Here is a 714,687-nt window from a genome sequence, read left to right as displayed (position 1 = left end):
CTTGGCGGATGTTTTCGATTAACTGGCGACCAAATTCCAGCTCAGCGACTTCGCGGCAGGTGTGGGTGATGATAACCTCGTCATAGTCCTCATAGGTTTGCGGTTCACGCAGCAGCGAGGCGAACGGTGCAAATCCGGTGCCGGTGGCAAAGAACCACAGGCGCTTGCCGGGCAGCAGGGCATCATGAACCAGTGTGCCGACCGGTTTGGGCCGCAGGATGATCTGATCACCGGGCTTGATATGCTGAAGTTTCGAAGTCAGGGGGCCATCCTGGACTTTGATCGAGTAGAACTCCAGTTCTTCGTCCCATGAAGGCGAGGCAATCGAATATGCGCGCAGCAGTGGTTTACCGTTGTCACCCAGCAGGCCGATCATCACGAACTCGCCCGAGCGGAAGCGCAGCGAGGCAGGGCGCGACACCTTGAACGAAAACAGGCTATCGGTCCAATGTTTCACATCGGTCACTGTCTGGGCGTCCGGCAGAACGGGGGCCTTCACGGCGGTTGCTTCGGTCACGGGCTTCATCTCTGTCATGGTTTCACTGTCGGTCAGCGTGACCGGCATCTCCGTTTAATCTTTGTTACAAGGCAAGAAAAGGGGACAGTTTGCCCCCGTTTCTTCACAAGCTGGCGAGGGCGGTCTTAACCGCGCAGGCGGGCCTGGTAGCTATGGTCTTTCCAGTTAGCGCGGGCCAGCCATTGGTCTTCAGGTTGACGGGCCGCCAAGGCATCGTCGATCTCGACTTCATCAAAGCCGCTGCGGCGGGCCATCGCGTATTGATCGGCCAACACATGACCTTTGGCGCGCAGGCGGCCGGTAAAGCCTTTGAGGCGCAGAACGCGGGCAATGGTAAAGCCGCGTCCATCTGCCGAGGAGGGAAAATCCACACGCACCATTTGCGCGCTGCCCAAGCGGTCAATCAGTTCATCCGGGTCTGTGTCCGAGGCCACATCCAGCGCGACCACATCATTTGCCGCGTCTTCCAGCGTGACAAATCCGTCGGTCCAGTCGTCGGGGGCAAACCCCGTATCCGATACGACTACGTTCATGTTTTCTCTCCGGCGCGCACCATCTTGCCATCGACAAAATGGATGCCGCATTCTTCCTTGTTCTGGTCGCGCCAGCGTCCGGCGCGGGGGTCTTCGCCCTCTTTGACCGGCGAGGTGCAGGGCGCGCAGCCGATCGAGGGGTATCCTTTGGCCACCAGCGGGTGCCGGGGCAGATTGTTTTCGTCCATATAGGTGCGCACGTCTTCGGGCGCCCAGTGGGCCAGCGGGTTGACCTTGATCCGGCCTGTGCCGTCCTCGACCTCAAAGAAGTCAAGGGCGGCGCGGGTGCCCGCCTGAAACCGTTTGCGCCCGGTGATCCAGCCGCAATAGCCTGACAGGGCTTGTTGCAGCGGGAAGGTCTTGCGCAGGTTGCAGCACGCATCCGTATCGCGTAGGCGCAACGCGCCATACGGGTCCTCGCGCTGTATATCCTCATCGTCCGCACGGATGATTTTGACGTTGCGCAGCCCCAGACGCTCGCTGACTTCCTGCTGGTATTCCAGCGTTTCGGTAAACAGCATCTGGGTGTCGATGAACAACACCGGCGTCATCTTGTCGACCACCGCCGCCATATGCAGCAGCACCACCGATTCCGCCCCGAAGCTTGAGACCAAAGCAAGCTCATCGATCTCTTCGATCGCGCCATGCATCACGTCATGGGCAGAATGGTGGCGGAACCGGGCGTTCAGGTCCTCGACCCGTTGGGTCAATTCGCTTCGGTCTTTGCCCAGTTCCGTTTGGATCAGGTCAAGCGGCATTCGCCTGAGCCTCGGGGTAGAGTGCAGCCTTGAACGGAGCCATACCGACGCGGCGGTAGGTTTCCAGGAAGGTCTCTTCAGCGCTCTCCCGCTGGTTCAGATAGGTGTCTACGATGCGCTCAACGGCGGGCACGATCTCATCATAGGCAAAGCCCGGACCGGTGCGGTCGCCAATGGCCGCCGTCTCGGTGCCGTCGCCGCCCAGAGTTATCTGGTAGTTCTCGACGCCTGCGCGATCCAGGCCCAGAATGCCGATATGGCCCACGTGGTGGTGGCCACATGCGTTGATGCAGCCCGAGATCTTGATCTTCAGGTGGCCGATATCGTGTTCCAGCTTCAACTCGTCAAAGCGGGTCGCGATTTCCTGCGCCACCGGGATCGAACGGGCTGTGGCCAGCGCGCAGTAGTCCATGCCGGGGCAGGCGATGATGTCGCTGATCAGACCGATATTGGCGGTGGCCAGATCATACTCTTTCAGCTTCGCGTGGATCGCGGGCAGGTCCGATTTGTGGACATGCGGCAGGATCACGTTCTGCTCGTGGCTGATGCGCAACTCGTCATAGGCGAATTCTTCCGCCAGGTCGGCCATCACGCGCATCTGCTCGGCAGTTGCATCACCCGGCGTCTGGCCGTGCTTCTTGATCGAGATCGTGACAATCGCGTGGTCCGCGTTCTTGTGCGGTGCGATGTTGGTGTCGACCCACGAGCGGAAAACCGGATCGTTGGTGTAGGCACTTTCAAACGTGGCGACGGAAGCTTCGCGGAAGGCAGGTGCCGCAAAGTGGTCCTTGATCTCTTCCAGCAGGTTCATGTCGGCACCTTTGAACTGCGGGCGAACCTGCAAGAAGCGCTCATTGACCTTGGCGCGGATGGTGTCGATGCCGTTCTCGTGGACGGTGATCTTGATGCGTGCCTTGTACTTGTTGTCGCGGCGGCCGATCTGGTTCCAGACGGAAACGGTGGCCTCAAGGTAAGCCAGCAAGTCGTCAAAGGCGACGAAATCGGACAGCTCTTTGCCGATCATCGGTGTACGGCCCAGACCGCCACCCACGATGACACGCGCGCCCAGAACGCCGTCACGCTCAACCAATTGTAGGCCGATATCATGCGCTTTGATCACGGCGCGGTCGTTTTCCGAACCGGTGATGGCGATCTTGAACTTACGCGGCATGAACTGGAATTCCGGGTGGTCGGTGGACCACTGGCGCAGCAGTTCGGCATAAGGGCGCGGGTCAGCGATCTCATCCGCGGCAGCACCGGCGAAATGGTCGGCGGTCACGTTGCGGATAGTGTTGCCTGAGGTCTGGATGGCGTGCATCCCAACCTCGGCCAGCGCGTCCAGCATATCCGGCACGTCTTTCAATTTCGGCCAGTTATACTGGATGTTCTGACGGGTGGTGAAATGGCCATAGCCTTTGTCCCACTTCTCGGCCAGCAGTGCCAGTTGGCGCATCTGCGCACTGGACAGGGTGCCATAGGGGATCGCAACGCGCAGCATATAGGCGTGCAACTGCAGATACAGGCCGTTCATCAGGCGCAGGGGTTTGAATTCATCTTCGGTGAGCGAGCCGTCAATACGACGCTCGACCTGCGCGCGGAACTGTTTGTTGCGCTCTTCCAGGAATGCTGTGTCGAACTCGGAGTAGCGATACATATCTAGCTGTCCTTAGTTGCAGCCCCAGATCTGAGGCCTTTATGGGGAGAGAGGGGGCCTGGATTCAGGCCCGGGGCTGCGTTTCTGTTTCCTGCTTGCCATGGGCATAGTTCGAAGGCCCGGTGCGGCGGAACTCCTCACGGAAATGGGTGGGTTCGGGGCCGTTGTCACCGGCGGCCGCATCGGCCAGATAGGCACCAACGATCTTGTCGGCCTGACGCTGGGCATCCAACAAACGGACCTGCGCGTGGGCTTCATCCGTAATCAACTCGGCCTCGGATAACTCACGCGACCAGCGGTCATCCTCGGTTTGATAAATCACGTCGCCTTCCAACAGGTCGTTGGCAGTCACCACTTTGGGTGTAAATGCGCGGGCCATCAGACGTGCTCCTTCTTCATTCTATTGTCACTTCGGGCCCTCGCGGGTCTGCAGCGCGCCCTTATGGAGTTTGACTTGACTGCCAATATAGGAAATATTCCCGATTGATTGCCATATCGGCGAGCAAATAAGGACATTTGTTCTGTTTGACGCGATGGGCGGAACGATAGTTCTGAATCGGGGAAGAAAATAGAATGTCGGTTCGAATAGACGAAACAGATCGGAAAATTCTGGCCGAGTTGCAGCGCGATGCCAGCCAATCGCTGGACGAAATAGCAGCAAGGGTCGGCAGTTCCAAGACACCGGTCTGGAATCGTATCCGCAAGCTCAAGGGGGCGGGCGTAATCGGTCAGCAGACGGTTCTTCTGGATGCCGAGGCACTGGGTTTTGAGGCCACGTTCTTTGTTCTGATCAGAACCTCGGAACACGAAGCGGAATGGCAGCGAAAATTCCTTAAGGCCCTTCGAGACCAGCCTGAGGTGCAGGAAGCCCACAGGTTGGCCGGGGACATCGATTACATATTGAAAGTGCGTGTGAAAAACGCGCGGGCCTATGATTCCTTTTATCAGACTCTGATCTCGGAAGTACGGGTTCACAATGTCACCGCGCTGTTGTCGATGGAGGAAATAAAATCGACCACTATGCTACCGCTAAACGCGCTGAAGGACGGGTGACATCGATGATGAAGGGGGCTCTGCCCCCGCCACCCTTCGGGTGACTCCCCCGGGATATTTAAGGCCAGATGAAGTAACGGATCCCTGCTTCATCTGGCCCCAAATATCCCCGCCGGAGGCATTGCGCGGAACGCGCAATTTTCAGGTGCTTACCATCAACTTGGTCAGGCCGTGGAAGTGATAGCTGTTGTTGTATTCCGGCTCGCCCACCAACCGTAGGCTTGGGCAACGTTGAAACAAAACCTGCAATCCGACGCGCATCTCTAACCGTGCAAGTGGCGCGCCGACGCAGAAGTGCACTCCGCTTCCGAAACTTGAATTGGTGATGATATTGCGGGCCGGTAGAAATGCGTTCGGTGTTTCCCAGACTGAGGGGTCGCGGTTTGCGGCGCCAAGAAGCAGCGCGACCTGATCGCCTCGGGCAAAGCTGTGCCCGAACAGGTCGACCCTTTCATAGGCGTAGCGGGTAAACAGGTGCAGCGGGGGATCGAAACGCAGGATCTCCTCGATGGTTTGATCGATCGTGTTGGGCGCAAGCATTTTGCGAGGCGTGCGGGTTTCCAGCAAGGTTTTCACGCCATTGCCGAGTGAATGTACCGTTGCTTCGTGGCCAGCGTTCAGCAACAGAATACAGGTTGAGAGGAGTTCCTGTCGTGACAGTTTCTCACCCCCGTCTTCCGCGGCGATCAATCTGGTGATCAGGTCGTCGCGTGGATCGGTTCGGCGCTCTTCGATATAGTCAGACAGAAAGGCGGTGAAGGCCTGCGTTGCGCGGGTTGCTTCAATTTCGGTCTGATATGAACGTCCGGCCTGATACATGGCGACCATGGCATGGGACCATTGTAGCAGGTCCGGCGCTTTGGCTTCGGGAACTCCCAACAGGCGGCAGATCGTGATCACGGGAACTTGCGTGCAATAGGCTTCGAGGAGGTCGAAGGGCGTGTTGGGAAAGTCATCAATCAGCTGGTGGCACAAAGTTTCGATGGCCGGTTCCAGCGCCGCAGTCGCACGCGACGTGAAAGCGCGCAGGACTAAAGCGCGCAGGCGGGTGTGTCGGGGCGGTTCCGCTTCCAACAGGGAATGCGCTTCGACAGCGTGCCACGGGGCCAGATGCGGTGGCACTTCGGCTTGCATTTCGGACGGTTGTTCTGTTCCAAAGCGGCGATCACGGAGGATATCTTGCACCGCCCTGTGAGATACCGCTGCCGGCATCCCGTATTCCTTCCAGAACACCAAATCCCCTTCGCCGCGAGCAGTGTCATAGAATGGGTATGGGTTCTGAACAAATGCCGGGTCGGTAGGGGATTGGGACAAAGTCTTCATGCGCCGCAGACTTGCCATGAGACGCGGTGAATGCAAGACCCTATGATATGCAACGTATTTGGGTCATCGCTGGATTCCTGTGTGCGGTCGGTTTGTTATCGACCGCAATTGGAACCTATGGCTATCGGCAGGCGCTGCTGCAACTCAGCGAAAAGGCAGCGGCGGATCTGGAGTTGGCGTCGGATCGACTGACCTCGCAATTGCAGGTGTATCAGGAATTGGCTGTTCTGATGTCTGCGCATCCTGATCTGATGAGTTTGGACGATCCGGCCAGCATATCCCGCGCGCAGGCTTTGCTGTTGGATGTCGCAGATAAGACCGCAGCGGTTGACGTGTTGTTCGCAGGGCGCGACGGTCGGGTTTTAGTGGCCGCGCAGGAGGTCTTGAGCGGGGATGTTTCTGACCACCCTGCGTTCGAGCGCGCCATGCAGGGGTCGCTGGGTAGTTCGCACGGGGTATTATCTGCAGCAAGCGGGCAGAATTACACTTGGGTTTCGCCGGGTGGCGCGAACCGGATTTATTCCTACGCAGCGCCGGCCTTTGGTTCGGATGGAAGGGTGCGTGGTGCCCTTATGGTGATTGCCGATGTCGAGGATGTCGAAAGAACCTGGCGTGGCAGTACCGAGGCGGTGTTCTTTGTTGATCATGCCGGACTGGTATTCATTTCCAACCGTTCGGATCTTTTGTTCTGGAAGCGCCCAGAGGGGCAGATCGGACTTATACCGCCGGGTGAAAACAGAGAGTTCTCGGCCACTCAAATAGGCCCGTATGAGCTGTGGCATTTGGGTTGGGGTCCTTATCTGCCGCGAACTGCACTGCACCTTTCTCGTGAGTTGCCGGTCATTGGAATGACGGGTGAAGTGCTGATGGACGTTGGTCCTGCGCGGCGTTTGGCAGCGCTGCAAGCTGCTGCGGTGGCAGCAATCTGTCTGGCCTTTGGCGCATTTCTTTTTCTTGCAACAGAACGCCGCCGTACATTGGCCGACGCAAATGCGGTTTTGGAAAGCCGGGTTGCCCAGCGCACCTGTGCTTTGACCGCCGCAAACACCGCCCTGCGGCGAGAGGTGGCCGAGCGGGAAGAGGCGGAAGCCGCCCTTAAGCAGGCGCAGGCCGAATTGGTTCAGGCGGGCAAGCTGACGGCCTTGGGGCAGATGTCGGCAGGGATCAGTCACGAGTTAAATCAGCCTTTGATGGCGATCCGTCAGTTTGCAGACAACGGCGCGGCTTTTCTGGCCAGCGGTAAAGATGGCAAGGCGCGCGAGAATCTCGGTCGAATTTCGGATATGGCGGTTCGTATGGCTAGGATCATCAAAAACCTGCGCGCCTTTGCCCGCAATGAAAGCGAACCGATGGGGAAGGTCGATCTGGTACAGGTCATCAATACGGCCGTCGAACTGACAGAGGCGCGGTTGCGATCCGAAAATGTGGACTTGCAGTGGACGCCACCTGAGACATCGGTGTTCGCTTGGGGCGGCGAAGTGAGGCTGGTGCAGGTGTTTGTGAACCTGATCAACAACGCTGCCGATGCCATGAGTGATCATGAAGAACGCCTGATCCAGGTGGCGATTGAACAGGGTGATAGGCTGGCAGTGACCGTTCGGGATATCGGGCCGGGGATTGAAGACCCCGAGAAGTTGTTTGAGCCGTTCTACACGACCAAGGCCGTCGGCTCTTCGGAGGGGATGGGGTTGGGCCTTTCGATCTCATACGGGCTTGTTCAGAGCTTTGGGGGCAATATCCGCGGCGTGAATGCTGACAAAGGGGCGATCTTCACCGTCGAACTGGAATATTTCAAAGAGGGTAAGGCCGCATGATCCGCAAGGTGCTTTTGGTCGATGACGATGCTGCTGTACGCGAGGCGCTGGCCCAGACCTTGGAATTGGCTGAATACGAACCTGTAACTGCCGGGTCATTTGTTGCGGCCAAGGATCATATCCGCCAGGATTTTGACGGTGTGATCGTTTCAGATATCCGCATGCCGGGGCGTGACGGATTTCATCTGCTGTCTTACGCACGCGACACTGACCCCGAACTTCCGGTTATTCTGCTGACCGGCGAGGGCGACATCCCGATGGCGGTGCAGGCCATGGGGCAAGGTGCGTTCGATTTTCTGGAGAAACCTTGTGCGGCAGGTGATCTGCTGGCGGTACTTGCACGGGCGTTTGAGACCCGTTCACAGGTTTTGGAGCACCGCGCGCTGAAGCGCGAGATGGAGCGTGGTGACCCTGCTGCGCGGATGCTGTTCGGACGCTCGCCCCAAGCCGAGGCATTGCGCGACCGGGTCCGCACGGTTGCCGGCACCCGGGCCGAAGTGTTGGTGACAGGACCGCCGGGAAGCGGCATTTCGAAAGTTGCTGAGGTGGTGCACCTGATGTCTCGGGATGGGCAGGGGCCTTTTGTCAAACGCGCGGCTGCGGGGCTGACGCCCGAAGCTTTGCTGATCGGCTGCGAGGATGCGGCAGGTGGCTCGTTGTTTTTGGATGAAGTGTCCGCAATGCCCGAGGCGACGCAATACGCAGCCCTGGAATTGACCGAGAAAGGGACCGATACGCGCATTATCGTTGGAACAACTGTCGATCTTGCCGATATGTCAGCTCGCGGTGCGTTCAACGCAGACCTATTCTATCATCTTGACGTGATGCGTGTCCGCATCCCGTCCTTGTCGGAACGCCCCGAGGATATTCCGGTGCTGTTTCGACACTATGTTGCGCAGGCGGCTGAACAGGCGGGGATTGTCGAGCCAGAGATAACGTCAGAACACCTCGCATCGCTGATGGCGCAGGACTGGCCGGGGAATGCCCGGTCCCTGATGTCGGCTGCCATGCGGTTCGTGTTGGGAATGCCGGAAGAGGTGGCCACGGCATCTGATCTGGGGCTATCGGAACAGATGGCGCGGGTTGAGCGTTCCTTGCTGATTGCGGCCCTTGGGCGACACAATGGTAAGGCGTCTGAGGCTGCGAAGGCTTTGAAGCTGCCGCGCAAGACGTTTTACGACAAGCTCGCCCGCTATCAGATACGCCCAGAGGATTATCGTAGGTAAACCGCCTACTGATTGTGACCGCAAATGTGGGCACATATTCATTGCGGCGGGCGATTCGTTTCGATGATTCGATATTGTGCGGAATTCCGCACAAGGCCCGGGTGCGCTGTGCGGAATTCCGCACGCTTCTGCCCAAAGGGGCTTTTCGGTTCTGTTCGAAAATGGATAACAGGCAGAAAAATAACGATAAAAATTACAATCACTCTAATCCGAACAAAACGTTGAGCGGTTGCCTGCGATTCGTTTGACTGCACGCAATGATCGCCGATCAGGCGCTCACCGATGGTTTCTCAGAGATTTGGGAGGAGAAGAGACATGAAACTTCTGACAACAGCAACCACCGCGCTTGCACTGACAGTGACCGCCACCGCAGGCATGGCCGCCTGCGATGATGGCGAGATCGTGGTGAAGTTCGCGCATGTGACCAACACCGACAAACACCCCAAGGGCATCGCCGCCTCTCTGCTGGAACAGCGCGTCAATGACGAGATGCAGGGCGTGATGTGCATGGAGGTCTACCCGAACTCGACCCTCTACAACGATGACAAAGTGCTTGAGGCGATGCTGCAAGGCGACGTGCAACTGGCCGCGCCGTCGCTGTCGAAGTTCGAAAAATTCACCAAGCAGTTCCGCCTGTTCGATCTGCCGTTCATGTTCAAGAACATTGATGCGGTCGATGCGTTCCAGGCTTCGGCTGATGGTCAGGCAATGAAAGACAGCATGCAGCGCCGTGGTCTGCAGGGGCTGGCGTTCTGGCACAACGGCATGAAGCAGATGTCGGCCAACAAGCCTCTGGTTGACCCGTCCGATGCCGAGGGCCTCAAGTTCCGTGTTCAGTCTTCGGACGTTCTGGTGGCGCAGATGGAAGCGATTGGTGGCAGCCCGCAGAAGATGGCCTTCTCGGAAGTCTACGGCGCACTGCAGCAGGGCGTTGTGGACGGTCAGGAGAACACCTGGTCCAACATCTACGGCAAGAAGTTCTTCGAAGTGCAGGACGGCATCACCGAAACCAACCACGGCATCATCGACTATCTGGTCGTGACCTCGGTAGATTGGCTGGACAGCCTTGACCCCGAAGTCCGGGATCAGTTCCTGACCATCCTGACCGAAGTGACCGAAACCCGAAACAAGGAAGCCTTTTCCGTGAACGAAGCGGCCAAGGCCTCGATCACCGACGCAGGCGGCATTATCCGCGAGTTGAACCCTGAACAGCGTCAAGCCTGGGTCGATGCGATGAAGCCCGTCTGGGACAAGTTCGCCGGTGATGTCGGTCAGGATAAGATCGACGCGGCACAGGCGATCAACGCCGGGTTCTGATCCGGTTCAGGCCGCGTGTCCGGGGACTGGGGAGTTAAGGACGCGCTGCCATGGCGGGCCGCATAAAGGCCCGCCGCTTTTTAAACTCATCACAAAAATGTGGGGACAGAGAGATGTCTGGTGCGAAATCCGCCCAAGGCGGGCTGATCGACCATATCGAAGAGACGATGATCGCGCTGCTGTTGGGGCTGATGACGGTCGTCACCTTTGCCAACGTCATTGCGCGTTTCGTGTTTAATTCCAATATCCTGTGGGCGCTTGAGCTGACGGTGTTCACCTTTGGCTGGCTGGTCCTGCTGGGGGCATCTTATGCGGTCAAGAAGCATGCGCATCTGGGTGTGGACGCAATCCTGAACATGCTCGCCCCGGCGCCGCGCCGGATACTGGCGCTGATCGCTGTCGGATGTTGTCTGGTCTTCTCGCTGCTGCTGCTGAAAGGGTCATACGACTATTGGGCAGTGTTTGCTGATCTGCCGCCAACCTCAGGCCGCTGGTTTCCGACCGGATTTGACATGAGCGCGCGCAGCCAGAGCTTCTATGAAGTCGATGACATCCCCATGGTCGCACCGCTGCGCTTTCTGGAAGACATGATCAACTACGGCGAAGGGTACGAGAAGCTGCCGAAGGTGGTGCCGTACCTGGTTTTGCCGGTGTCGATGCTGCTGTTGGTGATCCGCTTTTCTCAGGTTGCCGTGCAAATCTGGCGCGGTGAAACCGACCGCCTTGTTGCCAGCCACGAAGTCGAGGACGAGATCGAAGAAGTCCGTGCCCAGCAAGGAGAACACAACTGATGGACGTCGTTCTTCTTTTCTCGATGGTCATCGGCCTGCTGCTGATCGGTGTTCCGATTGCGGTTGCGCTTGGCCTCAGCTCGACCCTGTTCCTGCTGATCTATTCGGACAGTTCGCTAGCCTCGGTCGCAGGCACGCTGTTTGAGGCGTTCGAGGGGCACTTTACCCTTCTGGCGATCCCGTTCTTCATTCTGGCCTCGTCTTTCATGACAACCGGCGGTGTGGCGCGGCGGATCATCCGCTTCTCGATTGCCTGTGTGGGGCATCTGCCGGGCGGCCTAGCGATTGCTGGCGTCTTTGCCTGTATGCTGTTCGCAGCACTGTCCGGTTCTTCCCCGGCAACTGTGGTAGCCATCGGCTCCATCGTCATCGCGGGGATGCGACAGGTTGGCTATTCCAAGGAATTCGCCGCTGGTGTGATCTGTAACGCGGGCACGCTTGGCATCCTGATCCCGCCTTCCATCGTGATGGTTGTCTATGCCGCCGCAGTTGAGGTCTCGGTGGGCCGCATGTTCCTTGCGGGCGTCATTCCGGGCCTGATGGCTGGTCTGATGCTGATGATCACGATCTATGTCATGGCCAAGGTCAAGAACCTTCCCAAAGGCGACTGGAAAGGCTGGAGTGAGGTCTTTACCTCGGCACGCGAAGCCGGATGGGGCCTGTTCCTGATCGTCATTATCCTGGGTGGCATCTATGGGGGTATATTCACCCCAACCGAGGCTGCTGCCGTCGCGGCTGTATATGCCTTCCTCATCGCCAGCTTTGTCTACAAGGACATGGGGCCGCTAAGCACCGAGGAGGGCACGCAGAACCTGTCACTGTTGAAAAAGCCCTATGCCTTGATTACCGCGTTCTTCCACCCGGATACCAAACACACGCTGTTCGAGGCTGGTAAGCTGACCGTCACGCTGCTGTTCGTTATCGCCAACGCGCTGATCCTGAAACACGTGTTGACCGACGAGCAGGTGCCCCAACATATAGCAAGTGCGATGCTGTCTGCGGGCTTGGGTCCGGTGACCTTCCTGATCGTGGTCAACGTGATCCTGTTGATCGGCGGTCAATTCATGGAACCTTCGGGGCTGCTGGTGATCGTTGCTCCGCTGGTCTTTCCAATCGCCATCGAACTGGGCATCGATCCGATCCATCTGGGCATCATCATGGTGGTGAATATGGAGATCGGAATGATCACGCCTCCGGTTGGGTTGAACCTGTTCGTGACATCCGGCGTCGCAGGCATGCCGATGATGAGCGTTGTCAAGGCTGCGTTGCCCTTCCTTGCTGTGCTTTTCGTGTTCCTGATCATGGTCACATATATCCCATGGATATCGACCTTCCTGCCCAACACGTTCATGGGGCCGGAAATCATAACTAATTAGCGCAGTTTGGCGCTGCGAAACCGGGCGGCTCGTACCGCCCGTTTTTTTCGTGCCTTGAAGATGGGTCGCGAGTGACTAACTAAGGCTCTGAGGACGACCTCCCCATAAGGGCTGATCATGCGGGACGACCCGCTTTGACAAGAGGTCACCTTATGGCATGGATCATGCTTGCTTTTGCCGGAATTCTCGAGATTGTCTGGGCGGGTGCAATGAAGCAATCCGCTGGATTTACGCGCCTTTGGCCAACCGCGATCATGGGGATTTCAATGATCGGGTCTTTTGGGCTGCTGTCGCTGGCGATGCGGGACCTACCGCTTAGCACTGCCTATACGATCTGGGTTGGTATCGGCGCGGTCGGGGCGTTTGCGGTTGGCGTAATGGTGTTGGGCGAGGCCCTGACTCCAATGCGCGTTCTGGCCGCGGTTCTGATTATTGCCGGGATCGTCACAATGAAACTGGCGTAACACATTCTGAGGCAGCTTGGCGTTGACGCCCGTTCAGGCATTCGTCAGGCTGCCCGCAAAGAACTTAACCGAAGAGAGAGCCGAGATGCTGAACGACACGGACACGCGGTTGTTGCGCATAGCCTATGACGAAGCCAAAGCAGGGTTCGACGAAGGAGGCTGTCCCATCGGATCGGTTCTGGCGCGCGGTGGAGAAGTTGTTTCGCAAGGCCGCAATCAGCGCGTTCAGAAGGGTGATCCAATCGCCCATGGTGAAATGGATGCTTTGCGTAAAGCTGGGCGGCAGAAGACCTATCGCGATACGGTGCTTTATACCTCGCTGTCGCCTTGCATGATGTGCGCCGGCACCATCGTTCAGTTCGGTATTCCCCGCGTTGTTATCGGGGATACTCGGAACTTTGGTGGTAACGAGGACTTCCTGCGCGAGCGCGGTGTCGAGGTCATTATCGCCGATGACCCCGATTGTATCGCGCTGATGCAGCGGTTTATCTCTGAAAAGCCCGAACTTTGGGCAGAAGACATCGCCGAGTAGCCTAGGCTTTTTGTAACGCGTCGATGATACCGGCGAAATCCTGAGCCTTGAGGCTGGCACCACCGACCAGCGCGCCGTCGACATTCGAGACGCCGAAGATTTCGGTCGCGTTATCGGGCTTGACCGATCCGCCATAAAGCAGCCGAACCGACCGCCCAACGCCTTCACCAAAGCGGCGCTCCAGCCGGGATCGGATAAAGTCGTGGACCTCTCCGATCTGTTCCAGCGTTGGGACTTTGCCGGTTCCGATGGCCCAGATCGGCTCGTAAGCGACCACAAGGTTCTCTCCGGTCGACTGATCGGGGATCGAGCCGGACATCTGACCACCGATGATATCCAGCGTGTTGGCGGCCTCGCGCTGCTGAAGGCTTTCGCCAACGCAGATGATCGCCGTCAAACCGGCATCCATGGCGGCGCGTGCCTTGTCACGTACGTCTTCATTTGCCTCGCCATGATCTTCGCGTCGTTCGGAATGCCCAAGGATGACCGACGTCGCCCCGGCATCACGCAGCATTTCAGCGCTTAGATCGCCGGTATGTGCGCCCGATGTCGCAGCATGGCAATTCTGGCCGCCAACCAAAACCGCAGACGCCTGTTCTGCGTGGGCTGCACGATCCAACAAGGTGGCAGGGGGGCAGACCAGAATGTCGACCGATGCGTCAGGGTACATTTTTGCAAGGGCGGAGATTTCCGAGAGCGACGCCCCGGTCCCGTTCATTTTCCAGTTTCCAGCCGCAAGTTTGCGCCGCATCCGCTATCCCCCTCTGCCTGAATGGTTTTGACCCCGATAGCATCGTCCGGCGCGGCTGACAATTCCACTCGCCCAGGTGCTGCATCATCTGGTCAGAACGGAAGCGTCGGTGGCGAAAGTTGAGTGACTTAGCGTTGCGCCGAAAGCGTTTCGTCGAACTTTATGGATTCTCCGCACCCGCAGGCATCGACAACGTTTGGATTGCGAAATTTGAACCCCGACTCCAGCAAGGACACTTCGTAGTCGATTTCGGTCCCGAACAGGAACATTTGCGCCATCGGAGCAATCATGACACGCGCGCCATCCTGTTCGACCACCTCATCATTTGGGTCGGCCTCGTCGACGTAGTCCATGGTATATTCCATACCCGCGCATCCGCCTTTCTTCACACCGATGCGCAGCCCGGCATGGCCGCCTGATGTCATCAGGCGAAGAATCTGCTCAGCAGCTTTCGGCGTCATCGTCACGGCCTGTTTGCCAGGAATCCCAAACATGGAGTGCTCCGTTCTCGCGTCTCGGCCTTAATTTAAGACCGAGATGCTGCAGGCTCAAGGGGTTGCGACCAAGGTGGCAGTATCATCTGTCGGGACTTGTGTCTTTTGACTGACGTTCGGTCTTGCTTCGGCCCTGACAATAGCCTTAGCTTGGCGAGTAAGCTTGATAAGTACAAACAGGATTTCTTTGGAAAGGCAGTGATTTATGGCGGTATTTTCATTTCAAATAGCCACATGCCGTGCTGTGGCGGGTGCATTTTGTCTGGGGCTGGGTGCGTTCGCTCAAATGGCAGTCGCTGAAACTGAGCGGCATCCGGTCAATTGCGCCACTGCCGAAGGTGATCTGCGTGCGATCGCTGCCGAAAAGAAGCATGCACAGACCCAGCAGGCCGAAAGCGTCTTCGCTGTAACGCCTGCGGGCGCCTTGTTGGGTTTGGTGACCGGCACTGAAAACAAACGGCTGGAGATGTTGTCAGGCGATTACATCAAACAGCTGGATGCCCGCTCGGCCGAGATCAAATCGACCTGCGGGGTCAAGTAATCGTGCCAAAGAAAAGGACCGCTCCCGGGCAAGAGCGGTCCAAGATTTGGGCCAGGATATTGGGGACGGGACACTGGAAATCGGCCCAACTGTCCGACGCATGAGCTGTGGTGCGAAATGGGCTCCACGTCGACGCGCCGAATGTATCCCGCATCAATGTGACGATTGCCCTACAAAACGGTAACAGAACGATTAACGTTTCGTGACAGTGTTTTGTTTTCTGTGGATAAATCCAGCTTACATGAAGCCCAGTTCCAGCCGCGCCTCATCGGACATCATTTCCATGCCCCAGGGCGGCTCCCAAGTCAGTTCGACATCGACTTCTTTGACGCCTGCGACAGGTTCAATCGCCTCAACAATCCAGCCGGGCATATCGCCGGCGACCGGGCAGCCGGGTGCGGTCAGGGTCATGATGACTTTGACGGCGTTTTCGCCGTTGATGTCGATCGTATAGATCAGACCGAGATCGTAGATATTAACGGGGATTTCGGGGTCAAAAACCGTCCGGCAAGCTTCCACGACAGACTCGTAAAGAGGATGTTCGATGGTCGAAGGCGCAATCAAAGGGGTACCTTCAAACTGTTCGCTGGGGTGGGTCATTGATGCCTCGGAACTGTTACCTGACGAATTATATAGGGAAAGTGTAGGGCAGCGTCCAGAGGTGCACTGGCGCCCGTATGGGGCGCCAGTGTCAATTACTCATTTATGTCGTGATTAAAGGTCTTTACCTGACCACGAGGCAAGGCAAACATCCGGCGCAAAATCAGCCATGCGGCCAGCGAAAGGACTGCAAAGACCAGCAGCAGAACCGGCAGGTTGGGTGCGACGCCGGGGATCAGAAGAAGGATCCCGGTGATCGCGCCGCCAATCGCAAAGCCCAGAAAGATGAACCCGGGCAGGGCGACTTCGAGGATCGCCAGAACCAAGGCACCGGCCAGCCAGATCCACCAGGTCAACCAGAAGGGATCAGTCATTACTTGCCTCCTTTCAGCATGTTGAAGGCGTTGCCAAAGGCCTCGAGCGCATTGGCGGGCACCACGATGGTTTGCGAACCTGTGCCGTTGCCCAGTGCGTTCAGCGCCTCAACCTGTTTCAGCGCGACCTGATACTGCGCCGCTTCGATGCCATTGTCCTGAATGGCCTTGGCGACAACTCCGGTTGCGTAGGCTTCTGCTTCGGCCTGAATACGGCGGGCTTTTGCGGTCTGTTCGGCAGCATAAAGCTCGGCATCGGCCTGCAGCTCAACGGCGCGCTTCTGCCCCTCGGCCTCGGTCACCTGAGCGCGGCGGGCGCGTTCGGCGTTCAGCTGTTGCAGCATCGCGTCGCGAGTGGCCTGATCAAGGTTCACGTCCAGAATTTCGGCGCGTGTCACCTCGATGCCCCAATCATCTACCGCAGTTTCGACGCTTTCCTGAATGCGGGTGATCAATTGGGCGCGGTTCGACTGGACCTCGTCCAGATCCATTTTACCGATTTCCGCCCGCACGATACCGGCCACAGTTGTTGCAATCGCGCCGTCCACGTCGCGGATACGATATACGGTCTTTTCCGGCTCAAGAATGCGATAAAACACCGATGTATCGATCTGAACCAGCACGTTGTCCTTGGTGATTGCATCCTGCGTCGCGTTCGGCAACTGGCGCTCGAGAATGGATATCTTGTGGCGCGCAACATCCAGAAACGGAACGATAAAGTTAATTCCCGGACCAAGCACCGAGTGCAAACGCCCGAACCGTTCAACCACATATTTTTCGGATTGCGGAACGATCTTGATGCCTTTCAGGATGACAAGAACGACAAAGGCCGCAGCCAGCAGGTAAATAATGTTCGACGTAAGCAGCCCGATAATCAGGTCTTCGGTCATATCTGTCCTCTTTTTTTGTGTACGATAGTATACATTTGGGGATTGAATCGCCCGATTTCAACTCTGGTATGGATTGAGCAGGCGGAAATGCAAATCTCTGAATTCGATAAATACATGTGGTTTCTGCGGTCTGTGACCGCTTTGCATCCGGTTCCGATTGCGGTATCGGGCGGGGATGAAGCTGATTATCGACACAGACCCCGGCATTGATGATGCAATGGCCATTGCCTATGCCGCTGCGGCGCCCGAGATCGATCTGATCGGTCTGACAGCGGTCTTTGGCAACACACATGTGCATCAATCCAGCAGAAACGCGCGTTTTCTTGTCGAAAAACTTGGTTTGAACATACCAGTTGCTGAAGGCGCGCCCTTTGCGCGTGGCGAGACAAGCCACGCCCCTTCGGAGCACGTACATGGACCCGAAGGGTTCGGTGACCTGACTGAGATTCCGGAGATTGGCGAAAACCACACGCTGGCAGCGGCGGAATTCCTGGTGGAAATGGCCCGCCAACACCGCGGGGAGTTGGTGGTTTGCGCAGTCGGGCCGTTGACGAATATCGCCGACGCGATGCGGATGGACCCGGAATTCGCCAATAACCTTGCCAAGCTGGTCATCATGGGCGGTGCGGTTTTTTGCCCGGGCAACGTCACCCCTCATGCTGAGGCGAATATCTACCATGATGCCGACGCTGCGGACGAGGTTTTTGCTAACCCACCAACAACCTTGCTGGTCGGTTTGGACGTGACGTTGAAGACGCTCTATGAAAGCGCTGATTTTGAGGGCTTGGCCGAAAAGTCACCCAATATGGGCACCTTTCTACGCGACATTTCACGGTTCTATCTGAAGTTCTACAAAGAGGTTGGCGGATTGGAGGGATGTGGTTTGCACGACTCAACCGCTGTCATCGCGTGCACGCACGAGCCTATGTTTAAGATCGTTGAAACCGGTTTGCGTGTTGTTACGACAGGCGACGAACTGGGGGCAACCCGGCCGGATCCATCGCGCCCCGCGGTGCGGGTATGTCAGGATGTTGACGGTGCCGGGGTCGTGCGGCTGTTCACCGAACGTGTCACCTCGCTGCCCTGACGGGTTGCATTGCCACGACGGATCGGGCAAAGCCTGCCCGGTTCAGCGACCCGGGGCAGTGATATGACTCAGCGATTTTCATTCGAATTAAAGGCAACGGATGGCAAGGCGCGTAATGGCGTGATCAACACGCCGCGCGGCGAGGTTCGGACTCCTGCTTTTATGCCGGTCGGAACCGCTGCAACTGTGAAGGCAATGATGCCGGAAAGTGTTCGTGCGACGGGCGCGGACATTCTGCTTGGAAACACCTATCACCTGATGTTGCGCCCCACGGCCGAGCGGATTGATCGATTGGGTGGTTTGCACAAGTTTATGAACTGGGACAGGCCTATTCTGACGGATTCGGGGGGATTTCAGGTCATGTCCCTGGCCGGATTGCGCAAGCTGACCGAGAAGGGCGTGACCTTCAAATCCCATATAGACGGGTCCAAACACGAATTGACGCCCGAGAGGTCGATGGAAATCCAGCGTCTGTTGGGTTCGGATATCGTCATGTGTTTCGACGAATGCCCGTCGCTGCCTGCAGATCGCGACCGTATTGCCGAGTCGATGCAGCTTTCGATGCGTTGGGCGCAAAGGTCACGTGATGCGTTCGGGGACCGCCCTGGTCATGCCCTGTTCGGGATCATGCAAGGCGGGTTGGAGCAGGATCTGCGGGAAGAAAGCGCCGAGGCGCTGAAATCCATTGGGTTTGAAGGCTATGCCATTGGTGGCTTGGCCGTGGGCGAGGGGCAGGAGGCGATGTTCGATTGTCTCGATTATGCCTCCGACTTCTTGCCCGTCGACAAGCCGCGCTACCTGATGGGCGTTGGCAAACCCGATGATATCGTGGGCGCTGTCGCGCGCGGGGTGGACATGATGGACTGCGTGCTTCCCTCGCGTTCCGGCCGCACCGGACAGGCCTTCACGCGCCATGGCGTTGTCAACATCAAGAACGCCCGCCATGCAGATGATCCACGCCCGCTGGACGAACAGTGCACATGCCCGGCGTGCTCGAACTATTCGCGGGCTTATCTGCACCATGTGTTCCGGTCGAATGAGATGATCTCGGGCATGCTTCTGACCTGGCATAATCTGCATTACTTTCAGGAGATCATGCAGGGCATGCGCGATGCGATTGCCGCCGGGACCTTTGACGCCTGGCAGGCGGAGTTTCACGCGCAGCGGGCACAAGGGGATATTGAGCCGCTCTGACCGCGACAAGCCGAAAAAACAGTGGATATGTGCTCGGGACGCCTTGCAGTCCCTTGGGCCACGGGCCATTCTTAATCACGACCCATGGTGGTGAGGTTGAAAAGCGGTGTGAACCGCCCCACCTTTAACCATCCAAGACAGGAGATGGCCAATGGTTGCCTGAAGCAGGGGCCCGAGCCGTCTTGCCAACGATAAGGATAGAGCATGCAAGAGCCTCTGAATTCCTCATACCCCGTTCTGCCGCTGCGCGATATTGTGGTGTTCCCGCATATGATCGTGCCGTTGTTCGTAGGCCGCGACAAGTCGGTCCGCGCGCTGGAAGAGGTGATGCAGGATGATAAGCAAATTCTGTTGTCCAGCCAGATCGATCCCAGTGTCGATGATCCCGAGATTGATGGTATCTACCGGTCCGGCGTTCTGGCCAATGTGCTGCAACTGCTGAAATTGCCCGATGGCACCGTGAAGGTGCTGGTAGAAGGGCAGGCACGTGTCGAGATCACGGAATTCCTTGAAAATGAAGATTTCTTTGAAGCGCGCGCCGAGTATCTGACCGAAATTCCGGGTGACGTGACCACGACCGAGGCGCTTTTGCGCACTGTAGCTGATGAATTTGAGCGCTATGCCAAGGTGCGCAAGAACATCCCCGAAGAAGCGCTGGCCGCAGTGGGTGAAACCACCGAGCCTGCGAAACTGGCTGATCTCGTGTCGGGTCATCTGGGCATAGAGGTCGAACAAAAGCAGGAACTGCTTGAGACGCTTTCGGTTAGCGAGCGGCTTGAGAAGGTCTATGGCCTGATGCAGGGCGAAATGTCGGTTCTGCAGGTCGAGAAAAAGATCAAGACCCGCGTCAAATCCCAGATGGAGAAGACCCAGCGCGAGTACTATCTGAATGAGCAGATGAAGGCCATTCAGAAGGAACTGGGCGATGGTGAGGACGGCAGCAACGAAGTCGCTGAACTGGAAGCCAAGATTGCCGAGACCAAGCTGTCGAAAGAGGCGCGTGAAAAGGCTGAAGGCGAGCTGAAAAAGCTCAAGAACATGTCTCCCATGTCAGCTGAGGCCACTGTCGTGCGCAACTATCTGGACTGGATTCTGTCGCTGCCGTGGGGCACCAAATCCCGCGTCAAAAAGGATCTGGGCCGCGCACAGGAGGTCTTGGACGACGATCACTATGGGCTTGAGAAGGTCAAGGAACGGATCGTCGAGTATCTGGCGGTTCAGCAGCGTTCGAAAAAGCTGAAAGGCCCGATCCTGTGCCTTGTTGGCCCTCCGGGTGTGGGTAAAACCTCGCTTGGTAAATCGGTGGCCAAAGCCACGGGGCGCGAGTTCATCCGCATCAGCTTGGGTGGTGTGCGCGACGAATCCGAGATTCGCGGCCACCGTCGGACCTATATCGGCTCGATGCCCGGTAAGATCATCCAGTCGCTGAAAAAGGCGAAAACCACGAACCCGCTCATCCTGCTCGATGAAATCGACAAGATGGGGCAGGACTTCCGTGGCGACCCGGCCTCGGCGATGCTGGAAGTGTTGGACCCTGAGCAGAATAACACGTTTATGGATCACTATCTTGAGGTCGAGTATGACCTCAGCAACGTGATGTTCCTGACCACCTCGAACAGCTACAACATGCCCGGACCTCTGCTGGATCGGATGGAGATCATTCCACTGGCCGGTTACACCGAGGATGAGAAGCGTGAGATTGCCAAGCAGCATCTGATCAGCAAGCAGATCAAAAACCACGGGCTTAAGGCCAAGGAATTTGAACTGACTGACGAGGCGTTGCAGAAGATCATTCGCACTTACACGCGCGAGGCGGGGGTGCGGAACCTGGAACGTGAGATTGCCAAGGTGGCCCGGAAATCGCTGACCAAGATCATCAAGAAAGAGGCGGAAACTGTGACCGTGACGCCGGACAATCTGGATGACTTTCTGGGTGTGCCAAAGTTCCGATATGGTCTGGCCGAACAGGACGATCAGGTGGGCGTTGTCACGGGTCTGGCCTGGACCTCGGTCGGGGGTGATCTGTTGCATATCGAGGCGCTGAAACTGCCCGGTAAAGGCCGGATGAAGACTACTGGCAAGCTGGGCGATGTGATGAAGGAATCCATCGACGCGGCCTCGTCTTATGTGCGGTCGATTTCGCCTCAGATCGGGGTGAAGCCGCCTAAGTTCGACAAACTGGACATCCACGTCCACGTACCTGATGGCGCAACGCCCAAGGATGGCCCGTCGGCGGGTCTGGCGATGGTGACGTCAATCGTGTCGGTGCTGACCGGCATTCCGGTACGCAAAGATATCGCAATGACGGGCGAGGTTTCGCTGCGCGGGAACGCGATGCCGATTGGTGGGCTGAAAGAAAAACTTCTGGCGGCCCTGCGTGGTGGGATCAAAACCGTTCTGATCCCAGAAGAGAACGAAAAGGATCTGGCCGACATTCCGGATAACGTGAAGGAAGGGTTGGAAATCATCCCGGTCAAACACGTGTCCGAGGTTCTGGAGCACGCATTGGCTCGTAAACCAGAATCGATTGAATGGGACGAAGCGGCAGAAGAGGCGGCCGCGGCAGCCGCGGCGGCGCCTGAAACCGCAGGACCGTCAGCAACCGCGCATTAAAGCGTCTGATCGCATCACAAGAAAAAGGCGGGGCATTGACCCCGCCTTTTTTTATAGCCCGATCACGGGTTTGCTTGGGTCAAGTATCTCTTCTTCCGCTATGTATTTCTGGAACTTTTTCTGTGTCAGCGCCGAGCGAACCGCCAGAACAAAGATGATCGAGGAAAACACGACGCAAAGCAGAATATCCCAGCCAAACGGGATCTGTTTCAACGATCCCGTGCCGAACTGTCCGAGAAGGGAGATCAATCCAAGACCAGCAAAGTATGGCATCAGCCACAGGGCCTCTGTCACGTCCATTTCGTCAAGTCGCCCCCAGAATCGGATGAGCAACAAGACCTTGCCGACAATCAGGGCTATTCCCAATCGCCACACCGTGTCCCAGCCACTCCAGTAAACGATAAGCGTCGCGATCGCGAAGGCCGATCCGGCGACAAGTTGAACCGCCGGTATTCGGATGGATCGGGGACGGTCTGGCAAAAGATCCCGAAGGCACACAACGGCAATCGGACCGACGGCAAATGAAAGCACGATGGCGGCGCCGTTCAGGGCGATGACGGTGGTAAAGGGTACGGTCAGCAGAAAAAGCGTCCCGATCAGGAAGTTCAAAGCCAACGCCCATAGGGGCACACCAAACGATGACAAAGTCTGCACACGTTTGGGCAAAAACCCGTTCTGCGATAACGCAAGTGCAATACGGGCATTTGACCCTGTTGCAACCAGCCCGTTGCCGAAGGGTCCAATGATCGACCCAATGTTCAGCAGGCTTAGAAACCACAGCAATCCTACGGACATGATGACCGCATCCAGAGGACCTTCGCCACCAAAGCTGAGGTTTGCCCACCCTTTGGATAGCGCTGATGGGTCAAGCGCACCGATAAAGGCAACTTGTAACCCAAGGTAGATTGCCGCGCACATCACGATGGATAAAACCAGCGCAGCGGGAATGGCGAATCTGGGGTTTCGGACTTCGCCTGCCATATCAACAACATGGCGGAAGCCAATGAATGAGAAAATCACTCCGCCCGTAGAAACGGCGGCCATGATTCCCTGCACGCCGTAAGGCGCAAACCCATCTGGTCGGGTAAAGTTCTCGACGTTGAAGCGACTGGCGATGAACAAAACGGACAGAACCACCGGAATGGCGATCTTGGCCCATGTAAGCAACGCATTTACCTGCGCGAAGATTTTGACGCCCAGTGCATTGACCGCAACGAACAGCAGCATAAACACCAAAGCAACGAAGATACCTGCTCCGGTCAGATCACCTGTATCCGCCGCGTGCAGCCAGGGCGCGTAGGGTGCCAGGTACTTGAGCATGGCTTCAACTTCGATCGGGGCAGTGGTGTTGTATCCGATCCAGGCCGTCCAGCCCATCGCCATCGCCACGATGTTGCCATGTGAAAACTGCGGAACCCTGGCAATCCCACCGGGGATGGGCAACATGGCGGAAATTTCGGCGAATGTGATTGCCAGTATGAACATGGCAACCGCGCCGATCAGCCACGAGATTATTGCGGCAGGCCCCGCATGCTGCACCGCCAGCAGAGGGCCGAATAACCAGCCCGAGCCAATAATCCCACCGACCGAGATAAAGGTCAGTCCCAAAAGGCCGATGTCCCGCTTTAACCCCGTCATTGTGACCTCAGCCCCTATACTTTGGCCGAATATCAGGCCGTTAAGGCACGATAGCCACTGGGAATTGTCGCTGACAAGCCCGCCGTCGGATTGGGAGGCGATGATAAAAGGGCGTGGTGGGTGATAACGGATTTGAACCGCTGACATCTTCGATGTGAACGAAGCGCTCTACCACTGAGCTAATCACCCGTAGGGTCGGCTCATACCGCGACTCAGATGTGGTCACAAGAGGCGTGTTGCCAATGAATGCCCCGGCAGGGTTTGCCGGATCCGAGCAGAGAGGACAGGCCGGTTTGCGCAAATGCCGGCACTTCCCTTCAATCTCTGTTTGTTGTTGATAGGTTCCGTTGGACCGGAACCGGGTAATTGGTATCCTGAGGAAAACAAAAAATCGCGTGGTTCGAAAAAACTTCAAAACGCCGCTTGACGATGCCCGGGCGTACCCATAATACACCCCAACGTTCAGCAATGAACGGGCAGTGGGCGGTTGTAGCTCAGTTGGTTAGAGTACCGGCCTGTCACGCCGGGGGTCGCGGGTTCGAGCCCCGTCAACCGCGCCATCGCTGCCAGCCTTTGATCCGGGTCAATGGATCAGACATAGACCCTATATTGCGCGGTTGTAGCTCAGTTGGTTAGAGTACCGGCCTGTCACGCCGGGGGTCGCGGGTTCGAGCCCCGTCAACCGCGCCATTTCCCGGAAAAACGAGAAAAACACATCGGCGGACCAATGCGGCTGATTATTCGCGTTCTGATGTCAGGAACTGTCGGCAATAATCCGTTAGTTCACACTTTGTTCTAACTTTTCTGTTGGAGACTCAGGGCGGCTCGCCTATTTCTTAGAAATTGGTAAATCGGGGGCCGCAATGGCTGAGCTGAAGAATATCGAGGTGCGCGGCGCGCGCGAGCATAACCTCAAAAGCATTGATGTAGATATTCCGCGCGATCAGCTGGTCGTGATCACCGGATTGTCGGGGTCAGGCAAGTCGTCGCTGGCCTTTGATACGATCTACGCCGAAGGACAGCGCCGGTATGTCGAAAGCCTGTCGGCCTATGCCCGCCAGTTCCTTGATATGATGGAAAAGCCGGATGTGGACCATATAAGCGGTCTGTCTCCGGCGATTTCAATTGAGCAGAAGACGACCTCGAAAAACCCACGCTCCACCGTTGGTACGGTCACCGAGATTTACGACTATCTGCGTTTGCTCTTTGCCCGCGCAGGCACGCCTTACAGCCCCGCGACGGGGCAACCCATCGAAGCACAGCAAGTGCAGGACATGGTTGACCGTATCATGAGCGAAGAAGAGGGCACACGCGGCTATCTGCTGGCCCCCATCGTGCGTGACCGGAAGGGTGAATATAAGAAAGAGTTTCTGGAACTGCGCAAGCAGGGTTTCCAGCGTGTCAAAGTGGACGGCGAGTTTTACGAGCTCGATGAACCGCCAACGCTGGACAAAAAGTTCCGCCATGATATCGACGTGGTTGTCGACCGCCTTGTCGTGCGTGAAGGGATGGAGACTCGTCTGGCCGACAGTCTGCGCACTGCGCTTGATCTGGCGGACGGGATCGCGATTCTGGAAACCGCCCCGCGCGAAGGTGACCCGGAACGCATCACGTTCAGTGAGAATTTCGCTTGCCCGGTCAGCGGTTTTACAATTCCCGAGATCGAACCGCGACTGTTTTCCTTTAACGCACCCTTTGGAGCCTGCCCGGATTGTGACGGTTTGGGGGTGGAGCTGTTCTTTGACGAACGCCTTGTGGTGCCGGATCAGACTCTGAAACTCTATGACGGGGCGTTGGCACCATGGCGCAAGGGCAAATCGCCGTATTTCCTGCAGACAATCGAAGCGATCGCACGACACTATGAGTTCGAAAAGAATACGCCCTGGAAAGATCTGCCAGCCAACGTTCAGCAGGTGTTTTTGCGCGGTTCGGGCGATGAGGAGATCCAGTTCCGGTACGACGAAGGCGGGCGGGTGTATCAGGTTACCCGCAGCTTTGAAGGCGTTATCCCGAATATGGAGCGCCGCTATCGCGAGACAGACAGCGCCTGGATTCGCGAGGAGTTCGAGCGGTACCAGAACAATCGCCCCTGCGGTTCCTGTGAAGGCTATCGATTGCGGCCAGAGGCACTGGCGGTCAAGATCGCTGGGCTGCATGTAGGGCAGGTGGTTCAGATGTCGATCCGCGAGGCTCTGGCTTGGATCGAGGACGCCCCAAACCATCTGAGCGTTCAGAAAAACGAGATCGCCCGCGCCATTCTCAAGGAAATCCGGGAACGGCTTGGGTTCCTGAATAATGTTGGATTGGAATATCTTACACTGTCTCGTTCAAGTGGAACCTTGTCGGGTGGTGAAAGTCAGCGTATCCGATTGGCCAGCCAGATCGGCTCGGGCCTGACCGGAGTTCTGTATGTGCTGGACGAGCCGTCGATTGGTTTGCACCAGCGTGACAATGATCGCTTGCTGGGCACGCTCAAGAACCTGCGGGATCAAGGCAATACGGTGATCGTCGTCGAACATGACGAAGAGGCCATCCGCGAGGCTGACTATGTCTTCGATATCGGCCCCGGCGCCGGGGTTCATGGCGGTCAGGTGGTCAGCAAGGGTACACCCGATCAGATCGCGTCGGATGCGGCTTCGATGACTGGGCAGTATCTGGCCGGTGCGCGTGAGATTCCGGTCCCGGCAGAGCGGCGGAAGGGCAACAAGAAAAAGGTTTCCGTTGTTAAGGCGACTGGGAACAATCTGAAGAATGTCACGGTCGATTTTCCGTTGGGTAAGTTCGTCTGTGTGACGGGGGTGTCCGGTGGAGGAAAGTCGACGCTGACGATCGAGACTCTGTTCAAGACCGCCTCGATGCGGCTGAACGGGGCGCGGCAAACTCCAGCACCTTGCGAGACAATCAAAGGGTTGGAGCATCTGGACAAGGTCATCGACATTGATCAGCGTCCCATCGGGAGGACTCCGCGTTCGAATCCAGCCACTTACACTGGTGCCTTCACCCCGATCCGCGACTGGTTCGCCGGTCTGCCCGAGGCCAAAGCGCGGGGGTATAAGCCGGGCCGGTTCAGCTTTAATGTCAAAGGTGGCCGGTGCGAGGCGTGTCAGGGTGATGGTGTCATCAAGATCGAGATGCACTTTCTTCCGGATGTCTATGTGACCTGCGAAACCTGTAAAGGTGCGCGCTATAACCGTGAAACGCTTGAGATCAAGTTCAAGGGCAAGTCCATCGCGGATGTCCTTGATATGACTGTGGAAGATGCGCAGGAGTTCTTTAAGGCCGTGCCCTCGATCCGCGACAAGATGGATGCGCTGGCGCGGGTGGGTCTTGGCTATATCAAGGTTGGCCAGCAGGCGACCACGCTTTCGGGCGGTGAGGCGCAGCGCGTGAAGTTGTCGAAAGAGCTGTCAAAACGCTCGACAGGCCGGACGCTTTATATTCTGGATGAACCAACCACGGGCCTGCACTTCGAAGACGTGCGCAAGCTGTTGGAAGTGCTGCACGAACTGGTCGATCAGGGAAATACGGTTGTTGTCATCGAGCACAATCTGGACGTTGTGAAAACCGCCGACTGGATTATCGACATCGGCCCCGAGGGCGGCGATGGCGGTGGGCAGATCGTGGCGGAAGGCACACCCGAAGATGTGGCCGAGTGCGAGCGTAGCCACACGGGGCGCTACCTGAAACCAATGTTAACCGGCGCGCGGGTCGCGGCGGAATAAGATCTGCCGCGAACCAGTTTCAGTACCGGGCATATCGAAACATATGCCAATGGCGCAGCAATGGCGGAAAAAACAGAAATATGAAGCCAAAGCCGACATAGGCAAAGATCATCATCGGAATCCACAGCAGGAAGCCCACCAGCCCGACAAAGCCCGCGATACGCGTGGCGGATTTGGGTGCCACGATGCGGTTGAGACCGGCATGCAGAAGCCGCCCGCCATCCAGCGGCATCAACGGCAGCATGTTGAACAGCGCCAGCCACAAATTCAGTTTGGCCGTCACTGCAAGAACCCAGGCCAGGTCAGGCGAACCTACATATGGCTCTATCAGTGAGCACACGGCCCACAGCGTCAGGTTGACGATCGGGCCCATGGCAACGATCAACTCATCTTCGTAAGAAGAGGTGGACCGGCGATGTTCACAGAATCCGCCACCGCCATACAGAACCACCCGCTTAACGGGCACGCCCTGAACCAGACATCCCCAAGCGTGACCCAGTTCGTGCAACAGAATCGAGCCAACCAAAATGGCAGCAAAACCAAGCGCATAGGGTAGGGTGTCGGGGTCAAAATTGAACCCTACGATAATCAAAATCAGAATGATCAAGCTTTGATTGACATGAACGGGTATGTTCCACGGTCCGTAGAACTGAATAAGTGGAGTCTCATTAATCATAATCGATCCTCGGAAGAACGAGGATCACAGTGACGCTAAATTGCGTCAAAAATTGGAAATTATCGCTATAGTTGCAGGAATTTTTGGCCCAACCGCAAACTGAAACCTCAAAGGAGGTCGCGTGCAGCAGCGATCAGTTCAGAATATCGGCCACAGCACCAATCAGATTCAGCACCTTCCGCGTTTCCGGATCAACCCTGTATACATAGTCGCCTGCACGCAGGTAGTAGTCATTGCGATTCAGCCCGTATCGATAGGGGTTGTTGATCCAGCGGTAATCGCCTTTGATGAATTCACCTGTGTGATAGATTTTTTTAGCCTGACCAGGCGGGACACACGGTACGGATTTCTTGGCCAGCCCTGGTGGGCAATGCCCTGCCTTGTTCTTGGCCGACGCGGCCATAGGTGTCAGAAACAAGGCTAGCAGCGCGGCCGTGGTCATCACGAATTTCATTGTACTGCTGTCCTTATCTTTTCAGCCAAATCAACGGGTGTTCTGATCCTAGATGGCTATATGCCCGGCCAGTGTCAAATCGCCGGGCAAAACATTGCCGAAAGCGTCAGGAGCGCCCGCGCTTTTCGAAACGGGGCAGCATGGCGCTGAAATCCTGTCCCAAACCGCCTTCCTGTTCGACAAACTGCTCATAAAGCGCGGTTGCGGTTTGTCCCATGGGGGTGTCGGCATCTGCACTGTCAGCGGCTTGTTGGCTGAGGCGCAGATCCTTGAGCATTAGTTCAGAGGCAAAGCCGGGTTGATAGCCATTGTCGGCGGGGCTTTGTGGCCCAACGCCCGGGGCCGGGCAGTACGCATTCATTGTCCAGCTGTAACCCGAAGAGGTGCTGACCACATCAAACATTTTTTGCCGATCCAGACCCAGCTTGTCGGCCAAGGCAAAGGCTTCGCAGGTTGCGATCATGGTGACGCCCAGGATCATGTTGTTGCAGATTTTGGCGGCCTGTCCTGCGCCGGATTCTCCACAATGCACGGCCTTTTGACCCATGATGTCGAATAAGGGGGATGCTTTTGAAAATGCCGCGTCAGAGCCGCCTGCCATAAAGGTCAATGTTCCGGCGGCCGCCCCGCCGATCCCGCCCGAGACCGGGGCATCAACCGCTAGCAGACCGGCGGAAACAGCCTGTTCTGCCACTGCGCGGGCGCTATCCACGTCGACGGTCGAACAATCAACCAACGCGGCGCCCGGTGTCATGGCGGGGATCACCTCATCAGCGACCGCACGAAGGATCTGGCCGTTGGGCAGCATCGTGATGACCACTTCGGCGCTTTGGACAGCCTCGGTCGCCGAGGCGGCCATGGCGACTCCATCGACCGCGACGTCAGCCATGTCGAAGCCGGTCAGGTCATGGCCCGCATTGGCCAGGTTGGCGGCCATTGGCGCGCCCATGTTCCCCAATCCGATAAATCCGATTTTCATCCGCTACTCCTCAGCAAAACTCAGCGCATCCCGCCCCAGCGGGCGCAGCATTTCCAAAACCGCTCCGGCAGGGACGTTCATGTCGGAATACTGCCATTGCGGATTACGATCCTTGTCGATGATCTGGGCGCGAATGCCTTCCAGGATGTCGCCGTGCTCCATCGCGCGGAAGGTATAGCGGTATTCCATTTCAAGTGCTTTTCGAACCGTTAAGCCCTCGCCACGCAATTGGTGCAACATCTCGATCGTGCACGCCATCGACAGCGCAGAGTTCCGGTTCAAGACGGTGAGAGTTTTCGTGGAAAAATCATCGTCAGCATTGCGCAGAGAAATCAGGACATCGGCCAAGGTTTTGCCCTCATAGATCGTGTCCACCCGTGCTTGCTGATCGGCAAGGGCGGCTGCGGGGGCTGTTTGGCCATGCTCCGACACCAATTCCGCGCGGCCCGATGCCTCAAGCAGTTCGATCAATTCCGGCCAGATGTTCTGCGGTATGTAGTAATCGGCAAAACCGGCATAAATCGCATCCCCGGGGCCCATACGATAGCCGGTTGTCCCCAGATACTCTCCCATGCGCCCGGGTGCCTGCGCCAGCATCAACGATCCGCCCACATCCGGGATCAGCCCGATCGAGCATTCCGGCATTGCAATCTGCGAGCTGTCCCCGACAATCCGGTGACTGCCGTGGCACCCGATACCCACACCGCCGCCCATGGTGAACCCCTGCAGGAAGCTGATCACCGGCTTGGAATACTCATAGATCAGGGCGTTCATACGATATTCATCGCGCCAGAATCGGCGACCGAAGGTGTAATCGCCCTTGGTTCCGAAATAATAGAGTTCGGCGATGTCACCACCGGCACAGAAAGCCTTTTCCCCTTCGGCGTCAAAGATGATCAGGTCGACCGCATCGTCCTCGCGCCAGTTGCGCAGGGCGGTGTCGATGGCCATGCACATGTCATAGCTGAGCGCATTCAAGGCCTGAGGCCGGGTTAGCGTGATGCGGCCCGCTCGGCCTGTGGTGCGGATGTAGATGTCTGACATGGAATCCTCAGCGGTTTGACAGCATCTGGCGTGCAACGATCACGCGCATGATCTCGTTTGTGCCTTCCAATATCTGATGCACCCGCAGATCGCGGACAAGCTTTTCAATGCCATAATCGGCAAGATAGCCGTATCCGCCATGCAGTTGTAGACATTGATCAACCACTTTCGAACCGGTCTCGGTTACGAATTTCTTAGCCATGGCGCAGAATTTGGTCGCATCGGGCGCACCCTGATCCAGTTTCCACGCCGCATGGCGCAGGAAGGTGCGGGCGGCCTGCAACTCAATCTCCATATCCGCTAATCGGAACTGCAAGGCCTGAAATTGGTCGATGGATTTTCCAAAGGCCTTGCGCTCGGACATATACTGCAATGTCATGTCCAGGCCGGCCTGTGCGGCCCCCAGCGAACACGAGGCGATGTTCAGGCGTCCACCATCCAACCCCATCATCGCGTATTTAAAGCCATCACCTTCGATTCCCACCAGATTTCCGGCAGGGATATTGCAATCATCGAACTGAACCTGCGCGGTTGGCTGGCTTTTCCAACCCATCTTGTCTTCCAAACCACCAAAGCTCAGGCCGGGTGTTCCATCTTCGACATAAACGGTGGAGATCCCTTTGGGGCCATCTTCACCCGTACGCACCATGCAGACATAGGCGTCAGAGTAGCCACCACCTGAGATGAACGCTTTGGTTCCATTCAGCGTATAGCCTTCGTTCGTCCGCTCTGCCCGGGTTTTCAGGGCTGCTGCGTCCGAGCCTGAACCGGGTTCGGTCAAACAATAGCTGAGGACGGTCTTCAGACTCAGCACATCCGGCATGATGCGGGACTTCAGCGCGTCATCGGCGAAACTGTCCAGCATCTTGGCGCACATATTATGGATCGACAGGAACGCTGCGACCGATGGGCACGCCATCGACAGAGCCTCAAACACCAGCGTGGCGTCCAGCCGGCTCAGATCCGATCCGCCTGCCGCTTCCGAGACATAAAGACCGCCGAAGCCAAGCTCTCCGATCTGGGGCCAAAGGGTTTTGGGAATGGTGCCTTCGGCCTCCCATTGGCGGGCAAAAGGGGCGATGTGCTCCTGTCCAAACGCATGGGCCATGTCAAAAATGGCTGTCTGTTCTTCGGTCAGCGCGAAATCCATGGCGGGCCTTCTTTTCTGGTCGGTGGAATTGAACAAACGTTTTATTCTTCAATCCTTACAGAAATTTTTCAGGCCGGGCAAATCCTGTGACCGGGTTTGGAGCATGAGGGACGATAGGCTATCATACCGCTATTCCAGTTACTGATTTTTGAGGAGGCATTTGATGTCGAATTACAAGATGGCCGTGGTTGTCATTCACGGTATGGGCAGCCAGTTCACGGGCCAGAAAAAACCTTCGTCCGAGGTTACGTTCTCGCGTGACTTGCACAGGCGCGTGTCGCGGGAACTTGGCGCGCAGATGAATGACATTGCCTGGCGAGAGATCGTCTGGGCTCATGTCCTGCAGGATCGCCAGAACGAATACCTGCGCAAGATCAAGCGCCGAACCGGCTACGACGATGTTCGTAACTTTGTTGTGCACAACCTGTCCGATGCTGCGTCGTACCGGAAAACGGCAGATGGCAATGACGCGATCTATGAGGATATCCATGCAGAAGTGGACCGCGTGATGGAGGATGTCCGGCGCGACGTCGGGAACTCAGCACCGGTTTTGTTGCTGGCGCATTCTCTGGGTGGTCATATCATGTCCAACTATATTTATGACCACCAAAGCCATCTGCGCAAAACCGGCCAGACCCTGTTCAACTCTCCTGTTCGCAACATGCAGACCGTAGCGGGGATCATGACGTTTGGCTGCAACATCCCGATTTTTCTGTTTGCTTATCCCGAGGACAAGATATTTCCGATCGAACCGCCCAGATCCGCAGTGCCGCCAGCGATGCGGTTCAGGACCTGGTGGTACAATTTCTATGACAAACATGATGTGCTGGGTTATCCGCTGCGCGATTGTGCGCCCAGATACGATCAACTGGTCGCATCGCAAGATATTCGCGATGTTTCAATTAACTCCGGGAATATCTTCACGTCATGGAACCCGCTGTCCCACAACGGATATTGGAAGGACCCGGACTTTTACGAGCCCGTGGCGCGTATGACGCGGAACATTTTGCGGGCCGTCTGAAGATCAGAGATCAGCGTGGAATTCCTCGATCAGGTGCCGCACAACGGCCTGACCGGGGTCTTCGCCACGGGCCACGGCCTCGGCATGGACGCGGCGTTGCCGTGTTGCAGAGGTCCCGCTTTCGGCGATCTGACGTAGGCGGGCAATTTCGGTCATGGTTCCCAGTGCCTCGGTATCTTCGGCAAGCATTCCCATAAGTTCGCCCATCAGTTCGGCCATGGGTTTGATTGACCGGTCGCCAAAGTCGATCAAACCCTCGCCCACGCCGTAGCGCTGCGCACGCCAGCGGTTTTCGCCAATCAGGAATTTGTCATATTGCCGCCAGCGGAGATTGCGTGCTTTCAATCGGCACAGCATGCGGGTCAGGGCCTGCACCATTGCCGCAAGGGACAGCGTGTGTTCCAGCCTCGGTTGCACATCCATGATACGGGTCTCAAGTGTCGGAAAACGGTGAGACGGGCGCAGATCCCACCAGATTTTGGTTGTATCCTCGATAACGCCAAGTTCCACCAGAATGCCTGTCGTACGTTCATATTCGGCCCAACTGCCGAATATCGGTGGCAGACCCGTACGGGGCAGATTGTCGAACACTGTCAAGCGGTACGAGGATAAGCCCGTATCCTCACCGCTCCAATACGGGGACGAAGTCGACAGCGCCAAAAGATGGGGTAGAAAATACGACATCTGCGGCATCAGGTCAGACCGCAGAGCGGGGTCCTCGACACCTACATGTACATGCATGCCGCAGATCAGCATGCGCCGCGCTACTCCGCCCAGTGCATGCTGCAGCGCATCATACCGTTCTTTGCGGGTGTGATGCTGATCCTTCCAATTTGCAAAAGGGTGGCAGGATACGGCGATCGGAGCCAAATTGTAATTTGCGGCATGTTTCGACACGCAAGAGCGTAGCCGCTTCAGGTCTTCACGCGCCGATTTGATGGTGGCGTGCGGGCGCGTGCCAACCTCAATCTGGCATTGCAGGAACTCGGGGCTGACCTGGCCTTCAAAGTCGGCCTGGCAGGCGTCCATCAAGGCTTCGGGTGCCTCGGCCAATTGCAGGCTGTCGCGATCGACCAGAAGATATTCTTCTTCAATGCCAATGGTGAATTCCTGCTGCATGGCTGCCCTCATCGTTGAATTCCGACCAGTGAATACGGAATTTTCCATTTTGCCAAGGGTTTGGCGCCGGGTCGCTTGCAGTGCCCCCGCCTGCAAGGCTATGGATCGGACACAATGAAAGTGGAGCCAGCCCGTGAAACCTCGGAAATTCCCTCAGATCAACGCTGCCCTTGATGAACTTGGCGTCAAGCTGGTTGATAAAGTCACGGAACAGGACGAACGCGCGCGGCTTGAGGCATTCGAGAGGGCAGGCGGACTGACCCGACCGGCTTATGCTTTGTCGCCGGGAATGCAGGATTTCGACATCGCGCAGCTGGTTGAGGAATACGCGTTGCATGCGGGCGCGCTGGCGGGTTTGAAAGACCCCGCACGCAACCAGACCGGATATCGGACCGGGAACGGCTATTATGACAGCCCGGATGCGGATGCGTTGTATCTGATGATCCGGCGCTTTCAGCCCAAACGGGTGATTGAGGTCGGTTGCGGGAATTCGACACGCGTCACCCGGCAGGCAATTATTGATGGCGGGCTTGAGACGACAATCACCGCTATCGATCCTTATCCGCGCGCGGATATCGCCCATGTGGTGGATCAGTTCGAACAGAAACGGTTGGAGGAGGTCGATCCGGCGCTGTTCGAGCAGCTGGAGGCGGGGGACGTATTATTCATCGACTCCAGCCACGTTGTCCGCATGAGCAACGACGTCGCACACCTGTTTTGCCGCATCATTCCGGCCCTCAAACCCGGTGTTGTCGTCCACGTGCACGATGTTTTTCTGCCCTACGAATACCCCAAACGATTCTTCTATGACTGCCCGGGTTGGGGTGAGCAGTATATGCTGCATGCCATTCTGCAATCCGGTTCATATTCAATGCTTTGGCCGGGATATTATCTGCAACAGGAGCGCCCGGACGCAGTAAAGGCTTTGCCGTTTTTGCAAGAGGGGCGCGCCCAGAGCATCTGGGTCCAGCGCAAATAAAATTCATCTCATAGTGATCCGGCCTTCCAGAAGGCCCGTACCCCTTTCCATAACAAGCTGGAGAGGAGATAACAGCCATGTTCCGCCGCACTTTCATGGGCGCTGCCGCCGCACTTGCACTTGCCCTGCCTGTCAAAGCTCAGGCCGCTGATATTGTCGATACCGCCGTTTCCGCCGGATCGTTCAACACATTGGTTGCTGCTGTTCAGGCCGCTGGTCTGGTCGATACGCTGAAAGGCGATGGTCCGTTCACAGTCTTTGCGCCGACGGACGAAGCGTTTGCCGCGCTGCCCGAAGGTACCGTGGAGTCGCTGCTGTTGCCTGAGAATAAGGATCAGCTGGTATCGATCCTGACTTATCACGTGGTGCCGGCAAAGGTGATGTCCGGTGATATCGCCGGTAAGCGCGCAAAAGTGCTGACCGTTCAGGGTGACCGTTTGAGTGTGAACGCAAAGAATGGCGTCAAGGTCAACGGTGCCGAGGTTGTTCAGGCGGATATCGAGGCGAGCAACGGTGTGATCCACGTGATCGACGCTGTGATTATCCCCGAGTAATTTGTCATATCTCAAAACAAAGCCCCGGTTACAGCAACCGGGGCTTACGCTTTGTTCGAAAGAACTCTGTTGATTACACCAGCCGCACCTGTGTGCCGACTTGAACCAGAGGATACAGTTCTTCGACATGCTGGTTGTAAAGGCCGATACACCCGGACGAACTTTGACGTCCGATCTTGCGGGTATCGTGGGTTCCGTGCACCAGATAGGCTGGCCAGGACAGATACATGGCACGTGTGCCCAGCGGGTTGCCGGGATCACCACCTTCCATGCGGACCGGAAGTGACGGATCGCGTTCACGCATAGAAGCCGTCGGGGTCCAGCTTGGGTTTTCCGCTTTGCGCACAACTTTGGTATAGCCGCGCTTGGTGAGCTCTTCGCTCATCGGAACCGAACTGGGGTACAGTTTGTAAGAGCCATCAGGCCCCCAATAATGCACGGCGCGGCTTGTGATGTCTGCCAACAGGCAACCAGCACCCAGTTCGTCAAAGTGATCCTGCCAGTCCTGTTGAGAGAATGACGACACATTGCGGCGCACCGGCAATTGGGTGCTGATGGCTTCTTCGTCCTGCGGGAACGCATCCAGGCTTTGCGCCCGAACAAGGGCAGGGGCGGCCAACAGGGACGCGGCCCCCAACAGGGCCGAACGGCGGGTCATACGGGATTCGGACAAGGCTGCCTCCGGGAAACTAAACTGCTCGCGTTGAGAATTTCTGGTAAAATATTGGTGTCTTCGTGTGATTTCCAGTGGTGCGGTTCTGAATTTGTCGTGAGTTTCGGGGTTTCAAAGGAAAAACGGCCCCAAAAAGGGCCGTTTTCTTGTTTTTTGACCGAGCGACGGACTTAATCCATAGCTTTGAAGTTGAACTCGCCACCTTCCTTGATGCCCGACGGCCAGCGCGACGTCACGGTTTTGGTGCGCGAGTAGAACTTGAAGCTGTCCGGGCCATGCTGGTTCAGGTCACCGAACATGGATTTCTTCCATCCGCCAAAGGTGTGATAGGCCAGTGGAACCGGGATCGGTACATTGATGCCCACCATGCCGATATTCACGCGGCTGGCAAAATCGCGCGCGGTGTCACCGTCACGGGTAAAGATCGCGGTTCCGTTCCCGTATTCGTGGTCCATCGCCAGTTTCAGCGCCTCTTCATAGGAACCAGCGCGTACGGTCGATAGGACGGGGCCAAAGATTTCCTGCTTGTAGATATCCATGTCCGGGGTCACGTGATCAAACAGGTGCGGGCCCACGAAAAAGCCGTCTTCATAACCCTGCAAGCTGAAATCACGGTTATCGACAACCAGTTTCGCGCCCTGTTCCACGCCCGAGTTGATCAGGCCCAGGATACGCTCTTGGGCGGCACCGGTCACAACGGGGCCCATGTCCACATCATCACCCGCGGTGTAGGGACCAACCTTCAGTTTCTCTATGCGGGGCACCAGTTTTTCGATCAGCGCATCGGCGGTTTCTTCACCCACCGGCACGGCAACCGATACGGCCATACAGCGTTCGCCCGCCGCGCCGAAGCCTGCACCGACCAAAGCATCGGCAGCCTGATCCATATCAGCATCAGGCATGACGATCATATGGTTCTTTGCGCCGCCAAAGCACTGCGCGCGTTTGCCATTGGCGGTCGCGCGGGAATAGATGTATTGGGCGATTGGGGTTGAACCCACAAAAGACACACCCTGAATGATCTCGTTATCCAGCAAGGTATCCACGGCCTCTTTGTCACCGTTGACGACCTGGAATACGCCTTTGGGCAGGCCGGCCTCAACGAACAGTTCAGCCAGCATCAGCGGGACCGAGGGGTCGCGTTCCGAGGGTTTCAGAACAACGGCGTTACCACAGGCCAGCGCCGGGCCAACGTGCCACAGGGGCATCATGGCGGGGAAGTTGAAGGGCATGATCGCTGCTACAACGCCCAGCGGCTGGCGCATGGAATACATGTCGATGCCGGGACCTGCGCTGTCGGTGAATTCACCCTTCAGCATCTGCGGTGCGCCGATGCAGTATTCGATCACTTCCAACCCACGCTGCAAGTCGCCTTTGGCGTCAGGAATGGTTTTTCCGTGCTCGCGGCTGAGTGCTTCGGCCAGCTTGTCCATGTCGCGGTTCATCAGGCCGACCATGGCCATCATGACGCGCGCGCGTTTCTGCGGGTTGGTTGCACCCCACGCCACCTGCGCGGCGGCGGCATGTTCGATGGCGGCGGTCGTCTCGGCCGCGCTTGCCATGGGGCATTTATACTGTACTTCGCCTGTTGCCGGGTTGAAGACATCGTCGAAGCGGCCCGATGTGCCCGCGACGTTCTCACCGTTGATGAAATGGGTCAGGTCTTGCATTGCAAACTCCTCCGAACAATTTGCGCGCAGAATAGGCTTGCAGAAATGGCGCGAACAGAGGCAATGTTTCAAAAGAGCTTTGCAAAAATGCAAAAGGCAGGTCATGACACCAAACTGGGACGACATGCGGGTTTTCCTGGCTGTCGCACGCGAAGAAAGCCTGTCGGCAGCCGGGCGATTTCTAAAGATCGATCCGGCCACGGTCGGGCGTCGGATCGCCCGTTTGGAATCTGCGGTGAACGCGGTTCTGTTCACGAAATCCCAGCAAGGTTATCTGCTGACCGAGGCTGGGGAACGACTGATGGACCACGGTTTGCAAGCGGAGGAAGCAATGCGCGCCGCGGCGGGCGTGGTTTCGACCCAGACACAATCGCTGGGCGGGCAGATCCGGATCGGTGCGCCAGACGGATGTGCGAATTACCTTTTGCCGCAGGTCTGCGCAAAAATCAGCGACGCCAATCCTGATCTGGATATTCAAATCCTGGCCTTGCCCCGCGTTATCAGCCTGTCCCGACGCGAGGCCGACATGGCGGTGACCGTCAGCGCTCCGACAGCTGGTCGGCTCTTGGTTCAGAAAATTTCGGACTACAGGCTCCATATGGTCGCAAGCCACGAATATCTGCAAAACCATAGCCCGATCCGCAGCGTCTCCGACCTGAAGGGCCACCGGATGATTGGTTACATTCCGGATATGATTTTTGACCGAGAGCTGGATTATCTCAATGATATTGGCGTTGACCGTGTCGCGCTTGCATCAAACTCGGTATCTGTGCAGTTGCGGCAGGTCACGCTGGGAACGGGCGTATGTGTGGCTCATGATTTCACTTTGCCGTTTCATTCCGGATTGCGGAAAATCCTGACGGATCAGATCAGTCTGACCCGGGGATTTTATCTGGTGCGCCATCAGGGCGATCAGCGTAACGAGCGGTTGAACCGCTTTGCCACTGCCCTGACGCGCGGTATACGTGATGAGGTTGCGCGGCTTGAGGCCGAAGCTGCACCTTGACAGGGTAAGACATTCCGGCAACGCTTTGGAAAACGTAAAGTTATTTCGGAGGTGTTGCATATGCTGGTTCAGGCCATTCTACAGTCAAAGGCCACGGACGGCGTGGTAACCGTTACGCCATCGGCAACGGTTTCCGAAGCGGCTCAGATATTGGCGGACAAACGGATCGGTACAGTTGTCGTGTCCGAAGACGGCGGGCAGACGGCAACAGGTATCTTGTCCGAACGTGACATCGTTCGCGAATTGGCGGCAAGCGGCAGCGGTTGCCTGAGCAAGGCCGTTAGCGACTATATGACCCGTGATCTTATCACGGCAAGCCGTCAGGATTCAGTTCAGGATATCCTGTCGCAAATGACCGAGGGGCGTTTTCGCCACATGCCCGTGGTGGAAGAGGGGCAACTGGTCGGCATTGTGACATTGGGTGATGTGGTCAAGGCGCAGCTGGCCGAACTGGCCATGGAAAAAGACGCATTGGAAGGCATGATTATGGGCCATTGATGGCCCGGGGCGCCATTTCCGCCCCTTGCACCTGCGGCAAAGTTATGTTTGCTTGCGCAGAAATAATGTTGCGCAGGAGAGCCTGATGCGGGTTGGATTATATCCCGGCACCTTTGATCCGATTACTCTGGGTCATATCGACATTATCCGTCGGGCGGCAGCTTTGGTGGACAAACTGGTGATCGGCGTAGCGATCAACCGCGATAAAGGGCCGATGTTCACTTTGGAGGAGCGCGTGGCCATGATCGAGGCAGAATGCGCCCATCTGACCCAGCAGACGGGGACAGAGATCGTCGCGCATCCTTTCGAAAACCTGCTGATCGACTGCGCCCGCGATGTCGGCGCGCAGATTATCGTGCGTGGTCTGCGGGCCGTGGCGGATTTCGAGTATGAATTCCAGATGGTGGGTATGAACCGTGCGTTGGACGACTCGGTTGAAACGGTCTTCCTGATGGCCGAGGCGCGGCATCAGGCAATTGCCTCTAAGCTGGTCAAAGAGATCGCGCGCCTGAACGGGGATGTGTCGAAATTCGTGACACCCCGCGTGAACGAGGCCCTTAAGGAACGTTTAGGTTAGCATACTTTTTGCTGTCGTGATGCCTTGCATCCGGACACGGGTGTTGTTGATCATTTCGAAGGAGCCAAGGAAACTAGGGCGCTGACCGCGCTTGGGCTGTTAAACTAAAGAAAGACCTTTCTTATCGCCAGAACGCGAGCCAATCCAAGAAGCCATAGAGCTTTTTGCCCAGGAACAACAAATGCTCGGTCCCGTTCAAGGTAATGTCCAGCATAAGCCCGCCGAGAATGAGTATTCCAAGCCAGATGGCAATTTGATTGGTCATGGCGGTTCCGAACAAAAAATGCCCGCTCAGATAACCTGAGCGGGCACCAAGCTACAAGCGAAGTCCGAAAGGTCAGTTAAGGCGACCCATGGCAACAGCCACATCGGCCATGCGGACCGAGAAGCCCCATTCATTATCATACCAGGCCAGGACGCGCACCATGCGGTTATCAACCACGCGGGTCTGCTCTGGCGCGAAGATCGAGCTTTCCTCGGTGTGGTTGAAATCGGTCGAAACCAGCGGTGCGGGCTCATAGCCCAGAACACGCTGCATCGCGCCTTTGGCGGCCTTTTCGACAATGGCATTGACCTCGTCGACGGTGACATCGCGCGAGGCGCGGAAGGTCAGGTCAACGGCAGAGACGTTGGGGGTAGGGACACGGATGGCTGAACCGTCCAGGCGACCTTTCAGGTTCGGCAGAACCTCACCCAGGGCCTTGGCCGCACCCGTTGATGTCGGGATCATCGACATGGCGGCAGCGCGGGCGCGATAGAGGTCGCTGTGGCGGCGGTCCAGTGTTGGCTGGTCGCCGGTATAGGCATGGATGGTGGTCATGATGCCGTGCTCGATGCCGATACCTTCGTCCAACACCTTGGCCAACGGAGCCAGGCAGTTGGTGGTGCACGATCCGTTCGAGACCATGTTATCGTTGGCTGTCAGTTCGTTGTGGTTGACGCCGAACACGATGGTCTTGTCAACATTCTTGCCGGGGGCCGACAGCAAAACCTTGCCTGCGCCGCGTTCCAGATGGGTTTTCGCTTTCAGACCGTCGTTGAACTTGCCGGTGCATTCCAGAACAACGTCACATCCTTCCCAATCCAGTTCATTCATGTCGTAGGTCGAGAACATCTGCATCGGGCCACGGCCCAGATCCATGGTGTTGCCGTTAATGGTGACGTCGCGCGGGAAACGGCCATGAATGCTGTCGTATTTCAACAGATGCGCCGAGGTTTCCAGCGGGCCGGTTGCGTTGACCTTGATCACTTCGATGTCGTTACGCCCCGAGGCAGCGATGTGCGACAGGGTACAGCGGCCAATTCGGCCAAAACCATTGATACCGACCTTGATGGTCATGTGACGTCTCCAAATGCGCTTGCGTTGGGGGCCATATAGCCGTGAATATGGAATCTCAAAAGGGCAAAAATGGCATATTTTTAAGGTGGTAGCGCAAACTTGAACCGATTGCGCTAACGCTTGCGCCAGGGGTTGGATCAGGTAGTGTCGGCCCCGGAAACAATACGAGAGGAAACGCGATGAGTGGTCTTTTGGCCTTGTTGGACGATGTGGCTGGCATCGCAAAGGTCGCGGCGGCGTCTGTTGATGATGTCGTCGCCGCAGCGGGGAAGGCCGGGGCCAAGACGGCGGGCGTGATCATTGATGATGCGGCGGTGACACCAAAATATGTGCAAGGATTCGCTCCGGCGCGGGAATTGCCCATCATCTGGCGTATCGCGCGCGGGTCGGTGTTTAACAAGATTGTATTGCTCTTGCCTGTAGCGTTGCTGCTGGCCAATTTCGCACCCTGGTTGATAACGCCATTGCTGATGATCGGGGGCTCGTACCTTTGTTTCGAAGGCGCCGAAAAGATATTTCACGTACTTTTTCCGCATGGCAGCCATGCCATCGAAGAGGACATGAATGTCCGCGATCCCGGCCATTTAGAAGAACAAAAGGTCAGAGGGGCAATCAAGACGGATTTCATCCTGTCTGCCGAGATCATGACCATCGCATTGGCCGCTATCGAGGCTCCGAATCTGTGGATGCAGGCGGCGACTCTGGCCGTTGTCGGTTTAGGGGTAACCGTGGCTGTTTACGGCTCGGTCGCGTTGATCGTGAAAATGGACGATGTCGGTCTCTATCTGGCCAACAATGCACCCACTCCGATTGGCCGTGGGTTGGGGCGCGGGCTGGTCAAGGCGATGCCTGGTGTGATGAAAACCCTGTCTATTGTTGGGACCGCCGCCATGCTGTGGGTTGGTGGGTCGATCATTATTCACGGGATGGAGGTTTTGGGTTTTGGCTGGCTGGGCCATCATATCCACGACTGGGCTTATGCTGTAGGCCACTCGGTCTCGGCCCAATGGGAGGCCGCGGTGGAATGGATCGCCAAGGCGACGATGGATGGCGTGTTCGGCCTAGCCTGGGGGTTCGTGCTGATCCCGTTTGCGACCAAAGTGGTTGGACCTTTGGTTTCGAAGAAGACTAGCAAAACAGATGTAAACTAATTCAAAGGCAAAGCAGAATTTATGACAAAGAAAACTAATTCGATCATACGTATCGCCTCGGGGCCTAGCCCAACTCAGAAAGGAGCACAGAATGCATCCAGTGATGGGTTGGCTCCGGTTACATCTGCTATGAGCGCAGCCGCAGATTTGATGCCGTTCGATCCAAAGGAGCTGTATGGCGTTTTGCATTTTCGTCTTCATACAGCGCTTGAGGCCAAGAAGCGTAGCAGTTGGGTTGGGGGGCGGTGCTATAATCGTTTCACTGGTCAATCCGCAGAATACATCCCATTGTCAGGTACTCATCTGGTCCAGGCATTTTCCGCAGCGGGTATCGAAGCTCCAGATTTTATTGTTCCGCGTGGGCAATACGAACTGCGTTTGGATTATGCCCAGAAAGCCTACGATGCGCTAAAAGCGAAGATTGACGCATAGACAAAATTGAAAAGGGCGGCTTAAGCCGCCCTTTGCTTGATCATCCGGGTCTGCTTTACAGCCCCAGCAATTCCTTGACCTTGGCAACCGTCGCCTCGGAGGTGATGCCAAAATGCTTGTAAAGCTCACCTGCTGGAGCTGAGGCCCCAAAGCTCGACATACCGATGAACCCGGCCTTGGCCTCGCGGCCACGTTCACCCAGCAACCAGCGGTCCCAGCCACCGGCGCGGACAGCGGCCTCGATACCGACGCGCACAGCACCGGCTGGCAGGACGCGTTTGCGGTAGGCTTCGTCTTGTTCAGCGAACAGCTCCATGCAGGGCATCGAGACGACGCGGGTGCCGATGCCGTCGGCCTCCAATTGCGCTTTGGCTTCCATTGCGAGAGAGACTTCGGAACCGGTTGCGATCAGGATGGCCTGACGTTTGCCTTCGGCTTCTGCCAGAACATAGGCGCCCTGGGCGGTCAGGTTCTTGGCTTTGTGCTGGGTCCGCACGGTTGGAATGCCCTGACGGGTCAGGGACAGGACCGAGGGGCTATCCTTGAAGGTCAGCGCCAGTTCCCAGGCCTCAGCCGTTTCGATGGTGTCCGCAGGACGGAACACATAAGTGTTTGGCGTTGCGCGTGAAATGGCCAGATGCTCGACCGGCTGGTGGGTCGGACCGTCTTCGCCCAGACCGATCGAGTCATGGGTCATCACAAAGACCGTTGGCACTTTCATAAGCGCAGCCAGACGCATGGAGGGGCGCGCATAATCGGTGAAGGCCATAAACGTGCCGCCATAGGGGCGGATGCCACCATGTAGCGCCATACCGTTCATCGCAGCGGCCATACCGTGCTCGCGGATACCGTAGTGGATATAGCGACCCTTGCGGTTCTCCGGCAGGAAGACGCCCATGTCAGCCGATTTGGTGTTGTTCGATCCGGTCAGGTCAGCCGAGCCGCCAATGGTTTCGGTCATGATCGGGTTCACAACATTCAGAACCTTCTCAGACGAGGCGCGGGTGGCCAGTTTCGGCTGGTCTTCCGACATCTGTTTTTTGAACGAACGAATGGCACCGGCGAGTTTCTTCGGGGCTTCAAACGCATAGGCGCGGTTGAATTCGGCCTGCTTGCGTTCTGAAATCTGCGCAAAGCGCTCTTCCCACGCGGCACGCTCGGCTGCACCGCGGGCGCCGATGGCTTCCCAAGCGGACTTCACATCGGCTGGGATTTCGAACGCATCATGCGGCCAGCCATAGCCTTTTTTGGCAGCCTTCAGTTGCTCCTGATCCGTCAGTGCGCCATGGCCTTTCGAGGTGTCCTGCGCCGCGTGACCCAATGCGATGTGGCTTTTACAGGCGATCATCGAAGGCTTGTTCGTCTTCTTGGCCTGAGTGATCGCTGCATCGATGGCCTCGGGGTCGTGGCCGTCGATTTCGATCACGTGCCAACCCGAGGCCGAGAAGCGGCGCACCTGATTGGTACGGTCTGCGATATCAACCGTGCCGTCGATGGTGATGTTGTTGTCGTCCCAGAAGACGATCAGCTTGCTCAGTTCATGACGACCGGCCAGCGTAATTGCCTCTTGGCTGACGCCTTCCATCAGACAGCCGTCGCCGGCGATCACGTAAGTGTAGTGATCGACGATCTTTTTACCGTAATGTGCGCGCTGGATTTCTTCAGCCATGGCAAAGCCCACAGCGTTCGAGATACCCTGACCCAGCGGGCCGGTGGTGGTCTCAATCCCGTCGATCAGGAAGTTCTCGGGGTGGCCTGCGGTTTTGGCGCCCAATTGGCGGAAGTTCTTGATTTCGTCCAGCGTGACGTCGCCGTGACCTGTCAGATAAAGCAGCGAATAGACCAGCATCGAGCCATGACCCGCCGACAGGATGAACCGGTCGCGGTCTGGCCAGTTCGGGGCGGAGGCATCGAATTTCAGGTGCTTTTCGAACAGCACGGTCGCAACATCGGCCATGCCCATCGGCATGCCGGAATGGCCGGAATTGGCGGCGGCGACGGCGTCAAGGGTCAGGGTGCGGATGGCCGCAGCTTTGTCCCAGTGTTCGGGGTTTGCATTGCGCAGCGCAGTCAGGTCCACGGGCGTTGTTCCTTTGGATTACAAGCAGATTGCGCGCTGAATAACATCCACCTTCCAAAGTGCAAGCAGAACTGGTGACGCGGGCAATGCGTCGCTTCAAGAGCGTGCCCCAAGTGATTGAAAGCAAAGAGTGGGTATTTTCCACCACATTCCGTTAGACTATCCCCACAGTGCTGCTGCCCATGATTCGGGCGGACCTGCAGCAATACGAACCTTGATAAAGAGGTGACAGGGGCATGAGCCAGATCGAGGAATTACAACGACGTATTATCGCCGCGATGGATCGCATCAGCGTCGGGGTCGAGGCATTGAAAGAAACCTCCCCCGCCGGGCAAGAGGATACCGGCCTGCTGGTCGCGCTGGAAGAAGAACGCGTTGCCAATGCGCAGCTTGAGGAACGGATCCGGTCGCTGAAAGAGCGGCACGATACGGAAATCGACAATCTACGGGCCGAGCTTGACGAAGCTGCTAAGCGCCCCGAGGAAGACCCCGAGAAGGATGCGCTGCGCGAACAACTGGCCGAGGCGGCATCGAAACTTGCAGCGGTTGAAGCCGCCCGTGCTGAGCTGGCAGATGCCAAGGCAGCCCTCGACAACTCGGAAGAGCTTGAGGCGCTGAAGGCCGAGAACGCACAGCTCAAGTCCGAACTCGCTGATAGTGAGCGGGTAGCCGAACTAAGCGCCGAGCTTGAGATGTTGCGCGCCGAACGCAGCAGCCACGGTGCTGCGATGTCGCGTCTGGATGATGATCTGCAACGTATGCGCAAGGCAAACGAACAGTTGCGGGCATCGGTGGATGAATTGCGGGCGGCCACTCAGGCCGGTGTGCCGGATGCTGAATTGCTGAACCGGGCAACGGTCGCCGAATTGGAAGCAACCCGCGCCGCGCAGGCCACGGATGCCGCCGAAGCGCATGCAGTTCTGGCCCGACTGGAACCACTGCTGTCGCAGGCCAAGCTGACGGAAGGGGAGGTGGAATGATGCCCGAACTCACTATTCATATCGGCGGGCGTGGTTTTGACGTCTCGTGCCAGGATGGGGAAGAGCAATTCCTGCTGGCGGCAGCCAAGATGCTGGATGATGAGGCGCAGGTCTTGTCTGATCAGATCGGTCGGATGCCTGAATCCCGTATGCTGTTGATGGCGGGACTGATGCTGGCGGATAAGTCTGCTGCAGTCGATGAAAAGATCAAATCGCTTGAGGCAAAGCTGCTGCAGACCGAAGCCGAACTCCAGACATTGCGCAATGCGCCACGACCCGAACCGGAACGGATTGAAGTGGCGGTTGTACCACCTTCGGTGACGGACACTCTGGCCGAAATGGCTGCCCGAGTCGAAGCACTTGCAGCGGTGGTCGAAGAAAAGGCAGCTGAATGAGAGCTATCCAAACCGCCGCCTGTGGTGCCGTGTTGTCCATCGTTTCGACAGCGGCGCTGGCTGAGATCGACATATTGTCGGTCACCTTCACCTGCGAAAACGACACTCCGATTCCGGTGTCGTATTTTAATGCGCCCGACGGATCGGGTGCGGCTGCCATGGTCATCGACGGAACACTTGTCGCACTGCGACAGACACCCAGTGGTTCGGGTATCCGCTACGAATCCGTCGCAGCAGATGGCTACTATACGCTGAGATCGAAAGGCTGGGAGGCGACGATAACCTACCAGCCCGTGGGCGATACAGCCCCGGAACGTGTGTTGTTCAAGGACTGCTCAAGCCGGTAGCCGTCGGTTTACGCGTTTGCTTCGCGAATTTTGTCGGCCGCTTCCTTGTTGTAGCCGACACCGTTTTCATCAAACAGAGTGTCCAACTCACCCGATAGGGTCATTTCGGTGATAATGTCACAACCGCCGACAAACTCGCCTTTGACATAAAGCTGAGGGACCGTCGGCCAGTCGGAGTAATCCTTGATGCCCTGACGGACCTCTTCGTCGGCCAGAACATTCACGTCGGCATAATCAACGCCCATATAGTTCAACACACCTGCCACGCGGGACGAGAATCCGCATTGCGGCATCTCTTTGGTGCCTTTCATGTACAGCACCACATCGTTGGCTTTGACGGTTTCGTCGATCTGGGTCTTAACGTCGGTCATCTTGCTTGTCCTCTTCACCCGCATCCGGGGTGGTCGTTTCGTTTTGTGGCTGGTTGGGGGACCAGCCTTCCTCTTCCAGTCGCCGATGTTCAGCTTGCGCCAGGGCCAAAGGGTCCAACCCGTATCTTTCGATACCACCGACCTGGCTGAGTTTGTCCGGATTTGGACGCATATCGGCGAGTTTACGTTTTCTGTTCCGCTTCACATAGGCTTCGATCAGTGCGGCGGCAACTATCAATGTTGCGATCACACCTATCCAGAACAGCCAGCCGCTCATTTTTTCGGAGCCATTGCTTTAGCGTACTCCTGAGGGTCTTTGGTGACCCGAGAAACTGTTACATGACCGCCACCGCCACCCAACACAGTTCCATGGTCTATGAGTTGATCACCCTGACCGGGTTCCGCGCCCCGAATTTTTTCAGAACGCTCATTTTTAATCGTAGATCTGAAAATAATGACGCTGCCGACGAGGGCGATCAGTCCGCAAATGCCATATATCCAGAAAGCAGCGTTCATTCAGGCGCTTTCGTCGTCAACGCCAGTGCGTGCAGGTCGCCGTCCGGGCCGTCCATTTTGCCTTTCAAGGCCGCATAGACTGCACGCTGCTGTTGAACGCGGTTTTTGCCGCGAAAGCTCTCGTCCACGACCATGGCTGACATGTGCACGCCGTCACTGCCGCCAACCTGAATTTCCGCATCGGGAAAGGCTTCGCGCAGCAGGTGTTCGATTTCGTGGGCGCTCATCGGCATGTAGGTTTACTCCTAAAGGTCTTTCTCAAGATGTAGAGCGATGCGAAGGGGCGTGCAAGATGCGACTGAGGCCCTGAAATTGGAAAACCTGCGCCCGGGAACAAGCGCAGGATTCTTATTTAGCTCGAGAAAAAGAGCGGTGGTTAAGCGACCGCCTCGGCAAAGCTGTTGCGGAAGGTTTCGGTCAGTTCTGCAAGCGATGTCTCGGACGAGCCGATCTTGACCGTATCGCCGGTGAAACGCCCGACAGCAACCAGCGGGACGCCTGCCTGACCAGCGGTGATCATCAATGCTTCGGCCTGGTCGAAGTTGCAGGCGACCAGATACCGTGCTTGATCTTCGCCGAAAAGGAACTCGGTCGAAGCATCTTCGAGGTGAACCCCTACGCCTGCGGCTTCGGCCAGTTCGAAGGCCGCCAGCGCAAGGCCGCCATCGCCCAGATCGGTGCAGGCCTTGATCATATCGCGATTGGCGCGGATGAACTCGCCGTTGCGCTTTTCCGCGTCCAGATCAACATGCGGGGCGTCACCTTCTTCGCGGTTGAACACTTCGGCCAACAGGGCGGATTGACCCAAATGACCGTGAGTATCACCGATGACCAGCGCCACATGACCTTCGCGGACTTCATTGCCAATGATCTCATCACCGTGTGACAGCAGGCCAACAGCGCCAATGGTGGGCGTCGGCAGGATCGCCTGACCGTCGGTCTCGTTATAAAGCGAGACGTTGCCCGACACGATGGGCATGTCGAGCGCGCCGACGGCGGCGCCAATACCCTGAATGGCACCGACAAACTGGCCCATGATCTCGGGTTTTTCGGGGTTGCCGAAGTTCAGGTTGTCGGTGGTCGCCAGAGGCTGGGCGCCCACGGCGGTCAGATTGCGATAGGCCTCGGCCACCGCTTGCTTGCCGCCTTCGACCGGGTTGGCGCGTACATAGCGCGGAGTCACGTCGCTGGTGAAGGCCAGAACCTTGTCGGTACCATGAACGCGAACCATGCCTGCACCCAGACCCGGAGTACGGGCCGAATCTGCCATGACCATGGTGTCGTATTGTTCATAGACCCATTGTTTACCCGCGTAGTTGGGCGACGCGAGCAGAGCGCGCAAGCCGTCAATTGGATCGATTTGCGGCACGTCTTCCAGCGGCGCGGCCTCGGCTGTTGGTTTCCACGGGCGGTCATATTCCGGCGCGGTGGAAGACAATTTGGACAAGACGAGATCGGCTTTGACTTCGCCGTTGTGCATGATCAGGAAACGGTCTTCGGCAATCGTTTCCCCGACGATGGCGAAATCCAGATCCCATTTCTCGAATACAGCACGGGCTTCGGCTTCAAGCTCGGGCTTGAGGACCATCAGCATGCGTTCCTGAGACTCGGACAGCATCATCTCATAGGCTGTCATGTTCTCTTCACGCTGCGGCACGTTTTCCAGATCCAGACGCACACCCAGACCGCCTTTGTCCCCCATCTCAACAGCGGAACAGGTCAGGCCCGCAGCACCCATGTCCTGGATCGAGATCACGGCGCCGGTCTGCATCAGCTCCAGCGTCGCTTCCATCAGACGTTTTTCGGTGAAGGGGTCGCCAACCTGAACGGTGGGGCGTTTTTCTTCGATGGTGTCGTCGAACTCGGCGGATGCCATGGTTGCGCCACCCACGCCGTCGCGGCCGGTTTTTGCGCCCAGATAGACCACGGGCATACCGACGCCCGAGGCAGCGGAGTAGAAAATCTTGTCACTGTCGGCCAGACCAGCGGCAAAGGCATTCACAAGGCAGTTGCCGTTATACGCTGGGTGGAAACGGACCTCGCCACCCACGCAGGGCACGCCGAAGCAGTTGCCGTAGCCGCCAATGCCTTCGACCACGCCGTTCACCAGTTGGCGGGTCTTGTGGTGGCCGGGTTCACCGAATGAGAGCGCGTTCATTGAGGCAATCGGGCGTGCGCCCATGGTGAACACGTCGCGCAGGATGCCGCCAACCCCGGTCGCCGCGCCCTGGTAGGGCTCGATATAAGAGGGGTGGTTGTGGCTTTCCATCTTGAACACCACCGCCTGACCATCGCCAATATCGACTACACCGGCGTTTTCACCGGGGCCACAGATGACCTGAGGACCCGATGTAGGCAGGGTGCGCAGCCATTTTTTGGACGACTTGTACGAGCAATGCTCGTTCCACATGGCCGAGAAAATGCCCAGTTCGGTGAAGGTCGGTTCACGCCCGATGATCTCAAGGATCATGTCATATTCCTCGGGCTTGAGCCCGTGTGCAGCAATCAGATCGGGTGTGATGGCGGGCTCTTGCATCTTCTGTCCTGTGTCCAAGTGGGCCGAGATTGGGCGCCTTTTAGGGCAAGGGCGCGCCGGGGGGAAGGGCCAAGACCGCGCAGGCTGCCAGAAGATGGAAGAATCGGAAAACCGGAACCGGGATTAATCCGGTTCCGGCGCTGAACAGGCGTTAGGACGGTCCTTGTTCTTTGTTGGCTTCGGCTGCTGCAGCCGCGCCAATGGCGGTCTTTTGTTCGGGCGTCACGTTTTCCGCCTCGTCCAGACCAGGGATGGCAACCCGCACCTCGCGTCGCGCAAAATCGATGCCGTTTTCTTTGAACGCAGCTTTCACCCGGTTGAAGATTTCCTTGCGCAAGGTGAACTGCTTACCGGGTTTGGCCATGAACTTGCCGCGAATGATCATCCCGACATCGTCAAAGTCGAACACACCCTGAGATTTGAAGGGCTGCAGGAACCCGTCCTTGTGGGTCTCGTCCGCCATCATTTCGGCACCGATCTTTTTGAAGATCTTTTTGACCTTGTTGGGGTCTGTGTCGAACGGAACTGTGAATTTCAGCTTCATGATGACCCAGTCGCGGCTGAAATTCGTCAGCTTTTGAATCTCGCCATACGGGATGGTGTGCACCGGTCCACGGTGATGGCGCAGCTGCATCGAGCGGATCGATATCTTCTCGACAGTGCCCGTGGTGCCGCCCACATCGACATATTCACCGACGCGGAAAGCATCATCGACAAGGAAGAAGACCCCTCCGACGATGTCGGCCACCAGTTTCTGGGCACCAAAGCCAATGGCGAGACCCAGAACACCTGCACCGGCCAGAAGCGGCGTGATGTTGATGCCCAAAGCACCCAATGCGAGCAAGGTGAAGATCACCGCGATCGTGACTTGTGCGGTGATCCGCAGCAGCGGCAGAACGGTCGCCAGACGCGACCCGCCTGCGCCACCACCTTCACCACCGGCTTCTTCATCCAAAGCTTCGGCTGCGGTCTGCTCTTGCGCCAGACGGCGGTTGATCCACAGCGACACGATCTCGTTGATGATGTACCCAACGGCAATGATCAGCAGGAATTCGATCACCGCTCCGCCGACCTCGGCACCAACACCGGCCGAAGCCACATGGCGCAGATCAAGCTGCCAGGCCCGGGCGATCATCATGACCACGAACAGCCCGGCCACAACGCGACCAATTCGGATATAGCTGCGCTTGGTAGACCGGTGGGCGCGCTCGGCCAATGGGCCTTCGCCGGACATCGGGGGCTGCAGGTGACGCACCAGCCCACGTATCAGGGTGTCGAGCGCAGGTGCGATCAACAGCCAGAACATGGTGGTGAAATGTGGCCCCTTAACCAGCACTGCACGGATCGCGGGATCACGCTGTGCCACAAGGAACTCAACCAGCAGCCACGTGACAGCCGAGACGCCAATGGCGAAATACGGATAATACCGGGCGACCTCTTCATCGAACTTGGTGTGATCGGGGTCTGTCCCCAGCATCATCTGAGACAGCCCTTCGCGCGCCGTCCAGGCGATGACGCCGATATAGATATGAATGGCTGCGTTCAGCCAGAATCCGATGCGTGTATCACCACCGGTCACGCCGTTGAGCGCGTTGAACCGCAGGATGAACATTGTGAAGCCGATCAGGATCAGCAAGCCGATCAGGTTGCGATGCAGGTATTTGGCCCAATGATCGTCGATGTTTACCAGACGGAAATGCGGCTGGTTGGGGGCCAGAACAAATCTGGACGCAGCTGCGCCGATCCGAGGTATCCAGATCAGGAAGAATACAAACGGGGCCGCATAGGCGATTTGATCCGGTCCCAGAACCGCCCGTCCAAGAGCGCGAATAACGATGTAGAAAACCACGAGCCCTGCAACCTCATTGCAGAACCTCTGGAAAAGGTAACGCACAGCGCCCCACAGATCATCTTCGTCGCCATCGCCGGGTTTGGCGTGCCATTTACGGGTCACCAGACCAAACAGCTTTTCGGCAACAAATCCGGCGATCAGGACACTTAACGTCAGACCTAACAGGACGAAGACACCTGCTGACCCCAGTTTTTCCGAGAAATTGTTGTACGCCTTGACCTGCGCGGTCACAATATTCGGCAAGGTTGTCAGAACATGGGTCCACGAAGAGACCATCTCGGCCCAGATTTCGTTGATCTCGGTCAGGGGGTCTTCGTGATCTTCTTTGGCGGCGGCCTGCTCCTTGGCCACGGCGTCCAGCCGCTCCAGCAGGATCGCGCGCACCTGATCGTCGGACATCCGGGCAACCAGGCTGTCAACCTGTTCCGGAGTCAGGTCTTCAGGGATAGAGACGGTGGCAGGCGCAGAGGTGCCGCTGTCCTGGGCGTAAATTGGCCCCGACAGCATCAGCACTGACATCAGCGCCATCAGCAGGCGAAGGGGGTGAAACATGGATTTGTCCTCGATCACGAAATTTTTGATTGTTTTTTCGGGATCATAGGCATTTGGGCGGAATTTCCCAGAGAAAATACCTGCCCGCTGGGAACTTAGCAAAAAAAAGGCCGAGCACTAAGCTCGGCCGTAGTCCAACAGGGAGGTATGAAGATGATGAGCGTTTCAGCATCACCGCCTTCATGTGCCCATTTAGGGATCACATTGAGTACGATCAAGGCGTTTTACACGTTAAATGGTCATGCCCGCTATGCCATTACTGCATAGCTACAGTTTTCCCATTTCTCTCAACTGCTTACGGTGCGAGATGATCTCATCCTGAACGAAATCTCGGAACGCAGCGACCCGCTTGGAATGGCGTAATTCTTCGGGATAGGCCAGATAAACCGGCACATCGGCGCTTTCTTTGTTTTCGAGGACCGGTACCAGATCAGGGAAATCCTGAGTTACGTAGTCCGGCAAAACCCCGATCCCCAGATCGTGCAGAACACCCTGCAGAACGCCAAAGTAGTTATTCACCGTCAGCAGAGAGCCGGGGTTGTAGGTCATCAGATGCCGTACCATCGATGCACTGGCGCCGACCTGAGGGGCAGACGGGGTCTGACAAATCAGGCGATGCTTTGTGATATCTTCAAGCTTTTCAAGCGGCGCGTCGTGGGTTTCCAGATAGCTGCGCGTTGCATACAGGAACATCCGAACCGTCATAAGGCGCTTGCGGATCAGATCGGCCTGGCTGGGCTCTTTCATCCGGATGGCGACGTCAGCTTCGCGCATGGGCAGGTCCAGGACCCGTTCTTCCAACATCAGGTCGATATTGAGGTCAGGGTATTGCTCGTAGAGCTTGGGCAGGCGCGGGGCCAGCCACAAGGTGCCAAAGCCAAAAGTTGTGGTGACCCGCAGGACACCGAACACCTCATCCTCACTATCACGGATGCGGGCAGCGGCGGCGTCCAGACGTTTGGACATGGCCGAGGTTGCGTCGAACAGCAGCTCCCCTTGCTCGGTCAGAATCAGCCCCCGTGCATGGCGGTGAAAAAGGGTCGCATCCAGTGATTCTTCCAGCGCGCGGATTTGCCTGCTCACGGCGGATTGAGACAGATTGAGCTTGTCGCCGGCGTGGGTGAGGCTGCCAGCATCCGCCACCGCGTGAAATATTCTAAGCTTGTCCCAATCCATTGTCGCAACTTTCGTTATCCTTCGGCAGGCCTATATGAAACAGGTAACAATTTCCACAAGCAAACGCGGAAATCGTTACGGCGCAGGGGAAAATTGCTATACAGGTCAGAAATTATGACCTAAAATACCAAGAAATGCAGCACACTAATCCGACGAGGGGAGACGTCAGATGAGTCAGCCAAAAATTTCGCTAAACGACCGGTTGGATTTGTCCAAAAGTCCGGTTCTTCTGAACGGGACGCAAGCGCTGGTGCGGCTGATGCTGATGCAGAAGGCGCGGGATACGCAGGCAGGTCTGAATACAGCAGGTCTGGTGACCGGTTATCGCGGCTCGCCCCTTGGTGCGGTCGATTTGCAGATGACGCGCGCGCAAAAGCAGCTGGCCGAAAGCGATGTGACCTTTCAGTACGGATTGAACGAAGATCTGGCGGCGACGGCCCTGTGGGGCAGTCAGCAGGCCGGGTTGCGGGGCGACGGCAAGTTTGATGGTGTCTTTGGCCTCTGGTACGGCAAGGGCCCCGGCGTCGACCGCTCTGGAGACGTGATGCGCCACGCGAACATGGCAGGTACTGCACAGAATGGCGGTGTTCTGATGGCCATGGGTGATGATCACACGGGCGAAAGCTCGACCGTGCTGCATCAATCGGAATGGTCATTGGTGGACATGTATATGCCGGTGGTCAGCCCGGCAGGTGTGCAGGAAATTCTGGACTACGGGATCTACGGGTTCGCACTCAGCCGGTTTGCAGGCGTCTGGGTCGGCCTGAAGACGATGAAGGACACAATCGAGGTCACGTCGGTGGTCGATGGCAGGCCGGATCGAATGCAGATCGTGGTGCCGCAGTTCGACATGCCGGAAGGCGGATTGAATATCCGCCTCGGCGACACTCCACATCTGCAAGAGGGGCGTGTCATCGATTTCAAGCGTTTCGCTGCCGAGACTTTTTCGCATGCCAACAAGATGGATAAGCGGGTCTGGGGCAAACCCGGGGCCAAGATCGGAATTGCCGCCGCTGGTAAGAACTGGCTGGATCTGGTCCACGCTATGTCGCTGTTGAACATTGACGCGGACGAGGCCGAGCGGCTGGGTATCACCACCTATAAGATCGGTCAGACTTTTCCTTTGGATATGAAAGGGTTCCACGACTGGGCTGAAGGGCTCGACCTGATCATCATCGTCGAGGAAAAGCGCAAACTGATCGAGGTTCAGGTCAAGGAAGCGATCTTTGACGACCGGCGCGGGCGTCGGGTCTATGGATGGTATAAAGGCGGCGCGGGGATCATGCATCGCGAAGAGCTGTTCCCGACACGTGGTGCTCTGGATCCGATCATGATTGCCGAGAAACTTGGCGGTATATTGATCGAGGAGGGCCATGATACCGAGGGCGTGCGCGCGGGCCTAACCAAACTGTCCGACGCGCGGCGCGCAGACAACGCGCAAGAAATTGCGACGCGGTTGCCCTACTTTTGCTCGGGCTGCCCCCATAACAGCTCGACCCGGCTGCCTGAAGGCAGTCGGGCCTATGCCGGGATCGGCTGCCATTACATGGTCCAGTGGATGGACCGGGAAACAACCGGGTTCACCCAGATGGGCGGCGAGGGCGCGAACTGGATTGGAGAAGCTCCGTTTTCCACCACCCAGCACGTTTTCCAGAACCTGGGCGACGGGACATATAACCATTCCGGCGTTCAGGCCATCCGGGCTGCCTTGTCGGCGGGGACAAACATAACCTTCAAGGTTTTGTTCAATGATGCCGTCGCCATGACCGGCGGTCAGGAGAATGAGGGCGATCTGACTGCGGAACGCATTGTGGCCGAAGTGACCGCGATGGGCGTCAAGCATGTGGCTGTGGTCTATGACGAAAAGGAAGATGTGAACTTCAAGGCTCTGCCATCCGGGGTCGAAACCCATGAGCGTGCTGAACTGATGAAGGTTCAGGAAAAATTCAGGGAAATTGAGGGCGTATCGGTCATTGTTTACATACAGACCTGCGCCGCCGAAAAGCGCAGGCGGCGCAAACGGGGGAGTTTCCCGGACCCTGACAAGCGTGTGTTCATTAATACGGATATCTGCGAAGGCTGTGGAGATTGCGGCGTGCAGTCCAACTGTGTCTCGATTGTTCCCAAGGAAACCGAGTTGGGGCGCAAGCGGGCGATAGATCAGTCGAGCTGCAACAAGGATTTCTCGTGCGTGAACGGGTTTTGCCCGTCTTTCGTGACGCTGCAAGGCGCGAAAATTCGGAGGGAGGCAACGACCGATCTGGAGTTGCCTGACCTTCCGGAACCCGTGCTGCCGCAGATCAAAGGTACGCATAACGTGGTGATCACCGGTGTTGGCGGCACCGGCGTTGTCACCATTGGTGCCGTTCTGGCGCAGGCCGCGCAGATTGATGGCAAAGGCGCCGGGATGATGGAGATGGCCGGTCTGGCCCAGAAAGGCGGTGCGGTGCATATCCACTGCCGCCTGGCCAACCGACCAGAAGATATCAGCGCTATCCGCGTCGCCACCGGCGAAGCCCATGCGCTGATCGGCGGTGATCTGGTGGTTTCGGCGGCGGCCAAGACTTTGGGCCTGACGCAGGCCGGGCAAACCGGTGCGGTGGTCAACAGCCACGAAATCATCACCGGCGACTTCACGCGTGACACCGAATTCCAAATCCCCGGCGATCAATTGGAGCTGGCCTTGAAGGCCAGATTGAAGGAGGACGTGGATCTGTTTGATGCCACTGACTTATCCCGCGCGGTGATGGGGGACTCGATCTATTCCAACATGATGGTTTTTGGTGCTGCCTGGCAACGTGGGCTGATCCCGATTACTCATGACGCCATCATGCAGGCCGTCGAGTTGAACGGCACCGCCATTGAGCGCAATAAGCGTGCCTTCGAAGTTGGTCGTTGGGCAGTTCTATACCCAACCGAGGCGGCAAAGCTATTGAGTCCAAATGTGACGGAAATGCCGAAGTCACTGGATCAGATCATCGATTTCCGCGCCAACCATCTGACCAACTATCAGAGCGCCCGGCTGGCGAAACGTTATCGGAAACTTGTTGCGTCTATTGAGGACACGAAGATCAAAGAAGCAGCCGCCAAAGGGTATCATAAACTCCTGTCCTATAAGGACGAGTACGAGGTGGCACGTCTGCTGCTTGAAAGTCGCGATCAGGCGGCGGCAGAGTTCGACGGCGATTTCAAGATGACCTTCCATCTTGCGCCTCCGGCCCTTGGAACCAAAGGCGAAAGCGGGCGCCCCCGCAAACGCGAGTTCGGGGAGTGGTTCCTCGGACTGCTTAAGCTGTTGTCAAGGCTCAAGGTTTTGCGCGGCACACCTCTGGACCCCTTTGGGTACAGCGCCGAGCGGCGGATGGAGCGCGCTTTGATCCGTCAGTATGAAAAGGACATGAAGCAGGTATTGCCAAAGCTGAATGATGAAACACGTGACGCAATCACCGCCCTTGCGCGCCTGCCGCTTGATATACGTGGTTTTGGGCCTGTGTTACGCGAAAACGAGGCAAAAGCCGCAAAACGACGCGAGGAGCTTTTGGCCGCAATTGGGGATGGAGGGCCTCAGGTGCGTGCTGCGGCAGAGTGAAGCTTTACAAGCTTGTCACGTTACGTGGGCAAAATTGTTACCTACTTACTATGGCAGGCACCCAGACCGGAGATCCCAATGCCCTCGCGCCGTCATGTCGCCCGAGACATCTCATATGCTTACTCCGCCGAAACCAAAGGCGGTCGGATGGTGATCAAGTTGATGGAAAACACCACCGGAAGACTGCGGTTGATCAAACGTGCGGACGGATATGAAAAAGACGTGGCGAATGGCCGGGACTTCTGGTCGGTCATGGTGGAACGGTATGGATTGTCTCTGGATGTCGCTGGCGGGGCATTGTCCAACATTCCCAAGGACGGGCCGCTTATTCTGATCGCCAATCATCCTTATGGCATTCTGGACGGGCTAATGATGGGGCATATCCTGTCCCGGACACGCGGCGATTTCCGCATTCTTGCGCATCGAGTGTTCCGTAAGGCAGAGGATTTGAACCGGATCATCCTGCCGATTTCCTTCGATGAGACGAAGGAGGCGATGAAGCTGAACCTCGAGACCCGCAAGACCGCCCTGAACTATCTGGGTGAAGGGGGGGCGATTGGTATTTTCCCCGGCGGCACGGTCAGCACAGGTGTCAAACCGTTTTCGCATCCGATGGACCCGGGCTGGCGTGGATTTACAGCGCGCATGGTGGCCAAGTCGAATGCAACAGTTGTGCCGGTTTTCTTTGACGGCCACACCTCGCGCCTGTTCCAGATTGCCAGCCATTTGCACTCGACTTTGCGCATGGGTTTGTTGATCAAAGAGTTCAAAAAACGCGTGGACACCCCTGTCAAAGTTGTGGTCGGCGAGCCCATCGGGCGTGATGTTTTGGACCCTTTGGCCAAGGATACGCGCAAGATGATGGATTTCTTGCGCAAAGCCACGTATGAGCTGTCTCCGAAGCCGCTGAAGTCTTATGACTATGGCTATGAATTTGAGGAACGGCATCGCGCCTGAAGGGGCAAATGGCAGTAGGTATCTTTGATTCCGGATTGGGCGGGCTGACCGTCCTGAACGCCGCGCAGAAACGTCTGCCGGACGTGGATTTTCTGTATTTCGCAGACAGCGCCCACGCGCCTTATGGCGTGCGGGATGCCGAGGACATCTTTCAGCTGACCCGGCAGGCGGTGCACGATCTTTGGTCTCGCGGATGTAATCTGGTGATTCTGGCTTGCAACACAGCAAGCGCTGCCGCTCTGCGTCGGATGCAGGAAGAAGGTGTGCCGGAAGGTAAGCGGGTGCTTGGGGTGTTCGTACCTTTGATCGAAGCCCTGACCGAGCGGCAATGGGGTGACAACTCGCCCCCCCGTGAGGTCGAGGTTCAACACGTGGCTTTGTTTGCCACACCTGCTACGGTTTCAAGCCGTGCGTTTCAGCGAGAGCTGGCGTTTCGGGCCATCGGTGTCGATGTCGAAGCGCAGGCGTGCGGCGGTGTGGTCGACGCCATTGAAGACGGCGATATGATCCTGGCCGAGGCTATGGTGCGTAGCCATGTCGACGCTTTGAAGCGCAAAATGCCAGAGCCGCAGGCGGCCATTTTGGGCTGTACCCACTACCCCCTTATGGCAGAAAGCTTTCAGCAGGCATTGGGGGCGGATGTCAAAGTCTACAGTCAGGGTGATTTGGTTGCGGACAGTCTGGCGGACTATCTGCAGCGGCACCCGAATATGACGGGTGAGGGCGGGGGCGGGTTTCTGACCACCGGCAAACCGGACGTTGTCAGCGATCGGGCAACTCAATTCCTCCGACGACAGATCACGTTTACATCCGTCTGACCTAAGTCAAGGACGACCCCCGAGAGACGAATTAATCCGATGACCGCTGCATTGGCGGTCGTAAGATGTGGCACATAGACGAAAGAGGTCTGACATGACCCATAAAATCGCAATTCTGGGCGCCTCGGGCTATACCGGCGCTGAACTGGTGCGGCTGATCGCCGAGCACCCGAACATGGAAATTTCCGCTCTGGCAGCCGAGCGAAAGGCTGGGCAACCGATGGCTCAGGTTTTCCCGCATCTGCGCCATATGGACCTGCCTGACCTGTGTAAAATCTCTGAAATCGACTTTTCGCAGATCGATCTGTGTTTTTGTGCCTTGCCGCACAAAACCAGTCAGGAGGTTATCCGCGAACTTCCGAACACTCTGAAAATTGTCGATCTTTCTGCAGATTTTCGGCTGCGTGATCCTGAGGAATACGAGAAATGGTACGGCAACCCGCATGCCGCCATCGCGCATCAGGAAGAGGCTGTTTATGGCCTGACCGAATTCTACCGGGACGAAATCCGGGCTGCACGTCTGGTTGCAGGCACCGGGTGCAATGCGGCAACGGGGCAGTATGTGCTGCGTCCTCTGATCGTGGCCGGAGTGATTGATCTGGATGACATCATCCTTGATTTGAAATGCGCCGTTTCCGGGGCCGGGCGTGCGCTGAAAGAGAACTTGCTGCACGCTGAGTTGAGCGAAGGCACCAACGCCTATGCCGTTGGCGGAACGCATCGGCACCTGGGAGAGTTCGATCAGGAGCTCTCGCAACTCGCTGGACGCACCGTGCATGTGCAGTTCACGCCGCATCTGATCCCCGCAAATCGGGGTATTCTGGCGACGTCTTACGTTAAAGGTGATCCGCAAAGCGTTTATGAAACACTGGTTTCTGCGTATGAAAATGAACCGTTTATTCAGGTTGTGCCCTTTGGTGAAACGCCCTCGACCCATCATGTGCGAGGGTCAAACTACTGCCATATCGGGGTCGCCGCCGACCGGATCGAGCGGCGTGCTATTGTTGTGGCGGCATTGGACAACCTGACAAAAGGTAGCAGTGGGCAAGCCTTGCAGAACGCCAACCTGATGTTAGGTGAGGATGAAACTTCGGGTCTGATGATGGCCCCTCTGTTCCCGTGAGGATGAGATGAAAACGCTCAGGAAACGTCGTCGAGTTCAGGTGATCCTGCTGGCTGTTGTGGCCTTGGTGCTTGCGACGGGGTTGATTGGGTACGCAATGCGGGATGGCATCAACTTTTTCCGATCGCCCAGCCAGGTGATTGCTGAGCCGCCGAAACCAACTGAAGTTTTTCGGATTGGTGGATTGGTCGAAGAGGGCTCGATCATTCGCGGGCAGGGCGAGACGGTGCGTTTTGTCGTGACCGACGGTGGGGAGAGCGTGCCGGTGTCCTTCACTGGTGTCCTGCCGGATCTGTTTTCGGAAAATCAGGGGATGGTGGGGACCGGAAGCTATGTGAACGGTGTCTTTGAAGCGACTGAAATTCTTGCAAAACATGATGAGACATACATGCCCAAGGAAGTTGTGGATGCGCTGAAAGAGCAAGGCGTTTACAAGGAGGCTGAGGGCAGCTGAATGCAGCTGTGCTGCATGCCTCCGGCGGAGGTATTTTTGAACAGAAGAAGTGGGGCGTTGCGCGTGTGAAGCGGGCAGCGCCCTTTGCTTTGTCGCTGGATTAACACCTTTGCGAGACCGTTTGAGCTGTCAAATCAAAGGGGCAGGAAATGCAGACGGTTCGACAGATTGCCATGGGGATCGTGGCGCGCGAGGGCGGGTATGTGGATGATCCGGATGATCCCGGCGGGCCGACCAAGTTTGGCGTGACGCTGCATGCGATGCGTCGCCTTGGAATGGATCTGACGGAAGATGGGAGTATTACGCGGGCGGATGTACGTGCCTTGAATAAGGAGCAGGCAGTCGAGGTTTTCCTGCGGTATTACTTTGAAGCGCCTCGGGTCGCCATGTTACCTGAGGCGTTGCAGGCATCGGTTTTCGATATGTATGTCAACGCCGGATCGCAGGCGGTAAAAATCCTGCAACGTCTGCTGAGGGAGATGGGTTTTGATATCGCCGTTGATGGCGCCATTGGCCCAGAGACTGCGGCCGTGGCTTTGTCCGCAGCTTCGCCGGATCCAGTGGTTTTGCGCGATGCCTACGGAGTGGCGCGGCGAAACTACTATTTCACTCTTGCGGAGCGAAGGCCGCCATTGCGCAAATACGCGCGGACCAGAGCAGGCGGAAAAGGGGGCTGGATACGGCGCGCCGAAGAGTTTCTGTCACCCAGATATCATTTAAGCCAGGCGGCTTTTGCAAGAAGGGTTTCGACATGGGCCTGATCTCGGGACTTTTGGGAGTTTTGTTTGGGACAGGCCGCAATGTGGTGCGCGAGACGGCTGAGGTGTTTCGTGAGAATGCTGATGCCGGTGCACAGAGGGCGGTCGCATTGCGGGGGCAGGCGATGCAGCAGTTTGGTGCAGAGTTCCAGATTGTTCAGAAGAGTGGATATGACCGTTTCATGGATGGGCTGAATCGTCTGCCGAGACCAGCGCTGGCACTTATATGAGAAAGCGGTTGTCAAGCCCGGAGATTTTGGGTTCTAGAGCATTTCGTTTTCCTTCGTTCAGGCGGCCTTGCTGGCTTGGTATTCGGGTCGGAACGTTTCTTTGCAACGGTTGCGCCTTGTGTGCGCTTCACCAAACTTATATCCGGGTGGCTTCCAGCGACGCTGGTACTCTCCCACAATCCCGCGTGCTGCGGGCACAACGTTCCGGAGGTGGGACCCATCTCGGGATCGGCGTCTTTCAGCCTCGTGCCATTACGGTCACACACCGCCCGGTCTCCAGCCCTGCCGCGTCCGGCCAGACTAGATTCTATAGGGTCAGGCGAGTTTTGCCTCAGTGGGAACGAGCCCGGTTTCACAGAAACGCCATAGCGCAATCAGCAGTTTGCGAGCGAGTGCTACAATCATCACCCTGCGCATGCGCCCTTTTGCCCCTGCAGTGCGCTTTTCAAACCACTTGCTGAGCGCGCTATCAGGCTGATATCTAACCCAGCGCCAGGCCATTTGGATCAGGTTTGCGCGGATCCATCCAGGGCCATCGCCGCCGATCCCCTGATCCCGTTCCGTATCGCCACTTGCATGGGGAGTCGGTGCGATCCCAACCCAACCGGCCAGTTCGCGGCGATTGCGGAAGTCTCGGTAGAAGACCTCATTGACCAGCAAAGTGGCATCGTTCGCGCCGATCCCTTTGAGCTGGCTGAGTGTCGCAATCTTTGCGGCCACCTGTTCATCGCTGCCTGCGACCGTATCAGCTATCGCTATCGTTGCGCCCTTGCAGGCAACTTCGTCACGTTCAGCCTCAACCTCCGCAATCTGTTTCTCGGCCAGTTGCATCCGATCCAGAATCCGCAATATTTCCTTGCGGGCCTGTGCAGGGAACGGCGTCCCATAGGCGGTTTTCACCTCATTGAACCGCGCTTCAAAGTCTTTGCTCCGAGGGTCGAGATCGAAGATGCCGTGCAGCTTCAGCAACCCCTTGATCGAGTTTGTTTTAGATGTTCGATCTTTGACCAATCGATTACGTTCTCGAAGCAGACGTTTACGGTCTTCCTGTTCAACATTCGGAACACGCACCTGGCTGAGAACCGAACTGTCGCCTCGATCATGCGCTAACAGCGCCCGCACCATCTTCTTGGCATCGATCCGGTCGGTCTTGCGCTGTTTAGCCTTGCGATTGACCAGCAAGCTGGCCGGATCCAGTACGATTGTCTCAATCGACATGAACTGATCCAGCCAGCGGGCCAACCAGAAGCCTTCATAACCAGCTTCATAGCAGCAAAGGACGCGCACCTGCTGGCCAAGCACTCGCTCTGCCCTGGCCTGTTGTTCTTCGATCAGGGTTTTGAGGGCGTCCGTGTCTGCCGCTGGAAGCACGTGCAGGCCGATCCGATCCCGGGTCGGGCTTTTAATCCCGAACACCCAAGACTTGCGTGATATTTCCACTGCGACGTAGACCGTGTTATTCTCGCCGAAGACTGGTGCTGCGGTGGCGTTTGTGGTGGACATTCGTGTTCTCCTATTCTGTGTTTGACGGCGCGATTTTGGCACCAGTCGCCGCTTTCTCATAGGATCTGGGGACGCTTGCGCTGTTTGTCGCGGCTATGGTCGATCCGTTGTGGTTCGCGGCGCGGATGCAGGGTATCGCACTGGTGCCCGAGCCTTTGTGGTGGCTGTTGGGTGTTATTGTCTCTTTCTATTTTGGCGCGCGTCATCAGGCGAAGGTGCAGGATTTGCAGCGGGAAATCGGGGCAACAATGCTGCGGGCCCCTGCTGTCATGGCCAATCTGGATGCGCTGAGGCAACTGCGAAGCGATAGCCCCGGAGTAGCTAATCCGGGGCCGGACGCGGTGGTGGACCAAAACGTTTCGCATCCCGACGAAAACCCCGCTTTGCAGGAATGGCACCGCCTGCAAAAAGCCTAAGGCGCGACACTATGTGCGCAGGCATTGGGTGAATGTGAATAGCACTCACCCGGTTGTCTTAGTATAACCGGGCTTATGATTACCGAGCTTGGCCACTTTGCACTGATCCTTGCCTTTTTGGTTGCCATCGTCCAAACCGTGGTGCCCCTGATCGGGGCCGCCAAACGCTGGACCGGATGGATGTTTTTTGCCGAGCCTGCGGCCATCGCGCAGTTCCTGCTGACGGCATTTTCATTTGGTGCGTTGGTCTGGGCGTTCAGCAGCTCGGATTTCTCGTTGCGCATCGTGGTTGAGAATAGTCATTCCGCAAAGCCGATGCTTTACAAGATCAGCGGTACATGGGGAAACCACGAGGGCTCGATGCTGTTGTGGGTGCTGATTGTGACGCTTTTTGGTGCTATGGCTGCATTCTTTGGAGGAGGTTTGCCACCAACGCTGAAAGCACGGGTGTTGTCTGTGCAGGCGGCGATCGGCGTGGCATTTTTTGCCTTCATCCTATTCACCTCTAACCCGTTTGACCGGCTGCCGGTCGCTCCGTTTGATGGGCGCGACCTGAATCCTTTGTTGCAGGATCCCGGTTTGGCTTTCCACCCGCCGTTCCTCTACCTTGGATATGTGGGCCTCAGCATGGCGTTCAGCTTTGCCATTGCTGCGTTGATTGAGGGGCGCGTGGACGCCGCTTGGGGGCGTTGGGTGCGACCCTGGACTCTGGCGGCGTGGGTGTTTTTGACCATTGGCATCGCGCTGGGATCGTGGTGGGCGTATTACGAGCTTGGCTGGGGCGGGTTCTGGTTTTGGGATCCGGTTGAGAATGCCAGCTTTATGCCTTGGCTTTTGGCCGCAGCGCTGTTGCATTCGGCCATTGTGGTGGAAAAACGCGAGGCACTGAAAAGCTGGACCATACTGTTGGCGATCATTGCCTTTGGCTTCTCGCTGATCGGAACATTTATCGTGCGGTCAGGGCTGTTGACCTCGGTCCATGCATTCGCCAACGACCCCGAGCGCGGCGTGTTCATCCTGTTCATTCTGGTGATCTTTGTCGGCGGAGCACTGACATTGTTTGCCGCCCGCGCTCAGACGATGGAGGCCAAGGGCGTCTTTGGAATGGTCAGTCGGGAAAGCGCGCTGATTCTGAACAATATTCTTTTGGCGGTCAGCTGCTTTGTGGTGTTTTTTGGCACAATGTGGCCCATGGTGGCCGAGATGGCCTTTGACCGGAAATTGTCGGTTGGGCCCCCGTTCTTCAATGCTGCGTTTACCCCGTTCATGATTGCGTTGGGGATTGCGTTGCCGGTGGGTTCGATGTTGCCGTGGAAACGGGGGCGGCTGGGCCGGGCTGCGTGGTCGCTGCGCTATGCGTTTGTTCTGGCTGTGGCGTTGGCCATTTTGGTCTGGGTTCTGCAAACCGGACGCAGCGCTTTGGGGCCCGTTGGTCTGTTTCTGGGCGCCTGGATCACCTTTGGCGCAATCGTGGATTTGTGGAGCAGGACCGGCCGCAACGGTAGTCTGGCGCGCCTGTTTCGTCTGCCACGTGCGGATTGGGGCAAGGCCGTGGCGCATACCGGTTTGGGTGTAACCATGTTTGCCATCGCCGGGTTGACGGCGTGGGAAGTGGAAGACATCCGCGTTGCACAGCCCGGGCAACCTTTTGAGGTTGGTCAGTTTACACTGACTCTGCAGGACGTTCGCAGGGTGCAGGGACCGAACTATTTTTCGACAACTGCCGATGTAGTGGTTGAAAAGGGTGGACGCTTTGTCACCACGTTGCATCCTGAAAAACGGGATTATCCGGTAGCGCGCATGCCTACCACTGAGGCTGCGATTGACTATCGCATTCTGCGAGATGTCTACGTGGTGATCGGGGATCAGCAAGCCGATGGGGGCTGGGTCATGCGAACCTATATCAAACCCTTGGCCAACTGGATCTGGGCGGGGTGCATTCTGATGTCACTGGGCGGCGTGCTCAGCCTGTCGGACCGTCGGTTCCGCGTTGCCGCTGGTGCGCGCAAGACGCCCGGGACCGGAGTGCCGGCTGAATGAAACGGCTTGTTCTGATCCTTATGATGCTGGCTTCTCCGCTGATGGCGGTGCAGCCGGACGAAGTACTGGATGATCCTGTTCTGGAAACTCGGGCGCGGGACATCAGCACCGGGTTGCGCTGCCTGGTGTGTCGTAATGAGAGCATCGACGAAAGCAACGCCGAACTGGCGCGTGACCTGCGTTTGCTTGTGCGCGAACGTCTGGTAGCTGGCGATACGGATGAACAGGTGGTTGCGTTCATCGTGGATCGCTATGGCGAATATGTACTTCTGAAGCCAAAGGCGACGGGTGCCAACCTGATGCTTTGGCTGGCCGGGCCGATCATGCTGTTGATAGCAGCGGGAATGGGCTGGAGCTTTCTGCGAAAGCGCGCCCGGCAGCAGGAGGCGGTTCACACGGACACTCTCAGCGAAGAAGAACGGGAACGTCTGCGCCGAATTCTGGAAGACTGACGCACGGTTCTTCTTTCCCTTCACCCACATTTACGTCAGGGTTTTCAGGACACTGCGTAGGTGAGGGTTTTCATGGAGTATGAGGCGGTCCACCTGGACATCACGGATGGTTTGGCGGTTCTGACATTGAACCGACCGGACAAGATGAATGCGCTGACAACCCAAATGCGGGCCGAGATCACGCATGCGATGAAACATGCGGCCCGCCATGCACGCACGGTGGTTCTAACCGGCTCTGGGGGATCGTTTTGCTCGGGCCAGGATCTTGGGGATGCTTCGAGTACGGGAAAGATCGATCTCGAACGTGCCTTGCGGGACGAATATGAGCCGATGCTTCAGGCCATTTATGACTGCCCGGTCCCCACAATCGCGGCAGTTAACGGGGCCGCTGCCGGGGCGGGGGCGAACCTTGCCTTGTGTGCGGATGTGGTGATCGCCACGGAAAGCGCTTATTTCCTGCAGGCCTTCGCGCGGATCGGTCTATTGCCGGATGCGGGCGGCACCTGGTTTATGCCGCGTCAGATGGGTTTTGCCAAAGCGATGGGTGCCGCTTTGTTCGCCGACAAGATCAGCGCGCGGCAGGCCGACGATTGGGGGTTGATCTGGGAGGCCGTCGCAGACGATCAGTTCGATGCACACTGGCGTGCGCGTGCGGCCTATCTGACCAATGGTCCTACGGCTGCGTTTGGTGCGATCAAGCAGGCCATTCGCGGGACTTATGAAAAGACCCTGCCACAGCAGCTAGCGACCGAGGCGCATCTACAAGGCGATTGCGGTCGATCCCGCGATTTCGCCGAGGGCATTGTTGCGTTCATGGAAAAACGCCCCCCGAAATTCGAAGGGCGCTAAAGGCGTCAGGCCCGGCGGCGCCGGCGTGTGCGGCGTTCGGGTTGCGCAGTCTCCTCTGTCCCGTCAGAGGCAGAGGAGAACGCACCCAGAGCATCCGTGATCTGATCCAAAGTAGGGCGTTCGCCGCGTGTGGTTGTATCCAGGGCTTCGCGCATTTTGCGCAGATGGGCCGGCATGGTGCCACAGCAGCCGCCGATGATTGTGGCACCCGCATCGCGGGCCATGGCGGCATATTGGCCCATAAGTTCGGGCGTGCCGTCATAATGGATGTGGCCATCCACATATTTCGGGATACCCGCATTGCCTTTGGAAATCAGCGGACGCTCGGTGCCTTGTGCGGCAAAGCCCAAAACGGTGCGCAGAATGTCCGACGCCCCGGTACCGCAGTTGGCGCCAAAGGCAAGCGGCGGGTTGGGTAGTGTTTCCACAAGCTGCGCCAGATCGGCAGAGGTTACACCCATCATGGTACGGCCTGCAGTGTCAAAACTCATGGTGCCGCACCAAGGCATGTCGGTCAGTGCAAATGCCTCGGCCGCGGCGCGAAATTCTTCCGGGGCGCTTATGGTTTCGATCCACAGCACATCGACGCCACCCGCTTTCAGAGCGTCGGCCTGTTCGTGAAACATCTCGACCGCCTGGGAATGGCTAAGGCTGCCGACGGGTTCCATGATCTCGCCTGTCGGACCGACTGACCCGGCCACGATGACTGGACGCCCTGCCTTGTCGGCAACCTCGCGCCCAAGTTCAGCGCCGATCCGGTTAAGCTCGCCCACCCGGTTTTGCGCGTCATGCAGCTTCAGCCGGGCCGAGGTGCCGCCGAATGTATTGGTCAGGAACAGATCGCTGCCCGCATCAACCGAACCCTGATACAGGGCCCTGATCTTGTCGGGGGCATCCACATTCCACAATTCCGGCGCGTCACCGGATTGCAGGCCCATATTGAACAGATTGGTCCCAGTGGCCCCGTCCGCCAGAATGGCGTCATTAGCCTCCAGAAGTTTGCTGAGCGCATTTGTCATTGGGGTATTCCAATATTTTGGCCCTTAAGGCCGATAAAATAAGAGACGCCCCGTGTCTCATGGCAGGGGCGTCAAATCAAATTCATAAAACTCATGAAGATCATGAGGAGGGCAGTAAATCCTTAGATTTCAGCCTCGGCCATCACCTGTTCTTTGGCCTCGACCAGCAGTTCGGCCATTTTCGTGCGGATTTTGGCCTCATCGGCCAAATCGCCAACATAGCTTTTGACGGCTTCGACGACGTCATCTTCGCTGACATTCTGCAGGTCGGTATGAACCAGTTTCTGGCCATAAGCGCGGGCCTGTTCCACGGTCTCACCCTTCAGGGTCGAAGCCCAAACGGCCATAAACCGGTTGCGGCGCATCCTGGCGATGAACTGCATCTTTTCATCATGTGCGAATTTGGATTCAAACGCGGCTTCACGTTCGTCAAATGTGGTCATGGGTTGGGGACCTCTTGGATTTCAACTTCTTTCCTCATGATATGACTATAGGACGACGCGGGTGCAAGGTATTTGCGCTGCGTCAAACCCTCTCGGGTTGGTGAACTTGCGGGTTGGCAGGGCTTGCACTATGAGGACGCCAACGCGCAGGGACTCATTCCCGCGCCCCGGACTGGAAAGGTCGCTTATGTCGCGCCGCAAAAAGATATACGAAGGCAAGGCCAAAATCCTGTATGAAGGCCCGGAACCCGGCACCATCGTGCAGTATTTCAAGGATGACGCCACCGCCTTCAATGCCGAGAAGAAAGATGTCATCGACGGCAAGGGTGTGTTGAACAACCGCCTGAGCGAGTTCTTCATGACCGGTCTGACCCAGATTGGCGTTCCGAACCACTTTATCCGCCGTCTGAACATGCGAGAGCAGTTGGTTCGCAACTGCGAGATCATCCCGCTGGAAGTCATCGTGCGTAACTATGCCGCCGGATCGATTTCGAAACGTCTGGGTATCGCCGAGGGTACGCAGCTGCCGCGCCCGATTGTGGAATATTGTTACAAGGACGACGCGCTTGGTGATCCTTTGGTGACGGAGGAACACATCGCTGCCTTTGGCTGGGCCAGCCAGCAGGACATGGACGACATTCTTAGTCTGGCACTGCGCGTGAACGATTTCATGAGCGGCGTGATGATGGCGGTTGGTATTCGTCTGGTCGATTTCAAGATCGAGATCGGGCGTGTCTTTGACGGCGATTTCCAGCGCTTGCTGGTGGCAGACGAAATCAGCCCCGACAGCTGCCGTCTGTGGGATATCGAGACCGGCCAGAAGCTGGACAAAGACGTTTTCCGTCGCGATCTGGGCAGCCTGACGGATGCCTATTCCGAAGTGGCCCGCCGCCTTGGCGTTCTGCCTAAAAGCAACGTGACTAAGCCGACACTGATCAACTGATTTAATTCGGCCACGGCCTAAGAAAGCGCTCCTCAGTCGAGGTGCGCTTTTATTGCTTTCAAACCCATCCGGTAGAGCATTCTGATGGCTTTCTTAGCAAACGCCCCTGCGGTGATCCGTCCTGTTCATCAAGGGTTGTCCAATGTGCCCAAGCAGGGTATCCCGCGCGCAACGTCAAATGGCCCGGAGTTCGGGACCTCAGGTGGAGTTGCGAAAATGAAGGCACGGGTGCATGTGATGCTCAAGAACGGGGTGCTGGACCCTCAGGGCGAGGCGGTCCGTCACGCGTTGGGCGCCATGGGCTTTGATCAGGTTGAAGGCGTGCGTCAGGGCAAGGTCATCGATCTGGAACTGGCTGACGGGGCCACCGAAGCCGACATCACCGAGATGTGTGAAAAGCTGTTGGCCAACACGGTCATCGAACGCTACGAGATCGAACTGGTCTGAGGTTTCCCAAGGAGGGTCCGCCATGCGCGCAGCCGTCATCGTTTTCCCCGGGTCCAATTGCGACCGCGACCTTGCCGTGGCTTTCGAACAGGCCGGGTTTTCGGTCGATATGGTCTGGCACAAAGACGCATCCTTGCCTGACGGCGTGGACATCGTCGGAGTCCCCGGTGGGTTTTCTTATGGTGATTACCTGCGCTGCGGAGCGATTGCCGCGCAATCCCCGATCTGCAGGGCGGTCGCGCAGCATACCGAACGCGGTGGGTATGCGGTGGGGATTTGCAACGGTTTTCAGGTTCTGACCGAAACAGGCATCCTGCCTGGTGCATTGCTGCGTAATGCCGGTTTGAAATACATCTGCCGCACCGTGGGTCTGAAAGTCGAAACCAGCGACAGCGCATTTACCGAGGGCTACAATGCAGGTGACGTGATCGGCATTCCGATTGCTCATCACGACGGGAACTATTTTGCGGATGACAAGACTCTGGCCCAGTTGAAAGCTGAGGACCGGATCGCCTTCACCTATGCCGACAACCCCAACGGTTCGCGCGATGATATCGCGGGTATTCTTTCGCACAACCGGCGCGTGCTGGGGATGATGCCGCACCCCGAACGGGCGGCGGATTCGGGCCACGGGGGCACTGATGGAGCGGCGCTCTTCCGCGCATTGGCGGGTGTACTCGCGCCCGCGTGACTTGAGGTCACCGCCTTGGGCGCGTAGCGTCTTTGCATGAGTTCAGAGGTACAAGCTGACAATACAGGCTTTCTTCAGCGGCTCCGCGGGGCACCGCTGGGCTGGCCGTTGCGCTTTGCCGTCATTCTGCTGCTGCTGGCCACCATTCTGACGGTCTGGATTACCAACAATCTTTTGACCAGCCGGTTTACTGAATCGACCCGCAACAGGGCAGAAGTTCGATTGGCGCTGTATTCCGGCAACTTGCTGAGCGAACTTCGCCGCAATGCGATTGTTCCACAGCTGCTGGCGCGCGATCCAACGCTGATTTCTGCGCTGCAATCCAGCGATTTTACGCTGTCGACCCAGCGTCTGATCTCGTTCGTGGAAGAGATCGGTGCCGCCTCGCTGGTGTTGCTGGACCGCGACGGACGGACGGTCGCCGCAACAGATCGAAACCGCATTGGCGAAGGGCACCGCAGTTCTCCTTATTTTGTTGATGCGATCCGGTCGAATTCGACCATTTTTTCGGTCATTCCGCGTGAATCGGGCGGCTACAGCTTTGTCTATTCCCGCCGGATGGAAGGCAATTCGGATGTTCTGGGTGTTATCGTGGTCGAGGTCGATTTGCAGAAATTCGAGCGTGCGTGGGCGGGTATCTCGGACGCGGTGATGGTAACCGACAGCACGGGCACCATTATTCTGTCGACGGAACCGCAATGGCGTGGGTTGGATGAGGTTTCGGCCATGCTGCGCCAGCCGCCGCAGGGGGCGATCCAGCGGGCCATTCGGGTAACCACCGACTGGACGGCGCTGCCGCCTGACGCCTATTTGCAGGGCGAAGCGGTAATGCGGATGGAAACCCGTATTCCATTTCGGGGATGGCAGATGACCTCGTTCACTACTTTTTCGTCGATTCGGGAAAAGGTGAACAGTGTTCTGGCGCTTGAAATCATGGGATTTGCGATTCTGCTGGCGCTGACCTTCTATGCGCTCAGTCGCCGGGCGACCCTGCGGATGACCCTGTTCCAGCGCGAGTCGGCAGAGCTTCGCGCATTGAACGCAAGGCTACAGCGGGAAATCGCTGAGCGGGAACGGGTTGAAAAAACGCTGGAAGTTGCCGAGCAAACGCTTGCCCAAAGCTCGAAACTGGCGGCGTTGGGCGAGATGTCGGCGGCGGTCAGTCACGAACTGAACCAGCCACTGGCGGCGATGAAGACTTATCTGGCCGGCGCAAGGCTTTTGCTGCGCCGCGAACGCGCGGAAGAGGCGCTGGCCAGCTTTGGGCGCATCGATGGTCTGATCGAAAGGATGGGGGCCATCACGCGGCAGTTGAAGTCATATGCGCGCAAGGGCGCAGACGCGTTTTCCCCTGTAAATCTTGGTGAAGCGCTGGCCTCGGCCCTGTCGATGATGGAACCGCAGCTGCGCCAGCGGCATGTGAAGATTACGCAGATATTGCCCGAGGAACCGGTGGTGGTCATGGGGGATCGGATGCGGATCGAGCAGGTAATGGTCAACCTCTTGCGAAACGCGTTGGATGCCACCAAATCTGTATCTGAGCCTGATGTCGAGATCATTCTTGCCGCAGGCGATACGGCGGTGTTGACGGTGCGCGACAATGGTCACGGGATCGAGGATATCGAAAACCTGTTCGAGCCGTTTTACACCACCAAACAGCCAGGGGATGGCGTGGGTCTGGGGCTTGCCATCTCGTCCGGGATCGTGAACGACCACGGGGGACGGCTGACCGCACGCAATGGTCAGCATGGCGGCGCAGTCTTTGAGATGCAGTTGCCGATACTGGGAAGCGACGGCCTTGAGGCCGCAGAATAAAAGGGAAGACTATGGCACAGGCCATGAAGATCGCCATTGTGGATGACGAACAGGACATGCGCCAGTCCATCAGTCAATGGCTGGCGCTGTCGGGATATGACACTGAAACTTTCGCCAGCGCTGAAGATGCGCTCAAGGTTTTGGGGCCGGAATATCCGGGGATTGTGATCTCAGACATCAAGATGCCGGGGATGGATGGCATCCAGTTGTTGAAAAAGCTGATGGGGGCCGATAGCACCCTGCCGGTGATTATGATCACCGGGCATGGCGATGTGCCGATGGCGGTTGAGGCCATGCGGGTCGGGGCGTTCGATTTCCTTGAGAAACCCTTTAACCCCGATCGCATGTCCGAGTTGGCCAAACGCGCCAGCAATGCGCGCCGCCTGACGCTGGATAACCGCGCCCTGCGGCGTGAGCTGTCCGGGGGCACTCAGATCATGAACAAGCTGATCGGTGCCAGCCCAGTAATGGAGCGTTTGCGCGAGGATATTCTGGATCTGGGGCAGGCTGACGGCCATGTGCTGATCGATGGTGAGACAGGAACCGGCAAGACTTTGGTCGCGCATGCGCTGCACGCGGTTGGCAGTCGCGCGGGTAAGAAGTTCGTTCTGGTCTCCTGCGCAGCGTTGGAAGAGGACGCGCTATCCAAGCGGTTGTTTGGCCCGATGATGCCTGAAGACACGCAACTGCCCGCTATCGAGGAAGCGCGTGGCGGAACTCTGGTTCTTGAGGATGTCGAAGCGCTGAGTGATACATTGCAAGCACGCCTGCTGAGCGTGATGAATGAACAGGGCACGCCGGCGGAAACCCGGATTGTGGCAATTTCGAACCTGCAGGAGGCTGGCAAGACCAGCGAAGATGTGCTGCGACCCGACTTGTTCTACCGTCTGGCCGCGTTGCGGATCACCATGCCACCGCTGCGTCAGCGAGGTGAGGACATTCTGACCCTGTTCACGCGTCTGAGCGAGCAGTTTGCTGAAGAATATGGCTGCGAAACGCCTCAGGTCAGTGCGCAGGAGGCTGCGCAGCTTTTGCAAGCACCCTGGCCGGGAAACGTACGGCAGTTGATCAACATTGCGGAACGCGCGGTGCTGCAATCGCGGCGCGGGTCGGGAACAATTGCGTCCTTGCTGATGTCTGATCATGAGGAAATGCAGCCGGTCATGACGACCGAAGGCAAGCCACTCAAGGAATATGTCGAAGCGTTTGAGCGGATGCTGATCGATAACACGATGCGGCGTCACAAGGGTTCGATTGCCTCTGTGATGGACGAATTGTGCCTGCCGCGCCGGACGCTTAACGAGAAGATGGCTAAATACGGGCTGCAGCGGTCGGATTATTTGTAAAGGCAGGGAGGGGGCCAGCCCCCTCTTGAGCCTGCGGCTCAATTCACCCCCGGGATATTCGTAGCCAGATGAAGGGATCCTGCACGGTGTTGTTGGGGTACCGTGCAGTTTGCCCATTGTCTTTTCCACAGGACTGCTTTTATTGTGTCCTGACGGGCCGGGCAGTTTTTATGCTCTTAAGTCCCGATCATTGAGTTTCGCTGCTTTGCCGCAGGTGATCGTAGATGTGTTCACCGCAAAGCAGACCGATTGTGCCCCTTTCGTGGGGCAGTGGAGTGCCTGAGCCCGGCACGACCCGGGCGAAAGGAATAAATGGGCAGGCAGCGGCCATGATCGCGCCTGTCGGAGAAGAACCGCGATGACGCGCGCACAACGATTGAGTGACCGGGCAGGGGGGCAAAGCGCCAGACCCTGCTGTGCGCCGTCTGATATCGCCCTGACAAGACACCACCCCAAAAGCGCCTGTCCGCCTGGATGGGTTAGGACAACGCGTTTGGCGCGGTGCACCAAGGACACATGGCTAAGAAAATGCTTATCGATGCCACCCACGCGGAGGAAACCCGCGTCGTGGTGGTCGATGGAAACAAGGTCGAGGAGTTTGACTTTGAATCCGAAAACAAACGCCAGCTTGCTGGCAACATCTATCTTGCAAAAGTAACACGGGTTGAGCCGTCGCTTCAGGCGGCCTTTGTGGATTACGGTGGGAACCGGCACGGATTCCTGGCGTTTTCCGAGATTCATCCCGACTATTATCAGATCCCCGTCGCCGACCGTGAGGCGCTGATGGAGGAAGAGCGTGCCTATGCCGAGGCGATGAAGGCGCGCGATGAGGCGGAAGAGTCCAAGCCCAAGAAACGCCGCTCGCGTTCGCGGTCGAAGGCCGCTGACGTCAAATCGGACGATCCGGTTGAAACGCTGGAGGTCTCGTCCGAGCCAACCGGTATGGAAACCATCGATTTGGGTGACGCGGAAGCTGAGGAAGCCGACCTGTCCGTACCTGAAGGTACGTCGCCGATGGAGACGGTGGCCGAAACGCCGGTGGAAGAGCCGGTTGATGGGGTTGCGGACGAAGCGCCCGAGCAGACCGCTGTGGAAGCAACTGATGCGGAGGGTGAAGTTCAGGGCGGTGCGGAAGATGCGCCGGAACCCGAATCCGCCGACACAGAAGCTGTCGGTGAAGCGGAAGTGGAAAGCGACGCAACCGATCAGGACGAAACCGTTGACGCGTCAGCTGAGCCCGAGACTGACGGCGCTGAAACGAATGCGGACAGCGATGAGGACGGAGAGGCTGAGGTAGAAGCCAAAGCCTCGGATGCCGCTGCGAAGGACGACTCGATCGAATCCGTAGCCGATGAGGATGACAGCGAAGATATTCGTCCCCCGCGCAAACCACGCCCGCGCCGGTACAAAATTCAGGAAGTCATCAAGGTGCGCCAGGTTCTGCTGGTGCAGGTGGTCAAAGAGGAGCGTGGTAACAAGGGCGCGGCACTGACGACCTATTTGTCGCTGGCCGGTCGTTACTGTGTGTTGATGCCGAACACCGCGCGCGGTGGCGGAATCAGCCGCAAGATCACCAATGCCGCGGATCGCAAGAAGCTTAAGGAAATCGCTTCAGAGATTGATGTGCCGACCGGTGCCGGCCTGATCGTCCGCACCGCAGGAGCCAAGCGCACGAAGTCCGAGATCAAGCGCGACTATGAGTATCTGCAGCGCCTGTGGGAGCAGATCCGAGAGTTGACCCTGCAATCCATCGCGCCTGCCAAGATTTATGAAGAGGGCGACCTGATCAAACGGTCGATACGCGATCTGTATAACCGAGATATCGATGAGGTTCTGGTTGAAGGCGAGGGCGGGTATCGCATCGCCAAGGATTTCATGAAGATGATCATGCCGTCCCACGCCAAGAACGTGAAACGGTATGAGGACGCGCTGCCTCTGTTCGCGCGTTATCAGGTGGAAAGCTATCTGGCGGGGATGTTCAACCCGACCGTGCAGCTGAAATCCGGTGGTTATATCGTGATCGGCGTGACCGAGGCTCTGGTCGCGATCGACGTGAACTCGGGTCGGGCCACGAAAGAGGGCTCGATCGAGGAAACCGCGCTTAAAACCAATCTTGAGGCGGCTGAAGAAGTGGCGCGCCAGTTGCGTCTGCGTGACCTGGCCGGTCTGATCGTCATCGATTTCATCGATATGGACGAGCGCAAGAACAACTCGGCGGTTGAGAAGCGCCTGAAGGACAAACTGAAAACCGATCGTGCGCGTATTCAGGTTGGCCGGATTTCCGGCTTTGGCCTGCTGGAGATGAGCCGTCAGCGTCTGCGCCCAGGCATGATCGAGGCGACGACGCAGCCGTGCCCCCATTGCCATGGTACCGGCTTGATCCGTTCAGACGACAACATGGCGCTGTCGATCTTGCGTCAGATCGAAGAGGAAGGGACGCGCCGCCGCTCACGCGAGGTTCTGGTGCGGTGCCCGGTCGGGATCGCCAACTTCCTGATGAACCAGAAGCGCGAGCATATCGCACAGATCGAAGGCCGGTATGGCTTGTCGGTGCGGATCGAAGGCGATGTGCATCTGGTCAGCCCCGATTTCTCGATGGAGAAATTCAAGACAGCCAGCCGGATCGTGCCCGAAGCGTCCGCGCCCGTTGTGTCGGTCGACGCTTCGTTGATGGATATGGTGGATTCTTCGGAGGAGGATGAAGAGGAAACACCCGTTCAGGCCGAAGAAGAAGAGGCGAAGCCCAAACGCAAGCGCCGCCGCCGCCGCCGTAAGAAGAATTCCGGCAACGGCGATACGCCCGAGGTGAACGAGGGCGAAGGTGAAGGGTCTGAAGAGACCTCGGAAAGTGCTGAGGCTGACGCGACTGAGGCCGAAGCTGCGGACGCGACTGAAACCGCTGACGAGGCCGAAAAGAAGGACGCCAAGCCCAAGAAACGGCGCGCTCCGCGTCGGCGTAAAAAGGCGGATGCGGAGGCTCAGGAAGCTGCCGAGGCTGAGAAAACCGACGAGCAAGCGGCTGAGGCTGAGACACTTGCCGAGGAAACCGTCGCTGAAACTCCGGCAGATGCGGACAACGCTGTGGAAACGCCCGGGGCGGAAGATGCGCCGGAGGCTGTTGAGGAGACATCTGAGGCCGAACAGGTCGCCGAGGAAACGCCCGAGGTGGCTGAAGCGGCCGATGATCCGGAAGCCACCGAGGACGCTCAGCCCGTCGAGGTTGAGCCCGAAGCTGCCGAGCCGGTTCTCGAAACCGTCGCCGAGGAACCCGCCCCGGCCAAGCCAAAGCGGCGGGGTTGGTGGTCGCTGGGCCAATAAGACAAAAAAGGCGGATCTTCGGATCCGCCTTTTTCTTTAGCGGCGTCAGATCACGATGATTTGCGGATGACGTACACTTGATGACTGGATTCAGATTCCTGGGCGATCAGCGTATGTCCTGCCTCGGTACAGAAATGGGGCACGTCGACAACCGCCGCCGGGTCGTCGGCCAGCAGACGTAAGGTTGCCCCGGCAGGCATGGATTTCAGCCGTTTTCGGGCCTTGAGGACGGGCAGAGGGCATAACAGGCCCAGCGCATCCAGAGTTTCTATCTGATCGGTCATAGGGTTGGGATAGGGCGAAGTTGTAACACTGTCCAGCGCGCAGCCACGAGGATGTGACCGATTGGCCCCGTGACGCGAGCGGTATGATACCATATGTGCTGACTCATGTTTGGAATTGACATCATAGACGCAGGCCTGCTGCCCGCCATGTTCATCGCCATGCTTGGCGGGCTGATCAGCTTTCTGTCGCCCTGCGTGCTGCCGATCGTGCCACCCTATCTGGCCTATATGAGCGGTGTGACGATAAACGAAATGCAGGATGAGGCGCGGGCACGACGCAAGGCGACCTTGTCAGCGCTGTTTTTTGTGCTGGGGTTATCGACTGTGTTCCTGTTGCTGGGTTTCACGGCCTCGGCCTTTGGCGCGTTTGTTTTGCAAAATCAGGTGCTTTTCGCCAAGATTTCAGGTGCGGTGGTCATCGTTTTCGGCCTGCATTTTCTGAATGTCTTTCGCATCCCTCTGCTGGACCGTGAGGCGCGGGTTGAAACCGGCGACTCGGGTGGCTCGGTATTCGGTGCGTACATACTGGGGTTGGCCTTCGCCTTTGGTTGGACGCCCTGTATTGGGCCACAGTTGGGGGCGATCCTGTCGCTGGCAGCGTCTGAAGCCTCGGTCGCGCGCGGGACATTGCTACTGGGGGTATATGCGGCGGGCCTGGGTATTCCATTTCTGCTGGCGGCGATGTTTTTAAACCGCTCAATGACCGTGATGAACCGGATCAAGCCCTATATGGGCACGATTGAAAAAGTTATGGGCGGGCTACTGCTGTTTGTTGGGATCATGCTGATCACCGGGTTATTCACCGAGTTCAGCTGGTGGTTGCTGGAAACCTTCCCGGCGCTTGCCAATTTTGGTTAAACCTTAGGGCTTTATTCAACGACCTGGTCTTACCTTGGCCGCCACGCCGCGTTAATCTGCGCGGCAAAGGTCAGGGGTATGAGCAGTCAGAATCCGCAACAACAGGTGCGTCGACGTCGGGTTTTTTACATTCCCGGCTACGATCCCTATCCGCCGCGCCGGTATCGTGAGTTGTATCGGAGTGAGGCACAGGCTCAGGCTGAAATCTCGGGCTATGACATTTTTGTGTCTGCCAAGTCTGGTGACGGTCCTTATGGGTGGAGTGTAAATTCATCGCAGGATAATGAGCGGATTCAGACGGATGTTGAAGTGCTTGTCTGGTCCGATATCGTTCGCGACAGCATGGCGCGATCCATCCCCGCAACCTATTGGCAACTACTGCGGACAGCATGGGTTTACATCTCAACCGGCACGCTCTGGCGGTTGATGCGGCTGCGCAAGGGGCCGGTGATTGCAGCGCTGTATCCGGTGGGGATGTTGCTGTTGCAGCTATTGGTGGCAATGCTCGTCATTTGGGGTGTTGTTGCTGCCCTTGGCCCGTGGCTTGGTTCATGGGGTTGGCTAGCTGCGGCCGCTGGCGGTTATGCTTTGTTGTGGTGGTTTCGCCGGATCGACAACCGCCTTTTTGTCTACTACCTGATGCACGACTACGCCTATTCGGCACGCCTACGTGGCCGAACCACGCCCGAGCTACGGGAACGCTTGCGTAACTTCACCGATCTGATTGCGCGGGCACTGGATACCGACGTGGATGAGGTTCTGGTCGTTGGCCATAGCTCGGGTGCACATCTGGGTGTGACAGTTCTGGCCGAACTGTTGCGCCGCCAACCACCGTCTGGACCGACACTGTCGTTTCTGACTTTGGGGCAGGTGGTGCCAATGGTGTCCTTCCTGCCCGATGCGCATCAGTTGCGCGCTGATTTGCAGTACCTGTCTGCGCAGGAGGGTCTTTTTTGGGTCGATGTATCCGCACCCGGAGACGGGTGTGCCTTTGCCCTGTGTGACCCGGTGGCGGTCAGTGGAGTAGCGGGGCCAGACAAAAGATGGCCATTGGTCTTATCCGCAGCGTTTACTCAGACACTATCTGCGGAAAGGTGGCGGGCCTTGCGCTGGCGGTTCTTTCGGTTGCACTTTCAGTACCTCTGCGCCTTCGACCGGCCCGGGGGATACGACTATTTTCGCGTCACGGCAGGCCCTCTGACATTGCGGGACAGATTTGCAAACCGCGCACCGTCCGCGTCGCGGATTGATCAAACGGTATCAAAATACACCTCGGTGCACGCATGAGGCCGCCCAAGCCACAGCCCCGCCCGGACAAAGTCTCGCTCTGGCGGTATCTGAGGCTGTTTCGCAGGGATCTTCTGTCAGCTCAGCCTCAGCGCCTTTACCGGGCGTGGATGGCCGAGTTCCGCACCCCATTTTTCCGCTCATATATGATTAATCAACCGAGTCTGATCGACACGGTCCTAAAAAAACGTCCCGAGGATTTCCCGAAATCCAGCCGGATCGGCGAGGGGTTGCGCCCGCTTCTTGGGAACTCGGTTTTTTTGACCAATGGGGAAGTGTGGAAACGTCAGCGGCGGATCATCGACCCGGCTTTTGAGGGCGGGCGGCTGAAGGATACTTTTCCCGCCATGCTGGCGGCTGCCCGTGCCTGTGTTGATCGGTTGCGATCTAAGGCCGGGCAGAACGTAGAGATCGAAGAGATCACCAGCCATGTTGCCGCGGATGTCATTTTTCGGACCCTCTTCTCGGTTCCGATCGAACATGAATTGGCCGGTGAGGTTTTTGAGAAGTTCCGCGCTTATCAGCGGGAACAACCGCTGTTGAACCTTGCCGCCTTTGTTCCGCTGCCACGTTGGATGCCTCGGCTGCATTCGCGTCGTACCCGCCGAAATGCGCGACAGATCCGGGCCCTGATCGGGCGGTTGACAGCCGAGCGGGCAGCGCAGATTGCCAACGGGCAGGCGCCCGACGATCTGGCGACCAAGATCATGACGGCAGTGGATCCGAAGACCGGATATTGCCTTGGTACGGATGAGATGGTGGATCAGGTCGCCATTTTCTTTCTTGCGGGGCACGAAACCAGCGCCTCGGCGTTGGCGTGGGCGCTGTATCTGTTGGCATTATTCCCCGAATGGCAGGATCGCGTTGCGCAAGAAGCGCTGGCGCTGGACCACCCCAACTTCTCGTCAATGTCTAAACTTCGCTACAGTCGCGATGTTTTCCGCGAGACGCTGCGCCTTTACCCGCCAGTGCCCATGATGGTGCGCGAGGCGACGTGTCCCGAGCATTTCCGGGATCGGGAGATCGCGCCGGGCTCTCAGATCGTGATCAGCCCGTGGCATTTGCACCGGCAGGAGCGGCTATGGGATCGGCCCGATGATTTTGACCCATCTCGTTGGGGGACAGAAAACGGCAAAGCCTGCCAACGTGACGCTTTTATCCCGTTCTCAGCCGGATCGCGTGTTTGTACCGGTGCCGGGTTCGCCATGGTTGAGGGTCCTTTGATTCTGTCCATGCTGCTGCGGCACTATCGGGTGGAAACAATCGACGATAAAACGCCGGTTCCGGTTGCGCATCTGACCGTGCGATCCAGAGATGGCATTTGGTTGCGGCTGGTTGAGCGCTAACAAACTACCATCGTCCCACGCCGTGCTGTATGCGGGAGGACAAAGCGGAATCACTATTGAACGGGAAAGAATTATGTCCAAGGCAGAACAGCGCGCGCAGATGTCCGACGGTGCGGGATTCATTGCAGCACTGGATCAAAGCGGCGGTTCGACCCCCAAGGCACTGGCGCTTTATGGTGTCGAAGCATCGGACTACAGCTCGGACGAAGAGATGTTCGGTGAGATTCAGAAAATGCGCGCCCGGATCATTCTGGCCGATGATTTCACCAAAGATAAAGTTATCGGCGCGATCCTGTTTGAACGCACTCTCGGCGAGGCGATTGAGGGCCGCAAAGTTGCAGACTATCTGTGGTCAGTAAAAGGCATCGTGCCGTTTTTGAAGATCGACAAAGGGCTGGAAGAAACAGTTAACGGTGTTCAGATGATGAAGCCGATCCCCGGCCTGGCCGATACGCTTGCAAAGGCAGACGGCGTGTTTGGCACCAAGGAACGCTCAGTCATTCACGAGGCCAATGCCGAGGGCATCGCTGCGGTTGTCGCCCAGCAATTTGACGTAGCCCGCGAAGTCACGGATGCGGGTATGGTTCCGATTGTTGAACCCGAGGTGAATATCCACTCGGAAACCAAGGCCCAAGCCGAGGACATTCTGAAAGGGGAAATCCTGAAAAATCTCGACCAACTGGCCGAGGGTCAGGAAGTCATGCTCAAACTGACCATTCCGTCTCAGGCGAATCTTTACGACGAACTTGCCGATCACCCGCGTGTCTTGCGTGTGGTTGCGTTGTCCGGCGGGTATTCGACCGAAGAGGCTTGCGAGCTACTGAATCAGAATGCCAAGATGATCGCATCCTTTTCCCGCGCCCTGACCGAAGGGTTGTCGAAACAGCAGTCGGATGCCGATTTCAATGCGGCCGTGGGCAGCAACATCGACAAGATTTTCCGCGCATCAGTCTGAGTATCAGACCGGTTTGGTGAATTCGCGGCGCATCTGCGCCGCTTTTTCACGCATGACGCAGCCAATAGCATGATCGTTGACCAACCCCATGGCCTGCATGAAGGCAAAAACCGTGGTCGGGCCGACAAACTTCCATCCCCGTTTTTTCAGATCCTTCGACATCGCAATCGACTCGGCTGAGGTCGAAACGCTGCGTGGTTCAGGTGGCGTGGCTGGTTCGTATCGCCAAACGTAGGTGGCCAGAGACCCTTCGGTTGCGACAAGTTCCTGCGCGCGTCGGGCATTGTTGATCACGGCCTCAATCTTTCCGCGATGGCGCACGATGCCCTCATTTTGCAGAAGATCAGCGACTTCTGCATCACCAAACTGCGCCACCTCATTGAAATCAAAGTGATTGAACGCTTTGCGAAAATTCTCGCGCTTGGACAGGATCGTGCGCCAACTGAGGCCTGACTGAAAACTTTCCAGGCACAGTTTTTCGAACAACCGCTGGTCATCGGCGACCGGATAGCCCCATTCGTTGTCGTGATACTCAAAGAACTCGGGTGCGGCCTGACACCAGGAACAACGTGGTTGCCCATCTGGACCTAGGATCGTGTCAGTCATGATGTACCCCTTTTGTTCCTTGTAACCTTAGATCGCCGGAAATATCAATTCAAGGTACTAGGTTTGGTCGCGGTACCAGTTCAGGATATAGACCCGAATGGCCGAGGCTAGGCCAGTTTCTGGGTCGCGTGCAACGTCAATGTCCGCTGCCAGAACGTTGATGGGAATATCTTTTTCTCGGGCAATATCACGAAACGCCTGCCAGAACTCATCCTCAAGAGACACTGACGTGCGATGCCCTTTCAGGGTCAGGGACCGTTTAACGGGCCGTCCGCTCATTCCTTGATCTCGTGATTGTCGAGGTCACGGCGCTGTTTTTCCAGACGTAACCGCTTAGATTCTTTTTCGGGTTTGGAGCGGCCGAATTTTACAGCGTTCTGGTCGGCACGAGCCTTTTTCTCGGCCCGTGCCTTGTCCTTTCGATACCGGTTCAGGTTGACCGGCGTACTCATCTGCTTTTGGGGCCAATCATGTGTTCAGGGCGAACAACGGCGTCAAAGGTTTCTTCATCCACGAAACCCAGCGCAATCGCCTCTTCCTTGAGGGTGGTGCCGTTCTTATGCGCCGTCTTGGCGACCTTCGTCGCGTTGTCATAGCCGATGGTCGGCGCCAGAGCGGTTACCAGCATCAGCGATTCCTTCATCAGCTTGTCGATGCGCGGTTCATTGGCCTTGATGCCCAGCAGCATACGCTCGGTGAAGCTGTCGGTGGCGTCACCCAGCAACTGAAGCGATTGCAGCAGGTTGTAGGACATCATCGGGTTATAGACGTTCAACTGGAAATGGCCTTGTGAGCCGGCGAATTTGATCGCCGCGTCATTGCCCATCACGTGCGCGGCCACCTGTGTCAGTGCCTCGGCCTGTGTCGGGTTTACCTTGCCGGGCATGATCGAAGAACCGGGTTCGTTCTCGGGCAGGATCAGTTCACCAAGGCCCGAGCGCGGGCCGGAGCCCAGCAGGCGGATGTCGTTGGCAATCTTATAGCAGGAACCTGCAATGGTCGCCAAAGCGCCGGACAGAAACACCATGGCGTCATGGGCGGCCAGCGCTTCGAACTTGTTTGGCGCGGTGACAAAGGGCAGGCCGGTGATCTTGGCCATGTTCTGTGCGACGGCTTCGTCCCAGCCGTGATGGGTGTTCAGGCCAGTGCCAACGGCGGTTCCGCCTTGCGCCAGCTCGTAGATACCGGGCATCGCGGCCTCGACCCGGGCGATGCCCTGACGGATCTGATGCGCATAGGCCCCGAATTCCTGTTCCAGCGTCAGCGGAGTTGCGTCCTGCGTATGGGTGCGACCGATCTTGATGATACCGGCGAATTCAGCCGCTTTTTTCTCAAGCGCCTCGGCGAATTTGGTCAAGCCCGGCAACAGTACGTCGCGTACGCTGACGGCGGTTGCGATATGCATGGCGGTGGGGAAAGTGTCGTTGGACGATTGCCCCATATTGCAGTGATCGTTCGGGTGCACCGGGTCTTTCGAACCAATCACACCCCCCAGAATCTCAATGGCGCGGTTTGCGATCACTTCGTTTGAGTTCATGTTCGACTGGGTGCCGGAACCGGTCTGCCAGACGACCAGAGGGAAGTTGTCGTCGAACTTACCCTCGATCACCTCACCCGCAGCCTGAATGATCGCGTCGGCGATCTTGTCATCCAGTTTGCCAATGGCCTTGTTTTCCATGGCGCAGGCTTTTTTGATCACACCCAGCGCCCGCACGATGGCAACGGGCTGTTTTTCCCAGCCGATGGGAAAGTTCATGATCGATCGTTGAGTTTGCGCGCCCCAGTATTTGTCGGCGGGGACCTCAAGTGGTCCAAAGCTGTCGGATTCGGTGCGAGTCTGAGACATCTGTCACTCCGTCTAGTATGCGGTTGTATGCCGTTTATCCGCAGCAGGGACACGGGGCAATCGGCCAGTTGCGCGCACCATAAACTTATGTCTCTCAGAGGTATAGACAGCCGGGCAGGCCAAATAATAAACGTTAGCGAAAACAGTGCCATTGTGCTGGACCGGGCTAAAGTTAATATGAGAGCAACAGAAGCGGAGGTCGACATGCGCGCACCAACTATCCCGAAATCGATACACCCGGTTTTTTGCGTGTTGCTCGCATCCATCTGGGTTCTGGTTTTGCCCCTGCAGGCCAAAGCGACGAATATAGGACCTTTCGTGGGCGACTATGTTGGGTCGGCTAATGTTGTCGACGCGGACGGAACCGAAACCCCGCGTGACATGAGCGTGTCGATCCACGAAACCAAGGATGGTTTCAACGTCAGTTGGTCGACGACCACCTACAAGGATGACGGGCGCGTCAAAGAACAGAAATTCTCGGTGGATTTCAGGCCATCGGCCCGCCCGGACGTTTTTTCCGCCGCAATGAAGCGAAACGTGTTTGGGCACGAGGTCCCGCTGGACCCGATGAAGGGAGAGCCGTTTGTCTGGGGCCGAATCGAGGGCAATACAATGACGGTGTTCTCGTTATTTATCGACTCGAACGGCGGATATGAGTTGCAGCAATATGATCGCACCCTGGCAGAGGGCGGGCTTGATCTTTCCTTCTCAAGATTCCGCAATGGAACCAAATCTCGTTCGGTCGAGACGTTTCTGCGGAAAGAATAAACCCCGCAGCACGGCGGGGTTTCGGGACTTTACTTGCGGAAACTGTCCAGCGACACAACATCCGCATCGTGATGAGGTTCTTCTTCCTCGGGCTCGACCTCGATCGTCTCTTCGTGAATCTGGGGCTCTTCTTCTTCGTCCTCGGTGCTTTCAAAACGCAGGCCGAATTCGACTGATGGATCAACGAATGTCTTGATCGCCAGATAGGGGATATACAAAGGCTCGGGCGCATCGCCAAAGTTCAGAGTGATGGCAAACCCATCCTCTCCGACCTCTAGATTTTCGAACCAGTGTTGCATGACGATAGTCATCTCATCCGGATAGCGCTGGCGCAGCCAATCCGCCAGTTCGACCCCATCTTGCCGTGTGTCAAAGGTGATAAAGAAATGGTGGGCTCCGGGCAGGCCGTTCTTTGATACGTCGGTCAAAACGGTCTTGATCAGACCGCGCATGGCCGTGTGCATCAGGGTCCCATAGTCGATGTCTTGCGACATATTTGATCCTCGAAAGTGGTTAATCTCAGCATAAGGGATTCGAACGGAAACGAAAGGCCGTGTTGGAGAGTATTGACTACAAAACCTGCAACAACATTCCGGCCAGAACCATTGCGATCAGCGTGGTCGCTAAACCGGATTTAAGGCGGAAAATCAACAGCCCCGCAGCAAGGGTCAGAAAAAGGGCGTGAATATCCAACGTCGCCAGATCCGGTAGCGGCAGGATAATTGGTCCCCAGCTCCAACCGGGCACCTGATCAAACAGCACGTTCAACCCGAACCAAACCGAGAGGTTGAGAATCACGCCCACCACCGCCGCAGTGATTCCCCTGAGCGCTGCGGTCAGGCGTGGACGTGTGGAAATACGATCCAGATACGGGGCCGCCAGAAAAATCCAAAGAAAACATGGCACGAAGGTCGCCCAAAGCGCGACCAGCCCTGCTGCCAACGCCAAACTTGCGCCACCGGCGATCTGACCGCTGAGCATCGCAACAAACTGCGTCACCAGAATCAGTGGCCCCGGAGTGGTTTCTGCTAAGCCCAGCGCATCGATCATCTGATCCGTGCTGACCCATTGATAGGTTTCAACCACGGTCTGCGTCATGTAGGCCAAGACAGCATAGGCCCCGCCAAATGTAACAACAGCCAGCTTGGCGAAGAACCAGCCAAGATCGGCAAGCAATTCCTGCCCTGTGAGGCTGAGAGTGATCAAAGGGGTCAACCAAAGGGATAGCCAAAGCACGGCCGTCCTGATCGGGCGTGCTGAGATGGGGGTTGGCGTCGCGGGCGCAGCCTGCTCCTTTGATGTGGCAAAGCCCCACAGGGCGGCCGTGGCGATGATCAGGGGAAAGGGCAGGTTCAGGGCAAAGATCGCCAGAAATGCCAATCCCGCGATCACACGTGGCTCGGCACCGACCAGCGCTTTGCATGAGAGGTTGCGCACGGCCTGAACAACAATCGCTATTACGGTGGCCTTGACGCCAAGAAACGCGGCCTGAACCAAAGGCAGGTTCCCGTAGGCGGCATAGAGCGCGACAAGAACCGCGATGATCAAAGCGCCTGGCAGGACAAACAGGCCGCCTGCGATCAGCCCGCCCAAAACACCCCGCAGCCGCCAACCGGCGTAGGTGGCCAGTTGCATCGCTTCGGGGCCTGGCAATAGCATGCACAATGACAGGGCGCGCAGATAGGTTTGTTCGTCAAGCCAGGGTCGCCGCTCGACCAGTTCCTGGTGCATCAATGCAATTTGCGCAGCGGGCCCGCCGAATGACAGCAATCCGATCCTGCCGAAAACCCGTATGAGTTCCTGTATCGACGGATTCATGACCCATAACCCGCTGGGAGGTCATACTTGTTCTGAAAATTAAGGTCAGTTCGCATGCTCATCAGGATTAGCGCGCGCGTGGTTCCGATCAGCCGAGCAACTTGTTTGGCGGTCATAGCGTTGGGTGCAGCCATAGCATGTTTCCTTCGTCACTTCGGATACATGCGAAACTTGGGCTGCCGCCTCACGGGGTGTTCGCAAGCCTACCCCCTGTGGGTCAGCTAATGTGTTCGGGCGCTATGGGTCAAGCTTCTGTTGGGTTTGTGTCAAGCCCAATCCAGACGCTGCCCGGTCATACAAACGGGTAGGGTATCTTGCGGAAACTGGCCCAACTGTTCGAACAGTGAAATGAAATCGAACTGGTTGTAAGCCTCAACCATTTTGTCGCCCTTAAAGCGGGCCATGACCTGTCCGGTGACTTCCAGCGGGGCGCCATTGTCGGCGCGAAAGGTTCGAACGTGCAGAATGCCAGACACCCAATCCCCGTTCTCGATCACCTTGGGCAGTTCGACCGATATTTCACCCAGAACGTGACGAAACGCCATGACCAGATCGCGGAAATCATCCACGCCGACCTGCATTTCAGGGATCAGGCCCTCGGCCATCGTGTCGGGCGCAAAAAACTGATCAATGGCATCCGTATTCCCCTTTTCCCAAATCTCGGAATACCACGCACGCAACCTGTCGGAATTTGTCATCTTTGTTCTCCTGTCAGTCCAGCGGACGATGGCCGACATTGGTGAACAAAGACTGAACAGGTGGTGAATCACCGATAAAAATGCGTGCATAATGGGGGAAATGCAGGTTTCTGTTGCCAGGTACCTGCGAACCCCGCCTTACACGGCTAGGTATAAGGGCTTAAGTTTCGGTCTTGTTACTGCTTACGCAGCAACTGCAACCGGAGCACGATTGTCGTTTGCAATTGTACTAGTTTCGCCGATAACGGTGGCAGACAGCCGAGACAAAGCTAACCCCTTTAGACGTTCGTCGATCCTGTTTCGGCCCCAAAATCCCCAAACGAAGGATGGTTGGTGGAGCCGCCGGGTACCGCCCCCGGGTCCGATCCGCTTATTACGAGCGCGTTTATGTCCATAGTCCCGAAGGACATTTCTTATATAGGCGAGCGCGGGGTCAGATGCAAACTCAGATTGTAATCGCCTCGAGCAAGTAATTCCAATATGTTACGGGGTTTTATTCATGTTCGCGAGTATCAGCCATACCGCCAGGATCAACTCGATTCCACCAAAGGTCAGCGCTTTGACAAAGGGCGGATTGTCGATCGCCAGCGAGACGAACCGACCCAGCGCGGCGCCTGCGTAAACGACTCCGAGCATCATGTAGGCCGTTGGGTTGTTCAGCCACAAAACCGCGATGCCCGTGACGACAAACAGACCTCCGACCGAGGCGCGCATCTCACTCAGGCCCATGGTGCTGGTCGTCGGGGCGAGGTCCAGCGCATTGGCTGTATAAGCCGGAGCCAGAAAGCCAAACAGTCCAAATCCTATCGTCAAAATCGCAGCCAGTGCGTTTAATGCAGTCGTCATTTTCCTATTACCTTCAAACGGCTTTCTTGCGTTTCTCAGCCACATCTCGCGCCAATTGACGCGTATATGACTCAAGTTCAAACAGGGCTGCGTCCACCGTTGCCGCATCATGGGCGTCCAAGGCATCGGCAATCTTTGAATGGAGGGTGATGATCTCTTCCCGTGACCTTTCAGAAAAGGTGATCATGTTCATCAGCGGCTGCATGGCCTCAACCGCTCCGGCCAGTTGGTAGGACAGGACGGGATTACCGGCGCCGTCCACCAATGCGCGGTGAAAGGCCACGTCCGATGCGCAGAAAGCTTCATCGGTCAGGCCGGGCTGCGACTGCCGGAATATTTCTGCCCGCATCGAGGCGAGTTGATCTGCTGTCCGACGTTCGGCCGCCAAGGGCGCGCACGCTCTTTCCAGGGCATAGCGTGCCTCACATGCAGTATCGAAACTGACAGCGTTCATTGACAAAAGCAGGGTCGAGGTGGTGATCTGCTGGGAATAAGCATCGGGAAAGCTCAGCCGGTTGACAAAGGCGCCGCCCGTTGCGCCGCGCTGCGTGCGGATCAGCGATTGCGCGGCAAGCCTTTTCAGGGCTTCACGAACAGTTGGGCGCGACACTTGGAACTGCTCGGCCAATTCAGCCTCTGACGGCAGGCGTTCGTCGACAATTAGTTGCCCTGAAATGATGGCATCACGGATCGCCTGCGCGATCTGGGCGGACAGGTCGGCAGGGCTCTGCGGGTCGATTTTCATTTTCGTTTGGGTCCGAAGTGCGTTTTTATTTGTCTGACATTTAAAAGTCTGACATTTGAAAAGCAAGGGAGATGAGTCGGGAGGTTCAAGTGAGTCGCGCCCTCATACGTTCGGGTCTTTGGCTGGGATTTTACATCGCGATCCTTTGGTCGTGGTGGATGATGGTTTCGATGAGCCGCGAAATGGATCTGGACTGGACTGGCCGGCCGGGTCCAATGGGGCAAGCCATGGCCGCGATGGACCCGCGAATGGACATGTACATGCCAATGGCAGAGTTCGGGCCGCTGTTCTGGATGTGGGCGATCATGATGGCCGCGATGATGTTGCCAACCTTGGTGCCGACATTGCGCAGCTACGATGACCTGATCCGCAGTGCCAATGGTACACGATCAGGTTGGCTGGGCGTTCTACTTGGATATTTTGTGGTCTGGGTCGGGTTCGCGGCGCTGATAACTGGCGCGCAGCTGGCACTGCTGTTCGGCGGAGCGGTCGACATGCTGGGCATCGCCAAGTCTCCTTATCTGGCGGCAGGTCTGCTGATTGCGGTTGGCGCCTTTCAGTTCTCACGCACCAAAGAGGTCTGCCACGGCGTCTGTCACGCTCCGATGACCTATTTTCTCGGCCATTGGAAAACCGGCTTTGCTGGCGGTGTGCGCATGGGCCTTGGATTGGGCGCGTTCTGTGTCGGGTGCTGCTGGGGCTTCATGGCGCTTGGATTTGTCGGCGGCGTCATGAGCTTGCTGTGGATGGGCCTGGCGACCCTTTTCATGGTGTTGGAGAAACTGCCCCAGATCGGTCATGTGGTCACGCGTCCGATGGGCTTTGTATTGATCGCGGGCGGTATCGCTTTGCTTGTCTACCCTTTTATCTTTGGAGGATAACCTGATGGCAAAAAACAAGAAACCCGATGCGGACAGGTTGCCCATCAGCCAGCGCATAGACAGCCGGATGCCCAACCCAAAGCGACGCGAGATGAGCCCGACGGATTGGGCCATCAAGGGTGAGCTGATCCTGAACTGCTCTTGCGACGTGTTTTGCCCCTGCGTCGTATCGCTTGGCGCGCACCCCCCGACCGAGGGGCATTGCCACGCCTGGATGGGTGTCATCATCGACGAAGGCCATTACGAGGGCGAAGACCTGTCCGGCCTGAAAGTGGGTCTTCTGGTCGATATTCCGGGCCGCATGGGCGAGGGACAGTGGAAAGTCGCCGCTTATGTAGACGAGCGCGCCAGCGGCAAGGCCTATAACGGGCTGTTGCAAATCTTCAGCGGTCAGGCGGGCGGCACAACCGGTCTGTTCACCATGCTGGTGAGTGAGATCATCGGGGCCGAGCGCGCTCCGGTCCAGATTGAACGGGACGGCAACAAACGTCGTATCGTGATTGGTCGCAAGATTCAGGGTGAGATCGAGATGCTGGCAGGCAAGGACCCCGAGCATCCGGTTATGGTTTCGAATTCGAAATACTGGATGGGGCCGGATATCATCGTGGCGCGGGGCACTAAGTCCAAGGTGCGCGACTATGGGCGTGTGTGGGACTTTGGCGGAAAATCGGCTGAAATCTGCCCCATTGACTGGCACGGACCGAAGTGATGATTACAGGCGCATATGCCCGCGAAATGACGCGCTATAACCGATGGCAGAACAGTCAGTTAACCGGTTTCCTTCAAGCGCTGTCGCAAGAAGAGTTAACGAAAGAGCGTGGTGCATTCTTTGGGACAATTCTTGGGACTGCCAACCATCTTCTCTGGGGGGATTGGATCTGGATGTCCCGCTTTGACAAGGGCCCAGGCCCCGAGGCCAACCCGCACAGGGCGGGCGGCGGAATACATGAAAGCGCGTTTCTCTGCGCCGACATGTCTGAGTGGATGCCCTTGAGATCCAAGATTGATGCGCGCATTGCAGAATGGGCCGAGACCCTGGGTGACGGTCCATTGACCGGGGATTTCACATGGTACTCAGCCACGAAAGAGGGCGATGTTACAAAGCCTTACGCGCAATGTGTGATCCACATGTTCAATCACGAGACGCATCATCGCGGCCAACTACATCAAATGCTGACCGAGACCGGCTCTGAAGCGCCTGTCAGTGATATCGTCTTTTTACCCGAGGAATTCTGAAATGGCGGTCATCGCGCCCAATCGCCGTGTTCGAAAAACCCCGTTTACGCCCGGGGTCGAGGCCGCAGGGGTCGGCGGGTACACGGTTTATAACCACATGCTGTTGGCCACTTTCTTTGAAAGTGTCGAAGCAGATGCAGCTCATTTGAAGCAGCATGTTCAGGTGTGGGATGTCTCGTGCGAGCGGCAGGTACAGATCAAGGGTCCGGACGCATTGCGGCTGATGAAGATGCTCAGCCCGCGAGATCTGGACAGGATGCAGGCGGATCAGTGCTATTACGTGCCGGTTGTAGACCAGAATGGCGGAATGCTGAACGACCCGGTCGCTATCAAGCTGTCTGATGACCACTACTGGCTTTCGGTGGCAGACGGTGATCTTTGGCAGTTTGCGCTGGGGATTGCGGTTGCTCTGGGTCTGGATGTTGAAGTTTCCGAACCGGACGTTTCGCCCCTGGCCGTTCAGGGACCAAAAGCGGATGAGCTTATGGCGCGGGTATTCGGAGAAGACGTTCGGGATATTAAATTCTTCCGGTACAAACGTTTACGTTTCGAAGATAAAGAGTTTTTGGTTGCGCGGTCCGGCTGGTCGAAACAGGGCGGGTTCGAGATTTACGTCGATGGGTCCGACTATGGCATGCCGCTGTGGGACAGCTTGTTTGCCAATGGGCAAGATCTGAAAGTGCGCGCGGGCTGTCCAAACGGGATTGAGCGGATTGAAAGCGGTTTGCTCAGCTTCGGGTCTGATATGCGGCGCGAAAACACACCATATGAGTGCGGTTTGGCCAAATTCTGCAATTCACCGCTGGATTACATTGGCAAAACGGCCTTGGCGGAGCAGGCAGAAAATGGGCCACCTCGGATCATCCGGCCCATGGTGATTGAAGGTGATATCGGACCGTGCACTGGTTCGTGGCAATTACTGGCCTCGGGACAGCAAGTCGGCCAGATCGCTTCGGCCGCGTATTCACCTGAATTTGGAGTGAACGTTGCTATCGGGATGGTTGATCGCGCGTATTGGGACGCGGGCACACGGATTGAAGTCATGACAGAACATGGGATGCGGTGGGCCGTAGTGCAGGAAAATTTCTGGCGGTGAGCCGAGCGCCGTCGGATCGCCTCCGGCGGGAGTATTTGGGAAAAGATGAAATCGGGCCATGGGTCGCCCGGCGTGGGAGAAACATTATGTTTAATGCGCTACTTGTTGAAAAAAATGAGGAAAGTGGTCTGGCTAGTGCGGCTGTTCGTCAGATCTCTGTGGATGATCTGCCAGCCGGCGAAGTGACCGTTGCCGTTGAGTATTCCACGGTTAATTACAAGGATGGTTTGTGCATGTCCCCGAAAGGCGGTGGCTTGGTGCGCAGTTACCCCCATATCCCCGGTATTGACTATGCGGGCACCATCGAGATGTCTTCGGATGACCGTTACAAACCCGGCGACAAAGTGGTTTTGACAGGTTGGCGCGTTGGTGAAGCCCATTGGGGCGGTTATTCCCAAAAGGCAAACGCGCGCGCGGATTGGTTGGTTCCGTTGCCCGAAGGTTTGACCCCGCGGCAGGCGATGGCTGTCGGCACTGCGGGCTTTACGGCCATGCTGGCCGTTATGGCGTTAGAGGATCATGGTTTGCAGACCGGTCATGGACCGGTTTTGGTGACAGGCGCGGCCGGTGGTGTTGGTTCGGTAGCGACGGCGATATTGGCCAACCTCGGGTACGAGGTAGCTGCGGTGACAGGACGCCCTGAGACAGGTGACTATCTGAAATCGCTGGGTGCCACGACCATTGTGCAACGCGAAGAGCTGAACGAAACCACCAAACGTCCGTTGGAAAGTGAAGCTTGGGCGGGTTGTGTGGATGCTGTCGGTGGCGCAATGCTGGCGCGCGTATTGGGGCAGATGAAATATGGCTGCTCGGTCGCGGCCGTGGGTCTGGCCGGTGGTGCCTCTCTTCCCGCAACTGTCATTCCGTTCCTGTTGCGGGGGGTTAATCTGCTGGGGATCGACAGTGTCATGCAGCCCTTTGAGAACAGGGTTCGCGCCTGGAACCGCATCGCGTCAGATCTGCCGATGGAGAAGCTTGAGGCGATGGTACAGTCGGCAACGCTGTCGGACCTGCCAAAGTTAGGGGAAGACATTCTGCAGGGGCAGGTGAAAGGGCGTGTGGTCGTTGATGTAAACGGCTGATCTGTTTTCCGGACCGAAGACCGGCTGTTCGCGGAAATGGCCGGTTTCCGGCTTTGACGGTTTTTGCGCCCGAAGTGGAAACAACTCTGGCCATTGACACAATTCCTGCTCATGATTGCTATACATCCCATTTCTGATGGCTTATGACCCATCCAACAGCACCTGAAGACGGGGAGTGAGCAGAATGTCTGACGATTTTGAATTGGACACCGACGATCTGAAACGCCGCATGGACGGCGCGATGGCCAATCTGAAGACCGAATTTGCATCGTTGCGGACCGGACGCGCGTCGGCCTCGATGCTGGAACCCGTTATGGTGGACGCTTATGGTTCGATGACACCGATCAATCAGGTTGGTACAGTGAACGTGCCGGAACCGCGCATGGTTACTGTAAATGTGTGGGATAAGTCACTGGTCGGAAAGGTGGAAAAGGCAATTCGGGAAAGTGGCTTGGGGATCAACCCTCAGCTGAATGGCACGATCATCATGTTGCCGATCCCTGAACTGAACGAAGAACGCCGTCGTGAACTGGGCAAGGTTGCCGGGCAGTATGCAGAAAGCGCGCGGGTTTCCATCCGCAATGTGCGACGGGACGGAATGGACCAGATCAAAAAGGCGAAGGCTGACGGCATGTCCGAGGATGACCAGAAGCTTTGGGAATCCGAGGTGCAGGATTTGACCGATGCGATGATCAAGGCCGTCGATGACGCGCTTGAGACCAAACAATCCGAGATTATGCAGGTCTGATCCGCCGATATGCTCAACGATCCTCATAAAACACTGGCTGTTGGCCCTAGGCACGTGGCTATTATCATGGACGGTAACGGCCGGTGGGCGCAGGCGCGGGGGCGACCCCGGTTGTTCGGCCATCATGCAGGCGCGCGGCGCGTGCGCGAGGTGGTCGAGGCTTGCCCGGGGTTGGGGATCAAATATCTGACGGTTTTCGCCTTTTCGACTGAAAACTGGAAGCGCACGCAGGCCGAAGTTGCCGGATTGATGAGCCTGTTTCGGCGGTACATCACGAAAGAGGCTCAAACGCTTAAGGACAACGGTATCCGTGTTCGGTTTATCGGTGACCGGGTTCGGTTGGATTCAAAGCTGACAGAGTTGATGGATAGCCTGGAACGGGCAACACAGAACAATGATCTTGTGCACCTGACCGTCGCGCTGAACTATGGCGGTCGGGATGAGGTGGCGCGCGCCACTAAACGTCTTGCCCGGGATGTGGCCGAAGGGAAGTTACGCCCTGAAGACGTGGATGAGGAAACCCTGCCTAAATACCTGGATACGCGGGTTTTACCTGATCCCGACCTGGTCATTCGCACCAGTGGAGAAGCGCGCATTTCAAATTTCCTACTCTGGCAATCTGCTTATTCCGAGTACGAGTTCATTGATACTCTATGGCCGGATTTCACCGCAGCCGAACTGGAACGCTTATGCCGCAGCTTTGGCGCGCGTGACCGGCGGTTTGGAGCGGTTCCGGCATGAGCGACGGCCGATGGTCCGATCTGACGACCAGGGTTTTATCTGCCGCAGTTCTGGTCCTTATCGGCGCAGTTGAGGTTTGGCTGGGTGGACTATGGTTCGAAGCGTTCATTGCTGCGGCTTGTGGTTTGATGACCTGGGAACTGGTACGCATGATCGATCCGCAGCGGAATGGTGTGGCCATTCAACTGGGTATTCTGACGGGCGTTGCAGTCGTTCTCAGTTACCATCTTCCACCTTTGTATAAACTGCCGATTCTGCTGGCGCCGGCCCTTGTCGGGGCAGGTCAGGTTAATCGAGACAAAGGCATTTATGTGCTGTTTGCGTTCTGGATTGCCGCGTCGGGGCTGGGATTTATCTCGATCCGTGAAAACATGGGTTTTGGCTGGATGGTGTGGCTGATTTCGGTGGTCGTGGCCACGGATGTCGCCGGGTATTTCGTCGGAAAGGCGGTTGGCGGGCCAAAGTTCTGGCCACGTGTGAGCCCCAAGAAGACATGGTCCGGTACGGCCGGGGGCTGGGTTGCTGCGGCTTTGGTTGGGGCGGCGTTTGCTGTTCACGCAGGGTTCGGGGTGCCTTTCGTTCTTGTCTCTGTGCTGGCGTCGATGGCCAGTCAGGCGGGCGATATCGTGGAAAGCGCCACAAAGCGAAGGTTCGGGGTCAAGGACAGTTCTAACCTCATCCCGGGTCATGGGGGCTTTCTGGACCGGTTTGATGGTATGATGGGTGCGTCTTTGTTTGTTCTGCTGGCAGGGCTGATTTACGCACCCGGAGGGATGTGATGCGCAAAGTATCGATCTTTGGCGCGACCGGTTCGATCGGGCAGAACACAATTGACCTGATCGCGCGAAATCCGAGTGCTTATGATGTTGTGGCCTTAACCGGCGGCGCAAATATCGCGCAACTGGCGCATGACGCGCGCCGGTTGAAGGCAGATGTCGCAGTGACGGCCTATGACGACCGCCTGGATGATCTTCGCACCGCGTTGGAAGGGACGGAAGTTCAGGCCGCAGCCGGGCAAGAGGCTTTGATCGAGGCTGCAAAGCGGCCCGCTGATTGGGTTATGTCAGCGATTGTTGGGTCGGCTGGCCTGGCACCCGGCATTGCGGCGCTAGAGCAGGGGGCGACCTTGGCTCTGGCCAATAAAGAGACGCTTGTCTGCGCCGGACCGTTGGTTTTGGAAACCGCGCGAAAGCATGGCGCGCGCCTGTTGCCGGTGGACAGCGAACACTCAGCGGTGTTTCAGGCCTTGGTCGGCGAGGACATGGGCGCGGTTGAGCGGATCATCATCACCGCCAGTGGTGGCGCGTTTCGGGATTGGCCGCTGGCCGATCTGGCCAATGCAACGGTCGAGCAAGCCTCAAGCCACCCCAATTGGGACATGGGTCAGCGGATCACGATTGACAGCGCCTCGATGTTCAACAAGGCGTTGGAAGTTATCGAAACAAAAGAGTTCTTTGGCATTCATCCGGATAAGATTGAGGTTCTGGTGCACCCGGAATCTATCGTTCACGCATTGGTTGGATTTCGCGATGGTGCGGTTCTGGGTCACCTCGGCGCCCCGGATATGCGCCACGCTATCGGTTATGCACTGCATTGGCCGGACCGGTTGGACTTACCTGTTCCCCGGCTAAACCTCGCAGCACTTGGGCAACTGCGCTTTGTCGCCCCGGATGAGGCGCGCTATCCGGCGTTACGCCTGGCGCGAGAAGTTATGGCGAGAGGCGGGCTATCCGGCGCGGTTTTCAATGCCGCGAAGGAACGCGCGCTGGATCACTTCATCGCACGTCGCGCAGGCTTTCTGGACATGGCCGATATGGTGGCGTCGGTTCTGGACAGATTTGACACCTCTGACGGCCTTATTGACGCCGCTTTGACCCTTGATAACGTGCTGCAAACGGACCATCTGGCACGTAAGTGGGTCGATGAAGCCGTACTTGAACGAGCAGGATAAAGTTTTGGACATATTCTCACTGATTCCCCAATTCGGCGGTGTGCTGTATACGGTGCTGGCCTTTGTCGTTGCTCTGTCTGTTATCGTGGCCGTGCACGAATACGGCCATTACATCGTTGGACGCTGGTCCGGCATTCATGCCGAGGTGTTTTCGATCGGCTTCGGCCCTGTTTTGTGGAGTCGCATGGACAAACGCGGCACTCGCTGGCAAGTCGCGCTTTTGCCGTTGGGGGGCTATGTAAAGTTCATGGGTGACTCCAATGCGGCGTCCGGAAAAGACGAGACCGCGATGGAGGAGATTACCGAGCAAAGCCCCGAGGAGCTGCGGCGCACCATGCACGGTGCCCCTTTGTGGGCACGGACTGCGACTGTCGCAGCCGGACCGGTGTTCAATTTCATTATGTCTATTGTGGTCTTTGGGTTGATTTTCTGGTCGCAGGGCGTGTCACGTGAACCTCTGACCGTCGGATCGTTGAACCCACTTCCCGGTACCGTTCAGGGCCTGCAGGACGGGGACGAGATCGTTGCCATAGCGGGCATCGCGACACCGGATTTTGACGACCAGACAACATGGCGCGAGTTCACCAGATCTTTGCCCGTTGAACCAGAGCTCGACTATACAGTCGTTCGCGACGGCGAGACCATTGAAGTGCCTGCGCCATGGCTGTTTCCGCCGTTGATTCAACAAGTTTCGCCGCGCAGTGCGGCCATGGATATCCAGCTGAAGGCCGGGGACGTCATCACTGCGGTTGATGGCGAGCCGATATTTGCTTTTGCACAGCTTAAGGAATTTGTCGAAAGTTCAGATGGACGGCCATTGTTGTTGAACGTATGGCGCGACGGGGTTGATTTAGAATTTGCCTTGGCCCCGCGTCGAACGGATGAGCCGCAATCGGACGGCGGTTTTGTCACCCATTGGCGCATTGGTATCGTTGGCGGCATGATGCTGGAGCCTGCAACCGTTCCTGCCGGTCTTTGGGATTCCTTCAAAGGCGGTGCGCGTCAAACTGTTCGCATCATCGAGGGATCGCTTTCGGGTATGTGGCACATGATCACCGGGGCGATCAGCACGTGTAATATTTCGGGACCCATCGGAATCGCAGAGACCTCGGGTGCGATGGCGAGCCAGGGGGCGCAGAACTTCATTTTCTTCATTGCAGTCCTGTCCACAGCCGTGGGGCTGCTGAATCTGTTCCCAATTCCGGCGCTGGATGGGGGACATCTTGTGTTCTATGCTTACGAGGCTGTTGCGGGCAAACCACCCAGCGACAAGGCGCTGCGTGTTCTGATGGGCATCGGTATTACCCTGATTCTGTCGCTGATGCTGTTTTCGGTTAGCAACGATCTATTTTGCTGAATTAAGGCGAGTGCGGCAATGTTGTGACCAAAAATCGCCCCAATTCGCGGGTAGGGTTCAAGTGAGACCTTACGAATGGGATCAGTCGTTATGACCAAGGCATTGCAAGATTCATATAAAGGCTTCACCGTGCTGTTCCTGTTGAACTGGCACTTGTTGCTCAGCTTTGCTGTGACCGCATTTGCAATGGCAATTGGCGCGTATTTCGTAGGCCTGTGATTCTCCTGAAATTGTTGGACTGTTGAGTGCGTTAATCAATACGCATCCGCGCGGTTTCGTCTTTTGACAAGACGGCTCCGACCGGCTACTCAACGTCTAAAGTCTCAAATTTCTGGGTAGAAAAAAACATGACTGACAGCAGAGGCACGGGCACATCCTGCGGCTTAATTTGGTCGCAAGGCAAGATTTTGTGGCAAGCACTAGCGGTTCTTTTCCTCTTTGCTGCGTTGAGTTTAACGGCGCTTCCTAAGCCGGCTGAGGCACAGACTTACACGATCACCAACTTCCAGGTTGAGGGAAATCGGCGGATCGAAACCTCGACAATCATCGCGCGGACGGGAATCGAACCGGGGCAAACCGTGACGGCAGGGCAATTGAATGATGCCTTCCAGCGTTTGCTTGACAGTGGCGTTTTTGAGACAGTCGAGCTGACGCCGCGCGGCAGCACCCTGGTTATCGAGGTCGAGGAATATCCAACCATTAACCAAATCAGCATCGAGGGGAATCGCCGCGTAAAGGACGATTTGCTTCTGGATGTGATCGAATCTCAGCCCCGCCGTGTGTTCACGCCGCAGATGGCCGAAGCTGATGCTGATCTGATCGCCGAGGTGTATTCGGCGCAGGGCCGGATCGCCGCAACAGTGATCCCGCGCATTATCCGCCGCAGCGACAACCGTGTCGATCTGGTTTTCGAAGTCGCCGAAGGCACGACGATTGAGATTGAGCGTGTCAGTTTCGTCGGCAACCGAGCATATTCCGACCGCCGCTTGCGCCGTGTTTTGGAGACCAAGCAGGCCAACTTCCTCCGGACATTCCTGCGAGGGGATACGTTCATTGCGGATCGGATTGAATTCGACAAGCAGGTTCTGCGCGATTTCTATCTATCACGTGGGTATGCTGACTTCCGTATCAACAGCGCCAATGTGGAGCTGACCCGCGAAAGGGACGCGTTCTTTCTGGTGATGAATATCACCGAAGGTCAGCAGTTCAAATTTGGTCAGATCACGACAGTTAGCGAGATCCCCGGCGTAGATGCGGCGGACTACCAAAAGGCGCTGAAAATCAAGCCGGGCGTTGTCTATTCGCCGACTTTGATTGAGAACTCGATTGCTCGGCAGGAGCGTTTGGGAATCAAGCAAGGTGTGGATTTCCTGCGCGTCGAGCCTCGGGTTACCCGGAACGAGCGCAACCTTACTCTGGACGTTCAGTTCGTTCTAACGCGCGGGCCCCGTATCTTTGTCGAACGGATCGATATCGAGGGGAATACTACAACACTGGATCAGGTCATCCGTCGTCAATTCGATACAGTCGAGGGTGATCCCTTTAACCCTCGCGAGATCCGGCAGAGTGCCGAGCGTATTCGCGCGTTGGGATTCTTCTCGGTCGCAGATGTTGAAACCCGCGAAGGGTCAACCGCAAGCCAGGTTATCGTGGACGTGGATGTTGAAGAGCAGCCGACCGGTTCGCTTGCTCTGGGTGGTAGCTACTCGATCTCCGATGGTTTCGGGATCGCGATTGGCCTGAACGAGTCCAACTTCCTTGGGCGCGGTCAGAACCTTGGTGTTACGTTGTCGACCGCCCAGGATTCCGAACAATATGTGATCAACTTCAGCGAACCCTATTTGCTAGGCCGCAAGTTGCGGTTTGATCTGGGGGTGGGTCTCGCAAGCACGAACTCAAGCTTTGCCAGCTTTGATACCAAGAGCGTGTTCTTCAACCCGCAACTGAGTTACGCCATCGGCGAGTTGTCGTCGCTGCGTCTGCGGTATGGCTGGAACCGTAGCGAAATGACACAGCAAAGCGGTCAGACGAGCGGGGCAGTGATTTCTTCGGAAATTGCACAAGGCGAACGTGTCGCCAGCTCAATTGGCCTGTCTTATGTCTATGACAGCCGGTTGGGTGGTTTGAATCCGAATGCCGGTGTTCTTCTGGAGGCCAATATCGATGCTGCAGGGATCGGTGGCGACAGCGAATATATCAAGACGACCGCCCGCGCGATTGCTCAGCAACGTGTGCTGAATGAGGAAGTTGTCCTGCGCGCGACACTCGAACTGGGTGCTTTGAATTGGACAGGTGACGGGTTTAGCCGGACACTGGACCGCTTTGTTCTGGGCCCGAACACGTTCCGCGGCTTCGAACCGGCCGGTTTGGGGCCACGCGACTTGTCAGGTGGTGACGACGACGCAATTGGGGGCAACTATTACTGGGTGGCCCGTTTCGAGTCGGATTTCCCGCTTGGCTTGCCAGAGGAATTGGGTCTGCGCGGCGGTGTGTTCTATGACGTTGGCAACCTTTACAACGTCAACAATGTGGATACGGCCGGGGCGAACATCGTAGGCGCCAATGGGTCCATCCGCCATGTTGTCGGAGTTTCGGTTCTGTGGGACACACCGTTTGGACCATTGCGTTTCAACTTCTCGCAGGCTCTGAAAAAAGAGTCCTTTGACAAGGAACAGAACTTCGACCTGACCATTCAGGCGCAGTTCTAGGGCTGTATGAATATGAAATGGACAATGAAACTGCAGGGCCCGATCCGGGCCCTGTGTGTTTTTCTGGCCCTTGGATGTGCCGGCTTGGCCGAGGCCCAACAACTGGGCGTCCCGCAGTCCGGGGTATTGACGATCTCGCGCGAAAGGCTGTTTACCGGTTCGGCATTTGGTCAGCGCGTGTTTCGAGAGATCGAAGTAGAAAGTGAGCTACTGTCTGCCGAGAACGAACGCATCATCGACGCTCTTAGCAAGGAAGAGAAGGAACTGACTGACAAGCGGGCAGAGTTGTCAGCGGAAGAGTTCCGCCCTCTGGCGGAGGCCTTCGAGGAAAAGGTTCAAACTCATCGAGAAAGTCAGCGGGCCAAACTGGATGCTTTGGCCAGACGCAGTGAAGAGGCGCGCGCCATCTTTGTTGAAATGGCGCAGCCCGTGCTTGTCGAGCTGATGCGAGAGACCGGCGCATCGATCATTATCGAACGGTCCAGCGTATTCCTCAGCGCCGATAGTTCGGACATCACCGATGTTGCCATCGAACGGATCAACACAGTGATTGGCGACGGCAAGGCGCTTGAGAACGAGCGTAGCGAATAGCGCTGCTTGCCCTTACGAGCCGGTATTGCTAACCACGCTGAGCAGAGACATTCAGAACGGGACATCAGCACAATGACAACGGAAACCAAGAGTGCCGACATTCAGTTGATCCAGCGCATTCTTCCACATCGCTACCCGTTTCTTCTGGTCGATAAGGTCGTAGATATCGACGGGTATCAATCCGCAGTTGGCATCAAGAATGTCACTATGAACGAGCCGCATTTTCAAGGCCACTTCCCGGGTACACCGATCATGCCGGGCGTCACAATTGTCGAAGCTATGGCTCAGACCGCGGGTGTTATGCTGGGCGTCGGAATGGATGTGATCGACAGTGAGCTGTTGATCTACTTCATGAATATCGACAAGTGTAAGTTCCGCCGCAAGGTTATTCCCGGCGATGTGTTAGAGATGCATGTCGAAACCGTGCGTGGCAAAAAGGGCGGAAAGATCTTCAAGTTCAGCGGTCGCGCGACCGTCGAAGGCGAAGTGGCAGCCGAAGCGGAATTTTCTGCCTATGTCGATTGGGACATGGAAAAAACGACATGAGCGATATCCACCCTAGCGCGATCATCGAAGACGGTGCGCAGATCGGGCAGGATTGCCGGATCGGTCCGTTTTGCTATGTCGGGCCACAGGTGTGCCTTGGGGACCGGGTCGAGCTGAAATCGCATGTGGTTGTAACGGGCGATACGTCGATCGGTGACGACAGTGTGATCTTTAACTTTTCTGTCATCGGGGAAATCCCACAAGACCTGAAGTTCGGCGGTGAAAATACGCGACTGGAGATCGGCAAGCGCAACCGTATCCGTGAACATGTCACCGTGAACACCGGTACCGAGGGTGGCGGCGGCGTGACTCGAATTGGCGATGATTGTCTGCTGATGGCGGGCGTTCATGTGGCGCATGATGTCCAGATCGGCAACCGCGTGATCATGGTGAACCATGCCGGTGCGGCGGGGCATTGCGTTGTCGAGGACGACGTGATCGTTGGTGGTATCTCCGGCCTGCATCAGTGGGTTCGGGTTGGGCAGGGGGCCATCATTGGCGCTCTGACCATGGTGGCGAAAGATGTCATCCCATATGGTCTGGTTCAGGCTCCGCGCGGCGAATTGGATGGGCTCAACCTGGTTGGTCTGAAGCGCCGGGGTGTGACGCGGGCGGATATCTCTGCCTTGCGGGCTGCATTCAAGGAATTGTCCGAAGGCGAGGGCACGTTTATGGACCGTGCCAGGCGTCTTGGTGACGACGCAGACAGCGAATATGTCCGCCAGATCGTCGAGTTTGTAACCGGCGAAACGGACCGGTCATTTCTGACTCCGGGAAAATGAGCCGATGCTGGCGCTGATCGCAGGCACCGGAGCGTTGCCGGATGAGGTGGTCGCATCATTGCAGGAACGACCTTTGGTTTGCGCGTTGGAAGGGTTCGAGCCGGACCGCCTGACGCCGGATATTGTATTCCCGCTGGAACAATTGGGCAGTTTCATTGCTGACCTTAAAAAACGTGGAGTGACAGGGATTTGTATGGCGGGCGCTGTGCGACGCCCCGTTGTTGATCCCGCGCGGATAGATGCCGCAACGATGCCTTTGGTTCCGATCCTGCAACAGGCAATATTGTCGGGCGATGATGGTGCCTTGCGGGCTGTGATAGGCATCTTTGAAGAGTCCGGCCTGTCTGTTCACGCCGCACATGACATCGCGCCCAACCTTCTGCCGCCGATTGGCTGTCTGACCGAAGCCACCCCGTCCGAGACCGACCTGTCCGACGCGGACCGGGCTGTCGGTATTCTGCGCGCGATGGGTGTCGCGGACATTGGGCAGGCCTGTGTCGTTCTGAAGGGGCAGGCTCTTGCCATCGAAAGTATCTTTGGAACCGCCTGGATGCTGCAGTCTTTGTCTCAGCGCCCTGATGCGGGTGGGGGGGTTCTGTTCAAAGGCCCGAAGCCCGATCAGGACCGGCGCGCAGACATGCCCGCAATTGGCCCCGATACGGTATCCGGTGCGGTGGCAGCAGGTTTGTCTGGAATCGTTGTTGAAAAAGGTGGTGTTCTGGTTCTTCAACAGGATCGCGTCATCGAGGAGTGTAACCGCCTCGGCCTGTTTCTGACTGTGCGCGAGCGGGCGGTCTGATGCGCGTCTTTCTGGTCGCCGGGGAACCTTCGGGCGACCGATTGGGTGGCGCGCTGATGGAAGGGTTGAAGACCCTTGACCCCGATGTGGAGTTTGATGGGGTCGGTGGTCCTTTGATGCAGGCGCAAGGGCTGACCAGTCGCTTTCCGATGTCAGAACTCAGTGTCATGGGGCTGGTCGAGGTTTTACCCAAGTTCTTTCACCTCAAACGCCGCATCGCTGAAACGGCACAGGCTGTGCTGGATACGAAGCCGGATGTGCTGATCACCATCGACAGCCCGGATTTTTCTCTGCGTGTGGCCAAACTGGTAAAGGCATCCGGTGACACACGCACAGTTCATTACGTGGCGCCCTCGGTCTGGGCCTGGCGTCCGGGCCGGGCGGACAAAATGGCCAAGGTTATCGACCATGTTCTGGCCCTGTTGCCCTTCGAGCCACCCTTTATGGAACGCGCGGGCATGGAATGCGATTTCGTAGGCCATCCGGTTGTCAATGAACCCATTGCCTCAGATCAGGATATCTCTGCGTTCCGGGCCGGTTACGGTTTGGGAGACGCCCCTTTGCTATTGGCCCTGCCGGGTTCTCGCCGCGGAGAGGTTGACCGGCTTGCGCCGGTCTTTGGCGAGGCGCTATCTTTGTTCCTCAAAGATCGCCCGTCGATGCGTGTGGTTGTTCCTGCGGTCGCGCATATGGTCGATGCGGTTTCTGAACATATTAAAAACTGGCCCGGCACCCCGGTGGTCGTGGACCCGCGCAAACTGCCCTCGGATCAGGCGCAAGCGCAGAAACGCGCCGCTTTTGCGGCTGCAGACCTGTCGCTGGCGGCGTCCGGTACCGTCTCGCTGGAGTTGGCCGCACAGGCGACCCCAATGGTGATCGCCTACAACCTGAACTGGCTAACGCACCAGATCGCGCAGCGGATGGTCAAGCTGGACACAGTCACACTGGTCAATCTGGTGTCCGAAACACGCGCGGTGCCGGAATGTCTGTTGAATGACTGCCGACCTGAGAAAATTGCCGCAGCGCTTGCGCAAGTGGCGGAAAATCCAGATGCGCAGCGGGAAGCCATGACCGTGACCATGGAACGTTTGGGGCGTGGGGGAGAAGCCCCGGGATTGCGGGCGGCCCGTGCAGTATTGGAACGGATGCACGCCTGATGCTGGATCACGTTGTCTTTGCGGCGTCGGCTTTCATGGCGCAGGTGCTGACCAACCTCGATAATCTGGCGGCTCTGCTGGCATTAATGATGGTGTCCGGCCCACGCCGCGCCGTGTTGGGGTTCCTGCTGGCCCAACTGATCGTTATCTGCGCCGCGCTACTGTTGGCCCTTGGGGTCGATGATGTGGTGCCGCACTGGGCCGGATATCTGGGCGTGATCCCTCTGACCCTCGGGATTGTTGGGGTGGTTCGTCAGATACGTGGGCGACAGTCCGAGGACGGCCCGCGCGTGGCTGCAAGTGCATCAATGCTTGTCACCATGATGCTGTTCATCAGCCTGTCGATGGATACTTTCGCGGTCTTGGCACCGTTGCTGGCGGATTCGGCGCCAAGCTACCGCGCGGCCGGCGTGGTTGGCGCTGTCTGTGCTGCGTTCGGACTTGCGTTGCTTGGGCTTCTGGGCAGCCGAGCCAGCTTTATGACCGGTGGCGTTGCGCAGCGGCTCGAACGGCTTGTCCCGTTTGTGATGATCTGCGCGGGTCTTTATATCCTGAGCAATTCCTGGACGGACGCGATTTAATACCCGCGCCAGATCCAGCCACCGCCAAAGATGCGGCTGCCCTCATTTGCATAGAACACACAAGCCTGACCCGGAGAAATTCCTTCTTCAGGTGTCAGCAACTCGACCTCGGCAGTGGTTTCCGACAGCGGACGAATGATCGCCTCACGCGGCGGGCGGGTTGACCGGACCTTGACCGACAGATGCCATTCCTTTTGCGAGGTAAAGGGTTCGTCGCCCAGCCAGTTGATCTCGCGCACGGGGACGACACGAGTTGCCAGCATCTCTTTCGGCCCAACGACGACCTGCTTCTTGTCCACGTCCAGCTTGACCACATAGAGCGGCTCGCTCAGACCGCCGATGCCAAGGCCACGACGTTGGCCGATGGTGTAATGGATCACGCCATCATGCTGCGCCAGAACACGGCCGTCGGCGTGAACGATCTCGCCCGGTTCGGCGGCACCAGGGCGCAGCTTTTCGATCACGCTGGCATAGTTGCCATCGGGCACGAAACAGATATCCTGACTGTCGGGCTTGTCGGCCACGGCCAGACCGTACTGCGCCGCCATCTCACGGGTGGCGTCCTTCGAGGGCAGGTGGCCAAGAGGAAAGCGCAGGAAGTCCAACTGTTCCGGCGTGGTCGAGAACAGGAAATAAGACTGATCGCGGTTGGCGTCTTCGGCACTGTGCAATTCCGGGCCATTCGAACCCATCTTGCGCTGGATATAGTGACCGGTCGCCATGCAATCGGCCTCAAGATCCTTGGCAGTTTCCAACAGGTCCTTGAACTTCACCCGTTCATTGCAACGGATACAAGGCACCGGGGTCGCGCCCGCCAGATAGCTGTCGGCGAACTCGTCGATGACTGCGTCTTTGAAGATGTTCTCATAATCCAGAACGTAATGCGGAAAACCGCGTTCTTCGGCCACACGCCGCGCGTCGTGGATATCGATCCCGGCGCAACAGGCCCCTTTCTTGGCCAGCGCCGCGCCGTGGTCATACAACTGAAGTGTCACGCCCACCACGTCATAGCCCTGATCCGCCAGATAAGCCGCCACGACGGAACTGTCGACACCACCGGACATGGCCACGACCACCCGCGTTTCCGAAGGCGGTTTGGCAAAGCCAAGCGAGTTCAGCGGGGTCTCGGTATCGAGGGCCATGGGCGGGTTCCGTTCCGGGTTAAGAAAGACCGGCAGAATATAGGAAAATTCTACACACTCTCAAGGGGCGGTTTCACGCAGCATTAAGTAGGCTGGTGCCAGCTTTGATGCAGCAAGAAAAGGGTAGAACGATGTATTTGCACAAAGTGGAAGGGCCAAGGTCGATTACCTTGCCGGATGGGTCAATTCTGACACGTGCGGACTTACCTCCGGCGGATACACGCAGATGGGTTGCTTCGCGCAAGATTCTGGTGGTGCGCGGGGTGCTTTACGGGCTGATCACCCTGTCTGAGGCGAAAAAGCAATACGGGATCAGTGATGAGGAATTCACTAGCTGGGTTTCCATGGTCGCCGAACATGGGGTCGATGCTTTGAAGGCGACTACGCTAAAAAAATATCGACAACCTAAGAGGGAAAGTGAATAAATGATTCAACGGTAACGTCAGATTAACCATTTTTGTTCAGGCTCGATTTTAATTGGAAAAATTGAACTGAATTGGAGCAGTTAAATGCGCATACTTCTTGTCGAGGATGATCCGACAACATCCAAAAGCATCGAATTGATGCTGACTCATGCAAACCTGAACGTGTATGCGACGGATCTGGGCGAAGAAGGCATCGATCTGGCAAAGCTCTATGATTACGATCTGATCCTGTTGGATCTGAACCTGCCCGACATGAACGGACATGAGGTTCTGCGCCAGCTTCGAATTGCACGGGTTGAGACACCAATCCTGATCCTGTCAGGCGCTGACGATACGGAAAGCAAAATCAAAGGGTTCGGGTTTGGGGCGGATGACTACCTGACCAAGCCCTTCTACCGAGAGGAACTGGTGGCTCGTATTCACGCGATCATCAGACGCTCCAAAGGGCATTCGCAGTCAATCATCAACACAGGCCGTGTTGCGGTTAACCTGGATGCCAAGACGGTCGAGGTTGAAGGCAAGACCGTGCATCTGACTGGCAAGGAATATCAGATGCTGGAGCTTTTGAGCCTCCGCAAGGGCACAACTCTGACCAAAGAGATGTTCCTTAACCACCTTTATGGCGGCATGGATGAACCAGAGTTGAAGATCATCGACGTTTTCATTTGCAAGCTACGCAAAAAGCTCAGCAATGCGACGGGTGGCCAGAACTACATTGAAACGGTTTGGGGCAGGGGATACGTGCTGCGCGACCCTCAGGCCAGCGGTGTTGACGAAACCCGGATGGCGGTCGGCGCCTGACTTTCATTAAATGACTGCCGTTGCTGGTCCAGGGCGGCACCATCACTCACGGCTCAGCACAACACTGGACCTGGCCATGGCCTCGCCCTATCACTGGGGTCCAAGTAGACGTGACAGGGCGAGGCCATGAGCGAATCCACTCCGGTATCGGAATTGACTGAACAGGCGGCGCGGTCAGAATTGGCGCGGTTGGCGGCAGAGATCGCCCGTGCCAATCAGCTTTACCATGCAGAAGATGCGCCGGAAATTTCGGATGCTGACTACGATGCGTTGAAACGGCGCAATGTCGAGATTGAAGAGCGGTTTCCACACCTGAAACGTGACGACAGCCCAAGCGATCAGGTTGGCGCGCGCGCAGCAGACGGGTTTTCGAAGGTCACGCATGCCGTTCGCATGATGTCGTTGGGAAATGCCTTTGACGATGCGGATGTCTCGGATTTTGACAGGTCGATTAGGAAGTACTTAGGGCTGACAGACAAAGACAAGCTGGCCTTTACCGCCGAACCAAAGATTGATGGCCTGTCGCTGTCTCTGCGGTACGAGAAGGGCCAACTGATTCAGGCGGCCACACGTGGCGACGGTGAGGTCGGTGAAAACGTAACAACCAATGCCATGACTGTCTCGGATATCCCTCATCAGATTGAGGATGCACCGGATGTGTTGGAAGTGCGTGGCGAAATCTACATGTCCCACGCGGATTTCGATGATCTTAATGAACGTCAGGCATCCAAGGGCGGGAAAACCTTCGCCAATCCCAGAAATGCTGCGGCGGGATCGCTGCGGCAGTTGGATGCATCAATCACCCGGTCCCGACCGTTAAGGTTTTTTGCATATGCTTGGGGGGAATTGTCTGAACCCTTGGCCGACACACAAATGGGTGCGATTGACCGGTTGAAATCCTTCGGCTTCCAAGTCAATGAACTGACCCGCTTGTGTAACGACACAGGGCAGATGCTAAAGCACTACCGCGAGATCGAGGCACAAAGGGCGACGCTGGGCTATGACATTGATGGCGTGGTCTACAAGGTCAACGATCTGGCGCTCCAAGGGCGGTTGGGTTTTCGTTCGACCACGCCTCGTTGGGCAATCGCGCATAAGTTTCCGGCAGAGCTTGCCTGGACCCGGCTTGAGGCGATTGACATTCAAGTGGGGCGGACCGGTGCGCTTAGCCCTGTGGCGCGGTTGCACCCCGTCACCGTTGGCGGGGTGGTGGTGTCGAACGCGACCCTGCATAACGAAGACTACATTGCCGGTCGTGACGCCAAAGGCGGAACAATCCGAGATGGAAAGGATATCCGCGTTGGTGATTGGGTGCAGGTCTACCGGGCTGGTGATGTGATTCCCAAGATCTCGGATGTCGATCTTGCAAAACGGCCTGCCGACGCGCAGCCATTTTCGTTTCCGACCAAATGCCCCGAATGCGGAAGTGATGCGATCCGCGAAGACGGTGATGCCGTGCGCCGTTGCACTGGCGGGTTGATATGCCCGGCGCAAGCCGTTGAGAAATTGAAACATTTCGTGTCCCGCAAGGCCTTCGATATCGAAGGGCTGGGGGCCAAACAGATCGAGATGTTCTACGATGATCCCGTGCTGCCGATAAATGCTCCGGCAGATATTTTCACGTTGCAACAGCGGGATTCAGAAAATCTTTCCCGTCTGAAAAATCGGGATGGTTGGGGTGAAACCTCTGCCGGGAACCTGTTTGCTGCGATTGAGGAAAAACGGACGATTCCTTTTGCGCGTCTGCTGTTTGCGCTGGGTATTCGGCATGTTGGCGAAGTTGGCGCCCGCGATCTGGCTTTGTTCTACCGAGACTGGGACACCATGGCCCAAGCGATTGATTCCGCGCGGCTTGCCGCGTTGGCATATCGGGCTGCGGATGAGGCGGAAGAAGCGGAACGGATCGCCGCGACCTCAGAAAGTCGACGCGCGCGCGTTAAAGAGGCGCGGGACTTGGCCATGGCAAAGCTGGACGTACCGGCAGATGCAGCGGCGGCATGGTCAGATCTGACAGGGATCGATGGGATCGGAGCGACGCTGGGGCTCTCGTTGTCTGATGCTTTTGCCAATACGGATGAACGGGATGCCTTCAATGAGCTGCGCAGCCACCTGACAATCATTGCGCCCGATGCCCCTGCAACTGACAGCCCTGTTGCCGGTAAAACGGTGGTCTTCACCGGAACACTGGAAAAAATGACCCGGGCCGAGGCAAAGGCGCGCGCCGAGGCATTGGGCGCGAAGGTCTCCGGCTCGGTCAGTCAGAAGACGGATCTGCTGGTTGCGGGGCCCGGGGCCGGGTCGAAAGCCAAAAAAGCAGCGGATTTGGGCATTGAAACCCTGGATGAAGACGGCTGGTTGCAGCTGATCGGGGATGCATGAGCGGCCGCCCCGAGAAACTGTTCCCGCTGTTTGCGGGGTTGGAAACGCTGGACGGTGTTGGCCCCAAAACCGCGCAACATATGGCTCAGTTGGGGATCGAGTCGCCTCGGGACGTGTTGTATGCGCTACCTTATGCCGTGGTGGACAGGCGACGCCGAGAGACCGTTCAGGGGGCTGACCTGCCCTCGATCGTGACAGTTGAGGTGACAGTGGGAACGCATCGCCCGGCCCGAAATCGCGGCGGCGCCTATCGCATCCATGTTGAGGACAGCCAGACCGATTTCCAGCTCGTGTTTTTCCATGCGCGCGGCGACTATCTGAAGAAAATCCTGCCGCAGGGTGCGCGCCGGGTGGTGTCAGGCAAGCTGGAGCTGTTTGATGGCATGGCGCAGATGGTGCATCCGGATCACATCGTGCCGCCCGAAGAAGCCGCTGGTTTGCCGGAATTTGAACCCGTGTACCATCTGACGCAGGGTGTTTCACAAAAAATCGCCTATAAGGCGGCGCAAAGCGCTTTGACCCGCGCGCCAGAATTGGCGGAGTGGGCCGATCCGACGCAGGTCGCTCGACAGAACTGGCCCGATTGGCGCTCGGCCATGCAGGCAGCACACCATCCTAAGGGCGCGGATGACGTCGCGCCCTTTGCGCCAGCACGGGAACGCTTGGCCTATGATGAGCTGTTTGCGCACCAGCTGACACTGGCGCTGGCACGTCAGCGCGAGCGCAAAGCACGCGGGATCGTCAGTATCGGCTCTGGCCAGTTGCAGTCCAAAGTTCTGGGCAGTCTGTCCTATCGTCCAACCGGGGCACAGACGCGCGCCATCGAGGAAATTTCAGCGGATATGTCATCCGAGGCGCGCATGAACCGGCTGTTGCAGGGGGATGTGGGTGCGGGCAAGACGCTGGTCGGCTTCCTTGCCTTGTTGATCGCTGTCGAGGCCGGTGGTCAGGGGGTCATGATGGCCCCGACCGAAATTCTGGCCCGTCAGCATCTTGAAGGGCTGCGCCCTCTGGCAGAGGAGGCGGGTGTCGTGCTGGAAATACTGACCGGGCGCGACAAAGGGTCAGAGCGACGGGCCAAGGTGGAAGCGCTGAAACGGGGTGACATACATATACTGGTCGGCACGCATGCGGTGTTCCAAAGCGATGTTGAGTTTCACGACCTTCGGTTGGCGATTGTTGACGAACAGCATCGGTTTGGTGTGCGGCAACGAATGGAATTGTCCGAAAAAGGGCAGGGCGCGGACGTCCTGGTCATGACCGCTACCCCCATCCCGCGCAGCCTGGCGCTTGCGCAATATGGCGACATGGATATCTCGGTGCTGGATGAAAAGCCGCCGGGCCGGAAACCGATTAAGACGGCGATAGTCAGTACGCAACGCATGGATGAGGTTGTGGCCCACCTGCGCAGTGCCATCGAGGACGGCAAGCAATGCTATTGGGTCTGTCCTTTGGTCGATGAATCCGAGGTGTCAGACCTGACTGCGGCAGAAGAACGGTTCAAGCGTCTGCGCGCATTGTTGGGGGATGACGCGGTCGGTCTGGTCCATGGTCAGATGCCACCCGCTGAAAAAGATGCGGCGATGGCGGCCTTTCAATCCGGTCAAACCAAGGTTCTTGTCGCCACAACAGTGATTGAGGTCGGGGTCAACGTACCTAACGCGACAATCATGGTGATTGAACGGGCCGAAATCTTTGGCCTTGCGCAATTGCACCAGCTCAGAGGTCGCGTGGGGCGCGGTGAGGATGCCTCGACATGCCTGCTGATGTATCAGGCACCGCTGAGTGATGGCGGGCGCAAGCGTCTGGAGGTTCTGCGTGAGACTGAGGACGGTTTCCGCATCGCCGAAACCGATTTACAGATGCGCGGTGCCGGTGATCTGATCGGGACGGCGCAATCCGGATTGCCCCGGTTCCGCATAGCGGATCTGGAGCGGCAGGCCGGGCTGATGGCGGTGGCGCAAACCGATGCACGGGCATTGTTGTCGGGTGACCCGAAATTGAACTCGGACCGAGGGCAGGCGGCGCGTGTTCTTTTGTGGTTGATGAAACAGGATCAGGCGATCCGTTTGATTTCAGTGGGTTAGCGTAAAAATCCCGATTAGTTCACAAATGTTCTCAAAAAGTTCTTTACTGACTCGGAAAAATGTGAGAACAAAAGGTCAACAAATGATTAAAGCTCTGACCGGAGGTGACACTATGCTGACCCAGATCAAGACCGCTTTCAGCCGCTCGCAAGCCACGCTTTTGCAGGATGTAGCTGGTGTCGTGTCCTTGGTGGTGATGCTGATGGTTGCCCTTCACCTGCCTATGGGCTTCTGACTGTTTCTGCCTGCGATCTCGTGCCGTTTACCCCGCGCTTGTTTCCCCATCTGAATCAAGGGTGACCTGCCTGTCCCAATCCCTTGAAGGGGCCAGCCTCGGCCCCACGCGGAAAACCGGATCCCACACGAGACACGCACAACCTGCCGCCGCCCTTTCCGCCCGGAAGGTGCGGCGGTTTTTTTACAACTGACCGGTTTTGAAAATCTCAAGCATCGCCGACAATACGGAATTAACGGCAACCGAGGCCAGGATCATGCCCATAATTCGGCTGATGATCGCCGCGCCGGAATGACCAATCCAGCGAATGATCGGCTCGGCCAGCAGCATTAAGACAAATGCAATTGCGATGACTGACAGCATCACCAGCGCCGTTATACCCTGATCCGTTGCGCTGTAGCGGTTGTTGTCTGTCAGGATAACGATCGCCAGCATGGCACCCGGCGACGCAAGAGAGGGCACCGCCAGCGGGAAAATCGCCGGGTTGGTCTTGTGCATCTTGTCCTCAAGGTCTTCCTCGGCCTGCCGTTGTTCGATGTCCTGCTTGCTTTCGCCAAAGATCATCGTCAGGGCAAACAGGAACAGGATGATCCCGCCTGCGACCTGAAATGAGTTAAGGCCGATATCCAATGCCTCAATCAGAAGCTGCCCGAAAACCAGGAAAAACAGCAGGATACCGGCGCTGACTAACGCAGCCAGAAAAGCCGTTTTGCGGCGCGCTCCGGCTTCTATGCTTGCGGTTACTGCGATGAAAACGGGGATGGTCCCGATGGGGTCGATAACGACCCACAGCGTGACGAAATGCTCGAGCAAATTATTCAAACCACCCCTCCCTCGAAATTGAGGGCGAGACTAGACGGCTTTACCGAAAAACACCAACCTTATGCGCAATTCGCCTGTTCGGCCTGCTTCATCGCTTCCGAGGTGGCTTCCAAAGCCAGCAGGATCGAGGCGTGACGGTTCTTGTAGTCGCGCGCGGGCATCAGGACCTCAAGCCCATCAAAAGGTGCGTCCGGGGCAGGGCCGTCCTTTTTCAGCATGGCCGACAGTTGGTCTCGCGCAGTTTCTACCTGCACGCGCGTTGCGCCGATGACGGCCCCGCCCACAACCGAGGCCGAGGCCTGACCCAGCGCGCAGGCTTTGACATCCTGCCCAAACTCCGAAATTCGACCATCCTGCACCTTGATATCCACCGTAACTGTGGACCCGCACAGCGGCGCGCGTTTTTTTACGGTGGCATCAGGAGAGTCCAACCGATCCAGATGTGGAATATCTGTTGCCAGGGCAAGAATGCGCCCGGAATACAACTTGATCAGGTCAGTTTCGCCAGACATGGCTTCCCCTTTTTGGTCGTTCCCCATACATAGTGGTCGGGCTGGGGGATGCAAAAGGTTTTTACCATGTCAAACACCGTCACGTTCGATCCGTCGACGTTAAAATATAACGAAGCAGGGCTGGTGCCTGCCATCGCTCAGGACGAGGGAACGGGCGAGGTTTTGATGGTGGCCTGGATGAACGCCGAGGCGATAGAGCGGACACTGGACACGGGGCGTGTCACCTATTGGTCCCGCTCGCGCCAGTCGTTCTGGGTTAAGGGCGAAAGCTCGGGTCACGTACAGGAGCTGGTGGACTTCCGCATAGATTGCGACCGAGATTGCCTTCTGGTTTTGGTGCGCCAGACAGGGGCAGCGTGCCACACCAACAGGCGTACCTGTTTCTATACTGCAGTGCGCGAAGGGACCGAGATTGAGTTAATGTCCCCGATGAAGTGACGGTTTGTGCGGAATTTCGCCTTCGGCGAGAGTATTTCTGAAAAGATGAAGAGGCGGCTAAAGTCCGACCATCGCTCTAATATCCTGGGCCGAGGCGCCCTCGGCCCTGTATTTGGCAATGGAACGAGCATCATCGCGTTTGGCAAGGCGCTTGCCGGTGTCGTCGCGGATTAGATTATGGTGGTGATAAACCGGCGTTGGCAGTCCCAGAAGCGCTTGCAGCAGAACGTGAATCTGTGTGGCTTCCAACAGGTCTTCTCCACGAACAACATGTGAGATTTTTTGGTCGGCGTCGTCGATAACGACTGACAGATGATAGGAACTGCCCATGTCGCGGCGCACGAGAATTATGTCGCCCACCAAACGGATCAGGTCATCCGGATCAACAAAATGGTCGCCGGAATTGGTGGCGCCGGTTTCCCGAAACGTCAGAATATCAACCTGTTCCACGGCCTTTTTCATGTTCAACCGCAATACATCATCCGACCCTGCCTCGGTCATGGAACGTTGGCGGCACGTGCCGGGGTAAATACGCCCGTCCGGCCCGAATTGCGGCACACCTTCCTGGGGAGCGCCTGCAGCGAGTTCGATATCTGCGCGGTTACATCGACAGGGATAAACAAGGCCCTTGTTGATTAAGGTTTGCAGAACGTCCCTGTACCTTTGCAAGCGATCCGATTGACGCATGACCGGGTGCGGCCATGTCAGGCCCAGCCAACCGAGATCATCATAGATTTGGTTTTCCCAGCGAGTTCGTGATCTGGATTGGTCGATATCTTCAATCCGAAGCAGAAACTCTCCGCTATTGGCTGATGCCATGTCTTGGGCCAGAAGGGCCGAATAGGCATGGCCAAGATGCAACGGGCCGGTTGGAGATGGGGCGAAGCGGGTGATGAATGTCACGTTGCGACCAGTGCGCAATGCGCAAGCCAATCTGTCCATGCGGTTTTGGCGCGATCCGTGTAAGCCTTGTACCGGTCCTTCCGACCTCTTCGCCCGCCTTTGAGGCCTTCCACGGGGCGGAACAGGCCGAAATTCACATTCACCGGCTGAAACGTTTTGGCCTCAGCTCCGCCGGTAATGTGATGGATCAGGGCCCCCATTGCACTATCCTGAGGAACTTCGGGCAGGGGGTGGCCGAGAATCTCGGCTGCGGCCAGACGTCCGGATAAAAGGCCCATGGCAGCGCTTTCAACATACCCCTCGACCCCCGTGATCTGCCCGGCGAACCGGATGTTCGGCCGGGATTTCAGGCGCATCTGGGCGTCCAGAAGAGTTGGAGAGTTGATAAAGGTATTGCGATGGATACCGCCCAACCGTGCAAAGCTGGCATTTTCAAGCCCGGGAATCATACGAAAAACATCCGTTTGCGCGCCGTATTTCATCTTGGTCTGGAAGCCAACGATATTGAATAATGTGCCCAGGGCGTTGTCGCGGCGCAATTGAACCACGGCATAGGGCTTTGTCTCGGGTTCATGCGGGTTGGTCAGGCCGACCGGTTTCATCGGCCCATGGCGCAGGGTTTCGCGCCCGCGTTCGGCCATCACTTCAATAGGCAGGCAACCGTCGAAATAACCGGCTGTTTCACCTTCATGAAACTCGGTCTTGTCGGCGGCCAGCAGCGCATCGATGAAAGCCTCGTATTGGTCACGATCCATCGGACAGTTCAGATAGGCCGTGCGTTCTTCTTCGGTCTCGCCTTTGTCGTACCTAGATTGCATCCAGGCCTGGCTCATATCGATGCTGTCGGCATAGACGATCGGGGCGATTGCATCGAAAAAGGCCAGGGCTTCGGCTCCGGTTTCAGACCGTATGGCGGAACCCAGATCAGGCGAGGTCAATGGGCCAGTTGCAAAGATCCACTGACCTTCGTCGGGCAGGGAAGTAACTTCTTCGGCGGTCACAGACACGCGCGGATGGGCCTGAAGTTTTGCTGTCACAGTTTCGGCAAACGGTTCACGATCCACAGCCAACGCACCGCCTGCGGGCAGGCGATGGATATCCGCTGTGGACATGATCAGCCCGTTGGCAGCCCGCATTTCCCAATGCAGCAACCCGACCGCGTTTTGTTCATCGTCGTCCGAACGGAAGGAGTTCGAACACACCATCTCGGCCAGGTTGCCGGTTTGATGCGCAAAAGTGCCTACTTTGGGTCGCATTTCGTGGATCACAACATCCACACCCATCTCTGCGGCTTGCCAGGCGGCCTCGGACCCGGCCATGCCGCCACCAACGATATGCAATCTCTGTGTCATAAGCAGCCACATAGGGCACCGCACAGACATACGCAACGCGCGATTCAGAGCTTATTTTAAGGGAAGTCTTGGGGTCGCCGCCGCGGGAATGTCAACGCCGGTGAGAGAAACCAGCTTGGAGGGACCTTCCGCCCACGGCGACCCAAAAGCACTATTTAGGCCTCAGCCTTGTCCCAGCATTGCCACAGTGTCGCCCTTTTGGGAAGGGCAAAAATGCGAACAGTCGATAAAGTTTTGTAAAATAATTGCCTTACTGATGCCAATTTGGCGATCTTTTCTCGATAAAGGCCGAGATTCCTTCTTCTGTATCCGGATAGAGCATATTCTGCGCCATTACGTCCGCAGTGTAGGAATAGGCCTGTTCCAGCGGCATTTGTAGCTGCTGATAGAATGCCTGTTTCCCAATTTTGACGGCGGCGCCTAGTTTACCCGCCAACTGTTCGGCCAAAGCAATCGACTCTTGCTCAAGTGACGCAGCCGGGACAACACGATTCACCAAACCCAGTTCAGCCGCGCGTTCCGCTGAAATAAAATCTCCGGTTGTCAGCATCTCAAATGCCTGCTTGCGAGGTATGTTGCGGCTGAGCGCAACCATAGGAGTCGAGCAGAACAGGCCGATATTGACTCCGTTCACCCCAAACCGTGTGCCTTCCGCCGCGATGGCCAGATCGCAGGTCGCAACCAACTGGCAGCCAGCGGCCGTGGCAATTCCGTGGGTTTGAGCGATAACGGGCTGGGGCAGGGACTGGATGGACATCATCATGCGTGCGCAGCGGTCGAACAAATCCTGAAAATAAGCCTTGCCGCCGTCATCTGCCTGTCGGCCCTGTGTCATCTGTTTCAGGTCATGCCCGGCACAAAAAGCTTTGCCCGCGCCAGACAGAACAACCACCCGAATCGAGTGGTCCTGATGTAGCGCATCCAATTCGGCCTGCAAGGCCGCCAGCATCTCATCGCTAAGGGCGTTCAGGCGATCGGGGGCATTCATCTTAAGAAACGCGATTGCGCCCGTGTCGTTACGTTCCAGAATTGCCATCTTGCCCTCCTGCTGGCTGTCGGCCAACTGTAGGGCGGCACGACACGGAGGGGAAGTATGTCATTGGCGCTGAACAAAGAAGAACTGGCGGATTACCTTGCGCAGGTCTTTCCCCAGGTTCACAAGGACTTTGTCGTCGAGGATTTGACCGAAGACACAATCAGAATGCGTCTTGTCGTGGCCGAACGCCACTTGCGCCCCGGCGGCACCGTGTCGGGCCCAGCGATGTTCAGTCTGGCGGATGTCAGTGTCTATGCGATGGTTCTGGCGCGGAAGGGAAGGCAATCTTTGGCTGTAACTACAAACAGTTCGATGGATTTTCTGCGAAAACCAGAAGGCGCCGCAGATATGATCGCGGAATGTCGGTTATTGAAGCTGGGCCGCAGTCTGGCAGTTGGGGATGTATTGATGTTCTCGGACGGCTCCGACAAACCCGTGGCCCGCGCCAGCATGACCTATTCGATCCCGCCCCAAGGTTCGGCTGCGGCGGCTTTCGGATAAAAAAGGCCGGGGAAAAACCCCGGCCCAGGAAGAGGTCCCGAAATCGGGACTGAGGATAACTCAGTGCATCCAGAAATAGCGGGCCGTTTCATCCTGCGATTGTAGTCGGGTCAAACCGACATCACGCAGAAGCCTGTCATCCAGCTTGCCGAGATTGATGCGGCTGCGCCGGCGACGCTCCCATTTCGTGACCGTCGCGGCAAACCGCACGGCCAGTGCGGCGATCAGCGGCAGCCGTGGGCTGTCGTTCAGCAGCAAAAGGGCGGGGGTGTGCATTGCGCGTGTCATCTTGGGTATCCTTTCATAATTGTATTGACACAAAGCGTAAATGTTCGGTACATACGCTTGATACATTCAGGATTGTGTCAAAAGCAAAGGAAGAATTGTAATGGATACAATTTGGCCAGAGATGTTGCTCAAGACCAAGGGGCCGAAATACACTCTGGTCGCGGACACCATCCGAAAGGCAATAGAAAACAAAACGCTAGAGGTCGGGGTTAAGCTGCCTCCGGTGCGTGAACTTGCGTACCGATTGCAAATTACCCCCGGGACGGTCGCGCGGGCCTATACGATTCTGACGGATGAGGGATTGTTACAGGCCGAAGTTGGGCGTGGTACATTCGTCGCACCACCGAAATCTCCGATTCTGGATGATGTCTGGTCCCGGCAGTTACATCTGGCCGAGACCAGTGATGGTCGTCAGGTCAGTCTTTTCAGCCCAAGACTGCCGGATATGGGGCAGGTCAAGCTGATCCGTGAATGCATGGAAAAGGTATCGCATGCTGATCCGTGGCTTTTTATGAATTACCCAACACGCGATGCTTACGCCCCCATGAGACAGGCGGTGGTCGAGTGGCTCTCGGATCTGCCGCTGGGGCCACTGACACATGATGACATTGTGTTGACACATGGCGGTCAGAACGGACTGTGCCTGGTGTTCCAGACGATATTACAGGGCGCGAAACCTGTCGTGCTGGTCGAGGATTTGTCCTACGCAGGGTTCCGCAGGGCAGGGGAACTGATGCGGGCCGAGGTGATCGGGATCAAGATGGATCAATGGGGCATCGACCCCGACGCGATGGAGCATGTTTTGCGCCAAACCAAGGCGCAGGCCGTCTGTGTTTCGCCTGAGGTGCAGAATCCCACCGGTGCGCATACCCCGCTGGAACGGCGTAAGGAAATCGTCGAGATCGCGCGTCGTTATGATTTACAAATCATTGAGGATGACTGTTATCGCATGGGCGATGCGCAAGAGCCCAGCTTTCGTGCTCTGGCCCCGGAACGCGGCTGGCATGTCTCGTCGATCTCGAAAACCCTCACGCCTGCTTTGCGCGTAGGTTTTGCTATCGCGCCTCGGGAACGCAGCGTGGATCTGCGCCGGTCCGCCGAATATGGCTATTTCGGTCTGGCGCAGCCCCTGGCGGAATTGACCCGCCTGTTACTGTCCGACCCCCGGACGCGACAGGTCGCCAGAGATGTGCGCAAGCGTATGCGGGACTATGTACGCGTTACGGTTAACGCTCTGGGTGGATTCGATCTGAATTGGGCGCCGGATGTGCCCTTCGTCTGGCTCAGCCTGCCCTCGGGCTGGCGTGCAGCGGCCTTTAGTCGGGCAGCAGAGCGTGAGGGGATACAGCTCAGGTCGGCCGACGAATTTGCTCTGCGCGATGGACGCGCACCCAATGCCGTGCGTATTGCCATGAATGGCCATGTGTCGCTGGACCGGTTCGAGGATGCCATGCTGCGCCTGCGCGCCTTGCTGGACAATCCGCCCGAACAGATCAGTGTCTGACCGTCAGTCCAGCGGGATAGGGTCGCCAAAAAACCCTGCCAGATGCGAAATCTTGCCGTCCGCGTCCAACTGAACAAAATCATGGCCCGCGACCACGACCGCGCCATCCTTGCCGACCATGTGCCATGTAAAATGAACAACATTGTGGTGATGGGTTGGGCTGCTGGTCAGTTCCACACGTCCGCCAGAACTTTTCAGCACCTCTCCAATATGCACAGAAAGCTGGGATCGGCCTGGAACGTTGGCCGTTGGATCAACATAGCGCCCGTCTTCGGCAAAACACTGTGATAATAGAGCCAGCCTTTGGTCATCGTTCGCCTCCTGCCAGGCGGCGCCGTAATCTGCGATTGTTTTGGTCATATCCTGCACGGCATTGCTCCAAATTCGAAGGTGTTAACGGTTTAGGTATAGTATACACATGGGTCGGGCTGGCTTTTTTGTTGATTGAAGATGGGGTAAAATAATACCTATTTTATAACTAATTGAAAACGCTCATGTAAATCACGCTTACTGTCATTGACGTGCAATTCGTCTACCTCTAAATACCCATCCATCGAATTCGGGCCGCTCCGCCTTGGGGCGGTCTTTCACATCAAACAGGACTATCCTGCCATGAAAACCTTTTCTGCAACACCTGCAGACATCGACAAGAAATGGATCCTGATCGACGCCGAGGGCGTTGTTCTGGGCCGTCTTGCCTCGATCGTCGCCATGCGTCTGCGTGGCAAGCACAAAGCGTCGTTCACCCCGAACATGGACATGGGCGACAACGTCATCGTGATCAACGCTGACAAAATCCAGATGACCGGCAAGAAGCGTGACGAGAACTTCTACTGGCACACTGGCCACCCGGGCGGCATCAAGTCGCGCACCAAGCAAGAAATCCTTGAAGGTGCACACCCCGAGCGCGTCGTGACCCAAGCGGTCAAGCGCATGCTGCCGGGCAACCGTCTGGCGCGCCAGCAGATGACCAACCTGCGCGTTTACGCCGGTGCCGAGCATCCTCATGAGGCGCAAGCGCCCGAAGTTCTGGATGTTGCATCCATGAACAAGAAAAACACCCGGAGCTAATGACCGATGGCTGATCAGATCAATACTCTCGAAGAGCTGAGCGCCGTCGCAGGCGTTGAAACCGTGGCCGAAGAAGTCATCGTACGTGAACCCGTACGTGACGAGCTGGGTCGTTCTTACGCCACCGGCAAGCGTAAAGACGCTGTTGCCCGCGTTTGGATCAAGCCGGGTTCCGGCAAGGTCACCGTGAACGGCAAGGACCAGGACACCTATTTTGCACGTCCCGTTCTGCAGCTGATCCTGCGCCAGCCGTTCCAGGTTGCTGGTGTGGAAGGTGAGTTCGACGTTGTCGCAACCGTCAAAGGCGGTGGCCTGACCGGTCAGGCCGGTGCGGTCAAGCACGGCATCTCGAAAGCGCTGCAACTTTATGATCCCAGCCTGCGTGGCGCCCTGAAAGCCGCTGGCTTCCTGACCCGCGATAGCCGCGTTGTGGAACGTAAGAAATACGGTAAGCGCAAAGCGCGTCGTTCGTTCCAGTTCTCGAAGCGTTAATCGCGGAACTGGCGAAAGCCGAAGATTCAGACGGTCGCGGGAAACTGCGGCCGTTTTTCTTTGGCAGTACGAAAAAAGGGGCCGCCTCAAGGGCGGCCCGGCTTCGTTTCGTATTACTGTGTAAGCAAGGTACGCAGTTTTTGGATCTGCGTGGCGATGGTATCGGGGGATGCCTTGATCGCATCCAGAATGGTTATCGCCTGCGTTTTGATCTCTTGCGACAGCGTGCTATCCTGTACTGACGCAACCATAGCGTCATAGTCGAACTGCTGCGCTGTCAACATGCCATCCTGCAACCAGCTGTTGAACAGATCCTGACCCTGTGCGGTCAGGGCAGCGACTTGTTCGCCAGCTTCCGCAGCCGCATCATTCGCCTGATCAGCCACAGAAGAAGCCGCGTCGGCGGCCTGTTCGGCGACGGTATTTGCGGCGTCAGTGGCCTGTTCTGTCAGCGAAGTGGCTGTGTCAGAAGCTTGCTCGGTCACAGCACTTGCAGCTTCCTCTGCCGCTTCCTGAACGGCCGAGGCTGCCTCGCTGACGGCATCAGATGCATCTTCGGCGGCTGATTCCAGACGCTCGGCCGGGGTTGGTTCGGGTTGGTTCATGTAATAATACGCGCCCGCGCCAATGATGGCGATGACGACGATAAGCAATATGCGGGACATGGATATCTCCTTTGAACGATATGTCGCCCAGATGGGGAAAAACTACCTGATCGCAAAGGGGAAAACCGGCGTATTCTCTTCAAATCCGCGCTTTGAGCCACCGCACGCTGATCAGGCCAGACCACGCAGGCGAAATCGTGCCATACCGGATGTGTTTCGGTTGCAAAGCGGAAATCAGTTTGGGGACGATTATGGCGGAGAGACAGGGATTCGAACCCTGGGTGGGCTTGCACCCACAACGGTTTTCGAGACCGCCCCGTTCGACCACTCCGGCACCTCTCCGCGGGGGTCTGTGAGGGGGGGATTTAGTGAGGAACGGGCAGGGGTGCAAGCAGAAAATTCTACAATTCACCGATACCCGTATTTTCCATTGCCAGCGGGCAGAAAACCCCTAGGCTTTTAGCTATGACCTATCATATGCGCCAACTTGTTTCACCTTTGCTTGTATCAGCTTTTGCCTATTGCTGTGCGGCCCTGCCTGCGGTGGCGGCCAACCGTGACCGGGTCGAGGCCTTTTTAACCACGACGGGGTTCGACGTGGCACTGGAAAGCATCGCGTTTGCCTCGGCCTCGGCCCCGCAGATGTTGGGCATCGATCCTGACGGTTTCGGGTCGGATTGGACCCGTCTGACCGAAGAAGTTTTTGACACGCAGGGCATGCATGAAACGGCTGTGTCGATACTGGAGCAGACACTCAGCGACGAAGCGCTAAATCATGCGGTTGAGTTCTATGCCTCTGATCTGGGGCAGCGTTTGGTTGTGGCGGAAAACGCAACTCATCTGGATGAGGATGACGACGCGAAACAGGCAGAGGGTCAAAGGATCGTCTCTGACCTGATCAAAGCCGGATCCGAGCGGGTTGAAAGCTTTAAACGGATGAACCGGGCTGTAGATGCCAGTGGCACGTCTCTGCGTGCCTTGCAGGAAATTCAGGTGCGGTTTCTGTTGGCCGCGAGCGCGTCGGGGGTCATTGAACTGCAAATGAACGGGGATGAACTGCGCGAAAGGATGCGCGCCAATGAGGCGGGTATGCGCCGGTCTTTGCAGCTGTCTGCGCTGGCGAGTGCCGCATACACGTATCAGGATTTCTCGGACGCAGATGTAGATGCCTATGTCGAGGCGTTAGAACAGCCCTTGATGCAAGAAGTCTATGAATTGCTGAATGCCGTTCAATACGAAATCATGGCCATGCGGTTCGAAGTTCTGGCAGCGCGAATGGCCGAACTGAGGCCGGCGCAGGACATCTGATGCGCGCGCTGGTCTGTTTTGCATTCGCTCTGACACTCTGGGCGGCCCCGCTTCGGGCCAGTGAACATGTCGACCGGCTGACAACTGCGCTTCACATTGAAGAGGTCATGGAAATCCTGAGTGCAGAGGGGCTGGAACAGGGGCGGCAGCTCGACAAATCGTTGCTGGAGGGGCAGGGCGGGTCTTATTTCTTAAAACAGGTTGAAGGGCTGTATGACCCCTCGTGGATGACAGATCAGGTGAAACGCGCTTTTGCGGAAGCGATGACTGATACCCAGATGGAACAGGCCGCGATCTTTTTTGAAAGCGATCTGGGGCAGACCATCATCTCGCTTGAAAATTCCGCCCGCCGCGCCTTTTCTGATGAAGCGGTGGAAGAGGTCGCCCGTGCTGCTTATCAGCAGGCGGATAAGGGCGCGGCAGAGTATCGGCTGATCGAGGAATATATCGAAGTCAACGACTTGATCGAGCAGAACGCGCAGAACTCACTCAGTTCGGACTATTATTTCTTCCGCGGAGTCGCTGCGGGCCAGGGTAATCCGGTTGATGAAAACACCTTGCTGGCCGAGTTGTTGGCACAACAGGACGACACGAAGGCAGAAACCCGCGATTGGGTGTTCTCGTTTTTGCTGCTGGCCTACAAACCATTGACCCAGGCGCAACTGCGCGAGAATATCGCCTTTTCCCGGACTGACGCCGGGAAAGCCCTGAATCTTGCCATTTTCGAGGGGTTTGACGAGATGTATGACACTATTTCGTACAAGCTGGGGCAAGCGGTTGCGCAGGCCCTTCGGGCGTCTGATTTGTAACCAGCCTTTTGGCTTGACTTTACCCCACAAACTCAGGATAAGCGCGCATCCCGGCCGGAATCTCCGCGCCGGGTCTCGTTATTATTGACCTATTGGGCCTGCCCCATGGGTCGTCACACAGCCCGAAAAGGGCGCGCTGTTCGAGGTGGCTGAGGCCAGCAACACCCGAAAGGGGACCACAGAACGCGGGTTAGAAAAGGAAAGACGCATGTTTGCGGTCCTCAGGACTGGCGGCAAGCAGTACAAGGTTCAGGCGGGTGATATCCTCCGCGTTGAAAAGCTGGCTGCCGACGCAGGTGAAAAAGTTCAATTCAACGATGTTCTGATGCTGGGCGGTGACGCTCCGGTTGTTGGTGCACCTTTCGTTGAAGGCGCAGGTGTTCAGGCCGAAGTGATCGAACAGATCAAAGGTGACAAGGTCATCAAATTCGTCAAGCGCCGTCGTAAGCACAGCTCGAAGCGTACCGTTGGCCACCGTCAGAAACTAACACTGGTCAAAATCACCGACATCCTGTCGTCGGGCGCTGACAAGTCTGGCATCAAAGTTGCAACCGGTTCGGCCCCGGCTGGCGAAGCTGCTCCGGCGGCGAAAAAGCCCGCTGCGAAGAAAGCTGAAGCCAAAGCAGAGGCACCCGCCGCTGCGGCTGCCGCTGATGATCTGACCAAGCTGAACGGTGTCGGCCCCGCCGCTGCCAAAAAGCTGGCTGAGGCAGGTATCGAGAGCTTTGCCGCTCTGGCCGCCTTGTCGGACGAGCAGATTGCTGCTATCGACACCATCAAAGTGAAACCCGAATGGGTTGAGCAGGCCAAAGAGCTGGCCAAAGGCTAAGGAGAGAGAGAATGGCACATAAAAAAGCTGGCGGTTCCTCCCGTAACGGTCGCGACTCAGCTGGTCGCCGCCTTGGCGTGAAACTGTATGGTGGCCAGGCAGCCATCGCAGGCAACATCATCGTGCGTCAGCGCGGCACCAAGTTCTGGCCGGGCGAAGGTGTAGGCATGGGCAAAGACCATACCATCTTTGCCACCACCGATGGCGCTGTGAAGTTCCACAAGGGACTCAAAAACCGCACCTTTATTTCGGTCCTGCCAGTGGCGGAGGCCGCAGAGTAAGCCGAAACCCATAAGGTTTGAAAATTCATGGGGGACCGGCAGAAAATGCCGGTCCCCTTTCTCGTTTTAACACAGTTTTGATCTATGGCCCTGATGACTGACGCAGCAAGCATAATTCCGACCCTGACTCGGGGTCGCATTGCCCACGCAGTTGAAGATCATCTGGGGCGCAAATATCTGATGTGGGCGTTAATTGGTTTTGCTTTTGCGTCCGTAATTTACGTGTTGTTCGGAGGAGGAACGCACTCATGAAACTTGAGACGATCATAAATCAGCCGGTGATAGAAACCGAGCGGTTCGACCTGCGCCCGTTGCGCCGGTCGGATATGGGTCTCATTGAGCATTATGCAGGCGATGAACGTGTGGCACGCATGACAACCGCGATTCCGCACCCTCTGCCACCCGGATCGACCGAGGCCTTTGTTTCCCGCGCCATGTCGGAAGACCGGGACGAGGATGTTTGGGCAATGGATGCCACCAAGGATGGCGGTCCCGAGCTGATCGGTTTGATCTCATTGACACGGCTGGATCGCAACCAGTCCGAGGTCGGCTATTGGGTCGCGCCGGTTTACTGGAACACCGGCATCGCGTCCCTGGCGGTCGAAACTTTGGTCAACGCCAATCCGTTGGAAAACGCGAACATGTTTGCCAGCGTGTTTCAGGACAATCCTGCGTCGGCCCGTGTTCTGACCCATTGCGGGTTCCAGTACCTGGGCGACGCTGAAAGCTACTCGGTCGCGCGCGACGCAAACGTGCCCACCTGGACGTATACCAAGAAACTCTGACTTGTGGCCGGTGTGGCCTTTGCAGTAGGGGACAGTCATGAAATTTCTCGATCTTGCAAAGGTCTACATCCGGTCCGGGGCCGGGGGTAGCGGCTGCGTCAGCTTCCGACGCGAAAAATACATCGAATACGGCGGACCCGATGGCGGGGACGGCGGCAAGGGCGGTTCGGTTTGGGCCGAGGTTGTGGATGGGTTGAACACCCTGATCGACTTCCGCTATCAACAGCATTTTTTTGCGAAGAATGGCCAGCCCGGTCGCGGTCAGCAGCGCACAGGTAAAGACGGCGACGACATCGTCCTGCGTGTTCCTGTTGGCACCGAAATCCTTGACGAGGACGAAGAAACAGTCATCTGCGATCTGACCGAGGTTGGTCAGCGCGTATTGCTGGCCAAGGGCGGCAACGGTGGCTTCGGCAACCTGCACTTCAAATCGGCGACCAATCAGGCGCCACGACGTGCCAATCCGGGGCAGGCGGGGATCGACCGCACCATCTGGCTGCGGCTAAAGCTGATCGCGGATGTGGGCCTGTTGGGTATGCCCAACGCAGGCAAATCGACCTTTTTGGCGGCAACCTCCAATGCGCGCCCGAAAATCGCCGATTACCCCTTTACGACGCTGCATCCCAATCTGGGCGTTGTTGGCGTCGACAATGTCGAGTTCGTTGTGGCCGACATTCCCGGCCTGATCGAAGGTGCTCACGAAGGTCGCGGTATCGGCGACCGTTTTCTGGGTCATGTCGAACGCTGCGCCGTGCTGTTGCATCTGGTTGACGGTGCCTCGGGTACGGTGGCCGAAGACTATCGGACCATCATTCATGAACTTGAGGCCTATGGCGGAGAACTGGCCGACAAACCGCGGATCACCGTGCTGAACAAGGTCGACGCTTTGGACGATGAGGAACGCGATCTGGCCAAGGCCGAACTTGAGGATGCCGTTGGTGGCCCGGTGATGACCATGTCTGGCGTGGCCCATCTAGGAGTAACCGAGGTCCTTCGCGCGCTGCGGATGCAGATCGATGATAACCGCGTCCGCCAAAAACCCGCCGAGGAGGTTCAGCCTTGGCAGCCCTGACCCAAGCCCGGCGTCTGGTGGCCAAGATCGGTTCAGCCCTGTTGGTTGACCGGGATACAGGCTTGCTGCGATCTGATTGGCTGGGCTCTCTGGCTCAGGATGTTGCGTGGCTCAAGGGGCAGGGAACGGATGTTGTTCTGGTGTCTTCGGGGTCCATCGCGTTGGGGCGTGGTGTGCTGGGCCTGCCAATGGCTCCGCTTCCTTTGGAACAGTCCCAAGCCGCAGCGGCAGTGGGGCAAATTCGTCTGGCGCGCGCCTATGAAGAAGCGCTGACGCCGCACAACATCAAGACGGCACAAGTTCTGGTAACCTTGGAAGACAGCGAGGACCGGCGGCGCTATTTGAACTCACGCGCGACGCTTGAGACGCTGCTGGGTCTGGGCGTTGTCCCCATTGTGAACGAGAACGATACAGTCGCGACGGATGAAATCCGGTACGGCGACAATGACCGCCTTGCCGCGCAGATCGCGGTGACAGTGGGCGCGGACCAGTTGATCTTGTTGTCCGATGTCGACGGGTTTTACTCCGGCAACCCCGCAGACGACCCAGAGGCTGCTCGGTTCGACCAGATTGACTCCATCACGCCTGAGATTGAGGCGATGGCAGGCGATGCCGGATCCGGTTTGTCCAAGGGTGGCATGAAAACGAAATTGCTGGCAGCGAAAATGGCAATTGCCGCGGGTTGCGCCATGGCAATCACTGAGGGATCGACGTTGAACCCTCTGAAAAACTTGGAGAATGGTGCGAACAGTACGTGGTTCACTGCAACGCTGGATCCCCACGCGGCGCGGAAACGCTGGATATCCGCGATGAAGCCGCGCGGTGAAATCGTGGTCGATGACGGTGCGGCGCGGGCATTGGCCAATGGAAAAAGCCTGCTGCCGGCTGGTATCGTTGAAGTCAGCGGCGAGTTCGGGCGGGGGGACCCTGTAGCGATCCTCGACCCGTCAGCTCGGCGCCTTGCGCAGGGCCTCAGCCGCTATACTGCGCAAGAGGCGGACGCGATCAAGGGCAGGAAGTCCTCGGAAATTGAGGCAACCTTGGGGTATCCGGGCAGGGCCGTACTGATACACCGGGATGATCTGGCGCTTTAAGTGCGCCATGCAAATAGCTAAAAGAATGACGGAAAGGCGCATGAGATGAAGGATTTTGATAACATTCCCAACCTGATGGCCGATCTTGGGAAACGCGCCAAGGTGGCCTCGGCCGATTTGGCTTTTGCCAGTGCTGAACGCAAACATGCAGCCCTGATCGCAGCGGCTGATGCGGTGTGGGCCAACCGGGCTGATATTATCGAGGCCAACAGGAAGGATCTGGAATTTGGTCGCGAAAAGGGGTTGAGCCCCGCGATGATGGACCGCCTGATGCTGGACGAAGCACGCATTCAGGGCATGGTTGATGGCTTGCGCACGGTCGCGGATCAGAGTGATCCGGTGGGTGAGGTGTTGGCGGAATGGGACATGCCGTCAGGCCTCAACATTCAACGTGCTCGCACGCCTTTGGGTGTTATTGGCGTCATCTATGAGAGCCGCCCTAACGTTACGGCGGATGCTGGCGCGTTATGCCTAAAGTCGGGCAATGCCGTGATCCTGCGGGGTGGGTCCGAGAGTTTTCACTCTTCGACAGTGATCCATTCCTGTCTGGTCGAAGGACTCAAGGCAGCAAACCTGCCCGAGGATGCAATCCAACTGGTGCCGACACGGGACCGGGCAGCGGTTCATGGATTACTGACCATGACGGATTATGTAGACGTCATCGTTCCCCGCGGCGGTAAAGGTTTGGTTGGATTGGTGCAGCGAGAGGCGCGTGTGCCGGTTTTTGCCCATCTGGAAGGCATTGTGCATATCTACGTCGACAAATCTGCGGACCCTCAAAAGACGTTGGATGTCGTTCTGAACGCAAAGACCCGTCGCACCGGCATTTGTGGAGCGGCAGAATGCCTGCTGGTTCATCAGGACGTCGCCGAAACACTTGGCAAAGAACTCATCACCGCTTTGCTGGCGGCGGGCGTGGAAGTGCATGCCGATGGGGTCCTAGCCATCGACGGCACCGTTGCTGCTACGGATGAAGATTGGGGCAAGGAATTCCTGGACAGCATCATTGCGGCAAAGCCTGTGGCCGATTTGGACGCCGCAATCGCGCATATCCGGCAATACGGATCGAACCACACCGATTGCATAATGGCCGAGGATGCGGCTGCCGCAGCGCGATTCTTCGAACGTCTGGACAGCGCAATCCTGATGCACAATGCCTCAACCCAATTCGCGGATGGTGGTGAGTTCGGCATGGGGGCTGAAATCGGTATCGCCACCGGCAAGATGCATGCGCGCGGCCCAGTTGGTGCGGCTCAATTGACCAGCTTCAAATACCTCGTTCGGGGAAACGGCAGCACGCGCGACTAAAACCTGATTGCGACGCGCGTTGCGGCGGTTTCGACCGCCACCCGTCGACCCATCGATGCGGCAGTTTTAGGCAGCAGGGCGAATTGGACTTGCGCGGGCGTGACCTGGGATTCGAACTGGCCGCCGGGCAACACTTTCCAAAGGGCGTTGTCCAGCTTCATCACATCTGCCGAGCCGACGACCTGCCAGGAACGCCCGCTAACAGATATATCGACCTCACCGCCCATAGGCATCGCGCTTTCGCAGCATAGCAATGCCAGAAAAGCCAGCTTTACCTGATTGCGCGGCATAGGTTCCACAACATGCCAGCGGACCCGAACACGGCTTGCCTGCTCGATATCCTTGAGCAGGCTGTTCACCTCGGCCGGTCCCAAGGGTTGGTCGCTGGCCGCGCCAAACGCCACGCGAAAAAACCGGACCTTGGCCCCGGCGCTGCCAACACTGCCCGAGATCAAATCCATCTCAGGTCCGCTGGATGCGCCGACCATTTCCAATAGCTCCAGCCCATTGGTGATTGCCCCAATCGGGCTGATCAGATCGTGACAGATCCGCGAGCCGATCAGCTCGGCCAGGTTGACGTCCGTAGCGCCCATGCGTACCTCCTAATGTATCTGCCACCGGACCGGAGCCCCATGTCAGACCTTAATGCCATTCTCGCACCGGGCATGTATGTCCGTCACCCCGATTTCCCCGATTGGGGCATTGGACAGGTACAGTCCAATATCGGGGGCAAGATCACCGTTAACTTTCGCGAGCAGGGGAAAGTGGTAATCGACGGAACACGCATCGCCTTGATGCCGGTCTTTGATCCGTGAAACTGGTTTAGGAAAGGTTAACAACTTTGACCAGAGCACACTTGTTGCCTTGCTACCGGCATTCGCGCTATCAGCGCGCAGATTAAAACAACCTTCTGGATGCCTGATGCCGGACTCTGGCCCTTCATTCACAATCAAGCTTGCAGAAACCGAGGCCGAATTGCGTGCAGCGCAGCGCCTTCGCTATGACGTGTTCGTCCACGAGCTTGGCAGCGGTGGAGATATGGTAGATCACGATGCCGGGCTGGAGCGGGACCAGTTCGACCCCTATTTTGATCACATGCTGGCAATCGATGATGCGACGGGCGAAGTTGTTGGTGTTTACAGGTTGTTACCCGGTGAACGTGCCGTAGAGTTGGGGCAGTTTTATTCCGAGGATGAATATGACCTGTCGGTTCTGAAGCAGAGCGGCCGCAAACTGTTGGAGCTTGGCCGGTCTTGTCTGCATCGCGACTATCGTGGTGGCACGGCGATGTATCACCTGTGGAACGGTTTGGCCGCTTATGTGACCGAGCGCGGGATCGAGGTCCTGTTCGGTGTCGCCAGTTTTCACGGCACTGATATTTCAGCGCTCGCGCAGCCCTTATCCATGCTGCATCACAACCATCTGGCGCCCGTGGATTTACGTGTCCGCGCGCAACCGGGTGTGTTCCAGTCCATGAACCTCGTTGCCCCCGAAGATCTTGATCGCCGCGCGGCAATGGTTCAGGTACCGGCGCTGATCAAAGCCTATCTACGGCTGGGTGGCTTTGTGGGCGAGGGGGCCTTTATCGACCACGCCTTCAACACTACCGATGTATGCCTGATCCTTGACACGGCCCGCATGAACGAGCGGCAGAGACGCATCTATGGCGGAGCGTAGCCCGGTGACACAGCCCCTTTGGACAAGTGACGACCCGCCGGATCCGGTGGAACTCAGCCCTTTGGGATGGGTCTTGGTGTTATTGCGAGGGGTGCCTTTGGCCATTTTGGTTTTTGGCGGCTTGTTTGTTCTGTTGATAATCCGAATGATCGAGATCCCCTTGTTTGGCGTGCGCCGCCCGATGACGCCGTTCATCACGCAGTTCGTCTGCCGAAACGCTTTTCGCATCTTGGGGATAGGGTTTCGCAGTTCGGGCACCTTGATGCAGCATCAGGGGGCCGTTGTTGCAAATCACACCTCATGGCTCGACATCTTTGCCCTGAATGCCCGTAAAAGGGTGTATTTTGTTTCTAAGGCCGAGGTTGCAAATTGGCCGGGGATCGGCTGGTTGGCCCGCGCGACCGGTACCGTTTTCATCGAACGCGACCGCAAAAAGGCACGTGAACAAACGAAGGTGTTCGAAGAGCGATTGACAGCCGGGCATAAACTTCTGTTCTTTCCCGAAGGAACTTCAACAGATGGATTGCGCGTTTTACATTTTAAATCAACGCTTTTCGCTGCGTTCTTCGCGGATGAACTGCGGGATTTCATGTATGTGCAGCCGGTTTCGGTCGTGTTTCATGCGCCCGAAGGTCAGCCGGATCGGTTTTATGGCTGGTGGGGAGATATGGATTTCGGCCCGCACCTATTGAAGACGCTTGGCGCAGTGCGTCAAGGTTGGGTAGAGCTTATCTATCATACCCCGGCCAAGGTCAGCGACTTTGAAAACCGCAAGGCGTTGGCCGCGCATTGTGAAGAAGCGGTGCGTCACGCTCATAACCTGGCCCGACTACCCTGAAACTTGGTGATTTTCACCAGATACAGCGCAAAATCACTCAAAAAGGTGAATTTCACCTTGCGGTGGGCATTTGGCTGCCTTATACGCGCGCCATTCAAACCCGCAGGCGGGGTTTGGGCTTTTTGAGGGAGACATCCTTGTCAGGCCCGCCGGTTGGAGCATCCGCTTCTTTCACCCCCGCCCAGGCGTAAACCGGAAAAGGAAAATAGCATGGCTCTTCCCGAGTTCACCATGCGTCAGCTGCTGGAAGCTGGCGTTCACTTTGGTCACCAGACACAGCGTTGGAATCCCCGCATGGGCCCGTTCATCTACGGCTCGCGCAATGGCATCCACATCATGGACCTGACCCAGACTGTTCCGATGCTGGACCAGGCTCTGCAGGCCGTTCGTGACACCGTTGCAAAAGGTGGCCGTGTTCTGTTTGTTGGCACAAAGCGTCAGGCCGCAGGCCCGATCGCTGAAGCGGCTGAAAAGTCGGCTCAGTATTTCATGAACCACCGCTGGCTGGGCGGCACGCTGACCAACTGGAAAACCGTTTCCCAGTCGATCAACCGTCTGAACCAGATCGACGAAGCAATGGAATCGGGCGCCGAAGGTCTGACCAAGAAGGAGCGTCTGGGCATGGAGCGTGACCAGGCCAAGCTGCAAGCTTCGCTGGGCGGTATCCGCGAGATGGGCGGCGTTCCTGACCTGCTGTTCGTCATCGACGTCAAGAAAGAAGCACTGGCCATCGCCGAAGCCAACAAGCTGGGTATCCCGGTTGTGGCTGTTGTCGACACCAACTGCTCGCCCGACGGCGTTGACTACATCATCCCCGGCAACGACGACGCAGCCCGCGCAATCGCTCTGTACTGCGATCTGGCCGCACGTGCCGCGCTGGACGGTATGACCGCGCAGATGGGTGCCGCTGGCGTCGATCTGGGTGAGTTCGAAGAAGCACCGGTTGAAGAAGTCGTTGCTGAAGAAGCGCCCGCAGAAGCCGAAGCAGAAACACCTGCCGAAGCGTAAGCTGCCCGTCACGTAAATGACATATGGGGCAGGGTAGACCTGCCCCAATTCCGTTTGAATTGAGGAGAGCCAAAAGATGGCAATCACAGCAGCAATGGTAAAAGAACTGCGCGACTCGACCGGCGCAGGCATGATGGACGCGAAGAAAGCGCTGACCGAGACCGAAGGCAACATGGACGAAGCCGTTGATTGGCTGCGCACCAAAGGCCTGGCCAAAGCGGCCAAGAAATCGGGCCGTACCGCAGCAGAAGGTCTGGTTGCTGTTCACGTCAATGGCGGCAACGGCGTTGCCGTCGAAGTGAACTCGGAAACCGACTTCGTTGCGAAGAATGCTGAGTTCCAGGAAATGGTCGGCAAGATCACCTATGCCGCAGAAGGCGTCGACAATGTCGAAGCTCTGCTGGCTGCTGACCTGGGCGGAAAGTCCGTTGCAGACACGATCACTGACAAGATCGCCACCATCGGCGAGAACATGTCGGTGCGTCGCATGTCGAAACTGTCGGGCGACACCGTTGTGTCCTACGTTCACAACGCAGCCACCAACGGCATGGGCAAAATCGGCGTTCTGGTGGCTCTGACCGGTGGCGACGAAGCGATCGGCAAGCAGGTTGCGATGCACATCGCGGCCGTAAACCCGGCGGCCCTGTCCGAGGCGGACATGGACCCGGCTGTTGTCGAGAAGGAAAAGCAGGTTCAGATGGACATCGCCCGCGAATCCGGCAAGCCGGAGCAGGTGATCGAGAAAATGATCGAAGGCCGTATGAAGAAATTCGTCGCCGAATCGACTCTGCTGAACCAGTCGTTCGTTGTGAACCCTGACCTGACCGTTGAAGCAGCCGCCAAAGAGGCAGGTGCAACCATCACCGGCTTCATCCGTCTGGAAGTTGGCGAAGGTATCGTTGTCGAAAAAGAAGACTTCGCAGCCGAAGTTGCCAAGGCCGCTCAGGGCTAAGATATGTAACGGCCCTGATAAGGGCCGAACATCCACAATCAAAGCAACCGGTTACGCATTGCGTGACCGGTTTTCTTTTTTGGCAACAGCGCTTGATGCGGACTGTTGAAGAAAGCTGATTTACTGTGAGAGATTGAGGGGCCCCGCATGATGGGGATGGACAGGACCCCTCAAATTTCCAACGCAGGTACGCGGACGAATAGGCGCTCCTGTGTCAGACTGACCGGAGAGCCCTGATATAGCAAAGATCCGATCAAACGTTCCCTGGCTAAAGCCACCACTCACGGAACAGTATCATTTTGCAATTTTTTACCCGGGTTAGGGAAGTCATGTTTTCCTTACCCAAGGTAAACTGAGGCAGCAGTGCATCAGATACGGTCCTGTTAAACTTCCATGACGAACATCTGGTTCTGCAATGAGGCTTTGAGGACCGCCTGAGCAGTGGTTTCCACGCTCAGCGCCTCACGCGCCAAGCGCAGGTGCTTTTCCACTGTGGCGGCTGTAAGACCCATCAACAGCGCTATATCCTGAGTTGTCTTGCCATCACCAACCCATTGCAGCGCCTCGCGCTGGCGCTTGGTCAGTGCACGGTTCGGCGCGTTGTAGGGCAGGGTCAAAATCTTGAGATGCGCCATGTTGTTCATCAGCAGGATATCATCACCATGTTCATCCCACATCGCGTCAATTTCATCCTGCGATTTGTCGCCGTAATGCGCCATGGAAATCGCGCCTTTGCTCCGCATCGAAACGGATGTGAAACTGATCGTATAGCCGATGGTCACACCGGCGGACTTGTTGAATGCGAATACCTCTTGTTCCTGCGGGGTCATCGTGCCGCTGGCCATCGCTTCGCCGATCATGCGCCAGCTTGCTGCGCCTTCGTTTTGCAAGGCCCATTTCAGCATTGGCGCGTTGAAATAAAGCCCTCTCTGCACAAACCCCTCCAGATACTCTTTGCAGTGGTTGGTCAGAATTACAAAATCCTCTGGATCACCCAATGACGTCTCAGTCCGGTACTGGGTGTATCCGTACAAAAGGCGATCGAACCCGTATTTCGCCATCTGGCGACAATGCGCGTCCCACAGCTCTTCCAGCGTCTTCGCGTAGCTAATGAAAGTCAGGTACTCGTTCAGGGTCATCCCGTATGTCCCTCTGCCAAGTGGGCCGCCAGGGCCTCAAGCGCCAGGACATAGCTTTGGGCGCCAAAACCGCATATCTGGCCAATCGCAACCCGCGCAATGTATGATTTGTGGCGGAAAGCTTCACGGGCGTGGATGTTTGACAGATGTACTTCAACCACGGGCACTTCCGCCGATGAGATCGCGTCCATCAGAGCAACTGAAGTGTGCGTAAAAGCACCCGCATTCAACACGATGCCGTCCTGCGTCCCCCGGGCGGCGTGGATTGCATCGATCAGTGCGCCTTCGTGGTTGGATTGCATATGCGTGACGGTCTGCCCCAGGGTTTCACCATGGGTGCGGCACAGATCTTCGATCGTTTGCAGAGTTGTGTGGCCGTAAACCTCAGTCTGCCGGGTTCCCAGCAAATTCAGATTCGGGCCATTTGCTACCAGAATGCGCTGCATGTTGTCCTATCCCCATATTCCATTTTTATTAAACCTGAAAAACAAAGGCGTCCAGCGGCCTTGCCTAAATGCGTCAAGCTTTGAGACCGTATGGTGACCTGTTACCTCCGGTTTGGATGTAAAGTTAATCACATATAGGCTTTTGACCATTTTCTTTTTCGGTTTGACCGCCACCTGTGCTTCTCTTGCAAGAACGTCGGATAATGCAGTGAACTGGCGGAAACTTGTTATTTACCCGACTGCATCAAGGAGTGGACATGACGCCCGAGACATTGTTTTCCCTACACGGAAAGGTTGCCCTGGTCACCGGCGGCGCAACAGGGATCGGTCGTATGGCGGCCGAGGCGCTGGTGCAGGCGGGCGCACATGTTCTGATCGCGTCACGTAAGGGCGACGTTTGCCATGCGGTGGCGGATGAGTTGAATGCCATGGATGCGCAAGGCTCGGCCGAAGGGTTTGCAGGGGACATCGGGAACGAAGCCGGGATCAATGCATTGGTTGCTGAGGTAAGTTCCCGCGCGCAAGCTCTGCATATATTGGTGAATAATGCGGGTGTGTCCTGGGGAGCTCCGTTTGGTCAGTTTCCGTATGATGCCTGGGATAAGGTGATGTCGGTGAACGTGGCCGGTATTTTTGACCTGACGCAAAAGCTGTTACTCGTGCTTAAGAAGTCCGCCACAGATGAGGATCCTGCAAGGGTGGTCAATATAGCCTCGGTTATGGGTGAAGCACCGATGGGGGACGGAGCGTATAGTTATGCGGCCTCTAAGGCGGCAGTCATTCATTTAACCAAGATCATGGCCAAAGAGCTTGCAGCCGATCGCGTGACCATCAACGCCCTTGCACCGGGGCCATTCGTCTCAAAGATGACAGCATTTGCAACGGCCGATCCGGAAACACGAGAAAAGGTTGGCGGAGACGTGCCGTTGGGGCGCGTCGGTCGCCCCGAGGACATTGCAGGCTGTGTCCAATTCCTGTGTGGTAGGGGCGGCAGCTATGTGACGGGTGCGGTCATCCCCGTTTCCGGGGGCATCAACGTTCAAAGCGCTGGCAATATATTCGCCGCCGCATTCTGAACTCAAATCGACCGGGATCGCTCTAACATCGGAGGCGCAAATGGAGAGCGTCGAAAATACGTTAAATCTGAATGCGGTGGACGCTTATCTTCACAACAACCTCGAAGGGTACTCCGGACCTCTGTCGGCGACCAAGTTCGCGGTCGGGCAGTCCAACCCGACATTTCTGCTTCGCACACCTCAAAAAAACTATGTTCTACGCCGCAAACCGCCCGGTGTTTTGTTGAAATCCGCACATGCGGTCGACCGAGAGTTCCGCGTGCAGCGTGCCTTGGCGCGTAGCAAGGTACCTGTACCCGCCATGTATCTGCTGTGCGAGGACGAGGCCGTCATCGGCTCGGCCTTTTATGTGATGCAACATTTGCAGGGCCGGAACTTTGAGGAACCGACAATGCAGGGTGAAAGCAACAGGATCAGGGCAGGGGTTCTGGATGAAATGAACCGTGTTCTGTCTGAATTGCATGAGGTGGATATCAACGCGGTTGGGCTTTCAGATTATGGCCCCCCCGGAAACTACTACGAGCGCCAGATCAACCGGTGGACCAAGCAATACCGCGCCACCGAGACGGCCACCATACCTGACATGGACAACCTGATTGATAGATTAGGAACCGCGATCCCCGATGAAGACGGCCAACGTACCTTGGTTCACGGGGATTTCCGGATCGATAACCTGTTGTTCGAGCAGGGCGGCACCCGCTGTATCGGCGTTCTGGATTGGGAGTTGTCGACGATTGGCCATCCTTATGCCGATCTTGCCGCTGTGATCATGCAGTGGCAAATGCCGCCGGGCGATGAAGGACGTGGATTGGCCGGGGTTGATCGCGAAAGCCTTGGGCTGCCATCGGATCAACAGTTCATCGCTGACTACTGTGAACGCCGGGGCCTGAACGGCATCCAGAACTTTGGGTTCTATCTGGCTTTCAACTTTTTCCGAATGGCTGCCATATTGCAGGGCGTCTATAAGCGCGCCCTGGACGGCAACGCATCAGACCCGGATCGCGCGCGCGTTTTGGGAGGGTATGTCCCTGCATTTGCGCGACAAGGGTTGGCAGCGTTCGAAAGCTAGCGCGAGAGTTCCAACTCAAGATTGCCAAGGCTGTTCTTGCCAAAGAACATCTCGGGTCCGGCAAAAATGGTCGGCACGCCAAACGCCCCACGTCGTACCGCCATTTTGGTTTGATCCTTTAGGTGCTGTTTGATGTCAGGATTTCCAATTGCCTCGCGGATTTTGCGAACCGGCAAGTCATTCTCTTGCACCACATCCATCAGAACATTCAGGTCATCGATCTTTTGGCCATGCACCCATATCGCATCAAAAACGGCGTTTATATATTTGTTCTCCCATGGTTTTCCCTGCGCGAAATAAGCGGCCCGCATCGCGAATTTGGTGTTCAGAGGGTAATGTGGACTCATATGGAAACTGATGCCCCGCCGACGGGCGAAGCGATGCAGATCGTGGGTCAGATATGCGGTCTTTTTTCGATTTTCAGAAAAGGCCTGGAATGGGGCTTGGTTGTTTGTGGCTTTGAAGATGATGCTCAGCAAAACCGGGCTGTAATTCAGTGCCACTGTGTGCCGTTCGGCCAGTTTTGGCAGAACTTTGTGGGCCAGGTAAGCGTTCGGACTGCAGAAGTCATACATAAAATCAATGCTTTGCGACATGTTCCTGCTCCGGATCAAGAGTGGGTTCGACTCGAATCTATTCACGCTCCAGCTTAGCAGCCCAAGGGCCATATCTCAGCGTTTACTGCATCTTGTCGCAGTTTTCCGCTGTCGTTTTTGGGATCGTCGCTGCACTATCCGTTCAAACCATTTCAACGGAGTCCTCGTATGGCGTTTGATCCAGCAGCCCTGGCCCATATTCGCGATTGGATGCAACGCTACGTCGATGAGCGGAAGTATCCCGGCAGCGCGCTTTTGATTCTGCAAAACGGGCAGGAAGAGTTCTTTCACAGCACTGGTTTGCGTGACGTTGAAAACAACCTTCCATTCCAACGCAACAGTATCGTTCGGATTTATTCCATGACAAAACCGGTGACCTCGGTCGCTTTGATGATGCTGGTCGAGCGAGGGTTGCTGCACCTGGATGCGCCAGTCTCTGAATTCATCCCGGAATTTGCGTCAATGCGCACGCTTATCCCCAATGCGGCGCGTCTTGACCAGACAGAGGACGCCGCGACACCGACGCTGCATCAACTGCTGACCCATACCAGCGGGCTCAGCTACCCGTTCAACCCGGGCCTGCTGCCGCAAGAAATGGATGCGCTGGATTTGATGTTCTCACCCCAGCAAGGCGCATTGTCTGAACGTGTCAAAGTGCTGTCCTCGCTGCCTCTGGCCTTCCAACCCGGAACGAGGTGGGAATACTCGGTCGGCATTGATGTCATTGGGCGCGTGATTGAGGTCGCATCAGGCAAATCGCTGGACCGCTTTCTAAGCGAGAACATTCTTGAGCCCCTCGGGATGATCGAAACCGGTTATTCTGTCCCGTCCGGGGCAGGGGACCGCTTTGCGTCGCTATATACCCCGTTAGAGGGCGACGCGATGGCTTTGAACGCGGCAAAGCAAGGCGGTGAGACGTTACGATTGGTCGATGCCGCAGGGGATTCCCCGTTCGAAGCAGCGACAACCTTTTCCGGTGGCGGCGGGCTGGTCAGCACCATCGATGACTATAGTCGCTTTGCCGAGATGCTGCGAAATAGAGGCACCGCATTCGGGGTTCGGATCTTGGGCCCAAAAACCGTAGATTACATGATGGCCAACCACTTACCGGGCGACATTGCATCAATGGGACCGCAGAGCTTTGCCGAGCAACCGATGCAGGGTACGGGTTTTGGAATAGGCGGATCTGTCGTGTTGGACCCGGGTCGCCTTGGCGCGCCGTGCTCGGTGGGTGACTACAGTTGGGGCGGTATGGCGTCGACCTTTTTCTGGATCGATCGCGTCAACCAACTGACAACCGTGTTCTTCACTCAGTTGTCACCCTCCAGTTCCTACCAATCCCGAGCAGAACTCAAATCGCTTGTTCTTGGAGCATTGGTTGAATGATGGCCGGTCAATTGATACCCGGTGTCTGTATGAAACCGGAGACCCATTCATGACCGAAGCCGAACGTATCCTGCTGGATTTGCTGAATATTGAACGGCTTGAGGTCGACTTGTTCCGTGGCACGGGCTCGGGCGGTGAAACACCAACCCGTATCTTCGGAGGGCAGGTGATCGCGCAGGCCCTTGCTGCCGCTTACAGAACGGTTGAAGACCGCCTGTGCCATTCATTGCACGCCTATTTCATCCGACCGGGTGACCCCAGTATTCCTGTTATTTATCAAGTGGATCGGGCGCGGGATGGAGGTTCGTTTACCACCCGTCGCGTCGTGGCAATCCAGCATGGTAAGCAAATTCTGAACATGTCCGCGTCATTCCACGTGAAGGATGATGGCTGGGATCATCAACACCCGATGCCCGATGTGTTGGGGCCCGACAATCATCCGACGCGGGAAGATTTCCGTCAGAAATACATCAATCGTGTACCTGAATGGCTTAAACCGCAGCTGTTGAGAGAACGGCCCATTGATGTGCGTGAGGTGGATCCTCTGGATGTTCTCACGCCAGAAAAATCAGATGATCGCAACAGCCTTTGGTTTCGGATGTCAGCTGCGGATCAGGTTGATCCGATCACTCAGCATCTTCTGCTGGCCTATGCCTCTGACATGGGTCTGCTTACATCTGGGATGCGACCACATGGTCTCAGCTGGTTCTCAGGGGAAATCAACGGCGCCAGCCTTGATCACGCCTTGTGGTTTCATGCGCCGGTCCAGTTTCAGAACTGGCATCTTTATGCAATGGAATCCCCGTGGACCGGCCAGGGACGCAGTTTTACCCGAGGGTCGATCTACGCGCAGGACGGCACGTTAGTGGCATCGGTCGCGCAAGAAGGGCTGTTGCGTCCAGCGCGCAAGAAATCTTAGAAACCGCCTGCAAGCGTCTGAATAGAATTTGTTTTTACCAAAGTGGGCCTTGCCAGAGACGCGGCAATGATGATCAACACAGCGTTTTCACGGTTGTCGGTATTGATATATATTTAACATAATACTGAATAGGCGGTTATGTCTGTTTAACCCCTTAAATTATGGTAAATTTCAGTAGGGGAGGGGGCCGAAAGCGCCCTACTCAAGCCTAAATCTCTATCCAGCGATCAAATCTGAACGGTGTCGGCGGAGTAGGGCTTCGTTCTCGAACGTGATATTTTATAAACACTGTGTTCCCGATTGTAAAGGGACACGCGAAATGAAAACCAAGGGCGCAAAGCCGCTTTCAAATTTCGAGGCAGACTTCATCAGGCTGATGGTTGGTCATCAGGGGTGGAGCTACGGCCAGACTGCCAAAGCACTCAAACGGTCCAAGACGGCTGTGTATCAAGCGTACAAGCAGATGGAACGGGACGGCACACTCGACCAGTTGCCGCTTCCAGGCTTCGAGATCGAGGTCGGCCATGAGTGAGTACCGACCAAGGAAGTATTTGAACCGCGTACTGGGGGCGTCTACCGCCACACACTCGGCCGCGCACGTGCTGCGCGTGATGTGCTGGCAGGCTGAGTTCGACCGGCCTGAAGTCAGCATAACGAAGTCACAAATAATCGATGCTACTGGCTTGCATCGCCGGACGATCATGCGAGCTCTTCGAACTCTCGAGGTCTGTGGATCAATCGAGGTGATCTACAACGGGTTGGGGGGACGCTCAAGATGTCCCACTTATCGACTTCTTGTTCCACACAAAGGGGGGCATTATGGCACTAAAGGGGGGCATTATGGCGCTAAAGGGGGGCATAACGCCTCCCCTACCATAGACTCCATAGATTCCATGTCTGACGGCCCGCCTTCGGCAGTCCAAAAAAAGCCCGCTGCTGGTCGCAGCGGAAGCGGGATAAAGCGCGGGGATCGACCGAGCGGCGGACAATCGAACGGCGGCAAATTTGCTGAGAAACAGCAACGCAAAATGACGCCGGAGCGAGAGGCGGAAACGCGGCGCTTCGTGAAGGCGTTGAAGTATGGCGGGACTTATGCAGCCGCCAAGGAACTGATCACCGCCTGGGACGCAGGCGACATCGAGGAGCCGCCGGAATGACCGCTATCACCACGCTGAACATGTCTTTCGAGGAGATCGAACGTCATCTGCAGTTTCACAGACAGGTGCTGGATCACCTGGTCAGGGACTTTGGAGAGCGCGGCAAAACCTGCCAACTGTATTCGGAGACCTTCGGGCGGGTTCAGTATCTCGAATCCGTTCGCCAGGAGCGCATGGACGCGCTCAACCTGAAAGCCGATGAGAGTATCAAAAATCTCCGTGAACTTAATTCCGGATTGGCAAAGAAATCCACCAGCTGATGGGCTAGTTAGCTCTTTGACATCGTGAAGAATCTTTTCCGGCCGTGATGGACATCGATGACGGAATCTGGACATCGATGACGGAATCATGGCAGTGTCATTGACAGTCAACATGGGAACTTGTCGATCATGACAGATAACGTGACAAACGATCTGATCCTTGAGCACCTCAAGGCGATCCAGAAAAAGCTTTCTGGTATTGAAGGACGCTTGGAGCGCGTTGAAGATCGGCTTGGTGCCCTTGAAGGTCATATGGCGGTTCTTGTCAAAAGCATGACACGGCTTGACCAGGATCATGACGCCTTGACGCGCCGCGTTGAGCGGATCGAACGTCGCCTGGAGATCAGCGACGGGCATTGAGTGATACGCGCGATCCGCGCCCGCTGGAATTTTGGACGCGGATCATATTTTAGTGAATTGTGTCGTCAGGTTCAGGTGGCTTATCAGAAAGCGGACCCGGAACAGACTTCAGCGCTTTCCGTAGTGCAGCGGCACAAAAGCCGATTGCCATTGCACAGGCGAATGCCATATAACTCTGCTGAGTACTCATCAATATCACCTCCTTTCAGCGGTTTGGTGATTTTGGGTTGGCGGGTCGTGAGGCAATCACGGCCCGTTCTTTGTTTCTACTTTCATTTTATGGACAATCCCAGCACCAAAACGACGCCCAACACGACGGTAACGCTTCTGCAGATCAGATCTATAATCTGATCTGGTGACATGCAGATCATGTCGGCCATTGTCTCCAATCTCCTACATCGAGGCCGGGCAGATCGGCGGCCAACTGGCGGGAACTGGCGGCGACGATGTTGAGGTCCGCGCGATCCGTCAGCTTCATGTAGATCGTCCGCGTGACCTGCGAGCGCACACCGGGGGCGACGGCCGAGGGCCGTTGACCGACGAGGACCATGCCGAGGCCGCGATGACGGCCCTGGTAGACCACCTTCAGGACGGCTTCCGATGGCTTGGCCAGGAAGAACGGCGCTTCGTCGCAGATCACCGTGACCGGCGTTGTGCGGTGGCTGACCAGGTAGGCGGTCAGGAGCGCGGCGGTGCATTGGTCGGGCGTGGACGGTGACAGCGCCGTCAAGCCGGGCCGGGGCTTCCAGTCCGGGGGCAGGGCGGGGTGATGGGGTCCGGTGGGATCGATGATCACCACGGCCCGGGCCGACGCCCACGACGCGGCGATCCGCGCGGCGAGCGTGCTCTTGCCGGAGCCGGACACGCCCCAGATTGCGGAGCGCGCGGCGGCATCGAGGACGGGGGCGTCTGTCATCAAGCGACCTCTTGTTTTTCGTCCGGACCCTTCGTGATCTTCAGAACGGTGATGGCGTAGCTGGCCATGATGGCCAGATCGACGGTCCAGTGTCCGGACCTCATGAGATTGTCCAGGCCCATGCGGTGCGCTACGCGCTCGGACGCTTCGCAGGCTGCGGTGCCATGGGCCGACCGGGCGTGTTTGGCGATCAGGGGGCCGCGTGGAGGGCCGACATAGGCGGCGATCATGTCATGAGCAAACAGCCAGACATTATCGCGCCACTCGCTGGACGGAGCGGGCAGGGCAGGGCCGGTGTCAAGATCGGCACTACCGACCTCGATGACATCCTGGGGCGTGGCACCCAGCACGGCCGCTTCCAGGTCCGCCATGCTTTCCGGAGCGATCCGCGCGGCCGGAGCGTCAAGATTGTCAGGATTCGCGTCATGACTGTCATGATTGCCGTCATGAGTGTCATGATCCGCGTCAAGATTGTCATGATCGGTGTCAAGTTTGTCACTGTCATGATTGTCAATGACAGGCAAGCCGTTGATTTTGCGTGTCATGTCGGGGGAGGGGACCCGCTTTCCGCGCCGCCAGTGCGACACTTGCGAGGGATCAACGCCCAAATCCACGGCCACGGAGAAGCCCCCGCCCCGGCCTCTGGCCGCGATCACCCGGTTCAGGTGGTCAATCGCCCCGTCAACATTGGTGTCAACATTGGTCATGACCGTCAATTTACGTGTCATGATGACTGTCACCAAATTGTATTTGTTGACAATTCATGACAGCGCCATGCTGGGCGGCATCTTTTCTTTCTTCAGCTTCGGAGCTCAGCAATGAAAGCCAAGACGCTTATGCACTATGCCGCCGGCACCATGGTCGGGATCTTCCTCTACGAAGTCCTGGACAATTCCGGCCTGACGGATCGGCTGGTCCAGTCCGTATCCAGAATGATCAGCCGGTAACGCTCATGAAAAGCGAACTGATCCTGGCATCGACGATCGGCACGGTGGCCGGTCTGTTCCTCTATTCCATCTTTGCCGACAGCCGGTCGATCCGGCGGGCGTTCGGAGGCTTCTAATGTCGAACTTCCTCAATCGCGCACGGGCGGCCGCGCGTGGCGCACCCGCGTCGGCCGCTGCGGCACCGGTCAATCCCAACCTGGTCCGCGCCGGGATGCCCGGCTCTCAACTTGTGATGGGCGCGGACGCGGCGCTTCCAGACTACATCAACGTGGCCGACGATCTGGTGACAATCTCCCAGAGGCTCTCAGGCGGCGAATACGAGATCGATGTACCAACCGGCGCATACACCTATCGCGGGCTGATGCTGCGCTTCGAGACGCTGGCCAATACAGCGATCACCGGCACCAATGCCAACGATCTTCTGGAAACGGGCGATAACGGCGAAAAATACGTCAACACCGACCATTTCGCGAAGATCCTGGACCGGATCAAGTTGGAGGCGGACGGCATCACGATCTGGGACTTCGAGGACATCACCAGATTCGAGGCGTATCTGCGCATGAACGGGTGTCTGGGGCTGGGAACCGCGTGGTTCATCCCGTTTGGGTGGCCGAACGTGTTCCGCGCCGGCGCACCGGTCCAGGACCTCTACGCCCTGGGAACCGGCAATATCCGCGATCTGCGCCTGACGCTCTACACGACCGACAAGCACAAGACCGAGATCAAGCCTCAAATCATCGCCTTTTACAACCCGGTTCTGGTGCCGGCCGGCAATGTCATTTCCCGCCAGGTCTACAAGAAGAGCTTCGCCACCTCGGGCAAGCATATCATCGACGACATCCGCATCGACCGGCGCATTCAGCGCATCATCGTGACATCCGGCGCTGGCAAGAAGATCGAGAACTTCGAGGTGAGCATCGGCGATGTGGAATGGATCAAATCCGACACGCATGTGAATCATGTCGAGGCGCTGCTGAGGCCGAACAAGGCATCAGATCAGGAGGATGTTGGTCCGTACCGCAATGCGACGGGCGCGCTGATCGGGGTAGGGGGCTGCGTTGACCTGCTGATCGATCAGGAACGCGACGGGCTGGCGCTTGCGCCGCTGACGTCTGATCAGCAACGCCGGCGCGATGACCGGATCGAGATCGAACTGGAACTGACGTCGGCCAACACGGAGGTCACAGTCGAGGTCTATTTCGCGGATCGTCTCTGACGAGAGGTAGCCATGTCGAGTTGGGATGATCTGCTGGGCCGGGCCTGGGACACGCTGGACGACACGCTCGACCGGCGGGCCAGGGACCGGCAGGACCGCCGGCTGCGCGAGTACCAGGACCGGGCCGACCGCCGGCTGCGGGGCAATGAACGGTTCCGGGACGATACCGACCGTCAGGACCGGGCGCGGGACGACGAGCACGACCTGATCCGGTCCCGGCTCGATGACAAGCGCGCGCAGTATCGCCTGGAAACGGATCGTGAGGACCTGGAACGCGACGACGGGAACGAGCGGTTCCGGGACGTGACCACGCGCGAGGACCGGGAGCGCAACGACGAACTGGCGGCTTACGAGGTGACGCTTGACGCACAGCACGAGGAACGCGACGACGCGCGCCGGCTGCTGGTGGACCGGGGCACGCTCTACCGCGAAGCCTTCGAGTCGCGGCGCGGCGACACGCTGATCAGCCGCCTGATGTGGCCGGCGGCTTTGGCCGCGGCCGCGGTGGGGGCGATCTACGTATTCAGGGAGCTACGCTAATGGATCAGATCGACCGGCGGGTGGAAGAGGACGTGCTGGGCGCGGCGCGGCTCATGGTGGCCAGGGCCGACCGGCGTGTTGAGCGGCTGCGCGCGGCGCTGGCGCGGGCGCTGTTGCGCCGGCACGAGCTGGTCGCGCGGCGGACGCAGGAGGAACTGGAACTGGCCGAACGCGAACTGGCGCTGAGCCAGGGCCGCTATCGCTCGCTGACCAACCGGCTGCTTGAGGAACGCGGATCATGACCACCATTCCGGATCTGAGCCTTTCCGCCCCAAGCGCGGCAGACGCCACGGCGATTGCCGAGGCGGCGGCGCAATCGGCCGATGACGTCGTGAACGACATCCTGAAGGACCTGGAGAACACGGGCAGTGCCGACACGCGCGCGGACGTCTCGACCGGCGACGTGACCGGGCAGACAGGGCCGGTGGTGTTCGGCGCCGCCGCTGAGGACGGGTTCTTCAGCGCGGCCGTCCGGAGTGCGGGGCTGAAGAACCCGGGCGGGGGCGGCGGTGCAAACCCGCTGATCGTCCTGGGCGTCCTGGGAGCGGCAGGGCTGGGCCTGTGGTGGCTGATGAGGAAGCGGGGCTGATCGATGCTGGACCGAAGCTATAAACCGTCCGACGCGCCCGTCCAGGTCGCCAGTGGACCGGTGATCGGCCTGGTGACGGCCGAAGAGGCCTGGGCCGCCGGTGTGAACGCTAACAACAGCTTCACGGCGCGCTGCGGGGATACCTGGGTTCTGCTGGCGCAGGAGCGCCCCGGAGCGGTGTCCGGAGCGTCCGAAGCGTGGCAGATGGTCTACGACCATTTCGAGACCTGGGGGGAAGCCCTGGCGATCTGGCGCGCGCTTCGGAACACGGGCCGGATCGGGGTGATCCGGTGCTTGCCAAGCCCGAAGCTGAAGGGCCTGGCCCGTCCGCTGCTGGCGGCGGCGCAGCGGGCGATGGCGCGGGAAGGCTGGGTGCTTGAGGCCGGGGACGAATGGATCCTGAAGCGGGTCTGGGAGGGCACCGATGGGCAGTAAATCCAGTTCCAGAAGCAGAACGTCCAACAAGTCCAGCTCGAATGTCGAGAACAGGACGATCACGAGCAACGTCAACGAGACCACCAACACCACGAATGTCCATACCGAGGACAACCGCGACCTGAGCGACAACCGCCACTTCGACATCACGGATTCGAGTGTGGACAAGCGCGCCGTTCTCAACGACGCGACGCAGATCCTCGATTCGGTCTACGTCAACATCGATCCCAGCGACGAGACGCTGCGGGCGACGGTGGCGGCCTGGGAGCGCCAGGCGGCCGAATTGCTGAGCGCGCGGCGCTTCGATCAGGACGGCATCAACCGGCTTCTGAGCGAGGTTCTGGCGGCGGCCAATGACGGCATCATTGCGGTCAATGACGCCCATTACGCGCAGCTTCAAAGCTGGCAGGGGCAGCTGCAGGCCGGGATCGATTTTGCCGAAGCGGCGCTCGATACCGGCGCGCGGCTGATTGCATCTGCGGGCGACCGGCAACAGGAGGCGCTGGACACCGGCGCGCGGCTGATTGCATCTGCGGGCGACCGGCAACAGGAGGCGCTGGACACCGGCGCGCGGCTGATTGCGACGGCGGGTGACCGGCAACAGGAGGCGCTGGACACCGGCGCGCGGCTGGTTGCGACGGCGGGTGACCGGCAACAGGAGGCGCTGGACACCGGCGCGCGGCTGGTCGCATCTGCAGGCGACCGGCAACAGGACGCGCTCGATACCGGCGCGCGGCTGGTGGACCGGGCTGGTCAGAGGGCGGAGAACCAACATGCAATCAATACGCGCCTGGTTGCGGCGGTGGGTGACCGGCAACAGGACGTGCTGGACACCGGCGCGCGGCTGGTTGCGGCGGTTGGGCGGGAGCAGCGTTCGGCGCTGGATGTGGGCGCGGATCTGATCGACAGGGCCGGGGATCGGCAGGATCGGGTCACGGGCGAGATTCTGGACCTCGCGCGCGGAACCCTGGGTCAAACAAGCAATGTGCAGGTCCGTTTGATCACCTGGGCGCTGATCGGCGCGGCGGTGATCGTGTTTGCGGGCAATTGGAGGGCGGCATGACTGCGGGCGTTTATTATGCGAGCTACACCCTGCTGGGCGAGCGCAATCTGGGCAGTCATGAACAGGTCCGCTACGTCCAGGGCGACGTGGACGAGTTGTTTGTGCGGCACGGCGGCACCTGGCATCGTCTGCCGCGCGGCGGGATCATCGCCGGCGCGCGGTCTGACATGGTGGTGGCATCGCCGCTGACGCATCGCGCGGTGGACGTGACGCTCGAATTTGGCCGCCGCCTCGTGGATGGCCATGCCGATGAACCTTCCTATGCCAAAGAGAAGGACGTTTTCTATTACTATGTGAATCTGAGACGGGAAACGGATCAAACAAAATCGATTTACCTGAAGCCGCCTGAAGGCGAGCAGGTCGAAGTGGATTTTACGAATTTGGACCCACAGCCAAAAGCTGGAAGGCTGCGGGCCAATGTGATCACCAACGAGGTTTCGCCCGTTCCCTTGCTGCCGGCCGGTCAAAGAGTCATCGCATCATACGGGCACGCGGGCGGTCAGCCGCCGGACCTGTTTCATGTGAGAAATACCGCTAATACGGATCCCGTCGAACATGACTCGGTGCCGGTATTCCAAGGCGAAGCATTCATCCTGCCGTCGCCCTATCTGGTGGCGACCGGTACGATGTTGAAGCTGCATGTCACGTATGAAGCTGAATACACTGGCTTAACTAATCAACTCTGGCTGCAATTTGGCGCACTGATGACAATCAAAGTGCGGTTGCTTGGGAAGGTGCGGCCATGATCCGGGACCTTGCATCGCTTGCGGTCATCGCGGCGGCCGCCTGGTGGCTCTATCACAACCGGGCTCAGGTGGCCGGCCTGATCGGCGAGGTGCGCGGGGCGCTGGATCCCGCACCATCCGCAAACGTGGACCGCACACCAGGAACCGGAACCCGCGCCTGGGCCTATGCGCGCCAGGCCGGTGTACCGGCGCGCGACCAGTCGCTTGTGGCCGCGATGATCGAGGTGGAGAGCGGCGGCGATCCGCTGGCGCACAACACGGCCGGCGAGGACAGCCGGGGCCTGATGCAAGTCCAGTTGAGCACCGCGCGCGGCCTCTGGGACGCGGACACGGGAACGCTGGGCCTGCGCCGGCGCTTCGGCCGGGACGATCTGGGCCAGGCGCTGTTCGATCCGGTCTGGGGCGTGATCATCGGCTACGCCTATATCCGGTATCTGCGGGACCGTGTTCCGGACGCTTACGCAGACGCGCCGGAAGACTGGGTGATCCGCGCCTATAATGGCGGCGAGACCTGGCACGAGAAGGGCACCGGGGTGCGCGCGGCGACCCTGCGCTATCTCGAAGCGATCCGGGCCGTCCAGGCGCGGCAGCAATCGGAGGCGGCTTGATGGCGGGACCTCTGACACCCTGGATCATCAAAGGCGCGGTGGTGGCCGGCGGCGCGGTTCTCGCCTGGTGGGCGAAGGAGTCGACCGACGCGGTTGTCGAGGACGTTGACACGCTGGGCGACGTGGCGATCGGCGCGCTCACCGGCGTTGCGGTGGGGGCCGTCACCGATAACGCGCTGCTGGGCGTGAGCGCCGGTCTGGGGGCCTACATGCTGGCGAGAAACGGAGGGCGAAGCGGATGAGACGGCGCGGATACAGCGGAGACGGGCGCGGGCGCGATCACATGCACGGGCTGGACGATGTGCGTCACGCCTGGGCCGGGGCCAACGCGGGGATCGGCGGCGCGAACGGGCTGATCGTCTATGCGTTGCTGGGCGTGTTGCTGTGGAGGATCATCAAATGATCGATCAATTGCTGGGCAATCTCGACAAGCTGAACAAACTGCCGGCCTGGCTGGTGCTGCTGGCCGGCGCAATGGCGCTGGCACGGCTGACGCGGCCAGTTGAAGGGGAGGACTCGAGATGATCGAGATCCTGCCGCATATCATCGACGGCGGCATGGGGATGCTGGCGCTCACCGGCGCGCTCTACCTGGTCATCCAGTCACAGCGCGAGCGCCGCGAGGTGCTTGAGCCTTTGGCGGAGGCAATCCGCGAATTGCTGGTCAAGATCGATCAGTTGAACAGTTACAGGGAGCCGGGGGAATGATCCTACAATTATTGGCGGGGGTGCTGGGCATCGGCGGCGAGGCGCTTAAAGCGCGCGCTGACCTGAAGGTCGCGGAGCTGAAGGCGCGCGCGGACATCGAGACGGCGCGCGCGAAAGCGGCCACAGCCGCCGTGGAGCATGGCAAGTCATGGGAGTTGCTGGCAGTCCAGGCAAGCAAAACAAGCTGGAAAGATGAATGGTTCACAATCGTTTTGTCGATTCCGCTGTTGCTCAGCTTCGTCCCTGGCATTCCGCCCTATATCGAGGCCGGATTCGACGCGCTCGATGCCACGCCGGATTGGTATCAGTGGGCGCTGCTGAGCGCGATCAGCTTTGCATTCGGCCGGCGTGTGATCCCTCAATTCAACTCAAAAAAAAAGGAGTGAAACGCGATGAAACGAAAGAAGCGATTCAACAAGTCCGTGGCGCGGGCGGAGATGAAGAAGGCCTGGCGCAACAAGAAGGGAAAGAAGCCGAGCAAGGCGGCTTTGTCCAAGGCCATGAAGAAGGCGTGGAAGTGATGGGCCGGGCCAAAAAGTTCCGTTTCGGCAAGCGGTCCGAGGACTGTTTTGAAGCCGTTCACCCGGATCTGGTCCGGGTGGCGCGGCGCGCGCTTGAGATGAGCAGCCACGATTTTGGCATCCACTGCGGGCTGCGCTCGATCGAGGAGCAGAAGATCCTCGTGAAAACCGGCAAGAGCCTGACCATGGACAGCCGCCACGTGACCGGCCATGCGCTCGACGCGCATCCGTGGATCGATGGCGATATTCCCTGGAACGACTGGCGCGCATGGCAGCGCCTGGGCACGACCTGGAAACGCGCGGCCGAGGACCTCGGCATCCCGCTCGAATGGGGCGGCGACTGGGCGCGCTTCGTGGACGGCCCGCACTTCCAGTTGCCCAGGGAATGGTATCCGGATTAATCCTCTTCGGGCGGTGAAAAACATTTGAACCGCGTCAGCCGGTTGGAATAACCAATATTTCCGGCAGGTTACAGCCCGCCCTGGTTATCTCCGGAGCAAAGGAAAAGCTGAAGGAAGGAACCAACATGAATTATCACACCCATTATCAGATTCCGAGCCTGGTGGAAGGATTGAATGACCTCTGGGCGCGGGTCTTTGACAACGAAAAGCGCGAGAAAGACCTGGAACAGAAACATCGGAACGACTTGCAGAGCCTGGAGCGGCGCATGAACGAACGCATTGCCTCTCTGGAAGCCCGGATTGAGGCGCAAAGCGGCGATCACGGTTGACCTTTGGTTGCCATGCGCTCACAGTGAGCGCGCTAGCATTCCATCGCCAATCCGGCGGTTATCGTTCAGAGCCGGTGCGCACCCACGCACCGGCTCACCTCGTTTAGCACGATCCAAACACGATCCAAACACGATCCAAACACGATCCAAACACCCTGAAGGCGATTCCTGCAGGAAGATCGGCGTGTTCACTTGCGCACCGAAGTTGAAGTTTCACTTTAAGTTTGACTTTTGGGAACCGTTCTTTAAAAGTACAGATTTAAGAACGCATGTTTATAAAAGGAAAACAACGCCCTTGCCCTAATCGTGTAATTTACCATAATACTGATTACACGACTATTGGTAAAGCTCACAATGGTCGTTATCCCGCTACCCCAACGCGTAACCAGCACCGCGGACCGTGCGTACCGGGTCAGCGCCACCGTGCTGTGTTAACGCTTTGCGCAGACGACCGATGTGAACATCAACCGTGCGTGTGTCGACATAGATGTCCCGGCCCCAGACACGGTCCAGCAGTTGCTCGCGGCTCCAGACCCGGCCAGGTTTCTCCATAAACGTGCTCAGCAACCGGAATTCCGTCGGGCCCAGTTTCAGCGGCTTGTCGTTCCGGCTGACTTTATGCGTTTCGGAATCCAGAATGATATCGTCAAACTCAAGCCGCAAACCAACGGTCGCCGGACGTACCCGGCGCAGTTGTGATCGCACACGGGCCATCAGCTCGACCACTGAATAAGGCTTAACCACATAGTCATCGGCACCGGTTTCCAAGCCCCTTACCTTGTCCACCTCTTCTGAGCGCGCCGACAGCATGATAATTGGGATCGAACGCGTGTCCGGTCGGGTTTTCAGCCGACGGCAAACCTCGATCCCACTCAGGTTCGGCATCATCCAGTCCAGAACAATGATGTCGGGGCTGTCTTCGTCCACCAGCAACAATGCTTCGTCACCGCTGGCGGCCTTGGATACGCGGAAACCTTCGGCCTCAAGATTGTAGGCCAGCACCTCGCGTTGGGCCAGTTCATCCTCAACAACAAGAACCGTTGGTTGATCGGCAGACATATAGTGAGTCTCCTACACGGAATGCGATGTGATATCGGCCTTTGGGCGCGCTTCGGTGGGACGCTCGCCGGTTACAAGATAGACGACCTGCTCGGCGATTGCAGTTACGTGGTCGCCCATCCGCTCGATATTCTTGGCGATGAAGTGCAGATGCATACAAGCTGAGATGTTGCGCGGGTCTTCTGCCATGAATGTCAGAAATTCGCGGAACAGCCCGTTGTACATCTGATCCACTTCCTGATCGCGTTCGATCACGTCGGCAGCCAGTTCCGCATCCCGTTGAATGTAGGCATCCAGCGAGTCACGCAACATGACTTCGACCTCGCGTGCCATGCGGCGCAAGGCGGCGGCGCTGCCATTTATTTCGCCCGCATTGACCAAGACTGTGGTGCGCTTGGCGATGTTTTTGGCATAATCACCAATGCGTTCCAGGTTCGCGGAAATTTTCAGCACCGTCAGAACAAGACGCAGATCACCTGCGGTCGGGGCGCGCAATGCGATCAGCCGTGCAGTTTCTTCGTTGATCAAATCCTCCAGCGCGTCAATCGTCTTATCACCTTCGCGAACTTGCTGGGCCAGTTCTTCATCACGCGTTTCCAGCGAACGCGCCGCGCTCATGATTGCTGCCTCGACAAGGCCGCCCATTTTCATGATATGCGCTTGGATCGCTTCCAGATCCCGGTCGAATACAGATGCAATATGTTGTTCGGTCATATCCAAATACCTGTTTTTAGCCGATACGGCCGGTAATGTAGCTTTCGGTGCGCGGATCTTCGGGGTTGGTGAAGATCTGCCCGGTCTCACCAAACTCAACCAGATTGCCCAGATGGAAGAACGCCGTTTTCTGGCTGACCCGTGCGGCCTGCTGCATCGAGTGTGTCACGATCACCACCGAATACTGCGCGCGCAGCTCATCAATCAGCTCTTCGACCTGCGCGGTTGCAATCGGGTCAAGCGCCGAGCACGGTTCGTCCATCAGCAGAACTTCGGGCTCGGTCGCAACGGCGCGGGCGATGCACAGGCGTTGTTGCTGACCGCCGGAAAGACCTGTGCCAGGGGCGTCCAGGCGATCCTTGACCTCGTCCCAGATCGCGCCTCGGCGCAGGGACTTCTCAACGATTTCATCCAGTTCTGCCTTGTTCTTGGCAAGGCCATGGATGCGCGGGCCATAGGCCACATTGTCATAGATTGATTTGGGAAATGGGTTCGGCTTTTGGAACACCATGCCCACCTTGGCGCGCAATTGCACCGGGTCGACACGCTTGTCATATATGTCTTCGCCATCCAGCAGGATGTCGCCTTCTACCCGGCAGATATCGATCGTGTCGTTCATCCGATTCAAACAGCGCAGAAAGGTTGACTTGCCGCAGCCCGACGGACCGATAAAGGCCGTCACGGTCTTGTCTTCGATCTCAACATCCACGTCTTTGATGGCATGGGTGTCACCGTAGTAGACTTGAACCTTCTTGGCGTTGATCTTGATCTCTTTGGAGTCCACGGCTCTCTCCACTCGTGTCATGTCGTTCATAATAGCCCCCAATTACCAGCGGCGTTCAAAGCGGCGGCGCAGGATGATTGCGATGATATTCATGGTCAGCAGGAACATCAAAAGGATGATGATACCGCCCCAGGCCTTTTCGTAGAAACCTACATCGGCGCGCGCGGCCCAGGTGTAGATCTGCGCGGGCATGGCCGAATTCGGTTCGGTAAATCCGGCAAGGAAACCGTCCGGGTAACCTCGGGCTACAAAGCCCACCATACCGATCAGCAGCAGCGGGGCCGTTTCACCCAGCGCCTGCGCAAGACCGATGATAGTGCCTGTCAGGATGCCCGGCGCAGCCAAAGGCAGCACATGGTGAAACACCGCCTGCATTTTCGAGGCCCCTACCCCAAGCGCCGCGTCGCGGATCGATGGCGGAACCGCTTTCAGCGACGCGCGGGTCGAGATGATGATTGTCGGCAGCGTCATCAGCGTCAGCACAAGGCCACCGACCAGCGGGGCCGATTGCGGCAGGTGCATGAACTGGATGAACACGGCCAGACCAAGGATACCAAAAACGATGGACGGAACAGCCGCCAGGTTCGAGATGTTCACCTCAATCAGGTCAGTAAACCTGTTCTGCGGCGCGAATTCCTCAAGATAAATCGACGCGGCAACGCCAATCGGCAGCGACAGGCCCAGAACCACCAGCATCATGAAGAACGAGCCCACAACCGAAGCGCCGATGCCAGCGCCGCCGGGGTTATCCACGCCCGAATCCGCGCCGGTGATAAATGGCCAGTTGAAGGCCTGCTTGATAATGCCTGCCTCTTCCAAGGCATCGACCAGATCAAGGTCGCTGAGTTGCAGGAAACGGCTGTCTTGCAGGGTGTCGCGGGACACGCGCCCCTTGAAGTATCCGTCCACACGACTGGAGGCGGTCAGGTCAAACTCGATAGGTTCGCCCAGCTTATCTGGGCTGTTTGCATAGAACGTCCGGATCGTGCCGCCGACTTTACCCAGCAGACGCTCGATGGCGGCTTCGTCAAAATCGACGCTGATCCCACGCTCTGCCAACTCTTCGTTCAGTTCGGCAATAAACAGGTCGGAATAGGCCTTGGTCTTGAACAAAGTGCCTTCCGCCTCATCCCGCTGTGCCGCGTTAAGCGTGAAGTCCACGCTGACAACGGTACGCTGGAAGGCCGGGATACCTTGCGACAGGATCGAAGCAAACAGCACGATCAGAAAGAACAGACCGGTTGCAATCGCGACGATGCCATAGGCGCGAAAGCGTTTTTCGGCGTTGGCGCGCTTTTTCGTGCGCGCGTCAGCCGCCGTGAGGGAAACCGCGTTGCGGCCGGATCCAGGGCTTTGCATGCTGGCGTCGGTCATTCGTACTGCTCCCGATACTTGCGCACGATGTACAGGGCGAAGACGTTCAGCCCCAGAGTAAGGATGAATAGGGTCATGCCAAGCGCGAAGGCGACCAGCGCCTCGGGCGAGGCGAAGTCAGCATCGCCGGTCAACTGGCTGACGATTTTTGCAGTGACGGTTGTCATGGCCTCGAACGGGTTGAGGCTCAGACGGGCCGCGGCCCCTGCCCCCAGAACCACGATCATGGTTTCACCGATGGCGCGCGATGCGGCCAGAAGGATCGCACCTACGATGCCCGGCAGTGCCGCAGGCAAGACAACCTGACGGATGGTTTCCGACTGGGTCGCACCCAGCCCGTAAGACCCGTCGCGCATCGCTTGGGGGACAGCATTGATGATGTCGTCGGACAGGGACGAGACAAACGGGATCAGCATGATGCCCATGACCAGACCCGCCGTCATAACCGCAGTTCCCGCCTTCATCCAGCCAAGACCATTATCACCAAAAACACCCAGCAATAGCGGACCGACGGTCAGCAGCGCGAAAAGGCCGTAAACGATGGTTGGAATACCGGCCAAAACCTCCAGCAGTGGCTTAGCGAATGAGCGGACACGAGGTGACGCGTATTCGCTCAGGTAAATCGCGGCGAAGAGGCCGATTGGCACTGCCACCAGCAGGGCGACCAGTGAGATATAGAACGTACCCCACAGCAGCGGGACAATCCCCAGATCGGATGCACCGCCACGGCCCGAAAAGCTGGGGGCCCAGGTTGTGCCGAAAAAGAACTTGGACGCGGGATAGAGCTTGAAGAACTCCCACGTGTTGAACACCAGCGACAAGACAATCCCGATGGTCGTCAAAATCGCGATCGAGGCGGCAGCCAGCAGAAGGACACGCACGCCCTGCTCGACCACGTTACGGGCGCGATATTCGGAGTGGGTTTGGAACCAGCTGAACGCGGCCCCAGCCAGTGCGACGAGGATCACTGCAACAGTCATCACCGAATAGCCGGACGCATTCATGACCCGATAGCGTTGCGCGGCGTGCAGCACCGGCTGCGTGATGTCCGTGGTCACCACCTGCCCCGCCTCTTTCAGCCGCGCAGTCATGTCGGTGATATCGGCGCGCGCGTTACGGGCCATATCCTCGGTAATCGCACCCGAGGTCACGGCGTTGTCCAGACCGGTCGCGGTACGGCGCACCTCGGCCATGACCAGACTGCGGGAGGAGCCTTCTTTGATCGCTGTCTCCGGGATCATTCCCGAGACCTGGGAATTTATGTAATACGGTTGCGCCAGCAACCAGATGACCAGAAGACCAAAAGCGGGAACAATTGTCTTTAAGGCAACATTTGCACCGTAAAACGTGGGAAGTGAATGCAGATCCCTGCTATCTCCTCCGGCGCTTTTAAGGGCGCGTGACCGCCCTAACACGTAACCGACTGCCGCGATCGCAAGAACGATCAGAATGAGCCAAAGTATTGGCATGACACCCCCACACCCAAGATTGGTCTCGATTGGGAAATTCAGAGAACATAAGTTGGGGGCGACATCAGATGCCGCCCCCGGTAATTCAGACCAAAGGCGGGATTAGCTACCCGAACCCATGGTTTCTTCGTTAGCGATAGCTTCCTGGGTCTTGGCCAGCTCAGGGTCGGCGACCAGGCCATAGTTGGCCAGCGGGCCGGAACCACCTGCAATTTCATCATGAGTGAAGAACTGAGCGTATTCTTTCAGGCCGGGGATCACGCCGATGTGGGCTTTCTTGACGTAGAAGAACAGAGGGCGCGAAACGGGGTATTCACCCGACGCGATGGTCTCGGTCGACGGTGCAACGCCGCCCATGGTGGCCACTTTCAGCTTGTCGGTGTTGTTCTCGTAGAACGCCAGACCAAATACGCCGATGCCGTTGGGGTTGGTGTCGATGCGGGCCAGAGTCTCGGTGTAATCACCGTCGATATCGACCGACTTGCCGTCTGTACGGACAGCCAGGCATGCGTCTTCGGCGTCGTCTTCGCTCATGCCGCCTGCAATCATGGCTTCCATCGCACCAGTCGATTCACAACCGGCCAGCAGAACCTTGTCTTCGAACACTTCGCGTGTGCCGTGCTTGGTCCCGGGGATAAACATCGCGATTTCGACATCCGGAAGGTCGCCGTTGAACTCGGCCCAGCTGTTGAAGCTGTTGTCGACCAGAGCGCCGTCTTTCATGACTTTCGAGCCGATGGCGTTGTAGATGTCAGCCGGCTGGAACGCGGTGAAGGCAGGGCCAGACTGCTGGCTTGCAAATACGATGCCGTCATAACCGATGCGGACTTCCATGATGTCGGTCACACCGTTTTCGGCACAGGCTTTGATTTCTTTCTCGCGGATGGCGCGTGATGCGTTTGCAACGTCGATTGTGTTTTCGCCAACACCTTCGCAGAAACGCTTCAGACCAGCCGACGAACCGCCCGATTCAACAACCGGAGTTGGGAAGTCGGTGTTTTCGCCGAACAGCTCTGCAACGATCGAGGCATAAGGCAGAACGGTCGACGAACCGGCAACCTGGACGTTGTCACGAGCAGCAGCAGTGGTCGCCGAGACGGCAGCGATTGCCAGCGCAGATGCCGACAGTTTTACAAAGGACATTTCAGTCTCCCTGAAAAAGATAAGGTTTTATCACCCCCATGATGATCCTGCGCCCCCACCTATGAGTCGCGCGTAAGCCTTTTGTGACAAGTGTGTAACGGTTTTATGACAACTGGCCGGAAATGCGACTTATGTGACTCTTTTTTAACGTGGGAGGATCACCGTAAAGACGGACCCTTTGCCCAGGTCACTTTCAACCCGCAACCGTCCCCGATGGCGATTGATGATGTGCTTCACAATCGCAAGGCCCAAACCGGTCCCGCCCAGTTGCCGCGACCGGTGGCTGTCGGCGCGATAAAACCTCTCGGTCAGACGCGGCAGATGAACGGCATCAATCCCCGGACCCTTGTCGACAATCTGAACCCGTACAGCGGGCCCGCGCATGGCCGTGTCGCGTTCGGACGGCAGAACGTTGATAGTGACACTTCCTCCGCTGCCGCCATATTTTATTGCGTTTTCAATGAGATTGGTAAAAACCTGCCGCAACTGATCGCTGTCACCCGGCAACATGACAGGCCCTGCCGGAGCATTCACAACCATCGTCACCGAAGCATCGTCTGCCAAAGGCCTTAGAGAATTAAGGGTCGATTGCAAAAGGCCCTTCAGTTCAAGTTCTTCGGTAGGGCGAACACGTTCCTGACTCTCGACCCGGTTCAGGGACAGCAGATCTCCGACCAGACGGTTCATGCGGTTGGCTTCGTCGGTCATGATCTGCAGGAAACGGTCACGGGCATCGGCGTCGTCCCGGGCAGAGCTTTGCAGGGTTTCAATAAACCCCATCAGCGCAGTCAAAGGTGTTCGCAGCTCATGACTGACATTGGCAACAAAATCGCGCCGCATCTGGGTGGCCTGTTCCAGATGGGTGACATCCTGAAACACGACCAGAACCGCCCCGCCGGATACAGCGCCCACCCCGTTCAAATAGCGGCACTCGACCTGAAAGGCCGTGTCCTGCGCCCCATCGTTTGACAAGTGTCGGGTTTTGGCCGGGCCTTTGGTGCGCAAGCTTTGTTCCATCGCCTCGATGACCTGCGGCTGGCGCAGAATGGTCGCATAGTGGCGGCCCTCAATATTCTGACCCAGCAGCGTTTTCGCGTCTGTATTGGCCGAGATGATCCGCTCGGTCTGATCCACCATCAGAGCAGGCATCGGCACGGCTGAAACGAATTCGCCAATCAGATCATGTGACATGTCGGGGCCTTCAGGGAGTTAACTTCTGTTTCAGACCTGGCTGAGCGTATCGCGAAAACGGCGCATGTTTTCCTGATAGTGTAGCGCGCTCATAGTAATGTTTTGCGCGGCCGCTTCGTCCAACTGCCGCACCACCTTGCCAGGGCTTCCCATGACAAGCGAATTGTCGGGAATTTCCTTGCCCTCGGTGATTAGGGCCCCTGCCCCAATCAGACAATTCTTGCCGATCTTCGCCCCGTTCAAAACAATGGCACCCATCCCGATCAGTGTGTTTTCGCCAATGGTGCACCCATGCAGCATGACCTTGTGCCCGATCGTGCAATTCCGACCAATGGTCAAAGGGTAGCCGGGGTCGATATGCATGACGCAGTTTTCCTGCACGTTGCTTCCCTCGCCGATACGAATCTCTTCGTGCTCGGCGCGGATCGTGCTGCCAAACCAGACCGAAGACCCTTGCTCCATCACCACCCTGCCGATCAGGTTTGCGTCCGGGGCAACCCAGGTATCTTCGTGGAGCTGCGGGCGATAAGCGCCCAGGGCATAAACGGTCATGATTGCTCCTCAAATTCCATCTGCAACGTCCGGACATGGTTTTGCAACTCGGGCTGTTGGATGCGGCGCATCCGCTCGGCGCTCACTATGGTTTTCAGCTTCTCTTCCGTGGCATCCAGATCGTCATTGACCAGAACGTAATCGTAGTAACCCCAGTGACTGATTTCGTCCCAGCTTTTCAGCATCCGCTTGGCAATCACATCCGCGCTGTCCTGTCCCCGGCCTTCCAGACGGCGGCGCAGTTCGGGGATTGACGGCGGCAGGATGAAGATCGACAGCGCGTGTTTGCCCAAATCCGAGTTGCGGATCTGAACCTCACCCTGCCAGTCCACGTCAAAAAGAACGTCACGGCCCTGCGTGATCGATTCACGTACCGGCCCGGCGGGTGACCCGTAGAAGTTTCCAAACACGTGCGCGTGTTCCAGCATCTGACCATCAGCCACCTGCTGTTTGAACTCGTCTTCGGTCAGAAAGTAATACTCGCGCCCATGCTTCTCACCGGAACGAGGGGCGCGGGTGGTGGCCGAGACCGAGAACTCAAGCTCGGTGTCCCATTTCATCAGCCTACGGGCCAATGTGGATTTGCCTGCACCCGAGGGCGAGGACAAGATGATCAAAAGGCCTCGGCGATCCGCCATGTTTCCGGTCCTTGTCTGCTATTCTACGTTTTGCACTTGCTCGCGCATCTGGTCGATGACCGCTTTCAACTCCAACCCGACCGAAGTCAACTCGGCGTTTTGTGACTTGGAGCATAAGGTGTTGGCTTCCCGGTTGAATTCCTGGGTCAGAAAATCAAGCTTGCGACCTACGGGACCATCATCCGCCAACAACGCCCGCGCTGCGGCCACATGTGCAGCCAGACGGTCGATTTCCTCGGTAATATCTGCCTTGACGGCGATCATGGCCAGTTCCTGCGCAACCCTGTCTGCATCAGCGCCCTGAGCGTTATCCAGAACACGGGCCAGATTGCTTTTGAAGGTCTGAGCCATCTCATCCCGGCGCTGTTCGGCTAAGCCTGCCGCCTGTTCCGTAAGCCGGGCAATCTGATCCAGCTGCGCGTTCAAAACCTCGGCCAGCGCCTCGCCTTCAGTTTGTCGCATAGCGAGGAAGTCGGTCAGCAAACCGCTAAATTCCTTCCTGAGCTGCGCGACAAGCGGCGCCGGATCATCGTCGTCAGTGCCCGTCTCCATCATCCCTTTCAGCGCCAGAAGATCACTGGCGCGCGATGGCGTCAGAACGATTCCCTGCGCCGATGCCATGGATTCGGTCTGGGCCAATGCAGCAAGTGCGGCCTCCATTGCGGATTCGTTCAGTCGCAATTCGGACGAGGTCTCTTCTCGGCTGATCCGAAGGGACAGGGTGACATTGCCGCGACCGATGGCTTTGGACATTTCAGCCCTTAGGGCGGCCTCTAGACCGGTCAGCCAGTCCGGCAGCCGCAGGCGCATATCCAAACCCTTGCCGTTGACGCTGCGCAACTCCCAGCCCCAACTATGGGGACCAAACGCACCTTTGCCCGAAGCGAAACCGGTCATGGATTTGATCATGCCTGCCCTTTCAATCCTGAAACGCGTTTTGCGTGCCTGCCGCACCTAATGCCATCGCCCGCCCCGGGGCAAGACCTTGCTTATTCGTCAATTGGCGCGGCCAAGTTAACCATTCGTTAAAGAATTGCTCCAAAATTGTATTAACCCGTGCCAATCTTCCAGTCGTAATGACTGGTGTATCGCTGCGCTGCCGATTACACAGCATTTTAAGTAAATTGCGAGTGATTGACGTTAGGGTGATGAAATGAAAACCTTTTTCGGGGCTGGTTCCGGCTCAGGCTTTGGAAAGATCGTTGCAATGGATCGCTTTGACAGCGGGCGCAGCCTGTCTCCTATCCGTCAGGCCGAGGCGTACTGGACAGCCCTTCTGACCGGCAATGGCGTGCCGATGCGATCTCAGATCGACCCGCGCGGTCTGGAGAATATTCTGGAATATACTTTCATCCTGGAACGCATCGCCCCCGGCCTGGCCCGATTTCGACTGGCAGGAAGCCATCTGAACAAACTGGCCGGGATGGAAGTGCGCGGCATGCCCCTGACCTCATTTTTCGAAGCGGAAGCGCGCGATGACGTGACCGCACAGCTCGAGCGCGTCTTTGCGGCGCCAGCGGTGGCCGAATTGGGGCTTACATCAAAAAGCGCGATGGGGCGTGCCACTCTGGACGCGCGCATGATCCTGTTGCCATTAAAAAGCGATCTGGGCGATGTCAGTCGCGTTCTGGGCGTGATGGTCAGTGACGGGACGATCGGGTCCACGCCCCGGCGGTTCACAGTTGCCGATACCCGAGTGCGCATGGTCGCGGACCTCCAATTGCCGCCGAAGACAGAACCAGAGATCAGCGCGGGTTTCGCCGAAGAACAGGAATCCTTTGTACGCTCAAAGAAGCATCTCAGATTGGTTTCGTCACGCGACGATTGACTGCAAACAAAAAACGGCGGGTACAAGACCCGCCGTTTTCAAACTTCATCCAGCCAAAATCAACTTGCGGCGCGTTTGCTTCCATTGCGGCGCAGGTTGGTCAGTTCCTCAGCAACAAGGAAGGCCAGTTCCAGCGATTGCGTCGCATTCAGACGCGGATCACAGGCCGTGTGGTAGCGGTCCGACAGGTCCTCTTCCGTCACGGCGCGAACACCACCGGTGCATTCGGTAACATCCAAGCCCGTCATTTCGAAATGCACACCGCCGGGGATGGTACCTTCGGCCTGATGCACGCCGAAGAAATCACGCACCTCGCGCAGAACCGAATCGAACGGACGGGTTTTGTAGCCGGTGGCCGATTTGATCGTATTGCCGTGCATCGGGTCGCAAACCCAAGTGACCTTGGCACCTTCTTCCTTCACGGCCTTGATCAGACGCGGCAGATGCTCACCTGCTTTGCCCGCACCAAAGCGTGCAATCAGGGTCAGGCGACCTTCTTCGTTTTCAGGATTCAGCTTGGACATCAAAACCTTGAGGTCTTCGGCCGTAGTCGTCGGGCCACATTTCAAACCAATCGGGTTCAGAACGCCACGGCAGAACTCCACATGCGCCCCGTCAGGCTGACGGGTGCGGTCACCGATCCAGATCATGTGACCGGATCCGGCCAGCCAGTTGCCCGACGTCGAATCCAGCCGGGTCAGCGCCTCTTCGTATTCCAGCAGCAAACCTTCATGGCTGGTGTAGAACTCAACGGTCGAGAATTCGTGGGTCGTATCCGCCGTGATACCCGCCGCTTCCATAAAGTCGATTGTGTCCTGGATGCGGTCGGCAATCTCGGAATACTTCTGAACATCCTGCTCGTCCGTAAATCCAAGGGTCCAGGAATGAACCATGCTCATATCCGCGAAACCACCGGTCGAGAACGCGCGCAATAGGTTCAGCGTCGCCGCCGCCTGCGTGTAGGCCTGCAGCATCTTGCCCGGATTCGGGATGCGCGCCTCGGGTGTGAACGTAAGTTCATTTATGATGTCACCACGGTAGCTGGGCAGTTCCAGCCCATCGATAACCTCGGTCGGCGCGCTGCGCGGTTTGGCGAACTGACCTGCCATGCGGCCCACTTTGACCACTGGCACCTTCGCACCATAGGTCAGAACCATCGCCATCTGCAGCATAACCTTGAACGTGTCGCGGATCGCATCCGCGCTGAATTGTTCAAAGCTTTCAGCACAGTCCCCACCCTGCAACAAAAAGGCCTCGCCGCGACCGGCGGCACCCAAATGTTGCTTGAGACGCCGTGCTTCGCCCGCAAAGACCAGCGGGGGATACTGTGAAAGCTGCGCCTCGACTTTGGCCAGCGCGGCCGCGTCGGTATAGTCTGGCATCTGAACCCGGGGCTTGCTGCGCCAGTTCGTTTTTTGCCAATCGGTCATAGCTTTGATCTCCGCTGAAGTATTCAGGTGGTCTCTATACAAAATGCATTACAGAGTGACCATATCCCATTTGCGCCTCTTGACGCCGCAAACAAGCTTTGAGCATGCTGACTGTCAACTCCTTCGCCACGTCTGACGGGCGGACACCGAATCAAGGACAATTCGCCATGCAAGAGCAACGCCAAGTTGTCACCGTGGATAGCACCGCTTCGAAACCGAACAATTTCGTATTTGTCCTGCTGGACAAGTTCTCGCTTCTGTCCTTTGCTTCGGCGCTGGACAGCCTGCGTATTGCCAACCGCATGGCCGATCGCGAGCTGTATCGCTGGACGCTGGCGGGTGAAGGCGGAGAGCTTGTGAAATGCTCGGCCGGAACCACGTTCAAAGTGGACAGCGATCTGCCCGAATTGCAGCGCGATGACGTGATTGTTGTGTGCGGCGGCATGGACGTGCAGGTTGCGACCACGAAACGTGTGCTGAACTGGTTGCGGCGTGAAGCGCGCAAAGGGCTGAAAATCGCCGGTCTTTGCACCGCCGCCTATACTCTGGCCAAAGCCGGCCTTTTAGACGGAAAGCGTGCGACCATTCATTGGGAAAATGCCGACAGCTTTGCCGAGGAATTTGATGAAGTCGAACTGACCAAATCGGTATTTCTGATCGAAGGAAACCGGATGACCACCGCCGGAGGGACCTCATCGATCGACCTGATGCTGAAACTGATTGCCGAGGATTACGGGGAAGAACTGGCCAATGCCGTTGCCGACCAGATGATCTATTCCTCGATCCGTACAGATCAGGATACCCAGCGGTTATCGACCCCGACCCGCATCGGGGTACGTCATCCAAAGCTGAGTCAGGTTATCCTGATGATGGAAAAGAACATCGAAGAACCGATCTCACCATCAATTCTGGCCAAGGATGTCGGTATGTCGACCCGGCAGCTGGAGCGTCTGTTTCGCCGCTATCTGAGCCGGTCGCCCAAGCGATATTACATGGAGCTGCGTCTGCACAAAGCGCGCAACCTGCTGATGCAGACGGATATGAGCGTGATCAACGTCGCGCTGGCCTGCGGTTTTGCCAGCCCCTCGCATTTCTCGAAATGCTATCGCGCGCATTACAACACCACTCCGTATCGGGAACGCGGGGCTCAGAGCGCACGGCTCTCGGTTTAGGTGTCTGGCGTCATCCGATAAACAGCCCCTTGTCCGACCGAGATAAACCAGATCGATCCGTCAGCCGCTTCAACAATATCTCTGACCCGTTCGGTTTCCGGCCCCTTGATCTGTTCGACTTCACGCAACGGCGTCCCGGCCAACCGGGCGATATAGTTGAACTTGAGCGAGCCAACAAACAAATCACCCTTCCATTGTGGCCACAATTTGCCCGAGTAAACCAGCAGGCCAGAGGGCGCGATGGATGGGTCCCAATAATGTTCCGGCTGTTCCATGCCCGGTTTGGAGGTTCCTTCGCCGATCTTCTGTCCCGAATAATGGGTCCCATATGAGATCACGGGCCAGCCGTAGTTCGCGCCCGCGTGCACCAGATTAACCTCATCTCCGCCCCGGGCACCGTGTTCGGACACCCATAGCCGCCCCTGACTATCCAGTCCGGCCCCTTGCGGATTGCGGTGGCCATAGGACCATATCTCGGGCCGGGCAGCCTGGTCCCGGACAAACGGGTTGTCACCGGGTATTGTGCCGTCACGATTGATCCGGATGACCGTGCCCATATGGTTCTGCAAATCTTGCGCCGCTGGCCTGTCCCCCCGATCCCCTATGGTGACGAACAAAGTGCCATCCAATGCCTCAACAACGCGAGAGCCGAAATGCCGACCGCCCGATCCCCCCGGTGTGACCTCGAATATCACCCGCAAATTGGTCAGGCGCTTTCCATTTTCAGACAGGCGCACGACCGCTACGGCAGTTCCCGCACCACCTTTCTGTTTTTTGGAAAATGTCAGGAAAATCTCGCGGCTTCGCGTGAAATCCCGGGCCACGGTGACGTCCAGCAAGCCGCCCTGCCCCGCGGCCGATACCTTGGGAGCACCCTTTACCCTGTTTACTGTTCCATCCGCGACATACAGCAAGTTGCCATCACGCTCGGACACCAGAAAAGCACCACCAGGCAACAACCCAATGGCCCAAGGCGTGTCGAGGCCTCCGACAACTTGTGTCACAGCCACTGATCCGGCCGAGGTTTCCAACCGATCCGCCCCTGCGGCACCCGTTACAAGAAGAAATACAGTAAACGCGATGTATCTCAGCATCCGCCTTCTCCGACATCAGTATTTTTTCCCATCTGCCAGTACAAATAGCGCGGATGCGGAAAACCCAAGCCTTCCTTAGACCTTTTCTTTTTCAAACAGCTTGCCTAGGGTCGCACCCAGAACACTATTGTTCCAATAAGGGAGTAACATATGAAAAAGCTGCTTACAGCTACCGCAGCAACAGCCTTGCTGGCGGGAACCGCAATGGCGGATGATGTCAAACTGGGCATTCTTCTTGGTTTTACCGGACCAATTGAATCGTTGGCACCCGCGATGGGCTCGGGTGCTGAACTCGCGATCGCAGAAGTTACCGAATCTGGCAAACTTCTGGACGGCGCTTCTGTCACGGGGGTACGCGCAGATACCGGATGTATCGACAACGGCCTGTCCACATCGAACGGCGAACGCATGATAGCGGATGGGGTCGCGGGCATCATTGGTGGTGACTGCTCGGGTGTCACCGGCGCGATCCTGCAGAACGTTGCGATTCCGAACGGCATGGTCATGATCTCGCCGTCGGCGACTTCACCCGGTCTGTCGACGATGGAAGACAACGGCCTGTTCTTCCGCACCGCCCCGTCGGATGCGCGTGAAGGTCAGGTGATGGCTGATATCCTTAAGGAGCGTGGCATCAACTCAATTGCTCTGACCTACACCAACAACGACTACGGCAAGGGTCTTGCGGACGCGATCCAGTCCTCGTTCGAAGCGGCTGGCGGCGAAGTGACGATCGTTGCGGCGCACGAAGACGGTAAGGCAGACTATTCTGCTGAAGTGGGCGCGCTGGCCTCGGCCGGTGGCGACATTCTGGTTGTTGCGGGTTATCTGGATCAGGGTGGCCTGGGTATCATCCAGTCGGCGCTGGACAGCGGCGCATATGATACATTCGGTCTGCCCGGCGGTATGATCGGTGACTCGTTGCCTGCAAATGTCGGCCCTGACCTGAACGGTTCGTTCGGTCAGATCGCCGGTTCCGGTGGGGAAGGTGCGGAAAAGTACTTTGCCATGGCCGAAGCCGCGGGCTTCGACGGCTCGTCGCCCTATTCGCCTGAATCCTATGATGCAGCGGCGCTGTTCATGCTGGCCATGCAGGCAGCGGGTTCGAGCAACCCTGCTGACTATGCTGGCAAAGTGATGGATGTCGCCAACGCACCCGGTGAGAAGATCTATCCGGGTGAATTGGCCAAAGGTCTGGAACTGTTGGCCAACGGTCAGGAGATCGACTATGTCGGTGCCTCGGGCGTAGAACTGATCGGCCCCGGTGAAAGCGCGGGGTCTTACCGGGAAATCGAAGTGACTGACGGCGAAAACAAGACTGTTAAGTTCCGTTGATTCTGACTTAGCAATCGGAAAAACTTGCGGCCCGGACCTCGTGTCCGGGCCGTTTGAATGAAAAACCGCCTTCCGGATGCGGGGGTGGAACTACAACGCCGAAAACGGCGGCTAGGGGAAAAGATGATCGTCGTCGAGGACGTGCACAAGCATTTCGGCGGTTTTCACGCGGTGGACGGGGCCTCGCTGGAAATCGAAAAGGGTTCGATTACGGGCCTGATCGGACCAAACGGGGCTGGAAAAACCACTCTGTTCAATGTGATCGCGGGCGTTCTACCACCAACCAGCGGCAAGGTTTTCATGGATGGCGAGGATATCACCGGCCTGCCCCCGCATGAGCTGTTTCACAAAGGCCTGCTGCGCACTTTCCAGATCGCCCACGAGTTCTCGTCGATGACTTGCCGCGAGAACCTGATGATGGTGCCCGGCGCGCAATCGGGCGAAACCCTTTGGAATACGTGGTTTGGTCGCAAGCGCATCGCAGATGAAGAGCGCGCATTGAAAGCCAAGGCTGATGAGGTACTGGAATTCCTGACCATCGAGCATCTGGCCGATCACAAGGCGGGTCAGGTCTCGGGCGGTCAGAAAAAGTTGTTGGAACTTGGCCGCACCATGATGGTGGATGCTAAGATCGTGTTTCTGGACGAGGTTGGCGCGGGCGTAAACCGGACCCTTCTGATGACCATCGCCGACACCATCCTGCGCCTGAACAAAGAGCGCGGCTATACTTTCGTCGTCATCGAGCACGACATGGATTTCATCGGCAAAATCTGCGACCCGGTCATCTGTATGGCCGAAGGCAAGGTTCTGGCCAAAGGTACTCTGGACGAGATCAAGGCAAACGAGCATGTGATCGAAGCTTATCTGGGCACCGGCCTGAAGAACAAAGACAAGCTGGAGGCCGGGGCATGAGCGATAATCCTTATCAGGATGATCACGGCAACAAGGACGCCTCGATCACCAACAGACATGGCATTGGCACCATGACACCCGCTCACGCCCAAAGTGGTGAGACGCATTATGTTGGTGGCGGCCCTTTCCTGATCGGCGACACCATGACCGGCGGTTACGGCAAAGGGCCGGACATCCTTCATGATTGCACAATCGCGGTCGATAAAGGTGAGATCGCAGTGATTGTTGGCCCCAACGGCGCTGGTAAATCCACCGCCATGAAGGCTGTGTTCGGGATGCTGGACGTCCGTTCCGGTTCGGTGCGACTGGACGGGGAGGATATTGGCAACCTTTCCCCGCAGGATCGGGTGATCAAGGGTATGGGTTTTGTGCCGCAGACCTCGAACATATTCACATCCATGACGGTGGAAGAAAACCTTGAGATGGGCGCTTTCATCCGCCGCGATGATATTTCCGAGACGATGGAACAGGTCTATGATCTTTTCCCCATCCTCCGCGACAAGCGCAATCAGGCAGCCGGAGAGTTGTCGGGCGGCCAACGCCAGCAAGTCGCAGTAGGCCGCGCGCTGATGACACAGCCGAAGGTGTTGATGCTGGACGAGCCAACCGCCGGTGTCTCGCCCATCGTGATGGATGAGCTGTTCGATCGGATTATTGAAGTGTCACGCACCGGGCTGCCAATCCTCATGGTGGAACAGAATGCCCGTCAGGCGCTTGAGATCGCGGATAAGGGGTATGTGCTGGTCCAGGGGCGGAACGCTTATTCAGGTACGGGTAAGGAGTTGCTGGCTGATCCTGAGGTGCGGAAGAGTTTCTTGGGGGGATGAGGATGCTGAGAGTCACCATCACAGGTGCTTTAGCGCTTTGGGGCCTGACCGGAATTGCGGTACCAGCAACTGCGTCAGAGGTTGAGTTACATGAACTCTACTACTGTGTATTGTCTGACCTCACCGGGGTGGGCGGCCGCCCCACAAAGCAAGTCGATATGGAATACTACACCCCGTTCGGTTTTAGTCGGATGTCACGCCCCGGCGAGCCCAATCGGTTTGGGTTCGACTCTTCTACGACCAATTCAATTGGGATTGGACAACTACAGGAAGACGGCCGCTGGATTATTCGAGATTGGAGTGAGCAATCACAAACTGAACCAAAGATCACCCTAGTGACTTTCCTCCCTAACAATAACATCTTGGTGTCTATCTACGCGGGTTCAGCTTCTCACGTCACCTTTCGTGGTGAATGTGAACCGCGGGACTTGCCCGAGCAATGAAACAATGAATCTGAGGAGGGATTATGGGCCTCGTCAGTGACCTTCTGGCATTCTCTAAATTGGCCTGTAATCCGACACCGTTTTGTACGGTTGGCAATCAAATGGAGCATTCGCGTGATCGCAAATCGCCATCTCGCAAAATCCCGCCCTTTGGCCAACCTCCACTTCTTAAAATTGTAGAATTTGTGTCAATCCGCAGTCTGTACGGCAACCGCTTTTTTGTAAATCAGCTGCAGCCCAAAGAATACCACGCCCCGGCTGCAATCCCGTCACATTCCCCCATTAGCGCGCGACCTTAAGAAGGAAACGTTTTACCGGAACCGCATATGCATTTCGGTGAGGCCAACAAACCTTCCGCATAAAAATCTATTCAGGACTCAAAAATGAAAAAATGGATGTGCGTGGCCTTTGCCACCCTGTGCGCGACCGCCGCTACGGCGGAAGAGCGGCACTTTGTCTGTGTCTCTGACCGTGACGGCAGTGAAGTACGGCTCAACCGCGATGCCGAAGGCGACAAAGGCAGCATCGCGACCGCGACTATCGAAGGGGATGCGACCGTATTCAAAGGTATCGGTAACATGACCTTCCTTCACATCGAAGACAAAGACGTCATGACTTTTGTCGTCCACCTTGACGATATGACCTATGACCTCTCGATCAAAGGCCCTCATGCCGGGCACGATCACGGGACGTGTCAGGAAAGCGGCGCCTGACACTACGCACTGCCCGGCGCTGATGTTGCCAGCAGTCAGCCAATACGACCTGATGCAGGCAAATGCGAAGAGGCGTCATCGCCTCTTCGCAACCGTAATCTCCAAGTGGACAAAGAGATATCCCTTGGTGGCGGGATTCGTGAGACTACAGCAGGCCAACTGACTTAAATCCCCTATTTATTGTGGTGATATCCCGAAAAAGGCAGCACATGATGTTGTCTCGTGCGATCCCGTCATGCCATAAGATCGCACCCGGACAGTGAGAAGAATTCATGGACTTACTCAACGCGCTTGTCGCGCTCGCGAATTTTGTGATCGTGCCTGCGACGGCCTATGGCAGCCAGTTGGCATTGGGGGCGCTGGGCGTAACCCTGATCTATGGCATCCTGCGGTTTTCCAATTTTGCCCATGGTGACACGATGGCCTTCGGCGCAATGATTGCCGTGCTGGTCACCTGGGGACTACAAGCCGCTGGCGTCAGTTTCGGGCCGTTGCCGACCGCATTGCTCGCCCTGCCCTTTGCCATACTGGGATGTATCATCCTTGTGCTGATCACGGATCGGATGGTTTATCGGTTCTATCGGGAACAAAAGGCCAGACCGGTCATTCTGGTGATCGTGTCGATGGGCGTTATGTTCATCATGAACGGTCTGGTACGTTTTATCATCGGGCCGGATGATCAGAGGTTCTCGGACGGCGCGCGTTTTCTGATATCTGCGCGGGATTTCAAGGCGATGACGGGGTTAAGCGAGGGGCTTGCAATCCGGACGTCGCAGGCCATTACGGTGGTTGTTGCGATTGTCGCGGTGGCGCTGCTGTTCTGGTTCCTCAACAAAACGCGCACCGGCAAGTCGATGCGCGCCTATTCGGACAACGAAGATCTGGCGCTGTTGTCCGGCATAAACCCCGAACGTGTGGTGATGATTACCTGGATCATCGTGGCTGCGCTGGCAACAACGGCTGGTGTGCTTTACGGGCTGGACAAGAGCTTTAAACCCTTCGTCTATTTCCAGCTTTTGCTGCCGATTTTCGCATCGGCCATTGTGGGCGGCCTCGGTAATCCGTTGGGCGCAATCGCGGGTGGGTTCATCATTGCGTTCTCTGAGGTCACGATCACCTATGCCTGGAAGAAAGTGCTGACCTATCTGGCCCCGGAAAATCTTGAGCCGTCTGGCTTGGTGCAGTTCCTGTCCACCGATTACAAATTCGCCGTAAGCTTTGTCATCCTGCTCATCGTGCTGCTGTTTAAGCCCACGGGTCTGTTCAAGGGAAAAGTGATATGACCGAGCCCGTCAAAAATACTCTGCTTTTTGCCGTTGTCGGTGGTTTGATCCTGATGACCGGTTTCACGCAAAGCTGGAACGCCGCCATCCTGATCCTGAACATGGGGTTGATCTCGGCCATCATGGCAATCGGGGTGAACCTGCAGTGGGGCTTTGCGGGCCTCTTCAACGTCGGCGTCATGGGATTTGTCGCCCTTGGCGGGCTGGCGGTTGTTCTCATCTCGACACCTCCGACGCCGGGCGCGTGGTCTTCGGGTGGGTATGGTATCGTCCTGGCCCTGCTGATGGGCGCCGCAACCGTCGTCGCAGCCGTTCTGGTGGCCACACGAATGCCAAAAGGCCGACTGCAAACCGTGTCGATCATCGCTATTTTGATCGTCGGTTTTTTCCTCTACCGTGCGATATTCGACCCCAATGCCGCAGCCGTTGAGGCCATCGACCCAGCAATTGCGGGCAACCTTGGCGGGCTGAACCTGCCTGTGCTTCTGGCCTGGCCCGCCGGAGGTCTTCTGGCCGCCGGGGCCGCGTGGTTGATCGGCAAGACGGCTTTGGGTCTGCGCTCGGATTACCTGGCGATTGCGACGCTTGGCATTGCCGAGATCATCATTGCAATCCTGAAGAACGAGGACTGGCTGGCCCGGGGTGTCAAGAATGTCTACGGCATCCCGCGCCCCTCGCCCGTGGTCGGGTATGAGGTCGAATTACAGAAGGACCCCGCCTTTCTGGCCCGCGCCGAATGGTTCGGGCTGGACCCGGTTACGGCATCCACTCTGTCGGTCAAGCTGGGCTATTCGCTGTTGTTCCTGATTGTGCTGCTCGTGCTGTTGTGGATGGCACAAATGGCACTGAAAAGCCCTTGGGGCCGAATGATGCGCGCCATTCGTGACAACGAGGTCGCGGCCGAGGCAATGGGCAAAGACGTGACTCGTCGCCATTTGCAGATTTTTGTTCTGGGATCTGCCATCTGCGGTATTGCGGGTGCGATGATGACCACGCTGGACGGGCAGCTGACCCCCAGCGCCTATCAGCCGCTACGCTTTACCTTTCTCGTCTGGGTAATGGTGATTGTCGGCGGGTCGGGTAACAACTTTGGCTCTGTTTTGGGTGCCTTCCTGATCTGGTTTCTGTGGGTGCAGGTCGAGCCGATCGGCCTTTGGCTGATGAGCGTGATCACCGCCGGTTTGCCGGATGGAAGCGGGCTGAAAGATCATTTGGTGGGAAGTGCCGCACACATGCGCTTGCTAACTATGGGCGTCGTTCTGCTGATCGTTCTCAGATTTAGCCCGCGGGGACTGATACCCGAGAAATAGGCCAAATTTCCATAGAAATTCCCCCTACCGCGCCTCTTATCGGCGCGGCTATTTGCGTAGAACGTTAACAAAGTCTAAACAAGCGCACCGCGATCCACCAAATCGTCGGGATGACCCCACCTGCGACAAGCCTGTGTGGGGCTTGTAACGATCCAGATGTTAATCAGAATGAAAGCTACCTACGCGCAATGATCACACCACTCAAGATTACAGCAGCAGCCGTTCCGTTGTTGGCGATCCTTTCGGGTTGCGTGCCCACGCCGGAAGAGTTGGAGACTACTCCTGTTCAGGTGCAGACGCCGGCCGGAGTTGTCACCTGCCAGCTCTACCGCCATGATCGCGTATCCTGGGATCGGGCGATCGATTTCCCGGCCACCAAGATGTCGGTTGCAACGGCGGATAACTATTGCAAGCAGGAAGGTCTGCGGCGTCTGAACAAATGACGGCGAAGGCATCTTGCATATTCACGCAGGCTGCCTTTCAGCGGGCTTTGAACAATCCTCCTAGAATGCCGCGAACAATGCGGCGTCCCGTGGTGCCTTTAAGCTCCTTGATGACAGCCTCGCTCATCGCTGATGCGAACGTGTCCTTCCGGCGTGTGACCCGGGACGAGGACCGCCCGACCCGGCTGCCGGAATACCTGCGGGCCGAAGCAAACTCGCGCTCCATGGGCGATTGCCGCTCCAGCACTTCGTCGGCTTCGGCAGCGGCGGCCTGTTGCGCGGCAGAATCTGCCCGAGCCTGAAGGATTTCAAAGGCCGATTTCCGGTCCGTCGCGGTGTTGTATTTGGCACCCATTGGCGAGGCTGCCAGAATCTCTTGCCGGGCAGTTTTGTCGATTGGTCCCAATTGCGACCCGGGCGGACGGATCAACGTCCGTTCGACCACACCGGGCACCCCTTTCTTCTGCAGCATCGACGTTACGGCCTCACCCACGCCTACCTCACGTATGGCTTCCTCGGTATCGAAGGTTGGGTTTTCCCGATAGGTCTCGGCGGCCAGACGCAGGTTCCTGCGGTCACGCGCAGTAAAAGCGCGCAGCGCGTGCTGAACGCGGTTACCGAGCTGTCCCAGAATATCCTCAGGAATATCCGCCGGATTTTGGGTGATGAAATAAACGCCGACACCTTTCGATCGGATCAGCCGCGCGACCTGTTCTACCTTGTCGATCAGAACCTTCGGGGCATCGTCGAATAGCAAATGCGCTTCGTCAAAAAAGAACACCAGCTTGGGTTTGTCGGGGTCGCCAACCTCGGGCAGTTCTTCGAACAGTTCGCTGAGAAGCCACAGCAGGAACGTTGCATAAAGCCGTGGCGCACCCATCAGCTTGTCCGAGGCAAGGATGTTCACCATTCCATGCCCGCTTTCATCCGTTCGCATCAGATCGGACAGATCCAGCGCGGGTTCGCCAAACAGGTTGGTTCCCCCCTGATTTTCCAGCACCAACAGCCGTCGCTGAATAGCCCCGATCGATGCGGTAGAGACGTTCCCGTATCGCAAAGACAACTGCGCGCGGTTCTCGCCAATCCAGACCAATAGCGCCTGCAGGTCCTTGAGATCCAGCAAGGGCATGCCCTCTTCATCAGCGACCCGAAACGCGATGTTCAGAATACCTTCCTGCGCCTCGCTCAACTCCATCAACCGCGACAGCAGCAAAGGTCCCATTTCGGTGACGGTCGTGCGGACTGGATGACCCTGTTCGCCGAACAGGTCCCAGAAGGTTACGGGACAGGCTGCATACGAAAATGCGTCAAACCCAATCCGGGCCGCCCGTTCCTGAAACGCCTGATGCAGCTTGTGACCTTCGCTGCCGGGCAAGGCCAGACCGGACAGATCGCCTTTGACATCAGACAGAAACACCGGCACCCCGGCTTGCGAGAACCCCTCGGCCAGGATTTGCAGCGTCACGGTTTTACCCGTACCTGTCGCCCCCGCAATCAGGCCGTGCCGGTTGGCATACTTCAAAGACAACCCCTGCGCCTGCCCATAGTCCGGGCCTGCGCCGCCGATGAAAATCTTGTCGTTCATAGAATATTTGTCCCAAATTCAACCGATCTGCATCCAGCATACAAAGTTAACCTTTGGCTGCGATAGTCATTTTGCGGTCTTCACGGTTTAGGCCGTCGGGGGCCGCAACTTCCTCCCTGTCGACTGGCCGTGCCTTCGGGCACGGCTTTTTTGCGCATTCTTGGGTGAATCCAAGCCAATTCCTGGATTAAATTTTGTGGATAGATGTTGACCACGCGGGTTCGCTCTCGTAACGTCTGCCAATAACTAAGTCGGCCAGTCCGACGGGGAGATACATTTCATAAAGGGAGCCGCTCCACCGGCTCCCTTTTCCGTTGGTATCCCAGAGAGTTGCAGCCCATTATTTCGGCGGAATTCCGTTCAATTTCCGGCCAGCGCGGCGGTTTTGCCCTGACACCGTGGGTTTGCAGTGATAGATGGAACAAAAAGCTGGATCAGCATTATGAGGCATTCATGATCAGGAAACTTCTCACACTCACTACCGCGGTTGTGCTCGGTACGTCGGCCTTGGCACAGGAGACAACTCAGGAACAGACAGATCAGACGCAAGTTGGCAGCGATTTGGATCTTGGTGAATCCGGCCCACGGGTGGGAGAGCAATACATCAAGGAAGAATCCGGTGACTGGGGTGTTTCCTGTCTAAAATCTCAGGACGGAAATGACCCGTGTGCCATGGTTCAGGTTCTAAACGGTGCGCAAGGCGATCCCATCGCTGAGGTCACCATCGGTAAACTGCCTGCGGGTGGTGCTGCAGTTGCCTGGGCGAATGTGGTTGTCCCACTTGAAACACTGCTGCAGGCGCAGTTGGCTATGTCCATCGATGGGGCGCCCCGCAAGCTTTACAACTACCATCACTGCATCCCGCTTGGCTGCCTTGCACAACTGGGCCTTACACAGGCCGACATCGACGCGATGAAATCGGGTACCAAGGCGGTTCTGTCGCTGGTCCCGGCGCGCCTTCCCGATCAGGTGGTGAATATGGAGATGTCGCTGGCAGGTTTCACCGCAGCTTTTGACGGCCTGGAACCTTCTGCGAACTAAGCCTATCTTTGAAGACCAGAAAGTGAAGCCGCTGTTTGAAACAGCGGCTTTTTCTATACCCTTTTCAAGGCCAGCACAGCATTCAACCCGCCAAAAGCAAACGCATTACTCAGCACAACGTTGACTTTGGCCTCGCGGGCCTCATTCGGCACAACGTCCAAGGCGCATTCCGGGTCGGGCTCCTCGTAACCAATAGTCGGAGCGATCACCCCGTCGCGCAGGGCCATGATACAGGCCAAAAGCTCGACCGCGCCAGTGCCGCCAATCAGGTGACCGTGCATGGATTTGGTGGATGAGATCATCAAGTCATCCGCATGTGGGCCGAACACATCGGCGACTGCGGCACATTCCGTCTTGTCATTGGCGGCCGTGCCGGTTCCATGAGCATTGATGTAGCCCACATCGCTGGCATTCAGCTTCGCATCCGCCAACGCACCCGCCATAGCGCGCGAGGCGCCTTGCTTGCTGGGCATCACAATATCCGCAGCATCCGAGGACATGGCGAATCCGACAACCTCACACAGGATATCGGCACCCCGTGCGCGGGCCTGTTCGTATTCCTCGAACACAAAAGCCCCGGCCCCCTCGCCCTGAACCATACCGTTGCGGTTGGCGCTGAACGGACGACAGGCGTCCTTGGACATAACCCGCAGACCTTCCCATGCCTTGACGCCACCAAAGCACAACATGGATTCCGATCCGCCGGTGATCATGGCCGGGGCTGCACCGCTGCGCACCATCTGAAACGCCAAAGCCATGGCGTGGTTAGACGAGGCGCAGGCTGTAGAGACGGTGAAACTCGGGCCTTTCAGATTATGCTCCATCGAGACATGGCTTGCAGCGGCGTTATTCATCAGCTTGGGCACAACAAACGGATGCACCCGGTTCTTGCCGTCCTCATAGACCGACCGGTAGTTGTCATCCCACGTGGAAACGCCGCCCCCGGCTGTGCCGAGAACTACGCCTGACCGGGCAGCAACATCCCCGTGAAACACGATGCCCGACTGATCGATAGCCTCTTTTGCTGCGGTTAGCGTGAATTGCGTGAACCGGTCATACAACGTCATCTGTTGTCTATTGAAACGCCCTTCGGCCTCGAACCCGCGTACTTGACCGCCGATCTTGATGGCCAGCCGGTCCACATCGCGGAACTCAAGTTCGGAAATGCCACAGCGCCCTTCGCGCATGGCTTCCAGCGTATCGGGCACGGAATGGCCCAGCGAGTTGATGGTGCCGGCGCCCGTAATGACAACGCGTTTCATGGCGTCTGTCAGACCTTTTCCGCCACGAGCTTTTCGATCCCGGCAATGATCGCGGCTACGTTTGTGATGTCAAAATCACTCGCTGTCGGCTCATTTGCATTAAAGGGCACCGAGATGTCGAACTCTTCCTCAATTGCGAAGATGCTTTCGACCAGACCAAGGCTATCAATACCCAGATCCTCGAGCGTGCTGTCGGGCGTCACATCCGATGGCTCCAAAACGGCCTGCTCGGCAATGATTGCGATGACGCGGTCGCTGATGCTCATGTCGATCCCCTGATTGTCGCTTTTGGGATGATTTAATCGCTCGGCGACTGTTTGAAAACAGCCTTTTTCAGTGCCTCAACGTCGCGGGCCATGCGGGGCAACCTGCGCTGCGCCTTATAAATATCTGTATGGCTTTCCATTTTTATGCCCGGATAGCCCATGATGACGCGCCCTGCGGGGACATTGGACAGAATTTTTGTGCCGCCTCCCGCGATGACACCATCACCGATAAAGATATTGTCTACGACGCCGGTCTGTCCGCCCAGAACCACGTTGTTGCCAATCTCGACTGATCCGGACACGCCGGTTTGCCCGCAAAGCAGGCAATCCTGCCCAACCCGCGTGTTGTGTCCAACATGCACGAGGTTATCCAGTTTCGAGCCATTCCCGATTTTTGTGTTTCGGATCGTGCCGTTATCCACCGTGCAATTGGCACCGACCTCAACATCGTCCCCAATTTCCACCGCACCCAGGGAATGAATGCGCAACCAGTTCTGGGCCTTGGCATCCCCCTGATCACCCATCGTTTTGCGGGCGTTTTCTGCGCCGGACACCTCGGGCGTCACAAAGCTGAAGCCGTCACCACCGATCCGCGCACCGGGCTGCGCGATAAAGCGGTCGCCAATCGTCGCGCGCGCGCCAATACTGACCATTTCGCGCAGCAACGCGTTGGTGCCCAACGTTACATCAATGCCAATCACACAATGCGCACCGATCACCGCCCCATCGCCAATTTGCGCACGGGCACCAACGACCGATAGCGGCCCAATTGAAACATTCGCGCCTATCTCAGCTGTTGGGTCGATGACAGCCGAGGGGTGAATGCCCGGTTCAACCCCCTGCCCCCGGTCCAGCATCGAGGTAATGCCCGCCATGGCCATACGAGGACGCCCCACAAAGATTGCAGCGTCCAAGCCCAAAGCCTGCCAGTCCGCACCTTCCCACAGAACGGCGGCACGGGCCGAGCCGCCCGCAAGCGCCTCGGCGTATTTTGGTGACATGGCCATGGCCAAATCGGTGGGGCCAGCTTCGCCCGGCTCGGCGGCGCGCAGGATGGTCAGGCTTGTTTGACCGACGGCTTCCGCACCCAATGCCTGAGCGATCTGTTCTACGGTAAACTGCATCTTGGGCTTCCTTGTGGCAGGACTTGCCCCGTGATTACCCTTGAACGTCCGGCAGGGCCACCCCTGCCTTTTGCAGCGCGTCCCAGATCTTGCGATCCCGATTATAGACGTCGCGGCGATACTGCACTTCACCTTTCGGCCCAACATAGGCGGTGCGGTAAATCAGATGTACCGGTACCGGCTGATCCAGATTCACCTGGGTCTCTTTGCCCGTATTCAGCACCCGATGGAAAAACGCCTTGGGGTCTTCCTCTTGCCGGGCCAGCAGCGCGTAGGCGAATTCGAAGGGTTGAGCGAGTCGGATACAGCCATGCGAAAACGCCCGCACCTCACGCGCGAACAGAGATTTCTGAGGCGTATCATGCAGATAGATGTTGTACTTGTTGGGGAACATGAACTTCACCAACCCAAGCGCATTGCTTCTGCTGGGCGGCTGGCGCATCGCGAATGGAAAGTCACGCTCGGTAAACTGGGTAAAGTCAACGGCCTCTCGGTTGACCTGACGCCCAGTACGGTCCGTGATTTCGATATGGCGCACAGCGTTTGGATCTGATTGCAGCTGCGGCAGATATTCCTTGGTGATGATTGAGCGCGGCACATACCAGCTGGGATTGATTACCATATGCTCCATCTGGTCCGAAAATTCTGGGCTGCGGCGATCGTGGGTGTTCTTCCCGATCACTGCCCGGGTTTCGAACGTGACCAGCCCATCGTCCACGATCTTGGCTGAAAAGTCGGCCTGATTGACCAGAATATGGCGCGTGCCCCGCTCCTCAGGCAGCCACCGCTCACGCTCCAGTGCAACCAGCACAGCCTTAAGGCGGTCGCTGGCCGGGCGGTTGAGCTCGGTGATGGTGCCCTTGCCCGCGACGCCATCAGGTTCCAACCCATGAGCTGTCTGGAAGGACTGAACAGCCGACAGTAAAGCCGCGTCGAAAGACGGGCTGGCGGTTGGTTTCATGTGCCCCATACGCACAAGCCGATTACGCAGTTTGATGACGTTTGGCCCGGTGTCCCCGAATTCCTGCTTTGTCACGGGCACTGTCGCGCCCCATCCGCCCTGTGCGATCACCTGCTCCAAAGCGATTTTCTGCTTCATCAGGGCGCGATACTGCCGGGATTGCGGGGCTAGATTGTTGATATAAGCCCCGGACGGATCGGACGACACCCGTATCAGATGCTGGTCATTCGAACGTCGTTCAACCTTGCGCACCAGACCGTCGTCAATGCTGGAAGGCTTGACAAGTCCGCCCTGTAAGTCATTGGCATATTGTAGAAAAACTCGGGTCATCTGGACCTCAACCAGACCCAGATCCCGGATCGTATCCGCGCCTTCCATCATCGCAACAAGCGACTGGGCATCATAGCGCCCGGCTGGCAGGCCGTGCAGATGCAGGGACGTCAAGGCCTTGATCAGAGCAGCGCGCCGTTTGGCATGTTCAGCCGTGTCGCCAACCCACAGAGGTTCAAACCCGTTTTTCCTGTAAAACGCAGCGACGTCTTTTTCCCCGGCCGTGCTTTCAGCCACGGCCATTTGAAAGGCAGTGCTGTCCGTCCCTGCATGCGCGAAACTTGCTGAAACCGCAAAACCGGCGGCGAAAAGAAAACTGGTACATGTCCGAAAGACAGAAGGCATGGGATGTCCTTGGTTATTCAACGGCTTGGCGGCCCAGATTTACTAGGCATTTGACAAATAATGTTGCGCGGTTCTGGGGATGTCTATTCACTTTTCCATCACTTCCAGTCATCTTTCCTACCATGATGCGCGTTTGCATCGCGCGCGGAGAACCGCCGGTTTTTTGTGGCAAAACTGTGCAAATCTGTATCAATTGCGCAAAAAACTGCCGAAAATTCCCCCTTGAAAACGTGTATCTCAAAGACTTCTTGGCGCACGAATCCAACTGTGCCATAAATCGCCCCATCTGGGATGGGGAAATAATTAAGAACGCGCGCGTAACATCGTGCGCAGGCAGGAACAGTACGGGACGAAACTTGAAATGAGCAAGAGCAGTACATCGGGCTTGACCCGTCGCGCGCTATTGGGTGCATTTGCAGCCACGGCAGTTGTAGCAGCTCCGACCTATTCCAAAGCAGCAGGTTTTCTTCGCGGCGGCGGCGATATTCGTCGTATCCGCATGTATTCTGGCCGCACCGGCGAGCGTATTGACATGGTTTACTGGGTCGACGGCAAATACATCAAAGATGCCGTCAAAGAAGTGAACCACTTTATGCGTGACTGGCGAACCGATCAGGTCAAATCCATGGATCTGCGCACGGTCGACATCATGGCTGCGTCGCACAACCTGCTTGACGCGAGTGAGCCCTATATGCTGCTGTCCGGCTATCGTTCCCCCCAGACAAACGCCATGCTCCGCTCCAAATCGCGCCGGGTTGCGCGGAATTCCCTCCATATGCAAGGCCAGGCGGCAGATCTGCGTTTGGCGTCCCGCTCGGTCTCACAAATGGCCAAGGCCGCGATGTCCTGCCGCGCCGGTGGCGTTGGCCAGTATTACCGTTCAAACTTCGTCCATATGGACTGCGGCGACATCCGCACCTGGCGCGGATAAGACGTCCCCCTCCTGCCGGAAGATCAGCCCCCGCAGACACGCTCTGACGGGGGTTTGTTTTGCTCGTCGGATGGATGTGAGTGCAGAAATATGGCGCACCTGAGAGGATTCGAACCTCTGGCCTCTGCCTTCGGAGGGCAGCGCTCTATCCAGCTGAGCTACAGGTGCCTTGGGGGTTAGCTACCCTCGTTCCGATCCGGGCGCAACTGCAAATTGGCCCGGATCAGGCGAACAGATCATGCGCCAGTTCCAACGCCTCGACCAGCGTGTCGACCTCATCTGTCGTGTTGTACAGGCCAAAGCTGGCGCGGCACGTCGCAGTGACACCAAGATGGTCCATCAACGGACCCGCGCAATGGTGCCCGGCGCGAACGGCTACGCCTTTTTTGTCCAGAATTGTCGAAACGTCATGCGCATGACCGGCCCCGTCCAGCGTGAAGCTAAAGATCGCTGCCTTGTCCGGCGTTGTTCCCTGTATCTGCAACCAGTTCAGCCCGGTCAGACGCTGCATCGCATAGTCGCGCAGGCCAGCCTCGTGCGCCGCGATCGCGTCCATGCCAAGGCCCATCATGTATTCCAGTGCGACACCCAGACCTATGGTCTGGACGATGCCGGGTGTGCCGGCTTCAAACTTCATGGGCGGATCATTGTAGATCACCTGATCTTTCGAGACCTCTTTGATCATATCGCCGCCGCCGATAAACGGGCGCATTTCAGCCATGCGCTCGGACTTGATATAGATCGCACCAGAGCCCGAAGGGCCATACAGCTTGTGCCCGGTGATCGCGTAGAAATCGCAACCAATCTCGGCAACATTCACCGGCATATGCACCGCACCCTGGCTGCCATCGACCAGAACCGGAACCCCCTTGGCATGGGCGCCGTCGGTGATTGCCTTGACGTCAACAACTGTCCCCAGAACGTTCGAGCACTGGGTTACGGCAACCAGCTTGGTCTTCGGTCCGATTGCGTCAATGACCGCCTGTGGATCAAGATGGCCCGCCGCGTCCACATCCACCCATTTCAGGATCACACCCTGCCGTTCGCGCAGAAAATGCCAGGGCACGATATTGGCGTGATGCTCCATCACACTCAGCACGATCTCATCTCCGGCCTGCAGACGCGGCATCGCCCAGCCATATGCCACCAGATTAATCCCCTCGGTCGTGCCCGAGTTCAGGACGATCTCATCCTCATCCGGTGCACCCAGAAACCGGGCGACGGTTCCTCGGACGGCCTCATATTTCTCGGTGGCAAGGTTCGATAGGTAATGCAGCCCACGGTGGACGTTAGAATACTCGTGCGCATATGCCTGCGTCACAGCATCGATTACGACCTGAGGTTTCTGTGCCGAGGCGCCATTATCCAGATAGGTCAACGGCTTGCCATTCACCTGACGAGACAGGATCGGAAAGTCAGAGCGGATTTTCTGAACATCATACATAGGCAAAGATTCCCTATTCCGGCCCGCCCGGGGTCAATAGAAGGACAAAAGGTATGGCTGCAACGCCGGATATCAGAATCACGAGAAAGGACTTTCCAAGCGATCCAAACCGATGGGCCTGATTCAGAAAATGCAGGGTGATGTAAAGGCTGAAAAGGCTCATGGCCAATATCAGTGGTCGAAACAGGCCGGGTAAAATCATCACGATGAAAAAGATCAAGGCCTGAGCGGCCACCTGCAGATATTGCAGCCAGATCAACAGCGCCATGATCCCGTCAAAGCTGCCTTCGCCCCCAAACAACCGCCCGATCAGGAAAAAGGCACCGATACTCAACAGTAAAGCGCCGGCAGTGGTAAACAGCACCTGCCAGACCGGATCGTAAAGAACCTGCAGTTCAGGATCGACGACCGGAAACAGCAGGGCCGAGGCTGCCTGTACGAGCGTATTCAGCACCACAGCAAGGGCAAAGGCCAACCACAACACGTCGCGGGGCGGACAATTTGCCAGCACTTGCCGTGCTGCCTCTGCCGGACTTGTAATCGTCAAGACGGCCAGGTTGCGCAATTCGGTCGAGGTCATTCGGCGCGGCCTTCTGCCTGAATCAATCCGGAAATCCAGAACCACATGAACACGGCGACCCAGGCCATTCCAACCAGATTGATTGCCGCACCCTGTCCGATGAAACCGGCCACCAAACCGTTCAGCAACAGCAGCGGGGTCGACGCCAGCAGGGCCCAGAACAAGGCTAGGCGCGCACCAAAGGACGAGCCGCTGCCCCCGAATATCCGCGCCACCAAATGAGAAACCCATGCTATGGCATAAAAAACCAGCGGCAGAATGATAACGGTTCCCAACAGGGCCCCGCCCATCTGCATACTCAGGTCCAGCCCTTCAAGATGTGCCTTGCGGGCCAGACCAGGCAGTTGAGCGATGAATGAGATGACACAAAACGCCATCACGAAAGCCAGTGCCCGGTCTTCCCGCTGCCCCATATCCAGCAGGCGGCGCACCACGCGGCCAGGACCGCGATATGTGGCCACGATATCCGTCGTCACGGGCATCAGCGGCGGCGTGCCAACCAGGCTTGCAGGCGTGTCACGATATCTTCGGCCAATCGATCATCCTCGATCTCGTCCACCGCCTCGGCCAGAAAGGCCAATGTCAGCATATCGGTCGCGTCCGCCGTTGGAACACCGCGAGACCGCAAGTAGAACAACGCAGTCTCGTCAATCGCGCCCGAGGTCGAGCCGTGCGAGCAGGCGACATCGTCGGCATAGATTTCAAGCTCGGGTTTGGCCAGAAACTGACTGTCATCATCCAGCAGCAATGACTGGCTGATCTGATAGCCATCTGTCTTCTGAGCGCCCTCTTTTACAAGAATCTTGCCCTGAAACACGCCGGTCGCCCCATTGCGGAGCACTTTCTTGAACACCTGACGGCTTTCGCAGTTCACCGCATCATGGGTAACAAAAACGGTATCATCGTGATGAAAATCGCCATCACCGACACATGCGCCAGCTACATGGGCAACCGCGTTGTCCCCGGTCAGCTCCACAACCTGCTCATTCCGCGTCAGAACGCCATTCACCGTCAGCGTAAACGATTTGTAGACCGACTCGGTTCCCAAACGAGTGAACATATGGGTTGCGGCGCGGCGTTCCCAATCCCTGCCCTGCGCGCGCACATGATGCAGCGTGCCGCCATCGGCAATGTCGATCTCCATACATTTGTTGAACCGCGACGCCGCCGGGCCGTTTTCGAGGATGGTAACCTCGGCGCCGGGCTCGACGCGCACGATGTGATGCAGGATCGCGTCCGATGTCTCGGATGTATGGTGATAGATCAAGTTGATTGGCTTTGACGGTTTGCCTGTCACATGGATCGCCACGCCATCCGACGCAAACGCGGTGTTCAAAGCGGCCAGAGGACGCGGAACCGGCGACTGGCCTTTGGCTTCAAGAACGCCATACAACTCTTTGCCCCAATGGATATCTTTGCAGCAGATATCTTCCAGCCGGTCGATTGTGACGCCGTCCTGAGACAGATCATCCGATGCTTCGGGGCTGAATACCCCATCGACAAAGACGATCTTCAGGCGGTCAAACGCGTAAAACATCTCGGCTTCGTCCGAGTGGAACACGGCTGCAGTAGGCGCCTCGGCCGAATTCAGAGTGTCAGGGCGCGTGTATTTCCAATACTCATCACGACGACCGGGCAAACCCATTTCCCGCACCCGGGCCAGTGCGGCCTCGCGCGCCTTACGGGTGCAACCGGCATCAGGCATGGTCAGGGTAGCCAGACGTTCTTCGGTCGCAGTCTGTTTTGCTTGGGGCAGCGCCATCAGTTCACCTCGGCCAGAATGTCGGCATAACCGTTGTTTTCGACCTCAAGCGCCAGTTCAGGACCGCCGGATTTCACGATACGACCGTCAGCCATGATATGCACGACGTCCGGTTTGATGTGGTCCAGCAGGCGCTGGTAGTGAGTGATGACCAGAAAGCCACGACCCGCGTCACGCAGCGCATTGACGCCCTCTGACACCAATTTCATCGCGTCAACGTCAAGGCCCGAGTCAGTCTCATCCAAGATGCACATCTTGGGCTCAAGCATCGCCATCTGCAGGATTTCATTACGCTTTTTCTCACCGCCCGAAAAGCCCACATTGACCGGACGCTTTAGCATATCGGCGTCAATCTTCAGCGATTTCGCCTTTTCGCGTATCAACTTCAGGAAGTCGGCTGCCGAAAGTTCTTCCTCACCACGTGCTTTACGCTGAGCGTTAACGGCTGTTCGCAGAAAAGTCATGTTGCCAACACCGGGAATTTCGACCGGGTACTGGAATGCAAGGAACACGCCAGCGGCGGCACGCTCTTCCGGTTCCATATTCAGCAGATCTTCGCCGTCCAGAGTGGCCGCGCCTTCGGTCACTTCATACCCATCGCGGCCCGACAACACATAGCTGAGCGTCGACTTGCCCGATCCGTTCGGGCCCATGATTGCATGCACCTTTCCGGCTTCGACACTCAGGTCTACGCCTTTGAGGATTTCCTTGTCTTCTTCCTCAAGTTTCACGTGCAGGTTTTTGATTTCCAGCATGGTTTTTCCTTTTGCGTATCGCAAGGGGCGCCCCGGCCCCAATATGTTTTATCCCAGTACTTTGCGTATGGCCCAAGCGGCAATCCAACCGATGATTGCCCCTATTCCAACAGCCCAAACCGGGTTGATAAAGTCCATGTAATTGGTGTTGACGTAAGCGACCCCCAACAAACCGCCCAGCACCGGCAGCGCGTATCCTAGCACTGTCAGCACATCATCTTTCTGGATGCGGCTTCGGGGGTCACGCACCATCAGCCAACGGAGCCCTCTAGTGAGATCGCCACCAATTGTTGTGCCTCCATGGCAAACTCCATCGGCAGCGCTTGCAGGACGTCCTTACAGAACCCGTTCACAACCAGTGCCACGGCCTCTTCTTCGTCCATGCCGCGCTGACGGCAGTAGAACAGTTGGTCATCGTCTACCTTCGAGGTCGTCGCTTCATGCTCCACCCGCGAGGAGTTGTTCCTGACCTCGATATACGGAACCGTATGCGCCCCGCATTTGTCGCCAATCAGCAGCGAGTCACATTGCGTGTAGTTCCGGCTATCCTTGGCCTTGGGATGCATCGAGACCAGACCGCGATAGGTGTTCTGTGCTTTACCAGCACTGATCCCCTTGGACACGATGCGGGATTTGGTGTTCTTGCCAAGGTGAACCATCTTGGTGCCGGTGTCGGCCTGCTGATAGTTATTAGTGATGGCGATCGAGTAGAACTCGCCCTGGCTGTTGTCGCCGCGCAGGATGCAGGACGGGTATTTCCACGTCACGGCCGAGCCGGTTTCCACCTGCGTCCACATCACCTTGGACCGATCGCCCCGGCAATCGGCGCGTTTGGTCACAAAGTTGTAAATACCGCCCTTGCCGTTCTCATCCCCGGGGAACCAGTTCTGGACGGTCGAGTATTTCACCTCGGCGTCTTCCTCGACAATGATTTCGACCACAGCCGCGTGTAACTGTGCGGTGTCGCGCTGTGGTGCGGTGCAACCTTCAAGATACGAGACGTAAGAGCCTTTGTCGGCGATGATCAGGGTACGCTCGAACTGACCTGTGTTTTCGGCATTGATGCGGAAATAGGTGCTCAGTTCCATCGGGCAGCGCACGCCCGGCGGCACGTAGACGAATGAGCCGTCCGAGAACACGGCAGAGTTCAAGGTCGCATAAAAGTTGTCCGAAACCGGGACGACCGATCCGAGGTATTTCTTGACCAATTCAGGATGTTCCCTGATCGCTTCAGAGATCGAGCAAAAGATCACCCCGGCCTTCTGCAGTTCTTCCTGGAACGTCGTTCCAACGGACACCGAGTCAAATACCGCGTCCACGGCGACCTTGCGGCCTTCGGCGGGCATATCCTCAGCCCCTTCCACACCGGCCAGAATCATCTGTTCTTTCAGCGGGATGCCCAGCTTTTCATAAGTGGCCAGCAGCTTGGGGTCGACCTCATCCAAAGATTTTGGCTTTTCCTGCATCGATTTTGGACGGGCATAGTAATACTGGTCCTGAAAATCGATCTTGGGATAGTGGACCATGGCCCATTTCGGTTCTTCGATCTGTGTCCACCGCTCGAACGCAGCAAGACGCCATTCGGTCATCCACTCCGGCTCTTCATTCTTTTCAGAGATCAGACGAACAATGTCCGGGTTCACGCCCTTGGGCGCGTACTCCATTTCGATTTCGGTTTCCCAGCCGTATTTATATGTGCTGACCTCGCGTACCGCATCCACGGTTTCCTGATCGACACCATCTTTTACCTGGGTCTGGTCCAAAGCGGCCATAAGACACCCTCCGTCAGATCACGCTGCGCGCGCGTGATACTTTTTCTCTTTTTCCAGCCACGCTTCTGCAAAGCGCAGCACATCTTCTTCTGTCGTCTCCGGCCCCAGCGACACGCGGATTGCGCTTGCAGCCGTTTGCTCGTCATATCCCATGGCCGTCAGGACCGCGCTGGCCCGTACCTTGCCGCTGGAACAGGCCGATCCCGCACTGATCGCAAAACCTGCCAGATCCATCTGCATGACCTGCGTTTCACCTTTCCAACCAGGCGTAGCAAAACACAGCGTGTTGGGGAGTCGCCTCTGATCTTTCCCGACAAAAATAGTAGCTTTAGAACTGGCCTCAAGGGCGTTTTCTAGAATATTTCTAAGTTCTGCAACTTTTTCCCAAACACCGTTCGCCAGATCCCGCGCTGCTGCTTCTGCTGCGGCCCCGAACCCTGCAATTCCAATCACATTTTCGGTGCCCGAGCGGCGACCCATCTCTTGCCCGCCGCCCTTGATCGCCGCAGCCAGATCGGTGCCCCGCTTCATCACTACGGCACCGACGCCCTTGGGTCCGCCCAGTTTATGGGCCGAGATCAACGCCATCCGCGCGCCGAGCCAATTAAATGCCACCGGTAGCTTGCCAAAGGCCTGCGTCGCATCCGTAACTGCCAGCCCCTCGGGCAGGGTTTGCACAATACCGGTTTCCGAATTGGCCAGTTGCAGGGCCGATTCCTCAGGGCGGGCCACCGTAACCTGCCCACTTTTCGAAACCGGCAAACTGCCGTCTGTCCAAACCCTTACAGCGTCATGTTCAATCTCGGCGCCCTGCATCCCCCGACCTGCGAGTGTCAGTGCCGCCCCCTCTGTCGATCCGGACGTGAACACGATATCCGCCCCATCCGCACCAAAGGCCGATGCAATCTGGGCCCGCGCTTTTTCGATCAACGCCTTTGCCGCCCGCCCTTCGGCATGCACCGAAGACGGGTTACCCGCAACGTCCATCGCGGCAATCATCGCCGCGCGGGCCTCGGGGCGCAGCAGGGTCGTTGCGTTATGATCCAAATAAATACGCTTCACGGATACATCTTTTCCAACATACTGTCCGGTCCTCTTTACGTCTTTTTAGTCGTCGACAACCGCAAACAGACTGGGCACCGCCGGGCATGGGGCCAAATCGTTTTCTATGACATCCGAAAGGCGCGTTTGGTGCAGAAACACATAGACATGCGCGCTCAGGCTTTCCCACAGGCGATTTGTCAGGGATTGCGCGCGACTGCCCGAAGATGCGCCCGAGGCTCCGGCCCCTTTTTGCAACGCATCGACGGTTTCATCCACAGCCGAGAGAATCTGAACCACCCGAATATCCGACGCTGGGCGCGCCAGTTTGTATCCACCACCCGGACCGCGTACCGAGGAAACAAGCTCTGCCCGGCGCAACTTTACGAAAAGCTGTTCGAGATACGGCAGCGAGATATCCTGCCGCTCGGAAATCTCACCAAGCGTCACCAGCTTATCTGCCGGTTGCAGGGCAATATCCGCAAGCGCAACCATTGCGTATCGACCTTTGGTTGACAGCTTCATTTCATTCCCTCGTGGCAAGAACAACGCGAAATCATTGACGCCGCCGCTGCCAGTGCGTATCTCCCACTGGCAGCGTTTTACGCGACATACATATAATTAGAACCGTTCTAAGGTGCCCGACGATTTCCGTCAAGTATATCCGGGCACCGGGGCGCTAAAAACAGGACCAATGCACACATGCCCGAGGTGATTTTTCCCGGACCCGAAGGCCGCCTGGAAGGCCGCTACCACCCGCAAAAGGAAAAAGACGCGCCGATCGCCATCGTGTTGCACCCGCATCCTCAGTTCGGCGGGACCATGAACAACAAGGTGGTCTATAACCTGCACTATGCCTTCTACAACATGGGCTTCACCGTCTTGCGATTTAACTTCCGCGGTGTCGGCCGCAGTCAGGGCGAATACGACCAGGGTGTGGGCGAGCTGAGCGATGCAGCCTCGGCGCTGGATTACCTGCAGTCGATGAACAACAACTCGAAGCACTGCTGGGTTGCGGGTTTTTCGTTCGGTGCCTGGATCGGGATGCAGTTGTTGATGCGCCGCCCGGAAATCACGGGTTTCATCAGTGTGTCGCCACCGGCCAACATGTATGATTTCTCATTCCTGGCACCCTGCCCGTCTTCGGGCCTGATCATCAACGGCTCATCCGACCGGGTTGCACCGCCTGCGGACACTACAGCTTTGGTCAGCAAACTGCACGAACAAAAGGGCATCACGATCACCCATGACGAAGTTGAGGGCGCCGATCACTTTTTCCAGGATCGCCACATGGACACGCTGATCGACACTACAACCGACTATGTCAAACGCCGCCTGACCGAAACGACGCGCTGATGGCAGATACAATCACAACCCTTGCTTCCCGTCTGGCCGAAGACACCATGAAGGTCATGGATGAAACCGGTGAGGACCGGTTCTTTGTCGAAGTCGGAGAAGTTTTGGGCGCGGCGTCACAATCGCTGGAAGAGGCGTTTTTGACTGAAATCCGCGTGCGGCTTGCCGAGCGCAAGGCACGGCAATTTGTCGTTCAGCGCTTATCCGAGCATCGGTCCAAGCTCAAAGCGATTGAAAAACAGTAAACAAAAAAGGAGCCCGAAAGCTCCTTTTAGGACCATCGCACATTATGGGCGCTTAAACCGCATTACCAATGAACTGTTCACTACTGTGGGCTGCCTCCGTGTCGACGGACCCCCCGTCTGCAAGCCACCCCAGCACCACGATCAACAACGATAGGATGATGACTGATTTTGCAAATGTCGTCATTTCAAAACTCGTAAAATAAAACAATAAACACTGTTACTGTAACACGATTTGCAGTGATACGGATAGTCGGGTTTACCTGACCCTCGCTCAACCCGTCATCCGCCCTCCGAAATAAATCCACTTGCCGTGAACCCGACGGCCATGATCAATCAATCTGTCACCTCAGCAACGAGAACAGCCGTGCCCAACGTTTACATCCTCCTCCTACTTGCCGTGGCGGCCGAGACCATCGGGACCACCGCGCTCCAGGCCAGCCAGCAGTTTACGCGGTTCTGGCCTTCGGTTCTGGTCATCATTGGGTATGGCTGCGCATTTTATCTTTTGGCGTTGACCCTGAAAGTCATGCCGGTTGGTGTGGTCTATGCCATCTGGTCGGGCTTGGGTATTTTCCTCATCGCGCTTATTGGCTATCTGGTCTTTGGCCAAAAACTGGACTGGCCGGCCCTTCTTGGTATGGCACTTATTCTGGCCGGGATTCTGGTCATTCACCTGTTTTCAAAAACTGCGGGCCATTGAATACGCGTTAGGGCTGGTAACTTTGGACAAGCCGCGCTATGCGCGCGGCAACTTCCCGTTCAAAGGCTGACCTCTCATGGACCTGCGCAATATCGCAATCATCGCTCACGTGGACCACGGCAAGACAACCCTGGTGGATGAGCTGCTCAAACAATCCGGCGCGTTCCGGGAAAATCAGGCCGTGGCCGAGCGTGCCATGGACAGCAACGATCTGGAGCGTGAACGCGGCATCACCATTCTGGCCAAAGCGACATCGGTCGAGTGGAAAGACACCCGCATCAACATTGTCGACACCCCCGGCCACGCCGATTTCGGTGGTGAGGTCGAGCGTATTCTCAGCATGGTGGATGGCGTAGTTCTTCTGGTTGACGCCGCCGAAGGCCCGATGCCGCAGACCAAATTCGTAACGTCGAAAGCACTGGCGCTGGGCCTGCGTCCGATCGTGGTGCTGAACAAGGTCGACAAACCCGACGCCGAGCCCGATCGCGCGCTGGACGAGTGCTTTGACCTTTTCGCCAACCTCGGTGCCGATGACGACCAGCTGGATTTCCCGGCCATGTACGCCTCGGGCCGCTCGGGCTGGGCAGATATGGAACTGGACGGCCCCCGCAAGGATCTGACCGCTCTGTTTGACCTGATCGTGGATCACGTCCCGGCACCCAAGCAGGTCGAGAAAAAGGACGAGCCGTTCCGCATGCTGGCCACCACCTTGGGCAACGACCCGTTCATTGGCCGCATCCTCACCGGTCGTGTGGAAAGCGGCACCCTGAAAGCGGGTGACAGCCTCAAGGCGCTGAGCCGCGATGGCACTCAGATCGAAAGCTTCCGCGCCTCAAAGATCCTCGCATTCCGTGGTCTGGCACAACAACCCATCGATGTCGCCGAGGCGGGTGACATCGTCACCATCGCGGGCATGAGCAAAGCGACCGTTGCAGACTCGCTTGTCGCGCCCCAGGTCGAGGAAGCCCTGCCCGCCCAACCTATCGACCCACCTACCATCACCGTGACCTTCGGCATCAACGATTCCCCGCTGGCCGGGCGTGACGGTAAGAAAGTGCAATCTCGCGTCATCCGTGATCGCCTGATGAAAGAGGCCGAATCGAACGTGGCTATCCGCATCACTGACACGCCCGGCGGCGAAGCCTTTGAGGTCGCGGGCCGAGGCGAATTGCAGATGGGCGTTCTGATCGAGAACATGCGCCGCGAAGGCTTTGAACTCAGCATCTCGCGCCCACAAGTTCTGTTCCGTGAAGAAGACGGCCAGCGTTTGGAACCTATCGAAGAAGTCACCATCGACGTGGATGACGAGTATTCTGGCGCGGTGATCGAAAAGATCACCGGCGCGCGCAAAGGCGAGTTGGCCGAGATGCGCCCGGCAGGCGCAGGCAAGACCCGCATCATCGCCCACGTCCCCTCACGCGGACTGATTGGCTATCATGGCGAGTTCCTGACCGACACGCGCGGCACCGGTGTTCTGAACCGCGTATTCCATGGCTGGGCGGCCCATAAAGGGCCGATCCCGGGCCGCCGGGCGGGAGTTCTGATCTCGATGGAGAACGGCCAGGCCGTCGCTTATGCACTTTGGAACCTGGAAGAGCGTGGACGTATGTTTGTAGGTCCGCAAACGGATGTCTATCAGGGCATGGTGATCGGTGAACATTCACGGGACAATGACCTGGAAGTGAACCCTCTGAAGGGTAAAAAACTGACCAACGTCAGGGCCAGCGGTTCGGACGATGCTGTTCGTCTGACGCCGCATATTCGGTTCTCGCTGGAGGAGGCAATCGCCTATATCGACGATGACGAACTTGTCGAGGTAACCCCAAACGCGGTGCGCCTGCGCAAGCGCTTTTTGGACCCGCATGAGCGGAAACGGATGGCAAAATCGGCCTAGGTTTGAGGGGCCCCGCGGTTCCCAAATCGGAAACAATGGCATATCTGTGACATTTTTAAGTCACACCGAACAATAGTGTATTTTCAAAAGCCCGGCACTCGCCCGGGCTTTCTCTTTGATTTCTTGGGCAACTCAACCCTACGTTGTTCATTAAGGGGAATTCTGGGCTTCCCCGCCCCTATAATTGCGGCAAGATTTTGTTGTAGTCGTGACCGGAGCGCGGCACCGCGAGTCACCGCAGCTCCAACGAGTAAAGAGTTTGAGGAGGCGCATTATGCGCATGAGATCAAGGTTACTTTCGTTTGTATTTGTTTCGGCATCATTGCCGATACTGTCCACGGGTTCTGCTTTTGCATCCGAGGTGTGCACAGTAAAAACGGCCAGACAATCTGTGTCGTCCAGCACACTGTGTGCGTGTGACGCCGTCAGTTCCCAAATGCTGCGTTACATCCAAAGACGTTCGGATTTCGAAGAGATTTTGCAGCGCACGTTGCGTGATTGCCCGGCCTTCGCGACCGTGCTAACTGACTTCCCGACAGCCACAACGCCCGCGGGCAATTCGCGCACTGGCGATGGCCCGGACGATGATGTGCCGCCGGGAACCACTGGCGGACCAGGTGATGACCCGGACGACGACAACCCGCCCAGCGATACGCCGAGTGATGACGACCCCGATGTCGATAATCCGGATGACCCAGATGATCCTAACGATGACGGGCCGGATGACGATGGGCCCGACGATGATGGTCCGGACGATGACGGACCAGATGATGATGGACCGGACGATGACGGACCAGATGATGATGGACCGGACGACGATGGACCGGAAGATGACGGACCGGAAGACGATGGACCGGATGACGATGGTTACGTCGATGACGGTCCCTCAGATGACGGATATGTGGATGATGGACCCTCGGATGATGGGTATGTAGACGACGGCCCGAATGATCGTTAATGATCACGGACTAACAAATGAAGAAAGGGCACCCCAACGGGTGCCCTTGTCTTTTGAAGCAATCGGGGCACGACCCGACCTGTTTCAAATTCAACTGCTTCTAAACACCCCTACCCATTGGTTAGGTCGTTTTGGATTCTGCATGCGCAGGAAAAGATATCGCGTGTCTGTCCAGGGTTTGATCCGACTTGTCAGGTTGTCCAGGACCAAATCACCGCCACTTGACCGGTAAACCAACACCGCATGAGAGTTGCGACGCGAATCCAGCACCGTGGCGATCAACAACTTGCTGGGGTCGATCCCTGCTTTGACCAAATCCCGCTTTTTTAACAAGGCAAAATCTTCACAGTCGCCGCCTCTTGATGTTGGAAGCGCCCAATGCTCGGCTTGTCGGTATTGCGATTGGTCGGTCACCGACCGGGTGCTTGCATTCACCCTTCTGTTGATCAGCTTAACCAGTTTCATCTCTTGTTCACTGGACATGCGGATCGACTGTTTGCTTGCACAAGCCCAGGAATACTGCGCACACAAGCCGCGCGCACCGGATGGAGGAGGTGATGCGAGATCACCCGGAATGAACGCCGTTTCGGCATAGGCGCTTTCACCACCAAGCGACAAAACACCAAAGGCCAGAACAAAAGCTGCCCCGGCCTGTTTCAGCGTGTTTTGGGCTCCCGCGAATAACTTGGAGCAGAACAGTGTCATGGTCATCCCTCGATCCAATAGCATCCGAGCGATTACTTTTTTGCGCACCCATATTCCAAATTCTTAATCTATAGAGCTTGGCAGCGACAAAGCAATCATTGGTTAGACTGGGGATGAAAAACGGCAGAAATTCGTAAGTCTTTTAGACCTTTTCCGCACAAGAACATGGCATCCGCTGCCACAATCTTGGGACGGGCGAGCACAAAAAACCAACCGTGCCTGACGGTTGGTATTTAACTTGAGATCAAAGCACCTTATCGGCGCTCAGAGCAAAGCTTGCGAAAAGCACTTATTATCAATCCGTTATCTCAACGACGATCAACTCTCGTTCGCTCGCCCCCCGGGCGTGATCAAGCGCCTTTTGGTATTCAGCAGAGTTGTAACACTCGACCGCCGCCTCGACCGAGGGGAAACGAGCGACCACATTTCTCGGCCGCTCTTTTCCTTCCAGCTGAACGTAGCGCGCACCCCGGGCGATAAAAGAACCGCCGTGCGCAGCGATAGCTGGCCCTGCAAGCTCAGCGTATTTTCCATAAGCTTCGGCATCCGTCACCGTTACATGCGCAATCCAGAGTGCAGGCATCTTATCCTCCCAGAACCTTTTCGGCGGCCTTGATGGCAGCGTCCGCATTGGTCGCATCCCTGCCGCCGCCCTGTGCCATATCGGGACGGCCTCCACCACCTTTACCGCCCAGCTCAACCACCGCAGCCTTGACCAGATCCACAGCCGACACCTGATCGGTCAGATCGTTGGTAACACCCGCGGCCACCGCTGCTTTCCCACCGGTATCAGCGATGAGCAATACCGCACCAGAACCCAAACGCGCCTTATGTTCATCTATCAAGGCAGGTAGGTCCTTGCCCGATACTCCGCTGAGTGCCTGCGCGAAGAATTTGGTTCCGTTAATGTCACGCGCCGCAGCGCCACCGCCCTGACCGGCTCCACCCGCCATCGCCAGATCACGGCGCAACTGGGCCACCTCGTTCTGCAATGCCTTGCGTTCGTCGAGCAAAGATTTGACGCGGCCAACAACATCGTCCGGCTGCGCCTTCAGGTCCAGCGCGATCTGAGCCAGACGATGGTCCTGCGCCGATAGATAGCGGAACGCCTCATCCCCGGTCAGTGCTTCGATTCGGCGCACACCGGCGCTGCTGGCGCTGTCGCCAAGCACGACAAATGTGCCGATATCACCGGTCTGGCGCACATGGGTGCCGCCACAGAGCTCGATCGACCACGTCTCACCATCATGCCCCTTGCCGGTGGGTGCTTTGCCCATCGAGACCACGCGGACCTCATCACCGTATTTTTCGCCAAACAGTGCCTGCGCGCCCAGCTCACGCGCGTCATCAGGCGTCATGATCCGGGTCTCTACGGTCGAGTTCTGACGGATGAAATCGTTTACCTCACGCTCAACCTTTTGCACTTCTTCCAGTGTCAGCGCCTTGGAGTGACTGAAATCAAATCGCAACCGGTCCGCCGCGTTCAACGAGCCGCGCTGTGCCACATGATCACCCAAAGTTTCCCGCAACGCTTCGTGCAAAAGGTGCGTGGCAGAGTGGTTCGCCCGGATTGCAGTGCGACGGGCGTGGTCGACCGCAAGCTCGACCCCATCGCCTTTCGACAAAGTTCCCTGACTGACGGTCACGCGATGGGCATAGACCTTGCCTTCGGCAAATTTGCGTGTGTCTTCGACCTTGGCCACGTCCTGCATGTTCTCAAGGCGCCGTATTTCTCCGGTATCGCCGATCTGACCACCCGCTTCGCCATAGAAAGGCGTCTGGTTCACGACAACCCAACCCGTTCCACCTTGTTCGATCTTGTCAACCAAGGCTCCGTCAACGATCAAAGCTGCCACCTGCCCTTCGGCTTTCTCGGTCTCATATCCCAGGAAATCCGTAGCACCAGCGCTGTCCAGAACATCAAACCACACTGCTTGATCTGCAGATTCACCGGAGCCGGCCCACGCCGCGCGCGCCTTGGCTTTTTGTTCGGACATCGCGGCATCGAACCCGTCCGTATCGACAGTCCGACCTTTTTCGCGCAGTGCATCTTGGGTCAGATCCAGCGGGAACCCATAAGTGTCATACAGCTTGAACGCCGCATTACCGGGTAACGCCGCACCGTCCGGCAGATTTGCCACTTCGTCGTCCAACAGCTTCAGACCGCGATCCAGTGTCTGTTTGAAACGGGTTTCTTCAAGCAACAATGTCTCTTCAATCAGGGCCTGTGCCTGACCTAACTCAGAATATTGCGCCCCCATCAGCTGCACCAAAGTCGGAACAAGGCAATGCATGACCGGATCCTTCGCCCCCAGCAGGTGGGCATGGCGCATGGCACGGCGCATGATCCGGCGCAACACGTAACCGCGCCCATCATTGGATGGCATCACCCCATCCGCAATCAGGAACGAGGTTGAGCGCAGGTGATCAGCGATAACACGGTGATGCACATTCTGATCGCCATAAGGATCAACACCTGTCGCCTCAGCCGACGCCTCGATCAGCGTTTTGAACAGATCCGTGTCATAGTTGTCATGGCTGCCCTGCAACAACGCGCCAATCCGCTCCAGCCCCATGCCGGTGTCGATCGACTGCATGTCGAGTTCGACCATCGAGCCGTCCTCGAACTGCTCGTTCTGCATGAAGACGATGTTCCAGATTTCGATGAACCGGTCGCCATCTTCCTCGGCTGAACCCGGAGGTCCGCCCCAGATGTGATCGCCGTGGTCATAGAAAATCTCGGTACACGGACCGCACGGGCCGGTCGGACCCATTTGCCAGAAGTTGTCGTTGGTGGCGATGCGAATAATCCGACCCTCCGGAATGCCGACCTTCTTCCAGATCTCGAACGCCTCGTCATCAGTGTGATACACCGTTGCCAGCAAACGGTTCTTGTCGATTCCGAATTCCTTGGTGATCAATTCCCACGCGAAAGGAATCGCTTCGGGCTTGAAGTAGTCACCGAACGAGAAATTCCCCAGCATCTCAAAAAACGTGTGATGCCGCGCGGTGTAGCCCACATTGTCCAGATCATTGTGCTTGCCGCCCGCACGCACACATTTCTGTGCCGTGGTGGCTCGCTGATAGTCGCGGGTTTCAACACCGGTGAACAGGTTCTTGAACTGCACCATGCCCGAGTTCACGAACATCAGCGTCGGATCATTACGCGGGACCAGAGGGCTGGACGCCACAACCTCATGGCCCTGCTTGGCGAAATAATTCAGGAAGGTCGAACGGATATCATTCAGCGTGGGCATTTTGGGCTCTCTCAGCGCGCATTCATAAGGGTCTGCGAAGGTTTAGCCCCCTGCCCCGGGAGTGTCCACAGCATTGGCCCCAGGAACGAAACAGGACGGTCCCAATGGACCGCCCTGTTCCTAGTATTCTCGGCACCATCGGGGCACCGGGGGATTTCTGCTGTTCCCGTCAGCGAGTGTCTAAGCCTCCAGGATATCGTCATCCTCGGCCACACCCGGTGGCATGTCAAAATCCAGGCCATGCGCGGCCCTAATCTTATCTTCGATCTCCAGCGCCACGCGGGCATTATCGCGCAGATATTGTTTGGCATTCTCACGCCCCTGCCCGATCCGCTCATCTCCGTAGCTGAACCACGAACCCGATTTCTCGACCACACCCGCCTTCACGCCGAGGTCCAGCAGCTCACCCATTTTCGAGATGCCTTCGCCATACATGATGTCGAATTCGACCTGCTTGAAGGGCGGAGCCACCTTGTTCTTGACGACTTTGACGCGGGTCTGATTGCCGACCACTTCGTCGCGATCCTTAATTGCACCGATACGCCGGATGTCCAGACGGACCGAGCTGTAGAATTTCAGCGCGTTACCACCAGTCGTCGTTTCCGGGCTGCCGAACATGACGCCGATCTTCATCCGAATCTGATTGATGAAGATGACCATGCAGTTCGAACGGCTGATCGAACCGGTCAGTTTGCGCATTGCCTGGCTCATCAGGCGGGCCTGAACGCCCACATTGCTGTCACCCATGTCGCCTTCCAGCTCGGATTTTGGCGTCAGCGCCGCAACCGAGTCGACCACGACCATGTTCACCGCACCCGACCGCACCAGGGTATCAGTAATCTCGAGCGCCTGCTCGCCAGTGTCGGGCTGCGAGATCAGCAGCTCATCCAGATCGACGCCCAGCTTGCGCGCATATTGGGGGTCCAGCGCGTGTTCTGCATCGACGAACGCACATACACCGCCACGCTTTTGCTGTTCCGCAATACAATGCAGGGTCAGCGTCGTCTTACCCGAGCTTTCAGGCCCGTAAATCTCAACAATCCGGCCCATCGGCAGACCACCGATTCCCAGCGCAATATCCAGCCCCAGTGAGCCGGTCGAGCTTGCCTCGATATCCTGCTTGGCATCCTCGCCCAGCTTCATGATCGAGCCTTTGCCGAACTGCCGTTCGATCTGCGCCAGCGCGCTGTCGAGCGCCTTTTGCTTGTCTGCGTTTTTCTTGTCGCTCATCGTCAGAAGATCCGCCATTGTCCTGTCGCCTTCCTTTTGTCACACCCTTGATCGGGCGGCAATCGCTGCTTTGTTCGCCTCTTGTTCCTTATGAGATCAAAAAGAGAACATTTCAATAAAAACTTACAAAATTCACTGTTGGGCAATTGTATTAAAGAGTCGTTTACGACAATCTGAAAAGTGAAACGTATTGAAGGTAAAGGGAAAAATGCTTGTTTTTTACGAAGAACGCCTTGCGTTTCTATCTGTTCCCAAAACCGGAAGTTCAGCTTACCTGACGGCGCTCCGCGATCGGGCGGACATGGTTATTGCAGGTCCACCCGAACTGAAACACGCTACCGTCCGCCGTTATGACAGGTTTTTCCAACACATCTTCCAAAAGATGTTCGATACCGAAATGGAAATCCTGGCAGTGGTGCGCGAACCCATTGATTGGCTGGGTAGTTGGTACCGATACCGAAGCCGACCAGAGCTGGACGGTCACCCGAATTCCACGACCGAAGTGAGTTTTGAGGCGTTTGTTCAGGCTTACCTGCGCAAGAATCGCCCTGCGTTTGCCGACGTTGGTAGCCAGACCGAGTTTTTTCAAACCCGTAGCAACGGCGCCGGAGCGACACATGTCTTCAAGTACGAAAGTCAGGACAAAATACTGAACTTCCTTGAAAACAGGCTAGGCTGCAGCATCCAACTTCCGCAGGAAAACGTTTCACCGAAACAAAATCTCACCTTGTCGCCAGCAGTCGAGAAACAATTTCGTCGCGATCATGCCGCAGAATTTCAGCTCCACGCGTCAGCACAATAAGCCGCTTAGCTCAGTTGCTGAAAAACCGCTTCGGTCAGTTGGTTCAAGGAAAACGGCTTTGGCAAAAAGGTCGAATTTTCAATCTCGGGGCCGGAATCGCCAAAGGCTCCTTCCGTATACCCAGACATGAAGACCACCCGCACATCTGGTCGGGTCTCCATTGCCTGCCGCACCCAAGTTGGGCCATCCATGCCCGGCATAACCACATCGGTCACAAAGACATCTACCGACAGGGATTCGTCTTCAAGCAAGCGCAGAGCGGCTTCGGCCGAGTCGGCCTCAAGCACCGTGTAGCCCCTGAGCCGCAGAGCACGCGTGGCAAAGGCGCGTACCGGAGCTTCATCCTCGACCAACAGTACGACACCTTCGCCCTGCTTGGTACCTTGCACGCCCTGTGGAGCCTCCACCTCGGGCTCCGATATTTCCCGGGCAGTGCAAACGGGAAGATAGACCGTGAACTCTGTTCCGCGATTCTGAATGCTGTCGACAAAAATGAAACCACCGGTCTGCTTTACGATCCCGTAAACGGTGGACAGGCCCAAACCGGTCCCCTCGCCAGTGCGTTTGGTGGTGTAGAACGGTTCAAACACTTTCTGGATTTTGTCCGCAGGTATGCCGATGCCACTGTCGATCACCTTGACCGTGACGTATTCACCGGGCTGCACCGTGGCACGATCACGGGTCATGGGCTGATCCAGGGCTACGACCTCTGTTTCGATCCGTATCTCGCCACCTTCGGGCATCGCATCACGGGCGTTGACGACAAGGTTCATCAAAACCTGCTCAAGCTGCCGTTTATCTGCCCGAACAGTCTTCAACACTGGATCGTGGCTGAGCGTTAGCCGTACCCTTTCCCCGACCAGCCGGTTCAACAAGTGAATAAGGTCCGAGATTGTATCGCGTAGATCCAACACTTCAGGCCGAAGCGTCTGCTTGCGTGAAAAGGCCAGAAGCTGACTGACCAATGCGGCCGCCCGATTGGCATTCTGATTGATCTGGACAAGATCGCCGTAGTTCGGATCGCTCTGGTCGTGGCGAAGCAACAGCAGATCGCAATGCCCGGAAATTGCTGTCAGCAGATTATTGAAATCATGCGCCACGCCTCCGGCCAGCTGCCCGACCGCCTGCATCTTTTGCCCCTGTACGAACTGCGCCTCTAACGTCTTGAGTTCGGTTGCGTCGTTCAAAACGGCAATCAGGCAAACCTCTCCATCCCAGATGGTGCGCGACAACGTGACCTGAACAAAAACTTCTTTGTCGCTTCGTGTCAGGCGTAGAAATTCTGAATGCGGCGGCAAGTCCTGTTCCGCCGTGCGAGCCAGCCAGTCCTGAATCGGATGCCCGAGCCCCTGCATGATATCTTCTAACCTGGTTGGCCCTGACGGGAGTTCCCCGATCAATCGAGACGCTGGTCGGTTGGTTTCCAGAATTTCCCCGGCAGGCGACAGTCGCATGATGGGCACCGGCAAATCGGCAAAGGATTTCGTCCCGCCATCCGGTTCTGACCCGGCCACGGGAACCAGCAGGATATCCCGATCCCCGCCTGTCTGACGCAACAAGGTCGCGACCATCGTAGCGGAACCCTTTTTCGTTTGCAGGCGAAGCGCCCCACCATCCAAAGCGGCGCACTTTGAAATGATCCGACCCGCGGCGGTTACACTATCTTCTAAAAGATCTTGTGCAGCGGGGTTGGCGCGAACGACTGCGCCCTCGTGTCCCAGCGTCAGAATGGGAAACGGGATGTCATTCCAGGGTCTTTCGGCGTCCAGCGCGATCCGCCAGAAATACAAGCCGTTTTCAATCCGGGTCACACTGATCCGGGTAGCCTGCCCCTGCGTGACAATGTTCTCGGATGCGTGGCTCTGATCGCGTGTCCGAGCCAGAAGTCGCAGTAAAATGACACCGGGATTTGCAAGCAGTGAATTCAGGCAAGCGTCCAGCGTCTGTCCTTTGCAAATCCGGAACCTGTCACGCGCTTGCGCATTCGCGACCCGTATGTCTCCGTGGCTGTTGGTGATAAGACAGACATCATCTTCCGCCTCAATCATCGCGCTCAGAACCAGGGCTTGTCGAGCATCGATGCGTGCGACGACGACCACGTAAAGCGCATAAACGAGGACCACCAACAAAAACGACAGCCCGACAACGGTCAACGCAGCGTCCCATTGATCCGGGAACATCCCAACGAAGGGAAGACTACACAAGAAAGCCGCCACCAGACACAAAGAGATCACACGCCAACGGGTGTCTTCCCTTTCAGAAGGACGCGATGAAAAATTCTCAATTGTATCGGGCATCAACTTCTCAGCGTGACAGAACCAGGGCAGTTTTCGGGCCAATTGGTTAACCGGCGCTTAACAAACAAGTGCATCAGACATTCTAAATTCACCCAAGGGTTGCTTTTCAGCCTATTCTTTTCTCGTCAAGTGAGCCGTGTAAAACCCGTCTGTGCCGTGGGAAACGTGCCACGACTTACGGTATCCGCAGGTCCATTCAGGGTGGTTGCCAAGGAATCTGTCCACCATCGCATCGTTCTCAACCGACAACATGGAACAAGTCGCATAGGCAAGCGTTCCGTCCGCCGCCACTAATGGCGCAGCCGTTTCGAGAATTTTGGACTGAACCTGAGTCAGAGTCTCCAGCGTTTCCCGGGTCAATGACCATTTCCCAGCCGGTGCGCGGCGCCAGGAGCCGCTACCAGAGCACGGAACATCCGTCAGAACGATATCAAACGGGGCATGGTGTTCGACTTCCGTACTAGTCAAAATTGCAATTTTCGCATTTGCCCGCTCTGCCCGCGCCGGAATGTCACGCATGCGCCCCGGGTTGGCATCATGCGCGTACACAACAATGGATTTTTCGCGCGCTGCCAGCGCCAATGCCTTGCCACCACCGCCAGCGCAATAATCCAGCACCCTCATCCCGGGCCGGATATCCAGGGACGCAACCACGGCTTGACTGGCTGCGTCCTGTAGCTCGACCAGCCCGCTTTTATAGGCCCGGCTTTGCGCGACCTTACGTGCACCTGTTGTGACTTCCAACGCAGTTGAACAGGCAGAGTGCGGTCGCGTCTCGATACCGTCTTGGGCCAGTAGCCGCACCGCGTTGGCCTGATCGCCCTGCAACAAATTCACGCGCAAATGAACCGGAGCACGGGTTTGCAAGGCCATCGCGGCAGCCTCGGCCTGTTCTCCCAGCGAATTCTGAAACTCTGGCCATAGCCAACCAGGGATATCGAGGCGTTCCGCCGCGTCGCTGAACTCCCTCGGCGACTCTGAAGCCGCTACAGGCTCCGGAGCGTGGCGATCCCCGGTGAATATCTGTGAAAAGTCCAGCCCCTTGGCGCGAAGCTGGCCGATCATCAACCCCCGTCCCGTTTCTGCTCCGCCAAGGGCAGAAAATGACCGCTTGCACCGCAAGGCGTCAAAGACGTGATCGCGGATGGCCGCGCGGTCTTTGGACCCTGCGAACCGGCTTCGCCGCGCCCAGCCGGTCAGTGCTTTTTCGACAGGTGCGCCGGACAGTATGTCGTCCAGAATATCAATCGCAGCCTGAAAACGGGCAGCCGGTGTCATCGAGATTTCCGATCCTTTATTACGGCTGCCCTACGGCGTCACATTACCCGGTAGTTCGGGCTTTCGCGCGTGATCTGAACATCATGCACATGGCTTTCTTTCAACCCGGCGCCTGTGATCTTCACAAAGTTGCAGTTGCGACGCATCTCTTCCACTGTGGCGCAGCCCGTGTAACCCATCGCAGCCCGCAGACCGCCCACCAACTGGTGAATCACTGCACCCGCCGATCCTTTATAAGGCACTTGCCCTTCGATCCCTTCGGGCACAAGTTTGTCGTTGGCAGCGTCCTTCTGGAAATACCGATCTGCCGAACCACGGGCCATGGCCCCCATGCTGCCCATACCCCGATAAGATTTGAACGAGCGGCCTTGATACAGGATCACTTCGCCGGGGCTTTCATCGGTGCCTGCAATCATTGATCCTACCATTGCACAGGACGCACCGGCTGCGATTGCCTTGGCAAAATCGCCTGAGAACTTGATGCCGCCATCTGCGATGACCGGTACATCACCAGCCGCCACCGCGCAGTCCATGATTGCGGTCAACTGTGGGACACCGACGCCAGCAACCATGCGTGTGGTGCAGATCGAGCCCGGACCGATACCAACTTTGATCGCATCCGCGCCAGCATCGATCAGCGCTTTGGTGGCCTCGGCGGTTGCCACATTGCCCGCAATGATCTGAACTTCATTCGACAATGTCTTGGCACGGGTCACGGCCTCAAGAACACCCTTGGAGTGGCCATGCGCAGTATCGACCACGATAATATCGACGCCAGAGTCAACCAACTGTTCCGACCGCTCAAATCCTGCATCTCCGACCGATGTCGCGGCAGCAACCCGCAGGCGTCCCAGTTGGTCTTTACAGGCTGTCGGGTTCAGGACCGCCTGCTCGGTGTCCTTCAACGTCAGAAGACCCGTCAGCTTGCCTTCCCCATCGACCACCAGCAGTTTTTCAATCCGGCGCGCGCGCATCAGGCTTTTCGCCTCTTCCAGGTCAGCCGGTTCCTGCAACATGGCCAGATTGTCCGATGTCATCATCGCCTTGATCGGAGTATCGTCCGAGGTCGCAAAGCGCATGTCGCGGTTGGTGACGATACCCACAACCCGACCAGTGTCGTCCACCACCGGAAACCCGGTGAAGTTATAACGCTCGACCAGTGCCTGAGCATCCGCCAAGGTCTGATTCGAACGCAAAGTGACAGGGTTATAGACGATGCCGGATTCGAACCGCTTCACCCGGCGCACTTCGCGGGCCTGTTCCTCGACCGAGAGGTTCTTGTGAATCACCCCGATGCCGCCTGCCTGCGCCATAGCAATGGCCATTCGCGCCTCGGTCACTGTGTCCATGGCCGAGCTGAGCAGCGGAATATTCATGGTAATCTCGCGCGTTACGCGCGTGGTCGTATCCGCCGTCGCGGGAAGCACTGTGGATGCGCCCGGAACCAGGAGAACGTCGTCAAAGGTGAGTGCCTCACGAATCTGCATCTGATAACCCCATGCAAAAGCCCGTTTGACGGTGACCCTATTGCATGGATTGAAGGTAAGGGAAAGCCCCCGTCACCAAGTAGTTTTGCCCCACGCGCTGATGCCGCAACCGAAAACGACGCTCACCGCGCCAAACCTGCCGCTGTTTGGCCTTTCCCTTTGCGCACAAACCCATATCTTGCGGCAAAAGCGCGAATATGAAATGGCTGGCCAATCATGACTACCGACCCTCTTGTCGTCTTTACTCCTTCGGGCAAACGCGGGCATTTCCCTGTGGGCACTCCGATTCTGACCGCCGCCCGTCAATTGGGTGTGGATTTGGATTCGGTATGCGGCGGGCGCGGGATCTGTTCGAAATGCCAGATCACGCCCAGCTACGGTGAGTTTCCCAAGCATGGGGTCACAGTCTCTGAAGACGCATTGAGCGAGTGGAACGCGGTCGAGCAGCGGTATAACGACAAACGTGGTCTGAAACCGGGCCGCCGTCTGGGCTGTCAGGCGTCCGTTCAGGGTGATGTGGTTATTGACGTCCCGCCCGAAAGCCAGGTGCACCGTCAGGTTGTCCGCAAAGCTGCCGCTGCGCGTGCGATCACCATGGACCCGGCAACCCGGCTGTATTTCGTGGTGGCGGAAGAACCCGACATGCATTCCCCAACCGGCGATCTGGAACGGCTAGAGCGCGCCTTGCGCGAGCAATGGAACATCGAGGCCGTGACTGCCGATCTGTCGCTGCTGTCCAAGCTGCAACCGGTTCTGCGCAAAGGCAAATGGGAAGTCACCGTCGCAGTTCACAAAGGTCACAAGGACAGTGTCGCCCGCATCGTGGAAATCTGGCCCGGACTGCACGAAAGCGGTCTGTTCGGCCTGGCCATCGACCTAGGCTCGACCACGATCGCCGCGCACCTAACTGATCTTGAGACCGGTGAGGTCAAAGCCTCGTCAGGTCTGATGAACCCTCAGATCCGCTTTGGTGAAGACCTGATGAGCCGTGTTTCATACGCGATGATGAACCCCGGTGGCGATCAGGAAATGACCAAAGCCGTACGCGAGGCGATCAATGATCTGACAAGTTCAATCGCCGAAGAGGCCGGTATCGATGCGACGCTGATCGTGGAAACGGTATTTGTTTGTAACCCGGTGATGCATCATCTGCTATTGGGTCTGGACCCTGTCGAACTCGGTCAGGCTCCGTTTGCGTTGGCAACCTCCGAGTCAATGTCCCTGCCCGCCCACGAGATGAACCTGACCACCATGAACCCGCGCGCGCAGGTCTATATTTTGCCCTGTATCGCAGGCCATGTGGGCGCAGATTGCGCAGCCGTGGCTTTGTCAGAGGAACCCGGCAAATCCGAAGACCTCGTCCTGATCGTCGATGTTGGCACAAACGCAGAAATCCTGCTGGGGAACACAAATCGCGTCCTGGCGTGCTCCTCACCCACGGGTCCGGCTTTTGAGGGGGCCCAGATCAGTTCGGGCCAACGTGCAGCCCCCGGCGCTATCGAGCGGATAGAAATTGATCCGGTCACCAAAGAGCCCCGGTTCCGCGTCATTGGATCCGAGAAGTGGTCCAACGAAGACGGGTTCGATCAAGACATCGCCACCACCGGAATCACCGGCATCTGCGGTTCGGGGATCATCGAAGCCGTAGCGGAAATGCGTATCGCTGGCTTGTTGGACGAAAGCGGCCTGATTGGCTCTGCCGAACAAACAGGTACTGCGCGCTGTGTTCCCGAAGGTCGGACCCACGCTTACCTCATCCATGACGCCAGTGCCGAGGGCGGTCCGCGCATCACCGTAACCCAAGGCGATATACGCGCCATCCAACTGGCCAAATCCGCGCTTTATGCAGGTGCGCGTCTTCTGATGGATGAGATGGAGGTCGACCGGGTGGATCGGGTGGTGCTGGCCGGGGCCTTTGGCGCCCATATCTCGACCAAACACGCGATGGTTCTGGGCATGATCCCAGATGCGCCGCTGAACAAGGTCTCAAGCGCGGGCAACGCCGCGGGCACCGGCGCGCGGATTGCACTTTGCAACATTGGATCGCGGGCAGAGATCGAGCGTGTTGTGCGCGAGATCACGAAGGTGGAAACCGCCATCGAGCCCAAGTTTCAGGAACATTTTGTTGCGGCAAACGCAATCCCGCACAAGACCGACCCGTTCCCGGAACTGGCACAGGTCGTCTCCCTGCCATCGCCCTCATTCAACACCGGAAGCGGTGGTGAGGAAAAACAAGGACGCCGCCGCCGTCGCAGAGGATGATGATTTCTCGGTAACCGGCCGCTGCTACACCGAAACCGGTCGAACTGCGAATTCGCCAACGCCTAGAGAAGTGGCAGGCGCTCCTCACGAAACTTGTCCGAGATAAAGACGGCGTCGCCAAAGCGCCTTTGTCCGTTGCGGAAATGGCGACCGGGAAAGATATCGAACATGGAGTAGTGATGGCGATCCAGTTCCGACCACAAATCCAGGATCAGTGGGCAATTCTCGTAATGCGGCGTGGCGAACCATTCGAACATAATCATATCGACGCGCTGCTCGGACAGCATGCGGCTCGCGCCCCTGAAAATACTCAGCTCGGAGCCCTGGGCATCAATTTTCATGCATGAAATGTGATCGATCCCTGCGGCCTCGCAGTACAAATCGACCGTGTTGAGCTGCACATCGATCGAAGTATCAACTTCGGCCTCGGGGTGCTGTTCCAGGGATGCATCGTTCATCGATAGCAAAGAGGATGTTCCGAGACTTTTCCCAACATTCAACGTTGCCCGGCCCGGCTTGTCGCTTAATGCCTCTTCCACAACATTTACGTTGTCAAACGTGCTGAACCGCTCGGTCACGTAAGCGGCCTGCTGCGGCAAAGGTTCAAAAAGATAGCATTGGTTGTTGGGAAAAATCCGGATCAGATGCCGCGCGACGGTACCGAAGTTAACGCCGATATCAAAAACTACGCCCTTCGGGTCGGCAACTTCGGACAATCTTGCTAACGCACCTACGGGACCGCCCGCCTTGATCAGCTTCTGGGCGCGTAAAGTGAGTTCGTTTTTCATGAATTAAATCCTCTGGAGCGGGTAGCGGGAATCGAACCCGCGCGTTCAGCTTGGGAAGCTGACAGGCTACCATTACATCATACCCGCCGCGCCTGATTGGATACCTTGCTGTGGGTCCGGGTTCAAGACGGATCAATCCGTGCGTGCGCGCAAACTGTCGATCAGGTCCTGATCCACATCCAGCACACGCCCAGCAGCCTCGATCGTTTTGCGATCCAGATGGTGCGGGGCCAGGTCGACACCGTCTGAAAATGCGTCAACGATCGCCTCCATTGCCTTGATTCGCGCGTATTTCTTGTTGTTCGCCGGAATAACGTGCCACGGCGCACGCTCGGTCGACGTGCGGGCCAGCATTTCGTCCACGGCAATCTCGGTTTCCGACCATTTTTCACGATTGCGGAAATCTTCGTAGGTGAGTTTCCATCGTTTCATCGGATTACGAAGGCGTTCCGTAAATCGCTCCATTTGCTCGTCTGCCGAGATGTGGAAAAACAGTTTAACGATGCGCGTGCCGTCATCCACCAGCATACGCTCGAATTCGTTGATCTCGCGATAGGCGGCGCGCCAGCGCTCTTCCGGGGTGAAATGTTCGATCCGTTCAACCAGAACCCGACCGTACCAACTGCGGTCGAAGGCGGAAATAGCACCCTCGGGCGGCAGGCGTTCCCAGAAGCGCAGCAGATAGTGGCGGTTCAGGTAATAATTGCGCGGTGCGCCAATGGGCCAAACCTTGAAGCTGCGCGGATCGAGCGCCTGACTGATGCGACGGATCGTGCCCCCCTTGCCTGCGGCATCCCACCCTTCAAACACCAACACACCTTTGAGGCCGTGAAACAGAAAGGCTTGCTGTATCAGTGCCAGCTTGGCCTGCAATTCGACCAGCTGTTCCAAATACGTCCCCTTCCCCAAGCGCTTGGACAAATCGGCATCTGACAGTTTCGGCGGGTGATGGGACATTGGCGCACCTGAGACAGTTTCTATCTACCTCATTCTGAAGGGACAAAGCCACGGCGACATTGATCCGTATCAATAGAAAAAGGCCAGGCTGATAGCCCGGCCCCAATAGCTCGTAAGTTCCGCAGATCAGGCGCGGCGGCGACGGCCACCGCCGCGTCGACCTCCGGCTGCACCAGCTGCACCGGCCTCATCCGGCGATTTGTTGAACCTGATCCATTCCCCACCATGGGCGTCATTGTTGGTCAGTAGGTTCGCGGCCCGGATGGCCTCCATTTCCTTACCAGCGCGCGGCTTGGTCGAGCCCAGGCCGAACATCTGAACGAAAGTTTCATCGTCCATGCCTTCAGGCAGGATGATACCGGCGGCGGCGACGGCCTCTTTCTTCTCGGCAATCTTCTTCTGCGTTACCGGAAGCGCGACCGGGTTCATGATCGCGGACGTCATGCCAGCACCCATCGCCATCGGCAGGAAGGCGTTGTTGATGCCGTGACGGTTCGGCAGACCAAACGAGATGTTGGACGCACCGCAGGTGGTGTTCACACCCAGTTCTTCGCGCAAACGACGGACCAGAGCGAAGACCTGATTGCCAGCAGTCGCCATCGCGCCGATTGGCATGACCAGGGGGTCCACAACGATATCGTGGGCCGGGATGCCGTGGTCGGCAGCACGTTCAACGATCTTCTTGGCAACATCGAAACGCACATCGGGGTCTTCCGAGATACCCGTGTCGTCGTTCGAAATCGCCACCACAGGAACGTTGTACTTCTTGACCAGCGGCAGAACCAGTTCCAGGCGCTCTTCCTCGCCCGTGACCGAATTCAGCAGCGGACGGCCTTCTGCCGCGGCAAGCCCGGCTTCCAGAGCACCGGGAACGGACGAGTCGATGCACAGCGGCACATCGACCAGCCCCTGCACCAGTTCGACGATCTTGCGCATCAGTGGTGGCTCGGTCTCATTCGGGTTGGGGTTCGAGTTGTAGACAACGCCCGCGTTGATATCCAGAACGGTTGCGCCTGCCGCAACCTGCGCCAGCGCGTCTTTCTCAACGGTCGAGAAATCGCCCGCTTCCAGTTCGGCGGCCAGTTTCTTGCGGCCTGTGGGATTGATCCGCTCGCCGATCACGCAGAACGGTTCGTCAAAGCCCAGAACGGCAGTTTTTGTTTTTGATTCTACGACTGTACGGGTCATGTCCGTTCCTTAAGCATTTGCAGGCTTCGCCGAAGCGCCGCCATTATTGATCGCCCAGTTGGCGTTGGTCTTGATCCCGCCCAGCGGGAAGAAGTGGACGTTGGTGATGTTGAAATCCGGGTTGGCCGCCTTGTGGTTGGCCAGTTCGGTAACAACATCGGTCGGCTCATAGGGCAGCAGCAGCTTCGACACATCCATGGCGCGCTTTTGCAGAACCTTCAGCGAGGGGCCGACACCGCAAGCGATGGCAAACTTGATCAGCGTTTGCAGCTTGGCCGGGCCTGCGATGCCGATATGGATCGGCAGGTCGATACCCGCCTCTTTCAAGCTGTCGGCCCAGGCGATGATCGGCTTGGCGTCGAAGGCGAACTGAGTTGCCAACGCCATCTCGGCATCGGTCGTCTCGCTGAACTTCTGCTTCCAGCGCAACGCATCGTCTACGTTTTTAGTTGAACCGTCCGGATCGATGTCTTTGTTGCCCTCAGGGTGACCGGCCACGTGAAGACGCTTGAATCCCGCCTTGTCGAACAGACCGCTTTCCAGCAACTGCATCGAGCTGTCAAAATCGCCATGCGGCTTGGCAACGCCACCGGCCAGCAGCAGCGCTTGGTCAACCCCTGCTTCGCCCTGATACATTGAAATCCAGTTTTCCAGCGTCGCAGCATCTTTGACGATCCGCGCCGGGAAGTGCGGCATCACCGGATAGCCCTCATCCGCAAGGCGCTTGGCCGTCTTCACCATATCCTCAATCGGAGTACCTTCGATATGGGCGATGTACACGCGGGTGCCTTCGGGCAGCAGCGCGCGGAAATCCTCGACCTTTTCAGCGGTGCGGGGCATCACCTCGATCGAATAGCCTTGCAAAAAGGCTTCGACGGTCGGATTCACCGGCCCGTTTTCGACCGCATCACGTTTCTTGAAGTTCAGCAAAGCCATTGCGGCCTCCCATAGCTGTCTCGGGCTCATGCCCAACCGTCATTGGCGATCAGAGCCTTGATGCGGTCCTGATCGTATTCCGTTTCCAGACGCACCGCCTGCGCCTCGGCAATCTCGGACGGGTCGCCCTCAACCGCAAAAGGCTCGGCCTTGCGCCATTCGGCCAGGTAAGCATCACTGTCCTTGGCATTCACCTTCATGGCAGCGCGGTCGATGGCTTGCTCGAACCGTTCTTCCAACTGCCGCTTGGCACCCCGACGGCCTTTGCCGACGATGACCTGAGCGGGAATATCGCGCCAATATACGATGGTGACGTCAGGCATTACTGTGATTCCTCCTAACCCGATGGGCTGGTTCTAAACTTCAATGTGGGCTCGGGTCGGTCGAATTTCGACACCCGACGCATTTCCAGCGACGTTTTTGCCCACAGTGGTGTACCGGGCTTGTATCCTAAGATCACCCCAGGCTTCACATCAAAATCTTCATGACTTTAATGAGCGTCTTGCGTGATCGGAATGCGCGACCTATGGTCAGGGTAACTCGAAAATCGGAGGGCGTTACGATGGCGCCCAAGCGTCCCAAAGGTGCGGGCGCGTTCCCGAAGGCGGTCGAAAGCCCCGCGCCGGCAAGACCCGATCCGGATGCATTATATGCGGCACTGGATCTGGGGACAAATAGCTGCCGCATGTTGATAGCCCAGCCCAAGGGCAGCGGGTTTCATGTGGTCGATAGTTTTTCCAAATCCGTGCAATTGGGCGCGGGTCTGGAACGTACCGGACGTCTGTCGCGGGCGTCGATGTCCCGCACCGTTCAAGCGCTGCGGATTTGCCAGCAGAAACTGAAGCGAAACAAGGTCAGACGGATGCGTTTGATCGCGACCGAGGCCTGCCGCCGTGCCAAGAATTCACGCGAGTTCATTCGGCAGGTCAAACGAGAGACCGGTCTGACGCTTGAGATTATCCAGCCCGAGGAAGAGGCGCGTCTGGCGGTCATCTCCTGTGCCCCGCTGGTCTCGACCAAGACGGAACAGTTGTTGGTCGTCGATATCGGCGGCGGTTCAACCGAGTTGGTGTGGATTGACATCTCATCCGTGCCACGTCGCGACCGCCCTGCGGCGATCATGCGGCTGCATAACGGTTTCCATACCGCCGACAGCCCCTTTCCGGCCGCCAAGGTGGTGGATTGGATCAGTGTCCCCTTGGGTGTCGCCACACTGCGGGACCAGTTCAACGACGTTGAGGACGACTCGGCGCGTTTCGCCCTTATGAGCTGGTTTTTCGAGGAGAATCTGGCCGATTTCGCGCCCTACAAGGATGAACAAACCCGCGAAGGGTTTCAGATCGTCGGAACCAGCGGCACGGTCACTACCGTCGCGGCCTCGCATCTGGGGCTCAAGCGTTATGACCGGACCAAGGTCGATGGGCTGCGCATGACCAGCGATCAGATTGACAAGGTCATACGAGGCTATCTGGAACTCGGCCCTCAGGGCCGTCGCCGGGATCCGCGTATCGGCGATGATCGGCAGGCCCTGATCATGTCCGGCTCGGCAATTTTGCAGGCGTTGCTCAGATGCTGGCCCACCGACCGCCTTTCCGTGGCGGACCGGGGCCTGCGCGAGGGTTTGCTCTATGCGCAGATGAGCGCGGATGGTGTATTGGAAGACGGACCGTTCTGATTGCCGATTGAGGACTGGACAATAATAGCGATCGCTTATCGCACCAGCACGGCCTCCACCACAATCTGTTCGCTTGAAGCGGCTGGGTATGATGTATTTTGCCCGGGGTTCAACCTTGTCAACATGATCCCACATTGGGCTTTGGCGATTGGCGGCATTCACATCGCTGTCCCGGCCTCACAGGCGCCGGACGCGCGCGATTTGTTGCGTAGCTTCGACAACACGCCTCGGGAACGACCCACTGCCATTTCGCACCTCATGAATGGCGTTGGATGGCTGGCGTTTGATATCTCTTCCCCCTGGCCAGACCTGATAATAAGAAGCTAGGCCCTTCTTGATAAGCTTCGGGCAAGACGGTATGGACCTGACAGCTTCCAGGAGATTGATCGCATGGCAAAGACGCCGAGCGGAAAAAACAATTCAGGCCGCGGGCAGCGCGACCTGAAGGTGAAAGTAAAGACAGCACGCGGGCGCAAGCTCAGCTCAACCCGTTGGCTGGAACGGCAGTTGAACGATCCGTATGTCAAGCGCGCCAACGCCGAAGGATATCGCGGGCGTGCGGCCTTCAAGATATTGGAACTGGATGATAAATTCCGATTTCTAGTGCCGGGCGCGCGCGTGGTCGATCTGGGCTGTGCTCCGGGTGGTTGGCTGCAGGTGGCGGTGCAGCGCGTCAATGCGCTGGGCGAGAAAAGCGGCAAGCGGATCGGGACGGTTCTGGGCGTCGACCTGCAAGAGGTCGAACCGGTCGCAGGCGCCGAAGTGCACCAGCTGGATTTCATGGAAGATGACGCCGATCAAAAGGTCAAAGATTGGCTGGGCGGCAAGGCAGATGTAGTGATGTCGGATATGGCCGCCGCATCCTCGGGCCACAAGCAGACCGATCACTTGCGGATCATGGCTCTGTGCGAAACCGCCGCCTATTTCGCATTCGATGTGCTGGAAGAAGGTGGAACTTTCGTCGCCAAGGTACTGGCCGGGGGGGCCGAGGGTGATCTGCAAAAACTGCTGAAACAGAAGTTCACCAAAGTGGCGAATGTAAAACCGCCTGCCTCACGGTCGGACAGTTCCGAGAAGTTTGTCGTCGCGACCGGGTTTCGGGGCTAACCGCCCCTAGTCCAGATCGAACTTGCCATCAATGATCCGTTGTTCCCGCAACGACGCGTTGGCAATTCCCTGCAGCAACAACGCCTCACCATGGTTCACATATACTGGCTTTTTCGCGCGCAGTTCAGCGATGCGTTGATCCAGCGAGGTCTTTTGGCGCCCCACGGGAAGCTGAACCGTGGTGGAATAACGTTGAGACATGACGCACCTGCAAAAGTTCGTTCCTGGTTGTCATATCGTTAAATTTTGCCGGTAAAGTGGCGCAAATCAGCCCGTTCGATGCCATTTCGGCAATCCTGATGATCAGCCTGAATCCGTCACCTGCTGCGCATTTCGAAGATCAATCAGCGCGCCGTTATACTCTGCCCCAAGGATCAACATGGCTGAACACAGATACAAAAAGATCAGCGCTGCCATAGCCCCGGCAAGCCCGGCATAGGTGGCGCTGTACGTGGCGAATTGAGCGATGTAGATCGAGAACCCCCAGCCCCCAGCAGCCCATAATGCAAGCGTCAGGATCACCCCGGGCAGGATTTGTGACAGGCGGTGCCGACGTGTCGGCAGGATCAGATGTGCCAGAAGAACGGTCCCTGCCGGAACGGCCACTGTGAACGTCCAACGCAGGCGGTCAACAGAAAGCCATTGACCCACGTTTACATCCGTCTTTTCAGACACCAGCCGTGTGTAGACCGGCAACACAACCTCGACCGCTGCAATCGCCAGAATGGCGGCTCCGCCAAGAATAACCAGCACCAGACACATCAAACGTGTCTTCCAGAACGGCCAGTGGTCCTGATCGTGATAGGCTTGCGTCATGGCTTTGCGCACGGCAGCGACACCATTCGAGGCAAAATATACGGCCAGCAAACCACCCAGGGTGATCACGCCCGTCCCTGCCCCGTTTAGAACTGCGCGCAACTCGGACACAATCGGGTCGGCAACATCTTTGGGCCAAGCCCCGAAGATCAACTCAATCAACTCATCAGTGACATAGCCTTGGGATAATGTACCGGCCAAAGCCACGGTAAACAGAACGAATGGGAACAGTGCCATCATCAAAGACATGGCGACATGGCTGCTCATGACAAAACCATCTTTGTTGTTGAACCGACGCAGGGCCAGCCAAAAGGCGTTAAGGAATTGGCCTGTCGATGGAATCAAAGCGCGTGTCATATCTGGACCCTAACCCACGTTTTGACCTGGCTGAACATGGCAATACCGCTGGAATGCTGAATTCTTGCCGATAAATGCCTGACCGGATTGCATAAACACGTCGGGCTGTGCAGGATCGCGATACGTAATCAACTAGGCAGCCGCATGACCTCTGACAGCCCAGACAGCAGCCCGCCCCGCTCGCGCCTGACGCTGGCTGCGGTACGAGATATTTGCATTGTGGCGACTCTGGTCGTTGTGGGGCTTTATGCAGGGGCGCGATTTCTGATCCCGCTGACGATGGCTCTGCTGGTCAACGTCCTGATTATCGCGCTGGCCGATCGCGTCCGTGCGGTGACGCGCGCTCCGGTCTGGCTTGCCAACATCGCCGGAGTCACGGTGGTTCTGGCCGGTTTATTCATGATCATGTACGTGCTGGGCAGTCAGGCCACCCAATTCGCGCGCTCGATCAATACTTATGAAAACCAGTTCGACACGGCTGTGAACCGCATCACCGGGCTGGTGGGCAATGACGTAACCAGCTTTATCCGGGACAATCTGGTCAGCATCGACATGTCGTACGTCGCCCGTATATTGCTGGGCAGCGCAACCTCTCTGCTAAACCAGTTCTTTTTGATCAGCCTCTATGTGGCGTTTCTGATGGCCGAGCGGCTGGCGTTCCGAAAAAAGATCAGGCTTGCAGCCGGCAGCCCGAAACTTGGTGCTGATTTCGCCGCCATTCTGGATGCAATTTCATATAGTTTGCAACGCTATGTGGGTGTCAAAACCTTCATCAGCCTGATCACAGCCACAATCAGCTACTCGGTATTTCGCGCCTTGGGGCTGGAATATGCCGAGACTTGGGCCGTGCTGACCTTCGCGTTGAACTTCATCCCGTCCATCGGCTCAATCATCGCGGTGGTCTTTCCTGCCATGATCGCATTGGTTCAATTCGAGAGCATCGGCCCTTTTTTGGTGATCGTGCTGGGGTGCGGCACCCTCCAGTTCTTGATTGGCAATTTTCTGGATCCCGCCATGCTGGGTCGATCCCTCAATATGTCGACCTTTCTGGTCATTCTGGCGCTGACCTTCTGGACTACCATCTGGGGCTTGATCGGAGCCTTCCTGAGTGTCCCCCTGACCGTCTGCCTGTTGATCATCTTCAGCCACATTCCGGCCCTGCGCCCAGTGGCAATTCTCATGTCACTGGACGGCAGGCTGGCTGAAGATGACACGCGCAGCCAGTCAGCTTTGACAGAGTGAAATCAAAGCACCCCTGTCCTTGATCCTGAGGCGACCGTACCCGCCCTCAATCAATCCCTGATCTGTCAGGCTGTGCAGCGATCGATGCAGCGTTACCGGGGACACTGCGATCATCCCCGCCAGTTCTTCCTGGGAAATCTGAATCCAGCCGTCACTGTCAGCGGCCACCTCCTCCAGATGAAGCAATCGCAGAACAAGACGTTTCAAAGTGCCCGTCACGCCAAGATTGGCGATGATCCGCAGGGCTTTCTGCATATTCTCGTAGGATAACGCATAGAAATCGCGCAAGAATTCCGGGTTATCCCTGACCATGCGATCCAGTCGGGAACTTGGAAAAAACAACGTCTCGGTGGGCTGGGTCGCCACAACGCTGATCAGCCGCGTCGTCGAAGCGAACAGCGCAAGGTCGCCAACCCAAAACCCACAGCCCTCTTGATGCATGGTGAAGTCCTGCCCGTCATCTGCGGGCGTCGTGATTTTAACCGCACCACGGACCACGCCATGTATGCCATCGGCCCGGTCGCCCAGCAGGTAAAGCGCCTGATCGGGCTCGTAGCTTTTACTGACCGCACAAGCCCAAAACGCCTGCTGAAAAGCGGGGGATCGAGCCGTGAACCAGCTTGATTGTCTTAACGGGTTTTGGGACTCCAGATTTTTTAACATCTGTATATTTCAACTTTATCATATGATAGGTTTGGAACCGCTGCACTAGCTTACGTTATTGCCATACGATTCCCGAGCAAACTGAATTTCTACGGGAAATCTACAGCTTATCGACGAGTATTGAAATCAATTCAAATCGCGAACGCTAATCAATTCGAAGGACTGCCAAAGTCCGCAAGTTCAGGAGCAACACATGTTACCTTCCTCTGCTTTATTACACAGCTGGCATACAAGTTTGCGCAAAGCTGCCGTGGCCTCGCTGGCCGTTGTGCTGGCCATGCCAGCCTGGGCTCAGGATCAAAAGCCAAACATCCTTGTCATTTGGGGTGACGATATCGGACAGTCCAACATCTCGGCCTATACGATGGGGCTGATGGGGTATCAGACACCCAATATCGACCGTGTTGCCAAGGAAGGCATGATCTTTACCGATTACTATGGCGAGCAATCCTGCACCGCCGGGCGCTCGTCATACATCATGGGTCAATCGGTGTTCCGCACTGGCCTGTCCAAGGTGGGCCTACCGGGGGCGGATCTTGGGATGCAGGTCGAGGACCCGACAATCGCTGGTTTGCTGAAAGACCACGGTTATGTGACCGGTCAGTTCGGCAAGAACCATCTTGGCGACAAGGATGAGCATCTGCCCACAAACCACGGTTTCGATGAGTTTTTTGGCAATCTCTATCACCTGAACGCCGAGGAAGAGCCTGAGAATGAGGACTATCCCGGCGATGCGATTCTACCTGACGGTCGCACCTTCCGCGAAGCCTACGGCCCGCGCGGTGTGATCAAATCCAGCGCCGGTGGTGAGATCGAAGATACCGGCCCGCTGACCCGCAAACGCATGGAAACCGTCGATGAGGAAACGCTCGCCGCTGCGATCGACTTCATCAAGCAGGCCGACGCGGAAGGCACGCCTTTCTACGTTTGGTGGAACGGAACCCGCATGCATTTCCGCACCCATGTGAAGGACGAGATGCGCGCACAGGCGAATGAGATCTTCGGAGGCCCCGCCGATGAATACACCGCCGGTATGATCGAGCATGACATGCATGTCGGCCAATTGCTGGACCTGCTGGATGAGCTTGGCATCGCCGACAACACCATCGTCCACTACTCAACCGATAACGGCCCGCACATGAACACCTGGCCGGACGCAGCCGCGACCCCGTTCTGGGGCGAGAAGAACACCAACTGGGAAGGCGGGTGGCGTGTACCCTCAATGGTGCGTTGGCCCGGCCAGATCGAGGCGGGATCGATCAGCAATGAGATCGTCCACCACATGGACTGGCTACCGACCTATCTGGCCATCGCCGGTGACCCGGAAATCAAGGAAAAGCTGATGGCCGGTTACAGCTCGCCTGCTATGGGGCGCGACTACAAGGTGCATCTGGACGGCTATAACATCCTGCCCCTGCTGACCGGAGAGACCACGGAAAGCCCGCGTCGCGAGATATTCTATTTCTCGGATGACGGCGATCTGACCGCGCTGCGCTTTGACGACTGGAAGCTGATCTTCCTCGAGCAGAAGGCCTGGGCCACCCTGCGGGCGTGGATCGAACCATGGACCGAGCTGCGTATCCCGCTGATCATCAACCTGCGCCGCGATCCGTATGAGCGCGCCTACCGGACGTCGAATACATATTACGACTGGCTGTTGGACCGGGCGTATTTCCTGGTTCCGGCGCAGCAATATGTTGGCGGCTTCCTGGCCACTTTCCAGGAATTCCCACCGCGGCAGGAAGCAGCCAGCTTCAACCTGGACCAAGTGATGAAGAAGCTGTCGCAACCGACAAACAATTGATGCGAAAGGTCTTATGATACTTCAGGGGCCGCTGACTATGCGGCCCCTGATTATTTGAAACGGAGCATTCCCATGAAACTGCCATCGCTTTCGATTCTGCTGATCACCCTGCCCCTGATTGCTTTCGCCGATCCCCTGCCCAGCTGGACGGATTCTGAATCGAAGGATCGGATTATCTCGTTCGTCGAAGCGGTCTCTGATCCGGCGCATACGGACTACGTCACACCGTCTGAACGGATCGCCGTTTTTGACAATGACGGCACACTTTGGGCAGAGCAGCCGGTGTATTTCCAATTCATCTTTGCCATGGACCGTCTTGCTGATCTGGCGGAACAGGACCCTTCGATCCTGACCAGCCCCGCGTTAAAGGCAGCAGCTGAAGGGGATGTCGAAACCGTTCTGAAAGGCGGGCATGACGCTTTGATCGAAGTGGTCAATGCGACCCATGCTGGTGCAACCGTTGACGCGTTTCAGGACGCAGTTGCCGAATGGCTGGATACGGCGCGCCATCCGAGGACCGACCTTCCTTACCATCAGATGACTTACCAACCGATGGTCGAGTTGCTGCGCTATCTGCGAGATGAGGGATTCAAAACCTATATCGTCTCGGGCGGCGGCCTGCATTTCATGCGCGTCTTCGCCGAGGAGGCGTATGGGATTCCCCCCGAGCAAGTTCTGGGCACCTATGGCGAAACATCCTATGACAGCTCGACCGGAACGCCGGTGATTACCAAAACCACCGGAATCGCGTTTATCGACGACAAGGAAGGCAAACCCATCAACATCGAACGTACTATCGGGCGTCGCCCCATCCTTGCGGGTGGAAACTCGGATGGTGACTTTGCCATGCTGGAGTGGACAACGGCCGGTGACGGGCCACGGCTGGGGGTTCTGGTCCATCACACGGATGCCGAACGGGAATGGGCTTATGACCGCGAAAGTCCGATAGGTCGCCTTGTCGACGGGCTGGATAAAGGGCCCGACATGGGCTGGGTTATCGTTGATATGGCAAATGACTGGTCACGCATCTACACTGGCGCGAACTGAACCTTTAGGACTTCAACGCCCCAATGTGGACTCTGCTTGTCTCGTTAACCGTATTCGCAATGTACTGTGTCGCGGGCGTTTTTGCCGTGCGCGCGGCTCAGACCGCCCGCACACCGCAGGGCGCGGTTGGCTGGGTGGTCTTCCTTTTGACCGCCCCTTTTCTGGGCGTGCCGCTGTACCTGTTCCTCGGTCATCATCGGTTTCGCGGTTACCGCATCGCGCGGCGGGAAAGCGAAAGGGTGGTCGAAGGCATCAAGTCTTTTGCCGATTTCTCAAAACCTGACCCGGCGACGTTACGCATCAATCCCCGCCCGTTCGAGGCGCTGGCCCATCTGCCGGTGTCCCGCGGCAACGGGGCCGAGTTGCTGGTCGATGGTGAAGCCACGTTCAAAGCCATTTTTGAGGCCATTGATACGGCCAAGAATTATATACTTATCCAGTTCTACATCATTCGTGACGACGCACTGGGCCGCGACCTTCGGGATCGCCTGATCGACGCCGTAAATCGCGGCGTCCATGTCCGCTTTATGACGGACGCGGTTGGAAGCTACGGATTGTCGTCCTCGTACCTTGAAGGTCTGCGCGCGGGCGGAATCGATGTAGCTGACCCGCGCGAACAACGTGGGCCGAATTTCCGATTTCAACTGAACTATCGAAATCACCGCAAGACCGTGATTGTTGACGGTGAAACCGGGTTCATTGGCGGCCATAATGTCGGCGTCGAATATCTGGGTCAGAACCCCAAATTCGGGCGCTGGCGCGATACGCATCTGAAGATGACAGGGCATATCGTCCGGCAACTACAACTGATCTTCATCGAAGACTGGCACTGGGCCCGCAACGAGGATCTGATCGATCAACTGGACTGGGCCGGAAGCGAATCTGAACAGGACATGAATGCCCTTCTGGTCGCGACGGGCCCCGGAGATGACACCGAGACCGGTGCAATGATGTTTTTTGCCGCCATCGCCGAAGCGAAAGAGCGTCTTTGGATCGCGTCCCCTTATTTCGTGCCGGACATCGACATCATGACGGCCCTGCAACATGCGGCACTACGTGGCGTAGATGTGCGCATTCTGGTGCCCGAGGTGATCGACCATCGCCTGCCATGGCTGGCTGCCTTTGCCTATTTTGACGAGATCCGCAACTGTGGGGCACGGGTGTTCCGATACACCGACGGGTTCATGCACCAAAAGGTCATTCTGGTCGACGATACGCTGGCCGCCGTTGGAACAACCAATCTGGACAACCGGTCCTTCCGGCTGAACTTTGAGGCAATGGCGCTTTTCTTCGACAGCCGTGCCGCGCAAGCCACGCATGACATGCTGAAAACCGACTTTGAAGCAAGCTACGAGCTCACGCGGTCCCTGCAACAGCAACCGGCGCATATTCGCTTTGGCGCGCCGATCGCACGGCTTTTCGCCCCAATCCTTTAGGAAAAGAACTTTTCCTGAAAGACACGGGTCATCAGCGCAACAAGGAATGCGGTGGACAGACCAAATGCCAAAAGTCCCGTGACCGACGCAAAGGCACCGAATATCCGCAACCCCTCGCCCAGAACGATGTCGCCGTATCCCAGCGTCGTGAATGTCACCAGCGAGAAATACAGCGCTGTATTCCAGTCAGGCAAGACATCCCCCAGAACCCACACAATAGCCCAGATCCAAACCTGCACAGTGTGTGTGAAGACTATGAATACAAGCGCGATGCCAATGGGCCCGGCCGTTGCCAGGATTGCGCTGCTGCTTTCCCATTTCTCAAGGAACCGGCGCAGCGTCAGGACGCACCATGTCAGCAAGATGATCTCGATCAAAAAGCAGACGCCCAGATAAATGCTGCCCCAAAGAATCTGCTGCGACAACGTCATTTAGCCGGTCCTTTCCCGTGCCTCGCCCTCTACTTCCCCAGAATGGTCTGCCAATGTGATTTGAACAACCCCACCGTCAGAAACAGCGCCTGCGGCGAATGGAACCGGATAGCGGTCAGCGCTGGACTCCGCCGGTGCGGGTTGCACATTGTGAGCTGCACAATGCGAGCTTTCCGATGCTTCTGACCATTGACCACGTCTCAAAATCCTATCCCGGCGGTCGGCCTGTTCTGAGTGAGGTATCCCTGAACCTGGATCAGGGCGAAACACTGGCCCTGACCGGAGAAAGCGGCAGCGGCAAAAGCACCTTGCTGCACCTCGCCGCAGCTCTGGATGGGTTCGACGGGGGTGAGATCACCCTAGACGGAACCGCCATATCCAATCTGGATGACACAGGTCGGGCAGCGCTGCGGCGGATCACCCTGTCGCTGGTGTTTCAACAGTTTAACCTGATCCCCTCGTTAACAGTGCAACAGAACTTGTCGATCCATGCCCGCCTCGCCGACCGCGAGGATCCAGAGTGGACAGCAACACTGGCCGAGCGCCTGGGCCTTGCAGAACTGCTACAGCGCTACCCCGAACAGCTGTCGGGCGGGCAACAGCAACGGGTCGCCATTGGGCGGGCGATGGCCACACGGCCCAAGCTGTTGCTGGCAGATGAGCCGACGGGCAATCTGGATGAGACCGCAAGCGCGGTGGTACTGGACCTGATGCTTTCCCTGGTCGCTGAAACAGGTGCCGCTTTGCTGCTTGTCACCCATTCGCAGGATATCGCCGCGCGATTGGACCGACGGGCACATCTGTCAGGTGGTCGGATCACATGATCGGGCCGTGCCTGCAGGTTTTGCTGTCGCATTGGCGCAGCCATCGGCTGCAATTGATAACCCTGCTGACCGGGATCGCTCTTGCGACCGGTTTGTGGTCCGCTGTTCAGGCCATCAATGCCGAGGCGCGAGCCAGCTATGCTCGGGCCAATGCTCAACTGGCTTTGGGTCAGTTTGACGAGCTGCATCACCCCGCCGGTCCGATCCCCTTAAAGCAATACGTGGCCCTGCGGCGCACGGGCTGGCAGGTGGCCGCAGTTCTGGAAGGCAATCTGCGGGTGAATGGTACGACAATCCGTGTGATGGGCGTGGATATGGTTACCTACCCCGCGGTACCCGCCACCACCCAAGCGGAACAGAGCAGCGCACCCCCTGATCCAGCGGACGTGCTAACTGCGCCGGGTCGCCTGTTGGTGCCGGTGGAGCTCGCTCCCCTGTTTTCCGGACAAGACGGATTTCCACCAATCATTGCCAGTACGGCTCTGCCCCCGGACCTGATCCTGACGGATATCGGCGTGGCGGAAACCCTGCTGGCGCAGCCTAACATGATCTCTCGTCTTGTTGTCTTGCCAGATCAGCCCGCGAACTTGCCGCGGTTGTCTCAGATCGCCCCTGAACTTGTACGATCCAGCCCCTCTGCCCGGACGGATACTGCGCAGCTGACCGACAGTTTTCACCTCAACCTGTCGGCTTTTGGGCTGCTGTCTTTCGCGGTGGGGCTGTTCATCGTCCATGGAACCGTCGGTTTGGCCTTCGCGCAACGGCGCGGGGTGATCCGCACCTTACGGGCGCTGGGGGTGCCGATGCGCCGCCTTGTGTGGCTGATCCTGGCCGAGCTTGTCCTGCTGGCTCTAATTGGCGGTCTTCTTGGCCTGATACTGGGGTATTTTCTGGCCGGAGCCCTGATCCCCGATGTCGCAGCAACGCTGCGCGGGCTTTACGGCGCACCGGTCGATGGGCAACTCAGCCTTCGCCCAAGCTGGGTATTGGCCGGGCTTGTCATGGCTATCGGCGGCACTCTTGCCTCCAGTGGCCAAGCCTTGTGTCGGCTCTCGCGTATGCCGCTACTGGCAGGATCAGGATTACAGGCGTGGCGCAGAGCGAACTCGCAGCGTCTGGCAGGAATATTGGGTCTTGCGTTACTCCTGGGCGGGTTCGGATTGCTGTTCTCTGCCGGTGGCCTGATCACAGGGTTCGCGCTATTAGCCTGTCTGCTGACTGGCGCGGCCCTGGTTCTGCCAACCCTCTTGTCAGGACTTCTGTCCATTTTCACGCGATACGCCCGCGGACCCGTCGCACAGTGGGTCTGGGCCGATATGCGCGCGCAGTTGCCTAATCTTTCACTGGCGCTCATGGCTCTGTTGTTGGCACTGGCCGCAAACATCGGGGTTGGCACAATGGTATCCAGCTTTCGCCTGACCTTCACCGGGTGGCTGGACCAACGCCTGACGTCCGAGTTGTACGTGACCGCGACAAGTGAAGAACAAGCCGCCAGAGTTTCGCGCTGGCTGGAAACCCGCGCAGACGCTGTTCTTCCAATCCGCAGCGCCGAACTGGCCCATGAAACGGGGCCGTTGTTTCTGTATGGCGTCATTGATGATGAGACTTACCGTCAGAAGTGGCCGCTGATCGCGCGTGCCCCCAACGCATGGGACGATGTCCTGTATGACGGTGCCATTCTGATTAACGAGCAGTTGGCCAGACGCGCTAATCTTTGGCCCGGGGACAGCGTGACCCTTAGCCCGGACCATACCCTGAACATTGCAGGCGTCTATTCCGATTATGGCAACCCAACTGGCCAAGCTATTGTGTCTATGACGCAGCTTGACGCCATTGCACCGGGCACTGCTTCGCGTCGGTTTGGTATCCGCGTTGCGCCGGAAATGGCCGGCAATCTGGCGCGACAACTACGGGAACAGTTCGATCTACCGCCGCGCGCGGTTGTCCATCAGAGCGCGATGAAGGCGCAATCACTGGCGGTTTTTGACAAGACCTTTGTTGTAACCTCGGCGCTGAACATACTGACGCTGGGTGTCGCAGGCTTCGCCATTCTCACCAGCCTTTTGACGCTATGGACCCAACGCCTGCCACAGGTGGCTCCGGTCTGGGCGCTGGGCATGACGCGCGCACAACTGGCACGGCTTGAGCTGTTGCGCAGCCTGTTGCTGGCCACGCTGACTGCGTGCCTGGCTTTGCCGTTGGGGCTGCTGTTGGCGTGGGTTTTGTTGGCAGTCATCAATGTCCAAGCCTTCGGCTGGCGTTTGCCGATGTTCTTGTTCCCAATCGACTGGCTCTGGCTGTTCCTTTTGACCCTACTGGCCGCCGCTTTGGCCGCCGCACTGCCTGCGTGGCGATTGATGCGTTTGCCACCGGTTGAACTTCTGAGGGTATTTGCAAATGAACGTTAGACTTCTCGTGCTGATGTTGTGGCTGCCCTGTGCAGGCTGGGCACAAGGATATGCCGGGCTGGGTGGAACGGCAGAAGGGTTTGATGTCCCGCAAGCCGGCTATTCCTTCTCATTCCCACGCGATCATGGCCCGCACCCAAGCTATCGGATCGAATGGTGGTACCTGACCGCAAATTTACGCGGGGAGGATGGGCAGGACTACGGCATCCAATGGACCCTATTCCGCTCGGCCCTGAAACCTTACGACACTGAAGGTTGGCAAAGCCCGCAATTGTGGTTGGCCCACGCCGCCGTCACCACGCCCGAAATGCACTTTTTCGCCGAGCGGCTGTCGCGTGGCGGAATTGGTCAGGCTGGCGTCACGGCCCAACCTTTTGAAGCCTGGATCGACGAATGGCACATGCGGGGTCAAGACATCGACACCTTGTCTCTTGCCGCCAACGACACCGACTTCGGCTATGAGCTGTCTTTGCAAGCCACCGGTCCGCTGGTGTTTCACGGCGATAACGGTTTTTCCGTTAAATCCGCCGATGGGCAGGCCAGTTATTACTACTCGCAGCCGTTTTACACGGTCGAAGGCATTTTGCGCCTGCCGGACCGGAATGTCGCGGTTACGGGTCAGGGCTGGTTGGACCGGGAATGGTCCTCGCAACCGCTAGCGTCGGACCAGAGCGGCTGGGATTGGTTTTCGCTAAGCTTCGAAGACGGCGACAAACTGATGGCCTTTCGATTACGTGGCGCGCGCGGAGATTTCACCGCCGCGACGTGGATTGGCCCCGATGGACACAGCAGCCCCCTGCCCGACGGTGCCGCGACCTTTACTTCGCAAGAAACAGCTGAAGTCGCCGGACGGGATATCCCCATAAAATGGCGCGTCGAAATTCCTGAACGTGGACTGGATGTCGAGGTGTCGGCCCTGATACCAGATGCCTGGATGGACACCAGATTCGAATATTGGGAAGGCCCCGTGCACGTCTCGGGCAGTCATTCGGGCCGCGGATATCTGGAGATGACCGGCTACTGAGGCTTTGTCGTCAGGGTGTTACAGCTTGTCATTACTGCGGACCGCAACGGAAAGGGTCTGCTCATGAAAAAACTGAAAATAGGCGCCGCGTTGATGGTGGCCGACCTGGCAGCGCATCGCGACTGGCTGATTGATGGCCAACGAGATCTGGAGATTCAGGATCTTATCTTCCCCGAGAACCTGGGCGATCCCGCGCTGGATTTGGTGGCGTCAGCCAAGGCCGCTTTGCAAGGCTATGAGGGCCGATTGGGCATTCATGGCCCATTCTACGATCTGCCGCTCGATTGCCGCGATCCCGAAGTCCGGACCGTGGTGCAAATGCGGCTGAATCAGGGGCTGGATTGCCCTGCATCTTTGGGCGCGACGCAGATGGTACTGCATTCGCCTTACAAAACCTGGAGCTATAATAACCGCGATGCGGATGCGACGGGCCGGGATGCCATGATCGCCCGAACCCATGACACTCTGGTCCCGGTTGTTGCACGTGCAGGCCGTTTGGGCATCGAAATAGTGATCGAAAACATCGAGGACAAAGACCCGAGCGACCGCTTGAAACTGGCCAACAGCTTTGGGGTCGAGCACGTAAAGGTGTCACTGGATACCGGTCACGCGCACTATGCCCACGGGTCAACCGGTGCGCCGCCTGTCGACTATTTCGTCCGATCTGCCGGTGCGCGGTTGGGGCACGTCCATCTGCAGGATGCCGATGGATACGCAGACCGCCACTGGCCACCGGGTCGCGGGACGGTCAACTGGCACGCGGTTTTCGAAGCGCTGGTGCAATGCGCACCAACGGCCCGGCTGGTTCTGGAATTGCGCGACAGCCGGGATGTTCTGCCTGGGTTCGAGTACCTGCAGGCGTTGGGATTGGCAGAATAGCCAGCCCCAATTCACGCGCTAGCGAACAACATACACCGATACGGTCGAATGCCGCACAACACGCGCGGCGTTCGGACCCAACAGATAGTCTTTCAGATCAGGACGATGCGCCCCGATGACGATCAGGTCACTGCCAGCAGACTCGGCTGTGTGCAGAATTTCCTGATACGCGGTTCCGGTCGCCACGACATGGCGCACTTTTGCGTTGCGTTCAGCGCCCAGAACAGAATCTCCCAGCTGTTCCAAGGCTTTATGGGCGTTTTCTATCGCATGTTCGTGATGTTCAGGTTCAAAGAAACTACCGACAAACGACTCACCATAATCCGGCAGCACAGTGACCACATCCAGTTGTGCGCCATCCAGATCAGCCATGCGGGCCGCCTGTCGCAGCACTTCGGCATCGGTTTCCGGTTTTCCGGCGTCAACGGCACAAAGGACAGAGCGTATCATGCGGGCACCTCTTCTTGTCTGGCGGCACGGCCGCGTTGCAGGAAGGCGATCAGCCCCAGCAGGATCATCGCCGGGATATAGATCAACTGTTTCGGAGGTTGGCTAGACGGCAAGCTGACCGAGGTCAGGCGAACAGCTTCATCCCCGTAATAGTCGAAGATGTCCAACTCATCCGCGACAGGTGTGCCGAACAACGGCTCTTCCAGTTTAACCAACCCGTCCTCTTCCAGCAGCAGCAGGCCCATGGCATCCACCCGCGCCTGGCCGCCTTCTTCATCGCCGACGGTTACAACGACCGTGGTGTCCGTCATCTCAAGCGTGTCAAAGTCTGGCCCACTGACCACCAGTCGCACTTCGGACCCCGGCGGCGTCTGCCCTATGGTTTCCACAAAGGCGGATGGTTCTACCGACGCATAAGGCGGCGAGATGCGGTCCATGAAATAATCCGGCCGGAACAGAGCAAAGGCGACAAAGATCAGCGCGATGCTTTCGTAGATGCGGCTATGCGTCAGGAAATAGCCCATTGTTCCCGCCGTAAAGACCAGGATCGCTATCGTCGCGAATATGGCGACGATTATGCCTTCGACCCATGTTACATCGATCAGCAGCAAGTCGGTGTTGAAGATGAACACAAACGGCAGCGCGACGGTACGCAGGCTGTAGAAAAACGCGGTAAAGCCTGTTCGGATCGCGTCGCCACCCGACACAGCTGCGGCAGCGAAACTTGCCAACCCGACCGGAGGTGTCACGTCAGCCATGATGCCGAAGTAGAACACGAACAGGTGGACCGCAATCAGCGGCACGATCAACCCGCTTTGTGCGCCCAGTTCGACCACAACCCCAGCCATCAGCGAGCTGACAACGATATAGTTCGCCGTGGTTGGCAGACCCATACCCAGGATCAGGCTGAGGATACCCACCATCACCAGCATCAGGATCAAATTGCCACCCGACAGGAATTCGACCAGATCGGCCATCACCTGTCCGACACCAGTCAGGGTCACGGTGCCCACGATTACACCCGCCGTGGCCGTGGCCAGGGCAATGCCGATCATGTTGCGCGCGCCATCGATCAGGCCCTGCCACAGGTCGGCAACGCCGTCGATGAAGCGGTTATAGACGTCGCTTTCGCCCCGGAAGATCGCCTTGAGCGGTTTCTGCGTCAGTAGGATGACAAACAGTAGTGCGGTGGCCCAGAAGGCCGACAGGCCGGGTGATTTCTGTTCGATCATCAGGAAATAGACCAGAACGATGATCGGCAGCAGATAATGCAGACCGGCTTTGTAGATGTCAGCAATGACCGGCAGTTGCACCTCTTTGGCATTCGGGTCATCCGGCTCCAGATCAGGCACTTGGGCGGCCAGATACAGCAGCGCGACATAGACGGCACAGACGATCAAGCTCAGCACCAGACCTGCCGCCGACGGCACCCACGCGGTGACCGCGTCGACCGGGAATTGCGAGCCGTAGCACAACCCGGCGAAGACAAGGAAAAAGGACAGCATCCCCACAACCGTCCGCGCCAGATGCACGTCACGGTCGCCCAGCGTGGGCATGTTCCGCTTCACCGCCTCGAGATGCACGATATAGACCAGCGCGATGTAGGAAATCGCCGCAGGCAGGAAGGCGTGGGTGATCACCTCGACGTAAGAGATGCCCACATATTCCACCATCAGGAAGGCCGCAGCCCCCATCACCGGCGGCATGATCTGGCCGTTCACAGACGAGGCAACCTCGACCGAGCCCGCCTGTTCACTGCTAAAACCAACGCGCTTCATCAGCGGGATGGTGAACGTGCCCGTTGTCACAACGTTGGCGATGGACGAACCCGAGATCAGTCCGGTCGCCGCCGAGCCCACAACCGCAGCCTTGGCCGGGCCGCCGCGCAGGTGACCCAGTGCACCAAAGGCCATTTTGATAAAGTAGTTCCCTGCCCCGGCCTTATCGAGCAATGCTCCGAATAGCACGAACAGGAACACGAATTTCGTAGAGACGCCTAGAGCGATGCCGAACACGCCCTCGGAGGTGATCCACATATGGCTCATTGCTTTCTTCAGGCTGGCACCTTTCCAACGGATAACTTCAGGCACCCACTCGGATGAGCCGAAGAACACATAGGCCAGAAAAATCGTCGCAATAATCGCCATAGCCGGGCCAAGCGCGCGGCGCGCGGCCTCGAACAGAAGCAGCAGACCAACAAGGGCGACCCACTTGTCTGTGTCATCTGCAAGGCCGCCTGCGTCGACGATCTTTTCATAGAAGAAATAACCGTAAAGCGCGACAAACGTACCCAGCAGGCCCATGATCCAGTCCTGGACAGGAATGTAGTCACGCGGGCTGGATTTCAGCGCAGGATAGGCCGCAAAGGCCAGAAACATGGCAAAGGCCAGGTGGAACTGACGCGCGTTGTTCACTACGCTGCCAGGCAGAACATAATTCGCCAATGGCGAGGCCAGAACGACCTGAAAGATCGACCAGATTGCCGCCACAACCGCCAGAAAAACTCCGACATTACCGACTGGATTGCGTCCACCCGCGTCGGACGAGGCTACAAGCTCCTGCAGCTCTTCTTCGGAAAGTGGACGATTGGACTGTGTGTCGGAACTCATGAAAATGTCTCCCCGTCGCGGCCTTTTCCGGCCTTCTGAATCACCCGTTTCTACGGGCTTGGGTGGCAGGGCGCCCGTGGGCACCCTGCATTAGGCCTGGCTTACTGAATCCAGCCTTTTTCTTTATAGTACTTCTCGGCACCCGGATGCAGCGGCGCCGACAGGCCATCCGCGATCATCTCTTCGGGCTTGAGGTTGGCGAATGCCGGGTGCAGCTTTTTGAAGTCATCGAAGTTTTCGAAGACCGAGCTGACAACCGCATAGACAGCGTCTTCCGACACATCCGCCGAAGTCACAAAGGTCGCGCCCACACCAAAAGTAGCGGTGTCGCCGTCAGATCCACGATACATACCGCCGGGAATGGTGGCGGTCCTGTAGAACGAGTTGTCGTTGACCAGCTTGTCCACGGCATCGCCGCTGACATTCACCAGAACCGAGTCGCAGGCGGTGGTGGCTTCCTGGATCGAACCCGAAGGGTGACCGACAGTGTAGACCATCGCATCGATCTGGTTGTCACACAGAGCCGCCGACTGTTCGGCCGCCTTCAGCTCGGTCGCCAGTTCGAAATCGTCGGTGGTCCAACCCATTTCGCCCAGCAGAACTTCCATTGTGCCGCGCTGACCGGAACCGGGGTTGCCGATGTTGACGCGCTTGCCCTTCAGGTCTTCAAAGTTGGCGATGCCGGAATCGGCGCGGGCCACAACGGTGAACGGCTCGGGGTGAACCGAGAATACGGCGCGCAGGTTCTCGAAGGGGCCAGCCTCTTCGAATTTCGAGCTGCCGTTATAGGCATGGTACTGCCAGTCGGACTGTGCCACACCAAACTCCAGCTCGCCTTCGCGGATGGTGTTGATGTTGTAGACGGAACCGCCGGTCGATTCGACCGAGCAGCGCACGCCATGCTCTTTGCGGCCTTTGTTGACCAGACGGCAGATCGCGCCACCCGTCGGATAATAAACGCCCGTCACGCCACCGGTGCCGATGGTGATGAACTCTTCGGCGTAAGCCGCCGGAGCCATCATGGCAGCGGTCACAAATGCGCCGAGGCTAAGCTTGCTGCGATTTTTCATTTAAGAACTCCCATTTTTATTTAGTGGGCGAAAAAGACAAAGGCCCCTTGCCCGGGGAACGTGCCGATAAGCCAAACCAGCACGTCTTGCAACGCGTGCAACTTTTTTGAATTTTCCAGTGTCTCCCAACCGCTCTGAGGTTTCATTCAGACACAAAGAATGTCAAGGCCGCTGCTTTGGAGGATGCCTCAAAGCCTCAGATTTGACGCGAAATCAGGAAGTTTCCCCGCCCAGGGGCGATTTGGCAGCCCGAACAAGAGGAATTGGACGGGATATTGATACCCCGCCGCGCCGATCAGATTACCCGCTTGCAACACGCCGTTGCCTCAGTGATTTCAACCAAAGGTTCACCGGGCGTTCATAGAAGCGATAGATGCCAACGGCCGCGGCCTGACAAACAACAAAGACGGCAACAATCATCAGCCAGTGATCAGGGGCTAAAACCAATTCCAGAACCAAGATCGCCGGCCCGATCACCATAAGGTGGCTCAGGTACAAGGCGTAGGACGCGTCGCCCAGCGTCTCAAGAACCGGTAGCCTGATCCGCGTCAAAACGGGTTCGAGCGCGAGCATCCCAACGACGATGAGGCAGGCGGGTATTCCCCATCTGATCATCCTCCACCCCACGTCTTGCAGCAGCGCCAAGGCAACCAGCGACAGGATACACAGAAGAACCCCGGCTATTGGCCCCGGCTTCAACCACCCATCCGCCATACCTTTCGCGATGACCAGACCCGCCGCAAACTCCAGCAAAATCCCTTTTGTGTAGAATTCTGCCACCGGCCCCAAATCCGGGACCAGCCTTCCAACGACAATGAGAATAATGAAAATGGCGACCAGACCGCTAACCAGCCACCGGCGAAACAGGGCAAGCCCTATCGCAAACAAGACATAGAAAAACATCTCCATGTTTAGTGTCCAACCAACGGTCAATATTGGCGATACCAGCGGTTTTGTTTCCGGATCGGCATAAGCGATGAAGAAAAGCGTTTTGAACACCTCCTCCATGGAAACACTTGTAATGCCAGCCATTGCGATGAACGCAAAAGTCGCGGTCCAGTATAGCGGGACAATACGGCTAATCCGGTGAACCATGAACTCCTGCGGTGCCAGCTTGTGCCCGGACAGGTACATCACAAACCCGCTGATAACAAAGAAGATATCGACGCCGTAGTTGCCCAGATAAAATGAACGATCCGGGAGAAACAGACAAATATGGAAAACGGCCACCAAACCGGCAGCAATCGCCCGAAGGTACTGAAGCGTTATGAAATACGACATAGGGTCAGGAGGTTAACAATCCTCAGGAACAAACCCCAGAACTTTGCCACAAGCCTAACCACCGTTCAAGCCGATGCCTGACGCGCCTGAAGCAAAAGGATGCGAACAGTTCTTGGAAAATGTGGTGCCCAAGGAGAGACTCGAACTCTCACGCCCGTGAAGGCGGGGGATTTTGAATCCCCTGCGTCTACCATTCCGCCACTTGGGCCACGGACACTGGATTAGCGCCCCGAACCGGGAAGGTCCAGAGGCAAAAAACGCCTATTTCAAGGATTGTTGGAAACCCGGAGGTTGACGGTCATCCGGTCGCATGATTTGGGTTGAGCGCTCGGAGTTATGGATTTTGTGATTTATGTTGCGTTCGCTTTATGACTGGACCATTCGTCTGGCCGATCACCCGCATGCCCTTTGGGCTTTGGCCGTTGTGGCGTTTGTCGAAAGCTCTTTTTTTCCCATTCCACCTGATGTGCTGATGATTCCGATGATCCTGGCCCGCCCGTCCAAGGCCTGGCTGATCGCGACGGTTGCCTTGGTCGCGTCCGTGCTGGGTGGCTTGCTTGGATATGCAATCGGGGCGTTCTTTTACGAAAGCGTAGGCCAGCCGATCCTTGAGGCCATGGGCAAAGCGCATGCTATGGAGGAATTCAACACCCGGTTCAACGATTTTGGCTTCTGGGCGGTTCTCACCGCCGGAATTACGCCGTTCCCCTATAAGGTCATCACCATCATGTCCGGATGGACGGGAATGCCGCTGGGCACCTTCGTTGCAACATCCATTCTGGCCCGTGCCTTGCGGTTCTTTATCGTTGCAGGTCTGCTTTGGAAATTCGGCGAACCGATCCGTGATTTCATCGAAAAACGCCTGGGCCTGATGTTCACGCTGTTTATAATCTTGCTGTTCGGCGGCTTTTTTGCGGTGCGTTACCTATGACGACTAAAAGAAATCTTATTGCTCTGGCTGCCGGAGGATCCGCGCTTTTGCTGCTTGGGGCCTGGGCGTTCCAGTACATTGGCGGGCTTGCGCCGTGCAAGATGTGCATCTGGCAACGCTACCCGCATGGCGCTGCTTTGGTGATTGGGGTGCTTGCGCTCGCCCTGCCCGGCCTGCGTATCTTGCCGATCTTCGGCGCCTTGGCTGCCTTGATCACCGCCGGGATCGGTGTGTTTCACGCCGGGGTGGAACAGAAGTGGTGGGAAGGTCCATCCAGTTGCACCTCGGGCGATATCAGCGGTTTGTCGGCAGAAGAACTGATGAATCAGATCATGTCCGCGCCACTGGTGCGCTGTGACGAAATCCCGTGGGAAATGTTGGGCGTGTCCATGGCAGGATGGAACGCGATTGTCTCGTTCGGGCTTGCGTTGATCTGGATCGCCGCCTGGCGCGCGCGCTGAGCTTTAGGCGTCCAGCTCCGCATCCCAATACAGAAAGTCGATCCAGCTTTCGTGTAGGTGGTTCGGTGGAAATTTCCGACCGATATTACGCAGGGCTTCGGCGTCCGGTTGCCTGGGCGGTTTGCGGAGGGTCATCCCGGCACGCCGCAGCGACTTGGAGCCTTTGCGCAGATTGCAGGGGCTGCACGCGGCAACCACGTTCTGCCAACTGGTGACCCCACCGGCGGCACGGGGCACGACATGGTCAAAGGTCAAGTTATCGCGGCTGCCGCAGTACTGGCATTTGAATTCGTCCCGCAGAAATAAATTAAAGCGCGTGAAGGCCACGCGCTTTCTGGGTTTTACGTAATCTTTCAGAACAACGACCGAGGGTATTCGGATTTCGGTACTCGGGCTTCGGACAACTTCGTCATACTCGGCGACAATGTCCACGCGATCCAGCCAAGCCGCCTTGATCGCCTCCTGCCACGGCCAGAGCGACAGCGGATAATAGGACAAAGGGCGATAATCGGCGTTCAAAACCAATGCCGGATGATGCTTGAGCGCACCTGGCTCCCTGACAAATTCGGTCCTGAATTCTCCATCCATTATAGAATCGCTCCTCGCTCTGCTCTGCCCATTTTTGACATCAGAGCGGGGAACACCCGCCCCGGCCTTACGATAACTATATATCGTGGTAAATCTCTGACAAGCCCTGAGTTTCCACAATATGTCGAAGATTGGGTAAGCCGAATCGGTAACAGCCGCATGACAGTTATCCACAGGTTGCACACAGCGTGCCCGTCAGGCTATGGCGGGGCATGTCCTGGTTCATCAGATTCAATAAACCGTTCGATGTCCTGCCGCAGTTTACCGACCGCGCCAACGTGGACAGCCCGCGCAGCACCTTATCGGACTTCATCGACCTGCCCGGTGTGTACCCTGCGGGCCGACTGGATCGCGACAGCGAAGGGCTGATGCTTTTGACGGATCATGGACGCCTGCAGGCCCAGATTTCGGATCCCAAACACAAAATGTCCAAGACATATTGGGTACAGGTCGAAGGGATTCCAGACGCTGCCGCACTGAAAGCGCTGCGCGACGGGGTTGAGTTGAAAGATGGTTTCACCCGACCTGCTCGGGCGCGGCAGATTGACGAACCCGATGGTCTCTGGCCGCGAAACCCGCCTATCCGCGAACGTAAGACCGTTCCGGACAGCTGGATTGAACTGACGATCCGGGAAGGCAAGAACCGTCAGGTAAGGCGCATGACCGCCGCTGTGGGCCACCCCACCCTCCGCCTGATCAGGGCACGGATCGGGGATTGGACGCTTGGGGGTTTACCGTCTGGAAAATGGGAAACCCTGGTCATGCCTGCGTTGCCGTCGGTGTCAGGAAGTCGAAAACGGGACCGTCGCCCACGTCGCTAGGGTCCCGTTCAGCGGCGACATTAATGAAAATTAATTTCGGATTATGCCGGTTGCTCCCATCTCTATTAGGCATCTGGAAACCAATGATTGAAATGGGAGTAAGTTATGGACGGACTGTTTGATTCTCCCTATGCGGGAGAAGAAATCGACATCGCGGCGCTTGCGTTCACCGCCGCGGACGCGCATCTGGATTCGCGCTCTAAACCGATGATGGATGAAGATGATCCCGGCAGTGTCCTCTGGTTGCATGGGATCGGAGATACAGACGCGCCCAGTCCTGGCGCGGCACCCAGTGGTACAGACTGGTTCTTCTCATCGCCGGACGGCATTGACCATGAAGGCATGGACGATAGCCGTAGGTCCATTGATGTCAGCACCCCTGAAACATTCGCTGAACTAATGGAACACCTGGAAAACATGCATCCCGACGAAATGCTTGCACTGATCTACAAAATGGTCGAACAGGAACGTCTGGACAAAAATATCGCATTTGCTTTGCGTCTGTCTCGAAGGTAGTTCGGACGCCCGGTTCAGTCAGATTCAACAACCAACCGGGCTCGGGTGCGGCCTGCTCACAGGCTCAGTTTGTCGCGCATGAAGGCCAATGCAACGCTCAGACCGTCGGGGGCAATACCATGGCCGGTCCCCTTCATCACATGGGCGTAGACCTCTTTGAACCCTGCTTCCTGCAGCGCCTCGGCTGCTTCGGGCAGCGATTGTGGGGGTACCACATCATCAGCATCGCCATGCACCAGCAGAATTGGCATTCGGCTGACAACCTCATCGGCCAGCATGTCCGGTTCAATCAGACGGCCCGAAAAGGCAACGATCCCGGCCACCGGGTCTTCGCGACGCGGGGCGACATGCAGGCTCATCATGGTGCCTTGTGAAAAGCCGAACAGCACCACCTGTTCCGGCAGCAAGTCTTCATCCACCATCAATGCATCAAGGAAAGCGTTGAAGTCTTCGACAGCCATTTCCATGCCACGCCGGGCTTCTTCCTCGGACGAACCATCGATCCACGGGATTGGAAACCACTGAAACCCGTTCGGCATACCCGGCAACTGCTCGGGCGCGTCCGGGGCCACGAACAAGGTGTCCGGCAGATGTTCCCCCAAGGGATCGGCAAGCCCCAGCAGATCGGCGCCGTTGGCCCCATAGCCGTGCACGAACACCACGGCCGAGCGCGTGTCCCCCGATACCGGCTCTTTCCGGAGCGCGTTTAAAACCCGTGTCATCTGATCCCTTCTCGTTCTTTGGCCACCCGGTAATAGGCCCACAGCACCCGCGCCGCAACCGACCGCCAAGGCGACCAGGCCTCGGCCATCTGCCGTAATTCCTTGTCGGTCGGGCGTTCCGGCAAGTCGTAAAGAATCCGGGCGGCCTCTTGCAGGGCCAGATCGCCGGGTGCGATGACATCGGCGCGTCCCAATGAAAACATGGCGTAAATCTCGGCGGTCCAGACACCGATGCCGGACACCTGGGTCAGAATGGCCACCACTTCTGCATCAGAAGCGCCCCGTAACGCTTTGTAATCAATGCGTGCCTCGGCCAGAGCACGAGCATATCGAATCTTCTGACGGCTGAGCCCAACGGCCCGCAGATCATCATCGCTGGCCCACATGATCTTGCGCGGGCCGGTCAGCTTGGCTTGCTGCATCCGCCTCCAGATCGCATTGGCCGAAGCGACGCTGACCTGCTGGCTGACAATCGCGCTGAGCAATTGGGCAAACCCATCCGGTCGGCGGCGCAGCGGTAACGGGCCGGTCTGTTCCATTGCATAGGCCATACGCGGGCAGGCCTCGGCTAGCCACGCGGCGCCTTCTGTGACGCAATCCGGCGTTTCGATGATGCGTCCGACGGACATGGATGCTCCGCGCTTTGTGATCCTCGCCGCACGTTAGGCCGCTTTGACGCATATGCAACCCGCTTGTGTGCCGGACAGTTCACCGATACGCATAGGCGCATGACAACGACCGCCTTCACTGCAGACGATAATCTGGCCAAACGGAACGTCGCCGTATTGGTGGCCGCGCAGTCTCTGCTTGGCGCGCAGATGCCGATGATTTTTATCGTGGGCGGGCTGGCTGGCCAGTCGCTCGCGACCAATCCCTGCCTCGCAACCCTGCCGATCTCGCTGATCGTTCTGGGGTCCATGCTGGCCGCAACGCCGATTTCGGCGATCATGCAGCGCTGGGGCCGACGCGCCGGTTTTCTGGTGGGCGCAACCGCCGGGGCCTGCGGCGGTCTGGTCGGGGCCTACGGCCTCTATCTCGGGTCTTTTCCGGTTTTCCTGCTGGGCAGCCTGCTAACCGGCATCTATATGAGCGCGCACGGCTTTTACCGCTTTGCCGCCGCTGACACTGCATCCGACGAATTCCGGCCAAAGGCGATTTCTTATGTCATGGCAGGTGGCCTGGCCGCTGCGGTTATAGGGCCGCAGATCGTCAAACTCACCTCGACCGCGTATGTTATCCCGTTTCTTGGAACCTACATGGCGGTCATCGGGATCAACGTCGTCGGGTCGGTTTTGTTTTTCTTTCTGAAAATCCCGATCCCCCCACGCGTCACCAAAGGTTCACCGAAAGGTCGAACCCGGCTTGAGCTGCTGAAAACTCCGCGCATCGCGGTCGCGATTATCTGTGCCATGGTGTCTTACGCACTGATGAATCTGGTGATGACATCGACGCCGCTGGCCGTTGTAGGTTGTGGCTTTTCCGCGAACGACGCCGCTGATGTTGTTACGGGGCATGTGCTGGCCATGTACGTTCCCAGCTTTTTCACCGGACACCTGATTGCCCGCTTTGGCGTTGAAAAGATCGTTGCGGTCGGCCTTGCCATTCTGGCCGCTGCCGGAGTCGTCGCCCTGCAAGGGGTCGAACTGGGCAATTTCTTCGTCGCTTTGATCCTGCTGGGGATCGGCTGGAACTTCGGCTTTATTGGTGCCACAACCATGCTGGCCTCTTCGCATGAAGTCACCGAGCGTGGACGTATGCAGGGCCTGAACGATCTGCTGGTCTTTGGCGGTGTGACGCTGGCCTCGCTGGCCTCGGGCGGTCTGATGAACTGCTCGGGGGGTTCCCCGGTCGAGGGCTGGACTGCCGTCAATCTTGCGATGATCCCGCTGCTGACCCTTGCTGGTGGTGCTTTGCTGTGGCTGGTTCTTCGCCCGGCTGAGGCCGAAACGGCCTGATTACCAACGACCCGTACTGGCGGTCCACATCAGTGACAACCGGCGCCGCAGCTCTCCCTGCTCCAGATCGCCGGTGGCGACACGCCCGGGCTGGTTCTTTATGCGCTGTAAAATCCATTCGGTCTGCCAACCCGCATATAGTGCCGGGCGCGCGGCGTCGGAAATCGCGACCCGATGGGATTGCGCGGACTTCAATCGGGTCAAAGCCTTTTCTGCAAGTGCTTGAACACCGTCCGCAGTTCCGTCCAGCAACGGAATGCGACCTCGGTTTTCAAGATCGGGGATCGCGCGAAACCAGTTTGCGACACCCACCGCATAACCGAAATCCCTCAGCACTTTTTCTTCCGCTGTCCCAAGGCTTTGTGCGGCGGCTACGATCATCGACCCGGCGCTATGGTTGATGTAGCTGTCGAAATGCTGGGCATCTTCAAACGGATCATGGTAGATATCCCAACGCCTTACCGCCACATATTCATCCAACATTTCCGCCAGATGCGGCGACAGAACGCGGGACAGAGGTGTCACGACCTCATGCCGCCGCACCGTCCGACCCTCGGCAATCTCCTGCAACGCGTCGCGCCACCATTGCAGGCGCATTTCGGCGATCGTCGGTTCCTGCGTGACCCAAGGCGCGCGCGCGACCTCGACATTCAACGCGTAGATCGGGAACAGAACCGTCCGGGCCGCAACCGGGGCGGCCATGGCGGCCATGAACCGGTCCGGGTCCGCACGATGAACCAAAGCCGCACAGGCTTTGATGTCTTCGTCAAACTCTACGGTCACTCTGCCGCCGCCGTCTGCGGGCCGCAGTCGCGCACGAGCTTCCACTGGATCGCCTCAAGCAGCGCTTCAAACGAGGCATCCACTATGTTCGCGCTGACCCCAACAGTGGACCAGCGCCGCCCCTGCCCGTCTTCGCTGTCGATGATAACGCGGGTCACCGCTTCGGTGCCGCCTTGGGTGATACGTACCTTGAAATCGACCAGATGCATGTCGTTCAGAATACGCGAGTATTGACCCAGATCCTTTGCCAGAGCCTTTGACAGCGCGTTCACCGGGCCGCGGTCGCTGCCGTCTTCGTCCAGCGATTCACTGACCGACAGTTTCTTTTCACCGTCAACCTTCACGACAACAACCGCCTCGGACAGGCTGACCATCTTGTTGTACTTGTTCTTGCGCCGCTCAACAGTGACCTTGTAGCGCTTGACCTCAAAGAACTCCGGTAGCTGGCCCAGCTCATCTCGCGCCAACAGCTCAAAACTGGCTTGCGCAGTGTCGTAGGAATAGCCTTCAGCCTCGCGCTGTTTGATCCGTTCAAGAATACGCCCCAAGGCCGGATCACCCGCCGCAACCGTCAATCCAGCCTCGGTCAGCCGCTTGCGCAGGTTCGACTGCCCCGCCTGGTTCGACATCGGAATAATCCGCGCGTTGCCGATACTCGCCGGGTCCACATGTTCATAGGTCGACGGGTCCTTGAGGATCGCGCTGGCATGCAGCCCCGCCTTATGTGCAAAGGCCGATGCACCCACATAAGCCGATTGCTTGCTGGGCACCCGGTTCAGTATATCGTCCAGCATCCGGCTGATCCGGGTCAGGCTGGTCAGCGCCTCCTGACTGACACCGATGTCGAACTTGGTCGCATAAGGCTCTTTCAGCAGCAAAGTCGGGATCAAGGCGGTCAGATTGGCGTTGCCACAGCGCTCACCTAAGCCATTCAGTGTACCCTGAATCTGCCGCGCCCCTGCATCCACAGCAGCCAGCGAACAGGCCACCGCGTTTTCGGTGTCGTTATGCGTATGAATGCCCAGCCGATCCCCGGGTACGCCTGCCGCGATCAAGTCCTCGACGATGCGCCCGACCTCGGCGGGCAATGCACCGCCATTGGTGTCACACAGCACGACCCAGCGCGCGCCTGCGTCCAGCGCAGCGCGACAAACCTCGGTCGCGTAGGCCGGGTTGTCCTTGTAGCCATCAAAGAAATGCTCGGCATCAAACAAAGCCTCGCGCCCTTGCGCCACGATATGTGCAACCGAGGCGCGGACGTTCTCGGTATTCTCCTCCAGCGAAATTCCAAGCGCATGGGTCACGTGATAGTCATGCGATTTTCCAACCAGACACACGGCCTGTGTCCCGGCATTCATTACTGCCGCCAACACATCGTCGTTATCCGCAGAACGGCCTGACCGCTTGGTCATGCCAAAAGCGGTCAGGCGGGCCGAGGTCTTGGGCGCGGCATCAAAAAACGCGCTGTCGGTCGGGTTTGCACCGGGCCAGCCGCCTTCGATATAGTCGAGCCCCAACTCATCCAGCGCCTGCGCGATCTGTACCTTCTCAGCGGTCGAAAACTGCACGCCCTGGGTCTGCTGCCCGTCGCGAAGGGTTGTATCGTAGAGATAGAGGCGTTCCCGACCCATCATACATCCTCCAACTGAGACGCATCGAACCCTGCTCCGGGAACCAGTTCCACGCCATCTTTGCTCATCCGCACCTCGAGACCCGCCGCAACGTACAACGCCTTTAGACGGTCGACTTCGGCGAAATCCTTGCTTTGCATCGCCTCAGCGCGCGCCTGCGCCAGCCTGTCCGCATGGGATGTCAGATCGGCTGAGGCCGTATCCGCCCACCCCCCGAGCTCATCCGTCAGCAATCCAAGAACCCGCGCCCCGGCCAGCAAACCAGCAGCATCACCTTCCGCCGCCAAACGGTGAAGTTCTGCGACGGCACCCGCCGTGTTCAAATCATCCGCCAAAGCGTCCAGAAATGCGGGGGCCACGGTGGCGGCGGGCTCGATGCCCGCTGTCAGCGTCCGCCACTTGCGCAACGTCACCTCAGCCTCGCGCGCCTTTTTCTCGGTCCAGTCCATCGGCTTGCGATAATGCGTCTGAAGGAACACGAACCGGATCACTTCGCCCGGAACGCCTTGCTCTAACAGATCATGCACAGTGAAGAAATTACCCAATGACTTGGACATTTTCTTCCCTTCAACCTGCAACATCTCGTTATGCAGCCAGAAACGCGCGAATTCACCCTCCGGATGCGCGCAGCAGCTTTGGGCAATCTCGTTTTCATGATGCGGGAACATCAGATCGTTGCCGCCGCCGTGAATATCGAAGCTCTCGCCAAGCAGTTCGTAGCTCATGGCCGAGCATTCGATATGCCAACCCGGACGCCCCCGGCACCATGGGCTATCCCACCCCGGCAACTCATCTGTCGACGGCTTCCACAGCACAAAATCCATCGGGTTTTTCTTGTAGGGCGCAACCTCGACCCGTGCGCCAGCGATCATGTCATCGACCGACCTGCCCGACAATTTGCCGTAGCTCTCTTTCCAGCTGTCCACCGCAAACAGCACATGCCCTTCAGCGACATATGCGTGGCCCTTGGCGATAAGATCCTCGATCATGGCAATCATCTGCGCGATATATTCTGTCGCGCGCGGCATATGGCTGGGCTCTAGCGCGCCCAATGCGCCCATGTCGTGCAGATACCATCCAATGGTCTCGTCCGAGCGTTCCTGCACCAGTTGTTCCAAAGACCCTTCCGCCCCGGCCTTTTTGCGCGCCAGTGCGGTTGCGTTGATCTTGTCATCCACATCGGTGAAGTTGCGCACATAGGTCACATGCTCGGCGCCGTAGACATGGCGCAGCAGACGAAACAGTACGTCAAACACGACCACGGGCCGCGCGTTGCCCAGATGCGCCCGGTCATAGACGGTCGGGCCACAGACATACATCCGCACATTCTCGGGGTCGATCGGCGCGAAATCTTCCTTCGCCCGCGTCCGTGTGTTGTGCAGTTTGATCGTCGTCATCAGGTCGTGCTCCTAGGCTTGCGCGTTGGCGCGGGCTTAGCAACTTGTCTCAGAGATGAAAACGAAAGAAACCGGCCCGCTTGAAGGATCAGCAGGAAATGCAGCAGATAATGATGCAGGTCATCCGGTTCATGCCCTTCGCATAGCATGCAGAACCGGCTGCGCCAAGCCTTGAGTTCATTTCCTTATGACGGCACAGTCAGAACCATGAGCCGCGACTTCGTCAATTCTGTATGCAAGACCCTGCCTGGGGCCGAGCTGTCCGACCCCTGGGGCGGTGGGCATGATGCGTGGAAGGTCGGCGGCAAGATGTTTGCCTGTGTCGGCTCGGTTGGCGACGGTGTGTCTGTCAAAACACCCGATATCGAAACCGCTCAGATGCTGATAGATGCGGGTGTCGGCACAAAAGCCCCATATTTCCACAGAAGCTGGATTCGTTTGCCCTGGGGCACCGATCCCGAGGAAATGAGCCATCGCCTGACAGCCTCTTACGACATCGTGCGCGCCTCGTTGACAAAAAAGGTTCAGGCGACGCTGGCGGAACGAAGCTGATTGACAATTCCTTACGCCTCTGCCCCATTCGGGCGAAATACGGGAGGCACGGAATGAAACTGTCACATCGCATCATGCATCTGACCGAAGGCGGTTCTGATGGTTGGGGTGTTTTTTATCGTGCGCGGGAATTGAAGGCCCAGGGCCATGCGGTCACCGAATTAACGATAGGCGAGCATGACGTCGGGACAGCCCCTGACATACTTGCCGAAATGTATGCCTCAGCCAGAGATGGTCACACAGGTTATGCGTCCGTTCCCGGGACGGACCTGCTTCGCGATACAGTTGCCGCCCGTGTTCAGACACGCACAGGCGTACCAACAAAACGCCATAACGTGCTGATCACCCCGGGTGGTCAGGCGGCCCTTTTTGCGGCCCACACCGCTGTCTGTAACCCCGGCGATACCGGGCTGTACCTGGATCCCTACTACGCCACTTACCCTGGTACGATTCGCGGCGTCGGTGCGGTCGCCAAAGCGGTTCAGACTCACGCACAGGATGCGTTTCAGCCGCGCGCAGAAGAGATCGATAAACACGCAGACGGTGCTGTGTCCTTGCTGATAAACACCCCCAACAACCCCACCGGTGTTGTTTACACCCCCGAAACCCTTGGCGCGATTGCTGAAACGTGCAAACGCCGCGACCTGTGGCTGATTTCGGACGAGGTTTATGACACGCAGGTGTGGGAGGGTACTCACCTGTCGCCACGCGCATTGCCCGATATGGCTGACCGGACCCTTGTCATTGGTTCGATGTCCAAATCGCACGCGATGACGGGGTCTCGGTGCGGGTGGGTCATCGGCCCGGAAGAGGTGATCGACCATTTGATCAATCTGGCCACTCACACAACCTACGGCGTGCCCGGTTTCATTCAGGATGCGGCAAGCTTCGCCCTGAGTGCCGGACAAGGCCCCGAGGAAGAGGTCGCAGCCCCATTCCGACGCCGCCGCGAAATAGCTGGCAGGATTTTGGCGCGCCAGAATGTCGTCGGACTGGTTCCGGCGCATGGGGCGATGTATCTGATGCTAGATATTCGCGCCACAGGGTTGTCGGGCGAAGGCTTTGCCAACACCCTTCTAGACACCCACGCGATCGCGGTCATGCCGGGCGAAAGCTTTGGCAAGGCAGCTGCGGGTCACGTCCGGGTTGCCATGACCATAGATGACGAGAAATTCGGTGATTCCTTGCAGGTATTGTGTGATTTCGCCGGAGAACTGTCTCGGAGCGCAGCTGCATCCTGACACATCGGAACCAGTATCGCGTCAGAACCTGAATGTCGTACGCAGATTAATCACGTTGGCGTCTATGCCACCGTTTGATCGGGTCACATTGTCGAAATTCTGACGCAGCGCCTCACCGCTGATGACAAATCTGTCGTTAATTGGATAGGCAACTCCGATTCCATATACCGCGCCGGTATCACTTGAGCCGGATGTGTCCGCGTGGGCCGTACCGACGATCACATATCCCAAGGCAGAACCAAAGTCGTAGCCACCCCGTAGCTTCAGTCGGGACATACTGTCCAAACTGCCCTCGGACCGGCCCAGATCCAAATCCAGGCGATTGTATTCCAACTCACCACCCAGAACAAAATTGCCGAAGTCATAGTCGTACCCGATATGAGGCCCGAAGTTGAAATCGTTACCACCGCTTCCCCGCGGCCCATCGGCGTCGGTATAGCCAAAGCTGAACCCGGCATAGGCACCCGTCCAATCCTCAGCCAGCGCCGGAGCGGCGCCTAGCAAAAGAACTGTCGACAGATATGCCGTTATCCTTTTCACTCAAACCTCCAAAGCGGTGACACTGGATTTGGCAAAGCGCCAAAATGTCAGGTCTTCCGATCCAATTCAGCTTACCCAAGTCTCATCAACCAATAACTAATATAACTTTAGCAGATTTCCGCTCTGACGGGTAAAAACAATTTATCACGAACGGTTGCGTGATATTTTAGACATAATACCCCTTTGGCAAACGCCCATTAGGGTTAACGAAAACGTGCAACACGTCGCAAACAGGACAGAAAGTGTCGAACTTACGTGAATAATTCACGTAGGTTACGAAAGGTCGCAATGCAAAACGACGTCTGGAAGATTTCACTGGTCAGCCGCACCATTGGTGCAGACCGGGGACGTGCCGCAAGGGGGCGCCCGGAGCGAGGTTGATTCTGACAGTTTTTCCTCGTGTTTCGCAACCGGACCCCAAAAATGAACGATCAAACCCGAACTTCTTCACGCAGTGGCGGACGCGCCGCGCGCCGCGCAGCCCGTGCCACTTCCTTGCCCGAGCACCTGCGTCCAGTGCGCCCCGGCATGGATGGCGGAACTTACAAGCCGCTAACTCAATCCCAAATGGAGCGTATTCACGAAACAGCCCTTCAAGCTCTGGAAACCATCGGTCTGGCTGACGCCCCGCAAAGCGGCATCGACTACCTGGTAAGCGCAGGCTGTATATTAGGCGATGACGGGCGCGTCCGGTTCCCGCGCGCGGTGGTCGAAGACACAATCGCCAAAGCAAACCGGTCGGTTACGCTGTATAGCCGCGATGGCTCCACCGACCTTGACCTGACCGGCTCCCGTGTTCACTACGGAACCGCTGGCGCAGCGGTCAGCATGGTCGACGTTCACGGGCGGGAGTATCGGGATTCCACCGTACAAGACCTGCACGATGCCGCCCGAATCTGCCAGCAACTGGACAATATCCACTTTGTTCAGCGGCCCATGGTCTGCCGGGATATTACAGATAATCTCGAGATGGATCTGAACACGATTTATGCTTGCTGTTCCGGAACTTACAAACATATCGGAACTTCATTCACCGACCCCAGCTATGTCGCTCCGGCGGTGGAAATGCTGCACATGATTGCAGGCGGTGAGGATGAGTGGCGCGCACGCCCGTTCGTCTCGAACTCCAATTGCTTTGTTGTGCCGCCAATGAAATTCGCGACCGAAAGCTGTCAGGTGATGGAGGAATGCATCAAGGCCGGCATGCCGGTTCTTTTGCTTTCGGCCGGAATGGCCGGAGCCACCGCTCCCTCTACGGTTGCCGGTGCTATCGCACAGGCAACCGCAGAATGTCTGGCGGGGTTGGTTTATGTAAACGCCGTAAGCCCCGGCGCTGCAGCGATTTTTGGCACCTGGCCCTTTGGTCTGGACCTTCGTACGGGGGCCATGTCTGTGGGGTCAGGAGAACAGGCTTTGCTCAGCTCCGGCTGCGCGCAAATGCACAAATTCTACGACCTGCCCGGCGGTACCGCAGCCGGAGCTTCCGACTCCAAACTGCCGGACATGCAAGCCGGATGGGAGCAAATGTGTTCAAACGTCATGGCCGGCCTGTCGGGCGCTAATATGATTTACGAAGCCGCAGGCATGCACGCATCCTTGCTGGGTTTCTGCTTTGAAAGCTTGATTCTTGGGGACGACCTGATCGGACAGGCACAACGCTGTGTGCGAGGGATTGAAGTGACAGACGATACTCTGGCGCTGGACCAGATCGCCGAGGTCTGCCTGGGTGGTCCGGGCCACTACCTGGGCACGGATGCAACGCTTAGCCGGATGCAGGTAGATTACGTCTATCCGACGTTCGGCGACCGCACGTCCCCTAAAGAATGGGCTGAACTGGACAAACCTGATCTGATCGAAAAGGCCACAGCGCGCAAAACTGAAATTCTTGCTGCACCGTCCTCTGCCAGGTTCGACCCTCTGTTGGACGCCGAACTACGCGAGAGATTCAACATTCACTTGCCATCGTAACCCCCTGAGAAGCGGCCCGAAACATCGGGCCGCCCTCTTCGCTACATGTTCAGCCATTGCTTGGGGGCAGCAACCCTGCTTCTTGCGCAATGGCGACCTCGTCTGCATCCAATACGCCGTCACCATTTGCGTCCATGGTCGAAAACCCATCTGCATCTACGTCGGGAACAACGGCCTGAACCTCTTCGATGGTTAAAACCCCGTCCCCGTTTGTATCGGCTGTGGTTTGGGCCAGTGCCGGTGTCGACAGCCCAAGGATAAACGCCGAAAGTGCGGCCAGATTTTGCGGTTTCATAACGTGCCTCCTGAGTGAGTTTTTGCGTTGGTGTGTCCGGACAGCCCCAAAGACACCGCCAGCCCCTCCGCCGTCACCCGTTTTGCGCGAAATGATTAGTTTCCGGCCAATCCCTGCGTGTTTATCCGAGTCGCATCCGCACGTCTTCGCCGGGCAAAATGATGCCGATACCTCTCGGCGGTTCTTGCCCGATAGGCATGCGCCGATCCGGCAAAACAGTGCTTAGATGGGTGAACCAAAAAAATGGGGGCCGAAGCCCCCATCTAGTTTCGCCTTCCAGGCTCATATCGTTGACCGCCCGGTGTTTTTTTGCCTGCGGCCTGGACTGCGCATGGGGCGAGCGCACCCGCCCCGTGAAAGAGTGGGAAAGAGCAATATTCCGCCCCACCCTGTTCCCGGCCAACACGGGCATGTCGGCCGAGTGGAGAAAGGTGCCTTACGGTAAGTCTCAGAACCTTTCTCCGTATTCGTCGGGGCCGGTCACTGTGGCAGCATCCGACCCCTACGCCCCGGGTTGCCGGGGCGCTGAACTCAGCTACACCCGCTTGTCGCACCGCAGGTGTTGCATTTCATGCAGGTGCCGTTGCGCACCAGCGTGTAGTTTCCACATTCGCCGCATGGGTCGCCCTCGTAGCCTTGCATTTTGGCCTTGGTGCGGGCGTCCATCGTGGTCGCGGTTGCAGCCTCTATGGCAGGCGAAGCAAACACCGCAGCGGTTTCCGACATGCCCGTCGCTTCAGTCTGACCACCGTTCAGAGCCATCAGATCCTGCGGCAAACGCTTGCGCAGATAACCGGTCGAACTGATTTGCTTTAGCACTTCCAAGGACTTGCTTGCCGCGCTGTCGCTAATCTCAGAGACGTTCGCGACACCCTCTTCCTCGCCGCGGCCCAGATCATCGAAGGTTGCGCCTTCGGGCTTCACATGGGCCAGATCGGTGCGGTCCAAGTAGGACACGGCCAGTTCGCGGAAGATGTAGTCGAGGATCGACGTTGCGTTCTTGATTGAATCGTTGCCCTGCACCATCCCAGCCGGTTCGAATTTGGTGAAGGTGAAGGCGTCGACGAACTCTTCCAGCGGCACGCCGTATTGCAGGCCGACCGACACGGCGATGGCAAAGTTGTTCATCATCGCCCGGAAGCCAGCACCTTCCTTGTGCATGTCGATGAAGATCTCGCCCAGCTTGCCGTCTTCGAACTCACCAGTGCGCAGGTACACTTTGTGGCCGCCAACGATCGCCTTTTGGGTATAACCTTTGCGGCGATGCGGCAGTTTCTCGCGGTGGCTGCGGATCATTTCTTTGACCACAACCTTCTCGATCACCTTCTCGGCCAGAACGACGGCTTTTTCTTGCGTCGAACCGCTCTCCAGAATTTCCGCCGCCTCGTCGTCATCCTCGACCAGGGCTGCGGCCAGAGGCTGCGACAGTTTTGAGCCGTCGCGGTACAGCGCGTTGGCCTTCACACCAAGCGACCAGCTGAGTTCGTATGCCTTCTGGCAATCCTCGATGGTCGCATCATTCGGCATGTTGATCGTCTTCGAGATCGCACCCGAGATAAAGCTCTGCGCTGCTGCCATCATGGTGATATGGCTATCAACCCCAAGGAAACGCTTGCCTTTCTTGCCGCACGGGTTGGCGCAGTCGAAGATCGAGTAGTGCTCTTCCTTCAGATGCGGCGCGCCTTCCAGTGTCATTGTTCCGCAGACGTGGTCGTTGGCGGCATCGATATCGGCTTTGGTAAAGCCCAGATGGCGCAGCAGGTCGAAGGTCGGGTCATTCAGCTTGGTGGCCGGAATGCCCAGAACGCCGGTGCAGAAATCTTCGCCCAGCGTCCATTGGTTGAAGACAAAGCGGATGTCGAAGGCGCTTTCCAGCGCGGCATCCACTTTGGCCAGTTCATTCGGGCCAAAACCATGGCCGGTCAGCGAGGTGTGGTTAATCCCCGGCGCGTTGCCGATGGTGCCGTGACCGACCGCGTAGCTGACGATTTCTTCGATCTGAGACGAAGAATACCCCAGCTTTTCCAGCGCCGACGGCACCGAGCGGTTGATGATCTTGAAGTAACCGCCACCGGCCAGCTTCTTGAACTTGACCAGAGCAAAGTCCGGCTCGATCCCCGTGGTGTCGCAATCCATCACCAGACCGATGGTGCCGGTCGGCGCGATAACGGTGGCCTGCGCGTTGCGGTAGCCGTTTTTCTCACCCAGGCTTAGCGCCTCATCCCAGGCAGACATTGCCAGATCTACCAGACGCTTGTCCGGGCAGTTGCCGTGATCCAGGGGCACCGGTTTTACCGCCAGTTTCTCATACCCCTCGGTCACGCCCTGCGACGCGCGGCGGTGGTTGCGGATGACACGCAGCATGTGGTCCGCGTTGCGCTCGTAGCCTTTAAAAGGTCCAAGCTCACCGGCAATCTCGGCCGAGGTCGCATATGCCACGCCAGTCATGATCGCAGTCAGCGCGCCACAGATCGCCCTGCCCTCGTCCGAGTCATAGCTGTAGCCCATGTTCATCAGAAGACCGCCGATATTGGCATAGCCCAGACCCAGCGTGCGGAAATCATAGGACAGCTGTGCGATTTCCTTCGACGGAAACTGCGCCATGGTCACCGAGATTTCCAGTGTCAGGGTCCACAGGCGCGAAGCGTGCATGTAATCCGCCGCCTGGAACTCACCATCCTTGAGGAAGGTCAGCAGGTTCATCGAGGCCAAGTTACAGGCCGTGTCGTCCAGGAACATGTATTCCGAGCACGGGTTCGAGCCGCGAATTTCACCGTCTTCCGGGCATGTGTGCCATTCGTTGACAGTATCATGGAACTGGATGCCAGGATCGGCACAGGCCCAAGCGGCATGGCCGACCTTCTCCCAGAGATCGCGCGCCTTGACAGTGCGGGCGACCTTGCCATCGGTGCGGTTGATCAGTTCCCAATCCGCGTCTTTCTCAACAGCGGTCAGGAACGCATTGGTCACACGGATCGAGTTGTTCGAGTTCTGGCCCGAAACCGAGCTGTAGGCTTCCGAATCCCAGTCTGTGTCATAGGTCGGGAATTCGATACTGTCGTGACCCTGCCGAGCGTAATCCAGCACGCGTTTGATGTACGTCTCGGGGATCGCGACCTTTTTGGCTTCACGAACCGCTTTTTTCAGAGAATCGTTCGAGTTGGGATCATACGCGTCATCAGCGGCACCGTCCCAGCTGCGAATGGCCTCGAAAATGCCGTTCAGCATCTTCTCGTGCATCTTCGATCCGGCAACGATCGAGGCCACCTTCTGCTCTTCGATCACCTTCCATTCGATGAATTGCTCGATGTCCGGGTGATCCGCATCGACGATTACCATCTTTGCTGCTCGACGGGTTGTCCCGCCTGATTTGATCGCGCCAGCGGCGCGGTCGCCGATCTTGAGAAAGCCCATAAGGCCCGAGGACTTGCCGCCACCTGACAGCGCCTCGCCTTCTGCACGCAGATGGCTGAAGTTGGTCCCGGTGCCCGAGCCGTATTTGAACAGGCGCGCCTCGCGCACCCACAGATCCATGATGCCGCCTTCGTTCACCAGATCATCATCGACGGACTGGATGAAGCACGCGTGCGGCTGCGGATGTTCGTAAGCGGATTTCGATTTAGTCAGCTTGCCGGTTTTGTAGTCGACATAGTGGTGCCCCTGCGCCGGGCCGTCGATCCCGTAAGCCCAGTGCAAACCGGTGTTGAACCACTGCGGCGAGTTCGGCGCGGCGCGCTGGGTTGCCAGCATATAGCGCATCTCGTCAAAGTAAGCGCGCGCGTCTTCCTCGGTCGAGAAATAGCCGCCTTTCCAGCCCCAATAGGCCCAGGCACCGGCCAGACGGTCGAAAACCTGTTTTGAGGATGCCTCACCATCGAACTCTGCGCCCTCAGCCGGAACCGAGCGCCACAGGAATTCGGGGACGTCTTTCTCTTTTACTTTCTTCAGCTTGGACGGAACACCAGCCTTGCGGAAATATTTCTGCGCGATGACATCGCTGGCAACCTGTGACCAGCTTGCCGGCACTTCAATCTCATCAAGACGGAAAACAATCGTACCGTCAGGATTGCGAATTTCCGAAGTCGCCGAGACAAAATCCAGATCTGCATATGCATCCTGCCCCGGTTTGGTGAATTTTCTTTCAATCTTCATGTCCGCAGCCCCAATTCAGCCCAATGTTCACTTCCGACACCAAATCTTGTCCTGCGGGGTGTCGCCCGCTATGCCGAGTACCTATGGACAAAAGGAGACCGGACGCCGTCAAAGACCGCGTAAAACCGACCTTGCGGCTGCACGTTGCAATTCTGTGCTTACCGACCCTCGCCCGTTGCCATTTCCGATCATTACTACCAGATTTAGTGGCAATCCTTTCGGCCCATACAATCTGGCGTATCTTTCCATAGAAGGTCAACGGGCTTTTACGTCATTTTTGAAATCTTTTTTGTTGACGTGTTCCGGAAGATCGGCGGGAAATCGCCGCAACGTGATTCCTCCACAGAACCATGCACAGCTACTTCGGTTCCGCATAAGATTGGACCAAGGCAAATTCCCGTTTTTGCAGCCATAGTTAGCAGCACTAAATAATCCAGAGCGCAATTAACGAAACCCGCAGAGAATCATCGTCGAGCCATTAAGCCCCGTGCCATACTCGGAGTCAGATGGCCTAATTGCACGGGGACCGATCTGAATATGGAAATTCTGCGTCTGCTGCCGGTCCTCGCGATAACCGTGTCATGCGCACCACAAGATGTACCACCCGCCTCAAGTAGCGCGCAGTTTGACGAATTCCCCAAACTGCTCTTTTCCTCGTTTGAAACAGATTGCGCAGGTCCTGGCGAAGATTATGTAAAAGCCGGACAGAACAGCGTTGAATGCCACGAGCTGCTGTCGCCTCAGACCACTGCATTTCTGATTCTCAACTACGATGGATATACGCAGGACCTGCCCCGGACCGTGACGCGCCTCAGTTCAACAAAAAACAACTTGGGATACAGAGTGGACGCGAATCTGTTTTTCCTGATTCCACAGAAAAATGGATCGACGGTGAAAGTGCCTGTGGAAGGCAACGCGTTGGACCGTGATCTGTCCGACATCTATATCGGATATGGCGGAACGCCTGTCCAGTAGAAGGAAGTGGTCGGGGCGGCAGGATTCGAACCTACGACCCCCTGTACCCAAAACAGGTGCGCTACCAGACTGCGCCACGCCCCGGACCGTGCGCCTTCCTAAACGCGGCGATCTGATTTGAAAAGCCCTAACAGGGCCAAATTGCAGGACCCAGAGAAAAAATTTCGTGCCGCACCCAGGTTCCCGGCCGAATGCCGTACCGGGAAGACAGACCGGCATTTACCTCCAGTACGGCAAAAACCGAATCTCCCCCTTCGATCGGGGTCGGATCACCGGGGATCGCGCCTTCATGCACGTGGGTTACCAATCCAGTGCGGTCGGTAAAGATCATGTCCAGCGGGATCAGAGTGTTCTTCATCCAGAACGCAACCCGCTGCGGCGGATCAAAAACAAACAGCATCCCCGACCGTGCTGGCAGGTTTTCGCGGAACATCAGGCCACGTGACCGTTCCTGCGGAGTCCGGGCGAGTTCTATGTTGAATCGCACCTGCGCCTGGCCGTTTTTCAGGTCAACGCGATCAGGCCGGCATTCGGCATTGGCGACCCCGCTTAGCGTTACAATGAGAATCAGCAGAAGCGAGGAAAATTTCATCACTCAGAATCAACTGCTCAGGGCTGCTTCCCAGGCCAGTACCTGAGCCGCCATGCGACCACGCTTACCGTCGATCACGCGCATCGCCAAGGCCTCGCCCGGCTGCAAATCCGCAAGGCCGGATCGCCGCAGAACCTCGATATGCAGGAATACATCTTCGCTGCTGCCAAATACATTGGCAAAACCGAAGCCCTTGCCCTTATCGAACCATTTGACCCGCGCGGCTTCCAGCGGTGCTGCCGCGATAACCGTCGGGTCCAGTTCAGCAAAATCCGCCAGCATCATCGACTCGGCCCGAGCAGGCGGATCAACGCTGATCACCTCAACCGCCTGCACACCGCGATCGGTTCGATGCGTCATAATCTCGATACCCGCGCCGTCTGCGACCGAGCTTTGACCGAAATTGCGCAGCACATTGACGTGCAACAGAATATCCGGACCGCCTTCGTCGGACACAACAAATCCATACCCCTTGGCGGGGTCGAACCATTTAACGTGTCCACGGACGCGGTACATGCTATTCAAATCTTCTGGCACTGTTTTCCCATCACGATTGTGCTAGCTCGTTGAGGGTATGGTTTCTAGGAGATTGGCACACAAATTCAACCGGAAAAAGTCCTTTATTTATGGGCTGTTGCATTTCACGATACGCGAGAGTCATGGATTTAACCTCTGAATCTGCCATTCCGCATGCTCTGAACCCCACTTCCACTGGAACCTGTCATGCAACCGAAACGCCCCATCCGCCCAAAATTCAATCTCGGATGGCCTTAACCGGTACCCTCCCCAGAATTCCGGTCGCGGCGGGTTAGGCCCCAGCTTGGCCGTCACTTTCGCAACTTCGGCCATCAATGCGGTTCGGCTTTCCAATGGCTGCGACTGATGCGACGCCCAGGCACCCAGCCGACTTTTGAGAGAGCGCGAAGCATAATACTCATCGGCTTGGGGGCCGTCTTCGCGGGTGATTGTACCACGAACCCGGATTTGACGCCGCAAAGATTTCCAGTGCATCACAAAAGCCGCTTTTCCCGCGCTGTCCAGCTCTTCCGCCTTTGCACTGTGGTAATTTGTGTAAAAGACAAACGCATCCGACTCGATGTCTTTCAGCAACACCATCCTGACGTTTGGTAAACCTGTATCGTCCACAGTCGCCAGCGCGATTGCATTTGGATCGTTGGGTTCGACCTCTTCTGCCTCGGCAAGCCATCGCCGCGCAATTTCAAACGGGTTGGTGCCGGCAAAAATGCCACTGCGCTCACTCATTTCCATCCCCCGGAAACACTTGAGGCCAACCCTAAGGCGAGAACCCGCTGCGAGCAAGAGCGCATGGCCTTGATGCAAGGCAATCAATGGCATAAACCAACCAAACACAATGCGACGACTGGCGGAGAACCGAACATGTCAAATCAGTTGATGGCCGGAAAACGCGGCCTCATCATGGGACTGGCCAATGACAAATCCATCGCTTGGGGGATCGCGCGCGCCTTGTCCGACGCCGGTGCCGAGCTTGCTTTTTCCTATCAGGGCGACGCTTTGAAAAAACGTGTCGATCCGCTGGCCGCCCAACTGGGCAGCGAGATTGTTCTACCCTGCGACGTCAGTGACGAAGCCTCGATTGATGCGCTGTTTGCCTCGCTCGAACAGAAATGGGGCAAGTTGGACTTCGTTGTTCACGCCATTGGCTTTTCTGACAAGAACGAACTACGCGGTCGTTATGTTGACACCAGTCGCGCCAATTTCAATCTGACCATGGACGTGTCGGTCTATTCCTTCACCGCCGTAATGCAGCGCGCGGAAAAGATGATGTCCGAGGGCGGGAGCGCCATCACGCTGACCTACTATGGCGCCGAACAGGTGATGCCGCATTATAATGTCATGGGCATTGCCAAAGCCGCACTTGAGGCATCGGTCAAATATCTGGCCGAAGATTTGGGCAAGGATGGTATCCGCGTCAATTCGATCTCTGCTGGCCCCATCAAAACATTGGCCGCCAGCGGCATCGGTGATTTCCGCTATATCATGAAGTGGAACGAATATAACTCACCCTTGCGCCGCAACGTGACCATCGACGATGTTGGCAATTCAGCCCTTTATCTGTTGTCCGACCTGTCCAGCGGTGTGACTGGTGAGAATCTGCACGTGGATTCGGGCTATCATATCGTCGGCATGAAAGCCGTCGACGCACCGGACGTCGAAAAGGGTTAAGATCATGAGCTCTAAAGACCGCCTGCCCCACGAAAAAGGTTTTCATATCAGTTGGGACCAGATCCACCGCGACTCGCGCGCCCTGGCCTGGCGGCTGGACGGGCAAGGCCCCGACAACGGCGCCTGGCGCGCGGTGGTTGCCATTACCCGTGGCGGTATGGCCCCTGCAATGATTGTCAGCCGAGAGTTGGACATCCGCACCGTCGATACGGTCAGCGTAAAATCCTACCATCATCAGGCACAGGGCGAGGCGCAGGTTCTCAAGGCCCCCAACGCGGACCTGATGGGTAATGGTGAGGGGATTCTGATCATCGACGATCTGGTCGACAGCGGCAAAACCCTGGAACTGGTACGCGACATGTACCCCAAAGCGCATTTTGCCACCGTTTATGCCAAACCCAAGGGCCGCCCGATGGTCGATACTTTCATCACCGAAGTCAGTCAGGACACATGGATCTTTTTCCCATGGGACATGGCCCTGCAATATGTGGAACCCTATCGGGGCACCGACTGATCCCACATCTTCTTCTGTTCTAAAATACCTCGGAGCGCGAGGCAGAGCCTCGCAAAAAAACCGTCAGAACCTCATGACTCAAACCCGCACCAGCGCCACTTTCCCACCCCCGGTGATGGAGGCTCGGCGCTGGCTGGAAGGTGTCACATTTTCCGCTGATCGCCCGTTGATCAATGTCAGCCAGGCGGCCCCGGTTGATCCGCCGCCTTTGGCATTGCGACAGGCAATGGCCGAATTCGCAGTCTCCGAAGACAGCGCACATTTGTATGGGCCCGTGCTGGGCAATAACACTTTGCGAACAGAGCTGGCTGAGCAGATTGGTGCGCATTATGCGGCACAGGTGTCGGCGGATCAGGTTGCGATCACATCGGGATGCAATCAGGCATTTGCCGCCACGATTTCAGCGATCACCGATCAAGGGGATGAGATCATCCTGCCAACCCCATGGTATTTTAACCACAAAATGTGGCTGGATGTGGCAGGGGTAAAAGCCGTTGATTTGGCCACGGGCGATGATCTGTTACCCGATCCCGATGCTGCCCGCGCTCTTATCACCGATAAGACTCGTGCAATTGCCCTCGTAACACCCAATAATCCCGGCGGTGTTGAATACCCGGCCAACCTCGTCAGTGCCTTCTATGACCTTGCAGTCGAACACGGCATCCGGCTGATCGTTGATGAGACCTATCGCGACTTCGACAGTCGCAGCGGCCCGCCGCACGACCTTTTCCGCAAACCCGACTGGCAAAGCACATTTGTCCATCTCTATTCCTTCTCAAAAGCCTATCGCCTGACCGGCCATCGCGTAGGCGCAATCGCGACCGGCCCGGACCTGTTGGACGAGATCGAAAAGTTTCTGGACACAGTCGCCATCTGCCCCGGTCAAATGGGTCAGTTTGCTGCCCTGTGGGGAATGCGGAACCTGTCGCAATGGGTTGCAGGCGAACGTGATGAAATCCTCGACCGGCGGGCTGCAATCCTTGAGCATATGCCAGGCTTGACCAGTAAAGGCTGGCGCCTGCTTGGGCTGGGCGCCTACTTTGCCTATCTCGAACATCCGTTTGACCTGTCCTCGAACGAACTGGCACGCCGCCTTGTGTCTGAGGCGGGTATCCTGCTGCTGCCGGGAACAATGTTTGTGCCGGATCATAGCCCGTCCGGGAAACGTCAGGTGCGGGTGGCCTTCGCCAATCTGGACCGCGACGGTATCCGGCAATTGTTCGACCGCTTGCAGGCCCTATCCTTCTAAGCTTGCCCCCCGGCGATACGCATCGTATTCAGGGCCGCAACGACCGGCAGACCCCTGCCATCCCAAGCACAAAGAGGGCACTATGGCCGCAGGCATGAAAAACCTATCAAAGACATTTGTCTGGATCCTCATGGGCCTTTTGATGCTGGGCCTTGCTGGGTTTGGGGCGACCAGCCTGACCGGCACGGTGCGAAGCGTTGCTCAGGTCGGGGATGAGAATGTCTCGGTCGATGCGTATGTACGCGAGCTGCAGCGCGAGATCCGCGCGGTTGAGGCGCAGACCGGTCAGCCCATGCAGATTTCGCAGGCGCATGATCTGGGTCTGGACCAACTGGCCCTGTCGCGCCTCATCGCGCTGGCGGCTTTGGACAACGAAGTGGCCCAACTGGGTATCTCCATCGGTGACGAGAACCTGCAGGAAGAAATCGTACAAATCCCCGCCTTTCAAGGCGTGAATGGTACATTCGATCGTGACGCCTATCAGTTCCAGTTGGAACAGGTTGGCATGACAGACACCCAGTTTGAAACAGACCTGCGCAAAGAGTCCGCCCGCACTATTGTTCAAGGCGCTGTCATGAGCGGTGTGCAGATGCCCCGCACTTTGACCGACGCTTTGGCGAACTATGTATTGGCCCGGCGCAGCTTTACTGTGGCGACTCTCTCTGCCGACGCTTTGGAAACGCCAATTCCGGCACCGGCGGATGAGCAGATTCAAGCGTATTATGATGAAAACACCGACCAATTCACCCTGCCCCGCACCAAGCAGCTTACATATGCGGTGCTGTCCCCCGATACGCTGATCGATTCCATACAGGTCGAAGAAGACGACCTGCGCCGTCTTTATGAGCAGCGCGCGGAGCAGTACCAACAACCCGAACGCCGCCTAGTCGAACGGCTGGTCTATCCTGACGATGCCTCGGCCACCGAAGCACTGGCACAACTGGAAGTCGGCGGCGCCGATTTCGAGCAATTGGTCCGGGATCGCGAGCTTGAACTGAGCGATGTGGACCTTGGTGATGTCACGCGTGAGGATCTGGGCGACGCAGCTGATGCCGTTTTTTCGGCTGAGATTGACGATGTTGTTGGCCCTCTGCCGTCAACTTTCGGGCCTGCCCTGTTCCGCATTAACGGAACACTCGCCGCAAACAACGTGAGCTTCGAAGATGCCGAAGCGGAATTACGCCAGGAACTGGCGGCTGACCGCGCCCGCCGCCAGATCGAAGCGCAAGCAGAAGACATCAACGATATGCTGGCCGGAGGCGCAACTTTGGAAGAGTTGGCTTCGGAAACCGAGATGCAGCTTGGCCAGATCGACTGGACCCAGCAAAGCGATGAAGGGATCGCTGCGTATGATGGATTCCGCACCGTCGCGCAGGCGATCCAAGATGGCGATTTTCCTGAAATCGAGTTTCTTGAAGACGGCTCGATCTTCGCGCTGCGCCTGAATGAGGTTCTGCCTCCCCGTCCCGAGCTTCTGGAGACCGCCCGTCCGCGTGTGGTTGACGCGTGGACCCGCGCAGAAACCGCCAAAGCGCTGCAAGACCAAGGCAACACCGTATTGACCCAGCTTGCAACGGATGGCGATTTTACGGCAACGGGCCTGCCATTTCGGGTGGAAAATGCGCTAACTCGCACCGCGTTTCTGGAGGATGCCCCGCTGAACTTCATGACACAGGTCTTCGAAATGGAGCCCGGCGAGTTGCGTGTTGTACCCGGTTCGGGCACCGCCCTGATCGTGCGTCTGGACGAAGTTCTCCCCCCGGCGGAAACCGACGAACAGCGCCAGATGCAGGACGCCCTGGCAGCGCAGCTGAATCAGGCACTGGCCCAGAACATTTTTGACGTCTATGTCCGTGACGCTCAGACCCGCGCCCGCCCTGTGCTGGATCAGCAGGCCCTGAACGCCGTACAGGCCAGCTACTAATAAAGAGACCAACATGGCCCTGACACCCGAGTACGACACCTTCGCCCGCGCTTATGAAGCTGGCGAGAATCAGGTTGTCTACACCCGCCTGGCTGCCGATCTGGATACACCGGTTTCACTGATGCTCAAGCTGACGGGCGCGCAAAAGGACGCGTTCATGCTGGAATCGGTCACCGGAGGAGAGGTCCGGGGCCGTTATTCGATCATCGGCATGAAGCCCGACCTGATCTGGCGTTGTCTGGGCGAGCAGTCCGAGCTGAACCTCTCGGCCCGTTTCGATGCCGAGGCCTTTACCCAACAGGACGGCAACCCGATGGACAACCTGCGCGCCTTGCTGGCCGAAAGCCGCATCGCGCTGCCCGACGATCTGCCGCAAGCGGCGGCGGGGCTGTTTGGCTATCTGGGGTATGACATGGTGCGGCTGGTCGAGTATCTGCCGGATGTGAACCCGGCCCCGCTGGACATGCCTGACGCCATCATGCTGCGTCCCTCGGTCATAGCGGTACTGGATGGGGTCAAAGGCGAGGTAACGGTGGTTTCCCCTGCCTGGGTCAGCGACGGACAATCGGCCAAGGCCGCCTATGCGCAGGCCGCAGAGCGAGTGATGGACGCCGTGCGCGATCTGGAACGCGCCATGCCCGCCGAGACCCGCGATCTGGGAGAGGCCGAAGAGATTGCACCGCCGGTCTCGAACTTTACCAAATCCGGCTATATGGAAGCGGTCGAAAAGGCCAAAGAATACATCCGCGCGGGTGACATCTTTCAGGTCGTGCCAGCACAACGCTGGACGCAGGATTTCCCACTACCGCCCTTTGCCCTCTACCGCTCGCTGCGGCGGACGAACCCGTCGCCATTCATGTTCTATTTCAACTTTGGCGGCTTTCAGGTCGTGGGTGCCAGCCCCGAGATCCTCGTGCGGGTCTTTGGTAACGAAGTCACGATCCGCCCCATCGCAGGAACCCGTCCCCGAGGGGCCACACCCGAAGAGGATAAGGCCAACGAAGTCGACCTTTTGGCCGATAAAAAAGAACTGGCCGAGCATCTGATGTTGCTGGATCTGGGCCGCAACGATACCGGGCGTGTATCCAAGATCGGCACCGTTCGCCCGACCGAAGAGTTCATCATCGAGCGCTATAGCCATGTGATGCACATCGTTTCCAATGTTGTGGGTGACTTGGCGGACGACAAGGACGCATTGGATGCCTTCTTTGCCGGTATGCCCGCAGGCACCGTCTCGGGTGCGCCCAAAGTGCGGGCGATGGAGATCATTGATGAGCTTGAGCCGGAAAAGCGCGGGCTCTATGGCGGCGGGGTCGGCTATTTCAGCGCGGGCGGTGACATGGATATGTGTATCGCCCTGCGCACGGCCATCGTGAAAGATCGCAAGCTGTATATCCAGGCTGGTGGTGGCGTCGTCTACGACAGCGACCCCGAAGCGGAATTTATGGAGACGGTCCATAAATCGAACGCGATCCGCCGCGCCGCAGCAGACGCTGCACGCTTTACCGGCAACGGGAACGCATAGAAAAAGGCGGCAGAAGTATATCCTGCCGCCTGTTCTTTTCAAATTCGGCTTTACTGCACCGCGTTCATCATAACTGCCGAGATGGGCGCCATGGCAACCCGGTTGCCCCGATCCTCCAGCCCCCACAACAACAGGGCCGAGATCGTTTCGGGACGCACCCGGCCCAGCATGACCACTGCGCCCTCCTGTCCAGCCCGAAACGCGGCCTGATCCAGAAAGCGACGCATGACGTTCGGGTCCTGTCGGGCCCCATCAAAATCCCGGAACACGACGCTGGAGGGGATGCCATTTCGGGCGGCCAGCTTTTGGACCGTGTTCAATCCTTTACCCAAAGTGATCAATCCACGCCCGCTGTCGCCCGCAATCGCAGCAACCTGATCCGCCAGCTTGCGGTTACCCTGAATACCACTGTCGACACCTTCCAGAATGCCAACCGTTTCGGGCAATTCGTCCAGCCACACCGACATTGAAACCTCGGCGTCCTGTGCGCTTGCGGCTGCCGGCAAGTCAGCCATGGCCAGAACTTCGAAGCCAGCGGCCCTGTGCCGGGCCATTTTTTCGGCTGCTTCGGGGTCGGTCGGATGCACTGCAAAGGTCAACGGATAGGGAAAATCTTTCAACGCCTCAGCCCCATACGCACCTTCGTCATCGATCAGAATGATCGACATCAGCGGCTTGGCCTCGGGGTTTTCAAAGCTCGCGGCGTATTCTTCAATCGGCTTACCCGGGGGGGCTTGCTCCTCAACCACTGTTTCGGCCGGCGGGTCATCCCGTTCGGTCAACGGAACAATGCGTCTCCCAACTGAAGGTGTGGTTATAGACACTTGTTCGCTGCCAATCTGCGGCAGCGTTGCGATCCGAGGTAATGTGCGTGTTGCCGTATCTTCTTCACCTTCAACGGCGATGGGATTGTCTTCGACAGACGGCTCGGATTTCAGCTCTGGAAGTTCGATCTCGGGCGGCGCTTCGGTCTCGGGCTGCACCACAGCAATTTGCTCTTCCTCTGCCTCGTCCTGAACATTTTGCTCAGCCACTTCCGGTTCGGCTTCAGGCTGTTCTTCAATCACAGTTTCAGCAACCTCTGGCTCGGCAGCCGGAGCTTCCGGTGGCGTCGGCGCTTCCGCAACCGTTTCCGGTTGAACTTCGGGGGTTGGCCGCTGAGGAACAGGAGTCGCCGCCAATGCGGCCGGAGCTTCGGGCGCAACGGTGATTGTGGTTTCGCTGGGCACGGATGGCGCTTCCAGCGATGCAGGTATCTCACCAGTTTGCGGTTGCGCGGCGGGAGGTTCTTCCGCGCCTTCAAGCCCTGCCAGAGTATCCGCCTGCTCATCAGGGGTTTCTGGCGCCTGAGGCGGCAGATCGACCAGATCCGCTTCTCGTCCGGTACCGTCCATATTCTCGGTGTCTTCAAGCACCGGAGCATCGGCAACCTGAGGCGCAATTGTGGTCACTTGCGGCTTGCGAGTTAGCGGCGTGGTCAAAGACAGTGCCACGCTAAGAATCAGAACGGTGACCGCGCCTGCGATCAATCCACCAAAAAATCCGCCCATTGAAGTCTCGCCTCTCGCGTTGTTTCTTGCCTCATCACTCCGGGTGCCGTCTATCGCGACACTCGCTTGCACGTGCGCTGCGGGCGGATGTCCCCTTGACGCTGCCGCACAAGCCTGAGCATGTATGTCCCGACATTATACCGCGCCTCGGGGCTGCCTCGCCAGCCCGAAATGCTCAAACACAAGACACGTGCAAAATGCTGCTGCTGATCGACAACTATGACTCGTTTACCTACAACCTCGTCCACTATCTGGGCGAGCTTGGCGCCGAAATGGTCGTGCGCCGCAATGACGCGCTGGATGTGCAGGAAGCGATGGCCATGAACCCGGCCGGTATTCTGCTCAGCCCCGGCCCATGTGACCCGGATCAGGCCGGTATCTGCCTGGCGCTGACCGAAGCCGCGGCCGAGACCAAAACACCGCTGATGGGTGTTTGCCTTGGGCACCAGACCATCGGCCAGGCTTTTGGCGGCAAGGTCGTCCGCTGCCACGAGATCGTGCATGGCAAGATGGGCACGATGAACCACACCGGCAAAGGTGTTTTTGACGGTCTACCCTCGCCCTTTAAGGCTACACGGTACCACTCGTTGGTTGTGGACCGTGACACCTTGCCCGACTGCCTGGAGATCACCGCCGAGCTGGAAGATGGCACAATCATGGGCCTGCAACATCGCGAATTGCCAATTCACGGCGTGCAGTTTCACCCGGAATCCATCGCCTCCGAGCACGGCCATGCCCTGTTGAAGAATTTCCTGAATGAGATGAAAGTCCCCGCATGAGCGACGCCCTGAAACCGCTTATCGGTGCAGCCGCCGACCGCGCGCTGACCCGTGCCGAGGCTGAACAGGCCTTTGGCATCCTTTTTGATGGCGCGGCTACGCCCAGCCAGATTGGCGGTCTGTTGATGGCGATGCGCACCCGTGGTGAAACCGTCGAGGAATACGCCGCCGCCGCTGCCGTCATGCGCGCCAAATGCAACGCGGTGAAGGCCCCGGACGGTGCTATAGACATTGTCGGCACTGGTGGCGATGGCAAAGGCACGCTCAACATCTCAACAGCGACGGCCTTTGTTGTTGCTGGTGCGGGTGTGACAGTCGCCAAACACGGAAACCGCAATCTCAGCTCAAAATCCGGCGCCGCGGATGCGTTGGGGCAATTGGGTATCAACGTGATGGTCGGGGCGGAAACCGTTGAAAAGGCTTTGAAAGAAACCGGTATCGGTTTTATGATGGCACCTATGCATCACCCGGCCATTGCGCATGTCATGCCCTCGCGGCAGGAACTTGGCACCCGTACCATTTTCAACATTCTGGGGCCGCTGACCAACCCTGCCGGGGTCAAACGTCAACTGACCGGCGCGTTCAGTCGGGATTTGATCCGCCCAATGGCAGAGACCCTTGGCCTGCTGGGTTCTGAACACGCCTGGCTGGTACACGGCTCGGACGGCACAGACGAGCTGACGATCACGGGCATCAGTTGGGTTGCTTCGGTTGAGGATGGCACCATTCGCGAGGTTGAGGTGCATCCCGAAGACGCTGGTCTGCCGGTTCATCCGTTCGAGGATATCCTCGGCGGCACGCCCGAAGAAAACGCCGTTGCCTTCCGCGCCTTGCTGGATGGCGCACCTTCTGCCTATCGTGACGCTGTGCTGCTGAACGCGGCCGCTGCACTGGTTGTTGCCGATGCCGCCACAGATCTGCGCGAAGGCGTCGCCAAGGCGGCAGAAAGTATCGACAGCGGCAAGGCCAAAGACAAGATCGCCACGCTGGCGCGTATCACACAGGAAGCCGCATGACCGAAACCGTTCTGGACAGGATCAAAGCCTATAAGCTGGAAGAAGTCGCCGCAGATAAGGCCAATAAGTCTTTGGAAACACTGGAGTCCGAGGCCAATGCTGCCCCTGAGACCCGTGGTTTCGCCGAGGCGCTGCAAAAAGCCGCGCGCAAAGGTTATGGCCTGATTGCCGAGGTGAAAAAGGCCAGCCCTTCCAAAGGACTGATCCGTCCGGATTTCGACCCACCAATGCTGGCCAAAGCCTATGAGGACGGCGGCGCGAGCTGTCTGTCTGTTCTTACAGACACTCCAAGCTTTCAAGGTGCAAAGGAATATCTGACGGCCGCGCGCGACGCGACATCACTGCCCGCTTTGCGCAAGGATTTCATGTATGACCCGTATCAGGTAGTCGAAGCCCGCGCATTGGGTGCTGACTGCATTCTGATCATCATGGCCTCGGTCAGCGACGCACAGGCAGCGGAATTGGAGCAGACGGCTTTTGACTGGGGCATGGATGTTCTGATCGAGGTACATGACGAAGATGAACTGCAACGGGCAACCGATCTGAAAAGCTCATTGATCGGAATAAATAACCGCAATCTCAAGACATTCGAGACCTCTCTTGATACCACACGGCGATTGTCGAAACTGGTTCCGGGTGATCGAACCATCGTCTGCGAAAGCGGGTTAAATACATCTGCCGATCTGGCCGATATTGCCCGCTATGGCGCGCGGTGTTTCCTGATTGGCGAAAGCCTGATGCGTCAGGCGGATGTGGCAAAGGCCACGCATGATCTGCTCGCCAACCCTCTGGTTCCCGGGGTGATGTGATGCCGCTGACCCATTTCGATGCGCAGGGTCAGGCCCACATGGTTGATGTCTCTGACAAAGCTGTAACCGATCGAGTAGCCGTGGCTGCGGGTCACGTTAAGATGGCGCAGCAAACCTATGAAATCATTTCGGAAGGCCGCGCCAAGAAGGGCGACGTTCTGGGTGTGGCCCGTCTGGCCGGGATCATGGGGGCCAAGAAGACGCCCGACCTTATTCCGCTCTGTCATCCTTTGCCGGTGACCAAGGTCGCGATTGAGCTGAAACTGGACCCGGATCTTCCCGGCGTTCAGATCGAGGCGACCGTAAAAACCTCGGGTCAGACCGGAGTTGAGATGGAGGCCCTGACCGCCGTGTCGACCGCCGCGTTGACGGTCTATGACATGACCAAGGCCGTGGACAAGGCGATGGAAATCGGAGGCATCCGCGTTCTTCTGAAAGACGGCGGAAAATCAGGCCGTTACGAGGCGGAATGATTACCGTCGAGGAAGCCCGCGCGCAGTTGTTCGATCTGGTTTCCCCGCTACCCGCGGAAACCGTCTCGCTGAGTGATGCGGCAAGTAGAGTCCTGATCAAAGATGTGTCGGCAACCCGCGACCAACCCCCTTTTACTGCGTCGTCAATGGATGGCTACGCCGTGAAATCCACCGAGGTCGAACTGCACGCGATGTTTAAAGTCATCGGCGAAGCAGCGGCGGGTCAGCGATTTGACGGAACAGTCGGACCGGGCCAGGCGGTGCGGATATATACAGGGGCCCCGGTGCCCAAAGGCGCGGATTTCGTTGTCATTCAGGAAAATATCGACCGCCGTGGGAACCTGATCACAATCTCGGACGCCCCCGGACCCAAACCCAACATCCGTCCAGCAGGCATTGATTTCTCGACAGGCACCCGGATTTCCGCGCCTCGTCGACTGCGGCCAGAAGACATCGCTCTGATCGCAGCGATGAATATCGCCGAACTGTCCGTGACCCGAAAGCCCGAGGTCGCTCTGATTTCTACCGGAAACGAACTGGTGATGCCCGGAGAAAACCCCGGAGCGGATCAGATCATCGCCTCAAACACGTTTGGACTCAAAGCGTTGCTTGAGGACGTTGGAGCGCATGTGCGCATCCTTCCCATCGCGCAAGATACCGTCAGCTCATTGGAAACGGTCTTTCAGCTTGCGCAGGGCACCGATCTGATCGTGACCATCGGCGGCGCCTCGGTTGGAGAGTATGATCTGGTTTCCGACGTTGCACAGGCTCAGGGAATGGAGCGCGCGTTCTACAAGGTGCGGATGCGGCCGGGTAAACCTTTGATGGCCGGGCGCATGGGCGATGCGGCCATGGTCGGCCTACCGGGAAACCCGGTCAGCGCCATGGTCTGCGGCTATCTGTTCCTCGCACCGATAGTGCGCCGCATGTTGGGTCTCGAAACGGTTCTTGCGCCGTTTCAACGCGCCAAACTTGCTGAACCAATCGGCAAGAATGGCCCGCGAGAGCATTATATGCGTGCAATTGTGGATGATACTGGCATTCGGGCCTGCGTGGATCAGGACAGTTCCTTGCTGAGCGTGCTTGCCCAGGCCAACGCGCTTCTCGTGCGTGATCCGCACGACCCCGAACGCCCCGCCGGGGACGAGGTTTTGTACCTTCCAATATAACTCGACCGCAAATCCGTTGACACAAAACGTGAACATGCGTAGAACAAAAGAAAACACATGAACCACGAGGTGCGAGCGATGCTGACCAAAAAACAGCTGGATTTGCTGGAATTTATCCATAAACGCGTTCAGGCGGACGGTGTTCCGCCCAGTTTCGACGAAATGAAAAGCGCGCTGGATCTGCGATCAAAATCGGGCATCCACCGGTTGATCACAGCGCTGGAAGAACGTGGGTTTATCCGACGCCTTGCCCATCGCGCCCGAGCCATTGAAATCGTGAAGCTTCCCGAAAGCCTTGGCGGTGAACCAACTGCGGGGTTCACTCCACGTGTAATTGACGGCGACCGCCCTGCCGGGCCGCGCCCGGCCAATTTTGAACCGGTCAAAGTGGATGCGATGGAATTGCCCGTCATGGGTCGCATCGCCGCCGGTGTCCCGATCGAGGCGATCAGCCATGTTTCCCATCACGTGGCAGTGCCTGGCACAATGGTCTCCGGTCAGGGTGACCACTATGCGCTTGAGGTGCGAGGTGACTCGATGATCGACGCGGGAATCAACGATGGGGATGTTGTTGTGATCCGCGAAACTTCGGCAGCCGACAATGGCGATATCGTGGTGGCACTGGTCGAAGATCAGGAGGCGACGCTGAAACGCTTCTTCCGGCGTGGCAATGCCATCGCGCTTGAAGCTGCAAACCCGGCCTATGAGACCCGTGTTCTGCCTGAAGAGAAAGTTAAGGTTCAGGGCCGGCTGGTGGGCCTGATCCGTAGCTACTGATCCCTAAGAACCCGGGCGACAGGCGACCAAAGCCTCCGCCCGGTTGTTCTGTTACTTGTCACCAAAAGACCGTCGACGAAGGCAACGCTACCTGTTTGCCGTAGCTTCTCGGGGTCAAAAACCCTGCATGGCCCGGTCAGATCAAGTGCAACCGGTGAGATTATGACCTGGCTTTCAAGACATTCGGCAAACTGGCTGGCCGCCCGTTTTCCGGTCACGTGGATCAGTTCTTTGTCCGGTAGAAGAAACCTTTGAACCATGTCTGATGCAGGCGGCCACCGCGTTGCCGCGTGCGGCTGATCCGCCCCATCCCCATCGTTTTCCAACCAAACCGACGCAACAAAACCACTGCCTTTTGCCTTGCTCAGAGCACGACCGCCATCAGTCATGACGCCAACGATGCTGCCATTGTCAGCCACCAGCACTTCGGGCCGGTTCCCCTGTCCCCACAGCATCAACGCCGCGACCACCGGTAACACGCCCAGATATTTGGCTCGCCCTTGCCACAGAATACCCCACAACGCGCCCAGCACCAGCATGGACAACACGAAATCCGGGGGATTGACGACATATCCCTGCGCGCCGCTTAGCCCGGATACCCAATCGGCTACCCACAAAATCCAGCGCAATCCCAACCCCATCACGGTCAGGGCCAACCACTCTAGCCCAAAAGGCACCAGCAAGGCCGCAACAGCGGCAGCCGGAACAACAATTATCCCCATGACCGGCACCGAGACCAGGTTGGCAATCAATCCGTAGTGAGACATCGTATTGAAGTGCGCCGCACCAATCGGAGCCGTGGCCAACCCGGCAATTGCCGATGAAATCAAAACCCCAAGAACCGGCTTTGTCCATTTCGGACCGGGCAATGAGCCGAATTCACGCAACCCTCCGAACACGGCGACCAGGGCAGTGGTCGCCGCAAAAGACATCTGGAACCCGGGGCTCAACAGGGATTCCGGTCGTAAGATCAATACAATAAGGGCAGCAACTGCTACGGCGCGCATTGAGATTGCTCGCTTGTCAATCAAGACAGCGCCGAACATCACACTGACCATGACAAAGGCACGCTCGGTCGCGACATTGCCACCCGACAATAACAGATAGATCGCCGCCGCCAGTAGCGCACAGATCGCCGCGAGTTTACGAGTGGGCCAGCGCAGGGCCAGTGCCGGTATGGCAGCGAGTCCCATTCGGCACCAAACAAAGATAAACCCGGTCAGCAATCCCATATGCAGTCCGGAGATTGCCAGCAAATGGGCAAGGTTCGAGGCGCGCAGGGCATCCAATGTGGCCTGTCCGATCCCGCTGCGGTCTCCGGTCGTTACGGCTGCGGCGAAGCCACCGACCTCACCCGGCAGAACACTTCGTACATGATCTGAGATCGCCATTCGCCAATATGTAACTCGAACACCCTTTTGGCCGTCATCCGCATGCGCGATGGGCATTACCGGGACCCGTGTGTACCCGACAGCGCCCAGACGCTGAAACCAGGCGTGACGGCGGAAATCAAACCCTCCGGGTTCGACCGGGCCTTGTGGCGGGGACATATGGGCGGTCGTCATGATCCTCTGCCCCGGCATCAGAGCAACCGTATCGCCATGAACGGACAGCCGGATGCGCTGCGGTCGCTGATCAACTGGCACATCCCCGATGCGCACCTGATCCAGCGTAACGCGCAGCGCATCCGACGCAGAGCGATCCAACGCCACGACCCGCCCCTCAACCGGGCCATAGTAGCGCCATTGCAAGACCGGCTCTGCAACCGCATGAGCGCGAGCCCCCGCCAGCAGGAACCCGGCAGCAATCAGCCCCACACCAACCGCCAGCGGAGACCACGCCGCGGACAAGGACCGGCTACCGATCAAGGTGATCGCGCAGAAAGCCAGAACCCAGCCATAAAGCTGCGGCCCAGGTTCGAACCGCAAGCTGAAATAGAGCCCTATCCCGATCGCCAGACAGACCGGAGACCATGGAAACAGCTGGCCCCGCTGTCTGAGCAGCGCGGCCTTGACCCCGGCCAGAACACGCATGGTTGCCCCCGTCCTTCCGGCTCGTTAGACAGGCGCCAACTCTATGCCCGCCACGGTTACCAAAAGGTTAATCCCCACATGTCCGATCAGGTCGTCACCCGTTTTGCCCCCTCGCCAACCGGCTTTCTGCATATTGGTGGTGCGCGTACAGCGCTGTTCAATTGGCTTTATGCGCGCGGTCGCGGCGGCAAGTTCCTGTTGCGGATTGAAGATACGGACCGTGAACGATCCACGCCGGAGGCGACGGCCGCTATTTTACAAGGCATGGAATGGCTGGGTCTGGACCATGACGGCGAGGTTATCAGTCAGTTTGAAGGCGCAACGCGCCACGCCGAGGTCGCCCGCCAGCTTCTTGCTGAAGGAAAGGCCTACAAGTGCTTCTCGACGCAGGAAGAAATCGCAGCGTTCAGAGATCAGGCACGGGCCGAGGGCAAATCCACCCTGTTCCGCAGCCCATGGCGCGGCGCCGAGGAATCTACCCACCCTGACCTGCCCTTTGTCATCCGTATCAAGGCCCCTCAGGACGGCAACACTGTAATTCGCGATCAAGTACAGGGTGACGTAGCCATTCGCAATGATCAGTTGGATGACATGATCCTGCTGCGGTCGGATGGTACTCCGGTTTATATGCTGGCCGTTGTGGTGGATGACCACGATATGGGTGTGACCCACGTGATCCGGGGTGACGACCATCTGAACAACGCCGCCCGTCAGATGATGATCTACGAGGCGATGGGTTGGGATGTCCCCGTCTGGGCGCATATTCCGCTGATCCATGGACCGGACGGCAAGAAACTTTCCAAACGCCACGGAGCTTTGGGCGCGCAGGAATATCAGGCGATGGGTTACCCTGCCGCAGGTATGCGCAACTATCTGGCCCGGCTGGGGTGGAGCCACGGTGATGATGAGTTCTTTACCGACGAACAGGCGAAGGAGTGGTTCGATCTGGATGGCATCGGCAAAAGCCCCGCTCGATTTGATTTTAAAAAGCTGGAAAACCTATGCGGTCAGCACATTGCTGTCTCGGATGATGCCGCATTGCAGCATGAAATCGAAGGGTATCTGATCGCTGCCGGGCAACCCCCACTGACATCAACACAATCCGGTGATCTGATACGTGCGATGTATTGCCTCAAGGATCGGGCCCGAACGTTCCCGGAACTGCTTGAAAAAGCGCATTTTGTACTGATGAGTCGCCCAATTCAGCCAGATGAGAAAGCATCGAAAGCTTTGGCATCTGTATCCGACGGTATACTGAAAGAATTGACGCCGCAGTTGCAAAATGCTAGCTGGTCCCGTGACGGACTGGAGGAGAGCCTGAATTCGTTTGCAGAAGCGAATGGGGTAAAGTTCGGCAAGTTGGCTGGCCCACTACGTGCGGTGCTGGCCGGGCGCGCTGTAACACCTTCGGTTTTTGATATGATGCTCGTGCTTGGGCGGGATGAAACCTTGGCGCGGCTTTCTGATGCAGTGAACTAAACCCGACCTTCATATTCGGGTAACGCTGCTCCGCTAAGACCCGGACTGCGCGCTTGCGTGCAGCCGTTGCCCGCATGGCCGGACAGCGTCCGCCTTGCGCATGACTGAGGAAGGGACGAAATGACCGATAGCAACAAAACCGCCACGCTGACTGTTCATGGTAAAGAATACGAGTTGCCGGTTCACTCGCCAACTGCTGGTCCGGACGTTGTTGATATCCGCAAACTGTACGGCGAAGCTGGTGTCTTCACCTATGACCCGGGCTTTACCTCGACCGCGAGTTGCGACAGCACCATCACCTATATCGATGGCGAAAAAGGTGAGCTGCTGCATCGCGGATATCCGATCGACCAACTGGCCGAGAAATCCCATTTCCTGGAAGTCTGCTATCTGCTGCTGTACGGAGAGCTGCCGGTCGCAAAAGACTTGGAAAAGTTCGAGACCACCATCACCCGCCACACCATGCTGCACGAGCAGATGCAGTATTTCTATCGCGGGTTCCGCCGCGACGCGCATCCGATGGCCATTATGGTTGGCGTCGTGGGCGCAATGTCTGCATTCTATCACGACTCGACGGACATTTCCGATCCGCGCCAGCGCGAAATCGCGTCGCATCGCCTGATTGCCAAGATGCCGACAATCGCGGCATGGGCGTACAAATACCATACCGGCCAGCCTTTCGTGTATCCGCGCAACGATCTGGACTATGCGTCCAACTTCCTGCGCATGTGTTTCAGCGTCCCGGCCGAGGACTACGAAGTCAATCCGATCCTGAGCCGTGCGATGGACCGCATCTTTACGCTCCACGCTGACCACGAGCAGAACGCATCGACATCAACCGTGCGGCTGGCGTCGTCTTCCGGTGCGAACCCATTTGCTTGTATCGCGGCAGGTATCGCCTGTTTGTGGGGTCCGGCCCATGGTGGTGCGAACCAAGCCTGCCTGGAAATGCTGGAAGAGATCGGCACGGTTGACCGCATCCCCGAATTCATCGCCCGCGCCAAGGACAAGAATGACTCGTTCCGCCTGATGGGCTTTGGTCACCGGGTCTACAAGAACTTTGATCCGCGCGCCAAAGTGATGAAGCAGTCGGCGGATGAGGTGCTGGACCTGCTGGGTATTGAAGACAACCCGAAACTTCAGGTGGCCAAAGAGCTTGAGAAGGAAGCGCTGGAAGATCCGTATTTCGCTGAGAAAAAGCTGTTCCCGAACGTGGATTTCTATTCGGGCATCATCCTTGAGGCGATGGGCTTCCCAACCTCGATGTTCACGCCCATCTTTGCATTGTCGCGCACCGTTGGCTGGGTCAGCCAGTGGAAAGAGATGATTGCTGATCCACAGAACAAGATTGGTCGTCCGCGCCAGCTGTATTTGGGCGAGACATTGCGAGACTACGTCGACATCGAAAACCGCTGAGAATAAACGATTTTCAACCCCGGCCCCTGCGCCGGGGTTCTTTTTCAGAACAGGCTTAGTTGATCACCAACCTGTGGTGGCACAGCAAACAAGTCCTCGCGCAGAGGATCAGATCGTGTCGCCAGACCCAACCGTTTGACAGCCGCTCTGAAACGTTGCGAGATCATCTCGGCATAGGTGCCCTCACCCCGCATCCTATGGCCCCATCGCGGATCATAGTCCTTGCCACCATGCATCTCGCGCAGGCGCGCCATGATCTTGCTGGCTCGTTGCGGTTCATGCTCGGCCAACCACTCTTGCCAAAGGTCCGATACCTCACGCGGCAAGCGCAGCATGATCCAGCTTGCGGCATCGGCCCCTGCCTCCTTGCCGGCCTCCAGCAGATGCTCCAGTTCATGGTCCGTCAGGCCTGGCACGATCGGAGAGGTCATTACCCGCACCGGAATCCCAGCCTGCGCCAGGCGGCGGATCATTTTCAAACGGCGTTGCGGTGACGGTGCCCGCGGCTCCATCCTGCGCGACAAGTCTGCGTCCAGCGTTGTCAGCGATATCCCGACGCGCACAAGACCACGCCGCGCCATCGGGGCAAGAATGTCTATGTCACGCTCGATCAGCGCACCCTTGGTTACCATTCCCACCGGATGCTGAAAGGCGCTTAGAACCTCAAGGCATGCTCTTGTTATACATCGGGTTTTCTCGACTGGTTGATAAGGGTCTGTATTGGTTCCAATCGCCAAAGTCGCAACTTTGTAAGATCGGGCCGCCAGTTCGCGCCGCAAAACATCGGCGGCATTGGGGCGGGCAATCAGTCGCGTCTCAAAATCCAAACCCGGAGACAACCCAAGATAGGCATGGGACGGACGTGCAAAACAGTAAATACATCCGTGTTCGCACCCGCGATACGGGTTGATAGATCGATCAAAAGGCAAATCGGGAGACCTGTTATAGGTGATCAGAGATCGGGCGACCTCATCCCGGACATCTGTCCGCAACATCGGAAGGTCTTCGTCCCTTTCCCACCCGTCTTGAACAGCGACGGTCGAGAAAGATTCGAAACGGCCAGCAGTGTTTGTTGCTGCACCTCGACCGACAACACGGTTATGTTCTGTTTTTGTTCTCACTCTGCAGTGATAAAGGAACACCTCGCTCCAGGCAAGAGCGTGATTGGCAGCTCACAGGGCGAACAAGCTGGCCGTCAGTTGAAATTCAGCCGGGTAAATCACGGCGGCCCCATGTTTTTGTGAACAGACCACAAGATAATCATGCAAATTTATCGGTCCCCAAGCATGAATTTTTGACCTATAGGTCGGTCTGAGAACGACCAAGGTCGCAATCGTCACAGTAGACCTGCGACGAAATGGCCAAAACGGAAAAAATGCCACTGCGGCCCGAGGGCCCGAACAGCTCAGGGAAATACCCCATGTCCGATGAAGAAGACATCATCCTGTCCGAACTGAACGACGATGAACTCGTCGAGCAGATGTTCGATGACCTCTACGACGGCCTGAAAGAAGAGATCGAGGAAGGCGTAAACATCCTGCTGGAACGCGGATGGACCCCATACGACATCCTGACCAAAGCTCTGGTCGGCGGGATGACCATTGTGGGTCACGACTTCCGCGACGGCATTCTGTTCGTGCCCGAAGTTCTGCTAGCGGCCAACGCGATGAAGGGCGGCATGGCGATCCTCAAGCCGCTACTGGCCGAAACCGGCGCACCGCGTGTCGGCAAGATGGTTATCGGAACCGTCAAAGGCGACATCCACGACATCGGCAAGAACCTTGTTTCGATGATGATGGAAGGCGCAGGCTTCGAAGTGGTCGATCTGGGCATCAACAACCCGGTTGAAAACTATCTGGAAGCGCTGGAAACCGAAAAGCCTGACATTCTGGGCATGTCGGCCCTGCTGACCACAACAATGCCCTACATGAAGGTGGTCATCGACACGCTGGTCGAACAGGGATTGAGGGATGACTATATCGTCCTGGTCGGCGGAGCGCCCTTGAACGAAGAGTTTGGCAAGGCAATCGGCGCCGACGCCTATTGCCGCGACGCTGCGGTGGCGGTGGAAACCGCAAAGGACTTTGTTTCGCGCCGTCACAACCAACTGGCGGGTTAAGGCGCGGAACCCGGTATCAAAGGCCGTCCGGTTTGGGCGGCCTTTTTTGTTCCATGCCCGGGCCTTGCCCAATCGGTAAGCGGCCCACACATTGGGACGAGGATAAAACTATGACCGAAGCGCCACTACCAGACGACGAAAGCCTGACAACGCAAGGCTACACCGCCCAGGAAAACGCCGGGCAGATTCTGTTGATCGCCTGCGGTGCCCTTGCACGTGAGATACTGGACCTGAAAACCCGCAACGGTTGGGACCACATGGCGTTGACCTGCCTGCCCGCGATCCTGCATGTGCATCCGGAACGGATCACGCAGGCCGTTGAGGATGCGGTGGCCAAACATCGCGATAACTATGATCGCATCTATGTTGTTTATGCCGATTGCGGCACCGGAGGGCTATTGCAACAGGCCTGCGCCCGCCTTGGTGTCGAGATGGTGAAAGGCCCGCATTGCTATTCCTTCTTCGAAGGCAATGAAGCGTTCGCAGCGCATAGTGAAGACGAAACCACGGCCTTTTACCTGACCGATTTTCTGGCCCGCCAATTCGATGCCTTTGTCTGGAAGCCGCTGGGTCTGGATCGGCACCCCGAACTTAGGGACATGTATTTCGGGAACTACACCAAGCTGGTTTATCAAGCCCAAACCGATGACCCCGAACTGACCCGTCGTGCAAAGGACTGTGCCGAGAAGATGGGATTGAGCTTTGAACGCAGAATGACTCGCTACGGTGATCTGGAAACAACGCTTGCAGACTGGGCAACCCGCGACTGAATTCAGGCGCTGGCCAAGGCGATCTCGCGAATCCGTTCGATCATGGCCCGCAGCCCGTTCGAACGCTGCGCGGAAAGGTGGTCATTCAGACCCAACCTCGCCAGTTCGGAAGCGGCGTCGACACCCGGCACCTCGGATACGGGCAAGCCATTGTATAGGCTCCGCAATACTGCAATCAGCCCGCGCACGATCAGCGCGTCGCTGTCGCCATCAAAACGGAACACACCACTCTCGATCACCGGGTGCAGCCAAACTTGGCTGGCGCAGCCATTGACTTTGGTCGCTGGCACTTTCAACGCATCTTCAAGGGGTTCCATCGCCTTGCCCTGCTCGATCACATGGCGGTACCGGTCTTCCCAGTCCTCCAGAAACTCAAAGTCCTCAACGATCTCTTCAAAGGCGGGCGTTGCCATGGCTTGGCTTTTCCTTGCGTTACGCGTTCACAATTGTCACCTATGCCCAGCTTAACCGCCTGTCCACCCCTTTGCGTGGCTTTTCAAGTCGATGAAATTGCGATAACTCCGTGCAGGTAAATCTGCGCAAATCTCTGGGCCCATGCACAAATCTCTGACTGTTCTTCTGGTTTCGACATTCATTCTTTCCTCCTGCGGCTGGCGCGACTCGCGTGTGAACCCGTCGAACTGGTTCGGCTCCAGCAACTCTGCCCCGGTCGAAGTCTCGGCGGACGACGCAAATGCACTGGTTCCTGCGCAAAGGGAAGGTACCGGCCTGTTCCAGCGCCCCGATGCGGTAGATACCAGCGTTCCAATTGCCAGAATCGATGAACTGCGGATCGATCCCACCCCGTCAGGCGCGATTATCCTGGTGTCGGGCACGGCTATTCGTCAGGGCGCATTTGACGCCCGGCTCGCCCGCGTTGACTCGGAAGAAAATACCAAGAATGGCGTTATGGAGTTCTCGTTCCGGGTAAATTATCCCGAATACGCCACCTATCAGGGAACCGAACGATCACGCATGGTATCTGACGCGATCAACGTGACAACGCAGGAATTGCAGGGAATTCGCCTGGTTCGAGTGGTCGGCGCGCAGAACGCGTTGGAATCGCGCCGCCGCTAAAGCGAGACGACCTCGACCGTCTGCCCCTTTGCGGCCAGGGCAATCTTGCCGTCGCACAGCTTGAGTGCATCTTCGCCAAATACTTCAAACCGCCAACCGGTCATGGCAGGAACTTCGCGTTCTCCGGCTGCGATCTGGTCCAGATCCGCACTTGAGGCGATAAGCTTGGCAGCCACCCCTGCACTTTCGGTCTTGGATTTCAGCAGAACACGCAACAAATCAGCCAGCGCCGGATTGACCTTCAACTTGTCGCGGCTGTTATCGACCTTTGGCATCTTCTCGGGTGGGCAGTTCACCCCACGTTTGACAGCAGCCAGGATGCCGTCGGCAATCACACCCTTGCGCGCCTCGCGCAGCAACAGGCGCGAGCTTCCGAGATCGGACGGTGATTTCGGCTTGGTCGAAGCCATCTCGATCAACGCGTCATCCTTGAAGACCCGGCTGCGGGGAACATTGTTTTCCTGGGCATGTGCCTCACGGAACTGCGCCAGTTCTCGAACCACTGCCAGAAACTTGGCTGAATTCGTGCGGGTTTTGACCCGACGCCAGGCATCCTCGGGGCGGATGTCATAAGTCTCAGGGCGCGTCAGGATCTGCAACTCCTCGGCCACCCAATGGTTGCGCTTGGTTTTTTTCAACTGAGCCGCCAGATGTTCGTAGATTTTCCGCAAATGGGTCACATCCGCCAGCGCATAGGCCTTCTGCGCATCCGTCAATGGCCGACGCGACCAGTCGGTAAAGCGAGAGGTCTTGTCGACGCCTTCCTTGCAGATTTTGCGAACCAGGGTTTCATACCCCACTTGTTCGCCAAAATTGCAAACCATTGCTGCGACTTGCGTGTCGAACAAGGGCGTCGGGAAAACCCCTGCCTCGACCCAGAAAATCTCAAGATCCTGACGGGCAGCGTGGAACACCTTGACCACGTTTTCATTACGGAACAGGTCGTACAAAGGATCCAGCGACATGCCTTCGGCCAGCGGGTCGACAAGAACTGCGCTGTCGTCATCTTCGGATGGGTACGCCAACTGCACCAGACACAGTTTCGAATAGTAGGTCCGCTCACGCAGGAATTCGGTGTCCACAGTCACATAGGGGTAATCCGAAGCCGTTTTACAGAAATCGGCCAGCTCTTTCGTCGTTGTCAGGGTTTTCATGCGCCGTGCTGTTCTTGCTCTTGTTCTTTAATTCACTGCCCGTGTTTTTCCGCGTCCCGAGCGTCAACGGCGACCATAGGCCGAATGGCGGGGCCGTGTAAATCACTCTAACAGATCAGGACAGCAGAACCGGGGTTTTGTCGCCACTGGCGAACCGGCGCAGCACCGCCGGGTAAAGCTTGTGTTCCCATGTCAAAACCCGAGCGGCCAAAGTTTCCGGCATATCGCCCGGTTCAACACTGACCCGTGCCTGGCCCAAGATGGGGCCGTCATCCAATGCGGCTGTGACTTCGTGAACAGTACAGCCGTGTTCGGCGTCCCCAGCCTCCAGCGCACGGGCATGGGTGTGCAGGCCTTTGTACTTGGGCAGCAGCGAAGGATGAATGTTCAGCATCCGCCCCTGAAACTGTGAGACGAAATCACCGGTCAGAACCCTCATGAACCCGGCCAGACAGATAATATCAGGCTCGGCTTCTAGCAACGGCTTGATCAGTTCGGCCTCAAACGCCGGCCGATCACCCTTGTAGGGCCGATGATCCACCACCGCCGTGGGCACGCCGCGATCTGCCGCCTTTTGCAACCCGCCTGCCTGCGCGTCGTTGGACAGGACCAGACAAGCGCGCGCCGGGTGGGCGCCGGTCATGCTGTCGACCAGCGACACCATGTTTGACCCTCCGCCTGAAAGCAGGATGGCGACGCGCTTGTGGCTCACAGCAGGTTGCCCGAATACACGACACCTGCGGCCTCGGTCACAGTGCCGATGCGCGATACGGTTTCCCCGGCGTCAGACAGTAGCGCTGACAGCGCATCCGCCTGATCCGCTGTACAAACCACGATCAGGCCGATACCGCAGTTGAAGGTTTTGAGCATCTCGGTCTCGGCAATCCCGCCAACACCAGCCATCCAGTCAAAGATAGGCGGCAAATCCCATGCGTTCAGATCGATCTCGGCCCCTAGTCCTTCTGGCAGAACACGCGGCAAGTTCTCGGTCAGACCGCCGCCGGTGATATGAGCCAGCGCATGCACGCCGCCCGCCCGGATCGCCGCCAGAGCGGGTTTGACGTAAAGGCGCGTTGGCGTCAGCAACGCCTCACCCAGCGTACCGGCACCAAAGGGCGACGCAGCATCCCACCCCAAACCGGACATTTCTACCAGCTTGCGCACCAGCGAGTACCCGTTGGAATGCACGCCGTTTGATGCCAGCCCAAGCAAAACGTCCCCTGCCTGCACCCCATCGGGCAAGTCTGCACCGCGCTCCATCGCACCGACCGAGAACCCGGCCAGATCGAAATCGCCATCGGGGTACATGCCCGGCATCTCGGCTGTTTCTCCGCCGATCAATGCGCAACCGGACTGAACGCAGCCCTCGGCGATACCTTCGATGATCCGCGCGGCGGTGTCGGTATCCAGCTTGCCGGTGGCAAAATAGTCCAGAAAGAACAGCGGCTCGGCGCCCTGACAGATCAGGTCGTTAACGCACATCGCCACCAGATCAATGCCAACGCCGTCCACAACCCCAGTATCAATGGCAATCCGCAACTTGGTGCCGACACCATCTGTTGCGCCGACCAGAATCGGATCCTCATACCCGGCCGCCTTGAGGTCGAACAGAGCGCCAAAACCACCCAGACCACTCATCACGCCCGAGCGATTGGTGCGCTTGGCCGCAGGCTTGATTCGATCGACCAGAGCGTTCCCCGCATCGATATCGACACCCGCATCGGCGTAGGTGATTCCGTTCTTGCCCGCTGTCATGGCCAATCCCTCATGAGTGCTTTGCGCGCGAGTTATTCTATTGTGCAACATGTTGCAACGGTCAGGCTTGACGCGGGCAATGATCGTGATACCCAAGGCGTCATGGCGGGCCTGTAGCTCAATTGGTTAGAGCAGAGCGCTCATAACGCTTTGGTTGGGGGTTCGAGTCCCTCCGGGCCTACCATTTTACAACCCGATAACGATGTCGGCCTGCAATCCGCCTAACCCGTCGCTGTGACCTAAACGCAGAATCCCGCCATGGGCCCGGGCGATATCGGCGACGATTGCCAGTCCCAGACCAACGCCCGTTCCCTGATTCTGATTGCGAGCCGGATCAAGACGGGTGAACGGTCGGACAGCTTCTGTTCGCTGTTCCGGGGGGATTCCGGGGCCGTCATCTTCAACCCGGATCCGCAGTGACTTGGGTGTTCGCGTAAGACTAACCTCAGCCCGCGAGCCATAACGCACTGCGTTGCCGATCAAGTTCTCGACCGCACGCCGCATAGCCGTAGGACGCAGCATGACGGGCCCCTCGGCATCGACCCCGGTAAGGTCAACGACCTGACCAGCGCGCCGTGCATCCGCGACAATCCCTTGTAACCAAGGTTCAGGATCAACCGGCTCGGGCGCGCCTTCCGCAGTTCCACGGGAAAACTCCAGAAACGCATCCAACAGGGTCTGCATCTCGTCGACATCTTTGAGCATCGCGGCGGAATCTTCTTCCGGCAACAATGACAGCCCCAGTTTCAAACGCGTCAGAGGTGTGCGCAGGTCGTGGCTGACACCCGAAAGCATCAAGGTCCGTTGTTCAATCTGCCGTTCGATCCGCGCACGCATGTCCAGAAAAGCATTGCCTGCCGCACGCACTTCGATCGCGCCGTTTGGGGTGTATGGTACCACCCTGCCCCGGCCAAATGCCTGCGCCGCATCGGCAAGGCGCGTGATCGGTCGCAGCTGATTCCGCATATACAGAAACGAGATCGTCGTCATCAGAACCGCAAAGAAGACCATCGTGACAATCAATTGATGTGGCGCGGATGGAGACAGCCGTTTGCGGTCGAAACTCAGCTCAAGCGTGCCCAGATCAGTCTGAAGGTACAGCGTCGCCTCCCGGCTGCTGGGCAGGGCAACAACCGTAAGGTTGGGCAATCGCTGCTTCAACTCGGCGGTCACCTGCGGAGCGATGAAGTCGTACCAACGACGGGATCCGGCCATCGGCTCTTCGTTTATTCCAAGAAACCGCGCCGTCATCTGCAAGGCGGACAGTTCAGGACGCACCGTTGCCAAAGCTTGCTGCTGTGTTTCTGCGCCCTGCATCGTGTCCAGAATCAGCATGACCTCGCGTGAGGCGGTGCGGGTCATCTGGCTGGTCACCTCTTCCAGATGCTTTTGCAGAAACCCCACCGACACCACCAGCAAGACAACTGCAACCGGCACGACAATAATCAGGGCCGCACGGGCATAAAGGCTGCGAGGCATATAGGGTTTGAGCCATTGAGACGACATGCGCTAAACCTAGCTGGCCACCCGGGTAAGCGGAAGAGGTCACAATGAAAGCCCCCGATAATTTCAATCCCAGACCCGGCCTGCCCGAACAGCTTGCACCGGGTCTGCGAAGAATTCTTGCTCCGAACCCCTCGCCAATGACCTATCGGGGTACGAATACCTACCTGCTGGGTACCGGAGACATCGCTGTTATTGATCCCGGTCCGTTGATCGACGCGCATTTGGATGCGATTCTGGCGGCATTGGAGCCCGGGCAGCGGATCAGTCACATTCTGGTCACGCATACCCATCTGGATCATTCCCCCCTCGCCGCGCCTTTGTCGGCCCGCACTGGCGCACCCGTTCTGGCGTTCGGGGGACCCGAGGCCGGACGCAGCGCGGTTATGGCCCGTCTTGCGCAACAGGGTCTGGCTGGCGGCGGCGAGGGCATCGATTCGGGGTTTCGCCCGGATCACGAAGTCTCGGACGGCCAAATTATTCAGGGCGACGGCTGGGAGTTGGAAGTGATTCACACACCCGGCCATTTAGGCAACCACATCGCGCTGGCTTATGGCGATATGTGTTTTACGGCTGATCACGTCATGGGCTGGGCCAGTTCATTGGTCTCGCCGCCTGACGGAGATCTGACGGATTTCATGCAAGCCTGCCATCGCCTGCGTACCCGGGACTGGGCCGTGTTCCATCCGGGACATGGGGCCCCGGTGACAGACCCGTCTGCCCGGCTGGATTGGTTGATTGACCACCGGATGGCGCGCGAGGCCCAGATTTTGGACGCTCTGGCAGCGGAACCCGCGACCGTAAAAACCCTTGCCCGCCGTATCTATACCGAAACACCCACAGCGCTATTGCCAGCGGCCGAGCGCAACGTGTTCGCTCATCTTGTTGATCTTACCGGGAAATCTATGGTGGAACCGTTGCAAGATCTATCCGAAACTGCACAATTTCGCCGGTTATTGTAATCAGAAAAAATTTTCGCCCGTCCGGTGCTTCCCCTCTGGACGACGAAAATCGAGGTTGCTATACGGCGCGAACCGTTCCGGCGTAGCTCAGCGGTAGAGCAGTTGACTGTTAATCAATTGGTCGTAGGTTCGATCCCTACCGCCGGAGCCAAATCTCCCACACTATCACCCGTGTCAGACTTCTGGTCGCCCATAGATACCGGGAGAAGTTTTTTCGCTGAAAAAACTCTGCGCACCCTCTGGACGGCAGGAAATCAGATTGCTATACGGCGCGAACCGTTCCGGCGTAGCTCAGCGGTAGAGCAGTTGACTGTTAATCAATTGGTCGTAGGTTCGATCCCTACCGCCGGAGCCAATCCTCCTACAACGACACTTAGGCCATCAGAGCGTCTTTGAAGTCGTCCCGTAATGTGCGTTTCAGGACTTTACCCGTTGCATTCAGCGGTAAAGCATCCACGAAAACCACCTTGTCCGGCACCTGCCATTTCGCAATCTTGCCGTCGAAAAACTCCAGCAATTCCCGTTCGCTCGGTTCCTCACCTTCGGCTCTGACGGCGACAAGGATCGGGCGTTCGTCCCATTTAGGATGCGGCACCCCAACAACAGCCGCAGTCGTCAGTTTAGGGTGGGCAACCGCGATGTTTTCCAGCTCGACCGAACTGATCCATTCACCACCCGATTTGATGATGTCCTTGGACCGATCCTTGATCGTCATATAGCCATCCGGGTCCAATGTCGCCACATCCCCGGTTGCGAACCAGCCATCTTGAAGAAGCGCCTGATCCTGCAACAGAAAATAGCTGTCCAGCACCCAGTGACCACGCACCATCAAATCGCCCTGGGTTGTCCCGTCATGCGGCAGATCGTTGCCGTCATCGTCCACAATCTTCAACTCGACCCCAAAAGGTGGCCGTCCCTGGCTTTCCCTCAGCTTATGTTGTTGCTCAAGCGGCAGGTCGAGATGTTTGGCCAGCGGGTTATTGGTGGTTCCAAGCGGGCTCATCTCGCTCATCCCCCAAGCATGAATCGTGTCCACGCCGTAGGTTTCGCGGAAAGTTTCCAGCATCGAGGGCGGACACGCGGCACCACCGATTATGGTGCGTTTCAGGCTGGCCAGTTCAGAGCCGCTCTGCGCCGCATGCGCCAAAAGTCCCTGCCAGATCGTGGGAACCCCCAGCGCCAGCGTGACGCCGTAAGTATCGATCAGGTCAACAAGCGCCTCTCCGTGCAATCCGGGCCCGGGCAAGACCATACGCGCACCGGACATGGCACAGGCATAAGGAGAACCCCAAGCGTTGACGTGGAACATTGGCACCACGGGCATAACCACATCCATCGCCGAATACCCGACAACGTCGCGCGTGTTCGACGCAAAGCTGTGCAGCAGCGTTGTACGGTGAGAATACAGAACACCTTTGGGGTTCCCCGTGGTCCCCGAGGTGTAGCACAGACTGGAAGCCGTGTTTTCATCCATGCTGGGCCATTCGAAATCCGGGCTTCCGGTCTCGATCAACTCATCATAGAATTTCAGCCCTGCCACTTGTTCAGCCGCGGCATCGTCACGTGGCCCCATCAGAACAAAGTGCTGAACATCCGTCAGATGATCCTGCAGCGCCGCGACCAATGGAATGAAGGTCGCGTCGAAGAACAGAACCCGGTCCTGCGCATGATTGATGATATAGGTCAGTTGCTCCGGGAACAGGCGCGGGTTGATCGTATGACACACGAAACCAGCACCAGAGGTGGCATAGTAAATCTCAAGATGCCGCCGGTTGTTCCACGCCAGGGTGCCGATACGATCCTGCGGATCTAACCCTAATTGACTCAGGGCCGAGGCCAGCCGCCGGGCATTGCGGGCAATTTCGGCCCAGTTGGTTTTGGTTACCGAACCGTCGGTTTCTGCGGAATAAACTTCGGTATTCCCGTGATACCGTTCAGCATGGTCAATCAGTGACGAAATCAGCAACGGCTGCGTCATCATCTGTCCCAGCATGGACATCCTCCCATTGTCAGCGGCGTGCCGATATGGCCGCGCTTTTATTGCGTTGCCTGCAATACGCCCCAGATGGGACAAACGGATCACACAAACGCATCTATTGGCAGCCAGCCTGCCAATCTTTCAATTGTCTGACAATAGAAGATTACACCTTTGTCTACCGGCGATCAGCCATCACCCGCGATGCCGCAGAGCGTACTCGACAAGCGCAGCAGTCGAGCCATCCTTACCCTCTGCGCTGGTTTCGCCGTCTACAACGGGCCCAAGCGACGTCGCCAGTTCCTTGCCCAATTCAACGCCCCATTGGTCAAAGGAATTGATCCCCAGCAGAACGCCCTCGACAAACACCCGGTGCTCGTACAAGGCGATAATCTGGCCCAGCACGAAAGGTGTAAGTTTTGGATAGATAAGCGTGGTCGATGGACGGTTGCCCGGGAACACTCTGTGACGGGCCTGACGTTCAAGCTCATCACCCTCAAGGCCTTTTGCAGCCATGCGATCACGGGCTTCGCTTAAAGATCGGCCGCGCATCAGCGCCTCGGACTGGGCCAGGCAGTTAGCCAGTAACAGCCTGTGGTGGTGCGCCAGTTCGGGTTCGTGACCTTCGGCGGCCACCATAAACTCGCAAGGGATTACATCCGTCCCCTGATGGATCAACTGATAGAAAGCATGTTGGCCGTTGGTGCCGGGCTCTCCCCATACAACCGGGCCAGATGGCACCGTCAGCGCGCTGCCGTCCATGGCAACGGACTTGCCGTTCGATTCCATCTCAAGCTGCTGGAAATAGGCTGGCAGGCGCAGCAGACGCTGGTCGTAAGGCAGAACGGCGCGGCTGCTATGGTTCAGCACCTGACGATGCCAGATGCCGACCAGCGCCAGCATGACCGGAACGCTTTCAGACCATTCCGCGGACCGAAAATGCAGATCCATCGCTTGCCCGCCCCGGAGAAATGCGTCAAATGCGTTTGACCCCACAGCAATCATCACCGGCAGGCCCACCGGTCCCCAGACCGAATACCGCCCGCCGACCCAATCGGAAAAGCCAAAGACACGGCTGTCGAGGATGTTAAATGCCGATGTTTTATCCAAAGCGCTGGATACAGCGGCAAATTGCAGCGCAGGGTCACCACCGCCATCCTGCACCCACGCCCGTGCAGTACGGGCATTGGTCATGGTTTCAATGGTAGTAAAGGTCTTGGAGGCGACAATGATTAACGTCCGGGTCGGATCAAGCTGGCGCAGAGTATCGGCGATATGGGCGCCATCGACATTGGACACGTAATGCAGCCTTGGCCCGTCGTGATAGGGCGCCAACGCATGGGTTGCCATCACCGGTCCGAGATCAGATCCGCCGATGCCGATATTCACCACATCCGTGAAACTGCCCCCCGGGCCAGCAATCGCCCCACCCCGCACTTCTTCGGCAAAAACGCGCATGCGCTGTAGCGTGTCGAGAACGTCAGGCATAACATCTTGCCCGTCCACCTCAACCGGTCCGCCGTCCAGATTGCGCAGGGCCGTGTGCAGAACGGCCCGCCCCTCGGTTTCGTTAATCTTCGCGCCTGAAAACATCGCATCGCGGCGTTCCGTAAGCCCGGCCTCGTCGCACAGCTTGATCAACCCATCACGGATGTCTGCGTCGATCTGTGTTTTGGAGTAATCAAACAGCAGATCCCCGGTCGAGGCCGAAAAATCCTGCGCCCGGTTCGAATCTGCCGCAAACAGGTCAAGAATACGTGTGCCGGCACCCCGCGCGGCCAGGGATTGGAGTTGATCTGAACGCATCCCGCTTACTCCGCCCAATGCACGGTCATACCGCTGAGCACAGCCGCGATCGGGGCCTCTTCGGGCGGCAGTGACATCGCCCGTTCCAATGAATCGCGTTTGGCCGAACCGTAAATGACCAAATGCTTGGACAGCGCTCCGTCAAGGATTGGGGCCGTCAGGGTAATACGGGCCTCCGGCTGCACCTCGGTCCGGGCGACGGCCAGCGTCGGGGCATGGCTTTCCAGCGCAGCCTCCAACCCTTCCATGCCGGGAAACAGCGAGGCGGTGTGCATATCTTCCCCCATCCCCAACACCAGCACCAACAAAGGCAACACCGGCGCGATCAGCGTTTCGACCTCGGCCAGAGCGGCTTCGGGGTCGCGCCCCGGCACAAAAAGCGGCACATATTCCGCAACCGAAGCCCGGTTGGTCAACAGGCGGTCCCGGATCAGCCGTTCGTTCGAACGTTCGTGATCTGCGGGGACGCAACGCTCATCGGTTGGCAAAACACGGACGCGGTCCCATTCCAGATCGGCGGCGCACAGCACGTCAAACACCGGCCCTGGGGTCGTCCCCCCCGGCACCGCGAACGAAACCAGATCGTGATGCAGCAAGGCGGATTCCAAATCTCCGGCCAAGACGTTGGCCACGTCGATCGCCAGCATGTCGCGATCTGCATATTCCTGTATCTTCATGGCTTTATCCCCTGCCAGCGGCGACCGTCTCGTTTCATCAGCAGCTCGGCGTCGCCGGGGCCGGTACTGCCGCTATCATATGGTTTGGGCACATCTCCCCGCGCTTGCCACCCGGCGATAACCGGATCGGTCCAGGCCCAGGCGGCCTCAACCTCATCCCCGCGCATGAAAAGCGTCTGATTGCCTCGGATCACATCCATCACGAGCCGTTCATAGGCATCGGGCGGGTCCTGGTTTTCCGGCCCCAAGGCCTCGGCAAAGCTCATATCCAGCGGCACATCGACCAATCGCATCCCGCCCTGCCCCGGCTCTTTGATCGTTACCTTCAGCGTAATCCCCTCATTCGGTTGCAACCGGATAGATAAGGCGTTCGCGTGCCGCCCCGCTTCCTCACCAAAGATCGAGTGCGGCGCGTCCTTGAAAAGCACGTTGATCACCGATGACCGCGCCACCAGTCTTTTGCCGGTTCGCAGATAGAACGGCGTGCCAGCCCACCGCCAGTTGCTGATATGGGCGCGCAAGGCAACGTAGCTTTCGGTGGTCGAGCGTGGATTGCCCACAACCTCTCGATACCCCGGCCCATCCGGCCCGGCGGCAAACTGCCCCCGCACGATGTGATGAGGTTCCACGGGGTCCAACGCCCGAATGACCTTCAGCTTTTCGTCCCGCACGGCATTTGGATCAAACTTCGCCGGAGGTTCCATCGCGATCAGGCACAACAGCTGCATCAGATGGTTCTGCACCATATCCCGCATGGCGCCAGCGCGTTCATAATATTCCTCGCGCCCATCAATCCCGACAGTTTCAGCAACCGTAATCTGGATGTGATCGACATATTGGCTGTTCCACAGGGGTTCGAACAGCATATTCCCGAACCGCACCGCCATCAGGTTCTGAACCGTCTCTTTGCCCAGATAGTGGTCGATACGGTAAATCTGGCTTTCCGAGAAATGCGCGGCCAACGTGGCATTCAATGCCTGCGCACTTTGCAGATCATGCCCAAAGGGTTTTTCGACCACGATCCGGGTTTCTGTATTGGCCAGCCCACTGGCATTTATCCGCTCGGCCAACGGTCCGAACAATCGCGGCCCAACCGAGAAATAAAATGCCCGGATGCGGTCCTCCCGCAGTTTTCCAGCCAGTTCTGACCATCCAGAGTCGGACAACGCATCCAGCGCGACATAATCGACATTAGCCAGAAATCCGTTCAGCGCTTTAAGGTCTTTTGCCCTTTTGGGTACATGCCGGTTCAAAGAGACGGAGACCATTTCCCGAAACGCGTTTACGTCCAACTCTCCTCGCGCCGCCGCAATTATCCGGGCATCGGCAGACCATTGCCCCGCGCAATAGCGGCGAAACAGGGCCGGCAAAATCTTGCGCTGCGCCAGATCGCCGGTACCACCAAAAATGACCAGATCAAATGGGTCGACAGGGATGACGCGTGAAACCATGGGTTGTCCTTACCTTGCCATCCCGGGTATGTCCAATGTTAGCGCCACCATAGTCGCATTATTTGCCCGCAAATCATCCAATAACCCGCCCTGTCCTTCACATAGGCAGGCTTCGGTACAGATTGATGACAAAAATCGGGATATACCAGTGGATATGCGTGAAAACCCGGCGAACAGAGCCACGCATCACCCCTGCAGGCGCTCAAAGTTTCGGAAAGGTCGGCATCCGGTCACGGTCAGAAATACCGTCCGAATGCTAATTCACGCGGAATTCACCCACCATGTTGCGCCATTCCCCAGGCGCGATCATCTTGCGATGAGTGAACCGGACCGAGTGCAACGGCCCTTCGATCTCGCGCTGCCAGAATTCAACGAATTCAAACAATTTCGGATGATCCGGAGCCAGATCGTAATCCTGCCAGATGAATGTATTCAGAACGTGGATATAGTCGGGCATGTGGTAGAAAAACTCTGCCGTTGTCAGCCCGTATCCCTTGAGCATTAATTCTGTTTCGCTTTGCTCCATGCAGACCTCCAATTTCTTGCAAGGTCTCTTCAGGGTAACATCAAAACCACCTAATACTTGGATAACAAGATGTTACTTCAGTGTTACTGTGGTTTTTTGCACGCAGATTCGTTGCTTGCTTGCACCTTATGTGCTGGGTCTGATAAGGTGCATCCACAAGATATAGAGTCTGCATAAAGAACGGGCAGTTTACGTGAGCGATACGCCAGAGACCCCTGAAAACATGGATGAAACCCCGCCAGAGCGCCCTGTCTATGACGGCCCGACGGTCTCCATCGAATCCGAAATGCGCACGTCCTATCTGGACTATGCGATGTCGGTCATCGTCAGTCGCGCGATTCCTGATCTGCGCGACGGGCTGAAACCGGTGCATCGGCGCATCCTGTACGCCATGCACGAAACCGGGAACACGCACGACAAGGCCTATCGCAAGTCGGCCCGTCCGGTTGGCGATGTGATGGGTAAATACCACCCGCATGGGGACTCGGCTATCTATGACGCGCTTGTACGCATGGCGCAGGATTTCTCGATGTCGCTGCCGCTTCTGGACGGACAGGGCAACTTTGGCTCGATGGATGGCGATAACCCCGCTGCCATGCGTTATACCGAAGTGCGGATGGACAAGCCTGCCTCTGCCTTGTTGGCCGATATCGAAAAAGAGACGGTTGATTTTCAGGACAACTATGACGGCAAGGACCGGGAGCCAACCGTCCTGCCCGCCCGTTTCCCCAACATGCTGGTCAATGGCGCCGGTGGTATCGCGGTGGGCATGGCGACCAACATTCCCCCGCATAACTTGGGCGAAGTGGTCGACGCGACGCTGGCGCTGATCGATGATCCGGATCTGACCTCGGAACAGCTGATCGAATATGTCCCCGGCCCTGACTTCCCGACCGGGGGCGTCATGCTGGGTCGGTCCGGTGCGCGCAAGGCCTATCTGGAAGGCCGTGGCAGCGTCATCATCCGCGCCAAGACTCGCACTGAAGAGATTCGCAAGGACCGCTACGCCATTGTTGTGGATGAGATCCCCTATCAGGTGAACAAGGCCTCGATGATCGAAAAGATCGCCGAAGCGGTGCGTGAAAAGCGGATCGAAGGCGTGTCCCACGTGCAGGACGAGTCCGACCGCAACGGCGTCCGCGTTGTAGTCGAACTGAAACGCGACGCAACGCCTGAGGTTGTGCTGAACCAGCTCTATCGCTTCTCGCCGATGCAAACGTCCTTCGGCTGCAACATGTTGGCCCTGAATGGTGGCCGCCCCGAGCAGCTAACCCTGCGCCGGTTCCTGACATCCTTCATCGATTTCCGCGAGGATGTTGTTGCGCGCCGTACCGCCTATGACTTGCGCAAAGCACGCGAACGCAGCCACATCCTTTGTGGTCTGGCCGTGGCCGTTTCAAACGTAGACGAGGTGGTCGCCACGATCCGTTCGTCGGCAGACGCCGCCGAGGCGCGTGAAAAGCTGATGACGCGCCGCTGGCCCGCGTCCGAAATCGAGGGCTATCTGCGCCTGATCGACGATCCGCTGTCCAAGATGAACGACGATGGCACCTATAACCTGACCGAGGTTCAAGCCCGCGCCATCCTCGACCTGCGCCTGCAACGCCTGACCCAACTGGGTGTTAAAGAGGTCACGGACGAGCTGGAAGAACTCGCCGCCAAGATCAAGGAATACCTGGAAATTCTGTCCTCGCGCGAGCGCATCATGAGCATCATCGCCGACGAACTGCGCAGCGTCCGTGAGCAGTTCGCCGTCGACCGTCGGACCGAGATCGTCGACTGGTCCGGCGACATGGAAGACGAAGACCTGATCGAACGTGAGGATATGGTCGTGACCGTCACCTCGGGCGGTTACATCAAGCGCACGCCGCTGGCCGATTTCCGTGCCCAAAAGCGTGGCGGCAAGGGCCTATCGGGAATGCAGACCAAGGAAGAGGATGTTGTTACCAACCTCTTCGTGGCGAACACGCACACGCAACTGCTGTTCTTCACCACCGAAGGTATGGTCTACAAGCTCAAGACATGGCGCCTGCCGCAGTCCAGCCGGACCGGCAAAGGCAAGGCAATCGTCAACATCCTGCCGATCCCAACGGGCGTTTCCATCGCGGCGATCATGCCCGTGGATGTGCCGGATGAAGAATGGGAAAACCTGCAGATCGTGTTCGCCACCAGCGCGGGCGATGTGCGCCGTAACCGCCTGTCGGATTTCACCAATGTCCGCCGCAACGGCAAGATCGCGATGAAGCTGCCCGAAGGCGTGGAGCTGGTAAATGCCCGCATCTGCTCGGAAGAAGAAGACGTGATGCTGGTCACCAATTCGGGCCGCGCGATCCGTTTCCGCACCACGGATGTGCGCGTGTTTAACTCTCGCGAATCCACCGGTGTACGCGGTATCAAGCTGACCAATGGCGACCGAGTGGTCTCGATGTCCGTGATCCGCCACTTCGAGGCCGACCCGGATGAGCGCGCTGCGTATCTGAAGCGGCGCCGCGCCGTAGCCGGTCTGACCGACGATTCGGAATCTACAGACGAAGAGGTCAACGAACTCGCAACAATTACGCAGGAACGCTACGCCGAGATGTCGGCGGCGGAAAACCTGATCCTGACCATTACAACCGGCGGCGCGGGCAAGCTGAGTTCCAGCCACGACTACCCCGTTCGCGGACGCGGCGGTATGGGTGTGGCGGCCATGGACAAGGCGATGCGCGGCGGCGAATTGGTCGCCTCGTTCCCAGTTGAAATCGACGACCAGATCATGCTGGCCACCACCAAAGGTCAGTCAATCCGGGTGCCGGTGGATGGCATTTCCTTCCGATCCCGTTCGGCTGGTGGCGTTAAAGTCTTCAACACCGGCAAAGGCGAGGAAGTCGTCAGCGTCGCCTGGATCGCTGATCAGGGTGATGAAGAAGCCGAAGAATAACATAGCACTACAGAAGTGAAACAAAACGCCTGTTTTGCGGGCGTTTTTTTCTGTATTAGCTCACGTTCCCGCCAATGGGCGGCTGGCGGGCTTGTCCGCGGTCCACAGCACGCCTAGCTTTTTTGTATGAGGTCTTTCGCCCATATCCGCCCAGCCTACAGCCGCGCTGAACGCGTCAGTGACGGTGTTGTTCATGTGCTTGGCGTGTCTTCGGCGGTCATTGCCGTTCCTATGCTCATCATCATGACGGTCTTCCATCGGTCCGACCCTGCGGCCGTACTGGGCGCTTCGATCTATGGCGTGACGCTGGTTCTGATGCTGACCCTCTCGGCGCTCTACAACATGATCGAACATGACGAGTGGGGAGAGTTCCTGCGCCGCCTCGATCATTCAGGCATCTACGTGAAGATCGCGGGGACCTATACGCCCTTCCTGCTGCTGTCTGCCTCGCAACCGCCGGGGCTTTTGCTTGGCTTATGGTCTTCGGCGACGCTGGGCACGGTTCTGAAGATGGTCGATCCAAACCGCTTCCGCTGGTTCGGGCTGGCGCTGTACCTGCTGATGGGCTGGGCCGCGGTCTGGGCGGGTCAATCCATGCTGGCCGAGCTTTCGCCGGGCACATTGACCCTGATGATCGCTGGCGGCCTCATCTATACCGCTGGCGTGGTCTTCTATCTTTTGGACTGGCTACCCTATCACAACACAATCTGGCATGTATTCGTATTAGCCGGAAGCGGCCTGTTCTTCGCCGCTGTCGCCCTGCGTATCGAAATGGTGCCGTCCTTGCCCGCTTGAGGCTGACACAGTCAGCGAGGCCTATAGCCCGTACAGCGCCCCAAACTTGTCCTCCAGATAAGCCAGCAGCGGTTCAGGCCCCGGCTCAACTCCACTGGCACGCTGGATGACCTCGCGCGGGGCAAAAAGTCCGCCATGTTGCTGGACGTGCTCGCGAAGCCAGCCCGTGGCACCGGACGTATCGCCAGCAGCCAACTGCCCTTCCAACCCGGGAACCGCCACGCGCAGCGCCTGATACAGGCAACCGGCATAGACATTGCCCAGCGAGTAGGTCGGGAAATACCCAAACAAGCCAACCGACCAGTGCACATCCTGCAAGCACCCGTTCGAGGGCTTGTCGACAGCATAACCGAAATCGGCCTTGAAACGATCATTCCACGCGGCCTCCAGATCGCCGACCTGCAGGTCCCCGGCCATCAGGGCGCGTTCAAGATCGAAGCGCAGCATGATGTGCAGGTTGTACTGCACCTCATCCGCCTCGGTCCGGATGTAGCCGTTATGGACGCGGTTCACCGTGGCGTAGAACGCATCTGCGTCAGCGATCCCGAAATCCCCAAAGACGTCTTTCATCTGATCGAACAACCAGCCGGTGAAGGCGCGCGAGCGGCCTAACTGGTTTTCATAGATCCGGCTTTGGCTTTCATGCACACCCATCGACACGCCCTGCCCCAGCGGCGTCAGCAGATAGTCGCGGTTGATACCCTGTTCATATGCCGCGTGACCGACCTCATGAATGGTCGAGTAGAAACAGTTGAACGGATCGGTTTCGCTGGTCCGCGTGGTGATACGTACGTCCAGCCCGCTGCCCGAGCTGAACGGATGCACCGCCTTGTCGACGCGCCCGTTGTTCAGATCATAGCCAAAAGCCACCGCCAGCTTTTGCGACAGTTGCATCTGGGCCAGTTCGTCGAAGCGGCCCGTTACTGCCGCAGGCTCCGGCCGGTCCAGTACGGCGGCGCGCAAAGCCACCAGACGCGGGCGCATCTCGTTGAAGATCGCGGCGATTTGGGCGCCGGTCGTGTAGGGTTCGTAATCCTCGACCATGGCGTCATAGATATCGCCCCCCTGCGCCAGCGCCTCGCCTTCCTGACGTTTCAGCGCGACGACCTCTTCCAGCACCGGCAGGAAAGCAGCCACATCCTCATCCGCCCGCGCTTGCGCCCAGGTTCCCTGAGCGGCCGAAGTCACACGCGCAATTGCCGTTGCCAGATCGGCTGGCACTTTGACGGCCCGGTCATAGGCGCGGCGGATTTCACGCAGCTGCGCCTTGCCCACCTCGTCCTGGGGGGCCGCCTGCTCCAGCCAATCGGCCACGCGCGGGTCAGAACGGCGGGCATGCAGAACGGCCTCAATCGCTGCCATTTCCTCGGCCCGCTGCGCGGCTGCCCCACGCGGCATGACGGTTTCCTGATCCCAACCCAGCCGCCCGGCAATCTGGCCCAATGCAGAGGTTTCGCGCTGAAAGGCCATCAGGTCGTTAAATGCAGTCATTGAGTTATACTCCGCGCACAGAAGTTGCGATTGGATAGGCTGTCAGGAACCTTGCACGCAGGATCAGGGTCCAGACAACGACAGCCATGAACTGGTGGAAAATGGCGATCTGCCACGGGGCCGCATAAACAACAGTCACGATGCCCACGACAACCTGCAGCGAGAGCGCCGCGAAGGCCGCGTTGAAAGCGAACCGCGTTTGCGGGTGGGCGCTGGTCTGGCCGCGTCGCCAGACGATAAACGCGAAGATGAACAGCAAGTACCCGACGCAGCGATGGATAAATTGCACCAGACCTGGGCTTTCGAAAAAGTTCCGCCACATCGGCTCTAGCATGGTCGCGTCGGGCGGCAGCAACTGGCCGCCGATCAAAGGCCAGTCGGTATAGGACCGCCCCGCATCGATGCCCGCAACCAGCGCCCCAATGAGTATTTGCAAAAAGGTGAAATGCAGCAAACCAGTGGACAACGAGAACGGTTTGGCCTCTTTCGCACGGCGGGCCTGCATGAGGTCGCGTTCTTCACGTCCCAGTTCAAAGATATACCAGGCGAGAAAGCCGAGGATCACAAAAGCCAACCCGAGATGCACGGCGAGACGATAACTGGCAACAGCCGTCATCCCCTCACCCTGAGTGACGCCCGAGGCGACCATCCACCAGCCAACTGCGCCCTGAACGCCGCCCAGGACGCCTGGAATCAGCAGCTTGCCGGTCCATCCGGTTGGAATCTTGCGCGCCGCAAGGAATCCAAAGAACCCAATCGCCCAGACCAGCCCGATCACGCGGCCCAACTGACGATGGCCCCATTCCCACCAGTAAATGGTTTTGAAATCATCCAGTTCCATCCACTGGTTCTGAATGCGCCACTGGTCGATCTCTTTGTACTTGTCGAATTCCGCCTGCCAATCCGCTTCAGTCATCGGCGGAATGGCCCCTGTGATCGGACGCCATTCGGTGATCGAGAGACCGCTATCGGTCAGGCGGGTCAATCCGCCGATGGCAATCATCACCACCACGAGTGCGAACAGGATCATCAGCCAAGCCCGGATCGCATTCCGCGCGCCGCCGCGACCGCGATCAATCATGCCGGGCTGAACCGCTTCTTGTTTCTGGTCGCCCGAGACCTCTTCGAAGATGCTGCGCTTGCCGCTCATGCTGGCCTCATATCCTTGATTTCGTCGCAAGCTAGGGCGTTGCCGGACCGAGGTCCAGCCTTAGCCCTTCTCCTTCCAACGGACCATCTGACGCATGATCCCGTGCAGCATCTGCACATCGGCCCGCGTCATCCGCATCCGCGACCACAAATTGCGCAGATTGACCTTCATCCCTTCGGCCTTTTCGGGCGGGTAGAAAAACCCGGCCTGTTCCAGCCGGTCTTCGTAGTGTTCGACCAGCTTTTCAACCTCGATCCCCGTGGCCCAGTCACCCTTTCCCAGATCGGTGGCTTCGTGAACAACGTCACCCGTCTGGCGCATCCACTCATAGGCTGTCAGCAACACACATTGCCCAAGGTTCAACGAGGCATATTCGGGGTTCACAGGGACTGAGATGATCGCATTGGCCTTGGCGATATCTTCATTCTCCAGCCCTGCCCGCTCGGGGCCAAACAGCACGGCAACCTTCTCACCCGCTGCCACTTTCTCGGCCGCGATCTGCATGGCGCGTTCGGGGCTGTAAACCGGCTTGGTCAACCCGCGCTGCCGTGCTGTGGTGGCAAAGACGAATGTATTGTCGGCCAGCGCGCCTGCCAGATCGTCAAACAACTGCGCCTCATCCAGCAGCCGCCCGGCCCCGCTGGACATCGCCACGGCCTTGGGGTTCGGCCACCCGTCGCGCGGCGCCACGATCCGCATCCGGTCCAGCCCGAAATTCCACATCGCCCGCGCGGCCGCACCGATGTTTTCACCCATTTGCGGGCGCACGAGCACAAAAGATGGCTGGGATGTATCGCTGGGCATGGCTCACTCCGAAAAACTCCGCCTGCTCTAATCGCGACATAAACCAAGGGCAAGCCGCCCTGGCTTCTTCTGTTCCTAAATACCTCCGCCGGAGGCTAAAAAGTTTGCTTCCCCCGCTCAATCGGCTAAACCGCGCCACAGACTGAACACCGAAGGACGCGCCATGGACACCTCCGAGCAGCCGCAGATTTACCTGATCACGCCTCCGACCATCGCGCTGAGCACATTCCCCGATCAGTTGGGCCGCGTGCTGGACGGGGTCGAAATTGCGTGTATTCGCCTTGCTCTGGCGGGAAGCGACGAAGACACCATCTCGCGTGCCGCCGATGCATGCCGCGAAGTAGCGCATGCGCGCGATGTGGCCATCGTGATTTCCAACCATGTGCTGCTGGCGCAGCGCTTGGGTCTGGACGGGGTGCATCTGGATGACGGCGCGCGGTCCATCCGGGCCGCCCGCAAAGAACTGGGCGCAGACGCGATTGTCGGCAGCTTCTGCGGGGCTTCCAGCCATGACGGCATGACAGCAGGCGAGCATGGTGCGGATTACGTCGCCTTCGGCCCGGTCGGCACAGCCACACTGGGCGATGGGACGCAGGCCGAAAAAGACCTGTTCCAGTGGTGGTCCGAGATGATCGAAGTCCCGGTTGTCGCCGAAGGCGGCCTGACACCCGAATTGGTCCGCGATCTGACTCACAGCACCGATTTCTTTGGTATCGGCGATGAGATCTGGTCGCAGGATAACTCTCTGGACGCGCTGAACACTCTGCTTGCTGCAATGCGCTGAGCAATGTGAGCGTTAACCCTTGCGCCCGCGCCGGGGCTGCGGCATGACACGGGGCATGACTCAGAACAGCGGAATCCTGTGTATCGGCTCGGTCCTGTGGGATATTATCGGGCGCTCTGCCAGTGCCATGCGGCAAGGATCAGACGTGCCGGGCCGCATCACCCGCCTGCCCGGCGGCGTGGCCATGAATATCGCCATGACACTGGTGCGTTTCGGCATGACCCCGACGCTTCTGACTGCCATTGGCCGCGACCCCGAAGGGGATGAACTGGTTCACGCCTGTTCGCGTCTTGGGATGGTCACGGATCACGTATATCGCTCGCAAGACCTGCCGACGGATCGCTACATGGCCGTCGAAGGGGCAAATGGGCTGATTGCCGCAATCGCCGATGCGCATTCGCTGGAAGCTGCAGGAGCCAAGATCCTGCGCCCCTTATTGCACGGGCCTTTAGGGTTTGAGAACACGCCCTATGAAGGGCCCATTGCGCTGGACGGCAATCTGACTTTGGACCTGCTGGAAGAGATCGCCCAAAGCCCCGCCTTTGCGCGTGCCGACCTGCGCGTTGCCCCGGCCTCACCCGGCAAAGCCGAGCGTCTGCTGCCATTTCTGAAACACGCCCGCGCGACACTCTATGTAAACCTCGAAGAGGCCGGGATCTTGTGCCAGCGCGAATTCGACGATTCCGAATCTGCCGCCAAAGGGCTGCTGGATCGCGGCGCGCTGCGGGTGCTGGTCACCGATGGTGGTAACTCGGCCACAATCGGGGACGCCGATGAAATCCTGACCCAAAAGCCCCCATCTGTACTTGTCACACGCGTAACAGGCGCAGGCGATACGTTCATGGCGGCTCACATCGCATCAGAATCTGGCGGCGCATCCAATGACGCGGCCCTGACACGCGCCTTGCACGCAGCCGCCACCTATGTTTCCGGAGAAACCCCACTGTGATCGACATCCAATACTCTGCCGAGGTCCGCGCCGCTAAACAGGCAGGCCAGCCCATCGTCGCGCTGGAAAGCACCATCATTACCCACGGCATGCCTTACCCGCAAAATGTCGAGGTCGCCGCGCAGGTCGAACAGGATATCCGCGATGCAGGCGCAACACCTGCGACAATCGCAGTGATCGGGGGGAAGCTGCATGTCGGTCTGGAACCCGAACAATTGCAACGGCTTGGCACCGCCCAGGGCGTCGCCAAAATCTCGCGCGCAGACATGGCGGCCTGTATCGCCACGGGTGGCACCGGTGCAACCACGGTCGCCGCCACCATGATCGCTGCACATTTTGCCGGTATCGATGTCTTTGCGACCGGAGGGATCGGCGGCGTCCATCAGGGGGCCGAGACCTCATTCGACATCTCCGCCGACCTGCATGAACTGGCGCAGACCCCTGTGACCGTCGTCGCCGCCGGGGCCAAAGCCATCCTCGACCTGGCAAAAACGCTGGAGGTTCTCGAAACGCTGGGCGTACCGGTTATCGCCCACGGTCAGGATGAATTCCCGGCCTTCTGGTCAGCCAAATCCCCCCTTCCGGCGCCATTGCGTATGGACACCCCTGAAGAGATCGCCAAAGCACATGCCACCCGTCGCGCGCTGGGTTTGCCCGGCGGACAGTTGGTTGCCAACCCAATTCCCATCACCGACCAAATCCCGGCCGAAGAACTGGCCCCGATCATTGCCGCGGCGCAGGCGGATGCCGAAGCGCATCGGATCACGGGTAAGGACGTTACGCCTTATCTACTGCAACGGATTTTTGAAAAGACCGAAGGCCGCTCGCTCACCGCCAATATCGCTTTGGTGCGCAACAACGCACGGCTGGCCGCTGGAATCGCGCGGGCGCTGTCGGATGTCGCGTAGTTCTGCCCTATTGTACCAAAGCGCAGGACTGATTAACTAAATCCGCAAAATCACTCAGGACCGCAATGAACACACCATTTGACGAAGAACCCCATCGCCGCCCGGGCTTGTTTTCCCGGTTGCGTGGGTCGTTTCTGACGGGCATCGTCGTCATTGCTCCGGTCTGGCTGACGGTCTGGCTCATCTGGTCCGTTGTTGGCTGGATTGACAGCGCGGTTCTGCCACTGGTTCCGCAACGCTTCCAGCCGCAGGAATATGTCGGCATCAACCTGCGCGGCGTGGGCGTGATCATATTCCTGATCTTTACAGTGATCGTCGGCTGGATCGCCAAGGGCATCCTGGGTCGGTCCCTGATCCATTTCGCCGAAAGCGTCGTGGACCGTATGCCGGTTGTCCGCTCGGTCTATTCCGGCATCAAGCAAATCTCGGAAACCGTCTTTGCCCAGACGGAACGGTCATTCGAAAAAGCGTGCCTGATCCAATATCCGCGCCGCGGCATCTGGGCCATCGGTTTCGTCTCAACAACGGCCCGTGGCGAAGTCAGCCAACGGGCCGAAACAAGCGGCGAGTTGCTGAGCGTGTTTGTTCCCACAACGCCCAACCCGACATCCGGTTTCCTGCTGTTCTTCCCGGCAGAAGACGTAATCCTGCTGGACATGTCCATCGAAGACGCCGCGAAACTGGTTATCTCCGCAGGCTTGGTATATCCGAACGAGAAAGACCCGACGCAACCGCTAGAATGATCACCCGAACATCGCAGGCAGATCGACGGTGCTCCGCTCGCCCAGATCAGCCTTGTGATCGCGCAGGAACTGATGCGCGGCGGCCTGGCCCGCTTGCTTCAACCTGTGCAGAACAATCGGGTTCGGCACCGTCTTGGTCGCGGCTGACAGGTCGTTCATCAACGCATCATCTGCAATCATGTGCACCAGCACGCGGCTCATCTCGCCCGCCTTCAACTTACCTTCAGACAGCAGACGCTGCACGAAATTGATCGCCCGGAGCTCGCGAAACAGGGATGAGTTGAAACTGATCTCGTTGATCCGGTTCTGAATCTGCTGCGGCGTCTTCGGAACCTCACCGCGCTCCAGCGGGTTGATATTCACGATCACTACGTCCTCTGGCAGGCCATCGTTGAACAAAGGATAAAGGGCCGGATTGCCGGTAAACCCCCCGTCCCAATAAGCCTCGGTCCGGCCAGATTTGGGGTCATAAATCTCGACCGCCTGAAACAGGTTCGGCAAACAGGCCGAGGCAAGGATGGCATCCGTTGAAATCTCCCGCCCTTTGAAAACACGTATCTTGCCGCTGCGCACACAGGTGGCACACACGAACAGGCCCGGGCCGTCATCAGCACAAATCTCGTCGAAATTGAACCGGTCCACGACCGCTTCCAACGGATTTTTGTAAAATGGACCATAGGCATACGGCGATACCAACCGCGACCACGCATCCGCCATCGAGAACGGCGCCGCGTATTCCAAAGCCTGAGCGATATGCGCCGGTTCCACGCCACGCATCCAATGCGCGATCCGCATATCGCCTACCGCCCCCATACGCTTCCACAGTCCGTCCAAACACTCACGCGCGCCTTCCCGGCCTGCGCGCACCATCCCGGACTTGAAAGCCGCGCCGTTCAGCGCGCCTGCCGACGTTCCCGTAATCGCGGCAACCTCAATGTCCTCTTCATCCAGAAACCGATCAAGCACGCCCCAGGTAAACGCCCCATGCGCCCCACCGCCCTGCAAAGCCAGATTGAGTCTTTTCACGCGCACGCCCCTTCTTCTGTTCAGAAATACCTCGGGGGTATGGGGGCAGAGCCCCCATCCGACCTCACAACGACGTCCAACCCCCATCGACCGAGATCGTCGTTCCAGTGATCTGCGCCGCAGCATCGGAACATAAGAACACCGTTGTTCCGCCGAGTTGTTCGACCGTCGCAAACTCTTTCGACGGCTGCCGTTCCAACAAGATGTTCTTCACCACATCCTCCCGGCTCATGTTGTACTCCCTCATCGTGTCGGGAATCTGCGATTCGACAAGCGGGGTCAGAACGTAACCCGGGCAGATGGCGTTGCAGGTGATCGGCTCCTGCGCCGTCTCCAGCGCCACGGTTTTGGTCATGCCGACCACCCCGTGCTTGGCTGCCACATAGGCCGCCTTGTACGGAGACGCGGTCAATCCGTGCGCCGAAGCGATATTCACCACCCGTCCCCAGCCGGCCTCGCGCATCATCGGTAGCGCGGCTGCGGTCGTGTGAAAGACCGAGTTCATGTTGATCGCAATAATAGCATCCCATTTTTCGACCGGAAACTGATCGATCGCGGCGACATGCTGAATGCCTGCGTTGTTCACCAGAATATCGCAGGCCCCCGCCTGTTCGATCAGCGCGCGGCATTCATCGCCTTTTGACATGTCCGCCTTGATGTAGCGCGCATTGGTTCCTGTCTCCTTGCCGATCTCCGCGGCAAGTGCATGATCCTCGTCCCGATCCGTAAATGAGTTCAGAACCACATCGGCCCCGGCCTTGGCCAGTTCGCGCGCAACGCCCAGTCCAATCCCCGAATTCGATCCTGTGATGATGGCAGTTTTTCCCGACAGGCTCATGGCCGTTCTCCGTCTCATGTCCAATTTGCGGACACAGTGCCATGCTGCACTTGCAAAGAAAACGGGGAATGATATGGGCCATGCCTCAGGGCAGATTCTGCATAAAAAAACGCCCGCACGAAGCGGGCGTTAAGTTATTGAGGCAGGTTTCATACAGGCAAGAAACCTATCGAGCAGTGCATCCTTTATAAGCAATTCCTTGCATCCGTCCAAGCTAAAAGTTTGAAAATAAGAAAAATCATCGGTACGATGAATCCCAAACAAAATAAGGCCAGAGCAGGATTGTTTCCAAAATGAGTGCCAATTATCTCCGACCCGTTCTTCCTGCAATTGCGGGAATCACCGCCGTTTTTTCCGCATCCCTGGCCCTGGCAGATTCGAGTCACGGCATAGCTATGTACGGAGACCCTGCTCTACCACCGGATTTTGTGTCTTTGCCCTATGCAAATCCGGACGCGCCCAAAGGTGGGAAGGTCGTTTTTGGAAATACGGGCGGCTATAACAGTTTGAACCCGTTTGTGCAAAAAGGCACGTCACCCTGGCAATTGCGATTTTGGACCCATGAAAGCCTGATGGGCCGATCCTGGGACGAACCTTTCACTCTTTACGGCCTCTTAGCCGAATCAGTTGAGACAGCAGATGACCGGTCCTGGGTCGAATTCACGCTTCGGGAAAACGCCCGTTTTTCCGACGGTAGCCCGGTCACTGTGGACGACGTGATCTGGTCGTATGAGACTCTGGGAACCGAGGGGCACCTGCGGTATCGCGGCCTCTGGGGAAAAATAGACAGCATTGAACAGACGGGGCCACGCAGTGTTCGGATCACCTTTAATACCCCGGACCGTGAACTTGCCCTGATCGCCGGGATGCGCCCGATCCTGCAAAAATCACAGTGGGAGGGGAAAGACTTTGCCGATGCATCACTGCATGATGTGCCAATTGGCACCGGGCCCTACGTGATCGACGATTATGAAGCGGGCCGCTATGTGAACCTGCGCCGCAATCCGGATTACTGGGGCGCCGATATTCCGTTTCGCAAGGGCACCATGAATCTGGACGATATGCGGATCGAGTTTTATGGCGACGGCACTGTCCTGTTCGAGGCCTTCAAAGCCGGAGAACTGTCGGCTGTCCGCGAATTCAATGCCGACAAATGGGACACCCAATATGGCTTTCCTGCCGTTCAGCGTGGCGACGTGATCAAAACGGAAATCCCGCATGGTAAGCCTTCGGGCATGACCGGGTTCGTGATGAATACACGCAAAGCGCCTTTCGATGACTGGCGCGTACGCGAGGCGCTGGCGCTGGCCTTCAATTTCGAGTTCATCAACGACACGATCACCGGCGGCGCGCAGCCGCGGATCACGTCCTACTTCTCGGGATCAGAGCTTGCGATGCAGCCGGGTGAGGCGACAGGCAAGGTTAAAGACCTGCTACTGCCTTATGCCGATGATCTGCCTCCGGGCACTATCGAAGGTTACACCCCACCCGAGGGCGATGGGTCGGCTCGTAATCGTGCCAATATCCGCGCCGCCACCAGGCTGTTGGCCGAGGCAGGATGGACCATCAAGGACGGCGTGCTGCGCAATGAAAAAGGCGACCCCTTTACGATCACGGTCCTTCTGCAACAGGGCGACACGGATAACCAGACCGCGATCGACATCTATATCGGAGCGCTGGAGCGTCTGGGCATTCAAGTCACCGTAGACAAGGTGGACGCCGCGCAGTTTACCGAGCGGACCGCGGATCTTGATTTTGACATGACCATCTTCCGCCGCGCTTTGTCATTGTCTCCGGGGAATGAGCAACGTCTGTATTGGGGCAGCGAAAACGCCAACACGCCGGGTACACGCAACCTTATGGGCGTCGCCTCGCCCGCTGTGGACGGGTTGATCGACGCGATGCTGACCTCGGAAAGCCGTGAGGATTTCGTGGCCGCCACCCGCGCGTTGGACCGGGTACTGACCGCTGGGCGCTATGTCATTCCGATCTGGAGTTTTGATGTTGGCCGTATCGCCCACGCCAAAGAGCTGAAATTCCCCGAGGTTCTGCCAATTTACGGAGACGGGCCGGAATATATGCCACAAGTCTGGTGGTATCAGGATTGACCTGAGCACTCTATTTCCATAATTCATGAATTATGGAAATAGAGATACACGACAGATTGAGCGCATTGGCGCACCCCAAACGGCTGGACCTGTTTCAGCTGCTGATGCGCCGCTACCCGGATTCTGTGCCCGCCGGAGAAATCGCCGACGCTCTGGCACTGAAACCAAACACAACGTCGACCTATCTGAATGCGCTGAAGGCGGCTGAGTTGATCGTTCAGTCGCGCACCGGCACATCTCTGCATTATTCAGCCAATCTGCCTGCCGTGCGGGGCCTGTTCAACGGGCTTCTGGGCGATTGCTGCCAAAACCGTCCCGACCTCTGCCTGCAAACCTCCGGAGATCCAATCATGACCAGCCCTGACCGCGTTCTGAACGCGCTGTTTATCTGCACCGGCAACTCGGCCCGTTCGATCATGGCCGAAGCAATCCTGAACGCCGAAGGTAACGGACAGTTTCGCGCATATTCGGCTGGCACCGCCCCCTCGGGCCAACCACACCCCGAAGTGATCGAGCTGTTGAGTCAGAAAGACTATGAGATATCCAACCTGCGCTCGAAATCCGTCGATGAATTCGCTAGTGACGCAGCTCCGCAAATGGATTTTGTTTTCACGGTCTGCGATCACGCCGCCAACGAAGCCTGCCCCACATGGCCGGGCCAACCGATGAGCGCCCATTGGGGTCTGGCCGACCCGGTAAAGACCGAAGGCACCGATGCGCAGAAACATCTGGCATTCCAGCAGGCTTATGGCCTGCTGCGCAACCGGATCACAGCCTTTGTCAGCCTGCCGTTTGAAACGCTCGACCGTATTTCCCTGCAACATAAGGTGGACGACATCGGTCGCATGGCCGAGTGATCCACGCCCACTCCAAGGACTCTTCCAAATGAACATACTTGTTCTGTGTACCGGCAACTCAGCCCGGTCGATCCTGTTGGAATCGATCTTCAATCATACCAGCGATGGTCGATTGCGCGCATTCTCGGCCGGCTCGAACCCTACTGGGAAAGTACATCCTCAATCTCTGACCCTGTTGGAAAGTGTAGGCCACGACCTGTCCGACTCTCGGTCAAAAAGCTGGGATGAATTCGCCGCTGACGACGCCCCCGAGATGGATATGGTGATTACGGTGTGCGGATCGGCGGCCGAGGAAACCTGCCCCGTGTGGCCCGGTGCCCCGGTGCGCGCCCATTGGGGTGTCAAGGATCCCGCAGCCGCGTCCGAGGAGGACTGGGACGAGGCCTTTCGTACCGCTTACGATATTCTCGGGCGTCGCGCAGCGGCTTTGCTGGACCTGCCGGTCGAGACCCTGGGCAACGCTGAACTAACCGCGCAACTCAAACGTATCGGAGACATCCAATGAGCGCCCGCCAGTATTTCGCCGAGTTTCTGGGCACCGCCTTCCTGCTGATTGGTGTTGTCGGATCAGGGATCATGGCCCAGACCCTGTCCGACGGAAACATTGCGCTGGCGCTGCTGGCGAACGCGATTGCGACGGGCTGCATGCTCTACGCGATCATCACGACGCTGGGGCCGGTTTCCGGTGCGCATTTCAATCCGGCGGTTACACTGGCCTTTGCCCTGCGCGGCGAACACCCATGGGCTGCCGTCGCCCCCTACATGGTGGTGCAGATCGCAGGCGGGATCATGGGTGTCTGGGCCTGCCACTATATGTTCGACCTGCCGATTCTTCAGACATCCGAAACCCTGCACCGCACCGGATCGCACCAGTGGTTCTCGGAAATCATCGCCACGCTGGGCCTGCTGTTCGTGATTTTCGGCGGAATTCGGCACAAACCCGATACGGTACCAGCGCTTGTGGGCCTCTATATCACTGGCGCCTACTGGTACACGTCATCCACAAGTTTTGCCAATCCGGCGGTAACCATCGCAAGAGGCTTTACCGATACTTTCGCAGGCATCTACCCAGCGCATATTCCGATGTTCATCGTGATGCAGATTATTGCAGTGTTTATCGGGCACATAGTTCTGAACTGGCTGTTCAAGGCTGAAGACACACAAACCAGTTAACCGGCCTTTTGCGTCAGGCGATTCAACTCGCTGCGGGATCACCGCAGTGGGTTTTTTTGCATCGGATGCGCACCAACAACCTGCGACATTTTGTCATGTGCGCAGCCCAGCCACCCACTCCTTACGCTGTTTCGGGGGAGAGCAGTCCTGAAACCGGAATAAAGGAAGGCTCGCAGATGTTGAACTGGGCTGATCTGACGCAAGATTGGGGAGCGTCTTACGCACGTGCAAAACGCAGGTTTCCAAACCTGCGGGACAAGGACATGGCGCGTGTGCGCAACGATCGCAAACAATTTGAAGCCTATCTTGCCGAACGCCACCATCTGACCGTGAACGAAGCACACGAAGAGCTTGAGGATTTTCTGTTTACCGAGTCCCTGAACCGCGAAGCCAAGCTGCTTTAGGTCAGCGAAGTTACCCAAAGGATTGTCGCATCCTCGTCGCTCACGGATATGACATTGTGGCCCATACTACCGTCGTAATAAGCGCTGTCCCCGCGGCGCATTTCGACGGGTTCGTAGAATTCGGTATATAGCCGCACGATACCGGTTAGCACATACATGAATTCTTCGCCGTCGTGGCGCACCCAACCATCAAACTCATCCATCGACCGGGCCCGCACACGGGCACGATAGGGAAGCATCTGCTTTTTGGTCAGCGTATCTGCCAGCAGCTCATGTTCATATGTGGCAGTGGGATGAGCGGTTCCGGCCCCCATCTTTGTCACCGCCATGCGCCCGATCACCTGATCGCGTTGCGGCGCGGTGAAAAGCTGCGGCACTGAGATTTCGAGCCCGGTCGCCAGCTTTTTCAGCGCCTCATAGGTCGGCGACATTTGACCGTTTTCAATTTTGCTGAGGGTCGAGCGCGCCAGCCCCGCCTGATTGGCCGCCTGCTCCAGCGTCCAGTTCCGCGCCTTGCGCAATTCGCGCACCCGCGCGCCTAGGTCCAAGGGTTCAACATGGGTATCCGTCCCATTGTCGCGGGCAATGCGGATCAGGGATTTGGGGTCGCTTGAGGTCATGACGCACTCTATAGGCGCAGCGCACCGTGCTTGCAACGCGACAGAGGCCGCGATAGCCAGATGGCATGCTGTCTGTATTCGATCAGGGCTCGCCACCGCCATGCCCCGCGCCATTCAACATGGCCGCGCATGTGCTGCGTCAGGCCGGGCGTCTTGCGAACAAAACGGCCCTGTCGATCCTTGGCGAAACAGGCACCGAGGATTGGAGCTTTGCCGATCTGGAATCAGCCATTCTTGGCACAGGCACGGGCCTGTTGCAGGCCGGTCTGAACCCCGGAGATATCGTGCTTATGCGCCTGGGGAACTCGGTCGAGTTTCCTATCGCCTATTTGGGTGCAATTGCGGTTGGGGTCATCCCTGTACCCACTTCGGCCCAACTGACCGAGCCGGAAACCGCCCAGATAATCTCGGACCTGTCACCAGCGGCCGTTTTGCGTGACCCGTCCATCGCCTGCGCGCCGCATCCAAAGCAGGTGGAGCTGGATCAGCTAACCCGGATGCGCGATCTGCCGCCCGCTGCTTTCGCCATGGGCAATCCGAACCGGCTGGCTTACGTGGTTTATACGTCGGGCACCTCGGGCAATCCCCGTGCAGTGGCGCATGCCCACAGGGCGATCTGGGCGCGGCAGATGATGGTGGATGGATGGTATGGGTTGCGTGAAAACGACCGGCTATGCCACGCGGGCGCGTTCAACTGGACATACACTCTGGGCACAGGGCTGATGGATCCGTGGACCATTGGTGCAACGGCACTGATCCCGCACCCCGACACAGAACTGGCCAACCTGCCCGCCCTGCTGCGCCGACACAAGGCGTCGATCTTTGCTGCCGCCCCGGGTGTGTATCGAAAACTTCTACAGCGGCCTCTGCCTGACTTACCCGATCTGCGGCACGGCCTCTGCGCCGGAGAAAAGCTGTCCCGCCCTTTGCACGAACACTGGATGCAAGCCACCGGCACCCAACTGTACGAAGCCTACGGCATGTCCGAATGTTCAACCTTCGTCTCGTCAAACCCAACCCATCCGGCCCAGGGCGAAGCGCTGGGCCGACCTCAGCCCGGGCGGCGCGTTGCGATTCTCGGCCCTGATGGCCCGGTGCCTCAAGGGCAGGAAGGCACCATTGCGGTCCACAGGGACGATCCCGGCCTGATGCTGACCTATCTCAACGCCCCGGGCGAGGCCGAGGCCCGCATGCAGGGCGATTGGTTTCTGACCGGAGATCAGGGGGTCATGGCCGTAGATGGACAAATCACATATCTGGGCCGTAACGACGATATGATGAACGCAGGCGGCTATCGGGTCTCACCGGTCGAGGTCGAAGCGGTACTGTCCCATCATCCGGGCATCGCGCAGGCCGGAGCCGCCGCGGTCGAGGTCAAGCCAGACACATTTGTGATAGCCGCCTTCTATACCGGCCCTGAAGAACTGGACGAAGCCGCCTTGCAGGCCTATGTGTCCGACAAGTTGGCGCGTTACAAACAACCACGCGTCTTTGTCCATCTGCCTGCTCTGCCCACGGGCGGTAACGGAAAACTCCTGCGCCGCGCCCTGCCGGCCTATTTCAAGGCGACGCCTGAATGACCCAGACCGTCAAACTCGATATCATGTCCGATCCGATCTGCCCGTGGTGCTATATCGGCAAGACCCATCTGGACAAGGCGCTGGCGGACGTGCCCAACCATCCCTTTGTCATCGAATGGCATCCGTTCCAATTGAATCCCGATATGCCAGACGGCGGTATGGACCGGCGCGCGTATCTTGAGCAGAAATTTGGCGGCAAGGATGGCGCTGTGCGTGCCTATGCACCGGTTGTCGAACATGCCGAAAACGCCGGGCTGAGTATTGATTTCGAAGGAATGAAGCGCACCCCGAACACACTGGATGCGCACCGACTGATCCACTGGGCCGGGATTGAGGGCAAGCAAAACGATGTCGTGGACGCCCTGTTCAACGCCTATTTTGTCGAGGCGCGCGACATCGGCGATCACGAGGTTCTGGGCGATATCGCGGACGGTGTTGGGATGGACGCCGCCGTTGTGCAGAAGCTGCTAAAGTCGGACTCGGACCGCGAGGATATCCGCAACCGCGATGCACATTCGCGACAGATGGGTGTCAACTCCGTGCCAACCTTTATCGTTGCCAACCAACACGCAGTGCCGGGCGCCCAACCGCCAGAACTATGGGGCCAGGTGATTGCCGAAATCATGTCTCAGATTGAGGGTTCCTCTGCAGAATAGCACATATCGCTGTGCATTTTCCTGACTAGCCCGACCTGCCCCGCCGTGATAGCGCAATTGGGAAGGAGTCCCCAATGTCCAACCGCATGTCACGGGGCGAGTTCATCGCCCTGATCGCGATGATGTTCGCGACTATTGCCTTTTCGATTGATTCCATGCTGCCCGCGCTGCCCGAGATCGGCGCACAGCTGAGCCCGGATGATCTGAACAAGGCGCAGCTGATCCTGACCTCATTTGTTTTGGGCATGGGGATCGGCACATTCTTCACCGGACCGATTTCAGACGCGGTCGGGCGCAAGCCGGTGATTTATGGCGGTGTGAGTCTGTATATTCTGGCCTCAGCCGTGGCCTGGGCCAGTTCCTCACTCGAACTTGTTCTGGCTGCTCGCGTGGTACAAGGGCTTGGTGCTGCCGGTCCGCGGGTGGTCGCCATGGCCATCATACGTGACCTTTATGCAGGTCGGGAAATGGCGCGGATCGTGTCCATTGCGATGATGATCTTTACGCTGGTTCCAGCCGCCGCGCCGATGCTGGGCGCAGGTGTGATCGCGTTGGTAGGCTGGCGCGGAATTTTTGTGGCCTTCATTTTGTTTGCACTGATCATCGTCTTGTGGATGGCCGCGCGACTGCCGGAATCCCTGCCCGTTGAAAACCGCCGCCCGTTCCGGCTGCCTTTGATGGTCGCGGCTGCGCAGGAAATGTTTGCCCATCCGACAGTTCGACTGTCGATTCTGGTTCAGACCCTTTGCATGGGTATGCTTTTTACCATGCTGACAATGGTACAGCCGGTCTATGACGTGATCCACGACCGGGCAGATAGCTTTCCGTTCTGGTTCGCTGTTGTTGCCATTGTCTCCGGTTCTGCCAGCCTGTTGAACGCCGCTATTGTGGTGCGTGTGGGCATGCGCCGGATCGTGACCTGGGCGCTGGGGGCGCAGATATTGATCACATCGGGTGTCATCGTTCTGCACATGACCAACCTGTCGCCGCAAGGGGGCTTCGCATTGTTCGTCTTCTGGCAAACCACCGTGTTCTTTATGGCCGGAGTAACGATGGGCAACCTGAACGCTATCGCAATGGAACCGATGGGCCATATTGCCGGTATGGCGGCCTCGGTCATCGGATCGATTTCCACCGTTCTGGCGGCTGCGATCGCTGCACCTGTGGGCCTGTTGTTCGATGGCTCGATCACGCCGCTGACAACAGGTGTTCTGGCAATGTGCATTTTGGCATTCGGTTTCATGCTGCATATGGGCCGGATCGAAAATCGAGTGCCTGCCTGATCTGTCCAGCCCGGACGAAACACGTTAACCTTCCCTCAATTCGAGGGGAGAGTTTCCATGAGCTATGATTATGACCTCGGCACGTATTCCTGTGCGGTAACAACATCATCGGCCGATGCTCAGCTGTGGTTCGATCGGGGCCTTGCCTGGACCTACGGTTACAACCATGACGAAGCGGTCATGTGTTTCCAGCGTGCGGCTGAGCACGACCCAAGCTGCGCAATGGCCCATTGGGGCGTGGCCTATGCCGCAGGCCCAAACTACAATCTTCCGTGGGACCTGCGCGACGAACAAGGGCAGATAAAGGCGCTGGCGCTGGCCTATGACGCGACGCAAAAGGCGATGGCCTTGCTGGATCAATGCACACCGGTTGAACGGGCCCTGATCCGCGCCCTGCCCGCGCGCTATCCGCAGCGTGACCCGATCCCTGACATGCACGCCTGGGACTACGACTATGCCGACGCCATGCGCGCAGCCTTTGCCGAGCAGCCCGACCATCTGGACCTGCGCACGATCTACGTCGAATCCCTGCTGAACCTGACACCATGGCAGATGTGGGACCTGAAAACCGGGCAACCCGCCGAAGGGGCAGCCACGCTGGAGGCGCAGGACGTTCTCGAATGGGCCATGGCCAACGAGGCCAAGGCCATGTCGCATCCCGGCCTCCTGCACCTCTATGTCCATCTGATGGAAATGTCACCGACGCCCGAAAAGGCTCTGAAAGCCGGGGATGTCCTGCGCACTCTGGTTCCCGATGCAGGTCATCTTGTGCATATGCCAACCCATATCGATGTGCTGTGCGGCCACTACCAGAACGTCGTTCATTGGAACGAAAAGGCGACCGAAGCCGACCTGATGTATTACGAACGTGAAGGCGCGTTCAACATTTACACCGGGTATCGGCAACACAACTACCATTTTGCCATCTACGGCGCGTTGTTTCTGGGCCAGATGGAACCGGCCCTGCAGGCCAACCAGGGGCTGTGGGACACGACACCCGAGGATATGTTGCGCATCGAAAGCCCGCCCATGGCAGATTACTTTGAAAGCTACATGTCCATGGGCCCGCATATCCTGATCCGCTTTGGCCGGTGGGAGGAGGCTAAAGCGCTGGAACTTCCCGAAGACCCTGACCTGTATCGCACGCTGACGGCAACCATCCATTACGCCCGGGCAATCGCCTATGCCGCAACCGGCCAAGTGGCCGAGGCGGAAGCCGAAGAGAGCCTGTTTCAAGCTGCCAAAACCTGTGTTCCGGAAACTCGCAGGTTGCACAATAACCGCGTTATCGATCTGCTTGAAATCGCAAGTGAAATGCTGCGTGGTGAAATCGAGTACCGCAAGGGTAACTTTGAGCTTGCCTTCGCGCATCTGCGCCGTTCGGTCGAACTGGACGATACCTTGCCCTATGACGAGCCGTGGGGCTGGATGCAACCAACCCGTCACGCTCTGGGGGCATTGCTGTTCGAACAGGGCCACGTTGACGAAGCCGAGGCAGCCTATCGTGAAGATCTGGGACTAGGCGGCAATCTGAGCCGTGCGTCCATCCACCCGGACAATGTCTGGAGCCTTAAGGGCCTGCATGACTGCCTGAAGGCGCGCGGCGAAACTGTTGAAATCAAAATGATAAAGCAAAGGCTGGACCTTGCACTGGCTCGGGCAGATCGTGCGGTTGGGGCATCCTGTTTCTGCGCACAAGCGGCAATGAGGGCCGCTGAATGAAACTGATCTGCTTTTTGCTGGCCACGTTGGTCTGCAACCCCGTACTGGCCCAACGACAGAGCTTTCCACCCATCGACCAAGCTGATCGTGACCCGTCGCTGGCCGAATTTCGCGCCACGCTTCTGGAAAGGATCGCCGCCCGCGATACCGAATTCCTGGTCGCCTCGGCCTGCCCGGATATCTACCTGAGTCACGGCACCGCAGGTGGCCCCAAGGAGTTTCGCCTGAACCTGACAGTCCCTCCTGAAACCCTGGACGAAGAGTTTCGCCACGAAGCCGTCGACCTGCGGGAATCTTACTGGACCGATTTGGAAACAACGCTGTCCCAGCCTGGATATTTCGACGAGCAAGGTGAATTCTGGATGCCACATCCCTGGAAAATCACCTTGCCCGCTTCGCTGGACCCGTTCACAGCCTTTTTTGTGATGGGGGAAAACGTCTCCCTGCGTCAGTCGCCATCCCGCGACGGCGCTTTGACCGAGTTGATCAGCCACGAAGTGGTGATCGTTCCCGACTACCTTCCTGAACACGAATACCAGAAAATCTGGCTCACCGATGGCACGACAGGCTACATGCACCGGGATTACTTATGGTCCATGGTCGGATACCGCGCCGCGTTGGTGAAATCCGACGGCGGCGACTGGCAGATTTGCACCTTTGTGACGGGCGACTAGGCTTTTGCCTTTTTCTTTTTGGCCAACACCTTCTCGGCCAAATCTCGGGCAATCGCGAACGCGCCCTTGATCTTGTCGCTGTCTTTCTTCCAATCGCGGCGCACAACGATCTTGTTGTCTTTGACCTTGGCCAACCCGCGTTGGTTTTGGATGAATTCCACCAACCCCTCGGGAGAGGCAAACTTGTCGTTGTGAAATTGGATCGTTGCCCCCTTCGGGCCACCGTCCAGCTTGGCGATCCCGGCCCGTTTGCACATCGCCTTGATGCGCACGACCAGCATTAGCGTATTGACCTCTTTCGGCAACGTCCCAAAGCGATCGATGAGTTCAGCGGCAAAGCCTTCCAATTCGACTTTGGTCGACAGGGATGACAGACGGCGATAAAGACCCAAGCGCACATCCAGATCTGGCACGTAATCCTCGGGGATAAGAACCGGCACGCCCAGATTGATCTGAGGTGCCCACTGGTCGTCGGCATCGCTGAGACCCTCCATCTCACCGGCTTTGATCTTGGCAATCGCCTCTTCCAGCATCGACTGGTAAAGCTCATAGCCCACATCGCGCATCTGGCCCGATTGCTCCTCGCCCAGCAGATTGCCTGCGCCGCGGATGTCCAAATCCTGTGACGCCAGCGTAAACCCTGCCCCAAGCGTATCGAGAGATCCCAGAACACGCAGGCGTTTTTCGGCCGTGGCGGTCAGCCGGGCGCGCGGCTTGGTGGTCAGATAGGCATAGGCTCGGGTCTTGGATCGCCCCACCCGGCCCCGTATCTGATAAAGCTGCGCAAGGCCGAACATGTCAGCCCGGTGCACGACCATCGTATTCGCGGTCGGGATATCCAGACCGCTTTCCACAATCGTGGTGGCCAGCAGCACATCGTACCTGCCATCATAAAAAGCGTTCATCCGGTCATCGAGCTCACCTGCGGCCATCTGCCCGTGCGCGACCACATAGGTCAGTTCTGGCAATTGCTCTTTCAGAAATTCCTCGATCTCGGGCAGGTCCGAGATGCGCGGGACCACATAGAAACTTTGTCCGCCGCGGTAATGTTCGCGCAGCAGAGCCTCGCGGATGGTGACCGCATCGAACTCGCTGACATAAGTACGTATCGCCAGACGGTCGATGGGCGGAGTGCCAATGATAGACAAATCGCGCACACCGGTCAGCGACAATTGCAGCGTCCGAGGGATCGGTGTGGCAGTCAGGGTCAGGACATGCACGTCCGAGCGCAGCTGTTTCAGCCGTTCTTTGTGACCGACGCCGAAATGTTGTTCTTCATCGATGATCAGCAGACCCAGGTTCTGGAACCGGATCCCCTTGGCCAGCAAAGCATGGGTGCCGATCACGATATCCACCGTGCCACGCGCCAGCCCGTCGCGGGTTTGTCGCGCCTCTTTCGCCGACACAAAGCGCGAGAGCTGCCGGACCTCTAAAGGGAAACCCCGGAAACGTTCCTTGAACGACGCCGCGTGCTGACGCGCCAGCAACGTGGTTGGGGCAATCACCGCGACCTGTACGCCCGACATTGCCGCCACAAAGGCGGCACGCATGGCGACCTCGGTCTTGCCGAACCCCACATCGCCGCAAATCAGACGATCCATCGGCGCGCCGGAATGCATGTCCTCCATAACTTCCGAGATCGCCCGTAGCTGGTCCTCGGTCTCCAGATACGGAAAGCGCGCGCTGAACTCCTCCCACGCATGCGGCGGCGGGTCCATGACCGGAGCCTTGCGCAGGGCGCGTTCGGCAGCGATGCGGATCAGCTTGTCCGCCATCTCGCGGATGCGCTCTTTCAGCTTGGCTTTCTTGGCTTGCCATGCGCCGCCGCCCAGACGGTCCAGAAGCCCTTCGTCGTGGCCGTATTTTGACAGCAATTCGATGTTTTCGACCGGCAGATACAGCTTTGAATGCTCGGCATATTCCAGCAACAGGCATTCATGCGCGGCCCCGGCGGCGGTGACGACCTCCATCCCCTGATAGCGCCCGATGCCGTGATCCACATGCACCACAAGATCACCGGGGCTGAGGGACTGAGTCTCGGTCAGGAAATTCTCGGCCTTGCGGCGTTTTTTGGGCTGGCGGATCAATCGGTCGCCCAGCACGTCCTGTTCGGCGATCACCGTCAAATCGGGTGTCTCGAAACCATGCTCCAGCGCCCATACGGCCAGATGCAGACCCCGCTTGCCAACGCGGGTGCCGTCAGAAACAGGGATCGCTTCGGCCAATCCTTCGTCTTCGATCAACCCTGTCAGACGTTCGCGCGCACCTTCGGAATAAGACGCAATCAGCACCGGCCCTTTGGCCATCTTGTCCGTAATATGGCTGGCCAGTGCGCCAAACAAACTTATGCTTTCCTGCTGCCGTTCCGGAGCAAAGTTGCGCCCGATCCGTCCGCCCGCATCAATCACGCCGGGACCGCTGGCCTGTGGCAGTGGGCTGAATTGCAGCACCCGAAGGTCGCTCACTGCCTGCTCCCACGCGGCGTCATCAAGGTAAAGCAATCCGGGCGGCGCCGGCTTGTAGACCGTATCCATGCGCGAGCGGTTTTCCAAAGCCAGCTTTCGCGTTTCATACTGATCCGCAATAGTATCCCAGCGCGCCAACCGCGCAGGTGTAATCTGATCGTCCAGAGATACCGTCGCCCCCGGCAGATAATCAAACAACGTTTCCAGCTTCTCGTGGAAGAACGGCAGCCAATGTTCGATGCCCTTATGTTTACGCCCCGCGCTGACAGCCTCGTACAGCGGATCGTCGGTCCCAGCCGCACCGAACTCGATACGGTAGTTTTGGCGGAAACGGGTGATGGCAGCGTCATCCAGAATGACCTCGGAAACCGGGGCGAGTTCCACGACCTCCAGCTTCTCGGTCGTCCGTTGTGAGACGGGATCGAACCGGCGCGCGCCGTCAAGTACATCTCCGAACAGGTCCAGTCGCACCGGGCCGGATTCGCCCGGTGGAAAGATGTCGATGATCCCACCACGGATAGCATAGTCACCGGGTTCCATCACGGTGGGGCTTTGCGTAAACCCCATGCGCACCAGAAACTTGCGCAACATGCCTTCGTCAACACGGTGGTCGACACGGGCAGTGAATGCAGCTTCGCGCAAGACCTCTCGGGCAGGAACCCGTTGAGTTGCAGCGTTCAGCGTGGTCAGCAGAACGAATTGTGCTGGCATCTGATGCACCAACGCCGCCAGAGTCGCCACACGGGTCGCCGCGATGTCCGCGTTGGGCGAAACGCGGTCATAGGGCAAACAATCCCAGCCCGGAAAGACAAAAACCGGCATGTCTGGCGCAAAGAAGGCCAACGCAGCACGCATCGCCTCCATTCGCTTGTCATCGCGGGCCACATGAACAACCGGACCGCCGGAACGGGCGATCTCGTTCAGGACAAGCTGCGCGTCATACCCCTCGGGGGCGCCGCCGACTGTCACGTGGTTCGGAGCCTGCATCGCCTTGTCCTTATCATTGTTACCAGCCCAGAACGCCGATCGAAAAATTCTGGTACATTCCCCAAAGCGATGTGATCAATATCGAAATCATGCCGATGATCTGGGTATAGACCCGGCAGCGTGTCAGGACTTTCGATACGACCTCTAGTTTCGGTTCTTGCCGTTTCAGTCGTCGGGCCGCCGAAATATTCACCAAAGCCACAAAACACAAGGGACCCAGAAGCAGGAAAACCGCCTGAGCGAATTCAAGACCGTAATAGAACCCCATCGTCGCCAGCCCGGTAAAGATGAAACAGCACAGCGCCATAATCACCAGACCGGACGCATCCACGATATAGAGCAGCCTGTTTGAATTGATACGGACGATGTCCAGCAGATCCTGTTCAGTCTGACCGCCGACCCTGCGTGCCCTTACCACCAGATCGTATGGTACACCCATCGCCCAATGGCTTGCGGTTGACCACAATACGGCCAGTCCGATCCAATACCACAGATTCGAAAAGCTGCGCATATCAATAAGTTCAAAGATTGAAGAGTATAAATCCAAGCACCAGCCCCTTGTTTCCTGTCTTTGGGGCCTGTCACCACGCCGACGCGTCTATTGGTACCCTTGAGACCTCGGCAAATTCATGCCACCCAATGCGCAATTGTTCAAGGAGAGTGCGCAATGAAACCGACCATCGCCCCACACCCTCTGACCCGGTTTCGCCGGGCGCGTCAATCCGAGGCAATCCGCGGGTTGGTGCGAGAGAACAATTTGACCACCGATGACCTGATCTGGCCGGTCTTTGTGCGCGATGGTGACGGGGTGGAAGAACCCGTGCCGTCCATGCCGGGCGTCATGCGCCGCTCGGTTGATCAGATCGCAAAGGCTGCGGTCGAAGCGCAGGCGATGGGTATTCCCGCAATCTGCATCTTTCCCTATACCGACCCGTCCCTAAAGACCGAAGACTGCGCAGAAGCCTGGAACCCGGACAACCTGTCCAACCGCGCCATCCGAGCGATCAAGGCCGCAGCCCCGGATATTGCGGTGATGACGGATGTGGCGCTGGACCCCTACAACATCAACGGCCATGACGGCTATGTCGTCGATGGTGAGATCGTCAACGATCAAACCGTCGAGGCGCTGGTCAAGATGACGCTCGCCCAGGCCGAAGCCGGGGCGGACATTATTGGCCCCTCGGACATGATGGACGGGCGGATCGGCGCAATGCGCCGGGCGCTCGAGGCCGCAGGGCACCATAATGTGATGATCCTCAGTTACGCCGCCAAATACGCAAGCGCATACTACGGCCCGTTCCGCGACGCGGTCGGCGCATCCGGCGCGCTGACCGGAGACAAGAAGACCTATCAGATGGACCCGGCCAACTCGGATGAGGCCCTGCGTTTGATCCAGCGCGACCTGACCGAAGGCGCCGACATGGTTATGATCAAGCCAGGCCTGCCGTACCTGGATATCTGCCGAAGGGTCAAAGACACGTTTGGCGCGCCAACATATGCCTATCAGGTCTCAGGTGAATACGCGATGATCCAGGCGGCGGCGCAGAACGGCTGGATCGATGGGGAAAAGGTTATGCTGGAAAGCCTGTTGGCGTTCAAACGTGCCGGATGCGACGGCATCCTGACATATTTTGCGCCGCAGGTCGCGCGTCTACTGCAAGGCTAAAACCCTGCCATTTCGCAATTTTTCGCCGATTGCAGGGCCCATCGGATTAGCTTTTCCGTGACATGTCCCGCCAATCGGCGTATTCTTGCACATAAGATCGGGAACACCCGGCAATTCAGGCATACTTACAGAGACAGGAAACATGAGCAGTTCCAACACCCCCCGACTGAGCCGTCGCGGCTTTGCTTTTGGCATGGCCGGGCTGACCCTGACCGCAGCGTGCGGCAACGGTGTCGGCAATACCAACGCGGCAACGATTGATGCCCGCGTCGATGCGACGCTGAACGAAATGTACAGCAAGTACCCCAACACCGTGGAAATCGCCAATAAAGCCAATGGCATGCTGGTGATGCCGCTGATCACCGAGGCCGGTTTCATCTTTGGTGGCGCCTATGGCCAGGGTGCGTTGCGCATTCAGGGCGCGACCGTCGATTATTATTCCGCCGTATCCGGCAGCGCTGGCCTGCAAATCGGAGCACAGCAATACGCCCATGTTCTGTTTTTCATGACCGAAGACGCGCTGAACGATTTCCGACGCTCCAGCGGTTGGACCGCTGGTGCCGATATTGGCTACGTGGTTGATGCAACCGGCGACTCGTTATCAACCGACACGACACAATTGCGCAAACCTGTTCTGGCGGCCGTCTTCGGACAGGCCGGGCTGAAATTCGGGGCCACGGTCGAAGGCACGAAATACACCCGCATTATCCCCTGAAGATCAAAGTCCCCCCTCGGCTGACCCCTGTTGCATTCTGTGACGGGGGTCAGACTTGAGGGGGGTTTTCTGGGTTGTTGACGCAGCAATCCTCTTTCGGTCGGGCCGGGGTTCTACTAGTGTCGCTGCCAACAAAAGCCGAATGGATTTGTGGGGCGTAAATGGGTGTGATTTTTCGGTGGCTTGTTCGGATTACCACGGCGCTGGTCATGTTGGTGCTGGCGGCCATCGGGTTGGTCTATTTCCTGGCCAGCCAGTCCCTGCCGGAATACAACCAAACGCTTGACGTCAATGGCTTAAACGCTCCGGTCGAGATTGTACGCGACACCGCGAACGTACCGCATATCCTTGGAAGTTCCGACCCGGATGTGTTTTTTGGTCTGGGCTATGCCCATGCACAGGACAGGCTGTGGCAGATGACGGTTTTGCGCCGCACGGCTCAGGGACGCCTGTCTGAAGTTTTCGGCCAGCGCACCGTGCATATCGACAAATTGCTGCGCCGGTTCGATCTGTACGGTTTGGCACATCGGTCCGTCGACGCCCAGGATGACTATACCAAGGCTGCCTTGCGGGCCTATGCCGCCGGCGTGAACTCACGTCTGGATGAGATCAACGAGGCCGCCCTGGGTCGCGGCGCGCCCGAGATGTTTCTGTTCAATGCCCCCGTTTCACCCTGGCAACCCGGCGACAGTCTGGCGGTGATCAAACTTATGGCTTTGCAATTGTCTGGTCATTTGCAGGATGAGGTACTGCGCGCCCGAACCTCGTTGATGTTGAACGATCCGGCCCGGCTGGTTGACATTTTGCCGGACGTGCCTGGGCCGGGCATTGCGGCCCTGCCCGAATATGCCGCGCTGTTTCCAAATGTTCCGCGATACGCCGCAGGTGTCGTTTTGCCGGATTCGCCCTTGTCGCCCTTGTCCCCCCGCGGCCTTGCCGGCGCGTCCAACGCATGGTCCGCCGCGCCATCGCGCTCAGCCAGCGGCGGGACCTTGCTGGCCAATGACCCGCATTTGGGCTTTACCGCGCCCGGCGTTTGGTATCTGGCCCATCTGGGACTTGAGAAAGGCGGCGTTATCGGGGCCACCATCCCCGGTGTCCCTGCCGTCATGGCCGGGCGCAGCGACAGGTTGGGTTGGGGTCTGACGTCGTCTTATCTGGACGACCAGGACGTTCATATCGAGCGTCTTAATCCAGAAAATCCCGAAGAATACATGACGCCGGAAGGGTACAAAAAGTTCCTCTCCCGCCCTTCGATCATTGAAATCAAGGATTCGGCCCCGATCACCCTGACCCTGCGATGGACCGAAAATGGCCCTGTTCTGCCCGGCACGGATTTCGATTTGGCGACCATCACTCCACCCGGCCATGTCGCCTCGTTATCATGGAGCGCGCTGAGCCCGCAGGATACATCAATGACGGCCTCGATGCAGTTGATGAACTCCGACACCGTTCGGCAGGCGATTGCGGCGGCGGAAAGCTATATCGCGCCGTCCCAGAACCTGTCTTTGGTCGACAGGGATACGATCGGGCTGAAACTTATTGGTGCGATGCCTGAACGGGACCTCAACAACCAAAGCCGGGGGCGTATCCCGACCCCGGGCTGGTTAGAGCGCAACCGCTGGCAAGGCCGATTACCCTATGCGGACAATCCTGAATTTGTTGCGCCTGCGGGCGGCATTCTGGGTAACACCAACAATAAGATTATCGACCGTCCCTTCCCAAAACATGTCTCATATGAATGGGGAGACACGCAGCGCGTCCACCGCTGGGAACGCCTGATGCAATCGCGCGAGGTGCACACCCGCGACAGCTTCATCGAAGCGCAATTGGATACTGTCAGCTTCACCGCCCGTTCTTTGTTGCCGCTGATCGGTGCCGATCTGTGGTTTACGGGCGAATCCGCCCCAGAGGGCACGTTGGAACGGCAACGCCAGACCGCGTTAAACCTGCTGGCGGAATGGAACGGCGAAATGAATGAGCATCTGCCTGAACCCCTGATCTATGCAGCTTGGTTACGGGCGCTGCAAATTCGTCTCATTTCGGACGAGCTTGGACCGCTGGCTTCAGAGTTCAAGCATGTCGAACCATTGTTCATAGAACGGGTGTATCGCGACATCGATGGCGCCGCAGTCTGGTGTGACGTTCGTCAAAGCGCACCCGTTGAGACCTGCACCGATATGGCCCGGCTGGCGCTGGATGACGCGTTGATCTGGATTACGGAACGATATGGGGACGCGTTGGAATCGCTGCGTTGGGGTGACGCGCATCAGGCCACTCATGACCATCCGGTTCTGGGTGAAGTTCCGGTGCTGAGATTCTTTGTAAACATCCGCCAGTCCACCAGTGGCGGCGACAACACCTTGCTGCGTGGCCGAACCTCGGGTGAAGGGCCCGATCCCTTTCAGAACGTCCACGGTGCTGGCTATCGTGGCGTCTACGATTTCGCTGATCCCGACAGTTCGGTCTTTATCACCGCGACGGGCCAGTCCGGTCACTTCCTATCACGCTATTACGACGATCAGGCCCAGCTTTGGCGGAGAGGAGAGTATATTCCGATGTCCTTGGACATGGACCTGGCCCGCGCAGCCGCCGTTGGGGTGACCAGGCTGATCCCTGCCCGATAATCTCTTACCTTCGGATTTTCGCCGATAATTGCTGCCTGCGGCAACCAACGTGGACGCATGGCAGGCGGATATTCTAGCATCCCCGTCAAAGCGGATGAGCTTGGCAAGGGGGACAATCGTGGGCAGCGTTCGAGACGAGATGAACAATCTGGCGCGGGATTACGCCATCGCGTGGAGTTCCGGCGACGCCGAGGCGGTGGCTGCGTTTTTCACCGATGACGGCCAGATCAGTGTCAACGGTGGTGCCCCAGAAAACGGCCGAGCGGCCATCGCTGAGTTCGCGCGTCGGTTTCGGGACGAGTTTTCAGACTTTGAATTGCGTTGCGACATGATGCGTTGGGCAGGAACGCATGCCATTTTCGTTTGGACTCTGGAAGGGCATCACGCGAAATCCGGCAACCACGTAGTCACACGGGGATGGGAGGAATGGGAGTTGGCCCCAGACCAAAAGATCATCTCGTCACAGGATTGGTTCGACGCTCAGGACCATCAGCGTCAGATCGACGGTATCTGACACTATTCCGACGAGATCGAATAGTCGCGCGAAAGACCTTGAGTCACTTCAAACCACTCCGAGGCTTTGGTCCGGGCCTGATGCGCATCGAACGCCGCGCGATTTTCAAAGACTTCGCTGACATTGAACCGACCGGGGATATCTGCATCTTCGACAACTTCGAATGACAAACATCCGGGTTCGGCCCGAGTCAGGGCGACGTGGTCTGGCAAAGCCGCCCGAACCTGCGCAACGCGATTTGCAGGCACCATGATGTGCCCGCGTAAAAAAACCTTGGCCTCAGCCATACTCGTTACCTTTCGTTACCTTTCATAAAGCTGCGAACTGTGCAGCCTGTTTATCCGTCCACAATACCGAAATAACAAAACCTTCTTCGGCCTGCTCTTCAGAACGAACCACATCCTGACGATACAGCCAAGCCCGTTTATCACCTTCTGCAAAGCCAAGCTTCAAGGTTTCTTCGTGACGAACGCCCTGCAACTTGGTGGCAATATCGGCAAGCAAGGGATCCACCCCCTCACCAGTAATTGCCGAAATGGCAAAGATCGACGGGTCACGCTCGGCCCGCGACAATGACGCGGCGCGTTCGTCGTCGCTTAACAGATCAATCTTGTTCCACACCTCAAGCCGGGGCCGGTCGCCATCGACCCCGAGGGATGCAAGAATTGTCTCGACATCCTGCGCCTGAGCCTCTGTCTCTTCATGGCTGATGTCCCGGACATGGACGATCAGGTCAGCGCCCAGCACTTCCTCCAGTGTTGCGCGGAAGGCCGCGACCAACTCGGTCGGTAGGTTCGAAATGAAACCCACCGTATCCGATAGAATAACCTCGGGGCCGTCAGGCAGCTCGACCCGGCGCATTGTCGGGTCCAGAGTGGCGAACAACATGTCCTTTGCCATCACTTCGGCCCCAGTCAGGCGATTGAACAGAGTAGATTTCCCGGCGTTGGTGTAACCCACGAGTGCAACAATCGGATACGGCACCTTGGCCCGCGCGGCGCGATGCAACGTTCGGGTCTTGACCACCTTCTGCAACTGACGGCGCAGGCGAACCAACTGTTCATCAATGGCGCGGCGGTCGGCCTCAATCTGGGTTTCACCGGGGCCGCCAACAAATCCAAGGCCGCCCCGCTGACGTTCCAGGTGGGTCCAGGCCCGCACCAGCCGCGTGCGCTGATAACTGAGAGCCGCCATCTCGACCTGCAAAACACCTTCACGGGTGCGGGCGCGGTCGCTGAAAATCTCGAGGATCAACCCGGTGCGATCGAGGATCTTAACCTTCCACGCCTTCTCCAGATTGCGCTGCTGCACCGGGGTCACCGGCCCGTCGATCAAAACCAGCTCAATCTCATTGTCGTGGAGGCGTTCGGCCAGCTCCTCAATCTTGCCGCTGCCGAACAGCAAACCGGCCTGAGCGCGCGGAAGGCGTACGATTTCCGACCCGACCACATCAAGATCGGGCAAAGCGGCAGCCAGTGCCACCGCCTCTTCCAGCGCCGGTTCCGGGACACGGCGCTGTTCATCTGATTTGATTTCCGGATGCAGCACCCAAGCCCGGGTGCGCGTCCTATCGTGTTCCATCAAGAAGCGTCTTCGCCCTCATACAGGCTGATCGGCTGCGATGGCATGATGGTCGAAATCGCATGCTTGTAGACCAGCTGCGACTGTCCGTCGCGGCGCAGCAGCACGCAAAAATTATCAAACCAGGTGATCACACCCTGCAATTTTACGCCATTGATCAGGAAAATCGTGACCGGGACCTTTGCTTTCCGTACGTTATTCAGGAACGCGTCCTGCAGATTCTGTCTGTCCGAAGCCATATTTTGTTGTCTCGCCGTTGTTCTTGCTACGCGCTGCGGACCAACGCGCTCCCTCGGGGTGAGTATGTCGTGGCGCGCGCAGATATTCCAGATGAAAAATCAGTCGGTAACGCAATGATCAGATGACCAATTAATCACGCCATAGATTTGGGGTGATCAAAGCGATGATCGCAAGCGTTTCAAGCCGCCCGATGATCATGGCCGCGCACAGCGTCAATTTGGCCCCGCCGGACAGATCGATCAGGCGGATCGGAGTGTCTGTTGCCAGCTCAATCAGCGGGCCGGTTGTACTAAGCGCGGCGACACTCAGCACCATCGCATGCTCAAAACCCACACCGGTCGCGGCCAACAGGACATCGAACAGCCCAAGGGTCAGTGCGAACATCATCAGGAATATCCAGGCAATGAAGGCACCGTCACTTTGAATACGCCGGTTGCCGCCGCCCTCGCCGCTGACCGAGGACGGGTAGATCAGCCGGTCAATCTCGCGCTTGCCATTCAGATACAACGCATAGACGCGCAGCAGCTTGACACCCCCGGCCGTGGTGGCCACGCCCCCTCCGATCAGGGCAAGCCCCATCAGCACCAGGCCGGGCGTGCCCAGGCCGGACAACTGCTGAGCATCGTTCCAGTTGGCACTTTCAAAACCCGCTGTGGTCAAAAAGGACATGACCGTAAAAACCATGCCCCAGATGACGTTGAGCGCCTGAAACGCCTCAATCTGAAGGCCAAGCTCGGCAACACCCGCCAGCACCCGGAAGAACAGCAGCGCCGCCACCGCCAAAACGATCAGCAACCCGATCCTGAATTCAGGATCTTTGTCCAACCTGGCGTAACCTGTGGTCGCAGTATCGGTTGAAAATGTCAGGCGGGACAGTGCAAAGAAAAGGAACAGAAACAGGATCGCCTCACCCGTGAAGCCCGCGGTCGATCCTTCAAGACCACCCACCGGGGAAATTCCCGAGGTCGCCATAACCGACATCGCATGGCAAACCGCTGTCAAACCCTGCTCACCCGCAATCAGCAACAGAACCCACATCACAACCGTCAACCCCGCATAGACCGGGGTCAATGCCCGGGTCACACGGATTAGATGGCCGCGCGGGTCTGTCTTTTCACTCTGCGCCACACCTGACACCGGTCGCCCGGGCTGGCCGCGCGCAGTGACTTCGAAGCCTCCCAAAGACAGGGGTGCAAGTATGGCCGCCGCCGCGATCCACATCAGCAAACCGCCCATCCAGCCGACCAATGCCCGCCACAAGTGCAATGGCGCGGTCAAGCGTGCGGGGTCGGGGAACAGGTCGGCACCGGTCGTTGTTACCGCGCTGACCATATCAAAATAGGCGTTCAGGAAGCTGGTATTGCCAAGCGCATCATGCAGCGGCACCGCCAAGAACAGCGGCAGGACAGTAAATGACGACAGCATCACCGCCAGCTGGCCCAACGTGCCGCGTCGTGGTTCGCGGTTCATCAGCGCCAGTGCGATCAGCGACACGACAAAGATGCCTAACAATCCCGAATAGAAGAACGAGCGCGAGGTATCGTGATCATCCAGTGACAACGCATAAGCTGCCGGTATCCACATCGCCAGCGAAGCCACGCCCCAGATCAGCAAAAGCAGAGGCAACCGCCGCATAACCCCAACACGTTTCTGGTGGCGCGCCCGATACATCAGAAGAAATCGATGGAAACCTGCATAAGGCGTTCCACCTCGGGTACGTCCTTGGCCAGTGCAAAGATGGCCACCACGTCCTTCTCATCGATCCGAAGGCTACCGGTCGGGCGCAGAACTTCATCCCCTTTGCGCACAGCCCCCACTAGAACACCTTCCGGAAAATCGATATCGCGCAGCCTCTGACCCGCCATGGGAGAGGTCGACAGAACTTCGGCCTCGATCACCTCGGCCTCGGCATCGCCGATGGAATAGACCTGCCGCACGCGGCCATGTCGGATGTGGCGCAAGATCGAGCTGACAGTGGTAGCGCGCGGGTTGATATAGGCGTCGATCCCCAGCGGCCCCATCAGCGCCACCATGCTGGGGTCATTGATCAGGGCAATCGCCAGCGCGCAGCCCTCACCCTTGGCGCGGACAGCGGCAAGCATGTTGGTCCGGTCATCGTCGGTGACAGCCAGCATCGCGTCGGCCCGATCGATTCCGGCTTCGCTCAGCAAAGCCGAATCCAGCCCATCGCCGTTCAGGACAATCGTCCGCTCCAGGGCCTCGGCTGCGATTTCGGCGCACTTTCGATCGCGCTCGATAATCTTGGCGCGCACCCGGCTTTCGCGCTCTTCCAGCGTCCGGGCGACTTCAAGCCCGACATTGCCACCGCCGACAATAACGACACGGTCCTGTTTTCGTTGCGTCTTGCCAAAAACTTCCATCGTGCGATCAACGTCTTTGACGTTGGTAAAGACGTAGCATTCGTCGCCAGTAAATAGCTGATCGTCCGGCTCGGGCGCGAACAGAGAGCCTTCGCGGCGCACACCCACAACGATTGAGCTGAGTGTCGAGAACAGATCAGTCAGTTGCCGCAGCGGCGTGTTAACGATCGGGCAGTCTTCATCCACACGGATGCCCAGAAGCTGCGCCTTGCCTTCCATAAAAATCTCGGTGTCGAAGGCAGATGGCGCGGACAGGCGGCGCATGGCGGCGGCGGCAACCTCACGTTCCGGGCTGATCACGACATCGATGGGCAGATGATCCCGGCGATATAGATCCGAGTGGATTGCTTCCAGATAGGATTTGGACCGCAACCTTGCGATCTTGCGTTGAATCGAAAAGACCGAATGCGCCATCTGACAGGTGACCATGTTCACCTCATCGGAATGGGTCGCGGCGATGATCATGTCGGCATCCCGGGCCCCTGCCCGATCCAGCACATCCGGGTAGCTGGCAAAGCCCGCAATGCCCTGTACATCCAGCGTTTCGATCGCGCGACGCACCAGGTCGGGGTTGTTGTCCACCACCGTCACGTCATTCAACTCACTCGACAGGTGCCGCGCAATCTGCCAGCCGACCTGACCGGCGCCGCAAATGATGACCTTCATGTTTCTGGCCCTTCTGCCTGAAATCTTTGAATGACAGATGGCCCCAAAGCGGTCAATTGAATTGTCATGAACAGATGGTTGAGGCAAGATAACAGTATGAAAACAGTAGCTGCTTTCCTGATCCCTCTGCTTGTTCTGTCCGCATGCGGTCCGTTATCGCTGTATTATCGCGAGGGCGAAAGTGTCTCGAAACTTCAGACCGAGACGACGGAATGCCAGGTTAAGGCCCTAAAAGATGCGCCGGTCGCCAGTCAGATCCGGCAGAGCCCACCGGTCTATTGGCCCGGTCGCACCTATTGCGATGGTAAAGGAAACTGCTATCGCTCGGCGGGTTGGTGGGAACCCGGCCGGATTTACACCGTGGATGTGAACCAGGGGCTACGCAACACGGTCGAGGCGCAATGTATGGCTGCAAAAGGGTTCCGCCCGGTCAGCCTGCCGCCATGCCGAAACGCCGTCAAATCGCAGGTCGCCCCTGCCCGCACGACTGTTCTGCCACCGCTGAACCCGTCATCTTGTTTCGTAAAATTCGAAGACGGATCGTTTCAGATCATCACCCCGGGTCAGACCTGACTGTATCAAGCGGTGCTTGCCTGCCTGCGCCGCGCCGCTAGCCACAGATGCAAGACAATGGCAACGGTGTAGATCCCGATCACTACCGCCAACATCACCGCCTCATTTGATCGCCAAAGAACCGCCAACAAGATCGGGGTACCCAGCAAGTTACCCGCATTTCCCATCTGCGCCATTGCCCCGTAGCTGAGCGCCTGGTCCTCGGCTGAGGAATTAAGCTGCGGAACCGCCGCAAAACTTCCACCCTGCACCAGCCCCAAAACGGCAAACAGAGCGATACACACAGCAGCCAACGGAGCGCCAAAAAATAGCGCAGAGATCGCCAGAATTGCCAGACCAAACCCCAATATGATCACTGTTACGCTGGACACAAAGTTCATCAAAAGCGGGACAAGTAACCATGACAACATGATCCCTGCCAGCGGCATAAGCCCCGTGACGGACGCACGGATACTTTCTGGCAGCTGACCGGGTAGAATGGCCAGTAGCGACACGAAGGTCAGCGTATAAAAGAACCACCCAATTGCCGGGGCGGCGACGAACGCAGACCGATAGGTTTGTACGTGGATATTGACGAAGGCCGCCAGGTTCCATCGGTTCGCCTCGGGCTGCCCCATATCGACTTGCAGACGAAGCAGCGCAATTAGCCCTGCGGTCGCGGCCATCAAGCAACCGTGCGAAGCAAAAAAGAACGAAAGGCCAAAATGTTGGACCAATGGCAACCCCATCCAGGCATTAAGCGCGAACGCGACGCCGAAAAAACTGCTCCACAGGACCATGGCGACATTACGAGCTTTGCCTTGGGTGATTTGCGCAATCAAGGTAGGTGCCGCAACAACAATGGCCAGATGCGACAGCCCCTCCAGCACGCGGCTGGTCAACAAAGCGTAGAACCCGGGAATAGTTGCCTGATAAACCGATATCGCACTGCCCAGGATCAAGCCGAACATCAATAACCTGACCGGTCCGACCCGCCCCGTGACAGCACCGGACACTGCTCCGAACACTGCGCCAACCAGGCTGATGATCGACAGTAACCAGCCGATCGAAGTTGTAAAAGCAGGGTATAGCTGGGCGACATCGTTAAAGGGCAGAGCAATTTTGGCAAATTGGGTCGCCGCGCCCAACCCGGCGAGCCAAAGAAATACAACTTGAAGGAAAACACGCGCGGAATGAGTCATGAAAACTACTTACAAGCCTCGCCGCGGTATCAACACGCATAAATTATGCGCAGACCCGGCGCATGCCGCTGACCAGTCGAACAGGCGTTCCGTCTGACAGATACAGGCGCTCCCAAGTGATCTGACCTGCGCTGATCCGTATCCTGTCGTGCCGGGCCTCAGAGGTTATGAATGTTTTGGGTTCGGGGTGTTGCAGATCCCACCATCCGCTATCGTGAAGCTCGTGTTCCGCCTGCCTGATCTCGTCGGTCGCGAATTGCCACAAAGACACGCCCAACAGCGCATTCTGACTGGTATTCCAATCTTTCGCGCGACTTGCAGAATACGCCAGGCAGTTGTGGCTGGCCTCCTCCACAAGATGCAGACAGTCCTTCGAGCGCACCACCAGCCGTTTCAGTGCGTCGTCATCGGCTTTGATCGAGCCAAGCGCCGAAAAAACACTGGTCTGCAATTCGGGCGCGGGTATCTGGACGTTGTTTTCCCACCGGGAAATCGTTGTCTGATCTACATTCAACAGGTCCGCCAAAGCAGATTGCTTGCAGCCGATCGATCGACGCAACCGTTTCAGCCGCGCTCCGAAAGCGGGATAGCCAATTGTGGAGGCTTCGATAAGCTGTACCAACGGACCCTCCCGGCGGATTACTCCGCCGGTTCCGGTTCATCCAATTGCGCGACCCGTGCCCCGGATTTGTTCGAGGTAACCACCCCCAGCGACTTCAGCTTGCGATGCAGCGCGCTGCGCTCCATCCCGACAAAGCTGGCCGTGCGGCTGATGTTTCCGCCGAACCGGTTGATCTGGGTCAGTAAATACTCGCGCTCGAACGCCTCGCGGGCCTCGCGCAGCGGTAGGGTCGCCAACACGCCGGACAAGACCACGCGACCGGTTTCGTCCGATTTTTCCTCTTCGCTCGGTAGTTCCCGCGCTTCGATCGGATCGGTCCCATCGCCCAGGATCAAAACACGCTCGATCAGGTTCTTGAGCTGACGCACATTGCCCGGCCAGGTCATCGTTTGCAGCAATGCGACGGCTTCATCCGACAACTCGCGTATCGGAAGACCCTGCGTTTCGTTGCACATCTCGATGAAATGCTGGGCCAACATGGGAATATCCTCGCGCCGTTCCTCCAGCGAGGGCACCGCGACCGGGACGACATTCAGACGGTGATACAGTTCTTCGCGGAACCGATCCGCCGCGATTTCTTCTTCCAGGTCGCGGTTGGTAGACGAAATCACCCGCAGATCGACCCGCACTTTGTCCGAGCCGCCGACACGCTGGAATTGCTGATCCACCAACACACGCAGGATTTTGGACTGAGTCCCCAACGGCATGTCCGCGACTTCATCGAAATAGACAACCCCGCCATGCGCCTCTTCCAGCAGGCCAGACTCGACGCCACGCTCGGTGGATTCGCGGCCAAATAGAACCTCTTCGACCCGCTCCGGCTCGATCCCGGCGCAATTCACGGTCACAAACGGGGCATTTGCCCGGTTTGAATGAGCATGAATGTAACGCGCGGCAATTTCCTTGCCTGATCCAGCCGGTCCGCTCAGCATGACGCGCCCGTTCGATTTCGTCACCTTGTCCAACTGGCCCTGCATTGCCCGGAATGCGGCTGATTTGCCGATCATATCCGAACTGCTGACCTCTTTACGTTTCAGCGAAGCATTCTCGCGCCGCAGGCGAGATGTCTCCATCGCGCGGCGGATCACCACCATCAGCTGGTCGATGTTAAAGGGCTTTTCGATAAAATCGTACGCGCCCTGCTTGATGGCAGCGACCGCAATTTCGATATTGCCGTGGCCCGAAATAATCACCACCGGCACATCCGGGTTGTCCCGTTTCACCGCCTTGAGGATATCAATCCCGTCCATCCGGCTGTCTTTCAGCCAGATATCAAGGATCAGCAATCCCGGCGGCTCGGAGTTGATTGCCGACATGCATTCATCTGAATTACCTGCAAGTCGGGTGGAATAACCTTCGTCTTCAAGAATATCTGACACTAGTTCGCGAATATCGCGCTCGTCATCAACGATCAGAATGTCGCTCATCTCTGGCCTGCTTTCAGTTTGTTGGTTTTAATCGCCTTGTTCTGTGGCGCTGAAGTCGGGCCGCCTGAGGCCCCCGGAAGACGGATGACAGCCATTGCGCCGAAATGGTCCTGTCCGTCAAAGATGGGCGCGTCTTCCAATGTCAGCGCTCCACCATGTTCTTCGATAATCTTCTTCACAATCGGCAACCCCAGACCCGTCCCTTCGTCGCGGGTCGTGACATAGGGCTCAAACAGCCGCGCCCGGTCTTCGGGCAGGCCAATACCGTTATCCGCTATCGTGATCAGGGTCCCGGCGTCGTCTTGTGTCATGGCAACCTTGATTTGCGGCACAAGACCATCTGGAGTCCCTTTTTCCTTAAGGGTTTCAATTGCTTCACCGGCGTTCTTGATCAAATTCGTCAGCGCCTGATTCAGCATTGTCGTGTCTACATCGGCCAGAATGGGTTGTTCCGGCAGTTCAGCGTCAATCTGAACATCCGGCTGGCCAGCCTGCTGCAGCAAAACCGCCTCACGCACCAACTCCACGATGTTTTCTTCATGCCGATCCGGTTCCGGCATCCGCGCGAATTTGGAGAACTCATCCACGATACGCCGCAGGTCATTGGTCTGCCGTACAATGACATCCGTCATCGATTCCAGCGTATCGCAATCCTCTTCATCCAGTTTGCGCGAGAATTTGCGTTTGATCCGTTCGGCACTCAACTGGATCGGGGTCAGAGGGTTCTTGATCTCATGCGCAATACGACGGGCAACATCACCCCAGGCCGCCATGCGCTGAGCGCTGACCAGATCGGTCACGTCATCAAAAGCCACAACATAACCTTCCAGCCCGCCATCTTCACCACGTCGGGTGGCCATGCGAACCAGCAGGTTTTCCAACTGCCCCTTGCGCGCCACCTTGATTTCGCCCTGAACGGCCTCTTGCCCGCTATCTTTCAGGGTTTCGAACAATGGCAGGAATTCCGGTACGGCGATGCCAATTGCCAGATGCGCTTCACCCCTGGACCAATCGAGCAACCGCTCGGCCGAGCGGTTTACGAACGTCACACAGCCATCCGGGTCTACACCGACAACCCCGGACGTGACCGAGCTGAGTACGGAATCAAACAGACGCCTGCGCCGCTCGATCTGCCGGGTGTTTTCCAGCAGCGTATCGCGCTGGCCTTTCAACTGTCGGGTCATCTGGTTGAAGTAACGCCCCAACATCGCGATTTCATCATCGCTGGCCTCTTCAATCACCTGAACGTTCAAGTCCCCGGCGCCGACGCGCTGTGCGGCAGTTGTCAACCGCCCGACAGGACGAGACAGCCGCTCTGCAAACCACATGCCCAAGGACATCGCCGCAAGGATCAGAATCACCGCAAAGCCAAGATATAAAAGGCCAAACTCAAACAGGACCCGGCCCCGTTCGCTTTCCAACTGACGATAAAACTGCGCCGTTTCCTTGGTATCATCCAACAGAGTCAGCAACTGCCCGTCCACCTCGCGACTCACGTAAAGATAGCGATCAGCAAAGGCTTGCAACGGGACCAGAGCCCTAAATTCGCTGTTCGCCCAATCCGCGATAATCGCCACCCCCTGATCGTTGGCCTCGATCATCTCTTCCGGTGTCGGTTGCTCGTAATTGAACAGGTAAGACCGATCCCCGCGGGACCGGATCTCACCGCTTCCGTCGATGACATAAGCTTCGCGCAGGCCGCGTTGAATCTGGGCCTGCCCTTGCGCCAGAACCTCGCGCAATTCTCCGTCCGAAATGAAATAATCCAGCGAGCGTGCATTATCCAGAAAGCGCGCCAAGACCGTCGCGTCCTGCGTCAGGCCCTCGCGGTGTTCCTCCTCATAAGCTTCGGCGGCGGTGAGAGAAGACCCGACGACCTCTCGCACCCGTTCCGAGAACCAACCCTCAAGCCCGATATTCACGGTCAGCCCCGCAAAGATCGCAACCGTTACGGTCGGCACCAGTGCCAGCAGCGTAAAAGCGCCGATCAGCCGCAAATGCAGCCGGGATCCTGCGGATTTGGCACGCCTGGCCGCGATCAGGTTGCCCAGTTGCCCCAGCACCAGTGCCGCGACGACCAGCACATAGACCAAATCCGCCAGCAGAATCAGCCGCAGCGTCGGTGCCGTTGCACCCAGGTCAAATGGACCGATAACAAGATAAGTCGCCAGCGCCAGCGCGGGCCCAAGGATAACCAAACCAAAAGTGCTGAAATTACGCAATTTCCGGGACTTGCGCCACCGGTTAATCGATAGGAATGGCCCGTTCTGTGCCCGGGTTGCCACCGTCTGCCCTCATTCTGATGTGTCGCTTGCGCGACGAACCGCCATATGTCGTGGTCCTTGTCGGGTGAGAACCCGAATGCCACGTTTTGTGTGGCGATATTACATCAGTTTGCGTCGGCGTGTCACCTGAATATCTAGGTCGGTGATCTTTTTCCGCAGCGTATTCCGGTTAATCCCCAGAAGATCAGCACATTTTGCCTGATTTCCGCCGGTCGCTTCCAGTGCGATTTCGATCAGCGGCGCTTCGACCTCGCGCAATATACGCTGATATAGGCCGGGAGGCGGCAGCATGTTGCCATGCAGGTCAAAATACCGCCTCAGGTGACGGCCAACCGAGGCTGACAGCTTTTCGCGCTCACCACCCCCCAGCACCGGTTCGGCTTCGGGCTGGCTGCCAAGAACCATCTCCACCTCAAGGCGTGAGATTTCGTCGGATCGGCTGGTCAGGCTAAGCCTGCGAATGGCGTTTTCCAACTGCCGCACATTGCCCGGCCAGGAATAGCGGCGGATCAGCTCAATCGCTTCGGGGCTGAGCCATCGTTTTGCGCCGGTTTCCAGCTCCTCACGGGTCAGGAAGTGATCGGCGAGAAGCACGATGTCGTCCACCCGCTCGCGCAGGGACGGCACATGGATCGTTGCGCCACACAGGCGGTAATACAGATCCTGCCGCACGCGCCCTGTCTCCATCGCTTCGGTCAGATCGGTCTGGCTGGTGGCCATGAAGCGCGGCACGTGGTCACCCGGCGCGTCCATCATGCGGACCACCCGTGCCTGAACTTCGTCGTCGATATCGGCGATCTCATCGATCAGCAGGGTACCGCCCCGCACGCGCGCCATAATACGGGCCGGCCCCTCCAGATCGCGCAGGTCCGCCACTGTCGCCGTAACAAACGGCAAGGTTCGCCGATCCGAGAAGTCGTGTATGGCCCGCGCAATCAGGGATTTCCCGGTGCCACTTTCCCCCGAGATCATCACCGACAGATCCGTATTCATCACACGGGCCACCAGACGGTACAGCGCCTGCATCGCCGGGGTGCGCCCGACCAAAGGCAGTTCGTCCGGGCGACCCTCGGGCTCATCCGACGGTTCGGGCTGGGCGCGTTGTTTCTGGTCCAACGCACGAGCTGTGCGTTTCATAAGATCCGGCAGATCAAACGGTTTGGGCAAATAATCATAAGCATCAGCCTCAGCCGCCTGAATAGCCGTCATGATGGTGTTCTGCGCGGAAATCACAATCACAGGCAGGCCCGGCCGGTCCTGTGCGATCTTGGGCAACATCTCAAGCCCGTTGCCATCCGGCATGACAACATCCGAGATCACGACATCGCCCTTGCCTTCACTCACCCAGCGCATCAGCGTGGTTAAGGACGACGTCGCATGCACCTTGCACCCGGCCCGTGTCAGGGCCTGAGTCAGAACGGTCCGGATTGTGCGGTCGTCATCAGCGACCAGAACTGTGCCATCCATCAGGTGTTCTCCTTGCTATGTTCCTCTTTGGGTGCCCGCCGCAGAGACAGGCAAAATACGGTTCGTCCGGGCACCGATTCAGCGGACACCCAACCGTCATGGTCCGAGATAATCTTGCTGACCAGCGCCAGCCCCAGCCCGGTGCCGTTCTCTCGGCCGGAAACAAACGGGTCGAAAATATCGCTGCGGATCTTGTCCGGCAGGCCCGGGCCATCATCGATGATTTCGACCTGCAACGGCAGCGAATGGCCCGAGCCGTCACTGCGGCGCAGGCGGAAGGAATGCTCAAAATAGGTTCTGAGGCGAATGATTCCGCCTTTTGGATCAGCGGCTTCGGACGCATTTTTGAGCAGGTTCAATATCACCTGCAAAAACTGATCGGGATCACCATAAGCCAATGGCAGAGAGGGATCGTAGTCCTCAATAATCTTCATATGCGCCCCGAAGCCCAGCAGCGCAGACCGGCGTGCGCGGTCCAGAACATCGTGGATATTGAAAGGCTTGAAATCGGGCACAGACAGGTTGCCAAACTGCTCGACCTGTTCCAACAGCTTTACGATGCGACGTGTCTCGGCCACAATAAGATCTGTTAGTTCAAGGTCTTGCTGCGAGATATTCATGCTCAGCAACTGCGCCGCACCAGTAATCCCTGCTAACGGGTTCTTGATTTCATGCGCCAGCATTTCGGCCATCCCGATGGCGGATTGCGCTGCTGATTTCACCGAATTTCCTAGCGTCATCCGGCCCGCCAGTTCGCGCGGCGAGATAGTCATGATCATCGATCCCGGATACCCCATCAGCGGCGCAATCTGCATCGCGCACTGCAGCGGCGGCCGATTGCCCGACCCTACGTCGACGTCATTGACAAACAAAGGCGTACTTTGGCGCCGCGCGCGCAAGAACGCCTCCTCCAGCGGCGCATCCACGGCCAGCAGATCCCATACCGGATTCCCAACCACCGATTTGCGTGAGGCATTCAGAAACCCCTCACCCGCCGAATTGACGTCGGAAATCCGGTCCTCGGGGTCTATGATGAAGGTCGGAACCGGCAAGGACGCCCAGATGCTATGGTCCGAGGTCATGCGGCCACCCCGACACTGGTGCTCAATGCGTCCTTCAGCAGGAGAAGCACTTCGGCAGGATCACGCGATGTCAGAACTGCCCGGCGTAAGGGCGAAGTTGTACCGGCCTCATCCATGTACCAGCCAAGATGTTTGCGCGCGACGCGCAGGCCAAGGTCCTGCCCATAGAACTCCAGCATCGCCTGATAGTGCGAGCGGACCATATCAACCAAATCTTTGCCCTCAGGTATCTTGGGTGCCTCTGCGCCGTAAAGGTCGTGACATATCTGTGCCAACAGCCATGGCTTACCCTGTGCGCCACGGCCGACCATGACGCCATTCGCGCCTGATCGCTCCAGCGCCTGCCGCGCGGCGCAAGTGTCCACAATATCTCCGTTCGCGATGACGGGGATCGACACCGCTTCGCTGACCGCCCGAATCGCCTGCCAATCGGCGCGCCCTTTGTAAAACTGACACCGCGTGCGTCCGTGGATTGTGACCATCTGAATGCCAGCGTCCTGAGCCCGCCGCGCCACGTCCGGCGCGTTCAGCAGCGAGTCATCCCAGCCCAGCCTTGTCTTCAATGTCACGGGCACGTCCACCGCCTCGACCACGGCCTCGATCAAGGTCAGCGCGTGATCCGGGGTTTTCAGCAACGCCGAGCCTGAGTAGCCATTGGTCACCTTTTTGGCGGGGCAGCCCATGTTGATATCGATCACCCGCGCGCCGCGATCCGCGACCTGCCGAGCGGCCTCGGCCATCCAGTGCGCCTCGCGCCCGGCCAGTTGAACGGCGGTGTTTTCCACATCAGCCGACAGTTCAGCCCTTTCGCGCACACCTGGTTTCGCCTGTACCATTTCCTGGCTGGCCACCATTTCGCTGACCACAAGACCCGCACCGAACCTCATCACCAGATCGCGGAACGGGCGATCCGTGATTCCGGCCATCGGGGCCAGTAATACCGGAGAGGTCACTTCCTTTTCAGCAAGACGCAGGGTCAATGTGCCTAATCCTTGAGCAATTGCGATTTAGATATCGAAATCGCAGCATATGAACAAGAAAACGGCATCCGACAAGCCTGCAAAACCATCACTTGCCTATTTTTTAGGCAGATTGACGCGGGTGATTGCCTCTTCATTCATCGCCCCCTAAACAATGCCCAAGTTAGGAGAGTTCGCGCCCATGACCACCGCCGCCATCATTGTCGCCGCAGGACGCGGAACGCGCGCAGGCGGGGATGTGCCAAAGCAATGGCGTCCATTGGCCGGTCGACGAGTGGCAGACTGGACACTCGACGCGTTTCGCAATCAGGTCGAACATATCGTCTTGGTGTTATCGGAAGAAGACACCCAGGCCTGGGACGAATTCAGTCAGACCGATCTGATATTGGCCTCCGGCGGCAACGACCGGGCGGGTTCAGTCCGAAATGGGCTGGCGGCCTTGTCCGGGTTTGGCGTGACGCGTGTCCTGATCCACGATGTCGCCCGCCCCTGCGTCACCCCCCGCATCATTCAGGACGTTTTGTCGGCTTTGGACGTCCATTCGGCCACCGCCCCCGGCCTGCCGGTGACCGACGCGTTGTGGGTCGGAGAAGACGCCGTTGTGACAGGCACCCAAGACCGCAGCCAACTGTTTGCCGCGCAGACACCGCAAGGGTTCCACTATGAAGCTATTGTGGCCGCCCACGCTGCACACCCCGGGAATGCCGCCGACGATGTCGAGGTCGCGCGCGCGGCAGGTGTGAACGTGGTGATCGTGCCGGGAGATGCCGATAATATCAAAATCACCCGACCCGAGGATTTTGCCCGGGCGGAGCGTATAATGGGAATAGACATGGATGTAAGGCTGGGCAATGGCTATGATGTGCACCGCTTTGGCGACGGGGACCATGTGATCCTATGCGGGGTGAAAATACCGCATGACCGTGGATTGCAGGGGCATTCCGACGCCGATGTAGGAATGCATGCCGTCACGGATGCGATCTACGGTGCCTTGGCGCAGGGCGATATCGGACAGCATTTTCCGCCTTCGGACCCTCAATGGAAGGGTGCCGCGAGTGAGATCTTTTTGCGTCACGCGGTCGAACTGTCCAGGCAGATGGGATACCGAATTTCCAACGTCGACTGCACGCTGGTCTGCGAGTATCCAAAAATCGGCCCGCACGCAGAGGCCATGCGCGAGGAAATGGCACGCATTCTAAAGCTGAAACCGGATCAGGTCTCGGTAAAGGCAACCACCTCTGAACGGTTGGGCTTTACCGGTCGAAGCGAAGGCATAGCATCCCTTGCCACAGCCTGCCTGGTGAAGGCATGACCGCCGCGCGTCTGATCGGAACCGTTTGCGGCGTGGGCTATCTGCGCCCTGCCCCGGGTACATGGGGATCGCTGGCCGCGCTGCCTCTGGCCTGGGTGCTGCATAGTTTGGGTGGCTTCCCTTTACTTGCGTTGGCCACGTTAGCGGCCTTTTTCGGCGGCCTATGGGCAACCGGGGTAATGACAGCCGGACAAGAGGATCACGATCCGTCCGAGATTGTGATCGACGAGGTCGCAGGCCAGTTCATAGCCCTTTGGGCAATCTCTTATCCGGCGTGGGTGCATGGGATCGAAATCACCGCACTCTGGCCGGGCTGGGTTGCCGGGTTCATCCTGTTCCGCCTTTTCGACATCACCAAACCCGGCCCCGTTGGCTGGGCTGATCGGCGCAATGATGCGATGGGCGTCATGCTGGACGATGTGATCGCGGGGGCATTGGCCGCAATTGGTGTCCTCATCCTTGCCGGGATTGCACACGGAGTGCTGGGGCTATGAACGTTTCAACCCTTCTGGACCGCGCCAAAGCGCAAAACGTGATGATCGCCACCGCCGAAAGCTGCACGGGCGGCATGGTCGCAGCCGCGCTGACGGATATTCCCGGCAGCTCCGCCGTGGTTGACCGAGGGTTCGTTACCTATACCAACGCCGCCAAACAGCAGATGCTGGGCGTTCAGGCCGACACTCTGGCGGCCCATGGCGCAGTCTCGGAACAAGTTGCCCGCGAGATGGCCGAAGGAGCATTGGCGCATTCGCAGGCGCAGCTGGCGGTCTCGATCACTGGCATCGCAGGCCCCGGCGGATCGGAATTCAAGCCCGAGGGCCGCGTCTGCTTTGGCCTCGCCGCCAAGGGTCACGAAACGCGCACAGAAACCGTTGAATTCGGCGCGCCGGGGCGGGATGCCGTTCGCCGCGCCGCCCGGGATCACGCACTTGACCTGCTGTCTGACGGCCTTTCACGCATCGCCTAAATTTACGGCAGACCCTCCCTAAAGGCGCAAAAATAGTCGCCAGTTGAAAAAAGGCCACCAAAATAGGCGGCCTTTTGACGTGCTGCCTCTTTTTTCCTCGCCCTCTCTTCGCTTGAACCCACGGCACACCACTCAAGCAGCGCCGGACCGTGACGAGCAAGCACAGAACAGCGCCCCTGTAAGAAAGAGGAGAGCGGCCCATGAACGGAGCCGATACAGCCTGGATCATTGTCGCAACTGCACTGGTCCTGTTCATGACATTACCGGGGCTTGCCCTGTTCTATGGCGGCCTTGTCCGTGCCCGAAATGTCCTCAGTGTCTTCATGCACTGCTTTTCGATTGCCTGTTTGATGAGCATTTTGTGGCTGGTCGCAGGCTATTCAATCGCCTTCGGCCCCGGTGAGAGCGGCCTTTGGGGCGGTCTGGGCAAAGCGTTCCTGAATGGTGTCGATGTGGACAGCCTTGCAGGCACCCTGCCCGAGGTCCTGTTCTTTGCCTTCCAGATGACATTCGCGATCATCACCCCTGCCCTGATCGTAGGCGCCTATGTCGAGCGGGTGGGCTTTGGCTTTGTCCTAACCTTCTCGGCCCTGTGGATGCTGCTGTGCTATGCGCCCGTAGTTCACTGGATCTGGGGCGGTGGAATGCTGTCGGACGGAGGCATTCTGGGTGAGATCGGCGTGCGTGACTTTGCCGGTGGCATTGTCGTCCACGAAACCGCCGGTCTGGCCGCATTGGTTATCGCCGTTATCCTCGGCCCGCGCCGCAATCGCACAACGCCCCCGCACAACCCCGGCTATGTGATGGTCGGTGCCGCGATGTTGTGGGTCGGTTGGTTCGGCTTCAACGGCGGCTCGCAACTGGCCGCTGACGGAGGCGCCGCAATGGCCATGACCGTCACGCATCTGTCTGCCGCCACCGCGTCGCTAACATGGGCACTTTGGGAACGCATCCGCTTTGGCAAAGCTTCGATGGTTGGTCTGGTCACTGGCACCATCGCGGGTCTGGCCTCGATCACCCCGGCCTCGGGCTTTGTGGGTCCGGTTCAGGCGCTGATCATCGGTGGCGTTGCAGGTATCCTGTGCCAAGAGGCCGTGTTCGTCATCCGCAACAAGCTGAACATCGACGACACACTGGACGTTTTTGCCGTCCACGGTGTCGGTGGCATCTTCGGTACGCTGATGATCGCGTTGTTCGGCCTGGGCACCTGGACCGCACAGTTGGGCGGGCTGGTGATCGTGGGTGTCTTTACGGCAATTGTCACGATTGTTCTGGTCAAGATGGTTGCGCTGATCACACCGCTTCGCGTAGACGCCGAGACCGAAACAAACGGGCTCGACCTCTCGGTGCATGGGGAACGCGCCTACGACATGAGCAGCTAAGCCCACCTTGGCGCTCTGCCCGTGAGGGCGAAAAGCGGACCCCTTGGGAGGTCCGCTTTTCTTTTTGGCTCCCTCTCGACTCTGACCTGAATGACGGGCTATCAGCCTGCAACACCCTTTCAGCCCAGAGGTTTGCGCCATGATCCCCAGTTCCTTCCCCGACAGCACCGAAATCGCCCGTCTGACCGCACGGATGCTGCTGGAAATCAAGGCAGTTCACTTCAATTCGCGTGAGCCGTTTACCCTGGCCTCGGGCCTGCCCAGCCCAACCTATATCGACTGCCGCAAGCTGATCTCATACCCGCGCATTCGCTCGACCCTGATGGATTTCCTGACTGTCACCGTGATGCGGGATGCCGGGTTCGAGGCCTTCGACAACATTGCCGGTGGCGAAACCGCTGGCATCCCCTTTGCCGCCATGGTCGCTGAACGCATGGCCCTGCCGATGACCTATGTGCGCAAGAAACCCAAAGGTTATGGCCGCAACGCCCGCATCGAAGGCGCAATGAGCGAGGGTGAGCGCGTTTTGCTGGTCGAAGACCTGACCACCGATGGCGGCTCGAAACTGTCCTTTGTCGATGCGATCCGCGAAACCGGTGCGACTTGCGGTCATACGGCGGTAATTTTCTACTACGGAATTTTTCCCGAGACCGAAAAGACGCTGGGCGATCACGGCGTGAAGCTGCATTCGCTGTGCACATGGTGGGATGTTCTGGCCGAGGCCAAGGCGCAAAAGGCCTTTGACGAAGAAACCCTTAGTGGTGTTGAGGCCTTCCTGAACGACCCCCGCGGCTGGCAGGAAGCTCATAAAAGCTAACGTTGCGCCAACTGTTTTCGAAGCGGAAACAGTGACTGCACAGCAGGCACAAATCGCACAATATGTTGACGCCCCGCCCCATCATGCTTCAATATGATGGGGTTGGGAGATATGCACAATCTATCCCCAGAAACATACAATTTGCCCCGACTCAGAGGGGCGGATATGACCTGTGCCCCAAGGGACGGTGAGAGCAGCAATGAACGAGATCAGCAGTATCGAGCAGGCAGCGGCACAGATTCAAAACCCGGAGACGATGCCGCACTCTATCGAGGCCGAGCAGCAGCTTTTGGGCGCGATCCTGACGAATAATGACCTGTATGACCGGGTGGCTTCGATCATCGGGGCCGAGCATTTCTATGATCCGGTCCACGCCCGTATCTATGAAGTGGCAGCCACACGCATCGCCAAGAATGCGCTGGCCTCACCTGTTACGCTGAAATCCTTCATGGCCGAAGACGAGGGTCTGAAGGAACTGGGCGGCCCGGCCTATCTGGTGAAGCTGGCCGGGGCATCGATCAGCGCCTTTGCGGTGCATGACTACGCTCAGATGATCTATGACCTTGCCATCCGGCGCGAGCTGATCCGACTGGGCCGGGACATTTCAGACAAGGCTGCACGGGTCGAAGTATCGAGCGAGCCGAAAGAACAAATCGTGGAGGCCGAGCAACAGCTTTACCAGTTGTCCGAGCAGGGCCAGACCGAACAGGGTTTCCAATCCTTCCTCAAAGCGGTCACAGAAGCCGTGAACGTCACCAACGAGGCCTACCAGCGCGGTGGCGGCATGGCGGGGATTTCCACCGGTCTGGCCGATCTCGACAAACAACTGGGGGGCCTGCACCCATCCGACCTGATCATTCTGGCGGGTCGTCCGTCGATGGGCAAAACCTCACTGGCGACCAACGTCGCCTTCAACGTGGCCAAAGCCTACAAGCGCGGCACCAAACCCGATGGCAGCGAAGGTGCGATTGATGGTGGCGTGGTTGGGTTCTTCTCGCTTGAGATGAGCGCCGAGCAGCTGGCGGGCCGCGTCCTGGCCGAAGCCTCGGAAATTTCCAGCCACAAAATCCGCCAAGGCGACATGACCGAGGGCGAGTTCCGCCGTTTCGTGGACGCCGCCAAGGAGTTGGAAGCCTGCCCCTTGTTCATTGATGACACGCCTGCCCTGCCGATCTCTCAGCTTGCCGCCCGCGCGCGACGATTGAAGAGAACACATGGTTTGGACCTGCTGGTCATCGACTATCTGCAGCTTTGCCGTGGCATGTCTGACAACCGCGTCAACGAAATCGCCGAGATTTCGATGGGCATGAAGGCAATTGCAAAAGAGCTGAACATACCGGTCGTGGCCCTGTCCCAGCTCTCACGGCAGGTCGAAAACCGCGACGATAAACGCCCGCAACTTAGCGACCTGCGGGAATCGGGCTCGATCGAACAGGATGCCGACGTCGTCATGTTCGTGTTCCGCGAAGAATACTATAAGGAACGCGAAAAGCCCGGCGATCACGAACTGGAAAAGATGGAAGAGTGGAAGCAGGCCATGGAACGCCTGCACGGCAAGGCCGAGGTCATCGTCGGCAAGCAGCGTCACGGCCCCATCGGCACGGTCGAACTGTCCTTCGAGGCCCAGTTCACCCGCTTTGGCAATCTGGTCAAACCCTGGCAACAGGGCGGCGAGATCGAGGGTTATTGAATCAACCTCTGACTACGACACGCTCGAAATCTGGATAATCCAAGTGTCCGCCCGTTGTGTGGGTTCCCCTTGGTAACGCAGCAGTTTCCTCTGTAGAACGTGATCCTGTGGTTCGCTAATTTGCCTGAAGCTCACGTTTATCGCAGCTGTGAACCAAGGTGCTCTGAACAGCCACCTGAGCTTCTTACAGCAACGATCAAGCCGAACTTTGCGATTTGATGATGCGATTAACACAATTCATACGCCATTTAATCCCTAGAATTTGAGCGAATTAGCGCATCTGAACTCGCTCCAACCAAAGCAGCTAAGCCGAATGCTGCCGATGCAATTGAAAAACTCATTGGGAAATGCCCGATACCCCCTTGACCTGCCACGATGCAATGTCATGAACGTCACATGAGTACCGCACGATTAACGATCAACCTTCAGTCGCTTGCCCACAACTGGCGCGCACTGGATGCCAAAACCAATGTCGAGACCGGAGCCGTGGTCAAGGCCGATGCCTATGGGCTGGGGGCCGAACCGGTATCTTGGACGCTGGCCGATGAGGGTGTGCGCAAATTCTTTGTCGCCGTCGCCGAAGAGGGCGCGGCTGTGCGCAAAGCCGTCGGTCCGGGACCGGACATCTTTGTCTTTTCCGGGCACATGGATGGCGATGCCGAGGTGCTGTCAGGCCAAAACCTGATTCCCCTAATCAACTCTCCTCAGCAGTTTCAACGCCATCGCGGCGCCCTGCCGGATCACCCGTTCGGCATCCAGTTAGACAGCGGCATGAACCGTCTGGGGCTTGAGCCTGCGGACTGGGCAGAACTGCGCGACGCGGCCCTGGCACTTAACCCCGCCGTACTGATGTCTCATCTGGCTTGTGGCGATGAACCGGAACACCCGATGAATCGGCAGCAATTGCGTACGTTCCGTGAGATGACCGACGGCATCGCAGTGCCGCGTTCCCTGGCGGCGACCGGCGGATCGCTGATGGGCCCCGAGTTCCATTTTGATTTCTGCCGCCCGGGTATCGGCCTTTATGGCGGCATGCCCTTTACCGAAGCCAAACCCGTTGTCACCGTCGACCTGCCGGTTGTTCAGGTGCGCCCGGTTGCCGTGGGTGAAACGGTAGGATACGGCAATAGCTGGACCGCCCGCCGCCCGTCCCGCATTGCGACGGTTGCCGCAGGCTATGCCGATGGTCTGCACCGCGCCATCGGTGGCGGGATCGACGCCTTTGCCGGTGACCTGCCCTGCCCCGTCGTCGGGCGTATTTCGATGGACCTGATCACCGTCGATGTCACCGACCTGCCGGAAGATCCCAACCGCCTGCGTATCCTCAATGGCCACCAGACCGTGGATGATCTGGCCGAGGCAGCCGGGACCATCGGCTATGAAATCCTGACCTCGATGGGCAGACGGTATTCGCGGGGCTACGTGGAATGAACGCGCTTACGGCGCTGGGAGGGCTGGGCCGTACGGTACTGGGCGTATTCGCGGCCTTCGGTCGAGTGGCACTGTTTGCCTTGGACGCGATCTCGCACATCTTTCGCCCGCCGTTCTACCCTCGTGAATTCGGCATCGCTTTGCTGAATATCGGCTGGCTGTCCCTGCCCGTTGTGGGCCTGACTGCCATCTTCACCGGTGGCGCATTGGCGCTGCAAATCTACGCCGGTGGCGCGCGATTCAATGCCGAGGCTGTGGTGCCCCAGATCGTCGCCATTGGCATGGTCCGTGAACTTGGCCCGGTGCTGGTAGGGTTGATGATTGCTGCCCGCGTAACGTCCTCAATTGCTGCAGAAATCGCTACGATGAAAGTGACCGAGCAGATCGATGCGCTGGTCACGCTCTCGACCCATCCGATGAAATACCTCACGGCCCCGCGAGTTCTGGCGGCCCTGATCACCGTGCCCGCGCTGGTCGGCGTGGGCGACATAATCGGCATCGCCGGCGGGTACACGGTTGCCACGCAAAACCTGGGTTTCAACCCGGCGGCCTATCTGAAAAACACCGTGGACTTCCTTGAAACGCGCGACATCGTTTCCTCGTTGGTCAAAGGCGCAGCCTTCGGGGTCATCGCCGCCATCATGGGCTGTTACTACGGCATGAACTCCGGCCGCGGCGCGCAGGGTGTGGGCCGCGCCACCAAAGGCTCGGTCGAGGCAGCCGCCGTGCTGATCCTGGCCGCCAACTTCGTTCTCACAGGGGTATTCTTCTCGCTATGATCCGAATGGAGAACGTAGAAAAAGCCTTTGGCGACAACCACGTGCTGCAGGGCATGAACCTTGAGATTCCCAAGGGTACTTCGATGGTTATCATCGGCGGCTCGGGGACCGGTAAGTCGGTGGCGCTGAAATGTATCCTGGGCCTGATCAAACCCGACAGCGGTATGATCTACGTGGACAGCAAAGACGCCACCAAGGGCGATCGGGATGCGTTTCTGGCAAAATTCGGCATGCTGTTTCAGGGCGCGGCGCTGTTTGACTCGCTGCCCATCTGGCAGAACGTCGCCTTTCGCCTGCTGCGCGGTCCGCTGAAACGCCCTGCCGACTATGCGCGCGAAATCGCCATCGACAAACTGCGCCGCGTCGGCCTGCGCGCCAAGGTGGCCGATCTCTACCCGTCCGAACTGTCGGGCGGCATGCAGAAACGCGTCGGCCTTGCCCGCGCCATCGCCGCCGACCCCGAGATCATTTTCTTCGACGAACCCACCACCGGCCTCGACCCGATCATGTCCGGCGTCATCAATGACCTGATCCGAGAGATCGTGACCGAGATGGGCGCCACCGCGATGACCATCACCCACGACATGAGTTCCGTGCGCGCGATTGCCGACAATGTGGCGATGCTGCATGACGGGGTGATCCAGTGGACCGGGCCTGTGGGGCAGATGGATGCCTCGGGTGATCCTTATGTGGAGCAGTTTATCAGCGGGAGTGCTGAGGGTCCGATTGAGGCGGTGCGGTGATAAACACCCTGATTGCTCTGGCCATCCCAGCCCTGTTCTTGATGCCGATCATAGTGGCAGGCATTTCCTTTTCTGCCGGGTTAAGACACAGAGAAAACGAAAACCCGTCCAGACTTGGATCGCGCCTGATCTGGACGCCCGCGCTCTGTTTCGTTTGGCTGTTGGGTTGGGGGACATTTTTTCAAGTATCCTCATATTCTCGAGCTTTAAGCGACCTGCAACGAGGTTCTACGCGAGAGCTATCCTTCGCAATCTTAACTCCGGTTTTGTTGTGCGCACTTCTACAGACAATCAACTTGCTAAAAGCAGCAAGAGCGAAAACGCATATATTTCTTTGCCATTTCGCAGCGGTTTTGTGCTTATTAATTATATTCTTGGTCTGCTATTTTGCGTTTCGCCTTTTGTAGGTCTTTGTTTCTGGTCCACCATAGCTCTACCCGTCACAAAGCCGACCAGAGTTTTCTGACTAACCCTGTTTATCGTTGTAGGAAAAATGCTCCGCCTCGCCACCCTCTCCCTCCTGATCCTCTACCCCATCGCGTGGTTTGCCCCGTTGATGCGCGCGGGGTTGCTCCCGATCTTCGGCCTATCCGAAATCAGCGTTATCACCGGCCTGCAATCCTTGTGGAAATCCGACGTCTTCCTCGCGCTGATCGTCACCGTCTTCGCCCTCTTCGCGCCCTACCTCAAAACCATCGGGACAGCGTTGATCCAATGGAACCTGCTCGACATCCGCGTCCAACCCGCGCTGAACATCCTTGGCAAGCTGGCGATGGCCGACATCTTCCTGATCGCGCTTTACATCACGCTGGCCAAAGGCATCTCTTACGCCACAATCGAAACGGCGTGGGGCCTCTATCTCTTCACCCTTTGCATTCTGGCCTCAATCCTTTTCGGCATCCTTACAGAGCGCCAATACAAACAGACCTGACCTCAGCGCGCCACCGGCGGTGAGGCAGGCCCGTAAGGGCTTGAAGAACTGCCCATCCTCGGGCACCAAGGCCGCATGGCAAAACCAACATTCTCATGCTCCGCCTGTGGCGCTTCGCATTCCCGCTGGTCCGGACGTTGTGACAGCTGCGGCGAGTGGAACACGATTACCCAGGACGTACCCTTGTCGGCAGGTCCGGCCAAGAAGTCGCTGGGCACCAAACGCGGGCAGAACATCACGCTGACCGATCTGTCGACCGAGGAAACGCCCCCTCCCCGCACGCTCTGCGGTGTAGACGAACTGGACCGCGTGCTGGGCGGTGGCCTTGTGCCTGCCTCGGCCCTGTTGGTGGGCGGAGATCCGGGCATCGGTAAATCCACCCTGCTGCTGCAGGCCGCCGCACGGTTCTCACGTGCAGGCGTCAAAACCATCTATGTCTCGGGCGAGGAAGCCAGCGCACAGGTCCGCATGCGCGCGCGTCGCCTGGGGCTTGAGGATGCACCTGTCCAGTTGGCGGCAGAGACCAACCTTCGGAACATTCTGACAACGCTTGAGGCGGAAAAACCCGGGCTGGCCATCATCGACTCGATCCAGACCATGTGGGCCGACAATGTGGACAGCGCGCCGGGCTCGGTTTCACAGGTTCGCGCCGCAGCACATGAGTTGACCACCTTTGCCAAACGTCACGGCGTGTCGGTCATCATGGTGGGTCACGTCACCAAAGAAGGTCAGATCGCAGGCCCCCGCGTGGTCGAGCATATGGTCGATACCGTGCTTTATTTCGAAGGCGAGCGCGGCCACCAATTCCGCATCCTGCGCGCGGTCAAAAACCGCTTTGGCCCGGCAGACGAAATCGGTGTGTTCGAGATGACCGGGAAAGGGCTGGCGCAAGTCACCAACCCTTCGGCTCTGTTTCTGTCAGAGCGTGGAACGCCCAGCCCCGGATCGGCCGTCTTTGCTGGGATCGAAGGCACCCGCCCTGTTCTGGTGGAATTGCAGGCACTGGTCGCCCCGTCACCCCATTCGCAGCCCCGCCGCACGGTTGTCGGCTGGGACAGCGGGCGCCTTGCGATGATCCTTGCCGTGCTCGAAGCGCGCTGCGGGATCCCCTTTGCCGGGCTTGATGTCTATCTGAACGTCGCCGGGGGGCTGAAAATCAGTGAACCCGCCGCAGACCTTGCCGTGGCCGCCGCATTGCTGAGCGCACGGGAAGACACCGCTTTGCCCGCTGACACCGTTGTTTTCGGAGAAATCTCGCTATCTGGGGCACTTAGACCAGCTTCGCAGACCGAAAACAGGTTGAAAGAAGCGCAAAAACTTGGTTTCACAGCGGCAATCGCTCCGGCGGGCGGCAAAACCGGTACTGTGGCAGGTCTGACACTCACCCGACCCTCTGATTTGGTTGGGTTTGTTGGCGAAACCTTCGGAGCAGGTTAAAGTCGCGCCCCGGGGGCAGGCAAACGAACAGGCGAGGGCCATGGAAGGTTTTACAATAATTGACGGGGTCGTTGCCCTGATCGTCGTGGTGTCGGGCATTCTCGCCTACTCCCGCGGCTTCATGCGCGAGGTTCTAGCCATTGCAGGCTGGGTCGCCGCCGCCGTTCTGGCCTTTATCTTTGCACCGCAGGTCGTGCCATTGGTCAAAGAAGTGCCCGTGGTCGGAGAGTTCCTGCGTGACAGTTGCGAATTGTCGGTGATCACCGGCTTCGCCGCCGTTTTCGCCGTGGCGCTGATCGTGGTCAGCATCTTCACGCCGCTGTTTTCATCGCTGGTTCAGCGGTCCGCCTTGGGCGGGCTGGATCAGGCGCTGGGCTTTTTCTTCGGTGTCGCGCGCGGGATCCTGTTGGTCGCCATCGCCTTTTTTGTCTACGACACCGTGATGACCGGCCAGTCTTACACAATCGTGGACGAAAGCCGGTCGGCCAAAGTCTTTGAACAGTTCAGCGATCAGATCGAAGAACAGAACCCGGAAGCCGCGTTGGGATGGGTCACATCGCAATACGAAAAGCTGGTTGCGTCCTGCACCGCTGGCAATACACCGGAACCTGTCACTCCGGCTGAAACCCAGGACAACACGCAGGGCGGCTAAGGCAGCGCTGTCAGTAGTCGATGAAAGCCCGGCCCTGCCCGGGCTTTTTTCATTGGCTACCCGATCAGGTCACGTATCCATCCCCGCCGCACACGGTACAGCGGATGGATTTCAGGCCAAAGCACCCATCGCACCTGCTGGATACCGGTTTACCAAAGACGTCGCGACTTTTGACAACTTCGCCGGTTCCCTTGCAGATTTCACATGGCGCACGCCCCGAGCCACGACATCGGTGACATCGTCGCTTGATCGGTTCGTCCTTCTTCTGATGCCGTTTATGCTGCCACATATCTACTCTCGACCCGCCGTACTCGTTTCATTTCTTATCAAAATTATGACTATGACAGCACATATACCCCAATATGTCATCAATCATTGACGGCGGAGTCCCAGTCAGCGAAAGCACCTGCGGCAAAAGTGTTTGTGATCCTTTGATGACAGGCGCACGAATAGGCATTATGTGGATGCCAAACTGCCACGGAATCGGAGCTGCCGATCTTGTTCTTTCTGTTCGTATGCGCGTGCGTCGCAATGATGACAGCCGGTCTGGCGTCAGGAACAGCAGCCCCCGTCGGCCCAATCCCTGCTGCGCAGGGTAAAACTCACCTAAAAACGTCATAGAAATTGGAGCCCCGTACATGTGTGGGATTTTGGGAATCGCAAGCCGGACACATGATGTCTTTGCGGAGATCTATGACGGGTTGCTGATGCTGCAACACCGCGGTCAGGATGCTTCGGGGATTGTCACCTACAACGGCGAGTTTTTCCGCGAGAAGAAAGCCAATGGGTTGGTCAAAGACGTGTTCAACGCCAGCGATGCCGAAACCCTGCTGGGCAAGGTCGGCATGGGGCATGTGCGCTATCCAACCGCGGGCTCACTCAGCGCGGCTGAGGCGCAGCCGTTTTTTGTCAACGCGCCTTATGGCATCTATCTGGTCCATAACGGCAACATCACCAATACGGCCGAGCAACGCCAGAAAGTGACTGGCAAGTACAGCCGCCACCTGCGCACCACGTCGGACTCGGAAATCCTGTTGAACGTGCTGGCTGACAAAGTGGCCGACGCCATCAAGGTAAACGGAAACTCGGACCCGATCAGAAACATCTTTGCCGGGGTGAAGATGACGATGGAACGCGTTCAGGGCGCTTATTCGGTGATCTGTCTGGTGGCAGGCATCGGCATGCTGGCTTTCCGTGATCCTTTCGGCATCCGCCCCCTGTCTGTTGCCAAGCGCGCAGTGGACGGAGAGGGAGACGACTATGCCTTTGCCTCGGAAGATGTGGCTTTTGGCATCAACGGGTTCGACAAGCTACGCGACCTGCGCCCCGGCGAAGCGATCCTGATCGACCTTGATGGCAATATGCATGAGTTCCAGGCGGTCGAAGGCAAACTGACGCCGTGTATCTTTGAATATGTCTATCTGGCGCGCCCGGACTCTTTGCTGGACGGCGTGTCTGTCTACAAAACGCAAATGCGCATGGGACAGACGCTGGCAAAACAGATTCAGGAATCAGGGTTGGACATCGACCGGATTATCCCGGTCCCCGACAGTGCGCGCCCGGTTGCGCTTGAGGCTGCCAAGATCACCGGTATCCCCTATCGCGAGGGTCTGGTCAAAAACCGCTATGTGGGCCGCACGTTCATCATGCCGGGTCAAGCCGAGCGCCAGAAATCCGTGCGCCGCAAACTGAACGCCGTTCCGCTTGAGTTTCAGGGCCACAATGTGCTGCTGATCGACGATTCCATTGTGCGCGGTAATACGATCAAGAAGATCGTGCAGATGTGCCGCGAGGCGGGTGCAAAAAAGGTATACATCGCCAGCGCCTCGCCACCGGTTAAGTATCCCAACGTCTATGGCATCGACATGCCGACCAAGCATGAACTGATCGCCAATGGCAAAGAGATCGAAGACATCCGCGAGGAGCTGGGCGCCGATGCGTTGTTCTATCAGGACCTCGACGATCTGATCTGGGCCGCGAAAGAAGGCAATCCCGAGATCGAGGCCTTCGATTGTTCCTGCTTTGACGGCAAGTACATCACCGGCAGTGTCAGCGAGGATTATCTGGACAGCCTGGAAAACAGCAGCCGCGTCAGCAAAAAGCGCGAAGACATGCAGGTGCCGGGCGGGTCCTGGAACGCAGCCAAACTGGCCTCGGGCTGACCGGCTGACGAGGACAGACGAATCGCACTGGACGCCCGGCGCACCTTTCAGGCTGCTTCGATGCGCGCTCGGTGAATTTTTGCCCACAACCTGTCGGCGAACCTGACCAAATTGCAAAGGGTTCGGGAATAGCGGTTGGTTCCGGATTAGGCAAAGCGCGAGTTCCGCTTTTATTCCCTGTGCCGTTTTGATACCCGACCGGCATACACCACTCACCAAAAGGGTCCGGCGCTTGCCCGGGCCGCAGAACATGCCAAACGCAACAGTCAAAGCCACAGCAACCCAGACGGGGGTGCTGAAAAAGAACTCGGTCTCAGTCCTGGGCGTTTATGGCCCAAAGGCGGACATGCGAGCGTTGATGCGGATGTCTTCCGGACGCGTGAAAAAAGTGAAGATCGGCAGCCGCGTTGCCTCGGGCACCGTTGTTGCCATCGATGAGGACGGCATCGTGCTGCGACAAAGCGGCCAGACGAGGCGCATGACCATCCCCGGCAGTTGATCGGGCCTTGACGCCCTGCCCCGCGTCGGGTCAAACCGCTTCCATGACCGATCAGACCAAAATTGCCCTTGTCACAGGGGCCTCTCGCGGACTGGGCGCGGCGTTGGCCGAGGCGCTTGTGCCAGATTATCACATCGTTGCCGTCGCCCGCACCACCGGCGGGCTTGAAGAATTGGACGACCGTATTCAGGCCAAAGGTGGTTCAGCCACATTGGCCCCCATGGACATCACCGACCCGGATGCCATGGCCACACTGTGCCGTGGTATTCATGATCGTTGGGGCAAGGTCGACCTGTGGCTACACACTGCCGTTCATACCTCAGCCCTGACACCAGCGCATTTTGTTGACCCGAAAGAATGGACAAAAGCGGTTAACACCAACGCCAATGCCCTTTCCGTGCTGATCCCCTATGTGTCCCCGTTGCTGGGGGAACCCGGGCACGCCGTGTTTTTTGACGATCCCAAGGCGGGCGAAAAATTCTATGGCATATATGGTGCCACCAAGGCAGCCCAGATGGCTCTGGCACGTAGCTGGGCCGCGGAAACGGAACGCACCGGGCCTCGGGTCTCGATTGTTGAGCCTGCCCCAATGCCAACAGCCGTGCGCGCCCGTTTCCACCCAGGCGAGGATCGCGACGCACTGACGTCACCTGCAAAAGAGGCAAAGCGGATATTGGCGCTGCTTTAGGGAATGGCCCATACGGGCCATGCCTCCGGCGGGGATATTTTTGGCCAGATGAAGCGGGTGGATCAGGTGATATGGATGCCGTTGCGCCCAGCGAGATCGACGAAGAATTGCCAAGCCACGCGGCCCGACCGCGCGCCGCGTGTGGCCTGCCATTCTATGGCCTCGGCCCGAAGCGTTTCCGCTTTGACAGCCACTCCATAGGCCGCGCAGTAGCGATCGATCATGGCCAGATACTCGTCCTGATCGCAGGGGTGGAAGCCCAACCAAAGGCCAAAGCGGTCGGACAGTGAAACCTTTTCCTCGACCGCCTCGGACGGGTTGATCGCGCTGGAGCGTTCGTTTTCGATCATGTCCCGTGGCATCAGGTGGCGGCGGTTTGAGGTGGCGTAGAAGACAACGTTTTCCGGGCGCCCCTCGATACCACCGTCCAGCACAGCCTTAAGCGATTTGTAATGCTGGTCATCATGGCTAAAGGACAGATCATCGCAAAACAGAATAAACCGATGCGGAGCGGCGCGCAGGTGGTTCAGCAGGCGCGCGACTGATCCCATATCTTCGCGTTGCAGCTCTACCAGCTTGAGGTCGGGATGCTCCGATTGCAACGTGCCGTGGACAGCTTTGACAAGGCTGGATTTGCCCATCCCCCGCGCACCCCAAAGCAGGGCGTTGTTGGCCTTGTAGCCCGCCGCGAACCGGCGGGTATTGTCCAGCAAAGTGTCGCGCGACCGGTTGATGCCCACCAGCAAATCCAGATCAACACGATTGACTTGCGTGACCGGTTCCAGCCTGTCTGGATCGACATGCCAGACAAAGGCCGGGGCGGCCGCGAAATCCGGAGCTGCCAGAGGGGCTGGTGCCATACGCTCAAGCGCATCGGCGATACGGTTCAGGGCTTGGTCATCCATTTGGGCCTCCGGTCATGTCTTCCGGATTTCAAACCATGTTCCGCCTGTCGCAACAAGAGCCGGAATCGAAAAAGGCGCGCCTGTAAGGGGCGCGCCTGTTTCTCAGAATTCAACGGGCTTACTTGCCGCTTTCTTCCTGAATGATGTCTTCGTCAGCTTCGGCTTCGTCATCATAGTAGCCATCGGCCCGCAATTGTTCCTCGCGTTTTTTCTCGACGCGGGCGACGAGGAAGATGGAAATCTCGTACAGCCCATAGACCACGACGAACAGAATAACCTGAGTGATCACGTCTGGTGGTGTAACGATCGCGGCCAGAACCAGAATACCGACCACAGCATATTTGCGCACCGCGCCAAGACCTTCGGCGCTGACCAGCCCGGCCTTACCCATCAAAGTCAGCAGAACCGGCAGTTGAAAACACAAGCCAAAGGCAACGATGAACTTGATTGTCAGGTTTAGATACTCCTGCGCCGAGCCCTGGAACACCACGCTCAGCGGTGCTGCCGTGGCGTCATCAACAACCGCCTCGCCCTCGGTACCGAACTGCTGGAACCCTAAAAAGAAGTCATAGGCCAGCGGTGTGACGACATAAAAGGCAAAGCTGGCACCCAGCAGGAACATGAAAGGCGACGCCAGCATGAAAGGTAGAAAGGCGTTCTTTTCCGATCGGTAGAGCCCTGGCGCCACAAACCGCCACATCTGCATCCCGATGTAAGGAAAAGCCAGAATGAACCCGCCTAACAGCGAGACCTTGATCGCGACAAAGAACCCTTCCTGCGGAGAGATGAAGATCAGCCCGCAATCCTGGCCCCGCTCGGTCAGGACCCCACACAAAGGCTGTGTGAGAAAGTTGAACAGCGGAGTGGCCACGGTAAAACAGATGATCATGCCGACCAGAAACGCCACAACGCAGTGAATCAGCCGCGTGCGCAGTTCTGTCAGATGTTCGATCAATGGGGCCGAGCTGTCCTCGATCTCGTCGGTCTTGGTCATGTCTTGCTTTCGGTTTTCAGCGCGGCTTCGGCCTCTTCCGCCTTAGCCAAAGCGTCGGCGGCTTCCTTGGCTTTGCGCTCGGCGGTTGCCCGCGCGGACGTAGCCTGAACTTTCTTGGCCTGTTCGGCACGTTCCGCAGCCAGTTTACCGGTTGCGCTGTCCGGATCGTATTTGGTTGGGTCGATGCTTTTGGCCATATCCGCCGCCGCCTGCTTGACACCATCCATGGCGGTGTTCACAGGGTTGGTTGCCGCATTCAGGCCCTTTTTGATCTCGTTCACGCCGGCCTCATCCGCCGCTTCGTTCATCGCATTGCTGAACTCACGCGCCATACCGCGTGCCTTGCCGACAAACCGGCCGACATTACGAAATAGCACCGGCAGGTCCTTTGGACCCACCACAATCAAAGCAACGATGCCGATGACCAGAAGCTCGGTCCAGCCCAGATCAAACATGCGCGGTTACGCCTTGTCTTTGTCGGTCTCGGGCGTGACGTCTTTGGCCAGTTCGGACGCATCCTGCTCCAGCTCGTCCGCGCCCTCTTTGACGCCGCGTTTGAACGATGTGATCCCCTTACCAACTTCACCCATCAGCGAACTGATCTTGCCACGGCCAAACAGCACCAGAACCACGACGGCGATCAGCAACAGACCGGGAAGGCCGATATTGTTGAGCATGTTTTTTCTCCTCTTGAGTCGACGTCAGATGCGCCGGATATCCGATTTCGGTCTGTGTTTACGCCTCGAAAGCGCGCCACGAAAGGGAACGCGGCGGATTCCAGGGTCAAAATTGACGTGATTACGCACATTCTCTGATGTCGACATTCACAACTGACAGGTTTATGTCAGTTGTGAACAGCTAGGAAGACGACATCGAAACCTGGTCAACGGAGAACCACATGACCCATGTCGCAGAAATCGTCACCTTCACACTCGCCAACGGTGTCACATCTGAGGAGTTTGTAAAACTCAGCCAAGCTTCCGAGGCCTTCGTTCGCGCCGCCCCCGGCTTTGCCCATCGGCAGCTCAGCCAAGGTGCGGACGGCCGTTGGACAGACTATGTCGTCTGGACTGATATGAAAGCCGCGCAGGACGCCGCCGCGCAGTTCCCACAACAGGACTGCGCTGCAGGCATGATGGCCGCCATCAACTCCGAAAGCGTCCAGATGCGTCACGAGAGTGTTTTATGGAACATGACCGCCTAACCGCGGTCCGGACGGCGTGTCATGCGCCGCACTGACCGCCTGTTCGATATCATCCAGATCCTGCGCGACGGTAAACTGCACCGCGCGCAGGATATCGCGGACCAGCTCGAAGTGTCGGTCCGCACCATCTATCGTGACATGGACACTCTGGTCGCCTCAGGCGTTCCCGTCGAAGGGGAACGCGGCGTGGGATACATGGTGCGAGAACAGATCACCCTGCCTCCGCTGAACCTGACGCCCGCCGAACTTGAGGCGCTGAATCTCGGCATGGCCATCGTGGCCGAGGCGGCCGATCCCGACCTCAAGGCAGCAGCCGAAACACTCGCCGACAAGATCGACGCCGTGCTGCCAACGCAGGTGGTGGCCGAGGCCGACGCCTGGAAATTTGCCGTCTATCCCTTCGCAGATGCCGCGCGTGGGCTGGCGCACATGGCCCCGATCCGCGCCGCCATCAAATCCCGCCAAAAACTGCACCTAACATATCGCCGCATCGACGGCGCCCTGACCGAACGCACCATCCGCCCCCTGCATATGGAATACTGGGGCCGCGTCTGGACGCTGACCGCCTGGTGCGAGCTGCGCGACGCCTTCCGCGTCTTCCGCATAGATCTGATCGAAACGGTCGCACCCCTGCCAGAGCTTTTCACCGACGAGCCCGGAAAACGCCTGAGCGACTACGACCCGGATAGGTGATCCAATCTTCATCTGGCCAAAAATATCCCCGCCGGAGGCATGGCCCGAAACGGGCCATTCAACCTCACCTCAGGTAGGGCTCGGGATCGACCGACTCAAATCCTTTGCGCACTTCGAAATGCACATAGGCATTGTCGCCCCCACGCAGCGCTGCAATCTTCTGCCCGCGCCGCACCCGGTCCCCCTTTTTGACTGTGATATCCTCAACATTGGCATAAACCGTCAGCAGGTCGTTGTTATGCTTAACGACGATGATCGGCACCTGATCCGCATCCGCCGTAATCGCCGCAACGGTTCCCGCTTCGGCCGCCTGAACTGCGGTGCCGGGCGCTGCGGCGATGTCTATGCCTTCATTCTTACCTTTCTCATAGGTACGGATAATCCGGCCGGAGACCGGGAATGCAAGGGCAGAGTTCGAACTGTTGGTTGGTGCCTCAGCCGTAACATCCGGCGCCTCGGCGACGGGTTCGACCTTTTCTTCCGGCAGCGGTTGGGTTGCACTGGGTGGGGTCGGCGTTGGCGAGCCCTGCCCGGGTTGCGTCACGTTGTCGGCAGCAGCAGGAGCCGCAGCTACCGCTGCACTGGGCTTTGGCGCAGGCTGATCCTTGACCGGAATCAGCAGGTACTGATCTTCGCGCACCGTGAAGTCCGAACCCAACCCGTTCCATTCGGCCAAAGACTCGACCGAAACCTGATAAAGGCGCGAGATCGTATAGGCCGTTTCACCCCGTTTGACCTTGTGGCGGATCGGCTCGGGCCCTGCAACAACCGGAGCGGGCGCAGGCTGAGCAGGTTTCAACGCCGTTGTCTGCACGGAACCAGTGTTCGGCGCTTCATCGATCGCGGTCCCTGCGATTGTTGCGATATCCACCGAAGACGGATCTCCTCCAACAGAACGCGGCAAGGCAAGAACCTCGCCGTCGCGCAACGAGTCATTGGGTTGCAACCCGTTAAACCGGGCCAATTCTGCAACCGGCAACCCCACACGCGCGGCAACGTCGCCAACCGTATCCCCGCGCCGCGCTACGACAACCTGATAGTTCGGATAGGTAATCACACCGCGCGCATCCGGTGCCGGGCGGCTGGCGGTCGCGGCCTGAACCGCATCGGTGGTAGAAAAGCCACCGACGTTGCCGCGAAGGTCGTAGTCAAGCGGACCTTCACACCCGGCAAGAACCACACATGCGGCCAAAGCCGTCGTGCATCGACGCATGGCTGATTTGGAAACTGCTCTCATATTACTGTCCTCAACACCTGCCCCTGTTTTCCGGGGTTATGGCGCACCTGCATAATCAGTTTTAGGCCCCATCCTTCCCCAACCCCTCTAACAGAGGTACAAAGCGGACGGGTAACAATTCGTCATAGTCCAGCCCGTTTTCAGTGCGCGTGACCCGGATCAGGGTCTGCACCGCGTCCGACTGGCCCACCGGCAACACCATGATACCGCCGATTTTAAGCTGCGCCAAGAGCGGGCCTGGCGGATCTTCGGCGGCGGCGGTCACAATGATGCGGTCAAAGGGCGCCTGCTCGGGCAAACCAAACGACCCATCCGACAGCATCGAGGTCACATTGGTCAGCCCCAAGTCGCGAAAAATCTGGCTGGTTTCCTGCACCAGCCGCTTGTGGCGCTCGACCGTGTAAACCCGTCGCGCCAATTTCGACAGAATGGCCGCCTGATAACCAGACCCAGTACCGATCTCCAGAACTGTATCCCGCGACCGCACCTGCAAGGCCTGCGTCATCAACCCCACAACCGAGGGCTGGCTGATCGTCTGCCCACAGGTAATGGGCAACGGCGTATCTTCATAGGCACGCTCGGCAAACAAACCTTTGACGAACAGCCCCCGGTCCACTTGCTCCATCGCCGCCAGCACTCGCGCATCCGTCACCCCGCGCGAGCGCAGGGCAAACAGGAACTGCATCGTTCGTTCTGGAGTCAGCCCGCTCATTCGATCGTCTTCAAGGCCTCCAACGCATCATGCGCCGTCAGGTCCGCCCGCATTGGCGTGACCGAGATATATCCCTCCAGATTGACCGCGGCATCGGTCCCGGGCGCGGTCGGGTTGTGCTGATAACCGCCTTTGATCCAAAGAAACTTACGGCCCGAAGGTGAGCTGTGAGGCTCGACCCCGTAATGCGATTCACGTCGAAACCCCTGAGGGGCCACACGTGTTCCAAGCACCTCGCCCGCTGGTACCGGCGGAAAATTAACATTGTAGAACAGGCGGTAGTCGGCCTGCTCATCCGGAGTGGCATCCAGAATCCTGCGGATCAGATCAGCCCCATAACGGGCGGCGGCCTCGAACGGATCATCCAAGCCCAAATTGCGCGGGCCGAAGAATTGCGACAGGGCGATGGCAGGAACACCCTGCAACGCCGCTTCCATTGCGCCACCTAACGTCCCGGAATACAGCGCATTTTCAGCAGAGTTATTGCCCCGGTTCACACCCGACAGCACCAGATCGGGCTGCGCGTCTTTCATTACATCGTGCAGACCGGCCAAAACGCAATCTGCAGGTGACCCTTCGGCTGCAAACCGGCGTTCGTCCAGCTTGGCCACCATCATGGGATGCGTATAGCTGATGCAATGCCCGACACCTGATTGTTCAAAGGCCGGGGCGACGATCCAAACCTCTCCATCGGGTCCTGCCAGATCGGCGGCAATCGCCTCGAGCGTGATCAACCCTGGTGCATTTATACCGTCGTCGTTTGTCAGAAGAATGCGCATGCCCGATCCACCCCTGTTTTGCTCTTGATAGACGCAGCCCAACGCCGCGGCAAGCAACGTACGCGTCCAATCTGAGGCATTCGCGCACCACTTGACCAGAAACTGCCGGAAACCTCAGTTAAGTCGGGAAAACAAAGCACTTGTCGCGGCGAATGGTTAGCCACATTACCCGCCCCGGCTTGGGGACAAAAACGTTCGGAACCGTCGCCTTGAGCGTTGAACCGTTATGGTCCATGCGAAACTCGACAAGGCTTTCATTGCCCAGAAAACGAGCGCGCTCAACCACCCCACGCGCAGCAACCCCATCCGTGGCAGTCGGGGAAGGCCCCTTGCCACCCCGGTCGAAATCCAAACGGACATGCTGAGGCCGGAACACGATTTCGACATCGGTGCCGTCAGGATAACCCGGCGCAAGAAACTGACCAAAAGGCGTTTGCGCCAATGCCCCATTAACTTGCGCCTGTAGGACGTTGATATCGCTGAAAAATGAAACTGCCGCCTTGTCGACCGGTCGGGTGTATACGTTGTATGGGGCACCCTGCTGAACGATTTTGCCCCGACGCATCAGTGCGATTTCATCGGCCATGCGCATCGCTTCTTCCGGCTCATGCGTCACCAGTAAAACGGCTGCATCTTCTTCCTTGAGGATCGCCAGCGTCTCATCCCGGATGCCATCGCGCAAACGGTTGTCGAGACCGGAAAAAGGTTCGTCCATCAACATGATACGCGGACGCGGCGCCAATGCGCGCGCCAGTGCCACGCGTTGCTGCTCACCCCCCGAGAGTTGATGCGGGAACCCGTCAATGAAGCGCATCAGATCAACTTTTTGCAGCAGCTCCTCGACCCGGGATCGCTTTTCCTCTTTGCTGCCTTTGAGGCCGAAGGCAACGTTGTCGCCCACGCTCAGATGTGGGAACAGGGCAAAGTCCTGAAACATCAGGCCAATCTCACGGCGTTCCGGCGGCACGCGGAACACAGTGTCACAGATCAGCTTGCCGTCGACATAAATCTCACCCGCGCTTTGCATTTCGACCCCGGCGATCATGCGCAGCGTTGTAGACTTGCCGCAACCGGATGGCCCCAACAGGCATGTTACCTGCCCCGCCTGTACGGTCAGTGATACGTCATCCACCACCGTCCGCCCTTCGAACCGGGCGAAAAGGTTACGAATTTCAAGACGTGGCGGCGTTGCGTTGCCTGTCACCGATGGACCCCATTGCCTTACCCGATCAAATCCATCGGGCTTGGGCGGGGATAGCAACCCCGCCCGCCGGGTGCAAGGCATCAGAGATTACCGAGTTCAGGCCAGTAATTCGAAATCAACACCGGCGCGCACGCACCCGTTGACCTGAATTTCAAGCCGGTGCTTTCCGGGTATCAACCGGAATGTGGTCGCGTCGCCTTTTAGCTTATGACGCTTGCTCAATCGCAAGGTACCGTCGTTCAAACGTGCCTGCTTGAGCTTGTGAACTTTGGGCGAGATTTTCCCTCCAGGTCTTTGGAAGTGAACGATATAATCCACAAGAACCGGTTGATTCGCGGCACCGGTCAGAATGACATCAAAGGTCAAAGCATCCCCAATCCTTGCATCACCGTTGATCTGAACATCCGCCTGAAGCGGAACGTCGGGGTCATACCCAAGGGCCTTCATCGCACGCGGATGCCCCGCTTTCACCAACCCACGCAAGGCATGAGACGTCATCCATTGCAGTTCAGCATCCTCCTGCCGATCCGCCTTTTGCCAAGTGTGCAATGTATCCAGAACCAAATCGGGCTCTTTCTTGGTGATGTCATTCAGGTGATTGGCAACGGATCGGGTTACATAGCGCGTGTTATCGTCATGCAGACGATCCAGAAGCGGCAGCGGATCGTGCAGCGCCAATCCGACAGCCTGCCCCCATGGTAGCCGGGGGCGTGTCCCCTCGCTGACTAGGCGACGCACATGATAGCTGGAATGACTGCACCAATCGTCCATCTTTTTCATGACGAGATCAGGATGGGCATTCAGAAACGGACGGATCGCCCATTCCATCGAAAACCTCTGTGTCAATTCGGACAGCACATCCAGCGCAAGTTCGGGGTGATCCAGCCCGACCGACACGACCCACTCGCCAAGCGGCGCAAAGATGAAGTCACCAAAGTCATCATCCGTTTTGTTTGGATCAAGCGGAGGCGGCAGCGCGCGCAGGATCACTGGCGCAACCTCCGGCAGCGCTCCGGGAACAGCGGCCTGCAGGCATTCCGCAATCCATGCCATCCGCTCCTTCAACTCAAGATCCGTCAGGCGTGACATGACGGCGCGCTGAAAGGCCTCGCCATCAAATCCATCATCAACATCGGAAAACAAATTACTGAGGTAAAGCGTTTTTTCCGCGTTGAACAATTGATCTTTCAAAGAAAATCCTTGCGCCATATCTACATCGTCAGATTGGTTGCGCCGCCGTCCAACAGGATATTCTGACCAACAATAAATCCGGCATGCTGCGAACAGAGAAACGCACAGGCTGCGCCAAATTCTTGCCGGGTTCCATAGCGGCGTGCCGGAATCGTTGCCTCGCGTTCCGCCCGGGCAGTTTCGACAGGTATTCCCTTTTGCGCCGCAACGCCGCCGTCCAATGAAACCGCACGATCGGTCGCGTGAATGCCAGGCAGCAGATTGTTGATCGTCACCCCGCGCGGCGCAACCTGACGGGACGTTCCGGCGACATATCCGGTCAGCCCGGTCCGCGCCGCATTTGACAAACCCAACGCAGGGATCGGCGCCCGAACAGACTGCGAGGTGATGTTCACCACGCGACCCCAGCCCTTATCCATCATGTCTGGCAACAATGCCTTCATGAAGGCTATTGGCGTCAACATATTGGCGTCGAGCGCCTTGATGAAGTCGTCACGATCCCAGTCCGACCACAGCCCCGGCGGAGGTCCACCGGCATTTGTCACAAGAATATCAACACCCTGTGCCGCTTCTATAACCTGCGACTGCCCCTCAGTCGAAGTGACATCACAGGCTACGGTTTGCGTATCCACACCATATTCAGATCTCAGACGCGCCGTCTCAGCTTCCAGCGCTTCAGATCCTCGTGCATTCATCACCAGGTCCACACCGGCCGCTGCCAACGCTTCGGCGCAGCCCAGCCCCAACCCCTTGCTACTGGCGCAGACCAGCGCCCGTTTTCCGCGAATTCCAAGATCCATTGTAACTTCCTTGCTAGAGTTTCCGGCACTTTTGAGACAGGCACCCTATATGCCAGAGAAGAGAATATATTCATGCCAGAGAAGAGAATATATTCGAAGGCGACCAATTCCACGGATATATTCGCCACCACACGATACCCTTACGTCTTCACGCGTTCTTCTAGCTTCCGGCACTAACCGAATAAATTTCGCCCAAGACTTCAGATAACCCAAGTAAGCCATTGTTTTCACTTGACCATCTATCGCTTTGAAGCAGTGCCTTGACGTCTTCAGCACATTTGTCACTGGCGCATTTGTTTGCGTCCTTCATTGTCGCCTCGTAGTCGGACAAAGCAAATGCCTGGGTCTCAACCCTGCCCAAATCGATTTCCAGCCGGCTCCTGATTTCAGGAGTTAAATCTTCGGAATACGTCTCAAAAAAACGTCCCAATTCGCGGGCTAATCGCTGGTTAGACCGTCGTGCTGATCGAACGGAACGCATGACCTGGCGATGCATTGATCCAGACAGCTTTCCTGTCTTCTCATAAGCCTCAACGGATTTGGACATGCGCGTGTTCAATGTGGCTATCTTTTTCTGCATAGCCTCAGTCTTGTTCAAAAGAGACTTTGTCTCAGAGGCCAAACGGTTCGGTGAGGTTTGTGAATCGTCCCCGCTGTTACCCTCATCAGTCAAGTCATCGACAGATTCCTTAACATCCTTTTTTTCGTCACAGGTCGTACAGCCGCCCGTCACTCCCGGCAGCTCAGGATAGGTATGACCCGGATGCGCGGAAGCAACGTGAGCCTGAAATGTAAACAAAAAAACAACACTCAGGAAAGCCGGTGACCAACTTCTGGAAAAATCGTTCATTTCGCTTTTCAAATCCTCAAAAATCTTTATGCCCAGGCAGAGGTTTCGAATTAATAGTCGCCCCCCGCCTGAGCAGATCAGAATTGATTGTCAGCGTCAGTAGAAAAACTCTTCTCGAATGATTTTTCCGTTCGCGACGTGATAAATAGCCACTTCACGCATATCGAAACTCTCTCCGCTCTCCTTCATCTTGCCCTGCACTTCAAAAATTACAGCGAAACGGTCATCGCCGTGCAAAAAGGGATCGCTAACCGAGCCTCCGGTTACTTCGGTAGAGTTTTCCCACCAATCATGCTTGCCACGGATGGCGTCCAGCCCATGGGCCTCGCGGCCCATTCCCTGCTGATCCGCAGCCTCTACCGATACGGCATCCGCTGCATACAGTTTGTCCAGATTGGCCTTGGCGCGGTTTTCCCGGCAACCCGCAACCCCCTGTGCACGACTCATGCGATTTTATGTCTGAGTTTGGGCCAATGTCGGAAGGCTTGTTCTGGATGGGTTCGCAAGAGCCTTCTGATTTCGTCGAGGCCGATGCGGAAGATGGACTTGGCGTACCTGCCATGTGATTTTCTGGGGCGCTTTTGGGTGCCAAGTTTCTTGGATGCCATCTTCGCCGCCCATGCCATGGCGAGGGCGACAATCCCGATGAGCAAGCTCAACTTTTTCGCGATTGAGAGCCGGGTGTCCTCCAGGTTGAAGCCTTTGGTTTTTGCTTCCGCGAACAGGCATTCGATGGCCCAACGTTGGCTGTAAGTGGTTAAGGCATGGTGGGCTGGACGGTTCGTGGCCACGATCAGCAATTCCTTGCCCTTGAGACGCTTGGCAGCAAAGTTCAACCACATCGGATCGGTGTCCCCTGCTGCTCCGAAGTGGGCGGTAAAGGTCCGCTTTCCACGGCAGGTGCGCAACAGATTTCGCAAGCTTTGCCGGGTGCCATCTTCGCAAGTGACATACTGGTTCGACTTTACGCGAATGATGAAAGGAACATCCTGCTCATGCAGGAAAGTCAGCCAATCAAGGCCGATGAACTCACGGTCCGCCAAGAGACACTTGATGCTTTTGGCTCCGAACAGGCCCAGATAACGTTTCATCAGTGCAATGCGTTGTTTGGTGTTGCTGTTGCCCGCCTTGCCCAGAACCGTCCACATCAATGGCACCCGATACCGGCGCGTGGCAATGGCAAGAACCAGCAGGTTGATCTCTTTGCGCCCGATCTTCCAATTGGTGCGATCAAGGCACAGGTTCCAGCTTCCGGAGAGCCCGAGCATCCGGACCACAAGGCGTGCAGACCAATCTTCCCTCAGATCAACATACTGGAAAAAACGCTGCAAGCGGCGGTAGGTGCTTTCAACCTTGGCCTGTGTTGGCATCTCGCCGCTGATGTGGCTCAAATTGACCGTTCGAACGCTGGCAATGCCGATCACCAAAAGGCAGAGCGTTTCAAGGCGGCTATTGCTCAGCGACAAACACTCGGATAGCTTTGCCGAGAGGGTGTCGATCGCTTTTCGGATCATGGGATGCTCCATCGCAAACTGAAGAATCCCAACCAAAATCACAGATCAGCGCCCTCAACCATACCTACTGTCGTGTACAGGGCCCGCAACCAATTCTTCGGCAATTTCTTTCAAGCCCATTGGTCCACTCCAGATTTTGTTCACTATATGTTCTTATATATCGTTTCCTTGCCTCATACCACCCCGGAAAAATGGGGTCCTCTACGTTTTCCGGCACCGCTTCCAATATCCGACAAGTTCTTTCAGGTTGGTGAGGCCAGAACTCTCCGGCCATTCCGCAAGCTTTATCAAATCTCCAAACAGCGCCAGATTGTGGGCTGGTATCGTGTCGTTCGGCATTACCGTCAGATCCCCTTCCCCACGGGCATGAAGCCTGTCGATTACCGCCGAGATATACCCCTGCGGAACTGTGTTCTTTGGGATATTCGCGACCGTGTCTTGGAGATAATCCACAAAATGGCGGTAGACCTCTTTGTGCCTCGAACCAGATCCTTCTGGTTCTGCTGGAATATCCGTTTCCGAAACAAAGAAACGGCCTCCAACCGAAGGGCGCAGGGCGACCTTTGTCAGATTGGCCCGGTTCTCGGCAGTCGCCGCCTTTTTTTCATCGTCAAATGGGATGTCGATCAATTCGGGATGCAGGTTGTACATGGTATCATACAGCACCTGACCCGATCTTACCGCCGCGTTGCTAAGCGCAGCGGTGCATTGATAGGCTGCTTGCCCTGTCAAAGGTAAAATGGCGACGTTGTTTCTGGGCCGCATTCCGCCATGGCACCGCGAGCGGTACTGCCGGAAATACCCCAGCAATGGCTGCTGATAATATGCTGTCCGATCCTCCAGCGCCCTGATCGAGGTTTTGACGTCCTGCGCCCAACGCGCTTTGTCACCATACATGTAGCTTCCATAGAAACCCTTCTGAAAATCCAGATAGCTGTCTATGTCTGCCTGATCATAAATGCCGCGCAGCCCCTCGCCTGCTTCACCGCCACAAACGATCTTCCTGGGGTCCAAGAGTGCATCAGAAAAGCGGATCGTCGCGTATTGCCCCAAACTGCGGTTGCGCCACAGATCAAGTAATTGCTGAGGTGATCTGAGATACGGTTTGGAAAACCTGTTCTGCGGTTCAAGCTGCCATTCAAGCGAGTCAGCAACGAGATTTGCCACTTCCTCGTCCCTTTCAAAGTTCGGCCCGCTTGTCGTGACATACCTGATTTTGGGGTCATGGGCTTGAACCGCCTCTTCCCCGGCAACTTTCAGGAAACCGACCACAGCCCTTGTATCCAATCCGCCCGAAACATCGGTGCTGACCGCGGCGACGCCCGACTGCAAAACCGTTGCCGTTCTGTCTCGCCACAGCGTCAGGTACGATTGCAATGCGGTGTCATAGGTATCGATCAGTGGCAGCCGGCGCGGACGCAGTTCCAAACGTTTGCCCGAGATGACTATTTCCATATCAGAGGGAAGAAACCGTATCTCTTTTAGTACCGTTTCCTCACACAATAGCTGCTTGAAATTCACGTTGCGGGTAAACCAGGCCGCCAGATGGTGCCGCTGGATATGTAAGCGGATACCATTCGCCTTTAGATGTTCTGCAAGCTGGATGAGCGAGTTCGATACAGCCCAATTCTCACCATCTGAAAAGTAGAACAGCCGCATATGGCCGGAAAAGTCGCTGCCAATGGTGATTTGGTCCGCGTGGCGCCTGAACAAAAGATAGCAACCATCTTCTCCGCTGCCCAGAACGCCACCCGCTGAAAGGAACTTTTTTGCCCCGCCGGGGCCGAATACAAAGTCGGCTCCGACAAAGCAGTAACCCTGAAAGTAAAAGTCCGGTAACTCCTGCCAACTGGAAAAAACACAATAATCGTTTTCCATTAGGATCGCTTCTCTGGTCGGTTCTGGGCGCGCGGCCCAGTTTGTAAAGGCTTCGATACCGGCTTACAGACTATTCCAATGGCACGCACCCCTCTAATTTTCTTGCGTCGCCCCACCAGCTTACCTATATGCGCGCTCATGCTTGATACCGCCTCGAACCAACCCGTTTTACCGCCCGAGATCGCCCGACGCCGGACGTTCGCTATCATCTCGCACCCGGATGCGGGTAAGACGACTCTGACCGAAAAGTTCCTGCTGTATGGTGGCGCCATCCAGATGGCCGGTCAGGTGCGCGCCAAGGGTGAGGCGCGGCGGACACGTTCGGACTTCATGCAGATGGAGAAGGATCGGGGTATCTCGGTCTCGGCCTCGGCGATGTCGTTCGATTATGGGGATTTCCGGTTCAATCTGGTGGATACCCCCGGCCACTCGGATTTCTCCGAGGATACCTATCGCACGCTGACCGCTGTCGACGCCGCAGTGATGGTGATCGACGGCGCGAAAGGTGTGGAAAGCCAGACGCAGAAACTGTTTGAGGTCTGCCGCCTGCGAGATCTGCCAATCCTGACCTTCTGTAACAAGATGGACCGCGAAAGCCGCGATACGTTCGAAATCATTGACGAAATTCAGGAAATGCTGGCCATCGACGTCACGCCCGCCGCGTGGCCCATCGGTGTTGGTCGCGATTTCATCGGCTGTTATGATATGCTGCGCGACCGGCTGGAACTGATGGACCGCGCCGACCGCAACAAGGTGGCCGAGAGCATTCAGATTGACGGGCTGGACGACCCGAAACTCGCCGAACACGTGCCCGCGCATCTGCTGGACAAGCTGTTGGAAGAGGTCGAGATGGCGCGCGAACTTCTGCCCGCTCTGGACCCGCAGGCGGTACTTGAAGGGCACATGACCCCGATCTGGTTCGGTTCAGCGATCAACTCGTTCGGTGTGAAGGAGTTGATGGAAGGTATCGGCGCCTATGGCCCGCAGCCGCAGATCCAATCGGCTGAGCCACGTCAGATTGCACCGGATGAGAAGAAGGTCGCCGGGTTTGTCTTCAAGGTGCAGGCCAACATGGACCCCAAGCACCGCGACCGGGTGGCCTTTGTCCGCATGGCCTCGGGCCATTTCAAACGCGGCATGAAGCTAACCCATGTGCGGTCGAAGAAACCGATGGCGATTTCGAATCCAGTTCTGTTTCTAGCCTCGGATCGGGAACTGGCCGAAGAGGCATGGGCTGGCGATATCATCGGCATCCCAAACCATGGTCAGCTGCGTATCGGTGATACATTGACCGAAGGTGAGGCGATCCGCGTCACAGGCATCCCCTCTTTCGCACCAGAGCTTTTGCAAACCGTGCGCCCGGGCGATCCGATGAAGGCTAAACATTTAGAAAAAGCCTTGATGCAATTTGCCGAAGAAGGGGCGGCCAAGGCGTTCAAGCCCTCGATCGGTTCCGGCTTTATCGTGGGCGTCGTCGGCGCACTGCAGTTCGAAGTGCTCGCCAGCCGGATCGAGATGGAATACGGCCTGCCGGTGCGCTTCGAGGCGTCTCAGTTCACCTCGGCCCGTTGGGTCAGCGGTGAGAAGGCCGAGGTCGAGAAATTCGTCAACGCCAACAAGCAGCAGATCGCCCATGATCATGATGGCGACATCGTCTATCTGACGCGGCTGCAATGGGATATCGACCGCGTGGTGCGCGATTATCCGGCGCTGAACTTGACTGCGACCAAAGAGATGATGACCTAGATCAGCGGCTGGCCTAACGTTGGCCGAAACGGCGACAACAGGCAGCAGATGACAGGGGATCAACCAACCTGGGGCGTAGTATCCACAGTCCGGGCCTCTGCCCGGGACATCTTGCGCTTTGCCGCGCATCATCTGGAGCTTGGGGCAACCCGGCTTTACCTGCATCTGGATGAGCGCAACTCAACGGCGCAACGGCCATTGAAAGACCACCCACAAGTCAAACTGTCCGTCTGCAATGATGCCTTTTGGCAACGCCGAAACCTCCAGAGACCGGACACGCATCAAAGACGGCAATCTGTGAATGCCACACATATCTACCGTCACACCGATCTGGACTGGTTGACCCATATCGACGTGGATGAGTTTCTATGGCCAACTGCCTCGATTAGCGCCCTTTTGCAGGCTGTTCCAGAGAATGTCCCAGCTATACGGATCCGCCCGATAGAGGCGCTGGCAGCCGGAGATGACCTTTACAAGGCCTACATTCCAAAAGGCCCGAAACGCTATTCTCTGGTTGAAAAAATCTACCCAAACTATGGCCCCTTTCTGCAAGGCGGGTTTCTGAGCCATACCCAAGGCAAACTGTTCGTGCGCACCGGAATGCCAAATATCAGCGACCGCATTCACAACGTGTTTCAAAACAACCAGCTTTTGCCCTGCAAGACTGAGCTTCCGCAGATCGAGCTTTGCCACAGACATGCGCCGGATTGGGAGCACTGGATCGCACATTACCGGTTCCGCATGGCAAAGGGTTCATACAAGCCTGATATGGCCCCAAATGTTCCGCGCGAACGCGGGGGGTTAAACAAAAACGAGCTTTTCAGTTGGATTGAAGAAGAGTTGGGCACCGAAGGCCTTCGTGCGTTTTTTGATGAAATCAGCGCCGTGCACCCGGCGGTGATGCAGCGCCTGAAAGATCATGACATGATCCGCCACAGGCCCTTGAATCTGGACCGAAAGGTCGCGAAACACTTCCCCGGAAGTCTCTGAATTGTTGCGGAAAACCGCCGGTGCGGCAACTCGGCACCAGATTAAGCGGACTTCATTTGACCCTGTGCCACGATTTTGTTATGTCCGCGCCCAGCCGAAACGCGCATGGGGCGCATGGCCAGGCTGGCCCGGCATGATGTAGACGTGCGGGCCAAGTCAAGTGTCCGCAAAACCGGACATATATGACAAAGTTTAACGAACTGAACCTGAACCCGAAGGTCCTCAAAGCTATTGAGGAAGCCGGATACGAAACCCCAACTCCGATCCAGGAAGGCGCGATTCCACCGGCGCTGGAAGGCCGTGATGTGTTGGGCATCGCCCAAACCGGCACCGGCAAAACCGCCAGTTTTACCCTGCCGATGATCACGCTGCTGGCCCGTGGCCGCGCGCGTGCACGCATGCCCCGCTCGTTGGTGCTGTGCCCCACGCGGGAACTGGCCGCGCAGGTGGCCGAGAATTTCGACACCTATTCCAAGCACCTGAAATTGACCAAGGCGCTGCTGATCGGCGGCGTCAGCTTTAAGGAGCAAGAGGCGCTGATCGACCGTGGCGTCGACGTTTTGATCGCCACGCCGGGCCGCCTGCTGGACCATTTCGAACGCGGCAAGCTGTTGCTGACCGGCGTTCAGATCATGGTGGTGGATGAGGCCGACCGGATGCTGGATATGGGCTTTATCCCCGATATCGAACGCATCTTCTCGCTGACACCATTCACCCGTCAGACCCTGTTCTTCTCGGCCACCATGGCCTCCGAGATCGAACGGATCACCGACACCTTCCTGTCTGCGCCTGCGCGGATCGAGGTTGCCCGTCAGGCCACCGCGTCCGAGACGATCGAACAGGGCGTGGTCATGTTCAAGGGTGGCCGCCGTGACCGTGAGGCTAGCGGAAAGCGCAAAGTCTTGCGTGCGCTGATTGATGCTGAGGGTGAGAAGTGTACAAACGCAATCATCTTCTGCAACCGCAAGACAGATGTGGATATCTGCGCGAAATCGCTGAAGAAATACGGCTACAACGCCGCCGCCATTCACGGCGATCTGGACCAGTCGCAGCGGATGAAGACGCTGGATGGATTCCGCGATGGATCACTGCGTCTGCTGGTTGCCTCGGACGTGGCGGCGCGCGGCCTCGATATCCCCTCGGTCAGCCACGTGTTCAACTTCGACGTGCCCGGCCATGCCGAGGACTATGTTCACCGCATTGGCCGTACGGGCCGCGCAGGGCGTGAGGGCAAGGCTGTCACCATCTGCTCGGGCCGCGACGAAAAGGCTCTGGATGCGATTGAAAAGCTGATCCAGAAGGACATTCCGCGCATCGACAACCCGGTCAAAGAAGAACCCAAGGCCGAGAAACCGAAGCCCGAGAAGAAAGCCAAGCCGGCCGAAGGCAGAAAGAGCGAAGGCAAGAAAGATCGTGAGCCCAAGAGCCGCGGTCGTGGTCGTCGCGATGATGGCGGTCCGGCAGTCGTGGGCATGGGCGATCACATGCCCAGCTTCATCGCGCTCAGCTTTGAGGAAAGGCGCACGGGCACTTCGGCTTTGGCCGAAGCCGACGCGTCTTAAATCGCCAGAACCAGCGCCAGAATCGACAGGCCCAGCAAGGCCATCCCGGCGACCTCTCGCCGGGTGATGCTTTCGCGGAAAAACAGGATCGACGCGAACAGGCTGAGGATCAACTCGACCTGCCCCAACGCCTTCACATAGGCCGCGTTTTGCAGCGTAAATGCAAAGAACCAGCAGAATGAACCGCTGAGGCTGGTAAGGCCGACGAATACTCCGGTACGCCGCGTCTCCCAAACCGCGCGCAGCTCGGCCCGGTCGCGCCACAGCAGCCAGAGTCCCATGCTGAGGAACTGGAAACTCACCACCACCGCCAAGGTCACCAGCGCCCGGAACCAGGCGTCAATATCCCCAAGCTCCAGCGAAGCCCCGCGATAAGTGACCGAGGAAAAGGCAAACAGCACCCCGGACCCCAGCCCAAGGCGTGAGGCTTTGTTGGTCAGGTTACGCCACCAAACCCCATCCCCGCCGGGGGTTTTCGACAACAACAGAACCGCCATAAGCCCCAGTAGAATGGCACCCAACGCACCGGTTGAAACCTGATCCCCAAGGATGAGGAACCCCACAATAGCAGTTTGAATAACTTCGGTTTTCTTGAAAGTAATCCCGACGGCAAAGTTACGCTGCTTGAACAAGGCCACCACACAGATCGTCGCCAGAATCTGCGCGGTACCACCGATCACCGCAAACACCCAGAACCGGGCTGTCAACGGTGGCAGCTCAAACCCCGTCAACCGCAACGCGACGAACAGGCCCAGCAGCGCCAGAGGCATTGAATACGCAAACCGTGCAAAGGTCGCACCCGCCGCCGACAGCTTCACACTGCTTAGCGATTTCTGCAGCATGAACCGCACGGTCTGAAATGTCGCGGCGGCGATGGTGACGGGAATCCACAAACTCATGGCTTCCCTTCTGTCGTTAAATCACCCCTTTGGCCAGAGCGGATGCGCCACCGGGTCTTTCGCGCGCCAGAAATACTTACGGAAAACCTGACCGTAGGACGTGTAAACATAGGCTTCGTTACAGGCCAGATACCGCTCTTTCCCGGCGCGATAAAGCGCTGGCAAACGATACCAGGGCGCGCTTGGATTCATGTGATGAACAACGTGCAAATTGTTGTTTAAAAATAGAAAAGCTAATGGACCCCTGTCTTCAACAATGACGGTTCGGGCTCGGGACTTCTCGTGCGCACGATGCTCAAGGAATGTTCTGATCTTGACCAGCCCCAGCCCTGCATAAGCAGACAGCACATAGGCCCAAACCGGCATTGCTGACTGAGAGACGATCCACAGAACCGTAATCACCCCGGGTATATGCAGCGTCCAGGCGAGCCAGATCGCCTGATCGCCCCGCATCGCACCAAGCCATTCATCACGCAAAAAAACGATCTGACCGATTGCAGGCCCCAGAACCATGCGCCCTACCAAAGTGTTGTTCACGCCCAAAAGCCGCTTCTGCCAACCAGTCAGACCATTCCAAACCCCAGGGTCCAGATAATTGGATTCCGGGTCATCATAAGGGTCAGTCAGGTTGGCATCCTGGTGATGCGCCAGATGCAAGTCCCGAAACCTGTTGAACGGAATAAATAGGGTCAGGGGCAGCGCCATTAGCGCCTCATTCAGCCATTTGCTGTGGAACGGATGTCCATGTAGTGTCTCGTGCGTTAGCGAAGAATGCAGCGCAGCGATCATTCCCATAGCGGGCACAGACAGCCAAATGGACCAGTTGGACAGCCAGAATATAACTGTCAACCAGGCCGCATAGCACGCGACGATCAGGGCAAACGTTCCCCATTCCGGGGCTTCGGGTGTCGTAGGATCAGCCATTGCGCCCCCACGAGATTCCGGCCCAGATTCGCTCGTAAACCACATACATCGTCAAACCGATTGCGGTATTCACAACCGCCAGCGCACCGCCAAAAGCAGCCGAGCCTGTGGCGATCAGACCCACAAGCGCCATGACCGCCAGCCCCATTGCATTCCAAAGGATTGCTTTCACGACAGATCGTTGTCGCGTTTCCATTCCGGACCCCATTTGTTTTTGTTGTCTAAAAATCGTTACTTAACAGGTGTCCTGTTGGGAATTCTGAATATGATTAACAAAATTAATCAAAGTTGATATAATTCAACATATGGATGAAAAAATCGACAAACGTGATCGTGCTGCTCGGTTCCGTCTGCGGCTCGCCCGCGCCATGGAAGAACGGCATGTCAGTCAAAGCGCGCTGGCTCGGAATATCGGGGTGGACCGGTCAACTGTGTCCCAGTTACTTGCGGATGACGGTGCGCGCCTGCCGAACGCACATGTGATAGGTAGCTGTGCGGCGGTTCTTGGCGTTTCCGCCGACTGGCTGCTCAGCCTGTCGGACCGGCCTGAAAGCGCGGCCGAGTTGCTGGCCAGTTCGCTGACGATGGCCGAAGCACCCCGGGCGCTGGTGGATAACCGGATCTTTGAATGGCATCAGGAGGCCGCAGGCTACAAGATCCGCTATGTTCCGGCTACCCTGCCCGATATGCTGAAAACCCGCGCCGTGCTGGAGTGGGAATATGCCCCCCATTTGGGCCGCACAGCCGATCAGGCCATAGGTGCCTCTGAGGATCGTTTGACCTGGATGCGCAGCGCGCAATCAGACTACGAAATCGCAATGCCATTGTACGAGATCGAGAGCTTTGCGCTTGGCGTGGGATACTATGAAGGCCTGCCCCTACCGGTCCGGCTGCAGCAAATAGACCATCTGCTGGACCTATGCGAACAACTATATCCCAGACTCAGAATCTACCTGTTTGACGCGAAACGGCTTTATTCCGCTCCGGTCACCATCTTTGGGCCGCTGCTATGCGTCTTCTACGTTGGCAGCCACTATATGGCCTTTCGTGACCGCGACAGGATCGAAGTCTTTACCCGCCATTTCGACCGGCTGGTGCGCGAGGCCGACATGACCGCGCGCCATTTTCCCGAGCATCTGAAAAGCTTGCGCGCCAAGATCAGGTGAGTATCAAATCGATACATATATGTGATTTTGCGACTCTTGTTGTATAGTCACAATGCGCGAACCATCAGAGATGGAGGACAACCGTAATGGATCCACTCAAAACCGCTGAATATGCACGCGCTCTTTACACTGCCCACGGAGACCGGGCCGAGGCGGAAGCCGCTCAAAAGATGCGCGAATGTGAGGCCGCCGGAAACGCACAGGAAGCCAAAAACTGGCAGGCTGTACGCAGCACCATCCGTCAGATACGTGGCCCGAATCAAGGCTGATCAACGAGCCCTACAGGGGTTTTAGGGATCGCTGGCCCTCTACCGTTTTACCGAATGCGCGATCAACCAGGCTTGCGGATGGCGGCACCCGCACCCTCGGGATAGGGCAGCCCGGCCTGAGCTTTTGCGATCCGCGCCATGGCCGCCTCGATCTCGGGCGATGGCGGACTGGGGCGGCGGGTTTCAAGGCTGACATGCAGCAAAAAGCTCTCCGCGGTCGCCAGCAACATGTCGCCCGCGTACATGCTGTGGAAAACATGCAGCTTTTTGCCCCGCCCCAACAGCATCTGCGTCCGCACCTCGATCTTCTCACCGGCGTGAACTTCATTCACATAGCGGATGTGATTTTCGGCGGTGAAGTAACTCCCGCCGGACGATATATACTCCATGTCACAGCCAATGATCTCCATGAATCGATCCGTGGCCGCCGCGAATGCTTCGAGGTATTTCGCCTCATTCATATGGCCGTTGTAGTCGGTCCAATCCAGCGGCACGGCACGGGCCAGGGTCAGGATCGGTTGGCTTAGGTCAGCCTGATCCAGCGTCGGCAAGGCACCGGGCCGCAGCAGGGCGTCGTGCTGGTTCAGCACCGCACCTGCCCCGTAGTTCTGCGCCTTCAGCGCCCGCATCATGCCGACAAGGTTGTTGTCCCGTATCCGCTCCAACTCGCGGATCGAATACTGACCCGATTGCGCGTCTGATTGGTCGGCAATCATATCCACCAGTTCATCGGTGAACTGGGGCACATCCATCAACTTGGTCCAGGGCCATTTCAACGCGGGCCCAAACTGCGCCATAAAGTGCCGCATCCCGGCTTCGCCCCCGGCCACGCGATAGGTTTCGAACAGACCCATTTGCGCCCAGCGAATGCCAAAACCCATTCGGATTGCCTCGTCGACCTCCTCGGTGGTGGCAACACCGTCCTTCACAAGCCATAGCGCCTCACGCCAGACGGCTTCGAGGAATCGGTCGGCAATATGTGCGTCGATCTCCTTCCTGACGTGTAGGGGAAAGAACCCGACCGACATCAGCAGCGTCTTGGCGCGGTCAACCAGTTCGGGCGCATTGGCCTGCGACGGCACCAGTTCCACCAGCGGCAACAGATAAACCGGATTGAACGGATGCGTCACCACAATCTGTTCGGGTCGCAGAGCACCGTCCTGCAACTCGGACGGTTTGAAGCCACTGGTCGAAGACCCAATGATGGCGCCTGGATCACAAACTTCCTGCAAGCCTTTATAAACCTTTAGTTTCAGGTCCAGCCGCTCTGGCACGCTTTCCTGAATCCACGCGGCACCCTGAACGGCCTCGGCCATCTCCTCATGGAAAGTCAGCGCGCCTTCGGGCGGCAGAGGCACATCACTCAGCCCGGGCAAAGACCGCCGCGCATTGCCCAGAACCTCACCAATCTTGCGCTCGGCCTCCGGGTCCGGATCAAAGACCCGCACGTTCCAACCATTGAGCAGAAACCGCGCGGCCCAGCCGCCGCCGATCACGCCTCCACCGATGATTGCCGCTGTCTTTACCTGTTTCTCTTCGCCCACGATCCGCCTCTTCATCTGGCCCAAAATATCCCGGGGGTTTTGGGGGCTGGCCCCCAATCCGCCCAATTTGCCGTCACCGCGCCACCGGCGCCCGTTTCACCAGCCCCAACTTCTCACGCACCTCTTGCGGACCAATCACCCGAGCTCCCATATTCTCGATGATGGTCCTCGCGCGCTCAACCAATTGCCAGTTTTCGGCCAGAACACCCTTGCCGAGCCACAGGTTATCCTCCAACCCGACGCGCACATTACCGCCCGCCAACACCGCAGCAGCCACATAAGCCATCTGATTTCGGCCCAATGAAAACGCACTGAACGTCCAGTCATCCGGCACATTGTTCACCATCGCCATGAACGTGTTCAAGTCATCCGGCGCGCCCCAGGGAACCCCCATACACAGCTGGACCAGAGCCGGGCTATCCAATACCCCGTCCTTCACCAACTGCTTGGCGTACCACAGATGACCCGTATCAAAGGCTTCGATCTCAGGCTTCACGCCCAGATGAGTCATCATCCGACCCATCGCCTGCAACATGCCCGGCGTATTGGTCATGACATAATCGGCCTCGGCAAAGTTCATTGTGCCACAATCCAACGTGCATATCTCGGGCAGACACTCGGCCACATGCTCTACCCGCGCGGCTGCTCCGATCATGTCGGTTCCGTCCTCCCGCAATGGCAAGGGCGCCTCGGTTGGTCCGAACACCATATCCCCGCCCATTCCCGCCGTCAGGTTCAGAACCACATCCACCTCGGCTTCGCGAATCCGGTCCGTTACCTCACGGTACAGGTCCAGCCTACGGCTTGGCGCGCCGGTCTCTGGGTCACGCACATGGCAGTGCACCACCGCCGCCCCCGCCTTGGCCGCGGCAATCGCACTGTCGGCAATGGCTTGCGGCGAACGCGGCACATGCGGGCTGCGATCCTGCGTTCCACCCGACCCGGTGACAGCGCAGGTGATAAAAACATCGCGATTCATTTCCAGAGGCATGGTGTTTTCCCCAAGTTATACCGGGTTTTGCCAGAGGTTTCCCCAGACTTCTCCCCGGTTATCGATTTGCGTTCGCGCCCGACTCTGACGCAGCCTAGGGAAAATACTTGTCAGAATGCGAATCAGACTTGATGAAATCCGCAAAAAACATACTGCAACCCGAACATCGCGCCCTGAAAACGGCGGTGCTGGTGCTGGACGACTGCAACACGCTCTGCTTTGCCTCTGCTGTAGATCCAATGCGCGCGGCCAATCGGTTGGCAGACCGCCCAGCGTTTGACTGGGATTACGTCACCGCAACGCCCGAACCCGCAATGCTGACCAGTGCGCTGTCGGTGCCCGGTATCCCGCTTGCGCGGTTTCAGGATTGCGACCTGATGATCGTTGTCGCTGGCTTCCAACTGGCCCGTCACGCCACCCCCAGCTTGCTCGCCGGCCTGCGCCGTATCGCCGGAACCGGAGCCACCATGGCCGGAATTGACGGAGGCCCATGGCTACTGGCCGAGGCTGGCCTGCTGGACGGCCACGCTGCCACAACCCATTGGGAAGACCTTGAAACATTTGCTGCCCGTTTCCCCGATATCGACGTCCGCCCCGACCGGTTCACCATCTCGGAAAACCGCATGACATCCGGCGGAGCCATCCCGGCTGTCGACATGATGCTGCATATCATCGCCGCCCGCCACGGTGCCGGATTCGCCGCCCGCGTCTCTGGCCTGTTCCTCTACGACGGCGCGTCCGAACCAACAAAACCGCAAAGCCGCACCGGCGCCCCCCATCGCCACACGGCCCTGACAGCCAAAGCCAATTCGCTGATGGAGTCCTCGCTGGATGAGCCGCTGCCTCTGGCGTATATCGCCGACCGCCTTGGAACCAGCCCCCGCACACTGCAACAGCAATTCCGCCTGCGCCTGAACACCACGCCGCAAGACCACTACCTGCAACTGCGCCTGGCCGAGGCCCGCCGCCTTGTCACCGATACCGACATGCCTTTGATGGATGTCGCGCTGGCCACCGGCTTCACCTCGCAATCCAGCTTCGCCCGCGCCTTTCGCACGGCTCATGGACTCTCTGCCCGCGACCTGCGTCAGGACCGCACGCTACCGACCCACCACTGACCGGATCCCCTTCATCTGGCCAAAAATATCCCGGGGGAGTCGCCAAAGGCGACGGGGGCAGAGCCCCCTGCCCCTAGTAGGGCATGGGATACGCCCGGTGGACCCTGTTAATCTCCGCCAGAACCTCGGGCGGCAGCACCAGATCCAAACCGCCTAGAATATGGTCCAATTGATCGGTGCTTGTCGCGCCAAAGATCACCGAGCCCATGAAGGACCGGCTGCGACACCAGGCCAGCGACATATGAACCGGGTCCAACCCATGACGTTCAGCGATATCCAGATAGGCCGCAACCGCGTCAAACACTCTTTCGGTCCTGCGTCCGCCCATTTCCGGTACAATCGACATGCGCGATCCGTCCGGAACCGCACCGCCTTGATACTTTCCGGTCAGAAACCCTGCCGCCAGGGGCGAGAACGCCAGCAGACCCACATCCTCAAACAGGCACAGCTCGGCCAGGTCCGTGTCAAACAAACGGCACAGCAAGGAATACTCGTTCTGGATCGAGGCCACGCGCGGCCCGCCCATCTCTTCGGACAGTCGCAACCATTGCGCAGTGCCCCAGGCGCTTTCGTTGGACAGACCAAAGGCGCGGATGTTGCCCTTGTCGACCTGCGCCTGCAACGCATCCAGACAGCCCCGCATCTCGTCAAGAACCGCATCCTTGTTGCCACCCGTTGGAGCATAGTCCCAGTTCTTGCGGAACATATAGCTGCCGCGATTGGGCCAATGGAACTGATAGAGATCGATGTAATCCGTCTGCAACCGGCGCAGCGATCCCTCGACCGCCTCGGGGATGGTTTCCTGTGAGATCGGTGCGCCACCGCGCGCGTGCACAAACCCCTCGCCCGAATGTTTGGTCGCCAGAACGTAATGATCGCGCCGCGCAGCATTGGCAGCGTTCCAATTGCCCAGGATTTCCTCGGTCAAACCCACGGTTTCTTTCGAGATCGGGTTCACCGGATACATCTCGGCCGCGTCAACGAAATTCAGCCCTGCCGCCAATGCCATATCCATCTGCCGATGGGCATCTCTTTCTGACGTCTGAGTGCCAAAGGTCATTGTCCCAAGGCACATGTCTGTCACCATGATCCCGGTGCGGCCCAAAGGCTTTTTGTCCATGAATAAATCTCCAGAAAACAACTTGGCCGATTAAGCTTCGGCCTTTTTCTCCCACTTGCCCGATTCCTCGGACCAATACTGCGCCGAACACCCCGCAGCGGTCAGGGCTTTCCATTGCCCGCGCGCATGCTGAACCGCGGCGTCATCTGTGCCGTTGAACAGAATACAGACTCGCTCCAGCGCGTTGACCTCATCTGGCCCCACCTCCGCGCCATCCACCGCCATCACGCAGGTGGCGCCGTTGCCCGCTGCGGTGTCTGTGGTCAATAATATCGGCTGATCTGCATCATGCGCCCCACCAGCGCGACCATGTGGCAGGAACCCTTCGTCGGCCCCCAACCACAGCTTCCCATCAAGCCAGTCCATCCGTGCCGGATCAGTGCCCCGCACGGCAATCCGCCACCCGGCCTGCCGCGCCTTGTCCAGCAGTACCGGCAAAGTATGCTCAAGCGGACGTTGGGTCAGGTGGTAGAAATAGACAGCGCCCATTGTTTACTCGAAATTGTCCTGCACAAAACGGCTGAGCGCACGAACGCCCCAACCCGTTGCCCCTTTGGGCGCATATGACGTCTCGGACGAGACTGAGGCGACACCGGCAATGTCCAGATGAATCCAGGGTGTTTCTTCTTTAACGAAGCGCTGCAGGAACTGCGCTGCGGTGATCGACCCCGCAGGCCGTCCGCCCACATTCTTCATGTCCGCTATCCGGGATTTCAGCAGGTCGTCATAGGCCTTGCCCAAAGGCAGACGCCACGCGCACTCATCCTCGGCTTTGGCAGATTTCAGGAAGGCGTCGCAAAAGGTGTCATTGTTTGAAAAGACACCGGCATTCTCGTGCCCCAGCCCGATGATGATCGCGCCGGTCAGGGTTGCCAGATCGATCATACCGACCGGGTTGAACCGTTCCTGCGCGTACCACATCACGTCACACAGAACCAATCGGCCCTCGGCATCGGTGTTGATGATCTCAACCGTGTCGCCCTTCATCGACTTGACCACATCGCCCGGGCGGGTCGCATTGCCCGAGGGCATGTTTTCAACCAACCCGACCAAACCCACAACATTGGCCTTGGCCTTGCGCTTGGCCAACGCGCGCATGGTACCAGCGACAACACCCGCGCCGCCCATGTCCATGGTCATGTCTTCCATGCCGCCCGCAGGTTTTAGCGAGATACCACCGGTGTCAAACACCACACCCTTACCGACCAAGGCCAGTGGCGCATCATCCTCGTCGCCGCCGTTCCACTGCATCACCACAACTTTTGACGGGCTGTCCGAGCCCTGCCCCACGCTCAGCAGCGTCCGCATGCCCAGTTCGGCCAGCTTGTCTTCATCCAGCACCTCGACCTCAAGGCCAAGCGCCTTCATTTCGTCCAGACGGTTGGCGAATTCTGTGGTGGTCAGGACATTGGCCGGCTCATTGGTCAGATCACGGGTCATCCGCACGCCATCGGCCACGGCATATAGCGGGGCAAATGCGGCCTCGGCGTCTTCCGGCTTGTTATGGGCGATGATGATCTCAGCCGCCGGATCCGAATCCTTTGTCTTATGTACATCGAAATCATAGCTGCGCAGGACCATGCCAAGGGTCAGATCCTCGGTCCGGACCTGATTGCCCGCCATGACCAGCACGGCCTTGCCCCCTGCCAGCTTGGCCAGCTTCGCCCCTGCCTTACGTGCCGCGTCCTGATCCGGGCGGCGCGGAAGAACCAACACATCCAGCGCCTCGGCCTCCATTCCGCCGGGCCAGGCCAGCGAGATTACCTCACCCTCTTTGACCTTTTCAAACCGCTCGCTTTCCACCAACCGTGCAACCGCACCACGTGTCAGCCGGTTGGCCCGTCGCACCGCCGGCCCCATCTTGCCATCTTCGGTCACGATTATCGCGACCCGCCCTTTGGCCTGAGCCATCAGATCAAGGTCGAAGGGTTGAAAACGGACGGGGACAAGGCTGCTCATGAGGTGCTCCTGAAAAATGCGTTGCACAAGACCTAGCCCGCGCTGCCGCGGTTGACCAGATAGCAGTTTTCCCCGCCCCGCAATTGCATTATGGTCGCCCGAAAATTACCGGCAGGTTTCGGGGGACTACACAGTGATATCATTCGGCAGGCATAGGCCGTCGCGTATGGGCGCAGGCCGTGGCACGCTGCATGTGATTCCCGAACTTTTTCTCAGCCCGAGGGACGCCGCGTGATCCTCGACCGTTACTTTGCCCGCCGCTTCCTGCAGAGCTTTGCCGTGATCGGAGCCATCTTTCTGGTTCTGATGATGTTGATCGACCTGATCGAACAGGCCCGGCGTTTTGACGATGCGAATCTGTCTTTTGGCCAGCTGCTACGGTTGACCTTCCTGAACACACCGGCCGCCATCAGCGAGATGCTGCCGCTGTTGATGATCCTGTCCACAATCGCACTGTTTGTCGGTCTGGCCCGCAGTTCCGAGCTGGTGGTGACCCGCGCCATTGGTAGGTCGGGAATTCGGGCACTGGTGGCCCCGGTATTGCTGGCGCTGATCATAGGGACGCTGGCGGTGGCTTTGCTCAACCCATTTGCGGCAGCCACGTCGGAAGAATTCCAGCGGCTGTCTGACAGCTACCGCAACAACGGCAGCTCGACCTTGTCAATCAGCCGCGAGGGGTTGTGGCTGCGCCAGGGTTCAGCCGCCGGGCAATCCGTGATCCACGCTCAGGGCACGCTGAACGGAGACAAGCTGGGCCTGCGCGACGTGACGATCACCACGTTCTCGCCCGACGGCAAACCAACGGAACAGATTTTCGCCAAACAAGCCCAACTGGAAAACGGCCATTGGGCGCTGCGTCAGGCCAAGGTCTGGACAATTCAGGACGACCTGAACCCCGAGGCCAATGCAATCACGCGCGAGGTTCTGAACCTGCCGACGACACTGACGCGCGATCGCATTCTCGACAGGCTCGGCCAGCAGGACTCGATCTCGGTCTATGACCTGCCGCAGTTGATTCGCGATTTGCGAGAGGCCGGGTTTTCCACCAAGCAGTACGAGGTCTGGTTTCAGGTACAGCTGGCACGACCGTTCTTTCTGGTCTCGATGGTGCTGATAGGTGCCGCTTTCACCATGCGCCATGTGCGGTTTGGCGGCACCGGGGTCGCGGTGCTGACCGCCGTTCTGTTGGGCTTTGCTATCTATTTTATTCGAAACTTCGCCCAGATTCTGGGTGAAAACGGGCAGTTACCGATCCTCATTTCCGCCTGGGCACCACCTTTTGCCGCCGTCCTGCTGTCGCTGGGCCTTTTGCTGCACGCGGAGGACGGCTGATGCGTCCAGTACTGATGGCCTTGTTGTCCAGCGCATTGGTGCTGTCGGTGCCGGTTGGCGGATCGGCACAAACAGCAGGGGACCCTCCGACCCCGGATCAGACGGCGCAGGAAGAACAGCCCGCCCTGCTGGTCGCCGACAAGATTTTCATCACGCCGGACCGCAAACTTGTGGCCGAGGGCAATGTCGAGGCCTTTCAGGGCGACACCAAGCTGACCGCCAGCAAAGTGATCTACGACCGCGAAACCGGCGCGCTGACCCTGACTGGCCCCATTCGTATTGATCAGGGGGGACAATCCACGCTGCTGGCCAATTCGGCCGAGCTGGATAGCGGTTTTCAGAACGGCCTGCTGACCGGGGCACGGATGGTGTTTGACCAACAGGTCCAGATTGCTTCGGTTCAGGCCACACGTGCGGCGGGCCGGTACACACAGTTCAGCAAGGTTGCCGCGACCTCGTGTCATGTGTGCGCCGATGGCAGGCCCCCGCTGTGGCAAATCCGAGCGCGCAAAGTGACCCACGATCAGGTGGAACAGCAGCTATATTTCGAAGGCGCGCAGCTGCGCATTCTGGATCTGCCCGTTTTTTATTTTCCGGCGCTGCGCCTACCTGACCCGACACTGGACCGCGCCACAGGTTTTCTGGTGCCTTCGCTTCGCACGACATCGCAGCTGGGCACCGGATTGCAGGTTCCGTATTTCTTCAAACTCGGCGATCACAAAGACCTGACGCTGACCCCTTACGTATCACCTAAAACCCGTACGCTGGGCTACCGCTATCGCCAGGCCTTCAAGCGCGGTCGCATCCGGTTCGACGGTGCCTTTACCCGGGACGATCTGCAACTTGACCAGGACCGCGGTTATTTCTTTGCCAATGGCTGGTTCAATCTGAAGAACGACTACCGGTTCACCTTTGATCTCAAGACCACGTCGGACGACGCGTATCTGGCGGACTACGGTCTGCCTGACTTTGACCGGCTGCGCAGTGAAATCGCGCTGGAACGGATCAAACGCGATGCCGCTTTCAAGACCAGCTTCATCTACTACAAAACATTGCGCGACAGCGAACAGCAGGATGAAATCCCGTCTCGTGTCTTCGATCTGAATTACCGAAAGCGATTTTTCCCCAATGCCTTGGGCGGGGAAGTTCAGCTCGCGTTTATCGGCCATGCTCACGAACGCACCAGCGATCAGGATATCATCGGCCGGGACGTCGCGCGGGCGACATTTGATGCCGAATGGCTGCGCAGTTGGACCTTCGCTACTGGTCTACGGGCCGACGCGCAGTTCGGCGCTTCGGTCGATACGTTCGATATTCGCGACGACAGTGCCTATCCCAACAACATCACCCGCTCGACCCCGCGCGCGGCACTGACGTTGCGCTATCCCATGCAGCGCCGGGAACAATCAGGCGCGACACAAATCCTTGAACCGATTGCTCAGATCGGGTGGACCCATGTCTCGGACACCGATGTGCCAAACGATGAGAGTACGTTTCAGGAGTTCGATCAGGGTAACCTGCTGTCTCTGTCACGCTTTCCGGCAGAGGATCGGCGCGAAGACGGAACGACAGCGGTGTTTGGCCTGAACTGGGCACGGTTCGACACTTCGGGCTGGCGCGCGCAGGCCACGGTTGGTCAGGTGTTTCGAACCACCCAAGACCCCGATTTCACGCTGACATCCGGCTTGCAGGGCACGGCCTCCGACATCCTGCTGGCCGGGCAACTCGACAACGGCAAAGGCCTGACGCTGGCGGCCCGTGGTCTGTTGGATGACGATTTCAGCTTCTCCAAGGCAGAGATTCGCACCGCCTGGGCCAAAGATGAAACTCTGCTGACCGGCAGCTATGTCTGGCAGGAACCGGATCCGGCGGAAAATGCTGGCGACGAAATCTCGGAGCTCTGGCTGACCGGACGGTATCGCGTCGATCAGAACTGGCTGACCAGCGCCTTTGCCCGCTATGATCTGAGCGAATCCGAACCCATTCGGTTTGGCGTCGGCGTCACCTACAGCAATGAGTGCGTCAGGTTTAACATGTCCGTAAGACGGCGCTTTACATCGACATCAAGTATTGAGCCTTCGACGGAAATCGGCTTTACCGTTGCCCTGACAGGGTATTCCGTCGAAAGCGGTGGTAAGAAGTATAAAAAGTCATGCAGCTGATCTCAGGCCTAACTAAGTTTTTCCGTTCCGGCTGGACCAATCCGGCCATACCTGCGCTGACCGCAGCGCTGGTCGCTCTGGCACCGCAGGCCCACGGACAAAGCCTGTTTTCCCCGGCGATCCGGGTGAACCAGGACATCGTCACCTGGTATGAACTGCAACAGAGGCAACAGTTTCTGGACGTCCTCGGCATCCCCGGCAGTTCCGAGGCCGAAGTGCGCCAGGCCCTGATCGATGATCGCCTACGCAAGCAGGCCATGCGTGACGCGGGCATCCAGGCAGCTCCTGAAGACGTGCAGGCCGGGATCGACGAATTTGCCGCGCGAGGGCAACTCAGCACCGATCAGTTCCTTCAGGCCCTGGGCGACGTTGGGGTCGACCCGGAAACAGTACGCGACTTCGTGGCCGATCAATTATCATGGCGCGACTACATCGCTGCCCGCTTCATCTCGCAAGCGCGCCCGACTGATGACGAGATCAACCGCGCCTTGGGTCAGGGCGGCGGCGGCGGCCTGCAGATTTTGCTGTCGGAACTCATCATCCCTGTTACGCCACAAACGGTCGCGCAGGCCAACGCGCTGGCCACAGAAATTTCGCGCCTTGACACTCAGGATGCGTTCTCCGCTGCCGCAACCCAGTACTCGGCTGCCGCGACCCGGGACAATGGCGGACGCCTCGATTGGCTGCCAATCACCAATCTACCACCCGCCTTGCAAGAGGTCATTCTGAGCCTGAAGAACGGGCAGATCACCGAACCGATTACCTTGCCCAATGCGGTCGCTCTGTTTCAGATGCGTGGCATTCGTGAAGTTTCTTCTGGCACGCCGCGCTACTCCAAGATCGACTATGCCGCCTACTACCTGCCAGGCGGGCGCAGCGCCGACAGCCTGGCCACCGCAGCCCGCCTGAAGGAAGAAATCGATACATGCGACGATCTATACGGCGTCGCAAAGGATCAGCCTGCCGAAGTGCTTGACCGCGTTTCCGCAGCCACGTCCGAAATCCCGCGTGATATTGCACTGGAACTTGCCAAGCTGGACCCGAACGAAGTTTCGACCGCGCTGACCCGCAACAACGGCCAGACTCTGGTGTTTCTGATGATGTGCAACCGCACCCGTGATCTGGGCGAGGACACGTCCCGCGTCGATGTCGCCAACGCCCTCACCCAGCAGCGTCTGCAGGCCTTCGCCGAAAGCCTGTTGGAACAACTGAGGGCCGACGCCGTTATCATCGAACAATGACCGCGCCAATCGCGCTCAGCTGCGGTGATCCGGCGGGCATCGGGCCGGAAATCGCCGCCAAAGCCTGGGATGCGCTACGGGGCAACTGCCCCTTTGTCTATATCGGCGACGCATCGCATCTGCCCGAGGCAACACCAGTGGCGCGGATCGCGGACCTGTCGCAAACTCGCACCGCCAGCAGCAGCGCCCTGCCTGTTCTGCATATGGAATTCCCGGCCCCGAATATCCCGGGCCAACCCGAACCTGCCAATGCACCCGCCGTCATCAAGGCCATCGAACAAGGCGTAGCGCTGGTTCAAAACGGCTCTGCTTCGGCGCTCTGTACCGCGCCAATCCACAAAAAAGCACTGATTGACGGCGCTGGCTTTTCCTATCCGGGCCACACCGAGTTTCTGGCCGCACTTGCCGGGCGCGACCGGGTTGTCATGATGCTGGCCAGCGATCAACTGCGTGTCGTTCCGGCCACGATCCATATCCCCCTGTCGCAGGTTCCAACCGCGCTGACACCGGACCTGCTGCGCGAAACGCTCGACATAACCGCGCAAGGGCTGCGCGAACAGTTCGGTATTGCTCACCCGCGCATCGCAGTTGCAGGTCTTAATCCCCACGCCGGCGAAGGCGGCAAGATGGGCACCGAGGAGTTGGACTGGATCACCCCGATGTTGGAAGAATTCACGCCCGATGGCTACAAGATCACCGGCCCGCACCCGGCAGATACAATGTTCCACGCCGCCGCCCGCGCACGCTATGACGCAGCGGTAGCGATGTACCACGATCAGGCCCTGATCCCGATCAAGACGCTTGATTTCGACAAAGGTGTTAACGTGACCCTGGGCCTGCCCTTCATCCGCACATCCCCGGACCACGGCACTGCGCTGGACATCGCCGGGCAAGGCATCGCCAACCCTACAAGCCTGATCGAGGCCCTGAAACTCGCCCACCGTATGGCACACACCCCGTGATCCTTCACCTGGCTAAAAATATCCCCGCCGGAGGCAAAAAATCTCTGGCGCACCGCCCCAACCACGCGTCACGGTAACCGCATCATGAGCGCAATCGACAATCTCCCCCCCCTGCGCGAGGTCATCGCAGCCCACCAGCTTTCGGCGCGCAAATCGTTGGGCCAGAACTTCTTGCTGGACCTGAACCTGACTGCCAAGATCGCCCGTCAGGCTGGCGACCTGACCCAATGCGATGTGCTTGAGATCGGCCCCGGCCCCGGGGGGTTGACGCGCGGGTTGCTGTCCGAGGGTGCGCGCAAGGTCGTCGCGGTCGAGAAAGACACCCGCTGCATCGCGGCACTTAACGACATCGCCGCCGCTTATCCCGGCCAGCTCGAAGTGATCAACGGCGACGCGCTGGAAATCGACCCTCTGGCGCATCTGACCCCGCCGATTCGGGTTGCTGCCAATCTGCCCTACAATGTCGGCACCGAACTGCTGGTCCGCTGGCTGACCCCGCCCGAATGGCCGCCCTTCTGGCAGAGCCTGACCCTGATGTTCCAGCGCGAGGTCGCCGAGCGCATCGTGGCCCAACCTGGCAGCAAAGCCTATGGCCGCCTCGCCATCCTCGCCCAATGGCGGGCCGAGGCGCGCATCGCCATGTCTTTACCGCCCGGGGCCTTCACCCCACCACCCAAAGTCTCCAGCGCCGTGGTCCATCTGACTGCCTTGCCCGAGCCACGCTATCCCGCCGACTCTGCCACACTGTCACGCGTTGTGGCCGCCGCCTTTAACCAGCGCCGCAAAATGCTGCGCGCCTCGCTGAAAGGCGTGGCCCCCGACATCGAAGACCGCCTGCTGGCCGCAGGCATCAAGCCGACCGAGCGAGCCGAACAAGTGCCGCTTGAGGCGTTTTGTGCATTGGCCCGTGAGGTCCAAAAATCGTGAAGGCATGAAAAAAGCCCCGAGGTCAGTACCTCGGAGCTTTATTTTTTCTGAACCGAAGTTATTCCGCCGCTTCCGGAGCGTCCCCGTCTGTTTTGGGCGCTTCCTCGGCAGCAACGGGCGCGGCTTTGGGTTTGCGGGTTCGCGGACGGCGGGCAGGCTTTTCCTTCTTTTCCGTCGCTTCAGCTTCGGCACCCTTGCTTTCCGGTGTCTCAACCAGCCCGGATTCCGGAGCAGCCTCGGGCGCGTCAAAACCCATCACATCAGGCTGCGGAGCTTCGGCCGGATCAGACTGGCGGGCAGCTTCACGCTCCTGACGCTCGGCGCGTTCGCGATCACGCTCGGCTTGGCGTTCGCGGTTCTGGCGCTCTTGCTCTTCGCGGCGCGCTTCAATCTCGCGTTGGGCTTCGCTCAGCATGCGCAGATAATGCTCGGCATGTTGTTGAAAGTTCTCAGCAGCCACACGGTCATTCGACAGCTGGGCATCGCGCGCCAGTTGGTTGTACTTGTCAATGATCTGCTGCGGTGTGCCACGCACCTTACCTTCGGGACCCGAGCTGTCAAAGACCCGGTTAACGACGTTGCCGCCAGAAGGACGATTGCGGTTATTCTTGGCCCGCGAGCGGGATTTGGAAGATCTCATCTTACTTTACGTCAGCCTTGTCATTCACTGTCGATCAACCCGTACTTTACGCTGCTCAGAGGCTTGTCCCGTACCGTGTCATCGACTTTTTTGGGCTTGGCGTCAGGGGTGCGCTGGAACAGCGTCAACCTCGCCGACTAATCCTGAGTAAACATGTCCTGCGGGCGCAGACAAGGGGTTATTCATAAATTTCGCAGCTTTTTTACATTCATTGGCGTTATTCAGCCGCAAAATCGCGGTTTAACCGGGCATTCTTGCACTCACCACGCGATCGCGACCGTCCAGATCAGGGATCACGCGGATCTGTGACAGGCCAGTTGCGTCAAACAACGAAGCCACATCAGCCGCCTGTGACGAACCGATCTCCACCAGAATACGGCCCCGTGGCGCCATAAAATCAGGGGCAGAGGCCGCAATATGGCGATAGGCTTCCAGACCGTCGCCTTCATCGGTCAGAGCCAGACGCGGCTCGTACTCGCGCACTTCCGGAGACAGCTCGTTCATCTCGGACAGCGAAATATATGGCGGATTGGAAACAATAAGGTCAAATTTGCCATCAATGTTTTCAAACCAGTTGGATTGCAGAATCTCTGCCCGCCCCTGCACCTTGTGCTGCACGGCGTTGGCGCTGGCCTGCAAACAGGCGGCCTCGCTTAGATCGATCCCTATACCCGACGCACTGGTGCGCTCGGCCAGCAGAGTGATCAGGATACACCCCGAGCCTACGCCCAGATCCAGAACGTGATCGAAAGGCTCACTCAGGGCGACCTCAATCAGAATTTCGGTTTCAGGCCGAGGGTCCAGCACATCCCGGCTGACCCGGAAACGGCGACCATAAAATTCGCGTTCACCCAGTAAATGCGACACTGGCACCCGTATGGCCCGAAGCGATATCAACTGATCGTAGCGCTCGGCAATTTCCACAGACAGCTCTTCCGGCGCGATTAGCGTCACCCGACTGGCTTCGACCCGCGCCGCGTGGGCGAGCAGAAGGCGCGCATCCCGGGCCGGGTCATCGACACCCGCCGCCCGCAGCCGCGCTGTTGCGTCCACCATCGCCTGTGCTGCTGTCTGTGCACCGGTCATTGCGCCATCTCGGCCAATAGGCGGGCCTGGTCATCTGCTGTCAGCGCATCGATGACCTCATCCAGATCGCCCTGCATCACCTGATCCAGCTTGTACAGCGTCAGATTGATGCGATGATCGGTCATGCGCCCTTGCGGGAAATTGTAAGTTCTGATCCGCTCCGAGCGATCACCTGAGCCCACCTGACTGGCCCGATCCGCCGACCGTTCACTGTCGATCCGCTGCCGTTCCAGATCGTAGAGGCGGGTTTTCAGCACCTGCATCGCGATCTCGCGGTTGCGATGCTGGGACTTCTCGGAGCTGGTCACAACCAGACCTGTCGGAAGGTGCGTGATCCGTACCGCCGAGTCGGTGGTGTTCACGTGCTGTCCGCCCGCGCCAGACGAACGCATCGTGTCGATTCGGATGTCATTGGCATCGATCTGGATGTCCACATCCTCGGCTTCGGGCAGAACCGCGACTGTCGCGGCAGAGGTGTGAATCCGCCCGCCGCTTTCGGTTTCCGGGACCCGCTGCACCCGGTGCACACCGGATTCGTATTTCATCCGGGCAAACACGTTGTCGCCCTTGATATGCGCGACCACCTCTTTGATGCCGCCCAGATCAGAGGCCTGCTCCTCAATAATCTCAAACCGCCAGCCCCGTGCTTCGGCGTAACGCTGATACATCCGCAAGAGATCCCCGGCAAACAAGGCGGCCTCGTCCCCGCCCGTCCCCGGCCGGATTTCCAGCATCGCAGGGCGCGCATCTGCGGCGTCCTTTGGCAACAGGGCCAATTGCAACGCATGTTCCGCCTCGGGTATCTTGGTCTGCAGCTCGGGAATTTCCTCCTCGGCCAGTTCTTTCATATCGGGGTCGGCCAGCATCGCCTCGGCCTCGGCCAGATCGGCCACAAGCTGACGCCAGGCCATGATCTGATCGACGACCGGTTTGAGGTCGGAATATTCCTTGGCAAGGGCCGCAATGTCCCCGCCCGAGGCGCCATCGGCCATGGCAGCTTCGAGATACTGGAAACGCTGGGTGATCTGTTCAAGTCGTTCTTCGGGGATCATCACGGCGGTGTCTATCATCCGGGGGCTTTGGTCAAGGGCCAGCCATGTGCTAAGCTGGTCGCATGAAACGGATTGTGCTTGCTCTCACCCTCTGCGCGGCACCGGCGATGGCCGATGTCGTTGGCCCCGGCGGCAAGGTTCAGGATTGCTATTGTACCGATAAATCCGGCACCCGTGTCGAATTGGGTGAACTGATCTGCATGCAAGTCGATGGCCGTATGTTCATGGCCCAGTGCCAGATGTCCCTGAACGTACCGATGTGGCGCGAGGTTCAGGAAGGGTGTTTGTCGTCGGGTTTGAGGCAGAACCTTGCCCCTGATCTTGGAACGAACTCGTCCAGCTCAGCGTCTTGATAACTCAAAACTCCCGCCATTCGCTTAGTTTCTTACGTCTGCAATTCCAACGAATGAGCGCAGAAAAGAGCAAGCCTGCAAAGACGCTTGCGCCAGCATAAAGCGCCAGGACCGGCCATAGGAAGTAAACCCCCAACCCCTGCCCGGTGACAATCTTCAGAACAATTGGGATTGCCGCGAACATAAAAGCGAAGAATATGAAATTTTCGCTCACCGACTGATACCGATAGGGTTTAGGATGGAAACCCTATTTTCTAGCAACTCTAAAAGAAAGCGGTAGTTTTCCCGGCCTCCAGAGTCCGGCTTTCACTAACTAATCCGTCGCTTTCTGAAGCTTCCTTTCATATTCATTTACCTCTAGATCTTCCTCTCTACCGCGCATCTATCACTGACCTTCAATGCTCGTCAGCCACCCATCAACCCGTGCTTTATTCACCCCAAAATCCCTCCGACCAAATCGAAGCCTTGCGTAAATACGCAGCATGTTCCCGTCCTGCTGAACGGTCGTGTAATCTGGAAAACCGAACACGCGCGAGCGTGTGAGGTAGGTGACCATCCCCTCTTGGACCGAACCGGCCAAAACCGAGGTACGCGGCGTTTCGCGGGCGACGGCGTCCAGACGCGCCAGACCCTTGGGACCAGTTTCAACCACACGGATCACGCCGCCTGCCAAATCCTGATTTGCTTCTCCGATCGGCGTCACATGCCACAACCCGGGGTCCGACGGCGCCAGCCGAATGTAGGCTCCAAGTAGAACCACAAACCCTATCAGCAGCCAGAGCACCATTTTTGCCATCCTGAACCCGTCCTTTTGCAGGACCGTAACCTCAACACCTTGGGAAACAACCCAAATAGGCGATTACCGTGACGTCACTCCGGGCAGGATGCAGAGCAGTTCGAACAGAATGTTCGCAGCGGTCAGCGCCGTATTGCCCGAAGGATCATAGGGCGGCGAGACTTCGACAAGGTCGCAACCCACAACGTTCAAGCCCTGAAGCGCATGGATCAGTTGCAGTGCTTGCGGCGTGGTCAGTCCCCCGATCTCAGGCGTGCCGGTGCCGGGGGCATAAGCCGGGTCCAGACTGTCGATGTCATAGGTTATGTAGACCGAGTGATCCCCCACGGTCTTGCGGATTTGCGACCCGATCTCGGTCAGGTTCTGCTGCCACAACTCCCATGCAGGGAACTGGCGAAAACCCCAGCCCTGCGCCTCGGTGAAGTCGTCTGCCGCGTAGCCCGAGCCGCGGATGCCGATCTGAAACGTTTTGTCTGCGACGATCAAATCTTCTTCATAGGCGCGGCGGAAGACGGTTCCGTGGGTCTCCCGCTCGCCGAACATTTCATCGTTGACATCCGCATGGGCATCTACATGCACCAAGGCGACAGGCCCATGCTTTGCCGCAATCGCCCGCAGGATCGGCAGGGTTATCGAGTGGTCCCCGCCCATCGCCACCGGGATAACGCCCTGCGCCAGAATGCCGTCATAGCTGTCTTTGATGATCTTCAGACTGTCGGCCAGCGAGAAGGTGTTGATCGCCAGATCACCGATATCCGCAATCTGCAAACTGTCGAACGGGGCTGCCTTCGTCGCCATGTTATAGGGCCGGATCATCGCGCTTTCGCTTCGGATTTGTTTCGGCCCAAACCGGGTGCCCGACCGCCACGAGGTGCCGATATCCATCGGAATTCCCAACACCGCCACATCCAGCCCGTCCAAAGACCCCGCCTGCGGCAATCGCATGAAGGTGTTCGGCCCGGAAAACCGCGCCAGATCATTGCCGCTGATGGGTTGGTTGAAATCTGTCATGCCTGTCGCCCCTTTTGCCGGTCGCGTTTTAGATGCACATACCGGAACTATGGCTAACCAAAGGTTAATGCCGCTTAGGTTAGCTTGTTCCACCCCAGCAGGCAGATGATCTGCGTCGCCACGTGTGCGCCCGCAATTGCCGTTGCCCCGGAGGTATCGAATGGTGGCGACACCTCAACCACGTCTCCGCCTTTGATGTTTATCCCGGCAATGTCGCGCAGGATAATCTGTGTCTGGATCGAGGTCAGCCCGCCCCAGACCGGTGTGCCGGTGCCGGGGGCAAAAGCCGGGTCCAGCCCGTCGATGTCGAAGCTCAGATAAACCGGGCTGTCGCCCAGGATGCCTTTGATCTTCTGCGCCACGGCCGCAGGGCCGGATTCGTAAACCTCTCGTGCGTCGATGATGTTGACGCCCAGAGTATCCTCGTTTGTCGTGCGAATACCGACCTGAACCGAGCGTTTGGGGTCCACGATCCCCGATTTCACTGCCTTGTAGAACATGGTGCCGTGATCCACACGGGACATGTCATCATCGGCCCAAGTGTCTGTATGAGCATCGAATTGCAGCAGCGACATGGGCCCGTATTTTTCAGCATAGGCCTTGAGGATCGGAAAGCTGATATAGTGATCGCCGCCCAACGTGACCGAGGCCACATCGCCCGCCAGAATGGTACGAATGTGATCGGTCAGCGTGTCTGGAAAGGCCGGGATATTCGCGTAGTCATAGGCCATATCTCCATAGTCGATGATTGCCAGTTCACTCAGCGCATCGAAAGGCCAGCCATAAGGCGCATCAGGTGATTGCAATGCACTGGCTTCACGGATCGCACGCGGGCCAAGACGGGTTCCGGGGCGGTTGGTGACCGCCTGATCGAAGGGCACACCGGTTACTGCAATGTCCACCCCTTTCAGATCCTTGGTGTACAGGCGACGCAGGAAAGACGTCGCGCCGCCAAATGTATTCTCATAGGACAGACCTTTGAGGTCCGGGTTGGTGAACGCCTCGTCCACCTGATTTTTTGCATCTTCCAATGCCATTTCGGGATCTCTTCCTTCCAAAGTTCCCGATGGGTCGGCGACGCGCGCAAACGTCAAGCCACAGGCAGCGCCTTTTCCACGATCCTCGCGAAAAAGGATGCACCCACCGGCGCGATTTCGTCGTTGAAGTTGTATTTCGGATGGTGCAGCCCGGCACCCTGACCTTGGCCCAGAAACAAATACGCTCCGGGGCGCTCCTGCAGCATATAGGCAAAATCCTCGGCCCCCATCTCACGACCGGCATTGGCATTCACGCGTTCGGTGCCTGAAACCTCGCGCGCGACATCAGCGGCAAACGCCGCCTGATCGACGTGATTGATCGTGGCAGGATAGCTGATGTTATACTCCAGCCGCGCCTCGACGCCGTACGAGGCCGCCTGCCCCTGCACGATCTGCTCCATCCGTTGCATCACCATCTTTCGCACATTCGGATCGAAGGTCCGGACCGTGCCATTGATATAGGCCGTGTCAGGGATAACGTTGTTCACTGTGCCGGTATGGATCTGCGTGACCGACACCACCAGATCGTCCAGCGCATAGTGGTTCCGGCTGACAATGGTCTGGATCGCCTGAGCAATTCCGCAAGCCGCCATAACCGGGTCCTTGGTCTCGTGTGGCATAGCACCGTGGCCGCCGACGCCCTGAATGTGCACCTCGAACGTATCCACAGCCGCCATAATGGGCCCGGGAGCGGTATAGAAATACCCCTCTTCAAAACCTGGTGCGTTGTGCAGAGCGTAGACCTGCGAGATGTCGAACCGGTCCATGATACCTTCTTCGACCATCACACCGGCCCCGCCGCCCTCTTCCTCGGCGGGCTGAAAGATCAGCGCGACCCGTCCACTGAAATTCCGCGTCTCGGCCAGGTAGCGCGCAGCGCCCAGCAGCATCGTGGTATGACCGTCATGGCCGCAAGCGTGCATCTTGCCCTGGTTCTTCGACGCATAGTGCACTGCCGTTTCCTCAGACATCGGCAGCGCATCCATATCCGCCCGCAACCCGATGGTCGGCCCTTCGCCCTGCCCGTTGATGATGGCCACGATCCCGGTTTTGGCGATCCCTTCGTGCAATTCGTCCACGCCGAATTCACGCAAACGATCCGCTACGAACGCCGCCGTCTCGAAACAGTCAAATTCCAGTTCGGGGATCGAATGCAGGTGCTGCCGCCACTTGGTCATATCGGCGGCAAAATCAGCAATACGGTTGACGACAGGCATCGGGGGTGGACTCCTGATCCAAGCTGCGAGATGGATGCATCTGACACCGGAACAAGGGGCTTCGCAATGGCTGAAAATCCGCTGATCCACGATTCCGACGCTGGGATCGAACGCCTGTTGGAAATCATGCGCCGTTTACGCGATCCGGATTCCGGCTGCCCGTGGGATATCGAGCAGGATTTCGGCACCATCGCCCCCTACACAATCGAAGAGGCCTATGAGGTCGCAGACGCCATCGAGCGTGAAGCCTATGATGAATTGAAAGGAGAGCTCGGCGACCTGCTGTTCCAGTCCGTCTTTCACGCACAGATGGCTGAAGAGGCCGGGCATTTCACCTTTCAGGACGTGGTTCGCACCATGTCGGACAAGATGGTCGACCGCCACCCGCATGTGTTCGGGGACGAATCCCGGGACAAATCTGCCGCGCAACAGACACGGGACTGGGAAACCATCAAGGCTGCGGAACGCGCGGGCAAGGAACAGAAAGGCGCGTTGGACGGGGTTGCCGCCAACCTACCCGCCCTGCTGCGGGCTCATAAGCTTCAAAAACGGGCTGCACGTGTTGGATTTGACTGGCCAGACGCCAGCCATGTGCTTGCCAAGATCACCGAAGAAGCCGCCGAACTGGAAGAAGCCCGCAACAGGATGGACCCGGACGCGCTTGAGGACGAATTCGGCGATCTGCTGTTCGTGATGGTAAATCTTGGCCGTCATCTGGGCATCGAGCCCGAGGCCGCGCTGCGACGGACCAACGCCAAGTTCACCCGTCGGTTCGAGAAGGTCGAGGCGCGTTTGGCCAAGCGGGGCAAAACGCCCTCGCAAAGCACGTTGGAAGAGATGGATACGCTCTGGGACGAGGTAAAAACCGAGGAACACCGCGCCAACGGCAAACTCCCGCCGGTGGACGCCGCGGCCGACACCTAAAACGGGTAGACAAGCGAAGCGACACTTGCGAGTGTCCGCCCTTCAGGACCGGGGAGGCAAACCATGGCACCGCGCAAGATCATCATTGACACCGACCCAGGTCAGGACGACGCCGTCGCCATCCTGCTGGCATTGGCCAGCCCGGAAGACATTGATGTTCTTGGCATCACAGCCGTTGCAGGTAACGTCCCGCTTGAGTTGACCGCCAAAAACGCCCGTATCGTCTGTGAACTTGCGGGACATACCGAAGTGCCCGTCTATGCAGGATGCGACAGGCCGTTGAAACGTCCACTGGTCACAGCCGAACATGTGCATGGCAAAACCGGTCTGGATGGTCCCGTCCTACCAGACCCGCAAATGAAATTGTCGGACGGGCATGCCGTGGATTTCATCATCGAAACCCTGCGTACCCACGAACCGGGAACGGTTACCCTGTGCCCGCTTGGGCCGTTGACCAATATAGCGACTGCGTTCCAGAAAGCGCCTGACATCGTCGACCGCGTTCAGGAAATCGTCTTGATGGGAGGCGCATATTTCGAGGTCGGAAACATCACTCCAACTGCAGAGTTCAACATTCATGTCGACCCCGAAGCCGCTGATATTGTTTTCACATCCGGCAGACCTATTGTTGTGATGTCGCTGGACGTAACACACAAGGCACTTGTTACGAAACCACGCAACGACGCCTTTCGCGCGATCGGCAACAAGGTCGGCGTCGCCGTGGCCGAGATGACGGATTTCTTTGAACGGTTCGACAAGAATAAATACGGCAGCGAGGGCGCACCCCTGCACGACCCATGCGTCACGGCCTATCTGATCCGGCCCGAATTGTTCACGGGCCGTCATGTCAATGTCGAGATTGAAACCCATTCAGAACTGACGATGGGCATGACCGTCGCGGACTGGTGGGGCGTGACCGACCGCAAACCAAACGCTCTATTCGTCGGCGATCTCGACGCAGACGGCTTTTTTGCCCTGCTCACTGAACGGCTGGCCCGGCTATGAGTGCCGCGCTTCGCCTGGCTCGCCCTGATGATCTGGATCGTCTGATGGGTCTGGTTTCGGCCTTTCACGCCGAAACGGGTATCGAACAAGACGCAGACCAGCGCCGCGAAGCGTTGCTGCCCCTGCTCGAAGGTATTCCACACGGATGCGTCTACCTGATCGGTCCGGGTCGCGCACCCTTGGGTTATATCGTCCTGACCTTCGGGTGGTCAGTTGAATTCGGTGGAATGGATGGGTTTATCGACGAAATCTATATCCGGCCTGCCGTAAGAAAACGGGGCATAGCCACAGAAGTCCTGCAGGACTTGCCCAAAGCGCTTGCCGAAGCGGGGTTGACGGCCCTGCACCTGGAAGTCGACCGCGAAGACGAGGCGACTCAGCGGCTGTATTTGCGCAGCGGGTTCAAACCTCGTGACCGATATACTCTGATGAGCCGCCCGCTTTAACGCGACTCGCCGCGAAAAATCAGGTCAGGGTTGTACATTTCTCTGACCGGGTCATCCTTGGAAACTTCTATCCCCGTGATCGGATACGTGTCAGGGCCTGCACAAGCGGCCAGAACGCCTATGGAAAGCATTGATATTACAAGAAAGACTTTTGGTGCAGACATGGTGCCCCCCTTTCTGCAGTATCACAAAGATACCACGAGGGCAGATACTTCCAAAGGTACAAGTTCACACATAATGACGCCAATGTCAGACATTCTGAGCTTTTAGAGCCCTCAAAATAAAAGAAAACGCCGGACCATGTCACTGGATCCGGCGTGTCTGACTTGGTGCTGCGCAGTGCAGTCGATCTGTTACGTCCGAAGGATCGAAGCCCCGGCGTATTCGGCTACTTCGCCCAACGATTCCTCGATACGGATCAGCTGGTTGTACTTGGCCAACCGGTCCGACCGCGCCAGCGATCCGGTTTTGATCTGACCGCAATTGGTTGCCACTGCCAGATCGGCAATGGTGGCATCCTCGGTCTCGCCCGAGCGGTGGGACATCACGTTGGTGTACCGCGCGCGGTGGGCCATATCGACAGCGCGCAGGGTTTCAGTCAGCGAGCCGATCTGGTTCACCTTGACCAGCATCGAGTTCGCACATCCACGCTCGATCCCTTCGGCCAGACGTTCGGGATTGGTGACGAACAGGTCGTCGCCCACCAACTGCACCTTGTCGCCGATGGCGTCTGTCAGCGCTTTCCAGCCATCCCAGTCATCCTCGGACATACCGTCTTCGATTGAGATGATCGGGTAGTCGTTGACCAGCGCGGCCAGATAGGCGGCGTTTTCCTCAGAGCTCAACGAAATACCTTCGCCCGCCAGAACATATTTGCCGTCTTTGAAGTATTCGGTCGCAGCGCAATCCAGTGCCAGATGGATTTCTTCACCCGGCTTGTAGCCCGCCTTTTCGATAGATTTCAGAATGAAATCCAGTGCTTCGCGGGTGCTTGCGATGTTCGGGGCAAAGCCACCCTCGTCGCCGACACCGGTGGCCAAACCAGCGGCGGACAGTTCTTTTTTCAGCGTGTGGAAGACCTCAGAGCCCATGCGCACGGCTTCGCGGATATTCGCGGCCGAGGTCGGCATGATCATGAATTCCTGAATGTCGATTGGGTTGTCGGCGTGCTCACCACCGTTGATGATGTTCATCATCGGAACCGGCAGAACACGGGCCGAGGTGCCGCCAACGTAACGATACAGAGGCTGCGTGGTGAAATCCGCCGCCGCCTTGGCGGTCGCCAGCGAGACGCCCAGAATTGCATTTGCACCCAGACGACCTTTGTTTTCGGTTCCGTCCAGCTCGATCATCGTCTGATCGATGGCGACCTGCTCGGTTGCATCAAATCCAACCAGCTCCTCGGCGATCTCGCCGTTCACGGCGGCGACGGCCTCAAGCACACCTTTGCCCATGTAGCGGGATTTGTCACCGTCGCGCTTTTCCACCGCTTCATAGGCCCCTGTAGAAGCGCCCGAAGGCACGGCGGCGCGGCCCATTGTGCCGTCTTCCAAAATCACGTCGACTTCGACCGTTGGGTTGCCCCGGCTGTCCAGAATTTCACGTGCGTGGATGTCGATGATGGTGCTCATGAGGCCCGTCCCTATGGATACATTCGGTTGCATGCCTCATAGCAGCACGGGGCAAAAAGTAAACCGCCATTGTTAACGCTAACACGCCTATATACTGGACTTTAGGGCTAACAGGTTCCTGTTTGCGCAAACCTGCGACGATCCGTCAGGCGGCAATCGCCATCTCTTTGGCCAGTCGGCGTTCGCGCAGGAATGTATACATCCCGGATCCGATGATCAGAGTAGCCCCAAATATCGTCACGGCATCCGGGCGTTCTCCGAACATCAGCATCCCGGCCGTGATCGAGAACACCAATCGGGAATAGCGAAAAGGTGTCAGTGCCGAGGCTTCGCCGATCCGCATGGCCTTAACGATACCGTAATATCCCAAAACGCCGAACCCCACGGCGCCAAGATAGGGACCAATCTGTGCCGTTTGCAACGGCGCGACGGGTTGTCCAAGAAACAGCATCGCGCCCGCCCCAACCAACGCCACGGAAACATAGGCCTGCAGGGCTACAACCGAGGACGCGACCCGGGCATCCAGCCGGCGGGTGATCAGGTCACGTGCGGCGATGCCGACGACGGTCGCCACAACAAGCAGGGATTCAGGCTGAAACCCCTCCAGCCCCGGGCGGATGATCATCAGCACGCCGACAAAGCCAACACCAATAGCGCTCCAACGCCGCCACCCGACCTGTTCACCCAGAAACAAGGCGGCCCCCATCGTCACAACCAGCGGAAGGGCCTGAAACACTGCGGCCACTGTGGACAATTCGACCAGCGATAACGCTGTCACAAAGGTCAGGGCGGCAATGCCCTCCGCCCCGGCCCGAAGCATCGGAAGAAGTTTCCAGGCGAACGGATCAAAGATGCGCTTGCGCGTGGCCAGCGACATCAACACGAACAGAAAACCGCAAAACACGCCAAGCACCAACATGATCTGCCCGGTCGAAACCGTGACAGACAGATGCTTGATAAACATGTCCTCTAGCGAGAACGCAGCCATCGAGGCGACGATCAGCAGGATGCCGTTTACGTTGTTCATTTGCGCGTCCAGTAAAAATAGGCTGACGAAATGCGGGCCCTTACGGCAGCAAAACCGCATCTTTCGAGGCGTAGCAAGAAGTTTATAGGGATGCTTCGATGAAATACCGTTGGGCGTTCAATCGCGGATCGTGATGGGTCAGTCTTTTTCCAGCGGCACGCCGTAAAGCTCCAGCCGGTGCCCTTTCAGGCGATAACCCAGCTTCGCGGCGATTCTTTCCTGTAATGCTTCGATCTCGGGATCGACAAATTCGATCACTTGGCCCGTATGCATATCGATCAGATGGTCATGGTGATCCCGCTCGGCATCTTCGTACCGCGCCCGCCCGTCTCCGAATTCCAGACGTTCCAGAATCCCGGCTTCTTCGAAAAGCTTGACCGTGCGGTAGACGGTTGCGATGGAAATACCTGAATCCTGAGCTGATGCGCGGGCATAAAGCTCTTCTACGTCCGGGTGGTCCTCGCTCTGCTGCAACACATGCGCAATGATCCGGCGCTGGCCTGTCATTCGCAAGCCCTTGGCTTCGCAGCGGGCGATGATCGTGTCGGACATAAAGGACCCCTTGGAACTATTCGGGCTTCGTTCTTAGTACGGATATGCGCCCTGCGCTACTGGGGAATTGTAGTTCAGGCAGCACGATGCAGGTCCACCCAGACAGGAAGATGGTCTGACGCGATATGGGCCGGACGCGCGTCATGCACACCGTGCGCGATGGCTTTCAGCCCCTGCCCCAACGCGATCCGGTCCAATGCCCCCAAGGGCTGCGCCGCCGGAAAGCTGGGTAATGGCGGCAAAAACCGCATGTTGGGGGCAAGGTGGTCCAGTACCGGTTGTCGCGACCATTCGTTGAAATCCCCGGCCCAGACAGTGGGCATGTGGTCCAGATCGGAATCGCAGCGCCGGATATGAGTGATCTGTTGGCGCCGGGACGCGGGCAACAGGCCCAGATGCATCCCCATCACACGCAGCGGGCCAATCCGGGTGTCGAATTCTGCCCGCACCGCCCCGCGCGGTTCGAACCCCGGCAGGTCGTGATGCCCGGTTTGGCGCAGCTGGATATGATCGCCACGCCATATCACCGCATTTCCGTGCCACCCCAAACTGCCCGCACCGCCCAGATCGACAACTTGCCAACCAGATTCTTCCAGCATGAAATGTGGCAACGCCGCCGGGCGCGGCGGCAGGCGTTTGTCGGCCTCTTGCAGAACAACGATATCGGCCTGCATTCCGTTCAACACCTGAAGAATACGCTGCGGCTGCCTGCGGAAATCCAGGCCGACGCATTTCTGGATATTGTAGCTGGCCAGGCGAAGGGTCTGAAGTGGTCTCATGAAGTTAAAGGCGCGATTCCAGGTCAAAGGTCGGGTCGTTAGAAACACAATGCTCTATTACTATAGCCATCGGATACCTCAGGTCCCGCAGAATGTCGCCTGAACGACCTCGCTTTCGGCTGGTGGCCGGGTCAGGTCAACGTTCTCTGGTTGATCTTCGTATGGCCGCAACAGCGCCGTACTGAGACGATGGAAGGGGTCATAATCCCCGCCGACTGCGGCCTGAATCATCTGTTCGACCCGGTGATTTCTAGGGGTGAATGCCGGATTTGCCGCCGTCATGGTCTGCTCTGACGCACTCTCTCGCTGCAAACGTGCCCGCCACAAGACGGACCAACTGTCGAATGCCTCAGGGTCGGTGAATTGATCGCGTGCCTTATCGCCGGGTAAAGCTCTGAAGGTATTGGTGAAATCAGCCTGATTCTGCGCCATACGTGTCAGCAGGTCCGAGACCAGCTGCAAATCACCGTCTTCGGCGGTGCTCAGGCCAATCTTGGCGCGGAATCTCTCTAACCAGTGCTGTTGCATCAGGTCCGGCATGGCGTGAACAATCTCGGTCGCCTCTTCGACGGCGGCCTCTTTGTCTTCGACCTGTTGGATCAGCGCGGTCGCCAGTTGAGCCAGATTCCACACCGCGATGTCGGGCTGGTTGGAATAGGCGTAACGCCCCATGCGGTCGATCGAACTGTAGACTGTGTTTGGGTGATAGCTATCCATAAACGCACACGGGCCATAGTCGATCGTCTCGCCCGAAATCGCGCAATTGTCGGTGTTCATCACACCATGGATGAATCCGACACTCATCCACGCTGGGATAAGACGCGCCTGCGCGTCACGAACAGCGCGCAGCAATCCCATCGGACCCTCAGCATCCGGGTAGTGCCGCGCGATGGCATAATCCGTGAGTTGTCTAAGCCGGTCAAACTGTCCACGTGCGGCAAAGACCTGAAAGGTGCCCACACGCAGATGACTGCGCGCAACGCGGGTCAGGACTGCGCCGGGCATCGGCCCTTCCCGCAAGACGATCTCGCCGGTTTCAACCGCAGCAAGTGCGCGTGTCGTTGGAATACCCAAAGCGTGCATTGCCTCGGACACCACATATTCGCGCAGCACCGGCCCCAGCCAGGCACGCCCGTCACCCTGGCGCGAAAACGGGGTCCGGCCTGACCCTTTCAATTGAATATCCCGTCGCACGCCGTCGGTGCCGACTGTTTCCCCCAACAAGACCGCGCGCCCGTCACCCAATTGCGGGTTGTAGTGGCCAAATTGGTGCCCCGAATACAACTGCGCCAGTGGTTCAGCTCCGTCAGGCACCGTGTTGCCCGCAAAAATCTGGGCCAGGTCCTGAACATCATCCGCTGAAACGCCCAGTATCTTTGCCAACGGTTCGTTAAAAGCCACCAATCGCGGTGCGCGCACAGGCTCGGGCTTCTGCCGGGCAAAAAACCCGTCCGGCAGGCGGGCATAGCTGTTGTCAAAAGGTATCGTCAGGGTCATGGGGCAAACATAAGCAGTACGGCATCGATTGCCATAGCGGATCGCCCGGTTCCGTGCATAATCGCGGCCAATACATGAGGGGCCCATGACCGCTGACCAGATCATCGAACACCTGAACCTGCAACGCCACCCCGAGGGTGGGTGGTATCGCGAAACCTGGAAAGCGGACAATCCGGGCCGCGCCACGGGAACTTGCATCTATTTCCTGCTGCAAAAAGGCGAAAACAGCCATTGGCACCGGGTGGATGCGACCGAGATCTGGCTCTACCACGCCGGTGCCCCGCTCGTTTTGTCGCTCAGTGAAACGGATCAGGGACCAGCCACAGACCACTTGCTGACCCCCGACCTGACCCTCGGTGCACCGCAACTGATCGTACCAAAGGGCCACTGGCAGGCAGCGCGCAGCACTGGCGAATACACTTTGGTCAGTTGCACCGTTTCGCCCGGTTTCGAATTCAGTGGGTTTGAGCTGGCCGAGCCCGGGTTCGACATACCCAGGGATTGATCCCACGCGTGGAGCGTTTAGTGTTTCTGTATGGATCATCGTGCGCTGATAGCTTCTCTGCCGGCGGAAACCAAAGACCGTCTGCAACAGAGATCGGATAAAGCCGGGCTCAGACATCTGGGCCTGTACGGGGCATTTATTGCCGCCTTGAGCACCTGCATCCTGCTTCAAGTGCCGCTCTGGCCACTTTTAATCCTGCCTCAGGGCGCGTTGCTGGTGTTTCTGTTTACTCTCAGCCATGAATGCACCCACAAGACCCCATTCAAGACCGGTTGGTTAAATGATGCGGTCGGGCATCTGGTATCCGTGCCCATTGCCCTACCCTTTGTCTGGTTCCGGTATTTCCACCTGGCCCACCATAAATGGACCAACGACCCCGAGCGTGATCCCGAACTGGGCGGCAAACCGCGACCTGATAGTTGGGTAAGCCTGCTGATCTATCTCAGCGGCTGGTTTTATTGGTCCGGAATGGCAAAAGTGCTGGTGTTGAACGCCTTGGGTCGTATTGATGCACCCTACCTGCCGCGCCGCCAGCACTCTGCAATGAAGACCGAGGCGCGGGTGTTACTGGGCACTTACGCGCTTGCCGCTGTCAGCCTGTTCTTTTCCTCTGCGCTGTTCTGGATCTGGCTGCTGCCTGTTCTGGTCGCGCAACCCATCCTGCGGCTGTATCTGCTGGCCGAGCACGGCTTATGCCCACCGGTCGCGAATATGCTGGAAAACTCCCGGACGACTTTCACCAACAGGATGATCCGGTTTCTGGCCTGGAACATGCCCTACCACGCCGAACACCATGCGTTTCCCAACGTGCCCTTTCATCAATTGCCCGCTTTCCACGACTGGACGCAGGCGCATTTGAAATCAACGTCGGATGGGTATTCGGAATTCACCGCCGATTACGCACGTTCCATCGTGCGTTAACGAGTTTGAAGGCTTCGTCGCTCTGGTGCTGACACTATTCCGCCACCGACCAGAGCGGCAACTCCGGTGGTTCCGGGGCCAGAAGTCGGCAACCCGCGCGCCACACGCACCGCAAGAAAGGCGAAAGCCTGCGCTTCCAACATGTCGCCGTCCAACCCCACGGTCTCAACCGGGTCGACCGCGCAGTCGAGTGAGACGCGCAACATCTCCATCAGCACGGGATTGTGCCGCCCTCCACCGGTGACCAACACACGAGAAGGTGGTTTGGGGCAATGCTCCATGCCCTGAGCGACGCCAGCGGCACACATCGCCGTCAAGGTGGCCACGGCATCCGCATCTGCCAAAGGAGCAACCAGCCCGGTCATCTTGGCGAAATCGTTTCTATCCAGAGATTTGGGGGGCATCCGGGCAAAGAACGGCTCGGCCAGAAACTGTTCCAAAACAGCCATTTCAACCGTTCCTTCCCGCGCCATTGCGCCGTCGCGATCCATCGGCTGGCCCCGTCGCGCCTGCATCAGGTCATCAACCGGTGCATTCGCCGGACCTGTATCGAACGCCAGCAACGCACCGGCGGCTTCGGGTCCGTCAAAAGACGGGTCCGCATAAGTCAGGTTGCCCACTCCGCCAAGGTTGAGAAAACACAAAGGCTCCGTCGCACCGATCCATTTGGCGCAGGCAAAGTGGAAGAAAGGCGCAAGCGGCGCACCCTCGCCTCCCATAGCCACGTCATCACTGCGAAAATCCCAGACCACGGGCAAACCCAGCGCCTGCGCCAAACCATTGCCATCGCCCACTTGCAGGGTTCCCCGGCCACGCGGTTCATGCGCCAATGTCTGGCCATGGAATCCGATCAGGTCGACCTCTTCGAAGTCCGACAGCACCTCAGCATGGGCCCGTGTGACCAGTTCTCCGGCAGCTTCAACCTGTGGTCCGTGCCACTGTCCCTGCCCCGCACGCAGCACGTCACGCTCCTCGGGGGCGTATGCGCGATAGCCGGTCTCTCCAAAGCCCAGAATCCGGTGCCCGTCTGTCTCGATCACGGCGGCGTCGACGCCATCCATTGACGTGCCCGACATCGCCCCCAACGCCCGAACCGCCCCCTGTTTCGCAATGGCCTTATTCATGGCCTTTTCCTTCTGCCCGATGCCGCGCCAACCCGGCGCACAAAATTGCGCTAAAACCCGGTTTTCACTCGTCTCAATGCCCTTTATACCGTGCAACGCAATTCAACCCTGAGGCAAGACATGACCTACCATCCCAAATCGGATTTCATCGCAGTGATGATGGAGCGTGGCTTTTTGGCCGACTGCACCGATTATCAGGGCCTCGACGAGGCGCTGATCAGCGGGGTGCAGACAGCTTATATCGGCTATGACGCCACGGCGCAGTCGCTGCATGTGGGTCACCTGATGAACATCATGGTGCTGCGTTGGCTGCAAAAGACCGGGCACAAGCCAATCACGCTGATGGGCGGCGGCACGACCAAAGTGGGCGATCCTTCGTTCCGGTCTGACGAGCGGCCTTTGCTGGGCCCCGAACAGATCGACGCCAATATCGCGGGCATGAGGCAGGTTTTCGCCAAGTACCTGTCCTATGACGACAGCGAGACCGGCGCGCTGATGCTGAACAATGCCGAGTGGCTGGACAGTCTGAACTACCTCGATTTCCTGCGCGATATCGGGCGGCATTTTTCGGTCAACCGGATGCTGTCGTTCGAGTCGGTCAAGTCTCGCCTGGACCGTGAGCAGTCGCTGAGCTTCCTTGAGTTCAACTACATGATCCTGCAGGCCTATGACTTCCTGGAACTGAACCGCCGCTATGGCTGTGTTCTACAGATGGGTGGCTCGGACCAGTGGGGCAATATCGTCAACGGGATCGACCTGACCCGCCGCGTACTGGAGAACGAAATCTACGGCCTGACTACGCCTCTGCTGACCACCAGCGACGGGCGCAAGATGGGCAAGTCGCAGGGCGGCGCGGTCTGGCTGAACGGCGATATGCTGTCGTCCTATGAGTTCTGGCAGTTCTGGCGCAACACCACTGACGCTGACGTGGGTCGGTTCCTGAAAATCTTCACCGAATTGCCGGTGGATGAATGCGACCGTCTGGCCGCACTGCAAGGGTCCGAGATCAACGAGGCCAAGATTCGTTTGGCCAACGAAGTCACCACCCTGCTGCACGGGGCCGATGCGGCGGCAACCGCCGAAGCAACCGCGCGTGAAGTGTTCGAAAAGGGCGGCGTAGGCGGAGACCTTCCGACCCTGACCCTGACCGATGCCGATTTGCCGATCTCTATCGTGCAGTTGATCGTGAAATCCGGTCTGGCGAAATCGGGCAAAGAGGCCAAACGCCTGATTGCCGAAAACGGTGCCAGACTGGATGACGCACCGCTGACGGATGCAGGGCTGATGGTTGACGCCGATGCCCTGTCCTCGCCGATCAAACTGAGCGCTGGCAAGAAACGTCACGCATTGGTGCAACTGGCCTAAGCTCAACATACCTTTATCAAAAAAAAACGGCCACCTGCTGAGGTGGCCGTTTTTCTTTTCGCCAGATGGCATTGTTCAACGCTTGCCCTTGCCACCACCTTTGCCGTGGCCGTCGCCTCCCTTGCCAGCGCCATTACCCTGACCGTTGTTGCCACCGCCATTTCCGGTACCGGGCCCGGAGCCACCGTTGTTACCACCGCCATTGCCGGGGTTCCCATTGTTTCCATTCCCGTTCCCTGGGCCGTCGCCACCTTTGCCTTTGCCGGGGCCGTCTTTGCCTTTACCACCGCCTTTGCCGGGACCGTCATCACCACCGCCGTCACCGGGGCCATCATCACCACCGCCGTCACCGGGGCCATCATCACCACCGCCGTCACCGGGGCCATCATCACCACCGCCGTCACCGGGACCATCATCACCGCCGCCGTCACCGGGACCATCGTCACCACCGCCGTTACCGGGACCATCATTACCGCCGCCGTCACTGGGACCGTCATCACCGCCACCGTCACCTGGACCGTCATCACCGCCGCCGTCACCCGGACCGTCATCACCACCGCCGTCACCGGGGCCGTCATCACCACCATCAGCAGGACCTTCGTCGCTGGGGTCATCGTCACCGCCTCCGCCAGGCGCGGTGTCGTCATCGCCGATTGGAGCATCCAGTTGCGCCAGCTCGGAACTGCGGTCTTCTCCTGAAAAGGCGCCACCGATGGACGTCGTAGGCAGATCGGTCAACAATGCCGTAAGGCCGGGGCACTGTGCCCCTGTGACGCTGAGTGTCGTTTCAAAGTCCGACCGCCTTTGCAGCCGCTCCAAAAAGCTGGGCGTGACCTGAGCGCAATCGCAGAGCGCCGCATGATCACCTGCATTCGCAAGATCGCGCGCCGTGCGCCAGTTGCAGGTCTCTGGTGCGGCAACCGCACTGCCGACCATCATCGCACCCATGACTGGCGCTGCAACCGTCGCCGTGACCGTGTATCTCGTTAACTTTCGCATATCGTTACCTCCTTCCACGCAAACACCTGAATGCGAGGGGTTCTTCGATCACGAAATGGACAACCTGCATGAAGCGAAGATAAAGATTGCCTTACAATCCCTTGAGAACTTGGCAAAAGCGGTCACCGGAAATACTACTGTTTGGAGCCGCGCGCCCTCGCACGCGGTCGGTTATTCAATGATCTTTGCGAAGCTCTCCCCTGAAAACCGGGAGTTTGTTTCCAAGCGATCTTCAAAGCATCAAATACGGGCATTTTTGCCAGCAATCTGGAATGAAAACCTACTAAATCTGGTATTGACTTGACAATGCACTGCCACTTGTCGACTTTCCGGCCAAGGCGAGCAAATTCCGTTTAATCGTGTTCTATCAGAAGCTCTTTGGCGCGAGTGGTCACAGGTCAGATTACCGGTCGGTATGAAACAGTTTTTCACAAAAAACAGTGAACTGGTATTTCTATCATTCATCATGCTGGCAATGTTGCTGGTTCGTTTTGCCAAGCTCTCTACAGGTTTTGATCCGGAATATGATCAATCCATGTTGCTGGCGAATTTTCCGCTGGAACACCCGTCCGATGTTCTGCGACCGCTGCCCTATTTTGAACAGACGACGACGTTGGGCCACGCAATCCTTATGGATGGGTTGGCACGCGTGTTTGGGCCCGAAGGCATGGCGCGCGTTCATGCCATCCGGCTTGTCACCCTTCTGGTGTTCACAACCTCGCTTTTCTGGCTGTATTTCCCGCTACGCAGATACCTTTCGCCGATAGAAGCGCTGCTTTCCATCGTGCTGATTGGAAGCTCGCCAACCGCGCTGACCTTTGCCGTAAACTCCAAACACTACGCATTTGAGTTTGCGGCCACCGTCGCGATGCTGGCAGCGGCACAATGCTATCTGAGGCGCCCAAACCTGAGAAGCGCGATCGGCGTTGTTGCCGCTGGCATATTTGCTGCGTTCTTTGCGTTTGTCGCACCAGTCATCATCGCCGTGGTTGGCATTGCCACCCTTGTTGCCCAAGCCACAGAAACAAAACGGCATCAGCAGACACTCTGGCGCGACCTGACCCGCACGCTGGTGCTGGGCGCGGTCTTGATCACCATCTCTGCCGGCTTTTACTTCGGATATACAAGAATTGTGACGGCATTCGATTTCGCGGCCTACTCAGAACGCGACGCTGCAAAATATATCGAGCTCGACAACCCGTTTTCACGGCAATCGGTCCGAAACTCTCTGGAATACGCAACCTATTTTTTCAAACTTGTGGAAGTGAGCTTCCGGGAATTTGAAACTCTTAGGTACAGGCAGTACATTCCCTACTTTACTCCGGTCTTGCTGCTGTACTTCGTCGGCCTCAAAGCGCTCTGGCACAGATCTCCGTTTCTGGTCACCGCAGCGATTCTCACCCCAGCTACAACTTTGGCGCTTAACCTTGCTCAGGCCTTTCCGCTATCCGGGGTGCGTCAGCACATTTTCGCGGCACCTCTGGTCGTGCCGGTTGTGGCTGTGGGTCTGACAACAGCCGTCAGATGGGTTGCGGACAGGATTTCCGCCCCTGCACTGGCGAACGCCGCACTTTTTTCCTTGATGGCTGTCGCAATTCTCTTGTCGGGCATTGGCGCTTTCCACGATCGAGGGGTTGTCGCACGCCTTGTCGATGAAATGGAAAACTCGGATGCCCCGATATGGGTGTATTATGGCGGGCAACCCATTCTGCGGACACTTCGTCCGGATTGGATGGACGGTGAAAACGGGCGGGTCCAGGGACTTCTTAACCACAACAGCAGCACCGAGCGCTGGACACTTCAAGCACGCGTCCCAGACGACACCGGCATGATACCGGACTACTATGTCTCGTCTTCACGGACCATTGCGCAGCCCGAGAGGCTCTGGATGGTTTTTTCCATGTGGTATTTCGACATAGCGCGCACAGCGGGCCTTGAAGTTTTCATCCAGCACGCGCGTGGACGTGGCAAAGATTGCGCCATCTGGCGAAATTCCCACCGGACCGTGGTCGCATATTGTGGCCCAGAGGCCGAAGTCGCCATCTTGAGGGCACGCACGATACGTGACCAAAGCGCGGAATGGGAAAGCTGGGTTCAATCGGGCGCTTGGATTCAGTCTGTCAAAGGGGGAACTGGACAGCTACTGCGCGGCGAAGACGGCCCGGTGGTTGCTGGTGGTAAGGTCACTTCGACGTATTAGCGTTTGCTGTCCAACGGCACGCACATGAAAGTGCCGCTACTCCCTTTATCAGCCTGTTCTCTGCTCGCACTACTAGACAGATAGCTCAGGTTCCTATTATTTGAACAAGTGTTCAAATCAGTTGAGGGGAATTTGCATGCAGATGTCCACCACGGCCGCCGTCATCACCGGCGGTGCATCCGGCCTTGGCGAAGCCACCGCACGATACCTGACAGAGCAAGGAGCACAGGTTACCATCCTTGATCGCGACGCCGACCGGGGGGCACAGGTCGCATCCGAGATTGGGGGACACTTCGCGCAGACGGATGTGACGAATGAAAGCTCGGTATCGGCGGCGATGGCTCACGCAGTCAGCAAGATGGGCCGGATCACGGCGGCTGTGAACTGCGCCGGAATCGCATACGGGATCAAAACTGTCGGCAAAGATGGCCCACACCCGCTGGACGCGTTTCAGCAAACGATTGACGTAAACCTGATCGGCAGCTTTAACGTAGCCCGGTTGGCCGCTGCCGAGATGGCCCGAAATGACCCCGAATCCGACGGCGCGCGCGGTGTGATTATCAATACCGCTTCGATCGCGGCGTATGACGGACAAAAAGGTCAGGCAGCCTATGCCGCGTCCAAAGGTGGTGTGGTGGGCATGACTTTGCCGATGGCGCGCGACCTGGCCTCGACCGGTATCCGTGTCATGACAATCGCGCCGGGTATTTTCATGACCCCAATGCTGGCCGGATTGCCGGAAGAGGTGCAGCAGCAGTTGGCGGCAGACGTTCCCAACCCGGCCCGTCTGGGCGATCCCCGCGAATTCGGGCGCCTGGCTGGGTTCATCATTGAGATGGGTTATCTGAACGGAGAGGTCATCCGCATCGACGGTGCGTTGAGGATGCGCTAAACCCTGCGCATGACCGAACGCGAGAAAATGGAAGCGGGCGAATGGTATTGCTGCCTTGATCCCGAGCTGGACGGGTTGCGCGCCACAGCCCGCCGCGCCGTGCATGCCCATAACACCAGCGAGCCCGACGGACGGGCCGGTATGGCACCTGCCTTGCGCGCACTGCTTGGAAACGCAGGCCATGACTGCCTGATCGAAGCCCCCTTTCACTGCGCCTATGGCCTCAATATCCACTTGGGCAGCGGCGTTTACTTCAACGCAGGCTGCACCATTCTGGACACTGCGCGCGTTCAGATCGGCGATGGCAGCATGTTCGGACCGCAGGCCCAGATCTACTGCGCGCAACACGCCAAAGACCCGGTTGACCGCGCCCGGGGTCTGGAAATCGCCCGGCCTGTGACTATCGGCCAGAACGTCTGGGTCGGGGGCGGTTCGATCATCCTGCCCGGCGTAACCATTGGCGATCACGCGATTGTTGGCGCCGGGGCAGTCGTGACCAAAGACGTAGCCGCCGGATGTACAGTGATCGGCAACCCGGCGCGCGCAATGGGCTGATACACGGCGATCTGCGCGCCAAGCTCGCCTAAGCGTTCTCGGCCTTCTCTTCCAGCATCAGCCATTCTTCTTCAGCCGCCGAAAGCCTTTGCTGCCGCTCGACCAGCGCCTCAGAGGCCTTTTGGAACTTGACCGGCTCGCGGGTGAACAGCTCAGGATCGGACATCAGATCTTCCAACTTGGCGATCTCCGCCTCAAGGCGTGTGATTTCGGCGGGCAGTTTTTCCAACCGGTGCTTTTCCGAGAAAGACAGGCCTGGTTTCGGCTTTGCTTCCTGCTTGATCTTTGGCTTGGAAGGCTTTGCCTTGTCAGAATTTTTTTCCACAACATCGCCGCGCTGTGCGACGTAATCGGACCATCCTCCGGCATAGACAGTGGCGCGCCCGTTACCCTCCATCGCGATGGTGGTGGTCGCCACGCGGTCCAGGAAATCCCTGTCATGGCTGACCAGCAACACGGTGCCGTCATAGTCGTCCAGCAGTTCCTGTAGCAGGTCCAGTGTTTCGACATCCAGATCGTTGGTCGGTTCATCCAACACAAGCAGGTTCGAAGGCCTCGCCATCAGTTTGGCCAGCAACAGTCGGGCTTTCTCGCCACCCGACAGGGATTTGACGGCAGCGCGGGCCTGTCGTTCGTCGAACAGAAACTCCTTGAGGTATCCAACCACGTGTTTGGGCTGCCCGCCCACCATCACCTGATCCGCCTTACCCGAGACACGCATTTCGGGATCGCTGGTCAGGCTGTCCCACAGGGTCATTTCAGGGTCCAGTTGCGCGCGGGTTTGATCAAAAACGGCAACTTCCAGATTGGTGCCCAAAGAAACTGAACCTTCGTCCGGCGCCTCTTGTCCCAATAGCATCTTCAACAGCGTGGTCTTCCCTACACCGTTTGGCCCGACAAAGGCCACACGATCCCCGCGCTGAACCAGCAAATCAAAGTTGCGCACGATCTGAGTGTCACCAAACCCTTTGGCCAGCCCTTTGACCTCGATCACTTTACGGCCCGACTTCGGCCCGGCCTCCAGCGTCATCGCGGCCGCGCCCTGACGCTTGATCTGGGCGGCTTTTTCGGCACGCAGCGCCTGTAACGCGCGCACCCGCCCCTGATTGCGCTTGCGCCGGGCGCTGATGCCTTCCACGGCCCATTTGGCCTCGGACTTGATCAGGCGATTCAGCTTGTGGCGCTGCTGGTCTTCTTCTTCCCAAACCTTGTCGCGCCACGCTTCAAACGCATCGAACCCTTGTTCCTGACGCCGCACCGAACCTCGGTCAATCCACAATGTCGCGCGTGTCAGCGCGCGCAAAAAGGCGCGGTCGTGCGAGATCAGGACGAAAGCCGCCCGCGTCGCCCCAAGCTCGCGCTCCAGCCACGCAATCGCTTCGATATCCAAATGGTTGGTCGGCTCGTCCAACAGCATCAGATCCGGAGCCTCGGCCATCAACTTGGCCAACGCCGCGCGGCGCCGCTCACCACCTGACGCCGTCTCAACCGGGCGCGAGGGGTCGAATTTCAATCCCTCGCCAGCGCGCTCCACCTTGTACAATTCGCCCGGTTCCAACTCGCTGGAGGCGTAATCGCCCAGAGTTGCGAACCCTTCCATGGTCGGGTCCTGCTCCATATAGCCCGCGGACTTGCCGGGCGGGACAACGATTTCTCCCTGATCGGCCTCAACCAGACCGGCCATCACTTTCATCAAAGTGGATTTGCCCGACCCGTTCCGCCCCACCAGCGCCACACGGTCGCCGGGCTGAACCACCAGATCCAGTTCGGAAAACACCGGCTCACCCCCGAAGGTCAGGGAAATGCCGGACATCTGTAACAAAGGAATTCTCGCCATGCCCGCCAGCTAAACCGGCTGACCCAACGCGTCAACGCCCCTGCTTCACCTTTTCCCAAATACTCAAATCACCTGGCCACGGCCCGCAGCAAACGTTTGCGAGCCGGGGGAATCGCCCCAATCTCAAGCCCGGTGAACACATGCAGCGTGTTCATGTGTCGATCTACCACCGCGTGATCACTGACCCAGCCGCCCATCATCAAGTAGGTCCGCAGCAAGGGCGGCATCCGCAGCATCGCCTTCTTCGCGTCCGGCCTGCGCCGCAACCGCGCCGCAAAGCGGAACACATCCGGAGCCTTAACCCTTGGCAGCCAGCGTTTCGGTGCCAGATGGCGGTGCTTGAGCATGGCAAAGGCGTCCAGATACTGCTCGGTCTCGGTCCCTGCGAAAGACGAGCAGCCAAACAGCAATTCGACCTGGTTCCGGTCCACATATGTGGTCATCGCACCCCAGGCGACACGCAGAATGTCGGGATCGGTCCAATCCGGGTGAATGCAGAACCGCCCCATTTCAACCATCTGGCCGTCAAAGCCCGCCAGCGCGGACAGATCATAAAACTGCGCGGAATAGCTATTCCCAATCTCAGACCCGCCCTGCATCGTAAGCATCCGGAAACAGCAGACCAGTTGACCGCCTGCCTTCGAATCTTCCACCAGCACATGGGTGCAGAGATCGTCGTACTGATCGCGATCAGTACTCTCGGTTCGAAATGCCAGGGTACGCAAGGCCTGCGCGGCCCTGATATCTTTTTGAGTTTGCGCCAGCCGGGCGCGATACCGCCCTTTGCTCAACAACACGTTTCCTGCCATGGGCGCATCCTCCGCGGTTGCCGACCCTTGTGCTTCGTTGCACGTCCCATATCACAGGATGTGTGACCATCCTGTGACGAGATCAAGTGCCGTCGATTCCCGGGATGTTCGCCGGGCCGAAGTTGCCGATATTGCCAAGCAGTTGCCGCAGGAAGCCTTTGTTCTGAACGCTGGAATCCGTCACGCGGCGCTCCAGAACAACAACATAGCCGTCCTCAAGGCCAAACCGTTCAATGTTCCGCACGACCCCGCGCTGATCGAAACTGACCGCGACCAACTCACGCGAGACAACTTTCGGTCGTTTGGGGCCGCGATAGCGAACGCGCGACGCGACATAGTAATAACCGGAATCCCGCAAAACGCCCGATGAGCTGGGCGCACCTAGCGTTTCCAGCACGGAATCGCGTGTATCCACGCCCACCTTGATCTCGGCAAGGTCTTCCGCCGGAGGAATATAGCCGTGATTCTTGAAAATCGGCGAGCATGCCATCACCGCCAGAAAAGCGCCAAAGGCCAGTGTTTTAAACACCGGTTGCGGTTTGATTGTCACCTTCACCATTCACACCCTCTTGCCTTGGCACCTTGCGGCTTCTATCCGATTACAGAAACCGTTGCCTTGGTTCAACAGAGGAAAGGGTCACGAATGGCCGGACCGAAACCGTTGCGCGTCGCAGACTTGCAGCAAAACACCCCCACCGGGTTCGATTTGCGTCCCGGGACCGAACTGATGGAGGCGCTGAAACAGGAGCTTGGCCTGCAAGGTCTGCGTAAACTGTCTTTTACCGGGCACGTACAGGCCCACGGTAAGCGCGACTGGGTTCTGACCGGCAAGCTGGGCGCAACCGTCATTCAACCCTGCGTGATCACGTTGGATCCGGTCACCACCCGCATCGACATCCCCGTGCGTCGTGTCTTTCTGGCCGAGTGGGACGAACCCGACGAGCCCGAATTCGAAATGCCCGAAGATGACGAGACCGAGCCTATGGGCGAAGAAATCGACCCCTATCAGGTGATGGTCGAGGCGCTGTCGCTGGCTTTGCCCCAATATCCGCGCAAGAAGGATGCCGAGGTTGAACAGACCGGCTATACTGAACCAGGCAAACGGGCGATGACAGATGAAGACGCAAAACCCTTTGCCGGGTTGGCGGAATTGCGCGACGCACTCAAAAAAGACGAGTGACAGAGGTCTGATTTCCTGTCATAGCAGACGGTCAGAAAAATCGCTTGAACATGTCGAGAATCGCAGTATTTTCGCGCGCTCATCGGATTTAGGGTTGGACAACGTGGGGCATGTACCCTAAACGCGCGTCAAACCACGATAAACGAAATATGAAACCCGGTCGGCGGCGATTCTGCTGACCCTCAGTAGACAAAGGTTGAGACCATGGCCGTCCAACAGAACAAAGTTTCCAAGTCGCGTCGCAATAACCGCCGCGCACACGACGCTCTGGTTGCTGCAAACCCGAACGAATGCCCGAACTGTGGCGAGCTGAAGCGCCCGCACCACGTTTGCGCATCCTGCGGCTATTATGACGATCGTGAAGTCGTTGCTCAGGCCGACGAAATCGATCTGGACGAAGACGCAGCCTAAGCCTGATCGAGTGCAGGCCAAGGTATGACGGATCAGCCCTCGCAAACCGAACGGATTGTCATCTCGGTTGACGCGATGGGTGGAGATTCGGGCCCTGCCGTTGTTGTTGCGGGCATCGCCAAGTCCGCCGACAAGAATCCCAAGATCGGGTTCATTCTGCACGGTCAGGAAAGCGAGCTGCGCAAACTGGTTGCCAAACGGCGCGTCCTTGAAGGGCGCGTCGTTTTTCGTGATTGCCCGGATGTGGTCACGATGGAGGACAAACCCAGTCAGGTTGTCCGCAACGGCAAGCAGACCTCAATGTGGTCGGCGCTGGAATCGGTGCGTCAGGGTGAAGCCCATGGCGCCGTGTCCTGCGGCAATACCGGTGCGCTGATGGCGCTGTCGATGATGCGGCTGCGCAAGTTACCTGGCGTCAACCGCCCCGCCATCGCCATTCTGTGGCCTTCGCGCAACCCGCAAGGCTTCAACGTGATGCTGGATGTGGGCGCAGATGTACGGGCCGACGCCAAGGATTTGCTGCAATACGCTCTGATGGGGGCGTCCTACGCTCGCAATGGTATGGCGCAGTCCCGGCCACGCATCGGCTTGCTGAATGTCGGCACTGAAGAACACAAAGGCCGCGCTGAACTGAAAGAAGCCCATGCGCTGATTGCGGATTTCGCCGACCAGGCGAATTTCGATTTTGTCGGGTTTGTCGAAGGCAGCGACATCCCGGGTGATAAGGCGGATGTCATTGTAACAGATGGGTTTACCGGCAACGTCGCGATCAAGACCGGCGAAGGCACGGCCAGCCTGATCGGTGATCTCTTGCGCCAGGCGTTCAAATATTCGCCCCTGTCCCGGCTGGCCTCGATCCTGGCAATCACCTCACTCAACCGGTTAAAGAAGCGGATCGACCCGCGCCGCGTGAATGGTGGCGTTTTCCTTGGTTTGAACGGCACGGTGATCAAATCTCATGGCGGGGCCGACGCTACAGGCGTTTCAGCGGCGGTCAAACTGGCCTTTACACTGGCCGAATCTGGATTCTCGGAAAAGTTGGCTGCACGGGTTGCATCCACAGCCCAGCTTGAACAAGATGCCGCGCAAACTGCGTCGCAGTCGGAATAATAACTAAAAAGGCAGTACCCCAGCATGGCAGGCCGCTCAGTTGTTGTAGGTGTCGGGCATTATCTACCGGAACGTATCGTACCGAATGCCGAGTTTGAAAAAACGCTGGACACCACGGACGAATGGATTCGGACACGTTCGGGTATCGAACGCCGCCACTTTGCCGCCGATGACGAAACGACCTCGGACCTCGCAACCCATGCCGCCCAGGCCGCACTGGCGGATGCAGGGCTGTCGGCTGATGACATCGATGCGATTGTTCTGGCGACCTCGACTGCTGATCTGACTTTTCCATCTGCCGCAACAATGGTTCAGGCGCGGCTGGGCATGACCAACGGATTCGCCTTTGACGTTCAAGCGGTGTGCGCCGGATTCGTTTTCGCGCTGAGCAACGCGAACGCGCTGATCCTGTCCGGGCAGGCCAAACGGGTTCTGGTGATCGGGGCCGAGACCTTCTCGCGAATCATGGATTGGAATGACCGGTCGACCTGTGTGCTGTTCGGTGACGGTGCCGGCGCGCTGGTGCTGGAGTTGCAGGAGGGTGAAGGCACCTCGCAGGATCGCGGTATCCTTGCGACTGACCTGAACTCGGATGGGCGTTATAAAGACCTGCTTTATGTCGATGGGGGCGTATCGACCCAATCCACCGGTCATCTGCGCATGCAGGGCAATCAAGTCTTCCGCCATGCTGTTGAAAAGCTTGCTAAAACAGCGGAAGTTGCACTGGAACGGGCCGAGCTCAGTTGCGATGATGTGGACTGGATCGTCCCGCATCAGGCCAATATTCGCATTATTCAGGGCACCGCAAAGAAGATGGGCCTGCCGATGGAGCGTGTTGTCGTCACCGTGCAAGACCACGGCAATACTTCGGCTGCATCCATCCCACTGGCCCTGTCGGTTGGCAAACAGCGTGGCCAGATCAAGCAAGGCGATCTGATCGTAACCGAAGCAATCGGCGGTGGACTGGCCTGGGGCGCTGTTGCACTGCGCTGGTAACAGGCACAAACCGGCTTACACAGCCGCCTGCAATTCATTGATATTGACAGCGAATTTTGCATCGCCATATGCTTCGAAATCAACAGGGGAAAAAGCATGGGCGATAAAACACTGACCCGAATGGATCTGAGCGAGGCCGTCTTTCGTGAGGTTGGCCTGTCACGCAATGAAAGTGCACAGCTTGTAGAAAGCGTTCTGAACCACATGTCCGACGCGCTGGTGCGCGGTGAGCAGGTGAAGATCTCGTCTTTCGGCACCTTCAGCGTTCGGGACAAAACCGCCCGTATCGGCCGCAACCCTAAAACCGGTGAAGAGGTTCCGATTCAGCCTCGCCGCGTTCTGACCTTCCGCCCGTCGCACCTGATGAAGGATCGCGTTGCAGCCGGGAACCGCAAGTAACACCCGAGGCAAGCCAAGATGAGCAAGTCCCCCGATGCCTTTCGCACCATTAGTGAAGTTGCGGATTGGCTGGGTGTCCAAGCCCATGTGCTGCGCTTCTGGGAAAGCCGCTTTTCGCAAGTCAAACCGGTGAAGCGCGCCGGAGGGCGCAGGTATTACCGGCCCAACGATATGCGCCTTTTGGGCGGCATAAAGAAGTTGCTTCATGATGACGGCATCACCATCAAAGGCGTTCAGCGCATCCTGCGCGAACAAGGCGTGGCGCATGTGGCCGCCCTATCTCCCGATCTGGACGATGACGCACAGCAGGCCGCGCCTGTAGTTGACGGTACCGTCGCGCAGGCGGACACAGTCGACGGCACAGTTGTTCCCTTGGATACTAAACCGGACCCACACAAGGACCGCCAATTTGGTCTGGATTTGCAAAGCCCGCCCCCCGTGGCAAATGGCGCAGATGTTTCAGCACCAAAAGCACCTGTCGCATTGACTGAACCAGCAGGTGTCGATGATCTGGATACGGCACCTTTGATGGGCGGAATTGCTTCGTTGACGTGGCAGGTGTCCGACTTCGACCCGCAGGTCCTGCGCCGGATTGCGCCAATCGTAAAAGACCTGCGCGCCTGGCTGGACCGGGTCGAAACCCAACCGGCGGGATAAGAATAAAAGGCGATGATTTCCTCTTGCCCCTGCCGGGAAAGTCTTTATGAACACTCCAACGTCGGGCTATGGCGCAGCCTGGTAGCGCGTCCGTCTGGGGGACGGAAGGTCGCAGGTTCGAGTCCTGCTAGCCCGACCAAATTACACCGACGTATACGGCACACAGGCCAGATCCCGCTCTGGCACATGAGGGGATCGAGATGACAGGTGTATGCCCAAACCAGCAGATCGAAGCGATGATCGCAACGGGTGAGATCGCCGCCACCTCTGCTGTTTTGCCCGAGCAAATTCAACCGGCAAGCCTTGATTTGCGATTGGGAACAGTAGCTTACCGGGTCCGCGCCTCGTTTCTGGCTGGCGAAGGGCGTTCTGTTGCGGATCGTCTGGCCGAGTTTGAGATGCACCGTATCGATATCTCGGAAGGTGCGGTTCTGGAAAAGGGCTGCGTCTATCTGGTGCCACTGATGGAATCGCTGGCCCTGCCCGGCGATGTGACTGCCGTGGCAAACGCCAAAAGCTCGACCGGGCGGTTGGACCTGTTGACCCGCACCATCACCGATGGCGGAACCGAGTTTGACCGGGTTCCCGCTGGATATACCGGCCCGCTTTACGCCGAGATTTGTCCCCGTTCCTTCTCGGTCCTCGTCCGCCCCGGAATGCGGCTGAACCAGATCCGGTTCCGCAAGGGGCAAGCCGTGCTGAGCGACGCAGAGCTGATGGCATTGCACGCCGAATCTCCGCTGGTTGACGGACCTGCGGTCATACAGGACGGGTTGGGGTTTTCGGTTGATCTGCAACTGCCCGACACTGATCTGGTCGGGTATCGCGCCAAACCGCATACCGGGGTTATCGATCTGGATCGCATCGGTGGCTACGCGCCGCAAGACTACTGGGAAGAGGTCCGAACAACTGACGGGCGGATCATCCTTGATCCCGGCGCGTTTTATATTCTGGTGAGCCGCGAGGCGGTGCACATACCGCCCCTTTACGCCGCTGAAATGGCACCCTATCTGGCCATGGTCGGTGAGTTCCGCGTGCATTATGCGGGCTTCTTCGATCCGGGCTTTGGCCATGCCGCCGCCGGAGGCGCAGGATCTCGCGGCGTGCTGGAAGTCCGCTGCCACGAAGCGCCATTTGTACTGGAGCACGGGCAGGTTGTCGGGCGGCTGGTTTACGAGAAAATGGCCGAGATGCCGACGCAGCTATACGGTGCCGGGATTGCGTCGAACTATCAGGGACAGGGCCTGAAACTCTCCAAGCATTTCAAGGCTGTATGAGGGTCAAAACCTCATGAACCGGCGCATCTGACGGGTGATCTGCTGCGCCTGTTTCATGCTTTTCTGTTGCTGAGCCGCGCCCGGATTGCGGGGTTTGTTCTGCCCACGCTCAGGGTTTTGCCCAGACCTGCCCGCCCTGTTCATCCCCGCGCCGATCCCCCGGGTCACAAAGCGCCGCATCACCTGACGCAGGATCATGTTAATCAACCGATTGGCATTCATCGCTCTCTCCGTCTCTTGTACAATGAGATAGGGCAATCTTTGGGAATTAAAGGGCCTGGTGCTCAGTCTTCCTCGAACAGCTCGGTCTGATCTTCTTCTTCGTCCTCATCACGCCCATCCCCCAATGGGATCGTGCCGGGTGGCGGGCGATTTTCCAGCAATCCAGCGGCGCGCAATTCCTTCAATCCCGGCAGGTCACGCGCATTTTCCAGCCCGAAATGGTCAAGAAACTCTGGCGTCACGACAAAGGTGACAGGACGGCCCGGCGTCATACGCCGGCGGCCCAACCTGATCCATTCCATTTCTAACAACTGGTCGATGGTCCCGCGCGACACGGAAACACCCCGAATTTCTTCGATCTCGGCCCGCGTGCAGGGTTGATGATAGGCCACGATGGCCAGCGTCTCGATTGCAGCACGGCTGAGCTTGCGGGTCTCAACCGTTTCTTTTTGCATCAAAAAGCCCAGATCAGGCGCGGTTCGGATCGCCCAAGCCTCGCCCACGCGAACCACGCGAACGCCCCGCCCCTCATACCGTTTCTGAAGCATTTCAACCGCTTGCGCCGCGTTGCTGCCATGGGGCATCCGCGCTTCAAGATCAGCAATCGTCACCGGCTCGGCACTGGCGAACAGCACGGCCTCGACCATGCGTTCCTGCTCGGCCATCGGCGGCGCTTCGAACAAGGTGCCGCTGCCTTGGTCTTCGGGGGCGTCAGTCACGGGTCTCGGTCCTCTTGCGCAGTTGAATCGGAGCAAAGGTGTCGCTCTGCTTCATCTCCATTTGTCCTTCCTTCACCAGTTCCAGCGAGGCCGCAAAGGTCGCAGCAGTCGCCGAACGTCGCCGCACCGGATCGGCATCCCACCCCTCGGGCAGATAGGTTTCCATATCCGTCCATGTCCCGGCAAATCCAATCAACGGGCGCATGCGATCCAGCGCCTGTTCCATGGTAAAGACGGCATCGCGATCCATTACAAACGGACGGAACTCGTCCCGTGTACGGATACGGGCATAACCCTGCATCAGATCCAGCAAAGTTGCCGAATAGGTCACCGTGCGGATGCGGGTGACGTCTTCGCCCTGCCCGCGTTTGAAAAAGTCTCGTCCCAGTTGATCCCGCGCCATCAGGCGCGCGGCGACATCGCGCATCGCTTGCAGGCGTTCCAATTGAAACGCCAGATGCGCGGCCAGTTCCTCGCCGGATGGTCCTTCGTCATCCGGATCAGGCGGCAACAGCAGACGGGATTTGAGAAAGGCCAGCCACGCGGCCATGACGAGGTAATCGGCGGCCAGTTCAATCCTCAGCGCGCGGGCTTTCTCGACAAAAGCCAGATATTGCTGCGCCAGCGCCAAGACGGAAATCTTGCGCAGATCGACCTTCTGTGTCCGCGACAAGGTCAGAAGAACGTCCAACGGGCCTTCAAACCCGTCAACGTCAACGATCAGCGCTTCGGCGGCCAACCGATCGGCGACCGAGACCGGGTCTTCGCTGAAAAGGTTATCGTTCATAGACCTGCCCGCTCATTAGGCGAGATAGTTCCGCCTCGGCGGCAGGGATGTCAAGTTCCTGCGGTGGTTTGCGCATCGCCAGAGCCCGATCCGCGCGGGATTGCGCCGCATCTGACATCTGACCCGCAGTTTCCATGACCTGCGCGCGAGCGTCGAAACTGCCATTGCAGTGCAAAACCACATCACAGCCCGCTGCCAACGCCTTTTGAGCGATCTCAGCAGGCGTACCGCTTAGCGCTTTCATCGAAATGTCGTCGGTCATGATCAACCCGTCGAACCCGATCCTGTTGCGGATCAAGTCGAACATCACCGGCGAAATCGTCGCGGGCTGTGCATCAATTTGATCATAGACCAGATGCGCCGTCATCCCCATGGGCAAGTCGTTCAAGGACCGGAACGGAGCAAAGTCCATCTGCTCCAATTCTTCCAACGACAAATCCACATGGGGCAGATCATGATGGCTGTCCAATGTGGACAACCCGTGCCCCGGCATGTGCTTTATGACCGGAAGAACCCCTCCATCCAAGTGACCCAGGGCAACAGCGCGCCCAATTTTGGAAACCTCTTCAGGATCAGAACCATAGCAGCGATTCTTCAGAAACTTATGCGTATCATCACGCGCCAGATCCACCATAGGCGCGCAGTTGCTGTCGATTCCCAATGAGAATAGCTCATCAGCAATCAGGCGATACCGCAGATACATGGCGCGCTCGGCCTGATCCCCGGCCTTGGCGGTGTGTTCCAAAGGCGGCAACCACTCGCGTGCCAAGGGCGCGCGCAGGCGCTGAACACGCCCGCCTTCCTGATCGATTGTGATGGGGCAATTCCGCCCGACAGCCTCGCGAAAATCATCGCACAGCGCCCGCACCTGATCCGCATCGTCGATGTTGCGTGCAAACAGGATGAACCCAAACGGGTTCATCTGGCGAAACAGCGATCTTTCTTCGGGCGTCAGCCGAAACCCTTCGGCATCGGTGATGACAGCTCCGAAATTCACCGCACGGCGACCGGGATACAGTCTGCGCCTTGCGCCACCAACGCTGCGCAGAATTGTCGCGAGTCGCTTACGTCATCAAACCCCAGCACGCGCAGCCGATAAAAAGTGCGGCCACCGCTTGAGGTTTTCTGGATAACGCGCTGTTTTCCATCCATATATTCACCGAACTGGCCGCTAAGGCGCACCCATTCCGCCTGCGCCACGTCCGAGCTTTCGTAAGCGCCCAACTGCGCCAGCCGGGTACCTTTGGGCAACGAATTCGGGTCCACATCCAACCCGACTGCAGCTTTGACGGCCGCGTTTATTGCAGCTTCGGTCGCACTGTCGGTTGAAATCCCGCTGGGCGCTACCCGTGCCGGGCGGGTTTGGGGACGTAAGGATCGGCGCACACCTGGCAATGCCGCAAGCGCCGGATCGGGTTGTTGCGCTGCAAAATCGGCTGGATCAATCGCCGGTTCTTCCTCGGGCACGGACAGAGACGCCAATTGCACGCCCGGCTGGGCCGGCTGATCGGTATCAGGTGCCTCGCCCGCCAGTTCCGCAACCACTGAATCCACTGCGTTTTGCCTGAGCTGATCCGCAACTTCTTCTTCCACCACGTGAACCGCCGGAGTTGGCTCAAACGCGCTCATCGGGATATCTTCGTCGGTCAAGGAAACCGGCTTGGGGGCAAGGATCAAACGATCCGCTGGGGCTGCGGCAGTTCCAACTGCCGCCACCGCATTCACAGCCAGCCCCTGATGATCTGCCGGTGTACCGCCCGGGTTTTCGGGCTGAATACGCATCGGACCCTCGGCGGCGCGCACAACCGGAACGCCACTGACGTCCCGCATAACCAACTCATACCCCCAAACACCGATGCCCGCGACCAAAGCAAGCGACGCGGCAGCGCCGAGCATATTGACCAGACGGCCCAGTCCAGCGCCGGTTTGCGGCGCCTCATCATAGGCATACATCTCATCGGGATCATCATACGCATCCTGAGGATGCGGTTGATTCGTGTAATGCATCTGCTCAGGGCGTGGTTGCCCTGAGTAATTGTAACTCGCCATATCCGCCTCACCGCCCGTTTCGCACCTAAAATTGGGCGCGCGGGTCATTTCTTGCCTACCTCGTACCGGCGGTTCGGGCGATATTGGTTACCGCATCTCCTGCGCCGGAGTAACGCCAAGAATACCCAAGCCTGCTGAAATCACAACAGAAACAGCGCGGGCCAGAGCGATTTTCGACTGGCTTGTGGCAACATCGCCATCCTGGATGAAGCGCAGCTGGGTCTCTTCGTTGCCCTTGTTCCACAAAGCGTGGAAATCCCCTGCCAATTCATACAGGTAAAAGGCCACCCGGTGCGGCTCATTGGTCCGCGCGGCGATTTCGACCAGACGCGGCCACTCGGCCAGCTTCTTGGCCACTGTCAGCTCGGATGCGTGATCATTCTTGCTCAAATCAGCGCCTGCAAGAGCTGCGTCATCGGCCGCAATCCCAGCCTCAGCCGCGCGGCGCAGCACGCTCATGACGCGGGCATGGGCGTATTGGACGTAGAACACCGGGTTCTCACGGCTTTGCTCCAGCACTTTGTCGAAATCGAAATCCAGCGGCGCATCGTTCTTGCGAGTCAGCATCACAAACCGGGTCACGTCCGGCCCCACCTGATCAACCACATCGCGCAGGGTGACAAAGTTCCCGGCCCGCTTGGACATCTTGAACGGCTCGCCGTTCTTCCACAGCTTCACCAACTGCGTCAGCTTGATGTCCAGTGGCACCTTGCCGTCGGACAGGGCAGATACGGCCGCCTTCATCCGTTTGACATAGCCGCCGTGATCCGCACCAAACACGTCGATCAGCGCGTCAAAGCCACGGCTCACCTTATCATAGTGATAGGCAATATCCGGGGCGAAATAGGTCCACGAGCCATCCGACTTCTTGACCGGGCGGTCTACATCATCACCATGCTCGGTCGATTTGAACAGGGTCTGCTCGCGCGGTTCCCAATCCTCGGGCTTTTTGCCCTTCGGCGGCTCCAGAACACCTTCGTAAATCAGGCCTTTCTCGGTCAGCGACTTCAGCGCGGCTTCGATCCGACCGGTGCCGTAAAGCGACTTTTCCGAGAAGAACACGTCCATCTCAACGCCCAGCGCCTTCAGGTCGGCGCGGATCAGGTCCATCATCGCGTCGGTCGAAAACTCGCGGAGCTCTTGCAGCCATTCGCTCTCGGGCTTGTCGATCAGGCTGTCGCCGTACTTCTCTTTGATCGCCTCACCAATCGGGATCAGATAATCACCGGGATACAGACCCTCAGCAATCTCGGGGCTCAGCCCATTGGCTTCGCGATACCGCTCGTAGGCGGACCGCGCCAGCACATCCACCTGCGCGCCGCCATCGTTGATGTAATATTCGCGGGTCACGTCATGGCCGGAATAGGCCAGCAGGCTCGCCAGAGCATCGCCGAAAACAGCCCCCCGCGTATGCCCCACATGCAGCGGCCCGGTCGGGTTGGCCGAGACATACTCAACGTTGACCTTCTGCCCCTGCCCCATGGTTGATCGGCCATAGTCCGCGCCCTGCTCCAGCACCGCCGCCAGAACGCCCTGCCAGACCGACGGAGACAACCGCAGGTTCAAAAAGCCCGGCCCGGCCACCTCGGCACTGGTGATCCGCTCATCAGCAGCCAGTTTCCCGGCCAGCACATCGGCAATGTCGCGCGGCTTCATCTTGGCCGGTTTCGCCAGCACCATCGCAGCATTTGTCGCCATGTCCCCATGCGCCGCATCGCGCGGAGGCTCGACCGCCACGTTATCAAAGCTCAGCCCCTCGAGCAGAGCACCTTCGGACTGCATCTGCGCCAGCGCGTCCAATACCAGGCCGCGGATCTCGGAAAACAGGTTCATGTCGGATGTCCTTTTGCTTGCCCGGCGGTTTACCACGCAAGGCGCCAAGGTCAATGGAGGCCTAAAGTTTGAGCTTGGATTACCACCAAAGCCCGATAGTGTCGGCATAATTCTGTTGACCGGAGTCCCACCGATGCGCCTTACCTTGTCCCTAAGCCTGCTCTTCACAGCCGCCATGCCCGTCTGGGCCGAAATGCCCGCGCCTAAAGGTCACGTGCTGCTGACACTGGGTGGTGCGGTAACCGAAACCAACCTTCCCGCGCGCAGCGAAAACGATGGCGGATTATTGGGTTACCTCGAAGTGCAGCATGAAGGAGCGGCAGGTTTCGATGCAGTAACACTGGACGGGCTCCAGCAATTCGAGATTGCAATCGCCTATGGTCCAGAGGGCAATCAGCGCGACATCACATTTTCCGGTCCCCGCCTGTCTGACGTGATGACCATGGCTGGGGCTGACGGGAAAACGGCAAAACCTATGGCCATGGATGGCTATCAGGCCGAGATTCCCTGGAGCAGTATTGCAGCACATCAGCCCATTGTGGCGACGCATGCCAACGGCAGCCCTATGGGGATCGGCGGCTATGGCCCGACCATGATCGTTTTCCCGCCCACCGACGACGTTGATCTGGCCCAGGAACAGGCCAGCCAACAGGTTTGGGCACTGGCCTATATCGGCGTCGAGTGATCAGCGCCCGGTCAGGCGCGCATGATCTTGTAGGGCAAACCGGTCTGTCATCCCTGCGATGTAGTCAGACACAATACGCGCCAAGACTGTTTCAGTCTCAGCGGCTTCAATTGTGTCGTGCCAGCGAACCGGCATCTGCTTGGGGTCTTGCAAGTAAATCGGGAAAAGGTCTTCCACGACCTTGCTGACCTCTTCCCGAACCTTCATCACACTGGGCGCACGGTACATTTTGGCAAACAAAAAGGCCCTGATTTCCTTGAGTTGGCCCCAGAGCACAGTGGAAAACTGGATAACGGGATAACCCAGATTGCGAATATCCTCGACCGATTGAGCGCCCGAGTCAGCTATCAGATTCCGTGATGTGTCGATGACATCGGACACCATGACCCCAAAGACGCGCCGCAAAGCCTCGTGCCTGCGACGATATGGGTCCAGCCCCGGATATTTGCTGTCCACTTCGGCATAACAATCGCCCACGATGGGCAGGTCCTGGATCCCCTCATCAGTAAACAGGCCTGCACGCAACCCATCCAGCAAATCATGGTTGTTGTAGGCAATATCATCGGACAAAGCAGCCACCTGCGCCTCGGCACTGGCATGAGTGCGCAGCTCCAGATCAAACCCCTGATTGCATTCCGCCAAAGCCCACGGCAGTTCACCCCGCACGGGGCCATTGTGCTTTGCAATGCCCTCAAGACACTCCCACGTCAGGTTACATCCGTCGAAATCGGCATAGTGGCGTTCAAGTTTCGTAACGATTCGAACGGCCTGCGCATTATGATCAAACCCGCCATAAGGCTGCATCAAAGCGTGCAGCGCATCTTCTCCGGTATGCCCAAAGGGGGTGTGGCCCAGATCATGCGCCAATGCCACGGCTTCGGTCAGCTCAGCGTTCAACCCAAGAGCCCCGGCAATTGTCCGCGCCACCTGCGCAACTTCTATCGAGTGGGTCAGGCGGGTCCGGTAACTGTCGCCCTCATGCTCAACAAACACCTGCGTCTTGTGCTTAAGCCGCCGAAATGCGCTTGCGTGAATGATCCGGTCCCGATCGCGCTGAAAGCATGACCGGAAACTGCTTTCCTCCTCCGGTACCATCCGCCCCCTTGCGCGGCCCGGATCCGAGGCAAAACCTGCTCTGTCCAAAGGTCTTGTCCTTGTCGCCTGTCCTTAGGTTCCATATATTGTAGAGCGCTGAGGAAATAAACCTTTGGAGACCGGCATGAATCTGCCCCCAACAGTTACAGATCGCGCCTTCGAACGCCTTGCTGAAATCGGCGCCGCTGATCAGGGGCAGGCCCTGCGGGTGGCTGTGGAAGGCGGTGGATGCTCTGGTTTTCAGTACGAAATCGCTTTGGATGAACCCAAAGATGACGACCTTGTACTGGAAGGCAAAGGCCAGAAGGTTATCGTCGACTCCGTCTCTTTGCCATTTCTGGAAAATGCCGTGATCGATTTCACCCAGGAATTGATCGGCGCGCGCTTTGTCATCGAAAACCCGAATGCCACATCGTCATGCGGCTGCGGTACGTCTTTTTCGATGTAGCCGCAGGTGGGGGCTTTGCCCCCACACCCCCAGGATATTTTTAGCCAGATGAAGAGGGATCCTTTACTTCATCTGGCTGTAAATATCCCGGAGCGCGAGGCAGAGCCTCGCAAAACCGCCCGCCACTTGCCGTTGGGTGTGTTCTGGGCGATAGGTTGCGAAAGCCTTTTGGAGGATCGCGCATGAAAATCGCCACGTTCAACATCAACGGCATAAAGGCGCGGGCCGAGGCTCTGCCCCGCTGGCTGGATGAGGCGCAGCCCGATGTCGTCCTGTTGCAGGAAATCAAATCAGTCGACGAAAACTTCCCCCGCGAATTGTTTGAAGAGCGTGGATATAATGTCGAAACGCACGGACAAAAAAGCTTCAATGGCGTGGCGATCCTGTCGAAACTTCCTTTGGAGGATGTAACGCGCGGTTTGCCAGGCGATGATGACGATGAACAGGCGCGCTGGATCGAAGCCACAATTGTCGGCAAAAAGGCGTTGCGGATTTGCGGATTGTACCTGCCAAACGGCAACCCGGTTCCGGGGCCAAAATACGATTACAAGCTGTCGTGGATGGAGCGTCTCTACGACCGTGCGCGCGCCCTATTGGCGACCGAAGAACCTGCCCTTATGGCTGGAGACTACAATATCATTCCACAGGCAGAGGATGCGGCCCGGCCCGACGCGTGGCGCGAGGATGCTTTGTTTCGGCCTGAAAGCCGTGCCGCATTCCGCAAAATTCTGAACCTTGGCTTTACCGAAGCGTTTCGAGCGATGACGCAGGGCCCCGAACACTATTCGTTCTGGGACTACCAAGCGGGCGCATGGAACCGGAATGATGGCATCCGTATCGACCATTTTTTGCTAACGCCACAAGCTGCCGACCTGATGCGGGAATGCCGGATCGATTCGGAAATCCGGGGACACGAAAAACCTTCGGATCATGTCCCGGTCTGGGTCGATCTGGATATCTGACAGATCTAAACAGTTGGATCGAAGTCGTAGATCCAATCGTATTTGCGCGCCAGTCGAGGGCCGACCACAGACAAAACACCCTGTGCCGCCAGTCGCATCGGACCGCGAAGATGAAATTTGCGCGCGTTCGCGCCAGCGGCGGCTACAACCTGAACAGCGCGCGGGCGCCTTGCGGCCTCATACGCGGCAAGCGCGCTGCCAATCCCGGATTGTTCGGCAAAGGCGCGTTGCAGAACCCAAGCGTCTTCGAGAGCCAAACAGGCACCCTGCGCCATGAAAGGCAGAGTTGGGTGTGCCGCATCACCTAAAAGCGCCAGCCGGCCATTCTGCCAGCTTTGCGCAACCGGGCGCAAAAACAAGGCCCATAAGTGCGCTTCGTCAACCCTGGCCAGAATCTCCCCGACCGGACCGCCGAAATCGGCGAAACGGGCACGCAGATCTTCAGGATCGCCTCGCCGCCTCCAGCCTTCTTCGGTCCAGTCCGAGCGTTCCTCGATCGCCACAACATTCATCAGGCTTTGCTCGCGCAATGGATAGGTAACCACGTGCCGCCCGGGGCCCATCGTCAATGACGCGCACGGCTTTTCCGAAGTCTGTGTCACTGGGACCGTTGCCCGCCAGGCAATCTGATGCGTAAACACAGGTGTTTCGGTGCCATTGAGAATTGGCCGGATCGCACTGCGCCCGCCATCGGCGGCAATCGCGCATTCGGTGCGCAGGCATTCGCCGCTGCGCAGAACGATTTCCGCCTCGGACGGATGCTTGTTTACTGTGGCGACTTGTGCGTTCAGACGAATATCCACGCCAGCCTGCCGCGCCGCGTCATGCAGCAGACCCAACAGATCGGCGCGATGATAGTAATAGGTCTCACCCGCCTCGGGAGGTGGAACACGGCTGATGATCCGCCCTGCCCGGTAGTCGCGCAAGATCGTGCCGTAGGAGATCTGACCCCTAGCGGGAACATCCCCGACAACGCCCAGAGCGCGTAATACACACATACCGTTTGCGCTGATCTGAAGCCCCGCCCCAACCTCGGTCAGTTCCGCAGCCTGTTCAAGAACGGTAACCTTTCCCCCCGCTTGCCGCAGCGCCAGCGCCGCCGCCAATCCGCCGATTCCGCCACCAATGACACAGAAGTTCAGGTCTTTGATATTCATGGCACAGGCTTAACGCAAAAACGCCGGGGCGGCAGGCCCCGGCGCTGATGTTTTTCCGAATTGTCCAGCGATCAATCGTCGCGGTGAACTTTCTCACGCCGTTCGTGGCGCTCCTGCGCCTCAAGCGTCATGGTTGCAATCGGGCGCGCATCAAGGCGTCTCAATGAGATCGGATCGCCGGTTTTCTCGCAATACCCGTACTCACCTTCGTCGATGCGGCGCAGGGCCGAGTCGATCTTGGCAACCAGTTTGCGCTGACGATCCCGGGTGCGCAATTCGAGGGCGCGGTCGGTCTCTTCGGATGCACGGTCGGCAACATCTGGAATGTTACGCGTGTTGTCCTGCAGACCTTCGATGGTATCGCGGCTGCCTGCCAAAAGTTCGTTTTTCCAATTCAACAGCTTGCGGCGAAAATACTCGAGCTGTCGGTCATTCATGAAAGGCTCATCCTCAGCCGGGCGGTAATCGTCCGGCAGGAAAACTTCCTGCTTCATATTTGCTCCCTCGGTATTGCCAGAAACGTCGGAGGCGATAACTTTACCTGACATTTGGCACCCCTTTCTGCGGTGCGTTTATCTGACAGCGCGGGGAATGTCACTATGCAAACGTCTACCCGGCCTGTCATCACGCTGCTCGGTCTAAATATGAGACTTTTAACAACAAAACCTTGAAATACTGTGGAAACAGGCGGGCATTTTCGCGGCATTCTTCGTTCACCTTCACCTGCCAGCCAAGCGAATCGATCACAAAGACTTGTAGTTGCAGGAGTTTCGCGCTGGCACGACGCAGCGACCTGGCTTGTAAAAAACCTGACCGCTCTGTAATCCCATTGGGGCGTAATCCGATACGAGGCCCAAATGACCGCTCGCTTTCAAGGCACTGCCGAATATGTCGCCACCGACGACCTGACCATTGCGGTAAATGCTGCGGTCACGCTGGAACGTCCGCTGTTGGTCAAGGGTGAGCCTGGCACCGGCAAGACCGAACTGGCCAAACAGGTGGCCGGCGCGCTGGGGTTGCGCATGATCGAATGGAACGTGAAATCCACCACCCGCGCGCAGCAGGGCCTGTATGAATACGACGCCGTCAGCCGTTTGCGCGACAGCCAGCTGGGTGAAGAACGCGTGCATGACGTCTCGAATTACATCCGCAAGGGCAAGCTGTGGCAGGCGTTCGAGGCTGACGAAAAGGTCGTTCTTCTGATCGATGAGATCGACAAAGCAGATATCGAGTTTCCAAACGATCTTCTGCAGGAACTCGATAAGATGGAGTTCCACGTCTACGAGACTGGCGAAACGATCCGGGCCAAGAACCGCCCGATTGTGATCATCACCTCGAACAATGAAAAGGAACTACCTGACGCGTTTTTGCGCCGCTGCTTCTTCCACTATATCCGCTTCCCGGATGAGGCCACCATGCGCCGGATCGTCGAGGTGCATCATCCCGGCATCAAAGAGGCGCTGCTGACCACTGCCCTGACCCAGTTTTACGAAATCCGTGAAACACAGGGGCTGAAGAAAAAGCCTTCGACCTCGGAAGTCCTGGACTGGCTAAAGCTTTTGCTGGCCGAGGATCTGAGCGCCGAGGACCTCAAACGAGACGGTGTCAACGCGCTGCCAAAGCTGCACGGGGCATTGTTGAAGAACGAGCAGGATGTGCATCTGTTCGAACGCCTTGCCTTTATGGCGCGCAGCCAGCGCTGATTGTCGCCGGTTCGGGTGACGTTCCGGTGATGGCGGCTTGCGTCTGTGCGGGGCGGATGGCAGCATATTCCCTAACACGGCAGTCGCAAAACAGCACCCGACGCCCGAGCAGGAAAGGACGCCCATATTGACCGACACTCTGTCGATCCGCCCCCTGCGCCCCGAAGACCGGGACGAATGGTCCGAGATGTGGCGCGACTATCTGGCGTTCTATGAAACCACTGTGCCAGACAACATATACGACACCACCTTTGCCCGGCTGCTGGGCGATGACCCGCAGGATTTCTCGTGTTTCGTGGCCGAGGCGAATGGGCGCTTGCAGGGTTTGACCCATTATCTGTTTCACCGCCACGCCTGGAAGGTTGAAAATGTCTGTTACCTGCAAGACCTCTTTGCACGCCCCGAGGCGCGCGGCACGGGCGTTGGCCGCGCCTTGATCGAGGCCGTTTATGCCGAAGCCGACCGTCAGGGCGCGCCCTCGGTCTATTGGCTGACGCAGGATTTCAACCATACGGCCCGTACGCTTTATGATCGCATCGGCAAATTGACGCCCTTCATCCGGTATAATCGTCCATGATGCGGTTTTTGGCCCCCTGCCTGATGGCGATGATGGCGGGATGCGCCAGTGTGAAACCCATCGAACAGCCCACCCGGGTACAGATCGCCGAGGCCGCGCTGCCGCCGGCGAAATCTTTCGGGGCGCCACGCCCATCCGCCCCAACCCGGTCCAACAAGAACATCGCCGCCGATTTTCTGGACCTGCATTTTGCGCTGGAAAGCGGCACACCCCTGCCCGTGTTCACCCGCTTTGAAGAACCGATCACTGTGCGATTGACCGGTACACCGACACGCTCAATGCAGACTGACCTGACCCGCGTGTTAAGGCGCATCCAGCGCGAGGCCGGGATAGATATTCGCCAGATCTCTGACGGGCAGGCCAATATCACCATCGAAGCCGTCAGCCAGAAGCAAATCCATCGGGTCCTGCCACAGGCCGCCTGTTTCGTGGTTCCCAATTCGTCCAGCCTGGAAGAGTACCGCAACGACCGGCGCAAGCGCAAAAGCAGCTGGGTCGAGTTGCGCAGCCGCGAACGGTTGGGCATTTTCATTCCGTATGACGCCAGCCCACAGGAAATCCGCGATTGCCTGCACGAAGAACTGGCACAGGCGCTTGGCCCACTGAATGACCTGTATCGCCTGCCGGACTCGGTCTTCAACGACGACAATTTCCACACAGTCCTGACCGGGTTCGACATGTTGATCCTGCGGACAGCTTATTCACCGGAGTTGCAGAACGGCATGACCAGGGATCAGGTCGCACAGGTTCTGCCCGGCGTGCTGAGGCGCCTGAACCCGCGCGGTGACAGGATTGCATACCAGCCTGTCACAGATACCCCGCGCGCTTGGATAAGATCGGTTCAACGGGCGCTTGGCCCGGGGGCTGGCAACGCCCGCCGCCTGCGCGCCGCGCAACAGGCTGCCGACATCGGGCAGGAGCAAGGTTGGACTGATCACCGCCGGGCGTATCCTCATTATCTGCTGGGTCGGATGCAGCAGTTCGACGACCCGGACGCCGCGCAACGCCAATACGAGATCGCACTGCAATACCTGAACACAAAGCCAGGCACCGACGTTCACCGCGCCCATATCACGGCGCAAACCGCTGCCAATGCTCTGGCAGATGGCCGTGGGCCCGAAGCTCTGCCCGAAATTGATCAGGCCATAAACGTAATGATGCAGGCGGAAAATGCCGCCTTGCTGGCAACGCTTATGCTGTTGAAATCCGAGGCCATGCGTCAGGCCGGGCGCACAGATCAAGCACGCACGGTCAGGCTGGACAGTATTGGTTGGGCGCGATACGGGTTCGGCTCGGACGTGGTGGTCCGCTCGGTATCTCAGGGGGTAGCGCAACGAACCGCCAGCAACACAAATGGATAGCGGCGCATGTTAGTTGTTTTGGGAATGGCCATTCTGGGGGCGATTTTGGGGGCTTTGACAGCGCGGAAACGCAAGGGCAGCAGGGCGGATATCGCGCAATACGCCGCCGGTTACGGCATCGCCTTTACCCTTGTTGGGCTGGTGCTGTCTCTGATCCTTGTCCGCCTGGTGGTATAGGCCATGTTCCTGCCCTTCTTCGAAAACCTTCGCAAGGCTGGCATCCCTGTTTCGTTGCGGGAATACCTGACCTTTCTGGAGGGCATGAAGAAGGGGTTGGCCACCTATGATGTCGAGGCCTTCTATTACCTCGCCCGCGTGTCGATGGTGAAGGATGAGCGCAACATCGACAAGTTCGACCGTGCCTTTGCTGCCAGTTTCGAAGGGCTGAACGAGATCAGCTTCGAACAGGTGCTCGAAGCAGTCGACATCCCTGCCGACTGGCTGGCCAAAATGGCTGAAAAACACCTGTCGGAGGAAGAAAAGGCTGAAATCGAGGCTCTTGGCGGTTTCGACAAGCTGATGGAAACCCTGCGCGAGCGTCTGGCCGAACAACAAGGCCGTCATCAGGGCGGCAATAAGTGGATCGGCACGGCGGGCACCTCTCCGTTCGGGGCCTATGGCTACAACCCCGAGGGCGTTCGGATCGGCCAGAAGGAAAGCCGTCACCAGCGTGCAGTCAAAGTCTGGGATAAGCGTGAATTCAGGAACTTGGATGACACAGTTGAACTGGGCACGCGCAACATCAAGGTCGCCCTGAAACGCCTGCGCCGCTGGGCACGCGAGGGCGCAGCCGAGGAGCTGGATCTGGACGGCACCATCCGCGCCACCGCCGAGCATGGCTATCTTGACGTTCAAACCCGCCCCGAACGTCACAACGCGGTCAAGGTGCTGCTGTTTCTGGATGTGGGCGGATCGATGGATCCGCATATCAAGGTTGTGGAAGAGTTGTTCTCGGCTGCGCGGACCGAATTCAAACATCTGGAATACTACTACTTCCACAATTGCCTGTATGAAGGCGTCTGGCGCGACAACCGCCGGCGCTGGAATGATCAGACCCCGACCCACGAGGTGTTGCGCACCTACGGCCCGGACTACAAATGCATCTTTGTCGGTGATGCCTCGATGAGCCCTTACGAGATCGCCTATCCCGGCGGGGCAAATGAGCACTGGAATAAAGAGGCCGGACAGGTCTGGCTGGCCCGGGCGCGCGAACAATGGGCATCAAACCTCTGGATCAATCCCGTGCCCGAGAAATACTGGGAATATACTCATTCCATCAGCATGATCCGTGAGATTTTTGAAGACCGTATGGTTCCGATGACGCTTGCCGGGTTGGAACAGGGTATGCGGGAGCTGACGCGCTGAGCGATGTCCGAAAGGCCGTTCATAACTTCGATCAACTAAAGCAACACCGAACGGCCCGGCCTGATGGTTGGATAGATCAGCTCTCCTCGGGTGGCACAGCACGTTGATAGAGATGCCATGTGGTATGGCCAAGGATCGGCAGGGTGAAGATCAGCCCCAGAAATGCCGGAACCAGCGACAACAGCATGGTGACCGAGACGATCGCCGCCCAGCCGAGCATGACCACCGGGTTTTCTACGACGACGCGGATGGACATCAGCATGGCGGAAACGAAATTGGTTTCCCGGTCGAGCAGCATCGGCATGGCGACAACGGTCACCGAGAACAGGACAGCCGATAGAAAGGCGCCAATGCAGGTGCCAACGGCAAGGAAAGTCCAGCCCTGCGAAGTGAAGAATACGGTGTTCATGAACCCGCCAAAATCCGAGAAGGATGCTTTTTGCAGGATGATCGCCAGCCAAAGCCGAACCTGATAAATCCACACCCAGAAAATGAACAGGGTGACGAAGGCCATCCAGCCCATTTCGCGCTTGCGCTGATTGGCCATGACGGTGAGGATTTCCGACCAGCCAAAACTCTCACCATTCTGCAACCGGCGGGACATCTCATAAAGTCCCGCAGCGGCGAAAGGTGCGACCAGCGGAAAGCCGACTATCGCGGGTATGATCATCCAGATCTTGCCGAGCCAGACCAAAACCCAAACCAGCAGAATGCCGAAAACCGCATAGAACAGTCCGAAAAAGCCGCTCATGACGGGGCGCGCCAGAAAGTCGGAAAACCCGGCTTTCAGCGACGCGGTAATATCCGCAGCCGTCACTGTGTTGACCTTGGGCATGGCCTGCCGCTGCGGCGTCGGATTTCCAGGTGATTTGGAACCTGTGGTCCTGGACGACATAATACACTCTCCCGAAAGTACAGCGCTGCGCTGATCCGTTGGCCAACTGCCCGGCGGTAACACAGACATCCTTCTTCCATAGACAAGGTTGCATCAGGTCGGGTCTAGGGGCAAGTGGCGGACATGGCAGCTTTGTCGCTCAAGCCTACTTCGATTTTGCGGTTGCCCTGCCCGCGCTGGAAACCCATATCTAATCTATGTTGCGTCTGACCCCCATCCTGCTGGCCGTGCTTTATGGTATCGCGATGTACCGGATCTCGGTCTGGCGCACCCATCGTGAACTGGATGCGAAGTCCACTGAATTGGCCGACCCGGCGTTGAAACGCATGACGGATCGTCTGGCCGCGGCGCTGGAGATCGATCGGGTGCCTGTTTACATCTATGAGATTGACCCGGTGAACGGGCTGGCGGCACCGGACGGGCGGATTTTCATCACCCGTGGATTCTATCGCAAGTTCAGCAACGGAGAGGTTTCGGCGGAAGAAATGGCCAGTGTCATTGCCCATGAGTTGGGCCATGTGGCGTTGGGACATGCGCGGCGGCGCATGATCGATTTCTCGGGTCAGAATGCCATGCGGGCAGCGCTGATGATGGTGCTGAACCGGTTTATTCCGTTCATCGGTGCCTGGATTGCGAATGCTCTGACCGCGTTGCTGGCTTCGCGCCTGTCCCGCGGGGACGAGTATGAGGCGGATGAGTACGCTGCTGCTTTGTTGACCAAAGCGGGGATTGGTATCGGGCCGCAGAAGTCTTTGTTCCACAAACTGGAAGATCTGACGCAACAGCGCGCGGGTGTCGTTCCGGCGTGGCTGATGAGCCACCCTAAGACGGATGAACGCGTTGCCGCGTTGGAGAAACTGGAACAGCGGTGGGGCGCTGAAGGATAGGTTCGGGAGCGAGGGGCCAGCCCCTCGCGCTCCCCGGGATATTTCTGGCCAGATGAAGAGTGGATCCCGCCTATTGGGTGAGGGATTTTCCCAGGCGTGGTAAGCGGGCCTTTTTCATCAGCGCGCGCAGGCCCCATTGATCGCCCGAAAGACGGTTGGCCTCTGCCAGCACACGACTGGCAAGATCGGCCATGCCCCTTGGGTCATTGAGCCAGAATCCGTGCAGCAGTGAATCGGGGTCGCAGCGAGACAGGCCTTCTTCGGCGAGTATGTTCTTGGGAAAATCTTTGGCGTTAACCGTGACAATCGCGTCGGCCGAGGCGGATACAGCTGTTGCCAGCACGTGGATGTCGGTGTTGTCCGGCAGCCAGAGGCGGCTTTCTACGCCAGGTACTGGGGGATGTTGGGCTTTTGGCCAATTGGCCTGCGTTAAGGCGATTTCGGCCCGGGCCTGTGCTTCGCCTTGGGGGCCGAGTTTGCGGGCCGCGCGAGCCCATTCTTCGAGGATGCGGGCGGACCAGATAGGCGTGAAATGGCCCAGCCTAGCTGCGCCCAGCAGCATTTCCCGCATCACGGTCGGGTAGATGACACAGGTGTCGAGGACAGCTTTCATAGGCGATAGAATACCGCTTTGAGATAGCCGCTTTCCGCCAATTGCGGCAGTTGCGGGTGGTCCGGACCGGCAAAGCCTGTGTGGATCAGTTGTGCCTGCCGTCCGGCCCGACCGATACCGCGCGAAGATGCGTCGCGGAACCGGCCCAGATCGGCGGCGTGCGAGCACGAACAGAGGCCGAGATAACCGCCCGGTTTCACCAGCGGCGCAGCCAGGCGCGCAATGCGCTCATAGGCGCGCAGGCCCGCGTCCAACGCCTGTCTCGAAGGTGCGAAGGCGGGCGGATCGCAAATGACAACGTCGAACTGCGCACCCTCCTTGGCGAGTTGGGTCAGAACATCGGAAGCATCGCCTTGCCGGGCCTGGAACCTGTCCGTGAGGCCAGAAACCTCGGCCCCTTTCTTTGCTAGCTCCAACGCAGCGGCTGAGCCATCGACCGAAAGGGCCTGCCCCGCCCCGCCTGCCAGCATCGCCAGACCAAAACCGCCCACATGGCTGAACACGTCCAACACCGAGGCACCCGGTTGAACCAGACGCGCAGCAAAGGCGTGGTTGGGACGCTGGTCGTAGAACAATCCGGTTTTCTGGCCGCCGGTCAGATCGGCCATGTAGGTCGCGCCGTTCATCGGCACCGGCAGAGGATCATTCGGCGTTGTGCCGCGCAGGGTTTGGTTTTCGTCGTCCAATCCCTCAAGCCCTCGGGTGCGGCCTGAGGCGTTCTTCAAAACGGTGGTCACGCCGGTGACTTTGACCAGAGCGTCCGTTAGCAGCTCCAGATGTGCTTCGGCCCAGGCTGCATTAGGCTGGATCACGCAGACATCATTGAAACGGTCGATGATGACGCCGGGAAAGCCATCCGCTTCGGCGTGGATCAAGCGATAGTACGGCGCGTCGAACAGGCGTTCGCGCATATCCAAAGCATGGCGAAAGCGCGTCTCGAACCATTCAGCGCTCAACTCGGCTGTGATATCCCGATCCAGAACACGGCACATGATTTTTGAGGCAGGATTCACGGCCACCAGCGCGATGGGTGCGCGTTTGTCATCCTCCAGAACCGCCAGCGCGCCGGCCGGGATTTTACGTGTACGGCGGTCAGCGACGATGTCATTGGCATAAACCCATGGGAAGCCATGGCGCAGGCCACGCGCGTTAGCTTTGGGTTTCAGGCGGATGCGGGGGCGCTCGGTTTGGGTCATGGCGCCCTCTTAGTGGTGAACGCGCCGGGGGGGAAGCCCTAGCGCGCGCGACCGCGCCAGCCTCCACGCCGTTTCGGGGCTTTTGCCGTTTCAAGGCCTTCGCGCAGGACCTGAGTCATCGGATGCTCGGCATCCTGTGCCGAATAGGCCGCGAACAGATCGGACAGGGCCTGTTTTTGATCCCTGTCAGTGGGAAAACCCAAAGCCCAATCCAGAAAGATACTGCGGCATTCGGGCAAAGCGATGCCCTCGATGCGGTATGCCTCGCGGATCAGACCTTTGGGGTCGTTTGGATCATCGCTGCGTGCCATCATCACCCTCCTCAACCACAGCGCCAATCAATTCGGCGGCAACGGCATAGCTGTCATGCAACGCGGATTGCAACTGTTGGACCTGCTCGAACCCGGTGGCGCGACACAGGAAAGCCGCCCCACCTTCACCGATCTTGTCCGCTTCGATCCCCTTGCCAGACAGCAGCCGAGCGGCGCATTGTACTGACCAACATAAATCGTAACAATCCTTCAAAGTTTGCGCCTGCGCGACATTCAGCAGGCCGGCTGCGACTGCGCCGTCCAGCCCGGCATGCACGTCGCGCTGTGTGACGCCGGCCAATAACGCGCCGGTTTCTGCAATCAGTTCGATATCCATCATACGACCGGGGCCGTTTTTTGCGTCCCAGACCCCGGCAGGAGACTTCGCCGCCGCCAGACGGGTGCGCATTTCGGCCACTTCGCGCAGAACTTTTGCGCGGTCGCGGGGGCGGGACAGGAACTCGGCCCGGAAAGCCTCGATATCTGAACGCAGGCTTGGATCACCAGCCACCACATGAGCGCGGGTCAGGGCCAGATGTTCCCAAACCCAGGCCTCATTCTGCTGATAATTGGTGAAACTGGCCCAGCTGGTTGCCACCGGCCCCTGATTGCCCGAGGGGCGCAGGCGCATATCGACCTCATAGAGCCGCCCCTGTGACATCGGGGCCGACAGCGCCGTGATCAAAGCTTGCGTAAACCGGGCATAATAAGTGCGCGTCGCCAGCGGGCGTGGACCGTCTGACATGTCCTGATCCAGCGAGTCGTAGATCACAATCATATCCAGATCGGATTGCGAGTTGATCCGACCTGCCCCTAACGACCCCATACCCAAAACAGCCGCCCCGCGTCCCGGAGCGGGCCCGTGTTTCGCAGCAAACTGCTCGGTCACGCAAGGCAGGATCGCAGCAATCACCGCTTGTGCAAGTTCGGCATATTGTCGCCCGGCCTGCGCGCCATCGATCAGCCCGCGCAGATGATGCACGCCAATCCGGAAATGCCATTCCTTGCACCAGCGCCGTGCCAGATCGAGTTGTGATTCATAATCGGTTTCAGCCGCCAAAGCCTGCGACAGCTCGGCCTGCAATGCCGCTTGCTCGGGCCAGTCAGAAAAGAAACTACCGCCAATCACGGCATCAAAAACCGAAGCATTGCGCGACAAATGCGCAGCCAGTGCGTGGGAAGTGCCCACAATATCGACCAACAGATCGATCAGATGCGGGTTGGCTTCAAACAACGAAAACAGCTGGACCCCGGCGGGCAATCCCGCCAGAAACCCATCCAGCGCGCGCAAGGCCTCATCCGGTTGTGCGGTCTTGGCCAGACGGGACAGAAGCTCGGGACGCAAGCGTTCAAATATACGCGCACCGCGCTGCGACCGCAGTGCAGGATACGTGGTCCAACGTGCAAGAATGCTCTGATCAAACGAAACCTCCTGCATGGGCTGGGGTGCCGGCGACGGCCCCGGGGCAAAAAACCCCTCAGTCAGCGCATGCACTTCGGTCAATCGATCAGTCAGATCAGCCACTAGGTCGTCGCTGCTGATCCCCATAAGGCAGGCCACCCGTTCGATCCCGTCCGCAGATTGCGGCACTTTGTGAGTCTGCGCATCATGAACCATCTGGATACGGTGCTCGACCTCGCGATGAGCGCGATAATGGTTGGCCAGTTTGTCAGCGACATCCTCTGGCACCCAACCTTTCCGCGCCAACGCTGCCAGACCGGGCACCGTTCCGCGAACGCGCAGATCGGTGTCTCTGCCCCCGGCGATCAACTGCCGGGTTTGAGTAAAGAACTCGATCTCGCGAATGCCGCCCTGCCCCAGCTTCATGTCATGCCCGGGAACCGACAGCGCGCCACCGGTTCCCTTGTTCTCGCGGATGCGCAGGCGCATGTCGTGGGCGTCCTGAATGGCCGCGAAATCCAGATGTCGACGCCAGACGAAGGGGCGGATAGCCTCCAGGAACCTCTCGCCTGCAGCAATGTCCGCTGCGCAGGGTCGGGCCTTGATATACGCCGCCCTCTCCCACGTGCGGCCCAGGCTTTCGTAATAGCGTTCGGCCGCCTCGGCGGCGAGGCACACGGGCGTAACCGCCGGATCGGGGCGGAGCCGGAGATCAGTGCGAAACACATACCCGTCCGCCGTCTTATCGCTGAGCGTGGCACAGAAGTTCCGCGTGGCCCGTACCATGCCTTGCCGCGCCTCGTAGAAGTCATCCGGGTCAAAACGGGTTTCATCAAACAAAACGATCAGGTCGATGTCCGAGCTGTAGTTCAGCTCATGCGCCCCCATCTTGCCCATCGCCAAAATGATCATCCCGGCAGCAGTTTGGATGTCATCTTCGACCATCCCCGGCAGCTTGCCCCGGCGGATCAACGCGGCGATTTCCGCCTTGGCCGCCAAATCCGCTGCCAAAGCACCGAAATCCGTCAACGCAGCAGTCACCTTTTCCAATGCCCAGGCACCCGCCAGATCAGCCAGAGCCGTCAGCAGCGCAAACCGTCGCTTGGCTTGCCGCAAACCGGGTTTCAGCTGATCTGGCGGCAGTGCCTCGGCGGCTCGCATCACCTGCGCCAGCGCTTGGTCCGGTTGGTTTAGTGCCTCGGCCAGCCAATCCCGCTCACGGTCTATCAGTCCCTTCAGATAAGGGCTTGACCCGGCCGTTCCGGCAATCAGTTCGGCCTGTTCGGGCGTGGCATCCGACAGCAAATTCCGCGTCTCATCCCCCAGCGACCGATCAAAAGCGCGCGGCACTCGGCTGATGTTCAACGGTCCGCTCATTTCGCCTCCAGCGGCGTGTCCTGGCTAAAGCTGTTGACCCAGACGTCGTGACGCCTCTCCCATAGCGACGAAATCAGCATTGCGTCCCACACCGCTGCTCCGGGGCGTTGATAGTCCGCCCGGTAGGATAGCAATACGACCTCGGGCGCCAAAACACGCAACCGGGCTTCACTCAGTTTATAGTCTGCCATGGTCGGCGCGTCGGCAAACTGGCCAACATGATCGTCGCGGTTGGCAAACCCGGTCGGATAAACGCCCAGAAAATCCGGGCTCAGCAACGCCCGGTCGGCCTGCGCATTGCCTTCAACCAAAGCGGACCAAACCTGCTTTTCCAAAGTCAGAATTTCATCAAGGGTCGGAGGTGAAGTTTGTTCGATATTCTGCATAAGCGGAACCTGCGCCGGTTCCCTCTGGGCGTCAACCGGTCAGGTTCTGAAGAAAAATGTAAATCTTTTTCACATCCCCCCTTGCAACCCCGTGATCGCCGCCCCATCTTGACAATGTGAAAACAATTTACATCAACCCGGAGACCTCAAATGACCGCATTGTCCGACACCGCCGTCCCCTCAAATCCGGGATGGCTCTATCGTGCCGAGGCCTGGCTGGACAGCAAAGGCAAAGGTGCCTGGATCGCCGCCATGGTCCTTGGCTTTATTTTCTTCTGGCCCATCGGGCTGGCCTTTCTGGCCTATATGATCTGGAGCAAACGCATGTTCAGCAAATCCTGCAGCCACCGCAAATCGTGGCACAGCCACATGAACGCCATGAAACCATCGGGCAACAGCGCGTTTGACTCCTACAAAGCCGACACGCTTGCACGTTTGGAGCGCGAACAGCAAGAGTTCGAATCCTTCCTGCGCCGCCTGCGCGAAGCCAAGGACAAGGCCGAGTTCGACCAGTTCATGGAGGAGCGCGCCCGGGAAAATACCGACGAGGCGGAAAACGGCAATCACGCCTGATCCACGCTTGCCCTGTCCCTTAATTCGGGACAGGGTATCCACGACCCTAACCCGGACATTCCAATGAACCACCTGCCCGATCCGGACACCCAGCCGGAATTCTACCAATCCGTTGCGATCAAACGTTTCTTAGCCTGGCTGTTTGATATCGCCTTCATTTCCCTGCTTTGCACCGTTGCAATTCTGCTGACCTTTGGAATGGGCTTTTTCATCCTGGCGCTGATCTACGCCGTTGTAAGCTTTATCTATCGGGTCGTAACGATTTCGAACGGTTCGGCAACACTGGGCATGCGATTTATGGGCATCGAACTGCGCGACGCCTTTGGTGCGCGTATGGATACCGGCAAAGCCGTCGCCCACACGGCTGGCTATTTCGTCAGCATGGCCTTTCCGGTGCTTCAGATCATCTCGGTCATCATGATGATGACCAGCGCCCGGTGTCAGGGCCTGACCGATGCATTCCTCGGTACCGTGATGATCAACCAGCGTGCCTGATATTCCATTTCGTGAATCACTTGGCGGCTCCCGGAACCGTTGTTATCATCCGGTTTCAGGAAACACGGGACATTCATGCGACACACGCTGCCAATTGCGCCGCAATTCTATGTGACGGCACCGCAACCCTGCCCTTACCTTGAGGGCAGGATGGAGCGGAAGCTGTTCACCGCGCTTCAGGGCGACGGTGCAGACCAGCTGAACAATTCCCTGTCACAACAAGGGTTTCGCAGGTCTCAGAACGTTCTCTACCGCCCATCCTGCAGCGAATGCTCGGCCTGCCTGTCAGCCCGGCTGGATGTCTCGAAATTCCACCCGAACAAAAGCCAGAAACGCGCAGCCAGACGTAATTCCTACCTGCAGCGACGGGCCACGTCCCCATGGGCGACCGACGATCAGTTCGACCTGTTCCGCCGTTATCTGGATGCGCGCCATGCCGATGGCGGCATGGCCGATATGGATGTGTTCGAATTCGCCGCAATGATCGAGGAAACCCCGATCCGCAGCCGTGTTGTCGAATATGCCGACCCGAAAACCGGCAATCTGATCGCCGTCAGCCTGACCGATGTATTGGATGACGGGCTCAGCATGGTTTATTCGTTCTACGACCCGGATCTTCAGCAAAACTCGCTGGGCACCTATATGATCCTCGATCACATCGACATCGCGCGCGAGGCTGGCCTGCCCTATATCTATTTGGGCTATTGGGTGCCGGGCAGTCCCAAGATGGGCTATAAGGCAAAATTCTCCGGGCTCGAAATCTACATGAAAAACGAATGGCGCGCGGTCAAAGACCCGGACATGTTGGCCGATGCAACCCACCATCCATTGTCCACACAGCCGATCGCTGAACAGGTCGCCAGCATCCAGTTGCCCGACAGACACCCCACCAAAGGATAAAATCAATGCGGCAAAGCCTGCATGCCGTCACCCTGGTGGTGCCGGATTATGATGATGCAATTGCGTTTTACACCAAGACCCTCGATTTCGCCCTGACACAGGATATTGACCTGGGCGATGGAAAACGTTGGGTTCTCGTGGCGCCGAAAGGATCAGACGGCGCGTCGATCCTGTTGGCCAAAGCAGACGGCGCGCAGCAGAAAGCCGCCATCGGCAACCAAACCGGAGGCCGGGTTGGCTTTTTCCTGCAAACGGACGATTTCCAACGCGACCACGCCAACATGTGTGCCGCTGGCGTCACATTCGAAGAAGATTCCCGCCATGAGCCCTACGGCACCGTCGCCGTCTGGCGCGACCCATTCGGGAACCGCTGGGACCTGATCCAGTTCGCCTGATCCATTCCTTCATCTGGCCGAAAATATCCCGGGGATGAATTGGCCGCAGGCCAAGAAGGGGCTGGCCCCTTCATGACCGGCAAAGCAAAGGGGGCCTGCGGCCCCCTTTTCCGTTAACTAATGCCGGATCAGTTTGGGATCAGATCAGGAATGATGGTCACAATGGTCGGGAAGAACCAAAGAATCCCGATCCCAACCACCTGAATGATCACGAAGGGAATGATGCCCCGGTAAATATGCCCCGTCGTGACTTCTTTCGGCGCAACACCTCTCAGGTAGAACAGCGCAAAACCGAACGGCGGTGTCAGGAACGAGGTCTGCAGGTTCACCGCCACCATGATCGTCACCCATTTCGGATCGAACGACCCGCCATAGATCACCGGACCCACGATGGGGATCACGATGTAGATGATCTCGAGGAAATCCAGTACGAAGCCAAGGATGAACAGAACCAGCATCACGATCAGAAAGACCGTGAACTCATTGTCGAAACTGCGCAGGAACTGCTGGATGTAGTGCTCACCGCCAAATGAAATCACCACCAGGTTCAGCAACTGAGACCCGATCAGGATGGTGAAGACCATCGATGTTACCTTGGCCGTCTCGCGGACAACCGGGGTCAGAACACCGCTTGAGAACAGCACCCAGCAGCCGAACAACAGCCCGAACAGCGCGTACAGGTAGGCCGCATAGGCGATCACAAACGCGATCCAGGATTCAACGCTCACATTGTCCTGATTGATCCTCAGGTCAAAATTCACGCCCATCAGCAATGCGATGATCACCGCAAAGGTGGACCAGATGATCACTTTGCCGGACCGACCCTGATCCTGAAGCTTCCGATACGCCGCCAACATGATCGCACCACCGGCACCCAGAGCCGCCGCCGGGGTCGGGTTTGTGACCCCGCCCAGAATTGAGCCCAATACGGCAATAATCAGAACCAACGGCGGGAATACCACGCGGATCAGATCATTGGTCGCACAGCGTGCCGCAGCCTCCTTGCATCCATAAAGCGCCAAGGCAAACGGTGCGGCGAGCAACAGAAACGTCCAGCCAGAGGAGGTTGTCGGCGCGATCAGCAGAACATCCACCAAAAGCATCAGTAACAGCCCAATGGCCCCAAGGATCAGCGGTTGCACCGGCCGTGATGGCGCAATCCCGCGCCCCAGAACCAATGTCAGACCCAGCAGCACCACGATGACCGCAACACCCGTACCGATGGGTGCAGCCGCTGCGATCTTGGCGTCGCGTGCCGCGGTCAGTTCCTCTTCGCTCAACCGCTGTGCTTCGGCAGCGCCACCCGCCGCGTCAATTGCCTCCTGTTCGGCCACAGCCTGATCCCAGGCCGCCTGCCCGTGCAATTCGATCATTGACGCCTGACATTCCGGCGACACATTCGTCCGCAGCGAGGCGCCTTCACCAATATCCGAGAACGCAGAGACCGAGATGTTCTGACTGCCGACCACACCGGCGCTGCCCAACAGAACCGTCCCCACAATCAGCGCAACCGGAGCCCCCAGCAACCAGATCAACCCTTCCGAACGCGTAATCGCCTCGCCACTGCCGCCCGACAGTTCGACAGCCGGAGCCTTGTCTGGGTTCAGCAACGCGTAACCAAAGGCATAAAGCGCGTAAAGCAACGCAAGCATGATCCCCGGAAGCAGAGCCGCCTGGAACAGCGTCCCAACCGAAACCACCGCCGGTTCGCCCAGATAGGTCAGCGCATCCGAGCAGCCAGCATCCTGCGCGCGCGTCTCTTGCGCGGTCGAATAAAGGTCACCGGCCAGCGTTCCCAGCAGGACAATCACGATGGACGGAGGGATGATCTGCCCCAGCGTGCCCGAGGCCGCAATCACACCGGTCGCCAGTTCCGGCGAGTAGTTGTTCCGCAGCATCGTGGGCAAGGCCAGCAGACCCATCGTCACCACAGTCGCGCCCACGATCCCCGTCGACGCCGCCAGAAACGCACCCACAACCACAATGGACACCGCCAGACCACCCGGCAGCGGCCCAAAAACCCGCGCCATCGTGGTCAGCAGATCGTTCGCGATCTTCGAGCGTTCCAGCGTAATCCCCATCAGCACGAACATCAGAACGGCCAGCAGAGTCTCAATTGACTGCCCCGCCAGAACCCGCTCGTTCATGCGGTTGACGATAAAGGACACATTCCGGTCCAGCGCGGTTTCCCACCCCGATGGGAAAACCGGCTCGCCTATTGTCGGCAGGTCCGGATATCGGAACACGGATATGATGTCAGGTTTGACCCCGGAATTCACCAGATCCCGATAGGCCTGCGTGCTTGTGTCGATCGCCTGATGTACCAACAGCCCGGCGCTGTCCAACGCGGCGATGATCCCGAATGAGATGATGCCCGCGCCACCGATGGCAAAGGCCACCGGGAAACCGGACAGGATGCCTCCGAAAAGGCAGAAAAATACGATAATGAGGCCTATTTCGACGCCATCAAGTCCGAATAGCATTGTCTGGTTCTCCGTCCTTAATGCGCGCCTTCATAGGCTTCTTCACCCTCGCCGAGGCTGTCCTTGTCGAGGTATTTTCCTTCGCTCGCTGGCCCTTCCACATATTCCAGATAGGATCGCCACAGGAACGCTATTGCGTGTAAAAACACCATGCCGGCGAAGAGAACGAGAAGGATTTTGAACAGGAAATAACCGTTGAAACCGTTGGGGCTGAACCCGATGGTTTCGACATTCCAGCGCAGGGCGCGGGATTTGGCCAGCAACCGGTCCAACGTGTCACTGGCTGATGGTTTCGGCACGATCAGATGCCGCCACATGAAGTACCAGCCATACATCCATGTCAGCACAGCCATGGGCATCATGAACAGTATTGCGCCCAGCATGTCGACGACACGCTTAGCCCGGTGACTGATCCCCGCATAGATCAGATCAACCCGCACGTGCCCGCCCTGCACAAAGGTATATGTGCAACACAGGCATACAACCATGGCATTGTACAGCTTCAGCTCTTCCGAGTACCAGCTGATGTCCATCTGCAGCGGAATACCAAAGCCAAAGGACATATCGGGGCGTGTAAATACGCGCTGCATGAACACGATTACGATTTGCTGAATCACCATCAGCAGACCCGCCCAGGCGAAGAACCGGCCGGTTGTATTAGCAAAGCCTTCCAGCCCGCGCACCATGCCCCACATGAAGTTGCGGTGATACAACCCAACAGCTGTCAGAACCAGAAACAGTGTGAAGATCACAAAGAAGAACTCGACCGATCCGCCATAGTAGACAAAGCGCATAATCGCTTCTTTGTCCGACCAGTTCAGCCAGAGCTGCGGATGCGTGATGGCGTATCCGAAATTATAGAAGGCTTCGGCGATGTTCTGAATGAACCAGACCAGTCCATTCCATAGGGCGCCGAAGAACGAGATACCGTTTTCGTCCTGCATGTTGTCCCCGGGTCGCATCGGTTGCACGTTTGGTTATTGTGGCATGTCCGAGCCGCTTATGTGCAACGGGAAAGGCTCCCCCGACAAGCGGGGGAACCGATGACTATTGACGGGATCGCTTAGGCGCGAACGCGGTCGCGCTGTGCGGTGTAGACACCCGACGACAGGTTGTTCCAGGCCGAGGACTCTGCCATCGACTTCATCGCGCTGTCATGGATGCGCTTGAACAGATCGTCGCCCATGTATTGGTCCAGAACTTCCTGGCTGGCCTGACCGAAGGCATCCCATACCGGATCCGGGAACTCCATGACCTTGACACCAGCGGCCTGCAGACGCGCAAGCGCCGCACCGTTGTTCGCAAGGAACTGAGCCAGGTTCCACTGGTGGCACTCAGCCGCCGCAATCTCGATGATCTTTTGCTGAGCGGCGCTCAGGCTGTCATAGACCTCGCGGTTGGTTGCCAGCGACAGACCCGCACCCGGCTCGTGGAAGCCCGCAGTGTAGTAGGTCTTGGTGATTTCCTGGAAGCCCGCCTTCTCGTCGGCCCACGGACCGATCCACTCGGTTCCGTCAATCGCGCCGGACGACAGCGCCTGATACACTTCCGAACCCGGAATGTTCTGAACGGATGCGCCCAGTTTGCCCAGCGCTTCGCCGCCCAGACCCGGCATGCGGAATTTCAAGCCATTGAAGTCTTCGGGGCTATTGATCTCTTTCGAGAACCAACCACCTGCCTGCGCACCGGTGTTACCGGCCAGGAAGGATTTCAGGCCGAAGATTTCGCCCAGTTCGTCATGCAGCTGCATACCACCGGCGTGGTAGTACCAGTTCACCAGCTCCTGCGCGGTCATGCCGAAGGGAACAGCGGTGAAGAACGCATAGCCCGGGTGCTGACCGACAAAGTAGTAGTCTGCCGCGTGGTACATATCGGCCTGTCCGGACGACACCGCGTCGAATACTTCGAACGCGCCAACCAGCTCACCAGCGGCTTTGATTTCAACGTTCAGATTGCCGTCCGACATGGTGGTGATGCTGTCAGCACAACGCTGGGCGCTATCAAACACGCCCGCAAGGCCGCGGCCCCACGACGTCACCATAGTCAGCGTGCGCTTGCCCTGCGCATATGCTGGCGCTGCCAGAGCAGTCGCCGCAGCAGCCGACCCGCCCAATGCGGATTTTTTTAGAAATGAACGACGGTCCATATGAGTCTTCCTCCCCTGCATATTCACTTCCCGGTGAAAACCGGGCCTGTCGTTACCAGTGCGCGTAACCCTATAGGCACACATACGAATGTGAATACCAACTACTGCGTAGAAAGTTTGGTTTTTTGCCGGTTCAAAGCCAAAAAACCTGGCCGCATTCACTACAAAAACGATGATTACCGGACCCTTGCCGCCTGATTCTGCCCAATCTTTTTGCAATTTCCGCCCGGCTTGCGTATCGATTCGATCATGGGAGGATTCCGAAATCTGCTCTCGCTGACCTACGCGCAGAAACTGTCGCTGGTCGCGGCTATTCCTTTGATCGCAGCGGTGGCTGCGATTGCCTTGGTGGTCGCCTATCAGGCCCGCGCGACAGCCGAGCGTGAGATTCAGGCGCTTGAACGTAGCCTGATCGCCGCCAAAGAGGACGAATTGCGCAACTACGTCACTCAGGCGCGCAATGGTTTTGCTTATATTTATGGGCGTGCCGCGCCGGATGACGATGGCGCCAAGAACCTTGTTACCCAGATCCTCTCAGCAATGATTTACGGTAAGGACGGGTTCTTTTTCGTCTATGACTATGATGGCAACAATCTGGTCAGCCCGCGCCAGACCGAGTTCATCAATCGCAACTGGGTTGGCCTGACGGATAGCGACGGCACCCCGGTCGTGAACGAATTCATTCGACTGGCCCGGCAGGGTGCAGGCTGGCACAGCTTTATGTGGGAAAAGCCCTCAACAGGGGAAGAGGCGCAGATGATCGCCTATGTGGTGGGGCTGCAGGACTGGCGCTGGGCCGTGGGCACCGGGGTATTCATCGACGATATTGTCGCAACCGTTGCCAACGCCCGCGCCGAGGTCGAAGCCCGGGTTCAGAGGACGTTCCTCTATATCGGCGGCATCGTGCTGGCGGCTGTGCTGATCGTCTTCGCCTCGGGCATGTTGCTGAATATCCGAGAGCGCAGGCTGGCCGACGCCAAGCTCAAGGAACTAACGCAACGCGTCTTCGATGCGCAAGAAGAAGAACGCGGACGCGTGGCGCGGGAACTGCATGATGGTATCAGCCAGATCCTTGTGGGCGTGCGCTATGCGCTCGACAACGCGCGCCGCCGTTTGTCTCGCGGAGACGATGCCGGGGCACAGGCCCCGCTTGAGAAGGGTATCGACAATCTGGGGTCCGCGATCACCGAAGTCCGACGTATCAGCCGTGACCTGCGTCCCGGCGTGCTGGACGATCTGGGTCTTGGACCCGCGCTCAAGGCGCTGACCGACGATTTCCGCGAACGGACGGGGATCGAGACAGAATTCTCGACCGTGGTTTTCCGCAACCGGCTGGATCAGGACAGCAAGATCGCCCTTTATCGAATTGCGCAAGAGGCACTGACAAATATCGAACGCCACTCGGGCGCGACACGTGTGACGATCGATCTGCGGGGGCATAAGAAAGGTGCTACCATGCGGATCACCGACAATGGTCAGGGCTTACGCAGCGAACCGGGTCAGGTCAGCACCGGGATCGGCTTGCGCAACATGCAAGAGCGTATCGAACAGCTTGACGGGTCGCTGCGCATTCTGTCATCACGCGGCACCCGCAGCGGCACCGCGATCGAGGTGAGCCTGCCCCTCAGCCGCATGCTTGCACCGCAGGAAGATGCAACACCGAACAGAAAGGCCGGAGCCTGATGTCCGAAACGACCCGCGTTCTTATCGTCGACGACCATCCGATGGTTGCAGAAGGGATTCAATCTCTTTTGGAAAGCTATGATGAGATCGAAGTGGTCGGCACCTTGTCTAACGGCCAGGACGCCATCGATCAGGCCGAGCGCCTGCAGCCGGATGTGATCCTGATGGACCTGAACATGCCCGGCCTGGGTGGCCTGACCGCGACAGAGATCATTCTAGAGCGCCTGCCCGACACCCGTGTCCTGATCCTGTCGATGCATGATAGCCCCGAATACATCTCGACCGCACTGAGCCATGGGGCGAAAGGCTATGTACTCAAGGATGTGCCCACGGACGAAATCAAACAGGCCATCGACGCTGTAATGCGAGGCGAGCAATACTTGTGCACCGGTGCCAGCGGATCGCTGGAACCAAAACACGGCGAGACCCGCGAGGCGTTGACCGGGCGGGAACAGACCATTCTGTTGGAGCTGGCGCAGGGCAAGTCCAACAAAGAGGTCGCACAGGTGCTGGATATCTCGGTGCGTACGGTTGAAACCCACCGCAAGAACATCAAGCGCAAGCTCGGTATCTCCTCCACGGCGGGATTGACGCGATACGCAATGGAGCATGGCGTTTTGCAAGGGACCGGCCATAGTTTCTGACTGCAAAGCTGTGACACCCAACCGAAGGGCGTACCGCAAAGCCCTAGCCGTTTTCGCGTGGCCGGATATCCTCACCAAAGAAGATCAACGTCCCGTCCTCATCAATCACGTGGAACTCTCGCTGCAGGTACGGCTGGTCGAAAGGGGCGCGTACCCGTCCCTGGGGTAAGTCCGCCAGACCCGGCGCAAGATTGGCATAAAGGTCATCAATCCCGTCGACATCGATGTAAAAGGATTGTTCATCTCCCAAAGGGCTTCCATCTTTGCGCGGCGGGCATTCCAGCAATCGAATGGCGACAGATCCCAATGAGAGGAAAGCGTAATTGTCCTGCCGAAATCCGCAGCTAAAGCCAAGCCGATTACAATAGAAGTCGATTTGCTTCTGTAGTGAAGAGCACAAAACAAACGGCGTGAGCTGCAGAATACGGGACATAAGCACCCTCCTGATCAAATCGGGGGCAGTCTACACGCTGGCCCGGCTCAATCCAGCAGTTGATCGGCGCGCAGGCCTTCCCTTTCATAGTGATGTGGCAAGACACGGCCATATAGCTGCCGTGTCCGCTCGACCCCACCACACATGCCCTCGGTTTCGACAAACGAAAAGATGCCGACATAACGTTTTTTGCCCCCTTCAACGGGGGCAACCCGATGCAGCGCGTACCGGCCTTTGAAAATCTGAAGATCACCGGGCTGCAAGTCCAGTTGCCGTACACCAATCATGCTGCCATCCAAAACCGCTGTGACAGCGTTGAAATTCTCATCCTCTGCGCTGCGCAGGTCGGGGACGTATTCGAACGCCCCACCCGCCTCACCATTTTGAATGGCAAGAGTTACGGTGTAGTTGTTTGTGTCAAAATGCCAGGGGAACCCCTGCCCTTCCTCTACCACGTTGATGATGACATCGGCCAACGGATCGTCATAGCGAAAGAACCGATCTTCCGGCTCATCCAGAGCTTCGCGGATAAATGGCATGAAACCGTCGAACTCGTAAATGCGCCGCAGCGGACCTGATTTGGGGAAGTTGTCCGCAGGAACAAAGGCGTTTGAACGGTCATAGAACCGCCGGACGGGATGCCCTATGCCCAGCTTTGGATCATCCTGAGTGAAATAAGCGTTCGTTCGGTTGTACGACCGATGCGCCTTGGGGGCCACGGCGTCGGCTTCTTCCAGCAAAAGCGCTAACCCGTCCTTGTGCGCAAAACCGGGCAAGACGGCACAGCCGTCCAGATCCAGCTCTCGGCGCAGATCCTTGATCAACTGCGCGTAAGCCCACGAATCCGGGCGATCAATCGGATAGCGCCCCAGATCGACCAGATCCTGCAACATGGCCTGCCCCCCCTGTTTCGTTCCAACAGGTGTAGCCTGCCCCAATCGCTCCGCCGTCTCTGGTCCGTTTCAGACATCGGCTTGACGCAATCTGACCTGCTGGATTTCCACGCATGACAGGGACTTACGCCCCATTTTGGCGGAAATTTTAGAGATGCGGCATTTTGCGCAATAAAATGTCGCAAAATTCGCCATTCAAGTTATGAAATTGAGTCAATTGCCTGTTGACGCCCCTTTCTGACGCCCATAATGTCCCCTCCAAGCTGAAAGGAGCCTCTGGCGATGAGAACGCTGGTCGTAATCGTAGGAACCACGCGCATGGGCCGGTAACGGTAAACCATAATCGAACCCATGCGCCTCCGAAAAAATCTCGGGGGCTTTTTTTATGCAAAACGCAAGACACATGTCGCGAACGGAGCAAAACAGATGACACGTGAGATGACCGGCGCAAAGATGGTTGTTCAGGCCCTTAAGGATCAGGGCGTGGACACAGTTTTCGGATACCCCGGCGGCGCCGTGCTACCCATCTATGACGAAATCTTTTTGCAAAACGACATACGCCATATTCTGGTGCGCCATGAACAGGGAGCGGTGCATGCCGCCGAAGGGTATGCGCGTTCGACCGGGAAACCGGGCGTTGCCCTGGTAACCTCTGGCCCGGGCGCCACCAACGCGGTGACTGGCCTGACAGACGCGTTGCTGGATTCGATCCCGATTGTGGTTTTGACCGGCCAGGTGCCGACCTTCATGATCGGCTCGGACGCGTTTCAAGAGGCCGACACCGTTGGCATCACCCGCCCCTGCACCAAGCATAACTGGCTGGTCAAGGATACGGACTCGCTGGCGGAAACACTGCACGAGGCCTTTCATGTTGCGACCTCGGGGCGCCCCGGTCCGGTGCTGATCGACATTCCCAAAGACGTCCAGTTCGCCTCGGGGGAATACACCACCCCCAAACCGTCCACATCGCATTACCAACCTGTTCTGAAAGGTGATCTGGAAGAAATAACTGAACTGGTTGCAGCCATGGAAACGGCGAAAAAGCCTGTCTTCTATACAGGTGGCGGCGTCATCAATTCCGGCCCTGCCGCCAGCCAGCTGCTGCGTGAGTTGGTGGATGCGACCGGCTTCCCGATCACCTCGACCCTGATGGGACTGGGCGCATATCCCGCATCCGGCGAGAACTGGCTGGGCATGTTGGGCATGCATGGTCTCTATGAGGCCAATCTGGCGATGCATGACTGTGATCTGATGATCAACATCGGCGCGCGGTTCGATGACCGGATCACCGGGCGGATCGACGCGTTCTCGCCAAATTCGAAGAAGGCACATATCGACATTGATCCCTCGTCGATCAACAAGGTGATCCGGGTCGACATCCCGATTGTCGGCGACGTGGCACATGTGCTGGAGGATGTGCTGAAGGTCTGGAAAGCACGCGGGCGCAAGACCAATGCGGCGGCCGTCAAGGAATGGCAGAGCCAGATCAGTGACTGGCGCAAGGTAAACTGCCTTGCTTACACCAACAGCGAAAAATCGATCAAACCGCAATATGCGCTGGAACGCTTGGAAGAGCTGACCAAGAAGCACGACCGCTACATCACGACCGAGGTCGGCCAGCATCAGATGTGGGCCGCGCAGTATCTCGGGTTCGAAGATCCCAACCGCTGGATGACGTCAGGCGGTCTGGGTACCATGGGCTACGGCTTCCCCGCCTCCATCGGTGTGCAGATGGCCCATCCGGATGCGCTGGTCATCAACGTCGCGGGCGAAGCGTCGTGGCTGATGAACATGCAGGAGATGGGGACTGCCGCGCAGTACCGCCTGCCGGTTAAGCAATTCATCCTGAACAACGAACGGCTGGGCATGGTGCGCCAATGGCAGGAATTGCTGCATGGCGAACGCTATTCGCATTCCTGGTCCGAAGCGCTGCCCGATTTCGTCAAGCTCGCCGAAGCGTTTGGGGCCAAGGGCATCATCTGTTCCGACCCAGCCGATCTGGATGACGCGATCATGGAGATGATCAACTATGACGGTCCCGTGATCTTCGACTGTCTGGTTGAAAAGCACGAAAACTGCTTCCCCATGATCCCGTCGGGCAAGGCGCATAACGAGATGCTGCTGGGTGAGGCTGAAACGCAGGGCGTTATTCAGGCCGGAGGCGCGGTTCTGGTCTGACAAAACTCGAAGAGTGTTGTCAGCCCCGGTAGCGCAGAAAGGATCGAGCAGTGTCCCCCAATTCACAGCCTGAACTGGAAGCAAAGACCGCAGCAGATGCACGTCTGCGCGTTTTCGACACCAAGCGTGGCTGGCAATTGGGCACGCTGGTGCCGGTTCTGGTGGTTGCTGTCTGCGCGGTCTGGGTGGCCCAGAACTGGCAGAACATTATTGAGGACGGAGCACGCGCAGCCGAAATTGACTTCACGGTGTTCTGGGCTGCGGCAAAGCTTGCCTACTCCGGTGATCCGCTTGCGGCATTTAACCCGGATACACTGGTCCTGGTTCATGGAATTTATGAAGGCAAATGGATGCCGTGGCTGTATCCGCCGGGATTTCTGATTGCCTTGATTCCACTGGGTGCCTTTTCGTTCCCGATCGCCTGGATCATTTTCATTTCGGTATCGCTTCTTGCGATGTTGGCCGCCATTCGACAATTCGCAGGCGGGGTTACACCCGTCTGGATCGGCTTTTCTGTTGCTCCGGCGATGCTGCCAGCATTGATAATTGGTCAGACCAGCGTGCTGTGGATTGCGTGTCTGCTAGCCGCGCTGGCATCATTGCGCAGTGGCAGGCCAATAATGGCGGGCGTGCTGATTGGGTTTCTGACGCTCAAGCCGCAACTGGGCATCCTAATACCCGTCGCGCTGCTTGCATGCTTTGCGTGGCGCACTATCGCAGCCGCAGCTGTGACAACCCTGATCCTGGCCGCTGTATCCACCCTGATCATGGGTGCGGAATATTGGGTTCAGATGAAGGAACTCGCCGAAGTTCACGTCGAAGTCATCAGAGAGGCAAGCATAGAAAATCACCTGATGGTGAGCCTTTTCTCCATCCTTCTGGGAATGGGCGTCTCAGAGGTCTGGGCGTTTTCTATGCAGTGGTGCGCAACCGGTCTGGCGGCCATAACTGTTGCGCTCGCCTGGTACAGCCCAAGGGTCGATTTTGATCTTCGTGCCGCCACCCTGCTGCTGGCCATCATGGTCTCAAGCCCCTATTTCTGGTACTATGAAAGCGCTGTTCTGGCACCGGCCGCTCTGTTCCTGCTCCGAGCAGGCGTTCTGAAAACAAGCGGCCTTGGGTCCGTTCTGGCTGCTTTGATGTGGCTGGGTGCAGTTCCGGCCACTTTGTTCATAATTCTGTCCGACATAAGGGTTGTATCAGTTCGTTTCACACTGGCACCCGTAGCGTTTGCCGCTTGCCTGGTCTGCCTTTTCGCGGTCATCCAACGACTGCGCAGCCCTGAATTGCCCGAATTCAAAAATGAGGTCCCCAAATGACACCGCTCAACATTAAACGAGGCTCCTCGCGCCATTCGGCCTATAACCTACGCCCGACCTTTTCGGACATACAGGAACAGCACACAATTGCCGTTCTGGTCGAAAACGAACCCGGCGTATTGGCCCGCGTGATTGGCCTGTTTTCAGGACGTGGGTACAATATCGAAAGCCTGACGGTGGCCGAGGTTGACCACACCGGCCACCTCAGCCGTATCACCATCGTCACCACCGGCACGCCGCAGGTGATCGAACAGATCAAGGCGCAACTGGGCCGGATTGTGTCCGTTCACGACGTGCATGACCTGACTGTCGAGGGCCCCTCGGTCGAACGGGAACTGGCCATCATCAAGGTCGTCGGTGAAGGTGACAAAAGGGTCGAAGCGCTGCGTCTGGCAGATATCTTCCGCGCCAATGTGGTTGACAGCACGCTGAACTCTTTCATCTTCGAGATCACCGGCGCGCCTGACAAGATTGATGCCTTTGCCGATCTGATGCGCCCGTTGGGTCTGGTCGAAATAGCCCGAACAGGCGTTGCCGCCCTACTGCGTGGTGAGTGAAATCTGAAACCCCCTCGGTAACTCAGCGTCCGAACGACACAGTTCCTAAAAAAGATGCACGGGGTTTTCGGCTTGGTAGCGCCGAAAACCCCGTTTTTAGATAAGAAACCCGCAAAAAGATCATGCAAAACAAATTAAAGCCTATTGCCTTTGCCGTTTTGCACGTTAGCCTCTGTGACGTAGCGTAAAGCAAAGCCGCACGCTGGGGTCTTTTTTGCGATTTGACTGTGGGATGGTCTTCGGACCAACATGGTCGTGTTTTCCTGAAAAGCATCAAATAATCTGGGGCAGACATGACCGACTCTCCTCGCGACCCTGCCGAGTTGCGCATAATGTTCGGAGAAAACCTCAAACAGCTCGCAGAGGCCTACCCGTCGATCTCGGAACTATGTCGCCAGCTTGGGATCAACCGAACGCAGTTCAACCGCTATCTTTCCGGAGAGAGCTTTCCCCGACCGGACATTCTGGATCGTATCTGCCGGTTTTTTCATGTTGATGCCCGCATTCTACTGGAGCCCCTGGACGAGATTGGCCGGTCAGAGATGCACCCGGCGGGTAACATACTCGATCGTTTTATAGCCAGCCAGGCGGAACCAGCGTTGGTCCCCGGCTTCTACCACGCGACGGAATCAATACCGGACGATCCGTCGGTCACAAGCCACCGATTGCTGCTTATCCGAAAGATTGGCCACTGCACCTTGCTGCGGGCTTTTGAGCCACGACGCCTTTTACCCCACTCACCCGCGAGAGATCGGGAAATTCAAGGGATTGTATCCAGTAGCGGAAACCGGATTTTCGCCCTGATGTCGCGGCGTGGCGCCCGGGATAGTCGGATGATGGTGTTATCGCCACAGGCACGTGGCAGCGAATTGCGGGGCCATGTGCTGAGCCTTACAGGAAACAAATCAGCCACCTCTACGCCTAATTCGGTGACTCTGAGGCACCTGGGCAATGAAGCGAGCGCGGCACTAAATTTAGCCCGATCCGCGCCGCTAAGCCCGATCTAGCCAAGACGGTTGGTCAGGTGTTCTGCACGTCGGTCTCGGCAATCTGGCGATACAGATGCCAACTGGCATGGCCCAGCAGCGGCAACACGATTAGCAATCCAAGAAACCATGGGATCATGGCGAGAAAGGTCGCCACTGCAATAAACACTGCCCATATCAGCATCACGCGCATATTGGCACTGACGTATGAATAACTGGCGATCATGGCGGTCACAAAATCCAACTCACGATCCAAAAGCATTGGGATCGACAAAACGGAAATCATATACAGAACCAGCGCGAATACCGCACCGACAGCGGTTCCCACTGCCAGCATGGTCAGCCCGTTGGCAGTCAAATAAACCTCAAGCGACGAGGATACATTTGTCATCGTCGACAGGCCCATGAACAACGCAAAGATCATGTGGCCCAGAAAAAACCAGAACAGGAACATGACCACGATAATCGCGCAGATCGACGGGAGCTGCCGGCGGCTCTGCTGCACGACAACCCCGAAGACCGCCCCGAAATCAAGGGGTTCCCCCTGCTCTAAACGATGTGAAACCTCGTAAAGGCCAACGGCGGCAAACGGTCCGATCAAAGGGAATCCGATGGCGGCCAGCACCAACCAGAACGAAGTTCCGGTCCGAATTGTCACCCAAGCCATCAGCAGGCCTGCCAGAACATAAAACCCGGCAAACAACAGGCCAAACAGCGGGGCCCGACGATAATCCTGCCATGCCCGGCGCAGCGCTTCTTTCAACATTCCGGTATCAACCGGTCTCAGTGCCGGTACGCCAAAGGCTTTTTCCATGCTCAGTCTCTCTCCCCGCAATCTTATCACATCGCCGGTCTTTTCTGCGGCCAGCTCGTCGCTGCATGATAGACAGCGCCAATGGACAACAAGCGTGCATCCGCCCCTTTTGGGCCAACAAGCTGCATTCCTGTTGGCAAGCCGCCCGAGCCAAAGCCTGCCGGCACCGAAAGGGCCGGCAAGCCCAGCAGGCTGACGGGGGTTACCACCTGCATCCAGCGGTGATAGGTATCCATCGCAGCGCCTGAAATCTCCGCTGGGTACGGCGTTTCAATCGCAAAAGGCCAAACCTGCACTGTCGGCAAAACCAGAACATCGAAACGCTGGAACACCTCAACCACGCACCGGAACCATTCTGTGCGAGCCACGCTGGCGTGGTGAACGTCCATCGCACTGAGCGCCATGCCCTTCTCTAACTCCCACTGGGCGGTATCCTTGAACGCGGCCTGCCGGTCGGTCAGCGGTTGCAGCCCTGCAGCCACACTCCACGCGCGCAGGGTGATCCAACTGTCCCAAATGCGCTCGGCATCAAACGGGGGCGGAACCTCTTCAACCTCGGCGCCCATCTCGGCAAACACGGCAAGCGCATTTTGGCACAGGTCGAGTATCCCCTCCTCCATCGGGAAAGCCCCACCCCAATCTGCCAGCCAGCCAATCCGTAACCCTTGTAGATCAGCCGTCTGAACCGGAGTGATCGGCGAACTTTCCACAGAGTTGGGCTGCCTTGGATCAGGATCCGAGATCACGTCCAGCAAGATCCCGATATCCTCGGGACTGCGCGCCATGGGCCCAAGCGTCGAAAGCTGGTGCAGGAAACCGTCCCCGGTCGGCTCGGACGGAACGCGCCCCCAGCTTGGCCGGAACCCGTAGACATTGTTCCAAGCGGCAGGGTTGCGCAGGCTGCCCATCATGTCCGACCCATCCGCCAAGGCAAGCATCCCTGTTGCCAAGGCAACTGCGGCACCGCCAGACGACCCGCCGCAGGTCAATGCAGGATCATACGGGTTACGGGTCGCCCCATACACCGGATTAAACGTATGCGAACCCAATCCAAATTCCGGCGTGTTGGTCTTGCCGATCAGAATGGCACCTGCCGCCCGCAACCGAGCCGCCAACAGATCATCAGTGGCCGGAACATGGTCACGAAACAGGGGGGAACCTTGGGTCGACGCAATCCCGGCCACATTGACCAGATCCTTAACCGCAATGGGCAATCCGTGCAGCGGCCCCAGGTTTTCCCCTTGATCAACAACACGCGCCTCGGCCAGCAGATCATCCGGGTCGCGCAATGCCACAATGGCATTGACCTGATCATTCACCGCCGCAATTCGCGCCAGCGTCGCGCGCATCACCTCTTCAGCCGAAAGGCTCCGATTTGATAAGTCATTCAACAGCTCTTTGGCGGAGGTTTGGCTCAGATCCATTTTGGGCTCAACTACAGGTGTACAAGGTATCGCAAATCAGCCTAGCTAACCTGTTGGGTCATTTAAACCTGCCGTTTCAATGTATCTTTATACCTGCTCCCAAAACTCCGTTCTGCAGGCTCTGCTCACCTTACCCTGATGTTAATCCGGACATTACTATCACGACCCAACATGTTCCTCAGGCAATAATAGATCATGACCAGGCTGAGGATCAGCCAGAGCCCACCCCACATCATGGTTGTGCCACCGAACTCTTCCGCCAGCATATAGGCATCCGAACGAATGCCAGATCGCCGGATCGTGTCATCGAAAATGTCATACGGCACATAGATCATGCTGGTCAGCCCAATGGCCCGCAGGATCAGGTCGCACAAATTGCGGCTAAGGTACCAGGCCGTGACCAACATCACCGCCCCAACGCCCGCACAGAATGCCATGGCAAAAGGATCGCGGATATAGAGCAACGTCACCAGCAACATGACGCCCCCGAAAGACCCAAGCACGGCGCGGTCCGCATTGGTGCGCAATGCGATGATAAGCAAACCCATGCCCAGTACCAGGGAACCAAGATATCCGGCAGTTAGGCTGATAAACCGATTGCCACCGCGCCCGATCACAAGCCCGCCTTGCTGCGGTGAAACCGAAAAGCTTTCGACAGAGCCGCCAGTCAAAACAATGGCCAGCGCGTGCGAAAGCTCATGCAGGAAGACCACAAGAATCTTCAGCGGAAGAACAAGGGACGTGTTCCAGAAGACAAACACCACAGCGACAATAGCGATCAACTGCCAATGGCCCTTGACCAGGTTTGACGCAGAGATCAGGTGCCGCCGCAATTAGCCTTCGCCTTGCGCCTCGGACCGGCTTTTGCCCGCTACATTCAACGCCAGCGTCGCCGCCATGAACTCATCCAGATCGCCATCCAGGACCCCCTTGGTGTCCGAGGTTTCGTGGTTGGTGCGCAAGTCCTTGACCATCTGGTAGGGCTGCAACACGTAAGACCGGATCTGGTTGCCCCAGCCCGCATCGCCCTTGGCTTCATGGGCCGCATTGATGTCGGCATTCCGGCGGTCCAGCTCTTGCTGATACAGGCGGGATTTCAGCGCCTTCATGGCAATGTCGCGGTTCTGGTGCTGCGATTTCTCGGAACTCGTCACCACGATCCCGGTTGGAATATGCGTGATCCGCACGGCCGAGTCGGTGGTGTTGACGTGCTGACCGCCCGCACCGGACGAGCGATAGGTATCGATACGGATATCGGACGGGTTCACCTCAATCTCGATATTGTCATCCACCACAGGATAGACCCAGACCGAGCTGAACGAGGTATGACGTTTGGCCGCCGAGTCGAACGGCGAAATACGTACCAACCGATGCACGCCGCTTTCGGATTTCAGCCAGCCATAGGCGTTGTGACCGGAAATCTTATAGGCGGCAGATTTGATCCCCGCCTCTTCGCCTGCGGTCTCGGATTGCAGCTCGACCGTGTAGCCTTTCTTCTCGGCCCAACGCACATACATCCGCGCCAGCATCGAGGCCCAATCGCAGCTTTCCGTGCCGCCCGCGCCCGAGTTGATCTCAAGAAACGTATCGTTGCCGTCTGCTTCCCCGTCCAGCAGCGCTTCAAGCTCTTTCTTGGCGGCCTTGGCCTGGAGCTTTTTGATGGCTTCTTCGGCGTCGGTGACAACCTCTTCGTCTTCTTCCATCGCACCCAGTTCGATCAGCTCGATATTGTCGCTGAGATCGGTTTTGATGGACTCGTAGGTCTCGATGGCATCCACCAACATCTGACGCTCGCGCATCAGCTTCTGCGCGTTTTCGGGATTGTCCCACAGGTTGGGATCCTCAACGCGCGCGTTGAATTCTTCCAGCCGATGCGGGGCGGTTTCATAATCCATGCGCTGCGCCAGCAGCTCCAGCGACTTTTCGATTTCCGCCACGGTATTCTGTGTTTCGGCGCGCATGGTCAGGTCCCAACTTGCTCAATCAGGCCTGCGTGATAGCAAGAGGTGCGAGGCACCACAAGACAGGCAAGACGTGAATGCAAAACCTGCCAGATGAAGTTCTGAACCTTTGGGGCCTGACACCCTTGTCCCAGGTGGCCGACACCGGGCACGCCCGCATCTGGAAGATGGTGACGCAGGATGGATCACACCGGGCTCTCAAGATTTACCGCCGCGTGGATCGTGGCAATGAGGCAGCCGGGACACGCCTGATGACGGCCTGGCAGGATCGCGGCGCTGTCAGAGTGTTCGCAGAGACGGAAAACGCAGTTTTGATGGGGTGGTTGGATGGCACTTCTCTTGGCGACATCGCGCGAAACGGCGCGCCAGATCGCGCGATACACCTATTGGCCGAAACCGCGCGGCGCCTGCATGCAGAACCCCATGTCGAAGTGAAGGGATTGAAGCCGCTCTACGAGGTCTTTGCTCCGCTGTTCTCGGCGGGGTTTTCTGAAAACTGCCCCGCGCCCTTGTTGCAAGATATGAAACGCGCGGCCGAGCTGGCGCAAACCTTGCTGGACAGTCAGGCCAGCCCGGTCGCGCTGCATGGCGACCTTCATCCCGACAATATCATCCTCACCGCGTCTGGTCCGATGACAATCGATGCAAAAGGCTATGTCGGTGACCCCGCGTTTGAGTTAGCAAATGCCATCCGACACCCGAAGGGCATGCCCGAACTGGTACGCCAGCCAGCGCAAATCAGGCGATGCTTGGCGTTGTATTCAAATGCCATGCGCGTCCCGCCCGCGCGTCCGACGCAATGGGCGGTTGCCAAATGCGCCCTGTCGATTTTTTGGCGCTCCAATGGGTTGATCGCCGACGATCACGAGGCGGACCTGCTGCACCACCTGCTGCGGGTCGCCGGTCAGTAAAGCCCGCCGCCCTGAAGATCGCCCTGGCTTGCGTTTGGTCCAACGGTGACAGTGTCACCGGTGGATGTCGTGACTTGGTGGTCCGAATTGCTGACTTCTTCGAACAGAGGCAGGTCAGATCCCATCGCAAAACCGCCGTCAAAGACCCGGTCGATAAACCCGTCGACCCCATCGCGGAAATATTCGGCCACGACATATTCGCCAGTGGCATCCACCGGCAGGCGCGCGCCGCTGAAGCGGTCAATCTTGATGAAATGCCCGCCGGGTGGGATATCGAACTGTCCACCACCGTATTTCTCGACCGCTTTTTCCATGAAGCTTTGGAAAACCGGTCCGCACAGGGTGCCGCCATAGGCCCCCCGACCCATCGGACGCGGACGGTCATAGCCGATATAGCAACCAGCCACGATGTTCGACGTAAAGCCGATGAACCAGGCATCCTTGGACTCGTTCGTGGTGCCCGTCTTTCCGGCTGTCGGCACCGGCAGGTTCACGTGCGCAGATGCTGTGCCGCGGTCCACAACACCCTTCATCATCGAGGTCAGTTGATAGGCGGTAATCGCGTCCATCACCTGGAAACGGTCTGTCACGATTTGCGGGGCCTGATCCGGTTCCAGCCAGCTTGAGTTACAATCCAGACACTGGCGGTTGTCGTGACGATAGATGGTCTTGCCGAACCGGTCCTGAATACGATCGACCAGCGTCGGCTCGACCCGCTCACCGCCGTTGGCAAACATCGCATAGGCGGCGACCATCTTGTACAGAGTGGTTTCCTCGGACCCCAGCGAGTTTGCCAGAAACGCGCCCATATGGTCATAAACGCCGAACCGTTCGGCATAACCGGCAACCACGGGCATGGTGACTTCCTGCGCCAGACGGATGGTCATCAAGTTCCGCGACTGTTCAATCCCGGTGCGCAAAGGCGTCGGACCGTAGAACTTATTTGACGAGTTCTTGGGACGCCACAGGCCCTGAGGCGTGTTCACCTCGATCGGCGCATCGACAACGATTGTTGCCGGGCTATAGCCGCTGTCCAGTGCGGCGGCATAAACGAAGGGTTTGAAACTGGACCCGGGTTGGCGCTGCGCCTGCGTGGCGCGGTTGAATACGGTGTCCTGATATGAGAACCCGCCCTGCATGGCCAGAACCCGGCCCGAGTTCACGTCCATAGCAACAAAACCGCCCTGCACCTCGGGGATCTGACGGGCCGACCATTGCCCTTCTGCGGCCATCACCAGAATAACGTCACCGCGCTTGAAGTTTTCCTGAAAGTTGCCCTGCATCCATTTTATGTCCGAACGCGGAACGGTTCCGTCCGCCGGGCCGTCTTCGATGCCCACTGTCAGAGATTGATCTGCCACGTTCAGTACCACCGCCGGATACCACTGCGTCGGCAGCACCACGTCACGCGGGATTTCCATGATGGCCAGCGACTCGCGCCATTGGGCTTCGTCGGCGAGCAGTTCCTCGGGGATAACCTCTCCCGTACCGCGCCATTTGCCACGCGAGCGGTCGTATTTCTGCAACGCCTCGCGCAAAGCGCGCGCTGCTTCGACCTGCATCTCTTCATCAACCGACGCACGCACGGTGAAACCGCCAGTGAAGAATTCACCCTCGCCAAAGTCCTCGCTCAATTGGCGGCGAATTTCGTCGGTAAAATAGTCGCGCGGCGGCAATGCGGTGCGGAAACTCTCAAAATCGCCATTCTGGACCGAGCGCAGCGGCATTTCGACTTCGACCTCGTATGTGGCCTGATCGATAAAGCCGTTTTGCTGCATCTCACGCAGCACGTAATTTCGACGCGCCATCAGGCGTTCTTTTTGCCGGACCGGATGGTAATCCGACGGTGCCTTGGGCATAGCGGCCAAAGTCGCGGCCTCATGCGGTGCAAGCTCCTGCAGTGTCTTGTTGAAATAGGTCTGCGCCGCCGCCGTCACGCCGTAAGAGTTCTGGCCCAGAAAAATCTCGTTCATGTAAAGTTCGAGAATCTGTTCCTTGTCCAGCGTATCCTCAAGTCTTGTGGCCAGAATAATTTCCTTGATCTTCCGCTCGGCCCGGCGGTCACCGGACAGCAGGAAGTTCTTCATCACCTGCTGCGTGATGGTCGAAGCCCCGCGCACATTTTCACCCTTGGATCGCACGGCTTCGACACCCGCCGCGATAATCCCGCGCGGGTCATAGCCCTGATGGGTGTAGAAATTCTTGTCTTCGGCAGAGATGAACGCCTGTTTCACCAGATCGGGGATTTCCTCGGACGGGGTGAACAGGCGGCGTTCCTGTGCGAATTCGTCGATCAGTTGACCTTCACCCGAATAGATCCGGCTGATCGTCGGCGGTTTGTACTGGGCCAGCGACTCGTGGCTGGGTAGATCGCGCCCGTACATCCAGAACACAGCGCCCACTGTCAGGGCGACCATGAAAATACCCAAGGTCACGAGGCTGAACAAAGCCCCGAAAATCGAAAGAATGAACCGGATCACGTTACTGCCTTCTCTTCGCGGTGCCGCCTATATAGGGGCGCGTCTCTGCCGGGTCAAAACACCTCGGCCTATTTTAGCCGTTTTGCGCCGCTGGGTCACTGACCAATCAGGGACCTGTGGATTACGTCGTTCCGCCGCCAGTGTTCAAGGCCCTCATGGATGCCCTGCGCCATCTTTGCCCGCCACTCTGGGTTGCGGATGTTCTTCAGGTCGCGAGGACTGGACAGAAATCCAAGCTCGACCAGAACCGAAGGGATGTCGGCTGCCTTCAGCACAGAAAACGAGGCGGTGCGCAGCGGGCGGCGGTTCATAGGACCACCCTGCTGCGCCATACCATTGGCCAGAGCCTGCGCCAAAGCATCGGTGCGCGGTTTGGTTTCCTGGCGCGCCATGTCCAGCAGCACATCCGCCACCTGATCATCCGCGCCGCTCAGGTCGATCCCGGCGATCAGGTCGCCCCGATCATGGCGTTCCGACAGTTTCAGGCTGGCCACATCCGAGGCCTCCTCGGACAGGGTATAAACCGCCGCCCCATGCGCCTGCCCCGCCGATAGAGAGTCTGCATGAAGCGAGATGAACACATCCGCCCCCGCCCGATGCGCCAGCGCAATGCGGCGTTCGAGCGAGACAAAATGATCGTCCACCCGGGTCATTACAACTTCGTATCCCCCGGCGCGCAGCAGCCGCTCGCGCAGTTCGCGTGCGAAGACCAGCATCAGGGTTTTCTCATTGCTGTCACCGACTTCGGCCCCGGGATCGATACCCCCATGTCCGGGATCAAGCATCACACGGAAAGGGCGATATCCTGCCTGACGCGGCACAACAGGTGTGACAGCCGGTGCGGGCAGGTCCCAACCCGGCTGACGCGGCGCACCCGCACTGGCGGCGAACGTGTCGAAATCCGTGCCTTTCAGGTTGAGTGTCAAAACGGCCTCTCCCGAGGTGGCATTGATACGCATATCGGCAGTATCAACGGCCAGCGGTGCACCCAATTCCAACACCAAACGCGACCAACCCGGCACATAAGCACCGTATTGAACACCCGTAATACGCTTGGTCTGCAGAAACGAGTCATGGCTTAGCCCGGTCCAGTCAACCTCTTGAAAATCAAGTACCATTCGATAGGGATCGCGCAGGGTGAACACCCGATACGGTACACCCTGACTGAGGCCCAACTCGACCCGCACGCCCGACCGGTCCACATCCGTGATACGACTTTGGTCCGGCAGGATACGCGCCAAAGCGCTGAAATCCTGCGCGATAGCGGCACCGGTCAATGCCCAGATCAGGGCAATTGCGAAGATAATCCTGCTCATAGCCTCAAGTTTTCCCGAGATCGTTTGCAATCCAACCTATCGCAACAGGCACCGTTTGTGAACGCCCTAGACCCGTTCTTTGATTGCACCGCGCCCGGCCATGAAACGCTGTAGACGCTCCAACCCGTCCTCGATATCTGCAGTAGATCGAGCATAGGAAAACCGCAGTGTCGTGTGACCGCGCTGGGGATCGAAATCCAGCCCCGGCGTAACCGCGACACCGGCCTTTTCCAGGATTTCCGCCGCGAATGCGCGACTGTCATCCGTCAGGTCCGAGACATCCGCATAGACGTAGAAGGCCCCATCCGGTGGCGCGATATTGGTAAACCCGGCTTTCGGCAACCCGTCCAGCATGCGTGCGCGATTGCGGCGGTAGACATCCAGATTCGCTTGCAGCTCTTCGTCGCAATCCATCGCCGCCAAAGCGGCCACCTGACTGGCATGCGGCGCGCAGATGAACATGTTCTGGGAAATCCGTTCAACGACGCGCACCTGATCTTCGGGGACGACCATCCAGCCAACCCGCCAGCCCGTCATCGAAAAGTACTTTGAGAACGAGTTGATCACATAACACTCATCCGTCATCTCCAGCGCAGTCACCGCTTTGGCCTCGTATTCCAGACCGTGGTAAATCTCGTCACTTATGAACGAGGCACCCTGCCCCTGCGCTGCCTCGATCAGCGCCCCCATTGCTGAGTGATCCAGCATCGTACCGGTCGGGTTCGCCGGAGAAGCCACCATCAGACCCTGCAAGTCCAACCCCGCAAAATCGGCAGGCACAGGCTGAAGACGGTTTTCAGGCGCGGTCGGTAAATCGACAGGCTGCAGGCCAAGTGCCTTGAGAATCTGACGATAAGACGGATACCCCGGCGCGCCAATTCCGACGCGATCTCCACTATCGAACAGCGCGGTAAACGCCAGCAGAAATCCGCCGGACGACCCGGGTGTGATCACCACTCTCTCGGGGTTCAGGTCCACATCGTACCACTCGCCGTACATCCGTGCGACCCGCTGGCGTAAAGCCGGCAGGCCCAAAGATACAGTATAGCCCAGCGAGCTGTGCTCCATCGCCTTTGCCAAAGCCTCAACCGCGCCTTTTGGGGCACCTGTACCCGGTTGGCCAACTTCCATGTGAATAATGTGTCTGCCAGCCTCTTCGGCCTTGCGCGCGGCTTCCATCACATCCATCACGATGAAGGGATCGACCCCGGACCGGGTTGAGTTTCGCATGCCCATCTCCCATGTTGCTGGCATGGCTTTTGAACGCGTATCCAGGCTGGCGTCAATCCCGGCCCTGATGCTGGTCGCGGTAACGTGGCTGGTCAGCGCCGTTCAGGCTGGTGCGCAAAGCCTGATCCGGGATCCGGATATCGAATACGGGCTGCGGGAACTTGCCTTTCCCGTACTGCGGGCCGCTGGCCTGAACACCAACCGGGTGCGGGTATTGGTGGTCAATGACAGCACATTCAATGCCTTTGTCATCGATTACAATACAATCTATCTGAATTACGGGCTGATCCTGTCCGTCGATACGCCCGAAATGCTGCAGGCCGTGATTGCCCACGAAGCGGCCCATATTGCCAACGGGCATCTGGCCAGACGGTCTGAAAACCTGAGAGCGGCCCAACGCAACGCCCAGTTGGGTACTGCCCTGGCCCTGATCGCAGCCGCCGCCGGTGGTGGAGAGGCCGCCGCAGGGCTCGCCGCAGGAACCTCTGCCGCAGCGCTGCGCAGCTTTCTTGCGCATACGCGTGCCGAGGAGGCCTCGGCAGATCGCAGCGCTGCGAGTTACCTCAGGTGGGCCGATATCTCGCCGAAGGGAATGGTTGAACTGCACCGAAAATTCGCGGGACAGGAACTGTTAAGCCCTATCAATCAAGACCCGTATATGCGCTCGCACCCAACCACGCGTGAGCGTCTGCGCGCCGCCGAAGCGTTTTTGGAAGAGTTCGAAGACAAGGCCAAGCCCAACCCGCGTGCCGATTATTGGTTTGCCCGGGTCAAGGGTAAGCTTTCCGCCTTTCTGCGGTCACCAAGCTGGACGCTGCGCCGTGCCGCCGAGGAAGACCACCGCGATATCCGGCTGATGCGCGAAGCCTCGGCCCATCATCAGAACCGCGACCTGACCCGCGCGCGCAACGCCATTGACCAAGCGTTGTCGATCCGGCCAGACGACCCGTTCTATTACGACCTCAAAGGGCAAATCCTACTGGAGAACCGCCGCGTGAAGGAGGCAATTGCGGCCTATGGCACTGCTGTCGAAATGGCACCGAATGATCCCCTGATCCTGGCAGGGTATGGCCGCGCACTTTTGGTTGATGGCCAGGTGAAGACTGCGCTGCAAGCACTTGAAAAAGCACGTGCACGCGATTACCGGAATGCCAGACTGATGCGCGATTTGGGATCCGCTTATGCGCAAGTGGGCAATAACGGGATGGCCTCGGCGGTCACCGCAGAACGATATGCCTTGCAGGGCCGACTGGCCGACGCGGGTATCCATGCAAGACGCGCCATCGGGCAGTTGCCCGAAGGTTCTCCGGGGTGGCAAAGGGCACAAGACGTCCTGATCGCCTCGGAACGCGCAAAAAAGAAAAGGAAAAGCAGATGATCCTCAGACACGCAGCCCCCGCCCTTTTGGGGCTTTCGATGCTTACCAATCCGGCGCAGGCGCTGGACCTGAATGCCATGAGCGATGCTGAAAAGGCAGAGTTCGGGGCGCAGGTGCGCGAATACCTGCTGGAAAACCCCGAGGTGATCATCGAAACGATCAACATTCTGGAACAGCGCAACGCTGCTGCAGAAGCTGCCGCAGACAAAGAACTGGTCGCCGCCAATGCCGACGAACTGTTCAATGACGGCTATAGCTGGGTCGGCGGCAACCCGGACGGTGACATCACTCTGGTCGAGTTCATGGATTACCGCTGCGGCTATTGTCGCCGTGCCGTGCCCGAAGTGGCCAATCTGCTTGCCGAAGACGGCAACATCCGGCTGGTCATCAAAGAATTCCCCATTTTGGGCGACGCCTCGGTCATCTCTTCGCGCTTTGCGATTGCCACCAAGCAAGTCGCTGGGGACGACGCCTATAAACAGGTGCATGATGCGCTGCTGGAATTCAGCGGCGAACCCTCCGACGTCACCTTGCGCCGTATCTCGGACGGGCTGGGACTGGACAGCGACGCCATACTTGCCGCCATGGACAGCGACGCGGTGACCGAAGAGATCGCCCAGACGCGCGCTTTGGCGCAACGCATGCGGATTTCCGGGACGCCTTCGTTTGTTCTGGGTACCGAGATGCTGAGAGGCTTTTTGCCCGCCGATCAGATGTTGCAGATCGCGGATGGCGTTCGGGCTGAACAGGGGTGAGCGGATTGGGGCGGTCTACCCGCCCCATTTAACGTGTAACTGTGACTAATTGATACTGCATAATTTTATTGAATGGCGCTCTGATTGTTCAGATCAGAGTTACCGATTGAGGACGTGTAGCTTGCCTTCAAAAGTAACCGCTAAAGCAATTGGTGCGCTACCTTCTCTTCTCTTTTGGGTGACTACCCTGATCTGCGTTTTGTGGTGTGGTATAACTTTCATTAGCAGCAGTGTCACCGCACATTACTTCCCGATGTTGGAACTAAGCGATCATATGTACGTGTTTCGTGCTTGGTCTGTCAGCATACCGGTTATCGTTGCGATGGTAATATTGGTGCTTTGGCACAATCGTCGCCCCTTGCCACCTCGCAATTACTTTTTTGCTTTGATACCTTTGTTTTTTGCATTCACCCTGACTTTCTTGCCACGAGTGGAAAACGGATATGAACAGGAATACTGGCTCGGTAGTCAAAAACACGCCATCCCTTGGAATTTTGCACCGTACAATGGTCAAACGCAGCGCGGAGGTAGTGTCTTTTTTATTCGGGTCAGGGGCGATGAGCTTGCCCCATTCTTTCCACAAAAACCCGATGCCAGCGGTCATCTGATCTTAGGCAAATCGACATCTTTCGGATTTGGACTCGACGCGCCCGTTCCGAAAAAAACTTGTGATGCGGATAGGTACAATTTCAAATGCGAATGGAAGAAAGGGGACTATGTATATTATTTGTCCAGCCAAGCTCATAGCGTACCTTATGATCCGGAATCCCTTTTGATGCCTATCGTAGAACTGATGGACCGATTTGAAGTAGAAGCCGAATGAAGCGTCTCTGTTGGTTCTTGACATGATCGCAATCACTCAAACGCATGTAATTGCCTCACGGCCAAATGGGCAGATTACGCTAAGCGTGTAAGATCAGACGATTAGCTGGTTGCAGCGCTACATTACTCCGCCGCCTCTGCCGCAGAATCCAACTCCGCGGCTTTCTTCTCAACCTGCTCCACGATGTGGTCGATCATCTGATCGTTCGACATCTTGTGGCTGGCCTTGCCCGCCAGATAAACCATGCCCGACCCTGCCCCGCCGCCGGTAAAGCCGACATCGGTCATCAGCGCCTCACCTGGGCCGTTGACCACGCACCCGATGATCGAGAGACTCATTGGCGTCTTGATGTGCTCGAGCCTGTGTTCCAGTGCCTCAACCGTCTTGATCACGTCGAACCCCTGCCGCGCGCAAGACGGGCATGAGATGATATTTACCCCACGATGGCGCAGGCCCAGAGATTTGAGGATTTCAAACCCAACCTTGACCTCTTCAACCGGATCGGCCGACAGGCTGACGCGGATTGTGTCGCCGATACCCATCCACAGAAGGTTGCCCAGACCGATGGCTGACTTGATGGTGCCGGATACAAGCCCTCCGGCCTCGGTAATGCCCAGATGGATCGGCGCATCGGTGGCTTCGGCAATGCCCTGATACGCGGCCGCCGACAGAAAGACGTCGCTGGCCTTCACGCTGATCTTGAACTCATGAAAATCGTTATCCTGCAGGATGCGGATATGCTCCAACCCGCTTTCGACCATCGCCTCGGGGCACGGCTCGCCATATTTTTCAAGCAGGTGCTTTTCCAAAGAGCCCGCGTTCACACCGATGCGGATTGAGCAATTGTGGTCCCGGGCAGCTTTGATGACTTCTTTGACGCGCTTCTCATCGCCGATATTGCCGGGATTGATCCGCAGGCAGGCCGCACCGGCCTCAGCCGCTTCGATGCCACGGCGGTAGTGGAAGTGAATATCGGCCACGATCGGCACCGGGCTTTCGCGCACAATCTCTTTCAGCGCTTTGGATGACGCTTCATCCGGAACCGAGACCCGCACAATATCCGCCCCGGCCTCGGCCGCCGCCTGCACCTGTGCGACTGTCGCCGCAACGTCTGTGGTAAGCGTATTTGTCATGGTCTGCACAGCAATCGGCGCGTCGCCCCCGACGGGCACGTTTCCAACCATGATCTGGCGGGATTTACGGCGATAGATATCGCGCCACGGGCGCACGGGATTATGGGACATGAGGACGAGTCCAAAGCTGCCTGATTTGAGCCTTTAGATAGTTCGGCAGGGCTCGTACCGCAATGGTGAGGTTACTCGGCAGGTTCTTCTGTCACCTGTGTCTGCAGTTCAGCGACCAATTGCTTGAGGGCACTGTTCTGCTCAGCCTCAAGATCCGCCACGTTATACGTCTCGGACACTGCATCTTTCGACAAGATGACTCCTTTGGCCACTGTACCGGGCGCACCAGCCGGACCATAGTGTTCGCCGTTCATCGAGAAATAGACTGCGCCCGAAGCGCCCGCGCGCAATTGCGGGGGTTCTTCGGTCAGCGGAACTTCGAACACGCTGCCCTGTTCAACCGTACCCAGCGTACCTTCGAAAATAACGCTGCCATCCGCCGCTGTCACACGCATCCAGGCCGGGCTGACTGCTACGATTTTCAGTGTCGTATCGATCTTTTCGACCACCTGCGGCAGGGCCGGACGCTCAACCGTATGAACTTCCGCCACTTCTACCTTGGGCGGTTCCGGCGGGCGGAACGCACCCACGGTACGTGGGTCGAGCGTGGAAATCGGGGCATCGCGAGCCACCAGAACCGGAACATCCAGCGCCTGTGGACGGTACAGACGGTCCAGTGCCTCGGCGCTTGGTACGATGGCGCTGGCGGTTTCAACCTCATCCGGCTGCGACCGCACAGTGTCCAGCGGGTCGAGATCGGTCAGCACAACCGGCGCTTGTTCAACCGGGCTGACCTGAACCTGTTGGATCCGGTTCAGAACGGACCAACCGCCGTAGCCGATACCGCCAATGACCGCCAGCAACACCAGGGTGGATCCGATTGCACGAGGCTCGATCTGACTGACGAACGACTCCTTACCGGGCACAAATGGCGTGTTCGGCGAAGTAAAGGGGTCCCGCCCCATCGGGCCACGCGCGGGCAAACCGCCGGACGCCTTCCGCACCACGGATGCCTCGGCAGACATGCCATGCGCAACTTCGAACCCGCTTTCCTGACAGAAGGTCGCAAATGTCTCATCCGGGTCCATACCCAGATAGCGCGCGTAGGAGCGCACGTAACCAGCGATAAATCCGGGCGTATCAAAGGCGTCAGGATCAGCGTTTTCAATAGCGGCGATGTAGTTGGCTTTGATACGCAGTTCGCGCTGCACATCCAGAAGCGACTTACCCATGGTTGCGCGTTCACCACGCATCACGTCACCAAGACGCACCTCATAATCGTCGAACCCTTTGGGTCTGACGTCAGTGTCTTCTTCGGAATCGCGCTGTGACTTGCGCCCAATCATTCCTGCTGCCCCATTCTGCCTGCCGTGTCTTACACGCCCACGGCGAATCACTCCCACAACGATTCGTCCGCTACTTTTATTAGCGTAAGCTTAACACGCGACAAGCGAGTTGCACACTTTGGCGTGAGGTTATCCTGCAAGTTCGGCGCGATTTAGCGCACAATGTGACCAAAGTTCGTCCATGGCTTGCACCAATTTGTTCATCTCATCGGGGCCATGAACCGGCGACGGAGTGAACCTCAGACGCTCGGTTCCGCGCGGAACCGTCGGGAAATTGATCGGTTGGACGTAGATTCCATGGTCATCCAGCAGCATATCGCTGAGCTTTTTCGTATGCACCGGGTTTCCGACTATGACGGGCACGATGTGGCTGCCATGGTCGATCAGTGGCAGGCCCATGCCCTTAAGGCGCAGCTTGAGGATCCTGGCCTGGGTCTGATGCTGCTCTCGCAGTTCTGACGCAGTTTTCAGATACGCAACCGAAGCCGCCGCTCCGGCGGCCACAGCGGGCGGAAGGGATGTGGTGAAGATGAAGCCCGGCGCATAAGAGCGCACCGCGTCGCACATTTTTGCACTGGCGGCGATATAGCCCCCCATAACACCAAAGGCTTTGGCCAATGTGCCGTTGATGATGTCGATCCGATGCACCAGGCGATCACGCTCTGTCACGCCACCACCGCGCGGGCCGTACATACCCACGGCATGCACTTCGTCGATATAGGTCAGCGCACCAAATTCATCGGCCAGATCACAAATCTCTTCAATCGGGCCAAAATCGCCATCCATCGAATAGACAGATTCAAACGCGATCAGCTTGGGTGCCTTAGGGTCATCGGCTTCAAGCAGCTCGCGCAGATGCGCGACATCATTGTGGCGGAAGATCCGTTTGGCTCCACCGTTGCGGCGCACACCCTCGATCATCGAGGCATGGTTCAATTCATCCGAATAGATGATCAAACCGGGGAACAGCTTGGGCAGCGTGCTCAGCGTCGCGTCATTGGCGATATAGGCGCTTGTAAACAGCAACGCGGCTTCCTTGCCGTGGAGGTCGGCAAGCTCAGCCTCCAACCGCTTGTGGTAGACCGTGGTGCCCGAGATGTTGCGCGTACCGCCCGAGCCTGCGCCGGCGGCATCCACTGCTTCGTGCATGGCACTCAGAACAACCGGATGCTGGCCCATGCCAAGATAGTCATTGCCACACCATACGGTAATGTTTTGCTGTGAACCGTCAGGACGGGTGCGTACGGCATGTGGGAAATGCCCGTTGCGGCGTTCGATATCGATAAAGGTCCGGTAACGACCTTCGTCATGCAGCCTGGCAATCGCTGTATCGAGCTGAGCAGTATAGTCCAACGGACCCTCCTTCGGTACCCGGCGTCTGTTCGCGCTGCCGAGCATTTTTTGTCGCAGCGGAGAAATCCGCAGAAGCAACCTTGCGTTCTCTTGGACCCAACACATATGCCCGCCCAAGTCCCGCATCATTGATTTGCATCAAATATCTCTTTGCATGCCCGCCGACAAGCGATGTTACGGCACTCAGACGTGGGGAAACGACGCAGCTCCCCACCTCATTCTGCCTACTTTAGCGTCCGGTTCGGGCTGGACGATACCGCAGACCCTGATAGGGTCCCCCCAAATTACCACACTCCAAGGAGCCTTCCCATGTCTCTTGACGCCGTCCTGGGTCGGATCGACGCTGATCTGACCGCCTCGATCGACCGCCTGATGGAACTGCTGCGCATCCCCTCGATTTCGACCGATCCTGCCTACAAAGCGGATGTTGACAGGGCCGCAGATTGGCTGGTCTCCGACCTGCAAAGCATTGGGATTTCAGCCGAAAAACGCCCAACAACCGGTCACCCGATGGTGGTGGGCCACGTCGGAGAGGATAGCGATGGCCCCCATCTGCTGTTTTATGGCCACTATGATGTGCAGCCGGTCGATCCGCTGGAGCTGTGGGATCGGCCCCCTTTCGAACCGGCCCTTGAAGACACTCCTAACGGTCAAGTGATCCGGGGCCGCGGATCGTCCGACGACAAAGGCCAGTTGATGACCTTCGTCGAAGCCTGCCGCGCCTGGAAGGCCGTTCACGGTAAATTGCCCTGCCGCATCACATTTTTCTTTGAGGGCGAGGAAGAATCAGGCTCGCCGTCGCTGGTTCCGTTCCTGCAGGAAAACGTGGCCGAACTGAAAGCCGACCTGGCGCTGGTCTGCGATACATCGATGGTGTCCCGCGGCGTCCCTTCCATCGCTGCGCAGCTGCGCGGAATGCTAAAGGATGAATTTACCATTCAAGGCCCGCGTATCGACCTGCATTCAGGCCATTATGGCGGCCCCGGATTGAACCCGCTGCGGGAACTGTCTCGTATTGTGGCCTCATTCTATGATGAAGAAACGGGCCGTGTCGCAGTCGAAGGCTTCTACGAAGGCGTCCATGAGGTGCCGCAAGAACAACTGCGGCAATGGGAAAATTGCGGCTTCGACGAACAAGATTACCTGAACTCGGTCGGCTATTCCCAGCCCCACGGAGAAAAGGCATACTCAACCCTCGAACAGCAATGGGCCAGACCCACGCTTGAGGTCAACGGCCTTTGGGGCGGTTACAACGGGGCCGGATCGAAAACGGTGATCCCCTCTCTGGCGCATTGCAAAATCACCTGCCGTCTGGTGGGCGACATGGACCCGGACAAGCTGCGCGACAAAATCCGCAAACATGTCGAAGACCGTCTGTCGCCTGATGCAAGTGTCGAATGGGACAACGACCTCGAAGGGTCCCCCGCCTCGGTGATGAATCTGGACCGCCCCGAATTCGAAGCCGCCCGAGGCGCCCTTTCCGACGAATGGGAACGCGAAGCGGTCTTTACAGGCATGGGTGGATCAATTCCGGTGGTTGGCTATTTCGACACCGTGCTTGGGTTGGATTCGATGCTGGTCGGCTATGCCAATGATGACGACGCCATCCATTCGCCGAACGAGAAATACGACGTCAAAAGCTTCCACAAGGGCATCCGCTCCTGGGCCCGTATTCTGGATGCTTTGAATAAGTAAGAGTCTTCAGCGAGGCTCTGCCTCGCGCACCGGGATATTTGGGGCCAGATGAAGTACGGATCCCCTGCTTCATCTGGCTATAAATATCCCGGGGGAGTCGCGGCTTGCCGCGGCGGGGGCAGAGCCCCCTTCTTCTACATGTGGATCACGCGCCCATAAGCATCCAGCACGCTTTCATGCATCATCTCTGACAGCGTCGGATGTGGGAAGACTGTGTTCATCAAGTCTTCTTCGGTGGTTTCCAACTGGCGGCCCACCACATAGCCCTGGATCAGTTCGGTCACCTCGGCGCCAATCATATGGGCGCCTAGTAGCTCTCCGGTCTTGGTGTCGAAGACCGTTTTGATCAGACCTTCCGGTTCACCCAAAGCGATAGCCTTGCCGTTGCCGATGAATGGGAAACGACCAACCTTGATGTCGTAGCCCAACTCTTTGGCCTTGGCTTCCGAGTACCCAACCGAGGCGACCTGAGGCTGGCAATAGGTACATCCTGCGATGCTCTCGGGTTTCACCGGATGTGCGTGTTTTCCTGCAATCAACTCGGCCACCATGACACCTTCGTGGCTGGCCTTGTGCGCAAGCCAAGGCGCGCCAGCGATATCGCCAATGGCATAAAGCCCCTCAACCCCGGTGCGGCAGAACTCGTCAGTGACGACATGGGTCCTGTCGATCTTAACGCCCAGTGCCTCAAGGCCCAGGTTTTCAACGTTGCCAACGATACCAACCGCCGAGATCACAATGTCAAAATCGTGCTTTTCGACCTTACCCTTCACTTCGATATGCGCGGTGACCTTGCCCTTGGCGCGATCCAGCTGCTTGACCATCGCCTTTTCCATGATGGTCATGCCCTGCTTGGTAAAGGCTTTCTTGGCAAAGGCGCTGATTTCGGCATCCTCAACCGGCAGGACGCGATCCATGACTTCAACCACGGTCGTATCCGCACCCAGCGTGTTGTAGAAGCTGGCAAATTCGATCCCAATCGCGCCCGACCCGATAACCAGCAGCTTTTTAGGCATCCGGGGCGGTTGCAGGGCGTGCTTATAAGTCCAAACCAGATCGCCATCAGCCTCCAGCCCCGGCAATTCACGCGCACGCGCGCCGGTGGCCAGAACGATGTTCTTCGCCGTCAGCTCTTCTGTCCCTTTATCGGTTTTGACGCTGACCTTACCTTTGGCCGGGATCGTCGCCTCACCCATTACCACGGTCACCTTGTTCTTTTTCAACAGGTGACCAATACCCCCCGACAACTGCGCCGCAACCCCGCGCGATCGCTTGACGACTGCGTCCAGATCATACCCGACCTTGTCGGCCTTCAGGCCAAAGTCCTTCGCACGCTCCATCAGATGAAACACTTCCGAGGACCGCAGCAGCGCCTTGGTTGGAATACAGCCCCAGTTCAGACAGATACCGCCAAGGTGTTCGCGCTCGACCACAGCGGTTTTCAGCCCTAGCTGAGCCGCGCGGATAGCGGCGACATAGCCTCCGGGGCCGGCCCCGATTACGATCAGATCAAAGGATTGTGCAGCCATGTGTCCCTCTCGGCGCAGGTCAAAAAAATATAGTTTACCATTAAACTAATTTTCTCGACGCATCAACAACTGTGCCCGCGACATATGTGACGCAGGGGCAATTTGCGCATTTTGCGCTGATTTCAGCCTATACCTGCTGAATGGCAAAGGCTAGAAAAGAGGCGCCAGGACATCCCCGGTTTCTTCAAGTCATTGATTAATGGAAGGCAAATCATGGCCAAAACGCTCAAGGACCTTTTCTTCGCCCTATTGAACGCAACGCTAATTTTAATGGCGCTGTGTCTGTTTCTGGTGTGGAAGGTGGCGCAATCGGTGGAAAACGTCCAAACTGGTTTCAAAGAGAATTTGCAGGTCGTCATCCCGCTAAAGGAACAGGTTCAGGGTATTCGGGGAGAGCTTGAGGGCATTCGCAGCGCCTTGGTCGCAATCCGGCAACAGGACGGTACGCTGGATACCGCTTCGCGTGCGCAGCTGAATGATGCGATGCAAAGCCTGAAAGATCTGGAAGGCAAGCTGGCTGGTGCTCAGTCCCGCATGTTGGAAATCGTCGACAATCCCGAGGACCTGATCAACTACGCCATCACCACCTCAGCCGAGGCGATCTCGGGTCAATACATGGCCCTTCGCGGCTGTGTGCCGGCGACTTAGGTCGCCGACTGCAAAGCCCGCACTGTTGCACCGTAGCCGCCGTTGCTGACGTAAGCGGCTTCATGCTCGGTGGTGGGGCGGTCCAACGCTTCGTTGCGGTACGGGAAGCGACCGAACTGCCGGATCACTTCGCGATGCGCACGCGCATGCAGAAGGTTACCGGCACCATGGTTCGGCATCCTCTCGCACATCAGGCGCACACAGCGCTCCTGATCGCACAGGTTTTCCGAATGCATCATGGGCAGGTAGAAAAACTGCCGCGCCGGCTCATCGATCTTCAGATCCCAGCCTTTGTCGACCGCGCATTTTGCAGCCGCCAGGGCTGCTTTGTCCGAAGCAAAGGCTTGCTTGCTGCCCCTGAACATGTTGCGCGGAAACTGATCCGTCAGAATGATATAGGCCAGCGACCCGCTGGGATATGTCAACCACAGCGAGAAACGACCCTCACACGCCGCTTTCCATGTTTCCAGAAACCTTTCGCGGATTTGCGCGTCCAGCGCCTCATCCTGCAAATACCACCCTTCCGGGCCCACTTCGTCTAACCAAAAACTCAATACTTCTTCAGGACTAACCATGCCCTTAGACTCCGTAAATTCCCTCCCCAGGGACGTAACGTCAGTTAAGTCGGTTTTACAGAAGTGTTACAGTAAAATATTGCAACATGCGCGAAATAAATCCGGCGCTTAGGCGGATTCCTGAGTTGTTTCAGCCTCATCCTGCGCAGCCTCGATCACAACCTCCTGCGCGACTTCAAGCGCAACCGGCGACGATGTTGGGTAAATAGGTGCAATTGAAGCGGTTTCATCAACAACGACATAGGCGCGCTGGGTCATTCGGTAGGCCGCGTAGACCGCTACGGCGAACAACAATGTGGCGATGAACAGGAAGAACCCCTGTGGCCCAAAAACACCACTCCCCATCAGCCAACCGGTTATCAGAGGCCCTGCAATCGCACCAAGACCGTTGATAAAGATCAACCCGCCCGAAGCCGCGGCCATATCCTCGTATTCAAGGTAGTCGTTTGTATAGGCGATCAGCATCGAATAGAGCGGGTTGGACATGCCGCCAATGACGAAGGCCGTAGAAAGCAGAATGGGCATCGAGAACCCGAAGAACAACCCTACTAGCGCGCTCGTACCACCTACGGCTGCACCAAAGAGGATCGTTATACGACGATCAAATCGATCCGACAGCCAACCCAGCGGATATTGCAGTACTAAAGCCCCGATATAGAAGGACGCAACAAAGGTCGAGATTTCGACGACTGACAGCCCTGCCTCGGCTCCATACACCGCAGCCATTGTAAATTGCGCCGAGAAGACGCCCCCTAATAATAGCATACCAACGCAGCCCAGCGGGGACGCATTCATAAGCTGTTTCAGGGTCATAGGTTTGGTCGTGTCGAAGGATGGCGTTGGAGAAATCGACAACAGGATCGGAGCGAATGAAACCGATACGAAGATCGAAGCGATCACAAAAGACTCGTACCCCGCAGGGTCGCCGACCAGCATCAAAGCCTGCGCGCTGACGATACCCGTCATCTGTACGATCATATAAAGCGACAGGGCCTGACCGCGGTTTTCGTTGCTGGCGGCATTGTTCAGCCAGCTTTCCGCAGTCACGTAAACGCCAGAGAAACAGAAACCGATAATGACTCGCCCCAGCGCCCATGCGACCGGGTCGGTCAGCAGCGGATACATGATCATCACGGCGGAAATGAACGACGCAAGCGCCGCAAAGACGCGCACGTGCCCGACCCGCCGGATCATCTCGGGCGCCAGGCGCGATCCTCCGAGGAAGCCGACAAAATAGGCGGACATGACGAATGACATCTGCAGGGTCGAGAAATCCTCGATCTGCCCTCGGACACCCAGCAACGTGCCCTGAAGCCCGTTGCCAACCATCAGCAACCCCATGCCAAGAAGCAGTGCCCATGCACTGGAAAGAACCTGAAGCATTCCGCCTACCCAAAGCCGCCGATGTGTTTCCTCTGACTTTCAACGATGAATCGTTTTTGTCGCGGTCGTTTACGACATTAGTGCCGCAATTGTCCAAAAATCCCGGCACTCATGGGATCAGAAGCGACGCGTCCCCGTAAGAAAAGAACCGGTACTTCTGCGCAACAGCGTGGTCGTAAATCTCTTTGACCCGATCCTGCCCCGCCAGCGCCGACACAAGCATCAGTAATGTTGACTTCGGCAGATGAAAATTCGTCATCAGGGCATCGGTGACATGAAACTTGAACCCTGGATAAATGAAAATGTCGGTTTCACCTTCCCAGGGCTGAATCTGACCACTTCGCGCCGCGCTTTCGATTAGCCGCAGCGCTGTCGTGCCAACAGGGATGACCCGATTGCCTGCCGCCTTAGTCGCCTTGATCTCGGTGGCGGCTTCGGCGCTGACCCGGCCCCATTCGGCATGCATCTTATGTGTGGTCACGTCCTCGACCTTCACCGGCAGGAAGGTGCCCGCGCCCACGTGCAACGTGACATGAGTAAAGGTGACGCCCCGATCTGCCAGCGCCTGCATCAGATCATCATCGAAATGCAATGAGGCGGTCGGCGCGGCGACGGCCCCCGAATTGCGTGCCCAGATCGTTTGATAGTCGGTCTTGTCCTGCTCATCCGCCGGGCGCTTGGCAGCAATGTATGGCGGCAACGGCATGGCGCCCGCCTTCTCTAGCGCGGCGTCAAAATCGTCGCCCGACAGATTGAACTGCAGGTAAGCCTGCCCGTCCGAAACCCCAGTCAGACGGGCGCTGAGAAGGGGTGAGAAAGTGATCTCTTCCCCGATTTTGACTTTCTTCAGCGGCTTGATCAGCGCGGCCCAGGTGCCGTCAGCCTGCGGATCCAGCAAAGTCGCCTCGATAGCGGCCGAGACCGGCCCTTGCGCACTGTCCCGATGACGCCGGCCATTCAGGCGCGCTGGTATGACCCGGGTGTCGTTCAGCACCAGACGATCCCCCGGTCGCAACCAGTTCGGCAGGTCGAATACGTGCTGGTCTGAAATTCCGTCCCGGTCGGCAACCAACAGGCGCGCTGACGAGCGCGGCTGAGCAGGCCGCGTGGCGATCAGGTCTTCGGGCAGACGGAAATCAAAATCGCTGAGCTTCATGCGCGCGCCATACAGCGGCATAACAGATTCGGCTATACCAAGATCAGCGGTCCTCGCCCCGGGTATGTGAGGATGCGTTGGATCGGTCCGGTACCGCATTCGGACCGTCAGACACCGTCGGCGCCGGGGCCCGCATCAGATTGCGCAAAAACAAGGGGGCCAGCCCGGAAAGAGGATTAACCGATACCTTAGGGTCGGTCAGAGGCCCCTTGAGCGTGTAGTTGAAAGCAAAGATGCCTTCCCCTTTCTGGGTCAACACGCTGCCAACCGCGTTTAGCAGGTAGATCGGAGAAATCGCACCGCGCAAATCCAGCATCCCCGCAACCGTATCGATCGTGCCGTCAAAGGACAGGCCCATTGAGGGCCCGACTGCGCTACCGCTGAGAACTTTGACCTCGGTCGGTGTGATGCGCATTTTGCTGTCGATGGCCGAGAAAAAGATACCCTGCCCCGCCATCTCATCCAATAGCCCAACAAGGCTGATCGCATTCAGCAAAGCAGCCATGGCAGGCGCGTCCTTGATCCGTGTATTCTTGATCTTGAGATCGACGTCATAATCTCCGGGCGCGGCGGCAGGTTCCAGCCGCAGGTCCATTGTTCCCTCTCGTGCCTGTGTCAGAATTCCTGCCGACCGCAAAACAGCCCCGGCATCCCCCGAGGTCATCGTGACAGCACTACGCGCACCGCGTGGGGTGACTTGCCCCTGAACTGGAGCGCCGCCATTGACCTGCGCGCTGAAGGCCCCTGTCAGGCCACCCGTCGTCTGGAACGACCCGTTCAACCCCGTCAGCGCAACCGTTTCCGTGACCTGCAGCCGGTCAAGCGTCACGTCAAGGTTAGGCCCGGGACCCGCGCCACCGCCCCCGCTGCCAAAGGTCGATTTGGCCAGATTCAACACGCCGCCCAAAACCCGAATGTCTGGCACGGCGGCACCGCGTCCGATCAGCTCTGCTGGCACCGCCAACCAATTCCCCAATTCAAATGAGCTGAACCGCACCCGATCAAAACCGCCGTCGCGAAATGAGATCGTGGCCGAAGTGCGCAGCCCCGCCGCATCGATCCGCAATTCATCCACACTCAGCTCATCACCCAGGGTTGCAGCCGCGGTCATGGTTCCAGCGGTGCTGGCAGGTTTGCGCCAGCCCAGTTCCGGGATCGCCATCCCCACCCCCACCAAATCTGACCGCGCCGTCAAACGCGGAGGCTCACCAGCCCCGATGCCAAGATCAAAATCCGCGATCCCCAATCCAGTCAGCATACCCTGCGGAAGCCCGGCATTGATCTGGTCCATCAGCAGCGGAGAAAGCTCGATCTGGCCTGCCAACTGGCTGCGCTGCGGCTCTTTTCCGCCAATCGCCTGCGTCCACTTGGCCCGAACCGGGACCTCTCCGAAGAACCCGTTGCCATCGATTGAGACCTGTGACTGATCACCTACCAGGCGCAAGCGGTCCGCGCTGACCTCGAATCCCGGCACCAGCTTGTCGCTGTCGAGATCGCCCAAATCTCCGGTAAAGTGAAACCGTGCCTCGTCGAACTTGAGCCCCTTTTTCATCGGCAGTGAAAGGGTGCCGGTCAGCGCCACCTGCCCCTCGGCCAAGTCCACAGGCAGATTAGCTTTCTTCAGCAATTGCAATGGCGGACGATCCAGCAAGGACAAAGCCGCTGTCACGCTGCCCTTTGCCTGCACCCGCGCGATACCAGGCGACGACTTCTTGATACTTGTATCCGGAATAATGAATGACGTCCCCGCAGCATCCACCGCCCCGCCCTGATCCGCGATCACGATCCCCTGCTGTGCCGTCACTGTAAAACGGCGGTTGAGCAGACTGGCCTGCCCCTGTGCCTGCTGGATCGGAGGCAGGGTTTTGGCAAAGCGCAACTTGGTTTCAGCAAACTCGAAATCTGCGTAAATGTCGGGCTTGGCATCCGGCTTAAGGCGCAAAGCAAAGTCCAAATCGGACATCTCACCATGAAAGATGTTTTCGGTCACCCATTTACGGGGCTTCGGCGCCAGTCGCTCCGGCCAATATTTCAATAGCTGCTCGGACCCCATCCGGTCGATCTGTGCGTCGATCTTCGCAGCCCAACCCTCGGACAAGCCGGCGAGTTCGCCATCAAACCGCAACCGGTGTTCACCATCCTCGACAGTCACTTGTCCCAACCGCATGCGGAACGGGGCCAGTTTCATCTGAAAATCAACGTCTGCGCGTTTCAGATTCAGCGCTTCGGGGAAAAGATCTGCCGGGTTCAGTTGGATACCGCTGAGCCGGAACTGACCGGACATACTTTCAAGCCACCCCGCCTCGACACCTTTCAGAAAGGCTTTGCCTTCCCCTCGAAAAGAGCCCCAGGCGGATACAGCCGAGACTTCATTGAAATCCAGCTCCTGCTTGGATGGGTCATATGTGAAATACGTGCGGGCGGATTCGAATTTGATCGGGCGCGTTTCCGGGTTTGGCTGTACCGCACCAGCCCCAAGGTTCAACGTGGCAAAAACCGGCCCCAACGCTCCTTCAGCGTCCACACTGCCGCGAAGCGCGCCAGAGATCGGGGTTCTGAGCACCTGCAACCAGGCAACGGCAGGACTTTGACCTGCAATATCTTCGGCGGGCAGATCGGTGATGGTCACGCCGAACTCGGCCGCTGCACTGTCCAAGGCACTGGTATAGTTCGCCTCGATCCCGCTGACATAGTCCCGGCCCGAAAGAACCGAGAACCCCGTCGCCAGCCGCACCTGCTGATCGCTGCGGGTTGCCAATATGTGCCCGCCATCCATGATCCAGGATCGGCCCTGCCGCACATCCTGATAGTCCAAAGTAATCCCGTCCAGCCGAACGGAAGTCAGCGCCGATAGTGACGGAGACTTGAAGACCTCATCCGATGCTTCAATCAACTGCGCCAGGTTAGGAGCCTGCCCAACCGGCGCGCTGCCCGTGCCAACGGTCAGGGACAGCGCACCGTCCATCCCACGAGTCAGCGCGATTTGAGCGCCATCCAGTATGATGCGTTTGGGCCGGACATGCCCCCGCAGCAATGGCCGCATTGCAAGGCTCGCGCGCAGGTCTGACACTTCGGCGATTTGCTGACCCGCCGCATCGCTGATGCGCACGTCGGTCAGACGCAGACGGGGGCGCCACCCTTCGTGAATGATAAGGCTGACATCGCCAAAGCGGATTTGCACACCGCCCAGGGCCTGATCCAGCCGTGCCTCGACCCGGTCGCGCAGCCAGGCCGGGGCGTGCATCCGTTGGCCGATCACCATGAACGCTGAAACGATGGCGAGGAATACCAAAACAAAAACGCCGCGCATCGCCCACAGCACAGCGCTTCGGCGACGCGAGCGACGGCGTGGCTTTTTCGCGCCGGTTTCACCCTGTTGTTCGTCTGGCTGCACCAAATTGCGTTCCACGTCTTTCAACCCGCCGACGGTGCCCTATGATATTGGGCAACCGTTAATTTTTCAGCCGGAGTTCTCATATGCCCGACGTTTCCGACATCGCACCCGATTTCACTTTGCCGCGTGATGGTGGGGGCCAGGTAACCCTGTCCGAACAGCGCGGCAACGCGGTTGTTCTGTTTTTTTATCCTCGCGATGATACGCCGGGCTGCACCAAGGAATCCATTGGTTTCTCGGAACAACTTCAGACATTTGCCGATGCGGGCGCTCACGTTTTCGGGATTTCCCGCGACAGCGTGGCAAAACACGACAAATTTGTCGCCAAGCACAGCCTCACGACACCGTTACTGTCTGACGAAGGCCAGACCGTATGTGAGGATTACGGCGTGTGGGTCGAAAAGAACATGTATGGTCGCAAATCCATGGGGATCGAACGGTCGACGTTCCTGATTGACGCCGAAGGCCGCATTGCCCGCGTCTGGCGCAAGGTCAAAGTGCCAGGCCACGTGGATGAGGTGCTTGAGGCCGTGCGCGCGCTGTAAGCATCTCTCGACCCTGACAGCCATCCGGTCTATGTCGCGCTGAAATCGGAAATGGCGGAGCACACCCTTGCCCAAAACACTGACCCAGATGGCGACCGAAGTTCTGACAACTGCGGATGGGCGGGCCAAGACCGCCCTTTCGCAGAAATACGCCGCCGAATGGTTCGCCGCGCGCAAGGGCGAGACAGCGGAAATCGCCGTCGGCACTGCAAAGCCTCCACCATCCCCTGCCCGCCCGGACAAGCCCGAACTGCTGTCCCCACGCGACGTGCCAAAGCGGCGACCGGGGACCGAGGCGGGGCGGATCGCCTTGTTGCATGCCGTGGCCCATATCGAACTGAACGCTGTTGATCTGCACTGGGACATCATCGCCCGGTTCGGGCGTGTTCCCATGCCCATCGGGTTCTACGACGATTGGGTCAAATGCGCCGAAGAGGAATCGCGCCATTTTGAAATGGTTTGTGATTGTCTGGAGCAGATGGAAAGCCACTACGGTGCGTTGCCCGCCCATGCCGGGATGTGGCGCGCTGCAGAAGATACTGCCGACGATCTGATGGGCCGTCTTGCGGTTGTGCCAATGGTGCTGGAGGCGCGCGGCCTGGATGTCACGCCGGGCATGATCGACATCTTCCGCAAAGCCAAAGCCGAACAGGCGGTAGCTGCCCTGGAAGTGATCTATGCTGAAGAAGTCGGGCATGTTGCCTATGGCTCTAAATGGTTCCACTTCCTGTGTGGACGCGACAACGCGGACCCCAAGGACGTGTTCCACTCTCTCGTTCGGCGTTATTTCCATGGCGCGCTTAAACCTCCGTTTAACGAGGAAAAACGGGCCAAGGCGGGACTGCCTCCGGATTTCTATTGGCCTCTGACCGAGGATCTGCCTGCCCCCGGTTCGACCATAGATTGACCGGCCCGCTGCCCTTTCGGCGATTTCCCGCCGATTCACGGCGGGAAAACTGTGGTTCTGCGGCCTCACTGGTCAACAAACTTGCCCCATCGGCCTCACCCCTTTATGCAATCGCCTCAAGGAGCGGACACTCACTCACGACCGGCTCCGCGATATGGGGACAATTGAGGTACGGCGCGTGCGAACACGTCTGGCAATCAAACTACACTCACTGCTTGAACGGCATTTTCCTGAGCGCCGGCTTTTTCTGAAATCCGACAATGATACACGGTTCATCCGGCTGAGTTCCGAGACGCAGCTAGCGGCTGCCGCAGGCATTGCGGTCATGGTTGGCTGGACTGCAGTTGCGACTGCGATCCTGCTCATGGACAGCATCGGATCGGGGAATTTCCGGGAACAGGCCAAACGTGATCAGGCCACTTATCAGGAACGCCTGAACATCCTGTCGTCCGAACGGGACGCCCGCGCCGCCGAGGCGCTGGCTGCGCATGACCGCTTCAACGCTGCGTTGGAGCAGGTTTCGGCCATGCAGTCAGAGCTGTTGGAATCCGAAAACCGGCGTCGCGAACTGGAGACCGGTATCGAGGTGATCCAGACCACGCTGCGCGCCACAATGCGGCAACGCGAAGAAGCCCGAAACGAACTGGCTACGCTGAAAATGGCCACTGATGGTGACGCGGCCTATATGGCGGCAGCGGCCAATCCCGAACAAATGGCGTTCATGACTAGTGCGCTGACCCGTACCGCACTTGAACGCGATCAGATCGCGGCCAATGCTCTGGGTGCGCTTGAACAGCGCGATGAGCTGGAGCTTGAAATCCGCCTGATGCAGGAACGAAACGAGGAAATCTTCCGCCAGCTTGAAGAAGCCATGGTCATCTCTGTCGAACCCCTGGACAAGATGTTCCGCAGCGCTGGCATGCCAACGGATCGCATTATCGAAGAAGTCCGGCGCGGATACAGCGGCATGGGCGGTCCGCTGACCCCTTTATCCTTCAGCACGCGCGGTGAGGAACTGACCCCCGACCAGATCCGCGCGAACATCCTGCTGGAACAGATGGACCAGCTGAACCTGTATCGCATCGCTGCCGAAAAGGCCCCCTTCGCCAGCCCTGTGAATGCCGCGGTTCGGTTTACCAGCGGATTCGGAACACGCCGAGACCCCAAGACCGGCGGACGCCGAATGCATAATGGCGCTGATTTCGCTGGTGCGCCTGGCACCGATATCTTTGCAACTGCAGATGGTGTCGTCACTCATGCGGGTTGGCAGTCCGGTTTTGGCCGCTTGGTGAAAATCAAACACGCCTTCGGGATTGAGACACTTTACGCTCATAACACCAAGATCCGCGTCAAGGTTGGCCAAAGGGTCTCGCGCGGGGATCATATTGCTGATATGGGTAGCACCGGACGGTCTACCGGTACGCATCTGCACTATGAAGTGCGTGTGAACGGAAAACCTGTTAACCCAATGACTTACATCAAGGCTGCGAGAAATGTTTTCTAAGAGCAAAATCAACGAACCCGGCCCCAAAGAGACTGAGGCAGCAAAACCCGCCGCGCCAGCGACTCCGGCGACCCCCGCCCCGTCCGAGGCCAAGGCGAGTTCGGCACCAAAAGCGAAACCGCCTGCATCAGTTCTGTCTTCGGACCTGCACATCACCGGCAACCTCAAGACATCGGGTGATATTCAGGTTGAAGGCACGGTTGAGGGCGACATCCGCGCTCATCTGCTGACCATCGGTGAAACCGCGACAATCAAGGGCGAAGTCACTGCTGATGATGTGGTTGTCAACGGACGTATCGTGGGCCGTGTACGCGGCCTGAAGGTCCGTCTGACTTCGACCGCGCGTGTCGAAGGCGACATCATCCACAAGACCATCGCCATCGAAAGCGGTGCCCATTTCGAGGGTTCGGTCCAGCGTCAGGACGACCCGCTGAACCCCGGCCGCGGCGGCAAGGGCAGCGCCAACCCGGCGGCGGAAGTTAAGCAGTAGTACTTGCTGAACGAGTGGTAGAGCTAATTAGCGCCGCGGGACTTCCTGCGGCGTTTTTTTAGTTGGGTGAGCTTGAAAGAGAGTCGAGGGTTACGAAGGTCAGTTGAGCGGACAAAGCGACCTTCATTCCCCTTACTGGATGTTCTATTCATCCAGTGTCGTGTTGATTATTGGATAGCAAAAAATGATCCGTATCTTATCATTGCTTGTTCTCTTGTGCTGTTCGGCTGTGCAAGCTGACACTGGGGACGTGCCGCTGTTGCCGGATGGTACAGTAGACGTTGACGCTGTCATGCGGACATTCAGCGCAGCGAGCCCGGTCACTACAACAGGGACGATGCCTGAGTTTACCGGATCAATTCTTGGTCAAGCTTACAAGGCAATTTATGATGCTGCCGACCTTGTCAAACCATTCGACCTGACGATTAGGTCTAAAGGTCTTTCGGAACATGCCACCTACTTAGTTGCGGTGCTACTCAACGACACAATTTGTGTGGAATCTGACCTGCGAGCTAACGTTCTAATGTGGCGTGAGACCGCTGTTCCATTAAGTGATGGGTGGTCAGTGAAAGAATCGTGTTCGGAACGAACTGAAGACACACTGAATTAAAATGGCGGCTAAGTACTTAGAGCAGCCTTGCGGCGGCGCGGTGCGACCGAATCCAGCATTAAGGTCTGAACCCAAGTTCCGCACTTTTTTGCTGAAATCGGTCGAAATTGCCGCTTTCTGGCCGGTAAAGCGTTGATTTTGTTGAGGTGAGTTTCTGGATTTTCGAAGTGGTGCCATAATGTGCTTCCTGAGGGCTTTTCGGGATTCCCAGTGGGGTGCAGCGGTCCTAATGTAGGAACATGTTTATTCGTGAGACCCTGACCCGCCGCCGCGCTGACAAATGCTACCGATCCGTCCGGTTGGTCGAGAATTTTAGAACGGGCCGCAAGGTGCAACAAAAGACGCTCCTGAACCTCGGAGCAGCCTTTCCGATCCCCAAATCGCAGTGGCCCGAACTGGTCGAACTCGTTCAGGCGGGGATTACGGGAGAAACGCCTCTGTTCGATCCTGAACCGGAATTGGCGACAATGGCGGATACCATTGTGCAGAAGTTGCGCAGCCGCGCGTTGGTCCAGTCGGCGGCCGAGGCCCTGGATGGCGGCACAGCAAATATCCGTCTCGACAGCATACAGATTGAAGACGCGCGGTCTGTGGGCTGTGAGCGACTTGCCCTGGCCGCTCTGGAGGCTCTGGGCTTTCTTGGGGTGCTCAAGAATGTCGGCCTGTCGGATCGAGACGCCCGGATCGCCATGGCGCTGGTGATTGCGCGCATGGTGCATCCCGCCAGCGAACGGGAGACTTTGCGATGGTTGGAGACCAACAGTGCCACGTTTGAACTTCTGCGCCTCAATACCGGGCCGGCGCTCTATCTCGACAAGCTGTATCGTCTCAGTGACGGTCTGGTCAAACACCACGAGGCCATCGAAGACGCGCTGTTTGACCGTCAGCGCACGTTGTTCGGCAGTTCCGGTGCGGTGATCTTCTATGACCTGACCAACACCTACATGACCGGGCGTCCAGCGTCCGATCTGGCCAGGTTCGGACGCTCCAAGCAGAAACGGAACGACTGCCCTCTTGTCACGCTCGCGATGGCCACCGACGAGGGCGGCTTCCCGCGCCGCTCCAGCGTTCTGCCCGGCAATGTCAGCGAACCCGGCACGCTGTTCGAGGCGCTGGACAGCCTTGCCACACCGGAGGACAAGGACAAGCCCACGGTCATCATGGATGCAGGCATCGCTACCGAAAACAACCTCGCCGAACTGCGCAACCGGGGCTATCATTGGATCACGGTCAGGCGGGGTGGGGTCAAGCCGGATCAGGCGGATGCTGCAGGCGCGCGGGATCCTGATGCAACGATCGAGACCAGATCGGGGCATGAGGCGCGGATCTGGAACCTGTCCCACGAGCCTGAGAACGAAGCGCAACTCTGCATCTGGAGCCAGGCGCGACAGGAGCGTGATGAAGCCATTCTGGCCAAGAAGCGGGACGCCTTTGAGGCAGAACTTACCGCCTTGCACGACGGCTTGAGCAAGCCGCGCTCCGTCAAGACATACGACAAGGTTCTGGAGCGGCTCGGGCGTTTGCGGGAACGCTACGCTATGGTCAATCAGCATTATGACATCCGCGTCACAAAGGGTTCGGATGGCAAGGCCAGCGCGGTGACATGGGTACCCAATGCGGCATTCAATACACGCGATGCCCGCGCGGGCCTCTATGTGCTGCGCACCAGCCACACGGAATGGGGCCTTGAGAAGACGGTGCGCACCTACTGGCGTTTGACCGAACTCGAAGCGACGTTTGAGACGCTCAAGTCTGAACTCGGCTTGCGCCCGATCTGGCACCAACTGTCCAGGCGGATCGAGGGCCATCTGTTCATCGCGGTGCTGGCGCTGTACGGCGTCAATGTCATCCGGACCCGTCTCGCTGCGCAGGGGGTCCACGACAGTTGGGCCTCTGTGCGCAACAAGCTCGGTCGCTGGCAGCGGGCCACCACGTCCTTCACCTCCGTCGACGGCGCACGGATCGAGGTCAGAACGGACGCTCGGCCAGACCCGGTGGCGGCAGGGGTTGCGAAGGCGGCGGGCGTACCATACGCGCTTGAAAGGCGTATCCGGAAACTGAAAAACCCGTAACGGTCGAGGCCATTCCAACCGACCTCCTGACGCACAAAATGTAGTGCCATATCGGGCTTTTCCGAAAATAAAATCGTTTTGTATCATGACCTTATGGAGCCGTGTATGTCAAATTTGCTGAACCTGGGTGAAGAGCGGACTTTGCTACCGTTGGAAAGACGGACTTGAAGGTCAGCTTGTGGAACATAGAAGAAAGACATTTGTTATCGTCGGGCGAGCATACATTCGTCTTTGTCAAAGAAGAACAATACGCCCGGTACCTTTGAAAAATTCAAGGGCGGTTCTGTAAACACCCGAACAGCAGTCGACCACTCTTCAGGCGAACCTGTCCTAAATGGAGGTCTGGGATCATCTTCGAATTCCCAACCTCGCGCTTTTGCCTCATCTAGAATAGCTGTTCTGCTAACGCATCCGGATATCGCGGCATCTCTGAAGAACTGACCATAGGCGGCTTGGAAGCCTTGAACGCTTCGAACATCCCATGCAATCAAGGATTGGTAAGCTAGTAGGCAGACTAAAACAAAGATCGCAGCCCAATAGATCAAACTCTTCATTCGGAACGCCTTTATTCTATTCCGTAGCGTCTTTGTCCGACCTTGATTGAGATATCAATCCTCCGCAAGCAGGCATTCAAGTCAACTGCAGCATCAGTCACTCTGGGCTTAGAACGGACATAGCAAATTCTGAGACCATCGGCTCAAACTTACTCTAACCCCTGCTTCCTAATTGACGCACCTGATCGAAAATTTCCCCGTATTACAACAATTTCACAAAATGTACTTTTTGAATTACCCTAAAAACCATTGTTTTTCGGAGGACTTTTCATGTCATCAAAACTCATGGCTGAATTCTTTGGCACCTTCTGGCTGGTGCTGGGCGGCTGCGGTAGTGCGGTTCTGGCTGCTGGCGTGGCTGACGTTGGCATCGGCTGGCTGGGCGTCTCTTTCGCCTTTGGTCTGACCGTTCTGACCATGGCCTACACGGTTGGTCATATTTCGGGCGGCCATTTCAATCCGGCGGTCAGCCTGGGCTTGATGATCGGCGGGCGTTTTCCGGCCAAAGATCTGTTGCCCTACTGGGTCGCTCAGGTGATCGGCGCGATCGCGGCTGCAGTCGTGCTGTACCTGATCGTCAGCGGCGCGCCGGGGTTCGAAGGCGTTGGCGGATTTGCCTCGAACGGATATGGCGAGGCCTCGCCCGAAGGGTATTCGATGATGTCGGCTCTGGTGATTGAAATCGTACTGACAGCGTTTTTCATTCTGATCATTCTGGGCGCTACCTCTGGCGGCGCGCCGGCAGGGTTTGCCCCGATAGCGATCGGGCTGGCCCTGACACTGATCCACCTTATCTCGATCCCGGTGACCAACACATCAGTAAACCCGGCGCGTTCGACTGGCGTAGCGCTGTTTGCCGATGGTCCGGCGCTGGCGCAACTTTGGTTGTTCTGGGTCGCACCACTAATCGGCGCTGCAGTTGGCGCGATCATCTGGAAGGTCATGTCGCCCGACGACTGACCGAGACAATAAAACCCGGCGCCAAAAACAGCGCCGGGATATGGTTTACTCTGTGACGGTGACTTTTTGCATCACGTCCGGCTGGCCGATGACTGCGCCGTTCGGACCGTCGCCGCGCTTGATCGCATCCACGACATCCATGCCATCGGTCACCTGACCAACAACGGTGTACTGGCCGTTCAGGAACGGACCCGGAGCAAACATGATAAAGAACTGCGAATTGGCGCTGTCGGGGTCCTGCGCCCGGGCCATGCCAACGACACCCCGGTCATAGTTGTAATCCGAAAACTCGGCGGGAAGATCAGGGCGGTCAGAGCCGCCGGTTCCTGCCCGGCGCATATCTCCGCCCAGACGGCCATGTTCGACGTCACCGGTTTGCGCCATGAAGCCGTCAATCACGCGGTGAAAGACCACGCCGTCATACTGACCGGCCGCAGCGATCGCGGTGATCTGTTCAACATGTTTGGGGGCGAGATCTTCGAACAGATCGACGGTGACGGTGCCATTGGCCCCTTCCCCTTCGATCTCAATCTGAAGGCCAGTCGCGCCCGCGGGTGCGCCGGTCAAAGCAACCAAAGCCGGGCTGGCCACCAGGGCAAATGCGGCGGCTAACTTATACATCAGCGGCCACCTTGACGCTAACCATACGGTCGGGGCTTGCAGGCGGCTCACCGCGAACGATGGCATCCACATGCTCCATCCCGTCAATGACGCGGCCATAGACGGTGTATTGACCGTTCAGGAAATGGTTGTCCTTGAAGTTGATAAAGAACTGCGAGTTGGCCGAGTCAGGATTGGCCGACCGCGCCGCGCCCAACGTGCCGCGATCATGGGGCAGCTTCGAGAATTCGGCCGGAACGTTCGGCAGCGATGACCCCCCCGTGCCCGCCATACGCAGATTGAACCCGTCTTCCATGTCACCATGCTGCACATCGCCCGTTTGGGCCATGAAGCCGTCGATTACACGGTGGAAAGCCACATTGTCATACTCACCGCTGCGCGCCAGTTCCTTCATCCGTGCGCTGTGCTGCGGGGCCACGTCCGGCAACAGCTCGATGACGACATTGCCGTCTTTCAGCTCGATGATGATGGTGTTCTCGGGATCTTTGATCTCGGCCATGAGGCCCTCCTGTCGTTTGTCTTGCGCAAATACCTATGACGCACAGGTGCGAATGCCAAGTGACGCATTGACCTGAGGGCAAAATGCAGGAAAAGAACCGCCTGAATCGGTTGCTAGGAACGAGGATCGCACAATGAGCTGGAAAACGCTGGACGATATGGACCTGAATGGCAAACGCGTGCTGGTGCGCGTCGATATCAATGTGCCGGTAGTTGATGGGGTTGTGACCGACTCCACACGCATTCAGCGGATCGTTCCAACCGTTCGCGACATTCTGTCCGCAGGCGGCAAACCGATCCTTCTGGCGCACTTCGGACGCCCCGGTGGTGAGCGGCGCGAGAACCTGTCGCTGAAGCAACTGGTGCCCACTCTGGAAAGCGCCTTTGGCGCGCAGGTCCTGTTCGCCGCTGATTGCGTTGGCACCGAGGCCGAATTGGCCGCAGAAAATCTGCAACCCGGGCAGGTTCTGTTGTTGGAGAACACCCGTTTCCACGCCGCCGAGACCAAGAACGATCCCGAACTGGCCGCTGGTATGGCCAAGCTGGGCGAGATCTATTGTAACGACGCGTTCTCGGCCGCGCACCGTGCTCATAGCTCGACCGAGGCCATCGCACGCTTGCTTCCGGCTTGCGCAGGTCGCCTGATGCAAGCCGAACTTGAAGCACTGGAAGGCGCATTGAGTGCCCCGAAACGCCCGGTGACAGCCGTTGTCGGCGGTGCGAAGGTCTCGACCAAGCTGGAATTGCTGGGCAACCTGATCACCAAGGTGGATTATCTTGTAATCGGCGGCGGCATGGCGAACACCTTTCTGGTCGCCAAAGGCCTGAATGTGGGCAAATCGCTGGCTGAACGGGTTATGAAAGGCACCGCAGCCGAAATCCTGGCCAAAGCCGAAATCGCGGGCTGCACCATCGTTCTGCCCACTGACATCGTTGTCGCCGACAAGTTTGAATCCCACGCCCCGCACCAGGTGCTGCCCGCTGACCAATGCACCGATGACGGCATGATCCTGGATGCTGGCCCGGAAAGCGTCGCTGCAATCACTGAGGTTTTCGCCCAAAGCCGAACCCTGATCTGGAACGGTCCGCTGGGCGCGTTTGAAATCGAGCCTTTTGACACCGCCACCAACGCGGCCGCCTTGAAGGCAGCCGCGCTGACACGGTCGGGTCAGTTGATCTCGGTCGCGGGCGGAGGCGACACGGTCGCGGCGCTGAACGCATCGGGCGCAGCCAAGGACTTCTCATATATTTCAACGGCGGGCGGTGCCTTTCTGGAGTGGATGGAAGGCAAAACCCTGCCCGGTGTCGCAGCGCTGGAAGAATAAAACCGCTTGGCCGCATATTTTGTCGAATCAGGGGATTCACAAGGCGAATCACCTGTGACATAGTGCAGGCAGATGCCCGCTAAGGGCACGTTATTGAGGCAGTATTCATACGGCGGTAAACAGAGTGTCCCGTTCCAGTCGGCCCGGTTTGGGCGCAGTTGTTTTCTTTTCGGTGGCTTTCATGCTGGGTGTTTATTTCACCTTTGCCGCCGTTCAGGGCGACTATGGCCTGTTCCGGCGGGTCGAGATTGCGGCGGAACGGGACGCCCTGTCACGCGACCTTGCGGAATTGAAATCTGAAATCGGTGAAATGGAAAACCTGACCCGCCGCCTTTCCGATACCTATCTTGACCTCGACCTCCTGGATCAGCAGGCACGCTCTATTCTTGGCATGATCCGCTCGGATGAGATCGTCATCCGCTGACGACCTCGTTTGATGAGGATGGGATGTCATAGCCAAACGCATCGATCTCATTGGAAAACACATCCGCCACGACCTGAACATTGTCGCCGCGCCAGTTTTCTCCGTAGAACAAATCAAACCGGGAGGATTTCCGGATCCCTGCATTCACGCGCATCTGCCCTAGGGAGGTGTCCTGCAGCCCCCTTTCGGTCATGAGCTGGTCGAACTCCTCGGCAAGGTTTTCGAACCTGAGAACGCGATCGACAACGATCTTTCCGTCTTTGGAATACAGCCCGAAATCCGAGAAATAGTTCAGCCGCGTCTTGCAAAACTGGGAAAACATCGCGTTGGGATCAATAACTTCGATGCGCCGCTGATGCATCCAAAAGTAAAAGGCAGATATCGCCTTGTCCCAAGGATTACGCTCGACACAAAAGCTGAAGCATCCGTCAGCCACGTCGGGCAGATAGGTGTTCACAACCGAAATACCGTTATGCGCTTGTCGGGCCTGAATGGCTCCGTCAGAGCGTTCGCGTAGCAACCGGACAGATTGACGAACGATCCGCCTTTTGCCTTCCCTGTGCGTTTCCTCCTCCGGCGACATAGGTGTGGCGAAATCCCCTGCTTTTAGGTGCCGACCCAGCGCGATCTCAATTGAAGAGCCCGCCGTTTTCTTGGTTTTGATGAACACCAGCTTGGGCTCGCGAAGGATCATCATAACGGCTTCAACTCTCTCTTCCGTGGGGATTATTTGATTCACTTTATTTCGTTTTATCAGGGTGGAGAAGGGCCGGAATAACATCCCGAGCAGATTGACCAACACGTTAATCCGCATGCGATGGACGCTGCGTCACATTTACTCTCGCCAGATGGGAAGAAATACTTTATGAAATAGTTTAACGCTAAACTATCTGTCCGAGAGGGGGAGATCGCCACTATGGCTGCGCGAAAAACCACAAAGAAACCAAATGTTTCTGCGGAAGAACTCAAGACATATTACCGCGAGATGCTGCTGATCCGCCGATTCGAGGAAAAGGCTGGCCAGCTATACGGCATGGGTCTGATCGGCGGGTTCTGCCACCTTTACATCGGCCAGGAAGCGGTTGTGGTCGGCCTTGAGGCTGCTGCTCAGGAAGGCGACAAGCGCATCACCTCGTACCGAGATCACGGCCATATGCTGGCCTGCGGCATGGACCCGGGCGGCGTGATGGCCGAACTGACCGGGCGCATCGGTGGTCTGTCCAAGGGTAAAGGCGGATCGATGCATATGTTCTCGAAGGAAAAGCACTTCTACGGGGGCCACGGCATTGTTGGCGCTCAGGTGCCGCTGGGTGCGGGTCTGGCCTTTGCGGACAAGTACAAGGAAAACGGCGGCGTCACTTTCACCTATTTCGGGGATGGCGCGGCCAACCAGGGTCAGGTCTACGAGACCTTCAATATGGCCGCCCTTTGGGAGCTTCCGGTGGTTTTCGTGATCGAGAACAACCAGTATGCCATGGGTACGGCGCAAGCACGCTCGACCTCCTCCCCTGACATCTACCATCGCGGCCAAGCCTTCGGGATACCGGGTGAAATGGTCAACGGCATGGATGTTCTGGCAGTCAAGGCCGCTGGCGAAAAAGCTGTCGCGCACTGCCGCGCGGGCAAAGGACCTTACATCCTTGAGGTCAAGACCTACCGCTATCGCGGCCACTCGATGTCCGACCCGGCCAAATACCGCACACGGGAAGAGGTTCAGAAGGTTCGCGAGCAAAGCGACCCGATCGAACATGTGCGTGAGCTGCTACTGACCGGCAAACACGCGACCGAGGATGACCTGAAGGCGATCGACAAAGAGATCAAAGAGGTCGTGAACCAGGCCGCCGAATTCTCGAAAGAAAGCCCCGAGCCGTCGCTGGATGAGCTCTGGACCGATATCTACGCCTGAGAGGACGATTAGACATGGCAACCGAAATTCTCATGCCCGCCCTTTCGCCCACGATGGAAGAGGGCACGCTGGCCAAATGGCTGGTCAAGGAAGGCGACACCGTATCGTCCGGCGACATCATGGCCGAGATCGAAACCGACAAGGCCACGATGGAGTTCGAGGCCGTTGACGAAGGCATCGTCGGCAAGATCCTGATCGCCGAAGGCACCGAAGGGGTCAAGGTGAACACCCCCATCGCGGTGCTGGTCGAGGAAGGCGAAGACGCCTCTGCCCTGCCCGCGGCTGCGCCCGCAGCCGCAGCGGTGACCGAGACCGCCCCTGCGGCGGTTGAGGCCCCCGCTCCTGCTGCTACCGCTCCCGCCGCACCCGTTGTGGACCTGTCACCGGACTGGCCCGCCGATGCCGAGATGAAATCCGAAACCGTCCGCGAAGCGCTGCGCGACGCGATGGCCGAAGAAATGCGCGGTGACGAAGACGTCTATCTGATGGGCGAAGAAGTTGCAGAGTATCAGGGCGCGTATAAAATCTCGCAAGGTCTGCTGGACGAGTTTGGCCCCAAACGCGTGATCGACACCCCGATCACGGAGCATGGCTTTACCGGTATCGCAGTGGGTTCGGCCTTTGGTGGCCTGAAACCGATTGTCGAGTTCATGACCTTCAACTTTGCCATGCAGGCGATTGACCAGATCATCAACTCTGCCGCCAAGACGCTCTATATGTCCGGCGGTCAAATGGGCTGTCCCATCGTGTTCCGTGGCCCCAACGGTGCTGCGGCCCGCGTGGCCGCGCAGCACTCTCAGGACTACGCCGCATGGTATATGCAAATCCCCGGCCTGAAAGTCGTGATGCCCTATTCGGCGGCTGACGCTAAGGGCCTGCTGAAATCCGCGATCCGCGACCCCAATCCGGTGATCTTCCTGGAGAACGAAATCCTCTACGGTCGGTCCTTCGACGTGCCGCAGGTGGATGATCTGAGCATCCCGTTGGGCAAAGCCCGCATTTGGCGCGAAGGCTCGGACGTGACCATCGTCAGCTTCGGCATCGGCATGCAATACGCATTGGAAGCCGCCGACAAGCTGGCCGAAGACGGCATCAGCGCCGAGGTCATCGACCTGCGCACCATCCGCCCGATGGACACTGGCGCGATTATCAATTCGGTGATGAAAACCAACCGTCTGGTAACCGTCGAGGAAGGCTGGCCGCAAGGTTCGGTCGGCAGTTACATCAGCTCGGTTGTGATGCAGGAGGCGTTCGATTATCTCGACGCGCCGGTCATCAACCTCACCGGCAAGGATGTTCCGATGCCCTATGCCGCGAACCTCGAAAAGCTGGCTCTGATCACCACCGATGAGGTGATCGCCGCCGTCAAACAAGTGACCTACCGGTAAGGAGCGACAGACAGATGCCCACCGAAATTCTGATGCCCGCCCTGTCCCCAACGATGGAAGAAGGCACGCTTGCCAAATGGCTGGTCAAGGAAGGCGACACCGTTTCCTCTGGCGACCTGCTGGCCGAGATCGAAACCGACAAGGCCACGATGGAGTTCGAGGCCGTCGACGAAGGCACCGTCGGCAAAATCCTGATCCCCGAGGGCACCGAAGGGGTCAAGGTCAACACTGCAATTGCGGTTCTGCTGGAAGATGGCGAAAGCGCTGATGACATCGCGGCGACGCCTGCCGCGGTACCTGCTACTGATACCAGCACACTGGGCGGAAACAGCGGCTCGCCTGTATCAGCTGCCAGCAGCGGTGAAGGTGGTAGTAGCGGAGGCTCCGCAACACCTGCCCCGGCCGCTCCGGTCAAAGCAGATGGCGGACGTATCTTTGCTTCGCCTTTGGCTCGCCGGATCGCGGCGCAGAAGGGCCTGGATCTGGCACAGATTGCCGGTTCTGGCCCGCATGGCCGTGTCGTCAAGGCGGATGTGGAAGGCGCAACCGCAGCGGCTCCGGCTGCTGCCCCAGCGCCTGCCGCTGCAGCAGCGCCCACCGTCCCCGCGGGACCATCAGCAGATGCCGTGGCCCGCATGTACGAAGATCGCGAATACGAAGAAATCAAACTGGACGGCATGCGCAAGACCATCGCCGCGCGCCTGTCCGAGGCCAAGCAGACCATCCCGCATTTCTATCTGCGCCGGGATATCAAACTGGACGCGCTGCTCAAGTTCCGCAGTCAGTTGAACAAGCAACTGGAAAGCCGCGGCGTGAAGCTCAGCGTCAATGACTTCATCATCAAGGCCGTGGCCAATGCGCTGCAACAGGTTCCGGCTTGCAACGCTGTTTGGGCTGGTGATCGGGTTCTGCAATTGAAACCGTCTGACGTGGCCGTGGCGGTCGCCATCGAAGGCGGGCTATTCACCCCGGTTCTGCAGGATGCCGACACCAAGTCGCTGTCCGCCCTGTCGACTGAAATGAAAGACCTTGCCGGACGCGCCCGCGAGCGTAAGCTGGCCCCGCATGAATATCAGGGCGGCACCTTTGCCGTTTCCAACCTCGGCATGTTCGGCATCGACAATTTCGACGCCATCGTGAACCCACCGCATGCGGGCATCCTGGCCGTTGGTTCAGGCGTCAAGAAACCGGTCGTTGGTGATGACGGAGAGCTGGCGGTTGCCACTGTCATGTCGGTCACCATGTCGGTCGATCACCGAGTCATCGACGGCGCGCTTGGGGCAGAGCTGCTAAAGGCGATTGTCGACAACCTGGAAAACCCGATGGTCATGCTGGCCTGACGTAATGGCCGAAGGCAATCGTGCTCAGCAATGGATATGGGGCGTCATCGTGCCCCTTGTTCTACTTGTACTGTTTTTACTGATCTGCATGTGGCGCCCCCGGACGCTGCTTGAGACCAGCTGGCAGTTTGGCGCGCTGAGCGTGCCGCCTTTGCCGATCTTTCTGATTATCGCGACCTCAGCGGGGCTGGCGAGCGTCAGCGCACATTTTTCGCGCCATATTCCCAATTGGGCGGCTTGGTCGGCGATCCTGCTGAGCGCGCTGTTCACGATACTGATCTTTGCGGTACTGAACTCTGTTGCAGGCGTGTTTTGCACGGCAGCGGTTTGCCCAACCGCTACCGCCTACGTATTCCAGGGCGGGCTTCCGGTAATCGCGCCAGAGGGTTATGTCGGCGACACCGTCATGATCGAAAAGAGTTTTCGAACAGCCCTTTATTTCTCTGTCGTTACCTTCACGACACTGGGCTATGGCGATATGCAACCCAGCCCCAGTTTCAGACTATACGCAGGATATCAGGCGGTTCTTGGATATATGTATCTTGGGATGATTGTGGGGGTCGCGATCGATCACGGTGCTAATATTCGTGGGTCAGGCTCGGGCGGCGAACCCGGCGATTCTGCTGGTGATCATCCGGGCAGTAACGGAAACAACAGTGCGCCTGTCCCTCCACAGCCTGAAATCCCAAAGGATACACCTGCGGCAGACCGTTCTGCCCCGGATGCCGCCCATTCTACCGTCGCGAAAAATGCTCCTGATCCGCGTCTGGTGCAAACGATATTTTTGGGGTTGTTTGTCTACTGCGCGGGTTGGATCGCAAGTAGTGCGGCATTCGGCTTGCCCGGATTCTACCTGCCCGCGCTGTTACAGGTGCCTATCATTTTTGGTGGGCTAATTTGGATATCATTCGGCTAAAAAGCCTGCGGCATCATACCACACAGCTTCTTGATACGCGTCTTGTCTCTATCTCGATTGACTACTCAGTCAGTCTGACCAAGCTGAAACAGGGCCACATTTGCCGGACCAGCCTGTGTTTCCGGTTCAGGTGCCCAAAGAGCGAGCGCAGCAGTAGCAACAACGGCAATTGCTGCAATCAGGTTTAAAGATTTTGCCATAGTCATGATGCGCTCCTTTCCCTCAAAATATAGCAATCCACACCCCAAAACTCAAGGTGCATCGTCCGATTGAGCTGCAACGCAGCATAAACAGATTTGGCTGCCGGGCCAACGGTTTCCCCTGATGACAGCCAAATCGCACGATACCTCTGGAACACCCAGCCGTTATTGATCCTTACCCAGCATGTGATCCATTGAAATCGAAGGCTGATCACATCCGGCCTCGCCCACGATCTTGGCCGGAATTCCCGCGACTGTTTTGCATGCAGGCACTTCTTGCAACACCACGGATCCGGCAGCGATGCGGCTGCAATGCCCGACCTCGATATTGCCCAGAACCTTGGCCCCTGCACCAATCAGCACGCCGTTACCGATTTTTGGATGGCGCTGCTCTTCTTCCTTACCGGTACCACCCAAAGTGACCGAATGCAGCATCGAGACGTTGTCGCCTACAATCGCAGTTTCGCCAATCACGATGGAATGCGCGTGGTCAATCATGATACCCTTGCCGATTTTCGCGGCCGGGTGAATGTCGATCCCGAAAATCTCAGAGGACCTCATCTGGAAGAAATAGGCCAGGTCATGACGTCCCTTGGTCCACAGCCAATGCGCAACGCGATAGGCCTGCATCGCCTGATATCCCTTGAAGTACAGAACAGGCTGTAGCAGCCGATGGCAGGCAGGGTCACGCTCATACACGGCCATCAGATCAGCACGCGCGGCCTCAATCAGGCTGGAGTCGTCTGCATAAGCCTCATCCACAATCTCGCGCAGTACCATCATCGACATCTCGTTCGACGACAGCTTAGCCGAAACCCGATAGGACAAGGCGCGTTCAAGACTGCGGTGATGCAGGATACAGGCATGAACCAGCCCACCCATCAGTGGCTCTTGTTCCACCGCCGCCTGAGCTTCGGCGGTGATGCGATCCCAAACCGGGTCAACCGGTGTCACATGGCTGCGCTTTTCGAACATAGCTTTTGATCCTTTTCTGCGCCTAGAATACCCATCTAAGGCGTGAATAACCAAACGCAATTAATTGATGAGGTCTGCAACAAAAAATGAACGAGACCGATTTACAGCACTTTGGACACAAAATTCGTGATCGTCTTGCAGAATTGAAGGCGCAGTCGACCGCTGGTCAACAAGCGCAATCGATTGTCGAACTGGATCAGCAGGCCGTCGGTCGGCTAAGCCGTATGGATGCCTTGCAAAACCAGGCAATGGCCAAGGCGCAGCAAGCTAGGCGTGATCTAGAAGGCCGACGCCTGCAAGCTGCGCTCGACCGTATCGAAGAAGGTGAGTTTGGCTATTGCGAGGATTGCGGTGAACCGATTGCAATAGGTCGATTGGAACTGGACCTGGCAGCATCGAAATGTGTCAGCTGCGCCTCTGCTTAATGTGAAATCGGATCAAATAACGCAGAACCATCTCAAAACACTGGCAATATGTGACATCGTCGAAACTCGGCTCGTCCGCCAGATTACGCCCCATCGCCGCAGCCATCAGCGAGCCGTTTCCATAAACAGGATGCACCTTACCGGTTTCGTCGACGTGGTGGTGCGCAACTTCTGCCTCAGCTATCAGCCGCGCACAAAGCCGATCCCGGTCCACATGCGGCGCGGCCAACAAGGCGCGCGCCGCAACGCTAACGTCTCCATGGAGTATGGGGCGCATGTGTAGCCTCACCCGACACCCAGCCGGGCAAAGGGACCCGGACCGTATGTCGCCGATACCTGGGCCACGACGAACTCATAGCTCTCGCTCAACCCATCCGCCGCTTTCATTGCAGCCGAGTAGTGCCAACTGGCCGAACCAATCACAACCTCGCGCAATACAGACCCGCCAGAGAGTATCCGTACAAGGTAAGACTCGGTTTCCTCGCCCAAGGGAACATCAAGCCCGTCCCAGTCATCTCCATCAATCCGCGTCCGCCGCATCCAAGTGAAATCATCACCGGCGGATGACGAGCTCACCTGCAAATGCACAGGGGTGTAGGGGCGCAAACCGTTCCCATCGAAGGCTTCGACCAGATGAACATAAGACGGGTCGTCATAGCCCCGGTTTGCCGGGCCGATACGATAGTGCTTGGCCACGCCGCGCTCGCTCCGCAACAGACCGGTTTGATAGACGCGCCCATCCAACAATACGAACATCGAACCTTCTGGCCAGACATCCGGCATAATGGCGTCAGTACCCAACTGCCCCCGCAACCGGTTGCCGAGCGCGTAAACTCCCGGCTCGTGCAGAGTTGCGTCACCGAATTGAAAAACCTCCCAGTTTCCCGGCGTGCCATCCCCGATTGCGGCCAGATTGGCGCCGTTCAGCAAGGCCGCGTCAGGTTGCGATTCCAACACGCCATCGATCAGATTCACGCGCAAGGGCGCACCTGTGTCCCACAAGCCAGCACTGGCACGCCGCAAGGGCGTTTCTGTGAACCCGACAACAGCCTGCCCTGCAAAGACATCGCTCAGCGCATAGCCGTCATCCTGGGACGCCGAAAACACAGCAACGCTGCCGGGCCAAGGGTCGGCAGTGACCGCCAAATAGGGTGCATACGGAACCTCAGAGCCGGTCATCAATGGCAGGTCCAGAAATACAGGAAGAACGGGAACAGGCGCTATGTATGGCTTAGATGCCACGGCCTCATCCTTGACCTTTGACGGAGAATAAACCGCCGGCTCCACCCGCACAGCGTCCGCCAATTGCATCTCGGCCTGTTCCAACCGGTCGATACGATAAAGCCCCTGTGCTTCATTCGCTGTACCTGTCAGTCTCACAACATCCCCGGCATCCAAGTGCATTAACGATGGAGGCAAGGCAAACCGCGCCGTCTCGCGCGAAATACGCGCCTCGCTCAGCCATCTTTCAACGGTCTGGCGACCCTCGGCGCGTGTCATGGACAACGGCATTTCGTTGACAGCAACCGCGTGGGTTTTGTCATCAGGCAGAACGGCCTCTTCAGCGACGACTTCATGGTCTGCATCCGATTGAACGAAACGCAAACGGACACGGCCAGTCATCTCAGCCTCAGCCTCGCGCCGGAATTCCACATTGCCTTCGATGTCGTTGCTGACAGCAATCATATCCGGGTCCAGATCGACGGGACCGCGACCATTGCGCATGCGGAACACCAACTGCCCGTCCCGCTCGATCGCGTCGAACCCATAGCGCAACATCAGCGGCTGCAAGGCCTGACGTGCATCCATCACGTCCTGCATCGCATAACCGCGCACAACGCCATGCAAGGCAGAGACATCAATCTCGGTCACCCCCGCACTATAGCAAATCTCTGCCACCACCGAGGCCAATGTCCGCGCGCCGGAACGACCGTTCAGCCAGTGACCACCTGCATAGTTGTCTCCGTCACTCCATTGCGACCGAAGGTTCGGGAAGGTCGGAAACGGGCGCGCATCCCAGGCCCACACAAATGCGTTGGACAGATCGACCATGGGGCCGTCATAAGTTTCCGAGATCGGGTTGTTCTGTGGCTCGCCCCAATATCCCAACAAAGCCTTCAGATATTGCACCTGAATAAAGTCGTCTCGCATCCCGTTGGAATATTTGGGTAAAGCGGATTCCGAAGATTTAGGGTCCAAAAACTTGTTGGGTTGGTTTGTCCCCTTGTCGATGGCCGCACAACCCAATTCCGTGAACCAGATCGGCTTCGATCCAGGAACCCACGCGGTTGGGGTTGCCTGCCGCACGCCGCCGATCCTCTCATGGTGAGCACTAGCCCACCAGTTGCGAATATCCTTGTATCGCCACACCCAAGGCTCGCCATATGCGCCATCCTCTATCGGCGTTCTGATCTGCGCTTCGGCCTCTTCCGGTGAGGCATAGTACCAGTCATATCCCTCACCGCCCTCAATATTACGGCGCAGGTAGTCCAGATCATAGAGAGAGACCTCTCCGCCTTGCGCATCCAGATGGGTGTCCCCATCCCGCCAGTCAGACAGCGGCATGTAGTTGTCGATGCCCACAAAATCGATGTCGTCGTCAGCCCACAGCGGATCAAGATGGAAATACCGATCCCCGCTGCCATCAGAGGGTTGATAGCCGAAATACTCCGTCCAGTCTGCCGCGTAACCGATCTTGGTATTTGCGCCCAGGATTTGCCGGACTTCAGCAGCCAACGCCTTTAGCTGATCAACGGCCGGAAACCCGGCAACCCCGCGGATCTGTGTCAGGCCGCGCATCTCGGACGCGATGCAAAACGAGTCGACCCCGCCAGCCGCCTTACACAACGCGGCATAGTGCAGGATGAACCGCCGCAGCCCCCAGTCTTCCGGGCCGGAATAGTTCACCGAACCATCAGCGACTAAAAAGTCCGACGCCTTTGCATCCCCAAAAAAGGACGCTACCTGAGCCTCAGCCGCCACCGTCTGATCCGGCGACCCTGCACGCCCCGGAGCGATGTCCAGTGTGATCCGCCCCCGCCATGGCAGGTGGGGTTGATCAGCACCGTCCGACCAGGGATCCGGCAAAGCGTTGTCCTGCATCTGACCCATCAGGATAAACGGGTAAAACATCACCCGCTTGCCGTTTTCCTTCAAATGCTGGATTGCCTGAATGACCGAGGCATCAGCGGGCGTTCCCCCGTAAATCGGGCGATCATCCACACGCTCAACGCTCTGCGCTGCCGCTCGGGAAAGCCCCGAGACGGTCCAGGGCATGTTCTTTCCGTCTTCCGTCTTGCGTTCGACCTTGGGCCGTATCTGGCAGTGACCACATCGCAAATCATCGCCAAACCAAGACACAATCAGTGAAGTCGCCTCACACGCCGGTAGTTCCTTAGTCAGCGCCCGTGTCGAGGCCACCAAGTCCGGCAAACCCGAGTGCGAGTGTACATTCGCCGCCCAGCTTTGCCCCTTCCCTTTGGAATAGTTCACCTGAGTGCTTGCCAGTGCATACTCACCCGTACCCGGCATCAACGCGACGCCCTTTACGATACGCGACAAGGCACTGTCGTGCTCGGGCAGACCGCTTTGCTCCTGCCGCACGACCTCAAACGAGAATTGCGGCACGCGATTGCCGTACGAGGCCAGCGCGAGGTCTTCGATCACAACATATGCCGTCCCACGATACGCAGGCACCGTTCCCATACCTTCGATGGCCTCTATCAAAGGGTCCGGCAACTGATCGTCTGTACCACAATACACCCGCATGTTCAGATCAGTGCGTGCAACCTCTTCGCCGTCTGCCCAAATCCGGGACACATCCGCGATCTCACCTGCACCCAGCGCAATAGCCAGTGAGACCGAATAGCTGTAGCTATGCGTGGTTGTTTTAACCTCAGCCGGCTTGGGCGACCCCTTCCCACCCCCCGTGGATTGGCTCGAAGTCGACGTGGTGCGTGTCTCCAGAAAGTCCGAGGCCCAGATCACCTGCCCCCCAACGCGCATACGTCCGAAAATGGTTGCGACCGGTGCGCCTTCGCCGGTCTCGGTTAAGCGAAATCGATCCAGGCGACCGGTTTCAACGACTTCGCTGCCACCACCCATGACTGATTGACTCATTAACCGCTGGTCGATGACACGCCCCAACGTGGCCCCAACGGCACGCCCGATCACCGCCGTGGACAACCCAGCAATGGTTCCGCCAATTGACCCACCCAGGGCAGCGCCCGCAGCAGATAGAAGAATAGTAGCCATCAGAGGTCCTCCAACGGGAATTCGAAACACGAGACGATGCGACGACGCCAGGGGGCACTCAGGGTGTTCTCAACCACACCATGGCCAGAGTATGCGTGAACAAAGCACGGTAACGGGCTGATTTTACTTAAGATACCTAGGTGTTTGGCGACACTGCCATCACGCATTCTGAAAAGAAGGACATCAGCAGGCTGGATGTCCTGCACGGGCTTTTCCCTCAGATGTCGACGAGCTGCAGCCCACATCCTTTCCTCGCCCTGCGGCTCGGACCAGTCCATACTATAGGCTGGCACGGTCTCAGGCTCTTGCCCCATGACGTGCCGCCAAACGCCCCTGAGCAGGCCTAAGCAGTCCGCACCTGCGCCGCGCATGGATGCCTGATGCACATAGGGCGTGCCCAGCCACTTTCGGGCCTCGTCAACAATATCCCGCCTGTCAATGCTCACCGCCTGCTGCCTCCGCTGTTAGGATTGTGTTTTTTGGGCACAGCCATCACCCAATCTTCGCCCGGAAGATCGGGAAACCCCTGAAAGTTAAGAAGATTGTTGAACTTGAAACGGCAAGTGTTCATGCGCTTGTCGCAGCCAGCAGTCAGCCGTACCCGGTCACCCACAGCCAGGCCACCCCCGACCCCGGACCACAGCGTAAGTTCGCGACCACTGTCGGCAACACGGTCCCGCTTGATCATACTCCACAACCCGATGGCAGAACCCGTCAGAACGTCCAGCCGCCCTCCGTCAAACCAACCATCGGCAGGCGTTGCTGCCCCGGACAACGCCAGAGTGCCGGATTCCGAAACAGCGGCAACCTCGCCCTCCGCCCAATACCCCGACGCATCCGTATTGAAACGGCAATTTTTGTCGCCCAACACCGCCGTGCATGGCTTTTGGTAGACACGGCCCAAAGGCCGATTCAACAAATCGGTCAACCCGCGCAGCTCTGCATGAAAGGCTCCACCACCACGGCGCAGTTCGCCGATTGATCCCCGAAACTGCAACAGGCGCTGCTCAGGCTCAGCCCAGTTCACAAGCCAGGCACGCACCTCGGCACCATCAAAACGACCCGCTTCGATGTCACCTTCTGTCACTGCCGCGTCGGACAAGGCCCCCATCGCCTCGGAGTTGTCGATTGACAGCCCCGTCGCCTGTTCGATGGCCGCGGCGGTAAGGCCCGTGCTCGCTTTGAAGCGCATTCCATCAAAGGACAGCTCCATATCGTGGTCCGTAAATCCAAACATCTGCCCGTCCGTGCGCGTGATCGCCCAGCAGCGGCATGTCGTTGTAAGCCCGCTCTGCAAATGGGTCTGCAAGCCCTGTTTATCCCCGCTCATCAGACCCGCACCTCGACCACCGGCACATTTGGCACATCACCGGCTTGAAAACTGGCCACGCTGGTTTGGATCTTGTCGGTGTCAAACCGCACTGGAACATCGAATTCGAACCCGGCGGTAATCTCGACCTGCTCAGCAGGAGGAGTGGCGAAGGTGACAAGGCCAGTGTCCAAATCAACGTCGAAATCCACCCCTTCGCGCATCTCGTCCTGATCCAAGCCCAACTTGACCGTACCCAGCGCCAGCTTGACGATGGGGCGCACATAGCTGAACCCACCCGAGCTATAAGTCTTGATCAACTGAAATTCCGTCTGTGTGCCGTTGCCTTTGGCAATCACCTGATCACCCTTATCCGCATCTGCGGTCGCTGGTCCGGATTTAAAATCCGACCAATCCTTCCAGCGGAACCCAAACATCTGCCCCTGCCGCGCCTCAAAGAACGAGATCAGCGTCTCAACGTCGTCCAGCGACCGCATCCCCAGCCCCGCATCGTAGCGCCTGCGCGAATGCGCCCAGGGGGTGTTGCGTTCCTCGAACCCGTTGGCCAACGTCACAATATCCGTGCGCCGCTCGGGCCCGCCGACCGAACCAAAGCTCAGGCTGGCCGGAAATCTCACCTCGTGGAAATTCATCAGCTGCTCCCCTTATCTGTTACGATTGCCGCGACCCAGGGCGCGGCTCATCTGTGCCGCGATCTGGCCCTGAGATCGGCGAAATCCTTGCACATCGGGTGTTGTAATATTCATCACCACATTCACGGCGCGCCCACCGCCCTGCGTACGCACGCCAAGCTTGCCATCCGCCCCACGCGCCAGCGGCATGATCGCCTCGGGACCCGCCTCACCCATCAACCCGGTGCCGCCACGCATCGGGAACATGGTCGGGCTGCTGACCACACCGCCATTGGCAAACGGCATCACGCGGCCTTGGGAAAAACTGCCGCCATCGGCAAACGGCAAAATGCCCTGCACCAGACTGCCAACCCCATTGGCCAACATTCCGCCAAAATGGTCTGTCACCGGCTTAATTGCGGCCGCATAGGCCGTCTGGATCAAGGAATTCTTCAGAATGTCGAGCGCACCCGAGAGGTTCATTCCGTCCAGCACCACGCCATCAAACGCCTTGCGTAACCCGCCGGACATGCCGCGTTCCAGCGTCGCCACATCCTTGCCGGTTTCCTCAAAGGCAGCTCTAATCCGCTGCATCTGGCCATCAAAGGCCGAGGCCATCGTGGCGGCGTCGCCCAGCGCGTCGCCCAGCGCCTCTCCCCGCTCCTGCAGGTCGTCAAAACCTTCACGATCCGTCATCACGCTCTCCTTGTGTCTTGTCCGGATAGGCCGCCAGCAGCGCATCCAGCCCCGCCCGGTTCATCGCAGGCATCCCGGCGCCCTGCCCCAGCATCAGCCGCAGCTCGGCCGGAGTCAGACGCCAGAACTGATCCGGCGTCAGACGCAGGCCCAGAAACCCGGCCCGCATCAGCGCGGGCCAGTCGAGCCCGCTCACTCGGGCACCATGAAGGCCCGCGCCAGCAACTCAGCTGCCGCCTTGGCCCCCGCCATCGGCCCGCCTTCGATCTCGGCATGCAGCAGGTCATCGCGGGTCACCTGTGCCCCGCCACCGCGCAGCCCAGCGACAAGCAAGGCCAGCACATCGCTGCTGGAATAAGCGCCGCCCTCAAACCGCTGCACCAGTTCGACCAGCGACCCGGCCTGCAGTTCCTGTTCCAACTCCGCCAAAGCGCCCAAAGTCAGTTTGAGCACCCGCTGCTCCCCATCGATGGTCAGCGCCACCTCGCCCGTCCACGGATTGGCCATCAGAGCGCCGTAAAGCTCAGCGCACCGGCGCTTGCCATGCTCATCTCATAGGTCGCCTCACCGTTATGCGAGCCCGCATATTCGATGCTGCTGACCTGAAACGGCCCTTCGACGATGCCAAAATCAGGGATGATCACCTGAAAACCGGGCGTCTCGCCGTCAAAAAACAACTGACGCGCCCTTTCGTCCGTGCCTTCATCCTTGAACACACCCGAGCCCGAGATCGCGGCCGATTTGACCCCCGCCCCCGACAGCAGCTCACGCCACCCGCCCTGGCTTTCCAGACTGGTGACATCGACGCTTTCTGCATTGAAACTGATCCGCGTGGCGCGCAGGCCCGCGATGGTCTCGAACAGGCCGGTGCCGTTCATATCCACTTTGACCAACAGGTCTTTTCCGTTCTGGGCAGCCATTTGCTCTCTCCGTTGATTGCTTAGTCATCTTCCACGCGGGCGCGGAATCTCAGATCGATCTGGCGGATCGCACCGCCGGTTCCCGTGCGCCGGGCGCTGGCGCGTTCGAACCAGAGACCCACCAGATGGCCCCTATCCAAACTCAGCGCCGCGCCTTCCAGCGCGTCACACACCGCGCCTGCCAGCGTTTTGGCCGCGCCAAACCCCGCCGCCTCGGACACCACCGAGACCGTGAACCGATGCACGGCCCCCACAGCCGACCGGTCCGAGGCGTCGCGCACCTCCTCCGGTCCCAAAGTCACGTAGGTCTGCGGCACCGTGCCCGACGGCACCGCGTCATAGATCGCGCCAGCCGACAGAGCGCCCACCTGCGCGTCGCCCGCCAATTGCTGAAACACCGCCGCCTGCAAAGCAGCAGAAACGCCATAGCTCATGCCGCCACCTCTTCATCTGCAAAACAGGTCAGGTACTGGCCGCGCCCGTCTCGTTCAGCCACAGCGCGGATCACGAACCGGCGCGCGCCCTCACGGAACCGCTGATCCGGAGCAGGCCGCATCGACGACCCATCGGGTGCGCCGCGCACCACGATCCGATAGCCAACCCGCGACACCGAGGCCCCGCCTATTGCGCGTTCCGCCCCACTGCGCGCCGTCACCTCGGCCCAAAGCGCGCCCAACGCGGTCCAGGTCTCGGTATAACCCCCTGCGCCATCGGCACTACGAACCGGAGCTTCCAAAACCAGTTTACGATTCAGTCGCGGCACATTCATTGAGCCACTCCTGCGCCGAAACGTATCGTGCGATAGCGCTGGATCAGGCTGGTGACACCAAACGGCATGCACCCCGCGCCCAGCGCCGTCTCATCGCGATATTCATAATAATGCGCCGCCAGCAGCAGTACCGATTGCCCCAGATCAGCGGGTAATCCGCCCCAATCCGCAGCCATTCCTGCCGTGAAGACAACCTTCACCGATCCGCCCGTCTGCATCGTTGGTAAACAAGACCCTGCCGGACGCAATCGCGGGCGCTGAACGTCGCGCTCCAACCGGTAGGCCGCTGCATCCACCACGGTCTCGACCCCTGCCGCATCCATCAGCTTCACCGATCCAATCGCCCCTACCGGAGCCACCGGCAGCACTTCACCTGCCGTGTCACGCCAGCCATTCAGGCTCCATGAAAAGTCACGCTCGATCAGGGCCTTACCCGTACGCGCCTCAATCGCCGCAATGGCCGCGCGCAGAAAGCCCTTCAGAACCTCGTCCTGCACATTCTCTTCAGCAAAGCCCGTGCCCAGCCGCAGATGCGCCTTGAACTGATCCACCGGCAGCGCCGCATCCGCGATGGCGGTTTCTTCGATCAACATCATCCATTCACTCCGCAATCTCGGACCCCTCCGGGGGCCACTTCAGGAAAATGACGGGCACGCGCCGCCCCACGTTGCTCGGACGGAGGGGAGCAGCTAGACAACGCAGAGGATCTCACCCCGGCCCGCGCCCGCCGCCCGAGGGGCCAATGGCCCCCCGGATCCGCCACCGCTTAGGCGGTGCCGAATTTCACCAGTTTGATTGCGGCAAAGTCACTCACATCGCCGCCTACACGCTTGGTCGCGTAGAACAGGACATGCGGCTTGGCGCTGAACGGGTCGCGCAGCACGCGCAGATCAGGACGCTCGGCAATGGTATAGCCCGCCTGGAAGTCACCAAAGGCAATCGAGAAGCTATCCGTGCCCGCATCCGGCATATCCTCGGCAATCAGCACAGGATAGCCCATCAGACGCGCGGGCTCACCTGCGGCCAGACCATCCGACCACAAGAAGCGGCCATCGCTGTCTTTCAGCTTGCGGATCACACCGGCGGTTTTCGAGTTCATCACGAAGGTACCATTAACCCGGTACTGCGCGCCCAGCGCATAGACCACATCGACAATCGCATCCGCATCAACACCACCATCAATGCCGGTTGGCACATAGCCGATATTGCCCCAAGCCCAGACATCATTGTCGACCTTGGTGTGGTTCAGGATACCATTGGGTTTGTCCGCCCCATCGCCCGAGATAAACGCCGCCGCCTCGGCCCGCGCAAACTTGTCGGCAATCCGACCGGCCAGCCAGCCCTCGACATCAAACGCGCTGTCATCCAGCAGACGTTGCGAGGCCTTGGGCAACGCACTCAACTCATGCAGGGCAATCGAGATACGGTCAATCGACGGGGTCGCCGTCTCGGTCGCAGCCGCATTCTCATCCGCCCAGCCCGCGCCGACGTCGGTGTGGTCGATCAGCACGTCGAAGGAATTCGCCTCGACATTCACCACCGACGCAATCGAGCGGATCGAGGCGGTGGATTTCAACACCGATTTGATGATTTCCGCCGTCTGCGGATCAACCAGATAACCGCCATCGCTGTTCACCGCGCTGGACAGAGATTTAGACTCCACCTCAAGCCCGCGCAGCCCGTCATCCTCACCCGAACGCACATAAGCATCAAAGGCCTTCTGATGCGAGGCTCCGTCTTCGATGGATGCCGCAAGATGCGGGCGCGCCGCGATGGTTGATTTACGATCCAGCATGGTCAGTCGCTCTTCTGTCTGTTGCATTTTGGTTTCAACTTCGGCCTTGAGGCCCTTGAATTCATTCACGAAGCCAGCCATCGCCTGCTTCACCTCCTGAACCAGGGGCGCACCCTCTCCAGTCAAGGCCGGGGTCTCGGTCTTGCTCATCAGCACTTCCTTTTTGGGTGGGGTTTGAGGCGCGCTAGATCCGCGCCAGCTCCTGCCGGGCGTCCTGGAACACCTCGGCAATACTGCGCCAAGTGTTTTCAGCGTCAGGCTCAAAACCCTTCGCCGCCACCCGCGCACTGGGCAGCATCGGGAAGGTCACCAAGGACACCTCCCACAGCTCCAGTTCGGTCAGGACACGTTGGCCCTTGTCATTCTTCACAGCCCGCTTGGTGCGATAGCCGATCGACAGGCCGTCAATCGCACCGGCGCGGATCAGTTCCGCCGCCTCGCGACCCTTCTGCGTGCTTTCCAGCAGACGCCCCTTGACCAGCAGGCCCCGGTCATCCTCATGCACCTCGTCCCAGACGCCGATGGGTTGCGCGGGATCGTGCTGCCACAGCATCTTGACCCGCTGTCCCGCCTTTTCCAGCGCCGCCAACGAGGCACGATATGCCCCCCTCTGGACGACGTCGCTGCCCTGATCGGCCTGACCAAACAGACTGGCATAACCTTCGATCATCGCATCCTCAGTCACCGACAACCCATCACCAAAGCGCGCAAACTTATGTTCCAAATCCATAAACTTCTCCATGTAACCCACTGAATTCATGGCGCTACCACAAGGAATGACTGAAATGCCTGCGCCAGGATCACCGCAGCAACCCCATAGACCGTCAGCCACAAGCGTTTCTCCAGCCGCTCCATCATCTCTTCGATCTGATCCAGCCGCCGACACATGTGACCGTGCTGGATCTCGGCCACCCGCTCATGCGCTGCCAAGCGCAAGCCGGGCGCGCAATCGAACGGAGGATACCCCTCAGACATCCGCGCGCTCCGGCAGCCCCAGCAGCGCCCGCTTTTCGGCATCGCTCAGGAAATCCGCCCCGCTGACCCGCGCCCATTGCGCGTCCCGCTCGGCAGACAGCGCGGGCACCTGATCCAGATCCGGCTTCAGCACCAACTCCTCGCCGGAAAAGCCCGCAAGCCACTCCGACACAGCCGCCGCCACCCGCGTCACCAGAGGCAATACGGTCAGGCGATAAAACGCCCGGTTGGCCTCCTGATAGTTCGAATAGGTCGCGTCGCCTTGTATCCCCAGCAGCATCGGCGGGACGCCAAAGGCCAGCGCGATCTCGCGGGCGGCGGCTTCCTTGGTCTTTTGAAACTCCATATCGGACGGAGAGAACCCCATCGGCTTCCAATCCAAGCCCCCTTCCAGAACCATCGGTCGCCCGGCATTCCGTGCCCCGCGATAGTTCTGCTCGATCTCGTCCGACAGACGCCGGAACTGATCCTCGGCCATCACCCCATGGCCATCGCCCTTCCACACCAGCGCCCCCGAAGGCCGCGCTGCATTGTCCAACAACGATTTCGACCACCGAGACGCGCTGTTATGCACATCAATCGCCATCGCCGCCGCCTGCATCGGCGAGAACCCATAATGGTCATCCTGAGGGTGGAACGACTTGATATGACAGATGTTTTCCGCCGCAAACCGGTGCTTCTTGCCGCCCACAGCGTAATCATACGCCTTGGGCCATCCATCCGCGCCCGGCACCACGCTCATCCGGTCCGAACGCAACACGTGCAGCTCAACCGGCAGGCCTTCCTCAGCCTGCACTGCCTCAACATAGGCATTGCCTGACAGCAGCAACTGCCCGAACAGCGCCTCCATCAACTCCGCCCGCCCCTGCGCCGCATTCGGACGCCGCATCAGGGACAGGATCGGATGAGTATCAAACCGCTGCGCCTGATCCTGCAACACCAAAGGCAACGCCGCCGCCGCCTCGGCGATCAGCTTGACGGATCGAAACCCCACCGGGTTCCCCGAAAATCCCGTCCGCGTCAGTGACACCGCATCCCTGGGGCTCCACGCCACGCGCCCACCCGTCTGCCACGCCACCACGGGCCCCGCCGCGCTCGCCTTCGCCTCGGGTGCTTGATCAGCCGATCCACGACGCAAGAAATCGAATACCATCTGTGCTCCTTTCTGCCGCCGCTCTGCCCGGCTTGTTGAAAGGAGTTATGACGGAAAGAAGTTTAGGGCTTGGGAATGGGGCGTACGGGGGTTGGGCAACACAGTCGGCACAGTCGTTAGCTGTTGATTTGAGAACCATCAGCTTGACAAAGCACGGGTCTTTCTTCGCAAGCACAGCCTAATTTTTCTAGATTATCGTCTACCAAGGATTGATTACTCGAAAGTCACCACATAGCGTTTTTTCTCAGATACAACCTAAGGACATACAATGAGAAAACTCTGGTTATCATTAATTTTGGCGGCATTATTTGGGCCTCTGCAAGCATTGGCGCAATCTCACCTTGGCTACGACTATAGAAACCTGAAGAAAGGCACAGTCTTTGTGTATGAACGATCTTCAGGAGAAGAGTTTGAGCTTCGTTTTGTTGGAAAACGTCAAAATCTCTATGTTTTTGAGGCCCACAGCATAAACGGAAATAACAAGATTTATGACCGTACGATATACCGAAACGTCAAAGGGCAAACTGTCCGAATGGAACGATCCGACGGCGCCACTATTAAGTACGAGCCGCACAATTGTTTTCTTGTCGTTGGGCAATGCGATCACGTTGTCTTCGACCGAAACGGAAACCCCGGGAAGTATCGAGCAAACGGCAAGCTTACAAATCGAGGTTACACGCAAACTACTGAGTATCTAAACGGCTCCAAGTTTGAGCCGTTCATGAAGGTACGCATGAAATTTGACAAAGACGGGCGAGAGGTAACGCGTCAGATACAGCAAGGCGGAAAGAAATCTCAGATCGACTTAAAGAAAGTTATTATTCCGAACTAGCTATTCGGCTTTCTGGCTTCTTGAGCAGAAGATACGCGCTTGATCAAAGGGGTCTCTTTAAGAGAACCCGTTAAAACGTCCGCACCCGAGGTCGCCGATACGCCCCCGCAGGCCCCACAATCAACTCATGCAGCGCCCAGACCAGCGCGTCGACCCGGTCGGGCGAGCCTTGCCCTTCGAACCCCCGCGCGGTCATTTGGCACATCTGCTCCTCCAGCGTGTCCAGACCCGCCACATGGCGCACCCTTCCCTGCTCGTAGAGCGCCGCCACAGGCTCGGCCCGCGCGACCTTGCCGCGTGAGGCCCGCACCGCGCGATAAGGGACCAGAGGGTCCACCTGCCGCACGACCTCTTCCACCAATTGCCCGCCCTGATTGACCTCGGCCACCAGCCGCTCGGCCCCGAACTCGTCCATCGCGTCAATCGCCGCCTGCGCCCAGCCCGCCGGGCCAACGCCCTGCACCGTCCGGTCGGCCAGCACATAGGCGCGCCACCCCTCGGGCGGCCCCTGCACCTGCGCGCCGACAACAACGATCCCGCAGGCATCCGCATCTGCTCCAGCCGTCACCGCCGGATCCAGCGCCACAACGATGCGATCCAACGCGGGTACTTGCGCGCAGCGCGCCGCATCCAGCATTGACCCCGTCCACAGTGCGCCCTCGGCATCTGACAGTAGCACCCCGTCCAGCTCCTGCCGCCCCAGCCGCGTGCCTGCATAGCGCGTGCGCACCTCCTCTAGAAACGACTCCGCCAGATTGGCCCGGTTCGCCTCGGTCGGCGCATGGGTCTGCACGGTGGACGGCGACGCCAGCAACTCCTTCAAAACCTTCACATTGCGCGGTGTCGTGGTCACGCAAACCCTAGGCCGATCCCCCAAGCGCAGCGCAAATTGCAGCATATCCCAGGTCTCGCCCGCCTTTTTCCACTTGGCCAGTTCATCCACCCAGGCCGCATCGAATTGCGGTCCGCGCAACCCCTCGGGATCATGCGCCGAAAACGCCTGCGCCTCGGCCCCGTTTGGCCAGACCAGCTTGCGTTCCGACGCCTTCCACACAGGCCGTCGATCGGGCGGCGAGCATTGTAATATCCCACTATCCCCAAAGATCATCACATCGCGCACCTGATCGTAGGTCTCGCCGACCAGAGCCACGCGAGATGCCTCGCCCTTATCCAGCGGCAAAGACCCCTCAACCATCGACCGTACCCATTCAGACCCGGCTCGGGTCTTGCCTGCCCCACGCCCGCCCATGATCACCCAGGACCGCCAGTCGCCCTCGGGCGGCAACTGATGCGGCAGCGCCCAGAACTCGAACAGGAAAGGGAGGGCACACAGCCCCCCCTCCCCGATCTCACTCAGAAATCTGTCCCGCACCGCAGCATCGGCGGAGGCGAGCCAGCCTGCACCCAATCTCAAATCGAGCGTGCTCAAGGTCGAGCGCGTAGCCCCCTTGGGCAATTCCGGCTTGTCTGTGATGTTGTTCGACAAAATTCGCCTCCACTTTCTGACAGGTTCGGATCAGCCCCTCTAGCTGACCGATCTGCCGTGCTGAACCAGCAAGATCTGCATCCTCCCCGGCTCCGATCTGCCTGCGCAGTTCTTCCGCTGCCTGGCGCAGATCGCGAATGGATCGCTCCAACGACTGCAACAAGTCAGCCGTCTGGGAAATCCGCTCCTCCGGGGTAATCAAAGTCATGTTTGCCTGTGACCTCATGCGTGAGTTTTCTCCGCACGAGAGAAACGAAAAACGGCCGCCGGGTCGCCCCGGGGCCGTTGCCCACCTCTTCTAGCATGCCATATTCAATACCAATAAAGACGCGCAAAGTCAATATGTTACGCAACACTTGCGCAACAAACGCCGAACGATCTGTTTAGAAATTGTTATCCTCTGGCGATTTCAAGAAACGCCGCGCTGACGATCAGGGCGGCGCCCACGGCCTCACGAAGACCAAATGGTTCGCCCGACAAAACCGCCGCCGAGATCAGCCCGACCACGACCTCGCTCATCAACAGCAACCCGACCCGCGCCGGCGTCAGCTTGGTCGCAGGCCAGATGGTCAAAAAGATCATGGGAAGCGTATAGATGACGGACAAAAGCGCAACGGGCAGAGCGCCAACGATGACGGCCGTTTCCGATCCAGAGGCCGTGCCCCCTGAACTGAACACCAGGCTGACCAAAGATAGGACCAACGCGCCAAGTATAAAGGCGAAAACCTGCCCCGGCACAGAAATTCCCTGCGAGCGATAGACGCCAAGCGTTCCCAAGGCCCAGGCGATACCGGACACCAGAGCGGCCCAGTCGCCCGTTTTACTGGGCCAGGGAAATCCCTGCTCTCCGCCCAGCACAGTGAACATGCCACCAAGACCACACAACAACCCCAGCATGCGCGTGACGCCCAGACGTTCTCTGAGAAATATGATACCGACCAGCGTGCCCCAAACGGGTGTCAGGTAAAACAACAGAATTGCGCGCACAACATCGGTATATATCAGGCTGATCGTAAACAGACCAAAAGCTGCGCCGGTGAACACGCCGCTAAAGATCAGGTCACGCCAATCCCGTATCAGTTGCCACCGCTCGCGCCACAGAAATGGAAGCAAGCCGACCAGGGCCGCTGTGTACATGACGATCCCCGGCCAGGCACCGCTCAGCCCCTGATCTACGAAATAGCGTACCGGGATCCAATAGAGGCCCCACATCGCCCCGCCCAGAACAAGGGCGAAACTGGCGACCTTCAAGCTGGAACCTTGCGTCTCTCTTACCGACATTGATTGTCCTGACTCATTCCGCTTTGGCCGCCCAACTTGCACGGCCTCAACCAGACAATCGTTGGCGTACCCGCCCCCAGAACGCCAGCGAAAAAACAACAATTGTCTGGTGTATCATCACGCTAGACACACCTGGCGCTTGACATTTGCGACCGCAGCAATCATGTGCCCCCAGACACAGCGCTGACGCGTGAGCATCTGCGGGCCGTAGCAGCCCCACAGCGCCCAAAATCCTAGTTCCCCATCACGCAGGGTTCTTGACGCGACGACCGGATGACGCAGGAACCGCCTGCGTGACTCGAGGTCTTGCTTAACCCTGTCGGTCGCAACAGTGCGGCCCAAAACCACCTGTCCGTGGGCGAAATTCGCGGGCTGAAAAGGATAGTTATTTGTTCGACTTCGACATGCTCGGCCTTGCGCCGGCCCTAAACGACGCGCTGAAACGCGCCAATTTTTCAAAACCTACGCCCATTCAGAACCAGGCCATCCCCCTTGCCCTGAACGGAAATGATATCTTGGGCTTGGCCCAGACCGGCACAGGTAAAACCCTGGCGTTCGGCCTGCCTTTGATCGACCACCTGCTTGCACAACCCGGCAAACCTGATCCGAAAACGGCCAAGGCGCTGATCCTTGCTCCGACCCGGGAATTGGTCAATCAGATCGCCGACAGCCTGCGTTCTCTGACCAAGGGCACCAAACTTCGGGTAGCTACGGTCGTGGGCGGCCAATCGATCAACAAACAGGTGATGTTTCTGGCCCGCGGTACTGATATTCTGGTCGCCACTCCCGGTCGCTTGATTGACCTGATGGAGCGCGGCGCCGTCAACCTGGGTTCCGTTCGTCATCTCGTTCTGGACGAAGCCGACCAGATGCTGGACCTGGGCTTCATTCATGCTCTGCGCAAAATCGCTCCGGCCCTGGGGACTCCGCGCCAAACCATGCTTTTCTCGGCGACCATGCCGAAACAGATGGAAGAACTCAGCCGCGCCTACCTGACAAACCCGCAACGCGTTCAGGTTTCTCCTCCGGGGAAAGCAGCAGATAAGATCACGCAGTCGCTGCATTTCGTCGGCAAACCCGAAAAACCGGCGAAGCTGCGTGAAATTCTATCACAAGACACAGATGCGCTGACTCTGGTCTTCACCCGAACCAAACACGGGGCTGAACGGCTAATGAAAGGGCTTGTCGCCGACGGGTACAACGCCGCCTCGATCCATGGCAACAAAAGCCAGGGGCAGCGCGACCGGGCGATCAAGGCGTTCCGCGCTGGAGAGGTCAACATCCTGGTCGCAACAGATGTGGCCGCACGGGGCATCGACATCCCGGGCGTCGCCTATGTCATCAATTTCGACCTGCCCGAGGTGCCCGACAACTACGTCCACCGCATCGGGCGCACCGCCCGGGCCGGACGCGAGGGTGAGGCAATTGCTTTCTGCGCCCCGGAAGAGGTCGATCTGCTGCGTCAGATTCAGAAACTCATGAAGATCGAAATCCCTGTGGCCAGTGGCACAATGCCCGAAGCGGCCGAAGCCAAAAAGCCAGGCAGTCGTTCCGGCAACCGGCGACGTGGGTTCAAACCCAAACCCGCCAACGGTGGTCAACCTTCCGCAGCGAACAAACGCCGTCGGCCGCGCCGCCGTCGCCCAGCCGCCTGAACAAAAAAGCCCCATGGCAAATCTGCCTTGGGGCTTTGCACTTCTACCAAACCTGAAGGGCGTCAGTTGCCCGAGTTTCTCTCGGCCTCGATCTCACGCCATTTGGCAACATTGCGATTGTGCTCGTCCAGCGTCTCTGCAAAGGCGTGACCGCCCGTGCCATCGGCAACAAAGAACACATAGTCCGTCTCATCCGGCGCAACCGCCGCCTCAAGACTAGCCAATCCCGGATTAGCAATCGGCGTCGGTGGCAACCCTTCGATCACGTAGGTATTCCAAGGAGTTGCCCGGCGCAGCTCACTTTGCCGCAAGCCGCGTCCCAGCGTACCCCTACCTTCGGTCACACCATAGATCACCGTTGGGTCGGTCTGCAGCCGCATCCCCTGATTCAGGCGATTCACAAACACGCTGGCCACTTGCCCACGCTCCTCCGGAACCCCAGTTTCCTTTTCGATGATCGACGCCAAGATCAACATCTCTTCGGGGCTGCTCAGAGGCAAGCCACCCTGTCGGTTTTCCCAAACTGCATCAACTCGTAACAGCTGTTTCTCGGTCATGTCCTGCAGAACGGCCACACGCTCGTCCCCCGGCCTCACCTCATAGCTGTCGGGGGCCAGCATGCCCTCGGGCGGGATTTCGGCAACCTCACCAGCCAGCACATCCATCGCCTTCAGCGCTTCGACAACCTGCCAGCTGGTCACACCCTCAGCCAGAGAAATCCGGTACCGCGTATCCGCCTCATCCCGTTTCTCGGTATAAACCGCCGGTGTTTCTTCTTCGCCGACTTCAAACGAGGCGATCTCAACAAAGTTCAGGGTCGCCGGGTCCAACTCACGCACGCGGGTCTGCAGGCGGGTTACGCCAATCCGGTACTCGATCTCAGTTCCGCAGGTACTGGCACCGCTGCGCGTGACTTCATCGATGATCTGCTCCATCGACGAACCTTCGCGCACCAGAAAGCTACCGGCCTTCAACTGCTGGGATTTGTCAGTGTAATCCGCCGCCATGCGAAAGATCGTGGCGTTGCTGATTGCGCCCTGATCTTCAAGGTCCCGACTGACACGTGTCATATTGGACCCGCTTTTGACCTGCAGGCAGATCGCAGTTTCCAAGGGTCCTTCAGCCTTGTATTGCGACTGCCCCCACAGGATCAGGCCACCCATCAGGAACAGCCCAACCACCAATACAGTCAGCGCGTTCGATGCAAGCGCGCGCCACATCTAGCTGACCTTTCCGAAGATCACACTCGCGTTGGTGCCGCCAAAGCCGAACGAGTTTGACAGGGCCACATTGATCTCACGCTCGCGCTTGGCGTTCGGGGCCAGATCGATCGGAGTTTCAACGGCAGGATTATCCAGATTGATCGTGGGCGGTGCCACCTGATCGCGGATCGCCAGGATCGAAAAGATCGCCTCAATAGCGCCAGCCGCACCCAGCAGGTGCCCGGTGGCCGATTTGGTCGAGGTCATGGTCGCATTGCCCGCGTGCTCGCCCAGCAAACGCTCCACAGCGCCTAGCTCAATCGTATCCGCCATGGTCGAGGTGCCATGCGCGTTGATATAGTCCAGATCCTTCGGCTCCAGCCCGGCGCTGCGCAAGGCGGCTTTCATCGAACGTTCGGCCCCGTCGCCATCCTCGGACGGTGCAGTGATGTGATAGGCGTCGCCGGACATGCCATAGCCCAGCACTTCGGCGTAGATTTTGGCGCCACGGGCTTTGGCGTGTTCGTAGTCTTCCAGAACTACAATACCTGCGCCCTCACCCATCACGAACCCGTCGCGATCTACATCATAAGGACGGCTCGCCTTTTTCGGATCGTCAGCATATTTGGTCGACAGCGCCTTACAGGCGTTGAACCCGGCAATACCGATCTCGCAGATACAGCCTTCGCCGCCACCGGCAATCATTACATCCGCATCGCCTGCGCGAATGATCCGGCTGGCATCTCCAATCGCATGTGCACCGGTCGAACAGGCCGTCACGACGGAATGGTTCGGTCCTTTAAACCCGAAACGGATCGAAACCTGACCCGAAGCCAGGTTGATCAGCGCGCCCGGAATAAAGAACGGTGAAACGCGGCGCGGACCCTTGTCCCGGATCAGGTTCGCCGTATCCGCGATAGAGCCAAGCCCACCGATCCCTGACCCGATCAGAACACCTGTCCGCAGACGATCTTCTTCATCTTCCGGTGTCCAGCCCGCATCCCGGCAAGCCATCTCAGCCGCAGCGATCGAATAAAGAATAAAGTCTTCGATCTTCCGTTGCTCTTTTGGCGACATCCAATCATCAGGATTGAACGTCCCGTCCGTTCCGTCACCGCGCGGAACTTCGCAGGCATAGGTCGTGGTTACGCCGCTTGCCTCAGCATCGAAATGCGTAATCGGGCCCGCACCGGACTCTCCGTCCAGCAGCCGTGACCATGTTTCCTCGACCCCACTGGCCAAAGGAGTGACCAATCCCAGACCGGTAACAACGACTCTGCGCATGAATTGCCTCTTGCCTGCTTCCTGTTATGAGAACCGCTCATACCCCGGCCCGGGGTCCGGGGGCAAGAGCAACGAGCTATTCGTACTGACTGCTCTTTCCTCCAATTGACCAGAAAGCAAAAAACCGCCTCTGGCATACGGGCGACCAGAGGCGGTTTCTTCAGAACGTTAAATACTACTGAAAATGCGCAACTGGCTCATGCGCAGATTTTGCTACGCTCAGCGCTTCTTCGATGCTCAGCGACTTACGGAACAAGGCCCGGCCCACAATCGCCCCGTCGATATTCGGAATGTAAGCCAAACGCGAGATATCATCAGCGGTCCGCACAACACCACTGGCGATGACTGGCGTTCGCGAATGGGTTGCGAGGCCGGAAATAAGCCCCAGCTGTGCTTCGACATCTTCCATATCGCTGTCGATATCAGTGACAAGTATCGAAGCAAAAGGCGTATTCTCAAAGGCATCGATGAAGGCTTCGGCTGTAAAGGCACTTTGACTGCGCCAACCTTCGGTCATCACGTAACCCTGCCAGACATCCACGGCCAGAACGATCTGATCCGGGTAACGCTTTGCAAGCTCTTTAACCAGAATCGGATCACGGGCCGCCAAGGTACCGATGACCACACGTCCGGCCCCCTTGTCGATCCAGTGCTCGACATGTTCGCGCGTCCGCATTCCGCCAGCCAACTGAACAGACATCTCAGCCGAGCGTATGATTTCCTCGACCAGAGACGCATTTGTATCCCGCCCCTCAATCGCGTCGAAATCAGTCAGTTGCATCCATTCCGCCCCGGCTGCCGACCAGCTTCGCGCGGTTTGCACCGGATCGACGTGCCATATCATTGGCTCGTCCAGGCGGCCTTTTTGAAGCGTGACGCACCGGCCATTCTGCAGTTCCATTGTTGGATAAATCATCATGACCCATATCCTCCGCTGAATCACTCTGTATTCAACGGTAGCATATCGCCCCGAACCGGACCCAAATCACTTGGGATCGGCAAAGTCGAGCCCGTTTGCGGCATCAAACAGCCCGACGTGTTTCACGCCAGTGCGGGTGGGCCGTTCCTGCGAAACAGATGCACCGGAGCATTCCGATACTCGGCTTCGCGCAGCTTGACGTAGCCAAGCTGTTCAGCAAGGTCTCGTGATCTGGCATTTTCCGCATCAACCATCGCGACCAACGGGCCTGGAATGACCCGATCAAACCAATCATGCGCGGCTTTTGCGGCCTCGTAGCCATAACCCTCACCTTCTGGCGCCAGAACCCAGCTTGCCTCGGGAAAAGGATCGAAGTCAGATCCAAGATCCCGGTTGCCATAAAAGAACCCAGCGTGACCTATCAAAGTGCGATTCGATTGCAGGACCACGCCCCATTGGCCAAATCCTGTCATCTGCCAATGCCCGGCATTGCGCAGGAACAAATCCCAGGCCTCACCACGTGTTCGTGGACAATACCCTGCATGGCGCAGAACCTCGGGGTCGCGCCAAATCTCTGCGAACCGGCCGAAATCCTCGGGCCGCATCGCGCACAGCGTCAGCCGTGCTGTGTTTATCATCGGGGTGGATCTTATCATGCCCTTGCCCGCTTGAAACTATGCCTCATCGGGCAGAGTGCGAACCGCCAAGGCGCTGTGCAAGAACAATTTTCAGCGGACAATAAAAAACGGCGCCTCCGTTGCCCGGAAGCGCCGCTTTTGCCAAAATCGATGCTATTAGGAAGCTTCGCTGATGAATTTGACCGCGTCGCCGAAGGTCTGAATGGTCTCGGCTGCGTCATCGGGGATCTCGATGCCGAACTCTTCTTCGAAGGCCATAACCAGCTCAACAGTGTCCAGGCTGTCTGCACCCAGATCGTCGATGAAGGAAGCGTTTTCCGCAACTTTGTCCTCTTCCACACCCAGGTGTTCAACAACGATCTTCTTAACGCGATCTGCGACGTCGCTCATGTCTATTCCTCATTCCTTTTCAGGGCTGTCTGCCCGGTTCTGCCCATGCCCGCGCGGGGTGGCTTGTTTTGCCCGTTCCGGGCGGTTTGGGTCCCGGAAACCCGGGAAATCTACAGAACCGGCCAATTTGACCGGTCCCTACGTATATGCGCCGCCTATAACACAGACGACGCGCAAGGCAAACGCTTTCGCGCCTGCCCCGAAACGCGCTTACAACATGGCCATACCGCCATTCACATGCAAGGTGCTTCCGGTAACATAGCCCGCCTCGGGGCTTGCCAGATACAGAACAGCCGCCGCGATTTCGCTGGGTTCGCCCATCCGCCCGGCAGGTACAGTCTTAAGCAGACCGGCCTTCTGGTCGTCGGTCAGCTTCTCTGTCATCGCCGTGGTAATAAAGCCGGGTGCGACGGCATTCACCGTAATTCCACGTGTCGCAACCTCATGCGCCAAAGCTTTGGAGAACCCGACCATACCCGCCTTGGACGCGGCATAGTTCGCCTGACCGGGGTTACCAATCGCGCCAACAACCGACGAGATATTCACGATCCGGCCCCAACGCGCCTTCATCATGCCGCGAACAACACCCTTGCACAGTTTCATGGTCGAGGTCAGGTTCACATCCAGAACGCTTTGCCACTCGTCTTCCGACATGCGCATGAACAGATTGTCCCGGGTGATACCGGCGTTATTGACCAAGATATCAACCGAACCCATCGCCTCGGCAGCTTGTTTCGGAAGCGCGTCAACCGCTTCCGGGTCACTGAGGTTACACGGCAGAATATGCGCCCGCTCGCCCAGCTCATCCGCCAGCGCCTGCAGCGGCTCGATCCGCGTGCCGGATAAGCCGACCGTCGCACCCGCGCCATGCAGGGCGCGCGCAATATCGCCCCCGATACCGCCCGACGCGCCGGTGATCAGCGCGTTCTTACCTGTCAAATCAAACATTCGGTTTCCCTCTTGTTTCGTCATTGCCGACGTATATTTGGATTACTCTTCGGCCTGAACGGCCTTTTGAACATCTTCCGGAGTTCCCACGGCCTTGCCCGCAATCGCCCGGTCAATCTTGCGGATCATACCGGACAGCGCCTTGCCGGCACCAATTTCCCACGTTTCGGTCACGCCATGCGCCGCCATAAACTGAACGCTTTCGCGCCAGCGGACCGAACCAGTGACCTGCTCGACCAACAGACTGCGGATCAAGTCCGGATCAGTGACCGCCTCAGCCCGCACATTGGCAACCAGCGGTACGGCCGGAGCTTTGATCTGCACATCTGCCAACGCCTCGGCCATCGCATCAGCAGCCGGTTGCATCAGTGCACAATGAAACGGAGCGCTCACCGGCAGCATCACGGCCCGCTTCGCGCCCTTTTCCTTGGCGATCTCGGCAGCGCGTTCTACCGCCGCCTTGGCGCCCGAGACCACAACCTGTGTCGGATCGTTGTCGTTGGCCGCCTGACAAACCTCACCCTGCGCAGCCTCTTGCGCTACGGCGCGCACAGCCTCCAGATCAAGACCCAGAATAGCTGCCATTGCGCCCTCACCCACAGGTACGGCGCTTTGCATGGCCAGACCCCGCGTCCGCAACAGACGCGCCGTATCACCAACCGAAAACGATCCAGCAGCCGCCAGCGCAGAGTACTCGCCCAGTGAATGGCCTGCCACAAAAGCCGCGTCGGTGTTCTGAACGCCTTCGGCTTCCAGCGCACGCATCGCCGCCATGGATGTCGCCATTAACGCAGGTTGCGCATTTTGGGTTAACGTGAGGTCCGCAATATCACCTTCCCAGATCAACGTGCTCAGCTTTTCCCCAAGGGCGTCATCAACTTCATCGAAAACCGCCTGAGCGGCCGGATATGCCTCGGCCAGAGCTTTACCCATTCCGATGGTCTGGGCACCCTGCCCCGGAAAAACGAACGCGCGTGTCATTGTTGCCTCTTGCATGACGTCAGGTTGCGGCGCGGTGTAAACTGACTGATCGCCTGGCACAAGCACTGCCTGTGTTCTGCATCCCGGCACCGTTACTGTGCGTCTGCTCGTACTTGCGTCAAGGCCACCCGTCTTTAGTTTGAGCACAGCGACAGAATCTCGGAGCGTCCCCAATGGCCACTACCAATTCCTTCTCCAGCTATGGCAGCGTCACCAAGACATTTCATTGGCTCACCGCCCTGCTGATCTTTACCGCGCTTCCGCTTGGATGGGTCGCCGACAACATGGCACATGCGGTATTCGACCCTTCTGTACCAACAACCGAAGAAGATATCGCCCGGACGGCGCGGCTGTTTTCGATCCATAAAACCATTGGAGTGTCAGTCTTTTTTGTAGCACTGGCGCGAATACTTTGGGCCGTGACGCAGACCAAACCCGGCTTGCTGAATGCCGAGAACAAGCCCGAGGCTTTCGCCGCCGAAACCGTGCACTGGATGCTATACGCCTCGCTCGTTCTGGTGCCGCTGACCGGCTGGCTGCATCATGCCTCCGCCGAAGGGTTCGCTCCGATCCTGTGGCCATTCGGGCAGAACCTGCCATTTGTGCCCAAATCTGCCTACCTGTCCGAATTGACCGCGGCCTTGCACTGGCTTTTCATCTGGGTGCTGGTCGGGTCGCTAGCTCTGCATATCATGGGCGCGCTAAAGCACCACGTAGTGGACAAGGACAGCACCCTTCGCCGGATGCTGCCGGGACACGCAGACGCGCCCGAGCCTCCGGCTCAGAAACATTCGGCGCTTCCGGTCGTCGCTGCCTTTGTAGTTTGGGTGGCTGTCATTACCGGAGGCTGGTCCATCGGTGTCTTCTCACCCCATTCAAAGGTTGGGTTGGACATCGATGAGTTGACCGAAGTGCAATCCGACTGGCAGGTGCAGGATGGCACATTGTCTTTGACCATCACACAGCTCGGCAGCCCCGTGACCGGCACGTTTGAAGACTGGACAGCAGCCATTGCTTTCGAAGACCCGGATGAGCCCGGCCTTTCGGGAACCGTTGAGGTGACGATTGCCGTAGGGTCGATAAATCTGGGCACTGTATCGGATCAGGCCAAGGGTGCAGACTTTTTTGACGTAGCCGCGTTTCCAACCGCAACGTTCAAGGCCGACCTTTATAAAACCACCGCAGGCTATGAGGCCCGCGGCCCCCTGACAATCCGCGATCAGACCGTTGATATTGTCCTGCCATTCACATTGGAACTTCAGGATGACAGCGCGACCATGATCGGAGCCGTCGACCTTAACCGGATGGATTTCGACGTCGGCACCTCGCAACCGACCGAAGAGTCGCTTGGCTTTGGCGTCGCCGTCTCGGTCGAGCTTACTGCGACCCGCGAAGAATAAGAAAACCGCCGGTGCATCTGGCACCGGCGGTTTCAACTTCAACAATCAGATCCGGCTTAGTCAGCCTTCTGAGCTTCGATCGAAATCCTGACTTCCACTTCGTCGCCGACAAACGGCGCAAACTGGCCCAGATCAAAATCGCTGCGCACCAGCGTGGTTGTTGCGTCAAACCCGGCCCAAGGCTTGTTGGCCATCGGGTGATCACCGACCTGGTTCAGCTTGGCATCCAAAACAACCGACTTGGTCACACCATTCATGGTCAGATCGCCGGTGATGTTCGCTGTATTGTCACCAGTGACCTCGATACCGGTCGAGGTGAAAGTGACCAGATCACCCTCAGCCGCACCAAAAAAATCTTCGGTCATAAAGTGATCTTCGCGGGGCTTCCAGCCGGTGATCATCTCGACAACCGGCATGGATACGGTCACGCTTGATGCGGCGGGATCTTCCTGGTCAAACATGATCTCGCCCTCAAACCCCGAGAACATACCTGTCGTCGTGGAATAGCCCAGGTGATTATACGTAAAAACAACTTGGCTGTGGCTGGGGTCCAGAACGTATTTTTCGGCGCTCGCAAAGGCCGTCGTTGCCGATACGGCCAAGGCAGCTGCAAGAAGTGTGGATTTCATGACAATCTCCGCAAATTTGTGGTCGCAAACCGGGTGGGTTGCTCAGAAACAAAAATGTGCCGCCCAAGGGCGGCACACAAGCTCTATTCATCAACAACTTCTGTTCCTTTTTGAACAGAGTGAAGAATTAAGCGAAAATCGGAACGTTTTGGCTTAGTTGACCCTTGAGCGCTCGGCTGACATCCGCCGATTCCAGTGGCAGTTTCATCAACAGGCTGCCATCCACGTCGAACAATTCCACCTGACCTTCGTCGAACCGGGCGCCGCCCAGCGAGTCATAGCTACGGCGCAGAACGGTCTGGGGGCGGCCGTTTTCATTCTTCTGCAGGATGCGCACCTCGCGGCGGATCGGGTCGAAATAGGCGTCCGGGCGGGCATCCAGAACCTCAATCGTCAGCAGGCTAACACCCGCAATCAGGAACATCAGCGACGCCACCAGCTTGATCGGCCAGACTTCGGCACCCATGACGGACCCTGGCATCAGCCACATCGAAAAGGCCGACAGAATCATAAAGGCGCCCAGCACCCGGAAAAGGATCATCCGGGCTTTCCAATTCGGTGAAAAAGTGATCAGAACTGGCACGGATTTCTCGAACCCGGCGCTCGGTGCAGATTGCTTGAAAGAGTTCGTATTTGTCACGGCCATTTGTCTCGCCCTGTCTTTGGTTCGGTTCGTCCGGGTGATCCCGGCTTAATGAACAACCTCGGGGCGAAAAGCGTCAGGAATTGGGCGGAGCAAAGGAAATAGGGCGACTTCACAATGGCATATGTGGCAGGGCTTGCTCCCCGCGCACAAACGTGTATATGAGGCCATCCTTCGCACTACGTATGAATCGCGCAGCCTCTCGTGGCAGGGTCGCGAAGGGCTTGATGGCCCCGCCTTTGAAATGCGCCTTGATATAAACAGGAGTGAACATGCCACTGTATGAGCATGTAATGATCGCGCGTCAGGATCTGTCCAACGCGCAGGCAGAAAGCCTTGTCGAACATTTCGGCACCGTTCTGGCTGACAATGGCGGTAACGTCATCGACAGCGAGTACTGGGGCGTCAAGACGATGGCTTATAAGATCAACAAGAACCGCAAAGGCCACTATTCCTTCCTGAAAACCGACGCCCCTGCTGGCGCCGTTCAGGAAATGGAACGCCTGATGCGCCTGCATGACGATGTCATGCGCGTTCTGACCATCAAGGTCGACGAGCATGCCGAGGGCCCTTCGGTCCAGATGCAGAAGCGTGACGAGCGTGGCGACCGCCGCGAGCGTCGTTGATCAACGCCTGAGAAAAGGACACTAAACCATGGCCGCAAAACCATTTTTCCGCCGCCGCAAGGTCTGCCCGTTCTCGGGTGAGAACGCGCCGAAAATCGACTACAAAGACACACGCCTGCTGCAACGCTACATCTCTGAGCGTGGCAAGATCGTACCTTCGCGCATCACCGCCGTTTCGGCGAAAAAGCAGCGTGAACTGGCCCGTGCTATCAAACGCGCCCGCTTCCTCGCCCTGCTGCCCTACGCCGTGAAATAAGGAGAAACTGACATGCAAGTTATCCTTCTGGAACGCGTTGCGAAACTGGGTCAGATGGGTGACGTCGTTGACGTCAAGCCCGGCTACGCCCGCAACTTCCTGCTGCCTCAAGGCAAAGCCCTGAGTGCGTCCGAGTCGAACATCGCCTCGTTCGAAGCCCAGAAAGCGCAGCTTGAGGCCCGCAACCTGGAAACCAAGAAAGAAGCTGAAGCGCTGGCTGAAAAGCTGGACGGCCAGCAGTTCATCGTGATTCGTTCGGCATCGGATGCCGGTGCTCTGTACGGCTCGGTCACCCCGCGTGACGCCGCAGACGCCGCGACCGAGGCTGGCTTCACCGTCGACAAGAAACAGATTGCTCTGGTCGCTCCGATCAAGGAACTGGGTCTGCACGCGGTTGCCGTCAACCTGCACCCCGAGGTTGCCGTTGAAATCAAGATGAACGTCGCCCGTTCGGAAGAAGAAGCCGAACTGCAAGCTTCGGGTAAATCGATCCAGGAACTGGCTGCTGAAGAAGAAGCCGCCGCTGAGTTCGAAATCGCCGAGCTGTTTGACGACATTGGGTCCGCCGCGTCCGAGGACGAAGAGCTGATCACCGAAGACGCTCCGGCTGAAGAAGAAGACGAAGCCAAAGCCTGATCTGGTCGGCATCGCTAAGATATGAGGCCGCGCTGTTTCAGCGCGGCCTTATTTTTTGCACGTTTCACGGGCAATAATTTGCCAGACCGAAGCCCTGTGCTTGCAGCCCGATCCTGCACGCCTAATATCCCCGGACATTTGGGAGAGCTTTAATGACAGATACGCTGCGCCGCACCCTACTGGCACTATTGCTGCTGGCCCCACTCGCCGCATGCAGCGATCCAAATGCATCCAGCCGCGCCGATACGTTTGACCCGCCGCTGTATCCCAACGAAACGCCTGAACTGCGCGCGTCTATCAACAAATGGGCAGATGAGTATGAGCTTCCACGCGAACTGGTGCACAAGCTTGCGATCCGCGAAAGCACCCACCGTCCCTGGGCGGTAAACCGCCCCTACTATGGGTTACTACAAATCCTACCGGCGACCGCACGCTCAATGGGCTACACCGGCAACGCACAGGGTTTGCTGGACGCAGACACAAATCTGGAGTTTGCCGGAAAGTATCTGCGCGGTGCATGGCTGCTGTCTGACGGCGACCAACAGCGTGCCATATTTCTCTACGCCAAGGGATATTACCCCGAGGCCAAAGCGCGCGGCATGCTCGTCGAAACCGGGCTAGTCCCCGCGCCTTAATGCCCAAATTATTCACTCATAACCCCTCATAAGTTCAATCATATCGACCACAACAATACCGTATTCCTGTACCTGAGCTCGAATTCAGAAGGATATGCCACGGGGCTTTTTGACCATGAAAAGTATTTATTTTTAATAAACTACGCCAAAAACAGCAGACTTTTGCCGCCTCTTCTTGTCATAGTGCGGGAAATATGATGTTCTGAGTAACGTCAGGACGGTGGGGTCGTTGTTTCCTGGCGCAAATGGGGTCTCCCGTTGACGCGGGTTCAAGTAGTTCAGCCTTATGGAAATTGTGGATCTCAGCACCCTACCCCAAGAGGATACTCGTTACGATGAGTTCCTGCGACAGGTCTGCGACAAATTCGAAATGGAACACGCTGCCTATGCCGGTATGAACCCGGCGGCTGGCACGATCCACGGGCATGTCACCTATCGCGACGACTGGAAGGCACACTATCAGGAACAGGGCCTGCAACTGATCGATCCGACCTTGCACATGAGCATGCGCAGCATTGCTCCTCTCGATTGGAGCAGGCTTGAACGCAACAAGGAATTTCAACGCGTTTTCCGAGACGCCCATGACTTTGGCCTTTCGGATCAGGGGATAACCATCCCGGTCCGCGGCCCATATGGTGATATCGGGCTGCTCAGCGCCACGCGCGACTGCAGTCGAGAGGAATGGGAAAAGCTGGTTCCGAATGTCATCAGCGAGCTTCAATCGCTGGCGGTCCATATCCATGACAACGTCATGGCATCGGATGCGGTCAGCCGAATGCTGTACCACCCGACCCTGTCCAGCCGGGAAATCGAAATCCTGCAATGGGCCGCTGCCGGTAAATCTCAGCAGGATATTGGCGACATCCTGTCGATATCGCACCGCACGGTCGAAGTGCATCTGCGCTCGTCCCGTGAAAAGTTGAACGCACTGACCACGCCACAGGCTGTCGGGCGCGCGATTGGAATCGGGCTAATCTACCCAGGATAATACGAAAATTAACGATTTACCGGCTTTTCCCACCCAATAATACGGGAAACCCCCAATAGATTCGTATCCCAAAGCCAATACCCTTGTGGATACCGACATACCACTCGAAGGGGGATAAGATGATCTTGGTAGTAGACGGGCTGAACAGGCATCTGTTTGGCAAAGTTCTTGACGAAATGTTTGAACTGAGAGCGCGCGTTTTCGGTGGCCGTCTCGGATGGGACGTCAACATCGAAGATGGAAAGGAAATCGACCAGTTTGACCATCTGGATCCAGCATATGTGATCGGTCTCGACGACGGGGGGAATGTCGTCGCTGCCGTACGTGCGCTGCAGACCACTGGTCCACATATGCTGTCCGATGTCTTCTCGGCAATCTTGTGCGGCGAGGCGCCGATCCGCAGTGCGACCATGTGGGAATCCACACGCTTCTGCGTTGACACACAGCGCCTGACACGCGGGAAAGAGAAGAACTCGGTGTCTTATGCGACATGTGAGCTGATGATTGGCTCTCTGGAATACGCCCGTCGCGCGGGTATTCAGGATATCATCACCGTAATCGATCCGGTCATGAATCGTGTCCTCAAGCGGTCAAACTGCGCACCCTATGACTATGTAGGAGAGACAGTTCCAATGGGCAAAGTCCCCGCGATGGCCGCTCTGTTGGACTGCACCGAAGAGCGTATTAATGGCGTGCGCGACTTTGCAGGCATTCACCACGATGTCTTTGTTAGCGACGAAAAAGCGCTGGAGATGCTCAAGGCCAAAATGCCCAAGCCGCAAACTCCAGCAAATCGCGATCACAAGCCGCTGACAGAGTTAGAGAAATACTTTGTTGAGCAGATCAATGCCGCGACAAGCGAAGATGAGAAACTGGCCGTCCTGAAACTGATCGAGGAACTGACGACCGCTTTCACAGCAGAGCAAAGGACCGCTCTGCTAGGAACCCCCCGTGCTTTTGCTAATGAGGCCTGACCCCCTCACCTCATAAGTTCAAAAGCCACCCATGCGGAGCCGTCCTATGTCGGGCGGCTCCGTTTTATTATCTCAGCAGAAGAGGGAGAGAAGATTATTCCTCTTCCAGTGCCTCAACGGCTTTCTGCAAGTCGTCTTTGTTGACTTCTTTGTCGGTGACGTCAGCCAATTCGACGATGTAGTCGACAACCTTGTCTTCGAAGATCGGCGCACGCAGCTGCTGCTGCATCTGAGCGTTCTGTTGCACAAATTCAAAGAACTGACGTTCCTGACCCGGATACTGACGCGCCTGGTTCATGATGGCCTGAGTCATCTCGGCATCAGTGACTTCAACCTCGGCCTTCTGACCCAGTTCAGCCAGCAACAGGCCCAAACGCACGCGACGTTCGGCCAACTTGTTGTGCTCTTCTGTCGGCTCGACTTCGCCGTGATCGTGGCCTTCCACATCCGGGTTTTCCTCGTGGAACAACTGATGCGCGATCTGCTTGGCTTCGGCCTCGACGAGCGTCGGTGGCAGGTCGAATGCAACCTTCTCGTCCAGCACGTCCAGCAGCGCACGCTTCATAACCGCGCGTGAAGCACCGGCATATTCGGCCTCCAGACGTTCGGCGATCTGGCCCTTGAGCCCGGCCAGATCTTCGGCACCGAATTTCTTGGCCAAATCGTCGTTGATCTCAGCAGCAACCGGCTCTTTCACCTCTTTGATGGTGCAGGAGAAGACGGCGTCTTTACCGGCCAGATGCTCGGCACCGTACTCCGCAGGGAAGGCAACGTTGACGTCTTTTTCTTCCTCGGCTTTCACGCCGACCAGCTGCTCTTCAAAGCCGGGGATAAAGCTGTTGGAGCCCAGAACCAGCGGGTAGTCCTCGGCCGAGCCGCCTTCGAACTCTTCGCCATCAACCTTGCCAACAAAATCCAGTACGACTTGATCGCCATCCTTGGCTTTCGAACCCTTGCGGCGCGCTTTAAAGTCCTGAGCGGTTTCAGCCAGGTTTCCCAGCGCCTCTTCAACCGCAGCCTCGTCAGCTTTGACAATAAGCTTGTCCAGCTTGACCGATTTCAGATCGACCTCGGGGATTTCCGGCAGCGCCTCATAGGACATTGCGACCTCAACGTCGTCGCCTTCTTTCCAGTCCTCATTGGTCATCTTGACCTCAGGCTGCATTGCAGGACGGTCGCCGCTGTCTTCGAAATGCTTGTTCATGGCACCGTCAATGGATTCCTGCATCGCTTCGCCCAGCAGGCGCTGGCCAAACTGCTTTTTCAGCAGCGCCATCGGCACCTTGCCTTTGCGGAAACCTTTCATTTCGACTTCCGGCTGCGCTTCAGTCAGTTTCTCGTTGACCTTGTCGTCCAGCTCGGCTGCGGTCACAACGATGTTGTAGCCGCGTTTCAGACCTTCGTTCAGCGTCTCGGTAACCTGCATTATGGTAGTCCCCATAGGATTCGGGGCGCGCAAAAAGGGCGCGCCGGGCAAATTTGACGCCTTCTATTTGCCCTGCCGCCCGCGCGCAAGAGGCAAAGGCCGGATAAGCCCTGATTTGCCACCATGTTGAATAAAAAACGCCCCGGACAGACCGGGGCGCTTCGGTTGCTACGGTATCGTTGTCAGAACCTCCAACGCGCGCCCAGCACCCAAGCTTCGTTATTGTCAAACGAGGTTCCGTTGTCGAAGTCGTGATTGCGGTACTTCAGGTAGACATCGGTATTGATCGCATCAACCTTCTGAACGACCGCGATGCCCCATGCTTCGGTACTGGACCCGCTCGTGTCGAAATCCGCGCCATCATAGTAGTCAATACCGATCCCGGTCTTACCCCAGGATACCCAGTCGCCTTCGTATGAGATCTTGCCGTACCAATAGTTCGGATCGGATGCACCGGCCTGATCGTCGTCACGCGTACCACCGGCCAAAGTGAACCCCAAACCGCTGGGCAGAAGGACAGAAGCCGACCCGATTGTGTCCTTGCGATCCCCGGAATTGTCGTCCCGTTCCCGCACCGAATAGGCCACCCCAGCCGCAAATTCGACACCGCCCGCAAAAACGTTTCCGTAGAACAGACCAACATCGTAATAGTCATCGTCATCGCTGCTGGAAAGGATGTTCTGACCATAGGCAAAACCCGCAGTAAAGCCATTGATGTCAGGCGTGTCGTACCGGATCCGCCCCCGGCGTGCGCCATCGAGGTTGCTACTGGAATCGCCCACGGTGATGCCGCTCAAGACACCATCGGTTCCCCGGTAGAAAAACCCGCTGTTTTCATCATTGGTAAATGAGTAAAGCGCCGTTCCAACATAAGACAGGTCCAACTCGGCCGCGCCGTCGGAAACCATGCTCCCCTGACCCGCCGAAAACTTACCATAATCGCCCTTCAGCGCGAAATCGACATGGCGGATGTCTTCCCGTGTCCATCCGCTGAAGTCCGTGCCCAACTGGTTCCACTCGCTGGAATTGGGAAGGCCAAGGGCAGATTCAAATCGGAAAGTGAACTCGTTGCTGCCGTAGGGTTGCATCAACCTCAGCCCAACGCGGCTGTTTGACAGATCATTGTCCAGAACACGTGTGTCCGTTTCCTGCCCGTCATCTACCGAGATCAAAGCAGGGTTGAACTGCCCATACAACAGCACATAACCGCCGCTGTTATTTTCGTATTTCAGTTCTGCCGCAGCGGGAATTGCTGTGGTTGCAGCCAGAACTGCCGCCATCGAAGTCAGTTTGAAATTCACTGTCATGTCAGTCACCATGAATGGTTCGGGTTGTCACATACTGCCAAGATGTTTACGGAAACTTGTGTTTCCAGAGATCGCCCATTCTCGCCCTGCCTTCATTGCAGTTTCGCAACATGTTTCTCGCCGCAAGGCGTAAATACTGTTTTTTTTAAATGGGTTGCAAAACATCGGAGACTCGAAATCTAAAGCCGCAAGAAAATTCTGCCTTCCGGCACTGCGCCTTGCAAACACCCGCTATGCACCCAGCGGGAAGCAGCGGCAAGTTTCTGCCAGTCTAGCACGTTTTAAGCCAGAATACGCCTATGTCTTCAGATATCAATTTCTCTGAATACCATCGGCAGTTGCTCGGGCAAATCCTCGGCAATCAAGCCCGGACCAAACAGCAACGCGCACTCAACATGCAGCCAAGCCGCAGTCTCGGCAGCCTGCATCGGAGCAAACCCGCGCGCCAGCAGCCCGGTTATGAAACCGGCCAGCACATCGCCTGACCCGGCCGTGGCCAACCACGGTGCGGCGCGTTCATAATGCGCCGAATTGATCGAGCACCGCCCGCCCGGGTCGGCAATCACGGTATCCGGTCCCTTGAACAACACCACACACCCTGCCCGCTGTGCCGCCTCACGCGTGGCATCGACCTTGGAATATGCCGGCCCCTTCGTCGGGACGGCGTTTAACTTTTCAGCAATATCCGGAAACAACCGCGCAAACTCACCGCCATGAGGGGTCAGGACGCAGTTGTCATGCAGGTTTGTAAACAAACGCGAGGGGTCATCCACAAATGCCGTCAAAGCATCAGCATCCAATACCGTCGCGCGTTTGGCCTCCAGAGCGACAGGCACCAAATCCCGCGCCCGCTCGATCCCTAAACCGGGGCCGAGACACAAAGCGTTCAGCCGTTCATCCTGCAACACGTCTGAAAGCCCATCGGCCCCGTCTACCCGTTGCATCATGATAGCCGTCACCTGTGTTGCAACTTCCATTTGCGCAGACGAGGGAACGCCCAACGTCACCAATCCGGCCCCAATCCGCAAAGCCCCCCGCACCGATAGCCGCGCAGCACCGGTTTTGCCGGAACCGCCGGATAAGATGACAGCGTGACCATGGCTGTATTTGTTGGCATCCGCATATTTTTGAAACTCATCAGACGGACCGTTCAGCAACCGAACAGGATCTGCGTCCACCTCTAGAGCGATATCGCTTCGGTCTTCGCCGCTCAGGAGTGTTTGGCGTAATGTGTCAGCGTCTTTTGACTCGGAAACAATTGAGAAAAGTTGATCAAATCCCTTGAGCAGGCGGTGATGGTTAAGTGTGGAATTGATTTTGTCGATTCCTATGTCCTTTACACGTAGCGAACTGAAGCACGGGTCGCCCAAGTAGTGCCCAAGTTTCGCGCGATGGAACGTCACGCAAAGTTCAGCGGCAATTAAAGCAAAAACGTCATCCCGTTCAGCCAAGAACCGACCACTGTCACTGTCTATTCCGCTACGGACATCTACCGAAACTTTATTCAGGAAGCCCATTGGGCTCTGAGAAAAAAAGTTCAATAGCTTTATTTCAGCATCTTTGGCCAAAGGTCTTGTAAGACCCGTGCCGAATAACGCGTCAACCACCACTCCATTTTTGTCGAGTGTCAGCGGAAATATGTGATCCGGGATCTCATCCATGAAGTCGTGAACGCCTCCCATTTCCATCCAACGGTGGTAGTTCGCCTCTGCATCCGGCGGAAGCTTATTGGGGTCGCCATAGAGAAAAACCTCAACCTCCCAACCCCATTCTTTCAACAATCGTGCAATGACAAATCCATCGCCGCCATTGTTGCCAGGCCCACAGAGCACCAAGGCAACTCCACTCGTTGTTGCCAACTCCGGCCACTCTTCGAAAATCGCCTCGACAACGCCGCGCCCTGCCCGCTCCATCAACTCAAGTCCGGTCACCTGACCCGAGTCGATTGCCGCCTGTTCCATCGCCCGCATCTGCGCCGCTGTCAGCAATTCTGTCATCCAAACCCCTCACGCGATTCAATTTCGATTACTTTTTGTGCAGTTCGATCAAAAAATAACCCAACGCCTGTTTTCAGAGCACCAGATCACAGCCAATACCGCAATCAGATTGCTGCCCGATCTTAGACGTGATCACTGCAGCACAGACAACCATGCAAGGTGACCCGGAATGAAAAAGATCGAAGCGATCATCAAGCCGTTCAAACTGGACGAAGTGAAAGAAGCGCTGCAGGACGTTGGCGTTCAGGGTCTCAGCGTGATCGAGGTCAAGGGCTTCGGTCGCCAGAAGGGCCACACAGAACTGTATCGCGGCGCAGAATATGTCGTCGACTTTCTGCCCAAAGTAAAGGTCGAGGTCGTGTTAGATGACGATCAGGTCGATGCCGCCATCGAGGCCATCGTCTCGGCCGCCAAGACTGACAAGATCGGCGACGGCAAGATTTTTGTATCGCCCATCGAACAAGCCATTCGCATCCGCACCGGCGAGACCGGCTCGGACGCGCTGTAACAGACATATCTTCAAACCAGAGGAAACAAGAGAATGAGCAAGGACGCAGTTCTTCAGCTGATCAAAGATGAAGGCGCCGAATATGTAGACGTTCGCTTCACCGACCCGCGCGGCAAGTTGCAGCACGTGACCCTGATGGCCGATCAAGTCGACGAAGACTTCCTGGAAGAAGGCTTCATGTTTGACGGCTCTTCCATCGCAGGTTGGAAATCAATCGAAGCATCCGACATGAAGCTGATGGTCGATACTGATAGCGCTTACGTCGACCCCTTCTACGCAGAAAAAACAATCTGCGTACACTGCTCGGTGGTCGAGCCTGACACCGGCGAAGCGTATGAACGTGATCCGCGCGGCACAGCTCAGAAAGCCGAAGCTTATTTGAAATCCAGCGGTATCGGCGATGCTGCGTTCTTCGGCCCCGAAGCGGAATTCTTCCTGTTTGATGATGTTCGTTTCTCGAACAGTATCAACAAGGTATCCTACGAAGTTGATGCAACTGACGCATCGTGGAACACCGACACCGAGTATGAGATGGGCAACATGGGCCATCGTCCCGGTGTCAAAGGTGGTTACTTCCCGGTCAACCCGATCGATGAAAGCCAGGACCTGCGCTCGGAAATGCTGTCGACCATGAAGCGCCTCGGCATGAAGGTCGACAAGCACCACCACGAGGTTGCCTCGTGCCAGCATGAGCTGGGCCTGATCTTCGACAGCCTGACCAAGCAAGCCGACGAGCTGCAGAAGTACAAATACGTCATCCACAACGTTGCACATGCCTACGGGAAATCGGCGACCTTCATGCCGAAGCCCATCGCAGGTGACAACGGCACCGGCATGCACGTGAACATGTCGATCTGGAAAGACGGCAAGCCTTTGTTCGCTGGCGATAAATACGCTGATCTGTCGGATGAGGCACTGTACTTCATCGGCGGCATCCTGAAGCACGCCAAGACCCTGAACGCCTTCACCAACCCGGCGACCAACAGCTACAAGCGTCTGATCCCCGGCTTCGAAGCCCCCGTTCTGCGCGCCTACTCGGCCCGTAACCGTTCGGGTTGTGTCCGTATTCCGTGGACCGAAAGCCCGAAAGCCAAGCGCGTCGAAGCTCGTTTCCCCGACCCGGCCGCGAACCCCTATCTGGCATTTGCCGCGTTGCTGATGGCCGGTCTGGACGGCATCAAGAACAAGATCGATCCGGGCGAAGCCATGGACAAGAACCTGTACGATCTGCCTGCCGAAGAACTGGCCGACATCCCGACCGTTTGCGGCTCGCTGCGTGAAGCTCTGGAGGCTCTGGCATCCGATCACGACTTCCTGCTTCAGGGCGACGTGTTCACCAAAGACCAGATCGACGGCTACATCGCACTGAAGATGGAAGAGGTCGAAACCTACGAGCATACGCCGCACCCGGTTGAGTACGGCATGTACTACAGCTGCTGATCCAGAATTTTCGACGAAAGTTCTTCAAGGGCGCCCATCGGGCGCCCTTGTTTCATTTGATGTGATCTTTCACACTCATACACGCAAAGGTTAGGAGAGATCGCATGGCATCCGACGACCCATTTTCGCGCTTCACCGATTTCGTGACATCCACAGAACAGCTGGAGACAGTCACCGGCGCGCCCCTGCCCCAGATCATTGCCAAAGAACTGCCAGCACTGGATCAGATGTGCCGTGATTTCATCGGTAAATCCACCTTCTGCCTGATCGCCTCAGCCAATCCGGACGGGTATCTCGACATTTCACCACGTGGTGACCCCGAAGGGTTTGTTCAGGTACTCTCGGACAGCCTGATCGCAATCCCGGACCGCCCTGGAAACAAACGCGTTGATACATTTCACAACGTGCTGAAGGACCCCCGCGCCAGTGTCATCTTCTTCGTTCCCGGCAAAATGGAAACGCTGCGTCTGCGTGGCTCAGCCCGCATTTGTGCGGATCAAAATCTATTGGAGAGTATGGCGGTGAACGACCATCCGCCCAAACTTGCGCTGTTGATCCATGTCGATACTGTCTTTGCCCATTGCCCGAAATGTGTGATCCGCGCGAACCTGTGGCAGCCGGAGAAATGGCCGGACGCATCCAGCTTACCCAACATGAACGCCATGATGGTCAAACACGCAAAGATCAACAAAACCCCGGATGAATGGTTTGAAAGCCTAAAAGCCGCAGGTGAATTGGATTTATACTGATTGGAGCAAAAGCTCTTTGCGATCAGAAACAGGGATAATACCCTTCTCACCAGATTTCTGAATGACGGATTGCCCTTATGCTTCGCGCAGTTTTGCTTGCACTTGCCCTGACCTCACCCGTTGTCGTTCATTCGGCACCCTGCGGAAACACCGGCGCCGGGTTCGAGGCCTGGAAAGCCGATTTCGCAAAGACCGCAAAACGCGCGGGGGTGAAAAAGAAGGGCCTGCAAGCTCTGGCACAAGCGCAATATGCGACACGGACCATTGCGGCGGACCGTAACCAGAAAAGCTTTAAATACTCGCTGGATAAGTTCATGCAGGTGCGTGGCGCAGATACGATTGTTGCGCTTGGGCGCAAACGCAAAGCCGCCAACCCGCAATTCTATGCCGCGTTGGAGCAGCAATATGGCGTGCCAGCGGGCGTCCTGATCGCAATTCACGGGATGGAGACCGGCTTTGGCAACTTCATGGGCGACAGTCAGGTCGTGTCCGCGATAACAACGCTTGCCTATGATTGTCGACGATCAGGTTTTTTCAAACCTCACGCAATTGGGGCATTAAAACTGATCGATGCAGGCAGCATCACCATGGCGACAAAGGGGGCAAAACATGGCGAACTGGGCCATACGCAATTCTTGCCCGGTAATGCTTTGACCTATGGTGTGGACGCCACCGGAGATCGCCAGGTGGACTTCTACAACATGACTGATGCCTTGGCTTCAACTGCGAATTTCTTACGTAAAAAAGGATGGAAACCCGGTCGCGGTTACCAGCAGGGACAGCCGAACTTCAAAGTGATCGAACAATGGAACGCCGCGACTGTTTACCAGCAATCAATCGCCATCATGGCGCAACGAATCGACAATTAGGTAACCCCCGATTCAGACATACGCCTTCCCTGATTTGGACAAATTGCTGCCACAAAAGTAAAGAAAGGCCTTAATTCCTTTAATTTCCAGTGGGTAATCAATCTTTGTAAATTTGTATTTTTTTGCATTTTCGTCAAATTCTGCCCCCGTTTTTTGGATAATGTTCTGGCCGAGACGAATGTGGCAAAGGAAATAACTGTGACGTCCAAGCACAGATACCATGGCGGCCTGCAATTCAACGGTGACGCTGGCGGCGCGCTGAAACGCTTTGGCGACATTGTGGCGGCTACGCTTGAGGACTACGGCCATCTGGTAGAGCGCAAGACACTGCAAACCGAAACCGAGGCCAGCGTTGTCTCAAGCCAGTACCTTGTTCGTCTTGTTCTGGAAGTTGAAGATACCGTCGAAATCGAGCGATACGAGCGCATGGATCGTACCGCTGGTCTAAAAACTCTTGCGCGACCTGCCCCCTCGAAGCCGCGCAATCGGTTGAGCCTGACGATTTCCCCAGTGTCGGACCTGCTGGAAGATACCGAGATTTCCGAGATGATGCTGGTCGTGATGCTGTACCGCATGGTTGATATCTGTTCGACACAGCGGATCGAATGGCTGTCCCCGAACACCGTTCTGACGGTTGAGCAGTTTCTGGGCGCGTTCGACTCGTTCACTCCGCGCAAATCCCGGGGCCGCCAAGAGATATTCAATACAGTCAACGGCCAGTTTGCTGGCCTCGACCTTCCCAGGGCAGCCCCGGACGAACAAACAAAAAAATCCCCCCCGATCCCTATCAAGCTGACAGATGACCAGTTGCTGAGCATCGCATTTCGCACCGAACCCGAGCCGCCCCTACGGCCCGGAGACCCCACTGCGTCGGAAGAGGACGGTCCAAGCGACATTCTGCGCCTGACCAGTTGGGGCATGACGGGCGCAGTGGCAAGCGTTTCGGCCCCCATTGCGATATCACTGGCTGCGGTCAATCTGATCCGAGGCGAGGATTTCCGGCTGAACACCCAAGTTCTGGCGTTTACCACCGCCATTTTCGGATTGAACAGCAGCGGCGCAATTGCCGGTGTTGTCAACGCAATCGGTATGTAACCAAATTACCAAGACCCTCCTAAGAGACCCCGCCGTCAGGCGGGGTTTTCTTTTTCGGCCATGGCTTCCGCTGGCAACACATAAGTGTGGATTGAAAATACAACCGCTTGCGTCTGCGGCAAACGCAAAATGGTCTGCCGCTCAGTGCGCAAGTATTTTGCAACGCCGCGATCACGAATCTCACGCGGGTTCTTTGCGCTCCGCGGCTGAAACAACGTGGCGTCCTGATACCAAAGGGCGTTGAATCTCCACAACGGGCGACCCGGCTGAACTCCGTCGAACAGACGCTGCACGCGACGCGCGATACCATCGTCATAACTTTGGACCGTTTCGTGAATACCGATCAGCGGTCGCATGAATTTTTCGGACAATCGCCAACTGGCCGGAAAGCACAGAACCGCCCCTGTCAGAACATGCTCGTCACCCTGTTTCTGCAGGATACAGAAATCCTCCTGAACCAGCTGTCCAAGGGTTTGCAGCGGATCACTTCTGTCAACGGGGATTGTGATGCCGTCCGGGCGAAGAACCGTGTCACCAGCATCCGGATAGACGTGATGCAAGACCAGATCCAGCAACTCCTGCGCTGCCGGCTTGGCCATTGGATCAAGTGCCAGAACCTCCTCGCGCCTCTGTTCCAGCAAGCTTTGGCGCAGGCGCATCTGGGCGGCGAACGCCTCGTCCTGATGCAGCCATGTATCCATCGTGGCGGGCTGAATCCCGGGCAGTTTCTGTTCGGTCAGAGGATTATACGGAAGATTGGTCTGTAAGATGGGCGTCATTGGGTTGGTTTAGCACCTGGCCACCGGTTTGCCGGTCAAAAAGCGACCTTCGCACCGTCGCAAATCTCCGCGACGGTTGATTTTTGTTTCTCCACGCTCGAACCAATAGGCAGGGAGGTACGCATGAACCGGCATTACAGGGACACCCGCAAGATCGACCCGACTCGTGGGACGACTCTGGGTGATGGGACACCAAACGATAATGACCGGATCGAGATCGGACCGACCCAACTGGCGTTTTCCGAGTGGGGGTCGGCGGGGCTTTCGTTACCAAATCTTGAAGCTATGCGGGAATACCGTTGGAAAAGGCTGACCCAAGGCATTGTCGACCGAGGTTACGGCGGGCTGTTGATTTTTGATCCCTTGAACATCCGTTACGCTACCGATAGCACCAATATGCAGCTGTGGAACACTCATAACCCGTTTCGGGCCGTGCTGTTGTGTGCCGACGGGTACATGGTCATCTGGGACTACAAGAACTCTCCGTTCCTGACCAAGTTCAATCCTCTTGTGCGCGAGCAGCGTTCGGGTGCCGATCTTTTCTATTTCGACCGTGGCGACAAGGTGGATGTGGCGGCGGACGCATTCTCGAACGAGGTGCGGATCCTGATCGACGAACATGGCGGCGGCAACAAGCGTCTGGCCGTCGACAAGGTTATGCTGCACGGTCTGCGCGCGCTGGAAGCGCAAGGATTCGAAATCATGGAAGGCGAAGAGCTGACCGAGAAGACCCGTGCAATCAAAGGCCCGGATGAAATTCTTGCCATGCGCTGCGCCCACCATGCCTGCGAAACCGCCGTGGCCGAGATGGAGAAGTTTGCGCGGGGCAATGTGGGGGACGGGAAAACCTCGGAAGATGACATCTGGGCCGTACTGCATGCCGAGAACATCCGCCGCGGCGGAGAATGGATCGAGACGCGGCTTTTGACCTCGGGTCAGCGCACCAACCCGTGGTTCCAGGAATGCGGCCCAAGGATTACGCAACAAAACGAAATCATCGCCTTCGATACCGATCTGATCGGGTCCTATGGCATATGCATCGATATTTCGCGGACATGGTGGATCGGAGACCAAAAACCGCGCCCTGACATGATCTATGCCATGCAGCACGCGCATGAGCACATCATGACGAATATGGAGATGCTGAAGCCGGGCGTAACGATCCCCGAACTGACAGCCAACGCGCATCGGCTTGATGACAAATTTCAGGCACAGAAATATGGAAGCCTGATGCATGGCGTAGGTCTGTGTGACGAGTGGCCATTGGTCTCTTATCCCGACAAGGCGGTTGAAGGGGCCTTTGATTATCCGTTGGAGCCCGGCATGGTGCTATGTGTCGAAGCTTGTGTTGGCGAGGTTGGAGGGGATTTTTCAATCAAGCTGGAAGATCAGGTGCTGATTACCGAAGACGGGTATGAGAATTTGACAACCTATCCCTTTGACCCTGCGCTGATGGGGCAAACGTAACACTGAGGCGCAAAAGGTCACCTCCGCGTGAGGCGGATGTCACGCGGGTTGTGACTTCACGCCTGCGCACCCACTCTGAGGGACACGATTCAGGAGCGCCCTATGCCCACCGAACGCATCACCTTTGCCGGTCATGACGGCAGCCAACTCGCCGCGCGCCTTGACCTGCCGGATGGTCCGGTGCTGGCGACCGCCTTGTTTGCGCATTGTTTTACCTGTTCCAAGGATATTCCGGCCGCGCGTCGCATCTCGGCACGTCTGGCGGCTATGGGAATTGCCGTATTGCGGTTCGATTTCACAGGGCTGGGTCATTCAGACGGAGAGTTTGCCAACACAACCTTCACGTCGAACGTTGAAGACCTGATAGCCGCCGCGCAGTATCTGGCACAACGCAATATGGCACCGGCCCTGCTGATCGGCCATTCTCTGGGCGGTGCTGCTGTGTTGCGCGCACGGGCTGGGATACCATCTGTCAAAGCCGTGGTGACGTTTGGCGCCCCTGCTGACCCAGGCCACGTTGCTCATCATTTCGAAACCGCGCTGCCAGAAATCCAACAACAGGGCAGCGCCGAAGTCACATTGGGCGGTCGGCCCTTCCGCGTCGGCAAAGCCTTTGTAGACGATATCTCGGAAGCTGCGCTGACCCCGGCGATTGCCGAATTGAGGACCGCCTTGCTGATCCTGCATGCCCCCCGGGACGAGACGGTCAGCATCGACAACGCCAGCACCATCTTTCTGGCCGCAAAACACCCCAAAAGCTTTGTGACCCTAGACAATGCGGATCACCTGATTACCCGGGCCGAAGACGCGGAATATGCCGCCGACGTAATTGCCGCCTGGGTATCGCGATATGTAAAGCTCAACCCGCCCGCCCCGCCGCCCGGGGCCCCCGAGGGCGTCGTGCGCGTAACCGAGGCCGACCCGGCAGGCTTCCTACAGGACATACAAGCAGGGCCCAAGCATCACGCAGTAGCGGATGAACCTGCATCGTACGGAGGAACGGACAAAGGGATGTCGCCTTATGGTTTCGTGTCTTCCGGGCTGGGCGCTTGCACCTCGATGACGGTTCGCATGTATGCGCGGCGAAAACAGTGGCCCCTTGCGGGTATTTCAGTGGACGTCTGCCATGACAAGGTCCATGCACAGGACGCTGGGTTGGCAGGGGAAGGTAAAGTAGATCAGTTCAGACGGAAAATCCGGCTGGAAGGTCCTCTGACGCCTGAACAAAAAGCCAAACTGCTGGAAATCGCCGATAAGTGCCCCGTGCACCGGACGTTGGAAGCGTCGGCCCATATCACCACCGAATTGATCGAATAACACTCGGCACCAACGGGTTGCGCAGCACGGTGGAACCGGATTTCAAACTTGATGCGCCCGAAGGCGGCTGTTAGCCATGCAGCCATGAGAAAGCAGATCGTTTGCATCAACTGGGGCACAAAATACGGGGCACCCTACATCAATCGCCTTTACAGAATGGTGTGCGCCAACACCACGCCGCCCTTCCGATTTGTCGCCTTCACGGACACACGCGAGGGCGTTGATCCCGGTGTTGAGTGTTTCGACCTGCCCGAGATGCCGGGCTTTATGCCCGAGCGAACCATCGGCCAATGGCCCAAATCCCGTCTCTGGGCGGCAGAGCTTGGCGACCTGAAAGGGGCGTTTCTGTTTGTGGATCTGGATGTTGCAATCACCGGATCACTGGACCCTTTCTTCGAATTTGGCGATGAAAACGACGTGGTGCTGGCCCGAAACATTGCCAAACCCCTGCACAAGCTGGGGCAAACCTCGATTTACCGCATGCCTGTTGGGGCATTGGCCCCTTTGCAGGACATGTTTGCGGCAGACCCTCAGGGCGTTGCAGACAAATATCGGTTTGAGCAGCACTTCGTGACCAAAAACGCCCCAAACGGCGTGAAGTTCTGGCCAGGCGGATGGGTTCGCCATTTTCGGATCGAGTGTATTCCAACCTTCCCACTGAACTATTTTGTCGAACCACGTTTGCCAAAGGGAACCCGTGTGGTCATTTTTGCGGGCAGCCTCAATCCGCCAGACGCGATCCTTGGTCAATACAACAAGGCAAATCCGCACCTTCCCCCTTGGCAGCACATCAAACGGGCCGTGAAATCCCCGAAAAAGATCAAGTCGTTGCGGCAGTTCATGTGGCCAGCAACCTGGGTCAGAACAATCTGGGAGAAAGCGGAACAGGATCAGGCTTCATCGCCAAAACCCAGTTAATCTCGCCGAATAAAGCCTAGCAACTGTATTTCTCAGGCAATCTGCGATCCCCACTTTTCGCGCGATTTGCATAGTGCGTTCACGATTGTAATGAGCTTTCGGGCAACTGCCGTAATGACCACCTTGTGCGGCTTGCCGGCGGCGCGAAGGCGATCTGCGAAGGTTTTCAGGACCGGGTTGTGATGGCTGGCAACGAGGGCGGCCTGGAACAACACGTGTCGCAGCGCACGACGTCCGCCTCCAATGGCGCGCTTGCCGCGCATTGCGCCGCTGTCATGTGCTATGGGAGCAAGGCCTGTGAGGGCTGCGGCCTGTTCGCCTGTGATCTGGCCGAGCTCTGGCATTTCAGCGATCAGCATCGTGCTGGCGACCGGACCGATCCCGGGGACGGAGCGCAGGATGTCACAGGTCGCAGCCAAGCTTTCTTCGGTTGCGATGGTCTGTTCGATACGGGTTTCGAGCCCTGCTATCTGACGATCCAGCAGGTCTTTCAGTTCGCCATCAATGGCTTCAAACATCTCTGCCGATCCCAATTTCTGATGCGCTTTGATCTGCACCAGAAGCCGCTTTCTTGTTTCAACGAGTTGCCCGCGCTTTGATGCCAAGGCTCTGAGTTGGCGCAATTTTTCCTATGGAAGGTTACGTCCTGCTTCGGGCCGGAACGTCATGAAGCGCGCAATCAGTTCGGCGTCGATCCGGTCCGTCTTGGCGCGCGTGCCACAACTGGCAGCAAAGGCCTTGATCTGTGCTGGTGGCAATTGCCTCGTGGCAATCCCAGCCGCATCGAGGGCGGACCACAAACGCCATTCCTGTCCGCCAGTCGCTTCAAAGCACACCAACGCGCCGTCCGCGCATATCGACCTAGCAAGCTTTGTATGTCCAACTTTCGTGTTTGGCAGGCGAAATCTCCAACCGTCTGGCAGGCGGTGGATATCCAGCCAATCGCGGCTGACATCTATGCCAATGATCCGTTCATGTGATACTTTGCTCATGCTCTCTTCCTTCTGCTCCGCGGTCCAAGGCGGCCGCAATCAACTGTTCGAGACGATGAAGAGAGGCGGTGCCGACAGGCTAGGAAACGTGGTCATGCCACAAGGGTCAGACGTCGAGCACCACCCCGCCATCGGCCCAGGCCGGGGCCGGTGACGGGGGAAATCTAGCAGATCAGAGATACAGAAGGGGTCAGACCTTTCAGCCTAACCCCGCTTTGCTTACCGTCGCGGTCTGGCCGGGCGGTGGATCGGCGGTCGCGCTGCCGGAGGCCGTGCGACCGGCGGGCTTGGACGCGCTGGAGGCTTTGCGACAGGTGGTTTCGGCCGCGCAGGTGGCGGCTTGGGGCGACCCGGGCGGTCAACGTCTATATCAACATCGACGTCGTGGTAATAGTCGTTCCACAGCATCGAGTCGTAGAACGGATCATACCCGTACCCGACTCCAACTCCCACTGCGACACCATCACAGGCCGACAGCGTGATTGTGGAAACTCCAAGCCCCAATGCCAGGGCAGCGCGTCTCAGGTTTTTGTGTGTCATCTGAGCCTCCTCACTGCGCGGACCGGAAAGACGCGAAGACGTCGTTCATCACATCGGTATAGGCCGGATCCGCGCCATCGCGCAGGATGGCAACAACCACGGCAACCCGACCGCGCGGCAAGTCGATCACGGTGGCGGTGAAGTTGATACCCCTTCCGTCGCGATTTCCGGTGCCGCGGATCACCTGCGCCGGCAAACCGCCGATGCGTGTGTTACTGGTGCTGGTCACAATCGGTTCCTTGACCAGAAACTTGTCAATATCCTCAAGGTATTGCAGCCCGCCCTGAATGCTCTCCACACCTGCCGGAGAAACAAAGCCCATCCAGACATTGTCATCCGTCACCGGGCGCAGGCCCATAACGCGGGCCACGGCACGGGGATCACCCAGTTCTGTATCCTCAATCTCACGCGGGCCACCGGTTCTCAGCGTCCAGAAATCGGGGACGTTGAAGGAAAACAAGGCACGGCCGTCATCGGTGTATGTCACCGGGGTCTCTGCAACTGCGGGTGCCATGCTGCCCATCCATGCGACGGTACAGGCCACCACCGCTGAGCCAAATAAAATACGCATATCTCAATAACCTGATCGTTTCTCGACCATCAGCTTGGCCCGTGTGCACCCGGCTTGTCCAGTACCTGCCTGATCAGACAACAAAAAAACCGCGCCTCAGGTCGAGGCGCGGTATCGATTTTCTAATGAGATGCGGATCAGCTGCGCGCGTCGCCGACCAGTTTCCACAAGGCCGGGATCAGCAGAGCAGCCAGACCCAACTTGATCAGGTCGCCGATCAGATAGGGTGTCAGCCCCCATTCCATCGTCTGCTCCCAGCCAGAGGTGAACTGGTGCAGCCACAACACGCCCGGTACATAGATCAGCACATTCGCCAGCAACATCGGACCCGCCATGGTCTCGACCGACCGATCCAGTCCGCGCCGCGCGGTATAACCCAGATAGAGCGTGGCCAGTACGTAGCCAACCAGATACCCGCCGGTGCCGCCCATCATATAGGTCAGGCCAAATTTTTCGGCGGAAGAGTTTGCAAACACATCAAAGCCCAGCGCGCCGACCAGCAGATACCCTAGGATGGTTATCAACCCCAGCCGCGGCCCATAAGCCGCCCCGATGGTCAGCACCGCAAAGGTGCCCATTGTGATTGGCACCGGCGAAGGAAACATCGGCACCTTGATCTTCGCGGCAACGGCAAGTGCCAAAATACCCAAAACCACCAGAACCACTTGCTTGACGCGCAGCGCCGTGCCCTCATGCGGGCCTATCGCGTTGGCCAGAACGTTTGCATTCATCTTCACTTCTCCCAATTCGGACCAGGATTTCTGCAACAGCAATGCTCTCTAGAGACTCAAACTGCAAGATGATTACGCTATCGCAGCAGATATTCGGTATCCATTTCATAAGATTTTCTGGGGCCGGACACCACCCACCTGACGCTCCATCGCGGCCAGTTCGAAAAGTCATAGACCGCATCATAGCTGTCGGGTGGGCAATCATGGTGATCAGACACATGAGGCAGACCCAGTTTCAGTGCGTGAAAATAGCGGTCATCCTCGAAATGAACCGCGATCCGATCCCCGCCGTCGCGCCACAGATACCGGCGCGTGCCTTTCATTTCGGCCTGCCCGGGAATACGCAAAGTCACCTTTTCATCATAAAGCAACCCGTCCGGGTCCGGGCGCATATCCGCGATGCCCTCGGCCTGCACTACCTGCCCTGCCCGCGCATCCCGAATCGTACGGCTCAGCAACCAGCTGCCCTCAAAATCAGCAAGGCTTTGGGGAAGGTTCATTTCACATATGTACCGTCGGTTACCTCGCCGCGATCATCAACGAACCGGATCACGTCGCCATTCTGTTGCACGTCATAACACGCCCACAGGTCCGACGGAGGCCAGACCGAGCAATACCGATCCTCGCGCACTGCCCAGCGTCCGGCGCTTGGGCGGCCTGAGAAATACTGCGTCTGCATGTGTTCATCAAAGGTCTGCCAGATGCCTTTCCCATAATCGAGCTTCTTGCCCGTCAGCGCAGCCAGAATTTCTTCTCCGGTCAACGTTTGGAAGTCACCTGCGATCAGGCAACCGGGCCACAAGGCCAAAATCAGGGCAAACCGTCTCATATTCGCACTCGCGCCTTGTTCCTTTACGCACACGCGGCTAAACCCCGCGCCAACGCCTCATCCCAAGCATAAAAAGGTGCTGCTGCCAATGATTCCACGTTACTCCCGCCCCGACATGGTCGCGATCTGGTCGCCCGAGACCAAGTTCCGCATCTGGTATGAGATCGAGGCGCATGCCTGCGACGCCATGGCCGATCTGGGCGTAATCCCGCGTGAGAATGCCGAGGCCGTGTGGAAAGCCAAAGACGTGGAATTCGACGTGGCCCGCATCGATGAAATCGAAGCCGTCACCAAGCATGACGTCATCGCCTTCCTGACCCATCTGGCCGAACATGTCGGCAGCGAAGAGGCGCGGTTCGTGCATCAGGGCATGACTTCTTCGGACGTGCTGGACACCTGCCTGAACGTGCAGCTGACCCGCGCCGCAGATATCCTGATCGCCGACCTCGAAGGTCTGCTGGCTGCCCTCAAACGCCGCGCGATCGAACACAAAAACACCATCCGCATCGGCCGTAGCCACGGCATCCATGCCGAGCCGACCACCATGGGCCTGACCTTTGCCCGTTTCTACGCCGAGATGGACCGCAACCTGTCCCGTATGCGCGACGCCCGCGCCGAGGTCGCCACCGGCGCGATCAGTGGCGCGGTTGGCACCTTCGCCAACATCGACCCGCGTGTGGAAGAACATGTCTGCGATCAATTGGGTCTGGTGCCCGAGCCGATCAGCACGCAGGTTATCCCACGCGACCGTCATGCGGCGTTCTTTGCCACTTTGGGCGTCATCGCCAGCAGCATCGAAAACATCGCCATCGAAATCCGCCACATGCAGCGAACCGAGGTGTTGGAAGGGGCCGAGTTCTTCTCGATGGGCCAAAAAGGCTCCTCAGCCATGCCGCATAAGAAAAACCCTGTGCTGACCGAGAACCTGACCGGTCTGGCACGAATGGTGCGGGCAGCCGTGATCCCGGCGATGGAAAATGTGGCGCTGTGGCACGAGCGCGATATCTCACATTCCTCGGTTGAACGCATGATTGGGCCGGACGCCACGATCACTCTGGACTTTGCGTTGGCCCGTCTGACCGGCGTGATCGACAAGATGCTGATCTTCCCCGAGAACATGCTGGAAAACATGAACAAGTTCCCCGGTCTGGTGATGAGCCAGCGGGTTCTGCTGGCACTGACCCAAGCTGGTGTCAGCCGTGAAGATGCCTATGCCATGGTTCAACGCAACGCGCTGAAGGTCTGGGAACATCGCACCGATTTCAAAGAGGAACTGTTGGCAGACGCCGACGTCACCGCCGCGCTTAGCCCGGAAGAAATCGAAGAGAAATTCGACCTTGGCTACCACACCAAACATGTCGACACGATCTTTGCGCGCGTTTTTGGCGAATAAACCAAGGTAATCAATGCCCTTCAAAAGGCCCGGCAGCAACTTGCTGACCGGGCCTTATTCTTTGCCAGAAAGCCAAAAACCGGCTATTCTTACAGAGCATTTTCCACTTGGGGGAAACATCATGGTTCGGACTTTTCTCTGCTCAATGGCGCTGGTTTTCACTGCAACGGCTGGCCTTGCGTGCAGCGCCCATTCGCAACAAACACAATCCTGTGCAGACGGCACATTTTGGGACACTGAATCCCAAAGCTGCATGAAAATCGTCAATAGCTGACGATTTTCTTTCCTACTTGTGAATAAAAACGGTCGGATGGTTGTTAGCTTTCTTGAAGATCGCACTATGATTTTGTGAACAGCCCCGAGAACGGAGTAGGAATATGCGCTTATTGTTCGTTACCGCAATTGCATTTCAGGCATTTGCTTTCGCCCCTTTGGTTCATGCAGCGGGCGGCGGCGAAAACAATCCACCCAAGCCCACCAACACCACGAAAAAATGCCTGTTTGGTCGCGTCTATGACGAAACCGCCGGTAAATGTGTCAAGCCGAACAAGACCAATTTCACTGACGACCAACTTTATGAAGCCGTGCGCGAATTGGCCTATGACGGGCAATATGAACACGCGCAGGATATTTTGCGCATCATGGATCAAAATGATGATCGCGTGTTGACCTATTGGGGCTTCACCTATCGCAAAATGGGTGAGCTTGCATTGGCGAACGCGTTCTACGAAGACGCTATCGCGACCAACCCCGACAATATCTTAGCCCGCAGCTATATGGGGCAAGGCTTTGTCTCTGAAGGGAAAACCGATCTGGCCATCGCCCAGTGGCGCGAGATCAAGGCGCGTGGCGGTGAAGGCACTTGGGCCGAAGCATCTTTGCGCGAGGCCATCCAAACGGGGCTGACCTACAGCTACTAGGGTTCAGGGTTTCTTTACCCGACTCCCGGTAATTTGCCTGTGACGCGAAATTTGGTGCAGCAGGTAAATGCAGGACAGAAACGCTTTGGTGCAGATGATGCCGGGTTCACAGGCGTCGGCAATCGAAACATCGGATGCCGACACCCCCGCCGTTGCCCCCCGGTCGCTGAGCCGCACGGAAAAAGCAGCCGTCATCGTGCGGCTGCTTTTGAATGAGGGCGCGGATATCCCGCTGGAGGAGCTGCCGGATTCGCTTCAGGAACAACTGACGCATCAACTGGGCCGCATGGGATTGGTTGACCGGGTCACTCTCGGCGCAGTGGCGCAGGAGTTCGCGGACGCGCTGGACAGTGTGGGTTTGTCCTTCCCGCATGGGTTGGCAGGTGCTTTAGACGCGGTGAACGGCAAGATCGCCCCCGCCACCGCAGCGCGATTGCGCAAAGTTGCAGGCGTAAGGCAGGTCGGCGACCCCTGGCAGAGATTGCGCGAAGTCCCGACAGAGGATCTGGCTCTGATGGCTCAGGCGGAAAGCACCGAAATTGCCGCCGTCATGCTTTCGAAACTCGAAACGGCCAAGGCAGCACAGTTGCTGGGCCACCTGCCCGGCCCGGTCGCGCGGCGGATCACATATGCAGTCTCCAAAACCGCCAATGTAACGCCCGAGGCGGTCGAGCGGATCGGATGGTCTCTGGCCGCCCAGTTAGACCAGCGCCCGTCCCTGGCATTCAAAGACGGCCCCGGAGCACGAGTGGGTGCGATTCTGAATCAATCCGCGGCAACAACGCGGGACGGGTTGCTGACTGCACTTGATGAAGAAGATACGGAGTTTGCAAACACGGTCCGTAAATCCCTGTTTGTATTCGCCCATCTGCCGGACCGCATTTTGCCGCGCGATGTCCCTGCGGTGTTTCGGGAAATCGAACAGCCCACGTGGATAACTGCGATGGCCGGTGCCAAAACTAATGACGACCAGGCTGCCGTCGACTTTTTGTTGTCCAACATATCCTCTCGCATGGCCGACAATCTGCGCGAAGAAATTGGCGAGCGTGGCAAGGTCAAACAGCAAGAGGCCGAAGAAGCGATGTCCGTTATTATCTCCGCCATTCAAAACCTTCAGGAACAAGGTGCAATAGCTCTGATCGAGGCAGATGAGGATGAGGAGTAAACGACACTCGCCATCGATGGCTGGCTGGCGCTTGTGAACGGGATACGGGGCCTGTATGTCTGGGGCCGCACTTTCAAACACCCGGTGAGTCCTCTCCATGCCAGCAAATAAGTCCAAACTAAGCCGGATTGAGCTTGGCAAATATTACATCGCCAACATGTTCCTGAAAGCTGTGATCGGCGGCATGCGGATGCTTCCCTATGAAAAGCGCATTGCCGCGATGGGTGCGATTGTCCGGTGGCTGGCGCCGGTTGTGGGTTACCGGACACGCGTGCGGCGCAACCTGAAACTCACCTGCCCTGACCTGTCCGAGGCAGAAGTAAAACGCATCTGCCGCGCCGTACCCGACAACGCCGGTCGCGCGATTATGGAGCATTTCTCGTCAGAAGGTTTCATAAAACGGCAGACCAACGCCAAGATTTCCGGCCCGGGGGTCGAAGCCTTTGACCGGGCCGCCGCCGAGGGCAAGCCGGTTATGATGATCACCGCGCATTTCGGGCATTACCTTGCCGCGCGTGTCGCGTTGCAGGCCCGCAGTGGCAAACCAATTGGCTGTCTGTATCGTCGAATGGCAAACCCCTATTTCAACGATATGTATGTCGACGCTTTTTACGAGACCGGCGCGCCAATGTTCGAACAGGGACGCCGCGGCATGGTTGAAATGGTCCGCACCCTCAAAAGCGGAGGCATCATCGCCATTGTGTCAGACTTGCATGCACAGGGTGGTGAGGAACTTACCTTTTTCGGAAAACCTGCCGTGACTTCGGTGCTGAATGCGGAACTGGCTATAAAATACAAGGCCGTGTTGATCCCTTGCTACGCCGTGCGCCAACCCAACGGCATCGATTTTGAAATTGTCCTGCACGACCCTGTGCCACACACCGATCCCAAGACCATGACGCAATTCACCAATGACGATCTTGAGGCGATGGTCCGTCAGCATATGGGTCAGTGGTTCTGGATCCACCGCCGCTGGAAATCCTGGCGCGGGCTGGGTGTGAAACCTCAGGATATGCCCTGACTACTTGACCCGCGCGGCCGCCACAATCGGCCCGTGATCCACCTGTTGAACCAACACGACCGCCGGTAAATCATCCGGCAAGGTCAATTCGAAAGTCTGAGCGGCGGCACCGTTCCACCTGCCCGCGCTCTGCCAGCCTTCGACCACATTTGCATAGTCCAGATCATGCCCCGCCAATTCACCCCGCCGGATCGATGCATGGCGCAGCGGTGAATATTGCACCACGCGAATATCGTAATGTTCACCCGCTGGCAGTTCGAAGGGCGTGACACTTACCTTAATCTCTTCCCCGACCCGCGAGGCGGTAACTTCGGCCTTGGGCGCGGACGCCAGATGCACGCCAATGATCTGGCGCAATTCGCCTTCATTCGCTCCAACAACGTCATTTTGCCCGTTGATCACCATCTGAGGCGTGTAGATCATCGTTTGACCGGCATGCCGCGCATAAGCCCTTTGACGCAGAGCGTGGTCGGGGTCGGCATATTCGTCTTTCCACCCGATATAATCCCAATAATCCACATGCAGCGCCAGACCGATCACATCATCCCGTTTGGCCAAATCGTGCATGATCCGGTCCGCCGGAGGACAGGAAGAACAGCCCTGCGAGGTAAAAAGCTCGACCACCACCGGGTCCGATCCGGCCTGGGCCGACGGGACAAAAAACAACGAAGCAAGCGCGATGGCGGCAGGTTTGATCATGGTAGAATCCAAGTCTGATAGGCGATGTTCAAGTTCTAAACCGATCTTCCTTCACCTACCAATCAAGGTTTCTTGAGAGGTTGATGGCGAAATTTTGCAAAAATGTGTGCAATGGTATACAAAAATTGCCGCAGGTGGCCTGTTGGACCTTGAACCGAAGGCAAACGTCATGCAGATACCCCTCAGCGAATCCCATATTCCACGTCATTTGAGAGGGAGGCCATAAGATGCCCATCAAAGTTGGACAGGATACCGCCAAAACACGCCGCAGCCTGAGCGTGAATGGCAAGTCCATTTCCTATTACTCGATCCCCGCCGCGCAAGAGGCCGGTCTGGGTGACTTCTCGAAACTGCCTGCCGCGCTGAAAGTGGTGCTGGAAAACATGCTGCGGTTCGAGGATGACGGTTTTTCGGTCTCGGTTGACGACATCAAGGCCTTCGCCGAATGGGGTGCGAAAGGCGGTAAAAACCCGCGTGAGATCGCCTATCGCCCGGCCCGAGTTCTGATGCAGGACTTCACCGGCGTCCCTGCTGTGGTCGATTTGGCCGCGATGCGTGACGGTATCAAAGGTCTGGGTGGCGACGCGCAGAAGATCAACCCGCTGAACCCGGTTGATCTGGTCATCGACCACTCGGTCATGATTGACGAGTTCGGCAACCCGCGCGCGTTCCAGATGAACGTGGACCGTGAATACGAACGCAACATGGAGCGGTATCAGTTCCTGAAATGGGGCCAGAACGCCTTTAATAACTTCCGCGTTGTTCCCCCCGGCACCGGCATCTGCCACCAGGTGAACCTGGAATATCTAGCCCAGACCGTCTGGACCGATACCGATCAGAACGGGGACGAGGTTGCTTATCCCGATACGCTGGTTGGCACCGACAGCCACACCACCATGGTCAACGGCATGGCCGTACTTGGCTGGGGCGTTGGCGGGATCGAGGCCGAGGCCGCGATGCTGGGTCAGCCGATCTCAATGCTGATCCCCGAGGTTGTGGGCTTTGAATTGACCGGGTCCATGGTCGAAGGCACCACTGGCACCGACCTGGTTCTGAAAGTCGTCGAGATGCTGCGCGAAAAAGGTGTGGTGGGTAAATTCGTTGAATTCTACGGCGAAGGTCTGGACCGTCTGCCGCTGGCCGACCGTGCGACCATCGCCAACATGGCACCCGAATATGGCGCGACCTGTGGCTTCTTCCCGATTGACGGGGAAACCCTGCGCTATATGAGGAACACGGGCCGTGACGAAGACCGCATCGCGCTGGTCGAAGCCTATGCCAAAGAGAACGGCTTCTGGCGCGGCGCGGACTATGCACCGATCTACACCGACACGCTGTCGCTGGATATGGGCACCATCGTGCCCGCGATCTCGGGCCCGAAACGTCCGCAGGACTATGTCGCTCTGACCGACGCCAAAGCCGCCTTCACCAAAGAAATGGAAGAGACTTTCAAGCGCCCGATGGGCAAACAGGTCGAGGTCAAAGGTGAGGAATACGGCATGGAGTCGGGCAAGGTTGTGATCGCCTCGATCACCTCCTGCACCAACACCTCGAACCCCTACGTGATGATCGGCGCGGGCCTTGTGGCGCGCAAAGCTGCCGCGTTGGGTTTGGATCGCAAGCCGTGGGTCAAGACATCGCTGGCCCCCGGTTCGCAAGTTGTGTCGGCCTATCTTGAGGCGGCTGGTCTGCAGGAAGATCTGGACAAGATCGGCTTCAACCTCGTGGGTTACGGCTGCACCACCTGTATCGGCAACTCGGGTCCGATCCAGAGGGAAATCAGCGAAGCCATTGCCGAAGGTGACCTGGTCGCAACCTCGGTTTTGTCGGGCAACCGCAACTTCGAAGGCCGCATCTCGCCGGATGTGCGCGCCAACTATCTGGCCTCGCCACCGTTGGTCGTGGTCTATGCGCTGGCCGGTACTCTGGACATTGACCTGACTTCGGAACCGATCGGTCAGGACAAGGATGGCAACGATGTCTACATGAAAGACATCTGGCCGACGCAGAGCGAAATCGCAGAGCTGGTTGAGGCGACCGTGACTCGCGATGCGTTCCAGTCGAAATACGCGGACGTCTTCAAAGGCGATGAAAAGTGGCAGAACGTCGATGTTCCGCAGCAGGAGACCTATGACTGGCCGCCGACCTCGACCTATATCCAGAACCCGCCCTATTTCCAGGGCATGGGAGCCGAGCCGGGCACGATCTCGAACATCGAAGGGGCCAAGGTTCTGCTGATCCTGGGGGACATGATCACCACAGACCATATCTCGCCCGCCGGTTCGTTTGCGACGACCACACCTGCCGGTAAGTATCTGACCGACCGTCAGGTTCAGCCGCGCGAGTTCAACTCTTACGGTTCGCGCCGCGGTAACCACGAGATCATGATGCGCGGCACATTCGCCAATATCCGCGTCAAGAACGAGATGCTGGATGGTGTCGAAGGCGGTTACACCAAAGGCCCCGATGGCGAGCAGACCTCGGTCTATGAGGCGTCGATGGCCTATCAGGAACAGGGCACGCCGCTGGTCGTCTTTGGCGGCGAACAGTACGGTGCGGGCTCGTCGCGCGACTGGGCGGCCAAAGGGACTGCCCTGCTGGGTGTGAAAGCCGTGATCGCCGAGAGCTTTGAGCGCATCCACCGCTCGAACCTGGTTGGTATGGGCGTGATCCCGTTCGAGTTCACGGGTGGGGATACACGCAAATCGCTAGGTCTGAAGGGGGATGAGACCGTCTCAATCCACGGGTTGGACTCGGTTGAACCGCTGCAAGAGGTGCCCTGCACGATCGTTTACGGCGACGGCGCCGAGAAGACGATCACCCTGAAGTGCCGCATCGATACCGCGCCCGAGATCGAATACATCGAGAACGGCGGTGTGCTTCAATACGTGCTGCGGAATCTGGCCAAAGCCAGCTGAGGCTGCATTTTTGAAGAGTTGTGAAAGGACGCCCATGGCGTCCTTTTGCTTTTTGCGAGGCTCTGCCTCGCGCTCCGAGGTATTTTTGAACAGAAGAAGTTGAATTCTCACACTACTCAGGCTCTGGTGCGCTGAGGAGGTTGATATGGGCAAAGTTGCATTGGTAACCGGTGGATCGCGTGGCATTGGCAGGGCGATCGTGGAAGATTTAAACCAGGATTACAGCGTGGCCTTCACCTGGCATTCCACCCTTCCTCCGGCGTCACTTTTAGGGGAAGACACGCTGCCGATAAAGTCGGACCTGACGCAGCCTGATCAGCCCGCGGCAGTGATCGCGCAAACACTGCAGCGATTTGGGCGTCTGGATGTGATCGTCAACAATGCCGGTCTTGTGAAGATGACCCCGAAGGAGGAGTTTCAGTTCGACGACCACCGGGCGATTCTGGATTTGAACCTGTTGGCGCCGGTCGCGCTTTTGTCAGCGGCCTTGCCGCATTTGAAACGCGGGGCCGCGGTTGTCAGTATTTCTTCTATGAATGCTATCTTGCCGCCGCGTGATGCAGCCACCTATGGGGCAAGCAAGGCAGCGTTGAACCTCTGGACGCGAGCCATGGCGAAAGAGCTTGGACCGGACGGGATTCGCGTCAACGCAGTCGCCCCCGGCGCGATCAACACGCCCGAGGCACCACGATCAGATGAGCTGACGGCAAAATTTGTGGCGGAAACGGCTTTGGGGCGTGCGGGTGCTCCGAAGGATATTGCCAGGGTCGTAAGGTTTCTTGCCTCTGACGATGCAGCATTCATCACCGGAGAAACACTGTCTGTCACGGGTGGCTACAGGCTTTAGAGGACACCTCGGCCACGGGCTCAGTTGCCGGATGCCTTTTCCAACGCAGGGCGGAGCGTGTTTTTGATCACACGCTGCGTCACTGGTCCGGCAATCCGCAGGATAATCGTACCGTCCCCATCGATCACATAGGTTTCGGGCACGCCATAAACGCCCCAATCCAACCCCATACGCCCCTGCTCATCCCGGCCAATCCCGCGATAAGGATCGCCAAGCTCGACCAGAAAAGCTTCGGCATTGTTCAACTGATCTTTGTAGTTAATGCCGTAGACCGGGATGCCTTCGTCAGACAATGCCTGCAGGTTGGGATGCTCAACCCGGCATGGCGCGCACCAACTGGCCCAATAATTGACCAGCTTAACCTCTCCGTCGCGCAATGTGGCATCGTCGAAACCCGGTTTGCCCGCGAACTCGGTCAGAACGACCGGGGGCGCGAGCTGCCCCTCGCGCGCGGATGGCAGTGCGTTGGGATCGTCGCGGAACATACCAATCCCCGCCAATACAGCGAAGGCACCAAAGATCAACGGAGGAGCCAGCATAAGCGGGGAAATCTTAGCCATTGCGGGTCATCCTTTGTTCGACCTTTTCCATTTCAGCCCGAACTTTGCGGCCACGCATCACACTAAACACCACCAACGCGATCAGTAAGACAATCGAGGCCGCGTATGCGGACAGAACCGTATCAGCATATTTTCCAAGATCGGGGATCATCCGCTTACCCTTTCCCGCGCCAGCAACACCTTGACCCGACGGGCGCGAATTTCTGTTCCGGTGCGGTAAAACACCAGCGCAATGAACAACAGAACAAAGCCCACGATACACAGCAGCAGCGGATAGAAGTAGATGTTGCTGACCTTCTCTTCGGTATCGGCACCGGTAATCGCCCCGGCCCGCATGACCGATGCCCCTTGATGCAGACCCTGGTTCCAGAAATTCACCGCATAGCGGCTGAGGAGGGCAAAAACTGATCCCACCAGGCACAGCACAGACGTCAGATCGGCGGCGGTGTCCGGATCCTCGATGGCTTCCCACAGGGCCACATAGCCCAAGTAGAACAGGAACAGGATCAGGAACGAGGTCAGGCGCGGGTCCCACGCCCACCATGTGCCCCACATGGGCTGGCCCCAAATGGCGCCGGTCGCCAGCGCTATCAACGTCATCACAATACCTATCGGGGCAGCGGCGCGGGCCGCCAGCGCACTGACGTGGTGACGCCGCACCAGCCAAACCAGCGAGGTCGCCAGCATCATCAGCCAACAGTTGATCGCCATCAGTGCCGACGGAACATGCAAATAGATGATCTTGACGGTCGAACCTTGCTTGTAGTCATCCGGAGTAAAGAAAAAGCCCCAGACCAGCCCGACAACCAGGCACAAACCTGCACTGATCCAGAAGAACGGCAGGACCCGTTCACTGGTGGCCAGGAATTTCCTTGGATTGGCATATTCCCAAAGGGAGTTGGCTTTGGCTGCGATTGACATGGGCTCTATCTAGTCCGACTCGAGCAAGTTCTCAATTGACCTCGGTCAATGCTGTGGCGCTTCACCGCAGATTGATCCGCAATACCGCAGCACTGGCAAAGGGCAGCAGTGCAACCGTGGCAGCGGTTATCCCGGCCAGCATCAGCAGCGGGGTTTGGGTTTCCATCCCCGTTGCCCCACGTCGGGCGACTTCGGCCCCGAAGATCAACGTAGGCACGTAAAGCGGCAAGACCAGCAGCGACAACAGCAGGCCGCCGCGCTTCAAACCCACGGTCAGGGCTGCGCCAAAGGTGCCGATAACGCTCATCGCGGGGGTACCGATCAGCAAGGATATGACCAGCCAGAAGAACCCCGGCACGGGCAAATTCAGCAACACACCCAGAAACGGCGCGGCCAGAACCAGCGGAAGGCCGGTCGTCAGCCAATGGGCTAGCGCCTTCATCGTCACGACAGCCTCGAGCGGCAGCGGCGCGGTCGCCAGCAGGTCGAGCGAACCGTCCTCCCAATCCAGCGCCAACAGGCGATCAAGCGACAGAAGGCAAGCCAGCAAAGCGCCCAGCCACAGCACGCCCGGCGCAATCGTCGACAATAGTGAGGATTGCGGGCCGACCGAAAAAGGTACCAGCACTGTGACAATCAGGAAGAAGGCCAGGCCGAGGCCAAAACCTCCGCCTGCGCGGAAGGCCAGCTTCAGATCACGCAGCAGAAGGGCGATCACAGGAAACCTCCATCGAAATCATCGATGGGTTTGGGCTTGGCCTTGTTGGGGCCGACATCCAGTACCTCTCCGTCAAGGCCAAGATCGATATGGGTGGCGATCAGGGCAGAACCGCCCTGCCCCAAATGCGCGCGGACTGCGTCCGCAAACATCTGAACGGCGTTTTTGTCCAATGACACAGTCGGCTCGTCCAGCATCCAGATCGGGCGGCCAGTGACCAGCATGCGCGCCAGCCCGAGGCGCCGTTTCTGCCCGGCAGACAGGTTGCCCGCGTACCGGTCAGCCAGTTCGTTCAGTGCAAACGCGTCAAGTGCGGTCTGGATACCCGTCGTGCCGAACACCGAAGCCCAAAAACTGAGGTTTTCGGCAACGCTCAGCGTTGGCTTTAACCCATCGGAATGTGACGCATAAGCGATCTGATCCTCTGCCCCTTCGATCAGCCCATCAAGCGGTTGCTGCAACCCGGCCAGGGTTCGGAGCAGTGTGGTCTTACCGATCCCGTTGGGCCCACGCAGGATCAGCGCGCGCCCGACCTCGAGCTTGAAGCTTAGCCCTTCGAGCACCGGAACGCCGCCGCGGGCAATCGCCAGATCAGTCACCGTCAAAGTCATTCTGCCCGCTTAGCCGATTGTGCGCACAGGCAAAAGGTCGGAATTGCCGCAGAGTCAGAGAGCGCGGTTCATGGCGTGACGGTGGAGCGAGGGGCCAGCCCCTCGCGCTCCCCGGGATATTTTGGGCCAGATGAAGACTGGATCAGTTCAGACAGGCAACAACGCGAGCGCGATACGGCGGCCTTCTGAAAGCAGGACGTTATATGTGCGGCATGCCGCCGGAGAGTTCATGACCTCGACGCCAATGTTGGCGTCTTCCAGCGCGGACCGAAGGTTTTGCGGGATGTGGGTCAGATCCGCGCCTGTACCGATAAGCAGGACATCTATGTCGTCAGCGAGGTCCAGCAGAGCCGTCCGATCATCATATCCACCCCAGTTCGCGGTGCCCGAAGGGCCGGTCAGGACCCGACCCTCGAAAACCTCGCCGCCGATACGGAAAAATCCGGGACCGTACCCGTCGACAGGCACTGCGTTATTGTAGGTGATCTCATTCAGGCGCATGGGGTCTTCTAGCCTCAAAGCGGCAATCCGGACAAGGCCGCAATGGTTATCGCCAGATAAGCCCCCCAATGAGAAATAGCCTAGTCGGGGCGGAACAGTCAGCCGCCCATCCAATTGCCCGTCAGATTCGGGATGACCAGACCCGCCGGGGTCTGGCCAATCAGATCAGGCATCGATATTGGCGAACTGATTGCCGGCCGTGTTGGACGGTTTCGACCAGTCGCGTTTGACACCCAGCCACAGCAGGATGGTCGAGGCCACGAAGACCGAGGAATAGGTTCCCACGATCACACCCCAGATCATCGCAAAGACAAAGCCCCGGATCACATCCCCGCCCAGCACATAAAGCGAGATCAACGCCAGCAATGTGGTGACCGAGGTCATCACCGTCCGGCTGAGCGTCTCGTTGATCGAGATGTTCAGGACTTCCTTCAGCTCTTTCTTCTTGTACTTCCGCAGGTTCTCACGCACCCGGTCGAAGACAACCACGGTGTCGTTCAATGAGTAGCCCACGATGGTCAGCAGTGCCGCGATGATTGCGAGGTCAAAGCGGATTTGCAGCTCAGAGAAGATGCCGATGGTCAGGATCACGTCATGGACAAGGGCAGCGACCGCGCCCAATGCGAACTGCCATTCAAAGCGCAGCCAGATGTAGACAAGCACCGCTCCGATAGCGAGGACCACCGCGATCACGGCGGTTTGGATCAACTCACCCGAGACTTTGGGGCCGACGGATTCGACCGACACGAACTCGATATCCGGTACGACGCCTTGCAGCGCCTGTTCGACCGCTGTGACGGTCGCGGCAGACACCGCCTCGGCATCAGCCTGCGCCTGAATGCGGATCATCGCGACGTTCTGATCTTCGCCGAATGTTGGATCAAAAATCTCGGTGATCGTGACATCGCCCAGTTCCAAGGGAGCAATGGCGTCGCGATAGGCACCAACATCGATCTCTTGCGCGCTCTCGGTCCGGATCGTGGTACCACCCCGGAAGTCGATGCCGAAATTCAGCCCCTGTAGCATGAACGAAGTGAAGGCGATCACCATCATCAGGCCCGAGATGCCAAGCCAGACCTTCCAGCGGCTGAAAAAATCGAACGAGGTGTTTTGGGGTACGAGTTTCAGTCTCATGTCAAACCTCGATCATTTTCGGACGGCGGCGTTCGAACCATATGACGATCATCAGGCGCGTCACAAAGATCGCTGTGAAGACCGAGGTTAGAATACCCAACCCCAGGGTGATGGCGAAACCGCGCACGGGTCCACTGCCCATGGCAAACAAGATGGTTGCCGTGATGAAGGTGGTCACGTTGGCGTCCAGAATGGCCGACAGCGCCTTTTCGTAACCCAATTCGATGGCACGCGCCGGGCCTTTGGCGGATTTCAGTTCCTCGCGGATACGCTCGAAGATCAGCACGTTAGCGTCCACAGCCATACCGACCGTCAACACGATGCCAGCGATACCCGGCAGGGTCAGCGTGGCTCCGATCAGCGACAGAAGCCCGAATAGGAGCCCCACGTTTATGATCAGCGCAATATTCGCGAAGAGGCCAAACAGACCATAGCTGAGTGCCATGAAGGTCAGCACCGCGACAAAGGCCACGATGGTTGCGACCTTGCCAGCGTCAATGCTGTCCTGCCCCAACTCGGGGCCGATGGTGCGTTCTTCGAGGAATTCCAACCCCGCAGGCAGCGCACCGGCACGCAACAGGACGGCCAGATTGGTGCTTTCCTCAACGGTAAAGTTGCCGGTGATGATGCCTGAGCCGCCCGGAATATGGCTTTGGATCACGGGGGCCGAGATCAACTCGTCATCCAGCACAATGGCAAACGGCGCGCCGATGTTTTCCAGCGTGTAGTCGCCAAACTTGCGCGCGCCGGAGGTATTGAACCGGAAGCTGACCGCCGGACGACCGTTCTGGTCGAACGAAGGTTGTGCATCGACAAGTTCTTCACCGGTTACGACTGGGGCCGCGTCGATGGTATAATAAACGCCATTCTCGTCGATAGATGAAACGATTTTCTCACCAATGCCCGGAACCGCATCCGGGTCAGTCCCGCGGCCTGCGACCGGGTTAAAGGTCAACTGCGCGGTCGTGCCGATAATCTCTTTCAGTTCCCCCGCGCTGCCGATGCCCGGCACCTGAATCAGTATGCGATCCGCGCCCTGACGCTGAATGGTGGGCTCGCGCGTGCCGACCTCATCGATCCGGCGGCGAATGATTTCCAGTGCTTGACGCACGGTACGGTCATCTGAAGCCAGTTTTTCAGCCTCGGACAACTGGACAATGATTGTGTCGCCTTCGGCCCGGGCCTCGATATCTGTCGAACCGACACCCGTCAGGGTCTGGATCTGTCGGGCCAGACCGCGCACAACCTCCAACGCGCGGGGCATGCCCTCGGGTTGGCTGATGCGGACGCGAATCTCATCCGGGGCGGAAGGTTGCTTGCGGATTGTGCCAACGGTCACACGTTCGTCGCGCAAAGCATCCCGGACTTCTGGCCACATCGCCTCCATCCGGGATTCGTATACATCCTCTACCTTGACCTCGGCCAGCAGATGCGCCCCGCCGCGCAGATCAAGACCCAGATTGACCAGCGATGATGGCAGCCAATTGGGCCACAACGCAGCTTCAGCTTGGTTTTCCGGAGTGTCTGCGCCCAGCTCAATCTCTGCTTTGGCATCGTTCGACAGCTCAACGCGGGTGTAAAACGCATTCGGCAGGGCCAGGAAAAGGCCGATCACACAGACCGACCAGATCAGAACCCGCTTCCAGGTATCAATTTGCAGCATTACCCTGCCTTTTCAAGGAATTGTCGCGCGAAGTTACTTCGCCGGTTCGGTCTTGTTCAGGACCTGAGCGATGGTCGCCTGAACCACGCGCACCTTGACGCCATCGGCGATCTCGACCTCGACTTCGCCGTCGTCCTTAACCTTGACCACCTTGCCGATCAGGCCACCCTGAGTGACCACCTGATCCCCACGACGCAGCGCATCGACCATCGCCTTATGTTCTTTCATCTTTTTCTGCTGCGGACGGATCAGCAGGAAATACATGATCGCAAAAATCAGGATCAGCGGGAGAAACTGGGCGATTGCGCCACCTTCCATGGGACATTCCTTTATTCAGATCTTGCGGCAACACTCCGCAAATTTGCCGGGAACCTATGCTTTGAACCCGCCCTTTGCAAGCAAAGGCGATGATGCAAAGTGCCACTTCCGCCTTTGCGACTGGCCCGAATGGTCAAAGCGTTGCAGATATGTCCTAGGAACATCACCCAAACAAGGTATAGTTCCGCTCAAGGGGGACACATGACACGACAATTCAAGCCCTTCCGATTGCTGCCTTATTTTCTGATCACGCTTGCGCTGGGTTTATACCTGGTGGGGTCGGTTTCGGCGCAGGAAGCACCCCTTGCGAACACCGAAACCGAGGCAGAGGATTCGGATGCCTTTATGGCTCCGGTGATTGTGGATGGGGATATTCTGTTCCAGGTGCGAGGGTCCAGCGCCCTGCCCGCCCCGGAACGCGCGGAAACTGTTCAGGATAAGATCGTTCAAGTTGCCGAGGCCTCGGACAACCCAACGGTTGAAATCAGCTTTGAAGAAACCGAGTTGGGCACCTGGATTCTGGCGGATGGTGAGCGAATTTCAATTGTCACCACGGCCGATTCCGAACTGGACCAGATGGATCTGAGCGTTCTCAGTGTCTTGCATGGCAATGCGATCAAACAATCCATAGAATCCTATCGTGCAAACCGGACAGACCGGGCCCGTGTGTCCGGCGCGATTGAGGCGGCCGCCTGGACTATTGCCTTTGTCCTGTTCATCGTGGTGATCCTGTGGCTGCATCGCAGAATCCGACGGCGCACCCTGCGTTTCGTTCAGCGCCACCTGAAAGAGGTGGAAACCGCCACAGCAAAAAGCGTGCAGGCACAAGCTATCGCCGCTCTGGTCAGTTATGGCCTGAACTTCATCCTGCTCGTCGTCTTCTTTCTGGGCTTTTATTATTACCTGTCGTTCATCCTGCTGGCCTTTGCCGAGACCCGCTATTTCGCGCAGCTTCTGCTGACCTACCTGACTGAGCCGGTCCTGCTGATCTTCAAGGGTATCGTCAGTTATATCCCAAACATGATCATGCTGGCGCTGATCACCTGGATCACCCTTTATATCATTCGCGGCATGCGCGTGTTCTTTGACGCAGTCGAAGCTGGCACGTTCGAGATGGGGGATTTCGAAAAACACTGGATCAACCCAACATTCAACATCGCCCGCGTTGTCGTCATCCTGATCGCATTGGTCTTTGCCGTGCCCTACATTCCCGGTTCGGATTCGGCGGCCTTTCAGGGACTGACCATTCTTGTCGGTGCCATGCTGTCACTAGGCGCGAACTCGGTCGTGTCGAACATGCTGGCGGGGCTTTTCGTGATCTATCGACGCTCGACCTCGATCGGGGACCGCATTCAGATCGGCGACCATATCGGGGACGTGGTGCAGATCAAGCTGATGGAGACGCATCTGAAGTCCATCAAGAACGAGCTGATCTCGATCCCCAACGCCCAATTGATGAACTCGGACGTGGTGAATTTCTCGAAGAAAACGGACGGCAGTGGGCTGTTGCTGCACACAACCGTTGGCATTGGATACGAGGAGCCGCCCGAGAAGGTCGAAGCGATGCTGATCGAGGCCGCCCACCGAACAAAGGGGATCAAGTCCAAGCCCGAACCCTTTGTTTTATGGACCGCTCTGGCCGACTACGCGATCAACTATCAGATCAACGGTTATACGACGCGTGGCAGTATTATTCCGAAAATCCGCTCGGACCTGCATCGCAACATTGTGGCTGTGTTCAACGAAAACAATGTGCAGATCATGACGCCTTCGTACATGGCCGATCCGCCCGAGCCAAAGATCCCGGTCGAGGGTTGGGACGGTCATCTGGCACACGAAACACACGAGGATGCCGATAAGTCGTAACCGGTGCTACACCCCGCCTTTCAGATGGTGCATAAGCGATCCTAGTGATTCACGCATTAAGGATCTGAACCATGCACGACATCCGCGCCATTCGCGAAAACCCAGCCGCCTTCGACGCCGCCCTTGCGCGCCGTGGGGACGCGCCGGTGTCGTCAGACCTGCTGCGGCTGGACGAAAGTCGGCGCGCCAAAATTCTGGCCGCCGAAACGGCGCAGGCCGAACAAAACAAAGCCAGCAAAGAGGTTGGTGCCGCCAAAGGTCGCGGAGATGAAGCTGAGTTCGAACGCCTGCGCGCCCTGGTCGCCGAGAAAAAGGCCGAGGTCGCCCGGATGCAAACCGAGGCGAAGGACCTCGACGCACTGCTGACCGATCAATTGGCCCGCATCGCCAACGTCCCCGCCGACGACGTGCCGCAAGGTGCCGATGAGGACGATAATGTCGAGGTGAACCGTTGGGGCAATCCGCGCAACTTCGAATTTGACCCCAAAGAGCACTATGAAATCCCCGCCGTCGCTGCAGCGATGGATTTCGAAACAGCCGCGAAGACCAGTGGCAGCCGCTTTGTGAACCTGTCAAAGGGCGTTGCCCGCGTTCATCGCGCGCTGGCTCAGTTCATGCTGGACACACATATCGACAAGAACGGCCTGACCGAGATGCAGACCCCCGTTCTGGTCCGTGATGAGGCAATGTATGGGACTGACAAGCTGCCGAAATTCGGCGAAGACAGTTATCAGACCACTAATGGCTGGTGGTTGATCCCAACCTCCGAGGTGACGCTGACCTATTCAGTGGCAGGTGACATTCTGGACGAAGCCTCCCTGCCCATCCGAATGACTGCTCACACGACGTGCTTCCGGTCCGAAGCTGGCAGCGCCGGCAAGGACACCGCAGGCATGCTGCGCCAGCACCAGTTCGAAAAGGTCGAAATGGTCTCGATCACCCATCCTGACACCTCGGATCAGGAGCAGAAACGCATGCTGCGCTGTGCCGAAGACCTACTGGAGCAGTTGGGCATACCCTACCGCACGGTTGTTCTGTGTACCGGCGATATGGGCTTTGGTGCTCGCCGTACCTTTGATATCGAAGCTTGGCTGCCGGGTCAGAATACCTATCGCGAAATCAGCTCGGTCTCGACCACAGGCGATTTCCAGGCCCGCCGCATGAATGCGCGTTTCCGCCCCGAAGCAGGCGGCAAGCCGGAGTATGTCCATACGCTGAACGGCTCGGGACTGGCAGTCGGGCGCTGCCTGATCGCAGTGCTTGAAAACGGCCAGAACGCAGATGGCACGGTCACTCTGCCCGAGGTTTTGGCCCCTTATCTGGGCGGCAAGCTGACGCTGCAAACAGACGGTACCTTGGCATAAGAAAACCGGCGTCCCCCAAAGGCGCCGGTCATCAATACTCAAAGGCGAAGAAGGCTTACTTCTTCGCCTTTTTCTTATCCTTTTTCTTGTCGGACTTCTTTTTGTCGTCCTTCTTGGGCTTTTTGTCTTTCTTGCCCTTCTTGGACTTTTCCTTGACCTTTTCTTTGGCCTTTTTGAAAGCCGCTTCCATTTCCAGCTTTTTCTTGGCTGCCTTTTCGGCCTTGGCCTTAGCTTTCGCCTTCTTCTTTGCCTTCGCCTCGGCTGCGGCCTGCTCTGCTGCCGCACGCTCCTTTGCTGCTTTACGCTCTGCTTCCGCCTTCTTGGCCGCTGCAGACGTACGTGTCGCGGCACGGCGGGTTGCCGGTTTACGGGCTGGCGCGCGGCGGGCCGGTGCTTTGGCATCAGGCTTTGCGCTGACCGCCTCTTGTGCTGCAGCGATCAACAGGGGCGCTCGGGCGACGCCAATGCGCGGGACTTTGACCAAATCTTCCGGTTTGGCCTTGGCCAGATCTTCGGCGGTCTTAAAGCCATTCGCGCTGAGCGCCTGCGCCAGCGCTTGTCCTACGCCACGCACGTCGGTTACTGCGGTCATTGCGGGTCCTTTCTTTGTCTCCTCACACAATCGTATATACACAGCATATACAGCGAGGCAAGAGCGTATAGATGCGGCTATGCCCTACGACCTCAGCCACTATGGGCCAATTGCTGATCACGGCGGGTTTTCGGGAACGGAACAAGGCGCTTCGCATCCTCGTCCCAAAGCTTGAGATTCAAAGCCGCCACCGCTTCGGGAAACTTGATCCGGCGCGGAGTATACTCAGACGGCAGGTTATAGTGGCAGGCGCGCAACCGGTACGATGGGATACGTGCGTTGAAATGGTGGATGTCATGCAGGGTGATGCAGGCCACCGCATTGTCGAACCACCACCCGAAATCCAGCGCTGACGAGCCCTGCAGCGCGGCCAGTTTCGGATCAAGATCGGGGCGGCGGTCCCAGTAGGTATCCTCGAAGTTATGTTGCAGGTAGACGAGGAAGACACCCAGCATCCCGCCCAGCAGCGAGAACACGAGCCACACCAGAATTCCGGTACTGCCTGCAATCAGGTAAAGCAGACCGAGGAACACGACGATCGAAAGGTTGTGCAGCAGCACGCCCGTCACGCCGAAGCGCACAGTGTTCTTCGGCCAGCGATAGCGGATGAAGTAGGTAAACAACGCACCCACCGGTACCAGAATAAAAGGATTACGATAAAGCCTGTAAAACAGGCGCTTTTTCCAGTCAGCTTCATTCCATTCGCGCAGGGTCATCGTATGGATTTCGCCGGTCTCTCGGTGCTCAAGATTGCCGATACCCGCGTGATGCAGGTTGTGGTTCTGCTTCATCACTTCGAATGGCGCAAAGGTGAAAGGTGACAACCCGTGCCCGGCCCATTCGTTCTGCTGCCGTGTTTCAAACAGCGAATGATGGCCACAGTCATGCTGCAGCACGTATAGGCGCACAGCCGAGAAGGCAAAGACGACACCGGCGGGGACCATGACGTACCAGCGATCGACATAGACAATCGCCAGCGTCAGCGAGGCGAAATACACCGCAAATGTTCCGAAATAGCTTAGCGCAGCCAGCCGGTTGTCCTGTACTGCATATTGTCTTGTATAGTCTCTAAGGTCCATCCAGCCCGCTCCCCACGACGCCTTGGCACAAAGTCTGTTCAAAATTAGGTGCGGATAATCCGCGTACAACCAACGCGTGCGCAAACAAATGCACGCACGCGAATGCTAACGCGATGCCGAGGGGCTGTCACGCCCCCTCGGTTAAAATGCTGAAAATTGGCGCAGTTACGCGCGACCCTTGAGATGTTTAGCCAATGCGCCCGCGTTCTTTTTGCGCCGCCCCTTGTAAGGGTTCTTGTCACCCTGCCCGCGCAATGTCAGGCGAATGGGTGTGCCGGGCATATCGAAATCTTCGCGCAGGCCATTGACCAGATAGCGGGTATAGCTGGCAGGCATCTTGTCAGGATGCGAACACATCACGACAAACCCGGGCGGGCGGGTCTTGGCCTGAGTCATATAGCGCAGCTTGATCCGGCGGCCCTGCGGGGCTGGCGGCGGGTGCTGTTCCAGCATCGCGGTCAGCCAGCGATTCAAGGCAGCCGTCGGCACCCGGCGGTTCCAGATATCGTGCGCACGCAGGATGGCAGCGCGCAGTCGCTCCAATCCTCGGCCCGTTTTGGCTGAGACCGTAATCAAGGGCGCGCCGCGCAGTTGCGGAAGCAGACGATCAAACGACTCTTTGAGGTCCCGCAGCTTTTCCTGCTTGTTTTCCTCAACGTCCCATTTGTTGACCGCAACAACGACCGCACGACCCTCGCGTTCCGCCAGATCAGCGATGCGCAAATCCTGTTGTTCAAACGGAATCGCTGCGTCCAACAACACTACAACAACCTCGGCGAACTTCACCGCACGCAGCCCGTCAGAGACCGAGAGCTTCTCCAGCTTCTCCTGTACCTTGGCCTTTTTACGCATCCCCGCGGTATCAAAGATCCGCATCGGCGTGCTTTCCCCATCCGGGTCCGCCCAATCCACGCGCAGGCTGATGGCATCGCGGGTGATACCCGCCTCAGGGCCCGTAAGCAGGCGATCTTCGCCCATGATCTTGTTGATCAGAGTAGACTTGCCCGCGTTCGGACGTCCGACTACGGCAACCTGCAGCGGCTTTGAGTCAGTAATCAGCCGGGCTTCGCCCTCTCCGTCTTCATCCAGCTCGATATCGGTTTCAGGGGCCTCATCCTCCTGCGCCTCTTCGGCGGCATCGGCCAGCGGCATCAGTTGCGCGTACAGGTCGGTCATCCCTTCACCATGCTCACCCGACAGGCGCACCGGCTCACCAAGACCCAGATTGTAAGCTTCCAAAACACCCGCGTCCGCCGCCGAGCCTTCGGCCTTATTGGCAGCCAGAATGACGTGTTTTGAGCGTTTGCGCAGGATCTCTGCAAACATCTCGTCGGTTGGGGTCAGACCCGTGCGGGCGTCGATCATGAACAGGCAGACATCGGCCATATCCACGGCACGTTCGGTCAGGCGGCGCATCCGGCCTTGAAGGCTGTCATCGGTCGCATCCTCAAGCCCAGCCGTATCGATCACGGTAAAGCGCAAATCACCCAGACGCCCCTCGCCTTCGCGCAGGTCACGCGTCACCCCAGGCTGGTCGTCGACCAAAGCCAGACGTTTGCCCACAAGGCGATTGAACAGGGTGGATTTGCCCACATTCGGGCGCCCCACAATTGCGAGGGTCAGCGACATGATACTCTACTTTCAAGACTCAGACGCGCCCTTTAGCGCATCTTGCCGTCAACGGAAAGCGTGTAGATCGCCTTTGGTCGAGACAACATAAAGGGTTTGACCTGCCACAACCGGAGTTGTGGTTGCCCCGCCCGGCACCTCAACCTGATAGACCAGTGAGCCATCGACAGGGTTGAAGAAACGCAGGAACCCGTCATTCGACGACACGACAATGCGCCCTCCGGCAAGAACCGGCCCGTAATGGGCGTAAATCGCACCCCTGCGCCCTGGTCTGTCCTTGACAAAGCCCGGCAGGTCCTGCGCCCAGACAATTGATCCATCCGCCGCGTTCAGGCGCACCAACTGGTTGCGGTCGCTGATCAGAAACACGCTGTTGCCTGCAACCCAAACCGTGTCCACGGCACCTTCGGCAGCGGTCCAGTTCCGCTCGCCTGAATTGGCGTCAAAGGACACCGTGCGACCCGAGTGGTTGCCGATATAGATCGAATCGCCCACAACCATGGGGCCTCCGGTGACATCAACAACCTGCGCGACGGCCCGGCCACGGCGGCCGCCAGCGACCGAAGCGTTCCAGCGCCGGATACCCCCCTTGCGGAATGTGGCGGCAATATCGCCAGAGCCAAAGGCAAACACCGCGAACTCAGCTGCCAGCACCGGGGCCGGAGCACCCAGGACATTTCCGACACTGGGCGTGCCTTCGATTTGCCAGGCGATGCGCCCATCCTTGGTGTTGACGGCCCAACCGGTTTCATCCCCGGCCACCAGATACAGCAGCCCGCCGCTGACCAAAGGCGCGCCACTGCCGGTCGCGTTCAGCCGTTTCTGCCAACGCTGTGCGCCCGTCTTGGCATCCAGCGCAGTCAGACGCCCGAAACCGGACGAGACATAAAGAACACCATCGGAATAGGCCAAACCGCCGCCGGTCGCCTGATTGTCCTTCTCGGAAGGCGGAATCAGATTAGTACTCCAGGCCACTTGCCCTTGCGGTGTGACCGCAGTGACTGTCGCACCGGAATCCAAAGTAAAGATCAGGCCGCCCGCAACAACAGGTTCTGCCGTGATCCGTTGCTTGCGCGAATCCCCCGCCCCGATCGAGGTCGACCAGACACGTTTGGGCGCGGCGCTGAGCGCGGCGTTGGTGGTTCGGAACGCGGCTGTTCCGGGGCTTTGCGACCAATTGGCGTTCCGCGACTGAGCTGGCAGGCTGATCGGCTTGCTGCCCTGCGTTTCAACGGTCTCGTTATCCTGAATGGAACGAATGTCTTCACGGGCGCCGGGCAAAATCACCTCGGGTTCTTCACAGGCGCTCAGAGCAGTTAGCGCGATCGCGGCAGCGGGCATCCCGAAGCGTGAGAATAGTCTTGTTACCATAATTGTTCGCACTCGCCTGTCTTTTTCCCTGTTGCCGACGCCCAATCAGCCTTGCTGGCCTGCCAGCGGATCGGGCACGCCTCCCAACGCGATGATCAGCTGTGCCGCGCGCTGCTGCAGATCCACTCCGGCTTCGGCATCCTGACGAAGCGCTTGCAAACGCTCCAGCGCTGCCTGCGTTTCGCCTTCCGCAACGTCAATCAAGGCCAGTTGCTCTTGGGCCAGTAGGCGCAACGGAGCACCCGGCACGGCCAAGGCTTCAAACTGCTGGCGGCGGTCGGCTGCTGGCAGTGTTTCGGTTTGAAGCAACAGGGCCTTGAATGTTGCAATCGCGCGATAGATTTCGGGCACATCTCCTTGCGTCGCGATTGCATTCAGGCTGTTTACTGCGTCCTGTTCTGATCCGGCCTCAACCTGAGACGCGGATAACAGCAAGTTCAGAACCGCCTCACCACCCACCGACTGCGCGTCGACCGCCTGCAAGCTGGCCGCCCGCTCGGTCGAGCCGTTTTCCGCCAGCGAAGACAGAATCGCATCGCCCAACGCCTGCGCCTGGGCCGTATCGCGCGCTTTGCGGTATTCGTTAAACGCAGCACCGCCGACGATGGCAACAACAGCGACAACACCAACCCATCCCCAACGGCGCAACAGCATGTACATACGGTCGCGGCGCACCTCTTCGGTGACTTCATCAATGAAACTGTCGGCGTCGCTCATCCCTGCCCCCAGGCTGACTGTCTGGCTTTCTAGCGCCATGTCATACCCCGCCACCACCGGCAAGCCAAGTGCCCGAATTTACACATTTGGCGCGATCTGCGTGCCTCTTGCGAAAAAAAGTAAACCGAACTATTCAGTTCAGTATGGACAAGTCTACAGCCTGACCCCATTTGAAGACCTATATGCCATGGTCAGGTTGGCCGAAATATCTGGAAAGGCACCACATGCGTTTGATTTCATTCGTCAACGCCGTATTGGTTATTGTTGCTTTGTATTTCCTCGTGTTTGAACGCGATGCGTTGTTTGCGTTTGCCGGTCGCGGAGACGACCAGGAAAACACCGCGGCTGAAACCGCTTCCGTGACAGAAACGCTGGCAGAAAACGCAATCGGCGTCGTCGCAGTGCGCTCTCAGGCGCGCGAGATCGGCAGCGCGGTTCAACTGCGCGGCCAGACCCAGGCCAACCGTCAGGTCGAAGTGCTGGCGGAAACGGTGTCCACCGTTCTGTCGGAACCCAAGCGAAAAGGTGCCTTTGTCGAAGCAGGCGATCTGCTTTGCGAGCTGGACCCCGGCACGCGCCCGGCCAGCCTTGCCGAAGCCAAGGCCGCCCTGCTTGAAGCTGAAAGCCGCGTGCCCGAAGCCGAGGCCCGCCTGCAGGAATCCCATGCCCGTCTCGCTGAGGCTGAAATCAATCTGGTTGCGGCGCGGAAACTGTCAGAAACCGGGTTCGGCTCTGAGACGCGCCGGATTTCCAGCGAGGCCGAGATGAGCAGTGCCAAAGCTGGCATCAAATCCGCCGAGGCCGGGCTGGAGGCCACACAGGCCGGAATCGAAGCCGCGCAGGCCGCAGTGGCCGCTGCACAGCGGGAAATCGACCGGCTGACAATCGAAGCTCCGTTCAAGGGTCTTTTGGAAAGTGACACGGCCGAGCTGGGCAGCCTGATGCAACCGGGATCGCTGTGCGCGACCGTCATTCAGCTGGACCCGATCAAGCTTGTGGGTTTTGTGCCCGAAACCGAAGTCAACCGGATCATCGTCGGCTCGATGGCAAGCGCGCAATTGGTGACCGGGTTACAGGTTGAAGGGCGTGTGACCTTCCTCAGCCGCTCGGCGGATGAAACCACCCGTACATTCGAGGTTGAGATCACCGTTCCCAACCCCGACCTGCAAATCCGCGACGGCCAGACGGCGAATATCCAGATCGCCGCCGAAGGCGTCAAAGCGCATCTGCTGCCGCAATCCGCCCTGACGTTGAATAACGAAGGCAATCTGGGCGTCCGCACCGTGGGCACCGGCGATGTGGTTAATTTCATGCCGGTTCACCTGCTACGCGACACCGCGGAAGGCGTCTGGGTGGGCGGTCTGCCGGAAACCACTGACGTGATTATCGTAGGTCAGGAATTTGTTACCAGCGGCGTCACCGTTGCGCCGACTTACCGGGAAGCAACGCAATGACAGGTATTGTCAGCTGGGCCGCCGATCGGGCCCGAATGGTTCTGGCCTTTATCGCGATCTCTTTGGTTGTGGGTGGGTTCGCCTATGTGAACCTGCCTAAAGAGGGTGAGCCGGACATTGAAATCCCTGCCCTTTTCGTTTCGGTCCAGTTCCCTGGCATTTCAGCCGAGGATTCAGAGAACCTTTTGGTCAAGCCTATGGAAACCGAGCTTGCGGATCTGGACGGTTTGAAGGAAATGACCGCCACCGCGGCCGAAGGCTATGCCGGCATTGCGCTGGAGTTTGATTTTGGCTGGGACAAAACCGCGATCACGGCGGATGTTCGCGACGCCATGAACACCGCTCAGGCGGATTTCCCTGATGGTGCCGAGCAATACACGCTGACCGAGATCAATTTCTCTGAGTTCCCGGTTGTCATCGTCAATCTGACGGGCGCCGTGCCCGAACGCACAATAGCACGCATTGCCAAAGACTTGCAGGACGAACTTGAGTCTCTGGATGCGGTGCTGGAAGCCGGGATCGCAGGCAATCGCGACGAAATGCTTGAGGTCGTGATCGACCCGCTGCGGCTTGAAGCCTACAACGTCACCGCAGACGAGTTGATCAATGTGGTTCGGAACAACAACCAGTTGATCGCCGCCGGTGAAGTTGAGACAGCACAGGGCACGTTCTCGGTCAAAATCCCTTCGTCTTTCAAAACAGCGCAGGATGTTTATGGCCTGCCGATCAAGGTCAACGGCGACCGCGTCGTGACCTTGGGTGAGCTGGCACAGATCAACTACACCTTCGAAGACCGCGAAGGCACGGCGCGTTTTGATGGCGAGCCGACGGTCGCCTTGCAGGTCGTCAAACGCAAGGGGTTCAACCTGATCGACACGGTGGCGCTGGTCAAAGAAACAGTGGCGCACGCCCAAACCAAATGGCCGCCTGAAATGCAGGCCGCGGTCGATGTCGGCACTTCGAACGACCAAAGCCGCATCGTCGGCTCTATGGTCAGCCAGCTGGAGGGCTCGGTTCTGACCGCCATCGCACTGGTGATGATTGTTGTTCTGGCCTCTCTGGGGACCAGAGCCGCCCTGCTGGTGGGTTTCGCGATTCCGACCTCATTCTTGCTGTGCTTTGCCTTCCTGGCAGTGATGGGTGTTAGCATTTCAAACATCGTGATGTTCGGTCTGATCCTCGCTGTTGGTATGCTGGTTGATGGCGCCATCGTGGTGGTGGAATATGCCGACAAACGCATCAAAGAGGGCGTCGGCCCGATGCACGCCTATGTCGAAGCAGCGCAGCGGATGTTCTGGCCCATCGTCTCGTCAACGGCAACGACTCTGTGCGCCTTCCTGCCCATGCTGTTCTGGCCCGGTGTCCCCGGCGAGTTCATGGGGATGCTGCCGGTTACGCTGATCTTCGTTCTGTCAGCCTCACTGATCGTGGCCTTGATCTATTTGCCCGTCATGGGCGGCGTCTCGGGCCGCCTAAGCCGCGTGTTCGACCGTATCTCCAACCGGCTGCGTGCACGTACGCCGTGGTGGGTGCGGGCAATCCTGGTGCCGCCGTCGCTGTATATGATCTTCCTCGGCGCGATGCAGATGCTGAACCCCGGTTATCTGTTGCCCGGCGGGGCCATGGCGGGTGCTGTGCTGTTCCTGTTTGGTGCCTTCGCCGGGTCAGTGACCCTGAGCGCCGCCCGAATTGAGCGCAAGGTGGAAGAACGTGTGCATACGGCCAAGGAACACACGCCGTTCGGTTACGTGATCAAGTTCCTTGTCGGCAATCCGATCATGCCGATTATATCGCTGGCCGCGGTGGGTTCTGCGGTTGTCTTTGTCATGATGACCTATGGCGCAAACAACAAGGGCGTCGAATTCTTTGTAGAAAGTGAACCGGAACAGGCCACGGCCTATGTCCGCGCGCGTGGCAACCTGTCGCTGACCGAAAAGGACGCAATGGTTTTGGCTGCCGAGGATGTGATCGCCGCCCACCCTGCAGTGATCAACGTCTTTGCCTTCGCTGGCGAAGGTGGCCTGAACCAGAATAACGGTGGCGCACAGGCCCCGGCGGATACTGTAGGCCGCGTTCAATTTGAGATCATCCCTTGGGAAGACCGTCCCAACATCTCAGAGCCCGTGCTGGGCGGCCTGTTCGACCGGCATGTTGTGGCACCGGACTATGATGGCGATTTCGTGATCGATCAGTTGAATGCCGAGCTGGCCAAACTGCCGGGCATCGTCGTTGAGATTCTGCCTCTGGAGCAAGGCCCGGCCTCGGCCAAGCCCGTTCACCTGCGGATCAAAGGCGAAGGCTGGGAAGAACTGACCGAGGCAACCCTTACCGCGCGCGAGGCTTTTGATGCGACCCCCGGTCTAATCAAGATTGAAGACACACTGCCCCTGCCTGGTATAGACTGGCAAATCGACGTGGATGTTGCCAAGGCGGGCCGCTTTGGCGCGGACGTTGCAACCGTGGGAGCCATGGTCCAACTGGTCACGCGCGGCATCCTGTTGGGCGAGATGCGCCCCGACAACACCGATGAAGAGATCGAAATCCGCGTGCGCCTGCCCGAGAATGATCGTGTCTTGTCCACGCTCGATACGCTCAAGGTGCGCACGCCGGACGGGTTGATACCGCTGTCGAATTTTGTGACGCGGAAACCGGTCGCAAAACTGGCTCAGATCAACCGTGTGAATCAGCAGCGTTACTATGATGTCAAAGCGGATGTTGAACCCGGTTTGAGCAAAGTCATTACCGAAGGCCCGGATGGTGCGGAACAGCGCCTTGCGGTTGTCCGTGCTGTGCCTGAGGGAGCCTCGCCATCGGGCGCGGTTGTAAGCGACGCGAGTGGAACCCAGTTTGAACTTTTCCAGCTCACGGGTGCCGAAAACACCGGGGCGCTGCAAGCCGCTCTGGACGCCGGAGATGCGCGCGTCACGTTGGTCAACCCAAACGAACGGATCGCCGTTCTGACCGAATGGCTGGATACCGGCCCGTTTGGCAACACCATCAGTTGGGAATGGACAGGCGATCAGGAGGATCAGGAAGAATCCGGAGCCTTCCTGGCCAACGCATTCCTGGGTGCCCTGGGTCTGATGTTCGTGATCCTGCTGGCGCAGTTCAACTCGTTCTACAACTCGGTTCTGGTCCTATTGGCGGTGGTTCTGTCCACCACGGGCGTGCTGATCGGGATGCTGGTTATGCAACAACCCTTCTCGATCATCATGACCGGGACAGGCATCGTGGCGCTGGCCGGAATTGTGGTGAACAACAACATTGTTCTGATCGATACCTATCAGGAATACAGCGCCTATATGCCCCGGATCGAAGCGATCATCCGCACTGCCGAGGCGCGCATCCGACCGGTTCTGCTGACAACGTTGACCACGATGGCGGGCCTGACCCCGATGATGTTCGGCCTGTCGCTGGACTTCATCAACGGCGGTTATTCCATCAACAGCCCGACAGCCCTGTGGTGGAAGCAACTGGCCACCGCGGTTGTCTTTGGTCTGGGTATTGCCACCGTGCTGACGCTGATCGTCACACCGTCTTTACTGGCGCTGCGGGTATGGGTGACCACCTATGCCGTCTGGCTTGGCAGAACGCTGGCACGGGCGACGGCGGGACGCTCCAGCCAAATCGCGCAGGATATGGCAATCGGACGCACCGCGCGCAACAAACAGTCCACCGAGATTCTGTGGGATGGGGATGACCTTCCGACCGGGTCCGATGACCACTCCTCTTCCCCTCGGCCGCCAACTCACCCCCTCAAAGCGGCTGAATAACAAATGGCGGGCCTTAGGGTCCGCCATTTTCTGTCCAGCGCGGATAATCCGGGCTAAGGGGTGATCCGCGTCCAGGTCTGGTGAGCGCAGACGACATGCTCGCACCCCCGCACAGAAAGAGAGTTCCCGTTCAGCGTCATCTGCGGCGCAACATCGACATTGATCATCGGAACCCAGAAGTCGCCTCCGCCATATTTCCCGTTGCCCTCACTGGCGACGTCCCAGAACAGTTGCTTTCCGATATTGGGGGTCTGTACCTCTTTACCCGAGGTGTCATACGCCGAGAGGATTTCGCCACAGAACTTGTCCCCGCATGCCGAGATTTTGATGTGTGAGATCAATTTTTTGCGGTCAGGTTCTGTTTTCCACACGCCGACAATCGGGTCCGCCAGCGCAAGACCGGGGATGGAAACCGCCGCGAACAACACTGCCAGAAACAACTTTTGATCCAATGCACGCATGAACACTCCTCCGATACCTGAACTATCCCACATCGCCGTATGCGGATCAGGCTGCCTGAGAATCAGCCTGCTGGCGGCTCCATAGCTGAGCATAGCGCCCCTCGCGCAGCAAAAGCTCGTCATGGGTGCCCTGTTCGACGATTTCCCCGCGTTCGAGCACCACAATTTGATCAGCCTCGGCAATGGTGCTTAGGCGGTGGGCGATGGTGATCACCGTCCGCCCCTCGCCAGCACGGGCCAATGCATCCTTGATATCCTGTTCCGTATCGGTATCCAGAGCCGAGGTCGCCTCGTCCAACAACAGGATCGGCGGGTTCTTCAGCAAGGTTCGTGCAATGCCGACGCGCTGTTTTTCCCCACCTGACAGTTTCAGCCCGCGCTCGCCTACCTTGGTGTCATAACCTTCGGGCAGAGAGATGATAAAGTCGTGAATCTGGGCGGCCTTAGCCGCCGCTTCTACATCGGCTTGCGATGCGCCATTGCGCCCATAGGCAATGTTGTATCGGATCGTGTCGTTGAACAGCACCGTATCCTGAGGCACAACGCCAATTGAGGCGTGAAGACTGGATTGCGCCACGTCACGTACATCCTGCCCATCAATCGACAGAGCACCTCCGGTCACATCGTAGAACCGGAACAGCAGCCGCCCGATGGTGGACTTGCCTGAGCCGGTCGCGCCCACAATGGCCACGGTCTGCCCTGCTGGCACCGTCAGGGATACACCCTTCAGGATTTCCCGGTCCGCCTCATACCCAAATCGAACGTCCTTCAACGTAACCTCTCCGCCGTTTACGTTCAGGTCCGGCGCGCTGGGTTTGTCTTTCACCTCGGCTGGTTGTTCCAGCAGGTCGAACATCTGCCCCATATCCACCAGAGACTGCCGGATTTCCCGATAGACCGTGCCCAAGAAGTTCAGCGGGACGGTGATCTGAATCATGTAGGCGTTGACCATAACGAAATCGCCCACGGTCAAAGAGCCGTTCTGCACCCCGATTGCCGCCAGCACCATGACACCGATCAGGCCGCAGGTGATCAGGAAAGATTGCCCGAAATTCAGAAAGGCCAGCGAATAGGCGGTTTTCAAAGCCGCCTGGGCGTAGGCCTTCATTGAGACGTCATAGCGTTCAGCTTCGCGCTGTTCAGCGTTGAAATACTTGACAGTTTCAAAGTTCAGCAGACTGTCGATCGCGCGTTGATTGGCCTCGGTGTCCTGATCATTCATCTCGCGCCGCAGCTTCACGCGCCACTCGGTCACGGCAAAGGTGAACCAGATGTAAAGCGCGATGGTGACGGCAACAACAACCAGATACCAGACATCAAACAGCCACATCAGGATAATCGCGACCAGCAAAAGTTCCAGTATCAGCGGACCGATGGAAAACAGCAGGAACCGCAGCAGAAACTCGACCCCTTTGACCCCACGCTCGATGATCCGGGACAGACCGCCGGTGCGGCGCGTCACATGATACCGCATCGAAAGCTGGTGAATGTGCTGAAACGTCTCAAGCGCAAGGGCGCGCAGGGCCCTCTGCCCCACCGGAGCGAAAAAAGCATCGCGCAACTGCTGAAAGCCTACGGTCATCATCCGCGCAACGCCATAAGCCACGGTCAGACCAACCGCCCCCAATGCCACCGGTGGCACGCCCTCGCCCGCCAGACCATCCACGGCACCTTTGTAAAGGATAGGCGTATAGACGGCGATCAGCTTGGCCAAGACCAGCATGGCCATCGCCAGAATGATCCGGCGTTTGACCCAGGGCTCATCTTCTGGCCAAAGATACGGCGCGACTTTGCGAATGGTGCGCCAGCCTGACTGGCGATCATCCTGAATATGTGAGTCCTGTGACGTCATAGGGGCAGCTCGTCTCCTCACGTACCTTAACTGCGGTCAGAGATAGCCCCAGGCCTCAAAAGGCCAAGGGATATTGATTATTCGGGAATCGTAAAGATCTGCCCGGGATAGATCAGGTCCGGGTCGCGGATGGAATCCCGGTTGGCCTCGAACAGCCTGACATACAGAATACCGTCGCCAAATCGTTCCCGCGAAATGGCCCACAGCGTGTCACCTTTCTGCACCGTGACCGAGCGGATGGGCGGCGTTTCCGCCGGAGTATCGGTTTCTGCGGTTGCCGCTTCGGCCTCACGCAGCACTTCGACCGGTTCGCGCTTGAACGGCGTCTCCAACCGACTAACGACGGTTCCATCCGAGGCCACCTCATCCACGCGCAAGGTGTAAACCCCGGGATCGATACCCTCCAACTCACTCCGCCACTTTCCGTCTTCAGTCGGCGGCAGATCATCAACCAGGCGATTGTTCAGATACAAACGCACGGCAGAATCTTTTTGAACGCGGCCTGTCAACTCAACGTCACCAGCCTCGGAATATCCGATTGTGTCCAACGCCACCTGCTCGGGTGCCGTGGCCTGCGCGGCCGGAGGCTGCACCAATTCGACCCCCTCTTCGCCCGACCGCAGAACCGCAACCTGTTGGCCTGACTCTTCGGCTTCTTCAGGTTCGGGCACTGCCTCGGCCTGCACCTCCTGCTCGGTGTCCGGCACCGTGGGTGTGCTGGCGATTTCGGTATCTGCCGCCGATGTTTCGGGTTCGGTCTCGTCCGTCACCGGAGTCTCTGCCGTTTCAACCGGTGCGTCATCAACCGCAGGTGCGTCGGCGGTTTCAACCGACTCCTCGGCGACCTCGGGCTCTGGCAGAGCGGCAATAAGGTAGTCGTCCGACTGTACCGATTGCTCTCCTACCTTGGCGGTCAAAGCCAGCCCGCGGGATGCGTTGGCAAATGGCAATGTCAGGAAAACGGCAAACTGGCCGGTTTCATCGACGGTAAAACTGTGCACCGTCTCTCCGTCCAGAACCACGTCGATATCTGCCCCCGGATCGGCATTGCCAGACAAAAGCGCATTGCCGTCAGGCTCGACAAAAATCTGATCCAGAGTTGGAGCGAGCACCTCAGGCTCTGCCTGAGCCTCAGCCGTCTGTTCCTCGGGCGTTGCGTCTTCGTCAACGGTTTCGGTTGCAGGACCTTCGGCTGTTTCTGTAGTTTCACTTTCTACCGGTGCTTCGTCCGTCGCCTGAGGGGTTTCCTGCTGTATCTCTGGCTGGGCGACTTCGGCCACGGCGGGGTCCGGGCTTTCTTCGTTACTGCCGAAAATACCGCTCAGGTAAACTCCGACTGCTGCGATCACTGCGATTAGACCGGCAACAGCCCCCCAGATAAAGGTCCCGAAGCTTCCGCTTCCCGACTTGGCGTCCATTCTTTTCCTTTCACTCCGCAGCGCAAATGCTTTGACTTCCACACATTCTGCGTGACGGTTGAGCCAACCTATCAATCCCGCTATCAGGGGTCAAAACCTCAGATACAAGGCCGGAGACCCCATTCCATGTCCCAGAAATCCGTCTGTGTGTATTGCGGGTCACGAAACGGAGCCAACCCGGCCTATGCGGAGGCCGCGCACCAGTTCGGAGGCCTACTGGCCAAAGAAGGCTGGCGCCTTGTCTACGGCGCGGGTGATGTGGGGCTGATGGGAGAGGTCGCGCGCGCGGCCCAATCCGCAGGCGGCGACACATTTGGCGTGATCCCGGTCCATCTTCTGAAGCGTGAAGTGGGCAAGACCGACCTGACCCGATTCGTCGTCACCGAGACGATGCACGAGCGCAAAAAGGTCATGATCATGAACGCGGACGCTGTCGTTGTCCTGCCCGGTGGCCCTGGATCACTGGATGAGCTGTTCGAGGCGCTGACATGGCGGCAGTTGGGCCTGCATGACAAACCCATTCTGGTGATGAATGTGGATGGGTATTGGGATGCGCTGCATACCTTGCTGAGCGCAATTATCGATCAGGGGTTTGCCGAAGCGTCCCTGACCGAGTTCATAACATGGGTTGATACCCCGGGCTCAGCCATGTCGGTCCTGCGTAAGAAATTGGCCTGAAGAAATGGGCGGTCGGGGCCGCCCATCCCTTGATCAAACAGCAGCTGCGGGTTTCAGCCGGTGCTTCAGCACCTGTTCAACCTTGTGCAACGGATGGTTGGTCAGTGTTTTATCGACCTCGGCCACGACCTTGGCCAGTACGTCGCTGTGCAAACGGCGGCGCAACAAGCCCAGAACATGCGGGCTGGCCACCAGAACCAAACGATTGAATGCGCCTTTTAATCCCTTTTTGTTCAACAGGTTGGCCACATCCTGCACAAACAGGGATTTCGCGTGGGATTTCCATGTATCTTCCTCAACCGCGGATTTCTGCTTGGGCCCGCCGTCATACCTGCGCCCGGCCCGCGCGCTGGATCTGGGTTGGCGCGCTTCCGGCTCCTCAACCGAAACAACGACCAAATTGGGATCCTGCGCGTCGGTGATGTTCTCCATCACCAGCGCCTTTTCACCATCGGCGATGATAACCCATGTTCCCTGTTCAAGTGCTGCCATTCGTGATCTCCTGCAAAGGCTGAATTAGAGCCCCTCGCTGTCTTGGACACAATCCTACCAGCCCACACAGACAACACGTCCGTGCGCTTTTGGTTGGCCTTCTCTGATTTGGCGGTTCTCTCCCTCCGCACCCCTTAGCTAGGTACTCCGAAGCGGCCCGGCAATGGGTCTCAAAGTGAAATCTGATTTATCGGCAGGTTTCCACTGCTCACAAAAAAGCCCGCCAGCATCAAAGCTGGCGGGCTATTCATAATCCGATATTGGTGACTGACTTACATCCGCGAGGCGACGTTTTCCCAGTTCACCAGATTGTCGAGGAAGTTCGACAGATAAGCCGGACGCTTGTTGCGGAAGTCGATGTAGTACGAGTGCTCCCAAACATCGCAACCCAACAGCGCGGTCTGACCAAAGCACAGCGGGTTCACGCCGTTTTCCGTCTTGGTCACGGTCAGCGAGCCGTCTGCGTTCTTGACCAGCCACGCCCAGCCCGAGCCGAACTGACCGGCACCAGCGGCTGCAAACTGATCCTTGAACTCCGAAACACGGCCAAAGTTCTCAATCAATGCATTCTCCAGTTCGGACGGCATCTTGTTGTCGCCGGGGCCCATCATCTCCCAGAACTGGTTGTGGTTCCAAAGCTGGCTGATGTTGTTGAAGATACCGTTCTGCGCGACGGCGTTTGCGTCGTAGGTGCCAACGATGATCTCTTCCAGCGACTTGCCGTCCCACTCGGTGCCAGCAATCAGCTTGTTGCCGTTATCGACATAGGCTTTGTGGTGCAGATCGTGGTGATATTCCAACGTTTCCGCGGACATGCCCTTGGCTGCCAGCGCGTCATGTGCATAAGGAAGATCAGGAAGTTCAAAAGCCATCTCGGCCCCCTGTTGAAATGAATGTTGCGGTTCCAAGGGTTAAATGCTTTGGCTGCCGCCTCAGGTCAAGGGCAGAGATCACAAAACCCGGAGGTCCGCGATGCTGACACAGGCGCGCAAGATGTTTTACCGCGCCCGCGGGTATTATGCAGGCAGCCTGAACGGCGAGCCTTTCCGCCTTGATCCCTACCATTCGAAATTCTGGCGTAAAGCATCCTCGGGCGTGTGGGAGCCGGAAACCTTCGCGGTGCTGGACAAATACTTAACGCCGGAAAGCGATTACCTGGATATCGGCGCGTGGATCGGCCCAACCGTCCTGTACGGAGCCCGCCGAGCGCGGCAGGTCTGGTGTTTCGAACCCGACCCCACGGCCTTTCGTCATCTGGCCTGGAACCTGGACCTGAACGACATCCGCAACGTTTCAGCCTTTGGCGTGGCCCTGTCGGACAAGTTTGGTGTCGCCCGCATGGCTTCGGTTCGCGGCGAACCCGGAGATTCCACCAGTTCCCTACTGCATGATGGAGCGCATGGCAGTGATGCCCTGACGATTGCATGGGATCAGTTCGAGGCTGCAAATGACCTATCACAGGTCTCACTGGTCAAAATGGATATCGAGGGTGCCGAGTTCTTTGTGCTGCCGGCACTTTTGCCATGGTTGGAAAAGGTTCGCCCGGTTCTTTACCTATCTCTGCACGCCCCTTTGCTTTCCGAAGCCCAGCGACGCGCAGAAACAGCTAATCTTTTGGAAAGATTGTCTTTCTTTTCAGAGATCTACGATGAAACCGGCGCTTCTCTGGACCTTCAACAGCTTCTTTCTGAACCAGAATTGAAGCGCTACCGAACCATCCTGCTTCGGGCCTGAATGGGCGGTGGTGCAAAGGAAAAGCGCATTAACGAGCGCTGTTCCTAAACTCACTTCTGAACTCTAGAACAGGTTCGGTCCCTTGACTTGTGTACAATGTCCGACACCGCTCGGCCGGTTTGTAACATTGTCCATCGGGAAATTGGCCCGCATGGTGAACTTGTTACTATTGGGATCCAAAACGGCGGTGTAAGCAACCCGCAATTGTCGCGTGGTTGTGGACGACATTGTTACCCGCCACGACATTTGATATCCACCTTGGCGCTTATTCTTGAACTTTGCCTTCATCGGCGTTTGTTCGTCCCGACCTGCAATGTCGTTTGCGGACATGATTGCGCCGTCCAGCACACGGGCTTGTTTGTTTTCCGCATCCACGCTGAGCAATACCTTAGGCGGAATCCACCCTTGCGCCTGGATACTGTGCAGTTCACACTCATAGTTTCGAATTTCGGCGTTCGCAGCCGAAGCACATAGCCCACAAGCCAAGATAAGTGACAAAAGTCTCGTCATGTTGCACCTATTTATTTTTTGTATCCGAAATTTGTATGCAGCGGCCTTTCGCAAACCCATCCCGTGGAAGATATGAACTGCTAGAGGCTGATTTTGCGATTGCCTTCATTGTTTTCCGGTTCAGAAGTACCGAAAACTCGTGGTTCAACAGATCGATCGCATCAATGCGCGACTCGTTGGACGCATAACTATGTCCAGTATCAGAGTAAACGTAGTCTTGCCCGATCCACTCAATCGAAAGTTGTTTTGATGAATCTCTCTTGATCCGACCGGATCCCGGATTTGTGTCGATGTCTGGAATTTCGACTTCATGCAAAAGAACTGAACGACCGAACTCATCAACCGAAAACACCAATCGGGTTGGTGTCGGCTTGTTGACGATGCCCCGCCCAAATGTGCATTCAAAGCTCTCCTTGTACGTCTCCGAAGCTGCAGCAACAGGTATCATACCAAAACTGCAAACAATTGCTAAAAATGAGCATTTCATGAACTCACCCATGATGTCCTCTTACTTCAATGTTGAGATTGGTTGGCATGTACCTTGGGCGTTGCCGTATAGCGGAATACTTTCGCCCAGATCTTCAGATCGCACCGCAGCCTTCATCGTTCGTCGATTCAAAAAAAATGAGTATTCCACCGTTTGCAGGTCAACGGTTCTTGCGCTTGCTCCGTTTTGAGGAGCGCTAAGACCAGTTGCGCTGTACGTGTAGTCGCGGCCAAACCAAGAAAATGACAGCCGACGGATACTGTCGCTACTGATTATTCCATGCCCCCTCGTGGTATCGACTTTAGGGATATCAACCTCATGCAGCGATGCTGAGCGCCCAAATTCGTCCACCGAAAAAACCAATCGAACTGGCGTGGGCCTATTTGCGACGCCCCGCCCAAACGTACATTCGAAGCTTTCTTTGTATGTCTCGGAATACGCAGCCGTTGAACCTAGAAAAACAGCCGCGATAAAAGCAGCTAACCCATTTGGCAAATTCATAAATTTTTCCGTACGCTACTAGTCACTTGTTCTTTTCTGGGAATCTGTAACCGAACGAACCGGTACGCGCAACACGAGAACGCTGGCTGCCTGTTTCATTTATGGGTAGAGGGAACATCCGCGCCAAACACGAAACAATAACGCAAAAATATCAAAATTGTTGCCACTGTAAAATTAACAAATGGCCACCCTTTTCGGGGGTGGCCGTTATAGAACTCAGCTATGGGCGCAGCTTCAGTACACCCCAACCTCACTGCCCGGCTGCGCCGCAATTTTGAGCAACTTGAACACATAATCAGCCGCTGACCGAAAGCACACGACGCGGAAGGTCTGCTCGTCATCCATCCAGAACGCACCCGCCACCTGCGCCAGACGCGAGCGGCGGATCTGGCCGGGCTGGAAGGCTTCGCCAGACAGATCGACCGGTGCCAGTTTGCCCACAACTTCACGTGCGCTGGCACCCGAGATGCGGAATACCGCGCGTGCGTCCGAAACGTTGACAGCCAAAGCGTGCGTTCCACCAAGCGCGTTGTTCATCGCGGCCAGTTTGGCCTCGACCTCGGCATAGGGCACCAGCACCAGCAACTCGTCCGTCGACATCCAGCAGACGCCGGTGTCGCCATTGATAAAGACTTCGCGCTGACCGGGGACCTTCTGACCGGTAGCGTCCTTGACCGCCTTAGCCAGCACTTTGTCCGAAAAGTCTCCGCGCAGGGTGATCATGCCCTGAAGGCCGCATTCCTCGACCTTGGCGATGCCCTCATACGAGGCGTGGTTCAGTGCGCTGATGGGTTCAGACATTCTGCTTCTCCCCGTCTTTGTCAAAGAAGATCGAGTCCACGATCTTGGCTTTATAGGTTTTGCCATCGGTGCCCGGGAATTCGACGATCTCGCCCATACGGTCAGGCCCGTGCTTGATCAGGCCCATAGCGATCCCCTTGCCCAAGTTCGCCGAGTAGTATGTCGAGGTCACGCGACCGATCATGTTGCGCTGTCCGTTGGCGTTGACGCCCTCGCCCACTGCGTAAGCTCCATCGGGGATGACAGAACCATCCACAGTCTCCAGACCGACCAGTTTCCAGCGGTCAGGATCGGCCATATGAGTACGCGAATGGGCGCGTTTGCCGAGGTAGTCCTCTTTCTTCTTGGACAGTGCCCAATGCAGTCCCAGATCCTGCGGGATCACAGTGCCGTCGGTTTCGTCGCCGATCATGATAAAGCCCTTTTCGGCACGCAGGATGTGCAGACATTCGGTGCCGTAAGGCATCACGCCGAATTCTTTACCCGCCTCCATCAGCGTATCCCAGAATGCCTGACCCTGGGATGCCGGTACCGCGATTTCATAGGACAGCTCACCTGAAAATGAGATGCGGTAAGCGCGGCAGTCGAACTCGCCAATCTTGCCATCGCGCCACTCCATGAACGGCAACGCCTCACGGCTGACATCCATGCCGCCCAGCTTTTCCAGCACCTTGCGCGCGTTGGGGCCGACGACGGCGACCTGAGCGTATTGCTCGGTCACGTTGGCGACATAGACTTTCCAGTCCCACCATTCGGTTTGCAGCCATTCTTCCAAATGGCCGTGGATACGCTCCGCTCCGCCGGTGGTTGTATGACAAAGCCATGTATCCTCATCGATGCGAGCGACAACACCGTCGTCGATCAGGAAGCCGTTTTCAGAACACATCAGGCCATAGCGGCATTTGCCAACCTTCAGCGTGGACATCATGTTAGTATACATCATGTCCAGGAACTTGCCCGCATCCGGGCCCTTGACGATCAGCTTGCCGAGTGTCGAGGCATCCAGCAGGCCGAGGTTCTCACGGGTGTTCTTCACCTCGCGGTTCACCGCGTCATGCACGGATTCGCCGGGGCGGACATAGGCATAGGTCCGGCGCCACTGGCCGACCGGTTCCCAATCGGCGCCGTTCTTGTCGTGCCAGTTATGCATCGGCGTTTGGCGGATTGGCTGGAACACCTCGCCCCGCGCCTCGCCTCCGATGGAAGCCAGCGAAATTGGTGTGTATGGCGGGCGGAATGTGGTCGTACCAACCTTCGGAATTTCTGATTCAAGAGCATCGGCAAGGATGGCCAAACCGTTGATGTTACTCAGCTTACCTTGATCCGTTGCCATACCAAGCGTGGTGTAGCGCTTGGTGTGTTCGACGCTTTCATATCCTTCGCGCGCAGCCAGCTGTACGTCCGAGACTTTGACGTCATTCTGGAAATCGAGCCAGGATTTCGCGCGTAGCTGAATTTCGGCGTTTGCGGGCATCAGCCAGACTGGTTCCATGGGGGCTTCGGCAGTGGTTTCACCAACCGGAGCCTTGGTACGCTTGGCCTTATGACCCGCGGCTTTCGCCGCCGCCTTACCGGCGGCATCGGCGTCGGCCAGAACCTCAGACAGCGCCAGCGGGCCATTCGAGCTCCCAGCGGCCAGAACGAAGCCTTCTCCATCAGCACCCAGCGGCGGACGTGCAGGATCAGGGCGGAAATGAGCGTTGGCCTCATCCCAGATCAGCTTGCCGCCGCAATGGGACCACATGTGAACGACCGGAGACCAGCCGCCCGACATAGCGACCGCGTCGGCTTCGACCTCTTCCCGCGCGCCGCCGATGCCCTCTTGATTGCAGATGGCAACTTTCTTGACGCGCTTGCCGCCTTTGACCTTGGCGATGGCTTTACCGGGATCGACACGGATCCCTAGCTGACGCGCCTCTTCGGCCAAGGGACCGGCCGTTGCACGCGCGTCGACCACGCGCAAAACATCCACACCCGCCTGCTTCAGAATGATCGCGGTGCGATAGGCATCGTCGTTATTCGTCGCAACGATTACGCGCTCACCCGGGGTCACACCCCAGTTCACAACATAATCGCGCACGGCCGAAGCCAACATCACGCCCGGCACATCGTTGCCCGCAAAGGACAGCGGACGTTCGATAGCCCCAGTCGCGGTGACGACCTGCTTGGCGCGGATGCGCCACAGACGATGGCGCGGGCCTTGGGTACCCGGTTTGTGGTCGGTCAGGCGTTCATATCCAAGCACATAGCCGTGGTCATAGACCCCCGCACCCATGCAACGGGCGCGCATCGTAACGTTGCTCATTGTTTCCAGTTCGGAAACTAATTGTTCCACGAACTTATCCACAGGTTCACCATTGATGGTTCCACCATCAACCGGCGCACGCCCGCCCCAATGCGCGGTCTGTTCCAGCAACATGACTTTCGCACCCGATTGAGCCGCAACTTTTGCAGCCTGCAGACCGGCTACACCGCCACCAATCACCAGAACATCAGTGAAGGCATAGAAGTGCTCGTAGGTGTCCGCATCACGGCTGTCTTTGTCAGGGGCTTTGCCTAAACCTGCGGATTGGCGAATGAAGGGCTCGTAGACGTGTTTCCAGAACGGTTTTGGGTGGATGAACGTCTTATAATAGAACCCCGCGGGCAGAAAGCGGGCCAACGCCGTGTTCACTGCGCCGATATCGAATTCCAGATTGGGCCAGTGATTCTGCGAGATCGAGTTCAGGCCGTTGAACAGTTCGGTCGTAGTGGCACGCTGGTTCGGCTCGAACCGGTTGCCCTGTCCCAGACCGACCAGCGCGTTCGGCTCTTCCGCGCCGCTGGCGACCACACCACGTGGGCGATGGTACTTGAACGACCGACCCATCATCATCTGATCGTTGGCCAACAGGGCCGAGGCAAGCGTGTCGCCCTCGTACCCCTGCATCGAGGTGCCGTTGAAGGTGAAGGTAACCTTTTTCGACCGATCAATCAGACGGCCTTGTTTTGCGAGGCGGGTGCTCATTGTGCGGACCTTTCGCAGGTGGAGGTGTCGGAGCCTCCGGCGGGAGTATTTTGGAAAAGATGAAGCATCAGGAGAGGTCTCTCCACGTCCATCCGGGCCGCTTGGCGGTGATGGCGTCCTTGATCTCTTGCGGCGGCTCGCTGGTCTGAGCTGTGTAGGTGCCGAAGACTTCGAGCGTTTGGGTGCAGCGCGCGGCGTGGAACCACTTGCCGCAGCCATTGGCGTGGCGCCAGCGTTCGAAATGCACACCCTTGGGGTTTTCGCGCATGAACAGGTAGTCGTGGAACTCTTCGTCCGATGAACTCGGGCCATAGCGCTTCAGATGCGCCTCGCCACCGGCGGCCAGTTCGGTTTCTTCGGCGTCAACGCCGCAATAGGGGCATTTCAGGATCAGCATGTGGTCATCCTTTTGGCGATCGGTCGGCGCGCGGGCCGATCAGAATTCTGTTCTTTGGCATCGTCGGGCAGCCCCTTAGTGCGCCACCCCGGCGGCGACGCTTTCGTCGATGAAGCGACCCTCTTTGAAGCGGTCCAGCGAGAATGCTTCGGTAAGTGGCGAATGCCCCGTGGCCATCAGTTGGGCCATGCCCCAGCCCGAGCCCGGAATGGCCTTGAAGCCACCGGTGCCCCATCCGCAGTTGATGAAGCAATTGCCCAGAGGTGTTGAAGACAGGATGGGCGAGCGGTCCCCGGTCATGTCTACGATCCCGCCCCATTGGCGCAGCATTTTCAGGCGTGAGATCATCGGGAAGGTTTCGACCAACGCCCGCACGGTTTCCTCGATATGATGGAACGACCCGCGCTGGGTGTAGTTGTTGAACCCGTCGGTACCCCCGCCGATCACCATCTCGCCTTTGTCGGATTGCGACATGTAGCCATGAACGGTGTTGGCCATCACCACCACATCCATGCAGGGTTTGATCGGTTCAGAAACCAAGGCCTGCAACGCAATGGCCTCAAGCGGCAGACGGAAGCCCGCCATCTCGGCCAACTGACCGGAATGCCCTGCGACCACGATACCCAGCTTGTCGCAATCAATAGGGCCTTTGGTGGTATCGACACCAACCACGCGCCCGTTGTCCGAGCGAACACCTGTGACTTCGCATTGCTGGATGATGTCCATCCCCATTGCCGAACACGCACGGGCATAGCCCCAGGCCACGGCATCGTGACGGGCAGTGCCTCCGCGCTCCTGCCACAGAGCGCCAAGAACCGGATAGCGCGGGCCGTCGATATTGATGATCGGCACCAGTTCCTTCACCCGCTCGGGGGTGATCCATTCAGTTTTCACACCCTGCAGGGCGTTGGCATGGGCCGTGCGCTGGTAGCCGCGAATCTCATGCTGAGTCTGGGCCAGCATCATCACGCCGCGTGGGCTGAACATCACGTTATAGTTCAGTTCCTGGCTGAGATCCTCGTAGAGGCCGCGTGCCTTTTCATAGATCGCCGCCGAAGGGTCCTGCAGATAGTTCGAGCGGATGATAGTGGTGTTCCGACCGGTGTTACCACCACCCAGCCAGCCCTTTTCGATGACGGCAACATTCTGAATACCGTAGTTCTTGCCAAGATAATACGCCGTCGCCAATCCGTGCCCCCCGGCGCCCACGATGATGACGTCATAACGCCTCTTGGGCTCAGGCGAACGCCAGGCGCGCTCCCATCCTGTATGATAGCGCAGCGCCTCACGCGCCACAGCAAAGGCTGAATAATGTCTCATGAGCGAATCCGTCCGGTCTTCGGTGGTTGGGCGCTGTATGCCGTGTGGCGACATTTTACCCGTGCCATTGTGCGCCGCAATAATGCACTATTGCGACATGTGTGCACCTCGCGGCTATTTGTCCCTTTTTTCATCGCGCTGTCAGGTCTAAGTCAGGGCAGGTTTTCGGAGGGTCCATGACGTTCTCGGTTCTTATCATTCTGATTGCTGTGGCAGTGACCGGATTTCTTGGTGTGTCGATGCTGCGCATCCGCCGTACTGACACGCCAACAGCAGCTTACGACCTCAACGTCTACCGCGAACAACTGGCCAGCGTTGATCGCGATCTGGCCCGCGGCGTGATTGGCGAGGCGGATGCCGAACGTGTCCGAACCGAGGTTTCACGCAGGATTTTGGCTGCAGATGCTCAGATGCGAGGTGAAAAGGACAGCGCAGGCCCTTCGCGCGGCGTAACCTGGACCGCGATGGTTGTTATGGCAGCCGTACTGATCGGTGGCGCGTTGTTGATGTATCGCCAGATGGGCGCCGCCGGCTTTCCGGATATGCCACTTTCTGCACGGTTGGAACTGGCTGAAGACCTGCGGGAAAATCGTCCGGCGCAGGCGGAGGCAGAAAGCCTGGCACAACAACCGCAGGTACCGGAACTTGACGAAAACTATGCAGCTTTGCTGACGCAGCTGCGCGAAGCCGTCGCGCAACGGCCAGACGACCTGCAAGGGCAGATGCTGCTGGCGCAGCACGAAACCAATGCCGGGAACTTCAGGGCGGGTTACGAAGCCCAGCAGCGTGTCCTTGAATTGACCGGAGACACTGCCTCGGCGGAAACCTATGCCGACCTGGGTGAAATGATGATCCTTGCTGCCGGTGGCTATGTTTCGCCCGAGGCTGAGGAGGCGCTGCGACAGGCGTTGGAGCGGGACCCGGCATATGGTCCCGCGAGATACTACTGGGGCCAGATGCTGGCACAAGTCGGGCGACCTGATCTGGCGTATAGGGTTTGGGTGGACACGTTACGCGACTCGCCTGCGGGGGCACCTTGGGTTCAGGCGATCCGGGGGCAAATCGACGATCTGGCTTTTCGCGCGGGTGTGTTCAACGCGCCCGACATGAGCGCCGCGCCTGGCCCTTCACAAGAGGATATGCAGGCCGCTACTGAGATGACGCCGGAAGAACGGCAAGAGATGATCCAAGGCATGGTGGATCAGTTGTCGGATCGCTTGGCAACCGAAGGTGGATCGCCCGACGAATGGGCGCGCCTGATCGCGGCGCTTGGCGTCCTGGGTCAGGCACAGCGCGCAATCGACATCCGCAACGAAGCCGAGGCCGTTTTTGCAGGCAACACCGAGGCCTTGCAGATCATCGACGCTGCCGCCCTTCAGGCCGGGATCGCCAAATGATCCATGACGCTTTTGAAGATTTTGTCGCCGCCTTGTCGCCGATGACTGCCCTGATGGGGCTGGATCTTGGCGAAAAGACCATCGGCGTCGCGGTCTCGGATCGCATGCGCACCGTGGCGAGCCCGCTTGAAACGGTACGCAGAAAGAAATTCACACTGGATTCCGCGCGTCTGATCGAAATTGTGACTGATCGTGAAATTGGCGGCCTTCTCCTGGGCCTGCCCCGAAATATGGACGGAACCGAAGGCCCCCGGTGCCAATCGACCCGAGCATTTGCCCGAAATATGATGCGCTTAACCGATTTGCCAATTGGATTCTGGGACGAACGCCTCAGCACGGTTGCTGCAGAAAAAGCACTGCTTGAGGCAGATACGACACGAAAACGTCGCGGACAGGTTATCGATCACGTTGCGGCGGGTTATATCCTACAAGGCGCGCTGGACAGGCTGCACTTTTTGTAACGGATCGGAAAACACTGATGACGAACATGGTTTGGAAACGGAACGAGGTCGAAAGCCCGTGTATCCAGATTTGCGTCGTCCACCCGACCGAACGTATCTGCACCGGCTGCTATCGCACCATTGATGAGATTTCACGCTGGTCCAAAATGGACAGTTCAGAACGTTCTGAAATCATGCAGGAATTGCCCGAACGAAAGCCCCGACTGGCCAAACGCCGCGGGGGTCGTGCCGCTCGTTTGAACGGATCGTAACCCACCGACCCTTCTATTCTTGGGTTTCCAGTGTCCGGACTTGGTTTTCCGGCTCACGGAGTGAGGCATGGGCGCGCAAATCAGCGCCGAACAATTCGACAAGTTCTGTCTGGCTGGTTTGTTTTGAACCGCACATGCGCGAAGCAGGTTTTAGATTGGCACGCAGTCTCGTGACCGATGGTCTTTCTGGTAGCAGCCGTTTCCAAATGGTCAAAAAAGTCATTTAAGTTCCAATAGCGCAGCGATATCGCGCGTCGCTGCGAGGTGTATCTGAACTCCGAGGGGGAGAAGAGTTCAGGTAGCGTGGGTTGAGTGAGTGGCCCCACAGCGACGCGAAACGGACTTAAAGCTCACCCCTACAATCAGGAGGCGAACGCGCGCCGTATGAAGTTTTTTGACCGGTTGATCAACAAAAACCTCACAAAAACCCCGTATTCCCTAACGTAAACCTTCGAAAACATGTGAAAACGGCCACATAGTCTGGCTATTTTTGGCTTGGGATCACCCTGCCGCCAGCCATCCTTTTGCGTTTTCGAATTCGTCCGACGGGAAATATTGGGTTCGGGTCCCCAAGACATGGCTCGCCATCCGCTGCGCCATCTTTTGCCAGGTTTGATCCCCGACAATCGCTGCACGGTCCAACATTCCGATATGCCCCGCTGCCAACCGGAAATGCGCAGCCATTGCGGTCAGACCCTGCCAGCCGTCGAACTCTCGCAAATCAATCAGCAAACGAAACCCGTCCCGATCATGCAATATTGCATCCAGATCGGTTTGCGCCTGGCGATACTCTTCTGAATCCACCTTTCCCATCAAACTGATTTGGACGCAGGGGCCACCCAGATCGGTGACATGAATCGCCCCAAGGGATTCGCGAATCCAACGTCTGGCTTCCTCTACCTCACTCATTGCAAACACGTGTACCGGGCACGGAAGGATAGGCGCAGCCAGCCGGATGCTGGTTTGCACCCAATTCTGATCGGCGACAACTCCGATACGATCAAATCCGCGCCAATGGCTGAGGCCCAGTTTGGTGTCCGACCAAGCAGCCCCCAGATCGTACCCTTTGAATTCAGGTGTCACGATTGCCAACAAGCGCACGGCGTCGTGATCCTGCAAAGCGGTCTCAATCGCGGGAACCAAAGTCGCCGCGTAGTCGGCGCTTGTCACTTCACCTGACAATTCGACCTCAATCAGGGCACCGTCTGAATTTGTATGGACCGTAATCATCGTAATTTTCTCCAAAACCACAAGAATGGCAGGAGGTTACGGGGATTCGAGCCATTCGGCCACACCGCCCGGGCACTCCGGTCGGAAATAGGCGATCATGCGCCCGTCGGGTCCGGCTGACGCGTTTGCCCCCCACGGTGCAACACCGTGCAGGCAGTGGCGGTGCAACAGATATGCTTCACCCGGACGGGCAGGCAATTCAAGACGTGGGCAGGTTTCAAAGACTTCGCGGCGGGCGGCTTGGTAAACACTCGTGACATCGGAACGCGCCATTTCTTGGGCCGGCACGCCCGAAAGAGCCTTTTGAAACGCTGCGCCCATAATCTTGTGGCTACCCTCCCACAAGACCATCGGGGCCGCGTCAGCGCTGGCTTCGGTCAGCGGAACACCCAAAATCCACGCGTGCGGCTCATCCACATGCCGCCGCCGGTCCGGTCCCGTAGGTTTTAGCCCATCCACATGAGCCGCGTCCCGCTTGGCCCGATACCGGGCCGCCGCGTCGGATTCGCCACGCCGGGGCTGCGGATACCCCGGATAAATGACAGAAATCTGCGCTTTGTGCAGATCAATGCCACCATAGGTTTGTGAAGCAAATTCAATCGCTTTCCCGGTTAACGGGGGCGAACCAGCCACCCTGCCCTGCGCATCATTGTCCAGAGCGTCCACACCGATGAACCAGGTTCCTTCACAATCATGCCAACCGGCATGTGCCGGATCGGTGACCGAGGCGCGCGCGGCAGGTAAAACCCGCGCGACCCACTCCGCTACAGCGGGATCGCGGGAAAACTTGACCCAACCCCGATCCCAAAAGATATCTACCATCCCAGCGCCTTACGCAGCATGTTCAGCGCCACAAGCGTCAGGAAGACAGCGAACACGCGTTTTAATGGTTTGGGGTCCATCGCATGGGCAAGTTTTACCCCCCAAGGCGCGGTGATCATTGTCATCGCAATGACCACGCCAAAGGCCACCAGATTGACTGCACCGATGGTCAGCGGAGGGCGGTGTTCCGGTGCAATGTTGAGGAACAAGAACCCCAGAACCGAAGGAACCGCTATGATCACGCCGAATCCGGCAGCCGTCGCAACAGCCCGGTGGATCGGCGTGTTGTATAGGCTCATCAATGGCACGCCAAAGCTGCCGCCTCCGATACCCATCAGCACAGACAGAAAGCCCACCGAAGGAGAGAGTGCGGCACGCTTCAATCCCTTAGGCATCGCATCGCCCAATCGCCATTCGGATCGACCGAACCCGAGATAGGCGCCAATCACCATGCCAAGAACTCCAAACAGAGCCTGCAGGAACTCTGTATGCAAAGCAGACGCCACCAGCACGCCAACAATCGCACCCACGGCAATGCCGGGGCCCCAGCCCCGCAATATCGCCCAATCGACCGCACCCTTTTTGTTGTGACTGAGCACTGATCGAACTGATGTCACAATGATCGTCGCCAGAGACGTCGCCAGACACAGCTGCATCAATTGCGGTCCGCCATATCCAAGGGTCTGAAAAGCATAGAAAAAGGCGGGGACCAGGACGATCCCTCCTCCAACCCCAAGCAATCCGGCAAGCACCCCGGCCAAAGCGCCGATCACCAGCAAAAGACCCAGCATCTGGGCCAGCAACATCGTCTCGGGCATTATCCCCCCAATTCGGCCCAGGGCCGTGTCAAACCGCGCGATCCACCTGCGATAGTGGTTCGATACAGGCCAGCGCCTGCAACAAAACCTCAGGCCCCGCATGATCACGCACTGCGCCCTCTGACAGCGTCCTGCGCCAACCCCGCGCGCCGGGTCGACCTGCAAAAAGGCCCAACATGTGACGGGCAATCTGGTGCAGCCGCCCTCCGCCAGCAATATGCCGGTCGATATAGGGCACCATTTTGTGAACCGTTTCCACAGGATCAACCGCCTGGCCAGCGCCAAAAATCTGCCGATCCGCATCGGCGAGAATATCGGCGGGCTGATGGTAAGCGGATCGCCCGATCATTGCCCCATCCAGCCCGGCCTCCAGATGAGCCCGCGCCTGATCCAGCGACGTGATCCCACCATTGATGGAGATGTGAAGATCAGGAAACGCAGCCTTCATTCGATGCACCAGATCATAATCCAGCGGCGGAATATCCCTGTTTTCTTTTGGGCTTAGCCCCTGCAACCACGCCTTGCGCGCATGAATGGTGACACGCTGACAACCGGCGGCACGTATCTGGTTCAGAAACTCAGGCAGCACCTCGTGCGGTTCCTGTTCATCGACGCCGATACGGCATTTCACCGTCACCTCAACCTCAACAGCACTGCGCATCGCTGCGACACAGTCGGCCACCCGCGCCGGGTCTTTCATCAGCACCGCGCCGAACGTTCCCGACTGAACCCGGTCGGACGGGCAACCGCAATTCAGGTTGATCTCATCATATCCGGCCTCGGCACCCAAAGCGGCAGCCTGCGCCAATTCCTCGGGGTCGGAGCCGCCAAGCTGCAATGCTACCGGGTGTTCGCCTGGGTCGTGATCCAACAGATGCAACGCCCCACCCCGCACCAGTGCCGGTGCTGTAACCATCTCGGTATAAAGCAGGGTTTCGACGCTAAGCAGTCGGTGGAAATAGCGACAATGCCGGTCGGTCCAATCCATCATCGGGGCAACCGACAACCGAGCGCTGTTGCGGATATCTTTGAATTTGGCTTCCGACATGCCTGACTGCGCCTTCAAGATGATGTTTGTGATCACTAGCGGATCGAAAGCCCGAACCCAATCAGATTTTCTTGTCACACCGGGAAGATGGTACCGCCTCCCTGGCTTGAACAGGGGACCTCTGGATCCACAATCCAGCGCTCTAACCAACTGAGCTAAGGCGGCACTCGTGAAGGGCGATGTACCGAACGCGTCAGGGGATTGCAAGAGGATTAAAGCTGAATTCTCCAGCTTTGTTCGACCAGATCGACACCGAAAGAACGCACTGGTTTGCTGCCTGTCAGCTGCCACCCCGAGGCGCGATAAAGCGCGCAAGCCGCAGCGTGGCTTTCATGCGTCCACAACTGCATATCCTTGTATCCCACATCACGCGCGAACCCCATGCAGGTATTCAGCAACCGCTTGCCCAGCCCCTGCCCGCGCGCTTCGGGCACCAGCAGGAAAAGGCGCAGTTTGGCCGTCTGCTCACCTTGTACCACGCAGAAAATACTGCCCAGCCGAGTACCCGCGCGTTCGGCGATCCAACCGCGCTCTCGTGTCGGATCATGATCCGACACAAAATCACTTAGAATTTGCTCAACCAACGCGCCGAAACTGTCGTCAAACCCCTCATCGCGAGCGTATGAAACACCGTGCAGATCGACCAGCCACTGGGCATCGTCTGCACGGAACTCTCTGATTTCGATCTCATCCATGCCCCATATGAACGCACAGGCGGCTTGATTCTCAACCCACTGCGCGCTAGCAGGAACGCTCAGTCCCCGGAGGCGCACATGGGCATCAATACTGAACGCGATATCGAAGCTAACCTGCAGATCGGTCCGACCGATCAGGGCATGGTGCGCCTGTTCATCGAGGGTGATGGCATCGAAATTCCAATGGATTTCGACCCCGAAGAGGCCGAGGAAATCGCCGAAGAGATTCGCGCCGCCGCTCAGGCTGCGCGGGCGGTCAAAGGTTAGGATCAGACCCGCGGGTCGCGCAACGCCTGTAGCCTGCGCGCGGCGTCCACTGCAAATTTCTGGATCATTTTCTTACGCCGTGCCGGTGCCAGTTTGCTTTCCGGTCCCATACGCAAGATTTCGGCGTCATAGGCATCGGCTATGATCAAACCTGTCTCGGGTGGCAGTAATTCAGTCGGAAACTCGGTGTCCACAGCCCAGAAAAACCGATCGCACCATTCCAGATACCCCTGCCATTTCGAGTCTGACTGATAGTCAGCCCGGCTGGATTTGCATTCGATCACCCATATCTCCCCCTTTGGCCCCAGCCCCATCACATCCACGCGCAATCCACGCGTGGGCACAAATTCCTCAATGGAAACATAGCCATGAGATAGAAGGTGCCGGGACACTCCGCGTGCAAGTTTCTGTCCGGGTTGCAGATCCAAGGTCATTTCCGGAATGTGAACAATTGGTGAACAAAAATCAAGTCCAACAGCAGCCTTGACATGATACCATTTGGTATCTTAATTAAATGATACCGAAAGGTATCGCAAATGAGGAAACTCATGAACCATCAAACTCAAAACGCGTTCCGCGCCCTTGCTGACCCGACACGCCGCGACATTGTTCGCATTCTGGCAGATCGGGACATGACCATCGGGCAGTTGACCGACCAGTTCGACATGACTCGCGCTGCGGTCAAAAAGCATCTGACGGTGTTGTCCGATGGCGGGCTGATAACGGTTGAGGCCAAAGGCCGCGAACGCATCAACCGACTGGAACCTGCGGGAATGTCCCCTGTTCTGGACTGGCTCAGCTATTTCGACCGGTTCTGGGATGACCGCCTTGCCAATCTGAAAGACGCAATTGAAAGGAAAAAGCATGACTGACGCTGTATTGCAAAAGACAATCTTCCTGCGCGCAGACCCCGAGACCGTCTGGGATTACCTCACCGAACCGGACCGTCTGGCCGAGTGGTTTCATAAACCCGAACGGCGGCTGGCGACCGGTCAAAAGCTTGAAATGTATGGCACAACCAGCGGAGACCTTTTGATCTGGGGCGAGGTGCGCGCCGCGCGTCGGCCGGAATATCTGGAATACACGTTCACAGTGAAACCCATGGGTGATGCCGTCAGCGTGGTCAAATGGACGTTGGAGCCGGTTGCAGGCGGCACGCGCCTTGGCCTGTTGCACGAAGGCCTGCCACAAGGGGCCGAGGCATTTGGCCTGATCCTTGCCTTGGACAACGGCTGGGACGAGCATTTCGGCAAGATGCGCACCGCCTTGCACGAAACTGTTGGCGCGTAACCCAAATACGAAACCCCTTGTGCGAACCCGTTTCAAGCCCTACTTAGGCGCTTGGCGGGTTCTGCCCTTCTCGTGACAGGCAGCATTCCGGTGGCCTTAAGCAATTCCGAGGGAGCTGGCTCTGTTCAGGTCCTGGCCTGATTACCTGGCGCCCACCTGTATTTACAGGTCCTCGGGAATCAAAGCCCCACGGTTGACTGGTGGTCCCGCCACATTTTCCTTTGCCGGACACGCGACAGGCGACGCGGTTCAGTCGTCCACCAGATCGGTCCAGCCAGAGGCATCAACGAACGCCTCGTCGCTGAGCGCAAAGTCATATCGCGCGCGACCGTCCCACTGAGGCAGGTATTCATCGAAAAGTCTGCCCTTCGTACCCTCATCCACGGGAACCAACAGATCGGCCTCTGGCATCCCGACACCAAAGTTCAACAGCCGCCCCTGCCAGCCTCGACCCACAGCGTTTTGTACTGCGTGATGCAGAAACACATGTTCTATGTGGCCATATTCGCCGCGCTCATTATGCGTAAGGATTACAGTCGGCTGGAGCTTTTGAATTGTTGCATGGACAGTTTCGGCCAGCGCGGAGAACAGCGGGTGCCGACGTAAGGGACGTTGAATAACCGGAAGTTCACCCCCACCCTTTTCTGGCATTTGAATAAAGCGCCTCAGCCGGGGGTGGTCCGCCTCGACCGCAAACGGGTATTGCAGGTATTCTGCCCCTAAATCCGCGCAAACGCGGGACAATGCAGCTTCGCGTGTTTCGGTGTCGCGGCGATTTGGGGCCGGTCGAAAGAAACAGGCCACCGTAATCTGGGACTTGCCCTTCAGGTGGGACAGCAGGGAACCAGCGAAAAGTGTTTCGTCATCCTGGTGTGCCGTGCAAACAAGAATCCGCTGTCCTTCCAGCGACCCCAAGTCAACCGGGCCGGATATGATCGACGGACCGATTTCCAACACTTCGTATGTTGGATGCGCAAAGTCGCGCAGCACCGGATCGTCAAGGGCCGTGGCCCTGCGTGCACGTTTCATTCGCGCAGAGCTTTCGCGGACATGGCCGTTTTTGTTGTCACCCTGCATCAGATAAGCCCGATCCGCCAGGCCGGGCCAGAGGGCGGCAAGTTCTTCAAACCGTGTGTTCTTTTGGGCGTCCAAATGCACAAAGTCGACAGGGCCAAACGGTTGTTCAGCCACAGCTTGCCGGATACCCCGGATGGCATCCGAACGGTAAAGCTTCACGCGATCCGGAAAACGGTGCCGAAACCATTCGAACGCGGCGGGCACAAAGACATCGACCGCAGGCCAGGACGGGCGAAGCCTTTGGCCCAGATCAACGCCGATGAACGTCAATGAGGGGTTGGAATGCAACGCCAGCAAAGCCGCATGCCCACCGGCGACTCCGACCTCGAGGAAACATTTGGACTGTTGCGCAAGATAGTGAATTGCAAGACGTTTCGCTTCCATATTGCTCGAGAATTCGTGGTCGGGAAAATCCTCCTGCATATGCGTGTAAAGCGCGTTGCCATTGATCGCGACAGGCTCTCCAACTGCCCTGAGCGATGCTGCGATAGCCGCGTTCAGATTGCCAAGGTCTTCCTGAAAGTCTTGAGACTCAAGAACCTGTTCATAGGTCGGAAACGTCACAATTCGCCCTTCTTGCTGTACATCCGTCACATCCCCGCCAACTGCCGAACAGGGGAAACATCGTCGACAGTGTGATGAAACCGGCGCGACCTTTCAGTTTTTTTGCGATCACTCACCATCTGCATTCCCCTGTCGATCAGCCATCTGCCGTCCAACCAACGGGATCACTTTCCGAATGGCGGCACGCTCCAGCCTCAACATCTCTTCGCAGTCGGGGTATTTGTCTTCGGCATCCGCGGCCAGATCATCAAACTGAAACGCCGGGCCCTGGCCACCCAGAAAACGTTCCGAAAGCCAATCAAGATCAGCCTTGGACGCTTCGACAATGTTTCGGCGCGTCTCAAGGTCATATACATCGTTGGACCGCCGCGTGTCCGGCGAGGCATCCGCGATCAATTGGCGGATCATGACCCTGACGTTGAATGGGGTGTGCTGCGCCACCTGCCCGATCTGTTCCGAGACAGCGCGTGACAGCGATTTGTTGGTCTCTCCGGTCAGAGCGTCATCATCGGAAAAAGGACCCATCCCAAGCTGGGCCCAGAAGTCCTGAACAACGTTACCCCCATCCAGCCTGGCGCGGTCAAAGGGGCGCACGCAGATCGCATCCTTTCCAAATGCGTTTTCAAATTCGGTCAAAATCGGCCTAAAGCGCAGCTGCTCTCCAAATCTGGTCAGGTATGCCATTGGGTCTGGTGCAATGCGGCCATTCTTTACTCTTTGCTTGTACATTGCCTCGGCATATGCGTCCGGACGGCGGATATAGACGACCACTCTGATATCCTCACCCAATCCTCTCAGCGTGTTGCCAATAGAGGCTGCGATGCCGGGCAAGAAAAACATCTCGCTGCTTAGAATTTTGACGCGCGCATCCGATTCCGAGATTTCGCTTTGCAGCGCAGGCAAGTCATCTGCCGGGTGTCGACCGGCAAAGACCCTAGCAAGGGGATTGTGCGCGATGCTTTTTCGTCCGGACCGAAGGTATCGGCATCCGGCGCTCTCTAACCTTTCCTGCCCTTTGAAAAGATAGTTTTGAATCGCAGTCGTACCCGTTTTGGGCGATCCGATATGGAGAACTAGCATGTGATCCGAGTCTCGATCCGCAAATGGTGGGAAGCAGATTCAACGAATCCCGGCAAAACTCAACGCTGTTTTTTGACGACCGCGACCGGAACTGGCGCTGAGTGCAAGACTGCCGAGCCGCCGCCTGAGTTCTTGTTGCTCTTTTCTGCCATGCTCATGATCGCATATGCGAACTGCACACCGGCGAAGACAATGCCGTTCATAAACCAGATCATCACAAGGGCGATCAATCCGATCTCAGAGGTCGTGATCAGATGAAGCAGATTGGCGACGTTAAAAGCCAGCAACACCCCGACAAACACCGCCGAAATGACAAATCCCCAAGCAACCTGAGTGATGTAAAGACGGATCAATTTGGGCATGGCGGACCTCATAACATGATGACAGTCAGCCTAGCCCATAATCGGGTCAGGTAAAGGCGTCAGAACGCCTCGGGCTGGGCCTCGCGCGCCATGTGGTCCAGCACGGCATTTACGAATTTCGGCTCTTTGCCTTCGGGGAAGAAAGCGCGCGCGACGTCGACGAATTCGGTAATGACCACTTTTGGCGGAGTGTCGCTTTGGGTCAGCTCGGCCCCTGCTGCACGAAACAGCGCCCGCAATGTCGGGTCGATGCGCGCAATCGGCCATTTCGCAACCAAAGCGCGGTCAGTCATCTGGTCGATCGGCGCCTGATAATTCACCGCATTGTCGACCAGCGACCGGAAGACGCTGATATCGCCGTCCGGCATTTCCTCGCCTTCATAGACAGCGCCGAACCGGTGATCCAGAAACTCATTCACGACGGCTTCGGTCGTCTGGCCCGATTGTTCCATCTGGAACAGCGCCTGCACGGCATAAAGGCGTGCGGCGGATTTCATCAGGCGTTTCTGGTTGGCCGGTTTCGGCGCGCTGGTCTTGGTCATGCTGTCGTGGGTCCGTTGCTGTCGCCCGCCACAAGGATGGACTCGGACGGCGGCTTGAAGCCCACGCCCTTTTTGGAAGAGCCCCACTTACGGCTGAGCGCGATCAGATGCAAGGCCGCAGCCGCCGCCCCGCCGCCTTTATTCATCTTTTCGGGATTGGCGCGAACTTCGGCCTGATCATCATTCTCGACGGTCAGGATGCCGTTGCCGATGCACAGCCCTTGCAAACCCATTAGTTGAATAGCACGGCTGGAGTCGTTGCAGACCGTTTCGTAATGCGTGGTCTCACCACGAATAACACAGCCCAGCGCAACATAGCCGTCGAAGTTGCATTGCCGGTCCGCCATTGCGATGGCGGTCGGGATTTCCAGCGCGCCGGGCACTTCAACCACCTCGCAAGTACCGCCCGCCGCCTCGATCTCGGCCTTAGCACCTGCGATCAGGTTGTCGGCAATCGCGCGGTAGAACGGGGCCGCAACGATCAGCAGCTTCACCGGCTTATCGAATGTCGGCCTCGGCAGAATGCCGTGTTTGTCCTGTTCAGCCATGATTCAGTCTTCCTTCAGGATCGAGCGGGTGCCGACGATGGACAGGCCAAAGGCGTCCAGCCCCAGATATACGGTTTCGGGCGAGTCGGTCAGCAAGACCAATTCCTGAATGCCCATCTTGGACAGGATCTGCGCCCCAAGGCCGGTCTGCTTGATTGTGCGGGGACCTTCATCCTCAGCTGCATAAAGCGAGTTGCGTGGTTGGCGAAACAGGCAGACCACACCACGGCCCTCTTCGGCGATCTTTTCCATCGCGCGGGGTAACTCTCGGGACGATTTCGGACCAAGGCCCAAAATGTCGGGCGCTTCGTGCAGCGCGTGGGTGCGGGTCAGGACTGGCTCGGGCGTGGTGATGTCGCCTTTGATCATGACAACGTGTTCGATACCGTGGGTCTGATCGGTGAAAATCCGCATCTCCCAGTCGCCGCCATATTCTGACGTGACGGTTTCACGAGAGGTCTCGACCACAAGGTTGTCATTGCGCGACCGGTAGGAAATCAGATCGCTGATCGTACCAATCTTCATGTCATGGGTTTTAGCAAACTCGACCAGATCGGGCAGACGCGCCATGGTGCCGTCCGCTTTCATGATCTCGCAAATCACACCTGAAGGGTTCAGACCGGCCAGGCGCGAGATGTCCACGGCGGCCTCGGTATGGCCCGCGCGAACCAGCACCCCACCCCGCTTGGCGCGCAATGGGAAGATGTGTCCAGGCGTTGCGATGTGGGCCATTGTGTTCTGTTCGTTGATCGCGGTTGCCACCGTCAACGCGCGGTCCGCGGCAGAGATACCGGTCGACACACCCTCACGCGCTTCGATGGATACGGTAAAGGCAGTCTCGTGGCGCGAAGAGTTGTTCACCGCCATCATCGGCAGGCCCAAATTTTCGATCCGTTCCGCCGTCATCGGCAGACAGATCAGACCGCGACCATGGGTGGCCATGAAATTGATCGCCTCGGCATCCGCAAATTCCGCCGGGATCACCAGATCGCCTTCGTTCTCGCGATCCTCGTGATCAACCAGAATATACATCCGGCCCTTACGCGCCTCGTCGATGATATCCTCAATCGGGCTGATCGCGTCGCGCAGCTGGGCCTCGACCGGTCCGGGGGTTTCAAAGCTCATGGGGCAGCCTTTCGCATGGCATCTTTGCCCGGCGGGATAGACCAACACGCGCGCAAAGACCAGTCCACATCTATTGTTGACGAACGGCCGCACCAAAATTTCGATCGGTCAGGCGGCCGGAAAACAGGGTCCGGTCACCCGCGACCAGAGTGTTTGTCACCAATCTAGTGGGCAGGGGTCGGGTCAATCGTCCACATATCGCCTTATTTCAGCCTTTCACACGCCCGAAAACGGAAACATTCTGCTTTAGAAAGCCGTAACGTTTCCTGGAACAAGATCGTGTTCAAGTCTTCCGAACTCCCGACATCCGGGCTTTTTCTGCCCGGCGTTTTGTGGCGTAACCGGCTGCTGGCTACTATCGCTGGCCTGCATCTGTGCTTTGGTATCGCGGTCAGCATTTACGTAGGCGCATCATTTTGGTCGGAAACCGCACTCAAAATCTGGGGCGTTACACGCATTTTGACGATCCTGATGCTCGCCAGCTTTTTTTCCTGGCGTTTTGCCTATGCCATTTTTGCCGTAAAGCCGAAGAAACCGATCCAATGGATGATAGCGGATACCCGAAGGCTACTTTCCGACCGTGACCGTCTTGCGGACACAATCACCGGCCTGGCCTGCGCTGTGGTGGTGATCGTAACCTTTTCCTACATCAAGGGCGAAATTCCTGCGATCAACCCATATACTTGGGATCCGATATTCGCCCAGTTGGATCGTCTGCTTCACGGTGGCCAGGATCCCTGGAGGTTGCTCTGGCCTGTGCTGGGGCACCCATACATCACCACTCTGCTAAACGTTGTGTATATTGCGTGGTTTGTCCTTTGCTACCTTGCGGTCTGCGTCGCTTGCATCGACCGGCGCGATCCGACCCGCAGCACTGTTTTTCTGGTTGCCTTTGCACTCTGCTGGGTGATCGGAGGTAACCTGCTGGCCATCATATTCGCCTCGGTCGGTCCTGTCTATTTTGACACTTTCGGGTTCGGAGATCAGTTTGTTCCGCTGGTTGACCTGCTGCATGCCTCACATGACATCAGCCCCGTCTGGGCCTTGGAAATTCATCAAATGCTGCTGGACGGCCACTTCAACGATGGACCCGTACGTGGAATTTCAGCAATGCCCAGCATGCACGTGGCGACAAGCGTGATGGTCGCGATCTATGGCTTTACCTACAAACGCTGGTTGGGGTGGGTTTTGACTGGTTTTGCCCTGTTGATAATGCTCGGGTCGGTCCAGCTAGCCTGGCACTACGCGGTCGACGGATATGCCGCTGCTGTTCTGGCCTTGGGCCTATGGTGGGTGGCCAAAACGCTGACAGCGCGTTTCGGCCCATCCACGTAAAGATCACGACATCTCGGCCAGCCGCGCCACGTAGCGGGCCAGAGTATCGATCTCAAGGTTGACGCGATCACCGACAGCCACCTCGCCCCAGGTCGTGACCTCTTTGGTGTGAGGGATGAAGTTGATCCCGAAATCGCAATCATCAACATCATTGACCGTCAGCGAGGTTCCATTCAGCGCCACCGACCCTTTTGGCGCGATGAACCGGGCCAGATCTTTGGGCGCACGCAATGTGACGCGGGTGCTGTCGCCCTCATCTTCGACGGCGACAACCTCGGCCACGCCATCCACATGGCCGGACACGATATGACCACCCAGTTCGTCCCCGACCTTGAGGGCGCGTTCCAGATTGATGCGCTTGCCAACTGTCCAGGAGCCCAGATTGGTTTTCGACACGGTCTCGGCGCTGATCTGCACGTCATACCAGTCATCGCCCAGTGCAATCACGGTCAGGCAGACCCCGTCGCTGGCGATGGACGCACCGATATCGATACTGGCAGTATCATAATCGGTGGCGATCCGCGCCCGCAGATCGCCCTGCTGGTCCAGTTCCGAGATAGTGCCGACATCGGTTACAATCCCTGTAAACATTCCATTAACCCTCTTGCGTCTAGGTTTCAGAGCCGAGGTAAGCCCAAGCGCGCTTACGGGCAAGCCCTGCCTTGCCCGGAACCCGTCAAACAGGCATAGTTTTTGGAATAAACACGAAATGAGCAGCCATGCCCCCTGTCCCTTCCGCATTTGACGCGCGCGTGTTCCTGTTTCTTCAGGGACCGCATGGCCCGTTCTTCAGTGCGCTGGGTCGCATGTTAGGTGCCACAGGCGCGCAGGTCTGGCGGGTTGGCTTTAACGCTGGGGATCAGGCGTTCTGGACAGACAGGTCAAGCTATATCCCGTATCAGGACCGCCCCGAGAACTGGCCCGATACATTGTCCCAATTGATCGCAGACAGGAAAATCACGGATATCGTGCTTTATGGCGACACCCGCCCTGTTCATGCTCAGGCCATCGAAATCGCCAAGCGCCAAGGGATCACTGTGCACGTGTTCGAAGAAGGGTATCTGCGCCCCTGGTGGATCACCTATGAACGTACAGGATCCAATGGCAATTCGCACCTGATGCAGATGAGTGTCGACCGTATGGCAGACGCCCTGTCAAACGCGGATGGGCCTGCGCCTCCACCGCCTTCGCATTGGGGGGATATGCGGCAACATATCTTCTACGGGGCGCTGTATCACTGGTTCGTCATGTTTCGAAATGGCCGATACCGCAATTTCCGCCGCCACCGGGAATTGCCTGTGTCCGAAGAGTTTCGGCTATATTTCAAACGCCTGGCGCTGATGCCGTTTCATCGCGCTCAGAGGGCTTGGGCCACCGCCAAGGTCCGTCGCGGAGGCTTTCCTTATCATCTGGTCCTGATGCAACTGGGGCATGACAGTTCCGTTCAGGCGCATTCGAGCTATCGCACAATGTCGGAATTCGTCGAGCAGATGATCGACGGCTTCGCCCGGGGCGCGCCGTCGCATCATCGATTGGTCCTGAAAGAACACCCGCTGGAAAACCATCGGGAACCATTGCGGCAACGGGTACGCAAGGCTGCCCGCGCCCACGGGATTGCGGATCGTATTCACTATGTGCCCGGTGGGAAACTGGCGCGGCTGCTGGATGATGCCAGCTCGGCCGTGACGATCAATTCTACTGCGGGGCAGCAGGTTTTGTGGCGCGGCATTCCGTTGCGCAGTTTCGGGCAATCCGTCTATGACAAAAGCGAATTCGTCTCGAAACAACCGGCCGAGGCGTTCTTTGCCAATCCTATCCCGCCAGACAACGACGCCTATCAAATCTATCGGCGGTTCCTGCTTGAGACCAGTCAGGTTCCGGGCGGGTTTTACTCGCGCCGAGGGCGGCGGCAATTGCTGCGGCGTGCCGTCGATATGATGTTGCGGGATCAGGATCCTTATCAGGCGATCCAAAATCGCAGCGCGACCGGGACGCCACAGTTGAAGATCGTTAAGTAACGTATGGAACCTGTTGCTGGAATTTACGCCGGGAAACGGGTAGCCTGCGCAAAACAACTAAAACACAACAAGACGACTGAGGACATTCGGCAGTGCAGCGATCTCGAAACCCATGGGTGCGGGCGGCGTCCCTTTTGGCTGTTTGCGGCCTGATTGCGGGCTGCCAGCTTCCGAAGTCCGGACCGAATAAATCCGAAATCCTGGCCGGTTCCGTCGAAGAAGGCGGCAATGCTTTTGTCGTCGAAGTTGACGACCGCGTGGCCAAGGCAACCTCGGTCGTTCCCAATTACGGTTTCTCGCAATCCTTCCGCAACGCCCAAAACGTGACAGCCGACACCGTGCGTCCTGGCGACGTTCTGGGTCTGACGATCTGGGAAAACGTCGACGATGGGTTGCTCACGACCGAAACCGGAGCCGCCACGGCGCTGGATGAAGTACAGGTCGACAGCGAAGGGTATATCTTCGTCCCCTATGCCGGGCGCATTCGCGCGGCCGGCAGCACGCCAGAGCAGTTGCGCAACCTGATCTCGGAAAAACTGGAAGAGCAGACACCCGACCCTCAGGTACAGGTGCGACGTGTGGCTGGTAACGGCTCGTCAGTGTCTTTGACAGGAACTGTTGGCGCACCGGGGATTTATCCGATTGAACAGCCGACCCGCACCTTGTCCGGGATGCTGGCAAATGCGGGGGGCGTATCGGTCGCAACCGACATCGCAATGGTTACCGTGATCCGCAACGGCAGCAAGGGCACGATCTGGTACGAGGATCTGTTCAGAAACCCGGCGACCGACATTGCCCTGCGCGGCGGGGATCGTATTCTGGTTGAAGAGGACAGCCGATCTTATATTGCACTGGGTGCGACTGGTGGTCAGTCCCGTGTTTCATTTGAAAGCCAGGATCTGTCGGCGTTGGAAGCACTGGCTCAGGTCGGCGGCTTGCAATCCCTGTCTTCGGACCCGACCGGCATTTTTGTGCTGCGCAAGGAACGTCAGGAGGTTGCCCGCAACGTGATGGGCCGCCCCGAGCTTCAGGGCGACCAGCGCATGATATATCTGCTGAACCTGACCGCCCCGAACGGGCTGTTCGTTGCCCGTGATTTTGTTATCCGTGACGACGACACGATCTATGTGACCGAAGCCCCCTATGCCCAATGGACCAAGTCGATCTCTTTAATCGCAGGCGGCCTGACCCCGGTTGCGAATGTGGCGACCCTGACGGGCGGTTGACGCGTGGCGCCTGAACTCGACTCCAAGGCCGGGGACGCTCGTTCCCGGCTTTTCGTTTACAATGGCGGATTTCTGACTCAACGGCGCGTGCGGCGTGTCCTGTCTTTGGCGGGCTACGACATCCGGCTGGGCAAGCCGGGTCCTGACGATCTGGTTGGTGTCTGGGGCAACAGCCCCACAGCCCATCGCGGGCTGGGCGTCGCCGCCAAACGGGACACGTCCGTGCTGCGGGTTGAGGACGCATTTTTACGCTCTCTCCACCCCGGCCGTAGCGGAGAGCCCCCGATGGGCCTTCTACTGGATCATTCGGGGGTGCATTTCGATCCATCGACACCTTCCGAGCTAGAGCAACTGTTGGCGACAGACCCGCTGGATGACACGGCCCTGTTGAACCGTGCGCGTGGCGGGATCGAGCGGTTGCGCGCAGTTCATCTGAGCAAATACACCGATTTTGACCTCGACCTGCCGCCCCCTGACCCCGGCTATGTTCTGGTGGTGGATCAAACGCAGGAGGACGCCTCGGTCACAGCCAGCCGGGGCAATCGTGCCAGATTCCTTGAGATGCTGTTCATCGCGCAAGAGGAAAATCCGGGCGCGCGCGTTGTGATCAAAGCTCACCCCGAGACGATGGCCGGCCATCGCGCTGGTTTCTTCGTTGAAGAAGACGCAAATGACCGGGTCTCGATCCTGCGTGATCCGATCAGTCCGTGGGCTTTATTGGATGGTGCGATCGCGGTTTACACCCTGTCCTCGCAATTGGGGTTCGAGGCCATTTTGGCAGGTCACAAGCCACGTGTTTTTGGCCAGCCCTTCTACGCAGGCTGGGGTCTGACGCAAGACGAAGATCCGCTGGCCCGCCGTCAACGAAACCTGACGCGGGCGCAGTTGTTTGCGGCGGCCATGATCCTGTACCCCAAATGGTACGACCCTTTTCGAGATCAGCTTTGTGATTTTGAAACGGTTTTGGACACGTTCGAAGCCCAAACCCGCGCCTGGCGCGAAGACCGCAACGGATGGACCGCCTCGGGCATGCGCCTGTGGAAGCGACCACATTTGCAGAAGATGTTCGGGCAACATCAAAAGATCCGGTTCACAACCGCGCCGCCGGAAAACAGGGATCGCCCTCATATGGTGTGGGCCAGCCGTGCCGGTGATGCTTCTGACGTCATCCGGGTCGAAGACGGGTTCCTGCGGTCACGCGGGCTAGGCGCGCAACTGGTGCCGCCATTGTCGCTGGTGACGGATGATCTGGGCATCTATTACGACCCGACACGCCCCAGCCGGTTAGAGGAGCTGATCGCCGCCCGGGAAACCATGCGCGTCGATCAGGATCATCGCGCAGAGCGTCTGATCTCTGGCCTGACCACACTGGGCCTGAGCAAATATAACACCGGCGACACGGCCCCGGCCCTGCCCGAGGGGCACCGCATTCTGGTGCCGGGACAAGTCGAAGATGATGCGTCGATCCTAAAAGGCGCCAGTGAAATCCGCAGCAACACCGATCTTATGCACGCCGCGCGGGAAGCCAATCCAGATGCCATCCTGATCTACAAGCCCCACCCGGATGTCGAAGCCGGACTGCGGGACGGAGGCGTCGGAGCAGCCGATCTTGCCGATTTCGTCGCCAGCAATACCGACCCGGCCAGCTTGTTGACACAGGTGCAGGAGGTTTGGACCATAACCTCGCTTCTGGGGTTCGAGGCTTTGCTACGTGGGGTGCCGGTCACCACTTTGGGCGCGCCATTTTATGCGGGCTGGGGGCTGACAACCGATCTGGGGGCGGTACCCGCCCGACGCGGCGCGCGACCCATTTTGACGGGCTTGGTGCATGCCACTTTGATCGACTATCCACGCTATCTGGACCCGGTTACCGGGCAACCTTGCCCTGTCGAAGTGATCGTCGATCGGTTGGCGCAGGGTTATGAACCATCACACGGACCTTTTAATCGCCTGTTGTCCAAGCTGCAGGGCCTTCTGGCGACGCAATCACATCTGTGGCGTTAACGCGTCAGACGCGCCCAGCGGTGCAGAATATCCGGGCCAATTGCCTGCACTTCGACCAGATCAAACCGAGGCGCGTTTTCAAGCGTCTCAAGACCCAATGTTCCAACGGCGGGCAAACCCTCTGCTCCGATGGTCAACCCGGCCGTAAATCCGACCAATTCGTCCACCAGATCAGCGGTCAGAAGGGATGCAGCCAGGGCGGACCCGCCCTCACAAAACACTCGTGTCAGCCCGGCTTGGCCTAATTGCTGCAACAGGTCAGAGGGATCGATGTGATGCCCCTGCAGCGCGCAAGGCAGTAGGCGTGCGCCCAAACCTTCCCATGTGCGAGCGCGTTCAGCATCCGGATGCGGGCCGTGACACAGCCACACCGGTACCTTGGACGCAGTGCGCGCCAGTTGCCCCATCAAGGGCAGGTCCAGATGCCGGGACACCACCACGCGCACAGGTTGACGCTTGATCCCCAAACCCCGCACGGTCAGGGAAGGATCGTCCGCACGCGCAGTCCCGGCCCCGACCATCACCGCATCGTGCCGCGCCCGCATCGCGTGGACGGCACGACGGGCCTGAGGCCCGGTGATCCACTGGCTGTGACCGCTCTCGGTCGCGATCCGTCCGTCAAAACTGCTGGCCAGCTTTAGGGTGACAAACGGGCGGCCCTGCTCGGTTTTCAGAAAGAAACCGGCGTGATCACGGGCGGCCTGTTCGGCCAGAACCCCGGTGACAACCTCAATTCCCGCGTCGCGCAGCATGGCAAAGCCCTGCCCCGCCACCCTTGGGTCGCTGTCTTCGATCGCGCAGACCACGCGCGCAACACCGGCTTCGATTAATGCCTGCGCGCAGGGCGACGTTTTGCCGTAGTGGGAACAGGGTTCCAGCGAGACATAGGCCGTTGCACCCCGTGCAGCGTCACCCGCCTGTTCTAGCGCCACAGGCTCCGCATGGGGGCGCCCACCGGGTTGCGTCCAGCCTCGCCCAACAATGCGCCCGTCTTTTACGATGACGCATCCCACAGATGGGTTGGGCCAGCACGTCCCTTGTCCGCGCTGTCCCAATGACAGGGCCAGCGCCATATATCGCTTATCTGTTTCGCTCACTCGTCGGTTGTGGGCTGCGGCGGGCGCAACTCGTGGACGAACTCCTCGAAATCATCGGCCGCCTGGAAATTCTTGTAGACACTCGCGAACCGAACATAGGCCACAGTATCGATCCGGGCCAGCGCTTCCATAACGATTTCACCGATTTTGTTGGACGGGATATCGGTGTCCCCCATGCTTTCCAAACGCCGGACAATGCCCGAGATCATCTGATCGATCCGTTCCGGGTCAATCGGGCGTTTCTGCATCGAGATCCGGATTGATCGTTCAAGCTTGTCGCGGTCGAAATCTTCCCGTTTCCCGTTGGTCTTGATCACAACCAGATCGCGCAGTTGCACCCGTTCGTAGGTGGTGAACCTGCCACCGCAGGCAGGGCAGAACCGACGCCTGCGGATCGCGACGTGATCCTCTGCCGGGCGTGAATCCTTAACCTGAGTGTCGATATTTCCGCAAAACGGGCAACGCATCCGCCGTCTCCTCGTCCCTAGTTCCGCCTCTATTGTAAGCACTTCGGCCTACTTATCCACAACTATAGGGCAGCCGCTAGAGTTTGGGTAGTCGGAATTTTGCAACGCTAGATAAAGGGGTCAGACGAAATGCGCAGCTACGCTGCGGGTGTGTGGCGCATTTCGGTGTTCAAACAGGTAAATCCCTTGCCACGTACCCAAAAGCGGCGCACCGCCCGAGACCGGAACAGACAACGAAACCGGCATCATCGCAGCCTTGATATGGGCAGGCATATCGTCCGGCCCCTCATATGTATGACGCAGATAGGACATCGCGGGATGATCAGACGGGGGCACAAGTCGATCAAAAAAGGCCCGCAGGTCAGTCTGAACCTCTGGATCGGCATTCTCCTGGATCAGCAATGAGCACGATGTATGTCGCACAAACAGGGTCAGCAAACCGTCGGACATCGGGCGCAGCCATGATCGCACGGGGGCGGTGAACTCATAAAGCCCCGCCCCTTGCGTCTGGATCTTGAAGTCCGTTTGCACCAGATGTGTTCCCAAGGTTCAGCGGAAAATCGGGATCACATTACAGCGGCCATTCGCCCCCTGCACCGACATGCTGTCCCCCGGCTTGAACCCCGCCGAAACACTACTTTGCGGAGGTGTGTTGGCAGGCATCTTCAGCGAGAACTGTACAGCCGTTCTGCGCCCGGTCGTGACGCTGGGTCCGTATCCGCGCAAAACATAAATCCGCTGTTGCCAACCGGCCCCCAAGGTCCGCCGCGCAAAATCCGCAGCTGCGCACCAATAGCCGTCGACATCGCGACGCGCCCTTGGGATAACCTCGAAATCGGTGCTGTTGATCGCTTCGGTCTGGTATCCGTTGCGGGAAGCATCCGCCGTGACAGGGATACTGAGCGCGATCAAGGCAGCAACAGTACAAGAGACAATCTGTTTCATTGATACAACCTTCTCTATTTCAATCTGCAGCATAATTAGAGTATCGCAGCCCTGCGGACAGGGAGCCTCACAATCAATTCAGGTAGTTTGGCGAATTCCGTGATCCCGCGTCAACCAACCACGATAGCGAATAAGCGGACCCACCCCCGGCATCCAGGCTGATACATCAAAACAGAAACGGCCCTGGTCGTCCTGCCATTCCACCGAATTGGATCGCGGCAGCATGACCCTTGGGCAGGGACAGCCCAGCAGTTTGATCGCCGCAATGTCCAGAAGCAGTTTGCCCTCAGACCCTTTTGGGTGCATCCAGATCGACAAACCTCCGATGACTTCGCGCACCAGCCCACGCGTCGTATCGAAATACAGATTCGAGACGGTTTTGTGACCGCCAAAATCCCGATGCCATGTCCACTGACAGCCCTCATGCTGTGTGGTCAAGGTCACCGGAACGTCATCCGCAGTTGGGGGGAACCTTCCAATCCGCAGAGCCAGCGCAGTCAGCGCGCCTTTACCGCGAACGATCGAGCAGCGTCCAGAGAACCGTCCAGGGCGGCTGTGAAGATCGATCACCGCTGGTGGCAACCCCTGAGTGTGCGGCAAGCTTTGCAGGAAAGGATCAGCGGGCAGATCAGAATCCATCAGGGGCAAACCGGGAGCGCAATGCCTGATCCGGGACAAGGCAGGTGTCGTGGCGTCCTAACAGGCGAAAACGATTGCGCGCAATAAGGTGATACAGCGGGTTCTTGGCAAACCGGGGTAGAAACCGACAGACCGACAACATCCTCCACCCGCCCGGCAGGGCACGCATCGCTGCCGCAAACGCATCGAGTTTTTGGTGAGTTTGACCGTTGATGATCACCAGATTGGTTTCAAAGTCCTGCGTTGGCAACCCAAGTTGAGCATACAGTCGCTGCCCCAGAGGGGATTGCGCCGTTGCAAACCGAAAAACCCGGTTCCTGTCATGACGCAGCATGAAACGAAAAAAGCCTGAACACAGAACGCATTCGCCATCAAAGACGATCAGGTTCCGGTCATGATGCCCTTGTTTCATGAAATCACACGTGTTTACCGCGCTTTACGCGCAATTCTTTACACGTCGCTTATCGCACAGCAATGCGACACAAAGGCGTGCCGGGGAACCGTTTCTGAACGGGTTGGTAGGCCGCTCATGCAGGCTCGGACCCCATCCCCAGAGGACGCTGACCCGGCAACTGCTCCAACTTAAGAAACAGTTGTGCCTGCCGCCTTTTCCTTTCTGACAATTCCTTGCGAGAGGATGACAAGCTGAGGCACCGTTTCGTGGTTTTGACAAACACTGGCGCATCGCCAGCATATGGTATTAGACTTGTATCATTTCTGAATGCCTGAGCGACAATGCGATGGACGTAGACATTTCAAGGCTTCGATTGCTGATCCAGACTCTTGATCAATGGGCGGGTGATCCTGCGATAACGGATCGGGTGTTGACGGCCTGTTCACTGAACCGAACCGACGCAGCCCCCCCAGCCCAAAGCTACAGCGCGCACCGCGAGGCCCTGTTTGTCCGGTACGCTTGCGACGCCGTCGAGGACATTACCTTTGGCGCCAGGGCCGGGCTGGGGTTTCGCACGACATCCAGCATCACAGCGTATATCAGCAAATACTCACGCGACCTGCGGCAGGTGATGGAAAACACCACCCGCTTTCACCGCATTATTGACCCGGCTCTGGCTGGTAAATTACGCGTTTCCGGAAATGTCGCGAGTTTCGAGTTGAACTGGAAAGACCCCAGTTATTCCCGCTATCATCGCCGGACCGAATTCCTGCTGTTCGCAGTGATCGCCCGATTGCGCGCCCTTACCGGTGTAAAACTCCACCCCATCGAAATACGGTTTCAACACGAAATAGGCCAGCACGCACGCGACTATGAAAAGATCAGCGGCTTTCCCGTCACCTTTGGCGCAGAAAGACTCGAGGTTCTTTTGCCGCTATCCGCACTGGATCTGCAGATCCCGACCTATGATCCCAGCCTGCGCGAACACCTGTTGGAATATGGTGAACGATTGCTGGCCGAGCGCCGCCTGCCCAAGGAAAGGACCCGCGCCAAAGTCGAAGGTTTGATCACCCGATCCATGCCCGGCAAAGTAGTCCAAGCTGATGAGGCTGCGCGCGAACTGGGCCTCAGCCTTCGCACTCTGGCCCGCAGACTGGCGGATGAAGGCACCAGTTACCGCGAGATTGTCGAAGATCTGCGGTGTGATCTGGCCCAGACCTTTCTGAAAAACGGCATGGCAATGTCCGAGATTTCCTATTCGCTGGGCTATGCTGATCAGGCCGCGTTTTCCACCGCGTTCAAACGTTGGACCGGTCAGGCCCCAAGCACATTCCGCGACCGCGTCGAACACCCCATATACAGCAGTTGAAGGCGTGACCGGGGGTCATCGGTGTCAGCCACCTCGCCCCGGCCCGTCCCATGAGTGGGCATAGGCGATATAAGGGGCGTCGGCGCGCCTTCCTTGTGCGTTCCCGCCAAATTGATTTGCGCTTCGGTCAATGTGAATGCACGTGATCGAAAGAAAAAGGCGCCTCGACCGAGGCGCCTTTGGTTTTACTGGTCCAGGAAAGACCGCAGTTTTCGAGACCGGCTCGGGTGTTTCAGTTTCCGCAGCGCTTTCGCCTCGATCTGACGGATACGTTCGCGTGTCACGCTGAACTGCTGGCCAACCTCTTCCAGTGTGTGGTCAGTGTTCATGCCAATGCCGAAACGCATCCGCAGAACCCGTTCCTCACGCGGGGTGAGCGAGGCCAGAACCCGTGTGGTGGTTTCCTTGAGGTTTTCTTGAATGGCGCTGTCCAGCGGCAGCACGGCATTCTTGTCCTCGATGAAATCGCCCAGTTGGCTGTCTTCCTCGTCGCCAATTGGCGTTTCCAGAGAAATCGGCTCTTTGGCGATTTTCATCACCTTCCGAACCTTCTCCAGCGGCATCTGCAGCTTTTCGGCCAGTTCTTCCGGCGTCGGCTCACGCCCGATCTCATGCAGCATCTGGCGGCCGGTGCGAACCAGCTTGTTGATCGTTTCGATCATATGGACCGGAATACGGATCGTGCGTGCCTGATCCGCAATCGAGCGTGTGATCGCCTGACGGATCCACCAGGTCGCATAGGTCGAGAACTTGTAGCCGCGACGATATTCGAACTTGTCCACCGCCTTCATCAGGCCGATGTTACCTTCCTGAATAAGATCAAGGAATTGCAGGCCACGGTTCGTGTATTTTTTGGCGATCGAGATCACCAGACGCAGGTTGGCCTCGACCATTTCCTTCTTGGCCTGCCGCGCCTCTTTCTCACCCTTTTGAACCTGCTGCACGATGCGGCGGAATTCGGGGATATCCAGACCGACATATTGCCCGACCTGAGCCATATCGCTGCGCAGTTCCTCAACCTTCGCGGTCGAGCGTTCGATGAACATCTGCCAACCCCGGCCCGGCTTTTCAGCCATTTCGGCCAGCCAGTTCGGATCAAGCTCACGGCCACGATAGGCGTCGATAAATTCGCGACGGTTGATCCGAGCCTGGTCCGCCAGTTTCACCATCGCACTGTCCAGCGACATGACGCGACGGTTGATGCCGTACAACTGGTCGATCAGAGCTTCGATACGGTTGTTGTGCAGATGAAGGCCGTTCACCAGTTCAACAATCTCGGCCCGCAGCTTCTGATAGGTCTCTTCGTCCTTTGCGCTGAACGTACCATCTTCGTTCAGCGTGGCCGAAATCCGGCTATCCTGCATCTCCGACAGCATCGAGAAATCGCTCGAAATGCGCTCCAACGTTGTCAGAACCTGATCTTTCAGAGCGGCTTCCATAGCCGCCAGTGACATATTCGCCTGATCGTCTTCATCATCGTCGTCATCAGTGGCGATGGGATTGCCGTCAGCATCCAGTTCCGGCCCGGTGTCGTCCTTGACAGGTTTGGCGGCCTGCACGTTCGACGTATCGACCACAGGTTCCTCAACATCGCCGTCTTCGTCCATCTGGTTGCCGAATGTGGCCTCCAGATCGATGACGTCGCGCAAAAGGATATCTTCGGACAGAAGTTCGTCATGCCAGATCGTGATCGCCTGGAAGGTCAGCGGGCTTTCGCAAAGACCGGCGATCATGGTGTTGCGACCGGCCTCGATCCGCTTGGCGATGGCAATCTCGCCCTCGCGGCTCAACAGTTCGACCGAACCCATCTCACGCAGATACATGCGCACTGGGTCATCGGTACGGTCCAACTTTTCGGTGGCGGCACCGGACAGCGCAACTTCGCGATTGCTTTCGGTCGAGACCAGTTCGGTCGAGCCCTTATTCTCTTCTTCTTCGGCTTCTTCATCTTCGATAATGTTGATGCCCATCTCGGACAGCATCGACATCACGTCTTCAATCTGTTCCGAGCTGACCTGATCCGGCGGCAGAACCTGATTGAGCTGATCGTAGGTGATGTAGCCTTTCTCGCGAGCCTCGGCGATCATCTTCTTGACCGCGGCTTGGCTCATATCCAGCGAGATCTCCTGTTCCTGCTCGTCGGATTTGCGGTCTTCGTTCGTATCCTTGGCGGCCATTCAATGCTCCTGCAGGGATGGGTGATTCGTTTGAACCGAATCATTAGCGCGTAGAAGTGATTCGGCCACCCGTTTACCCGTTTTTCTTTTCCAGTGCCTTACGAAAACATCACTTTAGCGCTGTTTCCGTTCGAATTTGATACCCGACATGATGGCTTCAAACGCGTCTTTCTCGTCGCGGTTGATTCGCGCACCATTGTCGGCGATGTCGAAAACGGCCTTGTCCTCATTCTGGCTGCGGTTTGTCCGGTTGCGCTCTTCGGCGGCTTGCGCCAGCCGATATGTCAGCGCCTCATCGGCCAGATCAGACAACTCCTCCGCCGCTTCGGCTATCTCAGCATCCAACCCCCGGAGCGCTTTGATTTTCGCGAGTTCCTCGGCCAGCGTCATCTCGGCCTTTTCAACATCGCCTGGCTTGCGCACACAGGGGATCACAGCGACATGGCGAAGGGCCAGCAGGTTTTCAAGGGGTTCTGGCCCCAAAGTTTCGACAATATGGTCTTTCAGGTTGTCGGGGTCGTCTATCGCATGCCGCAGGATCGCCGCGCGCAGATCAGCGTGATTGGGATCGAGGCAATCCATGTCTTCCAGCTGATGCTCGAACTGAACAACAACCTGCGGATTTAGAATGGCAATTGCCAGAATGGCCGCTTCGCGTAGCTGAATATCCGCATTCTCAGCCGAGGCCAAAAACGAGGCGCGCGCGCCAGGCGTGGCAGGCTGAGGCTGTGGCTGCCATTTCCCGCGCGGTTGCCACGGGCGATTTGGTGACTGCTTCTGTGGCCGAAAAAGCTGCCAACGCAGATCTTTGATTTCCTGCCCGTAATGCGACCGGATCGAGGGGTCGCGGATCAGCTTGATCTTCTCACGCAGGGATTTATCCAGCGCGGCCTTGCGCTCGGGGCTGTCGAACACTTTGCCTTCGGTTTCACGCTGCCAAAGCAGTTTGACCATTGGGATCGCGCCTTCCAGCACCGCCTGCACGGCTGCCGGGCCTTCGGCGCGTAGCAAGTCGTCCGGGTCCTTGCCTTCGGGCATAATCGCAAAACGCAGGGATTTCCCGGCCTCCAGCAGCGGCAGGGCCAGATCGACCGCCCGCATCGCCGCGCGCAGCCCCGCCGTGTCGCCATCCAGTGCAATGACCGGCTCGTCAGAAATACGCCAAAGCAGTTGCAACTGATGCTCGGTGATCGCGGTTCCCAAGGGCGCGACCGACGCGCCGAACCCGGCCTCAGCCAGCGCGATCACGTCCATATATCCCTCGGCCACGATCAACGGTTGCCCCTTCCCCGCCGCTTGGCGCGCGGGCCCGTGGTTATAGAGGTTGCGCCCTTTGTCGAATAGCTCGGTCTCGGGTGAGTTCAGATATTTCGCGTTGTCGTTCGGATCCATCGCCCGACCGCCAAACGCAATGCAGCGCCCGCGCGGGTCGCGGATTGGGTACATGATCCGGTTGCGGAACGTATCATAGGGTTTCTTGCCCTTGTTCGATGGCTTTGCCAGTCCGGCCCCGAGGATCAGGTCCTCGGCCACGTTCTTGCCGGTTAAATGATCCCAAAGCGCCTGCCAGCCGTCCGGAGCAAACCCGATCTCCCACCGTTCAAGCGCTTCGGCTTCCAGGCCCCGACGCGTCAGATAATCGCGTGCCGCAGCCCCTGCCCCGGTCTTGAGTTGCAGCCGGAAGAACTGCACCGCCTGCTCCATCACCTCGGCCAATTGCGAACGGCGGTCCTGTTTCTCCTGCGCTTTGGGGTCGCGCGCGGGCATCGGCATTCCGGCCTCACGCGCCAGTATTTCAACCGCTTCCATGAAAGGGACATTCTCGGTCTCTTTTACAAAGGTAATCGCGTCACCTTTGGCGTGGCAGCCAAAACAGTAGTAAAACCCTTTCTGGTCATCGACATGGAACGATGCAGTCTTTTCATGATGAAAAGGACACGGCGCCCACATGTCCCCCTTGCCCTGATTGGATTTGCGCTGATCCCACATGACCTTACGCCCGACAACCTGAGACAGGCTGAGGCGCGTGCGCAGTTCATCCAGAAATCCGGGGGGCAAAGACATGGGTCAAACCTGCCAGAAATGAGAACGCGCGCCAAGGGTATGGCGCGCTGTTGTCCACAATGAAATTGCGCCCCTGTGGATTACTGCTGCAAGCACAGCTCCAACCAGGCCGCACCAAGATCTTTTTTACGCACGTCACGCATCTTTTGCTCGTAGACCCACGGCGTGATCAGCGGAACAGCAGCATTGTAATTCTCTGGCCAGGTCGGTCCGCTGTCAGCCACAGCCTGCGCCACGTCACGCTCTTTAACCCGATCGAGTCGAGCCTTTTGTATCGCTGCAACGACGTCAGACTGATATTTGCAACTTTGTTCCTTGGTTTCCTGAGCAACCACTGGAGTGGCCAACAGGGCCGCAACGACGGCGATACGCAACATGGGGTTCTCCCGGATTCGTTTCTTTCGACGCAGCTTACCCGCGCGCGGCGACACCTTCCATCGCCCTTTTTAAATCGTGAACCAATGTCTCGGCCATGGATCGGAAGACCATGATCTGAAAGGCGTTCTCACCGACACGCGTGATCGAGGCCGACATGTGAAACAGCAATGTCCGGGCGGTGTGACCGCGTTTGAAATGCGCACCACGCAAATCGACCGGCACCACCCGGGCCAACACGTCTTCAACCCCTGCGCCGTCCAGTCGCACAACCGTCCACGCATCAGATTGGTCCACCACGGCCGCATGCTCTGTCAGCGCTGGATCAGGAACAGGCCCCATCAAAATAGCATGCGCCGGTCCAAACCAAACCGCCCGCGAACCTGCCTTACCCGTTGCGCGATTGGCCGCAGGATATGCCATCCCATGCAATGCCTTCAGCATGTCAGAAACGGCCTTTTGCTTGCCCTTGAAGGGCGAGACTGAATGGACCGCCCCGGCATCCGCTTCGCTTAGCGTTACAGAACCTATCGTCAGGGGCAGCAACCCGTCACAAGGTGAATTGGCAACCAGTTTATCCACGCACGCGCCCTCCTTCCGGGTCAAAGAAGACCGGGTTCACCACCTCGCACAGGGTCGTCACACCGCGCAGATGATCGACCATTTTGACAACTTCTCCGTACCTATCCGGGCCATCCGCCAGAAAACCCAGCCCCAGCATGGTCTCAAGCGTTGGTGAAAAACAGACCGACGTCAGATAGCCCTGATTGTTGGTCCGAACTGGCTTGGCCTCTTCATTGTAGAGATGCGCGCCAGCCAACAGTTCCTTGCTCTCACCGATGGGTTTGAGACCCACCAGCCGCTCACGCCCGGGCTCTTCCAGGCCAGGGCGTTCCGACATTGTCTTGCCGATACAGTCCTTCTTTTGCGACACCATCCGACCCATGCCAATGTCATAAGCCGTCGTACGTCCGTGGATTTCGGCGTGGGTGATAAAACCCTTCTCGATCCGCAGAACGTTCAGCGCTTCCATCCCGTAAAGCCCGCCACCCAGCGCCTCGGCCTTTTCCGAGAGGGCATCGAACAAGCTCGCACCAAAGCGAGCGGGCACAGCGATTTCATACGCATGTTCGCCCGAGAACGAGATCCGGAACAGGCGCGCTTGCACGCCCAGCACCGATACAGTTCCGCACGCCATGAAAGGCCAGCTTTCCTCGTCAATCGGCGTGTCTAGCAACTTGTTGAGCAACGCGCGAGATTTTGGCCCGGCCACCGCAAATTGCGCCCATTGTTCCGTGACCGACGTGAATGAGACATCCAGATCAGGACGCAGCCCTTGATGCACAAACTCCAGATGCTTCATCACATCCCCCGCCGCTGCGGTTGTCGTCGTCATCAGATAATGCGTCTCGCCCAGCCGCGCTGCGGTTCCGTCATCCATGACAAACCCATCCTCTCGCAGCATCAGGCCATAGCGGGTGCGGCCAACTTTCAGAGTTGAGAACATGTTCGTGTAGACAAAATCCAGAAAAGCGCCGGCATCCGGCCCCTGAATGTCGATCTTGCCAAGGGTCGAGACATCGCACACACCAACGGTTTGACGCACCATGTTGACCTCGCGGTCACAGGACTGCCGCCATGTGGTCTCACCATCTTTTGGAAAAAAACTGGGTCGGAACCATAACCCGGCTTCGATCATCGGTGCTTTCCGCGCGACAGTTGCCTTGTGCGATGTGGTGAATCGCTGCGGTTTGAGGGCCATCCCTTCGGCCCCTGCGCCTAGGGCCGCAATCGCCATCGGCGAATAGGGCGGGCGAAAGGTGGTGGTTCCGGTCTCGGGTATTCCCCGGCCCGTCACATCCGCTAAAATCGCCAATGCTGCAACGTTCGAGTTCTTGCCCTGATCCGTCGCCATACCCTGTGTGGTGTAACGCTTCATATGCTCGACAGACCGAAAATTCTCGGTCGCCGCCTGTTTGACGTCTTTCACTGTCACGTCGTTCTGGAAATCCAACCAGGCGCGTCCTTTGCCGGGGACCGCCCAAAGCTGTGTGATCTCGTATGGCCTGTCTTCGGCATGCGGCACAGATGTCCCCGGCGCTTTCAGGCCCAGCGCAGCCAGCGTGTTTTCGGCTGCTTCAACTCCTTCACGCAGGCAAGCGGCGGTCGAAAACGCGCCGTTGCACGCCCCTGCCGTCACCATGCCCGGCACGGAACCCGGCGATGGCACAAAGGCTTCTATCTCACGCCGCCAGGTCGGGCGGCCATTCATGTGGCATGTCAGATGCACCGAAGGGTTCCACCCACCGGTCATAGCAAGACAATCGGTCTGGATGCGTTCCTCACCACTGGGCCTGCGGACCGTGATTGACTCCAAACCCTTGCGCCCAGCGCTGCCGCAAACCTGCGCGCCGCGTAAAACCTCATACTCATCCGACAAAGGCGCATCATGCCGACTGTCGATTACAGCGGCCACATGGACACCCGCGTCCAACAGATCACGCGCCGTGCGGTGAATATCGTTCGTGTTGCCGAAAATGGTCACGTTCCGCCCGGGGCTGACACCCCAGTGGTTCAGGTAGGCCCGAACCGCCCCCGCTGTCATGATCCCCGACCGGTCATTGTCCCGGAAGGCCACCGGGCGCTCCAACGCACCTGCCGCCAGAATCGCGCGCTTCGCCACGATCCGCCAATACGTCTCCAGCGGAGCACCATTTGGTCGGCGGTCCGTATGATGCAGCACCCGTTCCAACGCCGCGTATGTGCCCTGATCATAAGCGCCCGCAACCGTCGTGCGGGTCATCAGGCGCACATTGTCCAGACCTCGAAGCTCAGCCAGAACCTCCCCCGCCCAGACATGGCCTGGCTTGCCGTCGATTTCATATGTTTCGGCCAACAAACGACCGCCCATCTGCGAACTTTCATCCGCAAGAACAACATCCGCCCCTGCGCGCGCAGCCGTCAAGGCAGCCATCAATCCGGCAGGTCCCGCCCCAATGACCAGAAGATCACAAAAGGCAAAAGCACTTTCGTATTTGTCAGCATTATCCGCTCCGGATAACGCCCCCAACCCCGCCGCACGACGGATCAACGGCTCATACAGCTTTTCCCAAAAGCTTTTGGGCCACATGAACGTCTTGTAATAAAACCCTGCCCCCAGAAACGGGGCCGCCAGATCGTTAACCGCCATCACATCCAGACTAAGGCTGGGCCAACGGTTCTGGCTGCGCGCCTCCAGCCCCGGGTAAATCTCCTGCATGGTGGCGCGCACGTTTGGTTCCTGCGCCGCGCCCCGCCCCACTGTCACCAGAGCGTTCGGTTCCTCGCTGCCTGCTGTCAAAACCCCGCGCGGGCGGTGGTATTTGAACGACCGCCCCATCAGACGAGCCTCGTTGGCGAGCAAGGCCGACGCCAACGTATCCCCCCGGAACCCTTCATAACGAACACCGTCAAAAACAAACGGCACCGTTTCCGAGCGATCGATCAACCCTTTGCCAGCAACCCTCATGCGCTCACCTCGGAGGCCAGTTGAGACCCCAACACTTCATGCGTGACCGTATCGCGCGTGACTACAATCCAGGCTCCGCATCCGCCTTCGTGATACCAAAGCTCCCGCACCGGGCCCGCCGGGTTGTCCCGCAGATGAACGAAATCGCCCCAGACATCCGCACCCGCGTCAGGGGCCGGACGATCCAGATCCACAGCCGCGCCGCGATAATAGAACTCGCGGCGATCCCGCTCGCCACAAAATGGGCAGGTGATCCTCATATCCGCCCCCCCTGCTTCATCTTTTCAAAAATACTCAAATCCGACATCGCCACCCTCAATGCAGATTGTGCTGAGAGCCTGTGCCCTCTTCATCAATGATCCCGCGCCCGGTGCGGAAGCGATCCAGTTGGAAGCCAGTCGCATTCTCATGGTAGCGATCTGTCGCAATCAGATGCGCAAACACATTGCCCGAGCCCGGAACCGCCTTGAATCCACCGTAGTTCCAGCCGCAATTCAGATAGAGCCCGTCGATTTCCGTGCGATCGATGATCGGAGAACCATCCGGCGACATGTCCATGATCCCACCCCAGGATCGCAACACGCGCGCCTTGCCAATCATCGGCATCAGGGCCACGCCTGCTTCCATCACGCTTTCAACGGTAGGCAGATTGCCCCGCGCCGCGTAGGAGGCGTAGAAATCCAGATCTCCCCCAAAGACCAGCCCACCCTTGTCAGACTGGCTGATATAGAAATGCCCCATCCCGAAAGAGATCACGTGATCAATGCAGGGTTTCAGCCCTTCGGTGACAAAGGCCTGCAGCACGTGGCTTTCAATCGGCAGACGCATCCCGGCCATTGCCGCCACCAGGCTTGACCGCCCAGCAGCAACCATGGCCACCTTTTTCGCCCGGATTGGCCCGCGTGTGGTTTGCACTCCGCGCACCGCTCCGTTTTCGATATCGATGCCGGTCACTTCACAGCTCTGGATCAGATCCACACCACGCTGATCTGCACCACGAGCATAACCCCATGCCACCGCGTCATGCCGCGCCGTCCCCCCACGTGGATGATAAAGCCCGCCATAAAGCGGGAAGCGCAGATCGTTGAAATTGAGAAAGGGCAGCATCTCTCGCAGCTCATCCCGGTTTAACAGGATTGCATCGTCGCCCTGGCTGATCATCATGTTGCCGCGCCGCGCGGCTGCATCTCGCTGCCCATCCGAATGGAACAGGTTTATGATGCCACGCTGCGAATGCATGACATTGTAGTTCAGGTCCTCTTCCAGACCCTCCCATAGCTTTAACGAATGCGAATAAAACTCTGAGTTTCCCTGCAAAAAATAATTCGCGCGCACAATCGTTGTATTGCGCCCGACATTACCACCACCGATATAGCCTTTTTCCAGAACCGCGACGTTGGTCCGCCCATGTTCCTTGGCCAGATAATAGGCCGTGCTCAGGCCATGCCCGCCGCCACCGATGATGACGATGTCATATTCAGCTTTCGGCTCCGGCTCGCGCCAGTGTGGCGTCCAACCCCTATTGCCGGTCAGTCCTTCCTTGAGGACACGCAAGCCGGAAAAACGCATTCAAACCTCCCCGCAGGTGTGCCGGTATCAAACCAACTCTGACCAGAAGTAACAACGCCGAACACCCGCTCCGCCTCTGTTTTCGACGAATAATTGTCGGCAGGCGACCTTGGTTGATCTGACTGCAACATTGGCGCAGAACACAAAACGGCCGGCTTATTAGCCGGCCGTTTCTACGTTGAGTCTGATTTGATCGCCGGTCAGAGGCCTTTGGCCCGGTAGCTTTTAGCCACCCGGTCAATCGCAACGATGTAAGCTGCCGTACGCAGGTCGTCGACATCGGACCGGTTGTGCCAGACCTCGCTCATCGCCTGATAGGCAATACGCATCGTGTCATCGAGGCCCGAGCGCACAAGCTCCAGTTCATCCGCCCCTTTGAGGTACTTCGCCTTGAAGTCCGGCGACATCGACCAAGCATCCCCCAGATATCGATCCAGCCGCTGCAATTCGCTGACGATCAGTTCGTGCCGCGCTTCTTCCTGACGGCGCTGCATCCGACCAAAGCGGATATGGCTGAGGTTCTTGACCCATTCGAAGTAAGAAACCGTCACACCACCGGCATTGGCATACATATCCGGAATGATGACCGTACCTTTTTTGCGCAGCACCTCATCAGCACCGGCTGTCACCGGACCATTCGCAGCCTCAATAATCAGCGGGGCCTTGATCCGTTCAGCATTCGACAGGTTGATCACTCCTTCCAGCGCAGCCGGGATCAGGATGTCACAGTCTTCTTCGAGCACCGCGCCACCCTCAGCCGAATGCGTCGCGTCAGGATAATCCTTCACACCTCCATGTTTCACAATCCACTGGCGCACCGCCTCGACGTCGATGCCATCGGGATTGAACAGAGCACCGTCCCATTCGATGATACCGACGATCCGGGATCCGTCTTCCTCACTTAGGAATTTGGCGGCGTGATAGCCCACGTTGCCGAGGCCCTGAACAATGACGCGTTTGCCGTCCAGTTTTCCGGACATACCCGCCTTTTGGACATCTTCGGGATTACGGAAGAACTCTCGCAGAGCATATTGAATACCCCGACCCGTTGCTTCGACCCGGCCCGATATGCCACCTGCATTCAGCGGTTTCCCGGTTACACAGGCCCGCGCGTTGATATCCGTTGTGTTCATCCGCGCGTATTGGTCGGCCATCCAGGCCATCTCACGCTCGCCCGTGCCCATATCGGGGGCTGGCACGTTCTGGGACGGGTTGATCAGGTCACGCTTTGCCAATTCATAGGCAAAACGGCGCGTAATCTGTTCCATCTCATGTTCTTCGTATTTGCGCGGGTCAATACAAAGCCCGCCTTTGGACCCGCCAAAAGGTGCTTCGACCAATGCGCATTTGTAAGTCATAAGCGCGGCCAGCGCTTCAACCTCATCCTGGTTCACCGCCAACGCGTAGCGGATACCGCCCTTTACCGGCTCCATATGCTCCGAGTGAACAGAGCGGTATCCAGTAAAGGTGTGGATCTGTCCGCGCAGTCGAACGCCGAAACGAACCGTGTAGGTCGCGTTGCAAACCCGGATCTTTTCCTCAAGCCCCGGCGGCAGGTCCATCAGGGACGCCGCCCTGTTGAACATCAGATCAACACTTTCGCGAAAGCTGGGTTCTTTGATGCCGGTCATGTATTCCTCCGTGTCGGCGAATGACAAACGTCATGACTTTTTTGTCGCACCACTAGGCGCACGCCGCAATCATCAACTGCACTTTTTTTCATCAATTATTGAACAAGCCGTTTCCAATCTGGAATGAGTCGTTTGCTGTTTTTGAAAGCTCAATTGTTAATTTATTCGAAACAAAACCCTCAGAACCCACGGTAATAACGCCGTTTTTAACGGAAAATGAGTGGTATAAAGGGGTTTGCGCCCAAATCTCGCCATGATCCGCGTCTAAATTATTAACCTTGCAGATTACTGGTTCCGGTGCGCCCGGTCGGCAGAGGAATGCGTTATGAATAACTCTGATTTAAAGTCGAAGTTCATCAATTATTGTCGCGTACGTCAAAGTACGCAACGGCTCGGAAAATTTGCGGCCTCGGACGAAGGATCAATGACTATTCTGGCATTGTTCCTGTTCATGATCGTCTTTACCGTCGCCGGATTCGCCGTCGACTTGATGAGATACGACCGCGAGCGGGTAAAGCTTCAGTACGCTCTGGACCGGGCTGTTCTTGCCGCCGCCGACCTTGATCAGGACCTGTGCCCCAGAGATGTGGTCGTTGACTACCTGGCCAAGGAAAACCTGGATCAATATCTGGTCGGCGAGATAACGGTCGAACCGGACACCTGCGGTGCATCAAACGCGCGTCTGGAAGGCAAGCGCCTTGTTCGGGCCAGCGCCGAGATGGAGATCGGAACGCATTTCATGCAGTGGAGCGGCGTAGATACGCTGGGCTCCAGAGCGACCAGTGTTGCCGAAGAATCCATTGGTAACGTTGAAATTTCACTGGTTCTGGACGTTTCGGGTTCGATGCGGGGTACCAAGCTGACCAACCTGAAAACAGCAGCCAACGATTTCATCGACGAGATGACAGAGAAATCGGAAGACGGAAAGCTGTCGATCTCGATCATCCCCTATTCGGAACAGGTTTCGATCCCATCGTTCCTTATGAACGAGTTGAATACAATCGGTGCAAACGAGCGTGCAAACTGCGTGGATTTTGCCGCATCGGACTTCATCACTATGGATTTCGACGCCTACGATATTACTGATCCAGATACCGGCACGATTATCCGCAGGGGTAGCGACATCAATCAAACGCTTCATTTCCGGGACAACGGCAGCCGGGACTACCGGTATAGCGACAATTTGGTTAGCAGCAACACTTGCCGCCGTGAAACAAGCACCGATCAGCGTGAAATGGCGGTTATGCAAAAGAACGCCGAAACGCTGAAAAACAAGATCACCAATATGCAGGCCAGCGGCTGGACCTCGATCGATGTCGGCCTGAAATGGGGCCTGACGTTGCTGGACGACAGCATTCAGCCGTTGGTTGCACAAATGCAGAACAACGGTGCCCCCATCCCATCTGAATTTGGAGTTCGGCCCGGGCGCAATAGAACGTCGGACACGCTGAAGGTTCTGGTGTTGATGACCGATGGGGAAAACACTTACCAGCACAAGGTGAATCCGCCGTATAATAACGATGATTCCATGATCCACTGGAACGCGGGCGAAGGCTCTTATTCTGTCTATGACGAAGATAGGCTGCGCTGGGCGTGGCCAAATGTGGATATTACTGTTCGACTGGACGACGGCACCCGCTGGACCCGGGACAAATACCAGTCGATTCCACACGACTTGGGTGAAACTTACACCCGCTATCGCTGCACCAGCTATTATGACAACAGGTGCCATAGTGTCGATCGGAGCAGAACGCTTGAAGTCCCGGTAGGCGGTACTACGCTGGAGCAGTTGAAGTGGCCGGATGTATGGGCCCACACGGAAAAAAGTGCCATCTACAACTTGTTGAACCACACGTTCGGCTACACCTACGCGGAAGACTGGTGGGCGGTTTCGTCGACCGAAATTGGTCCATCGACCAAGAACCCCCGCGTCGCGTCGCTCTGTGCGCAGGCCGAACAGCAAGAGATTCTGATTTTCTCGATTGCCTTCGAAGCCCCCTCAGGTGTGAAGCAGCTCCTGAAGGACTGCGCCGTGAAAGACGGGCGGTACTATGAGGCGACCGGAACTCAAATCGTTGGCGTGTTCGACTCGATCAGCGCGACCATTCAAAACCTGAGACTAACGCAATGATTGGTTCGGTTAACAAGTGGATTCGCGAGTTTCGCGGCAGCGAAGACGGTAGCACCTCGCTGGTCGAGTTCATGGTCTGGTTTCCGATGTTTATCTGGATAACTTGGTCCGGTATCGACCTCGGCCTGATGTCTTTCAAGCATGCGAACCTTGAACGCGCGCTGGACGAAACCATCCGCGAAGTGCGTCTGAACCGCCTTCCGGTCGGGGAACCCGAATGGACTCATGATCTGCTCAAGACGATGGTCTGCGATCGGACCTACTTTTTAGAGCATTGTTCGGACAACCTGGCCCTTGAGATGAAGTCGGTCGACCCGCGGGGGAGCGACAATCTACTTGCGCCCGGTGCTTACTGTGCAGATCGGGCTGAGCAAATAGCGACGGACAGGCACGTGAGCTTTGATCGCGGCACGTCCAATGAAATGATGATCATTCGGGCTTGCTATGAAGTTCAGCCTGTTTGGGGCTTTACGATGATGGGCGATCTGGCCAGCCGGAACCCGAACGGAGAATGGGAACTGCATGCAACAACAGTTTTTGTTCACGAACCCCTCGGTGGCTCAAGCACCCCTGCAGGAAGCTCAGGGTCCGATCCGTCAGTTTCTACGGGTGGTTAATGGTGATCGCATGACAAAGCTCGGTATAAAACACTTTCTTAGACGTTTTGCCCTCAAGGAAGAGGGCGTGATCACGGTGGAATCCATGTTGATTCTTCCGCTTCTCATCTGGTCGATGCTTGCCTCGTACACCTTTTATGACGGATACCGCCAAAGCTCTCGCAGTATCAAGGGGGCCTATGCTGTGGCGGATGTCCTGTCGCGTGAGCAAGACGCTGTAAATGCTTCCTATAACGATTCAATGCTGGAATTGTACGAAACCATCGTTTCTACACGTTCCCCCGCGTCGATGCGTGTCACTTTTCTGACCTACAAAGCGGACACCGACAGCCATGATGTATTTTGGTCCTGTGTTCGGGGCGCAGATTACGCCTGGTGGACCCAAGGCAACATTTCAGGGATGAAGGACCACCTTCCGGGAATGCCCGACAACGGCAACATGATTGTTGTGGAAACCACTAACGAATATCGTGCGCCATTCACGAATATCGGTTTCAGACTAAGCAACTTCCCGATGAGCAACTTCGTGTTCACCCACCCACGGGTATTGGATCAAATCGTTACAACCGATCCTTCCTGCTACACGAATCCGGCTTATTAAGGGGCGTCAGCCCCTTTCAGCCAAAAGCGCGGACAGTATCTCGGACATGAATTTCGTCTCGGCGGCAGAGGTCATGCCGCCGATTCCGACCCGACGCCCCAACCGCCACCAAAGCCCGGGGGCCCATGACCTCTCCGCGGCCTTGCGCGTCTTTAGCAAGAACCCATTTGACGGTTTGAACGCAAAGATACCGCGATCCACGGCTTCGATATCCTTAATCGCGCAAATCACCTGCCCCGAGCTTGTACGCAGTTCGGCACGGGTCAGTTCTATCGCATCCTGCGTTGCCAGCCACATGCGCTGAGCCAGCCAGAACGATGCAGCCCCCATGGCAATCAGAAAGACCTGCCAGCCCAGCTCGGGAGGGGTGGCCAAAGCAACATAGATCACCATGGTCCCAACTGTGGCCACCATCCCAACCCCCAGCCAACGCCGGGGCGTCGAGGCCTGTACCCTGGCCAGCACGTCTTCTTGCATGAAACTCTCCTGATATTTGCGATTTTCTTAGCTGCTTTGCCCACCAAAGGACAGGGGGGGCTGAGCGTCATTGCACAAAGCAGGTGTATTTGTGCGAATTGATCGCAAACGGACAGGTCTTAGATTGCATCCAAGCAATCACAGGAGGCTGATATGTCCCTCAGACCCACTTTGGAAACACGCCGGGCTGTTCCGGCAATGGAAGGTGCCGGTGTCAAACTGCATCGCGCATTCGGATTTCAGGATCCGTCCGAGTTGGATCCGTTCCTGTTGTTCGACGACTTCCGCAACGACCGCCCCGAGGACTATCAGGCCGGGTTCCCCTGGCATCCGCATCGGGGGATCGAAACGATCACCTATGTGCTGTCGGGAACCGTGGACCACAGCGACTCGCTGGGCAATCACGGCAGTCTGGGTGCCGGTGACGTGCAATGGATGACTGCCGGGTCAGGGATTCTACATCAGGAAATGCCCAAGGGTAATGCCACAGGTCAAATGCACGGCTTTCAGCTATGGGGCAATCTGCCATCAGATCAAAAGATGACCCGCCCCCGTTATCAGGACGTGCAAAGCACTGATATCCCAGAGATTATCGATGACGATGGCACAATCGTTCGTGTTATCGTGGGTGACTTCTGGGGCAAGACCGGGCCTGTAGATGGCATCGCTGCGGACCCTCAATACTTGGACATTCGGATTCCGGCGGGCGTCAAAAAGACCTTTCGGGTAGACACCTACCGCCGCACCTTCGGTGCTAAATCTCTGAAATAGAGTTTCTTTTTTCCTCTCAAAGTCAAGGTTTCGGATCAGAACATGCGTGTTTTCGTCCGGGGCCGCAACCGGATGGAGGAACAGAAACATGCCACGACTCACCGACGCGCGGGTGCGCGACCTGCGCGCGAAAAAAACCACAAGAAACATCCGGGACACCGCCCTCGCGGGTTTCGGGGTCAGGGTTCTGCCCAGTGGCCGGAAGCGGTTCTTTCTGCACAGCCAGCACGACGGCCAGCGCATATGGAAAATCATTGGCGACCCTGCCGACATGACGGTGGCCGAGGCCCGCGAGCGGGCACGGGGCCTGCTGGCCTCAATGCGGTCGGGCCAACCCGACAGAGAGGCGCTGTTCGAGACCGTCGCGAAAGAAGCATTCCGCCGCCATGGCCGCCAGTGGAAGCCGAGTACACTCCGCAAGAATCAGCACTATCTCGACAAGCATATCCTGCCCCGGTTCGCTGGACGGCGGATTGCCGATATCACGCCGCAGGACGTGCAGGACTGGTTCGCCGCGATGCACGCGACGCCGGTTTCAGCGGATCGGTCGATGCCCGTCCTGTCGGTCATCATGACAGTAGCAGAGGCGGATGGCTTGCGCCCGGAAGGGTCCAACCCGTGCAAGGGAATCAAGAGATATAGGCGACAAAACCGCGACCGCTTTCTGTCCGATGCCGAGTTCGGGCGTCTTGGTGTGGCGCTGAGCCGGGCGACTCCATCAGCGGTGGTATCGCTCATCCGAGTGCTTGCACTGACGGGTTGCCGTTCGAGCGAGATCAGGACCCTTCGCTGGGCGGACTATCGTGACGGGCATCTCTTCCTGCGCGACAGCAAGACGGGTCCGCGCACGGTTTGGCTATCTGAAGCGGCCCGCGCGGTGCTCAACGCTCTTCCTCGTACTTCATCCTGGGTGTTTCCGTCTGAAAGGACCGACGGCCCAATGCCGTTGAATACCCTCAACTCCGTTTGGTTCCGGGTCCGCTCGGAGGGCGGTCTGAAAGATGTGCGTCTGCACGATCTGCGGCATTCCTATGCAAGCGTGGCCATCGCGAGCGGCGAGACCGTTCTCGCGGTGGGACGGCTTCTCGGACACCGCAACCCGGAAACCACCCTCAAATATGCGCACCACGCCGAAGCAGACGCGGAGAGAGCCGCGACCGCGATGGGTGCGGTTCTCGGGGGGACACGGACATGAGGGTGGTTCGATTGACAGATGCGCGCTCGAAGCAGTTCAAGCCGACTGCGCGGGAATACTCGGTTCAGGACAAGGCTGTTCCGTCCCTGAGCCTACGGGTCTATCCCACGGGCACGAAGACTTGGACCTGCATAGTGGACGGGCGCAAGGTGTCGCTTGGTCGGGTGGAGTTGATGCCCGTCGAGGATGCGCGCCGCGCCTGTCTGCGGTTGCAGGTTGACGGTGTTGCACCAAGCAAGGACCTGCCCACCTACCGGGTTTTTGTGGAGGATGTCTGGCGCGAAACGTGGTCCTCAAAGTGCAAGCCTACGACCATCAAGGGACGGGATTATGTTCTGACGAGGCAACTCCTGCCTGCCTTCGGGTCGCTGCGGCTTGACCTGATCACGCGGAAGTCAATCGAGAAGTGGTTCGGTGCCTACAGCGCGACCGCTCCGGGTGGAGCAAACCACGCGCTGCAACTCCTGCGCCAGAGCCTGAACTTTGCCATTGAGCGTGGCCTCATCGACAGCAACCCGGCGGGTTTCGTGCTTCCGAACCGGCGACCGAAGCTGACGCGGTTTCTGTCGCGGGATGAGATAGCACGGTTGAACGCGGCACTTGACCAGTACGCTGATGGTCGCGGGAGTATTCAGGCCGACATCATCCGCCTACTTCTGCTTACAGGTTGCCGGAGAAACGAGATTGTCCGCCTGAGGCGATTTGAGGTCGATGGAAACCGGCTCAGGCTCATAGACAGCAAGACAGGTCCGAGGACCGTATATCTCAGCCCAGAGGCCCGCAAGATCATCGAACGGCGCATGACCGTGACCGGAGAGTATCTGTTCCCGTCCCCACTGGACCCGGAGCGGCCCATATCTAAAAACCTTTGCCTCTGGTACAGGATTCGGCGGGACATCGGAATCGAGGATGTGCGTCTGCACGACCTGAGACACAGCTACGCGAGCCAGTGCGTGATGGCTGGCATTCCCCTGCCGGTCGTGTCCAAACTGCTGGGTCACAGCGACTGTGCGATGACCCTGCGATACACCCACGCCGCCGACAAGGATGTCGAAGCGGCGGCGGAGCGGATCGGAGCGCGGATTGCAAAGTTGTTGAAGATACCGGATCAGGCTGATCTGTCCGGATGAGCATAAGAGCTACGTTGATGCCGAGGTGGTGTTGCAGATGGTTGGCTACGTACGCGACGCCTGGCGGTACTACATCCAACGGGGTAGGGAAGGCCGCTAAGACCGCCTCTGGAACCTGCCGCCGATCATTTCGCGGCCGGGGTATTCCGTTTCCGCGCCTTGGACGGACTCAACCGATTTGGAGCAAATGATCGCGTCAGATGATCTGGCGCTGTTCTCCCTGCGCGGCACCGGTATCATCCTGCGGTAACAGTCACAGATGGCCTTCCCGTTCTGTCCGGCGTTTCGCCGGAACCGGTGAACTCCGCCCGTTCGAACGTCAGACCGTCCACTGGACGGTTTGCCGCTGCGGGGAGCAGTTCTCGCTACCATTTCCATTGCAGTGTTGCGCCTCCGCTGGCGCGGTCGTTGGCGGCTGTTGGCGGTTCGGTCCAGAAGTCGAGATTGACGTCCGCCGCGTGGTCGGCGTCGGGTTCGATGCGGTAGCCGAGGCGCGCGCCTGTGGCGCTGCCCGAACCTGCGGCGGTGATCGTGGTATAGGGCGAGCCCACCCGGCCCCGGCCCCGGCTGACGCCATAGGCCGCTTCGACGCTCCAGCTTCTGTCCCCACCCCCCGTCGGCGAGGCCTCCGGGAACAACCGCGGCCCCAGCAGCGCGTCCACACCTCCTGATGACGCGCCGCCGAATGTATGCGACAGCCGGGCCGCGAAGCCCCGCTTCGTCTCCGGTGTCGGATCGTAGGCGAGGTCGAGGGCCAGGCCCCAGTCCTCGAAGTTCCCGTCCTGATGCAGCGCCAGCGTCCGGCCCCGCAGCCCCAGTGACAGGCCGCGCGACGGATCGGTGAACTCCACACCGCCCCCGACCTCCAGCCCGAACCCGGTCTCCGCATCGCCCCCGTCATAGCGCAGCCCCGTTTCCAGGCGCGGGCTCAGCGTGGCCGCCGACGCAAAGCTGTGCTCCCAGCGGCTTTCCAGCCCCAGCCGCAGCCGCGTGGTCGAGCCAGACGTTGCCTCAAGGCCGGGCACCGCATCCGATGTGGTCCGGGTCCACAGCGCATCCGCCAGCCAGCGCAGTTCCGCGCCGCCAAGCGCCGCGACCGACCCCAACGCCCCGTCAGCGCCCGCCGCCGCCATGCCCCAGTCGATATCCGTCCTGAACTCCGAGCCATCTTCCGGCCTCAGCCTCATGTCGCCGGAGCCCAGACCCGCAGCCCCCCAGACCGACAGACGATCGCTCACATCCCAGCCCATATAGGGCACCAGCGCCGTCAGGTCCGTCTCCATCTCGCCGGACGCCTCGCCCAGAGTGTAGTCGATCTCGCCCCGGCTCCGCGACAGCATCAGACCGAACAGCCAGTCGTCGCGCGCCTGATCCGCCCCCAGCATGAAACTCGTCACCTCGCCCTCCAGGCCGAGATCACCCGCACGGCCGCTGAAGCCCGATTGCGCTCCCCGGCCCCAGAAGGCCAGCGCGGCACCGTTCTCCGTCTCCGACGTCAACGCGAAGGACGTGCCTGGCAGGATATCGGATGTCTCCTTCGCCTGAACTTCGGGGGTGCCGCCGGGGCCACCCGTCAACCCGTTACTCCAGGCGGCAACGGATGGATCGGCAGGCCTGCCGGACCCGGGTTCATACCTGCCCTGCCCGACGCAATTCCGGCGCCGGTCGTCGTCTTCCAAAACGTGATCCGGGGCAGACTTGCCGTCGTCGCAGATCACGTCCGGCAGCGCCTCTCCGGCGAAGCGGCCTTCGAACCCCGGGGTCCGGGCCGCGCCCAGCCGGTCCGTCACCGCGTCCAGCACCTGTTCGCCCACCGTGCGCCCGAACCGCGCCAGCGCCGGACGCACCACACGCTCCGCCAGATCGCTGTCGTCATCGGTGATGGTCAGCGTATGCGTGGTCGTGCTCCCCAGTCTGTACTGGCCGCCGCGATCTTCGATCAGTGTCACAACAACCGTCTCGTCCGCCTCCTGCTCACCATCGTCGAGGATCGTCACGGGAAGGGTGACCTCGCGCGCCTGCGCGGGCACCCGCAGCACGCCGTCCCCCGCCGTGAAGTCACGCCCCGCCGTCGCCGTGCCGGACAGGCTGTAGCGCAACTCCAGCGGCGCGGCGGACACCACATCGAAGCGCAGCGTCACCTCATGCGTGCCCGCCCGCTCAGGCACCGTCGAGGCCGCCTCCACGAAACCCACCGCCGCCTCGTCATCATCGGTGACGGTGACACTGACCGTGCCGGTCACCGATGCGTAGCCCCCGCCCGAGGCGCTGTGAAGGATGTCCGCACTGTCCACGGCGGCATCGACATCCTGCGCAGCCGCCACCGTCACCGTCTGCGGCGCGTTCCAGTTCACCGTGGTGAAGCTGAGCGTGGTCTGGTTATTGCTCGTGACGGTGTCGGTATCCACCGTCACGTCGGTATTGGTCGGCTGGGTCAGCGTCACCGTCACCGTCCCTGTCGGCTGGGTCGCCAGCGCCACCGTGTAGGTCGCGCTCCCGCCCTCCGACACTTCCAGCGGGTCCGCGGCCTGCGCAAACACAAGAGCCGCCTCGTCATCATCGGTGACGGTGACACTGACCGTGCCGGTCACCGATGCGTAGCCCCCGCCCGAGGCGCTGTGAAGGATGTCCGCACTGTCCACGGCGGCATCGACATCCTGCGCAGCCGCCACCGTCACCGTCTGCGGCGCGTTCCAGTTCACCGTGGTGAAGCTGAGCGTGGTCTGGTTATTGCTCGTGACGGTGTCGGTATCCACCGTCACGTCGGTATTGGTCGGCTGGGTCAGCGTCACCGTCACCGTCCCTGTCGGCTGGGTCGCCAGCGCCACCGTGTAGGCCGCGCTCCCGCCCTCCGACACTTCCAGCGGGTCCGCGGCCTGCGCAAACACAAGAGCCGCCTCGTCGTCATCGCTGACCGTGACACGGACCGTGCCGCTCACCGATGCATAACCCCCGCCCGAGGCGCTGTGAAGGATGTCCGCACTGTCCACGGCGGCATCGACATCCTGCGCAGCCGCCACCGTCACCGTCTGCGGCGCGTTCCAGTTCACCGTGGTGAAGCTGAGCGTGGTCTGGTTATTGCTCGTGACGGTGTCGGTATCCACCGTCACGTCGGTATTGGTCGGCTGGGTCAGCGTCACCGTCACCGTCGCCGTCGGCTGGGTCGCCAGCGCCACCGTGTAGGCCGCGCTCCCGCCCTCCGACACTTCCAGCGGGTCCGCGGCCTGCGCAAACACAAGAGCCGCCTCGTCGTCATCGGTGACGGTGACACTGACCGTGCCGGTCACCGATGCGTAGCCCCCGCCCGAGGCGCTGTGAAGGATGTCCGCACTGTCCACGGCGGCATCGACATCCTGCGCAGCCGCCACCGTCACCGTCTGCGGCTGGTTCCAGTTCGCCGTGGTGAAGCTGAGCGTGGTCTGGTTATTGCTCGTGATAGTGTCGGTATCCACCGTCACGTCGGTATTGGTCGGCTGGGTCAGCGTCACCGTCACCGTCGCCGTCGGCTGGGTCGCCAGCGCCACCGTGTAGGCCGCGCTCCCGCCCTCCGACACTGCCAGCGGGTCCGCGGCCTGCGCAAACACAAGAGCCGCCTCGTCGTCATCTTCAACCGTGACGCTGACCGTGCCGGTCACCGATGCGTAGCCCCCGCCCGAGGCGCTGTGAAGGATGTCCGCACTGTCCACGGCGGCATCGACATCCTGCGCGGCCGCCACCGTCACCGTCTGCGGCTGGTTCCAGTTCACCGTGGTGAAGCTGAGCGTGGTCTGGTTATTGCTCGTGACGGTGTCGGTATCCACCGTCACGTCGGTATTGGTCGGCTGGGTCAGCGTCACCGTCACCGTCCCTGTCGGCTGGGTCGCCAGCGCCACCGTGTAGGCCGCGCTCCCTCCGACACTTCCAGCGGGTCCGCGGCCTGCGCAAACACAAGAGCCGCCTCGTCATCATCGGTGACGGTGACACTGACCGTGCCGCACCGATGCGTAGCCCCCGCCCGAGGCGCTGTGAAGGATGTCCGCACTGTCCACGGCGGCATCGACATCCTGCGCAGCCGCCACCGTCACCGTCTGCGGCGCGTTCCAGTTCACCGTGGTGAAGCTGAGCGTGGTCTGGTTACCGTTCGTGACGGTGTTGGTATCCACCGTCACGTCGTGACGCGTCACCGTCACCGTCCCTGTCGGCTGGGTCGCCAGCGCCACCGTGTAGGCCGCGCTCCCGCCCTCCGACACTTCCAGCGGGTCCGCGGCCTGCGCAAACACAAGATCATCATCGGTGACGGTGACACTGACCGTGCCGGTCACCGATGCGTAGCCCCCGCCCGAGGCGCTGTGAAGGATGTCCGCACTGTCCACGGCGGCATCGGCGCAGCCGCCACCGTCACCGTCTGCGGCGCGTTCCAGTTCACCGTGGTGAAGCTGAGCGTGGTCTGGTTACCGTTCGTGACGGTGTTGGTATCCACCGTCACGTCGGTATTGGTCGGCTGGGTCAGCGTCACCGTCACCGTCCCTGTCGGCTGGGTCGCCAGCGCCACCGTGTAGGCCGCGCTCCCGCCCTCCGACACTTCCAGCGGGTCCGCGGCCTGCGCAAACACAAGAGCCGCCTCGTCATCATCGGTGACGGTGACACTGACCGTGCCGGTCACCGATGCGTAGCCCCCGCCCGAGGCGCTGTGAAGGATGTCCGCACTGTCCACGGCGGCATCGACATCCTGCGCAGCCGCCACCGTCACCGTCTGCGGCGCGTTCCAGTTCACCGTGGTGAAGCTGAGCGTGGTCTGGTTATTGCTCGTGACGGTGTTGGTATCCACCGTCACGTCGGTATTGGTCGGCTGGGTCAGCGTCACCGTCACCGTCCCTGTCGGCTGGGTCGCCAGCGCCACCGTGTAGGCCGCGCTCCCGCCCTCCGACACTTCCAGCGGGTCCGCGGCCTGCGCAAACACAAGAGCCGCCTCGTCATCATCGGTGACGGTGACACTGACCGTGCCGGTCACCGATGCGTAGCCCCCGCCCGAGGCGCTGTGAAGGATGTCCGCACTGTCCACGGCGGCATCGACATCCTGCGCAGCCGCCACCGTCACCGTCTGCGGCGCGTTCCAGTTCACCGTGGTGAAGCTGAGCGTGGTCTGGTTACCGTTCGTGACGGTGTTGGTATCCACCGTCACGTCGGTATTGGTCGGCTGGGTCAGCGTCACCGTCACCGTCCCTGTCGGCTGGGTCGCCAGCGCCACCGTGTAGGCCGCGCTCCCGCCCTCCGACACTTCCAGCGGGTCCGCGGCCTGCGCAAACACAAGAGCCGCCTCGTCGTCATCGGTGACGGTGACACTGACCGTGCCGGTCACCGATGCGTAGCCCCCGCCTGAGGCGCTGTGAAGGATGTCCGCACTGTCCACGGCGGCATCGACATCCTGCGCAGCCGCCACCGTCACCGTCTGCGGCGCGTTCCAGTTCACCGTGGTGAAGCTGAGCGTGGTCTGGTTATTGCTCGTGACGGTGTCGGTATCCACCGTCACGTCGGTATTGTTCGGCTGGGTCAGCGTCACCGTCACCGTCCCTGTCGGCTGGGTCGCCAGCGCCACCGTGTAGGCCGCGCTCCCGCCCTCCGACACTTCCAGCGGGTCCGCGGCCTGCGCAAACACAAGAGCCGCCTCGTCATCATCGGTGACGGTGACACTGACCGTGCCGGTCACCGATGCGTAGCCCCCGCCTGAGGCGCTGTGAAGGATGTCCGCACTGTCCACGGCGGCATCGACATCCTGCGCAGCCGCCACCGTCACCGTCTGCGGCGCGTTCCAGTTCGCCGTGGTGAAGCTGAGCGTGGTCTGGTTACCGATCGTGATAGTGTCGGTATCCACCGTCACGTCGGTATTGGTCGGCTGGGTCAGCGTCACCGTCACCGTCGCCGTCGGCTGGGTCGCCAGCGCCACCGTGTAGGTCGCGCTCCCGCCCTCCGACACTTCCAGCGGGTCCGCGGCCTGCGCAAACACAAGAGCCGCCTCGTCGTCATCGGTGACGGTGACACTGACCGTGCCGGTCACCGATGCGTAGCCCCCGCCCGAGGCGCTGTGAAGGATGTCCGCACTGTCCACGGCGGCATCGACATCCTGCGCGGCCGCCACCGTCACCGTCTGCGGCGCGTTCCAGTTCACCGTGGTGAAGCTGAGCGTGGTCTGGTTACCGTTCGTGACGGTGTTGGTATCCACCGTCACGTCGGTATTGGTCGGCTGGGTCAGCGTCACCGTCACCGTCCCTGTCGGCTGGGTCGCCAGCGCCACCGTGTAGGCCGCGCTCCCGCCCTCCGACACTTCCAGCGGGTCTGCGGCCTGCGCAAACACAAGAGCCGCCTCGTCATCATCGGTGACGGTGACACTGACCGTGCCGGTCACCGATGCGTAGCCCCCGCCTGAGGCGCTGTGAAGGATGTCCGCACTGTCCACGGCGGCATCGACATCCTGCGCAGCCGCCACCGTCACTTGCTGCGGCGCGTTCCAGTTCACCGTGGTGAAGCTGAGCGTGGTCTGGTTACCGTTCGTGACGGTGTTGGTATCCACCGTCACGTCGGTATTGGCCGGCTGGGTCAGCGTCACCGTCACCGTCGCCGTCGGCTGGGTCGCCAGCGCCACCGTGTAGGCCGCGCTCCCGCCCTCCGACACTTCCAGCGGGTCCGCGGCCTGCGCAAACACAAGAGCCGCCTCGTCGTCATCGCTGACGCTGACCGTGTCAGTGACAGGGCCGTCGAGCGTATAAGCCGGGTCGGCTTTGACTGTCACCCTGACCGCGCCATCCGCTTCATCAATGCTGTCAGCGGTCGTAGCGACCGTATATGTGGCGGAAGCCGTGCCCGACTGAATGATCACGCTCTTGTCGCCCTCATTTGTCGAAGCCACGAAATCGCTCGTGTCATCGTCCGCCACGATGAGCCTGACCGTCAGATCTGCCGACGGCGCCGGGCTGGCCGTCACCGTGAACTCTGCGCCCGTCCCCTCCGTAACAGCGGACCCGCCCGTGATCGTGATCTCCGGTGTCACAAGATCATTCACCATCACTGTGAAACCGTTGTTTGTGCCGTGGCGCGCGACCCCACCGCCCAGATTGCTCCCGACTGAAAGAGAAGTACCGCGCCCAAGCTGGATTGCGAATGTCTCCGACCCGCCGCTCTCGGCGGTAGCATCCATCACGGGGACCAGCTCGAGAACCGCCGGACCCGCTCCCGCTCCCGAGAAGGTCAGTTGCGGCATCAGAGTTGTTTCTCCGGACAAGGACACGCCGGTATTGATCCCGTCTCCACTTTTGAGGGACAAGGTGAAATCACTCGTGGTCACACCCGTCCCGCTAATGGAAAACGGCGCAACGATCTTCTCCCCGGCCACCAGCGCGCGGTCAAAACCCAACTCGAACGTGATTGTATCACCCTCGTCCACCGCGCCGGTGCCGTCGCGCACAAGACTTGCGGTTGTCGCTTCATCGTCCACGATCCGCACACGGTCGGACGCCTCGCTCGCGGAGACCGTATAGGCCCCGGCGGAGGCCGAACATCCCGCCGTTTCAGGGGCCACCGCCTCCACCGTCACAACGCTGTCCGCCTCATCAGTCGCATTATCCGCCCAGGGAACCTGAAACCCGTAATCTCCCGAATTCGCCGGAATGCTCAGGGTCCGGATCCCCTCGTTCGACGAGGACACCCGGTCCTCAATCGTCTCCGTCACCCGGACGCAGACAGTCAGACTCGACGAACCCGAAGGGGTCAGAGAGGCAATGAACTCCGCGGACCCCGCAACCTCCTCATAAGCGATTTGCCCTTCCTTGAGGCTCTGACCCTTAAACGCCTTCGCAGCGACCGACAGCACAGGCACCACCGTCCCGTCATCATCCTGCACCGTGACCGAAGCCATGTCCGGCGTGCCCGGAAAATAGTTGTCGCCATTCGCGACCGTCACGCTGACCACGCCATTCGCCTCATCCGTACTGTCGGCCTCGGTCGCCACCGTATAGGTGGCAGATGTCTGGTTGGCCGGAATGGTGACGGTCTTGTCCCCTTCATTGCCGCCAGCGACAAAATCACTGGTTCCGTCATCGGCCACAGAGAGATTGATCGTCAGATCAAATGGCTTTGCTATATCCGTTGACAGCGTAAACACCGCGCTGGTGCCCTCCACCACCGCAGCTCCACCCGAGACCGTCACTGCGGGGCTATCGTCATTGTCAAGCGATTCCAGGAATGCGGTATCCGTTTTGCCAGGCAAGTAGGTATCGGCACCACGCAGCGCCAATTTCGCGAAACCGGTCGGCTCAACATATGCGTCATCCACAGTCTGCACCACATAAGTCGCCGAGCTTTGTTCGGCTGGAATGATCAGCTCCTGATGGCCCCTTTGCTCCTCGGTTATAAGCTTAACCGTCTCGGAAAAGTCTTCTACGATCGAAACATCAAGCAACACGGTCAGCGCCGCAGACGTGTCCCCCGTCCGCGTGACAACAAAACTGCCCGTCTCGCCCTCCTCCACAGTCACTATCTCCGCCGCGAACGTCACCACCGGCAGGGCCGTATCGCTCACCGACACCGCAATCTCTTTGTCCGGGATTGCATTGTAGACCGGGTCGGTCGATGTCGCGCTGTGGCTGAGATCGACCATGCGGGGAGAACTCTGGGCCAGGCTGTCATCCACCCCGGTCACCGTCACCGTCTGCGCGTTCTGGAAGTCAGACGGCGTGAAGGTCAGGGTCCCGTCCCCGTTCGCCGTGCTCACCGTGGCCACGCCCGTATCTTCCGACGTGACCGACACCATCACATTATGGGTTGGCTGCTGGGACCCCTCCAGCCTCACTGTATAGGTCACACTCTGCCCCTCGCCCACACCCAGGCTGGACCTGCTCAGCACGATGTCGAACACATTATCATCATCGGTGACCGTGACGCTGACAACAGGGGCCACTAACCCGTTATAATTATTATCACTGGATGTAACTGTATGGCCGACCGTCACCACCCGGTCGGTGCTCTGATCGACATCATCATCCACCCCGGTCACGGTCACTGGCTGCGGGCTGTCCCAGTCGGTCGTGCTGAAGGTCAGGGTCGGGGGGCTGACTGTGGCGATATTTGTATCGCCCGAGGCGACCGCAATCACCACGTCATGGCTCGGCGGCCTGTCCAGCACCACCGTGTAGCTGCCCGTACCCCCGGCCTCCGCGACCGACAGGGAGGCCGGAGTGACGGTCACGCCTAACTCCGCTGCCTCGTTCACCGTGAGGGTGAACGCGTTGGCACCCGTGTCCGGGTCGGCGCCGCCGCCGACATTGGTGGCGAGGCTCGTGCGGTCAAAGCCGTTCGCGGTGGCGTCATCAGGACCGAGCGCCACGCTCAGCGTCTCGCCGCCGTCCTCGGCAACCCCGTCCACAACCGCTGTCAGCACCAGCCTCGCCGTTTCCGCCGCCGCGCCAGAGAAGCGCAGGCTCGGCGTTGCCGTGGTCTCCCCCGACAGCGCCACGCCGGTATTGAGGCCAGTACCCGTCTTCAGCGAAAGGCTCCAGTCGTCCGTGGTCACGCCCGTTCCCGAAACCGAGAGCGGCACATCGATGATCTCGCCCGCCACCAGCGCCCGGCCCAGCGTCACCGTGAACTCGGCCGTACCGCCCTCGGTCACCGCCCCGGAGCCCACCCGCGCCAACGACACCACGGTCGGGTCGTCGTCGCGGATGGTCAGGGTGTATGTGTCCGACCCGGACAAACTGACGGGATTATTGATCGGGATTTCGTCCTCGAGCAGAGTGAACGTGAACGTCTCGTCCGGTTCGTCAATGGCATCATTATGCGTTGATGCAGAAACGGTCAATCGCACAATTGCTGTGTGTACACCGATAGGGAAAAAGCTTTCAATGCGCTCAGTGCCAGAACAGACTGCCAGGCTATTTAAGTCATAATCCTGTTCATTCGTCGCCGTGCCCCCGTAACAGCTATACACAATGGGGTTTTCTTGATTGGCGGCGGAATCCGCCGCATAGGGCTCGGACAAAACAAGGCGAGGTGAAAACTGTAAATCGGCGGATTCATCCAGCGTGACGGCCGTCTTTTCCCAGGATATGGTTCGGCCGACGTCGTCGCGCAGGGTGATTGTGGCGCTGCCGGACCCCGTCGCGCCGCCGGGCAGACCCGTGGCGGTCAGGGTCGCGTCGCCGCCCGTGGACGACGAGGCCGGAATGCTGACCATGACCTGTTCATGGATGGTGTCGGCGTCTTTTATCGCCGTCAGCTTTACCATGGCGGCGGTGGCGGACCCGCCGGAGCTGCCGGTAAAGGTCACCGTCCCGCCAGAAAGCGCCACCCCGGTTGGGCTGCCCTTGAGGGCCAGGGTGAAATCCGTGCCGGGTTCCCCGCCCGTGAACAGCAGGGGGATCACCAGGCTTTCGCCGGTCGCCAGCGCCCGGGGAAGCGCCAGCTTGATCTCGGCCGCGTTGTTCGCGTTCCATTCCTGCGCCAGCGTGTCGGGGGCGGTCAACGTGACGGCAAGCGGCTCGGTCACCGTGACCGCGACTGAATCGATACTCATGCTGGTCGGATAATTGGTGGTGTCGGCACTCTTGGTCACCTGATGGCTGATGCTGGCGCTGCCCGCCGCCACCCCGTTCACCGTCACTTGCTGTGGCTCGTTCCAGTTGGTCATGGTAAAGGTCAGCGTTGCGGGACTGACCGTGGCCTTCGCCGTGGCCGAACTGGTCGGAGTGATCACCACATCGCCGGTCGGGGCCGTGTCCAGCACCACCGTATAGGTCACCGAATCGCCTTCATCCACGTACAGAGCCGCCGGGGTGACAGTCACGCCGGGCGTCTTGGCCTCGCCCTTGACGGCAATCTTGTAGGCAGAGTCGCTAATGGTGCCCCAGCTAAGGCTACCTCTCGTTTTAAAAAATCTGTTATTGGCGATGCTCCAGCCGGACGCGCCACCGGTATCCTCTGCGCCACTATTCGTTATGACGATTTCCTCAGTTGCGGAGGATTTACCCTTAAACACAATGAAATATGCGGTATTCGCTGCAAGGTCGAGGCCCTCGCCAGGCGCTGTGAACGTCAACGTATGATCTCCAGCCGTACCTTCGCAGTTGTCGGGACCTGTCAGCGTGCCGACAACCGTGCCCGGACTGCCACCGGAATTGCTCTGGATGGTGACCGCCAAGTCCGGACAACCCATAGTGTTCAAATTGCGCAATACTGCATCGACACTGGTCAGAACGTACCCCGCGCTGTTGTCGCCGGTCGTGAAGCCCTGAGCGCGGTCAGGGCGCAGGCGCGCGGCGGTTGCCGCATTCTGACCGGTATTACTCACCAGTACCGAACTCTGAGCCTGCGCCTCCGTTGCGAACCCCGTTGCCGCAAACAGACCCAGCGCAAGAGCCACGCCCATGCGACGCAGCACAGAGAGGCGGCGCAGGCCGGTGACAAGATGGTGCCCGAACCGCGCAGGCCAGCGCGTGCCGGAGGGCTCAGGACCGACAGAGCGGGCGCGACCTTCACAGATGCGTCTGGAAGCGGCCTGTCCGGGCCGCCATGATACGAACCTCATAACCGCGCTCGCGGACGCAGTAATGAGGCGTTCCGGCGTTCCGGCGTTCCGGCGTTCCGGCGTTCCGGCGTTCCGGCGTTCCGGCGTTCCGGCGTTCCGGCGTTCCGGCGTTCCGGCGTTCCGGCGTTCCGGCGTTCCGGCGTTCCGGCGTTCCGGCGTTCCGGCGTTCCGGCGTTCCGGCGTTCCGGCGTTCCGGCGTTCCGGCGTTCCGGCGTTCCGGCGTTCCGGCGTTCCGGCGTTCCGGCGTTCCGGCGTTCCGGCGTTCCGGCGTTCCGGCGTTCCGTGGAAGTGTGGGATGGTAAATCAGGCTGTCAACACCAGGGATACCAAAAACGAAATTCAAAATTCTTCCGGTCAACATCATCGGCAAGCCTTTCAGGAGCCATCCGCCCCTTGATGCTTCAAAACGATGTGCCACACGCTCCCCACATTCCGAATTCTGGAAAGCACACCGCAACGCGGCGCGGCTCCCCGGCCCTCACTACCGGGAAGGCCGGGCGTTGCACTTCACACTCGAAGCGGGGCAGTCATTTCTGATGAGGGATCGCACTGGACCTGCGCGGGTTAACCGGCGGGTTGAGAGCGGGGGACAAAATCTTCTTCACGCGCAACCTCGGGGGCCTCGGGGTGGTGAATGGTGAACGCGGAAGGGTCGAGGAGATCGGGCGGACGATATCGTTCTGGGCCTTGTGCTCCAGTAACGCGTAGACAATGATCTCATCGCCATCCCGGAGATAGAGCCGGAATATGGCATCAGCCTGTGTTTTGAACCCCTCGCCATCGATGGCGGTTCCCTCAACGTGGACCGGCAGTCGGTCAGGATCGAGCCGTGCCACAACCTCGGACGGGAGATAGTCGCGCAGCAGAACGGCGGTGCGCGCGGGGTCCGAGACAAGCAGGCGGAACAGGGCATCATGCCGGGCTTTGGGCAATTTCATTTCACGGCCTCCCGCCGGGCGCAGCATTTCTTGTATTTGCGGCCGGACCCGCAGGGGCACGGGTCGTTCCGCCCGACCTTCGGCGTGTCGCGTATATAAGTGCCGGTTTCGACATGCGCCGCAGGCTTGGGCGGCCTGACCTCAGGGTGGTTCTCGCGGTAGATATCACAGATGCCAATGGCCGCCTGAACCCAAAGCTTATCCTGCTCCTCCACGGACAACGGGTCTTTATCGGGGTTGCTGCCGGGGCCTCGTGCTGGTTGCGTTACGAGTTGGACAAGTGGATCCAAGGGGTTTTTGTAATCACGATCTTCCGACCCTTTAAAGCGCCAATCCCAAACATCGGGGCGAAGTCGCGCTCCCGCCAAAAACCCGCCGAACCAGGTCTCTGCGAAGACATTGCCGCCGTCATCCTGATCGAACAGCGGTTCGTAGTACAACACCTCACCGTTGATGACCTCAAACCCCTCCCGGATGCTGCGCAGGACAGACTGGTAATGCCGCGCGACCAGTTCCGCGATGCGCTGTGCTTCATGGGCGTCCCGCAGCACAAAGCCGCCAGAGGTGTTTTCGTGAATCACTGACAGGTATTCGTCGGGGCTGGGCCTTGGGTCCGGCGTACAGACGAGTGCTGTGATCAATCCATCCATGGCATGGACAGACCCGATCCTGCCATTGGACACAGCGCAGAGATAGCCGTGGAGTTCGGCGATTTCCTGCGCGCTCAGTTTTCCCTCAAAGCCCATGCCACATCATCCCTTGTTGGTTTCCATTTCCAGCGTTTCCAGTTTTCGCCCCCTGGAAATCACAAAGATTTTCATAGACCTATCTGGTCCCCGCGTTGGAAACTGGAAACCCCACCTGAACCTCGATCCCGCCAAAACCCATGGCCCGCGTTCACAGCCCGAATTCCAGCTTTGCCTGACGGATAGCATGGTCGAAAGGGATGCCGGTCTGCGTGAGTTCGGTGGCGCGGATCATCACCGCTTTTTTCGCGGCCTCGCCGGGCAGGGGTGGTCCATCCCTGGCGAATGTCTCTCCCAGCGCCTCGCCCATGGCCGCTTTCAGCCGTTCGACCTCTTCATCGCTGACCTTGCTCATCACACACCTCTTTGCCGGAGGGGTTTGGCCGTATAGCAGGCCCGACCCAGCGCAACGCTACGCGCTCACTGGCTGGAAGAAAAGCCGAACCACAACAGCGTCGGGATTATTCTACCGTATCGCGGATACGGCCATGACGATAACGCGCAACACGCCCTGCGTCCCAAGCCCGACCCACAGGGCGGCGACCAACAGCCCCGAGACCCCACACCAGATGGTGAGCCCTCCGCGCAGCGCGCGCAACAGGATGCCCGGTCGATCATCCGATAAACTGCGTTCGATCTGCCCGAGCGCAGTACTGTTTTCGCGCTGTATGTCGCATAATGCGCCCACATCCTGGCGCAGCGCCTCGATCTCCGGCGCAAGCTGCGCGATGAGCGCGAATTCTGCATCGGAGGCGTCAGCGTCAAGCCGAGCGCCACCCTGTTCCAGTGCTTCGAACCGGGTGCGCAAATCGTGCCCTGGTTCCATCTCGCCACGCTCGATCTTTCCGAGGGTGGTATGTGACACGCGCAGAAGACTGGCAAGCCGACGCTGCGACAGGTCGGCGCGGTCGCGCCAGAGCTTTATCCGCAGACCAAAGCGATCCCCTTTGCCATCCTGCATCCCGAACTTGCCCCTTTTGAGGTTTCCGTTTCCGGCTTTTCCAGTTTCCAGAACCCGGAAAAGCCATTTGGTTTCAATGTATCCGGACGGAACCCGCGTTGGAAACTGGAAACTGCCTTTGCCACCCGTCATTGCCGCCCTGGTTCGACGGGAAGTTTCAGGAACACATAGGCCAGAACCGGTTTGCGCCCCGCACGCTCCGCCGTCCGGCGGGATGCGATGTTGCGCCCATCGATCGTTCCGATGACGAGGCGATCCGGGGCCGGACAGTCCGCCGCCCAGACGGCCTGTGCCGCATCAGCGTATCCATTGCCCGTATGAGTTGTTGTTATGACCTCTTCCTTAATCTCATATCCCTCGATCCATTCGATCGCACTAGGCGCGACGGCGAGACACCCAACTGTTCTGTCCTGTGCGGCAATCGCATGGACCTGGCCTTTGTCGTACCACGCGCGCATCTCATCGGGGTCAGCGGCAGACAAGTTCCTTCCGAGGGCAGGGTTCTGTGACTCAACGTCCCGGTAACGGTTTTCGACCAACTTGATCGCAGCGTCTGCTGTCTTGAACGGGGCGAGACGGACCGGGCTGTTGTCTGGACAGTGCATATCAGCGCAGCGGGCCACATATCGCCCGCTGCTTTGTAACCGAATTGTCTGGCATGGTTGGTCTCGTTATATGTAAGCACCAAACGCTATATGCCTACGACTTCAAAATGCCAGATTTCTGCTCAAAAATCGCTATGCTTTGTATATAGCATATATGCTTACATATACCGTGATCAACGCAAAAGCAGTGCAAAGCGCGGGATTATGCGTACATAGTTCTCACCAAAAATGCAACTTTTTGCGACAGAGCGCTCGCGAAAAACATATATGTAGCACATATAAACTCTGCTTGCAGTCACGCGCAACATGCTGTATTAATTACGCTAATGAGAGGAACGTAGAAAGCTATGTAAGACGGCTTGCCCCTGATTTGGTGGTTTATGAGTTTTCACACCTACCGCCGGGCCTTTGCCTATGTATTTCAAGGTCAGGCCGCCTTTGCCGATGCCTCACGGCCAACGGGCGTGCTGCTAGAGAAGGAAATCGCCGGGCAGGAAGTCAATATCCGCGATATGTCGGGCGACCGCACTTTGGTTCGGTTCGGCACAGGGGATGAGATCACCGTTCAGGCCGGCCCCGATGGGGTCAGGTTTCTGCTGATCTCGGGGGCACCGATAAACGAACCCGTGGCTTGGCACGGCCCGATCGTTATGAATACGCAAGCTGAATTGCAACAGGCATTCCGCGAATTGCGGAATGGCACGTTCATTCGCCCCGCACACTAAACTGCTGTCACCGTCTGTCCGTCAGGCGGTGACAGATTTCCGGACCATATCCCAATACACCTGCTCAACTTCATCCAGTGACAACCGCCCGCCGGACCGATACCAGGTCATTACGCCGTTGAGCATGGCAATGACCGCCAATGTGGCGATCTTGGTATCTGTTATGGAAAACTGACCGGCCTGCTGACCCGTGCGCAAAATCCCCTCCAGCGCATCCTCGTAACGTCCGCGCAGGGTTTCGATCTCGGCAAAATTCTCGGGCGTCAGATTGCGCAATTCCATATAGGCAATGAACACCTCATCCGGGCGTTCAAGGTGGTATCGGATGTGAAAGCTGACGAACTGGCGCAGGGCGTCCCGTGCGTCGGGCTGGGGCTCCAACGCGTTATATGCCGCAATCAACTCTTGCATGTGGTTCTGCATCAAACGGAATAGCAGGCTTTGCTTGTCCGGGGTGTAGTTATAGAGGGCACCGGCCTGCACTCCGACTTCACCAGCGATTTGCCGCATCGAAACAGCGGCATAGCCCTGTTGGGCAAACAAAGATAAAGCCGCCTCACGAATGCGGGGGCCGGTGATATCGGAATGGGAACCTTGTGTGCGCGCCATACCTCACCTTATCTGAACAAATGTTCATATAGAAGCCCGCTTGAACCGCCCCGTCAAAAGGTGCATCACAGAAACCATGACGAAGTTCTTGCCGCTCATATTCATTCCATTTGCCTGCATCGGATGCGCTGACATCCCCGAGCTTGAAGGCAGCGAAGCGGCGTCCCTGCGTCAGGCCCCCTACCCGCGCCTGATACCACTGGACGACACACTCGGAACGCCGATTGATCCAATCAGCGAAGCCGAAACGGTCGAGGACGATCTGATCGCACGGAGCGACGCCTTGGCGCAAAAGGCCGAAGCCCTGCAAAACGCGCCATCCAACTAATGCGGTTTGCCGCAAGACGCATTGCACCCATCCCCCGAACCCGCTAAGGCAGCCGACAAGGGGCCACGCGCCCTCAATGGCATATGCGAGCGGAAAGGACCCCACGGAATGACACAGGCGCTGCGGCTTGGAATTGCGGGTTTGGGAACCGTTGGTGTGGGTGTTGTCAAGATCGTGCGCCGCCACGCAGATTTGTTGCAGGCGCGCACTGGTCGCGCGATTGAGATCACGGCCGTGTCAGCCCGTGACGCCGGTAAGGATCGCGGCGTGGCCCTGTCAGACTACGCTTGGGAAACCGATCCGGTCGCTTTGGCCAAACGCGACGATGTCGATGTGTTTGTCGAACTGATGGGCGGCGAAAACGGCCCCGCCAAAGCCTCGGTCGAGGCAGCATTGGCCAGTGGCAAAGATGTGGTCACCGCTAACAAGGCACTGCTGGCCATCCACGGGCAGGAATTGGCTGAAAAGGCCGAAGCGACCGGTCGCGTCATCCGGTTTGAAGCCGCTGTTGCCGGGGGCATTCCGGTGATCAAATCCCTGACCGAAGGGTTGGCAGGCAATGACATCACCCGCGTGATGGGCGTGATGAACGGCACCTGCAACTACATCCTGACCCGGATGCAATCGCAAGAGCTGGGGTATAATGCGCTTTTCGAAGAATGCGCGCAGCTCGGCTATCTTGAGGCTGACCCGAATCTGGATGTGGGTGGTATCGATGCCGCCCATAAGCTGGCCCTGCTATCTTCGATTGCTTTTGGCACCAAGCCCAATTTCGACGGGATCGAGATCGAGGGCATTCAGCAGATCAGCCTGGATGATATCCATCAGGCTGCCGATATGGGCTACCGCATCAAACTGCTGGGCGTGGCGCAGCGCTCTGCGCGTGGCTTGGAGCAGCGTATGCAGCCCTGTCTGGTGCCAAGCGACTCGCCTCTGGGTCAACTGGAAGGCGGAACCAACATGGTCGTGATCGAAGGCGATGCGGTCGAGCAGATCGTGTTGCGGGGGCCTGGAGCAGGCGAAGGTCCGACCGCCAGCGCGGTGATGGGCGATGTTTGCGATCTGGCACGTGGGTTGCAGATACCAACCTTCGGACGGCCCGCAAACACGCTTCAGGAAGCGCCTGCCGCGCAGACCGGATTGCCTGCCCCCTACTATCTGCGTCTGGGCCTGCTGGACAAACCCGGCGCGCTGGCCAAGGTTGCCGCAATTCTTGGCGATGCCGGTGTGTCCATCGATCGGATGCGCCAGTACGGGCACACCGAAAGCACGGCCCCTGTGCTGATCGTGACTCACAAGACCACACGTTCAACTCTGGACCATGCTCTGGACGGGTTTCGTGAAACCGATGTCGTGGCCGGTGAGCCGGTTGCACTGCGCATCGAACAGGTCTGACCCCTTGCAGCCTGCCGTATGGGCAGGTTATGCCGGAAAAAACGCTTTCGCTGACCAAAGGATTACCGAACATGAGCGCAGCCAAGATCGACTTCAATGACCGCCTGTTGTCTCTGGGGCTTGCCCGAGTGGCGGAACAGGCCGCTCTGGCCTCGGCCTCGCTGGTTGGCCGCGGCGATGAGAAGGCTGCCGACCAGGCAGCGGTGAACGCCATGCGCGAGCAGTTGAACCTGCTGGATATCTCGGGCGTTGTGGTTATTGGCGAAGGCGAGCGTGACGAAGCGCCCATGCTGTATATCGGCGAAGAGGTTGGCACCGGTACGGGGCCGGGCGTGGACATCGCGCTGGACCCGCTGGAAGGCACCACGCTGACCGCCAAGGACATGCCCAACGCCCTGACCGTGATTGCAATGGGCCCGCGGGGGTCAATGCTGCACGCCCCGGATGTTTATATGGACAAGTTGGCCGTCGGGCCGGGCTATCCCGAAGGTGTCGTCAATCTGGACATGACGCCGCGCGAACGGGTCGAAGCCCTGGCCAAGGCCAAGGGCTGCGAGCCTGCCGATATCACCGTCTGCATTCTGGAACGCCCCCGCCATGAGGCGATGATTGCCGAAGTGCGTGAGACCGGGGCCTCGATCCGGTTGATTACCGACGGAGACGTCGCAGGCGTCATGCATTGCGCCGAAAGCGAAGTGACCGGCATCGATATGTATATGGGCCAAGGCGGCGCGCCCGAGGGCGTTCTGGCTGCGGCCGCGTTGAAATGCATGGGCGGGCAGATCTTTGGCCGCCTGCTGTTCCGCAACGATGACGAACGCGGACGTGCGGCCAAGGCGGGTATCACCGATCTGGACCGTGTCTATGCTCGGGATGAGATGGTAACGGCGGATGTGATCTTTGCCGCCACAGGTGTCACCGGCGGTTCGCTGCTGCCGCGCATCAAGCGCGAGCCGGGTTGGGTTGAAACGACCACTCTGCTGATGCGGTCGAAAACCGGTTCGGTGCGCCGCATGTCCTACCGCACGCCGATGTGGTCACACGACAACGCATAACGGCTTGCGCCGTTGCCTTCGGCGAGAGTATTTGTAGAAAAGATGAAGAGGCCGGGTCCGTAAGGGCCCGGCCTTGCCGCATGAGGGGCGCGATGAGTTTTCTTGGGGTTGAGCAATCACTGACAGGCAGACGCTGGGTCGGACCTGGAGCCGAAGTGGAACGAGCTGCTGAAATGATGGCGCAACAGACCGACCTGCCCCGGGCCGTCTGTCAGGTTCTGGCCCGGCGCGGCGTGCCTGCGATGGAGGCGCGCGGGTTTCTGGACCCCAAGCTGAAAGAATTGCTGCCGGACCCACGTGCCATGAAAGACATGGAAGCTGCGGCGACCCGATTTCTTGAGGCGATACGCCGTCGTCAGAAGATCGCGGTATTTGCGGATTATGACGTGGACGGGGGCAGTTCGGCGGCCCTGTTGCTGGTGTGGCTCCGGCACATGGGGTTGGCGGCGACGCTGTATGTTCCGGATCGGATCGATGAAGGATATGGACCGAATGCGCCCGCAATGCAGAAGCTGGCCGCTGACCATGATCTGATCATCTGTGTCGATTGCGGGACGCTCAGCCATGAACCAATTTCTGCCGCCAAGGGCGCGGATGTGATCGTTCTGGACCACCATCTTGGCGGGGAAACTCTGCCGAATTGCGTGGCGGTGGTGAACCCCAACCGACAGGATGAAAGCGGCGATCTTGGCTATCTCTGCGCCGCAGGCGTTGTGTTTCTGATGCTAGTCGAAGCCGGGCGGCAGTTGCGGGAAAATGGAACAAAAGGCCCGGACCTGATGGCGATGCTGGATCTGGTGGCTCTGGCAACCGTGGCTGATGTGGCGCCTTTGATCGAGGCGAACCGCGCATTGGTTCGGCAAGGGCTGAAAGTTATGGCCCGGCGTCAGCGCCCTGGGCTTGTTGCCCTGTCGGATGTGTCTCGTATGGATACCGCACCCAATAGCTATCACCTGGGGTTTCTGCTGGGGCCACGGTTGAACGCTGGCGGGCGGATCGGGCAGGCCGATCTGGGGGCACGGCTGCTGAGCACGGATTCGACGCATGAAGCGCAGGCTTTGTCCGAGCGTCTGGACGCCCTGAACACGGAACGGCGTGATGTTGAAAACGCTGTCCGTGCCGCTGCGCTGGAACAGGCGGAGGAGCGCGGTCTGGACGCGCCGCTGGTTTGGGCCGCAGGAGATGGCTGGCATCCCGGAGTTGTGGGCATCGTCGCCTCGCGCCTGAAAGAGGCTGCCAACCGCCCCGCGATTGTTATTGGCTTTGACGGCGACGAGGGCAAAGGCTCGGGCCGGTCTGTCTCGGGCGTTGATCTGGGAGCGTCGATCCAGCGGTTGGCAGCCGAGGGCCTTCTGGTCAAGGGCGGCGGTCACAAGATGGCGGCAGGGCTGACCGTAATGCGCGATAAATTGGAACCCGCGATGGAACGGTTAAGCGAGCTTTTGGCGAAACAGGGTGCTGGTCAGGGCGGCCCGACTGATATGAAGCTGGATGGTGTGTTGATGCCGGGGGCTGCCACGGTTGATCTGATCGAACAGATCGAACAGGCAGGCCCATTTGGTGCCGGAGCCCCTGCCCCACGCTATGCCCTGCCCGATCTGCAAGTGCGTTTTGCCAAACGTGTGGGTGAGACCCATTTGAAGCTGTCGCTTAGCGACGGAATGGGTGGCGGGTTAGATGCCATTGCCTTTGGGGCTTTTGACAGCCCGATGGGGGATCGGCTGAGCAATCACGGTGGCGCGCGGTTCCATTTCGCCGGGCGGCTTGAGGTCAATTCATGGGGCGGACGTCAGAATGTGCAACTGCGCCTGGAGGACGCCGCTGAAGCAAATTGAACCTGCTTTTCTGGCGACCGGGTTGCAGCCAAAAAAGTTATGCGCCCCGGCGTTTTTCGGCTTGCGGGGGTGCTGGGTTATCCGTAAAAGGCCCTCCACAAGCCAGCGTGGCCCGTTCGTCTATCGGTTAGGACGCCAGGTTTTCAACCTGGAAAGAGGGGTTCGATTCCCCTACGGGCTACCACTTGTGCTTGACTGGACCAAATGGCCCGTTCGTCTATCGGTTAGGACGCCAGGTTTTCAACCTGGAAAGAGGGGTTCGATTCCCCTACGGGCTACCATTTTTCACAACATCACTTAAATTCGCTATGGACCATTCTGGCGGGTTGAGACTTCTCAATTGCTTCACGAACCACCTTAGGTAGAGAAAAAGCCCCGGCCATTATCGACCGGGGCCACAATGGTGCAATCGGGTGGCGCCTATTCGTCGCCGCTTTGCAGGCTGTTGGGGTCAAAAACGTTCCCAAAACCGCTGTTGTTTGACCCAGAGGGCTGTTCTTCGGTCGCTTCAGCGCCGTCGTCGCTGTCACCGCTAAGGGTGTTTGGCGCAAAGACATTGCCAAAGCCGCTGTTGTTCGACGGTTTCGGTGTGGACTGCGCACCTTCCTGCTCGGCTTCCTGAGCTTCCTGCTGTTTGCGTCGCTCTTCCCGCTGCTTGCGCAGCTCTTGAATACGCTGCTCGGCTTCCAGGCGCTTTTGCTCTCTTACATCGGCGATGCACTGGCCTGGATCGTAGGCCGTTGCGGTTCCCACAACTGTGATTGTGGCTACTGCAAACACAACCAGCAGGACCGCCGCCATATTCCCGGCGAAAAAGCTGGGCAATTTGATCTTGCCCGCAAGCTCCTCGACAGTGGCCTTCTTGCGCGCAGCGGCCACCAGTTCCTGACGTTTCAGCTTGGCCTCATTCAACAAGGCAAAAAACACTGTCAGCGCCACGATGATAAAGGCCAGTGCCGAAATCGACGGTGTGATGCCATAGCGGACCTTCTGCGCCAACTCGATCGTCAGCGTCGGATATTCACCAAAGGTGAAGGTGGTAGTGTTGTAGTTCTCGAACGACGCCAGAAATGCCAGAACAGCCGCCGAAGCAATCGCCGGGCGCATGAATGGCAGCAGAATCTTACGGAACGCCTGTGCGTGCGTCGCGCCAAGATCCAGCGCTGCCTCGGTCAGAGCAACGTCATAGCGTTGCAGCCGTGCCACCAGTACCAGCATGCAATAGCTGGCGATAAAGGTAGACTGGCCGATCACCGTCAGGAAAATCCCGTTCGACAAAACGCTGTCTGCGCCCAGCCCCAGCATCCGGTTGATCCGGTCCCAGAACACCAGCGTCGAGATACCCAGAACCACGCCGGGGATCAGGATCGGCGCAATGATGATCGTATAGTAGGTCGCGCGCAGCTTGGGCCAGATTTGCGTCAACATCAGCGCCCCGGCCAAACCCATAGCCACCGACAGAACCACCGTGCCCAACCCAACGATCACCGAGTTCTTGATACCGGTCAGGATGCGTTGATCCCGAAACAGCTCGCCAAACCATTCAAAGGTCAGACACTCCCAAGGGCTCATGCGTGGAAAGCCGGACGAATTGAACGCCGTTATCGACATGATCACCAGCGGGCCGAGCAGATAAGCGAAAAAGATCGCGAGATAGGCCCATATGCTGATGCGGAGGAAGGAATTATTCATTTCCCGATATCCCCCATGTTCACCTTGAACAGGCGCATCACGGCCAGGACGAACAGGATACAGGTCACCAGCAGCACGATGGCGTAGGCGGCCCCCTGCGGCCAGTCATTGTTGTCGTTGAACTGCTGATAGATAAGCTGCGTGAACCACAAAGACGACGGCCCACCCAGAATTTGCGGCGCAGCCAGCGCGCCCGCGCTCAGCATGAAAACCATGGTGCAGCCCGAGCTGATTCCCGGCTTGGCGTAAGGAATGACTACCCGCCAGTGGATGCGCCACCACGGCGCGCCCAGATCACGCGCAGCCTCGATCTGGTTGTGATCCAGGCTTTCGATCACGTTGTAGATCGGGAAGATCATCAGCAGGATATAGGCATAGCCCAGACCGGCATAGAGCGCGATGTCGTTGCGGATGAAGTCAAACGGCGTATCCCAGATACCCAGGCCCATGAACAACGTGTTCAGGACACCGGTCTCACCAAAGATGATCCGCAGGGCAAAAGCGCGCAGGATCTCGTTGATCCAATAGGGAATAATCAACATGATCGCGAAGATACGGATGTGATTGCCCTTGGTCTGACCCAGATAGTAGGCAATCGGGTAGCAGATGATCAAGTTGAAGATCGTGACGCAGATCGCGGCCAATAAGGTGCGGAAGAACACGCGCAGATCGACGGCATTGTAGGCCTGACTGCCCCCCTCGGGACCATAGATCAGGTATTTGTAGTTCTCGAGTGTATAAACATCTTTAGGCCCGCCAATCTCGGGCGGTGGCAGGTTCGGGCGGAATGAGAAGTCCAGCATCGACAGCTGTGGCAGGATGATCAGGCCGATGGTCCAGAACAGGACCAGACCCAGGATCAGGACACCCATGCCGGTGCCGTTGCGGTTGAAGAAGTCCTTTAGAAACCGGGGCATGTTCGAACCCCCTATTCCGCGGCCAGTTCGCCCGCTGGAACAACCACCGCATTGCGGGTTTCATATTCCAGCGTGATTGTCTGACCGGTGTGATCCTCGAATGACTGGCCCACATTCGGCAATGAGACTTTGATTTCTTTTCCACCATCCGCTTCGGTGAAGATGTTGAAAACATTGCCCTCGAACTCTTCGTGATTCACGCGGGCGGTAACGCATTGGTTGCCGCTCGCTCCGTCCGGGGCGATGGTCATCGCCTCGGGGCGGATGAACATCATGGCCTCGTCGCCTTCTTTCATCCGGCCCTGATTGGCGGTGGAGATACGCGCCAGCAACTCGCCCGAGCGATTGGTCGCGATCAAAGCCTCATTCCCCGTGACCTGTTTAATTTTGCCTCGGAACACATTGTTTTCACCAACAAAAGAGGCTGCAAAAGCCGTGGAAGGATCGTTATAGATCGTCTTTCCATCGGCAATCTGGTCGATTACCCCCGCCCGCATGACGGCGATACTGTCGGACATGGTAAGGGCTTCGCCCTGATCGTGAGTGATATAGATAAAGGTGATGCCAACACGCTGCTGAATTTCGCGCAGCTCGGTTCGCATATGTTGACGCAGTTTGAGGTCAAGCGCGGACAGTGGCTCGTCCAGCAACAGCACATCCGGCTCTGCGCACAAGGCCCGAGCAATGGCGACCCGCTGGCGCTGACCGCCCGACAACTCGCTGGGCAGCTTGTCGCCCTGCCCCGGCAACGCGATCATATCCAGCAACTCATCAGCACGCTTCCGTCGCTGGGCGGCGCTGGCGCCCTTGATCTCCATCGAAAAGGTGATGTTTTCCCAAACCTTCATCAGTGGAAACAACGCGAGGTTCTGGAAAATCAAGGCGGTGGGCCGTTTGTTCGGGCCAATCCCCTTCATGTTCCTGCCGCCGATCAGAACATTGCCTTCGCTGGGATCAAGAAATCCGGACACCGCGCGCAAGATCGTGGTCTTGCCGCAGCCCGACGGGCCAAGGAACGAAAAGAAATCGCCCCCGTTGATGTTCACGTTCGCATCGCGCACGGCGACGAAATCGCCGAAACGGATCCACAGGTTTTCCAGATCGACTCCGACCCCTGCACTCATTGTTGGTATCTCCCTAGGATGTGCACTGTCCCCACATCCTTTGACTGTCCGTCACGCCGGGACGGCGCGCAGAAGGAAGGCCCCCCGCACTGCGGGAGGCCGAGGTTCAAAACGCTTACGCGCTTTTGAACTTGTTGACGAACTCTGTCCGGGTTTCGGCATACCACGGTGCCTCGGCAGGCCATGGGTTCAGATTGGCCAGCGAGTCGCCCGGATAGGCCTCGGCAAAGTTCTTCTTGTAGGTGTCGCCTGAATACTGATCGGCCCCAAGAACTGGTGAGTTATAGCCGTGACTGTCAATCGCCACACCGGCAGGCTTGGCCTGATAGGCGAAATCGACGAAGGCATAGACCTGATCGATATTCGCAGCACCGGTCGGCATGGCAATACCGTCAACCCAGGCCATCGCGCCTTCGACCGGAGCCTGATAATGCACTGGCTCACCAGCGGATTTCAGTGCCAGCGGCGGGCCATCCCAGGTCTGACCAACGATCACACCTTCGTTCAACAAGCCGTTCTTCTGTGTATCGGCATCGTTCCAGATCAGCTTGATGCGGTCCTTGCGGGCGATACACCAATCCGCGATCTGGCCCCAGACCTTGCGCATTGTGTCTTCATCACCATACGCGGCCCAGACCGAACCCGGCTCCATCTCGCCAGCACGCTCCATGTACAGACCCGCACCCAGCATCATCGAATGCGCACGACCCATTGTCTTGCCGGCATTTTCTTCGGACCAAACGTCGCCGTAAGACGGTGCGTCACCTTCCGGCAGCCACAGGTCGGTGCGATAGGCAATACCCTCGGTCCCCCAGATATGAGGCAGCCAGTGCGCACCACTGCCACCAAAGTCCCAGGCATCGGTACCGATCTTGGCCATCGCCGGGTTCACCAGATCAATCGGAACCTTGTTCATGTCGAAGGGCTGCAACAGCTCCAGCGGTTCCCACTGAAGTGAGCGGTTGTTGGTCGGCGACACGATGTCAAAGCCCTGGCCCTTGGTGGCCTTCATCTTGTTGATGATTTCTTCATTCGACCCGATACCGGTGTAATTCACCTTGATGCCGGTCAGGGTTTCAAACTCCTGGATGAACGTGGGCGGCAGGTAATCCGACCACATCAGGATGTTGATCTCGCCCGACGACGCAAGCGCGCTTTTGCTGTAAAGCGGTGCGGCTAGGGCTGCTGCCCCTGCGCCTTTCAAAACCGTGCGCCGGGATAGAGTTTGGTGTTTGGCCATTTTTTGAGTCTCCCACTGTTGAATTTTTTATTGTTATTTTTTCACGCTAGACCTTTCCTGCTGAGCTGTCAGTCCAAAAGTGACAGTTCAAAGCATTCAATAAGTCCAGTTTGGTGGAAGCAACTTTGGCAAAGGTTCGGAAAACAGAGTTTTTTGTCACTGAAACAAAATCGGATGTCCGATAGGTCCAACCTTAGGTCGGCGGCAGCCCCTAGCGCAGATCGGCAACGGATTTCTGCAAGGCGACAATCAGGGCGTCCCGCTTCTGCGAAAGTTCGGCAGGTGACATCCCTCGGGCTTCAGCCTCGACACCACTGGCCAGGCGCTGGGTCACGTCTTCAGTCAGATACACCTGCCCCAGATCATCCCACCACCCGTTGAACGTATCGGAAAAGTGGTCACAGAACGCACGCAGACCGCCCTCACCAGCGCCAAGGTTGAACAGCATCGTTGGCCCCATCGCCGCCCACCTGAGGCCCGGCCCGGACCAGACCGCCTTGTCAACATCCTCGACCGAGGCGACGCCGGAAATCACCAGATGGACTGCCTCGCGCCAGATCGCGGCCTGCAATCGGTTGGCAACGTGGCCAGGGACTTCTTTGTGCAAGCGGATGGTTGTCTTTCCAATGCTCTCGTAGAACTGCTGTGCCGCCTCGACAACGCCACCGGCAGTTTGGTCATTGCCCACAACCTCGACCAACGGGATAAGATGCGGTGGGTTGAACGGGTGGCCCAAAACAAAGCGCGACGGGTCACGCCAGCCCGGCTGCATCTGGCTAAGCGTCAGGCCAGAAGCTGAGCTGGCGACGATTGCCTCACGCATCAGGGCAGGTTCGATCGCTGCGAAAGTTTCATGTTTGATTTGAATACGTTCGGGCACGTTTTCTTGCACGAAGCCTGCCCCTTCGACGGCCTTGACGGCGCTGGAATGGAAGGAGATCGCGTCTGGTGATCCGTGGTCCGTCAAGCCAAGTTGCGTCATCGTAGGCCAAGCTGTTTCGATATAGGAGCGTACTTTTGTCTCCACCGCCGGATCGGGATCGAACATTGCGACCGATCGGCCTGACGCCAAAAATAAGGCCGCCCAACTGGCACCAATCACACCTCCGCCCAGGCAGGCTGTATGTTGAAACTCCATCAGAATAGTCCCGGATTGAGAGGGGAAGCCGCAGTCATGCCGCCATCCACTGTGAACAGTTGCCCCGTCGCAAAGCTTGCCTCATCCGATGCCAGCCATACGGCCATGCTGGCGACGTCAGAAGGTTTGCCAAAACGGCGCATGGCGTGGCGCGCCAGCGCATCGTCCCGCGCGGCTTTCGGGTCGTTGGCAAGGTCGAAACCTGCGTCCAACATGCCCGTCTCGATCCATCCCGGGCAGATCGCATTGCAGCGGATTTCAGGGCCATGATCAACGGCAATCGACCGGGTCAACCCATGCACGAATGCCTTCGACGCGTTGTAAAGAGCCATCGAAGGGTCCGCGACCTGACCCGATATCGAGCCGATGTTGATGATCGATCCACCCTTACCCATCCGAGGGATGAAAGCCCGGCAGAGATTGAATACGCCTCGGCAATTGGTGCCGATCACCGCGTCCCAATCTGCGTCCGTGCTGTCGATCACGGTCTTTTCGATTTGAATGCCGGCGTTGTTCACAAGAACATCCGTCCCGCCTGTAGTGTAAGCCAGTTGTTCGACGACCGCTGTGTCGGTGACGTCCAATGGATACCATTGGATGTTCTGCCCCAATCCCTCAGGTCTGGAACCGCGACCACAGGTTGTCACGGCAGCGCCTTCGCGGGCAAACGCCTCGACAATCGCGCGCCCGATGCCTTGGCGGCCTCCGGTGATCAGCGCTCTTTTTCCCGCCAACCGCATCAGTGCGCCACCATCACGTGGCGCACCGAGGTATAGCCATCCAGCGCATATACCGACATATCGCACCCTGTGCCCGAGCCCTTCATCAAGGTTGAGGTATCTTTGGTGCAGCCTGAGGAGGCGAGTTCATGCCTTACTGCATTGGCAGTGCGCGGGGCCTGATTTGCTTGGGAAATGATAACCGGCCCAAACACCTCGGTGCTTGCGTGGTTGATCCGGTTTGGCGTGATCGGCAAATATTCAGACACCGCTGGTGTGTGCCTGTAACCGGTCGCCTGCCAGGTTGGTGCTACTGATTTTACAACATTCATAGCTTCATCTGCTGAACTTGTGCGCTCAGCCCCCCGTCCAGAACCCAGAGTTGTCCGCTGGCATAGCGCGCCTCGTCCGAGGCCAACCAGTTCACCAGATTGGCGATGTCGTCAGGCGTGCCATATGTGCGCATAGGGTGAACATCGCGCACGGCTTGTTGCAACTGGTCGATGGTCTTACCGTCTCCGCCCGAGCCATCGCCCGTGAAAAAGCTCTGCAGCATCGGGGTGTCGACATAGCCGGGGCATATCGCGTTGACACGAATACCCTCAGGGCCGTGATCGCAGGCCATCGCCTTCGTAAGAGCGTGAACAGCCCCTTTGGTCGCGCAATATGCGGCGAGGCCTGGATCAGCGATGAACCCGTCATAGCTGCCGAAATTGATGATCGAGGCAGAGGTGCCTGACGCCGCTGCCCGTCGCATCAGGGGCAGCGCATATTTCGAAACCAGAAAAGTTCCTGTCACGTTTACAGCAAAGGACAGGTTCCATTCCTCCAGTGAGGTCTCTTCGATAGTCTTTTCAATTTCGATCCCCGCCGCGTTGACCAGAATGTCCAACGTGCCCAAATCCTCGGCGACTTGATCCATCGCCGCAATGACGTCGGCCTCCTGCGTCACGTCCAATTTGACGAAGATACTGCCGTCATCGTCATGCGCCGCCAAAGACCCTTGAGGCGTCAGGTCAGCGGCATAGACCCGCGCGCCTTCGCGCAGGAACCGGGCCACGATGGCGCGGCCAATGCCGCCTCGACCGCCGGTGACAAGCGCGGTTTTGCCTTCCAGCATCATTCGTTGGTCTCCTTCAACGGCGGATAGCGATAGCGCGTCGCCGCAACCGTCCAGTCCATATGGTTGCGTACATAGTCCTGCGAGGCATCGCGCGGCGGGTTGTAGTCCCAGCTTTCGACCGGGTTGGCCTCCATCGCGGCATGCAGGGCGCGACGGGATTTTTGCGTGGCGATCACGTCGGCGCGCAGTTTCTCACTGTCCCAGCGCTGCGTGACGCGGCTGGCGAACTGCGCTGCTTGGTCGGCGTAGTCCGGGTCTTGCGCGCGGTTCACCTTTTCCAGCGGGTCGACGGCCAGATCGTACATCTGTGGCGGGTCCGGATCGCAATGGATGTATTTCAGCGGACCGCGCCGGATCATGAAGACAGGATAAGGCGTCATCTCGGCGCAGTATTCACCGATGGCCTCATCCACCGGATCCGCGTCGCCTTGCGCCAGGGGCATCAGGGATCGTCCATCCACGGGTTCTCCAAACATGGTCTCGTCGCCACCAGCGATGTCGACGAATGTAGGCAACAGATCAAGCAACGAGCACGCATTCGGCGCTGCCCCCTGCGCCACGCCGGGGCCGGCCATGATCAGCGGCACGCGAGCGGAATGTTCGAAGAAGTTCATTTTATACCACAACCCGCGCTCACCCAGCATGTCTCCATGGTCGGCAGTGACGATAACGATTGTGTTGTCGAGTTCACCGATATCTTCCAACGCCTTGACCATCGCGCCCAGCTTGCTGTCGAAATAGCTGACATTGGCCAGGTAAGCGCGACGAGCGCGACGAACTTCTTCTTCGGTCAGAGGGACATAGCTCGCCTCAATCCCATCCATCACCCGGCGCGAGAACGGGTCTTGTTCCTCGGGCGTCAGTGTGAATTCGGGCATCGGAACTTCGGCATCCGAATAGAGGTTCCACCACTCCGGCTTGGCGACGTATGGATCGTGCGGATGGATGAAACTGGCGACCAAACAGAACGGTGCTTCCTCCCCCGCGGCCCGCTCCCGGCCCCGGTCGATCAACCAACGCCGGGCAGCGAATTCGACCTCGTCATCATAGTCGGTTTGGAACGTGGCAATGGCCTCACCGCTTTCCTTGACCGTCTGCATATTGTGATACCACTTGTCGATGCGCTCGTCCGGGGCCTCCCAATCTGGGGTCCAGGCGAAGTCGGACGGATAGATGTCAGTGGTCACCCGGTCCTGAAACCCGTGTTTCTGGTCGGGGCCGATGAAATGCATCTTGCCCGACAAGCACGTGCGATAGCCCAACGCTTGCAGGTAATGCGCGAAGGTCGGGACCGAGGCACGGAATTCGCTTGCATTATCATAGGCGGCGATCCGGCTGATCAGCTGCCCCGACATGAAGGCGAACCGCGATGGCGCGCAGAGAGGTGAGTTGCAATACGCTGCGTCGAACCGCATTCCGCGCGCAGCCAGAGCATCAATATTCGGCGTTTTCACCGTTGGATGGCCATAAGCGCCACAGAAATGCGGCGCCAACTGGTCAGCCATGACCACAACAATATTGGGCCGCGTCAAGGGGCGGCCTTTGCGTAGGAATCCAATACCAGCCCGTGGAAGTGATGCACCGCATGTTCCGATTTGCCCGAGCCGTTCGGGTCATGCACGATGCGTCCCTGGGTGAAAGCAGGCGTACTCATCCCGCGCTGCACGCTTTCGACGATGTCGATATCTTCGCGTTGCAGCACCTCATCCAGATAGCGGATGGCTTCCAGCTCCGCTTCGTCAGGTTCGGGGGTTTCAAGGAAGAAATCATATGTCTCTAACGTCCGGTCCGGCCCGATGGGAATAACATTCAGAACAATCATTGAAGACCGCCCCGGATACCGCATCAAACAGGTCGTGGGCCACAGCCACCAAACCGCATGAGTTCGCACGGTTGCGTTCGACACGTCATAGGCAGTGTTTGCGCCCTTCCCCGCCTCAGCCATGTGGCTGGAATAAATCCCGTAGGTGGTCACCTTGTAAGTGTCCATATCAACGAGATCACAGAAATCCTTGTGCGCGGTCGGGCAGTGATAACATTCCAGGAAGTTGTCGACGACGTTCTTCCAGTTCGACTTAATGTCATAGGTCAAACGGTGGCCGAAGGTCAGGTTCTCGATGTCCGGAGCCCAATGGCGGATTTCGGTTTCCAGATTGCCGGACACCTCATGTAGGGGCCGCGCGTCGGGATCGAGATTGACATAAACGAAACCCGCAAACTCCTCGACCTGTACCTGATCCAGGCAGATTTCTTTGGTGCTGAAGCCGGTCAGGTTTTCGGTCTCAGGCGCCCGAACCAACTGCCCGTCCAGTTTATAGACCCATGCGTGGTAAGGGCACATGATCCGCGTGGTCTCGCCCTCACCCGACAGCAGGTGATGCGCGCGGTGTTTGCAAACATTATAGAATGCGCGCAACTCTCCCGCGCGGTCGCGCACCACTGCGATGGGTTGGCCCGCAATTTCGACCGTCACATAAGATCCGGGCGCGCGCACCTTTTCAACGTGGCAGACCCATTGCCAGGTCCTTGCAATAATCTCATTCAGATCGACCCGATGCCAGGCCGGATCAACATAAGCCTCGGCATTCAACGATTGCGTATTGAATGGGTCCGGGCTGAACCCATCGGAAATCCGCTCGAATTGCTCTTTGGAGGGCAGCTCGCTCATGGGGTGCTCCACAATTTTGGCCGTGTCCGGTTCATTTGACTGGCGTGTGAGATATGATCCCCTGATTTACCTTGCGCGGCATAACTTTTTCCGACTTAGAGCTATCTTTTCTCGCCACTCAATATTGACACTAAACTGACTTAGGTTTGCGGTGCATCGGCCACGCCCGATACTCAAACGGCACGCGCCCCTCAATTCGGTCCTGACTTGGCGGCAACCCGAACCTGTCTTTATAAGATCGGCTGAAATGCACCTGACTTGCAAAGCCCGAGGCCATCGCCACCTCGGCAATGGGCATCTCGGTTTGCGTCACCAGCCCCCGCGCCCGATCCAGCCGGATGTCGCGGTAATAAAGCGCCGGGGTCTTTTTGATATAGGTAGCAAAAAGTCGATCCAGTTGCCGATGGGATATCGCCGCGCGCTTGCAGATTTCCGGTATCGGCATCGGATCTTCCAGATGTTCCTCCATAGTCTGGATCGCGGTTTTCAAAGTGGCTGGAACAATGGCCCCCAAGGGCTCAACACCTTCGGGTTGTTGCTTCGCAGCCGGCCCCCGAAGCCGGTCGTGAAAGATATACCGTGCCGCCGCGTTGGCCAGTGCGCTGCCGTGGACGCCCTGCACGATTTGCAGCCCGAAATCTACGGAAGCGCCTCCACCGCAACAGGTGATGCGGTTACCATCCAGAACATACAGATTCTCAACCACTTCAGTGTCGGGATACAGTTCCTGAAACGCATCGATATGCTCATAGTGCACGGTCGCGCGGTGCCCTTTCAGTAACCCTGCCTGCGCTAGAATAAACGCACCGGTATCCAAGGCGCCCAAGGTGGCCCCTCCACGCGCCCAATTACGCAGGGCCGTGCCAATCTTTCCGGTCAGGTGCTTTTCTGGCGTCCAGCTGGACGAGACAATGACGATATCCGTCGGTCGCGCTGTAATGGTATCAAGGGATACGGTTTCGATACCTGCGCCATTACTTGAGGGGCAGTATCCGCCAGCCTGTGACACGAAGGCCCACTTGAAATAGGTCTTTCCATCCAGATAGTTGGCGGCGCGAAACGGATCGATAAAACCCATCGTCGCCGCGATGTTAAAGCTGGGGGCAACGATAATAAAAAGCTGCGTTTCCCTCTCTGCGTTCTGTGCCATCCTTCCGTCGCCTCGATTTCCCGCACCCGATTATGAGAAGACAGTGTTTGCGCATTTCACGCAAGACAGGTTTCAAACGGCCTGGAATCATCCAGCTAATCCAACCGCTCAGACGCTTTTCAGTGTCGAACCCTGAACAGTTGGTGTAGCAAAGATCGGACAGCAAGGATTTTCAGGCGGAGGATTGGACAGTGCGGTTTTTGGTTCGAGGTTTGATAGCTGTCGGTGCGCTTGTTTTGATTGCCTTTGTCGCGGCTTGGCTGCTGCTGTCCTCTCCGTTCCTGTCATCTGCGCGCACCGCGCTGGTTACTTACATTCTGTCTGACAAACTGGGTCAGGATGTGATGATCGAAGACGAAGTCCGCGTTGACATTGGCCATCCGTTGTCGATTTCGGCGGCCGGTGTCGTGTTGCCCAGCGCATCCGTGCCCGACGTGGATCTGGCCCGGATCGATGCGCTGGGGTTTGATCTGTCCGCAATGGATCTTTGGGGTGGTAGTCCGGCACTCAGCAACCTGCAACTGGACGGCATTCATCTGAACCTGATTGCGACCGAAGATGGATCAACCTCTTGGCAAGCCAGTTCCTCTTCCAAGTCTGAAACGCCCACGTCGGCATCCATCGCGCTTCCAAACATCCTGAGTGATCGCAGACTGCAAATAACCAACGCCTCAGTCCTCTATCAGAGTGCACAGAATGGGCTGGATCTGGATCTGCAACTGGCCGATCTGTCCCTAAGCCGCGAGGGTGAAACCGTTACGGCGACCGGCACGGGATCGCTGAATGGCGAGACATTTGACCTTAGCGGGACAGTACCGCTGGACGCGCCGTTTCAAATCACAACAGACTTTGAACATATCTCGATCGCGGCCAATCAGGTCGCATCCGACACGGGGATCGTCGTTGAAACCTCGGTCAATATCGCTGCGTTGGGGCAACTTTTAGATGTATTGAGGCTGAACCGCGTGCTGGAGGGAGAAGGCAGCGTAAGCGCGGTCTTCAAAGCGTCAGAAGGCACAGCGCGGATCGATGACCTGAGCGTTCTGGCCGAACTGGACGGCGGGCAAAGCCTTGAGCTGACCGGGCAGATCGGAGAGCTTGGCAACCCGGAAGACGTGTCTCTAACCACAAAAATCCGGCTATACCCGGAAGCCTCTGAACCCGCGCCTGCCCGGTCACGATATGATCTGAAGCTTATTGCGGTGGACATGGTGATGGACAGTGTCCCCGGTCAGGTTCCCCAGCGGCAGATGGTAATCGAGACCAATGGTTTCACCCTGGACACATCAGGCGAAGGGCCCCCGCCAGTCAAATTCTCGGACGTCACCAGAACCCCGGATGGCGCGCTGCGTGTTGGCAATGTCAATCTGCGGATCGGAGAGCCCGCAACCCCCTTTGTCATTCTGGACGGATCCATCGATGACGCGCTGCGATTGCAGGGCGTGTCTGCCAAGGGCCTGTTGGACATCCCCGCCAGCAGTCTGATTTCACCGGACCTTTTGGGCGAAGACAATCAGCTTGGCAAGTTTTCCGGCGACTTTCATCTGCAGGGTGGCATCGACCAACTGACGCTTACCAATCTGGACGGACAGACCAGCGAGACGGATGTCTGGCAACTTGAAGTGCACGGCACAATCAAGGACGTGTTGCGGTTCGAAAATCTAGACCTGGGTATCAATGTTGACGTCCCCTCGGGCGCTGATCTGCTAGAGGCCTTGTCGCTGGACCCGGTCGACACTGGCGCTGCGGGATTTGCGATCAACCTTGTCAGCCAGGGCACCGATTGGGATGCCGATGCCGATATCACAGTCGCGGACTCGGGCCTGACCTTCACCGCCGATCTTGATGACGCGACCTCGGACCCTGTTTTGCACGGGAAAATCGAAAGCGACCTGATCAGAATAGATCAGGTGCGCGCCATAGTTCTGGCCGCAGCACAGCTTAGAAAGCTGGGGGCCCCCGCCCCAGAGGAAACTCCGGAACCCGAGGCAGATACCGGGGCGCTAAGGGATGTGACGCTGCAACCGATTGGCCGTTCGATCCTGCTGTCTGGGATGAACATGAACATGGACATCGACCTGCGGCACATTGAGGGAGCAAAGGGCGTCAGCAGCCTGCAAAGCCAGCTGACCCTGAATGAAAACGAGCTGAAGGCCGGGCCGCTGAAATTTGAATACGCCGGGGCACATTTTGACGTGAACGGCACCATGGACCTGTCGGATGAGGCGCATCTGCTGACCCTTTCCGGTCAGGCCGGTGGCTGGCAACTGGACGACATCCTGCACAACCTGAATTTCAAGAAAGGCGCAAGCGGTACGATCTACGCCGATTTCAACGTGACCGGGGGCACCGAATCTCTCAAGCATTTTGCCAGTTCAATGAGCGGGAATGCCACAGTGTCCATGCGCGACGGCACTATCGAGACGCAATTGTTGGATTTGGCGGGCCTTGGGTTGCTGCCATGGGTGTTTTCAAAAGAGAAGCAGAAAGTCGCCCCAATCGTATGTCTTAACGCGCCCCTGGCGATTTCCAGTGGCAGCATCTCGACCAAGCAGACCACATTGGAAACCGATCAGGTTCAGGTCGTTGTGTTCGGTGGAGTGGACCTGAACAACAAGGCTTTGGACCTGAACCTGCAACCACGCAAAATCGGCGATCCCCTTGCCCGCAGCCCATGGCCGGTAACGGCGACCGGGCCGCTGGCCAAGCCGAAGATCAAGGTCAAGGATGGGCCAAAACGTCTAAAGCGTTCGGACGGGGCCGATCAGATGCCAGCCCAGCGGAAGCTATGCGTGCCGGACATATTGCAGCTGCAATAAGCGTCTGGTGAAAGGCAGCGCTTATTCGCTCCTTACCCGCATGTCACGGTGTGTGTTTTCACGCGGCTTCACCGCCGCCTTTCGCCGCTCGACGACCGGGAATTCGACAAAGAACTCGGCGCCTTTCCCGGGCTGACTGACATAGTCAATCGTGCCGCCAAAATGCTCGACGATCTCCCGAGAGATATTCATCCCCAATCCGGTACCGCCAGCGTGGCGTTCGTCTGACGAGTCAATTTGCGAGAACCGGTCAAACACTTTGTCCCGGGATCCCGGCGGAATACCGATACCCTGATCCCTTACAAAAATCGTGACAGTCTGCCCGGTTCTTTTGCACCCTACGGTCACCGTCCCGCCTTCAAAGGAAAACTTGGCCGCATTTGAGATCATATTGGTCAGAACCTGAATCAGGCGCGCGGCATCCCCGCTGATATGCGCGTCGCATTGGCTGCAACACTCTTCGGCGATCTGGACGTTATGGGCGCTGGCATAACCCAGGTTGCTGGCGATTGCGTCCTTTATCAATGAGGGCACGTATATCGTTTCCTCGCGATATGCCATCTCTCCGGCTTCCATCTTCTGGATGTCCAGAAGATCATTGATAAGCGCCGCAAGACGCGCACTGTTCTTGCTGGCCAGATCAACCAGGTTTTGCATTTTGTCTGGCACTTCGCCCAGCGCACCGGAATTGATCAGGTCGAGCGATCCTTTGATAGACGTCAAAGGTGTCCGCAATTCATGACTGACCGTCGAGATGAACTGGGTCTTGGCAATATAAGCGGCCTTGGTCCGTTCGTGCTCTTTTCTAAGCTTCTCGAGCTGCTCAAGGTTTTTGCGGTACAGCCCCAAAAACACCAGCGAACAGTCGATCAGAAAGTACATGACAAAGACGACTGTGAAGAAATGCAGCCAAAGCTCTGACGACAGGTCGGGCTGTTCGACCCAGATGTCCTTGACGACGATCACCATGAACGAGATGCCGTACATGACAAGCCGGACGATCATCGCCCAGACGAACTGATGGTTGTTCATCGCCGCGAACAAGGCGGCTGCAAACAGGAAGAACAACGGTGTAAAATGCCCGCCCGATTCCTGTTTGAAAGCCACCGATACGGCATACAGACAGATCGCTGTCGAACTGAGCACCGTGTTCAGCAATATCCACGCGACCATCATGTGGATCGCGTTGCGCTGGTCAGGCTTCAGCCGGGCCACACGCTTTGCGAGATACAGATCCTGCAACTCGCAAATCAGGATGGTCCCATAGAACAAGAGCGCGTTTATGGGATCGAAGAAGAAAGCTGTCAGGATCGTTGAGGCGAGAAAAATCGCCTGCCGCTGCCATAGAAGCGAAATGATCATGGCAGTGTAGTCTTTGATGTTCTGCAGAAGCCGGTCGTCGGGGATTTCAGACACCCGATCCGGCTGCTTCGCTTCTATGACCGTCATCTCAAGATCTTCGCTACTCGCACTCGCGACCGTTCCTAACCCAACAATGAGGACGGAGTTGGCCGGAATTGAGTTCACAGTTTGGCAATAATCCCAAGAACTGAGCGCAATTGTTACGCGACCCGTTGGCTTTTGCAGCGCAATCCGCCCGGGTCGAGCCAACCGGTCGTGCGGCGCTCAGCGAAGAAGATCACGTAAAATGTTGTTTAAAAATTGTTTTCCACCCAGGCGGGGCAGACAACACAGCGTCGTCACTTTCTGGAAAGATATGTTTCCTGACCATAAAGGTCATGCAGCGCTTTTTCGAACAAACGCGGGCTTGCACGCTCTTTTTGCTCGACCTCATAGTCGCTGCCGGTGTGAACCCGAGGTACAGCGCCTTTCCTCAGCGCCTGTTCCCGATCGTTCACGTATTCAGCAGCCGTTTTCAGTGCCGCCAGCGCCCCCGCTTTGGAAAGCGACCGCATGGGCACCGGGGAACTCATCACTGTGCGCAGATGAGCCGAAGCCCCACGCGTGCTGAGAACCATGCCCAGTTTTCGGCTCAAAATCTCTTCTGTCGGCAGCATATCGGTACTGTCCCGACCATGGGTGACAATCAGAAAAATCCCTGCCCCCCGGTATGCAAAAATCGCATCGGCGTCTTTCAAGGATTTACTGATGCAGAATCCGATATCGGTAATCGCGCGGCGGAAGCTTCCGAAATCACCCATGTCATAACGGTACTCGGCATCCTGCAGTTTGACCGCAGTGACCGACGAGTCAAAAAGGCGGCTGCGGGACAGGTCTTCGACATAATCGTCAAATTCAACGTATCCCAGACATCTCTTTGGTCCACCAATAGATAGCGGATCCTCAAAACTGAACTGACGATTGTAATCCAGCTTTTCCTTGAGGGTTTTCACCGACGCCATAGTCTGCTTGGCCCTGATCCGCTCTTGCATCAGCAGATGCGCCGCGTTCATGCGGCTGCGCAGTTCAAAAAAGTCAAACGGCTTGGTGATATAGTCAAATGCTCCTTCAGCGAACGCATCCTCGACATGTTGCCGATCACTCATCGCAGTCAGCATTATGACTGGCGTTTCGGAATTGTCTGGCAAGCTGCGAATTTTCCGCAAAAGCTGTATTCCGTTTGTACCCGGCATCTGAATATCCAGCAGGATGCAGTCAAACGGAGCTTTGGATGTCTTGATCTTCCATAGCGCTTCCGAGGCGGACCCAGCCTCGGTGACGTGGCAATTCTTGAATGCGGACAGTCCGGTCTCAAGCAATTCCAGCACACCCGGTTCGTCGTCCACGGCCAGGACATTGAAGGTGGCCTGTTTCAACGCGCGGCGCTCCAGTTTTTGTTGAAACTGTTCTGTTGCGGGAATGGAATGTTTCATGACTGGAGAACTGCTTTTGACCTGATTAACAGCCCTACCCTATGAAACGACTGGGACGAAACGGCGGCAAAAACGCATAAAAAAGCCGGAGAATAGGGTAATTTCTTGACCTTATTTTGGCACGTGTTCCCCGAATGCGGATCAACAGCCAAGCAAGTGCTTTATGGCCGCCTTCGGGCTAAGGCCCCATCAGCCAGCCTGAGGCGCGACCCACTTACAGCCTTAGCCAAATGAGCCACACGCAAATTGAACGTCGATCAAGGCCGGAATTATCAACGGCAAACTCAGGCAATATCCTCAGCTTGAACATGCGCCTCGGTCATGGCGCTATTTCCGTGCGATTTGATATTGAACAAAACTGATTGGCTTACGGTGCCATCAATCGAAAACTTGGCGCCCACAGGCGCCGCCCCGACCCCCAGTCGCCGGGACCACCGGGACCAGACAGAGGGGACAATCCCCAATATGCTTGAGGCTCCACCCTCTTGTGCGACCTCTACCATCCGGAAAAACAACTCATGCTGAACGGCGATCCTGCGTGATGCGGGAACGCTTTCCGTAATGAAAAACCGCGACGCCTCCCAGACATTTTCCTTTACCGGAGCTTCGAAGAACAGAAGGTCGGTCGGCATGTCTTTCAGAACGCCTCGTTGCGCGTCTCGCAACATATACGTGTATATACCGCACGTGGCCGTGGTCGGTAACAGGCGTACACCGCCGTAGATTTCACCGAACTCATGTAACACGACCCACCGACAGGCAGGCGTATCATACTGGTCGAATTCCATGCCGTCGACCTCACTGACCTGCCAATGCAGCCGGTCAATGAATATGGCTTTCCGGGTTTCCAGGTATTGCGCGAGCAAGGTGCCATGCTCGTGCATGTTTCGGAAGTTCATTGCGGTCGCGCGAATGCCGCCCAGCCGATCCCGAAACGCCGCTACATTACCCTTGAGCGATACAAGATTGGGCTGCGCCGTCCCCTTCGGCGCAACCTGAGCGTCATTTGCAGGTTCCAGGCCCGGAAAATCGCGCGGAGCCGGGAATGCCTGCTCGTACCTGAGTGGTCGGTCCATAATTTGCTCATAGTTTTGCCACACTTATGACAAGATATGACCCCGCAAGTCCACAACTTATTGCAGTATTTTTTTGGATTGTCGGGAATGTGTGGCCAATTCACCTCCTCAACATATAATTAGCCATTTTAATGCTAACCAAGGGTAAATTTGCGCAGGCATATTATTGCCGTCTTTCGCGTTTCGTGGCTGCCCCACTGCGATCAAACCATTGAAACACTGCCGATTTTCCCGCGACCCCATGCTTAAGGCCCGTTGTGACCTCTCTGGTTTTGTGAACTAGAACGATGTATACTCTTCGGCTGCCTTGCCCGGCGATTCAGGGGCAGGCAGACCCGCCGGACAGATCGTCAGTTGAACGCCAAAACACAGGCTTTCCACAGGTAATCATCAAACCGGGCGGGAATTTCCTCGGGACAAACAGACGCCTTTCACGGGTCATCCTTTCGCCGTTTTTGCCAGACAGATTGGTGCCGTACTAAGAGTTGCAAACACCGGCTGACCTTTGCCTCAAGTCTGCATTGCCCAAAGGTTGGTTTGGTGAAAAAAGTTGGTGAATAGTTATGCGTATACTTGCTGTCGACGACGATCCTAGCATCCTGGAACTGCTGACATGCGTCCTGGCGACGTTCGGCTACGAAGATGTCGTAACCGCGCGCAGCGGTCGTGAGGCGCTGGAAATTCTGTCCGAGCCGAATGAAGCCTTTGATTGTCTGCTTCTGGATGTGCAAATGCCGGAAATGAACGGTATTGCCTTGTGTGAAGAAGCGCGGGCGCTTCCGGGGTATCGCTTCACTCCGATCATCATGGTAACCGCCATGGTCCAGAAGCAATACATCGACGAAGCGTTCGAGGTTGGTGCCACAGATTATGTGACCAAGCCCTTCGAATTCGATGACCTAAAACAACGTCTTCAGGATGCCTATCGCCTGGCGGCCGAACGCCGCGCCGCGATTGAAGTTCTGGAGGCCGACGCCTATGCGTGGACCGATTCCGAGGTCAATTCCGACTTCCACCTGAGTGATCCGCTGTATTTCGGAAACTTGAATGGCTGCATCGGGTTGGCGGAGTTCGAGAACTACGTAATCCAGCTTTCGACCATGCATTCTGGCACTGCAAAAATTGTCGCCATTAAAGTCGCAGAGGTCGAGCAGTTTTATAACTCGAACTCTCCCGGTGATTTCCGCGAGATCATGAATTCCGCCGGTGCATCGCTGCTTGCAGCAACGCAGGAAGGGCGCAACTTCGCAACCTATTGGGGCAATGGTGTCTTCCTCCTTATTCACGATGTGAACAAAGGCAAGAACGCCCAGATGCTGGAAAGCCTGCTGTCGGAAACTCCGGCCGATGCCGATCAGTCGAACGAGTTGTTCGCGTATCAGGTTGGCGAAGACGTCGTTCTGGAGGCTGGCACGAAGATGGAGGCCCTGTTCCTGATCGACAAAGCGGTCGAACTGGCAGAGACAAATATCAGCCCAATGGCCAAGTTCGGTTAACTGGGCTTCTCCGACAGCTTTCATTCCTGACAGCTTCGGTCGCTGGCCTTGCCAGCGGCCTGTTGCCAGCCCGTGAGACCCGATGAGAAACGAGGCCGATGGGACGCGCGACGTCATTGTGATCGGGCTATTTTTCCGGATTTAGGTTGTGTAACGCCGGACAAAATCGACCCTATCCAAGCCACGCCGGAAAAGCCGTCCTGTGACGCAGGTGTTCGCTCTGGTCGAGCAACTTCGCATCTGCCAGAGCCGGTTCTCGGCAGGCTCCATTCCTTGGAATGTTAACGGCTCTATCGTTTTTTCCGTATCGACTGGCCATTGTGAAACAAATGCACTTTGCCCGGGTCCGCATTCAGTTTTACGGTTCGCCCACGCAAGTTTCGTTCAACACCGGGAAACTTCGCGACAATGTTCTCAGCACCGGGCCTACTTGCAAAATACAACAAGGTTACTTCACCCAATGCCTCAACAAAATCAACATTACTATCCAGAAAGCCCGAGGCGTCGTCAGCGAAGAAATCCTCAGGTCGGACGCCAATATTGACCTGTAAACCCATTTGTTCTGGGCTGGTTGGGATAGTTGAAACAGCCGTTCCGCCTGAATCAAGCGTAACCTCTGTCAGTTCCCCGGTTTTGAAAATTTGGCCCGGCAGCAGATTCATAGATGGCGAGCCGATGAACTGCGCCACAAACTCATTGTCCGGCGTTTCGTAAAGCTCCAGCGGAGTACCAACCTGTGCAACGCCCTTGTTTGCTAGAACGACGATCCGGCTGGCCAAAGTCATCGCCTCAACCTGATCGTGGGTCACGTAGATCATTGTGCTTTCGGGCATCGCCTCTTTCAGGCGTGCAATTTCGATCCGGGTGGCAACACGCAGCGCGGCATCAAGGTTCGAGAGCGGTTCGTCGAACAAATAGACTTTAGGGTCTCGCACGATGGCGCGCCCGATGGCGACACGCTGGCGCTGGCCGCCGGACAAGGCCTTGGGCAAACGGTCAAGGAGCGGATCCAGCTGAAGGGTTTGCGCGGCACGTTCGACGGCGGCATCGATTTCGGCGGCAGGCATCTTGGCGATCTTGAGTGCAAATGCCATGTTCTCGCGCACGGTCAAATGTGGGTAGAGCGCATAGGACTGAAACACCATTGCAATGCCCCGCTGGGCGGGTGGCACATCATTCATGACCTGCCCTTCGATCTCCAGTGTGCCGCCGGTGATCTTTTCCAGCCCGGCAATCATCCGTAGCAATGTAGATTTGCCGCAACCTGATGGGCCGACGAAGACGATCAGTTCGCCCTTTTCGATATCCAGATCGATGTGCTTTAGGACATCGACCGGACCATAGGATTTCGCCACATCCGTTAGTTTGAGTTCTGACATGGTTTACCCCTTGTCCATAGCCATCAGACAAAATTGCGCCGGATGCAGCATCACATTTTCCGCTCCATCGGCTCCGCCGAGATCCCGCCCTATGATCCGCCAGTCGCCCTTGGGCAAATGGATCTGCTTTGAGTCCGCCCCAAGGTTAAATGCACAAAACACCGTTTCAGATGCGCTTTCGCGCCGGAAGGTCAGGACCGGGCCGATCTGAGTCATATCGGACTGAGCCCCCGAGGCTAACGCCGGATGCGCTCGACGCAGCGCGATGGCACGGCGATAGTGGTGCAACATCGATTGGTCGTCCGCTTCCAGCCGGTCGACTGCTTGTTCCGCCTGAGCCGCACTGATCGGCAGCCACGGCTCACCCGTGGTGAATCCTGACTGTTCGTCTTGCGCCACCCAGACCATCGGCGTTCGACAGCCGTCGCGGCCTTTGAACTCGGGCCAGAACTCGATGCCGTAGGGGTCTTGCAGCCTTTCAAACGGAACATCCACCTCGTGCAGGCCGAGTTCCTCTCCTTGATAAAGACAGGCAGAACCGCGCAGGCACATCATCAGAACCGCGTGCTGGCGAATGGCGTCATCGCCCAACTGCCAACGCGATGCGTGACGCTGCACATCATGGTTCGAAAACGCCCAGCACGGCCAGGCGTCGCCTGCCTTTTCCTCAAGCTGATCAAAGACCTGCTTTGCATAAGGCGCCGTCAAAGGTCGTTTCTCCAGGAACTCGAAAGCATAGCACATATGCATCCGCCGATCGCCTGAGGTGTACTCACCCATGATCTCGAGCCCGCGCTGCGCGTCACCGACCTCTCCCAGACAGGCGCAACTTTCATATTCGTCAGTCAGCGCCCGAAGTCGTTCGAGGAAGGCAATATTCTCGGGCTGACTTTTGGAATATAGGTGGTCCTGATGATTGTATGGGTTCACTGCTGGCGCGATCGAGGCATTGCGTTCCTCCATCGGAAGCGCCGGATTGTCGCGAAGCTGTTTGTCGTGGAAATAGAAGTTGATCGTGTCCAGGCGGAACCCATCCACGCCCATCTCAAGCCAAAACCTGGCCACATCCAGCAAAGCATCTTGCACAGCTATGTTGTGGAAGTTTAGGTCCGGCTGCGAAGTCAGAAAGTTGTGGAGGTAATACTGCAGGCGGCGCGGCTCCCACTGCCATGCCGATCCGCCAAAAATCGACAGCCAGTTATTGGGTGGTGTGCCGTCCGGTTTCGGATCAGCCCAGACATACCAATCACACTTCGGATTGTCCCTGCTGGTGCGGCTTTCGGCAAACCATGGATGCTGGTCGGATGAGTGCGACAGCACCAAATCAATCATCACTTTCAAACCCTTGGCATGGGCCTGATCCAGCAACACGCGAAAGTCTTCAAGCGAGCCGAACATTGGATCAACGTCACGGTAATCACTGACATCGTAACCAAAATCCTTCATTGGAGACTTGAAGAAGGGTGAAATCCATATCGCGTCGACCCCCAGATCAGCGATGTAATCCAGTCGCTGAGTGATCCCTTTCAGATCACCGATTCCATCATCATTGCTGTCTTGAAAGCTGCGCGGGTAGATCTGATAGATCACGCCACCGCGCCACCATTCTGACGCTGCTTTGGTTGCTTTGGAAAGTTCTACAATGTTCTGCACGTTCATCAGACGCCTCTATTTGACGGATCCGGCCAACAGACCTCGGACCAGATATTTTTGCATTGCGAAGAAAACAATCAGCGGAACGATGATCGAAACAAATGCTGCAGTGGCGAGGATTTCCCAGTTGCCGCCTCTTGTCCCCAACAGCTCCACAATCTGATTGGTCATAACGGTAGTTTGACCCGACGCGTCGATCAGGAAGACTTTAGCCACCAGAAGATCGTTCCATGTCCACAGGAATTGAAGGATCGCGAATGACGCAAGCGCCGGGAAGCTGAGCGGTAAGATCAGTTTGACAAAGATCTGGAACTCAGACGCCCCGTCGACCCGTGCGTTTTCGATCAAATCGCGTGGAAGACCGGCCATATAACTGCGAAGAAGGTAGATCGCCAGCGGCAGTCCAAAGCCGGTGTGAGCCAACCAAACACCTAAGTACCCTTTGCCGATCCCGATGTTGAGATGAAACTTCAGCAAGGGAATAAGTGCCAATTGTAGCGGCACAACCAGAAGACCGACAACCGCTGCAATCAGCAAGGCGCGACCCGGGAACTCCATCCAAGCCAACGCATAAGCCGCAAAAGCTGCAACTAGAATTGGAATGATCGTGGCAGGAATGGTCACTGTCAGCGTGTTGAAGAACGCCCGGCCCATACTGTCGGTGCTATCTTCGGCCAAAAGGACCTTATGGTAGTTGTCCAGCGTGAACTCGGGTGGAAGCTCTGCAGTCACAAAAACGCGCGGGCCGCGGCTGCCGGTGAATTCTTCCGCATTTTCCGCCCTGTAATTGCCGTTAGCATCAACTGTGATGGTTCCGCCACGGCGCAATTCCGCTATCTGACCAGGCTCAAACGCGTCGACCGCACGGGAATTGACACCCCATTTTGAAATCGTGGCTTTCTGCCCTTCGTCAATCAGTTGCCCTTCAATCACGTACATCCCATTTTCCTGAATTTGCGTATCAGGCGCAGCCGTGCGCAAAGTCAGGTTTTGCTCGGACGGGAAAAGAGACTTCCACCAGCCGCTGGTCGCGATCTGATCGGCCGTGCGGAACGATGAAATCAAAAGCCCCAGCGTTGGCACTATCCAAAGCACCACAAGAAAAATGACCGAGGCTTGGACAATCCATCTAAGGGCGGGTTTGGTTCCTGCAATCTCGCTCATCCCCTACTCCATTTCCCGGCGTGCGTTGCGGATGTTCCAGACCAGGATCGGCGTCACCAGCAACATGATCACCATGGCCGATGCCGAACCCACCCCCCAATCATTGGCGCGGAACATCTTGTCGTACATGTAGTTGGCCAGAACCTGTGTCTCCCACTGTCCGTTGGTCATCGCGAAAACAATGTCGAAGACTTTCAGGACCAGAATGGTGATCGTTGTCCAAACAACCAGAATTGTGCTCCAGATTTGAGGCACCTTGATTTTGAAGAATATCTGGAAGGGGTTGGCGCCATCCAAAACCGCGGCCTCAACAGTTTCTTCGGGGATGCCCCGCAAAGCGGCTGACAGGATTACCATGGCAAAACCGGTCTGAATCCAGATCAGTATCCCCATAAGGAAGAAATTGTTCCAGAAAGGAATAGTCAGCCAGGTTTGGGGCTCGGCCCCACCAAAGAAGATATATAGCGCATTCAGAATCCCGATCTGGTCTTGCTCGGCAGGGCGCGCATCGTAGATCAGCTTCCAGATGACCGAAGCCCCGACGAAAGAAATCGCCATCGGCATGAAGATCAGGGCTTTTGCAATATTCCCCCAACGAATGCGGTCGGTTAGCTGAGCAGCCAAAAGGCCAAAAGCCGTGGACATCGCCGGAACCACGATTAACCAGAACATATTGTTGCGCATGGCTTCCCAGAATTTTGGTTCTGCTGCCATCTGCACGTAGTTGTCGAAACCGACCCACCGGTACCCGCCTCCGGGTACACGTTCAGTGAGAGACAGCCGCAACGTCTCAACCACCGGATAGGCCAGGTACAGGCCAATCGCCGCAAGCGCCGGAAGCAAAAACAACCACGGCCGGATCATGTTCGCGCGGTTGATGTTTCGACCTGCGTTGGGCCCCCGCGCAGGAAACAGAACCTTGTCCAGAAACTGATTGGACAGATAGAAATAGCCCACACAGCCCGACACGCCTATGGCGATGGTCAGCAGGCCCTGAAGTGCCGGATGCATCACGATCTCCGTTGCGAAAGTGAAAAGGGCGACCTTCTATACAGGCCGCCCGGCCTCAGATGCGATTATTTCAGCGCATCCCACGAGGATTGGATTTCGTCGGCGACTTCCTGTGCCGGCTTTCCGCCAGCGTAGTCAACCATGCCGGTCCAAAACGTACCGGCCCCTACTCCGCCCGGCATCAGGTCCGAGCCGTCAAACCGGAAAGTGGTCGCACCCAGAAGAATATCGTTCATCTTCTTAAGCGTCGGGTCCGAGAACACGGATGTATCAACACCTTTGTGTGGTGTTAGGAAGCCGGTCAATGCCATCCATGTCTCATGCGCTTCGGGGGTCTGCAGATAGGCGATCAGATCATGTGCAGCCGGGCTGTCATTGGTGATCGCCCAAAGCGTACCGGCGCCAAGTACCGGACTGCCGAGATCCTTGCTTTCATATGCTGGGAAGTAGAAGAAATCGGCATCTTCACCGACAACCGTGCCCTCGGGAAAGAATGCCGGGATGAACGACGCCTGACGGTGCATGTAACATTGCGGGGGCGAACTGAACATGCCCTTAGGGCTGTCACGGAAATCGGTCGTCGCGACTGTACCTGCCCCACCGGCAACGTAGTCGTCATTGCGTGCAAACGCGCCAAATTCTTCGATAGCAGCAACCACTTTCGGATCATTGAACTTCATTTCGTTAGACACCCAAGCGTCATAGTCCTCGGGTGACTGAGTGCGCAGCATCATATCTTCGACCCAATCGGTCGCTGGCCAACCGGTCGCGCCACCAGACCCCAGACCGATACACCACGGTGTCTCTCCGTCCGCGACGATCTGATCGGTCAAAGCCTTCAGTTCTTCCATTGTGGTCGGAACTTCGTAACCTGCATCCTCGAAATTCTCAGGCACATACCAAACCAGCGATTTCACATCGACCTTGTAGAAGAATCCATAGAGGTGATCTTGTCCTTCAGGACCCGAAAAGGTTCCCAAGTCGACCCAGGATTGACCCGCCGCATAGTTGTCACGAATCCAATCAGCAGTGCCATCGCCCAACGGGGTCAGAAAACCCGACTGGGCCATGTCCGCTGCCAAACCAGGCTGAGGGAAAACGGCCACGTTCGGCGCCGAACCTGCCTCTGCATCAATCCTGATCTGCTGCTCGAAGCTATCTGAACCGACATACGCATATTCGTGTCCGGTAGCGGCTGCAAAGCCATCCAGCACTGCCTCGACGTTCTCTTGGTCCGGGCCCAGCCATGGCCCGAACACGGTCACCTTATCAGCCTCAGCCGTTCCCGCCATCAAGGCAAATGTGGCCGCACCTGCGTAAAGCGCGTGTTTCATGAAATCTCCTCCCAGTAATATCGGTGCACCTCGAGTCATATTCAAAGCGCTTTGGATGCTTCACTTTATCTGCTGACAATAAGATTCTGTCAACATGTCGTTTCCCACCCTTAAAAACTGCCTATTTTCATCTATTACCCAAAACGGGTTGACGGAATCTGAAAATCACAACAAAACAAGTAGGGACGAATTTGAAGGCGCTTTGAATGCAATGAACCTAAAGCAACTTTCTGAGATTCTCGGTCTTTCGCAGACAACGGTCAGCCGCGCGCTGAACGGCTATCCTGAGGTGAACGAGGAGACCCGGGTGCGCGTTCAGGCGGCTGCGGCCAAGCATGGTTACCGCCCAAACAGCCGCGCCAAAGGTCTGGCGACAGGCAAATCTATGGTGATCGGACATGTGATTCCCAGCTCTTCCCAGCACGAGATGGTGAACCCGATCTTCGGCGACTTCGTAGCTGGCGCTGCGCGAACATACTCTGCGAATGGCTATGACATGATGTTCACCACCGCGGATGACACCTCGATCGAAGGAGCCTATCGCAGCCTGTTTCAGCGCGGAGCGGTAGATGGCGTCGTTTTGCAGGGTCCCAAGGTTAACGAGCGTCGTATCGATCTGTTAACCCGAATGGGCGTGCCTTTCATCGTGCACGGACGCTCAACTGGGGTGGATGTGGAATATGACTGGATTGACGTAAACAACAAAAGCTCGTTCCTACGTGCGACACAGTTCCTGATCGATTTGGGCCACCGCCGGATTGCTTTGATAAACGGGCTTGAAGACATGGACTTTGCGCAACGCCGTCGGACCGGCTACTTGCAAGCACTGAAACAAGCCAACTTGACGCCGGATCCACAACTGATGCGCAGCGCCGAGATGACCGAGGTCTACGGCCATCATGAAACTCGCGACATGCTGCAGTTGGACAATCCGCCATCCGCCATTCTGGCGTCGTCGATGATTTCGGCTATCGGTGTGCGGCGGGCGCTGGACGAAGCGGGGCTGAAGATAGGTCAGGATGTGTCGGTTATCGCGCATGACGATGATCTTTCCTATCTGAAAAACGGGCAGGATGTGCCCATTTTCACGGCGACGCGATCATCTGTTCGACATGCAGGAGAGCTGGCCGCCGAGATGCTGATCGAGCGGATCAAATCACCTGATGACCCGGTCAAAACCAGGTTGCTTGAGGCGGAACTGGTTGTCGGAAAATCAACCGGTCCAGCACCCAAAGGATTCTGAAGATGAAATATGCGCGCAGCGATTTTCCCAGGGATTTCCTCTTTGGAGTTGCCACCTCTGCCTACCAAATCGAAGGTCACGCCCAAGGCGGTGCCGGTTCGACACATTGGGATACGTTTGCTGCCACACCCGGGAATGTGGTGCGGGGAGAAAATGGCGATCTGGCTTGCGATCACCTAAACCGGTACGAGCAGGATCTCGATCTTGTGCGCGACGCAGGGTTTGATTGCTACCGCTTCTCGACCAGTTGGGCACGAGTGATGCCCGAGGGGCGCGGACCGGTTAATCAAGCGGGCCTGGACTATTACGACCGCCTCGCTGATGCGCTGTTGGAGCGGGGTATCCGCCCTTGCGCGACGCTCTATCATTGGGAACTGCCGTCACCTCTGGCGGATCTGGGCGGTTGGCGTAACAGGGATATCGCTGGCTGGTTCGCCGATTTCACCGAGGTCGTCATGGGCCGGATCGGTGACCGGATGTTCAGCGTCGCCCCGATCAATGAACCGTGGTGTGTCAGTTGGCTAAGCCATTTCGAAGGGCACCATGCCCCCGGCCTGAGGGACATACGGGCCACCGCGCGCGCTATGCATCACGTTCTGTTGGCTCATGGTCAAGCAATTCAGACGATGCGCGGGTTGGGCATGTCTAATATTGGCGGAGTGTTCAATCTGGAATGGGCCGAACCCGCTGATAACAGCCCCGAAGCACAGAAGGCCGCCGCCTTGTATGACAGCATCTACAACCGGTTCTTTCTGGGTGGGGTATTCAAGAAGGCCTATCCTCAGAATGTTCTAGAGGGGTTAGAACCCTATCTTCCGCCCGGCTGGCAGGACGATTTCGATATCATTGGCGCTCCTGTCGACTGGTGTGGATTGAATTACTACACCCGCAAGCTAATCTCTCCCTCAGACACCGCCTGGCCCAGTTTGGTCGAAATTCCAGGCCCCTTGCCCAAGACCCAAATGGGTTGGGAAATCGACCCAGCAGCCCTGAGCAGGTTCCTGATCCGAACAGCACGCGAATACACCGGTGACTTGCCGATTTACGTGACGGAAAACGGCATGGCCACCGCTGAACGCCAACAGGACGATGACCGTATCGACTATTTGGATCAGCACTTATCAGCAGTTCAGGTTGCCCTTGGCGAAGGTGTTCCGGTCAAGGGCTACTTTGTCTGGTCCCTGCTGGACAACTACGAATGGGCCTTGGGGTATGAAAAACGCTTCGGTCTGGTTGACGTAGATTTCGATTCTATGAAGCGGACCCCAAAAGCGTCTTACTTCGCCTGGAAGGAAATGCTGGCCACGGCCAGCACCGCCGATTGACGGTCACGAGTGACCAAACCCCGCTTAAATCAGCTCAACCTTAGCCATACAGGCATTCAATAGCTGTCAGACAAAATCGAACCAAAGTTATTTAATACAGCAAAGTTATCCATTTGCGCCGTACCCAGTTCGTGTCGCTCGGCAAGAGTGGTGGACCATATCAGCTTAAAGGTATCCCGGATGGTACGGCCCTTTTCTGCATAAAGTGGCTATTAACCAAGGAATGAACGGCCATGAACTTTTGCAAACTTCTCATACCCAGGTGGACTTAAGACTTGAATTGCGCCCAGAACAGGTGCCCAGCGCATCTCTGACTACCAACGGGCACAACGGCAAGCGGGAATTGTGACACAATTCCAGGTGGAAACACCATTGAAGTAAGAAAATTAAGAGTGGCGGGGAGACAGGGATTCGAACCCTGGGAACGCTCTCACGTTCAACGGTTTTCAAGACCGCCGCATTCGACCACTCTGCCACCTCCCCGCTTGACGGCAGGGTCTATGCGCAGATGCGACCAGAGGCAAGACATAAAGAGGGAAATCTTGCCGAAGCACAACCGCAAGTCTTCCCATGACAGAGCGGTCACGTTATGATCCTTTCGAAAGACCGTAAATGACCGGGCAAAAGATCCGGCGAACAAGCGGTGGGGCTCGGCCAGAACGGCCCCTTCAGGCAAGGGATATCGAAATGAATCGAGCGACTGGCAAACGCTTTGGGCCGCATCGGCTTATTGCACTGACAGCCATCATGACTGCTTTGGCAGCATGCGAAGAAGGTTTTAACCTCGCAGACGGCAAGGTAATCGAAGAAGCTCCTGAGACCGATGAGGCGACGGAGACACTTGAGTTATTCCCGTCCAACGGGTCGGGTACTCAAAACGACGTTGAAGCCCCCGAGGTTTTTCAGGTTACCGAAGCCGGCCTTTGGGACGGGCGACCTTCGCTGGGTGGTATCTGGGTAGCCCACCCTGATGTTACACAGCCCGAGCGTGTGCTGATCAAGAACACCTCGAACAACAAATCTATTACCGGTGCCTTGTTCCGACGTGACGGTAACTTGCCAGGCCCCGCCTTGCAGGTGTCGTCTCTGGCTGCACAAGAGCTTGGGATGCTGGCCGGGTCCCCGACCCGGATTGAGGTTGTCGCCTTGCGTCGCGAAGAGATCGCGCCACCTCCTGAGGAGAAGACGCCTGAGGACGCACCGGAAACAACGGATACCGATACCGAAGTCGCATCCGTCGATGCCGAAGCAACAACTGCCGATACGTCGGACACAGAAGAAAAGCCTGCCAAGCGGAAATGGTGGCAGAAAAAACCGGCTGAAGAGGCCGGAACTGTAGCGGCAGGTGCCGCCGCCGGGGCTGCGGTAGCGGCGTCTGCAGCAGATGACACGGCTTCGGTTGCTGCTGACGCCGTTGATGAAGTCGCAACCGAAGACAAGCCCGCCAAACGGAAGTGGTGGCAGAAGAAAACCGATGACGTTGCCGAAGCACCCGCAGCCGAAGCGGCCGCAGCGGCAACGGTGACAGAAACAGCAGACGAAACCGCCGCAACAGCATCGCTGTCTGATCCCGAGATTACTCCGCCCGAGGAAAAACCGGCAAAGCGGAAGTGGTGGCAAAAGAAAGATCCCGACGAAATCACCGAAACGCCATTGGATCCGATCGAGGGCGCAGCCGCCGCGATCGAAGCCGCAGAACCGACGCCAGTTACCACAACCGCAGCGGCAGGCACGGCGGCGACGCCCGCGCTCAGCAAGCCCTATGTGCAGGTCGGTACATTCAGCGTTCAAGCCAATGCAAACAGTGCCGCTCAGAAGATCCGGCGCAACGGCATGGCTGCAGATGTGCGTGAACTGCAATCAGAAGACAAAACAATCTGGCGCGTACTGGTCGGTCCGGCCACCACGCGCGCGGAACGCAAGGCAATCCTGTCTGATGTGAAAGACCTGGGTTTCACAGACGCGTTCACCACGGGCAACTGAGAAACAGGAGGACTACGATGCTGTCCGCTCTGCGATCAAGTACACTGGCCATTGGGCTGACCCTGCTGACTCTACCTGCCTACGCCTTCGACACTACGGCGCGGGCTGCTTATGTCATGGATCAGAAGACCGGCACGGTCCTGTTGTCGAAAGAGGCAGATCAGCCTTTACCCCCTGCTTCGATGTCCAAACTCATGACGCTCTATGTCGCGTTTGAAGCCTTGCGCGACGGGCGATTGACGCTGAATGAAACGCTGCCGGTGTCAGAACATGCCATGAGTTATGGTGGTTCGACCATGTTCCTGAACACACAGGACCGCCCCACTGTCGAAGACCTGCTGCGCGGCATCATCGTTCTATCCGGTAATGACGCCTGTGTGGTCATCGCCGAGGCGCTGAGCCCGGATGGAACCGAAGCTGGATTTGCCCGCTACATGACTCAGCGTGGCAAGCAAATCGGAATGGACAATTCGAACTTTGCCAACTCGAACGGATGGCCTGCAGCGGGCCATATGATGTCCGTGCATGATCTGGCGGTTCTGGCCAATCGCTTGATCTCGGATTTCCCGGAATACTACCCGCTGTTTGCCGAAGAAGAGTTTGAATTCGACGGCCGCGCACCTTCGAACAAACGCAATCGAAACCCGTTGCTTAACTTGGGAATAGGCGCTGACGGACTTAAAACCGGCCATACTCAGGAGGCTGGCTATGGTCTCGTCGGTTCTGCCAAACAGGGCGACCGTCGGGTAATCTTCGTGCTCACCGGTTTAGACAGCACCGGCACCCGGGCAGAGGAGGCTGAGGCCGTGGTTAACTGGTCGTTTCGAAATTTTGTCGAGAGGACAGTTGCCAACGCGGACGAACCGATAGCCGAAGCCAAGGTTTGGATGGGTGCGCAAAAGACGGTTGGTCTTGTTCCACAAGAGGATCTGACACTGCTGTTCCCGGTTCTGAACGACAAGGATATTGATGCCGAAGTGGTCTATGACGGCCCCGTAAACGCACCGATCCGCAAGGGACAGCAGGTGGCTGAACTGGTTATCAAACCCGAAGGCCTTCCGGAAATCCGGCGCCCGTTGGTTGCGGCGCAGGACGTCCCGCTGGGCGGGTTTGTCGTGCGCATGATGACCGTTGGTGGCATCGTAATGAAAGACTTTATCAACAACCCGCTGGAGTCGATGTGACTCAGACCGGGGTGTTTCTGACCTTTGAAGGCATTGATGGTTCGGGAAAATCCACGCAGGCGCGCCTGCTGGCCGAACATCTGCGGGCGTCCGGTCATCAGGTGGTCCTGACACGCGAACCCGGCGGATCGCCGGGCGCCGAGGAAATCCGTAACCTTGTGCTGCAGGGGGACCCTGATCGCTGGTCCGCCGAGACAGAAATTCTGTTGTTCACAGCCGCGCGCCGAGATCACCTGGAACGCACGATAGAACCGGCGCTGGCCGAAGGCAAAATCGTGATCTGCGATCGCTTTGCCGACAGCACGCGCATGTATCAAGGCCTGTCGCGCGGTAATTTACGAGGGCTAGTTGATCGGTTGCACAACCTCATGATCGGGCGCGAACCGGATATGACGTTGCTGATTGACATGGACCCCGCGACCGGCCTGTCCCGTGCCAAGGGGCGTCAGGGCGCCGAAGAACGGTTCGAAGATTTCGGCCCTGCCCTGCAACAGCAAATGCGCGCCGGGTTTCTGGCGCTGGCTGACGAGTTTTCCGACCGATTCCGTATCGTTGACGGCAATCGAGACATGGACAGCGTCTCGCAAGATGTGACACAAATCGTCACCGAAGCCTTGCAACAGACAGTTCATGAGTGACGAGACACCGACCCCGGATCAAGCCCCCGGCGCCCCTCACCCACGCGAAACCCGAACATTGGTCGGGCAGAGCGCGGCTGAGCAGGCATTTCTGACCGCATACAACTCGGACCGGCTGCATCACGGATGGCTGCTGACCGGCCCACGCGGCGTGGGCAAGGCCACCTTGGCTTGGCACATTGCCCGGTTTTTGTTGGCCACAACGCCTTCGGATGATGGCGGTTTGTTTGGTGCGCCACCCGCGCCTGAAACTCTGGATATCGATCCTGATCACCCGGTCGCGCATCGCATTCTGGCAGGGGCCGAACCCGGGTTGGCCGCAATCACACGATCGGTGAACGATCAGGGGCGTCTGCGAAACGAGATTGTGGTGGATGACATCCGCAAGCTGGGCAAGTTCTTTGGTCTGTCCTCGTCCGATGGCGGGCGTCGCGTGGTGATTGTGGATTCTGCGGACGAGATGAATGTCAGCGCCGCGAATGCCCTTCTGAAAATGCTGGAGGAGCCGCCCGCGCGCACGACCTTGCTGCTGATCTCGCACCAACCCTCACGCCTGTTGCCAACGATCCGGTCTCGCTGCCGGACCTTACGGCTGGCACCGCTGGGGGAAGAGGACATGCAGGCGGCTTTAGCACAAACCGGTGCGGCAATGCCGGACCGCGCCGACCACCTGACCGCCTTGGCGGCCGGGTCTGTCGGCGACGCTGTGCGACTGATCAACCTAGGCGGGCTTGAGATCTACGCGGAACTGATCGCCATTCTGGGCACCCTGCCCCGCATGAACCGCCAACGTGCGCTTGCACTGGCCGAGGCCGCCGCCCAGCGCGGTGCCGCTGAACGGTTCGAATTGCTGTTGACCCTGATCGATATCGCCCTGTCGCGGTTGGCACTGATGGGTGCAACAGGTGCCCCGCCCACACCCGAGGCTGCCCCGGGCGAGGCCGAAATACTGGCACGCCTCTCGGCTACCCCGCATCAGGCGCGGGCCTGGGCCGAGGTTGCGGCCACGATCACAGCCCGCGCGCGTCATGGTCAGGCAGTGAACCTTGACCCTGCCGCTCTGGTCCTAGATACGGTGTTCAAGATACAGGAAACCGCCGGTCAGAGCAGATGAACGCCACCCCAGAAATCACCGACAGCCATTGCCATCTGGACTTCCCGGATTTCCAAGGCCAGTTGGATCAGATCATCGCCAACGCGGCTGAGGCCGGGGTGACCCGCATGGTGACCATCTGCACGCGCCTGCGCAACGAACCCGCCGTCCGCGCCATTGCCGAGGCACATGCGCCGGTCTTCTACGCCGCCGGGACTCACCCAATGAGCGCGGCTGACGAGCCGATGGCAACCGTCGACGAACTGGTCGGGCTGTCGCAGCATCCAAAATTCGTCGGCATTGGTGAATCGGGTCTGGACTATCACTACACAGCCGACAGCGCTGAGGTGCAAAAGCAGTCGCTGCGTGTCCATATCGCGGCTGCCCAACGCACTGGCCTTCCGCTCATCATCCATGCGCGCGCGGCGGATGACGACATGGCTCGCATTTTGACCGACGAGCACCGCAATGCGCCCTACTCCTGTGTCATGCATTGCTTTTCCTCCTCTGCCGAACTGGCCCGCGCAGCGCTCGATCTTGGATTCTATCTCTCGATGTCCGGCATCACCGCTTTCCCGAAAAGTCAGGAACTGCGTGATATCTTCGCCGCCGCCCCGGTTGACCGCATTCTGGTGGAAACCGACGCGCCATATCTGGCCCCGCCCCCGCATCGCGGTAAACGCAATGAACCCGCATACACCGCCCACACCGCGCGCAAGGGCGCCGAAGTTTTCGGGCTCGACTACGCCGAATTTGCCGCCCAGACGCAGGCCAATTTCGACCGGCTATTTGCCAAGGCCGCCCTTTATAAGGCGGCTGCATGAACGAGATTCGGTGTACCATCCTGGGCTGCGGCTCTTCCGGTGGCGTGCCCCGGCTGGGCGGGCATTGGGGAGAGTGTGACCCGAATAACCCGAAGAACATCCGCCGTCGCTGCTCTATGCTGGTAGAGAGGGATGGGCCGGATGGCACCACGGCGGTTCTGATCGACACCTCCCCCGACATGCGCGGCCAGTTGCTGGATACCGGCACCGGGCGGCTGGATGGCGTTGTCTACACCCATGCCCACGCGGATCACACCAATGGCATCGACGATCTTCGTATGATCGTCTTCAACATGAAAACCCGCGTTCCGGTCTGGGCCGATGGCGACACGCAGAACGCTCTGCTGGCGCGGTTTGGCTACGCGTTCGTTCAACCCGAAGGCTCTCCTTACCCACCGATTCTGGACCTTAAGACACTGGATGGGCCGTTTCAGATAGATGGGCCCGGCGGTCCGATCCCATTTCAACCGGTCAAAGTAAAACACGGTTCAATCGATGCCCTTGGGTTCCGGATGGGCAAACTGGCTTATCTTCCAGATGTCTCTGACCTCTATGATCAGGCCTGGACCGATCTTTCTGGCCTCGACATGCTGGTCATCGACGCCTTACGCCGCAAACCGCACCCTACCCACGCGCATCTGGACAAGACTTTGGAATGGATCGAGACCCTGCGCCCTCAAAAGGCGGTGTTGACCAATATGCATATCGATCTGGACTATGACACGGTCGCCTTGGAAACACCTGATCACATTACTCCGGCCTTTGACGGCCTTGTGATCCGGCAGGCACTGTAAGGCTCTGTTCTGTAAGCGCGGCATATCCCCAGTGACCACAAAGGGGGTATCGACATGTTGCAAAGCCTGATCAATGTCATCCTGCCCGTATTCCTTGTCATCGGAGCAGGCTATGCTACGACCCGATCCGGATACCTGACTGAGACCCATATTGAAGGTCTGATGAAGTTCACCCAGGGTTTCGCAATTCCCTGTCTGCTGTTTCTAGCAATCTCGCATCTGGACTTAAGCGCCAGTTTCGACCCCGGTCTGCTGATAAGTTTCTACGCGGCTGCAGGGCTGTGCTTTGCTGCGGGAATCTTAGGGGCACGTATGATCTTTCACCGCGAGTGGGAAGACTGCGTAGCTATCGGCTTCTGTTGCCTTTTTTCCAACTCTGTGTTGCTTGGCCTGCCAATCACCGAACGCGCTTTTGGGCCAGACAGCCTGACCGGAAACTATGCGATTATCGCCATCCACTCTCCTTTTTGCTATGGGCTGGGCATTACGGTGATGGAGGTCATCCGCAACCGGGGTCACAGCGGCGGGCGCATGCTGCGGGCCGTACTGACGGCAATGTTCAAGAATGCGTTGATTCTGGGGATCGCCCTTGGTTTTGCCGTGAACCTCACCGGGATCGCCATCCCCGCGGTTGTCGATGAGGCACTTGGCCTGATAACCCGGGCCGCCCTGCCCGGCGCCCTGTTTGCCCTGGGCGGCGTTCTGGTCAAGTACCGGCCCGAGGGCGATTTACGCGCGATAATTTTCGTGTGTTGCATTGCGCTTCTGTTACACCCCAGCCTTGTTTGGCTGATGGGGGTCAGTGCAGCGCTGCCACAGGACCTGTTCCGATCCGGGGTCCTGACGGCCGCAATGGCGCCCGGCTTCAACGCATATATTTTTGCAAACATGTACGGGCGGGCCAAACGCGTTGCAGCGTCCTCTGTTTTGATTGGAACCGCCGCATCAATCCTGACAGTGTGGATGTGGCTAACCCTGCTGGGGTAACAATCCTGACTGGACTGCATTGACTCTGCCCGACAGCGCGACATCTTTCGCAGACACACCACCCGGAGCTTACACGCATGCCCCACGCCGTCATCGTTGCCCATGGTCAACCATCAGACCCCGAACCAGCTGAGGCCAGCCTGGCGGCGTTTGCCCAAAACGTTGGCGCTTTGGCACCAGCGGTATCGGTTCACTCGGCGACTCTTGCCGCGCCTGGGGCGTTGGAGACCTGTCTCGACGCATTGCCTGACGGCACCGCAATCTATCCTCTTTTCATGGCGCGGGGTTGGTTTGTGACCAGTGCCCTGCCGAAAAGAGTCGGATCGCGCGCTGTCCGAATTCTGGACCCTCTGGGCATTGACCCCGACCTGCCAGAATTAGCGGCGGCGGCTTTGCACGAAACGCTATCAGATCGTGGTTGGCCGGTGGAGGAGACTGATCTGGTCATCGCTGCACATGGATCAGGCCGCAGCCCCAACCCTGCCAAGGTCACGTTGGATTTCTCCACCAATCTCGGGAAACTCCTGCAATTCAACACCATACGCGTGGGATTTGTCGAACAGCCCCCCTCAATTTCCGAAGCGGCATCAGGCTCGGGCCACATGGCAATCTGTTTGCCATTTTTTGCCTGCACCGGCGGTCATGTTCTCGAGGACGTCCCCTCTGAGCTGGCGCATGCAGGGTTTTCAGGTGCGGTAACTTCTGTGATTGGAGAACTGCCGCCGATCCAGAAGCAAATCGCAGACAGGCTGACACGCGCGTTGTGTCCATGACCATTAGGATCTTACGCGCCTTACTGGCCGGCTTCGGAAAGTTCTGAATAGAGACAATGGCGAGAGCGCCCATTCCTTTTAGCCGAATAAAGCGCCAAGTCAGCCGCATGAATGATCTCTGACGCCAGCGGGTTTTCGAACTCAGTAGATAACGCGATACCGATGCTGGCAGAAACGGAACATGTATCACCGTCAAAACTCATTGGCGCGCTGAGTTTTCCGATCAGTCGACCTGCTATGTTGCTGAGTTTTTCACGGTCCAGAAGGCCTTTGAAAATCAATACAAATTCATCTCCTCCGACTCGTGCGACCGTATCGTCATTGCGGGTTTCCTCTAGCATGATCCGAGACGCATGCTGTAGAACTTGATCGCCCGCCGCGTGACCCAGCCTGTCATTGACCGATTTGAAGAAGTCCAGATCCAGATGCATCAACGCAAATCGGGACTTAGCAGACAGCAGATGAGACATAATGTGATCCATCGCACGCCGGTTCTTCAGGCCGGTCAGTGTGTCGGTATAGGCTTGCTCCTCGGCTGCAAGCATCGCACCTTGAAGTCGCAGATTCAGCGAGCGTGATGCCTCCATCGCGGCAGATTTGGCCTCGACCAGATAGAGCAATTCAATCGCCAGATCGGTGCCCGAGAAATCGGCGCTGGTCAGCGCATAGTCGCGCACCGCATCCAGAATTGAGATACCAAAAGACAGGTTGATCACGGCCCCCTCGCCATTTGGCAAAGGGGCGATCAGACCCTTAAGTGCGGTTCGGGGGTTATCCCGAAACCTGAGCCGCAGCCTGCCCCCTGCCGTTGCCATCAACGCCGGAATAGTAGTCACCATGCGCGGACGCAGCAGCTCAAACAGCGTCAGAAAATCCTGACCCTCCATGGGCTGATCCGGCCGCAGCTTTTGCAGTGTGGGTCCGACCCGGGTGATCCGACCGGTTTCGTCAACCAGCGCAAACATAGGACAAAGTGTTTCCAGCAACGCAGCCAGATCCGCAGTTCCCATCACAGCTTCCGCGCTCCCAACTCAAACCGTCGTCCAGCGGCAAATGCACTTTCCACCAAAGTGATCGAAATGACCTCAAGATCACCCTCGCCGTCATCATTGGAAAGCATGACCAGTGCCCCGTAGTCGTCTGCCATGGCGCGCAAAACCCCGGTCATGACGCTGGAGTAACCCGGAAGCCCCGGGAAACACTCCAACTTATACTCTGACGGTGCACTTTCCGTCAGTTCCAGCGCGGGCAGATCCAGGTCCGAAACCGCCAGTCTTACTCGATCAGCCAGATCGTCCAATGAGTGCAGAAACTCGACATAGGTCACCCCACCAAATCGCAGCAGGCGGCGGAGGTCTTCCATGGTGGGATGGGAAACCAGATAGGTACCCAAATCTTCAAGAAACTCGGCCTTGGGGCGATTCAGGTCGGCACAAAGTGCATCCAATATGCGAAAAGTTGTATCGGACTCATAGACAAGCATTGCCTCGAATTCCGTAAAGCCGACACCTGCCGCCTCGGTCACCCGCAGCCAACAGGGGTGCCCATATGTGGCGCATACAAAAGATTGTATCGCCCTGTTGATCAGTCCATGCATGGATCGCCCCTGGTTGGCTCACCATCGGATTTGATCGCAGAAAGTTTAACAAACCCCGAATTTGAATACGCGGGCGCTAGAAATCGGTAGGCGCGCCGCCTTCGGCTTTGCGACGGGCAACAAAGTCTGAAAGCTCCTCGCGGGTAGCTTCATCGATGGGCGGTGCCTGAAAATTGCCGACAATTTCCTTGAACATGCGATGCGCGCGCTCAGGTGTCCAAATGCCACCTGCGGCCTCCCACCCTTCGTAGTTTTTCCAGTCGCTCAGGAAGGGCTGATAAAATGCGGTGGTATAGCGATCCTGCGTGTGCTGGATTCCAAAGAAGTGCCCGTCATTGCCAACCGCCCGGATCGCATCCAAGGCGATTTCGTCGGGGCCGGTAGCCGTCAGTTCGGGATCCATATAACGTTGAATTTGCTGCAGGATTTCGCAATCCATGATGAATTTCTCGGGGCTGGCAATCAGGCCGCCCTCAAGCCATCCGGCAGCATGATAAACCATATGCGTCCCTGATTGCACCGCCGCCCACAGTGAATTCGAAGTCTCCCAGACCGATTGCCCATCCGGTACGTTTGCGGCGCATACTCCTGAAGACCGCATAGGCAACCCATAAAAGCGGGCCATTTGCCCTGTCATCTGGGTCGAGCGCATGTATTCCGGTGTGCCAAACGCCGGTGCGCCCGATTTCATGTCCACATTTGACGTGAAGGTTCCAATGACACAGGGAATTCCGGGGCGGACATATTGGAACAAAGCAATGGCACATAGGGCCTCGGCCAGCGATTGCGCGACGGCCCCCGCCATCGTCACCGGCGCCATTGCGCCTGCCAGGGTAAAGGGTGTGACCACAATCGCCTGGCCACGCCGCGCCAGTCTGAGACAGCCGTCGATCATGGGATGATCGTGTTTGAGCGGCGAGGTCGAGTTGATGTTCGTATACATGCGCGGTTCTGCGTCGAACTCATCATGGCTCAACCCGCCTGCAATACGAACCATCTCAATCACGTCCTCCACCCGCTCTTTACCCAGCGAGTAGGCATGCATGACTTTATCGGTCAGAGTCAGCTTGTCATAAAGCACATCGAGGTGGCGTGTACTGGCATGCAAATCGACCGGCTCGACCGGGTAACCGCCCGCAAAGTGGACACAGTTGAAATACTGCGTCAACTTCAGCAGATCCTGGCACATGCGCCGCGTGCCCGGCACTTTCTTCCCGATCTCCATATCCCAGTAGTTCGGTGGGGAAGACACGTTTCCGAACAACAGATTACGACCGCCGACTGTGATCGCACGATCCGGATTTCGCGGAGTGAGAGTGAAAGAGGAAGGTGCCTTGGCCACCATCTCCATCACGAAGTCGCGGCCCATACGCACATTGTCACCATCAACGTTGCAACCGGCCTCGCGCAGGATCCCCTTGGCCTCTTCATTGTAAAACTCGACGCCGATTTCTTCGAGAATTCGCATCGCACCATCGTGGATGGCCTCGACGCCCTCGGGCGTTAGCGGTTCGGTTGGCCGATCGATGTTAACCGGCGGGTCCCAAGGCATCTGATCGATTACATCGCTGCCACGCCGCTCTGCCGCGCCTGCGCGTCCGCCACTGCGGCGTCGGGCTGTCCTTGTCTCAGCCATTGCGTCCTCCGGGTGCTGTTGTCCTATTAGGAAGCCCCGAAGACAGACAACTGGCCGCTCTGTCTGCGACACGCTTTGTCGTTTTTTTAACGCAATGCGGCGATATTATGCTGCGATCCTTTAACGCGAAGACAGCCAGCCGGGGATATGTCCGATATCCGGCAGGACAACATCGGCCAAAGGTGCCAATGCATCTTCTTCTGCTAGACCGGTCAGAACACCGATTGTCACCATCCCAGCCGCACGGCCCGCTTCCAGATCGTGGCTGCTGTCGCCGACCATTGCGATGCGTGCCGGATCGATGCCCACGTGCCTGGCAAAGGCCAGTAATTGACCCGGCCCCGGCTTGGCCCCATGACCGCTGTCATAACCCGCGACAAAGTCGAAATGACCGCGTACACCAACCGAATCCAGATGTTCGAGCGCAGGTACTTCTGCGTCATTCGTGGCGACACCAAGTTTCAGACCCGCCGCACGCAGGCCGTCCAGAAACGCCGTCAGCGGGACGGCCGGAACCTGTTGCGACGCTGCCGAAGCGTCGTTCATAACTTCGACGATCTGCACATGCGTGTATTCCGGCAGATGAGGCAGCAGAACATCCGCAATCTCGTCCACGGTCTGGGCGATAACGACGCTGTCGACCTCATACCGTCCCTCGGCCAGATCGAAACCGATAACCGTTCCCAGCTTGACCGCGCGATCCTCGTCACCATCGGCCAGAGTCATCAGAATGGCCCGCCCGAAACTGCCCCAGGTTGCCGCAAAATCAAAAAGCGTGCCGTCCTTATCGAACAAGAGGGCATCAATGGGCATGGCCGGGAACTCCTGCTGGTTAGGTCCAGTGCATATCCGTTTCCCCTGCCATAACAGCACGGGCCTGACCCGGCAATTCGTAAGGCACCGAATTGGCATCACAAAACGCAATCACCCACGAATCGTCCAGCACAAGAAAATCAAGAACCGAGGTCAGAAACTCGGCCTCTCCAGCCCGGTCCCTCAAGTCCTGAACGGAAACGCCCGTAGCGCCCTGAAAAACCGGAAGCAATTCATCGTTTCCAACCAGCCAGTTCAGTACATTCAGGGCCAGAGTTTCGGCAGAGTCAGCGGAAATTGGCATAAAAAGGCCTCAGATCGGGACACGGAAAGGGTTTGTTAACCAGAGTCATAAACACTTTGGCAACACGCGCAATCTAACGGTGAATGGCTATGTCCGTGCAAGGAACGATACTTGTCCTCGACGGGGTTTCGACCAATCGAATCATGCTCAAGGTTCAGTTGACCGCTGCGTGGTATCAGATCGTGCAGGGCGAAAAAGTCGCAGGCCTGGCGGCGTTGCTGCGCCGCACGCGGCCCGATCTGGTGTTGACCGCGCGCAGTCTGCCGGATGGAACCGCCGCAGATGTTAAGAAGCTGCTGGCGAATGATCCCATGTTTGCGGATGTACCGATTGTGGCAATCGTGCCGCAAAACGACAAGGCCGCCCGGTTGCAGGCACTGGCCGAAGGGATGGACGATGTCCTTGCACACCCCTTCAAGGACACCTTGCTGCTCGCGCGTGTTCGCAGCCTGCTGCGCGTCCGGGCCGACCGGCAGGACATGCGGCTAAAGGGCGATGCGCAATCGGTCGGGTTCTCGGAACCCGCAGTTTCTCCGATCGCGCCGCCTTCAGCCGCCCGGATCGCCATCCTGACCCGCACCACCAGTTCCGGCACCCGCTGGCGTCGCGCGCTGCAGGCGCAAACACGGCACCGGATTTCCACTCACCTGTTGCCAAACCTGAGCAGCGTGCTGTCCGGAGTAAAACCGGACGCCATCCTTGTCGAGTTGGGCAATGATGGCGCCGGGTTGAATATCCTGGCCGATTTGCGCTCACGCGGGGCGACGCGCCACACGGTTCTGATCGGCATTACGCAAAACGACAACGCCACCCTGGCGGCCGAAGCGTTGGATCGCGGTGCAGACGCAATCTGTCCGGGCGGCTTCAACACGGATGAGATCGCATTGCGGCTGGAGACGTTGATCGCGCGCAAAACACGTGATGACCGGCTGCGCACATCCATTCGCAACGGGCTGGCCGAATCCCTGACTGACTCGCTGACCGGTCTGTTCAACCGCCGTTACGCCATGCGGGCGATCAACCAGATCGCCAATCGGTCGCTTCAGTCGGGTCAGCGATTCGCGATCATGCTTGCGGATCTGGACCATTTCAAATCGATCAATGATCAGTATGGCCATGTCGGCGGCGATATCGTTCTGACCGAGGTCGCCAATCGGCTGCAAACCACCCTTGGAGATGCGGGATTCGTCGCTCGCCTTGGTGGCGAGGAGTTCATGATCGTCATGCCAAACACCTCAGCGGAAAAGGCGTTACAGCAGGCCGACATCATTTGCGACAGCATCTGCAGCCGCCCCTTCAAACTGCCGGATCAACCGACCCTGATCCCGGTCACTGTCAGCATAGGACTGAAACTATGTGAACCGCCCGAATTGGCGCAACAGGACAGCGTGGATCCTATTGATTGGTTGATCCGATCCGCCGACAAAGCGCTTTATGCCGCAAAACAGGCGGGTCGCAATCAGGTGCATATCCGCCAAAGCGCGGCCTGAGCCGACTTATCGATCCTTTTTCTTTCGATGCGGCCCGCGCTTGACCACATCTTCCAACCGGTCCGCGTACGCCGCGCGTTCTTCATCGCTCATCTCTGCAACACGGGCCAGCCATTCCAAATGCAAGGCTTCCTGCAACTCTGCAGTCGTTGCCGCCTGCTGTTCGAGCAACAGAACAACAGCGTTCGGATCGAAAGGCACCGATCTTAGCGCAACGCTAAGGGCACCGAAATCCTCACCCCGGCGGAGTGATCCCTTGCTGCGCATCGCAGACAGCTCGCCACGCAGTGCCTTTTGATCTGATTTGGGCAAGGCGTGATACAGCGCCGGGCCAAATCCCGGAGGGATTCTGGCGCGATCGCCATCCTTGAACCGCAAGGCCGTGCCCAGAATCATGCCGGCAACCAACAGATTGACGGCCAGAGAAATTACCAGCAGAACAGGCATCCACCTGCGCTTGGGGGCCGGAGCATCACTCATTCCGAATCCTCCAGATAATCCACATCCACGTTCAGATCAGCCACCAGATAGGTGGTTTCCTGCGACAACAGGAAATCCGCAGGGTCCGGCAGAAAGGCCGGGGCTGAAAACCCGATCCAAACCCCTGCCGCACTGGCCGCCACCAAACCGCCGAACCCGGTCCAACCTCCGATACCGTCAAACGCCCGCTGCCACAAAGGTCGGGACGGTCGCGTCAGTCGGCTGAGGCGCACGGCCTCGGCATCGGTTTCGATCCGAACTGCCAAAGCATCGGGCAGCGCCGGTCGTTCATCCCGGGCTCGGGCGAATAATTGATCAAGACCCTGATCCTGTTCAGCCATTTTCATACCCCAGTTCATCTCGGCGCCCCGCCAGTATCGCGGCCAAGGCACGTTTCCCCCTTGCGGTCAGACTTTCTACGGCTTCGACCGAAATATCCATGACCTCGGCGATTTCCGGGTTGGACAATTCCTCGATATGCCGAAGCACCACTGCCTGCCGCTGCCGTTCCGGCAATTGCCCCAGCGCGGCCTGCAACGCATCTTTTCGCGCCGCATCTTGCATCTGGTCGGCAGCGCTGCCGCTGTCATCCGCCACTTCCGGCGCATCCTCAAGCCGCCCGGGCCGCTTTTTGCGCCGCAAATCCACACACAGGTTCAGCGTCACACGGTAAAGCCAGGTCGAGACCTGCGCCTGTCCTGAAACCCAGTCCGGCGCCATCTGCCACAGGCGCATCATCGCTTCTTGCGTGATGTCCTCTGCCTCGGCCCTGTTGCCCAGCATCCGCAGCGCAACGGAATAGCTGCGCGGCCCCAGGCGATCCGTCAACAATCGGGCCGCCAAGGCATCACCATCAGCAAACCGGCCCAGCAACACATCGTCGCTGGGCTCGCGCGCGGTGATCGACACACCGCGCGCACCGTCCGGACAGGAGGTCAGATCCTCCATCCTTCATCAATTGCTGTCGGTGTCCGACTGCTGATGCCGCTTGTGCTTGCGGCCCATCCGATCCTTGGCATCCGCGTATTCCTGTTCCGAGATCGAGCCATTTCCATCCGCGTCGATCCGCTCGAACATCTTGGACGCCTTGCGTGGTTTGGGCAATTCATCATCGCTCAGAAACCCATCCTGATTGGAATCCAGCCGTTCGAACATCTTGGATACACGCTCGTTTGCTTTTGCCTGAGCCGCGGTTTGCATTTCTTCCAGGCTCAGTTGTCCGTCACCGTCGGCATCAGCAGAAGTGAATTTTGCCTGACGATGCGCCGTGATCTCTGCTTCGGTAATCTGGCCGTCCCCATTGGCGTCCAGTTCCTCGAAACTCGCAGGTTGGCGATCCGCGCCACCTTTGGCCAGAGCGGACGTGCCTGTCACAGCGACCGCAGTCAAAACGATGGCCGAGATAAAAGGTACAGTTTTCATAACTCTTCTTCCTGTGCTTCCGCGGCACTGCGCCGCTGTTGATATGAATAAAACGCACCGCCGGCAGGCTTCCGTCGCAGAATTTTCAGATTTTTTGAAAGGCTGGCGAAACGAGCGAGAGGCCTGCTATGGTGCAAAGCGACGCACCCCCCTTCCCCACCGTGCCAGCAAACCGCTATATCGGTCCGAATTGAACGCGCGAGTATCACAATGACAGATCAGACAGTTGACACCACACTTGGGGATGAACGCCCGACCAAGCCAGCGCTCATCCGTGGATTTCGGTGCAAATGCCCCAATTGCGGTGAGGGGCAGTTGTTGCACAGCTATCTCAAGGTAAATGATGAATGTGCCAATTGCGGGCAGGAGCTGTTCCACCACCGTGCGGATGACGGGCCTGCCTATCTGACAATTCTGATCGTCGGCCACCTGCTGGCCCCGGCATTGCATGTTTCGTATGTCCACTGGCGGCCTGACCCGTGGACCATGGCCATTGCATTATCAATCGGCTGTGTAGCGCTGTCGCTGTACCTGTTGCCACGCCTGAAGGGTATGGTTGTGGCCTATCAATGGGCGCGCCGTATGCACGGGTTCGGCAAAAGCACATGACCACGGATAAATCCGCGATCCGCAACGCTGCTACGGTTATCGTTCTGCGGGACCGGTTCGGGGATCCGTCCATTCTGATGGGGCAACGCGGGGCCGCCGCGGCCTTCATGCCCAACAAATTCGTCTTTCCCGGCGGTGCGGTCGATGCCACCGATGCCGAGATCGCTTTGGCCACGCCGCTGCCGGATATGTGCTTTGCGCGCTTGTCCGAACAAGCCGAACCCGGGCTGGAAAACGCGCTAGCCATCGCCGCAATCCGGGAATTGTGGGAAGAAACTGGTCTGATCCTTGGCCAACCCGGGCAGTGGAACGGCCTGCCCCCCGAAGATTGGCAAAGCTTTGCCGCAATGGGCTTTGTCCCTTCGGCCGCCGCCCTGCAGTTCGTATTTCGCGCCCTAACACCACCCGGTCGCCCCCGCCGCTTTGATGCGCGGTTCTTTCTGGTCGATGCCGAGGCCGTTCAGGGCGATCTGGACGATTTCAGCCGCGCTTCGGACGAGCTGTCGCACCTGCAATGGATCAAGATCAGCGAAGCCCGCAATTTCGACCTTCCCTTCATTACCGAGGTGGTTCTTGCCGAGATCGCCGCCCGCGCCACATTGCGCGAGCCACCTGAAAGCGTTCCCTTCTTTCTCAACAACGAAGAAGCCAGCCTGTTCCAGCGCCTAAAGGGCTACCCGATGCCGATGCAGGACTAGCGCATCCGGCTGACGACCACTGTGACCTCGGGTTTTTTACCCAGTTCAACCTTGGCACTTTGACGAACGATCCGGCGCAGCGCCTCCTCGATCTTGTCATCGTCACGCAAGGTCTTGGCATCGGCCCGCATCAGAAATTGATTCAGATCCTCTTCCAGGACTTCGACAAGCGACGCGCGTGAGACTCCCATCTCGGACAGACCGGTCGTGTCACACCATGGCTCTCCCAACGGTTCGTCTTCTTCGTCCAGAATGACGGTTACGGTGACATGGCCGTTCAACGCCATTCGGATGCGGTCACGCACAACGCCGTCCAGCGCCCCGATCTGGACGGTGCCGTCCAGATAGGTGCGACCTGTTTCGACATAATCCACCACGGCGGGTGCATCGCCCGACAGGTCCAGCATGGTACCGTTCACGGCCAGAATACCGGTCCGGCCACCAGCTTCGGCCAGTTTGGCATGTTCGCGCAGGTGGCGATGCTCTCCGTGCATGGGGATCACCATTTGCGGGTCGACCAAAGCATGGACTTTCTCAAGGTCGGGCCGGTTGGCATGACCGGAAACATGATAAAGGCCCGAGCTGTCATCGACCACATCCACGCCCTTTTCGCTGAGCTGATTGATGATGCGGATGACACCGCGTTCGTTGCCCGGGATGGTTTTGGACGAGAACAGGAACAGATCGCCCTCTTTCGCCTCAAGCCCCCGATACTTACCGCGTGCCAGTTGCGCACTGGCGGCGCGGCGCTCACCCTGACTGCCGGTCACGAGCAGCATCAGGTTCTGACGCGGCACATCGACAGCTTCTTCAGCGCTGATGACCTTGGGGAAGCCCGTCAGGATGCCCGTTTCCGTCGCAGCCTCGATCATGCGCCGCATTGCACGGCCTAACAAAACGACAGAGCGTCCTGCCCGATGCCCGGCTTCGGCCAGTGTTTTTACCCGCGCAACATTTGATGCAAAGGTCGTCGCAATCACCATGCCCGAGGCATCCTGAACCAGCTTGGTGATTTCGGGGCCCACTTCGGATTCCGACCGGCCGGGATGGGCCGAGAAGACATTGGTGCTGTCACAGACCAGCGCCTTGACGCCCGGTTTCGCCACTTCGGCCCAGAGGTCGGGATCAAAGGGCTCACCCACGACGGGATTGGCGTCCAGTTTGAAGTCGCCGGTATGCACAACCCGGCCCGCAGCGGAATCGATCACAAGGCCCGCGCTTTCCGGGATCGAATGAGAAACAGGCAGAAACCCAACCGTGAACGGCCCGGCCTTGATCTGTTCCGGCCAGGCCGAGGCGGTGCGTACAGCCTCGGTCGGGTGGCCGTGATCCTCCATCTTGCGCCGGGCAATGTTGGCCGTAAAGGCGCGGGCGTATATCGGCGCGCCCAACGCCTCATAGCAATGAGCGACAGCGCCGACGTGATCCTCGTGCGCGTGGGTGACAAAGATGGCCTCCAGCCGGTCGGCCCGTTCTTTCAGCCAGGTGATGTCAGCAAAGATCAGGTCCACTCCGGGTGAGCTGTCCATATCAGGAAAGGTCACGCCCAGATCGACGAGGATCAGCCGCTCCTGCCCCGGTTTGCCGTAACCGTAAACATAGGCATTCATGCCAATTTCGCCTGCGCCGCCCAGCGGCAGATAGATCAGTCTCTCGCTGCTCATATTGAGCCATTTTCCTTGTTATAGCGATGAATCACGGTCAGCCCGTGCATCGTCAAATCGTCTTCAATTGCATCGAAACCCACATCCGCCTGATCGAACAGGGGGGCGAGCCCTCCGGTTGCGACGACTTTCATCGACATTCCGTATTCACCTTTGATCCGCGCGATCAGCCCTTCGATCAAACCGGAATAGCCCCAATACACACCGGATTGGATACATCCAACCGTATTTGTTCCGATAACCTTTTCAGGTCGGGTGACATCTATGTGCGGCAAAGCGGCAGCGCCTTGGTGCAGCGCTTCGAGACTCAGGTTCACGCCCGGCGCGATGATGCCGCCCACATATGCGCCGTCCGCGGCTACGACATCGAAGTTTGTGGCCGTTCCGAAGTCCACAACAACCACATTTCCACCATGGCGGTCAAAAGCTGCGGCCGCGTTGGCCAGGCGATCCGGCCCGGGTATTGTACCTTCATCAACTCTGGGGGGCATGGGCAACAAGCAATCCGGCTTGCCCACAACCAACGGGCGGCATCCAAAGAACCGATCTGCAAAAACACGCAGATTGAATACAACCCGCGGCACGGTAGACGCGATGATCACATCCGTTATGTCGGCCTCAATCCCGTAGTGTTTCACAAGGGTCGAATACCACGTGAAATAAGCGTCTGCCGTGCGGGAATGATGGGTCGAAGTGCGCAGCGTACACAGAAACTCCTCGCCATCCCAGATCGAGAAAACGGTGTTTGTATTGCCGCAATCAATGGCCAGAAGCATATGCGCCTCCTTCAGAAATACACGTCCGCCGCAGGTATGCTAACGCGACCCTTGGCGGTGTTTAGGACAAGGTTGCCGCCTGCGTCCACAGTTTCAAAGGTTCCAACCGTTTCCGACGTTGCGGTACGGGCGGTTATGACCTCACCCAACCGGGCCGCGCGAGACAGCCAGGCGGTGCGGATTGGTTCGAAGCCATAAGTCACAAATTGGGTCTCGTACCGGGCATAAGCGGTTGCGAGTTCTGTCAGGAAATCCTGGGGCGCGACCTGAGCACCGGTTTCCGATAACAGCGAGACGGGCCGAACGGCTCCCGGCTCGACACTGTCTGCGCCCGGCGCGTCGGACAGGTTGACACCAATCCCGATGGCCAGATGTGAAACACCGTTGCCCTGCCCTGTACTCTCCAACAGGATTCCCGCCAGCTTGCCACCATTCAGCAAAACATCATTCGGCCACTTCAGCGAAAGTCCTGCGGCCCGGCCCGTTACCGCAACGCAGGCGTCAAACAGGGCCAAAGCGGCAACAAAGCTGCGCAGCGCTGATTGCTCGGGGCTTCCATTGGGCCGCATCAACAAAGTCGCCGCCAAATTACCCTTGGGGTTCGCCCAAGCACGCCCCCGGCGCCCGCGCGCAGCCGTCTGGTGATGCGCCATGATCCAGACCGGGCCTGTGGCCGTTGGGGCGATCCGGGCGGCCTCGTTCAGCGTACTGTCGATTTCTTGCAGCACATGCAGGCCGTATCCTTCGGGCCAGTCGCTCATGTCAAAAAGGCCCGGTCGTGCGACCGAGCCCCCTTTTTTCCAGATCGTTCAGTATCAATTGACAAGCGTTGCCGCCGCTGCTGCCGCCGCGCCCTCAACACCGAACTGATAGAAGACGCCTACCAGCATAAGCGCCGCCGATCCCATAAGCGCCGCCCAAAGAACCGGAGACGAGCGGGTTTCAATCGGATCTTCATTCTCGGCTCCAAAGTACATGTAGAATACGATCCGCAAGTAGTAGAACGCACCGATGACTGAGGCGATGGCCGACACGATGACAAGACCTGTCAGGCCTGCGCTGACGCCCGCCTGCCAGACACCGAACTTGGCGAAGAAACCCAACATCGGCGGCACACCCGCCAGCGAGAACATCAGGATCAGCACGGCCAGCGCTTTGCCCGGATCGCGTTTCGAATACTGCCGCAGCGCGTCGATATCGGTCACTGGCTTGCCGTCACGCTCCATCATCAGGATAAAGGCAAAAGTACCGATATTCATGGTCACATAGATCGCCAGATACATCAGCATCGCTTTGACGCCCATTTCCGTACCGGCTGCCAGACCTATCAGCGCATAGCCCATATGGGCAATCGAGGAAAACGCCATCAGTCGCTTGATGTCCCGCTGCCCGATGGCCGCAACGGCCCCAAGCAGCATCGACAACACGGACAGAAGCACGATCACCTGCTGCCAATCCTTGATCACACCGCCGAACGCATCGTGCAGCAGACGGGCGAACAACGCCATCGCGGCCACCTTGGGCGCTGTGGCAAAGAAAGCCGTGATCGGTGTGGGCGAGCCCTCGTACACATCTGGCGTCCACATGTGGAACGGCACGGCCGAGACCTTGAAGGCCAGACCCGAGATCAGGAAGACCAGACCGAACAACAGACCAACAGATATATCGTCATGGTGCACTGTCTGGATGATGCCAGAGAAAAGCGTGGTTCCGGTAAAGCCGTAAACCAGCGACGCGCCGTACAGCAACAAGCCCGAGCTGAGCGCACCCAGAACAAAGTATTTCAAGCCCGCTTCGGTCGATTTCGCGCTGTCGCGCCGCAGGGCAGCGACGACATACAGCGACAGGGATTGCAGCTCCAACCCCATATATAGTGACATCAGATCACCGGCGCTGACCATCATCATCATACCGACGGCAGCCAAAGCGACCAGCAACGGGTATTCGAACCGCAGAAGGCCCCGGCGCGCCATATAGTCCTGGCTCATAAGCAGCACTGCGGCGGCTGAAAGTAGGATCGCAACCTTGGCAAAACGGGCAAAGCCGTCATCAACGAACATGCCGTTGAAGGCCACTGTCGTGCCGTCCCCGTTGGCCGCAATCCAGATCGCCAGCAGCGCCATCAAGCCTGCGGTTGCCCACACCAGCACTGGCGCCAGCCCGTCCTTGGTCGTGTACACGGCCCCCAACAACGCGGCCATCGCATATACAGCCAGAACGATTTCCGGCAGGATTACTATCAGATCAGCCTGGATCATGTCTCCAAAGCTCCCTTAATGCGAGGCGGCTGTCTGGGTCACGGCCTCAGCCGCGGCCACAGCCGTGTCATAGTTCGAAATCAGCGCAGCAGTGGATTGTCCGATCACATCGGTTACCAGCGACGGGTAGACGCCCAGTAGAATGGTCATCACGATCAGCGGTGCAAAGATCAACCGCTCGCGTGAGCTCATGTCGGTGATGGCCTTCAGGCTTTCCTTGATCAGATCGCCAAAGACCACCCGGCGATAGAGCCACAGCGCATAACCGGCCGAGAAGATCACCCCGGTTGCCGCGACTGCCGTCACCCAGGTGTTGACCTGGAACGCGCCCATCAGGGTCAGGAACTCTCCGATGAATCCGGACGTACCCGGCAGGCCGACATTGGCCATAGTAAACAGCATGAAGACCAGCGCATAGGCGGGCATCCGTATGACCAGACCGCCATAAGCCTCAATATCCCGGGTGTGCATCCGGTCGTAAATCACACCGACACAGAGGAACAGCGCCGCCGAGATAAACCCGTGGCTGAGCATCTGGAAAATCGCGCCATCAATACCCTGCTGGTTCGCTGCGAAAATCCCCATGGTCACGAAACCCATATGCGCGACCGAGGAATAGGCGATCAGCTTCTTCATATCTTCCTGCACCAGTGCCACCAGCGAGGTGTAGACAACGGCAATCGCCGACATCCACAGCACCACGTCCGTCATCACAGCCGAGCCCACGGGGAACATCGGCAGGCTGAACCGCAGGAAACCATATCCGCCCATCTTCAAGAGGATCGCCGCCAGCACAACCGAGCCTGCGGTGGGCGCTTGCACGTGCGCGTCCGGCAACCAGGTATGGACTGGCCACATCGGCATCTTCACCGCAAATGAGGCAAAGAACGCCAGGAACATCAGCGTCTGCATACCGCCAACGATATAGACACCCAGCACGCTGAACCCCTCGGACGAGAACTGATGCGTCATCAACGCCTCGATATCCGTGGTACCAGCGTCTGCGTACATAGCAACCATCGCCACCAGCATCAGCACCGAGCCGAGGAAAGTGTAGAGGAAGAACTTGAAGCTGGCGTAGATCCGATCCTTGCCGCCCCAAATACCGATGATCAGGAACATCGGGATCAGGCCCGCCTCGAAAAACAGATAGAACAGCACCAGATCCAGCGCCATGAAGACGCCCAGCATCAGCGTTTCCAGCAGCAGGAAAGCGATCATGTATTCCTTCACGCGATCGGTCACATTCCAGCTGGCCAGAATAGTCAGCGGCATGATGAAGGTGGTCAGCAGCACGAACAAAACACTGATGCCGTCGACGCCCATCTTGTATTTCAGACCCAGCAGCCACTGGCCTTCCTCAACCATCTGGAAGCCGGTGTTGTTGGGATCAAAGCTTGTGTAAATGCCAATCGACACCAGGAAGGTCACGGTCGTCGCAACCAGCGCGACCCATTTCGCGTTGCGTTGCGCAGCTACATCCTCACCATGCAGGAACAGGGCCAGAATGCCTGCTGCAATGGCGGGGATGAAGGTGACAATAGATAGGATATTGTCCATTAGTGTGCGCCTCCGCCGATCGACATCCAGGTGACAAGGGCGGCGATGCCCAGAACCATCCAGAAGGCGTAAGTAAAGATGTAGCCGGTTTGAGCCTTCCCTGCGAGGCGGGTGAAGAACGGTACAACGCCCATCGCAACCCCGTTCAGGAAGCCATCGATTGTATTGCCATCACCGCGTTTCCACAGGAACCGGCCCAGCGCCACGGTGGGTTTGACGAAGATCGCGTCATAGATTTCGTCAAAATACCATTTGTTCAGAAGGAATAGATACAGCGGACGCTGGTTCGCAGCCAAACGCGCAGGCAGCGACGTGTTCACAATGTAGAACCAATAGGCCACCACAAAGCCCAGCAGCATCGCGACAAATGGCGAAACCTTGACCCATTTCGGGGCTGCATGCGCATCGTCCAACACGTGATTGTCCGGTGCCATGTACAAGGCACCCTCACCCGGTTGTCCGACGAAGGCATAGTGATGATCGCCGCCATGCGCGTCTTTCTCACCATGCGCGGCATCGTCTCCATGTCCATCATCCGCATGCGCATCATCCGCATGGTCTTCATCACCGTGATGAGCATCAGCGGTTCCATCGGCCACATGCTCTGCATGCGTCTCGGCGTCATGGCCTTCGGCATGAGCTTCAGCCACCGGAATGCCGTAGAATTTGCCGACCTTGTCCGCGTGACCAAAGAAGTTGCTGTACCACAGCATGCCCGAGAACACCGCGCCCAGTGACAGCACACCCAGAGGCACCAGCATAACCATCGGGCTTTCATGCGCATGGTCATGCGTGTGCTTGTCACCGCGCGGCTCACCATAGAAGGTCAGGAAGATCAGGCGCCAGCTGTAGAACGAGGTAAATACCGCCGCGATCACCAGCATCCAGAAGGCATAGCCCGTGCCGCCCGCAAAGGCGCTTTCGATGATGGCGTCCTTTGACAGGAAGCCAGCAAAGCCAATGGTGGTCAGCGGAATACCGACACCGGTAATGGCCAGGGTACCGATCATCATCGCCCAGAACGTATAGGGGATTTTCTTCCGCAAGCCGCCGTATTCAGTCATCTCCTGCTCGTGGTGCATCGCATGGATCACCGAGCCCGCGCCAAGGAACAACAGCGCCTTGAAGAATGCATGCGTCAGCAGGTGGAACATCGCCGCCGAATACATGCCCACACCAGCCGCGACGAACATATATCCCAGCTGAGAACAGGTTGAATACGCAATCACGCGCTTAATGTCTGTCTGAACCAGACCCACAGTCGCGGCAAAGAACGCAGTCGAAGCCCCGAGGAAGGTGATGAACCCGGTTGCACCCGGCGCGAACTCCATCAGCGGCGACATACGGCAGACCAAGAACACACCTGCCGTAACCATCGTCGCGGCGTGGATCAGCGCCGACACAGGTGTCGGGCCTTCCATCGCGTCCGGCAACCATGTGTGCAGGATCAACTGCGCCGATTTCCCCATCGCGCCGATGAATAGAAGGACGCAGATCACCTCAACCGCGGTCCATTCGCCCCAGAGGAAGTGCAGCTTTTCTTCGGCCAAAGCCGGGGCCGAGGCGAAGATATCCGAGAAGTTGATGCTGTCCGTCAGGAAGAACAGCGCGAAAATCTCCAGCGCAAAGCCAAAGTCGCCGACACGGTTGACAATAAACGCTTTCATCGCCGCCGCATTGGCGCTTGGCTTGCGATAATAGAACCCGATGAGCAGGTAGGATGCGACGCCCACGCCCTCCCAGCCAAAGAACATCTGAACCAGATTGTCCGCTGTCACCAGCATCAGCATCGCAAAGGTGAAGAAAGACAGATAGGCAAAGAAACGCGGCTTATAGCTTTCGCCCTCGCGCCATTGCGGGTCGTGATCCATATAGCCAAAGGAGTAGAGGTGTACCAAAGCCGAGACAGTTGTCACCACGATCAGCATGATCGCGGTCAGGCGATCCAGACGGATGGCCCAGCTTGTCGACAGTGAACCGCTTTCGATCCAGCGCATGATCTCGATCTGCTGTGTCACCCCGTCGAAGGTGAAGAACACGATCCAGGACAGCAGACAGGCCAGAAACAGCAGACCCGTGGCCGTCCACATGGCGGCTTTCTCACCAATGAACTTCCAGCCGAACCCGCAGAGCAGCGCGCCCACGAGCGGGGCAAAGAGGATGGTGGTTTCCATGTTCCCTTACCCCTTCATCATATTGACGTCTTCAACCGCGATGGTGCCACGGTTGCGGAAGAAGCAGACCAGAATGGCCAGACCAATCGCCGCCTCGGCCGCCGCAACGGTTAGCACGAACAGCGTGAACACCTGCCCGACCAGATCACCGAGGAAACTGGAAAACGCCACAAGGTTGATATTCACCGCCAATAGCATCAGTTCTATGCTCATCAGCAGGATGATGACGTTCTTGCGGTTCAGGAAGAGACCGAAGATGCCGATGACGAACAGCGTCGCCGCGACCGTAAGATAGTGTTCAAGTCCGATCATAGCTTCGCTCCTGGCGAGTCGGGGTAGTAAAGTTTGCAGCCGCAGGTAAGGTCGAAATCCACACCCTTGAACTCATATGATGGCGATAGTTCATTCGTCTCACTCGTCGGCAAATTGCGCCAATTGGCTGCGGATTCAACTTGTTTGAAAGTCAAGGGCCGATCCGAAGCAAACCTGCGGTCCAATTTTGCTATGAGGCGCAGAAACTTGTTCGATTCACTGAGGCGATGTTCGCGCTTTGAAACGCCATATGCATAACCGATCCCATTGATTTCCAGAACCTTCGAAGTCGCGCAATCGACAACCAGCAAATCCCTTGATCCGGCGCATGCGAAACCCTGGAAAACCATTTGTCGCACAAGCGATTGGCCGATATCGGTTGCTTCCGATATCTGTGTGCTATTGACGGTTCCCTCGACAGGAAACACAGCGCCGCAAGATGCGAGATATTCGATCTCTGAATTCTCGTTAACGTCACCCGGTGTGCAGGCGTTTGCAACAGTCGCTGCTAAGCAGAAAACAGCTGCCATTAAGCTCGCGGCTATGCGGCCCCTAGGCGTTGATATGTGAAACTTACCTGTCATCTAGTCAAAACACACTATCTGAGGAGCGACTGAAGCGCAGCTAGGCGGAGCCTTAACGCCCCAAACAGCGGGACCAGGGAAGCCTGGTCCGTTGGGATGCCCCATCAAGGTCGAAGTTCCAGAAGCCGAAGCAGCGACGGCCAAGCAACATAAGCCGATGATCACAAAGCGCATCACAACCCCTGCCCCGGTTTCACGTCCTTCAGCTCCATCGCCTTGGCCGGGTCGCGCATCATCTGGCCGACGATGTCCTGACGCTTGATGTCCTGACGGTGGCGCAGCGTCAGCACGATAGCGCCGATCATCGCCACCAGCAGGATCAGGCCCGCCAGTTGGAACAGAAGGAAGTATTGATCGTAAAGGATGACACCCAGCGCCTCGGTGTTGTGGCGGTCCGCTGGTACTGGCTGGGCCAGATTGGCGGCGGCTCCCTGCGCGCTGTCCCAAGCCCCAAAGGCCATAACGAACTGCATCAGAATGACCAAACCGATCAGCAGGGCCAGCGGCATATAGCGCGCCATCTCGGCCTTGAGCTCGGCAAAGTCCACGTCCAGCATCATCACCACAAACAGGAACAGCACCGCGACCGCGCCGACATAGACGATGATCAGCAGCATTGCCACGAACTCGGCCCCCAGCAGCACAAACAGCCCCGCCGCGGACAGAAAGGACAGAATCAGCCACAGCACCGAATGAACCGGCTGGCGGCTGATCACCGTGAACAGCCCGCCGGTAATGGCGCTGATGGCAAACAGGTAGAAGGCAAAGACGGTCATTGATCCTCATCCTCGTTATCACCCATGACCTCTTGCGCCAGGTCCAGCGCACGGGTCATGGCCGGGATGCCGGCAAAGACCGACATCTGACCGATCGTTTCCACGATCTCTTGTTTCTTGGCGCCCGCTTCCAGCGCGTGGCGCACGGTCTGACGCACGGCGGTATCGGCCTGCGCACCCTGACAGGTCAGCCCGGCCAGCGTCAGCAGCAGGCGGGTCTTGGCATCCAGCCCGTCCTTGTTGACGGTGTTACCAAACATCATCTCCATGACCTCTTTGGGCATGGTCGGCCACAGCGCCTCGAACCCCTTGGGCGAGAAATTCTCCATCGCCGGGTTCATCGCCTTGGCCATGTCCTGAGCCTGCTTCATCATCAGCTCGAACGGATTTGTCGGGCTGTCAGTCATCGATACGGCGCGTCCAGTTCCAGATTGCGGGCGATCTCGGCCTCCCAGCGTTCGCCGTTGTCGAGCAGTTTTTCCTTGTCGTAGAACAGTTCTTCTCGGGTTTCGGTGGCGAATTCGAAGTTCGGACCTTCGACGATGGCATCGACCGGGCAGGCCTCTTGGCAGAAGCCGCAGTAGATGCACTTGGTCATGTCGATGTCATAACGTGTGGTGCGGCGGCTGCCATCCTCGCGCGGTTCGGCGTCGATGGTGATGGCTTGGGCTGGGCAGATCGCCTCGCAAAGTTTGCAGGCGATGCAGCGTTCTTCACCGTTCGGATAACGGCGCAGGGCATGCTCACCCCGAAAACGCGGGGACAGAGGACCCTTTTCGTGCGGGTAGTTCACGGTGGCTTTAGGGGCGAAGAAGTACTTCAGCCCAAGTTTCATGCCGACCCAGAAGTCTTGCAGCAGGAAATATTTGGCGGCGCGGGTATAGTCGATTTGGGTCATATCAGCCTCCTACGCTCCAACGGGCGAACGCACCCCAGAACCAGTCGAATTTCGCCGCAAAGGCCACAAAGACCACCCAGGCCAGCGAGAACGGCAGGAAGACTTTCCAGCCCAGACGCATCAGCTGGTCATAGCGGTAGCGGGGCGTGATCGCCTTGACCATCGCGAAGATGAAGAAGAAGAACGCCATTTTGGCGACCATCCACAGCACGCCATCGGGCAGGCCCGGGATCGGCGACAGCCAGCCGCCGAAGAACAGCAGTGTTGTCAGGGCGCACATCAGGAAGATGGCGATGTATTCTCCGGCCATGAACAGCAGGAACGGTGTGGCCGAATATTCGACCTGATAGCCTGCGACCAGTTCCGATTCCGCCTCGGGCAAGTCGAAGGGCGGACGGTTGGTTTCGGCCAAGGCCGAGATGAAAAACAGGAAGACCATCGGGAAATGCGGCAGCCAGTACCAGCTGAAGAAGCCGAACCGGCCGTCCTGCGCCTCGACAATATGGCCGAAGTTCATTGAACCGGTCGAGATGATAATGCCGATGATGATGAGGCCAATCGAAACTTCGTAGGAGATCATCTGCGCCGCAGAGCGCAACGATCCGAGGAATGGGTACTTTGAGTTCGACGCCCAACCACCCATAATCACGCCATAAACCTCCAATGAGGATACGGCGAAGACATAGAGGATAGCGACGTTGATATCCGACAGGACCCAGCCATCGTTAAACGGGATTACCGCCCAGGCGATCATTGCCAGAACGAAGGATGTCAACGGTGCGAGGATAAAGACCGTGCGGTCGGCCCCGGCGGGTATGACGACCTCTTTGACCACATATTTCAGCGCATCCGCCACCGATTGCAACAGGCCATAGGCGCCTACCACGTTGGGGCCTCGACGCATCTGGACGGCGGCCCAGATCTTGCGGTCGCCATAGACAAGGAACAAAAGCGAGATCATCACGAAGGCAACAACTGCAAGCACTTGCGCCAGAATGATGATGGCTATTCCGCCTGGGGTGTTAAAGAATTCAGCCATTGGTCCTCACACCGTGGGTATTCCGTTTTCCGCGCGCGATGCAAAGGCCGGATGCCTGCGCATTTTGCGGCTGGGTCGGCGCGTTGGTGTAAACAGCATCTGCCGTCTTTACGCCACCCTTAATCTTGGGTTTCACACACAAATCACGCGCGGCGAGCTGCCGCGCGATCTCCACGCCTGCTTGCGATATGAAACCGGTCTGGTTCATTCCGCCGCGATCTTCCCGGCCTTGCGGGCCTGAGCCTGCGCCGACAGCTCGGCCATCAGTTGCGAGGCACGCGCAATAGGGTTCGTCAGATAGAAATCCTTGATTGCGTTGCGGAAGCTGGCATTACCCAGCTTTCCGGCATCAAGTGCGACCACTTCGTTCTCGATCACCTCGTCAATGCGGGCCAAATGCGGAACGGCTTCGATCAACGCTGTGCGCAGTTGCGCCAGTGTGTCATAGGACAGCGTTGCCCCGAGTTCGGCGGACAGCGCCCGCAGGATCGCCCAGTTTTCCTTGGCCTCGCCCGGCGCAAAGCCAGCGCGCATCGCCAGTTGCGGACGGCCCTCGGTATTCACGAACAACCCGTTTTCTTCGGTATAGGCCGCGCCCGGCAGGATCACGTCGGCACGGTGCGCACCACGATCACCATGGCTGCCCTGATAGATCACAAAGGCACCCTCACCGATCTCAACCTCATCCGCTCCGAGGTTATAGATCACATCAGCCGCGCTGATCGCTTCCATGCCACCTTCGTTTGTGGCATCCACATCCAGTGCGCCGACGCGCGCGGCGGCTGTGTGCAGAACGATCAGACCGCTTTCCGTATTCTTTGCAATGGTTTGTGCCGCGGCCAGAACCGCAGCGCCGTCCGCCTCTTGCAAAGCGCCCTGCCCGACGATGACCAAAGACGCCCTGCCCTTGATCTCATCATCGCCCCCCATGTCGAGAACCTTTTGCAGGGCCGTGCGGTCGTCTCCCATGTGGTGATAGTCATAAGTCAGATCGACGGCAGGACCGACCAGCGCCACCTTAGCCCCATGCGCCCACGCTTTGCGGATGCGCGCGTTCAGAACCGGCGCTTCCTCGCGTGGGTTGGTGCCGATCAGCAGAATTCGCTCGGCGGAATCGATATCTTCGATGACTGCGGTCCCGGCATAAGCGCCACGATTGCCCGCAGGAAGCCTGGCGCCATCGGTGCGGCATTCGACTACACCGCCCTGCCCTTCGATCATCTGTTTCAGCGCAAAAGCGGCTTCGACCGGGGCCAGATCGCCAACGATACCGGCAGGTTTTTCAGCACCCTTCAATGCCTCAGCCGCCTTGGACAGCGCCTCAGACCACGAGGCAGGGCGCAGCTTGCCGTTCTCGCGCACATACGGCTTGTCCAGTCGCTGACGACGCAGACCGTCCCAGACAAAGCGGGTCTTGTCGCTGATCCATTCCTCGTTCACACCATCATGGTTGCGCGGCAGGAACCGCATCACTTCGCGCCCCTTGGTATCCACGCGGATGTTCGAGCCCAAGGCATCCATCACATCGACACTCTCGGTCTTGGTCAATTCCCACGGGCGGGCGGTGAAGGCATACGGCTTGGAGGTCAGCGCTCCAACCGGACACAGGTCAATGATGTTACCCTGCAGGTTCGAATCCAGGGTCTGGTTCAGATACGAGGTGATCTCGGCATCCTCGCCACGCCCCGTCTGGCCCATCTGAGTAATCCCAGCGACCTCGGTGGTGAAGCGCACACAGCGCGTGCAACTGATGCAACGAGTCATTGCCGTGCCGACCAACGGACCCAAATCCAGATCATCGACCGCGCGTTTGGCTTCCTTGAAGCGGGAACCCGACACACCATAAGCCATCGCCTGGTCCTGCAGATCACACTCACCGCCCTGATCGCAAATCGGGCAATCCAGCGGGTGATTGATCAGCAGGAACTCCATCACCCCCTCGCGGGCCTTCTTGACCATGGGTGAGTTTGTCTTGACCACCGGCGGCTGGCCTTCGGGTCCCGGACGCAGGTCGCGCACCTGCATCGCGCAAGAGGCCGCAGGTTTCGGCGGACCGCCCACAACCTCAACCAGACACATCCGGCAGTTCCCGGCAATCGACAGACGCTCGTGATAGCAGAAACGCGGCACTTCGACCCCGGCCTGCTCACAAGCCTGGATCAGGGTCATCGCACCATCGACTTCGATTTCCTGCCCGTCGATATTGATCTTGCGGAGGTCAGACATGGCCTAGTTCGCCCTCAAATACACGCCAATGGCGCTGTTTCTTTCGATTTCTTTCTGCCCCAAGGTGCAGAATGAGCCCGGCTTGCCATAGGAAACACCGTGCTGGGCCAGATACGCTTCGCCCTTGGCGCGCATCCTGTCCTTTTCGGCGTCAGATTCCACATAGGCCCGGATTTCCTTATC

At 58.0% G+C, this 714,687-nt stretch carries 709 protein-coding genes, 16 tRNA genes, 1 other RNA gene and 5 pseudogenes (1 of these 731 only partly in view); 346 read left to right on the top strand and 385 right to left on the bottom strand.

Annotation, left to right across the window (positions count from 1 at the left end):
• From ACP0GE_RS20905 to ACP0GE_RS20885, 5 genes are all read right to left on the bottom strand, one after another.
• Positions 1-535, bottom strand: a 535-nt coding sequence (locus tag ACP0GE_RS20905; protein WP_424833883.1) for a ferredoxin--NADP reductase, incomplete at its 3' end; no start/stop codon positions are given.
• A gap of 107 nt (positions 536-642) precedes the next feature.
• Positions 643-1,050 (bottom strand): DUF934 domain-containing protein, encoded by a 408-nt coding sequence (locus ACP0GE_RS20900; protein WP_424833801.1) that lies wholly within the window; start codon positions 1,048-1,050, stop codon positions 643-645.
• Complete coding sequence (locus ACP0GE_RS20895) at positions 1,047-1,808, bottom strand: phosphoadenylyl-sulfate reductase (protein ID WP_424833800.1); 762 nt, start codon at positions 1,806-1,808, stop codon at positions 1,047-1,049. The genes ACP0GE_RS20900 and ACP0GE_RS20895 overlap by 4 nt, the downstream gene beginning before the upstream one ends.
• Positions 1,798-3,462 (bottom strand): nitrite/sulfite reductase, encoded by a 1,665-nt coding sequence (locus tag ACP0GE_RS20890; protein WP_424833799.1) that lies wholly within the window; start codon positions 3,460-3,462, stop codon positions 1,798-1,800. Before ACP0GE_RS20890 ends, ACP0GE_RS20895 begins: the two co-directional genes overlap by 11 nt.
• A 64-nt stretch (positions 3,463-3,526) precedes the next feature.
• On the bottom strand, positions 3,527-3,841 hold the full coding sequence (locus ACP0GE_RS20885; RefSeq protein ID WP_424833798.1) for a DUF2849 domain-containing protein: 315 nt from the start codon (positions 3,839-3,841) through the stop codon (positions 3,527-3,529).
• Between the two features lie 194 nt (positions 3,842-4,035).
• Between ACP0GE_RS20885 and ACP0GE_RS20880 the strand changes: the two genes are divergently transcribed.
• Positions 4,036-4,515: an Lrp/AsnC family transcriptional regulator gene (locus ACP0GE_RS20880; protein WP_424833797.1), complete on the top strand. Its 480-nt coding sequence runs from the start codon at positions 4,036-4,038 to the stop codon at positions 4,513-4,515.
• Between the two features lie 141 nt (positions 4,516-4,656).
• On the opposite strand, the gene ACP0GE_RS20875 is transcribed toward ACP0GE_RS20880, so the two are convergent.
• Positions 4,657-5,838 (bottom strand): cytochrome P450, encoded by a 1,182-nt coding sequence (locus ACP0GE_RS20875; RefSeq protein ID WP_424833796.1) that lies wholly within the window; start codon positions 5,836-5,838, stop codon positions 4,657-4,659.
• A 47-nt stretch (positions 5,839-5,885) separates the two neighbouring features.
• Here ACP0GE_RS20875 and ACP0GE_RS20870 point away from each other — a divergent pair, with 47 nt between their 5' ends.
• The 7 genes from ACP0GE_RS20870 (at position 5,886) to ACP0GE_RS20840 (ending at position 13,358) form a co-directional block, all read left to right on the top strand.
• Positions 5,886-7,652, top strand: a complete 1,767-nt coding sequence (locus tag ACP0GE_RS20870) for a sensor histidine kinase (RefSeq protein ID WP_424833795.1) — start codon at positions 5,886-5,888, stop codon at positions 7,650-7,652.
• Complete coding sequence (locus tag ACP0GE_RS20865; protein WP_424833794.1) at positions 7,649-8,878, top strand: sigma-54-dependent transcriptional regulator; 1,230 nt, start codon at positions 7,649-7,651, stop codon at positions 8,876-8,878. The genes ACP0GE_RS20870 and ACP0GE_RS20865 overlap by 4 nt, the downstream gene beginning before the upstream one ends.
• A 315-nt stretch (positions 8,879-9,193) precedes the next feature.
• On the top strand, positions 9,194-10,195 hold the full coding sequence (locus tag ACP0GE_RS20860; protein WP_424833793.1) for a DctP family TRAP transporter solute-binding subunit: 1,002 nt from the start codon (positions 9,194-9,196) through the stop codon (positions 10,193-10,195).
• Between the two features lie 113 nt (positions 10,196-10,308).
• Positions 10,309-10,986 (top strand): TRAP transporter small permease, encoded by a 678-nt coding sequence (locus tag ACP0GE_RS20855; RefSeq protein ID WP_424833792.1) that lies wholly within the window; start codon positions 10,309-10,311, stop codon positions 10,984-10,986.
• Positions 10,986-12,362 (top strand): TRAP transporter large permease, encoded by a 1,377-nt coding sequence (locus ACP0GE_RS20850; RefSeq protein ID WP_424833791.1) that lies wholly within the window; start codon positions 10,986-10,988, stop codon positions 12,360-12,362. The genes ACP0GE_RS20855 and ACP0GE_RS20850 overlap by 1 nt, the downstream gene beginning before the upstream one ends.
• A gap of 152 nt (positions 12,363-12,514) precedes the next feature.
• A complete protein-coding gene (locus ACP0GE_RS20845; RefSeq protein ID WP_424833790.1) occupies positions 12,515-12,826 on the top strand; it encodes a DMT family transporter in 312 nt (103 codons plus the stop codon).
• Between the two features lie 85 nt (positions 12,827-12,911).
• Entirely contained in the window at positions 12,912-13,358 is a 447-nt protein-coding gene (locus ACP0GE_RS20840) for a nucleoside deaminase (protein WP_424833789.1), read from the top strand.
• 1 nt (position 13,359) lies between these two features.
• Here ACP0GE_RS20840 and tpiA read toward each other — a convergent pair whose 3' ends face one another.
• Complete coding sequence (tpiA, locus tag ACP0GE_RS20835; RefSeq protein ID WP_424833788.1) at positions 13,360-14,109, bottom strand: triose-phosphate isomerase; 750 nt, start codon at positions 14,107-14,109, stop codon at positions 13,360-13,362.
• 128 nt (positions 14,110-14,237) lie between these two features.
• A complete protein-coding gene (locus tag ACP0GE_RS20830; protein ID WP_424833787.1) occupies positions 14,238-14,603 on the bottom strand; it encodes a HesB/IscA family protein in 366 nt (121 codons plus the stop codon).
• A gap of 286 nt (positions 14,604-14,889) precedes the next feature.
• Between ACP0GE_RS20830 and ACP0GE_RS20825 the strand changes: the two genes are divergently transcribed.
• Positions 14,890-15,144, top strand: coding sequence for a hypothetical protein (locus tag ACP0GE_RS20825; RefSeq protein WP_424833786.1), 255 nt, complete (start codon positions 14,890-14,892; stop codon positions 15,142-15,144).
• Positions 15,145-15,381: 237 nt separating this feature from the next.
• On the opposite strand, the gene ACP0GE_RS20820 is transcribed toward ACP0GE_RS20825, so the two are convergent.
• The 3 genes from ACP0GE_RS20820 to ACP0GE_RS20810 all read right to left on the bottom strand — a co-directional run bounded on the left by ACP0GE_RS20820 (position 15,382) and on the right by ACP0GE_RS20810 (position 17,008).
• Positions 15,382-15,744, bottom strand: a complete 363-nt coding sequence (locus ACP0GE_RS20820; RefSeq protein ID WP_424833785.1) for an SUF system Fe-S cluster assembly protein — start codon at positions 15,742-15,744, stop codon at positions 15,382-15,384.
• A 95-nt stretch (positions 15,745-15,839) separates the two neighbouring features.
• Positions 15,840-16,118 carry an NfeD family protein gene (locus tag ACP0GE_RS20815; protein WP_424833784.1) on the bottom strand — a complete coding sequence of 93 codons (279 nt, stop codon included), beginning with the start codon at positions 16,116-16,118 and terminating at the stop codon, positions 15,840-15,842.
• On the bottom strand, positions 16,118-17,008 hold the full coding sequence (locus tag ACP0GE_RS20810; protein ID WP_424833783.1) for an SPFH domain-containing protein: 891 nt from the start codon (positions 17,006-17,008) through the stop codon (positions 16,118-16,120). Before ACP0GE_RS20810 ends, ACP0GE_RS20815 begins: the two co-directional genes overlap by 1 nt.
• Positions 17,009-17,183: 175 nt before the next feature.
• Between ACP0GE_RS20810 and ACP0GE_RS20805 the strand changes: the two genes are divergently transcribed.
• The 3 genes from ACP0GE_RS20805 (at position 17,184) to lon (ending at position 21,902) form a co-directional block, all read left to right on the top strand.
• Positions 17,184-18,095 carry a nucleoside hydrolase gene (locus ACP0GE_RS20805; protein WP_424833782.1) on the top strand — a complete coding sequence of 304 codons (912 nt, stop codon included), beginning with the start codon at positions 17,184-17,186 and terminating at the stop codon, positions 18,093-18,095.
• Between the two features lie 63 nt (positions 18,096-18,158).
• Positions 18,159-19,289: a tRNA guanosine(34) transglycosylase Tgt gene (gene tgt / locus ACP0GE_RS20800; RefSeq protein ID WP_424833781.1), complete on the top strand. Its 1,131-nt coding sequence runs from the start codon at positions 18,159-18,161 to the stop codon at positions 19,287-19,289.
• Between the two features lie 204 nt (positions 19,290-19,493).
• A complete protein-coding gene (lon, locus tag ACP0GE_RS20795) occupies positions 19,494-21,902 on the top strand; it encodes an endopeptidase La (protein ID WP_424833780.1) in 2,409 nt (802 codons plus the stop codon).
• A 51-nt stretch (positions 21,903-21,953) separates the two neighbouring features.
• On the opposite strand, the gene ACP0GE_RS20790 is transcribed toward lon, so the two are convergent.
• Positions 21,954-23,540, bottom strand: a complete 1,587-nt coding sequence (locus ACP0GE_RS20790) for an APC family permease (protein ID WP_424833779.1) — start codon at positions 23,538-23,540, stop codon at positions 21,954-21,956.
• 114 nt (positions 23,541-23,654) lie between these two features.
• A tRNA-Val gene (locus ACP0GE_RS20785) sits at positions 23,655-23,729 on the bottom strand.
• 294 nt (positions 23,730-24,023) lie between these two features.
• On the opposite strand from ACP0GE_RS20785, the gene ACP0GE_RS20780 reads away from it, so the two are divergent.
• The 3 genes from ACP0GE_RS20780 to uvrA all read left to right on the top strand — a co-directional run bounded on the left by ACP0GE_RS20780 (position 24,024) and on the right by uvrA (position 27,262).
• Positions 24,024-24,100, top strand: a tRNA-Asp gene (locus tag ACP0GE_RS20780).
• Positions 24,101-24,153: 53 nt separating this feature from the next.
• Positions 24,154-24,230: transfer RNA gene (locus tag ACP0GE_RS20775), tRNA-Asp, on the top strand.
• Positions 24,231-24,403: 173 nt separating this feature from the next.
• Positions 24,404-27,262, top strand: a complete 2,859-nt coding sequence (gene uvrA / locus ACP0GE_RS20770) for an excinuclease ABC subunit UvrA (protein WP_424833778.1) — start codon at positions 24,404-24,406, stop codon at positions 27,260-27,262.
• 19 nt (positions 27,263-27,281) lie between these two features.
• Here the strand turns inward: uvrA and ACP0GE_RS20765 are convergent, their stop codons facing one another.
• The 5 genes from ACP0GE_RS20765 to ACP0GE_RS20745 all read right to left on the bottom strand — a co-directional run bounded on the left by ACP0GE_RS20765 (position 27,282) and on the right by ACP0GE_RS20745 (position 31,565).
• Complete coding sequence (locus ACP0GE_RS20765) at positions 27,282-27,938, bottom strand: site-2 protease family protein (protein WP_424833777.1); 657 nt, start codon at positions 27,936-27,938, stop codon at positions 27,282-27,284.
• Between the two features lie 133 nt (positions 27,939-28,071).
• Entirely contained in the window at positions 28,072-28,392 is a 321-nt protein-coding gene (locus tag ACP0GE_RS20760) for a hypothetical protein (protein ID WP_424833776.1), read from the bottom strand.
• Positions 28,393-28,498: 106 nt separating this feature from the next.
• Positions 28,499-29,371, bottom strand: a complete 873-nt coding sequence (mmsB, locus tag ACP0GE_RS20755) for a 3-hydroxyisobutyrate dehydrogenase (RefSeq protein ID WP_424833775.1) — start codon at positions 29,369-29,371, stop codon at positions 28,499-28,501.
• A gap of 3 nt (positions 29,372-29,374) precedes the next feature.
• Positions 29,375-30,415, bottom strand: a complete 1,041-nt coding sequence (locus ACP0GE_RS20750; protein ID WP_424833774.1) for a 3-hydroxyisobutyryl-CoA hydrolase — start codon at positions 30,413-30,415, stop codon at positions 29,375-29,377.
• A 7-nt stretch (positions 30,416-30,422) separates the two neighbouring features.
• Positions 30,423-31,565 carry an acyl-CoA dehydrogenase family protein gene (locus ACP0GE_RS20745; RefSeq protein WP_424833773.1) on the bottom strand — a complete coding sequence of 381 codons (1,143 nt, stop codon included), beginning with the start codon at positions 31,563-31,565 and terminating at the stop codon, positions 30,423-30,425.
• A gap of 163 nt (positions 31,566-31,728) precedes the next feature.
• Here ACP0GE_RS20745 and ACP0GE_RS20740 point away from each other — a divergent pair, with 163 nt between their 5' ends.
• A complete protein-coding gene (locus tag ACP0GE_RS20740; RefSeq protein WP_424833772.1) occupies positions 31,729-32,586 on the top strand; it encodes a hypothetical protein in 858 nt (285 codons plus the stop codon).
• Between the two features lie 3 nt (positions 32,587-32,589).
• Here ACP0GE_RS20740 and ACP0GE_RS20735 read toward each other — a convergent pair whose 3' ends face one another.
• The gene (locus tag ACP0GE_RS20735; protein ID WP_424833771.1) at positions 32,590-33,705 is read right to left on the bottom strand and encodes a carboxylate-amine ligase; all 1,116 of its coding nucleotides are present in this window, start codon (positions 33,703-33,705) and stop codon (positions 32,590-32,592) included.
• A gap of 133 nt (positions 33,706-33,838) precedes the next feature.
• Here ACP0GE_RS20735 and ACP0GE_RS20730 point away from each other — a divergent pair, with 133 nt between their 5' ends.
• Both ACP0GE_RS20730 and ACP0GE_RS20725 read left to right on the top strand, forming a co-directional pair.
• Positions 33,839-34,684, top strand: coding sequence for a class I SAM-dependent methyltransferase (locus tag ACP0GE_RS20730; RefSeq protein ID WP_424833770.1), 846 nt, complete (start codon positions 33,839-33,841; stop codon positions 34,682-34,684).
• Positions 34,685-34,761: 77 nt separating this feature from the next.
• On the top strand, positions 34,762-35,238 hold the full coding sequence (locus ACP0GE_RS20725; RefSeq protein WP_424833769.1) for a fasciclin domain-containing protein: 477 nt from the start codon (positions 34,762-34,764) through the stop codon (positions 35,236-35,238).
• A 73-nt stretch (positions 35,239-35,311) separates the two neighbouring features.
• Here ACP0GE_RS20725 and ACP0GE_RS20720 read toward each other — a convergent pair whose 3' ends face one another.
• Both ACP0GE_RS20720 and ACP0GE_RS20715 read right to left on the bottom strand, forming a co-directional pair.
• Positions 35,312-35,896 (bottom strand): L,D-transpeptidase, encoded by a 585-nt coding sequence (locus tag ACP0GE_RS20720; RefSeq protein ID WP_424833882.1) that lies wholly within the window; start codon positions 35,894-35,896, stop codon positions 35,312-35,314.
• Between the two features lie 185 nt (positions 35,897-36,081).
• The gene (locus ACP0GE_RS20715) at positions 36,082-37,581 is read right to left on the bottom strand and encodes a CoA-acylating methylmalonate-semialdehyde dehydrogenase (RefSeq protein WP_424833768.1); all 1,500 of its coding nucleotides are present in this window, start codon (positions 37,579-37,581) and stop codon (positions 36,082-36,084) included.
• 103 nt (positions 37,582-37,684) lie between these two features.
• On the opposite strand from ACP0GE_RS20715, the gene ACP0GE_RS20710 reads away from it, so the two are divergent.
• From ACP0GE_RS20710 to coaD, 3 genes are all read left to right on the top strand, one after another.
• A complete protein-coding gene (locus tag ACP0GE_RS20710; protein ID WP_424833767.1) occupies positions 37,685-38,587 on the top strand; it encodes a LysR family transcriptional regulator in 903 nt (300 codons plus the stop codon).
• Positions 38,588-38,647: 60 nt separating this feature from the next.
• Positions 38,648-39,085 carry a CBS domain-containing protein gene (locus ACP0GE_RS20705; protein ID WP_424833766.1) on the top strand — a complete coding sequence of 146 codons (438 nt, stop codon included), beginning with the start codon at positions 38,648-38,650 and terminating at the stop codon, positions 39,083-39,085.
• An 85-nt stretch (positions 39,086-39,170) separates the two neighbouring features.
• Complete coding sequence (gene coaD / locus ACP0GE_RS20700) at positions 39,171-39,662, top strand: pantetheine-phosphate adenylyltransferase (RefSeq protein ID WP_424833765.1); 492 nt, start codon at positions 39,171-39,173, stop codon at positions 39,660-39,662.
• Positions 39,663-39,783: 121 nt separating this feature from the next.
• Here the strand turns inward: coaD and ACP0GE_RS20695 are convergent, their stop codons facing one another.
• Both ACP0GE_RS20695 and gap read right to left on the bottom strand, forming a co-directional pair.
• The gene (locus tag ACP0GE_RS20695; protein WP_424833764.1) at positions 39,784-39,927 is read right to left on the bottom strand and encodes a hypothetical protein; all 144 of its coding nucleotides are present in this window, start codon (positions 39,925-39,927) and stop codon (positions 39,784-39,786) included.
• A gap of 72 nt (positions 39,928-39,999) precedes the next feature.
• Positions 40,000-41,001, bottom strand: a complete 1,002-nt coding sequence (gene gap / locus ACP0GE_RS20690) for a type I glyceraldehyde-3-phosphate dehydrogenase (RefSeq protein WP_424833763.1) — start codon at positions 40,999-41,001, stop codon at positions 40,000-40,002.
• 179 nt (positions 41,002-41,180) lie between these two features.
• Here gap and ACP0GE_RS20685 point away from each other — a divergent pair, with 179 nt between their 5' ends.
• Together ACP0GE_RS20685 and ACP0GE_RS20680 are read left to right on the top strand one after the other, a co-directional pair.
• Positions 41,181-42,152, top strand: a complete 972-nt coding sequence (locus tag ACP0GE_RS20685; RefSeq protein WP_424833762.1) for a DUF808 domain-containing protein — start codon at positions 41,181-41,183, stop codon at positions 42,150-42,152.
• Between the two features lie 21 nt (positions 42,153-42,173).
• Positions 42,174-42,584: a hypothetical protein gene (locus ACP0GE_RS20680; RefSeq protein ID WP_424833761.1), complete on the top strand. Its 411-nt coding sequence runs from the start codon at positions 42,174-42,176 to the stop codon at positions 42,582-42,584.
• A gap of 55 nt (positions 42,585-42,639) precedes the next feature.
• On the opposite strand, the gene tkt is transcribed toward ACP0GE_RS20680, so the two are convergent.
• The gene (gene tkt / locus ACP0GE_RS20675) at positions 42,640-44,664 is read right to left on the bottom strand and encodes a transketolase (protein WP_424833760.1); all 2,025 of its coding nucleotides are present in this window, start codon (positions 44,662-44,664) and stop codon (positions 42,640-42,642) included.
• 236 nt (positions 44,665-44,900) lie between these two features.
• Here tkt and ACP0GE_RS20670 point away from each other — a divergent pair, with 236 nt between their 5' ends.
• The 3 genes from ACP0GE_RS20670 to ACP0GE_RS20660 are packed head-to-tail and all read left to right on the top strand — an operon-like array spanning position 44,901 to position 46,386.
• Positions 44,901-45,644, top strand: coding sequence for a hypothetical protein (locus ACP0GE_RS20670; protein ID WP_424833759.1), 744 nt, complete (start codon positions 44,901-44,903; stop codon positions 45,642-45,644).
• On the top strand, positions 45,644-46,039 hold the full coding sequence (locus ACP0GE_RS20665; protein WP_424833758.1) for a cell division protein ZapA: 396 nt from the start codon (positions 45,644-45,646) through the stop codon (positions 46,037-46,039). The genes ACP0GE_RS20670 and ACP0GE_RS20665 overlap by 1 nt, the downstream gene beginning before the upstream one ends.
• Positions 46,036-46,386 carry an MliC family protein gene (locus ACP0GE_RS20660; RefSeq protein ID WP_424833757.1) on the top strand — a complete coding sequence of 117 codons (351 nt, stop codon included), beginning with the start codon at positions 46,036-46,038 and terminating at the stop codon, positions 46,384-46,386. The genes ACP0GE_RS20665 and ACP0GE_RS20660 overlap by 4 nt, the downstream gene beginning before the upstream one ends.
• Before the next feature lie 8 nt (positions 46,387-46,394).
• Here ACP0GE_RS20660 and grxD read toward each other — a convergent pair whose 3' ends face one another.
• The 7 genes from grxD to ACP0GE_RS20625 all read right to left on the bottom strand — a co-directional run bounded on the left by grxD (position 46,395) and on the right by ACP0GE_RS20625 (position 53,389).
• Positions 46,395-46,757, bottom strand: coding sequence for a Grx4 family monothiol glutaredoxin (gene grxD, locus ACP0GE_RS20655; protein WP_209223624.1), 363 nt, complete (start codon positions 46,755-46,757; stop codon positions 46,395-46,397).
• Positions 46,744-47,034: a hypothetical protein gene (locus tag ACP0GE_RS20650; protein ID WP_424833756.1), complete on the bottom strand. Its 291-nt coding sequence runs from the start codon at positions 47,032-47,034 to the stop codon at positions 46,744-46,746. Before ACP0GE_RS20650 ends, grxD begins: the two co-directional genes overlap by 14 nt.
• Positions 47,031-47,273, bottom strand: a complete 243-nt coding sequence (locus ACP0GE_RS20645; protein WP_424833755.1) for a hypothetical protein — start codon at positions 47,271-47,273, stop codon at positions 47,031-47,033. The genes ACP0GE_RS20650 and ACP0GE_RS20645 overlap by 4 nt, the downstream gene beginning before the upstream one ends.
• Positions 47,270-47,506: a BolA/IbaG family iron-sulfur metabolism protein gene (locus ACP0GE_RS20640; protein WP_424833754.1), complete on the bottom strand. Its 237-nt coding sequence runs from the start codon at positions 47,504-47,506 to the stop codon at positions 47,270-47,272. The genes ACP0GE_RS20645 and ACP0GE_RS20640 overlap by 4 nt, the downstream gene beginning before the upstream one ends.
• 143 nt (positions 47,507-47,649) lie before the next feature.
• Positions 47,650-49,809 (bottom strand): phosphoribosylformylglycinamidine synthase subunit PurL, encoded by a 2,160-nt coding sequence (purL, locus tag ACP0GE_RS20635; RefSeq protein ID WP_424833753.1) that lies wholly within the window; start codon positions 49,807-49,809, stop codon positions 47,650-47,652.
• 151 nt (positions 49,810-49,960) lie between these two features.
• The gene (locus ACP0GE_RS20630; RefSeq protein WP_424833752.1) at positions 49,961-52,213 is read right to left on the bottom strand and encodes a mechanosensitive ion channel family protein; all 2,253 of its coding nucleotides are present in this window, start codon (positions 52,211-52,213) and stop codon (positions 49,961-49,963) included.
• A 267-nt stretch (positions 52,214-52,480) separates the two neighbouring features.
• Positions 52,481-53,389 (bottom strand): LysR family transcriptional regulator, encoded by a 909-nt coding sequence (locus ACP0GE_RS20625; RefSeq protein WP_424833751.1) that lies wholly within the window; start codon positions 53,387-53,389, stop codon positions 52,481-52,483.
• 169 nt (positions 53,390-53,558) lie between these two features.
• Between ACP0GE_RS20625 and ACP0GE_RS20620 the strand changes: the two genes are divergently transcribed.
• The 7 genes and pseudogenes from ACP0GE_RS20620 to ACP0GE_RS20590 form a co-directional block, all read left to right on the top strand.
• Entirely contained in the window at positions 53,559-56,978 is a 3,420-nt protein-coding gene (locus tag ACP0GE_RS20620) for an indolepyruvate ferredoxin oxidoreductase family protein (protein WP_424833750.1), read from the top strand.
• A 78-nt stretch (positions 56,979-57,056) separates the two neighbouring features.
• Positions 57,057-57,935, top strand: coding sequence for a lysophospholipid acyltransferase family protein (locus ACP0GE_RS20615; RefSeq protein WP_424833749.1), 879 nt, complete (start codon positions 57,057-57,059; stop codon positions 57,933-57,935).
• An 8-nt stretch (positions 57,936-57,943) separates the two neighbouring features.
• Complete coding sequence (murI, locus tag ACP0GE_RS20610) at positions 57,944-58,753, top strand: glutamate racemase (RefSeq protein ID WP_424833748.1); 810 nt, start codon at positions 57,944-57,946, stop codon at positions 58,751-58,753.
• Between the two features lie 94 nt (positions 58,754-58,847).
• A complete protein-coding gene (gene argC, locus ACP0GE_RS20605) occupies positions 58,848-59,876 on the top strand; it encodes an N-acetyl-gamma-glutamyl-phosphate reductase (protein ID WP_424833747.1) in 1,029 nt (342 codons plus the stop codon).
• 7 nt (positions 59,877-59,883) lie between these two features.
• A complete protein-coding gene (gene ccmE, locus ACP0GE_RS20600) occupies positions 59,884-60,330 on the top strand; it encodes a cytochrome c maturation protein CcmE (RefSeq protein WP_424833746.1) in 447 nt (148 codons plus the stop codon).
• A 149-nt stretch (positions 60,331-60,479) separates the two neighbouring features.
• Positions 60,480-61,091 carry a holin-associated N-acetylmuramidase gene (locus ACP0GE_RS20595; RefSeq protein WP_424833745.1) on the top strand — a complete coding sequence of 204 codons (612 nt, stop codon included), beginning with the start codon at positions 60,480-60,482 and terminating at the stop codon, positions 61,089-61,091.
• A pseudogene (locus ACP0GE_RS20590) lies at positions 61,082-61,312 on the top strand (3TM-type holin); the annotation flags it as partial. The gene ACP0GE_RS20595 and the pseudogene ACP0GE_RS20590, both read left to right, overlap by 10 nt.
• 321 nt (positions 61,313-61,633) lie before the next feature.
• Here the strand turns inward: ACP0GE_RS20590 and ACP0GE_RS20585 are convergent.
• Positions 61,634-62,821, bottom strand: a complete 1,188-nt coding sequence (locus tag ACP0GE_RS20585; protein ID WP_424831702.1) for an IS110 family transposase — start codon at positions 62,819-62,821, stop codon at positions 61,634-61,636.
• Positions 62,822-62,886: 65 nt separating this feature from the next.
• On the opposite strand from ACP0GE_RS20585, the pseudogene ACP0GE_RS20580 reads away from it, so the two are divergent.
• From ACP0GE_RS20580 to ACP0GE_RS20565, 4 genes and pseudogenes are all read left to right on the top strand, one after another.
• A pseudogene (locus ACP0GE_RS20580) lies at positions 62,887-63,237 on the top strand (3TM-type holin); the annotation flags it as partial.
• A gap of 75 nt (positions 63,238-63,312) precedes the next feature.
• A complete protein-coding gene (locus tag ACP0GE_RS20575; protein ID WP_424833744.1) occupies positions 63,313-65,277 on the top strand; it encodes a heme lyase CcmF/NrfE family subunit in 1,965 nt (654 codons plus the stop codon).
• The gene (locus ACP0GE_RS20570; protein WP_424833743.1) at positions 65,274-65,729 is read left to right on the top strand and encodes a cytochrome c-type biogenesis protein; all 456 of its coding nucleotides are present in this window, start codon (positions 65,274-65,276) and stop codon (positions 65,727-65,729) included. The genes ACP0GE_RS20575 and ACP0GE_RS20570 overlap by 4 nt, the downstream gene beginning before the upstream one ends.
• Positions 65,730-65,801: 72 nt before the next feature.
• The gene (locus tag ACP0GE_RS20565; RefSeq protein ID WP_424833742.1) at positions 65,802-66,578 is read left to right on the top strand and encodes an enoyl-CoA hydratase-related protein; all 777 of its coding nucleotides are present in this window, start codon (positions 65,802-65,804) and stop codon (positions 66,576-66,578) included.
• Between the two features lie 5 nt (positions 66,579-66,583).
• Here the strand turns inward: ACP0GE_RS20565 and bmt are convergent, their stop codons facing one another.
• Together bmt and ACP0GE_RS20555 are read right to left on the bottom strand one after the other, a co-directional pair.
• Positions 66,584-67,597 carry a betaine--homocysteine S-methyltransferase gene (gene bmt, locus ACP0GE_RS20560; protein WP_424833741.1) on the bottom strand — a complete coding sequence of 338 codons (1,014 nt, stop codon included), beginning with the start codon at positions 67,595-67,597 and terminating at the stop codon, positions 66,584-66,586.
• A 122-nt stretch (positions 67,598-67,719) separates the two neighbouring features.
• Positions 67,720-68,040 (bottom strand): DUF1476 domain-containing protein, encoded by a 321-nt coding sequence (locus ACP0GE_RS20555; RefSeq protein WP_424833740.1) that lies wholly within the window; start codon positions 68,038-68,040, stop codon positions 67,720-67,722.
• A gap of 187 nt (positions 68,041-68,227) precedes the next feature.
• Here ACP0GE_RS20555 and purC point away from each other — a divergent pair, with 187 nt between their 5' ends.
• The 6 genes from purC to ACP0GE_RS20525 all read left to right on the top strand — a co-directional run bounded on the left by purC (position 68,228) and on the right by ACP0GE_RS20525 (position 76,600).
• On the top strand, positions 68,228-68,983 hold the full coding sequence (gene purC, locus ACP0GE_RS20550; protein WP_424833739.1) for a phosphoribosylaminoimidazolesuccinocarboxamide synthase: 756 nt from the start codon (positions 68,228-68,230) through the stop codon (positions 68,981-68,983).
• Between the two features lie 216 nt (positions 68,984-69,199).
• Complete coding sequence (gene purS / locus ACP0GE_RS20545; protein ID WP_170354098.1) at positions 69,200-69,430, top strand: phosphoribosylformylglycinamidine synthase subunit PurS; 231 nt, start codon at positions 69,200-69,202, stop codon at positions 69,428-69,430.
• A 22-nt stretch (positions 69,431-69,452) separates the two neighbouring features.
• Positions 69,453-70,121, top strand: a complete 669-nt coding sequence (gene purQ, locus ACP0GE_RS20540) for a phosphoribosylformylglycinamidine synthase subunit PurQ (protein WP_424833738.1) — start codon at positions 69,453-69,455, stop codon at positions 70,119-70,121.
• 36 nt (positions 70,122-70,157) lie between these two features.
• Entirely contained in the window at positions 70,158-71,936 is a 1,779-nt protein-coding gene (locus ACP0GE_RS20535; protein WP_424833737.1) for a sensor histidine kinase, read from the top strand.
• 11 nt (positions 71,937-71,947) lie between these two features.
• Positions 71,948-73,282: a sigma-54-dependent transcriptional regulator gene (locus ACP0GE_RS20530; protein WP_424833736.1), complete on the top strand. Its 1,335-nt coding sequence runs from the start codon at positions 71,948-71,950 to the stop codon at positions 73,280-73,282.
• A 516-nt stretch (positions 73,283-73,798) separates the two neighbouring features.
• Positions 73,799-76,600 carry an Rne/Rng family ribonuclease gene (locus ACP0GE_RS20525; RefSeq protein ID WP_424833735.1) on the top strand — a complete coding sequence of 934 codons (2,802 nt, stop codon included), beginning with the start codon at positions 73,799-73,801 and terminating at the stop codon, positions 76,598-76,600.
• 50 nt (positions 76,601-76,650) lie between these two features.
• On the opposite strand, the gene ACP0GE_RS20520 is transcribed toward ACP0GE_RS20525, so the two are convergent.
• Entirely contained in the window at positions 76,651-76,884 is a 234-nt protein-coding gene (locus ACP0GE_RS20520; RefSeq protein ID WP_424833881.1) for a sulfurtransferase TusA family protein, read from the bottom strand.
• A gap of 105 nt (positions 76,885-76,989) precedes the next feature.
• Here ACP0GE_RS20520 and ACP0GE_RS20515 point away from each other — a divergent pair, with 105 nt between their 5' ends.
• The 4 genes from ACP0GE_RS20515 (at position 76,990) to ACP0GE_RS20500 (ending at position 81,330) form a co-directional block, all read left to right on the top strand.
• Positions 76,990-77,742 (top strand): cytochrome c biogenesis CcdA family protein, encoded by a 753-nt coding sequence (locus ACP0GE_RS20515; protein WP_424833734.1) that lies wholly within the window; start codon positions 76,990-76,992, stop codon positions 77,740-77,742.
• Positions 77,743-77,820: 78 nt separating this feature from the next.
• Positions 77,821-79,029 carry a hypothetical protein gene (locus tag ACP0GE_RS20510; RefSeq protein WP_424833733.1) on the top strand — a complete coding sequence of 403 codons (1,209 nt, stop codon included), beginning with the start codon at positions 77,821-77,823 and terminating at the stop codon, positions 79,027-79,029.
• A complete protein-coding gene (locus tag ACP0GE_RS20505) occupies positions 79,026-80,375 on the top strand; it encodes a cytochrome P450 (protein ID WP_424833732.1) in 1,350 nt (449 codons plus the stop codon). Before ACP0GE_RS20510 ends, ACP0GE_RS20505 begins: the two co-directional genes overlap by 4 nt.
• Before the next feature lie 73 nt (positions 80,376-80,448).
• Positions 80,449-81,330, top strand: coding sequence for a fructose bisphosphate aldolase (locus ACP0GE_RS20500; RefSeq protein ID WP_424833731.1), 882 nt, complete (start codon positions 80,449-80,451; stop codon positions 81,328-81,330).
• 3 nt (positions 81,331-81,333) lie between these two features.
• Here the strand turns inward: ACP0GE_RS20500 and ACP0GE_RS20495 are convergent, their stop codons facing one another.
• Genes ACP0GE_RS20495 through fumC form a run of 4 tightly spaced genes read right to left on the bottom strand, consistent with a single transcriptional unit; the run spans position 81,334 to position 83,782 of the window.
• On the bottom strand, positions 81,334-81,936 hold the full coding sequence (locus tag ACP0GE_RS20495; RefSeq protein ID WP_424833730.1) for a DNA-3-methyladenine glycosylase I: 603 nt from the start codon (positions 81,934-81,936) through the stop codon (positions 81,334-81,336).
• Positions 81,937-81,993: 57 nt separating this feature from the next.
• Positions 81,994-82,215 carry a ribbon-helix-helix domain-containing protein gene (locus ACP0GE_RS20490; protein ID WP_424833729.1) on the bottom strand — a complete coding sequence of 74 codons (222 nt, stop codon included), beginning with the start codon at positions 82,213-82,215 and terminating at the stop codon, positions 81,994-81,996.
• Positions 82,212-82,388 carry a DUF4169 family protein gene (locus tag ACP0GE_RS20485; RefSeq protein WP_424833728.1) on the bottom strand — a complete coding sequence of 59 codons (177 nt, stop codon included), beginning with the start codon at positions 82,386-82,388 and terminating at the stop codon, positions 82,212-82,214. Before ACP0GE_RS20485 ends, ACP0GE_RS20490 begins: the two co-directional genes overlap by 4 nt.
• Complete coding sequence (gene fumC, locus ACP0GE_RS20480; protein ID WP_424833727.1) at positions 82,385-83,782, bottom strand: class II fumarate hydratase; 1,398 nt, start codon at positions 83,780-83,782, stop codon at positions 82,385-82,387. Before fumC ends, ACP0GE_RS20485 begins: the two co-directional genes overlap by 4 nt.
• 204 nt (positions 83,783-83,986) lie before the next feature.
• Here fumC and ACP0GE_RS20475 point away from each other — a divergent pair, with 204 nt between their 5' ends.
• Positions 83,987-84,550: a hypothetical protein gene (locus ACP0GE_RS20475; RefSeq protein WP_424833726.1), complete on the top strand. Its 564-nt coding sequence runs from the start codon at positions 83,987-83,989 to the stop codon at positions 84,548-84,550.
• Positions 84,551-84,579: 29 nt separating this feature from the next.
• Here the strand turns inward: ACP0GE_RS20475 and ACP0GE_RS20470 are convergent, their stop codons facing one another.
• The 6 genes from ACP0GE_RS20470 to ACP0GE_RS20445 form a co-directional block, all read right to left on the bottom strand.
• Positions 84,580-85,044 carry an SspB family protein gene (locus ACP0GE_RS20470; protein ID WP_424833725.1) on the bottom strand — a complete coding sequence of 155 codons (465 nt, stop codon included), beginning with the start codon at positions 85,042-85,044 and terminating at the stop codon, positions 84,580-84,582.
• A 76-nt stretch (positions 85,045-85,120) separates the two neighbouring features.
• Entirely contained in the window at positions 85,121-86,368 is a 1,248-nt protein-coding gene (chrA, locus tag ACP0GE_RS20465; protein WP_424833724.1) for a chromate efflux transporter, read from the bottom strand.
• A gap of 266 nt (positions 86,369-86,634) precedes the next feature.
• Positions 86,635-87,066 (bottom strand): ester cyclase, encoded by a 432-nt coding sequence (locus tag ACP0GE_RS20460; RefSeq protein WP_424833723.1) that lies wholly within the window; start codon positions 87,064-87,066, stop codon positions 86,635-86,637.
• 99 nt (positions 87,067-87,165) lie between these two features.
• Positions 87,166-87,513: a transfer-messenger RNA gene (gene ssrA / locus ACP0GE_RS20455) on the bottom strand.
• 36 nt (positions 87,514-87,549) lie between these two features.
• The gene (locus ACP0GE_RS20450) at positions 87,550-87,912 is read right to left on the bottom strand and encodes a DUF4345 family protein (protein ID WP_424833722.1); all 363 of its coding nucleotides are present in this window, start codon (positions 87,910-87,912) and stop codon (positions 87,550-87,552) included.
• 13 nt (positions 87,913-87,925) lie between these two features.
• Complete coding sequence (locus ACP0GE_RS20445) at positions 87,926-88,657, bottom strand: FadR/GntR family transcriptional regulator (protein ID WP_424833721.1); 732 nt, start codon at positions 88,655-88,657, stop codon at positions 87,926-87,928.
• Positions 88,658-88,746: 89 nt separating this feature from the next.
• On the opposite strand from ACP0GE_RS20445, the gene ACP0GE_RS20440 reads away from it, so the two are divergent.
• The 18 genes from ACP0GE_RS20440 (at position 88,747) to ACP0GE_RS20355 (ending at position 104,913) form a co-directional block, all read left to right on the top strand.
• Complete coding sequence (locus ACP0GE_RS20440; protein ID WP_424833720.1) at positions 88,747-89,538, top strand: DUF2182 domain-containing protein; 792 nt, start codon at positions 88,747-88,749, stop codon at positions 89,536-89,538.
• Positions 89,539-89,542: 4 nt separating this feature from the next.
• Positions 89,543-90,247 (top strand): DUF1326 domain-containing protein, encoded by a 705-nt coding sequence (locus tag ACP0GE_RS20435; RefSeq protein WP_424833719.1) that lies wholly within the window; start codon positions 89,543-89,545, stop codon positions 90,245-90,247.
• Positions 90,247-90,774, top strand: coding sequence for a DinB family protein (locus ACP0GE_RS20430; RefSeq protein ID WP_424833718.1), 528 nt, complete (start codon positions 90,247-90,249; stop codon positions 90,772-90,774). The genes ACP0GE_RS20435 and ACP0GE_RS20430 overlap by 1 nt, the downstream gene beginning before the upstream one ends.
• A gap of 1 nt (position 90,775) precedes the next feature.
• Entirely contained in the window at positions 90,776-91,870 is a 1,095-nt protein-coding gene (locus ACP0GE_RS20425) for a dimethylsulfoniopropionate demethylase (protein WP_424833717.1), read from the top strand.
• 86 nt (positions 91,871-91,956) lie between these two features.
• The gene (gene acuI / locus ACP0GE_RS20420) at positions 91,957-92,952 is read left to right on the top strand and encodes an acryloyl-CoA reductase (RefSeq protein ID WP_424833716.1); all 996 of its coding nucleotides are present in this window, start codon (positions 91,957-91,959) and stop codon (positions 92,950-92,952) included.
• A 184-nt stretch (positions 92,953-93,136) separates the two neighbouring features.
• A complete protein-coding gene (frr, locus tag ACP0GE_RS20415) occupies positions 93,137-93,700 on the top strand; it encodes a ribosome recycling factor (protein ID WP_424833715.1) in 564 nt (187 codons plus the stop codon).
• 9 nt (positions 93,701-93,709) lie between these two features.
• Positions 93,710-94,441 carry an isoprenyl transferase gene (locus ACP0GE_RS20410; protein WP_424833714.1) on the top strand — a complete coding sequence of 244 codons (732 nt, stop codon included), beginning with the start codon at positions 93,710-93,712 and terminating at the stop codon, positions 94,439-94,441.
• The gene (locus ACP0GE_RS20405) at positions 94,438-95,220 is read left to right on the top strand and encodes a phosphatidate cytidylyltransferase (RefSeq protein ID WP_424833713.1); all 783 of its coding nucleotides are present in this window, start codon (positions 94,438-94,440) and stop codon (positions 95,218-95,220) included. Before ACP0GE_RS20410 ends, ACP0GE_RS20405 begins: the two co-directional genes overlap by 4 nt.
• Positions 95,220-96,392 carry a 1-deoxy-D-xylulose-5-phosphate reductoisomerase gene (gene dxr / locus ACP0GE_RS20400; protein WP_424833712.1) on the top strand — a complete coding sequence of 391 codons (1,173 nt, stop codon included), beginning with the start codon at positions 95,220-95,222 and terminating at the stop codon, positions 96,390-96,392. Before ACP0GE_RS20405 ends, dxr begins: the two co-directional genes overlap by 1 nt.
• 4 nt (positions 96,393-96,396) lie before the next feature.
• Positions 96,397-97,749, top strand: coding sequence for an RIP metalloprotease RseP (rseP, locus tag ACP0GE_RS20395; protein WP_424833880.1), 1,353 nt, complete (start codon positions 96,397-96,399; stop codon positions 97,747-97,749).
• 75 nt (positions 97,750-97,824) lie between these two features.
• The gene (locus tag ACP0GE_RS20390; RefSeq protein WP_424833711.1) at positions 97,825-97,968 is read left to right on the top strand and encodes a hypothetical protein; all 144 of its coding nucleotides are present in this window, start codon (positions 97,825-97,827) and stop codon (positions 97,966-97,968) included.
• A gap of 128 nt (positions 97,969-98,096) precedes the next feature.
• The gene (bamA, locus tag ACP0GE_RS20385) at positions 98,097-100,457 is read left to right on the top strand and encodes an outer membrane protein assembly factor BamA (protein ID WP_424833710.1); all 2,361 of its coding nucleotides are present in this window, start codon (positions 98,097-98,099) and stop codon (positions 100,455-100,457) included.
• Between the two features lie 24 nt (positions 100,458-100,481).
• On the top strand, positions 100,482-101,048 hold the full coding sequence (locus tag ACP0GE_RS20380; protein WP_424833709.1) for an OmpH family outer membrane protein: 567 nt from the start codon (positions 100,482-100,484) through the stop codon (positions 101,046-101,048).
• A 72-nt stretch (positions 101,049-101,120) separates the two neighbouring features.
• The gene (gene fabZ, locus ACP0GE_RS20375; RefSeq protein WP_424833708.1) at positions 101,121-101,594 is read left to right on the top strand and encodes a 3-hydroxyacyl-ACP dehydratase FabZ; all 474 of its coding nucleotides are present in this window, start codon (positions 101,121-101,123) and stop codon (positions 101,592-101,594) included.
• The gene (gene lpxA / locus ACP0GE_RS20370) at positions 101,591-102,376 is read left to right on the top strand and encodes an acyl-ACP--UDP-N-acetylglucosamine O-acyltransferase (RefSeq protein WP_424833707.1); all 786 of its coding nucleotides are present in this window, start codon (positions 101,591-101,593) and stop codon (positions 102,374-102,376) included. Before fabZ ends, lpxA begins: the two co-directional genes overlap by 4 nt.
• Positions 102,377-102,380: 4 nt before the next feature.
• A complete protein-coding gene (locus tag ACP0GE_RS20365; RefSeq protein WP_424833706.1) occupies positions 102,381-103,175 on the top strand; it encodes an LpxI family protein in 795 nt (264 codons plus the stop codon).
• On the top strand, positions 103,175-104,332 hold the full coding sequence (lpxB, locus tag ACP0GE_RS20360) for a lipid-A-disaccharide synthase (protein WP_424833705.1): 1,158 nt from the start codon (positions 103,175-103,177) through the stop codon (positions 104,330-104,332). Before ACP0GE_RS20365 ends, lpxB begins: the two co-directional genes overlap by 1 nt.
• A complete protein-coding gene (locus tag ACP0GE_RS20355) occupies positions 104,332-104,913 on the top strand; it encodes a hypothetical protein (protein WP_424833704.1) in 582 nt (193 codons plus the stop codon). The genes lpxB and ACP0GE_RS20355 overlap by 1 nt, the downstream gene beginning before the upstream one ends.
• On the opposite strand, the gene mnmA is transcribed toward ACP0GE_RS20355, so the two are convergent.
• Positions 104,910-106,055 (bottom strand): tRNA 2-thiouridine(34) synthase MnmA, encoded by a 1,146-nt coding sequence (mnmA, locus tag ACP0GE_RS20350; RefSeq protein WP_424833703.1) that lies wholly within the window; start codon positions 106,053-106,055, stop codon positions 104,910-104,912. The genes ACP0GE_RS20355 and mnmA overlap by 4 nt on opposite strands.
• A 131-nt stretch (positions 106,056-106,186) precedes the next feature.
• Here mnmA and ACP0GE_RS20345 point away from each other — a divergent pair, with 131 nt between their 5' ends.
• From ACP0GE_RS20345 to ACP0GE_RS20325, 5 genes are all read left to right on the top strand, one after another.
• On the top strand, positions 106,187-106,480 hold the full coding sequence (locus ACP0GE_RS20345) for a DUF1153 domain-containing protein (protein ID WP_424833702.1): 294 nt from the start codon (positions 106,187-106,189) through the stop codon (positions 106,478-106,480).
• A gap of 84 nt (positions 106,481-106,564) precedes the next feature.
• Complete coding sequence (gene ctrA / locus ACP0GE_RS20340; protein ID WP_424833701.1) at positions 106,565-107,281, top strand: response regulator transcription factor CtrA; 717 nt, start codon at positions 106,565-106,567, stop codon at positions 107,279-107,281.
• Between the two features lie 126 nt (positions 107,282-107,407).
• Complete coding sequence (gene ligA / locus ACP0GE_RS20335) at positions 107,408-109,660, top strand: NAD-dependent DNA ligase LigA (protein ID WP_424833700.1); 2,253 nt, start codon at positions 107,408-107,410, stop codon at positions 109,658-109,660.
• Entirely contained in the window at positions 109,657-111,747 is a 2,091-nt protein-coding gene (gene recG / locus ACP0GE_RS20330) for an ATP-dependent DNA helicase RecG (RefSeq protein ID WP_424833699.1), read from the top strand. Before ligA ends, recG begins: the two co-directional genes overlap by 4 nt.
• Positions 111,748-111,829: 82 nt before the next feature.
• Complete coding sequence (locus tag ACP0GE_RS20325; protein WP_424833698.1) at positions 111,830-111,982, top strand: hypothetical protein; 153 nt, start codon at positions 111,830-111,832, stop codon at positions 111,980-111,982.
• Between the two features lie 183 nt (positions 111,983-112,165).
• On the opposite strand, the gene ACP0GE_RS20320 is transcribed toward ACP0GE_RS20325, so the two are convergent.
• Together ACP0GE_RS20320 and ACP0GE_RS20315 are read right to left on the bottom strand one after the other, a co-directional pair.
• Positions 112,166-112,804 carry a MarC family protein gene (locus tag ACP0GE_RS20320; RefSeq protein ID WP_424833697.1) on the bottom strand — a complete coding sequence of 213 codons (639 nt, stop codon included), beginning with the start codon at positions 112,802-112,804 and terminating at the stop codon, positions 112,166-112,168.
• A gap of 59 nt (positions 112,805-112,863) precedes the next feature.
• Complete coding sequence (locus ACP0GE_RS20315) at positions 112,864-113,316, bottom strand: iron-sulfur cluster assembly scaffold protein (RefSeq protein WP_424833696.1); 453 nt, start codon at positions 113,314-113,316, stop codon at positions 112,864-112,866.
• Positions 113,317-113,364: 48 nt separating this feature from the next.
• Between ACP0GE_RS20315 and hisI the strand changes: the two genes are divergently transcribed.
• The gene (hisI, locus tag ACP0GE_RS20310; protein WP_424833695.1) at positions 113,365-113,754 is read left to right on the top strand and encodes a phosphoribosyl-AMP cyclohydrolase; all 390 of its coding nucleotides are present in this window, start codon (positions 113,365-113,367) and stop codon (positions 113,752-113,754) included.
• Between the two features lie 57 nt (positions 113,755-113,811).
• Here hisI and gluQRS read toward each other — a convergent pair whose 3' ends face one another.
• From gluQRS to ACP0GE_RS20295, 3 genes are all read right to left on the bottom strand, one after another.
• Positions 113,812-114,657, bottom strand: coding sequence for a tRNA glutamyl-Q(34) synthetase GluQRS (gene gluQRS / locus ACP0GE_RS20305; RefSeq protein ID WP_424833879.1), 846 nt, complete (start codon positions 114,655-114,657; stop codon positions 113,812-113,814).
• Positions 114,654-116,009 carry a methylenetetrahydrofolate--tRNA-(uracil(54)-C(5))-methyltransferase (FADH(2)-oxidizing) TrmFO gene (gene trmFO, locus ACP0GE_RS20300; RefSeq protein ID WP_424833694.1) on the bottom strand — a complete coding sequence of 452 codons (1,356 nt, stop codon included), beginning with the start codon at positions 116,007-116,009 and terminating at the stop codon, positions 114,654-114,656. Before trmFO ends, gluQRS begins: the two co-directional genes overlap by 4 nt.
• Positions 116,010-116,259: 250 nt before the next feature.
• A complete protein-coding gene (locus tag ACP0GE_RS20295; protein ID WP_424833693.1) occupies positions 116,260-117,072 on the bottom strand; it encodes an enoyl-CoA hydratase in 813 nt (270 codons plus the stop codon).
• 30 nt (positions 117,073-117,102) lie between these two features.
• On the opposite strand from ACP0GE_RS20295, the gene ACP0GE_RS20290 reads away from it, so the two are divergent.
• Positions 117,103-117,546 carry a PaaI family thioesterase gene (locus ACP0GE_RS20290; protein ID WP_424833692.1) on the top strand — a complete coding sequence of 148 codons (444 nt, stop codon included), beginning with the start codon at positions 117,103-117,105 and terminating at the stop codon, positions 117,544-117,546.
• Between the two features lie 60 nt (positions 117,547-117,606).
• Here the strand turns inward: ACP0GE_RS20290 and ACP0GE_RS20285 are convergent, their stop codons facing one another.
• Positions 117,607-117,834 carry a DUF1127 domain-containing protein gene (locus tag ACP0GE_RS20285; RefSeq protein WP_424833691.1) on the bottom strand — a complete coding sequence of 76 codons (228 nt, stop codon included), beginning with the start codon at positions 117,832-117,834 and terminating at the stop codon, positions 117,607-117,609.
• Positions 117,835-117,934: 100 nt separating this feature from the next.
• Between ACP0GE_RS20285 and ACP0GE_RS20280 the strand changes: the two genes are divergently transcribed.
• Positions 117,935-119,338: a PLP-dependent aminotransferase family protein gene (locus ACP0GE_RS20280; RefSeq protein ID WP_424833690.1), complete on the top strand. Its 1,404-nt coding sequence runs from the start codon at positions 117,935-117,937 to the stop codon at positions 119,336-119,338.
• 3 nt (positions 119,339-119,341) lie between these two features.
• Here ACP0GE_RS20280 and ACP0GE_RS20275 read toward each other — a convergent pair whose 3' ends face one another.
• Positions 119,342-119,698 (bottom strand): nuclear transport factor 2 family protein, encoded by a 357-nt coding sequence (locus ACP0GE_RS20275; RefSeq protein ID WP_424833878.1) that lies wholly within the window; start codon positions 119,696-119,698, stop codon positions 119,342-119,344.
• A gap of 252 nt (positions 119,699-119,950) precedes the next feature.
• On the opposite strand from ACP0GE_RS20275, the gene rplM reads away from it, so the two are divergent.
• Together rplM and rpsI are read left to right on the top strand one after the other, a co-directional pair.
• A complete protein-coding gene (gene rplM, locus ACP0GE_RS20270; RefSeq protein WP_424833689.1) occupies positions 119,951-120,409 on the top strand; it encodes a 50S ribosomal protein L13 in 459 nt (152 codons plus the stop codon).
• 6 nt (positions 120,410-120,415) lie between these two features.
• Positions 120,416-120,901, top strand: a complete 486-nt coding sequence (gene rpsI / locus ACP0GE_RS20265; protein WP_424833688.1) for a 30S ribosomal protein S9 — start codon at positions 120,416-120,418, stop codon at positions 120,899-120,901.
• Between the two features lie 113 nt (positions 120,902-121,014).
• Here the strand turns inward: rpsI and ACP0GE_RS20260 are convergent, their stop codons facing one another.
• A complete protein-coding gene (locus ACP0GE_RS20260; protein WP_424833687.1) occupies positions 121,015-121,566 on the bottom strand; it encodes a hypothetical protein in 552 nt (183 codons plus the stop codon).
• Between the two features lie 192 nt (positions 121,567-121,758).
• A tRNA-Ser gene (locus ACP0GE_RS20255) sits at positions 121,759-121,848 on the bottom strand.
• A gap of 135 nt (positions 121,849-121,983) precedes the next feature.
• Here ACP0GE_RS20255 and ACP0GE_RS20250 point away from each other — a divergent pair.
• From ACP0GE_RS20250 to ACP0GE_RS20215, 8 genes are all read left to right on the top strand, one after another.
• On the top strand, positions 121,984-122,814 hold the full coding sequence (locus ACP0GE_RS20250) for a DUF2059 domain-containing protein (protein ID WP_424833686.1): 831 nt from the start codon (positions 121,984-121,986) through the stop codon (positions 122,812-122,814).
• Positions 122,814-123,623, top strand: coding sequence for a DUF2059 domain-containing protein (locus ACP0GE_RS20245; protein ID WP_424833685.1), 810 nt, complete (start codon positions 122,814-122,816; stop codon positions 123,621-123,623). Before ACP0GE_RS20250 ends, ACP0GE_RS20245 begins: the two co-directional genes overlap by 1 nt.
• Positions 123,624-123,831: 208 nt before the next feature.
• A complete protein-coding gene (locus ACP0GE_RS20240) occupies positions 123,832-124,452 on the top strand; it encodes a 50S ribosomal protein L21 (RefSeq protein WP_424833684.1) in 621 nt (206 codons plus the stop codon).
• Between the two features lie 11 nt (positions 124,453-124,463).
• Positions 124,464-124,733, top strand: a complete 270-nt coding sequence (rpmA, locus tag ACP0GE_RS20235; RefSeq protein WP_039535512.1) for a 50S ribosomal protein L27 — start codon at positions 124,464-124,466, stop codon at positions 124,731-124,733.
• A gap of 248 nt (positions 124,734-124,981) precedes the next feature.
• Positions 124,982-125,518 (top strand): GNAT family N-acetyltransferase, encoded by a 537-nt coding sequence (locus tag ACP0GE_RS20230; RefSeq protein ID WP_424833683.1) that lies wholly within the window; start codon positions 124,982-124,984, stop codon positions 125,516-125,518.
• Positions 125,519-125,555: 37 nt separating this feature from the next.
• Positions 125,556-126,590: a GTPase ObgE gene (gene obgE, locus ACP0GE_RS20225; RefSeq protein WP_424833682.1), complete on the top strand. Its 1,035-nt coding sequence runs from the start codon at positions 125,556-125,558 to the stop codon at positions 126,588-126,590.
• Positions 126,578-127,684 carry a glutamate 5-kinase gene (proB, locus tag ACP0GE_RS20220; protein WP_424833681.1) on the top strand — a complete coding sequence of 369 codons (1,107 nt, stop codon included), beginning with the start codon at positions 126,578-126,580 and terminating at the stop codon, positions 127,682-127,684. The genes obgE and proB overlap by 13 nt, the downstream gene beginning before the upstream one ends.
• 45 nt (positions 127,685-127,729) lie before the next feature.
• Positions 127,730-128,992 carry a glutamate-5-semialdehyde dehydrogenase gene (locus ACP0GE_RS20215; protein WP_424833680.1) on the top strand — a complete coding sequence of 421 codons (1,263 nt, stop codon included), beginning with the start codon at positions 127,730-127,732 and terminating at the stop codon, positions 128,990-128,992.
• Here the strand turns inward: ACP0GE_RS20215 and ACP0GE_RS20210 are convergent.
• On the bottom strand, positions 128,989-129,585 hold the full coding sequence (locus ACP0GE_RS20210; protein ID WP_424833679.1) for a histidine phosphotransferase family protein: 597 nt from the start codon (positions 129,583-129,585) through the stop codon (positions 128,989-128,991). The two genes, ACP0GE_RS20215 and ACP0GE_RS20210, sit on opposite strands and share 4 nt — an antisense overlap.
• Positions 129,586-129,624: 39 nt before the next feature.
• Between ACP0GE_RS20210 and ACP0GE_RS20205 the strand changes: the two genes are divergently transcribed.
• The 5 genes from ACP0GE_RS20205 to tsf all read left to right on the top strand — a co-directional run bounded on the left by ACP0GE_RS20205 (position 129,625) and on the right by tsf (position 133,467).
• The gene (locus ACP0GE_RS20205) at positions 129,625-129,807 is read left to right on the top strand and encodes a DUF3553 domain-containing protein (RefSeq protein ID WP_424833678.1); all 183 of its coding nucleotides are present in this window, start codon (positions 129,625-129,627) and stop codon (positions 129,805-129,807) included.
• 106 nt (positions 129,808-129,913) lie between these two features.
• Positions 129,914-130,669 carry a GNAT family N-acetyltransferase gene (locus ACP0GE_RS20200; protein WP_424833677.1) on the top strand — a complete coding sequence of 252 codons (756 nt, stop codon included), beginning with the start codon at positions 129,914-129,916 and terminating at the stop codon, positions 130,667-130,669.
• Complete coding sequence (locus tag ACP0GE_RS20195) at positions 130,656-131,507, top strand: lysophospholipid acyltransferase family protein (RefSeq protein ID WP_424833676.1); 852 nt, start codon at positions 130,656-130,658, stop codon at positions 131,505-131,507. The genes ACP0GE_RS20200 and ACP0GE_RS20195 overlap by 14 nt, the downstream gene beginning before the upstream one ends.
• Positions 131,508-131,717: 210 nt before the next feature.
• On the top strand, positions 131,718-132,515 hold the full coding sequence (rpsB, locus tag ACP0GE_RS20190) for a 30S ribosomal protein S2 (RefSeq protein WP_424833675.1): 798 nt from the start codon (positions 131,718-131,720) through the stop codon (positions 132,513-132,515).
• 76 nt (positions 132,516-132,591) lie between these two features.
• Positions 132,592-133,467, top strand: coding sequence for a translation elongation factor Ts (gene tsf / locus ACP0GE_RS20185; RefSeq protein ID WP_424833674.1), 876 nt, complete (start codon positions 132,592-132,594; stop codon positions 133,465-133,467).
• Positions 133,468-133,850: 383 nt separating this feature from the next.
• Here the strand turns inward: tsf and ACP0GE_RS20180 are convergent, their stop codons facing one another.
• Positions 133,851-134,606, bottom strand: a complete 756-nt coding sequence (locus ACP0GE_RS20180) for an autoinducer binding domain-containing protein (RefSeq protein WP_424833673.1) — start codon at positions 134,604-134,606, stop codon at positions 133,851-133,853.
• A complete protein-coding gene (aroQ, locus tag ACP0GE_RS20175; RefSeq protein WP_424833672.1) occupies positions 134,603-135,052 on the bottom strand; it encodes a type II 3-dehydroquinate dehydratase in 450 nt (149 codons plus the stop codon). The genes ACP0GE_RS20180 and aroQ overlap by 4 nt, the downstream gene beginning before the upstream one ends.
• Before the next feature lie 257 nt (positions 135,053-135,309).
• Here aroQ and ACP0GE_RS20170 point away from each other — a divergent pair, with 257 nt between their 5' ends.
• Both ACP0GE_RS20170 and ACP0GE_RS20165 read left to right on the top strand, forming a co-directional pair.
• Entirely contained in the window at positions 135,310-136,128 is an 819-nt protein-coding gene (locus ACP0GE_RS20170) for an SDR family oxidoreductase (RefSeq protein WP_424833671.1), read from the top strand.
• Between the two features lie 40 nt (positions 136,129-136,168).
• Positions 136,169-137,197 (top strand): phosphotransferase family protein, encoded by a 1,029-nt coding sequence (locus tag ACP0GE_RS20165; protein ID WP_424833670.1) that lies wholly within the window; start codon positions 136,169-136,171, stop codon positions 137,195-137,197.
• Here ACP0GE_RS20165 and ACP0GE_RS20160 read toward each other — a convergent pair.
• On the bottom strand, positions 137,194-137,793 hold the full coding sequence (locus ACP0GE_RS20160) for a 2-hydroxychromene-2-carboxylate isomerase (RefSeq protein ID WP_424833669.1): 600 nt from the start codon (positions 137,791-137,793) through the stop codon (positions 137,194-137,196). The two genes, ACP0GE_RS20165 and ACP0GE_RS20160, sit on opposite strands and share 4 nt — an antisense overlap.
• Positions 137,794-137,961: 168 nt before the next feature.
• Between ACP0GE_RS20160 and ACP0GE_RS20155 the strand changes: the two genes are divergently transcribed.
• The 6 genes from ACP0GE_RS20155 to ACP0GE_RS20130 all read left to right on the top strand — a co-directional run bounded on the left by ACP0GE_RS20155 (position 137,962) and on the right by ACP0GE_RS20130 (position 141,875).
• Positions 137,962-139,179, top strand: coding sequence for a serine hydrolase domain-containing protein (locus tag ACP0GE_RS20155; protein WP_424833668.1), 1,218 nt, complete (start codon positions 137,962-137,964; stop codon positions 139,177-139,179).
• Positions 139,180-139,228: 49 nt separating this feature from the next.
• Positions 139,229-140,098 carry an acyl-CoA thioesterase gene (locus tag ACP0GE_RS20150; protein ID WP_424833667.1) on the top strand — a complete coding sequence of 290 codons (870 nt, stop codon included), beginning with the start codon at positions 139,229-139,231 and terminating at the stop codon, positions 140,096-140,098.
• 319 nt (positions 140,099-140,417) lie between these two features.
• Entirely contained in the window at positions 140,418-140,630 is a 213-nt protein-coding gene (locus ACP0GE_RS20145; RefSeq protein WP_424833666.1) for a hypothetical protein, read from the top strand.
• Between the two features lie 496 nt (positions 140,631-141,126).
• Complete coding sequence (locus tag ACP0GE_RS20140; protein WP_424833665.1) at positions 141,127-141,255, top strand: hypothetical protein; 129 nt, start codon at positions 141,127-141,129, stop codon at positions 141,253-141,255.
• Positions 141,252-141,515 (top strand): hypothetical protein, encoded by a 264-nt coding sequence (locus ACP0GE_RS20135; RefSeq protein WP_424833664.1) that lies wholly within the window; start codon positions 141,252-141,254, stop codon positions 141,513-141,515. Before ACP0GE_RS20140 ends, ACP0GE_RS20135 begins: the two co-directional genes overlap by 4 nt.
• A gap of 129 nt (positions 141,516-141,644) precedes the next feature.
• Positions 141,645-141,875 carry a hypothetical protein gene (locus ACP0GE_RS20130; protein ID WP_424833663.1) on the top strand — a complete coding sequence of 77 codons (231 nt, stop codon included), beginning with the start codon at positions 141,645-141,647 and terminating at the stop codon, positions 141,873-141,875.
• A 367-nt stretch (positions 141,876-142,242) separates the two neighbouring features.
• Here ACP0GE_RS20130 and ACP0GE_RS20125 read toward each other — a convergent pair whose 3' ends face one another.
• Positions 142,243-142,791, bottom strand: coding sequence for a helicase HerA domain-containing protein (locus ACP0GE_RS20125; RefSeq protein ID WP_424833662.1), 549 nt, complete (start codon positions 142,789-142,791; stop codon positions 142,243-142,245).
• The gene (locus ACP0GE_RS20120; protein WP_424833661.1) at positions 142,791-143,519 is read right to left on the bottom strand and encodes a helix-turn-helix domain-containing protein; all 729 of its coding nucleotides are present in this window, start codon (positions 143,517-143,519) and stop codon (positions 142,791-142,793) included. Before ACP0GE_RS20120 ends, ACP0GE_RS20125 begins: the two co-directional genes overlap by 1 nt.
• A gap of 90 nt (positions 143,520-143,609) precedes the next feature.
• Between ACP0GE_RS20120 and ACP0GE_RS20115 the strand changes: the two genes are divergently transcribed.
• From ACP0GE_RS20115 to ACP0GE_RS20040, 16 genes are all read left to right on the top strand, one after another.
• The gene (locus tag ACP0GE_RS20115; RefSeq protein ID WP_424829977.1) at positions 143,610-143,738 is read left to right on the top strand and encodes a hypothetical protein; all 129 of its coding nucleotides are present in this window, start codon (positions 143,610-143,612) and stop codon (positions 143,736-143,738) included.
• 115 nt (positions 143,739-143,853) lie between these two features.
• Positions 143,854-144,954: a hypothetical protein gene (locus ACP0GE_RS20110; protein WP_424829976.1), complete on the top strand. Its 1,101-nt coding sequence runs from the start codon at positions 143,854-143,856 to the stop codon at positions 144,952-144,954.
• A gap of 12 nt (positions 144,955-144,966) precedes the next feature.
• On the top strand, positions 144,967-145,494 hold the full coding sequence (locus ACP0GE_RS20105) for a hypothetical protein (protein WP_424829975.1): 528 nt from the start codon (positions 144,967-144,969) through the stop codon (positions 145,492-145,494).
• Positions 145,494-145,736, top strand: a complete 243-nt coding sequence (locus tag ACP0GE_RS20100) for a hypothetical protein (RefSeq protein ID WP_424829974.1) — start codon at positions 145,494-145,496, stop codon at positions 145,734-145,736. Before ACP0GE_RS20105 ends, ACP0GE_RS20100 begins: the two co-directional genes overlap by 1 nt.
• Entirely contained in the window at positions 145,733-146,083 is a 351-nt protein-coding gene (locus ACP0GE_RS20095) for a hypothetical protein (protein ID WP_424829973.1), read from the top strand. The genes ACP0GE_RS20100 and ACP0GE_RS20095 overlap by 4 nt, the downstream gene beginning before the upstream one ends.
• Before the next feature lie 3 nt (positions 146,084-146,086).
• The gene (locus tag ACP0GE_RS20090) at positions 146,087-146,518 is read left to right on the top strand and encodes a hypothetical protein (RefSeq protein ID WP_424829972.1); all 432 of its coding nucleotides are present in this window, start codon (positions 146,087-146,089) and stop codon (positions 146,516-146,518) included.
• Positions 146,508-147,581 (top strand): hypothetical protein, encoded by a 1,074-nt coding sequence (locus tag ACP0GE_RS20085; RefSeq protein ID WP_424829971.1) that lies wholly within the window; start codon positions 146,508-146,510, stop codon positions 147,579-147,581. Before ACP0GE_RS20090 ends, ACP0GE_RS20085 begins: the two co-directional genes overlap by 11 nt.
• Positions 147,578-148,327 (top strand): hypothetical protein, encoded by a 750-nt coding sequence (locus ACP0GE_RS20080; RefSeq protein WP_424829970.1) that lies wholly within the window; start codon positions 147,578-147,580, stop codon positions 148,325-148,327. The genes ACP0GE_RS20085 and ACP0GE_RS20080 overlap by 4 nt, the downstream gene beginning before the upstream one ends.
• The gene (locus tag ACP0GE_RS20075; protein ID WP_424829969.1) at positions 148,324-148,935 is read left to right on the top strand and encodes a transglycosylase SLT domain-containing protein; all 612 of its coding nucleotides are present in this window, start codon (positions 148,324-148,326) and stop codon (positions 148,933-148,935) included. The genes ACP0GE_RS20080 and ACP0GE_RS20075 overlap by 4 nt, the downstream gene beginning before the upstream one ends.
• Positions 148,935-149,177, top strand: coding sequence for a hypothetical protein (locus tag ACP0GE_RS20070; protein ID WP_424829968.1), 243 nt, complete (start codon positions 148,935-148,937; stop codon positions 149,175-149,177). The genes ACP0GE_RS20075 and ACP0GE_RS20070 overlap by 1 nt, the downstream gene beginning before the upstream one ends.
• Entirely contained in the window at positions 149,174-149,338 is a 165-nt protein-coding gene (locus ACP0GE_RS20065) for a hypothetical protein (protein ID WP_424829967.1), read from the top strand. The genes ACP0GE_RS20070 and ACP0GE_RS20065 overlap by 4 nt, the downstream gene beginning before the upstream one ends.
• Positions 149,335-149,460: a hypothetical protein gene (locus tag ACP0GE_RS20060; RefSeq protein WP_424829966.1), complete on the top strand. Its 126-nt coding sequence runs from the start codon at positions 149,335-149,337 to the stop codon at positions 149,458-149,460. The genes ACP0GE_RS20065 and ACP0GE_RS20060 overlap by 4 nt, the downstream gene beginning before the upstream one ends.
• Positions 149,457-149,642, top strand: coding sequence for a hypothetical protein (locus ACP0GE_RS20055; RefSeq protein WP_424829965.1), 186 nt, complete (start codon positions 149,457-149,459; stop codon positions 149,640-149,642). The genes ACP0GE_RS20060 and ACP0GE_RS20055 overlap by 4 nt, the downstream gene beginning before the upstream one ends.
• Entirely contained in the window at positions 149,639-150,028 is a 390-nt protein-coding gene (locus ACP0GE_RS20050) for a hypothetical protein (protein ID WP_424829964.1), read from the top strand. The genes ACP0GE_RS20055 and ACP0GE_RS20050 overlap by 4 nt, the downstream gene beginning before the upstream one ends.
• On the top strand, positions 150,025-150,564 hold the full coding sequence (locus ACP0GE_RS20045; protein WP_424833660.1) for a M15 family metallopeptidase: 540 nt from the start codon (positions 150,025-150,027) through the stop codon (positions 150,562-150,564). Before ACP0GE_RS20050 ends, ACP0GE_RS20045 begins: the two co-directional genes overlap by 4 nt.
• Positions 150,565-150,689: 125 nt before the next feature.
• Complete coding sequence (locus ACP0GE_RS20040; RefSeq protein WP_424830655.1) at positions 150,690-150,893, top strand: hypothetical protein; 204 nt, start codon at positions 150,690-150,692, stop codon at positions 150,891-150,893.
• 369 nt (positions 150,894-151,262) lie between these two features.
• On the opposite strand, the gene phoB is transcribed toward ACP0GE_RS20040, so the two are convergent.
• The 10 genes from phoB to ACP0GE_RS19990 form a co-directional block, all read right to left on the bottom strand.
• A complete protein-coding gene (gene phoB, locus ACP0GE_RS20035) occupies positions 151,263-151,952 on the bottom strand; it encodes a phosphate regulon transcriptional regulator PhoB (RefSeq protein WP_424833659.1) in 690 nt (229 codons plus the stop codon).
• A gap of 12 nt (positions 151,953-151,964) precedes the next feature.
• Positions 151,965-152,666: a phosphate signaling complex protein PhoU gene (gene phoU, locus ACP0GE_RS20030; RefSeq protein ID WP_424833658.1), complete on the bottom strand. Its 702-nt coding sequence runs from the start codon at positions 152,664-152,666 to the stop codon at positions 151,965-151,967.
• 16 nt (positions 152,667-152,682) lie between these two features.
• A complete protein-coding gene (gene pstB, locus ACP0GE_RS20025) occupies positions 152,683-153,480 on the bottom strand; it encodes a phosphate ABC transporter ATP-binding protein PstB (RefSeq protein ID WP_424833657.1) in 798 nt (265 codons plus the stop codon).
• Positions 153,481-153,492: 12 nt separating this feature from the next.
• Positions 153,493-154,824 (bottom strand): phosphate ABC transporter permease PstA, encoded by a 1,332-nt coding sequence (gene pstA, locus ACP0GE_RS20020; protein WP_424833656.1) that lies wholly within the window; start codon positions 154,822-154,824, stop codon positions 153,493-153,495.
• On the bottom strand, positions 154,821-156,293 hold the full coding sequence (pstC, locus tag ACP0GE_RS20015; RefSeq protein ID WP_424833655.1) for a phosphate ABC transporter permease subunit PstC: 1,473 nt from the start codon (positions 156,291-156,293) through the stop codon (positions 154,821-154,823). Before pstC ends, pstA begins: the two co-directional genes overlap by 4 nt.
• A 102-nt stretch (positions 156,294-156,395) precedes the next feature.
• Positions 156,396-157,436, bottom strand: a complete 1,041-nt coding sequence (locus tag ACP0GE_RS20010; protein WP_424833654.1) for a substrate-binding domain-containing protein — start codon at positions 157,434-157,436, stop codon at positions 156,396-156,398.
• A 144-nt stretch (positions 157,437-157,580) separates the two neighbouring features.
• A complete protein-coding gene (locus ACP0GE_RS20005; protein ID WP_424833653.1) occupies positions 157,581-158,627 on the bottom strand; it encodes an ATP-binding protein in 1,047 nt (348 codons plus the stop codon).
• A gap of 30 nt (positions 158,628-158,657) precedes the next feature.
• Positions 158,658-159,179 (bottom strand): gamma carbonic anhydrase family protein, encoded by a 522-nt coding sequence (locus ACP0GE_RS20000; RefSeq protein ID WP_424833652.1) that lies wholly within the window; start codon positions 159,177-159,179, stop codon positions 158,658-158,660.
• The gene (gmk, locus tag ACP0GE_RS19995) at positions 159,176-159,817 is read right to left on the bottom strand and encodes a guanylate kinase (RefSeq protein ID WP_424833651.1); all 642 of its coding nucleotides are present in this window, start codon (positions 159,815-159,817) and stop codon (positions 159,176-159,178) included. The genes ACP0GE_RS20000 and gmk overlap by 4 nt, the downstream gene beginning before the upstream one ends.
• A gap of 18 nt (positions 159,818-159,835) precedes the next feature.
• Complete coding sequence (locus ACP0GE_RS19990; RefSeq protein ID WP_424833650.1) at positions 159,836-160,714, bottom strand: YicC/YloC family endoribonuclease; 879 nt, start codon at positions 160,712-160,714, stop codon at positions 159,836-159,838.
• 256 nt (positions 160,715-160,970) lie between these two features.
• Between ACP0GE_RS19990 and ACP0GE_RS19985 the strand changes: the two genes are divergently transcribed.
• Complete coding sequence (locus ACP0GE_RS19985; protein ID WP_424833649.1) at positions 160,971-161,645, top strand: PAS domain-containing protein; 675 nt, start codon at positions 160,971-160,973, stop codon at positions 161,643-161,645.
• Positions 161,646-161,704: 59 nt separating this feature from the next.
• Here ACP0GE_RS19985 and ACP0GE_RS19980 read toward each other — a convergent pair whose 3' ends face one another.
• On the bottom strand, positions 161,705-163,075 hold the full coding sequence (locus tag ACP0GE_RS19980; RefSeq protein WP_424833648.1) for a class II 3-deoxy-7-phosphoheptulonate synthase: 1,371 nt from the start codon (positions 163,073-163,075) through the stop codon (positions 161,705-161,707).
• Between the two features lie 167 nt (positions 163,076-163,242).
• Here ACP0GE_RS19980 and ACP0GE_RS19975 point away from each other — a divergent pair, with 167 nt between their 5' ends.
• A complete protein-coding gene (locus ACP0GE_RS19975; protein ID WP_424833647.1) occupies positions 163,243-164,247 on the top strand; it encodes a GlxA family transcriptional regulator in 1,005 nt (334 codons plus the stop codon).
• Here the strand turns inward: ACP0GE_RS19975 and ACP0GE_RS19970 are convergent.
• The gene (locus tag ACP0GE_RS19970; RefSeq protein WP_424833646.1) at positions 164,244-165,341 is read right to left on the bottom strand and encodes a PQQ-dependent sugar dehydrogenase; all 1,098 of its coding nucleotides are present in this window, start codon (positions 165,339-165,341) and stop codon (positions 164,244-164,246) included. The genes ACP0GE_RS19975 and ACP0GE_RS19970 overlap by 4 nt on opposite strands.
• Before the next feature lie 150 nt (positions 165,342-165,491).
• Here ACP0GE_RS19970 and ACP0GE_RS19965 point away from each other — a divergent pair, with 150 nt between their 5' ends.
• From ACP0GE_RS19965 to ACP0GE_RS19930, 8 genes are all read left to right on the top strand, one after another.
• Complete coding sequence (locus ACP0GE_RS19965; protein WP_424833645.1) at positions 165,492-166,673, top strand: ABC transporter substrate-binding protein; 1,182 nt, start codon at positions 165,492-165,494, stop codon at positions 166,671-166,673.
• Positions 166,674-166,796: 123 nt separating this feature from the next.
• The gene (locus tag ACP0GE_RS19960) at positions 166,797-167,585 is read left to right on the top strand and encodes an ABC transporter ATP-binding protein (protein ID WP_424833877.1); all 789 of its coding nucleotides are present in this window, start codon (positions 166,797-166,799) and stop codon (positions 167,583-167,585) included.
• Positions 167,582-168,412: an ABC transporter ATP-binding protein gene (locus ACP0GE_RS19955; protein WP_424833644.1), complete on the top strand. Its 831-nt coding sequence runs from the start codon at positions 167,582-167,584 to the stop codon at positions 168,410-168,412. The genes ACP0GE_RS19960 and ACP0GE_RS19955 overlap by 4 nt, the downstream gene beginning before the upstream one ends.
• A gap of 2 nt (positions 168,413-168,414) precedes the next feature.
• A complete protein-coding gene (locus tag ACP0GE_RS19950) occupies positions 168,415-168,855 on the top strand; it encodes a hypothetical protein (RefSeq protein ID WP_424833643.1) in 441 nt (146 codons plus the stop codon).
• Between the two features lie 383 nt (positions 168,856-169,238).
• On the top strand, positions 169,239-169,568 hold the full coding sequence (locus tag ACP0GE_RS19945) for a hypothetical protein (RefSeq protein WP_424833642.1): 330 nt from the start codon (positions 169,239-169,241) through the stop codon (positions 169,566-169,568).
• 272 nt (positions 169,569-169,840) lie between these two features.
• A complete protein-coding gene (locus ACP0GE_RS19940) occupies positions 169,841-170,851 on the top strand; it encodes a branched-chain amino acid ABC transporter permease (protein WP_424833641.1) in 1,011 nt (336 codons plus the stop codon).
• Positions 170,848-172,161, top strand: coding sequence for a branched-chain amino acid ABC transporter permease (locus ACP0GE_RS19935; protein WP_424833640.1), 1,314 nt, complete (start codon positions 170,848-170,850; stop codon positions 172,159-172,161). The genes ACP0GE_RS19940 and ACP0GE_RS19935 overlap by 4 nt, the downstream gene beginning before the upstream one ends.
• Positions 172,162-172,349: 188 nt before the next feature.
• Complete coding sequence (locus tag ACP0GE_RS19930; RefSeq protein WP_424833639.1) at positions 172,350-172,604, top strand: hypothetical protein; 255 nt, start codon at positions 172,350-172,352, stop codon at positions 172,602-172,604.
• Between the two features lie 37 nt (positions 172,605-172,641).
• Here ACP0GE_RS19930 and ACP0GE_RS19925 read toward each other — a convergent pair whose 3' ends face one another.
• Positions 172,642-174,189, bottom strand: a complete 1,548-nt coding sequence (locus tag ACP0GE_RS19925; protein ID WP_424833638.1) for a helicase HerA-like domain-containing protein — start codon at positions 174,187-174,189, stop codon at positions 172,642-172,644.
• 453 nt (positions 174,190-174,642) lie between these two features.
• Between ACP0GE_RS19925 and ACP0GE_RS19920 the strand changes: the two genes are divergently transcribed.
• The gene (locus tag ACP0GE_RS19920) at positions 174,643-175,230 is read left to right on the top strand and encodes an invasion associated locus B family protein (RefSeq protein WP_424833637.1); all 588 of its coding nucleotides are present in this window, start codon (positions 174,643-174,645) and stop codon (positions 175,228-175,230) included.
• A gap of 53 nt (positions 175,231-175,283) precedes the next feature.
• On the opposite strand, the gene ACP0GE_RS19915 is transcribed toward ACP0GE_RS19920, so the two are convergent.
• Genes ACP0GE_RS19915 through ACP0GE_RS19900 form a run of 4 tightly spaced genes read right to left on the bottom strand, consistent with a single transcriptional unit; the run spans position 175,284 to position 179,518 of the window.
• A complete protein-coding gene (locus ACP0GE_RS19915) occupies positions 175,284-176,492 on the bottom strand; it encodes a beta-ketoacyl-[acyl-carrier-protein] synthase family protein (RefSeq protein WP_424833636.1) in 1,209 nt (402 codons plus the stop codon).
• Positions 176,493-176,500: 8 nt separating this feature from the next.
• Complete coding sequence (locus tag ACP0GE_RS19910) at positions 176,501-176,758, bottom strand: acyl carrier protein (protein WP_424833635.1); 258 nt, start codon at positions 176,756-176,758, stop codon at positions 176,501-176,503.
• A 32-nt stretch (positions 176,759-176,790) separates the two neighbouring features.
• Complete coding sequence (lpxD, locus tag ACP0GE_RS19905) at positions 176,791-177,882, bottom strand: UDP-3-O-(3-hydroxymyristoyl)glucosamine N-acyltransferase (RefSeq protein WP_424833634.1); 1,092 nt, start codon at positions 177,880-177,882, stop codon at positions 176,791-176,793.
• Between the two features lie 34 nt (positions 177,883-177,916).
• Positions 177,917-179,518, bottom strand: coding sequence for a L,D-transpeptidase family protein (locus ACP0GE_RS19900; RefSeq protein ID WP_424833633.1), 1,602 nt, complete (start codon positions 179,516-179,518; stop codon positions 177,917-177,919).
• A gap of 361 nt (positions 179,519-179,879) precedes the next feature.
• Here ACP0GE_RS19900 and ACP0GE_RS19895 point away from each other — a divergent pair, with 361 nt between their 5' ends.
• Entirely contained in the window at positions 179,880-180,449 is a 570-nt protein-coding gene (locus ACP0GE_RS19895) for a YcbK family protein (RefSeq protein WP_424833632.1), read from the top strand.
• Between the two features lie 91 nt (positions 180,450-180,540).
• Here the strand turns inward: ACP0GE_RS19895 and ACP0GE_RS19890 are convergent.
• The 10 genes from ACP0GE_RS19890 to ACP0GE_RS19845 all read right to left on the bottom strand — a co-directional run bounded on the left by ACP0GE_RS19890 (position 180,541) and on the right by ACP0GE_RS19845 (position 188,328).
• Positions 180,541-180,617: transfer RNA gene (locus ACP0GE_RS19890), tRNA-Arg, on the bottom strand.
• A gap of 55 nt (positions 180,618-180,672) precedes the next feature.
• On the bottom strand, positions 180,673-181,893 hold the full coding sequence (locus ACP0GE_RS19885; protein WP_424833631.1) for a cysteine desulfurase: 1,221 nt from the start codon (positions 181,891-181,893) through the stop codon (positions 180,673-180,675).
• Positions 181,894-181,906: 13 nt separating this feature from the next.
• A complete protein-coding gene (locus tag ACP0GE_RS19880) occupies positions 181,907-182,473 on the bottom strand; it encodes a Yip1 family protein (RefSeq protein WP_424833630.1) in 567 nt (188 codons plus the stop codon).
• Positions 182,470-182,955: a YIP1 family protein gene (locus ACP0GE_RS19875; RefSeq protein ID WP_424833629.1), complete on the bottom strand. Its 486-nt coding sequence runs from the start codon at positions 182,953-182,955 to the stop codon at positions 182,470-182,472. Before ACP0GE_RS19875 ends, ACP0GE_RS19880 begins: the two co-directional genes overlap by 4 nt.
• The gene (gene sufD, locus ACP0GE_RS19870) at positions 182,955-184,235 is read right to left on the bottom strand and encodes a Fe-S cluster assembly protein SufD (RefSeq protein WP_424833628.1); all 1,281 of its coding nucleotides are present in this window, start codon (positions 184,233-184,235) and stop codon (positions 182,955-182,957) included. Before sufD ends, ACP0GE_RS19875 begins: the two co-directional genes overlap by 1 nt.
• Positions 184,235-184,990, bottom strand: a complete 756-nt coding sequence (gene sufC / locus ACP0GE_RS19865; RefSeq protein WP_424833627.1) for a Fe-S cluster assembly ATPase SufC — start codon at positions 184,988-184,990, stop codon at positions 184,235-184,237. Before sufC ends, sufD begins: the two co-directional genes overlap by 1 nt.
• Positions 184,991-185,038: 48 nt before the next feature.
• On the bottom strand, positions 185,039-185,242 hold the full coding sequence (locus ACP0GE_RS19860) for a hypothetical protein (protein ID WP_424833626.1): 204 nt from the start codon (positions 185,240-185,242) through the stop codon (positions 185,039-185,041).
• Entirely contained in the window at positions 185,242-186,762 is a 1,521-nt protein-coding gene (gene sufB, locus ACP0GE_RS19855; protein WP_424833625.1) for a Fe-S cluster assembly protein SufB, read from the bottom strand. Before sufB ends, ACP0GE_RS19860 begins: the two co-directional genes overlap by 1 nt.
• 18 nt (positions 186,763-186,780) lie before the next feature.
• Positions 186,781-187,824 carry a cysteine desulfurase family protein gene (locus ACP0GE_RS19850; RefSeq protein WP_424833624.1) on the bottom strand — a complete coding sequence of 348 codons (1,044 nt, stop codon included), beginning with the start codon at positions 187,822-187,824 and terminating at the stop codon, positions 186,781-186,783.
• 45 nt (positions 187,825-187,869) lie between these two features.
• A complete protein-coding gene (locus ACP0GE_RS19845) occupies positions 187,870-188,328 on the bottom strand; it encodes an Rrf2 family transcriptional regulator (RefSeq protein WP_424833623.1) in 459 nt (152 codons plus the stop codon).
• A 177-nt stretch (positions 188,329-188,505) separates the two neighbouring features.
• Here ACP0GE_RS19845 and ACP0GE_RS19840 point away from each other — a divergent pair, with 177 nt between their 5' ends.
• The 5 genes from ACP0GE_RS19840 (at position 188,506) to ACP0GE_RS19820 (ending at position 192,956) form a co-directional block, all read left to right on the top strand.
• Positions 188,506-189,159, top strand: coding sequence for an alpha/beta hydrolase (locus tag ACP0GE_RS19840; protein WP_424833622.1), 654 nt, complete (start codon positions 188,506-188,508; stop codon positions 189,157-189,159).
• Positions 189,159-189,404: a hypothetical protein gene (locus tag ACP0GE_RS19835; RefSeq protein WP_424833621.1), complete on the top strand. Its 246-nt coding sequence runs from the start codon at positions 189,159-189,161 to the stop codon at positions 189,402-189,404. Before ACP0GE_RS19840 ends, ACP0GE_RS19835 begins: the two co-directional genes overlap by 1 nt.
• 364 nt (positions 189,405-189,768) lie before the next feature.
• Positions 189,769-190,104, top strand: coding sequence for an SMR family transporter (locus ACP0GE_RS19830; RefSeq protein WP_424833620.1), 336 nt, complete (start codon positions 189,769-189,771; stop codon positions 190,102-190,104).
• 76 nt (positions 190,105-190,180) lie between these two features.
• Positions 190,181-191,998: a translational GTPase TypA gene (gene typA, locus ACP0GE_RS19825; protein ID WP_424833619.1), complete on the top strand. Its 1,818-nt coding sequence runs from the start codon at positions 190,181-190,183 to the stop codon at positions 191,996-191,998.
• Between the two features lie 436 nt (positions 191,999-192,434).
• Positions 192,435-192,956 (top strand): hypothetical protein, encoded by a 522-nt coding sequence (locus ACP0GE_RS19820; RefSeq protein WP_424833618.1) that lies wholly within the window; start codon positions 192,435-192,437, stop codon positions 192,954-192,956.
• Positions 192,957-193,046: 90 nt separating this feature from the next.
• Here the strand turns inward: ACP0GE_RS19820 and ACP0GE_RS19815 are convergent, their stop codons facing one another.
• The 4 genes from ACP0GE_RS19815 to recA all read right to left on the bottom strand — a co-directional run bounded on the left by ACP0GE_RS19815 (position 193,047) and on the right by recA (position 198,166).
• A complete protein-coding gene (locus ACP0GE_RS19815) occupies positions 193,047-193,667 on the bottom strand; it encodes a transglutaminase-like cysteine peptidase (protein WP_424833617.1) in 621 nt (206 codons plus the stop codon).
• Between the two features lie 289 nt (positions 193,668-193,956).
• Positions 193,957-194,244 carry a DUF1330 domain-containing protein gene (locus ACP0GE_RS19810; RefSeq protein ID WP_424833616.1) on the bottom strand — a complete coding sequence of 96 codons (288 nt, stop codon included), beginning with the start codon at positions 194,242-194,244 and terminating at the stop codon, positions 193,957-193,959.
• 1 nt (position 194,245) lies between these two features.
• The gene (alaS, locus tag ACP0GE_RS19805; protein WP_424833615.1) at positions 194,246-196,918 is read right to left on the bottom strand and encodes an alanine--tRNA ligase; all 2,673 of its coding nucleotides are present in this window, start codon (positions 196,916-196,918) and stop codon (positions 194,246-194,248) included.
• A 180-nt stretch (positions 196,919-197,098) separates the two neighbouring features.
• A complete protein-coding gene (gene recA / locus ACP0GE_RS19800) occupies positions 197,099-198,166 on the bottom strand; it encodes a recombinase RecA (protein WP_424833614.1) in 1,068 nt (355 codons plus the stop codon).
• A 190-nt stretch (positions 198,167-198,356) separates the two neighbouring features.
• Between recA and ACP0GE_RS19795 the strand changes: the two genes are divergently transcribed.
• Positions 198,357-198,950, top strand: coding sequence for a gamma-glutamyl kinase (locus ACP0GE_RS19795; protein ID WP_424833613.1), 594 nt, complete (start codon positions 198,357-198,359; stop codon positions 198,948-198,950).
• Between the two features lie 5 nt (positions 198,951-198,955).
• Here ACP0GE_RS19795 and ACP0GE_RS19790 read toward each other — a convergent pair whose 3' ends face one another.
• From ACP0GE_RS19790 to guaB, 3 genes are all read right to left on the bottom strand, one after another.
• Positions 198,956-201,247: an ATP-binding protein gene (locus ACP0GE_RS19790; RefSeq protein ID WP_424833612.1), complete on the bottom strand. Its 2,292-nt coding sequence runs from the start codon at positions 201,245-201,247 to the stop codon at positions 198,956-198,958.
• A 111-nt stretch (positions 201,248-201,358) separates the two neighbouring features.
• Positions 201,359-202,525, bottom strand: a complete 1,167-nt coding sequence (locus tag ACP0GE_RS19785; protein ID WP_424833611.1) for an RsmB/NOP family class I SAM-dependent RNA methyltransferase — start codon at positions 202,523-202,525, stop codon at positions 201,359-201,361.
• Positions 202,526-202,563: 38 nt separating this feature from the next.
• On the bottom strand, positions 202,564-204,012 hold the full coding sequence (gene guaB / locus ACP0GE_RS19780) for an IMP dehydrogenase (RefSeq protein ID WP_424833610.1): 1,449 nt from the start codon (positions 204,010-204,012) through the stop codon (positions 202,564-202,566).
• Between the two features lie 216 nt (positions 204,013-204,228).
• On the opposite strand from guaB, the gene ACP0GE_RS19775 reads away from it, so the two are divergent.
• A complete protein-coding gene (locus ACP0GE_RS19775; protein WP_424833609.1) occupies positions 204,229-206,274 on the top strand; it encodes an ASKHA domain-containing protein in 2,046 nt (681 codons plus the stop codon).
• A gap of 62 nt (positions 206,275-206,336) precedes the next feature.
• Here the strand turns inward: ACP0GE_RS19775 and ACP0GE_RS19770 are convergent, their stop codons facing one another.
• From ACP0GE_RS19770 to ACP0GE_RS19745, 6 genes are all read right to left on the bottom strand, one after another.
• Positions 206,337-207,062 (bottom strand): FkbM family methyltransferase, encoded by a 726-nt coding sequence (locus ACP0GE_RS19770; protein ID WP_424833608.1) that lies wholly within the window; start codon positions 207,060-207,062, stop codon positions 206,337-206,339.
• 13 nt (positions 207,063-207,075) lie between these two features.
• A tRNA-Gly gene (locus ACP0GE_RS19765) sits at positions 207,076-207,149 on the bottom strand.
• A gap of 45 nt (positions 207,150-207,194) precedes the next feature.
• Positions 207,195-208,019 carry a polyphosphate kinase 2 family protein gene (locus tag ACP0GE_RS19760; RefSeq protein WP_424833607.1) on the bottom strand — a complete coding sequence of 275 codons (825 nt, stop codon included), beginning with the start codon at positions 208,017-208,019 and terminating at the stop codon, positions 207,195-207,197.
• Between the two features lie 126 nt (positions 208,020-208,145).
• Positions 208,146-209,207, bottom strand: a complete 1,062-nt coding sequence (locus tag ACP0GE_RS19755) for a methyltetrahydrofolate cobalamin methyltransferase (protein WP_424833606.1) — start codon at positions 209,205-209,207, stop codon at positions 208,146-208,148.
• 9 nt (positions 209,208-209,216) lie between these two features.
• Positions 209,217-210,143, bottom strand: coding sequence for a methylenetetrahydrofolate reductase (locus ACP0GE_RS19750; protein ID WP_424833876.1), 927 nt, complete (start codon positions 210,141-210,143; stop codon positions 209,217-209,219).
• Positions 210,144-210,169: 26 nt separating this feature from the next.
• A complete protein-coding gene (locus ACP0GE_RS19745) occupies positions 210,170-210,466 on the bottom strand; it encodes a virulence factor (RefSeq protein WP_170373668.1) in 297 nt (98 codons plus the stop codon).
• A gap of 239 nt (positions 210,467-210,705) precedes the next feature.
• On the opposite strand from ACP0GE_RS19745, the gene ACP0GE_RS19740 reads away from it, so the two are divergent.
• Positions 210,706-211,818 (top strand): Ppx/GppA phosphatase family protein, encoded by a 1,113-nt coding sequence (locus ACP0GE_RS19740; protein ID WP_424833605.1) that lies wholly within the window; start codon positions 210,706-210,708, stop codon positions 211,816-211,818.
• Between the two features lie 390 nt (positions 211,819-212,208).
• Complete coding sequence (locus ACP0GE_RS19735) at positions 212,209-212,925, top strand: RlmE family RNA methyltransferase (RefSeq protein ID WP_424833604.1); 717 nt, start codon at positions 212,209-212,211, stop codon at positions 212,923-212,925.
• A 6-nt stretch (positions 212,926-212,931) separates the two neighbouring features.
• Here the strand turns inward: ACP0GE_RS19735 and ACP0GE_RS19730 are convergent, their stop codons facing one another.
• Together ACP0GE_RS19730 and ACP0GE_RS19725 are read right to left on the bottom strand one after the other, a co-directional pair.
• Entirely contained in the window at positions 212,932-213,126 is a 195-nt protein-coding gene (locus tag ACP0GE_RS19730; RefSeq protein ID WP_424833603.1) for a hypothetical protein, read from the bottom strand.
• A 102-nt stretch (positions 213,127-213,228) separates the two neighbouring features.
• Positions 213,229-214,098, bottom strand: a complete 870-nt coding sequence (locus ACP0GE_RS19725; protein WP_424833602.1) for a YihY/virulence factor BrkB family protein — start codon at positions 214,096-214,098, stop codon at positions 213,229-213,231.
• A gap of 144 nt (positions 214,099-214,242) precedes the next feature.
• Here ACP0GE_RS19725 and ACP0GE_RS19720 point away from each other — a divergent pair, with 144 nt between their 5' ends.
• The gene (locus ACP0GE_RS19720; protein ID WP_424833601.1) at positions 214,243-215,340 is read left to right on the top strand and encodes an AI-2E family transporter; all 1,098 of its coding nucleotides are present in this window, start codon (positions 214,243-214,245) and stop codon (positions 215,338-215,340) included.
• On the opposite strand, the gene ACP0GE_RS19715 is transcribed toward ACP0GE_RS19720, so the two are convergent.
• Positions 215,323-216,003 (bottom strand): Crp/Fnr family transcriptional regulator, encoded by a 681-nt coding sequence (locus tag ACP0GE_RS19715; protein WP_424833600.1) that lies wholly within the window; start codon positions 216,001-216,003, stop codon positions 215,323-215,325. The genes ACP0GE_RS19720 and ACP0GE_RS19715 overlap by 18 nt on opposite strands.
• A gap of 277 nt (positions 216,004-216,280) precedes the next feature.
• Here ACP0GE_RS19715 and ACP0GE_RS19710 point away from each other — a divergent pair, with 277 nt between their 5' ends.
• The 3 genes from ACP0GE_RS19710 to cls all read left to right on the top strand — a co-directional run bounded on the left by ACP0GE_RS19710 (position 216,281) and on the right by cls (position 220,290).
• A complete protein-coding gene (locus ACP0GE_RS19710; protein ID WP_424833875.1) occupies positions 216,281-217,807 on the top strand; it encodes an arylsulfatase in 1,527 nt (508 codons plus the stop codon).
• 72 nt (positions 217,808-217,879) lie between these two features.
• Entirely contained in the window at positions 217,880-218,854 is a 975-nt protein-coding gene (locus ACP0GE_RS19705; RefSeq protein ID WP_424833599.1) for an HAD family hydrolase, read from the top strand.
• Between the two features lie 23 nt (positions 218,855-218,877).
• On the top strand, positions 218,878-220,290 hold the full coding sequence (gene cls, locus ACP0GE_RS19700) for a cardiolipin synthase (protein ID WP_424833598.1): 1,413 nt from the start codon (positions 218,878-218,880) through the stop codon (positions 220,288-220,290).
• Here the strand turns inward: cls and ACP0GE_RS19695 are convergent.
• Positions 220,287-220,721: an ion channel gene (locus ACP0GE_RS19695; RefSeq protein WP_424833597.1), complete on the bottom strand. Its 435-nt coding sequence runs from the start codon at positions 220,719-220,721 to the stop codon at positions 220,287-220,289. The two genes, cls and ACP0GE_RS19695, sit on opposite strands and share 4 nt — an antisense overlap.
• 176 nt (positions 220,722-220,897) lie before the next feature.
• Between ACP0GE_RS19695 and ACP0GE_RS19690 the strand changes: the two genes are divergently transcribed.
• From ACP0GE_RS19690 to ACP0GE_RS19675, 4 genes are all read left to right on the top strand, one after another.
• Positions 220,898-221,545 carry an ABC transporter ATP-binding protein gene (locus ACP0GE_RS19690; RefSeq protein ID WP_424833596.1) on the top strand — a complete coding sequence of 216 codons (648 nt, stop codon included), beginning with the start codon at positions 220,898-220,900 and terminating at the stop codon, positions 221,543-221,545.
• Complete coding sequence (locus ACP0GE_RS19685) at positions 221,542-223,953, top strand: FtsX-like permease family protein (RefSeq protein ID WP_424833595.1); 2,412 nt, start codon at positions 221,542-221,544, stop codon at positions 223,951-223,953. The genes ACP0GE_RS19690 and ACP0GE_RS19685 overlap by 4 nt, the downstream gene beginning before the upstream one ends.
• Complete coding sequence (locus tag ACP0GE_RS19680) at positions 223,943-224,977, top strand: lipocalin-like domain-containing protein (RefSeq protein WP_424833594.1); 1,035 nt, start codon at positions 223,943-223,945, stop codon at positions 224,975-224,977. Before ACP0GE_RS19685 ends, ACP0GE_RS19680 begins: the two co-directional genes overlap by 11 nt.
• 63 nt (positions 224,978-225,040) lie before the next feature.
• A complete protein-coding gene (locus ACP0GE_RS19675; protein WP_424833593.1) occupies positions 225,041-225,856 on the top strand; it encodes a sugar phosphate isomerase/epimerase family protein in 816 nt (271 codons plus the stop codon).
• A gap of 18 nt (positions 225,857-225,874) precedes the next feature.
• Here the strand turns inward: ACP0GE_RS19675 and ACP0GE_RS19670 are convergent, their stop codons facing one another.
• From ACP0GE_RS19670 to ACP0GE_RS19650, 5 genes are all read right to left on the bottom strand, one after another.
• A complete protein-coding gene (locus ACP0GE_RS19670; RefSeq protein WP_424833592.1) occupies positions 225,875-226,306 on the bottom strand; it encodes a universal stress protein in 432 nt (143 codons plus the stop codon).
• Complete coding sequence (locus tag ACP0GE_RS19665) at positions 226,303-228,915, bottom strand: TRAP transporter permease (protein ID WP_424833591.1); 2,613 nt, start codon at positions 228,913-228,915, stop codon at positions 226,303-226,305. The genes ACP0GE_RS19670 and ACP0GE_RS19665 overlap by 4 nt, the downstream gene beginning before the upstream one ends.
• A gap of 101 nt (positions 228,916-229,016) precedes the next feature.
• Positions 229,017-229,985 carry a TAXI family TRAP transporter solute-binding subunit gene (locus ACP0GE_RS19660; protein ID WP_424833590.1) on the bottom strand — a complete coding sequence of 323 codons (969 nt, stop codon included), beginning with the start codon at positions 229,983-229,985 and terminating at the stop codon, positions 229,017-229,019.
• A 300-nt stretch (positions 229,986-230,285) separates the two neighbouring features.
• On the bottom strand, positions 230,286-231,266 hold the full coding sequence (locus ACP0GE_RS19655; protein WP_424833589.1) for an acyltransferase family protein: 981 nt from the start codon (positions 231,264-231,266) through the stop codon (positions 230,286-230,288).
• A gap of 122 nt (positions 231,267-231,388) precedes the next feature.
• Positions 231,389-231,474 (bottom strand) — tRNA-Leu (locus tag ACP0GE_RS19650).
• A 144-nt stretch (positions 231,475-231,618) separates the two neighbouring features.
• On the opposite strand from ACP0GE_RS19650, the gene ACP0GE_RS19645 reads away from it, so the two are divergent.
• Complete coding sequence (locus ACP0GE_RS19645) at positions 231,619-232,197, top strand: YqaA family protein (protein WP_424833588.1); 579 nt, start codon at positions 231,619-231,621, stop codon at positions 232,195-232,197.
• Entirely contained in the window at positions 232,194-232,658 is a 465-nt protein-coding gene (locus tag ACP0GE_RS19640; RefSeq protein WP_424833587.1) for a disulfide bond formation protein B, read from the top strand. The genes ACP0GE_RS19645 and ACP0GE_RS19640 overlap by 4 nt, the downstream gene beginning before the upstream one ends.
• 3 nt (positions 232,659-232,661) lie before the next feature.
• Here the strand turns inward: ACP0GE_RS19640 and ACP0GE_RS19635 are convergent, their stop codons facing one another.
• Positions 232,662-233,246, bottom strand: a complete 585-nt coding sequence (locus ACP0GE_RS19635) for an HNH endonuclease (RefSeq protein WP_424833586.1) — start codon at positions 233,244-233,246, stop codon at positions 232,662-232,664.
• 212 nt (positions 233,247-233,458) lie between these two features.
• Between ACP0GE_RS19635 and ACP0GE_RS19630 the strand changes: the two genes are divergently transcribed.
• Both ACP0GE_RS19630 and ACP0GE_RS19625 read left to right on the top strand, forming a co-directional pair.
• Positions 233,459-234,067, top strand: coding sequence for an rRNA large subunit pseudouridine synthase E (locus ACP0GE_RS19630; protein ID WP_424833585.1), 609 nt, complete (start codon positions 233,459-233,461; stop codon positions 234,065-234,067).
• A gap of 105 nt (positions 234,068-234,172) precedes the next feature.
• Complete coding sequence (locus ACP0GE_RS19625) at positions 234,173-234,583, top strand: hypothetical protein (protein WP_424833584.1); 411 nt, start codon at positions 234,173-234,175, stop codon at positions 234,581-234,583.
• 56 nt (positions 234,584-234,639) lie between these two features.
• On the opposite strand, the gene ACP0GE_RS19620 is transcribed toward ACP0GE_RS19625, so the two are convergent.
• Together ACP0GE_RS19620 and ACP0GE_RS19615 are read right to left on the bottom strand one after the other, a co-directional pair.
• Positions 234,640-235,305, bottom strand: a complete 666-nt coding sequence (locus ACP0GE_RS19620; RefSeq protein WP_424833583.1) for an alpha/beta hydrolase — start codon at positions 235,303-235,305, stop codon at positions 234,640-234,642.
• Positions 235,302-235,934, bottom strand: coding sequence for a DNA-3-methyladenine glycosylase family protein (locus ACP0GE_RS19615; RefSeq protein ID WP_424833582.1), 633 nt, complete (start codon positions 235,932-235,934; stop codon positions 235,302-235,304). Before ACP0GE_RS19615 ends, ACP0GE_RS19620 begins: the two co-directional genes overlap by 4 nt.
• A 99-nt stretch (positions 235,935-236,033) precedes the next feature.
• On the opposite strand from ACP0GE_RS19615, the gene ACP0GE_RS19610 reads away from it, so the two are divergent.
• A complete protein-coding gene (locus ACP0GE_RS19610; RefSeq protein ID WP_424833581.1) occupies positions 236,034-237,260 on the top strand; it encodes an MFS transporter in 1,227 nt (408 codons plus the stop codon).
• Here the strand turns inward: ACP0GE_RS19610 and ACP0GE_RS19605 are convergent, their stop codons facing one another.
• From ACP0GE_RS19605 to cysS, 3 genes are read right to left on the bottom strand one after another with little or no spacing between them, the layout of a single operon-like run.
• Positions 237,261-238,043 (bottom strand): squalene/phytoene synthase family protein, encoded by a 783-nt coding sequence (locus ACP0GE_RS19605; protein ID WP_424833580.1) that lies wholly within the window; start codon positions 238,041-238,043, stop codon positions 237,261-237,263. It abuts the gene before it with no gap.
• Positions 238,040-239,674, bottom strand: a complete 1,635-nt coding sequence (gene cimA, locus ACP0GE_RS19600) for a citramalate synthase (RefSeq protein WP_424833579.1) — start codon at positions 239,672-239,674, stop codon at positions 238,040-238,042. Before cimA ends, ACP0GE_RS19605 begins: the two co-directional genes overlap by 4 nt.
• Complete coding sequence (gene cysS / locus ACP0GE_RS19595) at positions 239,674-241,071, bottom strand: cysteine--tRNA ligase (protein WP_424833578.1); 1,398 nt, start codon at positions 241,069-241,071, stop codon at positions 239,674-239,676. The genes cimA and cysS overlap by 1 nt, the downstream gene beginning before the upstream one ends.
• Before the next feature lie 207 nt (positions 241,072-241,278).
• On the opposite strand from cysS, the gene ACP0GE_RS19590 reads away from it, so the two are divergent.
• Both ACP0GE_RS19590 and ACP0GE_RS19585 read left to right on the top strand, forming a co-directional pair.
• Positions 241,279-241,623 (top strand): MmcQ/YjbR family DNA-binding protein, encoded by a 345-nt coding sequence (locus ACP0GE_RS19590; RefSeq protein WP_424833577.1) that lies wholly within the window; start codon positions 241,279-241,281, stop codon positions 241,621-241,623.
• A gap of 53 nt (positions 241,624-241,676) precedes the next feature.
• Positions 241,677-242,864, top strand: a complete 1,188-nt coding sequence (locus ACP0GE_RS19585) for a pyridoxal phosphate-dependent aminotransferase (protein ID WP_424833576.1) — start codon at positions 241,677-241,679, stop codon at positions 242,862-242,864.
• A 21-nt stretch (positions 242,865-242,885) separates the two neighbouring features.
• Here the strand turns inward: ACP0GE_RS19585 and ACP0GE_RS19580 are convergent, their stop codons facing one another.
• Complete coding sequence (locus ACP0GE_RS19580; RefSeq protein WP_424833575.1) at positions 242,886-243,404, bottom strand: outer membrane protein; 519 nt, start codon at positions 243,402-243,404, stop codon at positions 242,886-242,888.
• Positions 243,405-243,827: 423 nt separating this feature from the next.
• On the opposite strand from ACP0GE_RS19580, the gene ACP0GE_RS19575 reads away from it, so the two are divergent.
• Positions 243,828-245,372: a trimethylamine methyltransferase family protein gene (locus tag ACP0GE_RS19575; RefSeq protein ID WP_424833574.1), complete on the top strand. Its 1,545-nt coding sequence runs from the start codon at positions 243,828-243,830 to the stop codon at positions 245,370-245,372.
• A gap of 49 nt (positions 245,373-245,421) precedes the next feature.
• On the opposite strand, the gene ACP0GE_RS19570 is transcribed toward ACP0GE_RS19575, so the two are convergent.
• The gene (locus tag ACP0GE_RS19570) at positions 245,422-245,667 is read right to left on the bottom strand and encodes a hypothetical protein (protein ID WP_424833573.1); all 246 of its coding nucleotides are present in this window, start codon (positions 245,665-245,667) and stop codon (positions 245,422-245,424) included.
• 531 nt (positions 245,668-246,198) lie between these two features.
• Positions 246,199-249,819 carry a vitamin B12-dependent ribonucleotide reductase gene (locus ACP0GE_RS19565; protein ID WP_424833572.1) on the bottom strand — a complete coding sequence of 1,207 codons (3,621 nt, stop codon included), beginning with the start codon at positions 249,817-249,819 and terminating at the stop codon, positions 246,199-246,201.
• A 537-nt stretch (positions 249,820-250,356) separates the two neighbouring features.
• Here ACP0GE_RS19565 and ACP0GE_RS19560 point away from each other — a divergent pair.
• Entirely contained in the window at positions 250,357-250,794 is a 438-nt protein-coding gene (locus ACP0GE_RS19560; RefSeq protein WP_424833571.1) for a hypothetical protein, read from the top strand.
• Positions 250,795-250,801: 7 nt separating this feature from the next.
• Here ACP0GE_RS19560 and ACP0GE_RS19555 read toward each other — a convergent pair.
• The 4 genes from ACP0GE_RS19555 to pdxH form a co-directional block, all read right to left on the bottom strand.
• Positions 250,802-250,878 (bottom strand) — tRNA-Pro (locus ACP0GE_RS19555).
• A gap of 43 nt (positions 250,879-250,921) precedes the next feature.
• Positions 250,922-251,386 (bottom strand): DUF192 domain-containing protein, encoded by a 465-nt coding sequence (locus ACP0GE_RS19550; protein WP_424833570.1) that lies wholly within the window; start codon positions 251,384-251,386, stop codon positions 250,922-250,924.
• A 9-nt stretch (positions 251,387-251,395) separates the two neighbouring features.
• Positions 251,396-251,902: a cold-shock protein gene (locus ACP0GE_RS19545; protein ID WP_424833569.1), complete on the bottom strand. Its 507-nt coding sequence runs from the start codon at positions 251,900-251,902 to the stop codon at positions 251,396-251,398.
• A gap of 141 nt (positions 251,903-252,043) precedes the next feature.
• Positions 252,044-252,649 (bottom strand): pyridoxamine 5'-phosphate oxidase, encoded by a 606-nt coding sequence (gene pdxH / locus ACP0GE_RS19540; protein ID WP_424833568.1) that lies wholly within the window; start codon positions 252,647-252,649, stop codon positions 252,044-252,046.
• 135 nt (positions 252,650-252,784) lie between these two features.
• Here pdxH and fabI point away from each other — a divergent pair, with 135 nt between their 5' ends.
• The 5 genes from fabI (at position 252,785) to trpE (ending at position 258,803) form a co-directional block, all read left to right on the top strand.
• Entirely contained in the window at positions 252,785-253,591 is an 807-nt protein-coding gene (gene fabI, locus ACP0GE_RS19535) for an enoyl-ACP reductase FabI (RefSeq protein ID WP_424833567.1), read from the top strand.
• 4 nt (positions 253,592-253,595) lie between these two features.
• Positions 253,596-254,105 carry a xanthine phosphoribosyltransferase gene (gene gpt, locus ACP0GE_RS19530; protein WP_424833566.1) on the top strand — a complete coding sequence of 170 codons (510 nt, stop codon included), beginning with the start codon at positions 253,596-253,598 and terminating at the stop codon, positions 254,103-254,105.
• Positions 254,106-254,178: 73 nt separating this feature from the next.
• On the top strand, positions 254,179-255,354 hold the full coding sequence (locus ACP0GE_RS19525; RefSeq protein ID WP_424833565.1) for an aminotransferase: 1,176 nt from the start codon (positions 254,179-254,181) through the stop codon (positions 255,352-255,354).
• A gap of 82 nt (positions 255,355-255,436) precedes the next feature.
• Complete coding sequence (locus tag ACP0GE_RS19520; protein ID WP_424833564.1) at positions 255,437-257,278, top strand: SurA N-terminal domain-containing protein; 1,842 nt, start codon at positions 255,437-255,439, stop codon at positions 257,276-257,278.
• 13 nt (positions 257,279-257,291) lie between these two features.
• Positions 257,292-258,803 carry an anthranilate synthase component I gene (gene trpE / locus ACP0GE_RS19515; RefSeq protein WP_424833563.1) on the top strand — a complete coding sequence of 504 codons (1,512 nt, stop codon included), beginning with the start codon at positions 257,292-257,294 and terminating at the stop codon, positions 258,801-258,803.
• A gap of 50 nt (positions 258,804-258,853) precedes the next feature.
• Here the strand turns inward: trpE and ACP0GE_RS19510 are convergent, their stop codons facing one another.
• On the bottom strand, positions 258,854-260,353 hold the full coding sequence (locus ACP0GE_RS19510; protein ID WP_424833562.1) for a divergent polysaccharide deacetylase family protein: 1,500 nt from the start codon (positions 260,351-260,353) through the stop codon (positions 258,854-258,856).
• Between the two features lie 197 nt (positions 260,354-260,550).
• Between ACP0GE_RS19510 and ACP0GE_RS19505 the strand changes: the two genes are divergently transcribed.
• The 6 genes from ACP0GE_RS19505 to lexA all read left to right on the top strand — a co-directional run bounded on the left by ACP0GE_RS19505 (position 260,551) and on the right by lexA (position 265,376).
• Positions 260,551-261,132, top strand: a complete 582-nt coding sequence (locus ACP0GE_RS19505; protein WP_424833561.1) for an anthranilate synthase component II — start codon at positions 260,551-260,553, stop codon at positions 261,130-261,132.
• Positions 261,129-262,148: an anthranilate phosphoribosyltransferase gene (trpD, locus tag ACP0GE_RS19500; protein ID WP_424833560.1), complete on the top strand. Its 1,020-nt coding sequence runs from the start codon at positions 261,129-261,131 to the stop codon at positions 262,146-262,148. Before ACP0GE_RS19505 ends, trpD begins: the two co-directional genes overlap by 4 nt.
• Positions 262,145-262,957: an indole-3-glycerol phosphate synthase TrpC gene (gene trpC / locus ACP0GE_RS19495; protein WP_424833559.1), complete on the top strand. Its 813-nt coding sequence runs from the start codon at positions 262,145-262,147 to the stop codon at positions 262,955-262,957. The genes trpD and trpC overlap by 4 nt, the downstream gene beginning before the upstream one ends.
• Positions 262,957-263,430 (top strand): cyclic pyranopterin monophosphate synthase MoaC, encoded by a 474-nt coding sequence (moaC, locus tag ACP0GE_RS19490; protein ID WP_424833558.1) that lies wholly within the window; start codon positions 262,957-262,959, stop codon positions 263,428-263,430. Before trpC ends, moaC begins: the two co-directional genes overlap by 1 nt.
• Positions 263,427-264,599 carry a gephyrin-like molybdotransferase Glp gene (gene glp / locus ACP0GE_RS19485; RefSeq protein ID WP_424833557.1) on the top strand — a complete coding sequence of 391 codons (1,173 nt, stop codon included), beginning with the start codon at positions 263,427-263,429 and terminating at the stop codon, positions 264,597-264,599. Before moaC ends, glp begins: the two co-directional genes overlap by 4 nt.
• Before the next feature lie 78 nt (positions 264,600-264,677).
• Entirely contained in the window at positions 264,678-265,376 is a 699-nt protein-coding gene (gene lexA, locus ACP0GE_RS19480) for a transcriptional repressor LexA (RefSeq protein ID WP_424833556.1), read from the top strand.
• On the opposite strand, the gene ACP0GE_RS19475 is transcribed toward lexA, so the two are convergent.
• Entirely contained in the window at positions 265,370-267,409 is a 2,040-nt protein-coding gene (locus ACP0GE_RS19475; protein ID WP_424833555.1) for a ComEC/Rec2 family competence protein, read from the bottom strand. The genes lexA and ACP0GE_RS19475 overlap by 7 nt on opposite strands.
• Before the next feature lie 78 nt (positions 267,410-267,487).
• On the opposite strand from ACP0GE_RS19475, the gene gltX reads away from it, so the two are divergent.
• Positions 267,488-268,888: a glutamate--tRNA ligase gene (gltX, locus tag ACP0GE_RS19470; protein ID WP_424833554.1), complete on the top strand. Its 1,401-nt coding sequence runs from the start codon at positions 267,488-267,490 to the stop codon at positions 268,886-268,888.
• Between the two features lie 120 nt (positions 268,889-269,008).
• On the top strand, positions 269,009-270,304 hold the full coding sequence (gltA, locus tag ACP0GE_RS19465; RefSeq protein ID WP_424833553.1) for a citrate synthase: 1,296 nt from the start codon (positions 269,009-269,011) through the stop codon (positions 270,302-270,304).
• A gap of 44 nt (positions 270,305-270,348) precedes the next feature.
• Here gltA and ACP0GE_RS19460 read toward each other — a convergent pair whose 3' ends face one another.
• Entirely contained in the window at positions 270,349-271,425 is a 1,077-nt protein-coding gene (locus ACP0GE_RS19460) for a PA0069 family radical SAM protein (protein ID WP_424833552.1), read from the bottom strand.
• Between the two features lie 299 nt (positions 271,426-271,724).
• Between ACP0GE_RS19460 and ACP0GE_RS19455 the strand changes: the two genes are divergently transcribed.
• Both ACP0GE_RS19455 and ACP0GE_RS19450 read left to right on the top strand, forming a co-directional pair.
• Positions 271,725-272,423 carry a corrinoid protein gene (locus ACP0GE_RS19455; RefSeq protein ID WP_424833551.1) on the top strand — a complete coding sequence of 233 codons (699 nt, stop codon included), beginning with the start codon at positions 271,725-271,727 and terminating at the stop codon, positions 272,421-272,423.
• 110 nt (positions 272,424-272,533) lie between these two features.
• A complete protein-coding gene (locus ACP0GE_RS19450) occupies positions 272,534-273,193 on the top strand; it encodes a DUF1638 domain-containing protein (RefSeq protein WP_424833550.1) in 660 nt (219 codons plus the stop codon).
• Positions 273,194-273,195: 2 nt separating this feature from the next.
• On the opposite strand, the gene ACP0GE_RS19445 is transcribed toward ACP0GE_RS19450, so the two are convergent.
• The gene (locus tag ACP0GE_RS19445) at positions 273,196-273,606 is read right to left on the bottom strand and encodes a SufE family protein (RefSeq protein WP_424833549.1); all 411 of its coding nucleotides are present in this window, start codon (positions 273,604-273,606) and stop codon (positions 273,196-273,198) included.
• Between the two features lie 142 nt (positions 273,607-273,748).
• On the opposite strand from ACP0GE_RS19445, the gene ACP0GE_RS19440 reads away from it, so the two are divergent.
• Positions 273,749-274,270, top strand: coding sequence for a hypothetical protein (locus tag ACP0GE_RS19440; protein ID WP_424833548.1), 522 nt, complete (start codon positions 273,749-273,751; stop codon positions 274,268-274,270).
• Here ACP0GE_RS19440 and rnd read toward each other — a convergent pair.
• From rnd to purM, 3 genes are all read right to left on the bottom strand, one after another.
• Complete coding sequence (gene rnd, locus ACP0GE_RS19435; protein WP_424833547.1) at positions 274,267-275,424, bottom strand: ribonuclease D; 1,158 nt, start codon at positions 275,422-275,424, stop codon at positions 274,267-274,269. The two genes, ACP0GE_RS19440 and rnd, sit on opposite strands and share 4 nt — an antisense overlap.
• A 115-nt stretch (positions 275,425-275,539) precedes the next feature.
• A complete protein-coding gene (gene purN / locus ACP0GE_RS19430; protein WP_424833546.1) occupies positions 275,540-276,136 on the bottom strand; it encodes a phosphoribosylglycinamide formyltransferase in 597 nt (198 codons plus the stop codon).
• A complete protein-coding gene (gene purM / locus ACP0GE_RS19425) occupies positions 276,133-277,179 on the bottom strand; it encodes a phosphoribosylformylglycinamidine cyclo-ligase (protein ID WP_424833545.1) in 1,047 nt (348 codons plus the stop codon). Before purM ends, purN begins: the two co-directional genes overlap by 4 nt.
• 107 nt (positions 277,180-277,286) lie before the next feature.
• Here purM and ACP0GE_RS19420 point away from each other — a divergent pair.
• A tRNA-Ile gene (locus tag ACP0GE_RS19420) sits at positions 277,287-277,363 on the top strand.
• 2 nt (positions 277,364-277,365) lie between these two features.
• Here the strand turns inward: ACP0GE_RS19420 and ACP0GE_RS19415 are convergent.
• Positions 277,366-278,685 (bottom strand): ATP-binding protein, encoded by a 1,320-nt coding sequence (locus tag ACP0GE_RS19415; protein ID WP_424833544.1) that lies wholly within the window; start codon positions 278,683-278,685, stop codon positions 277,366-277,368.
• A gap of 44 nt (positions 278,686-278,729) precedes the next feature.
• On the opposite strand from ACP0GE_RS19415, the gene ACP0GE_RS19410 reads away from it, so the two are divergent.
• From ACP0GE_RS19410 to ACP0GE_RS19400, 3 genes are all read left to right on the top strand, one after another.
• Complete coding sequence (locus ACP0GE_RS19410; protein ID WP_424833543.1) at positions 278,730-279,644, top strand: MBL fold metallo-hydrolase; 915 nt, start codon at positions 278,730-278,732, stop codon at positions 279,642-279,644.
• Between the two features lie 76 nt (positions 279,645-279,720).
• Positions 279,721-279,795 (top strand) — tRNA-Asn (locus tag ACP0GE_RS19405).
• A gap of 129 nt (positions 279,796-279,924) precedes the next feature.
• Positions 279,925-279,999 (top strand) — tRNA-Asn (locus ACP0GE_RS19400).
• An 18-nt stretch (positions 280,000-280,017) separates the two neighbouring features.
• On the opposite strand, the gene ACP0GE_RS19395 is transcribed toward ACP0GE_RS19400, so the two are convergent.
• The 5 genes from ACP0GE_RS19395 to ACP0GE_RS19375 all read right to left on the bottom strand — a co-directional run bounded on the left by ACP0GE_RS19395 (position 280,018) and on the right by ACP0GE_RS19375 (position 286,079).
• On the bottom strand, positions 280,018-281,637 hold the full coding sequence (locus ACP0GE_RS19395; protein ID WP_424833542.1) for a long-chain-fatty-acid--CoA ligase: 1,620 nt from the start codon (positions 281,635-281,637) through the stop codon (positions 280,018-280,020).
• Positions 281,638-281,814: 177 nt separating this feature from the next.
• Positions 281,815-283,425, bottom strand: coding sequence for a glucose-6-phosphate isomerase (gene pgi, locus ACP0GE_RS19390; protein WP_424833541.1), 1,611 nt, complete (start codon positions 283,423-283,425; stop codon positions 281,815-281,817).
• 5 nt (positions 283,426-283,430) lie between these two features.
• Entirely contained in the window at positions 283,431-284,102 is a 672-nt protein-coding gene (pgl, locus tag ACP0GE_RS19385) for a 6-phosphogluconolactonase (protein ID WP_424833540.1), read from the bottom strand.
• Positions 284,099-285,553 carry a glucose-6-phosphate dehydrogenase gene (gene zwf / locus ACP0GE_RS19380; protein WP_424833539.1) on the bottom strand — a complete coding sequence of 485 codons (1,455 nt, stop codon included), beginning with the start codon at positions 285,551-285,553 and terminating at the stop codon, positions 284,099-284,101. Before zwf ends, pgl begins: the two co-directional genes overlap by 4 nt.
• Positions 285,554-285,809: 256 nt before the next feature.
• Positions 285,810-286,079 carry an usg protein gene (locus ACP0GE_RS19375; protein WP_424833538.1) on the bottom strand — a complete coding sequence of 90 codons (270 nt, stop codon included), beginning with the start codon at positions 286,077-286,079 and terminating at the stop codon, positions 285,810-285,812.
• A gap of 223 nt (positions 286,080-286,302) precedes the next feature.
• On the opposite strand from ACP0GE_RS19375, the gene gyrA reads away from it, so the two are divergent.
• The gene (gene gyrA / locus ACP0GE_RS19370; protein WP_424833874.1) at positions 286,303-288,999 is read left to right on the top strand and encodes a DNA gyrase subunit A; all 2,697 of its coding nucleotides are present in this window, start codon (positions 286,303-286,305) and stop codon (positions 288,997-288,999) included.
• 126 nt (positions 289,000-289,125) lie between these two features.
• Positions 289,126-289,794: a PAQR family membrane homeostasis protein TrhA gene (trhA, locus tag ACP0GE_RS19365; RefSeq protein ID WP_424833537.1), complete on the top strand. Its 669-nt coding sequence runs from the start codon at positions 289,126-289,128 to the stop codon at positions 289,792-289,794.
• Positions 289,795-289,815: 21 nt separating this feature from the next.
• Here the strand turns inward: trhA and ACP0GE_RS19360 are convergent, their stop codons facing one another.
• Genes ACP0GE_RS19360 through ACP0GE_RS19350 form a run of 3 tightly spaced genes read right to left on the bottom strand, consistent with a single transcriptional unit; the run spans position 289,816 to position 293,239 of the window.
• On the bottom strand, positions 289,816-291,285 hold the full coding sequence (locus tag ACP0GE_RS19360; protein WP_424833536.1) for a carboxypeptidase M32: 1,470 nt from the start codon (positions 291,283-291,285) through the stop codon (positions 289,816-289,818).
• A 4-nt stretch (positions 291,286-291,289) separates the two neighbouring features.
• Positions 291,290-292,435: a heme A synthase gene (ctaA, locus tag ACP0GE_RS19355; protein ID WP_424833535.1), complete on the bottom strand. Its 1,146-nt coding sequence runs from the start codon at positions 292,433-292,435 to the stop codon at positions 291,290-291,292.
• Positions 292,436-292,495: 60 nt separating this feature from the next.
• A complete protein-coding gene (locus ACP0GE_RS19350) occupies positions 292,496-293,239 on the bottom strand; it encodes an RNA methyltransferase (RefSeq protein ID WP_424833534.1) in 744 nt (247 codons plus the stop codon).
• 163 nt (positions 293,240-293,402) lie between these two features.
• Between ACP0GE_RS19350 and ACP0GE_RS19345 the strand changes: the two genes are divergently transcribed.
• The 4 genes from ACP0GE_RS19345 to ACP0GE_RS19330 all read left to right on the top strand — a co-directional run bounded on the left by ACP0GE_RS19345 (position 293,403) and on the right by ACP0GE_RS19330 (position 296,623).
• The gene (locus ACP0GE_RS19345) at positions 293,403-294,023 is read left to right on the top strand and encodes a thiamine phosphate synthase (RefSeq protein ID WP_424833533.1); all 621 of its coding nucleotides are present in this window, start codon (positions 293,403-293,405) and stop codon (positions 294,021-294,023) included.
• A 55-nt stretch (positions 294,024-294,078) separates the two neighbouring features.
• Positions 294,079-294,972 carry a PfkB family carbohydrate kinase gene (locus ACP0GE_RS19340; protein WP_424833532.1) on the top strand — a complete coding sequence of 298 codons (894 nt, stop codon included), beginning with the start codon at positions 294,079-294,081 and terminating at the stop codon, positions 294,970-294,972.
• Entirely contained in the window at positions 294,969-295,880 is a 912-nt protein-coding gene (locus tag ACP0GE_RS19335) for a pseudouridine-5'-phosphate glycosidase (protein WP_424833531.1), read from the top strand. Before ACP0GE_RS19340 ends, ACP0GE_RS19335 begins: the two co-directional genes overlap by 4 nt.
• Before the next feature lie 65 nt (positions 295,881-295,945).
• Positions 295,946-296,623 (top strand): DUF502 domain-containing protein, encoded by a 678-nt coding sequence (locus ACP0GE_RS19330; RefSeq protein WP_424833530.1) that lies wholly within the window; start codon positions 295,946-295,948, stop codon positions 296,621-296,623.
• Here the strand turns inward: ACP0GE_RS19330 and ACP0GE_RS19325 are convergent, their stop codons facing one another.
• Positions 296,624-297,649: a patatin-like phospholipase family protein gene (locus tag ACP0GE_RS19325; RefSeq protein WP_424833529.1), complete on the bottom strand. Its 1,026-nt coding sequence runs from the start codon at positions 297,647-297,649 to the stop codon at positions 296,624-296,626.
• 64 nt (positions 297,650-297,713) lie between these two features.
• Positions 297,714-298,487 (bottom strand): 3-hydroxybutyrate dehydrogenase, encoded by a 774-nt coding sequence (locus ACP0GE_RS19320; protein WP_424833528.1) that lies wholly within the window; start codon positions 298,485-298,487, stop codon positions 297,714-297,716.
• A 293-nt stretch (positions 298,488-298,780) separates the two neighbouring features.
• Between ACP0GE_RS19320 and ACP0GE_RS19315 the strand changes: the two genes are divergently transcribed.
• From ACP0GE_RS19315 to ACP0GE_RS19295, 5 genes are all read left to right on the top strand, one after another.
• Complete coding sequence (locus tag ACP0GE_RS19315) at positions 298,781-300,595, top strand: extracellular solute-binding protein (RefSeq protein ID WP_424833527.1); 1,815 nt, start codon at positions 298,781-298,783, stop codon at positions 300,593-300,595.
• Between the two features lie 32 nt (positions 300,596-300,627).
• Positions 300,628-301,452 (top strand): helix-turn-helix domain-containing protein, encoded by an 825-nt coding sequence (locus tag ACP0GE_RS19310; RefSeq protein ID WP_424833526.1) that lies wholly within the window; start codon positions 300,628-300,630, stop codon positions 301,450-301,452.
• Positions 301,453-301,480: 28 nt separating this feature from the next.
• Positions 301,481-301,957 carry an arsenate reductase ArsC gene (locus ACP0GE_RS19305; protein WP_424833525.1) on the top strand — a complete coding sequence of 159 codons (477 nt, stop codon included), beginning with the start codon at positions 301,481-301,483 and terminating at the stop codon, positions 301,955-301,957.
• Entirely contained in the window at positions 301,954-302,625 is a 672-nt protein-coding gene (locus ACP0GE_RS19300; RefSeq protein WP_424833524.1) for an aquaporin, read from the top strand. The genes ACP0GE_RS19305 and ACP0GE_RS19300 overlap by 4 nt, the downstream gene beginning before the upstream one ends.
• A gap of 176 nt (positions 302,626-302,801) precedes the next feature.
• Positions 302,802-303,029, top strand: a complete 228-nt coding sequence (locus ACP0GE_RS19295) for a hypothetical protein (protein ID WP_424833523.1) — start codon at positions 302,802-302,804, stop codon at positions 303,027-303,029.
• On the opposite strand, the gene ACP0GE_RS19290 is transcribed toward ACP0GE_RS19295, so the two are convergent.
• Positions 303,026-303,649 (bottom strand): helix-turn-helix domain-containing protein, encoded by a 624-nt coding sequence (locus tag ACP0GE_RS19290; RefSeq protein WP_424833522.1) that lies wholly within the window; start codon positions 303,647-303,649, stop codon positions 303,026-303,028. The genes ACP0GE_RS19295 and ACP0GE_RS19290 overlap by 4 nt on opposite strands.
• Positions 303,650-303,714: 65 nt before the next feature.
• On the opposite strand from ACP0GE_RS19290, the gene ACP0GE_RS19285 reads away from it, so the two are divergent.
• The 5 genes from ACP0GE_RS19285 to ACP0GE_RS19265 all read left to right on the top strand — a co-directional run bounded on the left by ACP0GE_RS19285 (position 303,715) and on the right by ACP0GE_RS19265 (position 309,564).
• On the top strand, positions 303,715-305,229 hold the full coding sequence (locus tag ACP0GE_RS19285; protein ID WP_424833521.1) for a class I adenylate-forming enzyme family protein: 1,515 nt from the start codon (positions 303,715-303,717) through the stop codon (positions 305,227-305,229).
• Positions 305,226-305,885 (top strand): DsbA family oxidoreductase, encoded by a 660-nt coding sequence (locus ACP0GE_RS19280; protein WP_424833520.1) that lies wholly within the window; start codon positions 305,226-305,228, stop codon positions 305,883-305,885. Before ACP0GE_RS19285 ends, ACP0GE_RS19280 begins: the two co-directional genes overlap by 4 nt.
• 74 nt (positions 305,886-305,959) lie before the next feature.
• Positions 305,960-307,168, top strand: coding sequence for a multidrug effflux MFS transporter (locus ACP0GE_RS19275; protein ID WP_424833519.1), 1,209 nt, complete (start codon positions 305,960-305,962; stop codon positions 307,166-307,168).
• Between the two features lie 57 nt (positions 307,169-307,225).
• The gene (locus ACP0GE_RS19270) at positions 307,226-308,890 is read left to right on the top strand and encodes a hypothetical protein (RefSeq protein ID WP_424833518.1); all 1,665 of its coding nucleotides are present in this window, start codon (positions 307,226-307,228) and stop codon (positions 308,888-308,890) included.
• Positions 308,887-309,564, top strand: a complete 678-nt coding sequence (locus ACP0GE_RS19265; protein WP_424833517.1) for an SH3 domain-containing protein — start codon at positions 308,887-308,889, stop codon at positions 309,562-309,564. Before ACP0GE_RS19270 ends, ACP0GE_RS19265 begins: the two co-directional genes overlap by 4 nt.
• Here the strand turns inward: ACP0GE_RS19265 and mfd are convergent.
• Entirely contained in the window at positions 309,561-313,016 is a 3,456-nt protein-coding gene (gene mfd, locus ACP0GE_RS19260) for a transcription-repair coupling factor (protein ID WP_424833516.1), read from the bottom strand. The two genes, ACP0GE_RS19265 and mfd, sit on opposite strands and share 4 nt — an antisense overlap.
• A 19-nt stretch (positions 313,017-313,035) precedes the next feature.
• Positions 313,036-313,563 carry a component of SufBCD complex gene (locus ACP0GE_RS19255; RefSeq protein ID WP_424833515.1) on the bottom strand — a complete coding sequence of 176 codons (528 nt, stop codon included), beginning with the start codon at positions 313,561-313,563 and terminating at the stop codon, positions 313,036-313,038.
• Between the two features lie 120 nt (positions 313,564-313,683).
• On the opposite strand from ACP0GE_RS19255, the gene hemB reads away from it, so the two are divergent.
• The 4 genes from hemB (at position 313,684) to ACP0GE_RS19235 (ending at position 318,538) form a co-directional block, all read left to right on the top strand.
• Positions 313,684-314,682 (top strand): porphobilinogen synthase, encoded by a 999-nt coding sequence (hemB, locus tag ACP0GE_RS19250; protein WP_424833514.1) that lies wholly within the window; start codon positions 313,684-313,686, stop codon positions 314,680-314,682.
• Between the two features lie 142 nt (positions 314,683-314,824).
• The gene (locus ACP0GE_RS19245) at positions 314,825-315,397 is read left to right on the top strand and encodes a YSC84-related protein (RefSeq protein WP_424833513.1); all 573 of its coding nucleotides are present in this window, start codon (positions 314,825-314,827) and stop codon (positions 315,395-315,397) included.
• A 161-nt stretch (positions 315,398-315,558) separates the two neighbouring features.
• Positions 315,559-318,024 carry a penicillin acylase family protein gene (locus ACP0GE_RS19240; RefSeq protein WP_424833512.1) on the top strand — a complete coding sequence of 822 codons (2,466 nt, stop codon included), beginning with the start codon at positions 315,559-315,561 and terminating at the stop codon, positions 318,022-318,024.
• Between the two features lie 118 nt (positions 318,025-318,142).
• Complete coding sequence (locus tag ACP0GE_RS19235) at positions 318,143-318,538, top strand: nuclear transport factor 2 family protein (protein WP_424833511.1); 396 nt, start codon at positions 318,143-318,145, stop codon at positions 318,536-318,538.
• A 2-nt stretch (positions 318,539-318,540) separates the two neighbouring features.
• Here ACP0GE_RS19235 and ACP0GE_RS19230 read toward each other — a convergent pair whose 3' ends face one another.
• The 5 genes from ACP0GE_RS19230 to trkA form a co-directional block, all read right to left on the bottom strand.
• The gene (locus ACP0GE_RS19230) at positions 318,541-318,825 is read right to left on the bottom strand and encodes a putative quinol monooxygenase (RefSeq protein ID WP_424833510.1); all 285 of its coding nucleotides are present in this window, start codon (positions 318,823-318,825) and stop codon (positions 318,541-318,543) included.
• A 22-nt stretch (positions 318,826-318,847) separates the two neighbouring features.
• Positions 318,848-320,119, bottom strand: coding sequence for a GTPase HflX (hflX, locus tag ACP0GE_RS19225; protein ID WP_424833509.1), 1,272 nt, complete (start codon positions 320,117-320,119; stop codon positions 318,848-318,850).
• Complete coding sequence (hfq, locus tag ACP0GE_RS19220) at positions 320,119-320,358, bottom strand: RNA chaperone Hfq (protein ID WP_010440340.1); 240 nt, start codon at positions 320,356-320,358, stop codon at positions 320,119-320,121. The genes hflX and hfq overlap by 1 nt, the downstream gene beginning before the upstream one ends.
• Before the next feature lie 130 nt (positions 320,359-320,488).
• On the bottom strand, positions 320,489-322,030 hold the full coding sequence (locus ACP0GE_RS19215; RefSeq protein WP_424833508.1) for a TrkH family potassium uptake protein: 1,542 nt from the start codon (positions 322,028-322,030) through the stop codon (positions 320,489-320,491).
• Entirely contained in the window at positions 322,030-323,406 is a 1,377-nt protein-coding gene (gene trkA / locus ACP0GE_RS19210; protein WP_424833507.1) for a Trk system potassium transporter TrkA, read from the bottom strand. Before trkA ends, ACP0GE_RS19215 begins: the two co-directional genes overlap by 1 nt.
• Before the next feature lie 96 nt (positions 323,407-323,502).
• Here trkA and ACP0GE_RS19205 point away from each other — a divergent pair, with 96 nt between their 5' ends.
• Positions 323,503-323,979, top strand: a complete 477-nt coding sequence (locus ACP0GE_RS19205) for a hypothetical protein (RefSeq protein WP_424833506.1) — start codon at positions 323,503-323,505, stop codon at positions 323,977-323,979.
• Positions 323,980-323,984: 5 nt separating this feature from the next.
• On the opposite strand, the gene ACP0GE_RS19200 is transcribed toward ACP0GE_RS19205, so the two are convergent.
• The 7 genes from ACP0GE_RS19200 to dusB all read right to left on the bottom strand — a co-directional run bounded on the left by ACP0GE_RS19200 (position 323,985) and on the right by dusB (position 333,023).
• Positions 323,985-325,160 carry an MFS transporter gene (locus ACP0GE_RS19200; RefSeq protein WP_424833505.1) on the bottom strand — a complete coding sequence of 392 codons (1,176 nt, stop codon included), beginning with the start codon at positions 325,158-325,160 and terminating at the stop codon, positions 323,985-323,987.
• Between the two features lie 43 nt (positions 325,161-325,203).
• Positions 325,204-325,782 carry a helix-turn-helix domain-containing protein gene (locus tag ACP0GE_RS19195; protein ID WP_424833504.1) on the bottom strand — a complete coding sequence of 193 codons (579 nt, stop codon included), beginning with the start codon at positions 325,780-325,782 and terminating at the stop codon, positions 325,204-325,206.
• Between the two features lie 17 nt (positions 325,783-325,799).
• Complete coding sequence (locus tag ACP0GE_RS19190; protein ID WP_424833503.1) at positions 325,800-327,209, bottom strand: sigma-54-dependent transcriptional regulator; 1,410 nt, start codon at positions 327,207-327,209, stop codon at positions 325,800-325,802.
• Positions 327,206-329,494 carry an ATP-binding protein gene (locus tag ACP0GE_RS19185; RefSeq protein ID WP_424833502.1) on the bottom strand — a complete coding sequence of 763 codons (2,289 nt, stop codon included), beginning with the start codon at positions 329,492-329,494 and terminating at the stop codon, positions 327,206-327,208. The genes ACP0GE_RS19190 and ACP0GE_RS19185 overlap by 4 nt, the downstream gene beginning before the upstream one ends.
• A 99-nt stretch (positions 329,495-329,593) precedes the next feature.
• Positions 329,594-330,961 (bottom strand): response regulator, encoded by a 1,368-nt coding sequence (locus ACP0GE_RS19180; protein ID WP_424833501.1) that lies wholly within the window; start codon positions 330,959-330,961, stop codon positions 329,594-329,596.
• Positions 330,961-332,043, bottom strand: coding sequence for a two-component system sensor histidine kinase NtrB (locus ACP0GE_RS19175; protein WP_424833500.1), 1,083 nt, complete (start codon positions 332,041-332,043; stop codon positions 330,961-330,963). The genes ACP0GE_RS19180 and ACP0GE_RS19175 overlap by 1 nt, the downstream gene beginning before the upstream one ends.
• A complete protein-coding gene (gene dusB, locus ACP0GE_RS19170) occupies positions 332,040-333,023 on the bottom strand; it encodes a tRNA dihydrouridine synthase DusB (RefSeq protein WP_424833499.1) in 984 nt (327 codons plus the stop codon). The genes ACP0GE_RS19175 and dusB overlap by 4 nt, the downstream gene beginning before the upstream one ends.
• Positions 333,024-333,204: 181 nt before the next feature.
• On the opposite strand from dusB, the gene ACP0GE_RS19165 reads away from it, so the two are divergent.
• The 15 genes from ACP0GE_RS19165 (at position 333,205) to ACP0GE_RS19095 (ending at position 348,513) form a co-directional block, all read left to right on the top strand.
• Positions 333,205-334,335, top strand: a complete 1,131-nt coding sequence (locus tag ACP0GE_RS19165) for a bifunctional 2-C-methyl-D-erythritol 4-phosphate cytidylyltransferase/2-C-methyl-D-erythritol 2,4-cyclodiphosphate synthase (RefSeq protein ID WP_424833498.1) — start codon at positions 333,205-333,207, stop codon at positions 334,333-334,335.
• A complete protein-coding gene (locus tag ACP0GE_RS19160; RefSeq protein ID WP_424833497.1) occupies positions 334,332-334,829 on the top strand; it encodes a phosphatidylglycerophosphatase A family protein in 498 nt (165 codons plus the stop codon). Before ACP0GE_RS19165 ends, ACP0GE_RS19160 begins: the two co-directional genes overlap by 4 nt.
• Positions 334,826-335,302: a CinA family protein gene (locus ACP0GE_RS19155; RefSeq protein WP_424833496.1), complete on the top strand. Its 477-nt coding sequence runs from the start codon at positions 334,826-334,828 to the stop codon at positions 335,300-335,302. The genes ACP0GE_RS19160 and ACP0GE_RS19155 overlap by 4 nt, the downstream gene beginning before the upstream one ends.
• Before the next feature lie 200 nt (positions 335,303-335,502).
• Positions 335,503-336,684, top strand: coding sequence for an ammonium transporter (locus ACP0GE_RS19150; protein WP_424833495.1), 1,182 nt, complete (start codon positions 335,503-335,505; stop codon positions 336,682-336,684).
• Between the two features lie 139 nt (positions 336,685-336,823).
• Entirely contained in the window at positions 336,824-337,501 is a 678-nt protein-coding gene (locus ACP0GE_RS19145; protein WP_424833494.1) for an orotate phosphoribosyltransferase, read from the top strand.
• Positions 337,502-337,700: 199 nt separating this feature from the next.
• Positions 337,701-339,191, top strand: a complete 1,491-nt coding sequence (locus tag ACP0GE_RS19140) for a replicative DNA helicase (protein WP_424833493.1) — start codon at positions 337,701-337,703, stop codon at positions 339,189-339,191.
• A gap of 396 nt (positions 339,192-339,587) precedes the next feature.
• Complete coding sequence (alr, locus tag ACP0GE_RS19135) at positions 339,588-340,622, top strand: alanine racemase (protein ID WP_424833492.1); 1,035 nt, start codon at positions 339,588-339,590, stop codon at positions 340,620-340,622.
• On the top strand, positions 340,619-341,401 hold the full coding sequence (locus ACP0GE_RS19130; RefSeq protein WP_424833491.1) for an MlaE family ABC transporter permease: 783 nt from the start codon (positions 340,619-340,621) through the stop codon (positions 341,399-341,401). The genes alr and ACP0GE_RS19130 overlap by 4 nt, the downstream gene beginning before the upstream one ends.
• On the top strand, positions 341,398-342,144 hold the full coding sequence (locus tag ACP0GE_RS19125; RefSeq protein ID WP_424833490.1) for an ABC transporter ATP-binding protein: 747 nt from the start codon (positions 341,398-341,400) through the stop codon (positions 342,142-342,144). The genes ACP0GE_RS19130 and ACP0GE_RS19125 overlap by 4 nt, the downstream gene beginning before the upstream one ends.
• A gap of 493 nt (positions 342,145-342,637) precedes the next feature.
• Complete coding sequence (locus ACP0GE_RS19120) at positions 342,638-343,075, top strand: paraquat-inducible protein A (RefSeq protein WP_424833489.1); 438 nt, start codon at positions 342,638-342,640, stop codon at positions 343,073-343,075.
• Between the two features lie 75 nt (positions 343,076-343,150).
• A complete protein-coding gene (radA, locus tag ACP0GE_RS19115) occupies positions 343,151-344,512 on the top strand; it encodes a DNA repair protein RadA (RefSeq protein WP_424833488.1) in 1,362 nt (453 codons plus the stop codon).
• A 40-nt stretch (positions 344,513-344,552) separates the two neighbouring features.
• Positions 344,553-345,164, top strand: a complete 612-nt coding sequence (locus ACP0GE_RS19110; protein ID WP_424833487.1) for a CvpA family protein — start codon at positions 344,553-344,555, stop codon at positions 345,162-345,164.
• Between the two features lie 638 nt (positions 345,165-345,802).
• Positions 345,803-347,326 (top strand): amidophosphoribosyltransferase, encoded by a 1,524-nt coding sequence (purF, locus tag ACP0GE_RS19105; protein ID WP_424833486.1) that lies wholly within the window; start codon positions 345,803-345,805, stop codon positions 347,324-347,326.
• A gap of 250 nt (positions 347,327-347,576) precedes the next feature.
• A complete protein-coding gene (locus tag ACP0GE_RS19100) occupies positions 347,577-347,825 on the top strand; it encodes a hypothetical protein (RefSeq protein ID WP_424833485.1) in 249 nt (82 codons plus the stop codon).
• 43 nt (positions 347,826-347,868) lie between these two features.
• Positions 347,869-348,513: an SDR family NAD(P)-dependent oxidoreductase gene (locus ACP0GE_RS19095; RefSeq protein ID WP_424833484.1), complete on the top strand. Its 645-nt coding sequence runs from the start codon at positions 347,869-347,871 to the stop codon at positions 348,511-348,513.
• Positions 348,514-348,575: 62 nt separating this feature from the next.
• Here ACP0GE_RS19095 and ACP0GE_RS19090 read toward each other — a convergent pair whose 3' ends face one another.
• The 4 genes from ACP0GE_RS19090 to ACP0GE_RS19075 form a co-directional block, all read right to left on the bottom strand.
• Positions 348,576-349,418, bottom strand: a complete 843-nt coding sequence (locus tag ACP0GE_RS19090) for an ATP-binding protein (RefSeq protein ID WP_424833483.1) — start codon at positions 349,416-349,418, stop codon at positions 348,576-348,578.
• A 118-nt stretch (positions 349,419-349,536) separates the two neighbouring features.
• Positions 349,537-350,412 carry a twin-arginine translocase subunit TatC gene (gene tatC / locus ACP0GE_RS19085; RefSeq protein ID WP_424833482.1) on the bottom strand — a complete coding sequence of 292 codons (876 nt, stop codon included), beginning with the start codon at positions 350,410-350,412 and terminating at the stop codon, positions 349,537-349,539.
• The gene (gene tatB, locus ACP0GE_RS19080) at positions 350,409-350,867 is read right to left on the bottom strand and encodes a Sec-independent protein translocase protein TatB (RefSeq protein ID WP_424833481.1); all 459 of its coding nucleotides are present in this window, start codon (positions 350,865-350,867) and stop codon (positions 350,409-350,411) included. The genes tatC and tatB overlap by 4 nt, the downstream gene beginning before the upstream one ends.
• A gap of 6 nt (positions 350,868-350,873) precedes the next feature.
• Entirely contained in the window at positions 350,874-351,089 is a 216-nt protein-coding gene (locus ACP0GE_RS19075; RefSeq protein WP_424833480.1) for a twin-arginine translocase TatA/TatE family subunit, read from the bottom strand.
• 221 nt (positions 351,090-351,310) lie between these two features.
• Between ACP0GE_RS19075 and ACP0GE_RS19070 the strand changes: the two genes are divergently transcribed.
• Positions 351,311-351,616 carry a hypothetical protein gene (locus ACP0GE_RS19070; RefSeq protein ID WP_424833479.1) on the top strand — a complete coding sequence of 102 codons (306 nt, stop codon included), beginning with the start codon at positions 351,311-351,313 and terminating at the stop codon, positions 351,614-351,616.
• Positions 351,617-351,637: 21 nt separating this feature from the next.
• The gene (locus tag ACP0GE_RS19065; protein ID WP_424833478.1) at positions 351,638-352,309 is read left to right on the top strand and encodes a helix-turn-helix transcriptional regulator; all 672 of its coding nucleotides are present in this window, start codon (positions 351,638-351,640) and stop codon (positions 352,307-352,309) included.
• Positions 352,310-352,373: 64 nt separating this feature from the next.
• On the opposite strand, the gene ACP0GE_RS19060 is transcribed toward ACP0GE_RS19065, so the two are convergent.
• From ACP0GE_RS19060 to ACP0GE_RS19015, 10 genes are all read right to left on the bottom strand, one after another.
• Positions 352,374-353,546 carry a peptidoglycan DD-metalloendopeptidase family protein gene (locus ACP0GE_RS19060; RefSeq protein ID WP_424833477.1) on the bottom strand — a complete coding sequence of 391 codons (1,173 nt, stop codon included), beginning with the start codon at positions 353,544-353,546 and terminating at the stop codon, positions 352,374-352,376.
• 61 nt (positions 353,547-353,607) lie between these two features.
• Entirely contained in the window at positions 353,608-354,258 is a 651-nt protein-coding gene (locus tag ACP0GE_RS19055) for a protein-L-isoaspartate(D-aspartate) O-methyltransferase (protein WP_424833476.1), read from the bottom strand.
• Positions 354,255-355,037, bottom strand: a complete 783-nt coding sequence (gene surE, locus ACP0GE_RS19050) for a 5'/3'-nucleotidase SurE (RefSeq protein WP_424833475.1) — start codon at positions 355,035-355,037, stop codon at positions 354,255-354,257. Before surE ends, ACP0GE_RS19055 begins: the two co-directional genes overlap by 4 nt.
• A 118-nt stretch (positions 355,038-355,155) precedes the next feature.
• A complete protein-coding gene (locus tag ACP0GE_RS19045) occupies positions 355,156-356,241 on the bottom strand; it encodes an ABC transporter ATP-binding protein (protein WP_424833474.1) in 1,086 nt (361 codons plus the stop codon).
• Between the two features lie 96 nt (positions 356,242-356,337).
• On the bottom strand, positions 356,338-357,450 hold the full coding sequence (locus tag ACP0GE_RS19040; protein ID WP_424833473.1) for a hypothetical protein: 1,113 nt from the start codon (positions 357,448-357,450) through the stop codon (positions 356,338-356,340).
• Between the two features lie 2 nt (positions 357,451-357,452).
• Positions 357,453-358,232 carry an SDR family oxidoreductase gene (locus ACP0GE_RS19035; RefSeq protein ID WP_424833472.1) on the bottom strand — a complete coding sequence of 260 codons (780 nt, stop codon included), beginning with the start codon at positions 358,230-358,232 and terminating at the stop codon, positions 357,453-357,455.
• Positions 358,233-358,392: 160 nt separating this feature from the next.
• A complete protein-coding gene (locus ACP0GE_RS19030) occupies positions 358,393-359,082 on the bottom strand; it encodes a hypothetical protein (protein ID WP_424833471.1) in 690 nt (229 codons plus the stop codon).
• Positions 359,083-359,178: 96 nt separating this feature from the next.
• Positions 359,179-359,529 (bottom strand): SnoaL-like domain-containing protein, encoded by a 351-nt coding sequence (locus ACP0GE_RS19025; protein ID WP_424833470.1) that lies wholly within the window; start codon positions 359,527-359,529, stop codon positions 359,179-359,181.
• Complete coding sequence (locus ACP0GE_RS19020; protein WP_424832553.1) at positions 359,526-360,596, bottom strand: IS4 family transposase; 1,071 nt, start codon at positions 360,594-360,596, stop codon at positions 359,526-359,528. The genes ACP0GE_RS19025 and ACP0GE_RS19020 overlap by 4 nt, the downstream gene beginning before the upstream one ends.
• A 201-nt stretch (positions 360,597-360,797) precedes the next feature.
• Positions 360,798-362,474: a hypothetical protein gene (locus ACP0GE_RS19015; protein WP_424833469.1), complete on the bottom strand. Its 1,677-nt coding sequence runs from the start codon at positions 362,472-362,474 to the stop codon at positions 360,798-360,800.
• Positions 362,475-362,612: 138 nt separating this feature from the next.
• On the opposite strand from ACP0GE_RS19015, the gene ACP0GE_RS19010 reads away from it, so the two are divergent.
• The 3 genes from ACP0GE_RS19010 to ACP0GE_RS19000 all read left to right on the top strand — a co-directional run bounded on the left by ACP0GE_RS19010 (position 362,613) and on the right by ACP0GE_RS19000 (position 366,772).
• On the top strand, positions 362,613-364,220 hold the full coding sequence (locus tag ACP0GE_RS19010) for a peptide chain release factor 3 (RefSeq protein ID WP_424833468.1): 1,608 nt from the start codon (positions 362,613-362,615) through the stop codon (positions 364,218-364,220).
• Between the two features lie 48 nt (positions 364,221-364,268).
• Entirely contained in the window at positions 364,269-365,210 is a 942-nt protein-coding gene (locus ACP0GE_RS19005) for a glycosyltransferase family 2 protein (protein ID WP_424833467.1), read from the top strand.
• Between the two features lie 182 nt (positions 365,211-365,392).
• Positions 365,393-366,772, top strand: coding sequence for a DEAD/DEAH box helicase (locus tag ACP0GE_RS19000; RefSeq protein ID WP_424833466.1), 1,380 nt, complete (start codon positions 365,393-365,395; stop codon positions 366,770-366,772).
• Here ACP0GE_RS19000 and ACP0GE_RS18995 read toward each other — a convergent pair.
• Genes ACP0GE_RS18995 through ACP0GE_RS18985 form a run of 3 tightly spaced genes read right to left on the bottom strand, consistent with a single transcriptional unit; the run spans position 366,769 to position 368,791 of the window.
• On the bottom strand, positions 366,769-367,671 hold the full coding sequence (locus tag ACP0GE_RS18995) for an EamA family transporter (RefSeq protein WP_424833465.1): 903 nt from the start codon (positions 367,669-367,671) through the stop codon (positions 366,769-366,771). The two genes, ACP0GE_RS19000 and ACP0GE_RS18995, sit on opposite strands and share 4 nt — an antisense overlap.
• 21 nt (positions 367,672-367,692) lie before the next feature.
• A complete protein-coding gene (locus tag ACP0GE_RS18990; RefSeq protein WP_424833464.1) occupies positions 367,693-368,595 on the bottom strand; it encodes a fatty acid desaturase in 903 nt (300 codons plus the stop codon).
• Positions 368,588-368,791: a DUF2061 domain-containing protein gene (locus ACP0GE_RS18985; protein ID WP_424833463.1), complete on the bottom strand. Its 204-nt coding sequence runs from the start codon at positions 368,789-368,791 to the stop codon at positions 368,588-368,590. Before ACP0GE_RS18985 ends, ACP0GE_RS18990 begins: the two co-directional genes overlap by 8 nt.
• 109 nt (positions 368,792-368,900) lie before the next feature.
• Between ACP0GE_RS18985 and ACP0GE_RS18980 the strand changes: the two genes are divergently transcribed.
• Complete coding sequence (locus ACP0GE_RS18980; protein WP_424833462.1) at positions 368,901-369,761, top strand: helix-turn-helix domain-containing protein; 861 nt, start codon at positions 368,901-368,903, stop codon at positions 369,759-369,761.
• Positions 369,762-369,847: 86 nt separating this feature from the next.
• Positions 369,848-370,030: a hypothetical protein gene (locus tag ACP0GE_RS18975; RefSeq protein ID WP_424833461.1), complete on the top strand. Its 183-nt coding sequence runs from the start codon at positions 369,848-369,850 to the stop codon at positions 370,028-370,030.
• 62 nt (positions 370,031-370,092) lie between these two features.
• On the opposite strand, the gene ACP0GE_RS18970 is transcribed toward ACP0GE_RS18975, so the two are convergent.
• Together ACP0GE_RS18970 and ACP0GE_RS18965 are read right to left on the bottom strand one after the other, a co-directional pair.
• Positions 370,093-371,574 carry a carnitine 3-dehydrogenase gene (locus ACP0GE_RS18970; protein ID WP_424833460.1) on the bottom strand — a complete coding sequence of 494 codons (1,482 nt, stop codon included), beginning with the start codon at positions 371,572-371,574 and terminating at the stop codon, positions 370,093-370,095.
• Between the two features lie 73 nt (positions 371,575-371,647).
• Positions 371,648-372,565, bottom strand: coding sequence for a 3-keto-5-aminohexanoate cleavage protein (locus tag ACP0GE_RS18965; protein ID WP_424833459.1), 918 nt, complete (start codon positions 372,563-372,565; stop codon positions 371,648-371,650).
• 131 nt (positions 372,566-372,696) lie between these two features.
• Between ACP0GE_RS18965 and ACP0GE_RS18960 the strand changes: the two genes are divergently transcribed.
• Entirely contained in the window at positions 372,697-373,683 is a 987-nt protein-coding gene (locus ACP0GE_RS18960) for a GlxA family transcriptional regulator (protein WP_424833458.1), read from the top strand.
• A gap of 73 nt (positions 373,684-373,756) precedes the next feature.
• Here the strand turns inward: ACP0GE_RS18960 and ACP0GE_RS18955 are convergent, their stop codons facing one another.
• Genes ACP0GE_RS18955 through ACP0GE_RS18945 form a run of 3 tightly spaced genes read right to left on the bottom strand, consistent with a single transcriptional unit; the run spans position 373,757 to position 376,762 of the window.
• Positions 373,757-374,803, bottom strand: a complete 1,047-nt coding sequence (locus ACP0GE_RS18955) for an aldo/keto reductase (protein ID WP_424833457.1) — start codon at positions 374,801-374,803, stop codon at positions 373,757-373,759.
• A gap of 30 nt (positions 374,804-374,833) precedes the next feature.
• Positions 374,834-375,292, bottom strand: coding sequence for a DNA polymerase III subunit chi (locus ACP0GE_RS18950; protein WP_424833456.1), 459 nt, complete (start codon positions 375,290-375,292; stop codon positions 374,834-374,836).
• A gap of 3 nt (positions 375,293-375,295) precedes the next feature.
• The gene (locus ACP0GE_RS18945; RefSeq protein WP_424833455.1) at positions 375,296-376,762 is read right to left on the bottom strand and encodes a leucyl aminopeptidase; all 1,467 of its coding nucleotides are present in this window, start codon (positions 376,760-376,762) and stop codon (positions 375,296-375,298) included.
• A 231-nt stretch (positions 376,763-376,993) separates the two neighbouring features.
• Here ACP0GE_RS18945 and lptG point away from each other — a divergent pair, with 231 nt between their 5' ends.
• From lptG to rsmA, 5 genes are all read left to right on the top strand, one after another.
• Positions 376,994-378,094, top strand: coding sequence for an LPS export ABC transporter permease LptG (lptG, locus tag ACP0GE_RS18940; RefSeq protein ID WP_424833454.1), 1,101 nt, complete (start codon positions 376,994-376,996; stop codon positions 378,092-378,094).
• Complete coding sequence (locus tag ACP0GE_RS18935; protein WP_424833453.1) at positions 378,094-380,256, top strand: LPS-assembly protein LptD; 2,163 nt, start codon at positions 378,094-378,096, stop codon at positions 380,254-380,256. Before lptG ends, ACP0GE_RS18935 begins: the two co-directional genes overlap by 1 nt.
• Positions 380,247-381,497 (top strand): peptidylprolyl isomerase, encoded by a 1,251-nt coding sequence (locus tag ACP0GE_RS18930; protein ID WP_424833452.1) that lies wholly within the window; start codon positions 380,247-380,249, stop codon positions 381,495-381,497. The genes ACP0GE_RS18935 and ACP0GE_RS18930 overlap by 10 nt, the downstream gene beginning before the upstream one ends.
• Positions 381,494-382,459, top strand: coding sequence for a 4-hydroxythreonine-4-phosphate dehydrogenase PdxA (pdxA, locus tag ACP0GE_RS18925; protein WP_424833451.1), 966 nt, complete (start codon positions 381,494-381,496; stop codon positions 382,457-382,459). The genes ACP0GE_RS18930 and pdxA overlap by 4 nt, the downstream gene beginning before the upstream one ends.
• An 84-nt stretch (positions 382,460-382,543) precedes the next feature.
• Entirely contained in the window at positions 382,544-383,386 is an 843-nt protein-coding gene (gene rsmA, locus ACP0GE_RS18920) for a 16S rRNA (adenine(1518)-N(6)/adenine(1519)-N(6))-dimethyltransferase RsmA (RefSeq protein WP_424833450.1), read from the top strand.
• 58 nt (positions 383,387-383,444) lie between these two features.
• On the opposite strand, the gene ACP0GE_RS18915 is transcribed toward rsmA, so the two are convergent.
• The 3 genes from ACP0GE_RS18915 to prfA all read right to left on the bottom strand — a co-directional run bounded on the left by ACP0GE_RS18915 (position 383,445) and on the right by prfA (position 386,164).
• Positions 383,445-384,026 (bottom strand): DUF4167 domain-containing protein, encoded by a 582-nt coding sequence (locus tag ACP0GE_RS18915; protein ID WP_424833449.1) that lies wholly within the window; start codon positions 384,024-384,026, stop codon positions 383,445-383,447.
• 240 nt (positions 384,027-384,266) lie between these two features.
• Positions 384,267-385,112 carry a peptide chain release factor N(5)-glutamine methyltransferase gene (gene prmC / locus ACP0GE_RS18910; protein ID WP_424833448.1) on the bottom strand — a complete coding sequence of 282 codons (846 nt, stop codon included), beginning with the start codon at positions 385,110-385,112 and terminating at the stop codon, positions 384,267-384,269.
• Positions 385,109-386,164: a peptide chain release factor 1 gene (gene prfA, locus ACP0GE_RS18905; protein WP_424833873.1), complete on the bottom strand. Its 1,056-nt coding sequence runs from the start codon at positions 386,162-386,164 to the stop codon at positions 385,109-385,111. Before prfA ends, prmC begins: the two co-directional genes overlap by 4 nt.
• 62 nt (positions 386,165-386,226) lie before the next feature.
• Between prfA and ACP0GE_RS18900 the strand changes: the two genes are divergently transcribed.
• The gene (locus ACP0GE_RS18900; RefSeq protein ID WP_424833447.1) at positions 386,227-386,517 is read left to right on the top strand and encodes a hypothetical protein; all 291 of its coding nucleotides are present in this window, start codon (positions 386,227-386,229) and stop codon (positions 386,515-386,517) included.
• 4 nt (positions 386,518-386,521) lie between these two features.
• On the opposite strand, the pseudogene ACP0GE_RS18895 reads toward ACP0GE_RS18900, so the two are convergent.
• The 5 genes and pseudogenes from ACP0GE_RS18895 to ACP0GE_RS18875 form a co-directional block, all read right to left on the bottom strand.
• Positions 386,522-386,752 (bottom strand): annotated as a pseudogene (locus tag ACP0GE_RS18895) (DUF6404 family protein); the annotation flags it as partial.
• Positions 386,753-386,902: 150 nt separating this feature from the next.
• On the bottom strand, positions 386,903-387,313 hold the full coding sequence (locus ACP0GE_RS18890; RefSeq protein WP_424833446.1) for a DUF1499 domain-containing protein: 411 nt from the start codon (positions 387,311-387,313) through the stop codon (positions 386,903-386,905).
• A gap of 63 nt (positions 387,314-387,376) precedes the next feature.
• On the bottom strand, positions 387,377-388,324 hold the full coding sequence (speB, locus tag ACP0GE_RS18885) for an agmatinase (RefSeq protein WP_424833445.1): 948 nt from the start codon (positions 388,322-388,324) through the stop codon (positions 387,377-387,379).
• A 74-nt stretch (positions 388,325-388,398) separates the two neighbouring features.
• Positions 388,399-389,361, bottom strand: coding sequence for an agmatinase (gene speB, locus ACP0GE_RS18880; protein WP_424833444.1), 963 nt, complete (start codon positions 389,359-389,361; stop codon positions 388,399-388,401).
• A 53-nt stretch (positions 389,362-389,414) separates the two neighbouring features.
• The gene (locus tag ACP0GE_RS18875; protein WP_424833443.1) at positions 389,415-390,578 is read right to left on the bottom strand and encodes a M20 aminoacylase family protein; all 1,164 of its coding nucleotides are present in this window, start codon (positions 390,576-390,578) and stop codon (positions 389,415-389,417) included.
• A 66-nt stretch (positions 390,579-390,644) separates the two neighbouring features.
• On the opposite strand from ACP0GE_RS18875, the gene mazG reads away from it, so the two are divergent.
• The 3 genes from mazG to ACP0GE_RS18860 all read left to right on the top strand — a co-directional run bounded on the left by mazG (position 390,645) and on the right by ACP0GE_RS18860 (position 392,953).
• Positions 390,645-391,502: a nucleoside triphosphate pyrophosphohydrolase gene (gene mazG / locus ACP0GE_RS18870; RefSeq protein WP_424833442.1), complete on the top strand. Its 858-nt coding sequence runs from the start codon at positions 390,645-390,647 to the stop codon at positions 391,500-391,502.
• A 63-nt stretch (positions 391,503-391,565) separates the two neighbouring features.
• Positions 391,566-392,507 (top strand): nucleoside hydrolase, encoded by a 942-nt coding sequence (locus tag ACP0GE_RS18865; protein ID WP_424833441.1) that lies wholly within the window; start codon positions 391,566-391,568, stop codon positions 392,505-392,507.
• Positions 392,504-392,953 (top strand): GNAT family N-acetyltransferase, encoded by a 450-nt coding sequence (locus ACP0GE_RS18860; protein ID WP_424833440.1) that lies wholly within the window; start codon positions 392,504-392,506, stop codon positions 392,951-392,953. The genes ACP0GE_RS18865 and ACP0GE_RS18860 overlap by 4 nt, the downstream gene beginning before the upstream one ends.
• Positions 392,954-393,306: 353 nt before the next feature.
• On the opposite strand, the gene eno is transcribed toward ACP0GE_RS18860, so the two are convergent.
• The 5 genes from eno to ACP0GE_RS18835 all read right to left on the bottom strand — a co-directional run bounded on the left by eno (position 393,307) and on the right by ACP0GE_RS18835 (position 398,439).
• A complete protein-coding gene (gene eno / locus ACP0GE_RS18855) occupies positions 393,307-394,584 on the bottom strand; it encodes a phosphopyruvate hydratase (RefSeq protein ID WP_424833439.1) in 1,278 nt (425 codons plus the stop codon).
• 145 nt (positions 394,585-394,729) lie between these two features.
• Complete coding sequence (locus ACP0GE_RS18850) at positions 394,730-395,611, bottom strand: DMT family transporter (protein WP_424833438.1); 882 nt, start codon at positions 395,609-395,611, stop codon at positions 394,730-394,732.
• A gap of 138 nt (positions 395,612-395,749) precedes the next feature.
• Entirely contained in the window at positions 395,750-396,163 is a 414-nt protein-coding gene (locus ACP0GE_RS18845; RefSeq protein WP_424833437.1) for a Fur family transcriptional regulator, read from the bottom strand.
• A gap of 74 nt (positions 396,164-396,237) precedes the next feature.
• Positions 396,238-396,942, bottom strand: coding sequence for an endonuclease/exonuclease/phosphatase family protein (locus ACP0GE_RS18840; RefSeq protein WP_424833872.1), 705 nt, complete (start codon positions 396,940-396,942; stop codon positions 396,238-396,240).
• A gap of 78 nt (positions 396,943-397,020) precedes the next feature.
• Positions 397,021-398,439, bottom strand: a complete 1,419-nt coding sequence (locus tag ACP0GE_RS18835) for a protein adenylyltransferase SelO (protein WP_424833436.1) — start codon at positions 398,437-398,439, stop codon at positions 397,021-397,023.
• An 85-nt stretch (positions 398,440-398,524) separates the two neighbouring features.
• On the opposite strand from ACP0GE_RS18835, the gene ACP0GE_RS18830 reads away from it, so the two are divergent.
• Both ACP0GE_RS18830 and ACP0GE_RS18825 read left to right on the top strand, forming a co-directional pair.
• Positions 398,525-398,944 carry a cupin domain-containing protein gene (locus ACP0GE_RS18830; protein WP_424833435.1) on the top strand — a complete coding sequence of 140 codons (420 nt, stop codon included), beginning with the start codon at positions 398,525-398,527 and terminating at the stop codon, positions 398,942-398,944.
• Between the two features lie 30 nt (positions 398,945-398,974).
• Positions 398,975-399,865 carry a fatty acid desaturase gene (locus ACP0GE_RS18825; RefSeq protein WP_424833434.1) on the top strand — a complete coding sequence of 297 codons (891 nt, stop codon included), beginning with the start codon at positions 398,975-398,977 and terminating at the stop codon, positions 399,863-399,865.
• On the opposite strand, the gene ACP0GE_RS18820 is transcribed toward ACP0GE_RS18825, so the two are convergent.
• Positions 399,862-400,989, bottom strand: a complete 1,128-nt coding sequence (locus ACP0GE_RS18820; protein ID WP_424833433.1) for an anhydro-N-acetylmuramic acid kinase — start codon at positions 400,987-400,989, stop codon at positions 399,862-399,864. The two genes, ACP0GE_RS18825 and ACP0GE_RS18820, sit on opposite strands and share 4 nt — an antisense overlap.
• Positions 400,990-401,109: 120 nt before the next feature.
• Here ACP0GE_RS18820 and tyrS point away from each other — a divergent pair, with 120 nt between their 5' ends.
• Positions 401,110-402,354: a tyrosine--tRNA ligase gene (gene tyrS / locus ACP0GE_RS18815; RefSeq protein ID WP_424833432.1), complete on the top strand. Its 1,245-nt coding sequence runs from the start codon at positions 401,110-401,112 to the stop codon at positions 402,352-402,354.
• A gap of 75 nt (positions 402,355-402,429) precedes the next feature.
• On the opposite strand, the gene ACP0GE_RS18810 is transcribed toward tyrS, so the two are convergent.
• Positions 402,430-403,353, bottom strand: coding sequence for a hypothetical protein (locus ACP0GE_RS18810; RefSeq protein WP_424833431.1), 924 nt, complete (start codon positions 403,351-403,353; stop codon positions 402,430-402,432).
• A gap of 55 nt (positions 403,354-403,408) precedes the next feature.
• Between ACP0GE_RS18810 and ACP0GE_RS18805 the strand changes: the two genes are divergently transcribed.
• The 4 genes from ACP0GE_RS18805 to ACP0GE_RS18790 all read left to right on the top strand — a co-directional run bounded on the left by ACP0GE_RS18805 (position 403,409) and on the right by ACP0GE_RS18790 (position 407,000).
• Positions 403,409-403,657 carry a hypothetical protein gene (locus ACP0GE_RS18805; protein WP_424833430.1) on the top strand — a complete coding sequence of 83 codons (249 nt, stop codon included), beginning with the start codon at positions 403,409-403,411 and terminating at the stop codon, positions 403,655-403,657.
• A 111-nt stretch (positions 403,658-403,768) separates the two neighbouring features.
• A complete protein-coding gene (locus ACP0GE_RS18800) occupies positions 403,769-405,553 on the top strand; it encodes a hypothetical protein (protein ID WP_424833429.1) in 1,785 nt (594 codons plus the stop codon).
• 136 nt (positions 405,554-405,689) lie between these two features.
• Positions 405,690-406,445 (top strand): 3-hydroxyacyl-CoA dehydrogenase, encoded by a 756-nt coding sequence (locus ACP0GE_RS18795; RefSeq protein WP_424833428.1) that lies wholly within the window; start codon positions 405,690-405,692, stop codon positions 406,443-406,445.
• 9 nt (positions 406,446-406,454) lie between these two features.
• Positions 406,455-407,000, top strand: coding sequence for a sugar O-acetyltransferase (locus tag ACP0GE_RS18790; protein WP_424833427.1), 546 nt, complete (start codon positions 406,455-406,457; stop codon positions 406,998-407,000).
• 28 nt (positions 407,001-407,028) lie between these two features.
• Here the strand turns inward: ACP0GE_RS18790 and ACP0GE_RS18785 are convergent, their stop codons facing one another.
• The 3 genes from ACP0GE_RS18785 to ACP0GE_RS18775 form a co-directional block, all read right to left on the bottom strand.
• Complete coding sequence (locus ACP0GE_RS18785) at positions 407,029-408,837, bottom strand: ABC-F family ATP-binding cassette domain-containing protein (RefSeq protein WP_424833426.1); 1,809 nt, start codon at positions 408,835-408,837, stop codon at positions 407,029-407,031.
• A gap of 68 nt (positions 408,838-408,905) precedes the next feature.
• Positions 408,906-409,646 (bottom strand): GNAT family N-acetyltransferase, encoded by a 741-nt coding sequence (locus ACP0GE_RS18780; protein WP_424833425.1) that lies wholly within the window; start codon positions 409,644-409,646, stop codon positions 408,906-408,908.
• A gap of 82 nt (positions 409,647-409,728) precedes the next feature.
• Positions 409,729-410,205, bottom strand: a complete 477-nt coding sequence (locus tag ACP0GE_RS18775; RefSeq protein WP_424833424.1) for an outer membrane protein assembly factor BamE — start codon at positions 410,203-410,205, stop codon at positions 409,729-409,731.
• Positions 410,206-410,289: 84 nt separating this feature from the next.
• On the opposite strand from ACP0GE_RS18775, the gene ACP0GE_RS18770 reads away from it, so the two are divergent.
• From ACP0GE_RS18770 to ACP0GE_RS18735, 8 genes are all read left to right on the top strand, one after another.
• Positions 410,290-410,826, top strand: coding sequence for a YceD family protein (locus ACP0GE_RS18770; RefSeq protein WP_424833423.1), 537 nt, complete (start codon positions 410,290-410,292; stop codon positions 410,824-410,826).
• Positions 410,827-411,030: 204 nt separating this feature from the next.
• Positions 411,031-411,237, top strand: coding sequence for a 50S ribosomal protein L32 (gene rpmF / locus ACP0GE_RS18765; protein ID WP_170570029.1), 207 nt, complete (start codon positions 411,031-411,033; stop codon positions 411,235-411,237).
• Between the two features lie 24 nt (positions 411,238-411,261).
• A complete protein-coding gene (gene plsX / locus ACP0GE_RS18760) occupies positions 411,262-412,347 on the top strand; it encodes a phosphate acyltransferase PlsX (protein WP_424833422.1) in 1,086 nt (361 codons plus the stop codon).
• Positions 412,348-412,371: 24 nt separating this feature from the next.
• A complete protein-coding gene (locus tag ACP0GE_RS18755) occupies positions 412,372-413,343 on the top strand; it encodes a beta-ketoacyl-ACP synthase III (RefSeq protein ID WP_424833421.1) in 972 nt (323 codons plus the stop codon).
• Between the two features lie 96 nt (positions 413,344-413,439).
• On the top strand, positions 413,440-413,742 hold the full coding sequence (gene ihfA, locus ACP0GE_RS18750) for an integration host factor subunit alpha (protein ID WP_008755922.1): 303 nt from the start codon (positions 413,440-413,442) through the stop codon (positions 413,740-413,742).
• Between the two features lie 18 nt (positions 413,743-413,760).
• On the top strand, positions 413,761-414,399 hold the full coding sequence (locus tag ACP0GE_RS18745; protein WP_424833420.1) for a MerR family transcriptional regulator: 639 nt from the start codon (positions 413,761-413,763) through the stop codon (positions 414,397-414,399).
• 62 nt (positions 414,400-414,461) lie between these two features.
• Positions 414,462-414,538 (top strand) — tRNA-Pro (locus tag ACP0GE_RS18740).
• Positions 414,539-414,599: 61 nt separating this feature from the next.
• Positions 414,600-415,676 (top strand): 2'-deoxycytidine 5'-triphosphate deaminase, encoded by a 1,077-nt coding sequence (locus ACP0GE_RS18735; protein WP_424833419.1) that lies wholly within the window; start codon positions 414,600-414,602, stop codon positions 415,674-415,676.
• Positions 415,677-415,679: 3 nt separating this feature from the next.
• Here the strand turns inward: ACP0GE_RS18735 and ACP0GE_RS18730 are convergent, their stop codons facing one another.
• The 6 genes from ACP0GE_RS18730 to argS form a co-directional block, all read right to left on the bottom strand.
• Positions 415,680-415,898, bottom strand: a complete 219-nt coding sequence (locus ACP0GE_RS18730; RefSeq protein ID WP_424833418.1) for a hypothetical protein — start codon at positions 415,896-415,898, stop codon at positions 415,680-415,682.
• A gap of 62 nt (positions 415,899-415,960) precedes the next feature.
• Positions 415,961-416,617, bottom strand: coding sequence for an SMC-Scp complex subunit ScpB (scpB, locus tag ACP0GE_RS18725; protein WP_424833417.1), 657 nt, complete (start codon positions 416,615-416,617; stop codon positions 415,961-415,963).
• Positions 416,610-417,404, bottom strand: a complete 795-nt coding sequence (locus ACP0GE_RS18720; RefSeq protein WP_424833416.1) for a segregation and condensation protein A — start codon at positions 417,402-417,404, stop codon at positions 416,610-416,612. The genes scpB and ACP0GE_RS18720 overlap by 8 nt, the downstream gene beginning before the upstream one ends.
• Complete coding sequence (gene nagZ, locus ACP0GE_RS18715) at positions 417,394-418,401, bottom strand: beta-N-acetylhexosaminidase (RefSeq protein ID WP_424833415.1); 1,008 nt, start codon at positions 418,399-418,401, stop codon at positions 417,394-417,396. Before nagZ ends, ACP0GE_RS18720 begins: the two co-directional genes overlap by 11 nt.
• Positions 418,398-419,501, bottom strand: a complete 1,104-nt coding sequence (locus ACP0GE_RS18710; protein ID WP_424833414.1) for an SPOR domain-containing protein — start codon at positions 419,499-419,501, stop codon at positions 418,398-418,400. Before ACP0GE_RS18710 ends, nagZ begins: the two co-directional genes overlap by 4 nt.
• A gap of 39 nt (positions 419,502-419,540) precedes the next feature.
• The gene (gene argS, locus ACP0GE_RS18705) at positions 419,541-421,286 is read right to left on the bottom strand and encodes an arginine--tRNA ligase (protein ID WP_424833413.1); all 1,746 of its coding nucleotides are present in this window, start codon (positions 421,284-421,286) and stop codon (positions 419,541-419,543) included.
• On the opposite strand from argS, the gene ACP0GE_RS18700 reads away from it, so the two are divergent.
• Complete coding sequence (locus ACP0GE_RS18700; RefSeq protein WP_424833412.1) at positions 421,285-421,971, top strand: hypothetical protein; 687 nt, start codon at positions 421,285-421,287, stop codon at positions 421,969-421,971. The two genes, argS and ACP0GE_RS18700, sit on opposite strands and share 2 nt — an antisense overlap.
• Here ACP0GE_RS18700 and ACP0GE_RS18695 read toward each other — a convergent pair whose 3' ends face one another.
• Positions 421,972-423,114 (bottom strand): deoxyguanosinetriphosphate triphosphohydrolase, encoded by a 1,143-nt coding sequence (locus tag ACP0GE_RS18695; protein ID WP_424833411.1) that lies wholly within the window; start codon positions 423,112-423,114, stop codon positions 421,972-421,974.
• A 76-nt stretch (positions 423,115-423,190) separates the two neighbouring features.
• On the opposite strand from ACP0GE_RS18695, the gene ACP0GE_RS18690 reads away from it, so the two are divergent.
• Positions 423,191-423,514 carry a HesB/IscA family protein gene (locus tag ACP0GE_RS18690; RefSeq protein WP_424833410.1) on the top strand — a complete coding sequence of 108 codons (324 nt, stop codon included), beginning with the start codon at positions 423,191-423,193 and terminating at the stop codon, positions 423,512-423,514.
• A 182-nt stretch (positions 423,515-423,696) separates the two neighbouring features.
• Complete coding sequence (xth, locus tag ACP0GE_RS18685) at positions 423,697-424,476, top strand: exodeoxyribonuclease III (protein ID WP_424833409.1); 780 nt, start codon at positions 423,697-423,699, stop codon at positions 424,474-424,476.
• Between the two features lie 5 nt (positions 424,477-424,481).
• Here xth and ACP0GE_RS18680 read toward each other — a convergent pair whose 3' ends face one another.
• Both ACP0GE_RS18680 and dksA read right to left on the bottom strand, forming a co-directional pair.
• Positions 424,482-425,633: an FAD-dependent monooxygenase gene (locus ACP0GE_RS18680; protein ID WP_424833408.1), complete on the bottom strand. Its 1,152-nt coding sequence runs from the start codon at positions 425,631-425,633 to the stop codon at positions 424,482-424,484.
• A 71-nt stretch (positions 425,634-425,704) separates the two neighbouring features.
• Positions 425,705-426,127 carry an RNA polymerase-binding protein DksA gene (dksA, locus tag ACP0GE_RS18675; RefSeq protein ID WP_424833407.1) on the bottom strand — a complete coding sequence of 141 codons (423 nt, stop codon included), beginning with the start codon at positions 426,125-426,127 and terminating at the stop codon, positions 425,705-425,707.
• 363 nt (positions 426,128-426,490) lie between these two features.
• Here dksA and ACP0GE_RS18670 point away from each other — a divergent pair, with 363 nt between their 5' ends.
• The 5 genes from ACP0GE_RS18670 to ACP0GE_RS18650 all read left to right on the top strand — a co-directional run bounded on the left by ACP0GE_RS18670 (position 426,491) and on the right by ACP0GE_RS18650 (position 430,639).
• Positions 426,491-427,336, top strand: coding sequence for an AAA family ATPase (locus ACP0GE_RS18670; RefSeq protein WP_424833406.1), 846 nt, complete (start codon positions 426,491-426,493; stop codon positions 427,334-427,336).
• 187 nt (positions 427,337-427,523) lie between these two features.
• On the top strand, positions 427,524-427,913 hold the full coding sequence (locus tag ACP0GE_RS18665) for an N-acetyltransferase family protein (protein WP_424833871.1): 390 nt from the start codon (positions 427,524-427,526) through the stop codon (positions 427,911-427,913).
• A complete protein-coding gene (locus ACP0GE_RS18660; RefSeq protein ID WP_424833405.1) occupies positions 427,910-429,274 on the top strand; it encodes a DUF2927 domain-containing protein in 1,365 nt (454 codons plus the stop codon). The genes ACP0GE_RS18665 and ACP0GE_RS18660 overlap by 4 nt, the downstream gene beginning before the upstream one ends.
• A gap of 6 nt (positions 429,275-429,280) precedes the next feature.
• Positions 429,281-429,451, top strand: coding sequence for a hypothetical protein (locus ACP0GE_RS18655; RefSeq protein ID WP_424833404.1), 171 nt, complete (start codon positions 429,281-429,283; stop codon positions 429,449-429,451).
• A gap of 3 nt (positions 429,452-429,454) precedes the next feature.
• Complete coding sequence (locus tag ACP0GE_RS18650) at positions 429,455-430,639, top strand: vWA domain-containing protein (RefSeq protein WP_424833403.1); 1,185 nt, start codon at positions 429,455-429,457, stop codon at positions 430,637-430,639.
• Between the two features lie 76 nt (positions 430,640-430,715).
• Here ACP0GE_RS18650 and ACP0GE_RS18645 read toward each other — a convergent pair whose 3' ends face one another.
• Complete coding sequence (locus tag ACP0GE_RS18645) at positions 430,716-431,534, bottom strand: DUF2189 domain-containing protein (RefSeq protein WP_424833402.1); 819 nt, start codon at positions 431,532-431,534, stop codon at positions 430,716-430,718.
• Between the two features lie 197 nt (positions 431,535-431,731).
• On the opposite strand from ACP0GE_RS18645, the gene ACP0GE_RS18640 reads away from it, so the two are divergent.
• Positions 431,732-432,421 (top strand): M48 family metallopeptidase, encoded by a 690-nt coding sequence (locus ACP0GE_RS18640; protein ID WP_424833401.1) that lies wholly within the window; start codon positions 431,732-431,734, stop codon positions 432,419-432,421.
• Positions 432,422-432,491: 70 nt separating this feature from the next.
• On the opposite strand, the gene ACP0GE_RS18635 is transcribed toward ACP0GE_RS18640, so the two are convergent.
• The 5 genes from ACP0GE_RS18635 to ACP0GE_RS18615 are packed head-to-tail and all read right to left on the bottom strand — an operon-like array spanning position 432,492 to position 437,706.
• Positions 432,492-433,034 (bottom strand): RSP_2648 family PIN domain-containing protein, encoded by a 543-nt coding sequence (locus ACP0GE_RS18635; RefSeq protein WP_424833400.1) that lies wholly within the window; start codon positions 433,032-433,034, stop codon positions 432,492-432,494.
• Positions 433,031-434,230, bottom strand: coding sequence for an RSP_2647 family RNA methyltransferase (locus ACP0GE_RS18630; protein ID WP_424833399.1), 1,200 nt, complete (start codon positions 434,228-434,230; stop codon positions 433,031-433,033). Before ACP0GE_RS18630 ends, ACP0GE_RS18635 begins: the two co-directional genes overlap by 4 nt.
• 38 nt (positions 434,231-434,268) lie before the next feature.
• Positions 434,269-434,541 carry a hypothetical protein gene (locus tag ACP0GE_RS18625; protein ID WP_424833398.1) on the bottom strand — a complete coding sequence of 91 codons (273 nt, stop codon included), beginning with the start codon at positions 434,539-434,541 and terminating at the stop codon, positions 434,269-434,271.
• Positions 434,525-437,320 carry a glutamine-synthetase adenylyltransferase gene (locus ACP0GE_RS18620; protein WP_424833397.1) on the bottom strand — a complete coding sequence of 932 codons (2,796 nt, stop codon included), beginning with the start codon at positions 437,318-437,320 and terminating at the stop codon, positions 434,525-434,527. Before ACP0GE_RS18620 ends, ACP0GE_RS18625 begins: the two co-directional genes overlap by 17 nt.
• Complete coding sequence (locus ACP0GE_RS18615) at positions 437,317-437,706, bottom strand: DUF4440 domain-containing protein (RefSeq protein ID WP_424833396.1); 390 nt, start codon at positions 437,704-437,706, stop codon at positions 437,317-437,319. Before ACP0GE_RS18615 ends, ACP0GE_RS18620 begins: the two co-directional genes overlap by 4 nt.
• A 150-nt stretch (positions 437,707-437,856) precedes the next feature.
• On the opposite strand from ACP0GE_RS18615, the gene ACP0GE_RS18610 reads away from it, so the two are divergent.
• From ACP0GE_RS18610 to ACP0GE_RS18595, 4 genes are all read left to right on the top strand, one after another.
• Positions 437,857-438,279: a DUF2852 domain-containing protein gene (locus ACP0GE_RS18610; RefSeq protein ID WP_424833395.1), complete on the top strand. Its 423-nt coding sequence runs from the start codon at positions 437,857-437,859 to the stop codon at positions 438,277-438,279.
• Between the two features lie 63 nt (positions 438,280-438,342).
• Positions 438,343-438,774, top strand: a complete 432-nt coding sequence (locus tag ACP0GE_RS18605; protein ID WP_424833394.1) for an RDD family protein — start codon at positions 438,343-438,345, stop codon at positions 438,772-438,774.
• A 75-nt stretch (positions 438,775-438,849) separates the two neighbouring features.
• Positions 438,850-439,674: an arginyltransferase gene (locus ACP0GE_RS18600; RefSeq protein WP_424833393.1), complete on the top strand. Its 825-nt coding sequence runs from the start codon at positions 438,850-438,852 to the stop codon at positions 439,672-439,674.
• Positions 439,675-439,679: 5 nt separating this feature from the next.
• A complete protein-coding gene (locus tag ACP0GE_RS18595; RefSeq protein ID WP_424833392.1) occupies positions 439,680-440,069 on the top strand; it encodes a VOC family protein in 390 nt (129 codons plus the stop codon).
• Positions 440,070-440,197: 128 nt separating this feature from the next.
• Here ACP0GE_RS18595 and ACP0GE_RS18590 read toward each other — a convergent pair whose 3' ends face one another.
• From ACP0GE_RS18590 to ACP0GE_RS18580, 3 genes are all read right to left on the bottom strand, one after another.
• The gene (locus ACP0GE_RS18590; RefSeq protein WP_424833391.1) at positions 440,198-442,552 is read right to left on the bottom strand and encodes a TRAP transporter large permease; all 2,355 of its coding nucleotides are present in this window, start codon (positions 442,550-442,552) and stop codon (positions 440,198-440,200) included.
• A 17-nt stretch (positions 442,553-442,569) separates the two neighbouring features.
• Positions 442,570-443,496 (bottom strand): TRAP transporter small permease subunit, encoded by a 927-nt coding sequence (locus ACP0GE_RS18585; protein ID WP_424833390.1) that lies wholly within the window; start codon positions 443,494-443,496, stop codon positions 442,570-442,572.
• Positions 443,497-443,615: 119 nt separating this feature from the next.
• Positions 443,616-444,698, bottom strand: a complete 1,083-nt coding sequence (locus tag ACP0GE_RS18580; RefSeq protein WP_424833389.1) for a TRAP transporter substrate-binding protein — start codon at positions 444,696-444,698, stop codon at positions 443,616-443,618.
• Between the two features lie 249 nt (positions 444,699-444,947).
• Between ACP0GE_RS18580 and ACP0GE_RS18575 the strand changes: the two genes are divergently transcribed.
• Both ACP0GE_RS18575 and ACP0GE_RS18570 read left to right on the top strand, forming a co-directional pair.
• Complete coding sequence (locus ACP0GE_RS18575; protein ID WP_424833388.1) at positions 444,948-446,381, top strand: cache domain-containing protein; 1,434 nt, start codon at positions 444,948-444,950, stop codon at positions 446,379-446,381.
• Positions 446,381-447,025 carry a response regulator transcription factor gene (locus tag ACP0GE_RS18570; RefSeq protein WP_424833387.1) on the top strand — a complete coding sequence of 215 codons (645 nt, stop codon included), beginning with the start codon at positions 446,381-446,383 and terminating at the stop codon, positions 447,023-447,025. The genes ACP0GE_RS18575 and ACP0GE_RS18570 overlap by 1 nt, the downstream gene beginning before the upstream one ends.
• Before the next feature lie 43 nt (positions 447,026-447,068).
• Here ACP0GE_RS18570 and ACP0GE_RS18565 read toward each other — a convergent pair whose 3' ends face one another.
• Both ACP0GE_RS18565 and ACP0GE_RS18560 read right to left on the bottom strand, forming a co-directional pair.
• Entirely contained in the window at positions 447,069-447,458 is a 390-nt protein-coding gene (locus ACP0GE_RS18565; RefSeq protein WP_424833386.1) for a bleomycin resistance protein, read from the bottom strand.
• Between the two features lie 47 nt (positions 447,459-447,505).
• Entirely contained in the window at positions 447,506-448,351 is an 846-nt protein-coding gene (locus tag ACP0GE_RS18560) for a HalD/BesD family halogenase (protein WP_424833385.1), read from the bottom strand.
• A gap of 426 nt (positions 448,352-448,777) precedes the next feature.
• Here ACP0GE_RS18560 and ACP0GE_RS18555 point away from each other — a divergent pair, with 426 nt between their 5' ends.
• The 4 genes from ACP0GE_RS18555 (at position 448,778) to ACP0GE_RS18540 (ending at position 453,412) form a co-directional block, all read left to right on the top strand.
• Entirely contained in the window at positions 448,778-450,529 is a 1,752-nt protein-coding gene (locus tag ACP0GE_RS18555; protein ID WP_424833384.1) for an acetolactate synthase 3 large subunit, read from the top strand.
• 50 nt (positions 450,530-450,579) lie between these two features.
• Positions 450,580-451,848 (top strand): glycosyltransferase family 87 protein, encoded by a 1,269-nt coding sequence (locus ACP0GE_RS18550; RefSeq protein ID WP_424833383.1) that lies wholly within the window; start codon positions 450,580-450,582, stop codon positions 451,846-451,848.
• Positions 451,845-452,405, top strand: a complete 561-nt coding sequence (ilvN, locus tag ACP0GE_RS18545) for an acetolactate synthase small subunit (RefSeq protein ID WP_424833382.1) — start codon at positions 451,845-451,847, stop codon at positions 452,403-452,405. The genes ACP0GE_RS18550 and ilvN overlap by 4 nt, the downstream gene beginning before the upstream one ends.
• Positions 452,406-452,698: 293 nt before the next feature.
• Positions 452,699-453,412: a helix-turn-helix domain-containing protein gene (locus ACP0GE_RS18540; RefSeq protein ID WP_424833381.1), complete on the top strand. Its 714-nt coding sequence runs from the start codon at positions 452,699-452,701 to the stop codon at positions 453,410-453,412.
• Between the two features lie 13 nt (positions 453,413-453,425).
• Here ACP0GE_RS18540 and ACP0GE_RS18535 read toward each other — a convergent pair whose 3' ends face one another.
• The 4 genes from ACP0GE_RS18535 to prfB form a co-directional block, all read right to left on the bottom strand.
• Positions 453,426-454,205, bottom strand: coding sequence for a DUF2189 domain-containing protein (locus ACP0GE_RS18535; RefSeq protein WP_424833380.1), 780 nt, complete (start codon positions 454,203-454,205; stop codon positions 453,426-453,428).
• Positions 454,206-454,231: 26 nt separating this feature from the next.
• Positions 454,232-455,629, bottom strand: coding sequence for an amidase (locus tag ACP0GE_RS18530; protein WP_424833379.1), 1,398 nt, complete (start codon positions 455,627-455,629; stop codon positions 454,232-454,234).
• Positions 455,630-455,754: 125 nt separating this feature from the next.
• Positions 455,755-456,462 carry a M50 family metallopeptidase gene (locus ACP0GE_RS18525; RefSeq protein ID WP_424833378.1) on the bottom strand — a complete coding sequence of 236 codons (708 nt, stop codon included), beginning with the start codon at positions 456,460-456,462 and terminating at the stop codon, positions 455,755-455,757.
• The gene (gene prfB / locus ACP0GE_RS18520; RefSeq protein WP_424833377.1) at positions 456,463-457,590 is read right to left on the bottom strand and encodes a peptide chain release factor 2; all 1,128 of its coding nucleotides are present in this window, start codon (positions 457,588-457,590) and stop codon (positions 456,463-456,465) included. It abuts the gene before it with no gap.
• Positions 457,591-457,667: 77 nt separating this feature from the next.
• On the opposite strand from prfB, the gene ACP0GE_RS18515 reads away from it, so the two are divergent.
• The gene (locus ACP0GE_RS18515; protein ID WP_424833376.1) at positions 457,668-458,501 is read left to right on the top strand and encodes an aminoglycoside phosphotransferase family protein; all 834 of its coding nucleotides are present in this window, start codon (positions 457,668-457,670) and stop codon (positions 458,499-458,501) included.
• On the opposite strand, the gene ACP0GE_RS18510 is transcribed toward ACP0GE_RS18515, so the two are convergent.
• The 3 genes from ACP0GE_RS18510 to ACP0GE_RS18500 form a co-directional block, all read right to left on the bottom strand.
• On the bottom strand, positions 458,495-460,981 hold the full coding sequence (locus tag ACP0GE_RS18510; RefSeq protein WP_424833375.1) for a penicillin-binding protein 1A: 2,487 nt from the start codon (positions 460,979-460,981) through the stop codon (positions 458,495-458,497). The two genes, ACP0GE_RS18515 and ACP0GE_RS18510, sit on opposite strands and share 7 nt — an antisense overlap.
• Positions 460,982-461,076: 95 nt before the next feature.
• Positions 461,077-462,297 carry an N-acetylmuramoyl-L-alanine amidase gene (locus ACP0GE_RS18505; protein WP_424833374.1) on the bottom strand — a complete coding sequence of 407 codons (1,221 nt, stop codon included), beginning with the start codon at positions 462,295-462,297 and terminating at the stop codon, positions 461,077-461,079.
• Between the two features lie 66 nt (positions 462,298-462,363).
• Positions 462,364-463,527, bottom strand: a complete 1,164-nt coding sequence (locus tag ACP0GE_RS18500) for a pyridoxal phosphate-dependent aminotransferase (protein WP_424833373.1) — start codon at positions 463,525-463,527, stop codon at positions 462,364-462,366.
• Between ACP0GE_RS18500 and ACP0GE_RS18495 the strand changes: the two genes are divergently transcribed.
• The 3 genes from ACP0GE_RS18495 (at position 463,526) to ACP0GE_RS18485 (ending at position 466,483) form a co-directional block, all read left to right on the top strand.
• Entirely contained in the window at positions 463,526-464,905 is a 1,380-nt protein-coding gene (locus ACP0GE_RS18495) for a M48 family metalloprotease (protein WP_424833372.1), read from the top strand. The genes ACP0GE_RS18500 and ACP0GE_RS18495 overlap by 2 nt on opposite strands.
• Positions 464,902-465,660: a DsbA family protein gene (locus ACP0GE_RS18490; protein WP_424833371.1), complete on the top strand. Its 759-nt coding sequence runs from the start codon at positions 464,902-464,904 to the stop codon at positions 465,658-465,660. The genes ACP0GE_RS18495 and ACP0GE_RS18490 overlap by 4 nt, the downstream gene beginning before the upstream one ends.
• A gap of 121 nt (positions 465,661-465,781) precedes the next feature.
• On the top strand, positions 465,782-466,483 hold the full coding sequence (locus tag ACP0GE_RS18485) for a hypothetical protein (protein ID WP_424833370.1): 702 nt from the start codon (positions 465,782-465,784) through the stop codon (positions 466,481-466,483).
• A gap of 122 nt (positions 466,484-466,605) precedes the next feature.
• On the opposite strand, the gene ispG is transcribed toward ACP0GE_RS18485, so the two are convergent.
• From ispG to hemA, 3 genes are all read right to left on the bottom strand, one after another.
• Complete coding sequence (gene ispG, locus ACP0GE_RS18480) at positions 466,606-467,727, bottom strand: flavodoxin-dependent (E)-4-hydroxy-3-methylbut-2-enyl-diphosphate synthase (RefSeq protein WP_424833369.1); 1,122 nt, start codon at positions 467,725-467,727, stop codon at positions 466,606-466,608.
• A 71-nt stretch (positions 467,728-467,798) separates the two neighbouring features.
• Positions 467,799-469,013, bottom strand: a complete 1,215-nt coding sequence (locus ACP0GE_RS18475; protein ID WP_424833368.1) for a helix-turn-helix domain-containing protein — start codon at positions 469,011-469,013, stop codon at positions 467,799-467,801.
• Positions 469,014-469,142: 129 nt separating this feature from the next.
• Positions 469,143-470,366 carry a 5-aminolevulinate synthase gene (hemA, locus tag ACP0GE_RS18470; RefSeq protein ID WP_424833367.1) on the bottom strand — a complete coding sequence of 408 codons (1,224 nt, stop codon included), beginning with the start codon at positions 470,364-470,366 and terminating at the stop codon, positions 469,143-469,145.
• Between the two features lie 309 nt (positions 470,367-470,675).
• Here hemA and ACP0GE_RS18465 point away from each other — a divergent pair, with 309 nt between their 5' ends.
• Positions 470,676-472,061: a M20/M25/M40 family metallo-hydrolase gene (locus ACP0GE_RS18465; protein ID WP_424833366.1), complete on the top strand. Its 1,386-nt coding sequence runs from the start codon at positions 470,676-470,678 to the stop codon at positions 472,059-472,061.
• 134 nt (positions 472,062-472,195) lie between these two features.
• Here ACP0GE_RS18465 and lpdA read toward each other — a convergent pair whose 3' ends face one another.
• Positions 472,196-473,590 carry a dihydrolipoyl dehydrogenase gene (gene lpdA / locus ACP0GE_RS18460; protein ID WP_424833365.1) on the bottom strand — a complete coding sequence of 465 codons (1,395 nt, stop codon included), beginning with the start codon at positions 473,588-473,590 and terminating at the stop codon, positions 472,196-472,198.
• A gap of 213 nt (positions 473,591-473,803) precedes the next feature.
• On the opposite strand from lpdA, the gene ACP0GE_RS18455 reads away from it, so the two are divergent.
• Positions 473,804-474,238, top strand: a complete 435-nt coding sequence (locus ACP0GE_RS18455; RefSeq protein WP_424833364.1) for a hypothetical protein — start codon at positions 473,804-473,806, stop codon at positions 474,236-474,238.
• Here ACP0GE_RS18455 and ACP0GE_RS18450 read toward each other — a convergent pair.
• From ACP0GE_RS18450 to ACP0GE_RS18435, 4 genes are all read right to left on the bottom strand, one after another.
• Positions 474,235-474,813 (bottom strand): DUF924 family protein, encoded by a 579-nt coding sequence (locus ACP0GE_RS18450; protein ID WP_424833363.1) that lies wholly within the window; start codon positions 474,811-474,813, stop codon positions 474,235-474,237. The two genes, ACP0GE_RS18455 and ACP0GE_RS18450, sit on opposite strands and share 4 nt — an antisense overlap.
• A gap of 108 nt (positions 474,814-474,921) precedes the next feature.
• Complete coding sequence (locus ACP0GE_RS18445) at positions 474,922-476,196, bottom strand: MFS transporter (RefSeq protein ID WP_424833362.1); 1,275 nt, start codon at positions 476,194-476,196, stop codon at positions 474,922-474,924.
• Between the two features lie 109 nt (positions 476,197-476,305).
• A complete protein-coding gene (gene queA / locus ACP0GE_RS18440; protein ID WP_424833361.1) occupies positions 476,306-477,352 on the bottom strand; it encodes a tRNA preQ1(34) S-adenosylmethionine ribosyltransferase-isomerase QueA in 1,047 nt (348 codons plus the stop codon).
• Between the two features lie 43 nt (positions 477,353-477,395).
• Positions 477,396-480,761 (bottom strand): DUF3971 domain-containing protein, encoded by a 3,366-nt coding sequence (locus tag ACP0GE_RS18435; protein ID WP_424833360.1) that lies wholly within the window; start codon positions 480,759-480,761, stop codon positions 477,396-477,398.
• A 68-nt stretch (positions 480,762-480,829) separates the two neighbouring features.
• Between ACP0GE_RS18435 and ACP0GE_RS18430 the strand changes: the two genes are divergently transcribed.
• The 7 genes from ACP0GE_RS18430 (at position 480,830) to aqpZ (ending at position 488,388) form a co-directional block, all read left to right on the top strand.
• The gene (locus ACP0GE_RS18430) at positions 480,830-481,291 is read left to right on the top strand and encodes a peroxiredoxin (protein ID WP_424833359.1); all 462 of its coding nucleotides are present in this window, start codon (positions 480,830-480,832) and stop codon (positions 481,289-481,291) included.
• 88 nt (positions 481,292-481,379) lie between these two features.
• The gene (locus ACP0GE_RS18425) at positions 481,380-482,198 is read left to right on the top strand and encodes a ferritin-like domain-containing protein (RefSeq protein ID WP_424833870.1); all 819 of its coding nucleotides are present in this window, start codon (positions 481,380-481,382) and stop codon (positions 482,196-482,198) included.
• Positions 482,199-482,376: 178 nt separating this feature from the next.
• Positions 482,377-483,702 carry a DUF5930 domain-containing protein gene (locus ACP0GE_RS18420; RefSeq protein WP_424833358.1) on the top strand — a complete coding sequence of 442 codons (1,326 nt, stop codon included), beginning with the start codon at positions 482,377-482,379 and terminating at the stop codon, positions 483,700-483,702.
• Positions 483,692-484,192 (top strand): bactofilin family protein, encoded by a 501-nt coding sequence (locus ACP0GE_RS18415; protein WP_424833357.1) that lies wholly within the window; start codon positions 483,692-483,694, stop codon positions 484,190-484,192. Before ACP0GE_RS18420 ends, ACP0GE_RS18415 begins: the two co-directional genes overlap by 11 nt.
• Positions 484,193-484,376: 184 nt before the next feature.
• Positions 484,377-484,802: a hypothetical protein gene (locus ACP0GE_RS18410; protein WP_424833356.1), complete on the top strand. Its 426-nt coding sequence runs from the start codon at positions 484,377-484,379 to the stop codon at positions 484,800-484,802.
• Between the two features lie 239 nt (positions 484,803-485,041).
• Positions 485,042-486,874, top strand: coding sequence for an IS1634 family transposase (locus tag ACP0GE_RS18405; RefSeq protein WP_424830302.1), 1,833 nt, complete (start codon positions 485,042-485,044; stop codon positions 486,872-486,874).
• An 824-nt stretch (positions 486,875-487,698) separates the two neighbouring features.
• Positions 487,699-488,388 carry an aquaporin Z gene (gene aqpZ, locus ACP0GE_RS18400; protein WP_424833355.1) on the top strand — a complete coding sequence of 230 codons (690 nt, stop codon included), beginning with the start codon at positions 487,699-487,701 and terminating at the stop codon, positions 488,386-488,388.
• Positions 488,389-488,433: 45 nt separating this feature from the next.
• Here aqpZ and ACP0GE_RS18395 read toward each other — a convergent pair whose 3' ends face one another.
• Entirely contained in the window at positions 488,434-489,009 is a 576-nt protein-coding gene (locus ACP0GE_RS18395; RefSeq protein ID WP_424833354.1) for a peptidylprolyl isomerase, read from the bottom strand.
• Positions 489,002-489,508, bottom strand: a complete 507-nt coding sequence (locus ACP0GE_RS18390; RefSeq protein WP_424833353.1) for a peptidylprolyl isomerase — start codon at positions 489,506-489,508, stop codon at positions 489,002-489,004. Before ACP0GE_RS18390 ends, ACP0GE_RS18395 begins: the two co-directional genes overlap by 8 nt.
• Before the next feature lie 133 nt (positions 489,509-489,641).
• Between ACP0GE_RS18390 and ACP0GE_RS18385 the strand changes: the two genes are divergently transcribed.
• Together ACP0GE_RS18385 and ACP0GE_RS18380 are read left to right on the top strand one after the other, a co-directional pair.
• Entirely contained in the window at positions 489,642-490,832 is a 1,191-nt protein-coding gene (locus tag ACP0GE_RS18385) for a phosphoglycerate kinase (protein ID WP_424833352.1), read from the top strand.
• 124 nt (positions 490,833-490,956) lie between these two features.
• Positions 490,957-491,256, top strand: a complete 300-nt coding sequence (locus ACP0GE_RS18380) for an FtsB family cell division protein (protein WP_424833351.1) — start codon at positions 490,957-490,959, stop codon at positions 491,254-491,256.
• On the opposite strand, the gene ACP0GE_RS18375 is transcribed toward ACP0GE_RS18380, so the two are convergent.
• Positions 491,246-491,953, bottom strand: a complete 708-nt coding sequence (locus tag ACP0GE_RS18375) for a hypothetical protein (RefSeq protein WP_424833350.1) — start codon at positions 491,951-491,953, stop codon at positions 491,246-491,248. The two genes, ACP0GE_RS18380 and ACP0GE_RS18375, sit on opposite strands and share 11 nt — an antisense overlap.
• Positions 491,954-492,172: 219 nt before the next feature.
• Here ACP0GE_RS18375 and pdhA point away from each other — a divergent pair, with 219 nt between their 5' ends.
• Genes pdhA through ACP0GE_RS18355 form a run of 4 tightly spaced genes read left to right on the top strand, consistent with a single transcriptional unit; the run spans position 492,173 to position 496,806 of the window.
• Complete coding sequence (pdhA, locus tag ACP0GE_RS18370; protein ID WP_424833349.1) at positions 492,173-493,162, top strand: pyruvate dehydrogenase (acetyl-transferring) E1 component subunit alpha; 990 nt, start codon at positions 492,173-492,175, stop codon at positions 493,160-493,162.
• Between the two features lie 14 nt (positions 493,163-493,176).
• A complete protein-coding gene (locus ACP0GE_RS18365) occupies positions 493,177-494,550 on the top strand; it encodes a pyruvate dehydrogenase complex E1 component subunit beta (protein ID WP_424833348.1) in 1,374 nt (457 codons plus the stop codon).
• 14 nt (positions 494,551-494,564) lie between these two features.
• The gene (locus ACP0GE_RS18360) at positions 494,565-495,890 is read left to right on the top strand and encodes a pyruvate dehydrogenase complex dihydrolipoamide acetyltransferase (protein ID WP_424833347.1); all 1,326 of its coding nucleotides are present in this window, start codon (positions 494,565-494,567) and stop codon (positions 495,888-495,890) included.
• A gap of 4 nt (positions 495,891-495,894) precedes the next feature.
• Entirely contained in the window at positions 495,895-496,806 is a 912-nt protein-coding gene (locus ACP0GE_RS18355; protein WP_424833346.1) for an ion channel, read from the top strand.
• Between the two features lie 65 nt (positions 496,807-496,871).
• Here the strand turns inward: ACP0GE_RS18355 and ACP0GE_RS18350 are convergent, their stop codons facing one another.
• Together ACP0GE_RS18350 and cysE are read right to left on the bottom strand one after the other, a co-directional pair.
• Positions 496,872-497,012, bottom strand: coding sequence for a hypothetical protein (locus tag ACP0GE_RS18350; protein ID WP_424833345.1), 141 nt, complete (start codon positions 497,010-497,012; stop codon positions 496,872-496,874).
• A 159-nt stretch (positions 497,013-497,171) separates the two neighbouring features.
• Positions 497,172-497,981, bottom strand: a complete 810-nt coding sequence (cysE, locus tag ACP0GE_RS18345; RefSeq protein ID WP_424833344.1) for a serine O-acetyltransferase — start codon at positions 497,979-497,981, stop codon at positions 497,172-497,174.
• 86 nt (positions 497,982-498,067) lie between these two features.
• Here cysE and ACP0GE_RS18340 point away from each other — a divergent pair, with 86 nt between their 5' ends.
• A complete protein-coding gene (locus ACP0GE_RS18340) occupies positions 498,068-498,406 on the top strand; it encodes a TraR/DksA family transcriptional regulator (protein WP_424833343.1) in 339 nt (112 codons plus the stop codon).
• Here the strand turns inward: ACP0GE_RS18340 and ACP0GE_RS18335 are convergent.
• The 16 genes from ACP0GE_RS18335 to ACP0GE_RS18260 all read right to left on the bottom strand — a co-directional run bounded on the left by ACP0GE_RS18335 (position 498,387) and on the right by ACP0GE_RS18260 (position 510,909).
• Positions 498,387-498,683 (bottom strand): hypothetical protein, encoded by a 297-nt coding sequence (locus ACP0GE_RS18335; protein WP_424833342.1) that lies wholly within the window; start codon positions 498,681-498,683, stop codon positions 498,387-498,389. The genes ACP0GE_RS18340 and ACP0GE_RS18335 overlap by 20 nt on opposite strands.
• An 8-nt stretch (positions 498,684-498,691) precedes the next feature.
• A complete protein-coding gene (locus ACP0GE_RS18330; RefSeq protein ID WP_424833341.1) occupies positions 498,692-502,660 on the bottom strand; it encodes a baseplate multidomain protein megatron in 3,969 nt (1,322 codons plus the stop codon).
• The gene (locus ACP0GE_RS18325) at positions 502,660-503,106 is read right to left on the bottom strand and encodes a peptidase (protein WP_424833340.1); all 447 of its coding nucleotides are present in this window, start codon (positions 503,104-503,106) and stop codon (positions 502,660-502,662) included. Before ACP0GE_RS18325 ends, ACP0GE_RS18330 begins: the two co-directional genes overlap by 1 nt.
• Positions 503,103-503,990, bottom strand: coding sequence for a DUF2163 domain-containing protein (locus ACP0GE_RS18320; protein WP_424833339.1), 888 nt, complete (start codon positions 503,988-503,990; stop codon positions 503,103-503,105). The genes ACP0GE_RS18325 and ACP0GE_RS18320 overlap by 4 nt, the downstream gene beginning before the upstream one ends.
• Positions 503,990-504,622: a phage distal tail protein, Rcc01695 family gene (locus ACP0GE_RS18315; protein WP_424833338.1), complete on the bottom strand. Its 633-nt coding sequence runs from the start codon at positions 504,620-504,622 to the stop codon at positions 503,990-503,992. The genes ACP0GE_RS18320 and ACP0GE_RS18315 overlap by 1 nt, the downstream gene beginning before the upstream one ends.
• 12 nt (positions 504,623-504,634) lie before the next feature.
• The gene (locus ACP0GE_RS18310; protein WP_424833337.1) at positions 504,635-505,297 is read right to left on the bottom strand and encodes a phage tail tape measure protein; all 663 of its coding nucleotides are present in this window, start codon (positions 505,295-505,297) and stop codon (positions 504,635-504,637) included.
• Positions 505,284-505,493: a rcc01693 family protein gene (locus ACP0GE_RS18305; protein WP_424833336.1), complete on the bottom strand. Its 210-nt coding sequence runs from the start codon at positions 505,491-505,493 to the stop codon at positions 505,284-505,286. The genes ACP0GE_RS18310 and ACP0GE_RS18305 overlap by 14 nt, the downstream gene beginning before the upstream one ends.
• Positions 505,490-505,804, bottom strand: a complete 315-nt coding sequence (locus ACP0GE_RS18300; protein WP_424833335.1) for a gene transfer agent family protein — start codon at positions 505,802-505,804, stop codon at positions 505,490-505,492. The genes ACP0GE_RS18305 and ACP0GE_RS18300 overlap by 4 nt, the downstream gene beginning before the upstream one ends.
• Positions 505,804-506,217: a phage major tail protein, TP901-1 family gene (locus ACP0GE_RS18295; RefSeq protein ID WP_039536206.1), complete on the bottom strand. Its 414-nt coding sequence runs from the start codon at positions 506,215-506,217 to the stop codon at positions 505,804-505,806. The genes ACP0GE_RS18300 and ACP0GE_RS18295 overlap by 1 nt, the downstream gene beginning before the upstream one ends.
• A 20-nt stretch (positions 506,218-506,237) precedes the next feature.
• Positions 506,238-506,651, bottom strand: coding sequence for a DUF3168 domain-containing protein (locus ACP0GE_RS18290; RefSeq protein ID WP_424833334.1), 414 nt, complete (start codon positions 506,649-506,651; stop codon positions 506,238-506,240).
• Positions 506,648-506,986 (bottom strand): phage head closure protein, encoded by a 339-nt coding sequence (locus ACP0GE_RS18285; RefSeq protein ID WP_424833333.1) that lies wholly within the window; start codon positions 506,984-506,986, stop codon positions 506,648-506,650. The genes ACP0GE_RS18290 and ACP0GE_RS18285 overlap by 4 nt, the downstream gene beginning before the upstream one ends.
• Positions 506,983-507,582: a head-tail connector protein gene (locus ACP0GE_RS18280; RefSeq protein ID WP_424833332.1), complete on the bottom strand. Its 600-nt coding sequence runs from the start codon at positions 507,580-507,582 to the stop codon at positions 506,983-506,985. Before ACP0GE_RS18280 ends, ACP0GE_RS18285 begins: the two co-directional genes overlap by 4 nt.
• Positions 507,583-507,752: 170 nt before the next feature.
• Positions 507,753-508,931: a phage major capsid protein gene (locus ACP0GE_RS18275; RefSeq protein WP_424833331.1), complete on the bottom strand. Its 1,179-nt coding sequence runs from the start codon at positions 508,929-508,931 to the stop codon at positions 507,753-507,755.
• Between the two features lie 34 nt (positions 508,932-508,965).
• On the bottom strand, positions 508,966-509,511 hold the full coding sequence (locus ACP0GE_RS18270) for an HK97 family phage prohead protease (RefSeq protein WP_424833330.1): 546 nt from the start codon (positions 509,509-509,511) through the stop codon (positions 508,966-508,968).
• A gap of 26 nt (positions 509,512-509,537) precedes the next feature.
• Positions 509,538-509,756, bottom strand: coding sequence for a GTA head formation protein, RCAP_rcc01685 family (locus ACP0GE_RS18265; protein WP_424833329.1), 219 nt, complete (start codon positions 509,754-509,756; stop codon positions 509,538-509,540).
• Positions 509,749-510,909 carry a phage portal protein gene (locus tag ACP0GE_RS18260; RefSeq protein ID WP_424833328.1) on the bottom strand — a complete coding sequence of 387 codons (1,161 nt, stop codon included), beginning with the start codon at positions 510,907-510,909 and terminating at the stop codon, positions 509,749-509,751. The genes ACP0GE_RS18265 and ACP0GE_RS18260 overlap by 8 nt, the downstream gene beginning before the upstream one ends.
• A 268-nt stretch (positions 510,910-511,177) precedes the next feature.
• On the opposite strand from ACP0GE_RS18260, the gene ACP0GE_RS18255 reads away from it, so the two are divergent.
• Positions 511,178-511,741: a hypothetical protein gene (locus tag ACP0GE_RS18255; RefSeq protein WP_424833327.1), complete on the top strand. Its 564-nt coding sequence runs from the start codon at positions 511,178-511,180 to the stop codon at positions 511,739-511,741.
• Positions 511,742-511,811: 70 nt separating this feature from the next.
• Here the strand turns inward: ACP0GE_RS18255 and ACP0GE_RS18250 are convergent, their stop codons facing one another.
• Complete coding sequence (locus ACP0GE_RS18250) at positions 511,812-513,038, bottom strand: DNA-packaging protein (RefSeq protein WP_424833869.1); 1,227 nt, start codon at positions 513,036-513,038, stop codon at positions 511,812-511,814.
• Between the two features lie 582 nt (positions 513,039-513,620).
• Positions 513,621-514,508, bottom strand: a complete 888-nt coding sequence (locus tag ACP0GE_RS18245; protein WP_424833326.1) for a DMT family transporter — start codon at positions 514,506-514,508, stop codon at positions 513,621-513,623.
• Between the two features lie 389 nt (positions 514,509-514,897).
• Between ACP0GE_RS18245 and ACP0GE_RS18240 the strand changes: the two genes are divergently transcribed.
• Positions 514,898-516,163, top strand: coding sequence for a DEAD/DEAH box helicase (locus tag ACP0GE_RS18240; RefSeq protein WP_424833325.1), 1,266 nt, complete (start codon positions 514,898-514,900; stop codon positions 516,161-516,163).
• 62 nt (positions 516,164-516,225) lie between these two features.
• Here ACP0GE_RS18240 and mltG read toward each other — a convergent pair whose 3' ends face one another.
• The 7 genes from mltG to fabD all read right to left on the bottom strand — a co-directional run bounded on the left by mltG (position 516,226) and on the right by fabD (position 522,525).
• Positions 516,226-517,383, bottom strand: a complete 1,158-nt coding sequence (mltG, locus tag ACP0GE_RS18235) for an endolytic transglycosylase MltG (RefSeq protein WP_424833324.1) — start codon at positions 517,381-517,383, stop codon at positions 516,226-516,228.
• A complete protein-coding gene (gene fabF, locus ACP0GE_RS18230; protein WP_424833323.1) occupies positions 517,384-518,649 on the bottom strand; it encodes a beta-ketoacyl-ACP synthase II in 1,266 nt (421 codons plus the stop codon).
• A gap of 175 nt (positions 518,650-518,824) precedes the next feature.
• On the bottom strand, positions 518,825-519,568 hold the full coding sequence (locus ACP0GE_RS18225) for a HisA/HisF-related TIM barrel protein (RefSeq protein ID WP_424833322.1): 744 nt from the start codon (positions 519,566-519,568) through the stop codon (positions 518,825-518,827).
• 122 nt (positions 519,569-519,690) lie between these two features.
• Complete coding sequence (locus ACP0GE_RS18220; protein ID WP_424833321.1) at positions 519,691-520,224, bottom strand: GNAT family N-acetyltransferase; 534 nt, start codon at positions 520,222-520,224, stop codon at positions 519,691-519,693.
• A 138-nt stretch (positions 520,225-520,362) separates the two neighbouring features.
• Positions 520,363-520,596 carry an acyl carrier protein gene (locus ACP0GE_RS18215; protein ID WP_008756330.1) on the bottom strand — a complete coding sequence of 78 codons (234 nt, stop codon included), beginning with the start codon at positions 520,594-520,596 and terminating at the stop codon, positions 520,363-520,365.
• 210 nt (positions 520,597-520,806) lie between these two features.
• A complete protein-coding gene (gene fabG / locus ACP0GE_RS18210; protein WP_424833320.1) occupies positions 520,807-521,544 on the bottom strand; it encodes a 3-oxoacyl-[acyl-carrier-protein] reductase in 738 nt (245 codons plus the stop codon).
• A gap of 42 nt (positions 521,545-521,586) precedes the next feature.
• Positions 521,587-522,525, bottom strand: coding sequence for an ACP S-malonyltransferase (fabD, locus tag ACP0GE_RS18205; RefSeq protein ID WP_424833319.1), 939 nt, complete (start codon positions 522,523-522,525; stop codon positions 521,587-521,589).
• Between the two features lie 173 nt (positions 522,526-522,698).
• Between fabD and ACP0GE_RS18200 the strand changes: the two genes are divergently transcribed.
• Positions 522,699-523,925 carry a cytochrome b/b6 domain-containing protein gene (locus ACP0GE_RS18200; protein WP_424833318.1) on the top strand — a complete coding sequence of 409 codons (1,227 nt, stop codon included), beginning with the start codon at positions 522,699-522,701 and terminating at the stop codon, positions 523,923-523,925.
• 56 nt (positions 523,926-523,981) lie between these two features.
• On the opposite strand, the gene ACP0GE_RS18195 is transcribed toward ACP0GE_RS18200, so the two are convergent.
• Entirely contained in the window at positions 523,982-524,554 is a 573-nt protein-coding gene (locus tag ACP0GE_RS18195; protein WP_424833317.1) for a YceI family protein, read from the bottom strand.
• 127 nt (positions 524,555-524,681) lie between these two features.
• The gene (locus ACP0GE_RS18190) at positions 524,682-525,200 is read right to left on the bottom strand and encodes a hypothetical protein (protein WP_424833316.1); all 519 of its coding nucleotides are present in this window, start codon (positions 525,198-525,200) and stop codon (positions 524,682-524,684) included.
• A 269-nt stretch (positions 525,201-525,469) separates the two neighbouring features.
• Between ACP0GE_RS18190 and rpsF the strand changes: the two genes are divergently transcribed.
• From rpsF to ACP0GE_RS18160, 6 genes are all read left to right on the top strand, one after another.
• On the top strand, positions 525,470-525,823 hold the full coding sequence (gene rpsF, locus ACP0GE_RS18185) for a 30S ribosomal protein S6 (protein ID WP_424833315.1): 354 nt from the start codon (positions 525,470-525,472) through the stop codon (positions 525,821-525,823).
• A 28-nt stretch (positions 525,824-525,851) separates the two neighbouring features.
• On the top strand, positions 525,852-526,079 hold the full coding sequence (gene rpsR, locus ACP0GE_RS18180; protein WP_005608650.1) for a 30S ribosomal protein S18: 228 nt from the start codon (positions 525,852-525,854) through the stop codon (positions 526,077-526,079).
• A gap of 12 nt (positions 526,080-526,091) precedes the next feature.
• Positions 526,092-526,715, top strand: a complete 624-nt coding sequence (gene rplI / locus ACP0GE_RS18175) for a 50S ribosomal protein L9 (protein WP_424833314.1) — start codon at positions 526,092-526,094, stop codon at positions 526,713-526,715.
• Positions 526,716-526,867: 152 nt separating this feature from the next.
• Entirely contained in the window at positions 526,868-527,350 is a 483-nt protein-coding gene (locus ACP0GE_RS18170; protein ID WP_424833313.1) for a transglycosylase SLT domain-containing protein, read from the top strand.
• 286 nt (positions 527,351-527,636) lie between these two features.
• A complete protein-coding gene (locus tag ACP0GE_RS18165) occupies positions 527,637-528,338 on the top strand; it encodes a LuxR family transcriptional regulator (RefSeq protein ID WP_424833312.1) in 702 nt (233 codons plus the stop codon).
• Between the two features lie 119 nt (positions 528,339-528,457).
• Positions 528,458-529,312 carry an acyl-homoserine-lactone synthase gene (locus tag ACP0GE_RS18160; protein ID WP_424833311.1) on the top strand — a complete coding sequence of 285 codons (855 nt, stop codon included), beginning with the start codon at positions 528,458-528,460 and terminating at the stop codon, positions 529,310-529,312.
• A 94-nt stretch (positions 529,313-529,406) separates the two neighbouring features.
• On the opposite strand, the gene tig is transcribed toward ACP0GE_RS18160, so the two are convergent.
• The 3 genes from tig to ACP0GE_RS18145 form a co-directional block, all read right to left on the bottom strand.
• On the bottom strand, positions 529,407-530,738 hold the full coding sequence (tig, locus tag ACP0GE_RS18155) for a trigger factor (RefSeq protein WP_424833310.1): 1,332 nt from the start codon (positions 530,736-530,738) through the stop codon (positions 529,407-529,409).
• 182 nt (positions 530,739-530,920) lie between these two features.
• On the bottom strand, positions 530,921-532,045 hold the full coding sequence (locus tag ACP0GE_RS18150) for a porin (RefSeq protein ID WP_424833309.1): 1,125 nt from the start codon (positions 532,043-532,045) through the stop codon (positions 530,921-530,923).
• Positions 532,046-532,350: 305 nt separating this feature from the next.
• Positions 532,351-534,042, bottom strand: a complete 1,692-nt coding sequence (locus tag ACP0GE_RS18145) for an NAD(P)H-hydrate dehydratase (protein WP_424833308.1) — start codon at positions 534,040-534,042, stop codon at positions 532,351-532,353.
• Positions 534,043-534,211: 169 nt separating this feature from the next.
• Here ACP0GE_RS18145 and ACP0GE_RS18140 point away from each other — a divergent pair, with 169 nt between their 5' ends.
• From ACP0GE_RS18140 to ACP0GE_RS18120, 5 genes are all read left to right on the top strand, one after another.
• The gene (locus ACP0GE_RS18140; protein WP_171179579.1) at positions 534,212-534,550 is read left to right on the top strand and encodes a P-II family nitrogen regulator; all 339 of its coding nucleotides are present in this window, start codon (positions 534,212-534,214) and stop codon (positions 534,548-534,550) included.
• A gap of 33 nt (positions 534,551-534,583) precedes the next feature.
• Positions 534,584-535,990, top strand: a complete 1,407-nt coding sequence (gene glnA / locus ACP0GE_RS18135; protein ID WP_424833307.1) for a type I glutamate--ammonia ligase — start codon at positions 534,584-534,586, stop codon at positions 535,988-535,990.
• 104 nt (positions 535,991-536,094) lie between these two features.
• A complete protein-coding gene (locus ACP0GE_RS18130; protein WP_424833306.1) occupies positions 536,095-536,739 on the top strand; it encodes an MSMEG_1061 family FMN-dependent PPOX-type flavoprotein in 645 nt (214 codons plus the stop codon).
• A 77-nt stretch (positions 536,740-536,816) separates the two neighbouring features.
• The gene (locus ACP0GE_RS18125) at positions 536,817-537,608 is read left to right on the top strand and encodes a lytic murein transglycosylase (RefSeq protein WP_424833305.1); all 792 of its coding nucleotides are present in this window, start codon (positions 536,817-536,819) and stop codon (positions 537,606-537,608) included.
• Positions 537,609-537,806: 198 nt separating this feature from the next.
• A complete protein-coding gene (locus ACP0GE_RS18120; RefSeq protein WP_424833304.1) occupies positions 537,807-538,703 on the top strand; it encodes a hypothetical protein in 897 nt (298 codons plus the stop codon).
• Positions 538,704-538,738: 35 nt separating this feature from the next.
• Here ACP0GE_RS18120 and ACP0GE_RS18115 read toward each other — a convergent pair whose 3' ends face one another.
• Entirely contained in the window at positions 538,739-539,482 is a 744-nt protein-coding gene (locus tag ACP0GE_RS18115) for a heme-dependent oxidative N-demethylase family protein (protein WP_424833303.1), read from the bottom strand.
• 123 nt (positions 539,483-539,605) lie between these two features.
• On the opposite strand from ACP0GE_RS18115, the gene dddP reads away from it, so the two are divergent.
• From dddP to ACP0GE_RS18100, 3 genes are all read left to right on the top strand, one after another.
• Entirely contained in the window at positions 539,606-540,949 is a 1,344-nt protein-coding gene (gene dddP, locus ACP0GE_RS18110; RefSeq protein WP_424833302.1) for a dimethylsulfonioproprionate lyase DddP, read from the top strand.
• Between the two features lie 102 nt (positions 540,950-541,051).
• Complete coding sequence (locus ACP0GE_RS18105; protein WP_424833301.1) at positions 541,052-542,266, top strand: alpha/beta fold hydrolase; 1,215 nt, start codon at positions 541,052-541,054, stop codon at positions 542,264-542,266.
• Positions 542,267-542,350: 84 nt separating this feature from the next.
• Positions 542,351-543,184, top strand: coding sequence for a glycosyl transferase (locus tag ACP0GE_RS18100; protein ID WP_424833300.1), 834 nt, complete (start codon positions 542,351-542,353; stop codon positions 543,182-543,184).
• Between the two features lie 32 nt (positions 543,185-543,216).
• Here the strand turns inward: ACP0GE_RS18100 and ACP0GE_RS18095 are convergent, their stop codons facing one another.
• From ACP0GE_RS18095 to ACP0GE_RS18065, 7 genes are all read right to left on the bottom strand, one after another.
• Positions 543,217-543,702 carry a transposase gene (locus ACP0GE_RS18095; protein ID WP_424830325.1) on the bottom strand — a complete coding sequence of 162 codons (486 nt, stop codon included), beginning with the start codon at positions 543,700-543,702 and terminating at the stop codon, positions 543,217-543,219.
• A gap of 111 nt (positions 543,703-543,813) precedes the next feature.
• Positions 543,814-544,176, bottom strand: a complete 363-nt coding sequence (locus ACP0GE_RS18090) for an IS110 family transposase (RefSeq protein ID WP_424830326.1) — start codon at positions 544,174-544,176, stop codon at positions 543,814-543,816.
• Between the two features lie 219 nt (positions 544,177-544,395).
• The gene (locus tag ACP0GE_RS18085) at positions 544,396-544,716 is read right to left on the bottom strand and encodes a hypothetical protein (protein ID WP_424833299.1); all 321 of its coding nucleotides are present in this window, start codon (positions 544,714-544,716) and stop codon (positions 544,396-544,398) included.
• 10 nt (positions 544,717-544,726) lie between these two features.
• On the bottom strand, positions 544,727-545,287 hold the full coding sequence (locus ACP0GE_RS18080; RefSeq protein WP_424833298.1) for a hypothetical protein: 561 nt from the start codon (positions 545,285-545,287) through the stop codon (positions 544,727-544,729).
• A gap of 137 nt (positions 545,288-545,424) precedes the next feature.
• Positions 545,425-546,018 (bottom strand): biotin transporter BioY, encoded by a 594-nt coding sequence (locus tag ACP0GE_RS18075; protein ID WP_424833297.1) that lies wholly within the window; start codon positions 546,016-546,018, stop codon positions 545,425-545,427.
• A 77-nt stretch (positions 546,019-546,095) separates the two neighbouring features.
• Positions 546,096-546,518, bottom strand: coding sequence for a DUF6314 family protein (locus ACP0GE_RS18070; protein ID WP_424833296.1), 423 nt, complete (start codon positions 546,516-546,518; stop codon positions 546,096-546,098).
• Positions 546,515-546,847, bottom strand: a complete 333-nt coding sequence (locus ACP0GE_RS18065; RefSeq protein ID WP_424833295.1) for a hypothetical protein — start codon at positions 546,845-546,847, stop codon at positions 546,515-546,517. The genes ACP0GE_RS18070 and ACP0GE_RS18065 overlap by 4 nt, the downstream gene beginning before the upstream one ends.
• 88 nt (positions 546,848-546,935) lie before the next feature.
• Between ACP0GE_RS18065 and purB the strand changes: the two genes are divergently transcribed.
• The 4 genes from purB (at position 546,936) to ACP0GE_RS18045 (ending at position 551,346) form a co-directional block, all read left to right on the top strand.
• A complete protein-coding gene (gene purB / locus ACP0GE_RS18060) occupies positions 546,936-548,240 on the top strand; it encodes an adenylosuccinate lyase (RefSeq protein WP_424833294.1) in 1,305 nt (434 codons plus the stop codon).
• A gap of 377 nt (positions 548,241-548,617) precedes the next feature.
• Positions 548,618-549,160, top strand: coding sequence for a tetratricopeptide repeat protein (locus ACP0GE_RS18055; RefSeq protein ID WP_424833293.1), 543 nt, complete (start codon positions 548,618-548,620; stop codon positions 549,158-549,160).
• Between the two features lie 97 nt (positions 549,161-549,257).
• A complete protein-coding gene (locus tag ACP0GE_RS18050; protein WP_424833868.1) occupies positions 549,258-550,325 on the top strand; it encodes a flagellar motor switch protein FliG in 1,068 nt (355 codons plus the stop codon).
• Between the two features lie 97 nt (positions 550,326-550,422).
• Positions 550,423-551,346, top strand: a complete 924-nt coding sequence (locus tag ACP0GE_RS18045; RefSeq protein WP_424833292.1) for a lysophospholipid acyltransferase family protein — start codon at positions 550,423-550,425, stop codon at positions 551,344-551,346.
• On the opposite strand, the gene ACP0GE_RS18040 is transcribed toward ACP0GE_RS18045, so the two are convergent.
• Positions 551,347-552,045 (bottom strand): DUF1223 domain-containing protein, encoded by a 699-nt coding sequence (locus ACP0GE_RS18040; protein WP_424833291.1) that lies wholly within the window; start codon positions 552,043-552,045, stop codon positions 551,347-551,349.
• 227 nt (positions 552,046-552,272) lie between these two features.
• Here ACP0GE_RS18040 and acnA point away from each other — a divergent pair, with 227 nt between their 5' ends.
• Together acnA and ACP0GE_RS18030 are read left to right on the top strand one after the other, a co-directional pair.
• Positions 552,273-554,963 (top strand): aconitate hydratase AcnA, encoded by a 2,691-nt coding sequence (gene acnA / locus ACP0GE_RS18035; RefSeq protein WP_424833290.1) that lies wholly within the window; start codon positions 552,273-552,275, stop codon positions 554,961-554,963.
• Between the two features lie 145 nt (positions 554,964-555,108).
• Positions 555,109-555,810 carry an SDR family NAD(P)-dependent oxidoreductase gene (locus ACP0GE_RS18030; RefSeq protein WP_424833289.1) on the top strand — a complete coding sequence of 234 codons (702 nt, stop codon included), beginning with the start codon at positions 555,109-555,111 and terminating at the stop codon, positions 555,808-555,810.
• 20 nt (positions 555,811-555,830) lie between these two features.
• Here ACP0GE_RS18030 and ACP0GE_RS18025 read toward each other — a convergent pair whose 3' ends face one another.
• From ACP0GE_RS18025 to yajC, 9 genes are all read right to left on the bottom strand, one after another.
• Positions 555,831-556,370: a DsbE family thiol:disulfide interchange protein gene (locus ACP0GE_RS18025; RefSeq protein ID WP_424833288.1), complete on the bottom strand. Its 540-nt coding sequence runs from the start codon at positions 556,368-556,370 to the stop codon at positions 555,831-555,833.
• On the bottom strand, positions 556,363-556,521 hold the full coding sequence (gene ccmD / locus ACP0GE_RS18020; RefSeq protein WP_424833287.1) for a heme exporter protein CcmD: 159 nt from the start codon (positions 556,519-556,521) through the stop codon (positions 556,363-556,365). The genes ACP0GE_RS18025 and ccmD overlap by 8 nt, the downstream gene beginning before the upstream one ends.
• Positions 556,518-557,291: a heme ABC transporter permease gene (locus ACP0GE_RS18015; RefSeq protein ID WP_424833286.1), complete on the bottom strand. Its 774-nt coding sequence runs from the start codon at positions 557,289-557,291 to the stop codon at positions 556,518-556,520. The genes ccmD and ACP0GE_RS18015 overlap by 4 nt, the downstream gene beginning before the upstream one ends.
• A 61-nt stretch (positions 557,292-557,352) precedes the next feature.
• Positions 557,353-558,009, bottom strand: coding sequence for a heme exporter protein CcmB (gene ccmB, locus ACP0GE_RS18010; RefSeq protein WP_424833285.1), 657 nt, complete (start codon positions 558,007-558,009; stop codon positions 557,353-557,355).
• Entirely contained in the window at positions 558,006-558,620 is a 615-nt protein-coding gene (gene ccmA / locus ACP0GE_RS18005) for a heme ABC exporter ATP-binding protein CcmA (protein WP_424833284.1), read from the bottom strand. The genes ccmB and ccmA overlap by 4 nt, the downstream gene beginning before the upstream one ends.
• 147 nt (positions 558,621-558,767) lie before the next feature.
• On the bottom strand, positions 558,768-559,121 hold the full coding sequence (locus ACP0GE_RS18000; RefSeq protein ID WP_424833283.1) for an Mth938-like domain-containing protein: 354 nt from the start codon (positions 559,119-559,121) through the stop codon (positions 558,768-558,770).
• Between the two features lie 165 nt (positions 559,122-559,286).
• Complete coding sequence (gene secF, locus ACP0GE_RS17995) at positions 559,287-560,255, bottom strand: protein translocase subunit SecF (protein WP_424833282.1); 969 nt, start codon at positions 560,253-560,255, stop codon at positions 559,287-559,289.
• A gap of 1 nt (position 560,256) precedes the next feature.
• Positions 560,257-561,918 carry a protein translocase subunit SecD gene (gene secD / locus ACP0GE_RS17990; protein ID WP_424833281.1) on the bottom strand — a complete coding sequence of 554 codons (1,662 nt, stop codon included), beginning with the start codon at positions 561,916-561,918 and terminating at the stop codon, positions 560,257-560,259.
• Positions 561,919-561,951: 33 nt separating this feature from the next.
• Entirely contained in the window at positions 561,952-562,236 is a 285-nt protein-coding gene (yajC, locus tag ACP0GE_RS17985) for a preprotein translocase subunit YajC (protein ID WP_424833280.1), read from the bottom strand.
• 201 nt (positions 562,237-562,437) lie between these two features.
• Here yajC and ACP0GE_RS17980 point away from each other — a divergent pair, with 201 nt between their 5' ends.
• On the top strand, positions 562,438-564,102 hold the full coding sequence (locus tag ACP0GE_RS17980) for a mechanosensitive ion channel family protein (protein WP_424833279.1): 1,665 nt from the start codon (positions 562,438-562,440) through the stop codon (positions 564,100-564,102).
• Positions 564,103-564,173: 71 nt separating this feature from the next.
• The gene (serS, locus tag ACP0GE_RS17975) at positions 564,174-565,466 is read left to right on the top strand and encodes a serine--tRNA ligase (RefSeq protein ID WP_424833278.1); all 1,293 of its coding nucleotides are present in this window, start codon (positions 564,174-564,176) and stop codon (positions 565,464-565,466) included.
• Positions 565,467-565,521: 55 nt separating this feature from the next.
• Here the strand turns inward: serS and ACP0GE_RS17970 are convergent, their stop codons facing one another.
• From ACP0GE_RS17970 to ACP0GE_RS17950, 5 genes are all read right to left on the bottom strand, one after another.
• Entirely contained in the window at positions 565,522-566,058 is a 537-nt protein-coding gene (locus ACP0GE_RS17970; RefSeq protein WP_424833277.1) for a helix-hairpin-helix domain-containing protein, read from the bottom strand.
• 92 nt (positions 566,059-566,150) lie between these two features.
• A complete protein-coding gene (locus ACP0GE_RS17965) occupies positions 566,151-567,137 on the bottom strand; it encodes a fatty acid desaturase (RefSeq protein WP_424833276.1) in 987 nt (328 codons plus the stop codon).
• A gap of 165 nt (positions 567,138-567,302) precedes the next feature.
• Positions 567,303-568,766: a ribosome biogenesis GTPase Der gene (gene der, locus ACP0GE_RS17960; RefSeq protein ID WP_424833275.1), complete on the bottom strand. Its 1,464-nt coding sequence runs from the start codon at positions 568,764-568,766 to the stop codon at positions 567,303-567,305.
• Between the two features lie 48 nt (positions 568,767-568,814).
• Positions 568,815-570,137: a PQQ-binding-like beta-propeller repeat protein gene (locus tag ACP0GE_RS17955; RefSeq protein WP_424833274.1), complete on the bottom strand. Its 1,323-nt coding sequence runs from the start codon at positions 570,135-570,137 to the stop codon at positions 568,815-568,817.
• A gap of 45 nt (positions 570,138-570,182) precedes the next feature.
• Positions 570,183-570,854, bottom strand: a complete 672-nt coding sequence (locus ACP0GE_RS17950) for a hypothetical protein (RefSeq protein WP_424833867.1) — start codon at positions 570,852-570,854, stop codon at positions 570,183-570,185.
• A gap of 224 nt (positions 570,855-571,078) precedes the next feature.
• On the opposite strand from ACP0GE_RS17950, the gene ACP0GE_RS17945 reads away from it, so the two are divergent.
• Positions 571,079-572,308, top strand: a complete 1,230-nt coding sequence (locus ACP0GE_RS17945) for an efflux RND transporter periplasmic adaptor subunit (protein WP_424833273.1) — start codon at positions 571,079-571,081, stop codon at positions 572,306-572,308.
• Positions 572,305-576,081: an efflux RND transporter permease subunit gene (locus tag ACP0GE_RS17940; protein ID WP_424833272.1), complete on the top strand. Its 3,777-nt coding sequence runs from the start codon at positions 572,305-572,307 to the stop codon at positions 576,079-576,081. The genes ACP0GE_RS17945 and ACP0GE_RS17940 overlap by 4 nt, the downstream gene beginning before the upstream one ends.
• A gap of 53 nt (positions 576,082-576,134) precedes the next feature.
• On the opposite strand, the gene ACP0GE_RS17935 is transcribed toward ACP0GE_RS17940, so the two are convergent.
• From ACP0GE_RS17935 to ACP0GE_RS17925, 3 genes are all read right to left on the bottom strand, one after another.
• On the bottom strand, positions 576,135-576,542 hold the full coding sequence (locus ACP0GE_RS17935) for a DUF2147 domain-containing protein (protein WP_424833271.1): 408 nt from the start codon (positions 576,540-576,542) through the stop codon (positions 576,135-576,137).
• Between the two features lie 46 nt (positions 576,543-576,588).
• Positions 576,589-578,394: an ABCB family ABC transporter ATP-binding protein/permease gene (locus tag ACP0GE_RS17930; RefSeq protein ID WP_424833270.1), complete on the bottom strand. Its 1,806-nt coding sequence runs from the start codon at positions 578,392-578,394 to the stop codon at positions 576,589-576,591.
• 77 nt (positions 578,395-578,471) lie between these two features.
• A complete protein-coding gene (locus tag ACP0GE_RS17925) occupies positions 578,472-579,812 on the bottom strand; it encodes a LysM peptidoglycan-binding domain-containing protein (protein ID WP_424833269.1) in 1,341 nt (446 codons plus the stop codon).
• 126 nt (positions 579,813-579,938) lie between these two features.
• Between ACP0GE_RS17925 and ACP0GE_RS17920 the strand changes: the two genes are divergently transcribed.
• Positions 579,939-580,490: a TIGR00730 family Rossman fold protein gene (locus ACP0GE_RS17920; RefSeq protein WP_424833268.1), complete on the top strand. Its 552-nt coding sequence runs from the start codon at positions 579,939-579,941 to the stop codon at positions 580,488-580,490.
• 33 nt (positions 580,491-580,523) lie between these two features.
• Here the strand turns inward: ACP0GE_RS17920 and ACP0GE_RS17915 are convergent, their stop codons facing one another.
• Positions 580,524-580,982: a host attachment protein gene (locus tag ACP0GE_RS17915; protein ID WP_424833267.1), complete on the bottom strand. Its 459-nt coding sequence runs from the start codon at positions 580,980-580,982 to the stop codon at positions 580,524-580,526.
• A 272-nt stretch (positions 580,983-581,254) separates the two neighbouring features.
• Positions 581,255-581,854 carry a superoxide dismutase gene (locus ACP0GE_RS17910; RefSeq protein WP_424833266.1) on the bottom strand — a complete coding sequence of 200 codons (600 nt, stop codon included), beginning with the start codon at positions 581,852-581,854 and terminating at the stop codon, positions 581,255-581,257.
• A gap of 100 nt (positions 581,855-581,954) precedes the next feature.
• Here ACP0GE_RS17910 and ACP0GE_RS17905 point away from each other — a divergent pair, with 100 nt between their 5' ends.
• Complete coding sequence (locus tag ACP0GE_RS17905) at positions 581,955-582,716, top strand: FkbM family methyltransferase (protein WP_424833265.1); 762 nt, start codon at positions 581,955-581,957, stop codon at positions 582,714-582,716.
• Between the two features lie 63 nt (positions 582,717-582,779).
• Here the strand turns inward: ACP0GE_RS17905 and ACP0GE_RS17900 are convergent, their stop codons facing one another.
• From ACP0GE_RS17900 to ACP0GE_RS17870, 7 genes are all read right to left on the bottom strand, one after another.
• The gene (locus ACP0GE_RS17900) at positions 582,780-583,226 is read right to left on the bottom strand and encodes a hypothetical protein (RefSeq protein ID WP_424833264.1); all 447 of its coding nucleotides are present in this window, start codon (positions 583,224-583,226) and stop codon (positions 582,780-582,782) included.
• A 7-nt stretch (positions 583,227-583,233) separates the two neighbouring features.
• On the bottom strand, positions 583,234-583,725 hold the full coding sequence (locus ACP0GE_RS17895) for a hypothetical protein (protein WP_424833263.1): 492 nt from the start codon (positions 583,723-583,725) through the stop codon (positions 583,234-583,236).
• Between the two features lie 9 nt (positions 583,726-583,734).
• Complete coding sequence (locus tag ACP0GE_RS17890) at positions 583,735-584,214, bottom strand: hypothetical protein (RefSeq protein WP_424833262.1); 480 nt, start codon at positions 584,212-584,214, stop codon at positions 583,735-583,737.
• Between the two features lie 234 nt (positions 584,215-584,448).
• Positions 584,449-585,015: a sarcosine oxidase subunit gamma gene (locus ACP0GE_RS17885; RefSeq protein ID WP_424833261.1), complete on the bottom strand. Its 567-nt coding sequence runs from the start codon at positions 585,013-585,015 to the stop codon at positions 584,449-584,451.
• The gene (locus tag ACP0GE_RS17880; protein WP_424833260.1) at positions 585,008-588,022 is read right to left on the bottom strand and encodes a sarcosine oxidase subunit alpha family protein; all 3,015 of its coding nucleotides are present in this window, start codon (positions 588,020-588,022) and stop codon (positions 585,008-585,010) included. The genes ACP0GE_RS17885 and ACP0GE_RS17880 overlap by 8 nt, the downstream gene beginning before the upstream one ends.
• A 67-nt stretch (positions 588,023-588,089) precedes the next feature.
• The gene (locus ACP0GE_RS17875; RefSeq protein ID WP_424833259.1) at positions 588,090-588,419 is read right to left on the bottom strand and encodes a sarcosine oxidase subunit delta; all 330 of its coding nucleotides are present in this window, start codon (positions 588,417-588,419) and stop codon (positions 588,090-588,092) included.
• Between the two features lie 75 nt (positions 588,420-588,494).
• The gene (locus ACP0GE_RS17870; RefSeq protein WP_424833258.1) at positions 588,495-589,739 is read right to left on the bottom strand and encodes a sarcosine oxidase subunit beta family protein; all 1,245 of its coding nucleotides are present in this window, start codon (positions 589,737-589,739) and stop codon (positions 588,495-588,497) included.
• 176 nt (positions 589,740-589,915) lie between these two features.
• Here ACP0GE_RS17870 and ccmI point away from each other — a divergent pair, with 176 nt between their 5' ends.
• The 3 genes from ccmI to ACP0GE_RS17855 are packed head-to-tail and all read left to right on the top strand — an operon-like array spanning position 589,916 to position 591,848.
• Positions 589,916-591,136, top strand: coding sequence for a c-type cytochrome biogenesis protein CcmI (gene ccmI / locus ACP0GE_RS17865; RefSeq protein ID WP_424833257.1), 1,221 nt, complete (start codon positions 589,916-589,918; stop codon positions 591,134-591,136).
• Entirely contained in the window at positions 591,133-591,597 is a 465-nt protein-coding gene (ruvX, locus tag ACP0GE_RS17860; RefSeq protein ID WP_424833256.1) for a Holliday junction resolvase RuvX, read from the top strand. The genes ccmI and ruvX overlap by 4 nt, the downstream gene beginning before the upstream one ends.
• 17 nt (positions 591,598-591,614) lie before the next feature.
• On the top strand, positions 591,615-591,848 hold the full coding sequence (locus ACP0GE_RS17855) for a DUF1289 domain-containing protein (RefSeq protein ID WP_424833255.1): 234 nt from the start codon (positions 591,615-591,617) through the stop codon (positions 591,846-591,848).
• A 13-nt stretch (positions 591,849-591,861) separates the two neighbouring features.
• Here the strand turns inward: ACP0GE_RS17855 and ACP0GE_RS17850 are convergent, their stop codons facing one another.
• From ACP0GE_RS17850 to ACP0GE_RS17820, 7 genes are all read right to left on the bottom strand, one after another.
• Positions 591,862-592,071: a hypothetical protein gene (locus ACP0GE_RS17850; RefSeq protein ID WP_424833254.1), complete on the bottom strand. Its 210-nt coding sequence runs from the start codon at positions 592,069-592,071 to the stop codon at positions 591,862-591,864.
• 278 nt (positions 592,072-592,349) lie between these two features.
• Entirely contained in the window at positions 592,350-593,078 is a 729-nt protein-coding gene (locus tag ACP0GE_RS17845) for an STAS/SEC14 domain-containing protein (RefSeq protein ID WP_424833253.1), read from the bottom strand.
• A gap of 36 nt (positions 593,079-593,114) precedes the next feature.
• Positions 593,115-593,900 (bottom strand): hypothetical protein, encoded by a 786-nt coding sequence (locus ACP0GE_RS17840; protein ID WP_424833252.1) that lies wholly within the window; start codon positions 593,898-593,900, stop codon positions 593,115-593,117.
• The gene (locus tag ACP0GE_RS17835) at positions 593,894-594,718 is read right to left on the bottom strand and encodes a sulfite exporter TauE/SafE family protein (RefSeq protein ID WP_424833251.1); all 825 of its coding nucleotides are present in this window, start codon (positions 594,716-594,718) and stop codon (positions 593,894-593,896) included. Before ACP0GE_RS17835 ends, ACP0GE_RS17840 begins: the two co-directional genes overlap by 7 nt.
• A 28-nt stretch (positions 594,719-594,746) precedes the next feature.
• Positions 594,747-595,766 carry a tRNA dihydrouridine(20/20a) synthase DusA gene (gene dusA, locus ACP0GE_RS17830; RefSeq protein ID WP_424833250.1) on the bottom strand — a complete coding sequence of 340 codons (1,020 nt, stop codon included), beginning with the start codon at positions 595,764-595,766 and terminating at the stop codon, positions 594,747-594,749.
• 88 nt (positions 595,767-595,854) lie between these two features.
• A tRNA-His gene (locus ACP0GE_RS17825) sits at positions 595,855-595,931 on the bottom strand.
• 47 nt (positions 595,932-595,978) lie between these two features.
• Positions 595,979-596,461 (bottom strand): GNAT family N-acetyltransferase, encoded by a 483-nt coding sequence (locus tag ACP0GE_RS17820; RefSeq protein ID WP_424833249.1) that lies wholly within the window; start codon positions 596,459-596,461, stop codon positions 595,979-595,981.
• Between the two features lie 78 nt (positions 596,462-596,539).
• On the opposite strand from ACP0GE_RS17820, the gene ACP0GE_RS17815 reads away from it, so the two are divergent.
• Positions 596,540-596,728: a DUF6324 family protein gene (locus ACP0GE_RS17815; RefSeq protein ID WP_424833248.1), complete on the top strand. Its 189-nt coding sequence runs from the start codon at positions 596,540-596,542 to the stop codon at positions 596,726-596,728.
• A 2-nt stretch (positions 596,729-596,730) separates the two neighbouring features.
• Here the strand turns inward: ACP0GE_RS17815 and ACP0GE_RS17810 are convergent, their stop codons facing one another.
• Positions 596,731-597,162 carry an MmcB family DNA repair protein gene (locus ACP0GE_RS17810; protein WP_424833247.1) on the bottom strand — a complete coding sequence of 144 codons (432 nt, stop codon included), beginning with the start codon at positions 597,160-597,162 and terminating at the stop codon, positions 596,731-596,733.
• A gap of 114 nt (positions 597,163-597,276) precedes the next feature.
• Here ACP0GE_RS17810 and ACP0GE_RS17805 point away from each other — a divergent pair, with 114 nt between their 5' ends.
• Both ACP0GE_RS17805 and ACP0GE_RS17800 read left to right on the top strand, forming a co-directional pair.
• Positions 597,277-597,600, top strand: coding sequence for an ArsR/SmtB family transcription factor (locus ACP0GE_RS17805; protein ID WP_424833246.1), 324 nt, complete (start codon positions 597,277-597,279; stop codon positions 597,598-597,600).
• On the top strand, positions 597,593-598,018 hold the full coding sequence (locus ACP0GE_RS17800; RefSeq protein WP_424833245.1) for an SRPBCC family protein: 426 nt from the start codon (positions 597,593-597,595) through the stop codon (positions 598,016-598,018). Before ACP0GE_RS17805 ends, ACP0GE_RS17800 begins: the two co-directional genes overlap by 8 nt.
• A gap of 249 nt (positions 598,019-598,267) precedes the next feature.
• On the opposite strand, the gene ACP0GE_RS17795 is transcribed toward ACP0GE_RS17800, so the two are convergent.
• The 6 genes from ACP0GE_RS17795 to ribB all read right to left on the bottom strand — a co-directional run bounded on the left by ACP0GE_RS17795 (position 598,268) and on the right by ribB (position 603,316).
• On the bottom strand, positions 598,268-599,659 hold the full coding sequence (locus ACP0GE_RS17795) for a PIG-L family deacetylase (protein ID WP_424833244.1): 1,392 nt from the start codon (positions 599,657-599,659) through the stop codon (positions 598,268-598,270).
• A gap of 108 nt (positions 599,660-599,767) precedes the next feature.
• Positions 599,768-600,562 carry a hypothetical protein gene (locus tag ACP0GE_RS17790; protein WP_424833243.1) on the bottom strand — a complete coding sequence of 265 codons (795 nt, stop codon included), beginning with the start codon at positions 600,560-600,562 and terminating at the stop codon, positions 599,768-599,770.
• 236 nt (positions 600,563-600,798) lie between these two features.
• Positions 600,799-601,101, bottom strand: a complete 303-nt coding sequence (locus ACP0GE_RS17785) for a hypothetical protein (protein WP_424833242.1) — start codon at positions 601,099-601,101, stop codon at positions 600,799-600,801.
• A gap of 59 nt (positions 601,102-601,160) precedes the next feature.
• Positions 601,161-601,643, bottom strand: a complete 483-nt coding sequence (gene nusB, locus ACP0GE_RS17780) for a transcription antitermination factor NusB (RefSeq protein ID WP_424833241.1) — start codon at positions 601,641-601,643, stop codon at positions 601,161-601,163.
• Positions 601,640-602,191, bottom strand: coding sequence for a 6,7-dimethyl-8-ribityllumazine synthase (locus tag ACP0GE_RS17775; protein ID WP_424833240.1), 552 nt, complete (start codon positions 602,189-602,191; stop codon positions 601,640-601,642). Before ACP0GE_RS17775 ends, nusB begins: the two co-directional genes overlap by 4 nt.
• Positions 602,192-602,194: 3 nt before the next feature.
• Entirely contained in the window at positions 602,195-603,316 is a 1,122-nt protein-coding gene (ribB, locus tag ACP0GE_RS17770; RefSeq protein ID WP_424833239.1) for a 3,4-dihydroxy-2-butanone-4-phosphate synthase, read from the bottom strand.
• A 279-nt stretch (positions 603,317-603,595) separates the two neighbouring features.
• Here ribB and ACP0GE_RS17765 point away from each other — a divergent pair, with 279 nt between their 5' ends.
• Positions 603,596-604,651 carry a phosphatase PAP2 family protein gene (locus tag ACP0GE_RS17765; protein ID WP_424833238.1) on the top strand — a complete coding sequence of 352 codons (1,056 nt, stop codon included), beginning with the start codon at positions 603,596-603,598 and terminating at the stop codon, positions 604,649-604,651.
• 3 nt (positions 604,652-604,654) lie between these two features.
• Here the strand turns inward: ACP0GE_RS17765 and ACP0GE_RS17760 are convergent, their stop codons facing one another.
• A complete protein-coding gene (locus ACP0GE_RS17760; protein WP_424833237.1) occupies positions 604,655-605,242 on the bottom strand; it encodes a riboflavin synthase in 588 nt (195 codons plus the stop codon).
• Positions 605,243-605,370: 128 nt separating this feature from the next.
• On the opposite strand from ACP0GE_RS17760, the gene ACP0GE_RS17755 reads away from it, so the two are divergent.
• The 3 genes from ACP0GE_RS17755 to ACP0GE_RS17745 all read left to right on the top strand — a co-directional run bounded on the left by ACP0GE_RS17755 (position 605,371) and on the right by ACP0GE_RS17745 (position 609,899).
• Positions 605,371-606,669 carry a capsule biosynthesis protein gene (locus tag ACP0GE_RS17755; protein ID WP_424833236.1) on the top strand — a complete coding sequence of 433 codons (1,299 nt, stop codon included), beginning with the start codon at positions 605,371-605,373 and terminating at the stop codon, positions 606,667-606,669.
• Positions 606,670-606,761: 92 nt separating this feature from the next.
• A complete protein-coding gene (locus ACP0GE_RS17750; RefSeq protein ID WP_424833235.1) occupies positions 606,762-607,895 on the top strand; it encodes a polysaccharide biosynthesis/export family protein in 1,134 nt (377 codons plus the stop codon).
• 3 nt (positions 607,896-607,898) lie between these two features.
• A complete protein-coding gene (locus ACP0GE_RS17745; protein WP_424833234.1) occupies positions 607,899-609,899 on the top strand; it encodes a capsular polysaccharide biosynthesis protein in 2,001 nt (666 codons plus the stop codon).
• Here the strand turns inward: ACP0GE_RS17745 and ribD are convergent.
• The 6 genes from ribD to ACP0GE_RS17715 all read right to left on the bottom strand — a co-directional run bounded on the left by ribD (position 609,896) and on the right by ACP0GE_RS17715 (position 613,459).
• The gene (gene ribD, locus ACP0GE_RS17740) at positions 609,896-610,996 is read right to left on the bottom strand and encodes a bifunctional diaminohydroxyphosphoribosylaminopyrimidine deaminase/5-amino-6-(5-phosphoribosylamino)uracil reductase RibD (RefSeq protein WP_424833233.1); all 1,101 of its coding nucleotides are present in this window, start codon (positions 610,994-610,996) and stop codon (positions 609,896-609,898) included. The genes ACP0GE_RS17745 and ribD overlap by 4 nt on opposite strands.
• Positions 610,993-611,463 carry a transcriptional regulator NrdR gene (gene nrdR, locus ACP0GE_RS17735; protein ID WP_424833232.1) on the bottom strand — a complete coding sequence of 157 codons (471 nt, stop codon included), beginning with the start codon at positions 611,461-611,463 and terminating at the stop codon, positions 610,993-610,995. The genes ribD and nrdR overlap by 4 nt, the downstream gene beginning before the upstream one ends.
• A gap of 120 nt (positions 611,464-611,583) precedes the next feature.
• The gene (locus tag ACP0GE_RS17730; RefSeq protein ID WP_424833231.1) at positions 611,584-611,994 is read right to left on the bottom strand and encodes a secondary thiamine-phosphate synthase enzyme YjbQ; all 411 of its coding nucleotides are present in this window, start codon (positions 611,992-611,994) and stop codon (positions 611,584-611,586) included.
• 18 nt (positions 611,995-612,012) lie between these two features.
• Complete coding sequence (locus tag ACP0GE_RS17725; protein ID WP_424833230.1) at positions 612,013-612,408, bottom strand: hypothetical protein; 396 nt, start codon at positions 612,406-612,408, stop codon at positions 612,013-612,015.
• A 78-nt stretch (positions 612,409-612,486) separates the two neighbouring features.
• Positions 612,487-613,047 carry a DUF4166 domain-containing protein gene (locus tag ACP0GE_RS17720; RefSeq protein WP_424833229.1) on the bottom strand — a complete coding sequence of 187 codons (561 nt, stop codon included), beginning with the start codon at positions 613,045-613,047 and terminating at the stop codon, positions 612,487-612,489.
• A complete protein-coding gene (locus ACP0GE_RS17715; RefSeq protein WP_424833228.1) occupies positions 613,037-613,459 on the bottom strand; it encodes a thiol-disulfide oxidoreductase DCC family protein in 423 nt (140 codons plus the stop codon). The genes ACP0GE_RS17720 and ACP0GE_RS17715 overlap by 11 nt, the downstream gene beginning before the upstream one ends.
• Before the next feature lie 328 nt (positions 613,460-613,787).
• Here ACP0GE_RS17715 and ACP0GE_RS17710 point away from each other — a divergent pair, with 328 nt between their 5' ends.
• Complete coding sequence (locus ACP0GE_RS17710) at positions 613,788-614,810, top strand: helix-turn-helix domain-containing protein (RefSeq protein ID WP_424833227.1); 1,023 nt, start codon at positions 613,788-613,790, stop codon at positions 614,808-614,810.
• A 185-nt stretch (positions 614,811-614,995) separates the two neighbouring features.
• Here ACP0GE_RS17710 and rpoD read toward each other — a convergent pair whose 3' ends face one another.
• The 8 genes from rpoD to ACP0GE_RS17670 all read right to left on the bottom strand — a co-directional run bounded on the left by rpoD (position 614,996) and on the right by ACP0GE_RS17670 (position 626,134).
• The gene (gene rpoD, locus ACP0GE_RS17705; RefSeq protein ID WP_424833226.1) at positions 614,996-616,987 is read right to left on the bottom strand and encodes an RNA polymerase sigma factor RpoD; all 1,992 of its coding nucleotides are present in this window, start codon (positions 616,985-616,987) and stop codon (positions 614,996-614,998) included.
• Between the two features lie 114 nt (positions 616,988-617,101).
• Positions 617,102-619,051, bottom strand: coding sequence for a DNA primase (gene dnaG, locus ACP0GE_RS17700; RefSeq protein ID WP_424833225.1), 1,950 nt, complete (start codon positions 619,049-619,051; stop codon positions 617,102-617,104).
• A gap of 80 nt (positions 619,052-619,131) precedes the next feature.
• Complete coding sequence (locus ACP0GE_RS17695) at positions 619,132-619,428, bottom strand: hypothetical protein (protein WP_424833224.1); 297 nt, start codon at positions 619,426-619,428, stop codon at positions 619,132-619,134.
• Positions 619,429-619,462: 34 nt separating this feature from the next.
• Positions 619,463-620,008 carry a sarcosine oxidase subunit gamma gene (locus ACP0GE_RS17690; protein ID WP_424833223.1) on the bottom strand — a complete coding sequence of 182 codons (546 nt, stop codon included), beginning with the start codon at positions 620,006-620,008 and terminating at the stop codon, positions 619,463-619,465.
• Positions 620,001-622,934 (bottom strand): sarcosine oxidase subunit alpha family protein, encoded by a 2,934-nt coding sequence (locus ACP0GE_RS17685; RefSeq protein WP_424833222.1) that lies wholly within the window; start codon positions 622,932-622,934, stop codon positions 620,001-620,003. The genes ACP0GE_RS17690 and ACP0GE_RS17685 overlap by 8 nt, the downstream gene beginning before the upstream one ends.
• On the bottom strand, positions 622,931-623,194 hold the full coding sequence (locus tag ACP0GE_RS17680; RefSeq protein ID WP_424833221.1) for a sarcosine oxidase subunit delta: 264 nt from the start codon (positions 623,192-623,194) through the stop codon (positions 622,931-622,933). The genes ACP0GE_RS17685 and ACP0GE_RS17680 overlap by 4 nt, the downstream gene beginning before the upstream one ends.
• A 55-nt stretch (positions 623,195-623,249) precedes the next feature.
• Entirely contained in the window at positions 623,250-624,503 is a 1,254-nt protein-coding gene (locus tag ACP0GE_RS17675; protein WP_424833220.1) for a sarcosine oxidase subunit beta family protein, read from the bottom strand.
• A 200-nt stretch (positions 624,504-624,703) separates the two neighbouring features.
• Complete coding sequence (locus ACP0GE_RS17670) at positions 624,704-626,134, bottom strand: Glu/Leu/Phe/Val family dehydrogenase (RefSeq protein ID WP_424833219.1); 1,431 nt, start codon at positions 626,132-626,134, stop codon at positions 624,704-624,706.
• 424 nt (positions 626,135-626,558) lie between these two features.
• Here ACP0GE_RS17670 and ACP0GE_RS17665 point away from each other — a divergent pair, with 424 nt between their 5' ends.
• From ACP0GE_RS17665 to ACP0GE_RS17655, 3 genes are read left to right on the top strand one after another with little or no spacing between them, the layout of a single operon-like run.
• Complete coding sequence (locus tag ACP0GE_RS17665) at positions 626,559-628,265, top strand: pilus assembly protein TadG-related protein (RefSeq protein ID WP_424833218.1); 1,707 nt, start codon at positions 626,559-626,561, stop codon at positions 628,263-628,265.
• A complete protein-coding gene (locus ACP0GE_RS17660) occupies positions 628,262-628,882 on the top strand; it encodes a TadE/TadG family type IV pilus assembly protein (RefSeq protein ID WP_424833217.1) in 621 nt (206 codons plus the stop codon). Before ACP0GE_RS17665 ends, ACP0GE_RS17660 begins: the two co-directional genes overlap by 4 nt.
• A 10-nt stretch (positions 628,883-628,892) precedes the next feature.
• On the top strand, positions 628,893-629,483 hold the full coding sequence (locus tag ACP0GE_RS17655; RefSeq protein WP_424833216.1) for a TadE/TadG family type IV pilus assembly protein: 591 nt from the start codon (positions 628,893-628,895) through the stop codon (positions 629,481-629,483).
• 6 nt (positions 629,484-629,489) lie between these two features.
• Here the strand turns inward: ACP0GE_RS17655 and ACP0GE_RS17650 are convergent, their stop codons facing one another.
• Entirely contained in the window at positions 629,490-629,960 is a 471-nt protein-coding gene (locus tag ACP0GE_RS17650) for a hypothetical protein (protein WP_424833215.1), read from the bottom strand.
• A gap of 153 nt (positions 629,961-630,113) precedes the next feature.
• On the opposite strand from ACP0GE_RS17650, the pseudogene ACP0GE_RS17645 reads away from it, so the two are divergent.
• The 3 genes and pseudogenes from ACP0GE_RS17645 to ACP0GE_RS17635 all read left to right on the top strand — a co-directional run.
• Positions 630,114-630,710: pseudogene (locus tag ACP0GE_RS17645) on the top strand (pirin family protein); the annotation flags it as partial.
• 109 nt (positions 630,711-630,819) lie between these two features.
• A complete protein-coding gene (locus ACP0GE_RS17640) occupies positions 630,820-631,926 on the top strand; it encodes a tyrosine-type recombinase/integrase (protein WP_424833214.1) in 1,107 nt (368 codons plus the stop codon).
• Positions 631,923-633,056 (top strand): tyrosine-type recombinase/integrase, encoded by a 1,134-nt coding sequence (locus ACP0GE_RS17635; RefSeq protein WP_424833213.1) that lies wholly within the window; start codon positions 631,923-631,925, stop codon positions 633,054-633,056. Before ACP0GE_RS17640 ends, ACP0GE_RS17635 begins: the two co-directional genes overlap by 4 nt.
• Before the next feature lie 365 nt (positions 633,057-633,421).
• Here ACP0GE_RS17635 and ACP0GE_RS17630 read toward each other — a convergent pair whose 3' ends face one another.
• The 9 genes from ACP0GE_RS17630 to ACP0GE_RS17590 all read right to left on the bottom strand — a co-directional run bounded on the left by ACP0GE_RS17630 (position 633,422) and on the right by ACP0GE_RS17590 (position 647,737).
• Positions 633,422-636,892, bottom strand: coding sequence for a Calx-beta domain-containing protein (locus tag ACP0GE_RS17630; protein ID WP_424833212.1), 3,471 nt, complete (start codon positions 636,890-636,892; stop codon positions 633,422-633,424).
• Between the two features lie 108 nt (positions 636,893-637,000).
• Positions 637,001-637,357, bottom strand: coding sequence for a hypothetical protein (locus ACP0GE_RS17625; protein WP_424833211.1), 357 nt, complete (start codon positions 637,355-637,357; stop codon positions 637,001-637,003).
• On the bottom strand, positions 637,354-644,451 hold the full coding sequence (locus tag ACP0GE_RS17620; protein ID WP_424833210.1) for a choice-of-anchor R domain-containing protein: 7,098 nt from the start codon (positions 644,449-644,451) through the stop codon (positions 637,354-637,356). Before ACP0GE_RS17620 ends, ACP0GE_RS17625 begins: the two co-directional genes overlap by 4 nt.
• Before the next feature lie 106 nt (positions 644,452-644,557).
• Complete coding sequence (locus ACP0GE_RS17615) at positions 644,558-644,953, bottom strand: hypothetical protein (protein WP_424833209.1); 396 nt, start codon at positions 644,951-644,953, stop codon at positions 644,558-644,560.
• A 184-nt stretch (positions 644,954-645,137) separates the two neighbouring features.
• Complete coding sequence (locus ACP0GE_RS17610) at positions 645,138-645,548, bottom strand: Rpn family recombination-promoting nuclease/putative transposase (RefSeq protein WP_424833208.1); 411 nt, start codon at positions 645,546-645,548, stop codon at positions 645,138-645,140.
• Positions 645,545-646,294 (bottom strand): UPF0149 family protein, encoded by a 750-nt coding sequence (locus tag ACP0GE_RS17605; protein WP_424833207.1) that lies wholly within the window; start codon positions 646,292-646,294, stop codon positions 645,545-645,547. The genes ACP0GE_RS17610 and ACP0GE_RS17605 overlap by 4 nt, the downstream gene beginning before the upstream one ends.
• 151 nt (positions 646,295-646,445) lie before the next feature.
• Positions 646,446-646,649: a hypothetical protein gene (locus ACP0GE_RS17600; protein ID WP_424833206.1), complete on the bottom strand. Its 204-nt coding sequence runs from the start codon at positions 646,647-646,649 to the stop codon at positions 646,446-646,448.
• A 111-nt stretch (positions 646,650-646,760) separates the two neighbouring features.
• Positions 646,761-647,387 carry a helix-turn-helix domain-containing protein gene (locus ACP0GE_RS17595; protein WP_424833205.1) on the bottom strand — a complete coding sequence of 209 codons (627 nt, stop codon included), beginning with the start codon at positions 647,385-647,387 and terminating at the stop codon, positions 646,761-646,763.
• Entirely contained in the window at positions 647,384-647,737 is a 354-nt protein-coding gene (locus ACP0GE_RS17590; RefSeq protein ID WP_424833204.1) for a hypothetical protein, read from the bottom strand. The genes ACP0GE_RS17595 and ACP0GE_RS17590 overlap by 4 nt, the downstream gene beginning before the upstream one ends.
• Positions 647,738-648,252: 515 nt before the next feature.
• On the opposite strand from ACP0GE_RS17590, the pseudogene ACP0GE_RS17585 reads away from it, so the two are divergent.
• Positions 648,253-648,585, top strand: a pseudogene (locus tag ACP0GE_RS17585) (pirin-like C-terminal cupin domain-containing protein); the annotation flags it as partial.
• A gap of 21 nt (positions 648,586-648,606) precedes the next feature.
• On the opposite strand, the gene ACP0GE_RS17580 reads toward ACP0GE_RS17585, so the two are convergent.
• Positions 648,607-649,194 carry a TetR/AcrR family transcriptional regulator gene (locus tag ACP0GE_RS17580; protein WP_424833203.1) on the bottom strand — a complete coding sequence of 196 codons (588 nt, stop codon included), beginning with the start codon at positions 649,192-649,194 and terminating at the stop codon, positions 648,607-648,609.
• A gap of 76 nt (positions 649,195-649,270) precedes the next feature.
• Between ACP0GE_RS17580 and ACP0GE_RS17575 the strand changes: the two genes are divergently transcribed.
• From ACP0GE_RS17575 to ACP0GE_RS17550, 6 genes are all read left to right on the top strand, one after another.
• On the top strand, positions 649,271-649,522 hold the full coding sequence (locus tag ACP0GE_RS17575; protein WP_424833202.1) for a hypothetical protein: 252 nt from the start codon (positions 649,271-649,273) through the stop codon (positions 649,520-649,522).
• 108 nt (positions 649,523-649,630) lie between these two features.
• A complete protein-coding gene (locus tag ACP0GE_RS17570) occupies positions 649,631-650,917 on the top strand; it encodes a homoserine dehydrogenase (RefSeq protein WP_424833201.1) in 1,287 nt (428 codons plus the stop codon).
• 71 nt (positions 650,918-650,988) lie between these two features.
• Complete coding sequence (gene glpX, locus ACP0GE_RS17565) at positions 650,989-651,972, top strand: class II fructose-bisphosphatase (protein ID WP_424833200.1); 984 nt, start codon at positions 650,989-650,991, stop codon at positions 651,970-651,972.
• Positions 651,973-652,064: 92 nt separating this feature from the next.
• Positions 652,065-653,807 (top strand): single-stranded-DNA-specific exonuclease RecJ, encoded by a 1,743-nt coding sequence (gene recJ, locus ACP0GE_RS17560; protein ID WP_424833199.1) that lies wholly within the window; start codon positions 652,065-652,067, stop codon positions 653,805-653,807.
• Positions 653,808-653,916: 109 nt separating this feature from the next.
• A tRNA-Glu gene (locus tag ACP0GE_RS17555) sits at positions 653,917-653,991 on the top strand.
• Positions 653,992-654,013: 22 nt separating this feature from the next.
• Positions 654,014-654,088, top strand: a tRNA-Glu gene (locus ACP0GE_RS17550).
• Between the two features lie 139 nt (positions 654,089-654,227).
• Here the strand turns inward: ACP0GE_RS17550 and ACP0GE_RS17545 are convergent.
• The 11 genes from ACP0GE_RS17545 to ACP0GE_RS17495 form a co-directional block, all read right to left on the bottom strand.
• Positions 654,228-655,499, bottom strand: coding sequence for an ABC transporter permease subunit (locus tag ACP0GE_RS17545; RefSeq protein WP_424833198.1), 1,272 nt, complete (start codon positions 655,497-655,499; stop codon positions 654,228-654,230).
• Positions 655,496-656,416, bottom strand: coding sequence for an ABC transporter permease (locus tag ACP0GE_RS17540; protein ID WP_424833197.1), 921 nt, complete (start codon positions 656,414-656,416; stop codon positions 655,496-655,498). Before ACP0GE_RS17540 ends, ACP0GE_RS17545 begins: the two co-directional genes overlap by 4 nt.
• Before the next feature lie 11 nt (positions 656,417-656,427).
• Positions 656,428-657,540, bottom strand: coding sequence for an ABC transporter ATP-binding protein (locus ACP0GE_RS17535; protein ID WP_424833196.1), 1,113 nt, complete (start codon positions 657,538-657,540; stop codon positions 656,428-656,430).
• A gap of 115 nt (positions 657,541-657,655) precedes the next feature.
• Complete coding sequence (locus ACP0GE_RS17530; RefSeq protein ID WP_424833195.1) at positions 657,656-658,780, bottom strand: extracellular solute-binding protein; 1,125 nt, start codon at positions 658,778-658,780, stop codon at positions 657,656-657,658.
• A gap of 211 nt (positions 658,781-658,991) precedes the next feature.
• Positions 658,992-659,918: a 3-hydroxyacyl-CoA dehydrogenase NAD-binding domain-containing protein gene (locus ACP0GE_RS17525; RefSeq protein WP_424833194.1), complete on the bottom strand. Its 927-nt coding sequence runs from the start codon at positions 659,916-659,918 to the stop codon at positions 658,992-658,994.
• Complete coding sequence (locus ACP0GE_RS17520; RefSeq protein WP_424833193.1) at positions 659,918-660,658, bottom strand: SDR family NAD(P)-dependent oxidoreductase; 741 nt, start codon at positions 660,656-660,658, stop codon at positions 659,918-659,920. Before ACP0GE_RS17520 ends, ACP0GE_RS17525 begins: the two co-directional genes overlap by 1 nt.
• Positions 660,658-660,969 carry a hypothetical protein gene (locus ACP0GE_RS17515; protein WP_424833192.1) on the bottom strand — a complete coding sequence of 104 codons (312 nt, stop codon included), beginning with the start codon at positions 660,967-660,969 and terminating at the stop codon, positions 660,658-660,660. Before ACP0GE_RS17515 ends, ACP0GE_RS17520 begins: the two co-directional genes overlap by 1 nt.
• Entirely contained in the window at positions 660,966-661,760 is a 795-nt protein-coding gene (locus tag ACP0GE_RS17510) for an SDR family NAD(P)-dependent oxidoreductase (RefSeq protein ID WP_424833191.1), read from the bottom strand. The genes ACP0GE_RS17515 and ACP0GE_RS17510 overlap by 4 nt, the downstream gene beginning before the upstream one ends.
• A complete protein-coding gene (gene betC, locus ACP0GE_RS17505; protein WP_424833190.1) occupies positions 661,757-663,292 on the bottom strand; it encodes a choline-sulfatase in 1,536 nt (511 codons plus the stop codon). Before betC ends, ACP0GE_RS17510 begins: the two co-directional genes overlap by 4 nt.
• Positions 663,289-664,428: an aromatic ring-hydroxylating oxygenase subunit alpha gene (locus ACP0GE_RS17500; protein WP_424833189.1), complete on the bottom strand. Its 1,140-nt coding sequence runs from the start codon at positions 664,426-664,428 to the stop codon at positions 663,289-663,291. The genes betC and ACP0GE_RS17500 overlap by 4 nt, the downstream gene beginning before the upstream one ends.
• Positions 664,429-664,558: 130 nt before the next feature.
• On the bottom strand, positions 664,559-665,578 hold the full coding sequence (locus tag ACP0GE_RS17495; protein WP_424833188.1) for a GlxA family transcriptional regulator: 1,020 nt from the start codon (positions 665,576-665,578) through the stop codon (positions 664,559-664,561).
• A 191-nt stretch (positions 665,579-665,769) separates the two neighbouring features.
• Here ACP0GE_RS17495 and ACP0GE_RS17490 point away from each other — a divergent pair, with 191 nt between their 5' ends.
• Positions 665,770-668,397, top strand: coding sequence for an AsmA family protein (locus ACP0GE_RS17490; protein WP_424833187.1), 2,628 nt, complete (start codon positions 665,770-665,772; stop codon positions 668,395-668,397).
• Between the two features lie 21 nt (positions 668,398-668,418).
• On the opposite strand, the gene ACP0GE_RS17485 is transcribed toward ACP0GE_RS17490, so the two are convergent.
• From ACP0GE_RS17485 to ACP0GE_RS17475, 3 genes are all read right to left on the bottom strand, one after another.
• The gene (locus ACP0GE_RS17485) at positions 668,419-669,846 is read right to left on the bottom strand and encodes a sensor histidine kinase (protein WP_424833186.1); all 1,428 of its coding nucleotides are present in this window, start codon (positions 669,844-669,846) and stop codon (positions 668,419-668,421) included.
• Positions 669,847-670,097: 251 nt separating this feature from the next.
• Positions 670,098-671,231, bottom strand: a complete 1,134-nt coding sequence (locus ACP0GE_RS17480; RefSeq protein ID WP_424833185.1) for a response regulator — start codon at positions 671,229-671,231, stop codon at positions 670,098-670,100.
• Positions 671,232-671,515: 284 nt separating this feature from the next.
• Positions 671,516-672,307, bottom strand: coding sequence for an acyl-homoserine-lactone synthase (locus ACP0GE_RS17475; RefSeq protein ID WP_424833184.1), 792 nt, complete (start codon positions 672,305-672,307; stop codon positions 671,516-671,518).
• A 563-nt stretch (positions 672,308-672,870) separates the two neighbouring features.
• Here ACP0GE_RS17475 and ACP0GE_RS17470 point away from each other — a divergent pair.
• A complete protein-coding gene (locus ACP0GE_RS17470; protein WP_424833183.1) occupies positions 672,871-673,803 on the top strand; it encodes a response regulator in 933 nt (310 codons plus the stop codon).
• Positions 673,804-674,093: 290 nt separating this feature from the next.
• Here the strand turns inward: ACP0GE_RS17470 and ACP0GE_RS17465 are convergent, their stop codons facing one another.
• The 5 genes from ACP0GE_RS17465 to ACP0GE_RS17445 all read right to left on the bottom strand — a co-directional run bounded on the left by ACP0GE_RS17465 (position 674,094) and on the right by ACP0GE_RS17445 (position 680,344).
• Positions 674,094-675,182: an ABC transporter ATP-binding protein gene (locus tag ACP0GE_RS17465; RefSeq protein WP_424833182.1), complete on the bottom strand. Its 1,089-nt coding sequence runs from the start codon at positions 675,180-675,182 to the stop codon at positions 674,094-674,096.
• Positions 675,183-675,185: 3 nt separating this feature from the next.
• On the bottom strand, positions 675,186-676,841 hold the full coding sequence (locus tag ACP0GE_RS17460) for an alpha-glucosidase (protein WP_424833181.1): 1,656 nt from the start codon (positions 676,839-676,841) through the stop codon (positions 675,186-675,188).
• A 9-nt stretch (positions 676,842-676,850) separates the two neighbouring features.
• Positions 676,851-677,999, bottom strand: coding sequence for a carbohydrate ABC transporter permease (locus ACP0GE_RS17455; RefSeq protein ID WP_424833180.1), 1,149 nt, complete (start codon positions 677,997-677,999; stop codon positions 676,851-676,853).
• Positions 678,000-678,002: 3 nt separating this feature from the next.
• Positions 678,003-679,010: a carbohydrate ABC transporter permease gene (locus ACP0GE_RS17450; RefSeq protein ID WP_424833179.1), complete on the bottom strand. Its 1,008-nt coding sequence runs from the start codon at positions 679,008-679,010 to the stop codon at positions 678,003-678,005.
• 65 nt (positions 679,011-679,075) lie between these two features.
• Positions 679,076-680,344 carry an ABC transporter substrate-binding protein gene (locus ACP0GE_RS17445; protein ID WP_424833178.1) on the bottom strand — a complete coding sequence of 423 codons (1,269 nt, stop codon included), beginning with the start codon at positions 680,342-680,344 and terminating at the stop codon, positions 679,076-679,078.
• Positions 680,345-680,555: 211 nt separating this feature from the next.
• Here ACP0GE_RS17445 and ACP0GE_RS17440 point away from each other — a divergent pair, with 211 nt between their 5' ends.
• Both ACP0GE_RS17440 and ACP0GE_RS17435 read left to right on the top strand, forming a co-directional pair.
• A complete protein-coding gene (locus ACP0GE_RS17440) occupies positions 680,556-681,587 on the top strand; it encodes a LacI family DNA-binding transcriptional regulator (RefSeq protein WP_424833177.1) in 1,032 nt (343 codons plus the stop codon).
• Positions 681,588-681,589: 2 nt separating this feature from the next.
• The gene (locus ACP0GE_RS17435) at positions 681,590-682,912 is read left to right on the top strand and encodes a GH1 family beta-glucosidase (RefSeq protein ID WP_424833176.1); all 1,323 of its coding nucleotides are present in this window, start codon (positions 681,590-681,592) and stop codon (positions 682,910-682,912) included.
• Positions 682,913-683,305: 393 nt separating this feature from the next.
• Here ACP0GE_RS17435 and ACP0GE_RS17430 read toward each other — a convergent pair.
• Positions 683,306-683,395: transfer RNA gene (locus ACP0GE_RS17430), tRNA-Ser, on the bottom strand.
• A gap of 204 nt (positions 683,396-683,599) precedes the next feature.
• On the opposite strand from ACP0GE_RS17430, the gene ACP0GE_RS17425 reads away from it, so the two are divergent.
• The 8 genes from ACP0GE_RS17425 to ACP0GE_RS17390 all read left to right on the top strand — a co-directional run bounded on the left by ACP0GE_RS17425 (position 683,600) and on the right by ACP0GE_RS17390 (position 691,188).
• On the top strand, positions 683,600-684,895 hold the full coding sequence (locus tag ACP0GE_RS17425; RefSeq protein WP_424833175.1) for an SPOR domain-containing protein: 1,296 nt from the start codon (positions 683,600-683,602) through the stop codon (positions 684,893-684,895).
• Positions 684,896-684,912: 17 nt separating this feature from the next.
• Positions 684,913-686,079, top strand: coding sequence for a D-alanyl-D-alanine carboxypeptidase family protein (locus tag ACP0GE_RS17420; RefSeq protein WP_424833174.1), 1,167 nt, complete (start codon positions 684,913-684,915; stop codon positions 686,077-686,079).
• Entirely contained in the window at positions 686,076-686,717 is a 642-nt protein-coding gene (tmk, locus tag ACP0GE_RS17415) for a dTMP kinase (RefSeq protein WP_424833173.1), read from the top strand. The genes ACP0GE_RS17420 and tmk overlap by 4 nt, the downstream gene beginning before the upstream one ends.
• Positions 686,710-687,831, top strand: coding sequence for a DNA polymerase III subunit delta' (locus ACP0GE_RS17410; protein ID WP_424833172.1), 1,122 nt, complete (start codon positions 686,710-686,712; stop codon positions 687,829-687,831). The genes tmk and ACP0GE_RS17410 overlap by 8 nt, the downstream gene beginning before the upstream one ends.
• On the top strand, positions 687,828-688,634 hold the full coding sequence (locus tag ACP0GE_RS17405; RefSeq protein WP_424833171.1) for a TatD family hydrolase: 807 nt from the start codon (positions 687,828-687,830) through the stop codon (positions 688,632-688,634). The genes ACP0GE_RS17410 and ACP0GE_RS17405 overlap by 4 nt, the downstream gene beginning before the upstream one ends.
• On the top strand, positions 688,631-689,428 hold the full coding sequence (locus ACP0GE_RS17400; RefSeq protein WP_424833170.1) for an MBL fold metallo-hydrolase: 798 nt from the start codon (positions 688,631-688,633) through the stop codon (positions 689,426-689,428). The genes ACP0GE_RS17405 and ACP0GE_RS17400 overlap by 4 nt, the downstream gene beginning before the upstream one ends.
• Positions 689,429-689,482: 54 nt before the next feature.
• On the top strand, positions 689,483-690,415 hold the full coding sequence (locus ACP0GE_RS17395; RefSeq protein ID WP_424833169.1) for an AEC family transporter: 933 nt from the start codon (positions 689,483-689,485) through the stop codon (positions 690,413-690,415).
• 77 nt (positions 690,416-690,492) lie between these two features.
• Complete coding sequence (locus tag ACP0GE_RS17390) at positions 690,493-691,188, top strand: CbiX/SirB N-terminal domain-containing protein (RefSeq protein WP_424833168.1); 696 nt, start codon at positions 690,493-690,495, stop codon at positions 691,186-691,188.
• A gap of 20 nt (positions 691,189-691,208) precedes the next feature.
• Here ACP0GE_RS17390 and ACP0GE_RS17385 read toward each other — a convergent pair whose 3' ends face one another.
• The 5 genes from ACP0GE_RS17385 to ACP0GE_RS17365 form a co-directional block, all read right to left on the bottom strand.
• A complete protein-coding gene (locus ACP0GE_RS17385) occupies positions 691,209-692,201 on the bottom strand; it encodes a diguanylate cyclase domain-containing protein (protein WP_424833167.1) in 993 nt (330 codons plus the stop codon).
• Entirely contained in the window at positions 692,198-692,785 is a 588-nt protein-coding gene (locus tag ACP0GE_RS17380) for a heme NO-binding domain-containing protein (RefSeq protein WP_424833166.1), read from the bottom strand. Before ACP0GE_RS17380 ends, ACP0GE_RS17385 begins: the two co-directional genes overlap by 4 nt.
• A gap of 76 nt (positions 692,786-692,861) precedes the next feature.
• Entirely contained in the window at positions 692,862-694,421 is a 1,560-nt protein-coding gene (locus ACP0GE_RS17375) for a trimethylamine methyltransferase family protein (protein ID WP_424833165.1), read from the bottom strand.
• A gap of 120 nt (positions 694,422-694,541) precedes the next feature.
• The gene (locus ACP0GE_RS17370) at positions 694,542-695,234 is read right to left on the bottom strand and encodes an HAD family hydrolase (protein ID WP_424833164.1); all 693 of its coding nucleotides are present in this window, start codon (positions 695,232-695,234) and stop codon (positions 694,542-694,544) included.
• 19 nt (positions 695,235-695,253) lie between these two features.
• Positions 695,254-695,538, bottom strand: a complete 285-nt coding sequence (locus tag ACP0GE_RS17365) for a DUF3572 domain-containing protein (RefSeq protein ID WP_424833163.1) — start codon at positions 695,536-695,538, stop codon at positions 695,254-695,256.
• An 89-nt stretch (positions 695,539-695,627) separates the two neighbouring features.
• Between ACP0GE_RS17365 and ACP0GE_RS17360 the strand changes: the two genes are divergently transcribed.
• Positions 695,628-697,028 (top strand): diguanylate cyclase, encoded by a 1,401-nt coding sequence (locus tag ACP0GE_RS17360; RefSeq protein WP_424833162.1) that lies wholly within the window; start codon positions 695,628-695,630, stop codon positions 697,026-697,028.
• Between the two features lie 6 nt (positions 697,029-697,034).
• Here ACP0GE_RS17360 and ACP0GE_RS17355 read toward each other — a convergent pair whose 3' ends face one another.
• The 4 genes from ACP0GE_RS17355 to ACP0GE_RS17340 are packed head-to-tail and all read right to left on the bottom strand — an operon-like array spanning position 697,035 to position 698,930.
• Positions 697,035-697,508: a periplasmic heavy metal sensor gene (locus ACP0GE_RS17355; RefSeq protein WP_424833161.1), complete on the bottom strand. Its 474-nt coding sequence runs from the start codon at positions 697,506-697,508 to the stop codon at positions 697,035-697,037.
• Positions 697,505-697,855, bottom strand: a complete 351-nt coding sequence (locus tag ACP0GE_RS17350) for a hypothetical protein (RefSeq protein ID WP_424833160.1) — start codon at positions 697,853-697,855, stop codon at positions 697,505-697,507. Before ACP0GE_RS17350 ends, ACP0GE_RS17355 begins: the two co-directional genes overlap by 4 nt.
• Positions 697,842-698,456, bottom strand: a complete 615-nt coding sequence (locus ACP0GE_RS17345) for an RNA polymerase sigma factor (protein ID WP_424833159.1) — start codon at positions 698,454-698,456, stop codon at positions 697,842-697,844. Before ACP0GE_RS17345 ends, ACP0GE_RS17350 begins: the two co-directional genes overlap by 14 nt.
• Before the next feature lie 6 nt (positions 698,457-698,462).
• A complete protein-coding gene (locus ACP0GE_RS17340) occupies positions 698,463-698,930 on the bottom strand; it encodes an EF-hand domain-containing protein (RefSeq protein WP_424833158.1) in 468 nt (155 codons plus the stop codon).
• Between the two features lie 210 nt (positions 698,931-699,140).
• Between ACP0GE_RS17340 and ACP0GE_RS17335 the strand changes: the two genes are divergently transcribed.
• Positions 699,141-699,539 carry a DUF983 domain-containing protein gene (locus ACP0GE_RS17335; protein WP_424833157.1) on the top strand — a complete coding sequence of 133 codons (399 nt, stop codon included), beginning with the start codon at positions 699,141-699,143 and terminating at the stop codon, positions 699,537-699,539.
• Entirely contained in the window at positions 699,536-700,237 is a 702-nt protein-coding gene (locus ACP0GE_RS17330) for an NUDIX hydrolase (protein WP_424833156.1), read from the top strand. Before ACP0GE_RS17335 ends, ACP0GE_RS17330 begins: the two co-directional genes overlap by 4 nt.
• Here ACP0GE_RS17330 and ACP0GE_RS17325 read toward each other — a convergent pair.
• The 15 genes from ACP0GE_RS17325 to ACP0GE_RS17255 form a co-directional block, all read right to left on the bottom strand.
• Positions 700,234-701,901 (bottom strand): ribonuclease J, encoded by a 1,668-nt coding sequence (locus tag ACP0GE_RS17325; protein WP_424833155.1) that lies wholly within the window; start codon positions 701,899-701,901, stop codon positions 700,234-700,236. The genes ACP0GE_RS17330 and ACP0GE_RS17325 overlap by 4 nt on opposite strands.
• Positions 701,898-702,677: a type III pantothenate kinase gene (locus ACP0GE_RS17320; RefSeq protein WP_424833154.1), complete on the bottom strand. Its 780-nt coding sequence runs from the start codon at positions 702,675-702,677 to the stop codon at positions 701,898-701,900. Before ACP0GE_RS17320 ends, ACP0GE_RS17325 begins: the two co-directional genes overlap by 4 nt.
• A gap of 11 nt (positions 702,678-702,688) precedes the next feature.
• On the bottom strand, positions 702,689-703,438 hold the full coding sequence (locus tag ACP0GE_RS17315; protein WP_424833153.1) for a biotin--[acetyl-CoA-carboxylase] ligase: 750 nt from the start codon (positions 703,436-703,438) through the stop codon (positions 702,689-702,691).
• 54 nt (positions 703,439-703,492) lie between these two features.
• Positions 703,493-704,935: an NADH-quinone oxidoreductase subunit NuoN gene (gene nuoN / locus ACP0GE_RS17310; RefSeq protein ID WP_424833152.1), complete on the bottom strand. Its 1,443-nt coding sequence runs from the start codon at positions 704,933-704,935 to the stop codon at positions 703,493-703,495.
• Between the two features lie 15 nt (positions 704,936-704,950).
• Positions 704,951-706,495: an NADH-quinone oxidoreductase subunit M gene (locus ACP0GE_RS17305; RefSeq protein ID WP_424833151.1), complete on the bottom strand. Its 1,545-nt coding sequence runs from the start codon at positions 706,493-706,495 to the stop codon at positions 704,951-704,953.
• A complete protein-coding gene (gene nuoL, locus ACP0GE_RS17300) occupies positions 706,495-708,669 on the bottom strand; it encodes an NADH-quinone oxidoreductase subunit L (RefSeq protein WP_424833150.1) in 2,175 nt (724 codons plus the stop codon). Before nuoL ends, ACP0GE_RS17305 begins: the two co-directional genes overlap by 1 nt.
• 6 nt (positions 708,670-708,675) lie before the next feature.
• Entirely contained in the window at positions 708,676-708,981 is a 306-nt protein-coding gene (nuoK, locus tag ACP0GE_RS17295; RefSeq protein ID WP_005984024.1) for an NADH-quinone oxidoreductase subunit NuoK, read from the bottom strand.
• Positions 708,978-709,511 carry a hypothetical protein gene (locus ACP0GE_RS17290; RefSeq protein ID WP_424833149.1) on the bottom strand — a complete coding sequence of 178 codons (534 nt, stop codon included), beginning with the start codon at positions 709,509-709,511 and terminating at the stop codon, positions 708,978-708,980. Before ACP0GE_RS17290 ends, nuoK begins: the two co-directional genes overlap by 4 nt.
• Before the next feature lie 227 nt (positions 709,512-709,738).
• Positions 709,739-710,341 (bottom strand): NADH-quinone oxidoreductase subunit J, encoded by a 603-nt coding sequence (locus ACP0GE_RS17285; protein WP_170615376.1) that lies wholly within the window; start codon positions 710,339-710,341, stop codon positions 709,739-709,741.
• Positions 710,338-710,748 carry a carboxymuconolactone decarboxylase family protein gene (locus ACP0GE_RS17280; RefSeq protein ID WP_424833148.1) on the bottom strand — a complete coding sequence of 137 codons (411 nt, stop codon included), beginning with the start codon at positions 710,746-710,748 and terminating at the stop codon, positions 710,338-710,340. Before ACP0GE_RS17280 ends, ACP0GE_RS17285 begins: the two co-directional genes overlap by 4 nt.
• On the bottom strand, positions 710,745-711,239 hold the full coding sequence (gene nuoI, locus ACP0GE_RS17275; RefSeq protein WP_170570317.1) for an NADH-quinone oxidoreductase subunit NuoI: 495 nt from the start codon (positions 711,237-711,239) through the stop codon (positions 710,745-710,747). Before nuoI ends, ACP0GE_RS17280 begins: the two co-directional genes overlap by 4 nt.
• A 1-nt stretch (position 711,240) precedes the next feature.
• A complete protein-coding gene (gene nuoH, locus ACP0GE_RS17270; protein WP_424833147.1) occupies positions 711,241-712,278 on the bottom strand; it encodes an NADH-quinone oxidoreductase subunit NuoH in 1,038 nt (345 codons plus the stop codon).
• Positions 712,271-712,486: a hypothetical protein gene (locus tag ACP0GE_RS17265; RefSeq protein WP_424833146.1), complete on the bottom strand. Its 216-nt coding sequence runs from the start codon at positions 712,484-712,486 to the stop codon at positions 712,271-712,273. The genes nuoH and ACP0GE_RS17265 overlap by 8 nt, the downstream gene beginning before the upstream one ends.
• The gene (gene nuoG / locus ACP0GE_RS17260; RefSeq protein WP_424833145.1) at positions 712,483-714,504 is read right to left on the bottom strand and encodes an NADH-quinone oxidoreductase subunit NuoG; all 2,022 of its coding nucleotides are present in this window, start codon (positions 714,502-714,504) and stop codon (positions 712,483-712,485) included. Before nuoG ends, ACP0GE_RS17265 begins: the two co-directional genes overlap by 4 nt.
• A 3-nt stretch (positions 714,505-714,507) precedes the next feature.
• Positions 714,508-714,687, bottom strand: the 3' portion of a protein-coding gene (locus ACP0GE_RS17255) for a DUF5333 domain-containing protein (protein ID WP_424833144.1). Its footprint extends 225 nt past the window's final position; only the last 180 of its 405 coding nucleotides appear in the window; its start codon lies off the right edge, out of view; it ends in the stop codon at positions 714,508-714,510.

The organism is Ruegeria sp. (genome assembly GCF_965243365.1).
GTDB lineage: Bacteria > Pseudomonadota > Alphaproteobacteria > Rhodobacterales > Rhodobacteraceae > Ruegeria.
The sequence above is the reverse complement of the archived record's forward strand: the minus strand, read 5'-3'. Positions and strand labels throughout refer to the sequence as shown.

Excerpts from the sequence above, each read along its gene's own strand:
- ACP0GE_RS18410 (WP_424833356.1), top strand. The coding sequence starts at position 484,377 with ATGATCCGTATCTTATCATTGCTTGTTCTCTTGTGCTGTTCGGCTGTG.
- lexA (WP_424833556.1), top strand. The coding sequence starts at position 264,678 with ATGCTGACCAAAAAACAGCTGGATTTGCTGGAATTTATCCATAAACGC.
- ACP0GE_RS18830 (WP_424833435.1), top strand. The coding sequence starts at position 398,525 with ATGACCGCTGACCAGATCATCGAACACCTGAACCTGCAACGCCACCCC.
- ACP0GE_RS17920 (WP_424833268.1), top strand. The coding sequence starts at position 579,939 with ATGTCCCAGAAATCCGTCTGTGTGTATTGCGGGTCACGAAACGGAGCC.
- ACP0GE_RS18615 (WP_424833396.1), bottom strand. The coding sequence starts at position 437,706 with ATGCAGAATATCGAACAAACTTCACCTCCGACCCTTGATGAAATTCTG.
- ACP0GE_RS19320 (WP_424833528.1), bottom strand. The coding sequence starts at position 298,487 with ATGAGCCTGTCGGGAAAAACTGCCATCATCACAGGATCGAATTCGGGG.
- ACP0GE_RS18385 (WP_424833352.1), top strand. The coding sequence starts at position 489,642 with ATGAGCTGGAAAACGCTGGACGATATGGACCTGAATGGCAAACGCGTG.
- radA (WP_424833488.1), top strand. The coding sequence starts at position 343,151 with ATGGCAAAACCAACATTCTCATGCTCCGCCTGTGGCGCTTCGCATTCC.
- ACP0GE_RS17930 (WP_424833270.1), bottom strand. The coding sequence starts at position 578,394 with ATGACGTCACAGGACTCACATATTCAGGATGATCGCCAGTCAGGCTGG.
- ACP0GE_RS20160 (WP_424833669.1), bottom strand. The coding sequence starts at position 137,793 with ATGTCGCAAAGCATTGATTTTATGTATGACTTCTGCAGTCCGAACGCT.
- ACP0GE_RS18795 (WP_424833428.1), top strand. The coding sequence starts at position 405,690 with ATGCAGATGTCCACCACGGCCGCCGTCATCACCGGCGGTGCATCCGGC.
- trpD (WP_424833560.1), top strand. The coding sequence starts at position 261,129 with ATGAGCGACGCCCTGAAACCGCTTATCGGTGCAGCCGCCGACCGCGCG.
- ACP0GE_RS20515 (WP_424833734.1), top strand. The coding sequence starts at position 76,990 with ATGTTTGGAATTGACATCATAGACGCAGGCCTGCTGCCCGCCATGTTC.
- gyrA (WP_424833874.1), top strand. The coding sequence starts at position 286,303 with ATGGATGAAACCCCGCCAGAGCGCCCTGTCTATGACGGCCCGACGGTC.
- ACP0GE_RS18630 (WP_424833399.1), bottom strand. The coding sequence starts at position 434,230 with ATGACCCAAACCGAGCGCCCCCGCATCCGCCTGAAACCCAAAGCTAAC.
- ACP0GE_RS20885 (WP_424833798.1), bottom strand. The coding sequence starts at position 3,841 with ATGGCCCGCGCATTTACACCCAAAGTGGTGACTGCCAACGACCTGTTG.
- ACP0GE_RS20870 (WP_424833795.1), top strand. The coding sequence starts at position 5,886 with ATGCAACGTATTTGGGTCATCGCTGGATTCCTGTGTGCGGTCGGTTTG.
- ACP0GE_RS17855 (WP_424833255.1), top strand. The coding sequence starts at position 591,615 with ATGACGAACATGGTTTGGAAACGGAACGAGGTCGAAAGCCCGTGTATC.
- ACP0GE_RS18105 (WP_424833301.1), top strand. The coding sequence starts at position 541,052 with ATGCCCACCGAACGCATCACCTTTGCCGGTCATGACGGCAGCCAACTC.
- ACP0GE_RS18625 (WP_424833398.1), bottom strand. The coding sequence starts at position 434,541 with ATGGCACGCAGCGATGATCCAAACGACCCCAAAGGTCTGATCCGCGAG.
- ACP0GE_RS19350 (WP_424833534.1), bottom strand. The coding sequence starts at position 293,239 with ATGCCCAGCGATACATCCCAGCCATCTTTTGTGCTCGTGCGCCCGCAA.
- ACP0GE_RS19860 (WP_424833626.1), bottom strand. The coding sequence starts at position 185,242 with ATGGTGCGTGACCCCCGAAGCCGCATCCAGAAAGATGATGTGCTGACA.
- ACP0GE_RS18065 (WP_424833295.1), bottom strand. The coding sequence starts at position 546,847 with ATGAGACGGTTTGCCCTGATTTTGGCCTTGTGGCCCGGTTGCCTGATC.
- nuoN (WP_424833152.1), bottom strand. The coding sequence starts at position 704,935 with ATGATCCAGGCTGATCTGATAGTAATCCTGCCGGAAATCGTTCTGGCT.
- speB (WP_424833444.1), bottom strand. The coding sequence starts at position 389,361 with ATGGCATTGGAAGATGCAAAAAATCAGGTGGACGAGGCGTTCACCAAC.
- ACP0GE_RS18145 (WP_424833308.1), bottom strand. The coding sequence starts at position 534,042 with ATGACAGAATTGCTGACAGCGGCGCAGATGCGGGCGATGGAACAGGCG.
- ACP0GE_RS17910 (WP_424833266.1), bottom strand. The coding sequence starts at position 581,854 with ATGGCTTTTGAACTTCCTGATCTTCCTTATGCACATGACGCGCTGGCA.
- ACP0GE_RS18315 (WP_424833338.1), bottom strand. The coding sequence starts at position 504,622 with ATGAATTTCCACGAGGTGAGATTTCCGGCCAGCCTGAGCTTTGGTTCG.
- ACP0GE_RS17350 (WP_424833160.1), bottom strand. The coding sequence starts at position 697,855 with ATGAAAATGGCTGAACAGGATCAGGGTCTTGATCAATTATTCGCCCGA.
- ACP0GE_RS19835 (WP_424833621.1), top strand. The coding sequence starts at position 189,159 with ATGGCAGATACAATCACAACCCTTGCTTCCCGTCTGGCCGAAGACACC.
- ACP0GE_RS20720 (WP_424833882.1), bottom strand. The coding sequence starts at position 35,896 with ATGACCCGCCGTTCGGCCCTGTTGGGGGCCGCGTCCCTGTTGGCCGCC.
- ACP0GE_RS19630 (WP_424833585.1), top strand. The coding sequence starts at position 233,459 with ATGTCCTGGTTCATCAGATTCAATAAACCGTTCGATGTCCTGCCGCAG.
- ACP0GE_RS17285 (WP_170615376.1), bottom strand. The coding sequence starts at position 710,341 with ATGACCGTCTTTGCCTTCTACCTGTTTGCCATCAGCGCCATTACCGGC.
- aqpZ (WP_424833355.1), top strand. The coding sequence starts at position 487,699 with ATGTCATCAAAACTCATGGCTGAATTCTTTGGCACCTTCTGGCTGGTG.
- ACP0GE_RS17460 (WP_424833181.1), bottom strand. The coding sequence starts at position 676,841 with ATGAACGTGCAGAACATTGTAGAACTTTCCAAAGCAACCAAAGCAGCG.
- ACP0GE_RS18125 (WP_424833305.1), top strand. The coding sequence starts at position 536,817 with ATGCTTCGCGCAGTTTTGCTTGCACTTGCCCTGACCTCACCCGTTGTC.
- ACP0GE_RS18130 (WP_424833306.1), top strand. The coding sequence starts at position 536,095 with ATGGCATCCGACGACCCATTTTCGCGCTTCACCGATTTCGTGACATCC.
- tgt (WP_424833781.1), top strand. The coding sequence starts at position 18,159 with ATGACTCAGCGATTTTCATTCGAATTAAAGGCAACGGATGGCAAGGCG.
- ACP0GE_RS20765 (WP_424833777.1), bottom strand. The coding sequence starts at position 27,938 with ATGATTAATGAGACTCCACTTATTCAGTTCTACGGACCGTGGAACATA.
- zwf (WP_424833539.1), bottom strand. The coding sequence starts at position 285,553 with ATGGTTTCACGCGTCATCCCTGTCGACCCATTTGATCTGGTCATTTTT.
- ACP0GE_RS19685 (WP_424833595.1), top strand. The coding sequence starts at position 221,542 with ATGATCGGGCCGTGCCTGCAGGTTTTGCTGTCGCATTGGCGCAGCCAT.
- ACP0GE_RS19525 (WP_424833565.1), top strand. The coding sequence starts at position 254,179 with ATGACTCAAACCCGCACCAGCGCCACTTTCCCACCCCCGGTGATGGAG.
- eno (WP_424833439.1), bottom strand. The coding sequence starts at position 394,584 with ATGAGCACCATCATCGACATCCACGCACGTGAAATTCTGGACAGCCGG.
- ACP0GE_RS20115 (WP_424829977.1), top strand. The coding sequence starts at position 143,610 with ATGAAAGCCAAGACGCTTATGCACTATGCCGCCGGCACCATGGTCGGG.
- ACP0GE_RS18310 (WP_424833337.1), bottom strand. The coding sequence starts at position 505,297 with ATGACGGATCGTGAAGGTTTTGACGACCTGCAGGAGCGGGGAGAGGCG.
- pstB (WP_424833657.1), bottom strand. The coding sequence starts at position 153,480 with ATGAACGACATGACACGAGTGGAGAGAGCCGTGGACTCCAAAGAGATC.
- ACP0GE_RS17885 (WP_424833261.1), bottom strand. The coding sequence starts at position 585,015 with ATGTCTGAACCCATCAGCGCACTGAACCACGCCTCGTATGAGGGCATC.
- ACP0GE_RS17545 (WP_424833198.1), bottom strand. The coding sequence starts at position 655,499 with ATGAATAATTCCTTCCTCCGCATCAGCATATGGGCCTATCTCGCGATC.
- ACP0GE_RS19880 (WP_424833630.1), bottom strand. The coding sequence starts at position 182,473 with ATGACCTCGACCGAATTGCGCAACCTGGCCGTCTTGACGATTACAAGT.
- ACP0GE_RS20040 (WP_424830655.1), top strand. The coding sequence starts at position 150,690 with ATGAATTATCACACCCATTATCAGATTCCGAGCCTGGTGGAAGGATTG.
- ACP0GE_RS19550 (WP_424833570.1), bottom strand. The coding sequence starts at position 251,386 with ATGAAATTTTCCTCGCTTCTGCTGATTCTCATTGTAACGCTAAGCGGG.
- ACP0GE_RS20110 (WP_424829976.1), top strand. The coding sequence starts at position 143,854 with ATGTCGAACTTCCTCAATCGCGCACGGGCGGCCGCGCGTGGCGCACCC.
- ACP0GE_RS18640 (WP_424833401.1), top strand. The coding sequence starts at position 431,732 with ATGTTGCGTCTGACCCCCATCCTGCTGGCCGTGCTTTATGGTATCGCG.
- ACP0GE_RS18935 (WP_424833453.1), top strand. The coding sequence starts at position 378,094 with ATGCGTCCAGTACTGATGGCCTTGTTGTCCAGCGCATTGGTGCTGTCG.
- ACP0GE_RS17510 (WP_424833191.1), bottom strand. The coding sequence starts at position 661,760 with ATGATGCTGGAAGGCAAAACCGCGCTTGTCACCGGCGGTCGAGGCGGC.
- acnA (WP_424833290.1), top strand. The coding sequence starts at position 552,273 with ATGCCCATCAAAGTTGGACAGGATACCGCCAAAACACGCCGCAGCCTG.
- gpt (WP_424833566.1), top strand. The coding sequence starts at position 253,596 with ATGAGCTCTAAAGACCGCCTGCCCCACGAAAAAGGTTTTCATATCAGT.
- typA (WP_424833619.1), top strand. The coding sequence starts at position 190,181 with ATGGACCTGCGCAATATCGCAATCATCGCTCACGTGGACCACGGCAAG.
- ACP0GE_RS17605 (WP_424833207.1), bottom strand. The coding sequence starts at position 646,294 with ATGGGCTTTGAGGGAAAACTGAGCGCGCAGGAAATCGCCGAACTCCAC.
- ACP0GE_RS17775 (WP_424833240.1), bottom strand. The coding sequence starts at position 602,191 with ATGGCTGAACAGGACAAACACGGCATTCTGCCGAGGCCGACATTCGAT.
- ACP0GE_RS20130 (WP_424833663.1), top strand. The coding sequence starts at position 141,645 with ATGACAGATAACGTGACAAACGATCTGATCCTTGAGCACCTCAAGGCG.
- ACP0GE_RS19875 (WP_424833629.1), bottom strand. The coding sequence starts at position 182,955 with ATGCCCGTGACGACGGATATCGTGGCCACATATCGCGGTCCTGGCCGC.
- tatC (WP_424833482.1), bottom strand. The coding sequence starts at position 350,412 with ATGACCAAGACCGACGAGATCGAGGACAGCTCGGCCCCATTGATCGAA.
- ACP0GE_RS17850 (WP_424833254.1), bottom strand. The coding sequence starts at position 592,071 with ATGACTTTTTTGACCATTTGGAAACGGCTGCTACCAGAAAGACCATCG.
- ACP0GE_RS19330 (WP_424833530.1), top strand. The coding sequence starts at position 295,946 with ATGAACACACCATTTGACGAAGAACCCCATCGCCGCCCGGGCTTGTTT.
- ACP0GE_RS19130 (WP_424833491.1), top strand. The coding sequence starts at position 340,619 with ATGAACGCGCTTACGGCGCTGGGAGGGCTGGGCCGTACGGTACTGGGC.
- ACP0GE_RS17800 (WP_424833245.1), top strand. The coding sequence starts at position 597,593 with ATGACTGACGCTGTATTGCAAAAGACAATCTTCCTGCGCGCAGACCCC.
- ACP0GE_RS17680 (WP_424833221.1), bottom strand. The coding sequence starts at position 623,194 with ATGAGGATCACCTGCCCATTTTGTGGCGAGCGGGATCGCCGCGAGTTC.
- ACP0GE_RS20735 (WP_424833771.1), bottom strand. The coding sequence starts at position 33,705 with ATGCAGCAGGAATTCACCATTGGCATTGAAGAAGAATATCTTCTGGTC.
- ACP0GE_RS20095 (WP_424829973.1), top strand. The coding sequence starts at position 145,733 with ATGACCACCATTCCGGATCTGAGCCTTTCCGCCCCAAGCGCGGCAGAC.
- nrdR (WP_424833232.1), bottom strand. The coding sequence starts at position 611,463 with ATGCGTTGCCCGTTTTGCGGAAATATCGACACTCAGGTTAAGGATTCA.
- ACP0GE_RS17595 (WP_424833205.1), bottom strand. The coding sequence starts at position 647,387 with ATGACGGGTGGCAAAGGCAGTTTCCAGTTTCCAACGCGGGTTCCGTCC.
- ACP0GE_RS20240 (WP_424833684.1), top strand. The coding sequence starts at position 123,832 with ATGTTTGCGGTCCTCAGGACTGGCGGCAAGCAGTACAAGGTTCAGGCG.
- fabF (WP_424833323.1), bottom strand. The coding sequence starts at position 518,649 with ATGCGCAGAGTCGTTGTTACCGGTCTGGGATTGGTCACTCCTTTGGCC.
- ACP0GE_RS18495 (WP_424833372.1), top strand. The coding sequence starts at position 463,526 with ATGCCCATCTCCCATGTTGCTGGCATGGCTTTTGAACGCGTATCCAGG.
- ACP0GE_RS18585 (WP_424833390.1), bottom strand. The coding sequence starts at position 443,496 with ATGCAGGACGAAAACGGTATCTCGTTCTTCGGCGCCCTATGGAATGGA.
- ACP0GE_RS18165 (WP_424833312.1), top strand. The coding sequence starts at position 527,637 with ATGGAAATTGTGGATCTCAGCACCCTACCCCAAGAGGATACTCGTTAC.
- ACP0GE_RS17835 (WP_424833251.1), bottom strand. The coding sequence starts at position 594,718 with ATGCCCGAGACGATGTTGCTGGCCCAGATGCTGGGTCTTTTGCTGGTG.
- ACP0GE_RS20530 (WP_424833736.1), top strand. The coding sequence starts at position 71,948 with ATGGCACAGGCCATGAAGATCGCCATTGTGGATGACGAACAGGACATG.
- ACP0GE_RS18515 (WP_424833376.1), top strand. The coding sequence starts at position 457,668 with ATGCAAAACCTGCCAGATGAAGTTCTGAACCTTTGGGGCCTGACACCC.
- ACP0GE_RS20630 (WP_424833752.1), bottom strand. The coding sequence starts at position 52,213 with ATGTTTCACCCCCTTCGCCTGCTGATGGCGCTGATGTCAGTGCTGATG.
- ACP0GE_RS20575 (WP_424833744.1), top strand. The coding sequence starts at position 63,313 with ATGATTACCGAGCTTGGCCACTTTGCACTGATCCTTGCCTTTTTGGTT.
- purQ (WP_424833738.1), top strand. The coding sequence starts at position 69,453 with ATGCGCGCAGCCGTCATCGTTTTCCCCGGGTCCAATTGCGACCGCGAC.
- secD (WP_424833281.1), bottom strand. The coding sequence starts at position 561,918 with ATGCTGCAAATTGATACCTGGAAGCGGGTTCTGATCTGGTCGGTCTGT.
- ACP0GE_RS17670 (WP_424833219.1), bottom strand. The coding sequence starts at position 626,134 with ATGACCGGCATCAAAGAACCCAGCTTTCGCGAAAGTGTTGATCTGATG.
- recJ (WP_424833199.1), top strand. The coding sequence starts at position 652,065 with ATGAGTTTTCTTGGGGTTGAGCAATCACTGACAGGCAGACGCTGGGTC.
- plsX (WP_424833422.1), top strand. The coding sequence starts at position 411,262 with ATGACGGATCAGCCCTCGCAAACCGAACGGATTGTCATCTCGGTTGAC.
- ACP0GE_RS19950 (WP_424833643.1), top strand. The coding sequence starts at position 168,415 with ATGCTGAGAGTCACCATCACAGGTGCTTTAGCGCTTTGGGGCCTGACC.
- ACP0GE_RS18595 (WP_424833392.1), top strand. The coding sequence starts at position 439,680 with ATGCGGCAAAGCCTGCATGCCGTCACCCTGGTGGTGCCGGATTATGAT.
- ACP0GE_RS19820 (WP_424833618.1), top strand. The coding sequence starts at position 192,435 with ATGCTGCGTTACATCCAAAGACGTTCGGATTTCGAAGAGATTTTGCAG.
- ACP0GE_RS18140 (WP_171179579.1), top strand. The coding sequence starts at position 534,212 with ATGAAAAAGATCGAAGCGATCATCAAGCCGTTCAAACTGGACGAAGTG.
- ACP0GE_RS19375 (WP_424833538.1), bottom strand. The coding sequence starts at position 286,079 with ATGGAGCAAAGCGAAACAGAATTAATGCTCAAGGGATACGGGCTGACA.
- ACP0GE_RS20650 (WP_424833756.1), bottom strand. The coding sequence starts at position 47,034 with ATGAGCGGCTGGCTGTTCTGGATAGGTGTGATCGCAACATTGATAGTT.
- ACP0GE_RS19705 (WP_424833599.1), top strand. The coding sequence starts at position 217,880 with ATGAAACTGCCATCGCTTTCGATTCTGCTGATCACCCTGCCCCTGATT.
- ACP0GE_RS20275 (WP_424833878.1), bottom strand. The coding sequence starts at position 119,698 with ATGACCAAAACAATCGCAGATTACGGCGCCGCCTGGCAGGAGGCGAAC.
- purM (WP_424833545.1), bottom strand. The coding sequence starts at position 277,179 with ATGACAGCGGGCAAGAACGGAATCACCTACGCCGATGCGGGTGTCGAT.
- ACP0GE_RS18050 (WP_424833868.1), top strand. The coding sequence starts at position 549,258 with ATGCCGGGTTCACAGGCGTCGGCAATCGAAACATCGGATGCCGACACC.
- ACP0GE_RS19140 (WP_424833493.1), top strand. The coding sequence starts at position 337,701 with ATGAACGAGATCAGCAGTATCGAGCAGGCAGCGGCACAGATTCAAAAC.
- ACP0GE_RS20890 (WP_424833799.1), bottom strand. The coding sequence starts at position 3,462 with ATGTATCGCTACTCCGAGTTCGACACAGCATTCCTGGAAGAGCGCAAC.
- ACP0GE_RS18115 (WP_424833303.1), bottom strand. The coding sequence starts at position 539,482 with ATGACGCCCATCTTACAGACCAATCTTCCGTATAATCCTCTGACCGAA.
- ACP0GE_RS19415 (WP_424833544.1), bottom strand. The coding sequence starts at position 278,685 with ATGTCGTCTCAATGGCTCAAACCCTATATGCCTCGCAGCCTTTATGCC.
- ACP0GE_RS19200 (WP_424833505.1), bottom strand. The coding sequence starts at position 325,160 with ATGACTCATTCCGCGCGTGTTTTCCTTCAAGTTGTATTTCTTTGGCTC.
- ACP0GE_RS18455 (WP_424833364.1), top strand. The coding sequence starts at position 473,804 with ATGGCCAAAACGCTCAAGGACCTTTTCTTCGCCCTATTGAACGCAACG.
- ACP0GE_RS18260 (WP_424833328.1), bottom strand. The coding sequence starts at position 510,909 with ATGGTATTCGATTTCTTGCGTCGTGGATCGGCTGATCAAGCACCCGAG.
- ACP0GE_RS20705 (WP_424833766.1), top strand. The coding sequence starts at position 38,648 with ATGCTGGTTCAGGCCATTCTACAGTCAAAGGCCACGGACGGCGTGGTA.
- ACP0GE_RS17890 (WP_424833262.1), bottom strand. The coding sequence starts at position 584,214 with ATGAATTTGCCAAATGGGTTAGCTGCTTTTATCGCGGCTGTTTTTCTA.
- ACP0GE_RS18195 (WP_424833317.1), bottom strand. The coding sequence starts at position 524,554 with ATGAAATCCACACTTCTTGCAGCTGCCTTGGCCGTATCGGCAACGACG.
- ACP0GE_RS19590 (WP_424833577.1), top strand. The coding sequence starts at position 241,279 with ATGAGCCGCGACTTCGTCAATTCTGTATGCAAGACCCTGCCTGGGGCC.
- ACP0GE_RS19240 (WP_424833512.1), top strand. The coding sequence starts at position 315,559 with ATGGGTGTGATTTTTCGGTGGCTTGTTCGGATTACCACGGCGCTGGTC.
- ACP0GE_RS19775 (WP_424833609.1), top strand. The coding sequence starts at position 204,229 with ATGACTACCGACCCTCTTGTCGTCTTTACTCCTTCGGGCAAACGCGGG.
- ACP0GE_RS17500 (WP_424833189.1), bottom strand. The coding sequence starts at position 664,428 with ATGAGCGAGCTGCCCTCCAAAGAGCAATTCGAGCGGATTTCCGATGGG.
- ACP0GE_RS18995 (WP_424833465.1), bottom strand. The coding sequence starts at position 367,671 with ATGAGTTTGTGGATTCCCGTCACCATCGCCGCCGCGACATTTCAGACC.
- ACP0GE_RS20215 (WP_424833680.1), top strand. The coding sequence starts at position 127,730 with ATGAAGGATTTTGATAACATTCCCAACCTGATGGCCGATCTTGGGAAA.
- nuoK (WP_005984024.1), bottom strand. The coding sequence starts at position 708,981 with ATGATCGGACTTGAACACTATCTTACGGTCGCGGCGACGCTGTTCGTC.
- ACP0GE_RS20345 (WP_424833702.1), top strand. The coding sequence starts at position 106,187 with ATGTATTTGCACAAAGTGGAAGGGCCAAGGTCGATTACCTTGCCGGAT.
- ACP0GE_RS17600 (WP_424833206.1), bottom strand. The coding sequence starts at position 646,649 with ATGAGCAAGGTCAGCGATGAAGAGGTCGAACGGCTGAAAGCGGCCATG.
- ACP0GE_RS19640 (WP_424833587.1), top strand. The coding sequence starts at position 232,194 with ATGACGACTAAAAGAAATCTTATTGCTCTGGCTGCCGGAGGATCCGCG.
- ACP0GE_RS18475 (WP_424833368.1), bottom strand. The coding sequence starts at position 469,013 with ATGATTGGGCGCAAGTCACAGCGCGATTCCGAAGAAGACACTGACGTC.
- ACP0GE_RS17665 (WP_424833218.1), top strand. The coding sequence starts at position 626,559 with ATGACTATTCTGGCATTGTTCCTGTTCATGATCGTCTTTACCGTCGCC.
- dxr (WP_424833712.1), top strand. The coding sequence starts at position 95,220 with ATGCGCAAAGTATCGATCTTTGGCGCGACCGGTTCGATCGGGCAGAAC.
- ACP0GE_RS18600 (WP_424833393.1), top strand. The coding sequence starts at position 438,850 with ATGCGACACACGCTGCCAATTGCGCCGCAATTCTATGTGACGGCACCG.
- hfq (WP_010440340.1), bottom strand. The coding sequence starts at position 320,358 with ATGGCTTCGGACAGACAGAATCTGCAGGACGCGTTCCTGAATAACGTA.
- ACP0GE_RS20620 (WP_424833750.1), top strand. The coding sequence starts at position 53,559 with ATGAGTCAGCCAAAAATTTCGCTAAACGACCGGTTGGATTTGTCCAAA.
- ACP0GE_RS19810 (WP_424833616.1), bottom strand. The coding sequence starts at position 194,244 with ATGCCTGCACTCTGGATTGCGCATGTAACGGTGACGGATGCCGAAGCT.
- ACP0GE_RS17360 (WP_424833162.1), top strand. The coding sequence starts at position 695,628 with ATGTCCGTGCAAGGAACGATACTTGTCCTCGACGGGGTTTCGACCAAT.
- gmk (WP_424833651.1), bottom strand. The coding sequence starts at position 159,817 with ATGGCGGATCGCCGAGGCCTTTTGATCATCTTGTCCTCGCCCTCGGGT.
- ACP0GE_RS20555 (WP_424833740.1), bottom strand. The coding sequence starts at position 68,040 with ATGACCACATTTGACGAACGTGAAGCCGCGTTTGAATCCAAATTCGCA.
- ACP0GE_RS20760 (WP_424833776.1), bottom strand. The coding sequence starts at position 28,392 with ATGAAATTCGTGATGACCACGGCCGCGCTGCTAGCCTTGTTTCTGACA.
- ACP0GE_RS20470 (WP_424833725.1), bottom strand. The coding sequence starts at position 85,044 with ATGTCGCAAGACATCGACTATGGGACCCTGATGCACACGGCCATGCGC.
- ACP0GE_RS19125 (WP_424833490.1), top strand. The coding sequence starts at position 341,398 with ATGATCCGAATGGAGAACGTAGAAAAAGCCTTTGGCGACAACCACGTG.
- ACP0GE_RS18820 (WP_424833433.1), bottom strand. The coding sequence starts at position 400,989 with ATGAATAAGGCCATTGCGAAACAGGGGGCGGTTCGGGCGTTGGGGGCG.
- coaD (WP_424833765.1), top strand. The coding sequence starts at position 39,171 with ATGCGGGTTGGATTATATCCCGGCACCTTTGATCCGATTACTCTGGGT.
- ACP0GE_RS18445 (WP_424833362.1), bottom strand. The coding sequence starts at position 476,196 with ATGCTTCAGGTTCTTTCCAGTGCATGGGCACTGCTTCTTGGCATGGGG.
- yajC (WP_424833280.1), bottom strand. The coding sequence starts at position 562,236 with ATGGAAGGTGGCGCAATCGCCCAGTTTCTCCCGCTGATCCTGATTTTT.
- ACP0GE_RS17685 (WP_424833222.1), bottom strand. The coding sequence starts at position 622,934 with ATGAGGGTTGCTGGCAAAGGGTTGATCGATCGCTCGGAAACGGTGCCG.
- moaC (WP_424833558.1), top strand. The coding sequence starts at position 262,957 with ATGCCGCTGACCCATTTCGATGCGCAGGGTCAGGCCCACATGGTTGAT.
- ACP0GE_RS17400 (WP_424833170.1), top strand. The coding sequence starts at position 688,631 with ATGAACGAGATTCGGTGTACCATCCTGGGCTGCGGCTCTTCCGGTGGC.
- ACP0GE_RS20055 (WP_424829965.1), top strand. The coding sequence starts at position 149,457 with ATGATCGAGATCCTGCCGCATATCATCGACGGCGGCATGGGGATGCTG.
- ACP0GE_RS18225 (WP_424833322.1), bottom strand. The coding sequence starts at position 519,568 with ATGATGATTTATCCAACAATGGAACTGCAGAATGGCCGGTGCGTCACG.
- ACP0GE_RS18530 (WP_424833379.1), bottom strand. The coding sequence starts at position 455,629 with ATGGATCTGAGCCAAACCTCCGCCAAAGAGCTGTTGAATGACTTATCA.
- nuoL (WP_424833150.1), bottom strand. The coding sequence starts at position 708,669 with ATGGAAACCACCATCCTCTTTGCCCCGCTCGTGGGCGCGCTGCTCTGC.
- ACP0GE_RS18605 (WP_424833394.1), top strand. The coding sequence starts at position 438,343 with ATGAACCACCTGCCCGATCCGGACACCCAGCCGGAATTCTACCAATCC.
- phoB (WP_424833659.1), bottom strand. The coding sequence starts at position 151,952 with ATGTCTGCCGATCAACCAACGGTTCTTGTTGTTGAGGATGAACTGGCC.
- ACP0GE_RS18570 (WP_424833387.1), top strand. The coding sequence starts at position 446,381 with ATGTCCGAAACGACCCGCGTTCTTATCGTCGACGACCATCCGATGGTT.
- rplI (WP_424833314.1), top strand. The coding sequence starts at position 526,092 with ATGCAAGTTATCCTTCTGGAACGCGTTGCGAAACTGGGTCAGATGGGT.
- nuoH (WP_424833147.1), bottom strand. The coding sequence starts at position 712,278 with ATGGCTGAATTCTTTAACACCCCAGGCGGAATAGCCATCATCATTCTG.
- ACP0GE_RS17495 (WP_424833188.1), bottom strand. The coding sequence starts at position 665,578 with ATGGCACAGAACGCAGAGAGGGAAACGCAGCTTTTTATTATCGTTGCC.
- ACP0GE_RS20065 (WP_424829967.1), top strand. The coding sequence starts at position 149,174 with ATGAGACGGCGCGGATACAGCGGAGACGGGCGCGGGCGCGATCACATG.
- ACP0GE_RS18395 (WP_424833354.1), bottom strand. The coding sequence starts at position 489,009 with ATGTATAAGTTAGCCGCCGCATTTGCCCTGGTGGCCAGCCCGGCTTTG.
- ACP0GE_RS19055 (WP_424833476.1), bottom strand. The coding sequence starts at position 354,258 with ATGAGCGGGCTGACTCCAGAACGAACGATGCAGTTCCTGTTTGCCCTG.
- ACP0GE_RS17485 (WP_424833186.1), bottom strand. The coding sequence starts at position 669,846 with ATGACGGTCATAGAAGCGAAGCAGCCGGATCGGGTGTCTGAAATCCCC.
- ACP0GE_RS17515 (WP_424833192.1), bottom strand. The coding sequence starts at position 660,969 with ATGAATGTTGTAAAATCAGTAGCACCAACCTGGCAGGCGACCGGTTAC.
- purC (WP_424833739.1), top strand. The coding sequence starts at position 68,228 with ATGTCGCGCCGCAAAAAGATATACGAAGGCAAGGCCAAAATCCTGTAT.
- ccmA (WP_424833284.1), bottom strand. The coding sequence starts at position 558,620 with ATGACTTTGACGGTGACTGATCTGGCGATTGCCCGCGGCGGCGTTCCG.
- bamA (WP_424833710.1), top strand. The coding sequence starts at position 98,097 with ATGACTGACAGCAGAGGCACGGGCACATCCTGCGGCTTAATTTGGTCG.
- ACP0GE_RS20460 (WP_424833723.1), bottom strand. The coding sequence starts at position 87,066 with ATGACAAATTCCGACAGGTTGCGTGCGTGGTATTCCGAGATTTGGGAA.
- ACP0GE_RS18800 (WP_424833429.1), top strand. The coding sequence starts at position 403,769 with ATGAAACAGTTTTTCACAAAAAACAGTGAACTGGTATTTCTATCATTC.
- ACP0GE_RS18950 (WP_424833456.1), bottom strand. The coding sequence starts at position 375,292 with ATGGGCGCTGTCTATTTCTACCACCTGACCCAACGTCCGCTTGAGCAT.
- ACP0GE_RS18900 (WP_424833447.1), top strand. The coding sequence starts at position 386,227 with ATGAAACGGATTGTGCTTGCTCTCACCCTCTGCGCGGCACCGGCGATG.
- ACP0GE_RS20430 (WP_424833718.1), top strand. The coding sequence starts at position 90,247 with ATGATTACAGGCGCATATGCCCGCGAAATGACGCGCTATAACCGATGG.
- ACP0GE_RS17950 (WP_424833867.1), bottom strand. The coding sequence starts at position 570,854 with ATGAGCGACGCCGACAGTTTCATTGATGAAGTCACCGAAGAGGTGCGC.
- ACP0GE_RS19020 (WP_424832553.1), bottom strand. The coding sequence starts at position 360,596 with ATGATCCGAAAAGCGATCGACACCCTCTCGGCAAAGCTATCCGAGTGT.
- trmFO (WP_424833694.1), bottom strand. The coding sequence starts at position 116,009 with ATGACACAGAGATTGCATATCGTTGGTGGCGGCATGGCCGGGTCCGAG.
- ACP0GE_RS18200 (WP_424833318.1), top strand. The coding sequence starts at position 522,699 with ATGGCCACTACCAATTCCTTCTCCAGCTATGGCAGCGTCACCAAGACA.
- ACP0GE_RS20170 (WP_424833671.1), top strand. The coding sequence starts at position 135,310 with ATGACGCCCGAGACATTGTTTTCCCTACACGGAAAGGTTGCCCTGGTC.
- nuoG (WP_424833145.1), bottom strand. The coding sequence starts at position 714,504 with ATGTCTGACCTCCGCAAGATCAATATCGACGGGCAGGAAATCGAAGTC.
- ACP0GE_RS19230 (WP_424833510.1), bottom strand. The coding sequence starts at position 318,825 with ATGGCTGAGGCCAAGGTTTTTTTACGCGGGCACATCATGGTGCCTGCA.
- ACP0GE_RS20485 (WP_424833728.1), bottom strand. The coding sequence starts at position 82,388 with ATGAGTACGCCGGTCAACCTGAACCGGTATCGAAAGGACAAGGCACGG.
- sufC (WP_424833627.1), bottom strand. The coding sequence starts at position 184,990 with ATGCTGGAAATCAAAAACCTGCACGTGAAACTTGAGGAAGAAGACAAG.
- ACP0GE_RS18780 (WP_424833425.1), bottom strand. The coding sequence starts at position 409,646 with ATGGCAGGAAACGTGTTGTTGAGCAAAGGGCGGTATCGCGCCCGGCTG.
- ACP0GE_RS18975 (WP_424833461.1), top strand. The coding sequence starts at position 369,848 with ATGGATCCACTCAAAACCGCTGAATATGCACGCGCTCTTTACACTGCC.
- cls (WP_424833598.1), top strand. The coding sequence starts at position 218,878 with ATGTGGACTCTGCTTGTCTCGTTAACCGTATTCGCAATGTACTGTGTC.
- prfB (WP_424833377.1), bottom strand. The coding sequence starts at position 457,590 with ATGCGCGCCGAAACACAGAATACCGTGGCGGAAATCGAAAAGTCGCTG.
- ACP0GE_RS20520 (WP_424833881.1), bottom strand. The coding sequence starts at position 76,884 with ATGACCGATCAGATAGAAACTCTGGATGCGCTGGGCCTGTTATGCCCT.
- ACP0GE_RS19075 (WP_424833480.1), bottom strand. The coding sequence starts at position 351,089 with ATGCTCAACAATATCGGCCTTCCCGGTCTGTTGCTGATCGCCGTCGTG.
- ACP0GE_RS19935 (WP_424833640.1), top strand. The coding sequence starts at position 170,848 with ATGACCGAGCCCGTCAAAAATACTCTGCTTTTTGCCGTTGTCGGTGGT.
- ACP0GE_RS19625 (WP_424833584.1), top strand. The coding sequence starts at position 234,173 with ATGGACGGACTGTTTGATTCTCCCTATGCGGGAGAAGAAATCGACATC.
- ACP0GE_RS19695 (WP_424833597.1), bottom strand. The coding sequence starts at position 220,721 with ATGACGTTGTCGCAGCAGATTCTTTGGGGCAGCATTTATCTGGGCGTC.
- ACP0GE_RS18930 (WP_424833452.1), top strand. The coding sequence starts at position 380,247 with ATGCAGCTGATCTCAGGCCTAACTAAGTTTTTCCGTTCCGGCTGGACC.
- ACP0GE_RS18150 (WP_424833309.1), bottom strand. The coding sequence starts at position 532,045 with ATGACAGTGAATTTCAAACTGACTTCGATGGCGGCAGTTCTGGCTGCA.
- ACP0GE_RS18170 (WP_424833313.1), top strand. The coding sequence starts at position 526,868 with ATGACAGATACGCTGCGCCGCACCCTACTGGCACTATTGCTGCTGGCC.
- ACP0GE_RS20145 (WP_424833666.1), top strand. The coding sequence starts at position 140,418 with ATGAAAACCAAGGGCGCAAAGCCGCTTTCAAATTTCGAGGCAGACTTC.
- ACP0GE_RS20135 (WP_424833664.1), top strand. The coding sequence starts at position 141,252 with ATGACCGCTATCACCACGCTGAACATGTCTTTCGAGGAGATCGAACGT.
- ACP0GE_RS18025 (WP_424833288.1), bottom strand. The coding sequence starts at position 556,370 with ATGGCTAAGATTTCCCCGCTTATGCTGGCTCCTCCGTTGATCTTTGGT.
- ACP0GE_RS17355 (WP_424833161.1), bottom strand. The coding sequence starts at position 697,508 with ATGAGTGATGCTCCGGCCCCCAAGCGCAGGTGGATGCCTGTTCTGCTG.
- ACP0GE_RS17650 (WP_424833215.1), bottom strand. The coding sequence starts at position 629,960 with ATGCAAGAAGACGTGCTGGCCAGGGTACAGGCCTCGACGCCCCGGCGT.
- fumC (WP_424833727.1), bottom strand. The coding sequence starts at position 83,782 with ATGTCTCAGACTCGCACCGAATCCGACAGCTTTGGACCACTTGAGGTC.
- ACP0GE_RS20670 (WP_424833759.1), top strand. The coding sequence starts at position 44,901 with ATGAGCCAGATCGAGGAATTACAACGACGTATTATCGCCGCGATGGAT.
- sufD (WP_424833628.1), bottom strand. The coding sequence starts at position 184,235 with ATGGCGCTGCCCCAAGCAAAACAGACTGCGACCGAAGAACGTCTGGCT.
- speB (WP_424833445.1), bottom strand. The coding sequence starts at position 388,324 with ATGACAGATTTCAACCAACCCATCAGCGGCAATGATCTGGCGCGGTTT.
- rplM (WP_424833689.1), top strand. The coding sequence starts at position 119,951 with ATGAAAACCTTTTCTGCAACACCTGCAGACATCGACAAGAAATGGATC.
- ACP0GE_RS20645 (WP_424833755.1), bottom strand. The coding sequence starts at position 47,273 with ATGAACGCTGCTTTCTGGATATATGGCATTTGCGGACTGATCGCCCTC.
- trhA (WP_424833537.1), top strand. The coding sequence starts at position 289,126 with ATGAGGTCTTTCGCCCATATCCGCCCAGCCTACAGCCGCGCTGAACGC.
- ACP0GE_RS19030 (WP_424833471.1), bottom strand. The coding sequence starts at position 359,082 with ATGAACGATTTTTCCAGAAGTTGGTCACCGGCTTTCCTGAGTGTTGTT.
- ACP0GE_RS19570 (WP_424833573.1), bottom strand. The coding sequence starts at position 245,667 with ATGAAACCGCAAAATCTGGCCGCACTTTCGGCGTTTATCCTTGGGCTG.
- ACP0GE_RS19665 (WP_424833591.1), bottom strand. The coding sequence starts at position 228,915 with ATGAGTTCCGACACACAGTCCAATCGTCCACTTTCCGAAGAAGAGCTG.
- hflX (WP_424833509.1), bottom strand. The coding sequence starts at position 320,119 with ATGGAACACGATAGGACGCGCACCCGGGCTTGGGTGCTGCATCCGGAA.
- fabZ (WP_424833708.1), top strand. The coding sequence starts at position 101,121 with ATGACAACGGAAACCAAGAGTGCCGACATTCAGTTGATCCAGCGCATT.
- ACP0GE_RS20805 (WP_424833782.1), top strand. The coding sequence starts at position 17,184 with ATGAAGCTGATTATCGACACAGACCCCGGCATTGATGATGCAATGGCC.
- ctaA (WP_424833535.1), bottom strand. The coding sequence starts at position 292,435 with ATGAGCGGCAAGCGCAGCATCTTCGAAGAGGTCTCGGGCGACCAGAAA.
- phoU (WP_424833658.1), bottom strand. The coding sequence starts at position 152,666 with ATGACCGAACAACATATTGCATCTGTATTCGACCGGGATCTGGAAGCG.
- xth (WP_424833409.1), top strand. The coding sequence starts at position 423,697 with ATGAAAATCGCCACGTTCAACATCAACGGCATAAAGGCGCGGGCCGAG.
- ACP0GE_RS19070 (WP_424833479.1), top strand. The coding sequence starts at position 351,311 with ATGACCCATGTCGCAGAAATCGTCACCTTCACACTCGCCAACGGTGTC.
- alaS (WP_424833615.1), bottom strand. The coding sequence starts at position 196,918 with ATGCCCACGCTGAATGATATCCGTTCGACCTTCCTGAATTATTTCGCC.
- ACP0GE_RS17530 (WP_424833195.1), bottom strand. The coding sequence starts at position 658,780 with ATGGCCAAACACCAAACTCTATCCCGGCGCACGGTTTTGAAAGGCGCA.
- ACP0GE_RS19510 (WP_424833562.1), bottom strand. The coding sequence starts at position 260,353 with ATGGGCGGATTTTTTGGTGGATTGATCGCAGGCGCGGTCACCGTTCTG.
- ACP0GE_RS18590 (WP_424833391.1), bottom strand. The coding sequence starts at position 442,552 with ATGCTATTCGGACTTGATGGCGTCGAAATAGGCCTCATTATCGTATTT.
- ilvN (WP_424833382.1), top strand. The coding sequence starts at position 451,845 with ATGACACCGCTCAACATTAAACGAGGCTCCTCGCGCCATTCGGCCTAT.
- ACP0GE_RS17435 (WP_424833176.1), top strand. The coding sequence starts at position 681,590 with ATGAAATATGCGCGCAGCGATTTTCCCAGGGATTTCCTCTTTGGAGTT.
- ACP0GE_RS19275 (WP_424833519.1), top strand. The coding sequence starts at position 305,960 with ATGTCCAACCGCATGTCACGGGGCGAGTTCATCGCCCTGATCGCGATG.
- ACP0GE_RS19520 (WP_424833564.1), top strand. The coding sequence starts at position 255,437 with ATGGCCGCAGGCATGAAAAACCTATCAAAGACATTTGTCTGGATCCTC.
- ACP0GE_RS19565 (WP_424833572.1), bottom strand. The coding sequence starts at position 249,819 with ATGAAGATTGAAAGAAAATTCACCAAACCGGGGCAGGATGCATATGCA.
- mfd (WP_424833516.1), bottom strand. The coding sequence starts at position 313,016 with ATGCAGGCTCCGAACCACGTGACAGTCGGCGGCGCCCCCGAGGGGTAT.
- ACP0GE_RS19440 (WP_424833548.1), top strand. The coding sequence starts at position 273,749 with ATGCACAAATCTCTGACTGTTCTTCTGGTTTCGACATTCATTCTTTCC.
- ACP0GE_RS19015 (WP_424833469.1), bottom strand. The coding sequence starts at position 362,474 with ATGGAAAACGATTATTGTGTTTTTTCCAGTTGGCAGGAGTTACCGGAC.
- lpxD (WP_424833634.1), bottom strand. The coding sequence starts at position 177,882 with ATGCAGTTTACCGTAGAACAGATCGCTCAGGCATTGGGTGCGGAAGCC.
- ACP0GE_RS20435 (WP_424833719.1), top strand. The coding sequence starts at position 89,543 with ATGGCAAAAAACAAGAAACCCGATGCGGACAGGTTGCCCATCAGCCAG.
- ACP0GE_RS18660 (WP_424833405.1), top strand. The coding sequence starts at position 427,910 with ATGATGCGGTTTTTGGCCCCCTGCCTGATGGCGATGATGGCGGGATGC.
- ACP0GE_RS19760 (WP_424833607.1), bottom strand. The coding sequence starts at position 208,019 with ATGTCCCATCACCCGCCGAAACTGTCAGATGCCGATTTGTCCAAGCGC.
- ACP0GE_RS20525 (WP_424833735.1), top strand. The coding sequence starts at position 73,799 with ATGGCTAAGAAAATGCTTATCGATGCCACCCACGCGGAGGAAACCCGC.
- ACP0GE_RS19690 (WP_424833596.1), top strand. The coding sequence starts at position 220,898 with ATGCTTCTGACCATTGACCACGTCTCAAAATCCTATCCCGGCGGTCGG.
- ACP0GE_RS19450 (WP_424833550.1), top strand. The coding sequence starts at position 272,534 with ATGACCGAAGCGCCACTACCAGACGACGAAAGCCTGACAACGCAAGGC.
- ACP0GE_RS19290 (WP_424833522.1), bottom strand. The coding sequence starts at position 303,649 with ATGACCTCAAGCGACCCCAAATCCCTGATCCGCATTGCCCGCGACAAT.
- ACP0GE_RS18220 (WP_424833321.1), bottom strand. The coding sequence starts at position 520,224 with ATGATAAGATCCACCCCGATGATAAACACAGCACGGCTGACGCTGTGC.
- ACP0GE_RS19295 (WP_424833523.1), top strand. The coding sequence starts at position 302,802 with ATGTTGAACTGGGCTGATCTGACGCAAGATTGGGGAGCGTCTTACGCA.
- ACP0GE_RS17935 (WP_424833271.1), bottom strand. The coding sequence starts at position 576,542 with ATGCGTGCATTGGATCAAAAGTTGTTTCTGGCAGTGTTGTTCGCGGCG.
- ACP0GE_RS18045 (WP_424833292.1), top strand. The coding sequence starts at position 550,423 with ATGCCAGCAAATAAGTCCAAACTAAGCCGGATTGAGCTTGGCAAATAT.
- ligA (WP_424833700.1), top strand. The coding sequence starts at position 107,408 with ATGAGCGAATCCACTCCGGTATCGGAATTGACTGAACAGGCGGCGCGG.
- ACP0GE_RS20405 (WP_424833713.1), top strand. The coding sequence starts at position 94,438 with ATGAGCGACGGCCGATGGTCCGATCTGACGACCAGGGTTTTATCTGCC.
- ACP0GE_RS20740 (WP_424833772.1), top strand. The coding sequence starts at position 31,729 with ATGTCGAATTACAAGATGGCCGTGGTTGTCATTCACGGTATGGGCAGC.
- ACP0GE_RS19720 (WP_424833601.1), top strand. The coding sequence starts at position 214,243 with ATGACCTCTGACAGCCCAGACAGCAGCCCGCCCCGCTCGCGCCTGACG.
- ACP0GE_RS20380 (WP_424833709.1), top strand. The coding sequence starts at position 100,482 with ATGAAACTGCAGGGCCCGATCCGGGCCCTGTGTGTTTTTCTGGCCCTT.
- ACP0GE_RS20315 (WP_424833696.1), bottom strand. The coding sequence starts at position 113,316 with ATGTCTGGCGAAACTGACCTGATCAAGTTGTATTCCGGGCGCATTCTT.
- ACP0GE_RS20695 (WP_424833764.1), bottom strand. The coding sequence starts at position 39,927 with ATGACCAATCAAATTGCCATCTGGCTTGGAATACTCATTCTCGGCGGG.
- ACP0GE_RS17965 (WP_424833276.1), bottom strand. The coding sequence starts at position 567,137 with ATGGACCTTAGAGACTATACAAGACAATATGCAGTACAGGACAACCGG.
- ACP0GE_RS18080 (WP_424833298.1), bottom strand. The coding sequence starts at position 545,287 with ATGCGTATTTTATTTGGCTCAGCGGTGGTGGCCTGTACCGTCGCATGG.
- ACP0GE_RS19360 (WP_424833536.1), bottom strand. The coding sequence starts at position 291,285 with ATGACTGCATTTAACGACCTGATGGCCTTTCAGCGCGAAACCTCTGCA.
- ACP0GE_RS17455 (WP_424833180.1), bottom strand. The coding sequence starts at position 677,999 with ATGAGCGAGATTGCAGGAACCAAACCCGCCCTTAGATGGATTGTCCAA.
- ACP0GE_RS18320 (WP_424833339.1), bottom strand. The coding sequence starts at position 503,990 with ATGAGCGGGGATAAACAGGGCTTGCAGACCCATTTGCAGAGCGGGCTT.
- ACP0GE_RS17905 (WP_424833265.1), top strand. The coding sequence starts at position 581,955 with ATGCTGACACAGGCGCGCAAGATGTTTTACCGCGCCCGCGGGTATTAT.
- ACP0GE_RS20085 (WP_424829971.1), top strand. The coding sequence starts at position 146,508 with ATGGGCAGTAAATCCAGTTCCAGAAGCAGAACGTCCAACAAGTCCAGC.
- ACP0GE_RS20195 (WP_424833676.1), top strand. The coding sequence starts at position 130,656 with ATGGCGGAGCGTAGCCCGGTGACACAGCCCCTTTGGACAAGTGACGAC.
- ACP0GE_RS20450 (WP_424833722.1), bottom strand. The coding sequence starts at position 87,912 with ATGACGACTGCATTAAACGCACTGGCTGCGATTTTGACGATAGGATTT.
- ACP0GE_RS20285 (WP_424833691.1), bottom strand. The coding sequence starts at position 117,834 with ATGACACGCGCAATGCACACCCCCGCCCTTTTGCTGCTGAACGACAGC.
- hisI (WP_424833695.1), top strand. The coding sequence starts at position 113,365 with ATGCAAAAGGTTTTTACCATGTCAAACACCGTCACGTTCGATCCGTCG.
- trpE (WP_424833563.1), top strand. The coding sequence starts at position 257,292 with ATGGCCCTGACACCCGAGTACGACACCTTCGCCCGCGCTTATGAAGCT.
- ACP0GE_RS17380 (WP_424833166.1), bottom strand. The coding sequence starts at position 692,785 with ATGCATGGACTGATCAACAGGGCGATACAATCTTTTGTATGCGCCACA.
- ACP0GE_RS18340 (WP_424833343.1), top strand. The coding sequence starts at position 498,068 with ATGAACGAGACCGATTTACAGCACTTTGGACACAAAATTCGTGATCGT.
- rpmF (WP_170570029.1), top strand. The coding sequence starts at position 411,031 with ATGGCCGTCCAACAGAACAAAGTTTCCAAGTCGCGTCGCAATAACCGC.
- ACP0GE_RS17535 (WP_424833196.1), bottom strand. The coding sequence starts at position 657,540 with ATGAGTGCAGGGGTCGGAGTCGATCTGGAAAACCTGTGGATCCGTTTC.
- ACP0GE_RS20725 (WP_424833769.1), top strand. The coding sequence starts at position 34,762 with ATGTTCCGCCGCACTTTCATGGGCGCTGCCGCCGCACTTGCACTTGCC.
- ACP0GE_RS18365 (WP_424833348.1), top strand. The coding sequence starts at position 493,177 with ATGGCAACCGAAATTCTCATGCCCGCCCTTTCGCCCACGATGGAAGAG.
- ACP0GE_RS17955 (WP_424833274.1), bottom strand. The coding sequence starts at position 570,137 with ATGGTAACAAGACTATTCTCACGCTTCGGGATGCCCGCTGCCGCGATC.
- ACP0GE_RS19165 (WP_424833498.1), top strand. The coding sequence starts at position 333,205 with ATGACCACCGCCGCCATCATTGTCGCCGCAGGACGCGGAACGCGCGCA.
- ACP0GE_RS18000 (WP_424833283.1), bottom strand. The coding sequence starts at position 559,121 with ATGCGCCTGAATGAGATCACCTACAATAACGCAGTGCCTGTCGACGGG.
- ACP0GE_RS18505 (WP_424833374.1), bottom strand. The coding sequence starts at position 462,297 with ATGAGCAGGATTATCTTCGCAATTGCCCTGATCTGGGCATTGACCGGT.
- ACP0GE_RS18710 (WP_424833414.1), bottom strand. The coding sequence starts at position 419,501 with ATGACCCGCGCGCCCAATTTTAGGTGCGAAACGGGCGGTGAGGCGGAT.
- ACP0GE_RS19065 (WP_424833478.1), top strand. The coding sequence starts at position 351,638 with ATGCGCCGCACTGACCGCCTGTTCGATATCATCCAGATCCTGCGCGAC.
- ACP0GE_RS18655 (WP_424833404.1), top strand. The coding sequence starts at position 429,281 with ATGTTAGTTGTTTTGGGAATGGCCATTCTGGGGGCGATTTTGGGGGCT.
- ACP0GE_RS19100 (WP_424833485.1), top strand. The coding sequence starts at position 347,577 with ATGCCAAACGCAACAGTCAAAGCCACAGCAACCCAGACGGGGGTGCTG.
- ACP0GE_RS18680 (WP_424833408.1), bottom strand. The coding sequence starts at position 425,633 with ATGAATATCAAAGACCTGAACTTCTGTGTCATTGGTGGCGGAATCGGC.
- ACP0GE_RS18490 (WP_424833371.1), top strand. The coding sequence starts at position 464,902 with ATGATCCTCAGACACGCAGCCCCCGCCCTTTTGGGGCTTTCGATGCTT.
- ACP0GE_RS18825 (WP_424833434.1), top strand. The coding sequence starts at position 398,975 with ATGGATCATCGTGCGCTGATAGCTTCTCTGCCGGCGGAAACCAAAGAC.
- ACP0GE_RS20060 (WP_424829966.1), top strand. The coding sequence starts at position 149,335 with ATGATCGATCAATTGCTGGGCAATCTCGACAAGCTGAACAAACTGCCG.
- ACP0GE_RS18015 (WP_424833286.1), bottom strand. The coding sequence starts at position 557,291 with ATGTCAATCGCAGCCAAAGCCAACTCCCTTTGGGAATATGCCAATCCA.
- ACP0GE_RS19205 (WP_424833506.1), top strand. The coding sequence starts at position 323,503 with ATGAAAACAGTAGCTGCTTTCCTGATCCCTCTGCTTGTTCTGTCCGCA.
- ACP0GE_RS18090 (WP_424830326.1), bottom strand. The coding sequence starts at position 544,176 with ATGAGCAAAGTATCACATGAACGGATCATTGGCATAGATGTCAGCCGC.
- ACP0GE_RS19575 (WP_424833574.1), top strand. The coding sequence starts at position 243,828 with ATGAACGATCAAACCCGAACTTCTTCACGCAGTGGCGGACGCGCCGCG.
- ACP0GE_RS17900 (WP_424833264.1), bottom strand. The coding sequence starts at position 583,226 with ATGACGAGACTTTTGTCACTTATCTTGGCTTGTGGGCTATGTGCTTCG.
- ACP0GE_RS18645 (WP_424833402.1), bottom strand. The coding sequence starts at position 431,534 with ATGTCGTCCAGGACCACAGGTTCCAAATCACCTGGAAATCCGACGCCG.
- dddP (WP_424833302.1), top strand. The coding sequence starts at position 539,606 with ATGAACCGGCATTACAGGGACACCCGCAAGATCGACCCGACTCGTGGG.
- ACP0GE_RS18560 (WP_424833385.1), bottom strand. The coding sequence starts at position 448,351 with ATGTTGCAGGATCTGGTCGATCTGGGGCGCTATCCGATTGATCGCCCG.
- ACP0GE_RS19300 (WP_424833524.1), top strand. The coding sequence starts at position 301,954 with ATGAGCGCCCGCCAGTATTTCGCCGAGTTTCTGGGCACCGCCTTCCTG.
- ACP0GE_RS20880 (WP_424833797.1), top strand. The coding sequence starts at position 4,036 with ATGTCGGTTCGAATAGACGAAACAGATCGGAAAATTCTGGCCGAGTTG.
- ACP0GE_RS18665 (WP_424833871.1), top strand. The coding sequence starts at position 427,524 with ATGTGGCGCGACTATCTGGCGTTCTATGAAACCACTGTGCCAGACAAC.
- ACP0GE_RS18720 (WP_424833416.1), bottom strand. The coding sequence starts at position 417,404 with ATGAACGATAACCTTTTCAGCGAAGACCCGGTCTCGGTCGCCGATCGG.
- ACP0GE_RS17655 (WP_424833216.1), top strand. The coding sequence starts at position 628,893 with ATGACAAAGCTCGGTATAAAACACTTTCTTAGACGTTTTGCCCTCAAG.
- ACP0GE_RS18955 (WP_424833457.1), bottom strand. The coding sequence starts at position 374,803 with ATGGACAAAAAGCCTTTGGGCCGCACCGGGATCATGGTGACAGACATG.
- acuI (WP_424833716.1), top strand. The coding sequence starts at position 91,957 with ATGTTTAATGCGCTACTTGTTGAAAAAAATGAGGAAAGTGGTCTGGCT.
- ACP0GE_RS17475 (WP_424833184.1), bottom strand. The coding sequence starts at position 672,307 with ATGGACCGACCACTCAGGTACGAGCAGGCATTCCCGGCTCCGCGCGAT.
- ACP0GE_RS17840 (WP_424833252.1), bottom strand. The coding sequence starts at position 593,900 with ATGGTAGATATCTTTTGGGATCGGGGTTGGGTCAAGTTTTCCCGCGAT.
- ispG (WP_424833369.1), bottom strand. The coding sequence starts at position 467,727 with ATGTCCCATAATCCCGTGCGCCCGTGGCGCGATATCTATCGCCGTAAA.
- ACP0GE_RS19270 (WP_424833518.1), top strand. The coding sequence starts at position 307,226 with ATGAGCTATGATTATGACCTCGGCACGTATTCCTGTGCGGTAACAACA.
- rpoD (WP_424833226.1), bottom strand. The coding sequence starts at position 616,987 with ATGGCCGCCAAGGATACGAACGAAGACCGCAAATCCGACGAGCAGGAA.
- ACP0GE_RS19280 (WP_424833520.1), top strand. The coding sequence starts at position 305,226 with ATGACCCAGACCGTCAAACTCGATATCATGTCCGATCCGATCTGCCCG.
- ACP0GE_RS19740 (WP_424833605.1), top strand. The coding sequence starts at position 210,706 with ATGGCGCCCAAGCGTCCCAAAGGTGCGGGCGCGTTCCCGAAGGCGGTC.
- mazG (WP_424833442.1), top strand. The coding sequence starts at position 390,645 with ATGGCTGAAAATCCGCTGATCCACGATTCCGACGCTGGGATCGAACGC.
- der (WP_424833275.1), bottom strand. The coding sequence starts at position 568,766 with ATGTCGCTGACCCTCGCAATTGTGGGGCGCCCGAATGTGGGCAAATCC.
- ACP0GE_RS18290 (WP_424833334.1), bottom strand. The coding sequence starts at position 506,651 with ATGAGCTATGGCGTTTCTGCTGCTTTGCAGGCGGCGGTGTTTCAGCAA.
- pgl (WP_424833540.1), bottom strand. The coding sequence starts at position 284,102 with ATGAAGATACAGGAATATGCAGATCGCGACATGCTGGCGATCGACGTG.
- ACP0GE_RS20790 (WP_424833779.1), bottom strand. The coding sequence starts at position 23,540 with ATGACGGGGTTAAAGCGGGACATCGGCCTTTTGGGACTGACCTTTATC.
- ACP0GE_RS19750 (WP_424833876.1), bottom strand. The coding sequence starts at position 210,143 with ATGGCTTTGCTGAACTTCAAGAAACGTGATGCGGTCGAAAACGGGCCG.
- ACP0GE_RS20005 (WP_424833653.1), bottom strand. The coding sequence starts at position 158,627 with ATGTCACATGATCTGATTGGCGAATTCGTTTCAGCCGTGCCGATGCCT.
- ctrA (WP_424833701.1), top strand. The coding sequence starts at position 106,565 with ATGCGCATACTTCTTGTCGAGGATGATCCGACAACATCCAAAAGCATC.
- ACP0GE_RS19120 (WP_424833489.1), top strand. The coding sequence starts at position 342,638 with ATGCTCCGCCTCGCCACCCTCTCCCTCCTGATCCTCTACCCCATCGCG.
- ACP0GE_RS17925 (WP_424833269.1), bottom strand. The coding sequence starts at position 579,812 with ATGGACGCCAAGTCGGGAAGCGGAAGCTTCGGGACCTTTATCTGGGGG.
- ACP0GE_RS19000 (WP_424833466.1), top strand. The coding sequence starts at position 365,393 with ATGACAAAGTTTAACGAACTGAACCTGAACCCGAAGGTCCTCAAAGCT.
- tsf (WP_424833674.1), top strand. The coding sequence starts at position 132,592 with ATGGCAATCACAGCAGCAATGGTAAAAGAACTGCGCGACTCGACCGGC.
- ACP0GE_RS17445 (WP_424833178.1), bottom strand. The coding sequence starts at position 680,344 with ATGAAACACGCGCTTTACGCAGGTGCGGCCACATTTGCCTTGATGGCG.
- ACP0GE_RS17755 (WP_424833236.1), top strand. The coding sequence starts at position 605,371 with ATGCCCCCTGTCCCTTCCGCATTTGACGCGCGCGTGTTCCTGTTTCTT.
- ACP0GE_RS20120 (WP_424833661.1), bottom strand. The coding sequence starts at position 143,519 with ATGACACGTAAATTGACGGTCATGACCAATGTTGACACCAATGTTGAC.
- ACP0GE_RS19025 (WP_424833470.1), bottom strand. The coding sequence starts at position 359,529 with ATGAGTCGTGCACAGGGGGTTGCGGGTTGCCGGGAAAACCGCGCCAAG.
- ACP0GE_RS19455 (WP_424833551.1), top strand. The coding sequence starts at position 271,725 with ATGTCCGATGAAGAAGACATCATCCTGTCCGAACTGAACGACGATGAA.
- ACP0GE_RS18265 (WP_424833329.1), bottom strand. The coding sequence starts at position 509,756 with ATGTCTGAGGGGTATCCTCCGTTCGATTGCGCGCCCGGCTTGCGCTTG.
- ACP0GE_RS18360 (WP_424833347.1), top strand. The coding sequence starts at position 494,565 with ATGCCCACCGAAATTCTGATGCCCGCCCTGTCCCCAACGATGGAAGAA.
- ACP0GE_RS19615 (WP_424833582.1), bottom strand. The coding sequence starts at position 235,934 with ATGTCCGTCGGACGCATCATCGAAACGCCGGATTGCGTCACAGAAGGC.
- ACP0GE_RS19610 (WP_424833581.1), top strand. The coding sequence starts at position 236,034 with ATGACAACGACCGCCTTCACTGCAGACGATAATCTGGCCAAACGGAAC.
- frr (WP_424833715.1), top strand. The coding sequence starts at position 93,137 with ATGTCTGACGATTTTGAATTGGACACCGACGATCTGAAACGCCGCATG.
- ACP0GE_RS18280 (WP_424833332.1), bottom strand. The coding sequence starts at position 507,582 with ATGATGTTGATCGAAGAAACCGCCATCGCGGATGCGGCGCTGCCGGTG.
- mmsB (WP_424833775.1), bottom strand. The coding sequence starts at position 29,371 with ATGAAAATCGGATTTATCGGATTGGGGAACATGGGCGCGCCAATGGCC.
- ACP0GE_RS20625 (WP_424833751.1), bottom strand. The coding sequence starts at position 53,389 with ATGGATTGGGACAAGCTTAGAATATTTCACGCGGTGGCGGATGCTGGC.
- ACP0GE_RS19410 (WP_424833543.1), top strand. The coding sequence starts at position 278,730 with ATGAAAGCCCCCGATAATTTCAATCCCAGACCCGGCCTGCCCGAACAG.
- tatB (WP_424833481.1), bottom strand. The coding sequence starts at position 350,867 with ATGTTTGATCTGGGCTGGACCGAGCTTCTGGTCATCGGCATCGTTGCT.
- ACP0GE_RS18785 (WP_424833426.1), bottom strand. The coding sequence starts at position 408,837 with ATGGCGAGAATTCCTTTGTTACAGATGTCCGGCATTTCCCTGACCTTC.
- ACP0GE_RS20475 (WP_424833726.1), top strand. The coding sequence starts at position 83,987 with ATGCGCGCACCAACTATCCCGAAATCGATACACCCGGTTTTTTGCGTG.
- ccmE (WP_424833746.1), top strand. The coding sequence starts at position 59,884 with ATGAAAACGCTCAGGAAACGTCGTCGAGTTCAGGTGATCCTGCTGGCT.
- ACP0GE_RS18270 (WP_424833330.1), bottom strand. The coding sequence starts at position 509,511 with ATGGATTTGGAACATAAGTTTGCGCGCTTTGGTGATGGGTTGTCGGTG.
- ACP0GE_RS19215 (WP_424833508.1), bottom strand. The coding sequence starts at position 322,030 with ATGTATCGGGCGCGCCACCAGAAACGTGTTGGGGTTATGCGGCGGTTG.
- ACP0GE_RS19885 (WP_424833631.1), bottom strand. The coding sequence starts at position 181,893 with ATGTATGATGTTCAGAAAATCCGCTCTGACTTTCCGATCCTGTCTCGT.
- ACP0GE_RS20855 (WP_424833792.1), top strand. The coding sequence starts at position 10,309 with ATGTCTGGTGCGAAATCCGCCCAAGGCGGGCTGATCGACCATATCGAA.
- ACP0GE_RS17675 (WP_424833220.1), bottom strand. The coding sequence starts at position 624,503 with ATGCGTTTTTCCGGCTTGCGTGTCCTCAAGGAAGGACTGACCGGCAAT.
- ACP0GE_RS20495 (WP_424833730.1), bottom strand. The coding sequence starts at position 81,936 with ATGACTGACACGATCCTAGGTCCAGATGGGCAACCACGTTGTTCCTGG.
- ACP0GE_RS17575 (WP_424833202.1), top strand. The coding sequence starts at position 649,271 with ATGACGAAGTTCTTGCCGCTCATATTCATTCCATTTGCCTGCATCGGA.
- ACP0GE_RS18245 (WP_424833326.1), bottom strand. The coding sequence starts at position 514,508 with ATGTCGGTAAGAGAGACGCAAGGTTCCAGCTTGAAGGTCGCCAGTTTC.
- ACP0GE_RS17640 (WP_424833214.1), top strand. The coding sequence starts at position 630,820 with ATGCCACGACTCACCGACGCGCGGGTGCGCGACCTGCGCGCGAAAAAA.
- rpmA (WP_039535512.1), top strand. The coding sequence starts at position 124,464 with ATGGCACATAAAAAAGCTGGCGGTTCCTCCCGTAACGGTCGCGACTCA.
- ACP0GE_RS20260 (WP_424833687.1), bottom strand. The coding sequence starts at position 121,566 with ATGTCCCGCATATTGCTTATCGTCGTCATCGCCATCATTGGCGCGGGC.
- ACP0GE_RS19770 (WP_424833608.1), bottom strand. The coding sequence starts at position 207,062 with ATGAAAAACGAACTCACTTTACGCGCCCAGAAGCTGATCAAGGCGGGC.
- ACP0GE_RS19795 (WP_424833613.1), top strand. The coding sequence starts at position 198,357 with ATGCTTGTTTTTTACGAAGAACGCCTTGCGTTTCTATCTGTTCCCAAA.
- lpxB (WP_424833705.1), top strand. The coding sequence starts at position 103,175 with ATGCGCGTCTTTCTGGTCGCCGGGGAACCTTCGGGCGACCGATTGGGT.
- ACP0GE_RS18085 (WP_424833299.1), bottom strand. The coding sequence starts at position 544,716 with ATGACACACAAAAACCTGAGACGCGCTGCCCTGGCATTGGGGCTTGGA.
- ACP0GE_RS17265 (WP_424833146.1), bottom strand. The coding sequence starts at position 712,486 with ATGAACCAGACCGGTTTCATATCGCAAGCAGGCGTGGAGATCGCGCGG.
- ACP0GE_RS19980 (WP_424833648.1), bottom strand. The coding sequence starts at position 163,075 with ATGACCGATTGGCAAAAAACGAACTGGCGCAGCAAGCCCCGGGTTCAG.
- lon (WP_424833780.1), top strand. The coding sequence starts at position 19,494 with ATGCAAGAGCCTCTGAATTCCTCATACCCCGTTCTGCCGCTGCGCGAT.
- obgE (WP_424833682.1), top strand. The coding sequence starts at position 125,556 with ATGAAATTTCTCGATCTTGCAAAGGTCTACATCCGGTCCGGGGCCGGG.
- ACP0GE_RS20510 (WP_424833733.1), top strand. The coding sequence starts at position 77,821 with ATGAGCAGTCAGAATCCGCAACAACAGGTGCGTCGACGTCGGGTTTTT.
- ACP0GE_RS19545 (WP_424833569.1), bottom strand. The coding sequence starts at position 251,902 with ATGTACCGCGTCCGTGGACACGTTAAATGGTTCGACCCCGCCAAGGGG.
- ACP0GE_RS20865 (WP_424833794.1), top strand. The coding sequence starts at position 7,649 with ATGATCCGCAAGGTGCTTTTGGTCGATGACGATGCTGCTGTACGCGAG.
- ACP0GE_RS19845 (WP_424833623.1), bottom strand. The coding sequence starts at position 188,328 with ATGAAGCTGTCAACCAAAGGTCGATACGCAATGGTTGCGCTTGCGGAT.
- ACP0GE_RS19175 (WP_424833500.1), bottom strand. The coding sequence starts at position 332,043 with ATGACCTCGGACCATAGCATCTGGGCGTCCTTGCCGGTTCCGACCTTC.
- glp (WP_424833557.1), top strand. The coding sequence starts at position 263,427 with ATGATTACCGTCGAGGAAGCCCGCGCGCAGTTGTTCGATCTGGTTTCC.
- ACP0GE_RS18425 (WP_424833870.1), top strand. The coding sequence starts at position 481,380 with ATGGCGACCGAAGTTCTGACAACTGCGGATGGGCGGGCCAAGACCGCC.
- ACP0GE_RS20230 (WP_424833683.1), top strand. The coding sequence starts at position 124,982 with ATGAAACTTGAGACGATCATAAATCAGCCGGTGATAGAAACCGAGCGG.
- ACP0GE_RS17620 (WP_424833210.1), bottom strand. The coding sequence starts at position 644,451 with ATGGGCGTGGCTCTTGCGCTGGGTCTGTTTGCGGCAACGGGGTTCGCA.
- guaB (WP_424833610.1), bottom strand. The coding sequence starts at position 204,012 with ATGCAGATTCGTGAGGCACTCACCTTTGACGACGTTCTCCTGGTTCCG.
- ACP0GE_RS18255 (WP_424833327.1), top strand. The coding sequence starts at position 511,178 with ATGAGAAAACTCTGGTTATCATTAATTTTGGCGGCATTATTTGGGCCT.
- ACP0GE_RS20685 (WP_424833762.1), top strand. The coding sequence starts at position 41,181 with ATGAGTGGTCTTTTGGCCTTGTTGGACGATGTGGCTGGCATCGCAAAG.
- ACP0GE_RS17325 (WP_424833155.1), bottom strand. The coding sequence starts at position 701,901 with ATGAGCAGCGAGAGACTGATCTATCTGCCGCTGGGCGGCGCAGGCGAA.
- recA (WP_424833614.1), bottom strand. The coding sequence starts at position 198,166 with ATGGCGGATCTTCTGACGATGAGCGACAAGAAAAACGCAGACAAGCAA.
- purS (WP_170354098.1), top strand. The coding sequence starts at position 69,200 with ATGAAGGCACGGGTGCATGTGATGCTCAAGAACGGGGTGCTGGACCCT.
- ACP0GE_RS17660 (WP_424833217.1), top strand. The coding sequence starts at position 628,262 with ATGATTGGTTCGGTTAACAAGTGGATTCGCGAGTTTCGCGGCAGCGAA.
- fabI (WP_424833567.1), top strand. The coding sequence starts at position 252,785 with ATGTCAAATCAGTTGATGGCCGGAAAACGCGGCCTCATCATGGGACTG.
- ACP0GE_RS17580 (WP_424833203.1), bottom strand. The coding sequence starts at position 649,194 with ATGGCGCGCACACAAGGTTCCCATTCCGATATCACCGGCCCCCGCATT.
- bmt (WP_424833741.1), bottom strand. The coding sequence starts at position 67,597 with ATGACAAATGCGCTCAGCAAACTTCTGGAGGCTAATGACGCCATTCTG.
- ACP0GE_RS19265 (WP_424833517.1), top strand. The coding sequence starts at position 308,887 with ATGAAACTGATCTGCTTTTTGCTGGCCACGTTGGTCTGCAACCCCGTA.
- purF (WP_424833486.1), top strand. The coding sequence starts at position 345,803 with ATGTGTGGGATTTTGGGAATCGCAAGCCGGACACATGATGTCTTTGCG.
- ACP0GE_RS17805 (WP_424833246.1), top strand. The coding sequence starts at position 597,277 with ATGAACCATCAAACTCAAAACGCGTTCCGCGCCCTTGCTGACCCGACA.
- ACP0GE_RS18735 (WP_424833419.1), top strand. The coding sequence starts at position 414,600 with ATGACAGGTGTATGCCCAAACCAGCAGATCGAAGCGATGATCGCAACG.
- ACP0GE_RS20155 (WP_424833668.1), top strand. The coding sequence starts at position 137,962 with ATGGCGTTTGATCCAGCAGCCCTGGCCCATATTCGCGATTGGATGCAA.
- ACP0GE_RS20425 (WP_424833717.1), top strand. The coding sequence starts at position 90,776 with ATGGCGGTCATCGCGCCCAATCGCCGTGTTCGAAAAACCCCGTTTACG.
- lpdA (WP_424833365.1), bottom strand. The coding sequence starts at position 473,590 with ATGGCTGCACAATCCTTTGATCTGATCGTAATCGGGGCCGGCCCCGGA.
- ACP0GE_RS18650 (WP_424833403.1), top strand. The coding sequence starts at position 429,455 with ATGTTCCTGCCCTTCTTCGAAAACCTTCGCAAGGCTGGCATCCCTGTT.
- ACP0GE_RS19965 (WP_424833645.1), top strand. The coding sequence starts at position 165,492 with ATGAAAAAGCTGCTTACAGCTACCGCAGCAACAGCCTTGCTGGCGGGA.
- ACP0GE_RS19310 (WP_424833526.1), top strand. The coding sequence starts at position 300,628 with ATGGAAATAGAGATACACGACAGATTGAGCGCATTGGCGCACCCCAAA.
- pstC (WP_424833655.1), bottom strand. The coding sequence starts at position 156,293 with ATGCCAATACTTTGGCTCATTCTGATCGTTCTTGCGATCGCGGCAGTC.
- ACP0GE_RS19645 (WP_424833588.1), top strand. The coding sequence starts at position 231,619 with ATGTTGCGTTCGCTTTATGACTGGACCATTCGTCTGGCCGATCACCCG.
- ACP0GE_RS17425 (WP_424833175.1), top strand. The coding sequence starts at position 683,600 with ATGAATCGAGCGACTGGCAAACGCTTTGGGCCGCATCGGCTTATTGCA.
- ACP0GE_RS19160 (WP_424833497.1), top strand. The coding sequence starts at position 334,332 with ATGACCGCCGCGCGTCTGATCGGAACCGTTTGCGGCGTGGGCTATCTG.
- ACP0GE_RS17570 (WP_424833201.1), top strand. The coding sequence starts at position 649,631 with ATGACACAGGCGCTGCGGCTTGGAATTGCGGGTTTGGGAACCGTTGGT.
- ACP0GE_RS20075 (WP_424829969.1), top strand. The coding sequence starts at position 148,324 with ATGATCCGGGACCTTGCATCGCTTGCGGTCATCGCGGCGGCCGCCTGG.
- ACP0GE_RS17720 (WP_424833229.1), bottom strand. The coding sequence starts at position 613,047 with ATGGATTCTGATCTGCCCGCTGATCCTTTCCTGCAAAGCTTGCCGCAC.
- pdxH (WP_424833568.1), bottom strand. The coding sequence starts at position 252,649 with ATGAGTGAGCGCAGTGGCATTTTTGCCGGCACCAACCCGTTTGAAATT.
- ACP0GE_RS20490 (WP_424833729.1), bottom strand. The coding sequence starts at position 82,215 with ATGAGCGGACGGCCCGTTAAACGGTCCCTGACCCTGAAAGGGCATCGC.
- ACP0GE_RS17290 (WP_424833149.1), bottom strand. The coding sequence starts at position 709,511 with ATGGCAGCTGTTTTCTGCTTAGCAGCGACTGTTGCAAACGCCTGCACA.
- ACP0GE_RS19815 (WP_424833617.1), bottom strand. The coding sequence starts at position 193,667 with ATGACCATGACACTGTTCTGCTCCAAGTTATTCGCGGGAGCCCAAAAC.
- trkA (WP_424833507.1), bottom strand. The coding sequence starts at position 323,406 with ATGAAGGTCATCATTTGCGGCGCCGGTCAGGTCGGCTGGCAGATTGCG.
- ACP0GE_RS18845 (WP_424833437.1), bottom strand. The coding sequence starts at position 396,163 with ATGTCCGACACGATCATCGCCCGCTGCGAAGCCAAGGGCTTGCGAATG.
- mnmA (WP_424833703.1), bottom strand. The coding sequence starts at position 106,055 with ATGGCCCTCGATACCGAGACCCCGCTGAACTCGCTTGGCTTTGCCAAA.
- ACP0GE_RS20010 (WP_424833654.1), bottom strand. The coding sequence starts at position 157,436 with ATGTCCTTTGTAAAACTGTCGGCATCTGCGCTGGCAATCGCTGCCGTC.
- ACP0GE_RS18580 (WP_424833389.1), bottom strand. The coding sequence starts at position 444,698 with ATGGACCGTCGTTCATTTCTAAAAAAATCCGCATTGGGCGGGTCGGCT.
- ACP0GE_RS20850 (WP_424833791.1), top strand. The coding sequence starts at position 10,986 with ATGGACGTCGTTCTTCTTTTCTCGATGGTCATCGGCCTGCTGCTGATC.
- ACP0GE_RS17480 (WP_424833185.1), bottom strand. The coding sequence starts at position 671,231 with ATGAAACATTCCATTCCCGCAACAGAACAGTTTCAACAAAAACTGGAG.
- gap (WP_424833763.1), bottom strand. The coding sequence starts at position 41,001 with ATGACCATCAAGGTCGGTATCAATGGTTTTGGCCGAATTGGCCGCTGT.
- queA (WP_424833361.1), bottom strand. The coding sequence starts at position 477,352 with ATGAAGCTCAGCGATTTTGATTTCCGTCTGCCCGAAGACCTGATCGCC.
- ACP0GE_RS18540 (WP_424833381.1), top strand. The coding sequence starts at position 452,699 with ATGACCGACTCTCCTCGCGACCCTGCCGAGTTGCGCATAATGTTCGGA.
- ACP0GE_RS19785 (WP_424833611.1), bottom strand. The coding sequence starts at position 202,525 with ATGACACCGGCTGCCCGTTTTCAGGCTGCGATTGATATTCTGGACGAC.
- ACP0GE_RS17280 (WP_424833148.1), bottom strand. The coding sequence starts at position 710,748 with ATGACTGACAGCCCGACAAATCCGTTCGAGCTGATGATGAAGCAGGCT.
- alr (WP_424833492.1), top strand. The coding sequence starts at position 339,588 with ATGAGTACCGCACGATTAACGATCAACCTTCAGTCGCTTGCCCACAAC.
- ACP0GE_RS18915 (WP_424833449.1), bottom strand. The coding sequence starts at position 384,026 with ATGAGATCTTCCAAATCCCGCTCGCGGGCCAAGAATAACCGCAATCGT.
- ACP0GE_RS19710 (WP_424833875.1), top strand. The coding sequence starts at position 216,281 with ATGCCAGCCTGGGCTCAGGATCAAAAGCCAAACATCCTTGTCATTTGG.
- ACP0GE_RS18860 (WP_424833440.1), top strand. The coding sequence starts at position 392,504 with ATGAGTGCCGCGCTTCGCCTGGCTCGCCCTGATGATCTGGATCGTCTG.
- ACP0GE_RS19730 (WP_424833603.1), bottom strand. The coding sequence starts at position 213,126 with ATGTCTCAACGTTATTCCACCACGGTTCAGCTTCCCGTGGGGCGCCAA.
- ACP0GE_RS17635 (WP_424833213.1), top strand. The coding sequence starts at position 631,923 with ATGAGGGTGGTTCGATTGACAGATGCGCGCTCGAAGCAGTTCAAGCCG.
- ACP0GE_RS20280 (WP_424833690.1), top strand. The coding sequence starts at position 117,935 with ATGGATACAATTTGGCCAGAGATGTTGCTCAAGACCAAGGGGCCGAAA.
- ACP0GE_RS20165 (WP_424833670.1), top strand. The coding sequence starts at position 136,169 with ATGGAGAGCGTCGAAAATACGTTAAATCTGAATGCGGTGGACGCTTAT.
- ACP0GE_RS19110 (WP_424833487.1), top strand. The coding sequence starts at position 344,553 with ATGGAAGGTTTTACAATAATTGACGGGGTCGTTGCCCTGATCGTCGTG.
- pgi (WP_424833541.1), bottom strand. The coding sequence starts at position 283,425 with ATGCGTTCAGATCAACTCCAATCCCTGGCCGCGCGGGGTGCCGGCACA.
- nusB (WP_424833241.1), bottom strand. The coding sequence starts at position 601,643 with ATGACCAAGACCAGCGCGCCGAAACCGGCCAACCAGAAACGCCTGATG.
- cimA (WP_424833579.1), bottom strand. The coding sequence starts at position 239,674 with ATGGGTCGGGAACGCCTCTATCTCTACGATACAACCCTTCGCGACGGG.
- ACP0GE_RS19910 (WP_424833635.1), bottom strand. The coding sequence starts at position 176,758 with ATGAGCATCAGCGACCGCGTCATCGCAATCATTGCCGAGCAGGCCGTT.
- ACP0GE_RS17710 (WP_424833227.1), top strand. The coding sequence starts at position 613,788 with ATGGACGTAGACATTTCAAGGCTTCGATTGCTGATCCAGACTCTTGAT.
- ACP0GE_RS17940 (WP_424833272.1), top strand. The coding sequence starts at position 572,305 with ATGACAGGTATTGTCAGCTGGGCCGCCGATCGGGCCCGAATGGTTCTG.
- rsmA (WP_424833450.1), top strand. The coding sequence starts at position 382,544 with ATGAGCGCAATCGACAATCTCCCCCCCCTGCGCGAGGTCATCGCAGCC.
- ACP0GE_RS18100 (WP_424833300.1), top strand. The coding sequence starts at position 542,351 with ATGAGAAAGCAGATCGTTTGCATCAACTGGGGCACAAAATACGGGGCA.
- ACP0GE_RS20745 (WP_424833773.1), bottom strand. The coding sequence starts at position 31,565 with ATGGATTTCGCGCTGACCGAAGAACAGACAGCCATTTTTGACATGGCC.
- prmC (WP_424833448.1), bottom strand. The coding sequence starts at position 385,112 with ATGACCGGTGCACAGACAGCAGCACAGGCGATGGTGGACGCAACAGCG.
- ACP0GE_RS19305 (WP_424833525.1), top strand. The coding sequence starts at position 301,481 with ATGAACATACTTGTTCTGTGTACCGGCAACTCAGCCCGGTCGATCCTG.
- tyrS (WP_424833432.1), top strand. The coding sequence starts at position 401,110 with ATGACCTACCATCCCAAATCGGATTTCATCGCAGTGATGATGGAGCGT.
- dksA (WP_424833407.1), bottom strand. The coding sequence starts at position 426,127 with ATGAAGCAGGAAGTTTTCCTGCCGGACGATTACCGCCCGGCTGAGGAT.
- ACP0GE_RS18960 (WP_424833458.1), top strand. The coding sequence starts at position 372,697 with ATGAAATCCGCAAAAAACATACTGCAACCCGAACATCGCGCCCTGAAA.
- surE (WP_424833475.1), bottom strand. The coding sequence starts at position 355,037 with ATGCGCATTCTTCTGACAAACGACGACGGTATAAATGCACCAGGGTTG.
- pstA (WP_424833656.1), bottom strand. The coding sequence starts at position 154,824 with ATGACCGACGCCAGCATGCAAAGCCCTGGATCCGGCCGCAACGCGGTT.
- ACP0GE_RS19790 (WP_424833612.1), bottom strand. The coding sequence starts at position 201,247 with ATGCCCGATACAATTGAGAATTTTTCATCGCGTCCTTCTGAAAGGGAA.
- ACP0GE_RS19975 (WP_424833647.1), top strand. The coding sequence starts at position 163,243 with ATGCAAGAGCAACGCCAAGTTGTCACCGTGGATAGCACCGCTTCGAAA.
- pdhA (WP_424833349.1), top strand. The coding sequence starts at position 492,173 with ATGGCTGCGCGAAAAACCACAAAGAAACCAAATGTTTCTGCGGAAGAA.
- ACP0GE_RS18850 (WP_424833438.1), bottom strand. The coding sequence starts at position 395,611 with ATGAACAACGTAAACGGCATCCTGCTGATCGTCGCCTCGATGGCTGCG.
- ACP0GE_RS20640 (WP_424833754.1), bottom strand. The coding sequence starts at position 47,506 with ATGCCGATGAGCGCCCACGAAATCGAACACCTGCTGCGCGAAGCCTTT.
- ACP0GE_RS20875 (WP_424833796.1), bottom strand. The coding sequence starts at position 5,838 with ATGAAGACTTTGTCCCAATCCCCTACCGACCCGGCATTTGTTCAGAAC.
- ACP0GE_RS17525 (WP_424833194.1), bottom strand. The coding sequence starts at position 659,918 with ATGGAGTTTCAACATACAGCCTGCCTGGGCGGAGGTGTGATTGGTGCC.
- ribB (WP_424833239.1), bottom strand. The coding sequence starts at position 603,316 with ATGAGCTTTGAAACCCCCGGACCGGTCGAGGCCCAGCTGCGCGACGCG.
- lpxA (WP_424833707.1), top strand. The coding sequence starts at position 101,591 with ATGAGCGATATCCACCCTAGCGCGATCATCGAAGACGGTGCGCAGATC.
- ACP0GE_RS20840 (WP_424833789.1), top strand. The coding sequence starts at position 12,912 with ATGCTGAACGACACGGACACGCGGTTGTTGCGCATAGCCTATGACGAA.
- ACP0GE_RS19725 (WP_424833602.1), bottom strand. The coding sequence starts at position 214,098 with ATGACACGCGCTTTGATTCCATCGACAGGCCAATTCCTTAACGCCTTT.
- ACP0GE_RS19840 (WP_424833622.1), top strand. The coding sequence starts at position 188,506 with ATGCCCGAGGTGATTTTTCCCGGACCCGAAGGCCGCCTGGAAGGCCGC.
- ACP0GE_RS17335 (WP_424833157.1), top strand. The coding sequence starts at position 699,141 with ATGACAGATCAGACAGTTGACACCACACTTGGGGATGAACGCCCGACC.
- ACP0GE_RS19930 (WP_424833639.1), top strand. The coding sequence starts at position 172,350 with ATGATCACACCACTCAAGATTACAGCAGCAGCCGTTCCGTTGTTGGCG.
- ACP0GE_RS17820 (WP_424833249.1), bottom strand. The coding sequence starts at position 596,461 with ATGGATGAGATCGAAATCAGAGAGTTCCGTGCAGACGATGCCCAGTGG.
- ACP0GE_RS19755 (WP_424833606.1), bottom strand. The coding sequence starts at position 209,207 with ATGACCCGTACAGTCGTAGAATCAAAAACAAAAACTGCCGTTCTGGGC.
- ACP0GE_RS18350 (WP_424833345.1), bottom strand. The coding sequence starts at position 497,012 with ATGACTATGGCAAAATCTTTAAACCTGATTGCAGCAATTGCCGTTGTT.
- ACP0GE_RS20290 (WP_424833692.1), top strand. The coding sequence starts at position 117,103 with ATGTCATTGGCGCTGAACAAAGAAGAACTGGCGGATTACCTTGCGCAG.
- argC (WP_424833747.1), top strand. The coding sequence starts at position 58,848 with ATGACCCATAAAATCGCAATTCTGGGCGCCTCGGGCTATACCGGCGCT.
- ACP0GE_RS17520 (WP_424833193.1), bottom strand. The coding sequence starts at position 660,658 with ATGCGGTTGGCGGGAAAAAGAGCGCTGATCACCGGAGGCCGCCAAGGC.
- ACP0GE_RS19990 (WP_424833650.1), bottom strand. The coding sequence starts at position 160,714 with ATGACCGGTTTCGCTTCGGGCAAAGGTGCGTTTGGTCCCCATAGTTGG.
- tig (WP_424833310.1), bottom strand. The coding sequence starts at position 530,738 with ATGCAGGTTACCGAGACGCTGAACGAAGGTCTGAAACGCGGCTACAAC.
- ACP0GE_RS19985 (WP_424833649.1), top strand. The coding sequence starts at position 160,971 with ATGAAAACCTTTTTCGGGGCTGGTTCCGGCTCAGGCTTTGGAAAGATC.
- ACP0GE_RS20180 (WP_424833673.1), bottom strand. The coding sequence starts at position 134,606 with ATGACCCTGAACGAGTACCTGACTTTCATTAGCTACGCGAAGACGCTG.
- ACP0GE_RS19005 (WP_424833467.1), top strand. The coding sequence starts at position 364,269 with ATGACAGGGGATCAACCAACCTGGGGCGTAGTATCCACAGTCCGGGCC.
- ACP0GE_RS19680 (WP_424833594.1), top strand. The coding sequence starts at position 223,943 with ATGAACGTTAGACTTCTCGTGCTGATGTTGTGGCTGCCCTGTGCAGGC.
- ACP0GE_RS17420 (WP_424833174.1), top strand. The coding sequence starts at position 684,913 with ATGCTGTCCGCTCTGCGATCAAGTACACTGGCCATTGGGCTGACCCTG.
- ACP0GE_RS18810 (WP_424833431.1), bottom strand. The coding sequence starts at position 403,353 with ATGCGAAAGTTAACGAGATACACGGTCACGGCGACGGTTGCAGCGCCA.
- ACP0GE_RS19560 (WP_424833571.1), top strand. The coding sequence starts at position 250,357 with ATGGAAATTCTGCGTCTGCTGCCGGTCCTCGCGATAACCGTGTCATGC.
- ACP0GE_RS17305 (WP_424833151.1), bottom strand. The coding sequence starts at position 706,495 with ATGGACAATATCCTATCTATTGTCACCTTCATCCCCGCCATTGCAGCA.
- dnaG (WP_424833225.1), bottom strand. The coding sequence starts at position 619,051 with ATGTCTTTGCCCCCCGGATTTCTGGATGAACTGCGCACGCGCCTCAGC.
- ACP0GE_RS20825 (WP_424833786.1), top strand. The coding sequence starts at position 14,890 with ATGGCAGTCGCTGAAACTGAGCGGCATCCGGTCAATTGCGCCACTGCC.
- ACP0GE_RS20050 (WP_424829964.1), top strand. The coding sequence starts at position 149,639 with ATGATCCTACAATTATTGGCGGGGGTGCTGGGCATCGGCGGCGAGGCG.
- ACP0GE_RS17365 (WP_424833163.1), bottom strand. The coding sequence starts at position 695,538 with ATGCCAATTTCCGCTGACTCTGCCGAAACTCTGGCCCTGAATGTACTG.
- ACP0GE_RS19395 (WP_424833542.1), bottom strand. The coding sequence starts at position 281,637 with ATGCTGGGACAGATGATGACGCAGCCGTTGCTGATTTCGTCACTGATT.
- ACP0GE_RS17540 (WP_424833197.1), bottom strand. The coding sequence starts at position 656,416 with ATGCCCCGGTTTCTAAAGGACTTCTTCAACCGCAACGGCACCGGCATG.
- ACP0GE_RS18375 (WP_424833350.1), bottom strand. The coding sequence starts at position 491,953 with ATGATGATCCTTCGCGAGCCCAAGCTGGTGTTCATCAAAACCAAGAAA.
- ACP0GE_RS17440 (WP_424833177.1), top strand. The coding sequence starts at position 680,556 with ATGAACCTAAAGCAACTTTCTGAGATTCTCGGTCTTTCGCAGACAACG.
- ACP0GE_RS20250 (WP_424833686.1), top strand. The coding sequence starts at position 121,984 with ATGCGCCAACTTGTTTCACCTTTGCTTGTATCAGCTTTTGCCTATTGC.
- ACP0GE_RS18690 (WP_424833410.1), top strand. The coding sequence starts at position 423,191 with ATGAATCTGCCCCCAACAGTTACAGATCGCGCCTTCGAACGCCTTGCT.
- ACP0GE_RS19145 (WP_424833494.1), top strand. The coding sequence starts at position 336,824 with ATGATCCCCAGTTCCTTCCCCGACAGCACCGAAATCGCCCGTCTGACC.
- sufB (WP_424833625.1), bottom strand. The coding sequence starts at position 186,762 with ATGGCCGCTTTGGACCAGACCCAGGTAAAAGATGGTGTCGATCAGGAA.
- ACP0GE_RS17410 (WP_424833172.1), top strand. The coding sequence starts at position 686,710 with ATGAGTGACGAGACACCGACCCCGGATCAAGCCCCCGGCGCCCCTCAC.
- ACP0GE_RS19315 (WP_424833527.1), top strand. The coding sequence starts at position 298,781 with ATGAGTGCCAATTATCTCCGACCCGTTCTTCCTGCAATTGCGGGAATC.
- ACP0GE_RS19945 (WP_424833642.1), top strand. The coding sequence starts at position 169,239 with ATGAAAAAATGGATGTGCGTGGCCTTTGCCACCCTGTGCGCGACCGCC.
- ACP0GE_RS19060 (WP_424833477.1), bottom strand. The coding sequence starts at position 353,546 with ATGAGAGCAGTTTCCAAATCAGCCATGCGTCGATGCACGACGGCTTTG.
- glnA (WP_424833307.1), top strand. The coding sequence starts at position 534,584 with ATGAGCAAGGACGCAGTTCTTCAGCTGATCAAAGATGAAGGCGCCGAA.
- ACP0GE_RS17915 (WP_424833267.1), bottom strand. The coding sequence starts at position 580,982 with ATGGCAGCACTTGAACAGGGAACATGGGTTATCATCGCCGATGGTGAA.
- ACP0GE_RS19960 (WP_424833877.1), top strand. The coding sequence starts at position 166,797 with ATGATCGTCGTCGAGGACGTGCACAAGCATTTCGGCGGTTTTCACGCG.
- dusA (WP_424833250.1), bottom strand. The coding sequence starts at position 595,766 with ATGTCGGAAGCCAAATTCAAAGATATCCGCAACAGCGCTCGGTTGTCG.
- ACP0GE_RS17895 (WP_424833263.1), bottom strand. The coding sequence starts at position 583,725 with ATGGGTGAGTTCATGAAATGCTCATTTTTAGCAATTGTTTGCAGTTTT.
- ACP0GE_RS18775 (WP_424833424.1), bottom strand. The coding sequence starts at position 410,205 with ATGGTGAAGGTGACAATCAAACCGCAACCGGTGTTTAAAACACTGGCC.
- ACP0GE_RS17980 (WP_424833279.1), top strand. The coding sequence starts at position 562,438 with ATGACACGACAATTCAAGCCCTTCCGATTGCTGCCTTATTTTCTGATC.
- ACP0GE_RS20900 (WP_424833801.1), bottom strand. The coding sequence starts at position 1,050 with ATGAACGTAGTCGTATCGGATACGGGGTTTGCCCCCGACGACTGGACC.
- ACP0GE_RS18295 (WP_039536206.1), bottom strand. The coding sequence starts at position 506,217 with ATGGCTGCCCAGAACGGAAAAGACCTGTTGGTCAAAGTGGATATGAAC.
- ACP0GE_RS17315 (WP_424833153.1), bottom strand. The coding sequence starts at position 703,438 with ATGAGCGACTGGCCCGAAGGATACGGCCTGCATGTGCTGCAAGAAATC.
- grxD (WP_209223624.1), bottom strand. The coding sequence starts at position 46,757 with ATGACCGACGTTAAGACCCAGATCGACGAAACCGTCAAAGCCAACGAT.
- ACP0GE_RS18300 (WP_424833335.1), bottom strand. The coding sequence starts at position 505,804 with ATGGCCAATCCGTGGACGGGCGAGGTGGCGCTGACCATCGATGGGGAG.
- ACP0GE_RS18875 (WP_424833443.1), bottom strand. The coding sequence starts at position 390,578 with ATGCCTGTCGTCAACCGTATTGCTGATTTTGCCGCCGATATGACCAAG.
- ACP0GE_RS18990 (WP_424833464.1), bottom strand. The coding sequence starts at position 368,595 with ATGGCTGATCCTACGACACCCGAAGCCCCGGAATGGGGAACGTTTGCC.
- ACP0GE_RS20715 (WP_424833768.1), bottom strand. The coding sequence starts at position 37,581 with ATGCAAGACCTGACCCATTTCATCAACGGTGAGAACGTCGCGGGCACA.
- ACP0GE_RS18980 (WP_424833462.1), top strand. The coding sequence starts at position 368,901 with ATGGATGAAAAAATCGACAAACGTGATCGTGCTGCTCGGTTCCGTCTG.
- ACP0GE_RS19190 (WP_424833503.1), bottom strand. The coding sequence starts at position 327,209 with ATGAGCGACATTCTGATCGTTGATGACGAGCGCGATATTCGCGAACTA.
- purL (WP_424833753.1), bottom strand. The coding sequence starts at position 49,809 with ATGCAAGAGCCCGCCATCACACCCGATCTGATTGCTGCACACGGGCTC.
- ACP0GE_RS17345 (WP_424833159.1), bottom strand. The coding sequence starts at position 698,456 with ATGGAGGATCTGACCTCCTGTCCGGACGGTGCGCGCGGTGTGTCGATC.
- ACP0GE_RS18965 (WP_424833459.1), bottom strand. The coding sequence starts at position 372,565 with ATGCCTCTGGAAATGAATCGCGATGTTTTTATCACCTGCGCTGTCACC.
- ACP0GE_RS20205 (WP_424833678.1), top strand. The coding sequence starts at position 129,625 with ATGTCAGACCTTAATGCCATTCTCGCACCGGGCATGTATGTCCGTCAC.
- ACP0GE_RS18075 (WP_424833297.1), bottom strand. The coding sequence starts at position 546,018 with ATGAATGCAAACGTTCTGGCCAACGCGATAGGCCCGCATGAGGGCACG.
- ACP0GE_RS17970 (WP_424833277.1), bottom strand. The coding sequence starts at position 566,058 with ATGACCGCAGTAACCGACGTGCGTGGCGTAGGACAAGCGCTGGCGCAG.
- ACP0GE_RS17760 (WP_424833237.1), bottom strand. The coding sequence starts at position 605,242 with ATGTTTACAGGGATTGTAACCGATGTCGGCACTATCTCGGAACTGGAC.
- ACP0GE_RS18635 (WP_424833400.1), bottom strand. The coding sequence starts at position 433,034 with ATGAAAGCTGTCCTCGACACCTGTGTCATCTACCCGACCGTGATGCGG.
- ACP0GE_RS18355 (WP_424833346.1), top strand. The coding sequence starts at position 495,895 with ATGGCCGAAGGCAATCGTGCTCAGCAATGGATATGGGGCGTCATCGTG.
- ACP0GE_RS18190 (WP_424833316.1), bottom strand. The coding sequence starts at position 525,200 with ATGGCCGTGACAAATACGAACTCTTTCAAGCAATCTGCACCGAGCGCC.
- ACP0GE_RS19445 (WP_424833549.1), bottom strand. The coding sequence starts at position 273,606 with ATGGCAACGCCCGCCTTTGAAGAGATCGTTGAGGACTTTGAGTTTCTG.
- ACP0GE_RS18415 (WP_424833357.1), top strand. The coding sequence starts at position 483,692 with ATGTTTTCTAAGAGCAAAATCAACGAACCCGGCCCCAAAGAGACTGAG.
- ACP0GE_RS20325 (WP_424833698.1), top strand. The coding sequence starts at position 111,830 with ATGATTAAAGCTCTGACCGGAGGTGACACTATGCTGACCCAGATCAAG.
- ACP0GE_RS17450 (WP_424833179.1), bottom strand. The coding sequence starts at position 679,010 with ATGCATCCGGCACTTCAGGGCCTGCTGACCATCGCCATAGGCGTGTCG.
- ACP0GE_RS18330 (WP_424833341.1), bottom strand. The coding sequence starts at position 502,660 with ATGGCTACTATTCTTCTATCTGCTGCGGGCGCTGCCCTGGGTGGGTCA.
- fabD (WP_424833319.1), bottom strand. The coding sequence starts at position 522,525 with ATGACACGCGCGTTCGTTTTTCCGGGGCAGGGTGCCCAGACCATCGGA.
- gltA (WP_424833553.1), top strand. The coding sequence starts at position 269,009 with ATGACCGATAGCAACAAAACCGCCACGCTGACTGTTCATGGTAAAGAA.
- ACP0GE_RS19150 (WP_424833495.1), top strand. The coding sequence starts at position 335,503 with ATGAACGGAGCCGATACAGCCTGGATCATTGTCGCAACTGCACTGGTC.
- ACP0GE_RS18215 (WP_008756330.1), bottom strand. The coding sequence starts at position 520,596 with ATGAGCGACGTCGCAGATCGCGTTAAGAAGATCGTTGTTGAACACCTG.
- ACP0GE_RS18985 (WP_424833463.1), bottom strand. The coding sequence starts at position 368,791 with ATGGAAACGCGACAACGATCTGTCGTGAAAGCAATCCTTTGGAATGCA.
- ACP0GE_RS19040 (WP_424833473.1), bottom strand. The coding sequence starts at position 357,450 with ATGGCGCAAGGATTTTCTTTGAAAGATCAATTGTTCAACGCGGAAAAA.
- ACP0GE_RS18805 (WP_424833430.1), top strand. The coding sequence starts at position 403,409 with ATGGACAACCTGCATGAAGCGAAGATAAAGATTGCCTTACAATCCCTT.
- ACP0GE_RS19655 (WP_424833589.1), bottom strand. The coding sequence starts at position 231,266 with ATGTCGTATTTCATAACGCTTCAGTACCTTCGGGCGATTGCTGCCGGT.
- ACP0GE_RS19670 (WP_424833592.1), bottom strand. The coding sequence starts at position 226,306 with ATGATACGCTCTGTCCTTTGTGCCGTTGACGCCGGAAAACCGGAAACC.
- ACP0GE_RS18275 (WP_424833331.1), bottom strand. The coding sequence starts at position 508,931 with ATGAGCAAGACCGAGACCCCGGCCTTGACTGGAGAGGGTGCGCCCCTG.
- ACP0GE_RS20410 (WP_424833714.1), top strand. The coding sequence starts at position 93,710 with ATGCTCAACGATCCTCATAAAACACTGGCTGTTGGCCCTAGGCACGTG.
- ACP0GE_RS18500 (WP_424833373.1), bottom strand. The coding sequence starts at position 463,527 with ATGCGAAACTCAACCCGGTCCGGGGTCGATCCCTTCATCGTGATGGAT.
- ACP0GE_RS20585 (WP_424831702.1), bottom strand. The coding sequence starts at position 62,821 with ATGTCCACCACAAACGCCACCGCAGCACCAGTCTTCGGCGAGAATAAC.
- ACP0GE_RS18405 (WP_424830302.1), top strand. The coding sequence starts at position 485,042 with ATGTTTATTCGTGAGACCCTGACCCGCCGCCGCGCTGACAAATGCTAC.
- ACP0GE_RS19475 (WP_424833555.1), bottom strand. The coding sequence starts at position 267,409 with ATGCGTGTTCTGGCCGGGGTCAAGGCCGCGCTGCTCAGACAGCGGGGC.
- ACP0GE_RS20000 (WP_424833652.1), bottom strand. The coding sequence starts at position 159,179 with ATGACCGTTTATGCCCTGGGCGCTTATCGCCCGCAGCTCCACGAAGAT.
- ACP0GE_RS17405 (WP_424833171.1), top strand. The coding sequence starts at position 687,828 with ATGAACGCCACCCCAGAAATCACCGACAGCCATTGCCATCTGGACTTC.
- ACP0GE_RS18030 (WP_424833289.1), top strand. The coding sequence starts at position 555,109 with ATGGGCAAAGTTGCATTGGTAACCGGTGGATCGCGTGGCATTGGCAGG.
- ccmI (WP_424833257.1), top strand. The coding sequence starts at position 589,916 with ATGACGTTCTCGGTTCTTATCATTCTGATTGCTGTGGCAGTGACCGGA.
- ACP0GE_RS20845 (WP_424833790.1), top strand. The coding sequence starts at position 12,515 with ATGGCATGGATCATGCTTGCTTTTGCCGGAATTCTCGAGATTGTCTGG.
- ACP0GE_RS17845 (WP_424833253.1), bottom strand. The coding sequence starts at position 593,078 with ATGATTACGGTCCATACAAATTCAGACGGTGCCCTGATTGAGGTCGAA.
- ACP0GE_RS18565 (WP_424833386.1), bottom strand. The coding sequence starts at position 447,458 with ATGTCCCGTATTCTGCAGCTCACGCCGTTTGTTTTGTGCTCTTCACTA.
- ACP0GE_RS19090 (WP_424833483.1), bottom strand. The coding sequence starts at position 349,418 with ATGGATGACCAAGCCCTGAACCGTATCGCCGATGCGCTTGAGCGTATG.
- ACP0GE_RS18730 (WP_424833418.1), bottom strand. The coding sequence starts at position 415,898 with ATGAATGCCAATCGGTTGATTAACATGATCCTGCGTCAGGTGATGCGG.
- ACP0GE_RS18575 (WP_424833388.1), top strand. The coding sequence starts at position 444,948 with ATGGGAGGATTCCGAAATCTGCTCTCGCTGACCTACGCGCAGAAACTG.
- ACP0GE_RS18770 (WP_424833423.1), top strand. The coding sequence starts at position 410,290 with ATGGCCGGACCGAAACCGTTGCGCGTCGCAGACTTGCAGCAAAACACC.
- ACP0GE_RS17870 (WP_424833258.1), bottom strand. The coding sequence starts at position 589,739 with ATGAGACATTATTCAGCCTTTGCTGTGGCGCGTGAGGCGCTGCGCTAT.
- murI (WP_424833748.1), top strand. The coding sequence starts at position 57,944 with ATGGCAGTAGGTATCTTTGATTCCGGATTGGGCGGGCTGACCGTCCTG.
- ACP0GE_RS17465 (WP_424833182.1), bottom strand. The coding sequence starts at position 675,182 with ATGTCAGAACTCAAACTAACGGATGTGGCGAAATCCTATGGTCCGGTC.
- nuoI (WP_170570317.1), bottom strand. The coding sequence starts at position 711,239 with ATGACCCAAATCGACTATACCCGCGCCGCCAAATATTTCCTGCTGCAA.
- ACP0GE_RS20140 (WP_424833665.1), top strand. The coding sequence starts at position 141,127 with ATGACGCCGGAGCGAGAGGCGGAAACGCGGCGCTTCGTGAAGGCGTTG.
- ACP0GE_RS20505 (WP_424833732.1), top strand. The coding sequence starts at position 79,026 with ATGAGGCCGCCCAAGCCACAGCCCCGCCCGGACAAAGTCTCGCTCTGG.
- ACP0GE_RS18840 (WP_424833872.1), bottom strand. The coding sequence starts at position 396,942 with ATGAGACCACTTCAGACCCTTCGCCTGGCCAGCTACAATATCCAGAAA.
- ACP0GE_RS19955 (WP_424833644.1), top strand. The coding sequence starts at position 167,582 with ATGAGCGATAATCCTTATCAGGATGATCACGGCAACAAGGACGCCTCG.
- glpX (WP_424833200.1), top strand. The coding sequence starts at position 650,989 with ATGAGCGCAGCCAAGATCGACTTCAATGACCGCCTGTTGTCTCTGGGG.
- ACP0GE_RS17810 (WP_424833247.1), bottom strand. The coding sequence starts at position 597,162 with ATGACCTTGGATCTGCAACCCGGACAGAAACTTGCACGCGGAGTGTCC.
- ACP0GE_RS18700 (WP_424833412.1), top strand. The coding sequence starts at position 421,285 with ATGTCGGATGTCCTTTTGCTTGCCCGGCGGTTTACCACGCAAGGCGCC.
- ACP0GE_RS20830 (WP_424833787.1), bottom strand. The coding sequence starts at position 14,603 with ATGTTTGGGATTCCTGGCAAACAGGCCGTGACGATGACGCCGAAAGCT.
- ACP0GE_RS17375 (WP_424833165.1), bottom strand. The coding sequence starts at position 694,421 with ATGGCTGAGACAAGGACAGCCCGACGCCGCAGTGGCGGACGCGCAGGC.
- ACP0GE_RS18835 (WP_424833436.1), bottom strand. The coding sequence starts at position 398,439 with ATGACCCTGACGATACCTTTTGACAACAGCTATGCCCGCCTGCCGGAC.
- ACP0GE_RS20355 (WP_424833704.1), top strand. The coding sequence starts at position 104,332 with ATGCTGGATCACGTTGTCTTTGCGGCGTCGGCTTTCATGGCGCAGGTG.
- chrA (WP_424833724.1), bottom strand. The coding sequence starts at position 86,368 with ATGAATCCGTCGATACAGGAACTCATACGGGTTTTCGGCAGGATCGGA.
- ACP0GE_RS20125 (WP_424833662.1), bottom strand. The coding sequence starts at position 142,791 with ATGACAGACGCCCCCGTCCTCGATGCCGCCGCGCGCTCCGCAATCTGG.
- ACP0GE_RS19715 (WP_424833600.1), bottom strand. The coding sequence starts at position 216,003 with ATGTTAAAAAATCTGGAGTCCCAAAACCCGTTAAGACAATCAAGCTGG.
- ACP0GE_RS18535 (WP_424833380.1), bottom strand. The coding sequence starts at position 454,205 with ATGGAAAAAGCCTTTGGCGTACCGGCACTGAGACCGGTTGATACCGGA.
- ihfA (WP_008755922.1), top strand. The coding sequence starts at position 413,440 with ATGGGCGATAAAACACTGACCCGAATGGATCTGAGCGAGGCCGTCTTT.
- ACP0GE_RS18610 (WP_424833395.1), top strand. The coding sequence starts at position 437,857 with ATGACCGCATTGTCCGACACCGCCGTCCCCTCAAATCCGGGATGGCTC.
- ACP0GE_RS20815 (WP_424833784.1), bottom strand. The coding sequence starts at position 16,118 with ATGACTGATCCCTTCTGGTTGACCTGGTGGATCTGGCTGGCCGGTGCC.
- ACP0GE_RS20365 (WP_424833706.1), top strand. The coding sequence starts at position 102,381 with ATGCTGGCGCTGATCGCAGGCACCGGAGCGTTGCCGGATGAGGTGGTC.
- ACP0GE_RS18430 (WP_424833359.1), top strand. The coding sequence starts at position 480,830 with ATGCCCGACGTTTCCGACATCGCACCCGATTTCACTTTGCCGCGTGAT.
- ruvX (WP_424833256.1), top strand. The coding sequence starts at position 591,133 with ATGATCCATGACGCTTTTGAAGATTTTGTCGCCGCCTTGTCGCCGATG.
- ACP0GE_RS18790 (WP_424833427.1), top strand. The coding sequence starts at position 406,455 with ATGACCGAACGCGAGAAAATGGAAGCGGGCGAATGGTATTGCTGCCTT.
- ACP0GE_RS19340 (WP_424833532.1), top strand. The coding sequence starts at position 294,079 with ATGACTCAGAACAGCGGAATCCTGTGTATCGGCTCGGTCCTGTGGGAT.
- ACP0GE_RS19620 (WP_424833583.1), bottom strand. The coding sequence starts at position 235,305 with ATGACACGGGTTTTAAACGCGCTCCGGAAAGAGCCGGTATCGGGGGAC.
- ACP0GE_RS20680 (WP_424833761.1), top strand. The coding sequence starts at position 42,174 with ATGACAAAGAAAACTAATTCGATCATACGTATCGCCTCGGGGCCTAGC.
- ACP0GE_RS18890 (WP_424833446.1), bottom strand. The coding sequence starts at position 387,313 with ATGGCAAAAATGGTGCTCTGGCTGCTGATAGGGTTTGTGGTTCTACTT.
- ACP0GE_RS19900 (WP_424833633.1), bottom strand. The coding sequence starts at position 179,518 with ATGCCTTCTGTCTTTCGGACATGTACCAGTTTTCTTTTCGCCGCCGGT.
- ACP0GE_RS17945 (WP_424833273.1), top strand. The coding sequence starts at position 571,079 with ATGCGTTTGATTTCATTCGTCAACGCCGTATTGGTTATTGTTGCTTTG.
- ACP0GE_RS19180 (WP_424833501.1), bottom strand. The coding sequence starts at position 330,961 with ATGGATGGCACAGTTCTGGTCGCTGATGACGACCGCACAATCCGGACC.
- ACP0GE_RS17695 (WP_424833224.1), bottom strand. The coding sequence starts at position 619,428 with ATGTTGCGTATCGCCGTCGTTGCGGCCCTGTTGGCCACTCCAGTGGTT.
- rnd (WP_424833547.1), bottom strand. The coding sequence starts at position 275,424 with ATGAAAACCCTGACAACGACGAAAGAGCTGGCCGATTTCTGTAAAACG.
- ACP0GE_RS20750 (WP_424833774.1), bottom strand. The coding sequence starts at position 30,415 with ATGTCAGACATCTACATCCGCACCACAGGCCGAGCGGGCCGCATCACG.
- ACP0GE_RS19915 (WP_424833636.1), bottom strand. The coding sequence starts at position 176,492 with ATGAAACGCGTTGTCATTACGGGCGCCGGCACCATCAACTCGCTGGGC.
- ccmD (WP_424833287.1), bottom strand. The coding sequence starts at position 556,521 with ATGATCCCCGATCTTGGAAAATATGCTGATACGGTTCTGTCCGCATAC.
- ACP0GE_RS18055 (WP_424833293.1), top strand. The coding sequence starts at position 548,618 with ATGCGCTTATTGTTCGTTACCGCAATTGCATTTCAGGCATTTGCTTTC.
- ACP0GE_RS17390 (WP_424833168.1), top strand. The coding sequence starts at position 690,493 with ATGCCCCACGCCGTCATCGTTGCCCATGGTCAACCATCAGACCCCGAA.
- ACP0GE_RS20665 (WP_424833758.1), top strand. The coding sequence starts at position 45,644 with ATGCCCGAACTCACTATTCATATCGGCGGGCGTGGTTTTGACGTCTCG.
- ACP0GE_RS19895 (WP_424833632.1), top strand. The coding sequence starts at position 179,880 with ATGAGCAAGAGCAGTACATCGGGCTTGACCCGTCGCGCGCTATTGGGT.
- ACP0GE_RS20245 (WP_424833685.1), top strand. The coding sequence starts at position 122,814 with ATGCGCGCGCTGGTCTGTTTTGCATTCGCTCTGACACTCTGGGCGGCC.
- ACP0GE_RS20200 (WP_424833677.1), top strand. The coding sequence starts at position 129,914 with ATGCCGGACTCTGGCCCTTCATTCACAATCAAGCTTGCAGAAACCGAG.
- rpsR (WP_005608650.1), top strand. The coding sequence starts at position 525,852 with ATGGCCGCAAAACCATTTTTCCGCCGCCGCAAGGTCTGCCCGTTCTCG.
- ACP0GE_RS19660 (WP_424833590.1), bottom strand. The coding sequence starts at position 229,985 with ATGAAAAATCGCAGCAAGCTTAGCCTCGGCGCATTTGTGACCGCTGCC.
- pdxA (WP_424833451.1), top strand. The coding sequence starts at position 381,494 with ATGACCGCGCCAATCGCGCTCAGCTGCGGTGATCCGGCGGGCATCGGG.
- ACP0GE_RS19095 (WP_424833484.1), top strand. The coding sequence starts at position 347,869 with ATGACCGATCAGACCAAAATTGCCCTTGTCACAGGGGCCTCTCGCGGA.
- ACP0GE_RS17715 (WP_424833228.1), bottom strand. The coding sequence starts at position 613,459 with ATGAAACAAGGGCATCATGACCGGAACCTGATCGTCTTTGATGGCGAA.
- ACP0GE_RS20565 (WP_424833742.1), top strand. The coding sequence starts at position 65,802 with ATGGAGTATGAGGCGGTCCACCTGGACATCACGGATGGTTTGGCGGTT.
- secF (WP_424833282.1), bottom strand. The coding sequence starts at position 560,255 with ATGAGACTGAAACTCGTACCCCAAAACACCTCGTTCGATTTTTTCAGC.
- ACP0GE_RS18945 (WP_424833455.1), bottom strand. The coding sequence starts at position 376,762 with ATGAGCAGCCTTGTCCCCGTCCGTTTTCAACCCTTCGACCTTGATCTG.
- ACP0GE_RS18450 (WP_424833363.1), bottom strand. The coding sequence starts at position 474,813 with ATGGTTAGTCCTGAAGAAGTATTGAGTTTTTGGTTAGACGAAGTGGGC.
- ACP0GE_RS18865 (WP_424833441.1), top strand. The coding sequence starts at position 391,566 with ATGGCACCGCGCAAGATCATCATTGACACCGACCCAGGTCAGGACGAC.
- rpsI (WP_424833688.1), top strand. The coding sequence starts at position 120,416 with ATGGCTGATCAGATCAATACTCTCGAAGAGCTGAGCGCCGTCGCAGGC.
- gltX (WP_424833554.1), top strand. The coding sequence starts at position 267,488 with ATGTCCGATCAGGTCGTCACCCGTTTTGCCCCCTCGCCAACCGGCTTT.
- rpsF (WP_424833315.1), top strand. The coding sequence starts at position 525,470 with ATGCCACTGTATGAGCATGTAATGATCGCGCGTCAGGATCTGTCCAAC.
- ACP0GE_RS17470 (WP_424833183.1), top strand. The coding sequence starts at position 672,871 with ATGCGTATACTTGCTGTCGACGACGATCCTAGCATCCTGGAACTGCTG.
- ACP0GE_RS19745 (WP_170373668.1), bottom strand. The coding sequence starts at position 210,466 with ATGCCTGACGTCACCATCGTATATTGGCGCGATATTCCCGCTCAGGTC.
- ACP0GE_RS20595 (WP_424833745.1), top strand. The coding sequence starts at position 60,480 with ATGCAGACGGTTCGACAGATTGCCATGGGGATCGTGGCGCGCGAGGGC.
- tpiA (WP_424833788.1), bottom strand. The coding sequence starts at position 14,109 with ATGCGGCGCAAACTTGCGGCTGGAAACTGGAAAATGAACGGGACCGGG.
- ACP0GE_RS19285 (WP_424833521.1), top strand. The coding sequence starts at position 303,715 with ATGCTGTCTGTATTCGATCAGGGCTCGCCACCGCCATGCCCCGCGCCA.
- ACP0GE_RS18040 (WP_424833291.1), bottom strand. The coding sequence starts at position 552,045 with ATGATCAAACCTGCCGCCATCGCGCTTGCTTCGTTGTTTTTTGTCCCG.
- ACP0GE_RS20820 (WP_424833785.1), bottom strand. The coding sequence starts at position 15,744 with ATGACCCACCCCAGCGAACAGTTTGAAGGTACCCCTTTGATTGCGCCT.
- rpsB (WP_424833675.1), top strand. The coding sequence starts at position 131,718 with ATGGCTCTTCCCGAGTTCACCATGCGTCAGCTGCTGGAAGCTGGCGTT.
- ACP0GE_RS18070 (WP_424833296.1), bottom strand. The coding sequence starts at position 546,518 with ATGAACCTTCCCCAAAGCCTTGCTGATTTTGAGGGCAGCTGGTTGCTG.
- ACP0GE_RS17395 (WP_424833169.1), top strand. The coding sequence starts at position 689,483 with ATGTTGCAAAGCCTGATCAATGTCATCCTGCCCGTATTCCTTGTCATC.
- ACP0GE_RS17610 (WP_424833208.1), bottom strand. The coding sequence starts at position 645,548 with ATGAAATTGCCCAAAGCCCGGCATGATGCCCTGTTCCGCCTGCTTGTC.
- cysS (WP_424833578.1), bottom strand. The coding sequence starts at position 241,071 with ATGACGACGATCAAACTGCACAACACACGGACGCGGGCGAAGGAAGAT.
- ACP0GE_RS19675 (WP_424833593.1), top strand. The coding sequence starts at position 225,041 with ATGAAAAAACTGAAAATAGGCGCCGCGTTGATGGTGGCCGACCTGGCA.
- ACP0GE_RS20710 (WP_424833767.1), top strand. The coding sequence starts at position 37,685 with ATGACACCAAACTGGGACGACATGCGGGTTTTCCTGGCTGTCGCACGC.
- ACP0GE_RS19345 (WP_424833533.1), top strand. The coding sequence starts at position 293,403 with ATGGACACCTCCGAGCAGCCGCAGATTTACCTGATCACGCCTCCGACC.
- ACP0GE_RS20810 (WP_424833783.1), bottom strand. The coding sequence starts at position 17,008 with ATGACCGAAGACCTGATTATCGGGCTGCTTACGTCGAACATTATTTAC.
- purB (WP_424833294.1), top strand. The coding sequence starts at position 546,936 with ATGATTCCACGTTACTCCCGCCCCGACATGGTCGCGATCTGGTCGCCC.
- ACP0GE_RS20615 (WP_424833749.1), top strand. The coding sequence starts at position 57,057 with ATGCCCTCGCGCCGTCATGTCGCCCGAGACATCTCATATGCTTACTCC.
- aroQ (WP_424833672.1), bottom strand. The coding sequence starts at position 135,052 with ATGCAGCGCATTCTGGTAGCAAATGGCCCGAATCTGAATTTGCTGGGA.
- ACP0GE_RS19010 (WP_424833468.1), top strand. The coding sequence starts at position 362,613 with ATGCTTGATACCGCCTCGAACCAACCCGTTTTACCGCCCGAGATCGCC.
- ACP0GE_RS18160 (WP_424833311.1), top strand. The coding sequence starts at position 528,458 with ATGATCTTGGTAGTAGACGGGCTGAACAGGCATCTGTTTGGCAAAGTT.
- ACP0GE_RS20535 (WP_424833737.1), top strand. The coding sequence starts at position 70,158 with ATGAGTTCAGAGGTACAAGCTGACAATACAGGCTTTCTTCAGCGGCTC.
- ACP0GE_RS20660 (WP_424833757.1), top strand. The coding sequence starts at position 46,036 with ATGAGAGCTATCCAAACCGCCGCCTGTGGTGCCGTGTTGTCCATCGTT.
- ACP0GE_RS17880 (WP_424833260.1), bottom strand. The coding sequence starts at position 588,022 with ATGAGCACCCGCCTCGCAAAACAAGGCCGTCTGATTGATCGGTCGAAA.
- ACP0GE_RS18555 (WP_424833384.1), top strand. The coding sequence starts at position 448,778 with ATGACACGTGAGATGACCGGCGCAAAGATGGTTGTTCAGGCCCTTAAG.
- ACP0GE_RS18465 (WP_424833366.1), top strand. The coding sequence starts at position 470,676 with ATGTCTCTTGACGCCGTCCTGGGTCGGATCGACGCTGATCTGACCGCC.
- uvrA (WP_424833778.1), top strand. The coding sequence starts at position 24,404 with ATGGCTGAGCTGAAGAATATCGAGGTGCGCGGCGCGCGCGAGCATAAC.
- ACP0GE_RS19940 (WP_424833641.1), top strand. The coding sequence starts at position 169,841 with ATGGACTTACTCAACGCGCTTGTCGCGCTCGCGAATTTTGTGATCGTG.
- hemB (WP_424833514.1), top strand. The coding sequence starts at position 313,684 with ATGAAACCGACCATCGCCCCACACCCTCTGACCCGGTTTCGCCGGGCG.
- ACP0GE_RS20570 (WP_424833743.1), top strand. The coding sequence starts at position 65,274 with ATGAAACGGCTTGTTCTGATCCTTATGATGCTGGCTTCTCCGCTGATG.
- ACP0GE_RS19155 (WP_424833496.1), top strand. The coding sequence starts at position 334,826 with ATGAACGTTTCAACCCTTCTGGACCGCGCCAAAGCGCAAAACGTGATG.
- ACP0GE_RS19920 (WP_424833637.1), top strand. The coding sequence starts at position 174,643 with ATGATCAGGAAACTTCTCACACTCACTACCGCGGTTGTGCTCGGTACG.
- ACP0GE_RS20210 (WP_424833679.1), bottom strand. The coding sequence starts at position 129,585 with ATGGGCGCTACGGACGTCAACCTGGCCGAGCTGATCGGCTCGCGGATC.
- ACP0GE_RS19585 (WP_424833576.1), top strand. The coding sequence starts at position 241,677 with ATGAAACTGTCACATCGCATCATGCATCTGACCGAAGGCGGTTCTGAT.
- trpC (WP_424833559.1), top strand. The coding sequence starts at position 262,145 with ATGACCGAAACCGTTCTGGACAGGATCAAAGCCTATAAGCTGGAAGAA.
- ACP0GE_RS19505 (WP_424833561.1), top strand. The coding sequence starts at position 260,551 with ATGCTGCTGCTGATCGACAACTATGACTCGTTTACCTACAACCTCGTC.
- ACP0GE_RS20500 (WP_424833731.1), top strand. The coding sequence starts at position 80,449 with ATGTCCAAGGCAGAACAGCGCGCGCAGATGTCCGACGGTGCGGGATTC.
- ACP0GE_RS18390 (WP_424833353.1), bottom strand. The coding sequence starts at position 489,508 with ATGGCCGAGATCAAAGATCCCGAGAACACCATCATCATCGAGCTGAAA.
- ACP0GE_RS20390 (WP_424833711.1), top strand. The coding sequence starts at position 97,825 with ATGGGATCAGTCGTTATGACCAAGGCATTGCAAGATTCATATAAAGGC.
- recG (WP_424833699.1), top strand. The coding sequence starts at position 109,657 with ATGAGCGGCCGCCCCGAGAAACTGTTCCCGCTGTTTGCGGGGTTGGAA.
- ACP0GE_RS17875 (WP_424833259.1), bottom strand. The coding sequence starts at position 588,419 with ATGCTGATCCTGAAATGCCCCTATTGCGGCGTTGACGCCGAAGAAACC.
- ACP0GE_RS17815 (WP_424833248.1), top strand. The coding sequence starts at position 596,540 with ATGGGCATCAATACTGAACGCGATATCGAAGCTAACCTGCAGATCGGT.
- argS (WP_424833413.1), bottom strand. The coding sequence starts at position 421,286 with ATGAACCTGTTTTCCGAGATCCGCGGCCTGGTATTGGACGCGCTGGCG.
- ACP0GE_RS18095 (WP_424830325.1), bottom strand. The coding sequence starts at position 543,702 with ATGTTTGAAGCCATTGATGGCGAACTGAAAGACCTGCTGGATCGTCAG.
- ACP0GE_RS17725 (WP_424833230.1), bottom strand. The coding sequence starts at position 612,408 with ATGAAACAGATTGTCTCTTGTACTGTTGCTGCCTTGATCGCGCTCAGT.
- ACP0GE_RS19635 (WP_424833586.1), bottom strand. The coding sequence starts at position 233,246 with ATGGATGGAGAATTCAGGACCGAATTTGTCAGGGAGCCAGGTGCGCTC.
- ACP0GE_RS20090 (WP_424829972.1), top strand. The coding sequence starts at position 146,087 with ATGCTGGACCGAAGCTATAAACCGTCCGACGCGCCCGTCCAGGTCGCC.
- fabG (WP_424833320.1), bottom strand. The coding sequence starts at position 521,544 with ATGTTTGATTTGACAGGTAAGAACGCGCTGATCACCGGCGCGTCGGGC.
- ACP0GE_RS19035 (WP_424833472.1), bottom strand. The coding sequence starts at position 358,232 with ATGGATCTTGGAATTCGCGGAAAACGGGCGCTGGTCTGCGCCAGTAGC.
- ACP0GE_RS18620 (WP_424833397.1), bottom strand. The coding sequence starts at position 437,320 with ATGAGCGGACCGTTGAACATCAGCCGAGTGCCGCGCGCTTTTGATCGG.
- serS (WP_424833278.1), top strand. The coding sequence starts at position 564,174 with ATGCACGACATCCGCGCCATTCGCGAAAACCCAGCCGCCTTCGACGCC.
- ACP0GE_RS17340 (WP_424833158.1), bottom strand. The coding sequence starts at position 698,930 with ATGAAAACTGTACCTTTTATCTCGGCCATCGTTTTGACTGCGGTCGCT.
- ACP0GE_RS20860 (WP_424833793.1), top strand. The coding sequence starts at position 9,194 with ATGAAACTTCTGACAACAGCAACCACCGCGCTTGCACTGACAGTGACC.
- ACP0GE_RS19735 (WP_424833604.1), top strand. The coding sequence starts at position 212,209 with ATGGCAAAGACGCCGAGCGGAAAAAACAATTCAGGCCGCGGGCAGCGC.
- ACP0GE_RS18755 (WP_424833421.1), top strand. The coding sequence starts at position 412,372 with ATGGCAGGCCGCTCAGTTGTTGTAGGTGTCGGGCATTATCTACCGGAA.
- ACP0GE_RS20105 (WP_424829975.1), top strand. The coding sequence starts at position 144,967 with ATGTCGAGTTGGGATGATCTGCTGGGCCGGGCCTGGGACACGCTGGAC.
- ACP0GE_RS18670 (WP_424833406.1), top strand. The coding sequence starts at position 426,491 with ATGACCGCTCGCTTTCAAGGCACTGCCGAATATGTCGCCACCGACGAC.
- ACP0GE_RS18335 (WP_424833342.1), bottom strand. The coding sequence starts at position 498,683 with ATGCGCCCCATACTCCATGGAGACGTTAGCGTTGCGGCGCGCGCCTTG.
- ACP0GE_RS18285 (WP_424833333.1), bottom strand. The coding sequence starts at position 506,986 with ATGAATGTGCCGCGACTGAATCGTAAACTGGTTTTGGAAGCTCCGGTT.
- ACP0GE_RS17370 (WP_424833164.1), bottom strand. The coding sequence starts at position 695,234 with ATGCCCATTGATGCCCTCTTGTTCGATAAGGACGGCACGCTTTTTGAT.
- ACP0GE_RS19925 (WP_424833638.1), bottom strand. The coding sequence starts at position 174,189 with ATGAACGACAAGATTTTCATCGGCGGCGCAGGCCCGGACTATGGGCAG.
- ACP0GE_RS20150 (WP_424833667.1), top strand. The coding sequence starts at position 139,229 with ATGACCGAAGCCGAACGTATCCTGCTGGATTTGCTGAATATTGAACGG.
- ACP0GE_RS20895 (WP_424833800.1), bottom strand. The coding sequence starts at position 1,808 with ATGCCGCTTGACCTGATCCAAACGGAACTGGGCAAAGACCGAAGCGAA.
- ACP0GE_RS20070 (WP_424829968.1), top strand. The coding sequence starts at position 148,935 with ATGGCGGGACCTCTGACACCCTGGATCATCAAAGGCGCGGTGGTGGCC.
- ACP0GE_RS20080 (WP_424829970.1), top strand. The coding sequence starts at position 147,578 with ATGACTGCGGGCGTTTATTATGCGAGCTACACCCTGCTGGGCGAGCGC.
- prfA (WP_424833873.1), bottom strand. The coding sequence starts at position 386,164 with ATGATCCCCGAAGAACGACTTGAACAGATCACCCAGCGTTTCCAGTAT.
- ACP0GE_RS19970 (WP_424833646.1), bottom strand. The coding sequence starts at position 165,341 with ATGCTGAGATACATCGCGTTTACTGTATTTCTTCTTGTAACGGGTGCC.
- ACP0GE_RS17330 (WP_424833156.1), top strand. The coding sequence starts at position 699,536 with ATGACCACGGATAAATCCGCGATCCGCAACGCTGCTACGGTTATCGTT.
- ACP0GE_RS19245 (WP_424833513.1), top strand. The coding sequence starts at position 314,825 with ATGAGCAGTTCCAACACCCCCCGACTGAGCCGTCGCGGCTTTGCTTTT.
- ACP0GE_RS20100 (WP_424829974.1), top strand. The coding sequence starts at position 145,494 with ATGGATCAGATCGACCGGCGGGTGGAAGAGGACGTGCTGGGCGCGGCG.
- cysE (WP_424833344.1), bottom strand. The coding sequence starts at position 497,981 with ATGTTCGAAAAGCGCAGCCATGTGACACCGGTTGACCCGGTTTGGGAT.
- ACP0GE_RS17785 (WP_424833242.1), bottom strand. The coding sequence starts at position 601,101 with ATGCCCAAATTGATCCGTCTTTACATCACTCAGGTTGCTTGGGGATTT.
- ACP0GE_RS17320 (WP_424833154.1), bottom strand. The coding sequence starts at position 702,677 with ATGCTTCTGGCCATTGATTGCGGCAATACAAACACCGTTTTCTCGATC.
- ACP0GE_RS20445 (WP_424833721.1), bottom strand. The coding sequence starts at position 88,657 with ATGAAAATCGACCCGCAGAGCCCTGCCGACCTGTCCGCCCAGATCGCG.
- mltG (WP_424833324.1), bottom strand. The coding sequence starts at position 517,383 with ATGTGGCGCGCGCTTGCATCGAACGCGCTGACTGTATTGGTGGTTGGG.
- ACP0GE_RS18745 (WP_424833420.1), top strand. The coding sequence starts at position 413,761 with ATGAGCAAGTCCCCCGATGCCTTTCGCACCATTAGTGAAGTTGCGGAT.